This is a genomic window from Flavobacterium sp. HNIBRBA15423, assembly GCF_052655965.1.
The window spans coordinates 2,883,573-3,806,318 of sequence record NZ_CP199751.1 but is presented as its reverse complement, the minus strand read 5'-3'; the positions used below and the strand labels follow the sequence as shown (position 1 = coordinate 3,806,318).

779 protein-coding genes, 9 tRNA genes, 7 pseudogenes and 1 riboswitch (2 of these 796 running past the window's edge) are annotated in these 922,746 nt (G+C 29.6%); of the genes and pseudogenes, 403 read left to right on the top strand and 392 right to left on the bottom strand.

What is annotated here, in order from left to right; genetic code table 11:
* Both ACULEV_RS16960 and ACULEV_RS16955 read right to left on the bottom strand, forming a co-directional pair.
* Positions 1 to 591, bottom strand: the 5' portion of a protein-coding gene (locus ACULEV_RS16960) for a response regulator transcription factor (protein WP_445456230.1). Its footprint begins 102 nt before the window's first position; 591 of the gene's 693 nt are visible here — the first part of the coding sequence; its start codon is at positions 589 to 591; its stop codon lies beyond the left edge, outside the window.
* Between the two features lie 44 nt (positions 592 to 635).
* Positions 636 to 2,885 carry a TonB-dependent receptor gene (locus ACULEV_RS16955; RefSeq protein WP_445456229.1) on the bottom strand — a complete coding sequence of 750 codons (2,250 nt, stop codon included), beginning with the start codon at positions 2,883 to 2,885 and terminating at the stop codon, positions 636 to 638.
* A gap of 90 nt (positions 2,886 to 2,975) precedes the next feature.
* On the opposite strand from ACULEV_RS16955, the gene ACULEV_RS16950 reads away from it, so the two are divergent.
* The 3 genes from ACULEV_RS16950 to ACULEV_RS16940 are packed head-to-tail and all read left to right on the top strand — an operon-like array spanning position 2,976 to position 4,882.
* On the top strand, positions 2,976 to 3,623 hold the full coding sequence (locus tag ACULEV_RS16950; protein ID WP_445458561.1) for a metal-dependent transcriptional regulator: 648 nt from the start codon (positions 2,976 to 2,978) through the stop codon (positions 3,621 to 3,623).
* Positions 3,624 to 3,625: 2 nt separating this feature from the next.
* The gene (locus tag ACULEV_RS16945) at positions 3,626 to 4,444 is read left to right on the top strand and encodes a ZIP family metal transporter (protein ID WP_445456228.1); all 819 of its coding nucleotides are present in this window, start codon (positions 3,626 to 3,628) and stop codon (positions 4,442 to 4,444) included.
* Positions 4,445 to 4,492: 48 nt separating this feature from the next.
* Complete coding sequence (locus ACULEV_RS16940; RefSeq protein WP_445456227.1) at positions 4,493 to 4,882, top strand: hypothetical protein; 390 nt, start codon at positions 4,493 to 4,495, stop codon at positions 4,880 to 4,882.
* On the opposite strand, the gene ACULEV_RS16935 is transcribed toward ACULEV_RS16940, so the two are convergent.
* From ACULEV_RS16935 to ACULEV_RS16915, 5 genes are all read right to left on the bottom strand, one after another.
* Positions 4,879 to 5,007, bottom strand: a complete 129-nt coding sequence (locus ACULEV_RS16935; RefSeq protein ID WP_445456226.1) for a FeoB-associated Cys-rich membrane protein — start codon at positions 5,005 to 5,007, stop codon at positions 4,879 to 4,881. The genes ACULEV_RS16940 and ACULEV_RS16935 overlap by 4 nt on opposite strands.
* Positions 5,008 to 5,019: 12 nt before the next feature.
* Positions 5,020 to 5,874, bottom strand: a complete 855-nt coding sequence (locus tag ACULEV_RS16930; protein WP_445456225.1) for a hypothetical protein — start codon at positions 5,872 to 5,874, stop codon at positions 5,020 to 5,022.
* A 38-nt stretch (positions 5,875 to 5,912) separates the two neighbouring features.
* Positions 5,913 to 8,021, bottom strand: a complete 2,109-nt coding sequence (feoB, locus tag ACULEV_RS16925; RefSeq protein WP_445456224.1) for a ferrous iron transport protein B — start codon at positions 8,019 to 8,021, stop codon at positions 5,913 to 5,915.
* 3 nt (positions 8,022 to 8,024) lie between these two features.
* Positions 8,025 to 8,261, bottom strand: coding sequence for a FeoA family protein (locus ACULEV_RS16920; protein ID WP_445456223.1), 237 nt, complete (start codon positions 8,259 to 8,261; stop codon positions 8,025 to 8,027).
* Between the two features lie 81 nt (positions 8,262 to 8,342).
* The gene (locus ACULEV_RS16915; RefSeq protein WP_445456222.1) at positions 8,343 to 9,005 is read right to left on the bottom strand and encodes an SCO family protein; all 663 of its coding nucleotides are present in this window, start codon (positions 9,003 to 9,005) and stop codon (positions 8,343 to 8,345) included.
* Positions 9,006 to 9,132: 127 nt separating this feature from the next.
* Here ACULEV_RS16915 and ACULEV_RS16910 point away from each other — a divergent pair, with 127 nt between their 5' ends.
* The 3 genes from ACULEV_RS16910 (at position 9,133) to ACULEV_RS16900 (ending at position 17,679) form a co-directional block, all read left to right on the top strand.
* On the top strand, positions 9,133 to 12,552 hold the full coding sequence (locus tag ACULEV_RS16910; RefSeq protein WP_445456221.1) for a T9SS type A sorting domain-containing protein: 3,420 nt from the start codon (positions 9,133 to 9,135) through the stop codon (positions 12,550 to 12,552).
* Positions 12,553 to 12,676: 124 nt separating this feature from the next.
* Positions 12,677 to 15,535, top strand: a complete 2,859-nt coding sequence (locus ACULEV_RS16905) for a M4 family metallopeptidase (protein WP_445456220.1) — start codon at positions 12,677 to 12,679, stop codon at positions 15,533 to 15,535.
* Between the two features lie 71 nt (positions 15,536 to 15,606).
* Entirely contained in the window at positions 15,607 to 17,679 is a 2,073-nt protein-coding gene (locus tag ACULEV_RS16900) for a M13 family metallopeptidase (RefSeq protein ID WP_445456219.1), read from the top strand.
* A 49-nt stretch (positions 17,680 to 17,728) separates the two neighbouring features.
* Here ACULEV_RS16900 and ACULEV_RS16895 read toward each other — a convergent pair whose 3' ends face one another.
* The 9 genes from ACULEV_RS16895 to ACULEV_RS16855 are packed head-to-tail and all read right to left on the bottom strand — an operon-like array spanning position 17,729 to position 24,765.
* A complete protein-coding gene (locus ACULEV_RS16895) occupies positions 17,729 to 18,652 on the bottom strand; it encodes a DMT family transporter (protein WP_445456218.1) in 924 nt (307 codons plus the stop codon).
* Positions 18,653 to 18,654: 2 nt separating this feature from the next.
* A complete protein-coding gene (locus ACULEV_RS16890) occupies positions 18,655 to 19,521 on the bottom strand; it encodes an SDR family NAD(P)-dependent oxidoreductase (protein ID WP_445456217.1) in 867 nt (288 codons plus the stop codon).
* Positions 19,514 to 20,941, bottom strand: a complete 1,428-nt coding sequence (locus tag ACULEV_RS16885; protein ID WP_445456216.1) for a hypothetical protein — start codon at positions 20,939 to 20,941, stop codon at positions 19,514 to 19,516. The genes ACULEV_RS16890 and ACULEV_RS16885 overlap by 8 nt, the downstream gene beginning before the upstream one ends.
* Positions 20,932 to 21,360 carry a hypothetical protein gene (locus tag ACULEV_RS16880; protein WP_445456215.1) on the bottom strand — a complete coding sequence of 143 codons (429 nt, stop codon included), beginning with the start codon at positions 21,358 to 21,360 and terminating at the stop codon, positions 20,932 to 20,934. The genes ACULEV_RS16885 and ACULEV_RS16880 overlap by 10 nt, the downstream gene beginning before the upstream one ends.
* Positions 21,361 to 21,375: 15 nt before the next feature.
* Positions 21,376 to 21,726, bottom strand: a complete 351-nt coding sequence (locus ACULEV_RS16875) for a hypothetical protein (protein ID WP_445456214.1) — start codon at positions 21,724 to 21,726, stop codon at positions 21,376 to 21,378.
* Positions 21,727 to 21,728: 2 nt separating this feature from the next.
* Positions 21,729 to 22,265: a YfiT family bacillithiol transferase gene (locus ACULEV_RS16870; protein ID WP_445456213.1), complete on the bottom strand. Its 537-nt coding sequence runs from the start codon at positions 22,263 to 22,265 to the stop codon at positions 21,729 to 21,731.
* A 1-nt stretch (position 22,266) separates the two neighbouring features.
* Positions 22,267 to 22,758, bottom strand: coding sequence for a hypothetical protein (locus ACULEV_RS16865; RefSeq protein ID WP_445456212.1), 492 nt, complete (start codon positions 22,756 to 22,758; stop codon positions 22,267 to 22,269).
* Between the two features lies 1 nt (position 22,759).
* On the bottom strand, positions 22,760 to 23,239 hold the full coding sequence (locus ACULEV_RS16860) for a DUF6265 family protein (protein WP_445456211.1): 480 nt from the start codon (positions 23,237 to 23,239) through the stop codon (positions 22,760 to 22,762).
* Positions 23,239 to 24,765, bottom strand: coding sequence for a carbon-nitrogen hydrolase family protein (locus ACULEV_RS16855; RefSeq protein WP_445456210.1), 1,527 nt, complete (start codon positions 24,763 to 24,765; stop codon positions 23,239 to 23,241). Before ACULEV_RS16855 ends, ACULEV_RS16860 begins: the two co-directional genes overlap by 1 nt.
* 149 nt (positions 24,766 to 24,914) lie before the next feature.
* Here ACULEV_RS16855 and ACULEV_RS16850 point away from each other — a divergent pair, with 149 nt between their 5' ends.
* The 3 genes from ACULEV_RS16850 (at position 24,915) to ACULEV_RS16840 (ending at position 27,754) form a co-directional block, all read left to right on the top strand.
* Positions 24,915 to 26,702: an SLC13 family permease gene (locus ACULEV_RS16850; RefSeq protein WP_445456209.1), complete on the top strand. Its 1,788-nt coding sequence runs from the start codon at positions 24,915 to 24,917 to the stop codon at positions 26,700 to 26,702.
* Between the two features lie 200 nt (positions 26,703 to 26,902).
* A complete protein-coding gene (locus tag ACULEV_RS16845) occupies positions 26,903 to 27,226 on the top strand; it encodes a single-stranded DNA-binding protein (protein WP_445456208.1) in 324 nt (107 codons plus the stop codon).
* Between the two features lie 150 nt (positions 27,227 to 27,376).
* Positions 27,377 to 27,754: an HRDC domain-containing protein gene (locus ACULEV_RS16840; protein ID WP_445456207.1), complete on the top strand. Its 378-nt coding sequence runs from the start codon at positions 27,377 to 27,379 to the stop codon at positions 27,752 to 27,754.
* On the opposite strand, the gene ACULEV_RS16835 is transcribed toward ACULEV_RS16840, so the two are convergent.
* The 4 genes from ACULEV_RS16835 to metG form a co-directional block, all read right to left on the bottom strand.
* Positions 27,751 to 28,650, bottom strand: a complete 900-nt coding sequence (locus tag ACULEV_RS16835) for a histone deacetylase family protein (protein WP_445456206.1) — start codon at positions 28,648 to 28,650, stop codon at positions 27,751 to 27,753. The two genes, ACULEV_RS16840 and ACULEV_RS16835, sit on opposite strands and share 4 nt — an antisense overlap.
* A 3-nt stretch (positions 28,651 to 28,653) precedes the next feature.
* Positions 28,654 to 30,057 (bottom strand): hypothetical protein, encoded by a 1,404-nt coding sequence (locus ACULEV_RS16830; protein WP_445456205.1) that lies wholly within the window; start codon positions 30,055 to 30,057, stop codon positions 28,654 to 28,656.
* A gap of 194 nt (positions 30,058 to 30,251) precedes the next feature.
* Complete coding sequence (locus ACULEV_RS16825) at positions 30,252 to 30,947, bottom strand: HAD family hydrolase (RefSeq protein WP_445456204.1); 696 nt, start codon at positions 30,945 to 30,947, stop codon at positions 30,252 to 30,254.
* 1 nt (position 30,948) lies between these two features.
* Positions 30,949 to 33,012, bottom strand: a complete 2,064-nt coding sequence (gene metG / locus ACULEV_RS16820) for a methionine--tRNA ligase (protein ID WP_445456203.1) — start codon at positions 33,010 to 33,012, stop codon at positions 30,949 to 30,951.
* 186 nt (positions 33,013 to 33,198) lie between these two features.
* On the opposite strand from metG, the gene ACULEV_RS16815 reads away from it, so the two are divergent.
* The 30 genes from ACULEV_RS16815 to ACULEV_RS16670 all read left to right on the top strand — a co-directional run bounded on the left by ACULEV_RS16815 (position 33,199) and on the right by ACULEV_RS16670 (position 65,145).
* On the top strand, positions 33,199 to 34,098 hold the full coding sequence (locus ACULEV_RS16815) for a S66 peptidase family protein (protein WP_445456202.1): 900 nt from the start codon (positions 33,199 to 33,201) through the stop codon (positions 34,096 to 34,098).
* 33 nt (positions 34,099 to 34,131) lie between these two features.
* The gene (locus ACULEV_RS16810; RefSeq protein WP_445456201.1) at positions 34,132 to 34,491 is read left to right on the top strand and encodes a YraN family protein; all 360 of its coding nucleotides are present in this window, start codon (positions 34,132 to 34,134) and stop codon (positions 34,489 to 34,491) included.
* A gap of 54 nt (positions 34,492 to 34,545) precedes the next feature.
* Positions 34,546 to 35,211: an aspartate kinase gene (locus ACULEV_RS16805; protein ID WP_445456200.1), complete on the top strand. Its 666-nt coding sequence runs from the start codon at positions 34,546 to 34,548 to the stop codon at positions 35,209 to 35,211.
* 106 nt (positions 35,212 to 35,317) lie between these two features.
* Positions 35,318 to 37,912 carry a type IX secretion system periplasmic lipoprotein PorW/SprE gene (gene porW, locus ACULEV_RS16800; RefSeq protein ID WP_445456199.1) on the top strand — a complete coding sequence of 865 codons (2,595 nt, stop codon included), beginning with the start codon at positions 35,318 to 35,320 and terminating at the stop codon, positions 37,910 to 37,912.
* A gap of 38 nt (positions 37,913 to 37,950) precedes the next feature.
* On the top strand, positions 37,951 to 38,346 hold the full coding sequence (locus tag ACULEV_RS16795; RefSeq protein WP_445456198.1) for a bactofilin family protein: 396 nt from the start codon (positions 37,951 to 37,953) through the stop codon (positions 38,344 to 38,346).
* Positions 38,347 to 38,657: 311 nt separating this feature from the next.
* Positions 38,658 to 41,498 (top strand): TonB-dependent receptor, encoded by a 2,841-nt coding sequence (locus tag ACULEV_RS16790; protein ID WP_445456197.1) that lies wholly within the window; start codon positions 38,658 to 38,660, stop codon positions 41,496 to 41,498.
* A 31-nt stretch (positions 41,499 to 41,529) separates the two neighbouring features.
* On the top strand, positions 41,530 to 41,781 hold the full coding sequence (locus ACULEV_RS16785) for an AtpZ/AtpI family protein (RefSeq protein WP_445456196.1): 252 nt from the start codon (positions 41,530 to 41,532) through the stop codon (positions 41,779 to 41,781).
* On the top strand, positions 41,778 to 42,170 hold the full coding sequence (locus ACULEV_RS16780; protein WP_445456195.1) for a hypothetical protein: 393 nt from the start codon (positions 41,778 to 41,780) through the stop codon (positions 42,168 to 42,170). The genes ACULEV_RS16785 and ACULEV_RS16780 overlap by 4 nt, the downstream gene beginning before the upstream one ends.
* 117 nt (positions 42,171 to 42,287) lie before the next feature.
* On the top strand, positions 42,288 to 43,466 hold the full coding sequence (gene atpB / locus ACULEV_RS16775) for a F0F1 ATP synthase subunit A (protein WP_445458560.1): 1,179 nt from the start codon (positions 42,288 to 42,290) through the stop codon (positions 43,464 to 43,466).
* A 39-nt stretch (positions 43,467 to 43,505) separates the two neighbouring features.
* Complete coding sequence (gene atpE / locus ACULEV_RS16770; protein WP_111566383.1) at positions 43,506 to 43,694, top strand: ATP synthase F0 subunit C; 189 nt, start codon at positions 43,506 to 43,508, stop codon at positions 43,692 to 43,694.
* Between the two features lie 86 nt (positions 43,695 to 43,780).
* On the top strand, positions 43,781 to 44,281 hold the full coding sequence (locus ACULEV_RS16765) for a F0F1 ATP synthase subunit B (protein ID WP_445456194.1): 501 nt from the start codon (positions 43,781 to 43,783) through the stop codon (positions 44,279 to 44,281).
* A gap of 2 nt (positions 44,282 to 44,283) precedes the next feature.
* A complete protein-coding gene (atpH, locus tag ACULEV_RS16760; RefSeq protein WP_445456193.1) occupies positions 44,284 to 44,817 on the top strand; it encodes an ATP synthase F1 subunit delta in 534 nt (177 codons plus the stop codon).
* A gap of 44 nt (positions 44,818 to 44,861) precedes the next feature.
* Positions 44,862 to 46,436, top strand: coding sequence for a F0F1 ATP synthase subunit alpha (atpA, locus tag ACULEV_RS16755; RefSeq protein WP_445456192.1), 1,575 nt, complete (start codon positions 44,862 to 44,864; stop codon positions 46,434 to 46,436).
* An 89-nt stretch (positions 46,437 to 46,525) separates the two neighbouring features.
* A complete protein-coding gene (gene atpG / locus ACULEV_RS16750) occupies positions 46,526 to 47,383 on the top strand; it encodes an ATP synthase F1 subunit gamma (protein WP_445456191.1) in 858 nt (285 codons plus the stop codon).
* Positions 47,384 to 47,547: 164 nt separating this feature from the next.
* A complete protein-coding gene (locus tag ACULEV_RS16745; RefSeq protein WP_445456190.1) occupies positions 47,548 to 48,234 on the top strand; it encodes a hypothetical protein in 687 nt (228 codons plus the stop codon).
* 6 nt (positions 48,235 to 48,240) lie between these two features.
* Entirely contained in the window at positions 48,241 to 49,362 is a 1,122-nt protein-coding gene (locus ACULEV_RS16740; protein ID WP_445456189.1) for a hypothetical protein, read from the top strand.
* A 29-nt stretch (positions 49,363 to 49,391) separates the two neighbouring features.
* Positions 49,392 to 51,206: an OmpA family protein gene (locus ACULEV_RS16735; RefSeq protein ID WP_445456188.1), complete on the top strand. Its 1,815-nt coding sequence runs from the start codon at positions 49,392 to 49,394 to the stop codon at positions 51,204 to 51,206.
* Positions 51,207 to 51,257: 51 nt separating this feature from the next.
* A complete protein-coding gene (locus ACULEV_RS16730) occupies positions 51,258 to 52,028 on the top strand; it encodes an ABC transporter permease (RefSeq protein ID WP_445456187.1) in 771 nt (256 codons plus the stop codon).
* Between the two features lie 4 nt (positions 52,029 to 52,032).
* Positions 52,033 to 52,863 (top strand): ATP-binding cassette domain-containing protein, encoded by an 831-nt coding sequence (locus tag ACULEV_RS16725; RefSeq protein WP_445456186.1) that lies wholly within the window; start codon positions 52,033 to 52,035, stop codon positions 52,861 to 52,863.
* Between the two features lie 4 nt (positions 52,864 to 52,867).
* Positions 52,868 to 54,280, top strand: a complete 1,413-nt coding sequence (locus ACULEV_RS16720; protein ID WP_445456185.1) for an AAA family ATPase — start codon at positions 52,868 to 52,870, stop codon at positions 54,278 to 54,280.
* Complete coding sequence (locus tag ACULEV_RS16715; protein WP_445456184.1) at positions 54,273 to 55,346, top strand: porin; 1,074 nt, start codon at positions 54,273 to 54,275, stop codon at positions 55,344 to 55,346. Before ACULEV_RS16720 ends, ACULEV_RS16715 begins: the two co-directional genes overlap by 8 nt.
* 88 nt (positions 55,347 to 55,434) lie before the next feature.
* Complete coding sequence (locus ACULEV_RS16710; protein ID WP_445456183.1) at positions 55,435 to 57,780, top strand: S9 family peptidase; 2,346 nt, start codon at positions 55,435 to 55,437, stop codon at positions 57,778 to 57,780.
* Between the two features lie 69 nt (positions 57,781 to 57,849).
* Positions 57,850 to 58,371: a hypothetical protein gene (locus ACULEV_RS16705; protein ID WP_445456182.1), complete on the top strand. Its 522-nt coding sequence runs from the start codon at positions 57,850 to 57,852 to the stop codon at positions 58,369 to 58,371.
* Positions 58,372 to 58,416: 45 nt separating this feature from the next.
* On the top strand, positions 58,417 to 59,871 hold the full coding sequence (locus ACULEV_RS16700; protein WP_445456181.1) for a lipopolysaccharide biosynthesis protein: 1,455 nt from the start codon (positions 58,417 to 58,419) through the stop codon (positions 59,869 to 59,871).
* Positions 59,871 to 60,305, top strand: coding sequence for a dUTP diphosphatase (gene dut / locus ACULEV_RS16695; protein ID WP_445456180.1), 435 nt, complete (start codon positions 59,871 to 59,873; stop codon positions 60,303 to 60,305). The genes ACULEV_RS16700 and dut overlap by 1 nt, the downstream gene beginning before the upstream one ends.
* Before the next feature lie 89 nt (positions 60,306 to 60,394).
* Positions 60,395 to 60,709 (top strand): GIY-YIG nuclease family protein, encoded by a 315-nt coding sequence (locus tag ACULEV_RS16690; protein ID WP_445456179.1) that lies wholly within the window; start codon positions 60,395 to 60,397, stop codon positions 60,707 to 60,709.
* A 41-nt stretch (positions 60,710 to 60,750) separates the two neighbouring features.
* Positions 60,751 to 61,761, top strand: a complete 1,011-nt coding sequence (locus ACULEV_RS16685) for a sugar phosphate nucleotidyltransferase (protein ID WP_445456178.1) — start codon at positions 60,751 to 60,753, stop codon at positions 61,759 to 61,761.
* A 9-nt stretch (positions 61,762 to 61,770) separates the two neighbouring features.
* Positions 61,771 to 63,123 carry a tetratricopeptide repeat protein gene (locus ACULEV_RS16680; RefSeq protein ID WP_445456177.1) on the top strand — a complete coding sequence of 451 codons (1,353 nt, stop codon included), beginning with the start codon at positions 61,771 to 61,773 and terminating at the stop codon, positions 63,121 to 63,123.
* Entirely contained in the window at positions 63,123 to 63,890 is a 768-nt protein-coding gene (locus ACULEV_RS16675; RefSeq protein ID WP_445456176.1) for a DUF4292 domain-containing protein, read from the top strand. The genes ACULEV_RS16680 and ACULEV_RS16675 overlap by 1 nt, the downstream gene beginning before the upstream one ends.
* 28 nt (positions 63,891 to 63,918) lie before the next feature.
* On the top strand, positions 63,919 to 65,145 hold the full coding sequence (locus tag ACULEV_RS16670; RefSeq protein ID WP_445456175.1) for a murein hydrolase activator EnvC family protein: 1,227 nt from the start codon (positions 63,919 to 63,921) through the stop codon (positions 65,143 to 65,145).
* Between the two features lie 1,131 nt (positions 65,146 to 66,276).
* Here the strand turns inward: ACULEV_RS16670 and mfd are convergent.
* Positions 66,277 to 69,585 (bottom strand): transcription-repair coupling factor, encoded by a 3,309-nt coding sequence (gene mfd / locus ACULEV_RS16665; protein ID WP_445458559.1) that lies wholly within the window; start codon positions 69,583 to 69,585, stop codon positions 66,277 to 66,279.
* Positions 69,586 to 69,651: 66 nt separating this feature from the next.
* On the bottom strand, positions 69,652 to 70,278 hold the full coding sequence (locus ACULEV_RS16660; protein ID WP_445456174.1) for a hypothetical protein: 627 nt from the start codon (positions 70,276 to 70,278) through the stop codon (positions 69,652 to 69,654).
* Positions 70,279 to 70,432: 154 nt separating this feature from the next.
* Here ACULEV_RS16660 and ACULEV_RS16655 point away from each other — a divergent pair, with 154 nt between their 5' ends.
* Together ACULEV_RS16655 and ACULEV_RS16650 are read left to right on the top strand one after the other, a co-directional pair.
* A complete protein-coding gene (locus ACULEV_RS16655) occupies positions 70,433 to 71,383 on the top strand; it encodes an NAD-dependent epimerase/dehydratase family protein (protein WP_445456173.1) in 951 nt (316 codons plus the stop codon).
* An 86-nt stretch (positions 71,384 to 71,469) separates the two neighbouring features.
* Positions 71,470 to 72,882: a glycosyl hydrolase family 8 gene (locus ACULEV_RS16650; protein ID WP_445456172.1), complete on the top strand. Its 1,413-nt coding sequence runs from the start codon at positions 71,470 to 71,472 to the stop codon at positions 72,880 to 72,882.
* Between the two features lie 5 nt (positions 72,883 to 72,887).
* Here ACULEV_RS16650 and ACULEV_RS16645 read toward each other — a convergent pair whose 3' ends face one another.
* From ACULEV_RS16645 to ACULEV_RS16605, 9 genes are all read right to left on the bottom strand, one after another.
* Positions 72,888 to 73,379, bottom strand: coding sequence for a nuclear transport factor 2 family protein (locus tag ACULEV_RS16645; RefSeq protein ID WP_445456171.1), 492 nt, complete (start codon positions 73,377 to 73,379; stop codon positions 72,888 to 72,890).
* A 71-nt stretch (positions 73,380 to 73,450) separates the two neighbouring features.
* Positions 73,451 to 73,945 (bottom strand): hypothetical protein, encoded by a 495-nt coding sequence (locus ACULEV_RS16640; RefSeq protein ID WP_445456170.1) that lies wholly within the window; start codon positions 73,943 to 73,945, stop codon positions 73,451 to 73,453.
* Between the two features lie 18 nt (positions 73,946 to 73,963).
* Positions 73,964 to 74,941 (bottom strand): MlaD family protein, encoded by a 978-nt coding sequence (locus ACULEV_RS16635; RefSeq protein WP_445456169.1) that lies wholly within the window; start codon positions 74,939 to 74,941, stop codon positions 73,964 to 73,966.
* Positions 74,942 to 74,962: 21 nt separating this feature from the next.
* Entirely contained in the window at positions 74,963 to 75,736 is a 774-nt protein-coding gene (locus ACULEV_RS16630) for an ABC transporter ATP-binding protein (RefSeq protein ID WP_445456168.1), read from the bottom strand.
* A 13-nt stretch (positions 75,737 to 75,749) separates the two neighbouring features.
* Positions 75,750 to 76,526, bottom strand: coding sequence for an MlaE family ABC transporter permease (locus tag ACULEV_RS16625; RefSeq protein WP_445456167.1), 777 nt, complete (start codon positions 76,524 to 76,526; stop codon positions 75,750 to 75,752).
* Between the two features lie 357 nt (positions 76,527 to 76,883).
* The gene (locus tag ACULEV_RS16620; RefSeq protein ID WP_445456166.1) at positions 76,884 to 78,566 is read right to left on the bottom strand and encodes a hypothetical protein; all 1,683 of its coding nucleotides are present in this window, start codon (positions 78,564 to 78,566) and stop codon (positions 76,884 to 76,886) included.
* A gap of 1 nt (position 78,567) precedes the next feature.
* Positions 78,568 to 80,367 carry an McrB family protein gene (locus ACULEV_RS16615; RefSeq protein WP_445456165.1) on the bottom strand — a complete coding sequence of 600 codons (1,800 nt, stop codon included), beginning with the start codon at positions 80,365 to 80,367 and terminating at the stop codon, positions 78,568 to 78,570.
* Complete coding sequence (locus ACULEV_RS16610) at positions 80,364 to 81,620, bottom strand: DNA cytosine methyltransferase (RefSeq protein WP_445456164.1); 1,257 nt, start codon at positions 81,618 to 81,620, stop codon at positions 80,364 to 80,366. The genes ACULEV_RS16615 and ACULEV_RS16610 overlap by 4 nt, the downstream gene beginning before the upstream one ends.
* Before the next feature lie 2 nt (positions 81,621 to 81,622).
* Positions 81,623 to 81,844 (bottom strand): helix-turn-helix domain-containing protein, encoded by a 222-nt coding sequence (locus ACULEV_RS16605; protein ID WP_445456163.1) that lies wholly within the window; start codon positions 81,842 to 81,844, stop codon positions 81,623 to 81,625.
* A gap of 278 nt (positions 81,845 to 82,122) precedes the next feature.
* On the opposite strand from ACULEV_RS16605, the gene ACULEV_RS16600 reads away from it, so the two are divergent.
* The 19 genes from ACULEV_RS16600 to ACULEV_RS16510 are packed head-to-tail and all read left to right on the top strand — an operon-like array spanning position 82,123 to position 109,244.
* Entirely contained in the window at positions 82,123 to 82,779 is a 657-nt protein-coding gene (locus ACULEV_RS16600) for a Pvc16 family protein (protein WP_445456162.1), read from the top strand.
* Positions 82,780 to 82,815: 36 nt separating this feature from the next.
* Positions 82,816 to 84,732, top strand: a complete 1,917-nt coding sequence (locus tag ACULEV_RS16595; protein ID WP_445456161.1) for a phage tail sheath family protein — start codon at positions 82,816 to 82,818, stop codon at positions 84,730 to 84,732.
* Between the two features lie 31 nt (positions 84,733 to 84,763).
* Positions 84,764 to 85,204: a phage tail protein gene (locus ACULEV_RS16590; protein WP_140963423.1), complete on the top strand. Its 441-nt coding sequence runs from the start codon at positions 84,764 to 84,766 to the stop codon at positions 85,202 to 85,204.
* A 5-nt stretch (positions 85,205 to 85,209) separates the two neighbouring features.
* Positions 85,210 to 85,668 carry a phage tail protein gene (locus ACULEV_RS16585; RefSeq protein ID WP_445456160.1) on the top strand — a complete coding sequence of 153 codons (459 nt, stop codon included), beginning with the start codon at positions 85,210 to 85,212 and terminating at the stop codon, positions 85,666 to 85,668.
* 9 nt (positions 85,669 to 85,677) lie between these two features.
* Positions 85,678 to 85,851 carry a DUF5908 family protein gene (locus ACULEV_RS16580; RefSeq protein ID WP_445456159.1) on the top strand — a complete coding sequence of 58 codons (174 nt, stop codon included), beginning with the start codon at positions 85,678 to 85,680 and terminating at the stop codon, positions 85,849 to 85,851.
* A complete protein-coding gene (locus ACULEV_RS16575; protein ID WP_445456158.1) occupies positions 85,848 to 86,618 on the top strand; it encodes a CIS tube protein in 771 nt (256 codons plus the stop codon). Before ACULEV_RS16580 ends, ACULEV_RS16575 begins: the two co-directional genes overlap by 4 nt.
* Positions 86,619 to 86,625: 7 nt before the next feature.
* On the top strand, positions 86,626 to 88,308 hold the full coding sequence (locus tag ACULEV_RS16570) for a phage baseplate assembly protein V (RefSeq protein ID WP_445456157.1): 1,683 nt from the start codon (positions 86,626 to 86,628) through the stop codon (positions 88,306 to 88,308).
* A gap of 1 nt (position 88,309) precedes the next feature.
* Positions 88,310 to 88,600, top strand: a complete 291-nt coding sequence (locus ACULEV_RS16565; protein ID WP_445456156.1) for a PAAR domain-containing protein — start codon at positions 88,310 to 88,312, stop codon at positions 88,598 to 88,600.
* Positions 88,601 to 88,612: 12 nt separating this feature from the next.
* A complete protein-coding gene (locus ACULEV_RS16560; RefSeq protein WP_445456155.1) occupies positions 88,613 to 89,032 on the top strand; it encodes a GPW/gp25 family protein in 420 nt (139 codons plus the stop codon).
* Between the two features lie 9 nt (positions 89,033 to 89,041).
* Complete coding sequence (locus tag ACULEV_RS16555; protein ID WP_445456154.1) at positions 89,042 to 92,305, top strand: baseplate J/gp47 family protein; 3,264 nt, start codon at positions 89,042 to 89,044, stop codon at positions 92,303 to 92,305.
* Positions 92,306 to 92,310: 5 nt separating this feature from the next.
* The gene (locus ACULEV_RS16550; protein WP_445456153.1) at positions 92,311 to 95,337 is read left to right on the top strand and encodes a hypothetical protein; all 3,027 of its coding nucleotides are present in this window, start codon (positions 92,311 to 92,313) and stop codon (positions 95,335 to 95,337) included.
* 10 nt (positions 95,338 to 95,347) lie between these two features.
* A complete protein-coding gene (locus tag ACULEV_RS16545) occupies positions 95,348 to 98,347 on the top strand; it encodes a hypothetical protein (RefSeq protein WP_445456152.1) in 3,000 nt (999 codons plus the stop codon).
* 13 nt (positions 98,348 to 98,360) lie between these two features.
* Positions 98,361 to 98,918 carry a hypothetical protein gene (locus ACULEV_RS16540; protein ID WP_445456151.1) on the top strand — a complete coding sequence of 186 codons (558 nt, stop codon included), beginning with the start codon at positions 98,361 to 98,363 and terminating at the stop codon, positions 98,916 to 98,918.
* A 12-nt stretch (positions 98,919 to 98,930) separates the two neighbouring features.
* A complete protein-coding gene (locus tag ACULEV_RS16535; protein WP_445456150.1) occupies positions 98,931 to 100,433 on the top strand; it encodes a contractile injection system tape measure protein in 1,503 nt (500 codons plus the stop codon).
* A gap of 17 nt (positions 100,434 to 100,450) precedes the next feature.
* Positions 100,451 to 101,449, top strand: a complete 999-nt coding sequence (locus ACULEV_RS16530; protein ID WP_445456149.1) for an eCIS core domain-containing protein — start codon at positions 100,451 to 100,453, stop codon at positions 101,447 to 101,449.
* Positions 101,450 to 101,459: 10 nt separating this feature from the next.
* Positions 101,460 to 103,223 carry an eCIS core domain-containing protein gene (locus ACULEV_RS16525; RefSeq protein WP_445456148.1) on the top strand — a complete coding sequence of 588 codons (1,764 nt, stop codon included), beginning with the start codon at positions 101,460 to 101,462 and terminating at the stop codon, positions 103,221 to 103,223.
* Positions 103,224 to 103,245: 22 nt separating this feature from the next.
* Entirely contained in the window at positions 103,246 to 107,268 is a 4,023-nt protein-coding gene (locus ACULEV_RS16520; RefSeq protein ID WP_445456147.1) for an eCIS core domain-containing protein, read from the top strand.
* Positions 107,269 to 107,318: 50 nt separating this feature from the next.
* Complete coding sequence (locus ACULEV_RS16515; RefSeq protein ID WP_445456146.1) at positions 107,319 to 107,939, top strand: hypothetical protein; 621 nt, start codon at positions 107,319 to 107,321, stop codon at positions 107,937 to 107,939.
* A 27-nt stretch (positions 107,940 to 107,966) separates the two neighbouring features.
* Positions 107,967 to 109,244, top strand: a complete 1,278-nt coding sequence (locus tag ACULEV_RS16510) for an ATP-binding protein (protein WP_445456145.1) — start codon at positions 107,967 to 107,969, stop codon at positions 109,242 to 109,244.
* An 83-nt stretch (positions 109,245 to 109,327) separates the two neighbouring features.
* Here ACULEV_RS16510 and ACULEV_RS16505 read toward each other — a convergent pair whose 3' ends face one another.
* The 7 genes from ACULEV_RS16505 to ACULEV_RS16475 form a co-directional block, all read right to left on the bottom strand.
* The gene (locus tag ACULEV_RS16505; protein WP_445456144.1) at positions 109,328 to 109,615 is read right to left on the bottom strand and encodes a GIY-YIG nuclease family protein; all 288 of its coding nucleotides are present in this window, start codon (positions 109,613 to 109,615) and stop codon (positions 109,328 to 109,330) included.
* 60 nt (positions 109,616 to 109,675) lie between these two features.
* Positions 109,676 to 109,749: transfer RNA gene (locus tag ACULEV_RS16500), tRNA-Asn, on the bottom strand.
* Between the two features lie 74 nt (positions 109,750 to 109,823).
* Complete coding sequence (locus ACULEV_RS16495; protein WP_445456143.1) at positions 109,824 to 111,410, bottom strand: site-2 protease family protein; 1,587 nt, start codon at positions 111,408 to 111,410, stop codon at positions 109,824 to 109,826.
* Between the two features lie 73 nt (positions 111,411 to 111,483).
* On the bottom strand, positions 111,484 to 113,400 hold the full coding sequence (locus ACULEV_RS16490; protein ID WP_445456142.1) for a M1 family aminopeptidase: 1,917 nt from the start codon (positions 113,398 to 113,400) through the stop codon (positions 111,484 to 111,486).
* A gap of 74 nt (positions 113,401 to 113,474) precedes the next feature.
* Positions 113,475 to 114,038, bottom strand: coding sequence for a 5-formyltetrahydrofolate cyclo-ligase (locus tag ACULEV_RS16485; protein WP_445456141.1), 564 nt, complete (start codon positions 114,036 to 114,038; stop codon positions 113,475 to 113,477).
* Entirely contained in the window at positions 114,031 to 115,269 is a 1,239-nt protein-coding gene (locus ACULEV_RS16480) for a pyridoxal-dependent decarboxylase (protein WP_445456140.1), read from the bottom strand. The genes ACULEV_RS16485 and ACULEV_RS16480 overlap by 8 nt, the downstream gene beginning before the upstream one ends.
* A 51-nt stretch (positions 115,270 to 115,320) precedes the next feature.
* Entirely contained in the window at positions 115,321 to 116,286 is a 966-nt protein-coding gene (locus tag ACULEV_RS16475; protein WP_445456139.1) for a succinylglutamate desuccinylase/aspartoacylase family protein, read from the bottom strand.
* Positions 116,287 to 116,360: 74 nt separating this feature from the next.
* Between ACULEV_RS16475 and uvrC the strand changes: the two genes are divergently transcribed.
* The 12 genes from uvrC (at position 116,361) to ACULEV_RS16415 (ending at position 132,337) form a co-directional block, all read left to right on the top strand.
* Complete coding sequence (gene uvrC / locus ACULEV_RS16470; protein WP_445456138.1) at positions 116,361 to 118,157, top strand: excinuclease ABC subunit UvrC; 1,797 nt, start codon at positions 116,361 to 116,363, stop codon at positions 118,155 to 118,157.
* A 7-nt stretch (positions 118,158 to 118,164) separates the two neighbouring features.
* Positions 118,165 to 120,375, top strand: a complete 2,211-nt coding sequence (locus ACULEV_RS16465) for a patatin-like phospholipase family protein (RefSeq protein ID WP_445456137.1) — start codon at positions 118,165 to 118,167, stop codon at positions 120,373 to 120,375.
* Between the two features lie 163 nt (positions 120,376 to 120,538).
* A complete protein-coding gene (locus ACULEV_RS16460; RefSeq protein WP_445456136.1) occupies positions 120,539 to 121,699 on the top strand; it encodes a homogentisate 1,2-dioxygenase in 1,161 nt (386 codons plus the stop codon).
* Between the two features lie 8 nt (positions 121,700 to 121,707).
* Positions 121,708 to 122,166: a CCC motif membrane protein gene (locus ACULEV_RS16455; protein WP_445456135.1), complete on the top strand. Its 459-nt coding sequence runs from the start codon at positions 121,708 to 121,710 to the stop codon at positions 122,164 to 122,166.
* Positions 122,167 to 122,170: 4 nt separating this feature from the next.
* Positions 122,171 to 123,331 carry a 4-hydroxyphenylpyruvate dioxygenase gene (gene hppD / locus ACULEV_RS16450; protein WP_445456134.1) on the top strand — a complete coding sequence of 387 codons (1,161 nt, stop codon included), beginning with the start codon at positions 122,171 to 122,173 and terminating at the stop codon, positions 123,329 to 123,331.
* 286 nt (positions 123,332 to 123,617) lie between these two features.
* A complete protein-coding gene (locus tag ACULEV_RS16445) occupies positions 123,618 to 124,391 on the top strand; it encodes a DUF3108 domain-containing protein (protein WP_445456133.1) in 774 nt (257 codons plus the stop codon).
* A complete protein-coding gene (locus ACULEV_RS16440) occupies positions 124,391 to 125,323 on the top strand; it encodes a tryptophan 2,3-dioxygenase family protein (protein ID WP_445456132.1) in 933 nt (310 codons plus the stop codon). Before ACULEV_RS16445 ends, ACULEV_RS16440 begins: the two co-directional genes overlap by 1 nt.
* Positions 125,324 to 125,339: 16 nt before the next feature.
* Positions 125,340 to 126,578 (top strand): peptidoglycan DD-metalloendopeptidase family protein, encoded by a 1,239-nt coding sequence (locus ACULEV_RS16435; protein WP_445458558.1) that lies wholly within the window; start codon positions 125,340 to 125,342, stop codon positions 126,576 to 126,578.
* Entirely contained in the window at positions 126,578 to 128,215 is a 1,638-nt protein-coding gene (pgi, locus tag ACULEV_RS16430; RefSeq protein ID WP_445456131.1) for a glucose-6-phosphate isomerase, read from the top strand. The genes ACULEV_RS16435 and pgi overlap by 1 nt, the downstream gene beginning before the upstream one ends.
* A gap of 317 nt (positions 128,216 to 128,532) precedes the next feature.
* Entirely contained in the window at positions 128,533 to 131,295 is a 2,763-nt protein-coding gene (locus ACULEV_RS16425) for a TonB-dependent receptor (protein WP_445456130.1), read from the top strand.
* A 94-nt stretch (positions 131,296 to 131,389) separates the two neighbouring features.
* A complete protein-coding gene (locus tag ACULEV_RS16420) occupies positions 131,390 to 131,812 on the top strand; it encodes a hypothetical protein (RefSeq protein WP_445456129.1) in 423 nt (140 codons plus the stop codon).
* 27 nt (positions 131,813 to 131,839) lie between these two features.
* Positions 131,840 to 132,337: a septal ring lytic transglycosylase RlpA family protein gene (locus tag ACULEV_RS16415; RefSeq protein ID WP_445456128.1), complete on the top strand. Its 498-nt coding sequence runs from the start codon at positions 131,840 to 131,842 to the stop codon at positions 132,335 to 132,337.
* Positions 132,338 to 132,466: 129 nt separating this feature from the next.
* Here ACULEV_RS16415 and ACULEV_RS16410 read toward each other — a convergent pair whose 3' ends face one another.
* Positions 132,467 to 132,934, bottom strand: coding sequence for a CYTH domain-containing protein (locus ACULEV_RS16410; protein WP_445456127.1), 468 nt, complete (start codon positions 132,932 to 132,934; stop codon positions 132,467 to 132,469).
* A 159-nt stretch (positions 132,935 to 133,093) separates the two neighbouring features.
* Between ACULEV_RS16410 and dinB the strand changes: the two genes are divergently transcribed.
* Positions 133,094 to 134,206, top strand: coding sequence for a DNA polymerase IV (dinB, locus tag ACULEV_RS16405; RefSeq protein ID WP_445456126.1), 1,113 nt, complete (start codon positions 133,094 to 133,096; stop codon positions 134,204 to 134,206).
* A gap of 53 nt (positions 134,207 to 134,259) precedes the next feature.
* Here dinB and ACULEV_RS16400 read toward each other — a convergent pair whose 3' ends face one another.
* Positions 134,260 to 134,484: a helix-turn-helix domain-containing protein gene (locus ACULEV_RS16400; RefSeq protein WP_445456125.1), complete on the bottom strand. Its 225-nt coding sequence runs from the start codon at positions 134,482 to 134,484 to the stop codon at positions 134,260 to 134,262.
* Positions 134,485 to 134,595: 111 nt separating this feature from the next.
* Between ACULEV_RS16400 and ACULEV_RS16395 the strand changes: the two genes are divergently transcribed.
* Genes ACULEV_RS16395 through ACULEV_RS16380 form a run of 4 tightly spaced genes read left to right on the top strand, consistent with a single transcriptional unit; the run spans position 134,596 to position 137,911 of the window.
* Positions 134,596 to 136,620 (top strand): hypothetical protein, encoded by a 2,025-nt coding sequence (locus tag ACULEV_RS16395; protein ID WP_445456124.1) that lies wholly within the window; start codon positions 134,596 to 134,598, stop codon positions 136,618 to 136,620.
* A gap of 40 nt (positions 136,621 to 136,660) precedes the next feature.
* On the top strand, positions 136,661 to 137,101 hold the full coding sequence (locus tag ACULEV_RS16390) for a hypothetical protein (RefSeq protein WP_445456123.1): 441 nt from the start codon (positions 136,661 to 136,663) through the stop codon (positions 137,099 to 137,101).
* Positions 137,102 to 137,160: 59 nt separating this feature from the next.
* Positions 137,161 to 137,433, top strand: coding sequence for a hypothetical protein (locus ACULEV_RS16385; RefSeq protein ID WP_445456122.1), 273 nt, complete (start codon positions 137,161 to 137,163; stop codon positions 137,431 to 137,433).
* A gap of 1 nt (position 137,434) precedes the next feature.
* The gene (locus ACULEV_RS16380) at positions 137,435 to 137,911 is read left to right on the top strand and encodes a hypothetical protein (protein ID WP_445456121.1); all 477 of its coding nucleotides are present in this window, start codon (positions 137,435 to 137,437) and stop codon (positions 137,909 to 137,911) included.
* A gap of 247 nt (positions 137,912 to 138,158) precedes the next feature.
* On the opposite strand, the gene ACULEV_RS16375 is transcribed toward ACULEV_RS16380, so the two are convergent.
* From ACULEV_RS16375 to ACULEV_RS16350, 6 genes are all read right to left on the bottom strand, one after another.
* Positions 138,159 to 138,917, bottom strand: coding sequence for a Bax inhibitor-1/YccA family protein (locus tag ACULEV_RS16375; protein WP_445456120.1), 759 nt, complete (start codon positions 138,915 to 138,917; stop codon positions 138,159 to 138,161).
* Between the two features lie 27 nt (positions 138,918 to 138,944).
* Positions 138,945 to 140,375 (bottom strand): pyruvate kinase, encoded by a 1,431-nt coding sequence (pyk, locus tag ACULEV_RS16370; protein WP_445456119.1) that lies wholly within the window; start codon positions 140,373 to 140,375, stop codon positions 138,945 to 138,947.
* A gap of 5 nt (positions 140,376 to 140,380) precedes the next feature.
* A complete protein-coding gene (locus tag ACULEV_RS16365; RefSeq protein ID WP_445456118.1) occupies positions 140,381 to 140,857 on the bottom strand; it encodes an IPExxxVDY family protein in 477 nt (158 codons plus the stop codon).
* Positions 140,858 to 140,970: 113 nt separating this feature from the next.
* Entirely contained in the window at positions 140,971 to 141,714 is a 744-nt protein-coding gene (gene rnc / locus ACULEV_RS16360) for a ribonuclease III (RefSeq protein ID WP_445456117.1), read from the bottom strand.
* Between the two features lie 6 nt (positions 141,715 to 141,720).
* Positions 141,721 to 142,974, bottom strand: coding sequence for a beta-ketoacyl-ACP synthase II (gene fabF, locus ACULEV_RS16355; RefSeq protein WP_445456116.1), 1,254 nt, complete (start codon positions 142,972 to 142,974; stop codon positions 141,721 to 141,723).
* Positions 142,975 to 143,255: 281 nt separating this feature from the next.
* Entirely contained in the window at positions 143,256 to 143,492 is a 237-nt protein-coding gene (locus tag ACULEV_RS16350) for an acyl carrier protein (protein ID WP_002988156.1), read from the bottom strand.
* Positions 143,493 to 143,665: 173 nt separating this feature from the next.
* On the opposite strand from ACULEV_RS16350, the gene purN reads away from it, so the two are divergent.
* The 3 genes from purN to ACULEV_RS16335 all read left to right on the top strand — a co-directional run bounded on the left by purN (position 143,666) and on the right by ACULEV_RS16335 (position 145,256).
* Positions 143,666 to 144,232 (top strand): phosphoribosylglycinamide formyltransferase, encoded by a 567-nt coding sequence (gene purN / locus ACULEV_RS16345; protein WP_445456115.1) that lies wholly within the window; start codon positions 143,666 to 143,668, stop codon positions 144,230 to 144,232.
* Positions 144,233 to 144,237: 5 nt separating this feature from the next.
* Positions 144,238 to 144,714, top strand: coding sequence for a ribonuclease HI (gene rnhA, locus ACULEV_RS16340; protein ID WP_445456114.1), 477 nt, complete (start codon positions 144,238 to 144,240; stop codon positions 144,712 to 144,714).
* Positions 144,715 to 144,854: 140 nt separating this feature from the next.
* Entirely contained in the window at positions 144,855 to 145,256 is a 402-nt protein-coding gene (locus ACULEV_RS16335) for a prepilin-type N-terminal cleavage/methylation domain-containing protein (protein ID WP_445456113.1), read from the top strand.
* 207 nt (positions 145,257 to 145,463) lie between these two features.
* Here the strand turns inward: ACULEV_RS16335 and ACULEV_RS16330 are convergent, their stop codons facing one another.
* The gene (locus ACULEV_RS16330; RefSeq protein ID WP_445456112.1) at positions 145,464 to 145,628 is read right to left on the bottom strand and encodes a hypothetical protein; all 165 of its coding nucleotides are present in this window, start codon (positions 145,626 to 145,628) and stop codon (positions 145,464 to 145,466) included.
* Between the two features lie 118 nt (positions 145,629 to 145,746).
* Between ACULEV_RS16330 and ACULEV_RS16325 the strand changes: the two genes are divergently transcribed.
* Genes ACULEV_RS16325 through ACULEV_RS16310 form a run of 4 tightly spaced genes read left to right on the top strand, consistent with a single transcriptional unit; the run spans position 145,747 to position 151,076 of the window.
* Complete coding sequence (locus ACULEV_RS16325; RefSeq protein ID WP_445456111.1) at positions 145,747 to 147,156, top strand: GspE/PulE family protein; 1,410 nt, start codon at positions 145,747 to 145,749, stop codon at positions 147,154 to 147,156.
* A gap of 38 nt (positions 147,157 to 147,194) precedes the next feature.
* Positions 147,195 to 149,351 (top strand): type II secretion system protein GspD, encoded by a 2,157-nt coding sequence (locus ACULEV_RS16320; protein ID WP_445456110.1) that lies wholly within the window; start codon positions 147,195 to 147,197, stop codon positions 149,349 to 149,351.
* Positions 149,351 to 150,553, top strand: a complete 1,203-nt coding sequence (locus ACULEV_RS16315; protein ID WP_445456109.1) for a hypothetical protein — start codon at positions 149,351 to 149,353, stop codon at positions 150,551 to 150,553. The genes ACULEV_RS16320 and ACULEV_RS16315 overlap by 1 nt, the downstream gene beginning before the upstream one ends.
* Entirely contained in the window at positions 150,540 to 151,076 is a 537-nt protein-coding gene (locus ACULEV_RS16310) for a hypothetical protein (protein WP_445456108.1), read from the top strand. The genes ACULEV_RS16315 and ACULEV_RS16310 overlap by 14 nt, the downstream gene beginning before the upstream one ends.
* Before the next feature lies 1 nt (position 151,077).
* Here the strand turns inward: ACULEV_RS16310 and ACULEV_RS16305 are convergent, their stop codons facing one another.
* From ACULEV_RS16305 to ACULEV_RS16205, 21 genes are all read right to left on the bottom strand, one after another.
* Positions 151,078 to 152,208 carry a type II secretion system F family protein gene (locus ACULEV_RS16305; RefSeq protein ID WP_445456107.1) on the bottom strand — a complete coding sequence of 377 codons (1,131 nt, stop codon included), beginning with the start codon at positions 152,206 to 152,208 and terminating at the stop codon, positions 151,078 to 151,080.
* A complete protein-coding gene (locus ACULEV_RS16300; protein WP_445456106.1) occupies positions 152,198 to 152,674 on the bottom strand; it encodes a PulJ/GspJ family protein in 477 nt (158 codons plus the stop codon). Before ACULEV_RS16300 ends, ACULEV_RS16305 begins: the two co-directional genes overlap by 11 nt.
* On the bottom strand, positions 152,664 to 152,999 hold the full coding sequence (locus tag ACULEV_RS16295) for a hypothetical protein (protein WP_445456105.1): 336 nt from the start codon (positions 152,997 to 152,999) through the stop codon (positions 152,664 to 152,666). The genes ACULEV_RS16300 and ACULEV_RS16295 overlap by 11 nt, the downstream gene beginning before the upstream one ends.
* Positions 152,987 to 154,252 carry a hypothetical protein gene (locus ACULEV_RS16290; RefSeq protein WP_445456104.1) on the bottom strand — a complete coding sequence of 422 codons (1,266 nt, stop codon included), beginning with the start codon at positions 154,250 to 154,252 and terminating at the stop codon, positions 152,987 to 152,989. Before ACULEV_RS16290 ends, ACULEV_RS16295 begins: the two co-directional genes overlap by 13 nt.
* On the bottom strand, positions 154,242 to 154,724 hold the full coding sequence (locus ACULEV_RS16285; protein WP_445456103.1) for a hypothetical protein: 483 nt from the start codon (positions 154,722 to 154,724) through the stop codon (positions 154,242 to 154,244). Before ACULEV_RS16285 ends, ACULEV_RS16290 begins: the two co-directional genes overlap by 11 nt.
* A 16-nt stretch (positions 154,725 to 154,740) precedes the next feature.
* Positions 154,741 to 155,664: a hypothetical protein gene (locus ACULEV_RS16280; RefSeq protein WP_445456102.1), complete on the bottom strand. Its 924-nt coding sequence runs from the start codon at positions 155,662 to 155,664 to the stop codon at positions 154,741 to 154,743.
* Between the two features lie 11 nt (positions 155,665 to 155,675).
* Positions 155,676 to 156,404 (bottom strand): hypothetical protein, encoded by a 729-nt coding sequence (locus ACULEV_RS16275; RefSeq protein WP_445456101.1) that lies wholly within the window; start codon positions 156,402 to 156,404, stop codon positions 155,676 to 155,678.
* A gap of 80 nt (positions 156,405 to 156,484) precedes the next feature.
* On the bottom strand, positions 156,485 to 160,330 hold the full coding sequence (locus ACULEV_RS16270; RefSeq protein ID WP_445456100.1) for a T9SS type B sorting domain-containing protein: 3,846 nt from the start codon (positions 160,328 to 160,330) through the stop codon (positions 156,485 to 156,487).
* Positions 160,331 to 160,411: 81 nt separating this feature from the next.
* Positions 160,412 to 160,672 (bottom strand): hypothetical protein, encoded by a 261-nt coding sequence (locus ACULEV_RS16265; protein ID WP_445456099.1) that lies wholly within the window; start codon positions 160,670 to 160,672, stop codon positions 160,412 to 160,414.
* 97 nt (positions 160,673 to 160,769) lie between these two features.
* Positions 160,770 to 161,102: a YrhB domain-containing protein gene (locus ACULEV_RS16260; RefSeq protein ID WP_445456098.1), complete on the bottom strand. Its 333-nt coding sequence runs from the start codon at positions 161,100 to 161,102 to the stop codon at positions 160,770 to 160,772.
* 35 nt (positions 161,103 to 161,137) lie between these two features.
* Positions 161,138 to 161,518 carry a hypothetical protein gene (locus tag ACULEV_RS16255; RefSeq protein WP_445456097.1) on the bottom strand — a complete coding sequence of 127 codons (381 nt, stop codon included), beginning with the start codon at positions 161,516 to 161,518 and terminating at the stop codon, positions 161,138 to 161,140.
* 158 nt (positions 161,519 to 161,676) lie between these two features.
* Positions 161,677 to 162,015, bottom strand: coding sequence for a hypothetical protein (locus ACULEV_RS16250; RefSeq protein ID WP_445456096.1), 339 nt, complete (start codon positions 162,013 to 162,015; stop codon positions 161,677 to 161,679).
* Between the two features lie 159 nt (positions 162,016 to 162,174).
* Positions 162,175 to 162,537 (bottom strand): hypothetical protein, encoded by a 363-nt coding sequence (locus ACULEV_RS16245; RefSeq protein ID WP_445456095.1) that lies wholly within the window; start codon positions 162,535 to 162,537, stop codon positions 162,175 to 162,177.
* Positions 162,538 to 162,783: 246 nt separating this feature from the next.
* Positions 162,784 to 163,287 carry a hypothetical protein gene (locus ACULEV_RS16240; protein ID WP_445456094.1) on the bottom strand — a complete coding sequence of 168 codons (504 nt, stop codon included), beginning with the start codon at positions 163,285 to 163,287 and terminating at the stop codon, positions 162,784 to 162,786.
* Between the two features lie 83 nt (positions 163,288 to 163,370).
* A complete protein-coding gene (locus ACULEV_RS16235) occupies positions 163,371 to 163,631 on the bottom strand; it encodes a DUF7660 family protein (RefSeq protein ID WP_445456093.1) in 261 nt (86 codons plus the stop codon).
* 9 nt (positions 163,632 to 163,640) lie between these two features.
* A complete protein-coding gene (locus ACULEV_RS16230) occupies positions 163,641 to 163,943 on the bottom strand; it encodes a hypothetical protein (protein ID WP_445456092.1) in 303 nt (100 codons plus the stop codon).
* 62 nt (positions 163,944 to 164,005) lie between these two features.
* Complete coding sequence (locus tag ACULEV_RS16225; protein WP_445456091.1) at positions 164,006 to 164,488, bottom strand: hypothetical protein; 483 nt, start codon at positions 164,486 to 164,488, stop codon at positions 164,006 to 164,008.
* A 6-nt stretch (positions 164,489 to 164,494) separates the two neighbouring features.
* Positions 164,495 to 169,060, bottom strand: coding sequence for an RHS repeat domain-containing protein (locus ACULEV_RS16220; protein WP_445456090.1), 4,566 nt, complete (start codon positions 169,058 to 169,060; stop codon positions 164,495 to 164,497).
* 48 nt (positions 169,061 to 169,108) lie between these two features.
* Positions 169,109 to 174,148 (bottom strand): RHS repeat domain-containing protein, encoded by a 5,040-nt coding sequence (locus ACULEV_RS16215; protein ID WP_445456089.1) that lies wholly within the window; start codon positions 174,146 to 174,148, stop codon positions 169,109 to 169,111.
* Between the two features lie 19 nt (positions 174,149 to 174,167).
* Complete coding sequence (locus ACULEV_RS16210; protein ID WP_445456088.1) at positions 174,168 to 174,773, bottom strand: hypothetical protein; 606 nt, start codon at positions 174,771 to 174,773, stop codon at positions 174,168 to 174,170.
* Positions 174,757 to 175,323, bottom strand: a complete 567-nt coding sequence (locus ACULEV_RS16205) for an OmpH family outer membrane protein (RefSeq protein WP_445456087.1) — start codon at positions 175,321 to 175,323, stop codon at positions 174,757 to 174,759. The genes ACULEV_RS16210 and ACULEV_RS16205 overlap by 17 nt, the downstream gene beginning before the upstream one ends.
* A 472-nt stretch (positions 175,324 to 175,795) precedes the next feature.
* Here ACULEV_RS16205 and serS point away from each other — a divergent pair, with 472 nt between their 5' ends.
* The 8 genes and pseudogenes from serS (at position 175,796) to ACULEV_RS16165 (ending at position 183,706) form a co-directional block, all read left to right on the top strand.
* Positions 175,796 to 177,067: a serine--tRNA ligase gene (serS, locus tag ACULEV_RS16200; RefSeq protein WP_445456086.1), complete on the top strand. Its 1,272-nt coding sequence runs from the start codon at positions 175,796 to 175,798 to the stop codon at positions 177,065 to 177,067.
* Between the two features lie 80 nt (positions 177,068 to 177,147).
* On the top strand, positions 177,148 to 178,926 hold the full coding sequence (locus ACULEV_RS16195) for a tetratricopeptide repeat protein (RefSeq protein ID WP_445456085.1): 1,779 nt from the start codon (positions 177,148 to 177,150) through the stop codon (positions 178,924 to 178,926).
* A gap of 38 nt (positions 178,927 to 178,964) precedes the next feature.
* On the top strand, positions 178,965 to 179,291 hold the full coding sequence (locus ACULEV_RS16190) for a DUF4286 family protein (RefSeq protein WP_445456084.1): 327 nt from the start codon (positions 178,965 to 178,967) through the stop codon (positions 179,289 to 179,291).
* 77 nt (positions 179,292 to 179,368) lie between these two features.
* Positions 179,369 to 180,145, top strand: a complete 777-nt coding sequence (gene rsmA, locus ACULEV_RS16185; protein ID WP_445456083.1) for a 16S rRNA (adenine(1518)-N(6)/adenine(1519)-N(6))-dimethyltransferase RsmA — start codon at positions 179,369 to 179,371, stop codon at positions 180,143 to 180,145.
* Positions 180,135 to 181,487, top strand: a complete 1,353-nt coding sequence (mgtE, locus tag ACULEV_RS16180; RefSeq protein WP_445456082.1) for a magnesium transporter — start codon at positions 180,135 to 180,137, stop codon at positions 181,485 to 181,487. Before rsmA ends, mgtE begins: the two co-directional genes overlap by 11 nt.
* Positions 181,488 to 181,560: 73 nt before the next feature.
* A pseudogene (locus ACULEV_RS16175) lies at positions 181,561 to 182,505 on the top strand (2-hydroxyacid dehydrogenase); the annotation flags it as partial.
* 432 nt (positions 182,506 to 182,937) lie between these two features.
* Complete coding sequence (locus tag ACULEV_RS16170) at positions 182,938 to 183,222, top strand: TM2 domain-containing protein (RefSeq protein WP_445456081.1); 285 nt, start codon at positions 182,938 to 182,940, stop codon at positions 183,220 to 183,222.
* A gap of 76 nt (positions 183,223 to 183,298) precedes the next feature.
* Complete coding sequence (locus ACULEV_RS16165) at positions 183,299 to 183,706, top strand: DUF805 domain-containing protein (protein WP_445456080.1); 408 nt, start codon at positions 183,299 to 183,301, stop codon at positions 183,704 to 183,706.
* Between the two features lie 39 nt (positions 183,707 to 183,745).
* Here the strand turns inward: ACULEV_RS16165 and ACULEV_RS16160 are convergent, their stop codons facing one another.
* Entirely contained in the window at positions 183,746 to 185,545 is a 1,800-nt protein-coding gene (locus tag ACULEV_RS16160; protein ID WP_445456079.1) for a GNAT family N-acyltransferase, read from the bottom strand.
* Positions 185,546 to 185,723: 178 nt separating this feature from the next.
* Between ACULEV_RS16160 and ACULEV_RS16155 the strand changes: the two genes are divergently transcribed.
* The 4 genes from ACULEV_RS16155 to ACULEV_RS16140 all read left to right on the top strand — a co-directional run bounded on the left by ACULEV_RS16155 (position 185,724) and on the right by ACULEV_RS16140 (position 192,337).
* Positions 185,724 to 186,485 carry an exodeoxyribonuclease III gene (locus ACULEV_RS16155; protein ID WP_445456078.1) on the top strand — a complete coding sequence of 254 codons (762 nt, stop codon included), beginning with the start codon at positions 185,724 to 185,726 and terminating at the stop codon, positions 186,483 to 186,485.
* 156 nt (positions 186,486 to 186,641) lie between these two features.
* Positions 186,642 to 187,607 carry an OmpA family protein gene (locus tag ACULEV_RS16150; RefSeq protein WP_445456077.1) on the top strand — a complete coding sequence of 322 codons (966 nt, stop codon included), beginning with the start codon at positions 186,642 to 186,644 and terminating at the stop codon, positions 187,605 to 187,607.
* Between the two features lie 135 nt (positions 187,608 to 187,742).
* Entirely contained in the window at positions 187,743 to 188,783 is a 1,041-nt protein-coding gene (locus tag ACULEV_RS16145; protein ID WP_445456076.1) for an aldo/keto reductase, read from the top strand.
* Positions 188,784 to 189,061: 278 nt separating this feature from the next.
* The gene (locus tag ACULEV_RS16140) at positions 189,062 to 192,337 is read left to right on the top strand and encodes a GEVED domain-containing protein (protein WP_445456075.1); all 3,276 of its coding nucleotides are present in this window, start codon (positions 189,062 to 189,064) and stop codon (positions 192,335 to 192,337) included.
* 69 nt (positions 192,338 to 192,406) lie between these two features.
* Here the strand turns inward: ACULEV_RS16140 and ACULEV_RS16135 are convergent, their stop codons facing one another.
* The 5 genes from ACULEV_RS16135 to ACULEV_RS16115 all read right to left on the bottom strand — a co-directional run bounded on the left by ACULEV_RS16135 (position 192,407) and on the right by ACULEV_RS16115 (position 198,677).
* The gene (locus ACULEV_RS16135; protein ID WP_445456074.1) at positions 192,407 to 193,795 is read right to left on the bottom strand and encodes a PQQ-dependent sugar dehydrogenase; all 1,389 of its coding nucleotides are present in this window, start codon (positions 193,793 to 193,795) and stop codon (positions 192,407 to 192,409) included.
* Between the two features lie 105 nt (positions 193,796 to 193,900).
* Complete coding sequence (locus ACULEV_RS16130) at positions 193,901 to 195,520, bottom strand: DUF4139 domain-containing protein (RefSeq protein ID WP_445456073.1); 1,620 nt, start codon at positions 195,518 to 195,520, stop codon at positions 193,901 to 193,903.
* 69 nt (positions 195,521 to 195,589) lie between these two features.
* The gene (locus ACULEV_RS16125; protein ID WP_445456072.1) at positions 195,590 to 196,765 is read right to left on the bottom strand and encodes a hypothetical protein; all 1,176 of its coding nucleotides are present in this window, start codon (positions 196,763 to 196,765) and stop codon (positions 195,590 to 195,592) included.
* Between the two features lie 16 nt (positions 196,766 to 196,781).
* Positions 196,782 to 198,104: a hypothetical protein gene (locus ACULEV_RS16120; protein ID WP_445456071.1), complete on the bottom strand. Its 1,323-nt coding sequence runs from the start codon at positions 198,102 to 198,104 to the stop codon at positions 196,782 to 196,784.
* A 21-nt stretch (positions 198,105 to 198,125) separates the two neighbouring features.
* Entirely contained in the window at positions 198,126 to 198,677 is a 552-nt protein-coding gene (locus ACULEV_RS16115; protein WP_445456070.1) for a rhodanese-like domain-containing protein, read from the bottom strand.
* Positions 198,678 to 198,826: 149 nt separating this feature from the next.
* Here ACULEV_RS16115 and ACULEV_RS16110 point away from each other — a divergent pair, with 149 nt between their 5' ends.
* The 4 genes from ACULEV_RS16110 to ACULEV_RS16095 all read left to right on the top strand — a co-directional run bounded on the left by ACULEV_RS16110 (position 198,827) and on the right by ACULEV_RS16095 (position 203,462).
* Positions 198,827 to 200,668 (top strand): tetratricopeptide repeat-containing sensor histidine kinase, encoded by a 1,842-nt coding sequence (locus ACULEV_RS16110; RefSeq protein ID WP_445456069.1) that lies wholly within the window; start codon positions 198,827 to 198,829, stop codon positions 200,666 to 200,668.
* The gene (locus ACULEV_RS16105; protein WP_445456068.1) at positions 200,665 to 201,414 is read left to right on the top strand and encodes a LytR/AlgR family response regulator transcription factor; all 750 of its coding nucleotides are present in this window, start codon (positions 200,665 to 200,667) and stop codon (positions 201,412 to 201,414) included. The genes ACULEV_RS16110 and ACULEV_RS16105 overlap by 4 nt, the downstream gene beginning before the upstream one ends.
* 175 nt (positions 201,415 to 201,589) lie before the next feature.
* The gene (locus ACULEV_RS16100; protein WP_445456067.1) at positions 201,590 to 202,453 is read left to right on the top strand and encodes a toxin-antitoxin system YwqK family antitoxin; all 864 of its coding nucleotides are present in this window, start codon (positions 201,590 to 201,592) and stop codon (positions 202,451 to 202,453) included.
* 154 nt (positions 202,454 to 202,607) lie between these two features.
* Positions 202,608 to 203,462: a phytanoyl-CoA dioxygenase family protein gene (locus ACULEV_RS16095; protein WP_445456066.1), complete on the top strand. Its 855-nt coding sequence runs from the start codon at positions 202,608 to 202,610 to the stop codon at positions 203,460 to 203,462.
* 9 nt (positions 203,463 to 203,471) lie between these two features.
* Here the strand turns inward: ACULEV_RS16095 and radA are convergent, their stop codons facing one another.
* The 5 genes from radA to panC form a co-directional block, all read right to left on the bottom strand.
* A complete protein-coding gene (gene radA / locus ACULEV_RS16090) occupies positions 203,472 to 204,836 on the bottom strand; it encodes a DNA repair protein RadA (RefSeq protein ID WP_445456065.1) in 1,365 nt (454 codons plus the stop codon).
* 6 nt (positions 204,837 to 204,842) lie between these two features.
* Complete coding sequence (locus ACULEV_RS16085) at positions 204,843 to 206,057, bottom strand: alpha/beta hydrolase (protein ID WP_445456064.1); 1,215 nt, start codon at positions 206,055 to 206,057, stop codon at positions 204,843 to 204,845.
* Between the two features lie 102 nt (positions 206,058 to 206,159).
* Complete coding sequence (locus tag ACULEV_RS16080) at positions 206,160 to 207,119, bottom strand: lysylphosphatidylglycerol synthase transmembrane domain-containing protein (RefSeq protein WP_445456063.1); 960 nt, start codon at positions 207,117 to 207,119, stop codon at positions 206,160 to 206,162.
* Between the two features lie 2 nt (positions 207,120 to 207,121).
* Complete coding sequence (panD, locus tag ACULEV_RS16075) at positions 207,122 to 207,472, bottom strand: aspartate 1-decarboxylase (protein ID WP_445456062.1); 351 nt, start codon at positions 207,470 to 207,472, stop codon at positions 207,122 to 207,124.
* 64 nt (positions 207,473 to 207,536) lie between these two features.
* Positions 207,537 to 208,385, bottom strand: coding sequence for a pantoate--beta-alanine ligase (gene panC, locus ACULEV_RS16070; protein WP_445456061.1), 849 nt, complete (start codon positions 208,383 to 208,385; stop codon positions 207,537 to 207,539).
* A 108-nt stretch (positions 208,386 to 208,493) separates the two neighbouring features.
* Here panC and ACULEV_RS16065 point away from each other — a divergent pair, with 108 nt between their 5' ends.
* The 10 genes from ACULEV_RS16065 to ACULEV_RS16020 all read left to right on the top strand — a co-directional run bounded on the left by ACULEV_RS16065 (position 208,494) and on the right by ACULEV_RS16020 (position 219,890).
* Entirely contained in the window at positions 208,494 to 209,300 is an 807-nt protein-coding gene (locus tag ACULEV_RS16065; protein WP_445456060.1) for a glycogen/starch synthase, read from the top strand.
* Between the two features lie 18 nt (positions 209,301 to 209,318).
* Positions 209,319 to 210,977, top strand: a complete 1,659-nt coding sequence (locus ACULEV_RS16060; RefSeq protein WP_445456059.1) for a DUF4270 domain-containing protein — start codon at positions 209,319 to 209,321, stop codon at positions 210,975 to 210,977.
* Between the two features lie 8 nt (positions 210,978 to 210,985).
* A complete protein-coding gene (gene glmS / locus ACULEV_RS16055) occupies positions 210,986 to 212,833 on the top strand; it encodes a glutamine--fructose-6-phosphate transaminase (isomerizing) (protein WP_445456058.1) in 1,848 nt (615 codons plus the stop codon).
* Between the two features lie 152 nt (positions 212,834 to 212,985).
* Positions 212,986 to 214,497, top strand: a complete 1,512-nt coding sequence (gene atpD, locus ACULEV_RS16050; protein ID WP_445456057.1) for a F0F1 ATP synthase subunit beta — start codon at positions 212,986 to 212,988, stop codon at positions 214,495 to 214,497.
* Between the two features lie 72 nt (positions 214,498 to 214,569).
* The gene (locus ACULEV_RS16045) at positions 214,570 to 214,851 is read left to right on the top strand and encodes a F0F1 ATP synthase subunit epsilon (RefSeq protein WP_445456056.1); all 282 of its coding nucleotides are present in this window, start codon (positions 214,570 to 214,572) and stop codon (positions 214,849 to 214,851) included.
* Between the two features lie 62 nt (positions 214,852 to 214,913).
* Positions 214,914 to 216,053 (top strand): aminotransferase class I/II-fold pyridoxal phosphate-dependent enzyme, encoded by a 1,140-nt coding sequence (locus ACULEV_RS16040; RefSeq protein WP_445456055.1) that lies wholly within the window; start codon positions 214,914 to 214,916, stop codon positions 216,051 to 216,053.
* Between the two features lie 54 nt (positions 216,054 to 216,107).
* Positions 216,108 to 216,728, top strand: a complete 621-nt coding sequence (gene bioD, locus ACULEV_RS16035; protein WP_445456054.1) for a dethiobiotin synthase — start codon at positions 216,108 to 216,110, stop codon at positions 216,726 to 216,728.
* A gap of 91 nt (positions 216,729 to 216,819) precedes the next feature.
* A complete protein-coding gene (gene bioA / locus ACULEV_RS16030) occupies positions 216,820 to 218,091 on the top strand; it encodes an adenosylmethionine--8-amino-7-oxononanoate transaminase (RefSeq protein ID WP_445456053.1) in 1,272 nt (423 codons plus the stop codon).
* Between the two features lie 161 nt (positions 218,092 to 218,252).
* Positions 218,253 to 219,404, top strand: a complete 1,152-nt coding sequence (locus tag ACULEV_RS16025) for a beta-ketoacyl synthase N-terminal-like domain-containing protein (protein WP_445456052.1) — start codon at positions 218,253 to 218,255, stop codon at positions 219,402 to 219,404.
* A 3-nt stretch (positions 219,405 to 219,407) separates the two neighbouring features.
* Positions 219,408 to 219,890: a hypothetical protein gene (locus ACULEV_RS16020; protein ID WP_445456051.1), complete on the top strand. Its 483-nt coding sequence runs from the start codon at positions 219,408 to 219,410 to the stop codon at positions 219,888 to 219,890.
* Positions 219,891 to 219,952: 62 nt separating this feature from the next.
* On the opposite strand, the gene ACULEV_RS16015 is transcribed toward ACULEV_RS16020, so the two are convergent.
* From ACULEV_RS16015 to aspS, 3 genes are all read right to left on the bottom strand, one after another.
* On the bottom strand, positions 219,953 to 220,153 hold the full coding sequence (locus tag ACULEV_RS16015) for a cold-shock protein (RefSeq protein WP_045969567.1): 201 nt from the start codon (positions 220,151 to 220,153) through the stop codon (positions 219,953 to 219,955).
* Between the two features lie 75 nt (positions 220,154 to 220,228).
* The gene (locus ACULEV_RS16010) at positions 220,229 to 220,462 is read right to left on the bottom strand and encodes a hypothetical protein (protein ID WP_445456050.1); all 234 of its coding nucleotides are present in this window, start codon (positions 220,460 to 220,462) and stop codon (positions 220,229 to 220,231) included.
* 43 nt (positions 220,463 to 220,505) lie between these two features.
* Positions 220,506 to 222,251, bottom strand: coding sequence for an aspartate--tRNA ligase (aspS, locus tag ACULEV_RS16005; protein WP_445456049.1), 1,746 nt, complete (start codon positions 222,249 to 222,251; stop codon positions 220,506 to 220,508).
* Positions 222,252 to 222,345: 94 nt separating this feature from the next.
* Here aspS and ACULEV_RS16000 point away from each other — a divergent pair, with 94 nt between their 5' ends.
* Both ACULEV_RS16000 and ACULEV_RS15995 read left to right on the top strand, forming a co-directional pair.
* The gene (locus ACULEV_RS16000) at positions 222,346 to 223,353 is read left to right on the top strand and encodes a TlpA family protein disulfide reductase (protein WP_445456048.1); all 1,008 of its coding nucleotides are present in this window, start codon (positions 222,346 to 222,348) and stop codon (positions 223,351 to 223,353) included.
* A gap of 166 nt (positions 223,354 to 223,519) precedes the next feature.
* Positions 223,520 to 223,864, top strand: coding sequence for a toxin-antitoxin system YwqK family antitoxin (locus ACULEV_RS15995; RefSeq protein ID WP_445456047.1), 345 nt, complete (start codon positions 223,520 to 223,522; stop codon positions 223,862 to 223,864).
* A gap of 121 nt (positions 223,865 to 223,985) precedes the next feature.
* Here the strand turns inward: ACULEV_RS15995 and ACULEV_RS15990 are convergent, their stop codons facing one another.
* From ACULEV_RS15990 to recA, 4 genes are all read right to left on the bottom strand, one after another.
* Complete coding sequence (locus ACULEV_RS15990) at positions 223,986 to 225,800, bottom strand: hypothetical protein (protein ID WP_445456046.1); 1,815 nt, start codon at positions 225,798 to 225,800, stop codon at positions 223,986 to 223,988.
* Complete coding sequence (locus ACULEV_RS15985) at positions 225,797 to 226,339, bottom strand: RNA polymerase sigma factor (RefSeq protein ID WP_445456045.1); 543 nt, start codon at positions 226,337 to 226,339, stop codon at positions 225,797 to 225,799. The genes ACULEV_RS15990 and ACULEV_RS15985 overlap by 4 nt, the downstream gene beginning before the upstream one ends.
* Positions 226,340 to 226,356: 17 nt before the next feature.
* Positions 226,357 to 226,761, bottom strand: coding sequence for a hypothetical protein (locus ACULEV_RS15980; RefSeq protein WP_445456044.1), 405 nt, complete (start codon positions 226,759 to 226,761; stop codon positions 226,357 to 226,359).
* A 96-nt stretch (positions 226,762 to 226,857) separates the two neighbouring features.
* Entirely contained in the window at positions 226,858 to 227,862 is a 1,005-nt protein-coding gene (recA, locus tag ACULEV_RS15975; RefSeq protein ID WP_445456043.1) for a recombinase RecA, read from the bottom strand.
* A gap of 742 nt (positions 227,863 to 228,604) precedes the next feature.
* On the opposite strand from recA, the gene ACULEV_RS15970 reads away from it, so the two are divergent.
* The 15 genes and pseudogenes from ACULEV_RS15970 (at position 228,605) to ACULEV_RS15900 (ending at position 252,558) form a co-directional block, all read left to right on the top strand.
* Positions 228,605 to 231,895, top strand: coding sequence for an RHS repeat domain-containing protein (locus tag ACULEV_RS15970; protein WP_445456042.1), 3,291 nt, complete (start codon positions 228,605 to 228,607; stop codon positions 231,893 to 231,895).
* Between the two features lie 6 nt (positions 231,896 to 231,901).
* A complete protein-coding gene (locus ACULEV_RS15965; RefSeq protein ID WP_445456041.1) occupies positions 231,902 to 236,704 on the top strand; it encodes a DUF6443 domain-containing protein in 4,803 nt (1,600 codons plus the stop codon).
* Between the two features lie 4 nt (positions 236,705 to 236,708).
* Positions 236,709 to 237,065, top strand: a complete 357-nt coding sequence (locus ACULEV_RS15960) for a hypothetical protein (protein WP_445456040.1) — start codon at positions 236,709 to 236,711, stop codon at positions 237,063 to 237,065.
* Between the two features lie 692 nt (positions 237,066 to 237,757).
* Positions 237,758 to 238,045, top strand: a pseudogene (locus ACULEV_RS15955) (RHS repeat domain-containing protein); the annotation flags it as partial.
* A gap of 1,407 nt (positions 238,046 to 239,452) precedes the next feature.
* The gene (locus tag ACULEV_RS15950; RefSeq protein ID WP_445456039.1) at positions 239,453 to 239,809 is read left to right on the top strand and encodes an IS1 family transposase; all 357 of its coding nucleotides are present in this window, start codon (positions 239,453 to 239,455) and stop codon (positions 239,807 to 239,809) included.
* Between the two features lie 109 nt (positions 239,810 to 239,918).
* Complete coding sequence (trhO, locus tag ACULEV_RS15945) at positions 239,919 to 241,310, top strand: oxygen-dependent tRNA uridine(34) hydroxylase TrhO (protein ID WP_445456038.1); 1,392 nt, start codon at positions 239,919 to 239,921, stop codon at positions 241,308 to 241,310.
* A complete protein-coding gene (locus ACULEV_RS15940; protein ID WP_445456037.1) occupies positions 241,307 to 242,548 on the top strand; it encodes a peptidase U32 family protein in 1,242 nt (413 codons plus the stop codon). The genes trhO and ACULEV_RS15940 overlap by 4 nt, the downstream gene beginning before the upstream one ends.
* Positions 242,548 to 242,778, top strand: coding sequence for a ferredoxin (locus ACULEV_RS15935; RefSeq protein ID WP_445456036.1), 231 nt, complete (start codon positions 242,548 to 242,550; stop codon positions 242,776 to 242,778). The genes ACULEV_RS15940 and ACULEV_RS15935 overlap by 1 nt, the downstream gene beginning before the upstream one ends.
* A gap of 173 nt (positions 242,779 to 242,951) precedes the next feature.
* Positions 242,952 to 244,121, top strand: a complete 1,170-nt coding sequence (locus tag ACULEV_RS15930; protein WP_445456035.1) for a PSP1 domain-containing protein — start codon at positions 242,952 to 242,954, stop codon at positions 244,119 to 244,121.
* Positions 244,102 to 244,593 (top strand): gliding motility lipoprotein GldH, encoded by a 492-nt coding sequence (locus tag ACULEV_RS15925; RefSeq protein WP_445456034.1) that lies wholly within the window; start codon positions 244,102 to 244,104, stop codon positions 244,591 to 244,593. Before ACULEV_RS15930 ends, ACULEV_RS15925 begins: the two co-directional genes overlap by 20 nt.
* A 3-nt stretch (positions 244,594 to 244,596) precedes the next feature.
* A complete protein-coding gene (locus ACULEV_RS15920; RefSeq protein WP_445456033.1) occupies positions 244,597 to 246,888 on the top strand; it encodes a penicillin-binding protein 1A in 2,292 nt (763 codons plus the stop codon).
* 18 nt (positions 246,889 to 246,906) lie between these two features.
* The gene (locus tag ACULEV_RS15915) at positions 246,907 to 247,605 is read left to right on the top strand and encodes a CoA transferase subunit A (RefSeq protein ID WP_445456032.1); all 699 of its coding nucleotides are present in this window, start codon (positions 246,907 to 246,909) and stop codon (positions 247,603 to 247,605) included.
* Positions 247,606 to 247,609: 4 nt separating this feature from the next.
* Positions 247,610 to 248,269 (top strand): CoA transferase subunit B, encoded by a 660-nt coding sequence (locus ACULEV_RS15910; RefSeq protein ID WP_445456031.1) that lies wholly within the window; start codon positions 247,610 to 247,612, stop codon positions 248,267 to 248,269.
* A gap of 79 nt (positions 248,270 to 248,348) precedes the next feature.
* Positions 248,349 to 249,515 (top strand): class I SAM-dependent rRNA methyltransferase, encoded by a 1,167-nt coding sequence (locus tag ACULEV_RS15905; protein ID WP_445456030.1) that lies wholly within the window; start codon positions 248,349 to 248,351, stop codon positions 249,513 to 249,515.
* 139 nt (positions 249,516 to 249,654) lie between these two features.
* Positions 249,655 to 252,558, top strand: a complete 2,904-nt coding sequence (locus ACULEV_RS15900; RefSeq protein WP_445456029.1) for a M4 family metallopeptidase — start codon at positions 249,655 to 249,657, stop codon at positions 252,556 to 252,558.
* Between the two features lie 74 nt (positions 252,559 to 252,632).
* Here ACULEV_RS15900 and ACULEV_RS15895 read toward each other — a convergent pair whose 3' ends face one another.
* Together ACULEV_RS15895 and ACULEV_RS15890 are read right to left on the bottom strand one after the other, a co-directional pair.
* Positions 252,633 to 254,234 carry a fumarate hydratase gene (locus ACULEV_RS15895; RefSeq protein ID WP_445456028.1) on the bottom strand — a complete coding sequence of 534 codons (1,602 nt, stop codon included), beginning with the start codon at positions 254,232 to 254,234 and terminating at the stop codon, positions 252,633 to 252,635.
* A gap of 89 nt (positions 254,235 to 254,323) precedes the next feature.
* Positions 254,324 to 255,763 carry a nucleoside recognition domain-containing protein gene (locus ACULEV_RS15890; protein ID WP_445456027.1) on the bottom strand — a complete coding sequence of 480 codons (1,440 nt, stop codon included), beginning with the start codon at positions 255,761 to 255,763 and terminating at the stop codon, positions 254,324 to 254,326.
* Positions 255,764 to 255,914: 151 nt separating this feature from the next.
* Here ACULEV_RS15890 and ACULEV_RS15885 point away from each other — a divergent pair, with 151 nt between their 5' ends.
* A complete protein-coding gene (locus ACULEV_RS15885; RefSeq protein WP_445456026.1) occupies positions 255,915 to 258,869 on the top strand; it encodes a S8 family serine peptidase in 2,955 nt (984 codons plus the stop codon).
* Positions 258,870 to 258,925: 56 nt separating this feature from the next.
* Here ACULEV_RS15885 and ACULEV_RS15880 read toward each other — a convergent pair whose 3' ends face one another.
* From ACULEV_RS15880 to ACULEV_RS15865, 4 genes are all read right to left on the bottom strand, one after another.
* The gene (locus tag ACULEV_RS15880) at positions 258,926 to 259,639 is read right to left on the bottom strand and encodes a 3'-5' exonuclease (RefSeq protein WP_445456025.1); all 714 of its coding nucleotides are present in this window, start codon (positions 259,637 to 259,639) and stop codon (positions 258,926 to 258,928) included.
* Positions 259,640 to 259,662: 23 nt separating this feature from the next.
* Positions 259,663 to 260,820, bottom strand: a complete 1,158-nt coding sequence (locus ACULEV_RS15875; RefSeq protein ID WP_445456024.1) for a serine hydrolase domain-containing protein — start codon at positions 260,818 to 260,820, stop codon at positions 259,663 to 259,665.
* Positions 260,821 to 260,879: 59 nt separating this feature from the next.
* On the bottom strand, positions 260,880 to 261,350 hold the full coding sequence (locus tag ACULEV_RS15870; protein ID WP_445456023.1) for a methylated-DNA--[protein]-cysteine S-methyltransferase: 471 nt from the start codon (positions 261,348 to 261,350) through the stop codon (positions 260,880 to 260,882).
* A gap of 74 nt (positions 261,351 to 261,424) precedes the next feature.
* On the bottom strand, positions 261,425 to 261,901 hold the full coding sequence (locus ACULEV_RS15865) for a DUF1573 domain-containing protein (protein ID WP_445456022.1): 477 nt from the start codon (positions 261,899 to 261,901) through the stop codon (positions 261,425 to 261,427).
* A gap of 143 nt (positions 261,902 to 262,044) precedes the next feature.
* Between ACULEV_RS15865 and ACULEV_RS15860 the strand changes: the two genes are divergently transcribed.
* The 4 genes from ACULEV_RS15860 to ACULEV_RS15845 all read left to right on the top strand — a co-directional run bounded on the left by ACULEV_RS15860 (position 262,045) and on the right by ACULEV_RS15845 (position 265,573).
* Positions 262,045 to 263,313, top strand: a complete 1,269-nt coding sequence (locus ACULEV_RS15860; RefSeq protein ID WP_445456021.1) for a sensor histidine kinase — start codon at positions 262,045 to 262,047, stop codon at positions 263,311 to 263,313.
* The gene (locus tag ACULEV_RS15855) at positions 263,306 to 263,989 is read left to right on the top strand and encodes a response regulator transcription factor (protein ID WP_445456020.1); all 684 of its coding nucleotides are present in this window, start codon (positions 263,306 to 263,308) and stop codon (positions 263,987 to 263,989) included. Before ACULEV_RS15860 ends, ACULEV_RS15855 begins: the two co-directional genes overlap by 8 nt.
* A gap of 78 nt (positions 263,990 to 264,067) precedes the next feature.
* Positions 264,068 to 264,997: an HU domain-containing protein gene (locus tag ACULEV_RS15850; RefSeq protein WP_445456019.1), complete on the top strand. Its 930-nt coding sequence runs from the start codon at positions 264,068 to 264,070 to the stop codon at positions 264,995 to 264,997.
* 66 nt (positions 264,998 to 265,063) lie between these two features.
* Entirely contained in the window at positions 265,064 to 265,573 is a 510-nt protein-coding gene (locus ACULEV_RS15845) for an acyl-CoA thioesterase (RefSeq protein WP_445456018.1), read from the top strand.
* A gap of 152 nt (positions 265,574 to 265,725) precedes the next feature.
* Here the strand turns inward: ACULEV_RS15845 and ACULEV_RS15840 are convergent, their stop codons facing one another.
* From ACULEV_RS15840 to ACULEV_RS15825, 4 genes are read right to left on the bottom strand one after another with little or no spacing between them, the layout of a single operon-like run.
* A complete protein-coding gene (locus ACULEV_RS15840; protein WP_445456017.1) occupies positions 265,726 to 266,421 on the bottom strand; it encodes an ABC transporter ATP-binding protein in 696 nt (231 codons plus the stop codon).
* A 48-nt stretch (positions 266,422 to 266,469) separates the two neighbouring features.
* Positions 266,470 to 267,936, bottom strand: a complete 1,467-nt coding sequence (locus ACULEV_RS15835) for a DUF5687 family protein (RefSeq protein ID WP_445456016.1) — start codon at positions 267,934 to 267,936, stop codon at positions 266,470 to 266,472.
* A 53-nt stretch (positions 267,937 to 267,989) separates the two neighbouring features.
* On the bottom strand, positions 267,990 to 268,691 hold the full coding sequence (locus ACULEV_RS15830) for a hypothetical protein (protein ID WP_445456015.1): 702 nt from the start codon (positions 268,689 to 268,691) through the stop codon (positions 267,990 to 267,992).
* A 1-nt stretch (position 268,692) separates the two neighbouring features.
* Positions 268,693 to 269,028, bottom strand: a complete 336-nt coding sequence (locus ACULEV_RS15825) for a PadR family transcriptional regulator (RefSeq protein ID WP_445456014.1) — start codon at positions 269,026 to 269,028, stop codon at positions 268,693 to 268,695.
* Between the two features lie 117 nt (positions 269,029 to 269,145).
* On the opposite strand from ACULEV_RS15825, the gene ACULEV_RS15820 reads away from it, so the two are divergent.
* Entirely contained in the window at positions 269,146 to 270,198 is a 1,053-nt protein-coding gene (locus ACULEV_RS15820; RefSeq protein ID WP_445456013.1) for a 2Fe-2S iron-sulfur cluster-binding protein, read from the top strand.
* Between the two features lie 72 nt (positions 270,199 to 270,270).
* Here the strand turns inward: ACULEV_RS15820 and ACULEV_RS15815 are convergent, their stop codons facing one another.
* The 35 genes from ACULEV_RS15815 to ACULEV_RS15645 all read right to left on the bottom strand — a co-directional run bounded on the left by ACULEV_RS15815 (position 270,271) and on the right by ACULEV_RS15645 (position 310,997).
* A complete protein-coding gene (locus ACULEV_RS15815; RefSeq protein ID WP_445456012.1) occupies positions 270,271 to 273,756 on the bottom strand; it encodes an efflux RND transporter permease subunit in 3,486 nt (1,161 codons plus the stop codon).
* Between the two features lie 7 nt (positions 273,757 to 273,763).
* Positions 273,764 to 274,927, bottom strand: coding sequence for an efflux RND transporter periplasmic adaptor subunit (locus tag ACULEV_RS15810; RefSeq protein ID WP_445456011.1), 1,164 nt, complete (start codon positions 274,925 to 274,927; stop codon positions 273,764 to 273,766).
* Positions 274,928 to 274,945: 18 nt separating this feature from the next.
* The gene (locus tag ACULEV_RS15805) at positions 274,946 to 276,286 is read right to left on the bottom strand and encodes a TolC family protein (protein ID WP_445456010.1); all 1,341 of its coding nucleotides are present in this window, start codon (positions 276,284 to 276,286) and stop codon (positions 274,946 to 274,948) included.
* A 10-nt stretch (positions 276,287 to 276,296) separates the two neighbouring features.
* Positions 276,297 to 276,902: a TetR/AcrR family transcriptional regulator gene (locus tag ACULEV_RS15800; RefSeq protein ID WP_445456009.1), complete on the bottom strand. Its 606-nt coding sequence runs from the start codon at positions 276,900 to 276,902 to the stop codon at positions 276,297 to 276,299.
* 362 nt (positions 276,903 to 277,264) lie between these two features.
* Positions 277,265 to 277,594: a hypothetical protein gene (locus ACULEV_RS15795; RefSeq protein WP_445456008.1), complete on the bottom strand. Its 330-nt coding sequence runs from the start codon at positions 277,592 to 277,594 to the stop codon at positions 277,265 to 277,267.
* A gap of 32 nt (positions 277,595 to 277,626) precedes the next feature.
* Complete coding sequence (locus tag ACULEV_RS15790) at positions 277,627 to 277,869, bottom strand: hypothetical protein (RefSeq protein ID WP_445456007.1); 243 nt, start codon at positions 277,867 to 277,869, stop codon at positions 277,627 to 277,629.
* Positions 277,870 to 278,235: 366 nt separating this feature from the next.
* The gene (locus ACULEV_RS15785) at positions 278,236 to 279,036 is read right to left on the bottom strand and encodes a leucine-rich repeat domain-containing protein (RefSeq protein ID WP_445456006.1); all 801 of its coding nucleotides are present in this window, start codon (positions 279,034 to 279,036) and stop codon (positions 278,236 to 278,238) included.
* A gap of 112 nt (positions 279,037 to 279,148) precedes the next feature.
* Positions 279,149 to 279,742: a hypothetical protein gene (locus ACULEV_RS15780; protein WP_445456005.1), complete on the bottom strand. Its 594-nt coding sequence runs from the start codon at positions 279,740 to 279,742 to the stop codon at positions 279,149 to 279,151.
* Positions 279,743 to 280,427: 685 nt separating this feature from the next.
* A protein-coding gene (locus tag ACULEV_RS15775; protein WP_445456004.1) for an IS1 family transposase occupies positions 280,428 to 281,125 on the bottom strand; the annotation gives its coding sequence in 2 pieces (ribosomal slippage) (positions 280,428 to 280,723 and positions 280,723 to 281,125; 699 coding nt in all).
* Positions 281,126 to 281,327: 202 nt separating this feature from the next.
* Positions 281,328 to 281,588, bottom strand: coding sequence for a hypothetical protein (locus ACULEV_RS15770; RefSeq protein WP_445456003.1), 261 nt, complete (start codon positions 281,586 to 281,588; stop codon positions 281,328 to 281,330).
* A 179-nt stretch (positions 281,589 to 281,767) separates the two neighbouring features.
* Complete coding sequence (locus ACULEV_RS15765) at positions 281,768 to 282,370, bottom strand: hypothetical protein (RefSeq protein WP_445456002.1); 603 nt, start codon at positions 282,368 to 282,370, stop codon at positions 281,768 to 281,770.
* 81 nt (positions 282,371 to 282,451) lie between these two features.
* Positions 282,452 to 282,892 (bottom strand): hypothetical protein, encoded by a 441-nt coding sequence (locus ACULEV_RS15760; protein ID WP_445456001.1) that lies wholly within the window; start codon positions 282,890 to 282,892, stop codon positions 282,452 to 282,454.
* 184 nt (positions 282,893 to 283,076) lie between these two features.
* Positions 283,077 to 283,466, bottom strand: coding sequence for a hypothetical protein (locus tag ACULEV_RS15755; RefSeq protein WP_445456000.1), 390 nt, complete (start codon positions 283,464 to 283,466; stop codon positions 283,077 to 283,079).
* Between the two features lie 79 nt (positions 283,467 to 283,545).
* Positions 283,546 to 283,875: a hypothetical protein gene (locus ACULEV_RS15750; protein WP_445455999.1), complete on the bottom strand. Its 330-nt coding sequence runs from the start codon at positions 283,873 to 283,875 to the stop codon at positions 283,546 to 283,548.
* 266 nt (positions 283,876 to 284,141) lie between these two features.
* Positions 284,142 to 284,621, bottom strand: coding sequence for a hypothetical protein (locus ACULEV_RS15745; RefSeq protein WP_445455998.1), 480 nt, complete (start codon positions 284,619 to 284,621; stop codon positions 284,142 to 284,144).
* On the bottom strand, positions 284,621 to 286,501 hold the full coding sequence (locus ACULEV_RS15740; RefSeq protein ID WP_445455997.1) for an RHS repeat domain-containing protein: 1,881 nt from the start codon (positions 286,499 to 286,501) through the stop codon (positions 284,621 to 284,623). The genes ACULEV_RS15745 and ACULEV_RS15740 overlap by 1 nt, the downstream gene beginning before the upstream one ends.
* A gap of 351 nt (positions 286,502 to 286,852) precedes the next feature.
* Positions 286,853 to 287,443, bottom strand: coding sequence for a hypothetical protein (locus ACULEV_RS15735; RefSeq protein ID WP_445455996.1), 591 nt, complete (start codon positions 287,441 to 287,443; stop codon positions 286,853 to 286,855).
* Between the two features lie 333 nt (positions 287,444 to 287,776).
* A complete protein-coding gene (locus ACULEV_RS15730) occupies positions 287,777 to 288,286 on the bottom strand; it encodes a hypothetical protein (RefSeq protein WP_445455995.1) in 510 nt (169 codons plus the stop codon).
* Entirely contained in the window at positions 288,283 to 289,176 is an 894-nt protein-coding gene (locus tag ACULEV_RS15725; protein ID WP_445458557.1) for an RHS repeat-associated core domain-containing protein, read from the bottom strand. The genes ACULEV_RS15730 and ACULEV_RS15725 overlap by 4 nt, the downstream gene beginning before the upstream one ends.
* A 24-nt stretch (positions 289,177 to 289,200) precedes the next feature.
* Positions 289,201 to 289,683: a hypothetical protein gene (locus ACULEV_RS15720; RefSeq protein WP_445455994.1), complete on the bottom strand. Its 483-nt coding sequence runs from the start codon at positions 289,681 to 289,683 to the stop codon at positions 289,201 to 289,203.
* A gap of 10 nt (positions 289,684 to 289,693) precedes the next feature.
* Entirely contained in the window at positions 289,694 to 291,547 is a 1,854-nt protein-coding gene (locus ACULEV_RS15715; protein ID WP_445455993.1) for an RHS repeat domain-containing protein, read from the bottom strand.
* A gap of 486 nt (positions 291,548 to 292,033) precedes the next feature.
* A complete protein-coding gene (locus tag ACULEV_RS15710) occupies positions 292,034 to 292,438 on the bottom strand; it encodes a hypothetical protein (protein ID WP_445455992.1) in 405 nt (134 codons plus the stop codon).
* Positions 292,419 to 293,627 (bottom strand): RHS repeat domain-containing protein, encoded by a 1,209-nt coding sequence (locus ACULEV_RS15705; protein ID WP_445455991.1) that lies wholly within the window; start codon positions 293,625 to 293,627, stop codon positions 292,419 to 292,421. The genes ACULEV_RS15710 and ACULEV_RS15705 overlap by 20 nt, the downstream gene beginning before the upstream one ends.
* A gap of 593 nt (positions 293,628 to 294,220) precedes the next feature.
* On the bottom strand, positions 294,221 to 295,453 hold the full coding sequence (locus ACULEV_RS15700) for an RHS repeat domain-containing protein (RefSeq protein WP_445455990.1): 1,233 nt from the start codon (positions 295,451 to 295,453) through the stop codon (positions 294,221 to 294,223).
* Between the two features lie 336 nt (positions 295,454 to 295,789).
* Positions 295,790 to 296,335: a hypothetical protein gene (locus tag ACULEV_RS15695; protein WP_445455989.1), complete on the bottom strand. Its 546-nt coding sequence runs from the start codon at positions 296,333 to 296,335 to the stop codon at positions 295,790 to 295,792.
* Positions 296,332 to 297,513 (bottom strand): RHS repeat domain-containing protein, encoded by a 1,182-nt coding sequence (locus tag ACULEV_RS15690; RefSeq protein WP_445455988.1) that lies wholly within the window; start codon positions 297,511 to 297,513, stop codon positions 296,332 to 296,334. Before ACULEV_RS15690 ends, ACULEV_RS15695 begins: the two co-directional genes overlap by 4 nt.
* A gap of 324 nt (positions 297,514 to 297,837) precedes the next feature.
* A complete protein-coding gene (locus tag ACULEV_RS15685; RefSeq protein WP_445455987.1) occupies positions 297,838 to 298,290 on the bottom strand; it encodes a hypothetical protein in 453 nt (150 codons plus the stop codon).
* Between the two features lie 5 nt (positions 298,291 to 298,295).
* Positions 298,296 to 301,832, bottom strand: coding sequence for a DUF6443 domain-containing protein (locus ACULEV_RS15680; protein ID WP_445455986.1), 3,537 nt, complete (start codon positions 301,830 to 301,832; stop codon positions 298,296 to 298,298).
* A gap of 6 nt (positions 301,833 to 301,838) precedes the next feature.
* The gene (locus tag ACULEV_RS15675; protein ID WP_445455985.1) at positions 301,839 to 304,862 is read right to left on the bottom strand and encodes a hypothetical protein; all 3,024 of its coding nucleotides are present in this window, start codon (positions 304,860 to 304,862) and stop codon (positions 301,839 to 301,841) included.
* A gap of 11 nt (positions 304,863 to 304,873) precedes the next feature.
* On the bottom strand, positions 304,874 to 306,502 hold the full coding sequence (locus ACULEV_RS15670; protein WP_445455984.1) for a T9SS type A sorting domain-containing protein: 1,629 nt from the start codon (positions 306,500 to 306,502) through the stop codon (positions 304,874 to 304,876).
* A gap of 411 nt (positions 306,503 to 306,913) precedes the next feature.
* Positions 306,914 to 308,557, bottom strand: a complete 1,644-nt coding sequence (locus ACULEV_RS15665; RefSeq protein ID WP_445455983.1) for an SBBP repeat-containing protein — start codon at positions 308,555 to 308,557, stop codon at positions 306,914 to 306,916.
* A gap of 165 nt (positions 308,558 to 308,722) precedes the next feature.
* Positions 308,723 to 309,280: a glycosyl-4,4'-diaponeurosporenoate acyltransferase CrtO family protein gene (locus ACULEV_RS15660; RefSeq protein ID WP_445455982.1), complete on the bottom strand. Its 558-nt coding sequence runs from the start codon at positions 309,278 to 309,280 to the stop codon at positions 308,723 to 308,725.
* A gap of 113 nt (positions 309,281 to 309,393) precedes the next feature.
* Positions 309,394 to 309,834 carry a hypothetical protein gene (locus tag ACULEV_RS15655; RefSeq protein ID WP_445455981.1) on the bottom strand — a complete coding sequence of 147 codons (441 nt, stop codon included), beginning with the start codon at positions 309,832 to 309,834 and terminating at the stop codon, positions 309,394 to 309,396.
* Positions 309,835 to 309,981: 147 nt separating this feature from the next.
* Positions 309,982 to 310,551 (bottom strand): RDD family protein, encoded by a 570-nt coding sequence (locus tag ACULEV_RS15650; RefSeq protein WP_445455980.1) that lies wholly within the window; start codon positions 310,549 to 310,551, stop codon positions 309,982 to 309,984.
* Positions 310,552 to 310,580: 29 nt separating this feature from the next.
* Positions 310,581 to 310,997, bottom strand: a complete 417-nt coding sequence (locus tag ACULEV_RS15645) for a hypothetical protein (protein ID WP_445455979.1) — start codon at positions 310,995 to 310,997, stop codon at positions 310,581 to 310,583.
* 457 nt (positions 310,998 to 311,454) lie between these two features.
* Between ACULEV_RS15645 and ACULEV_RS15640 the strand changes: the two genes are divergently transcribed.
* Both ACULEV_RS15640 and ACULEV_RS15635 read left to right on the top strand, forming a co-directional pair.
* Positions 311,455 to 312,429: a polyprenyl synthetase family protein gene (locus tag ACULEV_RS15640; protein ID WP_445455978.1), complete on the top strand. Its 975-nt coding sequence runs from the start codon at positions 311,455 to 311,457 to the stop codon at positions 312,427 to 312,429.
* A gap of 62 nt (positions 312,430 to 312,491) precedes the next feature.
* A complete protein-coding gene (locus tag ACULEV_RS15635; RefSeq protein WP_445455977.1) occupies positions 312,492 to 312,842 on the top strand; it encodes a hypothetical protein in 351 nt (116 codons plus the stop codon).
* Here ACULEV_RS15635 and ACULEV_RS15630 read toward each other — a convergent pair.
* The 5 genes from ACULEV_RS15630 to ACULEV_RS15610 all read right to left on the bottom strand — a co-directional run bounded on the left by ACULEV_RS15630 (position 312,826) and on the right by ACULEV_RS15610 (position 318,231).
* On the bottom strand, positions 312,826 to 315,462 hold the full coding sequence (locus ACULEV_RS15630; RefSeq protein WP_445455976.1) for a carboxypeptidase-like regulatory domain-containing protein: 2,637 nt from the start codon (positions 315,460 to 315,462) through the stop codon (positions 312,826 to 312,828). The genes ACULEV_RS15635 and ACULEV_RS15630 overlap by 17 nt on opposite strands.
* A 380-nt stretch (positions 315,463 to 315,842) precedes the next feature.
* On the bottom strand, positions 315,843 to 316,568 hold the full coding sequence (locus ACULEV_RS15625; protein ID WP_445455975.1) for a GLPGLI family protein: 726 nt from the start codon (positions 316,566 to 316,568) through the stop codon (positions 315,843 to 315,845).
* A complete protein-coding gene (locus ACULEV_RS15620) occupies positions 316,568 to 316,879 on the bottom strand; it encodes a hypothetical protein (protein WP_445455974.1) in 312 nt (103 codons plus the stop codon). Before ACULEV_RS15620 ends, ACULEV_RS15625 begins: the two co-directional genes overlap by 1 nt.
* A 50-nt stretch (positions 316,880 to 316,929) precedes the next feature.
* A complete protein-coding gene (locus ACULEV_RS15615) occupies positions 316,930 to 317,241 on the bottom strand; it encodes a hypothetical protein (protein WP_445455973.1) in 312 nt (103 codons plus the stop codon).
* A gap of 444 nt (positions 317,242 to 317,685) precedes the next feature.
* On the bottom strand, positions 317,686 to 318,231 hold the full coding sequence (locus ACULEV_RS15610) for a hypothetical protein (protein WP_445455972.1): 546 nt from the start codon (positions 318,229 to 318,231) through the stop codon (positions 317,686 to 317,688).
* Between the two features lie 114 nt (positions 318,232 to 318,345).
* On the opposite strand from ACULEV_RS15610, the gene ACULEV_RS15605 reads away from it, so the two are divergent.
* Positions 318,346 to 321,117: a 2-oxoglutarate dehydrogenase E1 component gene (locus ACULEV_RS15605; protein WP_445455971.1), complete on the top strand. Its 2,772-nt coding sequence runs from the start codon at positions 318,346 to 318,348 to the stop codon at positions 321,115 to 321,117.
* 72 nt (positions 321,118 to 321,189) lie between these two features.
* A complete protein-coding gene (odhB, locus tag ACULEV_RS15600) occupies positions 321,190 to 322,413 on the top strand; it encodes a 2-oxoglutarate dehydrogenase complex dihydrolipoyllysine-residue succinyltransferase (protein WP_445455970.1) in 1,224 nt (407 codons plus the stop codon).
* 211 nt (positions 322,414 to 322,624) lie between these two features.
* Here odhB and ACULEV_RS15595 read toward each other — a convergent pair whose 3' ends face one another.
* From ACULEV_RS15595 to ACULEV_RS15580, 4 genes are all read right to left on the bottom strand, one after another.
* On the bottom strand, positions 322,625 to 323,062 hold the full coding sequence (locus ACULEV_RS15595; RefSeq protein WP_445455969.1) for a retropepsin-like aspartic protease: 438 nt from the start codon (positions 323,060 to 323,062) through the stop codon (positions 322,625 to 322,627).
* Complete coding sequence (locus ACULEV_RS15590; protein WP_445455968.1) at positions 323,022 to 325,604, bottom strand: CHAT domain-containing protein; 2,583 nt, start codon at positions 325,602 to 325,604, stop codon at positions 323,022 to 323,024. Before ACULEV_RS15590 ends, ACULEV_RS15595 begins: the two co-directional genes overlap by 41 nt.
* Positions 325,585 to 327,603 carry a PKD domain-containing protein gene (locus tag ACULEV_RS15585; RefSeq protein WP_445455967.1) on the bottom strand — a complete coding sequence of 673 codons (2,019 nt, stop codon included), beginning with the start codon at positions 327,601 to 327,603 and terminating at the stop codon, positions 325,585 to 325,587. The genes ACULEV_RS15590 and ACULEV_RS15585 overlap by 20 nt, the downstream gene beginning before the upstream one ends.
* Positions 327,604 to 327,680: 77 nt before the next feature.
* Positions 327,681 to 328,703: a hypothetical protein gene (locus ACULEV_RS15580; RefSeq protein WP_445455966.1), complete on the bottom strand. Its 1,023-nt coding sequence runs from the start codon at positions 328,701 to 328,703 to the stop codon at positions 327,681 to 327,683.
* Positions 328,704 to 328,880: 177 nt separating this feature from the next.
* On the opposite strand from ACULEV_RS15580, the gene ACULEV_RS15575 reads away from it, so the two are divergent.
* From ACULEV_RS15575 to ACULEV_RS15525, 11 genes are all read left to right on the top strand, one after another.
* Positions 328,881 to 329,465 (top strand): RNA polymerase sigma factor, encoded by a 585-nt coding sequence (locus tag ACULEV_RS15575; RefSeq protein WP_445455965.1) that lies wholly within the window; start codon positions 328,881 to 328,883, stop codon positions 329,463 to 329,465.
* A gap of 1 nt (position 329,466) precedes the next feature.
* The gene (locus ACULEV_RS15570) at positions 329,467 to 330,195 is read left to right on the top strand and encodes a tetratricopeptide repeat protein (protein WP_445455964.1); all 729 of its coding nucleotides are present in this window, start codon (positions 329,467 to 329,469) and stop codon (positions 330,193 to 330,195) included.
* 102 nt (positions 330,196 to 330,297) lie between these two features.
* Positions 330,298 to 331,077 carry a TatD family hydrolase gene (locus ACULEV_RS15565; RefSeq protein ID WP_445455963.1) on the top strand — a complete coding sequence of 260 codons (780 nt, stop codon included), beginning with the start codon at positions 330,298 to 330,300 and terminating at the stop codon, positions 331,075 to 331,077.
* A 60-nt stretch (positions 331,078 to 331,137) separates the two neighbouring features.
* Positions 331,138 to 332,274, top strand: a complete 1,137-nt coding sequence (locus ACULEV_RS15560; protein WP_445455962.1) for a 1-acyl-sn-glycerol-3-phosphate acyltransferase — start codon at positions 331,138 to 331,140, stop codon at positions 332,272 to 332,274.
* Positions 332,264 to 333,289 (top strand): asparaginase, encoded by a 1,026-nt coding sequence (locus ACULEV_RS15555; RefSeq protein ID WP_445455961.1) that lies wholly within the window; start codon positions 332,264 to 332,266, stop codon positions 333,287 to 333,289. Before ACULEV_RS15560 ends, ACULEV_RS15555 begins: the two co-directional genes overlap by 11 nt.
* A 77-nt stretch (positions 333,290 to 333,366) precedes the next feature.
* Positions 333,367 to 333,454: transfer RNA gene (locus ACULEV_RS15550), tRNA-Ser, on the top strand.
* 79 nt (positions 333,455 to 333,533) lie between these two features.
* Positions 333,534 to 334,364 (top strand): MotA/TolQ/ExbB proton channel family protein, encoded by an 831-nt coding sequence (locus tag ACULEV_RS15545; RefSeq protein ID WP_445455960.1) that lies wholly within the window; start codon positions 333,534 to 333,536, stop codon positions 334,362 to 334,364.
* A 22-nt stretch (positions 334,365 to 334,386) separates the two neighbouring features.
* Positions 334,387 to 334,809 carry a hypothetical protein gene (locus ACULEV_RS15540; protein ID WP_445455959.1) on the top strand — a complete coding sequence of 141 codons (423 nt, stop codon included), beginning with the start codon at positions 334,387 to 334,389 and terminating at the stop codon, positions 334,807 to 334,809.
* A gap of 2 nt (positions 334,810 to 334,811) precedes the next feature.
* The gene (locus ACULEV_RS15535; protein ID WP_445455958.1) at positions 334,812 to 335,420 is read left to right on the top strand and encodes an ExbD/TolR family protein; all 609 of its coding nucleotides are present in this window, start codon (positions 334,812 to 334,814) and stop codon (positions 335,418 to 335,420) included.
* Between the two features lie 23 nt (positions 335,421 to 335,443).
* The gene (locus tag ACULEV_RS15530; protein WP_445455957.1) at positions 335,444 to 335,914 is read left to right on the top strand and encodes an ExbD/TolR family protein; all 471 of its coding nucleotides are present in this window, start codon (positions 335,444 to 335,446) and stop codon (positions 335,912 to 335,914) included.
* Positions 335,915 to 336,001: 87 nt separating this feature from the next.
* Positions 336,002 to 336,685 carry a porin family protein gene (locus tag ACULEV_RS15525; protein ID WP_445455956.1) on the top strand — a complete coding sequence of 228 codons (684 nt, stop codon included), beginning with the start codon at positions 336,002 to 336,004 and terminating at the stop codon, positions 336,683 to 336,685.
* On the opposite strand, the gene ACULEV_RS15520 is transcribed toward ACULEV_RS15525, so the two are convergent.
* From ACULEV_RS15520 to ACULEV_RS15465, 12 genes are all read right to left on the bottom strand, one after another.
* Entirely contained in the window at positions 336,680 to 337,291 is a 612-nt protein-coding gene (locus ACULEV_RS15520) for a hypothetical protein (RefSeq protein WP_445455955.1), read from the bottom strand. The two genes, ACULEV_RS15525 and ACULEV_RS15520, sit on opposite strands and share 6 nt — an antisense overlap.
* A gap of 10 nt (positions 337,292 to 337,301) precedes the next feature.
* Entirely contained in the window at positions 337,302 to 338,768 is a 1,467-nt protein-coding gene (gene rpoN / locus ACULEV_RS15515) for an RNA polymerase factor sigma-54 (RefSeq protein ID WP_445455954.1), read from the bottom strand.
* A 78-nt stretch (positions 338,769 to 338,846) separates the two neighbouring features.
* A complete protein-coding gene (asnS, locus tag ACULEV_RS15510) occupies positions 338,847 to 340,280 on the bottom strand; it encodes an asparagine--tRNA ligase (RefSeq protein WP_445455953.1) in 1,434 nt (477 codons plus the stop codon).
* 30 nt (positions 340,281 to 340,310) lie between these two features.
* Positions 340,311 to 342,722 carry an efflux RND transporter permease subunit gene (locus ACULEV_RS15505; RefSeq protein ID WP_445455952.1) on the bottom strand — a complete coding sequence of 804 codons (2,412 nt, stop codon included), beginning with the start codon at positions 342,720 to 342,722 and terminating at the stop codon, positions 340,311 to 340,313.
* 76 nt (positions 342,723 to 342,798) lie between these two features.
* Entirely contained in the window at positions 342,799 to 345,285 is a 2,487-nt protein-coding gene (locus ACULEV_RS15500) for a DUF5686 family protein (protein ID WP_445455951.1), read from the bottom strand.
* A 119-nt stretch (positions 345,286 to 345,404) separates the two neighbouring features.
* A complete protein-coding gene (locus tag ACULEV_RS15495; protein WP_445455950.1) occupies positions 345,405 to 345,893 on the bottom strand; it encodes a hypothetical protein in 489 nt (162 codons plus the stop codon).
* Between the two features lie 17 nt (positions 345,894 to 345,910).
* Complete coding sequence (locus tag ACULEV_RS15490) at positions 345,911 to 346,480, bottom strand: hypothetical protein (protein ID WP_445455949.1); 570 nt, start codon at positions 346,478 to 346,480, stop codon at positions 345,911 to 345,913.
* Positions 346,481 to 346,884: 404 nt separating this feature from the next.
* Positions 346,885 to 348,288 carry a hypothetical protein gene (locus ACULEV_RS15485; RefSeq protein WP_445455948.1) on the bottom strand — a complete coding sequence of 468 codons (1,404 nt, stop codon included), beginning with the start codon at positions 348,286 to 348,288 and terminating at the stop codon, positions 346,885 to 346,887.
* A gap of 89 nt (positions 348,289 to 348,377) precedes the next feature.
* Positions 348,378 to 349,454, bottom strand: a complete 1,077-nt coding sequence (locus ACULEV_RS15480; RefSeq protein ID WP_445455947.1) for a helix-turn-helix domain-containing protein — start codon at positions 349,452 to 349,454, stop codon at positions 348,378 to 348,380.
* A gap of 239 nt (positions 349,455 to 349,693) precedes the next feature.
* Complete coding sequence (gene frr / locus ACULEV_RS15475; protein WP_445455946.1) at positions 349,694 to 350,257, bottom strand: ribosome recycling factor; 564 nt, start codon at positions 350,255 to 350,257, stop codon at positions 349,694 to 349,696.
* Between the two features lie 77 nt (positions 350,258 to 350,334).
* Positions 350,335 to 351,042, bottom strand: a complete 708-nt coding sequence (pyrH, locus tag ACULEV_RS15470; protein ID WP_445455945.1) for a UMP kinase — start codon at positions 351,040 to 351,042, stop codon at positions 350,335 to 350,337.
* Between the two features lie 67 nt (positions 351,043 to 351,109).
* Positions 351,110 to 351,907 carry a patatin-like phospholipase family protein gene (locus ACULEV_RS15465; RefSeq protein ID WP_445455944.1) on the bottom strand — a complete coding sequence of 266 codons (798 nt, stop codon included), beginning with the start codon at positions 351,905 to 351,907 and terminating at the stop codon, positions 351,110 to 351,112.
* Between the two features lie 47 nt (positions 351,908 to 351,954).
* Between ACULEV_RS15465 and ACULEV_RS15460 the strand changes: the two genes are divergently transcribed.
* On the top strand, positions 351,955 to 352,590 hold the full coding sequence (locus ACULEV_RS15460) for a thioredoxin family protein (protein ID WP_445455943.1): 636 nt from the start codon (positions 351,955 to 351,957) through the stop codon (positions 352,588 to 352,590).
* Here ACULEV_RS15460 and ACULEV_RS15455 read toward each other — a convergent pair.
* The 5 genes from ACULEV_RS15455 to ACULEV_RS15435 form a co-directional block, all read right to left on the bottom strand.
* Positions 352,582 to 354,180 (bottom strand): DUF1501 domain-containing protein, encoded by a 1,599-nt coding sequence (locus ACULEV_RS15455; RefSeq protein ID WP_445455942.1) that lies wholly within the window; start codon positions 354,178 to 354,180, stop codon positions 352,582 to 352,584. The genes ACULEV_RS15460 and ACULEV_RS15455 overlap by 9 nt on opposite strands.
* 11 nt (positions 354,181 to 354,191) lie before the next feature.
* Positions 354,192 to 356,033, bottom strand: coding sequence for a DUF1800 domain-containing protein (locus ACULEV_RS15450; protein WP_445455941.1), 1,842 nt, complete (start codon positions 356,031 to 356,033; stop codon positions 354,192 to 354,194).
* Between the two features lie 161 nt (positions 356,034 to 356,194).
* Positions 356,195 to 356,764 carry a hypothetical protein gene (locus ACULEV_RS15445; RefSeq protein ID WP_445455940.1) on the bottom strand — a complete coding sequence of 190 codons (570 nt, stop codon included), beginning with the start codon at positions 356,762 to 356,764 and terminating at the stop codon, positions 356,195 to 356,197.
* On the bottom strand, positions 356,754 to 357,452 hold the full coding sequence (gene truB / locus ACULEV_RS15440) for a tRNA pseudouridine(55) synthase TruB (RefSeq protein WP_445455939.1): 699 nt from the start codon (positions 357,450 to 357,452) through the stop codon (positions 356,754 to 356,756). Before truB ends, ACULEV_RS15445 begins: the two co-directional genes overlap by 11 nt.
* 3 nt (positions 357,453 to 357,455) lie before the next feature.
* The gene (locus ACULEV_RS15435; protein ID WP_445455938.1) at positions 357,456 to 358,241 is read right to left on the bottom strand and encodes an undecaprenyl-diphosphate phosphatase; all 786 of its coding nucleotides are present in this window, start codon (positions 358,239 to 358,241) and stop codon (positions 357,456 to 357,458) included.
* 97 nt (positions 358,242 to 358,338) lie between these two features.
* Between ACULEV_RS15435 and ACULEV_RS15430 the strand changes: the two genes are divergently transcribed.
* Both ACULEV_RS15430 and ACULEV_RS15425 read left to right on the top strand, forming a co-directional pair.
* On the top strand, positions 358,339 to 360,207 hold the full coding sequence (locus tag ACULEV_RS15430; protein ID WP_445455937.1) for a tetratricopeptide repeat-containing sensor histidine kinase: 1,869 nt from the start codon (positions 358,339 to 358,341) through the stop codon (positions 360,205 to 360,207).
* Between the two features lies 1 nt (position 360,208).
* Entirely contained in the window at positions 360,209 to 360,826 is a 618-nt protein-coding gene (locus tag ACULEV_RS15425; RefSeq protein WP_445455936.1) for a response regulator, read from the top strand.
* 158 nt (positions 360,827 to 360,984) lie between these two features.
* On the opposite strand, the gene ACULEV_RS15420 is transcribed toward ACULEV_RS15425, so the two are convergent.
* Both ACULEV_RS15420 and ACULEV_RS15415 read right to left on the bottom strand, forming a co-directional pair.
* On the bottom strand, positions 360,985 to 361,230 hold the full coding sequence (locus ACULEV_RS15420) for a DUF3098 domain-containing protein (RefSeq protein WP_445455935.1): 246 nt from the start codon (positions 361,228 to 361,230) through the stop codon (positions 360,985 to 360,987).
* A gap of 26 nt (positions 361,231 to 361,256) precedes the next feature.
* A complete protein-coding gene (locus ACULEV_RS15415) occupies positions 361,257 to 362,132 on the bottom strand; it encodes a cell division protein FtsX (protein ID WP_445455934.1) in 876 nt (291 codons plus the stop codon).
* A 312-nt stretch (positions 362,133 to 362,444) separates the two neighbouring features.
* Between ACULEV_RS15415 and ACULEV_RS15410 the strand changes: the two genes are divergently transcribed.
* The 3 genes from ACULEV_RS15410 to ACULEV_RS15400 all read left to right on the top strand — a co-directional run bounded on the left by ACULEV_RS15410 (position 362,445) and on the right by ACULEV_RS15400 (position 366,878).
* Positions 362,445 to 365,492: a leucine--tRNA ligase gene (locus ACULEV_RS15410; protein WP_445455933.1), complete on the top strand. Its 3,048-nt coding sequence runs from the start codon at positions 362,445 to 362,447 to the stop codon at positions 365,490 to 365,492.
* A gap of 288 nt (positions 365,493 to 365,780) precedes the next feature.
* Entirely contained in the window at positions 365,781 to 366,380 is a 600-nt protein-coding gene (locus ACULEV_RS15405) for a hypothetical protein (protein WP_445455932.1), read from the top strand.
* An 81-nt stretch (positions 366,381 to 366,461) separates the two neighbouring features.
* Positions 366,462 to 366,878 (top strand): hypothetical protein, encoded by a 417-nt coding sequence (locus tag ACULEV_RS15400; protein WP_445455931.1) that lies wholly within the window; start codon positions 366,462 to 366,464, stop codon positions 366,876 to 366,878.
* A 292-nt stretch (positions 366,879 to 367,170) separates the two neighbouring features.
* Here ACULEV_RS15400 and ACULEV_RS15395 read toward each other — a convergent pair whose 3' ends face one another.
* From ACULEV_RS15395 to ACULEV_RS15385, 3 genes are read right to left on the bottom strand one after another with little or no spacing between them, the layout of a single operon-like run.
* Positions 367,171 to 367,353, bottom strand: a complete 183-nt coding sequence (locus ACULEV_RS15395; RefSeq protein ID WP_445455930.1) for a hypothetical protein — start codon at positions 367,351 to 367,353, stop codon at positions 367,171 to 367,173.
* 60 nt (positions 367,354 to 367,413) lie between these two features.
* Positions 367,414 to 367,902, bottom strand: coding sequence for an outer membrane beta-barrel protein (locus ACULEV_RS15390; RefSeq protein ID WP_445455929.1), 489 nt, complete (start codon positions 367,900 to 367,902; stop codon positions 367,414 to 367,416).
* A gap of 44 nt (positions 367,903 to 367,946) precedes the next feature.
* Positions 367,947 to 368,360, bottom strand: a complete 414-nt coding sequence (locus ACULEV_RS15385) for an MmpS family transport accessory protein (RefSeq protein ID WP_445455928.1) — start codon at positions 368,358 to 368,360, stop codon at positions 367,947 to 367,949.
* A 162-nt stretch (positions 368,361 to 368,522) separates the two neighbouring features.
* On the opposite strand from ACULEV_RS15385, the gene ACULEV_RS15380 reads away from it, so the two are divergent.
* The 3 genes from ACULEV_RS15380 (at position 368,523) to ACULEV_RS15370 (ending at position 371,968) form a co-directional block, all read left to right on the top strand.
* Complete coding sequence (locus tag ACULEV_RS15380; RefSeq protein ID WP_445455927.1) at positions 368,523 to 370,544, top strand: ATP-binding protein; 2,022 nt, start codon at positions 368,523 to 368,525, stop codon at positions 370,542 to 370,544.
* On the top strand, positions 370,513 to 371,166 hold the full coding sequence (locus ACULEV_RS15375; RefSeq protein WP_445455926.1) for a response regulator: 654 nt from the start codon (positions 370,513 to 370,515) through the stop codon (positions 371,164 to 371,166). Before ACULEV_RS15380 ends, ACULEV_RS15375 begins: the two co-directional genes overlap by 32 nt.
* 103 nt (positions 371,167 to 371,269) lie before the next feature.
* A complete protein-coding gene (locus ACULEV_RS15370) occupies positions 371,270 to 371,968 on the top strand; it encodes a zinc metallopeptidase (protein ID WP_445455925.1) in 699 nt (232 codons plus the stop codon).
* Between the two features lie 77 nt (positions 371,969 to 372,045).
* On the opposite strand, the gene ACULEV_RS15365 is transcribed toward ACULEV_RS15370, so the two are convergent.
* The 3 genes from ACULEV_RS15365 to ACULEV_RS15355 all read right to left on the bottom strand — a co-directional run bounded on the left by ACULEV_RS15365 (position 372,046) and on the right by ACULEV_RS15355 (position 376,781).
* A complete protein-coding gene (locus tag ACULEV_RS15365) occupies positions 372,046 to 372,528 on the bottom strand; it encodes an Lrp/AsnC family transcriptional regulator (RefSeq protein WP_445455924.1) in 483 nt (160 codons plus the stop codon).
* 100 nt (positions 372,529 to 372,628) lie between these two features.
* Positions 372,629 to 373,999 carry a saccharopine dehydrogenase family protein gene (locus ACULEV_RS15360; protein WP_445455923.1) on the bottom strand — a complete coding sequence of 457 codons (1,371 nt, stop codon included), beginning with the start codon at positions 373,997 to 373,999 and terminating at the stop codon, positions 372,629 to 372,631.
* Between the two features lie 181 nt (positions 374,000 to 374,180).
* On the bottom strand, positions 374,181 to 376,781 hold the full coding sequence (locus ACULEV_RS15355) for a zinc-dependent metalloprotease (protein ID WP_445455922.1): 2,601 nt from the start codon (positions 376,779 to 376,781) through the stop codon (positions 374,181 to 374,183).
* Positions 376,782 to 377,002: 221 nt separating this feature from the next.
* On the opposite strand from ACULEV_RS15355, the gene ACULEV_RS15350 reads away from it, so the two are divergent.
* Positions 377,003 to 377,392: a DUF423 domain-containing protein gene (locus tag ACULEV_RS15350; protein WP_445455921.1), complete on the top strand. Its 390-nt coding sequence runs from the start codon at positions 377,003 to 377,005 to the stop codon at positions 377,390 to 377,392.
* 66 nt (positions 377,393 to 377,458) lie between these two features.
* Complete coding sequence (gene pckA, locus ACULEV_RS15345; RefSeq protein ID WP_445455920.1) at positions 377,459 to 379,084, top strand: phosphoenolpyruvate carboxykinase (ATP); 1,626 nt, start codon at positions 377,459 to 377,461, stop codon at positions 379,082 to 379,084.
* A gap of 71 nt (positions 379,085 to 379,155) precedes the next feature.
* Here the strand turns inward: pckA and ACULEV_RS15340 are convergent, their stop codons facing one another.
* Both ACULEV_RS15340 and ACULEV_RS15335 read right to left on the bottom strand, forming a co-directional pair.
* On the bottom strand, positions 379,156 to 379,914 hold the full coding sequence (locus tag ACULEV_RS15340; RefSeq protein ID WP_445455919.1) for a uroporphyrinogen-III synthase: 759 nt from the start codon (positions 379,912 to 379,914) through the stop codon (positions 379,156 to 379,158).
* A 10-nt stretch (positions 379,915 to 379,924) separates the two neighbouring features.
* A complete protein-coding gene (locus ACULEV_RS15335; RefSeq protein ID WP_445455918.1) occupies positions 379,925 to 380,593 on the bottom strand; it encodes a DUF4271 domain-containing protein in 669 nt (222 codons plus the stop codon).
* 104 nt (positions 380,594 to 380,697) lie between these two features.
* On the opposite strand from ACULEV_RS15335, the gene ACULEV_RS15330 reads away from it, so the two are divergent.
* From ACULEV_RS15330 to ACULEV_RS15320, 3 genes are read left to right on the top strand one after another with little or no spacing between them, the layout of a single operon-like run.
* Positions 380,698 to 381,423 (top strand): polyprenol monophosphomannose synthase, encoded by a 726-nt coding sequence (locus ACULEV_RS15330; protein WP_445455917.1) that lies wholly within the window; start codon positions 380,698 to 380,700, stop codon positions 381,421 to 381,423.
* Positions 381,423 to 382,766, top strand: a complete 1,344-nt coding sequence (locus ACULEV_RS15325; RefSeq protein WP_445455916.1) for a dihydroorotase — start codon at positions 381,423 to 381,425, stop codon at positions 382,764 to 382,766. Before ACULEV_RS15330 ends, ACULEV_RS15325 begins: the two co-directional genes overlap by 1 nt.
* 2 nt (positions 382,767 to 382,768) lie before the next feature.
* On the top strand, positions 382,769 to 383,203 hold the full coding sequence (locus ACULEV_RS15320; protein WP_445455915.1) for a DUF4296 domain-containing protein: 435 nt from the start codon (positions 382,769 to 382,771) through the stop codon (positions 383,201 to 383,203).
* Here the strand turns inward: ACULEV_RS15320 and ACULEV_RS15315 are convergent.
* Positions 383,154 to 384,149: an NAD-dependent epimerase/dehydratase family protein gene (locus ACULEV_RS15315; RefSeq protein ID WP_445455914.1), complete on the bottom strand. Its 996-nt coding sequence runs from the start codon at positions 384,147 to 384,149 to the stop codon at positions 383,154 to 383,156. The two genes, ACULEV_RS15320 and ACULEV_RS15315, sit on opposite strands and share 50 nt — an antisense overlap.
* A gap of 99 nt (positions 384,150 to 384,248) precedes the next feature.
* On the opposite strand from ACULEV_RS15315, the gene tyrS reads away from it, so the two are divergent.
* On the top strand, positions 384,249 to 385,556 hold the full coding sequence (gene tyrS, locus ACULEV_RS15310) for a tyrosine--tRNA ligase (RefSeq protein ID WP_445455913.1): 1,308 nt from the start codon (positions 384,249 to 384,251) through the stop codon (positions 385,554 to 385,556).
* 1 nt (position 385,557) lies between these two features.
* Here tyrS and ACULEV_RS15305 read toward each other — a convergent pair whose 3' ends face one another.
* From ACULEV_RS15305 to ACULEV_RS15285, 5 genes are all read right to left on the bottom strand, one after another.
* Complete coding sequence (locus ACULEV_RS15305) at positions 385,558 to 386,538, bottom strand: LuxE/PaaK family acyltransferase (RefSeq protein ID WP_445455912.1); 981 nt, start codon at positions 386,536 to 386,538, stop codon at positions 385,558 to 385,560.
* Positions 386,539 to 386,688: 150 nt separating this feature from the next.
* Complete coding sequence (locus tag ACULEV_RS15300) at positions 386,689 to 388,335, bottom strand: T9SS type A sorting domain-containing protein (RefSeq protein WP_445455911.1); 1,647 nt, start codon at positions 388,333 to 388,335, stop codon at positions 386,689 to 386,691.
* A 102-nt stretch (positions 388,336 to 388,437) separates the two neighbouring features.
* Positions 388,438 to 388,782 carry a T9SS type A sorting domain-containing protein gene (locus tag ACULEV_RS15295; protein WP_445455910.1) on the bottom strand — a complete coding sequence of 115 codons (345 nt, stop codon included), beginning with the start codon at positions 388,780 to 388,782 and terminating at the stop codon, positions 388,438 to 388,440.
* A gap of 160 nt (positions 388,783 to 388,942) precedes the next feature.
* The gene (locus ACULEV_RS15290; RefSeq protein WP_445455909.1) at positions 388,943 to 390,103 is read right to left on the bottom strand and encodes a hypothetical protein; all 1,161 of its coding nucleotides are present in this window, start codon (positions 390,101 to 390,103) and stop codon (positions 388,943 to 388,945) included.
* Between the two features lie 213 nt (positions 390,104 to 390,316).
* The gene (locus ACULEV_RS15285) at positions 390,317 to 393,100 is read right to left on the bottom strand and encodes an outer membrane beta-barrel protein (RefSeq protein WP_445455908.1); all 2,784 of its coding nucleotides are present in this window, start codon (positions 393,098 to 393,100) and stop codon (positions 390,317 to 390,319) included.
* Positions 393,101 to 393,275: 175 nt separating this feature from the next.
* Here ACULEV_RS15285 and ACULEV_RS15280 point away from each other — a divergent pair, with 175 nt between their 5' ends.
* Positions 393,276 to 393,959, top strand: coding sequence for a response regulator transcription factor (locus ACULEV_RS15280; protein ID WP_445455907.1), 684 nt, complete (start codon positions 393,276 to 393,278; stop codon positions 393,957 to 393,959).
* The gene (locus ACULEV_RS15275; protein WP_445455906.1) at positions 393,959 to 394,999 is read left to right on the top strand and encodes a sensor histidine kinase; all 1,041 of its coding nucleotides are present in this window, start codon (positions 393,959 to 393,961) and stop codon (positions 394,997 to 394,999) included. Before ACULEV_RS15280 ends, ACULEV_RS15275 begins: the two co-directional genes overlap by 1 nt.
* Here ACULEV_RS15275 and ACULEV_RS15270 read toward each other — a convergent pair.
* A complete protein-coding gene (locus ACULEV_RS15270; protein ID WP_445455905.1) occupies positions 394,982 to 396,028 on the bottom strand; it encodes a glycosyltransferase in 1,047 nt (348 codons plus the stop codon). The two genes, ACULEV_RS15275 and ACULEV_RS15270, sit on opposite strands and share 18 nt — an antisense overlap.
* A 12-nt stretch (positions 396,029 to 396,040) precedes the next feature.
* Positions 396,041 to 396,862, bottom strand: coding sequence for a UDP-2,3-diacylglucosamine diphosphatase (locus tag ACULEV_RS15265; RefSeq protein ID WP_445455904.1), 822 nt, complete (start codon positions 396,860 to 396,862; stop codon positions 396,041 to 396,043).
* Between the two features lie 166 nt (positions 396,863 to 397,028).
* On the opposite strand from ACULEV_RS15265, the gene trmB reads away from it, so the two are divergent.
* From trmB to ACULEV_RS15250, 3 genes are read left to right on the top strand one after another with little or no spacing between them, the layout of a single operon-like run.
* Positions 397,029 to 397,703, top strand: coding sequence for a tRNA (guanosine(46)-N7)-methyltransferase TrmB (gene trmB / locus ACULEV_RS15260; protein ID WP_445455903.1), 675 nt, complete (start codon positions 397,029 to 397,031; stop codon positions 397,701 to 397,703).
* A 3-nt stretch (positions 397,704 to 397,706) separates the two neighbouring features.
* Complete coding sequence (locus tag ACULEV_RS15255; RefSeq protein WP_445455902.1) at positions 397,707 to 398,333, top strand: LysE family transporter; 627 nt, start codon at positions 397,707 to 397,709, stop codon at positions 398,331 to 398,333.
* Positions 398,334 to 398,335: 2 nt separating this feature from the next.
* Positions 398,336 to 398,677: an MGMT family protein gene (locus tag ACULEV_RS15250; protein ID WP_445455901.1), complete on the top strand. Its 342-nt coding sequence runs from the start codon at positions 398,336 to 398,338 to the stop codon at positions 398,675 to 398,677.
* A gap of 57 nt (positions 398,678 to 398,734) precedes the next feature.
* On the opposite strand, the gene speD is transcribed toward ACULEV_RS15250, so the two are convergent.
* Genes speD through ACULEV_RS15230 form a run of 4 tightly spaced genes read right to left on the bottom strand, consistent with a single transcriptional unit; the run spans position 398,735 to position 401,372 of the window.
* Complete coding sequence (gene speD / locus ACULEV_RS15245; protein WP_445455900.1) at positions 398,735 to 399,085, bottom strand: adenosylmethionine decarboxylase; 351 nt, start codon at positions 399,083 to 399,085, stop codon at positions 398,735 to 398,737.
* Between the two features lie 14 nt (positions 399,086 to 399,099).
* Positions 399,100 to 399,663, bottom strand: coding sequence for a hypothetical protein (locus ACULEV_RS15240; RefSeq protein ID WP_445455899.1), 564 nt, complete (start codon positions 399,661 to 399,663; stop codon positions 399,100 to 399,102).
* A gap of 13 nt (positions 399,664 to 399,676) precedes the next feature.
* Positions 399,677 to 400,852 carry a glutathionylspermidine synthase family protein gene (locus ACULEV_RS15235; protein WP_445455898.1) on the bottom strand — a complete coding sequence of 392 codons (1,176 nt, stop codon included), beginning with the start codon at positions 400,850 to 400,852 and terminating at the stop codon, positions 399,677 to 399,679.
* On the bottom strand, positions 400,815 to 401,372 hold the full coding sequence (locus ACULEV_RS15230) for a hypothetical protein (protein ID WP_445455897.1): 558 nt from the start codon (positions 401,370 to 401,372) through the stop codon (positions 400,815 to 400,817). The genes ACULEV_RS15235 and ACULEV_RS15230 overlap by 38 nt, the downstream gene beginning before the upstream one ends.
* 42 nt (positions 401,373 to 401,414) lie before the next feature.
* Between ACULEV_RS15230 and ACULEV_RS15225 the strand changes: the two genes are divergently transcribed.
* Positions 401,415 to 402,944, top strand: coding sequence for a polyamine aminopropyltransferase (locus tag ACULEV_RS15225; protein WP_445455896.1), 1,530 nt, complete (start codon positions 401,415 to 401,417; stop codon positions 402,942 to 402,944).
* Here ACULEV_RS15225 and ACULEV_RS15220 read toward each other — a convergent pair whose 3' ends face one another.
* Both ACULEV_RS15220 and ACULEV_RS15215 read right to left on the bottom strand, forming a co-directional pair.
* Positions 402,945 to 404,276, bottom strand: coding sequence for a sensor histidine kinase (locus ACULEV_RS15220; protein ID WP_445455895.1), 1,332 nt, complete (start codon positions 404,274 to 404,276; stop codon positions 402,945 to 402,947).
* Between the two features lie 2 nt (positions 404,277 to 404,278).
* Positions 404,279 to 405,628 (bottom strand): sigma-54-dependent transcriptional regulator, encoded by a 1,350-nt coding sequence (locus ACULEV_RS15215; RefSeq protein ID WP_445455894.1) that lies wholly within the window; start codon positions 405,626 to 405,628, stop codon positions 404,279 to 404,281.
* A gap of 140 nt (positions 405,629 to 405,768) precedes the next feature.
* Between ACULEV_RS15215 and ACULEV_RS15210 the strand changes: the two genes are divergently transcribed.
* The 9 genes from ACULEV_RS15210 (at position 405,769) to ACULEV_RS15170 (ending at position 415,371) form a co-directional block, all read left to right on the top strand.
* Positions 405,769 to 407,010, top strand: a complete 1,242-nt coding sequence (locus tag ACULEV_RS15210) for an efflux RND transporter periplasmic adaptor subunit (protein ID WP_445455893.1) — start codon at positions 405,769 to 405,771, stop codon at positions 407,008 to 407,010.
* A 36-nt stretch (positions 407,011 to 407,046) separates the two neighbouring features.
* Complete coding sequence (locus ACULEV_RS15205) at positions 407,047 to 407,748, top strand: ABC transporter ATP-binding protein (RefSeq protein WP_445455892.1); 702 nt, start codon at positions 407,047 to 407,049, stop codon at positions 407,746 to 407,748.
* 10 nt (positions 407,749 to 407,758) lie between these two features.
* The gene (locus ACULEV_RS15200) at positions 407,759 to 408,544 is read left to right on the top strand and encodes a head GIN domain-containing protein (RefSeq protein ID WP_445455891.1); all 786 of its coding nucleotides are present in this window, start codon (positions 407,759 to 407,761) and stop codon (positions 408,542 to 408,544) included.
* Positions 408,545 to 408,568: 24 nt separating this feature from the next.
* Positions 408,569 to 411,004 carry an ABC transporter permease gene (locus ACULEV_RS15195; protein ID WP_445455890.1) on the top strand — a complete coding sequence of 812 codons (2,436 nt, stop codon included), beginning with the start codon at positions 408,569 to 408,571 and terminating at the stop codon, positions 411,002 to 411,004.
* Entirely contained in the window at positions 410,997 to 412,298 is a 1,302-nt protein-coding gene (locus ACULEV_RS15190; RefSeq protein ID WP_445455889.1) for a TolC family protein, read from the top strand. Before ACULEV_RS15195 ends, ACULEV_RS15190 begins: the two co-directional genes overlap by 8 nt.
* Before the next feature lie 220 nt (positions 412,299 to 412,518).
* Complete coding sequence (locus ACULEV_RS15185) at positions 412,519 to 413,661, top strand: Mrp/NBP35 family ATP-binding protein (protein ID WP_445455888.1); 1,143 nt, start codon at positions 412,519 to 412,521, stop codon at positions 413,659 to 413,661.
* A 2-nt stretch (positions 413,662 to 413,663) separates the two neighbouring features.
* Positions 413,664 to 413,903 carry a NifU family protein gene (locus ACULEV_RS15180; RefSeq protein ID WP_140963363.1) on the top strand — a complete coding sequence of 80 codons (240 nt, stop codon included), beginning with the start codon at positions 413,664 to 413,666 and terminating at the stop codon, positions 413,901 to 413,903.
* 80 nt (positions 413,904 to 413,983) lie between these two features.
* Positions 413,984 to 415,042, top strand: coding sequence for an NAD(P)/FAD-dependent oxidoreductase (locus tag ACULEV_RS15175; protein ID WP_445455887.1), 1,059 nt, complete (start codon positions 413,984 to 413,986; stop codon positions 415,040 to 415,042).
* On the top strand, positions 415,042 to 415,371 hold the full coding sequence (locus ACULEV_RS15170; protein WP_445455886.1) for a ferredoxin: 330 nt from the start codon (positions 415,042 to 415,044) through the stop codon (positions 415,369 to 415,371). The genes ACULEV_RS15175 and ACULEV_RS15170 overlap by 1 nt, the downstream gene beginning before the upstream one ends.
* A gap of 47 nt (positions 415,372 to 415,418) precedes the next feature.
* On the opposite strand, the gene ACULEV_RS15165 is transcribed toward ACULEV_RS15170, so the two are convergent.
* A complete protein-coding gene (locus ACULEV_RS15165) occupies positions 415,419 to 415,769 on the bottom strand; it encodes a DUF6686 family protein (protein ID WP_445455885.1) in 351 nt (116 codons plus the stop codon).
* A gap of 5 nt (positions 415,770 to 415,774) precedes the next feature.
* Positions 415,775 to 416,665 carry a DUF6607 family protein gene (locus ACULEV_RS15160; RefSeq protein WP_445455884.1) on the bottom strand — a complete coding sequence of 297 codons (891 nt, stop codon included), beginning with the start codon at positions 416,663 to 416,665 and terminating at the stop codon, positions 415,775 to 415,777.
* Positions 416,666 to 416,778: 113 nt separating this feature from the next.
* On the opposite strand from ACULEV_RS15160, the gene ACULEV_RS15155 reads away from it, so the two are divergent.
* From ACULEV_RS15155 to ACULEV_RS15145, 3 genes are read left to right on the top strand one after another with little or no spacing between them, the layout of a single operon-like run.
* A complete protein-coding gene (locus ACULEV_RS15155) occupies positions 416,779 to 418,890 on the top strand; it encodes a TonB-dependent receptor plug domain-containing protein (RefSeq protein ID WP_445455883.1) in 2,112 nt (703 codons plus the stop codon).
* Between the two features lie 18 nt (positions 418,891 to 418,908).
* On the top strand, positions 418,909 to 420,021 hold the full coding sequence (locus ACULEV_RS15150) for an HmuY family protein (protein WP_445455882.1): 1,113 nt from the start codon (positions 418,909 to 418,911) through the stop codon (positions 420,019 to 420,021).
* Between the two features lie 4 nt (positions 420,022 to 420,025).
* Positions 420,026 to 420,484 (top strand): DoxX family membrane protein, encoded by a 459-nt coding sequence (locus tag ACULEV_RS15145; protein WP_445455881.1) that lies wholly within the window; start codon positions 420,026 to 420,028, stop codon positions 420,482 to 420,484.
* A 419-nt stretch (positions 420,485 to 420,903) separates the two neighbouring features.
* On the opposite strand, the gene ACULEV_RS15140 is transcribed toward ACULEV_RS15145, so the two are convergent.
* Both ACULEV_RS15140 and ACULEV_RS15135 read right to left on the bottom strand, forming a co-directional pair.
* Positions 420,904 to 421,683, bottom strand: coding sequence for a DUF3050 domain-containing protein (locus ACULEV_RS15140; protein WP_445455880.1), 780 nt, complete (start codon positions 421,681 to 421,683; stop codon positions 420,904 to 420,906).
* Between the two features lie 121 nt (positions 421,684 to 421,804).
* The gene (locus ACULEV_RS15135; protein WP_445455879.1) at positions 421,805 to 422,983 is read right to left on the bottom strand and encodes an acyl-CoA dehydrogenase family protein; all 1,179 of its coding nucleotides are present in this window, start codon (positions 422,981 to 422,983) and stop codon (positions 421,805 to 421,807) included.
* 435 nt (positions 422,984 to 423,418) lie between these two features.
* Between ACULEV_RS15135 and ACULEV_RS15130 the strand changes: the two genes are divergently transcribed.
* The 3 genes from ACULEV_RS15130 to ACULEV_RS15120 all read left to right on the top strand — a co-directional run bounded on the left by ACULEV_RS15130 (position 423,419) and on the right by ACULEV_RS15120 (position 425,025).
* Complete coding sequence (locus tag ACULEV_RS15130) at positions 423,419 to 423,595, top strand: hypothetical protein (RefSeq protein ID WP_445455878.1); 177 nt, start codon at positions 423,419 to 423,421, stop codon at positions 423,593 to 423,595.
* A gap of 248 nt (positions 423,596 to 423,843) precedes the next feature.
* The gene (locus ACULEV_RS15125; protein WP_445455877.1) at positions 423,844 to 424,593 is read left to right on the top strand and encodes a YoaK family protein; all 750 of its coding nucleotides are present in this window, start codon (positions 423,844 to 423,846) and stop codon (positions 424,591 to 424,593) included.
* 186 nt (positions 424,594 to 424,779) lie between these two features.
* The gene (locus ACULEV_RS15120) at positions 424,780 to 425,025 is read left to right on the top strand and encodes a hypothetical protein (RefSeq protein ID WP_445455876.1); all 246 of its coding nucleotides are present in this window, start codon (positions 424,780 to 424,782) and stop codon (positions 425,023 to 425,025) included.
* 62 nt (positions 425,026 to 425,087) lie between these two features.
* Here ACULEV_RS15120 and ACULEV_RS15115 read toward each other — a convergent pair whose 3' ends face one another.
* Positions 425,088 to 427,259, bottom strand: coding sequence for a carboxy terminal-processing peptidase (locus ACULEV_RS15115; RefSeq protein WP_445455875.1), 2,172 nt, complete (start codon positions 427,257 to 427,259; stop codon positions 425,088 to 425,090).
* 147 nt (positions 427,260 to 427,406) lie between these two features.
* Between ACULEV_RS15115 and surE the strand changes: the two genes are divergently transcribed.
* Genes surE through ACULEV_RS15085 form a run of 6 tightly spaced genes read left to right on the top strand, consistent with a single transcriptional unit; the run spans position 427,407 to position 432,786 of the window.
* On the top strand, positions 427,407 to 428,174 hold the full coding sequence (gene surE / locus ACULEV_RS15110) for a 5'/3'-nucleotidase SurE (RefSeq protein WP_445455874.1): 768 nt from the start codon (positions 427,407 to 427,409) through the stop codon (positions 428,172 to 428,174).
* Positions 428,171 to 428,446, top strand: a complete 276-nt coding sequence (locus tag ACULEV_RS15105; protein ID WP_445455873.1) for a hypothetical protein — start codon at positions 428,171 to 428,173, stop codon at positions 428,444 to 428,446. The genes surE and ACULEV_RS15105 overlap by 4 nt, the downstream gene beginning before the upstream one ends.
* Before the next feature lies 1 nt (position 428,447).
* Positions 428,448 to 428,972, top strand: coding sequence for a histidine phosphatase family protein (locus ACULEV_RS15100; protein WP_445455872.1), 525 nt, complete (start codon positions 428,448 to 428,450; stop codon positions 428,970 to 428,972).
* A 25-nt stretch (positions 428,973 to 428,997) separates the two neighbouring features.
* Complete coding sequence (gene lpxB, locus ACULEV_RS15095) at positions 428,998 to 430,113, top strand: lipid-A-disaccharide synthase (protein ID WP_445455871.1); 1,116 nt, start codon at positions 428,998 to 429,000, stop codon at positions 430,111 to 430,113.
* Positions 430,114 to 430,141: 28 nt separating this feature from the next.
* Positions 430,142 to 430,759, top strand: a complete 618-nt coding sequence (locus tag ACULEV_RS15090; protein WP_445455870.1) for a C40 family peptidase — start codon at positions 430,142 to 430,144, stop codon at positions 430,757 to 430,759.
* A gap of 17 nt (positions 430,760 to 430,776) precedes the next feature.
* Positions 430,777 to 432,786, top strand: a complete 2,010-nt coding sequence (locus ACULEV_RS15085) for a ComEC/Rec2 family competence protein (RefSeq protein ID WP_445455869.1) — start codon at positions 430,777 to 430,779, stop codon at positions 432,784 to 432,786.
* Between the two features lie 5 nt (positions 432,787 to 432,791).
* Here the strand turns inward: ACULEV_RS15085 and ACULEV_RS15080 are convergent, their stop codons facing one another.
* From ACULEV_RS15080 to ACULEV_RS15065, 4 genes are read right to left on the bottom strand one after another with little or no spacing between them, the layout of a single operon-like run.
* Positions 432,792 to 433,256, bottom strand: a complete 465-nt coding sequence (locus ACULEV_RS15080) for a thioredoxin family protein (protein ID WP_445455868.1) — start codon at positions 433,254 to 433,256, stop codon at positions 432,792 to 432,794.
* Positions 433,257 to 433,307: 51 nt separating this feature from the next.
* Positions 433,308 to 435,113 carry a peptide MFS transporter gene (locus tag ACULEV_RS15075; RefSeq protein ID WP_445455867.1) on the bottom strand — a complete coding sequence of 602 codons (1,806 nt, stop codon included), beginning with the start codon at positions 435,111 to 435,113 and terminating at the stop codon, positions 433,308 to 433,310.
* Positions 435,114 to 435,144: 31 nt separating this feature from the next.
* On the bottom strand, positions 435,145 to 436,689 hold the full coding sequence (locus tag ACULEV_RS15070; protein ID WP_445455866.1) for a peptide MFS transporter: 1,545 nt from the start codon (positions 436,687 to 436,689) through the stop codon (positions 435,145 to 435,147).
* 1 nt (position 436,690) lies between these two features.
* Complete coding sequence (locus ACULEV_RS15065) at positions 436,691 to 438,862, bottom strand: S9 family peptidase (protein WP_445455865.1); 2,172 nt, start codon at positions 438,860 to 438,862, stop codon at positions 436,691 to 436,693.
* Positions 438,863 to 438,993: 131 nt separating this feature from the next.
* Here ACULEV_RS15065 and ACULEV_RS15060 point away from each other — a divergent pair, with 131 nt between their 5' ends.
* The 4 genes from ACULEV_RS15060 (at position 438,994) to ACULEV_RS15045 (ending at position 448,497) form a co-directional block, all read left to right on the top strand.
* Positions 438,994 to 444,966, top strand: a complete 5,973-nt coding sequence (locus ACULEV_RS15060) for a PAS domain S-box protein (RefSeq protein ID WP_445455864.1) — start codon at positions 438,994 to 438,996, stop codon at positions 444,964 to 444,966.
* A 33-nt stretch (positions 444,967 to 444,999) separates the two neighbouring features.
* Positions 445,000 to 446,313 carry a hydroxymethylglutaryl-CoA reductase, degradative gene (locus ACULEV_RS15055; RefSeq protein ID WP_445455863.1) on the top strand — a complete coding sequence of 438 codons (1,314 nt, stop codon included), beginning with the start codon at positions 445,000 to 445,002 and terminating at the stop codon, positions 446,311 to 446,313.
* Between the two features lie 99 nt (positions 446,314 to 446,412).
* Positions 446,413 to 447,330: a GYDIA family GHMP kinase gene (locus ACULEV_RS15050; RefSeq protein ID WP_445455862.1), complete on the top strand. Its 918-nt coding sequence runs from the start codon at positions 446,413 to 446,415 to the stop codon at positions 447,328 to 447,330.
* 129 nt (positions 447,331 to 447,459) lie between these two features.
* The gene (locus ACULEV_RS15045) at positions 447,460 to 448,497 is read left to right on the top strand and encodes a GMP reductase (RefSeq protein ID WP_445455861.1); all 1,038 of its coding nucleotides are present in this window, start codon (positions 447,460 to 447,462) and stop codon (positions 448,495 to 448,497) included.
* A gap of 540 nt (positions 448,498 to 449,037) precedes the next feature.
* Here the strand turns inward: ACULEV_RS15045 and ACULEV_RS15040 are convergent.
* Positions 449,038 to 449,613 carry a hypothetical protein gene (locus ACULEV_RS15040; RefSeq protein ID WP_445455860.1) on the bottom strand — a complete coding sequence of 192 codons (576 nt, stop codon included), beginning with the start codon at positions 449,611 to 449,613 and terminating at the stop codon, positions 449,038 to 449,040.
* A gap of 46 nt (positions 449,614 to 449,659) precedes the next feature.
* Positions 449,660 to 450,718, bottom strand: a pseudogene (locus tag ACULEV_RS15035) (RHS repeat-associated core domain-containing protein); the annotation flags it as partial.
* 851 nt (positions 450,719 to 451,569) lie between these two features.
* On the opposite strand from ACULEV_RS15035, the gene ACULEV_RS15030 reads away from it, so the two are divergent.
* Together ACULEV_RS15030 and ACULEV_RS15025 are read left to right on the top strand one after the other, a co-directional pair.
* A complete protein-coding gene (locus ACULEV_RS15030; RefSeq protein ID WP_445455859.1) occupies positions 451,570 to 451,959 on the top strand; it encodes a hypothetical protein in 390 nt (129 codons plus the stop codon).
* Positions 451,892 to 452,638, top strand: a complete 747-nt coding sequence (locus ACULEV_RS15025) for a hypothetical protein (RefSeq protein WP_445455858.1) — start codon at positions 451,892 to 451,894, stop codon at positions 452,636 to 452,638. Before ACULEV_RS15030 ends, ACULEV_RS15025 begins: the two co-directional genes overlap by 68 nt.
* An 869-nt stretch (positions 452,639 to 453,507) precedes the next feature.
* Here ACULEV_RS15025 and ACULEV_RS15020 read toward each other — a convergent pair.
* The 6 genes from ACULEV_RS15020 to ACULEV_RS14995 all read right to left on the bottom strand — a co-directional run bounded on the left by ACULEV_RS15020 (position 453,508) and on the right by ACULEV_RS14995 (position 461,159).
* Positions 453,508 to 455,613, bottom strand: coding sequence for a peptidylprolyl isomerase (locus tag ACULEV_RS15020; protein WP_445455857.1), 2,106 nt, complete (start codon positions 455,611 to 455,613; stop codon positions 453,508 to 453,510).
* A gap of 96 nt (positions 455,614 to 455,709) precedes the next feature.
* A complete protein-coding gene (locus ACULEV_RS15015) occupies positions 455,710 to 456,978 on the bottom strand; it encodes a hemolysin family protein (RefSeq protein ID WP_445455856.1) in 1,269 nt (422 codons plus the stop codon).
* Positions 456,979 to 457,224: 246 nt separating this feature from the next.
* On the bottom strand, positions 457,225 to 457,746 hold the full coding sequence (gene lptC, locus ACULEV_RS15010; RefSeq protein ID WP_445458556.1) for an LPS export ABC transporter periplasmic protein LptC: 522 nt from the start codon (positions 457,744 to 457,746) through the stop codon (positions 457,225 to 457,227).
* Positions 457,747 to 457,786: 40 nt separating this feature from the next.
* Complete coding sequence (locus ACULEV_RS15005; RefSeq protein ID WP_445455855.1) at positions 457,787 to 459,154, bottom strand: tetratricopeptide repeat protein; 1,368 nt, start codon at positions 459,152 to 459,154, stop codon at positions 457,787 to 457,789.
* Positions 459,155 to 459,177: 23 nt separating this feature from the next.
* Complete coding sequence (locus ACULEV_RS15000; protein ID WP_445455854.1) at positions 459,178 to 460,428, bottom strand: hypothetical protein; 1,251 nt, start codon at positions 460,426 to 460,428, stop codon at positions 459,178 to 459,180.
* The gene (locus ACULEV_RS14995) at positions 460,425 to 461,159 is read right to left on the bottom strand and encodes a type III pantothenate kinase (protein WP_445455853.1); all 735 of its coding nucleotides are present in this window, start codon (positions 461,157 to 461,159) and stop codon (positions 460,425 to 460,427) included. The genes ACULEV_RS15000 and ACULEV_RS14995 overlap by 4 nt, the downstream gene beginning before the upstream one ends.
* Before the next feature lie 103 nt (positions 461,160 to 461,262).
* Here ACULEV_RS14995 and ACULEV_RS14990 point away from each other — a divergent pair.
* The 10 genes from ACULEV_RS14990 (at position 461,263) to ACULEV_RS14945 (ending at position 468,726) form a co-directional block, all read left to right on the top strand.
* Positions 461,263 to 461,335: transfer RNA gene (locus ACULEV_RS14990), tRNA-Phe, on the top strand.
* A gap of 60 nt (positions 461,336 to 461,395) precedes the next feature.
* Entirely contained in the window at positions 461,396 to 461,608 is a 213-nt protein-coding gene (locus ACULEV_RS14985) for a VF530 family protein (RefSeq protein ID WP_445455852.1), read from the top strand.
* Positions 461,609 to 461,733: 125 nt separating this feature from the next.
* Positions 461,734 to 461,831: riboswitch (TPP riboswitch) on the top strand.
* A 65-nt stretch (positions 461,832 to 461,896) separates the two neighbouring features.
* The gene (gene thiS / locus ACULEV_RS14980) at positions 461,897 to 462,103 is read left to right on the top strand and encodes a sulfur carrier protein ThiS (protein WP_445455851.1); all 207 of its coding nucleotides are present in this window, start codon (positions 461,897 to 461,899) and stop codon (positions 462,101 to 462,103) included.
* A gap of 114 nt (positions 462,104 to 462,217) precedes the next feature.
* Positions 462,218 to 464,041 carry a phosphomethylpyrimidine synthase ThiC gene (gene thiC / locus ACULEV_RS14975; protein WP_445455850.1) on the top strand — a complete coding sequence of 608 codons (1,824 nt, stop codon included), beginning with the start codon at positions 462,218 to 462,220 and terminating at the stop codon, positions 464,039 to 464,041.
* Between the two features lie 66 nt (positions 464,042 to 464,107).
* The gene (locus ACULEV_RS14970; RefSeq protein ID WP_445455849.1) at positions 464,108 to 464,695 is read left to right on the top strand and encodes a thiamine phosphate synthase; all 588 of its coding nucleotides are present in this window, start codon (positions 464,108 to 464,110) and stop codon (positions 464,693 to 464,695) included.
* On the top strand, positions 464,668 to 465,423 hold the full coding sequence (locus tag ACULEV_RS14965) for a hydroxymethylpyrimidine/phosphomethylpyrimidine kinase (RefSeq protein ID WP_445455848.1): 756 nt from the start codon (positions 464,668 to 464,670) through the stop codon (positions 465,421 to 465,423). Before ACULEV_RS14970 ends, ACULEV_RS14965 begins: the two co-directional genes overlap by 28 nt.
* On the top strand, positions 465,416 to 466,039 hold the full coding sequence (locus ACULEV_RS14960) for a thiamine phosphate synthase (protein WP_445455847.1): 624 nt from the start codon (positions 465,416 to 465,418) through the stop codon (positions 466,037 to 466,039). Before ACULEV_RS14965 ends, ACULEV_RS14960 begins: the two co-directional genes overlap by 8 nt.
* Positions 466,026 to 466,796 (top strand): thiazole synthase, encoded by a 771-nt coding sequence (locus tag ACULEV_RS14955; RefSeq protein ID WP_445455846.1) that lies wholly within the window; start codon positions 466,026 to 466,028, stop codon positions 466,794 to 466,796. Before ACULEV_RS14960 ends, ACULEV_RS14955 begins: the two co-directional genes overlap by 14 nt.
* A gap of 34 nt (positions 466,797 to 466,830) precedes the next feature.
* Entirely contained in the window at positions 466,831 to 467,967 is a 1,137-nt protein-coding gene (gene thiH / locus ACULEV_RS14950; RefSeq protein ID WP_445455845.1) for a 2-iminoacetate synthase ThiH, read from the top strand.
* A gap of 48 nt (positions 467,968 to 468,015) precedes the next feature.
* Entirely contained in the window at positions 468,016 to 468,726 is a 711-nt protein-coding gene (locus ACULEV_RS14945; protein WP_445455844.1) for a HesA/MoeB/ThiF family protein, read from the top strand.
* Here the strand turns inward: ACULEV_RS14945 and aat are convergent.
* The 3 genes from aat to ACULEV_RS14930 all read right to left on the bottom strand — a co-directional run bounded on the left by aat (position 468,723) and on the right by ACULEV_RS14930 (position 470,741).
* Positions 468,723 to 469,358, bottom strand: coding sequence for a leucyl/phenylalanyl-tRNA--protein transferase (gene aat, locus ACULEV_RS14940; protein WP_445455843.1), 636 nt, complete (start codon positions 469,356 to 469,358; stop codon positions 468,723 to 468,725). The genes ACULEV_RS14945 and aat overlap by 4 nt on opposite strands.
* Before the next feature lie 118 nt (positions 469,359 to 469,476).
* The gene (locus ACULEV_RS14935; RefSeq protein ID WP_445455842.1) at positions 469,477 to 469,854 is read right to left on the bottom strand and encodes a DUF3127 domain-containing protein; all 378 of its coding nucleotides are present in this window, start codon (positions 469,852 to 469,854) and stop codon (positions 469,477 to 469,479) included.
* Positions 469,855 to 469,865: 11 nt separating this feature from the next.
* On the bottom strand, positions 469,866 to 470,741 hold the full coding sequence (locus tag ACULEV_RS14930) for a flavin reductase family protein (protein ID WP_445455841.1): 876 nt from the start codon (positions 470,739 to 470,741) through the stop codon (positions 469,866 to 469,868).
* Between the two features lie 181 nt (positions 470,742 to 470,922).
* Here ACULEV_RS14930 and ACULEV_RS14925 point away from each other — a divergent pair, with 181 nt between their 5' ends.
* The gene (locus tag ACULEV_RS14925; RefSeq protein WP_445455840.1) at positions 470,923 to 472,077 is read left to right on the top strand and encodes a sensor histidine kinase; all 1,155 of its coding nucleotides are present in this window, start codon (positions 470,923 to 470,925) and stop codon (positions 472,075 to 472,077) included.
* A gap of 50 nt (positions 472,078 to 472,127) precedes the next feature.
* Here the strand turns inward: ACULEV_RS14925 and ACULEV_RS14920 are convergent, their stop codons facing one another.
* Together ACULEV_RS14920 and greA are read right to left on the bottom strand one after the other, a co-directional pair.
* The gene (locus tag ACULEV_RS14920) at positions 472,128 to 472,517 is read right to left on the bottom strand and encodes an HIT family protein (protein WP_445455839.1); all 390 of its coding nucleotides are present in this window, start codon (positions 472,515 to 472,517) and stop codon (positions 472,128 to 472,130) included.
* A gap of 3 nt (positions 472,518 to 472,520) precedes the next feature.
* On the bottom strand, positions 472,521 to 472,997 hold the full coding sequence (gene greA / locus ACULEV_RS14915; RefSeq protein ID WP_445455838.1) for a transcription elongation factor GreA: 477 nt from the start codon (positions 472,995 to 472,997) through the stop codon (positions 472,521 to 472,523).
* A gap of 156 nt (positions 472,998 to 473,153) precedes the next feature.
* Here greA and ACULEV_RS14910 point away from each other — a divergent pair, with 156 nt between their 5' ends.
* A complete protein-coding gene (locus ACULEV_RS14910) occupies positions 473,154 to 473,585 on the top strand; it encodes a hypothetical protein (RefSeq protein WP_445455837.1) in 432 nt (143 codons plus the stop codon).
* A 525-nt stretch (positions 473,586 to 474,110) separates the two neighbouring features.
* Here the strand turns inward: ACULEV_RS14910 and ACULEV_RS14905 are convergent.
* The 8 genes and pseudogenes from ACULEV_RS14905 to rplM all read right to left on the bottom strand — a co-directional run bounded on the left by ACULEV_RS14905 (position 474,111) and on the right by rplM (position 482,904).
* On the bottom strand, positions 474,111 to 474,575 hold the full coding sequence (locus tag ACULEV_RS14905; RefSeq protein ID WP_445455836.1) for a hypothetical protein: 465 nt from the start codon (positions 474,573 to 474,575) through the stop codon (positions 474,111 to 474,113).
* Positions 474,575 to 475,606 (bottom strand): annotated as a pseudogene (locus tag ACULEV_RS14900) (RHS repeat domain-containing protein); the annotation flags it as partial. The gene ACULEV_RS14905 and the pseudogene ACULEV_RS14900, both read right to left, overlap by 1 nt.
* A gap of 231 nt (positions 475,607 to 475,837) precedes the next feature.
* Positions 475,838 to 476,392, bottom strand: coding sequence for a DNA-3-methyladenine glycosylase I (locus ACULEV_RS14895; RefSeq protein ID WP_445455835.1), 555 nt, complete (start codon positions 476,390 to 476,392; stop codon positions 475,838 to 475,840).
* Positions 476,393 to 480,064 carry a TraB/GumN family protein gene (locus ACULEV_RS14890; protein WP_445455834.1) on the bottom strand — a complete coding sequence of 1,224 codons (3,672 nt, stop codon included), beginning with the start codon at positions 480,062 to 480,064 and terminating at the stop codon, positions 476,393 to 476,395. It lies immediately after the preceding gene.
* Positions 480,065 to 480,154: 90 nt separating this feature from the next.
* Entirely contained in the window at positions 480,155 to 480,979 is an 825-nt protein-coding gene (tsf, locus tag ACULEV_RS14885; protein WP_445455833.1) for a translation elongation factor Ts, read from the bottom strand.
* A 140-nt stretch (positions 480,980 to 481,119) separates the two neighbouring features.
* Positions 481,120 to 481,884 carry a 30S ribosomal protein S2 gene (gene rpsB, locus ACULEV_RS14880; protein ID WP_445455832.1) on the bottom strand — a complete coding sequence of 255 codons (765 nt, stop codon included), beginning with the start codon at positions 481,882 to 481,884 and terminating at the stop codon, positions 481,120 to 481,122.
* Positions 481,885 to 482,062: 178 nt separating this feature from the next.
* Positions 482,063 to 482,449, bottom strand: coding sequence for a 30S ribosomal protein S9 (rpsI, locus tag ACULEV_RS14875; protein WP_445455831.1), 387 nt, complete (start codon positions 482,447 to 482,449; stop codon positions 482,063 to 482,065).
* Positions 482,449 to 482,904 carry a 50S ribosomal protein L13 gene (gene rplM / locus ACULEV_RS14870; RefSeq protein WP_445455830.1) on the bottom strand — a complete coding sequence of 152 codons (456 nt, stop codon included), beginning with the start codon at positions 482,902 to 482,904 and terminating at the stop codon, positions 482,449 to 482,451. The genes rpsI and rplM overlap by 1 nt, the downstream gene beginning before the upstream one ends.
* Positions 482,905 to 483,110: 206 nt before the next feature.
* Between rplM and ACULEV_RS14865 the strand changes: the two genes are divergently transcribed.
* Entirely contained in the window at positions 483,111 to 484,136 is a 1,026-nt protein-coding gene (locus tag ACULEV_RS14865; RefSeq protein ID WP_445455829.1) for a LacI family DNA-binding transcriptional regulator, read from the top strand.
* Here ACULEV_RS14865 and ACULEV_RS14860 read toward each other — a convergent pair.
* The 4 genes from ACULEV_RS14860 to ACULEV_RS14845 form a co-directional block, all read right to left on the bottom strand.
* Positions 484,131 to 484,862, bottom strand: coding sequence for a nicotinamide mononucleotide transporter (locus ACULEV_RS14860; RefSeq protein ID WP_445455828.1), 732 nt, complete (start codon positions 484,860 to 484,862; stop codon positions 484,131 to 484,133). The genes ACULEV_RS14865 and ACULEV_RS14860 overlap by 6 nt on opposite strands.
* Complete coding sequence (locus tag ACULEV_RS14855; RefSeq protein WP_445455827.1) at positions 484,862 to 486,175, bottom strand: serine hydrolase domain-containing protein; 1,314 nt, start codon at positions 486,173 to 486,175, stop codon at positions 484,862 to 484,864. The genes ACULEV_RS14860 and ACULEV_RS14855 overlap by 1 nt, the downstream gene beginning before the upstream one ends.
* A gap of 67 nt (positions 486,176 to 486,242) precedes the next feature.
* Positions 486,243 to 486,914 carry a methyltransferase gene (locus ACULEV_RS14850; protein ID WP_445455826.1) on the bottom strand — a complete coding sequence of 224 codons (672 nt, stop codon included), beginning with the start codon at positions 486,912 to 486,914 and terminating at the stop codon, positions 486,243 to 486,245.
* Between the two features lie 11 nt (positions 486,915 to 486,925).
* Complete coding sequence (locus tag ACULEV_RS14845) at positions 486,926 to 488,449, bottom strand: B12-binding domain-containing radical SAM protein (protein WP_445455825.1); 1,524 nt, start codon at positions 488,447 to 488,449, stop codon at positions 486,926 to 486,928.
* 55 nt (positions 488,450 to 488,504) lie between these two features.
* Between ACULEV_RS14845 and ACULEV_RS14840 the strand changes: the two genes are divergently transcribed.
* Entirely contained in the window at positions 488,505 to 489,437 is a 933-nt protein-coding gene (locus tag ACULEV_RS14840) for an FkbM family methyltransferase (protein WP_445455824.1), read from the top strand.
* A gap of 5 nt (positions 489,438 to 489,442) precedes the next feature.
* Here ACULEV_RS14840 and ACULEV_RS14835 read toward each other — a convergent pair whose 3' ends face one another.
* The 12 genes from ACULEV_RS14835 to polA form a co-directional block, all read right to left on the bottom strand.
* Complete coding sequence (locus ACULEV_RS14835) at positions 489,443 to 490,897, bottom strand: arylsulfotransferase family protein (protein ID WP_445455823.1); 1,455 nt, start codon at positions 490,895 to 490,897, stop codon at positions 489,443 to 489,445.
* 1,156 nt (positions 490,898 to 492,053) lie between these two features.
* The gene (locus ACULEV_RS14830) at positions 492,054 to 493,610 is read right to left on the bottom strand and encodes a glycosyltransferase family 87 protein (RefSeq protein ID WP_445455822.1); all 1,557 of its coding nucleotides are present in this window, start codon (positions 493,608 to 493,610) and stop codon (positions 492,054 to 492,056) included.
* Positions 493,607 to 494,353 carry a glycosyltransferase family 2 protein gene (locus ACULEV_RS14825; protein WP_445455821.1) on the bottom strand — a complete coding sequence of 249 codons (747 nt, stop codon included), beginning with the start codon at positions 494,351 to 494,353 and terminating at the stop codon, positions 493,607 to 493,609. The genes ACULEV_RS14830 and ACULEV_RS14825 overlap by 4 nt, the downstream gene beginning before the upstream one ends.
* The gene (locus ACULEV_RS14820) at positions 494,353 to 495,468 is read right to left on the bottom strand and encodes a hypothetical protein (protein ID WP_445455820.1); all 1,116 of its coding nucleotides are present in this window, start codon (positions 495,466 to 495,468) and stop codon (positions 494,353 to 494,355) included. Before ACULEV_RS14820 ends, ACULEV_RS14825 begins: the two co-directional genes overlap by 1 nt.
* 8 nt (positions 495,469 to 495,476) lie before the next feature.
* The gene (locus ACULEV_RS14815; RefSeq protein ID WP_445455819.1) at positions 495,477 to 496,289 is read right to left on the bottom strand and encodes a class I SAM-dependent methyltransferase; all 813 of its coding nucleotides are present in this window, start codon (positions 496,287 to 496,289) and stop codon (positions 495,477 to 495,479) included.
* Between the two features lie 142 nt (positions 496,290 to 496,431).
* Complete coding sequence (locus tag ACULEV_RS14810; RefSeq protein ID WP_445455818.1) at positions 496,432 to 497,949, bottom strand: hypothetical protein; 1,518 nt, start codon at positions 497,947 to 497,949, stop codon at positions 496,432 to 496,434.
* Complete coding sequence (locus tag ACULEV_RS14805) at positions 497,950 to 499,320, bottom strand: B12-binding domain-containing radical SAM protein (protein WP_445455817.1); 1,371 nt, start codon at positions 499,318 to 499,320, stop codon at positions 497,950 to 497,952.
* Entirely contained in the window at positions 499,317 to 500,093 is a 777-nt protein-coding gene (locus tag ACULEV_RS14800; RefSeq protein WP_445455816.1) for a class I SAM-dependent methyltransferase, read from the bottom strand. Before ACULEV_RS14800 ends, ACULEV_RS14805 begins: the two co-directional genes overlap by 4 nt.
* Before the next feature lie 2 nt (positions 500,094 to 500,095).
* Positions 500,096 to 501,034: a hypothetical protein gene (locus tag ACULEV_RS14795; RefSeq protein ID WP_445455815.1), complete on the bottom strand. Its 939-nt coding sequence runs from the start codon at positions 501,032 to 501,034 to the stop codon at positions 500,096 to 500,098.
* Between the two features lie 5 nt (positions 501,035 to 501,039).
* Positions 501,040 to 502,494, bottom strand: a complete 1,455-nt coding sequence (locus ACULEV_RS14790; protein ID WP_445455814.1) for a B12-binding domain-containing radical SAM protein — start codon at positions 502,492 to 502,494, stop codon at positions 501,040 to 501,042.
* The gene (locus tag ACULEV_RS14785; RefSeq protein ID WP_445455813.1) at positions 502,487 to 503,389 is read right to left on the bottom strand and encodes a nucleotidyltransferase domain-containing protein; all 903 of its coding nucleotides are present in this window, start codon (positions 503,387 to 503,389) and stop codon (positions 502,487 to 502,489) included. Before ACULEV_RS14785 ends, ACULEV_RS14790 begins: the two co-directional genes overlap by 8 nt.
* 163 nt (positions 503,390 to 503,552) lie before the next feature.
* Entirely contained in the window at positions 503,553 to 506,393 is a 2,841-nt protein-coding gene (polA, locus tag ACULEV_RS14780) for a DNA polymerase I (RefSeq protein WP_445455812.1), read from the bottom strand.
* Between the two features lie 197 nt (positions 506,394 to 506,590).
* Here polA and ACULEV_RS14775 point away from each other — a divergent pair, with 197 nt between their 5' ends.
* The 4 genes from ACULEV_RS14775 to ACULEV_RS14760 all read left to right on the top strand — a co-directional run bounded on the left by ACULEV_RS14775 (position 506,591) and on the right by ACULEV_RS14760 (position 511,883).
* A complete protein-coding gene (locus tag ACULEV_RS14775; RefSeq protein WP_445455811.1) occupies positions 506,591 to 508,063 on the top strand; it encodes a hypothetical protein in 1,473 nt (490 codons plus the stop codon).
* Positions 508,064 to 508,708: 645 nt separating this feature from the next.
* A complete protein-coding gene (locus ACULEV_RS14770) occupies positions 508,709 to 510,175 on the top strand; it encodes a hypothetical protein (protein ID WP_445455810.1) in 1,467 nt (488 codons plus the stop codon).
* 126 nt (positions 510,176 to 510,301) lie between these two features.
* A complete protein-coding gene (locus ACULEV_RS14765) occupies positions 510,302 to 511,534 on the top strand; it encodes a metallophosphoesterase (RefSeq protein ID WP_445455809.1) in 1,233 nt (410 codons plus the stop codon).
* Positions 511,535 to 511,586: 52 nt separating this feature from the next.
* Positions 511,587 to 511,883: a thioredoxin family protein gene (locus tag ACULEV_RS14760; protein WP_445455808.1), complete on the top strand. Its 297-nt coding sequence runs from the start codon at positions 511,587 to 511,589 to the stop codon at positions 511,881 to 511,883.
* Here the strand turns inward: ACULEV_RS14760 and ACULEV_RS14755 are convergent.
* On the bottom strand, positions 511,880 to 512,575 hold the full coding sequence (locus tag ACULEV_RS14755; RefSeq protein ID WP_445455807.1) for a polysaccharide deacetylase family protein: 696 nt from the start codon (positions 512,573 to 512,575) through the stop codon (positions 511,880 to 511,882). The genes ACULEV_RS14760 and ACULEV_RS14755 overlap by 4 nt on opposite strands.
* 73 nt (positions 512,576 to 512,648) lie before the next feature.
* Positions 512,649 to 515,858 (bottom strand): glycosyltransferase family 117 protein, encoded by a 3,210-nt coding sequence (locus ACULEV_RS14750; RefSeq protein WP_445455806.1) that lies wholly within the window; start codon positions 515,856 to 515,858, stop codon positions 512,649 to 512,651.
* Positions 515,859 to 516,007: 149 nt separating this feature from the next.
* On the opposite strand from ACULEV_RS14750, the gene ACULEV_RS14745 reads away from it, so the two are divergent.
* A tRNA-Gln gene (locus ACULEV_RS14745) sits at positions 516,008 to 516,078 on the top strand.
* A 50-nt stretch (positions 516,079 to 516,128) separates the two neighbouring features.
* Here the strand turns inward: ACULEV_RS14745 and ACULEV_RS14740 are convergent.
* Positions 516,129 to 516,953 carry a universal stress protein gene (locus ACULEV_RS14740; RefSeq protein ID WP_445455805.1) on the bottom strand — a complete coding sequence of 275 codons (825 nt, stop codon included), beginning with the start codon at positions 516,951 to 516,953 and terminating at the stop codon, positions 516,129 to 516,131.
* Positions 516,954 to 517,126: 173 nt separating this feature from the next.
* Here ACULEV_RS14740 and rimP point away from each other — a divergent pair, with 173 nt between their 5' ends.
* Genes rimP through infB form a run of 3 tightly spaced genes read left to right on the top strand, consistent with a single transcriptional unit; the run spans position 517,127 to position 521,710 of the window.
* Positions 517,127 to 517,594, top strand: a complete 468-nt coding sequence (gene rimP, locus ACULEV_RS14735) for a ribosome assembly cofactor RimP (protein ID WP_445455804.1) — start codon at positions 517,127 to 517,129, stop codon at positions 517,592 to 517,594.
* A gap of 13 nt (positions 517,595 to 517,607) precedes the next feature.
* Entirely contained in the window at positions 517,608 to 518,846 is a 1,239-nt protein-coding gene (nusA, locus tag ACULEV_RS14730; RefSeq protein ID WP_445455803.1) for a transcription termination factor NusA, read from the top strand.
* Positions 518,847 to 518,899: 53 nt separating this feature from the next.
* A complete protein-coding gene (infB, locus tag ACULEV_RS14725; RefSeq protein WP_445455802.1) occupies positions 518,900 to 521,710 on the top strand; it encodes a translation initiation factor IF-2 in 2,811 nt (936 codons plus the stop codon).
* A 252-nt stretch (positions 521,711 to 521,962) separates the two neighbouring features.
* Here infB and ACULEV_RS14720 read toward each other — a convergent pair whose 3' ends face one another.
* Both ACULEV_RS14720 and ACULEV_RS14715 read right to left on the bottom strand, forming a co-directional pair.
* Positions 521,963 to 524,161: a TonB-dependent receptor plug domain-containing protein gene (locus ACULEV_RS14720; protein WP_445455801.1), complete on the bottom strand. Its 2,199-nt coding sequence runs from the start codon at positions 524,159 to 524,161 to the stop codon at positions 521,963 to 521,965.
* Positions 524,162 to 524,168: 7 nt separating this feature from the next.
* Positions 524,169 to 524,558, bottom strand: a complete 390-nt coding sequence (locus ACULEV_RS14715; protein WP_445455800.1) for an SPOR domain-containing protein — start codon at positions 524,556 to 524,558, stop codon at positions 524,169 to 524,171.
* A gap of 218 nt (positions 524,559 to 524,776) precedes the next feature.
* Here ACULEV_RS14715 and ACULEV_RS14710 point away from each other — a divergent pair, with 218 nt between their 5' ends.
* The 11 genes from ACULEV_RS14710 (at position 524,777) to queG (ending at position 539,412) form a co-directional block, all read left to right on the top strand.
* Complete coding sequence (locus ACULEV_RS14710; RefSeq protein ID WP_445455799.1) at positions 524,777 to 526,090, top strand: c-type cytochrome; 1,314 nt, start codon at positions 524,777 to 524,779, stop codon at positions 526,088 to 526,090.
* 36 nt (positions 526,091 to 526,126) lie between these two features.
* On the top strand, positions 526,127 to 529,162 hold the full coding sequence (locus ACULEV_RS14705; protein ID WP_445455798.1) for a TAT-variant-translocated molybdopterin oxidoreductase: 3,036 nt from the start codon (positions 526,127 to 526,129) through the stop codon (positions 529,160 to 529,162).
* A 30-nt stretch (positions 529,163 to 529,192) separates the two neighbouring features.
* Positions 529,193 to 530,602 carry an NrfD/PsrC family molybdoenzyme membrane anchor subunit gene (gene nrfD, locus ACULEV_RS14700; RefSeq protein WP_445455797.1) on the top strand — a complete coding sequence of 470 codons (1,410 nt, stop codon included), beginning with the start codon at positions 529,193 to 529,195 and terminating at the stop codon, positions 530,600 to 530,602.
* Between the two features lie 4 nt (positions 530,603 to 530,606).
* Positions 530,607 to 531,131 (top strand): DUF3341 domain-containing protein, encoded by a 525-nt coding sequence (locus ACULEV_RS14695; RefSeq protein WP_445455796.1) that lies wholly within the window; start codon positions 530,607 to 530,609, stop codon positions 531,129 to 531,131.
* A gap of 8 nt (positions 531,132 to 531,139) precedes the next feature.
* Positions 531,140 to 531,685 carry a c-type cytochrome gene (locus tag ACULEV_RS14690; protein WP_445455795.1) on the top strand — a complete coding sequence of 182 codons (546 nt, stop codon included), beginning with the start codon at positions 531,140 to 531,142 and terminating at the stop codon, positions 531,683 to 531,685.
* A gap of 30 nt (positions 531,686 to 531,715) precedes the next feature.
* Positions 531,716 to 533,065 (top strand): quinol:cytochrome C oxidoreductase, encoded by a 1,350-nt coding sequence (locus tag ACULEV_RS14685; RefSeq protein WP_445455794.1) that lies wholly within the window; start codon positions 531,716 to 531,718, stop codon positions 533,063 to 533,065.
* A 19-nt stretch (positions 533,066 to 533,084) separates the two neighbouring features.
* Entirely contained in the window at positions 533,085 to 534,248 is a 1,164-nt protein-coding gene (locus ACULEV_RS14680) for a cytochrome c oxidase subunit II (protein WP_445455793.1), read from the top strand.
* 27 nt (positions 534,249 to 534,275) lie between these two features.
* A complete protein-coding gene (locus tag ACULEV_RS14675; protein ID WP_445455792.1) occupies positions 534,276 to 536,045 on the top strand; it encodes a cytochrome c oxidase subunit I in 1,770 nt (589 codons plus the stop codon).
* Positions 536,046 to 536,119: 74 nt separating this feature from the next.
* Complete coding sequence (gene ruvB / locus ACULEV_RS14670) at positions 536,120 to 537,142, top strand: Holliday junction branch migration DNA helicase RuvB (protein ID WP_445455791.1); 1,023 nt, start codon at positions 536,120 to 536,122, stop codon at positions 537,140 to 537,142.
* 15 nt (positions 537,143 to 537,157) lie between these two features.
* Positions 537,158 to 538,489 (top strand): cytochrome P450, encoded by a 1,332-nt coding sequence (locus ACULEV_RS14665; RefSeq protein WP_445455790.1) that lies wholly within the window; start codon positions 537,158 to 537,160, stop codon positions 538,487 to 538,489.
* The gene (gene queG, locus ACULEV_RS14660) at positions 538,489 to 539,412 is read left to right on the top strand and encodes a tRNA epoxyqueuosine(34) reductase QueG (RefSeq protein ID WP_445455789.1); all 924 of its coding nucleotides are present in this window, start codon (positions 538,489 to 538,491) and stop codon (positions 539,410 to 539,412) included. The genes ACULEV_RS14665 and queG overlap by 1 nt, the downstream gene beginning before the upstream one ends.
* Here queG and ACULEV_RS14655 read toward each other — a convergent pair.
* The gene (locus tag ACULEV_RS14655) at positions 539,409 to 540,434 is read right to left on the bottom strand and encodes a LacI family DNA-binding transcriptional regulator (protein WP_445455788.1); all 1,026 of its coding nucleotides are present in this window, start codon (positions 540,432 to 540,434) and stop codon (positions 539,409 to 539,411) included. The two genes, queG and ACULEV_RS14655, sit on opposite strands and share 4 nt — an antisense overlap.
* Before the next feature lie 214 nt (positions 540,435 to 540,648).
* On the opposite strand from ACULEV_RS14655, the gene ACULEV_RS14650 reads away from it, so the two are divergent.
* The 22 genes from ACULEV_RS14650 (at position 540,649) to ACULEV_RS14545 (ending at position 570,846) form a co-directional block, all read left to right on the top strand.
* On the top strand, positions 540,649 to 543,222 hold the full coding sequence (locus ACULEV_RS14650; RefSeq protein ID WP_445455787.1) for a TonB-dependent receptor domain-containing protein: 2,574 nt from the start codon (positions 540,649 to 540,651) through the stop codon (positions 543,220 to 543,222).
* Positions 543,223 to 543,341: 119 nt separating this feature from the next.
* Positions 543,342 to 544,649 carry an MFS transporter gene (locus ACULEV_RS14645; protein WP_445455786.1) on the top strand — a complete coding sequence of 436 codons (1,308 nt, stop codon included), beginning with the start codon at positions 543,342 to 543,344 and terminating at the stop codon, positions 544,647 to 544,649.
* 6 nt (positions 544,650 to 544,655) lie between these two features.
* Positions 544,656 to 545,831 carry a glycoside hydrolase 100 family protein gene (locus ACULEV_RS14640; RefSeq protein ID WP_445455785.1) on the top strand — a complete coding sequence of 392 codons (1,176 nt, stop codon included), beginning with the start codon at positions 544,656 to 544,658 and terminating at the stop codon, positions 545,829 to 545,831.
* Position 545,832: 1 nt separating this feature from the next.
* Positions 545,833 to 546,762, top strand: a complete 930-nt coding sequence (locus ACULEV_RS14635; RefSeq protein WP_445455784.1) for a carbohydrate kinase family protein — start codon at positions 545,833 to 545,835, stop codon at positions 546,760 to 546,762.
* Positions 546,763 to 546,803: 41 nt separating this feature from the next.
* Positions 546,804 to 549,794 carry a T9SS type B sorting domain-containing protein gene (locus ACULEV_RS14630; RefSeq protein ID WP_445455783.1) on the top strand — a complete coding sequence of 997 codons (2,991 nt, stop codon included), beginning with the start codon at positions 546,804 to 546,806 and terminating at the stop codon, positions 549,792 to 549,794.
* Positions 549,795 to 549,894: 100 nt separating this feature from the next.
* A complete protein-coding gene (locus ACULEV_RS14625) occupies positions 549,895 to 552,189 on the top strand; it encodes an NADP-dependent malic enzyme (protein ID WP_445455782.1) in 2,295 nt (764 codons plus the stop codon).
* Positions 552,190 to 552,219: 30 nt separating this feature from the next.
* Complete coding sequence (gene ruvA, locus ACULEV_RS14620) at positions 552,220 to 552,801, top strand: Holliday junction branch migration protein RuvA (protein ID WP_445455781.1); 582 nt, start codon at positions 552,220 to 552,222, stop codon at positions 552,799 to 552,801.
* Between the two features lie 3 nt (positions 552,802 to 552,804).
* Positions 552,805 to 560,019: a T9SS outer membrane translocon Sov/SprA gene (gene sov, locus ACULEV_RS14615; RefSeq protein WP_445455780.1), complete on the top strand. Its 7,215-nt coding sequence runs from the start codon at positions 552,805 to 552,807 to the stop codon at positions 560,017 to 560,019.
* Between the two features lie 143 nt (positions 560,020 to 560,162).
* Complete coding sequence (gene gcvH, locus ACULEV_RS14610) at positions 560,163 to 560,543, top strand: glycine cleavage system protein GcvH (RefSeq protein WP_445455779.1); 381 nt, start codon at positions 560,163 to 560,165, stop codon at positions 560,541 to 560,543.
* The gene (locus tag ACULEV_RS14605; RefSeq protein WP_445455778.1) at positions 560,512 to 560,880 is read left to right on the top strand and encodes a VanZ family protein; all 369 of its coding nucleotides are present in this window, start codon (positions 560,512 to 560,514) and stop codon (positions 560,878 to 560,880) included. The genes gcvH and ACULEV_RS14605 overlap by 32 nt, the downstream gene beginning before the upstream one ends.
* Before the next feature lie 63 nt (positions 560,881 to 560,943).
* Complete coding sequence (locus tag ACULEV_RS14600; protein ID WP_445455777.1) at positions 560,944 to 561,690, top strand: energy transducer TonB; 747 nt, start codon at positions 560,944 to 560,946, stop codon at positions 561,688 to 561,690.
* 112 nt (positions 561,691 to 561,802) lie between these two features.
* Complete coding sequence (locus tag ACULEV_RS14595; RefSeq protein ID WP_445455776.1) at positions 561,803 to 562,576, top strand: energy transducer TonB; 774 nt, start codon at positions 561,803 to 561,805, stop codon at positions 562,574 to 562,576.
* Positions 562,577 to 562,654: 78 nt separating this feature from the next.
* Positions 562,655 to 563,398, top strand: a complete 744-nt coding sequence (gene deoC, locus ACULEV_RS14590; RefSeq protein WP_445455775.1) for a deoxyribose-phosphate aldolase — start codon at positions 562,655 to 562,657, stop codon at positions 563,396 to 563,398.
* A 1-nt stretch (position 563,399) separates the two neighbouring features.
* Entirely contained in the window at positions 563,400 to 565,511 is a 2,112-nt protein-coding gene (locus tag ACULEV_RS14585; RefSeq protein WP_445455774.1) for a gliding motility protein RemB, read from the top strand.
* 94 nt (positions 565,512 to 565,605) lie between these two features.
* Positions 565,606 to 566,508 carry a heme o synthase gene (gene cyoE / locus ACULEV_RS14580; RefSeq protein WP_445458555.1) on the top strand — a complete coding sequence of 301 codons (903 nt, stop codon included), beginning with the start codon at positions 565,606 to 565,608 and terminating at the stop codon, positions 566,506 to 566,508.
* A 1-nt stretch (position 566,509) separates the two neighbouring features.
* Positions 566,510 to 567,097, top strand: a complete 588-nt coding sequence (locus tag ACULEV_RS14575; protein ID WP_445455773.1) for a cytochrome c oxidase subunit 3 — start codon at positions 566,510 to 566,512, stop codon at positions 567,095 to 567,097.
* 43 nt (positions 567,098 to 567,140) lie between these two features.
* Positions 567,141 to 568,124 carry a cytochrome c oxidase subunit 3 gene (locus ACULEV_RS14570; protein ID WP_445455772.1) on the top strand — a complete coding sequence of 328 codons (984 nt, stop codon included), beginning with the start codon at positions 567,141 to 567,143 and terminating at the stop codon, positions 568,122 to 568,124.
* Between the two features lie 19 nt (positions 568,125 to 568,143).
* Entirely contained in the window at positions 568,144 to 568,494 is a 351-nt protein-coding gene (locus ACULEV_RS14565) for a cytochrome C oxidase subunit IV family protein (RefSeq protein ID WP_445455771.1), read from the top strand.
* Between the two features lie 88 nt (positions 568,495 to 568,582).
* On the top strand, positions 568,583 to 569,287 hold the full coding sequence (locus tag ACULEV_RS14560; RefSeq protein ID WP_445455770.1) for a hypothetical protein: 705 nt from the start codon (positions 568,583 to 568,585) through the stop codon (positions 569,285 to 569,287).
* Between the two features lie 6 nt (positions 569,288 to 569,293).
* A complete protein-coding gene (locus ACULEV_RS14555; protein WP_445455769.1) occupies positions 569,294 to 569,920 on the top strand; it encodes an SCO family protein in 627 nt (208 codons plus the stop codon).
* A 103-nt stretch (positions 569,921 to 570,023) separates the two neighbouring features.
* Positions 570,024 to 570,563, top strand: coding sequence for a DUF420 domain-containing protein (locus ACULEV_RS14550; protein ID WP_445455768.1), 540 nt, complete (start codon positions 570,024 to 570,026; stop codon positions 570,561 to 570,563).
* Positions 570,556 to 570,846, top strand: coding sequence for a hypothetical protein (locus tag ACULEV_RS14545; protein ID WP_445455767.1), 291 nt, complete (start codon positions 570,556 to 570,558; stop codon positions 570,844 to 570,846). Before ACULEV_RS14550 ends, ACULEV_RS14545 begins: the two co-directional genes overlap by 8 nt.
* Here ACULEV_RS14545 and ACULEV_RS14540 read toward each other — a convergent pair.
* Positions 570,832 to 571,029: a helix-turn-helix domain-containing protein gene (locus ACULEV_RS14540; protein ID WP_445455766.1), complete on the bottom strand. Its 198-nt coding sequence runs from the start codon at positions 571,027 to 571,029 to the stop codon at positions 570,832 to 570,834. The two genes, ACULEV_RS14545 and ACULEV_RS14540, sit on opposite strands and share 15 nt — an antisense overlap.
* 139 nt (positions 571,030 to 571,168) lie before the next feature.
* Here ACULEV_RS14540 and ACULEV_RS14535 point away from each other — a divergent pair, with 139 nt between their 5' ends.
* On the top strand, positions 571,169 to 573,100 hold the full coding sequence (locus tag ACULEV_RS14535) for a T6SS effector amidase Tae4 family protein (RefSeq protein WP_445455765.1): 1,932 nt from the start codon (positions 571,169 to 571,171) through the stop codon (positions 573,098 to 573,100).
* A gap of 11 nt (positions 573,101 to 573,111) precedes the next feature.
* Complete coding sequence (locus ACULEV_RS14530) at positions 573,112 to 573,528, top strand: hypothetical protein (RefSeq protein WP_445455764.1); 417 nt, start codon at positions 573,112 to 573,114, stop codon at positions 573,526 to 573,528.
* Between the two features lie 204 nt (positions 573,529 to 573,732).
* Here ACULEV_RS14530 and ACULEV_RS14525 read toward each other — a convergent pair whose 3' ends face one another.
* Positions 573,733 to 575,124, bottom strand: coding sequence for a DUF4403 family protein (locus ACULEV_RS14525; RefSeq protein WP_445455763.1), 1,392 nt, complete (start codon positions 575,122 to 575,124; stop codon positions 573,733 to 573,735).
* A gap of 101 nt (positions 575,125 to 575,225) precedes the next feature.
* Here ACULEV_RS14525 and ACULEV_RS14520 point away from each other — a divergent pair, with 101 nt between their 5' ends.
* From ACULEV_RS14520 to ACULEV_RS14510, 3 genes are all read left to right on the top strand, one after another.
* Complete coding sequence (locus tag ACULEV_RS14520; protein WP_445455762.1) at positions 575,226 to 576,548, top strand: TolC family protein; 1,323 nt, start codon at positions 575,226 to 575,228, stop codon at positions 576,546 to 576,548.
* Between the two features lie 3 nt (positions 576,549 to 576,551).
* Positions 576,552 to 577,859 (top strand): efflux RND transporter periplasmic adaptor subunit, encoded by a 1,308-nt coding sequence (locus tag ACULEV_RS14515; RefSeq protein ID WP_445455761.1) that lies wholly within the window; start codon positions 576,552 to 576,554, stop codon positions 577,857 to 577,859.
* A gap of 121 nt (positions 577,860 to 577,980) precedes the next feature.
* Positions 577,981 to 578,340, top strand: a complete 360-nt coding sequence (locus ACULEV_RS14510) for a helix-turn-helix domain-containing protein (protein WP_445455760.1) — start codon at positions 577,981 to 577,983, stop codon at positions 578,338 to 578,340.
* 2 nt (positions 578,341 to 578,342) lie between these two features.
* Here ACULEV_RS14510 and ACULEV_RS14505 read toward each other — a convergent pair whose 3' ends face one another.
* The 4 genes from ACULEV_RS14505 to ACULEV_RS14490 all read right to left on the bottom strand — a co-directional run bounded on the left by ACULEV_RS14505 (position 578,343) and on the right by ACULEV_RS14490 (position 581,999).
* A complete protein-coding gene (locus ACULEV_RS14505; protein ID WP_445455759.1) occupies positions 578,343 to 579,164 on the bottom strand; it encodes a hypothetical protein in 822 nt (273 codons plus the stop codon).
* A gap of 410 nt (positions 579,165 to 579,574) precedes the next feature.
* Positions 579,575 to 579,865: a hypothetical protein gene (locus ACULEV_RS14500; protein WP_445455758.1), complete on the bottom strand. Its 291-nt coding sequence runs from the start codon at positions 579,863 to 579,865 to the stop codon at positions 579,575 to 579,577.
* A 6-nt stretch (positions 579,866 to 579,871) separates the two neighbouring features.
* Entirely contained in the window at positions 579,872 to 580,462 is a 591-nt protein-coding gene (locus ACULEV_RS14495) for a hypothetical protein (protein WP_445455757.1), read from the bottom strand.
* Positions 580,410 to 581,999 carry a hypothetical protein gene (locus tag ACULEV_RS14490; RefSeq protein WP_445455756.1) on the bottom strand — a complete coding sequence of 530 codons (1,590 nt, stop codon included), beginning with the start codon at positions 581,997 to 581,999 and terminating at the stop codon, positions 580,410 to 580,412. The genes ACULEV_RS14495 and ACULEV_RS14490 overlap by 53 nt, the downstream gene beginning before the upstream one ends.
* 113 nt (positions 582,000 to 582,112) lie before the next feature.
* On the opposite strand from ACULEV_RS14490, the gene ACULEV_RS14485 reads away from it, so the two are divergent.
* Positions 582,113 to 582,484: a helix-turn-helix domain-containing protein gene (locus ACULEV_RS14485; protein WP_445455755.1), complete on the top strand. Its 372-nt coding sequence runs from the start codon at positions 582,113 to 582,115 to the stop codon at positions 582,482 to 582,484.
* Entirely contained in the window at positions 582,485 to 583,144 is a 660-nt protein-coding gene (gene tsaB, locus ACULEV_RS14480) for a tRNA (adenosine(37)-N6)-threonylcarbamoyltransferase complex dimerization subunit type 1 TsaB (protein ID WP_445455754.1), read from the top strand.
* Between the two features lie 5 nt (positions 583,145 to 583,149).
* On the opposite strand, the gene ACULEV_RS14475 is transcribed toward tsaB, so the two are convergent.
* From ACULEV_RS14475 to ACULEV_RS14465, 3 genes are read right to left on the bottom strand one after another with little or no spacing between them, the layout of a single operon-like run.
* Positions 583,150 to 583,968, bottom strand: coding sequence for a mechanosensitive ion channel family protein (locus ACULEV_RS14475; RefSeq protein ID WP_445455753.1), 819 nt, complete (start codon positions 583,966 to 583,968; stop codon positions 583,150 to 583,152).
* Entirely contained in the window at positions 583,961 to 585,985 is a 2,025-nt protein-coding gene (locus tag ACULEV_RS14470; RefSeq protein ID WP_445455752.1) for a thioredoxin domain-containing protein, read from the bottom strand. Before ACULEV_RS14470 ends, ACULEV_RS14475 begins: the two co-directional genes overlap by 8 nt.
* A gap of 58 nt (positions 585,986 to 586,043) precedes the next feature.
* Positions 586,044 to 586,244, bottom strand: coding sequence for a dodecin family protein (locus ACULEV_RS14465; RefSeq protein ID WP_445455751.1), 201 nt, complete (start codon positions 586,242 to 586,244; stop codon positions 586,044 to 586,046).
* Between the two features lie 158 nt (positions 586,245 to 586,402).
* Between ACULEV_RS14465 and ACULEV_RS14460 the strand changes: the two genes are divergently transcribed.
* The 4 genes from ACULEV_RS14460 to ACULEV_RS14445 all read left to right on the top strand — a co-directional run bounded on the left by ACULEV_RS14460 (position 586,403) and on the right by ACULEV_RS14445 (position 601,997).
* Positions 586,403 to 588,643, top strand: a complete 2,241-nt coding sequence (locus ACULEV_RS14460; RefSeq protein ID WP_445455750.1) for an inorganic phosphate transporter — start codon at positions 586,403 to 586,405, stop codon at positions 588,641 to 588,643.
* Positions 588,644 to 588,913: 270 nt separating this feature from the next.
* On the top strand, positions 588,914 to 590,764 hold the full coding sequence (locus tag ACULEV_RS14455; protein WP_445455749.1) for a T9SS type A sorting domain-containing protein: 1,851 nt from the start codon (positions 588,914 to 588,916) through the stop codon (positions 590,762 to 590,764).
* 5 nt (positions 590,765 to 590,769) lie between these two features.
* Entirely contained in the window at positions 590,770 to 601,239 is a 10,470-nt protein-coding gene (locus ACULEV_RS14450; RefSeq protein WP_445455748.1) for a SpvB/TcaC N-terminal domain-containing protein, read from the top strand.
* Complete coding sequence (locus ACULEV_RS14445) at positions 601,236 to 601,997, top strand: hypothetical protein (RefSeq protein ID WP_445455747.1); 762 nt, start codon at positions 601,236 to 601,238, stop codon at positions 601,995 to 601,997. The genes ACULEV_RS14450 and ACULEV_RS14445 overlap by 4 nt, the downstream gene beginning before the upstream one ends.
* Positions 601,998 to 602,368: 371 nt before the next feature.
* Here ACULEV_RS14445 and ACULEV_RS14440 read toward each other — a convergent pair whose 3' ends face one another.
* Entirely contained in the window at positions 602,369 to 603,268 is a 900-nt protein-coding gene (locus ACULEV_RS14440) for a NifU family protein (RefSeq protein WP_445455746.1), read from the bottom strand.
* 103 nt (positions 603,269 to 603,371) lie between these two features.
* Between ACULEV_RS14440 and ACULEV_RS14435 the strand changes: the two genes are divergently transcribed.
* The 3 genes from ACULEV_RS14435 to ACULEV_RS14425 all read left to right on the top strand — a co-directional run bounded on the left by ACULEV_RS14435 (position 603,372) and on the right by ACULEV_RS14425 (position 610,569).
* On the top strand, positions 603,372 to 608,972 hold the full coding sequence (locus tag ACULEV_RS14435; RefSeq protein ID WP_445455745.1) for a choice-of-anchor L domain-containing protein: 5,601 nt from the start codon (positions 603,372 to 603,374) through the stop codon (positions 608,970 to 608,972).
* Positions 608,973 to 608,978: 6 nt separating this feature from the next.
* The gene (locus ACULEV_RS14430; RefSeq protein ID WP_445455744.1) at positions 608,979 to 609,983 is read left to right on the top strand and encodes a PorP/SprF family type IX secretion system membrane protein; all 1,005 of its coding nucleotides are present in this window, start codon (positions 608,979 to 608,981) and stop codon (positions 609,981 to 609,983) included.
* Between the two features lie 70 nt (positions 609,984 to 610,053).
* Positions 610,054 to 610,569 carry a gamma carbonic anhydrase family protein gene (locus ACULEV_RS14425; RefSeq protein ID WP_445455743.1) on the top strand — a complete coding sequence of 172 codons (516 nt, stop codon included), beginning with the start codon at positions 610,054 to 610,056 and terminating at the stop codon, positions 610,567 to 610,569.
* Positions 610,570 to 610,698: 129 nt separating this feature from the next.
* Here the strand turns inward: ACULEV_RS14425 and murI are convergent, their stop codons facing one another.
* The 8 genes from murI to ACULEV_RS14385 form a co-directional block, all read right to left on the bottom strand.
* A complete protein-coding gene (murI, locus tag ACULEV_RS14420) occupies positions 610,699 to 611,478 on the bottom strand; it encodes a glutamate racemase (protein WP_445455742.1) in 780 nt (259 codons plus the stop codon).
* 75 nt (positions 611,479 to 611,553) lie between these two features.
* Entirely contained in the window at positions 611,554 to 612,057 is a 504-nt protein-coding gene (locus tag ACULEV_RS14415; RefSeq protein WP_445455741.1) for an OmpH family outer membrane protein, read from the bottom strand.
* Positions 612,058 to 612,084: 27 nt separating this feature from the next.
* Entirely contained in the window at positions 612,085 to 612,882 is a 798-nt protein-coding gene (locus ACULEV_RS14410) for an OmpH family outer membrane protein (protein WP_445455740.1), read from the bottom strand.
* A 119-nt stretch (positions 612,883 to 613,001) separates the two neighbouring features.
* Positions 613,002 to 615,668 (bottom strand): outer membrane protein assembly factor BamA, encoded by a 2,667-nt coding sequence (gene bamA / locus ACULEV_RS14405; RefSeq protein ID WP_445455739.1) that lies wholly within the window; start codon positions 615,666 to 615,668, stop codon positions 613,002 to 613,004.
* Between the two features lie 7 nt (positions 615,669 to 615,675).
* Complete coding sequence (locus tag ACULEV_RS14400; protein ID WP_445455738.1) at positions 615,676 to 616,416, bottom strand: isoprenyl transferase; 741 nt, start codon at positions 616,414 to 616,416, stop codon at positions 615,676 to 615,678.
* Positions 616,417 to 616,418: 2 nt separating this feature from the next.
* Entirely contained in the window at positions 616,419 to 617,102 is a 684-nt protein-coding gene (gene porG, locus ACULEV_RS14395; RefSeq protein ID WP_445455737.1) for a type IX secretion system protein PorG, read from the bottom strand.
* Between the two features lie 124 nt (positions 617,103 to 617,226).
* On the bottom strand, positions 617,227 to 618,105 hold the full coding sequence (locus ACULEV_RS14390; protein ID WP_445455736.1) for an NAD kinase: 879 nt from the start codon (positions 618,103 to 618,105) through the stop codon (positions 617,227 to 617,229).
* A 38-nt stretch (positions 618,106 to 618,143) separates the two neighbouring features.
* Positions 618,144 to 618,803: a CBS domain-containing protein gene (locus ACULEV_RS14385; RefSeq protein WP_445455735.1), complete on the bottom strand. Its 660-nt coding sequence runs from the start codon at positions 618,801 to 618,803 to the stop codon at positions 618,144 to 618,146.
* A gap of 95 nt (positions 618,804 to 618,898) precedes the next feature.
* On the opposite strand from ACULEV_RS14385, the gene ACULEV_RS14380 reads away from it, so the two are divergent.
* The 11 genes from ACULEV_RS14380 (at position 618,899) to clpX (ending at position 635,624) form a co-directional block, all read left to right on the top strand.
* The gene (locus ACULEV_RS14380; protein WP_445455734.1) at positions 618,899 to 619,612 is read left to right on the top strand and encodes a pyridoxine 5'-phosphate synthase; all 714 of its coding nucleotides are present in this window, start codon (positions 618,899 to 618,901) and stop codon (positions 619,610 to 619,612) included.
* Entirely contained in the window at positions 619,612 to 620,379 is a 768-nt protein-coding gene (locus tag ACULEV_RS14375; RefSeq protein ID WP_445455733.1) for an alpha/beta fold hydrolase, read from the top strand. The genes ACULEV_RS14380 and ACULEV_RS14375 overlap by 1 nt, the downstream gene beginning before the upstream one ends.
* A 114-nt stretch (positions 620,380 to 620,493) precedes the next feature.
* Positions 620,494 to 621,732, top strand: coding sequence for an OmpP1/FadL family transporter (locus tag ACULEV_RS14370; RefSeq protein ID WP_445455732.1), 1,239 nt, complete (start codon positions 620,494 to 620,496; stop codon positions 621,730 to 621,732).
* A 16-nt stretch (positions 621,733 to 621,748) separates the two neighbouring features.
* A complete protein-coding gene (locus ACULEV_RS14365) occupies positions 621,749 to 623,389 on the top strand; it encodes a G-D-S-L family lipolytic protein (protein WP_445455731.1) in 1,641 nt (546 codons plus the stop codon).
* Positions 623,390 to 623,570: 181 nt separating this feature from the next.
* Positions 623,571 to 624,029, top strand: a complete 459-nt coding sequence (locus ACULEV_RS14360) for a T9SS type A sorting domain-containing protein (RefSeq protein ID WP_445455730.1) — start codon at positions 623,571 to 623,573, stop codon at positions 624,027 to 624,029.
* 3 nt (positions 624,030 to 624,032) lie between these two features.
* A complete protein-coding gene (locus ACULEV_RS14355; protein WP_445455729.1) occupies positions 624,033 to 630,923 on the top strand; it encodes an RHS repeat-associated core domain-containing protein in 6,891 nt (2,296 codons plus the stop codon).
* Entirely contained in the window at positions 630,911 to 631,591 is a 681-nt protein-coding gene (locus tag ACULEV_RS14350; protein ID WP_445455728.1) for a hypothetical protein, read from the top strand. The genes ACULEV_RS14355 and ACULEV_RS14350 overlap by 13 nt, the downstream gene beginning before the upstream one ends.
* 184 nt (positions 631,592 to 631,775) lie before the next feature.
* Complete coding sequence (locus ACULEV_RS14345) at positions 631,776 to 632,120, top strand: phage holin family protein (protein WP_445455727.1); 345 nt, start codon at positions 631,776 to 631,778, stop codon at positions 632,118 to 632,120.
* 141 nt (positions 632,121 to 632,261) lie between these two features.
* Positions 632,262 to 633,587 carry a trigger factor gene (gene tig, locus ACULEV_RS14340; RefSeq protein ID WP_445455726.1) on the top strand — a complete coding sequence of 442 codons (1,326 nt, stop codon included), beginning with the start codon at positions 632,262 to 632,264 and terminating at the stop codon, positions 633,585 to 633,587.
* A gap of 80 nt (positions 633,588 to 633,667) precedes the next feature.
* On the top strand, positions 633,668 to 634,327 hold the full coding sequence (gene clpP, locus ACULEV_RS14335; RefSeq protein WP_445455725.1) for an ATP-dependent Clp endopeptidase proteolytic subunit ClpP: 660 nt from the start codon (positions 633,668 to 633,670) through the stop codon (positions 634,325 to 634,327).
* A 64-nt stretch (positions 634,328 to 634,391) separates the two neighbouring features.
* Complete coding sequence (gene clpX, locus ACULEV_RS14330) at positions 634,392 to 635,624, top strand: ATP-dependent Clp protease ATP-binding subunit ClpX (RefSeq protein WP_445455724.1); 1,233 nt, start codon at positions 634,392 to 634,394, stop codon at positions 635,622 to 635,624.
* A gap of 60 nt (positions 635,625 to 635,684) precedes the next feature.
* On the opposite strand, the gene ACULEV_RS14325 is transcribed toward clpX, so the two are convergent.
* Both ACULEV_RS14325 and ACULEV_RS14320 read right to left on the bottom strand, forming a co-directional pair.
* The gene (locus ACULEV_RS14325) at positions 635,685 to 637,274 is read right to left on the bottom strand and encodes an OmpA family protein (protein ID WP_445455723.1); all 1,590 of its coding nucleotides are present in this window, start codon (positions 637,272 to 637,274) and stop codon (positions 635,685 to 635,687) included.
* A 340-nt stretch (positions 637,275 to 637,614) separates the two neighbouring features.
* A complete protein-coding gene (locus ACULEV_RS14320; RefSeq protein ID WP_445455722.1) occupies positions 637,615 to 639,138 on the bottom strand; it encodes a GH3 auxin-responsive promoter family protein in 1,524 nt (507 codons plus the stop codon).
* A 98-nt stretch (positions 639,139 to 639,236) separates the two neighbouring features.
* Here ACULEV_RS14320 and ACULEV_RS14315 point away from each other — a divergent pair, with 98 nt between their 5' ends.
* The 3 genes from ACULEV_RS14315 (at position 639,237) to ACULEV_RS14305 (ending at position 641,085) form a co-directional block, all read left to right on the top strand.
* Complete coding sequence (locus ACULEV_RS14315; protein ID WP_445458554.1) at positions 639,237 to 640,028, top strand: DUF2797 domain-containing protein; 792 nt, start codon at positions 639,237 to 639,239, stop codon at positions 640,026 to 640,028.
* A 90-nt stretch (positions 640,029 to 640,118) separates the two neighbouring features.
* Positions 640,119 to 640,487 (top strand): hypothetical protein, encoded by a 369-nt coding sequence (locus ACULEV_RS14310; RefSeq protein ID WP_445455721.1) that lies wholly within the window; start codon positions 640,119 to 640,121, stop codon positions 640,485 to 640,487.
* A 76-nt stretch (positions 640,488 to 640,563) separates the two neighbouring features.
* Positions 640,564 to 641,085 (top strand): ferritin, encoded by a 522-nt coding sequence (locus ACULEV_RS14305; RefSeq protein ID WP_445455720.1) that lies wholly within the window; start codon positions 640,564 to 640,566, stop codon positions 641,083 to 641,085.
* A gap of 47 nt (positions 641,086 to 641,132) precedes the next feature.
* On the opposite strand, the gene ACULEV_RS14300 is transcribed toward ACULEV_RS14305, so the two are convergent.
* The 5 genes from ACULEV_RS14300 to sppA form a co-directional block, all read right to left on the bottom strand.
* The gene (locus tag ACULEV_RS14300; protein ID WP_445455719.1) at positions 641,133 to 641,390 is read right to left on the bottom strand and encodes a (2Fe-2S) ferredoxin domain-containing protein; all 258 of its coding nucleotides are present in this window, start codon (positions 641,388 to 641,390) and stop codon (positions 641,133 to 641,135) included.
* A gap of 14 nt (positions 641,391 to 641,404) precedes the next feature.
* Positions 641,405 to 641,833: an META domain-containing protein gene (locus ACULEV_RS14295; RefSeq protein ID WP_445455718.1), complete on the bottom strand. Its 429-nt coding sequence runs from the start codon at positions 641,831 to 641,833 to the stop codon at positions 641,405 to 641,407.
* A gap of 108 nt (positions 641,834 to 641,941) precedes the next feature.
* Entirely contained in the window at positions 641,942 to 644,557 is a 2,616-nt protein-coding gene (locus ACULEV_RS14290) for an AsmA family protein (RefSeq protein ID WP_445455717.1), read from the bottom strand.
* A gap of 100 nt (positions 644,558 to 644,657) precedes the next feature.
* Positions 644,658 to 645,365 carry a queuosine precursor transporter gene (locus tag ACULEV_RS14285; RefSeq protein ID WP_445455716.1) on the bottom strand — a complete coding sequence of 236 codons (708 nt, stop codon included), beginning with the start codon at positions 645,363 to 645,365 and terminating at the stop codon, positions 644,658 to 644,660.
* A gap of 91 nt (positions 645,366 to 645,456) precedes the next feature.
* Positions 645,457 to 647,223 carry a signal peptide peptidase SppA gene (gene sppA / locus ACULEV_RS14280; RefSeq protein ID WP_445455715.1) on the bottom strand — a complete coding sequence of 589 codons (1,767 nt, stop codon included), beginning with the start codon at positions 647,221 to 647,223 and terminating at the stop codon, positions 645,457 to 645,459.
* 120 nt (positions 647,224 to 647,343) lie between these two features.
* Between sppA and folK the strand changes: the two genes are divergently transcribed.
* The 3 genes from folK (at position 647,344) to ACULEV_RS14265 (ending at position 650,285) form a co-directional block, all read left to right on the top strand.
* On the top strand, positions 647,344 to 648,483 hold the full coding sequence (gene folK / locus ACULEV_RS14275; RefSeq protein WP_445455714.1) for a 2-amino-4-hydroxy-6-hydroxymethyldihydropteridine diphosphokinase: 1,140 nt from the start codon (positions 647,344 to 647,346) through the stop codon (positions 648,481 to 648,483).
* 265 nt (positions 648,484 to 648,748) lie between these two features.
* Entirely contained in the window at positions 648,749 to 649,888 is a 1,140-nt protein-coding gene (locus ACULEV_RS14270) for a sensor histidine kinase (RefSeq protein ID WP_445455713.1), read from the top strand.
* 7 nt (positions 649,889 to 649,895) lie between these two features.
* Complete coding sequence (locus ACULEV_RS14265; protein WP_445455712.1) at positions 649,896 to 650,285, top strand: response regulator; 390 nt, start codon at positions 649,896 to 649,898, stop codon at positions 650,283 to 650,285.
* 121 nt (positions 650,286 to 650,406) lie between these two features.
* Here ACULEV_RS14265 and ACULEV_RS14260 read toward each other — a convergent pair whose 3' ends face one another.
* The 7 genes from ACULEV_RS14260 to ACULEV_RS14230 all read right to left on the bottom strand — a co-directional run bounded on the left by ACULEV_RS14260 (position 650,407) and on the right by ACULEV_RS14230 (position 660,357).
* Complete coding sequence (locus tag ACULEV_RS14260) at positions 650,407 to 651,255, bottom strand: thiopeptide-type bacteriocin biosynthesis protein (RefSeq protein WP_445455711.1); 849 nt, start codon at positions 651,253 to 651,255, stop codon at positions 650,407 to 650,409.
* Positions 651,256 to 651,275: 20 nt separating this feature from the next.
* Positions 651,276 to 653,462 (bottom strand): lantibiotic dehydratase family protein, encoded by a 2,187-nt coding sequence (locus ACULEV_RS14255; protein ID WP_445455710.1) that lies wholly within the window; start codon positions 653,460 to 653,462, stop codon positions 651,276 to 651,278.
* 322 nt (positions 653,463 to 653,784) lie between these two features.
* Positions 653,785 to 654,915, bottom strand: coding sequence for a DinB family protein (locus tag ACULEV_RS14250; RefSeq protein WP_445455709.1), 1,131 nt, complete (start codon positions 654,913 to 654,915; stop codon positions 653,785 to 653,787).
* 67 nt (positions 654,916 to 654,982) lie between these two features.
* A complete protein-coding gene (locus tag ACULEV_RS14245) occupies positions 654,983 to 656,641 on the bottom strand; it encodes a S8 family peptidase (protein WP_445455708.1) in 1,659 nt (552 codons plus the stop codon).
* Positions 656,641 to 658,293 carry a S8 family peptidase gene (locus tag ACULEV_RS14240; protein WP_445455707.1) on the bottom strand — a complete coding sequence of 551 codons (1,653 nt, stop codon included), beginning with the start codon at positions 658,291 to 658,293 and terminating at the stop codon, positions 656,641 to 656,643. Before ACULEV_RS14240 ends, ACULEV_RS14245 begins: the two co-directional genes overlap by 1 nt.
* Before the next feature lie 11 nt (positions 658,294 to 658,304).
* On the bottom strand, positions 658,305 to 658,529 hold the full coding sequence (locus ACULEV_RS14235) for a hypothetical protein (protein ID WP_445455706.1): 225 nt from the start codon (positions 658,527 to 658,529) through the stop codon (positions 658,305 to 658,307).
* Positions 658,530 to 658,653: 124 nt separating this feature from the next.
* On the bottom strand, positions 658,654 to 660,357 hold the full coding sequence (locus ACULEV_RS14230) for a helix-turn-helix domain-containing protein (RefSeq protein WP_445455705.1): 1,704 nt from the start codon (positions 660,355 to 660,357) through the stop codon (positions 658,654 to 658,656).
* Between the two features lie 623 nt (positions 660,358 to 660,980).
* On the opposite strand from ACULEV_RS14230, the gene ACULEV_RS14225 reads away from it, so the two are divergent.
* Positions 660,981 to 662,441 (top strand): hypothetical protein, encoded by a 1,461-nt coding sequence (locus ACULEV_RS14225; protein ID WP_445455704.1) that lies wholly within the window; start codon positions 660,981 to 660,983, stop codon positions 662,439 to 662,441.
* A gap of 861 nt (positions 662,442 to 663,302) precedes the next feature.
* On the opposite strand, the gene ACULEV_RS14220 is transcribed toward ACULEV_RS14225, so the two are convergent.
* Positions 663,303 to 663,461, bottom strand: coding sequence for a hypothetical protein (locus ACULEV_RS14220; RefSeq protein ID WP_445455703.1), 159 nt, complete (start codon positions 663,459 to 663,461; stop codon positions 663,303 to 663,305).
* 246 nt (positions 663,462 to 663,707) lie between these two features.
* Positions 663,708 to 663,896 (bottom strand): hypothetical protein, encoded by a 189-nt coding sequence (locus ACULEV_RS14215; RefSeq protein ID WP_445455702.1) that lies wholly within the window; start codon positions 663,894 to 663,896, stop codon positions 663,708 to 663,710.
* Between ACULEV_RS14215 and ACULEV_RS14210 the strand changes: the two genes are divergently transcribed.
* The 5 genes from ACULEV_RS14210 (at position 663,895) to ACULEV_RS14190 (ending at position 667,771) form a co-directional block, all read left to right on the top strand.
* Positions 663,895 to 664,218 carry a GIY-YIG nuclease family protein gene (locus ACULEV_RS14210; RefSeq protein ID WP_445455701.1) on the top strand — a complete coding sequence of 108 codons (324 nt, stop codon included), beginning with the start codon at positions 663,895 to 663,897 and terminating at the stop codon, positions 664,216 to 664,218. The two genes, ACULEV_RS14215 and ACULEV_RS14210, sit on opposite strands and share 2 nt — an antisense overlap.
* Before the next feature lie 518 nt (positions 664,219 to 664,736).
* Positions 664,737 to 665,060, top strand: a complete 324-nt coding sequence (locus ACULEV_RS14205; protein WP_445455700.1) for a GIY-YIG nuclease family protein — start codon at positions 664,737 to 664,739, stop codon at positions 665,058 to 665,060.
* Positions 665,061 to 665,759: 699 nt separating this feature from the next.
* Positions 665,760 to 666,608 (top strand): hypothetical protein, encoded by an 849-nt coding sequence (locus tag ACULEV_RS14200; protein ID WP_445455699.1) that lies wholly within the window; start codon positions 665,760 to 665,762, stop codon positions 666,606 to 666,608.
* 54 nt (positions 666,609 to 666,662) lie between these two features.
* On the top strand, positions 666,663 to 667,139 hold the full coding sequence (locus ACULEV_RS14195) for a DinB family protein (RefSeq protein WP_445455698.1): 477 nt from the start codon (positions 666,663 to 666,665) through the stop codon (positions 667,137 to 667,139).
* A gap of 89 nt (positions 667,140 to 667,228) precedes the next feature.
* Positions 667,229 to 667,771, top strand: coding sequence for an SRPBCC family protein (locus ACULEV_RS14190; protein WP_445455697.1), 543 nt, complete (start codon positions 667,229 to 667,231; stop codon positions 667,769 to 667,771).
* A 119-nt stretch (positions 667,772 to 667,890) separates the two neighbouring features.
* Here ACULEV_RS14190 and ACULEV_RS14185 read toward each other — a convergent pair whose 3' ends face one another.
* Both ACULEV_RS14185 and ACULEV_RS14180 read right to left on the bottom strand, forming a co-directional pair.
* Positions 667,891 to 668,034: a hypothetical protein gene (locus ACULEV_RS14185; protein WP_445455696.1), complete on the bottom strand. Its 144-nt coding sequence runs from the start codon at positions 668,032 to 668,034 to the stop codon at positions 667,891 to 667,893.
* A gap of 181 nt (positions 668,035 to 668,215) precedes the next feature.
* Positions 668,216 to 668,743 carry an RNA methyltransferase gene (locus ACULEV_RS14180; protein ID WP_445455695.1) on the bottom strand — a complete coding sequence of 176 codons (528 nt, stop codon included), beginning with the start codon at positions 668,741 to 668,743 and terminating at the stop codon, positions 668,216 to 668,218.
* 279 nt (positions 668,744 to 669,022) lie between these two features.
* Here ACULEV_RS14180 and ACULEV_RS14175 point away from each other — a divergent pair, with 279 nt between their 5' ends.
* The 5 genes from ACULEV_RS14175 to ACULEV_RS14155 all read left to right on the top strand — a co-directional run bounded on the left by ACULEV_RS14175 (position 669,023) and on the right by ACULEV_RS14155 (position 674,685).
* Positions 669,023 to 670,315 carry an amidohydrolase family protein gene (locus ACULEV_RS14175; protein WP_445455694.1) on the top strand — a complete coding sequence of 431 codons (1,293 nt, stop codon included), beginning with the start codon at positions 669,023 to 669,025 and terminating at the stop codon, positions 670,313 to 670,315.
* 217 nt (positions 670,316 to 670,532) lie between these two features.
* The gene (gene mutS, locus ACULEV_RS14170; RefSeq protein ID WP_445458553.1) at positions 670,533 to 673,100 is read left to right on the top strand and encodes a DNA mismatch repair protein MutS; all 2,568 of its coding nucleotides are present in this window, start codon (positions 670,533 to 670,535) and stop codon (positions 673,098 to 673,100) included.
* Positions 673,101 to 673,201: 101 nt separating this feature from the next.
* Positions 673,202 to 674,137 (top strand): LamG-like jellyroll fold domain-containing protein, encoded by a 936-nt coding sequence (locus ACULEV_RS14165; RefSeq protein WP_445455693.1) that lies wholly within the window; start codon positions 673,202 to 673,204, stop codon positions 674,135 to 674,137.
* 331 nt (positions 674,138 to 674,468) lie between these two features.
* Positions 674,469 to 674,541, top strand: a tRNA-Gly gene (locus tag ACULEV_RS14160).
* A 58-nt stretch (positions 674,542 to 674,599) separates the two neighbouring features.
* Positions 674,600 to 674,685: transfer RNA gene (locus ACULEV_RS14155), tRNA-Leu, on the top strand.
* Between the two features lie 592 nt (positions 674,686 to 675,277).
* Here ACULEV_RS14155 and ACULEV_RS14150 read toward each other — a convergent pair.
* The 12 genes and pseudogenes from ACULEV_RS14150 to ACULEV_RS14095 form a co-directional block, all read right to left on the bottom strand.
* A pseudogene (locus tag ACULEV_RS14150) lies at positions 675,278 to 676,213 on the bottom strand (recombinase family protein); the annotation flags it as partial.
* A gap of 68 nt (positions 676,214 to 676,281) precedes the next feature.
* Complete coding sequence (locus tag ACULEV_RS14145; RefSeq protein WP_445455692.1) at positions 676,282 to 676,440, bottom strand: hypothetical protein; 159 nt, start codon at positions 676,438 to 676,440, stop codon at positions 676,282 to 676,284.
* A 506-nt stretch (positions 676,441 to 676,946) separates the two neighbouring features.
* Entirely contained in the window at positions 676,947 to 677,258 is a 312-nt protein-coding gene (locus ACULEV_RS14140) for a DUF6922 domain-containing protein (RefSeq protein ID WP_445455691.1), read from the bottom strand.
* A gap of 50 nt (positions 677,259 to 677,308) precedes the next feature.
* Complete coding sequence (locus tag ACULEV_RS14135) at positions 677,309 to 677,998, bottom strand: nucleotidyl transferase AbiEii/AbiGii toxin family protein (protein ID WP_445455690.1); 690 nt, start codon at positions 677,996 to 677,998, stop codon at positions 677,309 to 677,311.
* A gap of 129 nt (positions 677,999 to 678,127) precedes the next feature.
* Positions 678,128 to 678,565 carry a conjugal transfer protein MobA gene (gene mobA / locus ACULEV_RS14130; protein ID WP_445458552.1) on the bottom strand — a complete coding sequence of 146 codons (438 nt, stop codon included), beginning with the start codon at positions 678,563 to 678,565 and terminating at the stop codon, positions 678,128 to 678,130.
* Positions 678,566 to 680,343: 1,778 nt separating this feature from the next.
* The gene (locus ACULEV_RS14125) at positions 680,344 to 681,312 is read right to left on the bottom strand and encodes an IS110 family transposase (protein WP_445455689.1); all 969 of its coding nucleotides are present in this window, start codon (positions 681,310 to 681,312) and stop codon (positions 680,344 to 680,346) included.
* Positions 681,313 to 682,053: 741 nt separating this feature from the next.
* The gene (locus ACULEV_RS14120; RefSeq protein ID WP_445455688.1) at positions 682,054 to 684,735 is read right to left on the bottom strand and encodes a carboxypeptidase-like regulatory domain-containing protein; all 2,682 of its coding nucleotides are present in this window, start codon (positions 684,733 to 684,735) and stop codon (positions 682,054 to 682,056) included.
* Positions 684,726 to 684,911 carry a hypothetical protein gene (locus tag ACULEV_RS14115; protein ID WP_445455687.1) on the bottom strand — a complete coding sequence of 62 codons (186 nt, stop codon included), beginning with the start codon at positions 684,909 to 684,911 and terminating at the stop codon, positions 684,726 to 684,728. Before ACULEV_RS14115 ends, ACULEV_RS14120 begins: the two co-directional genes overlap by 10 nt.
* Positions 684,912 to 684,950: 39 nt before the next feature.
* Positions 684,951 to 685,679: a GLPGLI family protein gene (locus tag ACULEV_RS14110; RefSeq protein ID WP_445455686.1), complete on the bottom strand. Its 729-nt coding sequence runs from the start codon at positions 685,677 to 685,679 to the stop codon at positions 684,951 to 684,953.
* Between the two features lie 13 nt (positions 685,680 to 685,692).
* Positions 685,693 to 686,442: a GLPGLI family protein gene (locus ACULEV_RS14105; protein ID WP_445455685.1), complete on the bottom strand. Its 750-nt coding sequence runs from the start codon at positions 686,440 to 686,442 to the stop codon at positions 685,693 to 685,695.
* Positions 686,443 to 686,453: 11 nt separating this feature from the next.
* Positions 686,454 to 687,203, bottom strand: coding sequence for a GLPGLI family protein (locus ACULEV_RS14100; RefSeq protein WP_445455684.1), 750 nt, complete (start codon positions 687,201 to 687,203; stop codon positions 686,454 to 686,456).
* A gap of 65 nt (positions 687,204 to 687,268) precedes the next feature.
* Positions 687,269 to 687,550 (bottom strand): hypothetical protein, encoded by a 282-nt coding sequence (locus tag ACULEV_RS14095; protein WP_445455683.1) that lies wholly within the window; start codon positions 687,548 to 687,550, stop codon positions 687,269 to 687,271.
* A 547-nt stretch (positions 687,551 to 688,097) separates the two neighbouring features.
* On the opposite strand from ACULEV_RS14095, the gene ACULEV_RS14090 reads away from it, so the two are divergent.
* The 3 genes and pseudogenes from ACULEV_RS14090 (at position 688,098) to ACULEV_RS14080 (ending at position 690,478) form a co-directional block, all read left to right on the top strand.
* Positions 688,098 to 689,657: a type I restriction-modification system subunit M gene (locus ACULEV_RS14090; protein ID WP_117172585.1), complete on the top strand. Its 1,560-nt coding sequence runs from the start codon at positions 688,098 to 688,100 to the stop codon at positions 689,655 to 689,657.
* Positions 689,658 to 689,773: 116 nt separating this feature from the next.
* A pseudogene (locus tag ACULEV_RS14085) lies at positions 689,774 to 689,905 on the top strand (restriction endonuclease subunit S); the annotation flags it as partial.
* 72 nt (positions 689,906 to 689,977) lie between these two features.
* A complete protein-coding gene (locus ACULEV_RS14080; RefSeq protein ID WP_445455682.1) occupies positions 689,978 to 690,478 on the top strand; it encodes a restriction endonuclease subunit S in 501 nt (166 codons plus the stop codon).
* Here ACULEV_RS14080 and ACULEV_RS14075 read toward each other — a convergent pair.
* Positions 690,471 to 691,064, bottom strand: a complete 594-nt coding sequence (locus tag ACULEV_RS14075; protein ID WP_445455681.1) for a restriction endonuclease subunit S — start codon at positions 691,062 to 691,064, stop codon at positions 690,471 to 690,473. The two genes, ACULEV_RS14080 and ACULEV_RS14075, sit on opposite strands and share 8 nt — an antisense overlap.
* Here ACULEV_RS14075 and ACULEV_RS14070 point away from each other — a divergent pair.
* Positions 691,054 to 691,656, top strand: coding sequence for a restriction endonuclease subunit S (locus tag ACULEV_RS14070; protein ID WP_445458551.1), 603 nt, complete (start codon positions 691,054 to 691,056; stop codon positions 691,654 to 691,656). The two genes, ACULEV_RS14075 and ACULEV_RS14070, sit on opposite strands and share 11 nt — an antisense overlap.
* On the opposite strand, the gene ACULEV_RS14065 is transcribed toward ACULEV_RS14070, so the two are convergent.
* Positions 691,649 to 692,434, bottom strand: coding sequence for a restriction endonuclease subunit S (locus ACULEV_RS14065; RefSeq protein ID WP_445455680.1), 786 nt, complete (start codon positions 692,432 to 692,434; stop codon positions 691,649 to 691,651). The two genes, ACULEV_RS14070 and ACULEV_RS14065, sit on opposite strands and share 8 nt — an antisense overlap.
* Positions 692,435 to 692,509: 75 nt before the next feature.
* On the opposite strand from ACULEV_RS14065, the gene ACULEV_RS14060 reads away from it, so the two are divergent.
* The 3 genes from ACULEV_RS14060 (at position 692,510) to ACULEV_RS14050 (ending at position 697,321) form a co-directional block, all read left to right on the top strand.
* Complete coding sequence (locus ACULEV_RS14060) at positions 692,510 to 693,046, top strand: tyrosine-type recombinase/integrase (protein WP_445455679.1); 537 nt, start codon at positions 692,510 to 692,512, stop codon at positions 693,044 to 693,046.
* A gap of 100 nt (positions 693,047 to 693,146) precedes the next feature.
* On the top strand, positions 693,147 to 696,020 hold the full coding sequence (locus ACULEV_RS14055) for a type I restriction endonuclease subunit R (protein ID WP_445455678.1): 2,874 nt from the start codon (positions 693,147 to 693,149) through the stop codon (positions 696,018 to 696,020).
* A gap of 104 nt (positions 696,021 to 696,124) precedes the next feature.
* Positions 696,125 to 697,321, top strand: a complete 1,197-nt coding sequence (locus ACULEV_RS14050; protein ID WP_445455677.1) for a nuclease-related domain-containing protein — start codon at positions 696,125 to 696,127, stop codon at positions 697,319 to 697,321.
* A gap of 805 nt (positions 697,322 to 698,126) precedes the next feature.
* Here the strand turns inward: ACULEV_RS14050 and ACULEV_RS14045 are convergent.
* Genes ACULEV_RS14045 through ACULEV_RS14035 form a run of 3 tightly spaced genes read right to left on the bottom strand, consistent with a single transcriptional unit; the run spans position 698,127 to position 700,392 of the window.
* Positions 698,127 to 699,098, bottom strand: a complete 972-nt coding sequence (locus ACULEV_RS14045; RefSeq protein ID WP_445455676.1) for an HTTM domain-containing protein — start codon at positions 699,096 to 699,098, stop codon at positions 698,127 to 698,129.
* An 8-nt stretch (positions 699,099 to 699,106) separates the two neighbouring features.
* Complete coding sequence (locus ACULEV_RS14040) at positions 699,107 to 699,682, bottom strand: hypothetical protein (protein ID WP_445455675.1); 576 nt, start codon at positions 699,680 to 699,682, stop codon at positions 699,107 to 699,109.
* 59 nt (positions 699,683 to 699,741) lie between these two features.
* A complete protein-coding gene (locus ACULEV_RS14035; protein ID WP_445455674.1) occupies positions 699,742 to 700,392 on the bottom strand; it encodes a hypothetical protein in 651 nt (216 codons plus the stop codon).
* 478 nt (positions 700,393 to 700,870) lie between these two features.
* On the opposite strand from ACULEV_RS14035, the gene ACULEV_RS14030 reads away from it, so the two are divergent.
* Entirely contained in the window at positions 700,871 to 701,224 is a 354-nt protein-coding gene (locus ACULEV_RS14030; protein ID WP_445455673.1) for a DUF1508 domain-containing protein, read from the top strand.
* A 73-nt stretch (positions 701,225 to 701,297) separates the two neighbouring features.
* Here ACULEV_RS14030 and ACULEV_RS14025 read toward each other — a convergent pair whose 3' ends face one another.
* The 3 genes from ACULEV_RS14025 to ACULEV_RS14015 all read right to left on the bottom strand — a co-directional run bounded on the left by ACULEV_RS14025 (position 701,298) and on the right by ACULEV_RS14015 (position 705,172).
* Positions 701,298 to 701,507, bottom strand: a complete 210-nt coding sequence (locus tag ACULEV_RS14025; RefSeq protein WP_445455672.1) for a hypothetical protein — start codon at positions 701,505 to 701,507, stop codon at positions 701,298 to 701,300.
* A gap of 154 nt (positions 701,508 to 701,661) precedes the next feature.
* Complete coding sequence (locus tag ACULEV_RS14020) at positions 701,662 to 703,821, bottom strand: S46 family peptidase (RefSeq protein ID WP_445455671.1); 2,160 nt, start codon at positions 703,819 to 703,821, stop codon at positions 701,662 to 701,664.
* Between the two features lie 64 nt (positions 703,822 to 703,885).
* On the bottom strand, positions 703,886 to 705,172 hold the full coding sequence (locus tag ACULEV_RS14015) for a 3-deoxy-D-manno-octulosonic acid transferase (protein WP_445455670.1): 1,287 nt from the start codon (positions 705,170 to 705,172) through the stop codon (positions 703,886 to 703,888).
* Between the two features lie 93 nt (positions 705,173 to 705,265).
* Between ACULEV_RS14015 and ACULEV_RS14010 the strand changes: the two genes are divergently transcribed.
* Positions 705,266 to 706,393, top strand: a complete 1,128-nt coding sequence (locus tag ACULEV_RS14010) for a DegT/DnrJ/EryC1/StrS family aminotransferase (RefSeq protein ID WP_445455669.1) — start codon at positions 705,266 to 705,268, stop codon at positions 706,391 to 706,393.
* An 85-nt stretch (positions 706,394 to 706,478) separates the two neighbouring features.
* Positions 706,479 to 707,492, top strand: a complete 1,014-nt coding sequence (gene galE / locus ACULEV_RS14005) for a UDP-glucose 4-epimerase GalE (RefSeq protein ID WP_445455668.1) — start codon at positions 706,479 to 706,481, stop codon at positions 707,490 to 707,492.
* 134 nt (positions 707,493 to 707,626) lie between these two features.
* Here galE and ACULEV_RS14000 read toward each other — a convergent pair whose 3' ends face one another.
* From ACULEV_RS14000 to ACULEV_RS13985, 4 genes are all read right to left on the bottom strand, one after another.
* On the bottom strand, positions 707,627 to 707,773 hold the full coding sequence (locus tag ACULEV_RS14000; protein ID WP_445455667.1) for a hypothetical protein: 147 nt from the start codon (positions 707,771 to 707,773) through the stop codon (positions 707,627 to 707,629).
* Between the two features lie 72 nt (positions 707,774 to 707,845).
* Positions 707,846 to 708,523, bottom strand: a complete 678-nt coding sequence (locus ACULEV_RS13995) for a peptidoglycan DD-metalloendopeptidase family protein (RefSeq protein WP_445455666.1) — start codon at positions 708,521 to 708,523, stop codon at positions 707,846 to 707,848.
* A gap of 10 nt (positions 708,524 to 708,533) precedes the next feature.
* On the bottom strand, positions 708,534 to 708,917 hold the full coding sequence (locus ACULEV_RS13990) for a DUF3037 domain-containing protein (protein ID WP_445455665.1): 384 nt from the start codon (positions 708,915 to 708,917) through the stop codon (positions 708,534 to 708,536).
* Positions 708,895 to 709,683: a HipA family kinase gene (locus ACULEV_RS13985; protein WP_445455664.1), complete on the bottom strand. Its 789-nt coding sequence runs from the start codon at positions 709,681 to 709,683 to the stop codon at positions 708,895 to 708,897. Before ACULEV_RS13985 ends, ACULEV_RS13990 begins: the two co-directional genes overlap by 23 nt.
* Positions 709,684 to 709,809: 126 nt before the next feature.
* Here ACULEV_RS13985 and ACULEV_RS13980 point away from each other — a divergent pair, with 126 nt between their 5' ends.
* On the top strand, positions 709,810 to 710,340 hold the full coding sequence (locus ACULEV_RS13980; protein ID WP_445455663.1) for a hypothetical protein: 531 nt from the start codon (positions 709,810 to 709,812) through the stop codon (positions 710,338 to 710,340).
* Positions 710,341 to 710,396: 56 nt separating this feature from the next.
* Here the strand turns inward: ACULEV_RS13980 and fabD are convergent, their stop codons facing one another.
* The 7 genes from fabD to ACULEV_RS13945 all read right to left on the bottom strand — a co-directional run bounded on the left by fabD (position 710,397) and on the right by ACULEV_RS13945 (position 714,213).
* The gene (gene fabD, locus ACULEV_RS13975) at positions 710,397 to 711,269 is read right to left on the bottom strand and encodes an ACP S-malonyltransferase (protein ID WP_445455662.1); all 873 of its coding nucleotides are present in this window, start codon (positions 711,267 to 711,269) and stop codon (positions 710,397 to 710,399) included.
* Positions 711,270 to 711,405: 136 nt separating this feature from the next.
* Complete coding sequence (locus ACULEV_RS13970) at positions 711,406 to 711,936, bottom strand: YceI family protein (RefSeq protein ID WP_445455661.1); 531 nt, start codon at positions 711,934 to 711,936, stop codon at positions 711,406 to 711,408.
* Positions 711,937 to 712,023: 87 nt separating this feature from the next.
* On the bottom strand, positions 712,024 to 712,557 hold the full coding sequence (locus ACULEV_RS13965) for an NADPH-dependent FMN reductase (RefSeq protein ID WP_445455660.1): 534 nt from the start codon (positions 712,555 to 712,557) through the stop codon (positions 712,024 to 712,026).
* 3 nt (positions 712,558 to 712,560) lie between these two features.
* On the bottom strand, positions 712,561 to 712,785 hold the full coding sequence (locus tag ACULEV_RS13960) for a (4Fe-4S)-binding protein (RefSeq protein WP_445455659.1): 225 nt from the start codon (positions 712,783 to 712,785) through the stop codon (positions 712,561 to 712,563).
* Between the two features lie 85 nt (positions 712,786 to 712,870).
* Entirely contained in the window at positions 712,871 to 713,203 is a 333-nt protein-coding gene (locus tag ACULEV_RS13955) for an OsmC family protein (protein ID WP_445455658.1), read from the bottom strand.
* Between the two features lie 2 nt (positions 713,204 to 713,205).
* Positions 713,206 to 713,490: a GNAT family N-acetyltransferase gene (locus tag ACULEV_RS13950; RefSeq protein ID WP_445455657.1), complete on the bottom strand. Its 285-nt coding sequence runs from the start codon at positions 713,488 to 713,490 to the stop codon at positions 713,206 to 713,208.
* A 6-nt stretch (positions 713,491 to 713,496) separates the two neighbouring features.
* Positions 713,497 to 714,213 carry a pirin family protein gene (locus tag ACULEV_RS13945; protein ID WP_445455656.1) on the bottom strand — a complete coding sequence of 239 codons (717 nt, stop codon included), beginning with the start codon at positions 714,211 to 714,213 and terminating at the stop codon, positions 713,497 to 713,499.
* Between the two features lie 274 nt (positions 714,214 to 714,487).
* Between ACULEV_RS13945 and ACULEV_RS13940 the strand changes: the two genes are divergently transcribed.
* Positions 714,488 to 715,372 carry a phospholipase A gene (locus tag ACULEV_RS13940; RefSeq protein ID WP_445455655.1) on the top strand — a complete coding sequence of 295 codons (885 nt, stop codon included), beginning with the start codon at positions 714,488 to 714,490 and terminating at the stop codon, positions 715,370 to 715,372.
* A 248-nt stretch (positions 715,373 to 715,620) separates the two neighbouring features.
* Here the strand turns inward: ACULEV_RS13940 and ACULEV_RS13935 are convergent, their stop codons facing one another.
* Genes ACULEV_RS13935 through ACULEV_RS13925 form a run of 3 tightly spaced genes read right to left on the bottom strand, consistent with a single transcriptional unit; the run spans position 715,621 to position 718,847 of the window.
* Positions 715,621 to 716,196, bottom strand: a complete 576-nt coding sequence (locus ACULEV_RS13935) for a Crp/Fnr family transcriptional regulator (protein WP_445455654.1) — start codon at positions 716,194 to 716,196, stop codon at positions 715,621 to 715,623.
* Between the two features lie 22 nt (positions 716,197 to 716,218).
* Positions 716,219 to 716,839, bottom strand: coding sequence for a response regulator (locus tag ACULEV_RS13930; RefSeq protein ID WP_445455653.1), 621 nt, complete (start codon positions 716,837 to 716,839; stop codon positions 716,219 to 716,221).
* Between the two features lies 1 nt (position 716,840).
* On the bottom strand, positions 716,841 to 718,847 hold the full coding sequence (locus ACULEV_RS13925) for an ATP-binding protein (RefSeq protein WP_445455652.1): 2,007 nt from the start codon (positions 718,845 to 718,847) through the stop codon (positions 716,841 to 716,843).
* Between the two features lie 131 nt (positions 718,848 to 718,978).
* On the opposite strand from ACULEV_RS13925, the gene ACULEV_RS13920 reads away from it, so the two are divergent.
* Positions 718,979 to 722,212, top strand: a complete 3,234-nt coding sequence (locus ACULEV_RS13920; protein WP_445455651.1) for a LamG-like jellyroll fold domain-containing protein — start codon at positions 718,979 to 718,981, stop codon at positions 722,210 to 722,212.
* 165 nt (positions 722,213 to 722,377) lie between these two features.
* On the opposite strand, the gene ACULEV_RS13915 is transcribed toward ACULEV_RS13920, so the two are convergent.
* From ACULEV_RS13915 to ACULEV_RS13905, 3 genes are all read right to left on the bottom strand, one after another.
* Positions 722,378 to 722,698 carry a DUF6370 family protein gene (locus ACULEV_RS13915; RefSeq protein WP_445455650.1) on the bottom strand — a complete coding sequence of 107 codons (321 nt, stop codon included), beginning with the start codon at positions 722,696 to 722,698 and terminating at the stop codon, positions 722,378 to 722,380.
* Positions 722,699 to 722,701: 3 nt separating this feature from the next.
* The gene (purT, locus tag ACULEV_RS13910) at positions 722,702 to 723,889 is read right to left on the bottom strand and encodes a formate-dependent phosphoribosylglycinamide formyltransferase (protein ID WP_445458550.1); all 1,188 of its coding nucleotides are present in this window, start codon (positions 723,887 to 723,889) and stop codon (positions 722,702 to 722,704) included.
* 95 nt (positions 723,890 to 723,984) lie between these two features.
* Entirely contained in the window at positions 723,985 to 724,326 is a 342-nt protein-coding gene (locus ACULEV_RS13905; RefSeq protein WP_445455649.1) for a DUF6249 domain-containing protein, read from the bottom strand.
* A gap of 134 nt (positions 724,327 to 724,460) precedes the next feature.
* Here ACULEV_RS13905 and ACULEV_RS13900 point away from each other — a divergent pair, with 134 nt between their 5' ends.
* The 3 genes from ACULEV_RS13900 to ACULEV_RS13890 all read left to right on the top strand — a co-directional run bounded on the left by ACULEV_RS13900 (position 724,461) and on the right by ACULEV_RS13890 (position 726,596).
* Positions 724,461 to 725,051 carry an RNA polymerase sigma factor gene (locus ACULEV_RS13900; RefSeq protein WP_445455648.1) on the top strand — a complete coding sequence of 197 codons (591 nt, stop codon included), beginning with the start codon at positions 724,461 to 724,463 and terminating at the stop codon, positions 725,049 to 725,051.
* Positions 725,032 to 725,439: a hypothetical protein gene (locus tag ACULEV_RS13895; protein WP_445455647.1), complete on the top strand. Its 408-nt coding sequence runs from the start codon at positions 725,032 to 725,034 to the stop codon at positions 725,437 to 725,439. The genes ACULEV_RS13900 and ACULEV_RS13895 overlap by 20 nt, the downstream gene beginning before the upstream one ends.
* 98 nt (positions 725,440 to 725,537) lie before the next feature.
* The gene (locus tag ACULEV_RS13890) at positions 725,538 to 726,596 is read left to right on the top strand and encodes a serine hydrolase domain-containing protein (RefSeq protein ID WP_445455646.1); all 1,059 of its coding nucleotides are present in this window, start codon (positions 725,538 to 725,540) and stop codon (positions 726,594 to 726,596) included.
* Positions 726,597 to 726,665: 69 nt separating this feature from the next.
* Here the strand turns inward: ACULEV_RS13890 and ACULEV_RS13885 are convergent, their stop codons facing one another.
* Together ACULEV_RS13885 and ACULEV_RS13880 are read right to left on the bottom strand one after the other, a co-directional pair.
* Complete coding sequence (locus ACULEV_RS13885; RefSeq protein WP_445455645.1) at positions 726,666 to 727,850, bottom strand: pyridoxal phosphate-dependent aminotransferase; 1,185 nt, start codon at positions 727,848 to 727,850, stop codon at positions 726,666 to 726,668.
* A 57-nt stretch (positions 727,851 to 727,907) separates the two neighbouring features.
* Positions 727,908 to 729,005: a fatty acid desaturase family protein gene (locus ACULEV_RS13880; protein ID WP_445455644.1), complete on the bottom strand. Its 1,098-nt coding sequence runs from the start codon at positions 729,003 to 729,005 to the stop codon at positions 727,908 to 727,910.
* A gap of 115 nt (positions 729,006 to 729,120) precedes the next feature.
* Between ACULEV_RS13880 and rsmG the strand changes: the two genes are divergently transcribed.
* A complete protein-coding gene (rsmG, locus tag ACULEV_RS13875) occupies positions 729,121 to 729,750 on the top strand; it encodes a 16S rRNA (guanine(527)-N(7))-methyltransferase RsmG (RefSeq protein WP_445455643.1) in 630 nt (209 codons plus the stop codon).
* Between the two features lie 298 nt (positions 729,751 to 730,048).
* On the opposite strand, the pseudogene ACULEV_RS13870 reads toward rsmG, so the two are convergent.
* The 3 genes and pseudogenes from ACULEV_RS13870 to ACULEV_RS13860 all read right to left on the bottom strand — a co-directional run.
* Positions 730,049 to 730,301 (bottom strand): annotated as a pseudogene (locus tag ACULEV_RS13870) (L-glutamate gamma-semialdehyde dehydrogenase); the annotation flags it as partial.
* The gene (locus ACULEV_RS13865) at positions 730,285 to 730,695 is read right to left on the bottom strand and encodes a TlpA family protein disulfide reductase (protein ID WP_445458549.1); all 411 of its coding nucleotides are present in this window, start codon (positions 730,693 to 730,695) and stop codon (positions 730,285 to 730,287) included. The pseudogene ACULEV_RS13870 and the gene ACULEV_RS13865, both read right to left, overlap by 17 nt.
* A 553-nt stretch (positions 730,696 to 731,248) precedes the next feature.
* Complete coding sequence (locus ACULEV_RS13860) at positions 731,249 to 731,464, bottom strand: hypothetical protein (RefSeq protein ID WP_445455642.1); 216 nt, start codon at positions 731,462 to 731,464, stop codon at positions 731,249 to 731,251.
* 402 nt (positions 731,465 to 731,866) lie between these two features.
* Here ACULEV_RS13860 and ACULEV_RS13855 point away from each other — a divergent pair, with 402 nt between their 5' ends.
* The gene (locus tag ACULEV_RS13855; protein ID WP_445455641.1) at positions 731,867 to 732,106 is read left to right on the top strand and encodes a helix-turn-helix domain-containing protein; all 240 of its coding nucleotides are present in this window, start codon (positions 731,867 to 731,869) and stop codon (positions 732,104 to 732,106) included.
* Positions 732,107 to 732,159: 53 nt separating this feature from the next.
* On the opposite strand, the gene pruA is transcribed toward ACULEV_RS13855, so the two are convergent.
* From pruA to ACULEV_RS13835, 4 genes are all read right to left on the bottom strand, one after another.
* Positions 732,160 to 733,788 (bottom strand): L-glutamate gamma-semialdehyde dehydrogenase, encoded by a 1,629-nt coding sequence (pruA, locus tag ACULEV_RS13850; protein ID WP_445455640.1) that lies wholly within the window; start codon positions 733,786 to 733,788, stop codon positions 732,160 to 732,162.
* A gap of 102 nt (positions 733,789 to 733,890) precedes the next feature.
* The gene (gene apaG / locus ACULEV_RS13845; RefSeq protein ID WP_445455639.1) at positions 733,891 to 734,277 is read right to left on the bottom strand and encodes a Co2+/Mg2+ efflux protein ApaG; all 387 of its coding nucleotides are present in this window, start codon (positions 734,275 to 734,277) and stop codon (positions 733,891 to 733,893) included.
* Between the two features lie 3 nt (positions 734,278 to 734,280).
* Positions 734,281 to 735,351 carry a DUF3667 domain-containing protein gene (locus ACULEV_RS13840; protein ID WP_445455638.1) on the bottom strand — a complete coding sequence of 357 codons (1,071 nt, stop codon included), beginning with the start codon at positions 735,349 to 735,351 and terminating at the stop codon, positions 734,281 to 734,283.
* A complete protein-coding gene (locus tag ACULEV_RS13835; protein WP_445458548.1) occupies positions 735,351 to 736,598 on the bottom strand; it encodes a type IX secretion system plug protein in 1,248 nt (415 codons plus the stop codon). Before ACULEV_RS13835 ends, ACULEV_RS13840 begins: the two co-directional genes overlap by 1 nt.
* A gap of 196 nt (positions 736,599 to 736,794) precedes the next feature.
* On the opposite strand from ACULEV_RS13835, the gene ACULEV_RS13830 reads away from it, so the two are divergent.
* The 9 genes from ACULEV_RS13830 to ACULEV_RS13790 all read left to right on the top strand — a co-directional run bounded on the left by ACULEV_RS13830 (position 736,795) and on the right by ACULEV_RS13790 (position 747,199).
* Complete coding sequence (locus ACULEV_RS13830; protein WP_445455637.1) at positions 736,795 to 738,141, top strand: Na(+)-translocating NADH-quinone reductase subunit A; 1,347 nt, start codon at positions 736,795 to 736,797, stop codon at positions 738,139 to 738,141.
* Positions 738,142 to 738,171: 30 nt separating this feature from the next.
* The gene (locus tag ACULEV_RS13825; protein WP_445455636.1) at positions 738,172 to 739,398 is read left to right on the top strand and encodes an NADH:ubiquinone reductase (Na(+)-transporting) subunit B; all 1,227 of its coding nucleotides are present in this window, start codon (positions 738,172 to 738,174) and stop codon (positions 739,396 to 739,398) included.
* Between the two features lie 2 nt (positions 739,399 to 739,400).
* A complete protein-coding gene (nqrC, locus tag ACULEV_RS13820) occupies positions 739,401 to 740,126 on the top strand; it encodes an NADH:ubiquinone reductase (Na(+)-transporting) subunit C (RefSeq protein ID WP_445455635.1) in 726 nt (241 codons plus the stop codon).
* Positions 740,127 to 740,129: 3 nt separating this feature from the next.
* Positions 740,130 to 740,804: an NADH:ubiquinone reductase (Na(+)-transporting) subunit D gene (locus ACULEV_RS13815; RefSeq protein ID WP_445455634.1), complete on the top strand. Its 675-nt coding sequence runs from the start codon at positions 740,130 to 740,132 to the stop codon at positions 740,802 to 740,804.
* Between the two features lie 3 nt (positions 740,805 to 740,807).
* Positions 740,808 to 741,563: an NADH:ubiquinone reductase (Na(+)-transporting) subunit E gene (gene nqrE / locus ACULEV_RS13810; RefSeq protein WP_445455633.1), complete on the top strand. Its 756-nt coding sequence runs from the start codon at positions 740,808 to 740,810 to the stop codon at positions 741,561 to 741,563.
* A 2-nt stretch (positions 741,564 to 741,565) separates the two neighbouring features.
* Complete coding sequence (nqrF, locus tag ACULEV_RS13805; protein WP_445455632.1) at positions 741,566 to 742,879, top strand: NADH:ubiquinone reductase (Na(+)-transporting) subunit F; 1,314 nt, start codon at positions 741,566 to 741,568, stop codon at positions 742,877 to 742,879.
* An 87-nt stretch (positions 742,880 to 742,966) separates the two neighbouring features.
* Positions 742,967 to 743,332: a Na(+)-translocating NADH-quinone reductase subunit F gene (locus tag ACULEV_RS13800; RefSeq protein WP_445455631.1), complete on the top strand. Its 366-nt coding sequence runs from the start codon at positions 742,967 to 742,969 to the stop codon at positions 743,330 to 743,332.
* Complete coding sequence (locus ACULEV_RS13795; protein ID WP_445455630.1) at positions 743,310 to 744,323, top strand: FAD:protein FMN transferase; 1,014 nt, start codon at positions 743,310 to 743,312, stop codon at positions 744,321 to 744,323. Before ACULEV_RS13800 ends, ACULEV_RS13795 begins: the two co-directional genes overlap by 23 nt.
* 71 nt (positions 744,324 to 744,394) lie before the next feature.
* Entirely contained in the window at positions 744,395 to 747,199 is a 2,805-nt protein-coding gene (locus ACULEV_RS13790; RefSeq protein ID WP_445455629.1) for a M16 family metallopeptidase, read from the top strand.
* A 48-nt stretch (positions 747,200 to 747,247) separates the two neighbouring features.
* Here ACULEV_RS13790 and ACULEV_RS13785 read toward each other — a convergent pair whose 3' ends face one another.
* From ACULEV_RS13785 to map, 5 genes are all read right to left on the bottom strand, one after another.
* Positions 747,248 to 750,172, bottom strand: coding sequence for an SNF2-related protein (locus ACULEV_RS13785; protein WP_445455628.1), 2,925 nt, complete (start codon positions 750,170 to 750,172; stop codon positions 747,248 to 747,250).
* A gap of 8 nt (positions 750,173 to 750,180) precedes the next feature.
* Entirely contained in the window at positions 750,181 to 750,951 is a 771-nt protein-coding gene (locus tag ACULEV_RS13780; RefSeq protein ID WP_445455627.1) for a class I SAM-dependent methyltransferase, read from the bottom strand.
* Positions 750,948 to 751,730: a DUF3667 domain-containing protein gene (locus ACULEV_RS13775; protein ID WP_445455626.1), complete on the bottom strand. Its 783-nt coding sequence runs from the start codon at positions 751,728 to 751,730 to the stop codon at positions 750,948 to 750,950. The genes ACULEV_RS13780 and ACULEV_RS13775 overlap by 4 nt, the downstream gene beginning before the upstream one ends.
* Before the next feature lie 71 nt (positions 751,731 to 751,801).
* Positions 751,802 to 752,203, bottom strand: a complete 402-nt coding sequence (locus tag ACULEV_RS13770) for a GxxExxY protein (protein WP_445455625.1) — start codon at positions 752,201 to 752,203, stop codon at positions 751,802 to 751,804.
* Positions 752,204 to 752,254: 51 nt separating this feature from the next.
* Positions 752,255 to 753,073 carry a type I methionyl aminopeptidase gene (map, locus tag ACULEV_RS13765; RefSeq protein WP_445455624.1) on the bottom strand — a complete coding sequence of 273 codons (819 nt, stop codon included), beginning with the start codon at positions 753,071 to 753,073 and terminating at the stop codon, positions 752,255 to 752,257.
* 167 nt (positions 753,074 to 753,240) lie between these two features.
* Here map and ACULEV_RS13760 point away from each other — a divergent pair, with 167 nt between their 5' ends.
* Positions 753,241 to 754,515 carry an acetyl-CoA hydrolase/transferase family protein gene (locus ACULEV_RS13760; RefSeq protein WP_445455623.1) on the top strand — a complete coding sequence of 425 codons (1,275 nt, stop codon included), beginning with the start codon at positions 753,241 to 753,243 and terminating at the stop codon, positions 754,513 to 754,515.
* A 115-nt stretch (positions 754,516 to 754,630) separates the two neighbouring features.
* The gene (locus ACULEV_RS13755; protein WP_445455622.1) at positions 754,631 to 754,972 is read left to right on the top strand and encodes an RNA recognition motif domain-containing protein; all 342 of its coding nucleotides are present in this window, start codon (positions 754,631 to 754,633) and stop codon (positions 754,970 to 754,972) included.
* 61 nt (positions 754,973 to 755,033) lie between these two features.
* Here the strand turns inward: ACULEV_RS13755 and ACULEV_RS13750 are convergent, their stop codons facing one another.
* The 8 genes from ACULEV_RS13750 to ACULEV_RS13715 form a co-directional block, all read right to left on the bottom strand.
* Positions 755,034 to 756,416: a TolC family protein gene (locus ACULEV_RS13750; RefSeq protein WP_445455621.1), complete on the bottom strand. Its 1,383-nt coding sequence runs from the start codon at positions 756,414 to 756,416 to the stop codon at positions 755,034 to 755,036.
* A gap of 6 nt (positions 756,417 to 756,422) precedes the next feature.
* Positions 756,423 to 757,775: an HlyD family secretion protein gene (locus tag ACULEV_RS13745; RefSeq protein ID WP_445455620.1), complete on the bottom strand. Its 1,353-nt coding sequence runs from the start codon at positions 757,773 to 757,775 to the stop codon at positions 756,423 to 756,425.
* Positions 757,776 to 757,791: 16 nt separating this feature from the next.
* Positions 757,792 to 759,438 carry a peptidase domain-containing ABC transporter gene (locus tag ACULEV_RS13740; RefSeq protein ID WP_445455619.1) on the bottom strand — a complete coding sequence of 549 codons (1,647 nt, stop codon included), beginning with the start codon at positions 759,436 to 759,438 and terminating at the stop codon, positions 757,792 to 757,794.
* Positions 759,435 to 760,106 carry a TetR/AcrR family transcriptional regulator gene (locus tag ACULEV_RS13735; RefSeq protein WP_445455618.1) on the bottom strand — a complete coding sequence of 224 codons (672 nt, stop codon included), beginning with the start codon at positions 760,104 to 760,106 and terminating at the stop codon, positions 759,435 to 759,437. Before ACULEV_RS13735 ends, ACULEV_RS13740 begins: the two co-directional genes overlap by 4 nt.
* Before the next feature lie 127 nt (positions 760,107 to 760,233).
* Positions 760,234 to 763,815, bottom strand: a complete 3,582-nt coding sequence (locus ACULEV_RS13730) for a T9SS type B sorting domain-containing protein (RefSeq protein WP_445455617.1) — start codon at positions 763,813 to 763,815, stop codon at positions 760,234 to 760,236.
* Between the two features lie 85 nt (positions 763,816 to 763,900).
* A complete protein-coding gene (locus ACULEV_RS13725; RefSeq protein ID WP_445455616.1) occupies positions 763,901 to 764,437 on the bottom strand; it encodes a phosphodiester glycosidase family protein in 537 nt (178 codons plus the stop codon).
* Between the two features lie 185 nt (positions 764,438 to 764,622).
* A complete protein-coding gene (gene gpmI / locus ACULEV_RS13720; RefSeq protein ID WP_445455615.1) occupies positions 764,623 to 766,140 on the bottom strand; it encodes a 2,3-bisphosphoglycerate-independent phosphoglycerate mutase in 1,518 nt (505 codons plus the stop codon).
* Positions 766,141 to 766,248: 108 nt separating this feature from the next.
* Positions 766,249 to 768,681, bottom strand: a complete 2,433-nt coding sequence (locus ACULEV_RS13715) for a DUF5916 domain-containing protein (protein ID WP_445455614.1) — start codon at positions 768,679 to 768,681, stop codon at positions 766,249 to 766,251.
* Between the two features lie 186 nt (positions 768,682 to 768,867).
* On the opposite strand from ACULEV_RS13715, the gene ACULEV_RS13710 reads away from it, so the two are divergent.
* Positions 768,868 to 769,599, top strand: a complete 732-nt coding sequence (locus ACULEV_RS13710; protein ID WP_445455613.1) for a murein L,D-transpeptidase catalytic domain family protein — start codon at positions 768,868 to 768,870, stop codon at positions 769,597 to 769,599.
* On the opposite strand, the gene ACULEV_RS13705 is transcribed toward ACULEV_RS13710, so the two are convergent.
* Positions 769,588 to 771,177, bottom strand: coding sequence for a L,D-transpeptidase family protein (locus tag ACULEV_RS13705; protein WP_445455612.1), 1,590 nt, complete (start codon positions 771,175 to 771,177; stop codon positions 769,588 to 769,590). The two genes, ACULEV_RS13710 and ACULEV_RS13705, sit on opposite strands and share 12 nt — an antisense overlap.
* A 705-nt stretch (positions 771,178 to 771,882) precedes the next feature.
* On the opposite strand from ACULEV_RS13705, the gene ACULEV_RS13700 reads away from it, so the two are divergent.
* Together ACULEV_RS13700 and ACULEV_RS13695 are read left to right on the top strand one after the other, a co-directional pair.
* Positions 771,883 to 771,955, top strand: a tRNA-Gly gene (locus ACULEV_RS13700).
* 34 nt (positions 771,956 to 771,989) lie between these two features.
* Positions 771,990 to 772,062 (top strand) — tRNA-Gly (locus ACULEV_RS13695).
* A 34-nt stretch (positions 772,063 to 772,096) separates the two neighbouring features.
* Here ACULEV_RS13695 and pepE read toward each other — a convergent pair.
* On the bottom strand, positions 772,097 to 772,804 hold the full coding sequence (gene pepE / locus ACULEV_RS13690; protein WP_445455611.1) for a dipeptidase PepE: 708 nt from the start codon (positions 772,802 to 772,804) through the stop codon (positions 772,097 to 772,099).
* Between the two features lie 115 nt (positions 772,805 to 772,919).
* Here pepE and ACULEV_RS13685 point away from each other — a divergent pair, with 115 nt between their 5' ends.
* The 6 genes from ACULEV_RS13685 to ACULEV_RS13660 all read left to right on the top strand — a co-directional run bounded on the left by ACULEV_RS13685 (position 772,920) and on the right by ACULEV_RS13660 (position 778,343).
* Positions 772,920 to 773,696 carry a hypothetical protein gene (locus ACULEV_RS13685; RefSeq protein WP_445455610.1) on the top strand — a complete coding sequence of 259 codons (777 nt, stop codon included), beginning with the start codon at positions 772,920 to 772,922 and terminating at the stop codon, positions 773,694 to 773,696.
* A complete protein-coding gene (locus ACULEV_RS13680) occupies positions 773,683 to 774,534 on the top strand; it encodes a carboxypeptidase-like regulatory domain-containing protein (RefSeq protein WP_445455609.1) in 852 nt (283 codons plus the stop codon). Before ACULEV_RS13685 ends, ACULEV_RS13680 begins: the two co-directional genes overlap by 14 nt.
* The gene (locus ACULEV_RS13675; protein WP_445455608.1) at positions 774,524 to 775,030 is read left to right on the top strand and encodes a DUF6702 family protein; all 507 of its coding nucleotides are present in this window, start codon (positions 774,524 to 774,526) and stop codon (positions 775,028 to 775,030) included. The genes ACULEV_RS13680 and ACULEV_RS13675 overlap by 11 nt, the downstream gene beginning before the upstream one ends.
* Positions 775,031 to 775,046: 16 nt before the next feature.
* On the top strand, positions 775,047 to 777,317 hold the full coding sequence (locus ACULEV_RS13670; RefSeq protein ID WP_445455607.1) for a M1 family metallopeptidase: 2,271 nt from the start codon (positions 775,047 to 775,049) through the stop codon (positions 777,315 to 777,317).
* A gap of 103 nt (positions 777,318 to 777,420) precedes the next feature.
* Complete coding sequence (locus ACULEV_RS13665) at positions 777,421 to 777,780, top strand: twin-arginine translocase TatA/TatE family subunit (protein ID WP_445455606.1); 360 nt, start codon at positions 777,421 to 777,423, stop codon at positions 777,778 to 777,780.
* Positions 777,780 to 778,343, top strand: coding sequence for a phosphatase PAP2 family protein (locus ACULEV_RS13660; RefSeq protein ID WP_445455605.1), 564 nt, complete (start codon positions 777,780 to 777,782; stop codon positions 778,341 to 778,343). Before ACULEV_RS13665 ends, ACULEV_RS13660 begins: the two co-directional genes overlap by 1 nt.
* On the opposite strand, the gene ACULEV_RS13655 is transcribed toward ACULEV_RS13660, so the two are convergent.
* Positions 778,340 to 779,383: a glycosyltransferase family 9 protein gene (locus ACULEV_RS13655; protein ID WP_445455604.1), complete on the bottom strand. Its 1,044-nt coding sequence runs from the start codon at positions 779,381 to 779,383 to the stop codon at positions 778,340 to 778,342. The two genes, ACULEV_RS13660 and ACULEV_RS13655, sit on opposite strands and share 4 nt — an antisense overlap.
* Complete coding sequence (locus tag ACULEV_RS13650; RefSeq protein ID WP_445455603.1) at positions 779,383 to 780,024, bottom strand: O-methyltransferase; 642 nt, start codon at positions 780,022 to 780,024, stop codon at positions 779,383 to 779,385. The genes ACULEV_RS13655 and ACULEV_RS13650 overlap by 1 nt, the downstream gene beginning before the upstream one ends.
* 81 nt (positions 780,025 to 780,105) lie before the next feature.
* On the opposite strand from ACULEV_RS13650, the gene ACULEV_RS13645 reads away from it, so the two are divergent.
* The 10 genes from ACULEV_RS13645 (at position 780,106) to dnaG (ending at position 793,399) form a co-directional block, all read left to right on the top strand.
* Positions 780,106 to 781,803 carry a carbamoyltransferase family protein gene (locus ACULEV_RS13645; RefSeq protein WP_445455602.1) on the top strand — a complete coding sequence of 566 codons (1,698 nt, stop codon included), beginning with the start codon at positions 780,106 to 780,108 and terminating at the stop codon, positions 781,801 to 781,803.
* A gap of 58 nt (positions 781,804 to 781,861) precedes the next feature.
* Positions 781,862 to 782,902, top strand: coding sequence for a 23S rRNA (adenine(2503)-C(2))-methyltransferase RlmN (gene rlmN / locus ACULEV_RS13640; protein ID WP_445455601.1), 1,041 nt, complete (start codon positions 781,862 to 781,864; stop codon positions 782,900 to 782,902).
* A gap of 81 nt (positions 782,903 to 782,983) precedes the next feature.
* Complete coding sequence (locus tag ACULEV_RS13635; protein WP_445455600.1) at positions 782,984 to 783,967, top strand: polyprenyl synthetase family protein; 984 nt, start codon at positions 782,984 to 782,986, stop codon at positions 783,965 to 783,967.
* A gap of 194 nt (positions 783,968 to 784,161) precedes the next feature.
* Positions 784,162 to 784,731 carry an RNA polymerase sigma factor gene (locus tag ACULEV_RS13630; RefSeq protein WP_445455599.1) on the top strand — a complete coding sequence of 190 codons (570 nt, stop codon included), beginning with the start codon at positions 784,162 to 784,164 and terminating at the stop codon, positions 784,729 to 784,731.
* Positions 784,718 to 785,449: a hypothetical protein gene (locus ACULEV_RS13625; RefSeq protein WP_445455598.1), complete on the top strand. Its 732-nt coding sequence runs from the start codon at positions 784,718 to 784,720 to the stop codon at positions 785,447 to 785,449. The genes ACULEV_RS13630 and ACULEV_RS13625 overlap by 14 nt, the downstream gene beginning before the upstream one ends.
* Before the next feature lie 44 nt (positions 785,450 to 785,493).
* Positions 785,494 to 786,600: a hypothetical protein gene (locus ACULEV_RS13620; protein ID WP_445455597.1), complete on the top strand. Its 1,107-nt coding sequence runs from the start codon at positions 785,494 to 785,496 to the stop codon at positions 786,598 to 786,600.
* 178 nt (positions 786,601 to 786,778) lie between these two features.
* A complete protein-coding gene (locus ACULEV_RS13615) occupies positions 786,779 to 788,062 on the top strand; it encodes a hypothetical protein (protein ID WP_445455596.1) in 1,284 nt (427 codons plus the stop codon).
* Positions 788,063 to 788,469: 407 nt separating this feature from the next.
* Positions 788,470 to 789,753: a hypothetical protein gene (locus tag ACULEV_RS13610; RefSeq protein ID WP_445455595.1), complete on the top strand. Its 1,284-nt coding sequence runs from the start codon at positions 788,470 to 788,472 to the stop codon at positions 789,751 to 789,753.
* A 286-nt stretch (positions 789,754 to 790,039) separates the two neighbouring features.
* Entirely contained in the window at positions 790,040 to 791,329 is a 1,290-nt protein-coding gene (locus ACULEV_RS13605; RefSeq protein ID WP_445455594.1) for a hypothetical protein, read from the top strand.
* 93 nt (positions 791,330 to 791,422) lie between these two features.
* The gene (gene dnaG / locus ACULEV_RS13600) at positions 791,423 to 793,399 is read left to right on the top strand and encodes a DNA primase (protein ID WP_445455593.1); all 1,977 of its coding nucleotides are present in this window, start codon (positions 791,423 to 791,425) and stop codon (positions 793,397 to 793,399) included.
* Here dnaG and ACULEV_RS13595 read toward each other — a convergent pair.
* Complete coding sequence (locus tag ACULEV_RS13595; protein WP_445455592.1) at positions 793,396 to 794,025, bottom strand: LuxR C-terminal-related transcriptional regulator; 630 nt, start codon at positions 794,023 to 794,025, stop codon at positions 793,396 to 793,398. The two genes, dnaG and ACULEV_RS13595, sit on opposite strands and share 4 nt — an antisense overlap.
* A 97-nt stretch (positions 794,026 to 794,122) precedes the next feature.
* A complete protein-coding gene (gene nadE, locus ACULEV_RS13590; RefSeq protein ID WP_445455591.1) occupies positions 794,123 to 794,929 on the bottom strand; it encodes an NAD(+) synthase in 807 nt (268 codons plus the stop codon).
* Positions 794,930 to 795,029: 100 nt separating this feature from the next.
* Between nadE and gldB the strand changes: the two genes are divergently transcribed.
* A complete protein-coding gene (gldB, locus tag ACULEV_RS13585; RefSeq protein ID WP_445455590.1) occupies positions 795,030 to 795,986 on the top strand; it encodes a gliding motility lipoprotein GldB in 957 nt (318 codons plus the stop codon).
* Positions 795,986 to 796,318, top strand: a complete 333-nt coding sequence (gene gldC, locus ACULEV_RS13580; protein WP_445455589.1) for a gliding motility protein GldC — start codon at positions 795,986 to 795,988, stop codon at positions 796,316 to 796,318. The genes gldB and gldC overlap by 1 nt, the downstream gene beginning before the upstream one ends.
* 59 nt (positions 796,319 to 796,377) lie before the next feature.
* Here gldC and ACULEV_RS13575 read toward each other — a convergent pair whose 3' ends face one another.
* From ACULEV_RS13575 to ACULEV_RS13565, 3 genes are all read right to left on the bottom strand, one after another.
* Positions 796,378 to 797,316, bottom strand: coding sequence for a DUF6845 domain-containing protein (locus ACULEV_RS13575; RefSeq protein ID WP_445455588.1), 939 nt, complete (start codon positions 797,314 to 797,316; stop codon positions 796,378 to 796,380).
* 71 nt (positions 797,317 to 797,387) lie between these two features.
* On the bottom strand, positions 797,388 to 798,008 hold the full coding sequence (gene yihA / locus ACULEV_RS13570; protein WP_445455587.1) for a ribosome biogenesis GTP-binding protein YihA/YsxC: 621 nt from the start codon (positions 798,006 to 798,008) through the stop codon (positions 797,388 to 797,390).
* A 40-nt stretch (positions 798,009 to 798,048) separates the two neighbouring features.
* Positions 798,049 to 798,804, bottom strand: a complete 756-nt coding sequence (locus ACULEV_RS13565) for an alpha/beta fold hydrolase (RefSeq protein ID WP_445455586.1) — start codon at positions 798,802 to 798,804, stop codon at positions 798,049 to 798,051.
* A 359-nt stretch (positions 798,805 to 799,163) separates the two neighbouring features.
* Here ACULEV_RS13565 and mraZ point away from each other — a divergent pair, with 359 nt between their 5' ends.
* The 14 genes from mraZ to ACULEV_RS13495 all read left to right on the top strand — a co-directional run bounded on the left by mraZ (position 799,164) and on the right by ACULEV_RS13495 (position 815,454).
* On the top strand, positions 799,164 to 799,634 hold the full coding sequence (gene mraZ / locus ACULEV_RS13560) for a division/cell wall cluster transcriptional repressor MraZ (protein ID WP_445455585.1): 471 nt from the start codon (positions 799,164 to 799,166) through the stop codon (positions 799,632 to 799,634).
* On the top strand, positions 799,621 to 800,517 hold the full coding sequence (gene rsmH, locus ACULEV_RS13555; protein WP_445455584.1) for a 16S rRNA (cytosine(1402)-N(4))-methyltransferase RsmH: 897 nt from the start codon (positions 799,621 to 799,623) through the stop codon (positions 800,515 to 800,517). Before mraZ ends, rsmH begins: the two co-directional genes overlap by 14 nt.
* Positions 800,518 to 800,562: 45 nt before the next feature.
* On the top strand, positions 800,563 to 800,922 hold the full coding sequence (locus tag ACULEV_RS13550; RefSeq protein WP_445455583.1) for an FtsL-like putative cell division protein: 360 nt from the start codon (positions 800,563 to 800,565) through the stop codon (positions 800,920 to 800,922).
* Positions 800,913 to 802,898 (top strand): penicillin-binding protein, encoded by a 1,986-nt coding sequence (locus ACULEV_RS13545; RefSeq protein ID WP_445455582.1) that lies wholly within the window; start codon positions 800,913 to 800,915, stop codon positions 802,896 to 802,898. Before ACULEV_RS13550 ends, ACULEV_RS13545 begins: the two co-directional genes overlap by 10 nt.
* The gene (locus ACULEV_RS13540) at positions 802,895 to 804,358 is read left to right on the top strand and encodes a UDP-N-acetylmuramoyl-L-alanyl-D-glutamate--2,6-diaminopimelate ligase (protein ID WP_445455581.1); all 1,464 of its coding nucleotides are present in this window, start codon (positions 802,895 to 802,897) and stop codon (positions 804,356 to 804,358) included. The genes ACULEV_RS13545 and ACULEV_RS13540 overlap by 4 nt, the downstream gene beginning before the upstream one ends.
* A gap of 57 nt (positions 804,359 to 804,415) precedes the next feature.
* Complete coding sequence (mraY, locus tag ACULEV_RS13535; RefSeq protein WP_445455580.1) at positions 804,416 to 805,633, top strand: phospho-N-acetylmuramoyl-pentapeptide-transferase; 1,218 nt, start codon at positions 804,416 to 804,418, stop codon at positions 805,631 to 805,633.
* A gap of 1 nt (position 805,634) precedes the next feature.
* On the top strand, positions 805,635 to 806,966 hold the full coding sequence (murD, locus tag ACULEV_RS13530; RefSeq protein ID WP_445455579.1) for a UDP-N-acetylmuramoyl-L-alanine--D-glutamate ligase: 1,332 nt from the start codon (positions 805,635 to 805,637) through the stop codon (positions 806,964 to 806,966).
* 6 nt (positions 806,967 to 806,972) lie between these two features.
* Positions 806,973 to 808,253 carry an FtsW/RodA/SpoVE family cell cycle protein gene (locus ACULEV_RS13525; RefSeq protein ID WP_445455578.1) on the top strand — a complete coding sequence of 427 codons (1,281 nt, stop codon included), beginning with the start codon at positions 806,973 to 806,975 and terminating at the stop codon, positions 808,251 to 808,253.
* Position 808,254: 1 nt separating this feature from the next.
* Entirely contained in the window at positions 808,255 to 809,346 is a 1,092-nt protein-coding gene (murG, locus tag ACULEV_RS13520; protein ID WP_445455577.1) for an undecaprenyldiphospho-muramoylpentapeptide beta-N-acetylglucosaminyltransferase, read from the top strand.
* A 29-nt stretch (positions 809,347 to 809,375) separates the two neighbouring features.
* Positions 809,376 to 810,725 (top strand): UDP-N-acetylmuramate--L-alanine ligase, encoded by a 1,350-nt coding sequence (gene murC, locus ACULEV_RS13515; protein WP_445455576.1) that lies wholly within the window; start codon positions 809,376 to 809,378, stop codon positions 810,723 to 810,725.
* Entirely contained in the window at positions 810,712 to 811,437 is a 726-nt protein-coding gene (locus ACULEV_RS13510; RefSeq protein WP_445455575.1) for a cell division protein FtsQ/DivIB, read from the top strand. The genes murC and ACULEV_RS13510 overlap by 14 nt, the downstream gene beginning before the upstream one ends.
* 9 nt (positions 811,438 to 811,446) lie before the next feature.
* Entirely contained in the window at positions 811,447 to 812,805 is a 1,359-nt protein-coding gene (ftsA, locus tag ACULEV_RS13505; protein WP_445455574.1) for a cell division protein FtsA, read from the top strand.
* An 11-nt stretch (positions 812,806 to 812,816) separates the two neighbouring features.
* Positions 812,817 to 814,781 carry a cell division protein FtsZ gene (ftsZ, locus tag ACULEV_RS13500; protein WP_445455573.1) on the top strand — a complete coding sequence of 655 codons (1,965 nt, stop codon included), beginning with the start codon at positions 812,817 to 812,819 and terminating at the stop codon, positions 814,779 to 814,781.
* A gap of 223 nt (positions 814,782 to 815,004) precedes the next feature.
* On the top strand, positions 815,005 to 815,454 hold the full coding sequence (locus ACULEV_RS13495) for a GatB/YqeY domain-containing protein (RefSeq protein WP_445455572.1): 450 nt from the start codon (positions 815,005 to 815,007) through the stop codon (positions 815,452 to 815,454).
* A gap of 61 nt (positions 815,455 to 815,515) precedes the next feature.
* On the opposite strand, the gene ACULEV_RS13490 is transcribed toward ACULEV_RS13495, so the two are convergent.
* Together ACULEV_RS13490 and ACULEV_RS13485 are read right to left on the bottom strand one after the other, a co-directional pair.
* Complete coding sequence (locus ACULEV_RS13490; RefSeq protein WP_445455571.1) at positions 815,516 to 817,411, bottom strand: tetratricopeptide repeat-containing sensor histidine kinase; 1,896 nt, start codon at positions 817,409 to 817,411, stop codon at positions 815,516 to 815,518.
* Between the two features lie 611 nt (positions 817,412 to 818,022).
* Positions 818,023 to 818,973: a hypothetical protein gene (locus ACULEV_RS13485; protein WP_445455570.1), complete on the bottom strand. Its 951-nt coding sequence runs from the start codon at positions 818,971 to 818,973 to the stop codon at positions 818,023 to 818,025.
* A 359-nt stretch (positions 818,974 to 819,332) separates the two neighbouring features.
* Here ACULEV_RS13485 and ACULEV_RS13480 point away from each other — a divergent pair, with 359 nt between their 5' ends.
* Positions 819,333 to 819,980, top strand: a complete 648-nt coding sequence (locus tag ACULEV_RS13480) for a response regulator (RefSeq protein ID WP_445455569.1) — start codon at positions 819,333 to 819,335, stop codon at positions 819,978 to 819,980.
* A gap of 90 nt (positions 819,981 to 820,070) precedes the next feature.
* A tRNA-Arg gene (locus tag ACULEV_RS13475) sits at positions 820,071 to 820,144 on the top strand.
* A 222-nt stretch (positions 820,145 to 820,366) separates the two neighbouring features.
* Here the strand turns inward: ACULEV_RS13475 and ACULEV_RS13470 are convergent.
* A complete protein-coding gene (locus tag ACULEV_RS13470; RefSeq protein WP_445455568.1) occupies positions 820,367 to 820,561 on the bottom strand; it encodes a hypothetical protein in 195 nt (64 codons plus the stop codon).
* 428 nt (positions 820,562 to 820,989) lie between these two features.
* On the opposite strand from ACULEV_RS13470, the gene ACULEV_RS13465 reads away from it, so the two are divergent.
* The 10 genes from ACULEV_RS13465 to ACULEV_RS13420 all read left to right on the top strand — a co-directional run bounded on the left by ACULEV_RS13465 (position 820,990) and on the right by ACULEV_RS13420 (position 831,238).
* Positions 820,990 to 824,472 (top strand): DUF6443 domain-containing protein, encoded by a 3,483-nt coding sequence (locus ACULEV_RS13465; RefSeq protein ID WP_445455567.1) that lies wholly within the window; start codon positions 820,990 to 820,992, stop codon positions 824,470 to 824,472.
* A gap of 12 nt (positions 824,473 to 824,484) precedes the next feature.
* Positions 824,485 to 825,018 carry a hypothetical protein gene (locus ACULEV_RS13460; protein ID WP_445455566.1) on the top strand — a complete coding sequence of 178 codons (534 nt, stop codon included), beginning with the start codon at positions 824,485 to 824,487 and terminating at the stop codon, positions 825,016 to 825,018.
* A 213-nt stretch (positions 825,019 to 825,231) separates the two neighbouring features.
* Entirely contained in the window at positions 825,232 to 825,366 is a 135-nt protein-coding gene (locus tag ACULEV_RS13455; protein WP_445455565.1) for a hypothetical protein, read from the top strand.
* On the top strand, positions 825,363 to 825,584 hold the full coding sequence (locus ACULEV_RS13450; protein ID WP_445455564.1) for a hypothetical protein: 222 nt from the start codon (positions 825,363 to 825,365) through the stop codon (positions 825,582 to 825,584). The genes ACULEV_RS13455 and ACULEV_RS13450 overlap by 4 nt, the downstream gene beginning before the upstream one ends.
* 800 nt (positions 825,585 to 826,384) lie before the next feature.
* Positions 826,385 to 827,023: a hypothetical protein gene (locus tag ACULEV_RS13445; protein ID WP_445455563.1), complete on the top strand. Its 639-nt coding sequence runs from the start codon at positions 826,385 to 826,387 to the stop codon at positions 827,021 to 827,023.
* A gap of 144 nt (positions 827,024 to 827,167) precedes the next feature.
* On the top strand, positions 827,168 to 827,902 hold the full coding sequence (locus ACULEV_RS13440) for a hypothetical protein (RefSeq protein ID WP_445455562.1): 735 nt from the start codon (positions 827,168 to 827,170) through the stop codon (positions 827,900 to 827,902).
* Positions 827,903 to 828,061: 159 nt separating this feature from the next.
* Complete coding sequence (locus ACULEV_RS13435) at positions 828,062 to 828,595, top strand: hypothetical protein (protein WP_445455561.1); 534 nt, start codon at positions 828,062 to 828,064, stop codon at positions 828,593 to 828,595.
* 116 nt (positions 828,596 to 828,711) lie between these two features.
* A complete protein-coding gene (locus ACULEV_RS13430; protein WP_445455560.1) occupies positions 828,712 to 829,344 on the top strand; it encodes a hypothetical protein in 633 nt (210 codons plus the stop codon).
* Positions 829,345 to 829,519: 175 nt separating this feature from the next.
* Entirely contained in the window at positions 829,520 to 830,044 is a 525-nt protein-coding gene (locus ACULEV_RS13425; protein WP_445455559.1) for a hypothetical protein, read from the top strand.
* A 597-nt stretch (positions 830,045 to 830,641) separates the two neighbouring features.
* Positions 830,642 to 831,238: a class I SAM-dependent methyltransferase gene (locus tag ACULEV_RS13420; protein ID WP_445455558.1), complete on the top strand. Its 597-nt coding sequence runs from the start codon at positions 830,642 to 830,644 to the stop codon at positions 831,236 to 831,238.
* Between the two features lie 128 nt (positions 831,239 to 831,366).
* On the opposite strand, the gene ACULEV_RS13415 is transcribed toward ACULEV_RS13420, so the two are convergent.
* The 24 genes from ACULEV_RS13415 to ACULEV_RS13300 form a co-directional block, all read right to left on the bottom strand.
* Positions 831,367 to 833,331: an eCIS core domain-containing protein gene (locus ACULEV_RS13415; protein ID WP_445455557.1), complete on the bottom strand. Its 1,965-nt coding sequence runs from the start codon at positions 833,329 to 833,331 to the stop codon at positions 831,367 to 831,369.
* A gap of 8 nt (positions 833,332 to 833,339) precedes the next feature.
* Entirely contained in the window at positions 833,340 to 834,371 is a 1,032-nt protein-coding gene (locus tag ACULEV_RS13410; protein ID WP_445455556.1) for a hypothetical protein, read from the bottom strand.
* Between the two features lie 90 nt (positions 834,372 to 834,461).
* Positions 834,462 to 834,878 (bottom strand): hypothetical protein, encoded by a 417-nt coding sequence (locus tag ACULEV_RS13405; RefSeq protein ID WP_445455555.1) that lies wholly within the window; start codon positions 834,876 to 834,878, stop codon positions 834,462 to 834,464.
* A gap of 92 nt (positions 834,879 to 834,970) precedes the next feature.
* The gene (locus ACULEV_RS13400) at positions 834,971 to 836,056 is read right to left on the bottom strand and encodes an eCIS core domain-containing protein (protein ID WP_445455554.1); all 1,086 of its coding nucleotides are present in this window, start codon (positions 836,054 to 836,056) and stop codon (positions 834,971 to 834,973) included.
* 17 nt (positions 836,057 to 836,073) lie between these two features.
* Complete coding sequence (locus tag ACULEV_RS13395) at positions 836,074 to 836,955, bottom strand: glycoside hydrolase family 25 protein (RefSeq protein WP_445455553.1); 882 nt, start codon at positions 836,953 to 836,955, stop codon at positions 836,074 to 836,076.
* A 6-nt stretch (positions 836,956 to 836,961) separates the two neighbouring features.
* Positions 836,962 to 838,314: an ATP-binding protein gene (locus ACULEV_RS13390; protein WP_445455552.1), complete on the bottom strand. Its 1,353-nt coding sequence runs from the start codon at positions 838,312 to 838,314 to the stop codon at positions 836,962 to 836,964.
* Positions 838,304 to 839,221 carry a hypothetical protein gene (locus tag ACULEV_RS13385; RefSeq protein ID WP_445455551.1) on the bottom strand — a complete coding sequence of 306 codons (918 nt, stop codon included), beginning with the start codon at positions 839,219 to 839,221 and terminating at the stop codon, positions 838,304 to 838,306. Before ACULEV_RS13385 ends, ACULEV_RS13390 begins: the two co-directional genes overlap by 11 nt.
* Before the next feature lie 94 nt (positions 839,222 to 839,315).
* Positions 839,316 to 840,125 carry a hypothetical protein gene (locus ACULEV_RS13380; protein ID WP_445455550.1) on the bottom strand — a complete coding sequence of 270 codons (810 nt, stop codon included), beginning with the start codon at positions 840,123 to 840,125 and terminating at the stop codon, positions 839,316 to 839,318.
* 13 nt (positions 840,126 to 840,138) lie between these two features.
* Positions 840,139 to 842,151: a hypothetical protein gene (locus tag ACULEV_RS13375; RefSeq protein ID WP_445455549.1), complete on the bottom strand. Its 2,013-nt coding sequence runs from the start codon at positions 842,149 to 842,151 to the stop codon at positions 840,139 to 840,141.
* Between the two features lie 121 nt (positions 842,152 to 842,272).
* Positions 842,273 to 846,118, bottom strand: a complete 3,846-nt coding sequence (locus ACULEV_RS13370; protein WP_445455548.1) for a contractile injection system tape measure protein — start codon at positions 846,116 to 846,118, stop codon at positions 842,273 to 842,275.
* A 4-nt stretch (positions 846,119 to 846,122) separates the two neighbouring features.
* On the bottom strand, positions 846,123 to 848,864 hold the full coding sequence (locus ACULEV_RS13365; RefSeq protein ID WP_445455547.1) for a hypothetical protein: 2,742 nt from the start codon (positions 848,862 to 848,864) through the stop codon (positions 846,123 to 846,125).
* On the bottom strand, positions 848,851 to 852,750 hold the full coding sequence (locus tag ACULEV_RS13360) for a hypothetical protein (protein ID WP_445455546.1): 3,900 nt from the start codon (positions 852,748 to 852,750) through the stop codon (positions 848,851 to 848,853). Before ACULEV_RS13360 ends, ACULEV_RS13365 begins: the two co-directional genes overlap by 14 nt.
* A complete protein-coding gene (locus ACULEV_RS13355; protein WP_445455545.1) occupies positions 852,751 to 853,191 on the bottom strand; it encodes a GPW/gp25 family protein in 441 nt (146 codons plus the stop codon).
* Positions 853,184 to 853,486 (bottom strand): PAAR domain-containing protein, encoded by a 303-nt coding sequence (locus ACULEV_RS13350; protein WP_445455544.1) that lies wholly within the window; start codon positions 853,484 to 853,486, stop codon positions 853,184 to 853,186. Before ACULEV_RS13350 ends, ACULEV_RS13355 begins: the two co-directional genes overlap by 8 nt.
* Before the next feature lie 80 nt (positions 853,487 to 853,566).
* Positions 853,567 to 855,366 (bottom strand): type VI secretion system tip protein VgrG, encoded by a 1,800-nt coding sequence (gene vgrG / locus ACULEV_RS13345; RefSeq protein ID WP_445455543.1) that lies wholly within the window; start codon positions 855,364 to 855,366, stop codon positions 853,567 to 853,569.
* Positions 855,367 to 856,044 (bottom strand): CIS tube protein, encoded by a 678-nt coding sequence (locus ACULEV_RS13340; protein ID WP_445455542.1) that lies wholly within the window; start codon positions 856,042 to 856,044, stop codon positions 855,367 to 855,369.
* Positions 856,045 to 856,053: 9 nt separating this feature from the next.
* A complete protein-coding gene (locus ACULEV_RS13335) occupies positions 856,054 to 856,224 on the bottom strand; it encodes a DUF5908 family protein (RefSeq protein ID WP_310282425.1) in 171 nt (56 codons plus the stop codon).
* 3 nt (positions 856,225 to 856,227) lie between these two features.
* Positions 856,228 to 856,692: a phage tail protein gene (locus ACULEV_RS13330; protein WP_445455541.1), complete on the bottom strand. Its 465-nt coding sequence runs from the start codon at positions 856,690 to 856,692 to the stop codon at positions 856,228 to 856,230.
* Positions 856,682 to 857,149 (bottom strand): phage tail protein, encoded by a 468-nt coding sequence (locus tag ACULEV_RS13325; protein ID WP_110305362.1) that lies wholly within the window; start codon positions 857,147 to 857,149, stop codon positions 856,682 to 856,684. The genes ACULEV_RS13330 and ACULEV_RS13325 overlap by 11 nt, the downstream gene beginning before the upstream one ends.
* A 51-nt stretch (positions 857,150 to 857,200) precedes the next feature.
* Positions 857,201 to 858,778 carry a phage tail sheath family protein gene (locus ACULEV_RS13320; protein ID WP_445455540.1) on the bottom strand — a complete coding sequence of 526 codons (1,578 nt, stop codon included), beginning with the start codon at positions 858,776 to 858,778 and terminating at the stop codon, positions 857,201 to 857,203.
* A gap of 29 nt (positions 858,779 to 858,807) precedes the next feature.
* Positions 858,808 to 859,623 (bottom strand): hypothetical protein, encoded by an 816-nt coding sequence (locus ACULEV_RS13315; RefSeq protein WP_445455539.1) that lies wholly within the window; start codon positions 859,621 to 859,623, stop codon positions 858,808 to 858,810.
* An 11-nt stretch (positions 859,624 to 859,634) separates the two neighbouring features.
* Positions 859,635 to 860,189: a DUF4255 domain-containing protein gene (locus ACULEV_RS13310; RefSeq protein ID WP_445455538.1), complete on the bottom strand. Its 555-nt coding sequence runs from the start codon at positions 860,187 to 860,189 to the stop codon at positions 859,635 to 859,637.
* A 403-nt stretch (positions 860,190 to 860,592) separates the two neighbouring features.
* The gene (locus ACULEV_RS13305) at positions 860,593 to 861,462 is read right to left on the bottom strand and encodes a helix-turn-helix transcriptional regulator (protein ID WP_445455537.1); all 870 of its coding nucleotides are present in this window, start codon (positions 861,460 to 861,462) and stop codon (positions 860,593 to 860,595) included.
* 485 nt (positions 861,463 to 861,947) lie between these two features.
* Positions 861,948 to 862,853 carry a hypothetical protein gene (locus ACULEV_RS13300; RefSeq protein WP_445455536.1) on the bottom strand — a complete coding sequence of 302 codons (906 nt, stop codon included), beginning with the start codon at positions 862,851 to 862,853 and terminating at the stop codon, positions 861,948 to 861,950.
* A gap of 351 nt (positions 862,854 to 863,204) precedes the next feature.
* Here ACULEV_RS13300 and ACULEV_RS13295 point away from each other — a divergent pair, with 351 nt between their 5' ends.
* The 10 genes from ACULEV_RS13295 to ACULEV_RS13250 all read left to right on the top strand — a co-directional run bounded on the left by ACULEV_RS13295 (position 863,205) and on the right by ACULEV_RS13250 (position 869,673).
* Positions 863,205 to 863,390, top strand: a complete 186-nt coding sequence (locus tag ACULEV_RS13295) for a hypothetical protein (RefSeq protein ID WP_445455535.1) — start codon at positions 863,205 to 863,207, stop codon at positions 863,388 to 863,390.
* A 41-nt stretch (positions 863,391 to 863,431) separates the two neighbouring features.
* Positions 863,432 to 865,093 (top strand): tetratricopeptide repeat-containing sensor histidine kinase, encoded by a 1,662-nt coding sequence (locus ACULEV_RS13290; RefSeq protein ID WP_445455534.1) that lies wholly within the window; start codon positions 863,432 to 863,434, stop codon positions 865,091 to 865,093.
* Between the two features lie 7 nt (positions 865,094 to 865,100).
* Positions 865,101 to 865,769, top strand: coding sequence for a response regulator (locus ACULEV_RS13285; protein ID WP_445455533.1), 669 nt, complete (start codon positions 865,101 to 865,103; stop codon positions 865,767 to 865,769).
* 162 nt (positions 865,770 to 865,931) lie between these two features.
* Positions 865,932 to 866,135, top strand: coding sequence for a hypothetical protein (locus ACULEV_RS13280; protein WP_445455532.1), 204 nt, complete (start codon positions 865,932 to 865,934; stop codon positions 866,133 to 866,135).
* A 10-nt stretch (positions 866,136 to 866,145) separates the two neighbouring features.
* The gene (locus tag ACULEV_RS13275; RefSeq protein ID WP_445455531.1) at positions 866,146 to 866,634 is read left to right on the top strand and encodes an SH3 domain-containing protein; all 489 of its coding nucleotides are present in this window, start codon (positions 866,146 to 866,148) and stop codon (positions 866,632 to 866,634) included.
* Between the two features lie 7 nt (positions 866,635 to 866,641).
* Positions 866,642 to 867,706 (top strand): type I restriction endonuclease, encoded by a 1,065-nt coding sequence (locus ACULEV_RS13270; RefSeq protein ID WP_445455530.1) that lies wholly within the window; start codon positions 866,642 to 866,644, stop codon positions 867,704 to 867,706.
* 84 nt (positions 867,707 to 867,790) lie between these two features.
* Positions 867,791 to 868,198 (top strand): hypothetical protein, encoded by a 408-nt coding sequence (locus ACULEV_RS13265; RefSeq protein ID WP_445455529.1) that lies wholly within the window; start codon positions 867,791 to 867,793, stop codon positions 868,196 to 868,198.
* Positions 868,199 to 868,214: 16 nt separating this feature from the next.
* On the top strand, positions 868,215 to 868,640 hold the full coding sequence (locus tag ACULEV_RS13260) for a hypothetical protein (RefSeq protein WP_445455528.1): 426 nt from the start codon (positions 868,215 to 868,217) through the stop codon (positions 868,638 to 868,640).
* A gap of 1 nt (position 868,641) precedes the next feature.
* Entirely contained in the window at positions 868,642 to 868,854 is a 213-nt protein-coding gene (locus ACULEV_RS13255; RefSeq protein ID WP_445455527.1) for a hypothetical protein, read from the top strand.
* Positions 868,855 to 868,866: 12 nt separating this feature from the next.
* The gene (locus ACULEV_RS13250) at positions 868,867 to 869,673 is read left to right on the top strand and encodes an endonuclease/exonuclease/phosphatase family protein (RefSeq protein ID WP_445455526.1); all 807 of its coding nucleotides are present in this window, start codon (positions 868,867 to 868,869) and stop codon (positions 869,671 to 869,673) included.
* Positions 869,674 to 869,697: 24 nt separating this feature from the next.
* Here the strand turns inward: ACULEV_RS13250 and ACULEV_RS13245 are convergent, their stop codons facing one another.
* From ACULEV_RS13245 to ACULEV_RS13230, 4 genes are all read right to left on the bottom strand, one after another.
* The gene (locus ACULEV_RS13245; protein ID WP_445455525.1) at positions 869,698 to 870,084 is read right to left on the bottom strand and encodes a hypothetical protein; all 387 of its coding nucleotides are present in this window, start codon (positions 870,082 to 870,084) and stop codon (positions 869,698 to 869,700) included.
* A gap of 220 nt (positions 870,085 to 870,304) precedes the next feature.
* Positions 870,305 to 870,472 (bottom strand): hypothetical protein, encoded by a 168-nt coding sequence (locus tag ACULEV_RS13240; protein WP_445455524.1) that lies wholly within the window; start codon positions 870,470 to 870,472, stop codon positions 870,305 to 870,307.
* 134 nt (positions 870,473 to 870,606) lie between these two features.
* Positions 870,607 to 871,323, bottom strand: coding sequence for a LytR/AlgR family response regulator transcription factor (locus ACULEV_RS13235; RefSeq protein ID WP_445455523.1), 717 nt, complete (start codon positions 871,321 to 871,323; stop codon positions 870,607 to 870,609).
* Positions 871,316 to 872,374 carry a sensor histidine kinase gene (locus tag ACULEV_RS13230; protein ID WP_445455522.1) on the bottom strand — a complete coding sequence of 353 codons (1,059 nt, stop codon included), beginning with the start codon at positions 872,372 to 872,374 and terminating at the stop codon, positions 871,316 to 871,318. Before ACULEV_RS13230 ends, ACULEV_RS13235 begins: the two co-directional genes overlap by 8 nt.
* Positions 872,375 to 872,588: 214 nt before the next feature.
* Between ACULEV_RS13230 and ACULEV_RS13225 the strand changes: the two genes are divergently transcribed.
* From ACULEV_RS13225 to ACULEV_RS13215, 3 genes are all read left to right on the top strand, one after another.
* Positions 872,589 to 872,939, top strand: a complete 351-nt coding sequence (locus ACULEV_RS13225; protein WP_445455521.1) for a MotA/TolQ/ExbB proton channel family protein — start codon at positions 872,589 to 872,591, stop codon at positions 872,937 to 872,939.
* Positions 872,940 to 873,060: 121 nt separating this feature from the next.
* Complete coding sequence (locus ACULEV_RS13220; RefSeq protein ID WP_445455520.1) at positions 873,061 to 873,861, top strand: zinc-dependent peptidase; 801 nt, start codon at positions 873,061 to 873,063, stop codon at positions 873,859 to 873,861.
* Between the two features lie 85 nt (positions 873,862 to 873,946).
* Positions 873,947 to 874,366: a CBS domain-containing protein gene (locus ACULEV_RS13215; RefSeq protein WP_445455519.1), complete on the top strand. Its 420-nt coding sequence runs from the start codon at positions 873,947 to 873,949 to the stop codon at positions 874,364 to 874,366.
* A 39-nt stretch (positions 874,367 to 874,405) separates the two neighbouring features.
* On the opposite strand, the gene rpe is transcribed toward ACULEV_RS13215, so the two are convergent.
* The 4 genes from rpe to ACULEV_RS13195 form a co-directional block, all read right to left on the bottom strand.
* Entirely contained in the window at positions 874,406 to 875,065 is a 660-nt protein-coding gene (gene rpe / locus ACULEV_RS13210) for a ribulose-phosphate 3-epimerase (RefSeq protein WP_445455518.1), read from the bottom strand.
* A 176-nt stretch (positions 875,066 to 875,241) separates the two neighbouring features.
* The gene (locus ACULEV_RS13205; RefSeq protein WP_445455517.1) at positions 875,242 to 875,853 is read right to left on the bottom strand and encodes a hypothetical protein; all 612 of its coding nucleotides are present in this window, start codon (positions 875,851 to 875,853) and stop codon (positions 875,242 to 875,244) included.
* 305 nt (positions 875,854 to 876,158) lie between these two features.
* Positions 876,159 to 877,022, bottom strand: a complete 864-nt coding sequence (locus ACULEV_RS13200; RefSeq protein WP_045967558.1) for a sigma-70 family RNA polymerase sigma factor — start codon at positions 877,020 to 877,022, stop codon at positions 876,159 to 876,161.
* An 81-nt stretch (positions 877,023 to 877,103) separates the two neighbouring features.
* Positions 877,104 to 878,051, bottom strand: coding sequence for a hypothetical protein (locus ACULEV_RS13195; RefSeq protein ID WP_445455516.1), 948 nt, complete (start codon positions 878,049 to 878,051; stop codon positions 877,104 to 877,106).
* Positions 878,052 to 878,155: 104 nt separating this feature from the next.
* Between ACULEV_RS13195 and ACULEV_RS13190 the strand changes: the two genes are divergently transcribed.
* On the top strand, positions 878,156 to 879,043 hold the full coding sequence (locus ACULEV_RS13190) for an LA_2272 family surface repeat-containing protein (protein ID WP_445455515.1): 888 nt from the start codon (positions 878,156 to 878,158) through the stop codon (positions 879,041 to 879,043).
* A 4-nt stretch (positions 879,044 to 879,047) separates the two neighbouring features.
* The gene (locus ACULEV_RS13185; RefSeq protein WP_445455514.1) at positions 879,048 to 879,701 is read left to right on the top strand and encodes a hypothetical protein; all 654 of its coding nucleotides are present in this window, start codon (positions 879,048 to 879,050) and stop codon (positions 879,699 to 879,701) included.
* 3 nt (positions 879,702 to 879,704) lie between these two features.
* Here the strand turns inward: ACULEV_RS13185 and ACULEV_RS13180 are convergent, their stop codons facing one another.
* The 7 genes from ACULEV_RS13180 to ACULEV_RS13150 form a co-directional block, all read right to left on the bottom strand.
* Complete coding sequence (locus ACULEV_RS13180; RefSeq protein WP_445455513.1) at positions 879,705 to 881,348, bottom strand: hypothetical protein; 1,644 nt, start codon at positions 881,346 to 881,348, stop codon at positions 879,705 to 879,707.
* Positions 881,345 to 882,538 carry a DUF4249 domain-containing protein gene (locus ACULEV_RS13175; protein WP_445455512.1) on the bottom strand — a complete coding sequence of 398 codons (1,194 nt, stop codon included), beginning with the start codon at positions 882,536 to 882,538 and terminating at the stop codon, positions 881,345 to 881,347. Before ACULEV_RS13175 ends, ACULEV_RS13180 begins: the two co-directional genes overlap by 4 nt.
* A 4-nt stretch (positions 882,539 to 882,542) precedes the next feature.
* Complete coding sequence (locus tag ACULEV_RS13170) at positions 882,543 to 885,299, bottom strand: TonB-dependent receptor (protein WP_445455511.1); 2,757 nt, start codon at positions 885,297 to 885,299, stop codon at positions 882,543 to 882,545.
* Positions 885,289 to 886,008 (bottom strand): hypothetical protein, encoded by a 720-nt coding sequence (locus ACULEV_RS13165; RefSeq protein ID WP_445455510.1) that lies wholly within the window; start codon positions 886,006 to 886,008, stop codon positions 885,289 to 885,291. Before ACULEV_RS13165 ends, ACULEV_RS13170 begins: the two co-directional genes overlap by 11 nt.
* A 270-nt stretch (positions 886,009 to 886,278) precedes the next feature.
* Entirely contained in the window at positions 886,279 to 888,447 is a 2,169-nt protein-coding gene (locus ACULEV_RS13160; RefSeq protein WP_445455509.1) for a polyribonucleotide nucleotidyltransferase, read from the bottom strand.
* A gap of 135 nt (positions 888,448 to 888,582) precedes the next feature.
* Positions 888,583 to 888,852: a 30S ribosomal protein S15 gene (gene rpsO / locus ACULEV_RS13155; protein ID WP_445455508.1), complete on the bottom strand. Its 270-nt coding sequence runs from the start codon at positions 888,850 to 888,852 to the stop codon at positions 888,583 to 888,585.
* Positions 888,853 to 889,011: 159 nt separating this feature from the next.
* Entirely contained in the window at positions 889,012 to 889,467 is a 456-nt protein-coding gene (locus tag ACULEV_RS13150; protein WP_445455507.1) for a GAF domain-containing protein, read from the bottom strand.
* A 15-nt stretch (positions 889,468 to 889,482) separates the two neighbouring features.
* Between ACULEV_RS13150 and xrtF the strand changes: the two genes are divergently transcribed.
* Genes xrtF through ACULEV_RS13115 form a run of 7 tightly spaced genes read left to right on the top strand, consistent with a single transcriptional unit; the run spans position 889,483 to position 895,839 of the window.
* Complete coding sequence (gene xrtF / locus ACULEV_RS13145; protein ID WP_445455506.1) at positions 889,483 to 890,094, top strand: exosortase family protein XrtF; 612 nt, start codon at positions 889,483 to 889,485, stop codon at positions 890,092 to 890,094.
* Positions 890,075 to 890,530 carry an exosortase F system-associated membrane protein gene (locus tag ACULEV_RS13140; protein WP_445455505.1) on the top strand — a complete coding sequence of 152 codons (456 nt, stop codon included), beginning with the start codon at positions 890,075 to 890,077 and terminating at the stop codon, positions 890,528 to 890,530. The genes xrtF and ACULEV_RS13140 overlap by 20 nt, the downstream gene beginning before the upstream one ends.
* 17 nt (positions 890,531 to 890,547) lie before the next feature.
* Entirely contained in the window at positions 890,548 to 891,375 is an 828-nt protein-coding gene (locus ACULEV_RS13135; RefSeq protein ID WP_445455504.1) for a restriction endonuclease, read from the top strand.
* Positions 891,372 to 892,727, top strand: coding sequence for an MBL fold metallo-hydrolase (locus ACULEV_RS13130; RefSeq protein ID WP_445455503.1), 1,356 nt, complete (start codon positions 891,372 to 891,374; stop codon positions 892,725 to 892,727). The genes ACULEV_RS13135 and ACULEV_RS13130 overlap by 4 nt, the downstream gene beginning before the upstream one ends.
* Positions 892,728 to 892,771: 44 nt before the next feature.
* Positions 892,772 to 893,182 carry an HYC_CC_PP family protein gene (locus ACULEV_RS13125; protein WP_445455502.1) on the top strand — a complete coding sequence of 137 codons (411 nt, stop codon included), beginning with the start codon at positions 892,772 to 892,774 and terminating at the stop codon, positions 893,180 to 893,182.
* Positions 893,183 to 893,233: 51 nt separating this feature from the next.
* A complete protein-coding gene (locus tag ACULEV_RS13120) occupies positions 893,234 to 895,474 on the top strand; it encodes a TonB-dependent receptor (protein ID WP_445455501.1) in 2,241 nt (746 codons plus the stop codon).
* A gap of 20 nt (positions 895,475 to 895,494) precedes the next feature.
* Entirely contained in the window at positions 895,495 to 895,839 is a 345-nt protein-coding gene (locus ACULEV_RS13115; RefSeq protein WP_445455500.1) for a heavy-metal-associated domain-containing protein, read from the top strand.
* A gap of 126 nt (positions 895,840 to 895,965) precedes the next feature.
* On the opposite strand, the gene groL is transcribed toward ACULEV_RS13115, so the two are convergent.
* From groL to ACULEV_RS13075, 8 genes are all read right to left on the bottom strand, one after another.
* Positions 895,966 to 897,597: a chaperonin GroEL gene (gene groL, locus ACULEV_RS13110; RefSeq protein ID WP_445455499.1), complete on the bottom strand. Its 1,632-nt coding sequence runs from the start codon at positions 897,595 to 897,597 to the stop codon at positions 895,966 to 895,968.
* A gap of 48 nt (positions 897,598 to 897,645) precedes the next feature.
* Positions 897,646 to 897,921, bottom strand: coding sequence for a co-chaperone GroES (locus tag ACULEV_RS13105; protein WP_140962839.1), 276 nt, complete (start codon positions 897,919 to 897,921; stop codon positions 897,646 to 897,648).
* Between the two features lie 139 nt (positions 897,922 to 898,060).
* A complete protein-coding gene (secG, locus tag ACULEV_RS13100) occupies positions 898,061 to 898,423 on the bottom strand; it encodes a preprotein translocase subunit SecG (protein ID WP_445455498.1) in 363 nt (120 codons plus the stop codon).
* A 3-nt stretch (positions 898,424 to 898,426) separates the two neighbouring features.
* The gene (locus ACULEV_RS13095; RefSeq protein ID WP_445455497.1) at positions 898,427 to 899,260 is read right to left on the bottom strand and encodes a tetratricopeptide repeat protein; all 834 of its coding nucleotides are present in this window, start codon (positions 899,258 to 899,260) and stop codon (positions 898,427 to 898,429) included.
* Between the two features lie 16 nt (positions 899,261 to 899,276).
* Positions 899,277 to 899,780, bottom strand: a complete 504-nt coding sequence (locus tag ACULEV_RS13090; protein ID WP_445455496.1) for an LptE family protein — start codon at positions 899,778 to 899,780, stop codon at positions 899,277 to 899,279.
* Positions 899,781 to 901,052: a sigma-54 interaction domain-containing protein gene (locus tag ACULEV_RS13085; RefSeq protein WP_445455495.1), complete on the bottom strand. Its 1,272-nt coding sequence runs from the start codon at positions 901,050 to 901,052 to the stop codon at positions 899,781 to 899,783.
* Between the two features lie 92 nt (positions 901,053 to 901,144).
* The gene (gene miaB / locus ACULEV_RS13080) at positions 901,145 to 902,596 is read right to left on the bottom strand and encodes a tRNA (N6-isopentenyl adenosine(37)-C2)-methylthiotransferase MiaB (protein ID WP_445455494.1); all 1,452 of its coding nucleotides are present in this window, start codon (positions 902,594 to 902,596) and stop codon (positions 901,145 to 901,147) included.
* An 89-nt stretch (positions 902,597 to 902,685) separates the two neighbouring features.
* The gene (locus tag ACULEV_RS13075) at positions 902,686 to 903,450 is read right to left on the bottom strand and encodes a hypothetical protein (protein ID WP_445455493.1); all 765 of its coding nucleotides are present in this window, start codon (positions 903,448 to 903,450) and stop codon (positions 902,686 to 902,688) included.
* A 154-nt stretch (positions 903,451 to 903,604) separates the two neighbouring features.
* Here ACULEV_RS13075 and topA point away from each other — a divergent pair, with 154 nt between their 5' ends.
* The 7 genes from topA to ACULEV_RS13040 all read left to right on the top strand — a co-directional run bounded on the left by topA (position 903,605) and on the right by ACULEV_RS13040 (position 913,136).
* Complete coding sequence (gene topA / locus ACULEV_RS13070) at positions 903,605 to 906,103, top strand: type I DNA topoisomerase (RefSeq protein ID WP_445455492.1); 2,499 nt, start codon at positions 903,605 to 903,607, stop codon at positions 906,101 to 906,103.
* Positions 906,104 to 906,106: 3 nt separating this feature from the next.
* Positions 906,107 to 907,255: a formimidoylglutamase gene (locus ACULEV_RS13065; RefSeq protein WP_445455491.1), complete on the top strand. Its 1,149-nt coding sequence runs from the start codon at positions 906,107 to 906,109 to the stop codon at positions 907,253 to 907,255.
* Between the two features lie 145 nt (positions 907,256 to 907,400).
* On the top strand, positions 907,401 to 908,774 hold the full coding sequence (porK, locus tag ACULEV_RS13060) for a type IX secretion system lipoprotein PorK/GldK (RefSeq protein ID WP_445455490.1): 1,374 nt from the start codon (positions 907,401 to 907,403) through the stop codon (positions 908,772 to 908,774).
* Between the two features lie 59 nt (positions 908,775 to 908,833).
* Entirely contained in the window at positions 908,834 to 909,478 is a 645-nt protein-coding gene (gene porL / locus ACULEV_RS13055) for a type IX secretion system motor protein PorL/GldL (RefSeq protein WP_445455489.1), read from the top strand.
* A 53-nt stretch (positions 909,479 to 909,531) separates the two neighbouring features.
* The gene (gene porM, locus ACULEV_RS13050; protein WP_445455488.1) at positions 909,532 to 911,076 is read left to right on the top strand and encodes a type IX secretion system motor protein PorM/GldM; all 1,545 of its coding nucleotides are present in this window, start codon (positions 909,532 to 909,534) and stop codon (positions 911,074 to 911,076) included.
* Positions 911,077 to 911,122: 46 nt separating this feature from the next.
* Complete coding sequence (porN, locus tag ACULEV_RS13045) at positions 911,123 to 912,010, top strand: type IX secretion system ring protein PorN/GldN (RefSeq protein WP_445455487.1); 888 nt, start codon at positions 911,123 to 911,125, stop codon at positions 912,008 to 912,010.
* A 70-nt stretch (positions 912,011 to 912,080) separates the two neighbouring features.
* The gene (locus ACULEV_RS13040) at positions 912,081 to 913,136 is read left to right on the top strand and encodes an NAD(P)/FAD-dependent oxidoreductase (protein WP_445455486.1); all 1,056 of its coding nucleotides are present in this window, start codon (positions 912,081 to 912,083) and stop codon (positions 913,134 to 913,136) included.
* Here the strand turns inward: ACULEV_RS13040 and ACULEV_RS13035 are convergent, their stop codons facing one another.
* Entirely contained in the window at positions 913,137 to 913,529 is a 393-nt protein-coding gene (locus tag ACULEV_RS13035; RefSeq protein ID WP_445455485.1) for a DUF983 domain-containing protein, read from the bottom strand.
* Positions 913,530 to 913,597: 68 nt separating this feature from the next.
* Between ACULEV_RS13035 and ACULEV_RS13030 the strand changes: the two genes are divergently transcribed.
* From ACULEV_RS13030 to ACULEV_RS13020, 3 genes are all read left to right on the top strand, one after another.
* Positions 913,598 to 915,526, top strand: coding sequence for an ABC-F family ATP-binding cassette domain-containing protein (locus ACULEV_RS13030; RefSeq protein WP_445455484.1), 1,929 nt, complete (start codon positions 913,598 to 913,600; stop codon positions 915,524 to 915,526).
* A gap of 942 nt (positions 915,527 to 916,468) precedes the next feature.
* Positions 916,469 to 917,023, top strand: coding sequence for an REP-associated tyrosine transposase (locus ACULEV_RS13025; RefSeq protein WP_445455483.1), 555 nt, complete (start codon positions 916,469 to 916,471; stop codon positions 917,021 to 917,023).
* A 222-nt stretch (positions 917,024 to 917,245) separates the two neighbouring features.
* Positions 917,246 to 917,917, top strand: coding sequence for a hypothetical protein (locus tag ACULEV_RS13020; RefSeq protein WP_445455482.1), 672 nt, complete (start codon positions 917,246 to 917,248; stop codon positions 917,915 to 917,917).
* 91 nt (positions 917,918 to 918,008) lie between these two features.
* On the opposite strand, the gene ACULEV_RS13015 is transcribed toward ACULEV_RS13020, so the two are convergent.
* Positions 918,009 to 918,977, bottom strand: coding sequence for an App1 family protein (locus tag ACULEV_RS13015; RefSeq protein WP_445455481.1), 969 nt, complete (start codon positions 918,975 to 918,977; stop codon positions 918,009 to 918,011).
* A 61-nt stretch (positions 918,978 to 919,038) separates the two neighbouring features.
* Here ACULEV_RS13015 and ACULEV_RS13010 point away from each other — a divergent pair, with 61 nt between their 5' ends.
* Positions 919,039 to 919,914 (top strand): diacylglycerol/lipid kinase family protein, encoded by an 876-nt coding sequence (locus ACULEV_RS13010; protein WP_445455480.1) that lies wholly within the window; start codon positions 919,039 to 919,041, stop codon positions 919,912 to 919,914.
* Positions 919,915 to 919,957: 43 nt separating this feature from the next.
* On the opposite strand, the gene ACULEV_RS13005 is transcribed toward ACULEV_RS13010, so the two are convergent.
* From ACULEV_RS13005 to ACULEV_RS12995, 3 genes are all read right to left on the bottom strand, one after another.
* Positions 919,958 to 921,103 (bottom strand): 8-amino-7-oxononanoate synthase, encoded by a 1,146-nt coding sequence (locus ACULEV_RS13005; RefSeq protein ID WP_445455479.1) that lies wholly within the window; start codon positions 921,101 to 921,103, stop codon positions 919,958 to 919,960.
* 71 nt (positions 921,104 to 921,174) lie between these two features.
* Positions 921,175 to 921,645 carry a DUF1761 domain-containing protein gene (locus ACULEV_RS13000; protein ID WP_445455478.1) on the bottom strand — a complete coding sequence of 157 codons (471 nt, stop codon included), beginning with the start codon at positions 921,643 to 921,645 and terminating at the stop codon, positions 921,175 to 921,177.
* A gap of 397 nt (positions 921,646 to 922,042) precedes the next feature.
* The gene (locus ACULEV_RS12995; protein WP_445455477.1) at positions 922,043 to 922,216 is read right to left on the bottom strand and encodes a hypothetical protein; all 174 of its coding nucleotides are present in this window, start codon (positions 922,214 to 922,216) and stop codon (positions 922,043 to 922,045) included.
* A gap of 306 nt (positions 922,217 to 922,522) precedes the next feature.
* On the opposite strand from ACULEV_RS12995, the gene ACULEV_RS12990 reads away from it, so the two are divergent.
* Positions 922,523 to 922,746, top strand: partial view of a hypothetical protein gene (locus tag ACULEV_RS12990; RefSeq protein ID WP_445455476.1) — the 5' portion only. 91 nt of this gene lie beyond the right edge of the window; 224 of the gene's 315 nt are visible here — the first part of the coding sequence; it begins with the start codon at positions 922,523 to 922,525; its stop codon lies off the right edge, out of view.

The window sequence follows — 922,746 nt, the reverse complement described above, 5'->3', positions numbered from 1 at the left end:
ATTGATGTAAACCTCTATTGTGTTTTGATTGGTTTCAATGTGATAATCCCAAAGTTCATCTGCAATTTGTTGTTTAGAAATTATTCTTCCTTTTGCATTGGCTAAGATTAAAAGTAATTTTAATTCTTTAGGTGTTAAGTTGATAATTTCGTTGTTTCGGGTAGCTGTTTTGTTTGAAATATTAATTTCTAAATCTTTAATTTTAAGAATTTCGTTTTCAGTTTGAGGTTTGTCCGTTCGTCTTAAAAGCGAAAGAATTCTTATATATAATTCTTTTAAATGAAAAGGTTTAACAAGATAATCATCAGCACCTTTTTCAAAAGCTTCAATTTTATCATCAATTTCTCCAAACGCTGTTAACATTAATATGGGAGTATTTTTGTCTTGAGTTCTTATTTGATTACAAACATCTAAACCATTAATTTTTGGAACGTTTATATCTAATAAATAAATATCGTATTTTTTGGTATTTATTTGCTTAAAAAATAATTCGCCATCAAAAACAGCGTCTATTTCTATGTTTTTAGACAAGAAAAAATCTTTAATTTCTTTTGATAAAACATAATCATCTTCAAGCAATAATATTTTCATTTGTAAATTTTTAAATAAAGATGTTTAATTATTCCCAATTCAAATCAATAAATCGTATATCGAATTCCTAAAAAACCTCTAATTCCTTGGTTAGGCGCATACACATAACTTGGGTCAAAAGTTAAAGCGTATGGGTTTGTTGATGTTGCTAAAACATTTCCGTTTGTATCATATGTAACATCTTCATCAAATGGGTCGTTTGCCCTAGCAATTAAAAATGGTGTGCTTTTGTTTGGTGTCCAATTCAAAATATTTTTTACACCACCATAAAGTTCAAAACTACGAAATTTTTTATAAGTAAATTGTATGTTTTGTATACTCCAGAAAGGAGAATATTCACTTCTTGGATCTAATTCACCAAGTAGTGGTAATCGCATTGGGCCATATAGATTACCTGTATAATCAATAGTAGCATTCCATTTTACTATATCATAAGTAATGCCCCATGTTGTACTAAATTTTTCAGTTAGTATAGGCGTGCTTATGATTCCATCTCTTTTGTTTTTGGATTCTAAAGCAGTAAAACCAATCATTGTTTTTAATCCGAAAGGGAAAATCAATTCTAGATTTCCTGTTACACCATAGGTTTTTGAATAACCATTTAAATTCGAGTAAATAATTTGATTAGGATTAGTATCATAATCAGGGATAATTTGATTTTTGAAATGGGTATACCAACTCGAAAATTCCATTACAGAATGGATTCCGTTGCCCATTTCAAACTTTTTTAAGTAATTGAAATTAATATTATAAGATTTTTCTGGATTTAGATTTTCTGTAATAATAACATCTCTAGAACCTGTTAATGCAGCATGTTCTTCCGTAAATAAATTTACTACTCTAAAACCTGTTCCTGCATTAACTCTAAAGATATCGTTTTTAGATGGTTTCCATTTGTAAGCTATTCGAGGTGTAAAAATTGTGCCATGAATAGAGTTGTAATCATATCTTGCACCTAGTAATACACTATGTTTTTCAGCTAATTTTATTTCATCTTGAACAAAAAGACTACTAATTTTTGTTTTTTCAGGTTCTTTAGTAGCAGTAGTATTATCATTATAAAATTGGTAACGAAATGCGGTTCCAAAAAGTAAATCATGATTATTCATTTTCTTGTCCCATGTCATTTGCCCATAAGCAATTTCTTGTTTGGCAAGAAAAATAATATCTCCATAAACTGAATTTTGATTATGATTTGTATACGAAAAAGAAGCAACAAAATTTTCTTTAACAGGTAATTGATATTTTCCTAGTAATTCATAACGTTTGGTATAAATGCTTTCTCCATAAACTTCGTTTCCTCCTCTGTAGTTTTTATTCCATTGCATTTCTCCACCCCAACGGTCTTCATAAAAATAGCGACCAGCAATCGAAAATTCTTTTTCACTTTTTCTTGCCACTGAAAATTTATTAAAAATTGAAATTCTATTTTGTAAAGTTACATCAGTAAAATTATCGTTATTATTATCAATTGGATTGTTATAAGTGTAATAATTAATACCTATAAGCGAACTAATTTTTTTACCCAAGTTATATTTGGCACCTAAATCGATATTGTTTTCTAACCATGATGTGCTGAAAGCATCTGCATAAAATAAAGGAGCAGTTTCTGGTTTTTTTGTAATAATATTAATTAATCCACCTACAGCTTCACTTCCATATAAGGAAGAAGCAGGTCCTTTTACAATTTCTATTCTATCAATCAAAGAATTTGGAATTCCAGACAAACCATAAACGGTTGATAAGCCACTTACTATAGGCATTCCGTCAATGGTTACCATAGTATAAGGACCTTCTAGACCATTAATGTGAATATCACCTGTATTGCAAATGTTACAATTTAATTGAGGACGTACACCATTTACATTTTGTAAAGCTTCAAAAATATTTGGTGTAGGGTTTTTCTTGAGAAAAGCAGATGTATAGACTTCTACTGGAACTGGAGTTTCTAATCTAGAAACAGGTTTTAAAGTTCCTGTAACAACAACTTCTTCTAAACTATGATTTTCTTCTAGTTGTATATTAAGGATTATTTCTTTTTCGTTTTCAATTGAAATATTTTGCTTTTTTGTCTTAAAACCTATGAACGAAAAATTTATAGTATAATTTCCTTTAGGTATATCTTTTAAAATATAAAAGCCATTTTCATCAGTATTTATTCCTTTATTTAATTTGGAAATAAAAACCGATGCAAAAGCTAATGGTTCACTGTTAGTTGAAATTTTCCCTTTGATAGTGGTTTGCCCAAAGCTAAATACCGATAAGAAACTAAGTAATAAAAATATTTTTTTCATTTATGCTAAAAATAAAATTTAGACAAAACTAAAAATATTTTTTATAATAACAGAGTAAATTTATTATATTTGATGAAATTTATTTTTAAAATGACCATTTCTGAAGAAAATTATTTAAAAGTTATTTATCATTTATCATTAGTATCTCCCAAAGGAGTGAATACAAATGCTATTGCGGGAATGCTTGAAACAAAGGCCTCTTCTGTGACAGATATGTTAAAAAAACTAGCCGAAAAGGATGTTGTAACTTATAAAAAATATCAAGGAGTTTCCTTAACTAATAATGGATTAATCCAAGCTAAAAAAATAGTAAGACGTCATCGCTTATGGGAAGTTTTTTTAGTAGAAAAATTACAGTTTTCTTGGGATGAAGTACATGAAATTGCGGAAGAATTAGAACATATAAAATCAGAAAAACTGATTAATAGTTTGGATGCTTTTTTAGATTTTCCTGCTTTTGATCCTCATGGTGATCCAATTCCAAATGAAAAAGGAGAAATGAAAAAATTAGACAAACAATTACTATCTGAAATACCCTTAAATACTTCTTGTAAATGTGTTGGTGTGAAAGATTCTTCAGCAGAATTTTTACAATATTTAGACAAACAAAAAATTACTTTAGGTTCTGAAATTAAAATACTTGAGAAGGAATCTTTTGATGAATTAATTAGAGTCGAAATAGATAATAAAACGATGGTTTTATCCAACAAAATTGCCACTAACTTATACGTACAATAATTATGTTTGATCAAATATTACATTATTTAGAAGGAATTGATCCTATTCTTGCTGCCTTATATGCTACTTTATTTACATGGTTAGTTACAGCAGCTGGGGCTTCATTTGTATTTTTTTTTAAGAATATGAATCGTGCCGTTCTTGACGGAATGCTAGGTTTTACAGGAGGAGTGATGGTAGCAGCAAGTTACTGGAGTTTGCTTTCTCCTGCTATTGAAATGAGTGAAGGAGAAGGTTTTGTAAAAGTAATGCCAGCTGCAATTGGTTTTTTAATGGGAGCTTTATTTCTATTTGCTTTAGATAAAACCTTGCCTCATTTGCATATTAATTTTAAAGAAAGTGAAGGAATAAAATCACCTTGGCAACGAACTACTTTATTAGTTCTGGCCATTACACTTCATAATATTCCTGAAGGATTGGCAGTAGGCGTATTATTTGGAGGAGTTGCAGCTGGAATTCCAGAAGCTTCTATTGCAGGAGCAGTTACTTTAGCAATTGGTATTGGAATTCAAAATTTTCCAGAAGGAATTGCTGTTTCTATGCCATTGAGAAGAATGGGAATGAGCAGAAGAAAGAGCTTTATGTATGGTCAAGCTTCAGCTATTGTTGAGCCAATTGCTGGTGTTGTTGGTGCTTTAGCAGTTACATTTTTTACACCTATTTTACCTTATGCTTTGGCATTTGCAGCTGGAGCGATGATCTTTGTAGTGGTAGAAGAAGTTATTCCCGAAACGCAACAAGACAAAAATACAGATATTGCTACCTTAGGATTTATAGGTGGTTTTATAGTGATGATGAGTTTAGATGTGGCTTTAGGATAAAAGTTGGTAAATAATTGTGTATTTTTGGGTAACTATAAAAAATACAACATGAAAACGATAGTATTAATTTTAACTATTTTTTTAACTCAATGTTCTTCAAAACAAAATGAAAGTAGTAGTAATTTTGAGGTTGAAAAAGAAATTACTCAAGAAGCTTATCAATTTAAACTAAAAAAAGTAACTGCTGATTCTCGTTGTCCAGAAGGATTAAATTGTGTTTGGGAAGGACAAGTTGAAATGATAGTTGAGGTCTATAAAGCCAATAAATTAGTAGAAGAAAAAGAATTAATCGTTAATTCTAAAACTGTGAATGAAAATGCAACTTGGGCTACTAAATATAGTGATAAGCCAATTACTTTTATTGGGATTTCACCAAATAGAGTTAAAGATGAACTTATAAATGATTCTGACTATAAGTTGGTAATTAAATATGATTAATGACATGCACAGTCATCACCACAAGAATTTGATTTTTTAGGCTTTTTTTTCCAAAGAAATTTTCTAATTAAATAACCAATCGCAATGGCAAGTGTTATGTAAACTAATATTTGTTGAAAATTCATAATTTATTATATTTAAAAGTAAATTCCAGCACCTAAAGTTACAAAATTGTAAGTTGGTGTGGCAATTTTTAAGCGTTCAAATCCTACAGAAAAAAAATAATTCTTTTTATGATATTTACTTTGTAACTCAAAAGTATTAACAGGTTTTGTGTTTATTTTACTCCATTTGGTACTTCCAGAAAAACTTATGTTTTTATCTAGAAAAAAATCCATAGAAGCACCATAAGTAAATCCTGTTTTTCTTACATCATTACCAATGTAACTTACTCCTAAATTCCAGCCTAGATTAAATTTGTCTAATCTGATTCTATCATATCCTAGGGTAAAATGAGAAAAGTATAATTTGTAATTAATATCATTTATAGGGTCAGATTCATATACTTGCCTAAAGTCAGTTTGAAGATAAAAATATTGAAAAGGTCTAATTTTTATTTTAAAATGATTGCCTACTAAGTTTTTAGTACTATACATAAAACTATCTTCAATATCAATACGCATTTTATTCTTAGATAAACTATCTGCACTATTAAAATTGCCATAACAACTTCCGTCTTTATATGGATAATGGCTTAGATTATTGTATAAATGATCTTCATGGGAATAATCTCCAATAATTCCATATTTGAAAATACCTATAGTTGCCCCAACAAAAACATCTAATAAAATTCCTCCGAAAAAACTTTCTCCATTATTATTAGAAGAGGAATTACTTCTACTTGAAGGATAAGTTGAAGAGGTACTTTGTGAATTTACACTTGATTTTTCAGTTAATTCCTGTTTTGATTTTTCAATTTTCTTTTGACCAAATAGAGTGTGAGAGACTAATATAAAGCCAATAATTAAGAATAAGCTGTTTTTTTGAATCATAAGGAAAATTTGGGTTTACTCATCAAAAACGGAACCAATTATTTTAATATTTGATAAGCAATCAAAGCAGTTAAATATGCAAACCCACTCATAAAGACAAATTGAATAATAGGCCATTTCCATGAGTTTGTTTCTTTTTTTACAATAGCAATTGTCGACATACATTGCATCGCAAAAGCATAAAAAAGTAATAAAGAAATACCTGAAGCAAAATTAAATATCTTTTTACCAGTAACTGGATGTACTTCAGCTGCCATTCTGTTTTTTATAGTTACTTCTTCATCACTATGATTTCCCACATTATATATAGTGGCTAATGTGCCTACAAAAACTTCTCTAGCTGCAAAAGAACTTACAACGGCAATTCCTATTTTCCAATCATAACCTAAAGGTCTAATGACAGGTTCTATAGCTTTTCCAACAATACCAATATAGGAATGTTCTAGTTTGTAACTATTTATTTTATTTTCAAGAATTTCAGGTTCAATAGTAGTATTCTTCTTTGCTAATTCTTGTAATACAATAATATCTGCGTTTTTAAAGTTTTTAGTTGGTCCATGCGAACCTAAGAACCATAAAATAATAGATAAAGCCAAGATTATTTTTCCTGCACCAGTTACAAATGCTTTTGTTTTTTCAATTACATTTAAAGCTACATTTTTGAACATAGGTACTTTGTAAGAAGGCATTTCAATAACAAAATAAGACTTACAATTTAATTTTAAAATAGAATTTAATAGAGTTGCAGAAAGCACTGCCATCCCAAAACCTATTAAATATAACAACATAAGAGTTAGACCTTGTAAGCTCAGAAAACCAAATATTCTTTCTTCTGGAATGATTAAAGAAATTAATATAGCATAAACAGGTAGTCTTGCTGAACATGTTGTAAAAGGTGTTACTAAGATAGTTATTAAACGTTCTTTCCAGTTTTCAATATTTCTTGCACCCATAATTGCAGGAATTGCACATGCTGTTCCAGATATTAAGGGTACAATACTTTTTCCAGAAAGACCAAATCTTCTCATTATTTTATCCATAAGAAAAACAACACGGCTCATGTACCCACTTTCTTCAAGAATTGAAATGAATAGAAATAAGAAAGCTATTTGAGGAATAAAAATTACAATTCCACTAATTCCTGGAATAATGCCTTCACTTAAGAGATTTGTAAATTCTCCTGCAGGAAGATGATTTTTTGTGTATGAACTTAATGAAGTAAATGTTTCATCGATAAACTCCATTGGAATTGTACTCCAATCAAAAATAGATTGAAAAATGATCATTAGTATTCCAAAAAAGATAATATATCCAAAAACTTTGTGTGTTAAGATGCTATCTAATTTTGCACGCAAGTCGGTGGCTTTTGAAGCATCAATTTTTTGACCAATTTTTAAAGTGTCATTTATAAATTGATATCTTTTAATTGTCTCTTTTTGTTGTAATCGTTTTAAATCGGAATGTGATTTTGTAAAAGAACTTTTAATTTCATTTCGTTCCAAATTCAAAAAATTAACATCTTGAGTAATTACCAACCATAGTTTATACAAGAGTTGATTAGGGAAAGCCCTTCTTAAGTTGTTAAAATAATCTGGATCTATAACTGAAGCATTTAAACAAGGCTCGGTAGATAGGGATTTGTAATTTAAGATTAGAGATTTAAGATCAGAAATTCCAGTTTTTTTTCTAGAACTAACTAAAGCTATTTTTGTATTTAATTCTCTTTCTAAAATTGGAATATCAAATTCTATTCCTTTTAATGTCATTCTATCAGCCATGTTAATGACTAAGATAGTAGGGATTTCTAAATCTTTTATTTGAGTAAAAAGGAGTAAGTTTCTTTTTATGTTTTCAACTTCGGTAACTACTACAGCTACATCTGGAAAATCTTCATCTTTTTTATTTAGAAGTAATTCAATTACAACATTTTCATCAATTGAACTTGCATTTAGGCTATACGTTCCAGGTAAATCAATTATTTTTGCTTTAACAGTATCGGAAAGTTTGCTAACTCCTTGTTTTTTTTCAACAGTAATACCTGGGTAATTTCCTACTTGTTGGTTTAACCCTGTTAATTGATTAAAAACAGATGTTTTACCCACATTTGGATTTCCAATTAAAGCAACTTTTATGGTGGATTTTGACATTAATTAAACTGTGGTTACTACGGTTACGATTATTTCTTTAGCTGTTTCTTTACGAATTGCTACATGAGAATCGTTGATATTAAAATAAATAGGATCACCAAAAGGTGCAATTTGGATTAATTCAATAAAATTGCCTGGTAAACAGCCCATTTCTAATAATTTTAAAGGGATTTCGTCTACATTTATTTCATGAATGTAGCCCTTTTCTCCTTTTTTTAGATCTGATAATACTTTTTCCAAACTTATTTAGATTGATTTTAAATACAAAGGTAGCTAATAAATAGAAATGGAGAATATATTTTGGAGAAAATTTAGAAATTGTTATTTACAAAGAAAGAGAATATCCTCATATAATTTTTCTACTTCTTCAAGATTTGTTCCGTCATAGAAACCACGAATTCTTCTTTTTTGGTCTATTAAAACAAAATTTTCGGTATGAACCATATCATATAATTCTTTTGGATTACCTGTTTTTACAACTAAATAAGATTTTCTGGCTAGGTAATAAATGTCTTTTTTATTTCCAGTTACTAAATTCCATTTTTCATCAATAACTCCTTTTTCTTTCGCATAAGCTTTTAAAACAGCAACATTGTCAATATCTGGAGTAACTGAATGGGATAATAACATGACTTTTGGATTATCTTTAATTTTTTCTTGTAGCCAAACCATGTTATTGGTCATAATAGGACAAATGGAAGGACAAGTGGTAAAAAAGAAATCGGCTACATAAATTTTATCTTTATAATCTGCTTGAGTAATAGTTTTACCATTTTGGTTAGTGAAAGAAAAATCGGGAATAGTATGATTATATCCAATGTGCTGTATAGTTGAATCTACAAGCTCAGGATTAACGTCTCTAGGTGTAAATAGTTTTAATTTTTTTTGTGGTTTTAAAAGAGAATAAATGCCTATAAAAATAATTATAGATATTATAGTAAATAAGAGAATAAAACCAGAATATTTATTTTTTCGTATGTTCATAATAGAATACAAATTTAAAATTTTCAGACTTATTTATTGCAAAAACAGTTGTTAATCTTTTAAAAACTAAGAACATTTAAATAAAACTAACTATATTTGCGGAATTTCAAATTTAATAGTTAATATTATGAAAAACAGTTACTTTCTTGTGTTATTGTTTGCTACATTGGGTTTTTCTCAATATAATCCTTCTGCTTTATGGAAAGAGACAATAGAGACTTCTAGAAAAGGAAAAATGAATATAGATGAAGAAGTTGCCTTATTTAATGAATATTGGTCAACAAGAGATAAGAATGTAAGAGGGTCTGGATATAAACCTTTTATGAGATGGGAAAATCATTGGAGAACATTAACTAATGAGCAAGGTTATATTATAACTCCTCAAGAGATCTTTGCGGCTTGGAATGAGAAAAATAATTCTAAATTAAATAGAAGTTCCAATGCTGCTTTTTCATTACCACCAAGTAATTGGCAACCTGTTGGACCTTCAACACATACAAATACGGGCTCATGGTCTTCTGGACAAGGTAGAGTAAATTTTGTTTATGAAGATCCAACAAATTCAAATACTTTATATATTGGTGCACCAGCGGGAGGAATTTGGAAATCTACTGATGCAGGAATAAATTGGACACCATTGTCTGATTATTTACCACAAATTGGAGTATCTGGAATTGCTGTAGATTATACAAATCCAAATGTAATTTATATTTCAACAGGTGATAAGGACAGTAGTGATACTTATTCCATTGGAGTACTAAAATCAATAGATGGAGGACTAACTTGGAATACTACTGGTTTAGTGTTTAATACTACTAATCGTTTATCTGGAGATATTATTATGAATCCAACTAATAGTCAAATCTTATTTTGCGCTACTAGTATTGGTATATATAAAACTATTGATGGAGGGACAACATGGACAAATGTTAGATCGGGTGATTTTTCTCAAGGTTCTATTCGGTTTAAGCCTAATGACCCAACAGTAATTTATGGAGTAACAAATAATACATTTTATAAATCAATTGATTCTGGAAACAATTTTAGTTTAGTTACAAGTGGTTTACCTTCTTCTTCCAGTAGACTATTATTAGATGTTACACCAGCCAATCCTAACTATGTTTATGTTTTAAGTCATTTGTCTTCCATTTCAGCTAATAATGGTTTTCAAGGTATTTATAGGTCTACAGATAGTGGAAATAATTTTACATTAAGAAATAGTACTACTAATATTTTAGAATCAAATCAAGCCTATTATGATTTAGCATTAGCTGTTTCTGATACTAATGCAGAAGAAATTTACACGGGATGTTTAAATGTATGGAAATCAACAAATGGAGGTACTTCATTAACAAAATTAAATAATTGGAGTTCTCCAACAGCACCTTCTTATACTCATGCAGATATTCATTATTTAGGATTTTATAACGGAAATTTATTTTGCGGTAGCGATGGAGGTGTTTACAAATCAACAAATGGGGGAACAAGTTTTACTGATTTAACTGCTACAGCACAAATTAGTCAATTTTATAGAATATCAGTTTCAAAACAATCTGCTGGAAATATGGTAGGAGGTCTTCAAGATAATGGAGGTCATGCTTATAGTGGTGGAGGTTGGAAAAATTATTATGGAGCTGATGGAATGGATACAGCTATAAATCCGAATAATCAAAATGCATATTATGGATTTATCCAATTTGGTGGGACTTTGTATTTATCTAATAATGGAGGAAATAATTTAACAGGCAATGTTAGTGCACCAGCAGCAGAAACTGGAACTAATGATGATGGAGGGAATTGGATTACTCCTTTAAAAACAAACAATGCTGGAGAAGTTTTTGCAGCCTATGAAAGATTGTATAAACTTAATGGAAATACTTGGGTACAACAAAGTATTGGTACAATTGGTTCTGGAAATATTGAGAATATTGAAATATCTCCTACTAATGATGATATTATGTATTTATCTAATGGTTCAACATTATATTTAAGTACAAATCATGGTGTTAGTTTCACTACTGTTTATACTGCTTCTTCAACTATTACTTCAATTGAATGTCATTATACCAATTCTAATATTGTTTATTTGACAACAAGTGGAATTTTGGGAAGAGTTTTAAAGTCAACAGACGGAGGTTCTAATTTTACTAATATTTCTTCAGGGTTACCTAATATTGGGAAAAATGTTATTGTACATCAATCTCAGAATACTGATAATCCTTTATATGTTGGAACTAGCTTAGGTGTTTATTATTTAGATGATACTATGTCTACTTGGCAAGCTTTTGATACAAATTTACCAAACGTTTCTGTAACAGATTTAGAGATAAATTTAAATGATGGTAAATTAATAGCAGCAACTTATGGTCGTGGAATTTGGCAAACTGATATTCCAATTCAATTACCAAATAATGATATTAAGTTTGTTCAAATTCAAAACCCAACAACAGGAATTAATTGTGGTTCAAATCTTTCTCCTGAAGTTGAAATTAAAAACAATGGTTTAAATCCTATCACTTCTGCAAGTTTTAATTATACTATAGATGCTACACCTTATAATTATACTTGGAATGGTAATTTGGCATCTAACTCATCTACTGTTGTAGTTTTACCTTCTGTTACTCTATCTAGAGGTCAACATAGTATTGCAGTTTCTACGACTACAACAAATGACGCTTTTTCAGATAATAATGATGGAAGCACAACATTTAATATTAACGATGATGGAACAATAGGTGTAGTAAATACTTTTACAACTACAGGAGATGAGCTTATTTCTTATGATGAAGGAAGTACAACTTCTCAATGGATTAGAACAGTTCGTACAGGAGGTTTAATGGATAGTGCTGGTAATTCAGTATATTCTACAAATGATTCAGCAAATTATCCAGATAATACAAAATCATATTTAGTTTCTCAATGTTATGATTTAACTTCAATTTCTAATCCTGAAATTCGTTTTTCATTTAAATATGATTTAGAGGAAAATTGGGATTTAGTTTATGTTGAATATTCAACAGATTTTGGTGCTAATTGGAATGTTTTAGGTACAAGCGGTCCAAACTGGTATAATAGTGATAGAACTCCTCAAACTTCTGGAACAGATTGTAATAATTGTGTTGGAGCTCAGTGGACAGGAACAAATACAACTGAAGCAATATACAGTTATCCTTTAAATGCATTCAATACTGAAACAAATATTATTTTTAGAATTGTTTTTCATTCAGATCAATCGGTTAATAAGACAGGAGCAAATGTGGATAATTTTGTTATAGATGGAACTACATTGTCTTCAGATACTTTTGAAAAAGAATTGGTTTCTGTATATCCAAATCCTTCTAACGGATTGTTTACAGTTTCAACTAAAAATATGCAAGTTACATCTATTGATGTTTATGATGTAACAGGGAAAAATATTCTTAATAGAAGTAACTTACAAAGTTCTAATGAAATAATATTAGATTTAACAAATGCTTCAATTGGAATTTATTTTATGAAAATTAATTCTGAAACAGGAATAATTACAAAAAGAATATTAAAAAAGTAAGAGAACAAAAAAAGAGTTGGCTTGTAAAAACCAACTCTTTTTTTAATTAAATGATCTTATAGCTTAATCTATAGAATCTAATAAATGGATTTCATTATTGTGTTCATAAATAAATTTATCCTCAATGAAAAACAGATTTTTAATTCTTACATTTTTATCATTTTTATTTGGCTTTAGTCAGCAAACAGAAGAAATTAAAATAGATAAAACTAATCAAAAGACATTATATTTTGGTTCAAAAAAATATTCTTCAGAGCAAGCGTTATTTCAATTTGCTAAAGCATATGGTTTAAACGATAATTATTCATTTAAACTGTTATATTCCAATCAGGATAGAATTGGGCAAACTCATGAAAAATATGAACAGTTTTATAAAGGTATAAAAGTTGAATTTGGAACAGTAATTACACATTCAAAAGGAGAACAAGTTAGAATGATTAATGGAGAGTTATACAATGCAAATGAGTTATCATTAACACCAAAAATAAGTCCAAGTGTAGGTTTACAATTGGCTATAAAGAAGATAAATGCTAAGTCTTATCTTTGGGAAAATGAAATGCAAGCTAAACTAATGAGTTATAAAAAACCTGAAGGAGAGGTAGTTATATTTCCTAATAGTAATAATGGGAAAATTTATTTAGCTTACAAATATGATATCTACGCTACTAATCCTATTTCTAGACAAGAGGTCTATGTAGATGCAAATACAGGAGAATTTTTGTTTTCTAATCAAATTATTAAACATGCTACTAGCTTAGTAACTGATGAAGAAAGAATAACAAGAAAAAAAATAGTAGAAGAGAAAATTATTTTTTCATCTGGAACTGCTGATACAAGATATAGCGGAACAAAAAATATTGAAACAACTTTCGACACAGATAATTCAAATTATATTTTACGAGACCAAACAAGAGGAGCAGGAATTTTAACCTTTAATTGCCAAAATGCAAATTCGTTTCAAGATATAGACTTTACAGATGATGATAATAACTGGTCAGCAGCAGAGCATGACAATGCAGCTAAAGACAATGGAGCATTAGATGCACATTGGGGAGCCGCAACAACATACGATTTTTGGGCAAATATTTTTACTAGAAATAGTTTTGATGATAATGGTGGAGCAATTAGAAGTTATGTTCATTTTGGTACCGATTATAATAATGCAAGTTGGAATGGTATTGCTATGAGTTATGGAGATGGAACTAGTTTTGATATATTAACATCAATAGATGTATGTGGTCATGAAATAGGTCATGCTGTTTGTACTTATACGGCTAATTTAGTTTACCAAAATGAATCAGGAGCTATGAATGAAGGTTTTTCAGATATTTGGGGAGCTTGTATAGAACATTATGGAAGGACAGGTGGACTTTTAAATCCAATTCCAAGTTCTGTATGGCTTATAGGTGAAGATATTGCAACTTCTCCTATTCGATCTATGGAAGATCCAAATTCTAAAAATGATCCAGATACTTATCTAGGAACAAATTGGTACATTGGAACAGGAGATAGCGGTGGAGTACATACAAATTCAGGAGTATTAAACCATTGGTTTTATATTTTAACCGCAGGTAAGTCAGGAACAAATAACGCTCCTTCACCAGATACTTATTCAGTTACTGGAATTGGAATGCAAAAATCATCTGAAATTGCTTATTTAGCAGAAAGGGATTATTTAACACCAAATTCCACTTATGCAGATGCAAGAAACGCAACAATAGCAGTTGCGAGTGATTTATATTGTGCTAATAGTCCAGAAACAATTGCGGTAACCAATGCTTGGTTTGCTGTAAATGTAGGTGATGAATATATGGCTGCTACGGATGATGTAGCATTACAAGCAATCGATGATTCGGAAACTATTTCTTGTATATCCTCTTCAATAACAACCAATGCTTTAATAAAAAATCAAGGATTAAATCCAATTACTTCAATATCTATTTCTTATACTGTAAACGGAATTAACCCAGTAAATATGACTTGGAATGGAAATTTAGCACCTTGTTCTGAAATTTCTTATCCAATTACTATTAATGGATTAACAAGAGGAGCTCATAATTTAAGTGTTACAACTACCATTTTAAATGATGGAAGACCAGAAAACAACACAAAAGAGGCAATTATTTTAGTTAATGATGAAGGATCTGTGGGTGTAGTAAATGAATTTACAAATATTTCTGATGAATTAATTTCTTATAACGAAGGAGAAACAGGTTCTTTATGGACAAGAGGAATTCATACAGATAATCCAATGAATGATATGGATAGTAATGGGAATATGGTTTATGCAACAAATTTATCTGGAAATTATCCAGATAATACAAAATCATATTTAATTTCTCAATGTTATAATTTATCGACAATTTCAAATCCAGAGATTAGTTTTTCCATGAAGTATGACTTAGAGAACAATTGGGATATAATTTATGTGGAATATTCTACAGATTTTGGTGCTAGTTGGGATGTCTTAGGTTATAATGATTCTGCTAACTGGACAAATTGGTACAATAGCGATAGAACTCAACAGACAACAGGAAATGATTGTTTTAATTGTCCAGGAGCACAATGGACAGGAACGAACACTACTTTAACTACTTATTCTTATCCTTTAACAATTTTAAATAGTCAAACAAATGTTCTTTTTAGAATAGTATTTCATTCAGATCAAGCTGTTAATGAATTAGGCGTTAATATTGATGATTTTGTTATTGATGGCACATTGTCAAATGCTAGTTTTAACCAAGATGTAATAGCTATTTATCCAAATCCTTCAACTGGAAATTACACCATTTCATTAGGAAATGTTCAACCTATTTCAATTAAAGTATATGATGTTAGTGGTAAAATTATTTTAGCTAAAAATGATATTTTGGTAAATAATAATAAGACAAATGTTGATTTAACTGCTGCTTCAAAAGGGATTTATTTTCTTGTAATTAATTCTGAAAATGGAATAATTTCTAAAAGAATTGTTAAAGAATAAAGGCATTTTTTTAGAGATAATGCAAATAAGGTATATTTGTCTAACAACTATACTTTAAAAAACACAGAGTAATGAAAAATTATATTTTTAAAGGAAGCTTGGGCTTCCTTTTTTTAGTTTCAATCCTTAATTCTTGTAAGTCAGGAGAAAATGTAGTAAAAGAAAAGAACCAAACTGTTGGAATCAATACAAGCTACATGGATAAAACAGTTGATCCAGCTGATGATTTTTTTCGATTCGTAAATGGACAATGGTTAGATAAAACTAAAATTCCTGCTGATAGAACTAGATGGGGTAGTTTTGATGAACTTCGCGAAAAAACGGATGAAGATGTGATGATTATTTTGAAAGAGGCTTTAAAAGATAAAACAATTGATCCAAATTCAGATCAAGGGAAAGCTTTAAGTCTTTATAAATCCATTTTAGATACAGAAACTAGAAACAAACAAGGAATTTCTCCTTTAAAACCCTATTTAGATAAAATAGATAAAGTAAAGAACGCACAAGAAATGGTTGCTTTAATAACTCAAGTAGAACCAGAAATAGGATTGGGTTTCTTTGGAAGTTATATAGGTACAGATGCTAAAAACAGTTCAAGAAATGTGGTTTATATTGGTACTGGAAGTTTAGGATTGCCAGATAGAGATTATTATGTGTCTGATGCTGCTGATAACAAAGAGAAAAGAGAGAAATATCTTCTTCATGTTGCAAAAATGCTACAATTTATAGGTAATGATGAAGCTACTGCAAAAGTAAATGCGGAGAAAATTCTAGCATTAGAAACTAAAATGTCAGAATCTACTTTTGATAGAGTAGAAAGAAGAGATAGAAGAAAAAGTTACAATCCAATGACTGTGGCTGAGTTAGAAAAAATCACCCCAACAGTAAAATGGAATGAATACTTAGAAGGAGTTGGTATAGGGATAATAGACTCCTTAATTGTTTCGCAACCAAAATACATGGCAACCTTAGAAACTATTTTTAAAGAAAATAAACTCGAAGATTGGAAAGCTTACATGAAATGGACTTTATTAAGAGGAGCTTCGGATTTATTAACAACAGAAATAGAAGATGCTAATTGGGAATTTTATGGAAAAACTTTAACTGGAGCTGTTAAACAAAGACCTGCTGAAGAAAGAGCTTTGCAAGTTGTTAATAGAAGATTAGGAGAAGCATTAGGGAAATTATATGTAGCTAAAAAATTTCCACCAGAAGCAAAAGCAAAAGCACAGGCTATGATTGCTAATGTGTTTAAAGCTTTTGAAAATAGAATTGATAACTTACCTTGGATGACAAAAGAAACTAAGGAAAATGCAAAATTAAAATTAAAAAAGTCAAGAGTTAAAATTGGTTATCCAGATGTGTGGGAAGATTATTCAAAATTAATAATTACTGCTCCTAAAGATGGAGGTACTTATTTTGAAAACTCAAGGCAATATGCTATTTGGAGACATAAAGATAATTTAGAAAAATTAGGAAAGCCAGTTGATAAAGAAGAATGGGGAATGTCACCACAAACAGTAAATGCTTATTTCAATCCATCAAATAACGAAATTGTTTTTCCAGCAGCTATTTTGCAACCACCATTTTATGATTACAGAGCAGATGAAGCAGTAAATTATGGAGGAATTGGAGCTGTTATTGGTCATGAAATCTCTCACGGATTTGACGATTCAGGTTCAAGATATAATGCAGAGGGTAATCTTATAAACTGGTGGAGCGATGAAGACTTAAAGCAATTTACAACATTAGGAACAGCTTTAGCAGATCAATACTCAGCGTTGCAACCATTACCAGGTATTTATGTAGATGGTAAGTTTACATTAGGGGAAAATATTGGAGATTTAGGTGGTGTAAATGCAGCTTATGATGGTTTACAAATCTATTTAAAAGAAAATGGTAATCCTGGATTAATCGATGGTTTTACACCAGAACAACGTTTCTTTATTTCTTGGTCAACAATATGGAGAAGTAAAATGCGTGATGAAGCCATAAAAAGTCAAGTAAAAACAGATCCACACTCACCAGGAATGTATAGAGCCTATGTGCCTTTACAAAATGTAGATGCTTTCTATCAAGCTTTTGGTGTAAAAGAAGGTGATGGCATGTATATTGCTCCTGAAAATAGAGTTAAAATTTGGTAATCAAATAAATAGTACATTATTTAAATCCCAAGTGTAAGCTTGGGATTTTTCATAGTTTCTTTATTGCTTTATTTACCAAAAATAACCCAGTAAGGGTAATAAATCCACCAATAGCTATCGAAATGGTAAAAGGTTCATTAAATAAAAGATAACCAAAAAACAAAGCTACCATTGGATTAATATATGCATACAAACTACTCACTTCTTTAGGCAAGTTTTCCAAAGCATAAATAAAAGCGATAAAAGTTAACACTGAACCAAAAACCACTAAATAAGCAATGGACCACCATGAAATAGCTGGAATTTCAGATAAAGGAATAGTTTCACCTGTAGTTTGAATCACACTAAAAATAGCTATACAGGAAATTAACATTTGCAACCCTAAACTAAAATACGGATTGAAATTAGTTCTGTTTTCTCTTATATAAATAGAAGATAATGCCCAAGTAAAAGTAGCAATTATTGAAAGCAGTATTCCAAAGCGAAATTCAGGTTCTAAAAAATCGTTAAGATAATCGTAGAAGATAACACAAATTCCAGAGAAGCAAATAACCAAACCTAAAACAGCTTTCCATGAAATTCTTTCACCTCTAAAAAAACTGATAATAACAATCCAAAGTGGAAAAATAGAACCAATAATTGCTCCTAAACCACTAGAAATATATTTCACACCCCAAGTACTTAAACCATTACTCAACATAAAATTTAAAATACTTAATACTAAGATATTTCTCCATTGTCTTTGTGTAGGCCAAGGTGCTTTTTTGTATAAGAAATAAACTAAATAGAATATACCTCCAAAAAATTGACGTAAAACAACCAATTGCATGGCTGGCATGTATTTTACACCTTCTTTGGAAGCAATCCAAGTTGTACCCCAAAAAAAACTAATCCAACAAAGCGCTAAAAAAGGTAATCCAATAGCACTCTTTTTTTGCTTAATATATTCATGAAAAACACTAAAATAGGCCATTTTTATATCTCTTTTTTAAAAGTATAAGATAATACAGTTTCAATTTTAGTGCTTAAGATAATTTTACCTTTTGATTCTGTATTTTTCGCAAAGATAGGTAAAGCCAAATTCATATTTTTTGCTTTTTTGTGATAATATTCTACTCTTTTTGGATGTTGAGGTGAAACGGCATTAAACACTATATTGTCATGCTGAACTTGTTTCAGCATCTCATCATTCTCTTTATTATCAGACTGAACCTGTCGAAGTCCTTTTTCAATAATTGCTGTAATTATTCCAATACAATCTTCCTGATGAATAAAATTAATAGGACTATCAGGATTTTCGACATTTTCTTTTCCAGCGAGGTATTTTATAGGATGTCTGTCTTCTCCAATTAACCCTCCAAAACGGATAATTATGGTTTCAAAATTTGGGTTACCCAATAATAATTGCTCTACTTCAACTAATTGTCTACCACTTTCAGTATCAGGATTTGTGGGTGTTTCTTCTGTTATTTCTTTAATAGGAAATATATCGCTATAAACAGAAATCGAACTCACGAAAAGCACTTTTTTAATTTGAGATTTTTCTATTTGGGTAACCAAAGTTTTTATTTTATCCACAAATGAAATAGAAATGTCTCTCCTCAACCTAGGAGGAATATCAATAATTAAAATTTCAGAATCGTTTAAAAAATCTTTACTATTTCCTTCTATTTTGTTTTCAAATAGAGAAAGTAAAAACGGTTGAATTTTGTTTTTTTTTAATAAAGCAAGTTTATTTTCCGAAGTGGTTGACCCTTTAACTGAAAAACCGTTTTCAATTAATGTTTTGGCTAATGGTAAACCTAACCAACCACAACCTAGTATGGAGATTTTTTTATTCATCTTCATTTTCAAATTCTAATATTGGTATTGGTAAATTATTGAAATCTATAGTTGATAGTAATTCTAATTGCTTAGCTTCAACCGTATTAAAATCTAAAATTTGATTTGGAAAATATTCTATTGTTAAATCATCAACTCCTTTTTCTCTACCAATAATCCGACAAGCTTTAAGATATCCTTCTCTTGAATAGGAAAGAAGTTGCATATATTGAGAAAGTAATGGGTTTTTTGGGAGCTCTATTGAAATTAAATAATTTTCGTTTTCAGTTATTTTTTTTGCAATAGTATTTGCAATATCATTACAAAAAATGGGATTGTTGTTTAAAAAAAATTCATTTTTATTTGTTAAATGTAAAGTAATAAGATTTTCATAGTTAGGTTTAAAAGAATTATTTTCAAATAGACCTACAGAATGTTCTTGGTAGATTTCTTTTTTCAAGTTTATTTCTTTTGGATATGCAGCAAAAGCGACCTGATAATTAGAATTTCTATTTATTATTTTTAGTATTTTATCAAGTTTTTTCATAGGAACATTTTCGTCTATATTTAACTGAATAAAAGAATTAAAACTACTTGAATGACTATAAAAATAATCATCTTTAAGATTTTTGATAAGGGCAATCGAATCGAGTACTTTATTGTTATAAATAATTTTTAAATCTTTAGTTATAAAAAACTCCTTTTCTTTATGTCTTAACGAAAGTGATTCTATAAAATGGACTTTTGGTAATTGGATATTTTCTTTTATATAAGGATTTTGAGCATGTTGTTCCTTAAAATATTTTTCAAAATCAACCAGATTAATATTGGTAAAACCAAAAGCTAAAACGGAAATTAATAGAAAAGAACCCATTAAGTATTTGAAATAATTGCGAATGGTTAAACCTAACCCTTGCCAAGATTGTAAAAATAAAGTAAGTAGAATTAATACTAACAAATAAGGATATTCTTTATAAAAACTAAAATATTCATAAAAAACAGGTGCATAATTTACTTTTTGTCCAAAACCAACCATGTTTAAAAAACTATACATTGTAGCGAATCGGAAAAACCATAATAAGAAAAACCATATCCATATATTTTGGTTATGGACTATTTTTTTTCGTTTGAATTGAATGCGTTTTTCTCCAAATTTCTTATTGGTATCAAAAACTATTTTTAGAAAATAACTTTGTCCAATAATTAAAGCCAAAAAAGCGTAGAATAAATTATAAAAAAGGAGTTCGTTTTCAGAAAATTCCAAATAATTGAAATGATCACTAAAAGTAAGTAAACGAAGCAAATCTCTACCAAAGATAAAAAATTGGTACAATGAAAAACTAAGCAAAACACTTATGATAAAACCTGTCCAAAAGCGAAATTTTGAAATGGGTATGGGTTCATTAAATTGAATTCGTTTAGTTAAATTTTTTATTCCCATTTAGAATGTTCGATATAAGTATTGGTTGCAATATCATGCTCGTAATATTTTTTGTATTTGAAACCTGCTTTTACTAAGGAAATCGAGTCGGGATAAATATTGGCAGCTAATACAATACGGTTTTCTTCAGGATTTTCTTCATTATATTTAATTTTATAGAATTTCTTTAAATCACTTTTATATAAATCTTTCCCAGATGTCTTACTAACATATCTAATCTCATTGTTGTAGAAATAGTAAATTAAACCTTTTGTTTTACCAGTAGTTTCAAAACGGCTTGCGAAGGCAATCGTTGTTTTATTAAAAGTTGTGTTTTCTTTATTGTTTGCCTTATATAGAGCAAATGTAAATATGCAAAATAAAATACCTATTGCAAAAATGGAGGAAATGCTTATTTTCTTTTCTCTTTTCTCTTTCATCTTTTTTCTAACAATCTAACTATCCTTCTTAACCAACACAAAACCATCATTTTCAATAGCCATATAGCCTTGATCGTATAAAAAATAATAAGTATTTCCTGTTTTGGTTTGATAAATGGAAGTGAAAAATTCAAAATCGAAACCTTTGCTTACCAGTTTAGTTTTTGTAGTCTTAGTTTTATCTTCTGGATTTAATTCACAAAGAATGCGATAATTTTTACGCAATTTGTTGTTAATGTTACGCATTAAATTATTTTGATCTTTGTTCATTTTGTTGTTATATGCATTACGACAACCATCAGAACAGAATTTTTTATCTTCTCTTCCTATAATTTTTTCATTACATTCTAAACACAATTTTGCCATAATTAAAACTTATTTTCATGTAGTAAAGCTTGCTTAATATGTGCCAAATGATGTTTGCAATGCCAAGCGTAAAGACCAGCTACACTTTTTAGTGTAAATGCTTTTTTAGTTTCTGGATGATAATAGGTTTTCTCCCAATCTTCTTCATCCATATTAATTAAAACTAAATGCCATTTGTGATGCAATCCTTTTAAAATTAATAAAGAATAGGAAATATCATCATCAGTTCCATCAATTAACTCGGCCCATAAATCTTCTGCGTAGGGTTTTATTGTTGGGTTTTCTTCTGTGAGTGCCAGCTTAAATCGAATAAAAGCATTCATGTGACTGTCCGTACAATGATGCACTACTTGTTTAATATTCCAACCATAAGGACGATATTTCCATTGTAATTTTTCTTTGGATAGTTCATTGGTAACAGCCACTACATATTCAGGAAAATGTTGGATTTCAGAAATCCATGAATGTAAAATGTCGTCTGTTATTACTTCAGGACAGTTGAATTGTCCAACTGGGTATTTTAGTTGTTCTAGTTCCATGTTAATTTGTTAGTTTTCCATCTTTATAAGTATTCTCAAATTCATCACCATTTTCTTTTAAGCAATATTCTGTACCATTTTTTCTACCATTATAAAAATTACATTTATACTTTAAAATACCATTTTCAAACTCTTCAACTAATGTTTTTTCTTCATTTTCATTGTAATGAGTAAACCATTTATATGTGTGATCTAATGAGTATTTTATTTTTGTCTTTATTCTTCTTGTAGGATAATAAAATCTAGTTTCTGAAATAATTTTCTTTTTTCCATTGAAATAGACATTACCTTTTTCCATAATTCCTTCTATGAAAAACACTTCTAAAACTAAATGATTTTTATGTTTATATTTTTCAGCTATTCCAGTAAAGAGTTTCCTATTATTTGATTTAAAGGTTAAATTGTTTTCAGTATAAATTTCGTCAAATTTTAAAATGTCTTGACTGAATAAATTAGTAGAAGCTATAAGCAATATTAAATAAACTTTACTCATCCTACTTCTTAAAATTAAAAATTACTTCTTTTTTAGAGTCTTCAAAATAAGCATACAAATTCACTTCATTATCTGAAACTTTTTCAAAAGTAAAGTTGTCAAAATACATTCTATTACTTTCTTTTTTGATGAATCTAAAATCCTCTGATTGGTCTTTTTCTTCCCAACCTTTTAAATTGGCATCAAAATGTTTGATTTGATATAAAAGCGTTTTGTCTTTTTCTATAATATGACCAATTTCATAAAAAACCACTTTTCCATCAACCACTAATTTGAAATCGAACATCATAGAATTTCCTAAAGGATTACTCCAGTTTTCTTGAAATGTTCCTCCAAAAGCTTCTCCTTTCCAATTTCCAACTAACCAAGAAATATCATTAAGAGTTGCTTTTTCAGAACCTTTTTCATCATTATAATGTAAAGTATTTTGGGCAAAGCATAATGAAGAAGTCAATACAAATGCTAAAAGAAGTTTTTTCATTATTTCATTTTTTTAAGTTGGTACAAATCATGTCTTCTGTCTTTCATGGTATTTACGCTACCATGTTCATGTAATTCTTTCAATAAATCCATATCAACATCTACAATTAAAGTCATTTCTGTATTTGGAGTTGCTTCTGCTTTAATTCCATTACTAGGAAAAGCAAAATCGGAAGGAGTAAAAACGGCTGCTTGTGCATACTGGATGTCCATATTATTTACCTTAGGTAAATTACCTACACAGCCGGCTACAGCAACATAACATTCATTTTCAATAGCACGAGCTTGTGCACAATTTTTTACACGAGTATAACCATTTTGAGTATCTGTTAAGAAAGGTACAAATAAAATATTCATACCTTCATCAGCCATTAAGCGTGATAATTCTGGGAATTCCACATCATAACAAATCATAATTCCTATTTTGCCGCAATCGGTATCAAAAGTTTGTATAGTATCTCCACCTGTAATTCCCCAATGAAAAACTTCATTTGGTGTAATATGTATTTTACGATACATTTCGTTTGTTCCATCTCGTTTGCATAAAAAACCAACATTATAAACATGTTCATTTTCTATAAAAGGCATGCTTCCAGTAATAATATTGATGTTGTAAGAAATAGCAAACTCTTGAAATTTAAGTTTAACTGCTTCTGTATGGCGGGCTAATTCTCTAATGGCTTCTGCTTCAGATAAATGGTTATAATCAGCCATTAAAGGAGCTGTAAAAAATTCTGGAAACAAAGCAAAATCACTACTATAACCAGAAACTGCATCAATAAAAAATTCAGCTTGTTCAAATAAGGCTTCTAAATTGTTTAAGGAGCGCATCTGCCATTGGATTAATCCAAGTCGTACAACACTTTTTTCGGTATTGATTAATTTTGGGCTATCATCATAATAGATATTATTCCATTCTAATAAAACAGCATATTCTTGTGATTCCGTATCACCTTCTAAATAATTTTTAAGAACACGAACTTCATGAAAATCATTGCTTAATTGAAAAGATAAAACAGGATCATATATTTCTTTTTTCTTTACTTTTTCAATATAGACTTTTGGAGTAATTTCATCTTTGAATTTCCCATAGTTCGGAATTCTTCCTGCAAAAATGATAGATTTTAGATTTAATTGTTCACATAATTCTTTTCTAACATCATATAAACGTCTGCCTAATCGAAGACCACGATACTGAGGGTTGATAAATACATCAATTCCATATAAAACTTCTCCTTTAGGATTATGAGATTTAAAAGTATAATTAGAAGTTATAGCTTTGTAAGTTCTTGTTTTAAAAGCAAAATCTTCAGTTACTAATAAGGATAATGCAGAGCCAACTACTACTCCATCAACAACAATTACTAATTGTCCTTCTGGAAACTTATCTAGTAGAATTTCTATATGACTTTCTTTCCAAAATGAATCTACCATTTCTGGATAAGATTCAATCATAGATTTTTTTAATTCTTTATAATCTTCAATTTGTAAATTACGTAATTCTATAGATTTAATATGTGCTGGCATATAGATGTTTGATTTTTACCAAATGTAGCAAAAAATAATTCCACTTACAAACGTTTACAAGTAGGACTAGAATCTTATAACTTTCTATTGAAATCTTATAATTTTTTTTAGAATTCTTTTCTTACTTTTATAGTTAAATCGAAATTAGTATGACTTTAGAAATAGGTATTGTAATTGTAATATTAATTATTGCTTTCATCCTATTTGTGAGCGAGAAATTCACAGTAGATAAAACGGCATTTTTTATTTTAATTAGTTTACTTGTTTTTGGAATTGTAACTCCTGAAGAATCGATTTCTGGTTTTTCAGATAATTCAGTATTAACGATTCTTTGCTTAATGATTATTGCTATTGGATTAGAAAAAAATGGTGTAGTTGCTTTGATGGCTCAAAAAATAGTTCCAATAATGAATTGGCCTTTTTGGATTTTTTTGCCATTGCTAATGATTACTGTTGGTGTTTTTTCTTCTTTTATTGCAACAACAGCTGTAGTTATAATCTTTATTAAATTAATAAATGAATTAGACAAACTTGGAAAAATTGACAAAACAAAAGTGTTATTGCCTATTTCTTTTGCAGGAATTTTAGGAGGAAGTTGTACCCTTATGGGAACAAGTACTAATTTAATTGTTTCAGGAATATCAAACAAAAGTGGAATAGGAAAATTTTCCTTTTTTGAGTTTTCCCTAGCGGGTGTTGTTTTTCTTCTTATTGCTATTCCTATAGTTTTTCTCTTGTCTAAACTTTTTTTACCAGAACAACAAAAAGAAGAAGAAATTCATCTAGCAGATAAGTTTAATTATATTACTTCTGTAAAAATTAGAGAAGGTTCTAAATTAATTGGAAAAAAGCCTTATGAGACAGAAATTCGAAATGAAAATGGTATTCGGTTAATAAAAATACAAAGAGGAAAACGCTATTTAAGAACAGATTTAAAATCAGAAATTTTACAGGAAAATGATATTCTTTGGCTCGATTTAACAATTGAAGATTTAACATCAAAATCTGAAAGTCTTGGTCTAAATATTCTTGGAGTTGATCAAAATTTAATTGAAGACCAATATACTAACGAATATCATGAAGTAATTATTTTGCCAAATTCTAGATATGTAAATATGACTGTAAAAGAGTTTAATGAAAAATTACCAGAAAATATTTCAGTAAAAGCAGTAACCAGTGAAAAAGCATATGAGAAATATCCAAATATGATTACTAAATTTTTCTCGAAAAAGTTTATAAATCCAGGAAATAGAGTTTTGTTAACAGGTAATTTAAGTGAAATACAGAAAATTGCCAATTCAGATAATTTACTTTTTGCTAATTCAGTATTGACTACTCCTAATATTCCAAACTATAAAAAGTTAATTTCTTTTTTAGCTATTTTAGTTGTCATTATTCTTTCGGCAACTAATACTTTTTCTATTTTAAAAAGTGCATTAATTGGTGTTGCTCTGTGTCTGTTTTCGGGATGTATTCAATTAAAAGATGCTTATTCAGGAATAAATTGGCAAATTATTTTTCTGCTTGCCGGAATGATTCCTTTGGGAATTGCTATGAAAAATACAGGAACAGATGATTTTATCGGTGGTCATTTGTATTCATTCTTAAAAACAGTACCTACATCTGCAGTAATTGCCATTGTATTTGCCTTTAGTTTATTAATGAGTGGTTTTATTTCTAATAATGCTACAGCTATAATTTTTGCACCTATTGTTATTGTTGTTGCACAAAAGATGAATTTAAATCCAAAGCCATTATTATATGCAGTTATGTTTGGAGCTAATTTTAGTTTTTATACACCAATGGGTTATCAAACAAATGCCATTATTTATGGTATGGGAATTTATAGATTTAAACACTTTTTGATTATAGGAGGTATTTTGTCATTAATTCTATTAGTAATTGCCTCTATTATTTTACCAATACTATATACTTAATATTCAGATATTTATTCATTTTCAAACGATTACAAACACTTACAAACGAAAGTAAGTAGATAATTACCGAATACTTTTTGAAACATATCTAATCTTTGCACTGTCGAAATGAAACGGTTACAATTGCATTCTCAAAAATCAATTTAAAAGTTTTATTAGACAAAAATAATTCATATAAACCATTTAAAATTTTACACGCCATGAAAAACAGAGTACAATTAATCGGACACGTAGGTCAAGAACCAGAAATCAAAACATTAGATGCTGGAAAAAAATTAGCCAATTTATCAATCGCTACAAATGAAGTTTATTACAAAGATAACGGAGATAAAGTAGAGAAAACAGAATGGCACAGAGTTACTGCATGGGGAAAAACGGCAGAAATTATTGAAAAATATGTTACTAAAGGAAAAGAAATAGGAATTGAAGGCAAATTAACAAACAGAAGTTACGATGACAAAGATGGTGTTAAACGTTATATCACAGAAATTGTTGCCAATGAAGTTTTGCTTTTAGGAAAATAATTTTTTGAAAGAGGTAATTAAAACAGAAGTTTTGTTAATTAGAACATTTTTTGATTACCTCTTTTTTAATTTAATCTTTTAGTAAATATGAATATTAGAGTTTTCAATATACGATTGAGCAAAGAGTTTTGTATAATAGATCAAAACCGTATGAATGAATTTTTAGATTCTGTAGAAGTAAAGTTAACTTCAACTAATTTTGTTACTACAGGAACCACAGATTATTGGTCAGCAGTGGTTTTTTATGAACCTAAAAATCAATTTCAAAATGATTTAAAAGACAAACTGAGTTTTGAAGATTTATCCACTCTTGAAAAGGAAATTTTTTTAGCATTAAAGCAATGGAGAAATGATTATGCTTCAAAATTAGGTTGGTCAGCTTTTAGAATTTGTCATAATTCACATTTAATGGCGATTGCTAAATCAAAACCAGAAACGGTAGAAGACTTGGTTCAATTGAAAAGCTTTGGAGAAAAAAGAACTGAAAAATATGGTGATGAAATTATAAGCGTGTTGAATGCTTTTTAGAAAAAATTTTTAGCAACTCTATAAGTGTTGGCATGTGCTTCGATAATAGTTTTTATAGTTGGAGAATAACCACCACCCATAGAAACTTGAATAGGAATTTGAAATTTATCACAAAGTCCAAAAACAATTTCGTCTCTTTTTTTGCAACCCTCAATGGTACAGGAAAGTTTACCTAATTTATCACTCTCTAAGATGTCAACTCCAGCTAAATAAAAGATAAAATCAGGTTTTTGTTCTTCAATGAGTTTTGGGATAACTTCTGAAATTGTTTTTAAAAATTCATTATCAGTTGTTCCATCAGCGAAGGCAATATCAAGATCAGAAACCTCTTTTTTGAAAGGATAATTAGTTTTACCATGAGTAGAGAAAGTAAATACTTTTGAATTGTTTTGAAAAATTTCAGCTGTTCCATTCCCTTGATGCACATCTAAATCTACAATTAGGATTTTCTTGGCTAAGTTGTTATCTAATAAAAATTGAGCACTAATTGCTTGATCGTTTAGTAAACAAAAAGCTTCACCACTATTAGTGTAAGCATGATGCGTTCCTCCTGCGATATTAAAAGATATCTTAGTTTCAAAAGATTTTATTGCACCATCAATTGTTCCTTGTGCGATACGTAATTCTCGTTCAACTAATGCTGCCGAAAGAGGGAAACCAATTTTTCTCGCGGCTTTAGGTTCTAATGTGAGTTTTAATAAGCTGTCAACATATTCTTTAGAATGAATTGCCAATACGTGTTGTAAATCACAAATTATAGGTTCAAAAAAATCGATTTCTGTTGCAGTTCCTTCATGTAATAATTGTTGAGGTAACAATTCATACTTTATCATGGGAAAACGATGTCCTTCTGGCAAAGGATGTTTGTATATAGAATGATAAGCTATTGGAAACATAAATTAGTAATCAAAACCATCTGTAAATTTACTAAGTATAATTTCATTGGTATTTTTATCATAATAACTCAAGATATAGAAATCTTTATAAGGGAAATAATGTTCATATTTTACATTTCTGTTTTCTGTAATGAATTGAGCAATTTTATCAACAAAAAGCGGTTCAGTTGTATTGTCTATTTGTTTAAAATTAGAGTTGAAACGTACATCGAAAAACACATTTTGATTAATGAAATTTCCTCCTAAAAAATCAGAATCAAATCCAGTACCAGTTGCAATAGATGATAAACCTAATCCAACACCTAAAAGGATGTCTCTATTTCGTATAATTTCTTTTGAAGCACCAAAAGTAGCAATATAACTTCCATTTAAGTTATATAAAGAGGCACCTATATCTCCATAGAATATTCTTTTTATAAATTTCTTACTATTCTTAATTGTTCTTGGAGAATTATTTCCTGTTTGAGTAAGAAATTTGGTGTTAATTGGTAAAGGTTGGTTTTCGCTAATTTGATATTCTTGAACAAGATTTTTATTTGAATAATCTAGAATTTGTATATCAAATGCTTCTTTATTTAATTCTAATAGAACTAAATAATTTTCAAATAATAGCGAATTAGTTTGCTGTATGTCTGGTATATTATTTTGATTAAAAACGGATTCTTTTATTTCATAAGATTTCAGATTAATTTCAAAAATTTGTGTTTTTCTAGTTGTATTATCTAAAGTGATTACTAAAGTATCATTTCGCAAATAGTATTTTATAGGATTAGTTCCTATAACATACGAATTAAATCCTTTAGTGTCAATTTTAGTAATTCCGAATTGATGAAGTAATTCTAATAAAGTTGCTTTTTTCAGATTTTGATTATCAATTGTAAATTTTGAAAAATCGAGTTCATTTGTAGTTACTTTGTGACCTTGAATAGAAATTAACTGAAGAGATTTTGACTCTTTTTTTTCAGTAAGAAAATATAGAATTCCCTTTTCTGAAAAATCAGCAAAAACGGTTTGATTTTTTAAATTGACGTTATATTGAATTGTTTTTGTAGTATGAGAATTAAAATCAAATTCAATGCCTATAAATTTTTCTAAGTCCTCAGTTGCCCAATAACACACAGGATTATTGCTTTCAGTAAATCCTGAACCCATTATATAACGAAAGTTAAAAGGTTTTTTGACAGATAAACTATCTGAAAAGAAAACAGCATTATTAAATTTTATGCCAGTAAATTTTTCTTTATCAGAAGCAAAAGAAAAGATTTCAGCTGTTTCTGGATTGACTTGTGTAATTAGTTGATGAAAATCACTACTTCTTTTTAATTCTACAGAAACATCAGCTAATTTTATTTGGCCAAAAAAAGAAAAACTCAAAAAAAGATAACACAAAAGAAAGTTTTTTCTCATAAATAAAATTTTAAACCAAATATAAATCAAAACGCATTATTGTTCAGTTAAAAGTATGATAAAAGTTTAATATACAGTGAAATGTTAAAAAATTATATTTATATGTAATACTAAAAAAGGGTTTTCAAATTTCGGAAAAAATCAAAAATACTATTCTCAATTTCAATTGGTAATATTAGATTCTTTTTCAATTTTTAACTAGTCTGCAAAAGAGGTAAAATTTCAGTAATAGATGTGATTGATTTAAAATTTTCATGTTCAATTTCAAAATCAATTTTTTCATATTCCCAAGTTGTATGATAAGGCACATGAATGCCATAACCACCAATATTTAGAATAGGTAATACATCTGATTTTAAGGAATTTCCAATCATTAAGAAATCTTGAGCATTAATTTCTAAACGGCCAAGCATTTTAGTATAATCTAATTCTGTTTTATCACTTAATACTTCAATATGGTGAAAATAATGACCAATTCCTGAATCATGTAATTTTCTATGTTGGTCTTTTAAATCTCCTTTTGTAGCAACAATTAGTTTGTATTTTCCTTTTAGTTCTTGTAATATTGTTTCTACATTTGGCAATAATTCAACTGGTTTTTGTAATAAATCTTTACCAATAGTCAGGATTTTTTCAATCCCTTTTCCAGTAATAGTATGGTTGGTGATTTTTAAAGCAGTTTCAACCATAGACAGTGTAAAAGCTTTAATTCCAAAACCATAAAGCGGTAAGTTTTTAACCTGATGATTTAATATTAAACCTAAAATTTCTTGACTAGAAGCATAATCTTGAAAAAGTTCGCAAAAACGCGCTTGTGCTTCATCAAAATAAGGTTCGTTATGCCAAAGTGTGTCATCAGCGTCGAAGGCTATTGTTTTTATATTTTTCATACTAACTAATCAAAGCTCCATTTATAACGCCTTCACCATCAGGATTTACAAATACTAATTTTCCTTCAGCATTATTGGTCATTAAAATCATTCCAGCACTTTCTACACCACGTAAAGCTCTTGGTGCTAAGTTTACTAAAACGGTTACTCGTTTCCCAATAACTTCTTCAGGCGAAAAATGTTCTGCAATTCCAGAAACGATAGTTCTTACATCAATTCCAGTATCTACTTTTAAAACTAAAAGTTTATTTGCTTTTGGCATTTTTTCAGCTTCTAGAATTGTACCTACACGTATATCCAATTTTGAAAAATCGTCAAATGTTGCTATTTCTTTTTGAGGTTCTGCTTTTGCATTCTCCATTTTGTTAGCTGTTTTAGTCGCTTCTAATTTATCTAATTGTCTTTGAATTTCGACATCATCTATTTGTGCAAATAAAATTTCAGCTTGACCAATTTCATGTCCTGCTGGAATTAGATTAGTTCTTTTAGAAATGTCATTCCAGTTTATATTGGAATCATTTTGTTTTAATATACTCTTTAATTTAGTAGAGGTAAAAGGTAAAAAAGGTTCACATAAGATACTTAATGCTGAGGCAATTTGCAACGCTATATACATTTGTGTTTTTACTCTTTCTGGGTTTTCTTTTACCATTTTCCATGGTTCTTCGTCTGCCAAATATTTATTTCCTAAACGAGCTACATTCATTACTTCACCTAAAGCTTCCCTAAAACGAAAACGTTCAATCGAACTAGAAATAACTGCTGGATAAGCTTTTAATTCAGTTAAGGTTTGTTCATCAACTGCTGTAAATTCATTTGGTGTTGGAATTATACCTTTGTAATATTTATTGGTTAAAACCACCACACGATTAATAAAGTTACCAAAAACAGCTGCTAATTCGTTATTATTTCTTGCTTGAAAATCTTTCCAAGTAAAGTCATTGTCTTTCGTTTCTGGAGCATTTGCTGTTAAAGCATAACGCAATGCATCTTGCTTATCTGGAAAATCTTGTAAATATTCGTGCAACCAAACCGCCCAATTTTTTGAAGTAGATAATTTATTTCCTTCTAAATTCAAAAATTCGTTTGCAGGAACATTATCTGGCAAAATATAACTTCCTTCCGCTTTTAACATCACTGGAAAAATAATACAATGAAATACAATATTATCTTTACCAATGAAGTGAACTAGTTTAGTTTCTTCATCTTTCCAATAAGGTTCCCAATCTTTTCCTTCTCTTGTAGCCCACTCTTTTGTGGCAGAAATATATCCAATTGGTGCATCAAACCAAACATATAATTTTTTTCCATCTGCACCAGCAACAGGAACATCAATTCCCCAATCTAAATCACGAGTTACAGCTCTTGGTTCTAAACCACCATCAACCCAAGATTTCACTTGTCCGTAAACATTCGATTTCCAGTCATTTTTATGTCCTTCTAAAACCCATTCTTTTAGAAATGAATCATATTCATTTAGAGGTAAAAACCAATGTTTTGTTGATTTTAAAATGGGAGTGTCTCCTGTAATAGTCGATTTTGGATTAATTAAATCGGTTGCATTTAAAGATGAACCACATCGTTCGCATTGATCTCCATAAGCTTCAGGATTCTCACATTTCGGACAAGTTCCAGTTACAAAACGATCTGCTAGAAACTGATCCGCTTTTGCATCGTATAATTGTTCAGTAGTTTGCTCAATGAATTTATCTTCACTATGTAATTTTTTAAAAAATTCTTGAGCAGTGTCATGATGAATTTTTGAAGATGTTCTTGAATAATTATCAAATGTAATTCCAAAATCTATAAAAGATTGACGAATAATACCATCATATTTATCAATTACTTCTTGCGGAGTTATGCCTTCTTTCTTAGCTTTCATAGAAATAGCTACACCATGTTCATCGCTTCCACAAACAAAAACAACATCTTTTCCTTGTAAACGTAAATATCTTGCATAAATATCACTTGGAACATAAACACCTGCTAAGTGTCCTATGTGGATTGGACCATTAGTATAAGGTAAAGCTGCAGTGATGGTATATCTTTTCGGACTTTCTAACATAATTTAATTGTATTTTAGATTCTGATATTCATTCAGAAAAACATGCAAAAATAATTCTTTAGGAATGATTTGACGAATTTTTATATCTTATTTATGTACTTTTGGGATAAACTTTTACAATTTATGAAGTTTAATTATATTGTAATACTAATTTTTTTATCATTATACTCACATTCTCAACAAAAAATGAAAATTCCACCTTATCTTAAAAAAGGCGACACAGTTGCTATTATTTGTACCGCTAGAAAATTTATGCCAGAAGAAGCTAAACCTGCGATTGAATTATTAGAATCTTGGGGTTTAAAAGCAAAATTAGGTAGAACGATTGGATTAGATAGTTGTCAATTAGGAGGAACTGATACAGAACGTGCTGCTGATTTGCAAAACATGATGGATGATGATGATATAAAAGCAATTTGGTGTGCACGAGGTGGTTATGGTACTGTTCGTATTATTGACTTGTTAGATTTTACAAAATTTAAACAAAAGCCTAAATGGATTATGGGGTTTAGTGATGTGACAGTTTTACATAGTCATTTGAATACTTTGAACATTGCTTCTCTGCATTCAATTATGCCTTTTACTGTTCCAAGAGCTCCAGAAGAAGTAAAGGAAACATTCAAAAACGCTTTGTTTGGTAAAAAATTAGAATATATCATTTCTTCAAAAACTTATGATATTCTAGGTAATGCCAAAGGAGAATTAGTTGGTGGAAATATTTCTATATTATATAGTTTATTAGGTTCCAAATCATCGATTAATACAAGTGGTAAAATACTTTTTATTGAAGATTTAGACGAATATTTATACCATATTGATCGAATGATGTATAATTTAAAAAGAAATGGATATTTCGAAAAAGTATCAGGAATTATTGTTGGAAGTATGCATGATATGCATGATAACGAAATTCCTTTTGGACAAAATGAAGTTCAAATTATTACAGCTATAGCTAAAGAGTATAATATTCCTGTTGCTTTTGAATTTTGTGCAGGTCATCAAAAAGATAATCGTACTTTAATTTTAGGTAGCCAAGTAGAATTTGAAGTTAACGAGAAAGAAATCAAATTAGTTTTTAAAAACTAATCCTTTTTTACTATTTACTAACCACTTGAATAAATGGCCGAACATAATGAATTAGGGAAATTAGGAGAAGAAAAAGCTGTTGTATTTCTTCAAGAAAAAGGATATGATATTTTGGAGACTAATTGGGTTTTTGATAAAGCCGAAATCGATATTATTGCTCAAAAAGACAATGTTTTAGCTGTTATAGAAGTCAAAACCCGTTCTAGTATCGATTTTGGGTTGCCTCAAGATTTTGTAAAGCCAAAAAAAATCCAATTATTAGTAAAAGCAATTAATGAATATGTTATTTCTAATGATTTAGAAGTTGAGGTTCGATTTGACATTATTGCTATTCATAAAGAAAAATCAAAATTTGTTATAGAACATATTGAAGAAGCTTTTTATTATTTTTAAGTTATAAATATAACATTTTGTGTTTTTTGCTATATTTGTAAAAAATAAAGCATAATGAAAACTATTTCTTCAGTTGTAGAACAGTATATTAAATCAAAACCATTTCTTTTAAATTCCTTATCACAAGGAATAATTAACCTTACTTCCTTATCTAGAGTAATGATGCCTTATCTTGAAAAAGAACTAGGAAAAGATGTTAAGCAAGGAGCTGTAGTTATGTCATTAAAAAGACTTTCAGAAGAACTAGATTTTAAAATTAATCATAAAATTTCTAGAGTTTTAAAAAACACAGGAGAAATAACGGTTCGTTCTTCTTTAACTGATTATGCTTTTACTATTTCCGAAACACTTTTAGATAACCAAGCAAAATTATTATCTGAAATTAATAAAGAATCAGATGTTTTTTATACTTCATCAAGAGGTGTTAATGAATCTAATATTATTATCAGTACATCAGCTTCATATTTAGTAGCAGATTTATTGAAAACAGAAAAAATAACACATAAAATTGAAAACTTATCTTCAATTACAGTAAAATTACCTCAGGAAAATGTATCCGTTCCAGGTGTTTATTATTATATTTTTCAAAGATTAGCATGGGAAGGAATAATTATTCATGAAGTGATTTCTACGACTAATGAGTTTACAATTATTGTTAGTGATAATCAAATTGATATTGCTTTCAAAGCTATTAAAGATTTAAAAAGCATTCAGGATTAGCGTAAAAAAACGGTTGTTTTTTTTTACATCAAAAAAAGAAATGTATTTTTACCATTCTTTATACTAAAAAGAGAAATTTGTAGTTAAAGAATTAAAGCGTTTTATCTTGAAAAACAATATACTTAAATACTCATTTACAGTTGGTTTTCTTTTCTTTCTAATAGCATGCTCTGTTAAGAAAGATAAGTTTATCAATAGAAATTTTCATGCAGTTACAACAGAATATAATATTTTATATAATGGTAACTTAGCTTTAGATGCAGGTAAGGCTGATTTAGTTTTGACATATAAAGATAATTTTTGGGAAATATTACCTGTCGAAAGGATGCCAGTACAAGAAGAGGATATGATGCCAGGAGAAGCTAAAAACCCAAACTTTGAAAGAGCAGAAGAAAAGGCTGTAAAGGCTATCCAGAAGCATTCAATGAATATAAAAGGGAAAGAGAAAAACCCTCAAATGGATGAAGCCTACCTTTTACTAGGGAAAGCACGTTATTATGACAATCGTTTTTTACCTTCTTTAGAAGCATTGAATTATATTCTTTATAAATATCCAAATAGCGATAAAATTTATCATGCTAAAGTTTGGAGAGAAAAAGTTAATATTCGTTTAGAAAATGAAGAAACAGCAATAAAAAATCTCAAAAAATTACTGGAAGACGAAAAAATTGAAGATCAAGATTTAGCAGATGCCAATGCAATATTAACGGAAGCTTATATGAATATAGGTGCAAATGATAGTGCTATTGCTACAATTAAAATTGCAAAAGAGACTACAAAAAATAAAGAGCAAAAAGCTAGATATTCCTTCATTTTAGGACAATTATATGAGTCTTTGGAATATAATGACAGTGCTTATGTTGCTTTCCAAGAGGTGATTGATATGAATAGAAGATCACCAAGAAGGTACGTTATACAAGCTCATGCAAGGCAAGCGGCTCAATTTGATTACAAGAATGGAGATACACTACTGTTTACTGAAAAATTCAATAAATTAATTGAAGATAGAGAAAACAGACCTTTTTTAGATGTTTTGTATCATCAGATGGGTGTTTTTTATGACAAACAAGAAATAGATTCAACTGCAAAAAAATGGTATAATAAATCTTTAAGAGCATCTTCTCAAGATAGATATTTAATGGCTTCTAATTATAGAAACATTGGAGAAATGTATTTTAAAAATGCCGAATATAAAGTGGCAGGTCAGTATTATGATAGTACTTTAATCCAACTTGATAATAGAACAAGAGAGTACAGAAAAATTAAAAAGAAAAGAGATAATTTAGAAGATGTAATTAAATACGAAACTATTGCACATGAAAATGATAGTATTCTTTCTATTGTAGCAATGGGTGAGAATGATAGGAAAAATTATTACGAAGAACATATTAAAAAAATAAAAGCAGTAGATGAACTAAAAGCAAAGATTGAAGCTGAAAAAGCTGAATTAGAAGCTATAAAGCAAGAAAATCAATCAATATCAACTGCTAAAAATTTAAATTCGGGGAATTTACCTCCAGGAATTTTTCCACCAAATGATAAAGAAGAGCAAAGTACATTTTATTTTTATAACCCTGTGACAGTTGCTTATGGAAAAAAAGACTTTCAAAGTAAATGGGGAAATCGAGAATTAAGAGAAAATTGGAAATTATCTGAAACTAAAAACAATTCTTCTAATACTAATGAAAATGAAGAAGAAGAGAATGCTACTGCAAGCAACGATTCCTTAAACACAATTGTTAATAAACCAGAATATGATGTTTCTTTTTATCTTTCAAAATTACCTACAAAACAGTCTGAAATAGACTCTTTGGCTAGAGATAGAAATTTTGCCTACTATCAATTAGGAACTATTTATAAAGAAAAATTTAAAGAATATGAATTAGCTGCAAATAGGTTAGAGCAATTACTTAAAAATAATCCTGAAGAAAGATTAATACTTCCAGCTAAATATAATTTGTATAAAATATACGAAATTATCAGCCCAAACAAAGCACAAAGTTTTAAAGATCAAATTATCACTCAATATCCAGAAAGTAGATATGCACAAATACTCAAAAATCCTTCTTTAAATGTTGATGATGATGATTCTAGACCAGAGGTGGTTTTTAATAAGCTTTATAAAAGATATACAGAAAATCAATTAAGAGAAGTTTTTAGTGAAGTTCAAGAAAGGATTGAACAATATTTTGGAGAAGAGTCATTACCAAAATTTGAAATGTTAAAAGCAAATGTAATAGGAAGACTTAAAGGTCTTGAAGAATATAAAAAAGCATTAAATTATGTTTCTTTAACATATCCAAATACAGATGAAGGGAAAGAAGCAGAAGAATTACTACAAAATCATATTCCTAAGTTGGAATTATTAGACTTTGGAACCAATGAATCAGATTCTTGGAAATTAGTTTTTCCTAAAAAAACTACAGAAGAGCAAGAAAGTGCTAAAAAATTAATTGAAAAAATTGATAAGTATTTAGAATCAAGAAGAAATGATGATTTAAAGCGTTCAGTAGATATTTATACAATAGATGAAGATTTCATTGTTATCCATGGTTTTATTACAGAAGAAGTAGCCAAAGCCACTTTAAGTGTATTACAGGAGTATAAAGATTATAAAATTAAAGATAAAGTATATGTTATTTCTTCTAATGACTATAAAATAATACAAGTAAAGAAGAAACTTCAAGAATGGATTAAATAAAGACAACATAATAAATAACCCCCAAAGTCTACAAAACTATGTTTGATAAAAATAAAAAGCCAGAAAATAACCCATTAGGAAAAACGAACCGAATAGTACAAGGAACTATAATAAGAGGAGATATTGAAACTAAAGAAGATTTTAGATTAGACGGTACTCTAATAGGAAATTATACATCAGGTGGAAAATTAGTAATTGGAACATCAGGTGAAGTTCAAGGTGACATTAAATGTAAGAATGTTGATGTTGAAGGAAAATACACAGGAAAGCTAGAAGTAGACGAATTATTAACAGTGAAATCTACAGCACATATAAAAGGCGATGTTGTTGTAGGAAGACTTTCTGTTGAGTCTGGAGCAATTTTTGAAGCCACATGTTCAATGAAATCTCAACAAAAAAGTACAATTGAGACTGTAAAAGGAGATAAGAAGTAGTGCTTTCAATGTTATAAAACGACAAAAACCCCTTTTTTAAAGGGGTTTTTGTCGTTTTATAACATTGTTTTTAAAAAAATAATGCAGTTCTGTATTTTTATTTTTTACCTAATAAAATAACAAGAAATAATAATTATTTATTTTTTTGAAGAAGAATTTTAATTTTAATTTTAAAATTTTAACACTAAAAAAACAGTTAATTACACAAAAAATAAGAAAATCATACAAGAATGTTATTTTATTAAAAAATCCAATTTTTTTTTAACTTTTTTTTTAGACAAAATTTGCACTCGTTTAAAAAACATGTTTTTATGAAAAAGATTTTTTACTATTCACTGGTATTTTTATTAGTTTTAAATTCCTTTCAGGGATATTCACAAACAAAGTTCAAAGGTGTTGTTAAAGATGATAGAGAAAAACTTTCTTTATTTGGAGCATTAGTATCTATTAAAGCAGATGGAACTTCATCTGTAGATCAAGCTTCAGTAGATTTTGACGGAAGTTTTCAAGTAATTACTACAAAAACTTTTGGAACAGTTGAAATTTCAATGAATGGATTTATAACAAAATCGATTCCTTTTTATGGTAAAGGAGATGAGTCTACAATTGATTTAGGAGTAATTTATTTAGAAGAAAATACAGTTACTGAAAGAGATATTATAGTAACTACATCGAGTATTGACGTTATTAAAGATAGAAAAACACCTATTTCTTCTTCAACAATGAGAAATTATGAAATGCGTGAAAAAGCATCTAATAAAGATTTTATCGAATTAACAAGTCAAATGCCAGGAGTTTATACTTCTAGAGTAGGTGGTGGATATGGAGATACTAGAATGAATGTTAGAGGTTTTGAGCAAAACAATATTTCTCCAATGATTGATGGTATTCCAGTATATGATTTAGAAGCAGGTATTGTTGACTGGGCAAATATTGCTTCAATGAATGATGTCGCTTCATCAATTCAGTTACAAAGAGGATTAGGAGCTTCTAAGCTAGTTAATTCATCTGTAGCTGGTACCATGAATATGATTTTAAGAAATGCGAATTATGATAAAGGAGGATTTTTATATAATTCAACAGGTAATGATGGATATAGAAAATTTGTAGGTTCTTATGCTACAGGTTTGTTGCAAAGTGGTTTTTCAGCAAATGTTTTATTAAGTTTAACTTCAGGAGATGGATATGTAAAATCTACCAATTTTGAAGCTTATTCATACTATATTGCTTTAGGATTTAAGAAAAAGAAACATGATTTTCAATTTAAAGTTTTTGGATCACCACAATGGCATAATCAAAGAGTTTCAGATATTGCTTTATCAACTTATATTGAAAGAGGTAATGGTGTAGATGACCCAAACTACAAATATAATAGTGATTGGGGTTATTTAAATAATGAAGAATATGCGACAAAAGTAAATTTTGGACATAAACCTTTAGGGATATTTCAATGGGATATCAATTTTACAGATAAAACACAATTATCGGCTAAATTATATGGTTCAAAAGGAACTAGCGGAAGTACAAACTTCTCTGGAGGAATATTAGGACTAAGTTGGGATTATTTTGTTGATGCAAATGGACAAGTAGATTTAAATACAATTAATAGTTTCAATTCTGGTGAACCAACAGATTTACCTTTTTATGGTGTTGTAACTCGTTCTGAAAATTATAATGGTCAATACATCAATTCAATTTGGAATGGAGATCAAGGGAATGGTTTTGTTAGTACAGATACTGGTATTTCTTTATTGTCTGAAATAACAAACCAAACCTTTTATGGTGGAATTATAAACCTAAGTACACAATTAACTAATAATTTAAAATTAAATTATGGTTTAGATGCTAGAAAAACAGTTTATAATAAAACAAGAATTGTAAATGATTTATTTGGAGCAGATGGTTATGATCCTGACTACTATACAACTCCAAGTTTTTCATTGAATACAAATAATACAGCATTACCTGAACCTCTTTTAGATTTTACAAAGAAAAATTTAGGAGCTACTCCAGTAGATTATAAATATGATGCTAAAATTGCTTACTTGGGGTCTTATGCACAAATCGAATATGATATTTGGAAATTAAATTTCTTAGCACAAGGAGGATTTAATAGACAATTTATTCAGAGAGTTAACTATTCTTTAGGAAATTATGCTGAGTCTAATCCAGGTTCAGATGTGTATGATATAGACAATAATACAAGTAATGCTACAAGTGAATTGCCTATTGATGGTTATAATGCGAAATTCGGTGTTAATTTTAATGTTACTTCTAAACATAATGTTTGGGCAAATGCAGGATTTGTTTCAAGACAACCAGTATTCGTAACAGTATATAGTGGTTTAAATAATAATGTTAATCCTTACTATAAAAATGAGAAGTTTAAATCAATTGAAGTTGGTTACGGATTTAGGTCGAGAAGTATTAGTTTAAATATTAGTGCATATTCATCAGATCATAAAGACGCTGAAACACCATATTATAGCCCAGAAGATGGAAATTTTGGTACTACTTCTGGAATTAATAGAGTTAACAGAGGAATAGAGTTAGACATTACTGTTGCTCCAATAAGAAGATTGATTTTAAACGGAACATTGTCGTTAGGAGATTGGAAATATAGTTCTAATGCAATATTTTATGATTTACGCCCAGGAAGTACAACTCCAGTTTCTACATTATACATAAATGATCATAAAATAGGAGGAGCTCCACAACTTATGGCTTCTTTTGGAGCTGATTATGAGTTCTTTAAAAACTTCAGATTTGGGTCTAATATTAAATATGCTGATAAAATGTATGCTTCTCCATCATTGGAAAGATATGACCCAGCTTTCTACGGAGATGATTTTGCTTTTAAATCACCAGTTAGATTACCAAGTTTTGCTGTAGTAGATGCGTTTGCTTCTTATAGATTCAGAATTAACGTAACTAATTTTATAGATTTACGTTTAAATATAGATAATGTATTAAACAGAAAATATATTTCTGAATCAAATACAAGTTATCAAACAAATGGTGTTGATCCTTCTGATGTAAATGGAGCAACTTTTAATGAAAATGGGAATATATATAATGGTATCGCTGGAGGTAACAATGCTTTCTTTGGTTTAGGAAGAACATGGAACTTTACAGTTAGATATGAGTTTTAAATAACATTATGAATTAGTTTTAAAAGAGGTTGTGTTTCGCAACCTCTTTTTTTATATCTATCTTTGTGGTGTGAAAAAAAATCAATATAACAAATGGTTATCCTTATTAACAATTCCATTTCAAATGGCATTTGTAATTTTTATATTTAACTACTTAGGAGCTTTTTTAGATGATAAATATCAGACAAATTACCTAGAAAATGTAATAACTTTGTTAGGCGTTTTTATATCACTTTATTTTGTTATTAAACAAGTAAATCAAATCAATAAAGAAGACTCATGAAATTAGATAGAGCCTTATATTTACAGTTTATACTATTTATAATTGTAATTTTTTTAGCCAATATGTTATTAGTTTCTGTTTTTCAGTTAGAAACAAAATTTGAAAAAACAACTTACTCTTTAAGCAAAATGCTTGTTTTTTTTACGATTTCCAGTCTTGTTTTATTACTAATTCATGACTTTATACGCTATAAGAATAAAGATAGTTTAGGATATGTTTTTATGGTTACGCTAACAATTAAAGTAATTTTCTCTTATTTTTTTATTGCTCCAGTATTAAATGCAACAGTTGTAAATAGTTTTGAAAAAACTTACTTTTTTTGTTTATTCCTTATCTATTTATTTATAGATGTCTATTTTACAGCAAGATTATTAAACAAAAAGACATAAAAGATAAAAAAAATAGCAAATTCACAAAAAAAAGTATTTTAGAAACTTGAAATATTAATTAAAATTGTACTTTTGCAAAAATTTTTAACGACCGTAAAAAGAACATTTTATAACGTTATGGTGATTTCAAAAAGACCACTTCATTTATTTGTAGCTTTCGCACTTGCGATTGTACCTTTTTTTAGCTCAGCTAATACAGTTTTAGATTCTGCTCAAGTAGTTGTTGAAGAAACTCACGAATCTCATGTTGAAGGACATGAAACGGAAGAGCCTTTATCAAAAAAAGATAAAGTTAATGCTTATATCGAACATCACTTACAAGACTCTCATGATTTTAATTTCTTTTCTGATGAAGAAAAAGGAATGCATTATGGTTTTTCCTTGCCTGTAATTTTGTTTGATAATGGGTTGCAAGTTTTTTCTTCTTCAAAATTACATCATGGAGAGACTGTTGCTGAAAATAATGGAAATTATTACAAATTATACCATGGTAAAATTTATAAAACAGATGCATCAGGTGAATTAACCTTTGATGAACATCATCATCCAATTAATGATAAACCATTAGATTTTTCAATTACGAAAAATGTGGTTTCTATGTTGTTCACTTCTGCTTTGCTATTGTTTATGTTTATTGGGTTAGCAAAATCTTATAAAAAAGGACCTATTCCTACAGGTTTTGGTAGAGTTTTAGAGCCACTTATCATTTTTATTCGTGAAGAAATTGCAATTCCAAACATTGGTGAAAAAAAATATAGAAAATTCATGGGTTTTTTATTAACTGTGTTTTTCTTTATTTGGTTGTTAAATTTATTAGGAATGACTCCGCTAGGAATTAATGTGACAGGTAATATAGCAGTAACTGTATGTTTAGCTTTATTTACTTTCTTAATTACTCAATTTAGTGCTAATAAAGATTATTGGAAACATATTTTTTGGATGCCTGGAGTTCCAATACCAATGAAAATAATATTAATGCCAATCGAATTATTAGGAACATTAACAAAGCCTTTCGCATTATTGATTCGTTTGTTTGCCAATATTACTGCGGGACACGTAGTAATCATGAGTTTGATTGCAATGATATTTGTGGGCAAAAATCTTGCAGCAGATATGCCAATCTCATTAGCATTGACTTTATTTATTTCAATTATTGAGATTTTAGTTGCATTTTTGCAAGCGTTTATATTTACAATGTTATCTTCTTTGTTTATAGGAATGGCTGTTCAAGATCATCATCATGATGAACACCATAGTGAGGATTTATTAGGAGATCATGATAATGCAATTGTTTAATTAGAATTTTTTGTTTAATAATTATATAAATCAATTTTTATGTACAATTTAATTGGAGCTGGTTTAGTAGTAATCGGTGCAGGTTTAGGTTTAGGTAAAATCGGTGGGTCTGCAATGGATGCTATCGCTCGTCAGCCAGAAGCTGCTGGTAAAATTCAAACTGCGATGATTATTATCGCAGCTTTATTAGAAGGTTTAGCATTTGCTGCTTTAATCTTAGGAAAATAATAAAGAACAAAAAAACATTACCTGTGACGGTTGGTCACAGGTAATGTTTTAAAAAAGAATTATTTTTAAACATATATTTTCAAAAAATGGATAAGTTAATTAACGATTTTTCATTTGGTTTATTTTTTTGGCAAGCACTTATTTTACTAATATTGATTTTTTTATTAGTTAAATTTGCATGGAAGCCTATTATGAATGCTATTAATGAGCGTGAAGAAGGAATTAATAATGCTTTATTAGCAGCTGAGAATGCTAAAAAAGATATGCAAAACCTAAAAGCTGATAACGAAAAATTATTAGCAGAAGCTCGTGCAGAAAGAGATACTATGATTAAAGAAGCACGTGAAATCAAAGAAAAAATGATTGCAGAAGCTAAAGGAGAAGCACAAGCACAAGGAGAAAGAATGATTGCTCAAGCAAAAGCAACTATTGAAGGAGAGAAAAATGCAGCTATGGCTGAAATTAAATCTCAAGTTTCTTCTTTATCTTTAGAAATTGCAGAAAAAATATTAAAAGGAGAATTAGCTAACAATGATGCTCAAACTAAATTAGTTGAGAAAATGTTAGATGATGCTAAATTAAATTAAGTATGGCAACAAGTAGAGCAGCTATTCGATATGCTAAAGCTATTCTTGATATTGCTAAAGCAAATAACACTACAGTAAATGTAAATGACGATATGTTGCATATTGTTAATACTGTAAATGAAAGTAAAGAATTAAAAGATTTTTTACAAAGTCCTGTTGTAAAAGGACCTGCTAAATTTGCTGCGATATCAGAAGTTTTTGCTTCTGCACAAGATGAAACAAAAGGATTATTTCGTTTACTACAAGAAAATAGTAGATTTGAAATTTTATCTGCAATTGCTTCTCAATATAATTCATTGTTCGACGAATTAAATAATGTAGAAACAGCTATTGTTACAACAGCTTTTCCTATAACAACTGATTTAGAAGCAAAAGTATTAGCTAAGATTGCTACTTTTTCAAATAAAAAAATAACACTTAGAAATAATGTAGATCCAGCAATAATTGGTGGTTTTATCTTACGAATAGGTGACAAACAGTACAATGCTTCTGTTGCAAATAGTTTGCAACAATTAAAAAGAGAGTTTAGTAATTAATAATAGTGATCGCACTTCTTTAAGTGTTAAAATTATAAATTAAAATGGCTGAAATTAAACCTGCTGAGATATCAGCAATATTAAAAAAGCAATTATCAGGTTTTCAATCTGGTACTTCATTAGAAGAAGTTGGAACAGTACTTCAAGTTGGTGATGGTATTGCACGTGTTTACGGATTGTCAAATGCTCAATACGGTGAATTAGTTCAATTCGATAACGGATTAGAAGCTATCGTTTTGAACTTAGAAGAAGATAATGTTGGTGTGGTATTATTAGGTCCTTCTACAGGAATTAGAGAAGGTTCAAATGTAAAAAGAACACAACGTATTGCTTCTCTTAAAGTAGGTGAAGAAATCGTAGGTCGTGTTGTAGATACATTAGGTAATCCAATCGATGGTAAAGGTGCAATAGGTGGTGAATTATATGAAATGCCATTAGAAAGAAAAGCTCCTGGAGTTATCTTTCGTCAACCAGTAACAGAACCATTACAAACAGGTATTAAAGCAATCGATGCAATGATTCCAGTAGGTAGAGGTCAACGTGAGTTAGTTATTGGTGACCGTCAAACTGGTAAAACAACAGTTTGTATCGATACTATCTTAAATCAAAAAGAATTTTACGATGCTGGAAAACCAGTATATTGTATATATGTAGCTGTAGGTCAAAAAGCATCTACAGTTGCTGCAATTGCAAAAACATTAGAAGAAAAAGGAGCAATGGCTTATACAGTTATTGTTGCTGCAAATGCTTCTGATCCTGCTGCAATGCAAGTGTATGCTCCATTTGCTGGTGCATCTATAGGAGAATATTTCCGTGATACAGGTCGTCCTGCTTTAATCATTTATGATGATTTATCTAAGCAAGCGGTTGCTTATCGTGAAGTATCTTTATTATTAAGAAGACCACCAGGACGTGAAGCATATCCTGGAGACGTTTTCTATCTTCACTCAAGATTATTAGAACGTGCTGCTAAGGTGATTGCAGATGATGATATCGCTAAAAACATGAATGACTTACCTGATTCGTTAAAACCAATCGTTAAAGGTGGAGGTTCATTAACCGCTTTACCAATTATTGAAACACAAGCAGGTGACGTTTCTGCTTATATTCCTACAAATGTAATTTCGATTACAGATGGTCAGATTTTCCTTGATGGAGATTTATTTAATTCTGGTGTACGTCCAGCAATTAATGTTGGTATTTCTGTATCACGTGTTGGAGGTAATGCTCAAATTAAATCAATGAAGAAAGTAGCTGGTACATTAAAATTAGACCAAGCACAATATCGTGAGCTTGAAGCTTTCGCTAAATTTGGTTCAGATTTAGATGCTGTTACTTTAAATGTAATTGAAAAGGGAAAACGTAACGTTGAAATTTTAAAACAAGCAGTTAATGATCCATTTACTGTAGAAGATCAGGTTGCAATTATTTACGCTGGTTCAAAAAATTTATTAAAAGAGGTTCCAGTTGAAAAAGTAAAAGAATTTGAAAGAGATTTCTTATCTTATTTAAATGCAAAACATAGAGATATTTTAGATGCTTTAAAAGCAGGTAAGTTTGATGATAATATTACCGATGTTTTAGCAAAAGTGGCTAAAGAAATTTCTGCAAAATATTAATTTATTAGGTGAAAAGTAATTAGTGAATAGAACTAGTTTTACAAAAGCAACTAATCACTAATTACTAATCACTAAATTACTCATACAAAATGGCAAACTTAAAGGAAATTAGAAATAGAATTAGTTCCGTTTCATCTACGATGCAGATTACATCGGCAATGAAAATGGTTTCTGCTGCAAAGCTTAAAAAAGCGCAAGATGCTATTACTGCAATGCGTCCTTATGCAGAAAAATTAACGGAATTATTACAAAACTTAAGTGCTACTCTCGATGGTAATACAGGAGGAGCTTTTGCTGAACAAAGAGAAATAAATAAAGTTCTTGTTGTTGCTATAACGTCAAATAGAGGATTGTGTGGCGCATTTAATTCTAATATAATTAAGGAAGTTAAAAGTAGAGCTGAGTTTTATAAAGGAAAAACTGTAGATGTTTTTGCTATTGGTAAAAAAGGGAATGACGTTTTAAAGAAAACTAATAAAGTTATCGATAATCAAAGTGCTATTTTTGATAGTTTAACTTTCGAAAATGTATCCGCTATCGCTGAAGTTTTGATGGATAAATTTGTAGCTGGTGAATATGATAAAATTGAATTAGTTTATAATCATTTTAAAAATGCTGCTACACAAATTGTAAAAACGGAACAATTTTTACCTTTAGCTCCTATAACTGGAGGAGAAGCTATTCCTTCTGATTATATTTTTGAACCTTCTAAAGAAGAAATTGTATTAACATTGATTCCAAAATCTTTAAAAACACAATTATATAAAGGAGTTAGGGATTCATTCGCATCAGAACACGGGGCTAGAATGACAGCAATGCATAAAGCTACTGATAACGCAACTGAATTAAGAAATCAATTGAAATTAACATATAATAAAGCTCGTCAAGCAGCGATTACTGGAGAAATTCTTGAAATTGTTGGAGGAGCTGAAGCTTTAAATAGTTAATTAAAAATAAATTAAAGACTTATTGTAAGGCTATTTGGATTTCCAAATAGCCTTTTTTTCTTTATATTTGATATATGTAAAATTTTTTTTGATTGAATTTTTTTCAAAAATGTAACTTTAACAAAGTTTTTGCGTATAATTAAGAACAATATAACAATCAATCAATGTCAAAAGAAAGTTTTAATTGGAAGAGTTTATTCATAAATGAATTAGAAAATTCCACTAAAAAAGAAGAGTCATCAAAGATAAACCCATCAAATCAAGCGATACATACTGCTACGCAAACAAATAAATTTCCTGAAGAGAAAATTGCTCAATCTACAAATGATACTTTCGCAAATCCATTTGTAAACGAAATTTTGGGAGTTTATGAAAAAGGATTTGAATCTTTAAATTTAAGTGATTTTGATTTTTTTGAAATGTATAAATCTGTAGTTGCCGTTGGAATTACTAATCCACAAAGCTATCAAATGGCTTTTACAATGGGAAAATCAATTAAACCAGATTTAACAAAAGAGTATTTATTAGAGAAATCAAAGTTTTATATTGAAGAAATTAATAAAGTTCATACAAAATACGATTCTACTGGAAATGCTAAAAAACAAGATTTAACTAGCTTAGTTCAGAAAGAAAAGGAATCTTTAACAGTTTCTATTAATGATTTAGAAGCAAAAATTCTCCAAATTCAACAAGAATTGCAAGAAAAGAAAACTTTGTTAGCTAACATTGATAGTAAAAATGAAAACGAATTAAAAGAACTTCATTTAAAAATAGAAGCTAATAATTTTGCAAAACAAAAAATTGTAGACTCAATTAATTTAGTAATAAGTGGTATCAATCAATATCTATAAATCAACATGAATAAATACGAACAAGAGAAGAGTACTTTACTAGAATTGCCTATTTTAAAGCACTTTGATGAATCTAAAGGAGAAATAGCATTAAATGCAAACACGCTAAAAAAAGGGGAAAAAGGGTTGTTTTGGGTAATTGCTTTAGGGCTTTTAGGAATTGGAGGTTATTTAACATGGACTTATATTATTCCACCTTTATTTACAATGTTAGGACAAGTTATTGCACTTTCTGCAACAGCAATTTTCCTGATTTTTTTAGTAATGATGTTTCCTGTTATAATGAAAGCACTTCGTTTTGCTACAAAAAACTTACATAAAGCGCTTATTCAAAGCAATCCATTTAATGAATTGGAAGAGCAGAAAAAGAAAATGGTAAAAAATAGGGAAGTTTTTAAGAATACTAAAGCAAAGTTAAAAGGACTTAAAAATGAAATGGAAATGGAAGCTTCTAAATCTGAAAAGGAAGCAGCAAATTACCAAGAAGAACTGTTAAGTTTACAACGTCAAGCTGAAAAACTGAAAACAGCAATGGATGAAATGGTAAGAATTAATGGTGCTGCTGCAAAAGATACTGATGAGTATGTAGCTTTACAAAGTGAATTGGCTAAAAAATTAAGTAACTCACAACGTATTTCTAACCAATATGAACAAAGCAAAAGTTTCATTCAAAAATATGGAGTAAGAGCAAATGTTCTAGGTAAAATGGATAGAAAGTTAACTCTTGCAGGAACAGCAATCGATATTAAAATTGCCGATTTTGATGCTACAATTACCATGCTTAGAAAAGAGTATGAATTTGCTAAAAATGCAAAAGCAGCTACAGAAAGTGCAAAAAATGCAATGATGTTCACCAAAGATTGGGAATTAGAATATGCCTTAGAAGTAGTAACATCTACTATAGCTCAAGATATTGCTAGAACATCTGAAAATTTATTAGATATTGATACATTAACTTCTCAATATTCTGTGGATAATGACGAATTATACTCGCGTTTGGATTCTTTGGCAGACAAAATCAAAACAGGAGACAATACCATTCCTGATTCAACAAAATACACGAATCCAAACTACAAAATGTCTAAAGAAGACAAGCAAAATGCAGGTGGATTTGGAGATATATTTTAACTAACTAAAAACTAAATTATTTATATAAAATGGGAAAGATTCTTAGAACAAATAAGCTAACCACATTTTCAGAATTACTTATTGTTATTTTAGGTATCGGTGGAATTTTAGGTGCTATCTATTTTTTATCTCCTGGACTTAGAACTGAAGTTTCAAAAAAATTAGATGGTATCGAATTAAATGATACAGATGTGAACAATGTTGTAAATGCAGATAAAATTGAATTACCTTCTAAAGAAATTTCTAACGAAGTTGCTAATAAACCAAAAGTAAGAATTGCTGGTTATGCATGGAATGCACAGTCTGGAATGATTGTTTCAAATGGTGGACCAAAAACAACAAAAGGTTCGTTAATGGAGAAAAATGGTGTAAATCTTGAAATCATTCGTCAAGACTGGTTGTCAGAATTACGTAACATGCAAATGAAATTTATTGAAGAATTTGATCAAGGAGCAAAGTTTCCTACATCAGATAAAAGTGCATTTGCAGTAATGATTATGGGTGATGGTGCTCCGTTTTACATCAGTTCTGTTCAAAAGTCATTAGATGAGAAATATGGTAAAGATAAATACCATTTACAAGTTATGGGAGCAGTTGGAATGAGCTATGGTGAAGATAAATTAATTGGACCACCAAGTTGGAAATCAGATCCACAAACAATGAAAGGTTCTGTAATTTCAGCTGTATTAGGAGATGGTGACTGGGTAACAACTGTAAATTACTGTTTTGCCAATGGTTTAAAAGTAAATCCAGATCCTACAACTTATGATGCAGACGCAGTAAACATCTATCCTTCTGAAAATGACGATTATATTAAGTCAGCTGAAGAATTAATCAAATCACAAACTACAGGTTGGACTGTTTCTTTGAAAGAAGTATCTAATGGTAAACTAACAGGAAAATCAGTAAATAGAAAAATTGATGGTTGTGCAACATGGACACCAGGAGATAAAACAGTTTTTGATAAATTATCAGGTTTTGTAGATATTGTTTCTACTAAAGAATTCAATAACCAAATGCCAACCGTTTTAATTGGGTTAAAAGAATGGGCTTCACAAAATCCAGAAATAGTTTCAAATATCTTAAAATCAGCTTTAACAGCTTCGAATCAAATGAAAAATTACGATGATTGGAGAGTTAGAGCATCTGAAGCAGTAACAGACACCTACCAAATGGAAACTCCTAAATATTGGTATGATATGTTCAAAGGGCAACAAGGAACTAAAAACGGTTTAACTTACAATATGGGTGGATCAAAGGTATTTAATTATGCAGATGCTATGCAATACTTTGGATTATCAGATGGAGTAAATAGATATAAATCAGTTTATACTCAAGTTTCTAATTATTTAACAGAATTAAATCCTTTTGGATTTAATGAAAATGTAGGTAAAGTTTCAGCTTATGAAGATGCAGTAAATTTATTTTATTTAAAAAGCATTAATGATATTCAATCAACAGCTCCTGAAAAAGCAGATTATACAGAACAAGCTACTGAAGTAATGGCTTCTGGTGAATGGAGAATTAATTTTAATACAGGAAGTGCACAAATTTCGAATAGCTCGTCAAGCGAATTAGAGAAAATTTATAATCTTTTAATTCAGGCTGAAAACACAAAATTAACTATTGTAGGTCACACAGATAATGTAGGGAATCCAAATTCAAACTTACTATTATCTAAAAACAGAGCAGAATCTGTTGTAGATTATTTAAGAAAAAAAGGAATTCCTTTAAACCGTTTCCAAATGATTGATGGAAAAGGATCTAATGAACCAACCGCAGACAATAGTACTGCTGAAGGTAAAGCAAAAAATAGAAGAGTAGTAATTACTTTATTAAAATAATAAAATAAAAAGAGCTATTAAATTTTTAGTAGCTCTTTTTTTATAAATAAGATGATAAAACTAATCACCCCTTTTCAGACTATTTCAAAATCTAAGAAAACAATAATTCTTAGTGTTTGGATTGTACTTCTGTTGATTCTATGGTTTGTAGGAACCTCAGGAGAAAAACATTTGTTTCCAAATCCACAACAAGTATTTAAAGGATTTTCAGAATTGTATAATGAAGGTTTGGTTGTCCATATTTTCAATTCATTGAAATTATGTTTTCTATCTATATTTTTAGCTACAACAATAGCGTTGTTGTTTGCTTATAGTTGGCCAATACCGCTAATCAAGCCAGTTGCCGAATTTGTAACTAAATTTCGTTTTTTACCTTTTACAGGTTTGTCTTTTTATGTAGCTATGGTTATTCATGATGCAAGAAATATGCAAATTTGGATTATGGTTATTTTCCTAACTACTTTTTTAACTACATCATTAATTTCAGTTGTAAAAGATATTCCTCAAGAAGAATTTGATCATGCAAAAACCTTAAAATGTAACCGTTTTGAAGTATTATGGCAAGTTATTGTCTTGGGAAGATTGGATTATGTAATTGATGTTATTCGTCAAAATTTAGCCATCACTTGGATGATGTTAGTAACTGTTGAGTCAATTGTAGTAGCTTCTGGAGGACTTGGATTTTTAATCAAAAACTCCGATAAATTCATGAATCATGGTAGAATCATTGCCTTACAAATCATTATTTTATTAATTGGGTTATCCTTAGACTGGTTTATTAACTTTTTAAGAAGAGCACTGTTTAGATACTCTAAAATATAAATTTATGAATTTCGAATATAAAGAAACGCTTTTATATGTGGAAAATCTTAGTGTTGCTTATGATGACACTATTATTATTAAAGATATAAATTTAGTAGAAAAAGACGTTGTTCGTCAAGATCATAACAGTACATCACAAGTAATTGCAATTGTAGGACGTTCAGGTAGAGGAAAATCTACTTTTTTTAAAGCTTTAACAGGTTTGGTTCAGCCAAGAACGGGTAAGATTCTAATCAAGGATTTTAATAGTACAGAAGCAGCAGCTGCTAAAGAAATTAAAGAAGGAGATATAGGTTTTGTAGATCAAAAATACACCTTGTTTAGACATAAAACAGTGCATCAAACTTTAAAATTTGCTTTGCGAAAAACGACATTGAGTGATAGCGAAAAAGAAGAAAAAATAATTGAATATTTACATAAATGGGGTTTAGATAATTTTGCAAATAAATATCCAAACGAACTTTCTGGCGGTCAAAGACAACGTACGGCTATTATTGAACAACTTTTTTCTTCAGATCAATTTATTGTTATGGATGAACCTTTTTCAGGTTTAGATGTGGGGAATATTATTGAAGTAAAAAAGTCATTTGATTTATTAAATTCAACTTCAGAATATAATACTATTATTTTCTCCACACACGATATTGAACTAGCTGTAGAATTAGCACAAGTAATTTATGTAATTGGTTACCCAACAGTAAATGGTGAAAAGCAAAATTATGGTTCTATTGTAGGAAAATACGATTTAAGAGAGTTAGGCTTAGCTTGGCAAGAATTTGGTGAAGAACATTTACATTTAACCAAGCAAATCATCAATCAGATGATGCTTTCGTAGTTTTATGACATTTACAAAAGAATATATCACAGATCTTAAAAATGCTACAACAATTATCTTAGCAATTTCTGATGCTTTAAATAGTGACGCTAAAACAATTTCTGAATTAAATGAATCGTTGCCTCAAAAAGGAGAAAATAAATTGTTGTTAAAAGCTGAAAAAATCTTTATTTCCGATTTTATCTTTGTGTTTAGTAAGATTAAAAACTTATCTGAAAAAGCACAATTTGGTTTAGCTTACTATTATGATGCTATTAGAAATAGGCATTTTGCTAACGAAAACGATTTGGAAAACCTAAACAAATTGGTTGCCACCAATGCTTTTAAAAGTCATTTTAATAAAATTGTTCAGGATAATATTTTATTTGATTTAGATAAAAGTAAAACTTATTTGTTGAATTATCTAAAACAGAATAAGCACCCAAAATTTGAAGAAGCAAAACAAGCTTTCAATACCTTTTTAAATTTAGTTTGTGATTTTGATGTCCAAAAAAATCAAAATGCAAATGATGTTTTAGGAATCGATTTTAAAATGCATACTGTTCATGAAGTTGAAAACGATTCTTTAGAAAAAGTATTAGATGAACTAAATAGTTTAATAGGATTAGAAAATGTAAAAAAAGATATAGCCGAATTAGTCAATCTTTTAAAAGTACAGCAAAAGAGAACCACTCAAGGTTTAAAAAACATAGAAATAACGTTACACACAGTATTTTTAGGACCACCAGGAACAGGAAAAACTACAGTAGCAAGATTGCTAGGTCGAATTTTCAAGCATTTGGAATTTCTAACAAAAGGGCAAATGATTGAAACCGACAGAGAAGGAATGGTGGCAGGCTATGTAGGTCAAACCGCAACAAAGGTAGATGCAATTGTAGCAGACGCAAAAGGAGGTGTTTTATTTATTGATGAAGCTTATGCTTTAAGCCAAAATTTAGGTAACGATTATGGAGGAGAAGCTATTAATACATTGTTGAAACGAATGGAAGACTTCAGAGAAGACTTTGCAGTAGTTGTGGCAGGTTATGATGAGCCAATGCAAGTTTTTATAGACTCAAATCCAGGTTTGCGTTCACGATTTAATCGTTATTTTCATTTCAATCATTTTTCTCCAGATGAATTGTTTGCCATTTTTGAAATCTATTGTAAAAAAGCTGATTTTATAATTACTGAAGAAGCCCAAGAAAAACTAAAAGATACTTTCGACTTATTATACCAAAAAAGAGATGATAGTTTTGGTAATGCTAGAGTTATCAGAAATATCTTTGAAAAATGTATTCAGCAACAAGCCAATCGAATTGTAAAAATTAAAAGAATAACTAAAAAAGTACTTCGCACTTTAACAGAAGAGGACATTCCAGAACCGATGGAAACCGTAGAACAAGTTTTTTTTAAAAATAAAAATGATAATGAATAAAATTTTTTTAAAAGTAGCTGTATTATTACTAACAACAGCCGTTTTTTCACAAGAAGAAGTAAAAGAAGAAAGTAAAGTAAAAGTAGATTTTTCAGGATATTTAGAAACCTTTTACGGTTATGATTTCAATAAACCAACAACTCCAACACGATTAGGCTGGATTTATAACCATAGCAGACATAATGAATTCAATATTAATATAGGAATGTTACGTTCGACAATAAGCTATGAAAATGTATATGCTAATATTGCCGTTCAAGCAGGTACTTATGTAGATGATAATTATACAGCCGAAAGTTTAAAATTATTTCATGAAGCATATATAGGAGTTTATTTAGATACTAGTAAAAAACATGTAGTTGAAGCAGGAATTATGCCTTCTTATATAGGTTTTGAGTCTTCTTCTACATTTTCTAATTTAACTTTGACACGATCGATAATGGCAGAAAGTTCTCCATTTTATTTTACAGGAGTAAAGTATAATTATGTACCAAATGACAAATGGAGTTTAGCTTTCATTACTACAAATGGTTGGCAACGAATTGAAAAACCAAACAACAAAGCACTACCAACATTTGGAACTCAAGTTGTTTATACACCAAATGAGAAAATGACTTTAAACTGGAGTACTTTTATAGGTGACGAACCAGTTGATGTTGATGTTTTAAGAACTAGATATTTCAATGATATTTACATAGATTATGCATGGAATGATAAATGGAAGACCATTGCAGGATTTGACATGGGTTACCAAAGAAATCTTTCTGGAGACGATTTTCAAGAATGGAAAACACTAACATTAATTACACAATATGCGGTTTCTAATAAATGGAATTTAGCAGCAAGAGCAGAATATTTTGAAGACAAGGAAAATGTAATCGTTGGTATTGGAGCTCCTTTTGAAGTTTTTGGAGCATCATTTAATGTAGATTTTATTCCCAACTCAAAATTAAAATTAAGAACAGAAGCTAAATGGTTTGATTCTAAAGAACCTATTTTCACTAAAGAAACTGGAACATCAACTACCAACTTTTTTGTTGCTACTTCATTAGCATTTGAGTTTTAACAAATCTTTATCATATTATACAAGAGTCAAAGAAATTTGGCTCTTTTTTTATTTTTATATTTGTTGAAACTCAAAGTAATCTTACTACATGAAAGCTATTTTTTCTATTGTATTCTTTTTTATCTTCTTTTTAATCAATTCCCAAAACCTTCAATTAGAACAAATAATGAAAGGCGATGGTTTTATTGGTAATCAACCCGATAATCAACGTTGGTCGATTGATGGAAGTACGGTTTATTTCGATTGGAATCCTAAAAATGAAATGGGAAATAGTACCTACTATTGGAAAATAGGAATGAAAGAACCAGAAGTTCTTCCGGAAGGAGATTTTGACTTTTCTGATATTAATATTCCATCACAAAACGATTATGAAATAGTTTATTATGCAAAAAGAGGTAATTTGTATGCTTATGATAGAAAAACAAAGAAAATAAAAAAAGTATATCTTTCAAATGAACGAATATACGGAGTAGAAAGAGGTACAAATCCAGATATTGTTTTTTTTCAAATGAATCGCAATGTCTATCAATTAAATACAAAAGATTTTTCGGTTATTCAAATTACTAATTTTAGAACAGGTTTAAATTCGGAGAAAAATGAGAAAAGTCAAAGTTATTTAGAAAAACAACAAGAGGAGTTATTTCAATTTGTAAGAGATACAAAAGCAGAAAATGATTGGTTCGCTGAAAAATACAAAAACAATACTTCTGATTTGCCAAAATCTATTTTTTATGGTGATGAATCGTTAGAAGAATTACAACCTTCACCAGATGGAAAATTTGTTACATTTCGATTATCTAAATATACAACTTCTAGTTCAACAAATGTTGAACATTTCATAACAGAAAATGGGTATACAAAAAACGAATCGGCTCGTTCAAAAGTTTCTGTAAAGAATTTAAGCAAGCATAAAATGGGAATTTATAATGTCGAAAAGGATACAGTGTATTATGTGTCGTTTTCCAATTTAACCGGCATAAAAGATTTTCCTACTTATTATAATGAATATGATGATTTAAAAGACAAAGAAAAAGAAGAGAAATTAATTGTGATGACTCATCCTATTTATAACAAAATTGGAACTAAAGCAGTTTTTGAACTTCGAAGTCAAGATAATAAAGACAGATGGATAGTGCTGTTAAATTTAGATTCTAATGAAATCACAGAATTAGATTATCAACACGATGAAGCTTGGATAGGTGGTCCAGGAATACCAAATTATTCTTTTGGAAGAGGAACTTTAGGTTTTTTGAATGATAATCAAACCATCTATTTTCAATCAGAAGTTTCTGGTTACTCTCATTTATATACTTTAAATTTAAACTCAAAAAAGAAAACCCAACTTACTTCTGGAAATTGGGAAGTAAGAGAAGCGTCACTTTCGCTTGACGGAAAATCTTTTTATCTTACTACAAATATCAATCATCCTGGAAATAGAGAATTCCATAAATTAGATATAGCTTCTAAAAAACTAACTCCTATTTTAAATGCAGATGGAGCTTATGAAGTAGTTTTATCTCCAGATGAGAAAAAAATAGCAGTTCGTTATTCTTATAAAAACAAGCCTTGGGAATTATATATCGCAGATAACAAACCAAATACTTCTTTAAAACAGATTACTTTTTCTACCACTCCAGAATTTAATACTTACCAATGGAAAGTTCCTGAAGTAATTACTTTTAAAGCAGAAGATGGAGCAAATGTTAATGCAAGGCTTTATAAACCAAAAGCAGAGAATAAAAACAAAGCTGCTGTTATTTTTGTACATGGAGCAGGTTATTTACAAAATGCGCATAATTATTGGAGTTCTTACCATAGAGAATATATGTTTCATAACCTTTTGTCTGATTTAGGCTATACAGTTTTAGATATCGATTACAGAGGAAGTGATGGCTATGGAAGAAATGTTCGCACAGGAATTTATAGATACATGGGAGGTTTAGATTTATCCGATCAATTAGATGGTAAAAAGTATTTAGTAGAAAATTTAGGTATAGATACCAATAAAGTAGGTATTTATGGTGGTTCTTATGGTGGTTTTATAACATTGATGGCCTTGTTAACAAAACCTACTGAGTTTAAAGCAGGAGCAGCTTTACGTTCTGTGACGGATTGGGCACATTATAATCAAGGATATACAGCAAATATTTTAAATTTTCCAGAAACCGATTCAATAGCTTATAGAAGAAGTTCACCTATTTATTTTGCTGAAAATTTACAAGATAAATTGATAATGCTTCATGGTATGGTTGATGATAATGTGCAATTTCAAGATGTGGTTCGTTTATCACAACGTTTTATAGAATTAGGTAAAAAGAATTGGGATTTGGCTGTTTTTCCTGTAGAAGAACATGGCTTTAAAGAAACATATTCTTGGATAGATGAGTATAGTAGAATACTAAAGCTATTTAATGAAACGTTATTGGATAAGTAAACGGATGTTAAATTTTGGCTTTCTTTTTGTTAGTAGATAGTTGTACCTTTATAATTAAAACAAAACATCATGATTTATAAATTAATTTTTTTCTTTTTTAGTATGTCAATTTTTTCATGTAATTCTACAAAAGAAGTGTCTACTACTGAAAAAGAAGTAAAAGAGAGCAATGAATTGCAAGGTGAAGATTTAGTAATAAAAGAAATTTATTATCAAAAATGGATGGCTGGTATTAAAGGAGGAGGAAGTGGGATTAATTTACATTTTACTTTAGAGAAAAAATTAGAAAGAGGAATAAATATCTACAAAATACAAATTGAAAATATTGAAACCACTACTATTAAGAAAATAGATGAATTAAATTATGTTGCTAGCTTTGAAACTAAGCAGAACGATTTAAATTTAGACGAAGATCCTTTAAAAGAATATGGGAACGAAGCTCCAAAACAAAAAACAACTAACCTTAAGAAAGGACAAGTAAAAATCTTCTTAATGAAAGACAGCAAAACATTTTATAAAATAATTGATGATGTTAAAGAAAAACCTACGATTGCCTATCCTTCAATGAAGCCACAAAACAATGATGAATAAACAAAAGAATTAATTACTTTTGCCTTAATTTAGAAAGCATTACAATTGAGTTTATATAAAAAATTATTTAAACAAACAGCTATTTATGGTTTGGCAACTGTTATACCCAGATTGCTCAGTTTTGTATTAAATCCATTATACGTTTATTATTTACCTAATAAAAGTCAAATGGGAGAAGTATCAATTATTTTCTCCTACTTAATTTTTTTTAATGTAATACTTTCCTATGGAATGGAAACAACATTTTTTAGGTTTTACAATAATGGGGCAAATAAGAAATCGGTTATTTCAACAGCCATGATTTCTTTGTTGTCTTCCACTACTCTATTTTTATTTATAACTTTATTTTTAAAAGATAATATAGCCAATTGGACTGGTTTTAAAGTAGATTATATAGTATATGCTATTTTAATTTTAGCATTAGATGCTTTTGTAATCATTCCATTTTCAAAATTAAGAGCAGAAAATAGACCAATGAAATATGCATTCATAAAAATTATGAGTGTTGCCATTAACTTACTACTTAATATTTTCTTTCTCGTTGTTTTACCAAAATTAGAAAGCTCTTCTAGTTTAATGAATAGTATATATATCGCTGATTTTCAAATTGGATATATCTTTATTTCTAACCTTATTGCAAGTTTATTTACATTGTTAATTTTACTTCCTATTTATTTTAAGTTGAACTGGCAATTTGACGTTACGCTTTGGAAAAAAATGATAAGATATGGTTCTCCTATTTTAATAGCAGGAATTGCCTTTGCGATTAATGAACATTTCGATAAAATTCTTTTAGAATGGAAAGGCACTTCCTTGTCTGATATTGGGGCGTATTCAGCTTGTTATAAAATAGGAATGTTTATGGTGCTTTTTAGAACTGCTTATACATTAGGAATAGAACCTTTCTTTTTTAGTCATGCCAAAAATGAAAATGCGCCACAAACTTATGCTGAAATCACAAAGTATTTTGTAATATTTGGTTCTTTTATAAGTTTAGGAATTATAGTTTTTGCAGATATTTTAAAATTGGCTATTGTACCTAATCCTATTTATTGGGACGCTATGATAATTGTTCCTTTAATTGTAATTGCCAATTTTTTTTTAGGAATATATACCAATCTTTCTGTATGGTATAAATTGATTGATAAAACTAAAATTGGAGCTTATATTTCCATAGTTGGAGCAATAGTTACTTTGCTACTTAATTTCTTCCTTATTCCAGTTCTTGGATATGTTGGTTCAGCAATTGCAACTATTTTTGCTTATGGTATAATGATGCTGATTTCATATTTTTTGGGTCAAAAAAAGTATCCTATTCCTTATGACAAAAAAAGAATTAGCTTGTATTTAGGACTTTCAATAGTGCTGGGAGGCTTGTCTTTTTATGTTCCTATATTTAGAAGCACTTATATTTTTGGTATACTAAGTTTATTAATTTTTAGTTACTTTGTATATCGAAATGAAAAACAACTCTTTCTTACAATCATAAAACGAAACTAATGCAAATTAAAATCATCAATAAATCACAGCATTCTTTACCTAATTACGAAACAATTGCTTCAGCAGGAATGGATTTGAGAGCAAATTTAACGGAACCAATAACTTTAAAATCATTAGAAAGAACGATTGTTAAAACCGGACTTTTTATAGAACTTCCTATTGGTTATGAAGCACAAGTTCGTCCTCGTAGTGGATTGGCTGCAAAAAAAGGAATTACAGTTTTAAACTCTCCAGGAACAGTAGATGCTGATTATAGAGGGGAAATAGGAGTTATCTTAGTCAACTTATCAAATGAAGATTTCACCATTGAAAACGGAGAACGTGTAGCTCAATTAATAATTGCCAAACATGAGCGTGCCGAATGGCTGGAAGTTGAAGTATTATCTGAAACTTCTCGTGGTGAAGGAGGATTTGGAAGTACTGGGGTGAAGTAAAAATTCCTGCGAAGGCAGGAATCTCGTGAATTGAAATACATTTTTTGAATAGTGATAAATAGGATTCTTGCCTTTGCAGGAATAAGAATATGAAATTATGGTATATTTATATAATGACTAACAAACCACAAGGGGTTATTTATATTGGTGTTACCGATAATTTACATGAACGAGTTAAAGAGCATAAATTGAAAATTCATCCAAATTCTTTTACAGCTAAGTATAATTGTGATAAACTAGTTTATTTTGAAGAATGGAATGATGATTTTGAAGCCACTCAAAGAGAAAAGCAATTTAAAAAATGGAAAAGAGATTGGAAAATTAAATTAATTGAAGATATGAATCCATCATGGATGGATATTAGTAAAAATTGGAATTTCAATTTCAATAAAATAAGAGAATAAAGTTTAACTAAAAAGATACCCGCTTTTTCGGGCATGAAAAAATGAAAATAATAGTTCCTATGGCAGGACGTGGTTCACGTCTTCGTCCACATACATTAACCGTTCCAAAACCATTAATTCCAGTTGCAGGTAAGCCAATAGTTCATAGATTAGTAGAAGATATCGCGGGTGTTTTAAACCAGCCGATTGAAGAAGTAGCTTTTATTATTCATGAAAGTTTTGGCAAACAAGTTGAAAATGATTTAATAGAAATTGCTCAGAAGTTAGGTGCAAAAGGAACTATTTATTATCAAAATGAAGCACTTGGTACTGGTCATGCTATTATGTGTGCTAAAGATTCTTTAAGTGGTTCTGCAGTTATTGCTTATGCAGATACATTAATTCGTGCCGATTTCGATTTAGATACAACTGCGGATAGTGTTATTTGGGTAAAACAAGTAGACAAACCAGAAGCTTTTGGTGTAGTAAATCTGAATGCTAATGGTGAAATTGTAGAATTGGTAGAAAAACCAAAAGAATTTGTTTCTGACTTAGCCGTTATAGGTATATACTATTTTAAAGATGTAGCTATTTTAAAAAATGAATTGCAATCAGTGTTAGATAATAACATTATTCATGGAGGAGAATACCAAATCAATGACGGAATTAAGCAAATGATGGAAAAGGGCATGAAATTTGTACCAGGAAAAGTAGATGAATGGATGGATTGCGGAAACAAAGATGTTACTGTTGAAACAAATACTAGAATGTTGGGTTTTTTACACAATGATGGAGAACATTTAATAGATTATGATGTAAAAAAAGAGAACTCAACTATTATTCCTCCTTGTTACATTGGTGAAGATGTTGTTTTAATTAATGCTACAGTTGGACCAAATGTTTCTTTAGGGAAAGGATGTCATGTAATTGATTCAGAGATAAAAAACAGCTTAGTACAAACGCACGCCCATATTAAGAATGCCAAATTAGACAATGCTATGATAGGAAATCATGCTAGTTTTGATGGTAATTTTAAAAGTATAAGCATAGGAGATTATTCCGTTTTAGAATAAATAAATTTTATGAGTAAATTAAAAAAACAATTCTTTTTTATTTTATTGATTACTTTAAGTAGTCAACAAATAGTATTTGCTCAAGAAAACCCTGAAGATATAGCTTTAGCAGAAGATAAAACGGAAAATAATTTTTACGAAGGGTTGAAACAAAGAGCCATTGAAAATTATGACAAAGCAATAGTAGCTATTGAAAAATGCATCAACAGTGATACTACAAATCCTGTTTTTTATCATGAACTAGGTAAAAATTATTTAGATTTAAAGCAATATCCACAAGCAGAGCAAGCCTTTCAAAAAGCTGTAGATTTAAACCCTAAAGAACGTTGGTATTGGAATGGATTATATGATGTGTATTACCAATCTAAAGATTATCAAAAGTCGATACCTGTGGTTATAAAGTTAATTGAGTTTGATCCAAATATGAAAGAAGACTTAATTTCTTTGTATATGTATACTAATCAAAGAGAAAAAGCTTTAGAATTATTAATGGAAATGGAAAAAGAAATGGTTTTAAGTAAAACCATGGAATTTTATAAATTAAAGATCCAAGAATCAAATGAGTATGCTAAACCAGAGAAAAACGACCTAGAAAAAGCAATTGAAAAAAATCCGAAAGAAGAACAGAATTACATCGAATTAATGATGTTGTATTCTAATAGTAATCAAGAAGAGAAAGCCTTTGAAGTGGCAAAAAAATTAGCAAAAGAAATTCCAAATTCAGATTGGGCGTTAGTTAGTATATTTAAGTTTTATCTTTTAGACAATAAAGGGAAAGAAGCTTCTGATGCATTACTCACCGTTTTAAGAAATGATAAAGTAGATATGAAAATTAAGCAACGAATGCTTAATGAATTTCTATTATTTGTAGTAAAAACAAACACATTTGAACCTGAATTAATGCAAGCTGTTGATTACGTTTCTTCTGATACAACTATTAATTCGCCATTAGAAATTGGTAAATTTTATTTCAATAAACAACTTTATGACAAAGCAATTGTTTATTTGGAAAAAGGATTAAAAAAAGACCCTGAAGATTTTAACACAGTTGTTCTCTTGATAAAAAGCTATGAAAATATTCAAAATTTTGAAAGTTTAGCAAAACTAACAGAAGATTATATCGATTTATTTCCTACACAGGCTAACCTATATTATTATGCAGGTTTATCAAATAATAAATTGTCAAATTATAAAAAAGCAAAAGGATATTTAGATACTGGATTAGAGTTCTTAGTAGAAGATGTCGATTTGGAAATGCAATTCTATATACAATTAGTTGAAGTATTTAAAAATTTAGGAGATAAAAAGAAAGAAGAATTTTATTTGTTAAAAATAAAAGAATTAGACAAAAAAAGAAAATAATGAGAAAGCTGTTTTCCTTGTTACTAATTGTGTTTATTTTTTCTTGCAAAAGTAAAAAAACAATTACAGAAGAAGGTGTTGCAAATAAAGAATTATCAAGTATAAAGATAATCCAAGGTCACTATAAAAATAATAAAGATTTTAATACGATTGCCATCAGAGCTAATGCAAAGTATAGTGATGATAGTCAATCTCATTCTGTAAATGCAGATATAAGAATTAAAAAAGATGAAATCATTTGGATTAATGTAAAAATGTTAGGTTTTCCTTTAGCCAAAGTACTGATAACTCCAGAAAAAGTGACTTATTACGAAAAAATAAACAACACTTACTTTGAAGGAGGCTTTAGTGTATTAAGTAATTGGCTAGGAACCGATTTAGATTTTTATAAAGCACAAAATTTATTATTAGGAAATCCTATTGATGATCTTACTAAGCAGAAATATGAAACTATAATAGAAAATAATCTTTATAAATTATTTGAAAAAGGGAAAAAAGATATACAAAAAGAATTCTACTTTGAAGCCTCTAATTTTCTATTAAAAAAAGAAAATTTAAGTCAAGCTAATGAGAATAGAAAACTGGAAATTAATTATCCTTCTCATCAAAAACAAAGAGATATTTTTATACCAAATGAAATTCAGATAAAAGCAATTCAAAAAGAAGAGATTAATATTGCGCTATTCTACAAAAGTATTACTTTTAATGAAGATTTGAACTTCTCTTTTTCAGTTCCAAATGGATATGAAATGGTTAAAATAGATTAATTATACATACAAACAAAAACAAATTAAAATGAATCGATTAATTATTTTATTATTCTTTTTCTTTACATCTATTGGTGCATTTGCTCAATTAACGGAGCAACAAAAATTAGAAAATCGTAAAGAAGAAATTAATAAAGAGATTGCTGCTTTCAAAGCCTTATTAAAAGTTGAAAACAAAAAAGAAAAATCGGTTTTAAGTCAAATTGCAGAACAAAATGCAAGGATTCGTTTAAGCGAACAATTAATTAGCACTACTGCTAAGCAAATGCGTTTGTTAGATGATGATATTTATCTAAAACAACTAGAAATTAATAAACTTAATAGAGAATTAAAAATTCTTAAAGAGGATTATGCTAAGATGATTGTAAAATCATATAAAAGCAGAAACGATCAAAGTAGAATTATGTTTGTTTTATCTTCTCAAAATTTTTTGCAAGCTTATAAGCGAATTCAGTATATGAAACAATATGCTAGTTTTAGGAAAATGCAAGGAGATGAAATTGTTGAAAAACAAGAAAAATTAGCTGATGCTAAGAAAAAACAGGAAGCAAGTAAAAAAAATAAAGAAAAAGCACTAGCACAAAATCTTGCAGAAAAGAAAGAACTTGAAAGTCAGAAAGTGGAGCAAGAAAAATTAGCTAAAGAATTACAAAAAAACAAAAAGAAATATAGCTCAGAAATTGATAAAAAAGAAAGAGAGCGAAAAGAAATAGATAGAAAAATTAAAAAGTTAATTGCAGATGCTATTGCAGCAGCCAATAAGAAAAATGAAAAGAAAACAGGAGTTAAATCATCTGGTTCTTCCTCAAAATTTGATTTAACACCAGAAGGTAAAATAGTGTCAGATAATTTTAAATCAAATAAAGGAAAATTACCTTGGCCAGTAGAAAAAGGGTATATACAATTAAAATATGGAAATTATCAAGATCCTATTCATAAAAATGTAACGCATTTAAATAGCGGAATTGAAATAGCTGCTCTTTCAGGAAGTAATGCTAGAGCTATTTTTGATGGTGAAGTATTACAAGTGCAAAAAATTAATGGAGACAAAAAAGCTGTTTTTATTAGGCATGGGGATTTTATTACAGTTTATTTAAATTTAGAGACAGTTACTGTTTCAGTAGGAGATAAAATTACTATCAAACAGAATTTAGGTAAAATAATGTCAGATGATTCTGGAAAAACCATATTAAAATTTATGGTTTACCAAAACGCAAACACATTAAACCCTGAGCAATGGTTGTCAAACAAGTAAAAATCATTAAACTTTAACAAAAACGGCAAAAAAGTTGTAACCAATTTAACAAAGAGTAGCTGTATATTTGTAGTGGTTAATAGCAGTAATTTTTTCTACTCGAGAAAAAATTTGAAAAGCCGAAGTGTAGACTTCGGCTTTTTTCATTTTAAAAAGGTATTTGTAAGATAAAATTTTAACAAAAACGGCAAAAAAGCTGTATCCAACTTGACATTGAGTAGTCGTATATTTGTAATGGTTAATAGCAGTAATTTTTTCTACTCGAGAAAAAGTTTAAAAGCCGGAGTATTCACTTCGGCTTTTTTCATTTTAAAAAATATTTGTAAGATAAAACTTTAACAAAAACGGCAAAAAAGTTGTATCCAACTTGACATTGGGTGGTCGTATATTTGTAATGGTTAATAGCAGTAATTTTTTCTACTCGAGAAAAAGTTTAAAAGCCGGAGATTCACTTCGGCTTTTTTCATTTTAAAAAATATTTGTAAGACAAAACTTTAACAAAAACGGCAAAAAAGCTGTATCCAACTTGACATTGATTGGTCGTATATTTGTAATGGTTAATAGCAGTAATTTTTTCTACTCGAGAAAAAGTTTAAAAGCCGAAGTATTCACTTCGGCTTTTTTCATTTTAAAAAATATTTGTAAGACAAAACTTTAACAAAAACGGCAGAAAACTTGTGTACAACTTAACATTGAGTAGTTGTATATTTGCATTAGTTAATAGCAGTAATTTTTCCAAATTAAGGAAAGGGTAAAAATTATTAGGCCGAATTTCTCATTTTCGGCCTTTTTTTATGCTTAAAAATAAGCGCAAAAAACTTTAACAAGAAAGGCAAAAAAATTGTATCCAACTTAACATCAGAGGAGCGTATCTTTGGTGTTAGTTAATAGCAGTAAATTTTCCAAATTAAGGAAAAGGGTAAAAATTAAAAGGTCGAATCATCTCAGTTCGACCTTTTTTTATACCAAAAAGTCATGAAAGACATTTAAAGAAGCAAAACTTTAACAAGAAAGGCAGAAAAGTTGTAATTAACTTAACAATACTAATCCGTATATTTGTAGTGGTTAATAGCAGTAATTTTTTCTACTCGAGAAAAAATCTAAAAGCCGAAGTAAACACTTCGGCTTTTTTCATATCTTAGAAATAAGTTCTAAAGCTTTATTAATCGTTTTTACGTTATCAAAAGTTAGTAGTAAACGCAATCCACTTTTAGTTTGTTTTTCTTTCATTTTACAAATGTTTCCATTTTGTTGTACAAATTGTACTACTTTCATAAAACGATTACTCTGATAGAAGTTACTTTGTTGGTCACTAATAAAATAACCAATCATTTTACCTTGCTTAATTACTATTTTTTCTAAACCAATTGCAGTAGCTCTCCATTTTAAACGCACACTATTAAGTAAAGCAACTGCTGGTTTTGGCAAGGCTCCAAAACGATCTATTAATTTTTGTTCAAATCGTTCTAATGTGGTTTCATCTTTTATAAAACTTAATTCATTGTATAAGTTTAAGCGTTCCGTAATATTATTGATATATTCATCTGGAAAAAGAATTTCAAAATCCGTATCAATTTGAATATCTTTTACAAATTCTTTGGTTTCTACATCATTATCCTGAGGATATAAATCAGCAAATTCATTTTCTTTTAATTCTTCAATAGCTTCATTCATGATTTTTTGGTAGGTGTCAAAACCTATTTCATTAATGAAACCACTTTGTTCTCCTCCTAATAAATCACCAGCTCCACGAATTTCCAAATCTTTCATAGCTATATTAAATCCGCTACCTAATTCACTAAATTGCTCCAAAGCCTGAATACGTTTTCTAGCATCTTCAGTCATAACAGAGTAAGGAGGTGTTATAAAATAACAAAATGCTTTTTTATTACTTCTTCCCACACGACCACGCATTTGATGTAAATCGGATAATCCAAAATTATTTGCATTATTAATAAAAATAGTATTAGCATTGGGAACATCTAAACCACTTTCAATAATAGTTGTAGCTACTAATACATCAAATTCTCCTTCCATAAAAGCGAGCATTAATTCTTCTAGCTTTTTTCCATCCATTTGACCATGACCTATTCCTACTTTTGCTCCAGGAACTAATCGTTGTATCATTCCAGCTACTTCTTTAATATTTTCTATTCGATTATTAATAAAAAATACTTGACCACCACGTTCAATTTCATAAGAGATAGCATCTCTAATAATTTCTTCATTAAAAGAGACCACTTGTGTTTCTATAGGATAACGATTTGGTGGAGGAGTTGTAATCACCGATAAATCTCTCGCTGCCATTAAAGAAAATTGCAGTGTTCTAGGAATAGGTGTTGCTGTAAGAGTTAATGTATCTACCGTTTCGGAGATAGTTTTTAATTTATCTTTTACATTAACTCCAAATTTTTGTTCTTCGTCAATAATTAATAAACCTAAATCTTTAAACTTTACATTTTTATTTACTAATTGGTGTGTGCCAATAAGAATATCTAATTTCCCTTCTTCAAGTTGTTCTAAGGTTTCTTTTTTTTGCTTGGCAGTTCTAAAACGATTTAAATAACCTACAGTTACTGGCAAGTCTTTTAAGCGCTCCGAAAAGGTTCTGTAATGTTGGTAAGCCAAAATAGTTGTTGGCACCAAAATAGCCACTTGTTTACTGTTATCAACGGCTTTAAAAGCAGCTCGAATAGCTACTTCTGTTTTTCCAAAGCCTACATCTCCACAGACCAATCGATCCATTGGTTTGTCACTTTCCATATCCATTTTTACATCATGAGTGGCAGTAACTTGATCTGGAGTGTCTTCATAAATGAATGAACTTTCTAATTCTTTTTGCAAATAACTATCTGGTGCATAAGCATATCCTTTTTCTAGTTTTCTTTTGGCATATAATTGAATTAGATTAAACGCAATGTGTTTTACACGTGCTTTTGTTTTTTGTTTTAAAGCTTTCCATGCATTACTTCCTAATTTGTATATTTTAGGAGGAGCACCGTCTTTGCCATTGTATTTTGATACTTTGTGTAAGGAATGAATACTTACATAAACGATATCATTATCGGCGTAAACTAGTTTTATAGCTTCTTGTTTTTTACCTTCTACATCAATTTTTTGTAAACCACCAAATTTACCTATTCCATGATCGATGTGTGTTACATAATCGCCAACAGATAAAGAAGTTAGTTCTTTTAAGGTAATGGTTTGTTTTTTAGAATAGCCATTTTTAATGCTAAATTTATGATAACGCTCAAAAATTTGATGATCTGTATAGCAAGCTACTTGTAATTCTTCGTCTATAAAGCCTTGGAACAAAGGAAAAACAATAGTTTTGTATTGCTTGCGAGTGGTTTCATGTTGTTCCGAATCGATATCTTCAAAAATATCATGAAAACGAGCCGCTTGATTATCATTGGAACAAAATAAATAATTGGTGATATGGTTAGCATGATTATCACTCAAATTATTCAATAGTAAGTCAAATTGTTTATTAAAAGATGGTTGAGGTTGAATATGAAATTCAATTTTTTTTTCTGATTTAAAAAGCGGTTTTGTATGTAATTCTACTATTGAAAAGTCTAAAGCTTTGTGTAAAAACTGTTTTTCGTTTACAAATAATTCTTCTGGTTTGGCATGTTTAATATCAGTAGAGAGTTTGCCAAAAGCTTCATTTGCTTTCTCAAATAATTTATTTAATTGCTGTCCTAGTGCTTCTGTATTTTGTATAAATAGTACTGTTTTTTCGTTGATGTAATCTAAAAAACTTTCTCTATTTTCTTCTAAAAGTTTGTTTTCAACATTTGGTATAATACTAATTTTTTTCAGTTTTTCAACTGATAATTGCGTTTCTACATCAAAACTTCTTATACTATCTACTTCGTTACCAAAAAACTCAATACGATATGGATGATCATTGGAAAAAGAGAAAACATCCACAATTCCACCACGAACTGAAAATTCTCCTGGTTCGGTAACAAAATCTACTCTTTTAAAGTTGTATTCAAATAGCGTTTCATTAATAAAATCGATAGAAACCTTGTCGTTTACACTAAGTTTTAGTGTGTTTTTTTCTAATTCTCTACGAGTAACTACTTTTTCGAAAATTGCATCTACATAAGAAACAATGATAGCTGGTTTTTTTCTAGAATTAATTCGGTTTAAAACTTCGGCTCTAAGAAGTACATTGGCATTATCTGTTTCTTCAATTTGATAAGGTCTTCTGTATGAACCCGGATAAAACAACACATCTTGATCGTTTATTAATTGTTCTAAATCGTTCAAATAATAAGCAGCTTCTTCTTTATCATTAAAAAGTAATAAAAAAGGCAATTCCGATTTTTTAAAAATGGCATGAATGACAAATGAAAACGATGATCCTATGAGTCCAGTTACATTTACCTTTTTTCGATTTAAGATACATTCAGAAATTTGAGAAATTTTTGGCTGTTTCTCATATTTTTGGATTATTTCAGAAGCTTTCAAGTCTTGTTTGTATGTTTAAAATTAAATAGAATCTTTTTGTTCAAGTTGTTGATTTTTTTCATCTTCTATCACTTTCTCTTGAAACTTTTTATTGGCTAATCGAGTAGTATCTAATGCTCGAATCATATCATCTTCTCCTACTTCTTTTGGAATGGCTTTTTTTATGATAATTTCGTTCCATTGCGTATAAACTCCTTTTATTTCTTCGTTAATTTCAGTAATTAATTTTAGTACTCTTTTTTCTGGAATTTCATCCAAATGGATATAAGTATCTAATGATTTGATTTTGGTATTTAAAGTAACTAAACGACTTCTCACTTGAGGAATGTTGAAACTTTCAGGAACAGTTAAACTTAAACTATCCGATTTTTTAGAAACGGTTTTTACTTTTAACTGAAAAGCAAGTAAAGATGTCTTTGGCTTTTCTTGAAGTTCTCTTTTAAACTGTTCCCATTCATTCCAGTTTTCAATGGTTTTGTTTACTTCTGGTTTTGCTTCTGGAAAAATAAACAACCATTTTTTGGATATGTTTTTAAAAACGGCTTCTTTCTTTTCTGCTAATTTTAAAGATTTTTCATTTTGTTCTGAATAATCATTGCAAGAAATTAAACTTAAAAAAAGGATAAATAGTGTTACTATGTATTTCATTTTCATTTATAATTAGAACAAAAATACTAATGTTTGTTTAAAGTAAAATTTATTTATATGTTTTCTTAACATTTGCCACTAGAAATAATTTAATTAAAATAAATAATTCATCCTTACGAAAACCTTATATTTGTTCATTAATTTCATTTAAAGCATGGATACAAAAGTTTTAATAATAGGAGCTTGTGGACAAATAGGCACAGAGCTTACAGCTAAATTAAGAGCAACTTATGGAGTAGATAATGTAGTTGCTTCAGATATAAGAAAACTAGAAAATGATGTTGTGAACAACGGTATATTTGAAGTTGTGAATGCTTTAGATTACAATCAGATTGAACATTTGATTGAAAAATATGAAATTACTGATGTGTATTTAATGGCAGCTTTGCTTTCGGCTACAGCCGAAAAAAACCCTGCTTTTGCATGGGATTTGAATATGAATTCTCTTTTTCACGTTTTAAATTTAGCTAAAGCAGAAAAGATTAAAAAAATATTTTGGCCTTCTAGTATTGCTGTTTTTGGACCTACAACTCCTTCACACAATACTCCACAGTATACCATTATGGAACCTACTACGGTTTATGGAATATCAAAACAAACTGGAGAAAGATGGTGTGAGTATTATAACAAGCAATATGGTGTAGATGTTAGAAGCATTCGCTATCCTGGATTAATTAGTTGGAGTACAGAACCTGGAGGAGGAACTACTGATTATGCTGTTGATATTTATCACAAAGCAATTACTGAAGGAAAATTTACTAGTTTTTTATCTGAAAACACAAGATTGCCTATGATGTATATGGATGATGCTATTAAAGCTACCATAAGTATTATGCAAGCTCCAAAAGAGCAAATAAAAATACGTTCTTCCTATAATTTAGCAGCTATGAGTTTTACACCTAAAGAAATAGCGGAAGAAATTAAAAAACACTATCCTGATTTTACAATTGATTATGATCCTGATTTTAGACAAAAAATTGCAGATAGCTGGCCAGAAAGCATAGATGATAGCATAGCAAGAGCAGATTGGGGTTGGGAGAATGATTACACAATTGAAAATATGACTGTGGAAATGTTTGAAATGCTTACTAAAAATATTTATTAGTTAAATAACGCTCTTTTTTAATAATTTACATACTAAAAAAATCATTTTGTAGTTCTTTAAGCATAAACAAACAAAAAAACAACAAAATGAATTTATTTTTACACTTGAAGCGCATTTCTGCGCTGGCAATCGCTATTTCATTTAATAGCATTTGCGCACAAACACAACCTTTTCCTGCAAACGTTACCTTCTCTAATGGTTTAATGGCTACTAATAAAAATGATGCGGATGCAACAAGTAGTTATGATATTTGGAAAACCAATTTTATTGAAGCTTGTTCCAATGGTCGTTTTAGAGTAAAATTTGACAATCCAGGAGAAACGGTATCAGAAGGAATTGGATATGGCATGTTACTAACGGTTTATAAAGCAGATAAAGTTACTTTTGACGGGCTTTGGAACTATTACAAAGACAACCGCAATTCTAATGGTGTGATGAACTGGAAAATTAGTGGTTGTTCTGGAACAATAGGTCAAAATGGAGCTACAGATGCTGAAGTAGACGCAGCAATGGCTTTAATTGTTGCGGATTACCAATGGGGAAGTAGTGGAACAATTAATTATAGAGCAGATGCTGAAGCATTAATTGCTGCTATAAAAACACATGAAGTAGAAGCCAATACTTATGTGTTAAAACCAGGTGATATGTTTGGAGGAAGTCAATTAACAAATCCATCTTATTTTGCTCCTGGTTATTTTAGAGCTTTTGGCGTTTTTACAAATGACACTGCTTTTTGGAATAGTGTTGCTAGTAAATGTCACACGATGATTACTAATAATTTAACGCAAAATAATGCTGTAGGAGGTTTGGTTTCTGATTGGTGTCAAGAATCTGGGGCTTATTCTAGTCAAAGTGGTGGTTATCATGCACAAGGTCATACTTATTACTATGATGCAGCTAGAACACCTTGGAGAATTGCTGTTGATTATGTATGGTATGGCAATAATGAGGCTAAAATCTATGCTAAAAAATGTTCTGATTTTGTAAGGGTAAATCTTGGTGGTACTGCTAATATTGTGGATGGCTATAATCAAAATGGAAGTGTAACAGGACAGTGGCATAATGCTACTTTTGTGGGCGCTTTTGCTTGTGCAGCTATGGCTGGAGAAGATCAGGCTCATTTGGATGCTTCTTATACCGATTTAAAAAATCTTAATGAGCCCAATGCTTATTTTAATCAAACTTTAAAAACGTTGTACCAATTTTTATTGACAGGGAATTTTTATTTGCCTTCAAATGCTACACTTTCTAATACTAATTTTGTTTCTAATGAATTAGAAGTTACGGTTTATCCAAATCCTACATCGGGTATTTTTACTTTATCGGCTCCTTTGGCTTCTAAAGTAAGTGTTTTAGATGTACACGGTAAAGTGGTTTTAGAAAAACACACCACTAGTTTGTCAAGTGCTATCGATATGAGTGCTCAATCTTCTGGATTGTATTTTTTAAAAATAACAAGTGAAGACAAGCAAACATTTAAAAAAATAGTAATTAATTAAAATAATTATTTTTCATAATCTTCTATTAAAGCATCCTCAATGGGTGCTTTAATTTTTATAACCTCATTAGAAGTGTCATTTGGAATAGTCATCGATAAAACATAGTGTATTATTTTCCATTCTTTGTTTTCTTTTACTAGAACACCACTTCCTCTGCAAATTTTCATTTGTGTGTTTAATAATTCATCAAACCAAGCTGTTTTACCATCTTTTGCGAAGAAAATATGACGTTCTAATGGTGTAAAGTTCCATGCTTTTCCTTTATCGAAATAAGGTTTTGCAAAAGCAATAAATGCTTTTTTATCCCAGTTTTCTGTAGCATCTGTACCTATGAAAATCGATTCTTCTGCCATAGCATTGAAATAAGTATCAAAATTAGCTTGGGAAGCCGCTTTATGCCAATTGTCTAATAGACTATTTATTGCCGTTTTTTCTTTCTCGTTATTTTGAGCGATAGCAAGAGTAGTAATGCAAAAAAGTAAGATGATTTTTTTCATAGAGTAAGTTTTTATAAATGTATAAAAGTAGCCTGAATTATTCAAATGAAGCGGATGAAATTCAAAGGGAATTAGGACTGAAATCCTAATTTTGTTTTTAAATTAGGCACTTCCCATTGAATCATTTGTTTTAAAAATTCGTCAACTCGTTCAATAATAAATTTTTCGGTAATCTCTTCGGGTTTAAATATTCCTAATTCTATTGAACTGTTTTCAATGGATGTGTCTTCTACTATTGGAAATAGAATAATAACATGAACATCTCCACTGTAAGATTGGGAAAAAACTAAAGAACCACCTTGAATGAATTGGTACGAAGCAATAAGATTTGTTTTTTCCATAAGTTCTGGTGGAAAAGAATCAAAAGTGATATTAATGGCTTCGTTACTTTGGATCCAATTTAATTCTTGAACTTGCCAACCAATATTGTATTGTGTAACGATGCTGTTTAGTGTTTCTAATAAAATAGTTCTAGTTTTTTGTTTCCAAAATATTTTCTTTTGTATTACAATTTCAATCGATTTTTTATAATCGTTTACACGTTCTTCCAAGTGTTCCGTTTTCATTTTTTAAGGAATTACAAATTATTGTTTTTCATTTTTCTTTTGCCTTTCTAATTTTCTAAAATAACCTCTAAACAAGAAATTATGTTTCAAAGCTTCCATGTTTTGATTGAATTTATCGGTTCCTTCATTTAAATTTTTAATGGTTTGGTCTAAATTTTCCACAAATTCTTTGTCATTAGAAAGGTAATTGATGGCTCCTTTTCCATTTTTAACATTGGCAATCGTTTTATTTAAACTATCAATCGTTGTATTAATATTTTGGCTTGTAATTTCTAAATTGGCAATAATCGTTTTCATTTTTTTGGCTTGTAATGTATCATTTAATAATACACCAGCTACACTTTTGTCTAAATTTATGGAGGAGATAATGCCATTTAATGATCGGATTGTTTTAGAGGTTTCATAACTGGTTTGTTTTAAATTGGTAACAATTTGTTTAATATCATTTGAAATAACACTATCATTAATAAGCATTCCTAATGGTCCTTTTTCCTTGTTAATGGCATTGGTTATTTTTAATAAATCTACCGTTAGTAAAGCGGCATTTTCATTGGTAACACTTAATGTATTCAGCATATCAGCTGTGCCAATTTTTGTGTAGGACTTTATAAAATCTCCTTGTTTTACAGGTGTTTGTTCTCCTTTTCCAGGAATAATGTTAACAATCATATTTCCTACAAGTCCGTCTGTGCTAATGGTTGCAATGGCATCTTTTTTAATGTGTTGTATCATTTTTTCTTCGATAAGTAAATCGACTTTAATAACCGAATCGTTAAGCATGGTAATGTCTTTTACAATACCCACATTTATTCCTGAATATCTTACATTATTTCCTTTTTGCAAACCGTTTGTATTATTAAATTGGGCACTAATTTCTATGCTTTTGCCAAACATGTTTTGACGCTGACCGATGAGGTAAACTCCTGCTGTAAATAGTAGTAAACCAATTATAACAAATAGCCCTAATCGTAATTTTTCATTTGCTGTTTTTTTCATACTCAATGGTTTCTTATTTTGTTATTTGAAAAAAGCTCTTATTTTTTCATCTTTTGATTTTTCTAAATCGGTAAATTTTCCTTCTATATAATTAGTTCCATCAATTAATAGAACCATTCTATTGGCAATTACTCTGGCACAATCTACATCATGAGTAATTATAATGGATGAGGTTTTGTATTCTTGTTGAATGTTTCTCATTAATTCAATAATTTCTTTGGCAGTTATAGGGTCTAATCCACTTGTGGGTTCGTCATAGATAATTATTTTTGGTTTTAAAATTAAGGCTCTAGCCAATGCTACTCTTCTTTGCATTCCACCTGAAAGTTCTGCAGGCATTAAATCGATAGCTTTTAGTAAACCCACGCTTTCTAGTGCTTTTTCTACTAGTGAAGTGGTATCGACATTTTCACCAAATTTCTTTTTATGTCTTCTTAAAGGGAATTCGAGATTTTCTCTTACTGTCATAGAATCGTACAAAGCACTTCCTTGAAATAAAAACCCAATTTCTGTTCGCAATTCATCTAATTTAGTTTGCGAAAGTTGGGTAATATCTTCACCCATAATGGTAATACTGCCCGAATCAGGTTGGATTAAACCAATAAGACACTTCACCATGACCGATTTTCCAGAACCTGATTTTCCCATTATGACCAAGTTTTCTCCTTCAAATAATTCCAGGTTAAAGTTGTTTAAAACCTGATTTCCTCCAAAGGATTTGTTTAGATTTTGAACCTTTAAAATGGGTTTCGATTCATTAGTTTGTATCGTATTTAGTGTATTTTCTGTGAGCATATTTTTTAGGTGTTTATATGAAAATATCGGTTATAAATACAGCAATAAAATCGATAACAAACAAGAGCATGGAGGTAAAAACTACTGCCGAATTAGCAGCTATGCCTACTCCAACAGTTCCTTTTTTACTATTGTAGCCTTTAAAACAGCCTACGAGTCCTATAGCATATCCAAAAAAGAAAGTTTTAATAGTAGCAGGCATTAAATCGCTAAATTCTATAGCATTGAATACTTGGTTGAAATAGAGAACAAAGGAAACATCGTCTTTTAAGTTTTCTACTATAAATGAACCCACTAAAGCCACTACATCACCAAAAATGACTAATAAAGGCAACATAAGCGTGGTGGCAGTTATTCGTGTAACGATTAAAAATTTAAAAGGATTAGTGCCAGAGACTTCCATAGCATCTATTTGTTCGGTTACTCGCATGGAACCTAATTCTGCACCAATGCCTGAACCTATTCGACCAGCACATATTAGAGCGGTAATGATAGGACCAATTTCTCTTATGATAGAAATGCTTACCATAGATGGCATCCAAGATACAGCTCCAAATTCTTGTAGAGTAGGTCTTGTTTGCAAGGTTAATACTAAGCCAATGATAAAGTTTGTTATGATTACTAATAACAAAGACTTGTTTCCCATGTTGTAGCATTGTCGTAACAATTCTCTCCATTCAAAAGGCTTGCTAAAGAATTCTAAAAAAAACCGATTTGAAAAATAGGTTATTTCTCCTATTTCTATAAAGAAAGCTTTAATTCTTATGCTTATTGAGTTGTTTTGTTCCATGAATTAAATTTTCAATTTTTAAAAGAAGATTTTACTAGGTTTTTTTCTTTTTTATAAAGTTAAAAGTTAAGAATTTAAAACACAAGTTTTTATGATAAATGTTAGTTTAGTGGCTAACTTGTTGTAGAAACACGCTATGATTTCCTAATTAGTTTATTGTAGATAGGTGGTTTTTGTAGGGTGAAAAAAGATTTTGTTGTTTATGGTTTTTGATTTACTGCTTGCATACTATTTGTTCCTAGTATCCTAACCTTTGATTAACCTTTGATTAACCTTTGATTGGGAGTAAGAAGCAAGTAAGGATGAAGTAATGGTTATTTTGACCCGTCCTAAAATAACTATAAGACAATTTTAAGATTATAGTAAAATTTTTGGTAAGAATGAATTGGATTCTATAAAAGATAATAATGAATCATCGTATAAATGTTTAGCAACAATTAATTTTTTATTGTGTGAATAAAAACATTTACCATTTAAAAGTTTAAAATTATTTTCTACTAAAAGTGTTGCCTCATCATTGGTTAGTTCTTTTTCATAGAGTTCAAATTTTGAAATAGTTGAATTATTAAAGAATTTTATAAATTCATTTCTAAACTCTAGTTTCGTTTTATCTCTAAAATTTTTAATTTTAGTTTCGCTAAATGCAGAATAAGATTTTAAAACATAAAGGAAATTTATTTGATATTGATGGACAAAAAGAGTATCCCTATCAAATAATCTATCTACAAAATGAAAGGATTTTATAGGAATTTCTTTTTTATATTTTAACGAATGTTTTTCAAAATCGTGAACATTTTCTATGTACCCATAAATAAAGAAATTTGGAGTAATATTATAGCCTTCTGTTATTTCATCTCTGTATCTAATATTCTCTTTATAAACATCATTATTGTTTAGTAAATCAATATTAAATTGAATAACATTTTTAGCATAAGTAAATTGTTTGTATTTGGATAATTTCCCAGCTTCATTTCCTGATTTATAATATTTAGAATCTCCAATGTAGAAAATATCGGAAGTGTCTATTAATGATTTATAATCAAAAATATGATCAATTATTTTACCATCTTCATTGTATTTTAATTCGTCTAACGAAATGCTATCAACTTCTTTCTTTTCATCTAATTTGTCTGAAAACAGCTTATCAATCATATCTTCAAAAACTAGGTTATAGTTTCTTACTGATATAAATTCTTCTTTCTTCTTTTTACTACTACTTGTATCCGTTTTAGAAAAATATAACTCACACAAAACATACATTCGCTTTAAAATATCAGAGAAATAACGATACTTTATCCTCTTTAATTTTGATAAGCCGTTTTTTTGTAATTTCTCAAAACTTTCCCCTTTGATAAGATTGTAACTAGGATCAATTTTAAGATGAAGTTGATGCTCTTTATTAAAATGATTTAATATTGAAAAAAAATAAGTTAAGAGTTCTTCTTCTGAATTTACAACTTTCTTTTTATTGTTTATTTCAAGATAGATTGGTGTGTTGTTTGATGAAAGTATTGGCAACGATTTTCTAATGGTTTTATCCCATTTAGGTTTCTTTACTTGGCTGGATTTATATTCAATATGCTTATACAGAATGGTGTTTTTGTTCTTTTTATAAAAATTCGCAAAGCTTAAGAGTAAGTCCAAATAAGAATATTCTAAATCTCCAAGATTGGTGTTTAACTCGAAAACTAATGAAGATTCAATAATTGAAGTGTTTTTAATTCTTCTTTTATATTCAGTGAGACTATTGTAGAAATAAACTAATAATTGACGGATCCATTTGTAATCTTCATTATGTTTTATTTCTAATTTTTTAATATCAAATAAATCATTTATAGAGATGCCAAAAACAGTTTCTTGGTTATCTTTCATAAAGACTTTAGGCAACATATAAACCAGTTCCTTTTTTTCAAAAGAATGATAATATCCTACCGAAATTATTTTGCCAAGACTTCCGTTTTGATTGTAAAATTTAGGATCGTCAAAAACAGAAGTTAAGTTGTCAATTGAATAATCTTCGCCTTCAATTAGAATTTTCATTTTAGATCGTTGCTTTTACAATAGTTTCTATTTTTAAAGCTTCTAGAATCTTTATAACTTCATTTCTTCCATTTATATTAATTGGAAAAAAATCTTCATAAGAAGTTCCTTTTTCAAAAATAGAATCAGAACTATCTTCATCTTTAAAAACATCATTCCATAAATAGAAAATAGCTTTATTTATAAACTCATTTAAAGCTATTTCTTTTGAATCAGATTTAATAAAATAGTTTCCAATGCATTTATCCATTCCAAGGTTTTGGTTTGTTTTTATTACTGCATTTACATTTTTGATAAAATCAATCCATTTAAAATAAGTTGTTTCATCAATTTTAACTTTGTATTCAAATGACTCGTTTTCCGGAACATCATCATAACAAATTGGAATGTATTCCCAATCCCAACGCCTTTTGAAAGCACTATCCATTGGAAAGAGTGATTGGTCAGAAGTATTCATTGTGGCATAAATAGAAAGATTTGGCGGAAGTTTTAATCCATTACTAATTCCATCTTTATTAATAAGAACTTTGTGTAAATGTTCTTTTAATTCATTAGAAGCCGAAACAGTATAATTACTCTTTCTATCTAAAAGTTGAAAAATATCTCCAAATATTTCTGCACAATTTCCTCTGTTAATTTCTTCAATAACTAAATAATATTGATTATCTAAATCATTCCAAGCTTTTACGTAGATATTTGTAAAGGATTGTGGAACAAATTCATAATTTATTTTACCATCAACAGATTTTGGTCTGTAACTTCCAATAAACGAAGCGTTATCAAATTCTGGGTGAAATGTTATTCTTTCATAAAAATCAGCATCAACATCTTTTAAAGTTTGTTCTACTTTATGTGATTTTCCAGTTCCTGGAGCACCATAATATATTTTTTGTTCTGTTTCCTTTAAAGGAGATTTTTTATTGTTTTTAAAAATCAAAGAGTATAATTTATCTTCCCTTATTATTTCTAATTGATTATCTGAAATTTCTCTTAAGTAATTATTAAAATTATTTAAAGTCAATCCAGTTCCTTCTACATCACTCCACTGAGTTGTGAAATATGAAAAATTATTTTTAAAAATATTAATATTTTCATCAAAATATCTTTCAGTATTACTTGATTTTAAATTTTCTTTGAATTGTTCATTTTCAAAAACTCCAAATAAATTGTCAGTTCCAAAATATATCGGCAAATAAAAACCTTTGTAAATAGTATCATTTATTTTACTTTCTTTTTCTTTAAGACCTTTAGTAATAATTTCTTCATCATAACTTGTAAGCAGATATTTGAAAGTATTAAAAATTATCCATTTTAGTTTTTGCTTTTTAAGAATAACTTTTTTTTCAAGAATAACCTCTTTAGGTTTAAATTTATCTGCTAATTCGTCAAGCTTAAGAATTGTGTTTTTTATTAATTTCTCTTCTAAAACTATTTTTTGATCAGTATTAATATCATCTAAAGCTGGATTATTTGCCCAAACAATTAATTTACTTAAAGTAGAGAACAACGGCTTAGTTTGAACTGTAGCCATAGCATTTGAAGTGCCATCCGTATAATATTGATTTCCTAAATCTCTCCACTCACCCTCAATGTAATTTTGATGTGATGAAAATTCATTTAAATTTTCTAAAATATCACTTAATGTATTTATCAAAGAATCTAGCCCTAAAGAGAAATATTTTACACTGCCTCTTTGACCAGAATTACTGAATGTTATATAACCACCTCTTTCGCTTAGGCTTGATTTAAAAGGGCTTTCAATTGATTTTTGATTTAGAAAATCATATAAATCTTTATTCATAGTAATTGTTTTTTAATTTCATTGAAAACTGCCTGAATAACTGGAACTGAAACACTATTGCCAAATTGTTTGTAGGCTTGATTATCAGAAACCGGAATTATATACTTACTTGGATAACCTTGTAAATTAGCAGCTTCTCTTGGAGTAAGTTTTCTAGGATTTAAATCTTTTTGTTCTATTAATATTTCGCTTCCATCTTTGTAATAACGAGCAGAAATTGTACTTGTGTATTGAGAATTTTCGTTGACTGAAGAAAAACCAAAACCATTACCTTTTTCTTTATGTTCTTTTCTTCTTCTAATATGACCAGCATATAATTTATCCGAAATTGTATATTTTTCCTCTGGATTTTTAATTAATATATCTCTAACTTTTGTTGTTTTAATATTAATTAAATCTTCTTTTTTATAAATAATTTCTTCTTTCTCATTAATGCCTAATGGAAAATTAAAATCTTTATTTTTATTTTTTAACCAAGCTACAATAAAAATTCTTTCTCTATTTTGAGGAATACCAAAATTCCTAGAATTTAAAGTTTCAGTTTTCACCTCATAACCTAAAGTATTTAAAGTTTTAACTATTGTTTTTAAAGTTTTTCCTTTATCATGATTCTTTAAACCCTTAACATTTTCTAAAAATATTATATCAATAGGATTGCCATTTTCCTTTTTTCTATTAATTATATCTGCAACATCAAAAAATAATGTTCCACGGGTATCTTCAAATCCTTTTTTTAATCCTGCATTTGAAAAAGGTTGACATGGAAACCCTCCACAAAGCACATTAAAATTATCAGGTATAAATGATTTTGTAGATTCTTTTGTTATATCACCAAAAGGTGTTTCTCCAAAATTAGCTCTGTAGGTTTTTTTTGCGTATTCATCCCATTCACTTGTAAAAACACATTTACCTCCAAGATTTTGTAATGCTAATCTAAAACCACCAATTCCAGCAAATAAATCTATAAATTTAAAAGTATAGTTTTCAGGTGTTGGAAAAGGTACATTTTCAACTTCAAAAAGTAATTGTTGAAGTGCAACATCAGAAACATAGTTTAATTCCTCTTCTTCATTTTTGTATCTAACAATTTGATTTAAATATTCAATTGCTTCTTTTTCATAATGTTTTTTTACACCATTATGATAATTATGAAGATAATGTGTTATTACAGCTTTTCTATTATCTTCTTCTTCAACAAATCGAATTTTAAATTTTTTACCATCAAATTCGTCAATTGATATTTCCTCTTTCATTTTCATTTCTTAAATTCTTTGTCGTTAAAAAATGTTGAAAAATCACTTTCTAAACCAATTATTATTTTTTCAATTATTTCTATTGAAACATTTCTTTTTCCTTTTTCTATATCAGAAATGTAATTTCTATCTACATCAGAAATATTTGCCAATTGCTCTATAGATAAGGCTTTTTGTTCTCTAAGTGATTTTACTTTTTGACCAAACTTTACTTTAATATTCATAACCTTTAAAATTAATTTTATGCTTACAATTGACCCGCCTACAATTGTAAGCAAGGACTAGTTAGTTGTTAACAATATTTTGAAAAGAATTTCTACGTTTTTATATGTCTCTTAAAACAGGAAAAACCCCTTTCGTAAAACAGGGAAAAATCCCCTTTTAATTCTAGTATATTTCCTTGTAAGTATTTGATTATTTGTTAGTTAATTTGTGTATTCATTTACAATAACAGGCGGTTTGTTGTATTTGAATTTCAAACAAACAAAGCAAACAAAACCACATGGATTTAAAAGTAGTTATAGAACAATTAAGTAAATTAATTGATCCACAGGAAGAAATAATCAATGTTACTAACATTGCTACTCTTAATGATGGTGACGACTTTTTGGAATCTAAATCGCCTATTATTTTATCTATCGTTAATATCGAAGAGGATAAAACACAAAAAAATCAGTCGGTTTATCTAGGTCTTGCAGATGATCAAAATATATCGCGATACAACCAGCCAACTCAACATCTTATTATTTCCTTATTATTTAGCTCTTATAATAAAGATTTATCTAAATACTTAGATGGTATAGATAAACTTAAAACGATTGTTCAATATTTTCAACAAAACAAGTCTTTTTATTATAAAAATGATGATTCTGAGCTACTCGATTATGCTAGTTTTTTAGCAAAAAATGAAGTAGCACAACAGGATTATTACAAAATTACTATGGAGTTTGTGAGTTTGTCTATGGAGCAATTAAACCAAATGTGGTCTTATTTAGGTTCTAAATATATGCCTTCTGCTTTGTATAAAATGCGATTGTTTATGATTCAAAATGAGACCACAATTGAAGAAAAAGTAATTAAGAAGGTTAAAATTAATCTATGGGAAAATGATAAGAATAATCCAATAGGTCTTTTAGAAACTGGTGAATTTGAAAATTAAAAAGTGAATAGAATATAAACAATAAATAAAAATGTCATGAATGTAAGTTCTCTTAAAACACCCGGAGTATATATCAACGAGATTGATGCATTTCCACCTTCTGTAGCACAAGTTGCCACTGCAATTCCTGCTTTTATAGGGTATACCGAAAAAGGCCCTTCTGTGCCTGTACGAATTTCCTCTTTACTTGAATTTCAACAAATTTTTGGAAGTGCACCTAGTCCAGATAACATAACTATAAATATGGGTTCCAATATTTATGAAGTAGCAGAAAGTAAATTTAAGTTATATAATAGTTTGAATTTGTTTTATGCTAATGGAGGTGGTGTATGTTACATTGTATCAATTGGGCAATTCTCAAGCAATCCTACATTTGCTTCTTCAGATGATTTTATAACAGGATTGAATTTATTAAGAAATTTTGATGAGCCTACTTTATTGTTGTCTCCAGATGCTGTGAATTTATCGGCAGATAATCTAGCGGCACTTCAACAACAAATGTTACTGCAATGTAGCGATTTAATGGATCGATTTTCAATATTTGATGTTAAACCTATTACTGAAGTTAACAAAAGTAATTTAATTGCAAGTAGCGAAAGCTTTAGGGATAAAGTGGGTAATATGAACCTTAAATATGGTGCTAGTTATTATCCCGATTTACAAGTAAATGCTAGTTATAAGTTTAGATTTAGTAAAATTGATGCACAAGTTAATTTTGCTAGTATTTATGCATCTGATCCAGTTGTATTGCCTCTAATAACAAAGTTTAAAACGCAATATGATATTGTATATAAACCTACAGCAGTTAAAGGTATAGTGTACCAATGGAATGAAGCATCTTTTCAATCTACTAAGGATAAGGTAGTTATAGCAAATGATTTTACAAATACCAATGCTTATTTTTTAAAATTAGTTAATCTATTAGGAAAACTAGGCAAAACATCAACTATTTCAGATAGTGATTTGAAAAAATATGTTGAAAATGTTATTGCTACTTCATTGCGTCCTTATTTGCAAAGTTTAATAGATTTCAAAGCCGTTTATAATACTTTGAAAGATCCTGCAACTAATGCTGTTTTTATTGGTGGGAAACTGATAAGTGCCACTATAATTGCTGCCGATTTTGAAGCTATATGGGGAACACTAGCGGTTTCTGCACCTAATCCTTATACAGGTTTATTAGAAACTAGTACACCATTAGAGGCAGATTTAAACAAAATTCAATTAGCATTAGATAAGTTAAGAACTGGTATTCTTGCTGCTATGAATAGTGGAATGACATCTATTGAAAACTATATTGAACAACAAGAAACTACTTTAATTGCTAATATGCCATTGTATGCAGAAATTGTAGCTAAACTAGCTGTTTCTATGAATACCGTTCCACCTTCAGGAGCTATAGCCGGTATTTATGCCAAAACTGATGCAACAAGAGGGGTTTGGAAATCTCCAGCAAACGTTAGTATAAATGGAATTATTGGTTTAACCGATGATATTAATGATGCGAACCAAGAAGACATGAATATTCATGAAACAGGAAAATCGATTAATGCGATAAGAAAGTTTACTGGAAAAGGATTTTTAGTTTGGGGAGGAAGAACTTTAGCTGGAAATTCTAATGATTGGCGCTATGTAAATGTACGACGATTGGCTAACATGATTGAAGAGTCGGTTAAAAAAGCGTGTATGCAGTTTGTTTTTGAACCTAACGTGTCGTTAACGTGGGTTAGTGTAAAAGGAATGATAGATAATTATTTAGCAACCTTATGGAAAGATGGGGCTTTAGCAGGCAGTAAAACGGAACATGCTTTTTTTGTTTCCATTGGTTTAAATGAAACCATGTCGGCTCAAGATATTTTAGAAGGAAGAATGATTGTTAAAGTAGGTTATGCTCCTTCTAGACCAGCGGAATTCATTATCCTTGAATTCAAACAAATGCAACAAAAATCATAATAAATAGTGTTTAACTTTAAAATATAACGATATGCCAAATACAAATTTTCCGCTACCAAAATTTCACTTTAGTGTGCAATGGGGAGGAAGTAAAATCGCTTTTACTGAAGTTTCAGGTTTAAACAAGGAAATGGATGTTATAGAGCACCGTGTGGGTTCTAGCCCTAATTTTTATAAAGAAAAAATGCCAGGGATGCAAAAGTTGAGTAACATAACTTTAAAAAGAGGTGTTTTCTTAGGGGATAATGAATTTTATGATTGGTACAATACAGTAGCTCAAAACACAGTTGAAAAAAGAACCATTACAATTTCACTTTTGGATGAGAATCAACAACCAAAAGTGGTGTGGACTGTTAAAGACTGTTTTATTGTTTCTTTAAAATGTACTGATCTAAAATCGGATGCAAATGAAGCTGCCATTGATACTGTTGAAGTGGCTAATCATGGTGTAGATGTATTGTTTAAAAGCTAATTATTATGCCAAGTAATACTCCTATAGTAGGTTTTCACTTTTCAGTCATTTTTGAATTAGTCCCTCAATTTTCTATTGATACTAAATTTCAAAGTGTGAATGGGTTAAAAGCTACTATGGAAACAGAATCCTATACAGAAGGGGGACAAAATCGTTTTAAACACAGTTTTCCGGTTCGTTCAGGATATCAAGATTTAGTTTTAAAACGGAGTTTGACTTCTGATTTGTCGGGAGTAGCCATGTGGTGTAATCAGGCCTTAGAAGATTTTATTTTTTACCCAGCTAATTTGGTGATTTCACTTTTAAATGAAAATGGAAATCCTATTAAAGTTTGGTACGTATCGCACGCTATTCCTCTAAGTTATGAGGTTAGCGATTTTAATGCGGAAGAAAATAAAATAGTAATCGAAACCATGACGCTACGTTACAATTTTTATAAAGAAATCCCTATTCCAGGGTTTTAATCTACCAATATGGCTATAGAAATTAAAGAATTACGAATCAAAGTGACTGTTGTTGAAAACAATGAAACTACTCCTTTTACAGAGAAGATAGGAACTGTAAAATGGCAAGAGTTAAAGGCTTCCATTGTGAATGAATGCACTTCAAAAGTATTAGAAAAAATTAAAGAAAAATCGGAAAGATGATACTAGGACTTTTAGGAATAATAGATAAAATGCGCATAGAGGTTTTTCCAACAAAAGAATATGCGGAACCACCTAAGAAAACCATTTTTGTTCAGTTAAATCCTGAAAAATATTCCATGAGACATAATGTCGAGTTTTGTGAGAATCAGGCCATGGGTACTTCTGGAACCGATTTACGCTTTAATAGAATTGAAGGTGAAGAAGTGAATTTTGAATTCTTTTTTGATAGTTCGGGTATTGTTCCTCCAGGAAAAATTAAAGATGGAAAAGGTGAAGAATCGCTATTAGATGCCGTAGGTGATATTGCTAATGCTTTAAAGCCAGCGATAGTAAATCCTTTTGGTGAAGTAGAAACGGTAGAAAAAGAAGTGGAAGAGTTCAAAAATCTGTTAATGGGCTATGATGGTGAAACGCATCAAACGGCTTATTTAAAATTGCTTTGGGGTGGTTATAGTTTAAGCTGTCGCTTAAAAAGTATGGATATCGAATACACGCTTTTTCGAAAAGATGGAAGACCTATTCGTGCTAAAGTAAGATGTGTTTTTAAAGGAACTATTGATTATAAGTTAATGGTTGCCAAAGAGAATAAAAACTCGCCCGATTTAACACATGAAAGAACCTTTAAGATGAATGATAACTTAGCCTTACTATCAGAATCGATTTATCAAAATAATACTTTTTATATCGATGTGGCTAAGAATAATAAACTATTGAGTTTTAGACAGATTGATTTTGGTCAAAAAATAAAATTCCCACCAATTAAATAATATTGTAATGCCAACAGTAAAGCCTTTTTTTCCTTCTGACACGTTACTAAAACTAGAATTTACCATTAATGGTGAAATTACTGGATTAGATACTTTGTTAACAGAAGCAAAGGTGCACTTTGAGTTGAATAAAATTCCGTTTGCCAAATTTACTTTCGCTACTGCTGAAGAAGATTTTGAAGACAATGATGATTCTCCTTTACATGCATTACACCATGAACCCACAGATCCTCCTCTTGAAATAGAGGTGAAAATTAGTTTTGAAGGTGCCATGGAAACTCTTTTCAAAGGGGTTATAAAATCGTTAGATCAACAATATGAAAATTGTATGGTAGTTGCCAAAATTGAGTGTAAAGATGTGGCTTTACGATTGTCTCAATCTTCCACAGAAGAGGAGAATAACAATCAAACTTTTGAAGAAAAGTTAACGAATTATACTACCAATTTAATTTTAAGTGACAATTTACAGGGTCAATCCTGGGGAGAAGAAGAAATTACTCATAATAATACTACAGTTCCTTGGGATTACCTAATTGGGTTTTTAGATTCTATTGGTATGATGGTGGCTTTACGAAATAGTGAGTTTGTAGGGATTGATATTCTACAGCCTGAAAGTGAGCCTATTTATGTAGCAGAGAACGGTATTAATGTTTTTGCTTTTACAGGACGTTTAGATGCAGAAAGAAGAAAATCGGCTGTAACAATTGAACGCTGGGACATCGAAAATCAAGAAACGGTAACTGTCTCAGCTTCTCAAAGTACTCCAGATAATCCGCATACCGTTCGATTAAGTGAAACACAATTGCAAGAGGCTACTTTACAAAGAGTTGCAGATACTATCATAGCAAAAAGTAATCTGGCTGCCATAACAGGAAAGGTAACCACATTTGGTAATTTACTAGCTAAATCTGGAGACTATATAACTTTTACTAAAGTAAATACTCAAATTAATGATGAAGTCTTATTAATTACACAAGAAGAACATAGTATTCAAAATGGCTGTTGGAAAACAGAATATATGTATGGTTTAGAAAGCGAAAGATCGTTTACTCAAAATACCACATCTGGTGTAAATAATACTCATGCAGAAATTGGTCAAACAAATACTGTAAATGGCTTACAAATAGGAATTGTTACTAAGATTATCGAAGATCCTAATAATCAATTTCGAATTAAAGTAAGAATTCCCCAACTGTCAAGTAGTGGTGAGGGTGTTTGGGCAAGATTAGGCACTTTAAATGCTTCTAGCGATATGGGAAGTTATTTTATTCCTAGTATCAATGATGAGGTTATTGTGGGTTGCTTAAATAATAATCCAGACACTCCTATAATCTTGGGTAGTTTATACAGTAGTAACAAAGCGATGCCTTATCCTATTGAAGAAAACAATTATAAAAAAGGATTTGTTACCAAAGAAGGAACACGCATCCTAATGGATGATGAGAAAAAAAGTATAGAAGTAAGTACTAAAAAAGGCAATAAATTACTGATTAGTGATGATTTGAAGGGATTTGTTTTAGAAGATGAAAATAAAAATAAAATCACTATGAATGATCAAGGTATTACAATAGAGAGTTGTAAGGATTTAAACATGAAAGCAAAAGGCAATATAAAAGTAGAAGGTATTAATATTAATGCTGAAGGAAGTGGCAATATGATTTTAAAAGGAACAATGATAAATTTAAATTAAAATGGCAGCAGCAGCAAGAATTACAGATATGCACACATGTCCTATGACAACAGGAACTGTTCCACATGTAGGTGGTCCTTTAATTCCTGGTGCAAATAGTAGTGTATTAATAGGAGGTTTGCCTGCATCCATTGTAGGAGATAGTTGTGTTTGCACTGGACCACCCGATTCACTTTCTGTGGGTTCTTCCTCTGTTTTTATTGCAGGAAGTCCAGCGGTGAGAATGGGAGATGCAACTGGTCATGGAGGTGTTGTGGTTGCTGGTTGTCCTACAGTAATAATAGGAGGATAAAAAAATAAAGGCATGGAAGATAAATCATTTTTAGGAACAGGTTGGAGTTTTCCACCTACATTTAAAAATCAGTTGGCTACTATTGAAATGGTTACCAATGAGGATGATATATTTCAAAGTTTACAAATATTATTGACTACTCAAATAAATGAAAGGATCATGCGATCTGATTTTGGTTGCGATTTGAGTGCTTTACTTTACGAAAGTATCACGGTTACTTTATTAACCAAAATTAAAGGCATCATAGAAAATGCGATACTAAAATATGAACCTAGAATAGATTTGTTAGAGGTCGATTTTACATCAGGGGAAACCGAAAGTAATGCAGGCATTATTAATATTGAAATAACGTATAAAATAAGAGCTACAAATTCTAGAAAGAATTATGTATTCCCTTATTACTTAGAAGAAGGAACGTTTGTAAAAAAATAATTCATACAAATGAAAAATTGTAATTCCATATTATCGATACATGAAGGCATAGGAACCACGCAAAAAGACCGAGTAAGACCGGCTTTACAAACCAGTTTTTTTCTTTTAGAAGAAAGAAGTGAAGAAAGTTTTCTATTGTTTGTACAGCGTCTTTCTAAGTATGTAAAATTTTATAATGAATTTGATACTAATGATGGAGATTGGTCCAACTTTTTTCAAAAGGAATCTACTGCTATACTTATTTATATTGCTAGTTGGAATATTGAAATGTTAGAAAATGCTTTTGAAGTTAAAAAGAATGAAATTTTTATAAATACCGATTTTGCAACCCAAAAAGTTTTATTACTAGAGTATTTCGAGGAAGTAAAAACTGCTTTTATGGATTTTTTAGAAAGAGCAGCAACATTAGATGACGAAATCATAGAAAAAGAAAGTTTGGTAGCTTCTTCTTATGCAATAAAAGCGCAATTTATTTCGGTTTTTAACCAAATTAATGCCACAACAAATATTACTTCACTACTAAAAAATTATGTGTTTTTAAAAACAACCCAGCAACTTTTTGGTTTGCTTTTATCTTGGAAAAATTATTCACAGAAAGCTGTTGCTTACCAGTTAGAAAATTATTCAAAACACACACCACATTATGCTCTTTTTCTTTCTTTCTTAAAATTACTGTCGGTTGCTAAAGATAAATTTAATGAGTTTACTAAAAATCATTTGGATTTTTATTACAAAGATGTTTTAAAAATTCAAAACAAAAATGCACAGCCCGATTATGTTCATTTAGTGGTAGAACCTTTTAACACCAAGCCATTTTTACTACCAAAAGACACTATTTTTTCTGCGGGTAAAAACGGAAATGGGAAAAATAAATATTATGCCTCAACAGCAGATCAAACTATTAATCAAATTAAATTAAACTCTTTTTTAAGTCATTATAGAAAAGACAATCACTTCTTTAAAACCGATTTAATAAAAGTAAATGCAACGGGAAAAAGTTTTGATGTTTTTGCTAGTAATCAAGAAGAATTTAAAGAAGGTATAATGATTGCCAGTCCGTTGTTGTTTTTACAAAGTGGCGAAAGAATTATCTCTTTGCAATTTAATAACAGCACTTCTTACAAAGCAAATGATTTTAATTTCTATATAACAGGTGAGAAAGAAGCCATTGAAATTACACAAAAAGCAACTAGTAATGGTTTTATAAAACTAACAATTCCAGCTACTGAAAAAGCCATTATTCCTTTCAATAAGGAATTACACACCGACTTTTTAGTGCAATCGCAATTTCCTGTTTTGAAAATTATACCAAAATCTAAAAACACTCTTACTTCCATAAATAGAATTGAATTAGATGTAGAAGTAAATCAGTTTAAATCTTTCGTTTTAGAATCAGATTTTGGAACTATTGACATAGAGAAACCTTTTTATCCTTTTGGGGAATTTCCAAAAAACGGCAATGGAATGAATATAAGTTCCAATGAGTTTTTTATGAAGAATAAAGCAGTTGCTACATTTCAAACTATCTCTCTTTTAAATAATTCTGTTATAAACAATGCCATTGCTGCAAGAAATAAAGTAACAGATAAAACACATGCTGAAACAAGATCTAATAAAGTTATAGATGAAATTTCACAACAAACAGAAATTACTAATCAAGTAGAAGAGCTTGAAAAAGCTAACATACACTATGTATCAGAAATAAATTGGATAAATGATAAAGTAACTGTTTTTCATTTAAATAAAGGGCAATGGAAAGAATATTCAGATAGCTTAACCCCTATTACCAATACTTATCCTTTAAAAGAATATCATTTTGATGAAGTAGCAACTGATGAAATTGTTTCTAACGGGAAATTTAGAATTGAATTAGAAGATTCTGCTTACAACGGTCAAAAATATATGGAAGATTATATTTTAGCCAGTCAAAATAAAAATAGTATCTCATTACCTTATAAGCCTAGAATTAAAGAATTTGTTTTTAATTATAAGGTTTCAGAAACCATTAATCTAGCCACAAGAACTAATGAAAAAAATCCAGTTGAAATTTTTAAAGTTGTGCCTTTTGGGTTTGCCAAAAAGGAAAAAGGAACATTGCATTTCTCCACTTTAAATACTAATGAAGGTTACATTTATATTGGTTTTGATACTATAGAACCTCAAAATGGATTAAATTTTTTAGTACAGTTAGAAGAAGGAACTGCAAATCCATTACTAGAACCTGCTGTAATTTCTTGGCAGTATTTAAGCAATAATCTATGGTTAGATTTTCAAGAAAATGAACTAGGTGATGAAACTTATTCCTTAACGCAATCTGGTTTAGTTAGTATTACTGTTCCAGAATTTAAAGCCAATACAAATACTGTTTTACCAGAAAATTTATTCTGGGTCAGACTATCGGTTTCTAATAAGCAAGCCATCTGTAAATTTTTAGGAATTCATGTTCAAGCTTTTAAAGCGGTTTTAGTAGATTTTGAAAAAATAGGTACTCAATTTTTAGAAAATACTCCAAAGGAAACTATCACTAAATCGTATAAAGCTATAAATGGGGTTAAAAAAATCAAACAACCGTACAATTCTTTTTTAGGCAGAATAGCAGAAACAGACGATGCTTTATACATAAGAACTAGTGAGAGATTGCGTCATAAAAATAAAGCTATTACTAGCTGGGATTATGAAAGAATTGTCCTTGAAGAATTTCCAGAAGTGTATCGCTTAAAAACTTTGAATCATTACCGATATGATACTACTTTATCCAATGTTTCTGCAGGTTACGTAACACTTATTCCTATTGCAAAAGCATCTGCTTCAGAGAACATTACATGGAAGCCACTTTTAAGCTTGAATAAAATGCTTTTAATAAAAGAACATCTTTATAAAAAAGCTTCTCCGCAAGTAAGAATAAACGTAAAGCCACCAAGATTAGAAAAAGTAATGGTACAATTTAAGGTGAAATTTCACAATTCACCAGGTATGGATACTCGATTGTATATCGACCAATTGAAGGAAACAATTAATAATTATTTAAGTCCTTGGGCCTATGAAGAAGACGATTTCAATTTTGCTAACGAAATAGAGTTTTCCTCAATAATTCAATTGCTAGACAATCAAACCTATGTAGATTATATCACTGATTTTAAGGTTGTCCAATATAAATTAGACGAAAACAATGAAATTATAGGCAGTGCCATTCAAAATCTAAATAAGATTTTACCACAATCCGATTTTACTTTATTTATTCCCACTGAAACGCATTCAATTACAGAAATATAAATATCATGTCAACAGAATATTACATAGAAAAAGACAGAAAATTGCTTCCTTCACAAGACTTTCAATACTTGTTAGGAGAAGGGTTCAAATATATTGAACAGTTTGGTTCTAAATTCTGGACAGACTACAATCCTCATGATCCTGGAATTACTATTTTAGATGTGCTTTGCTATGCCATAACAGAATTGGGTTATCGTGCAGATTTCGATATTAAGGATCTTTTGACTAGTAAAAACGGAAAAATTGAAAATAGTACATTTTTCTCTGCGGCAACTATATTTACTAATGCTCCTTTAACGGTTATTGATTATAGAAAACTACTTATTGATATTGAAGGGGTTTCAAATGCTTGGCTATTGCCAACAAAAACTACAACCGATGCAAATGGTTATTTTAAACCGAATGATAACGAAGCTTCACTATACATCAATAAAATTGAAGATAAATTAAGTTTAAAGAAAACTGATAAAAACAATACTCCATTACCAAAATTAGTACTGAGAGGATTAAACAAAGTTAAAATTGAACTAGATGAAGATCCCATTTTAGGAGATTTAAACACTTTATTATTAGAGTTTGCTTTTTGGGAAAATAATCGTTGGGTTAATCTTAAAATAGTACCTCAATTTACTAATTGGAGTCATCCAGATACGCTATTGTTTAAAAAAATGAACAAGCCCTCTAAGATTACAATTGACAGTGTTAAGAAAATGCAAGATATTGTTTTTCTAGTGGTAAATAGAGCTAGCAAACCTTCTGATTCTTTACATTTTAGAATTTTTCCAAATGATATTGCTGAAATCGATTTAGTAGTAAATCACTTTTCAAAAGAGAAAAATGTGTGTGAAGTCATTTCGTTATTTGAACAAAAGAAAGATAAAATACAAGAAATTTTTTCTACAATAGCGGTTTCATTACATCAAAATAGAAATTTAACCGAAGATTATTTGTGTACCGAAATAATTGAAAAAGTAGACATAGGTATCTGTGCCGATATTGAATTGCAACCAGGAACAGATGCTATTGAAGTAATGACGCAAGTTCAAATTGCAATTGATAATATCATCAATCCAAAAATTACTTTTTACACTTTAGCACAATTAGTAAATGAAGGTTATCATTCTGAAGCTATTTTTCTAGGACCAAAATTAACACATGGTTTTTTAAAAGATGAAGAGATTGCAAAAGCGCAATTACCTAGTGAAATACATGCTTCCGATATTATTGCTGTTTTAATGGAGATTGAAGGAGTAAAATCGGTCAAAAACTTTATGATGACCGCTTATAATGAATTGGGCAAGCCAATTGCAAACGCTACGAATGAAAAATGGATTTTAAAGCTTTCAGGAGAGGTAAAACCTATTTTCAATGCTCAAAAATCAAAATTGTTACTGTTTCAAAAAAATATTCCTTTTTTACTTTCGGAAACCCAATTAATGTTGGTTGAACAAAAAGTAATTTTATACAAAACACAATTTAATCAGAAGAAATTACAAAATACTAAAAACGATTTTGAAATAGAAAATGGTGATTATTTTGATTTTAATAGGTATTACAGCATTCAAGATGAGTTTCCTAGAAATTATGGTTTGGGTAAAAACTATGTTTCAGAAAAAGATACTCCCTTACGAAAAGCTCAAGCGAAGCAATTAAAAGGATATTTGTATTTCTTTGAACAAATTTTAGCTGATTTTTTCAGCCAATTATACAATGCTAAGGAATTGTATGACACCAAAACGATTACGCAAACTTACTTTGCCACTTATCTTGAAACCAATCCTTTAACAGGTGAAGATTTTTATTCTAAAGAAGTGTTTTTAGATGATTTAGAAGCAAAATTACTTACTGGAACAACAGCAGAAGAAGTTTCTCTTTATGAGACAAAAACAGAATTTTATGACAGGCGCAATAGAGTTTTAGACCATTTATTAGCCCGTTTTTCTGAAAGTTTTAATGAGTATGTATTTATGATGTATCAATTATCTCAAAATACTTCTGGAATGGGTTCACTGAGTTTTGACTATGAAGATTTAATTGAAGACAAACAAAAATTTATTAATACTTACCCTGAAATAAGCAGTAATCGTGGATTAGGAATTGATTATTTGAATGCTAAAATAAATGAAACTACAAAAGTTTTAGAATTTGAACCATTTTGGGATTCAAATCACAGAGGCGGTTATGAAAAACGAGTTGCAAAATTATTAGGAATAAATGAAATTCTGCTACGCAATATTGTTACTGAAGAAGGACCACAAACCCAATGGACAGTAGAAACGGATTCAGGTAACTTTTTATTTAAAATTATTGCTCCTGCAGTTAATTTACCTGAAAAGTGGGAATGGGCTCAGCTTCATTTTTTAGATCAAAATTTATATAAAATAGACAATTTTGGACCTAATTATTATTTGTATTTAGTAGATGGGAACAAGAAGATAGCCAAGTTGAATAAGAAATTTCTTTCTGAAACGGAAGCGTATGACTATTTAGTAAAAATGATAAGAATTATGAATGTTTACTATGAGAATTTTTATTGTTTGGAACACATTTTACTACGACCTTTTAGCAATAGTACTTTTTCGGATGAAGATTTATTAACGGTTTGTTTAAATGATGATTGCGACGATGAGGCTAATAATGATCCTTATTCTTTTAAAGCTACTATCGTTTTGCCAGGTTACATTTCTAGGTTTAAAAATTTGATTTTTAGAAAATATGCAGAAAAAATATTTAGACAAGAAGCACCCGCTCATGTTTTATTGAAAATATGTTGGGTCAATGCGAGTGATATGCTTGGTTTTCAAAAAAAATATAAAAAATGGATTGAAAATTATAGACACTACAGACTCCATTTTTGTGAAAATACACTTACAAAAGCACAAGAAACAAATTACATTAAATCATTACACGAACTCATTTTAGCCTTAAAAGAGCTCAATACATTATATCCAGAAGGGAATCTATATGATTGTCAATTAAGCGAATCAAACAATCCTATTATTCTTGGAAACACATCATTAGGAACATTATAAAAAAAAGATCATGGAAGCATATAACACCTCTATTTATCCAGTTTTTGAAGCCGATCAAGTGCTTAGTCAAAAAGAATTAAATTTACTTGTAAGTCATTTAGAAGAACAGGATCGTATAACGCGAAAAAGCTTAATTGGCTTAGGAATTGTTTGTGGATTAGATCTTTCTTTTTCTATTAAAAACAACATAAATAGTGTAACAATAAGCTGTGGAACAGCTGTAACTTCTTTAGGTTTTCAAATTAATTTTAAAGAAACTACGTTTACGCAATACCACGATTTAGAACTCTCTGACCAATTTTTAAAACCAGACTATATAAGAGAACCTTATTTAGATGCAATCTTTAAACATGCTTCCAAATATGAGGCTATTAAAAACTGTTTCGAATTATTAACTACAGATGCTTCTGATGTTGATGTAAAGCCAATTCCAGCTAATTTTTTTACTGATAAATTAGTAATCTTATTATTAGAAGTTACCTTAATTGATCAAAAGAACTGTGTTACTACAAATTGTGATGATAAAGGGAAACGTATTGAATTTACTATTAGACCATTAGTAATTTCTACTAATGAAGTTACAGCAGTTTTAACTAAAGTGTATCAATTACCAGAATTATATTCTAAAGTTACGTTTCCTAGATACAATGTTCCTTATAAAAATATTATTACTGCTACAAATGTTCTTGATGGGTTTAGAAAAGTATATAAAGACAGTTTTTTAACTGAACTAAGCGATTCTATTGCTTCTGTTTATAATGATTTTAAAGAGGTCTTGTCAGAAGTAAGTAACTTAGACATTTTGGAAGACTGTAAAAATACCATTTCAACAACGGTAGATAATTATAAAGGAAGCGTAAACTTGCAATATGTTTGGGATTGGATTGCTGATATAGTAGCTACTCAAAATGAAATTATTGATTTTAAAAAAATCAATCCTAGTTTTTGTTGTGTGGATGAAGGATTATTCCCTTTTCACGTAGTTCTTGGAGGTGATACAAATGGTGAAGCAATTTATAGAACACCTTTTATCAAAACTTTAGATGGAAGTAATGAAGAAAATGCAAAGCTGAAAGAATTGAACTTACTCTTTGAAAAACTGGTTCTTATTCTTACTTCATTTGAAATTCCAAATCAAAATGTAATAAAAGTAACGCCTTCTTCTTTAGGGACTATTCCTTTAAGTGAAAAAGCGATTCCTTTTTATTATAATTCCATTTTAGAGTTAAATAAAAAATGGAATCCACAATTAACTGTAAAGAAAGAAAATAATACGATTCTTTCCTATCATTCAACAATTCCAAACTATACTAATAGACCAGAAGTCAAAGAACCTTTATTATTTGATATAGAACCTTATAATTTCTTTAGAATTGAAGGACATATAGGTATGAATTATAAAAAAGCTATAAATGACCTTAATTTAATTAAAAATAGTTATGCTTTACCATTTAAAATAACAGCATTAAATGCAGTTGATTTTGTAAATAAAGAGGTAGATATTTTAAAATTTGATGGTCGCTGGGATGATTTAGAAACAGATTATGATTTAGCTCGAAAAAGAGTGTATAATATTACTGAATTTGTCATTAAATGGATGGATTTGAGAAAAAACACATTAGATGAAAATAATATTATTACTATAGAAAACATTAATAATTTTAAGAATATTTTATCGCAATTAAAGAATTTGTTAACCAATGATTTAAAAGAATTTTTACCCAATTATAAATCTTTTTATGACATCTTTAAAAATCTAAATCATGTTTTTTTATTTCATAGATGGTGCATTCAATTATTTAATCCTAATCTATCAACTATTGCAGAAGATTTAATAGATAGATTAGATGATATTAACGAATTATTCCTAGATGACCCATTTACTGTTATTTATGAAGAAGCCAATTTAAGATGGCAAAAAACATATAAGGATTTATTCTTTTCTACATTCTTAAAAAAACATCCAGGAATTGAACATAAAGCAGGTGTTACAAAAGGAGGAACTTTTGTGTTAGTATATATTGATACTTCTATTTTTAAAGCATCAAATCCTCCTTTAATTTACACCAATTTACTTGCTGCGGTTACAAATTATAAGAATAGTATTCCTATTGATAGCAATATTAAGGATGAGTTAATTAGTAGCGTGAAATTTGATGATTATAAATCTCAGATTAAAACAAAGCCAAAAGGATTAGCAATTGATAAATGTAAAGAAGAATCAGACAACATTAAAAATGATTTATTAGAGATAGCTAAGTATAATTTAGAAGCTAATTATACAGTTCAAATGAGCGATTATATTTTGGAAAACATTAAGGGGGTTTTACAATATGAAGTAGGCTCAACAGTTGAAAAAAATCCTTTCCAGCAAACCATTATTGCTGATTTTTATTTGCCTTATGTGTGTTGTAGTGAAGGAAATACTTTGGAAGTTAAAATAGAAGTAAAAGAACCATTAACAATTTCTTTAGAACAGTCCAAATATTGTCAAACCGACGCAAAAGAATATGAGGTTAAAATTAAAGGAAAAGCTGGAGGAATTTTTACTGGAACTGGAAAAGAGGCTATTATTCAAAAAAGCGATAAATATTATCTTAAACCTAATCATGCCTCTATTGCAACTCCAAAACTATATGATTTGCAATATGAGGTAGATGAAGAACTGAGCAATACAATCGAATTTGAAATAGTTAGTCCAAATGAATTGCAGTGGTCAATTATTAGAGATGTGAATGAGCCTAATGTAATTAAATTTGTAAATAGCACTACAAATGACACTCATGAATATGAATTCGATTTTGGAGATAATTCAGATATGATTACAACAAATGAAAATACTGTAGAGCATACATTTGAATTTGATAACAATAGGCAATTTACTATTACTATAAAACAACTAGGCGAGGTTTGTGAAAATATACAAACAATAACTGTTTCTCCTTTGACTAGAATAGGCGATTTCAACAAAAACGATTTCAATACAAACGATTTCAATACAAACAAATAAAAATAACAGAATCATGGCAGTAAAAACAAAAACACAAATCATTGCAGATATAAATAGAAAAATCATTACAAATGGTGATATTAAAGCAGTAGATACAAATGCAATTTTAAAAGATATTTTAGATTGTAAAGAACTGAATGAACAATCAACAACAAACCTGTCCACTTTTAGTTTTCAAAGCACAACGCCCTTGATAGATGATAAAGGTGGAAGATTAAGTTATTCTTTAAGAGGTATAGCAGACTCATTTGTAAACATTACTTTTAGAATAGTTATTTTTGAAAATAGTGCTAACAATTTTACTTTTTTACATAATGATGTGAAAATTTTAGAAGCACTAAAAACAATTATTGAAGACTCAAATATAGGAAGTGATATAGATTTCTTAGTAAAAATAAAAAGAAAGCAAAGTACTTCAACAAGTAATAAATTTAGAATTGGAAGTTTAAATTTTAATTGTACAGAAAAAGAATTTCTTATTAAAATTGAAAGCCAAGAATTAAATGACAATTTATTTAATGGTGATCAAATTTTTGCTTCTTTCTCTATTCACTGTCCAAAGGATTTCTAAAAGTAAAAGATTATGCATCTGCTTCAACAACATACTTTTGATATTCATTGTTCGTCTCAAGCTTTTGGGAAAGAATTACATAGCCAATTGAGTTTGTTGTTAGAAAAAGAATTTTATCCAAAATTGGAAGTTTTATTTAATAAATATGATATTAAAAACAAGGTTTGGGTTATTGATGCATTATCTATAGAAATACCAAATGTTTCCAAGAAATATTGGAAAACTGAAATTATTCAAAAAGGACTAACACAAATTGAAGATTATTTGAGAAAAAATAGAATTTCATACTCTGAAAACAGAAATGATGAGATAATAAATTCGAATAATTTTTTTTCTAAAAGTACTCATTCAGAATACATTTTTTTAAATTTTTTAGAAACAGGAAGAATTATTGAAAATGCAATCTCTAAAAATTTAGAAGAGATAATTTTAAAAATTGAGGTAACTGAAGTATTTATTGAAAGGCTTCTTTTAAACTTGGAAACCAATCAAAATTGTTTAATCCGATGGATTTTTTCAGTTCCAGATTTTTTTAAAGAGATTGTTTTCAGAAAACTAAATAATTTTCCTAATGAAACAGCTATTTTTTTAAATAAGATTCTAGATATCAATGGCAAGTATAATCATGAAATTAAACAAATTATAAAAAAAATAACTAAGAATAATTTATTAAAAAAACAATGGATTGAATTAGTACAATGGATGAATTATTTTCAAAAAAGATCCGTTTCAAAAGAAATACTTGTAAAAGAGTTTATTCAGTTTTCAAAAGAATTTTGGGAAATAACAACCCATGATTTAAGCTTGATTTGCCAATATATTTATGAAATAAGTAGTAATTCATCAAACACAATTACGACAGAAATTAAAGATTTTTTTTTAAAAGTAAAAAACAGTATTCTAGAGAATTCTATACAAGAAGATAAAGTTAAAACACTTGAAAATAGTAGCCAACAAGAAGATAATTCGGAACTTAAAAACGGCAAAAAAGGTACTGATTTAGTAGGGAAAGCACAATATGTTAACAATGCAGGATTAGTGCTTTTACATCCTTTTTTGAAAGCACTTTTTGAACAATTGAATTTGTGCGAAAACAATGGGAATTGGACCAAGAAAATAAACCAACATAAAGCTATTTTACTTACACAATTTTTAGTTTCCGGAGAAGAAAAAATAGATGAAAGTGATTTAGTTCTTAATAAGATTTTATGTGGGTTTCCAATTGAGGCAGTTGTAAACGTAAAATTGAAAATGACTAAAAAGGAAAAAGAGAAATGTAAAAGTTTACTGGAAGCAGTTAACGAACATTGGAAAGTAATGAATAATTCTTCTATTGAAGCACTCCAACAAACATTTTTACAAAGAGAAGCAAAATTAGAACTCTTAAATGGAAATGAATATGAATTATGGGTTGAAGAAAAGGGATATGATATTTTATTAGAACAATTACCATGGGGAATAGGTATGATACAAACACCATGGATGGAAAATTATCTAAGCTGTCATTGGAGTTAAATTAAAAATGAATTTCTATGGAAAGAGCAATGTTACAAAGAGAAAATAAAACCACTACAAAAAGTAGCTCGTTTTTTAAACCAACCATTCAAAAAAAATTGAGTATAGGTTCGGCTAATGATTCTTATGAAGTAGAAGCAGATAACATGGCTAATAAAGTCATGCGAATGACTGAACCTTCACAACAAAATGTTTCACAAACAGGATCATTAGTACAAAGAAAATGTACCGCTTGTGAACAAGAAGAAAAAATTCAAAAAAAGTCTTTAGTTGAAAATATAACCCCATTAATTCAACGCTCATCAAATTCTGAAAGTGGTGGTCAAGCACCAAATCATGTTGAAAGTCAAATTAATAGTTCACGTGGAGGAGGTTCAAGCATGGATAATGGAACAAAAAACTTCATGGAAAGTAGATTTGGTACTGATTTTTCAGATGTAAAGATCCATACAGGCAGTCAAGCTGTTCAAATGAGTAGGGAATTAAACGCACAAGCTTTTACTGTAGGCAATGATATTTATTTTAACGAAGGAAAATACAGTCCAAATTCTGATTCAGGAAAGCATTTATTGGCTCATGAGCTGACGCATACCGTGCAACAGAGTGGTGGTATTGGAAAGAAAATACAGAAACAAACTTCAAGGAGAAGTTGTAGAGCAAGTAATGTAGAAAATTTTTCGATACAGAATTTTACAAATAGAAGTATAACAATTCCTTCTGGATGTTCAGGTAATGTAACCTTTTATACGAGATGGCTGCCATTTTGTAACGGTCCAGGGGCAATGGGTTGTACAGGGTCTGAAGAGTATACTGTAAGAGTTACCAATGGAAGTAGGGTAAGAACTTATAATTTAAGATCAGTTGGAGCGCATTGTGGAGATGCAGAGCAACCAGAACCAGTTCAAAGTAGAACCATTTCTTTAAGAAGTGGCACGAATAATTTAAGAATTTCAGTTGATAGATTGAATTGTGAAGGAATTAGAATGAGTTTTAGAATGGAGGTAATTGTAAGATAAGAGAATATAGATGAATCAAATTTTAACACATAAAGAATCTCAACCAAAATCAATAAAGTCAAACCTTTCTTTTTTCAAACCTACAATCCAAAAAAAACTAAGTATTGATACAACAAATGATTCTTATGAGGTAGAAGCAGATAACATGGCTAATAAAGTTATGCGAATGACTGAACCTTCACAACAAAATGTTTCTCAAACAGGGGCTTTAGTACAAAGAAAATGTACCGCTTGTGAACAAGAAGAAAAAATTCAAAAAAAGTCTTTAGCTGAAAATATAACCCCATTCATTCAATGTTCATCACCAGAAGGTGGTGGTCAAGCTTCAAGTCATATTGAAAGTCAAATTAATAGTTCGCGAGGTGGTGGAAGTAGTTTGGATAGCCAGACAAAGAGCTTCATGGAAAACCGTTTTGGTGTTGATTTCTCAGATGTAAAAATCCATACAGGAAGTCAAGCCGTTCAAATGAGTAGAGAATTAAATGCACAAGCTTTTACTGTAGGTAATGATATTTATTTTAATGAAGGAAAATACAGTCCAAATTCTGATTCAGGAAAACATTTATTAGCGCATGAGTTGACACATACGGTGCAGCAGAGTGGTGGCATTGGAAAGAAAGTGCAACGTTTTGTAACTTGTGAAACACAAGAAGATTGTCCACCAAGAGAAACAGGAGAAGTTGTAAGATCTAGAAGCGAACCTTTTGAATTATTTAATCTCACCAGCGGAGGTGTAGGTATGCTTATTTCCAATTTTGCGGTTAATAGTGGTAACATTGATGGAGATTTAACTCTTAATCCTAGGTGGAACACTTTTGTTAGCGATTTGATAACAAATACTCATCTTACGTGGGAAATATTAGGTTTTACAGATTGTCAAGGAGATGAAGCGCTTAACTCTAACTTGAGAACCCTTCGTGCAACAGAATTTTATTTTGCTCTTCCTGAAGCTGCAAGAGCTCAAGTTGAAACCTATGGAGCAGCACCTTCTTCAAGTTGTATGAGAACAAATAGTACAGAAGCTAATCGAAAATTAAATCGTTCTGCTATTATTCGATTAAAAACTACTCGATATGATTTTGAAGAAGAAACTGTTAGAGGAATAGTTACTCAATTAGAATGTTCAGATGGAAGAGATATCTCACGAAATAGTGATAATGATTTAGATAAAGTACCTCACGCACCTCAAGATAGGAGTCCTGATATATTTATTTATGACAATGTATTAGGAGAAAGTGGTGCGTTATCTGACTTTAGGATTGGATTTTTTACGGGAACATCAGGGGAAAGTACGACTGATGATAATCGTTTGTTTAATCATTTTCTTACAGGAAGCGGTAGTTCTATTGACTTTCCTGTAGGGAGCGATATGTCAAGAATTATTGGAAGCACTGATGCTGTTACACAGTTTTCTCAACAATTTGAACAAAGTGTAATCGATTATTTTAACATTCACAATTCATTATCAGGATATAATTGTCAATCTGAATTAATAAGAACAAGACCTGGTTACATTGGTAAATGGGATAGTTTATTCTCAGTGGCAGTTATGGGCGGATACCAAAGATTAGAAGCTAGAATACAAATTCGTGATGGAATACTAAATATACGATATAGAATTTTTGACCATTATGGAGGTGGAGTTAATGATGCTTGGAGTTATTTACCTGGATTATCTGGATTGTATTATCTACAACATTACGTTACTGGATCGACTAATACATATCAACCCTTTATTTGGTCAGTTGATGTAAATAAAAGACGTCGATTATAATTTTGTATATAAATTAAACATAATGAATCAAGCTTTAACACATACAGAATCAAAACCAAAAGCAGCATCCAATAATGCTCCTCTTTTCAAACCTGTAATAGTTCAAAAAAAGATGAGTGTAGGTGCTGAAAACGATTCTTATGAAGTTGAAGCCGATGCAATAGCCGATAAAGTAATTCAAATGAATCCTATTGGTGAACATCGTTTTAATCAAACAAGTTCATTAGTACAGAAAAAATGTGCCCATTGTGAAGAAGAAGAAAAAGTCAGAAAAAAACCTCTAGCCGAAACTATAACGCCTTTAATTCAAAAGTCATCCCTTATTTCAAGTAATGAATCTCAAGCTCCATCTCATGTAGAAACTCAAATTAACACTACTAAAGGTAGTGGAAGTCGTTTGGATAATCATACTAGAGATTATATGGAAGAACGATTTGGAGTAGATTTTTCTGAAGTAAGAATTCATACGAATAGTCAAGCCATTCAAATGAGTCAAGATTTGAGTGCTCAGGCATTTACTGTTGGTAATGATATTTATTTTAATCAAGGACAATATAATCCTAATTCTAATAAGGGGAAACATTTATTGGCTCATGAATTAACCCATACGGTACAACAAAGTGGAAGTCAAGTAAAAAAACTTCAGAAAAAGTCTGATAGTCAAACCATACAACGAAATGTCTTTGGAGATATTGGAAGAGGAATAGCAAGAGGAGCCTCAACTGCTTGGGATTACACAGGAGGAGCTGCTATTCGTTTTGGAGGACGAGTTATTGAATGGGTTGAAGATAGAGCAGAAGAAATAATTAATGAAATTGCTCCAGGGTTATTACGTTTTTTGCGTTCTAGTATTTGGGAACCAATAAGAGACATGATAGCTAGAGGGTTAGATGCTATGACAGGCGGTTTATTTAGTCGGTTACAAGAAGAAGGGTTATCAGGAATTTTACATGAATTTGTTGATAATATAATAGAAACTTTGCAAGGAAATATTGCAGATGCTTGTAGAAGTTTTGCACAATTAGCAGAAAAGATATTCAACTTTATAAGTTCACTTAGTAGTAGTGCTTTAGCCCGATTAAAAGCTACTTTTACTAAAATAAGTGGTTTTTTTAGTGAAATTTGGAGTGATTATGGGAAACCAGCAATGGATGCTATAAAACACTATGCAAGAGCAGCGTGGGATTGGGTGGTAGAAAAAGCACAATGGTTATGGGATTTGATTGCTCCTATTCGTAATGCCATTCAAAGAGCTTGGAATTGGATAAAAAGAATGTTCAATATTGCATGGGAAAGCGCTACTTCTGCTTGGGATTGGTTGGTTGAAAAAGCCACTCAGGCATGGGAATGGATAAAACAAGCTATTGAGCCTATTAAAGTTCCATTAATGATTATAGGAGGTATAATTGTTCTGTTATCACCACTAGGAATTTTTGCTGTTATTGGAGCAGCAGTTTATGGTATTTATAGAGCGGTTCAATGGGTAAGAGCTAATTGGAATGATGAAGTGTTTGTTCGTTTTAGAAATTTTTTACAACAAAACATCTTTGATCCTATTCAAAGAGGAATCCAACAATTGCAAATCTTAGTAAATGTTGCTATGCAATGGTTGAGCGGTTTGTTTCAACAATTGCAAGCTGCTTTTCAATCTTTAGTAAATGCAGTGGCACAGTCTTCTATATTTAGATTTTTAAGAGGAATAGTTCAAAGGGTTTCTTCTATGATTCGTAGTGTTACTATGTGGATTGTAACTCAGGCTACACGATTAGGAAGATTTATTGCAGATGTGGCTCAAAGTATTTGGTCTTTTATTCGACCAGCAGTGGTTTTAGTGGGTAAACTAATTATTTTAGCCAATTTCCCTTGGTTAATTCCAATAGTAGTTATGGCTTGGTATTGGAGATTAATGCCAGATTGTTTCAAGCCACCAATCATTAATTTTGTATTAAGAGTAATGATAGGTGTTCTTAGAGCAATGCCAAATTTTGCTATGTTTGGAGAAACTTGGGTACAAGTTAAAACTAGAATTGTAGGATTTTTACAAGAGACATTAGAAAAATCTGATGAAGAAAAAATAACAGTTGCAAATAGAGTGGCTCGAATGGTTTCTGAAATGGATTTAAGTTTACTAAGCAATCAAATAGCAGCAGCAGCAGGAGCACCAGCAGAATTTGAAGGACAAATGGAAGAGGAATTATTAGGAGTTAATTTAACAACAGCATTACCATTTGAAAGAACCACTTTTGAAGAACCATCATTACAATCGCAATTTCAATCTTCTGGTTTAGGAGATAATGTTCCAGCAAGTGATGCCGCTTTATTCAGTCGTTCGGAATATACCAATCAACATATAGGAGTAGATAGTGTAGGAGAATTTGCTCCAAGTGAAGCTTTACAACAAGCTATTTTAAGTAGAACAGGAACTGAAGACGGAACTGTAGAATTTGGAAACTCTGATGATCCTTCAAGAACAGTACATGGAATTCTTTCTGAAATGATTCCATCTGGGCCTGCAGTTAGTGAAGGTGTAGAAGGAGGAATACCAGTAGAAGAAAACACTCCAGATTTTTTACAAATGACCCCTGAGGAAGAAACAGAGTTTCGTTTGCAACAAATGATCGATCAAAGCAATGAACGAATAGCTGAACAAGCCTGTACTCCTCCTTCACCAGAAGGAGCCTCACCAGAAGGAGCTGACGAAGCTTACCCTGAAGAGGCAAAATTTGGCCCACTTACGCGTTCCCAAAGGGGTCGTTACACTATGAGTCAAATGGCTTCTGGAATGGGTCATTGGTGGAGATGTAATAGAAATTGGCTTATTCCAACTATCATTGGAGTTATCATTGGAGTTGTTTTAGCTTTAGTTTTAACTGGAGGAACTGCATCTGGAGCATTAACCGCTATAGCAGGAGTTTTAATGCCAATTATGATAGGTGTTGCTGTTATTAGGGCTACATATTATTTAGGTGAATATGTATATAAATCTATTAATGGCGATATAGCAGGTGCAAGTAGAGCGTTAGCAAGAGGATTTGCAGTTGCTGCAGTAGAAGCTATTTTTGCACTTTTAGGAAGTTCTGCTTTTTGGAAATCATTAAAAGGAGGAATAAGTGGAGCAGGAAGAATAGCAGGAAGAGGAGCTAGAGCTTTAGTAAGAGGAACGGGTAGATTATTAACACGAAGTGGTCGTTTAGGCGCAGGTCTAGTTCGAACAGTTGGAGCAGGAAGTCGATCTGTTTTAAGAACAGCAGGAGCAGTTGTTACTAGAGGAAGAGTAATTCTGCAAGGAATTAGAGGTAGAATAGGCTCGGGTATTAGAACTCTTGAAGAATTAGGAGAACGATTGTTAGCCAGAACACGTTTTAGAGGATTTAGAATTCGTATTATAAACCGATGGTTTATTTTAGAAGCAAATATTAATCCTTGGACGATTATAATGGAAGGCCCATTAAGAGGTCAAATTGTTGAAGTTGATGATTTAATGGTAGCTGGAAAAAATATAGGGGATGATATATTTACAAGAGCTGGAAACGCAGGAACACGTATGCGTATTGTTTCAACGCGATCTAGTATGCCAAGAAGTTATAGAAGAATTTTCGAGATATTTCATGGATTACCACGAGGTGGGTCTGCAGGAACAGTTATTCATCACTTAGTTGAACAACAAACACGTACACTTTCAAATCTTATCACGAATGTTTTTTTACATGGTCCAGCTAATTTAAGAGCTATACCTAGAGGTTTTATTGAGCATTTTATTCATCTTTCACAAATAAGAATAATATGGAATAGATTTTACACTACGTTGCATAGTTTAATAGGTGTTGGGTCATTAACTGAAAGACAAATGTTTCAAGCATTGAGACATTTTGAAATATACACAGATGATTACATAAAGGCAATGCTTCAAATAGCCGAACAAAATAGTCATCTATCTGATGATATGTTAAGAGCCTTGTTAGAAACTGAAAGCACTCTTTGGCAACAAAATCGCACATTACAACAAGCAATATCGGATGCTATAGATTTCGGAAGATTACATTAACTTATTAACTAAAAAAAGGATATTTAATGATATTTAAGGTATAATTTTTTATGGAAAAACCAAATATATATGTTTTACATAGTGCTATAGTTATTGGAATAATTGTTAATTCAAAAGTAATAAATGAAGAAATTATTTGTCAAAAATGTGAGCTAAAAAAACTTCCAAAACAGTATAAAGAAATAAAGTATGAAATAGATTACTGGAATAATCAAGATATAGTCCAAGGAGAATCAATTTTCATGGTTAGTAATCGTTTAAAGTATGCATTAGAAGAAAGTGAAATAAAAGGCTGTTCTTTTGAAAAAGTTGAAATTCTAAAAAGTTCTTTTTTTGAAGATAAAAATCAAAAAGAAGAAACTAATTTACCAGTATTTTGGTCTTTAAATATATTAGAAAGATACATTGGTCCTGAAATATGGTGGAGAAAAATTCCATGTAAAGATTGTGACAAAAAAAAGTGGGATATTACTAATGCGGGTATTATTTCAATTTCAGTTCCATTTAATATAGATCCAATACCAACTAGAAAAGTTTTTTTTGATTCGTGGAAAGGAGCTGATATTTTTTACTTACAAGATCCAGATGCACCTATAGTTACTGAACAATTTGTTGATATATTAAAAAAATTCAACTGCGAAATTAATTTATTAGAAAGTGATTGGGTGTGAATTTTTATTCTAAAAACAAAAACAAATATGCTATTTGAAAATTTAAAAAACTATATAATAAATTTCCTTAAATCAGGAAATGAATTTAAGGATAACATTTCCTTTGTAGGCACTTTTTCAGAAATATTAGGAAGAGAAACCACTCATGAAGAAGGTTTTATTCTTTCCTTAGGATTAGTACCTCATATACTTCCAAGTTTTTTAGATGAAATTATTAAAGAAGTCTATCCAGAAGGAGGCGATTTTCCAGAATTAGGTGGAGTAAAAACAGAAAATCATAGAGGATTAATTCCTACAGGACAAACGGCTTTATATTTATTAGCTAAAAGCGATGTTGCCTATCGATTAAAAATTCAACAATTATTTTCACCCGAACATTGGTTTTTCAAAGATAACATTTTGTTTGTAGAAGAAGTTAAAGATGGAGAACCATTAATGAGTGGCAAACTGATTTTAGCAAAAGAAATAGTGCATTTACTTTGTTATGGTGAAATTCAAAAACCAAAATTTGGTACAAATTTTCCAGCTAAAGAAGTTACTACTTTTATGGAATGGAATGATTTAATAGTAAATGAATCGGTTCATACTCAAATTAACCAAATTAAACTTTGGATTAAACACCAGAAGACCTTATTAATGGACTGGGATATGAAAAAGCATGTGCTTCCAGGCTTTAGAACTTTGTTTTATGGACCGCCAGGAACAGGAAAAACCTTAACCGCAACATTATTTGGAAAAGAATTTAATCGTCCTGTATATCGAATTGATTTATCGCAAGTAGTGTCTAAATACATTGGAGAAACAGAACAAAACTTGGAAAAAATATTTAATCAGGCAGAAAATAAAGATTGGATTTTATTATTTGATGAAGCAGATGCTCTTTTTGGGAAACGTACCAGCACAAAATCTTCAAATGATCGTTATGCAAATCAAGAAGTAAGTTATCTTTTACAAAGGGTTGAACGTTTTAACGGATTGGTAATTCTAACATCAAATTTTAAGAATAATATAGATGATGCTTTTTTAAGAAGGTTTAATTCTATTATTAAGTTTTCAAAACCTACAGTAGAAGAACGGATTAAATTGTGGACAAATACAAGACCTAAAGACATTGATATTGATTCTAATTTAATTGTTCAATTAGCTACAAACTATGAATTAACTGGAGCGCAAATTGTTTCTGCAATTATGCATGCTTCTTTGCTTGCTATAGATAAAAAAGAAACTCACTTATCTAAAGAGAATTTATTATTAGGCATCAAAGGAGAATTTGATAAAGAAGAAAGACAGTTTAATTTTATTTAAACAAAAAAAGTTCAACATTTCTGTTGAACTTTTTGCTCCCCCTCTTGGGCTCGAACCAACTCCGATAGCTATCGGAGCTCTGATTAACAGTTGGTATACTTTTGTAGTAGTTTTTGAATTATTTCGGGATATTTCATCATGTTTTGAATATAAATTTTGCTTTTCATTTTTTTAATATGTTTTTCAATAACTAGAGTTTGTTTTTTATTTTCGCAATCAATTTTTAGAAATAAAACCCAATCAGTTGCATTATAGGTAAACTTTTTCTTACCAGCATTTTGGTGAAATTCTAGACGTAAGTCAAAATCTGAGGTGTAGCCTATGTAAAATAGATTTAATTTTTCAGAAAATAAAATATAAACACAATTCATAGTGAAAAGATAAAATATATACAAAACAAAAAAAGTCCAACATTTCTGTTGAACTTTTTGCTCCCCCTCTTGGGCTCGAACCAAGGACCCTCTGATTAACAGTCAGATGCTCTAACCAACTGAGCTAAGGAGGAAGGTGTTACACCGTTTTTGCGAGTGCAAATATAGAACACAATTTTATATTTGCAAACATTTTTTTGAATTTTTTTTATTTTTTATTGAAGAAAACTTCGCTTATCCAAAAGTAAATATCTTTACCAAAAGTTAAAGCCATCAGAGTCAGTAAGATAATCATTCCAGCGGTTTGAACATAGCCCATAGCTTTATCGCTTAAAGTTTTTCCAGTTATCATTTCTGCAATGGTAAAAAGTGCATGACCGCCATCTAAACCTGGAATAGGCAATAAATTCATAAAAGCTAATCCTATTGAAAATAAGGCTGTGAAATTCCAAATAAATTCCCAGTTCCATGTATCAGGTAATCTTCTTGCAATTCCTATGGGACTTTGAACTTGTGTGTAAGCACCTGTTTTAGGTCTTGCAATCAATTTTAAGCTTTGAACATTGTATTTAAATAATGACCAAGATTGTTTTACAGCTTCAGGAAAAGCTTCTGCAAAGCCTAATTTTTCTACAACAGTAAATTTCTCTTCTTCTTTATCATCTAACCCTATGCCAAGTTTTCCTGTTTTATCTAATTTTATTTTTATAGATTTTTCTTTACCTTTTCTTAAAACCGTTAGGGTAATTTCTTTCTCTTTATTTTCAGATAAAACTTTATTTAATTCTTTATTGGTTTCAATTTTGGTGTTATTAATGCTAACCATTCTATCATTAAATTCTAATCCTTGTTTCTCTCCCACTGAATTTTCTGCAAGACCACTTATAAAACTATTTTTTAAATTATAATTATAAGCTAAACCATAATTTTTTAAATTAGTTAGACTGGTATCTACTGCCGTTTTTACATTAATTTCTGTATTATTCCTATTTATTATAAAAGTAATAGAATCATTTTTAAGATTTTTCATGATATCAACAAATTCATCAACATAAGTGAATCGTTTATTATTTACACCAATTATCTCATCATATTTTTCAAAGACTTTATTTTGCCCTGTATATGAGTCAATAAAATAGCGATTTATGTTTGATCTTGCATGAACAAATCCTCTACCTTCTTTTTTTATAATTTCTCCTTTTTGTTCATCTGTTAATAATAATTCAATTTTTTCTCCTTGACGATCAATTTCTACTTTGTCACCAAAAAGGACACCCATAGTCATGAATTTAAAATCATCATGAAATTTACCATCAATTCCTATGATTTTGTCGCCATTTTTAAAACCCACATGTTGACCTACTTCACCAAATGATAACCCGTTTTTTTGTAATTCTTCTGTAGAGATAACTTTTTTACCAACAGTAGTATACATGATAGTAAAAATGAACCATGCTAATAAGATATTAACTATAATTCCACCAAGCATAATGATTAATCTTTGCCAAGCTGGTTTTGAACGAAACTCCCAAGGTTGTGCTTCTTGTTTCATTTGTTCTGTATCCATACTTTCATCTATCATTCCAGCTAATTTTACATAACCTCCTAATGGTAACCACCCAATTCCCCATTCGGTTTCTCCAATTTTTTTCTTAACTAGTGAAAAACCAGCATCCATAAATAAGTAGAATTTCTCAACTCTTACTTTAAACATTTTTGCTGTTATATAATGACCAAATTCATGAAGAATAACTAATACTGAAAGTATAAATAGAATTTGAACTAATTGAATCATGTGTTTTATTTTTTTATTGGAAAAGCAAAAGTAAGGTTTTCACCTTACTTTTTATCATTATTTTTATAGGAGACTATTTTTTTATAAAATTTTTATGAATTATCCCTTCTGAGGTGCTTATTCTAGCAAAATGAATTCCGTTTGTTAATTCTTCTATTGAAAAATCTTTAGTATATTTAGTTAAGACTAATTGTCCTAATGTATTATAACATTCTACTTTTTGTATAGAAACAGAACTAGGAAGTTGGATATGTAAGTTTTTATTAGATGGATTTGGATATAAAGAAACAGTTTCTGCTAATTCAAAATTTTCATTACCTAAAGTAGCAGTATTGTTTTTTGAAATAATATGTTTATTAGGATCAAATTCAACATCAGTTACAGTAAATGGAACTGATACAATGAATTCTTGTCCTTCAAATTGATGTTCTACTACTACATCGTGAACTTGACCATTATTGTCTGTTAATCTGATTTCTAATGGCATTTCAAAATAAGAAACACTTGCATCTGATTGTGTTTGGAATACTGTAATTTTAGCCTGTCCAGCTCCCCAATTTTGAGCTGTAATAGAATAAGTTGGATAACCTTGTCCGTATAGCCAATCATTAAAATATTCATCTAAACTACTTCCATATATTGCCTCTAAATGTGATTTTAAATCATCGGTTACAGCATACTTATAAGCAAGATTGGAATCGGCCAAATAATTTTTAATGGCTTGAAAAAATGCCGCATCACCCATTTTCCATCGAAGCATATGAACTACCATGGATCCTTTATTGTAAGTTAATCTACCACTAAAAATTCTATTTACATTTAAAGCCTCTGTATCAGTAAGATATACTGCACCACCTGTTTGTGAGGTTATATTATTTATTTTTCCATTTTTCCAAGAGACAAAAGAAGCATCTCCGTCTAAATTTTCCACTACTAGGCCAGATAAATATTCAGCAAAACCTTCATTTAACCAAATATCCTTCCATGTTCCACAAGTAATTTTATCTCCAAACCATTGATGTGCTAATTCGTGAGCAATTAAACTTCTTCCAAAACTACCCATGAAAGAGACTGTGGTATGTTCCATTCCGCCTCCCCAACCAAACTGAGCATGCCCATATTTTTCATCATGAAATGGATATGGTTCAAATAAAGTTTCGAAAACATTCATTACGGGTAAGGTTTGGGCTAATTGAGTTTGTGCACTTGAAAAGTTTTCAGGATAGATATAATTTACAATTGGAAAATCATTAGGTGCAGTTCCTGCTGTTTGAGTAAATATTTGATAGTTTGTTACTGCTATTGCTACTAAATAGGCAGGTATTGGATAACTATGATGAAAATGAGTAGTTTTTGTTCCATTTCCATTATCTATAGCTGATTGTTCTAATCCATTTGAAACACTAACATATGCTGTGGGAGCAGTAATGTAAACATCAATACTTTCAATCTTATCATTTAAATCTTGTTTGCAAGGCCACCAGTCTCTTGCTCCAAAAGGTTCTGAAAGAGTATAAATTACAGGAGTACCATTATGAGTTGAAGCAGTAAAGGCATCTTCACCCGTTGCTGGAGCACCAGAATAAGTTATAATAACAGTTCCACTATTTCCTGAAAGAATAGTAGAGGGTAGCGTAATTACTAATTCATCATTAGTATTTTGAATAAATGATAATGAATTACTATTCATTGTAACATTACTAACCGTTAATTGATTTGTTAAATCGAAAGTAACTGTACTCATATCAGACAAAGCGGTAAAAGTAGTTGTTACTTGCCCTGCAATATTATAGACTGCTGGATCAACTGTAAAACGCAATTCTTGATAGGTAACATCGTAATTTTGGGTATTAGGATTTACTTGAATATTTTGTAATGAAGAAGCCGATTTCATTTCAGCTTCAACCATCTTATTAAATTCTTCATTTTCAGTTTGTGAATAACTTACAAATGAAAGTAAGGTAAAAAGGGATAAAAGATATTTTTTCATGTAGGTATAGGTATATATTTTTTGCTAAAGTATTAATTTTTAAAATATTATTTAATTCTTAATGTAGTCAAATTTTAAAAACGCAAAAAAAATGATGGTAACACACAAAAATTCAATTGGATATCATTTTCAAATAGATCTTCGATTTTTTCTTCTGGTTCAAAAAAACTTAGCCCAATTTTAATCACATTTGGGTTGCATTCGGAAAGAAATTTATCATAAAAACCTTTACCATAGCCTACACGATTTCCTTGTTTATCATAAGCTAGAAGTGGGACAAAAACGACATCAATCATTTCTGTAGGAACATTTAAACCAGTCACAGGCTCAGGAATGTTATACTCGTTTTTCTTTATTTTAGTATTGTCGGTTAATAAGAAATGAGTCATTGTAGTAGTTTTAAAATCAGATTTTGAAACCACAACCTCTTTATCTTTACCAGCTAAAATTTGTAAAATATATTCTGTATTTACTTCTTTTTGTTCTTCAATGGGTAAAAAAACATGATAATAAGTTTTGTCCCAAATGTCCATTTTTAATAATTGATTGGCTATAGCCAAACTTTTATCTTCAATTTCTTCTTGCGAAAGTTGCTGTCTTAATCCTTTGTATTTCTGTCTTAGTTCTTTTTTATTCATGAATAGAAATTTTCAGTTCGTCTATAAAAGTAGTCAAATGTTCAATTTCCACATGATCCATTAAAACAATTTTATACCACTTATTGTGTTCGTTGTGTTGTTGAGGAACTAAATCATATTTTTCTGCAATAGTTTCAGGAATGTTTTGAGAATGAATAGTCACAATATTCATGTGTGGTTCTCTAAAATATTTTATTCCTAGTTTATCTAATTCGCTACATAAAAAATGAGTTCTCATTTGGAGAATGCTAATTTTTTCATACCAACCATGAGGACCATAAGTAAATAAAATCATCCATACCGCAACTGCATTTGCACCTGATCGACTTCCACAAAGTGTTAAATCCATTCCTTCTACATATTCTGCTTCTTTAGTTAATACATTTTCAATTAAGCCTTTTCTGCAAATAAAAATGCCCGTTCCATAAGGTGCTTGAAGCATTTTATGTGCATCAATTGTAATAGAGCTTATTTTTGGATTGTTAAAATTAATTTCAGAAAGTTTGTTGCTAAATGGATAGACAAATCCTCCATAAGCACCATCAATGTGTAATTTATAGTTAGCATTATGTTTTTCTAATGCATTTGTATAAATGGAAGGATTGTCAACAGAACCAAACATAGTTGTTCCCATATTGGCAACAGCCATGAAATATTTTTTACCATTTAAAATGGCTTCAGTAATGATTTGATTCAATTGCTCTTTTTGAATTTCTCTTGATTCAAATTCTACAGGGATTTTTAACCAATCAATTTGTAATAAATTTGAACCTTTAGGAATGGAGTAATGAGTGTCTTCTGATGCTAAAATAACAATCTCATTTAATTTAGCATTAAATTGATGCATGAAATAATTTCTAAAAACCCAAAGAGCTTGAATATTAGCCTCAGTTCCTCCTGGAGCAATATAACCATCAAATTCTTTTTCTTTTGCATTAAAGACATCAACAGCAAGCACATTTAAGACTTCTCTTTCAATTTCTTGTGTTCCGCTAAATGCTTTTTCTGATGTCCCAAAAGTATGACAACCTATATTGTTTGGATTGGCAACATAAGTTTGTAAAGTAGGAGCATCTTTTAAAAAAGGAGCATCATCATAAAAGACTTTTCCGTCTAATTTTGAAGCAGGGTAACCTAAAGAAGTGTCTTTAGAAAAATTTACATTTTCTTTTAAAGCTTCTTGTATTCTATTTCTTAACTGATCGTGTTTAAATTTTTTCCAGAATTGCATGTCTTTTTTTTACAAATTTACAATTTTGAAAATCTAGAAACATGATAAATGTTAGTTTTCTAAATGAGTTGAAATATGAAAAATAGCATCACCTTGATAAACAATAGAAGCATCATTTGCATTAATTAAGTAGCCACTATTGGGTGCTTTTACTTTATGCTCTACTTTTCCAAAAGGATCTGAAATAGTAGCAAGAATTTCTCCCTTATTAATGTAATTGCCTACTTTAGTTAAGCCAATAAACATCCCTGAGTATTGTGCTCTAATCCAATTTGATTTTTCAATAAAAATAGTTGGGCTTTCAGTAAAATCAGCATCTTTTTTAGGATTTAACATGTCTAAATGAAATAAGAATCGCTTACTTCCCTCAATTCCTGCTTGCGTAATTTTAGAATTTAAATCTAAGGATTTTCCACCTTCGAAAAGCAACATTTTTACATCTAACTTAGTGCAAGCATTTCTAAATGAGCCTTGTATGTTTTTAGAATATAATGTAAAAGGAGCATTAAATACCTTTGCTAATTCTTTTAATTGGGTGTTGTTGGGAACAATTCGTATCTGAGGAGCATTAAACCTACTGGCTCCACCTGCATGAAAATCAACTGCATAATCAATAACTGGAATTATTTCTTTAACTAAAAAATGAGCAAATCTACTAGCTAACGAACCCGTTTTACTACCTGGAAAAACACGGTTCAAATCGCGACCGTCTGGAAATTGTCTACTTTGATTTACAAAACCAAAAATATTAATAATTGGGATACAAATGATAGTGCCACATTTTGGTTTATTGATTTTTCGTCTTATAATTTGTCTTACTATTTCTGTTCCGTTAATTTCATCTCCATGTAAACCAGCACTAAATAAAACAACTGGACCATCAATTTTGGAACGCTCAATTATAATAGGAATTTTAAGCTTAGTCATTGTTTGTAATTTGGCAATTTCCACTTCCACTATTTTGCTTTCTCCTGGCAAAATATTTTCTCCTAATAACTCTAAAGGCTTGCTTTTCATTTTCATTTAATAATTTGATAAAAGTAATAATTTATTGTGTGTAATTAATATTCCTAATTTTGTAATTTTGTTCAATGCAAACTTCTCTCGAACTACAAATACAAACTTTACCCGATAATCCTGGAGTTTATCAATACTTTGATAAGGATGATAAGGTTTTATATGTAGGTAAAGCCAAAAATCTTAAAAAAAGGGTTTCGAGTTATTTTACTAAAAGTCATGATAATTATAAGACGAGTGTATTAGTAAAAAAAATTGCTTCTATTAAGCATATTGTTGTAACTTCAGAATCTGATGCATTACTACTTGAGAATAATCTTATAAAAAAATTACAACCACGTTATAATATTCTTCTTAAAGACGATAAAAGTTACCCTTGGATTTGCATTAAAAATGAACCTTTTTCACGAATTTTTCCGACTAGAAGAATGATTAAAGATGGTTCAGAATATTATGGACCATATACTAATTTTAAAACCGTCAATACCATTTTAGAAGTAATAAAAGAGCTTTATCCTTTAAGAACTTGTAATTATGATTTGTCGCAAGGAAATATTAAATCTGGCAAGTATAAAGTGTGTTTGGAATATCATATAGGTAATTGTAAAGGACCTTGTGAAGGTTTAGAATCATTAGCTAATTATCAAAAACAAGTTGAAGCCATTCGTCAAATTTTGAAAGGAAATTTTAAGGACAGTTTAAAAGATTTCAAAAAGCAAATGATTGATTTTGCACAGGATATGCAATTTGAAGCAGCTCAGAAAATTAAAGAAAAAATTGAAGTTTTGGAAAATTATCAAGCAAAGTCAACAGTTTTAAATTCTAAATTATCAAATATTGATGTGTTTTCAATAGTTTCGGATGAAACTATGGCTTATGTAAACTTTCTTCAAATTTCACATGGAGCAATTGTACGTTCGCACACTATGGAAATCAAAAAGAAATTAGAAGAAACGGATGAAGAATTATTAGAATTAGCAGTGGTAGAATTAAGAGAACGTTTTAAATTAAATTCCAAAGAGATTATTCTGCCTTTTCCATTATCATTAGGAGAAAACCTTAAAATTACAGTTCCTCAATTAGGAGATAAAAGACAAATATTAGATTTGTCAATCCGAAATGCAAAATATTATAGAATGGATCAACTAAAACAAATTAAAATTGTTGATCCAGATAGGCATACTAATAGAATAATGGCTCAAATGAAAAAAGATTTGCGTCTTTCTGTTGAACCGAGACATATCGAATGTTTTGATAATTCTAATATTCAAGGGACAAATCCTGTAGCAGCTTGTGTAGTTTTTAAAGATGGTAAACCTAGCAAGAAAGACTATCGTCATTTTAACATAAAAACAGTTGAAGGGCCAGATGATTTTGCTTCTATGGAAGAAGTAGTTTACAGAAGATATAAAAGATTATTAGATGAAAACCAGCCTTTACCTCAATTAATCATTATTGACGGAGGAAAAGGACAATTGTCTTCAGCTTTAAAAAGTTTAGATGTACTTGAGTTAAGAGGTAAAATTGCTATAATTGGTATTGCAAAGCGACTGGAAGAGCTCTATTATCCGGGTGATTCAGTTCCTTTGTATTTGGATAAAAAATCGGAAACATTAAAAATAATACAGTTTTTAAGAAATGAAGCCCATCGTTTTGGAATCACACATCATCGAGATAAAAGAAGTAAATCTGCTTTGACTAATAGTTTAGAATCAATTCCTGGAATAGGAGAAAAAACAATGATTACGTTATTAAAACATTTCAAAAGTGTTAAAAGATTGCAAAATGCATCTGAAAATGACATTTCTGAGATTGTTGGTCTTTCAAAAGCCAAAAAAATTACCGACTTTTACAAGACTATTCAAGAATAGTTGTAATATGAAGAGAATTTTACTCATTTTAGCCTTTTTATCTGTTTCTTTACTTAGTTTCGGACAGGACTCTATTGTTCAAAAAAAGCCAAAAATAGGTTTAGTTCTTAGTGGTGGAGGTGCTAAAGGATTGGCTCATATAGGTGTTCTGAAAATAATAGATTCCTTAGGGATAAAAATTGATTATGTAGGAGGAACAAGCATGGGAGCAATTATCGGAGGGTTATATGCTTCAGGCTATTCGGGTAAAGAATTAGATTCATTGTTTAGAGAAATTGACACTGATGCTCTTTTACAAGATTATACTCCTAGAGATTCTAAGACTTTTTATGAAAAACGGAATGATGAAATTTATGCCTTTTCATTACCTTTTAATGATTTTAGAGTAGAATTGCCTAAAGCACTTTCTAAAGGATTATACAATTATCACTTGATGTCAAAATTAACTAAACACGTTTCTAATGTGACTGATTTTAATCAATTACCAATTCCTTTTTTATGTATTGCTACTAATGCTGAAACTGGTGAAGAAGTTATTTTAGACAAAGGAACTTTGCCAAAAGCATTATTGGCAAGTGGAGCTATTCCTACATTATACAATCCCATAGAAATAGATGGCAAAATGTTGATTGATGGTGGAGTAGTTAATAATTATCCAGTAGAAGAATTAATTAAAAAAGGAGCAGATATTATTATTGGTGTAGATGTGCAAGATGGATTAAAAAAAATGTCAGAGATTAAAGGAGCTACGGGCATTTTGGCTCAAGTGACTAATTATTCTATGATTGAAAAAATGAATAAGAAAAGATCTTTGACAAATATTTATATTAAGCCCAATATTAAAGGATATACTGTTGTTTCTTTTGAAAAAGGAAATGAAATTGTAGTAAAAGGTGAAAATGCAGCAAGAAAACATTTAAATGAATTAGTACCGTTAAAAAGCAATTATGAAAGACCTTTTGTAGAAAAGGAAAAGGTAAACACTTTGTATGTTAATGAAGTTGAAATTAATAATTTGGATAAATTTACAAGAGCCTATATTATAGGTAAACTAAAATTTAATAGTAATTCTAAGATTGAATATAGTGCTATAGAAAAAGGGATAAATAATTTAAATGCTACTCAAAATTTTGAATCTATATTCTATTATCTTCAAAAGAATGGTGATGGTGAAAAATTAGTAATAGATGTAACAGAAAGTAAAAAAAATACCTTTTTAAAACTGGGTTTGCATTATGATGGACTTTTAAAAAGCGCCTTACTTATTAACGTTACAAAGAAAAATTTAATAGCAAAAAATGATGTTTTTTCTTTAGATGTAGGTTTGGGGGATAATTTTAGATATAATTTGAATTATTATGTAGATAATGGTTTTTACGTTAGTTATGGATTTAATTCTAAATACATTGATTTAAATCGAAATTTACAAAATGACTTTTCTGGCAACTTATTATTGAATAATGCAGGATTATCTTCTTTGAATATCGATTTTTCAGATTTTTCAAACCAAGCGTATATTCAAACTATTTTTGCTCAAAAATTTTCAATTGGAGCAGGTGTTGAATTAAAACATTTAAAAATCGAATCAAAAACTATAATACAAAACACAGAACCAATAATTGATAACAGCGATTATTTTTCGCTTTTTGGGTTCTTAAAATATGATTCTTTTGACAATAAATATTTTCCTAAAAAAGGATGGTATTTTATAGGAGATTTAAAACCAGTATTATATTCTTCAGATAGAATGGATAATTTTGAAAAATTCACCATTGCAAAAGCGGATGGAGCAATTGCGTATACGATAAATAAAAATTTTACTTTTAAAGTGCAATCAGAAGGAGGTTTTTCAATAGGCGAAAATAGAGTACCTTACTTAGATTTTGCATTAGGAGGCTATGGATATACTCAAATTAATAATTTAAGACCATTTTTAGGATATGACTTTATTGCTTTAAGTGGTAATAGTTATGTTAAAGGAAGTTTAGTTTTTGATTATGAAATTTTCAAGAAAAACCATTTGAATTTTACGGCTAATTATGCTAATATTGGAGATAATATTTTTGATGATGGAACGTGGATAAAAAAACCTGCTTACAGTGGTTATGGTTTAGGTTATGGTATAGAATCATTAATTGGACCTATAGAAATAAAGCATTCTTGGTCACCAGAAACAAAAGATCATCATACTTGGTTTAGTATAGGTTTTACTTTTTAATTTTTTTTCCGATATTTGTATAGATGAAAAAATGGGACAACTTATTAATCCTTTTAAAATTCCTCATCAAGAGAAATCCTGAGTGAGTTGGTTTGTTGTGGTTACTTTAAAGTTTGGAAACAACTTTAAATTTTTAAATGTTAAACTTTTAAATTAAAAACAAATGCCAATATATCATAAACTTGGAAATATTCCCCCTAAAAGACATATACAATTTCGTAAAGAAAATGGAGATTTGTATTATGAACAATTATTTGGTACAATAGGATTTGATGGTATGTCTACCAATATGTATCACGAGCATCGTCCTACACAAGTAAAAGAAATAAAAAAACAGTATAGTGTAGCACCTAAAATAGCAAAGGCTAATAATATTCAATCGTATAGATTAAGAGGTTTTCAAGTAGCACCTCAGGATGATTATTTGGAAAGCAGAAAAATCGTTTTAACAAATTCAGATTGTCATATTGTTTTAGCTGCTCCTAGAAAATCTACCCACGATTATTTTTATAAAAATACCGATTCAGATGAGGTGTTATTTATTCATAAGGGAACAGGAAAATTAAGAACCATGTTAGGAAATTTAGATTTCAAGTATGGAGATTATTTAGTTATTCCTAGAGGGATGATTTATAAAATAGATTTTGATACCGAAGATAATCGCTTGTTCATTGTTGAATCTCGCAGACCCATTTACACGCCAAAACGTTATCGAAATTGGTTCGGACAATTATTAGAACATGCTCCTTTTTGCGAAAGAGACATTCGAAGACCTGAAGAATTAGAAACACATGATGAAAAAGGGGATTTTGTAATAAAAGTTAAAAAGAAAGATGAAATCTTCGATATGATATATGCAACTCATCCTTTTGACGTTGTAGGATATGACGGATACAATTATCCTTATGCTTTTTCAATTCATGATTTTGAACCTATAACAGGAAGAATTCATCAACCACCACCAGTACATCAAACATTTGAAACAGATGCTTTTGTAATTTGTTCGTTTGTTCCACGATTATACGATTATCACCCTTTAGCAGTTCCAGCTCCTTATAATCATAGCAATATAGATAGTGATGAGGTTTTGTATTATGTTGATGGAGATTTTATGAGTCGAAATGATATTGAAGCAGGACACATATCATTACATCCAGCTGGAATTCCTCATGGACCACATCCTGGTGCTGTCGAAAGAAGTATTGGAAAAACAGAAACAGAAGAATTGGCAGTTATGGTAGATACTTTTAAGCCTTTAATGGTTACAGAAGAAGCTATGAAAATTGCTGACGAATCTTATTATCAATCTTGGTTAGAAAAATAGTTAAATAAATGAATTATAATAAATTACCAGCAGATCCTATTGCTTTAATATTAGGAATAGTTTCACTTGTTGTAGGATTTGCAGGTTGTTGTTGTTGTTATGGTATTTTTGCTTTTGTTCCTATACTATTAAGTATAGTAGGTTTAATAATGGCAAATAAAAGTTTGAAAGAATTTGACCAAAATCAACAAGTATTTTCACCACAGAGTAGAAATAATGTAGTAATTGCAAAAACATTAAATATAGTTTCAATAGTTATAAATAGTATTATTTTTATCTCAGTTATAATTGTTTTTATTTTCTATGGAACATTACTTTCACAGGATGTTTTTAAAAATTATAAAAAGGAATATCAAATTGAAGATCAATATGAAATGGAAGAAGATAGTACTTATAACGATTTCGAATTATTAGAAGAAATCGATTCGAATGAAATAGAAACAACTCGTATTAAATTAAATAACTAAAATCATGTCAAAAGAAATAAAATCAGTAAACTACGGTTTAGAAAAAATATTTGAAGGAGCTCAAGACTTTCTCCCATTGCTAGGAACAGATTATGTAGAGTTTTATGTAGGAAATGCAAAACAAGCTGCACATTTTTATAAAACAGCTTTCGGTTTTCAATCATTAGCTTATAGAGGTTTAGAAACTGGTTCGAAGGATTCTGTAAGTTATGTATTAAAACAAGACAAAATCAGATTAGTATTAACGACTCCTTTAAATAGTAAGTCACCTATAAACGAACATATTGTTAAACATGGAGATGGTGTAAAAGTTATTGCTCTTTGGGTGGAAGATGCTCGAAGCGCTTATGAAGAAACAACAAAGCGTGGAGCAAAATCATATATGGAACCCGTTGTTGAAAAAGATGAATTTGGAGAAGTAGTTCGAGCAGGAATTTATACTTATGGTGAAACAGTTCACATGTTTGTAGAGCGTAAAAATTACAATGGTACATTTATGCCAGGTTTTAGAGAATGGAAATCTGAATATAATCCAGAACCAACAGGACTTAAATATATTGACCACATGGTTGGAAATGTAGGTTGGGGACAAATGAATATTTGGGTAAAATGGTATGAAGATGTAATGGGATTTGAAAATTTCCTTTCGTTTGATGACAAACAAATCCATACAGAATATTCTGCTTTAATGAGTAAAGTGATGAGTAATGGAAATGGAAGAGTAAAGTTTCCTATTAACGAACCAGCAAAAGGAAATAAGCGTTCACAAATTGAAGAATATTTGGATTTTTACGAAGATGCAGGTGTACAACATATTGCTGTAGCGACAGACGATATTATAAAAACGGTTTCTGCTTTAAAAGCAAGAGGAATTGAGTTTTTACCACCACCACCACAAGCTTATTATGATGATATTCCTAATAGACTGGGAGTTCATAGAGATATGATGAAAGAAGATATTGCTGAACTTCAAAAACTTTCTATTATGGTTGATGCTGACGAAGAAGGTTATTTATTACAAATTTTTACTAAACCTGTAGAAGATAGACCAACGCTTTTCTTTGAAATTATTCAACGAATGGGAGCAAAAGGTTTTGGCGCAGGTAATTTTAAAGCCCTTTTCGAGTCTATAGAAAGAGAACAAGCATTGCGAGGTACATTGTAAAATGCCAAAAAAATTAAATATTGTTAAAATTTAGTATTAAATATTAAAAAAAATTCTGTTAAAAGAGTTAAAGTTGATATTTTGATAAATAATCCTCAAAAAACTATATACATTTGCACTCGCAAAAAAGGAAATGATTTTTATCTCCAATTTTGCAAGTAAGTTTTCATAATTTATAGTTTTTGGTTGGTTAATAGCATAAAAACTCAGTCATTAATTTTGACTGGGTTTTTTTGTTTCTTATTTTTGGAACAGAAATTGCATACTTTCTATAAAAAAATAAATTATGAAAAATATTATAGCTTTATTATTAGTTTTTATTACTACAAATTCTTTTGTAGAACAAGAAGATGCTTTTACTACTGGAGAATGGTTTAAACTAAGAATTCACTATGGAATAGTGAATGCCGGATATGCAACTCTTGAAATAAAAGAAGCAACAAGAAATAATCAGAAAGTACATCACGTTCAGGGAAAAGGTTGGACTACTGGTATGACAAAATTGTTTTTTGAGGTTAAAGATGATTACCAAAGCTTTTTTGACAAACAAACAGGAAAACCATATCAGTTTTTAAGAAAAATAGATGAAGGAGGTTATACAAAATATCAAGAAGGTTTTTTTAATCAAAACAGCAATACTGTAAGAGTTAAGGATTATAAAAATGATACAGAAAACACTTATTCTGTACCAGAAAATGTTCAAGATATTGTTTCTTCATTTTATTATTTAAGAAATCATCCTAAGATAGATACACTAAAAGAAGGAGAATCAATCACTATTGATATGTTTTTTGATAATGAAACTACAAAGTTTAAGTTAAAATATATTGGTAAAGAAGATATAAAAACTAAATTTGGAAAAATTTCTTGTAAAGTTTTCAGACCTTACGTTCAAGCAGGAAGAGTTTTTAAAGAAGAAGAAAGTTTAACTGTTTGGATTTCAGATGATGACAACAAAATTCCTGTAAGGATTAAAGCTAGTTTAGCAGTTGGATCACTAAAGGCTGATTTAGATGCTTTTAAAGGATTAAAACACTCTTTTAAAGTAAAAATTGACTAATGGAAGTAACACCAGAACTACATCATCAATTAGAAAAAATTGATGAAAAGTACAAAGCTATTAACCAAAATACCGAAACACATCTTGAAGGGCTATTGTGGTCTAAACCCATTACATATTGGGATTATATTCAAACGGATGCATTGCTGAATTTACAAATTCAAAGAACAACATTACCAGATGAAATGGTTTTTATCATGTATCATCAGGTTAATGAATTGTTGTTTAAAATGATACTTTGGGAAATAGAACAATTATCTCATACAGAAAAGCCAACAACTAATTATTTTACAGATAAATTAGGTAGAATTAGTCGTTATTTTGATATGCTAACAACATCTTTCACTATAATGACTGATGGAATGGAGCCAGAACAATATTTAAAATTTAGAAATACGCTTACGCCAGCGAGTGGTTTTCAAAGTGCTCAATACCGATTAATTGAATTTGCAACTACAGATTTAATCAATCTAATAGATAATAGATTTAGAGCCACTATAGACAGAAATACTCCTTATGAGCATGCTTTTGAACATTTGTATTGGCAAGCTGCTGGTAAAGATTATAAAACAGGTAAAAAAACATTTCTTATAAAAGAATTTGAGAGGAAATACAAAAAAGTCTTTTTAGATTTTATGGAAGAGTATAATACTATTAATCTTTGGAGAAAATACAAACAGTTACCACAAGAAGATCAAAATAATGAAGTATTAATTCAAGCAATGCGACATTTAGATAAAACAATAAATATTACTTGGGTAATGGGACATTTTAATACTGCAAAAAAATATATTGAAAGTGTTCCAGGTAATCATGAAGCTACAGGAGGAAGTGATTGGAAAAAATATATGTTGCCTAAATATCAAAAAAGAATTTTCTTCCCTGAATTATGGTCAAAAGAAGAGATAGAAAATTGGGGAGAAGAAGTTTAAAATTTTAAAAACTATTATATTGAGATACTTAGCATTATTACTACTGTTTACCACAATTATTTCCTGCGAGAAAAAAGCAGAAAAAAAAGAAGAACCAAAAAAAATTGAAAAGAAAGAACCTATTATAAAAGAATTTGGGTTCATTTTTAATGATTATGAAGTAATCAGAGATACTATAAAATCAGGAGATAATTTAGGTTTAATATTTGATAAATATAAATTACCTGATAGTTTAAGAACATATGATGTTATTGAAAAGGTAAAAGATTCTTTTAATCCAAGGATGATAAAAATAGGAAAACCTTATTTGCTTTTTTTGGATAAAAAAGAACCTAAAGAATTAAAGGCATTAGTATATGTTAAAAATAAAATAGAATTTGCTGTTATCGATTTTAGAGATTCTATTCAGGTTAGTAATAAGAAAAAAGCAACTTCTTTAAAAAGAAGGACAATTGCAGCAGAAATTGAAGGTTCTTTTTCTGAAACTCTTGCAAAAGCAGGAGCAACTCCAGCTTTAGCCTCAAGATTAGCAAAAGTATATGAATATTCGATAGATTTTTTTAAAATTCAAAAAGGAGATAAATTCAGCACAACAATTAATGAACTTTATATAGAAGATTCTATATATGTTGGCGTTGAAAGCGTAGAATCAACTTATTTTAAACATAGAGGAAAAGATTTTTATGCATTTCCCTACAAATTAAGTTCAGAACAAAAAATTCCAGATTATTATGATGAAAAAGGGAATGGTTTAAAAAGTATGTTCCTAAAGGCACCTTTAGATTATTTTAGAATATCTTCTAGATTCTCAGGAAAGCGTTTTCACCCTGTCCAAAAAAGATGGAAAGCTCATAATGGAACAGATTATGCAGCAGCTACAGGAACACCTATTAAAACTACAGCTTCAGGAGTTGTAGAAAGAGCAGGTTATACTTCTGGTAATGGAAATTATGTTAAAGTAAGACACAATGGTACATATTCTACACAATACCTACACATGTCTAAAATTTTAGTAAAAAAAGGACAGTATGTTTCACAAGGGCAAGTTATTGGTAAAGTTGGAAGTACAGGTTTAGCAACTGGGCCACACGTATGCTATCGTTTTTGGAAAAATGGAGTTCAGGTAGATCCACTTCGTTTAATACTTCCAAGTGCTGAACCAATGAAAGAGAAAGATAAAGAACAATATTTAAAACATATCGAGCCTTTAAAAAGAGAGTTAGATAGTGTAATGACTAATAAATTTAAAGAATAATGACTTTAGAAGCAACAAATCCTTCAGGAACAGTAGCTTGGCAAAAACTTCGAGCTCATTTTGAAAAAATGGAATATGTTTCTATCAAAGAAATGTTTTCCAATGATGGAAATAGAGTTGAAAAATTTAATATCGAATGGCAAGATTTTATTTTAGATTATTCTAAAAATAAAATTTCGGAAGAAACGGTTAGTTTACTAGTTGAATTAGCAGAAGAAGTAGGATTAAAAAACGCAATAGAGAGTTATTTTGCAGGAGAAGTAATTAATCAAACAGAGAATAGAGCTGTTTTACACACAGCTTTAAGAGCAAAAGAAAGTGATACTGTTTATGTTGAGGGCGAAAATGTAATTCCAGAAATTTATAAAGTAAAGAAAGATATTCAAGTATTTACTAATGAAATAATAGAAGGAGGAAGAAAAGGTTATACAGGCAAAACTTTTACAGACATAGTTAATATTGGCATAGGAGGATCAGATTTAGGACCAGCAATGGTGGTAGAAGCGTTACAATATTATAAAAATCATTTAAACGTTCATTTTGTGTCTAATGTAGATGGAGACCATGTGAATGAAGTGATAAAAAAAATAAATCCTGAAACAACTCTTTTTGTTATTGTTTCCAAAACATTTACTACTCAAGAAACATTATCAAACGCAGAAACTATTCGTGAATGGTTTTTACAATCAGCAACACAAGAAGATGTCGCTAAGCATTTTGTAGCAGTTTCAACAAACGTAAAAAATGTTACTAAGTTTGGTATAGCAGAAGCGAATATATTCCCAATGTGGGATTGGGTTGGAGGTCGTTTCTCATTATGGAGCGCTGTAGGTTTAAGTATTAGTCTGGCAGTAGGTTTTGATAATTTCAATAAATTATTAAAAGGAGCCAATGAAATGGATGTGCATTTTAAAGAAACACCATTTGATAAAAATATACCTGTAATATTAGCTTTATTAAGTATTTGGTACAATAACTTTTTTGGAGCAGAAACAGAAGCTTTAATCTCATATACACAATATTTACAAAAATTAGCTCCTTATTTACAACAAGGTATTATGGAGAGTAATGGTAAAAGCATTGCAAGAGATGGTAATCCAGTGAATTATCAAACAGGAACAATTATTTGGGGAGAACCAGGAACCAATTCTCAACATGCATTTTTCCAATTGATTCATCAAGGAACAAAATTAATTCCTACAGATTTTATTGGATTTAAAAAGTCTCTGTACCAAAACAAAGATCATCATGACAAACTAATGTCTAATTTCTTTGCCCAAACAGAAGCATTATTAATGGGAAAAAATGAAAAACAAGTAAAGGCAGAGTTTGAAAAAGCAGGAATAACAGGAGAAAAAGCAAAATTCTTATTGCCTTTCAAAGTATTTGAAGGAGATAAACCAACAAACACCTTATTAATAGAAAAATTAACCCCTGAAACTTTAGGGTCGTTAGTTGCTGCTTATGAACACAAAATATTTGTTCAAGGCATTATTTGGAATATATTTAGTTACGATCAATGGGGTGTAGAATTAGGAAAACAGTTAGCTAATTCTATTTTAACAGAAATAAATTCAGGTGAAGTTAAAGCACACGATAGTTCTACCCGTTATTTATTAGGAAAATATCTGAAATAGTTTTTTAACAAAGTAATAATTAACAAAATGACTTATTATGAAGATAAACACAATAAGTCATTTTGTTTTATTTGTATAGTTTTTTTGTTAGAAAAGTTTCTTTTCTAACCTCTTATGTTTATTAGATACTCATTTTAAATCAAAAAAAATCATCAATTCATTAGTTTTAAAAAGAAATAAATAGAATAATTGGTGTTTCATATACAAAATTATAAAAAATCATCATTTTGTAATAAAGATAAACCCTTAAAATGTTAACATTCACTTAACATATAAATCAAATCCTTGTACCAATTTTGTAAAAAAATTAACAACAAATGAAAGTTTTTAAAAAATTAATGATTTTTGGGCTATTTTTAATAGCAACCCAAACCATTTTTTCTCAGTCTAAAATATCTGGAATAGTTATAGATGGGGATTATAACGAACCATTACCTGGTGCAAATGTATTTGTAAAAGGAACAAAAGACGGAGCAACAACAGGATTTGATGGTAAATTTGAATTTACTACAAGTATGGCTTCAGGTGAAATTGTTGTGTCTTACTTAGGATTTCAAACGATTGTAATTCCTTTTACAGGTTCAACTAATTTAGGAAATATAACTTTAAAATCTGATGAAAATCAATTAGAATCTGTTGTATTGATTGGTAAAGGTGTCATTGATGTGGCTAAGGACAGAAAAACTCCAGTAGCTGTATCAACAATAAAAGCTGCTGAAATTCAAGAAAAATTAGGAAATCAAGAATTCCCAGAAATGTTAGTAAATACACCGTCTGTTTATGCTACTAAATCAGGGGGAGGTTTTGGTGATTCAAGAATTAATATTCGTGGTTTTGATCAGAGAAACATTGCTGTTATGATTAATGGGGTTCCTGTTAATGATATGGAAAATGGAGCTGTATATTGGAGTAACTGGGCGGGTTTATCTGATGTAACTTCTGCTATGCAAGTTCAAAGAGGTTTAGGTTCTTCAAAATTAGCAATTTCTTCAGTTGGAGGTACTATAAACGTAATTACAAGAACTTCAGAAATGAAACAAGGAGGAGTAGTTTCAGTAGGAGTAGCAAATGATGATTATCTAAAAACTCAAGCTTCTTATTCAACTGGAAAAATGGAGAACGGTTTTTCAACATCTATTTTATTATCTAGAACAATAGGTAATACTTTTGCTGACGGAACAAAATTTGAAGGACATAATTATTTTATTGCTTTTGGATATGAATTAAATGAAAAACATAATTTCCAATTTACTTTCACAGGAGCACCTCAATGGCATAATCAAAGAAGTTTTGCTAATAGAATTTCTGAATATATTAAGTATGGTGATCCAGTAAATAAAATACCAAATATTAGATATAATTCTGATTGGGGTTATTTGAATGGAAGAGAATATTCTTGGGTTAGAAACTTCTATCATAAACCAGTGGCTTCTCTTAACTGGGATTATACAATAAATGATAAAATGAAATTAACTACAGTTCTTTATGGCTCATGGGGTCGTGGAGGAGGAACTGGAAATATAGGTAAAAGTCCATTTAATTTCAAGACAGCTGATGGTTTAGTACCTTTTGACGATTTTGTGGCTTTCAATAGAGGACAATATGATCCTGCAACAGGTCAAACAGTTGCTCCTGGTATTAGTGGTGCAAACAACCAAGTAGGTCAAAATGCTGACGGAGAATATCAAACAAGTAGATCAATTGGTTTTACAAGAAGAGCTTCTATTAACTCTCATGACTGGTATGGTGGTGTAATCAATTTAAATACAAAATTAAATGATGAATTAACATTAGATTTTGGTATTGATGCTCGTACATACAAAGGATATCACTTTAGAAACATAAATGATAGATTGGGTGCAGATGTTTATTTTGACGACAGAGATATCAATAACCCTGACAGATTATTATATGAAACTTATGAAGCAACTCCTAGTTGGAATCCTATAACAAACATTAAGAATCAAGAAAAAATTGAATACAATAATAATGGATACGTTAGATGGTATGGTGCTTTTACGCAATTAGAATACTCTAATGATAAATTATCTGCTTTTGTTCAAGGAGCAATTTCTCAACAAAGTTATAGCAGGGAAGATACTTTCTTATACTTGGAATCTGATCCATTATATAAAACGGATTTTGAAAAACTTCTTGGTGGTAATGTTAAAGGAGGTGCAAACTATAATATTGATGAGAAAAATAATGTATTTGCAAATGCTGGTTATTATTCTAAACAACCTTTCTTTAATTCGGTTTACCCAAATAACCAATCTGAGTTAAATGAAAACTTAACTAATGAAAAGATATTAGGTCTTGAAGCAGGTTATGGTTTTAGTTCTCCATATTTTAATGCGAAATTAAATTTATATTACACTTCTTGGAAAGATAGATACCAAAGATCAAATGATATTGATCCAAATAATCAAGGAGGTTATTATGATTTTGCTGGTATTACAGAAATACATTCAGGAGTTGAATTAGAGTTAAATGCTAAACCAATTTCTAAATTAAATCTTAACGCAATGTTCTCTTTAGGTGATTGGAAGTATGATGGAAACGTTACAAGTAATAGGTTTGATCAAAATAATACACAAATTGGAACTGGAGAAACTTTGTATTTAGATGGAGTAAAAGTAGGTGATGCAGCACAACTTACCGCTTCATTTGGAGCAGGTTATGAAGTTTTAAAAGGTTTAAAGTTAGATGCTAATTATAGATTTGTAGATAAGTTGTATGCAAGTATTAATCCAGCAAATTTCGATTCTGAAGACCACAAAGGCTCATTAGAATTGCCAAATTATGGCTTAATGGATGCTGGTATATCTTACAAAATGTTAGTTGGTAAGGACAAAGATAAATCAGTAAGTTTAAGATTTAATATGAATAACGTACTAGACGAAATTTACATTGCTGAATCAAGAACTAATATTTTTGCAGATGATAATGTAAGTAGTTCAAATCCAGCTGCTGGTACTTATGCATCAAATGATAGATTATATAATGGTGTTGCAGATGCTAACCAAGTGTTTTTTGGTTTTGGAAGAACTTGGAACTTTACTTTAAGATACCAGTTTTAATAAAAAACATTTTAAAATTCCAAACCGCTTAACTTTTTTGTTAAGCGGTTTTTTTATTTCCTATCTTTGTTAAATAACATTAAAATAAACAATTATGTATTCAGCATTACAATCAGCACATTCCATTTTTGCTTATATCGTTTTGGTAGTTTTGTTTTTAGCAGCTGTAAATGCCATTATGGGAGTGGTTTCTAAAAAAATATTTACCGATAAAGATTTACGTATTTCCTTATTTGCATTAATTTTATCACACATGCAATTGCTTATTGGTCTAATTCTTTATTTTGTTTCTCCTTTAGGTTTAGCATCATTAGGTAACATGGAAAAAGTATTTCGCTTAACTTCATTAGAACATCCATTAATTAACATTATTGCATTAATAGTAATTACAATTGGATGGTCAAAACATAAAAAAGAAGAAAGTAATAATGGTAAGTTTAAAAAAATAGCTTTGTTTTACTCGATTGGTTTATTATTAATTTTAGCAAGAATACCTTGGTCTAGCTGGATGAGTTAGAAAAAATAAATATAAAGACAGAAGAATATGAAAGTTTATAGCGTTACCATACTATTTTTATTTCTTCTTATCAGTATAAGTAGTTTTACTTGTAAACAAAATGAACCGTTTTCAAGTAAAACTTTTTTTTTAGATACTATTCGAAAAGATACTGTTTTAGTAGATTCCATTAAGTCAAGTGATTCAATTACTGTTCCTGTTGTCGATTCATTAATGACAATTAGTTTTTATAAAACTAAAGTTCATGCGTCTTATTATCATGATAAATTTAATGGTAAAAGAACTGCGAGTGGGCAAAAATTTGATAATAACCTTTATACAGCAGCACACAGGAAACTTAAATTTGGGACAAGAGTTAAAGTAACTAATATTGTTAATGGTAAGTTTGTATTTGTAACCATAAACGATAGAGGGCCTTTTGTTAAAGGAAGAGAAATCGATTTGTCAAAGAAAGCCTTCATGGAAATTACTGGTCATGTAAATAAAGGGTATTTAGAAGTTAATATTGAAGTTGTAGAAGAATAAAATCAGTAAATACTGATTTTTTATGCTTAAAATTTAACACAAATTCATGTTTGGTTAGTTCGATAATTTGACACTATCCTAAAAAGTGCGTAAATGATAGTACTGTAATAATAAAGAACAGCAAGATGGTTACCAGTTTACAAACGGATTTTTACTCAAATAACTATTATAATAACGACTGTCCTGAGTTACTTCCTCGCCTAACCAATCAGGACTTTCAAAAGCTTCTCCTTCACTAGAAAGTTCAATCTCTGCCATAACTAAACCTTTGTTTTCTCCAGCAAAAACATCTACTTCAAAAACATGAACGCCTACAATCACTTCATAACGCGTTTTATCAATAATCTCTTTTTCGCAAAGGGTTAGTAATTGTTCTGCTTCTTCAATAGGAATTTCCTTTTCCCATTCCATTCTACTCATTCCCGTTTCATTACTTAGACCTTTAACAGTTAAATAACCATTGTTGCCTTTTATACGCACACGCACTGTTCTTTCAGGATGACTAGATAAATAGCCTTGAACAATTCGATTATGTTTAACCGCTTCTTTCATAAAAGCAGTCGATTTTACTAAAAATTTACGTTCAATTTCAATCATAAACCACTATTTTTATTTTTTAGGAGCTATTTCCTGCTATTCGTTACAATCTGTCATTGCGAGATACAAAGCAATTTAATAACAAAAATTCATTACGCAACGACAGGATTTTCACTACTATCAGGGCTAGGGAAACCAAATATACCATAAATTTGTAACATGGAAGAGGCAATTCAATATCGAAAAATAATTCATATAGATATGGATGCCTTTTACGCGTCTGTAGAACAACTCGACAATCCTTCTTTAAAAGGAAAACCATTGGCTGTTGGCGGTAGCGAAGCAAGAGGAGTAGTTAGTGCAGCTAGTTATGAAGCAAGGAAATTTGGGGTGCGTAGTGCTATGAGTGGCACACAAGCCAAAAGAAATTGTCCCCAACTTATCTTTGTTCCACCAAGATTTGACCGATACAAAGAAATTTCTAGAAAAATTAGAAAAATATTTTTTGAATATACCGATTTAGTTGAACCACTTTCCCTAGACGAAGCTTATTTAGATGTCACCGTAAACAAGAAAAATAATCCAAGTGCTTCATTAATAGCCCAAGAAATAAGAAAACGCATTTTTGAAGAAGTTGGCTTAACCGCTTCTGCAGGAATTTCTATTAATAAATTTGTAGCCAAAATAGCTTCCGATTATAACAAGCCAAACGGGCAAAAAACAGTTAACCCAGACGAAGTAGAACTATTTTTAGAAAAACTCGACATTAAAAAGTTTTATGGCATTGGTAAAGTAACAGCCGAGAAAATGTACCAATTGGGTATTTTTACAGGCTATGATTTAAAACAAAAAACACTAGAATTCTTAGAAAAACAGTTTGGCAATAGCGGAAATTATTATTATCAAATTTGTAGAGGAATTCACAATAGTCAGGTAAAGCCTAATCGTACCCTAAAATCAGTTGGAGCAGAACGTACTTTTTTCGAAAACCTCTCTTCAGAAGTCTTTTTAGAAGAAAAAATAATCAGTATAGCTAACGAATTAGAAAAACGCTTACAAAAGAGCAAAATAGCTGGAAAAACGATTACATTAAAACTCAAGTATTCCGACTTTACTTTGCAAACCAGAAGTAAAACCTTGCCTTATTACATTTCCGATAAAAATTTATTAATCGATGTAGCCAAAGAATTATTATATCAAGAACGACTAAAAAACTCAGTCCGACTTTTAGGTTTGTCCTTACATAATTTAAATAATCAAGAAAAAAAGAAAACAAGCGAACCCATTCAAAAAAGTATTTCCATACAATTGCAATTTGAGTTTAAGGAATAAAAAAATAAAATTTTGTCAATCTGTTCGTCTAGGCGAACAGATTCTAAATCCTATTAAAAATCAAATAATTCTTTAGGCTCTATTTCAAGAGCTTTAGCTATTGCTTTAACAGTACTTATAGTTGTGTTTATTTCTCCTCTTTCAATTCTTCCAATTTGAGAAATAGGTAAGTCTGATGAATAAGCTAATATTTCTTGGGTAAAATTTTTGTTCAACCTTAATTTTTTAAGATTAGAACCAAATTCTTTTATGTAGTTTATATCTTTTACATTATTCACAATGTAAAATTGATAATAGATTAATGAAAAAATAAACTCATATATGCGTTATTAAAATAATTTTTTTACTTTTGCGTTTATCAAAAATACTATTAACTTTATATTCTCTATATGAAAAAACTAAAACCTTTATTATTTGCCTTTATTATTTTGTTTTTTACCAATTGTGAAAAGGATTTTGATATAGATGAAGTTACCACTAATAAAAACAACTTTAATTTCAAAACAATTACTTTTAATGAAGTAGCAAAAATTAATAAAAAAGTATCGCTAAAAGTTTTAGAATTAAAAAACGATTTTTCACAAAGAAATGCTATTATTCAAGGCGTTTTAGTAGACACTACAAACATTGTGCATTTACAAAGAGAAGATGGTTTCAATTCCTTTTCTTTTAAAATACAACAAGATATCAATCTTGACCATTTTCAAAATCTGGTCATAGAAAATTTCCCTAATGGAGAACAAAGAACCTTATTAGTAAAATTTAATCTAAATACTCCTTTACTATTCTTAGACAAACAATCGATTTCAAATGCTACTACTTCTATCGAAGCAACTAATTTGTCAAACAACAATACTTCTGCCAATAGAGGAACAGGGTCAGACTGTATAACAGTAGGTTATTATGAAACAGTAGATATGTGTGAGGGTGAAGCTGACCTTTCAGAACACCCTGAATGTCTTAATGCTGATGGAACTAGAGCTACCAAAGAAGTATTTATAACTCTTGCAGAAGATTGCAGCGATGATGGAGGTGGTGGAGATGGAGGTTTTAATGGAAATCCAAATGACCCAAATAATGGAGGGAATAATGGTTCAAACGGTGGTGGTACTTATAATGGGTCTGGTATTTTTATACCTAATATTTATAATGGTGATGAAGACCCAACTAACTCTGAATTTGTTCTTGCAGGTCAAGTAGCTAACTATTTTAATGCCTTACCTCAAAATATAAAATCACTTACAAGTAATAATACTTGGGTGTATGCCTATCTAGTAGCATATTTTAGAGATCATGGAAATACAGTTAATAATAGAAACACACCAAATGCTACAGCAGCACTAAATAATTTTTATAATTTTCAATTAAACTCCTACAGCCCTAATTTATCACATGTAGCTCATGAAAAATTAAACTTTTGGGCTTATTATAATTTTTTAAATAACAATCTTATTAATGTTAATACACAAACCATTTTTAACATTAGAGATTATGTTATACAAACAGCTAGTTCACAAAATGATGAATCTATTATAGATTATCTTTTTAATAATTATCAATCTAATGAAGCCTTAGAGTTTATAGAACAACTAATCGAAAACAGCGTAGAAACTGGCTTAACTTTTGATGTAGAATTATCTAAAAAATCACCAGCAAATATAGATTTCTCTGAAATTAACAAAAACACTCCAGAAGGACAAAAGCTAGATTGTATTTATAAAAAACTAACCAACTCTCCAGAATTTAAACGATTGTTTGAAGGCACCTTTGGTGGAGACCAGCAAAAATTGAATATAAAGTTTAAAATGCAAGCTAATTTAGTAAATAGTAATGGTAATGTTGACAGAGGGAAAACTGTACCTGTAGATGCTCCAGCGGGTAGTGATGGTATTTATCATGAAATTATTATTAATAGTGATCATTTGGCTGGTCCAAATGCTACATCAAATATATACATTGCTAAAACTATTATTCACGAATTAATACATGCTTATTTAAATGTTAGATACAGAAGTATTGATAATGGCGTATCTTTAACTTTTCTATCAGATTTAGAGTTGGAAGAGTTATTGTTTTATGTCTTCTATGATCCTGATCCTATACAAATAGGAATTAAACAACATAATTTCATGTCTGATCATATGATTCCTGAGTTCCAAACCATTTTAGCTGAAATTGTAAACGATTTATTATCGGCCCAAGATTTATACAATTTCAATAACTTTGATATCATTGACGCTAATGACAATATTATTGAAAATTATAATTTTCAACATTTTTATACTTCACTGGCTTATGAAGGATTGCATCATACTGATGGCTATTTAAATAATATAGATAATAACATAATTGAAAAAACTAAACATATACAATATAATAACTATGCAAGTACAACATCACAAAACTGTCAATAAAACCAAATGGATATTGTTTTTTTGTATTACCTATTTTTCCTTGAACGTAATATACTCACAATCTACAGAAAAAATAAAAAGTGTGGATACAGTATATTTATTTATTGATAAAATAAAAAAGAATGTAAGAGTATATCCTGATCCAAATAGAAATAAATCTATTTTTTTACAGAATTGTATAATTTATGAGTTAAATACTAATCAAAAACACACAATTCTTTTTGTAAGTAATACATATAAAAACACGGATGATTTCGAAAAAGGTATTAAAAACGATGAAAGAATTGAAAAAAAAACCTTCTTAAAGAAGTATAAAGATATTATTTTAGATGTTGATTTTTTTGAAAGAAATGGTTTTAAAAACACTTTTAATCTACTTTACAAGAAAACTATTTATCTCATTGACAAAGATGAAATAAAAGGCAGAAAAATAAAGGTAAAACAAGTAAGAATGAGTTGTTTTACTTGTTTTGAAGAATAATTTTAAAAAGACTAGTTTTCAACAAACTAGTCTTTTTGTTTAATTTTATATCTCAACACATGATACCAGTATTTAAAACGATACTTTCTCAAATCATTTCTGATGTAATACCGCAAAGTGATATTAATAATTTAAATAATCTACAAATAACTGATGCAAATGGCACATTTATAGAAAACTTTAGTCTTACCAATTTTTATACCTATCTTGCTTTTGAAGGTTTACACAATACACCATGCTATATAAGTGACATAGAAAACAACCCAATTGAATTAACAAAATATGAAGAATATAATAACTATGCAAAAAATTCATCTCAAGACTGTCAATAGAATGAAAATAATACTAATATTTTGTATTACTTTTTTTTCTATAAATATCACATATAGTCAATCTTTAGAATCACTAAAAAAAACAGACACTATATATGTTTATTTTAATAAAACACATAAAAACACACTTAAATATTCTGATGCAAATAAACATGTCGAATTTTATAAAAACTGTATTACTTATGAATTTAACTCAAATCAATTAAATACTATTTTTTTCATAAGTAACACATACAAAAATTATGATAATATGGAAAAAGGTATTAAAAATGATGAATTTTTAGCAAAAAAATCATTTTTAAAAAAACACAAAGACGTTATCTTAGATTATGATTTTTTTGAAAGGAATGGTTTTATAAAAACTTTTGATGTTTTATATACTAAAGTAATTTACTTAATTGATAAAGATGAAATAAAAGGTAGAAAAATAAAAGTAAAGCAAGTAGATATAGCATGTTTTACTTGTCATGGAGAATAATTATAAAAGGCTAGTTTTAATTAAACTAGCCTTTTTGTTTATAGTTCTTTTTGTCTAAATTAGGACTAGAAGAGTTAATCTATTATTATTTTACACCAGCTACCGAACATAATTTTATGTTTAACCAAATGATTCCTGTGTTTCAAAACATTTTATCAGAAATTATAGATTTTTATTCAAATATAATAAAACAGGCAATCTTTAAATTTAAAGATTGCCTGTTTTATAGATCTAAAATTCGATAAAATTAATCCCTACTAGATAACTTAGAAAGTAATCTCAAAAACTCAACATATAACCATACAAGAGTTATCATTAAGCCCATTGCACTAAACCATTCCATGTATTTAGGGTATTGTTGTTCGGCTCCTTTTTCAATTTGATCAAAATCTAAAAATAGATTTAAAGAAGCAATTACAATTACAAAAACACTTATTCCTATACTCATTAATGAATTTCCTCTGTGTACCGGTTCAAAATTCATAAATAATGATAGAACCCATGACAAAAGATAGTAAGTAGCAATTGCTAATGTAGCTGCAATAACTATCGATTTGAATTTTTCAGTAACTTTTACAATTTGGTATTTATATAAAGCAAAACAAATAATAAAAGTAACAAATGTGCAGCTAACCGCTTGAATAACTATACCAGGATAAGCAGCTTCGAAAAAGGCAGAAATTCCTCCTATAAAAAGACCTTCAAATAACGCATAACCTGGAGCAACCCATGTAGAAGTTGCTGGCTTGAAGGATGCAATTAATACAAGAACAAAACCTACTATTCCACCACCAATTGCAAAAAGCATTGGGTTATAACCATTATAAGCCAATAACCATGTTGCTATTGCTGAAACTAACAAAATGGTTAATAAAGTAAAACTTTTGTTGATAGCTCCATTAACAGTCATAGTTTCTTCAATGTCTATGATAGTAGCTTCCACACTTCTTGAAGTATTATTAAAGGTCTTAGATCCTAAAAAAGGATTTTTTGATTTTAAATTCATATACTATATTTTTTACAAATATAAAAATTATTCTATTTCAGAAACACGTAGTGTGTTTACCATTCCTTTTTTAACAATTGGCATAGCGGCAAGATTAATCACCATGTCACCTGTTTTTACATAGCCTCTCTCATGGCAAATTTGGTTAATATCATCAATAGTATCATCTGTACTTACAAACTTGTCATAATAATAAGCTCTCACACCCCAAAGTAAATTCAATTGCGTAAGAATTCTTCTGTTAGAAGTAAATACTAAAATATGGGATTTTGGTCTCCAAGCAGAAATTTGAAAAGCAGTATAACCACTGTTAGTCAAGGTAGTAATTGCTTTTGCACTAATGTCATCAGCCATTATAGCAGCATGATAACAAATAGATTTGGTTACAAAACGTTTAGTTCTTACGTGAGGAGGATTTAAAGGCACCTTAATAAGTGGAGAATCTTCTACGCTTTCAATAATACGTGTCATGGTTTCAATTACTTGTACAGGATAATTTCCTACAGAAGTCTCACCAGAAAGCATTACAGCATCTGCACCATCCATAACCGAGTTAGCTACGTCATTTACTTCAGCTCTTGTAGGAGTTAAACTGGTAATCATGGTTTCCATCATTTGCGTAGCCACAATTACAGGAATACGAGCTGTTTTAGCTCTATGAATTAGTTTCTTTTGAATTAAAGGAACTTGTTCTGCAGGAATTTCAACACCAAGATCTCCACGAGCGACCATTAATGCATCACAAAAAGCAACAATTTTATCGATGTTTTCAACTGCTTCAGGTTTTTCTATCTTAGCAATGATAGGAATTTTATGATCAGAATGTTTTGCAATTAAGTCTTGTAATTCTTCTAAATCTTTAGGTGTTCTTACAAAAGATAAAGCAATCCAATCTACTTTGTTTTCAATGGCAAAAATAGCATCTTTAATGTCTTTTTTTGTTAAAGCGGGCAATGAAACTTTAGTATTAGGTAAGTTAACTCCTTTTTTAGATTTTAAAGGCCCACCTTGAATTACTACTGCTTCAACTTCTGTCTTTTTATCTGTTTTAACCACTTCAAAAATAAGTTTGCCATCATCTAGTAAAATACGTTCTCCAGGATTTACATCTCTTGGAAACTCTTTGTAATTCATGTAAACCTTAGAAGCTGTTCCTAATATATCTTCTGCAGTTGTAAAAGTTATTTTATCTCCTTTTGCAACTACAACATCTTCTTTCATTACTCCAACTCTTAATTTTGGACCTTGTAAATCTCCTAAGATTGATGTAGTGTAGCCAAATTCTTCATTTAACTCTCTAATCATCCCTATTCTTTCTTTTACATCGTCATAATCAGCATGGGAAAAATTAACTCTAAATACGTTTACTCCAGCGTCAATCATATCTTTTAACACTTCTTTTGAACTAGTTGCAGGTCCTAATGTGGCTACAATTTTCGTCTTTTTTGTTGTTGGCATTTTAATTAAAAAATTAAATTATTTTTTGATTTAAGTTTGTTCTGGTTAATGGTATATACCATGGAAATCTGGTCTATTGCCGAAAGTTTTTGAAGTATAGTTTCCAAAGGGAAAAAAGGACTTTCAATATTTTCGATTTTTAAAATGTAATCTGCTCTTTTATATTCGGGCAACATATACATAGTAACGTCTATAGAATCAAAAATTCCATTAGTATTTTTTTCAGAAGGTATAGCAGTAGCCTTATTTTCAAATACATTCCATATAATATCATGAACTTCATCATCAAAGATAAAATGACTAAAAGAGCTTTTACCATCTTTAGTTTCTATTTCAATGTTTGTGTCGTTTTTACTTAATTGAATATGCAATGCTTTGTTTATAAAATAAGCCAAACGATAATCTTCAATACTAGAATGTATGGCAATGAGCTCATAATCTATCGAAATAAAATCATTTATTTGAATTTTATGAATAGCCATATCTCTGAAAAATAAGTTGTAAATATACTATTTAAAATATATAAAAAGTATTGTTTTTAAAGAAGTTAAGGATAGTTTACTAACGAAAACGTTTTAGTTTCCAAATTAAATCGTTATTTTTTGTCAATTTTTTCTTGAAGAGCAAAATAAGCTCTTTTTGATGCTTTTTCTTCTGCTTTTTTCTTTGAAGTTGCTCTGCCTTTTGCAATAATTTTTTGGTCAATAGTTAGTTTTACACCAAAATATTTTTGATCTTCTATCCCTGTATCATCAAAAATTTCAAAAGCGAATTGCTTTTTTTCTTTTTGGCACCATTCGATGACTAAGCTTTTATAACTAATTACTTTTCCTTCTAGTTTTGGAATATCAACATAAGGTTCAATAACTTTATCATAAATAAATTTTTCACAATAATTAAATCCTCTATCAAGGTAAATGGCACCTATGAATGCTTCAAAAATATTACCATGAATATTTTCTCCAAAATGTTGCGGATTAACTTTACTTTCAACAAATTGAATTAAATTAAAATCTCTACCCAATTCATTTAAATGTTCTCTACTTACAATTTTTGAGCGCATTTTTGTTAAATATCCTTCATCACCAGTAGGAACTTCATTATATAAATGTGCAGCAATAACACTTCCTAGCATTGCATCTCCTAAAAATTCTAAGCGTTCGTAATTAAATGGAGTTCCTTTTTCATCTAATTTGTTTGTAGAACGATGAGTAAAGGCTTTTTTGTAATATCTTATTGTTATTGGCTTAAAGCCAAGAATTTTGGTAATTTTATCAAAAAAAATCCCGTCTTCATGAGAACGGGAATTTTTTATTATTTTTTTAAAGAATTTACGCATGAATAGTTATGCTTCAAGTTTTTTAAATAATACACAAGCATTGTGCCCTCCAAAACCAAAAGTATTGCTCATAGCTACTTTGATGTCTCTTTTTTGAGCTTTATTCAAAGTTAAATTCAACTCTGGATTTATATTTTCATCTACAGTAGTATGATTAATAGTTGGAGGTATAATTCCTTTATTAATAGCTAAAATAGAAGCAATAGCTTCAATTCCACCAGCAGCACCTAATAAATGGCCAGTCATGGATTTTGTCGAATTGATATTGATATTTTTAGCATGCTCACCAAAAACAGCACTAATAGCTTTCAATTCAGCAACATCTCCTAAAGGTGTAGAAGTTCCATGTGTGTTAATATGATCAACTTCTTCTGGATTCATGCCTGCATCACGCAAACAATTTTCCATTACAGCAATAACACCTAAACCTTCTGGGTGAGGAGCAGTTAAATGATAAGCATCTGAAGACATTCCGCCACCACCTATTTCACAATATATTTTAGCTCCACGGGCTTTTGCATGTTCATATTCTTCTAAAACAAGAGCACCTGCACCTTCACCTAAAACAAATCCATCTCGAGTAGCATCAAAAGGTCTTGAAGCTGTTTCTGGACTATCATTTCTTGTAGATAATGCATGCATCGAGTTGAAACCACCCATTCCTGCAATAGTAACAGCAGCTTCAGAACCACCTGAAATAATAACATCACACATTCCTAAGCGAATGTAGTTAAAGGCATCAATCATAGCATTTGCTGAAGAAGCACAAGCTGAAACAGTAGTGTAATTAGGCCCCATAAAACCATTGCGCATAGATATATGTGCAGGAGCAATATCAGCAATCATTTTTGGAATGAAGAAAGGATTAAATCTAGGAGTTCCATCTCCAGCAGCGTAGCTTAATACTTCTTCTTGGAAAGTTTCTAAACCACCTATTCCTGCTCCCCAAATAACACCAACACGGTGTTTGTTAATGTTGTCTGGAGTTATTCCAGCATCCTTTATAGCTTCATCACTTGCAATAATTGCATACTGTGAAAATTTGTCTAAACGTCTAGCCTCTTTTCTATCGATATAATCTTCAATTTTGAAGTTCTTTATTTCGCAGGCAAATTTGGTTTTATGTTTTTCTGTATCATAATAGGTAATGGGAGCCGCACCACTTTTTCCACTGATTAACGCATCCCAATATTCTTGAATGTTATTTCCTATTGGAGTTAGCGCTCCTAGACCAGTTACAACAACACGCTTTAATTGCATATAGATATATTTTGATTATATATAAAAAAACCCAAAGTGCTTTTAATAATAACTAAAAGAAACAATGGGTATTACATAGTTTATTTTTATGATTGTAATACAATCAATGTTTTCTACTAATAAAATAAATTTCTCGTTATAAATATATAATTAAAAAATTTATTTAACTTAACCTTTGAGAGTATTTAACATAAATCAAAGGAAATCTAATTCAAGATTTTAAAAGTAAAAGCGAAACAACAACACCCATATGAAAATAATTCAAATGGGTGTTTTTGATATTATTTCTTAGCTTCTTCGATGTAAGAAATAGCTTGACCTACAGTAGCAATGTTTTCAGCTTGATCATCTGGAATTTGAATATCAAATTCTTTTTCGAATTCCATAATTAGCTCAACAGTGTCTAATGAATCAGCTCCTAAATCGTTAGTGAAGCTAGCTTCAGCTACAACTTCATTTTCGTCAACACCTAATTTGTCTACGATAATCGCTTTTACTCTTGATGCAATGTCTGACATAATCTTTTAATTTTAATTTAATTTGTTGGCAAAAATAAAAAACTTTATTTTAAAACAACCTTTTTGTTACTAAATAAGACTACGAAATTAAAAAAAATAATTCACAAAGACTTCATTTTTCTATTTTTTACCAATTATTATTCTTTTTTTTGTGTAATAAAAATTACAGGGTAATGAAAAAAATAGTCATATTTGCTTCTGGTACTGGTTCCAATGCCGAGAAAATAATATTACATTTCAAAAAATCAAATCAAGGAAACGTAGTCGGAATCTTTTCAAACAATCCTCATGCCAAAGTTTTAGAATTAGCTAAAATACATGATATTCAATCGGTTGTATTTGATAAACAAGAATTAAATGAAGGTTATGTTTTGCAAGAATTAAACAAGATTCAACCTGATTTAATTGTGTTAGCTGGATTTTTATGGAAGTTTCCTGTGTCAATAATTGTTCAGTATCCTAATAAAGTAATAAATATTCATCCTGCACTTTTACCTAATTATGGAGGAAAAGGAATGTATGGGATGTATGTTCATAAAGCTGTTTTTGAGAATAGTGAAAAAGAAACCGGGATTACTATACATTATGTAAATGAGAATTATGATGAAGGAGCATTTATTTTTCAAAAAACTATAAATATTGAAAATTGTGTAACTCCTGAAGAAATTGCAAAAAAAGTACATCAATTAGAACATCAATATTTTTCTGAAGTTATTTCTGAAATTCTAAATACTCAATAAATATTTTGGCACACGAGGTTCACATATATACAGATGGTGCTGCTAAGGGAAATCCTGGTCCAGCAGGTTATGGTGTGGTTATGGAATTAATTGATACACCTTATAAAAAAGAATTCTATGAAGGTTTTCGATTATCTACTAATAATAGAATGGAATTATTAGCTGTAATTGTAGGATTGGAAAAATTAAAAAAACCAAAAACAAAAGTCTTAGTAGTTTCAGATTCTAAATATGTTGTTGATGCAGTTGAAAAGCGTTGGGTGTTTCAATGGGAGAAAATAAACTTCAAAAACAAAAAAAATCCTGACTTATGGCTACGTTTTTTAAAAGTGTACCGCAAGCATCAAGTTGATTTTAAATGGGTAAAAGGACACAATAATCATCCACAAAATGAACGTTGTGATGAATTAGCTGTTATGGCTTCCCAACAAGAAAAGTTATCCATTGATTCTTTTTATGAAGAAAGTGATAAATTGTTTTAAATTGTTTTTGGTAAGTTTTTTCAGAATTAATTCAAATGGGAAAAATTATTTAAGGCTAATATTAAATAAAAATGAGTTAATAAGTTATTGTAAAATAGATAAATAGTTTATAAATAATTATTTTTGCAAAAATTAAAATTATGGAACAAAGGAAATTAAAATCATTTAATCTTCAAGAAATGTTGATAGTGCTAGCTATTATTGGTATATTATTGTTATTAGCTTTGCCAAATTTAATGCCTTTAATTACAAAAGCAAAAAGTGTAGAAGCACAAACACAACTTAAGTTTATCTATAATTCGCAAAAACAATATCATTTTATGTATTCTAAATATAGTAATGATTTAAATGAAATTGATTTTGAAAAACCAAAAACTGTTAAAGAAAATGGAAGTGCAAACTATGTTTATGAAATAATTCAATCTACAAATTCTGATTTTAAGGCAAAAGCAACTTCTATTACTGATTTTGATAATGATGGGATTTTGAATGTATGGGAAATTGATCAAAATGGAGTTCCTAAAGAAATTGTAAAAGATTAGTGTGATTGTTATTCTTAAACTTTTTATAATTTCAATTTTTGCACTTGTTTTATATCAAGATACAAAAGACAGAATGGTCTATTGGTTTTTATATCCGCTCATAGGTCTGTTGGGTCTTTTAATCCAATCATTTTATATTCCATGGAATGCTATTTTGATTTATATTTTTATAAACCTAATTTTAATTTTAGTTCTGATATTAATCTCCTATTTATATTTAACTGTAATCTTAAAAAGAAAATATATTAATGAAAGTATAGGGTTAGGTGATTTATTATTATTTATTTCTTTAAGTCTTGTTTTTCCAACCATTACTTTTTGGGTACTATTTGTAATTTCATTATTATTTTCATTAGTTTTATATTTTTTCATAAAAAACATTAAGAAGGAAATAAAAACTATTCCTTTAGCTGGCTATATGTCCCTTTTTTTTGGTATCATATATCTAGTTACTTTATTTGCAAATAAAAACATACTTTATATTAATTAAATGACTGAATATATTATTCCCATTTCAATACAACAGCTTATTACTGCAGAACAAGCCTACAGATATAGAATTGTACCAACGTCATTGAAAGATGATGGATTAATTATTTTGATATCAGATTCAAAGGAGTTAAATATTCTAAAAAATGAATTAGAAATAGTTTTAGATAAGAATATTGATTTGGAATTTAAAGAAACTTCTATCTTAAATCAATATTTATCAGTTAACTACAGAAAAAATACAAACAACACAGTTTCAAATATTGAATATACAAATGACTTTTTAGAAAAGATTGTTATTACTGCAAAAGAAATAGGTAGTAGCGATATCCACTTTGAACCTTATGAGAATAAAGCTCGTGTTCGTTATCGCTTAGATGGAAAATTAAAAGAACAATTTCATATTTCAAATGAAGAATATCCAGTTATAGTTAATAAAATTAAAATTAGAGCACAATTAGATATTTCTGAAAAAAGATTGCCACAAGATGGAAGAATAACAATTTCAACAGAATATGATGATTTTGATATTCGAGTATCAATTCTACCTACACTACATGGTGAAAAAGTAGTTTTACGTTTACTTAGTAAAGATACGTCACATGTAAATATTGATTCTCTTGGTTTTAGTGATGATGAATTAAAAATTTATTTAGAAAACATAAAAAAACCAAATGGAATTGTTTTAATTTCTGGACCAACAGGTTCTGGAAAGACAACAACCTTATATGCAACCTTAAAGTTATTAAATCAAGTTAATACAAATATTTTAACTGTTGAAGATCCAATAGAGTATACTTTAGAGGGTATTAACCAAGTACAATTAAAAGAAAGTATTGGACTAGATTTTGCTACTACTTTACGAACATTTTTAAGACAAGATCCTGATATAATTATGGTAGGAGAAATTAGAGATGTTGCTACTGCAAATATGGCAGTAAGAGCTGCGCTTACAGGTCATTTAGTGCTTTCTACCATTCATACCAACTCTTCGTGGGCTACCGTCTCTAGATTAGTGGATATGGGTGTTCCGTCTTTTTTAATAGCAGGTACTCTAAATTGTAGTATAGCTCAAAGATTAGTTCGTAAACTATGTAAGTCTTGCCGAAAAGAAGAAAATATTAATCATTCAATATTTCCAACAGGATTTGATATTCCTAATGACTTACAAAAACATTACATAGCTGTTGGGTGTAATAATTGTTTTCATACTGGTTATAGTGGAAGAAAAGCAATTTATGAAATACTACCTATTACATTAGAATTATCTGAATATATAAAAAACGGAAAAACAACAATAGATGATTATATAAAAAGCAACAATATAGCAACATTGAAATCTAATGCTTTAAAAATGATAATCAATGGTGAAACTTCTGTAGAGGAAGTATTTTCGTTATTAATGATTTAAATCCTATATATTTGACAAATTTTTATAATTGAAAAATAATGAAACAATTTCTTTTGATTTTTATTCTACTTGTCACTTTTTCATTAAAAGCTCAAGATGTTAGAATTCAACAAATTAAAAACAATATTGAAACTATAATTCCAGAGTCTACAGGGTTAGGACAAAAGGTAAATATAAATATAAAGCAAGCTTCTCTTTCAGAATTTTTATTAGCTGTTTCAGAAGTTCATAAAGTAAATATAAGTGTTACACCTTCATTAGAACAAATTATGATTGTAAATAATTTTTCTGATGTGACGGTTTCAGACTTATTAGTTTTTTTGTGTAAAGAATATAATTTAACAATAGATTTTACAGGAAATATATTAGCAATAAAGCCATATCAAAAACCTCAAGAAATTCCTATACAAAAAGTAATTGATGTAAAATACAAATTATCTGAAAATCTACTAAGTCTAAATTTGAAAGACGATAAGTTATATGATGCATTCAAAAGGATAACAAATGAAAGTGGTAAAAACATTGTTTTTGCACCAGGTTTAGAGAATAAGTTATTAACAGCATATATAATTGATATGCCTTTTGATGACGCATTAAATAAATTAGCATTTGCTAATAATTTAGAAGTGGAAAAAACTAAAGACAACTTTTATTTGTTTGACAATTTGGGTGGTGAGTATGAAATAAGTTCAAATGATAAAACAAATCTAAGTCAAAACAAGCCATCAAGACCAATTCGATCTAGAAAATCTAATTTTTATTTTGTTGTTTTAGATGCTGAAAAGAAGCTCTTAGAAGTAGATTTTGAAAACACCCCTATATCGAATATAGTTTATGATATTGGTAATGAATTAAATTTAGATATTTTTATTTCAAATCCATTAGAAAGTGCTGGAACAGCAACTTTAAAAGCAAAAGAAATTACATTTGATGATTTATTAAATAAAATTTTTGAATCTAAAAATAATGTTATATCTGGAAACACTGGAAATTTTCAGACCCCAAATAATAATAATTCACAAGGATTAAATGAATCAAGTGCATCAACAGATAATTATACTTATTCTAAAAAAGATGGTATATATATATTTGGTTTAAAAAATCAATTAATTGTTAGGAATATTAAATCGATTCCTCTAATGCATCGATCCATAGAGATTTTAAGTGATCCAAGCAAAGAAAGTAGTAGATCGGCAGGTAGATTAAATAATACTAATAATACCTTTAATAATTTTAATTCCACAAATGACTCTTCAAGAAATGCATCTAGTTATTCAAGTACCTCTGCTAGTCAAGAAAAAACTGGAGGTAGTATTTTAGAAATTTTTCCCAAAGAAATTCTTTCAGGAATAGATGTTAAAATTGATACAGAATTAAATAGTTTTATAGTAAGTGGACCATCAGAAAACATTGCTAGATTTGAAGATTTTGTAAAATATATCGATAAGCCTGTTCCTGTAGTGTTAATTGAAGTAATGCTTTTAGAAGTGAGTAGAAGTGCCTCTATAGAAACAGGTATTTCCGCAGGAATAGGAGATAAACCCACTACTACGTCAGGGACAGTTTTTCCTACTGCAGATATCAATTTAGGAGCACAAACTTTAAATAAAATTATAAATCGTTTTGATGGATTTGGTTCGTTGAATATTGGGAATGTTGTGCCTAATTTCTATCTAAGCCTTAAAGCATTGGAAAGTAATGGTTCAATTAATATAAGATCTACTCCAAGACTCTCAACGCTTAATGGTCATAGAGCTTTTCTTTCCATTGGAGAAACAACATATTATGTGGTAACCAATCAAAATTATTATGGATCACAAATACCGCAAACTTCTGAGATAAAAAATTATCAGCCTATAGATGCAGAATTGTCATTAACTATAAGACCTTTAATTTCTGGAGATGGTCAAATTACTATGGATATAAAAGTTGTCCAGTCTAGTTTTAATGGACAAAAAGTAGATAAAGACGCTCCTCCAGGAATCAATTCTAGAGAATTTACATCTATTATTAGAGTAAAAGATCAAGATTTAATTGTTTTAGGTGGTTTAGAAGAGAAAGTAAAAAATGATACTGGTTCTGGTGTGCCTTTATTATCAAGAATTCCAATAATTAAGTGGTTCTTTAGTTCAAGAAAAAGAGAAGATTCTAAGAAAAAACTATCGGTGATAATTAAACCAACAGTGATTTATTAATGATTAATTCAAAAATAGAAAATAAAATAATTGGGAAGCAATTCTTAGGTATAGAAGTTTTTTCTAATGCGAAAATAGAAAAAATAAACTGTGTATTAGTAAATAAAGATAAAGATGAACTTTCAGTAATTGAATACTATAAATTTAATTCTATTAATGAGATTTCATTTGATAAAGTAAATAATACACCAGCAATTATAACTATTAATACAGATAAAGTTTTAATAAAAGAGATTGATATTGTCGAAAAAAATGATTTGATTTTAGTAAAAAAAGCTTTTCCAAATTTAAATTTAGATGAGTTTTATTATGATATTTGGAGATTAACTGACAAAAGTATTGTATCAATTGTTCGAAAAAATTATTTAGAGAATTTAATCAATAGTCTTAGAAATACTTTTAAATTAAAAATTGCAACTGTTTTTATAGGAATAGCCCCTATAAAAAGTACAATAAATTACATCTCGCAGAACACTATTGATTTAAATGGTAGAAGTTTTGATAAAATAAATAATAGTTTACTATTTAGAACTTCTTTTGAAGATCAAAGTATTTATGAAATAAGTGGAATGAGAATTAAAGGAGAAGATTTATTATCTTTTTCAGGAATTGTTTCTTTCGTTTCTTTAAATTTAGGGACAGGTTCAGTTCTTGAATTGAACACAATAATTAAAAATGATTTTTTGCAAGATGCTATTTTTAAAACTATTTCTCGTTTTACTGTATTTAGTTTGCTTGTTATTTTGTTAATTAATTATGTGTTTTTTACACATTATTTTAATAAATATGAAGAATTGACTTTAAAGAATGAGCAAGAAATTAGTAATCAATCAAAACTTGAGGTGCTAAAAAAAAATGTTTTAGAGAAAGAGAAAAAATTAAAGGAAATTGTTTTGTCAAGTTCTGAAAAAATAACTGTAAAGGTTAATACTATTACAAAATCAATACCTAATACAATACTTTTAGAAGAATTTCAATATCAACCTGTTGAAAAAAGAGGAAATAATGAAAAATTAACAATATTTCATGAAAATAGTATTGAGATGAAAGGGATTACTACTGACAATGATGATTTTACAAATTGGATAGAATCTCTGTCTCAACAAAATTTTATTGAAGAAGTAATAATTATTGACTTTGGAAAAAATGAAAATAAAGAATTAGCATTTACCATCAGCATAAGTCTAAATGAAGTTAAATAAAAAAAATAAAATATTACTTATTGCGATAATAATCTCGCTTATATTAACTTACAAACTTGCTATTGTTAATACAATACATTATCATAGCTTATTAAATACCCTAAATAAACAATTAGAGAATTCTTTAGAACAACATAACGCGTCAAATACTTTGGTTATAAAAAATAAAAGATTAGATGTTATTCTAGAAAAGTTAAATTATAGTAGCGAAATAAAAAATCAACAAAATAACCTTTTAAAAGTAATTAATGAAAATGCTGAAAAATATAATTTAATTGTTGTTGCATTTGAAGAACCTAAAACAATAGTTGAGGCAAATAATAAAATAACTCATTATTATTTTAGAGTTATTGGAGAATATAATAAAACATTGTTACTGCTAAATTATTTAGAAAATAATGCCATTTTCGGAAAAATTAAACATTTTAATACCGTAAAAAAAACAAACTATAAAGAAAACAGGAAATTCATTACTACTGAAATTATACTTGAAAAGAAAACTTATTTAGATAATAAGAACTAATTTAGCCTATAGCATTACTTAACTGGAACATTGGCAAATACATTGCAACTAATAAAACTGCTACAATTAATCCCACAATCAAAATAATAAAAGGCTCTAATAATGTTGACATTATTTTTGATTGTTGTGTAACCTCCTGATTATATTGATCGTTTAATTGTTTAAAAACAAAATCAGTTTGATTCGTTTCTTCGGAGACTTTTACTAACGAAATCATTTTATTATCAAAAAACTTACACTTTTTTAAACTTTCATGTAAAGAATTTCCTTTTAAAATGCCTTGTTCAACTTTAGTTAGATCTTCTTGTAAAGGAATAAAATTAATCATTTTACTCACTAATTGAATACTATTCAAAATAGGAATTTTAGAGCTAGTTAATAAACTTACCGCTTGAGTAAACTGAGCTAAATAAACTTTTTTAATAAAAGAACCAAAAACAGGAGTTTTTATGATTAAGTTTTGTGTAAATTTTTTAAAAATTAAATTCTTATTAAAATAGTTAAATCCCAAAATAAAAAGAACAAATGCAATAAAAAAATAGACTCCATAATTTTTAATAAAATCAGACAAATTAATTATCATTTCTGTAATCCATGGTAGTTTTATATTGTTTTGTTTAAAAATATCTTGAAACATAGGTACAACATAACTCAGCATAAAAATAATGACTAGTAAAGCAGTACTTAAAATAATGGCAGGATAAGTTAAGGCAGCTACAACAATCCTTTTTTGTTCATTCTTTCGTTCAAAAAACAGACCTAATTGTTCGGTTACTTTTGCAATATTACCAGTTTCTTCTCCAATTTTTAATGAAAAATATTCATAGTCTGAAAAAGATTTAGTTTCATAAATACTATTTGAAAAAGATTTACCATTAATAACTTCATTTAGAACTTTTTCAAATAAAGTTTTATCTTTTTTATTTTTTTGGTTTTCAATTATTAAACTTAGTGCTTCTTTCAAAGTAATTCCAGCTTTAAGCAAAACACTTATTTCTAAATAAAACGAATATTTCTTTTTATTAGAAAAGGATTTCTGAAAAAAAATAACTTCCGTTTCAAGAATCTTCTGAATTGAAAAATTATTTTCTTCTCGTTTAGTAGGAATGTTATTTTCTAGTTTAAAAGACATTTAAGTTGATTTCATTAAGTGCTGTAGCATCATTCGTTTTGTAAATAAACAAGGTTTTAAAAACATCCTTTTTAGGCTCTAAAGTTACTTTTAAAGCATCAATTCTTCCATTTTTTACCAATGCGTTTTTATAATAATAATCTATATGGTGAAGTTTATTAGTTAATGTATCTTTATTGACAATGATATAACTATCTATTATAGTATAAAAAACAGAATCTACCTCATTTTTGAATTGAAACAAATTCTCTTCTTTAATTTTAATTTCTGAATAACGATTAAAATCTACAATTAATTTATTTTCTAGCAATTCTTTTTTAGTTGTTTCCTCGGCATTAGTCTGAAGAATAACAATTTGTTTTCTTACCAATGATAATACTGAAAAAGCTAAACCCACAACAATTGCAGTAATAATCAATACTATTAACATTTCGGATAATGTGAAGGATTTTGTTTTAGTATTCATTTGCAATTAATGTTCTTTTTATTTCCTTTTTGGTAATCTTATTGGTAGCAATTAATAAAATATATTGTTTAGAATCATTTTCTTGTGTAATAGTTATATCCCAATTTTCTATTTCTTCTATATAAGGAATTTGTATTGTTTTATTTAAATAGGAATATTCTAACTCATTAAGTCGAGTCTCTGCGATCTCTTTTTTTTGATGAAATGTATTAAAAAACAAATTATTAATTACTAAACTTGCAATTAAAAATACAACTATAATTAAAACAGTTGCAATTAATGTTTCAATTAGTGTAGCCGATCTTATTTTCTTTAATACAACCATTTCATAATGCTTTTAGACTGATTTTCGAATAATAAGCCACTGTAATAATCAGGAAGTTTTTCAGATGTTAAAGTGGAATTGTAAAGATGGTTTATAAAGAGTGTTCCAGCTGTGTTTGAAATAAATTGATGTGTATATACAGAACCAACGACTCTTCCTTTTAATTCAAAATTTCCTTCACAATAGACTTCTCCCAATATTGTTGATTTTTCGCTACAAAACAATTCTGTTGAGAAATTACTAACTATTTTATTTTGAGTAAAATAACAAACAATTCCTTTGATAGTAGAGTTCTCATCTATAAAAAGCATATTGTCTTTTTCATTGTCAATTTTATTTTTCTTCAAAATAAGAGAAGAGGGATAATTTAAAACAACATTTTTGCCCACCTTAATGCTATTGGATGCAATAACTTGGAAGGTTCCAGTGACATTGTCTTCGATAATTATGGTTGGTGCAATCAAAACAATATCTTTTAATTTGGATGTGTTTGTTATTCTAATTAAGGTATCTGATTTAATTATAATATTTCCAATAAATTCATCTTTAATAGTCAAAATAGAATTGCTGTAAAGCCATTTTGTAGTATCAAAAAAGGAGTTTACATTTTTTAAATTCATTTCCAGATAATCATTGTTTTTATTTGGTTTTTTGTATTTTAAAAGATAATCAATATTTTCATAAAAGCTATTGTTTAATTCAGGAAGTTTATCCGAACTTCTTTCTATTCTTCCATAAATTAATTGATTACCATAATAGCTATTACCTGCAATATTACCTGGACGAATTCCTTGTTCTGCTAGAGAAGCTGTTCCTTCAATTCTTGTGTTTCCTACCACTACAAGGGGTTTAAATAAATCTTTAAGATATAATGTTTTACGATCTTGATGTTCAAAATGAGACCCTATAAGAGCCACTTTTTGAAATTTTTTATTGTTTTTAGAAGTTACAATTTTTGTTTTTTGAAAGATACCCCAATAATCACTTATTGCTTTTGTTATTTGAAAGGAATCTTCAAAACTAGGAATTATAAGAGTATCATTAACAATTTGATTTTCTTTTAAAACAGTCGAGAAGCCTTTATCTGTTGCCTTTATATTAGTATTATTACTGTTTATTTGTTGTCCAAAAAACGAAAAAGTATGTAAATATAAAATAAGTCCAAAAAGGAGCAATGCTACAACTGCAGCGGTGTAAATAGCAAATTGTAACGCACCTGAAAAGATTCTTTTTTTTAAAAAATTATTCGACAATAGCAATAGTATTTGATTTTCCTCTGTGCTTAATGGTAATGGACTCTCTATTTCCCTTAATTAATTTAACATCTTCTTCTACATCTCCTTGCTTCATTAAATAAGTGTTTCCGTCAATGATAATCATAAAAACTTTTATCTTGTCATTTAAATCAGATACAATTCCTTTGTAATTGATAACAGTTTCTTTTTCTTCATCAATTTTAGTAGCATAATTTTTGTTTCCATTCGATACAATTGCTACTGGATTTTCGTTTTTTTGGTCTAATTTTCCAGAAAATGGATCTCTATAATCTATATGTATTGCTGTTGTGTCAGGTTCTGTATAATTTATTTCTGGTAGTAAAGAAAAATTTTGAGTAGGAATGTCTTCTGTAGAAGCAGTGCTATAACCTAGAAACTGATATATTATCATCCCCCAAATAGCTATAACTAATGCTAACAATAAGTATATCCTTTTTTTGTTTTTCATTATCTATCTCAACAAATTAATTAATAATAAAACTGAATGTACCACTTTGAGCGCTTACATTTCCAGCGACATCAAAGGCTTTCATTTTCCAAAAGTAAGTTCCTGCGTTAGAAATGGTTTCAGAATGAGGACTAGTTACCCTATCTTTTAATAGTAAATTATTTAAACCACTATCAGTATAGACATATAAGCTATCAAATTCTGAGCTTCCTGTTACTGGTGTTCTTGTCCAATTAAATAAAATGGTATTATTTGTAACAGTTGTGTTATTAGCTGGAGAAGTTAAAGAGGGTATATTTGGATTTGTTGTATCAATTAAAGCAGTCCTAGAGTTGTATAAAGTATAATCACTACCATTAGTGGCTCTTACTTTCCATGTAAATGAACCTTCAGCAAATGTATAATTATATGAAGTTGTTGTTAGATTTTGATCCAGTAGTAATGTACTAGAATTATCAAAAATTTGTAATTGATAAGCGGTTGCGCCTATTACTGATGACCAACTTAAATTTTGTGAAGAAGTATTTGTAATTAAATTATTTATAGGTGTATTTAAAACTACAACATTGCTACTAAAATCATCATTACTTACAACGGTAACTATTCTAGTAATATAAGGAGTAGTATAGGAACTATTCAAAGCTCTCACTCGCCATTCATAAGTCCCTACATTTAGTTGTTGTATAAAAGAAGTTTCAGTGGTTTTAGTATCTAAAATAATTTCAGTTGCATTTGCAAAATTAGGTTTTGCAATTTGGATTTGATAATTAGTAGCATCTTCAACTGCTTCCCAAGAAAAAGTAACACTAGTAGAGTTAAACTGAGCATTATTGCTAGGAGCCAATAAAATAACATTTTTATCTGAAATATCAGTTTCTAGAACAATTTCTTCACAACTAATAGATAATAAGATTAATAAACTAAAAAAAAAATATTTCATATCACTTAGCATTACATTTTATACAAACTCTTTTCTTTTTTCTCTTTTATTCTTTTATAAGTTACTCCTTTACAAGAAGTACCTTTAGTAACGATATCTCCTATTTGCCATTTTCCTCTATTCGTTTCAGTCCAACAAAATGAACTCACTTCATAGCCTAAAATAGTATTAGCTAAAATAGCTACTAAACCTGTTTTTTTTCCTTGATTATATAAGGCAATTTGATAGTTAGCATCATCCGTTTGAACTAAATAATAAGTATCTGCTTGTCTAATTTTCTCAATTTCTGCTGAAGATAAATGGGCTAAAACACTTGTAATTATAGAAGTTCTTTCACTATTTTGAATAAGATTTTTTATTTGAGTATTTTTATCTGAGTTTAATTCACTAATCAGTTGGTTTATATCAGCGATTTTTATGCTTACCACTTCAGGTTTTATGGGTAAACTATCAATATAAGTAACAGCAGTTTGCTTTTGATTGTATTTTGCTTTAGCAAGAGTAATGGTATTAATTTTTTTGGTAAAAGGAACAATAGCTATTTGTACTTTTATTTTTTCAGTAAGTTCTGGGTAAGCGGTAATTTGAAATTCATTCTTTAAACCTGCCAATGAAGTTGCTTCACCTAGAGCACCAAGTTCTGTAGTAGACTTTGAAATACTATAAGTTGTATCTTTGACTTTTACAGACTGGCAAGAATATAGAATACTAAAAAACATAAGTAAAACTACTTTTTTCATGGAATTCACTTTATTATTTAAAAGAATTAGTTAAAAATAACTGCTGTAAAAGTAGTTATTTTTTTAGAACACTCAAACCTTTATCTTTTCAGTGTAAAATGCCCTTTTATGTTTCTTCCATCTTCTAAATGTATCGCATACCAATAATCAGAAGAAGGTAGTGGTTTTCCATTAAAAGTACCATCCCAGCCAGTGCCTAAAGGACTTATCTGTTTTACTAACTTTCCATAACGATCAAAAATATAAATAATCGTATTGGCATTTAATTGTTCATTTACACCTTGAATATTCCAAATGTCGTTAAAACCGTCACCATTAGGAGTGAAGAATTTTGGAATACCCAAAACACTAATCTCTTTAGAAGCAATACCACATCCATAAATATCATTTACATAAACGGTATAAATTCCTGCTTCTAAATTGGTAAATACATTCGAGGATTGATAACTACTGTTATCCAAACTATATTCATAATCACCGGCTCCAGATACTAAAACAAGGATAGAATTACTATCTGACAAGTCCGTAATCTGAATATCATTTATAATGGCAATATCAGAAGCCGTAACGGTAATGGTTCTTGTTCTAGAACAGTTACTCATATTGGTTACTGTTACTGTATAAACACCTTCCGTGTTAACTGTTAAATTATAATTCGTTTCATTTGGAAGTATAGCTCCATTAAAAAACCATTGGTAAGTATAATCATTTTGAGTATTTGAATCTAATAATCCAGCATCTATATCTAGTGTAAAAGTAGTATTGTCACTACAAACTAATCCATCTCCATGTAAATCAATTTCTGGAACTGGGTTAACAAGAAAAGGAATCGTCATTGTAGCAGTACAAGTAGCATTAGCTGGATTAATTACTTCAACTAAAACATTTTGATTACCCGTTACAAAAGGATTGGGCAACGGACTTGTCAATGCGTTTCCATTTTCATCATAATAATTTACTTGCATTCCAGTTTGAGTTCCTAGAATAGTACTTTGAAAACTACTAGTGTCAAAAGCATACAAACCATTTTGCAAACTTGGATTCACTTCATCATCACAAACCGTTGTAAGATTTGTTGGTATTGCAAAAGCTTCTGGTAAATCATCAACTGTAAAAGTAATAGTAGTTTCATAAAAACAAGCCGTTGCCGTATTGTTAGTTACTCTAACGGTCAATACCTGTGAAGCAGTAATAAAAGGATTGGTCATGTTTATAGGATTTCCCAGAGCATCAAAATAAGTCACAATTACATTACTTAATCCATTTAACAAATCATTTTCTAAAGTTGTAGTGTTAAAACTATATAATCCATCATGGTCATCATCACAATGGGTATAGCTTTGTGGTGGAACAATTGGAATCGATTCCACGTTTAAAGTAATATGATGTCCTAATCCTAAACAATCATTATTAACTTGACTATCCACTCTCACATAAATAGCTTGAGTAGTTGGATACCCAATGTTGGTATAATTTGTAATATCACCAATCGCATTTTGTTCAGCTAGAGCATCCGTTAAATTCCTATAATAAGTAATATCTAGTAATTGTCCACTAGGATATTGTGCTACAATTTGTGCATTGGCACTACTAAAATCAAAAGTAGCAATACCATCTGTATTAGAACCCGAAGCCATATCATCGCAAACCGTAAAGGCTTCTTGAATAGTATTCGAAATTAAAGTGGTCGAAACTACCAAGTTCAATTCTGAAATACTATAACAACCATTAGTATTCGTTATTCTTACATACACTAAATCCGAACTTACTATTTGATTCGTATAAGCAATTAAATTGGCAATAGGATTTGTATTGTTTTGAGCATCAGTCCATGTTTCAAAATAAGCAATGGTCAATCCTGCTGTATTCGTAACAATTAAGGGTTCAGCTTCTGTTAAATTAAAAGCACTAAAACCATCATTATCATCATCACATTGCTGTAAAGTAACAGGAGAATTAACCGTTGGATTGGCATACACTTCAATTTCAAAAGAGGTTGTGCCTACACAATTTATATTCAAATTATTAATAACCTGCACATAAATTGTTTCCGTTGCGTTACCATTTACATAATTGTTTGGATTTGCAATCATGTTTGTAAAACCAGCATCTGTATAATAAGTAACTGTAAAATCACTAGTCGATTGTCCGTTTAAAATTGTGGCTTCATTTTGGGTTAAATCAAAAATAATTCTATTATCATTTGCTGTTCCAAAACTAGTATCATCACATTGTCTAATAGCAGGAATGACAGAAGCAGGAGTAGGAGTTTCAAATACTTGAATGTCAAAAGTAGTGGTAGCATTACAATTACCATTGACTAAATTATACACTTCAGCTACTATTGTCTGACTTTGGTACCCTACTAAATTTTGATAATTAGTAGGATTGTTTATCACAATCTTATTCGCATAATCGGTTGCATGGGCATAATAACGAACTGCAAATTCAGTTGGTGATTGACCATTTAAAATTACTGCTGTATTTTGTGTTAAATCGAAAGCATAAAAACCATCGTTGTTAGTATCACAAGATAAAATAGCATTAGGTTGTGTAGCTGTAGGAACTGCTGAAATGGTGATGTCTTTGGTTTGTATAATGGTTTCAGATAAAGTAGTTACTGTTGCCGTAACGGTATAATCACCTGTGAGTGCATAAGTGTTATTTGGATTTAACCCTGAACCTGAATTGCCATCACCAAAATCCCAGCTTACAGCAATTACGCTATCTACATTAGTTAATGAAAAAGTAGTGGTATTGCCTAAACAAAGATTTTCAGCGATAATGCCTGTTGAAAAATATGACTGTATAAATTGGGGAAGACCCGCTTTACACAAACGACCGTTAAGACTGACTCCATTTGCTACAAAGTTGCAACCTACACCTAAAGTATTGGGGTTGTTTATTACTGATAAATAATCACGATCGAAATTAGTACAATATAATTTTCCATCTGGACCTAATTGCAAGGCACCTATTTGATGATTAATATCATTTGTAACTTCATGAATTAATGTGGCTGTAGCAGGAATATTGGCATTGGTTAAATCAAATTGTAATAGTTTGAAAGTTCCCGCTGTTGTACCTGTAGTAAGATAAGCAAGGTTTCCAGAAGGTGAAAATTCAACTCCATAGTTTCGAAAAAAGGGAATGTCGTAAACAATTTTTTGATTGGATATAGTTCCTGTACTTGCATCAAAATCAAACAACTCTACAAGTCCATAAAAAACAGAGTTAATTATTTTATCACCATTAGGAGATACTTTTAAATAACCGACAGAATGAACAGCAGCTGAAAAATTAAGCAAAGGAATAGGTGTTCCTACACTGCTAATTACAGGAGTAGAACTTACTCCAGCACCCGACACAAGATAGGCTCTAAAATTATTGGTAGTAGTAGTATCATATATTTCATGAAAAATAACCCAATAATCAATGCCATTTTCATGTTTTACTGCTGTAACCTTTTCACAAGAAGGAGTAAAAAGCTGTATGTTTTTCGCTGCCGTAATATCTCCTAAGCCACCATTTAAATTCATGTCTATTTCAGAATAATTGGCGCCATCAGTACCTGCATCAGAATCTGTGGTGAATAGATAATAAATAGAAGTACTACCTGGTTTTGGAATAGCAATAGCAGACTGCGTACTTGAACTACTTCCTAACAAACCATTGCCATTTGGCATTACCTGGTGATTGGCATTCCATACTTGTAAACCACTACTATAAAAAAGAACTTGACCTAGACTATTAGAAATAGTAGTGCAACCTTCAGAAATTTGCATTTGACTGTCAGTTAAAGCCACAGGGGATCCACTATTAAAATCGATACCCGCTTTACCACCAAAATACCAAATATTTGCTTCTCCTTGTGAAAAAGCAAAACCATACAGTAGTAAAAAAAAAATAAAGGTACAGCGTTTCATAGTTTGTGTTTGAACTGCAAAAATAGCATTGTTTTTTTAATGGTTTTGCTATTTTTATTAGAAAGCTAAAAATAGTAAGCATCATTCATTAGCTGCCATAAATTTTAAATAATCTGCTTCGTTTTTTAATTGTTTACTTAAAAAATCATTGGCAAAAGTATGTATATAGTCTAATTCGTCTTTTTTAACTGTTTCCTTTGTGGTTAAATAAGTAAAAACCAATTCTTTATTTTCATTAATGGAAACTTCTAAAAAAGGCTGTGGATTATGATTTACAAAAATTTCTAAATAATTGTAAGTCATATTCAAATCGCTAACTTCTTCTATTTTAATGTTTTTCATAATAACATTAATTAAGTCCTCTTTTTAAAAAAACTAATATTTTTATTTTTTATCTCGAAAACATACAAAACTAATATAAAAAGTTAATTTTATTAGTTCAGATTAACTTAATTTCCTTATAAAACTGTTCTAAATCACCTCTATATTTACAATATTTTTCAATATAAAAATCCTCATTCATACGTGTGCCAGTAAAAAGTAGTTTTGAATTGAATTTATCTACTATAATAGGAGCATTTCCACCAACTATAAAATCTTCATTTTTTGATTCAATAAATTTCTTTGATTGATAAAAAAAGACCCATCCAAAATCAAAAGTAATTGTTTCGCTTTCCATAATACCCAGTTCTATATTGGCTTTTACCTCTAATTTCTTGAGTTCTTTTTTTACTATTTCTTGCGCCTCTTGAAAACTAATCATATTTTTCATTTTTTCATTAGCTTTAAGAAATAGTTAAAATATAATTAAGCTTTCATAAAACCGCATATTGTAATTTCTAAATTTTTTTTTCTGTTTTTTGGTGAAAATGTCATTATTTCAGGTGTCCTAAAGCCTTTCTCTTCAATGGCTCTTTCTATAAATGAAATAAATTCTTTTACCATTTCAACTTCAATTTCAAAAATGAGATGTCCATCTACAAAGGAAACAAATTCATTTTCATTATTTATTACAAATTTGAAACCTCTTAATTCTTTGCCCTTATAGATTTTATATTTATCAAAAGAAATTATTATTGTTTCATCCTGTAATAATTTTTTTAAAAGTTTTATAAAAGCTTGTGCACCTAAATAATCATAATGAATATGAATATTTTGGCTGTTAATAATATTGTATTCAATAGGCATTTTTTTTATTTTAAAGGTATATGAATTTTTTTTTCAATTACGTAGTTAGCAGATGTTGTTTTTCTCAAGAATTCTAAATGAACCTTTGTTAAAGAACCTCTTCGACTACTATGGTGGTATTATAAAAAAATGGTTATATTAAATGTTTTACTTATAATTTACCAATTATATTTTTTTAAAATTTCACTCACCTCATATGCCATGTTTACTATATTTTTCCAATTGTTATCTGAAAGCATTAGTTCTATATTGTTAGATTCATATTCCATCAACTTATCGTTAAAATTTTCTATTACCTTTTTCTCATTCTCTGTCACTCTAATATTATTCTCATTTACATCTACAAAAAAATCATAGTCCTCAAGTAGATTTACAGCTTCTTCAAAACTCGATACCCAATCCCAATATTTCCCTTCCAACCAAACTTCTTTTTGGAAATTTATGTCAGAAATTTTTTTTAATATATCAATTACGTTTACTGATTTGTTTTTCATCATTCTGTAAATTTAAAATTTGAAATAGGCATAAGTAAAATCTGGAAATTTATTTTGAGTTTTTACATTCTAAATAATTATATAACTATTTGTACTTTTCTTAAACTCTCACATGTTTAAATCCTAATAAAATTAAAATCTATTTTTTTCACAAAGAGTATTTTATATATCTTTTAAAAAATCATCAAAAGAGATACCAAATTCTGAATTGACACCTTGTACTAATGCAAATCCTCCTGATGTATTTAATGTAAATCCTGACAAATTATCAGCTATAATAGTTATAAAATCATGATTTTCGTTATTTAATTGAATAATATTCAAATTGGCATTTATATATTTAAAATTTCCATTTAAACTTTCACATCCTACACCAACAACATAAAGGACTTCTTCTATATTTGAAAAACTTAGCCTCAATAGAATTCTTTTGAGACTTATATTATACATAACTATTTCTAGCTTTGCTCCAGCATAATGTTTTAATAAATCATTCGCCTCTTTTATATTAGTTACTATTTTCATTTCTTTTGTTTTTTACTCAATAAATTTTATACCATCTCAAGTAACATTAATTCCATCTCGTATAAATGTTGTTTTTTGGAGTAATGAAGGGTTACTTAAAATATGATTAAATTCAAAATTTGTAATTCCTGGTTTAATATAATGTGGGTTGAAATTTGTTATGTTAAACTTAATTTTATCTGCATTTTGAACTGCTTCTTGGAAGGATTGTTTGAAGTAAAATTTTCTATTATAAATCTACCTAATCTACTTTAGTAATCCTGCTTGTTGCCATCCAGCATTTTTATAGGTTATCGCTCCAGTCCCTCTAAGAAGTGATAAATCATCATCAAGCGCTAAACCTATAGAGATTCTCTGCTCAATAGATGCTACTTGTTCTATCTTATTAATGTTATTCGTTAAATTTACAACACTTTTAATCTTTGCAGTAATATTAGTTACCGCTTTTGCTTTACTAATATTACCTAAACCTTTTGTTCCTGCTATAGCAACAGCAAGTTGACCCCAAGCTTCACCAGCTATTTCTGGATTTTCACTAATTAGATTATTACTAAATTTATTCATCACCGCACTCATACATGCAACATTATCAGTAGCAGTATGTGTACCAAATCTTGTATCAAAAATTGTTGCGTTTGTATGATGACTGTTTGGAGCAGCTTTACGCCCAAAATACCAAATATTCGCTTCTCCTTGTGAAAAAGCCAAACCATGAAGTAGTAAAAATAAAATAAAAGTACAGCGTTTCATAGTTCGTGCTTGAACTGCAAAAATAGTATTGTTTTTTTTATGGTTTTAGTATTTTGTTAGAAAGTAAAAAATAGCACTTTTAACTACTCATACATTTTTGCAGCCATTAAAATGTCTGCAAAAATTCTCCAAGCTATATTTTCAGGTATAGGAAAATCAATGTATTTGTAATATCCATTCATATTATCATCAGTCCATCTTGATAAAGCCTCTAAATAATCGGGTATATTTTTATTTTCCCATTCTTCGGAATTTTCTTTAAAATCGAGATTTAATAAATCAACAAATTTTATAAAATCTTCTTTTGTTTTAATGCCGTTTATTATAGTTGTAAAAATTTCCAATTTAAATATTTAGTATGGTTTTGAATTTTCAAAAATTAAATCATGAGGAATATCATACAAAGTTTTAAAATTGGAGTCATTATATTCAATAGCCATATCAATTTCATTAACTTCACCTACAATTGTTTCATTTATCTCCATTCTTGAAATAGTAAAAGCATGTAATGTTTTTACATTCCAAATCATCATATATCCATTAGTACTTCCCCTAAATTTAAACAATTTAAATTTAAATATATTTTTATTGAATTCGAGAATATTACCTTCTGTTTTTAAGGCAAGTAACGAAATTTTAAGCCAATTAGTTACCATGTTTGTAGTAATTTATAAAGGTGTCTTCTATTCTAAAATTTCATCTTAAAAAGTAAATTAAATTATCTATTTAAATCTATTATTTCAATTAAGTACTCTAAATAATTAAAATCATTTAAGCTTTTCCATTTTTTATCTAAAATATATTTTTTTGAAGTTTGAATAAATGATTCTTTTTGATTCCAATTAGGAATATTATCTTTATTCAGTATTACATAATTAAATTTAAATAAATTTTCGTTTTCATTTGATGTTAACATTCCAAAAGAAATAATATTCCTAGGATTTGAGATTAATTGATTATCTGTAATACATCTTAACTCTGCCATAGGAAATCTTTTATTATACATTTTAATATGAAATAATAATTTATCCTTTAATAAACTTTTATTTAAACAATTCTTATGGATACCATTATCACTAAAAATAAACAATGGATCTTTTGAATTACTTGTTAATGGTGGTATTGTTAAATATTCACTCTTTTTATTTAAAGTCTTATCACAAATTGGACATTTGCTTTCTCCAATAATTAATATTCCCATTTTTTATTATTTTATAATATTTGGATTAACTGCAATAACAGGTTTGTTATTAAAACCTTCAAAAATATATTGTTTACTTTGCTTAAGAATTTGTAGAGCTTCTACGTCAGCTAAACTAGCACCAGTTACATAAGGATGTGTGTGTCCATAAATTTTTGTTATTTGTCCTGGTAAAAACTCTATACCATCTCTTCCGCCACTTACTAAAACTCTCATTCCTGGAAAAGCACTATTTCGTCCCAATTTAACTACAGCATGTTCGACACCAGTGCCAAAAGTTCTATTTTGGGCTTGAGTAATTATATCAGTAATTTTTTCTCCTTTACGAATCTCTCTAACATACTTCATAGGTGACACATATTCATTCGCTCCATTTCCTATTCTTATAACTTTAGAAAATTTTAAACTAGTTACCACTTTAACCTTTGAAGTAATATTAGCCACAACTTTAGTTTTACTAATAGAACCTAAACCTTTTGTTCCAGCTACAGCAAAAACAAGTTGTCCCCATGCCTCACCAGCTGTTTCTGGATTTCCACTAATTAAATCATTACCAAATTTATCCATCGCTGTACCCATTGCTAGAACATTATCGGCAGTATGAGTACCAAATCTTGCATCAAAAATCATTGCGTTTATGTAATGACTGTTTGGAGCTGCTATACCGCCAAAAATCCCTGATGAAGCAATGGATGTTAAGCCTAAAGTTCCTAATCCTTCTGCAGTATCTCCTAAGTAATATAAGGCTTTTCCTAAACCATAAGCTCCTTTTCCAATGCCAATTCCTAAACCTTTATAAAACTTTAATTGATTATAAAAATAATCCCATCCTCCATTAGGATCTATTCTAGAAATAGGATTATTCCCCATTCCTAAATAAGGAGAAAAATATTGTCCTTGCGGGTCAGGGTTTAACCATCTTCCTATTCTACCGTCCCATAAACGCAGTTTAAAAGCTTCCATACCTGTTTCAGGATCAACTTCTTGACCTTGAAAAGCATAACGGTAATTATCGAAAGCATTCCTGCCAGGCAAAACTTCTCCAAAAGGATAATAATCGGCATAGCTTGCTATAGTGTTAGGACTACTACTAGTAGGTTGTTTTATAACCGCTCTAATATTGCCTAAATGATCAGCAATTTCATACTGGTAATAACTACTAGACACTGTAGAACCTACAGTATAAACCCCTAAACGATCTGCTCCGTAAACTGGAAGTTCTGCTAATGCTATTGAATTTCCAGCTGGTTTTCTATAAATAGCCATTGTAACTCCAGAAGCATCGGTTACATAGTATTCAGTGAAAGTTTCTAGAAAAGGATAAAGTGTACTATGTGATATCTTCTTAAAGCGTTCCCCTCTTTCATTGTAAAAGAATTGCACCACATTATCACCATTTCTTTTAACAACCGTTACCTGTCCTGAAGCATTGTATTCATACGTTAAATTTTCCTGTGCATTAGTTTCTAATTGCCCTATGGCATTATAGGTATAATTATTTACAGGTTGACTTTGAATATTTGGATCATCATCTGCACTAGTTACAGCGCTATCGGTTACTCTATTTAATTGATTTGTAAGGTTATTATAAGAATAATTTAGATTATCTAAAGTAGTACCGTTATTATTTGTTCTTTTTAATGAAGTTATGTTACCATTTACATCATAGTTTATATTTCCTTCGTGGTAAGCATTATTAGCATTTAGGGTAATACTACCATTCCCTGTTGCATTTAGTGTTCCATATTTTGCGTTTTTCAGCCAATTTTTATTATTATATTCATATACAATGGCCTTAGGTTTAACTGTTCCTCCTATAACATCTAATTGTTTGTTGGCATAGCGAATAGCTTTAATGTTTCCATTAAAATAATCTGTATTACCTCCTGCATTTGGAGAAGTGGTAATTTCGTCATGACTGGGTCTGTTATAGTCACCTTCATAATAATCTAATGTAATACCAAAAACATCATTAGCATCGCCACCTGGATCATTTGATGCCAATAAAGAAGGGTGGTTGATGCTCTTTAACATACCACCTAGTGTATATACATAATCCAATCCTTGAAGTCCGTTAGCTATATTGGTTCGTTTTAAAGAGCCGTCTATATTATAACTATAATCCGCATTAGTAGTTAATGGGCCATTATTAAAACTAGTCTCCACTTTAATCATTTCACCATTAAAGTTGTAGGTATAATAATGTTCAAATTTATCTGTTGTAGCGTCTTTTTGGTAAATTACTTTTTTAACTTGTCCTTTTGCATCATATTCATAATGAATTGTTTTTAACCCTAAACCTGTTATGTTTTGTACTGTCCATTCTACTCGACCATATAAATCATAGCTATACCAAGATGAAGTTTCGTTATTATAGGTAGCCACTACATTTCCAGCCAAATTGTTTTGTCTATAGGTAATCGGGTTTAACCCAAAACTCGCAAAATCATTTGCAGGAGGAGCAATACCTTGGTAGTTTCCATTATAGTCATATACAATAAAATTTTGCTCCAATCTAGTAATTCCTGGCCCTGAAGGTAAATCTGTATTATCTACAGCTGCTTGAGCGGTTGACCATGTTATACCAGATAAAATACCATTTTCAATAATTCTACCCAAATTATCATATTGAATATAAGAGACTTTGTTTTGTTGTGCTTGTAAGGCATTTTGAGAAAAACGTAAAGCACCATCATTTCTGTAGGCAAATTTTGAAATACCTTCATCTGGGCTTTCACTTTCTAGTAATTGTCCTAAAGTATTGTAAGTGTATGTCGTTGCCATGAGATACACAGGTAACGCTTCTACAAAACCACCTTCTATTGGGTGTGCATCATAGCCTTTAGGTTGAATCGTTTTAATCAGCCTACTTGTTTTATCATAATAGTTTACAGAAAAATCGGTATAATTTACTTCATATTTAACCCCTAAAGCTAATGGATTATTGGTTTGAACAGCTCCATTCGTTAAATTAATATAAGTATCAAAATTAGTTAGCGGAGTATTTACAGCTTCTATACGATATGCATTTCCAGGAGAGATACTAGAAACCAAATTCCCTGTTTTTAAATTATATATTTTATATAAAGACTGGCCTTGAAGAAAAACTATAGAAGCTGGATTAATTCCAGCAGGAATATGAATATCAACAAATCCTTGTTTACCAATAGTTGAAATTACAGGATACGAATCAGCATTTACATCAACAATTCCTTGTGCTAATAGTTTGCCTTCTCCATCAATAAATGAAACACTCTCTACCCCATGAGGATCAATAGTAACTGTCTTAAAAAATTTAGTTTCAACCTTTTCTAAGGAACCTTCAATTGCACCATTAAAATAGTCATAGCCAAAAAGATAATACATTTCCTGAGCAGCAGGAATCGTAAAGGAATAACCTGTTTTCCATTCAGGTGTGCCAGAAGTTGTTATTGGATTTCCTCCATAAGTACGAATTACATTACTAGGATTTAATTGATCATATTCTATTTCTGTATAAGGGTACTCAGCTGTAGCTTGAAACTCATCTAAGGTATTGGTATTTCCATAATAATAATCTAAATAGGTGCTTTTAGCAACTGGATTAGTTAATACGTCAATTTTTTCAAAAGTATTTGGAGTAACTGTAGGGAAAGAAGATTTTGAACTTCTTCCAAAATTGTCGTAAACTACTTCGCTTCTCCAAGTCTTATCTCGCATAATATCTTTTGATAATGAAGCATTCGGTTTTCCTAAATCATCAAAGTAAGTTCTGGAGATATTAGATATGTTTCCATTAATATCATAAGAGATATCATGCGTCCAATTATAGTTATTGTCATAATCTCTAATTAGGTAATTACTTGTTGGAGGAATACAACCTTTAAAAATTGTTTCACCCACATCTTGTAAACCATCACTATTGGCATCTAAAAACCATACAGTAAGTGGATTGATTGTGGCATCATTGTCATTACAATCAGTGTTATCTGTGACATAGAAGTAAGGAGGAGTACAATGCCCAATAATACTACTGTTAGTTGTTTCATTTATATTTCCAAAACCATCACCATCATTATCCATATAAAATGTGATAATATTAATATTTGGATTTCTATCGTTACAATCATCTTGATTGCCTACATAACCAGGAGGAGGAGAACAAGCAGTTACAGTATTAGTACTTGTTGGAGTAGTATTTGAGCCTCCAGACCCAGGATCTAGGAAAGGATCTAGTTCATCTGGATCAGTTAATTCACCTAGTCCAGTACCGTTTGGCTTTGCTCCATATCCATCACCATCTTCATCTATATACCATATACGAGGAAGACCAATAGAAGCATCTGTATCATTACAGTCATTTTTATTAGCGACATAGTTAGGAGGTGCCAGATAGTTACTGGTGGTAGTAAAAATATATGGGTTTCCTAAGCCATCTTGGTCATTGTCATAATACCAAGTATATATAGTTCCAGTCCCTGTTCCGTCACCAAAATCATCATCGGGATTAGTAAGAACATTTCTTTGACTAAATACCAGTTGGCATCCAAATAGGAATAAAAATAAAAAGGTTGATTTTATATAATTTTTCATGTTTTTCAGTCTTTATAAATTAAACTTTAAAAAAAGCGTGTTATAAAATTAATTCATGTATTTGTAATTGATTTTATTTTTAGAGCTTAGTTTAAAGCCACCTATAACATTATTCGCTGGATCATCAAGAATTTCAACATATGTTTTAATTAAACGTCCTGCTACATCATACTCAAAACGAGTTGCCAAACCATTATTACTTATGATTTCAGTAAGTTCGTCATTTTCATTATAGACATAACCTGTGATTGAAGAAGCAATAGGTCGAATCATTAAATCATCGAAATACACAGTTGTATTATCAATGGATGTAACATATACATAGTTGTCTAAATTAGCTATGCAATCGAAATAATGGGTTTTCAAAACCCACTCACCAGCAGTATAGTTTTCGCCATTAAATTCCATTACTCCAATCGTATTATAGCTATCATTTATAAATGTATTATAAATTCTTGCTTTAGCCGCATTATCTTTATGTACCCAAACAGATAATTTATATTTTCCAGCCCGATGTTGATTAATTTGTTGCATATAAACTCCAAATTCTGAAGTATTTGTGGCTTTTATTGAAAACTTACCTGTATGTGCTTTTTCATTTGTTATTTCTCCATTGGTGTTGCGAACTTCTTTGCCTATCCAAAAACCAGCATTCAAGAAAGAAGTTTCAACTCCAGAGTAAAACATTTCATTATAGGCTGCATTTCCAGTAGCAATTATTTTTGTATCATCAACATCCATTTTTGTAGCCGCTTTATTATTATTAATATCTTGAACTTCTAGTGGCATAGAATAATGGTCATACAAAGTTACTTCCGAAATTTGTTTCCACCTACTGTTAGTCTGAGGTAATCCAACACCCCAAACAAACCCGTCATCACCATTCTGTGAATCATAATTTGTAAAAATTCCATTAGAATCCGTTAAACCATTCCAAGTATAAGATTTGTGTTTTCTCCATATTTTTTCTTTACTTGTTTCTAAATCTGGGTCTGAAGTATTTCCTCCTACATCTTGGTAATTCCACTCATTATTCCAAGTGGTAATTCCTACTCCTGTAATTTTATCGATTCCGTTTTCTTCAAGGTAAGAATAGCTTACAGCATTTTGCGAAAGCATATTAGCGTTATTGACGTCATCGACTTTTGCACCCATACTTTGATATTTGGAATAGGCTGGTATAGTTTTTATCTTTACAACCCTACCATCACTAGTAACTGTTTTTGTTTCTAATGGACTACCTGTTAGAAAATCATATTTATCATAGGAAACAGTACTTGTAAAGTTATTTGAAGTTGAGGTAACCGTTTCTAATTTACTAGGATAAGAAATTTTGCTTGTTGATAATACATGCCAATTAATATTACTTCCATCGAATTTCATATATCTTGAACCATAAGATTCTTCTTTTACACCTGTTTCTCCATGATTGTCTAAATTAGTTTTATAATTTAAATCTTGAGCGTGTAATAATTGTCCTTTATTGTTGTAATTTTTAACACTTAACAAACGCCCTAAATCATTAAATTTAGTTTTTATTTCATATTTTAAAAAACGCAATTTGGGACCTGCTAAATTATTTTGTAATTGTTTAATGGTCATTTTATCTCCCGAAGAAAAGATATAATTAGCATCAGTATAAAAATTAGGAAGTGTTTCAAAGGAATACTCTGTTTTTCCTAACATTTCTGCAGTGCTTTTTCCATAATTTTCTACAGTAACATTTTTATACAAGATAACTGGAGGAGGTAGTTCTGAGGCATAAGGCACTATAACAGATTCTTTATAGGGAACAAAAGAAGTTGAACCAGAAGATTTGTAGTTAGGATTACTAGGATTTTTATCATAACTAGGTTTGTTGTAATAAAACTTTTGAGAGCCTTCTATTTGTCCATTTTGAATCATACTGATGGATTTAACTCTAATTCCACCACCTTTACCTTTATAAGGGGTATTAGAGGAGGCTAATCTGTAATTAAGAAAGATTCCTGGAGAAGTATGAGAAATATTTTTATTAAGTATAAACTGTTCTCCTTTACTTTCAGAACTCCATAATCCAGAGTTATTTGTAATTCTAAATGTAACTGTATTTTGTTCAATATTAGAAACTTGTCCCTTTAAACTATTTATATTTAAATTAACTGTTCCAAATACAGCGGAAGTTAAATGATTAAACTCTAGACTCACTTTCTCTTCAAAAGTAAAATAATCTAAAAAACTAGAAAAATTCTCTATTACAGCTTCATTAGGGTTTTTTGTTACTCGAAAATAAAGTTCGTTTGTGTTTGTATCTTTATAGATGTAAAAAGACAATCCCTTATTAAAAATTCTGGACGATAAAGAAGCAACAGCATTATAATCGTCAGATTCATAATCAATACGTAAATGACCTCCAGTGGGTGTAATAATTTCTCTAAGACTCCAAGCTGTAGGGTTGTCAGAATGATAACCCCAACCATCTTCTTTCTCCGTATCAAAAGGCATGTTTGAAGAATTGTAAAAAAATTGGTATTTTGGCATATAAGAAACTCCTTTTTTTCCTCTAAAATCAACACTGTTCAAAGTTAATCTTCCTTTACTGGCAGCAACTGAATTAGGTGAATTAGGCATTAAAGGATAAGTAGGGTCGTAATCAAAGTTAATAATCTTTACTGCATTTTCAGTAATATTTATTCCATTTATGTCATTAACATCTATTACGTTAGCGCTATTATGTATATCTATTTCTTTTAAAGTATTATTACTATTGTTAACATATGGATAAAAACCATTATAATAGTTAGTTTCCGAATACCAATTTTGATCGAATTTATGAGTTATTCTAAAACCAAAGTTTTTATATAAATAAGCTTTTTTAGTTTGTGTTAAATCTACTCCAGTAGATTTATTTATTATTAAATCTGAATTGTTTTTTACTAATATTATTTTATCTAATTTTAAAGAATAGTGTTTAGGAAAGTCTTCATATACTACCGTTTCTTTATAACCTTTAATTCCAGTAGTTACAGGTATATTATATAAAGAATAATCTAGTTGTGCAGCACCTGAGCCTGGACCACCACATCCTGGACAATAATTTTGTTCAACACCATTGAAATGTCTTGCACAGCTAAATAAATCAGAGCCTGGTGAATATTTAGAATTATAATTCTTTAGTTCTTTTCCAACAGCATCTTTTCTAATGCTTTTAACAAAATAGGCTGTATGAGTTCTTGTTCTTACAGCATCTAAATAATAAATTTGTTTTCTACCTCTATAATATTCATAACGATCATTGTTTTGACCATCTCCTTTTACAACATCATAATTACCTGAAGAACTTTGCCACATATAACCATCAGACCATTTTCCATAATCAAATTCAACCCAATACCCATAATCTTCTTTGTCCAGTACATTATTATTATTAAAGTCCACATAATCAGGTCCAGTAATGGCAGTTAATAACCAGTCTGTGGCATAAGATTCACCATTTTCAACTTCATAAAATTTATTGTTTTCATTAGCTGCTTCTGTGAAATTTTTGTAATAAGTTTCAAAGTGGATTACGGGTAAAGAATAATGATACGTTTTACCATCGGTATCTGTAATTCTAAATCCTCCAATTGACTCTAGTTGATAAGTTTGTGTATTACTTCTGTTTAAATTTTTCGCTTCAATAAAATGAATGTTATGTTGGGTTACATCAGAGTTTATTTGTGAATTTGTAAAGGATTCAACAAACTTTCCAGTTCTTTTTCTGAATCCATTTTTTAAAAGTATACCTTCATTTGTGGTGTATTCATTGTATAGGCCTGAATTACTAGTTTTCGAATGGAGGTATCTATTGTAATCTTGATCAGTTGCAACAGGATTATTCATTTCTCCAATAATGTCCCAATCTATATTAGTACGATTTACTCTTAAAAATGAACTATTAGAATTACTAAATTCAAAGAATAGTTTTGAATTGAGTTTCATTTCCAAATCAGTATAATTAATATACTGGTTATAAATTAAGTTATCAGTACTTAAAAAATATGTTTTATTTGCTGGTTCATGATATAAATTAAACTCTTCATTTACACTAGGTTCAATAGGTCCGCCTATTCCTTGTCCGCTTACAAAGTATTTATCAAAGTTTGGAAGCAAAGCATTATTGTATTTATATGATTTTTCAAAATTATTGATATCTAAAATATTTTCTTCTTCTTTGTTGTAAAGAATTAAAGGATTAGTATCGAAAATTAGTCCGTTACTAACAGCAGTATAAATATTTCCTGATGTAGGATAAAACATTCCATTAAATCTATTACTACTAAGTTTATACAAATCATAACTAACTTTTGTACGTCCATAATATATTCCAAATCCTCCATATTGTTCCACACTTGTTTGTATATTATAATCACTTGCTGTAACACTCGAACTTCCACTAGAAGCCCCTGTTCCATTAGAAGAAAAGCCAGAACCTTGTCTTTTAAAACTTTCAAAAGAAACACCATTAGAAACATTACTAGTAAGATTCTCTAAAGAGTCGGAATATCCTAAGCCAATACTCATACCTGCAGATCCAGCGCCAATAGTAGCCACTGCAGGACCTACACCATAGGTAACACTACCTCCAAAAGTTTTGTTGGAACCCCAATATGCTCCTACACCTAATGTTATACCATTATAATTTCCACCAATGCCAATTGTCTGGAAAGTTATTTCACCACCAGAATCATAGGCAAACTTATGTAGAGATCCATTTTCAACATCATCAGCAAAACCATTTACATTTCTATTTATAGCTCCAGGGTTTAATGCCCAACCAAGACCAACCCAAGAAGCTTCTTGATCCATTGCTACACCTGCTTTATAGGATAATGTTAAAGGATAACCTCCTTCAGGTGAAGGAACATTTAATAATGGTAAAGTATAGGACACATCACCAGTAGCTAGATTAACCATATCTGCTGCATCTACAGGTTCAAATGTTGCAGCTTCAAAAGCATTAGGTCCATTATTACTAGCATATAATAAATTTATAGGAAATAAGGAAGGTAAAAAGATAGCTAATAAAATTAGAGCAATTCTTTTGTGGAAGGGTTTTGGATTCTTCATATTTATATAATAAGTATGCTTATAAATTCAATTTTGGTTCGTTTTTTAGAGGTTGGGTTTGTACTTTAAATTTCACTTCTCCAGTATATAAACCTAAATCCTCAATCGTAAAATTTAAATAGTCTTCTTTTAAATAGTTTTTATCTCTAGGATAAACAATCAAAATAGTAGTAGAATTAGTCATGCCATACATTCTAGGATAGACAAAATCAGTCATGGCTAGCGTGTCTTTTTCAGGAGTAAAAACATGTACTTTTTCATCCATATTAAAAGCCAAATCATTTACCATTTGCCCAAATTGTGCCTTGTCTTTTACCACATTACTCAATAATTCTTGTCCATTTAAAGACATAGAAAGATTAAAATATAATTGTTTACCATATTTCTTTCTTAATTTTTCAACTTGTTCTTTCGAGTTAGAATCGCCTAATTCTTGTTGTACTAGTACATCGGTAGGACGGTATTGCAAAGTGTAATTCACGCCATTAATTTCTTTGGTATAGCAATACCCATTTTCTTCATCAGATAGAAATGCAAAAATTTCTTCTGTAGTATCAAAAGTTTTGGTACTGCAAGAAGAAAGAAAAAGGAGTATTAAAAAAAACAGGCTACTTCTTTTTGTCATATTGTGCGTTTAAGCCTTTCAGCACTTCATCTGTTAAATCAGAAGATTCATCTGCATACATAATATTGCCACCACCACTAGCACCAAAAATAATTTTATAGCCTTTGTCTTTGCCATATTCCTTTACATAATCATTAATATCATTAATAACGGTTTGTGTAGTTTTTTTATCTTCTTCTTGTATCTTTTTTTGAATAGCTTCTTGGTAACCATTTATTTGCTGTTGTTTATTACCTAAAAGTTCTTGTTTTAATTGTAGTTCTTTTGGAGTAAGAGAAGCTCTTTCCTTTTCATACGCCTGCAATTCTTTTTGCCAACTAGTAACTAAAGAGTCAACATTTGCTTTTAAAGTAGTTGCTTTTTTATCAAATTCAGCTTTAGCTACTTTTGTTCGGGAATAACCGTCAATTAGTTTGTTTACATCAACATACACTAATTCAGTACTACTTTTTGTAAAATAAATAGCAAGGCAACTTAACAAAAGAGCAATTAAACTAACAACTAATAGCACTTTAGACAAGTCTATTTTTTTAGAAGGATTTGGCTTCATTTTAACTTTTTTATTTAAATAAAATTCCCGCAAAAATAATACCATTTTTTAAATTACGAATGTTTTTATTTTAACTTTTTGTTAACTTTATTTTGAAATTATTTTTTAAAAAGTTTAATCATTGTACAACTACCTTTAAATAAGTGTTTTATGAATATAAAAAACAGTTGTATAGTAAATTTAGGATTAAGAATTATATTTGTATAACTATAATAGGATTTATTTAATAACCTGTATAGTTATTTTAGGACGGGTCAGGAGGGGTCAAGCTTCATCCTTACTTCATGCTTACTCCATATCAAAGCCATATCAAAGGTATGGATAGTGTATGGGAAAAGTATGAAAAAGACATTCTACTTGTAGAAGTAAATTAATTTCTTCCTTCTCCCATCTTCCTCTTCTAACTTTTAAACATATTTTCAGAAAACTAAACTCAAATTCATTAAATTTGCCTCTTAAAATTTTAAAAACTATGTTACAGGTAACATTTATTAGAGAAAACAAGGAAGAAGTAATCAAACGTTTAGCAAAAAGAAATATGGATGCTAAAGATTTGGTAGAAGTAGTCATTGCGTTAGACGAAAAAAGAAGAACAACTCAAGCTGAGTTAGACAACATTCTTGCAGAGTCCAATAAATTATCCAAAGACATAGGTGCTTTAATGAAAAGTGGAGAAAAAGCAAAAGCTGAAATTCTTAAGGAAAAAACCACTCAATTCAAAGGGCAAACTGAGGAATTAAAAGAAACTTTAAGTACTGTTACTGAGGAATTACAAGTAGAATTATATAAATTGCCTAACCTTCCAGCAGAGATTGTTCCTTTTGGTAAAACTCCAGAGGAAAATGAAAACATATTTGAAGAGGGAGAAGTTCCTGTATTGTTTGAAGGAGCATTGCCACACTGGGATTTAATTAAGAAATATGACATTGTAGATTTTGAACTAGGAACAAAAATTACTGCTCCTGGCTTTCCAGTATATAAAGGAAAAGGAGCAAAATTACAACGTGCCTTAATTTCTTATTTCTTGGATAAAAACATAGATGCAGGATATCAAGAATTTCAAGTGCCACATTTGGTAAATGAAGCATCAGCTTATGGAACAGGTCAATTACCAGATAAAGACGGACAAATGTATCATGATGCAAAAGACAATTTGTATTTAATTCCTACCGCAGAAGTTCCAGTAACTAATTTATTTCGTGATGTATTGGTAAACGAAAATGAATTGCCTATACTTTGTACAGGTTATACACCCTGTTTCAGAAGAGAAGCAGGTTCTTGGGGTGCACATGTTCGTGGGTTAAATCGTTTACATCAGTTTGACAAAGTAGAAATTGTAAGAATTGAACATCCTGATAAATCGTATGAAGCATTAGAAGGAATGGTAGAGCATGTAAAAGGGATTTTAAAAGAATTAAAATTGCCATATAGAGTATTACGTCTTTGTGGTGGAGATATGGGATTTGCGTCTGCTTTAACTTATGATTTTGAAGTATTTTCAACTGCTCAGGATCGTTGGTTAGAAATCTCTTCAGTATCAAATTTTGAGACTTTTCAATCAAATCGATTAAAATTACGTTTTAAAGATAAAGAAGGTAAAAATCAATTAGCACATACATTAAACGGAAGCTCATTGGCTTTACCTAGGGTTTTAGCAGGTATTTTAGAAAATTATCAAACTCCTGAAGGAATTGTAATTCCAGAAGTTTTGAGAAAATATACAGGTTTCGATATCATTAACTAAATAGTTAATCTTAATTTAATAATGTACTAATTTGACACAAAAGTGTTACTTTAGTACATTATTTGTTTTTTGAAAGTACAATGAAAAAAATCACGCTATTTATCATATTATCTTTTACACTAATTGTTCAATCACAAAATGAACAATTAGCACTTGATTATTATGAAAAAGGTGAATTTGAAAAAGCACTTACTTTATTAGAACAAATTGCATCAAAACAAACTTCAAATTATTATTTTTTTCAAAGAATTATCGATTGTTATCAGCAATTAGAACAATTTGATAAAGCTGAAAATGCAATTTTAGAAAGAAAAAAAAGATACGATCAGCCTATATTATATATTGATTTAGGGTATAATTACCAATTACAAAAACAAGAAGAAAAAGCCAAAAAACAGTATGAACTAGCAATAAAAGAAATCGAAAACCAACCGGCTTATGCTTACCAGCTAGGAAGTGGTTTTGAAAAAAAAGTGCTAGTAGACTGGGCATTGAAAGCTTATGAAAAGGGTCAAGAGATAAATCCTGAATTAAATTTTGATTACCAAATTGCTTTACTTCAAGGACAATTAGGCAATATTGAGTTAATGACCGATAAGTTATTAGACTTTGCTTATGAAAAACAAGACAATACTACAGTGGTACAAAATTATCTAACTCGTTTTATTGCAGATGAAGCTCAGAGTACTTTTTTAAACTATCTGAAAAAGACATTGTTAATTCGAACGCAAAAAAATCCAGATATTTATTGGAACCAATTTTTGAGTTGGTTATATGTACAACAAAAGGAGTATAGTAAAGCTTTTATTCAAGAAAAAGCTATCTATAAAAGAAACCCAGAAAGTTTTAATAGCATTGTTTCATTAGCATATATGGCTTTTGAAGATAAACAAAATGAAGAAGCAATTACAATTTTAAATTTTGTTTTAGAAAACACAAACGATAAGCTTCTTCAAGTTTCTGCTCATTCTTTTTTAATGAAAATAAAAATGGAAGAAGCTAATGTTAGTGACTATGCTGAAATAAATATAGAATTAGATGCTTTGTTAGAAAAATATGGATTTAATTCACACTCACTCGAATTAATAAAATTAGCAGCTCACTTTCAAGCATTCAATTTAAATAATCCAAAAGAAGCTATTGTTCTATTGAATAAAGCACTTGAGCTACGTTTAAACAGTAGAGAAACATCAGAAGTAAAAATGGAATTAGCCGATGTTTTACTATATGATGAAAAGTTCAATCAAGCTATTTTGTACTATGCTCAAGTTGAAGAAAACATGAAAAATGATGTCATTGCTCATGAAGCTAGCATGAAAATGGCTAAAGCTAATTATTATAAAAACGATTTTGATTGGGCTTTGCAACAAGTAAAGGTTTTAAAACAATCTTCTAGTTTGTTGATTGCAAACGATGCTGTTGAATTGTTTTTGCTAATAAAAGACAACTCTTATGAAGACAGTACAAGAGTGGCTTTAACAGCTTTTGCTAAGTCAGATTTACTTTTGTATCAAAATAAAGAAGACCAAGCGTTAAATGGTTTTGTTAGTATTTTAGATCAATATAAAGGAGATAGCATAGAGGATGAAACGCTATTTAAAATCGCAACTATTTATACAAGAAAAAAAGAATATCAAAAAGCACTTTCATATTATAAGCAAATACTCGATAATCATTCAGAGGGTATATATGTAGATGAAGCCTTGTTTTTTTCTGCCGAAATATATCATAAAGAATTAGATGATGTGGAAAATGCTAAACCGTTATATGAAAAAATGATTTTTGAGCATTCAGATAGTATCTATTTTACCGAAGCAAGAAAACAATTTAGAATTTTAAGAGGAGATGCAAATTTGTAATTCTAAGAAAAGAATAATAATAGTTTAAAATAAAGAGAATGATTATATATAATGTTACTATAAATATTGAAGAAAGCGTACATGATAGTTGGTTGCAATGGATGAGAAATAAACACATTGATGATGTTCTCTCAACAGGACTTTTTATAAGTGCTAGAATGGTAAAAGTATTGGTAGAAGAAGATATGGGAGGAACAACTTATTCTGTTCAATATTTTACAGATTCCAGAGCTAAATTAGAGGAATATTATAAAAATCATGCTCCACGATTACGTCAAGAAGGATTTAAACTTTTTGCAGATAAAATGCTTGCTTTTAGAACAGAACTTGAAGTAATGAGTGAACATTACGGTAAAGAAAATTAAAGCACAAGTCTTACCTTTCTCTGAAGTTATGATTTTCTTTTTTCTAACTTCTTTTTTCTAACTTCTAACTTCAAAAAATGTCAGTAAAAGCAAAAAAACATTTAGGACAACATTTCTTAACAGATGAAAGTGTTGCAAAAAATATAGCAAATACTTTATCCTTTACAGGGTACAAAAAAGTATTAGAAATAGGACCAGGAATGGGTGTGCTTACTAAATATCTTTTGGAAAAACCAATTGAAACAAACGTCATTGAAATCGATACCGAATCGGTGGCTTATTTAGAAGAAAATTACCCAAAACTACACGGACATATTATAGCGAAAGATTTTCTAAGATATGATTTAAATGAAGTTTTTAAGAATGAAGAATTTGCTGTAATTGGAAATTTTCCTTATAATATTTCAACTCAAATTGTTTTTAAAACGCTTGAAATGCGTGACCAAATCCCTGAATTTTCGGGGATGTTTCAAAAGGAAGTTGCAAAACGTATTTGTGAGAAAAAAGGAAGTAAAGTATATGGCATTTTATCGGTTTTAACCCAAGCTTTCTATGATGCAGAATATCTGTTTACTGTAGACGAACATGTTTTCGATCCACCACCAAAAGTAAAATCAGGAGTATTGCGATTAACTCGCAAAGAAAATTATCAATTACCATGTGATGAAAAGCTGTTTTTTTCAGTTGTAAAACAAGCGTTTAACCAACGTAGAAAAACCATGCGAAACAGTCTTAAAAGCATGATACATTCTGATAATTTAAAAGAAGATAGTATCTTTGACCTGCGTCCAGAACAACTTTCGTATGAACAATTTATAGAATTAACTCAAAAAATAGCGGCCGATGGAGTTTAAAATCAGTAAAGACCTTTTAAATGAATTAGAATTTCTCATTCAAGAAAATAAGGAAAAAGAAGTATTAGATTTACTTCAAGACATACACTTTGCTGATATTGCTGAAATTATGGGTGAACTTCAATCTCATGAGGCTATCTATGTTTTTAATGCTTTAGATTCCGAAAAAACAGCTGAAATTCTTCTAGAATTAGATGAAGAAGTTCGTGAAAAAATCCTTCGTAGTTTATCTGCAAAAGAAATTGCAGAAGAAATTGACGAATTAAGTACAGATGATGCTGCAGATATTATTGCCGAATTACCACAATCTAGAAAAGAAGAAGTAATCTCGGAACTTGAAGATGTAGAACACGCAAAGGACATTGTTGACTTATTACGCTATGACGAAGATTCTGCGGGTGGTTTAATGGCAAAAGAATTGGTAAAAGTCAACGAAAATTGGAACGTGCTAACTTGTGTAAAAGAAATGCGAACACAAGCGGAAAATGTGTCGCGTGTACATTCCATTTATGTGGTGGATGATGAAAATCGTTTAAAAGGAAGATTATCATTAAAGGATCTTTTAACAACTTCTACAAAAACACCCATTAGTGAAGTATATATTCCAAAAGTAGATTATGTAAAAGTAAATACCGAAAATGTTGAAGTTGCTCGAATCATGCAAAAGTATGACTTGGAAGCTATTCCTGTAGTTGATGAGTTAGGAAGATTAGTAGGTAGAATTACCATTGATGATATTGTAGATGTAATTAAAGAAGAAGCAGATAAGGATTACCAATTGGCAGCAGGTATCTCACAAGACGTTGAAGCCGATGATAGTATTTTAGAATTAACCAAAGCACGCTTGCCATGGTTGGTTTTAGCTTTATTCGGAGGTTTTGTTTCTGTTCGAGTTTTAGGAATATATGAACCAGCAATGGAAGAACATCGAACTTTATTCTTTTTTACACCACTTATTGCAGCAATGGCAGGAAATGTAGGAGTACAATCTTCAGCGATTATAGTTCAAGGTTTGGCAAACAATGCCTTGTCAGGCTCTTTATTAAACCGATTATTAAAAGAACTTTCCTTGAGTTTATTAAACGGGTCAATATTAGCAATTATATTAATGGTGGGAAGTCATTTTTTATTAGGGATTGATATTCTAACAGGTCTTACGGTGTCTTTAGCTTTACTTTCCGTTATTATTATGGCATCTTTAATAGGTACTTTTATTCCTATTATTTTAGATAAATATGGTGTTGATCCAGCACTCGCAACAGGACCATTTATCACAACCAGTAACGATATAATGGGAATTATAATTTTCTTTACAATTGCAAAAGCTATTTTAGGATTTTAATTTTTTCTCCAAAAATTAATTTCTAAACGGTAAAAATCAAAATATAATTATCTTTAACTTTTTTATTATAAAGATGAAACCAAACACAATCAAAATCCTACACATCGATTCTAATCATCCTTTACTTTGGAATCAATTAGAAGAAGCAGGTTTTCTTAATGAAACTGATTATTCGTCTTCTAAAGAAGAAATCGAAGCAAAAATTCACAATTATCAAGGAATTGTAATTAGAAGTCGTTTTAAAATTGATAAAACTTTTTTGAATAAAGCAACGAATCTTCAATTTATTGCAAGAGTAGGTGCTGGTTTGGAAAGTATTGATTGTGAATATGCAATTAATAAAGGCGTTCATTTAATTGCTGCACCAGAAGGTAATCGAAATGCAGTTGCAGAACATGCTTTAGGAATGATTTTGTCTTTATTTAATAATTTAAACAGAGCAAATACTGAGGTAAAATCGGGAAAATGGAATCGAGAAACTAATCGCGGTCACGAATTAGATGGCAAAACAGTTGGGATTATTGGTTATGGCAATATGGGGAAAGCATTTGCCAAAAAATTAAGAGGATTTGATGTCGAAGTTTTATGTTATGATATTTTATCAAATGTAGCTGATGCTAACGCGAAACAAGTAACTTTAGAAGAACTCCAACAAAAAACAGATGTCCTGAGTTTGCATATTCCTTGGACACCAGAAACCGATAAAATGGTTAATACTGATTTTATTAATGCTTTTGCAAAACCATTTTGGTTAATTAATACAGCTAGGGGAAAAAGTGTTGTTACAACAGATTTGGTTGAAGCTCTAAAAGCTAAAAAAATTCTAGGAGTTGGTTTAGATGTTTTAGAATATGAAAAATTATCTTTTGAAACACTATTTGAAGGAGAAAAGCCAGAAGCCTTTGATTACCTATTACAAGCTGAAAATGTTTTGTTAACTCCACATATTGCAGGTTGGACTTTTGAAAGCCATGAAAAGTTAGCACAAATTATTGTTAATAAAATTAAAGAGATTTATTTTGAACCAATTAAAAAAAATGAAGATATTCGTGTAACGGGAATTGGAGGAATATTTTTTAAAACAAATAATCCAAAAGCTGTAAAAGATTGGTATCAAAAACATTTAGGTTTAAATACAGATGATTATGGTTCAACATTTTGGTGGAAAGATAAGAACGGTGATGATTGTTCCACCCAATGGAGCCCATTTACAGCTGAAACTGACTATTTTGCACCTTCAAAAAAAGAGTTCATGCAAAACTTCAGAGTAAAAGATTTAGAAGGGCTTCTGAAAAAATTATCAAGTGAAAATGTAACAATTATTGGTGATATGCAGACTTATGAATATGGAAAGTTTGCTTGGATAATGGATTTAGAAGAAAATAAAATTGAACTTTGGGAACCAATAGATAGCGCTTTTAAATAATTAACTAATAATAATCAAACAAAAATGGAAACAACAAGACCAACAGAAGAATGGAATCAATCAACACAACCACAGCAACAAGAAAACAAAAAAGTAGTAGCTGGTGTTTGTGCTCTTTTATTAGGAGGAATAGGGGTTCATAAATTTATTTTAGGATATACAAATGAAGGTATAATTCAAATAGTACTTTCTATTGTTAGTTGTGGTGTTTTAGGTATTATTCCTTTTATCGAAGGTATTATTTATTTAACAAAAACTGATGAAGAATTTTATCAAACTTATCAGGTAAATAAGAAAGGCTGGTTTTAAATTTTAAAACGTTTTTTAAATTAGTTAGTTGAAGAATATTTTTTTAATATTGTTTTATTAACTAATTAGAAAAATTATGATTGAATGGTACAAAAAAGTAGTTTTAGAAAACTATGCAAATTTTAGTGGTAGAGCAAGAAGATCCGAATATTGGTATTTTGTACTTGCTAACTTGATTGTTCAAATATCTTTATTGATTCTGTTTGCTGTATTTGCTTCAATGGATTTAGCAGGAGTTGGAATGATTTTTTATGGAATATTGATTTTGTATGCTTTAGGTATGTTTATCCCATCTTTGGCTGTTGCTGTAAGAAGATTGCATGATGTTGGTAAAAGCGGGACTTTTTATTTTATTGGATTTATACCTTTTATTGGTCCAATTTGGTTGCTAGTCTTGTTTGGTACTGAAGGAGATAATGGTACAAATAAATATGGTCCAGATCCAAAAAATCCAATAGAAATAAATGAAATAGGAACAGAATAATAAATAATAAAGACAAAAAAGGCTCAAATTGAGCCTTTTTTATTTCTTTTTTTCTTCTTTTCGTTCTAATTCTGCTTGAAATTCTTCCATTACTGGTTTAACAGTGCTTTCTGGTAAATCAGCAATTTTTATATACATTAAACCATCTACTGCATTATTAAATAATGGGTCAACATTAAAAGCAACTACTCTTGCATTTTGTTTAATGTATTTTTTAATTAAAACAGGTAAACGTAGATTTCCTGGTTCTACTTCATCAATAATTTTATCAAACTTATTTAAATCAGCTTCAGTTTCATTAAAGACGAAATCTTTATCAGCATCTTTTAGTTTTACTTTATAATCTTTTTTAGGATGAATATATTGGGCAATATAAGGGTCATAGTAATGCGATTTCATGAACTCAATCATTAACGATTTTGAGAATTCAGAGAATTGATTACTAATACTCACACCACCTATTAAGAATTTATGTTCCGGATGACGTAATGTGGTATGAACAATACCTTTCCAAAGTAAAAATAAAGGCATTGGTTTTTGTTGGTATTCACTAATAATAAATGCACGACCCATTTCAATGGATTTACTCATCATGTCATACAATTCAGGTTCAAAACGAAATAAATCATGTAAATAAAAACCATCAATGCCATACTTTGTATAAATTTGAGAACCTAATCCCATTCGATAAGCACCAGCAATCATTTGAGCATCTTCGTCCCATAAAAACATGTGATGATAATATTTGTCATATTTATCTAAGTCAATAGGCTCATTTGTTCCTTCTCCAACTTCTCTAAAAGTGATTTCTCTTAAACGACCTATTTCATGAAGTATGTTTGGAATTTTGTCTGCAGTAATTAAAAAGACCTCATAGTTTTTACTTTGTAATAAGCGACAGTTTTGCTCTCTTAAAGAAGTAATTTCTTCTAAAATTTGATCATGATTAGCGGGTTTTACAATCTGTTTTGGGCTTTTAGGTAACTTTAAAGATGAGGTGTTTATTAATTTATGCTCTTTTTCAAAAGCATTTGAAAGCATATACGTTTTCTTACGTAAAAATTCTCCATATTCTACAATGGAAGTAAACTCATTTTGCTCAGCTACAGTAATAGGTTTTCCAATTCTCACTTTTATAACTCTCTTTTTTTGAGTTAAAAGTTCGCTAGGTAATTTAGCTGTTCTTAGAGTATCATTTAATCTAGATAGGAAATAAAAAAGAGTACTGTTTTTAGCATGAAAATAAATTGGTACAACAGGAACATTTGCCTTCTTAATTATTTTTATAGCGCCTTCTTCCCAAGGTTTGTCAACTACTATTTTACCGTCTTTATAAGTAGATACTTCTCCAGCTGGGAAAATACCTAATGGTTTCCCATCTGATAAATGTCTAAGTGTTTCTTTTACACCTATTATGCTAGATTTTGCATCCTTGTGGTTTTCAAAAGGATTAACTGGCATGATGTAGGGTTTCATAGGTTCAATTCTATGTAAAAGAAAATTAGCTATGATTTTAAAATTAGGCTCTTTTTCAAGCATTAATTTTAAAAGCAAAATGCCATCAATTCCTCCTAGAGGATGATTAGAAATGGTAATGTAAGCACCATCTTTGGGAAGACGTTTAAAATCTTCCTCTGGAATTTCAAATTTAATTTGGAATTCGTCTAATATACCATTTAGAAACGCTACTTCACTTAGATGTTTGTTTCTATCATAGACTTTATTGAGAGTAGATATTTTAAGAACTTTCATAAGTAACCATCCTGAAAAAGTTCCTAAAAAACCATATTTATCAGCATTTATAGCTTTGGCTACTTCTTTGGCAGTGACTAATCCCATTTATTTTTTTTTTGAGCGAAAAACAAAGATAACAATTCTACTTAATATCAAAGGCAAATATAATGGCATTACTTAAAACTATTTCAAAAAAGCGATTTTAATTAATGTTAATGTCTTATAATTTTTTTTAAAATTAGCCCTCTTTTTAGTACTTTTGGTCCATATCCAAAAAGAAAACATGAAGATAATTTCATACAACGTAAACGGAATAAGAGCAGCAATAACTAAAGGCTTCTTAGACTGGTTACAACAAGCAAATCCAGATGTTATTTGCCTTCAAGAAATAAAAGCAACTGAAGATCAAATTCCTAAACTTGAAATTGCAGCAGCAGGGTATCCTTATCAATATTATTTCTCAGCTCAAAAAAAAGGATACAGTGGTGTGGCTATTTTATCAAAAATAGAACCTAAAAACATTGTCTTTGGCACAGGAATTGATCACATGGACAGTGAGGGTAGAAATATACGAGTAGATTTTGATGAATTATCGGTAATGAGTTTATACTTGCCTTCAGGTACTAATATTGACCGATTAGATCATAAATTTAAATACATGGATGATTTTCAGATATATATAAATCATTTGCGGGTTGAAATTCCAAATTTGGTAATTTGTGGAGACTATAATATTTGTCATGAAGCTATAGATATTCATGATCCTATTCGAAACGCAAAGGTTTCTGGTTTTTTACCTGAAGAAAGAGCTTGGTTAGACGGGTTCATGAAAAATGGATTTATTGATACTTTTCGTCATTTAAATAAAGAACCACATAATTACAGTTGGTGGAGTTATAGAGCTAATGCTAGAAATAATAATAAAGGATGGAGAATCGATTATTGTTTAGTAGCTGAACCATTGCGAGATAAAATAGAAAGAGCATTAATTTTGCCTGAAGCCAAACATTCAGACCATTGTCCGGTTTTAGTAGAGATTAATTAAATTTTTGTTCTTTTGGGGTTTTCTCTTGCTGTACAATGTATCTTTATTAATTTTGTCATATTGAATGGAGTTGAGATGTTAAAAACTAAAAAGAATATCATTCTCGTTAGAATAAAAACCTATAATATTAAAATAAAATAATAACAAGAAATCATTATGATTAAAAAAATTGCCCTTGCCATAGTAGTTTTAGGAATAACTACTTCATGTGTGTCAAAGAAAATCTATCAAGATTTAGAAAGCAAATATGCTGATTTAAAGAAAGAAAGAAACGCATTAGCTGATGAAAAGGAAGGTTTAGAAGCTTCAAAAAATCAGTTGGAATTAGATAAGAATAATTTAGAAACTGAATTAAGTAAAGTAAAATCAGAGCGTGATAAATTAGCTGCGGATTATGAAGCAACAAAGAAAAATTTAGACAATTTAAAAGCCTCGTATGCCGCTTTAGAAAAAAATAGTAGTGATGCTTTAGATAGCAATATGAAGAAAAATCGTGAATTGTTAGCCGAATTAGAAGCAAAACAAAAAACACTTAATGCAGAACAAGATAGATTAAATAAATTAAAAGCAGATTTAGAAGCTTCATCAACTCGTTTAGCTGAACTAGAAAAAATGATGGCTGATAAAGATGCAGCGATGAAAAAGTTAAAAGAAACATTATCAAAAGCCTTGAATGCCTTTGAAGGAAAAGGATTAACTATAGAGCATCGTAATGGTAAAGTTTATGTTTCTATGGAAAATAAATTATTATTTGAATCTGGAAGTTGGACAGTAGGATTAGAAGGTAAAAAAGCAGTAAAAGCATTAGGAGATGTATTAGGACAAAATCCAGAGATTTCAGTTTTAATTGAAGGACATACAGACAATGATAAGATTACAGGAACTATAGGTGGTGGAGTGGAAAATAACTGGGATTTATCTACAAAGAGAGCTACAGCTATTGTGAATATTTTATCAGAAAATAAAGCTATTGATAAAAAGAATTTAACAGCAGCCGGTAGAGGAGAATATGCTCCATTAAAATCTAATGAAACTGCAGAAGGAAAAGCAAAAAATCGACGTATTGAAATTATTTTAACTCCTAAGTTAGATGAAATTTCTAAATTGATGAACGAATTGTAATTCAGCAAAAGTTCAATTAATTCAATTAAATATAAATTAGAAAACCTGCTAGTAGTTCTACAAAGCAGGTTTTTTCTTTTGCATAAACTCCTTAACTTTACAACTTAAAGATTTTGAAAACAACATAAGAGTAAAATGAAATACACTACTTTACCTACAACGGATATAAAAATTAGTAAAATATGTTTGGGAACGATGACTTTTGGTAATCAAAATACTGAAACCGAAGCTCATTCACAATTAGATTATGCTATTGAAAAAGGAATTAATTTTATTGATACTGCCGAAATGTATCCTATTGGAGGGAACGAACATATTTTTGGAAGTACGGAAAGATACATAGGAACATGGCTTACTAAAATTGGAAAAACAGAAAGAGAAAAACTAGTTGTTGCTACTAAAATTGCTGGTCCAAACAGAGGAATGGAATACATTAGAAAACCATTGGATTTTTCCAAAAAGAGTATCACCGAAGCAGTTGAGTTGAGTTTAAAAAATCTGCAAACCGATTATATCGACCTGTATCAAATGCATTGGCCAGAACGTATAATGAATATGTTTCAAAAAAGAGGTTTACAAGAATTAGATACCAATTGGCAATACTCTATCTTAGAAATATTACATGTTTTTGATGGGTTAATAAGAGAAGGAAAAATAAAACACATAGGCGTTTCTAATGAAAACCCTTATGGAGTGATGCGTTATTTGGTAGAAAGTGAAAAATACAATTTACCAAGAATTGTTTCTATTCAAAATCCTTATTCTTTATTGAATAGATTGTATGAAGTAGGGTTAAGTGAAATGTGTATGCGTGAAAAAGTAGGATTGTTAGCTTATTCACCTCTAGGCTTTGGATTTCTTTCAGGAAAGTATTTAGACGGTATGAAACCTGAATATCGTATGGCTATGTTTCCTAATTTTAAAAGGTATACCAATGAAAATTGTTATAGAGTAACTCAATTATACAAAGACTTAGCAGTAGCAAATAATATGACTTTGTCTCAAATGGCTTTGGCTTTTGTAAACCAACAAGATTGTGTTACTTCAACAATCATAGGTGCTACAACAATAGAACAATTAAAAGAAAATATTGCTGCCTTTACTACTGTTTTGTCTAAGGAAATATTAGAGAAGATTGAAAATATTCAAGAAATGATACCTAATCCTGCTCCATAAATTAATATACTATAATGTAGTGACTCTTTCAAGTATTTTGGAAGAGTCTTTTTTTTTAATTTCTTTAAATATTTTATAGGGTGTTGTAAGTTAATGTGTTATGACATGTATAGAAAATCTATTAGTATTGTTAAATATGATTTTTAGTGGTAAAAAACATGAACTAATATGATTTTGAATTGGTTTTTAAGTTATCTTAGGATTATAAAATTTTAGTTAATTAATTTATTTACTAAAGTATTATATCAAACAAATAACAAACAAACAAAACAACATTTATGAGAAAAACTACCACATTACTTAACTATGTAATGACACTAGGAATGCTATTAGGCATTTTTCAACAGCTACAAGCACAATTCAACGAAGATGCTCCATGGATAAAAAACTTGGATGTCTCAGCAAAAAAAGGAAAACTGACTATTAATGAAATGGTTGCTTCTTTTAACCAATATTGGTTAACACATGACAAAAATAAAAAAGCTTCTGGGTATAAACCCTTTATGAGATGGGAATACCATTGGAGAAATAATGAACACCCAGACGGAACTATAATTACCCCACAAGAAATTGAAGCTGCTTGGCAAATGAAAAAAAGCCAAATACATAAAAAACAAACTGAAACAGCCTTAAAGGCTAGTAATTGGCAACCTGTAGGTCCATTCACTCATACTATAAATGGATCATGGTCAGCTGGTCAAGGAAGGGTAAATGTGGTGTATGTAGATCCAAATAATGCTAATGTCATATATGTAGGAACACCAGCAGGAGGAATTTGGAAAACCACTAATGGAGGCACAACATGGAATCCGCTCTCTGATGACTTACCTCAAATAGGAGTTTCAGGGATTGTAACCGATAAATCCAATTCGAATATAATTTATATTGCAACAGGAGATAAAGATGCAGGCGATACTTATTCCATTGGAGTTTTAAAATCTACAAATGGTGGAGCTACTTGGAATACAACTGGATTATCATTTACTAATACTTCTACAAGAGCCGGGGATATTTATATGCATCCTACAAATTCAAATATTCTTTGGGTAGCTACTAGTGTAGGCGTTTACAAAACGATTAATGCTGGAAGTTCTTGGACTAATGTTTTAGCGGGAAATATTAAAGATATCAAATTGAAACCAGGAGATCCTAATACAATTTACGCTGTTACTTCATCAACATTTTATAAATCCACAAATTCAGGAGATTCTTTCACACAAATTTCCACAGGATTACCAGCAACTTCAGGAAGATTAATAATTGATGTTACTCCTGCAAATGCTAACTATGTTTACTTGTTAAGTGCTAATACATCTTCAAATTCATATTCGTTTCAAGGGTTGTATCGATCCACAAATAGTGGAAATTCTTTCACTAAAACAACATCTACAACAAATATTTTTGAAGGATCACAAGCTTGGTATGATTTAGCATTAACGGTATCACCTACCAATGCCGATTTAGTTTTTACAGGTGTGCTAAATATATGGAAAAGTACTAATGGAGGAACTTCATTTACAAAAGTAAATAATTGGAGTAGTCCCACAGCCTCAACATATACACATGCAGATATTCATTTTTTAAGATATTATGGCAATAAATTATATTGCGGAAGTGATGGAGGTATATATGAATCTTCAGATGATGGGGTTTCATTCACAAGCAAAACTGCAGGATTGCAAATAGGTCAATTTTACAAAATAGCAGTAGCTAAACAAACTTCTGCTAACATGGTTGGAGGGTTACAAGATAATGGAGGATATGGCTACAGTGGGAATCAGTGGAAAAACTATTATGGAGCTGATGGAATGGATACGGCTGTTGATCCTAACAATAGTAATAAATTTTATGGTTTCATACAAAATGGAGGAGGTTTATATATTTCTGTTAATGGTGGAAATAGTTTAAATACAAGTGTAAATATGCCAAGTGGGGAAACAGGTAATTGGGTTACACCATTGACTATTAATTCAACTGGGCAAGTTTTTGCAGGTTATAAAAAAGTATATCGTTTAAATGGGAGTTCGTGGATTGCTGGAAATACTGCTTTTCCCACTGCCATAGAAAACGTAATTATTGATCCTTCTAATGATAATATAATGTATGTTTCTGATGCAGCCAAATTATATAAAAGTACTGATGCAGGAGTAAATTTTTCTTTGGTGTACACTTTTCCTACAACAGTTAAGAATATTTGTGTGCATTCCTCTAATAGCGCTATTGTTTATGCTGTTACTCAAGGAACATCGGGTCAAGTATATCAATCAAGCAATGGAGGGATTTCTTTTACAAGTAATAGTGCAGGACTTCCTTCTATAGGTAAAAACGTAATTGTGCATCAGGGACAAGACCTTAACAATACACTTTATTTAGGAACTACTTTAGGAATTTATCATAAAGATGATACAATGTCTTCTTGGTTGCCTTTTGATTCAAATTTACCAAATGTATCTGTAACCGATCTAGAAATCAATTATGTAGATAATAATCTTACAGCAGCAACTTATGGAAGAGGAATTTGGAGGACTTCTTTAGGAGCAACTTCAGATACAATAGTTCCAACAACTCCAACAGCTTTATCCGCTTCTGGAACTACTCAAACTAGTACAAATTTAAATTGGACAGCTTCATCAGACAATGTAGGAGTAACTGTTTATGACATTTTTAGTGGTGCTACTAAAATAGGTTCTTCGGCAACTACTTCTTATAATGTTACAGGTTTGACAGCAGCTACGACCTACTCCTTTTCTGTAAGAGCTAAAGATGCTGCTGGAAATGTTTCTGGAGCTAGTAATACGGCTTCTATTACAACACTAAATAATTCAGTAACTTATTGTGCTTCAAATGGTCAAAATGCTACAGAAGAATACATTGGTAGAGTCGTTTTTGGAACTATTAATAATGCGTCAACTGGAACTGCTGGTTATGAAAATTTCACTTCAATTGCTACAAATGTTACTCGTGGAAGTGCTTATACTATAACAATTACACCTGTTTGGCCAGAATCAACATATTCAGAAGGATATGCCGTTTGGATTGATTACAATATGGATGGAGATTTTACAGATAGTGGAGAATTAGTTTGGTCTAAAGCTACTTCAACAGCAACTCCTGCTTCAGGATCATTTACTATTTCAAGTACGGCTCTTTTAGGATCAACAAGAATGCGTGTTTCTTTGAAATATAACGGAATACCTACAGCCTGTGAATCTTTTTCTTATGGACAAGTGGAAGATTACACAGTAAATATTGTAGCTGGTTTACCAGTAGCTCCTGATGTAAACGCTTTAAATAACAATCAAGTTAAAATTGAGAGCAGTTCTATAGTTTTAAAATTATACCCTAATCCTGTCGAAGATTATTTAAATCTAGATATTGTAGGTTTTAAATCCAATGTGTTCTCTTACGAAATAATAAATTACCAAGGGAGAATTGTAAAATCAGGTATATTAGAAAGTGCTGGCCTTGATGTTAGTTCACTAAATCAAGGTGTCTTTTTCTTAAAAATAATTAAAGAAGAAGCGATTATTTTTGAAGAATTTATTAAAAAATAAAGCATAATGTTGATTAAAAAAGGTCGCTTCAAGTAATTGGAGCGACCTTTTTTTACTATTATAAGAAAGTTATTGTACTATCAATTTTGTATTGTATTGTACTTCATTAATGTCTAGTATTGAAACAGTGTAAATACCTTTCTCAAGTGTTGAAGTACTTATAATATTAGATTCATTTACTGTTTTAGTAAGCACATTTTTTCCTGCAATATCATAGATTGTAATAGTTTTTGCTATTATATTATTACTATTAGAAAGTGTGAAACTTTCTTTGGCTGGATTTGGATACACGGAAAAACCATTTTTTTCAAAATCTTCAGTGCTTAATGATGAATCTGTTATTTTATAAATAGTTCCATTATTAATCGCTGCAACATATAATTCTCTATTTACATCTTCCCCAAAAGAAACAAAATTATTGCCTGGAAAACTAGAAGAATAACTTAAATTACCCGTAGAAGTTACTATGCCTATTCTAGAATCACAATAATCAGTAAATAAATATTTTCCTTGCAAATTTGGATATGTTGTTCCATTATAAACATAACCACCAGTTATAGAACAAGCACCAGTAGAATGATTTATGTCAAGAAGTGGAAAAGTTAAAGAAGAAGAGACTGGACAACCAGCTGTATTAAATGCTGTATTCCCTTCATAGCAACGCCATCCATAATTTAATCCTGCTGTTAAAGGAAAGGTAGTTTTATTAATTTCTTCTAAATTTCCCTGACCTACATCGGCAATCCATAAATCACCTGTAGCACTATCAAAAGAAAATTTCCATGGATTACGTAACCCAATGGCCCAAATTTCTTCTTTTCCTGCTTGTCCTACAAAGGGATTTGTAGCAGGTATTGAATAAAATGGAGCTGTTGTTTCATTTACATCGATACGTAGCATTTTTCCTAAATAAATACGAGATGGATTTGACCCGTCTATAGTAGTATTTTGCGCATATCCTTGTGGATCACCACCGCTTCCGCCATCACCCATTCCAATGTACAAATAACCATCTGATCCAAACTTTAGAGAACCACCATTATGATTGTCATAGGGTTGGTCAATAGTCATTAAAATGGTAGCAGAAGAAGGATTAGCTACATTTGGATTGGCAGCATACACACTATATCTTGCTATTACAGTATCTCCAGAAGTATTGGAATAATTAATAAAGAAATAACCGTTAGTTGCATAATCAGGATGAAAGGCTAATCCAAGTAAACCTCTTTCACTAGTAGTACTTACCAATAAGGAAACATCTAGAAAAGGAGTCGTGTTTACTGTTCCATTATCATTTAAGATTTTAATTAAGCCTCCTTTTTCTACAACAAATAGCCGAGAATCTCCAGCATTTGTAATTTCTAACGGACTTGAAAAACCTGTGGCAAAAGACTGTAAACTTATGGTTTGAGCTACAGAAAAGACACTACACAAGAGTAGTAAAATTAATTTTTTCATAGTTTTTGTTTTTTGTTTGTTTGCTATAAAAGTAAGAAAAAAGCATGTAAAACACTAATAATCAAAAGTAAAAACCCTATCTGTGATGATAGGGTTTTATTGAAATTAAAGATTATCAATTATTTTGTCTTTAGGATATTTCACTTTGTAACTAATTCTGAACTTCTTGGTTTCATTAGGTTTTAAATCAATTTTCCAAGTTAGTACACCGGTTTCTTCATTGGCGGAAGCTTTATCTTTTTCTAAAAGTTCAATAGTAATTTCTTTATCTGTGCTTATAGGATATTGATCTTTTAATAACATATTGATACTTTCTTTTTTATTGTTTCTTACAATAAGATCATAGGTAAAGACTTGTTCTTTGTAAGAGGATAAAAACTTGGTTCCCGATTTATCTACTACTTTTTCACGCTTAATAGAAATCTTTTTATCACGACCCATACTTAAATTTAAAGTATCGGAAGTTGCATTTGGATTAATGAATGTCTTACCTACATAAGTTCCTTCAAATATAATATTAGCTTCTCCTGGTAATAAGTTAAATTTCGAATAATCGTTTATTTCGGCTAGTAAAAACGCTTCTTTTTCTATTTTTGGCACAGCATAATATTTGTATGAAGCTGGTAATTTAATCTCTTTTAAAGCCACACTATGCGCTTTTCCATTGGATAAAATATCATAAGGAATATCAATATCAAAAGAAATATTCAATTGATTTTCTGAAATGGTTGTATAATCTGAAATAGTAGATTCTTTTAATTCCATTTCATCTGCTTGAACTTGAATTCCTGCAACTTGTCCTTGGATACTATTTAGTGCCGAATTCTCTCTCTTACTCAAATAACCATAATTTGGGTAACCAAAGCGTAAAAACCAAGCTTGTAAAATAGGAGCTACATTACTTTGGTTTGGATTACCACTAGACAAGGTAAGCTTTACTTTTTTCCAATCGATTCCTGTGTTTTGTGTAACTTGTCCTTTGTATAACATATCGATTGGACTGCTAATATTTTCTGCTCTTAAATCGTAAAAAGGTTGCCAAGATGCTCCTTGTGTTAAATAATTAATATCTAAATCTACATTTCCAGCTAATTCATTCATTACTTGAATAATTAACTTTCCTTTCGAGGTTTTTTCTTCTTTTTGAGTATTAATTTCTAATTTTGAATTTAACTTAGCTAATTGTTCTTTCAGCTTGCTTTCTTTTTCGTAAAAAGTATTCACTAGATTACTTAATTCGGTACGTTTTGCATTATAATAGTCTACTAATTTCATTAATTCAGCAACACTCAAACTTGCATTTCCTCCCGAAATTTGTTGGTTTTTATCTAGTAATTCAATTGTTTTGGAATAAGAAGTACGTTGATTAGCTACTTTGCTAATTTCTTTAGTAACCAAATCGATACTATCTCTTACTTTTTTAATACTTGGATTACTTTCATCAATTTCATATTCTGAAATATAATTTTTGGTAAACTGAACCGATAAAACGGTAATGTTCTTTGGTGCATTGACTTGAACTGTATTTTCATTTAAATAATCAGCTACATTTTTTATGACAATTTCACTAGTTCCTTTAGGTAGATTTACCGATGTAGATTGTGATAATTCAGCACTATTGACATAAACCGTTGCTGCATTCACTTTTGCAGTTGTAAAAATGGGTTTCTGGCAGTAAAGTAATCCTGAAAACAATAAGGAAAATGTTACAATTAATTTCTTCATGATATGCAATTTTATTTATAGAGTATGTGTTTTAGAAAAAGATTGGAAAACAAAGTATAAAAATACCAATTATTTTTCGACACTATATCCTTTATTTTTACCTAATTCAATTATAGAACTCGCAATGGCGTTTCCTAAATCGTCTTGTGTTTTTTGTTTTTTCATTTCAGTGTCAATGTATTCTTGACGTTTTTTGGCTAAAACACTAATTTCTTTCTGAATTTTTTCTCTTTGAGCCGATTTTTGGGCTATGTAAGTTTTAATTTCTGCTTTGCTTTTATCTTTTAATTCAGCAGGTAATTCTTCTTTTTTAAGATTATCTAAAGCTTTTTCATCTTCGCTTACTTTATCTACTAAATCCCAACTGTCATTTTTATAGACTTGTTTTGATTTACTTACAGAACGCTCTACATAATTAGCTTTTGAAACACTTTCAGCATTTGCATCTTGAGTGGCTTGATTCATTTTTTTCTCAGTCCCTTTTCTTCCATAACTTACATAAGTTTCATTAATTTTTTGATTGTACTGTGTGATTTGGTCATCATAAGGTGTGTTTATGTATTGTACACGTTGGTTAGAATCGATATTAAAATATTTTCCATTTCCTGTTATAGCTCCATCTTGCCAAAAGGTTCTAATTCCTTCTTGCTTATCTCCACAAAAGATAGTATTGACATAAATATCATTTTTCAAAGCATTTTTAATGGCTTCTTTGTAATTAATATTCCCTTGATTGAAAGGTTCGTTACCTGCAATATAAACTAGCTTCATGTTTTTGTTTCCGTCTTTCCAACTCAATTTGGTTACGGCATCTTGAATTACTGCTCCACAATATTCTTCACCACCATTAGTACGTAAGGCAAACAATTTTTCAGAAATTAAATCTAAATCAGTTGTTAAAGGAGCTACTTGTCTAATGTAATTGCCTTCAGCTGATAAGCCATCATTTCCATATTCATATAAACCAATTTCAATTTCTGGTGATTTTCCTTGATATTTTAAAGTGGTTAAAGTGTTTACAATGTTCCACAAACGTGATTTTGCTTGTTCGATTAAACCGTCCATACTATTTGAAGTATCTAAAAGAATAGCAACTTGGATTTTGTTTTCTGAAGTAGGTTTTTCAATTGTAGTTTCAACAAGCGTTGCATTGTGAGCTAGTGTTTCTGTTTTAGGGTTTTTACAACTTCCAAAAGTTAATGTAGTTGCTAATAAAGTGCTGATGTAAAATATTTTAGTTTTCATAATATCTATTTTTAAATTATTTTTGTAAAGATTGAATATCGTTTTCTATGCTTAAGATTAATAAACTCGTTGCGGTACAAAATACAGGACTAGTGATACAGTGATGACCGTTCCAACTTCCATCTTGGTTTTGAATTTTAATTAATTTTCCTGCTACATTATCATACCATTTTTTCCAATCATCATCTTTTTTTACAATCATAGATTCTCCTGTTTGTAAGAAACTTAGAAATTCTTCTCCTCCGTTATTACCAAAACCACTCATTACATCTTCTCTCATAGCTTTTACCTTTGCCGATTTATAAACCTTGTCTGCTACATCATAAGAGGCTGCTTTTTCTTTAGTTACTCCTAATTTTTCAAGATTTTCTTTAGTTAATTTGGCATCCTTTTCAATCTTTCCTGTTTTTTTTCCTTCTTCTAAAATTTCTTGAGCTTCTTTAGCCTCTTCTGCACTACCTCTTACAGAACTACTCACAGCATACAAAACAACTCCAGCTCCGTCATCTGATTTTACTGCTTCTGTTTCTGCATTGTAATTGCTTTTTTGATAGTTTCTTGATGTTTCTAATTTCTCTTTATTTACTTTTATGTTTTTATTTTTAGAAGCTTGTTCTAAACCTGAACTAGCAAAGGAAGATTGAAGTACTCCAGCCCAACCAGCACCTTCTACTTTGCCATCAGCACCAGATGATTTTTCAATTTTGTCTACACAATTTTGTATAGCGCGTTCTACTCTAAGTTTTAATTGTTCTTCTTTCACAGTCTCTATAACTTGATTTAAAAACTGTAGTGCTAAAACGGCATCTATGTTTTCACCCAATTTTCTTTGAATTTGTGTACCTCTTATTTGAGTAATAAAAGTTTGGTCTCTATTGTTTTCAATTTCTTTTAGTAAAAATTCAAGTGCATTTTTTAAATTCTCACCATATTTTTTGGTATGAATGGAATAACCACAACGATATAATGACATAGCAGCCATTGCTGTTGTAGCTGGATCAGAACTTACTGCATGTGGATTCATTTCTCGTTGGTTGTTATGTGAACCTGCTCCCCAACCACCATCTTTGTTTTGTGCTGTAATTATCCAATTTTCTCCTGCTGCAATTTTTTCACTATAAGTATTTTCTAATTTATAAGCAGCATATCCTTCAACCGATTGTTCTCCCATAACAGACATAAATACACATGGTTTTTCTCCCACTGAATTAATTGCTAAATCTGATTGTGCTGTTTGTTGTTCTAACGATTTCTCTATTACATCATTTGTTGTCCAAGCTAATGAAGCTAATATTGTTACTATCCCAGTAATCAAAATTGTTCTTTTTTGAGTTTTCATAATTTCTATTTTTTTTATTATTTATATTTCTGTGCCTTCAAAAGTGATTCTAGTATCAAAGGCTGAGATTAATTCTGATAATTCATAGACATTTTTGTAACCATATCCATATAAATTAATGAATGTAGGAATGTTTAATGCTAGAGAAATTGATTTGGGCTGGATATCTTTTTTAGATAATGAAATTTTAGATGCAAAAAGAATAGGTTCCTTGTCGATGTTATTATTACAATAGATTAGTATTCTAGTATTAAATGAAGGAATGATTTGTGCTAAATTTTCTTGAGTAAAATCAGAGAAGTTTAAGTGTATGGCTCCTTTTATATGTTTTTTTTCAAACATTTCTTTGGAGCGTGTATCTAAAATAATGGTGTTTGTTTCTTTAGAAAATTTTTCAAAGGTTGACCAATTAATTAACCTGTCCTTTCTGTAGCTCTTCACTTCTTTGGTTAGTGTTTCAAAAGCATCAAAATCTACTATTGAAGGAGTGAAATTGTCAGATAAATCTTGTTGTGTGTTAAAGGATGTAAAAGGTAAAGCCATGATTAGCAGTGTTATTAAATTAGTTTTCATAATGTTTATTTTTTGTTATTTGATTCAAATTTAGGTTGATAATCAAAACGTTTTTTGGAGACTTGGTGAAACCCAACTTTGACTTGGTAAACACTTTTAAAAATGAATTTTAAAAGATTTATCTTTACATTGTTTAATTAAGATGCGAAATGCGAAATAGAAAAATCATATATATACTAATTTTACTGTGCGGAATATCTTGGCAAGTAAAGGCACAGGACACTATTAAGAATAAAAAGTCAAAAATTTCCTTATCTAGTTCGGTAAAGAAGTTAGAAAAATCCATTGATGCAAATGATGATTATAAAACGGCAAAGAATTATGAAGAATTGGCTTTGGTTTACCAAAAAAAGGGAGATTTAGCCAAAGCAGAAGAATACTATAAAAAATCAGAAATGATTTATGCGAAATTAAAAAAATCAGAAGAAAAAACTAGAGTGACTCGCTCTATTGCACAAGTTCAAGAAAAGCAAAACAAAATGGTGCCAGCAATTCAGAGTTATGAAAATGCAGGAGCTATTGCAGATGATGAAATCTCCCAACAACTCAATTATAATGATGCTAATAGATTGCGAAATCAAAGTAACCCAAAAGCACAATCAGATTATATAAATTCGAATATTAAACTACTGGAAGAAAAATCTAAGGATAAGGCTGTAAGAGAATTTAAGAAAGAAGATATTAAGGAAGAAGTAGCCAAAGCTTATGTGCAAAAAGCAGAATTAGACATTTCTAATGCAGCATCTGAAGAGGCAATTGAAAGTTATGAAGCAGCTTTAGATTATGTGGTGAGTAAACCAGAGGAGATTACTATAAGAAACAAAATAGCTGAAGTTTATAAGGAAGAAAATCAATTAGAGAAAGCCTTGTTTATTAATTTAAATCTTTTAGAAGAAGCTAAAAAAAATAATGATTTTGAAACGGAAATGAAACAACTGCAAGAAATTGCCGATATTTATTTTCAATCCAATCGACCTGAAGAAGCCGTTCGCTCTTTAAAAGAATCCTACACTTTGGCTAGCCAGAAAGGGAATACAAAAGAAGTGAAAAATAGTTTAAAACTACTTTTAGAGTATTATAAATCCAAAGGGGATGACAAAGAAAGTATCTTGTTATATGATGATTTTTTGACCAATTTTGACAGAATTGTTGCAGCAGATAGTTCGTTAATTGATGATAAAGTATTCCAAATTTCCGAAAAGAAAATCTTGCAATTAGAGAAGGAAAAAGCTTTGAAAGATGAATTAATTACTAAGAAGAATAAGTTCAATTACTTTTTAATTGGCTCTTTATGTTTGCTTTTTATCTTTTTTGGTTTGATTTTAAAAGCCTTGTATTCGATTAAAACGAAAAACAAAAAAATTGCATTACAATCCTTAAGAAGAGAAATGAATCCGCATTTTATTTTTAATAGTTTGAATAGTGTGAACCAATTTATTTCGGAGAACAAAGAATTAGAAGCCAATAAATATTTGAGTTCATATTCCAATTTAATGCGAAACATGATGGAAAATTCTAATAAAGATTTCATCAGTTTGAGTAATGAAATTGAGCAACTTAAAAAATATTTAGACTTAGAACATCTTCGTTTTCAAGATAAATTTGAGTACCAAATTATAGTGGATGAGAGTATTGATAGCGAAGCTACTTTTATTCCGAATATGATTTTGCAACCGCATCTTGAAAATGCTATTTGGCATGGTTTGCGTTATAAAGAAGAAAAAGGCAATTTAATCCTGAAATTTGATTTGTTTCAGAAAAAAGTACAAATTACTATTGATGATGATGGCATTGGGTTAACCCAAAGTAAAGCTTTGAAAACCATTAATCAAAAAGTACATCAATCGAGAGGAACCACAAATACTCTGGAACGCATTAAATTATTAAACGATTTGTACAAAATGAACATTACTTTTGCTATAATAGAGAAAGAAGCACCAGCAACAGGGACAAGAGTTGAAATTAATGTTCCATTATTAGATAGGATATGACTGGATTACAAAAAATAAGAAGTGTTATTGTTGAAGATGAAACAGCAGCTAGAGAAGTTTTAAAGAATTATCTTAAAAAATATTGTCCGCAAGTTGAGGTCATAGGTGAAGCAGCCAATATTAAAGAAGCTGTTCCATTACTACATGAAGTTGAGCCTCAATTGGTTTTTTTAGATGTCGAAATGCCTTTTGGTAATGCTTTTGACGTTCTAGATGCTTGTAAAGAGTTGCAGTTTGAAACCATTTTTGTAACTGCTTTTTCAGAATATTCCTTGAAAGCTTTGAATCAAAGCGCTGCTTATTATTTGTTAAAGCCTATTAGCATAGAAGAGTTGATTATTGCAGTCAATAAAGTGCAGCAACAATTATCTAATCATGATTTATTGAATAGAAATAAGATAATTGTAGAAAACTTTAGAGAACCCAAACCTGAAAAACAACAAGTAATTTTGCCAACATTAGAAGGTTTTGAAGTGGTAATGATGAAAGATATTGTGCGATTAAAAGGAAATGGCAATTTTACTGATTTATTTTTAGTTGATGGTTCTAAAAAAATGGTTTGCCGGTTTTTAAAACACTTTTCAGAGATTTTACCTTTTCCATTTATGAGAGTGCATAAATCGCATATCATTAATATTAATTTTGTAAAATCTTATAACAAAGGAGGTTTTATTACCTTACAAGATGAAGCAGAAATTGAAATTTCTAGTACGTATAAGGAGGATTTTTTGAGTAGGTTTAAATAGTTTTTAATATGAAAAATATAATTATTTTGTGCTTTTGTTTTGTTTTAAATTTGTCGCTGGTACGGATTACCATGCTTCGGGATACATGATACTTCATCAATTAGAACTAGGATTATATACAAGCTGATAGTATTATAGATGCAAAAAACAAATTAAGTTTAGAAGGAAAATTAAGATGGATAAATGGAAATTAAATAATTGGATGTTATTTCTCCTAATAGTTACTTTTATAAGTTGTAATAAGGAAAAAAAAGTAGTAAAAACATTTTATGATAATGGTAAAATACATACGATAAGATCTTTTAATAAAAATAACAAAATAGAAGGATTAGTTCAAATATTTTTTGACTCTGGAGAACTACAAGCTAATTTAATTTATAAAAATGGTGTAGAAATAGATTCTTCTGTCTACTTTCATAAAAATGGAAAAATACAAACTGTAAGTTATCCATTAAAAAATGATTATAAATTAGACAAGTATTTTTATGAAAATGGAAAATTATCTTGTGAAGGAAAACTTAAGAATCTTAATAAAATTGGTTGGTGGAAATTTTACAATCATGATGGTAGTCTTAAAGAAGAAATTGAATTTTTAGACATAAATGATATGGAACATTTAAAATTTCGAAATCGTGAGTATATTAATCAATATAAAAAATACAAGCTTGGCAAACTATTGAATAAAGAAAGCTCTTTTTTTGAGCTAAATTTGAATGACACATTAATTTTGGGTAAATCAATTGGAGATATAATATATACATCAGAATTCAGTGATCAAAGTGTAATATATGTATGTATAGGGTATGATTTAATGCCAGATTTTAGTAATATATCTCAAGTTAAATTAGATACTTTTGGTATTCAAAAAGAGGACACTTGGTTTGGTGTAAAGTATCAATCTCCAGGTAAAAAAACTTTAAGAGGTTTTATTATTGAAGACTATTACAAAAAAATTAAAACTAAATCTAATGACAAATCATATGATATAATTAAAATTCCACATAGAAAATATTTTGAAAAATCAATCTATGTGAAATAACTTATTGCTTATGGACATATAGATGGAGAATGTAATTGTTCGATAAATAATCAGCCCATTACTGTGGCAGTTGTATCGAGTACTTAATCCATTTTGTAAAAAAACAGCTTCTCTAAAAGATACTAGTAACAAAAATTTTTAATAAACAATTTAAATGAACAAGCACATTACACCAGAGCAATTAAATCAATTTTATGAAGAAGGCATTGTTAAACTTTCTAATTGTTTATCGCAAGAATTACTACATAAATTGAACCTCTTTTTTGATGAAGTAATTTCTGATGTAAATGATTCTCAAAAAGTTACTATACAAGTTGATGATAAAAAATTCATTACGAATATTGAATTGTTATGTTATAAAAACAATTTAGCTTGTTTGGAATTATTAGGAACTCCTTTTTTGTTAGATATTGCCCATGCTATTTGCGGTGCTGATTTTTTTGCTATCCAGGAATTTGCAGTAATTAAAAATTTAGGAGACAATTTACCTGTTTTGTGGCACCAAGACATGATGCATCGAAGAACTGGAAGTTGTTTTACTGTTGGAATTTACATAGACGATGCTAATTTAGAAGATGGAGCGCTTAGAGTGATTCCAAAAAGTCATTTGAGTACTAAAAGTATTTGTGAATTATCCAAAGAGGTATTTATTGAAGTGCCCATGAAAGCTGGTGACATTCTTGTGCATGATATGATGTTAGCCCATAGCTCAGAACCTTTGAAGAAGAATGAAAAAAGAAGGGTTGTTTATTTCGAATTTTTATCGGCTAAACAAGTGGAAACTGAAGCTATTTATTCTAATGAATTGGTTGCCAATCGAACTAATTTATTGCATGTAGCCTCAAGTTATTATAAAATGCAAAATCCTTCACTTGAGCAATTTGATTGGCAAAAAGAGAATTTTAATTATTATAAGACGGAGCAAGAAATAAGAAATGCTTTGGATGAAATTTATTCCATTCCTATAAAAGCAAAACCTTCCAATTATTGTTTTGAAGTGCCTAATTAAAAAGGCAAATTATCCAAATAATTCACTAACTACATCTTCAATTTTAGAAACTAACACGACTTTAATTTTAGTATTCTTTAACGAAATTTTGTTATGTTTGGAAACTAAAATAGTAGTAAAACCTAGTTTTTCGGCTTCTTGAATACGTTGATCAATGCGATTTACTGGTCTTATTTCTCCAGAAAGACCTACTTCTCCAGCAAAACAAAAGCCTTCAGCTATGGCAATGTCTTCGTTAGACGAAAGAATAGCTGCTACAACTGCTAAATCAATGGCTGTGTCATCAACATTTATTCCACCTGTTACGTTTAAAAAGACATCTTTAGTTCCTAAACGAAAACCTGCTCGTTTTTCTAAAACGGCTAAAATCATGTTCAATCGCTTGGCATTATAACCTGTTGTGCTTCTTTGCGGTGTGCCATATACTGCGGAACTTACTAATGATTGAATTTCTATCATTAAAGGGCGCATGCCTTCTAGCGTACAAGCAATTGCTGTTCCTGAAAGTTCTTCTTCTTTGTGCGAAATTAAAATTTCAGAGGGATTATCTACTTCTCTTAATCCGTTGCCTAGCATTTCATAAATTCCTAATTCAGCAGTTGAACCAAATCGGTTTTTTAAGGAACGTAGAATTCTATAAACGTGGTTTCTGTCTCCTTCAAATTGTAAAACGGTGTCAACCATGTGTTCTAAAATTTTTGGACCTGCAATGGTTCCGTCTTTAGTAATGTGACCAATCAGGATTACTGGAACATTACTTTCTTTGGCAAACTTAATTAACTCTGTTGTACATTCTCTAATTTGAGAAATACTTCCAGCAGAAGATTCAATATAATCGGTATGAAGCGTTTGAATTGAATCTATAATCACTATTTCAGGTTGCATTTCTGAAATTTGTTTGAAAATATTTTGAGTTTTGGTTTCCGTAAGGATATAGCAATTGTCGCTATTGGGGACAATACGTTCTGCACGCATTTTTATTTGTTTCTGACTTTCTTCACCAGAAACATAAAGGGTTTTGTATGGTAATTTTAAAGAAATTTGGAGTAAAAGTGTACTTTTTCCAATGCCTGGTTCACCTCCTAAAAGTGTTAAGGAACCAGGAACTAACCCACCTCCTAAAACACGATTTAATTCACCATCTGTAGTATTTAATCGTATTTCTTGAGTGGTATCTATTTCTTTAATCAGTAGTGGTTTTGCAGCCTTTGAGTTTTCAGTTGAAGTGCCCGTTTTCCAAGAAACTTTTTCTTCTTTTTGTATAACTTCTTCCACTATGGTATTCCATTCTTTACAAGCATGACACTGACCTTGCCATTTCGAGAAAGAAGTACCACAATTTTGACAGAAAAAGGCTGTTTTAACTTTTGCCATATTTAATTATTCACTTTCTTTTTTTTCTTCACCATTTTCCTCTGGTAAAGGTTCTGCATATTCCTCAACAGTAGATTTGTCTTCTTTGTCTTTCAAACTTTCGGCTTTATCAAGCATAAAAGATCTTGTAATTTCTCTAATTTCGGTTAAAGCATATCCTTTTTTATATTCTTTAGCCGCTTTTTTAAACTCACCCGATTTTTCATAATATAGCGCTTGGTGATACGTTCCTAAAGTTGTTTTTGGATATTGTTTTTCTGCATATTTGCTTAAATCTTGTAATTCGAAATAAGCTTTATTTTTAAGAATAGCAGCTTCAATTGCTTTGAAATCAGTTAAACGCGGTTTTAATTTTAATCCAAATTTTTCTTCTAGCTTAGTATATTTATCAATAAGATATTGGGCATACCCTTTATCTAGAGTAGCTATCTTTTCTTTGTATTCCATCATAGAAATAGGTTGGTAACCTTGGAAAATAAAATACAAAGCTTGAGGAATAGCTTGTGCGACTAATGAATAATGAGTAGCTCCTTTAAATTGATCAAATTGATAACTAAAAGTTTTGTTAGGAATGGCTGCAATATTTTTATCTAATATTTTTGCTCCTTGGTTAATATCGGCTAAGTCACCTTGACCAATAGCTAAGTAATAGAAAATAGGTTTTTTAATTAATGCTAAGCGTTCCGCTATTCTTTTGTCCATTTGAGGAGCCATTTCTGGAGCCAATGAAATGTATCCGTTGAAAACAGGGTCATCTTTATATAAGTAAAAATTTAAGAAACCAGCTGTAGTGTCATGTCCAGCAATAATTCTAAAGGGTTGAGTTCTGTATTTTCCTTCAATATAAGGTAATAATTCAAAACCTATAAATTCAAAAAAATTGGCTCCTTTTCCAGACGGTAAGCCAGTTCCATCATAATCACTATCATCAAAACGTTTTTCATCATAATTTTGATTAACAGCTACTATTATCATTTCGGGTAAATCGTCCCAATAGTTTCCATATTTTAGTATTCCTTCAAAAGGATTTAATAAATATTCTCCATCTAGTAAAACTAAAACAGGGTATTTTTTCTCCACATCAAACTCATAATTAGTTGGAAGTGAAACTGTAAATCCTCTTTCTTCTCCCAGTTTTTTTGATTGAATTGTTTCTGTAATTCTTTGAGAAAAAGTAAAAGAAGTTATTAAAATGAATAGTAAAAGAAGTTTTGTTTTCATTTTTTATATAATTTGTTTTTTATGATTTAATAATTTTATGACAATTTTAATGATACTATTTTTGGTATTAAAAACAGCACTTAATATGTGGCAATATACTAATTAATTTTTATTGAAAATATTCAAAAGCAAATAAGAAGTTAAGCCTAAAACGATAGTTAGTAAAGTTTGTGAAGTCCAAATAATCCATCCTAATGCTGTACCTGCATCTTCAGCAATTCCATATAGTAATAATACTTTTGCAATAGATATAGGAAAAGCTCCAATTCCTCCATTTGTAAATCCTACAGCAAGTGTTCCAAAAATGAATCCCATAATTACAATATCAAATGAAATGTTTGCTGTTTCTGGAATGGAGAAAATACAAACATAAAACATCATTAAGTAAGAAAACCAGATAAAAAAGGAATGTGCTAAGTATTTCCATTTTGTTTTCATTTTTAAAATACTGGTCATGCCTTCTGTTAAACCATTGAATTTACTTTTTATTTTAAGAATAATAGGCCATTTTGCCCATCTCCATAAGAATAAAAAAAAGAGTAAACCCACAAAACCAATTCCTAAAAGTACTATTATTTTATTAGGAGAAACATGTGAAAATATGAAGGCACTTATTTTTTCAAACTGAAGAAAAAAAGCAGTAATTACAAAAAGGAGAAAGATAAGGAAGTCTACCACTCTTTCTGCTACGATTGTTCCAAAACCTTTATCAAAAGGCACCCCTTCATATTTTTTTAAAAGGACAGCTCTGCTGATTTCTCCAGAGCGAGGAATTGTCAAATTTAATAAATAGGAGATGCTAACTGCAAAGAAAGAATTATGAAATTTAGGCTCGTAACCCAAATGATTTAAAGAATATTTCCATCGGTAAGCTCTTGACCAATAACCAAATAAAGAAATGAATATGGATAAAAAGACATAGAAATAATTAGCATTTTTAAAATAACCTTTTATTCGTTCTAACTCCTCTTCATTAAATGAAGAAAATTGATAATAAATTAAACCTATTCCAATGAGTAATGGGATGGTTGTTTTTAGAAATTTTTTAAATGAAAAAGTCAAAATTACATCAATGAATTATCTTTTTCATTAGGAAAAACTAATGAAGGTTTGAAATTTTTTGCTTCTTCAAAGTCCATAGAGGCATAAGAAATGATAATGATTATGTCTCCTCTGTGTACTTTTCTTGCAGCAGGTCCATTTAGCGTTATTTCACCTGTATTTCTAGGTCCTTTAATAGCATAAGTTTCTAAACGTTCCCCATTGTTAATGTTGACAATTTGTACTTTTTCACCTTCTATAATGTTAGAAGCTTCCATTAACGCTTCGTCAATGGTAATACTTCCTATGTAATTCAAATCGGCTCCTGTAACGGTTACACGATGAATTTTCGATTTTACTACTTGAATATGCATGGTGCAAAGTTAATTATTTTGTATAAATTAATTATTTTTTTTTAGGAAATGTGTTATTTGTTTTTTAGTTCATAACAATAGTATCAATTAATCGAATATTGTCAATAAAAACGGCAATAAAACCTCTGTATTTTTTGTTTTTGTCTTTTCTTTTACAAATGTTTAAGGTTTCTTCATCGGCTATTTCAAAATATTCTAAAGTAAATTCTTTTCTTTTTTTGAAAGCCTCTTCAACTATTTTAGTAACTTCTTTAGCTGATTTAGTAGCAAATAATTTCTTAGCACGTTGTAAAGTTTTAAAAATAAAAGCGGCTTTTTCTCTTGATTCAGAAGATAAGCGTTCATTTCTCGAACTCATAGCTAAACCACTTTTTTCTCTGTAAATAGGACAAGCAATAATTTCAACTGGTAAAGCGTGCTTTTTGACCAGTGTTTTTACAATTTGCAATTGTTGAAAATCTTTTTCTCCAAAATAAGCTTTTGAAGGATTTACAATTTCAAACAATTTTTTAACGATGGTTCCTACACCATCAAAATGTCCTATTCGGTGTTTGCCTTCCATTTTCAATTCTAAACCGTCATAATCAAAACTTTCTGATGAAATAGTTTCTTCATAAATGTCTTTTACAGAAGGGGCATATATGATAATTGATGTATTTAAAGTCTCCACTTTTTGAATGTCAGCATCTAAAGTTCGCGGGTATTTATCTAAATCTTCTTTGTTGTTGAATTGTGTAGGGTTTACAAAAATACTTACCACTGTAATGTCGTTTTCTTTAGAAGATAGTTCTATTAAAGACAAATGGCCTTGATGAAGTGCTCCCATGGTAGGAACAAGTCCAATGGTTTTATTTTCTTTTAGTAATGAACTTAAATGCGATGATAAAACGTTCTTTTCGGTAAAAACGACCATAAGGTTTTATATTAATTAGTATGCAAACTTACTATTTTACTAGATAAATCCATAAATTTTTGTAATTTTGCGTGTTTTTTAAAAACAAATTGTTAAACAAAATAAATTATGGAAGAAAAGAGGATATTGTACGTATCATCTGAAGTGGTGCCTTATTTAGCTGAGAACGAAGTTTCGTTGCAATCATATGAATTTCCAAAAATGATTAATGATATTGGGGGACAAATAAGGATATTTATGCCGCGATATGGAAATATTAATGAAAGAAGACATCAACTACATGAAGTTATTCGTTTGTCTGGAATGAATTTAGTAGTTAATGATATGGATATGCCTCTTATTATAAAAGTTGCTTCAATTCCTAAAGAAAGAATTCAGGTTTATTTTATTGATAATGATGAGTATTTCAAAAGAAAAGCTACTTTTACTGATGAAGAAGGAATTTTGTATCCTGATAATGACGAGAGAGCCATCTTTTTTGCCAAAGGAGTAGTTGAAACGGTTAAAAAACTAAATTGGGTTCCAGATGTTATTCATGTTCATGGCTGGATGGCATCCTTACTACCCGTTTATTTGAAACATTATTATAAAAATGAAGGGATTTTTGCAGATACAAAAATTATTACTTCAGTTTATAATTTAGGTTTTGAAGGAGAATTAAATTCGGAATTAGTTGGAAAAATGAGTTTTGATAATATTTCGAAAGATATTACTAAAGAAATACAGGTTCCTAATTATGAAAATTTAATGAAGCTTACAATAGATCATTCAGATGGTATTGTTATTGGATCTGAAGGCTTAAATCCAACTTTAACAAAATATATAGAAACTTCAGAAAAACCTTTTTTACCTTTCGCCACTAAAGATAAAGTGAGTGAATTATATACTGCGTTTATCAAGAAACATATTTTATAAATTACCTTTTTTAATTACATGAAAAAAATTGTTTTAAATAGTGCTCTGGTATTGAGTGTGATGTTTTTAATTTCTTGTGACAAAGATTTTAATACTTTGGGGTCGGATGTTATTGGAGATGATCATTTTGGGTTAGAGAGAAGAGACGATATTAGTGTAGTAGCTTATACAAAAAAGACAGGTGCTGTACAGTCTAATAATTTGCCTTCAAATATGTTAGGATTCTATAAAGATGGTTTTTTTGGAACCACAAAGGCTACTTTTGTAACTCAAGTAACACTGGCAAGTGTTAATCCTGATCTCGGTTATGCAGCAGAGATTAAGGAGAATGATTCAGTGTATTTATATGTGCCTTATTTGAGCACTCAAACAGCTACTGGTACAGGTAATGAATCCAATACCTATGTATTAAATTCTGTTTATGGAGAAAATGTTGAAACGGCTACATTTGATTTAAAGATATATAAAAGTGGTTATTTTTTAAGAGATTTTGATGCAGTTGACCCGACTGTTCGTCAAAAATATTATTCAGGTGATACTGATAGAGCGTTAATTGAAGATAATCTTGATGGTGCTCCTTTGAATGAATTTACGGGAGCAATTGCTTCTGAAACAACAGAATTTAAATTCAGTAAAGAGGAAATAAAACTGTACAAGAGAAATGCTAATGGAGACTTTTTAGACAGTAATGGAAATATTACTACAGATGAAACAGCGAAAGTAGTAAAAGAAAGATTAGCTCCTGGTATGTGGATTAATTTAGATCCAGAACGTTTTGAAACCATAATGCTTAATGCTTCTTCCTCAAATTTGTTAAATAATAATATTTTTAAAGAATATTTTAAAGGATTGTATTTTCAAATGAATGAAAATAGTTCGGATGATGATGCACTTGCATTTTTGGATTTTTCAAAGGGATATATTACAATGCAATATCATTCAAAAGATACAGATGAGGCAACCGCTGAATTAAAAAAGAAATCTTTAAGATTAAATTTATCTGGTAATACAGTTAACTTTTTTGAAAATGATTTTTCTACTGAATATGATAATATTTTTAATAATTCAAATACAGTAACAGGAGATGAATTATTGTGTCCAAAAGGAAACGATGGATCAGTAGTTTTTATTGATTTATTTGGTGCTGATGCAGATAACAACAACGTTCCTGATGAATTAGAAGCTTTAAGAGCTGAAAATATTTTAGTAAATGATGCTTTTTTGACTTTCTATGTTAAGAACGACGGGCAAAAAAATGCAACTAGAATTTATTTGTACGATGCAACTAATAATACACCTCTGTTAGATTATATTTTTGATAGTTCAACTGCGACTGATCCAAAAAATAATAAATTACTTTTTGGTGGAATTTTAGAAGTGGATGAAGATGATACCGATTTGGGTGTAAAATATAAAATAAGATTAAGAAGTCATATAAATAATATTATTAATGGTGAAAATGAAAACACCAATAAAAATGTTAGATTAGGATTGTCTGTTACTCAAAATATAAATAATTCAAGTAGTTATACTGTTTTTGAGGGGACTAATTTTGGAAACGAGAAACTTCCTGTCGGATCAATTATAAGTCCTTTAGGAACAATTGTTTACGGAAACAACACAACAGATGAGACTAAAAAACTGAAGTTGGAAATTTATTATACAAAACCTAATTAATTAATTTTATGTGTGGAATTGTAGGTTACATAGGTCATAGAGATGCTTATCCAGTTTTAATCAAAGGTTTAAAAAGATTAGAATATAGAGGATATGATAGCGCAGGTGTTGTATTGTATGATGGTACAGATATAAAATTGTCTAAAACAAAGGGAAAAGTTTCTGACTTAGAAGCTAAAGCCGAAAGAGAGAACACTAAAGTTGGTAAAGTTGGAATGGGACACACACGTTGGGCAACTCATGGAGTACCCAATGACGTTAATTCGCATCCACATTACTCTAATTCTGGAAATTTAGTAATTATTCATAATGGAATTATTGAAAATTATGAACCTATAAAGAAAGAATTAATTAAAAGAGGCTATACTTTTCAATCTGATACAGATACAGAAGTTTTAGTGAATTTAATAGAAGATGTAAAGAAAAAAGAAAATGTAGGCTTAGGAAAAGCGGTTCAAATTGCCTTAAATCAAGTTGTAGGAGCTTATGCTATTGCTGTTTTTGATAAAGAAAAACCAAATGAGATAGTGGTGGCTCGATTAGGAAGCCCATTGGCTATTGGTATAGGTGAAGATGAATTCTTCATTGCTTCTGATGCTACACCTTTTATAGAATATACTTCAAATGCTATTTATTTAGAAGACGAAGAAATGGCTATTGTGCGTTTGCATAAACCAATGAAAGTTCGTAAAATTAAAGATGATTCTTTAGTAGATCCTTATGTTCAAGAGTTGCAAATGAATTTGGAACAAATTGAAAAAGGAGGTTATGAACATTTCATGTTAAAAGAGATATACGAACAACCAAGTGTGATAAAAGACACCTATAGAGGAAGACTTTTGGCTAACAAAGGGATAATTCAAATGTCTGGTGTTGAAGATAATATTGAAAAATTTCTGAATGCAGAAAGAATCATTATAGTAGCATGTGGTACTTCATGGCACGCTGGTTTGGTAGCCGAATATATAATTGAAGAATTTGCAAGAATACCAGTTGAAGTAGAGTATGCTTCGGAATTTAGATATAGAAATCCAATTATAAATAAAGATGATGTTGTAATTGCAATTTCTCAATCAGGAGAAACCGCAGATACTCTAGCAGCAATTAAATTAGCCAAGGAAAATGGAGCGTTTGTTTTTGGAGTTTGTAACGTAGTAGGTTCTTCTATATCAAGAGAAACACATGCAGGAGCTTATACACATGCTGGTCCAGAAATTGGGGTAGCTTCTACAAAAGCATTTACTACTCAAATAACTATTTTAACTCTTTTAGCATTACGTTTGGCTAAAGCCAATGGTAAAATGGCAAATTCAGATTACCAACGTTACTTATTAGAATTAGAATTAATTCCAGAAAAAGTTGCAGAAGCTTTAAAAACTAACGATGCAGCAAAAGAAATTGCGAAAATTTATAAAGATGCTCCTAATTGTTTGTATTTAGGAAGAGGTTATAATTTTCCAGTAGCTTTGGAAGGAGCTTTAAAATTAAAAGAGATATCATACATTCATGCAGAAGGATACCCAGCTGCGGAAATGAAACACGGACCAATTGCTTTAATTGATGAATCAATGCCAGTAGTTGTAATTGCTCCAAATAAAGGGCATTATGACAAAGTAGTGAGTAATATTCAGGAAATTAAATCTAGGAGTGGTAAAATTATTGCTATAGTTACAAAAGGAGATACACAAGTGAAAGCTTTAGCAGATCATGTGATTGAAATTCCTGAAACTATTGAAGCATTAACTCCATTATTAACTACAATTCCTTTACAATTATTGTCTTATCATATTGCAGTAATGAGAGGTTGTAATGTTGATCAACCTAGGAATTTAGCAAAATCGGTTACTGTAGAATAGTATTTTTAAAGAGAAAAATTAATTTTTCGCTTTTTTATTGCAAAAAATTCAAAAAATTAATTGCAAAATTGTTTACAAAAAAACTATCTTTGCACTCTGAAAAATAGAAGTGTTTTTCAATACTAAATAGCTATTTAATAAATACATAAGCAATGTCTAAAGTTACAGGAAAAGTTGCAAAAATTATCGGACCAGTTGTTGACGTGGTATTTAACACGGAAAATGCTGAGCTTCCTAAAATTTATGATTCATTAGAAATCACTAAAGCAGACGGAACAAAATTAGTATTAGAAGTACAATCTCACATTGGTGAAGATACTGTTCGTACAATCTCTATGGATTCTACTGACGGTTTATCTAGAGGACAAGAAGTTGTTTCCTTAGGAACGCCAATTCAGATGCCTATTGGTTCTGAAGTGTTTGGTCGTCTATTTAATGTAATTGGTGATGCAATTGACGGTTTAGGAGATTTACCTAAAGAAGGTTCAAATGGTTTGCCAATTCATAGACCAGCACCAAAATTCGAAGATTTATCAACTTCTACAGAAGTTTTATTTACAGGAATCAAAGTAATTGATCTTATTGAACCTTATGCAAAAGGAGGAAAAATTGGTCTTTTTGGTGGTGCTGGAGTAGGTAAAACCGTATTAATTCAAGAGTTGATTAATAATATTGCAAAAGGTCACGGTGGTCTTTCTGTATTCGCAGGAGTAGGAGAAAGAACTCGTGAAGGGAATGACCTTTTGAGAGAGATGTTAGAATCTGGAATTATAAAATATGGTGATGATTTCATGCACTCTATGGAAGAAGGTGGATGGGATTTATCAAAAGTAGATAAAAATATCATGAAAGAATCGAAAGCTACTTTCGTATTCGGACAAATGAATGAGCCACCAGGAGCTCGTGCACGTGTTGCCTTATCAGGTTTAACAATTGCTGAGTATTTCCGTGATGGAGCTGGAGATGGACAAGGAAAAGATGTACTTTTCTTCGTTGATAATATTTTCCGTTTTACACAAGCTGGTTCTGAAGTATCTGCATTATTAGGACGTATGCCATCTGCGGTAGGTTACCAACCTACTTTAGCAACTGAAATGGGTGCTATGCAAGAACGTATTACATCTACAAAAACAGGATCAATTACGTCGGTACAAGCAGTTTATGTACCTGCGGATGACTTAACTGACCCTGCACCTGCAACAACTTTTGCTCACTTAGATGCAACAACAGTATTGTCTCGTAAAATTGCTGAGTTAGGTATTTACCCAGCGGTAGATCCATTAGATTCTACTTCTCGTATTTTAACTCCACTTATTTTAGGTGACGAACATTATAATTGTGCTCAAAGAGTAAAAGAGATTTTACAACGTTATAAAGAATTACAAGATATTATTGCTATTCTTGGTATGGAGGAGTTATCAGAAGATGATAAATTAGTTGTGTCAAGAGCACGTCGTGTACAACGTTTCTTATCTCAACCTTTCCATGTAGCTGAGCAATTTACTGGTATTCCTGGAGTATTAGTAGACATCAAAGAAACTATCAAAGGATTTAATATGATTATGGATGGTGAGTTAGACCACTTACCTGAAGCAGCATTTAACCTTAAAGGTTCTATTGAAGAAGCTATTGAAGCTGGAGAAAAAATGTTAGCAGAAGCATAATAACTAGTAATCAGTTATCGGTAGCAGTTAGCAGAAACTGAGACTGAAAACTGAGACTGAAAACTAAAAAAAATGATTTTAGAAATAGTATCACCAGAAGCTACATTATTTAAAGGAGAAGTTACTTCTGTAGCAGTTCCAGGAGTAAATGGTGAGTTCCAAATGCTTAACAATCACGCTCCAATTGTGTCTTTGTTAATAAAAGGAAATGTAAAAATAAATGCTCAAAACATTACAATTCAAAAAGAATTTCTTTCTAAATTCAATAAAGTGAATGAGCAAACATTTTGGTTACCAATAAATTCTGGAACTATCGAAATGAAAGATAATAAGGTTATTGTTTTAGCAGATTAAAACAATAAAACTTTATAAGTTAAAAACTCCTGCTTTTTGTAGGAGTTTTTTATTTTTGAAAAATGAAACTCCCAAAAACACTACAAGATAAATTAGAAGTTAGAAAAGCAAATAATGCTTTACGAACGCTAAAAGAACAATCTCAGTTAATTGATTTTGCTACTAATGATTATCTAGGATTTTCAAGAAGTAAAACTATTTTTGAAAAAACGCATCAATTATTATTAGATAGAGAAATAACAAGTAATGGTGCAACAGGCTCTCGATTACTTTCAGGAAATCATGATTTATATATTGAAACGGAAGCTTATATTTCGAAATTCCATCAATCAGAAAACGCGTTGATTTTTAATTCGGGCTATGATGCTAATGTTGGTTTTTTTAGCGCAGTTCCACAACGAAATGATGTTATTTTGTATGATGAGTTAAGCCATGCGTCCATTCGTGATGGAATACAAATGAGTTTGGCAAAAGCCTACAAGTTCAAGCATAACGATTTGGAAGATTTAGAAAAACTACTTCAACGCTTTCAGAATGAGTTTATTGAAATTTATGTTGTTACAGAATCTGTTTTTTCTATGGATGGTGATTCTCCAAATATGAAAAAATTAGCTCAAATTTCTGAAAATTATAAAGCTTTACTTGTTGTTGATGAAGCACATGCTTTAGGCGTTTTTGGAAATCCAGAAACTTCAGGAGGAGAAGGTTTAGTACAAGGATTACAACTTCATGATAAAGTCTTTGCTCGTATTATGACTTTCGGAAAAGGATTAGGCTGTCATGGAGCTGCTATTTTGGGGAGTAATGATTTAAAAACATATTTGGTCAATTTTTCTAGAAGTTTAATTTATACAACAGCACTTCCTCCACATGCAATAGCGACTATTTTAGTTGCTTATCAAGAATTGGCAAAAAGCCAAAAAGCAATTGAAATAGTAAAAGAAAATTCAAAATATTTTAATAAAGTAATTGGTAATTCTAATTTTGAATCTTCTATAAAGTCCATTGTGATTTCAGGTAATGAAAATGTAAAGTTTGCTTCAAATTTTTTAATTGAAAAAGGATTTGATGTAAAACCTATTTTATCTCCAACAGTTCCTGAAGGACAAGAACGTCTTCGTTTTTGTTTACATTCTTATAACTCTAAGGAAGAGATTAAAACTGCATTAGAATTTTTAAAAGAGATAATTAAGGAAAAATAATAAAATGCTGGGCTGTTTGTATATAGTTTCCGACCTTTGCAAAAACAGTTTACAATGAAACTTTTTATTACAGGAATTGGCACTGATGTTGGTAAAACTATTTCATCTGCTATTATCACTGAAGCTTTGGAAGCTGATTATTGGAAACCCATTCAAGCAGGTGATTTAGAAGATTCCGATACTCATAAAATACAACGTTATATTTCAAATTCAAAAACTATTTTTCATCCAAATAGTTATTCATTAAAAACTCCAGCAAGTCCTCATCTAGCTGCAGAATTGGATAATTTGACTATTGATATAAAAAAAATAAAAGAGCCAAAAACTAAAAACCATTTGATAATAGAAGGTGCGGGAGGAATTTTCGTTCCTTTAAATGCTACGGAAACCATTCTTGATTTAATTCGACCAGACTACAAAGTAGTTGTTGTTTCAAGGCATTATCTAGGAAGTATCAATCATACTTTGTTAACTATTGAAGCTTTACAAAATAGAAAAATAAACCTAGCTGGTATTATTTTTAATGGAGATGAAAACAAAGCAACAGAAGAAATAATTCTTTCAAAAACGGGTATGGTATTTTTAGGAAGAGTTGAAAACGAACCTTATTTCGATAAAAATGTAATTCGATATTATGCTGATTTTTTTAGAGAAAAACTTTTAAAAATTAAATAAAAATAAGAAAGAATAAAGAGAAAAGAAAATAGACTTTTATCTTTGTGTTTCATTCTATTCTAACTTTTGACTTCTAAATTCTAACTTCAAAATGACACTATCTGAAAAAGATATATTATATAATTGGCATCCTTATACACAACATAAAACCGCTTTTCCTAATCCAGTAATTATAAAAGGTCAAGGAGCATTACTTTGGGACGAGCATGGGAAAGAATATATAGACGCTATTGCTAGTTGGTGGGTAAATCCGTTTGGGCATAGTAATACTTTTATAGCACAAGCAATTTATACACAACTAACACAATTAGAACATGTTCTTTTTGGAGGATTTACTCACGAACCAGTAATTCAACTTTCAGAAAAACTTTCTAAAATTTTACCATCTAATCAAAAGAAATTTTTCTATTCAGATAATGGCTCCACTTCAGTTGAAGTAGCTATAAAAGCAGCTTTACAATTTTTTTATAATAAAGGAGAGAAACGTATTAAGATTATCGCTTTTGAAAATGCTTTTCACGGAGATACTTTTGGAGCTATGGCAGCAAGTGGCATTTCTTTTTTTACTGACGCTTATAAAGGTTCTCTGTTGGAAGTAGTTCGTATTCCTGTTCCGACCATTGGTAATGAAGAAAAAGCAATAAAAGCTTTTGAAGATTTGGTTATAACCAATGAATATGCGGCTTTTATATTTGAACCTTTAGTGCAAGGAGCAGCTGGAATGATTATGTACTCTGCAACTGTTTTAGATCAATTAATTGCAATTGCAAAAAAGCATCAAGTGTTTACTATTGCAGATGAAGTAATGACAGGTTTTGGTAAAACGGGTAAAAACTTTGCTTGTGATTATTTAGCACAACAACCAGATATGATGTGTTTATCAAAAGCTTTAACTGGAGGAACAATTCCTATGGCAATTACTAGTTTTACGCAAGAAATTTTCGACGGGTTTTATGATGACGACACGAATAAAGCCTTATTTCATGGGCATACGTTTACTGCAAACCCTACTGGTTGTGCAGCTGCTTTAGCCGCAATTAAACTATTAGAAACAGATGAAATGCAAGGTAATATTAATCAAGTAAATCAGCAACATTTAGCATTTGCCGAACGCATTAAAACACATCATAAAGTGGTTTCCACAAGAGTTTTGGGCGTTATTTTTGCTTTAGAAATTAAAGTGGATGGAAAACAAGACTATTATGGAAAATTGCGCAACAAACTTTACCAGTTTTTCATAGAAAATGGAATTATTTTAAGACCTGTCGGTAATATTATTTATATTTTACCACCTTATATTATTACCGATGTCCAACTAGAAAAAGTTTATACAACCATCGAAAAAGCATTAGCTATTATTTAATTTTGTTAGGAGCGAATGTCTGGGTATATTTGCAATCCATTTTCCTGCTGTTCACTACAATTTTTAATAATTTGTCACACTAAATTTGTCAAAATGTTTTTCTGGCAAATTATTAAAAGATTTTCGTTACCATCAGGGCTATTTATAAAACCATAAACCTTTTGAACCAAAAAATTGCCATAACAGCCATAGCGTCAATTTCTGCTTTAGGAAATAAGCAAAATCTTATTTGGAAAGAATATCTAAATAGTAAAACAGCTATTTCTAAAAAACAATTAGGTACAAAGGAAATTTGGACAGCAACTCTTCCAGTAGAAACATCTTTAGCAATTAATGAATTACAAGAATCCGATTCTAAATATCGCAATTTAGACAAGTCTGTTTTATATGCTATTTATGTTTCTCGACAAGTTATACAAAAAGTAGGTTGGACTAACAAAGATATTTTCGGAATAAATATAGGTTCCTCACGTGGAGCAACAGAATTATTTGAAAAATATCATACAGAATTTATAAAAACTAATAAAGTAAGTACTTTAGCTTCACCCACAACCACATTAGGAAATATTTCGAGTTGGGTCGCTAATGATTTACAAAGCTCTGGGCCAGAAATTTCACATTCTATTACTTGTTCTACTTCTTTACATGCCTTATTAAATGGTGTGGCATGGATGAAAGCAGGAATGGTAAATAAATTCATTGTTGGAGGCTCAGAAGCTTCTTTAACACCTTTTACAATAGCTCAAATGCAAGCTTTAAATATCTATTCAAAGCAAGAAGATGATTACCCATGTAAAGCATTTGATTTGAATAAAAAAGAAAATACAATGGTATTAGGGGAAGGAGCTAGTGTAATTACTTTAGAAGCTGGTAACGTAATAAATGCTTTAGCTTACATTGAAGGAATGGGTTATGCGACAGAAATTTTGGAGCACAATATTTCTATTTCTACAGAAGCAGATTGTTTTCAAAAATCAATGAAAATGGCTTTGCAAAACACACCTTTAGAAGAAGTAGATGCTATTGTTATGCATGCACCAGGAACTATAAAAGGAGATTTATCGGAATTTAATGCCATTAAAAAAGTATTTGGAAACCAATTTCCTTTTTTAACAACGAATAAATGGAAATTAGGACACTCTTTTGGTGCTTCTGGGATATTGAGTTTAGAATTAGGACTTTTAATGATTCAAAATCAAGAAGCCATCTCAATTCCTTTTTATCAACAAGAAAAACCAAAAAAGATTCATAAGGTGTTAATTAATGCGGTTGGTTTTGGTGGAAATGCAGTTAGTATATTAATTTCAAACTAAAATATGGATTCAATTATCAGTTATACAAAAAATATTGCTTTTGCAAAGCGCTTTTTCGGTTTTTCATTTGCTATTTTAGGAGTAACAATGCTTTTATTAACAGGAAGTTTGTTTGCTTTAATATTTATAATAATTGGGTTAGGGTTGAATGTGGCTGAAGGATCAGAAATTAATTTGTCTGCCAAGACATTTAGAACATTTAATTCATTATTTGGTTTTAAAACAGGAAAATGGAAAACAATTCCAAATTTTGAATATATATCTGTTTTTAAGACTAAAGAAAGCCAAACTGTAAGAGTTGTATCAGCAGAAACTACTCATAAATATGATATAATATTGGTAAACTTATTTTACAATAGGAATAAACATTTTACTTTTTATAAAACTGACAATAAAGAAGATGCTTTGGAAGTGGCTAATCATTTTAAGTTAGCTTTAGGAATTGATATTTTAGATGCTACTGAAATAGAAAAGAAATGGTTATAATAAAAAAGTCCTGCAATTGCAGGACTTTTAATCTTTCTAGGTAATCAAAAAATAATTATATATTAGTCTTCGATAACTACTACTTGAGCAGCTACTTTACCTTTTCTTCCTTCTTCTTCTTCGTAATTTACTCTTTCTCCTTGAGTTAATGACTCAACTCTCATTCCACTAGCGTGTACGAAAATGTCTTTTCCTGTTTCCTCATCAGTGATGAAACCGTAACCTTTTTCTTCATTGAAGAATTTAACTGTGCCTGTTCGCATGTTGTAATATAAAATAATTAATAATATTCAAAGATATACTTATTTGTGAAACAAACACGGTTTTGGATAAAAAAATTATTGATTTTCAGACTTTTCCTCTTCTTTTGGTATGTTTTTTAGTACAAAATCTTTAATATTCTTTTTTCTGTATCTATGAAAAATAAATAAAGGCATTAAAATTAAGGATAGTAAAAGAACACCTAAACCAATCCATTTATCACCTTCTGGGTTTTCAGAATTTTTAAGAAAATAACCATAACCTACTAGGCAAAAAAATGATAAAAGTAAAAAGCGTAAAATATATTTCATTTTTTAAAGAATTAAAAAGGGTTCAAAAAAGAACCCTAAAATTTTATTTTAATCGAATATGTAACTCATCCAATTGCTTATCGTCAATTTTTGCAGGAGCATCAATCATAACATCTCTTCCAGAATTGTTTTTTGGAAAAGCAATGAAATCTCGAATTGTTTCTTGTCCGCCTAAAATGGATACTAATCTATCTAAACCAAAAGCTAATCCACCGTGAGGAGGTGCTCCAAATTCAAATGCATTCATTAAGAAACCAAATTGTGCTTGTGCTTCTTCCTTACTAAATCCTAATAAATCAAACATTCTAGATTGTAAGTCTTTATCGTGAATACGAATAGAACCACCACCTATTTCATTACCATTTAAAACCATATCATAAGCATTGGCTCTAACTTTTCTAGGTGCTGTTTCAATTAGTTTAATATCTTCTGGTTTTGGAGAAGTAAAAGGATGATGCATCGCATGATAACGACCACTTTCTTCGTCCCATTCTAATAAAGGAAAATCAACTACCCATAATGGTGCAAATTCATCTGATTTTCTTAATCCTAATCGAGTAGCTACTTCCATACGTAATGCAGAAAGTTGGGTTCTTGTTTTGTCTGCGTTTCCGGATAAGATTAAGATTAAGTCACCTGCTTTTGCATTTGTTGTTTCAGCCCATTTTTTTAAATCTTCTTGGTCATAGAATTTATCAACTGAAGATTTAAAACTTCCGTCTTCTTCACATTTTACATAAACCATTCCTGAAGCTCCAATTTGTGGTCTTTTAACCCAATCAATTAAAGCATCAATTTCTTTTCTAGTATAAGATGCACAACCTGGAGCAGCAATTCCTACAACTAATTCTGCTGAATTGAAAACACTAAAATCTTTATGTTGCGCTACAGTATTTAGCTCACCAAATTTCATTTCAAAACGAATATCTGGTTTGTCGTTCCCATAGGTTTTCATAGCATAATCATAAGTAATTCTTGGAAACTTTGCTATTTCAACTCCTTTTATTTCTTTTAGTAAATGACGTGTTAAACCCTCAAACATATTTAAAATATCTTCTTGCTCTACAAAAGCCATTTCACAGTCAATCTGAGTAAATTCTGGTTGACGGTCGGCTCTTAAATCTTCATCTCTAAAACATTTTACAATCTGAAAATATTTATCCATTCCTCCTACCATCAATAATTGTTTGAATGTTTGAGGAGATTGTGGTAAAGCATAAAATTGTCCTTCATTCATTCTACTTGGCACCACAAAATCACGTGCTCCTTCTGGAGTAGATTTTATTAAATAAGGAGTTTCTACTTCGCAAAATCCTTTATCAGAAAGATATTTACGAACTTCCATACTTACTTTATGACGAAACAATAAGTTGTTTTTTACAGGATTTCTACGAATATCTAGATAACGATATTTCATTCTAATATCTTCACCGCCATCTGTTTCATCTTCAATTGTAAAAGGTGGAATTATCGCTTCATTTAAGATAGTAAGTTCTGAAACTAAAATTTCAATTTCACCTGTTGGAATATTTTTATTTTTAGATTCACGCTCAATAACAGTTCCTTTGACTTGGATAACAAATTCTCTTCCTAACGTTTTTGCTTGTTCAAAAACAGTCAAAGCGGTTCTTTTTTCATCAAATATCAATTGAGTTAACCCATATCTATCTCTAAGGTCAACCCAAATCATAAATCCTTTATCACGTGATTTTTGTACCCAACCAGCTAATGTTACTTCTGTATTAATATGTGTAGCGTTTAGTTCTCCACAAGTATGACTTCTATACATTTTCTTAAAATTTATGCAAAAGTAATAACAAATATTAATTTTATCGCTTTAATTTATTAGATTTGAAGTTTATTTTTAATTCAATTTAAGTCTTATGAAAAAATTGGTGATATTATTCCTATTTGCAGTTTTATCTGTTAATGCTCAGGAAACGTCTCAAATGGTGTCTTTCGAGGGTAAAATAGCAAATCGTAATTCAGACTCGATAGTCTTAGCGACTGGTAAAAATTTTAAGAAAACGTTACGCCTAAATAAAAGAGGGCAGTTTAAAGAGGCTTTTGAAATTCCAGCAGATGGATTGTTTCAATTATTTGATGGTTCAGAGACGACTTTATTATTCCTAAAAAATGGATATAATTTGAAGTTGACTATGGATGCTAAGAAGTTTGATGAGTCTATTAAATATGAAGGGAATGGTGCTAAAGAGAACAATTATTTAGCGCAAAAAGCCTTAACTGATGAAGCATTTGAAAAAGATTTAGATGTTTTATTCACAGAAGATGAATCTACTTTTAATGCTAGTTTGGAGAAAAAGAAAATGGGAGATTTATCTCAATTAGAAAAAGCTGGAGTTGATGCTTCTTTATCTCAAATGTTAACTTCAATGATTCAACAAGAATCGATTATGTTAAGCCAATTTTATGCTCAGAAGAAAGTGGCAGAAAAAATGAATGGAGCTATAAGTCCATCATTTAATTACGAAAACCATAAAGGAGGTAAAACAAAATTAGAGGATTTTAAAGGAAAGTATGTGTATATTGATGTTTGGGCAACATGGTGTGGTCCATGTAGAGCAGAAATTCCGTTCCTAAAAAAGGTAGAAGAGAAATTTCATGGAAAAGATATTGTTTTTGTTAGTATTTCTGTAGATACTCAAAAGGATCATGAAAAATGGAAAAAATTTGTTACTGATAAAGAATTAGGAGGAGTTCAATTATTTGCTGACAATAATTGGAATTCAGATTTTATAAAAGCATTTGGAATAAATTCTATACCGAGATTTATTTTGATAGGACCAGACGGAAAGGTAATTTTTGCTGATGCTCCTAGACCTTCATCACAAGCTTTAGATTCAACCTTAGGAGAATTTTTTAATATGTAATTATACTTTTTTTTACAATAAAATATAAAAAATACCAGTGTGAAAGCATTGGTATTTTTTTTGTTTAATATTCTCCAATGTTATTAAATTGTTAAGTAAAAGTTTTTTTTATGTAAAATATTTTATATATTTGTTAGAGAATCATTAACCTATTAATTTAAAAGATATGAAAAAGATAGTAATTGCAGCAGTTTTACTGGTTTCAGGAATGATGTCAGCTCAAGAAGTAAAACCAAAATATGAAGTGGTTGATCAAATGGTTAAAGCTACTTATTTTTATGATAATGGTCAGGTTAAACAAGAAGGCTTTTATTTAGATGGTAAATTACATGGTAAATGGGTTTCATATAATCATGATGGTTCTAAACAAGCTATGGGTGAATATGAAAACGGAAATAAAACAGGTAAATGGTTTTTTTGGAATGATACAGCTTTAAACGAAGTAGATTTTGCAAATAGCAGAATCGCAGAGGTTAAAAAATGGTCTAAAGAAGCTTTAGTGAAAAATTAAATAGATTCTTCTTTTTCTTACAGCATAAAAAAGTCCCAAAATATTGGGACTTTTTCAGTTTCATTCTTTTGTTAATAAAAGTTATGAAACACTCAACTAAAATTTAAGCTTAACTAAAAAGTTAAAAGTTAAAACTAACTCCAGAATATAAACCAACTATATAAGGTTTAAAGTTTCCAGAATTGGAATTAAAAGTATTGATTTGGTATTTAAATACGGGTTGAAAGTTTAATTGGAAAGATTTCCAAAAGTTGTAATTAAAACCCAAACCGACATTACTACTAAAATGTATATCGTTTAAATTATTTGCTTCACCTATATTCATTTCAGAACCTCTTGAAACTAAAGAAATATTGTTTTTGTTTAAAAGTAAAGTACTCATTCCTCCAATAACTTCAATTCCAAATTTTTTATCAAGAATTTTATAACTTAATTCTAAAGGAATTTCTATATATCCCATTTCTTGGTTTAAACTTGCTAGATTAGATTCGTTCAAGTTTTCTACATCATCTGATAAGGAAGAAGAGACAATAGAAGAAGGAGCATTTTTTAAAACAAGATTTTGTGCATTTGTGTTTTGTGAAATGTTTAAAGAGGAAGTACTTACTTGTCTTAAAGCACTAGAATAATAAACGTCATTAGTATTATAATTTATATTAATGGAATTAATTCCTGAACGAATACTTATTTTATTTGTAATGGCATACTGTACACCTAAGCCGTAACTTAATGTTTGTGCATAACTTTTCTCATTACTAATAAATTGTTCGTCGATTGGTGAGCCTTCAGAAATTGAATTGAAATAAACGGGTGCAGCATTACTACTAATCACCCATTTACTTCTTTTCTCTTTTTCTTTTTCATCAGCATTCTTTCCCTCTTCCTTTTCTTTAAGCAATTGTTCTAAAGCATTTACCTCAGTTTCTACTTCGGTAACGACCATAGTACTATCTTTAATAAATCCATTGTCTTGTTTTATTATGTCTAATGGTTTATTTATTGTATTGTTTATAGTTTCAGTGTTTGTTTTTTCTTTATTAGAATTATTAATTCCAACTAAATTATTGTTTTTTGTATTCGATATAATATTATTTTTATTACTGTTGTTCTCTGTAATAATCCCGTTAGAATTTATTTTAGTATCTAAATTTTTTATAATTTCTTCTGGGTTTATATTTGTTTTCTCTAATGAAATCTCACTAACAACTTGCTTATTATTGTTAATTGAAGTTGTCTCTATATTAGTATTAGAATTCTTTATTTTAGTAGTTGTGAATAATTGATTGTTAGTGATAATATCATTCTCTTCAATTATTTTCTCATTCAATTTTACTAAATCACTAGAATTGTCGTTTTTATTTTTATTTGAAACGATTGTTGATTCATTAGTTTTATTAAGAAAAATGCTTTCTTTTTCAACTATATTTTTATTAGAGTTTTCATTCTTGTTTAATGATGATTTGTCTATTTTATTATTGCTTACAATTACCACCGTTTCATTTTTTGTATTAGAGCTATTTTTTTGATTTTGAATCAAATTAGGCTGTTCTAAATTGTTTTTATTTGATGAAATTTCGTTTTCAGATTTTAAATTATTTTCATTTTCAACCACCTCAAATTCATTTTTTATAATCTTTTCTTTAGTGTTTGTTGATTTGTTTTTAATTTCATTTTTTGGCTTATTCTCTTCAAAGACAACTTTTTTTTCTAGATTAGTATCAATAGTATTCGATTCGTAATTTAAAATTAAAAGTAATCCTAGAAATAAAGATGCTGCAATTCCAGAAGCTTTTAACCAAAATGGAATTACTCTTTTTTTCTTCTTTTTGTTTTCTATTCTAGACGCTATTATATTCCAAGAATCTTCAGGTGGTAATACCTCAAAATCTTTAAATTTCTCTTGAAATAGACGTTCTATGTTTTTATTCTCTTTCATTTTATCTTTGGAATTGAAGCATTAGTGTTTGCTTCAATTTTATTTTTTAAAATAGCTTTGGCTCTTGCTAAGTTTGACTTTGAAGTTCCAATATTAATTTCTAGCATTTCTGCTATTTCTTTGTGTGAATAACCATCCATTACATAAAGATTAAATACTAATCGATATCTATCGGGTAACTCTTGGATTATTTTTGTTAAAAAATCAAGAGAGACTTGTTCTTCATCTACTTCAATTTCCGAATCATCTGGTAAGTTTTCCGAAATAATTTCAAAAATGCCCTGATTTCGATATTGTTGAAGGATATGATTAATTACTACTCTTTTTGCCCAACCTTCAAAAGATCCTTTAAAATGAAATTGATTTATTTTCTCATATAAAATTATAAAACCTTCTTGTAAATTATCCTGTGCTTCCTCATAACTTCTCGAATACTTAAGGCAAACTGCAAATATTTTTGGACTTAATAGTCTGTATATCTGCTCAAAAGCCTTAGTATTTCCTTTTTTACAATCATTTATGAGTTGGTCAATTATCAAAATTTATTTCTGTTTTATCAAATAACAGGAACTTCTACTTCATAATAAACATCTTCGCCATTTGCATCTGTACCTTGCCAAAATTTAAATATATAAGATCCATTATTAGTTACATGAAAATTAAAAGTAACTTCTGTTAATTCTGTGTCGGTTGGACTACAATTGTCTCTTTCAAAAACAACATTTCTAATAGCAATTGTTCTTGTGTTTAAATATTTGTCATAATATAATCCATCATAAACATGACAGGTTGTGGGTCTGTAATATTTTAATTTTATTTCATAAGTTCCACCTAGTTCAAAACTATCTGGTACAGTTGCTTCTTCAACAGCTAAGAGCTGAAAATGGTATTTTTCTCCTTCATCAATACTACAAGAGTTTAATACTAAAAATATACTTAGTAAAAAAAGTATCCTTTTCATAATATGTGTTATTGTTAATTTTATTTAAGATGCAAGTTTTTAAAAAGGGTTGCGTATTAAAATAAAAAATCACGAATATTTTCGTGATTTTTTATTTTAAGCATTATTTCCTTTTATGGTTTCTTTTATTTTTGCTTCGAGTTCATCCATTAATTCTGGATTGTCTTTTATTAAAGCTTTTACCGAATCTCTACCTTGACCTAGTTTTGTTTCTCCATAGCTAAACCAAGACCCACTTTTTTTAATAATTTCAAATTCTACTGCTAAATCTAATACTTCACCTACTTTTGAAACTCCTTCACCATACATGATGTCAAATTCGGCTGTTCTAAAGGGTGGAGCAACTTTGTTTTTAACAATTTTTACTTTTGTTCTGTTTCCAATTACATTTTCTCCATCCTTAATTTGTGAAGAACGACGAATGTCAACTCTTATAGATGCATAGAATTTTAATGCATTTCCTCCAGTTGTTGTTTCTGGACTTCCAAACATTACTCCGATTTTATCACGAAGTTGATTGATAAAGAACACTGTACAATTGGTTTTATGAATTGTTCCTGTTAATTTACGCAGCGCTTGTGACATTAAACGAGCATGTAATCCCATTTTAGAATCTCCCATATCACCTTCAATTTCGCTTTTTGGCGTCAAAGCAGCTACTGAGTCAATAACAACAATATCAACCGCACCAGAACGAATTAAACTTTCAGCTATTTCTAGCGCTTGTTCTCCATTATCTGGTTGAGAAATAATTAAGTTGTTTATATCAATACCAAGTTTTTCTGCATAAAAACGGTCAAAAGCATGTTCCGCATCTATAAATGCTGCAATTCCACCAGCTTTTTGAGTTTCAGCTATGGCATGTAGCGTTAAAGTTGTTTTACCAGAAGATTCTGGACCATATATTTCTATAATTCTTCCTTTTGGATAGCCATTTACTCCTAATGCTAAGTCAAGACCTAGTGAACCAGAAGAAATGGTTTCTACTTCTTCTACAGCAGCATCTCCCATTTTCATTACTGTTCCTTTTCCGTAGGTTTTATCTAGTTTGTCTAATGTTAATTGTAAGGCTTTTAACTTTGCATCTTTATCTGAGCTCATAATCTATTATTTTGCGTAAAAATACCTATTTTTTCTCTTTTTGCAATGAAATTTTATTAACAAGTTAAAATTTTATTGACTAAGATTATTTACTACTTGCATACTATTTGCTCCTAGTATCCTAACCTTTGATTAACCTTTGATTGGGAGTAAGAAGCAAGTAAGGATGGAGTAATGGTTATGTTGACTCATTTTGTTTTTGTTAAAAAACCTTAACAAAAATTACAGTTTTTCTACCTCAAAAGTTAAAGTTAAAATAAAGCTATTTTTAAATACCTAACCTACATATTTTTGCTTCGGAAAAAAATAAAAATCTTTAACCAACCTTTTCCTGTTTTTTACCCTCTATTAGTATAAAAAGAGGCAAACTACGTAAAAATACTTAGTAAAAAAGGGCAAAAATACGTATAAATACGTGTTGACTGGTATGGGAAGAATGACCTAGTTTTGTTCTCGAGTAAAAAAGTAAAAATTATATGCTATTCCTATGATAAAAAAACACCCACCCAATTTGAGTTGCAATGTTATTTGCAACCTTTTTTTGCTAAAACTTTTTTTTTGGAAAATTACACAGAAACAAAAAAACGGATTTTTTACACAACAAGTTTTTTTGCCACTTGTAATTATATTTTTAAAAATCGTATTATATACTAAATAAATATATTGTATGTTACATAAATTGCAAAGGTAATTTGTTCTCTATTATAATTTTTGTTTAAAGTCAATTAAAAAAATTAACCTTATGACACCAATACTTTTAAAAGTTAAAATTAAAGATTTCTTTAGTAAGAAATATGTGATTAATAAAATCAGATACGTTTGTTTATTTTTAGTGATGATTTTTTTTAATCTTTCTATTTATTCTCAGCAAGATGCATATACAACATATGGAGAAATAAAAAATGTCATACCCGAAGGAAGTATGACAGCTTCACCTGATGTGTCAAGTTTCCAAAAAATAAACATTTTCGACATGAACTTGTATACAGGTAAAGCAGATGTATCGATTCCATTGTATACAATTAAATCAGGAGATATTGAAATTCCTATAGGATTACAATATAATACAGGGGGAATAAAAGTTGATGATGTTGCATCATCGGTAGGTTTAAACTGGAGCTTAAATGCAGGAGGAAGTATTGTAAGAGTTGTAAAAGACAATCCAGACAATGATGTTACTTATGCATTATATTCTGAGTATGATTGGGATTTACAAACTGTTTTATTTCCATCATTAGGAAATATGGGTTTTAATAGAAAAGGAGCAAAATCTAAAGTAGATTATTTGGCTTGGGGCGCTCAAAATAGATTTGCTGTGTATTCTGAGGATTTAAATGGGGCAACTGCTATTCCAGGCAATTGGGGTGCCACTTATGGGTATTGTGATCCAATTCAAAATAACGATTTGTCACCAGATTTATTTATTGTTAATGCTCCAAGTTTGAGTTCTAAGTTTTTATGTATAAATACTTCTTCTAATGAAATATATCCAAATAATTCATCTAACTTTACTACTACTTTTTTAGAGAACCCTAGTTATAAAATGGAGTCAACTCTTATAGATATTAGAGATAGTAGTGGATTTGGATTTATGTCAAATGGGAATCATCAAGGAAGAATATATAAGAAAATTAAGGATTTTTATGAGTTTACTATTCTTAATTCTAGTGGAATGAGATATAAATTTAACGAGGAAGAAGTAAGTGAATCAATTTTAATACCAGGGAATTTTAATGATCCAAATTATAGTTCTGGGTCTTATATAGCTGCTAATCAGGCGGTTCAAGTCACTATGAATAACTACTCTAAGAAAATACATACTTGGAATTTATCGGAAATAGAAAGTTTAAAGACTAATAAAAAAGTGAACTTTGGTTATGAAACTTATGCAAATGATTACAATGATGTTAAAACTTTCACAAGCAGAAATATAACAATTAACAATACGCCTAATCCTGTTCCGCCGGATATGTGTTTGTTAAATTTTGCTTCAGAAACGCCACTAGATATCTATCCGCCTTCGGGTGCGGAAAAATATTGGGAGAAAAACCCGAAACGTAAAAGATTATCTTCAATTACATTTAATGAGGGTATAGTTAATTTTATTTATACTAATGATAGATTGGATTTTCCAGGTGAAAAGTCTTTAGATGAGATTATTATTAAAAATTTTAAAGATGAAGAAATAGAACATTATTATTTTAATTACTCCTATTTTAGTTCTAAAGAAAATTGTAGTGAACCAGAATGTAAAAGACTTAGATTAGATTCTATTTCAAAAGTTTCTGGAGTGGTGACACAAACACATTTATTTGATTATGAATATATCCAAAAATTGCCAAGAAGAGGTAGTCTTGAACAAGATTTTTTTGGATTTTATAATAATAATGGCTTAACTGGAATTACCTCTAATAGCAGTTCACAATATACTCCAAAATTGTATTTTTATCCTAATAAAAATCAAAACTCTGTACTTCCTTTCCAAAAAACTAATGACCCTAATTATACACTTATACCAGGTCAGATCGATTTAACACCTAATTCTTATTCTTTAACTGGATTACTTAAAAAAATAACTTACCCTCTCAGTGGGAGTTTAGAATTGGAATATGAAAACAATATTTTTTATTTTGAAAGTCAGACATACGTAGGTGCAGGTGCTAGAGTTAAAAAACAAAAGTTAACAGAAAATGGTTTAGTTGTAAAAAATGTTGAATACAAATACGAAGAAGAAAATGGTATCTGTTCTGGATATCTAAATAATTTACCCGTTTATGGTTATTTAAATAGATATAAAACAAACCCTTTTCAAGTTTATAGCTTTTTAGTTTATGATAAACCAAAAGGGAATTTGGAATTAACAAATGGCAGTTATATAGGCTATTCAAGAGTAAAGGAATTTGAAGTAGGAAATGGGTATACAATTTATGAATTTAATTCGCCTAAGACAATTGCAAACATACCAAGTCAAATAGTTACTCAAAGTGGTTATTGTACTGAACTTACAGATGCAAATAATAGTAGTTGTGTAAATGCAATGGTTTTAAATTCTGCATATCCTGGTTTAGGAGAGGTTGATAATGATTATAAAAGAGGAAAGTTAATCAATAAAGAAATATACAATTCTAATAATATAAAATTATTAGAAGAGCAGTTTACATATTTGAATAGGGATATAAACTCTCTAGGTATATCCAAATCATATATAGTTCCAAAGTTCAATTCAGATTTTATTACATATAATTTTAAAATAAACTCTTCAATAAAAAACGCACAATATTTAACTACAAAAATAGTAAAGAATGAATACTTTAATGGTCACAATAAGTCGACAACAACAGATTACACTTACACTCCTAATTATCCTTTTATTAAAGAGATTAAGCAATATGATAATAGTAATGAAATAACATCATTAAAATATTATCCTTTTGATGTAGAAGTTAATAGTTTGCCTTATGTGAATAATTTAGTTACTGAAAATAGGATATCGGAAGTTGTAAAAGAGAGTGTTTTAAGGGATAACCAATTATTAAATACATCACAAAATAATCTTAACAATTTTAACGGTTTAATTCTTTCAAAAAGTATATCAACATCAAAAGGAGTAAATAGTACTTTAATTGAACAAGAAATTATTAATTTACGAGATTCGTTTGGTAATATTTTGCAATATCAAAAAAAGGATAATGCCTATGTCGCAATTATCTGGGGTTATAATAAAACCCAACCTATTGCCAAAATAGAAAACGCTACCTATGCAGAAGTACAACCCTATGAAGCGAACTTACAAACCCTTTCAAATGGTACAGACGAAGCTAGTTTAATTACCGCTTTAAATAATTTAAGAACTGCATTACCCAATGCAATGGTAACCACTTATACTTACAACCCACTAGTAGGAGTCACTTCTATAACCGACCCGAGAGGCTATACAACTACTTATCAATATGACGATTTTAATCGTTTGGAGTCTATAAAAGATGCAAATGGGATAAAGGTTTCAAAGAACGAATATCATTATAAAAACTAAGACAAGATGAAGAAATTATTATACATACTAATGCTAATTCCTGTTTTTGTTTTTGGACAAAGCTTAGATAAAAATTTTATTAAGACAACAATTTACAACTATGAATCTCCAAATCCTAATAATGTAGTTAATTATTTATATGAGGATTATAATTTAAATATTGATTTATCCACAAATGACGCTCAGGCTTTTTTCACTGATTATGGAAATGGTTTTATAAATATAAACATTACAGATGATTTATTAACTGTTGAATTTAATTCAATATTTAATAGTTATGGGAGCGTTAATACTATGTCGCAAACATCGTTTTTAGAAACAAATATACCTTTGCCTAATATAGTATTAGGTAACTTAGACTGTGGCGTTAATTTTTTAGGTTTGATTAAAGTTTCAGTATTGAATAATATGCTTTATTTAGAAGATAATTATTCATATAATTATGGAGATATTAATTCATTTAATGGCATCTTTACTTATCCTTTAAGTGAGTTTGCAGGAATTACTGGTCCTGAGTCAAGATTGACCGAAAGTATTACTTACTTTGATGGACTAGGAAGGCCTATTCAGCAAATTGCTCACAAACAGTCTGCAAGTGGTAAAGACATTGTAACTCATATAGAATATGATGCATTTGGTAGACAAACCAAAGAGTATCTACCCTTTATAGCCTCAACAACCCCTTCATTAGATATTAAACCAAATGAAGTAGTAAGTTTTTATGGTTCTAATAATGTGACTTTAACAGGGAATCCTAATTTTGAAACTACAACAAATCCTTATAGTGAAAAGGAATTAGAAGCTTCACCTTTAAGCAGAGTGTTTAAACAGGCAGCACCAGGAAATGCATGGGCAATGAGCAATGGTAAAGAAATAAAGTTTGATTATCAGACTAACATTGCTAATGAAGTAAAATATTTTAAAGCTATAGCAAATTGGGAGGCTACCTTAGGATTATATGATATTTCTTTAAGTAATCTAGGTTATTATAATGCTAATGAACTTTATAAAACCATTACCAAAGACGAAAATTGGTCAGCAACACAAGCCAATATAAATGACCATACCATTGTAGAGTTTAAAAACAAGCAAGGACAAGTCGTTTTAAAAAGAAGTCATAATCAAAACAAATGGCATGATACGTATTATGTGTATGATGATTATGGGAACTTAACTTATGTTTTGTCTCCAGAGATTAACACTTATCCCATAGAGCAACAAATTTATTCTTTTTCATATATTGGATTTGGAGACTTAGAAACAGTATATAGTCACCCTACACAAGGATGGTCAAATGATGGAGACCTTAGTATAGATAATAACCAACTATATTTTTATTTTCAAAGTTATGATAATGCAAATGTTCCATTAAATACTAGCAGTATTGCCATAAATTTAGCAGCTATTGGTTTTAATGTTATTTTACCAGATATGCAATTAGGTCCAGTAACTATTAAGTTAGCAGATGGGACTTATTCAGATACGCACTATTCTGCTTATATTCAAAATGGGAATATTTATTTAACTGGAGATGGTACGATTGCAAAGGAGGTTCATATGGATTTTCAAGTAGATCTTAATACGATTACAGGTCCAGCTCCTACATCGGTAAGTGTTGATGACATCAACAAACTAGGCTATCAATACAAATATGATTCTAGAAATAGATTAGTCGAAAAGAAGCTACCAGGAAAAGACTGGGAATATATTATATATGATAAACTAGATCGTCCTATTTTAACCCAAGATGCTAACTTAAAAACACAAAACAAGTGGTTGTTTACAAAATATGATGCTTTTGGAAGAGTTACTTACACTGGTATATGGACAAATCCAACACCCAACCAATCAAGAGCAACAGTTCAAAATACAGTTAATAGTCAAACCACACCAGTTTGGTTCGAAACCAAATTAGTGAACCCAATTACCATAGCAGGTACAAGTATATATTACAGCAATACTGCTTTTCCAAATACATTTCAAATAGATGAAATAGAAATTCTAACTATTCAATATTATGATAATTATGAAATAGGTAACCAAGTTGCGTTTAATCCTGCAAATGGCTCTGGAACATGGGAAGGGATGACAGCAGTAGCTAATGTAAAAGGATTGCCTACAGTTTCAAGAGTAAAAGTATTAGAGACAAATAATAGCTGGATAACTACAGCTACTTACTATGATGCAAAAGGAAGAGCGTGGGAAACACATGTTAAGAATGACTACCAACTCTCTGAAGACTGGACTTTAATGAAGCTAGATTTTATAGGAAAGGTTTTAAAAACACAAACCAGTCATACAAAAAACGGAACTACTACAACTATCATAGACACTTTTACTTATGATCATGCAGATAGACTTTTAACTCAAGTACAAAAAATAAACACACAACCAGAACAGTTGATTGTTAAAAACACTTATGATGAGTTAGGTCAATTAATCAAGAAAGGTGTTGGAAATACAGAAAGTACTCCCTTACAAGAAGTAGATTATGCTTATAATATAAGAGGTTGGTTAAAAGATATAAATAATATGGGGCATTTAGGCAATGATCTTTTTGCCTTTCATTTAAATTATAACGAACAAGATACTCCTTATACTTCTGCTGGAGCACCAGGAACAGCTCTTTATAATGGAAATATTAGCAGTACCAACTGGACCACTAATAATAATTCTACAGCAGTAAAATCCTATTATTATAGTTATGATGCCTTAAACAGGTTAAAAACAGCTTATTCTGCGGAAAATGATGTAACTAATAATAAGTATCTTGAAAACATACACGGTTACGACAGAAATGGTAATATTTTAGGTTTAAATAGACAAAGTCAAAATCCGACTAATCCAAACAATGGAATAGGAATTGATTATTTAACATATACCTATGATGCCAATCAATTAAAAGGAGTAAAAGATAATTATGGACTTTCTGCTAATGGAATAGAAGGATTTAAAGATGGTAATACTGTAGGAGATGATTATGAGTATGATGCAAATGGGAATATGGTTGTAGATAACAATAAAGGGATTACTTCCATTGAATACAACCACTTAAATTTACCCACTAAAATTGAATTTGCAAATCAATCTGGAGCTCCTGAAATTTTATATAAATATGATGCTATAGGAACAAAAATTGAAAAAAAAGTAGTTAGTGGAACATCCTCAAATATTACTACAACTTATGTAGGAAACTATATTTATGAAAATAATGTACTACAATTTTTCTCACAACCAGAAGGTTATGTATCGCATAATAATGGTGCTTTTTCATATGTATTCCAGCACAAAGACCATTTAGGCAATGTGAGACTATCATATGCAGATGCTAACAATGATGGTGCCATTACTTCAGGAACAACCGAGTTGTTTTACGATGGTTTTGAAAATGGTAGTGGTTGGGAAAGTACAAGTCATGGAGGATATAATACTCTTACTGCTTATGACAACAATAAAAAACACACTGGTAACTTCTCTGGTAAAATAGAGAAATTAACTACAGGAGAAATAGTTGTACAGCAAAATAATTGGGTAGCTATAAATATAACGCAACCCACAGAATTTATTTTCTCAGCATGGGTTTATAGTGATAATCCTAGTGCAGATTTATATTTATTCCAAAATATGGATGTAGATCAAGGGTATGGCTATAGAAATGAATATGTAAGAACTACTCAAAAAAATAGATGGGTCTATATCGAAAAGAGAGTAACGGTACAACCAGATATTACCAGATTATCCATAAGAATAGACAACAATGGAGGAGGAACAGTTTGGTTTGATGATGTAAGCATAAGACAAGTAAACCCTAATACAGAAATTGTAGAAGAAAACAACTACTATCCTTTTGGATTAAAACACAAAGATTCAAATAATTTACTTAACTTAGCTACAGGAAATGCAGTGGCTCAGAAGTATAAATACAACGGAAAAGAACTGCAAGATGAACTTGGTTTAAATCTATATGATTATGGTGCAAGGAATTATGATGCAGCTCTAGGACGTTGGATGAATATCGATCCGCTAGCGGAAAACTCTAGAAGATGGACACCTTATAATTCTGTTTATAACAATCCTCTACGTTTTGTTGACCCTGATGGGATGCAAGGAGAGGATTGGATAAAAAGAGGAAATCAAATTTTTTATGATTCTGACATTACTACCCAAGAACAAGCAGTTGAAAAATATGGTGAAAATGCACAGCATCTTAATGAAGGTTCAAAATTATATAGTTCAACTAATAATGGTAAAGCAGATGGAGAGTATAGTTATACATTTCATGATAATGGTACCATAACAAATCAAGATGGTAGTGATGTTTATGCAAAAGAAACGTTTGAAACATCACGAGGAACAACTATTATAGGCACTGAAAGTCATGGGTCAAGTATTAATCTTGAACTAAATGCCGCTCTAGGAGGAGGATTAGGATTTGATTTGAGTTTTGTTAAAGATTCAGGAGGTAATTGGGGTGTATTTTTAAACTCTAATTTAAATGTAGGATTGGGTGTTGATACAGGATTATCTCTTAATAAGATAGAGTCTACACATGGTGGTCCATTTTTATTAGAACATAATGCAGCCGATACTTACTCAATTAATGGAGGTTTAAAAACTGGAGTAGGTGTTGGAGGCGGATATGGTGGAACATTAAGTAGTGATGTTTCAAATGCAGGTAAACTTAATCCTGCAAATTTTGGAACTAGTGATGATAATAAAGGATTTATTTTTTATTCGAGGTCTACTTTTTGGGGTGAAATGGAAGGTGGATTAATGTATAGAAGAACTATTTCAACTCAATTACATTAATAGTATGTTTAAAAACAATAAAAATATTTATATCATAATTTTTGTTATTATTTCATTAGGAATTGGAATTTATATTTATAGTTTAAGGTTTATTGATTTTAGTAATAAACATAATAATATTTATCTTAAGAAAAATTTTTATGGTAAAGTGATAGGCAAAAAAAAATCTAAAAATAATTCGACAGTTTTAGTTTTAAAAGGAGGCGAAGAAATTATATTAATACCTCAATTTGTTTGCTATATAGAAATAGGTGATTCTATTTATAAAAATGACGGCGATTCAATTGCGTTTATTTACGTAGGAAATAGATTGAAAAAAAAGATTAATTATATTGAGCCTAATAAAATTTTGGAAAAGTAATATAAGTATGTTTAGTTAGATAATTTTTGGTAATGTTTCAAAGTTAGTGACAACCCTTTTCACACAAACTAACCAATTGAAAATTAAAATTTAATTAAAATTTAATTAAAAAATGTATAGAAAAGGAACGCCATATGGCGTTCCTTTTTGTGTTATATAATGTCTTAAAACAAAGAAAATGGTAAAAAGTCGCCCTCGTGTTTAGCTTCGTTCTGTTCGCCATTACCTCAGGAACAACCGAGTTGTTTTACGATGGTTTTGAAAACGGTAGTGGTTGGGATAGTACAGGAGCAATTTATGGAGAAACAATAACTGCTTACGACACTACAAAAAAGCACAGTGGAGCAATATCTGGCAAACTAGAAAATTTAACTACCACAGTAAAGTATGTTCATAGCAACACATGGATTCCTATAAATATTACACAACCTACCGAATATATTTTCTCTGGATGGGTGTATAGTGATAACCCTGTAGCTGAGATATATTTATTTGAAAAGACAGATGCCGAGACAGGTTATTTCACAACAGTTGCTTATGAGAATATGGGAGAAAAGAACCGCTGGGTATATATACAAAGAAAAGTAACAGTACAGCCAAATATTACTAAGCTAAATCTAAGAATAGACAACAATGGAGGAGGAACAGTATGGTTTGATGATGTAAGCATAAGACAAGTAAACCCTAATACAGAAATTGTAGAAGAAAACAACTACTATCCTTTTGGATTAAAACACAAAGATTCCAATAATTTACTTAACTTAGCTACAGGAAATGCAGTAGCTCAGAAGTATAAATACAATGGGAAAGAATACCAAGACGAGTTAGGACTTAATTTTTATGATTACGGAGCAAGAAACTATGATGCAGCTTTAGGTAGATGGATGAATATGGATCCATTGGCTGAACAGATGAGAAGACACTCCCCGTATAATTATGCTCTAAATAATCCGATGTATTTTGTTGATCCTGACGGAATGGCTCCAGCTGGACTTGGTGACCCTAAAACAACGGTAAGCTACAAATTAATTAATGATAAAAAGAATATTCATGAAACTAAATGGACAAGAACCACCAGTTCAAGCATGTCATATGTTGATAAGGATAAAAACACTACTATAGTCCATACGACAGTAAGAACTGAAAATATTACGACAACTATTAATGTTGGAAAAAAAGGTAAAGCTGAGTATTCAAGTACTCAATCTATTTCGGAAACTACTTCAAAAAATGAAAGAAGAAATATAGACATAACAAATTCAAGTACATCATTACATATGAGTAATGATCCTGTGGATAGTCCATTTGGAGAAACAGAAGTTTTAAATTCTAGTAGTGAAACTAATGAAAATTTTGATTTAAGTTCAAACCCTCAAGCAGAAGCTTTTGCAACTAACATTGGCGATAATATTGATGTGAATAATGAGTATAATCCTTTTAATGGTGATGTTTCAGTAATACCTAAAGGAGCTGGTCTTATGTTAAAAATAGCAAAAAAAGCTATTGATTCTAATAACCCTTTATTAAAAGGAGTGTCAAATGCTTTACTTGCAGTTGATATTGGTCAATTTATTGGCAATAAATATAGAAATAATGCAGACCATTCAGGCAGGAAAATTACTTTTAGCGTTGATGAGAATGGTAACCTAATAAGACAGTAATAATGAATAGTACTCACATTGTAATTATAGTAATTTGGTTTATTCTTTTATTTGCTAAATTTTTAAAATTTAATAAAATTGAAGACTATACAACAATTTTAAAGCTTGATAAGTTTGCATTACATGGTTTGAAATCATTTTATCAAGCTAAATTAATAAATATATCAACATTATTATTTTATATAGCGTTTGGTTTTACAGAGTTTGATTTTAAATATTTCATTTTGCATATTTTAATATTTATTGTGAGCACTATAAAAATCGAAACTAATAAATCTAACAATATTGATTAATAAATAATTAAAAATCGAAATATAGTTATCTAAAATTGACAAAGTCCTAATCTCTTGAATAAGTCATTAACTTTGTTAGTGATATGGTTTACTCTATCAATTTAATATTAGTAAAAATTACTACTTTAGTATTAGGAAGTAAATCTAAAGGTTAGTGTATGTATCTTACAAACATCTAACGAATTGATAATCAATAAAAATTAAAAATAATTGTAAAAAAGATGAACTATATAGTTCATCTTTTTTATGTTTAAAGCTTTTAAACCAAATACAAATATTAAAATAATTCAATTTATAAAGAAGGTCTAGGAATAAGAAGTACAGCAAGAATATTACAAATTTCAACTACTACTGTATTGAAAAGAATTATTACTATTGCAAAAAAATTCCAAATCCTATTTTCTTCAAGAATAAAATTTATGAGTTAGATGAAATGCGTTGCTATTTAAAACGTAAAGACAAATCCATATGGATTGTGTATACATTGGAAAGAAAAACGAAGCGAATTGTTAGTTTCAGTTTAAGAAGAAGGTCAAAACGAACCATTCAATATGTTACTAATTCGTTATTGCTTTCTTTTCCTAAAAGCATCTATACAGATGGTTTAGTGCATTATAAATCTTTAGTAGAATCAGCAATTCATAAAGTAAAGCGTTTTGGTACTAACCAAATTGAAAGAAATAATCTTACTATGCGAACTCACTTAAAACGATTGCAGCGAAAAACCATTTGTTTTAGTAGAAGTTTTATTCTTTTACAAAGTGTTTTGTATATTTATTTTTTGGGTTGACCCATTTTAAAATAAAAACTATCTTTGCTGCGAATTCTTCCATTTAGAGTTCGTTAAAATAATAATCTGTACAGACGTAATGAGTTACGTCTCTTAAAACGTTTATAGCATGCAACTGTATAACACCTTAAGCGCAGAAGAAAGAGCCGAGCTTATAGATCAAGCTGGCAAACAACGTCTTACGTTGTCTTTTTATGCGTATGCCAAAATTGAAAACCCACAACAATTTCGTAATGAATTATTCCTAGCGTGGGATAAATTAGATGCTCTTGGGCGAATCTATGTTGCTCATGAAGGAATTAATGCACAAATGAGTGTTCCAGCCGATAATTTTGAAGCTTTTCGTGAAACGCTAGAAGTTTACGATTTTATGAAAGGTATTCGTTTAAATGTTGCTGTAGAACAAGACGATCATTCGTTTTTGAAACTAACCATTAAAGTACGTCATAAAATTGTAGCTGATGGATTAAATGATGAAACATTTGATGTAACTAATAAAGGAATTCACCTAAAAGCAAAAGAATTCAATCAAATTTTAGAAGATCCAAATACTATTGTAGTAGATTTTAGAAATCATTATGAAAGTGAAATTGGCCATTTTAAAGGAGCCATTACTCCAGACGTAGAAACGTTTAGAGAGAGTTTGCCAATTATTAATGACCAACTTCAGAATCACAAAGAAGATAAAAATCTAGTGATGTATTGTACTGGTGGAATTCGTTGTGAAAAAGCAAGTGCTTACTTTAAACATCAAGGGTTTAAAAATGTGTATCAATTAGAAGGAGGGATTATTCAGTATGCCAAACAAATAAAAGAAGAAGGTTTAGAAAGCAAATTCATTGGTAAAAATTTTGTTTTTGATAATCGTTTGGGGGAACGCATCACAGAGGATATTGTGTCTCAATGTCACCAATGTGGAAAGCCTTGTGATAATCATACAAATTGTGCTAATGATGGTTGTCATTTATTGTTTATCCAATGTGACGAATGCAAAGCTGCTATGGAGAATTGCTGTTCTACAGAATGTCTAGAAACAACTCATTTACCATTAGCAGAGCAAGTAAAATTGCGAAAAGGAAAGCAAGTAGGAAATAAAGTTTTTAGAAAAGGAAAATCTGAAAATCTAAAGTTTAAACATTCAGGTGACTCGAGAACTATGCTCGAACAGGCGAAGCAATTAACTGATGTAGCTTTAGATGTTGTTCCAAAAGTAAAACCGATTCGAGAGCGAGTAAAAGTTAAAAAAGTATTAATTGGTAAAGCCGAACATTATTTTGTTAAAGCACAAGTAGGACAATTTTTAATTGAAAATAACGAGTTAAAAATTGGAGATAAAATTATTATTTCTGGACCAACAACTGGTAATGAAGAATTAATTCTTGAAAAAATGTTGGTAAATGGAAAAGAAATAGAAGTAGCAAAACAAGGAGATAAAGTCACTTTTGAGGTTCCATTCCGAATTAGATTATCTGATAGACTTTTTAAAATAATTAGCAAATGATGTCTTCAGGAAAAATAGAATTGATGGCTCCTGCTGGTAATTTTGAGTCTTTACAAGCTGCTTTAGAGAATGGTTGTGATTCAGTTTATTTTGGAGTAGAACAATTAAATATGCGTGCTCGAGCAACTGTCAACTTTGTTTTAGATGATTTGCCTGAAATTGCTCGAAGATGTAAAGAAAAAAATGTAAGATCCTATTTGACATTGAATACAATTATTTATGATCACGATTTGTCGATTGTAAAAATAGTATTAGCTAAAGCAAAAGAAGCTGGAATTACTGCTGTAATTGCTTCAGATCAAGCCGTGATAATGTCTGCTCGAACAATGGGAATTGAAGTGCATATTTCTACTCAATTGAATGTAACTAACATTGAAACGGTTAAGTTTTATGCTATGTTTGCCGATACTATTGTATTATCGAGAGAATTGAGTTTGCGTCAAGTAAAAAAGATTACAGATGAGATAGTGAAAGAGCAAATTAAAGGACCAAATGGGAATTTAGTAGAGATTGAAGTATTTGGTCATGGAGCTTTGTGTATGGCAGTTTCAGGAAAGTGTTATCTAAGTTTGCACTCACATAATTCATCTGCAAATAGAGGTGCATGTAAGCAAAATTGTAGAAAAAAATATACTGTTATTGATCAAGAATCTGGTTTTGAAATAGAATTAGATAACGAATATATGATGTCTCCTAAAGATTTATGTACGTTAGATTTCCTAGACCAAGTGATTGATTCAGGAATTAAAGTTTTAAAAATAGAAGGTAGAGGAAGAGCGGCTGATTATGTGGCTACTGTAATAAAAACCTATAGAGAGGCTATTGATGCTTATTATGAAAGTACTTTTACTAAAGAAAAAGTAAAAATCTGGATGGAAAATCTGGCCACAGTTTATAATCGCGGATTTTGGAGTGGGTATTATCTAGGGCAAAAACTTGGAGAGTGGTCCGATAATCCAGGTTCTAGTGCTACTCAGAAAAAAGTATATGTAGGAAAAGGGGTGCATTATTTTTCAAAAACAAGCATTGCAGAATTTAAAATAGAAGCTTACGATATAAAGAAAGGAGATAAAATTTTAATTACTGGGCCAACTACTGGAGCGCAAGAATTAATTTTGGATGAAATGTATGTAAATAATGTAAACACAGAAAAAGCAATAAAAGGAGATAATTGCACATTAAAAGTGCCTTTTAGAATTCGATTATCTGACAAATTGTATAAAATTGTAGCGAATTAATGGTTATTATTACTTTACAAAGAGATAAATGTATAGGGTGTAATTATTGTGTAGAAATGGCTCCTAATTTGTTTCAGATGTCAAAAAAAGATGGTAAGACAGTACTGTTGAAGGCTATAGATTCAAAAGGATTTCATACATTAAAAACACCAGATCATACTATTGCTGAAAATGGAGAATTAGCAGTTAGAGCTTGCCCTGTTAAAATTATTTCAATAAAAGAAGTTTAAAAAGTAATTACAATACACTATATGAAACCTATTTACGTTAAAATGTAAATGGGTTTTTTGTTTTAATGCTAGTTTTCAGTTTAAATGGATAACTAAATTTGTATTATCTTTACACTCAAAATACGTTTTAGACAAGTAGTGCTGTTTAAGCGCAATCAATATATATTCAAATTATGGCATGTAATAACTGTTCGACAGGAACAACAACAGATGGTGTTCCTAAAGGATGTGGCAATAAAGGATCATGTGGCACAGGTAGCTGCAATAAATTAACAGTTTTCGATTGGTTATCCAATATGACTTTACCACAAGGTCAAGAACCTTTTAGTTGTGTAGAGATAAGATTTAAAAATGGAAGGAAAGAATTTTTTAGAAACCCTGAAAAATTAACTTTGTCTATGGGAGATATTGTAGCAACAGAAGCATCCCCAGGGCATGATGTAGGTATTGTTTCTTTAGCAGGAGAATTAGTTAAAATTCAAATGAAAAAGAAAAATGTAGGGGTAGATAGTGAGCTTCCAAAAATTTACAGAAAAGCGTCTCAAAAGGATATCGATATTTGGAGTGAAGCAAGAAATAAAGAAGAAAAAGTAAGAATGCGAGCTAGAGAAATTGCAATTTCTCTTAATCTAGAAATGAAAATTTCTGATGTAGAATTTCAAGGTGATGGTTCTAAAGCTACATTTTATTATACTGCAAATGACAGGGTCGATTTTCGTCAGTTAATTAAAGATTTTGCTAGAGAATTCAGTATTCGTATTGAAATGAAGCAAGTAGGTTTTCGTCAAGAAGCGTCTCGTTTAGGAGGAATAGGTTCTTGTGGAAGAGAATTGTGTTGTTCAACTTGGCTAACCGATTTTAGAAGTGTAAATACTTCAGCTGCTCGTTACCAACAATTGTCTCTAAACCCTCAAAAATTAGCAGGACAATGTGGAAAGTTAAAATGTTGTTTGAATTATGAACTAGACACGTACTTAGATGCATTAAAAGATTTTCCTGATTTAGACACTAAACTTTACACAGAAAAAGGAAATGCAAATTGTCAAAAAGTAGATATTTTTAAAGAATTAATGTGGTTTTCTTACGAAAATCAACCTGCACATTGGCATGTTTTATCAGTTGCAGATGTGAAAGAAATTTTATCTCAAAACAAACAGAAAATTAGAGTATCTGCAATTGAAGATTTTGTTGTAGAAACTACAAAAGAAATTGAAAAAAACTTTCAAAATGTTGTTGGTCAGGATAGTCTAACTCGTTTTGACCAAAAACCTAAAAAGAAAAACAATAAAAATAAAAAACGTCGTAAACCAACAAATTTTAAAAATGACCCTAAGAAGGAGTAAAATAGTATGGCTTATAATGGTTGTAATACTCTTTTTTTCATGTGATGAGAAAAGAGTATTTGATGAATATAAAGCTTTAAGCGGTAAATGGAAAAAAGAAGATGTCATTCGATTTACATTCAATCAGAATGATACTATTAATCCTTATAATTTATTTTTGAATATAAGAAACAATAACGAATATTCTTTTAATAATTTATTTGTAATCGTGACTCTAAAACAACCTGATAGTTTGGTTAAAATTGATACTTTAGAATATGCTATGGCAAATCCTGATGGTTCTCTTATGGGAGAAGGTTTCTCAGATGTTAAAGAGAGTAAGTTGTGGTACCAAGAAAATTTTGTGTTTAAACAAAAAGGAAATTATACTATAGAAATTCAGCAAGCTCTCAGAGAAACAGGGAGTGTTACAGGTGTTGAAGAATTAAATGGGGTAACAGACGTAGGATTTAGAATTGAAAAAATAAAATAATATATGGCTACAAAGAAAAAAGAAAATAACGACTTTTCTAGGTATATAAAAATTTTTTGGAAAACCTTTTTATTTGGATTAGGTTTTGTTGTATTACTATTTCTATTTGCATCTTGGGGCTTCTTTGGAGCAATGCCAACCTTTGAAACATTAGAAAATCCAGACTCTAATATTGCTACAGAAATTATGTCCTCTGATGGGGTGGTTTTAGGAAAATTTTATGCTCAAAATAGACTTCCTGTCACTTTCGAAGATTTGCCAAAGGATTTAGTAAATGCTTTAGTAGCTACAGAAGATGAACGTTTTTATGAACATTCAGGTATCGATGCAAGAGGGACTTTGAGAGCAATAGTAATGCTTGGTAAAGGAGGTGGAGCAAGTACAATTAGCCAGCAATTAGCAAAGAATTTATTTCATGGTAGTGATGGATCTAAAAATATTGTTCTAAGAATAATTCAAAAAATAAAAGAGTGGATTATTGCAACTCGTTTAGAACGTCAATATACTAAGAAGGAGATAATTGCTATGTATCTTAATCAAGTTGATTTTGTTAATGGAGCGATAGGAATTCGTTCCGCTTCAAAAATTTACTTTAATAAAGAACCAAAAAATTTAACTACAGAAGAAGCTGCAGTTTTTGTAGGAATGTTAAAAAACCCTTCTTTGTATAATCCAAATAGAGATACTAGAAAAAATTTAGTGCTCGATAGAAGAAATACTGTTTTAGGGCAAATGGTAAGAAGTGGTTTTTTGGATGAAGCTAAAAAAGAAGAATTAAAAAGCAAGCCAGTTGTTTTAGATTTTAAACCAGAAAGTCACAATGAAGGTATTGCTACTTATTTTAGAGAATACCTAAAGGTGTATATGAAAGATTGGGTTAAAAATCATAAAAAAGAAGATGGTTCGGAATATGATATTTATAGAGATGGTTTAAAAATATACACTACTATAGATTCGCGTATGCAAAAATATGCAGAAGAAGCAGTAGAAGAACATTTAACCATTTTACAAGCTAAATTTTTTGAGCTAGCTAAAAAAGAGAAAAACGCACCTTTTATTAGAATTACTGATGATGAAACGGAAAAAATCATTAAAAGTGCGATGAAAAACTCCGAAAGATGGAGAATTTTAAAAGAAGATGGAAAATCGGAAGCTGAGATTTTAAAATCTTTTGAAGTAAAAGCAAAAATGAAAATATTTACTTGGAAAGGTGAAAAAGATACTATAATGACTCCAAGAGATTCTATTAGATATTATAAACATTTCTTACAAACTGGAATGATGGCTATGGAACCCCAGACAGGTCATGTTAAAGTTTGGGTTGGAGGAATAAATCATAAGTATTTCCAGTATGATCACGTAGGACAAGGAGCAAGACAAGTAGGCTCTACTTTTAAACCTTTTGTTTATTCAACAGCAATTGAACAATTAGGAATGTCTCCTTGCGATTCTATTATTGATGGACCATTTACTATGCCAAGAGGGAAATGGGGTATTTCAAAAGCATGGTCTCCTACTAATGATGGAGGAAATTTTAAAGGAATGGTGACATTGAAAAAAGCTTTAGCTAATTCGCTAAATCCTGTTTCAGCAAAGTTAATGGACCGAGTTGGTCCTCAAGCTGTAGTTGATATGGCACGAGATCTTGGAGTAACTACTGAAATTCCTGTTACACCAGCTATTGCATTAGGAGCTGTAGATATTACAGTAAAAGAAATGGTTGGAGCATTTAGTACATTTGCTAATCAAGGAGTTTATATAAAGCCAACATTTATTACGAGAATTGAAGATAAAAATGGAGTAATTTTAGATCAAGTTATTCCACAATCAAAAGATGTTATGAATAGGGATGTAGCTTATGCTATTATTAAATTAATGGAAGGAGTTACAGAATCTGGTACTGGAGCACGTTTAAGAGGAGGCTCAGTAAATGGATTAACAAATTATAAATACCGATTTAGTAATCCAATTGCGGGAAAAACAGGAACTACGCAAAATAATTCAGATGGATGGTTTATAGGTACAGTGCCAAATCTTTCCGCAGGTATATGGGTTGGAAATGAAGATAGAGCAGCTCATTTTAGAAGAACACTTTATGGACAAGGAGCTTGTATGGCTTTACCAATTTGGGGTTTGTTTATGGATAAATGTTATAAAGATAAAGAATTAAAAATTTCTAAAGAAGCCTTTGAAAAGCCTGATAAAATTTCTATTAGAGTAGATTGTTCAACAGCAGGAACAGTTATAGATTCAACTGATGTTGAAGCTGTAGATATGGAAGAATTCGATTTTTGAAATAAAAGAAAATAGATTATGATTAAAAGAACAGTAAAAAATGTTAGTGAGGCCTTACAAGGAATTGAAAACGGTATGACAATAATGTTAGGTGGTTTTGGTCTTTGTGGAATTCCAGAGAATAGTATTGCTGAATTAGTAAATAAAAAAACAACAAATCTTACGTGTATTTCTAATAATGCAGGTGTAGATGATTTTGGATTAGGACTGTTATTGCAGAATCGTCAGATAAAAAAAATGATTTCTTCTTATGTAGGAGAAAATGCGGAATTTGAACGTCAAATGCTTTCAGGTGAATTAGAGGTAGAATTAACACCACAAGGAACTTTGGCTGAAAAATGTAGAGCTGCTCAGGCTGGAATACCTGCTTTTTTTACACCAGCCGGATATGGTACAGAAGTAGCAGAAGGAAAAGAAACTAGAGAGTTCAATGATAAGATGCATGTAATGGAATTAGCTTTTAAAGCTGATTTTTCAATTGTTAAAGCATGGAAAGGAGATGAAGCAGGAAATTTAATTTTTAAAGGAACAGCTAGAAATTTTAATGCTGTAATGGCTGGTGCCGCTAAGATTACCATTGCAGAAGTGGAAGAATTAGTTCCAGCAGGGACGTTAGATCCAAATGAAATACACATTCCAGGAATTATGGTAAATCGTATTTTTCAAGGAGAGAAATTTGAAAAAAGAATCGAACAACGTACTGTAAGACAAAAATAATATTATGGCTTTAGATAAAAATCAAATAGCACAACGAATTGCAAAAGAAGTAAAAGACGGTTATTATGTTAATTTAGGAATAGGAATTCCTACATTGGTAGCTAATTATGTTCGTGAAGATATTTCAGTTGAATTTCAAAGTGAAAATGGTGTTTTAGGAATGGGACCTTTTCCTTTTGAAGGAGAAGAAGATGCAGATATTATAAATGCAGGAAAACAAACTATTACAACTTTGCCTGGTGCGAGTTTTTTTGATTCTGCTTTTAGCTTTGGCATGATTCGTAGTCAAAAAGTAGATTTAACTATTTTAGGCGCTATGGAAGTTGCCGAAAATGGAGATATTGCTAACTGGAAAATACCAGGAAAAATGGTAAAAGGTATGGGTGGAGCAATGGATTTGGTGGCTTCTGCCGAAAATATTATTGTTGCGATGATGCATGTTAATAAAGCTGGGGAATCTAAACTTTTAAAAAGATGTTCTTTGCCTTTAACAGGAGTAGGGTGTGTTAAAAAAATTGTTACAGAATTAGCAGTACTAGAAGTTACAGATAAAGGTTTTAAACTATTAGAAAGAGCTCCTGGAGTTTCTGTCGAAGAAATTAAAAAAGCAACAGAAGGTAGTTTAATTATTGAAGGAGATATTCCTGAAATGAATATAGGTTAAATAGTAAAATAATAATAAATAAATAACAAAGCCACAATTCACTGAAATTCATTCGTGAATTGTGGCTAATTTTTAAGATATGAGCTATCCAAAAATAATTTTAAAACAGGGAAAAGAAAAATCGATTTTAAGACGTCACCCTTGGGTTTTTAGTGGGGCGGTTTATGGAGTAAGTAGGGAAGTTGAAGATGGAGAAATGGTTGAGGTTGTGGATAATGCAAGTAAACATTTAGGAACAGGTTTTTTTAGCGATAGAGGAAGTATTGTTGTACGTCTTTTAACTTTTGGGAATGAAATTTTTGATGCTAATTTTTGGCAAAATAAATTAAAATCAGCTTGGGAACTACGTTTAAAATTATTGGATTTAAACAGTACAAATGCCTTTCGGGTTATTCATGGTGAAGGTGATGGCATTCCAGGGTTAATTATTGATTACTATAATAAAAATTGGGTTATACAAGCACATTCCTCAGGCATATATTTGCAGGTAGAAGCTATCGCTGAAGCTATAAAAAATACTTTTCAAGAATTTTGTGAAACAATTTATTGTAAAAGTAGTGGAACACTTCCTAACACAGGCAAAGATTTTTTCTTGTTAGGTAGTCAATCAGAAACAATTGCTAAAGAAAATAATATTCACTTTCAGGTGAATTGGGTTGAAGGTCAAAAAACTGGCTTTTTCTTAGATCAAAGGGAAAATAGAAAATTGCTTGGTGAGTTTTCCAAAAATAAAAGAGTATTGAATACCTTTTGTTATACAGGTGGTTTTTCTATCTATGCAATGCATGCTGGTGCAGAATTGGTAACTTCTGTAGACATTTCTCAAAAAGCTGTAGAATTAGCTGAAAAAAACATGCAATTAAATTTTCCAGATTCTAACCATACAGCAGTAGCTTCAGATGTTTTTGAATTCATGAAAGAACATGCTAAGCAATATGATGTTATTGTATTAGACCCACCTGCTTTTGCAAAAAATATTAAAAATAAACATACAGCGACACAAGCCTATAAAAGATTAAATATAGCTGGAATCAAGGCTTTAGCTCCTAAAGGAGTGTTGTTTACTTTTTCTTGTTCTCAAGTAATTGATGATGTCTTATTCTACAATACTGTAGCTGCGGCTGCCATAGAAACTGGAAGAAATATTAGAGTATTGCATAAATTAGGGCAAGGCCCAGATCATCCTACTAATATATACCATCCAGAAGGACATTACTTAAAAGGATTGGTGTTATTTGTTGAATAATTTTTATGTTTTTGTGTTTTTTTATGAGTATAAAATAATTTTTTATTATATTTTAACAAAAAATACACTTTTTCTATAATTTTTAATGTTAAAAAAATGTTACATTTGTTTTTAACTAATCATTAACAATTAAACAATTATGAAAAACAAATTACGAAAAGCATTAGCATTGTCTTTGCTTACTTCTTTTTCATTTCTATCTCAAGCACAAGAAGTAGATAGAAATATTAAAGAGAAATTTTTTGATGAAAAAGGACAACCTACTTTAATCATCTTTAATGAAGAATCCAATTTATCTTCTTCTAATTTTCAAAGCATTTTGAAGGAAAATTTAAAACTTAAGAACGGATTTTCTTTTCAGAAAATAAAAGAAGAAATAGATAATCTTGGTTTACTTCATGAAAAATTTCAATTATATTATAATAATGTTAAGGTAGAATTTGCTACTTACACAATCAATTCTAAAGGCGGTAGAATTGTTTCTATGAATGGCGAAGTATACAACCCAACAAAAATTGATGTTAATCCAACAATTAGTGCAACTAAAGCATTAGATTTTGCAAAAAGAACTACATCAAGCACCTCTTTCTTATGGGATAATAAAAATGAGGCTTCTTTAATTGGATATTCTAAGCCACAAGGGGAATTGGTTTTATTGCCAGATTTAAAAGATGTTAATATAGAAGGAACACAACCAGAATTATTATTGGCTTATAAATTTGACATTTATGCTATCAATCCTGTAAGTAGAGCTGATGTATATATAGATGCAAAAAATGGTAAAGTATTATTTTACAATGCAACTATAAAACATGCAACAAATTTTGGACATGGTTCAGCTCATCTATTTACTGAAAAACATATTTGCTCAGAAAATAATAATGCTGAAAAAATTACAAAGACTTTTGAAGCATTAGTTTCTGGAACAGCAGCTACAAGATATAGTGGTAGTCAAAGTATTGAAACTACTCTTAGTGGAAGTAGTTATATTTTAAGAGATAACACAAGAGGAAACGGGGTTAATACTTATGACTTAAATACAGGGACAAATTATAATTCTGCAGTCAACTTTACTGATAATGATAATAATTGGACGACAGCGGAACATTCTGCAAATAAAGATAATGGTGCTCTAGATGCACATTGGGGAGCAGAAAAAACATATGATTATTGGAGTGCAGTTCACAATAGAAATAGTTTCAATAATTCTGGAGCTGCCATAAATAGTTATGTGCATTATAGTTCTAATTATGATAATGCATTTTGGGATGGATCAAGAATGACTTATGGTGATGGAAGTGGAACCTATTTTGATATTTTAACTTCTTTAGATGTGGCTGCTCATGAGATTGGTCATGCAGTTTGTACTTATACAGCTAACCTTGCTTATCAAAGAGAATCAGGTGCGTTAAATGAAGCATTTTCGGATATTTGGGGAGCTACTGTAGAATATTATGCAGCACCTAATAAAAGTCCATGGTTGATTGGAGAAGATATTGAGCGTCGTTCTGGTCATGCAGCACTTCGATCTATGAGTGATCCAAATAGTGAAGGTCAACCTGATACTTATGGCGGAACATATTGGAGCAATCCAAACTGTGGAACACCAACTCAATCAAATGATTACTGTGGTGTACATAGAAATAGTGGCGTTTTAAATCATTGGTTTTATATTTTGTCTGTTGGAAAATCTGGGACAAATGATATAGGAAATAGTTATAGTGTTACAGGAATATCTATTGATAAAGCAGCAAAAATTGCTTATCGCTTAGAGAGTGTATATTTATCAGCTAATTCAACATTTGCAAATGCAAGGACTTATGGAATTCAAGCTGCAGTAGATTTATATGGAGCAGGTTCTGCAGAAGTAATTGCAACTACAAATGCTTTTTATGCAGTAGGAATTGGTTCTGAATACTCTGGTGGTGGAGGTGGAACTACATGTTCAACAACTATTACTTCATTCCCATATTCTGAAGGTTTTGAAAATACTTTAGGAGCTTGGTCTCAAGGTTCAGGTGATGATTTCGATTGGATTGTTGATGCAAATGGAACTCCATCTAGTGATACTGGGCCATCAAGTGCTGCTCAAGGATCATATTATGTGTATGTAGAAGCTTCTAGCCCAAATTATTCAAATAAAACAACAATTCTTAATTCTCCATGTTATAATTTAAGTGGAGCATCAGCTGCAACTTTTACTTTTAAATATCATATGTATGGAGCTACTGGTATGGGAGGTTTAAAACTACAAGTAAGTACAAATGGTACTTCGTGGACAGATGTTTGGACTCAATCAGGTAATCAAGGAAATTCTTGGCTTTCTGCATCAGTTAATTTAGCTTCATATACAGGTTCAACAGTTCAATTAAGGTTTGTGGGTTCAACAGGAACAACTTGGCAAGGCGATATTGCTGTTGATGATGTGGCATTATCAACAGGAACAATCAATCCTCCTACATGTACTAATGTAAATATCAATTTCGTTTTTGATAATTATCCAGAAGAAACAAGCTGGCAAATTTTAAACTCAAGCAATCAAGTAGTAGAATCAGGCGGAACTTATGGAAGTCAAGCAGATGGTTCTTCATTAACTATTACTAAATGTTTAGCAGCTGGTTGTTATACATTTAAAATAAATGATAGCTATGGAGATGGTATTTGTTGTTCTTATGGAAACGGAAGTTATTCAGTTACTTCAAATGGAACTACGCTAGCTAGTGGTGGTTCATTTGGATCAAGTGAATCAACTAACTTTTGTGTGGGAACTACAGGTTTAATTTCTAACGTTTCTACTATTACTGAAACAAGTAAAAATGTTGATTTTGCAATGTATCCAAATCCTGTTAAAGGAAATATTTTAAATGTGATTTCTAATGATGGAATGAAAGATTATAAAGTATATAATGTAATGGGACAATTAGTTTTACAAGGTCAGATTGAAAACGACCAAATAAATGTAGGTTCTTTAAATGGAGGAATTTATGTTGTAGAACTTAATACTTACAAAGAAAAAATAACTAAGAAATTCATTAAAGAATAAAGAATTAATTAGGTTAAGTTAGTTATGTTAAAAGAAAGAGGCTACAATTTGTAGCCTCTTTTATTTTCTAATAATTATAAGTTAGCAAAAAAATCATTTCCTTTATCATCAGTAATAATAAAAGCTGGAAAATCTTTAACCGTAATTTTACGAACAGCTTCCATTCCTAATTCTTCGAAGTCTACGACCTCTACTTTTAAAATATTATCTTGTGCTAAAATTGCTGCAGGACCTCCAATTGAACCTAAATAAAAGCCTTTATGTTTTAAACAAGCATCTGTAACCTGTTGAGAACGATTTCCTTTGGCTAACATAATCATGCTTCCTCCAGCAGCTTGAAATTCATCTACATATACATCCATCCTACCTGCTGTTGTAGGCCCGAAACTTCCTGAAGGCATTCCCTCTGGTGTTTTAGCTGGTCCAGCATAATAAACAGGATGATTTTTGAAATATTCTGGCATTGGTTTACCCGAATCTAATAATTCTTTAATCTTTGCATGCGCAATGTCACGGGCAACTATAACAGTTCCGTTTAATTTTAAACGTGTTTTAATAGGGTATTTAGTTAATTCAGCTAAAATTTCTGACATAGGTCTGTTCAAGTCAATTTCAACTGCTGGTTGTAAATGAGGAGCAATTTCTGGTAAAAACTGTCTTGGATTGATTTCTAATTGTTCTACAAAAATACCTTCTTTGGTAATCTTACCTTTAATATTTCTATCTGCAGAACATGAAACTCCTAATCCAACTGGGCAAGAAGCAGCATGTCTTGGTAAACGGATAACCCGAACATCATGTGTAAAGTATTTTCCACCGAATTGTGCTCCAATTGCACTTTCCTGACAAATTTCTTGTACTCTTTTTTCCCATTCTAAATCACGAAAAGCTTGACCTGCTAGATTTCCTGATGTAGGAAGATTGTCAAAATAACCTGCTGAAGCTTTTTTTACAGTAGCCAAATTAGCTTCTGCTGATGTTCCTCCAATAACTAAAGCTAAATGATAAGGAGGACAAGCAGAAGTTCCCAAATCTTTAATTTTTGTTCGAATGAAAGTTTCCATTGATTTTTCATTCAAAAGTGATTTTGTTTGTTGGTATAAAAAGGTTTTATTGGCTGAACCACCACCTTTTGCTAAAAATAGAAATTCATATGAACTTCCTTTTTTGGCATAAATATCAATTTGTGCTGGTAAGTTTGAACCCGAATTTTTTTCTTCAAACATGCTAATAGGTACAATTTGAGAATAGCGAAGATTTTTCTTCTCATAAGTGTTAAAAATACCTTTTGATAACCATTCTGCATCATTCACACCTGTGTATACATCTTCTCCTTTTTTTGCCATTACAATAGCTGTTCCTGTATCCTGACAAGAAGGTAATTCTCCCTCAACAGCAACAGCTGCATTTTGTAATAAATTATAGGCTACAAATCGGTCGTTATCGGTGGCTTCAGGATCATTTAAAATATTTTCTAAGCTTTTTAAATGCTTGGTACGCAACATAAATGAAACATCATTCATTGCTATTTCAGCAAGTAATTCAAGCCCTTTTGGGTCAATTGTTAGAATTTCTCTGTCACCTAACTTTTCTACTTTCACATAGTCTGAGGTAATTTTTTTGTATTGTGTATCATCCTTTTCAATAGGATATGGGTCTTGGTATATAAAATCCATTGTGTTGTTTTTTGAAGCGTAAAGTTAAGAAAAGTGCAGTGATTAGAGAAATTTCTATTCGTACAAAACTATTATTATGAATTTAGTTACTAAAAAAACCAACTAGCCACTAAAACACCAGTAATCACACAAATTAAGTCAACTAAAAGCATCATTCCTAGTGTGTATCGCGTATTTTTAATACTTACAGAGCCAAAATAAACAGCAATTACATAGAAAGTGGTTTCGGCACTACATTGAAAAATACAACTTAAACGACCAGCAAAAGAATCTGGTCCAAAAGTACGCATTGCATCAATCATAAATCCTCTTGAACCACCAGAACTAAAAGGTCTTAATAAGGCAACAGGAAGTGAATCGGTAATTTGTTTGGAAACACCCATATGAGAAAAAATAAAAGAAATACCATGACTGATAATTTCAAACAAACCACTATTTCTTAAAAGTGAAATTGCTACAAGCATTCCCATTACATAAGGAAAAATCATGACTCCAGTTTTTAAACCGTTATTAGCACCTACAACAAAAGTGTCAAACATAGTAGTCTTTTGAGTCGTGAATTTCCTTTCATTAATAAAGGAAAAAACTAAAGTAAAACCAATAATTGCCAATAATAAAACACCTGATAAATTCGCTGTGAAATAATTTTTACCTATTAAATCTAAAGTATTAACGTAGAATAATAAACCAATAATTGCTCCAATTAATCCCATTAAAACAGCTAATAAAGAAACACTCTTAAAATTGATTTTTTGTTTTATACCAACTAATAAAAAGGCAGCAATTGTTCCAACAAACGATGTAATTATACAAGGTAACATCACATCAGCAGGATTCGCTGCATTTTCAGCAGCTCGATAACCAATAATTGATGTAGGAATTAAAGTCAAACCAGCTGCATGTAAGCACATAAACATAATTTGAGCATCACTCGCTTTATCTTTATCTTCATTTAATTCTTGCAAACTTTGCATGGCTTTTAAACCAAAAGGTGTAGCCGCTGAATCTAATCCTAAAAAGTTAGCTGCAAAATTCAAAGTCATATAGGAAATTGATTCGTGGCTTTTTGGTATAGAGGGAAATACTTTGGCAAACATGGGACTTAATTTCTTAGCTAATTTTTCAGAAGCACCTGAGATAATAAGCAATTCCATTATGCCACAGAAAAAAGCTAAATAAGCAATTAAGGGAAGTATTAAATCCAATAAACTACTTTTGCACATAGGTAACAATCCATCAGATTGTTGTACACCACTGTATATTTTTACAGTTTGTTTATTATAAATATAACTAGTATCAGCGTCTTTAGTATTTCTATTTAAAATAAAAATTTTATCTGTAGATTTTTGAATACTGTCTTGGACAAATTGAGGAATATCTTTTAAATATTTTTCAGAAATTAAAATTGGCTCATCTTTTTTACCATTTAAAACATAATCAATTGAATAATATTTATTGGTAAACAAACCAATTATAATAAATGTAATAGAGAAAACAAATATCGCTAACCAAAATCTACTTAAAACCATAAAACTGAATTTTTGTAAATATACAATTTATGAGATAAAATTATTCTAAAACATTTGTTTAGCAAAAGACAGTATTAATTTTTATTTATAAATTGATTTTATATATTTATAAAAAAGTTTAATTTGATTCCTTAATCCATTGATTTATAAAATGAAACAAAAAATACTAAAAACAATATCATTTATTTTTTTAACCTCACTTTCTTTTTCTCAAACAAAAGAAGATATTTCTAAGATTGTTAAAAGTTATGATGTTCAAAAAATAAAGGAAAAAATCATTTATTTTGAGAGTATAGAAAAAAAAGAAAAAGAAATTGCCATTGAAAAAGCAAAAGAAATGGGTTGGCCAATTTTCATATATGGAGAAGATGGCTCTTTTCAAGAATTAATGAAATTAACTCCAGATGGTTTTCCTATTTATTATGCAACTACTAATGCTAATGCTGCTAAATCTACAAGAGCAATTCATTTAAATTCAGGAGGAACGTTAGGCTTAAATTTGAATGGGCAAGGGATGGTTGCTAGAGTTTGGGATGGTGGAACTGTAAGACGTTCACATACTTTATTTGAAGGAAGAGTAACTACTGTTGATGACCTTTCTGGAACAACATATACTGCACATGGAACACATGTTACAGGTACAGTAATTGCATCTAATTCTTCAGCTACAGCTAAAGGGATGGCTTACCAAGCTACTGCTAGAACATTTAATTGGACAAATGACGAAAGTGAAGCTTCTAGCGAGGTTCTTGATGGAATGTTAATTTCAAACCATTCTTATGGTGTGCCAATTACAAGTGGTTCAGGAACTGTTCAGCCAGCTTGGTATATAGGCGCTTATACAAGTGCAGCAAGAAACTGGGATGAAATTGCTTATTTAGCACCTTATTATTTAACAGTCATGTCTGCAGGTAATGAGGGTAATAATAATGATAATTTAAATCCTATCTCATTTGGTTTTGATAAATTAACAGGTGATAAAACATCTAAAAACACATTAATAGTTGCAAACGCTCAAGACGCAAATGTAACTGCAGATGGAACATTAATTAGTGTAAATATTAATTCTTCAAGTAGCCAAGGACCAACGGATGACAGGAGAATTAAGCCAGATATTACTGGAAATGGAACATCATTGACATCAACAACAAGTACATCAGATACAGCTACAGCAAGTTTGACTGGAACATCTATGGCAAGTCCTAATGTGACTGGTACGTTATTGTTATTGCAACAACATCATAAAAATGTAACGAATAATTTTATGAAGGCGGCTACTTTAAAAGGGCTAGCTTGTCATACAGCTGATGATGCTGGAAATGCTGGTCCTGATGCTAAATTTGGTTGGGGATTATTGAATGCTAAAAAAGCGGCACAAACCATCACTAATAATGGATTAGATTCATGGATTTCAGAAGAAAATCTTTCTCAAAACGAAACTTTTACAATGAGTTTTGTTTCTAATGGAGATCTAAATAATCCTTTAATTGCTTCAATAACTTGGACTGATGTTCCTGGAGAAGCAAAAACTAATACAGTAGAAAATGATGCTACTCCAGTTTTAGTTAACAATTTAGATATTAAAATAACTAAAGACGGTGTAACCTATTATCCATGGAGATTACAAGCTGACCCAAATAATTTAGCAACGAGAGTTGATGATAATAATGTAGATAATGTGGAACAGATAAAAATTGATAATCCTTCTGCTGGAGAATATTTAGTATCAGTTACCCATAAAGGAAATCTGGTTAATGGAAATCAAAATTTCTCATTAGTTGTTACTGGTGTAAGTTCTAATTTTTCTTTGATATCAAAATCTGATGATTTAATACTATGTAATAATCAAAATGCTATTTATGAGTTTGAGTACAAACAAATAGGATCAGGAACAACTACGTTTTCTGCTATTGGATTACCAATAGGTGCAAATGCAGTTTTTAGTCCAACAAGCTTAAGTGCTAACGGAACTGTAACTATGACAATAGCAGGATTGACAAATGCGCAACCTGGAGAATATTTTGTTGGTATTATAGGAGATAATGGTCTAGAAACTGAAACAAGAACAAAACAATTAAAATTGTATTCCAATATCTTCCAACCTACAGTATTAATATCTCCTGTTAATAATCAAGATACAGTAGCTACAACAGTAACTCTAGATTGGGAAAATGATGTAAATGCAGAATCTTTTCATGTGCAAGTTTCCACAGATTCTAATTTTAATTTTTTAATAGCAGATATAACTGATATTTTAACTTCGGAATATATCTTAACTAATTTATCCGAAGAAACTAATTATTATTGGAGAGTTATTCCTTCAAATAGATGTGGAATGGCTACTGAAGTAGATGCAACTGTTTTTAATTTCAGAACAGGTATTATAACTTGTGGTTATTCATTTTCTGCATCAGATTTTTCAAATGCAATAATTGGAAGCACAGCAAATAGCACAGCATCGGTTCCTATTGAAGTAACAGGTGGATTGTTAATAGGAGATCTTAATATAGCTTTAGATATTTCACATACTTATATTGAAGATATGACATATTATTTAGAAGGACCTGCATCAATTGGTAGTCCTATAATAACGTTATTTGATCAACCTTGTGGAAATAATGATGATATAAATTGTACTCTAGACGATTCTGGAAGTAATTTTATATGTAGTTCATCAGTTCCTTCTATTACAGGTATAGTTAAGCCAGAAGAAGCTTTAAGTGCATTAAATGGATTAAGTGCTGACGGTATTTGGATAGTAAGAGTTGTTGATCCTTTTAATGGCGATGGTGGTTCTATTAATGCAGTAACACTTTCAATTTGTAATTTAGAACAATCATTAAGTAATACTATTAATGATTTTTCTTCTAAAATTAATGTATACCCAAATCCAGCCAATAGTAATATTACTATTTTATTTGACTCTAATTTATCAGGAAATACAAATTATACTTTGTATGATATGCAAGGTAGAGTAATAGTTGAAAAAGACGCTACAAGCTCGACGGTACATTTAAATATTGAGAATTTAACTGAGGGTGTTTATTTGTTATCTATTAAAAATGGAAATGATAAAACAATTAAAAAAGTAATTATAAAAAGATAAATTTATTTAAAAATTGAGTATAAAAAAAGAGCTATTTTTTAGCTCTTTTTTATGTTTTATACATGAATAATTTCATCATCTACTAATAAATCTTCTCTTCGAAAGCGTAAAAAGATTTGTGCTACTGCAATAACATCCTTTTCACAATAAGTAATAATCCGGTCAATGTCTTTTTCAATATAAAAAACATGAGCTACTTCACTACCATCGATATCATCTTTTGGTGAAGGAACTCCCAAGACTTTTGTAAGTAGTTTTAAAGAAGTGAAATGTTTGTAATCTCCAAACTTCCATAGCTCTAACGTATCAAGATGAGGTACTTCCCAAGGTTTTTTTCCAAATAAATTTAGTTTGTCTGGCAAAGCCACGCTATTAATAATCATACGACGAGCCATGAAAGGAATATCAAATTCTTTAGCATTATGACCACATAAAACATGTTGAGGTTGATTAAAATGTGTGTTTAATAAGTTTGAAAAATCTTGCAGAATTTTCTTTTCTTCACCCCAAAAACTAGTTACTCTAAAATTTCGGATATCCGCTTTATTGGTAAAATATCCTACTGAAATGGTAATTATCTTACCAAACTCTGCCCAAATTCCTGCACGTTCATAAAAATCTTCTGCAGTTACTTCGTCTCTTCTTTGGTATTGTGTTTTGTTTTCCCAAAGCTTCTTAGTTTCTTCGTCCATTCCCAAATAGCTATTATATTCTGGAACCGTTTCAATATCTAAGAACAATATATTGTTGAGGTTGATTTTTTCAATCATAAAATCAATTTTTTTACTTTTATCTATTTTCTTTGATTAATCATTTTATACGATTCCTCTACATAAGTGTATAAATCATTACTATGTGGATCAGTTTCTGTTTGCAATCCTTTTATGTGACCTAATCGAACAATGATTAAATTATCTTCTGGAATAACAATTACAAATTGCCCAAGATGACCTCTCAAATAGAAAAGTTTTTTATTATTTATAGTGTGCATCCAAAAACCATAACCATATTGTGGGCTTTCTGGGAAACGAGGCGTGATGCACTTTTGGACAAATGTTGAATCTAAAATTTGCTTGCCATTCCATTTTCCATTATTTAAATATAATTTTCCTAAACGAGCAAAATCTCTAGCATTACTAGCGATACAACAATAAGCTTTTTCAATTCCATCTGGTTCGTGATCTAATTGCCATAAAGCATCATTTTCTGCTCCTAAGGGTTGCCAAAAGTTCTTGGAAACATAATCGGAAACATATTCTCCAGTTGCTTTTTCTATACACATGGCAAGCAATTGTGTGGCTCCACTTAAATATTTAAAAGATTGCGCAGGCTTTTCATTAATTTCTAAGCCTAATATTACTTTTTTTAAATCATCGTCAAAATAAGCTCTTGTTACAATTGAAAACGGACTGTAATATTTTTCATCCCAGCTTAATCCTGAAGCCATAGAAGATAAATCGCCAACCGTAACTTCTTTGGCAAATTTACCTTTTAATTGAGGCAAAAAATCGACTACTTTTTGATCTAAACTTTTTATTTTTCCTTCCATAATAGCTTTACCTAACGCCATAGTGATAACACTCTTTGCCATTGAAAACGAGTTGGATTTGGAATCTTTTGTGTAGCTATCAAAATAACTTTCGTGAACAATACTGTCATTTTGAATGATTAAAAAGGCAACAGTTTTTAGTTCACTATGCGTTTTTTCTAAAGTTTCCGTTGCTGTAATTGTATTGTAATCTTTTGATGTATTCCAAGGTTGTGCAATTCCCTTTTTTATTTCTCTATTTGGGAAATGAGTATAATCTTCTAAAAAGGCAGTAGTATAGCCTCTAAAATAAATTGTTCTTACTGCTCTTAAAAGATAATCAACATCAAAAATGTACATCAAGATAATAATGGAAACAAGAATAATTGCAAACCATTTAAAGAATTTTTTAAGGAATTTCATGTTTAGCTTATAGAATTATAAGCATAAAAGTAAGGAAAAAGTATTTGCTTTTAAAATTTTCAGAAAAGACTTTGTTGTTTTATTGGATTTTCATGATCTATTAACCATTTTTTTCTCCATAAGCCACCAGCATAACCAGTAAGTGAGCCATCAGAGCCAATTACACGGTGACAAGGAATAACAATCCAAAGCGGATTTTTCCCATTTGCAGAAGCTACAGCTCTTATTGCTTTTACATCACCAAGAGTTTTAGATAATTCAAGGTAGGAAGTTGTTTTTCCGTATGGTATTTTTAGAAGAACTTTCCATACTTTTTGTTGGAAATCGGTTCCTTTAGGATTTAATTCAAAGTTAAATTCCTTGCGTTTTCCTTCAAAATATTCTCTTAATTGATTAACAGCTTCTTTTAATTCTAAAGGTATTTTTTTTGAAATTTCTCCTTCTTCATTAATAGATATTAATGAAATGCCTTTTTCGTCTCCTTTTATTTTAGCTGTTCCTAATGGAGTATTTATAAATACTGTTTGCATCCTATAAATATAAAAAAACCATCTTATTAAAAGATGGTTTTTCGTAAGTAAGATATAAAAAAATTGTTGTTTTCTTATTTGAACATCACTGATTTCTCTTCGCTTTTCTCTTCAGCTTTTACTTTACCTTTGATGATTAACACTTTAGGTGCAGCTCCTTCTTCACTAGTAGTAACAGTTACAGTTTTTGTAAAATTTCCTGGAGATGCTGCATTGTAAGTTGCAGTAATGCTTCCTTTTTCACCTGGTTTAATAGGTGTTTTTGTATAATTCGCAGCAGTACAACCACATGAAGGCTTTACATTTGTAATTAATATGGTTTCTTTAGTCGTATTTGTAAATGTAAACTCATAAGAAGCTGGTTTTCCTTTTTCAATTTCACCAAATTCATGAGTTTCAGTATCCCATTTCATTGCAGAGGCTTTTGTTTGAGCAGCAGCTGGAGCTACTGTGTTTGGAGCTTTGCTTATAGCTTTTTTTGCTTCTACTGCTTGTGCAAAAGATAGAGAACAAATGAATAATGCAACAATTGATAGTTTAAGCGTTTTCATATTAAATGTTTTTGTAATTATTTGATAAGCAAATTTAAAAAGTAATATTAACTTTGTTGTTAACTAATGTGTAATGATTGTTAATGACTTGTTAATGATGTTTAACAAATTGACTTAATTCGTACCATTACAAAAAAAATAAAGTGAAGTTTACACGGTTTAATATAGTTATTTTAGTTGGATTTCTTGCAATTTTAGGCGTTGTCGTCATGCAATTGTTTTTGTTAAATCAAGCTTACTCTTTTGAAAAAAAAGAAGTTGAAGACAAAATATACTATGCTTTGTTAGACGTTGTGGAACGCATTTATGTGGATAATAATTCCGAATTAATTGTAGCAAATCAAATAAAAAAAGTAGCTCATAATTATTATGTAGTGAATGTTAATGATGTGTTTGAAAATAATATACTAGAATTTTATTTAAAAAAAGAATTTGCGAAAGTTAAATTGGATTTAGATTTTGAATATGCAATTTATGACTGTGGATCTAACAATATGGTTTATGGTAATTATATAACCTTAAATAGCGAGCCTAGTAAAAAGTGTGTTGATTGTTTTACAAAAAATGATGAATTAATTTATTATTTTGCTGTTCGTTTTCCAACTTTAAAACAAAGTTACTTTACAAGTTTAAAGCAATATTGGTTATATACTATTGTTTTGCTTTTGGTATTAATAGTATATGTTTACTCTGTTTTGTTAATGTTAAAGCAAAAAAGATATACGGTTTTACAAAACGATTTTATTAATAATATGACTCATGAGTTCAAAACTCCATTGGCCTCAATTTTAATAGCTTCTAATTTTGCTAATGATCAAAAAGAAATAAAAGAGAATCCTAGATTATCAAAATACATTCAAATTATTATTAAGCAAAGTAATAAATTAAATGAACATATAGAACAAATTCTATCATTAGCTAAGACGGATAGTAATAATATTGAATTAAGTAAGACTAATATTGATTTTAGGAAAGTTTTAGAACTTATAAAAGAGAATATTTTATTAAAATATACAAAAAATATTGAATTTGAATTAGATTTTTCTAGTAAGCCTATTATAAAAGCAGATGAATTCCATTTTTACAACATTCTTTACAATATAATTGAAAATGCAGTAAAATATAATGATAAAGAGCCCATTGTAAAGATTTCTTTATTGGAAAATGAAAAAACAATATCAATAGTTATTTTAGATAACGGCAATGGAGTGCCTAAGAAAGATTTGCCTTTTATTTTTGATAAATTTTATAGAGTAGAAAGAAAAGACAGTAAAGAAATTGAAGGGTTTGGAATAGGATTAGCCTATGTTAAAAAGATAGGTCAATTGCATGGTTGGAAAATAAAAGCAGAAAATGCTAATCCAGGATTAAGAATTACAATTGAAATACCAAAATCAGATATTCATGAGTAAGAAAAGAATTTTATATGTTGAGGATGATGAAACCTTAGCGTTTTTAACAGCAGATAATTTAGAACAGCATTTTGATGTGGTTCATTGTAATAATGGTTCAGCTGCATTCCAACTATTTTGTGATGAAACATTTGATTTGTGTGTGCTTGATATTATGCTTCCTGATATGGATGGTTTTGAAATTGCAACAGAAATAAGGAAACGAAATAAAGAAATACCTATTATTTTTTTATCGGCTAAAACCATGAAAGAAGATAGAATTAAAGGTCTAAAATTAGGTGCTGATGATTATTTGGTAAAACCTTATTCTATAGAAGAATTGATTCTTAAAATTGAAATTTTCCTAAATAGAAGTCAAAAAAATATTGAAAAATCTCAAAGTAAATATATATTAGGATCGTTTGAATTCGAATTTGAAAATTATTCCTTAAAAAATGATAAAAAGCAAATTACATTAACAGAAAGAGAAGCTTCTTTATTAAAATTGTTTTTAGATAACGTAAATACGGTTTTAAAAAGAGAAAAAATTTTAACTTCATTGTGGGGAAATGACGATTATTTTTCTGGTAGAAGTTTGGATGTGTTTATTTCTAGACTTAGAAAAATTTTAAAAGAAGAGGCAAGTGTAAGAATTGAAAACATACCTAGGATAGGCTTTAAGATGGTTATTGATTAATTTTTAATGAGTTATAATTGTTAATAAAATTTGTTAATAAAATTTTGAAAAGAGTATTGTTTAAGTAACTTTGCAATTATGTTATTAGACAAATATATATCCGAATTATTATATCGTTATCAGTGTGTAACTATTCCTGGTTTTGGTGCTTTCGTTACCGAAATTCAGTCTGCACATATTAGTGGAAGCGCAAGCACTTTTTTACCACCTAGAAAAGTCATTTCATTTAATAGTAATATTAAAAACAATGATGGTTTACTAGCAAATCATATCTCTCTTTCAGAAAAAATTACTTATGAAAATGCGGTAATCAAAATTACCTCAGTAGTAAATTCATGGATTTCTGCTTTAGAGAATAAAGATAAAATTTCGTTAGAAAATATTGGAGAAATATATGTGAATGGAGAGTATAATTGGGTGTTTCAACCGTCAAATGCGGTTAATTATTTAGTATCTTCTTTTGGATTAAATAGTTTTGTTTCTCCAGAAATGAAGCGAGAAGCATTATTAAAGCAAGTTGAAGTTTTTGAAGTAAAGAAACCAATTGTTTTAATTCCAGAAAAGAAGAAAAACTATTCTTACTTGAAGTATGCTGCAGCAGTTACATTGTTTTTAGGAGCGGGTTTATCTGCTTATAAGATACAATATGATCAGAAAGTTGCAACAGATACTTTAACAGTTCAAAAAGAAGTTCAAAAAGAAGTTCAAAACAGAATACAACAAGCTACTTTTTTTATAGATAATCCTATTACAACAGTGGAGTTAGCTGTAAAAGAAGAAAAAAGACCTTATCATTTAATTGCAGGGGCTTTTAGAAGTGAAATAAATGCTGAGAAAGCACAAAATCTATTAATAGAGCAAGGATATCCAGCTCGTATATTAGAAAAAAATAAATATGGGTTAATTCCAGTTGCTTACGGAAGTTTCAAAACTTCTGAAGAGGCTGAATCATTAAAAACAAAACTTTTTAAGGAAGACAGTATAGAATCATGGCTTCTAATAAATTAAAATCCCTTTTTGGGATTTTTTTATGCTTTGTATTGTTTCTGCTTATTATCTTTGCATAAAAAAGCAATGCAAGTAAAATACCCTTCAGATTCACTTACTACTTTAACTGATTTAGTGTTGCCAGGTGAAACAAATCCTTTGAACAATCTTTTTGGAGGAGAATTATTAGCTCGTATGGATAGAGCAGCTAGTATAACTGCTAGAAGGCATTCTAGAAGAATTTGTGTAACGGCTTCAGTAAATCACGTTGCTTTTAATAGAGCTATTCCATTAGGAAGTGTAGTAACTGTAGAATCAAAAGTATCTAGAACTTTTAATACCTCTATGGAAATATTTATTGATGTGTGGATTGAAGATAGAGAATCTGGAATTAAAAACAAAGCTAATGAAGCGATTTATACCTTTGTTGCAGTTGATGAAACTGGAAGACCTATTCAAGTAGCACCTATAGAACCACAAACAGAATTAGAAAAAGAACGTTACGAGGCAGCTTTAAGAAGAAAGCAATTGAGTTTAGTTTTAGCTGGTAAAATGAAGCCAAGTGAAGCTACCGAATTAAAAGCCTTATTTTCATAAAAAGAAAGAGGCTGTCCGAAAAGTATTTTTTTTGTCAATCTGAACTTGTTTCAGATTCTAAATTCTATTGAAAATCAATTATATAAGATTCTGATTCGCCTAGGCGAACAGAATGACAAGTTTCCTGATTTTTCGGACAGTTTCTTTTAATTTTATACAGAAAAGAATTCTTCTAGTTCTTTTAAGGTTTCTGTAGTAGGAACTAAGTCTTTTACAATATTGCCTTTTTCAAGAACAACAATTCTATCAGATACTTCAACAGTATGTTGCAAATCATGGCTAGAAACTAAAACGGTTGTGTTTTTATCTTCTGCTAGTGATTTAATTATTTTCTTTAGTCTAATTTGAGTTGTTGGATCAAGATTTGCAAAGGGTTCATCTAAAATAATTACTTCTGGATTTCCTATTAAAGCGCCTACAATTCCTGCTTTTTTTGCATTTCCTTTAGATAAATCTCTCAAGTATTTTTTATTATTTAAAATTTCTCCATTAAAAAAATCTTCATAGTTTTTAAGAAATGCATCTACATCAGCTTTATTCCAGCCTCTAAGTTCTCCAATGAAATAAAAATATTCTTCAGGGGTAAGATAGCCTATTAAGAACGTTTCGTCAATAAAAGAATTGGTAAAGGTTTTCCAAGATTCATCTGAATTAATTTGAATTGCATTTGAAGTTATTCCACCACTAGAAGGCTGAATTAAATCCAATAGAAGACTAAAAAAGGTTGTTTTTCCAGCTCCATTATTTCCAACAAGGCCAAAGCTTTGTCCTTTAGGAATTTCTAGATTTTCTATATTTAAAACGGTAACTCCGTTGTATGTTTTTGATAAGTTAGAAACTTGTATCATGATGTTGTTATTTCAAGGTTAATGAATGTTGTGTGTTGTAAATTGCAATTATTTTTTTTGTTTATAGGCTTCAATTGTAGCATATTTTTCTTTTTTGTAAACCGATTCAATTATTTGGAAAACTTTATTTTTAAAAGCAAATCCCAGAATTCCTGCTAAGGCAACAAATAAATAGCCATATTGCCAACCTAAAGTATAATATCCTAAAGCATAAATAACCATTGGTAAGAATAACTTTGGTAAAGAAATTATTAGTGTTTTTATATTAAAAGATTTTTTATCTCCAAAGGCATTTTTGTTTGAGGTTAAATCTATAGGTGTTTTTATATAGGCTCCGCCTAATAATACTAAATGTGAGTTAACACCTATGTTAAAAATAGCTCCAGCTAATATAGCTAGATAGGATTCTATCCCGAAAAACAAATAAAAACTCGCTAATAAAGTTGTTACTGTGGTTGCAATAACCATTAACCACCATTTTGATGATAAATAATCTTTATAAGTAATGTTTTGGGTCATCATTAAAGGATAATAAGAACTATCCCAACTAGGTACAAATTGTCCAAAATTTAATAAAAATCCACCAGAAACGAATATACCAGCAAATATCTTCCAAACAGGAGCATCATAAGCTTCTATTGAGTTGGTAAAAAATAATAATCCATAAAACAAGAACAAAAAACTCATAAGGAGTGTAGTCTTGGCACGTTTATTTCTTTTTAAAAGACGAATGTCATTTTTTAAGAAAGTTCCTAAGCTGCCTAATTGATCTAACCAAGTAAGATTTTCAGTAGTGGCAAGGTCTTGTTTGATTGATAATCCTGCATCTAAGTAAAGGTTGGATTTGAAGAATTTAAAATTGATATAATAAATTGAAATTAATAATATAGCTGGAACAGCAATTAAAAATGCATGATGGTAAAAAGATTCAAAAAAAACATTTGTATATTGGGTTATATCAAAAATTGCATAATATTGAAGTACTCCAAATAGCGCAAAAATTCCTACGACAATATAAAATAGGGAGTCTTTTTTGTCTATTAAAACGGATAAGAAATTATTAATATAAATAAAGAATAAAATGCTCATACACCAAAAGATAACTTCAGGTGTAAATCCTTTAGAAAGTAAAACAATTGTAAAAGGAATAAAGAAAAACCAATGTATAAAATTAAAAAAAGAAATAATGGTTTTACTTAAAGTATAATGTACAATACTATTTTTCTTAATATTTTGATTCAAAAATGGCCTAATGGTTAAAGTAGGCATAGATTGAAAGAAAAACCGAATAATTAAGTCCAATACTAAATAATAAATAATAAATTTATTGATGGTTTTAAAAGGGTCTAAACCAGCATCTTCAATTATGAAGTAAGAACCTATTCCCAGTCCAATAAAAACAATTATAAAATAGATAGCTCCAAAAATCATTAGAATTTTTAAAGCTAAATTGGATGAAAAAGAGGAAGACCTTAGAAAAGACTTCCATTCTAATTTGAGAAATTGTTTTACCATATTTTAGTTTTGTTGGTTTCTTATTGGTAGTAATAATTGTAAAAATGTTACGATTAATTTACTAAACTATATTCTGGGTAAGTTTCTTTTAGATATTCTTCTGTTTTTGAAGGAATGATTTTCACAATAATATAAGCCGTTATTATTATTGAAATGGAAAAAAATGAAAATCCAAATAAGAGGTAGTCATTTTGCAGAAGGGAAGATGAAGAATGGCTAAAAGTATTTAATATATGAAAAGGCAGCATAAGAATTCCCGAAAAGGAACCATATCCAAAGATAATTTGTTCAAAGAGCCATATTTTTCCTGTTTTTTGTTTCCGTTTTTTAATTTTTTTATTGGCGCGAAAAAGCTCTAAAAACAGAATAAGGATTAGTAAACTAAATAGCGCAATGAAGATTTCTTTAAAATAAAACATTTTTATAAAATAGAATAAACCAAAAACAAGACAAGTTGTTAAAATAATTTTAGGTATTGAAAAAAAGTCTTTAAAATGACTCCAAACGATTTTATTATATTTTTTACTTAGTACTTTTTGTCTTTTTTCAACGACATCCATAAATCCAAAAACACCAAACTTTTTAAATTCCATTTGTAATGCAGCTTCAAAACTTAGCTTTGGATTTTCTTGCCATTGTGCTTCAATAGCATTAGCTAAATGATCCACTAATTCAGTTTGCAAATCATAATATTCTACATAATGATTACGAGTGAATTGATATAAATAATCTATTTGTTCTGTAGAAAGTTTCATATTAGTAACTCAATTTTGGGTTAACAATACTTTGCATATTTTTAATGAATTCTTCCAATTCAGAAAGTCTATTCACAGTTTCTTTTGTTCCTTTTTCTGTTAACTTGTAGTATTTTCTAAGACGATTATCTACTTTCTCTACTTCAACATCTAATAAGTCTTCAGCTTCTAATTTATGTAATGCAGGATATAAAGCACCTTCAGTAATGTTTAATTCTCCTTTTGTAATTTCTTTTACTTTTTGAGTAATTTCATAACCATACATTCTGCCATTTTCTTCTAATAGCTTCATAATGATTGTGTTTAGGCTGCCTTTATATAATTGAGAATTTTTCATTTTAGAATTGAATAATAACAAATATATGCATAATTTACTTATGTATAAAAGTCTTAGGTATATATTTTTTCATTTTTTCTTATTTAGGTTTCTTATTTTTGTATAAAATTAAAAGAAATGTCAACATTCTATAAATTAGTTATAAAAGAAATAAAAAGAGAAACACCATCCTGTGTGTCTATCCTTTTTAATGTACCAGATGAATTAAAATCGTTTTACCAATTTGTTGCAGGACAATATGTGACACTTAAAGTTACGCTAGATGGACAAGAGGTAAGAAGGGCTTATTCAATATGTTCTTCTCCTAAAAGTGGAGAATTAAGAGTAGCTATAAAAGCGGTTAAAGAGGGCTTTTTCTCTAAGTTTGCCAATGAAAATTTAAACGTAGGAAGTCTAATTGAAGTAGGTTTGCCAGAAGGTAAGTTTATTTTTGAACCTCAAATTGACAAGCAAAGAAATTATGTAGCTTTTGCAGCAGGAAGTGGAATAACACCTATTTTATCAATTATTAAATCAGTTTTAGAAGGAGAACCTAAAAGCACATTTGTTTTAGTTTATGGAAATAAAACTATAGAAGATGCTATTTTTCATGATCAATTACAAGAATTGCATTTACAATATGTAGGTCGTTTTTTTGTGCATTATGTATATAGTAAAATTAATGTGGATGGAGAATTATTTGGGCGAATTGATAAATCGGCTGTTAACTTTATTTTGAAAAATAAGCATAGCGAAAAAACGTTTAGTAAATACTATTTATGCGGACCAGAAGAGATGATAAACTTAGTTTCATCTGTTTTAAAAGAAAATAATGTTGCAGAAAAAGATGTAAAATTTGAATTGTTTACTACAACTTCTACTGAAAATGAAAATATAGCACAGTTAGAAGGACATACAAAAATTACTGTTGTTGTAGATGATGAAGAAACATCTTTTGAAATGAGTCAGAAACAAACTATTTTAGAAGCTGCTTTAAAACAAGGTATAGATGCTCCTTATTCTTGTCAAGGAGGTGTTTGTAGTAGTTGTATTTGTAGAGTTACTGAAGGAAAAGCTGTAATGAAAAAAAATGCTATTTTAACTGATGGAGAAATTGAAGAAGGATTGGTTTTAGCATGTCAAGCAGTTCCTACAACAACTACTTTGTTTGTGGATTTTGATGATGTTTAAAATATTTTAAAAAGGTATATAAGTAAAAACGCTCCGAATTTTCGGAGCGTTTCTATTTTTATAAAAAAATACTTATTCTATTACTTCAACAGTTTGTTCCTTTCTACCTCTTAGCCAAATTTTAAAAAGGTTAACCAAATAGAATAGCACAGGAACAACAATTAATGTAAGGAAAGTAGCAAATATTAACCCAAAGATTACTGTCCATGCTAATGGTCCCCAGAAAATAACATTATCACCACCCATATAAATATGAGGATTTCCAGTAGAGAATAAACTGAAGAAATCGATATTGAAACCAATTGCTAAAGGAATTAATCCTAAAACAGTGGTAATTGCTGTTAATAATACTGGACGTAAACGAGCTTTACCGCCTGTAACAATAGCATCAAAAATGTCTTCTTTTCTTAATTGTGCCTCTTTTGGAAGATTTAACTCTTCTTTCTTTCTAGCAATTAACAAATCGGTATAATCGAGTAATACCACACCGTTATTTACTACAATTCCAGCGAGGGAAATGATTCCCATCATTGTCATCATAATAACGAAAGGCCATCCAGTTACCATTAATCCTAAAAACACTCCAATAAAACTTAAAAATACGGCAACCATAATGATTCCTGGTCTAGAAATAGAGTTGAATTGGATAATCAATATTAAAAAGATTAAAAACAACCCAGTTACTAAAGCGCCCATTAAGAAAGCCATTTGTTTACCTTGTTCTTCTAATTGTCCAGTATAATCAAATTCTACTGTTTTAGGAGCTTCAAAATTGCCCATTTCTGCTTGAATTTGTGCTACAACTGCACCTGCATCTGTAAATCCTGGAGCTAATGCAGAATATAAAATAACAACTCGTTCGTATTGTTTGTGTTTAATAGCACTAAAAGAAGAAGTGTTTTTCTGAGAAGCTACAGTGGAAACAGGAATCTCTTTAATTTGACCAGATGCCATGTCTCTAAATGTAATATTTTGATTAAAAATAGCACTTTTGTTATATCTATTATCTTCGTTAAAACGAACATAAATGTCATAGTCTTCACCATCTTTTTTATAAATACCTGCTTTTTCACCAAAGATAGAACGACGTAACTGATTTCCAACTTGTCCAGCAGAAACATCCATTTCACCAGCTTTAGCCCTATCAACTACAACTTTCATAGCTGGTTTTCCTTTGTTTACATCAATTTTTAATTCATCTACACCTGGAATATTCTTAGTGGTTAAGAAATCCTTCATTCTTTCAGCCGTAGCAATTAATTCGGTATAGTCATTTCCTTTAATCTCTATATTAATAGGATAACCAGCTGGTGGCCCAACTGCATCTTTTTCGACAGAAATGGAAACACCAGGATAGATATCTTTTAAAGAAGCTTGCACTTTTTTACGAAGGTCTTCAGAATCTAAACCATTTCTAAATTTGTATTCTCGCATAGAAATGGTAATTTTTCCTTTGTGAGGCATTTCAGCAGTAGAACCGCCATCAGTTTGAGGATTTCCTGCACCTTCACCTACTTGAGAAACCGCACTTTCAACTAAATAATTCGATTGGTCTTCTGGGTTGATAAATTCTTTGGAATCCAAAACTGCATATACTCGTTTTTCGATAGATGTAGTAATTTCATTTGTTTTACTAATATCTGTTCCTTGGGGATATTCGATATAAACAATAATTTGATTTGGAGTATTATCTGGGAAGAACTCTACTTTTGTTCTACCACTTCCTACACTCCAGCCAAAATACAACCCAAGGACTAATAAGAACATGATAAACATTCCAATTACTACTACAAATGGTTTTCTTCCAGATAAAAAGAACTTTAATCCACTTTCATACCAGTTTTCCCATTTAGTTAGAATTTTGTTTTGGAATGAAAGTGTCCAACCTTTAATGGCATATTTGTATAACCAAAACATGATAGTCGTAAAAATCATCACAGATCCTAAAGCTCTCATTGCTCCACCAAATACTAGAATAATTGTACCTAAACCTCCTAAGATAATACTTAATCTAATTAATGCTTTTTTAGACAGTATTTTTTCATTAATATCCATGAATTGGGATACCATTACAGAGTTGAAAAAGATTGCAACAAAAAGTGATGAACCTAATACAACAGATAGTGTTATAGGAAAATAAATCATGAATTGGCCCATTACACCTGGCCATAATCCTAGTGGAACAAAGGCTGCCACAGTTGTAGCTGTTGAAATGATAATAGGTAATGCAATTTCACCAATACCTTTCTTAGCAGCTTCAATTCTACTCATGCCTTCATCTTCCATGAGTCGGTAGACGTTTTCTACAACTACAATTCCGTTATCTACAAGCATTCCAAGTCCCATGATTAACCCGAATAGGATCATGGTATTCATGGTATACCCCAATAAATTAAGAATCATAAATGACATGAACATAGACATTGGAATAGCAAAACCAACAAATAAAGCATTTCTGAAACCTAAGAAAAACATTAATACACCAACTACTAGTATAATACCAAAAATAATATTATTTACTAAATCATCTACTTGATTTAAGGTTCTAGAAGATTGATCATTTGCTAATGTTAATTTTAAATCTTTTGGAAAATAATTCTCCTCAGCATCTTTAACAATTTTTCTAATCTTTTCTGTTGCTTCAATCATATTTTTACCAGCACGTTTTTTAACGTCTAGCATAACAACACTTTTACCAAACTCTCTTGCATAAGTAGTTTTATCAACATCTTTGAAAGAAACTTTTGCAATATCTTTTAAGTAAACCGCTCCGCCTTGTGTTTTTACTACAAAACTTTCTAAATCACTTGGTTGCTCTACTTCACCAAGAATTCTTATAGTTCTTCTTTGTCCATTTGCAATTAAATTACCAGCAGACATGGTTACATTTCCATTTTTAATAGCATTGATAACATCGTCAAAACTAACTTTGGAAGCCATCATTTTATAGATGTCAACTGCTACTTCTACTTCTTTCTCTTGAGCTCCACGAATATCAACTTGTTTGATTTCTTCTAAAGCTTCAATTTCATCTTCAAGATATTCACCAAAAACTTTTAATTTATCTATAGGATAATCTCCTTGAATATTGATATTTAAGATAGGAACTTCTTCTGAGAGATTTAAGTCAAAAACATTAGGTTCTACTTTAGCTCCATTGAATGTTGGCCAATCTTCTCCACCAATTTTGGTATCAATCTTGTCCTTTATTTTTTGTTTGGCTGCTTCAACTGTAATTTTTTCGTCAAATTCAACCGTAATGATACCATAGTCTTCTTGTGAGGTAGATAATACTTTAACTACATTACTCACATTTCTTATTTCATCTTCTAACGGATCTACAATAAGACGTTCTATATCTTCTGCTGTGTTACCAGGATAAACCGTGCTAATATATATTTTGGTTTCTTTAATTTCAGGAAAATCTTCTCTTGGCATACTATAGTAAGCCGAAAGTCCTAAAAATAAGAACATTACCATCGCAACATATATGGTCATCTTATTTTCGATGGCCCATGATGATAATTTAAATTCTTTATTGGTGTTTGTAGTACTCATTCTTTACTTATTTGATTATGGATACTTTTTGTCCGTCTTTAACACTGCGAGCTCCTTCGCTAATTACTAAATTTCCGTCTTTAATTCCTTCTGTAATTTCTACATAATTACCTTGAGATAATCCTGTTTTTACGATTACTTTTTTGGCTACAGCCTGACCATCTTTGGTTACATTTTCGGCAATATAAAGATATTGTTCTCCATCAGCATTTTCAGAAACAATACTTATAGGTACAATAATTGTTTTAGGATTTGTATAATCTTTAATTTGAATTTTGGAAGTTAAATTTGGTTTTATTTGTCCATTTTTACTTGGCACATTGATTTGAATATTAAAAGATCTATTTGCAGGATTAATGTAATTACTAGCCTGAGTAACTTTTGCATTTATAGTTTCACCTAAAATTGGGAAATTAACAATTACATCAGTTCCTTTTTTAACTGTAGCTATATTTTTTTCAGGAACTTCAGCTTCAAGATACATATTGCTTAAGTTTACAATTCTCATAATTGGACTTCCTGGACTTACCACACTTCCTCTTTCAGTAATGATATCGTCTATTGTTCCTGAAAATGGAGCTCTAACAATTGTTTTTCCCACTTGTGATCTCATTTGAGAAACTGCTTTTAACTGCGCTTCATAATTTGTTTTAGCTTGTAAGTATTGAATTTCTGATCCAATTTTTTGATTCCAAAGATTTTGTTGTCTTTCAAAAGTAGTTTTTGCTAAAGCAGCTTGTGTTTCCATTTGAGCTAATTGTGAACTTAAACCACCATCATCTATTTTAGCTAAGGTTTGCCCTTTAGACACTTTTTGCCCTTCTTTTACATAAACTTGTTGTAAAACACCTGCAAATTCTGAGTTCAGTACTATATTTTCTTTTGTTTGAACAGTAGCTTGAAGTTCAAGATAGTGGTTGAAAATAGTGTCTTTTACTGGAATTGTAGTAATTAAAGCTAATTTATGATTTTCATCTAGTTTGCCAATTGCATCATCTAGTAATGCTAACTCTTTTATTAAAGCATCTGATTGCGCTACTAATTCTCCTCTTTTTGCTCTTAATTGTTCTAAGTTTCCTTTTTCAATTACTGCTGCAGTTGAATTCTTTTTATCGCCACCACATGAAAGTAGTATAAATGAAGCGATTAATGTAATATATATGTTTTTCATTTTCTTAGTGTTATGATTTTAGTTTTTATTAGTTATCTTGTCTAAAGCTGTTTTTTTATTAATTACATCTATCATGGATTGTAGATAATTTTGTTGCGCAGCATATAATTGGCGTTGCGCTTCAGTAAATTCAAAACTGGTGGAAAGTCCTTCTTTAAATTTTACTTGTTGTTTACTTTCAATTCGTTCTGCTAATTTTAAATTGGATTTAGAAGTTGCGTATTGTTCAATACTATATTCATAATCACTTTTTGCAGATTCATATTGAAGTTTAAGCATTTGTTCTGCTTCTGTTAATTGAGTTTGTGCTTGTTCAAAAGCAATTTTAGCTTGCTGACTTTTAGCTCTTCTTCCAAAACTACTAAATATGGGTACGTTTAAGTTTACTCCTATATTAGAAAAATTGAACCATTTTTGATCTTGTTTTAAGAAATCAAATTCATTTGAAAAAGAATTATACCCAAAATTAGCACTTGCCGATAGCGTTGGTAAATAAGCAGCTTTTTGTAATTTATATTCTAATCTTCTTTGTTCTTTAAAATTTTCAGCAATTTGATATTCAACATTGTTTTCAACAGTAAAGGATTCGCTTCCAAAAGTTAAATCCACTTTTTTGGCAGTTAAATCATCTAAATTATCAGTTAATACTAATTCATCATCGATATTTAACCCAAGCGTTATTTTTAGCATTTTAGTTGAAATGTCAATTAATCTATTGGTATTACTCAAGCTACTATTAATAGAAGCTAAAGTAATTTGAAGTTGCTCCACACTTTCTTCTTCAATTAACCCATTTTTATAGGTTTCTTCTGCTTCAAACAGGTTATTCTCTAAAGTTGCTTTGTTTTTTTCAAGAATAGCAATGTTTTCTTTAGCTAATAATACGTTTCCATAGTAATTGGTTACCATTTCACGTGTTTCATTATCTGTTTTAACCTTGTAATTTTGATAGTATTGTAAATAGGTTTTTGAAGCTTGAAGAGCTACAATATATGAGCCATCAAATATTAATTGACTTAATGAAGCATTTGCCGTCATATTGTGTTTTGTACCAAATTCTACTTCGGCAAACTCACCTGGATTACCACCAAAAAATTCAGCTGGAACAACAGATTTTTGAAGAACAATATTATTTTGATAATTTACGCTACCATTAATTTGAGGTAAACCAGTAGCAGTTGTTTCCCATTTTTTCTGTTTAGCAACTTCAATGTCTCTACTAGCATTAATGGCTTTGTAGTTATTTTGTAAGGCATGTTCAATTGCTTGATCTAGAGTAAAGGAATAGCTTTCCTTCTTTTCTTGAGCATTTGTTAAACCCACAAATAATAAAAAGGTTATTATTATGATTTGTTTCATTTGTTATTGATTAGTTATTGTTGATATTTATTAATTGTTCTAGTTTTATTACTCCTTTGGGTGTACATATACCTCTTAAATGATATTCTAAATAATTGGTTTGTACTTCTTTTATACTAAATTTTTCGGGACTAAAAATCTCTGGATCTTTAATACTGTTCATTCCAGCAAAATAAAAACGAGCTATTAGCTCTTTGTTAATTTCTTTTCTAAACAAATCTAAATGGATTCCTTTCTCTAAATTCTTTATTACACAAGTTCCCATTTTGTCAAATTGTTTAATCATTAACGATTTATGAATCTTTGGGTAATATTTGTGTAATTGATAAATGGGAGAAGTATTCTCATTTTTTAAATTTTTCATTACAAATTCTTTAATGGCAAAAAGCTCTTCAATAGGATTTTTATCAGCTAAAATTATCTCATCAATTCCACATGAAATGTTTTCATACAAATTTGTCGTTGTCGCTTTTACCAATTCATCTTTATTTGCAAAATGTTGGTAAATTGTCTTTTTTGAAATACCCATTTCTGAAGCAATATCATCCATCGTTACACTTTTAAATCCAAGTGTAAGAAACATATCAGTTGCTTTATCTAAAATTTGGTCCTTCATTATAAATCAATCATAGTATTAATAGGTATAAAAATTATTTTTTATTTCGGTGCAAATCTACAACGGAAACTTTTAATACAAAATAAGTTTCCAAAGTTTTTACATAAATTTAACATAAAATAAAGAGTAGCTGTTTTTGCACTTTATTTTATAATTTAATTCAAGCTTTTACTTTGAAATTAAAATTTAAAAAGATATAGAATGGAGTAGGGTAAAAGTAGTTTTTATTAAAGCGATATATAAAAAACAAACCTCCTTTAAATCAATTTAATGGAGGTTTTACAATAGTTATCTGCGTTAGTAGTATTTATAAAAAAAATGGGAGTTTGGCTAACCAAACTCCCAAAAAATAGAGTAAGATATTAAGATTTGTTTCTTGCTTTATCAGCTACACAACATTCTTTTTTATCTCTTGTACAGTTTTTCCTTTCTTCTTCTGAACAAGTTGTTTTGTTTAAGGAACAAGTATTCTTATCCATTTTACAATTCTTCATTTCTTCAGTCGAACAAAATTTATTCTCTTTTGAACATTCTTTCTTGTCTGTTTTACAATTTTTCAGTTCTTTTTCAGAACAATTTTTTTTGTCCACTGTACAAGTTTTTGTTTGCTCACAGCATTGTTTTTTCTCTTGAGCAGTAACACTTAAATTTACGAATAGCAAAAGCGCTACAATTGAGATTATATTTTTCATTGTATTATATTTTAAATTAAATTATTTTTTTATTATGATATTTCTAGCAACTTAATTTTTGGAGGTTGCCAAATTTTAGAAACATAATCATTAAGAATAATTTCTTTAAAATAAAATTCTTGCTTTTCAATTACAGTTTTGAAGTAAACATCAGAAAAAGCATAATTATTTGTTGGATAAACAAATATGGAGTTTAGAGTTATATTTAAAATGCAATTTTGTTTATTGCAAGGATTGTTATCTTCTTTGTTTTTTTTGTCATTGTAATGTTTCATGCATTGATTTTTACAAGAATCCATCAGTTCCATTTTAATGAATTTTGCTGCTGGGAGCAAATTCAATGAAATGAAATAGATTAATAATATGATTTTTGTAAATTTCATATCACAAATATAGGTAATTTTTTGTTTAAAGAAGTTTCTGTTTTTTTGTGCTAAAGGTTAAATTTTTCAAATACCTTACCGTTAAATTTGGCGCGTACCAAATTATAAATTGTCTGGATTATATTCTTTTTATTAATAAAAACATGGTTGTAGGTTATTCATGGATTGTTATTGGCTGTTATATGCCATTTTATTCATACTATTCTTAATGTCGAATTGCAAGTATAAAACTTTATATAAGGCTTATGGATTCCCTCTTTATTTTTGATATATTTCTGGTTTTGTCTTTATTAAACCCCATTTTAATTTTGGTAGTTTAGATAATTCGCTGTGAAGTTTTGAAACTTCTCGATTCTTACTCAATGTTAAATATTCTAAATTTTTTAAATGGAATATAGGTGAATAATCTTTACTTTGAAGACGTTCTGTTAAAAGTCTAAAGAAGCGAAGTTGTGTCATTTGACTAATAAAATTAATATTGTCAATCTTAATATATTGAGGTCCCATTCCATCGCCTTCAATGCTTAAACTTTCAAGTGTTGTTAATTCTACTAAATCATCATAATTTGTAATTTTTTGAAAGTTCTCTATCGATAAAGCTATAATGTTTTTAAGTTTTGAGATTGGTTTTACACTTACAACACCAGCACCCGAACCAATATGTAATAATTCAATATTTGACAAATTTTCAATAGCAGAAATGTCTTTATAGGCACCCCATTTTATTTCTAATCGTTTTAAATGCTTTTGATTGCAAACCGCGTCAAATAATTCTTGTGGCATTCGTGTTCCAAAATCTAGCTCAGTGAATACTGTTGAATTTTGTTTAAGAAACTCACACCATTCGTTTAAAATTCTTTTTTTGTCCTTTTCTTTTTTACCGTGTTTCTCTATCCAATAATCAAGTTGAGTACAATTTATTGAAAGTTTATCTTCACCATTAAATTCAGAAAGTTCAACAACACTTTTTATTTTGTCACGTTCCTCTTTGAAATAGTAATTAAAACCATATTCTATTTGTCTTTCATTTAATTTCATAGTATCGTTTTCGCTTTTCAACTAAAGGTTTTAGTATAAGTGCATTATAGGTTATTACAGTCGTTTATTTTCTTGTTTTACTTTGCAGGTTAGTCGCTATTAAGATGGTATCTTGTGTACATTCGTTTCCTTATCAGTTACATCCAATTTCTGGCAGACAGAGCATTGGTGGTAAACCTCCAAGTATTGCTATTCCTACTCTTTTAGATTTCAAAGTAAAATATAAATTATTATTTTCAATTTTTTCTGGTAATTCATCTGGCAAGCCCATTCTATAAATAATTGCTTTATCCAAATCATTGTTTATAAATACGAGATTACTTATTCCTCGTGGCGATTCCATTTCTCCAATTCCGATAATCTTGAAATTAGTAATTACATGATAAGAGTTCTGATTATCTAAATCCATTAATTTTCCTAAGTAAGTAATTTCCGTTTTAGTGTGTTCCTCAGTCAATATTTGTTTCTCATTAATTTTGTTTTGTAAAACAAATTGCTTGTAAAACTGTAGCTCCAAGAAACCTAAAGCGTATTTTTCTGTTAATAATTCACCATTCATGTCTTTATTAAAAACCAGCGTATCAAATAATATATTTGATTCGGTTCTTTTGGTGTTTAATTTTGACAGTTTTTTATCAGGTTCTAATTCGTTCAAATTGTTCTTTTGTTCAGATTTACATCCAAATACAAAAAAGGTCGTCATAAGAGCGATTAAAATTCTTTTCATTTGTTTTTTCGATTAATTTAGAGTGGATTATCTTAACTGAAACATAACGTTAGTGTGTGAAAAAGCTTTCGTTTTGTTAGTAACAAATATAATAAAGTATTAGTATAAAATAGGATATTTTATATTTTAAGAATGTAATATATCACGAGAATATCCCGTCAACAAATACGTTTTTCAAGTTTAGAAAACGCTATAACTTTGGATAATCAAGTAAATCTATAGATGATTTAAAGAGGTTTTTTTTGGCAATTATTTTGAAAACCTCAGTTCATAGATGCACTGTTACCACCTACAAAATCTACTATTGCTTTGCTTATTTTTTGTCCTGTAGTATTGTAAAGATATAGAATTTTAGCACTTGTACCAAACGTAATTTCGGTAGGTAGTTTAAATGGTTATAGATGATATCATAAGATTAAGTATTAATCACTAAAAATCAAATATACACCCAACAACCCCTGCCAAGTTACCAAAAAAAAACATCATGAACGGTTTTGACATGTTTTGACCTATTTAAAGCAGTTTTCTAAGGGCTTTGTTCGGAGATTGTTCGGAAGCGTTTCGGTAAAGTAGCAGAAAACAGGCACTTTTTCGCTACAATCTCCGAACGAAACTCGAACGAAACCTAAATAACTAGTTCGAAATCAAACAAAAAAAATGCAATAATTGACAACAATTAGAAGTTTTAACCCCAAAAATAAATACGCAAAACACATTGTAAAAGAATAAAACTTCTGCTAAAACAAATGGTTTTTCGCTGCAATCGTTTTAAGTGAGTTCGCATAGTAAGATTGTTTCTTTCAATTTGATTAGTGCCAAAACGCTTTATTTTATGAATTACTGAATTTATTAAAGATTTATAATGCATTAAACCATCTGTATAGCTATTTTTAGGAAAAGAAAGCAATAATGAATTGATAACATATTGAATCGTTCGTTTTGATCTTCTTCCTAAACTGAAACTAACAACTTGCTTCGTTTTTTTTCTAATGCATACACAATCCACATCGGTTTGTCTTTATGTTTTAAATAGCAACGCATTTCATCTACTTCATAAATCTTATTCTTATAGAAAATAGGATTAGGATTTTTTTTTGTAATAGCAATAATTCTTTTCAAAACAGTAGTAGTTGAAATTTGTAATATTCTTGCTGTGCTTCTTATTCCTAGACCTTCTTTTATAAATTGAATTATTTTAATATTTACATCTAGTTTATAAGCTTTGTAACAATAAAAATCGATACATCTTTTATAGCAATTTTTGCAATAGAATTGTTGCTTTTTATTTTTGGTAAACCCATTTTTGACTAAGTTTTTAGTATTACAATAAGGACAAATACCTGCATCACTAATTTTAATACACGAGGTCGACTTTTTTACCATTTTCTTCGTTTTAGGACATTACATAACACAAAAAGGAACGCCATATTGCGTTCCTTTTCTATGCATTTTTTAAATTAAATTTTAATTTTCAATTGGTTAGCTTGTGTGAAAAGGGTTGTCACTAACTTTGAAACATTACCAAAAATGAAATTCCCCTTGTTTAAATTATAATAATCTTTGGTACATTAATTTGTATAGCTGATTATTTGAATACTTCTCCATCTATGGGTAAATGATTAACCCAAGAATAGATATAAATAAAATCATCACTTAAAATATTATTCAATTTGGTAAAAACTTTCTTAGAAGGATTGAAGTTTTTATGTCGTAAAATAATACTACTATTTTCTTTTTTAACATTATAACCCTTTTTAATATTATCGATATAGTGATAATTTTTATTACCACAACCAATTAAAAATAATACTATCAAAAATATTAAGACAAACGATAATTTTTTCATATTACTTTCTGCTATTAATAATTCTGTATAAAATACCCCAAAATAGTATCTAACTTTTTGAGGGTTGTTCATATCAACTTATCTTTTTTACAATTATTTTTAATTTTTATTGATTATCAATTTTTTAGCGGTTAGTAACATAAATATCAATGACCTTTGAAACATTCCATAAATATTATCTATTTTTTTTCTAAATAATACTCTTGATTTTCTCCATTTAATCCCTTTGGTTTTAATTTACCATTTTCAAAAAGCCATACTTCATTTTCAAAAACCCGATTTGTTTCAAAAATTACACTAAAATAATTGGTTGATAAACCTTTTTTATTATGCACAGGAGATTTTAAACCTTTCTTATCTACTATATAAAATCCTTTTATTTTTTTATCTTTTATTTTAGTTATATCCCACTGATTTTCTATGCAAACAACATTACTGTGTTCTAATAATAAATACAAATTATAGTGGATAGCATTTCTGTTTTTATCTTTAACATCTATATATATAGTATTTTTATTACCTTTTACTACTTCATTAACCAACATTTTATCTTTTTGGGGGTAGCTATCCAAAATCAAACTATCTCTATAGATATGATAATTACCTTTAATTGTTATATCTAGAAATTTATTTTCACAATTATAAATAAACTTACCACTAGTACGCAAGTCTATACTTTCATGATAATTTAAAGAGTCATAAAAATAAACTCCTTCATATTCTTCCTTTGTCATCAAGGAAGAAAAAATAAATAAAATTAAAATATTAAATATAAATCTCACTTTTCCTTCTTTTTATATATAGATACTTTTGTATAACACAATTTCTAATTTTTGATATTGAAACATTATTACAAAAAACAATTAATTATTGATTGCAGTTTCCTTTTTAACATCAATTATCTCATTATTTCCGTTAAATGTAAATGAATAAATCTCACTATTTCCGAACATAGATATGTGATAATGAATGCTTTTAACATTGTTATGATTATGGAAAATTTCAACATTCAGTTTATTATCAGTTTGTTCGTCAAAGTATAAATTATACTTTGCTTTATTGTTATTATTTAAATATTTAGATATTTTAAAATATTTTTCGTCGTAAGATAAATTTTGATCTAATCTCCACAAAGAATCTAAAATTTTAGATTTTTCTTTTTGGTTTTTATTTTTAAGTAAATAAGAATACGCAAAAACTCTAGGTATATAATAAAGCGTATCAACTACATAAATACCACTATCTTTATAGGGTTCAATTTTACTTAAATACTCATATGCTTTGATGTGTTTTTCAACTTTCAAATGGTTTTTGTTTGATTTACAAAACGTAAACAAACAAATTATTAACATGATAATCAGTATATTTTTCATTATTCAACTTTTCACTACTATAATATTTATGGAGGAACGTTTCCAGTCATAAGCATTGGTATTTTTCAAATTAATTTTCTGAATTCTTAACGCTTTAACTTTGGTAGGTAAGTAGTTAATTCATAGAATAATATCCATAAGAAATACATTTTACCTCTTTAGAACTATCATCTACTTCAAATAAAAAACTATAGGCCTTACCATAAGATAATTCTTCAGATGTTGGGTTTAAATTAAATTTATGATTATACTCTCTAATTTCAGCATATAACCTATTATTAATGATATTTGAAAAAAATATTATATACTTTGTTCTTTTACTTATTTTACCCTGTTTAGAATCTAATGGTTGTTTAATAAAGTTTTTATTGAATTCAATATCTTTTATTTTTAAAGAATCAACTAATAAATCAATTTTTTGCTTTTGTTGTAAACTATAATCATTAAAATAATCATAATTTTCAACAATCTTTCTATTAATTAAACCTATATCAGAAGTTTCCATACTAAATGGAATAACTTCCTTTGAAATTTCAATTTATCAATATCTTTTATTTCCAAAACATTTTCCTTTATAATAATTTTTAATGCTTTGTTATATATATATCTTCATTTTTCGTGTTTTTATTGATAGAACACGACAAGCTTATTAATACTGTTATGATTAATATATTTTTCATCTTATACTCCTTACTTATTTGTTTGTCCAATTGTGGCATTTGTTCTTTTGTGACAGAAATCTGCCTTTCTTCAACGGTCTGAAATTCAATTTTAGCAGGGCTACTAGTTGTAAATTTTATCCAATTATATTGTAATCGCACTGGCAAAAATAATTCACTTCTAAATGTATTTATCATAGAAACTACAGATCCAGCTAAATAATCAGTTTTTGTTATGCAGCTATTTTCTGTCACTACTTTCGATACTTTTTGACCTGTTGCATTGTAAAGATATTCAATTGTGTGGTTTTAAAAAATATTTTTTTCTCTAAAAAAAACTATCACTAATTCTAATACACGAGGTCGACTTTTTTACCATTTTCTTCGTTTTAAAAGCTTTAAACATAAAAAAAATGAGCTATATAGCTCATTTTTTTTTACAATTATTTTTAATTTTTATTGGTTATCAATCTGTTAGCTGTTCGTAAGATACATATCACTAACCTCTGAAACATTGCCTTTTAAAGCTCAATTTTCATTAATATTGTAGATTCTTTATTATCTAAATCATTAATCCCATCACTACTCAATTTAATATTGAGTTGACTTAACCTAACCTTTTTATTCTTTTGTATTCTGTCAAAATTCTTTGTTTCAACAAATCCAAAATTTCCAATTTCAATATTTTCTAAATCTCCTATTTTATTATTATTTGAATCCATTAAATAATAATACCCAGAATATTTATTAAATACTTCATCTTTAAAGTTACCTTTATATACAAGCATGATGTTATAGTTAACACTCAAATCCTCACTGAAAATATTACACAATTCTTGTCTGTCAAATGATATTAAATATTCTCTAGCATTATCAAAATCTGAACACTTAAAATCAATTTGAATATTTGAAATAGGCTCTTTTGCATCAAATGAATTTAGAGCTTTAGTCTTGTAACCTAACATTACTAATGTTATTAAAAAAAATATAGATTCTCTCATTATTTTATAGTATTTTCAAGTATTGTTGGTAAAATTTTTGGATCAAAATTCATTCTTCCATAAGGACTATCCTTCGCTGATTCTTGCCATTGTAACATTCTCGAAAAGTAGTCCGACTTACTTGAACCATTATTTAGATATTCAACTCCATACTGCTGTGCTGACATAGTTGGATTTTCAGTATACAAAGGTATTCCTGATTGAAAATTAATTATTCCAACTAACATTTTTGCTTCAAACTCACGGTTACCCGCATAAGAATCAGAAAAATTTGAATAATCAAATGCTCTTGCTTCTTCTGTACTTACAGCTGAATCAAATTGGACAGCATGTACCATCTCTTCAACTATAACATGGGGAAGTAATTCTTTGTTTTCAAATGTATCAGACCCAATGTAAATATCACCACCTGCTCTATCAGGGTTCTCGTTATACTCAGGATTCAAAAGATTATAATTCTTATCAAATTCCATTTGATAATCTAATGTGTGCCCATAAGTTTTAACAAATTGTCCGGCCGCACCAGGTGCATGAGTGCCTTCCCTAAACCTATACTCTTTTTCATAATTTTTTAATTGACTCCAGATCTCTCTAAAAGCCGAAGATTTTCTTTGTTCTTTTAAACTACTACGAATTTTGCGTCTTAAAGCCCTTCTCTCTTTTCTAGTTTCACCTACATAGACAATTTTTTTTCCATCAGGATCTATTGCATTTATAGGGGTATTATTCACATAATTATAAGTTGACATATTATTGTACTTCTCTGCCAATGAATCAACATTCATCCATCTACCTAGTGCAGGGTCGTAATTTCTAGCACCATAATCGTACATGTTTAATCCTAATTCCGTTTGTAATTCTTTCCCGTTGTACTTCATTTGGTACGCATTAGAAGAAATATGGCTTTCATGTTTTAACCCAAAAGGATAATATTCATTTTCTTCTATTATTTCGTCAATGTCAATAGTACCATTGCTATCTATATCGGTATAACTTAATCTGATATTTCCTAAATGGTCTGTGTAATTAAAAACATATTTGTAACTGTTAGCTTCCTTTTTTACATAGCCTTCTGCGTGTGGAAAGAATTGTAATTCATTCACTTTATACTGAAATCCTCCAGCTAAATAGTCGGTTTGTGTTTTAATGCCTGTTTCTGTCACTACTTTCGATACTTTTTGCCCTGTTGCATTGTAAAGATATTCAATTTTGTCAGCACTCACAAAATTTATTTCTGTAGGTAAATTCAAATGATTATAGATTATATCTCTTATTCCTTTGTTGTTGTCTACCTTCATATTACCATTGGCATCATACTCATAATCGTTTCCTTCATTTACTCCGTCTTTAAATCCTTGTGGTGACTCGGTTTCATCGGTAACGGTTAGTAACTGGTTTTTATTTACATTGTCATATTCATATATTAAATTATCAATATGAATGGCATAATCAGGGTCATCTATAACACCGTAGCGATTTAGTCTTTGTATATTTCCATTTTTGTCATAAGATAAAGATTCTCTGTAGGCATTAGGTGCTGTGGTTTCGTTTTTTCGAGTGTAACTTGCGTCTAATAATCTGTTTAGATTATCATAAGAAAACTGGTACTTTCTTAGCTTGTTATCGCTATTTGTTTTCCAAAAGGTTTCTGATATATTACCATTATATAAATCTGTTGCGGTTTCTGCATCATTGTAATTGATTTTAAAAGAAAACAAATCGGTTCCTATGTTGTTGACATCATTTATGTTTTTTAACCAACCTCTTATGTTGTAATTGTAATCTACAGTTTGTAAACCAGAAGCTCCTGTTGCATCAGTTCCTCCTACGTTTTTGCTGATTAATTGCCCTAGTTCATCATTGCTGTTTTTGGTTATCACTAATTTTAATACACGAGGTCGACTTTTTTACCATTTTCTTTGTTTTAAAAGCTCTAAACATAAAAAAGATGAGCTATATAGCTCATCTTTTTTACAATTATTTTTAATTTTTATTGATTATCAATTTATTAGCTGTTCGTAAGACACATATCACTAACTCTGAAACACTACCCAATTGGTTAGCTTCTGTGAAAAGGGTTGTCACTAACTTTGAAACATTACCAAATAAACTAATGCTTGTTCCTGACGATACAAAAATTTCAACATTATTATTAATATTTTGTGTTTTGTCTTACCAAAACAATACGTTTGATACATTCCCCCCTAATTTTGGAACATTACCTATTATCTTTATCTACTGGAATGAGATGGTTTTGCATTTGTACAGACTTTCATGCATTCATATTTCCATATATTATTTGGTGAATCTTTAAGCGCATTATACATACATTCAAAATCCAATCCTTGATAATTTAAATAAATTAAGTTTTTTACGATATCATTAGGTCTAAGTTTTCTCTCATAATATAAAATTATATCATTTATCAAAGAATTGAAATCATTACTTTTAAATCCCTTTATGCGATAATACTTTTCTGTTTTTTCATTATAAATAATCGCAAACTCAGAACAAGAACTAATATTGAAAATAATTGGAACATCACTTTTGTAATCTATTTTATTATCCTGTAAGTTAAATCTATAAATTCTATAGTTATCAAAAAAATTAGGTTTAAGCATATTAGTATTAAGTTCATTTACTTCTAAACTAATATTTTCTAATAACATTTCTTTATTTAATGCTGTTATGGAATCATCAAGTTTAAGACTAATAGCATTATCTAAGACTAATAAAGTTTTAAAAATAAAATTTATTTCATTTTGAGAATATGATTTTAGACTAAAAATCACAATTGTAAATAAGATTATTGTTTTTTTCATAATTTAAAATTTTATTCCGAATAGATTATATAGAATCTGTGGTAATGGATAGTATTGTACACTTGTATTATAATGATCCTCCCAATCCAATGCGTTTTTTGAACGGAAAGAATTTTTATTGCTAGGATCTTGACAATTATGAGCTCCTTTTTGTTGACTGGACTGATTATGGTTAGTATAATTATTTACGACATGTCCCTTTTCTTGTGAAAAAGATGAGCTTTACATAACTCATCTTTTTTACAATTATTTTTAATTTTTATTGATTATCAATTTGTTAGCTGTCCGTAAGATACATATCACTAACCTGAAGCATTACAGAGCCATATAACCTTATTTGTTATCTGCAAAATCTGTACATAAAAAGAAATTTATAAAATTTTTATTAATATTATTTCCTGATTCTAAATTTATCTCATATAAATAATCATAAATATTATTTCCAGAATATAAACAATTCTTAGATTTTTTATTTATCTCATCATATCTTCCATTTATAAATAAATCAATGTTTTCTTTTTGGTATTCAGCATAAGAATTATTTGGAGTTATACTTATATCTAATTTAGAGTCTTTATATTCTAGATAAAAATATTGTTCACTCTCAAAATCATAAACAAGACCCGTGAAATATTCACTATCAATATTAAAACTAGGTTGATTATAATAAATAATATGTTTTGAATTTGGGATTTTTTTTTGGATTTCTTTAAATACTTTTCTTTCATCACTACTTTTGACTCCCATCTTTGAGTTTAATGATTTTATTTCATTAAAAAAGATTGGGTTTGCACAACTAATAAGTAAAAAGGCAATCAGTATAATAATTATTGTTTTCTTCATTGTTTCCTTGAGTTTAATATTTCGGTCCAAATTTCTAATGCTCTCTCTGTAGATTCATATTGAGTAATAAAACCTTGACTTTTTGATTTTTTTATCAATCTTGAATCCTGAACAACACTCCCATCAGTATCTACTGAATAATATAGTCTAAGTGGTAAATGCTGTTCGGATCTAACAAAATTTTCAATAAATGATGCAAATACTTCTGATTGATTTAACTTATGTCTTTTTCCATTTGAATCCATTATAGAATACCATTCTTTTGACAATATATCTAAATCAAAAACTTGATTTGCAAATACATGCGCTAATTCATGAGCAAGTGATATATGAAAAATTAAATTTTGATTTCCTGAGGTTGTTCTTACTTTTTCATTTTGATCAAATGCGGTACGAATTTTCAGTCCTGATGTAGTTGTTCTGTTTTTTTTAATATCATCAGTAAACTCATTATCAGTTATATAAGCATTTATTTTATCATTTGAAAAAAGGTTTAATAATATACTTCCAAAAGAATTTTCATCTCCATTTGAAATACTATTTAAAGAACCTACTATTTGAGCCACATAACTTCCTTCCTCAGCCTGAGTTTCCTCCCATTCATCTCCTTCTTTCTCTCTTGAATATAATTTACCTTTATCATATCTATAACCTTTTCCACTTCCATCATAAATATAAATATAGTCACCATTCATATCTATGAATTTTACAGGATTATTCGCCGTATACTGATATGTATTTAAATTGTAAAATGCTTCTGAAAAATTATCCATTGAAAAATAACGTCCTAGAGCTGCATCATAATTCCTTGCACCATAATCATATAGATTTAAACCTAGTTCATTTTGGAACTCTTTGGAGTTATAGCGATACTTGTAAAAGACACAAATAATTTTATTGCCTTACCAGAAAGATTACCATTCAAAGTTATCATCTACTTCATTATTATCTACCTCATAATTTTCTAAAATACTTATCTTTAGCACTTTATTTTTGTTTTTAAAAACTAAGAAATCCCATCTTCTAGAATCTGGAACCATGAAAAAAGAATTTTTAATATTTAATGAAGTATTATTCTTAACAAAATCTTTATGAATATATATAAATGCTTCTATTTCGTTACAACTTGTTTTGTAAGAAAAATCATTTGGTTTCATACTATTCAGTGATAATTTTACTATACTATAATTAGAGTCCAAATCATTAATATCAATATGAAAAAAAAATTCGTTATTAAAATTACTTTTAAAAATTGCTTCTTTTTTATTTACAAAAGATATTATTTCCTCCGCAAGTGAAATCATATCACTGTTATATTGTTCCTTTTTTTTTATTGATTTACAAGAACTAAAAGTCATTGTAAATAAAATTATTATTATTGTATATAATGTTCTCATATATTTTTATTTAATCTGATAAAAGTTGTTTTACATTTTTATTTAACAAACTTCTGCCTTTCCCATATTGGTATATTCCTACATTGGAAGTTACACCATTTATAGTTTCAGTTAAATTTCCTAAAACTAAATATCTAATATTTTTGTAAATGTTTATTTGATTAGTTTTTACTCCATTAATATCATGATTATCCAATGCAACATTATAATCTTGTGGAGAAGGAAAAGCATAACCTAATTTTGGGAAATCTGGGTGTCCTGGGTGAGTATGAAAAATTATTGAAATTGTTCCTTTAAAAGAGCCATCTTTAGAAGTAAAGAATGGGGAACTTAGTTGATGAGAGAAACCAGCAACCATCGAAACTCCATTTTTATCTTGCTCAATAGTACTATGAGTATAAGGAAGCAAATCTAAATAATTCTCTCCATTAGTGTTTTTATATATCATGCCTCCAAGTTCATCATGTGTATATATTGAAATATCGTATGCCAATTGTAACCCTCCTTTATAATTACTTGTTTGAAGTCCATTTTTCATAATATTTTGACCATTATATAGTAATCCTTTGTCAACATCCTCTGATATAACTTCTTGATTGGAATTATCAACAAGTGTATCTTTCTCATCATCGTTTTGTTCTAAAAGAGTAATATCTCCAGATTCAGTGTCTAAACCGTAAACGTCCTGTCCTTGCATACCATCAGGGTCAACAAAACGTAAAGGATTATTATAAACATAAGTATATGGATTCCATCTTCTTGAAGTCTCCGCAAGTGGATCAATGTTCATCCATCTACCTAAAGTTGGATCATAGTTTCGAGCTTGGTAATCATACCAATTCAGATTTAACTCTGTTTGCAATTCTTTACCGTTGTACTTGTACTTATAAGTAGATTGTATTGTAGGTGTGCCTCCTTTTAAAGTAATGGTTTCATTGCTTCCTTTTTGATACAATAACTGGTCACTATTATAATTTGTATGTTTTAACCCAAAGGCATAATAATGATTTTCTTCCATTATTTTTATAGTTTGGGTACTTGGATCTACTCCATAGCTTAGTCTTATATTTCCTAAATGGTCGGTATAGTTAAAGACATAGTTATAGTTATTCACTCCATGAGAATCAACTACGCTGACATAGCCTTCTGCATGGGGAAAGAATTGTAAATAATTGTCTTTATATTGAAATCCTCCGCTCATATAATGCGTTGTTGCACTGTTACCACCTACAAAATCTACTATTACTTTGCTTATCTTTTGTCCTGTAGCATTGTAAAGATATAGAATTTTAGCACTTGTACCAAACGTAATTTCTGTTGGTAAATTCAAATGATTGTAGGTGATTTTTGTAATCCCTTTATTATTGTCAATCGTCATGTTGCCATTAGCATCATATTCATAATCATTGCCTGTATTGCTTCCGTTTTTAAATCCTTGTGGTGAATTAGAAGCGTCATCTACCTTCACTAATAAATTTTTATTATTGGTATCATACGTATATTCTAAATTGTCAATAAGGTTTACCATTTGTGCTCCATCAGTGTCTCTGTCTCCATTGCGTTGTAAGGTTAAGATGTTTCCGTTTTTGTCATAAGAAAGTTTTTCCATATAGTTATCTGGAGTGGATGCACTAGTTGGTTTTAAATAATTAGCTTCTAGCAAACGATTTAATACATCGTAAGAATAATTATATTTTCTTAAAATATTATCACTAGATGTTTTCCAATAGGTGGATGATATATTTCCATTGTATAAAGGAATAGCACTGTCGTCAAAGTCTCCTAAAGATTCAAAATCATTGTAATTAATTTTAAAAGAAAACAAATCATTCCCTATATTTTCAACATCGTTTATGTTTTTCAACTAACCTCTTATGTTGTAACTGTAATCTACGGTTTGTAATCCTGTTGCTCCTAATCCACCAACGTTTTTGCTGATTAGTTGTCCTAGTTTGTCGTAGGTGTTTTTTGCTATCACTAATTCTGACTCGAGCCTAAAGGCGAACAGAACGAAGCTAAACACCAGGTCGACTTTTTTACCATTTTCTTCGTTTTAAGACATTATATAACACAAAAAGGAACGCCATATGGCGTTCCTTTTCTATACATTTTTTTAATTAAATTTTAATTTAATTGGTTAGCTTGTGTGAAAAGGGTTGTCACTAACTCTGAAACATTACCAATCCTCCAGCTAAATAGTCGGTTTGTGTTTTAATGCCACTTTCTGTCACTACTTTAGTTACTTTTTGTCTTGTGTGAAACAAGGGAAATTTTACGAAAAATCTTTTATAAAAAAATGAAATTTCCCTTGTTTAAATCATAGTAATCTTTGAAACATTACCGCTCATTATTAATCACTTTTTTTAAAACTATATGAAGATTCACCATCTGGACTCATATTGAGAAAATTTCCATTTATATATAAAATTCCATTACCAAATTCTTGATAATTATCTCCTTTTTCATTAAAATCTTTCCATTCATTTAGCTCAATATAACAATATCCTTCATCATTTTCTCTCCATCTCCCTATATGACTAAGTTCTGTATTTCCTTTTCTATAATAGTGTTTAAATGTTCCATTTTCTCCAAATTCAACATAATTAATTGCCTTTATATCATTAAAACAATAATACTTTTTAGATGAATCAAGCTTACATTCATTTAGATTTATACAACTAAAAAACAGTGTAAATAAAAAAAAGATAAATAATAATGAATATACTTTTAATTTTTTAATTTCTGCTAATTTCATATGATGCATTTATATATTGTTTAATTGTTGAAAGTGATTTATTACCATTTTTTCTATCATAATTACCTCCTATATGAAGCATTAAAGAATTTCTACTAGTTTCATTGTAAATTTGAATTATTAAATTATTGTTTTTAACTCCTACTGTTGCAATTGCACCACCAACAAAAAATTGAACAGCATTTGAATCTATATGTTTAATCAAGGAATTCATCCATGTTGATGGGCTAGAATTTGGACTAAACTCTAAAGCAATTTTATACGTTTCAGAGTCACCTTTCATGGTAAAATCATATCCGTCTAATGCAGCTTTCTCACTAAATTCAGTTATTATTTCTTTAATAATTCTACCACTAATTAAATCATCCGCAAATGGATGAATTCCTTTTTCAAAAGTTCTACTCTCATTTCCAGTTCCTGTAGCAAATTCCCACAGTAATATTCCAATTGTTTTAAGAGCATCTTTTTTAAAAATTTTTTGTTTTTGACTTTCATTAAGATTAGACATATCTTCCCCATCCATATAAAGTTTAGCTGTCTGCTTCAAAGATTCTACAGCAATTTCATCTATGCCTATATTTTGATTTGATTTACCTCTATCAATAGCAGGAATATAGATACCATTATTATCAAATCTATTTCTTCCAAAAATATCAGTTTCACTATCTGCCCCACTAGGATCTGACCAAAATACAGGATTATTATCAAACGCACTATACGGAGAATAATCATAATGAACAACAGGATCTTGTGCTACCCAACGAGCAATAGCTGGATCATAGTCTCTCATGTCCATGTCGTACATATTAAGTCCTAGTTCGGTTTGAAGCTCAGCCCCATTGTACTTGTACAAATAATTAGGCTGTAATGGAGCAGCTAATCTAATGGCTATTGCACCACTTTGTATTTTTTGATAGGTTTTATAGTCCATATTATAACCTTCGTGTTTTAATCCAAAAGGGTAGTAATGGTTTTCTTCTAGTATTTTTAAAGTACTTGTGCTTGGGTCTACACCATAACTTACTCGGATATTTCCTAAGTGGTCGGTGTAATTAAAAACATAATTATATTTATCATCTATTACATTGACATAGCCTTCTGGATGTGGAAAGAATTGTAATTCATTCACTTTATACTGAAAGCCTCCAGCTAAATAATCGGTTTGTGTTTTAATGCCTGTTTCTGTCACTACTTTCGATACTTTTTGACCTGTTGCATTGTAAAGATATTCAATTGTGTGGTTTTAAAAAATATTTTTCTTTCTAAAAGAAACTATCACTAATTTTAATACACGAGGTCGACTTTTTTACCATTTTCTTTGTTTTAAAAGCTTTAAACATAAAAAAAGATGAACTATATAGTTCATCTTTTTTACAATTATTTTTAATTTTTATTGGTTATCAATCCATTAGCAACTATTAAAACCTTCATCACTAACTCTGAAACATTACCAAATCCAGTACATTACCCCTTAAAAGCAACTTTTAATTAGAATAAATATTATTGCAAAAAGAAAATAGCATAAAATAAACAATGATGGAACTGTAAGATATAACCATTTTAAAGGTTTTTTAAAGTTATTATTCAAATAATATTTTAAAACTTCTAATGTTCCTATAAAAGATATTATTATAGATGGTATTATTATAAAATAACCTAATATTGCTCTTATTTTTCTATAAATATGATATTCTCCTTTCAGGCATAATTGAATTAATGCAGCAATTAAAATTATTATAAAAGATATAATGTTAACATACGAAGCTTTTTTTATTCTATTACTCATTTTGAAAGAAGATTATTAGTATAATTAAAACCATTTTGAATAGCTCTTTGGTCTGCTTCGGAATCAATAAACCCTCCCGTTCTATCTGTTGAGATCAAAGTGGTAATAAAGTTGTTTATATGAGCCCCAGCTTTCATTTCAAGAGAAGAAAAGTTATTAACTCTCATCCAAGACCCCCAAACAAATTGCGAAAAATCAGCAAAATTATAGATGCTTTTTTGTCCTTGTACTCTAAAAAAAGCTCCATTACCATCTTCATAACCATCATACTCAGTATTATGCATATCTAATTCATCTCTCAATTGATTAAACCCAAAATCAGCAGAACCGTGTGAATTTAATGCTGTTTCCAGATATCTTTGACTCATATTAAAACCACTATTAACAAAACCCGCTTTTAAAATAAGTTTTACTAAAAATGGATTATCTATAATCACATATAATTGTTCATCTACACTAGCCAAGTCTAACCATTTACTGTCATATGCATAATCATTTACATACAATTGATTACCATCTGTGTCGAAAATTCTATGAGGTTTGTCATTAATAACTATGTTTGTAATTTTCCCTTTTGAATTTACTGTAATATCATTCTCTGGTGAAGAATCAGAAGAAGTCTCTCCTAATTGACCTTGTAATTGAGAAAAAAAGTTTTGTGCATCTGCACCTGTAAAATGATAACCCTCTTTATCTTCATATGCATCTGCTCCACTAGGGTCAGCAAATATTACAGGATTGTTATCAAAAGCATTATAAGGAGAATAATCATAATGAACAACAGGGTCTTGCACTACCCATCGAGCAATAGCTGGATCATAATCTCTCATATCCATGTCATACATGTTAAGCCCAAGCTCTGTTTGCAGTTCTTTACCGTTGTATTTATACTTGTAATTAGGCTGTAAAGGAGCAGCTACTCTAATGGCTATTGCACCACTTTGTATTTTTTGATACATTTTATAGTCCATATTATAACCTTCGTGTTTTAATCCAAAAGGATAGTAATGATTCTCTTCCAATACCTTTAAAGTACTTGTGCTTGGGTCGACTCCATAACTTACTCGTATGTTTCCTAGATGATCGGTGTAATTAAAAACATAATTATATTTATCGTCTATTACATTGACATAGCCTTCAACATGAGGAAAAAATTGTAATTCATTCACTTTATACTGAAATCTTCCAGCTAAATAGTCGGTTTGTGTTTTAATACCCGTTTCTGTCACTACTTTAGTTACTTTTTGCCCTGTTGCATTGTAAAGATATTCAATTGTGTGGTTTTAAAAAATATTTTTTTTCTAAAAAAGCTATCACTAATTCTAATACACGAGGTCGACTTTTTTACCATTTTCTTCGTTTTAAGACATTATATAACACAAAAAGGAACGCCATATCGCGTTCCTTCTCAATATATTTTTTAAATTATTGTTTTATTTTCAATTGGTTAGCTTCTGTGAAAAGGGTTGTCACTAACTCTGAAACATTACCTTTTGTTGAGGCATATGGGCTTTGTAATGGGTTTGTGGATTGAGGTGAAACGTTTAGGAATCGCCTTTGTCTAATTATTTATTTTTAATATTATTATAAATCTCTAAATAAATTGATATTTTTTTTGAATCAATCTCATTTAAGTTTTCTAAAAAATAATTATTTGAAATATATTTAAATTTTTTATTATCACTTTTAATAAGAAATGTATAATTTTCACATTCATTACAATCCTTACAAGTCTGAATATATGATTTATTATCAATTTTATTTAATAGTCCATTTAAATTAATGTTATCAGTTGTAACATTATTTTTTATTAAAACATTATCAATTATTCTAGTATGCATCCACTTACCTTTTTCAAAAAAAAATCTATCTAAATAATATTCTTCACTTCCTTCTTTTTGATAATGAAATAATATATCATATTCATACTTATATTCTAAAAAAGAATTTAATTCCAAATTGCATAAATCTTCGTCATTTGAAGATAAGTTTAAAATATTAAATTCACTCTCGTAAATATTACAGAATGACTTTAATTCATTAGTAACAACTCTATTATTCACACAAGATGAAATTATAAAACAAATCAATATTAACTTTTTTAAAATCATTTGGTAGTTTTTTTATAGTAATTATATCCTGCTTTAACAACATTTGCATCCTTATAATAAATTTCAATCATACCGCTTGAAGGATTAACTCTATGTTGTCTAATATTCTTGTATGTTTTTCGCAGTGGGATTTTTTGACCAGTTGGGTCAACCTGTGCTCTAACTATATTTTCAATATGGCTTGTTTCAACTTCTTCAGTAAGTTTTACTCTTGAAATATGAAGCATTGAATTATTAAAATCATTTGGGTCGCTCATATTTGGTTCATAATTTTCTTCAACTAAACCTTGGTCAAATCTAAAAGCATGTCCTTCTTCATGAGATATTCCTATGATATTAGTCCCTAATTCTTCGCCTTCAATACTGGTACTATTAGTGTTTATATAAATATCTGTCCCAACTCCATTTTCCTTTGTATAACCATCTTTTGGTTTTGTGTGGTTTTCTATTAACTTGCCATCAGATTTTTTTTCGTTGATATGAATTGTATGTACATTACTAGATTTCTTCAATGCTCTCCAATTATTTCTAGCCTCGGTAGATTTCCTATTTAATTCTCTTTGAGATTTTTTAAATTCTCTTCTGGCTTGTCTATTTTCCTTTTTTGTTTTGTTTGGGTCGTCTGCATATTCAACAATCATACCCGTAGGGTCAACTAATTGAACTGGATTATTAAAAACATATGCATATGAATTAATACCATAATAAAGTTCTTGCATTGGGTCAGGAACGCTAAATCTACCTATAGCTGGGTCATAATTCCTTGCACCATAGTCGTACATGTTGAGCCCCAACTCGTCTTGAAGCTCTTTTCCGTTATACTTGTACTTGTAAACTGCATCTACAGGACTAGCCATTTTAATTTTTATGGACTCTTCCAATATTTGTTGATAGGTTTTATAGTCCATATTATAACCTTCGTGTTTTAATCCAAAAGGATAATAGTGGTTTTCTTCTAATATTTTTAAGGTTTGTGTATCTGGGTCAACTCCATAACTTACTCGTATGTTTCCTAAGTGATCGGTATAGTTAAAAACATAGTTATAGTTATTTATTCCATGGGAATCAACTACATTGACATAACCTTCCGGATGTGGAAAGAATTTTAAATAGTTATCCTTATACTGAAATCCTCCAGCTAAATAATCCGTTTTTGTTATGACACTATTTTCATTCACTACTTTAGATACTTTTTGTCCTGTTGCATTGTAAAGATATTCAATTGTGTGGTTTTAAAAAATATTTTTTTCTCTAAAAGAAACTATCACTAATTCTAATACACGAGGTCGACTTTTTTACCATTTTCTTCGTTTTAAAAGTTTTAAACATAAAAAAAGATGAACTATATAGCTCATCTTTTTTACAATTATTTTTAATTTTTCAATGACTATCAACCTGTTAGATGATTAAAAAACATGTATCACTAACTTTGGAACATTACCAAAATGAAATTCCTCTTGTATAATCATAGTAATCTCTGAAACATTATCAATTACCTTATATCATTTAATAATTGAAATGTCAATTTTGTCAATTTTTTTAATATCAATATCTAGAAATGTTTTAATTAATAACTGTTTTATTTTAAGAGGTAAATTATTTATTAATAAAGGGTTAGTTGGTTTAGCTACTAAATGATAATTAGTATCTGAATAATTATTTAAAATGGTCTTGTCAAAAGAATACAAACCTCGTTTTGCCATATAAGCAAAATCATTTACATATTGATTGTTTACATTCAAATCTATCATTTTAATTAATTGTTCATTAATAATAAAATCAGATGTCTCTGGTAAATTCCTAAAATATGAAACTAAAACATCATGGTTTTTAGAAAACATTTTTGAAACAGAAAGAGGAATTTTACCACCACCTGATGCTATAAAACCAATATTTTTTTCAGTTAAAAAAAACCAATCTATATCTAATGTTTGTTGCTCAATCTCTGATAACATATTTTTTATTTTTTTTCAAATATTGTTTGACAATTTTCACACATAGGAATCACCTGACCCGTTCTAGGCCTAGTCGCTGGTGTAAAGTTTATTTGGGCAGGAGTAGCTTTGGGATTCTCTAATAGCAATGAATTAGCTGCTCTAAACTCTGCACAACAACCAACAACATTACCACTACTTGTTTTAGTTCCAACACCCCCTAAAGATTCTGACGCTTGAATTAATTGTGGAGCAATTTCAGGTAGTAATGGACCACTTGTCGCAGTAACAGACTGACCGTTAAGTTCAGCTGTAACTTGAACAGCAGGTTTACTTCCGCCACCAACGACATTGGACATTTCTGCATTTGACATTGTTGTTCCAATATTTTTAGCAGCACTAGCCTCACTAGCTTCAACAGCTGTTCCACTTCCTTTTGCAACTTTATGAACAACTGTTATAGCAACAACATTAAAAACTGTTGTAGCTACTGCTTTTGCATCACCAGTTGAAGCTTTTTTAACTGTTGCTACAGCACTTTTAGCTCCACTAGTTGTATATACTTGATTAGCATATTCTTTTACTGCTCCTTTTACACCATCATTTTTGTATGCATTATAAACACTTTTAGTTGCAGTTACACCATTACTTGCATTGTTGTATGTACTGGTTGCAAGACCAGCAGCTAAATTAATGGTAGCACTCCATGCTCCTTTAACATAGTTTTTTAACCAAGCAGGATCTGGCCACATTCCATCAGGGTCAAGAAAATATACAGGGTTATTGAAACAATAATTATATGGAGACCATCTACGACCGTTCTCAGTTTTCGGGTCTATTTGCCAAAACCTTCCTACGGCTTGATCATAAACTCTATTGTCGTAATCATATACATTTAAACCTAGTTCGTCTTGGAACTCTTTGGAGTTATAGCGATACTTATAAGTAGGTTGTATTGTAGGTGTGCCTCCTTTTAAAGTAATGGTTTCATTGGTTCCTTTTTGATACAATAACTGGTCACTATTATAATTTGTATGTTTTAACCCAAAGGCATAATAATGATTTTCTTCCATTATTTTTATAGTTTGTGTACTTGGATCTACTCCATAACTTAGTCTTATATTTCCTAAATGGTCGGTGTAATTAAAGACATAGTTGTAATTATTCACTCCATGAGAATCAACTACGCTGACATAGCCTTCTGCATGGGGAAAGAATTGTAAATAATTGTCTTTATATTGAAATCCTCCGCTCATATAATGCGTTGTTGCACTGTTACCACCTACAAAATCTACTATTGCTTTGCTTATTTTTTGTCCTGTAGCATTGTAAAGATATAGAATTTTAGCACTTGTACCAAACGTAATTTCTGTTGGCAAATTCAAATGATTGTAGGTGATTTTTGTAATCCCTTTATTATTGTCAAGAGTCATGTTGCCATTAGCATCATATTCATAATCATTGCCTGTATTGCTTCCGTTTTTAAATCCTTGTGGTGAATTAGAAGCGTCATCTACTTTAATTAATAAATTTTTATTATTGGTATCATAAGTATATTCTAAATTATCTATAAGGTTTACCATTTGTGCTCCATCGGTATCTCTGTCTCCATTGCGTTGTAAACTTAAGATGTTTCCGTTTTTGTCATAAGAAAGTTTTTCCATGTAGTTATCTGGAGTGGATGCACTAGTTGGTTTTAAATAATTGGCTTCTAGCAAACGATTTAATACATCGTAGGAATAATTATATTTTCTTAAAATATTATCACTAGATGTTTTCCAATAAGTGGATGATATATTTCCATTGTATAAAGGAATAGCACTGTCGTCAAAGTCTCCTAAAGATTCAAAATCATTGTAATTTATTTTAAAAGAAAACAAATCAGTTCCTATGTTGTTGACATCGTTTATGTTTTTTAACCAACCTCTTATGTTGTAATTGTAATCTACGGTTTGTAAGCCAGAAGCTCCTGTTGCATCTTGACCGCCTACGTTTTTGCTGATTAGCTGTCCTAGTTCGTCATAGGTGTTTTTGGCAATTAATTGTTCGCTTCCACTGCCAATTTGTTGTTTGTGTAAGCTTAAACGGTCTTGGTCGGTGTATTCAAAGGTGTCTCTTACGGTAATTACACTACCATTAGTGTCATACTTGTGTGTGGTAATGGTATACTCTGTTTTTCCTGCCCAATCGAGCTTGCTGTCTACTTGAGTATAACCTCCTAAATGGTTACTGGTATAGGTTCTTACTGGTCTGTATCTTTCATCATAAATGGTATATGATAATTCAGAAGCATTTGGATTGTTTATATCTAATACTTTTGTCCAGGAGCCTGTTGGTAATCCTCTTAACTTATTCGCTGTACTAACAGTGTTTTGTCCTTCAATTTGTGTTGGAACCTGTGGAGCATTTGGAAAACTATAATCATCATAATAGTTCTTGGTCAGAATATCATTGGCACTTAAAACAAAAGGATTGCTTCCTGAAGTAACGCTGTTTTGATTAGTTGTTCTGCTTGTTGCAGAAACCGTCATTTGTTTCCAACCGGTTTGGGTTACTCTTCCAAATACATCATATTCGGTTATCATCCAGCCTATATCACTTCCTCCATAAGGGGAAAATGCTGGTCCTGTGGCTACTGGTCTATCTAGTTTGTCATAAATGATAAATTCCCATTGTTTGCCTGGTAGTTTCTTTTCTACTAAGCGACTTCTGTAATCATATTTGTATTGGTAACCTAAATTATCAAGAGTAGTTTGTGTTCCAATTCCTTCTGCTGCTGGTGGTAAAACGTAGGTTAGATTTCCAAATTGGTCATAGACATAATAGGTGTCGTGTTTATCACCATTGTTGTAGGTTCTTTTTAAAACGACTTGTCCTTCTTTGTCTTTGAATTCTTCGGTGGTGTTGTTTACTCCTGAGGTCCAGTTTTCGTCTTTGGTAATGGTTTTGTATAATTGGGTTTCCGCATAAGTCCCTAAATCATTAATAACCGAATTATAAATTTTATTATTTGCATTTCCATCCCATGAAGCTGTTGCTGTAAAAAGTTTTACTGCATCGCTAGTTTCATTAAATTGGTAGTCAAACTTTATTTCTTTTCCACTTCCCATTGCCCACGCATCTCCTGGTGCTGCTTGCTTGAATACTCGATTTAGTGGTGAGGCTTCTAGTTCTTTTTCACTATAAGGATGGGTTGTACCTCCGTTATAAGTGCTGTAAAAAGTACTTAAATCGGTAACTACTGTCGCAGGATTGGTATAATCTAAGGATGGGGTTTGATTCACATAAGGTAAGTACTCTTTGGTTTGTCTGCCAAAAGCATCATATTCAATATGCGTTACAATGTCTTTTCCTGAATTGGATTGTTTGTGTGCTACTTGTTGGATAGGTCTTCCTAGTCCATCAAAGTAGGTGATTTGTACATTGGCAACCGTTACGTCTGGGTTGGTAATAGGTGTAGTGGTTGGTTGTTTATAAATTGTGGTTTCTACCCAGTTTTGATCTAAACTTTGTGCTAAAGCAAGAACCGGAATAAGTGTGAGTATGTATAATAATTTCTTCATCTTGCTTTAATTTTTATAATAATATTTGTTGTCACTCAAAATATGATCATTCTTGTCTTTTACAAATTGTAAACGATTGAAGCTATCATAATGATAAGTCATCTTGTTTCCTGTTGGGTCTGTCACGGTACTAATTCCTACGAGTGGTTTGTAGGTATAAGTGGTTACCATGGCGTTTGGCAAGGCGGTTCTTAGATTGTCTAAAGCGGTTATTAAGTTGGCTTCATCAGTTCCATTGGAAAGGGTTTGCAGATTCGCTTCATATTGTTGTACCTCTGCATAAGTGGCGTTTTCTATTTTAGCAATAGGCTGGGTTTTATTGTATCCCCAAATGTAAGTGATAGGAATACCAGATTCTTGTTGTACTTCCAGTGGGTTACTGAACTCGTCGTATTGTTTGTATTCTAGTCGATTCTCTAGCGTATTGGCTCCTCTTAAAGTGGCAATACTTTGTGGTAAAAAGGAAATATTGTTTTGCCATACATTTCCATAATTTACTTTGGACTTAGATAATAATTCAGCTCCTCTATAGGTTTCCATACTTTCTATTTCTCCAATTCTGTTTTGAGAGTAAATAGTAGCGACTCCTCTATGATAAAAATACTTAGATTTCAAAACTTCTCCATTACTATTTGTTATAGTACTTTCGCTAATCTTTAAATTAGTTGGATTATAGCTAAAAGTTTGACTGGTTAAAGCAATTTTGGTAGTACCAGATTGATAAGAATATTCTTTTGTATTTGTAGCAGTTAATTTTGTCCATACTGGCTTTGTTGTAAAACCTCTAGAACCAAGATTAATCATAGAAGTAATATACATTAGATTTCCCCTTTCTTCAAAATCATACTCATTATCTATTGTTTTTAGTAAAACGTTTGAAGCATTATAAAATTCAGTCTTTTTTAATAAGCCGTTTTTATATCCATAATAGTTTTGATAATACGTAAAAGAACCTGTATTTATAAAATAAGGAGAGTCTGTAAATGAATCATAAGTATGTTTTATATAACCATTATTCAAGGTATTAAATATCTTCACATTTCTGTAACTCACTTGTGGAGAAGTGGCTACTCCAGTTGAAAAATTACGTAAATGACCATCATAAAGTTCTCCACTTGATCGATTACTATTATCAAACATTTGATAATCATAATTCATTTCTTTAACAGGAGATTGTAATAGTGAATGTGAATTATAATGTGAAATTTTCTTAATTCTCAATCCTCCACCATAAACCCATTCCTTAATAGGCTGTGTTGTAGTTTCTTTTTTGGTAACTTTCAAATGACCTGTTGCAGATTCATTACCAATGGTATTAATTTGAATGGTGTAATTTCCTGGTTGTACTTCGATATAATCTCCTAAACAACTTAAGGAATAATTATCAATATAAAAATTAACTCCATTACCTATTAGTCTACAGGTAGCATATAAAGGTTCATTTACTGGGTCGTTCAATTGACTGTAGTAAGGATTACTTAATAATTTAAAATATAATTTTACAGGTAAGGTACCCGTTAGGGTTAATGGTATACTATTTAAATTTGAGGTGTTATAATTTGAGTTATAAAGTTCTGTATAAATATGATTGTCAAAATTTTTTGCTTTATAAATAGCTGCTATAGGCACACCATTAAATAAGTCTGATTGTGAATCTGCATAAGAATAAGTATTGGATTCAAATTCATATTTAACTTGTCCTCCAGTTGGGTATAAAATACGTTCCAGAATACCAAAAACACATGCCTCTTTGGAAGGTCTGTCTAAGTCTAACACATAATCAATATCTATTTCGGATGGATCAACTAAACTATTTTTATCTATTGTATTTGTTAAATAACCAAAAGTGTCTAACCCATAATAAGTAGTAGAACAAAAGAAAGGATTTGTATTATTAACAACATTCTTATACTCAAAATTATATTCATTGTTTTCTGTAGAAATAGTATTGTTTTCTATAAGTTTATCTAAATACCTTCTACTTTTAACATCAGTAATTCCTAGGGTTACATTAAGAAAACCATAATTAAAATCAAATTTTTTAATTGTATTGTTAAAAAGATTTTTTACTTCAATATTTTGTAACTGTATAGGATCATTATGCGTATATTTTAATGAAGGAATGTAATCAAAGTTAAAAAGAATTTTCCCATTATCTACAGCGTGTATTTCAGAAACTTTATTTGTTATTAGATTAGTTGCTGGATGTGGAGTAGTTGGATGTGGCTCTATAAATTCTTCGTAGGTATAATTAACTAATTCTTTACCATTATTGTCAGTAACTTTTGATAAATGATGAGCTGAGCAAAAATAATATTCTGAATTTAAATATTCCTCGCTTAAAATATAATCATTTGTACCATTTGGATTGGTTAAAACTGCACTTGTTATAAGATTTCTCAGATATCTTTTATCTTTATCTTTTACATCAAAAGTGTATTTAAACCCTTTGTCATCATAAACTACAAATGATTCTATTTTCTGAGTTCCACTAATCATGTTGAACTCAATCTTTAAATTGTCCTCTTGTAATTTTTGTAATGAAAATGTATTATTAGAACCATCATATAAAATTCTAAATTTTCCTGAATAACCCATAAAATTATAACTATATACATCGTTATATTTTAACCCTGTTAAGTCAATATTTGGATCTAATGATTGATAAAGAGGAATTAAATATTCATCAGGAGTGTTTAAAATCGATCTTGAAATTACGGCATCTGCTGTCAAATTCCACCCCATACCCACATCACTTGCTTTGCTTGCAATGGCAACACCAGAAGGATGGTAACTCAGTGCCACATTTACATTAATTTCTTTATTGTGTGTTGGCAAACTAGCCAACGGAATGGATATATCAGGAACTCCCGTATGTGTATTTACTGGTATTTCTGCAAAACTCATCAAATTAGCTACTGAAGGAGCTGGACTTGTTATTTCTACTGGTGTTGTACTTATTTGACTATATCCAAATAAAGCAAATAGTCCAAAAAACAGTGTTGTTCTACTTTTGTATATATATTTCATGATGTTCTATCTTATTTTTTAATCACTTTTACGCTTCCTGTTTCAGTATTGGTTTTTATCTCAATAAGATAAATACCTTGTGGTAGGTGGCTTACTTCCATAGGAATGGTGTGTTCTCCTTTTAAGGTTTGCGTTTGTAGGCTTCTTCCGTTTAAATCGTACAGGGTTGCCGTTCCATTTTGGTAGTCAAAGTTCACAATCACATTGGTAAAACTAATCGCAGGATTTGGCATCGCTTCTACTGTGATTTTTAGCTTTTCTTCTTTTTCTTTGTCGCGTAGTTTTACTACCCAAAAATCGGTACCTCCTTTTGTGGAGTTTTTGTCTCTTGATGCGTTTCCGTTTGAAGTTCCTGCTAATAGATAGCCACCATCTCTGGTTTCAAGTAGTTTTTTTAGTACTTCATCACCTTTACTTCCTACCGTTTGGTTCCAAATTTCTTCTCCTTTGGCATTGATTTTTAAAGCAATATAATCGTTAATGCCTTCTTTATCTGATTTTTTACCAACTGCTTTCTGAACACTGCTCATTGGTGACTGAACACTTTCACTCTGTGCATAACCACCTATTAAGTAACTGCCATCTGGGTTTTCTACAATCGAGGTTAAGACGTCAATCTTACCATAGTTATAGGTTTCTTGCCAATCGATGCCTCCTGTTTTATCCAATTTTAGTACCCAAAAATCAGTGCCTTCTTTGTTGGATTTTGATTTGGAATTCGTAGCTCCTGAATTGGAATTTCCACCCACTATAAAGCCACCGTCTTTGGTTTGAAAAAGCGCAAATAAGTTGTCGTCTTTATCACCACCTAATGTGCGTTGCCATTCAATAACACCCTCTTCGTTTAGTTTTACAATCCAGTAATCACCTAATCCGTAGTTGGTTTCTGTTTTGTCTCCTGAAATAGGAGAATTGGAATATCCTCCTAAAATATAACCACCATCTGTAGTTTGGTGGATGCTTTTTAGTTCGTCTTGGTATTGGCCTCCAATGGTTTTTTGCCATTGTATGCTGCCATCTGACTTTAATTTTACTACCCAATAATCTAAGTTTCCTCTGGAATCTTCATTTTTGGAGTATTTGTCTTTTTCAAGGTCTTCGGAAGCATCTGAACTGGAAGTGCCTCCTAAAATATAGCCACCATCTTTTGTAGGAGCTATGCTGAGTAGTTTTTCCATGCTACTGCCTCCTATGGTTTTTTGCCAGATTTCTTGTCCTTTTGCGTTGAGTTTAATCACCCAAAAGTCTTCTTGTCCTTTGGAGTCTTCTTTTTTGTCGATTCCTTTATCTGAAGTAGAGGTTCCTCCTAATATAAAACCACCATCTTGGGTAATGGCAATGCTTTGTAGTAAATCTACTTTATTACCTCCAAAGCTTTTTTGCCAATCGAGATTGCCTTTTTCATCCATTTTCCAAAGCCAATAATCGAGGTCTCCTTTGTTATGGTCTTCTTTATTGCCGTTTTTACCAGAAATCGAACTTCCTGCTAGAATAAATCCATAGTCGGGTGTGGCAATGGCATCGTATAAAAATTCGGCATGTTTGCCTCCGTAGGATTTCTCCCAAAGGATGTCTTGGGAATAGGTTAAACTGGTCGCAAATAGGAATGCAACCAAACATAAGTGGGTGTTTTTTATCATAAGAATAGCATATAATTTTTACTCGAGAACAAAACTAGGTTATTTTTTCTATACCAGTCAATACGTATTTATACGTATTTTTGATGTTTTTTTATAAGTATAAATACGCATACGATTTTTGCTTTTTTATACGTATTTATACGTATATGCTTTTCAAAACACCAGTAAACACAGCTATTGACGAAGTAGTACTTTTTTGATGCCAAAAACAGCTATATTGTAGTAATAAAATTTTTTTTAAAAAAAGTAATTGATTTTTTACTCTTTTTAAAAAGAGTAATCTAAAACTATAAACTAAAACCAGTACGAGGCATTTGTTTAATTTGTCAGTCATGCACAAATTTTATAGAAAAGCAAAGTTTGATTTAATTACTGAAGCGTCACTTTTGGGTAGATACTCTTGGCAAACGTTTATTCCTTAATAATTTTTAGAACAGCTTTATGGTTTTTTTGATCAGCTATTTCTAATAGATAAATACCACTTTCTTCATTAATTTGAATCTCTATTCGTTTTTTGGTGCTTATAAAATTTGCATTTAGTACTTGCCCAAGTATATTTCTAAGAACTATATTCAGTCCCTCATGTTCTCTATCAAATTCAACTATAAGATTTCCTTTAGTTGGATTTGGATATATAGTAACACTTTCTTCAAAACTATTTGGTGTAAGTCCCAATTCATCATTTACATTTAATTTAGTTATAAAAATGTCATAACCAATAGCAGGACTAGTTAGGTTAAAAATGGAGAAAGAAGGATCAAAATCTGCTGTTTCATTAAAATAACCAGTAGTATATAAATTATTATTCATGTCTATGGCTAAGGAATTCACCCAAACTTGACTAGTTCCCGTTAACAGACCTGCCCAAACGAAATTACCCAATGCATCTAACTTACTTATGAAAGAATCTGAATTTCCTCCTGTAAGATTAAAAACACCTGACCCTGGATCAAAGTCGTTTGTACCAAAACAAAAACCCGTTGTATATACATTGCCAATGTTATCTAATGCTATGGATTGTCCATTCAATCCACCAAGTTGTTTCGCCCATAAAAGAGTACCAGCTGAATCATGCTTATTAATGACAGGAGTATATCCAGAAGGAGTCCAACCACTAGAATATATATTGTTATTCTCATCTATTGCGATAGCAGAACCTTCTCCTGGCCCCATTGCTTTTGCCCAAACGAAATTGCCTAGCGGATCTAATTTGCTAATATAAATTTCCGTTTGAGAAGGAGCTGATGAAGTAAGATAAAAAGTATTTTGACTTGGATCAAAATCCATTGTTCCACCAATAGTTCCAGTAGAATAGACATTACCACTTCCGTCTACAACTATTGCATAGCCAACTCCACCTTGAGATTGTGTACCACTAAATTGTTTTGCCCAAACAAAGTTGCCGTCAGTATCTAATTTACATATAAAAATATCGCTAGCATTATATTGAGATGTCATAGTAAAGGTAAAAGTCGGATTTGGATCAAAATCTATTGTTCCATCAAAATAGCCAGTTAGGTATTGATTACCATTGGTATCAACAGCAATAGCAGTACTATGTACTGGGGTTGGAAATGTAGGAACAAAAGGACCTCCTATTTGTTTCGCCCAAATAAAGTTGCCATTTACATCTATTTTTTGAATAAAAACATCTCTATCTGACCCTTGAGAAGTTAAATAAAAGCTTCCATCACCTGGGTCAAAATCTACAGTACCTAAAAACGAATTAGTGATGTATAGGTTGCCCAAGGGGTCTATTCCGAGAGAGCTTTTTTCACCAATAAAAGCATTATCTCCATATTGTTTCGCCCATATAAAATTACCTGCAGCATCAAGTTTACATATAAAGGCATCTTTTTCTCCAACAGAGGTAAGATTGAAAACACCTATGCTTGGATCAAAATCAACGGTTCCACTAAAAAGACCTACTGTATAAACATTATTATTTTGATCCGTTTTTATAGAAGTTCCTTCATCCCAATCAGCACCACCTATTTGTTTTGCCCACTCAAAGTTTTGCCCAAAAGAATTTGTGCTTAGGACCGTAAGAATCAAATTGCTTAGCAGGTTTAAATGAAAAGATTTTATTGACATTTGTTGTTTAGTTTTAAATGCTTACTAATCTCTTGTTGGTAGCGCTCGTTGCAAAAATAGAACCTAGAATCTTTCGACTACCTTAAACAAAGTTATGGAAATTAGTGTTGATTTTTACTAACACTACTAGCTGTTGTGCAATCGTCCTTGCTTATGCTTAATTAGCTCTAATGCTCTCTGAAGCCTTGGGCGGTTGTAACGCTGAAGAAGAATCGGATATACATTGAGGATGACATTTAAAAATAACAACCATAATGATTCAGTAAATGAAAATACAATTGTAACATAAATTGCAAAACAAAGAACAATAAAAAAAATTATTATATGTCCTAACTCAGATTGTTTTGTTCGATATTCCAAATGTGTTAAGGCTTCAATATTATTTTTAACTGGATTTGCTTTCTTATTAAGTTTTTCCCAACCAACCAAAACAAGTAATTTTCTAAAAAGATTTATTCCTAACTTCTCATAAATTTTCCCTCGACGTTCCCAAACTTTCTCTTTATAATAATTAGATACAAAATTTGATTTTAAAGTCTCGGTAAACGTTAAAACACACATCATTAATACAAAGTTCAGAACCCACGCAAACAAAAATCCTTCGACGCCTATATAAAATACAAGGGCATAAACCAACCCTATAGTAACGAAAATAATCAAACTCAGAAGTATAATTTTTCGCATAATTTCAATCTAATAGGAAATTTTTTTTTTTGCAAATTTGTCATTTGTTTTCGGAGAAAATCTTCATTATTTATAAATGTTTCAAATATTCTTCACTTTGTCGTAAGTAGTTTTTAATCTTCTTTTTCATATTTAAGACCTGGACCATCACAAGCACTCCATGTACTTGACAAAGTATTGTTAGATTGAAAAAACATCTCTTCTTTTAAATTGGAATAACAAGAACCAATAATCTCATTTTCGTCACTAAAAATAAATTCTATGAATCTTTCATTAGAAGAATCAACTAGGTTATATGTTCCAGAAACTTCTGTTATAATTCCATCTCTATTTCTCGATTTTTGGAACGTTCCATCAGTATTTAACCGATAGGTTTCCTGCCATTCCATATCAGTGCCCGTCGTTTCAGAATTGGGTATGTTACCAGTCATTTGTATAAGTTTCCAATTCCCAATAATTTCAGTTTCTAAATTATCAGTACTATTACCATCATCATTTTTATTACAAGAGAATAAAATTCCGATTATCATTAAAAATAAAATTTGTTTTTTCATAATATCTTTGATTTTATAAGGTATAGATGAACTTTATTTGATTTGGTTGCGTCAAATTACTTACAATGTTTATGTATAGCAAACACACAATTAATCTTGGCTTAGCTAAAACCAGCAATTTTTATACATAGTTTGGTAAATCATTTTTTAATTCAAATTCGGTATTGTCAAACTTAATCCATAAAAATAAATCATTCCAATTATCAAAATGATAAGAAAGTTCAATTTAAATTTTTTATTCTTTAAGTCAGTTAAAATTGTTTTTAGTTTTTCTTTATCAGAAGTCACAACTTTAGTGTTCGCAATATAATCTCCAATTCGTCTTTGAGGATTTATATATCCAACAATCACTTCTAATGGCCAAGCGATAGCTATTGTCAAATTCCTAATGAAGCATTGTAGTTCAGTCGCAGGCTTTTCAGTTTTCCGATTAATCACTCGATAACCTAAAATCCGTTTTGCTGGACTTTTGGCATTAAAAAAATCTTTGTTGACATAAATAAACACCATAGAAAAGAAAACCCTTGACAAAATTCGATTGTCAAATTTAAAAATAGCATTAGATGCTAAAATTATAAGCATTATTGGAGGAATAATAACTATAGTCATTATTATATGATCCAATAGCATACTTGAAATCCGATGAAATCTCCCATTTATATTTGATATTTTTGAAAATGATTCTTGAAAATTGGGAGTTGTGCAACGGTTATACATGTTAGCTACTGGCTTTTCTAGTTAATATCTCAAGTTAGCATTATCAATATGAATAAAAAGGTCAAAATTCCAATGCTTGTTGTAAATATCCCCATATTTCTTGATTTCGTCCACCCAGCCATAGAAACCATTGTTAATAAAGAGATAATTCCAAATACATATGCAGTCCCACCTATAATTCTTGGAAGGAACAAATCATTATTGGCTACTTTAACGGGATAACCATCTGTTGTCATCAACAGAAGTTTCGTTGACGCAAATACTGAAATAAGAAAAAAACTGGCAGCTAAAGTTGACGCTACCATTATATTGTTAGTTAACCGCGTTTTTGTTTCCGATACTAATAAATTTGCAATTACAGCTATTGAAAATCCTACAAGCAGCGAATTAATGGTTATCATTTGTTCGGCAAGTTTATTCCAATATTCAAAAGTAAGTTCCACCATTATTTTATTTTTATCATTAGTACGAATTTCGAATGCAGTTTTTTCAGTTTGTAATTAACATCAGCATGTTTAATAACCTGCGTTTGTATTAATTTCTAATATTTAAAAATAAAAATAACCATTTTAAACTACAATAAAAAACTTTTTTGGGTTATGGTTTATTGATAAAAGAAAAAAACGATGAGCGCTTTAAAAAGTGTCTTATAGCTATTTTAGGACTGGTCAAGGACGGGTCACACAGACGACTCAAAGTAAGTTATAACATATATATAGCGTATATATAGCGTCTTTATAACGTATATAACAAGAATAAGAGAGTAATAAAGGTTATGATTCATCTTAATTAACTAGGTATATTATCCTGAAAAAGGTTTATTAAACGCTTCCATCTTTTGTTTAGTTTTTTTCATTTTGTAATACAATCCTAATACTGTAATTTAGCGCAAAAATCCATTTTATGCATACAATTGTTCAATATCAAGAATTAGTTTCAGCTCATTTTAATTCATTAATAGTAGAAAAAGAACCTAAAAATTTATATGAACCCATTCAATATATATTAGGATTAGGGGGAAAGAGAATGCGACCAGTTCTAACTTTAATGACTGCTGAGATTTTTGATTGTGCATATGAAAAAGCAATTCCTGCTGCAACTGCAGTTGAGGTTTTTCATAATTTTTCTTTAATTCATGACGATATTATGGATGATGCCCCATTGCGAAGAGGGAATCAAACCGTTCATGAAAAATGGGATTTAAACACAGGAATTCTGTCAGGAGATGCTATGTTGATTTTGGCTTACCAATTTTTTGAAAGTTATGAACCTACTATTTTTCAGAAGTTGGCAAAATTGTTTAGTAAGACAGCCTTAGAAGTTTGTGAAGGACAACAGTATGATGTTGATTTTGAAACCAGAGAAGATGTTACTATTCCAGAGTATTTAAAAATGATTGAATATAAAACAGCTGTTTTAGTAGGTGCAGCCATGAAAATGGGAGCGATAGTTGCAGAAACATCAAATAAAAATGCAGATCTAATCTATGATTTTGGTTTGAATCTAGGGATTGCTTTTCAATTACAAGATGATTATTTAGATGCTTTTGGAAATCCAGAAACTTTTGGCAAACAAGTGGGTGGAGATATTATTGAAAATAAAAAAACGTATTTGTACTTAAAAGCATTGGAATTTGGAAAAGAAGAAGAGAAAGAACAATTATTACATTTATTTTCTATTCAACCTAATGATAATTCAAATAAAATTGATTCTGTTAAAGAGGTGTTTATAAGTTCTAGTGCAGCCACTGCTACTCAAGAAGCAATCAAAGAATACACAATGAAAGCTTTTGAAACTTTAGAAAAGATGGATATCGCAACAGATAAAAAGGATGTTTTAAGAGCATTTGGAAAAAAATTAATGAATAGAAACGTGTAAAATAACAATTTCAAATTCAAAAATCAGTTGTAGTTTTGAACTTGAACTTGAATTTCAAAAAGATGTATAAAGCACCCTCAAATATCGACGATTTAATAAATCAATCTGAAGAAAATCATTTGTATTTTAAACTCATTGAACAAACAAACAAGGACTTTGCATTAGCAAATGAACCAGTCGATATTCCTTTAGACATTTTTCCATTTCAGTTTAAAGAATTGGTTCACGAAAAAATATACAAATTGATTCAGTATAAATTTGCCGAATATTTAAATCTACTTTATATAATAGATGTTTCAGAAAGCGAAATAAAAAAATTAGACGGTTCAGATTTAGTAGAACTAGCAGAGCAAGTAACCTTTCTAATTTTAAAAAGAGAATGGCAAAAAGTTTGGTTTAGAAACCGGATGTAACTTTTAACATTAAATACGTAGATATTAAATTATGTGAGCTAATAGAGCTTGAATAATCAGAAACACTTTTTGTTTCAAATGTTTTATTATTAGTTAAATTTTTTCCAATTATTGAGTAGCTAATTTTTTTATTTTTTGGAGTGTAGTTTATTTCAGTTTCAAGAAAAAGATAATTATTATTTTGATTTAAATCAGGAGAAATAAAATTACTTACAAAATCAACTTTAAAGTTCTTAGCATTATTTCTATACATTATTTTAAATTGATCTGTTAAGCTACTGAAATTATTTTTTGTTGTTTCTTTTTTTACTTCAAAAGAATTATTTAAGAAAGAAATTTTATTCGAAAAATTAATTTTTGATTTAAAACTAGTTCTTGCAGTTAATTGAGAATAAAATGTTTTTCCAAGAATATTTCTAAGACTGGAATCGTTAATAATATTTTTATCAAATGATAATGAATAATTAGTATTGATTTGTATAGTTGTTCTTAAAGGATGAAAATAGGTTTCTCCAAATAAATTAACTCCATAATCTTTGTTTCCAGTATTTGCATAATACGAATTTGAAATGGTAATATTTTGATCTATTACGCTTTTGTAAAAATAATTATTTTCTCTATAGTCATGAGATAGGTTTATTGATAATTGTTGTAGATTAAAAAAGTCATTAAAACTATAATTTAATATGTAAGAATGAGTTTTTAAATATTGAAATGAAAATTCGTTAGTTGCAAAACTTCTATAATTTCTTTGAACAATACCATCAAAAAGTTTGTCTTCTTCTGGTAAAATTTGATTAAAAGAATACTTAAAAGAAGTGTTGTTTTTTTTGTTAAATCTATAAAGAAAAGTTAAACTAGGTGAAATTAATAAATCGTCTTCGTGAAGTTTTGTGTTTTTTATATAATTATTGAATGAAATATTATTGTAAAAGGTATTAAGCCCAATTTTAAAAGCGTACTTTTTATCATTAAAAACAAAAACAGGATTCATCTTAAAATATAATACATCATATTTATTGTCATTTTTATAATTATCTCCTATGCTGTTATTTAACTCATTATTTAATGATGAATTTAGAGAAGAGGTCATTTTTAAGAATGATGTATGTATTCCAAATTTTATTTTATTTCTAGTATTCAATAAAGAAGAATTTAGATTTATATTTTCTTTATTGAAGGTACTAGTTTGATATTTACTTATGACTGAATTATCAACGTTAATCAAAGTTCCAGGATTAATAAATAAATTTTGAGGAGCCTTGTTTTTTGAATAAATAAAAGTTGAAGTGACTGCTGTACTGTCTGAAAATTTATAAGTACTGCTTAAATTTTGATTAAGTAAAAATGATTTAGTAGTAATATTATTTTCTTGAACAAAAGAATTATTTGTACTTACATCATTATAATTCGTTTTTTGATAATTAATTTTTCCCAAGTAATTCCAATGAAACTTTTCTTTTTCTTTGTTTAAAAAGGAAAGATTGAAATCAAATAATGTTGGTTTTTTTTGTATAATATTGTTTTCGTTTATAGTAAAGGTTTCATTGATAATAGTAACAGATGATTCGTTTTCATTAATTCGTTTTAAGTTATCACTGTGAAAACCTGCATTTATTTTAAGATTAGATTTCTTATAAACTTTGGTAAGTAAATTTAAACTAGTATAAAAATTGTTGTTTAATCGATGAAAACTATTATCTAAAAAAGAATAAAAATTGCCTTGATTAATAAGCTCTTTAGCTAATAGATTACTGTTTTTTTGACTTTCTAACGAAATTATTTCAGAGTCAAAATTATAAGGAGTATTGTTCTGTCCTACATTGTTGAAGGAACTTATTCCAAAACCTTTAATTTTATTATTTATAGCTAAACCGTTTATGTTTGTATCATGAACGTTTTTGTAACCATAACCTAAATTAGTATTGCCAGAAAAATCGGTTTTTCCTTTTTTAAGCACAAGATTAATAGCTACATCTTCTGAACTTGAAATCCCTTTTAACAAAGTGTTTTCTTCATAATTATCTATTCCTTGTACTTTATCTATCATTCCGACACTAATGTTTTTACTTCCAATTGTATATTGAGAATCAAATAAATCATCACCATCTAATAACATTTTTTTTATTTTTTTTCCTTTATACTCTATTGCACCATCATCTTTAACAATAATGCCAGGCAATTTTCTCAATAAATCTTCAACTATTTTTTCACTTCCATCTTTAAAACTTTCTGGGTTATACGTTAAAGTGTCTTTTTTTATACTGATTGATATTTTTTTTTCTACTATAACTTCTTTTAACTTAGTCGTTCTGTTTTCTAGTTTAAAATCAATATTTATCTCATTATTATTTGAAATATAATCTTTTAAAGATATTGTTTTAGGTTCGTGAGATATACCAGAAACTTCAATAAATAAAGAATCTTTATTTTTTTTTAATAGTATTTTATAATTACCATTACTATTTGTTGTTGTAAACTGACTAATTAAGTTGTTTTTTTCTTTAATAAGAACATTTGCAAAAGGAACAACTCCCGCAGAGTCTGAAACCGTCCCTTTTAATACTTGGGAAAAAGAAATGCTGTTTATAAATAATAGTATAAATATGTATTTATTCATTGATGAAATAATTCTCTAAAACCTTTACTAATTAGTTAAGTCGCTCCATTTTTATTAACTGTTTTATGTAAAGATTCTTCGTGTTTTTTATATGTATGTTAATAAATTCTATAATAAATGGAAAGATGCAATATTATAATCAGAATATATTTCAAGTTTTCTTAAGATAAATTCACCTGTGGGTTTTTGATGTGTATAATTTAAGATAGTTTTTTCTCTATTACTTTTTGTACAAAATTGAGTCCTTACTATTTAAGCTAATTATTTCAGAATTTCATTGAGGTAAATAAGAAAGTAGATAAAAAATATTAATATAAACAATAAAAACACTACTCAGCAAAAAAGTAAAGTAGTGTTTTTATTATTGTTATAATGTAGATTTATATTTTATCAACAAAAATTTCTATACCTCTATTTGGTACAACTATTGTCATATCTTCTTCGGGCTTATAATTAATCATTTTGTGGAAATATTTTCCATATGCGATTAAAAATTCGTCCCAATTTATATATTTTTTATTTGTAAATGGATTAAATATTTCTTCAGAATCAGAATTAGAAATTTTATTTGCTTTAAATGTGACAACTCCATCATCAGAAGTTACTTCTAAAATTAAGCCAGGTAAATTATCAAAATTATGTGGACCATTCTGTATTGGGATTTTATCTGTAAAATATGCTCTATAGCTTCTTCCTCTGTAATTTCCTTTAGCTTCTTGGCAAACATATCCTAAAATAATTTTTCTATTATTAGTTAAATCCCACTTAATAGAGTAAAATTGGTCTTTTAAGTCATATTTAGGAAAAAAAGTTTCTGAGTAACTTACTCCATTTATAAAACTTTTATACATAGAAGGTTTAAAATCACTAGATTCTTGAATATGAGGTTGATTGATGTCATTAATTACAACCGTAGTATCAATGTTTTTACTAAAACTAATACTTTCAAAATTATTAGTAATTAATTTAATTTCACTAAATCCTACAACGCCATATTCATCTTTAGTATCTATTAGTGAAAAGTTATAATTTACTACTAAATTTTGACCTATTAGAGTTAATTGATTTAGAAATATAACTAAAATGATAAAGATATTTTTAATCATTATTCACCAATTGATGTTGATTCATTTGTATCTGCGGCAATTTCAAGAGCTGCTTTAGCTGATGAATCAGCAAGAGCACATGATCTAGCTTGAGCATCTTGATATGAAATTGTTGAGGTCGCACATCTTGTAACGCTAACTTGTATATAGCCAGATGTTCCATATGTTCCTGAAGCTGCTCTTCTTGTGCAACACATAACAGGGTCAACCTCTTTTAAAATTGAATTGCAAAATTCATTTTTTTCTTTGATGATACTAAAATTTATTTTTAAGTCGTTTGAGAAACAAAATTGACTTAAAACTAAAGTCATAATTAGAATAATTTTTTTCATTAAAATAATTTTAAATATTAATAATAATTTTAGTTTGATCCACTAATAACTACATAAGAGTCTTCAATTGAAGCTACTGCTTTTTTTGCTGCAACGTTTGCATTATGACAAGCAGCTATTTTTGCTGTGTTATACTCAAGAGAAGTATGGCATTTTGTTACAGTCACAGACACATATCCGACAGTTCCTGGGCTTCCAACTGAAGCTGTTCCTGTACAACAAGCGGTTTGGTCAAGATTGTAATTCTCTAGACCCTTACTTTTTTTTGATTTCTTACTTTCATTAGCAAAAACTCCAGTTGCCAAAAGAGTTAATCCTAATACTAAAATTATTTTTTTCATTTTTATTATTTAATTGATCTGTACTCACAAATATATTTGCAAATCATCTGAAAAAAAAGTTAATTCTTGTTAATTGTATTACAGAAAAAATGTAATTGCTTTAACATTGTTGAAAAAATAAATTCAAAAAACCTGTAACAATAGCACCACCAAAGCTATCGGTGCCACTAGGATTATAAGAATCTATTTTGTTTCGAGTAAGTGCATTGGTGGTGAAGGAGTGAGAAATACTATTTATTAAAGTGCATTTATCAGATTTTAAATAATTAAATTGAAGATTTAAATTTGAATCATAACTTGTAAAAGTATAGGTTTTATTTTGAAAGTAGTGTCAATGGATAGGGAATTCAAAGTAGGCAATACATAACTTTTTTTAATCTGAGAAAAACCCGAAAGCGAAAATAGAATAAATAACAAACATTTTTTTTTCATAATTATGACTAATTAAAAATAAACTCTAATAAAAGGAATAAAAGCATTTGCATAAACCCCTTGATTTTCTTTGTATAAAACATTATAGCGAAGACCAAGGGTTACATTATTTGTTCTATATCCAACACCTAGGAATAAAGCAGTATTCCAAAAGTTATCACTACCACCTCCATAAAAAGCATCATACGAAGTATTTACTCTTAATTGTTCAATTTCGGTCGAAAGTTGAATTTGTTCAATAGGATTAAACAAAGCAATAACACTTCCACCATATATATTCGATTGATAAACCCTTTTTTGATTCACATAACTATATTGTACACCTAAACCAGCAGCAAAGTATTCATTAAAATTATAAATGGCACTTGGAGCAACTGTAATAGTAGTGAAATCATTGCCAAATCCTAGTCCTAAACCACCACCAAATTGAACGCGTTCCCAGAATAGACTTTTTGATTTAACTGCTTCACCTTCTTGTGCGTTAACGCTGTGTAAAGAGGTTATAAAAAACATAAAAACAAAAGAAAATGTTAAAAAGACCTGTTTTTTCTTTTTCATAGTATCAATTCTAAAAAATTATGTCATAAAAGTACAATTTTCTTTAAAAGATTATAGCAAATGTTTTACTTTTGCATAATATTTTTTAACCAAATCGTCATTTAGACAAGACATATGGATAGGTTTTCCTTTTTAAATGCTGCTCATACAGCTTTTTTCGCAGATTTATACGATCAATATTTACAAAATCCGGATACCGTTGAACCTAGTTGGAGAAGCTTTTTCCAAGGGTTTGATTTTGCAAATGAATTTGCAAGTCCGGTTGAACAATTGTCAGCAATGGCAAATGGGAATGTGACAAATACTGAAAATGCCGAAAAAATACTTAAAGAGTTTAACGTTCTTAAGTTAATTGAAGGATATAGAACTCGCGGACATTTGTTCACTAAAACAAACCCTGTAAGAGATAGAAGAACATATTCACCTACTTTGGCAATTGAAAACTTTGGTTTGTCTCAATCAGACTTAAACACAGTTTTTGATGCGGCTAAAATAGTGAACATGCAACCAAGCACTTTAGCAGCTATAATTAAACACTTAGAAAGTGTTTACTGCTCTTCAATAGGTGTTGAGTATATGTATATTCGTGATCCAAAAGTACAAGAATGGATTAAAAATAGATTAGACATTAATGATAACCAACCTAGTTTTTCTGTTGATCAAAAGAAAATTATCTTGGGGAAATTAAATGAAGCTATTTCTTTCGAAACTTTTTTACATGCAAAATATGTAGGTCAAAAACGTTTTTCGTTGGAAGGATGTGAAGCTGCGATTCCAGCATTAGATGCTTTAATTGAAGCTGCTGCTGAAAAAGGAGTAGAACAATTTATAATGGGAATGGCACACAGAGGAAGATTAAATGTGTTAGCTAATATCTTTGGTAAAAACACACAAAATATATTCTCTGAATTTGATGGTAAGGATTATGATGATGATATGTATTTTGATGGAGACGTAAAATACCATTTAGGATTAACATCAGATAGAGAAACTAATTCAGGAAAAAAAATAAACTTAAATTTAGCTCCAAACCCTTCACACTTAGAAACAGTTGGTGCTGTTATTGAAGGTATAGCTAGAGCAAAACAAGATAGAAGATATCCAAATGAAGCTTCTAAAGTTTTACCAATAGCACTTCATGGTGATGCAGCAGTTGCAGGTCAAGGAATTGTTTATGAAATTGTTCAAATGGCAAAACTAGATGGTTATAAAACAGGAGGAACTATTCATCTTGTAATTAATAATCAAGTGGGTTTTACTACTAATTATTTAGATGCTCGTTCATCAACTTATTGTACCGATGTAGCTAAAGTAACCCTTTCTCCAGTTTTACACGTTAATGCAGATGATGTTGAAGCTGTAGTTCATGCTATGATGTTTGCTTTAGATTATAGAATGGAATTTGGTGGAGATGTTTTTATTGATTTATTAGGTTACAGAAAATATGGTCATAATGAAGGTGATGAGCCTAAATTTACACAGCCAATCTTATATAAAGCCATTTCAAAACATAAAAATCCTAGAGATATTTATGCAGAAAAATTAAGAAATGAAGGTATTATTGATGCTAATTATGTTAAAGAATTAGAAGAAAAATACAAAGCAAAATTAGACGAAAATTTAGAAGAATCCCGTAAAAAGGATTTAACGGTTATAACACCTTTCATGCAGAATGTATGGACTGGTTTTGAACAAGTTTCTGATGAAGGAATGCTTAAAAAACAGGATACTTCTTTTGATAAAGAGAAGTTAACAGAGATTGCGAAAACCATAACTCAATTGCCTAGTGATAAGAAATTCATAAATAAAATTACTAGAATAATTGATGCTCGAAAAGATATGTATTTCGAAAAGGATGCATTGTACTGGGAAATGGGGGAGTTATTAGCTTATGGTACCTTGTTAGAAGAAGGATATGATGTGCGAATTTCTGGACAAGATGTGGAAAGAGGAACTTTTTCTCACCGTCATGCAGTAATTAAAGTAGAAGACTCTGAAGAAGAAGTTGTTTTATTAAATGATATTAAAGGCAGAAAAGGGAATTTTTATATTTATAATTCCTTGCTTTCAGAATATGGCGTTGTAGGTTTTGAATATGGATATGCTTTAGCTTCTCCTAATACTTTAACCATTTGGGAAGCGCAATTTGGAGATTTTTCAAATGGAGCCCAAATTATGATTGACCAATACATTTCTGCTGGTGAAGATAAATGGAACAATCAAAATGGATTGGTGATGTTATTGCCACATGGTTATGAAAACCAAGGTGCGGAACACTCTTCAGCAAGAATGGAACGTTATTTACAAATGTGTGCCAAACACAATATGTATGTAGCAGATTGTACTACACCAGCTAGTTTTTTCCATTTGTTAAGAAGACAAATGAAAAGCAAATTCCGTAAACCTTTAATTGTGTTTACACCTAAGAGTTTATTACGCCTAGATTTAGCAGTGTCAAAAGTGGATGAATTAGCAAATGGTCAATTCCATGAAGTTTTAGACGATCCAAATGTTACAGATAAAAAAGCAATAAAAACTTTAGTACTTTGTACAGGTAAAGTGTATTATGATATTATTGTTAAAAGAGAAGAGCTAGAAAGGAATGATGTAGCCGTGGTTCGTTTAGAGCAATTATTTCCGTTAGCAATTGAGCAAATTAAGGAAATCATTGCGAGTTATCCTAATGTTGAGGATTATGTTTGGGCACAAGAAGAGCCTAAAAACATGGGAGCTTATAGTTATATGTTAATGAATTTTGATTTAGTAAAATTAAGATTAGCATCGCCAAAAGCATATAGTGCACCAGCAGCAGGAAGTTATGAACGTTCTAAAAAACGTCAAGCGAAAGCTATAGCCATGATTTTTGATAAAACAATAGTACAATAAAAAAAAATTCAAATGTCAACCCTTTCCCGAATTTTCGAGATGACTAAGGGTAAACTTTTAAACTAAAAGAATATGATTTTAGAAATGAAAGTCCCTTCTCCAGGGGAATCAATTACAGAAGTAGAAATTGCAACTTGGTTAGTTCAAGATGGTGATTATGTTGAAAAAGATCAAGCTATAGCTGAAGTAGATTCAGATAAAGCGACTTTAGAATTACCAGCAGAAGCTAGTGGAATTATCACATTAAAAGCCGAAGAGGGTGATGCAGTAGCGGTTGGAGCAGTTGTGTGTTTAATTGATACAAGCGCAGCAAAACCATCGGGTGATACTCCTAAAGCAGAAACAAAAGTAGTAGAAACAAAAGTGGAAGAGAAAAAGCCAGAATCACCAAAAGCTCCTGCAGAAACTCAAAAAACATATGCTTCTGGAACACCTTCTCCAGCTGCAAGAAAGATATTAGAAGAGAAAAGTATCCAACCTTCAGATATAGTTGGTACTGGTAAAGGAGGAAGAATAACTACTGAAGATGCTATGAATGCTGTGCCTTCTATGGGAACGCCTACTGGTGGAAATAGAGGTTCAGAAAGAACAAAATTATCAATGTTGCGTAGAAAAGTAGCAGAGCGTTTAGTAGCTGCTAAAAACGAAACAGCTATGTTGACTACTTTTAATGAAGTAGACATGACAGCTATTTACGATTTACGTAATCAATATAAAGACGAATTTAAGAACAAACATAATGTAGGTTTAGGATTCATGTCTTTCTTTACAAAAGCAGTTACAAGAGCATTAGAATTATATCCTGATGTTAATTCTATGATGGACGGTGATTATAAAGTAGGATATGATTTTGCTGATATTTCAATAGCAGTTTCTGGACCAAAAGGATTAATGGTTCCTGTTGTGCGTAACGCAGAAAACTTAACCTTTAGAGGAATCGAAGCAGAAATTAAAAGACTAGCACTTAGAGCAAGAGACGGACAAATTACTGTAGATGAAATGACAGGAGGAACATTTACTATTACAAATGGTGGTGTTTTTGGAAGTATGTTATCTACTCCAATTATCAATCCTCCTCAATCTGGTATTCTAGGAATGCACAACATCGTGGAAAGACCTGTGGTTAAAAATGGACAAATCGTTATTGCTCCAGTCATGTTCGTTGCCTTATCTTATGATCATAGAATTATCGATGGTCGTGAGTCTGTAGGGTTCTTAGTTGCTGTTAAAGAAGCATTAGAAAACCCAACAGAATTATTAATGGATAACAATCCTAAGAAAGCTTTAGAACTTTAAATAAAGGCTGTCATTCTGAACTTGTTTCAGAATCTAATATATAATCCCAAACTCCTTTTTATTGGAATTTGGGATTTTTCTTTTAAAACCAAAATTTCTATCTAGCACTTTATTGCAATAACGATTGCAGTGGCATCCTTTTTTCTCGTTCTTAAAACGTGAAAAAAGATAGAACGGAAAGCGTGGTGCTTTAGCAATTGCCCAAATGAAATTACTTCAAATACAAATAATGATTAGAGTAATCAATAATTGCGTTTCCACTTAGTAAAATATCGGCACCAATAATGCCATCAATTGGTTTGGTTTTATAACTGGTTAAGGCTTCGTTCACATGGCTCATATCAAAAATAATAACGTTAAAAAAAGTGGTTTTCCAACGGCTTACTTGTAATTGGTTTTTTTTAGATATTTGGGTGTCCATTCCTGTTGCACCTGCTCCAGCTGCTTTGGTTTCTGAATTTTCAGCAAACAATTGAAACTTTTCAATGCCTTCTAGTCCTACACAACTATTACTTGCTCCAGTGTCTAAAATAAAAGTACCTTTTACACCGTTTAAAGTGGCTTTTATGAGCAAATGTTGGGTTTTTAAAACACTAAATTTTACTTTTTTATATTTTTTTTCTTTTAAGAAATCTTGCAATTCTTCCATAAATCAAAAATAGAATAATAATCGAAAAGAATGCAAATAGATAGTAATAAAAATAATGGGTTTCTGTAGTATCAATTGCTCCATAATAAACAAAAGCACTCCAATAATAAGGCGATTTTTTAGGATTTGAAATGGTTTTGCTTTCCAAATAATTTAGTTTCGAATGATAATTAGATTCAAAAAAAGAATGGGTTGAGGTGTAGTTATCATAAAAATTAGTCATTATCTCTGAAGTAGCAAAATCATTAATTTTCCAAAGACTAAACAAGACATTTTTTGCCCCAGCATATTGAAAAGCTCTTGCTATGCTTATTGCTCCTTCTCCTTTTTGTAGTTTGCCAATGCCTGTTTCACAGGCACTCAAAATCACTAAATCTGGATTGCAGTTTTTTAAACCATATAATTCGTTTACTAGCATTACATCGTCATAGAAAACCAAGGTGGCTGGAGTACTAAATGAACCACTTGTGCCATGTGTGGATAAATGAATTATCGAATATTGACTCGTGTTTTGTTTAAAATTTTTACGATTGGCTTCTTCATTCATGAATAAAGTAGCTTTATTTTTTTCTAATGTTTTGGCTTCTTCAATGGAATATTCTAAATAAGCATTTGTGTTTTTAAAAACTGGAAAAAAGCCAACAATTTTATCGTTTTTTTTCAACGTGACTTCCTTGCAATAAAACGTTGCGTTGGTTTGATAGGCAATTTTATTTTGGTATACTAAAAAAGGAATTTTAGTATAAATTTTAGCTGTCGATTTTTGGGTAACCAAAGCATCAAAAGCCACAAAATGAAGTAAACCATCTGGAATAATAATTAGATTTTTATCTTTTTCTAATGTGTTTAGCTCTAATAGTTGATGTAATTGATACGCAACTGATGAAAAGGCTACAACATTTTTATTTATAGCATTCGCATCATCAAAATAATGAATGTATTGTTGAAGTAAAGCAGTGTTTTTTTTATCAAAATCAATTTTCTTCCAAGTAATTTGATTGTTGTTGAAGTAAAATGAATAACAGGTTTCTTTTGCCCAAAAATAATAGACCAATTGGGTTTTATCTTTCTTTAATTTTTGTTCTAATGTTTTCCAAGCTAAAGTATCGTTATTTGTTTTTTTAAATTGCGAATTAACTTTTTCGTTTGTGTTTTTTAAAGTAATACTTAAAGAGGCTAATTCGTTGTTTAAAGTAACCATTCGAGCTTCGTTTTCTTGTGTAATTTGCAAACGAATGTATTCATTAATTAATGTTTCTTGCTTGGTAAGCAATTTATTTTGTAGTTGTAAATTTTTATTATTTGGAAACTGTTCTAGTAGTGTTTTTTGGTTATTTCGTTCTTTTAGAACAGTATTTTTACTTTTTTCAGCATATTGAAATGCCTTTTGAAGCAAACTAAAATTATTATTATTTTGATATTCATTCCATAAAGCATCAATACATCTTTCGGTGCGTTTTCTATCACTAACTTGTTGAATGATTTGTGCTTCTTGTGTTACTAAATGCTCTGAAATCAATTGGCTCACATAAAAACTAAGATTGTACCAATTCAATTTTTTGAAAGTGTTATCTTCAAGATAGGCAAAACCATCAAAAATGTCTAAAAAAGTATTTTCAGCGCTTAAAGAAGTTGTTTTTGGGTTTACCCAATTTTTCTCAAATGGTAATAAAGTCTGCAAAGCTTTACTATAACTATTTCTTGCTTTTTCATATTCTTTTGTAGCTATATAAATTGTGGCTTCATCGACATATAGTTTAGCTAATTCTCTAGCTTCGAAAGTTTTATTTTTTACTAAATCAAGTTTGGCTTTTTCTAAATAAGTAATGGCTAAATCAGGATTGTTGTTTTGTAGTGCTAAAAAAGCATTGGTTTTGGAAGTATTAGAGTCATAATTTACCACATCGTTTTCTAATGGATTACTACTATCGTTTTTTTGTAATCCAATTTTATTTAGTGTCAATTCTTCTTGAATTCGTTTCTTTTGAAGGGTTGAAGCCTGATTGTTTTTCTCTACTTTTTGCAACAAATCAATGGCCGTTTTATGATTGCCGATAGTTTTATAAACGATAGACAAATTAATATAACCCGAAATTATAGTAGGTTGATTATTTTCTTTTTCAGCAATGAAGATATATTTTTTAATTATGTTTTCTGCTAATGTGAAATTGCCTGTTTTGGTATATAAAGTGCCTAAGGGTTTCAAACAATATTCTATAATGTCATAATTGACTAAATTATTTTTGGAAAACAAATTCCAAGCATTCTCATAAGAAGTAATAGCCTTTTTTTGGATATTATTCTTCATTTCAAACGAACCTTTATTACAATATAAAATGACTAAAGCTAATTGTTCGTCTTTAGTGCTAACCAAATTTGAAAATTCTTTTTCTTTTAAGGTTAGTTCTTCTAAGGAATGTTTAGTAGGATTATTAACAAAAGTGTCTATGGCATTATAGATTTTATCTTCTAAATTTTGGGAGAAATTTGAGATAGAAAATAAAAGGAATAGGTAAAAGAATTTAAAATTTCCAAATCGCATAAAGTTGCCACGAATCAAAATCGGTTTTAAAATTTTTATAATAACGAATTCCTACACTTGGGCCAATTCTAGCAAAACCAAATGTAGCATCTAAGAATAATTGTGTTTGTACTTGCGTTTTTTCGTTAGTAGTTTGTGTTTCATATTGCGATAATTCTCTATATTCATTTCCTGGAATTAATTGGTTTGGACTTGTTGGATCTTGGGTAACTTCATAATATCTAATGGTGTTTTTTCTTTCTGCTTGCGAAGAAATAATAGTTGTTATTTGTGGGCCAAAACCAACTCCTATATAATTATTAATGTTATAACGAAGAGAAATAGGAACTGTTTCAATAACTTTTCTAGATTTTTCAATTGCACTTTCTCTACTTACATAAGCTACATCAATAATTTGACCCGTTGCAGTCTCAAAAGGGCCTACTGTTTCGGGGTCAGCTGAAAATGAAGACGTTTTCTCACTTTCAAAATCATGTTTGTTTGCATACAATTCACTTTGCCAATAAAAACGATAGGATTTAAAAGGAGAAATAGTAAAACCTGTAAAATAGCTTTTAGAATTATTTAATTTTGGGAAATAATTATAACCAGCTTTAACACCTATTGAAATACCTGGATTAAATCGAGTTCTAGAGTAATTAGTTACAATAGGTTCGTTTTTATCAAAAATTATTTTTGTTCTACTTTTTGTGCCTACTTTGTGAAAATCTTTACCAAATTTCAGGCTGTATTTTACAAAACCTTTGGTAGAATCTTTTTCAGTAACATTTTTTTGCTGAGTTCCTGGTAAATAAATGTTTTTAAAAGTAAATATTATTTGTTTTTGTTTAACCAAAGTATCTAGGCAACTATAACGAACTTCTTCGTTTTTTGGACAAATAGGACATTCTGGATACATACTTTCTATTTCAAGAGTAGATTTGTCAAACATATCTGGAATATCTGTTTCTAATCGTATGGTTCTTGCTGGACCTTCACCATCATTTTGAAAACGAGTTTTGAATTTAATACGTTTAAAACGAACTAATCTATAATTGATAAACAAACCACTAGTGGACATTTTATTAGGATCATGAGAAGTAACAATCTCCATTTCCATATCCTTTATTTTATGATTTTCATAATTATCATCTGGGACATAAATACTTCTTACTTTCAAGATAGCACTGGTGTCCTTAATCATTTCTGGAGTGGTTTTTAGGCTAAAAAAGAGGTTACGTTGCTCGTTTGGATTTAAATTTTTAAAAGTAATTTTTTTTCCATTTTTAAAAGTTTGTTGGGCTTCTTCTATAGATAAAGGAAGGTTCTTCTTTTCTGTAGTATCTTGAAATTTATAAGAATTGTAAATTATATTTTCTGTAGAAGCATAAAAAGAAGTTTGGTCATCGTAATCATTGGTGTAAACCAAATCTTTTCCTAATTCAGTCACTTTTTCATTGTAGTAATTTCTAATTTCTAATAATTCAAAGTTGTCGTTTTTAAATTCTTTTTCATTGTAATAAAAATAAATAGTTCCATTAGTAACATATTCTTTTTCGTTTTTGTAACTTAAAATAACAACAAAATCTTCATCAGGTAAAGGTTCTCTGTTTCTTCTTAATTCAATATTATCTTTTAGGATATGAATTTCATTATCAGATACATCTGCTGTTTCATTGGTTTTTACTTTTGTAGGTCGTGTAGTAGGTGTTTTTCCTGTATCATAATTATTAGTTGCCCAAAGTTTTACTTCATATTCACCAGGTTTTTTATAGGTATGTTTTGGTTTTTCTTTAGTACTAAAGTTGCCATCACCAAATTCCCAATAATAACTATAAAAAGCTTTTGGAGCACCAGCAATTTGATTTAATACAGGTTTCTCTGAATCAAAAATAAATGTATTCTCATTTTGATTAGGCAAAATAGTTGCTTTTCTTGAAATAGTATCTTGTATTTTAGTTTGAGAAAATCCAAAAATACAAGTAAGAAGAAAAAGAAAAAAGACTATTTTTTTTAACATGATTGTCAGATTTTTAGGTTTAAATATAAGAAAAAGTGATGAACAAGTCACCACTTTCTCAAAACAAACTAAACTAATTATGGCAAAGCATTAATTGCAGCAACTAATTGAGCTTCGGTTCCTACAACTGTTTCCCCAAAAGTGAAATTATATATAGCGTTAGTTGTAATAGTAACAGGTTTTATAGCATATCTCCATTGGCCATTTTCTTCTGTTGCAAAAATGATATGACAAGCTAAGCCAACAGGAATTTGACCATAGTGTTCAGAAAACTGACCTGTTACTGCATCATAAGTATCTAATTTTGCTAAAGCATTTCCTTCACCATCATAATGCAAGTAAACAGCACTATTTTGAAAATTGTATCCACTAGGAACAGTTACGAGAATTTGAGTTTTTGGTCCAGGATGACTGTAAAATTTATCTACATTTGTCCACCCAAAACTATTAAAGAAAGCATAATAAGTATTTCCAGCAGTTCCTTGTTCAAGAAAAACGCCACCTTGACCACCTGTTGGATCATTTTGTTCTCTCCAGTCGATATTTCCATCTGCATCTATCGTTCCGTCCCAAAGAGTCATGTCATTTTCAGATTCGGTTAAACTAGCAGGAATTCTTAAATTCATAGCACAATTAAGTGCTAATTGTTGACCATTTTGAGTAGCATTAATATAAAATTCTCCACCAGAGATTAGCATTGCCATATCTCCAGTTGGTAAAACTCCCATAGTTGTTTTGTCGGTAACTAACATGTTTCCACCATCAAAAACTTCAATATATTTAATGTCAATTGTGCCAGTAACTGCATTTCCATTTAAGGTAATACAAGAAGGGTTTATGTCTATTTCTACACCATTTGTAGAAGTGAAGGTCGTAGTACCATTGGTAGCATTTAATTGAAATGTTTGAGTAAGTTCAAGTAAAGCATCTTCTCTTATTGCTGCAAATTCATTTGCTGTTGGTCTTGGATCGCAATCTCCATTACAATCGTTATCATCATTTTTTTCACAACTTATAAAAAGTGTAGTTAATAAACTCAACATCATTGTTGTTTTTAACAACCAGTTTGTTCTTTTTTTTAATAGATTTAATTTTTTCATGATTTCTAAGATTTTAATTTATAGTATATCAACTTTATTTTAGAATTGTTACCTTTTACTAGTAATGCACAATTCAAATTCATTTATAGGTATATCAATCAATCAAAATAATTGTTACCCTTTATTTATTTTAGTATCTATAGATATCTTTATATCTTAGCTAACAAATAAGCAAATATGAGTGAAAAAAAAATACATGAAGATCAATTTTATATTGAAGGTTTAAAGAATAATGATTCTAGCATTATCAATACCATCTATAAAAAATTTGTTCCAAAAGTGGTTCACTATATTAAAATGAATAGTGGAGATGAAGACAATGCTCAAGATGTTATTCAGGAAGTTTTAATTGCCATTTATAAACAAGCCAAAGAGAATAATTTACAATTAACATGTCCATTTGATGCTTATTTTTTCTTATTGTGTAAAAGACGTTGGTTAAACGAATTAAAAAAATCTTCAAATAAAGAGGTAACATTACAAGATGAGAATGTATCTAAAGATGAATCGTTACAAGAAATGCTGTTTCAAACCGAATTATTTACCGAAAAACAAGCCTTATTTGAAAAAATGTTTCAAAAATTAGGAGAAAAATGTCAAGAGGTACTTAAATTAAGTTTTGTAACTAAAACCATGGAAGAAGTAGCTACTAAGTTAAATGTTACTTATGCTTATGTGAGAAAAAAGAAATCACTATGCACAGGTCAATTAACTCAAATGATTCAAGAATCGCCTCAATATGAATCCTTAAAAAATCAATAAGATGCAAGAAGATATGTATGTTATTTTTGAAAATTATTTACTAAATCAAATGACTATAGAAGATAAAATGGAATTTGAAAACCAACTTCTATCTGATGCTGATTTGAATGAAAAGTTTCAATTATATAAACAATTAACTCAATTTCTTGAAAGTAAGTTTTCAAAAGAAACAGATGATTTTAAAAATAATTTGAAGATTATTTCAAAACAGCATGTGTCAAAAGAAGAAAATTTGGATAAATCCAAAGTGGTTCCAATATATTCAAAATGGTTTGCAATTGCTGCAACTGTAGTCGTTTTTATATCAGTATGGTTTTTCATGCAAAATTCAACTCCTAAATATGGAGATTATAATCAGCATGAAAAGGCTTATTTTACAGAAAGAAGTGAAGGAAATGCAAATTTAAAATTAGCCCAAGATGCTTTTAATGAAAAAGAGTATCAAAAGGCAATTGTTTATTTTGAAAAGATTACTAATAAAGATTTAGGAGAAGAAGGGAATTTGTTTTATGCTATTTCATTAATTGAAGCTAATCAGTATAATAAAGCAGAAGCAATTTTGCAAAACATAAAAGAAGATAATTCAGTTTACAAAGAAAAATCAATATGGTATTTAGGATTGTTAAAATTGAAACAAAAGAAATATGACGAATGTAAAGAAATATTAGAAACACTTTCAAAAGAGGCAGAGGAATATGATAAAGCACAAGAAATAGTAAAAAAAATATAAATAATATTGAAAAAGAAAACAAAAAGCTACTGAATAACATTCAGTGGCTTTTTTGGTTTTAAACCAATAAAGATTTTATTTTTGCAGTCTAAATCAAAAGTTTTGAATAATTTACTAAACCTTACCGATACACATACCCATTTATACAGTGAAGAATTTGATCAAGATAGAGATGAAATGATGCAACGTGCTATAAAAGCAGGAGTTTCTCGATTCTTTTTGCCTTCAATAGATTCTAGTTGTACACAAAAAATGTATGAATTGGAAAAACAATATCCCGAACAAATTTTTTTAATGATGGGTTTACATCCTACTTATGTTAAGGAAAATTATTTAGAAGAATTAGCACATGTAGAAAGAGAATTGGCTTCAAAAAAATTTTATGCTGTAGGAGAAATAGGGATTGATTTATATTGGGATAAAACTTTTTTAAAAGAGCAACAGCACGTTTTTCAATATCAAATCCAATTGGCTAAAAAACATAAATTAGCCATTAATATTCATTGTAGAGATGCATTTGATGAGGTTTTTGAAGTTTTAGAAAGTGAAAAAGCAACTGATTTATTTGGAATTTTTCATTGCTTTACTGGTGATTTTAATCAGGCAAAAAAAGCTATTGACTTGAATATGAAACTAGGAATAGGTGGTGTGGCAACATTTAAAAATGGTAAAATTGACCAATTCTTAAGTGAAATAGATTTACAACATATCGTTTTAGAAACAGATTCACCTTATTTAGCACCTGTTCCCCATCGTGGAAAACGTAATGAAAGTAGTTATACTTTGCTGATTGCCCAAAAGTTAGCTGAAATTTACCAAGTTTCAATTGAAGAAATTGCAGAAATAACTACAGCAAATTCAAAAGCAATTTTCGGAATTTAACGATGAATTCATCTTCATTAATTATTTTTTTTGTTCTTTTGTGTATTGATTTTTATTAATATGTCAAAATTCGATAGCATTCGCCCTTATTATGATTCTGAAGTAAATGAAGCCTTGTGTTCCTCATTAAATCATCCTATGTTGAAAGCAATGATGAATTTTACTTTTCCAGAAATGCCAGATGAAGTTTGGAAGGAACAATTAAAAAAAACACATTCTATTCGAGATTTTCAAATTAATTTTGTGTATCAATCGATTCAAAAAGTGCTTGAGAAAAGTTCCGATGGATTAACCACTTCTGGTTTTGAAAAATTAGAAAAAAACACTTCTTATTTATTTATCTCAAATCACAGAGATATTATATTGGATACTTCTTTATTAAACGTTTCTTTGTTTGACCATGGATTAGTTATGACGGCTTCAGCTATTGGGGATAACTTAGTTAAAAAAGATTTCGTATTAAAATTATCCAAATTAAACAGAAATTTTTTGGTTCAAAGAGATCTTTCACCAAGAGAATTATTACAAAGTTCTAAACAAATGTCAGAGTACATGTATCATCTTTTAGCTAAAGAAAATAGATCTGTTTGGATAGCTCAAAGGGAAGGACGTACAAAAGACGGTAATGATGCTACTCATCAAGGAGTTTTAAAAATGGTCGCTATGGCTTCAGATGAAAGTAATGTCATGGATTTTTTAAAGAAGTTAAAAATAGTTCCAGTTTCTATTTCTTACGAGTATGATCCTACTGATGCTTTAAAAATGCCTCAATTATTGGCTCAAGCCAAAGATGAAGTATATATTAAAGAAAAGAATGAAGATTTTATTACATTATTGAGTGGAATAATTGGTCAAAAAAAACACATTCACATTCATGTGGGTAATATTATTGAACAGGAATTAGATATAATTAAAACCAATTGTGACAATACAAATAAGCAAATACAGGCTTTAGCAAATGTAATTGATGATTCTATTCTTCAAAATTATAAATTATGGCCTACTAATTATATAGCTTATGATGTTTTAAATGATACTGAAAAATTCAAAGAATATTATACGGTAGAAGAGAAACAATTATTTCTAAGACGTTTTGAAATGAGAATTGATACTGATAATGTTACTTTAAAAGAAGGTTTTTTAGCCATGTATGCTAATCCTGTTGTTAATAAAATGAAATACCATAATGCCAAATAAGCCCACTATCTTATTAATTTACACTGGAGGAACTATTGGTATGGTGAAAAGTGCTATTTCAGGTGCTTTAAAAGCTTTTAATTTTAAAAAACTACTTAATAAAATACCAGAAATTAAGCTATTAGATTGTGAAATAGATACTATTTCTTTTGAAGAACCAATAGATTCATCTAATATGAATGTGAAATATTGGCAACAAATAGCCTTTATTATACAAGAAAATTTCACAAAATTTGATGGGTTTGTGGTTTTGCATGGTTCAGATACAATGTCTTATAGTGCATCAGCATTGAGTTTTATGCTTGAAAATCTTACAAAACCAGTTATTTTTACAGGTTCGCAACTTCCAATTGGCGATTTAAGGACAGATGCAAAGGAAAATTTAATTACAGCAATACAAATAGCTTCACTTAAGGAAAAAGGAAAATCAGTTATACAAGAAGTTTGTTTGTATTTTGAGTATAAATTATATAGAGGAAATAGAACAACAAAGATAAGTGCAGAACATTTTAATGCATTTGCCTCCCCAAATTTTCCTGAATTAGCAGAATCAGGAGTGCATTTAAAAGTAAATAAAGAAGCAATAATTAAAAATCAAGGCAATAAAACATTAAAAGTTAACCTAGATTTTGATCAAAATGTAGTTATTTTAAAAGTTTTTCCAGGAATTACAGAAAAAGTTATTGATGCAATAATTAATATTGAAAATCTCAAGGGAATAGTTTTAGAAACTTATGGATCTGGTAATGCACCAACAGAAAAATGGTTTTTAGATAAATTACAACAAGCAATAAAAAATAATATTCACGTTATCAATGTAACACAGTGTAGCGGAGGAGCTGTTGCAATGGGGCAATACGAAACAAGTACGCAGTTAAAAAACATAGGAGTTATTTCTGGACTAGATATTACAACGGAAGCAGCTATTACAAAATTGATGTATTTATTAGGACAAAAAGTATCTCATAAGGTGTTCAAAACTATTTTTGAAACTAGCTTAAGAGGAGAAATATAGTAAAAAATGATACTAAAATTTTTATACCTGAGAATTTTTACGTTATTTAGCGCCCTTGAAATTGAAGTATTGTCAATGGAGAGGTGTCCGAGAGGTCGAAGGAGCATGCCTGGAAAGTATGTATGCCCCTAAAGGGTATCGAGGGTTCGAATCCCTTCCTCTCCGCAGGAATAAAATATTTTTAATTTCATAAATAATTTTATACATTTAACCCAATTAACTAATTAAATTAAGAACAAAAGCGATGAAAAGATTATTTTCTATTTTAGCAATCACAGGGCTTATGACTTTTGGTAACATTCAAGCTCAAGAACCTACTGAAGCAGATACAACTGCAACAGCTACTGAACAAGTTGATGTAGCAACTGATGAAGCAGTGACATCTGACGAAGTAACATCTGAAGAAGAAGTTGTTGAGGAAGTTGTTGCCACAACTGATGACGAAGCTACTTTCACTCAAAAAATGAAACAACGTTTTATTGAAGGTGGTCCTGGATTTATGGGAATTGTATTAATCTGTTTGATTTTAGGATTAGCAATTGCTATTGAAAGAATTATTTATTTAAATCTTTCTACTACAAACTCTAAAAAATTAATTTCTGACGTAGAAGATGCTTTAAAATCAGGTGGTGTAGAAGCTGCTAAAGAAGTTTGTAGAAATACTTCTGGTCCTGTTGCATCTATCTTCTATCAAGGTTTAGACAGACAAGCTCATGGAATTGATTCTGCTGAGAAAGCTGTTGTAGCTTATGGTGGAGTACAAATGGGACAATTAGAGAAAAATGTTTCTTGGATATCTTTATTTATCGCATTAGCACCGATGTTAGGATTCATGGGAACAGTAATTGGTATGATTGAGGCGTTTGACCAAATTCAGTCTGCTGGATCTATGGAGCCATCATTAGTAGCTGGAGGTATTAAAGTTGCCTTATTAACAACAGTATTTGGTCTTATTGTAGCTATTATTTTACAAGTATTTTATAACTATATTATCGCTAAAATCGATTCTATCGTTAATGATATGGAAGATGCATCAATTAGCTTAATTGATATCTTGTCTGATTACAGAAAATAATAACTAAAAAAAGACAATTCTCATGAATTTACACAAGTTAACAAAAATTGCAGCTATTGTCATTGCAGTATTAGGAGTTCTACTTTTAGGATTACTTATGGCTTCTAATGATGATGGTGCAGAAAATAAATGGATTACACCTTTAATTTATTTATCTTATATTGTACTTGCAGTTTGCATTGGTATTGTATTGATATATGTTTTAAAGAATTTGTTTTCCGACAAAGATAATTTAAAGAAGACTTTAATTTCAGTTGCTTTATTTGCGGCAGTAATCTTGGTTTCATACCTTTTTGCAAGTGGAGGAGAAGTTAAAGCTAATGGAGAAGTTTACTCTGGTTCAACAACAAAATTAGTTGGAGCTGGATTAAATGCTTTTTACATCCTTACAGTTGTTGCAATTGGAACAATGGTATGGAGTGGATTCACTAAATTTAAAAAATAATTATGGCAAAAAGAGAAGCACCAGAGGTAAATGCTGGTTCTATGGCAGATATTGCTTTCCTTCTTTTAATCTTCTTCTTGGTCACAACTACCATTGGAGTTGATCAAGGAATCAATAGATTATTGCCTAGATATGAAGAAAATCCACCAGTTCCACCTATTAATGAAAGAAATATTATGCGTGTTCTTGTGAACAGGGATAATCAACTTTTAGTTAATGAAAAGCCAATGGATATAAGAGAATTAAGACAAGCTGCTATAGAATTTTTAGATAATAATGGAAAGCAAGAATGTTCTTATTGTCAAGGAAAGAAAGATCCAAATTCATCTGATGGTCCTGATGAAGCAGTTATCTCTTTAATGAATGATGGCCAAACAACATACGAAACTTATATAGCTGTTCAGAATGAACTTGTAGCTGCTTACTATTTTTTAAGAGATAGAGAGAGTATGAGACGTTTTAATAGGAAATATACAGAGATTGAGTATGTAGCAAACGATCCAGCATCGAAAGCACAAGAAGGTTTAGTAGAAGAATTACAACCTAAGGTTAAATTAATTCAAGATCTATATCCAATGAGGCTTTCAGAAGCAGAACCTAGAAAGAACTAATAACCCTTTAAGTTTTAGAAACTATGTCTAAATTTAAAAAGAAAAAATCAGGTGGTACACCTGGAATTTCCACAGCATCATTACCAGATATTGTATTTATGCTTTTGTTCTTCTTTATGACTGCTACTACAATGAAGGATAGTGATTTGATGATTGAGAACAGATTGCCTAAAGCAGACCAAACTGCAAAATTACATAAGAAGGAATTTCTTATGTACATTTATGTTGGAAAGCCAAAACAAGGTTATGCTTCTTTAGGATCTTCAGATCGTATTCAATTAAATGATAAAATTTCATCTGTTTCAGATTTAAGAGGTTTTGTTATTGCAGAAAGAGCTAGTAGAAATTCTGAAGCTGAGAAATATTTAACTGCTTCTTTAAAAATTGATAAAGAAGTAAGAATGGGATTGATACAAGATATCAAAACCGAATTACGTAAAGTTGAACAATTAAAAGTTAACTATACAACAAATAAAGGTAATCCTTTAGAGTAATTAATCTTTTCATTTAAATATATAAAAGGTACGCAATGCGTGCCTTTTTTTATTAATTTTATAAAATAATTTAAATTCTTTATAAGAATGAGTAGGCTAATCCTATTAATCAATTTACTAATTGTTTTTTTTTCTTATTCACAAGAAGGAGAAAGAACTATTCCAGTAGATTCACTTTTCAGAGAAGATCAATTTTATTTCTCAGTAACTTATAATCTGTTGAGAAATACTCCAAATGGCTATTCTCAATACTCTTTTTCTTCTGGTTTAACTTTTGGATTTTTAAGAGATATTCCCTTTTCAAAGAATAGAGAATGGGCTGTAGGGCTAGGTTTAGGATATTCATATAATGATATAAAGCATAATTTAAAAATTGCAAATTTAGAGTCTTCTCAGCAAAATGTATATAGTATAGATGATTCGTACAATAAAAGTAAATTAAGGTTGCATTATTTAGAATTGCCTTTAGAAATTCGTTGGAGGAATGCAAGTTATGAAAGTCACAAGTTTTGGAGAGTTTACACTGGTTTTAAGATTAGCTATTTATTTGCCAGTAAAAGCATTTTTGAGTCCAATACAGAAAGTTACAAAATCAAGAATAGTAATGAGCTTACAAAGCTTCAATATGGACCTTATTTGAGTGTTGGTTATAATACAATTAACCTTTATGCTTATTATGGTTTAAAATCTAATTTTGACAATGCTAAAATTGGAGAAAGTAAATTGCAATTAAATTCTTTTAATGTTGGTTTTATCTTTTATATTTTATAACCAATAATGCCAAAAAATTACTTGAGATAAAATACCAATGCAACTACCAATAATAAGTTCTATTGGAGTGTGTGATTTCATATATAATCTAGATGAGGCAACAAAACCTACAGAAACAATCATAAAGGCTACACTATTATTTAAAGGCAATTGCAAATGAAGGCTCGTTGCATAAATAAATGTGGCTAGTGAGCAAACTGCAATCATGTGTAGGCTGGCTTTAAATTTAAGTATTATTGCTATAAAAGCTAGTAATGAACTTAAAAATCCTCCTAAAAAGAAATAGTATAATTCTGGTAAATTGTCAAATGAGGAGCTAAATCTTATTAGTATAAACAATAAAACAGCCTGAATCATTATAGGAATTTTACGCTCTTTTAAACTGGCTTCTGTAAAAGATTTTACAAGACCTATGGAAAAAAACAAATAGTATAGTGATAAAGGTAATAATAAAGTTAAAATTCCTACTTGTAAAAGTATCATATAAAATGCAGTTGTATAAACATACATTTGAGATACTAAAAAATAAAAAATTGTACCATATAAAGAAATGAATATTGGATGATAGACATAAGAGAAAAATGGTAGAATTTTTTTTAAATCCATTTAGGTAAACTTATATTTTTTTTCTCAATCGAGCGACAGGAATATCCAGTAGTTCTCTATATTTAGCAACAGTTCGTCTAGCAATAGGATATCCTTTTTCTTTTAAAATCTCAGCTAATTTATCATCAGGTAGTGGTTTTTTCTTATCCTCTTCGTTAATGACGACTTCTAGTATTTTTTTTATTTCTATAGTTGAGACATCTTCACCTTGATCATTTTTCATTGCTTCGCTAAAGAAGTCTTTAATTAATTTTGTACCATAAGGAGTATCAACATACTTACTATTGGCAACTCTAGATATAGTAGAAATATCAAGACCAATTAAATCTGCAATGTCTTTTAAAATCATTGGTTTTAATTTGGTTTCATCACCATCTAAAAAGTATTCTTGTTGATAATACATAATGGCATTCATCGTTACGTATAATGTTTCTTGACGCTGTCTTATAGCATCAATAAACCATTTTGCTGAATCTAATTTTTGTTTGATAAATTGAACAGCATCTTTTTGAGCATTCGATTTGTCAGAAGTAACTTTGTAGCTTTGTAGCATTTCCTGATAATCTTTTGAAACATGAAGTTCAGGAGCATTTCTTCCATTTAATAAAAGTTCTAACTCACCATCTACAATTTTTATGGTAAAGTCTGGAACTATATGTTCAATAGGTTTTTGATTACCATCATAAGCACCACCTGGTTTAGGATTTAATTTTTCAATTTCATCAATTATCTTTCTTAATTGATCTTTGGAAATTTCATATTTTTGAAGCAATTTCTCATAATGTTTTTTTGAAAAAGCATCAAACTGATTTTCGATAACATCAATAGCTAATTCAATAGAGTCGGTTGGTGTTTTATGTTTTAGTTGTAACAATAAACATTCTTGTAAATCTCTAGCAGCTACACCTGAAGGTTCTAATTCTTGAACTATTCCAAGAATTCTAGAAACTGTAGCTTCATCAGTATAAATTCCTTGTGTAAAGGCTAAATCATCTACAATATCTTGAATATTTCTTCTAATATATCCCATGTCATCTATACTGCCCACTAAAAATTCGGCAATATCTCTTTCTTCATCTGAAAGGATAAAAGTATTTAATTGATTTAGTAAATCTTGATGAAAAGTTACACCCGCAATAAAAGGCATGCTGTTATCTTCATCGTCGTCACTATAGTTATTGGTTTGATATTTATAATCAGGTGTTTCGTCGTTACTTAAATATTCGTCAATATTAATGTCTTCAGCTTCAATTCGTTCTCCTTCATAGTCGTCATAATCCTCATTATTGGAAATGTCATCATACTCATCATATTCTGAACTTTCTTCTTTGCCATTTTCAAGTGCAGGATTCTCTACTAATTCTTCTTGAAGACGTTGTTCAAATGCCTGAGTAGGTAATTGAATTAACTTCATCAACTGTATTTGTTGAGGAGATAATTTTTGAGATAATTTGAATTGTAAACTTTGTTTTAACATTGTGAATTGGGATCGTAAAAACTATTAATCGTTTAGTCGAATAAACAAATATACAACTAAACGATTAAATTTGGAATATTAAAATTCTGCGTTTTGTGGAGTTCTTGGGAAAGGAATTACATCACGAATATTAGTCATTCCAGTAACGAATAAAACTAATCTTTCAAATCCTAATCCAAATCCTGAGTGAACAGCTGAACCAAAGCGTCTTGTGTCTAAATACCACCATAATTCTTCTTCTTCAATACCAAGAGCTTTCATTTTTTCAATTAATACATCTAAACGCTCTTCTCTTTGTGAACCACCTACTATTTCACCAATTCCAGGGAAAAGAATGTCCATGGCTCTAACGGTTTCTCCGTCTTCGTTTAAACGCATGTAAAAAGCTTTAATTTTTGCTGGATAATCAAACAAAATTACTGGACATTTAAAGTGTTTCTCTACTAAGAATCTTTCGTGCTCACTTTGAAGATCTGCACCCCATTCATCAATGATATAATTGAATTTTTTATTTTTGTTTGGCTTACTACTTTTTAAAATATCAATAGCTTCTGTGTAAGATACTCGCTTGAAATTATTTTCTAATACAAAATTTAATTTTTGTAAAAGACTCATTTCACTACGTTCTGTTTGTGGTTTTGATTTTTCTTCTTCTAAAAGTCTTCCTTCTAAGAATTTTAAATCGTCTTCACATTTATCTAAAGTATATTTTATTACATGTTTAATAAAATCTTCGGCTAAATCCATATTAGCAGCTAAATCATTGAATGCTACTTCAGGTTCAATCATCCAAAATTCTGCTAAATGTCTTGATGTATTTGAATTCTCAGCTCTAAAAGTTGGTCCAAAAGTATATACTTGACCTAAGGCCATAGCATAAGTTTCAGCTTCAAGTTGACCAGAAACAGTAAGGTTGGTTTCTTTACCAAAGAAATCTTCTTTGTAGTCTACTTTTCCTTCTTCATTTCTTGGTGTTCCATCAAAAGGTAATGCAGTTACTTTGAACATTTCTCCAGCACCTTCTGCATCTGAACCTGTAATAATAGGAGTATTTACATATACAAAACCTTTTTCTTGAAAATATTGATGTACTGCAAATGATAACACAGAACGAACTCTCATTACTGCACTAAACGTATTTGTTCTTACTCTTAAATGTGCATTTTCACGAAGAAATTCTAAAGAATGTTTTTTGGGCTGAATAGGATATTTTTCTGCATCACTGTCTCCTAAAATCTCAATTTTAGAAACTTGTATTTCTACCGTTTGTCCTTTTCCTTGGCTTTCTTGTAAATTACCAGTTACAGAAATAGCTGCACCAGTAGTAATTCTTTTTAAAGTTTCTTCTGGTGTGTTTGCAAAATCAACAACACATTGAATATTATTTATAGTTGACCCATCATTTAAGGCAATAAACTGATTGTTTCTAAAAGTTCTTACCCAGCCTTTAGCAGTTACTTCTTGTAATGTTTTTGTGTTATTTAATAGGTCTACAACTTTAATATGTTTCATTTTGTAAAAATTTAATATGCAAATATAAAATTATTCGTTTTTAGTTTCAATATCTTCTTTGTCTTCTGCCAAAATATCTATTGTGGGTTGTACAAATTCTTGCTCATTGGCAATGGAACGCTCTAATGAAAGTAACAAAGCGGGTAAGAAAATTAAGTTGGATAACATAGCAAATAGTAATGTTGTTGCAACTAATCCTCCTAAAGCAATTGTTCCTCCAAAACTAGAAAGTGTAAAAACCGAAAATCCAAAGAATAATACTACAGAAGTATAAAGCATACTTACTCCAGCATCTTTTACAGTATTATAAACCGATTTTTTAATTCTCCAATTATTAGCAATTAATTCTTGTCTGTACTTAGCTAAGAAATGTATAGTATCATCTACAGAAATACCAAAAGCAATACTAAAAACTAGTATAGTAGATGGTTTAATAGGTACACCTAAAAAGCCCATTAATCCAGCGGTTATAATAAGAGGAAGTATATTAGGTAATAAAGATATAATAATCATTTTAAAAGAACGAAACAAGTAAGCCATCAATAATGAAATAAGGAAAATAGCAAACAATAATGATATTACTAAATTTTGAACCAAATAATGGGTTCCTTTTTCAAAAATATATGCTTTTCCAGTTATGGATACATTATACCTTTCTTTCGGAAAAAGTTTATCAATTTTTTGAGCCAACCTTTCTTCTGTATGCTTCATTTTGTCTGTTCCAATGTCTCTCATGAAAGTAGTGATTCGAACAAATTGACCTGTACTGTCTATGTAGCTTTTTAGAAGATTTTCTTTTCCTTTTCCTGTAGAATTTTTTATGTAAGAGAGAATAAAAACTTCTTCTTGTTTGGTAGGAAGTTCATAATACTTTGGGTTTCCATTATAATATGTTTGCTTAGCATATTTTAATAAATTTACTAAGGAAACTGGTTTTGAGAGCTCTGGAATTTCTTCAATGGTTTCTTGAAGTTCATTTATTCTTTTTAATGTTGCCGATTTTAAAGCTCCTTTTGGACGCTTAGTGTCAATCATTATTTCTAATGGCATTACACCGTCAAATTCTTTTTCGTAGAAACGAATATCTTCGAAAAAGCCAGTGTTCTTTGGCATATCTTCAATAATGCTTCCAGAAATTTTCATTTGGTTAATCCCAATGATTCCAAAAATTAATAATCCAACTGCAACAGAATAAATGGCAATAGTTTTCTTCTTAATAGTAATTAATATCCAATCAATAAAAAACTGAATGTAATTTTTCTCTAAATGTGCCAAATGCTTGTCTTTAGGTAATGGCATATAACTATAGAGAATAGGTATAATTATTAGACTTAAAAAGAATAAAAATATAATATTTAATGAGGCAATGATACCAAATTCTTTTAGCAAATCACTATCAGTAATAATAAAGGTTGCAAACCCAGCTGCTGTAGTAAGGTTTGTCATTAAAGTAGCGTTACCTACTCTAGAAATTACACGTTGTAAAGATTTCGCTTTATTACCATGTTTTTTAATTTCTTGTTGGTATTTGTTAATTAAGAAAATACAATTTGGTATACCAATAACGATAATTAAAGGAGGAATAATGGCTGTTAAAACAGTTATTTCATAATTTAATAATCCAATAGTTCCAAACGACCACATTACAGCTATGATTACGATAATCATAGAAATTATAGTGGCTCTAAAACTTCTAAAGAAAAAGAAAAAAAGTAATGATGTAATTCCTAAGGCTGCACCAACAAAAAGGCCAATTTCACTAAGAATACTTTGTGAATTAAGCGTTCTGATATAAGGCATTCCAGATATTTTTAAATCAATACCTGAAGCCTTCTCAAAAGCTTCTATTTTTTCTTTACTTAGATATTTGTTTACAAATTTCTTTCTTTCTGGAGTGTTTACTACATCTTTGTCTATATAGATAGCAAATCGAACGGCTCCTGACTCTTTATTAAACAACATGTTTTCATAAAAAGGTAAATTATTAAAGAGCTCGTCTTTTTTTTCTTTTAAATATGCATCCGATATTAATTTATTATTAACAAAAGGAACTAGTTTGAATTTTTGATTTAAGGTATCTTTTTTAAGTACTTTTAAATCACTAATTGAGAGTGTTAAGTCAACTGCTTTGTCTTTTTTTATTTCATTAATGAAGTCTTCCCAAAGTCTTACATTTTTTTCAGTAAAAAAAGAATCATCTTTAAATCCAATAACAATAAGATTTCCTTCTTCTCCAAATTTTTCTAGGAAAAGATTATATTGAATTGTAACTTCATGATCTTTAGGAAGTATGTTTGCTTCTGTATAGGTTAATCGGATTTTTTGCCACTGAAATGCCATAAACAAAGTAAAGAGCACTAAAGCAACTAAAAGGCCTATTCTGTTTCGTAATATTTTGGTAGCAATAAAATCCCAAAAACTGGTCGTTAGCCATTTAATCATCATCGAAAAATTAGAGCGCAAAGGTAATGATTCTTACTCAATTACTTAGGGTACAATGAAAAGATTTAAGGAAATTTTAAAACCCTAAATCAATAAAATAGGAAATTTTTAAAGCAATGTTGTCTTCAAAAGTGGGTAACTGATTAGGTCCATATCTGTAAAATGCAGTTAAACCTAAACCCCTAAATAGTTTATTACATTCAACACCACTTTCAAAAAAACCATTTTCTAAGGAATTAAACGGTAAGCCCATGTGTTTATTTTCTTTGTTGATTTTTCCCCATGCAAATCGGGTTACAAAAGAAAATTCTGGATTAATACGATATCCCAAACGTATTCTATTAAAGGTGTGTTTTAATTGTAAAGACACATATTTGTCTGAGAAAAATTCGTTGAAATACATGGTCTCAAAACTGTTTTTACCTGCAAATGTTATTCTTTGTAAGAGAGCATCTCTATTTAAATTATTTGGTTGTAAACTATATAAATGCGTTAGAGGAACATCTCCAAATGCTATTCCTGTTTGAAAAAGAACAGAGCTAGATTGTCCAGATAAATAGGAGATTTCATAAAAAGTTTTGAAATCTATTTTGGTAAAATTAAAATCATTGTTTAAAACTCCTGGAATAGTTTGAGTTACTTGAAAGGATAACTTAGGATGTCTTTTTTCTATTTCAATTCTGCTTTTTGGAGTTTGCATAAAATTACTATATGGATTCCATTGAAAAGCAAGTTGGGCAGCTGTAATTGTATATTCGCTATAGTTAATATCATTATTTACGAATGTATAATCAAATTTTGGATTGATACTATTTCTTGATAATGAAAAATAAGCGTCAGTTTTGGGAAAATATTTACTTTCGACAAAAACAGAAGCACTTCTATTTTCATAAAAAGTAGAAATATTAATAGGTCTAGGGTCATATATTTTAAAACGTCTTGGGTCGGTTGCAAATGTTATCTGGGAAATTTCATTTAAATCATCTGAATAGGAAGCACTTACCCAAGTTTCAGATAGAGGTTCTAGTAAGTAGGAAGGTGTGATTCCAAATTTAAAAGCTTCATCTTTTAGACCATAAGCGCCATAGAAAGCAACTTTATAATTTTCAGATAATTTATCATTGGTAACACCACCTAATCCTAATCGGAATCCTTCGAAATTATTGTATTTTACTAAACTTCTTAAATCGACATCAATATAGCTTATCGGATAATATCCATTTAGTATTTTTTTTCCAAGAAAAATTTTTCTTTCTAAGTTTTTTGATTCCGATAAACTATCTAAAGAAGTATAGGTTCTAAGTTTTCTTTTGTCGATAGTGTCTTTTGCAAATTTTTTCCAATAGCTATTTTCTCTTTTTAAACCGTCTTTTTCAATTGAAATTTTAATTCCTTTATTATGAATCATGACTGGTTTATTTAATTCAATATCAAAAGGAGTAGATTCAATAATTAAGTAAACTTGGTCAGTTGCATTGGTATTTGGACTAGGGTCTAATGAAGAGCTGAATTTTATAGTATTTCCTAATATCTTAATATCATCTACATTGTTTCCTTTTAAAACGGTAATTTTTCTTTTTTTAGGAAACCAAAGATTCTCTTTTTCTTGGTAATCAAAAGTATAATCGGCATTAATGTATACAATACCGTAAATTCTGTAATAGGCTTTGGCAATAGCAAAAGTTTCAGCATCAATGTACAACAAACCTCTTAAACGACTTGATTTTAATTTTTTAGGTTGAAAGAAAATTTTATACGTCTTTCTGTTTTGAATCGTTAATGAATCAATCATGTAAAAATTATACAAATGACGACCATAATTTGAAATAGGATTTCTTACTGGAGTTTCCATAATTTCAAAAGGGTTTTCATATACCGAATAGGAAAGTAAATTGAGTCCTAAGTATTCATATAAAGGTTCTTTAAAACCAGCCATTCTTGAAGCTATTACTGTTTCTTTGTAGCCTTTTTTATTGTATTGAATAAGATTCACTTTTTCAGTTTGATACAAGTGGTTTTTTTCTATGAGTTTTTTGAATTTGTAATTACTAGAATCTAATTCAATTTTTCTTTTACCAAAAAGTGTCTTCTTGTATATAGGTTCTATTTTGCTTGAGATAGAATCTGGATTGGCAGTAACTAATAAATTTTCGTAGTTTTTATATTGAAAACTTTCTAAAGCTTTTTCAGGTTGGTTTAGCTTTTTATTGTCAATTACCTTTTTTATGATTTTATTTACTTTATTGTCGGTGTAAATTTCAACTTTTTCAAAAGTATTTACATCTATTGCCATTTTAATAATGACTAATTCTTGCCCTCTGGAAATATATACGTTTTTTGTTTGATAACCTTTGTATTTTATTACTAAAGGTTTGTCATATTCTTTAATGTCTAACTCAAACTTTCCTTCCCAATTTGTAGTAATGGTTTTATTAAGATATTCCACTTTGCAAAAGGCTAGTGGAACTCTACTATCGATATCTATTATTTGTGCTTTAATTTTGTTTTGACCAAATGAAATAGCAGTACTAAGTAAAACAAACCAAAAAAAGATGTATCTCATTAAAAAATATTTGATGATGTTACAAACTTACACAAAATTCCAACGTATTGAAATAAGATTTACTAATGATTAACATTTGAAATAAAAAATCCCGAAACAAATCGGGATTTTATGAGTTTTTATTTCTTCCATGGTGTTTCACCATCGACTTCTTTTATACTTATAATTTCACTAGAGAAAAAAATGCCTTTCTCAAGTTCTTTTACTTCTAGCTCGATTTCAACTTTTTTATTTTGTTGTTGTAAATCTTTTAAAGTATATGAACTAATTTTTTCATATTCTTTTTTTGGAATGAATATTTTTTTAATATCATTGTCCACTTTAAGTTGTAATGAGGGGTTTTCTAATAAATTATGTTTTTTTAAGATTGTGAAATAGTCAATAATTTCATTTTTAGTTGATATGTTGTTCTTCTCAACACTATCTAACATTATTTCAATTTTACTAACATCTTCTTTGGATATTCCTGATGAAGATGAAATAGTTACAAGTTTAAAAAATAAGTCACCATATATGAAATCATTCTTTTTTGTGCAAACTGTTGCTATTATAATTAAAATTAGAAATATTATTTTTTTATCAGTAGTAGGCGAGAACAAGTAATCCATTGTTATACACAGTCTTTTTATAATAAACTAAACGTTAAAAAATAGCGATATCCTCCTTGGTTTATCATTATCCAAGCTCTCAATTTGTCCGTTTCAGGCTCAAATAACAAAACTCCTAATGGGTTTTCAGGTTCTTCTTTACGGTAGTATGCAAAAACATTATTGTCTTTTGTATACATTTTTTCTCCTCCAACAGTTTCTAGTTTAGTTTTTTCTTCTTCGAATGGCTCATAAATTTTATGATTTTTATAAAATCTCACAGGTTTTGCATCAAGATTCTCCAATCCAATACTATCAACTGTTTTTTTGAAATAATAGAAAAGTGTATCAAATGCTACTATTCTTCTTTCTCTTCTTTCAGAAACAGTATCGTTTAGTACATAGTTAAAGAAGATATACTTATTGAACAAACTGTCTTTTGAAATTTCAGTTTTTTCTTTTTTATAGACGTAATTAGCTAATTCCTTTAGTTTTATATACTGAGTTTTATCATTTTCAGTCCAATTTTCGGTATTATTTTGTCCAAATCCTAAACTTGTTGTTAATAAAATAAGTCCAATTAATATTCTTTGCATTTCGGTTTTCATATTGTTTACAATTTTAATTTTTCAGAGATTCTTAAAAAGGTCAAATAAATTAAAAAGAGAGTTAACATTAAATATATCATTACTGGAACTGTATATTCCCAATGTTTAATAAATTTACTATTGAATGTATAAAATAAATAGAAATACTGTATAGTTAGTCCTATAAAAGCAATATATTTCTTTTTATTAAAAAAAAGAAAAAAACTTATTATTGTTATAAAAGAAATCATTGGCTCAATTAATAACGAAATACTAATTGGCTCAATTTCTAATACAAGAAAGAAATTCCAAATAACTAATAGTAGCGATATAAAATTCACAAATGCTATCTTACCTGGATAAACAATTAATAAAAAGGATAGTAATGATATAATTTTAATTATTTTTATCTTATTCATAATGATTTAATTACAGTTATTATATGGTGCACTACCACCGTTGGTGTTTTTTGTAGCTCCATTTGGAGTGGTCATATTGGACAAAACCACACCTAGAGTTCCAGGAGTTTGACCACTCCATGAAGTTGGAGATTCACAACTAGGAATGTCAATTCCTGTTTGAGATTCAAATGCCATAATTGCAATATCTGTACAGTTATTAGTTCCAATATTATATATAGGATTATTATTTGCAATAGATACAAAACTATTAATTAAATTAGTTAATGAATTTGCATTAATTGGAATTGACAAACTTATATCATAATCATGACCTTCATCATTTCCAAATATTCCTGTCGTTGAAAAAAAATCTGTAGGATTAGGTGTTAAATTGTTTGGCAAAACCGACCCAGCAGAACTAATAGGATAAAAACCAAAAGTCTTAACTTTTACTCCTTGTCTTATTGATATAAAAGCATGACCTACTCCATTTGCAGTTGTGAAAATTGCATGACTACCCCTATTAGGCTGATCGGCATAAATAGTTATTACTGCACTTTGTGAGGTATTAAAACAACTTAAATAACCTTCCATGTCAGTAATGGCTACATTTGGACCTTCAACCACTATTTGATTTATATTCATAGGAGTATAAACTCTTCCTCTATGAACGATTTGTTTTTCATCACCTTCAGGTGAATCACATGGATAAGGAATATTTTGATAGGTTACAGTTGTTCCAAGATATCTTGAATATCCAAAAGTTATATCTATAACATTACCAGCTCCATCTTCCCATTGATAATAAATATCTTCATAAGTTTCTGTTCTTATAGTAACAACGTGATTACAAGGAACGATTTTGCTTGCTGTTGGATTACTATTTGCTTTATGATTTAGAAAGTATACAAGTTCATCTAACGCAGAACTTTTATTAGTTGAAGTAGCCAAACCATCGTAAAAACCTATTTGTCCAATATATTCTCCTTTAATGTCATAAATATTAGAATAACCAGAGAAAGAAGTAGTATTTAATAAACTTAAAGGAGATTCTACCATGTTTTTAGAAAAGGTATAGTTTTCTAACAAGTATCCTTTGAAATTATTTTTAGTATTTGTAACCAATAATGAATAGCTTATTTCAGACTTTACAAAATCGGATTCTAATTTTGTTTTATTTATTTCTTCAATTTTATATTCGTAGATTTTTTTATCTTCTATTACTAGAGTAGTAATTTCTACAAAATCACTTTTTAAGTTATTAGAAATGTTTGAATTTTTAGATTTTGATAAATCAAAGTTTTCTTGTAAAAAGGAAATTTCATGAATGTCCTTTTGTGATGTTATTCCTTCTTCTTCTTCTTCTTTACTACAACTGATTATAGATAAAAATAAAATGGCTACTAAATGCCAACTGTTTTTTTTCATGTTTTACTTTTTTAAAATTTACAATGCAAACATAAATTGTAAACTTTTAATAGAATTCTCAAAAAGATAGATTATAAAATATTGAGATATTATTTTTTAAATTCTTTAGGTGATAATCCAGTATGTTTTTTAAATGCTCTATAGAAACTTGCATTAGAGTTAAAACCTGCCTCAAGACCAATAGCACTAATAGTATAATTAGAATATTCTATATTCTGTATCATTTTTTTTGCTTGTTCAACTCTTAGTTTGTTAACATAATCATTAAATTTTATTTCTTGAGAATTTATTTCTTGAGAATTTATTACTTGAGATAAGTAACTGGAATTTGTATTAATATTTTCTGCAACAAATTCCAAACTCAAATTTGGATTAAAGAAATTCTGTGAGACAAAATCTTCAAAATTTTCAAATAAATTGTCAGTTTTGGTCTTTGTTGAATTAGTGTTAATTTCTTTTATTGTATTTTTTCTAATTTCTTTTCTTTCATGAAATATATTTGATTGAAAAAGTCCAGTATAAGAAAGCCAATATATTATTACAGTAATGCAAATCCATAGAGGATAAAAAATTGTAGTTTCATTATTTGAATTATAATAGGAGAAAAAAATAATTCCTCCTAACCAAATCATACAAGTAGTTATGCCAGTTTTCAGGATATTCGTTAACCATCTAGTCTTTGCTTTTACATTTTCGCTATTTTCTTTTCTCTTTTCATATTTTTTTACAAGCAAAAATGATTTAATGATTAAGAATATTGAAAAAAGAAAACAAAATATTTCTTCGTAAAATGATGTTCCAAGAATTTTCGTATTTGAATGTAAAAAAGCATTTTTAAAAGGATTAGATGTATACAATAGAATTTTTAATGTAAAATCTAAGAGGAATGGTATTGTTAAAAGGATGATTTTTTTATTTGAAATTTTGATTTCTAAATATTGGTTAACAAAAAGATAAAACATTGGAATTATTAGAAATTCTGTTGGTATTCTTATAAAATTTAAAAATGGGAATTGTAAGTACAACTTAGAATCAATAAACCAATGTTGTAAATTGCTAATGGATAATGAAAAAGAAGTGAAAGCTAAAAAAAGATTAGTTGTATTATAGAGCTTTTTATTGAAAATTATTATAAATCCAAAGACAAATCCTTGAATTATTCCCATAAGTATTATGAGATTAAAAATATTTAGGTTTAAATTTTCCATGGTTAATAGTGCAGAAATATAAAAGTTTGAACAGCAGATAGATTTTCAAATGCAAAAATAAACAGCTTGTATGTTAAAACTGTTGCAATAAAAATACCTTTTTTGTTAAATTTAAAAAGATGTTTTTTAATCTGATTATCAAATAAAAAATCCCGAAATAAATCGGGATTTTATGAGTTTTATAAAAAGGTAAAAACCTATACTTTCATTATTTCTGCTTCTTTCACAACTAAATGATCATCAATTTTTTTAATGTAAGCATCTGTTAATTTTTGAATATCTTCTTCTGCTTTTTTGCAAATATCTTCTGAAGTTCCGTTTTTTTCTTCTTTTTTAATATCAGTATTAGCATCTTTACGAGCATTGCGAATACCTATTTTTGCATCTTCAGCTTCTGATTTAGCTTGTTTTACTAAATCACGTCTTCTTTCTTCCGTTAAAGCAGGAATGTTTATAATAATGTTTTCTCCATTGTTCATTGGGTTTAACCCAAGATTAGCAATCATAATTGCTTTTTCAATAGGTTGAAGCATGTTTTTTTCCCATGGAGTTACAGTTAATGTTCTTGCATCTGGAGCATTAATATTGGCAACCTGAGATAAGGGAGTTTGTGAACCATAATAATCTACAAAAACACCACCTAACATTTGTGGAGATGCTTTACCAGCTCTAATGTTTAAAAATTCTTTTTCTAAATGAGCAATAGAACCTTCCATGGATTCTTTAGCACTGTCTATTATAAAATTAATTTCTTCAGTCATTTTTTAGATATTTTGATTTTTTAGATATTTTGATTTTTTCGAATAATCGAGCCATCAAGTAATCGAACTCTGTCTATTTATATCGTTACTGTTGTTCCTATGGTTTGTCCTTCACATACTTTTAATAAATTCCCCTTTTTGTTCATGTCAAAAACAATAATAGGTAATTTATTTTCTTGACTTAATGTAAAAGCTGTTGTGTCCATTACATTTAATCCTTTGGCTAATACATCTTCAAAAGAAATATAATCAAATTTTACAGCATTTGCATCTTTTTCTGGATCTGCAGTATAAACACCGTCTACACGAGTTCCTTTTAAAATTACGTCAGCATGTACTTCAACTCCTCTTAAAACCGCTGCTGTGTCTGTTGTAAAATATGGATTTCCTGTTCCTGCACCAAAAATAACAATTCTTCCTTTTTCTAGGTGTCTTGTTGCACGTCTTTTAATATAAGGTTCAGCAATAGCTTCAATTTTTAAAGCAGTTTGTAAACGTGTTTGCATTCCTGCATCTTCTAGAGCACCTTGTAATGCCATACCATTAATAACAGTTGCAAGCATTCCCATATAATCTCCTTGCACACGATCCATTCCATTACTTGCTCCAGCAACACCTCTGAAAATATTTCCTCCTCCTATGACAACAGCAATTTCAACTCCTTTATTATGAATTTCTTTAATTTCTTGTGCATATTCAGCTAGACGTTTTGGGTCAATTCCATATTGTCTATCTCCCATTAGAGCTTCACCACTTAATTTCAGGAGAATTCTTTTATATTTCATTAGATCGTGTGTTTATTTTGTGATGCAAATATAAATATATATCTACAGAAAAAAAATGTTGGTGTTATTATGCATTTATTTCTTCAAAACTATTTTTAGCTTCATTATATCCAATTTGAAAAATAGCATCCATTTTTGTCTTATTGGTTTCAAATGTTCTATAATTTGCTAAATCTTTAGGTTCTATAATCCAATCACATAAACTAAATCTTTGGTAGTTGCCTTGAGCTGAAAGTAAATCAAAGGCTCTTGTGGTAACAGCTTTTATTGAATTTAAGTCTTTTGCTTCAATATTTTGAATAGGACTAACATAAACACCTATTATAAAATCACAATTTCCTTGAAGTAAATCGGTTGGAAAATGATTTAAAATACCACCATCGCTATACATTTTTTTATTTACTTCATAAGGAGTTAACATGCCTGGAAAAGAAGCAGAAGCGAGAACAGCATCTACAATTTTAGTATCGTCACTAAAAATTTTTAATTTCCCTTTGACTAAATCGGTAGCTGTAATTTTTACTGGAATAGGTAAATCGCCTATTTTGGTTTCACCAAAAACAGCTTTAAAATAAATTTTAAAAGAATCGGAATCAATTATGCCTGGTTTTTTTAAAGTAAAATGTTTCCAATTAAAAAAATAAATAGATTGAAAAAAAGTAAGTATTTCTTGAGGAGTTTTTCCAAAAGCATACATAGCGGCAATAATTGCTCCAGCACTTGAGCCAGAAATAATACTCGGTTTAATGTTTTGTTCTTCTAAAAACTTAAGTGTACCTGCGTGAGCAATTCCTTTTGAACCTCCACCAGACAAAGCTATTCCTATTTTTTTTGATTTAAAATCCATATGTAACTTAACTAACATATTATGTCCAAATTTAGCTTTAAATTTGTAAAATAAAATAGAGTAGTATGAAAAATATAATTGAGAAAGCTCTTTTAGCTTCTTTTACTTATGAAGAGTATAAAACTTTAATTTCAAAATTAATTGAAGAGGGTAAATCTACAGGACATAATCAAAGTGATGATTTGTTGCATTACTCACAATTAAACGAAACCAGATTGAAACGTTTAGATAAAACAATTGTTGTTGAGGATTCAATCGCTTTAGCATTAAACAATATAGATACAGCTTTTACTTGGTTAGTTATTTCTGAGGGTTGGTGTGGTGATGCTGCTCAATTATTGCCAATAATGAATAAAATGACTGAATGGTCTGATAGGATTGATTTAAGAATTGTACTACGTGATGACAATAAAGATTTGATGGATTTATTTCTTACTAATGGAAGTCAATCCATACCTAAATTAATTATTTTAGACACAGAAACAAAGGAAGTTCTTGCAGATTGGGGTCCAAGACCAGAACCTGCAAGAAAACTAATTGCTGACTATAAAGCATTAAACGGAGTAGTAGATGAACCTATTAAAATTGAATTGCAAAAATGGTATTTGCATGACAAAGGCTTAACTACTCAACGAGAAATAATAGAACTTATGAGTCAATATTTAGTTAATTCTAAAAAAAATCAAGAAATATTACACTAAGAATTTCTTTTGAAGAAGGTTTCTGTTGTAATTAATCTCTAAAATGTATATTCCTTTTGAAAGAATTGTGCTAGGTGAAAAAGTTAAAGTATCACCTAGTACAAAATGTTTTTTTGCATAGATAAGTTTGCCAGATACATCATGTACACTAACTTCTACATCTGTATTAATAAATTTTTTAAACGCAACATTTATCTGATTGTTTATAATAGGATTTGGAAAAAGAAGGATAAAATCATCATTTATTGATGGGTTAAATGAACCATTTCTAAATATTGGTAAGGTTTCAAAACTATTTCCTAAAACGGCAGTAGCTTGTTCGTCTGACATACAAAGCCAATCTTTCATAATGGTAGCATAGAGTTGTCTAAAATCAAATTGCATTGGAACTTGTTGGTTTACCGTAGCATTCAAGGGTAAATCTGGAGAAGAACCAATCATTCCAGAAACAGGATGCTCCGTTCCTATAACATTAGCAACACCTGTATTTAAGGAACTTCCAAAAAAGATTACAGGAGCACTAGAACCATGATCTGTTCCTAAACTATCATTGCTTTTTATTCTTCGACCAAATTCACTAAAAGTCATACCAGTTACTTTGTCTTGTTTGCCCATTTTTTTTAAATCGGCTTGAAAAGCACTAATAGCTCCAGATAATATAGCTAAATTTTCGGGTTGTCGACCTAGTTTTCTATCAGATTCTACGATTTGATTTTCGTGAGTATCAAAACTTTTATGATGATTTACAATGTAAATAGGAGTTTGCAACCCTCCATTTATTAATCGAGCTACTATTTTAAGCTGGGCTGCTAATTTATTGTCAGGATATTCTGTTGTTTGTTCTTGTGGAACATTATAAGCTGTTTGGATGGTTTCTCTATAAGCATTACTTTGATCTTTCATCAATCGTAAGAAAGTAAGTTCTAAACCATAATCGGTATTTGGAGCTGGGTCAGTGGTTTCATTAATAACATTCAACAAATCGTCAGGATCAGGTGCACTATATCCCATATTTATGTTAGGTCCTTGTAAGGAAAACGGTAAGGTAGAGCCAATTTGTACTGCAAGAGGATCTCTCATGTCTCCATTTGGGTATGCTTCTGGGTAATTTGGATAAATAGAGTCAAGAGCTCTTCCAATCCAACCTGTATCTAATGTTTCATCACTTTGCGAACCAGTAAACCAAATATCAGTAGCTCTAAAGTGGCTATAACTTGGATTAGGATAAGAAACTCCTTGAACTATCATTAATTCTCCTAAATTGTACAGTTCTTGCATTTCTACCATTGAAGGGTGTAAACCTGTAGTAATATTGTTGTTTAATTGTAGTACTTCGTTTTCGTTTATTAGAATATTAGGTCTAGCATTAGACAATTCATTCCATTTATCTCTAGGAAAAACAGTATTTAAACCATCATTTCCACCACTCATTTGTACAATGACTAAAACTTTACCACAATTAATAGCTGCATTTGCTAATGTTTGTAAATTACTGCTCTCTAGTTGAGAAGAAGCTAATACTGGAATTTTGTTAAATAATAAAGGGGCAGCAACTAAAGCGGTTGATTGTATAAATTTTCTTCTTTTCATTTTTCTACAGGTTACATTAATTGGAATTCAGCTAATTGAATGATAGTTAAAAATAGACTGTTCAAACGCGTTGTTACTGCTAATTTATTAGTTTCATTAGTTGGATCTTGGGTGTAATTATTCCAAGCTTGTGTCCAGTAATAATCAGTTGCTTGACCAGAAAGTAAATTTTGAGTTTTTAAAATATTTTTCTGCTCAATGCTTAAATCAACAGGCAAAAGATATTTCACACATTCATCTACTAATAAATTTGGATCCAAACAAGTAGAATTTGGAAATTGAGATACAAATTCTAAAGTATCAGCCTTTATTCTGGTTGTTAATCCATTTCGTGTTAATGTTATGCCATAAAAGACATACGCTATATATGCAAAACGTTTTTGGATTGTATTTGAGTTAATCCAATATTCATGAAAAGACGGGTTTTGATAAAAAGCTTGCCAACCAGCAACATTTGGAATACTTCCCATACTTTGTCCCATATCCGACAATAATAGGTCGATTTGTTGCCATATATAGTATTGCGCATTATAATTGCTAGAATCAGAAACATTTGTTTCTATATTGAATGTTCTTAAAAAACCAATAAACAAGTCTAATGGTGATTTTATATAAACACCACGATTTGCCATGTCATAAAAATGTTGACTTTTAAAAAGTTTATCTAAAACAGGCATAATATCCCAATTATTAGCTACAAAATGTTGGGCCAATGGTATAATAACATTGGTTTCTATATAAGAATCAATATCATAGTAAACAAAAAAGCGATATAATCTTCTACAGATATATTGTGAAACTACTTCTGATTTAGAAAAAATCATATCAATGAAAGCGTCAAGTTCTAATGCTCCATTATTTGGAATTATAGTATTATTGAAAAAAGGAGAAAATTGCTTGTCTGTTTCATCATGTTTATTAGCAACAAAATCTGTTGTTGGATTAGGTGTGTTTAAGTTTTGTACTCTCCAGCCTGTTAAAACTTTAGCTACTTCAATAACATCTGGTTGGGAATATTGACTATTGGAACCTTTTCCTAGAGTGAATAACTCCATAATTTCGCGAGCAAAATTCTCATCTGGTGCCGTTTTTGTATTAGCTTGATTGTTCAAATAATACATCATTGCTGGTTGTGTAGCTATACTTCTTATTAATGATTTAAAATTTCCACCTGAAAAATCTCTTAAATTTTTAATATATAAGTAGCATACTCTTGCTGTATTACCAGAAATGTACTGATTGGAGCTACCTTTAATAAATTCAAAATCGACAGGAATAAAGTGATACCAAAATAGAACCATTTTTTCTCTAATAGTAATATCTTGACTTATGGCTAAATTAGTCATCCATGAAGTTAAACTACTTATCCTTCTTCTATCAGTAGTATCACCAGTTTCATTGTCAACAAAAGGATTAGTTGTCCAATCTGTGCCATAAGGTAGACTATTTTCGTCTGGATCGTCTAGTTCATAATTGTTTATAGGTGGTGAAGGAGGAGTCGAGTCTATATTTAGAATTAAATCTACAGCTTCACTCATAGACAAGCCAGTTATAGTGTCTAAATCTGTTTTTTTGAAGCCAAAACCAGTACGTTTTAATAAATGTATAGCCTGTCTATCTGTCCAAGCACCAGTATATAATTCTAGTCCAGATGTTACAGGATTAACGCGTTCTAATTCTGGATTTGTATTTGATACTTGTTTAGAATTTCTTTCTTGGGTTAGATATTTTCTGCCAGTAAAGACTTTTCTAGAATATTTTTCAAATAATGGATCTGTTTGGGCGGCATTAAATTCAGGATTTGAAAATAGTTTACGAATGAGCGCTCTTCTGGTTAAGGTTTTGTTCCTCATATGCTCAGTTTTTTAGAAGGTTAGTTTTATACAAATAAAAGTTTTACTTCTTTGATTTTAACCCCCAGAAGTAGGGGTGTAATTCTAATTTAATGAAAAATTGTTTTTCAAGCTAATGTCTAATATAGGTTGATGATTAAATAGTGCTTTTACGCAACCTCTTAGAAATTGAATAAGGAAATTCCTATGTTAATACTATATACTTTATCTATGGAATTACCAATTATAAAACCATGATTATTGCCTTCAATAAATAAACAAATCCCATCACCATTTTCGATACCAATACTTCCCTTTTGATAGGTGCCTTGTAAATCTCCTCTTCCAATAGCTAATGATTTTCCAATTCCATATTGAAGTGTGATTCTTGTATTTTTTCCTATTTTTGGACTAATTCTAAAGTTAGTATATATAGGTGCAGTAACTAATTTGTAGCTAGCATAAAAATCTAAACTCGAATTTAAACTAATTCCTATCCATTTGTTATAATGAATACCATAGCCGAATTTTGCTCCAATTCCATCAGGCAGAAACCAATTAGTATTAGTTGTTCCATCAGGATAACTTTCTCCTCTATTTTTATTACCTTTAAAAGGAACAACAATATCAAATTGTGTATATGTTACCTTTTTTTCTATAGGAATATCGCTAGAATTGTTTATTAAAATTTCATTTTGGGTAAAACCAAATTGGAAAACAAGAAGGAAAAACAAAATTGATTTAGTTTTCATGAATCATTTTTTTTTCAAAAACTTCTGGTGTAACGGCATTTTTTATTGAATAATTCCCAATTTTAGTTCTTCTTAAAGCAGTTAAATGACCACCAGATTGTAAAGCAAGACCAAAATCATAAGCAATGGAGCGAATGTATGTTCCTTTGCTACATTTTATTCTAAAATCGATTTCTGGTAAATCAATTCTTGTAATTTCAAATTCGTAGATTGTTGTTTTTCTAGCTTTTATTTCTATTTCTTCACCAGCACGCGCATGTTCATATAAACGCTTACCATCTTTTTTTATGGCTGAAAAAACAGGAGGCTTCTGATCTATCTCACCTAAAAATTGTTTTGTAGTCTCTAGAATGAGTTCTTTAGTAATATGAGTTGTGGGAAATGTGGCATTAATCTCGGTTTCTAAATCATAGGAAGGTGTAGTTGCACCTATAGTAATTGTTCCAGTATATTCTTTTTCTTGAACCTGAATTTCGGTAATGGTTTTAGTAAACTTTCCAGTACAAATAATTAATAGTCCAGTAGCTAAAGGATCTAAAGTTCCTGCATGGCCTATTTTAAATTTCTTAGGTAAACCATAATGATTTTTCAATAAATATTTTAATTTATTAACTGCTTGAAAGGAAGACCATTTTAAAGGTTTGTCAATCAAGAGAATTTGTCCATTTTGAAAATCTTCTGCGCTCATTTTTTAGATGATGGTTAATTCTTTGATGAAAAAATGAATTATTAATATGGCAATTCCAGCTATTATTCGGTAATAACCAAATAATTTAAATCCATGCTTTGTTAAATATTCAATAAACGATTTAATGGCAATTAAGGCTACTATAAATCCTACTACATTTCCTATAATTAATAAATTAGTTTGATCTTGGGTTAGTTCAAAACCAGCTTTATAATAATCATATAGTTTTTTTACAGTAGCACCTAACATAGTTGGAATAGCTAGAAAAAAAGAAAATTCGGCAGCTGCTGTTCGAGATAATTTTTGACTCATTCCTCCTACAATACTGGCACCACTTCTAGAGACACCAGGAATCATTGCTAAGCATTGAAATAAACCAATCTTTAAAGCTGTTAAGTATGATATTTCTGTATTTTCTGAATTCCCAAACCAATCATCTACTTTTAAAAGTAAAAATCCACCAATAATTAATGAAATGGCAACTACAATTGGATTTTCTAACATGTTATCTATGAAATCATTTAACAATAAACCAAAAATTACGGCAGGAATAAAAGCAACAAATAATTTAAAATAAAAATCCACGCTTTGAAAAAAGCGCTTAAAATACAAAACCACTACCGAAAGTATGGTGCCTAATTGTATTACAATTGTAAAAAGTTTAGTGAAATCATCGTCGGCAATTCCGAAAAAAGAAGAGGCGATAATCATGTGTCCTGTAGAGGAAACAGGTAAAAATTCTGTTATACCTTCTATAATAGCAAGAATAATAGCTTGTAGTGTATTCATAATTTTACAAAAATATGTTTTTTTATAATAGTTTTAGTTGTTTTTTTGTAGTTTGGAAAAATTTGATGTTATAACGTTTATTAAGAAATAGTTTTTAATGAAAATTAATTTTGGTATTGTTTTAATTTTATTATTTCAATCTTTATTAGCTCAAAGTCCTAAAGGAAATGAATTTGAGACTATTAAGGGAAAAGTTGCTGAACTTTATATTAATACACCTCTTAAAGCAAAAAAAGATGCTTATTTGCTTCATGAATTAGCAAAAACAAATGATGAAAAAATAATTTCATATCGATACTTAGGATATATTTATGATTTTTCTGGAAATGTTGATTCTGCTAGATATTTTTTTCAAAAACAACTTCAATTTTCAAAACAGCATTTTTTAAATAAAGAATCCTATTATCAAGCAGTAATAGATTATGCAAACTGGGGAACTAATTATGTAGATAGTAATGTTCTAATAGAAGAATTAACACAAGCTTTATTAAAGATTAATGAAGTGGAATTTCCACAACAAAAAGGGTTAATGTATATGCTCATGGGTGATTTATTGTTGAGAAAAAATCAACTTGAAAAATCGAATGAATATTTTGATAAATCATTTAACCTTATTAAAGGAAATAGAGCAGAGCTGGATTATTATCTTAGAAAAAGTGAAATAGCTCTTAAAAAAAGAGATTATTTATCGGCCAAGGAAAATTTATTAAGCGGATTTGCACTTTTCAATGAAAAAGAGATGTATGAATATCCTTTATATCTTAATAAATTGGGCTATGTTTATTTGTTATTAGGTGATATTGATAATTCAAACCAATGTTTATATGAATCATTGCATTATCAAAAAAAGAATGGTTTTTTAAACTTGTTTTCTAGTACTTATCTGAATTTGTCACATTTAGCAAAAATTGAAAAGAACGAACGATTAGTAAAATTTAATTTAGACAAAGCTTTAGAAACCAATCAAGGTGATGTTCAAGTTTTGAAAGATATTTATTTAGCTTACAAAGATTACTATTCTAATCAAGGTGATTTTATTAATGAAAATGAAAGTCTAGTACAATTTAATAAGATTAACGATAGTATTTTTAATGTAGAAAAAGCAAAATTAGGAATTGATTTAGAATCAAGATTTCAACTAAGAGAAAACAAAAAAGAATTAGCTCTAAAAGAAAAAATAATTCAAAAAGAGCAAAAAATAAAATCATTATTAGTCATAGGATTTGGAATATTACTTTTATTACTAATTGCCTTAATAGCCTTGTATTTTAACAATATAAAAACACAAGAAAAGCTTAGGAATAATCAAAAATTGCTTCATGAAGAGCAGTTAAAGTCTATGCTTGAAAATCAGCGAACAGAAATTATAAAAGAAAAGATAAAAGCTAAGCTCGAAGAACGTTCAAAATTGTCTTTAGAATTACATGATGGAATTGCTAACGAAATAGGTGCTTTAAAAGTGTCTTTAACAAATGAAAATGCACTCGATGCAACCAATATTAATTCAATTGTTGATAAAATAGACAAACTTTATAATGAAGTGAGAGACTTATCCCACGATTTGCATTCCGATAAAATATTGGACATAGAGTTTTCTCAATTAATAAATAGTCTTTGTTTAATAGCTGAAAAAAAAGGAATAAAGACAATTAAAAATGTATTAATTAATGAAAAAATTAATACTTTAGAAGATTCATTTTTGTTAAATATCTATAGGATTTTACAAGAAGCTATTAATAATGTATTGAAACACGCAAATGCTACAGAGATACAATTAGATATTATACAATCAGACACAGAATTATTTTTAATAATAAAAGATAATGGTGTGGGGTTTTCTAAAAATAGTTCTAAATCAGGTATTGGATTAAAAAATATCGAGAAAAGAATAGAAATGTTAAAAGGAAAATTCAATATAATATCTTCAGAAGAAGGAACAACATTAGATATAAAATTACCTTTATAAAATGTCACATAAAATTATCATAGTTGATGACCATAAAGTTTTTGCAGAAAGTATAGCATCAATTTTAAGAAACAAATATGAAGTTGTTGAGGTTACTTCTGTTGAAAAAGCCTTACAAATTGTAAAAACATTTTCTCCAGATTTAATTCTTACAGATTTGCAATTACCAGATCAAGATGGTTTTTTCTTAATCAAATCGATAAAAAAGTTAGGATTAGCAACAAAAATTCTTGTCTTAAGTAGTCTAGCGAATCAATCGACCATTCATAAATTGGTACAACTCGAAGTAAATGGTTTTCTAAATAAGAATGTTTCAAGTATCGATTTGTTAAACGCAATTCAAAAAATAATTCAAGGAGAATCTTTTTTTCAAGCCGATATTTATAATGATTATATTAAAAATTTTAAATTAAAATCAGAAAAAATAAACGAAATTACTCCTAGAGAAATTGATGTTTTAAAATTAATTATTGAAGAGAAAACAACTAGCGAAATTGCAGAGATTTTAAATATATCTAATTATACTGTAGAAGGTTACAGAAAAAATTTGTTATATAAAACAGGAGCCACAAATGTAGTTGGATTAATAAAATATGCTATGAAAATTAACTTAATTTGAAATAAAAATAACAAACCCCTTTTTTCAGGGGTATAAGACTAATGGAAATGCTTTTACTTTGTATCAACAAACAAATAAACAAACAATAAGGGCAACTGTAAATTAAATTAAGAAATACTCTTATTCACCTACGCTGAATAAGGGTATTTGCTTTTTTATTAGTTTGTGTTTTTCTTAAAAATAGAATAGATAACAATTCCAAATCCAGCCAAAACCGTTGTTGGTGCTAAGCGAATTCTTCTAAAGCTAAAAATATCCTCACTCCATACATTAGGATCTTCACTTCCACCACCACTCATTAAAATAAAACCTAAAGCAATTACTGCTAACCCAATTAAAAGAATGGTATAATTTCCTTTTCCAAATAAAAATTCAGGTTTACTGTTTTCGTTATTTTTTTTCATAATATTTATTTTTATTTCACTGAATACTAATAAAGGTCGTCTGTTCTTAAATTTAAAAAGCGTTGTGTTGCAAAGAAAGTACTAATCCAAGTAATAATAATTCCAATAAGCAAAACACCACCAAAAACAATACTTAAAGACATATAATCCTTTAATAAACCTAAACTAGGTAAAAATTCATCTAGATAATATACTAATGCTACTAATGCTATTATTGCTAAACAAGAACCAGCTAATCCAAGTTTAATACTTCTCATAATAAAAGGTTTTCTTATAAACGATTTTGTAGCACCAACCATTTGCATGGTTTTAATAGTAAATCGATGCGAATAAATAGAAAGACGCAAAGAGCTATTAATAAGCAACATGGCAATTACAGCTAGAAAACTACTAATGATTAGCATCCAGAAACTAATTCTTTTAATGTTATTGTTTACTAAATCGACTAATTGTTTGTCATAAATAATTTCAGAAACCATTTCGTTTTTCTTTATGTCATGCTCAATTTTTTTAATACTATCAGCAACAACATAATCTCCTTTTAAGTTAATGTCAAAAGAATTTTGTAACGGATTAAACCCTAAAAAAGACATAAAATCCTTTCCTACAATATCAACATTGTTTTTTGCAGCACTGTCCTTATGCACAAAAGCATATTCTTTAATAAAACGAGAATTTTTTAATTGTGTGTCAAAAGCATTCAAGATACTATCTTTTGCCTCATTTTTAAAGAAAACCGTCATTGGAATGTTTTCCTTAAAATCATTCGTTATTTTTTTAGAATTAATTACAAATAATCCTAGAGTTCCAAGTAGGAACAAAACCAAAAAAATACTTAACACAACCGAAAAGTAAGATGAAATTAAACGTCTTTTGTTATAATTTTCAAATGAAGATGCCATAAAATTTAGAAATATGAGGTAAAAATAGTAAAGAAATTTTGTTTATATAGAATATAACAACAAAGTTTTAACTTTAGTGTTTTAAAATGTATTTTTGCAACTGATTTTTAAGGATTAAATTGTTTCAAAGACAACTTTAAACTTTTAAATTAAGAAATGACTTGAGCTTGCGACAGCATGACTTCTATAAAAAACAATATTAAATAGGAATGACTCAAGCTTGCGACAGCATGAGACCTTGGACAAAATAATAAATAGGAATGACTAGAGTTGGCGACAGCATGACTCCAATAAAAACAATATTAAATAGGAATGAAATACCATCACAACGACATCGAAGCCAAATGGCAAAAATATTGGGCAGAAAACCAAACTTTTGCAGCAACAAATCATTCAGAAAAGCCAAAATATTATGTGCTTGATATGTTTCCTTATCCATCAGGAGCAGGATTACATGTGGGTCATCCTTTAGGATATATTGCTTCAGATATTGTGGCACGTTTTAAAAGACATAAAGGTTTTAATGTACTTCACCCACAAGGGTACGATTCATTTGGTTTACCAGCAGAACAATATGCCATTCAAACGGGACAACATCCAGATAAAACCACTAAAGAAAATATTACTCGTTACAGAGAACAATTAGATAAAATAGGATTTTCATTTGATTGGAGTAGAGAAGTACGCACTTCAAATGCAGATTATTACAAACATACCCAATGGATTTTTATCCAATTATTCAACTCTTGGTATAGCAACGATTCCAATAAAGCTGAAGATATTGCAACTTTAATTTCAATTTTCGAAAAAGAAGGAAATGCTACTGTAAATGCAGTTTGCGATGACAATATTGTTTCATTTTCGTCAAGCGAATGGAACTCATTTTCATCAGAAGAACAACAAAAAATACTATTACAATATAGATTAACCTATTTAGCAGAAACGGAAGTAAATTGGTGTCCTGCATTAGGAACAGTTTTAGCCAATGACGAAATCGTAAACGGAGTTTCAGAACGTGGCGGACATCCTGTTATTCGTAAAAAAATGACACAATGGTCGATGCGAATTTCAGCTTATGCAGAACGATTGTTACAAGGTTTAAATGATATCGATTGGACAGAATCTTTAAAAGAAAGTCAAAGAAACTGGATTGGAAAATCGGTTGGTGCAATGGTTAAATTTAAAGTCAAAAGTCAAAAGTCAGAAAGTCTTCAAGAGAATCAACTTTCAGATAGTAGACCTTCGACTTTCGACTATATTGAAGTTTTCACAACTCGACCTGATACTATTTTTGGTGTAACATTCATGACTTTAGCACCAGAACATGATTTGGTAGCAAAAATCACCACACCAGAACAAAAAGAAGTGGTTGAAGCTTATATTGAAGCAACTGCAAAACGTTCTGAAAGAGAAAGAATGGCTGATGTAAAGACCATTTCAGGAGTTTTCACTGGAGCTTATGCCGAACATCCTTTTACAAAAGAACCCATTCCAGTTTGGATTGGCGATTATGTTTTAGCAGGTTACGGAACAGGTGCAGTTATGGCAGTTCCTTGTGGTGATGAAAGAGATTATGCTTTCGCAAATTTTTTCAAAGGAACGAACGGAATGCCTGAAATTAAAAATATTTTTGATCAAGATATTTCAGAAGCTGCTTTTGGAGCCAAAGAAGGTTTTAAATTAGTAAACTCTGATTTTTTAAATGGTTTAGGCTACAAAGAAGGAACGAAGAAAATAATTGAAGCTTTAGAAAATATAAAACAAGGTAAAGGAAAAACCAATTACCGTTTGCGTGATGCGGTTTTTTCTAGACAAAGATATTGGGGAGAACCCTTTCCTGTTTACTACATAAATGGTTTACCACAAATGATTGATTCCAAGTATTTACCTATTCGTTTACCAGAAGTAGAAAAATATTTGCCAACAGAAGACGGGCAACCACCTTTAGGAAACGCAGCGGTTTGGGCTTGGGACAGTATTCAGTGTTCAGTGGTTAGTAATCAGTTAATTGATAATGCGAATATTTTTCCGTTAGAGTTGAATACAATGCCTGGTTGGGCTGGTTCTTCTTGGTATTGGATGCGTTATATGGATGCACACAATGAAGAAGAATTTGCAAGCAAAGAAGCTTTAGCGTATTGGGAAAATGTAGATTTATACATAGGAGGAAGCGAACATGCAACTGGACATTTGTTATATTCTCGATTTTGGAACAAATTCTTAAAAGATAGAGGTTTCGCACCTACAGAAGAACCTTTCAAAAAGTTGATTAACCAAGGTATGATTTTGGGAATGAGTGCGTTTGTGTATAGAATTTCTTGGGGAATAACACATGGTTCTAATAACACAATTGTTTTAGATTCAAAATTCCCAAGTGTTTTTGTATCTAAGCTTTCGTATGATAAAATTGTTAAAGCAGATGAGAGCGAAATAGAAAGAGTTAGGACTTTATATGTACAAATTTTAAATAGAATTTTTCCTGATACAGGAGGAATTGTATTAGCGGCTGGGCAAGAATCAATGCAATTAATTCCTATTCACGCAGACTTAGCGGTAATTAATGATGTTACTTCTGAATTAGATATCGAAAAATTCAAAGCGCACCCATTATATTCAGATTATAAAGATGCAGAATTCATTTTAGAAGATGGCAAATACATTGTAGGTCGCGAAGTAGAAAAAATGTCTAAATCCAAATACAACGTAGTCAATCCAGATGATATTTGTAATGAATATGGTGCAGATACGTTGCGTTTGTATGAAATGTTTTTAGGACCATTGGAACAAGCAAAACCTTGGAATACGGCTGGTATAACTGGTGTTTATGGTTTCCTTAAAAAATTATGGCGTTTGTATTTTAATGATAATGGTTTACTTGTAACTAACGAGGAACCAACAGCAGAAATGTACAAATCGCTACACAAAACCATCAAAAAAGTAACAGAAGATATCGAGAATTTCTCTTTCAATACTTCGGTTTCCCAATTTATGATTTGCGTGAATGAATTGGCACAATTAAAATGCAATCACAGAGCTATTTTAGAACCTTTAGCTATTGTAATTTCTCCTTATGCACCTCATATAGCAGAAGAATTATGGAGTGCGTTAGGTCATGAAGGTTCAATTGCAACGGTAGCTTTTCCAATTTTTGAAGAAAAATATTTAGTAGAAAGTGAAAAAGAATATCCTGTTTCTTTCAATGGAAGAATGCGTTTTACAATCAAATTACCATTGGATTTAACACCAGCTCAAATTGAAGAAATCATTTTGAAAGATGAAAGAACAATTGCACAATTAGCTGGAAATGCTCCTAAAAAAGTAATTATTGTTCCAGGACGAGTAATCAATTTAGTAGGATAGTTTTTAAGCTTTTAATAAAAGAATTCTAATTCCCAAATACTGTTTCACCACTTTAGTGAAATATAGTATTTGGGAATTTTTTATTGTCATTACTTTTTTCTATTCCATTTTACTTGTTAAAAATAGATTTTTTCTTAAAAAAATCTTATAAAAATGTTAAAAAGTAATTTTTACACAATAAAAACAATGTTTAGCCCTTTATTTCTTATAAACTAAAACAAAATGACCCTACTTTTTATTTGTTTTTAAATAAAAAGGGATTAGTCGTATAAACTATCTATCTAAACTATGAATAAAACAACACGAAATTCAATTGTAGCAGTATTTATTTTTTGTACTCATTTGCTAACACTAAACGCTCAGGAAAATAACCCTAAAATAGCAAACGATTTAAATACGTTAATCACTAAATCATCTAGTTATCAAAATTATAAAGTAATTGAAAAAGGAGCTATTCTTGGTTTTCAATCTTCTTTAAATAAATATATTGAACAGGAGCAAAACACACAAAGTTTACTTAGAAAGGAAATAGGTGAAAATGAAAAGAATATTTTGGGATTGCAAAATCAAATACAAGAATTAAGAGAGTCAAATAATATCTTAACAGCTGAAAAAGCCAGTATTTCTTTTTTAGGATTATCCATTAGTAAATCGGGTTACTCAACAACGATGTGGACTTTATTTTTAGGAACATTGCTTGTTTCAGGAATTTTGTTTTATAAATTTAAAACGGCCAATGCTATTACTAAACATTCTAAGTCTGTATTAAAAGATTTAGAAGAAGAATACGAATCTTACAGAAGAGTTTGTATAGAAAGAGAGCAAGGCTTAAGAAGACAATTATTTGAAGAAGCAAAAAAAAGTAAAGAGTTTAAAAGTGTTTCTTAAAAGCAATTATTGCTAGCATATTTATATTTTTTGTAACATTTTTCATTTTTTGCGTATAATAAGTAACTAAAAACTTAAAAAATGGAAAAAAGAAATTTTGGAAAAGTAATACTAGGAATTCTATTTTTTGTATTCCTGTTTGTGGCTTTATTAATGTTTGGTTTACCAAGATATAATGTTTGGCAACAAGAAATGGCTGGAAAAGCAGAAATGGCTAAAGCGGAACAAAACCGTAGAATTTTGGTAGAAGAAGCTAAAGCTAAATTAGAAGCAGAAAAATTAAACGCCCAAGCAGAAATTGAAAGAGCAAAAGGTATGGCAGAAGCGATGCGTGTTGAAAATGGTACGCTTAGTGAAACTTATAACCAATATTTGTTCATTCGTACTTTAGAAAAATTAGCCGATAAAGGAGATTTACCTCAAATCATTTATGTGCCTTCTAATGGTTTGTTACCTGTAATGGATATTAATAAAAATGTAAAATCTACAGATAAATAATAGAAATTACTTTTATTATTTTGAGCAGATAGAATAATTAAAAAGATGGGAGAAATCCCATCTTTTGTTTATTAACATTTCGCTATCAAAACTAGTTTAAAAGCCATCACATATAATCCAAGATTCACAACCCAAAGGTGGAAGATTAGGTGAATCTTCTTTCAAACAGCATAAATCCCAATCCTTTGTGACACTTCCCTTGATTTTTTTTTGTTCATTTTTAGATAGAACGGTCACTCTGTTATTATTTAATATTGATTTTTTCATAAGACTAAAAAATAATTAATTTTGATTAACAAGTAACAATCATGCAACAACCATCGCTTTTTCTGTAAAAGCCTGTATGGTCTATACATTCTTCTTTAGTCCATCCACATACAATTTGTGTACATCCGTTTCCACTTCCCTTAATGGATTTTTGCTCTTGTTTTGATAATTCTTGAACACCACTTAATTTAAAAATTGCTTTTTTCATGATTTATTAGATTTTTTGTCTCAAACTTTTTTGCCAATTGAGACTTTTGACATTTTAGGATTAAAATTTATAAGTAATACCTATTTTTCCACCACTTGTTGCATTTCCACCACCACCTTCAAGGTTGATAGCAAATTTCTCACTAAAAAAATAGCGTCCTCCAATTTGAACACCAATTCCAAAGTTTGAATCATCTATAACAGCCTCAGCAAAATCATTGTCAAAACTCCAGTTGTAATAATTAAGACTCAGTCCTGCATAAAAATCCCATTTGCTAGGAATAGCAAGGATTTCATTAAAATGATAGTTTCCATTTCCTTGAATGCCAATAATTGTACTTTTATAACCATAGCTTTCATAAGATCTATAGGAAGCTTCAGCTCCTATTGTAAAGTTATTGCCTACTCCATAATCTAAACCTACATAAACAGGAATGCCCCATCCAGAAGTTCCTAGACCTGCATTTAATTGTAAATTCCCATTTTCTAATGGTGCCTGCGCTTTTAGAATAAAAGGATAAAGTAATAGTGATAACAGTATTTTTTTCATTTTCATTAGTTATTTAATTGGAGAGAATATAAATTGTTAGCGAATTATTGTAATACATAAGTTAGTCCACTAAGATTAATGTAGCCTGAACTTGTGGTATTTACAGTGGCACTTTTCTTTAGTTCATTTCCTATGAAGATTTTTCCAGTCAACGTTTGACCCGATAATCCAGAACCGCCTACTTCAGAACCTGCTGTTAAACCAATTGCGACTGCTTCTGTTTTATTTATAGTTATTTCTTTAGACCAAGGCAATGACACATTGTCTTCAATTTGATTTGCACCATCACTATTAGTATAAACAATGAGAAGAGTTCCAGAATAATTTCCTGTTAACTCATATTTTACATCTTTAGAATTTGATGTTAAATCGTCTTTTTTAGAATCATCACTGCTACATGATGCGAATAATAAACAGATTATTAATAAAGGAATGGTTTTTTTTAAAATGGATTTCATAGCTTGTTTTTATTATTTGATTTAATTTCAAAAGTAGAATCAATAATAAGGACAAACAATACCTGATTTGAAGTGTTTTTTTTTACCTGATTTCAGGTAAAAATGATAGGGTAAAAAAATAGAAACCAATATTCTTATTACATTTGATAAAGTCTTTTTTATATGAGAGTAAACAGAATAGTTTTTATTTTTTCATTTGTATTCTTTTTTAAAGCAAATTCTCAAAGAATACATTCATTAGATGCTAATAAAACATATATCGACAGTATTATAAATGTTAATAAAAGCACTTCTTCAGATAGTATTAAAGCGTTAAATAACTTTAGAATTTCTTTACTTTTTTTAAAATCTCAGAATTTAGAAAAGTATAGAGAACATCTAAAATTAGCCAATTCACAAATGAAGAATTTTCCTTTTTTGAAAGATATTTCTATTTATTATAATTCATATGAGTATTATTTTAAAAACGATTTTGATGGTTTTGGAAAAGAATTAGTCAAAGCAAATAATGCATTAAAAAAGTACAATAGTATTGAAGGCTATAGATTAAGAACAATTGTACTTCAGAATTACGGAATTCTACTCCAGATGAAGAGTAAAGACAAAGAATATATGAATCTTTTAGTGAATGAAGCGATTCCTATAGCTAAAAAATGTGGTGATAATGAAATTATTAGTACGCTATATAAAGGTGTTGGAAATGTTTTTATGAATACAAATCAACGAGAAAAAGCAAATGAATATCTAAAACAGGCAGAATTTTATATTGAAAAACAAGCAGTGAAAAAGTCACCAACCTTAATTGAATCTAAAGTTGATACTTATATAATTTATGCTGAAAACCTTGTAGAATTTGGAAACTTAGACGAAGCTCAAAAAAAGCTAAATAAAGCCTATTTTTATTTGGAAAATAAACCTGAGTCAAACTTAAATGCAGCTTATTCTTATGTAAAGGGAATTTTTCATGCTAAAAAAAATCAGTATGAAGAAGCTTTGAAGAATTTTGAACTAGGAATCAAAATTGCAGAGAAGACTAATAATCTTTTTATGATTAATAGAATTTTATATAAACAATATGAGGTTTATTTTAAATTGAAAGACTATTCAAAAGCCAAAGAAATACTCGAATATTTATTAGAGAAAAATCCTTTAGTAGTTGATAAAAAGAATAATTATTATGAATTAGCAAAAGTTTATGAAGCAATGGGCGATTCTGAAAATGCTTATTTGAACATAAAAAAATATAATGTTTTAAATGATAGCTTGAATAAATCAATGTATCAAAATGAAATAATTGAATTAGAGGCTAATTTTAACAAAGTAGAAAATGAAAACAAAATTACATTGTTAGAATCTCAAAAAGAAAAAGCTTTAATTGTAGCGAAAAACAACAACATAAAAAGTCTGTTTTTCGGACTTATTTCAATTTTATTATTTATTATACTTTTATTATTTTGGAAATTTAATAAAAACCAAAAAAAGTTAAATTTTCAAAAAGAGATTAATTACAAACAAGCTCTTCTTACGATGGAAAATAAACAAAAGTTAGTAGTAACAAATGCACTTTTAGAAGGAGAAGAAATTGAGAGAGAAAGAATTGCTAGAGATTTACATGACGGTTTAGGAAGTATGCTTTCAGGATTAAAAATGCATTTAAATAAAGTGGAACAAAATGAAACGCACAAACTTTCGGAAATAAGCTCACTTCTCGATGTGTCTATTAAGGAAGTTCGAAATATTTCACAAAATTTAATGCCAGAAACTTTATTAAGATTAGGATTAGAGCATGCTCTAAAAGATTTGTGTTATTCCTTGAGTAATGAAGAAAGTAATGTTGAATTTCAGTTTTTAGTAGAAAATTATACTATTCCAAAAAATAAAGAAATTGTTATCTATAGAATTATACAAGAACTAGTAAATAATGCTTTAAAATATGCTAAAGCTTCGGAAATACTAGTTTCTTGTACCCAAAATTCAAAAATGTTTTACATAACTGTTGAAGATAATGGAATTGGTTTTAATGTAGATGAGGTCAAACAAAATAATGGTATGGGATTAAAAAATGTAAGAAATAGGGTAGAGTTTTTAGAAGGGAAAATAGAGATAGATTCCAAACCGAATAAGGGAACAGCTATATATATTGAAATTACAAATGAAGAACAAATACATGATGAAAGCATATAAAACAGTTATTGTTGATGATCATCCAATGGTGATTTCAGGTATTTCAAGTTTAATTTCCGAATTTGAAGGTATTAAAGTTGTTCGAAGTTTTGAATCTGGAAATGAATTGATTGAATATTTAAATAAAAATCAAGTCGATTTAATAATAATGGATATTTTTCTTCCTGAAATTAATGGTATCGATTTGTGTAAAAGTGTAAAAAAAATATTTCCACATATAATTATTCTTGGTATGAGCAGTCAATCTGAACGTAGCTTGGTTATGCAGTTTATTCAGAATGGAGGGAATGGTTATTTTCTTAAAAACGTTTCATTAAATGAACTTAAAAAATGTATTTACGATGCTATTGAAGGTGAAATAGTATTTAGTGAAGAAGTCAAAAAAATTATAAGTAATCCGCAAGCGAATGATTTGAAGAAAATTCCCAAACTGAGCAGAAGAGAAAAAGACATTCTGATTTTACTAGCCGAAGGGAAATCAACTCAAGAAATAGCAGATAAATTATTCATAAGTTTTTTAACAGTTCAAACGCACAGAAGAAACATTTTAAATAAATATGAAGTTAAAAATGCTGCGGAATTAATTAATTATGCCTTAAAGAATAAATTATTAGAAGTGTAAAGGAAGTAAATAGTTTTTTTAAATGACAAACTGGCACTTTAAAAAATTGGAATATAATTTGATGATTATTTTGTAACTTTAAGTTTTTAAAATAATAATAATTATGGATTTTACCTATTTAATAATAATTGGAGGAATTGCTCTTTTCAGTTGGTTAGTAAGTGCAAGACTAAAAAGCAAGTTTGCTCACTATTCAAAAATTCATTTGCGAAATGGAATGAGTGGAGCAGAAATTGCTGAAAAAATGTTAACAGATAATGGTATTTATGATGTAAAAGTAATTTCTACACCTGGTCAATTAACAGACCATTACAATCCTATAAACAAAACCGTTAATTTAAGTGAAGCAGTATATAACCAAAGAAACGCTGCAGCTGCAGCTGTTGCGGCTCACGAATGTGGACATGCAGTTCAACATGCACAAGCATATAGTTGGCTAACCATGCGTTCAAGAATGGTTCCTTTGGTGAACATTTCTTCAAGCATGTCACAATGGTTGATTATGGGTGGTTTAATTTTAGGATTTGCAGTTAAAACGAGTATTGGTTTTTATGTAGCTGTTGCAGGTTTAATTTTAATGGCTATAGCAACTACTTTTAGTTTTATTACATTACCAGTAGAATATGATGCAAGTAATAGAGCATTAGCATGGTTAAAGAATAAAAACATGTTAAGTCAGCAAGAGTTTGCTGGTGCTGAAGATTCCTTAAAATGGGCTGCAAGAACTTATGTGGTTGCTGCTTTAGGAGCATTAGCTTCACTTTTATATTGGGCTTTTAGAATTTTAGGTTCTAGAGATTAATATATAAAAGCAATAAATAATAGAAATGCCAAATTCTTTATTAGAATTTGGCATTTCTATTTTAACACATTAATTTTCTAACTTCTAACTTCTAACTGTATTTGTCTATCTATTTGTTGATCTAGTGAAATAAACGTTTCTGTTCTCGAAACTCCTTTTATCGCCTGAATTTTTTTATTTAATAATTGCATTAAATGCTCATTATCTTTACAAATAATTTTAATTAAAATACTCCAATTTCCAGTAGTATAATGGCATTCTAGTACTTCTGGTATTTTCTTTAATTCTCTTACAGCATCTGAATTACTAGAGGCTTTGTCAAGATAAATGCCTACAAATGCCATAGTAGAATAACCTAATACTTTAATATCAACGGTAAATTTTGAACCAGAAATTACACCAGCTTGTTCAAGTTTTCTAAGTCTTTGGTGAATGGCTGCACCTGAAATTCCTATTTTTTTTGCAATTTGTAAAATAGGTTTTCTGGCATCTTCCATTAAATCTCTCAATATTTCTTTATCAATACCGTCAATTTCAATTTGTAGCTGATTTATCCTCATATTAATTCTATTTGTAAGCTATATAGTGTAAAAATAAGTTTTTATAAATAAAAAATCCGAAATTAATTAAAATTTCGGATTTCATAATGTTACTATTTTTTTAGCTGCTAACATTTAAAGGATTATACCCTAAATAATCTACAGGCATTTCCTTAAAAACAACTCCATAATCTTCTAATTCTTTTAGTATAGGAGTGTAAATCTCTTTAGAAATAGGTAATTGTACACCAGGTGTTTTAATTTCTCCATTTAAAATTTTTAAAGTAGCTATTGCAACAGGTAGGCCAACAGTTTTTGCCATTGCTGTATAGGTTTGATCATCACCAATACAAACCATAGTGGAGTCAATTTGTTTTTTTTCATTGTTAATAACATATCCAAATTTATGATACATAACAATCATATCTTTATCATGTGGTCGTAAAGTCCATTTTTCTGATAAAATTTTCTCTAGAACTTGAGCAGGAGTGGCATTTTTTAGGGCTACATTTTTATCTGCATTAAATAAATCTAATTCTAAAAGTTTATCCCAAATAATATCATCTTGGTCAATTTTTTGAGCATGTCTCAATTTAATTTCTACCGTATCTGTTGGATGATAAGGTAAAAAAGAATTTGTAAACTCGCGATAAGTCATTTCTTCAGAATTATCTATTGTATAAGAATCATCTGTCATTCCTAACTGAACTAAAATGTCCCACGCTCTAGAATAACCCACTCTTCGTATTGTTCCTCTATATACAGTTAAAGCATCGTCTAAACCATAAACACTTCTGTATTTCAAAGAATCTCTGTTTGCATAGGCTTCAAAACGACCAAAACCTTCAACTTCTAAAAATTCGGTTCTTCTAAATAATTTATTATAAGGAATGTATTTATAAGTACCTTCTTGAATAAATTTGGCTGCACCACCTTGCCCTGCTAAAACTACATTTCTAGGATTCCAAGTAAATTTATAATTCCAAAGATTATCATCACTTTCTGGAGCGACTAGTCCGCCACAAAAAGATTCAAATAATATCATTTTTCCACCTTTTTCTCTAATTTCATCTATGATTTTCATAGCACTCATATGGTCTATGCCTGGATCTAAACCTATTTCATTCATGAAAACTAATCCACTTTCTTTAACCTGTGTATCCAATTCTTGCATAGCTGAGCTAATGTAAGAAGCTGTTACCATATGTTTTTTGTAGGTAAGACAATCTTTGGCAACTTCAATATGCATGTGTGCTGGTAACATAGAAACAACAATGTCTGCTTTTTGAATTTCTTCTTTTCTTTGTTCTGAATTTAGTATATCAAAAGCAATAGGTCTTGCATTAGGATGATTGTTGGTTTTCTTTTGAGCTAATTCTAAAGATAAATCAGCAATAGTTATATGTAATTGTTCTTTTTCTGATTTGTCTAATAAATATTTGATTAAGGAAGATGCACTTCTTCCAGCACCAATAACTAATATGTTTCTCATTATGATTATTTACAAAAATATCACACGAAGGTAATAAAATGTTATATTTATAAAAAATTTTTACTCTTATTTTATGTTTTCTAATGCTTGTTTTTGATTAAAATGATACTAGTAAGTTTAATTTAAAAACAAAAGCGACTATTCTTTTGAACAGTCGCTTTTATATATCTTTTTAAAAAAACTATTTAATTTCTTTTAGATTATTATCAATAAGAGTTACCAAATATTCTTTGTGTGCTTTTGTTGCCAAATCCACAGAATTAGCTAAAGACATCATTTTTCTGATGTTTTTCAAATTATATAGCGCCATAGATTTTACCACATTGGAATTTCTATTTTTAGGATCATTTTTTACAATGTTTATTAATCTATTTGTATATTCAGCTTGTAGGTTTTGTCTAAAAGTATTGATGTTACTATTAGCATCTGCTTTGAAAATGGCATTATTTAAATCGTTCATGAAAGCAGAAAGTTTATATTCATTTCCATACAATTCACTATCCACAATTCTTTGTAAAGTGTTATAATGTAAAATATGATCTAAAATGCTCTCTTGATAGCTTAAGACTTGTGCGTGAATTTTTGGATCTTCTGGACCATTGAAAAAATTATAACCTCTTCTCTGCATTGCTAAGAAATTGTAAAGATCATTTGGTGCACTAAAAGCATTAGGAGAAAAAGCATAGGTTTCTAATGCATTCATGGCTCTTTTTTGGTCTTTTAAGCTAACTGGAGTAAAAGGTTGAGTTCCGTTTTCTTGTCCTGCCATTGCTCTATCCACATAAACACCACCAATATATCTAGAAATAACACCTGCAGCAATTCTTTTTTGATTACTTAATAGGTAATAAATTCTTCTTAATTCTTGGAATGATTCACCAGTTTTAGTAAACTTTGTCTTTGCTTCTTTCATCATATTATCTACTAATATAAATCGGTCAATTGAATAACTAATAGGATCATTAGATAAATCACCAATCATAACTCTAGGGTCAATTGCTTTTCCTGGTGAACGCATGTCATCTGCATCATTACCGAATATTAATTCTGGTTGAGTAGATTTGTTTAGTAATGTTCTTTTTTCAAGCTCTGATTTAAAAGGAGTATAACCAAATTCTATCGCCCAAACATCATAAGGTCCTACAGAAGTGTCATAATACTGTCCTTGTTTTGTTCTGTCTAAAGATATATTAATGTCTGCATAATCCATTACAGATCCAGTTAAGGCTTTTCCTTTGATGAAATTTGGATTGCTTAATTGTTCAGGGGAAAAAATATGACTGGCTTTCATATTATGATTTAAACCTAGTGTATGTCCTACTTCATGCATAACCAAAGCTAACATAGATTCTTTTTTCATTCTAGCCATTTCTAAATCTGATGCAGCAGCACTGCTTAAAAGAGCTTGCCCAAACATAGTATTTTCATGCATTATATGCCCTAAGGAACATAATTTATGATTGTTTTTAGCTAAATCAATTTCAGTGTTTTTTGAAGTGGCAGATAAATCAAATACTTTATCATAAAGTACTCTATTTGTAAAATGTACATATTCTAACATGATATCAGCTCCTAAAATTTCACCAGTTATAGGATTCACAAAACTGGGTCCATAACCACCAAAGACAGGATCGGGTGATGAAGTCCATCTTAAAACGTTGTATCTAATATCACCAGCATCCCAAGTAGCATCATCAGGTTGTATTTTCACTACCATAGCATTTTTAAAACCAGCTTGCTCAAAAGCTTTATTCCATTCTAATACTCCTTCAGCAATAGTTTCTCTCCATTCAACAGGAGTTGTGTTTTCTATCCACCATGTTATGGGTGTAACTGGTTCTGAAATGGGAGCATTTGGGTCTTTTTTAACCAAATTCCATCTGTGAATTAAATCTCTATAAGGAGTTGAGGAAGTAGAAGTTTGATCATTAACTTGGGTTGTAAAATAACCCACTCTAGGGTCGTCAAAACGAACTTCAAAATCATTTTCTGGTATTGCAATTAAGCTGTGATATACTTTTATACTCACATTTCTACCATCAGATATGGAGTTAGATCCATTATTTAAAACGGAAGGATTTGAATAAACATATTCAACAGCAATATCTGTGTTTTCAGGATAATTTCTAATGGCATTTATTTTTGTTTTGTCTTTGTCTAAACTTCCTAATGAAAATGAAAAAGGAGAAGATGTAGGCGATTTAGAAGGTTTAATTTGAGATAATGTTTCTTTTAAAAAAAGATCATTTGCAGAAATTAAGTATATGTTTTTAGTTGTATCAAAAGCTAAAACTTTTTCGCTAGACATGTTCCCTTTGCTCAAATTAGCATCTTGAGATTTTGAAATTGGATTGTTAGGGTCAAAATAAAAAGAAGTATTTTGTGTGATGAATTCAATTTTATCAAAATATTTTTCAATTTTAAAAACAATTGATTGCCCATAAGAACCTCTAAACTGTCCTATATCTGCAGCACCATCGGCAATTTGGTTAAAATAAATAAAATCTTTACCTATTTGGTCTTCGCTAATCAGCATCTGAATACTACCAGTTACTGTATCTTGGTAGATTGTAAAAAGACCTTCTATTTTTTTACTTTGTTTGACTAGTTCTTCAATGGTCTTTTTTTCTGGTATTTTTGTTTTAGCGGCTAAAGCAGCAGCTTCTTTTTCTTTCTTTTTTCTTCTACTTTGCGCTTCTGTTGTTTGTCCTTGAAATAGAAAAAAACAGATTAGGAATGCAGAGAAAATACGTTTACTTGTTTTAAATGTATTAGTTTTCATTATTCGTTATTGATTGATTTAATAACTTGCAATATAAAAAAAAACAGAAAATGATATTTTCTCTAAAAGTTAAAAATTATATAAAGTGTAAAATGAATATTTTAAGATAATAGATTGAAAATGAAGTTATTTTTACCAAAGTAAGAATTATGAATTAATAAGGCAGTGATTCTAATTCATAATATATTTTTTACCTTTACATATATTAAAATATTTAAATAATGGAAAAGAAAATCCTATTAACTGCCCTAATAATGGGAATTGTTGCAATTGTTTTAGGTGCCTTTGGAGCACATGGATTAAAAAAAATACTATCAACGGATCAATTAACCACTTTTGAAGTAGGTGTTCGTTATCAAATGTACCATGCTTTGTTTTTACTGTTTGTGGTTAATAATTCTTTTTTAACTTTAAAAGAGAAAGCTGTTGTGTTTTATCTAGCATTAGTTGGAGTTATACTTTTTTCAGGTTCTATCTATTTATTATCAACAAGTACTATTACTTCAATAAAAACAAAAAATATTGGTCCTCTAACACCTTTAGGTGGATTACTGCTAATTGCTTCATGGAGTTATATGTTTTATTGTGTTTTACTAAAAAATAAGATTTAATTCTTCATTCTAAAATTAAATTTATAATTTTGCACTTTAAAACATACACAACATAACTCATTTTTTATGAATAGCTACGCCCAAATTACGAAAACGATTTCGTTGGAAAAATATGGAATTAGAAACGCGTCACAAATAATTTACAACCCTTCATATGAGTTTTTATATAAGGAAGAATTAAGTGAGGGTTTAACTGGATTCGAAAGAGGTCAATTATCAGAACTTGGAGCTGTTAATGTTATGACTGGAGAATTTACAGGTCGTTCCCCAAAAGACAAATATATTGTAAAAGATGATGTTACCAAAGATACAATTTGGTGGACTTCTGATAAGGCTGTAAATGATAATAAGCCTATTTCAACAGATACTTGGAATGCTCTTAAAGAAACTACTACAAATCAATTATCGGGGAAAAGACTTTACGTTGTAGATGCTTTTTGTGGTGCAAATGAAGATACTCGATTGAAAGTTCGATTTATAATGGAAGTTGCATGGCAGGCACATTTTGTAAAAAATATGTTTATTAGACCAACAGAAACGGAATTAGAGAATTTTGGAGAGCCAGATTTCATTGTTATGAATGCTTCTAAAGCTTCTTTTAAAGATTATGAAAAATACAATTTGAACTCTGAAGTTTATGTGGCTTTTAATTTAACTGAAAGAATTCAATTAATAGGAGGAACATGGTATGGTGGTGAGATGAAGAAAGGAATGTTTTCCATGATGAACTATTATTTGCCATTACAAGGAGTTGCTTCTATGCATTGCTCGGCTAATAAAGGGAAAGATGGTGATGTTGCGGTTTTCTTTGGTTTATCTGGAACAGGAAAAACAACTCTTTCTACAGATCCTAAAAGAGAATTAATAGGAGATGATGAGCACGGATGGGATAATGATGGTGTTTTCAATTTTGAAGGAGGTTGTTATGCGAAAACCATCGACTTAAGTGCTGAAAATGAACCAGATATTTATAAAGCTATTAAAAAAGATGCTTTATTAGAAAATGTTACCCTTGATTCCAATGGAAAGATTGATTTCACTGATGGTTCTGTAACTCAAAATACTCGTGTTTCTTATCCAATTAATCACATAGAGAATATTGTAAAACCTGTTTCAAAAGCAGGTCATGCTACTAAAGTAATTTTCTTAACAGCAGATGCGTTTGGAGTAATGCCTCCAGTTTCAAAATTAACACCAGAACAAACGAAATATTATTTCTTATCTGGATTTACTGCTAAATTAGCTGGAACAGAGAGAGGAGTAACTGAACCACAACCTACTTTCTCAGCATGTTTTGGTAAAGCATTTTTGTCATTACATCCTACAAAATATGGTGAGGAATTAGTTAAGAAAATGGAAGAACACAATGCTACTGCATATATGGTTAATACAGGTTGGAATGGTACAGGGAAACGTATATCTATAAAAGATACGAGAGCAATTATTGATGCTATTTTAGACGGTTCAATAGAAAAAGTAGAAACTAAAACCGTACCTATTTTTAATTTTGAAGTACCAGTTTCTTTACAGCATGTAAATCCAGCTATTTTAGATCCTAGAGATACTTATGAAGTTCCAAGTAAGTGGGAAGAGAAAGCAAAAGATTTAGCTAGTAGATTCGTTAAGAATTTTGAACAGTATACAGATAATGTTGAAGGTCAGCAATTAGTGAAAGCTGGTCCAATGTTATAAAATAAAAATAAATAATTAAAAAGGGTTCTAAATAATTTTAGAACCCTTTTTTTATGATTAATAAAGAATAATTATTTCCCTTTATTTACTTCAACTATATATTTCTCAAGAGCACCAGTCATTGATGGCGTTCCTGGAGAAGGAGCCATTATGTCAACTCGTAAGCCACTATCAATAGCTTCTTTTTGAGTAGTTGTACCAAAAACTGCTATACGTGTATTATTTTGTTTAAAATCAGGAAAATTTTTGAAAAGCGATTTTATTCCTGTAGGGCTAAAAAAAGCGAGAACATCATAATATACATCTTTTAAATCTGATAAATCACTCATTACAGTTTTGTAAAAAATAGCAGGAGTCCAAGAAATTTTCAAGCTATCTAGTGTTTGAGGAATATCATAATTTAATTGATCGGAAGCTGGTAGTAAGAATTTCTCATCTTTATACTTCTTAATTAAAGGTGCTAAATCCACAAAGTCTTTTTGGCCAACATAAATTTTTCGCTTTCTATATACAACATAACGTTGTAGGTAAAAAGCAACCGCTTCAGATTGACAAAAATACCTCAAGTCCTCGGGAACTTTAAAACGCATTTCTTCAGCAACTCTAAAAAAATGATCTACAGAATTTCTGCTCGTTAGAATAATAGCAGTAAAATTATTTAAATCTATTTTCTGGGCTCTAATTTCTTTTGCAGGAACACCTTCTACATGTATAAAAGGTCTGAAGTCAACTTTAACTTTAAGTTTGTTTTGTAACTCAAAATAGGGGGAATTCTCTACTTTAGGTTCTGGTTGTGAAACCAAAATTGTTTTCACTTTTAAATTTGACATACGCTTTGTTCTAATTTTTTGTAATAAAATAATAGATAAAATAGTAAGGTGCTATTTCAAGGGTGCAAAGATATAAAATAAAATAAAATATTTTGCGTAATACTAAATTTTGATACATTTTTAAAGCAACAAAATAGGTTGTTAAGTTGGTAATTATGATAATAGTTACAATTCCATAGTAAATCCAGTCTTTATTAAGAATAGGATTGTAATAAAGTATCACATTAATTGGTAAAAGTAAGAAGCCAAAATAAGTTCGATAACTGACTTTTAATAAATTAAATTGCTCATTAAATTCTTCAATTTTAAAAGAAGTAGCTATAATCTTCTCAATTAAATACTTTGATAGTATAAATACAGCAAGAAAAGTAAAAATTTGAAGAAAGAGTATACCTTCACTTGTTTTTGTAAATTTAAATTGTTTTAGTAATAAAAGAATGAAAAATGCAAATGAAAAAAGCTGAACGAAAAACATCGAGATGGTAAAACTACTCATCAAATTACTCGTGTCTTTGTAAATTTTAGTATATTTATCTGAAATAGCTAATTTAACAAATTCATTAAAACGAGCTTGAAATACGTTTTTATTTATTCCTATAACAAGAAAACTCAGGACAAATAAAATTGTTGCCCAGTCTTTAAAGTGAATGACTCTCTCTTGAAATTGTATTGCTAGCATTTGTGGCAAATTTACAAAAATTAACTTCAAATAATTATTATAAATTTATTAAGAGATAAACTTAAGAAATAGTTTATTTTTGTATCCGAAAATTAAATTAAATAATGTTGAAGGCAATAGTAGTCATACCTACATATAATGAGATAGAAAATATTGAGAGTATTATAAAAGCAATATTTTTATTGAATACGACTTTTCATGTTTTAATTGTTGATGATAATTCCCCAGATGGAACTTCGAAATGTGTTGAAGAATTACAGTCTGTATTTAAAGAGAGACTTTTTCTTTCAGTTAGACCAAAAAAATCTGGATTAGGAACAGCTTATGTTCATGGGTTTAAATGGGCTTTAAGTCAAGGATATGATTATATTTTTGAAATGGATGCAGATTTTTCACATAATCCAAATGATTTAGAAAGACTCTTGCATGCATGTCAATCAGAAAATGCTGATGTAGCTATTGGATCTAGATACTCTACAGGAGTAAATGTGGTCAATTGGCCTTTAAGTAGAGTTTTGATGTCTTACTTTGCTTCAGTGTATGTGAAGTTGATTACTGGCATGAAAATACACGATGCAACAGCTGGGTTTATTTGCTATAAAAAAATTGTTTTAGAAAAAATCAATTTAGATAGAATAAAATTCATTGGTTATGCGTTTCAGATAGAAATGAAATATAGAGCTTATGTTCAAAAGTTCAAAATTGTAGAAGTCCCTATAATTTTTACAGATAGAACTAAAGGACAATCAAAAATGAGTGGCTCAATCATTAGAGAAGCTGTTTTTGGTGTAATATTATTGCGAATAAGAAAAATTTTTAACAAATTATAATGAGTACTTTTTTAATTAAAAATGCAAAGATTGTTAATGAAGGAGTTGTTTTTGAAGGAGATGTGTTAATTGAAAACGAATTCATAAAAGAAATTGCAGAGCAAATAAGTTTGAAATCATCTGATTGCGTTATTATTGATGCAGAAGGAAGTTATTTAATACCAGGAGCTATAGATGATCAAGTTCATTTTAGAGAGCCAGGATTAACACACAAAGGAACAATAGCAACTGAGAGTAGAGCAGCTATAGCAGGAGGAATTACTTCTTTTATAGAACAGCCTAACACTATACCTAATGCTATAACACAGGAATTATTAGAAGATAAATATAAGATAGCTGCAGAAACTTCTTATGCGAATTATTCTTTTATGATGGGTGGAACCAATGATAATTTGGACGAAGTATTAAAAACAAATCCTAGAAATGTTGCTGGAATAAAATTGTTTTTAGGTTCTTCAACAGGTAATATGCTTGTGGATAATCAAGAAGTATTAGAGAAGATATTTTCATCTACTAAAATGCTAATTGCTGTTCATTGTGAAGATGAAGCAACTATAAAAGCAAATTTAGAGAAGTATAAAGAGCAATATGGAGAAGATATTCCTGTGAAATACCATCATTTAATTAGGAGTGATGAGGCTTGTTATTTATCTTCTTCAAAAGCAATTGCTTTGGCTAAAAAAACGGGGGCAAGATTGCATGTTTTTCATTTATCTACAGCTAAGGAAATAGAGTTGTTTACCAATAAAATTCCATTGGAACAAAAACAAATTACAGCAGAAGTTTGTGTACATCACCTTTGGTTTAGTAACGAAGATTATGAAAATAAAGGCTCTTTGATAAAATGGAATCCTGCTGTAAAAACGGTTGATGATAGAGAAGCGCTATGGAATGCGTTATTAGATGATAGAATTGACGTTATAGCAACCGATCATGCTCCACATACATTAGAAGAAAAAATTAATCCATATACAAGTTGTCCTTCTGGTGGACCATTAGTACAACATGCAGTTGTTGCAATGTTTGAAGCTGTTCATAGAGAAAAAATTTCTGTGGAAAAAGTAGTGGAAAAAATGTGCCACAATCCAGCTAAAATTTTCAAAATAGAGAAAAGAGGTTTTATAAAAGAGGGTTATTATGCTGATTTAGCAATAGTAAATCCTCATTTACCATGGAATGTAAAAAAGGAAAATATTTTGTATCATTGTGGTTGGTCTCCATTTGAAGGAACCAATTTTAAATCTAGAGTTACTCATACATTCGTTAATGGGAAACTGGTTTATGCTAATGGAAGAATCAAAGAAGTAAAAGCAGCACAAAGATTGTTGTTTGAAAGAGAATAATTATGAAAAGACTTGTTTTTTTTTTGTTACTAGTTTCAATTTCGTGTAATGAAAGTCCGGTTCCAAAACCAGATAATTTACTGGACGAAGAAATCATGGTAGATATATTATATGATACTGCTTTGCTTCAAGCAGCAGAAGCTTATTTGCCTAATAAATTAACTGAAAATAAAATTAGAATTAAAAATTATATTTATTTAAAGTACAACATAGACAGTACTACTTATTATCAAAATCAGCTTTATTATGCTTCTGATTTTAAAAAATATAAAAGTATGTATAAAAAGGTTTCAGAAAGGTTAGAAAAAGAAAAAACATTAATTGATACTTTAGTAGCTAAAGAAGACAAAAATAGTCCAGAAAAGTCACCTTTGAAAAAAAGAAAATTTAATAATAATTTTTTGAAAGTGAATAAAGATACTCTTTCATATCAATAAAGGAATAGTTTAGCTTTTCTTTAATTTTAATGCTACTGTATTCACTTTTGTTATGTGATGCTAAACCAGCTTGTTTAGTAAATTTTCTTTTTCTGCCTGATAATTTAGATAATAACCAGTCCATTTTCCAAGCAAAATTTGTAAGGGTTTTGTTGGCATTTATAAAAGGTCTTTTTAATTTCATTGCATCAGCAATCCAAAATAAAATGTTTTCAAAAGTTACGTTTTCTGCAATAAGAGTAAAACGTTCTCCAGTTGTATTTTGCTTCATTAATAAATGCATAATAGAAACAACATCTTCAACAGCAATAATTCCTACTTTTCCTTTTGTGTAGAAAGTCATTCCTTTTTTTATGGAATTTAAAATAAGACTACTGCCTTGTTTTGGAAAACCATAACCAAAAATTACTCCTGGATTTACAATAACAACCTTTAAACCCTCTTGGTGACTTCTCCATACTTCCATTTCTGCACCAAATTTAGATATGGCATAATCACTATGTAGCTTTTCAGGATTCCATTCGGTTTCTTCGGTAATTATAGATTCATTTTCTTTAGCATCACCCAAAGCAGCTATTGAGCTCACATAACAAAGTTTTTTAATCTTAAAATCCAAACAACAATTTACTACATTGGCAGTACCTTCAATATTTGTTTTACGAAGGTTTTCCTCATCTTTTGGATCAAATGAAATTAGTGCGGCACAATGATATACTTCTGTAATATTTTCAAAAGCAATTTCTAGAGAAGGAATGTCTGTTATGTCACCTTGAATCCAATTGATTTTATCGAATAAATCTAATTGGTTTTTAAAGAGAAAAACATTTTTTACAGCTTCAATTTTGTTCTTATTTCTATATAAAGCTTTAACTGTTTCATTTTCTTGAAGCAGTTGAATAAGTAAATGTGAACCTACTAAACCTGTTGCACCAGTAACTAATATCATGTTGTAAAGATAAAAAAACTTTTAAATGCTGTTTTTTTAAACAGCTAAACTTTTAAACTTTTAAACTAAAAACTATCTTTGCCAAAATTAATTAGAGAAATGAAGAATTTAGTAGAAGAATTACGTTGGAGAGGTTTGTTTCATGATATGATGCCTGGAACAGAAGAACAATTACTAAAAGAAGCAACTACAGCTTATATTGGTTTTGATCCTACAGCAGATTCTTTACATATAGGAAGTTTAGTGCAAATTATTTTATTAATGCATTTAAGGAGATTTGGACACAAAGCTATTGCGTTAGTAGGTGGTGCAACTGGAATGATAGGTGATCCGTCAGGGAAATCTAATGAGCGTAATTTATTAGATGAAGCGACATTAAATCATAATGTTAATGGAATAAAAGGAGTTTTGTCTCGTTTTTTAGATTTTGATGCTAAAGATGAAAATGCTCCAATATTAGTTAATAATTACGATTGGATGAAAGATTTTTCATTTATTGATTTTGCTCGTGATGTTGGAAAACGCATCACAGTAAATTATATGATGTCTAAAGATTCTGTAAAAAAACGTTTAAGCGGAGAAGAAGGAGCAGAAGGAATGAGTTTTACAGAGTTTACATACCAATTAATTCAAGGATATGATTTTTACCATTTAAATAAAGAATATAATTGTTTATTACAAATGGGAGGAAGCGATCAATGGGGAAATATTACTACAGGAACAGAATTAGTGCGTAGAATGAATGTAGGCAATGATGAGGTTTCAAAAGCTTATGCTTTAACAACACCATTAATTACAAAAGCAGATGGTTCTAAATTTGGAAAATCTGAAGGTGGAAATGTGTGGTTAGATGCAGATAAAACAACTCCATATACTTTTTACCAATTTTGGTTAAATGCTACTGATGCTGATGCCGAAAAATACATTAAAATTTTTACATTTTTGGACCAAGAAACAATTGAGAACTTAATTACAGAGCATAATATTGATAGAGGAGCTAATATTTTACAAAAGAAATTAGCGGAAGAATTAATGCTTTTAGTGCATTCTAAAGAAGATTTAGATATTGCAATTTTTGCATCTCGAGCTTTTTTTAGTAAAGACATGACCGATTTGAATAATATGAACGAAAGTGAATTATTAAACATTTTTAGAGGTATTCCAATGGTAGAAATTTCAAGAGCAGAATTTAACGAAGGATTAGATATTATTGAGGCATTGGCTACTAAAACAAATTTCTTAAAATCAAACAGTGAAGCTAGAAGAGAATTGAAGCAGAATTCAGTTTCTTTGAATAAAACAAAAGTAACTGAAGAAAGAGTTATTACAGATGAAGATTTAATTAACAATCAGTTTTTGTTATTACAAAAAGGAAAGAAAAATTATTATGTAATTAGAGTAGTTTAATTTACAAAACCATTAAATTACATCCTCTAATATCAGAGTTATCAAAACGTCCCAACACTTCGAAAGAATGGTTGGGATATTTTTTCCCCAAATCTTGCGTAGCTATAAACGAACAGGAATTTATGTTTGCCAAATCAATTACGTTAATTCCTCCAGTTTTTCCAGCATCAACATAAGATAATGCATCTTCTGTATCTCTTGTAAGAATTTGCATCCAAGGAGGACATTCAAAAATACCATTTCCTAAGGAATAGGCTTGCGATAATAATTCAGTCATACCATATTCAGAATGAATGACTGGAACACCAAAACCTTTGCATAAGATTTCATGTAATTCTTCTCTAATGATTTCTTTTCGTTTGCCTTTCATACCACCAGTTTCCATGATAATAGTATTCTTTAATTGAAATTGATGTAGTTCAATTAAATCCAATAAGGCATAAGTTACACCTATTAAAATAACGTTTTGACCAGATGTGTCCAATTCTATTAATTTGGTAACTAATTCATGGTAATTCTTCAAATAAAATCCTGAATCTGGATGATTGCTACTTTGAATTAAATCATCAACCATGTAAATTAAAGAAGAACCTTCACGATCTAAATAAGATGGAAGTAAGGCTAAAACACAATAATCTTCAATATTGCCATAAAACTCAGAAAAACCTTTGCGGTAACTTTGTTCGTAAACAGAAAGGTCAGTTATAAAATGTTTACTAGTTTCCATTCCTGTGGTGCCACTACTTGTAAAAGTTTCTTGAATGGTTTCAGTTGAACTAATGATTTTGTGGCTTTTAAAAAATTGAATAGGCAAAAACGGAATTTCTAAAATCGATTTCACATTGGATTTATCCTTTTTCAAAAAAGCACAAAATTCTTGATAGACATTATTGTTATCATATTGGTATCGAAAAACTTTAAGTGCTAGTTTTTCAAAATCTCTTTTGCTTGAAATGGTCAATATATCTTCCGTTGAAATCATCGTTTTCTCTTGTCACTGATTAATATCAGAATCTTTGCAAAAGTATAAAATAAAAAAAGCACCAACGATATATATTGGTGCTTTTATGCTTTTTGAGATTCTGAAATCGAAGATTCAACGGAGTTAAATAAATTCAGAATGACAATAGTATTATTTTACTACTAATTTTCTTGTAGCAGTTTTTCCTTCTTCAGTAACTTTAACAATGTAAATTCCAGCGTTTAAGTTTCCTGTGTTGAATGTATTGTTAACCACATTTCCTTTTGCTACTTCTTTTCCTAAGATATCAAAAATTTGAACAGTCATAGTGTTATTAGCAGTAGAAGAGAAGTTTAATGTATTTCCAGATAAAGGATTTGGATACATTGTTAAACCATCAATTGCATTGAAAGATTTAGTTGATAAAGTTAAATCGCTTAAATCACGAGCAACAACTTGAGCAGTTCCATTAAATTCCGCTACTAATACTACGATATTATTTGCGCCTGTTGGAACCAAATCAGTATTAACAACATAATTTGCTTCAGCAAACATAGATCTAAAAGTCATAGTTGCTCCGTCATTAATGTCGTAGTTTGTATTTACAGCAAAAGTTGTTGCACCATTTCCATCAGCAAAAGTAACTCCGTTAATTTGTACTAATTCACTTTCATAAGCTTCAATGTCTCCTAGAATGTCAGCTATAGTAACTATTTGTGGAGTTATTGTGTTAGATGAAGAAAAAACAGTTGCATCTTCTATTGGTAATAATTGTAAAACGCCATTAAAAATTGATGTTTGGCCTCTTAAACCTGCAATTGCATCACCTTCAACCATGGTTGTTGTTATTATTGCAGTGTTATCATCAATTAATATACCAGCTGTAGCATCTTGAATATACTTTTGATTTCTTGTTGCTCTTGCATAAGTAATAATTGGATTTCCAGTAACTTCATAATATCTACCTGCTCCATTTGTAATTACATCTGCTCTTAAAGTAGCAATGTCTGTAACAGGTATAAAACTTGCAATAGAGAAACTCACTGTTGCCGTAACAGGAGTTGATAAAGGAGCTCCGGTATTGTCTACTAATTCTAATTCAACTGTGTATGATTGACCTTGAGTGACAGGTATAGTTATGTCTGTAGTGTCAAATTTATCAATAGCAGTTGCTCCATTTATGCTGTAAGTTAAATGCCCATCTCCAGTTCCGTTAGCAACATTGAAGTTTAATACATTCATACTAACGTTTACATTAGTTGTGTTTGGTGCGTACATAGTTGCATTAGCAGGAGAAGAAATAGACAATGAAGGGGTAGGTGTTCCGCTAAAAGAAGTCCAAACAATATTGTCTATAACAGTTTGCCTGTTAGTTGTAGTTACACCAACGTTTTTAATTGTAATGACAACGCTACCAGGTTGATTTATATCAAAATTGAAGTCATAAACAGTTGTTTCAGATACTGTTCCAAATGCAGGAGTTGTTGTAACCGCAACACCATTCACCAAAATTTCCAATTGTCTTTCGGTATTTCCTGTAAATGCTTTTCTATATTGAAAAGATAAATTTCCAACACCTCCAGGGATAGTTGCTTGTAAGTAACTATCTGACGCTCTTCTAAGCATTAGACCATTTCCGTCAATTCCATAAGTTTCTTCGTTTCTTGAATGACCGTATGACCATGTGAAGCCATCGTTTCCTGTGAAATTACCATCAGCATAAGTCGCAGTAGCAGTAGAATTAGTAAAGTCTTCACTCCCTTGCGAGTATGTTACTAAAGAAAATAAAGAAAATAATAAAAAGTAAATTTTTTTCATTTTTAAGTTTTTTAAATGTGTACAAATATAAGAACTATTTTCTTTTGAAAGAAAATAGCTGTGTAAAATTATGGTTAAATAAGGGTATTGAGGTTTTTGTAACTAATTGATAATTAGCTTTCGAGTAGCAGAGGTTTCTCCTTCTTTTACTTTTACAATATAAACACCAGTATTTAGAGCACTAATGTTGACTTCTTTTGTAGTAACTATAGCTTCAAATACTTTTTTTCCTAAAACATCAAAAATTTCTACTTTTTTTTCTAAACCTAGTTTTGAGGTAATGTAGATTTTTCCAGTGTTTACAGGATTAGGATAAATAGTTAGGCCCTCAATTGATGGCTCTTGAGTTCTACTAGTACTTACATTGCTTTTACTATTCTGTGATAATATATCTACAGAAAATAAAAATGTACTGAAAAGAATTATATAAAAGTATTTTTTTATCACTCGCTCTATTTTAAAGGGTAAATATAATCATTTTTTATATTACAATAACAATGCCAAATAAAAAATCCCTCATTTGAGGGATTTTTAACTTTTTGTATAGAAAAATTCTAATTAATTGCGTTTTCTATTATTTTAGAAAGCGTTAATTGAAGAATATTTATTATTGAATTAAACTAGCTCCATTAACAGTACTCCAAGCTCCAGTAGTTAAAGATGCACCAGCAGAAGTTGTTGAAGTAGTCAATTGACCAGATGGGAAAGCAACTGTGAAAGAAGAAGACCCTGAGCCAGTTTGAGTAGTTGAACCAACAATTTTTACATCAGTTAATTTAATTTTATTACCATTAACTTGATTAGTGTTTGTATTTGCATCTTGAATTCTTATAGCAACTCCATTAGCATCATTATAGCCTTCAATTAAAATATTAGAAAAATCTCCATTACCTTCTTTTTTAAATTGAATGGCATCATACTCAACAGAAGCATTTTCTGTTAAAGTACCTGCAGCTCTTTTTAAAGTAATATTTGAAACAACTGGCCAAAAATCATTATTAACTGATTTTGCTTCAATTTCCATTCCAAAATTTCCAGTTACAGTTTGATATGCATACCAGTTAGAATTGTTTTGACCTTTCCATCCATCTTGCCAGTCAAAAGAGTCATCATAATTTCCATATGAAATTAAATTTGTTGCACTTACTGTACCACCATAAAATTCATAACCGTCATCAGCACCTTTATAAGAAACTAAGTGGTCTAAAGTTGTTCCAGAACCAACAGAGTAAAAAGAAAAACCATTCATTTCTCCTGTTCCATCAGTGATTTTTTTACCAGCAAATTCAACTCTTACATATTTTAAAGTTCCTCCATTATGAGTAGGGTTGCTTCCTCCATAAGATAAATTTAGTCCATCTTCTGAAATAGCAGAGGTAACTCCACTTGCACCAACGATAGGCGCATCACCATATATTATAATTCCACCCCAAGATCCTGGAGTTTGAGAAATCTCTGTTAATACAATTGGCTCAGCTGCTGTACCTATAAGTTCTAATTGACCTCCGTTTTCTGCTACTAATGCATCAACTCCATTTGTTGCGTCTGCTGTAATCTTTGAACCTGCAGCAATAGTTAATTTTGCTCCATTTTTAACTTTAACAATTCCTTTTAAAGTATAATTTCCTGTTGGTAAACTTTTATTTGTTGTTATATCTCCAGTTATTTCTCCAGTAACAGGACCGTTATTTGGTGTTTCATCATCATCAGTTGAGCAACCTGTGAAAATTAAGCTTAATAAGGCAGCACTAAATAGTAATTTTTTCATTGTTATGTAGTTTAATAATTTGAAACAAAGGTATATTCAAGAGATTTACTTATTGTTATTCATAAATTATCAAATGATTAAGTAATTTAATGTTTGTTAATTTAAAGTAAATAAAAAACGAAGCGTTTCAAAACTATTGAAGCGCTTCGTTTCGTATTATCAAAAATTTAAGAATCAAATATTTTTTTGCAATTTATTGAAGGATTTTTAGTTCTATTTAAAACTATAAGTTAAGCCCAAAGAGAAGCCTACACCTTTTTTGTATTCTCTCATTATTAATGAGTCTTCAACAATGTTTACAGTACTTTTATCTCCTAATTCATATCTATATGATGGATTTAAAATGTTGTCTACAGAAAATTTTCCGGATAACTTTTCACTAATTTGACTTGACCAAACAAAATCTAATTTATTGAAAGGTTTTTCATAAATATGATCAAGTCCTGCAGTTCCAACTGCATATATTCGATCTCCATATACTCCATATACTAAAGACATTGAGTTTTTTAAATCTTTAGAAAGTTCAAATTCATATTTCAAATCGGCATTGATTAACCATTCTGATGCACCTTGTAAGCTTCTACTATTACTATTTTCTAATGTATTTACAAGTTTATTAACTTTAACATCAGTTTTCATTAAAGAAGTATTAAATCCTATTGAAAAATTATCTAATTGATTACTTATTCTTGATAACTGTAATATAAATTCAAGTTCTGCTCCAAATAGCGTTGCTTGTTCCGAATTACTATAAGTTGTAATTTGACCTCCACTACTTGCTGTTGGAATAAAAATTCTTTCTATTGGGTTATTGATTTGTTTTCCAAATAAACCAACTGCAAACATTTCATTTTTATCGGTAAACATTTCATACTTTAAATCCAAATTATATGATTCTGAATTTTTTAAATTTGGATTTCCTAATTCTACAGTAGCATCTGGATTAACAAACTGAATAGGTAATAATTCCATTGTTACAGGACGAACAATAGTTTTTGATAAAGCAAAACGAATATTGCTTTGGTCATTTAAAGAATATTTGACATTTGCAGAAGGTAATAAATCTAGTTTGTCATTTGAGTCTTTTGAATATGGATCATCAATTGATGCTGAAATTGGTCTAAACTTTATTTCTCTTGTTGTGTTTTCTGCTCTTAAGCCTGCATTTAACTCAATTTTTTTTCCAAAATTCCAAAATAAATTAAAATAACCAGCATTTACAAATTGATCTAACTTTACTTTATAATCTGCATTTGATTCCTCTCTAAAAGCAACTATTCCGTTTGATACATCTTCATTGATTACATCATCAATTGTGTTTAGTTCTGTAATAAACTGAGTAGGAATTAGATTTCTGCCGGCTAATAGTCTATATGTTGATGAAATATTGTTTCTGAAAGAGTTAACTCCAACTGATAGTTTATTTTGTTTTTCGTCTTCTAATTGTCCAAATTTCCAATTATATTCTAATAAACCTGACATATAATAGTTGCCTTTGATTTTTAAATATTGTCGATTGAGGTTATTTCCTCCATAAGAAATATCAATATTTTGATCATCAACCATTGTACCTACAATTGTTTTTCTATCTGGTTGTTCATAATTTGTTTTTACAAATGAACCACCAGCTTTTATACTGTGATTTCCTGATTTTGTTAAGTCATAACCTAATAAAATCTGATTGTTAAAATAATCTGATTGTTCAAATTGATTTAATCTTATTTTAAAATTTGGATTGTTTTCTAAACTGTTCAAGTATCCTAATCCATCTGTTATTAAACTTTCAGTAGAGCGAAGATAAAATGAATTTACAGAAATATATCCTCTATCCGCTTTGTATTTTAAGTTAATTAAGGCAGAATTTGAAGTGTTGTATTTATAATCTTCTCTATTTAGATTCTTGTCATAATTACCTTGTCCTTGATTAAATGTTCTGTCTACTCCTTTTCTTATCGAATATTTGTTATCAGCATTTAACGACATTAAATAACTAAATTTATTGCCATTCTCAAAACTGAATTTATCTGAGTGGTAAAATCCTATGCTTGAATTTATTGGGCTTGATGATTGATCAACATTCCAAGAGTTTTTGTTGTGTGAGTTTTTATATTCAGTAGATGTCATTTGATAACCATTAGGTACTGAACCAAAAACACTAGGCAATTCTCTATCGTTTTTAATTAATCCTAAAGTACCTTGGGTTGTATTTGCATCAGAAGAGATTAAAAACTCTTCACCATTATTCATAGTTGTATATCCAAACCCTATTGATAATTTTGTTTCAGGTTTTGTTGATTCAGAGGTTTCAATATCAATCATTGCTCCTGCAAAGTCACCTGGAATATTTGGGTTAAAAGTTTTGTAAACATTTAAAACACCAACAATATCCGTAGGGAATAAATCCAAAGGAATAATTTTTTTGAAAGGACTGTTAGATGGAGCTTGTAAACCATTAATCAAAAGATTATTGTATCTATCTTCTAGACCACGCACAAAAAGTCCTCTGGATTCAACTTTAGAAATATTGGTAACTTTAGTTAATCCTTCTTCTACATCGCTGATTCCTTTTCTTGACATTTCTTGTGCACCAATAGCTTGTTTAATTTCTACAGCCTTTTGAATGTCTTGTAAAACAGCAGCTTCAGTTTCTTTACTAACTGTATGAGTAATAACCACATCAGCTAGTTGTACTCCACTAGCTGCTAAAGTATAATTGATAACTTTTTTCTCCCCAGCTTTTATTGTGAATGGAATTTCTTTAGTTTCGTAGCCTAAGTATCCTATTTCTAAAACATAGTTTCCTGGTTTTACAGATAAACTGTATTTACCATTGTCATCAGTAGATGTTCCTATTGTTGTTCCCTTAATAAGGACGTTAGCAAAAGGTAATGGTTCGTTGTTGTATTCTTTGTCAGTAATAACTCCGCTTACTGTTCCGTTCTGTGAAAATGTTAACGTAGTTAAAAATAAAAAGCCTAATAAAAATTTTAGTTTCATCGTGTTGTTGAATTTTGTGCAAAGGAACTCCAACTAAGTTACTAGACTGTTACTTGGAAATTATAAAAATGTTTCTATAAAGTTAAGTAAATGTAAACTCATTAAATAATTGTTAAGAGCTTGAATCTTTTTATATTATCTTTACCTTTACAACTAAGAAAGAAGAAAATTTTTTATGAAAAAAAAAGAAATTAAGATATTATTAGTTGACGATGAACCAGATATCTTAGAAATTGTAGGGTATAATTTGTCTCAAGAAGGATACCAAATTGTTACTGCTACTAATGGTAAAGAGGCTGTAGCTAAAGCAAAGAAAGAACTTCCGCATTTAATTATTATGGATGTTATGATGCCTGAAATGGATGGTATTGAAGCTTGTGAAAATATTAGAAAATTCCCAGAATTAGAAAACACAATAATTACTTTTTTAACAGCACGCTCTGAAGATTATTCTCAGGTAGCAGGTTTTGATGCTGGCGCTGATGATTATATTGCAAAACCAATTAAGCCAAAAATTTTAGTTAGTAAAGTAAAAGCACTTTTAAGAAGACTAAAGGATGATTCAGATGCTTCTGATACTTTGCGTTTAGGTAATATTGAAATTAATAGAGAAGAATATAAAATCATTCGTCAGGATGAAGAAATTGTTCTTCCTAGAAAAGAATTTGAACTCTTTTATTTATTAGCTACTAAACCTGGAAAAGTTTTTACAAGAGAAGAAATCTTAGATAAAGTTTGGGGTAATGAAGTAGTGGTAGGAGGAAGAACAATCGATGTTCATATTCGTAAGTTAAGAGAAAAAATAGGGGATGATTTCTTTAAAACGATTAAAGGAGTAGGTTATAAGGTAGAGTTTTAATGGTAATCAATTTTAAAAAATCATATAAGTTTGCTGTTAAGTCAGCTACCTATATTACTCTTTTTTCTTCTGGAGTATTATTTCTGTTTAATTATTTTTTTCTAAAAAGCAATCCTTTATTTGTATTAGGATTTGCTAGTATAGTATATATTTTCTCATTTTTTGTATTGCAGTATAGAGTTGAACGATTTATTTACAGGAGAGTTAAAAAAATATATGACGATGTTTCTCTTTTAGAAAACACATCTTTCCGAAATCAGCCAGTAACTACAGATATGGCTACACTTACTAGAGAAGTACAGAAATTTGCAAGAGATAAAAAATTAGAAATTGAAACTTTGAAAATTCGTGAAGAATATCGAAGAGAATTTTTGGGAAATGTATCACATGAATTAAAAACACCATTATTTACAGTTCAAGGGTATTTATTAACATTGCTAGATGGTGCTATGGATGATAAAAATATTCGAAAGAAATACTTACAAAGAGCTGAAAAAGGAGTCGAAAGATTGATTTATATCGTGAAAGATTTAGATATGATTACTAAATTAGAAGTTGGTGATATAAATTTAGAGCTCTCAGAATTTAATATCGTAGATGTAATTCAAAATGTGTTTGAATTACTTGAAATGAGAGCTTCTAAAAAGAATATTTCTTTAACTTTTGATGCTAAGTATAAACCTATTAAAGTTATTGCCGATCAGGAAAAGATTCAACAAGTAGTTACTAATTTAGTAATGAACTCCATTAAATATGGAAAGCAAGGAGGAACTACAGAAGTTAGTATTGAAGATTTAGTTAATAATAAGGTAATAATAAGAGTTACAGATAATGGTGAAGGAATTGAAAAACAACACATTTCAAGACTTTTTGAACGATTTTATAGAGTAGATAAAAGTGGAGCTCGTAGTGAAGGAGGTTCTGGTTTAGGTCTTGCAATTGTGAAACACATTATAGAAGGGCATAAAGAGAAAATCTATGTGGAAAGTCAGTTTGGAATTGGTTCTGAGTTTTCTTTTACTTTAGAAAAGACTAAATAGTTTTTTCCAACTAACATCGGTTGTATAATTGCTAAATCCTCTATACATATCAATTTTATTTAATTTCGACATTTCAAAATCTTCTTGTTTGCAACAAGGAGCAATACCTTCTTTTTTGAATTTTTTGGCTAAATATTCTTGTTCATATTGTCCAGGTGTAGGAATAAAAAAGGCTTTTTTGCCAAGTTGAGCTAAATCCATAACTGTTGTATAACCAGATCGTGATAGAATTTTATCACTTTCATTAAAAGCGGTTTCAATTTGTTCACTATTCATAAAATTGTAGTAAGTAATATTGTTTTCTTCAATTACTTTTTGCTCTTTTTCAATGATGCCTTTTATAAAAAGTGTCTTTTCTGGATATTTTTTTAATTCACTAATTAATTTTTCTTCTAATAATGTTCTTTGAGGTTCCGGACCAGAAAGAATAATCATTAATTCGTATTTTTTAGATTTCGTTTTTTTATAAAGTCTACTAAGTGGACCTATGTATTTAATATTTTTAAATGGTTCTTCTAAGTGACCTAAATTGCCAGAGAGATTAGGGCTTTTTTCTTTATCTGGTACCCAACATTCTGTGAATTTTTTTACAAAATGATGATGCAATTTTGTGGTAAACCAAGTAGTGTTCCCTGTTAAAACAGTTAATTGATGTGTTATAAAAACAGATGGTACTTCTTTTGAAAAAACACCTAATCTATTGTCTGAAATAATTCCTTCAATTTTATATTTTTCAATAAGGTTTTTAGTAACTTTTTTTTCTTGATTTATTGCTTTTATGATATCAGGAATTTGAGAAATCAACTTTATTTTAAAATTCTTGCCTTTTTCTGCATAAGTAACATTGTAGGATGGTAACATGATGCTAATCAAATGTGGAAATTCTTTTCTTAATAATTCAAGTGCTACTCCATCTGAAGCAATAATTGGCTCAAAATTATTTTTTTCTAGTGCTTTTATAATAGGAATGCATCTTGTGGCATGACCTAATCCCCAATTAAGAGGGGCAACAAGAATTTTTTTTGACATTTGATTTTAAAATTATTTTTTTAGTATAGATATAAATTGTTCAGCTAATTGATTTTCATAATCAAAATATAAATCATCATTATGGTGTTCAACCTCAGGCTTATATTTATAAAGGCTCCATTTTTTCTTATTGTATTCTAAAGAGGTTAGGTTTTCTATCCAATCTCCTGAATTAAGATAAATTGTAGATCCTTTTAAGTTTGTTATTGTTTCTATTTTAGGCTCATGTATATGACCACAAATTACATACTCATAATTATTTTCAATAGCTAGTTCGGTACATACATTTTCAAAGTTAGTTATAAATTTAACAGCCGATTTTACATTATTCTTAATTTTTTTTGAAAGAGAATAAGGCTCACGGTTTAATTTTACTAATATCCAATTTAAAAAACGATTAATTAAAATTAATAAATCATATCCCCAACCTCCTAATTTAGCTAACCATTTGGCATGGGTAATTGAAGAATCAAAAACATCACCATGAAAAATCCAAGCTTTTTGCCCATCTAATTCAAGAACTAATTTATTTAATAAATGTAAGTTTCCTAGATGCAAATCGGTAAATTTTCTTAAAAATTCATCATGATTACCCGTTAAGTAATATACTTTTGTTCCATTAGAACTTAATGAGATTATTTTTTTTATTACTTTGAGATGATTTGCTGGGAAATAGGATTTTCTAAATTGCCATATATCTATAATGTCTCCATTTAAAATTAGTGTTTTTGGTTTAATTGAAGATAGATATTCTAATAATTCTTTAGCATGACAACCATAAGTTCCTAGATGAACGTCTGAAATAACAACTACTTCTACTTTTCTTTTTTTCATTTTATAACAATAAAAACACTATTTATTATATTGAATCAAAATACTTTAAAGTGAGTATCAACAAAATAAATATCTTACAAAAAAATAAAATTTAACTTTAATTAAGGTTAATCAATCATTATCAAAACTTTATTTCATTAATTTTACCAAAAATTAAATTATCAAAGTGGGAAGCAAAAATAAACAGAAGCGATTTAAGGAAAACGAAACTTTTACAAATGTATTTCAACCTACAAGAGAGGAAGTAGTCTCTGATGGATTTTCTTTAAAAGGAAAATGGAATACTGATTTTTTTAAAAATGATAAACCAATTGTCTTAGAATTAGGATGTGGTAAAGGAGAGTATTCAGTTGGTTTGGCTGAAAAATATCCAAATAAAAATTTCATAGGAATTGATATAAAAGGGGCACGATTTTGGAGAGGTGCTAAAACAGCAATTGAATCAGGAATGAAAAATGTATGTTTTTTAAGAACTCAAATTGAGCTTATAGAGCATTGTTTTGCTGAAAATGAAGTAGATGAAATATGGATAACATTTCCTGATCCACAAATTAAATATAAGCGTACAAAGCATAGAATGACTAATACTGAGTTCTTGCAACGGTATAAAAAGATATTAAAGCCAAATGGTTTAATGCATTTAAAAACAGATAGCGAATTCATGCATGGCTATACTTTAGGTCTTTTGCATGGTGAAGGTCACGAAGTGCTTTATGCTAATCATAATGTGTACAAGAATGAAGGTGCTCCAGATGAAGTTATAAAAATTCAAACGTTTTATGAAAGTCAATATTTAGAACAAAATAAACCTATTACCTACATTCAATTTAAGATTAAATAATAAATGGAATACTTAATCTCATTACTGTTAGGGTTTTTAATTGCTTTTGTTGGAATAATTCCACCAGGTATGCTGAACATGATGGTTGCAAAGCTAAGTGTAAATGAAAGCAAAAAAATAGGTCTTTTATTCGGTTATGGAGCTGGTTTAATTGTTCTTATACAGTGCTTTTTAGGACTTTATTTTGCTAAATTTTTAGACAGCCACCCAGTAGTAAGTGAAAATTTAAAAAAGTTTGCAGTAGTCATTTTTATAGTGCTGACATTTTTTTTTATATACAATGGTATTAGAACTAAAAAACCAAAAGAAGATGTTGAAATTAAAAGTAAAAAAAACCGATTTTTTTATGGAGTAATGCTTTCTTCTTTGAATATGTTTGCTATTCCCTATTATGTGTTTGCAAGCTTAACATTATCTTCAAAAAGCATCTTTGATTTTTCAACAGCATCTAATTTGTTTTTCATTTTAGGAGCTGGTTTAGGAACACTATTAGTGTTTTATATTTATGCAACATTATTTAAGAAAATTGAGCATAAGGTAGGTTTCTTAATTAATAACATTAATTTTATTATTGCTGCAATTACAGGAATTGTTGCAATTTCATCTATATACAAAATGGTTTCTTCATAAATATGATAAAAAAAGAAACAAATAAGGATAATTTTTTTGAACGTGTGTATGAAATAGCTCGTTTAATACCAGAAGGGAAAGTAACATCTTATGGAGCTATTGCAAAAGCTATTGGAGCTACACGCTCTGCAAGAATGGTTGGTTATGCCATGAACGCTAGTCACGATATGGAAGATGTTCCTGCTCATAGAGTTGTAAATAGGAAAGGTTTACTTTCTGGAAAACATCATTTTGAAGGAACAAATTTAATGCAACAATTACTTGAAAATGAAGGAATAAAAGTGATAGATAATCAAATAGTTGATTTTGAAAAGTATTTTTGGGAACCAAAAATAGAAATCTGATATTTTTTTGATGATAAAAAGAATCCGTTTCAAAATTAAATTGAAACGGATTCTTTTTTATTTTAATTGATTAATTAAGCCTCTTTTGATTACTTTGGTTTTTATTTCATCTGTTTCAAAATAAGAGTTTAATAAGGAATTTATTTTATCAATATCAAATGCCCTACAGGAAAAAACGTCTATAGCAACGAAGTTGTGCTCAGGCCATGTATGTATACTAATATGACTTTCTTCTAATAAAATAAATCCAGTAGCTCCAAATGGTTCGAATTGTTTATAAGATTCAGAGACTTTAGTTAGATGAATTTCAGTAACGATTTGATTTAGGATTTCTTTTATAGGTTCTACAAACTTGATTTTTATAGAAGTACAATTATAAATATCCCAGATGGTATGATGTCCAATCATTAGTTGCTGTTGTATTATTCTGTAAGGGGTTCTGTGACTTCATCTGAAGAAGAGGTATCTTGTCCCATCATATTTAGAATTTCTAAAGTGTCATATAACTTTGTAAGTAAAGTATAGTTGTCTCCTTCTTCTATTTCTATCATTTCTGGTAAGACTTCTCTAGGTCCATATTCCCATTTTACAGGAGTAATTAAGTTTTTAACAACTTCATAATTTCCCTCTAACTCAATACCTAAAAAAGTTATTTTCTTATTTGGAATAGTACTAACTGCTGAATTTTGAAAAGCGGGACTTCCATAATATTCTTCCATCATGATATATTCGCTTAATGTTGGGTTTAACATATATGCTTCTTGTTGAAAATCAAATTTGACGATGCTATCATTTTCAAGAGTAACTTGGTGTTCTCCTTTCCCCATTTCAACCCATACAACTTCTTTTGCTGGAACTTCCACTAATAATGTATCAATTTTCACTATAATAGCTTCAGAAGAAGGATTGTCGATTGCTAAGTCAACATTAGAAGAGCATGACCCTAAGGTTAAGGTTAATAGGGTTATAAAAATTAAATTTTTCATATTTTGATATTTATTAAATGATGTAGTGTGACATAAATTCGCAATCATCTGTTATTATTTTTGAATCTTGAGCTCTTAAATTTAAAGCAGATGGTTTATCAGTAAAAAATAATCCTATTTGATAAAAATATAATTCACTATCAAAAGGCAATTGATAATATTTTTGAAAGACTTTTTCTTGAAAAGCATAATCTCCTGTAGATTCTAATTCATCATTGTTTACAATTTTTATATTTTCACCCAATCTTCCATAAATGGGTTTTGTTACATAGCCATTTAATTGTGTTGAATTTAAATAAGTCTCAGCAATACAATTATTAGGAAAATATTTAGTAATATAAGTCAAGAATTTCTTGTTTTGCCAAATTGCAGTATAAGGAGGATTTAAGATAACTACCAACTTTCTTTCAATAATTGATGCTAAGGTTTTAGCTAGCTCTGGTTCTTCATTAAAAATCCAATCCCAAGGGATCATTTTAAACCAAACATCAATAGGTTGAAATTCTCCACCAATTTCATAAAATATGCCTTCATCTTCTGAAAAAGTAACATTTTCTAAATCGGTATAAAAGCATTTAAAACCTTTCTTTGAAGCTATATCAAGTATAGTGTTACAATTTAATTGATCTTCTTTGTGTCCAAAAGAAGAAGCTAAAAAATAAGGAGTTTCAAAATTAATTTTAGATTTGATAGTTTCAAGAATAAGCTCTATATCATTAGTTAAGGTGTTGAACTGTTCTTTCATTTCTGGCAATTCTTTTAGCTGAGTTTGTTGCCAATAAATGGTTTCAGGTAAAGTACTACAAGTGTCTGCATTAAATTCGATTATCTTTGCTTCTTTGTGATCCAAACCACCATTAATGTCAAATCGACCATATAAAAATGGATTATCAGATCTATTTTGCCAAGTTTCTTCAATCGTTTTATGGAAAAAAGTAGGAATGCCTAAATAATCTAATTGTTTTTCTTTTATAATCTTATTAGTTGCTTGTTCAAAAAGAGAGAAAGCTTCTTTGGAGAGATGTTTAAGGTGTTCAATTTCGGAAGAATAAAAACCAAATAATTCTTCAGAAAAATAATCTTTACCTGCAAACCATTGAAGTTGAGGTGATAGTTCTTTCTTTTTAAACGATTTGATTTCTTTAAATCGACTATCCTCCATATGACCTGAATGATTTACCAGAACCATATCCAGATGATGATTTACCAGGGATATGTACTCTTCTAGAGGTTGCAGAACTTGTTAGGTTATTTTTTAAACCTGTAGATTTATTAAAAGCGTTTTGGTCTTTATAATAACTGGAGTTAGGAGTTGTATTAGATAAATTTCTATTAAAATATGAAGCTGCTAATGAGAAAGCCAATACATTTCTAAGGCTACTATGACTAGAACGATATTCAGAATCTGTTTTTAATTTACGTAATGATAAAGTATCAATTTTACCATCTAATCGATGAACAATGGCTACAGATTTTTCTTTTTCATCAATGATTTTTTCATCAATGATTTTATAGTCGTCACCAGGTTCGATTTCTTCTACTTCAGTGATAACACCTTTAGTTGATTCTTTGATGGTTTTTTCTTTAGAATCTTTAATTCTTGGGTTTCCATCATTTCCACAACTATGAAGAGTGAGTGCTGAAACAACAAGACCTAAAAGTGCTATTTTTTTTAATAAAGTTGAAACATTTACATAATTTTTTTTCATCTTTGATTTTTTAATACTTTAATCAAACTTAAATTAATAATTTTGAATTTCAAAATAAATATTCTATCATTTTCTGTATTTATTGCAGGTTTATGCTCCATTGTTTATGAATTATTAATAAGTGCTACAGCTACGTACTTTTTAGGCGACGGAATTAAACAATTTTCTGTTTTAATTGGTGTTTATCTTTTCTCAATGGGAATAGGAGCTTATTTGTCAAAATTTTTTAAAGACAAACCCATCGATTTTTTTATAAAAGTAGAGTTTTTATTAGGTTTATTAGGCGGTATTTCCGTTCCATTATTATATTTTTTGTTTGTTACAGTAAGTCCTTTAGCTTTACAAATATTATGTTTGGTCATTATGTTTAGTATTGGTTTACTAACAGGAATGGAAGTCCCATTGCTTACTTTTGGCAACGAAAGTTTAGATTATAAAGATAATTTATCAAATGTTTTATCCTTAGATTACATAGGTGGTTTAATTGCTACTTTATTGTTTCCGTTTATATTGTTACCTTTCATAGGTCTCTTTTATTCGTCATTACTTTTTGGAATTATTAATATACTTTTAGGACTTTGGCTGAACTATAAATTAACCAAGAAGCAAAATTTTGTCTTGTATTTTGGTTTTTTTGCACTTTTATTACTCTCTTGTTTAGCATTTTATACAGGTAATTTGCTAAAAATTTGGGATGAAAAAATTTATAAAAGTCCTATTGTTGAAAACATACAAACGCCTTATCAAAAAATTGTATTAACACAAAATAATGAAAATGATGATGTTCGTTTGTATTTAAATAGAGCTATTCAATTTAGTTCTAAAGATGAATATAGATATCATGAATTATTAGTTCATGTTCCTTTAACAATACATAAAAATCCTAAAACGATTTTAATACTAGGTGGTGGAGAAAATTTAGCTAGTAGAGAAGTGCTTAAATACGAATCGATTACTATGATAGATGTTGTAGATATTGATAGCACTATCTTTCACTTGGCTAAAACCAATAGATTGCTTTTAGATATTAATCAAAGTGCTTCAAAAAATAGTAAAGTAAATCTTATAGTTGATGATGCTTTTACCTATCTAAAAGAAAATATGAAACAATATGATGTAATTATTTCTGATTTACCAGATCCTTCCAATGATGCAATTGCTAGGTTATATAGCAAACAATTCTTCATGTTGGTAGAAAAAAATTTAAAAGAAGATGGTATTTTTGTGACGCAATCTGGAGAAATTTATTTTTCAAATGTTGCTTTTAGTTGTATCAAGAATACTATAAGCGAAGTGTTTAATCATGTTGAAACTTACCATACTTATATTCCCTCTTTTGGCGATTGGGGTTATACGATGGCTTCTAATAAGGACTTGGATAATTTGACACATCAAAAATTACCCAAAAATTTAAAGTATCTCAATGAGATAGAATTTAAAAATGCTTTTATTTTTCCAAAAGACATTCAAATAGTAGATACCAAGATTAATACCATCGATAATCCTGTTATTCTGAATTACTTTTTAGAAGAATGGAATAAATGGAAAACAGATATGTCGAATAGTTTTTAATTACTTCATCAAACAAATTAAAAAAGTAGTTTTATTATCTTTGTTTTGATAGGTTAAATAGCCACCATGTGCTTCAATAATATTCTTAGATAAAGTTAACCCTATTCCTGCCCCTTCTTTTCGAGTAGTGAAAAAAGGCATAAAAATCTTGTCTTCAATTTCTGGTTCTACACCATTTCCAGTATCAGTAATGGAAATAAAAAGTCTTTTTTCTTTGGTTTCTGCTGTAATTAGAATTTGTTTATTAGTTTTATCAGCAAGTGCATAAATACTATTAGTCAATAAATTAATAAGTACTTGTTCTATTTGTAATTTATCTACTAGTAGCCAATGTTTAAAGTCAATAGCGTTAGTTACTGAAATAGTTTCTTTTTTAAATAACGGTTGCATAATTTCTAAACCATTATTTATAACTTCATTCAACTCAATTTTTTCTTTTTTGGGTGTTGGTAACATGGCTAGTTTTCGATAACTTTCTACAAACTGTTGTAAATGATTACTACGATTAAGCATGGTTTGAACACTTTGTTTCATGTCGTCTAAATCTTCTGTAGAAAGTGTTTCTTGCTCAACCAATTCTTTTAGATTTTGCGAAAGCGAACGAATAGGCGTTAAGGAATTTAATAATTCATGTGAAATAACTTTCATTAAATTAATCCAAGCTTCTTTCTCTTTTTTCTCTACAACTTTTTGAATAGAATCTAATAAAACTACATAATACTCTTGGTTGTATGTTTTTGTACGTGAAGATTGCATTACAAAAGTTTGAGTGTCTTGTTGATTCACCCTAATTTGTAATGAAGTTTTTATTTCACTAAAATTTTGCTCTTCAATGATTTTACAAAGTTTTGGTAAATGGTTTTTTAAATAATGCCATTTACTTATTTTAGGTGCTTTAAAATACTTAGAAAAATAATCATTCATTAAAAAAATATTCCATTCTTCCTTTTCTTTTTGTAAAATCAAAATACCAGTTTCAATATTATTTAAAATTGAACGATAAACAATGTCTTTGGAAACTTGCTCATTTTGCTTACTTTTTAAGGTTTCATACAATTTAAAAAGGTTTTTATAGTTTGAAAACGATTTATGTTTGGAAAAATCAGATGAAAAATCATTTTGTAATATGGCTTGAATGGTTTTGTCATAAAATTGAAAAGCATTTTTCAAGTAAGTATAAAGTTCTAATAGTAATAAAAAGCCTAATAATCCAATAAAAATCGAAGTGTAAAATAAATTTTTTTGAAATAAATAAGCAGAAATACCAAATCCAATTAGAATAAAAGCTAATCGTATGAATAATTGATTGTATATTTTAAATGCACCCAACATGTTTATGGTGTTGTAATATTGTATTTTTCAATTCTTCGATATAATGAAGCTCTAGATAAGCCTAATTCTTCCGCAGATTTGCTAATGTTGTATTCGTTCTTTATCAATACTTTTTCTATCGCAATCTTTTCAACATCTGAAAGTTGTAACTCATCATAATTTTCTTCATGAGTAGTAATAATTTCTAAATCTAAATCTGCCATTTTTATGGTATTGTTTTCACAAAGAATAATGGCTCTTTCAATTCGATTTTCCATTTCACGAATGTTTCCGTTCCAAGCATGTTTCTCTATTTGTTCCAATGCTTTTTCATCAAAGACAACTTCTTCTTTTTCATATTTCATTTTCATTTTATTTAATAGAAAGTTTGCCAATGGAATCTTATCTACGAAACGTTCTCGTAATGGAGGCAATACAATTTCCATAGTATTGATGCGATAAAACAAATCTTCACGAAAGTTTTTTTCTAAAACTTCTTGCTTTAAGTCTAAATTAGTTGCGGTTATAATCCGAACATCTAAAGGTCTAGGTTTTGATTCTCCTAACCTTGTGACTGTTTTTGTTTGAATAACTTGGAGTAATTTTGATTGAAGGTGAATGGGAACATTGCCAATTTCATCTAAAAAGATAGTTCCATTTTGAGCCAATTCAAATCGTCCTGGAGTATCTATTTTGGCATCAGTAAAAGCACCTTTGGCATAACCAAAGAGTTCACTTTCAAAAATATTTTCGTTTAGCGAGCCTAAATCAACGTGTATAAATGGATTTGTTTTTCGGTCTGAAACTAAATGAATATGATGTGCTAAAACAAATTTACCAGTTCCGTTTTCGCCTAAAATTAGAACATTTGCATTGGTTTTAGCAACTTTATCGGCTAATTCATATGCTTTTTTGATAATAGGTGAAGTTCCAGTGAAATAATTAACAACAGTATCATTTTGACTGATTTTCTTTTTAAATTTTCTAGATTCTTCTACTGCTTTTTTTATTGTATCTAGTAACTTATCATTATCCCAAGGCTTTAAAATATAATCAAAAGCACCCGATTTTAATCCTTCAACCGCTGTTTCAACTTTTCCAAAAGCTGTCATTAAAATAACTACTGTTTTTGGGGCTAATTTTTTTATCTCTTTTAAAAAATACAAACCTTCTTTACCATCTTCAAAACCAATTCGGTAATTCATGTCTAATAAAACCACATCAATGGTATTGTTTGCTAAAAGTTGTATTACATTTTTAGGATTATTTAGAGTGTGAATGTTTTCAAAATGTTTTTTTAACAACATTTTTACAGAGAAAAGAATGTCTTCTTGGTCATCGATTACTAAAATATTAGCTTGTGTTTTTTTCATGTATTGTTCAGTTTCGTACAAAAGGTGTTCAAAATCGGACAGTTGTTATTTGTTTTAATATTTAATCTATTGAAAAACAGAAATTTACTTATTTTAAAATAATGGCACGAAATTCCTATTACTCTATTAAAAATAAAATAATGGATACCATCATTAATCGTAAAAATAATAAAAAAAAGAAGCTACTTCTAGTAATTCCAATAATTTTACTTTTTGGTTATTTTGTATTTAGTTCAGTTACTAAAAAGAGAACATTTAATGTAAAAAAATCTGAAATAGTTATTAAAACAATTGAAAATGATTATTTCGAAGACTTCATCTTGTTTCAAGCTAAAGTAACTCCTTTACATTCTATGTTAGTTAATGTTATTGAAGGAGGAGCGGTTCAAGAAATTTATGTTGAAAATGGAGATATGGTTACAAAAGGACAACCATTAGTTCGTTTGTATAACCCAAATACAGAATTAACATACATGCAACAAGAAACCGCTATAATTGAGCAAATTAATAATCTAAACAAAGCAAAATTAGATTTAAGAAATCAGGAGTTAAACTTGGCTAAAGATTTAATTGCCATTGAACATGATTATTTAGATGCTGAAAACTTATATAATTTAAATCAAAAACTCTTTGAACAAGAAATAATTTCTAAAAATGAATGGAAAGTAACACAAGAGAATTATCGTTTTCAAAAAGAACGCATGAATATTATAAAACAAAGTGTTACTAAAGAAAAGCAAGCTAATGAAATTCAAATAGGTCAATTAAATCAGTCTATTGGAATTATGAATCAAAGTTTATCTATTTTGAGAAAAAATAAAAATAACTTTTTAATAACAGCACCACTTTCAGGGCGATTATCTTCATTTGAACCTATTTTAGGAAAGACTTTTACACAAGGGAACAGCATTGGAACTATAGATGTAATGCAAGGATATAAATTAGTTGCAGATGTTGATGAATTTTATTTGGATAGAGTTGCTGTTAACCAAAAAGGAGCAATAGATTTTAATGAGCAAATTGTTGATGTACAAATTGCTAAAGTAATTCCTGAAGTAAAAAATGGACGCTTTAAAGTAGAAATTAACTTTGTTAAAAATGAAAATTTAGAATTAAACCAAGGATTATCTTTTGGTGTTCGAATTAACTTATCTGAAAAAACAAAAACAACTTTATTATCAAAAGGGAGTTTTTATCAAGATACAGCAGGGAAATGGATTTTTGTTGTAAACGGAAACAAAGCAGAAAGAAGAAATATAAAAATAGGAAGAGAAAATCCTTTATATTATGAAGTAATTGAAGGATTAAAAACAGGAGAGAAAGTCATTACATCAACCTATAAAGATTATAAAGAAGTAGAAATTTTAAATATTGAAGAATAAGATATATACTACTCACTAACAACTAATTATTAAAATATGATACAAATTAAAAATCTCACAAAAGTATTTCAAACAGAAGAAGTAGAAACAAAAGCATTAAACGAGGTTTCAATCACAATCAATCAAGGAGAATTTGTAACTATCATGGGACCTTCAGGAAGTGGAAAATCAACATTATTAAATATTGTAGGTCTTTTAGATAGTGCATCAAGCGGAAGTTATCAATTATTAAGCCAAGAAATGATAGGTTTAAAAGAACAAGAAAAGTCTAAAGTTAGAAAGCTAAATATTGGTTTTGTATTTCAAAATTTTAATCTTATTGATGAATTATCGGTTTATGATAATATAGAATTACCATTAATTTATAATAATGTTTCAGCTTCAGAAAGAAAGAAAAAAGTAGAAACAATAGCAGAACGTTTAGGTATTTCGCATAGGTTAAAACATTATCCCCAACAACTTTCTGGAGGTCAACAGCAACGTGTAGCTGTAGCAAGAGCTTTAATTAATGATCCAAAAATAATTCTAGCCGATGAACCAACAGGTAATTTAGATTCTAAAAACGGAAACGAAGTAATGGAACTTTTAACCGATTTGCATGCACAAGGTGCCACCATTTTAATGGTAACTCATTCCGATTATGATGCTTCTTTTTCTCAAAAAACCATTTTTATGAAAGACGGAATGATTCTTTCAGAAAAAAATAATAGTAAAAATGTAGACGTATTAATCGCCTAAAATTAAAATCATGATAAAGATAATTGTAACTCTAGCAGCATTTTTAATCAGTATAATTTCATTAGCTCAAGTTTCAGAAAATAGAGAAGTAGCTAATTTTTCAAAGTTAAATGTTTCAACAGGAATAACTGTTTTATATACGATTTCAGATAGTAAAAGCATACAAATAGAAACAGATAGTCGAGAGAAATTACAATATGTTAAAACAGAAGTAGAAGGAGAAACCTTGAAACTATATGTTAATACAGATAGCGAAAAAAATACAAACAAAAAGCTTAAAAAAAGAGGCTGGAATAATGGTGTTAATTTTAAGGTTCTAAAAATTATCGTTTCTGGACCAAATTTGAAAGAAATAAAAGCCAATTCTTCAGCAGATGTTACAATTAAAAATACTAATTCCAGTACAAATTTAAATATAGAAATTAGTTCATCTGGCAGTATTTCAGGAAATTTTAATTGCTTAAACTTATTTATTGATGCTTCCTCTAGTGGTGAGTTTTCTGGAAAAATAAATGCAACTTCCATTGATTTAGAATCTAGTAGTTCTAGTGATGTGATTTTATCAGGAAAAGCAACAAGAATAGTTATACAAGCAAGTAGTTCTTCATCTTGTAATTTAAAAGATTTTAATGTTGAAACGGCAATAATAAGAGCCAGTTCATCTGCGAATGTTATCCTCACAGTTTCTAAATCGTTAACGGTAAAGGCTACATCAAGTGCTACTGTAGATTATTACGGAAACCCTTTACAAATTTCAAAAGAAGAGAGTTCCTCTGGCTCAGTAACAAAAAAATAATCATCAATCAAAAAACGAATAGTCATGTTAAAAAATTGGATCAATCTTTTTATCTATCATATAAAAAATAATAAATTATTTACTTTTCTTAACGTTTTAGGATTAAGTATAGGAATTGCAGGGTTAATATTTGCTACTTTATATTGGAATGACGAGCAAAGTTATAATGATTGGAATCCTGAAAAAGAAAAGGTTTTTCAATCGATAAGTAAAGTTGGACCAGATGAATATTGGGCAAGTAATATTGCTCCTCTTGAAAGCTATTTTAAAACTGATTTCCCTGAACTTGAAGCTTATTGTTATTTGGATAATTGGTATTATGATGAAATAATTCAATATAAAGGGAAAAAGGAAATTTTTAAGATAACAGATGCTCAAAAAACGTTTTTTAAAATGTTTCCATTTACTTTCTTGAAAGGAAATCCAAAGACAGCTTTAAAAGACAATACAAGTATAGTTTTTTCTGAGGAAGCTGCAGTAAGGCTTTTTGGAACTATTAATGTTTTAGGGAAAGAAGTTACCTATTCTGGAAGAAAATTAATTGTAAGAGGTGTTTATAATATTCCTGGAAAATCATCAATGGCTCCAGAAGTTGTAACTAGTTTGATTAATGCAAGAATGGAAGGTGACAAAGACAATTGGGGTAATTTTAGTTATGGCTTATTATTAAAACTGAAAAACCCAAATGATAAGGAAAAAGTAATTGCTAAAATGGAGCATTTAATGTATGAAAACAGAGTTGTTAGGAATGCAAAGCATGAAGGAATTACTATAGAAGAGTATGAGAAAAAAAACGGGAAAGATTCATTAAAAATGATTTTAGAACCACTAAAAACAGCAAGATTACATGCAATTGTTAGTGGTTTTGCAGAAGGCAAAGGAAATTACCAATTCTTACTAATCATGTTAGGGTTGTCAATTTTAATTTTAGTGTTATCTATAGTAAACTATGTCAATTTAGCTACTGCAAATGCAATTAATAGAGCAAAAGAAGTGGGTGTTCGAAAAATTGTTGGAGCTTCAAAAGGAAATATTATAAAACAATTTTTATTTGAAACGATAATTATGGTGTTATTTTCAATATTACTTTCACTAGTTATTGTTGAACTTTCATTGCCTTATTATAATGAGTTTTTAGGTAAAAAATTAATCATTTTTGGAAGTCAATTCTATTTTCAATTGATTTTAATTTTTGTTATAACAATCATTTTTGCGGGTATTTTTCCTGCTGTTTATGTTTCAAATTTTGAAACATTGAAAGTGCTTAAAGGTAATTTTGGAAGAAATAAAAGTGGAGTTTGGCTGCGAAATGCAATGCTAATTTTACAATTTTCAATAGCTACTTTTTTTATCATAGGTTCTTATATCGTATTTCAGCAAATAGACTATATCGGCAAAAAAGAATTGGGTTTTAAAGGAGAACAAGTACTTTCAATAGATTATCGTAATGTATATAACTGGAAGGAAGATGGCTATAAGGAAAAAGTTTTTAGTCGTTATAATATGATTAAAAATGAGATTTTAAAAATTAAAGGAGTAGAACATGTTGCTACAGGAGCTTTTACTTTTGGTTCTACAAATGGCTCTTCTTCTTCTTTTACATATAAAGATGGAGCAGTCATACAAGGAAAAAATATGGGTGTTGATTTTGGGATGTTAGAAATGATGCAAATAAAAATTAAAGAAGGAAGATATTTATCTGAAAAACATGCTTCTGATACTATTAATTCTATGTTGATTAATGAAACTACTCAAAAAATGATGGGTGAAAAAAATCCAATTGGTAAAGAAATAGAATGGAATGAGCATAAACTAAAAATTATAGGAGTTGTGAAAGATTTTCATCTCTATGGTCCACAAGCGGAAATTCCACCTATGGTGTTTTTTCACTTTAAAACTATTGATTGGATGTTGCAAAATGCTAACAAAATTCATGTAAAAGTAAAAACAGATGATTTAGAACAAACAATTTCAGATATTCAAAAATTCTGGGTCAAAAATGTAGATACAGAATATCCTTTTACTTATGATTTTGTAGATAAACAATATGCTAGAACTTATGCTACTTATGTAAAACAAAGAAATTTATTTACCTTATTAAATTTCATCGTTATACTAATTGCACTTTTTGGATTGTTTGCATTAGCAACCTATTCAATTCAAAGAAGAATGAAAGAAATAGCGATAAGAAAAACATTAGGAGCAGAAACAAGTATATTGCTTAAAGAGCTTTCAAAACAATATGTGGTTTTTTGTGTGATTGGTTTTTTTATTGCCTTATTTCCAGCTTATTATTTATTGAATAAATGGTTAGAAAACTTTGCTTTCAGAATTACAATTTCATGGATTCCTTTTTTAATTGGGTTTATTGTGCTAATGATACTAACCTTATTAGTGGTATTGTCAAAAGCATATCAAGCTACTAGAGTAGATGTTCTAAAATATTTAAAATATGAATAAGACATATATTTATATAATTACTTTATACTTCGTAACTTTCTTTTCAAATGCTCAAGATGATTTTTGGACATTAGAAAGATGCATTGAAATGGGTTTGCAAAATAGTTTGGAGATAAAAATTAGGCAAATTGAAGTGAAAAGAACACAAAAGAGTCATAACACTATTGTAAATAATATATTACCAAAAGTTAGTTTTGATGCCAATCAAAGTTATAATTTTGGTTCAACCATTGATCCTTCAACTAATGGAAGAGTTAGTTCTAATATTCAATATGATAATTTTTTTTTAAGTGCTCGAATGAATTTGCTAGATTTTAATGCTATTGCAACTTCACAACTTACAAAATTAAATATTGAACAAGCAAAAGTTGAAAAAGAAGTTTTGGAAAATGAATACCAACTTCAAATTTCAGAAAGCTATTTTACTGTGCTATACAGTCAAGAATTATTAAAAATACAAGAAGAACAATTTACAAATGCTTTACAAAATTTAGAAAGAATTCAAAAAGAAGATAGTCTTGGAAGTAAACCAAAGAGCGATTTGTATGACATGCAATTAAGTGTCGCTTTAGAAGAAAAAAACATTTTAGAAACGAAACAATTACTTCAAATACAAAAAAAACAATTATTCCAACTTTTAAATATAGAGAACATTAATGAAAACAATATTGAATTATTATTTTATCTAAATGCACATGAAAAAGAAACTATAAACGAAGCCTCTAATCCAAATCTTAAGCTAGCAGAATTAAAATACAAACAAAATTTGAAAAGAACTAAGCAAGTAAGAGGAAATAACTTACCTACGTTAAATGCATTTTATAATTACTCAACATTTTATTACAAGCCTTTAAATCAGCCAGATATAGTTGTTGATGGTTTTAAGGAGCAATTTTCAGACAACAAAAATCAACAAGTAGGTTTAGCTTTAAATATACCTATTTTTAATGGATTTCGTAACTCAAAAAATGTAAAAGCATTAAAATTTGAAAGTGAAAAATCAAAGTTATTTATTGAGCAAGAAAAAATAAAAATTAACCAGCAAATTGCAATTGAACAAGAAAAGAAAGAACAATTAGGGCAATTAGAAGAACAATTAGTAGCCATTAATTTGCTCTCACAAAAAACCTATAAGACTTCTCAATCAAAATATGAAGCAGGAAAGATGGATGCAGTTGTTTTATCATCTGTTAAAAACCAATTGTTGCAATCAGAATATAACCTTTTAAAAAATAAACTTCAACTTCAATATGCCATTGTTAAAATTAAACTTATACAGCAGAATCAGTTATAATTTTACAGGTATAAATTCAAACTATTTAATTATAAGAAAACTTTAAACTTTAATGCTTTCACACTTTTAAACTTCTGACTATCTTTGCAATTCAAATTCAGTCTTAATAAGGATTTGGAAAATAAAGAAATTCAAATGTAACGACCATTAATTAATATATTAAAAAAAGATATTTTATAAGCGTTGCATTGAATACCAAAATTAATAAACTCGTAATGAGATGAAATTAGATAGAAAAGAAATTCTTAAAGCACTTGAAACCATAACAGTTGCAGGTGAAGGAAAAAATATGGTTGAGAGTGGAGCTATTCAGAATGTAATAACTTTTGGAGACGAAGTAGTTGTAGATGTTCTTTTGACTACACCAGCTTTACATATCAAAAAAAGAGCTGAAGTAGATATCATGAAAGTGATTCATGATAAAGTATATGAAAAAGCAAAAATAAAAGTTAATATTAAAGTTGAAGCACCTCAAAAACAAGATAAGCCTAATGAAATTAAAGGAAAAGCTATTCCAGGAATAAGTAATATTATTGCTGTTTCTTCAGGAAAAGGAGGAGTTGGTAAATCAACTATTACTGCAAATTTAGCAGTAACTTTAGTAAATATGGGTTTCAAAGTAGGTGTTCTAGATGCTGATGTTTATGGACCTTCTATGCCAATCATGTTTGATGTTGAAAATGCAAAACCAATTTCCGTCGTAATTGATGGAAAATCAAAAATGCAACCCGTTCAAAGTTATGGCGTAGAAATTCTTTCTATTGGATTTTTTACAAAACCAGACCAAGCCGTTATTTGGAGAGGACCAATGGCTTCTAAAGCTTTGAATCAAATGATCTTTGATGCAAATTGGGGAGAAATTGATTTTATGTTAATCGATTTACCACCAGGAACTGGAGATATTCATTTATCCATTATGCAATCATTACCTATAACAGGTGCTGTAGTTGTAAGTACACCACAAGCAGTAGCTTTGGCAGATGCTAAAAAAGGAGTTTCTATGTTTGCCAATGAAAGTATCAATGTACCTGTTCTAGGAATTATTGAGAATATGTCTTATTTTACTCCTGAAGAATTGCCTAATAATAAATATTATATCTTTGGTAAAGAAGGGGCAAGAAATTTAGCAGAAGATTTAAATGTGCCATTTTTAGGAGAAATTCCTTTAGTACAGAGTATTAGAGAAGCAGGCGATTATGGTCGTCCAGCTGCATTACAAACAGCATCTCCATTAGAAAAAGCATTTGAAGATTTAGCTAGAAATGTAGTTCAAGAAACGGTAAATAGAAACGATAATTTACCAGCTACAGAAGCAATAAAAATAACTACAATGGCAGGTTGTTCTGCTGTTAAAGGAAAATAAAAATGAATAAAGAAGAAATTGTACTAAATATTGAAAAGGCTTTAAACGAGATTCGTCCATTTTTAAATTCAGATGGAGGTGATATTTCATTAGTCGAAGTTATCGATGACAAGCATGTTAAAGTTCGTTTAGAAGGAGCTTGTACAAGTTGTAGTTTGAGTATAAGTACTATGAAAGCAGGTGTTGAGACAACAATTAAAAAATATGTCCCACAAATAGAAACTGTAGAAAATATTGCCTAATTGCAAAGAGTAAAACCTGATAAAAATCATATAATTTGATTTTTATTTACAATTCCTTTGTACTACTGATTTTTTAAAAAATGATTGAAACAGATATACTTATAATAGGAGCAGGTCCTACTGGACTTTTTACTGTTTTTGAAGCAGGCCTATTAAAATTAAAATGTCATATTATTGATGCATTGCCACAACCTGGTGGACAATTAGCGGAATTATATCCCAAAAAACCAATTTTTGACATTCCTGGTTACCCAGAAGTATTAGCAGGTGATTTAGTAAATAACTTGATGGAGCAAATAAAGCAATTTGAACCTGGTTTTACTTTAGGAGAAACGGCTAATACTATTGAAAAACTAGAAGATGGAACTTTTATTGTTATTACAAATGAAGGAACTCAGCATAAAGCAAAAGCAATTGCGATTGCTGGTGGTTTAGGAACTTTTGAACCTAGAAAACCACTCTTAAAAGATATTGAATTTTACGAGAAAGCAGATCGAGGTGTTGATTATTTTGTAAAAGATCCTGAAAAATATCGTGGAAAAAATATTGTAATTGCTGGTGGTGGAGATTCTGCTTTAGATTGGAGTATCTTTTTATCTAATGTAGCTAATTCTGTTACTTTAGTTCATAGAAGAAATGAATTTAGAGGAGCTTTAGATTCGGTTGAGAAAGTGCAAGAATTGAAAACAGAAGAAAAAATTAAATTAATAACTCCTGCTGAGGTTGTTGGATTTAAAGGAAGCGAACGTATAGAATCATTAGACATAGAAATTAATGGTGCTCGCATGAATATAGAGTGTGATTATTTTATTCCTTTATTTGGTTTAACACCAAAATTAGGACCAATTGCTAATTGGGGATTAGAAATCGAAAAAAACGCAATCAAAGTAAACAATGCGCTAGATTATCAAACAAATATAGATGGTATTTATGCCATTGGTGATGTAAATATTTATCCAGGGAAATTGAAGTTAATTCTTTGTGGTTTTCATGAAGCTACTTTAATGTGCCAAAGTGTTTACAATAAATTGAATCCTGGAAAAAGATATGTTTTAAAATACACAACAGTCTCTGGAGTTGATGGTTTTGATGGAACTCGTAAAGAAGCTGAAAAAGCTGTAGTTAAATCAATTGATTAATGACCGATATTACTATAAAAATTACCGATAGAAATGGTGTAAAACATGAAGTTCTCGCACCAACGGATATGAATATGAATGTTATGGAACTTATTCGTTCTTATGAATTGGCTGAAGAAGGAACAATTGGTATTTGTGGAGGAATGGCTATGTGTGCTTCTTGTCAATGTTATGTTTTAAATGATGTTTTAAAAACGGAACGTAATGACGATGAAGAAGCTATGCTTTCAGAAGCTTATCATGTTAAAGAGAATAGTCGTTTGGGTTGTCAAATTCATCTTACAGCAGATTTAGAGGGTTTAGAAATAGAAATTGCACCCGAACAATAACGTAAAGGCATAATTATAAAAAAGCGAGATTTTAAATCTCGCTTTTTTTAGTTTAAATTTATTGGGTAATTAATGTCTTCAAACGTGATGAATTCTTCATTTACATTTTTTATATCCAGTAAACCAATTAATTCATAAACTTCATGTTTTTCTAATAGAATCATGAAATTAGATTGCAAGGTTGGAATAGGTATTTTTTTTTGATAAATAGAATTTCTATATTCTTTTTCCCAATAATCACAATCAATAGTTTTTAAATACGCAACTAAACCATTTAATTCATAATCTGAAAGATTAAAATTCAAATTTTTATAGGCTAATTGATATGTTTCAGATTTTGAACAATAAACCAAAAAGCCGTTTTTATTTTTTGTTATGTATTTAAAATGATTGCACATGATTTTTATTTTATAAATGAATCAATAATTTTATCAGTTTCTTCTTTAGTTGCAGTTGGTTTTAAGTCAAATAAGTGAGAAAATAAAGGTTTGTTGTCTACACTTTTTTCTAATTCAATAGTTTTGTCTTGATCAAAAACAGATTGCCATTTTTCTCTAACATTTTTCCACATTTTTCCATTTTCTTTCCACCATTTTTGAGCTGCTGCACATTTAGAATCTTCCACTTTTACATATAAATCTAGCCCTTTTTCTTGTGCGATTTCTGTATCATTTCCATTTTCATCTCTAACTAATTTTCTGTTATCTTGTTCATGTAACCAACCATATTTTGTTATTTCATGAATGTTTCTACGTTCTAGAACATTATAATCTTTTCTAATAGTATGTTCTCTTCTTGGTAAAGGAGCATCAGTCACATTCATCCAGTAGTCTTTTCCATCTTCGTGAATCCAAGTTGCAGTTCCTTCATATCTTGGACTATCATCTACTTGATATACTTTTTGAGTCCATTGTCCTTTGACATCTTTAGGAGCTAATTTTTCAAATTTCCAAGTTTTGTCTTTGAAAAATTGATAAAACTCGGTGTTTTCATATAACCAATCTTGTCTCCAATGTTTAATAATCATTTCATCATTTACAATTAATAAATGTTGTAATACTAGTTTGTTTGATGAATCTTCAACTAGTTCAACCCATTCTAATCCATGATCTTTTTTCGTTGGTGATGGTTTGTGAGTTGTGTCTTTTGTTGCCTGAAAAGTTTCAGTAAAATTAAATTCTACTTCATAGCAACCACACATTTGTTTAATTGATTTAATGTCTTCTTGTTTGTTCTGCGAGTAAGTTGCAGAAAATGAAATAGATGCAATTAAAATCGAGAATGTTTTCTTCATGATATTGATTTTGTGTTTAAAAATTTCTGGTACAAAAATATTAAATTAATTTAGAATAAATAAAAATAACATATATATTTGCAAAATAAATTTATTAAGACTTAATCTAAATAATGAAAAAAAGCATAACTTCTTTACTAATTATTGTATCAAATTATCTTGTTTTTTCACAAGAAGTCAATATGGATTCCTTGGGGGTAACCAAATTAAGTGAAGTAGTTGTAACTGCTCAAATTGAACCTCAATCTTTAAAAAAATCAGTACATAATGTTAAGGTTATTTCAGCACAAGATATTGCTAATTTGGGAGCAAATAATTTGGGAGATATATTAAATCAATATATTAATATTACAGTAAGGCCAAGTAGTAACTCAGGAAAATCTACAGTTTCCATGTTTGGTTTAGATGCTGGATATTTTAAAATATTGGTTGATAATGTGCCTTTAGTAAACGAAAGTGGTTTAGGAAATAATACAGATTTATCTCAGATTAATTTAAATGATATTGAACAAATTGAAATTATTGAAGGTTCAATGGGTGTAACACATGGAGCAAATGCAGTTACAGGAATTTTAAATATCATAACCAAAAAATCGACTAAAGAAAAATGGAGTATAGTTGCAACTATTCAAGAGGAAACTGTAGGAAAGGAATTTTCTTTATTTGCTAAAGGAAGACATATTCAAAATCTTAAAATTTCTCATAACATAACTGACAATTGGTTTGTAAGTATAGGTTCAAATAGAAATGATTTTAGAGGTTTTTTGGGAGAGAAAAAAGGTAAAAATCACACTATTAATGATGGAACTAGAGGGTATAGTTGGTTGCCCAAAGAACAATGGCAAAACAATATGCTTCTTTCCTATAAAAAGAATGATTTCAGAGTGTTTTATAAGTTTGAATGGTTTGATGAGGTTATTAATTTTTATGGTTCAGCAGCCCAATCTGGTTATAATTCACAGTATGGTTCTTATAAATATGGTGATGATCAACGATTTTATTCTACACGATTTTATCATCATTTAAATGCTGTAGGAAAATTATTTTCTCAGTTAAATTATAATATTTCGCTTTCTCATCAATATCAAAAAAGAGAAGTTGAAGATTTTCGATATAATATTTCAGATGACGTTGAATTAAATAATACAAAACAAAAAGATCAATCAATGGAAGTGTATTATTCGACAGGAACATTAAGTAATTTTTTTAAGAATAAAAAAGTTGATTTTCAACTAGGATATGAAACAATAAAGAACAGTGGTTTTGCAATAGTTGATGAAGAAAACAACCAGAAAAAAGAAGTTTCAAAAAGTATAGATAACATAGATTTTTTTGCTATTTCTGAAATTCAATTAACTGATTCTTTTTCAATTAGACCAGGAGTTAGATATTCGTTTCAATCCTTATTTGAAAATCAATATGCAATTTCCTTAGGAAACCGACTTTTATTACCAAAAAAATACGAAATAAGAGCTTCTATTGGTAAATCTTATAGAACGCCCACTTTTACTGAGCTTTATAGCCAAATTATTTTTGACGGACATTATTTTGTTGGAAACGAAAATTTAATTCCAGAAACAAGTACTTCTTATGAAGCAAGTATAAAAAAACAAATTGATTTAACTCCAGAAATAGATTTGAAAACAAATTTTATGATGAGTTATCTTAACGTTGATGATAGAATAACAAGTGCTTTAACAGGCTTTGAAGGTGCAACTCCCATTTATGAATATATAAATATTAGTAAGTTTAAAAGTATAAATTTTGCATTGTCAAATGCCATTCAATCGGAAAATTGGAAGCTCTCTTTAGGAGGTTCATTAACAGGTATTTCAAGAGAAATAGAGAACTTAGAATTTTCTTCGGATGATAAGTTTTTATATAATTTCAACCTTAATTCGAGTTTGTCTTATACACTTCCAAAAGAGGGGACTACATTTTCAATCTATTATAAATTTACAGGTAAAACACAGCAATATTTATTAACGACAGATGGTTATGTTTTGTCGGAAATAGAACCTTATAGTTGGCTAGATGCATCTATAAGAAAATTATTTTACAAAAATAGAATAGAGCTAACTATAGGCGCAAGAAATCTATTAAATATAAATAATGTAAATCAGTCCAATTTAAACCAAGGTGCTGGTCATGCTGTTTCTTCTCAAGTTTTATTAGCCTATGGACGAAGTTACTTTTTTAAACTAACGTATAATTTAAATTTTTAATAACTATAATTTTATATCATGAAAAAACAATTTTATTTTTTATCATTAATGATGCTTTTTTTTGCATCATGTTCAAGCGATGATTCTACTCCAGAAAACCCAGATGAACAAGTAATTAATCCTGTTGAAGAAGCTATAGTTTCACCTTTATTAGGTGGCCCAAATCAACAAAATCAAGTTTATATAGATTTAAGTACAAATCAACAAACAGCTATCTTAAGAGATTCATGGGATTTAGGATTTTCAACAGGTAGTGATTTTAGAGTTATAATTAACGGTTCCATTAAAATGGCAGTTAAACAAACTACCTCAACAGATATTTCTGAGATTCAAAGTGAAGATGCTACTGTAGCTGTTGGTTATTCTACTTATTCTACTATGGGTTATGTTGATAATCCAACTGGCGTATTACAAGGTGCTGGAGGTGGAGAAGGAACTGCAATTGCAGAAGTTTCATCAAATAATGAAGAAAACAAGGTGTATTTAGTCAATTTAGGATATGAGGTTGGAACAACTACACCAACCGTTGGTTCAGTTACAGTAGATGGTGATTCACGTGGTTGGAAAAAAATTAGAATTACTAAACAAGGGAATGATTATGTGTTGCAATATGCGGATTTAGATGCTACTACTGCGGAATCTGTTACCATTTCAAAAAATAGTGAATATAGCTTTGTATTTGTAAGTTTAAATAATGGTCAAACGATAAATGTTCAACCTAAGAAAAATCATTGGGATTTAAACTTTACTGGGTTTACTAACTATTATGCATTTGGAGCATCAAGTATTATCTATTATTTTTCTGATTTTGTTTCTACTAATATGTTAGGAGGTACACAAGTTTATGAGATTCTAGCTACAGATGCTACTCAAACAGATGTAGAATTTGAAAATTTTGTATTAGCCAATGTAGATGAAACAAAGTTTACTGTTTCATTAACAGATCAAAGAGTAATTGGTTCTTCATGGAGAAATGGAGGTGGTCCAAATTCATTACCAAGTATAAAAGATGATCGTTTTTATATTGTAAAAGATGTAGATGGAAATCTTTACAAATTAATGTTTTTAGCCTTGACCAATGATAGTGGAGAAAGAGGTTATCCTGTTTTTAAATATGAAATATTAAATTAATAACATGAAAGCATTAAAGATACTAATCATCATATTAAATATATATGTTGGTGGATTTATGATTTATGGAAGTTTAGGTAAATTTAAACCCACTCCTAAACCAACAGAGATTATAGAAAAAGTACAAAAAGGAGAAGAGGTTGCTCCTAGTGAAGATATCCTAAAAATAAAAAACTACATTTTCGGCATGAAACAATCTGGATTTTTTTGGCCATTTTTAGGGATTATAGAATTTCTAGCAGGAATTTTATTAGTAAGTCAAGTGTTTTCAAGAATTGGTGCTATTATAGCATTGCCGTTAACAGTAAATATATTTTTATTTCATTTGTTTTTAGAAGGGCATGAAATAGGGGAACTTCTTCAAACACTTGTTTTACTTGTAGCAAATATTATTTTAATAGGTTCAACCTATAAAATTTGGAAACCTTTATTATATAACAAAGAGGTTTTGAAGGTTAGTTAAATTGCGTTAGTTTTTTTAGTAACAATAAGGTTGTTGAAATTTAGGTTTTGACAGCCTTATTTGTTTTTATAATCTTCTAATTAGCATGAACCTTCTAAGAATTCTTTTTTAATTATAGTGTGTTCTACCTTCTTTAATATATATAAACCATTTAATAAGAGTGATTGTTCTGTTGATTGATTTGAATACCTATAGCATTAAGAGGATAAGCACAACTCCTATCCTAAAACAATGTAGTGTATTTCACTAGGACTTGGAAATAGAGGTAATAGTCATGATATTCTATTTTTAAAGTATTTTTCAAAAAACTATATAAGATTCCACCCTTTTGAATAAAAAGGATGGATTAAGTTAAATTTATAATAAAAAGTATACTTTCTAAGTAAGTGTTTTTTGTTTAGAATGCTAATTTTAAAAGATTACACAAATTCTTTTTTAAGAATTTCTTCTTTAATTCCATTCCAAAGAGAAATTCTTTTTTCAAGTGCTAAAATTGAAATGTCTTCTACTTCTTGCCACTTTTTTTCGTCATTAGCACATAATTCTTCAATCATTTTCATTGCCATTGGTCCGTGTTCATCTGCATCTAATTCAATATGTCTCTCAAAATAATAGATTAGTTTTGATAAATCTTTATCGGGGAAATTTTTTTCAAATTTCTTTAGTATTGCTGTAAACATTTCTGGAATTAAATCTTCTCTTCCAAAAGTAAATGCTGCTGCAATTTGATGTGAATTTCCTTCTTCTATTACTCTAAATGTGAAATCTAAGAATTCCTTTACATTAGGATGTAATCCACTATGTTTAATGGAAACAAAAATGTTTTTTGTGGTTTCAACATCATCTAAGAAGTTTTTAATAGGAAATGTATTTGCACCTAAAGCTTCCATAGCTTCTAGGTATAATTCATAATGACTTTTTCTATTTCCTTCTTGATCAATGTCAGTTTCTTCTGCAACAACTATTTCGTTAATTAAATAGCGGATTTCTGGATTACCTATTGGAAGCCATGGCGTAACTGTACAAGTTAATTTGTTCTGAAGGGCTTTTAATAAAGACATAAAATCCCATACAGCAAAAACATGATTTTCCAGAAAACAATTTAAGTCTTCAATGGTTTTAATTTTGTTATATAAAGAATGTTGTAGTAATTGTTCTTTATAAGGTAAGATGCTGTGGTTAATAATTTGGGTTCTCATAATACAGTATTTTAAATTATATACGAAATCTATATTATAATAGATTGCAAATAATGTTCCAAAATTAAAAATGCTTCACTAAAAAGCGAAGCATTTTTGATTTTTTTTATCTATTATTCTATTATTTAAATGCATTTAATCCTGTAATATCCATTCCAGTGATTAATAAATGGATATCATGGGTTCCTTCATAAGTAACAACAGATTCTAAATTCATCATGTGTCTCATGATAGAATATTCTCCTGTAATTCCCATTCCACCTAGCATTTGACGAGCATCTCTGGCAATAGTAAGAGCCATATCAACATTATTTCTTTTGGCCATAGAAATTTGTGCAGAAGTTGCTCTTCCTTCATTTCTTAGAACACCAAGTCTCCAAGTTAATAATTGAGCTTTTGTGATTTCAGTAATCATTTCAGCTAGCTTTTTTTGCTGTAATTGTGTCGCACCAATAGGCTTATCAAATTGAATACGTTCTTTTGAATATCTTAAAGCGGTATCATAACAATCCATTGCAGCACCAATTGCGCCCCAAGCAATACCATAACGAGCTGAATCCAAACAACCAAGAGGAGCACCTAATCCAGATTTATTTGGCAATAAATTTTCTTTAGGAACTTTAACATTGTCAAAAATTAATTCTCCAGTTGCAGAAGCACGAAGCGACCATTTATTATGTGTTTCAGGTGTTGTAAAGCCTTTCATTCCTCGTTCTACAATTAAACCATGAATACGTCCCTCTTCATTTTTTGCCCAAACCACTGCAATATCAGCAAAAGGAGCATTTGAAATCCACATTTTTGCTCCATTTAAAAGATAATGGTCACCCATGTCTTTAAAATTAGTTGTCATACCACCTGGGTTAGAACCATGATCAGGCTCTGTTAGTCCAAAACAACCAATGAATTCTCCAGTAGCTAATTTTGGTAAATATTTCATACGTTGTTCTTCATTACCATATTTCCAAATAGGATACATAACTAATGAAGATTGTACTGAGGAAGTAGAACGAACACCACTGTCTCCTCTTTCAATTTCTTGCATGATTAATCCGTAAGAAATTTGGTCTAAGCCAGCTCCACCATATTCAACAGGTATATATGGACCAAAACCACCTATTTCAGCTAATCCTTTTACAATTTGTTTTGGAAATTCAGCTTTTTGAGCATATTCTTCTATAATTGGAGAAACTTCTCTTTTTACCCATGCACGAGCTGAGTCGCGAACAAGTTTGTGTTCTTCATTTAATAAATCATCTAATTGATAATAATCTGGAGCTTGAAATAAGTCTGGTTTCATAATTAAGTCATTACTAGCTAAGCTATCATTATAGCTTCTGTTTATATATTAAAACAAAAGTAGGTAAAGATTTTTAACAAATCAACGAACATTTGTTATATTTTTCAACAACTATTTTTCAGCAATATGTGATACTAAACAGTGTTATATAATTAAATTTTTATTTTTTTATTTTTTTAAATGAGAAAATAATCCTATTTTAGTCTTCGTTATAATTGTATATCAATTATAACTATATCTCTTGATATAGAATTATTACTTCTAAAACCAATGAATTATTGTAAAAACTAATCCATTATATTGAATGGAATTTCACTGTTTTTATCAATTTAATTTCATGATTATCAATTTTGTTTTTAAAATAAGATAAAAGACATACGATTCAAGTGTCTTAAAATGATTGGATTTATAAGTATAATTTTTAAAACTTTTATTATGTTAAAAAAAATCTTAAAATTAAGTGGCGCTCAAGAGTTAACTAAAAACGAACAAAAAGAAATTAGTGGAGGAGCTATTCCTGTTAAACGTTGTGGAGGAGATGGTAGCTTTATTTATGTAAATGGGGAAAAAGTATGTTGTTACATTCCTTCTCAAAATAATTATATCTGTTAGAGAGAATTGCTTTAATAGACTAAGAGAAGATTACTTTTAATAAGTAAAATAAGGTTTCCGTTAATGGGAGCCTTATTTTTTATACTAATTTGTTTGGTTAAATGATTACTTGCATGATTTTTTTAAGCATAAAGTTTTTAAAGAGAATTCATTATGATATTTTGTAATGTAGTAGTTATTGCAATTGGTAAGTACCTTCAATAATTAAATTATTTTGGCTAATTTAGCTTAAAATAAAGTATAACAAAATGTTTAGACATCAAGGCAAAAGTAGAACTTTAAAACATAATCTGCGAATTGCTATTGTTTTATCTTTTGTAGCTGGAATTGTAAATGTAACAGGCTTTTTATCTTTTAAACAATTGACTACAAATGTTACGGGGCATTTTGCTTTATTTATTAATGATGTAGCTAATTTTGATTTTTGGAGAGGCACAATTTATTTTCTTTATATATTTTCTTTTCTTTTTGGTTCATTTTTTTCCAGTTTTCTAATAGAGAAGTTTAGGGAAAATAAGCAACTTAATATTTTTGTTTTGCCAACAATAATGGAATGTTTGATTTTAATATCTATTGGATTACTAAGCAATAGTATTGAAATCGAATATCCTGATTTAATTGTTTGCTTGCTACTTTTTGTAATGGGACTTCAAAATTCTTTTGTAACAAAAATTTCAAACGCAGTAGTAAGAACAACGCATTTAACAGGGCTTTTTACAGATCTAGGGATAGATATTTCTCAATTGTTTTTTCCTAAGTTGAATCCGTACAGAGAAAAACTGATAGCAAACATTAAACTACGAATTTATATTATTTCTTTCTTTTTTGCTGGTGGATTAATTGGTGGATTTCTTTATTCAAAAGTTGAATTAAAATTAAAAACATTGATTTTTGGAGCCATAATTCTACTGATAAGTTTATTATATGATAATTTTAGATATAAATTAATTATGACTAGACGAAAGTATAAAAAAAGAAAAACTATACTCAAAAACTAAGGTTTTGACGTATACAAAACAATGAATTCTTGTTAATCCAAAACCGTTGATTACTACGTTGTTATAAGGATATTGGTAAAGATACTTCAATAAAGATTCTTTAATTTTAAAATTTTAATGGGTTGTGAAGAGCCTTGGTAGAAATCTTTAGGGATTGATTCTGGGCATTCTATTACTGATTTACCAATGTGTCAATGCTATTATTTTGGAGCAGGATATCACGCTTGGAAGGCTGGTTTTTCCGTAAAAGATGTTATGCCTTATATGCGTAAACCTTTACAAGATGAAAATATTCATATTATTGGTGAAGCATATTCTGATCAACAAGGTTGGGTAGAAGATGCATTTTGTGAAGCTGAAAAAATGTTTGAAGAACATTATGAACTAATTCGTCCAATTTGGATAAATTCTGATTATTATATGGGATGGTAATAATTTATTATAAATAAAATAAGAGGCAATTGCCTCTTATTTTATTTATAATAAATTATAGTTTAATCTATTTTTTCAAGTTTTCCTTTTTTGTTTTTGGTATAAACAACACTTCTAAGTCCAATTAAATCTAAATCATTTAAAACATTTAAAGCCTCATCTACATAAATATCTTTTTCTAATTCTTCATGCCAACGAATTCTTTTTTCTTTTAATATTGCATCAGTTTTAAATAAAGCAATTTCGTGAGGAAGAGAGGTAAAGGTTAGATTGTTCTTGTAATCAGATAATGATTTGAACTTTTTAAGTTTTAAATCATTTAATTCCATTTTATCTTTAAACTTATTTATATTTAAATCATAAGTATTGTCGTCTTTTCTTTCAAATATCCATTTAGCATTTTCATCAATTAGTTTGAAATATTCATTATTAGCAATTCTATTATTACTATTAGAAATAATGGATTCAAACCCAGAAAAAATTGGATTATAGTCTGCTGCATCTATCTTATCCCAAACTAGAGCGTTTTTTTCATCACGTTCTCCCATATCTAAGTAGGCAAATCTATCTGGCATTACAATGTCACTTAAAACACCTTCTCTTTGAGTTGAACCTCCATTGATTCTATAGAATTTTTGAGTAGTTGTTTTTAAAGCTCCCAAATCTCCAAAAGAATTACTTCTTACAAATTGATTAAGGTCGATTATATTTTGAACTGTTCCTTTTCCGTAAGTATGTTTACTACCTATAATAATTCCTCTTTTGTAATCTTGTATTGCAGCCGCAAAAATTTCAGATGCAGATGCAGAAAAATTATCCACCATTACTACTAGTGGTCCTGTCCATTGTACTCCAGGATCTTTGTCAGAAAGAATATCTTTTTTTCGGTCAGAAGATTTCACTTGTACAACAGGTCCTTGTTCAATAAATAAACCTGTCATATTCACAACAGTTTCTAAAGAACCTCCACCATTTCCACGTAAATCCATTACAATACCTTGAACATTTTGCTCTTTAAGACGCTCTATCTCTATAGCAACATCTTTGAAAGCATCTCTATTGTCTTTATTATCAAAACTAATATAGAATTTAGGTAAATAAATAATTCCATATTTTGAGCCATCTTTTTCAACAATTGAAGATTTTGCAAAAGTTTCTTCAGTTTCCACTTCGTCTCTAATAATAGAAATTACAGATATTGATCCGTCAACTTTTTTAACAGTTAAACGCACTTCTGTTCCTTTTGCTCCTTTAATTTTTTTGACTACATCATCTAGTCTCATTCCTGCAATGTCAAGAGGTTCTCCATTTCCTTGTGCAACTTTAAGAATAACATCTCCTGCCTCTAATTCCTTAGCTCTCCATGCTGGTCCACCAGAAATCAATTCAGAAACTTCAACAGCATTTTCTTTCTTTTGTAATCGAGCACCAATTCCTTCAAATTTCCCGCTCATACTTATGTCAAATTTGTCTTTTTCTTCTGGTGAGAAATAAAAAGTATGTGGGTCAAATTGTTCTACAATCGAATTGATGAAAATAGAATACCAATCATTGCTATCTAATTCATTTTCAATAAAATCAAAATATTCATTTAATGATTTTAAAGAGCTTTCACGAGCTTCTTTTTCTATATCATCAAACTTTTTTTCCTTGTAATTAGGGTCTTTTTCTTTTTTGTTGTGCTCTAACTTTTGCTTATCAGTAATGGTAGATAATAAAGAAAGTTTCAATTGCTTACGCCATCTTTCTTTTAAATCTTTTTCATTTTTGGCATAAGATTGCTTTTCATAATTGGTGTCAATTAATTCATCACTTGAAAACTCAAATGGTTTAGCTAACAAAGATTTGTAAATTGATTTTGATTCTGAAATTCTTTTTAATAATCGAGCATTAGTTAGGTAAAAGAACGACAAATCTTTTGTTTTAATCATGTCGTCAATCACTTGTTTGTATTGATCAAATTCTTTAATGTCTGAAGACAAAAAGAATCTTTTAGTAGGATCTATTCCAGTAATATACTTATCATATACTTCTTTTGAAAAAGTATCGTTAATCTCAACAGGACTATAATGTCCTTTCTCCAGCACATAAGTTAATAGTTCCAGAAGCAATTTGTCTTTCTCTGGGTCTTCGGTTTTTTTAGTGGGTATAAAACTCCATAAAACTGCAGATAAGGCAGTTATCAACAAAATAACCTTATAATTTCTTTTCATAAAATCAACAATTTGGGTCATCAATAAAAATTTCTACTAATGTACATAAAAAATCATGCCATTATATTGCAATTTAAGACATTTTTTTCACTTTTACTAAAAAATTTAATTTTAAGTTTGGAAATATAACTTTCCATTTAAATTATTTAAATTAGCAAAAAAAAATACATGAAGAAACCACTTATTTTGGTAACTAATGATGATAGTATTGTTGCGCCAGGAATTCGATTTTTAATAAGTGTAATGAAAGAGATAGGTGAAGTAATTGTTGTAGCTCCAGATAGTCCTCAAAGTGCTATGGGTCATGCGATTACAATTAATAATACTTTGCATATTGATAAAGTTAATTTAGATAGTGAAATAGAGCATGAATATAGTTGCTCTGGAACACCAGTTGATTGTGTTAAAATGGCAATACATGAAATTTTAAAGCGAAAACCAGATTTATGTGTGTCTGGAGTTAATCATGGCTCAAATTCATCTATTAATGTAATTTATTCTGGAACCATGAGTGCTGCTGTAGAAGCAGGTATAGAAGGAGTTCCAGCAATTGGTTTTTCTCATTTAGATTATGGATGGGAAATAGATTTTGAGCCAATTAAGAATTATGTAAAAGAAATTACAAAGGCTGTTTTAAAAAATGGTTTGCCAGATGGAGTTGTTTTAAATGTTAATTTTCCAAAAACAGATCAAAAGCCTATTCAAGGTGTTAAAATTTGTAGACAAGCAAAAGCAATGTGGGTGGAAGAGTTTGATAAAAGAACGAATCCTCAAGGGAAAGAGTATTTTTGGTTAACAGGCGAATTTGTAAACCAAGATAAAGGAGAAGATACAGATGAATGGGCTCTAAAAAATAATTATGTATCTATTGTCCCAGTTCAGTTTGATTTAACAGCCCATCATGTAATACAAACACTTAATTCTTGGGAGTTATGATTCAAAAAAAGGATATTTTTATAGGACTACTTATAGGTTTAATAGGTGCTTTTTTAGGAACTTTTATAGCATTGCAAATTTTTACAAAGCAAGGTTTTATTGAAGGTTTTAAGATTATGAAAAATGCTGGAATGATTGGTAAAGTAATTACTCTAGGTTGTGTGCCAAATTTACTTGTGTTTTTTTTATTGTTAAAAAAAAACAAAGATATTATGGCCAGAGGAGTTGTTTTAGCAATGTTTTTATTAGTTATTATTACTTTAATTTTATAGAATGAAAAAGAATATAATTTTATTAGCTCTTTTGTTTTTTGTTAGTTTTTTAATGGCTCAAAATACTATTGAAAAAAGTGTAATTTCAGATAATAATCTAACAAAAATTATTTTGTTGCGTCATGCTGAAAAAGTACTTGATAAAACTAAAGATCCAATACTAACAGATGAAGGAAAAAAAAGAGCAGAACGTTTAAGGTTCCTGTTTTCAGATATAAAAATTGATAAAATATTTTCTTCTCCTTACATCAGGACGAAAATGACTGTGGCAGATTTAGCTAAAAGTAAAAGTCTCCAAGTTGAAGATTATGACCCTAAAGATTTAAATTTTGCAAAATATTTACTAGAAAAAGAACAAGGAAAAACTATAGTAGTGGTGGGACATTCTAATACAACTCCCATATTAGTTAATAAGTTAATTGGTGAAGACAAATTCAACCAATTAAGCGAAGATGTTTACAGTAAACTGTGGATTTTGACTTTTTCAAATGAAACTTTGATTGATTGTAGTTTGTTTAATTTTTAAAGAAACTAAATTCATATAATAAACTATGAAATATTACATTATTGCGGGAGAAGCTTCAGGAGATTTACACGGTTCAAATTTGATGAAAGCTATTTATAAGGAAGATCCTACTGCAACAATTCGTTTTTGGGGTGGAGATTTAATGCAAAATACTGGAGGAACTTTAGTAAAGCATTATCGTGATTTAGCTTTTATGGGCTTTTTAGAAGTTATTTTAAATTTAAAAACGATTTTAAATAACATTAAGATTTGTAAAGCTGATGTTGAAAACTTCAAACCAGATGTTATTATTTTTATAGATTATCCAGGATTTAATATGCGGATTGCTACTTGGGCAAAAGAAAGAAATATACCAACTCATTATTACATTTCACCTCAAATTTGGGCTTGGAAAGAGAATAGAATAAAAGCAATTAAAAAAGATGTCGATTTCATGTATGTTATTCTTCCTTTTGAGAAAGATTTTTACGAAAAAAAGCATCATTTTCCTGTTCAATTTGTTGGTCATCCTTTAATAGACGCGATTCATAATAGAGAACAAATAGATTCAGATACTTTTAGAGCTGAAAATAAATTAAGTAATCAGCCAATAATTGCTTTATTACCTGGAAGTAGAAAACAAGAGATTACAAAAATGCTTTCAGGAATGCTATCTATAGTGAAAGATTTTCCAGATTATCAATTTGTAATTGCTGGGGCTCCTAGTCAAGATTTTGCATTTTATGAACCTTTTTTAAAAAAGGAAAATGTGCATTTCATTTCTAATAAAACTTATGATTTGCTAAGTGTTTCTCATGCAGCATTAGTAACTTCTGGCACAGCTACTTTGGAAACGGCTTTGTTTAAAGTTCCTGAGGTTGTTTGCTATAAAGGAAGTTGGGTTTCATACCAAATTGCAAAACGAATTATTACTTTAAAATATATTTCGTTAGTAAATTTAATTATGGATAGAGAAGTAGTTACTGAACTTATTCAGGATAAATTCAATTCTAAAAATTTAAAAATAGAATTAAATAAAATTATAAATGGAGTGGAAAGGGAAAAAATGATCGAAAATTATACTATTTTAGAAAAAAAATTAGGAGGAGTTGGTGCTAGCGAAAAAACAGCCCAACTAATTGTTTCATCAATAAGGAAATAATCTTTATTTTCGCAAAAAAAGCTTTATTTTGAAAAAAATTACCATTTTACTTATTCTTACCCTAACTATTATTAGTTGTAAAACTCAATCTAACATTATTACCTCTAAAAAGGAAGCAGTTGAAAAAGGAGTTTATTCTTATTCCAAAAGTAAGAATACTAATCAGAATGAGAGTGTTCTTGTAAATGAATCTTTTGATATAGAAGATGAAAATGAATATGATAATGATAATTATACAAGAGTTTCTAAAAGTGAAAATGCATTGGCAAATCAAATTGTTGATTTGGCTTTAGAAAATTTAGGAGTAAAATATAGAATTGGTGGTACAACTAAGACAGGAATGGATTGTTCTGGACTTGTTTTTAGTAGTTATGCAAATTATGATGTTTCCCTGCCAAGGACTTCTATAGATATGTCTAAACATGGAGAGATGATTAGTACTAGTGAAGCACAACCAGGAGATTTGATTTTCTTTAAAACCAATGGAAAAACAGTAATTAATCATGTAGGTATAATTGTAGAAGTTATGCCAAATGAAATTAAGTTTGTCCATTCTTCTACAAGAAAAGGCGTTATAGTATCTTCTACTTCAGATGCTTATTATGGAAAAACATTTGCTCAAATAAATAGAGTTTTGAAGTATTGATGATTTGATTGAAGTATATGAAGTTTTTTAAGTTTCCAATAATTACCTTAACAGCTTCATATGCTATAGGTGTTATAATAAATCAGCTTTTAAAGCTTAATATAACGTTATTATATATAGCTTTTTTAATTTTATTGATTCTATTTGTTGTAGTGTTTTTTAAAGCCAAAAAGAAATGGTTTCAGGACACAACTTTTGGAATTGTGGTTTATTTACTAATGATTTGTTTTGGGTCATTATCTCATTATTTTTATATTGATACAAATTACAAAAATCATTATTCAAATGTAATTGAGACTGATGAAACTATAATTATAGGAAGTGTTTCTTCAGTTTTAAAGCCTAGCGATAAATTTAAAAAATATGTTTTTGAAGTTTCGCAATGTAATTTAATACCAAGTTTTGGTAAAATTTTGTTATATCAATCCAATGCTAACCAAACTTTAAAGGTCGGACAGAAAATAGCTCTTTGTAAACCAATACTTCCTACTTTAAAAGTGACAAACCCTTATCAATTTGATTATTCGAATTATCTTCAAAAGCAAAATATTTACCATCAAGTATTTTGCAAAGACAATGACATTTTGATTATTGGAACTATAAAAAATTTTAATTATTACTTACAAATTATAAGAGATAAATTGAGTAATAGTTTTGCACACCATCATTTTCAAGCTAGTACAAAATCTATTATTGACGCATTACTATTTGGTCAACGAAATTTTATTGATAAAGATACTCTAACTAATTATTCAAAATCTGGAGTAGTTCATATTTTGGCTATTTCTGGATTGCATATAGGCATTTTGTATCTATTTTTTGCTTTTGTTTTAAAACCGTTAGATAAATTAAAATATGGAAAAGGAATTCGATTAATTTTAATTCTAAGTTTATTATGGCTTTTTGCATTTATAACGGGTTTACCTGCATCTGTAACAAGAGCGGTTACTTTATTTAGTTTTCTAAGTTTTGGTAATTACTTTAATCAACAGACTAATATTTTTAATGCAGTTGCTGTTTCAGCTTTGGTTTTACTGATTTTTAATCCCAATTTTATTTTTGATGTTGGTTTTCAATTGAGTTATGCTGCTGTAATTTCCATTTTGTTGTTTCAGCCTTATTATGAGAAATTTTATTTTACCAAAAATAAAGTAGAAGTTTATTTTGTAGATATAATTCTAGTTTCTTTAGCAGCTCAAATAGGAGTATTGCCATTAAGTTTATATTATTTTCATCAATTGCCTTTACTATTTTTATTGGCTAATATTGTTGTGATACCAATTGCTAGTATAGTTTTAATTTTTGGCAGTATTGCTTTAATTTTAAATTTTATTTTTAAGCCATTGGCTGTCTTTGTAGGTAAATTTCTTTCTTTTATTATCGATTTGATGAACCATTATATCACCATAATTGCTAAAATAGAAGATGGTATTATCCAAAACATTTCTTTTACTAGTAGTATGACTATTTTGTTTTATTTGGTTTTGTTAAGTTTTATATATTGGATTTATAAATTGAAATGGTTTGCTTTTCGAAATGTTATGATTACATTAATTCTTTTTCAAGTAGTAGTAATTTATATAAAGTGGGATAAAAATAGAACGGAAGAATTGGTCATTTTTAACAACAAGCAAACTTTAATAGGCATCAAAAATGGAGACCAAATTCAATTATTTAGTAATGATTCAATAAATAATCATGAAATAGCCTTGGACTACAGTAGAGGATTGCATAGTAATAGTTCTAAATGTATGCCTTTACAAAACGTATTGTCTTTTCATAGGAAAAGAATTTTAATTGTTGATACATCATCAGTTTATGCTATAAATGAAAAACCCGACTTGGTTTTACTTTCTCAATGTCCAAAATTGAATTTACTGCGACTTATTAAAACCTTACATCCAAAACAAATTATTGCCGATAACAGTAATTCTTTTTATTTGGTTAACCAATGGAAAGCAACTTGTGAACAAGAAAAAATCCCTTTTCATGCTACTGCCGAAAAGGGATTTTATAGATTGAAATAAGAATTTTATTTATTGGCAACAATTTTTGAAGCTCCGTCAAGCCATTTTTCAGGACCACCAGCTACATAACCAGTGCTTCCAAGACCTTTTAAATTCATTTTACCTTCTTCTGTTTTTTCAGGACTTGCAAACCAAACTGTAGGATAACCTCTCACTTGGAACATATTTTGCAATTGGTAGTTCTGTGCTTTAATAGTCTCATCTTGAGGAGTTCTTCTAGGAAAATCAAGTTCCACTAAAATCACATTTTCCTTAGCCCATTTTTCAAATTCAGGAGTTTTCAAAACTTCTTTTTGAAGACGAATACACCAACCACACCAATCAGAACCAGTAAAAAATAATAGCAGAGGCTTTTTTTCTTTGATAGATAATTCAGATGCTTTAGCCATGTCGGTATGCCAAGTTAATTCTTGTGCAGTACTTGTTAGGCTAAATGTGATGATTGTTATAAATAAAAATAGTTTTTTCATATTCTTTAATTTTTTACAAAATTAGGCAAAAAAGATGCCAATTTTTGTTTGTTATCTTACACCATGCATTAGTTTTTTAATAAATGGAGACATTATTATAGAAAAAGCAGCTAAGATAAAAGATACAATAGCTAGCATCCAAAAGAAATAACTAATTCCTTTTTCGTTAGCAATTGCCTCCACGGATTCTCCAAACATACCTGCACCTTTCATTCCGATAGCTACTGCTAAATACCAAACTCCAAACATAAATGCAATCATTCTTGCAGGTACTAACTTGCTTACATAAGATAACCCAACTGGCGAGATACATAATTCACCCATTGTATGAAATAAGAAAACTAATATTAACCATATCATACTCACACTAGCAGTTTCCGCTCCTGGTTCTATACCGTTTGCTCCAAACGCTACTGCAACCATACCTAATCCTAATAAAAACATTCCAATTCCATATTTTAAATTTGCATTAGGATTATATTTACTTTCCCATACTTTAGAAAATAAGGGTGCTAAAGTTATAATAAACAATGAATTCAGAGTGGAGAACCATGTTGCAGGAACTTCGGTTAGCGGTTCATTAGTTTTAGCAATTCTTAAAAATTCTAGAGTAGCATCTGATAAATCTAAATATCCAGCAGTATAGTAATCTTTTGCAAGCATCCACAAAGCAATAAGCCAAACTATCACAAAACTAAAGCTTAAGACAATATTAGCAACTGCATATTTAGCAAATGTTTTCTTGAATAATAAATACATTACCCAGTTAATAATTAACAAAGGCACAACTGTCATAAGTGAGTTTACAATTAAAAATATGACACTAGAATTACCAGTCAAAATACGATTTGTATATTTTTCAGCAAAAACAGTTAAACTATTAGGAGATTGTTCAAATATTGCCCAAAAGAAAATAGTAATAAAAGCAAAAAATGTTACTGCAATTAATTTTTCTCTTGTTGTTTTTGAATATTGTATTAATCTATATATTAATAAGATTATAAACAATAATAAAGCTGTCACTATTGCGATACCATTTCCTTTTTCACCTAAAAAACCAAAAACATTAATAGTTCCTTTGGATATTTTTGTTACAGGAGCATTAATAATCCATAACAATCCTAATAAAGTGGAAAGTCCAATTAATCCTAATTGCCATTTTGCAAAAGGTACTCTTTTATCATTATCTTCTTTTTGCTCTTCTATAGCATCTTTTTTTACTGGTTTTAATCCAATGTTTCCAAATATATTTTGGGATAACCAAAATTGGACTAATCCTAAAAACATAAAAATACCTGCTAATCCAAAGCCATATCCCCAACCTACTTTTTCACCTAAATAGCCACATAATAGAATTCCAAAAAAAGCACCTGCATTAACACCCATATAAAATATAGTGTAAGCTCCATCTTTTTTTTCTGGACGATCTTTGTACATTTCTGAAACAATAGAGGTCATATTTGGTTTGAAAAATCCATTACCAAAAACTAATAAGACAAGACCTAAATATATTGTAAATTGTGTTTCAAAAGCCATCGAAAAATGACCTAATGTCATTAATAAAGCACCAACTACAACAGCCCATCGATAGCCAATTATTTTATCAGCAAAATAACCTCCTAACATTGTTGAAAGATATACTAATCCTACATATGACCCAAATAATGAAGAGGCTGTAGCTTGATCCCAACCCCATCCACCATCAGAAAATGAAGCCATAAAAAATAAAACTAATAACGAACGCATCCCATAAAATGAAAAACGCTCCCACATTTCAGTAAAAAATAATACAAATAGTCCCGCTGGATGACCTAAAACGGTGTCTTTAAAAAATTGATCGGTTGAATTTTGACTCATAGTTTATAATTGTAAGTTAGTTTCTTATTTTTTAGTTATTTAATTCTTTATCTACACCATGCATTAGTTTTTTAATGATAGGAGATATAATTAAAAGTAAAGCTCCAAATGCAATTCCAGTATAAAATAGGTACTCAAACAATTTCAAATAACTTTGTTTAGCAATATTTAAATCTGGTGCTAAGCCATTTGATGTGTCAACAGAAGCTATATTAGCTAATACGGAAGCAATAAACTCCGAACTTGCTGTTGCTAAAAACCAAACTCCCATCATAAAACCAACAATCTTTACTGGAGATAATTTTGTAACAGCAGAAAGACCTACAGGAGATAAACTCAACTCCCCACATGTATGTAATAAGTAAGCTAATATTAACCATATTGCGGCAACTTTACCAGCTCCTGAGATGTTAATTCCCATTACTAATGCACCAAACCCTAATCCTACAAGTATTAGTGCTAAAGAGAATTTCACAGCAGTATTTGGATTATATTTTCCTAATTTTACCCATAACCAAGCAAAAATAGGTGCTAATAATATGATAAATAATGCATTAAAGCTCAAAAACTGTCCCGCTGATAATTCAAAGCCTAAAATGTGTCTGTCTAAAATTCTATCTGCAAATAAATTCATAGAGGTATAGGCTTGTTCAAATAATGCCCAAAACACAATAGTGAATACGATCAGAATAGTAAGTGCGATTAATTGTTCTCTAGCTTTTTTGTCTAATTGAGTAATTGCATAATAAACAATATAAATAAATGATGCAGCTCCAGCAACTTGTAATGCTAAAGATACAGCATCGTGATTTTGAACCATTTGCCAAAAAATCAATGTTGATAAAATACTTCCTAAGTAAATTAACCATTCATTTTTAATTCCAAAAGTAGCTTTGTTTAAAAAGGATTGATTATTAGATTCTCCTTTACCCATAAGTAATTTTTTACCTGAAATGAATGTTAGTAATCCAAAGAACATTCCAATTCCTGCAGCACCAAAACCATAACTCCATCCGTATGACTCACCTAGCCAAACACAAACTATTGTTGCTAAGAAAGAACCAAGATTTATCCCCATATAAAATAGTGTAAATCCAGAATCACGACGTTTGTCACCAACTTCATATAGCTCACCAACTAGTGAAGAAATATTAGCTTTCAAGAAACCTACTCCTAAAATTATTAACGCTAAAGAAAAATAAAAGATTTGTAATGCAGTGTTATCTCTTGTTATTTCTCCTGTTATTGATTGTGTTGCAGCATTTCCTTCATAAGCCATTCCTAAATGACCTAAAACAAGCATAATTCCACCAAAAACAATTGCTTTCCTAAAACCTAAATATTTATCGGCAATAAAACCTCCAATGACGGGAACTGCATATACTAGAGCAGCGTAACTTCCAATTAATAAATTTCCTGAATCATCAGAAAACAAATGGTATTTTGTTAAATAAAAAATCAATAACGCTTTCATTCCGTAGAATGAAAATCGTTCCCACATTTCTGTAAAGAATAATATAAAAAGCGCTTTAGGATGCCCAAAGAAAGTTTGTTCTTGAATCGTTTTATTACTCATATTATAGTTTTTCTAGTAAAAAATTAGTCATTTTTGTATATAGTTGAAGTCTAGTTTTTCCACCATAAATACCATGATTTTTATCAGGATAAATAGCCCAATCAAATTGCTTGTTAGCCTGTACTAAAGCTTCAATCATTTTCATTGTATTTTGAACATGTACATTGTCATCAGCTGTTCCATGTATTAAGAGGTAATTCCCTTTTAGTTTTTCTACATGATTAATAGGTGAATTATCATCATATCCACTTGCGTTTTCTTGTGGAGTTTGCATGTATCTTTCAGTGTAAATGCTATCATAATATCTCCAACTAGTAACTGGTGCAACGGCAATTGCAGTTTTAAATACATCATTGCCTTTTAAAATACAATTACTACTCATAAATCCTCCATAACTCCAACCCCAAATTCCGATTCTTGATGCATCTACATAATTGTATTTTGCAATTTCTTTAGCAGCGTCAATTTGATCTTCTACTTCATATTTGCCTAATTCTTTGTAGGTGCATTTTTTAAACTCAGCACCTTTAAATCCTGTTCCTCTTCCATCAACACATATCACAATATAGCCGTTTTGAGCTAACATATAATACCAGTAATCGTTATAAGAGTTCCATTGGTTTGCAACTTGTTGTGAACCTGGTCCAGAATATTGATACATTAATACAGGGTATTTCTTTGATGCATCAAAATCTTTTGGTTTTATTGACCAAGCATTTAAAGTGTGTCCTTTAGTAGTGGTTAAAGTGAAAAACTCTTTTGGAGCAATATTGTACTTTGCTAATCTTTCTTCTGCATCTTCATTAGATTGGATTTTTTTTAATTCTTTTCCTGTTTTAGACTCATTTAGAGTGTAAAGAGGAGCATTAATGGCACTTGAATAAGAAGTAATAAAATATTGGAAATTTGGACTAAAAGTGGCATCATTTGTACCTGTCTTGTTTGTTAGTCTTTTTTTGTTTTTTCCAGTTATATTTATGGAATAAACATCTCTATTTATTGAACCATTTTCTACAGACTGATAAAATATTGTTTTATTTTTTTCATCATATCCATAATAAGAGGTTACTTCCCAATTTCCTTTAGTTATTTGATTTTGTAACTTTCCATTTTTGTCATAATGATAGATGTGATTATAACCATCTTTTTCTGAGGTCCAAATAAAACTATTATCTGTTAGAAAAGTTAAGTTATCTGTAATATCAATATAAGCATTGTCTTTTTCGTTTAAAACGATTTTCGTTTTATCTGAAGTAGCATCAATAAAATGTAAGTCTAAATTATTTTGATGACGATTCATCACTTGCGCACTTAATGTATTTGCTTCATTTGTCCATTCTATTCTTGGGATGTAAAAATCAGTATAATTACCTAAATTAATTTTAGAACTACTATTTGTTTTTAAATCATAGATATGTAAAGAAACTATTGCGTTTTTTTCGCCTGCTTTAGGATATTTAAAAACATATTGCGTAGGGTATAATCCTTCATTATATATATCCATTGAAAATTCTGGCACATCGGTTTCGTCAAAACGAATAAAGGCAATTTTGTCCCCAGTTTTGTTCCAGTCAAAAGCTTTTACAAATGCAAATTCTTCTTCATAAACCCAATCAGTAATTCCATTAATTATTGCATTTTTCTTTCCATCTTGAGTAATTTGCAAATGAGTTTGTGTCATTACATCATAAACATATAAATTATTTTCAAAAGCATACGCAATTTTGGAACCATCTGATGAAAAAGTGGGTTCTTGAATTTGTTTGTCAGTAAATTTATTTAATGATTTACTTTTAATATCGTAAATAAAATAATCAGCAGTGAAAGAATGTCTGAAAATAGGGGAAGATTTTGTTGCTAACAGTATTTTAGATTCTGTTTTATCAAAGGTATAACTATCTATTGAAGATAATTCTTGAAAATCTTTTGTGTCAATTAGAGTAGATACCTTTTCTAAGGTTGCAAAATCATACAAATCAATCTGCATGCTTCTAGAGGTTCTGTTAAAATCTAATACTGTGTATTGATTTGTGTTTTTCATGGCGTGAAGTTCATCCATCCCCTTTGTTTTAAAGGCACCAGACCAAATCTCTTCGAGTGTTATTTTTTGTTGCGCAACTATTGAAAAAGAAGCGATTAGTAAAAATAAGGTAGTAATTTTCTTAACTGTCATATTGTTTTATTTATTAAAAAACCCCCAATAATAGGGATTTTTTATCAAATATCCATCAAATTTAACTTATTTTGGTAAAGATGCATTTTTTTTGTATTTTTACGAGCTTAACTACCTGCTATTTCCTGAATATGATTAAACTTTACCATTTAATTCTATTTTCACTTTTATTTCTGATTAGTTTTCCAAATTATAGTCAGCAATATAACTTTGAAATAATAAATCAGGAAAAAGGTTTTCCCTCTTCTTCAGTTAATAAAATATTTAAATGCAGTAATGGCTTACTTTGGTATGGCTCTAATGGAACTGGTTTAATTCGCTATGATGGGAATAGTTTTATTAATTATAATAAATTCAATGATATAGAGAATTTTTTTATAACTGATATTGTTGAAAATGATGGAGAACTTCTCTTACTTACACGATATAGAGGTTTATTAGTATTTAATGGTAAAAAATTTACAAAAAGTGTAAAATATTTGTCAGTTAATGAATCTGTTGATAAAATTGATAAAATCATTAAAGTTGATACTACAGTTTATGGAATAAGTCCAAATAGAATTTATGTTATTGAACAAAATTCAACAATTCGCCCACTTTTAAATATTGAAGGAAATAAAATTACTAAAATAAATTCTGTCAGTAAATTAGAAAATAATAGTCTATTAATAGCTACTGATAAAGGATTGTTTCAATATGTTAATAATAATTTTTTTTTACTTGATTTTAAAGATAAGGATATTTGTATTACTGAAAATAAGAATACATTTAATTATGTAGGTGATGAAGAAGGTAACATTTATATCGTTCATTTTAGTAAGGGTAAATATATTTACAATAGATTAATCACAACAATTAAGGATTATTCTGGAAAAAATCTTTACATAAATAATATTTATAAAGCTGATTCTGGAAATATTTGGATTTCTGGTAAAAATTTTGAAGGAATAGGAATTGTTTATAAGAGTGGTAATTATGTTATAATAGATACAAAAAATGGATTTCCGAATACAGAAATAAATGAAATATTTGTTGAAAATAGTAGTTTGTTTTTAGGTTCAATAACTCTTGGAGTTATTCAATTTAGCAATCAAACATTTGTTAAGTATGGTGAGTTACCAGAATTAAGTACGAAATCAATATTTGCTGTTGCAGAACATAATGAAGATTTATTTGTTTACAGTAGAGATTATGGATTAAATGCTTTTAAGAAAAAAGATGTTTTTAATTTAGAATTCCGTAAAAAAATAAAATTTAATTTAAATGTTAGTGCTCTTTTAGATGTAAATAAAAAACTACTTATAGGTTCAGATAAAGGACTTTACACTTATAGCAATGACTCGATAAATGAAATAGTACCAAATATTACTGTTTCAACATTGAAGAAAGATAAAAATAATCGTATTTGGGTAACAACAATAGGTGATGGTCTTCTAATTTTAGATTCTCAATATAATATAATTAGCCATTTTTTTAAGAATACTAAAGTCACAAATACATACAATGTTGAACAAGTCAGTGAAAATGAATGGTTTGTGGCAACAGGATTAGGTTTGTATGCTTTGCGTTTCGAAAATGGAGAATTTAAAGTTAAAAAAAAGATACTGGATAAATTATTGTTTTTAAGCGCAAAAGATAAATACAATACGTTGTGGTATGCTGGTGAAAATAAAATTTATTCAATAAATAAGGAAAATAAAATAAAATCTTTTGGAACTAGCGATGGTCTTTCGTCAACATTAATTTACACCTTAACAGGAATAAATGATAATGTATTAGTTGGTTCAAATTTAGGATTAGAAAGAATTACTTCGGGTAAAAATGGAGAAATAATAAATGTAGAGAGTTTGAATTCCAGTAATATGTTTGATGGAATTGAGACAAATACTAAATCAGACTATATTGACTCTGAAGGGAATATTTATTTTGGTACAGTAAAAGGATTATATAAATATTATTTAAAAAATCAAAATCTAAACAAATCTCAAAGAGCGGCACCTATATACATAACAAAATTACTTGTAAATAATAAAGATTATGATGTAAAAGATAACGAAAATAAATATTTTAACGTTCCTAATGAAAATCATAGTTTTAGTCATTCTGACAATTCACTTAGTTTTCATATTGGTCAAATAAATAGTTCTTTAGCTCAAAACAACTATTATTCTTATAAACTTAAAGGGTTAAATGATTTTTGGACCAAACCTTCGAAAAACAAGGATATAAGTTATTATAATTTGACACCTGGTAATTATAGATTTTATGTAAAAGAAGTTGATCCATTAGGAAATGATTTAGGAAATGTTACATACTATTCATTTGTCATTGAAACCCCTTTTTATACGACTTGGTGGTTTATTTTACTTATTTGCTCATTAACAATTTTTGCTTTCAACTATCTTGTTAGAGATTCGTCTAAATATAACAAGGATTTTGTAAAAAATATATCGGAGAATGAATTACAGTATGATTTAAAAAATTATTTCTTATATTTTGGAATAATAATTATTACTACACAAATAGCTTATTTTGTTTTTGAGATTTATAATGAAAATGAGGTTATTACAAAAATTATTATTGGTTTTTGTTCTGTTTTTCTATATCTATTTTCTTATATAAATAAAATAAAGAAAAATTTAGAATGGATTTTTAGACTCTTTTTCATTCTTATTACATTGGTTGTTTTAAATAATCTAACTTATTCTGAAATCAATTTTGTTAATTTTTCCGAATTTTTACTATTACTTTTCTTCTCTTATAATGTTTTTAAAAAATTCAAAAATTACATTGTTTACACTGTTATAATTGTCTCTTTAGTACTATGTTTTTTAATTTTGGAAGACGAGAACAAAGGTATTTACATTCAGTTACTAAGCGCTTCATTCATAATTACAATTATAAATTTTTATAGAAGAATTAATTTTTTAAATACTCATGATAAATTAGTTTTTACAAATAACATTATTAATCAGTCAAATTCTCTTACTATTGCGTGTAATAAATATGGTAATGTTGTTTTCTGTAGCGATTCTATATCTGGAATATTAGGTTATACAACTGATCAAGTATTAGGGTATGAATTTTGGAACCTAACAGAAGATAAAGAGTTTGAAATGATAGATTATAATATTAAATTTCAGCCTAATATTGTTCACGTTAGAAAGTTAAAAACAAAGGACGGTGATTATAAATATATTCAATGGAGCGATTTTAAATACTCAGATGATTTGTTTATAGCAACAGGTCATGATATTACTCAAAAAATAATTGCTGAATATGAATATCAAACCTTAATTCAAAATGCACCAGATATCATTTATGATGCTAATAAACAAGGATTTATAACAATTATTAATGATGCAGCACTTCGTATCTTAGGATATAAAAAAGAAGAAATTATTGGATCTCATTTTACTAGTTTTTTAACACCAGAAGAGAAAAATAAAGCATTAAAATTTTATATTCCGGAAAACCCTGAACAAAATGATTTTGAAGCTTATGTTATACCAGTTAAAGCTAAGTCAGGAAAAATGGTTTGGTTCTCTCAAAAAGTTAGAATTAAAAGAGATTTAGATAATAATTTAACTGGTTTTTCATGTGTATTGAGAGATATTACAAACACAAAAAAACTAGAAGAGCAAATCATATATAAAAATAATATATTAACACATTTGTCTAAATACACTAATAAACTACTTCAAAAAGATGATATTGATAAAATTTTCGATAAAACTTTAGGTGGTTTTACTAAAGCAATTGAATCTGATAGAGTTTGTTTTTATGAATATGACCCAGAACAAAAAATTGTTAATCAAAAATTTGAGTGGTTTGTTAAAGATGAAACATTAAATATTAATAATCCCAATTTTCAAGGTTTAAATACTTCAGAATACCCACAAATATTTGATGCTTTATTTAAAAATAAATCTTTTCAGATCATAACAGAAAATGTAACTGATGAAGTTCATAAAAAAAGATTGCAAGACAGAGGAATACTTTCGGCTCTACTGATTCCTGTTTTTCATATAAATAAATTAATAGGGTATTTAGGGTTTGATAATTTTAAAGAAGTTAGACTTTGGGATAAGGAAGAAATAATCATCTTGGAAACATTAGCAAATAATATTGCAACTTCAATTATTAGAATTAAAAATAAAAAAGGACTTCAAGAAAGTGAGGAGAAATTTAAGTTATTAGCTAACAATATTCCAGGTGGAGTTTATCTAGTTAAATTTGATGAAAAGAGAACAAAAATCTTTCTTAATGATGAATTTGAAAAATTAACAGGTTATTCAAAAGAAGATTTTTTTACAGAAAAAGTAAGGCTTCATGAATTATATCATCCAGATGATAGAAACCGAGCTCTTCTTGAAATAGATAAAGCAATACAAAATAAGAAATCCTTTCTAGTAACAAGCAGATTAATCAAAAAAGACGGATCAGTAATATGGATTGAAGAACATGGTGAAGCCATTATGGTCGATGATACCGTTGAATATCTAGAAGGAGTTTTAATAGATGTTACAGAAAAGAAAAAAGCAGAAGAAGCTATTTTAGCAAGAGAATTAGCAGAGACCTCAAATAGAGCAAAATCTGAGTTCTTGGCAAATATGAGTCATGAAATAAGAACACCTTTAAATGGAATTATTGGATTTAGTAAATTACTCCTTAATACTAGAATTACAGAAGTTCAAAAACAATATTTACAAACAGTAAATCAGTCTGCAGAATCATTATTAGATGTGGTTAATGATATTTTAGATTTATCAAAAATAGAAGCAGGTAAATTATCTTTAGAGAACAGCAAAACTAGTTTACACAGTATTATCAATCAGTCTGTAGATATGGTTAAATTTACAGCACATCAAAAAAACATAGAACTTATTGTAAACGTTCAAGAACATATAGAATGTGATATATGGACAGATGAAGTTCGTTTAAAACAAATTTTGCAAAACTTACTCAGCAATGCAGTTAAATTTACACTTAAAGGACAGATTGAGTTAAATATAACAGCTTCAAAAATTAAGAAAAGCATATCAAAAATACGTTTTGAAGTAAAAGACACAGGAATAGGTATAAAACCAGAAAATAAAGGTAAAATATTAGAAGCCTTTTCACAAGAAGATAGTTCTACTACAAGAAATTTTGGAGGCACAGGTCTAGGCTTATCCATTACCAATAGCCTTTTGAAATTGATGAACGCTCAATTAGAGATAAATAGTGAGATAAAGAAAGGAAGTAGTTTTAGTTTTGAAGTAGAACTGAAAACAGAACCATGTGGTAATAAAAATATTTTAAATAATAATAAACTTAAAAAAGCACTTATAATAGAAGACAATCTTTTAGTTTGTGAAGTCATTGAAAGAATGTTTCGTTCTTTAAATCTACCCTGTAAAACGATTTCAACAAAAGTAGACTTACTTAATATAATAACAAATAAGGAAGAATATGACCTCATACTTATAGATTATGAATTTTTAGGTAAAAAAAATACTCATGAAATAATCGATGTTGTTAGTAAAGATCAAGACAGACATTTAATTATTATGCAAAATTCAACTTCCGATTTCATTTCAAACAAAGATTTTAAGAACATTCATAATATTATAAAGCCTTTAAAAATAAATGTTCTTCAAAACTATTTGAATAAAATAAACAATCCTTTTTTAGATAATGAAATTATCGATTTTACGTTGGTAAATGACAACAAAAATAAAATCAATATTTTAGTAGTTGAAGATAATAAAGTTAATATGTTGCTTACAAAAACTTTAGTCTCAAAAGCATTTCCAAATGCAGTTATTTCAGAAGCTTCTAATGGATTCCAAGCCGTAGAAGTATTCAAAAAAGCAAATCCAGAAATAATCCTAATGGACATTCAAATGCCAGTTATGAATGGTTATGAAGCAACAGAATTAATACGAAAAATAAATACAGATGTAATCATAATTGCGCTCACGGCAGGAGTTATTACAGGAGAAAAAGAAAAATGTTTAGACATTGGTATGAATGATTTCATTTTAAAACCTATTGATAAAGAATATTTTGAAAAAACAGTAATAAAATGGATAAAAACGGTTCATAAAATTTCCGTTTAGTATCTTTGCAGTCATTTAAAGAATATATAGTTTATGACTCAAAACATAAAGGGTTTTTCAAAATTATCTAAAGAAGAAAAAATCAATTGGATTACTGAAACCTATTTTTCTAATCCTACGGAAGCTAAGCAAATAGTTACACAGTATTGGAATGAAAGTGAAAATTTGCAAAAATTACATGATGAGTTTATAGAAAACACACTAACAAATTTTTATTTGCCTTATGGTGTAGCTCCTAATTTTGTTATAAACGACAAAAGCTATACTGTTCCTATGGCTATCGAAGAAAGTTCTGTAGTTGCTGCAGCTTCTAAAGCAGCTAAGTTTTGGGGAGAAAGAGGTGGTTTTAAGGCAACTGTAATTAGTACAGAAAAAATAGGTCAAGTTCATTTTCTGTTTAACGGTAATTTCGAAAAATTACATTCATTTTTTGAAACAATAAAACCAAAATTCTTTGCAAATACTCAGGCTTTTACAAAAAATATGCAAAAACGTGGAGGAGGAATTTTGGATATCAAATTAAAAGATAAAACAACCGAATTAAATAATTATTACCAACTTCATGCTACTTTTAATACAAAAGACAGTATGGGAGCCAATTTTATAAATACTTGTTTAGAGCAATTTGCAAAAACTTTAGAAAACGAAGCACAAGAATATTCAGATTTTAATGAAGACGAAAAAAATATTCAAGTTATCATGAGTATTTTGAGTAACTATGTGCCTAATTGTCTAGTAAGAGCTGAGGTTTCTTGTCCCGTTTCACAAATGAGCGAAGATACTTCAATCGATTCAAAAGAGTTTGCTGAAAAATTTGTAAACGCAATTAAAATTGCCGAAATTGAGCCATACAGAGCCGTTACACATAACAAAGGTATAATGAACGGTATCGATGCAGTTGTTCTTGCTACAGGAAACGATTTTAGAGCAATAGAAGCAGGAGTTCATGCCTATGCTAGTAAATCAGGACAATACAGTAGTTTATCACATGCTAAAATAGAAGATGATATTTTTACCTTTTGGATAGAAGTTCCCCTAGCTTTAGGAACTATTGGAGGTTTAACCACGTTGCATCCCTTAGTGAAATTTTCATTAGAGATGTTGGGACAACCAAGTGCAGAAGAATTAATGAAAATAGTTGCAGTTACAGGGTTGGCACAGAATTTTGCAGCAGTTCGTTCTTTAACAACAACTGGAATTCAGCAAGGACACATGAAAATGCACATTAATAACATTTTAAATCAGCATCAAGCTACTAAAGAAGAAAAAATACAAGTGTTAGATTATTTTAAAAACACAACTATTTCTCATAGCTTAGTAGTAGATTATTTAGAAAGTTTAAGATAATACTTTTTTAGGAGCTATTTCCTGCTTTACGCTGTATCTTTTATAACCTTGAGAGGTTATAAAAGGATGCCGCTTCAATCAGGGCTAAAAACAATAAACATGCAAAAACAAACCTTTTATAGCAATGGAAAATTATTGTTCACAGGAGAATATGTAGTCTTAGATGGAGCAAAAGCATTAGCAGTTCCTACTAAGTTCGGACAAAATTTAGTAGTCCATTCAGGCAGTAATAAAGAAATTCATTGGAAAAGTTTTGATTCCGATGAAACAATTTGGTTTCAAGATGTCTTAACATTCGAAGAAATCCAATTTAAAAAAATACAAGAATCAAATTCTAAAATAAAAAATACCTTATTAGAGATTTTGCACCAAGCTTTTATTCAAAGTCCAAACTTCCTTACAAATAGTAATGGCTATGTGATAGAAAGTCATTTAACCTTTCCCAGACTTTGGGGTTTAGGAACATCATCTACTTTAATTAATAATATAGGTCAATGGTTGCAAATAGATGCATTTGAATTATTACAAAAAAGTTTTGGTGGAAGTGGTTATGATGTGGCTTGTGCTCAAAATAATGAGCCTATTTTGTATGCCATAGAAAATGGGAAACCTACCACTGAAATAGTACCTTTCGATCCACCTTTTAAACAGAACATTCACTTTGTATATCTTAACAAAAAGCAAAGTAGCAAATCCGCTATTTCTAATTACATTACAAAACAACATAGAGTAGATAAAGTAATTACAAAAATAAATGCCATTACACAAGAAGTCATTCAAGTAGAAGAGGGAAGAGACTTTGCGTTATTAATGGAAAAACACCAAGCCATCATGAGCGATGTATTAGAAACTGAAACTGTAAAAGAAAAACTTTTCCACGATTTCAAAGGAGTAGTAAAAAGTCTTGGAGCTTGGGGAGGCGATTTTGTTATGGTAGTTTCAAAAAATGACCCAACAGATTATTTTATAAGTAAAGGTTATACTACGATTTTGAGTTATGAGGAAATGGTGTTGTAAATAACTTCTATTGCTAAATTAGCAAACAAAATCAGGTTATTAAGTCAAATTCTCATAAAAATATTGTTATACCAAATCATTTTGGTATTAATAAAAGAAAATAATACTTTTGAATAAAGCACTATAAAAATGAGAATAGAAACCGATTTGAAATTAGGATTTAAAGATGTTATGATTCGTCCTAAACGTTCTACATTAAGCAGTAGAGCACAAGTAGATTTGGAACGTAACTACAAATTTTTACATAGTTCAGTAACTTGGAATGGTGTTCCCATAATGGCAGCTAATATGGATACTGTTGGCACTTTCGAAATGGCAATCGCATTAGCAAAGCATAAAATATTTACCGCGATTCATAAACATTATACTATCTCCGATTGGAAGAATTTTTTAAATATGGTTTCAGATGAGGTCTTTAATTATATTGCAGTAAGTACAGGAACAGGAAAAGAAGATGAGAAAAAGATAAGAGAGATTTTTACTATTTTTCCCCAACTCAAATTTATTTGTATTGATGTTGCTAATGGATATTCGGAGCATTTTGTAAAATTTGTAAAACAAACACGTAAAAATTTTCCAGATAAAGTAATTATTGCTGGAAATGTAGTTACAGGAGAAATGGTAGAAGAATTATTACTAGCTGGAGCAGATATTATAAAAGTAGGAATTGGTCCAGGTTCTGTTTGTACCACTCGTGTAAAAACAGGAGTAGGTTATCCACAACTTTCTGCTATAATAGAATGCGCAGATGCAGCACATGGATTAGGCGGACAAATCATAAGCGATGGTGGTTGTGCCATTCCAGGAGATGTAGCAAAAGCCTTTGGAGCAGGAGCCGATTTTGTTATGCTAGGAGGAATGCTTGCTGGGCATGAAGAGAGTGGAGGTGCATTAATTGAAGAGAACGGAAAAAAATACAAACAATTTTATGGTATGAGTTCGGAAACAGCCATGAAAAAACATGTAGGTGGAGTAGCCAATTATAGAGCCAGTGAAGGTAAAACTGTAAAAGTCCCTTTTAAGGGAAAAGTGGAAGATACCATTCAGGATATTTTAGGTGGTTTACGAAGTACATGTACTTATGTAGGTGCTTCTAAATTAAAAGAGCTAACAAAAAGAACTACTTTTATTAGAGTAGCTGAACAAGAGAATAGAGTTTATAATTGATTTTTATGATATAAAAAAGCAACTCGTTTAAAAGTTGCTTTTGTTTTTTATATACTTTATGTCCACGAGCTAGAAGCTCGCAGTAGCGTTGCCGATTATTTAGAGACGCTCGCACCAGCTAGGGAACAAATTAATTTTAGGAAAAAGATTTGCCACAAACTTCTAGCAAAAACAATTGTGGCAAAATTTTTTGCCACAAAAAAAATGTCATAACTTTTTTAAAAAAATGATTGAATAGATACATCTTTTAGATTTACAAATCTACCTATACTTTCTATTTTAAGAAATTATAAAGAATAATCATTTATAAAAAACACAAAGCTACAATAAAGTAGCTTTGTGTTTTTGTATTGTGCTACGAGTTCAGGAGATCTCTTAGAGCGTATTTTATTACCCGCGTTACAAACGCTCTATTTATCTTTTTCAGTAAATAGGTGGGCTTTGTCTTTTGTATTGTGCTACGAGGTCAGGAGACCTCGTAGAGCGTACACGTTTTATTTAGAACTCTTCGGAGAGCTGGGATCGCAGAGCTTGTGTGTTTTATTTAGAACTCTTCGGAGTGCGGGGAGAGCTGGGGGTTAACAAGATAACTCCATCTTTATCAAACTTATATTTATCAAAGGAATTAGATATCTTTTCCCCTGAAATGTACTTTTCATGATTAATAGTAATTATATTTTTATCTATTTGATAATTGTAGACTCCTATTGTATCCGTTTCAGAATCTGAATCACATGTTTCTCCTATCATTATTGTATTACCATTTTTTATATTTTGATTAAAATCATAAACGAAAGAGTATTCCATTTTACAATTATAACCATAGATTTGGTAAATAATTAAATAAGTCTCATTTTTATAATAAATCATGTTACTAATACTGTAATCAAATTTTTCAAATGAAAAAGGATTAATAAAAAACAGATCATTTACAATTTTCTTAGGTAATGTAGAAGAATTTGCTTGATAAGACAATAATAATTCCAAAAAAGAAAGAGTGTCTTTTTTTGCTATTATTTCAGCAGTTTTTTCTTCTTTTAATTCATCTCTTATAAAATTAATACTATCATTAAACTCAGATTTAATATTTGAATCTTCTTTATTTCTAGATTTCATACAACCTAAAAGAAGAAAAAATAAAAAACATTTACTAAATAAAAAATTATTTATTTTCATTTTTAACTTCGGTTTGAATTAAATTATTTTTTGTTCTATCTTCATTATAAGTCTCATATGATTCTCTGATTTGACCTTCAGGTAATGGACCTTCCCAAACCTTTTTACCTGTAAATATTTCGGGATATAATGAAGTATATACTTTATCTGTTACTCTATGTGGGTGAGCAAACGTATATTTTAATAAATCACCATTTTTATCATATTTAACATTTCTCCACATTTCAACAGTCCCTACATCTGTACTGTTAGCTTCTATTGTTTTAAAAGAAGATATCTTTCCATTTATATCTCTTTTTACTTCTCCAGTTGCAATCATTACATGACCTAGATAATAAACAAAATCACCTTCTGATATTAAGTCTGGATTATTATGAACATATGCCATATGTAGCTTTTCTCCATCTTTGAAAAAATTCATCTGTACAGATGAGCCATCAGGAAGCTTATTTCCAAGTAACAACTCTTTATCTAATGCATAACCTTTTTTAATTAAGCCAGAGCAATCAATTCCAATTGAATACCCATTAGGAATCGAATAACTGTTATGTATTGAACTCACAATTTCATAATATTGAGTCCATATATCATTAGGAGTACAGACTTCATTACCTTGTTTTTTATAATGATTTGGATGATAATTTGATATGTCTCTCAAATCTGGTCTAATAGTATTTACCCAAATATTTTTATTTTCATTTGATTGAGAAATAAAACCTATACTGCCTGATACTGGATTTTTTCCTCCAAATTCATAAGGGGTTCCTATATATTTTTCAGCTTCATTAACAATTTTTGATGATTCCATTCCTTCTAATTCAATAGACATTATAGGAGAATTTGAACTGAAATGATATGGTGAATAAAAAGGGTATTTAAAATCTAACGGATCCGTTGCAAAAAACCTACCCACTCTTGGGTCGTGCATTCTAAAGGTATAATTTAACGAATTCCCTTCTCCTTTTAACTCGTCATCTTTTTCTTGTCCTTGGAAGCCGTAACGATACGCTGTGCTAGAGCTGGTGCGGCCTGGCAAGGTCATTCCAAAAGGATAGTAGTCAAAATGCGTTGATCATTAGTTTTTACAGTGCTTCGCAGTGTTATAAAAATACTAAAAATTGCACTTTTAGGCGCTTTTCGACATTTTTTTGAGCTTAAATTGGGCATTTTTTCGGCTATTTGTAAGAACGTTTTTCTATCTCAAATATAGGAATTTTTTTGAGATGGTTTTTGTGTATTTTTGCAAAAATAGTTTTTAATGAAAAAATCCAAACTGGTGCTCGTTTAACGAGTACTTACTTACTGAAAAAGATAAATAGAGTGTTTGTAACGCAGGTAATAAAACACAAAGCCACTTCATCGTGGTTTTGTGTTTTATATAAATGATAATTCCTTATCGTTTCTTAAAATAGAAAGTATAGGTAGATTTGTAAATCTAAAAGATGCATCTATTCAATCATTTTTTTAAAAAAGTTATGATATTTTTTTTGTGGCAAAATTTTTTGCCACAATTGTTTTTGCCACAAGTTTGTGGCAAATCTTTTTTCTTAAAATTATTTTGTCATAATCTTTTGATAATTAAACCCCAGCTGGTCAATATGGTAATCATCCAGAAAAATTTTATTCTGAAAAAATTTTATGGTCAAAGATAGATTACATACATATAAATCCAGTACGATTAGGATTAGTTAAAAAAATAGAAGATTATATTTATTCTAGTGCCAGTAATTATATAAATAATGAAGGACTAGTTTCAGTTGAATTAGCAGAAATACATAAGGTAGATGTTTTAAAAGAATCTTCATTTATCAAATACTTAAGTTAATAATTTTTTATATTTTAGCTCAAAGTCAGGAGACTTTTCGCAGCGGGGTTGAGCTAACTGTTGATGTTGGAATGTTAAGTTTTAACTCGACAACTAGAACTGTATATGATGTATTATCTGGCGAAACTGTATCAGCTAGTGTTTCGGTTCATACTATTGGTTGGGGATTTGAGACTACATATACAAATGCAATAGATAATAGTTTTAGAATCATAGCTGCTGGGCCGTCTATTAGCACTACCCCTGGAGTTAGTTCTACAGTAACTTCTTCAAAAGCAAGTTTTTCAGATACAAAAGTAATTTCAAAATTAAAAACAGAACAGGACTCAATAGAGTTTGCTAAGGAAAAAGTAAAAAAATACCCAAATAGTAACATATTTCAAAGATATTTAGATGGAAAAAAAGCTAAAAACAATTCTGGAAGTGGAGTCATTAAAAAAATTGACCCAAGTAAATTATAAAATACTAATATTATTTATTTTATTAACATCGTGTAATGATAGCAAATTAGATAATGAGTATAATAAATTTTTAAATGAATATAATCTAAACGCAACTATTTCAGATAAATTTATAAGTAATAAAACAATCGAAATTGATGTTGTTTTTGAAGGAGACAATAAAATTGTTGATGAAAATCATCAAAAATTATTCTGTATTTTATTAATAAATGAGTTAAATCTTTTATCAAAATTTGATATAATTAATTTTAATTGTAGTTATATTAATATTAATAAAGAGTCTGTAATTAATAAATTTAATTATGATGAGAATTTATATATATATTTAAAAGATGAAAGATTGTTAAATATATATAAGTATTGTTTAAAAAATTTTAATAAATACGATTTTTCGAAGCTTGATGGTGCGATTCAAAACGCTAGGAGTATATTTGACAATTCTGTTTTAGACACCTCTTTTTTTGAGAGCATTAAGTTGTTTAGTGATGAATGTGTTAAAGGAAATGAAAACACTAAAGCTCGATTAACATATATTGTTATTTATTCAAATTATAAAAATGCTTCAGATCCTTTTATGAAAAATATATCAAAACATATTAAAAATATTTGGGATTTTGGTGGGATGAAAGATATTGAAAATGCAGAATCAGTTCTTTTCGAAAGTTTAGAAGAGAAATAATAAGTAGCTATTCAAGTTCCTTCGAGGGTTAGACAACATTGTTAGGATAATGTTTCTAGCTAATGTTTACGAAATTATCAAAGAACAAATCTAAAGTCCAAATTGGTGCTCGTTTAACGGGTACCTACTTACTAAAAAAAGATAAATAGAGCGTTTGCAACGTAGGTAATAAAACACAAAGCCACAATAAAGTGACTTTGTGTTTTATATAAATGATAATTCCTTATCGCTTCTTAAAATACAAAGTAAAGGCGAATTTATAAATTCTATTCAATCATTTTTTAAAAAAAGTTGTGGCATTTTTTTTGTGGCAAAAAATTTTACCACAATTGTTCTTGCCACAAGTTTGTGGCAAATCTTTTTCCTAAAATTAATTTGCCACAATTTTTTGATAGTTTACCTCTGTTTTCTTTTGAATCAATTGTAATTTAAAAAGACTAAAATTCTAACCTAGCCCCGATTGTAGCTAGTTACCGTGTAACGCGGAAAGCGTGTGGAATTTTCTACTGAAAGGCTTTTGTGGTGCTCCTAAAAACTATGATTTCTTGGTTTTAACTAAGCTATAATGCTCAATCGTTCTCTTTGTACTGGTTTTACTTCGTGTTCTAAAATTTGATCTTCAAAAACGACCATTCTGTCTTTTAAAGGAAAGGTTTATGGTTTCATTGCTTTGTAAATAGGTTTAAACCAATTAAGAGAAGCCTAACAAAAGCTTTTATTGCTTTACTTGAACCAAACTGGGTTTATTATTAACTCTCCTTAAAAGGCTTTAAAACCATTTTACAATAGGATTTACTATCATTAAAAGTAAAAAAAATCCCTTACTTAAATAAAGCAAGGGATTTTGATATTGTAAGCTATTTATGTGATTAATATTTAGCTCTATTATCTGTTATATCAGCTTTGTCTTTTAAAACCTGATAAGCTCTAGATTGTGCTGAGTTAGCTTCTTGAGATTGCTTTTGCGTAATTAGAGTAGAGAAATCTTTAATCTCTGGTGCATTAGTCACTTTTTTAGTTTTAACCATGAAAACACCACTATTACCTACAACTAATCCTGAAGTTTTTCCTGCTTCTAAGCCAAATGCAGTTCCTACTACTTTAGGTTCAGAACCTATATTTGTAATAGTTGGATTTCCTAAAGCTACATCATTAATACTAATTACAGAACCTCCCGTTGCTTTAGCTACATTTTCTAAAGTAGTACCAACCATTTTCTTTTTAATTTCCTCTGCTTTTTTCTCGTTTTTCAAGATTGAACCTACAGATTGTCTTGCAATATCCATGCTTAATAAACCTGTCTCGTTGATGTCTTTTAAAGTTGCTACTACATAACCTTTTGCTGTTTCAAAACGTTTTACATCTCCTGTATTTGTTTCATCACTAAATGCCCAACGAACAATCTCTCTTTGTGCACCTAATCCTTGTACATATTCATCTGAAGCTTTCAAATTAGTTGCTGGAACTATAGTTAACTTAGAATTTTTTGCTGCTTCTTCAAAGTTTTTACCAGTTACATCAGATTCAAATTTACTTGCCATATTATAGTTCTCATCGATTGTTTGCTCAGATGGCTCTATTTTTTTAGTAATAGTAGCTAATTGAACAGCATCGTATTTTGCTAAAACTTTAATAACGTGGAAACCATAATCTGTTTCAACAACACCCACAGTTCCTACTGAATTATTAAATACAAAATCATTGAAAGTGGGTACCATTTGACCTGGAGCAATATTGTCATACTCACCTCCATTGTTTTTTGAACCAGGATCATCTGAATTAGCCTGTGCTAAAGCTGCAAAACTATTTGCATCTGCTTTTACTTGTGTTAATAAACTATTTGCTAATGCTTGTGCTTCTTCTTTTGTTCTAGTAGCAGAAGAACTTTGTGCTCCTTCATAAGCTAATAAAATATGACTTGCTTTTGCACTTGCATTTGATTTTCTTCCCATCATTCTAGATAAAGATTGGTATCCATTATTTACATAAGGTCCAAAAACTTCACCATTAGTCAAATTGAATAATTGTTCTTGAAATTCAATTGGAAGATTATTTTTTGCAACATAAGTAGAATCAAATGGAGTTTCTGATTCTTTATTAACAAATTCGGCAACATTTTCTACTTTTATATCTTTGAAACTAGGAATTGTATCTGTTCCGTCAACTTTTCCGTTTATGTAACCATAAAATTGAGTTTCTAAATCTTTTTCATCTTTTTTAGATGGTTTGTTTTCGAAAAATACATAATCAACATTTCTTGTGAAGTCTGATTTGTATTTTTTTGCATTCTTCTTCATGTAAGCCATGATTTCGTCATCAGAAACCTTAACTTGGTCATCATTAACTGTTGAAAAAGCTACAGTAACATAGTCAAAATCTACTTTTTTAGTATCTAAAACATGTTTGAATTTACCTTCTGCTTTTGTAGTGTAAATTCCTCCTTTAAGCATGTTATAATATAATTGTTCAACAGCAGATTTTTCCACTTCTTTTTCAAAATCTTGCCATTGAATCCAACGCTCTTGATTTGGATCGTTTTTGATAGATTTTACAAACTCTTTAAATTTGTTTTCATCAAAAGTTCCTGCCTCATTTAAAAACTGAGGATTTTGAGCAAAATAAGGATTTGCTTTGATTACATTGATTAGTTGTTCTTTACCAATGCCTAAACCAATTTTTTCTATTTCTTCATTTACTAGAATGCTTCTTACTTCTTGTTCCCATACAGAGTTCATTGCCTGAGTAGCACTCATAGGTTGCCCTTGTTGACTTTGCTGACTTTGTTTTTCAAGTTGAGCTGTTTTTTTCATAAATTCTTGACCAACAATATCCGTACCATTAACTTCTCCTACGTTGTTGCTATTTATGCTAAAACCACTTTTAAATAACTCTGGAATTAAGAATGCAAATAATGCAAAACCAATAATAATGATAAGTAATCCAGAACGTTTTCTAATATTATTTAAAACTGCCATTTTGTATATTAATTTAATTCAGTGGGCGAAAATACAATTATCTATTTAATAATAAAACAGAAAAGCTATAATTTCTATTAATTTTTTATGATTTTTTTATTGTTTTTCCTCTAAGATTGAAAGTCTGACTAATTCTATCTTTTTATTTGAGGCAGAATGTATGGTTATTTCAAAGTTTTCAATTTTAATTTTCTCGTTGTTTTGAGGGATTTCTTTTGTATTATGAACTATAAAACCGCCTAATGTACTATAAGAATCATTCTCAGGAATATCAAGATTGTATTTTTGATTGATAAATTCTACATCTAGTCGAGCCGAAAAAAGATAAACATCTTCTTCAATTTTTTCATCGATTAATTCTTCGCCTAAATCATGTTCATCTTCAATTTCTCCAAATAGTTCCTCGATAATATCTTCAACAGTAACAATTCCTGAAGTTCCTCCATATTCATCTAGAATCACAGCCATACTTTTTCTCTTTTTTGTTAAGATATCCAATAAATCTTTGATATAGATGGTTTCTGGAACATATTCGATAGAAATCATTACCGATTTTATTGTTTTCGGTTTTTTAAATAATTCAAAAGAGTGAACATAACCTAAAATATCATCTATAGAATTTTGGTAAACTACTATTTTAGAGTAACCAGTACTTACAAATAATTCTTTTAATTCGGTCACAGAATCTAAAATATCTACACCAGAAATTTCAGTTCTTGGTGTCATGATATCTCTTGCTTTTAATTCGGAAAATTCTAATGCATTTTGAAAAATTTGTATTTCAGAATCAATTTCATCGTGTTCTGAAAAACTATTCATCTGTTCGCTAATATAATTTCCTAATTCAACTTTACTAAAATAGTCTTGAACTTGATCTCCATCTATTTTAAAAAACTTTTTCAAAATAAAATCGGAAATCCAAATGATGAATTTTGACACCCAATAAAATAATTGGTAAAATAAATAGGCTGGTGCTGCAAATAATTTTATAAATGAATTGGCATAAATTTGAAAGAAAACTTTTGGTAAAAATTCAGCTGTCATTAAGATTATTGCTGTTGATAGTATTGTTTGAATTAAAAGATTTATAAAAGGAGATAATTGGTAACTAAAAGAAGTAATCCAATTCATCAAAAAATCTCCCGAATAGATACCATAAATTACTAAAACCACATTGTTACCTACCAACATTGCAGTAATGAATTGTGAAGGTTTTTCTATAAGTTTAGATAAAATTTTTGCATTAAAATTGTGCTGTTTCTTTTCAATAGATAAATAAACTTTATTGGAAGAAATATAGGCAATTTCCATACCTGAAAAAAAGGCTGATAAGAGTAAGCAAATAACAATAATGGCTATTCCCATACTTTATTTTTGACCTTTTTTATATTTATTGTAAAAATTTCTTTTGAAAAAGAACATAAATGTCGCTAGAACTGCAAAAAGAATACTGACAATATAGTTTTCGTTGTTTTGATATTGCACAAAGGCTTGATAAACAAAAAAAACAGCAAAGACAATATAAACATACTGAATATACTTTGTATATTTCATTTTAATTAATTTTTACCAAAAATAATAAATAAAATTGACAATAGTAAAATTGTTTTTTTAATCAACATTATTAATTTCACCATTACTGGTTTGCATATTGAAAATTTTAAAATCTTTACTAAAATCGACACCTGGACCTTGAAGAAACCCTCCTGTGCCATCAGAGTATTTGAAGTGCTTTTCCGTAAAAAACCATTCGTTTTTTTGATCAAAATACAATTGTGAGGTTTCTAATTTTTTCCCGTCTTGAGAAGTTATAGTTACATCTCCTTGTAAATCAATTATGTCGGTTTTTTTGTAAGTAATTGCGTAATTTGATTCTATAATGGTGGTTTTATTGTTTTCATCAAACATAGTTACCACAATACCTTCTGGAAATTCGGTAAATGCATTTTCTATATTACTATAGTCAAGCATTTTCTTACTTGTTAAGATTGATTTTACACGTCCTGAATCGGTATATTTTAGATTAATAGAATCAGCTTCACCAGAAGGAAGAAAAGAAGAACGATTAAATTTTTGTACATCTTTTAATGATCCTTCACAGGAAAAAAATATAGTCATGACACCAAGTATCATGACTATATTAAGTATTCTATTTCTATTTTTTTTATTCATTCTATAATGAAGGAACTGTTATGCTTTCTCCAACCCAACAGTTGAAAGCTATTCTTTTACCTGACATATTTCCACTTGGGTGGCTAAATATTTCTGTTTTTGATGGTGCTGAAGCTCTGTATCTTCCTGCCAAATCTCTAGCTGTAGCCTTTAAAGAAGAATCTGCTGCTGCTGCTTTATCACAATAATTAGCCGCTAACCAGTACATCGCTCTTTTTTCAAATTGATCTGCACCACAATCATTAATACTACTTCCATATAATTGAGCAATTAATAAATACGCTTTACCATAAGAAGGTTTTACTTGTAATGCTTTTTTAGCATAGTTACGTGATTGACTCTTGTTTGATTTTGAATAAATTGAAGCAATCTTCATATAAACATTCGCTTTTTTAGAATTATCTGAATACATTTCAGCTGCTTTATTCAAATACTCAACAGCTTTTGAAATATTTTTCTTTTGATATTCTACTATACCTTGTTTTTCATAAGCAGGAGCACTTGGATCTACTTTAAGAAGTGCTTCAGATATTTTAGAGAATAATGGATCTCCATCACATTCTTTTGCTTCTAAACGGTCTGCAGCTCTTAACAACCAAACTTTATTTGTTTTGTTTTGCTCAAATGATTTTTGATAGAAAGGTATTAATTTATCACAAGTAGACAATTGTACAATAATAGCATCCATACTAGAAGTAACAGTTGCAATGTCTTCTAAATTTGCTTCATATCTACTTTTAGCTTTAGCTTCTTTACTGTCTAATTCTTGTCCAGCTTCTTCTTTAGCAATTAAAACATCTTTAGCTTCAGAATATTCTTTTTCAAGTGCAGTCAATTTCTCTAAAATGTCATCATATTTATCAAATACTTGTTGCAATTCGATTCCTTTATTTTCTGCTTCATAATCTTTTACAAATATTTCGAAGTAAGCATAAAGACCTCTAGTTGAGTCAAAATTTGCATTATCTGTTGTAAAAGCTTTATCTAAAAGAGTATAAATTTCTTCTTTTGTGCCAAGTTTATAATTGAATAAAGCCAATCCTTTTTTCATATCAACTCCAACACCTTCACTTGGGAAATATTTATAATTTTCCTCATAAAACTTCATTAAGTCACGTACATACTTTTCTTTTTCTGCACCTGTTGCATTGTCTATTTTTTGCTTGATTGCAAATTCACCATAAGAGTAAATTCTTTTATCAAAAGACGGACAATCTTTTCTTAAAGTTGTCAAATAATCATATCCAGATGGATCTTTAGCTTTAACAGATGAAGCCATTAAACTTAAAGTTTCTGTACAAGCCTCGTTCTGAGCATTTGTAAAAAAACCTACAGCTATAACAAATAATAAAGATAATTTAGTTTTCATTTTATAATTATTCTAAAAAATTACTAATCAATTTTACGTTTCTTAAACCATTTATCACTTAATGATAATCCAACACTTATGTTGAAATAGTTTTCTCTAATTAAATTATTGTACTTAGTTCCTCTAACACCCATTTCTAAACCTAAATCGATTTTAGAATAACCTAGTGGTAACCCAAGTCCAAAATTCATGCCATAATCCTCAATGCTTTTGTCTTTAATTACTAATCCGATGTTTTCATATCTAAATCCGGCTCTATAAACCACTCTACTTAAATAACTTGAGAATGAATCAAATTTTGGAATATAATAACCGCCAATAACATATTTTTGAGAATCTTCGTAAGTTCCATTGTCGAAATCTTCAAATCTGTTTGCTAATTGACTATTGTTTTGGAAGGTAACTTCTGTTCCTATTAACCATTTATTCTTTTCACCAATTCCTAATCCAACTGCTAATTTAGAAGGCATTGTCAAATTTGTATCATTTACAGCAACATCTTCATCATCATTCACAATTTCACTTCCATTAGAAGTAAATGTAACAGTTGCTAAATTTCTTTCATTTTTGGAAGTCAACTTTGCCTCAGGAGAATAAGTTAAACTTGCATACATTTTATATTTATCAGTAATTTTTCTATTATATAGAGCACCAAAATTAAAAGAAGTTCCAGTAATTCTTGACGAATTTCTTTCTCTTGATTGTAATTGTACTATTGAATTTCCTTCAATAGTTTCTGTGTCAATATTTCCAAAGTTATATTGAAAATCGGCTCCTAAACTTAAGTTTTTATTTACTGCATAAGAACCTCCAATAAAAAACCTATTAACGTTTCCTTCTCCAGTAGAGGTTTTTACTGTTCTATTTCCAAATTCATCCTCTCCAAAATTTGATATATTATAACCTACTGCACTGTATGGTATAAGTCCAAAAGAAGCTCCTAATTTTCCCATTGGAATTCCAACAGCTAAATAATCTAAACTAGTATTTCTTGCTTTTTCTTGATCTGACTCATTTTGTAAGTTAGAAAAAGTAGTTGTTCCACCTATTGCAAATGACGTAAGTTTTAAGGAAGAATAAGAGGCAGGATTTAATAAATTTAAGCTAATACTATCTCCTTCAATTCCTAATCCACCCATTGCTCTTGAACTTTGAGTTCCTCTGAATTTCACTTCTCCTAAACCATAAAACGAGTAAGGTGAAGATGTGTTTTTTTGAGAAAAAGCTATAACACTCGTTAAAAGTGTTATACAAATTATACATTTTTTAATCATTTTTTTGTTTGTACATAATTAAATAATAAGTTCAAACTTTCTAGTAAAAAATTTGAATTGGCAAATATGGTGCTTTTTAATCTTTTAGCCAAAAAATCTGCATCTCCTCCTGTTAAAATTATTGTTAAATGTTGATATTTATGAAAATATTGTGAAATGAAGCCTTCAATTTCATGTGTTAAGCCATTAATTATTCCCGAATGAATGGATTCATTTGTTGAATTCCCTATGAAATGATTTACCTCTTCCTTTTCTAATAACGGCAATTTTGCGGTGTAATTGTGTAATACTTCATATCTCAGTCTAATTCCAGGAGAAATAGCTCCTCCCAGATAATTATTTCTCTTATCAATGAAATCATAGGTAACACATGTGCCAGCATCTATGATTAAACAATTTGAATTTGGATACAAAATACTTGCTCCAGCAGCTAAAACCATTCTATCAACCCCTAAAGTTTTAGGAGTGCTATATAGATTTTTAAATGGGAAGTTTAATTCGTGTGAAACAATTATTAATTTTGATTGTGTATTTATGTATTCTAAACACTCTTTATCTAATTTTCCTACCGAAGAAGATATAGAAAATTGAATGTTTTCAAATTTTTTTAAAATTTTTTTAAAATTTTTTAAAGCATCTTCTGTAGCAAAAACAAATTTCTCTAAAAGTGTATTTTGTTCAAATACAGCACATTTAATTTTTGTATTCCCTATATCTATAGTTAAAAGCATGTTTTCAATTTTGAGTTGACAAATATACAAATTGATTTTTTTAAAAAAATGTTTTGGAAATTACAAAAAGGGTTCTATATTTGCACTCGCTAAAACAAAGCAAGGTACCTTAGCTCAGTTGGTAGAGCAATGGACTGAAAATCCATGTGTCCCTGGTTCGATTCCTGGAGGTACCACAAAAAAACCACTCAATTTGAGTGGTTTTTTTTTATTTTTATAATTGAAAAAAACTAAAAATGAGCAACGACCCCTTACATGGTAAAACTTTAAAAGCTATTGTTGAACAATTAGTTGGTTTCTATGGTTTTGATACTTTAGGAGAATTAATTAAAATCAAATGTTTTACTGAAAACCCTTCCATAAAATCAAGCTTAACTTTTTTACGAAAAACTGATTGGGCAAGAAAAAAAGTAGAAGAATTGTACATGAGAACGTTACCAAAAATGTAATTTTTAGAAAACACGAAAATATTTTTGACCTTATTATTAGTACTAATTCTATTTCAGCAAACAACAATTTTAACAAATTAAAACCTGAAACTTTCTAACTTTCAAACATTTTTTTACTACATTTGTTTACACTTTAGGGGTGTCTGTAATATTACAGGCTGAGATTTTACCCTCTGAACCTGATCTAGTTCATACTGGCGTAGGGAAAAGTAAGATGACTTCTTTGTACATTCATGTACCATTATAGCCATTCCTAAAGTATAATTATATACTAATTCAATAAAAGGAATGGAATTAAAAATCAACAACCAAAACAAAACTTTCGATTGTAAAACACTTACAATACAAGAACTTATCGATTTCGAACTTCCCGAAAAACAAAATGGAATTGCTGTTGCAATAAACCAAACTGTAGTTTCTAAAAATGAGTGGAATACATTTTCACTTTCTCCTTCCGATGATATTTTAATCATTACCGCTACTCAAGGTGGATAGTTTAGTATTCAGTGTTCAGATTGTAGTAAGCAGTAAAAAGTCTGCTACATCTGCAAAATCAGCGTGCTAAAAAACTTTAACCTATTTGACTTTACAACTTTTAAGACTAAAAATATGACAAACGAAGAGAAAATATCAAGAGAACCGTTTCCTAATTCAAGAAAAATATATATAGATGGAGACATTCATCCTATAAAGGTAGCCATGCGAGAAATCGTATTATCAGATACTAAATTAGCTAAAGGTGGTGTAGAAAAAAATCCTCCAGTAACCGTTTACGATACTTCTGGTCCATACACTGATCCTAAGTTCGAAATTGATGTTAGAAAAGGATTGCCACGTATTCGAGAACAATGGATTTTAGACCGTGGTGATGTAGAAGAATTAACTGAAATTTCGTCTAATTATGGAAAAGAACGTTTGCATAATCCAGAATTAGATCATCTGCGTTTCGAATATTTACACCAACCTAAACGTGCCAAGAAAGGAGTAAATGTTACCCAATTGTACTATGCAAAAAAGGGCATCATCACTCCAGAAATGGAATACATTGCCATTCGTGAAAACCAACGTATTGAACAAATAGAAAATCAAACCAAAGCCATGCAATGCCAACATGCTGGAGAAAGCTTTGGAGCCAATACACCAAAAAGTAAAATCACACCCGAATTTGTTAGAAGTGAAGTAGCTGCTGGTCGTGCCATTATTCCAAATAATATCAATCATCCTGAAAGCGAACCTATGATTGTAGGTAGAAATTTTTTAGTAAAAATTAATGCCAATATTGGAAACAGTGCGGTTACTTCTAGTATCGAAGAAGAAGTTGAAAAAGCGGTTTGGGCTTGTCGTTGGGGAGCAGATACCATTATGGATTTATCGACAGGAAAAAACATTCATGAAACCAGAGAATGGATTATTCGTAATTCTCCTGTGCCTATAGGAACAGTGCCTATTTACCAAGCTTTAGAAAAAGTAAAAGGTGTGGCCGAAGATTTAACTTGGGAAATTTTTAGAGATACTTTAATTGAACAAGCCGAACAAGGTGTTTCCTATTTTACGATTCATGCGGGTGTGCTTTTACGATATATACATTTAACAGCCAATCGTGTAACTGGAATTGTCTCTCGTGGTGGTTCAATTATGGCAAAATGGTGTTTATTTCACCATAAAGAAAACTTTTTATATACACACTTTGAAGACATCTGCGAAATCATGAAACAATATGATGTTGCTTTCTCTCTTGGTGATGGTTTACGTCCTGGTTCTATTGCAGATGCGAATGATGCGGCTCAATTTGCCGAATTAGAAACTTTAGGCGAACTAACAAAAATAGCATGGAAGCACGATGTACAAGTGTTTATTGAAGGCCCAGGTCATGTTCCTATGCACATGATTAAAGAAAACATGGACAAACAATTAGAACATTGTTCGGAAGCGCCATTTTATACTTTAGGCCCTTTAACAACAGATATTGCACCAGGTTATGATCACATTACTTCTGCTATTGGAGCAGCAATGATTGGTTGGTATGGTTGTGCGATGCTTTGTTATGTAACTCCAAAAGAACATTTGGGTTTGCCCAATAAAAAAGATGTAAAAGATGGCGTTATTACTTATAAAATTGCGGCTCATGCTGCCGATTTAGCCAAAGGTCATCCAGGAGCACAATATCGCGATAATGCATTAAGTAAAGCGCGTTTCGAGTTTAGATGGGAAGACCAATTCAACTTGGCTCTCGACCCAGACACAGCAAGGGAATTCCATGATGAAACACTTCCTGCTGATGGTGCTAAAGTCGCGCATTTTTGTTCGATGTGTGGTCCAAAATTCTGTTCGATGAAAATTTCACAAGAAATTAGAGATTCTGCTGAAGCTGAAAAAGGCATGAAAACCATGTCGGAAGAATTTATTGAAAACGGAAAAGAAATTTATTTGTAAGAAAGAGAATAGAAAAAAGAGAAAAGAACAAAGAGTCTAAAAATCTGCTAAATCTGCGTGCAAAAAATGATTGTAATTTCAAATCCAGAGGAAATAATGAATGAAATAAACATAATCCATGCTCTTTTTGAAAATGGTATGGAGTTGTTTCATATTAGAAAACCAGATTATTCAAAAGATAAAATGCAATCATTTATTTCAAAAATTAATTCAAAATACCATTCTAAATTGGTTTTACATCACTATCATGATTTGGCAGAAGAATTTCAAATAAAGAGACTTCATTTTACGGAAAAAGATAGACTTACTATACTTGGCAGGTTTTTGAAACCTGTCAGGTATTTTTCAACATCTGTTCATTCGATAACAGATTTTAATGATTTACCCAATGATTTTGATTATGCTTTTTTAAGTCCGATTTATCCAAGTATATCAAAAGAAAATTATGTTTCCACGAAAAATGCATTCGAAGAAATAAAAAAACGAACCAATTGGCATACAAAATTGATTGCTTTAGGTGGAATTTCAGCTGAAAACATAGAAAAAACAGTACATAATGGTTTTGATGACATTGCGTTACTTGGAACCATTTGGAATAGTAAAAACCCAATAGAAAATTTTAAAAAATGTCAACAAATCATCCGTTTGTTTTAACTATTGCAGGTTTTGATCCTTCTGGTGGAGCTGGTGTTTTAGCCGATGTAAAAACATTGGAACAACATCAAGTTTATGGTTTGGCAATTGTCACAGGAAATACGATTCAAACTGAAAATGAATTCATCAAAATAGAATGGATTTCTATGGACTTTGTAATGGAATCTATTGAAGTTCTTTGTAATAAATATGAAATTAAAGTAGTAAAAATTGGCATTGTTCCTACTTTAGATTATCTAGAAAACGTAGTTTCAACTATAAAAAGAATAGCTCCCAAAACAAAAATTATTTGGGACACCGTGTTAAAATCGAGTACCGAGTTTAATTTCATAAATATTGAAAACCAAACCCAATTAGAATTAATTCTAAAACAAATCGATTTAATCACTCCAAATTATAATGAGATTGTAAGATTAAATCATTCAAATGAAACACCAGAAAATATTGCAAAGTCGTTTTCTAAATTTTGTGCTGTTTTGTTAAAAGGCGGTCATAATTTGGAAGCTTTGGGAACCGATTTCTTATTTCTTAAAGATGAGATAATAACAATGTTGCCAGAAACCAAATTTATTTATCACAAGCATGGTTCAGGTTGTGTTTTATCATCAGCTATTACTGCAAACATGGCTTTAGGATTTGATACCATTACTTCATGTAAAAAGGCTAAGATTTATATCGAAAAATTTCTCAATTCAAACACAACTTTATTAGGACATCATTATGCTTAGCAAATTACAATACATTTCACAAGGAAACACTTCGGAAGAACAATTTTTAAACATCCAAAAGGTTTTAGACAACGGTTGCGATTGGATTCAATTGCGTTTCAAAAACGGAAACACGAATGAACTACATATTGTTGCCGAAAAAACCAAACAACTTTGTGAGCAATACAAAGCGACCTTTATTATTAATGACAAAGTAGATTTGGCTTACCAAATTGATGCTGATGGTGTTCATTTGGGTTTAAACGACATGCGAATTAAAGATGCTCGTTCTATTTTAGGAAATGATAAAATTATTGGTGGAACAGCAAATACTTTTGAGCAGGTTAGCCAAAGAGCGAATGAAAATTGCAATTATGTTGGTTTAGGTCCTTTCCGATTCACCACTACAAAAGAAAAACTAAGTCCGATTTTAGGTTTAGAAGGTTATAAAGCCATTCTAAATCAACTGGCAAAACAGCATATTGAAATACCTATTATTGCCATTGGAGGCATTCAATTAAATGACATTCCAAGTCTTATCGAAACAGGTATTCATGGAATAGCTATTTCTGGTTTACTAACACAAAACCCAACAATAACAACAACACTCAACGAAAAATTATATGTCAACATTTAAAATTTCAAATACAACTTTTACTTCTCGTTTATTTTTAGGTACGGGAAAATTTGGTTCCAATATTCAAATGGAAGAAGCTATTTTAGCATCAGAAAGCGAATTGGTTACCGTAGCTCTAAAACGTGTGGATTTTGAAACAGAAACCGATGCCATTCTTTCCCATTTAAAGCATCCAAACATTAATTTATTACCGAATACTTCTGGTGCTAGAAATGCAAAAGAAGCTGTTTTTGCTGCACAATTAGCTAGAGAAGCCTTTGAAACTAATTTCTTAAAACTAGAAATCCATCCTGATCCAAAATATTTATTACCTGATCCAATTGAAACTTTAAAAGCAACGGAAAAATTGGCAAGGTTAGGATTTGTTGTTCTGCCTTATATTCATGCTGACCCAGTTTTGTGTAAATTATTGGAAAACGCTGGAACTGCAGCTGTAATGCCTTTGGGTTCACCAATTGGAAGTAATAAAGGATTAAAAACAATTGATTTCTTAGAAATTATTATTGAACAAAGCAAGGTTCCTGTAATTATTGATGCTGGAATTGGTGCTCCGTCCGATGCTGCAAAAGCTATGGAAATTGGTGCCGATGCCGTTTTAGTAAATACTGCAATTGCTGTTGCACAAAATCCAAAATTAATGGCAGAAGCATTTAAAGAAGCCGTAATTGCTGGAAGAAAAGCATTTGAAGCACAATTGGGTTCAATTTCTAATTTCGCGCAAGCCTCAAGTCCGTTAACCGCTTTTTTGAATGAGTAAGTGAAATGATTAATTCTCATTAAGCCAAAACAACATGAACACATTTAAAGATATATTTAAAAAATACGATTGGGATTCAATTCAAGAAAAAATCTACAACGTTTCTGCTAAAGAAGTTGAACAAAGCCTTTCCAAAAATAAATGCACCGTTGATGATTTCTTGAATTTCATTTCGCCAGTAGCACAAAATTATTTAGAAGTTATGGCTCAAAAAAGTCATATTCTTACCAAACAACGTTTTGGCAAAACCATTCAAATGTATGCTCCATTATATTTAAGTAACGAATGCCAGAACATTTGTACCTATTGTGGATTTAGTTTGGACAATAAGATTAAACGAAAAACATTAACCGATGCTGAAATAAAAGAAGAAATTTTGGTTTTAAAAGAAGCTGGGTTTGATCATATTTTACTAGTTACAGGTGAAGCAAATTACACTGTAAATATTAATTATTTCTTAAACGCTATTCAATTAATTCAAAAGCACTTTACTAATATTTCGGTAGAAGTACAGCCACTTAGTGAGGAAGAATATGTTGCTTTACATAAAGCAGGTGTGCATACTGTTCTGGTATATCAAGAAACCTATCACGAAGAAGTCTATAAAAAATACCATCCGAAAGGAAAAAAATCAAACTTTGAATTCCGATTGGAAACCCCTGATAGAATTGGAAAAGCAGGCATTCATAAAATAGGATTAGGTGTTTTGTTAGGTTTGGAAAACTGGAGAACGGATAGTTTTTTTAATGCTTTGCACATTGATTATCTTCAAAAAAACTATTGGCAAAGTAAATATTCGGTTTCTTTTCCAAGACTTCGACCTGCAGAAGGCATTATTGAACCCAACTTTATTATGAATGACAAGGATTTAACACAGCTGATTTGTGCCTATCGCATTTGGAACCCTGATTTAGAAATTTCTGTTTCTACACGTGAAAATGAAAAATTTAGAGATAATATTATTCCTATTGGAACCACGACGATGAGTGCTGGTTCGAAAACAAATCCTGGTGGCTATAGTGTTGACAAACAATCTTTGGAGCAATTTGAAACTAGTGATGAACGTTCGGCTTTTGAAATTGCAGCAATTATTCGTCAAAAAGGATACGAACCTGTTTGGAAAGATTGGGACAGAACATTTAGTTCTAAAGCGGAAAGTCGGAATGTTTAAAGTCTTAAAAACTGCAATATAAAAGAACTTATAAATTCAAAGTAAACAATGCTTAATATTCAAGATTACTTACGATATTCAAAACCTATGTTACTTCCCGAAATTGGCAACGAAGGTCAAGAAAAAATTAAAAACGCTAAGGTTTTAGTGATTGGCGCTGGTGGTTTGGGCTGCCCAACCCTTCAATATTTAGCAACTTCTGGAGTTGGAACTATTGGTGTGGTTGATTTTGATTATGTGGAATTATCTAATTTACACCGACAAGTTTTATATACTGAAAAGGATGTAAAATCACCAAAAGCAACTACATCTTCAGAACTTTTAAAAAAGCTAAATCCACATGTTGGCTATATTCCTTTTCAAGAAAAAATTACATCTGTTAATTGCGAGCGAATATTATCTCAATTTGATATTATTGTAGATGGTTGCGATAATTTTGCGACACGTTATTTGGTTAATGATACTTGTGTAAAATTGGACAAACCTTTAATTTATGGAAGTATTTTAAAATTTGAAGGACAAGTAGCTGTCTTCAATAATAAAGGTAGCAAAAACCTTCGTGACTTATTTCCAGAACCACCAAATCCTAAAGATGTCCCCAATTGTAGTTTGAATGGTGTTTTAGGAACATTGCCTGGAATTATTGGCACTATGATGGCTCATGAAACTTTAAAAATTATTACAAATTTGCCTTGTTTAACCAATGAGCTCCTTATTTTCAATACTTTGGAATGGAATTTTATAAAATTGAAGTTCTAGTATTTCAAAATCATCATAAAATCTTCTCTATCTATTTCTACACAACCTAAAGAAGCTAAATGATTATTGTAAACTTGGCAATCTAATATTCTATAATTGTTTTGTTCCAAATATTTTACTAAATGTATGAAAGCTACTTTGCTAGCATTGGAAACTTTGGAAAACATACTTTCTCCACAAAAAACATGTCCTAAATCGACCCCATATAACCCACCAACTAGCTCCTCGTTTTGCCAAACTTCTATACTTTTTGCAATTCCTTTTTCGTGTAAATTACAATAAGCTTCAACCATTTCATGAGTTATCCAAGTTCCGGGTTGATCTTTTCTGCTTATTTTTTTACAATTAGAAATTACTTCTCTAAAAGCCGTGTTAAAAGTTACTTTAAATTTATTCTGATTGAGTATATTTCGCATACTCTTAGAAATCCTTAAATCTTCAAAAAATAGAACCATGCGTTCTTCAGGAGCCCACCACATAATAGGTTCGTCCTCTTCAAACCATGGAAAAATACCATTTTTATAAGCTAATAATAACCTTTCTGTTGACAAATCTCCACCAACAGCTAAAATTCCATCTGATGAAGCCTCACTTACAGGAGGAAAGTACAACTCTTTTGTTAGAAAATACATATTCAGAATATAAATGAAAGAAGAAAGAGAAAAGATTAGTAAACAAAAACCATCCTAAAATTTAATTTTTAAAAAATTAGAATGGTAATCTTTAATTCTTTTCTCTTTCTATTTTCTACTAAAAAGGTAAATCGTCGTGTTCTTCTTCGTTAAAATTTGTTGCTGGTTCAAAAGCTTCAGATGCTGGCATAGGTGGCATTTGACCTGTTACAGGTGCTTCTGGTTGCATTTTTTCAATTCTCCAACCTTGAATAGAATTAAAATATTTAGTTTCTCCTTGAGGATTAACCCATTCTCTTCCTCTTAAATTAATTGAAACTTTTACTTGTTCACCTGGATTATAATTATTTAATAAATCCGTTTTATCCTGAGTAAACTCAATCATTATATGTTGTGGATATTGCTCTTCTGTTGTTACAACTAATTCTCTTTTTTTGAATGTTGCACTTACTTGTTGTACTGGATTAATTACCTTTACTCTTCCTGTTACTTCCATTTCTTATAAATTTATTTATTTGCTAATAGTACTTTCCAAGCACTTAAAATCTCATTTTTATCAATATATTGTTTTGCTAATTCGTGTTTTTTTGTTTCATCATCACTACTTAAAACTGCTTTAACACTAAAATTTTCGTTTACAAAGATAGTAATTTCTTCTTCAGATGGAATAACTTCAATATTTCCTAAAATTCCTAAATCATTTCCGCTAAAAACACTACTATTTTTAATAAAATCAGGAATGGCATCTACACCTATGCCTAAAGTTGAAATTGGTTTTTCTACTTCAAACAATCCCATATTGGCTCTACTGTACCAATTTCCACCACATCGTGCTACTAAATCAATTTTTTGTTGGTCTATCGCTCCATTTGCATCTAAAATAGCTTCATCTATGTGAATTTTAACCACTTCACAAATTATCAAATTTCCTGCACCACCTTCATTACCTAATGCAATTATTTCATTTACTTTACACTCAAACTGTACTGGACTTTCTGCTACTCTAAAAGGCTTCACTAAATCTGATTTCAACATGGTTAAACCTGCTTTTTCAAATTCGTTTACACCATCTGGATATTCTGTGCTAGATAAAGACATTTGTTGTACAATATCATAATTCACCACATTAATAACTACTTCTTTTATGTTTTGAGAATTAATTAAAGTATGCTTTATTGAATTATCTCTTACTCTTCTGGAAGGAGAAAATATTAAAATAGGAGGATTTGCACTAAAAACATTAAAAAAGCTGAAAGGAGATAAATTTGGATTACCATTTTCATCAATAGTACTAGCAAAAGCAATAGGTCTTGGTGCTATAGCACCTTGAAGATACCCTTGTAATTTTACTGTTGAAATTTCATTTGGTTGTATTGAGACCATTATTGGAAAAGATTTTTACAAATTTACATAATTTTGAGAGGAACCCAAATTGAATTTGCAATTATATAAATTCAACTTGCATTCTCTTTTTAACAAAATATACTTTCGCAATAAACGTTTTATACTTGAAAACCCTTTTGTTGAATACTATTTTTAGTATTTTTACTTACAAATATTTATTATGCAATTTTCTGAAAAACGAAATATAACGCGTTGGTTCATCATATTAGTTTCCTTTCTAATTGTTATCGTTATTTTATGGAATACCTATGTTTTTTTTCAAATTTTTAAAAATGACGAAAGAAAGAAAATGGAACTTTGGGTTTCTGCCCAAAAAACTTTAGCTAATGCTAATGAAAATACTGATGTAGGCTTACCGTTTGAAATTATTCAGTCGAATGGTTCAAATCCTATGATTGAAGTAAATAGTGAAGATATAATCTTAAATAGTAATAATATCGATGCTGAAATTGAAAATGACAGTATTCAATTAAGAAAACTTTTTGAAAAAATGAAATCGGAAAATCAGCCTATAAAAATGGCTCTTTCCAATGATAATTATCGTTTAATTTACTATGGGAATTCACGTTTATTAAATAAGCTAAAATATTACCCTATTGCTTTAGTTTTAATCATTATCTTATTTGGAGCAGTTGTTTATAATTTTTACAGAGCTACTAAAATGGCTACTCAAAATAAATTATGGGCAGGAATGGCAAAAGAAACAGCCCATCAAATAGGTACTCCTTTATCCTCATTAATTGGTTGGTTAGAAATTTTAAAACTAGAGAATGTAGATGCTTCAACAATTGAAGAAATTGAAAAAGATGTTAATCGCTTACAAACAATAACAGACCGTTTTTCAAAAGTAGGTAGCGAACCTGTTTTAGAAATGAAAGATATTGTTGAAGAAACCAGAAACTCATTTGAATATCTAAAATCAAGGACTTCTAAACATGTTGAGTTTAGCTTTTCTGGTCCAGATGAACCTATTATGATTCCTATAAATCCAATTTTACATAGTTGGACAATTGAAAATTTAGTTAAAAATGCTATAGATGCAATGAAAGGGAAAGGGAAATTGAATGTTTCAATTACTGAAGATAAGAATAAGGTTAGAATAAAAGTTGTAGACACAGGAAAAGGCATTCCAAAAAATCAATTTACTAAAATATTTGAACCTGGTTTTACTACTAAAAAAAGAGGTTGGGGTCTTGGTTTATCTCTTACCAAAAGGATTGTGCAAGAATACCATAAAGGAAATATAAGAGTCGTTAGTTCAGAAATTGGAAAAGGAACAACGATTCAAGTAAGTTATAATAAAGAAGTGTTGTAATAAAAATGTTATTCTATAAAAAATCCCAATTTAAAAAATCGGGATTTGCTTTATATATTTTCAGCTATTTTTTTAGCTATTTGCTCAAATTCTGTTTTTTCTAAACTTACTTTTCGTTGAAAACGCATATCATCCATGTCTTGTAAAGGAATTAAATGTACATGAACATGAGGCACTTCTAAACCTACTACAGCAACTCCAATTCTTTTGCAATCTATTGTTTTCTCAATTGCTTTTGCTATTTTTCTAGAAAAAGACATCAATTTAATGTATAAATCTTCTTCCATATCAAAAATCTTATTAATTTCTAACTTAGGTACACATAAAGTATGCCCTTTTGCGTTTGGATTTACATCTAAAAAAGCTATAAAGTTTTCATCCTCTGCAATTTTATAACAAGGTATTTCACCATTAATAATTTTTGTAAAAATAGAAGCCATAATTTATTCTCGTGTAATTTCTAATACTTCAAATTTCAAAATTCCATTTGGCACTTTAATTTCAGCTATTTCGCCTACTTTTTTTCCTAATAAACCTTTTCCAATAGGAGAAGTTACAGAGATTTTGCCAGTCTTTAAATCGGCTTCACTCTCTGCTACTAAGGTATATTTCATTTCCATACCATTAGTTAGATTTTTTAACTTAACGGTAGACAAAACAAGTGCTTTAGACACATCTAATTGAGATTCGTCAATTAAACGAGCATTAGATACTAATTCTTCCATCTTAGAAATCTTCATTTCTAAAAGGCCTTGGGCTTCTTTAGCGGCATCATATTCTGCATTTTCAGACAAGTCTCCTTTGTCTCTTGCTTCTGCTATTGCTTGCGAGGCTTTTGGGCGTTCTATACTTTTTAATTGATCTAATTCTTCTCTAAGTTTTTTTAATCCTTCTGCTGTGTAATAAGATACTGTGCTCATAACTTCATCGTTTATATAAATAGAAAGAATCCCATCGAATGGGATTCCTTTACGCAAAGGTAGTAATTATTTTTTTTAAAATTAATTTATGACTCTTTTTTAGTTTGTCAAAGTTAAATAAATTAAATTTGATTTTTTAAAATTCCTATTAATAAAATGAAAAGACAAATAATATATTTCTTCTTATTTATCATCTTAATAAGTTGTAGTAAAGATAGTGCAATAAATAATAATAATCCTTTTTTGCCAAATTATCCTGTAGATTTAACTATAAATCTTAATTTACCAGAATATAATAATTTACAGTTTGTAAGTAATTCTGTGTATATTAACAATGGAGCTGCTGGTATAAGAGGAGTTTTTGTGTTCAATGCAGGAAGTAATAATTATGTAGCTTTTGATGCTGCATGTCCAAATCAAGCATTAAGCAGTTGTTCAACCATGACTATTAATGGAATTAAAGCTGTGTGTGCTTGTGATAATGCAGAGTATAGTTTTTTTACAGGTCAAGCACCAGATAAGCAATACCCAATGAAGCAATATCGTGTTCAACAAGTTAATGCAACTACTTTGAGAGTTTATAATTAGAAAAAAAAGTATTAGTTAAGTAAAAAAAACAAAAGCAGTTTTTAGAAAAGTTGCTTCTGTGCTTTTTATATACTTTTTGTTCACGAGCTAGAGCTTGAAGCTCGTAGTAGCTGGGAGTTTAACTATCAAAAAATTGTGGCAAATTAATTTTAGGAAAAAGATTTGCCACAAACTTGTGGCAAAAACAATTGTGGCAAAATTTTTTGCCACAAAAAAAATGCCACAACTTTTTAAAAAAAATGGTTGAATAGATGTATCCTTTAGTATTTATAAATTCGCCTTTACTTTGTATTTTAAGAAGCGATAAGGAATTACCATTTATACAAAAACACAAAGCCACTTTATTGTGGCTTTGGGTTTTTGTATTGTGCTACGAGGTCAGGAGACCTCGCAGAGCGTGTTTATTACCCGTATTACAAACGCTCTATTTATCTTTTTCAGCAAATAGGTATTTGTTACAAACGAGCTACCAGTTTGGTGTTTTATTTAGAACTCTTAGAAGAGCTGGGATGGAGCTCAATAGTTTTATATAAAATTTAACTTTACAATTTGTTCAGTATCTGTATCCAATTTGAGTATTATCTCGTACTGATCCTTTTTTAAATGATAATCAATAATGCTATCTGTTACTATTTTAAAACCCCAAGGATAACATTCTTTCTTATTTATAAGAAAAAGGGAATTATCAGTAATTACTAAATAATCACTTTCTAAGGACTCTAAACCTACGAAAGTCTCTTTAAGACCCGAATAGTATAATATTTCACCATCTATGGTTGAAAAAAAGATTATACAATCCCACATATTTACTGCAATAACTTTATCTTCTTCAAAATCATATACTTCTGAGTATCCTATAAAACAATATTTTTTATGTTTTATTAGAAGTTCATAATTATCTGCTTCTATTTCTATTTTCTTTTTATTGAAAAACACATCATAATAGCCATTATTGTGTACTCTATTTACTAACTTAAATTCATAACTCATTATTCCTTTTTCTTTTTTAGTCCTTCATTACCCAATTTAATAGCTTCCTCTGTTAACTCATTTATTTTCTTACCCAACTCCGAACTGTTAACTTTTGGAATAGAAAAAGATGATACTTGCGGTAGTTCTTCTCCTACTTTATGAATAAAATTTACATTCACCTCAGTTCCATCTGCTAATTTAACTTGTTTTTTAAAATTCCTACCATATTGATTAATAATTTCTTTTCCAACATCTAAACCATTTTCAAATGCTTCTGATGCTAAACCTGCCATTTTTTCAGAAGAATCAATTCCTTGTTCTTTAAATTTTTTACTCCTGATTATAGATTTCGCCATATTCGTAATTTCATCCTTGGTTGCTTTAGATAAATCTTTTAAGACTGTAGACCCCACTCCTAATGCATAGTCTAATTTTCCTTTAGGTAATGTAAATTTTGGAATAAACTTATTCTTTAAAAAATTACCAATAACTAAACGTGTTCCCCTTCCAAAATCATCGATAGGCCCTGGAGTTTGGACTTGATTTCCTTCGTCAAAAAATCCAATTGCAAAATTTCCAGAAGCTACTATCAATGCTTGTCGTTTTGTAATCTCAAAAGCTCCTTTCCAAAACAAAGATTTTAGAAATGGAAGAGATCTCCCTCCTGTATACCATGACGTTAATATAATTACAGCAACAACTGCACCTTTACCCTCAGCATAATTTTGTTCTTTAAACTGTTCATCTGTTATTTGACCTGATAAATATTGTCTCTCTCTATGTTTAAACCTTAAATCAAATCCTGTTTCTAGACCTTCTAACTCTGGAGCATGAATTGGAGCATTAGAGCTAAATTGATAAGGTGTTTGTTCAGCATATAGTTTATATAAAGGATCCACTGCAAAAAACCTACCCACTCGAGGGTCGTGCATTCTAAAGGTGTAGTTTAACGAATTCCCTTCCCCTTTTAACTCGTCATCTTTTTCCTGTCCTTGGAAGCCGTAACGGTAGGCGGTGCTAGAGCTGGTGCGGCCTGGCAAGGTCATTCCGAATGGATAGTAGTCAAAATGCGTTGATCATTAGTTTTTACATTGCTTCGCAGTGTTATAAAAATACTAAAAATTGCACTTTTAGGCGCTTTTCGACATTTTTTTGAGCTTAAATTGGGCTTTTTTTCGGCTATTTATAAGAACGTTTTTCTATCTCAAATATAGGAATTTTTTTGAGATGGTTTTTGTGTATTTTATATTTTACTTGATAAAATTGGATATGAAATAAAATTATAATCTCGTAAAACAGTCTTCAATATGATCATTTACCATTCCTGTAGCTTGCATGTGTGCATAAACTACTGTTGAACCTATAAATTTGAATCCGCGTTTTTTCAAATCTTTACTTAAAGCATCTGAAAGTGGAGTAGTGGCTGGCACATGTTTTAAGGTTTTGGGTTTGTTATCAATAGGTTTGCCGTCTACAAAATTCCAGATGTATTTTGAAAAACTACCAAATTCTTCCTGCACTTTTATAAAAGCCTGCGCATTTGAAACGGCTGCTCTTATTTTTAATCGATTTCTAATAATTCCAATATCTTGACAGAGTTCTTCAATTTTTTCTTCGGTATATTTTGAAATTTTTTCTAAATCAAAATTATCAAATGCCTTTCTAAAGTTTTCACGTTTTGCTAAAACTGTATACCAACTCAATCCTGCTTGAAAGGTTTCAAGAATTAAGAATTCGAATAATGTTGGATCATCATAAACTGGTTTTCCCCATTCGTTATCGTGATAATTACGATATAAATCGTCTTTTTCACACCAAGCACATCTTTTTTTCATTTAAAAATCGTCGTATAAATAATTGGTATTATAATTTTCTTCTCTTTCTTTTTCGTAACTCGCTCTAAAGTGAGTGTTGTTTAGTGATTCTTTAATAATAGCTTCTATTTTTTCTTCCATTTTTTCATCTTCTTCTATTGTTCTATCATAAAAGGTGGTGTAAGCCATAGGATTTATTTCTTTTCCGTTCATGAAAAAAGCTATGGTTTTAATGTTTTTGGTAAACGTAGCATTATCTTTTTCTGTTACAGCATAAAAATAAAAGCTAATTTTTTCTTTGCGATAATCAATTAATTTTTTCTTAATAAAAGTAACTGAATCGGATGTTTTTATATCGTAAAAATTATGCAAAGCTGCAATTGCAATACTATCATTTTCAATTTTAAATGGCATGTTTTTATTTGCTAATAATTGTATCGTTATAAAAGCTGTTTTAGGATTGCTTAGCCCTTTTTTTATAGTTTCATTTGAAATGGTATTATTTACAAAATTTAATCGCAGTAATTCGATATTTAATTTTGGAATATCTAAGGCTTTTACTTTAGCAATAAACGCTTCACAATCTTTATCTTTTGGGTATCTATATATGATGTTTAAAAATGTGATAAGGTCTTCTACTGGTGCATTTTCTTCATAATAATTGTCAGTGTCTTTTTTTTCTTCTTCTTCCAGCATGTTATTTGCTTTCCAACTTTTGATTCTTTTGTATTCCAATTTTGCATTGGTCAAGATCATTTTTTGGTATTCTTTTATTTTTTTTATAGAAATTAAGTCTTTTTCTAATAATTGATAGCAAAAGTCTAGCAGTGGATTTTGGTATTCTTTTATACTATAAAATTGAAAAATACTTGGAAAAAGTTCAGTAGCATTTTCCTGATTTCTACTAAAATTAATGAACATATTAGTTATATCATATTTATTGTCTGAAAGTGGTAAATCGTATTCTAATAGTTCAATGATTTTTTTATAACTTTCTTTTGTATTTTGATTAGAAAGTGCTACTAAAATGTTAATTTGAGTTTCTGAATTAGTATTTTCTTTTTTGTATATCTTTTCTAAATAAGGAACAACTTTTTTGTTCTTAAGGGAACCTAATTCTTTTAGTAAATGGTTTTTAGCAAATAATTCACTTTTTTTAAAATCAAAATTGTTTACGAAATTGGCTATTAAATCAAAGTCAGTTTCAGTAATGTCTAATTTGTAAATAGAACTAAATGTGTTTTTGCGTAAAGTATCTTTAGCACTTGATGCATCTTCAATAAAGCGTTTTACTTTTGTGTCAAATACTGAACTAGCATCTTTTATTGGCAGTGATTCAAAAGTGTTAAATGTTTTTTCAATAAAGATGTCTTCTTTTTTATAGTCTTTTGGTACTAAAGATTGTAAAATATAATATCTATTAGTATCAAAAATTAATTTATATTTAATTGCTTGTGTTGCTTTTTTTGTTGAAACTAATGCTTCGTATGTATAAGTGTTTTTCCCTAATTTCTCTTTTTCTTCCAGTATAATTTTTGGTTCTTCTTCTTGTTTAAATAAATTCCACCAAATAGACATACTAAATCCTTTTTTTGTATAAATGGAATGATTTAATAATGAAGTTTCATTTGTTGAATACTCTTCATATTCGTCGTAATAGTCGTATTCGTTATAATTATTTATGTTTTCTCTTTTATCTAAAATGTAGTCTTTAAAAAAGTTTTTAATAGAATCTATACTTTTTAAGGTTTCATATTCATGAAATTTATTATATCTAAGAGATACTGTTTTTCCGCTTTGAGATTTAAAATTATAATCATTGAATTTAGATAATAATGGATTGTTAGCAGAAGAATAATTATCTTTATTTATGTTTAAAAATAATTTCTGATTTTGATTTTCAGGAATATCTATTTTAAAATGAGAAATAGTGTCTGAATAAGTAATAAATGAATCTGTATAAGTACTCTTCTTTAGTTCAAATGAATTAAAAAAGGTGTCATTATTAATAGGAATAGCATTTATAGAACCAAGTAGGTAATATTTATTTCCAGAGATTACTGATTTTAATTTTATGTTTTTTGAACCAATTTTAGATTCAGAAAGAAAATTATTTTTATCAAAAGAAGTATGTATTGAGTCTATATTGTGTTGGAGATAAAACTGATAATGAATTTGTTTGTGTTCAAATTTAGTGTTTTCTAAGGTGCGATTATCGTTTAGGTTTCTTTCCATTACAAAGTAAAAGCTATTGTCTTCTTTTAGATAGGATTGAATGGTATGACTGTTGCTTTTGTCATTATCGTTTTCACGGATGGTGTAAAAACTAGGTAATTTTACTTTGAAAGATGCGTTTAGTGAATTTAATTCTTCCCAAGTGTTTGAAATTTTCTTTAACTTGATTTTATCAAAAACATCATTTTCAAAAAGAGTAGTATAGTTATTTAGCCCAGACATGGAAACCATAATAATTTCGAGAGGAGTAATGTAAAAACGATAATGTTGGTTGTTGCCAGTCTTTGTAATATTTTTAATATCATAATAAGAAATTCCGTCCTTTTCAACATATTCTTTATTGAGTATTGTGCCAGGAATATTTTCATAAAGTAAGCTGTCTAATGATTTAGGGTTATAAAAATCAAAATCCTTTTTTATAAAATAATTATGATTGTTTCGAATAACACGAATTAGTCCACCGTTTGCATAATCTGGAGAGCCAATAACACCTTCTTCAGAAAATTCATTAGCTAATAATGGAATTTCCATCATTTTATCGGTTGTTATGTAATTTGAAAAGTTAGGTTTTTTAAAGAAAGTTTCAATTTCTTTTTTTTGTTTTTCACCTCTTTCAGTTAATTGACTAAAAACGGGTTTTACGGTATATCCTTTTTGAATTAATAAGTTAATAATTCCTTCTTTGCCAGCTAAGTGGGCAGCACCAACAGCAGCAAATAAACTTCCTCTTTTGGAAATAGAAGAAATACTATCAGTCATTACTTTATTTCTATTAATAATCAAAGCGTCGTGTGCTTTTTTAGAAAAGGCAAGTTTATAAATAGAATCTAATATAGTGATATTTTTTTCTCGATAATAATCCACAGTAGCTTCACCAAAAGATTTTCTCTTTAATATTTTATATAAAAGTTGAATATTTTCTTCTTTTGGGGTAGCATCATTAGCATTAATTTGAAGAATTGGAATCATAGATTCAATCGCATCTTCAAGACCTGTTATTTCTTTATTATATTTTCTTCCAGCTTGACTGATGAACATATCTAAAACAGCATTTTCCTCATGATCAGCATTTTTGTTTTCAGAAAGAGACAAGTAATTATAGAAGAAATGACTTTTATTGTTAAAAATAGCAATCACTTCTTTTTTACTTATAGGTTTTATATAAAATGAATTATATAATTGACCAGAATAGACATATTCTTTCTCTTTCATTAATTCTGAGACTATCCCCCAAGTTTCTGGATTGCTTTCATTGGCAACTATATCTGCATTAAGCAATGCATCAAAAAAGGAATCAGACAAGTTGTAAGAGACTTTATTGCTTACATGCATAGTACCATATAAATATGATTTTTTTTGTAAACCATTTCCACTGATTTCCCAAAGCATACTGTTTTCAGTTTGAGCAAATAGAAAACTAAAAATGAATAAAGCGAAGGTTAGGGCAGTTTTTTTCAAAGTAGCGTGATTTATTATAACAAATATATCATAAAAAAACCTCAATCAGACTTCTGATTGAGGTTTTGTATGGAATTAAGTAGGCAAAAATTATCCTAAAGCTACTCTTTTGAATCCTGTAACAGTTAAATCAGCATTTACTGATTTTACATAAGCAGCAACATTCATAGAACCATCTTTAATAAAATCTTGATTTACTAAAGTGTTGTCTTTGTAAAAACGTTGGATTTTACCTTTAGAAATATTATCTAACATTGCTTCTGGTTTACCTTCTGCTCTTAATTGTTCTTTTGCGATTTCAATTTCTTTTTCGATGATTGCTGCATCAACACCCGCTTCGTTTAAAGCGATTGGGTTCATTGCAGCAGCTTGCATAGAAACGTTTCTAGCAGCTTCTTCAGCACCTTCTACATTAGCAGATAAAGAAGTTAAAACAGCTATTTTATTACCAGCATGGATATAAGAACCTACGAAAGCTCCTTCTAATTTCTCAAAAGAACCAATTTCGATTTTTTCTCCAATTACTCCAGTTTGTTCAATTAATTTGTCTGCAACAGTAATTCCGTTAAAATCTGAAGCTAATAATTCTTCTTTAGTAGCATAATTTAAAGCTTGGTTAGCTAAATCAGTAGCCAATTTTACGAAAGTTTCATTTTTTCCTACGAAATCTGTTTCACAGTTTAATGTAATTACAACACCAGCAGTTTTATCAGCATTTACAACAGCAATTGCAGCACCTTCTGTAGATTCTCTATCAGAACGATTAGCAGCTACTTTTTGTCCTTTTTTACGAAGGTTTTCGATTGCTAAATCAAAATCTCCATCTGCTTCAACAAGTGCTTTTTTGCAATCCATCATACCAGCACCAGTAGCAGTTCTTAATTTATTTACGTCTGCAGCAGTAATTGTTGCCATATTGTTTTTATTTTAAGATTAAATTTTTTGTAAAAAAAAGAAATTCCAATTATAAAATCCAAATTCCAATTTTATTAAATCATCAACATTCGTTTTTGATTCTTTCGGAATTTGGAATTTATTTTTGGAATTTAGAATATTTATTCTTCAGTTTCAGCTTTAGGAGCTTGTTCAGCTACAACATCTTTAACTGGTTGTTCTTCATCTTTTTCAGACTTTCTATCAGAAAGACCTTCAATGATAGCATTAGAAACTAAACCTAGAACTTTTTCAATTGATTTAGAAGCATCATCATTTGCTGGAATAACAAAATCAATAGGACGTGGATCCGAGTTTGTATCAACCATTGCAAAAACTGGAATGTTTAATTTTTGAGCTTCTTTTATTGCGATGTGTTCAGCTTTAACATCTACTACAAATAGAGCTGCAGGTAACCTTGACATATCTGCAATAGAACCTAAGTTTTTCTCTAATTTTGCACGTAGACGATCTACTTGTAATTTTTCTTTTTTAGAAAGTGTATTGAAAGTACCATCTTTTTTCATTCTATCAATAGAAGCCATTTTTTTAACCGCTTTACGAATAGTGATGAAGTTTGTTAGCATACCACCTGGCCATCTTTCAGTGATGTAAGGCATGTTACAAGCTGCTGCTTTTTCAGCAACGATATCTTTAGCTTGTTTTTTTGTAGCTACAAATAATACTTTTCTTCCTGATGCTGCAATTTTTTTCAAAGCTTCATTAGCTTCTTCAATTTTTGCTGCAGTTTTATATAGGTTAATGATATGAATACCATTACGCTCCATATAAATGTAAGGAGCCATGTTTGGATCCCACTTACGAGTCATGTGTCCAAAATGTACACCTGCTTCTAATAATTCTTTAACGTCAATTTTGTTTGCCATTGTGTAATAGTTTACGTTCCGTGTTATAGCAATTTCCAAGTAGTTACTTTACTAGTTAGTCTTGAAAATTTAGATGCTAAACTAATTCCCTTTTTACAAGGAATATCGACAACTTTGTTTTAAATTCAATTTTAATTGTAATAATTTGTTGAAAAAATATTCGGATAAAACTCGAATATTAACGTTTAGAGAATTGGAATCTCTTACGTGCTTTTTTCTGTCCAAATTTCTTACGTTCAACCATTCTTGGATCTCTTGTTAATAATCCTTCTGGTTTTAAAATAGCTCTGTTTTCAGCTTCAACTTCACACATTACTCTAGCTAAAGCCATTCTCACAGCTTCTGCTTGTCCTGTACTTCCTCCTCCATAAACATTTACTTTTATATCAAAGTTTTCTGCATTTTCCGTCATTGTTAACGGTTGTAAAACTTTATATTGTAAAGTAGCGGTTGGGAAATAAGTTGTAAATTCTCTTTTGTTTACAGTAATTTTTCCTGTTCCTTCTGTAACATAAACACGTGCAACAGCACATTTTCTTCTACCGATTTTGTGAATAACTGCCATTACTTAAGATCGTTTAGGTTAACGGTTTTAGGTTTTTGAGCTCCGTGAGTATGCTCAGCACCTACAAATACATTTAAATTTCGGAATAATTCAGCACCTAATTTGTTTTTAGGTAACATTCCTTTTACAGCTTTTTCTACTAATACAGCTGGATTTTTTTGTTGCTGTACTTTTGCAGTTAAAGTTCTTTGTCCTCCTGGGTAACCTGTATGACGCATATAAATTTTATCGTCAAGCTTGTTACCAGTAAGATTGATTTTTTCAGCGTTGATAACAATTACGTTATCTCCACAATCAACGTGTGGGGTATAACTTGGCTTGTATTTACCTCTTAAGATCATAGCAACCTTTGAAGCAAAACGACCTAAGTTATGACCTTCAGCATCTACAACAATCCATTCTTTCGAAACGGTTGCTTTGTTTGCAGATACAGTCTTGTAGCTTAATGTGTTCACAATAATTAATTTAAATTAAACATTCCATTCCCAATTAAGGGAGTGCAAAAGTACAATTATTTATTATAAATACAAATGCTGATGGTATAATATTTTTCATTTTATTTTTCTACTAACGGATTGATATTAAATAGTTTTAGTAATTGAATGAATAATAGCCTTTAAACTTGATTTAAATTATTATTTTTACGCTTTAAATTTTAATTATGAAAGCCAAAGCGACTTTAAAACAAATTGCAAAAGAATTAGGAGTATCTGTTTCAACGGTTTCTAAAGCATTAAGTGATAGTCAGGAAATAAGTCAAGCTACTAAAGATAAAATCAAAGAATTTGCAGCTTTGAAAAATTATAAGCCTAATTTAATGGCAAAAAATTTAAAATATCAAAAAACGAATACTATAGGAGTTATTATTCCAAATATTTTAAATTCTTTTTTCGCTAAAGTTTTTAGTGGTATTGAAGATGTGGCTAGAAAAAGAGGATATAATATAGTAGTAGTTATTTCTAATGAATCTCTTGACAGAGAAAAACAGTTAATGGAAATGTTGAATAATGGAGCAGTTGATGGATTTATTTTATCTATTGCTGAGGAAACTCAAATGACTAAAAATTTCCAACATTACAATTCCATTATTAAAAGTGGAACTCCTATTGTTATGTTTGATAGAATCACAGATTTGGTAAATTCAGATAAAGTAATAGTTGATGATTTAGATTCTGCCTTTGATGCTACTCAACATTTATTAAATATTGGCTGTAAAAATATAGCGTTAATTTCTTCGATTGATAATCTTAGTGTAGGTAAATTACGTTTTGAAGGCTATAAAAAAGCTTTGGAATTAAATAAGATACCTTTTGATGATAACTTGATTGTTATTGAAAATGACGAAGAGATTTCAGATGGAAGAATAAATACACTTTTAGAATATAAAGGTATAGATGGTGTTTTTGCAATTGATGAATTATCAGCTACAAAAACAATGAAATTAGCCTTAAAAAAAGGATATAAAATTCCTGAAGAATTAAATATTATTGGTTTTGCTGATGGTTTATGGTCTAGAAGATTAACGCCTAGTTTATCCACAGTCAGTCAACACGCACCCGAAATAGGTCAAAGATCAGCGAACTTGTTAATTGATAGATTAACAGCTAAAACAGATGAAATACTAGAATACAAAACTGTTGTGATAAAGACCGAATTAAGACAACGAGATTCTACCAGAAAGTTATAACTGTTTTGCTTTGTCATCTTTCCAAGTGATATATCCTAAAATTGCATTTATAAAGTAAAAAACATACTTAAAAATATTTGCTATGTTAAGAAGCATTATACATTGGATGATTTTTGACAGATTATATATTTGCCACATAATCCAATTATCAGGATACATTCTAGGAGTATTAAATGTTCCTCCAAAAGTTATTCCAGCTGGAATGGCAATTGCAAAAAACAATCCCCATTTTATTGCTCCAGAAGAGAAATAATAGAAGCCAATATAATTTAGAAGAAGCGAAAGTATCATTCCTAGTAGTAAATTCCGATAAAAAATAGCGTCAATACTATTTAATATCATTTTCTTTTTCCAAATTTTATAGGATAGATAGTTTCCTATTACTGAAACTGGATAGGTTAAAAATGCAGCTAAATTTCCCAATAAATGATCAATTGCTCCGCTTAAAAATGTATTGAATGTATGAATAAAATTACCAAGGTTATTTTTCTTTGTTACTAACCTAGTACCTATCATTGAAAAACCAACATTCAATATTGAAAATATACCCAATGGGAAAATATAGATTGTTTTCTGAAAAGTTATAGGCACTACTGTTTTATGATATTCTAAATAAAACGAGCCTAAAAGCACTATGGCTAGTCCAACTAAATCAAGATATTTACCATTTGTAATTTCTTTGATCTTTAGTAAAATAGGATTAGGAATTTTTGATATGATATCCATTATTCCTTTGTAAAACTAATTTTCATTCCACCTTGATGTAAAATAAGATTATTTTCGCCAAAAATTATTTCAATTCCAGCTTGTGCAAAAATAAATGTTTTTTCATCTTTTATTGTTAAAGGAAATGAACTTTGTCCAGTTGCTTGTGCTAAAAGTTCACCATCTTTTTCAAAAATGGTAACTTTTAAAGGAATATCCTTTGAAGAGTAAGTTCCAGAATATTTAATAATTAAATCTTGATTAATTTTATCAAAGCTTGGAAAAGGAAATGGAATCTTATAATAGATACTTAGAATGCCAATCATAATATCGTTTCGGTTGAAATTGTCCCCATTTACTATTAACGAAACGCCTAATTGTTTTGTAGGGTAATAACCTACATTTGATCGGAAATTTTCAATGCCACCAGTATGTCCATAAAAACGTCTTTCTCCAAATGGAAATTGAATTAAAGCCTTACCATAACCCTCTTTCATAGTAGTCATTTGCTCTAAATTTTCTTTCTTTACTAATTTGCCTTGAAATAAAGCATGCATAAATTGAGTTAAATCGGAAGGAGTTGAAACGATTGCACCAGCAGCATATGCAATATCATTTTTCCATTCCTCAGCTTGTTCCCAATCTGTGCCGTTGTAAATATAGGAATAGCTTTCGTTATTTGCTGTTTGTGTTCCTTTTGACGGATAAAATGTGTTTTTTAAACCAATCTTATTAATAATTCTTTTATCTATATTTTCAGCATAGGATTTTTTTGTAATATGCTCGATAATTCCACCTAATAAATAATAATTGGAGTTGCTGTATTGAAATTTACTATTGGGTTCAAATAGCGAATCATACTTTGTAATTTTTGTAAAAATAGCTTCTTTTAAATCTGGTGCATTTAAATCTTCTTTTGTAATAGAATCTTGATTGATATAATCTGGAATTCCTGTTCGATGATGTAATAATTCTTCTATGGTAATTTTATCAGCATTTTTTACATTTGGAAAAAAGGAAGAAAGTTTCGTATCTAATTTTAGCTTTTTTTCTTCAACCAATTGCATAATGACTACAGCAGTAAATGTTTTAGTTATAGAGCCTATTTTGTATTTGGTTTCGTTATTTGCTTTAGATTTAGAATTAATATCACTGTAACCATAAGCTTTAGAAAAAACAATTTTATTGCCTTCACGCAGGGTTAAAGATCCCATGAATTTGTTATTTACTTCTAGATAAGTTAATAAACTATCAATACGTTGTAATCTAGGTTCTATTTGAGCAGAAACTATAATTCCAAAATAAAGGAATGAAAGTAAAAAAAGTTTTTTCATTATAGTGTGATTGTGTTTTATTATTCAAATGTTAGATGTTCTAATAATATTACTTATTAGAAATTTATTATATATTTTTAATTCTTTTTTTTAAAGAATAAATATAGTTTTTTTCTTCGAATACTGTTTTACTTTTTAATACTTCAAAAGATAAATTGTTTTGCAATCCTATTCCTTTTATTTTTTCAATTTTGCAATCTTCAGATAAAATCATAAAAACATTTTGAAATTCAACTTTTGAATTGAGTTGGTAAAATAATTTTTCAAAATACTCAAAATTTTCACCACAAAACCAAGCTTGTTCCTGTATGTTTTTTGGTTTTTTTGGATAGTAAGGCGGATTTATAATAATATAGTCAAAATTTATAGGCTCAATATTATCAAATAAATCTGAAGAGATAGTCATGATAGAAAGATTGTTTTTTGTTGAATTCTTGTTTAGAAAATCAATCGCTTTGTCATTTATATCAGAAGCAAAAACAATAGCTCCTTTTTTTGCTGCTAAGCATGAAATGATACCACTACCACAACCTAATTCTAAAAAAGTCTTATTTTTTAAGTCAATAGGTTTAATAAAGTCGAGAAGAATTTTTGTACTTAATGTTAGATGTGGTGGGAAAACATCAGGATGTACTTTGATGCAAATATCTTCATAACAGTATTTTCTAGGTTTATAATAATAAAGTTTTAAACCGTATTTTAAAAAAGGATGTGTAATTTTTTTTATGAAGTTTCTCATGATAATCTTCATTATTCTGAGTAAAACCCTTCAATTTCTGGTTGGCGGTATTTCCAGATTTTATGTAAAGCCTTTATTTCGTATGGATAATGGTAAATTCCAGTTTTATATCGTATTCCAGAAATTAGTTGTAAAAAATGTTTTTTAGCACCTTTAATTCTAAAATCGGAAACGGTTGGATAATACCCATTTAAAACCGTTTCAAAATTTTTAATAGTATCAATCATATACGGTTTTAGCCAAGGAGTTAATGGGTTTTTTCTTAAATCAAAATTTTCCCAACTTGGAGAAATCCAATCTTCTAATTGTTCAGGAAATGAAAACCCAGCATCTAGTATTTGTTTGTATAATTCTGAGCCTTCTGTAGGAACTGGGCTAAAAAGATAAATAATAATTTCAGCATTCGGATTTATTTTTTTTATCTCTTTTATAAAATTAATATCCCATAAAATTTGGTCATAGACTTCTTTTTCGGTTTTTGCAGGCATTCCTAATACAAATGATAATTCTGGAATAATATCTGCATTTTTCATTCGAAGTACAAAATCTTTAATCATTTGACCTGTTTGTGTACCCCCTTTGTTCATTTGTTTTAAAACAGCATCATTACCAGTTTCAGCACCTAGAAATATCATTTTGCAACCTGCTTTTCGCATCAATTTTAAATCATCATCACTATACATATTGATGGTGTCAATTCTACCTTCTCCCCAATAACTGATATTGTCGTTCATAATTAATTCAGAAAATTCTAATACTCTTTTTTTTGAAGTAAAAAAATTGTTATCATGAAATTCTATTGCATCTATATTATATTTTTCTTTAAAGTATTTTACATCTTCATAAATACGCTTGGCAGACATTCCTTTCCATTTAGCATTATAAATGGGAACAACTGCACAAAATGAACAAGAAAAAGGGCAACCCATACTAGAATGATAAGATAAGGTTTTATTTCCCATAAAAGTTTTTGCCAAATAGTTTTTTACTGGATAAAACGAGTTCAAATAATCATAAGGGAATTTTGGTAACGTGTCTTGATCCAACAAAGCTTCTACTGCAGTTTTTATTATTTTCCCATTTTCATCCTTAAAGATTAGATTTTTTATAAGAATTAAATTTTCTTTCTTATTTGATTCCAAAGCTTCAATTAATTCTGGAAAAGTATTGTCACCAGGACCATTAATCACATAGTCCACATAACCAGAGTTTAATGAAACTTTATATTGATTTGAAGCAAAATAACCACCCCAAACAGTTATAATTTCAGGAAATTGTTCTTTAATTTTTTTAGTAAAAGGAATGGCCTGACGCAATTGTGGTCCAGGCATTACCGTGGAACCAAAATATTTAAATTCACCTGTTTTTAAATAATTTTCAATGGTTTGCCAAGGATTTTTTTCTAAATTTCCATCCACAAAAACATACTTGTATTTTTCATGAATGGAAGCACCAACTTGCAAAATTGAATTAGGAATTCTGTGTTTGCCATTAGCACTTTTAGGATTGAATATTATGGTTTTGTTTTGAGTCATTAAAAAAAATTATGTGTAAATTTAAAAGTTTATTATTAAATAAAATAGAAAGTGAATGAAATTTAAATTAAACCAGTTATTAAAGAAATATAAAATTGTAGCTTTTAATTTTGTTGATGTTGGTGCAATGGACGCTTTGGAGTATATTTATGAGTTAGATGCAGTAACTTGTATTGTAGGCTTTGAACCAAATAAAAACGAAGCATACAAATTATATAAAAAATATAATAGAGTACCTTTTCAATCCTTTGTTTTAGAGACAGATTGTTTGTCTGATAAACAAGAAGAAGTTGAATTCAATATAATGAAACATGCTTCGATGAGTAGTTTGTTAGATATAGATTTTGCTAATTATAAAAAAAATTTTGGTCAGTATAAAGAATTTGATTCATGGGAGAAAAATGTTAAGATAGAAGAAAAAATTAAAGTTAAATCTATCACTATTGATGATTATTTTAAGGAACACACTTTTATCGATTTTTTAAAATTAGATACACAAGGTTCTGAATTGAAAATTTTAAAAGGGGCTTCAAAGTTAATAGCAGAAAGAAGAATTGCTATTATAAAAGTTGAGGTTTCGACAATTCCCATATATAAGGATCAAGCTGTATTTTCAGATGTTGATTTGTTTTTAAGAGAGCAGGGATATGTTTTAGTTGATTTTTTAACCTATAGAGCTATTTATAACCCTTTATTTGGTAAATCGCAAAACAGGAATAGTCATTATGCACCTTGTGGTGATGCAATTTATATTTTAAATACTGAATATTTAAATGAATCGAGCAAAATCAGAAGCGCAATTATGTTAAATTGGTTAGGATATATAAGTTTAGCAAAACATATAATTAGCAAAACAATATTAACTTTGGATGAACAAAATTATATATTAAATTATAACTTTAAGTCATTAAAAAAGATGTTTAAACAATTTTTGATTAATATTTGTCCTCCGATAGTACTTTACTATTTTAAAAAGATTTTGTTTTAATGTAATTAGTTAAAAGAGATGTTATATTTTAATGCTCTATATGAATAAGTAAAACTATTAGGGTTATTAGTAAAACTTATATCTAGGACAATATTTCCGTTTGGGTCTATTTCGGTAATGTCAGATTTATTTGCATTAATTTGGGATGTTATATTTCCTCCCCATCCAATAAAATAATTCCCGTTATTTAGTTTTTGAACCGAACCCATAATATCAAAATAACGACCAAGATCTTTATATTCATATACTAGATTAGCGGTTAAATTTGTTGCATTTAATTCAAATTCAGCTATTCGAGTTTGTTGTGGATTTTTTGTAACACCATTGTCAAACAATAGGAGGTTTCCATTATTTAGTATAGTTGCATGATGAGTATGTGAAATAATTGAGTTTCCTGTTAAATTAAAATCATCGTTATTACCACCAAAACGCCATATAATTTGTCCGTTCGTTCTGTTTATTTTGTAAATTTGATTAGTATGTCTAGCAGAGATTACAAAATTTTGATCATTTGGGTCAATAGCAATAGAATTAAAATGAAAATAATCAACTTTGGCAGCCGTGGCATATTGATTGTAATAGATATTGTCTGTAGCGCTTAATAATTCTGGATAATCAGCAGTATTCCACTCAAAAATAACCTGATTATTTTCTATTTCCTGAAATAAAAATTCACTAATATTTACAGAATTACTTCCTCCATAGGAAGTCATATCAACATTTTCCCTTGTATAATATGTTGGAATTATATAATGATTATCATTTAAGTAGATAAAATCATGGTTATCAGTTGGATAACTCCCATGACCATTATTAGGAAGTAAATCTAATTCTTTTATTATTTCAAAGTTTTCATTCATGACAATAACTTTACCTAAAGTACTATCATTATAAGAATATCTTTTTTGTTGTGTATCAGTTTCAAAAAATTTAAAATTAATTATTTGATGATAAGTTTTTTTGTAATATACAGGAAATCCGTTATTATCCAATATTGCGAGATAGTTATTATTACTAATACCAATCGGTGATAATTCAAATAAATTTATGAAAACATATCCATTAGAAGGATTGTTTTTTGTAATCATATTAATTTTAGGCATATCTGTAGGTAGATAGTGAATAGTATAGGTCTTATTACTTGAGGAATTATCGCCAAGTTTTATAATAATGTCCTCTTCAGGATTTAATTTAAGATTCGTAATTTTATTCACAACTTTAATATCATTTATAAAAATGCTCTTTGAAGAAATAAAATCATTAATGGTAACCTGTATATTGTTTAACGTATTTAAAGAAGTTATGTAATAATCAGTAATTTCTGGATTAAATGCAGGGTAAATTTCACCTGTAGAAACTTCAATTAAACTTATAGAATTGTCAATTTCGTGTGTGTCATCATCTGAACATGAGGACAATGATATAAATATAAAAAAAACAATAGTGTTAATTTTTTTCATGATTCTTTTTTAATTATTGAAAATAATAGTAAAATTAGTATTTGTGTAATTGCACTTCCTAGTAAAGCACTATTAAGGTTAAAATTATAACATAATAATGTATAGGTCAAAATAAAATTAAAGATAGCTCCAATAAATAAAACAATTACAACTGTTTTTTCTTTGTGATTTTTAAATAAACTCAATATCTCTATTCCATAAATAAATGATGGAAATACATAAAAAAAGGCTATAATATATGTCCATAAAGAATAATTATTATTTAAAAAATGTAGTTGTAAAATGGATATACAAATGAGCGCTAAAGGTATTAAAGTTAATCCAAGAAGTAGGAATGTTTTTTTAACTTTATGGATGACAACTGTATTATTTCTGTAAATGTTTTTTATAAATGGAGTGTATATGTACATAGGTATCGACATTGTAAATAACAATAGAGTGTTCATAATTTGATAGTCTGAAGTAATGATTTTGTTATGAAAACTTTCTATAATGTAAACATCTATTTTAGAAATCATAAAGCCTAAAATAGAAAGAAAAAAGAACCAGATATTTTTTTTGAAATAAGATATATCAATTTTTAAGTTTTTTAAAATATATGTTTTTTTAAAGAGTAAAACATAAAGTATACTCTTTATTAATTGATATAAACTGTATATCAATACTATTTTTTTTACATTAATTTGTGATATTTGAAAATAGAAACAACTTAAAAAGAAGACAAAGCTTAAGGTTTCAATGTATATAGATTGGATGAATTTTTTTTCATAAATAATTAGTGATTCTGGAGAATTGACGAAGAATAATCCCAATTGCCATAAGAATAAATACAATCCTAAATCCATTTGAAAGTAAGAAAAATCTATTATAGTAAATAAGATTAATATTGGGAGTCTAATGATTAAACTAGATGTAAAATTTTCTCTTATTTTACTTGGGTTTTCACTAAATACACGAATTAAATGTTCTTTGTTCCCCCAATTAATTATTTGTTGAGCAAATAAAATATAAAGTAAAAAAGATATAAACTCTCCCCAAACTATTTTTGAGGAATAGTGTATTACTAAAAAAGGGATGAAAATTCCAAATATAGACATCAACACTTGTCGAAAAGCATTAGATGATATAAATCGGATTCTATTTATAATTTTTGAAGTCAATTAATATTGATTTTTCGCAACGTATAAAACCCAATTCCTCTATCATAATCTGACAAGAAGAGAATAGTTTTATGATCAATTAATGTTGGTTTTAACTTATTACTTTTATCAAAAGTAAGTTGTTTATTGTTATAATAAATTTGGTTGTCTTTAATTTGAAGTTCTTGACTTTCTTCCGATTTATATGAAATGGAACTTGAATTTTCTCCGTTTTCATTCCAATAAAGATAGGTTAAATTGTTGTCAGAAATTTCATAATCATAAACTAAAATTGGAAAGTTTTCTTTTGAAATGGGCTCTGATTGTGTGCGGTTTGATTCTTTAAAAATTAGAAACAATGCTATCGGCAGAATTGATATTGAAATTACAATTTTCCAGTTGATGGTTTTAAAAAATTGAAATAAAAAACAAATAAACATGAATACTAAAACCAATAATCTTAAATATGAAAGAGGAAATTTATTTTCAATAAAGTAGGGTAGAGGTGAGTTATTGATTAAAAATAATAGAAATATAAAAAAGCTCTTATAAATATAGGAAACTGAACTTTTCACTATACTAATCAAAGCAAAGAATAATAAAATAAATCCATAAGTGCTTCCATAAGGTGAAATTAAAAACGATACTATTACCCAATAGGAAAATATCAATAAATTGTTTGAATTCTTCCTGTTGATATAATAGCCTATTATGACTAATCCTATTTTGAATCCTAAAACTAAACTCGAAAATAAAATAGGATAATCAAAAAATGCGTTTGGATTTTCAACAGAATCGGATACCAACAATCGTTTTAAAAACATAAAAACAGATTGGTAATTATCTACAAAAGCAGTTGCAATTTCTCCATTTGAAGCTTTTGATAAAACTGAATTTAACCAAAAATGCCAAACTTCAAAACCAGTAAATAAAAGAGATATATTAAAAAGTAAAAAAGAAATGCCTAAAGTATAAAGTAAAGGTTTGAGTTGTCTTTTAAAAACAAAAATTAACAAAAATAATATTGGGAAAACCTTTAATAAAATAGCAAAACTTAAATATAAAGCCATTTTTTTAAACTGTTCTTTTTCGTAGGCAATTAATCCTTCAGATAAGAGAAAAAATAACAAAAAATAAACTTGTCCAAAAAGAAGATTGTTCTTTATTGGAACAAAAAAAAGTATTGGTACAAGAGTAATATATTTACGGTCTATTTTATAAAAATGTAATAAACGGTAACAACTAAAAATCAATAAAATAACAGAAATGCAGTTAAATACAAGTTTAGCTTTTCCTACAGAAATTAAAGTAAATGGTAAAAAGAAAACAGCTAAAAATGGAGTATTTGGAGCATAACTCACAAATATATTTTGAAATCCTAAGTTTGAAATAGCTTTATTGAATTCATAAGGAAAATATATAATTGAATTAAAACTTCCATCAGCTAAAAACTGTGCACCAAAATAATAATTAGCAAAATCATGAATAGGAAATGCTGTAGCTTTATAAAGATAGAATAAACAAAGCAAAAGTAATAATCCATACAAATGATATTTTAGTATAAATTGTTTCATAGATTTTTAAATAGCGAGAATTTAAATAATCTTGTTCTTTGAAGAAAATAAGTAATAGAAACACGTAAAACTCCAAATCCATATTTTATACTTCTATTAAAGTTGATAGAAGAAGCTTCTTCAAAATATTTTGCTGGACAAGAAATTTCACCTATTCGGGCTTTTAAATAACAACATTTTGCTAGAATTTCATTATCAAATATAAAATCATCAGAATTATTTTCAAAATCTATTTTATTTAAAATTGCTACATCAAAACAACGATAGCCAGTATGATATTCTGATAGTTTTTGATTCATTAAAATATTTTGGACCAATGTTAAAATTCTATTGGAAACATATTTATAGAATGGCATTCCCCCTTTTAGTGCTCCTTTACTCAAAATTCGGGAACCCAAAACTACATCATATAAATCATTAGCGACTAGAGTACACATAGCAGGAATCAATTTAGGTGTATATTGATAATCTGGATGTAGCATGACAATAACATTTGCTTTTAATTCGATGGCTTTTTTGTAACATGATTTTTGATTTGCTCCATAACCTTTATTTTTATCATGTAAAATAATATGATTTATGCCAATTTTTTTTGCAATTTCTATAGTGTTGTCATTGCTAAAATCATCTGTTAGAATAACTTCGTCTATTATGTCAAAAGGAATTTCTTCATAAGTCTTTTGAAGGGTTTTAGCTGCGTTATAAGCTGGAAGTACAACTATTATTTTTTTGTTATTCAGCATTATTGTAAATGATTTACTTCTATTTGTGATTCCTCTCTTACTGATGATGAAACTTGTAAGCCTTGAAATGGGGCTAAATTTTCTATTTCATTTCTGTCATATAAATCGCCAAGAAAAGGAAATTCATTATGGGTATGAGTAGAAAGACTAGATAATAAAATTTGTACTTCTGTAACCGTCATATTCCATTCTAAACTTAATCTTTCGGCTGATGGTTCCATAAATGAAATATAAAGTAATTCTGTAAAAGTATGTTGCTGCGTTTGGGAAAAATCTACACCATCAAAAAGTTCTAATTTTAATGTTTTATTATTTTCTCGATACTTTATTAAAGTATTTTGAAAGTCTGAATATGTTAAATATCCATTGTAATCATTTTGGGTTGTAAACATTTGATTAATTATTGATTCATGACACCACATGCATTTAGCTGGTTTTCCAGCGTTTGAATGACTTGGATTTGCATTAATCTTGCGATTGCCATTTGAATCAAATATCCCAAATCTTAATTGACCATTTGGAAGTAATTCAATAGTCTCATATTCATAAATTTCTTGAGTAACGGAATCGATTTCTTGACAGAAAAACAATTGATTAAAGCCATTTTGTTCAGAAAATTGAATAATGCGATGTTCTAAGGAAACACCAGAATTGTTTACATATCCTTTTTGAGGTAATAATGTGTATTTATTAAGTACTTCATTTAGCGTATTTGGAACATCTATAATTTCATAATAATGTTCTGAAGTTCCAATTAATAATGTAACATATCTTCCTAGATCAATACTATTATTTGTTTTATATTCTGAGGTGTTTTTAATTTTATCTGATAATAGTAAAAGTTTTTGAATAGCATTTTCATTGAAACCTAGTTTTTTAATATCAATTGTTATGGTATTATTGGTTATTATAAAACCATTTGCAGTATTAGGTAATGTTGCTCCAACATAAGATAATGCCCATTTTAATCCAATTAATGATTTATCAATAGTATCATCAGGATATGATTTATTCCATTTTAAATTTAAAGTTGCAGTCTCAATTAAATCTGAATAACTATCATTTTTACAAGAAATTTGAATTAATGCTAATAGAATTAAAAAATAGACTTTCATAGTATTGTTTATTTTTTTGTACACATAATTAAATACCCATTTAAATAATTACCTTTTTCAGCTGTAATGGACATTGTTTTTTTATAATTTAAATGTTTTAATTTATTGTTTTTATTCATTTTTGATTTAAAATTACCATAACTTGAAAATAGATTTGACAAAAAAAGAGAAAGAGATATCATTTTTTTTATTCCCACTTTTTTATTTAAATCTATTTTCAAGTTATGAATATTATCTACTTCAAAACCTATTCTTTCAATAAGTTTTTTCCAATCGTTAATATATGGATATTTTTCGTTTGCTTGAATTATTCCAAAATGGAATTTACAAAAAGTATTCATTTCTTTTATGGTTTCTATTGAAAATGTCTCTGACCAAATACCTTCATTAATAATTAATTTTCCTTTTGGTTTTAATACTCTTTTTAATTCATGGAAAATAAGTTTTAAATTATCTCCTTCAAGAATGGCTAAAACGGATTCTATATAAATTTTATCAAAAAAATCATTCTCATATGGTAATGATGTTTGAGAATTATTAATTTCAAGAGTTGCGTTTTTAATTCTGCAAAATTTTAATCTGGATTTAGCTTTTGTGTACATTAGTTCATTATAATCAATCCCATAGAAATTTGTCTTTTTGTATATAGAAGAGAAAAATGTTATTGTTGCTCCTGTGCCATATCCAAATTCTAATACATTTTCATTCTGTTGAAGATTAAGTTCTGCTAATAATAACTTTGTGGCTTTTCTTCCTTTTGGATGTAAATATCCTGTATTTGATTCACAGTAATAATCTAAAATATTTTGCGAATGGATCATTATTAATTCTTTTTTGTGCTATTTTTATTATTTAAAAACATAATCAAACATAATCAAACATAATCGTCTTATGTTATATCACTTTAACTTTAGAAATTATTTCTATAAAAATCCATTTTAAATAAATAACTATAAAGGCTTCTTATAATGAATTTATACTCTCAATTTTAGCAACTTCATAAACATAGTAATTAGAATTTGATAAAATATTATTAGTAAATTTAATGAGCAATCTAATTTTAAATTTATTATTAATGATTTCCCATTTATTCTGTTCAGTATTTGTTTTTAAATCTTCTCTTGATATATAAATAATAGTTTCATTGTGATATTTAAAATTAGATAGTAATTTAAATAACTCTTTTTTTGAAAAGTTTATTTTAGAAGCTACAACCCAATTACAGTAACTTTCATAGCTATTATTGTTTAAAAAAAATATTTTTTTACTTAAATAAGGACTTAAGGCTGTTCCTTCACAGGAAAAAGTTATAAGTTTTTTTGTAGTTAATTTTTCTTTTTTCAGATAATTAGTTACTTCTTTTGCTCCACTAAAAGGGAATTTTATTTCTAATGCATATGCATAAACACCACTAAAAAAATGGATTGAGAGAATGCTATAAATGATTATATTTTTCAATGTTTTAAACTGTAAATTCAATTTGTTGCTTTTTGGGTTGAAATCATTTTCAATCCAAAGTGCAATTATAATTATAATATAAGTTATACCGTCAAATCGAGTAGCTCCTCTTTGTGTAATAAAAAAGAAAATTTGTACTCCAACGAGTGTAATATATACAAAATAAAGTGTTTTCTTGTTTTTATAAAATAATAACAAAGGTATAAAGTAAACTAATAAACCTAAAATTGAAGAAATAGATTTATTTATATTTATCAAATAATTGGAGTTCCAAAAATGAATAGTTCTAAAGTCAGGAATAGTGATTAATCCTTTAAAAAAAGCAATAAACCCTTTGATAAGTTTCTCATGAAATGGAATATTGTCAAATGAATTTAATAGCCAACTTGAGTTAGTAGTTTGTATTTGGATTAATATAAAAATAAAACCAACCCCAAAAATTAAATAACCAAACACATTCTGTTTCTTAAATAGCTGCTTATTTTGGTATTGTTCTAGTGAAATAATTAGAAAAAAGCCAAATGAAATTACAGAAAAAAGTAAGTGTACATTGCAAGCTAAAATTAAATAAAAGCAAACTAGAATAAAATTTTGTTCTCTATTTTTGAAATATGATGCCACTAAAAATAAAAATAAAACCCCTAAAATATAATTCCTGCTAATTATATTATATTCAAAGAGCATAAAGTAGCCAAAAATGAATAGTACTTTAAATGTCCAATTGAAAGGTGCTTTTTTTAGAAAAACAAATACAACAGTAGTAGAAATTAATATATGTAGAAATTGCATCCAAAATGGATTAAGAGTAAATCTTGTTATTCCATAAAGTAAAATATTCCACAAAATGGGATGACCTTCATAACGTGTGTTTTGAATAAGTTCTAAAAAAGAATTACTATCTCTCGCCAAAAGCCAATGATGTGATTCATCTAACCATAATTCATGATGTAATATACCAAATAAGCTTATAATAAAATAAAGTGCTGTTAAAAAATAAATGTATTTTGTGTCAAGTTTTTCCATTTACCTATTTAAAATCATCAATCCACTTGCTAAAACCGCTTTTGTTTTATGCTTTAAAGCTTGGGTTATATTAGTACTTTTCTTTTTATAATACTCTACTTCATTTACCACTTTAGAAACTGCATAATCATAATATTTACGAGAATAAGTTCTTTTAAAATCAATATCTCTATCCGTTGAGGTTTCCCAATCTGGAGCAATTGTTATCTTGTCTTCAATGTCATTATAAAGGGATGTGCCTTTTATAGGATATGCTATAGTTATAGTATAATGTGTAGGATTAGCATCTTTTAAATATTGTATCGTTTCTGAGATGTCTTCTTCTGTTTCTCCTGGATAACCTAGCATAATAAAAGTCCCTGTTTCAATTCCTAATTGATTCGTTTTCTGAATGGCTTCTTTTACCACGTTAACATCAACACGTCTGTCCATTAAATCAATTATTTTCTGTGAACCACTCTCTGCTCCAATCCAAATTCTAAAACAGCCCACTTCTTTTAGTAACTGTAGAATGTCATCATTTAGACGTTCCGCTCTGGTTATGCATTCAAATGGAATAACAGCTTCTTGGTTTAAAACTTCTTCTTTAAAAGCTAATAACCATTTATGACTTACTGTAAAAACATCATCTACAAACCATATAGCATCAGGGTTGTATTGTTCTTTTAGTAGCTTCATTTCTGCTGCTACTTGTTCCGCAGGTCTTCTTCTATAACTTTGGCCATAAACCGCTGTGCTACACCATTTACAAGTATAAGGACAGCCACGTTGTGTGGAAATAGTCATCGAACTTTGTCCGTGATTGTTTTTCCAAGTGTCCAAGTATTTTTGCATGCTTATAGCTTCTCTATTAGGCAAAGGTAATTCGTCAAGTTCTTTAAATTTTGTTCGTGCTTTGGTTTGAACCACTTTTTCATTTTCTAAAAAAGCAATTCCATTTATTTCGTTATAATTTTGATTATTTAATATTGCTTTGTACAATTCAAAAGTGGTTTCTTCTCCTTCACCAATAACTAAAAAATCAGCACCAGCGTTTAAGTAGTTTTCAATATTATATGACACATCTGGACCACCAAGCACAATTTTTGGTTGGTTGTATTTTTCTGTTTTTAAGACTTTAATCAGCTTAATAACTTCAATTTTAGTCATTAGATTAGTGTAGATACAAACTACTTTTGGTCTTTTGTCTAAAATGAATTGTAATTGTTCTTTTTGGGTTGAAAAAGTAGTATCAAAAACATCATTAGGCACGTTTTTACTCACTAAATAAGCAGACACATACAACAACCCTAATGGTGGATAGGGTTTCATTATCTTTTGCTCCTTAGGATCATCAGATAAATAATAAGCATGTGTAAATAAAACACTCATTTTTTTTCTAAGATTATAATGTAATGATCGGCATATTTTGAAAGTAAAGACCAATCTTTGATTCTGTTTTCCAAATGATTTAAAAAATTTAAAAGACCTATTCTATTTTTAAAAAAGGGTTCTAAATAGGATGGTGGAATGAAAAAACCAATGGGTTTACTTTCTAGAACATTAAAATTTGTTTTTGCTAAATTTACAATATCTTTTGGATTATAATAATAGGTTGGTACATTTTCTCCATCTACATTAGCTATTGCAACTTCTTTTTTTCGTCTAAAAGCTTTGGAAAATTTTCCTTTTAAAAGGAAGTAGAATTGTTCCCACGTTGTGTTTTTAGGCATGATTACCAAGGCTAATTTGCCTTTTTTGTTAAGATTATTGGTAATACTATTAAAAAAAAGTTCCAGTTCAGTTTTAGTTAAGCAGTTTAACCCACCAAAATTGGAGAAAACCATATCAAACGTTCCAATATCTTTTTCCTCAGAAATTAGATTAATGTCTAATTGCGCAAAAGTTAAGTGACGATATTTATTTTTTGTTTTTCCAACAGTAATCATTTTTTCAGAAATATCAGTCGCCAATACATTGAAGTTTTGTTTGGCTAACCAGATAGCATCTTCACCAGTTCCACAATTGATTTCAAGAATATCTTTTATTTGATATAAATGTTTTGAGAGGAATTGGTAAACTAAATTGCGTTGAAGCTTACCAATCTTTGTATTTGTAAAAGATTGATCATACGTATTTGCTGCTATATCAAAACTGGCTTTCATTATTAGTTTGAAATTATTAATGTTCCTCTTTGAAATCTTGTTAGATCTTCAATATTTACAGTTGAATTATATTTTTTCAATATATCACTGTGAATGAGTTCGTGATTTAATTCTTTTCTTTCTCTATAATTCTCTCCAATAAAATCGATTACTCTTAGATTGTTTTTTTTGCATAACTCTAAATAAAATAGAAAAGAAAGTCTATTGGTGTAGGCAATAGGGTTTCCTGACCAGAAATTCCAATATTCATCCGAATATCTTAAAAAATTAAATTCTGAAATTTTCTTGTCTTGAAAAAATCCAGGATTGGCATAATGATCTATAAAGTTGATAGTGTGAACACTAGTTTCTTTTTCAGCTAAAGTTTCTTTTATAAATTTAAAAATTTCATTTATAATAGTTGGAGGAACGTGTTCTAATACAACTTGAGATGTTATGTAATCAAATTTATGTGAATAATTTTTAATGTTGGCTAAAGTATAAGGAGCAACATATTTAATTTTTAAAATATCAAACACTATATCTAGAGTTTTAGCTTGCTGAAGTATTTCAATTTTCTCAAGAATTTCTTTTTCAGTAAGAACACTGTTAGAGATAATATTTTTTATTAACTCTACGCTTTTTAAATGTTTTATTTGTTTTTTAAATGTTGAAAATTTAATATCTCGTGTTATATCAACAGTAATTATTTCATAAAAACCTAGTAAGGATAAAACAGTAGATGCTATTAATGAGTATCCTGTTCCTATTTCAAGAGCAATTTTTTTTGAGGATAAATTTATGTTACTATGGCTAAATTTTCTTAAACATTCATAAGTTTGATAAATGGCAACATTTCTATGATAGTTTTTATGTAAAGTTACAGGAATATGGTTAAAGCTATCGCCCAACTTTGTTTTGGATAATATTTTTTGAAGAAAAGCTTTTATTTTCCAATTCATCTTCTTTAGTTTAATTCAATAAGTTTCTTTAATGACAATTTATCCAAATAAGCACTAGGAACATAATAGCCTAATTTTACAATGGATTTCAATTTCATGACAGATGGTTTTGATTGAAAAAGTTGTTTTAAATTATAAATTCCTTGGCTTTTTCTATATTCTTTATGAACAAAACGTTGCAATTTTCTGTAATAATTGGATGAATAGGTTCCTTGAAACATCATATCTAAGTCGTCAGAATCTTTCCAGTTGGCTTTTAGTTTTAAATCATCTTTTACTTTTTCATAAAATTTGGTTCCAGGTAAAGGATATGATACTGAAATGCCTATATTATCTGGTAATAATTCTTTTACCATTTGTATTGTTTTCTGAATATCGCTTTGATTTTCTGTTAGATATCCAAATTGCAAAAAGAAAGCTACTTTAATATTTTTTTCTTTTAATAATCGAGTTGCTTGGTAAATTTCCTCAACTTTAGTGCCTTTATCCATGGCGTCCAAAATTTTTTGAGAAGCGCTTTCAGCACCAACCCAAACTTCTTCCAACCCTGATTCGGCTAAAGCATCAATAGTGTCTTCTTTCAATAATAAATCAACACGACTTTGAATAAAATATTTAATTTTGATATTTTTTTTCTTTAATTCTAAATTGAATTCTTGAACCCAATTGGGTTTTAACCCAAAAATATCATCGCACATCCAAAAACGTTTTACACCAAATTCTTTTTGTAAATACTCGATTTCGTTTACTATATATTCAGGTGAATGAGCATTGTATCGATTGCCATAAATAGGTTTTGCACACCAATTACATTTGTAAGGACAACCTCTTGTTGTGGCTAAGTTTATGGTAAATTCCTGCTTACTTTGTTTCCAAAGTTCTTTATAAGAATTACTATTTATTAAATCCCAAGCTGGTAGTGGTAATTCGTCTAAGTTTTGTAAAACAGCGCGAGGTTTGTTTATTTGAATTTCTGCTTTATTTTGAAAAGCAATGCCATTAACATTAGCTATAGATTCTTTGTTTTCTATAGCTTTTATAAGTTCTGAAAGGGTTATTTCTCCTTCACCTTGAATAATGTAATCGGCTCCTTTTTCTAAATATTCTGCATAATGGTCTGTGGAATCTGAGCTAGAAACAATTACAATACAATTATGTTGTTTACCAATCTGAATCATCTCAAAACAAGCCTCACGCATGGTTGTAAGACACATTTTAGTTAGATAATTAAATCCATCATCATAAATCACTAAATACTCGGGTTTAGTTTTTTCTAAAATAGGAATGATTGTTTTTGGAGAATCTAATAAATTAGTATCAAATAAATCTACTTCAAATCCTTTTTTTCTAAGTAATGAGGCTGCATACAAAGTTCCCAAAGGAGGAAATGGCATTTTGTTTTTCCATTGCTTTGGGTCTAATTTATAATAATAGGAATGTGAAAAAAGAATTTTAGACATTTTCTTTGTGTAATTCGATTTTAAATTCAATTTGTACTTCTTCCAGTTTTTTATTTAATGCTGAGATTACTTTTTTTTGAAAATTGGATGGATGATGCTTTGATATATTTTTAGTTGATTTTAATGCAATTTTAAAATCTTCTTTATTTAGATATTTAAATTTTGAATTCCATTTTCTTAAAGTAATGGATCTAAATGCTGAGTCTGTTAAATAACCAATTTTATTACTGAACACTAATTCTACTGATTTAGAAAAGAGTGTTTTTTTTGTGTTTTGAATTGAATCTGTTTTTGGTTGAAATTTTATAAAAAAAGAATTTATCCATTGATTGCTGTTATAAAAATTTTCAAATATTTCTTTACCTTCTAATGGGATTAATGTTTTTAATTCTGTTGCGGTAAATCGATTTTGTTCTTCAATTTCTAAATGGTTTTCAGAAATAAAGTAATTAATACAAAAGTGCTTTCTAGAATTTAAAAGAAATACTTTTTTATAAAACATTAAAAATGTTCTACAAACCCAAAGTTTTGAATGTTTTGTGATTACAAAAAAATCAATATCACTATCACTATCATAATATCCTTTTGATAAAGATCCAGATACTCCAACTGCTTTTACAAAAGGGAATTTTGAAATAAATTTCGCACGTCGTTTGGCAATTATCATTGCTTTTTTAGCCTGAATATTTCCTTTTAAACGTTTTGTAACACTTTCTAAGTCATTGCCATAAACATAAAAGCCATCGATGTTTTTTATGATTTTTTCAGTTAATAAATGACTCAATTCTTTTTTAGTTTCACTTAAATCTTCATGATTTGTGTAACTGTGAATTTCATCAATATTTAAAGGATATCTAAATATTGAAAAATATAGAATAGTTTTTAGGCTGTCCAATTGTTTGTTTGTTTTTGTTTTCCCAAAAATAGTAAGTAAAAATTATCTATGCATGTTTTTTCATATACTTTTTATATGTACTTATAGATATGTTTTATATCTTACTTTAATAGATATCCTTTTTTAAATTAGGTTGCGTTGATTTTATTAAAAAAAATATATTTTAATGTGCTTCTAACCAGTCTTTACCTAATCCTAAATCTACAATTAATGGAACATCTAGTTTAAATGCATTTTCCATTTCACTTTTAATCATCGGCTGAATTTTTTCTAATTCACTATTATGTACATCAAAAACAAGCTCATCATGAACTTGTAATAACATTTTTGATTGCCATTTTTCTGCTTTTAATCGCTTATGAATATTAATCATTGCTATTTTGATAATATCTGCTGCGCTTCCTTGAATAGGAGCATTTACTGCATTTCTTTCTGCTCCACCACGCACTACTGCATTAGCGGAATTAATATCTTTTAAATAACGTCTTCTGCCCAAAACAGTTTCAACATAACCATTTTCTCTTGCAAAATCTACTTGATCAGACATGTAAGCTTTTAGTTTTGGATACGTTTTGTAATAAGCATCTATTAAATTTGCACTTTCGCTACGTGTTAAATCAGTTTGGTTACTTAATCCAAAAGCTGAAACACCATAGATAATTCCAAAGTTTACCGTTTTGGCATTACTACGTTGCTCTTTGGTTACTTCTTCTAATGGAACATTGAATACTTTTGAAGCAGTAGAGCGGTGAATATCTTCTCCTTTTTTAAAGGCTTCAATCATAGTGGTTTCTCCAGATAATGCAGCAATAATACGCAATTCTATTTGAGAATAATCGGCTGCTAGTAATGTGTAGTTTTCATCACGGGCAATAAATGCTTTTCTAATTTGACGACCTCTTTCTGTTCGAATAGGAATATTTTGTAAATTAGGATTATTGGAACTTAAGCGACCAGTTGCTGCAACCGTTTGCATATAATCTGTATGAACACGGTGTGTTTTTGGATCAACCTGATTGGGTAAAGCATCAACATAAGTGCTTTTTAATTTTACTAATTGTCTCCATTCTAATATATAACGAACAATTTCATTATCTTTTGCTAAATAACTTAAAATTTCTTCACCAGTTGCATATTGACCTGTTTTAGTCTTTTTTTGTTTTGGACCACCAATTTTTAATTTGTCAAACAAAATGTCTCCTAATTGTTTTGGAGAAGCTAAATTGAATGTTTCACCTGCTATTTCATATATTTTTTGTTCGAATTCATTAATTTCAATTTGCATATCTTTTGACATACTGTTTAAAAAACTAACGTCTAAATTGATTCCTTCACTTTCCATAGTGGCTAAAACTTCTACCAAAGGAATTTCGATATTGTCAAATAATTTTTTTGTACCAACTTTCTCTAAAATTGGTTGGAAATGCTCTTTTAATTGATAAGTTACATCAGCATCTTCCACAGCATATTCTTTTACTTCTTCCACAGCAACATCTCGCATCGATTTTTGATTCTTTCCTTTTTTGCCAATTAAAGTTTCAATCGATTTTGGAGCATATTTTAAATAGGTTTCAGATAACACATCCATATTATGACGCATATCTGGATTGATTAAATAATGTGCTATCATAGTGTCGAAGAATTTTCCTCTTACTTCAATACCATAATTAGCTAATATTTTTAAATCATATTTCAAGTTTTGCCCAATTTTTTCAATGCTCTCATTTTCAAAGAATGGGATAAATTTTTGTGCTAATGTTTTTGCTTCTTCTTGATTTTCAGGAAATGGAACGTAAAATCCTTTTCCTTTTTCCCACGAAAAGGCAATACCAACTAATTCTGCATTTAGTGCGTCTAAACCTGTAGTTTCTGTGTCAAAACAAACAGAAGATTGTTTTTCTAAATTTTGTAATAATAATTTGGTAGCCAAATCACCTTGAACAATTTGGTAAAAATGTTCTGTGGTTTCTAAAGTTGCATAGAATGAATTATGAACTTCTTCAGTAGTATTTTCATCAGAAAAGCCAAATAAATCAAATTGATTTTCGTTTTTTGGAGGAGATTTTCTGACTGTTTTTTCAGTAGGAGAATTAGTGTCTGTTATTGAGTCATATTCATTTCCTGAACCAAATAATTTATCAAATTGTGCTTTCATTTGACGAAATTCTAATTCTTGGAAAATTTCATCTGTTTTTTCTACATCTGGATGAGAAAGTTCAAAGTCTTTTTCGTTAAATTGAACAGGACAATCGAGTAGGATAGTGGCTAATTTTTTTGAAAGAATACCTTTTTCTTTATTAGCTTCTATATTTTCTTTCATTTTTCCTTTCAGTTCATGAGTACTTTCTAAAAGTTTCTCCATCGAACCATATTCTGCTAAAAATTTTTTTGCGGTTTTTTCACCTACACCAGGTAATCCTGGAATGTTGTCTACAGCATCCCCCATCATTCCTAAAAAATCAATTACTTGTAATGGATGCTCTACTTCAAACTTGGCTTGTACTTCTGGAATACCCCAAATTTCAATTCCGTTCCCCATACGAGCAGGACGATACATGAAAATATTTTCAGAAACTAATTGGGCAAAATCCTTATCTGGGGTTACCATAAATACTTGGTAACCTTCTTTTTCAGCTTGTTTTGCTAATGTTCCGATTAAATCATCAGCTTCAAAGCCCGCTTTTTCCATAATAGGAATATGCATTGCTTTTAATAACTCTTGGATATATGGAATTGCAATTTTAATGGCTTCAGGTGTGGCATCACGATTGGCTTTATATTCTGGGAACATTTCATTTCTTATATGACTTCCTCCATTGTCAAATGCTACAGCTAGATGGTCTGGTTTTTCACGTTTAATGACATCCATCAAAGAATTCATAAACCCCATAATGGCAGAGGTATCCATTCCTTTTGAGTTGATTCTTGGATTTTTTATAAAGGCATAATAGCCTCTAAAGATTAGTGCATAGGCATCGAGAAGAAATAAACGTTTCTGTGACATTGAAATGTGGTTTTAATTCAAAATGTAAAAATACAATTCTTTAAAGATTTTACTTTATATATGGTGTAAAAAATGTAGACATGTTTAATTTGTGTTATTTTTCTTATTATTGTTAAATATTCATGTTTAAGCCATTTTTATTTGTAATATGGTAATTTTTTTCATAAATTTATCACAATAACCTAAATCTTTTCCTTATGAAAAATGCTAGTACTTCTTCTGTTGTAAAAATATGTATATTATTATTTATTATGTCAACTATGTTTCAACACATAGAAGCACAAGTGGGAATTAATACTACAAGTCCAGATGCAAGTTCGATTTTGGATTTGACGTCAACCACACAAGGTCTTTTACCTCCTAGAATGACAACTGCTCAAAAATTAGCAATAGCATCACCTGCAAATGGATTGTTAGTATATGATACAGATTTAAATGGATATAGTTATTATGATTTGCCTACAGCTACTTGGGACAATATACCGCATGGGAGATCAAATTTTAAGCGAATTAAGCCTACAGATATTTTGTCTTCTGTTTTAGCAGCCGAATTAGCAGCAGGAGGAGGTACAAAGTATTTATTAGATACACAAACATTGTATGAGATTAATGGAACAATATTAGTTGACTTTCCTATAGAATTAAATAACGCTTATATTATAGGTTTAGATTCTGGGGAAGATAAATTAATAAAAGTTTCTGGAGATTTGTTTGTGGGAACGACAGGTGGTGCGATTAAAGTATTAACACTCGTAGCTTCTACTGGCAATGTATTTAATATAAATGGAGGAGGTACTCAAAATTTAATTTTTAGAGATACTATAGTTGCAAGTTCTGCCAATGTAGGTGTGCTTGAAAATTTTGCTTTAGTTTTTGCTAGTATTATCCAATTTGCTGGCAATACAAATGGAATTATTTATAGAGATATTTCAAAATTGCTATTAGATAATCAAGCATGGTTTGGAAATAATGCTGGGACTTATGAAAAGTATGAGGGGACTTTTAGTACAATTCAAAAGCAAGGTGGTTTTAGTGAACTTTATGGAGCAACTATAGGAGTTGATGTATCTTCAAATCCTACTATATCAATACAGGGAACTATGTATGCTGTTAATTTTATTGGAGCACCTACTACTGGTTTTTTTGTAAAAAAATATACAACGGGTTCTTATACAGGTTATAATTTTAATAATAAATGGGATATAAACTGTCAGGGTATTCCATTAGAAAGTGATGCTGTTGCTGTTGGAGATGTTAATTTTGATTTTGCAGTAGGTTCAGGAGTGTTGACTACATTATCTACAGGTACTCCTATTAAGATAGTAGGAACTACTACAGCGAATAATTTTTTTAGAGCTTCAACAGGATCTTCAGACAATAGATTGCAATATCTAGGTAGTCAGAAGAGATTTTTTACTATAAATGCTGCGGTGTCTTTTCAAGCAACTAATAGTAGTAATACCATTTATGTAATTTATATTGCTAAAAATGGTACTGTTATTAATCGTTCAAAAACGTATATTTTTACAACTAATACAAGTGATATTTTAGCTCTTCCTTTGCAATGTGCAGTAGAACTATCACCTAACGATTATGTAGAAGTTTATGCGGAAAGATATAGTGGAACAAGTAATATGCTTACTGTATCTTTAAATCTTTTTATGAAATAATAATCTTAATAGCATGCAAAGAAAGAATCAATGTGAAAACATTGATTCTTTCTTTGCATATCATTTCATCTAAAACAAATTAAGTTACTTTCAATCACATATACAAATTTGTATTGAGTACCTAATATTAGTTTTATATAAAAACTTGTTATGTTAATTGATAGTTTTTATAGTTTTTTGTTTTTAAAATGAATTTCAAAAACATTTTTTAATTTTTAATCCTTTTAAAATCAGTTTTTTATAATTTTATTTGAAATATTTTTCCTTTTTATTTCACTCCTCTTTTTTGACTCATTAATAAAGTAAAAAAAGAGGAGATTTTATGTAAAATTCATTTATCTACACAAATAAGTCTTTTAACGATAGTATATCTTTTGTTTATCTAAAATTGTAAAACAGCGACTTTAGTTATAATAAATTTACATTATAATTTAAAACCAGCTAATATGATAAATTTTTCTTTTCCTATTTTGAAATTGCTAATAACTACTTTCTCTGTTTTCTTAATTTTTAATGCAATGATACTAAACAGATTTGTTGATTGTGATTATAGAATGCATTTGTTTCAATTTAATGGAAGGTTCTATTGATCTAATTGCTGATAGATATATTTTAAAATTATTTAACTATTAACTATATAATATTATGAAAAAAAAGCTATTTAAACCGGAATTATGTGTTTTGTTGATTATATTAATTTTTTTCGAGCAAAACATTATTGCCCAAGTTGGGATTAACACTACATCTCCTAATGCTTCTGCAGCTTTGGATATTAGTTCAACTACACAAGGTCTTTTAACTCCAAGGATGACAACAGCTCAAAAATCAGCAATAGCATCACCTGCAAATGGATTGTTAGTGTATGATACAGATTTAAATGGGTTTAGTTATTATGATTTGCCTACAGCTACTTGGGATAATATACCACATGGAAGATCAAATTTTAAGCGAATTAAGGCTACAGATGTTTTGGCTTCTGTTTTAGCAACCGAATTAGCAGCAGGAGGAGGTACAAAGTATTTATTAGATACACAAACATTGTATGAGATTAATGGAACAATATTAGTTGACTTTCCTATAGAATTAAATAACGCTTATGTTATAGGTTTAGATTCTGGGGAAGATAAGTTAATAAAAGTTTCTGGAGATTTGTTTGTGGGAACGACAGGTGGTGCGATTAAAGTATTAACACTCGTAGCTTCTACTGGCAATGTATTTAATATAAATGGAGGAGGTACTCAAAATTTAATTTTTAGAGATACTATAGTTGCAAGTTCTGCCAATGTAGGTGTGCTTGAAAATTTTGCTTTAGTTTTTGCTAGTATTATCCAATTTGCTGGCAATACAAATGGTATTATTTATAGAAACATTACAAAATTATTATTAGATAATCAAGCATGGTTTGGAAATAATGCTGGGACTTATGAAAAGTATGAGGGGACTTTCAGTACAATTCAAAAACAAGGAGGTTTTAGTGAGCTTTATGGTGCAACAATAGGTGTTGATGTATCTTCAAATCCTACTATATCTATACAAGGAACTATGTATGCTGTTAATTTCATTGGAGCACCTACAACAGGTTTTTTTGTAAAAAAATATACAACGGGTTCCTATACAGGTTATAATTTTAACAATAAATGGGATATAAACTGTCAGGGTATTCCATTAGAAAGTGATGCTGTTGCTGTTGGAGATGTTAATTTTGATTTTGCAGTAGGTTCAGGAGTGTTGACTACATTATCTACAGGTACTCCTATTAAGATAGTAGGAACTACTACAGCGAATAATTTTTTTAGAGCTTCAACAGGATCTTCAGACAATAGATTGCAATATCTAGGTAGTCAGAAGAGATTTTTTACTATAAATGCTGCGGTGTCTTTTCAAGCAACTAATAGTAGTAATACCATTTATGTAATTTATATTGCTAAAAATGGTACTGTTATTAATCGTTCAAAAACGTATATTTTTACAACTAATACAAGTGATATTTTAGCTCTTCCTTTGCAATGTGCAGTAGAACTATCACCTAACGATTATGTAGAAGTTTATGCGGAAAGATATAGTGGAACAAGTAATATGCTTACTGTATCTTTAAATCTTTTTATGAAATAAATTTAAATTTATCTTATATAATTGAAAGGCTAATAATCTGTATTAGCCTTTTTTGTTAGTTAAAATTTTAATAATTACTACTTTGCACTGATTGAATATTTGTTACTTTGTGCAAAATTATTTCAAATGCTTCGTTGGTTAATACCTTTGTTACTAATTTCCCTTTTAGAGTTTTATTCTTTTCAAGCTGTTAAAACAGTTGTAAAATCTAAGTGGGTTTTAGGGTTTTATCTTTTAGTGTCTTTGGCAGTTATAGTTTATATAACTTATTTCTTTTTAACTCATGATAGAGGATCTGGACAAAATAAACAATCACTTTTCACTATAGGATTGTTTTTAATAGCTTTTGTTCCAAAGATTTTTTTAACGGTTATTTTATTAGGAGAGGATATATATAGATTATTATCTGGTTGTTTGAATTATTTTGTAGGTAATAACCGTAGTGATTATTTTTTCCCGCAAAGAAGAAAGTTTGTAAGTCAAATAGCGCTTAGTCTTGCAGCAATTCCATTTGGATCATTAATGTATGGAATAACTATTGGTAAATATAATTTTAAAGTTAGAAAACAAACCTTGTTTTTTCCAGATTTGCCACCAGAATTTGATGGAACAACGATTACACATATTTCTGATATTCATAGTGGAAGTTTTGATAATCCTGAAAAAATTCAATATGCAATAGATTTGATTAATGAACAAAATTCTGATTTGATATTATTTACAGGAGATATTGTAAATACACATGCTAAAGAAATGCATCCTTGGATAGATACTTTTAAAGGTATTCATAATCCTAAATTGGGTAAATTTTCGGTTCTAGGAAATCATGATTATGGAGAGTATTTTGAATGGGATTCTAATGAAGAAAAATTAGCAAATTTTAATGAGATTAAAGATTTACACCGACAAATTGATTTTGATTTACTATTAAATAGAAATGTTGAAATTAAAAAAGGAAAAGATTCAATAAAATTAATTGGAGTTGAAAATTGGGGAAAACACTTTAAGAAAGCAGGAGATTTAGCAATAGCTTCCGAAGGTGTTAGAAAAGAAGATTTTAAAATTTTAATGAGTCATGATCCAAGTCATTGGGATGCTGAAGTACAACATCATGATAATCATTACCATTTAACACTTTCTGGTCATACACATGGTTTTCAGTTTGGAATAGAAATCCCAGGTTGGATTAAATGGAGCCCAGTACAATATGTATATAAACAATGGGCTGGTTTATATGAAAATGTAGGTCGATATATTTATGTAAATAGAGGATTTGGATTTCATGCCTATCCTGGTCGAGTTGGAATTATGCCAGAAATAACTGTTATCGAACTAAAAAAGAGTGAAAATGTAGCATAATTCAGTAAAAATGCTACATTTGTATATTATTTTTGCTTAAAAATTTCGATTTATGTCAAAATTTGGAGAACTTATCGATGCTCATGTACCTGTATTGATAGATTTTTTTACAGAATGGAACGAGCCTTCAGTTGCAATGAATGAAGTTATTCGTGATGTTGCAGCAGCTTTAGGTGATAAAGCTAGGGTTATTAAAATTGATGTGGATAAGAATCGTGAGCTAGCTGAAGCTTTACGTGTTAAAGGATTGCCTACTTTGATGATTTACAAAGAAGGTCAAATGGTTTGGAGACAAAGTGGTGAAATGGATGCTAATACTTTGATTGCATTGGTTCAAGAACAGTCTTAAACGATAGTTTCAAAAACAAATCCTTTTTCTTTTAGTTTTTGTATTGCTTTAGGTAATGCATATTGTAAGTTTTTTTTAGCTTTTATGCTATCGTGAAATACAATTATACTTCCAGCAGTTGTATTTTTAACTACATTTTCCAAACAAATTTCGGGTGTACTATTTTGATCAAAATCATAGCTTAAAACATCCCACATTATTATTTTGTATTTTTTTAGCTTGATTTTTTTAGCTTGTAGTCGTTTTATTTTACCATAAGGAGGACGAAATAATTTAGAATGTTCAGTTTGCAGTTGAGGATTTGAAATTATACATTTGTCATCTTTAGAATTATCCATTTCCCTTTTTGTATTCTCTAATATTTCATCACATAGCCTAAAATTTTCATAATAAAGGTTTGAATTGGTTTTCCATCCATTTAAATGATTAAAAGTATGATTCCCAATGGAATGTTTTTCTTGTATTATCCTTTTGAAGGTTTGCGGATGCTTTTTTATATTGTCACCAATACAGAAAAATGTTGCTTTTATATTTTCTCTTTTTAAGATATCTAAAACCCATTCTGTGACTTCAGGAATAGGGCCATCATCAAAAGTTAAAAATATTTTTTGCTCAGTGTTTTTTATTTTCCAGATATAATTTGGAAATAAATATTGAATAAATGAAGGTGTTTTAATCCAAAAAGTACTCATAATGTAAATGTAAAGAATAAAAAAATGTGATAAGAAATCCTTATCACATTTTTTAGTTTTTAAAACTAATTAACTACTCCATGTCTCTTTCAAATTCTGGAAACATTTTATTGTAATTGTTGAATTTTACTTTTTCTTGGTTATAGAATTCCATATCGTTTGCTCGTTTCATAATTTCTAATAAACTTCGATAACGTTCAATATTAGAAACTATTGTCATCATGGTTTCTCTATCTAATTGGCCTTTATTAATAGCTTTATAGTAAGTTAGCACTTCTTGATACTTAACAATCAGTTTTTTGATGACTTCTCTTGCTTTTTCTTTTTTGCCAATTTCATAATACCCTTCAGCGAAAGGATCTACTAAGGTATAATATTCAAAATAATCAATTGGCATTTTATCCATTGCCAAATCAATTATGTTTTCAGCTTTCTCATTTTTACCTTCGTTTATTAATGTTTCCATTAATCGCGCAAGATTAGTTCTATAGGTAATGCCATTTTTACGTGTTTCAGGGTCGTGATACATATTTGGATTACCACTATTTCCCCAATCCCATTTTCTAATAATATTATACATCTTGTCAGAATCGATGAATCCCATTTCTAAAGGATTTGGTCCATCATTTCTACTTTTGGTCTTTACAGGAACTAATTTAAAGCACATAGCGTCTAATTCTAAGTAATCTTTCATCCATAAATAATCCTCATCTCCAAAACTTCCTCCAGTAAAGTAAATCGGGCGTTTCCAATTATTAGCATTAATGATGTCAAGCATCATTAATCTGTTCTTATACAAAGCATCTCCTTTTATTTTAAATTGCATATATGGTACAATAGAATCATAATATTTTGGAGAAACTACTTCATTTTTAATAATTGTTTCTTTGTCAATAGGTATAATAATTTTATTTGATGGAAAATAATTGACAGATTGCCCACTTCTTAAATCAATTTTTGCTCTTTCGTCTTCAAGTGACATAAATCGAATTAAATCTTGTAAAAGAATAGAATCCTTAGTTTTTTCGATAAAGAAACTGTAATCTCTATTGCTTCCTTTGTATAAATCTCTTGACATAGTAAGCGGAATAGGGTCAGAATCATAAGCTTTTCTTCTCATTTGGTCTATATACCAGTCAGTCATGAATAGGCTTGTGTTAACGATTCTAATATCTGTACGATATCCTTCAATTTCTTGTGCATACCAAAGTGGAAAAGTATCATTATCTCCAATGGTAAATAGTATGGCATTTTTATCGCATGAATCTAAATAGGCTTTTGCATTAGCTAAAGCTGTATATTTATTGGCACGAGAATGATCATTCCAGTTTTGAGAAGCCATTAAAACAGGTGCAGCTAATAGAGTTAATCCAAGTATTACTGGAATAGTAACTTTAGAGCTTAAGTGTTTTTTAATTCCGTCATATAATGAATATACTCCAAAAGCAATCCACATTGCGAATACATAAAAAGAACCAACTAAGGCATAATCTCGTTCTCTAGGTTCAAATGGTCTTTCATTTAAATAAATCTTTAATGCTAATCCAGTAAATAAAAATAAGACAAGTAAAACATAAAAACTTTTAATATCTTTTTTTGCATGATAAATCATTCCAATCACTGCTAATATAAAAGGCAAGAAAAAATAAGTATTTCTACCTTTGTTGTTAAGCATGTCTGAAGTTAAATTGTCTTGACTTCCAAGTCTAATTGCATCAAGGAATTTTATCCCACTAATCCAATTTCCGTCCAAAGAATCTCCTTTCCATTGGTTGTCACTTTGTCTTCCAGTGAAATTCCACATTAAATATCTCCAGTACATATAACCAAATTGAAATTCAAACATATATTTCATATTGTTTATAAAACTTGGCTTTTCAACAATTAAATACTCTCCATATCCTTTTAGAAATTTATTATAGTCATCATAATCTAACCTTTTGCTATTAAAAGCACTTCTAAATTCGGATACAATTTCTACTAATTCTTGTTCATCTGCATATTCTGGTTTAATTCTAAAATCTAATGGTTCTGTAAAACGCATATAGTTCTCACTATGATCATTACTCCACATTCTTGGTAAGAATGCTTTGTGGTTGTCATCTGTATTTTGATTCGCATTTTTATAATTATTGGTAATAATATATTTGCCAGACTTGTAATCTCTTTCGTAGTTAGGCTTTCCATCTGTGTATGGATTGTTTTCATCTAAACCTGAGTAAGTGTCAGAAAATTGAGGGCCATAAAACAAATGTTGTTCACCATACTGTTCCCTATTGTAGTAAGCTAGAACTTCAGCTGCATCGGAGGGTTTGTTTTCGTTAATTGGAGGGTTTGCGTTCGCTCTTATAGGTAGCATTAACCAAGTAGAAAAGCCAATTAAAATAAACAAAACAGATAATATGATGGTGTTATAAAAAACATGTCCTTTTGCTTTAGTGTATCTTAATCCAAAATAAAATAAAGCAACTAAAATTAAGAAAGCTAATATTGTTCCAGAATTGAAAGGTAATCCTAAACTGTTTACTGCAAAAATTTCTGTTTTTCCAAAAAAAGCTAAAGTATAAGGGAGTAGTAATTTAAAAATGAATAATAATATAGCAACAATTACAACATTTGCTATTAAAAAACTTTTTATAGTAATGTTTTTGTATTTTTTAAAGAAATATAAAAAGCCTATTGCAGGAAATGTTAGTAGAGCCATGAAGTGAACTCCAAATGATAAGCCTATAACTAAAGAGATAATAAGTAACCATTTATTTCCTTTGGGTTTGTCTATGTCTTGTTCCCATCTTAATCCTAACCAAAACAGTAAAGAAATTAAAAAAGAAGCCATAGCATACACTTCTGCTTCTACTGCATTATACCAAAAGCTATCTGAAAATGTAAATGCTAAAGAAGCAACACAAGCACTTCCTAATAACATAATGTAATTTTCCTTTGACTGGTTTTCTTCTTTTATAAAAATACGTTTCATTAAAAGTGTTAATGACCAAAACATGAAAAGTATAGTAAATGCACTAGAAAAAACAGACATCATATTAACCATGAGTGCTATTTTTGAAGCACTTGTAGCAAACATTGCGAAGAAGGCTCCTAGCATTTGAAATAAAGGAGCTCCTGGTGGATGTCCAATTTCAAGATTGGCAGAAGTTGCAATATATTCCCCACAATCCCAAAAACTCATAGTTGGTTCAACTGTTAATGAGAAGGTTACCAAAGCAATTGTAAAAGTTACCCAACCTATTATAGTATTCCATTTTTTAAAATTAAATGCAGTCATAAAGTATCTATTTGTCTTTTTTAATTTGTAATACAAAGAAACTACTTTTTTGTTAGCATAAAAGATTTAAAATAAATTTTAATATTTTTTTTAGAAAAACTTGCAGAATAAAAAATATGTACTAAATTTGCACTCGCATTAAGGAAATATGTCCCATGGTGTAATGGTAACACTCCGGTTTTTGGTACCGTCATTCAAGGTTCGAGTCCTTGTGGGACAACAAAAAAAACCTCTCAATTGAGAGGTTTTTTTATTTTAAATTTTTTCAGGTTATATTTTAAAGGTTATAACAGGTCTTTTAGCATGATTAACTAAATCTTCACTAATACTTCCATTAAAAAAGTGAGAAATTCCTTTTCTTCCATGTGTACTCATTCCTATAATATCAGCATCTATGCTTTTTGCAAAATGAAGAATTCCTTTTTCAACATTAATGTCGTTATAAATGTGAGTTGAAAAACTGTTTATTTTAAAATTAGATACAAACTCGTCCATTATATTTTGAGCAACACGAGTAGATTTAAAGTTATTAGGTGTGTTTATATTTACTAAATGAATGTGTGAGTTAAATTTATTTGCAAAATCAACTACTTTTTCAAATGGTTTTTTTATTTCGTCAGAAAAATCAGAAGCAAAAACAAAATCTTTAGCGTTAAAATTCTCTTCTTCTCTCTTAATAACTAAAACAGGTATTTCAGAATTTCTAACCACTTTTTCAGTGTTTGAACCAATAAACATTTCTTGAAAACCACTAGCGCCATGTGAACCCATGACAATTAAATCTGCATTATGGCTTTTTTCATTTTTCATAATTCCATCAAAAGCAATTTCAAATTGAATGAGTTTGGTGGTTTTAATACCTTCTAAATAAGGAGCGGTCATTAAATGGTCAAGTTTAGCAATCGCAGCATTTTTGAAAAGCATTAGTTCTGGTATTTCATGTGAAGAGGTTATTGCATCGTTCCCAGTAGTAGGAAGCTCAAGCATATGAACTACAATTATTTCACTATTGTCTTTTCTTGCTATTTGAGCCGCTACTTTTAAAGCATATTCGGCATGTTTGGAAAAATCTGTGGGTACTAAAATTTTTTTCATAAATTAGGTGGTTTTTTGGTTTTAATTGTAAAAGTTTACATCATAAAGTTACTGATTATATTCTAATTAAACAATTATTTTAATTTAAAAAAAATATTATGTATATTTGCACCGATTATTTATAAAGTAGTTAAATAATGAGGCACGCATTGCGTGCCTCTTTTCATAAAAATATGACATTTAAAGAAGAAGTAAATCAGTTATTGGAAGATGCCTTGAAAGAGCGTCCGTCTTTGTTTTTGATTGATTTAAAAATAGATGATTCATTTAAAATTAGCATCGTTTTAGATGGTGATAATGGTGTTAGTTTGCAAGATTGTATTGATGTAAGTAGAGCGATTGACGGTAATTTAGATAATGAAAAATATGATTTTAGTATCGAGGTAGCTTCAGCTGGAGTTTCAAGTCCATTAAGCTTAGTTAGACAGTATAAAAAAAATATTGGAAGAAATTTAAAGGTCAAAACAACAACATCTCAAGAGATTGAAGCATTGCTTGCAGCTGCTGATGATAATGGAATCACGTTAGAATGGAAAGCAAGAGAACCAAAAAAAATAGGAAAAGGTAAAGAAACAGTAGAAAAATCTGTAAATTTGCCTTATTCTGAAATAAAAGAAGCTACAGTAATAGTATTATTTTAAATAAAGAGTTGACATGGAAAATATTGCGTTAATAGAATCGTTTTCAGAATTTAAAGACGATAAGCTCATAGATAGAGTTACCTTAATGGCAATTTTAGAAGATGTGTTTAGAAATGCATTGAAGAAAAAATACGGTTCAGATGATAATTTTGATATCATTATTAATCCTGATAAAGGAGATATGGAAATTTGGAGAAATAGAACTGTTGTTGAAAATGGAGAGGTTGAAGATGAAAACTCTGAAATTTCATTAGCGGAGGCAAGAAAAATTGAACCTGATTTTGAAGTAGGTGAAGAGGTTTCTGAAGAAGTGAAGTTGTTTCAATTAGGAAGAAGAGCTATTTTAGCACTACGTCAAAACTTAATATCTAAAATTCATGAGCATGACAATACTAATCTTTACAAGCAATTTAAAGATTTAGTAGGAGATATTTACACAGCTGAGGTTCACCATGTAAGACCAAAAATGGTTGTTTTGATGGATGATGATGGAAATGAGATTGTTTTACCAAAAGAGAAACAAATTCCAAATGATTATTTCAAAAAAGGTGATAATGTAAGAGGGATTATTGAAAGTGTTGAATTAAAAGGTAATAAACCTCAAATCATGATGTCAAGAACTGCTCCAGAGTTTCTTGAAAAATTGTTTGAACAAGAAATTCCTGAAGTATTTGATGGTCTGATTAATGTTAAAAAAGTAGTAAGAATACCAGGTGAAAAAGCAAAAGTAGCTGTAGATTCTTATGATGATAGAATAGATCCAGTTGGAGCTTGTGTGGGAATGAAAGGTTCTCGTATTCATGGTATTGTTCGTGAATTAGGAAATGAAAATATAGATGTTATTAATTATACAAATAACATTCAATTATATATAACAAGAGCTTTAAGCCCAGCTAAAGTTTCTTCTGTTAAAATTGACGAGGTAACTAAGAAAGCAGAAGTTTTCTTAAAAGTTGAAGAAGTTTCAAAAGCAATTGGTAGAGGAGGATATAATATTAAATTAGCAAGTTTATTAACTGGTTATGAATTAGATGTTATTAGAGAAGGAATTGTTGAAGTTGATGATGTTGAATTAAGAGAATTTTCAGATGAAATCGATGCTTGGGTAATTGAAGAATTTGAAAAAATTGGATTAGATACAGCTAGAAGTATTTTAGGTCAAGATGTCGAGGATTTAGTAAGAAGAACAGACTTAGAGGAAGAAACTATATTAGAAGTTGTTCGTATTTTAAAAGAAGAATTAGAGGACTAGTTTTTTAAAAAAAGAACAACGCACAAAACAAAAAGAATTAGAAAAAAGATTATATGTCTGACAAAAGAGTTATAAGAATCAACAAAGTTTTAAGGGAGTTAAACATTTCTCTAGACAGAGCCGTGGACTTTTTAAAGGAAAAGGAGCATGAAATTGAAGCAAGTCCAAATGCTAAAATATCTCAAGAGGAATACGATGTCTTATGCAGTCAATTTTCTGCCGATAAAGGTAAGAAAGTAGCCTCTCTTGAAGTAAGTGAAGAGAAGAAAAAAGAGAAAGAAGCTCTTAAGAAAGAGCTTGAAAAAGAGGTTGAGATTAAACGTCAGCATGAAGAACTACAAAAACAAGAAGTAATTAAAGCAAGAGCTTCTTTAGTAGGACCTAAAGCAGTAGGAAAAATTGATTTAAATCCTAAAAAGGTTGAACCAAAACAAGAAACTCCCGTTGTTGAGGAAAAGCCAGTTGCTAAAGTTGAGAAAAAAGAAGAAACTCCTGTTGTTGAAGAAAAACCTAAAGTAGAAGAACAAAAACCAGTTATTAAAGTTGTTGAAAAAGTAGAACAACCAAAACCAACTACTGTTTCTGTAGAAAAAAATACTTCAATAGAGCAGCCTATTTCAGATGAGCCTGCCGAAGAAGTTAAAATAGCAACTAATTATCAAAAATTATCTGGAACAACTTTTACAGGTCAAAAAATTGATTTAAGTCAGTTTAATAAACCTAAAAAGAAGATTGAACCTAGAAAAGATATTAAAAAACCAGGAGACGCTAAAACTCCTAATGTTGCTGGTAACAGTAACAACAATAATAACAATTCTAATAAGAATAAACGTAAGAGAATAACAAAACCAGTTCCAGGTGCTAATAATGCTCCAGGTCAAAGTGGTGTTAAAAAAGATTTCTCAAAAGATAGATTTAATAAAGGTAAAAAAGTTGTGGTTCAAAAAACTGAACCAACTGAAGAGGAAGTTAAAAACCAAATTAAAGAAACTCTTGAAAGACTTCAAGGAAAAGGTAAAAAAGGCTCTAAAGCTGCTAAATACCGTAAAGATAAAAGAGATACTCACCGTCAACGTGTTGATGATGAACAACAACAACAAGAATTAGAGAGTAAGATTCTTAAAGTTACAGAATTTGTAACAGTTGGTGAAGTTGCTTCTCTAATGGATGTGCCAATTACCAAAGTTATAGGTACTTGTATGTCTCTAGGAATAATGGTAACGATGAATCAGCGTTTAGATGCTGAAACATTATCGATTGTAGCAGATGAATTTGGTTTTGAAGTTGAATTTATTACAACTGATATTGAAGAAGCTACCGAAGTAATTCTAGATAACCCTGAAGATTTAATTCATAGAGCACCTATTGTTACAGTTATGGGTCACGTTGATCATGGTAAAACATCTTTACTAGATTATATTCGTGAAGAAAATGTAATTGCAGGTGAATCAGGAGGAATTACACAGCATATTGGTGCTTATGGTGTTGAACTAGAAGGAGGTCAAAAGATTGCTTTCTTAGACACACCAGGTCACGAAGCATTTACTGCGATGCGTGCACGTGGAGCTCAAGTTACAGATATTGCAATTATTGTGATTGCGGCAGATGATGATATCATGCCACAAACCAAAGAAGCAATTAGCCATGCTCAGGCAGCCGGTGTACCAATGATATTTGCAATCAATAAAGTGGATAAACCTACAGCTAATCCTGAAAAAATTAAAGAAAAATTGGCAGCTATGAACTTGTTAGTTGAAGATTGGGGTGGTAAATACCAGTCACATGATATTTCAGCAAAAACAGGTTTAGGTGTTAAGGAATTATTAGAAAAAGTGTTATTAGAAGCTGAAGTTCTGGAATTAACAGCAAATCCTGATAAAAATGCTATTGGAACTGTAGTTGAAGCACAATTAGATAAAGGTCGTGGTTATGTTACTACTATATTAGTACAAGCTGGAACATTAAGAATTGGAGATTACATGCTTGCTGGAAAAAACCACGGTAAAATTAAAGCTATGTTTGATGAACGTGGTCATAATGTTACCGAAGCTGGTCCGTCAACTCCTGTGTCAATATTAGGTTTAGATGGTGCTCCAACAGCTGGTGATAAGTTTGGTGTATATGATGATGAAAGGGAAGCAAAACAAATTGCAGCCAAACGTACTCAATTACAACGTGAACAATCTGTTCGAACTCAGAAACACATTACTTTGGCCGAAATTGGTCGTCGTATTGCATTAGGTCAGTTTAAAGAATTGAACATTATTCTTAAAGGTGACGTGGATGGTTCTGTAGAAGCATTGTCAGATTCATTCTCAAAATTATCTACTGAAGAAATTCAAATTAATATTATTCATAAAGGAGTTGGTGCTATTACAGAATCTGATGTTTTATTAGCTTCTGCTTCAGATGCAATTATTATTGGATTTAATGTACGTCCACAAGGAAATGCAAAAGCATTAGCTGAAAAAGAAGAAATTGATATTCGTAATTACTCTATTATCTATGCAGCTATCGATGATTTGAAAGATGCAATGGAAGGAATGTTATCTCCAGAATTAAAAGAGGAAATTACTGGTACAGCTGAAGTTAGAGAATTGTTTAAAATTTCAAAAGTTGGAACAATCGCTGGATGTATGGTAACTGATGGTAAGATATTTAGAAATTCACAAATTCGTTTAATTAGAGAAGGAGTTGTAATTTACACAGGTGAATTAGCTACTTTAAAACGTTTCAAAGATGATGTGAAAGAAGTTTCTAAAGGATATGATTGTGGTGTACAAATTAAAAACTACAATGATCTTCATGAATATGATTTAATTGAAGCTTTCCAAGAAGTCGAGGTTAAAAAGAAATTGAAATAAATAAAAGAGATTTATATAACAAAAACCGAACTATGAGTTCGGTTTTTTGTTATAATTAAGATTTTCCTGATAAAAATCTAATCCTATATGTTTCTTTGCTTAATCTAAGTTTTATCGATGGTTAAATTAAAAAATAATTCTATATTATTAAAGCATTTTGTTAATGATGTATTGCGATTTTAGAAATCAAACTATCTTATGTATTATTAAATTTGAATATAGTTTTTAATAGATAGATATCAGATAATTTTTTTAAAAACTATATTTTAATCCACCATAAATATTTCTACCTGGAGCATTAATTCCTGATGCAAAATTTCTGTATTGCGTATCTAAAATATTTTCAATTCCTACAAACAAAGTAGCTCTTTTAGTTATGTTGAAACTTGTTTTGAAATTGTAAGTTTCCCACGCAGGCATACCTCCTTCTGGAGCATATTGGATATTATCTTCACCATTTGAAAAATAATCTTTACTGCTTTTTTTACCATTATATAAGATATAGCCTTCAAATTGCCCCCATTTTTTATCATAACGTAGACCTATTTTACCAAAATAAGGTGAAATATGATCTAACGGACTTTCGCTTTGATCCTCTACAATTCGACCATATGTATAATTGAAACTAACATTAAATTGTAAGTCTTCAATAATATAGCCTTTCATGTTAGTTGATATTCCAGTGATATAAGCTTTTCCTTTGTTTTGGTTAGCTAAAACTTGACTATTTGAACCATTGTAATTAATGACGTTTTGTCCTTGGTATTCAAAATTATCGATTACAATCATATCATATAGACGAGTGTAAAAATAAGTATTTTCAAATTTAAATCGTTTATTTTTAGATTGAACTACTATACCTACATCACCTGTTATTGTTTTTTCGGGAGCTAAATTTTCATTGGGAACAATTATAAATCCACCTCCAGATTCAAATATTTTACCAAAATCATCAATATTTGGCACTCTAAAACCAGAAGAAACATTTGTTTTTAGAGCAACATTTTTAGAAGTATTGTGCACTATTCCTAATGAACCACTATATGTAAAATTACCTTGCTGTATTTCTGAAAAAGGCAAAGGGAAATAAGTATCATCAGCGATAGTGCTTTTTAAGGTAGTATAACCAAAACGACCACCAACAGTCCAAGCTGTTTTTTCGTTTGTTTTTTCGTTGTATGATATGTAAATGTCATTTCTAAACATGTTATTGTCCCCATTTGGATAACGTGAATCTAATCCATTAGTAACTCCAGTATTTATGTTTTGTATGTAAGCTGAAGATTTTAGGGTTTCAAAATAGGACTCAAATCCATAGAACAATTCTCCTTTTTTAAATTTTCTATTGAAATCTGATGAAAAAGAATACATATTTACATTTTCTTCTCTATGTTGCAAGTTATAATTCTCAAAACGTCTATTATGTCTGCTTTCTTTTATATTTTGAAATCCAACACTAATACTCAAATCACTATTGAATAATATTTTTTCTTTCTCAATAGTATAAGCTGTTAAAATTCTCTGTTGAGGACCATAATACCATTCTGCATTTTTTAAACCTGTTGCAGTTACATCAGTCAATCTATCATATCTTGGAATATTTGAGGTAGTTGAAAATTGTAAATTTATTCCATGTTTGTAGCCAGAATTAGTTTTGTAGGCTATTTTTTGTAGTGCATTATATTGAGTATAACCTGAAAATTTCTGAACATATTTATTGTTGTTTTCAACCAATTGATCAACACCATTAATGGTTTCTATATAAAGAGACCTTTCTCCAAAGAAATCTGCATGTGGATTTTTTCTTTTCCCCATTTTTAAATCCCCAAAATCATTGTATGAAAAAATGGTTAGTGAAGCAAAATTTTCAGTGGCATAATTTAAATCCAATGAAGCTGATTTTTCTTCATTAACATTTCCGTATCTTGTATTTATTCTTCCGGAAAATTTATTATTAGTTTCGTTTGAAAATTTTGCTTTTTTTGTAGTTATATTTACAGTTCCACCAAGTGCATCACTGCCAAATAATGTTGACGTTGGGCCATAAAATATGTCAACATTTTCAATCATATTTTCGTCAACAGTAATTACATTTTGTAAATGACCAGCTCTAAATATTAAATTATTCATTCTAAAACCATCTACTAACAATAAAACCCGACTTGCTTCAAGTCCTCTGATGGAAGGGCTTCCGCCTCCTTGTTGTGATTTTTGAACAAATAATGAGCCTGAATTAGCTAACATCTCTGCTGTTGTTTGAAAATTCTGAAATTCTATTTGCTTATTATTTATAGACTCAACTTGGTTAGGTAATATTTTTTTGCTTTTAGGTATTTTTTTCGAAGTAACTACAACCTCTTCTAAAGTATTAGTTTTTATTGAGTCATTAATGGTTTGCGAAAAACTATAAAAACTAAATAATAGAATGTAAAGAAAAAATATTCTTTTCATTTGTTTTTTAACGATTTGGCTTTATAAGAAAAGCAGTAGGATATTTTTTCTTGATTTCAACTAAATCTTTTTCCGCATTAATCCTTAGCTTGTATTTGCCAACCCAAACTTTATAAGTAGGGTTTGTATACAAATAAGTAGCTTCAATATCTTTGAAATCCTTTTTAAAACCTACTAAAGCTCTCTTTGCAGATTCTTTATCTCCATAAAAAATTTGAATGGTGTAATTCTCGTCAGACTCGTTAGAATTGTCAAGATTTTGTTTTTCTTTTAATAATTTACCAAATCTTGGATCTTGAATGACGGTTGTTTTGTCTTCTTGAGAAAAAGAATTTGAAGTAATAAAAAAGCTGATAAGTAATAAGTAAAAATGATTTTTAATAGTTAATTTTCTCATAATGAATAAAATTTAAAGCAAAAGTACAATTTTATAAACAAAACAAAATAAGTAAAATTATTTAGAATAAATATAAATTACATTTTAAGATAAAATTAAGGTTTTTAGAATAGTTCTAATATTGTATTTTTGTCGGAGTTTAAAATAATGTATGCTTGAAAGGTGTAAATTATATATCTAAAATCATACCAAATCTAGTCGATAATCATTAATTAAATATGAAAAAGGTGGGTAACCATAAATCGTTTTCAAAGATTTTCTTCAGTTTAGCTTTAACGCTATCTTTTTCTTTATCTGTTTTTTCTCAAGATCCAGTGCCTGTTGATACAGTTGCTGCTCCAATAGCAGGAGGTGATCCTGCTGCAGGTAAAGCCCTTTTTAATGCTAATTGTGCTGCATGTCACGCTTTGGATAAAGTAATGACAGGACCTGCGCTAAGAGGTGTTGCTGAAAAGTATGACGTTGAATTTCTTTACAAGTGGATCAAAAACAATACTGAGCTTATTAAAGCGGGTGATGCTACAGCGTTAAAAATATTCAATGAGAATGATCAGAAAGCAATGACTAATTTTCCTCAATTGTCTAACGCAGATATTGATAATATTTTAGCATATACATCTGAACCTAAACCTGAACCTCCAGTTGCTAAAATTGAACCAGTTGATGGTAACGCATCAGGCAGTTCTGGAATTTCAAATGATGTTATTTTAGGTGCTTTAGCTTTAGTACTAACAATGCTAATCGTTATGTTGTTCTTAGTGAACAATGTATTGGTGAAAATTGCCAAAGCTAACGGTATTGAAATTCAAAAAGATGATAAGTCATTGCCAATTTGGAAAGCTTTTGTAAAAAATCAATTCTTGCTAGTGGTATCAGCAATTTTATTCTTATTGTTTGCAGCCTATTTTGCTTATGGGTTCTTTATGCAAATAGGTGTGGATCAAGGATATGAGCCAGTTCAGCCTATTCATTATTCGCATAGAATACATGCAGGTGATAACGCTATAGATTGTAAATACTGTCACTCTGCCGCTAGAGTTGGTAAGCATTCAAATATACCTTCTTTAAATGTTTGTATGAATTGTCATAAAAATATATCTGAAGTAGCTCCAGAAACTTTAGCAGAAGGAAATGAATTTGGAGTTAACTATAATAATGAAATTCAGAAGTTATATAATGCTGTCGGATGGGATAAGACTACACAAACATATACAGGTAAAACTGAACCAGTAAAATGGGTTAGAATTCATAATTTACCAGATTTTGTTTATTTTAATCATTCTCAACACGTAACTGTTGCTGGTGTAGAATGTCAAACTTGTCATGGTCCAGTTGAAGAAATGGAAATAATGAGACAACATTCGTCTTTAACAATGGGATGGTGTGTTAACTGTCACAGAGAAACTAATGTGAAGGTTGAAGACAATGCATACTATACAAAAATACACGAAGAACTTTCTAAGAAGTATGGAGTTAAACAGTTAACTGCTGCTCAAATGGGAGGTTTAGAATGTGGTAAATGCCACTATTAATTAATATAATTTAAGAAGCTAATATCAATATACAATATGGCATCAAACAAAAAATACTGGAAAAGTGTTGAAGAACTAAACGAAAATAGTTCTATTGTTGAGACGCTAAGAAGCAATGAGTTTGTTGAGCAAATTCCTGTTGATGAGTTTTTAGGAGACAAAGAAACTTTATCTAATAGTGCAACATCTCGTCGTGACTTTTTAAAATACGTTGGATTTAGTACAGCTGCTGCATCATTAGCGGCATGTGAAGGTCCTGTTGTGAAATCTATTCCTTATGTTGTACAACCAGAGGAAATTATTCCAGGAGTTGCAGATTTTTATGCTACAACTATTGCAGATGGATTTGATTTTGCAAATATTCTTATTAAAACACGTGAAGGTCGTCCAATTAAAGTTGAAAACAATAATCTAGAAGGAGCTAAAACTGGAGCTAATGCTAGAGTTCATGCTTCGGTACTTTCATTATATGATAGTTTACGTTTAAAACAACCTAAAATTGCAGGGAAAGATGCAACTTGGGGAGAAGTAAATGCAAAAATAAAAGCTAGTTTAGAAGAAGCAAATGCTCAAGGTGGTTCAGTAGTAGTTCTAACGAATACAATTGCGAGTCCATCTACAGATGCTTTAATCGAAGACTTAAAAACAAAATATCCAACTGTTAAGCGTGTTACTTATGATGCAATTTCTGAATCTAATGCTTTAGATGCATTTGAAATGGTTTATGGTGAACGTGCTTTGGCAAATTATGATTTTTCTAAAGCAGATGTTATTGTTTCAGTTGGAGCAGATATTTTAGGTGATTGGCAAGGTGGTGGATATGATGCTGGCTATGCAAAAGGTAGAATTCCTAAAAATGGGAAAATGTCTAAGCATATCCAAATTGAAGCAAACATGTCTTTAGCTGGAGCTAATGCGGATAAAAGAATTCCAATGACTATTGCAAATCAAAAACTTGCATTAGTTGATTTGTATAATGCAATAGTTGGTGGTTCTGTGTCTAAAAATGCAGAAATAGTTAAAGTTGCAAATCAATTAAAATCAGCAAAATCTAGAGGTGTAGTGGTTACAGGTTTAGATGATATGAATGCTCAGTTATTAGTATTGGCTATTAATAATGCAATATTATCTGAAGCTTTTAATCCAAATAATGCAAAATTAACTAGAAAAGGGAATGCTAAAGAGGTAACTCAATTAGTAGCAGATATGAAAGCAGGTAAAATACATACACTTATCATGAGTGGAGTTAATCCTGTTTATACATTACCAAATTCTAAAGATTTTGCTGAAGCTCTTAAAAAAGTGAAATTATCTGTTGCATTTTCTATGAAAGAAGATGAAACTGCATCTATAGTAACAATTGCTGCGGCTGCTCCACATTATTTAGAATCATGGGCAGATGTGGCTATTGAAAGAGGACATTATAGTGTTACTCAACCTACAATTCGTCCTTTATTTGATACCAAACAATTTCAAGAAGGATTATTGACTTGGACTGAAAATAGTGCAAGTTACCATGATTACTTAAAAGGTTTTGCTACTACAAGTATAGTTGGAAAATCATGGAATCAAATGGTTCATGATGGTTTTTCAGTAAATGAAATACTACCTTTAGTAGCTAATGAGGTTGATTTTTCTTCAGCAGCTAATAAATTAGCTCAATCTAAAACTTCTGGTCTTGAATTAGTTTTATACACTAAAATAGGAATGGGAGATGGTCAACAAGCTAATAACCCTTGGTTACAAGAATTTCCTGATCCTATAACTAGAGTTTCTTGGGATAACTATGTTACTGTTTCTAAAAAAGATGCTGAAAAATATGGTTTAGAGAATTGGAATGTAGCTAATGGAGGTATGAATGGTAGCTATGTTACTTTAAAAGTAGGAAATACAACTTTAAATAAAGTGCCAGTAGTAGTTCAGCCAGGTCAAGCTGTTGGAACTTTTGGTTTAGCTTTTGGTTATGGAAAAACAGCAGCTTTAAAACAAGAGATGCAAGTAGGTGTTAATGCTTACGCATTATATAAAAACTTAAATACAAATCAAGTTGTTTCTATAGAAAAAGAGGAAGGTGAGCATGAATTTGCTTGTGTTCAATTACAAAAAACATTAATGGGTCGTGGTGATATTATCAAAGAAACGACTCTTGAAATATTTAATTCTAAAGATGCAGAAATTTGGAATCCAATTCCAATGGTTTCTTTAGATCATCAAGAAACTCCAGCAACAGAAGTTGATTTATGGACTTCTTTTGACAGAACAATTGGTCATCATTTTAATTTATCTATAGATTTAAATGCTTGTACAGGATGTGGTGCTTGTGTAATAGCTTGTCATGCTGAAAATAATGTTCCTGTTGTAGGTAAAGATGAAGTGAGAAGAAGTAGAGATATGCACTGGTTGCGTATAGATAGATATTATTCTCATGAAGAGACTTTTACTGGAGATGTGGAATTAAAAGAAGGTACTTCTGGATTAATAGATTCTGTGAATACGCTTTCGGAAATGGAAGATCCATCAGAAAATCCACAAGTTGCGTTCCAACCTGTAATGTGTCAACACTGTAATCACGCTCCTTGTGAAACAGTTTGTCCAGTTGCGGCAACTTCTCATGGTAAAGAAGGGCAGAATCACATGGCTTATAATAGATGTGTTGGTACTCGTTATTGTGCAAATAACTGTCCATATAAAGTAAGACGTTTTAACTGGTTCTTATATAATAAAAACAGTGAGTTTGATTATCATATGAATGACGACTTAGGTCGAATGGTATTAAACCCTGATGTAAACGTACGTTCTCGTGGAGTTATGGAGAAATGTTCTATGTGTATTCAAAAAACACAAGCAACTAAACTTCAAGCAAAACGTGAAGGTAGATTAGTAAAAGATGGTGAATTCCAAACAGCTTGTTCTGCTGCATGTAGTAGTGGAGCTATGATTTTTGGAGATGTAAATGATAAAGAAAGTCAAGTGGCTAAATTAGTTGAAGACGAAAGAATGTATCATTTATTAGAACACATTGGAACAAAACCGAATGTATTCTATCACGTTAAAGTTAGAAACGTTAAATAAGTATTAATTAAAGAAACAATATAAAGGATTATGTCGTCTCATTACGAAGCACCCATTAGAAAACCTTTAGTAGTAGGAAATAAATCTTACCACGATGTTACTGTAGATGTAGCTAGACCTGTTGAAGGTAGAGCTAATAAACAATGGTGGATTGTATTTTCAATTGCCTTAACTGCTTTCCTTTATGGATTAGGTTGTATGATTTATACCATAGCTACAGGTATTGGTACTTGGGGATTAAATAAAACTGTAGGTTGGGCTTGGGATATTACTAACTTTGTTTGGTGGGTAGGTATCGGTCATGCCGGAACCTTAATTTCTGCCGTATTATTATTATTCCGTCAAAAATGGAGAATGGCTATCAACCGTTCTGCAGAAGCAATGACAATTTTCTCTGTAATGCAAGCTGGTTTATTTCCTATTATTCACATGGGACGTCCATGGTTAGGATATTGGGTATTACCTATTCCAAATCAATTTGGATCTCTTTGGGTTAACTTTAACTCACCGTTACTTTGGGATGTATTTGCAATTTCAACTTATTTATCAGTTTCATTGGTTTTCTGGTGGACTGGTTTATTACCTGATTTTGCAATGTTGCGTGATAGAGCTATAACGCCTTTTACAAAAAGAATATATTCAACTTTGTCTTTTGGATGGAGTGGAAGAGCAAAAGATTGGCAACGTTTTGAAGAAGTATCATTGGTATTAGCTGGTTTAGCAACACCTCTTGTACTTTCGGTTCATACGATTGTATCTTTTGACTTCGCAACTTCTGTAATTCCTGGTTGGCATACAACAATTCTTCCTCCATATTTTGTGGCAGGAGCTATTTTCTCTGGATTTGCAATGGTAAACACATTGTTAATTATTATGAGAAAAGTGTCTAACTTAGAAGACTATATTACAATTCAACATATCGAATTAATGAATATCATTATTATGATTACAGGTTCGATAGTAGGTTGTGCTTATATAACAGAGTTGTTTATTGCTTGGTATTCTGGTGTAGAATATGAACAATATGCTTTCTTAAATAGAGCAACTGGTCCTTACTGGTGGTCTTATTTCTTAATGATGACTTGTAACGTTTTTTCGCCTCAATTTATGTGGTCCAAAAAATTGAGAACAAGTATTGCTTTCTCATTTATTATTTCAATTGTAGTAAATGTAGGAATGTGGTTTGAACGTTTCGTAATTATCGTAACTTCATTACACAGAGATTATTTGCCATCTTCATGGACAATGTTCCAACCAACTTTTGTTGATGCTGGTATTTTTATTGGAACAATAGGTTTCTTCTTTGTATTATTTTTATTATATTCTAGAAGTTTCCCAGTAATTGCTCAGGCTGAAGTTAAAACTATCTTAAAGTCATCTGGAGATAATTATAAGAGAGAGAGAGAAGAACACGGTCATAATCATTCAGATAATCATTAATATCATGAGTAATAAAGTTATACACGCTATATATAATGATGATGATGTTTTAATGGATGCTGTTAAACAAACAAGAGCAGCACATCATCATATTGAAGAAGTTTATACTCCATTTCCTGTTCATGGATTGGATAAAGCAATGGGTTTAGCACCAACAAGAATTGCAATCGCTTCATTTTTATACGGATTAGTAGGTTTATCTGTTGCAACAGCAATGATGCGTTTTATTATGATAGTTGATTGGCCACAAGATATTGGTGGAAAACCAAGTTTCAGCTATATAGATAACATGCCTGCATTTGTTCCAATTATGTTTGAAATGACTGTATTTTTTGCTGCTCACTTAATGGTAATTACTTTTTATATGAGAAGTAAGTTGTGGCCATTTAAAAAAGCTGAAAATCCAGATGTTAGAACTACAGACGATCATTTTTTAATGGAAGTAGGTGTTCATGGTAATGAAGAGGATATGGTTTCTTTTTTCAAATCAACTGGAGCTGTAGAAGTTAAAGTAATAGAAAAGCATTAATACAAGATATGAAGAGCTTATATAAAATAGTAGCAATAGCAGGTTTAACTTTTATGGCAACGTCATGTCATGATAAGGGCAAACCAAACTATCAGTTTTTTCCTAACATGTATGAATCCGTTTCATATGAGACGTATTCTGAGCATGATGTTTTTAAAAATGGTAAAGAAGGACAACTGCCAGCTCCTGGCTCTATAAAAAGAGGTTTTGTTCCTTATGAAATTCCTAATACAACTGAAGGTTATGCTTTGGCAAAAGAGACATTAAAATCTCCATTAGATTCTATTTCTAAATCTCCTGAGAGAGGAAAAGAATTATTCAATATTTATTGTGCTATTTGTCATGGTGAAAAAGGGGATGGAAAAGGAAATTTAGTAAAAAGAGAAAAATTCCTAGGTGTCCCTAGCTATAAAGATAGAGAAATAACTGAAGGAAGTATTTATCACGTAGTTACTTATGGATTAAATTCTATGGGTTCACATGCAAATCAATTAACGCAAGAAGAAAGATGGCAAGTGACAGATTACGTTTTAAAACTGAAGTCCGAATTATAATTGTAAAACACTTTTTTGAAAATTATTAATATGTATACGTTTTCAAGTAAATTAAAAACTTTTTCATTAGTTCTAATGGTTTTAGGAATCATAGGAATTGGTATTGGTTTTGTTTCAGTACCAAATAAGGAAGAGGTTAAAGAAATGATAGAAAATGCTCATGATGGTCATCATGGTAAAGCTAGTACGCAAGAGTCACATGCTAACCATGAAGTTACGTCTGATGCTCATGCTCATAAATCAGATGTTAAACAGGAGTCTCGTGGTCATGAAGATGCTCATTTAGAACATGTTTTACACCAACAAGAAAATAAACCTTGGTCAGCTTTCTATGTAGCATGTATTTTCTTTATGCTTTTGACAGTTGGTGTTTTAGCATTTTACGCTATTCAACAAGCAGCACAAGCAGGTTGGTCTCCAATTTTATTTAGAGTGATGGAAGGAATTACAGGTTATTTATTGCCTGGTTCAATCATATTTTTTATATTCTTAGTTCTTTCGGGCTTCCATTTTAATCATCTTTTTGTTTGGATGGACGAAGCTGAAGTAGCCAAAGACCATTTGTTACAAGCAAAATCAGGATATTTAAATGTTCCATTCTTTTTAATAAGAGCGATCATGTTTTTGGGAGGTTGGAATCTTTATAGATATATATCAAGAAAGAACTCTATAGCACAAGATGATGCTACCGATGTTTCTTTTTACAAAAAGAATTTTAAATGGGCAGCTGGATTCTTAGTATTCTTTATAGTATCAGAATCTATTATGTCATGGGATTGGATTATGTCTGTAGATCCACATTGGTATAGTACTTTATTTGGATGGTATGTATTTGCTAGTTTTTTTGTAAGTGGTATTACTGTAATAGCTTTAGTTACATTATATTTAAAATCTAAAGGTTATTTAGAAAATGTTAATACGAGTCATATACACGATTTAGCTAAGTTTATGTTTGGTATTAGTATTTTTTGGACATATTTATGGTTTTCTCAATTTATGTTGATCTGGTATTCGGATATCCCTGAAGAGGTAACTTATTTCGTTTTCAGAATAGAAAATTATAAATTACCATTTTTTGGTATGCTAGTAATGAATTTTGTATTCCCATTATTAATTTTAATCAATACAGATTTTAAACGTTTGTCTTGGATTATTGTAATGGCTGGTATCGTTATCTTATGTGGCCATTATATTGATTTTTACAATATGATTATGCCTGCAACTGTTGGAGATCAATGGTTCATTGGTTGGGCAGAACTAGGTTCAATAGCTTTCTTTTTAGGATTATTTATCTTTGTAGTGTTTACCACATTAACAAAAGCTTCATTAATTGCTAAAGGAAATCCACTTATGGAGGAGAGCAAACATTTTCATTATTAATATTTAAAGAAATAAACAAATGACAAGTTTATTGATATTCTTTGTTTTAGTTTTAATTGGAATTGCAATTTGGCAATTAACTAAAATATTCGATTTAACTCAAGTAGGTTCAAATTCAGGTGATTCTGAAGTTGCAAACGATAAAGATAATAGTATTAATGGATACTTGATGTTTGCGTTTGTTGGTTTTATCTATATTTTTACTATTTATTCATTATTAAAATGGGGTGATTTAGTTTTGGGAACACCTGCTTCAGAACATGGTGCAGATGTTGATAACTTAATGGCTATTTCAATGTACTTAATATTTTTTGTACAAACGATAACTCAATTTTTACTACATTATTTTGCATTTAAATACAGAGGAAAACAAGGTCAAAAAGCACTCTACTTTGCAGATAATAACAAATTAGAGGCTATATGGACAATCATTCCAGTTATTGTTTTAGCAGGATTAATTCTTTATGGATTATATACTTGGAATGATATCATGTATTATGATGAAGAAGAGGAAGTTATTTATGTAGAATTATACGCAAAACAATTTGGTTGGGAAGCAAGATATTCTGGACAAGATAATACCTTAGGGAAAGCAAATATTCGTTTTATAGAGGGTATAAATACTTTAGGAGTTGATTTGTCAGATCCAGCAGCTCAAGATGACAAAGTTGTTAATGAATTGCATTTGCCAAAAGGGAAAAAGGTAGTTTTTAAGATGCGTTCACAAGATGTATTACATTCAGCTTATATGCCTCATTTTAGAGCTCAAATGAACTGTGTTCCTGGTATGATAACTCAGTTTGCATTTGTTCCTAACATGACAACTGCAGAGATGCGCGAAGATGAAGCAATAATTGCAAAAGTTGATAAGATAAATAAGATTAGAGCTAAAAAAAGTATTGAATTAGTGGCTAAAGGTGAAGAAGCTTTAGAACCTTATACTTTTGATTACCTTCTACTTTGTAATAAAATATGTGGAGCATCTCATTATAATATGCAAATGAAAATTGTTGTAGATACACCTGAAGATTTTAAAGTTTGGTTAAGTGAAAAACCTACTTTATCTTCTCAATGGGCAGAGGCTAATGCTCCTGAACCAGAAGTAATTCCAGTTCCAGAAGTGGTTGTACCTGCTGAAATTGTTACGGATTCTACAAAAGTTGTAGCTCAAATTATTAAATAGATTAAGATATTAAAATAATATAAGATTATGTCAGCACACGAACACGGTCATCATAAAGAAACATTTATTACTAAATATATTTTTAGTTTAGATCATAAGATGATTGCTAAGCAATACCTTATAACAGGTTTGATTATGGGAATTGTAGGAGTTTTACTTTCTATTTTATTCCGTATGCAAATTGCTTGGCCAGAACAATCTTTTGGACTATTTAAATTTCTTTTAGGTGAAAATTTTGCACCAGGAGGTGTAATGCGTAATGATATTTATTTGGCATTAGTTACAATACATGGAACTATAATGGTATTCTTTGTATTAACAGCTGGTCTAAGTGGAACATTTAGTAACCTTCTTATTCCTTTACAAATTGGTGCTAGAGATATGGCTTCTGGATTTATGAATATGCTATCATATTGGATGTTCTTTATATCTTCAGTAATCATGTTAGGTTCTCTTTTTGTTGAATCAGGTCCTGCATCAGCTGGATGGACAATTTATCCTCCATTAAGCGCTTTGCCTCAAGCTATTCCAGGTTCAGGTTTAGGGATGACTTTATGGTTGGTTTCTATGGCTATATTTATTGCTTCTTCATTAATGGGATCTTTAAATTATGTTGTAACAGTAATTAATTTAAGAACAAAAGGGATGACTATGACAAGATTGCCATTAACAATATGGGCATTCTTTGTTACTGCAATTATTGGTATAGTATCGTTTCCAGTTTTATTTTCAGCTGCTTTATTATTAATCTTTGATAGAAGTTTTGGAACATCATTCTTCTTATCTGATATTTTTATTCAAGGTGAAGTATTACATTATCAAGGTGGTTCACCAGTATTATTTGAACACTTATTCTGGTTTCTAGGTCACCCTGAAGTTTATATTGTATTGTTACCTGCATTAGGTATTACTTCAGAAATTATTGCAACAAATTCAAGAAAACCTATCTTTGGTTATAGAGCGATGATTGCTTCTATTTTAGCAATTGCATTCTTATCAACAATTGTTTGGGGGCACCATATGTTTATTTCAGGAATGAATCCATTTTTAGGATCTGTGTTTACTTTCACAACCCTATTAATTGCTATTCCATCTGCTGTTAAAGCGTTTAATTATATTACAACACTATGGAAAGGTAACTTACAGTTAAATCCAGCAATGTTATTTTCTATTGGTTTAGTTTCTACTTTTATTACAGGAGGTTTAACAGGGATTATCCTAGGTGATTCAACTTTAGATATTAATGTTCATGATACATATTTCGTTGTAGCTCACTTTCACTTAGTAATGGGTATTTCTGCTCTTTACGGATTTTTTGCTGGTGTTTATCATTGGTTCCCAAAAATGTTTGGAAAGATGATGAATAAAACGTTAGGTTATGTTCATTTCTGGGTAACTGCTGTTTGTGCTTATGGAGTTTTCTTCCCAATGCACTTTATTGGAATGGCTGGTTTACCAAGACGTTATTATACTAATTCAGCATTTCCTTTATTTGATGAATTAGCTGATGTGAATGTGTTAATTACTGTTTTTGCTATAGTTGGTGCTGTTTTCCAAATAGTGTTTTTCTGGAACTTTTTTTACAGCATGTTCTATGGGAAAAAAGCATCTCAAAACCCATGGAGATCTAATACTTTAGAGTGGACTACACCGGTTGAGCATATTCATGGAAACTGGCCAGGTGAGATTCCAGAAGTACATCGTTGGCCTTACGATTACAGTAAGCCAGGTCATGATGAAGATTTTGTTTCTCAAATTACTCCTATGAAAGAGGGTGAAGAAGAATTACATCACTAAGATTTTTAAAATATATTAAAAACCTTTCCTTTTCGGAGAGGTTTTTTGTTTTTAAGTTTGCTTATATTTGCTGTATGAATGAGAATTTAGATCCTAGCAAAGAGCGTTTTACTCCACAAGAAGTGGATATAGAAAAGGCATTAAGACCCTTGTCTTTTGATGATTTTGCAGGTCAAGATCATGTTTTAGATAATTTAAAAATTTTTGTACAAGCAGCCAATCAAAGAGATGAAGCTCTAGATCATGCTTTGTTTCATGGTCCTCCAGGTCTTGGAAAAACGACATTAGCTAATATTTTAGCTAATGAGCTAGGTGTTGGAATTAAGATTACTTCTGGGCCTGTTTTGGATAAACCAGGAGATTTAGCAGGATTGTTAACTAATCTTGAAGAAAGAGATGTCTTGTTTATTGATGAAATTCATAGACTAAGTCCAATTGTTGAAGAGTATTTATATTCAGCGATGGAAGACTACAAGATTGATATCATGATTGAAAGTGGACCCAATGCAAGAACTGTTCAAATTAATTTAAATCCTTTTACATTAGTTGGTGCTACTACTCGATCAGGGTTGCTAACTGCACCTATGCGTGCTCGTTTTGGAATTCAAAGTCGATTACAATACTATAATAAAGAATTATTAGCTACTATTATTGAAAGAAGTGCTTCCATTTTAAGAGTGGAGATTGATATAGAAGCTGCAATAGAAATTGCTGGTAGAAGTAGAGGAACTCCTAGAATCGCAAATGCTTTATTAAGACGTGTTAGAGATTTTGCACAAATAAAAGGAAATGGTAGAGTTGATGTTGAAATAACAAAGTATGCTTTAAAAGCATTAAATGTAGATGAAAATGGTTTAGATGAGATGGATAATAAAATCCTAACTACAATTATAGATAAGTTTAAAGGTGGGCCAGTTGGGTTAACAACTTTAGCAACAGCAGTTTCTGAAAATGGAGAAACAATTGAAGAAGTATATGAGCCTTTCTTAATTCAAGAAGGATTTATAATGCGCACACCTAGAGGTAGAGAAGTAACTGAAAAGGCTTATAAGCATTTAGGACGAATAAAGACTAATCTTCAAGGTGGACTTTTTTAATAGTAAATGAAAAGCATGAGTGATTTAAAACAGTTTCCTGAAGTTTCTTTGCCTAAATTCCTTAAACATTCTCTTACTATATTACGTAATCCTTTACCTTTTCATAAAGCTAATTTTTTATTACATGGAGATTCTTTTAGATTAAAAATTGGTTTTGGTAAATCAGTTATTTTTACTCGAGATGCTGATTTTTTGAGTTATGTGCTACAAAAAAATCAAAAAAACTATTCAAAATCACCTATTCAAACTCGAGATTTAGCAAAGTATATTGGAAAAGGTTTATTAACTGCGGAAGGTGAAAAATGGCAAAGACAAAGAAAATTAATCCAACCAGCTTTTCATAAAAGTCAGCTAATTTTATTATTAGATACGATTTATGCTATTATTCAAAAAGAATTAGATAAGATAGTTGTTGATAAACCAATTGATATTTTTCCAATATTTAATGATTTAGCTTTTCAAACAGTTGTGAAATCATTATTTAGTTCAGAAATTAAGGATGAAGAGATTAAAAAATTACAACATACTACAGAGATAACTCAGCAGATGCTTGTTAAAGAGTTGCGTCAACCATATTTAGGCTGGTGGTTTAAATTATCAGGAAAAATAAAATTTCATATTGATTTAATTAATGAATCTAGAGCTATTTTAAAACGATTGGTTAATCAAAGAAAACAAAATAGTTCAAAGCAAAATGATTTGTTAGACATGTTACTTGATGCTCGTTATGAAGATGGAAGTTCTATGGATGAAGAACAATTGCTAGATGAAATTTTAATATTATTTGCTGCTGGACACGAAACAACTTCAAATGCTTTGACTTTTACCTGCGAATTATTGGCTCGAAATCCAGAATCACAAAGCAAGATTTTAGAAGAAGTTCAAAAAATTAAAAATGAATCTTCAGATATCATGCATTGGTTAAAAAACGCTAATTATACAAAATTAGTAATTGAAGAAGCTATGCGACTATTTCCACCTGCTTATTTTATAGATAGGATAAATAAAGAAGCTGATGAATTTAATGGTTTTAGTTTACCAAAAGGTTCCAATTTATTGTTTTCGGTTTACGAAATTCACCGTCATCCTGATTTTTGGCAAAAACCTGAAGAATTTATTCCTGAACGTTTTCTAAATGAAAATGTAAAATTTTCTAAGAATTATTATCCTTTTGGAGCTGGACAAAGAATGTGTATAGGCAATAATTTCGCTATGTATGAAATGATTTTGACTATAATTACAGTAGTTGAACGATTTAAAATTCTAGAAAAAAAGGAAACTATTCAGATAAAGCCATTAATTACATTAAAACCATTTGAAGCTATTTTAGAGTTTAAGAACCGATAATGAATGCTAAAGAAAGACATACCCAAAGCATTAAAGAAGAAGCTAAACGACTTGGATTTTTATCCTGTGGAATTTCAAAAGCTGGATTTCTTGAAGAAGAAGCACCACGATTAGAAAGTTGGCTAAATAAAAATAGACATGGTCAAATGAGTTATATGGAAAATCATTTTGACAAAAGATTAAATCCAACATTATTAGTTGATGATGCTAAAAGTGTTGTTTCTTTATTATTGAACTATTATCCATCTGAAATTCAGAATAAGAATTCTTATAAAATCTCAAAATATGCATACGGACAAGATTATCATTATGTAATTAAAGAAAAACTAAAAGAATTATTACACTTTATTCAAACAAAGATAGGAGAAGTTTCAGGAAGAGCTTTTGTAGATTCAGCACCAGTTTTGGATAAAGCTTGGGCAGCAAAAAGTGGTTTAGGCTGGATAGGAAAAAACAGTAACTTAATTACGCAAAAAGTAGGGTCTTTTTATTTTATTGCCGAATTAATAATCGATTTAGATTTAGAATATGATACAACTACAACAGATCATTGTGGAACGTGTACTGCTTGTCTAGATGCTTGTCCTACAGAAGCCATAGTTGCTCCTTATGTGGTAGATGGAAGTAAATGCATTTCTTATTTTACTATAGAGCTAAAAGATAATTTGCCAAATGAAATGAAAGGAAAGTTTGATGATTGGGCTTTTGGTTGTGATGTTTGTCAAGACGTGTGTCCATGGAATCGTTTCTCTAAATCGCATAATGAGCCTTTATTAAAACCAAATGAAGCAATTTTAAATTATTCAAAAAAAGATTGGGAAGAAATAACCACGGAAACATTTAATAAAATTTTTAAAAATTCTGCGGTAAAACGAACTAAAATTGAAGGACTTAAAAGGAATATAGATTTTTTAAAAGGTTAAGAATTGTTAGTCGAATCTCTTTCTATTACTGTTGTATCCAGTAAAATGGTTCTTGGTAAAAATAAAGTTCCCTTCTTTTTATGAGACATTTCTTCAAATAATAATTTGAATGATTGAACGCCCATTTCATAACTGGGCTGGTCAATAGTGCTTAATTTTGGAGTAATAACTTGAGACATAAACCAATTACTAAATCCAATTACTTTAATTTGTTGAGGAATTTTAATTTCAATTTCATTAAAATAAGCCAAAACTCCAACAGCTACTAAATCAGTAATTACAAATATGCCGTCAATATCTTTGTGCTGTTCTATAATTTCTCTTGCAAAAGTTTTACCTTCTTCAAATGTTACTTTTTCACAAGTATAAATTAATTTTGGATCAAATGGAATGTTGTTTTTTTCTAATGCCATTTTATAACCTAAAAAACGATCTATAGCATTTTGTGGGTTTATTGGACCACGGATATGGGCTATTTTTTTACAGCCTTTTATAATTAAATGTTCTACAGCTTCAAAAGCAGCTTTCTTATCATCAATAATTACTTTGGAACAATTAACAAGTTTTGAGATTTTATCAAATAAGACTAATGGAATTCCTCTTGAAATAATTTCTTTAATATGATTGTCAAAATTGGATTGATTGGAAAGTGACATAATTATGCCATCAACTCTTTTATTAAGTAATAATTCTACTTGCTTTTTTTCTAACTCCAAAGATTCGTTTGATTGAAGTGTAATGACTAAATAACCATTTTTTTCTGCTTCATCAATAATTCCATTAATAACATTAGAAAAAAAATGATGAACTACCTCAGGAATTATTAATCCAATAGTTTTAGATTCTTTTGTTCTTAAATTAACTGCAAAACTATTTGGAGTATAATTAAGTTCCTTTGCAAGATCCAAAACTGCTTTTTTAGTTTTTTTGCTCACATCTGGATAGTTTTTTAAGGCTTTAGAAACAGTGGTTATTGAAATCCCTAAAATTTCAGCTATTCTCTTTAGTGTTACGTTATTCATTGTACAAATATGATAAAAAAAAAGCAAAACAAAAATCGAAAACGTTTTCGTAAAATCGAAAACGTTTTCGATGATTAAAAATGTAATTTTAGTGTAAAAAAAATGATAATTTCGAAATAATAAAATCAAAAATTTCAATTAACTTAAATAATTTTACATCATGAAAGTGAATTTTAGTTTAAAAAAAATTTCCTATTTCATTTTATTTTTTTCAATGAGTTTTTCATTTGCTCAAAATGGAAAGTTATCTGGAAAGGTTAAAGACGACTTTGGAAATGCAATATTTGGAGTCAATCTAACCATTGAGAATACGTCCAAAGGTGCTTCAACAGATTTTGAGGGTAATTATGTAATTGATGATGTACCATCTGGAAATGTTGTTGTTGTTGCAAGGTATCTTGGATTTAAAACAATAAAGAAGGAAATTCTTATTAATGGAGAAACGACTTTAGATTTTGTTTTAGAAGAAGATGCAACGCAATTACAAGATATTATTGTTACAGGAGTTGTAAATAAAGCAACAAAATTAAAATCTAGTGTTTCTATTACATCGATTAATGTTGAGCAAGTAGAACAGACAGCTCCTAGGTCTACAGCAGAAATTTTTAGAACTATTCCAGGTATTCGTTCAGAATCTTCAGGTGGAGAAGGAAATTCAAATATTTCTGTTAGAGGTGTGCCAATCTCTTCTGGTGGTTCAAAATATTTGCAAATACAAGAAGATGGATTACCAGTGCTTTTATATGGAGATATGTCTTTTGCAACAGCAGATATTTTTACAAGATTTGATAGAAATGTTGCTAAAATTGAAGCCATTAGAGGTGGTTCTGCATCAACTTTATCGTCTAATTCACCTGGTGGAATCATTAATTTTATTAGCAAAACAGGTAAAATAGAAGGAGGAAGTTTAGCAACAACTTTTGGAGTAGATTACAATTCTTTTAGGACAGATTTAGAATATGGTGCTAAAATAGGTGAAGGATTATATTTTCATGCAGGAGGTTTTTATAGATTAGGTGAAGGTGTAAGAAGTCCAGGATTTACAGCTAATAATGGTGGTCAAGTAAAGTTTAATATTACTAAAGAATTTGAAAAAGGATCTATTACAATTTATACTAAATTTTTAAACGATAGAGCAGTAGCTTATATGCCAATGCCTATTCAAGTAACGGGAACAAATTCAAATCCTGATTGGGGACGCGTTAATGGATATGATGCCACTTCTGGGACACAACAGTCAATTTATTTAAATCATAATGTAGCTCTAGGCCCAGATGGACAATTAAATAGAACTGCAGTAAGTGACGGAATGCATCCTGTTTCAAAATCTATAGGAGCCAATTTGGATTTCGATTTAGGAGAAGGTTGGAAAGTGAATAATAACGGTCGATTTTCAGCTAATAGCGGACAGTTTATTGCTCCTTTTCCAGCACAAGTAGCAACTGCTACTGAGATTGCAGATTCGTTTGGAGTGGGTTCAACTTTGACTTATGCTAATGATGGTTCACCTTTTAATACTGCTAATGGATTAGTTTCAAGAATTCATATGTTTGATGCTAAATTAAATAATTTAAATAACTTTATGAATGATTTGAGAGTGTCAAAACGATTTAATGAAATTGGTTTAGGAATAACAGCAGGTTATTTTAAATCAATTCAAAATGTATCAATCTCTTGGTTGTGGAACTCTTATCTTCAAGAAGTGTCTGATAACAATCCTCGTTTAATTAATGTTACTGATGCTGGAGGAAATTTATTATCTGAAAACGGATTATATGCTTATGGAACACCATTTTGGGGTAACTTAGCTAGAAATTATGATACACAATATAATGTTTCTGCTCCTTATTTGAATGTGGCCTTAGATGTAAATGATGATTTAATTGTAGAAGGTGGAATTCGTTACGATAAAGGTAGAGTTAATGGTTCATTTGCTGGAGGAACTAGTACAATTTACGATATTAACAATGATGGATCTATTTCAAACCCTGAACAAAATGTATTTGCAATTGATAATGCTAATTCAACGGCTGTAGATTATGATTATAGTTATGCGTCCTATACTTTTGGAGCTAATTATTTGTTAAATGAGCAGTCTTCTGTTTTTGGTAGATATAGTAAAGGTGCTTCTGCTAAAGCAGATAGAATTTTGTTTTCAGGTTTAAATTATCTAGATGGCGATAAAATTAATGCAAGAGATTTCTTAGCACAATTAGAAATTGGTTATAAAAGAAAATTCGCAAATGGTTATGTATTTGTAACTGCTTTTCAATCGACAACAAATGAAGAAGGAGGTTTTGAAGCAACATCAAATAGTATCATTGAGAATGATTACAAGTCTTTAGGTTTAGAATTAGAATCTTCTTACAATATAACAGAAGACTTAAATCTTAGAGGAGCGTTCACTTATACTAAAGCAGAAATTACTTCTGGACCTAATGACGGTAATGAAGCAAGAAGACAACCAAAATTAATGTATAATTTTATACCAACATATAGTTTTTCTAAAAAGAAAAACACATTTGGTTTAAGCTTTATAGGACAAACAAAAGCATTTGCACAAGATAGTAATGAATTAGTAATGAATGGTTTTGTTATTGTAAATGGTTTTTTTGAATTCACTTTGGTAAAAAATTTGTCGCTAAATATATCTGGCAATAACTTATTTGATACGCTAGCAATTACTGAAGCGGAAGAAGGAAGTATAACAGATAATACAACAAATATTGTAAGAGCTAGACCTTTACCTGGTAGATCATTATCAATGGCTTTGTCATATAGATTTTAAATTTTAGTTAGATTTTTATTAGATAAATCCCTATGCCTAAAAGCGTGCGAATTTAGGTATGGGATTTGTTTTAATAATTTGAATTAAAACGGAATAGCAAACTTTATATATTGCGAATAATGATAAAAAAAATAAGACTGAGTTTTTGGCAAATCCTAAACATGAATGTTGGTTTTTTTGGAATTCAGTATAGTTTTGGTTTGCAACAAAGTGCCGTAAATCCTATCTATGATTTTTTAGGTGCAACTCCAGATGAAATTCCGTTATTAAATCTTGCTGGTCCTGTAACAGGATTATTAGTACAACCTATAATTGGAGCATTAAGTGATAAGACTTGGCATCCAAAATGGGGGCGTAGGAAGCCTTATTTCTTAATTGGTGCGTTGTTGTGTAGTTTAAGTTTAATAGCGTTTCCTTTTAGTAGTTCTTTATGGATGGCGGCTAGTTTACTTTGGATTTTAGATGCAGGGAATAATATGGCAATGGAACCTTATCGTGCTTTTGTAGCTGATAAATTAATTCCAGAGCAACAGCCACTTGGGTTTCAAATGCAAAGTTTTTTCACAGGTTTTGGTCAAACGTTGGCTAATTTGTCGCTATTCATTTTTCCTATAATTATTATTGGAAAGACAGGATCATTACCTACTTGGGTTTACGCTTCTTTTTTCTTTGGAGCAGTTTGCTCTATAGGGTCAATTTTGTGGAGCATGAAAACTACCTCAGAAATTCCTCCTACAACAGAAGAATTAGCATTAATGAAAAGCCAAAAGAATGGTTTTTTTGAACCTATAATTGAAATTTTTTTAGCTATTGGAGCTATGCCAAAAGTAATGTGGCAACTGGCTTTAGTTTATTTGTTTCAGTGGTATGCCTTATTTTGTTATTGGCAAAATTCCTCAAAAAGTATAGCACTTTCGGTTTGGAATGCAACTCCTAAATCTAATCCTGAGGCTTATGAAAAAGCGGTAAGTTGGACAGGTCTAGTTAATGGTTGGTATAATGTAGTTACATTTTTAATTGCATTTGCTTTAGTTGGTTTTGCAAAAAAATATGGAGCAAAATGGGTGCATGTTTTTTGTTTGTTATTAGCAGCTATAGGGTTTCTTATTTTTCCTCATATAGAAAATAAAAACTTCTTATTTTTCGCGATAACAGGTTTTGGAATTGGGTGGGCGAGTATGATGGGAATACCATATTTAATGGTGGTTTCTGATATTCCTAAAGAACGTTATGGAGTTTACATGGGAATTATTAATATGATGATTGTAATTCCAATGATTATACAAAACCTTTCATTTGGTTATATATTAAGAACCTTTTTAAATAACGATCCAAGAAATGCAATAACATTTGCAGGAGTTTTATTAGCACTAGCTTCAATTTGTACTATGTTAATTAAGAATAAAAAAGAAATTAAGAAAGCATAAATAGTCATGGAAACTATATACTATGATAAAGCAATAGAATTATTGCATAAAGTGTCAACACCAAATGGCTTTTTAGCAAGTGCCGAAAACACTTCTAATTATCAAAGAGTCTGGGCTCGTGATGGTGTTATTTGTGGATTAGCTGCTTTAGCTTCAGGTGATGAAAAAATAATTAAAACATTTAAAAACACACTTGAAACATTAGCTAAATACCAACATGAATTAGGAACAATTCCTTCTAATGTGTTAGTAGGTGAAGATAAAGTTGATGTGAGTTATGGAGGATTAGCAGGGAGAGTTGATGCAGTAACTTGGTTTGTCATTGGTGTTTGCCAATATGCTTTTCATACAAAAGATGATTCCTTTATTTGGAAACATGAGAATGAAATAGAAAAAGCATTACGGTTATTAGAAGCTTGGGAGTTTAATAATAGACACTTAATATATGTTCCGTTATCTGGTAATTGGGCAGATGAATATATAACTGATGGTTACGTTTTATACGATCAATTACTTCGTATTTGGGCTTTAAAATGTTATAACTATTTTAAAAAAAGCAAAACTATTTCTATTAAAATTGAAAAAATTAAAGAGCAAATTGAAATTAATTTCTTACCTAATTCTGAAGGGCAAAAAATTCATGAAAGAGCTTATTACGAAATGGATTTTCAAGATTATTTGCCATGTTCTTTCTCTCCATCAGGATATAAAAACCAGTTTGATGCTTTTGCAAATTCATTAGCGTTATTGTTAAATATTGGAACAAAAAAAACTCAAAATAAAATTATTAACCATTCATATAAATTAGCTTTAAATACAAAATTAGGATTACTTCCTGCTTTTTGGCCTCCAATTTTTGAAAATGATGAACATTGGAACTTACTAAAAGATAATTGCAAATATGAGTTTAGAAATTATCCTTATGAATTTCACAATGGTGGAAATTGGCCAATGGTAAATGGTTTTTTTGGTTTAGCATTAATCTTTAAATCAGAAGAGTTGAAAGCAAAAGCAATTTTAGATAGAATAAATGAAGCTAATTCATTAAATAATTTTTCTTTTTTTGAAAATTTTAATTCGAATACTTCAATGCCAAATGGAGTTTCTTTTTGCGCATGGAGTGCAGCAGCTACTATTATAGTACATCAGTCTTTATATACTAATTTTAAAATCTTACTGTAAATTGAAATCAATAGATATTATATGCATAGGAGAAGTTTTAATTGATTTTATTGGTCACGAAATTAACACCTCAATCAATAGAACTAAAGATTATCATCGGTTTTTAGGTGGTTCTCCTACTAATGTAGCGGTTAACGCATCAAGAATAGGTTTAAAGCCTTTACTTGTAGCTTCTTGTGGGCAAGATGGTTTAGGAGATTATATTATTAGGAAATTGAAATCAAACTCTATTGATGTATCTAGTGTTAAAAAAATAGATACCGAACCAACATCGGTAATTTTTGTTTCAAAATCGACAGATACACCAGATTTTATTCCTTATAGACAAGCAGATTGTAATATAACAATCGAACAATTAACAGATGATAGTATTGAAAAAGCAAAAATTTTTCACACCACTTGTTTTGCATTAAGCAAGAATCCAGCAAGAACAACTATTTTAAATAGGGCAAAGAAAGCAAAAGAATTGGGTGTTCAATTAAGTATAGATATTAATTTCTCAGAAAGAATTTGGTCAGATAGAGGAGAAGCAAAACGAGTTTTAAATGAATATTTATTAAACGACCCATTAGTTAAATTAAGTGAAGATGATTGCTATAGACTTTTTGGAGAAGTAAAATCGGAAGAATTTATTTTTGATTATTTTCATAGTTTAGGTGTTACAATAATATGCTTAACCAAAGGTAAAAAGGGAGTTGTAGTTTCAGACTTAAAGAAAGGAGTGTTCTTTCAAGAAGCAATTTATATAAATGAGATAAAAGACACAACTGGTGCTGGTGATGCATTTTGGACTGGTTTTTTATATGCTCAAATAAATAAAAAACCAATAGAACAATGTATTACAATTGCACAAAAACTAGCTTCTATAAAACTTCAAAATGTAGGGAGGCTTCCAGATAATATTAATTTAGAGCAAATTTTAAACGTCTAACTTGTAATTTCTTATATTTGATGCCAATTATGAGAAATGTTATGAGAAAAAGATTATCCTTTTGTTTCGTTTTGGCATCCTTCTGTTTTTCATTTAGCCAAAATTTGCCTAATGATTGCCAGAATTATATTCAGGCCTGCGATAATCAGAGTGTTTCTTTTAATGTTTCTGGAGCTGGTATTCAAGAGATTAATCCGCCATCATGTAGTAGTCAAGAAAATAATTCATTATGGTTAAGAGTAACTATAGATCAACCGGGTACACTTGGCTTTACAATTATACCTCAAAGCCCAAGTATTAACGAAGACTATGATTTTTGGGTATTTGGTCCAGCATCAAATTGCGGTAATTTAGGAAGTCCAATTCGATGCTCTACTACAAATCCTCAAGCAGCTGGTCAATCAAATAATCATACAGGTTTAAATGCTACATCAACAGATACTAGTGAAGGACCAGGTCAAAATGGTAATAGTTTTGTAAGACAATTAGATGTTTTAGCTGGTCAAAGTTATTTTGTAGTGATTGACAGACCAGTAGGAAGTTCTCCTTTTTCTTTAAATTGGAACGGAACGGCTACTATTTTAAACCCTTTTGCAAATTTAAATTTCCCAAACTTTCCTGATGTAATTCTATGCGATGAAGGAGCAGATAACTCAGAACCATATGATTTTTCGGTTATTGATGCCACTTATTTAGCAAGTTTTCCAGGTTTCTTTATCACTTATTTTGCTTCTTTACAAGATGCATCTTTAAATAATAATCCGTTAGTTGGAATTACAAATATAAGTCAAGGAACATATTATGCAAGAATAAGCTCAGTTTCTGCTCAATGTACAGAAATTAAATCTTTCAATGTTATTTTTGATAATATTGCAACTAATGATGTTTCTACAACAATATGTGAAAATACAGGTACAGCTACGATTGATTACGATTTAAGTTCACACAATAATGAAATTTATACTGGATCACAAACGGTAACATATAGTTATTATAATTCATTGGTTGAAGCGACAAATACAATTAATCAAATAACAAATTGGCAAAATTTAAGTTTATCAGTTGGAACTCATCTTTTCTATGTGCGAACAGAAAAAGGTACTTGTTTTGATATTTCAGAATTAACTATAAATGTGATTGAAAGACCAATAATCAATACACTAGTAAGTTTAAAACAATGTGATGATGATACTGATGGATTTAGTGCTTTTAATCTTACAGAAGCAAATGAGTTGATAATAAGCAATACTTCAGGATTAACCTTTACTTATTTTTTAACCTTAGCCGATGCACAAAATAATACAAATCCAATTTTAAATGACATCAGTTTTACTAATCAAACTGTAAATATTCAAACAATTTATTATAGAGTAGCTAATACTAATAATTGTTTTAGAACTGGACAGTTAGATTTAACAGTTGCCGCAACTCAACTTCCTGCTACATTTTCAACAATAGTTATAACTGAATGTGATGCTACTTTTGGAACAAATGAGGATGGAATAGGGAATTTCAATTTTAGTAGTGCATCAATAACTATTTCTAGTTTGTTTACTGGACAAGTTGTAAATGTTACTTTTTATGAAAATTTAAACGATGCTTTAGCTGAAATTAATCCGATAACAAACACGTCAAATTATAACAATATAAATAGTCCAAATACACAAGATATTTATGTTAGAATAGATAGTGATGTCAACAATGATTGTGTTGGTTTAGGAAAATATGTTACACTTCAAGTGGAAAGTATGCCAATTGTTCTTCCTAAAATAGTTAAAGGATGCGATGATAATAATGATGGAACATTAGATTTTGATACTACAAATATCGAAAACGAATTTTTAAATGGTTTGACTAATGTAAATGTAAGTTACACAGATGAAGATAATTTAGTGTATAATACATTACCCAATCCTTTTTCAACAACATCACAAACTTTAACTGTTACTGTAACTAATAATACAACAAATGCATGTAGTTTTTCTTCAACCCTTGAGTTTATTGTTGATGAAAGACCAATGATTAATTCAATTGATTCCAACTTATTAATTAAGTGTGATGATGAGTCAGATCCTTCATTCCAAGATGGAAGTGTTTCATTCAATACTTCTACTTTTGAAAATATAATCATTGGCACACAAACAGATGTTATTGTGGAATATTTTGATGAAAATAATAATCAAATAACAAATTTTATTGGGAACTTTGAAACAATAACGCAAGATATCACTGTGAAAGTGACTAATGCAAATAATGCAAATTGTTTTACAACTGAAGTTTTATCTTTTATTGTTAATCCAATTCCAAATATCCAAATTGAAGCATTCGATAAAGTTATTTGTACAGATGATTCTAGTTCTTCAGTAACTTTAAATGCAGGTTTAATGGATGAAACAACTATTGGAGATTTTACATACCAATGGTATTTGGAAAATCAACCTATTTTAGGAGCTAATCAATACACTTATGAAGCTTCAAATATTGGTAATTATACAGTTGAAGTTACTAATTCTAATATGTGTATTAGTACAAGAAATATGATTGTAAACCCATCAAATATTGCAGTAATTAACGATATTCAAATTATAGATTTAATAGACTCTAATACCTTGACAATAGTGGTTTCTGGTGATGGTGATTATCAATATAGTATAGATGGAGAAAATTATCAAAACGATAATACTTTCTATGATGTTCAACCAGGATTGCTTACTGCTTCTGTTTATGATTTGAATGGTTGTGGAGTTTCAAATGAAACAATAAGTGTTTTGGGTGTGCCAAAGTTTTTTACACCTAATGGAGATGGAATTAATGATTTTTGGAATGTAAAAGGATTTGATGAACGATTTGGAAATCAAACAATTATTTCTATTTTTGATAGATATGGAAAATTATTAAAGCAAATTTCTTCTTCTTCTCAAGGTTGGGACGGTACTTTTAATGCAATTAACATGCCTTCATCGGATTATTGGTATACCATAAATATGATAGATGGACGAGTGCAAAAAGGGCATTTTTCATTAAAAAGATAATTAAACCGAGATTTTTTTTCATTTTCATAAAAGAGTAGCATTAAAATTTTTTTCTTTCATTGCTTATTTTAACTTTGTAAATTCATATAAAAGTGATTATATGCATAAAGATACAAAAAGAAGAGAAGCCTTATTATACCATGCAAAACCAACACCTGGAAAGATTCAGGTAGTGCCAACTAAGAAATATGCTACACAAAGAGATTTGTCTTTAGCTTATTCTCCTGGTGTTGCCGAGCCTTGTTTGGAAATTGTGAAAGATATAAACAATGTTTATAAATATACTGCTAAAGGAAATTTAGTAGCTGTAATTTCTAATGGAACAGCTGTTCTAGGTTTAGGAGATATTGGTCCAGAAGCATCTAAGCCAGTTATGGAAGGAAAAGGCTTATTGTTTAAAATATTTGCAGATATTGATGTATTTGATATTGAAGTTGGAACTAAAGATGTAGAAGCCTTCATTCAAACAGTTAAAAATATTGCTCCAACATTTGGGGGAATTAATTTGGAAGATATCAAAGCTCCAGAATCTTTTGAAATTGAAAGAAGACTGGTAGAAGAATTGAACATTCCAGTGATGCATGATGATCAACATGGAACTGCTATTATTTCTTCTGCAGCACTATTAAATGCTTTGGAATTAGCAGGTAAAGAATTAGATAAAGTTAAAGTAGTAGTTTCTGGAGCAGGATCAGCGGCTTTAGCATGTGCTAATTTATATATCTTATTAGGAGTGAAAGTAGAAAATATTTTCATGTTTGATAAAGATGGTATGCTAACTACTTGTAGAGAAGATCTTTCAGATTTACAAAAAATATATGCTAAATCTAGTAAACCACAAACATTAAAAGAAGTTATAGTAGGTGCAGATGTATTTTTAGGATTATCTGTAGGAAATATTTTTACTCCAGAGATGTTATTATCGATGAGTAATGATCCAATTGTATTTGCTATGGCAAATCCAATTCCAGAAATCGATTACAATGTCGCTATTAATACAAGAGAAGATGTAATTATGGCAACTGGTCGTTCAGACCATCCTAATCAAGTAAATAATGTTTTAGGATTTCCATATATTTTTAGAGGAGCTTTAGATGTTCGTGCTAAAAAAATTAATGAAGAAATGAAAATGGCAGCAGTTCGTGCTCTTGCCGAACTAGCAAAAAGTCCTGTTCCTGAACAAGTAAATATCGCTTATGGTGAGACCAAATTAAATTTTGGTCGTGATTATATTATACCAAAACCTTTTGATCCAAGATTGATTGTTGTTGTTGCTCCTGCTGTAGCAAAAGCAGCTATTGATTCTGGAGTGGCTCAAATTGAAATTGTTGATTGGGAGAAATATGAGTTGGATTTATTAGAACGATTAGGTTCTGATAACAAAATGATTCGAATGCTTGTAAATAGAGCAAAAACAAGCCCTAAGAGAGTTGTCTTTGCTGAAGCAGATCATTTAGATGTACTAAAAGCAGCTCAAATTGTTCATGAAGAGGGTATAGGTGTGCCGGTTTTATTAGGAAACAAAGATATTATTCAAGAATTAAAGATAGAAATTGGATTTGACGCTGATGTTGAAATTATAGATCCAAAAACAAGCGAAGAAGATAAAAGAAGGAAAAAATACGCTAAAGCATTTTGGAAATCTAGACAAAGAAGAGGCGTTACCATGCTTGATGCTGAAAAATGGATGCGAGAACGCAACTATTTCGGTTTAATGATGGTTAATTCTGGTGAAGCCGATACAATGGTAACAGGTTATTCAAGAAGTTATCCTACAGTTGTTAAACCTGTAATGGAATTAATTGATAAAGCACCAGGTGTTACTCGTATTGCTACAACTAATATGATGATGACCTCAAGAGGACCTATTTTTCTTTCGGATACAGCTATTAATCCAAACCCTTCTGCTGAAGACTTGGCTAAAATTGCTTTAATGACTGCTAAAACAGTTAGAATGTTTGGAATGGAACCAGTAATTGCTATGGTTTCGTTTTCTAATTTTGGTTCATCAGAAAATGAAAATCCTAAAAAAGTTAGAGAAGCAGTAGCCTATCTTCATAAATATTACCCAGATTTGATTATTGATGGTGAAATTCAAACCGATTTTGCTTTAAATTCTGAAATGTTAAAAAGTAAATTTCCATTTTCTAAATTGGCTAATAAAAAAGTAAATACTCTTATTTTTCCAAATTTAGATTCGGCTAATATTACTTACAAATTAATGAAAGAATTAAATAAATCGGATTCAATTGGACCAATAATGTTAGGGTTAGATAAACCAGTACATATTTTTCAATTAGGAGCTAGTGTAGAAGAAATGGTAAATATGGCTGCTGTTTCTGTAGTTGATGCCCAAGAGAAAGAAAGAAGATTTAAACAATCAGTTTTAAAATAATATTTTATATAAAAACTACTATTAACTAACATGATAACACATATCCAAGGAAGATTAGTTGAAAAAACACCAACAGAAGTTGTAATTGATTGTAACGGAATTGGTTATCATGTCAACATATCTTTGCATACTTTTTCGCTTATACCAAATGAGGAAAAAATTAAACTTTTTACTTTTTTACAAATTAAAGAAGACTCGCATACTTTATACGGATTTGTAGAAAAACAAGAAAGAGAATTGTTTAAATTACTTATTTCGGTTTCTGGAGTAGGAGCAAGTATAGCAAGAACAATGTTGTCCTCATTAGCGCCCCAACAAATTATTCAAGCCATTGCATCTAATGATGTAGCTACAGTACAAAGTATAAAAGGTATTGGAGCAAAAACTGCCCAAAGAGTTATTTTAGATTTAAAGGATAAAGTGTTAAAAGTGTATGCTTTAGACGAAGTTTCTCTTGTTTCAAACAATACTAATAAAGAAGAAGCGTTATCAGCTTTGGAGGTGTTAGGATTTGCTAGAAAAACAGCTGAGAAAGTTGTTGAAAAAGTAGTTAAAGAAGATCCTAATGCAAGTGTAGAAAATTTAATAAAACAAGCACTAAAAAATTTATAAGACTTGAAAAAGAAATTAAAAGTGAATATTTTGAACAGGCAAATAAAAAGGGTTGAAAAAATATTTTTAGGAATTCTATTTTTGCTTTTTTTACAAGTAAATGGTCAAGAAAATGACTCTATAAAAACAGGTGTTGATTTAGGTAAAATTAAGGTGCCAAATCCTCAAAGTATAGTAGAAGCATATACTTATGATGTTACAACCGATAGATATATCTATACAAATACTTTTGATGGCTTTAATGTAAATTATCCTTTAGTATTAACTCCAAAGCAGTATCAAGAATTAGTTTTGCGTGAGGAAATGCGTAAATATTATAGAGAAAAGTCGGCTGCTGTAGATGGGAAAAAAGAAGGAAGTGAAGAAAAGAAAAAAGATTTATTGCCAAGGTATTATGTAAATTCAAAATTTTTTGAATCTATTTTCGGAAGTAATACAATTGATATAAAGCCAACAGGGTCTGTAGAAATTGATTTAGGACTTAGATATACAAAACAAGATAATCCCGCTTTTTCGCCAAGAAATAGAGTAACTACAACTTTTGATTTTGATCAAAGGATTAGTGTTGGATTACAAGGTAAAGTGGGAACTAGATTAAATGTAAATATTAATTATGATACGCAATCTACTTTTGCTTTTCAGAATTTAATAAAATTAGAATATGGTTCTACTGAAGATGATATTCTTCAAAAATTAGAAGTAGGAAATGTAAGTTTTCCACTTTCAAATTCATTAATTAGAGGTTCACAAAGTTTATTTGGAGTTAAAGCACAATTCCAATTTGGAAAGACAACTGTTACTGGAGTTTTTTCAGAGCAAAAATCACAAACAAAAACAGTTACCTCTCAAGGTGGTGGGACGCTTCAGGATTTTGAATTATTTGCTCAAGAATATGATTCAGATAAGCACTACTTTTTATCTCAATATTTCAGAGATAAGTATGATAAATCTTTAGAAACCTATCCATATATTAATAGTAGAGTTCAAATTACAAGAATAGAAGTTTGGGTAACAAATAAGCAAAATAGAATAAATTCTAATGAAAATAATTTAAGAAACCTTATTGCTTTACAAGATATTGGGGAAGCTCCTTTGACTAATTTCTTACCACAGGAAGTGGTTGGAGTAAATTTAACAAATAACCCTAATTTTTTTAATGCGGTTTCTCCAGATAGCCCTTCAGATAATGGAAATAACAAGTTTGATCCAAATAAAATTGGGACCAATTTTTTAACTCAAGCAATTCGTGAAGTTGCCACAGCAAATAATGGATTTACTATAGGTGTCGATGAAGGGTTAGATTATGCTAAATTAGAAAATGCCAGAAAATTAACAGCTTCTGAATTCACTTATCATCCTCAATTAGGATACATCTCTTTAAATCAAAGATTGGCAAATGATGAGGTTTTAGGGGTTGCTTATCAATATACAATTGGAGATAATGTTTATCAAGTTGGAGAGTTTGGTACTGACGGAGTTGACGCTACACAAGTTGATAATTCTGGTATTCCTTCATCACAAGCTTTAATTGTAAAAATGTTAAAGAGTAATTTAACAGCTGTTAAACAAAAAGCGCCTAATGATTCTTTTACTATGCCAACATGGAATTTAATGATGAAAAACATTTATCAAATTCCTGGTGGTTATCAATTACAACAAGAAGATTTCAGGTTTAATATTTTATATACAGATCCTTCACCTTTAAATTATATTACTGCTGCAAATGGAACTTCTCCACTTCCAGCAGATGTAAAGGATACACCTCTATTAAAAGTATTAAATGTTGATAAATTAAATTACACAAATGATCCACAAGATGGTGGAGATGGATTCTTCGATTTTATTCCAGGTATAACTATAGATCCTCAATATGGAAGAATTATTTTTACTACCAAAGAGCCTTTTGGAGAACTTATGTTTAATAAGTTGAATACTTCAGTAGCTGAGGATTATGATGACCCATTAACTTATAACGATAATCAATCTAAATATGTTTTTAGAACACTTTATAAATCTACTCAAGCAGCAGCTCTACAAGAAAGTGAGAAAAATAAATTTCAATTAAGAGGGCGTTTTAAGTCATCAGGAGGTGATGGAATTTCCATAGGAGCATTTAATGTTCCTCAGGGCTCAGTTGTTGTGAAATCTGGTGGAAGAATATTAGTGGAAGGAGTGGATTATACAGTAAATTACCAATTAGGTAAAGTACAATTGTTAGATCCTTCCTTACAAGCTTCTAATACTCCAATTGAAATATCTGTTGAAAATAATTCTGTTTTTGGTCAACAAACCAGACGTTTTTGGGGTGTTAATGTGGAACATCAATTTAATAAGAATTTCCTAGTTGGAGGTACACTTTTAAATTTATCAGAACGTCCTTTTACCAATAAATCAAATTATGGTCAAGAATCGGTAAATAATACAATTGTAGGTTTAAATACCAATTTTTCAACAGAAGTTCCATTATTAACTCGATTAGTTAATAAATTACCCAATATAGATACAGATGTTCCTTCTAATTTGTCATTTAGAGGTGAAATAGCTTATTTGTTGCCAGGAGCTTCAAAAGCAGATCAGTTTAATGGAGAAGCAACTACTTATGTAGATGATTTTGAAGGTTCTCAATCTTCTATAGACTTACGTTCTCCACTTTCTTGGGATTTAGCTTCTGTACCATTGGAGGATAATTTTGATGGCAATCCTGATACAACTGAACCTCCATCTGATGCTCTTAATGTAGGATACAAAAGAGCTAAAATGTCTTGGTACACTATTGATCCTATCTTTTATGCACAACCACCAGGAGGAATAAATGATGACGATCTATCTCTAAATAAAACAAGAAGAATTTTTAGTAGAGAATTATTTCCTAATGTTGATATTGCACAAGGGAATTCAAATGTAATTAGTACTTTGGACTTAACTTATTTTCCAAAAGAAAGAGGTCCTTACAACTATAATCCAGCGATAGCAGCTACAAATGAGTTTTCTGATGTTGATGCACCAAATAACTGGGGAGGAATTATGCGTTCTATAAATTCTACAAATTTCGAACAATCAAATGTGGAATATGTACAGTTTTGGGTATTAGATCCTTATTTTGGAAATGCTCCTGATGTTGTAGATCCATCAAATTCAGGTAAGTTAGTGATTAATTTAGGTGAAATTTCAGAAGACATATTAAAAGACGGTAGAAAACAATTTGAAAATGGTTTACCTGAAGTTGGAGCAACAATTCCTGCTCTTCAAACCAATTGGGCTCAAGTTCCAAGTTCACAATCTCTAGTGTATGCTTTTGATACTAACGAAGCAAATAGAAATATTCAAGATGTGGGTTATGATGGTTTAAATGATGCAGCTGAAGCGGCAAAGTTTACGGATTATGCAAGTTATAGTGATCCTTCTGCGGATAATTACCAATTTTATTTAAATACATCTGGAGATATAGTGAATCGTTATAAAAACTATAATAATTTTGAAGGAAATTCTCCTGTAAATGTTACAGATACAAATAGAGGAAATGATACAAAACCAGATGTAGAAGACGTTAATAGGGATCAAACTATGAACACTATTAATGCGTATTTCAAATTTGAAGTACCAATTAATAATAATCCTCAAGTAGGGCAAGATTATGTAGTAGACATCAGAACAGTTAATGAATCGGTTCCAAATGGAAGTAACGTCACTGCAAGATGGGTTCAATATAAAATTCCAATTTTAGAGTTTACAAATGATAATGTAGTAGGTTCTATTGCTGATTTCCGCTCAATTCGCTTTATGAGAATGTATATGACTGGATTTACTGATGAAGTTACATTACGTTTTGGAACTTTAGATTTAGTAAGAGGAGAGTGGAGAAGATATGTAAAAACATTAGATTTTAACGATCAAGATCCTACAGATGATAATACAGGGTTTGATGTTGTAGCTGTAAATATTCAAGAAAATGGCAGTAGAACTCCTATCCCTTATGTTTCTCCTCCAGGTGTAACTAGAGAGCAATTATATAATAACAATACAGTTATTAATCAGAACGAACAATCATTATCTTTACGAGTGTATGATAAAGATGGGGGAAATGATGATGGTTTACAACCAGAAGATTCTCGTGCAGTGTTTAAAAATGTGAGTGTAGATATGCGTCAGTTTAAAAAAATGCGTATGTTTTTACATGCTGAAGCTTTGCCATCACCAGCAGAAACACAGCCATTATTGGATAATGAAATGGTAGCTTTTATTCGTTTTGGTAATGATTTTACAGAAAATTTTTATCAAATTGAGATACCTTTAAAAGTTTCTTCTCAAAATGCAGCTACTCCAGAAGGAATTTGGCCAGTAGAAAATGAAATTGAATTGCCACTAAGTGTATTAACAGCTCTTAAGTCGCAAATAATAAGTGATCCTAACTCAATTGCTCCTGATGTTAATGGAATTCGTTTTGAAAATGAACAGAATTTGGGTTCTTCAAATAATAAATTAACATTAGGTATTAAAGGAAATCCTAATTTTGGATTGGTGAGAACTTTAATGGTTGGGGTTAAAAACAAGAGTAATCAGGTTATTAGAGGTGAAGTTTGGTTTAATGAGTTAAGACTTTCTGACCTAGATAACAAAGGAGGTTATGCTGCTGTGGCTAATGTGGATACAAATGTGGCAGATTTTGCTACACTTTCTGCTACAAGTAGAGTAAGTACTATTGGATTTGGTGGAATTGAACAAGGGCCGAATGAAAGAAGCAGAGAAGATGTTTTTCAATATGATGTTGTGACTAACTTAAATTTAGGTAAATTATTACCTAAGAAATGGGGAATAACATTGCCTTTTAATTATGCAGTTGGAGAAGAGACAATTACACCTAAATACGATCCATTTTATCAAGACATTGAGTTAAACCAACTAATTGATAATACTTCAGACGAACAAGAAAAAGAGAATATTAAAAATAGAGCAATAGATTATACTAAAAGGACAAGTATTAATTTTATAGGAGTAAGAAAAGAACGCGGAGAAGAACAAAAGCAGCATTTTTATGATGTAGAGAATTTAACCTTGTCGTATTCTTTTAATGAAATGGAGCATCATGATTATGAAATTGAAAATTTAGTAGATCAACAAAACAGAACCACTATTGATTATGCATATTCTTTCAAGCCTTTGACTGTTGAACCATTTAAAAATTCAAAAAAACTATCAAAAAGTGGATATTATAAATTATTAAAAGATTTTAATTTTAATTTCATGCCTGCTAATATTTCATTTAGTTCTAATATTATCAGACAATTTAATAGACAGCAGTTTAGATTAGTAGATGTAGAAGGAATTGGTTTGGATCCTTTATATAGAAGAAATTACTTTTTTAACTACCAATATGGTTTTAATTATAATATTTCTAAATCATTAAGGGTTAATTATACCGCAGCAACAAGTAATATTGTTAGAAATTATTTAGATGAAAGTAATGTACCAATTGACGGATTAGATATATGGGATGATTATTGGAATATTGGAGAATCTAATCAACATAATCAGCAAATAGTTGTAAATTATGATTTGCCAATTAATAAAATTCCAGCTTTAAGTTTTATAAAATCAAACTATAGTTACACAGGAGATTTTAATTGGCAACGTTCTTCCGATGCATTTTCAACTATTGAAGCTGAAGATGGTAATGAATATCAATTAGGAAATACAATTCAGAATGCAAATTCACATAAGTTGAATACAACTTTTAATATGGATCTTCTTTATAGATATATTGGCTTAACAGGTAATAAGAAGAAGAAAAATAAAAAAGACACAAATAAAGGTGCTAAAGAAACTTTGCCAAAACCAGGTCAGAAAATTACAGCAAAAAGTAAAACAACTAAGAATGAAGGTAATATTCTTGTAAATGGATTAATTGGCGTAATAACAAGTGTAAAAAATATTCAAGCAAATTACACTCAAACAAGTGGAACAGTTTTACCAGGTTATCTACCAGGATTAGGATTCTTTGGCTCGTCAAAACCTTCATTAGGCTTTGTGTTTGGTAGTCAGTCAGATGTTCGTTATGAAGCGGCTAGACAAGGTTGGTTAACTTCTTTTCCAGAATTTAATCAAAATTTCACTCAAGTAGTTAATAAACAATTAAACTTTACAGCTCAAGTAGAGCCATTTGCAGATTTAAAAATTGACTTAACAGCTGATAGAATGTATTCAGAAAATTTTTCTGAGCAATATGATGTAGCTAATGGTGAGTATAATTCACGTTCTCCTTATAATTTTGGTAATTTTAATATTTCTACCATTTTAATTAAAACTGCTTTTAGTGAAAGTAATGAAACCTTTTCAGAATCATTTAACGACTTTAGAGATAATAGGATTTTGGTAGCAGAAAAATTAGCTACTGAGCATTACGGAAATAATAATTATCCTAGAGATGTAGAAGGTTATCCTGTTGGTTTTGGGAAAAATAGCCAACAAGTTCTATTGCCTTCTTTTAGAGCAGCTTATTCAGGAAAAGAAGTGTCGAAAGAATCTAATGGAGTGTTTAAAAGTGTACCATTACCAAATTGGACTTTAAAATATACTGGGTTAATGCGTTACAAATGGTTTAAAGACAAATTTAAACGTTTTTCATTACAGCATGGTTATAGAGCTAGTTATAATGTAAATTCATTTAGGTCTAATTTAAACGAAACACCAGTGGATGCAAATGGTAATTTTTATGCGAGTACTATTATATCCAATGTGAATTTAACAGAACAATTTAATCCGTTATTAAGAGTTGATTTTGAAATGAAAAATTCAATTAAGATTCTTGCTGAAATGAAAAAAGACAGGACTTTAAATATGAGTTTTGATAATAATCTTTTAACAGAAGTAAGTGGTAATGAATATACAATAGGATTAGGTTACCGAATTAAAGATGTAACCATTAATTCAAAACTAGCAGATAACCCAACAGGTGTTATTAAAAGTGATATTAATATTAAAACAGATTTTTCACTTAGAAAAAACAATACTATAGTTCGCTATTTAGATTATGATAATAATGAACTAGCTGGCGGTCAAGATTTATGGTCAATTAAATTATCAGCAGATTATTCATTTAGTAAAAACTTAACAGCGATTTTCTTCTATGATCATCAGTTTTCACAAGCAGTTATATCAACCTCTTTTCCAATCACAAATATTAGAACAGGATTTACCATTCGTTATAATTTTGGTAATTAAATAGATAAAGAATAAATAACATAAAATTCGTTTGTAATTCAAACGAATTTTTGTTTAAAACTATGGTATAAAAAATATGATGCAACTTATTTTAGAATTAAATTATTAAAACTACATTTGTATAACGATTAAAAACACACAAAATGAATATACCATCAAACTTAAAGTACACAAAAGATCACGAATGGGTTTCTATTGACGGAGACATTGCAACAGTTGGAATAACAGATTTTGCACAAAAAGAATTAGGAGATATAGTTTATGTTGAAGTAGAAACTTTAGATCAAACTTTAGATAAAGATGAGGTTTTTGGTACTGTAGAAGCAGTTAAAACGGTGTCTGACTTATTTTTGCCTTTAACAGGTGAGATAATAGAGTTTAATGATAGTCTTGAATCTGATCCTGAAAAGGTAAATACAGATCCTTATGGAGATGGTTGGATGATTAAAGTTAAATTTTCAGATAGTGCTGAATTAGAAAAATTACTATCTAATGAAGATTACGCAGCACTTATCGGAGCGTAAGTTTCTCTATTTTGCTTTTTTTTGGAGTATATTTATTGGTTATATATGTTTAATAACTATAAAGAAAACTCCAACTTTAGTAAGTATTCCGTTTAAAGATAAAATAGCTCATTTTTTGTTTTATTTTATTCTGTTTTATTTGTGGAAGAAAGCTTTAAATGTTAAAAAAATAAAAAATCAAATAAAAATAGTTTTTGTAGTTGTGTTGTATGGCATAATTATTGAGGTATTTCAAGGGATATTTACTAGTGATCGTCATGCAGATATTTTTGATGTTTTGGCAAATACACTAGGAGCTGTTTCGGCATTTGTTTTTTTAAGATTTGTTAATAAATAAATCTTGAAAAAATTTTAAAACTATTTTTAAATTAATTATATTAGCGACCTCAAAAACAAAATTATGGAAGTAAAGAAAAATCCTAATGTTGATCCTAAAAGAAATAGCGGACTGTTTTTTCAGATAGGACTAGTAGCCGTTTTAGTGCTGACTTATATTGGAATTGAATTGAAATCGGAAGATCCAAGAGTTGAAAACGAAAAATTTGCATTAACAGATAATTTAGTGTTAGATGAAGAGGATGTGGTTTTAACTATGCCTCCTGTTCAAAGACTACCACCACCACCACCACCTGCACCTGAGGTAATTGAAGTGGTTAAAAATGAAATTAAATTAGAGGAAAAGAAAATTGAAACTACAGAAATTGAAGAGAACAAGCCTGTAGTTGTGGTTGAAGCTTCTGAAGTAGGGGCAACTGGTCCTAGTTTAGACGATATTCCAGATGAGATGCCTTTCGCGATTATTGAACAAATCCCTATGTTTCCTGGTTGTGAAGGAGTTGCTAAAAGTAAGCAGATGGATTGTTTTAACGAAAAAATGAATGCGCACATCAAGAAATATTTCAGTTATCCAGAAAGAGCTGCAGAAAATGGTTCTCAAGGTTCTGTAGCTGTTCAGTTTATGATTGATAAAGATGGTGTGGTAAAAGATATCCAAGTAAGAGGAAGAGGAATTAAACAAGATGCTGAATTGTTAGAACAAGAAGCACAAAGAATTATTTCTAAATTGCCTAAGTTTACTCCTGGAAAGCAAAGAGGAAAAGCGGTAAGAGTGAAATATGGTTTACCAATTACCTTTAAATTACAATAAGAAAGTGCATTCTTACATATAAAAATTCCAATCAGAAGATTGGAATTTTTTTTTGGCACATAATTTGTATATGTTTTGTTAACGAGATGTTAACATTTAAAACTATATAATAATGAGAGCAAAAGAAGATTTCAAGAAAAAAATGAAAAATAGCTTTATCTATTTTCAATTAGGCCTTATCGCAGCAATGTTAGTAGCCTTGTTTGTTTTAGAGTTTAATTTTAAGGATTCTAAAAAGAAAAGCGTTTGTCAATTTCCACCAATTGTTACTATTGAACCTGGATTTGAATACAGATTAGCAGATGTTAAACCAATTGAACCAAAAGTTACACCTAAACCTAAGGTAAATGTGGTTGTTCCTAAGCTAGTACTTCCTATATTGAATGATGTAGATGTTGTTGATAATAATAAAGTTCTGGAAAAAGAAAAAAATGCAACGCAAGATAATTCTCAGGCAACGGAAAATCAAGTAGAAACAAATACATCTCCAGTAAATACAGTAGGAACAGTTGAAGGACCTGTTGCTCCACCAACAATGCTTACTGTAGAACAATTACCTATGTTTAAAGCCTGTAAGGGTTTGAAAAGATCTGAGCAAAAAGCATGTTTTGATGAACAGTTAGCTAAAGTGATTTCTAAAAACTTAACTTATCCTGAAAGAGATTATGAAAATAGAAAGCAAGGAACAGCACTTATCGAATTTATAATTGATGAAAATGGAAATATAACAAATGTAAAACCATTAGAAAACAATAGATCTACTGAAGATATGAAAAAAGCAGCAGAGAAAGCAGTTAAAAGAATACCACAATTAATCCCTGCAAAACAAGGAAATAAGAATGTTAGAATTAAATATGCAATTCCAATTACATTTAAATTAAATTAATTCGAATTATTAACTAAAAAAAAGTCCCATATCAATGGGATTTTTTTATTTTTACCATATATTCTAAATAGAAATGCTATGCATATCGAACAATATCTAGATGCTACTTATTTAAAAACAGCAGAACAAGCTGGAATTTCTAAAAAAGACAATTTAGAAATTGTAAAAAAAAATATTCAGGAAGCCATACAATGTAATTTCAAATTGATTATGTTGCGTCCTGAGTTTGTTGCCTTGGCAAAGGAAATGATAATGGATTCAAATTCAAAAGTGACTATTGGAACTGTTATAGATTTTCCAAAAGGGGATAAGTCAACTGAATTTAAAATTGTTGAAGCAAAAAAGGCTATTAAAGATGGCGCTGATGATTTGGACTTTGTGATAGATTATGAAGCTTTTAAAAGAGGTGAAATAGATTTGGTTAAAGAACAGGTTTTATTTTGTACACAATTAGGATTAGATAATAATAAAATTGTAAAATGGATTATTGAAGTAGCTGCTTTAACCAATCATCAGATTGTGCAACTTTGCGCTTTAATAAAAAATACCATAATAGCACATTTTAAAGAGTCAAATTATGAGAACGTATTTATAAAATCATCTACGGGATTTTATAAAACTACAGATGGTTCTCCTAATGGCGCAACAATAGCAACTATAAAATTAATGTTGGAAAACTCTTTTCCTTTACCAGTTAAGGCTGCTGGAGGTGTAAGAAATTATCAAGAAGCAACTGAAATGATAAGATTAGGAGTAAAAAGAATAGGAACGTCAGCTGCAAAAACAATTGTTGAAGGCAAAGAGTCAAAATCAGATTATTAAAATGAAAAAATATATAAGCCTTCTTTTTCTTTTACTTAGTATTTCAATTTATTCTCAAGTAGAAAAGGAAACTTTTCCTGTTTTTCCTGAATGTGAAAATGTACAAGCTGAAGATCTAGAAAACTGTTTTTATAATACCTTGCAAAGTTTTGTGTATTCTAATTTTGTTGTTCCAAGCGAAATTAAAGAAAAGGAGTATAAAGGCAATGTTATTGTAGTTTTTGAAGTAGATACTGCTGGTTTTTTTAAAACAATATATATTGATGCTATTTCAAATGATTTAAAAGAGGAAACACAAAGAGTGTTTAGTGCTTTGCCTAAAATAAAATCAGCTAATTTTTCTGGAAGACCAACATATTCTAAGTTTACTCTGAAATTTGCGATTCCACTTTCAAATCCTGCTGAATATAAAAATGAAGTTGTTGAAGAGAGTCAAAATAAAACCAATACAGTTCTAATTGATAATTCAAAAGAATTAACTGAGTTTGAAGCGATAGAAAAATCCTATAAACCATTTAAGAATCCTAATTTTAATAGTGATTTAAATATTTCATTTACGCACTTGAATTATTATAATTTTGATGCATTATTAAATCAGGTAGGAAGTAATAATCATACTGCTACAAAACCATATTCTTATAATGAGGTTGCTAAATATTATGATTTTGAATTAGCTCAAAAAAGTTTGTTGAAAGAAAAAGAATCTTGGTGGGGAAGAAAGTTGTGGAATGAAAATTTAGTAGCAATTCAAGGTGAGGGATATTGGTTTACATTAAATCCAATTTTTGATTTAAGAATAGGGAAGGACACAGGAAGTGAATTGTCTAATACTTTTGTAAATACGAGAGGTGTGCAAGTACAAGGGGCTTTGGGTAAAAACATCACATTTACTTCTTCTATTTATGAAAGTCAAGGTCGTTTTGCAGATTATTATAACGTTTATGCTTCTAATTTAAGACCTTCTGGAGGAAACCCAGCTATTGTTCCAGGAATTGGAATTGCCAAATTGTTTAAGGAAGATGCGTTTGACTTTCCTTTAGCAGAAGCTAATCTTAAATATAAACCCAATGAATTTATAGATTTACAATTAGGATATGGTAGAAATTTTATAGGAGATGGATATCGTTCTTTGTTACAAAGTGATGCAACTAGTCCATACCCTTATTTTAAAATTAATACTACTTTTTGGAAAATTAAGTATACCAATACATATATGTGGTTGAAAGATGTTCGACCTGATGTAACTTTAGAAGGGACTTATGCAACAAAGTACATGGCAAGTCATTATTTGAGTTATAATGTGTCTAAACGATTAAATATTGGTTTGTTTGAAAGTGTGGTTTGGACGAATACTAATGATAGAGGATTTGATGTTAATTTTGTGAATCCAATTATTTTTTACAGAGCAGTAGAGTTTTCTTCCTCTTCAAAAAGTGGAAATGCAGTTCTAGGTGCAACGGCTAAATATAAATGGAATAATCAAATTAATTTTTACGGACAGTTTCTTCTTGATGAATTTGCTATTGGTGATGTTAGAGAAGGAAATAAAAGTTGGAGAAATAAATTTGGATACCAAATTGGTGCTAAATATTATGATGCGTTCAAGATTAAAAATTTAATGCTTCAAATAGAATATAATCATGTAAGACCTTATGTGTATTCACATAGTAACCCTTTAACAAATTATGGTCATAATAATCAAAGTATGGGTCATGCATGGGGAGGAAATTTTAGGGAATTAATTGGAATAGCTAGATATTTTAATGGAAGGTATTTTGGAGAAGTAAAATTCACCTATGGTCAAAGAGGTTTTGATTTTAATTCTAGTACAGATAGTTTTAATTACGGAGGTGATATTTATTTGAATTATGAGGATAATAGACCTTTTGATACTGGTGTAACAGTGGCTCAAGGAAATAAAACTAATATCATGATAGCAGATTTGCAGTTAGGTTATGTCGTTAATCCTTCTTCAAATTTAAAGATTTTTGGAAGTTTTTTATATCGTGATTTCAATCCAAAGATTCAAACGGCAACACTACAAAAATCAAATACAACTTGGTTTTCTGTGGGTATAAGAAGTGATTTATTTAATTGGTATTTTGATTATTAACATTTATTAGTCAATTTTTCTCTTATAATTTAGACATAAATCAAAAATCTTATTTGTATCTTTGCGCCCAATTAAACAAGGATATCTGTTAATTTTGGGTACTTTAAATCATACTATTTCTAAACCATCTCTTTTTTCGAGTTTTGTTGCTATTACAAAAGCTAGATTGGCTATAAGTGTAGTTTTTTCTACATTAGCTGGCTATTTGCTAGGTGTTTCTAATTGGACAAATCAAAATTGGATTACTTTACTACTTTTGCTATTAGGAGGCTATTGTATGGTAGGTGCTTCTAATGTTTTTAATCAAATTATTGAAAAAGATTTAGATGCATTAATGGATAGAACTAAAAATCGTCCATTACCAGCAGGAACAATAACAAAACAAAATGCTTTTATATTAGGAGTTGTGCTTACAGTGTTAGGTTTGGCAATTTTGTATTATGTCAATGCCAAAACAGCTATGTTTGGTGCGATATCTATCTTTTTATATGTAAGTTTATATACGCCATTAAAAACGGTAACACCTTTATCTGTATTCGTTGGTGCTTTTCCAGGTGCTATTCCATATATGTTAGGTTGGGTTGCAGCAACAGGTCATTTTGGTATAGAAGCAGGAACCTTATTTATTATTCAGTTTTTCTGGCAATTCCCTCATTTTTGGGCTATTGGCTGGTTTTTATATGATGATTATAAAAAAGCAGGTTTCTTTATGTTGCCAACAGGGAAAAGAGATAAAAAAACAGCTTTACAAACTATATTATATACAATTTGGATGATAATTGCTTCTGTTATTCCTGCATTTGGATTTACAGGGAAATTATTTTTGACAAAATTTTCTGCTGTTCTAGTTTTGCTGTTAGGCTTGTGGATGTTATTTTATGCCATAAAACTCTATAAAGAAATGGATGCAAAAGCTGCTAGAAAGTTAATGATTGTAAGTGTATCTTATATTTCGTTATTACAAATAATATTTATTTTGGATAAATTTTTAAGATAAAATGGAGACAAAAATGACTTTGGAAGAACATAATGCGAGGAAATCAAGAACTTATAAAATGTTGTTGATTTTCGGTATGATGAGTATATTAATGATTTTTGCTGGATTAACTAGTGCATACGTTGTTAGTAAGTCAAGACCCGATTGGTTAAATGAATTTCAATTGCCAAGTGCTTTTATATGGAGTACTTTAGTTATGATAACAAGTAGTGTTACCTTTATTTTGGCACTTAAAGCAATAAAAAAATCAAATAATAAATCTACTGCGCTTTTGTTGTGGGCAACACTTTTGCTTGGTCTTTTATTTGTGTTTTTACAATTTAAAGGTTTTGGTCAAGTTATTGAAAATGGCTATTTTTTTACAGGAAGCGAAAGTAATGTAACGACCTCTTTTTTATATATTGTTGTTTTGGTACATTTGGCTCACCTTTTAGGAGGTTTTATTTCATTAATTATAGTAATTTATAATCATTATAAACAAAAGTATAATGCTGTACAAACCCTTGGTATTGAACTAAGTGCGATGTATTGGCATTTTATGGATTTTATTTGGGTATATTTGTTTTTATTTTTCTATTTTTTCAAATAGAAAAAAAGTAATAAATTTGGGAACTTTTTAACAATTAAATTATATGGGAGCGACAGTTACTTCACATGACGATCACGCTTTGCTAGACGGAGGACCAGGACCAATGGGAGCAACCTATGGTAAATTAATGATGTGGTTTTTTATCTTATCAGATGCATTAACATTTTCAGGATTCCTTGCGGCTTATGGTTTTTCAAGATTTAAATTTATAGGAACTTGGCCTATAGCCGATGAAGTGTTTACTCACTTTCCATTTTTACACGGTGTAGATGCACCAATGTATTATGTGGCTTTAATGACATTTATTCTTATTTTCTCTTCAGTTACTATGGTTCTTGCTGTAGATGCTGGTCATCATTTGAAAAAAGGGAAAGTTGCTTTTTATATGTTTTTAACTATCATTGGTGGACTTATTTTCCTAGGTTCTCAAGCATGGGAATGGAAAAATTTTATAAAAGGTGAATATGGAGCTGTTGAAACTACTGGTGGTTCAATACTTCAATTTGGTAAGTTAGATAAAGAAGGAAAATTCGAAAGAGTAGCTTTAGCCGATTTTGCTTTGGTTTTACCAGAAGAAAGAGAACAATTAACTCGTGATAAAGGATTTTGGTTCATGGATGAATCTTCATTACCATCTTATTCGGTAAATGAAGTGGTAGAAGGTTTTAAGGCAAAAAATGACTTGGTTATTTTATCTGAAAAAATTCATGATAAAGAAAAAATAGCTTTAAATAGAGAACAATCATTAGCTAGAATAAATGATGCAAAATATGTTGTAGAAGGAGCTAATTTAATTAGAAACGAATACGGACATAAATTGTTTGCAAATTTCTTCTTCTTTATTACTGGATTCCACGGTTTCCACGTTTTTACAGGAGTACTTATTAATATTATAATTTTCTTCAATGTAATTTTAGGAACATATGAAAAGAGAAGAAGTTATGAAATGGTTGAAAAAGTTGGATTATATTGGCACTTTGTAGATTTAGTTTGGGTATTTGTATTCACATTCTTCTACTTAGTATAATTATATAAAAAGAAAAGTTATGGCACACGCACACGAATCAAATACAAAAAGAATTTGGGTTGTTTTTGGACTTCTTTCAGTAATTACAACCGTTGAAGTTGCTTTAGGTATTATTAAACCAGATTTTTTATTTAGAGGTCACTTTTTATCTACAAGTTTATTAAACTGGATATTTATTATTCTAACGTTAGTAAAAGCATATTACATTATGTGGGCTTTTATGCACTTAGAGGGAGAAAAAGCTAGTTTACGTTGGTCTATAGTTGCACCTTTAGTGTTTTTAATTCTTTATTTATGTTTTATTGTTCTTGTAGAAGGAGATTACATTTATGAAGTATTTAAAAATGGACATTTTAAATGGATATTTTAACCTTTGTTTAGATATATTAAATCCCGATATTCATCGGGATTTTTTTTACTTTTGTAGTAACTAAATAATGCCTAAAAAAGTTTAACAGATGAAAAATAAAGTTGTTCTTATCATTCTTTTCATTTTGCCTATAGTTACCTATCTTATTTTTGCTTCTGCCAAACATAATTCTCTATTTCTTCCAACGCTTTCTGAAAATAATTCCGAAATTCCTCAAGATTGGACTGCACTAAGAAATGAGAAAGTGCAATTGAAAGATAAAATTACTATTTTAGGTTTTACGGGAACAGATATGGTCGAGTTTAAAGCTAATATGTTTAATTTAAATCAAAAAATTTATAATAAATATTTTGGATTTGAAGATTTTCAACTGGTTATGATTGCTCCAATAGGCACAGAAGTTGAAATTCAACAAATGATTTCAGAATTAGATCGTATTACTGAAGATATGAAAGGATGGAAATTTGTTTTTGCTACTCCTGATCAAATTCAAAGATATCATGACAGTTTGCATTTGAAAACGAGTTTGAATGCTAATGCAGGTACACCAAATGTTATTATTTTGGATAAAAACATCAATCATAGAGGAAGAATTGGAAAGAATAAAAAAGGAGAAGAAGAGTTTAGAGAAAGCTATAATTCTTCGTCAGCAGCCGATTTGCATAATGAAATGACAGATGATGTGAAAATTATTTTAAGAGAATATCGTTTGGCTTTAAAAAAGAATAAAAGAAAAGACGAATTCAAAGATAATATTGTAAATGAAGTGGAAAAATCTTCTCAAGCTAAATAATAAATTATGAAGAATAAATCATATATAGGAATTACCTTTATTGTTTTGATTTTCGGAATTTGGGCTATTCCAAAAATAATAGCTAAATTTCAAAAATCAGATTTACATACAATGGGTCATGTACCAGCTTTTGAGCTGACTGACCAAAATAACAAAAAGATAACGGACAAAGATTATTTAGGAAAGGTATATGTTGTAGAATTTTTCTTTTCAACATGTCCCACAATTTGTCCTATTATGAATCAAAACATGTTGGAATTGCAAGAGGAATTTTATGGAAACCCAAAATTTGGAATAGCATCTATAACAATTAACCCTGCATTTGATATACCAACAGTTTTAAAGCAACATGCCGATTTATTAGGAGTAAAACATTATAATTGGCATTTACTCACAGGAGATAAAGACTATATTTATAAATTAGCAAATCAAGGGTTTAATATTTACACTGGTGAAAACAAAAAAGTTGCTGGTGGTTTTGAGCACTCGGGATTATTTGCTTTAATTGATAAAGAAGGAAATATTAGATGTAGAAAAGATGAATTTGGGAATCCTATTCTATATTATGATGGTATTGAAAAAGAAGGTATTCAAGCCATAAAAGAAGATATTAAAAAATTATTAGAAGAATAAAATTAAAGTGTGATTTGCGAAGTCTGATTGATAAAGTTAAAAGTAAGTTTTAAGATTATTTAGCTTTTTAAAATTGGTGTTGCAAAAAAATATAATAAATCAAATGGAGAATAATAATATAGAAACCAAATACAATAAATTAATTATAGTATTGTCAGTAATTATTCCTTTAGCAGTTGCTATTCTTTTTGGTGTAAACCTGAGAAAAATGGGATATGATGTGCAACCTTTAACATTTTTGCCACCTATTTATGCTACAATAAATGGAGTGACAGCTATTTTATTAATTGTTGCTGTAATTGCTGTTAAAAACGGAAATAGAACCTTGCATGAGCGTTTAATGAAACTGGCAATATTGTGTTCGGTTTTATTCTTAGTAATGTATGTTGCCTATCACATGACTTCAGATTCTACTTCTTTTGGAGGTGAAGGAGTTATTCGTTATGTATATTTCTTTATTTTAATTACCCATATTGTATTGTCAATAGTAATCATTCCATTGGTTCTAATTACTTATGTAAAAGCCTTAGCACAACGATTTGATAAACATAAAAAAATAGCAAAAATTACCTTTCCTATTTGGTTATATGTGGCTATTACTGGAGTTGTAGTTTACTTAATGATTTCTCCTTATTATGCTTAACGAAGAACAAAGAACAAAGAACAAAGATAAAAGATGGTTTAGTAGAAGAGTTTTCTTAGTTCTATTCTCTATATTCTATTCTCTATATTCTTTTCCTCAATGCGCTATGTGTAGAGCAGCTTTAGAAAGTGAAGAAAGTGGCGTGCAAGCAGAAGCCATTAACGATGGAATTGTTTATCTTATGGTAATTCCTTACCTTTTAGTTGCAGTGGCTGGTTACGCTATTTATAGAATGAAATATGCTAAGAAAAAAGAGGAAAACGTAGAATTAAAAATCAAATAATTCTTTAGGTTCAATTTCAAGAGCTTTAGCTATACTGTAAATGTTTGACAAAGAAGTATTAACCACACCTCTTTCAATTCTACTAATTACAGAGACATCTACATCACAATCAATAGCAAGTTGAGCTTGAGTTATATGCTTGGCTAATCTTATTTTTTTAAGATTAGAGCCAAACTTTTTCATAAATTTTATATCTACATTTTTACGCACATACAAAATTTGTTTATTATCCTAAAAATTACATAGGAGTTATTGTCCTAGTTAGTAATATTTTTTTTACTTTTGCGTTTATCAAAAATACTATTAACTTTATATTCTCTATATGAAAAAACTAAAACCCTTATTATTTGCCTTTATTATTTTGTTTTTTACCAATTGTGAAAAGGATTTTGATATAGATGAAGTTACCACTAATAAAAACAACTTTAATTTCAAAACAATTACTTTTAATGAAGTAGCAAAAATTAATAAAAAAGTATCGCTAAAAGTTTTAGAATTAAAAAACGATTTTTCACAAAGAAATGCTATTATTCAAGGCGTTTTAGTAGACACTACAAACATTGTGCATTTACAAAGGGAAGATGGCTTCAATTCTTTTTCATTTAAAGTACAACAAGATGTCAACCTTAATCATTTTCAAAATTTAATTATAGAAAATTTTCCTAATGGAGAACAAAGAACCTTATTAGTAAAATTTAATCTAAATACTCCTTTACTGTTCTTAGACCAACAATCTATTTCAAATGCTACTACTTCTATCGAAGTAACTAATTTGTCAAACAACACTTCTGCCAATAGAGGAACAGGATCAGATTGTATAACAGTAGGTTATTATGAAACAGTTGATGCATGTGGAGGAGAATTAGTTACACCAGATGAAAACCCGAGATGTTTCAATGCTGACGGAACTAGAGCTACCAAAGAAGTATTTATAACTCTTGCAGAAGATTGCAGCGAAGATGGAGGTGGTGGAGACGGTGGTTATAATGGAAATCCAAATGACCCAAATAATGGAGGGAATAATGGTTCAAACGGTGGTGGTACTTATAATGGTTCTGGTATATTTATACCTAATATTTATAATGGTGATGAAGACCCAACTAACTCTGAATTTGTTCTTGCAGGTCAAGTAGCTAACTATTTTAATGCCTTACCTCAAAATATAAGATCACTTACAAGTAATAATACTTGGGTGTATGCCTATCTAGTAGAATATTTTAAAAATCATGGCAATACAGTTAATAATAGAAATACACCAAATGCTACAACAGCACTAAATAATTTTTATAATTTTCAATTAAATTCTTACAGCCCTAATTTATCACATGTGGCTCATGAAAAATTAAACTTTTGGGCTTATTATAATTTTTTGAACAATAATCTTATGAATGTTAATACACAAACAATTTTTGATATTAGAGATTATGTCATACAAACGGCTAGTTCACAAAATAATGAATCTATTATAGATTATCTTTTTAATGATTATCAATCTAACGGAGCTATACTTTTTGCGTACGAATTATTGATTTACTCTTTTGAAAACTCTCTAGATAGTAATTTTGTTAGTTGGTCTTTGGATTATAGATCAAATAACCCAGACGTAACTTTAGAACAATTTAAGAATTGGTTTTTAACACCACGGGAAGGACAAGATTTTTTTTATGATGAAGATTATTGGGAAAATCCTGATTTAGCATTTGAACAGCAAGATTTACCAAGTTGGGATGATTTTGATTTATCATATCCAAGAATGAATGGTGCGGATTTAGTAGATTTAGTGGGTGGGGATGTTGAAACCGCTTATAGTAATTATCCATCACTGTCTAGAGGCTATTGTGCATTAAAAGTTTCAAGAGCATTAAATTATTCAGGTGTTAATATTCCTCAAATAACAACAACCTCTGGAAATCCAGGGACAATACAAGGAAGTGATGGTAAATATTATTTTTTAAATGCTAAAGCTTTAAATAAATGGATGAGAGAAACATTTGGAACCAATCCATCAACTTCTTCAACACCTTATAATGAAAATCATATTCATATTGAAGGGTCTGAGGGAGGGATAAATGGAGAGAATTATCCCGATTTGACTTCTGGAGTAAAAGGGATTTTTTCATTAGTCTCTACAAATTCCCAATGGGCATCTGGTCATGCAGATTTAATTAATGAAGGAGAATGTGTTTTTGGATGTCATTTTTACGACTCACCACCAGCTCCAATCGAGTATATTGATATTTGGAAATTAGACTAAAAATACAGAAAATGAAAAAAATAATAATTTTAATAGTAGTAATATTTGCATCTTGTAACACTTATAAAAGAGATAAGTTTTCGTATTATCAGAATGAAAAAAAAACATGGGTAAACTCATACAAATATGAAGTTTTTTATGGATGTATTAATGAAGGGTTGGAAAACGATAGTTTAAGAATAGTTCTTAAAAATAAAGACCTTTTCAATGCTAATTTAGATTTAGATTTTGAAATAATCAATCAAGCAAGACTTTTAGGAAAAAAGATTATTCAAGAATTACCAAAAGCTAATATTAAAATCGATAAAGGAGAAGAACATTTGTTAAATAAAAATTTTATATCTTATAGTTGTTTAAATTATTATGCAAGTAGAGAATTAGATTCAATTGCAGAGAAAGCCTATAAAGATTATCTTTTATCAAAGTAAAAAACACGCTTTATGTATTACTCCCAAAAAGCTAGATACTCATTTGGGAGCATTTTTATGGAAAGAAAAGTCAAGTATGATTATGCATTTAAGTTAGAATGTGTAGATTTTGTTTTAAAGAAACATTATTCAAATGTATAACATATAAAACAACAGACTCTTCAGAAGATTCATTATAAAATTGTATGAAGCAACGGAATAAATTTACTCCATTCCGTCAATTCTAATTTTCATTTTTCCATTGGTAGAAATGAAAGCTATAATTGCTTTGTTGGTTAATTCTACTTTTTCAAATGTGAAATCGCTCATTGTTCCATTTATAAAAACACCCTTCATAGGAGAATAATTATTCAAATAAGTAGACATGTTCTTTTTGCCTTCATTCATATTCTCTTGAATGGAATACCTACAATTTTCTTGGATTTTGCGTAGAATAGTGCCTTGTGCTAACCAGTTGGCCGATTTTAATAACACACTTTTAGTATTCAATACATAATCTAATTTGTCAAAAAATATTTCTTTAGTTACTGTATTATATTGTGGATAACCCGATAAATAGATAGTTCCACTTACAGAACCTAATAAATCCAAAGCAATAATTAATTTTCCTTCATTTTGCCAAAGATTTACTTTTTGAACCGTTACTTTTTTACCTCCAGAACCAAATTCTTGTCCTTGAAAGTTCTTAGTAATTACTTTTGAAGCACTTTCATAAGTAGAAACGGCTGCAACTGCTACTTCAAATTCATCTGGGATTTTTGTGACAGGTTTTAAAATCAATTTATTTTTATCAAATGTATTTTTAGGTTCTTGACCTATCATGGTTTGCATGGTACATTTTAAACCCATATCCATGGTTATTTTACTGTTTTTTAGTTCAGCTTCTGTTACATATAATTCTACAGGAACTAATTTAAACCACGCTTCATAAGCATCATTTGTTAAAAAAGGAGTGCTTATTTTTTCCATAGTATCTAAAACCATAGGTTTAAAATCGCAAGAAGTATCAATAGCATCATCAATCATTTTAGCAATTTTACTTTTAAAAATGGCAAGTGTTGGATTAATTATATAAGTAATAGGTACTTTTTTGCCAGCAATGACAATGTTTGGACTTTCGCTCCAATTAAAATCTTTAATAGTTGATTTTGTTGTTAGTTTCCAATTGTATAAATGTGCCTTACTGTTTAGCGTAATTATCCCGTTTAAATTAATTTCTTTGGTGTCATTTAAACCCATGAAACTCGTTCCATATCTTATTTTAGTCCAAATTTTTATTGGAATTTCGGAAATAATTTCCCCATTAATTTCTGTTAGATGAATAGGAGCAGTTTTCCAAATTTTCATTTCCGTGTCATCATCATCAATGTTAGTATCTTCATAAATTAATCCATTCATGTTTTTGTTTAAAAGCATTTCAATATCTTTTAAATTAATTTCTGTTGGTAAAGAAATAAAAGAAGTTTTATTTTTAAAGACCATAGGACTATCGTCTGATAAAGGTGGTTTTAATGCTTCAATTTTACTTGTTGTACCACAAGAAACCAAGAAAGATAATAGAGGAGTTACTAAAAGAAGATTGATGATGTATTTCATTTTCAAATAATTTGACCACAAAAATAAAATATTATATGATTAGTGTAACAAAAACTTCTTTTTTTGGTCTTATAAGAAAATTCATTTATAAATTATCCATAATGATAACTAAAAGAATACTTATTTTTTTCTTACTCATAGGAATAAATGTTTTTGCACAAGAAAAGAAATGGACTTTGCAAGAATGTGTAGACTATGCAATTAAGAATAACATTTCAATAAAACAATCGGAGTTAGATTTAGAAACCACTGATGTTGAAAAATTAGAGGCTATTGGAAGTTTTTTGCCAACACTTAATGGTAATGCTAATTATAGTATTAATACAGGAGCTAATATTAATCCTGCTACCAATCAATTTGAAAACCAAACTTTTAAATCTTTTTCTGCTTCAGCAAATTCTAATATCACTTTATTTAATGGATTGGCTAATTGGAAGACATTACAAAGAACAAAATTAAATAAAATTGCAAATGAATATCGTTTAGATAAAATGAAGGACGACATTGCTTTGTCTGTAGCCAATTCTTATTTGCAAATACTATTTAATAAAGAGCAGTTAAAAGTTCAAAAGAACCAAAATCAAATTACTAAAGAGAATATTAAAAGAACACAAGAGTTAATTGATGCTGGTTCTGTTCCTGCAGGTGATATTTATGAACTAATAGCAACTGACGCTACTCAAGAACAACAAATAATAAGTACTGAAAATGCTTTATTGATTTCTAAAATAGCACTTTGTCAAACGTTATTACTAGAAGAATATGCTAGTTTTGATGTTTCAGATGAAGCTATAGATGTTCCAATGACTAATATTGTTAATGAAAGTCAAGAAGCTATTTTAGCAAAAGCAAAAGAAGCAGTTAATGATATAAAAATCGCTGAATCTAATGTTTCCATTGCTAAAAAAGATTTGTCGATAACTCGATCATCTTATTTGCCAACTTTAACTGGTTTTATAGGTTATAATACTAGATGGTCAGAAAGTGCAGTTTTAAGTTTTGCAGATCAATTGTCTTTATTTGATGGTACTGCTATTGGTTTACAATTAAATGTTCCTATTTTAAATGGTTTCTCAACAAGAGGAAGAGTGCAACGTTCAAAAATAAATTTGCAAAGAACACAATTTCAATTTAAACAAGCAGAATTAGATTTAGAAAGAAATGTGTATCAGGCATATAATGATGTAATCAATGCAAAAAAATCTTTTGAAGCAGCTCAAAAAACTTTGGAAGCTAGAAAATTAGCTTATGATTTTGCTAAAGAAAGATATGAAGTAGGTTTAATGAATTCTTTCGATTTTACTCAATCTTCAATTACTTTAGAAAACGCTCAATCTGATGTGTTAAGAACAAAATATGATTACATCTTTAGAACAAAAATATTAGAATTTTATTTCGGAATACCATTAATTCAAAAACAATAAACCATGTCAAAGAAATCGATATACATCTTATTAGGAACCATTATAGGTTTAATTATAGTGTTAGTTGCATTAAAAAAAGGAGGCGTTATAGGTAATAATGACGATAGTAAAGAGGTTGAAGTTGCCAAAGTGAGCCAAATGAGCATTGTAGAAACAGTTTCTGCAACTGGAAAAATTCAACCAGAAATTGAAGTAAAAATATCGTCTGAAGTTTCAGGTGAAATTATTCAATTACCTATTAAAGAAGGTCAACAAGTAAAGAAAGGTGATTTATTGGTAAAAATAAATCCAGATATATATGTTTCAGGTGTAAATAGAACAGCTGCTTCGTTATCAACAACAAAAGCTGGTTTAAGCCAAGCTGAAGCTCAAGTTAAAGAGGCAAAAGCAAATTATAATAGAAATAAACCTTTGTTTGAAAAAGGAGTTATTTCAAAGTCAGAATGGGATAGAATTTTGTCTGCTTATGAAGTAGCAGAAGCAAATAAACAATCGGCTTATTTTAATGTGCAAAGTGCTTCGGCTACTTTAACAGAAGCTAAAGACAATTTAGGAAGAACTACTATTTATGCTCCTGCAGATGGAACCATTTCATTATTGTCTGTGGAGTTAGGAGAACGTGTTTTAGGAACCCAACAAATGGCTGGAACTGAAATTCTTCGTGTGGCTAACTTAAATAATATGGAAGTAGAAGTAGATGTTAATGAAAATGATATAGTAAAAGTAACCGTTGGTGATTCTGCTAAGATTGAAGTAGATGCTTATTTAAAGAAAGAATTTAAAGGAATTGTTACTAGTATTTCTAATTCGGCTAGTTCTGCTTTAACTGCAGATCAAGTAACTAATTTTAAAGTAAAAGTTAGAATTTTAAAAGAATCTTATGAAGATTTATTAAAAGGAAAAGCACCTAATTATTCTCCATTTCGTCCAGGAATGACTGCAACAGTAGATATTATTACTACTAAAAAACAAAATATTATAGGTGTACCAATTAGTGCCGTTGTGATTAAAGAAGATACGACTTCTACTAAAAAAGATATTGTTGCCGAACTTGAAAAAGAAGAAGAGCAAAATAAAGGTACTTATAATCCTGATCAAAAATTTGAATGCGTATTTGTAAAAGTGGGAGACAAAGCAAAATTAAGAGTTGTTAAAACCGGTATTCAAGATGATACCAACATTGAAATAATGGAAGGATTGAAAAAAGGAGAAGAAATTATTACTGGTCCTTATTTAATGGTTTCCAAAGATTTGAATACTAACGATAAAGTAAAAGTAGCAGGAAATAAAGACGATAAAATAAAAAAGTAGTTGAATAGTTAAGGTTATTTTTTTGAGACGCAAATTTTATTTGCGTCTTTTTTTGTTTTACAGTATAACTTGAAAAATTTAAAATTATATTTGTAAATACATTTTTTAAAATTGTAAGAGTATGGAAGTAGGTATAAAAATTAAAAGATTAAGAGAGCAACATAAATTATCGCAACCAGAGCTAGCGCATAAACTAGACATTGCACAAACTACTTTAAGCAATATAGAAAGCGGGCAAACACAAAAAATAGATTTTGCTTTAATGGACAAAATTTGTAAAGAATTTGATGTCGATTTGGGCTATTTTACCGAAAGCAAACAGGTAAATAAAGTAAAAAAGAATGAAGGAACAATTGCTTATAATGTTGGAACTGTGTACAATTTTCCGGAAAATTTAATTGAGCAATTACAATCTTTAGTTACTGAAATTAAAACCAAAGACGCTAAAATAAAGGAGTTGGAAGATTTGTTGAAGAAGTAGTTCTAAAGTTCATATTTCCATTCTTTTTTAATTGGGTCAAAAGCAATAGACAAATGTTTAATGTAAGAAACAGGAACATTTGTTTTTTTATGTTTTTTTATTTCCCATTTCTTTATTTTTTTAGCTAGTTTAATAGCCTCTTTTTCAAATAGGCTAAGTGGTTTTCTTAATTTTATATTGAATTGACTAGTAAGGTTAAAGATAGTATCTGTTTTAGGGAAATAGTTGTTATGCAATGTAACTGATTTTAATTTTCCATTTTTATTTATATATAAATATAGCCACGCATAAGGTTTTTCATAATCTTTAATTTTTCCGTTTTTTAGGATTTTTTCTATATTAGTTATAGCTTGTGTACCATTAAAACAATTTTCATTGTTATAAATATAGTTTTGTAATCTAAATGAGTTACCATTATCTAGTTTTTCTTGTTCATAAGCAATTATTTTTCTCTCATTAATAACTTTTGAATTAGAACACATTCCACTGAAAACTATCTTATTGTTGTATTCACGAGCATAGACTAACCATTTTTCATCTTTTGCAGCTCTCCAATCGCAAGAGGAATACTTACCCGTGTATTCACCTTCAGCAGTTACAGTAAATTCTATGTTTTTTGGATTATCTCCATTTTTATAATGCTTAGTAATGTCAAATATCACATTATAAGTAAGACTGTCTTTGGCATACTCTTTAGAAATAATAGTTCCTTCAAATACATATTTTGATTGATAAAATTCAATTATTGGGTTCACACTATCACAAGAACAGCATAAACCTTTAAATGATATAAATAGAATAAATAATAAGACTATTTTTTTCATATTGTGATTGTTTAAAAGACAATTGCCTAATCTGTTTTATGCAATTGTCTTGTCTTTATAATAAATTAGTACCTATATTAATTATGATTGTTCTCTTTGATATTGTATGATTTCGTTGATTATTATATACCTATATTTCTTATTATCATTTAAAATTATTATTACCTTTTTATTTTCCAATTTCTTAAAAAGGTCTATGAAATTAAAGTCAAAATTGTAATTAAATTCAATTAAATTCTTTTTAACTTTTTTACATTTTTATTCCTTGCCCTCTCCATTTTACAGGATAAATGATAAATTGTTGATCAGAAATAATTTCGATTAAATAAGTTTCAAAAATATAGTTTTTGTCAAAAGTATGAATAGGTAAATTATAAGTACCTGTTTCTTTATTCTTCTTTTGAACTTCTTTAAATCGTTCTTTTCTCCATTTTTTTTATTTCTTCAATTGAAGAAATTTTATAGTTTTTCAATTTGGAAATTGAAAGCGTATCTGCTTTACAATTGTCACTAAATAAAAAGCTCTCTCTAGATTTATCTATAAAAACATAACCTTTTTCTCCTTTACTATACTCTTTTTGTATTTTAAATATGCTGGAATCTATTTCTGTTTTAACATATATCTTTATTTTGTTTGTATTTTGACCCAACAAAATGGAAGAATAAAAAAGTAGACTAGTTATTACAATTGAAATTTTCATTTCGCATTATTTGATATGTTTTTTAACCTTTTGAAAAAACATTGGGGCAATAATTTTATATTCTTTCCATTCATTTTTAGATTTTTGTAATATTAAAATATAACTGGTTGTTCTTTTAGTAATATGTACTAATGCAAATTTATTTTCATTGGTGTATATTGGTTTAGAAACATACAAAACAGTTTTATTGTTATTATTTTCTTTACATTTTTTAATTTTCGGATTTTTTATATTATTAAAATTCCAATTAGAATTATCTTTTTGTTTTAAAAGGTGTTCATATGATACAGGATTAAAAATATTTTCAAATATTTCATTTTTTTGAATACCATAATTATTTTTTATACTATCCATTTCTAATAAATCCCCTTTATCATCAATTTCTTGTAATTCTTTTACAATTGATATAATTTGGTTATTATTTCTGTTTTCTTCTAGACATATAGATTCTGAAGCATTTTTATTTACTATATAGTTTAGTATTTCATAATCGTTGTTTTTATCTTTAAAACCATATGATAAAAATATTAGAAATATAAAATTACTAATTACAAGGAATCCCTTTAGCTCCTTCTGATTGAATATTATCTTGTTCAATTGCATATATATTATTATTTATAAGTTGTTGAGTAGGTGTTAAAACTTCATTAAAAAGTTCAGTTCCAGACATTGTACCCCAAGCTAAGTTAACACAAAAATCTGGTGTAACATTAATATTTTTACTAATAGCATAATTATAAATACTATTTCCCATCTTGTCTATAAAATCTTTCATTGCATTGTGTATCTCATTATCTAAAGTAATAAAAGTATCATCAACTTGATTGTCATAAAATGCTATAAAAGCATTCAATAAATCATTATAATTCGAGCTTACTGAAACTAATTCACCTTTCAAATATAATTTCATTAAATAAGCATGAACTAATTCATGCAAAGTAGTTGCTATTATACCTAAATCAGTACTCGTGTCTAAGAAAGTATTATCAAATAAAATACTAATTGTAAAATTATTGTTATTTCCATAATAAAAAGGATTTGTATAAGCACTTCCTTCTTGTATAGTTCCATTAGAAAATTTCAAATTAACATTTTCAGAACTATTAAAAGTTTGCTTAATTAAATTAGTAAAAGGTGAAGATATTGCCATAATATCTTTAATGATTTGATTTTGACATGGTTTATTTACTAAATAAATAATCTCATTATAAAAATCCACTTCACCGCCATCTTTTAAAGCCTTTATAGCTTCTTTTACAAATATCCAAGCTTTACCGTCATTTACTCTAGGATTTAAATAATTTAAAATAGTATTTTTAGTATTTGCATTGGAATTATTCCACCAAAGCAATTCTTCAGGAGTTAAAATGTTTTCTAGTACATCGGTTATGCTTCCACCTGCTCCATCATTATATAAATTAGGGTTTGAAGTATCGTCTATAATTTCAACTGGTGTTGAGGGGTCATTACAAGTAGTAGTAATATAAATCTCGTAATGTGCATCGTTTATAAAACCGGAAGAACATGATTCTCCTACACCATGTTCTCCAGAATGGCTGCATTTTACTTCTACTATACTAATTAAGTCTCTACATCTTCCTCTAGAAAGGTTTTCTGTTTTACTTTGATGCTCTTGTTTTACTCCATTTATAAAGTGTGTTGATGCAGTTATTTCTAATTCGTTATTTAAAATTTGAGCTTCACCAGTAAATGATTTTAAATCCAATAACACAATTGGTGTTGCTGGGATGTATTTTATATAACCTGCTTTTTCAGTTTCATTATAATTTTTTGTTATAATAAACTTTAGAAAATAAGGATTTTGTTGTGAATAAGAATTAAGATTTAAAATATAAGTTGTTAGACTATCTCTTTTTTGGATTTTAATGAAAGTGACATTTTCATCATTTATTCTTGAAAAAGAATCATTGCTAAATTTATAAAAAGATTGGTTTTGTAAAATCGTTTTAATTTCTGGTGATTGTATTTCGTTATATAATTCAGATATTGAAATTCTGCTAGAACTAATACTTGCTGTGTTATCCTTTTTCATTTCTGTAGCAACTTCCTCCTTTTCACAATTGGTAAAAAAGAGAATAAGTAGTAAAAAAGATAATAACTTAATTTTTTTCATAAGTACAAAAGATTTTTAAAATTAGAATTAAAATAATTAAGATGCAAAAATTAAAAATTATATTTGTGCTTACTATTCGTTTTTAAATAAAACGCACCAAAAAACAAATAATTATGGAAGTAGGTATAAAAATAAAAAGATTAAGAGAACAACACAAGTTATCGCAACCAGAATTAGCTCATAAACTAGGAATTGCACAAACTACTTTAAGCAATATAGAAAGCGGGCAAACACAAAAGATAGATTTTGCTTTAATGGATAAAATTTGTAAAGAATTTGATGTCGATTTTGGTTATTTTACAGAGGGAAAACAAGTTAATAAAGTAAAAACTAATGAAGGTAGTGTAGGTGTAATTGGTTATAATCAAGGAACTATTAATTTGTTTCCAGAGGATATAATTGAACAAATAAAAGTATTAGTAGAAGATTCTAAAAATAAAGATGTAAGGATAAAAGAATTAGAAGCTTTATTAAATAACAAATAAATGTCCCTTATTTTAAACATAGAAACAGCAACAAAAAACTGTTCGGTTTCACTAGCCAAAGAAGGCAAAACTATTATTTGTAAAGAAATTGCAACAGAAAATTTTTCTCATGCAGAAAAGTTGCATGTTTTTATAGAAGCTATTTTGCAGGAAGTAAATTTAAGCTTGAAACATTTAAATGCTATTGCTGTAAGTCAAGGACCTGGTTCTTATACTGGTTTGCGAATAGGCGTTTCTTCTGTAAAAGGATTGTGCTATGCATTAGATTTGCCAATGATTGCCATTGATACATTAGCATTATTAGCTAGAAGAATTAAAATTGATGAAGGAATTATTATTCCTATGATTGATGCTAGAAGAATGGAAGTATATACTGCTTTTTTTGATAAAAATTATTTAAAAACAAGAGAGACAAAAGCAGAAATTATTGATGAATCTTCTTATAATGAAATAAACGATACCATTCATTTAGTTGGTGATGGAGCCTTAAAGTTTAAAGAGACATTAACATACACTAAGTTTGTTTTTCATGATGAAGTTGTTTATCCTTCTGCGAATGAAATGAGTGAGTTGTCATTTGAAAAGTACAAAAAAAGCGACTTTGTAGATGTCGCTTATTTCGAACCTTATTATTTAAAAGATTTTGTTTTGAATAAATAAAATCTTTATTTCTTTTTAATTTCTACTTGGTGTGGATAAGGAATTTCAATTCCCACTTTATCGAAGGCTACTTTACATTGTTCAAGTGTTTCGCTATGAACAGTTAAAAAGTCTTCTGCTTTTGCCCAAGGTCTTACTGCTAGATTTATTGAGCTATCTGCTAATTGCATTACTAAAACTGTTGGTGCTGGTTCTTTTAAAACCAATTCGTTTTTACTTAAAACATCTAAAATAACTTCTTTAACTTGTTTTAAATCGGAATTATAATCGACACCAATAGTTAAATCAATTCTTCGAATACCTTCTTGAGTGTAATTTTTAATAACACCATTAGATAAAGATCCATTAGGAATATACACGGTGTGATTATTGGCCGTTAAAAGACGTGTATTAAAAATTTGTATTTCTTTCACTGTTCCTATTTCACCTTGTGCTTCAATTACATCGTCTAATTTAAAAGGTTTAAATAAAACAATTAGAATACCTCCTGCAAAATTAGATAATGATCCTTGTAAGGCTAAACCTATTGCTAAACCTGCAGCTCCTAAAATAGCTACAAAAGAAGAAGTAGGAACACCTAAATTTGAAATTACTGTTATAAAGACTAAAATACGTAACGTCCAAAAAATGAAATTACCAATAAAATTAGATAACGTTAAGTCAATTTCTCGTTTACGTAATATCTTTTTTATGGTTTTTGTAATAATGCTTGTTAACCACAACCCTGCAAATAATATTAGTATAGCTGTGACAACTTTTGGAGAATATTCAACAATTGTTTTTATTATTATTTCTAAATATTGTTCAATTTTTTCGCTACTCATTTTTTATTATTTTTATAATGTTTTCGATTTTTATTTCGGGAATTTGACAAGTTCTGTTACTGCAAAGGTAAAATAAGTCCTGTTCTTTATCAAATCTATCTTTTAAAAATGGAATATCTGATTCATTAGTACTTCCAGCCACTATTATATTTGGAACGTATAAGTTGTTTATTTTTTTTATGTTTTCTAAAGCATTTTCCCCACAAACAGCTAGTTCTTTTTGAGTTTCTAATGTATTCATCCAAAGAGAAAGCCAATTTGAAAAGGCTGAGGCATAATCTATAGTAGGAAGAATACTATTTAACATATTTTGGTACACTTTTTCATAGTATGAATTCTCATAATAAATATTCAAAGCATATAGATTATGTGCCATTACCGAATTTGAAGCAGGAATTACATTGTCTTCAATTTCATAATGTGTGGCAATTAGCGCATCAGCATTTCTTGAGGTAAAGGAGAAAAATTGTTCTTTCTCGTTATAAAAATGTTCAAAACAATAATCGGTTAATTGTTTAGCATTCATTAAATATTTATTATCTAAGGTAACTTGGTAAAGAGCAATGAACGCTTCTATGGTAAAGGCATAATCTTCTAGGAAACCTTCAATTTTACTATGATTGTTTTTATAAGTGTGCCAAAGAAATCCTGCTTCATTCCATTGTTGGTTTATAATAAAGTCAGCAATATTTATAGCTTTATGAAGGTATTTTGGGTTATCCAATGCTTTATAACTATCTACTAAACCTTTAATTAGTAAAGCATTCCACGAAGTAATACTTTTGTCATCTAATCTAGGTTTTTTTCTTTCTTTACGAATGTCATAAAGAAGTTGTTCCCAATTTTTCTTTTTTTCCTTTAAAATTTCAACTGAAATATTATTGGTAGTAGCAATTTCATTTAAAGATTGATTTTGAATTAAGACATATTTTTTTTCTTCTTCCCAAAATCCAAAAGAATTGATGTTAAATACTTTGGAAAATAAATCAAAATCTTCTTTTAAAATTAATTCTAGTTCTTCTTTTTTCCAGCTATAAAAAGCACCTTCTTCTAAGTGATTTTGCTCATTTAAACTATCTGCATCAAGAGAAGCAAAATATCCTTTTTTATCATTTAAAAGTTCATTATCACAGAAACAAATTGTCTTTTCTATAACTTCTTTATATAATTCGTTCTGAGTTCGCTTATAAGCATTTGCATAAACAGAAAGAAGTTGAGCATTATCGTATAACATTTTTTCAAAATGAGGAATATGCCATTTAACGTCAACTGAATATCTAGAAAAACCACCTTCTACTGTATCAAATAAACCACCCCAAGCCATTTTAGTTAAGGTGTTGTCAATATATTCTAAAATGGATTTGTTTTTATTTTGGTGTCCAAAACGTTGAAGAAATTCTAAATTGGTGGGCATCATAAATTTAGGAGCTCTTGCATAACCACCATATTCTAAATCAAAGCTTTTTTGCCATTTTTTCAATAATTCTTGAGCTTGAATTTCTGTAAAAATAACATTAGAATTACTTTTTTGGATTAATCCAATTAATTGAATGCCTTCATGAAGTTTTTCAGCATACTCAATCATTTTTTCAGGATTGGTTTCAAATAAACTTTGTAGTTGTTCTAATGCATTTGTCCATTCTTCTTTCCTAAAATAGGTGCCACCCCAAACAGGTCTTCCGTCTGGTAAACAAACCACATTTAAAGGCCAGCCACCTTGACCACTCATTATTTGTATGGCTTTCATATAGATGGCATCAACATCTGGTCGCTCTTCTCGGTCTACTTTTATGGAAGTATAAGAGTCATTCATTACTGAGGCAACAGATTCATCTTCAAAAGATTCGTGTTCCATAACATGACACCAATGGCAAGCTGCATAACCAATACTTATAATTATAAGTGTATTGTTTTGTTTAGCATGTTGTAATGTTTTTTCATTCCAAGCTTTCCAATAAATAGGATTTGTAGCATGTTGAAGTAAATAAGGGCTAGATTCTTTATGTAGTTCGTTCATAAATAATTATAAAAAAAGCGTTCATTAGGAACGCTTAAAGATAAATAAAGAATTAAGATTATTCTAATTCAAAAGTGACTTTTAACGTTACTCTGAATTCAGTTACTTCATTATTTTTTACAGTAACACTTTGATCTTGAACATAAGCTGAGCGTATATTTTTTAATGATTTTGAAGCTTTTTCAATAGCTGTTTTTGTAGCGTCTTCCCAACTTTTTTCTGAACTTGATAATACTTCTATAACTTTTAATACTGCCATAATTGTTTGTTTTTATTGTTAATAATGAATTTAAAGGTACATAAATGATTACCATATTGCAAATTATATATTTTTAAAATTTAAAATTAATAACATTAACTTAACATTGGAAAGAAATAGTTAAAGGACTTTTGCAGTAGAATAAATTTTAAGATTAAATGGAACAAATATATCTTGTAATGCTTATAGCATTAGCACTTTTAGCTTCAATAGATTTGATGGTTGGTGTAGCTAATGATGCGGTTAATTTTTTAAATTCAGGAATAGGGTCAAAGGCAGTGCCTTTTAAAACCTTAATGATTGTAGCTAGTATTGGTATCGCTTTAGGAGCTTTGTTTTCCAGTGGGATGATGGAAATTGCACGTAGTGGAATTTTTGTGCCCGCTATGTTTACGTTTAACGATGTAATGATTATATTTTTAGCAGTAATGATTACTGATGTATTGTTGTTAGACATTTTTAATTCATTGGGTTTGCCAACATCTACAACTGTCTCAGTAGTCTTTTCTTTACTGGGAGGAGCTGTGTGTTTGGGAATATATAAAATGATTACTAATGATGATAATACAAATTCGATTTTAGATTTCATCAATCAGGAAAAAGCGACTGAAATTGTAACTAGTATTCTATTATCTGTTGTTTTATCATTTTCAATAGGTGCATTAATTCAATATGTTTCAAGAATTATTTTCTCGTTTCATTATGAAAAAAGAATAAAATATTTTGGAGCTATTTTTGGAGGAATTGGAATTTCTGCAATTACTTATTTCATTCTATTTAAAGGATTAAAGAGTTCATCATTTATGACAGCTGATTTGAAAGAATTCATGAAAGAAAATCAGTTGTTAATTATAGGATTAAGTTTTTTGTTTTGGACTATTCTGTCTCAGGTTTTAATTACTTTGAAAATAAATATTTTTAAAGTAATTATTATTGTTGGAACTTTTGCATTAGCACTTGCTTTTGCAGGAAATGATTTAGTAAATTTTATTGGAGTGCCTATTGCAGCATTACAATCTTATGATATATATATAGCAAACGGAAGTGATTCTAACATGTTGATGGGAGCATTAGCTTCCTCAGAATTGAAAGCTAACTTTTGGTTGTTATTAATTGGAGGAGGAATTATGGTGTACACTCTTTGGACCTCAAAGAAAGCTAGAGATGTTATTGCTACTGGTGTTGATTTATCAAGACAAAGTGAAGGTACAGAAAAGTTTGATGCAAATAATGCTTCAAGAGTGGTTGTTAGAGGTGTAATGTATGTGGGACAAGCATTGAATTATTTTTTGCCAAAATCCCTTGAAGTTAAAATAGACAAGCAGTTTACAAAAGTAAAATCAACTTTAAAGAAGAGTGAAGAACCTGCTTTTGACATGGTAAGAGCATCTGTAAATTTAATGGTAGCGAGTATATTAATTGCTATAGGAACTTCATTGAAATTGCCATTGTCTACTACTTATGTAACATTTATGGTTGCTATGGGAACATCTTTTGCTGATAGGGCTTGGGATAGAGAAAGTGCAGTATATAGAGTTGCTGGTGTTATTAATGTGATAGGAGGTTGGTTTGTTACTGCATTTGTTGCTTTTTTAATGGCAGGAATTATTGCAGTATTATTAAACTTTGGTAAAGTTTTTGCTTTTTTTGCATTGATGGTTACCGTAGGAATTCTTTTATACAGAAGTGCTAGAAAACATGTTAAAAAGACAAAAGAAAAAGAAGAAGAGGTTAAACTTAAAAGAGAAGACATATTTTCTATTAAAGAAGTAATTTCAGAAAGTTCATCTCAAGTAGGTAAAGTCATTCGTAAAACAAATACTTTATATACAGATGTTATTAATAATCTTGGGTTACAAGATCTTGCTAAATTAAAAGAGAATAAAAAGAAACTTAAAAAGTTAGAAAAAGATATAGATGATTTAAAAAGTAATGTCTATTATGTAATTAAGGATTTGGACGAAACATCTCTTGAAGCTAGTAAATTTTATGTTCTTATTTTAGGATATTTACAGGATATGGTACAATCTATAGGTTATATTACTTTAAATAGTCATTCACATATTAATAATAATCATAAACAATTAAAATTTAATCAAATAAGAGATTTAAAATCGGTTGATAATAAGTTGCAAAATTTATTTGAAAGATTAGATATTGTTTTGCAGAAAGAAGATTTTTCTCAGATAGATGAAATTTTAAAAGAGAAAGGAACACTTTTAGATTCTATTTCAGAACTGATTCAAAAGCAAATTATTAGAATAAGAACAACAGAGAATAGCCCAAAAAACAGTAAATTATATTTCGGATTGTTGTTAGAAACAAATGATTTAGTGAAAGCAGCAATGAATTTGTTAGAATTATTTAAAGAGTTTAATAAACAAGTTGATAAGAAGTAATATTAACAAAAAAGAGCCAAATGGCTCTTTTTTCAATTTAATAGTTTTATCTCGTAAGTTAACATTAACTACAGTTTTTATATGTCAAAAGTTAAACTTTGTATGGTTTGTTTTTTAAATCGATTAAATAATTAGATTTGCCGAAATAAAACATTAAAGGCTTTATATCGTTAAAAACAAGCACTTTATCGGTAATGATAATTATTTAACTTATGAGATATTTTAATATTTTATTTTCGTTCGATTTTTAAATTTTAACTTTTCAAATTTATGTTATTAACCAAGAAATGTGCTCTATTTTTAATTCTATTTGTCTTTATAGGATTGAAAAGTTTTTCACAAGAATCTAAATTGTTTGAAAAATCTACTATTTGGATTAAATCAGATAAAACTCAAAAGGAGAATACTCTTTTTAATGAAAATCCAATAATTAAAAAGATTGAGAATTTGGATGATTTGAAAAATAAATTGAGTGGAAAATCTACTTTATTTATTGCTTTCAATTGCAATCCAAAGTTGGAAACAAAAATAATGACTCTAGATTATGGAAAAGAGAAAATTAATGTTAGTAATCAAGGTATTTCTAAAAATGCGATTTTAGAACATTCTTTTGATGACAATTCTGCAAAAATTATTAGTTATACATTTAACAATCCTACTCTTTCTTTAAAAGCAAAAAACAAATTGATTGTAGATATATTTACAAATCATAATAGTATAGAAAATCAATTGTTAGAAGTAATTTATTTTCCTGAAGTATTAAGTACTATAAATATTAGGAAAGTAGAAACTTATTTATCTATAAAGTACGGAATTTCGTTAGGTAAAGATAAAGATTACATTAGTTTTAAAGCAGATACCCTTTGGAATTCAAAAGAGAACAAAATTTTTTCTAATAGAGTTACAGGAATAACCGATACTTATAGTACTGATTTTCGACAATTAAAATCTGGAAATTCTGAAAGAGATGGTATGTATGTTGCATTTGATACATTGAATATAAATAAAGAGAACCTTCATAATAAAACAAATTATTTTTTGTGGGGAGATAATAATAAATCGACAATCTTTAAAATTAATCCTTCTAATAGTAAGTTTGATATTTTTGAAAGAAGCTGGAAACTTCAGTATTCGAAATTTGATAATCTGCCTGATTCACTTTTCTATAATTTCATTGTTAATAAAAAAGAGTTAAAAATTGAATCGGATGAAAAAAGCAATAAAAAAATATGGTTAGTTTTTTCTGAAACGGAAGAAGGATTAAAAGATATAAATCAAGCTAAATTAGTTTCGTTAAAAGAGGAAGATTCCACTTTTGTTACTTTTGAAAGCATTTATTTATCAAAAGAAAACTATTGTACCTTATCTAAACTTCCTGAAATTTTTGTTCAATATGAAGCTATTGTAAATTGTAATACTAATGATTATGTATATAACTTTATTATAAATGGTGGTGTTCCGACTTATACTATTGAAATTTTAGATACTAAAAGAAACGTGATTGAGAAATTAAACATCAATGACACAAAATTTTCAAAAACATTTAAAATTGCTGGAAAATATAGTATTATTATTTATGATAAAATTGGTAATAAAATTACACAAGAAGTTATAATTGATGAAATTTACAATAGTGAAATACTTTTACCAACTGAAATATTTCTTAATGAGGTTGGTAAACAAATATTATCCCCACTATTCGTTGCTCATTCAGATTCAAGTTATAAGTTTGAATGGTTTTATAATGATGAATTAATAGCCACTACAAAGGACATTGAAGTTGAACAAATTGGGAAGTATATTTTGAAAGTTACAAATAAAGATTGTTTTAAAGAATATACTGTAAAAGTAATTGATAAAAATAGTAGTATTCCTTCAGAAATTGTTTTAAAGCCTAATCCTATTAAAGCGGGTGAAAAGTTCAATCTTTTATTTACTTATCCAAATAATCAAAATATTGATATAGTTATTCATGATAATAGCGGAAAAATTGTTTTTCAAAAACATTTTAAAGAAGTTACACATTTTGAATTTACTCATTCCCTTCCTGTTTCAGGAATTTATTTAATATCTATTCTTAATCAAGAGAAAAAACAAGTTTTTAAACTAATTGTTTTATAATTATCATGAATTATAATCGTACTAAAACCCTAGGTGTTTCCAATAAAATTTGGAAAACAATACATTATTTTATAGTTATCGTTATGTTGCAATCCAGTTTTATTGCACCTTCCCAAACTATCTTTAAAAAATATAATGAGTTATTTTCTAACCAAAATGTTTTTCTTCCTCTTCTTAATAATCCTGTTGTTGCTGATTCTTTTTCAGAAGATGAAACTAAAAACATGGATGTAAGCAACAAAGAAATGATAGGGGCTGAAAAATCAACTACTTTATATGATAATATAAAAACAGAATCAACAATATTTTATTCAGACATTGTTTTGGGTTCAATAGGTTATGATAATCAAATGGGTTTTGATAATCCAAAAGATAATCTATTTAAAATTAATTTGTCAGAAACTATTTTAGGTGCAAACAAAAAATATATTCTTGAGTATGAAGTAAATGGAGTAGATGAAAATTCAGTTCTAGGAAAAAGTATAAATGATAATTATGTAACGGGTGGTTATTTGGTGAAATTTAAAAATGAATGGATAAAGAAAACGGAAGAATTAGATCCAAGTTGGTTGAAAAAAGAAGGAAATATTATCTTTTTCAATGTTCCTAAAGGAGCTACATATCAATATAAGATAAGAAATTTAGTTATTAAGGTAATTGAAGACACAAAAAATACAAATGCAAAAATAGTATTGAATAACCAAAATGCTTTTTTAAGTAAAGAAGGAAAAATCTACCTGAATGGATTTGTAAAATTGAATGAACTTTCCAATAAAAAGATTTTTGCAAATGGTCAAGAATTGGAATTAAAAGGAAATCTTTTTGAAGGATATATAAAAGCTTCGGAAGATGAAGATATTGTATTTCAAATTAAAGAAAACAACACCATAGTTGATGAATTAAAACTTACAAAGATTAATTCTTTACAAGCAGATGAAAGTTATTTAATTGATAATGAAAGCACAACTATTTCTAAATACTTTGAGAGTAATAAAATCGATTTTTTAGAAATAAGCGATGCAAAATTGACAATTAAAGATAGTGCATTAATTGAAAATAAATTTATCACTAGTAAAGTACTGCGAAAAATTGACCTAGCTCCTTTAGAATCAGGTATGGTAAATGTTACAAAAGACGGAAAAGGATATCGATTTTTACCAGATGGTACCATTTTTAACAAGCCAGTAGCATTAGAAATTGCTTATGATTCAACATTAATTCCACAAGGTTTTACAGCAAAAGATATTAAAATATTTTACTTTGACACAAAAAAGAAAAGTTGGCAAGCGTTAGATCGAGATTCCATTGATTATAATAATAAACGAATTATTTCTCAAACCACGCATTTTACTGATTATATAAACGGTATTATTCAAACTCCTGAAAGCCCACAAACAAGTGCATTCACACCCACAATGATGAATGATATAAAAGCTGCTGATCCTTCTAGTGAAATGACCATTATTTCTCCACCTGAAGTATCACAAAAAGGAGATGCTAATGTAAGTTATCCTATAAAAATACCTGCTGGAAGAAATGGTATGCAACCACAAGTAGCCATTCAGTATAATAGTGATGGAGGTAATGGTTGGTTAGGTGAAGGTTGGAATATTAATACACCTGCAATAACAATAGATACAAGATGGGGTGTGCCCACATTTGATGCTATTAATGAATCAGAGATTTATAATTTGAATGGAGAGCAGTTAATGTATCCTAAAATTAAAAATAGTGAAGATCAATTAGTAGATTGGATGCCTAACAGACATTATGATGATTCCTCAATAAATACTGTAAATGCAACTACGCCTAGACCAAGGATAACAGGAGCAGTCTTTACTCCCAGAAAGCAAGGAAGTTTTGCTAAAATTGAGCGATTAGGAAATTCAAATTCACCATCTGATTATTATTGGAAAGTAACAAATACAGATGGAACAATTTATTGGTATGGAGGGAAAAATACTGTAGAACAAAATGCAGTTATTAAAAATTCAGATGGTAATATTGTCCATTGGGGATTATATATGATTGAAGATGTGTATGGAAATAATGTTAGATATACATATACCAATACAACTTTATCAAACATTTCAGGTGTAAATTCAAATTTAAATGGAGGTGTTATTTTTAGAATTTCAAATATTTATTACACGGGTTTTAATGATAGTAAGGGTGTTTATGAAGTTGAGTTTTTATCATCTAATAATTCAGGTATTAGAAATGATGTCACAGTTAATGGACGTCAAGGAATTAAACAAGTTGAACCCTATTTGTTAGAATATATAAATGTAAAGAAGTCTAGTACATATATAAGGAAATACAAATTAGCTTATGGAATTGGAAAGTTTTTTAAATCAAAATTGATAAATATTACTGAATTAGACGCAAATGATAACGAATTTTATAAACATGATTTTGAATATTATTTCAATGATGATTTAATTGAAAGAACGGATATGTTTCAGGCTCCTGTTACAATACAAGTACCTAATTTTAACGCGGATTATATTTTAAATTTTGGTAATACTATAAATTCATCACGATTAAATTCTAGTGAATCAACTGAGTTTAGTTGGGATGTAAGAATCGCTCCTGTTGGTTTTCAGTTTTTTAGAGCAAATAGTGATCCTAGAAATTTTTTCACTTTTGGAATGCCTTTTGGAGAGTCTTATACGAAAAATAAAGGAAAAATTACTTTAGCGGATATGGATGGTAATGGTCTAGATGATGTCTTATTCAAACAAAATAATAAATTATTCTATTACCCACATTATATAGATAATAGTAACATACACTATTTTGATAGTTCGTCTAAAGAAATTGGAAATATAAATAACTTTAATCAAACAAAAGGAAAAACCAAAACTATGTTTGGTGAATCTTTTGATGTTTATTTTAGAAAATGGTTTTGGGGAACCAAAAGATTTAAAACGAATGATGAAACCGATATTTTTATTACTGATGGAAACGGAGATATGTTACCAGATATTGTAAACAATAATTATGTTTATTTTAATAGGGGTTTAGATAATACAGGATTGAACATTTTTGAAACCACAAGTGAAAACACTCCAAATTTAGTTATTACGGCCGACCCAAGAACTATTTCTTCAGATGATGTTCCAGATCCAGATCCTGAATTTAATGAAGATATGAATAACTATGATGTGGTTAGAGTTTGGGAAGCACCGTTTAATGGAACCGTTGTTATTAAGGATAATATCCAATTTCAACCACAAAGCAACAATAGCTCTGTAGTGTATAGTATTGAAACTGCAACTCCAAGAACTTTTCAGGTACCATTTAGGATTTATTTAAAAGAATTTAATAGTAATAATTTATCTGAAAACATATCTTTTACAAATTATTCAGGTAATAATCCACCTTTGAATGGTCCAGATTTTTTACTTGAGGTTTATAAGGGACAAAAAATTTATTTTAGATTACATAAGAATCTTGTAAATGATAATGAGGTAATAGTTAGTAATCCAACTATTGAATATCTTAGTTCACTTGTTAATCAGTATGATCAAAATAACAATAATAGATACTACTATAACTATTTAGAAGATTATGTTTTAAGTGAAAATGAAGAATTTGAAATGCAAGGGACAGGTAGTATAGAAATTAATTGGAATCCAATAACTGTTATAAATCCTTCTGATAATATAAATTATAAAATTGTTGAGTACGATACTGATATTGACACAGGAAATGTAAATGAAACTATACTTTATAGTATTGATTGTAATATGAATACAACGACAATTGTGTCGCCTACCGCTGCTCTTAATGCAATAGTCATTAATTCAATACCTGCTGGTCATAGATATTCTTATAAGTTTTTAATGACTTCTGATTCTAATGTAAGATGGAAAGATTTTGAATGGAAACCAAAATTGATTTATACACCAGATTCAAATGCAATTTCAGAGGGTTTAATTTCTCAAACAAAATATCCAATTCCAAAATATTCTATTTTTCAAGAAGTTTTAAATAGAAATGACTATACTCTTGTTTCGAGATCACAAATAAATTGGAATTTACAAAATTATGTCACTGATTATAAAGTATTACCAGTAACTTATTTTGATCCATCTCATCCTTATGCTTTAACAGCGAGCGATAATGGAGAATTCCTATTTGTTGTAAAGAAAGATGGTATCGTCATTGGAAAAAGAAAAGTTACAGTAAATGCGGGTGTTATTACTTTAGATAGCAATATACCAATAACTTTTTATTCTGGTAATGCAACAAATGCAAGTACTCCAATAATAATTGATTGTTCTTTTTACGCAGATGGGAATTTAAATGCTCAACTCTACGATAAATACTTAAGAGCACTTAATTATGGAAGTGCAGTTACAAATGGGAATACTCAAGGAAATGTAATTGTTGGTCATACTTATGAATGGGATAATTATGATAAAGATACAGATTTCAATCATTTTAATAGGTTTTTCGGAACTTTATGCCACAATAAAAATGAGCATTTAGGGAGTATGAATAGAAACTGGGGTCAATTCTTATATAATGATGAATTGGATTCAGACAGTTCTATCCCAAGTGATAATTATAGTAAATTAATAAACAATTATATAGTTGAAAGTTCAACTAATAATTCAATTAACACTTTATTATCAGGACTAGGAATTGATGCAGATTATTGTACTTCAACATATTCTACTGAGCAAGATTTGAATAATTGTTTAGTTAGCCAAATTAATACTGCATTAGAGTTACCACCCGATAATACAATACTTGATGATAATACAGATTTAGAGGCTATGATAGATGGAATAATGAGTAATATTAATCCATCAGTATTTCTACAATTACCTTGTTTAATATCTATGCATGCTTTACGCTATGAAGATAGTCAAACAAATGTGAAAGAGAAATGGATTGGTTTTTCGGATAGTCAATATTCAAGTCCTAATGAGATGAGAGATGGAGATGTGAATAATTCTTCTTTAGCAAATATATTTATAGATCCTAATGATATTAACTCATCATTGTTAGTGCCTAATCAAGAAACTGGTATGAACGCGATTTCTAGAGTTCAGAAAAGTGTTGCTAGAAGTTATTCGGCTGGAAGAGGTAGTTTATCTTATTCAAGTAGTAGATCAAGTTATAGCACAGTTGTTTCAGATTTTATAGATATAAATGGAGATCGCTATCCAGACTTACTAACTTCTGTAAATGTTCAAAAAACTAACATGACAGGAGGGCATAATTCAGCTATTGGAGGATATAACATCAATCCTTTAAATGGAAATGATAATAGTAATAAATCTGTTTCTTTATCCGGTAGTTATACCATTGCGGGTAGAAAGGATATTGAAAGTGATAAACAAGATAATGGTAACCCTTCTTATGCCCTTGGTTTAGGAGTAAACGCTAATTTAAGTGGAAATAATAAAGAAAGAACATCCTTTCTCGATTTAAATGGTGATGGTCTTTTAGATAGAATAATTTTTGATTCTTCAAATGGAGTTTTTAAATATCAATTAAATGTAGGAAAAGAATTTGGGACTAATAATTTTGATGAATTTAGTTTGTTTAATTCTACCCAAACGATACCTAATAGATTAGGTGTTAATTTTAGTATAGGAGGGAATTTTTATAATTCAGGAAGTGTACCATTCAATCTTTCTTTAGGATATTCTTCTAATGGAGGAAATATGGATGTTTCCTTACAAGATATAAATGGAGATGGGCTGGTTGATTTATTAACGTTTACAGGTACAACAGCATTTGTTCAATATAATTTAGGAAATAAATTTTCTAATCAATTAATCCCTCTGACTCAAAATGTGCAAAGTTTAAATTTATATGAGTTAAGTAAATCGTCTTCAGCTTCATTATCTGGGGGATTAAATTATTTCCACGGATGGCCCATTTGTTGTCCAGTTCCTCTTTTAGGATTTATACCTATTTTGTATTATAAAACAGGAGGAGGAATTAGTGGTAGTGCAAATTTAACAGTATCAGAAACAAATAGAGAGTTCAAAGATTTTAATAATGATGGTTACGCAGATTATGTAGTAAAAGAAGGAGAGGATATTAAGGTGTATTATTCTAATATTGCCAGAACGGATAAATTAAAATCAGTTACAAATCCCTTAGGAGGTAAATTTACAATAGATTATAAAAACAAACAGGTTGATTACAATAATCCAACTTCAAAATGGGTTATGAGTAAAGTTACCATATATGATGGACGAAATCTTCCTAATGATGGAGTCGATTCTTATGAGAAAGTATTTGAATATGAAAAGGGCAAATATGATAGAAGAGAAAGAAGTTTCTATGGGTATGCTAAAGTTATAACAAAAGAATATAAAGATCGTTTTACCTCTAACCCTACTTTATATAGAGAATCTGTTGTGGAGTATTTAAATGATAGTTATTTTTTAGAAGGACTAGTAAAAAAATCTACTATAAAAAATGCTAGTACAGGAACTAGTAGTATTTATTCTGAATCTGAGAATACCTATCAACTATATACAGTAAATGCAGATGGTACAATTAATTTAAGTAATCCAGTAGCAAATAACTTCGATGTAGGAGGTACGGAAGGAAGAAAACAAGCTGCCGTTTTATTAACTAAAACTAAAACAACTATAAAAGATTTTTCTACTAACGCCATTGAAACTGAGATTAATTTTGAATATGATGAATATGGTCGAGTGAAGAAATATATTGATTTTGGAGATTTAGCAAACACACAAGATGATTATTATTCTCAAATAGAGTATCATGTTTTGAATAATAATATTTTAAATGTTCCAAGTGAAATAAGAGTTTTTGAGGGAACTACTTTAAAACGACATAGAATAACAGAAGTTTTAAATAGTAATACAGGTGATATTACAAAAATTAAAGCTTGGATTAGTGGAACTGATTTCTCAGAAACTAATATGACTTATGATACTTATGGCAATCTTAAAAAAATAATATACCCTCAAAATGCAAGTGGTCAGTCCATGTTCTACGAATATACTTATGATTCGACCTTGAATAAATATGTCGTTAGAATAAGTGATGCTTTTGGATATAGTTCTTCTTCAACTTATGATAATATGTTTGATGTTGTTACAAGCACAAAAGATTTAGCAGCCAATTTGATAAAATACTCGTATGATACTTTTGGAAGGATGACAAAAATTATTGCACCAAAGGAATCGGTTAACACTAATCCTTTCACTATTAAGTTTGAATATATGCCAACGTATAATCATCTTACAGCGCTTGGATATCAAAATTGCATCTCTTCAACAAATTTTATTCCCTTGGCCATTACTAAGCATTATGATCCAGAACATCCTACTAATGATATAGAAACATATACTTTTGTGGATGGTTTAAGTAGACCAATTCAAGTTAAAAAGGATATTCAAATTAATACAGGAACAGTATTAAGTCCTAATTATGAAGAATATATGTCAGTTTCAGGTGCTATAACTTATGATGAATTTGGGAGGGCAACTAAACAATATCACCCAAAACAAGAAATTAAATCGCCTTGTGGTAATTTCTTAGCGGATCTTACTAATACAACCTCTTCAAATTATTTTTCAGAATCTTTGTATGATGTAATGAATAGACCTGTTAAGACAATTGATCCCGAAGGAAATGAAAGCAATTTTAGCTATACTTTAAGTAATGATGGATTTGGTAATTTGGCAATGTTAAATAAATCAATTGTAGATCAAAATACAAGTGTACAAATTATTTCTGAGAATTATAAAGACATAAGAGGAAGAGTTACATCCAATAAAAATATAGGACCAAACGGCGATATTTGGACAAAATTCAATTATAATGCTATTAATGAATTATTGTCATATTTTGATGATGAAGGATTAATTACTAGTTATGAATATGATAATTTAGGTAGAAAAATTAGAGTTACTCATCCAGATAATGGGACTACTGATGTAATTTATGACAAGGCTAGTAACATGACTCGTTTAATAACCGCTAATTTATCAAGTATTGGTCAAGCGGTAAATTATGAATATGAATACAATAGATTGCAAAATATAATTTATCCTACTGTTAATGGGAATCAAAATATTAGTAATGTTACTTATAAATATGGAACTCCAGGCTCAGGAAATGAAACTGGCAGATTAATTTTTCAACAAGATGCTACAGGTACGCAAGATTTCAAGTATGGAAATATGGGTGAAATGATTTATAATAGTAGAACTATAGTAGCTCCTAATTTACCCACTCGTACTTTTGAAACTCGTTTTGAATATGATTCTTGGAATAGGATTCAACAATTGATCTATCCAGATGGTGAAAAAGTGACCTATGCTTATGATTTAGGTGGTAATCTAAATCAGATGACTGGGACATATAATGGAGCTAATTACAATTATATAGAGCGTATTGATTATGATTATTTTGAACAAAGAACTTATCTATTATATGGCAACAAAACAGAAACATTCTATGATTATACTCCAGCTTTAAGACGATTGAATAATCTTGTTGCCAAAACCTCTAGTGGTGTGGCTATGTTTGACAATAGCTATCGCTATGATAAAGTAGGAAATGTTACTAGATTGGATAATACCGCATCATATAATCCAGATAATTTGTTAGGAGGTACTTATTCTCATAATTATGAATATGATAATCTGAATCGCTTGACTCACGCTTCTGGTGACTTTGAAGGAGGAATAAGTGGAAGTGTTTTACCTAGTTCCACATACGATTTGTATATGAAATATAATAATACACATGGTATTGTCAACAAAACCCAGCTTCATACTCAGAACAATGTTACTAATCAATCTAACACCTATGTAAATGATTATAAATACGAAACGGGTACTCATAAGGTAGAACAAATTATCGATCAAAACACAGGTTTTACTGAAAATTTTAGATATGATTCCAATGGGAACCTTACTAGAAAAACAAATTCTGAAGGAGGTAATAGAAACTTGTTTTGGGACGAAAGTAATAGACTAAGAGTTATAGATGAAAACGACCAAATGCAACATTATATTTATGACGCAGCTGGAGAACGTACTTTAAAAGCAAGTTCACATGTAGAACAAGTATATGAAAATGGCCAACTCGTAAATAGTAGCAACATTACATTTAGCACCTACACGACATATCCAAGTGCATTCATAGTAATTGATGCCAACCAGCAATATAGTAAGCATTATTATGCAGGAACGCAACGTATTGTAAGTAAACTTGGAGAGGAAAATGTAAGTATTTTTGAAGCTAGAAGAAAAATAACAGAAGCTATAGGAAAAGACACTAAAGAACCAGAAGTATCATATGAAACGATTAAGCAAATACAAATTACCGATTTACAGGCTATTTTAGAGAAAGCCAAGAGAGGTAAAGCCTTATTTAAAGAATATAAACCAGAAAAAGAGCCTGTAGTTGATGCCGAAGGCAAAGAAATAGAAAGGGCCCCAGCACAAATAGGAATCTACTTCTTCCATCCAGATCATTTAGGCAGTAGTACCTTTTTAACAGATGGTAGTGGGAATCCTTACCAATTTTTCATAAATTTACCTTTTGGGGAGACGATGTATGAACAGCATAGTTATAGTGAAAATTTTGTGAACCCATACAAATTTAATGGTAAGGAACAAGATATAGAAACTGGTTTGTATTATTATGGTGCGCGTTATTATGACCCAAAAACCAGTATCTGGTTAAGTGTGGATCCTTTGACGGAAGAATACCCTAATTGGAACCCCTACAATTATACCATGCAGAATCCTATTAATTTAACGGATCCTACTGGTATGTATCCTGAAGGTGGTGGTGATCCTAAAACAAATGTGATGGTTTATATATATTCTTCTGGTGAATTAGAAGAAAGAAGGAGTCAGTTTGAGGGTAGAACAGGTTGGGATAATCCTATTTTTGCAATAGATATTAATGATGCATTGGAGCAACTTAGTAGTAAATATGGTAATAATACAATAGATAACCTTTTAATTATTAGTCATGGAAACAAAGATGATGGACCAACTATTGGTTCATACTATAAAAATAGTGAAGGATTTGAAGTAAGAAAACTTTTAGATGCTATGGCACTTGACACTTACATCAACTCGTCTACAAAAGCTGATTTTATGGCTGACTATCCAGATGAAGTACTTTATAGTAATATTAATGCTTTATCAAAAATATCTAATATGGTTAAAAATAATGGTAATGGAAATATAATTTTTGAAAGTTGTTTATTAGCTAGAAAAGGATTTGACATAACCGATCGTATTACTCAAATAATGGGTGGTAGTAATTTTAATTTCGTTTACAATGTTGGTTTAGGAGGTATCACTGGTGAAAATAGAGATGATAGTATAAAATATAATGTAGATCCTGACAAAGATGTTTTAAGTTATCAAGGAGGTAACAGATTTTATATTAAAGATTTGATAATAAAAAATAATAACCAAAATCCAATAGATTTTATAAAATGAAAGTAGTAAACACAATTATTCTTTTTTTTATTTCTACCTTGTTGTATTCGCAGGGTGAATTAAAAGAATTGCTTAATTATATAGAAACGAATCAAAAACAATTATCAGATTTTGAAAGTTATGAGAAAAATAGTGATAGTGTTGTTTATTGTAATCAGTTTAATTTTTTAGATTTTACTTATAAAAAAACAAAAAAATCAAATGAGGATAGAATATTTAAGTTGTTTTATCAAAATGGTGAGATAAAACTTATAAAATTTAAAAGAGGAAATTATAATTGCAAAATTTCAATATTTAATTACAAGGATTATAAGTTATGGATTTTTTTATCGGGCGATTTTTGTTTAGAAAAAGATGGAAAAGTCATATTTTTTAGAACAGATTTGAAGTTAGGTGATAATGAAACTGTAAAAGTAGATGGTGTTGATGGAATTTATCTCATGGATTCTAATTTTAATCCATTGCGTTCACTTGAATTAAGTAATGGCTTAGTATTATCAAGCTCTGTTTTTAAGTATAAAAAAAATAAAACCTATGAGGAAATTGAAATTGCGGATGGTAATACTAGTAAAGTGAATTGTTATAACGTTTATGAAAGAAATATTAATATATTGTTTTTAAAATTAAATAAAGGCAGTTCAGGGATTTGTTCTTACTTTAAAAAATTTAACATTGAATTAGAAGATCACAAAAAATCATTTCTGTGGTTTTTAATAAGGCATCAAAAAGGTGAATTTAATTTTATAGATGAAAAATAGTGTATTATTATTTATATTTTAATTAGTCATATTAAATATTTCCTCGCTCCCGCTCGAATCTTTCGCGTGGCAAGACACTGTCTTGTACTAAAAAAAGTTTACACTCAGCGAAACTGATTGTTTTTCGTACAGATAAATGCAAACAGAAAAACACTCCCGATGGAGTGTTTTTCTGTTATATCATTATTAGTGCTAAATCTAATTAAACCGCTTTCTTAGGTCTGAAAATAAAATATAATCCAGCTATAATAAAAGGAATACTCAACCATTGACCAGTTTAAAGAGAGGAGAATTTTGAAAATTTTTTCAAAATTCTCCTTATTATTTCTAACTAGCATAGAAAAATCTTATTTTGTAAATCTGTTATTATTTTAAGCATTTACAGCTTCAACTACAATTTCATTATCATTTAGCATTTGTTTTAGCATGTTTTCAATTCCGCTTTTTAATGTAAATGTAGAAGAAGGACAACCACTACATGCTCCTTGTAGGATTACTTTTACTTTTTTAGATTGGTCGTTATAAGATTCAAACATAATATTTCCACCATCACTTTGAACTGCAGGTTTAATATATTCCTCTAATATATTAATAATTTGTTGTGAAGTTGTATCTAAAGTATCAAAATAGGCTTCTTGTTGCTTTGTATGAGTTTCAGTTTTTGTAATCAGAGATTCATCTACTACAATATTTCCATTTTCAATGTATTCCTTTATAAATGTTCTCAATTCCATAGTAATCTCATTCCAATCTGCAATTTCATATTTGGTTACAGAAATGTAGTTTTCATCTATAAAAACTTCTTTTACAAATGGGAAATTGAATAGTTGTTTAGCAATAGGAGACACAATAGTGTCATCTATACTTTTACACTCAATTAATGTTTTTGTTAATAGTTTATTACAAACAAATTTTTGGACAGCTGGATTTGGAGTAGTTTCAGCATAAATGGTAATAGGTAATTTTTTAGTAGATTTAGCTTCTTCTTTAATTATTTCTCCTCCATTTTTGATGAAATTATTTATTTGTTCGGAAACAGCCTCTTGAACATCTTCCCATTCAACTATCGAAAATTTTTCAATAGCAATAAAATTCCCTGAAATGTAAACTGTTTTTACAAAGGGTAAATAGAATAATTGCATTGCTAAAGGCGAATTTTTAGTCTCATCAATGTTCTTAAATTCAAAATTTTGACCTTTTATTATGATTTCTTCTAACTCAAATTTTAGAATAGAAGGATTATTTGTGCTTTTTATCGATATTTTTGACATTATAACGTGGTTTTTGCAAAGATACTAACATTTAATTTTTGATTATTTATATTTGTTTTAAACAACCAATTTATTAACAAAACTACAACAATTAAATAACCCAATGAAACAACACTACTATTTTATCTTATTTTTTTTGTTACCTGTAATAGGTTTCTCACAATCGATTACAGTTAATACTACGACTTATACCGTACCTCAATTGGTTCAAGATGTTTTGATTGATTCACCTTGTGCTATTGTTTCTAATTTTACTTCATCAAGCCAATGTGGAATTGGGTATTTTCAATATGGAGGAACAAATTTCGATTTTTCTGAAGGAATGATTCTTAGAAGCGGGAATGTTGTCTCTACAGCGGGACAATATACAGGCGATAATATGTCTACAACTTGTTCTAATACTGCTGATGCGGATTTATTAGATATAAGTAACGCAAGTGGACAAGCTCCTAGTTTAATTAATGATGCCTCTTTTGTCCAATTTGACTTTACTCCTCTAACTGATAATTTTAGCTTTAATTTCATATTTGCTTCCAATGAATATGGGACTTATCAATGTGATTTTGCTGATGTTTTTGCTTTCATACTAACAGATTTAACCACGGGAATATCAACAAATTTAGCTGTTATACCAGGGACATCAACCCCAGTTTCTGTTGTAAATATTAGAGATATGGCTCATAATGGTGGTTGTTCGTCTGTTAACCCATTATTGTTTGATACTTATAATGTTACATTGCCTGCAGCATCTACTGTAATGAATATGAGAGGGTATACAGTTCCTATGACGGCTGCCGCTACGGTAGTTCCTAATAATAATTATAGGATAAAATTAGCAATAGGAGATTATGGAGGAGCTTCTTTTAATGATGATTTATTTGATTCTGCTGTATTTATCGAAGCAGGAAGTTTTAATGTTGGAACAGCAAATTTAACTTATCCTGTGGGTGTTGGTTTTGAAACTGCAGATATTACAGTTGCTAATGGTTTTGCTTTATGTCCTGGAGATACTAAACTTTTGGATACTGGTTTAGACCCTGCCGATTATAATTTTGTATGGACTTTAGACACTGGTTCAGGACCAAATATTATGTCTGGGGAAACTGATGCAACATTGTTGGTCACACAACCTGGTACTTATTGTGTTGAAGCTAGCAATGTTTCAGGAGGAAGTTGTATTCAAAATGATTGCATTATTGTCGAGTATTTAGCTGGTATAACAATCAATAATCCTGCTACAGATTTGCAAAGTTGTGATGAAAATTTTAATTTGGATGATAACATACCTGCTGTTTTAGGTTCATTAGATCCATTCAATTATGATATTTTATACTATTTAACAGCTCAAGATGCTATTGATGGAACCAATCAAATTTCTTCAACTTTCGTAGATTCTAGCCCACCAACAACTATTTATGTACGTGTGGAGGATTTTACATTATCATGTCCAGCTTTTTCTCAATTTGACTTAGTAACTATTCCTTCATTATGTGGACTTCCTATTGTACAACCTTCAGATTTATATGCATGTGACGATATTAGTAATGATGGTTTTGAGATTTTTGATTTAACGGTTCAGGATGGTGTTGTAATAGGTTCACTTAATCCTTCTGATTACACTATTACTTACCATATCACACAAGCAGGAGCAGATGATATTTCTGGGACTGTAGATTTAGCTAGTCCAGATACTGCTTTTAATGGTACCAATCAAGTAATTTATGTAAGGGTTGAGGATAACACAGATCCAACTGTTTATGCTACCACCACTTTTAATCTAATAGTGAACCCAACCCCAGTAGCAGATTCACCATCAGATGTAACTGTTTGTGATAGTTATGTATTACCAGGATTAACAGTTGGTAATTACTATACAGGAGCGGGCGGAACAGGTTCAATGTTAAATGCAGCTGATGTGATTACCACTACTCAAACATTGTATGTATATGCAGAGACAGGAACTACACCCAATTGTACCGATGAGAATAATTTTACCATTACCATTGTACCTGGAGTTACAGTAGATTCTCCAGCCGATGTAACAGCGTGTGATAATTATGTATTACCAGCACTTACAAGCGGAGATTACTATACAGGAGCAGGAGGAACAGGTAGTATGTTACCGGTAGGAACAATCATTACCACCACTCAATTGATTTATGTATATGCAGAAACAGGAACCATACCAAATTGTACGGATGAGAATAGTTTTACAGTAACAATAAATACCACCCCAGTAGCCGATGCCCCTGCAGATGTTACTATGTGTGATAGCTATGTATTACCAGCACTTACCGTTGGAAATTATTATACAGGAGCAGGAGGAACAGGAACGATGTTAAATGCAGGAGATCTTATCACCACGACTCAATTAATTTATGTTTATGCAGAAACAGGAACTACACCAAACTGTACTGATGAAAATAGCTTTACCGTAACAATCAATCCAACTCCAGTAGCAGATGCCCCAGCCGATGTAACAGCGTGTGATAATTATGTATTACCAGCACTTACCGTTGGAAATTACTACACAGGAGCGGGAGGAACAGGTTCGATGTTAAATGCAACAGATATCATAACGACAACCCAAACGTTGTATGTATATGCAGAAACAGGAACCACACCAAATTGTACAGACGAGAATAGTTTTACCATAACGATAAATACCACCCCAGTAGCCGATGCCCCAACAGATGTTACTATGTGTGATAGTTATGTATTACCAGCACTTACCGTTGGAAATTACTACACAGGAGCAGGCGGAACAGGTACGATGTTGCCCGTAGGAACAACAATTACTACAACTCAATTGATTTATGTTTATGCAGAAACAGGGACTACACCAAACTGTACTGATGAGAATAGTTTTACAGTAACAATAAATCCAACTCCAGTAGCCGATGCACCAGCGGATGTAACCGTTTGTGATAGCTATTTATTACCAACCTTAACAGTTGGAAATTACTATACAGGATCAGGCGGAACAGGAACGATGTTACCAGCAGGAACAGCAATTACTACAACCCAATTGATTTATGTTTATGCCGAAACAGGAACCACCCCAAACTGTACAGATGAGAATAGTTTTACAGTAACGATAAATACCACCCCAGTAGCAGATGCTCCAATAGATGTAACAGCATGTGACAGTTATATATTACCAGGATTAACAGTTGGGAATTACTACACAGGAGCAGGCGGAACAGGAACCATGTTAAATGCAGGAGATCTTATCACCACCACTCAATTAATTTATGTGTATGCAGCTTCAGGAACAACTCCAAATTGTATAGACGAGAATAGTTTTACAGTAACCATAAACCCAACCCCAGTGGCAGATTCACCAGCAGATGTAACTGTTTGTGATAGTTATGTATTACCAGGATTAACAGTTGGTAATTACTATACAGGAGCGGGCGGAACAGGAACGATGTTGCTAGCAGGAACAGCAATTACTACAACTCAAATGATTTATGTATATGCAGAGACAGCCACTACACCAAATTGTACCGATGAGAATAGTTTTACAGTAACAGTTAATCAAACTCCTCAATTAATATCTTTGGTTGCTAATGGACCTATTTGTGCAGGACAAGATGCTGTCTTTACAATAACAGGTACAGCAGGAGCACAAGTTAGTTATATGTTAAATACAGTCTCACAAAACATTGTGATTCCAGCTTCAGGGATAGCAACTATTGTTGTAACAGGAGCAACAACAAATCAGACGATAGTGTTATCTCAAATACAAAATACCACTACATTATGTAGTGCAGCTTTAACCAATACAGCGACTGTGTCTGTCATTGCGTTACCAACAGCAAGTATCGATGCACAAAGTAATGCAGTTTGTTACAATACAAGTACAGGATTAACTTTTACAGGTACACCAAATGCAACAGTAACTTTTACTAATGGAACCTCGACTTATACAGTTACATTAAATGCTTCGGGTACCGCAAATTACTCAACACCAAATTTAACAGTAGATACAACTTATAGTATAACAAGCGTATCTACAGGTACTACACCATCTTGTTCTCAAGTAGTAACAGATAGTGAAACGATAAGCATTACTCCAACGCCTACTATTGCTAGTGTAAGTTATACAAGTTCTATTTGTTCAGGAACACCAACCGATTTTGTAGTAAATCTAAGTAATACGACTACTTATGTTTGGAATGCTACTATAACAAATATAGACAACACGACTTATAATCAATCTGGAGATGAGACCAATATTAATCAAATTGTAACCTTACAAAATGGATTAAATGTAGGGTATATTAATATGCAAATCACTCCTACATTAACAGGAAGTAGTTGTAATGCAGTTCCAGAATTATATATTGTTACTGTAACACCAGTACCAAACATAACAGATATTGCAATAGATAGCTTATCCGTTTGTTCACAGGAATCAGTTCATGTAGAGATATCAGGAAACTTAGGTAATATAACTTACAATTGGTCTGCTATTTTAAATGGAGTAGTTATTACTTCGGGCACTAGTTCAGGAGCAACTACGAGGGATATAGATATTACAGTAGCGGTGTCAAACATTACCCAACCAGGAGATTTATATTTTGAAATTACCCCAGTATTAGGGAATTGTACTGGACAAATGGAAACTAGTGCTGTTATCACGGTTAATCCAATACCAGGAGCAGTAGTTTCTTCAGTAGCAGCAAATATGTGTAGTGGGGAAGTAGTGTCAGATGTTATAGATATCCAACTTGGAAGTCCAGTTTTAACTGGAACCACAGTAGAATGGATTGTACAAAGTTCAACAGGTGTATCAGGAGCTACAAATGGCACGGCAAGCACCTCACCTTATGAAATACCAGATATATTAACAACTACAGAAAATGCACAAGGAGTAGTAGTGTATCGAGTTTGGACAGTCTCTTCAACTGGATGTAGAGGAGCCTATACAGATTTTACCATTTATGTTAATCCGTTACCTCAACCTGTTTTAGAAGATGGATCGATATGTGTGGAATTAGCTACTGGATTAGTCTTCCAAAGTCATTTGTTAGATTCAGGTGTTCCAAATACCTCAGATTACCAATTTACTTGGTATTATAATGGAGCAGTAATTTCAGGAGCTACTCAGAATATGTATGAAGCAGAAGAAGCAGGAGATTACTATGTTTTAGTTCAAAACACGGTAACAAATTGTGAGAACATCTCTAATATAGTAAGTGTCACAGAAATAAATAGTGCAACCGATTTTACTTACACAGTAACTAATGCCTTTACAGATAATGCGACAGTAACAATTAACGTTATAGATGGAAATGGAAGTTTCTTATATCAATTAGATGATCAGGATTTACAAGGTTCTAGTGTATTTACAGGAGTAAGTTCAGGAACCCACCAGTTAACGGTAGTAGATCAAAAAGGCTGTACTTACTTAACAAAAGAAATATTAATAATCGATTATCCAAAATTCTTTACTCCTAATGGAGACGGGCATAATGATTATTGGAATATTTTTACCTTGAGAGACCAACCTAACACAAAAATTTATATCTTTGACCGATATGGTAAATTGATAAAGGAAATCAGTCCATTAGGAATAGGATGGGACGGAACCTTCAATTCAGAAGAGCTACCATCCACAGATTACTGGTTTACTGTAGAATATCAAGAAAACCAACAAACGAAAGTATTTAAAGCACATTTTTCATTAAAACGATAATTTTCGATGGATTTAAAAAAAAGTTATTTAATTATTGTGTTGTTTTTGGCACAGCTATCTTATTCCCAAGAAGGGGTTGCAGTTTATTCAGATTATTTGTCTGACAATTATTATTTAATTCACCCTTCCATGGCTGGAGCAGCAAATTGTGGAAAAATACGTTTGACAGGTCGTCAACAATGGTTTGGCCAACAAGATGCTCCTTCACTTCAAACTTTAAGTTTCAATACATCAGTTGATGAAGATGGGAAATCAGGAATTGGTGCTATTGTCTTTAATGATAAAAATGGATATCATTCTCAAAGAGGAGCAAAATTAACTTATGCACATCATTTGAGATTTTCAAGAGGAACTACAGATTTAAACCAACTATCTTTTGGTTTAAGTGCAGCATTTATTCAAAGTCAATTAGATGAAACTAGTTTTACTAATCAAGCCTTTGATCCATTTATTTTTGGAGGTGTATATCAAAAAGATGCTTATTTTAATGTAGACATAGGAGCTTCATATCACTTTTTAGACTTCTTTACACATGTAACAGTTAAAAACTTTTTAGCTAACAGAAGAGAGATTTATACAGAAGGAATTGAATCGGATAATTTAAGAAAGTTTTTATGGAGTGCTGGTGCAGTTTTTGGAAATGAAGACAGATTACTTTGGGAACCTTCTTTTCTATTTCAATATACACAAGAAACTACAGAAAAAGCTATCGATTTGAACTTAAAAGTTTATAAGGGGATGGATTTTGGAAGAATATGGGGAGGACTTTCTTATAGAAGAAGTTTTGATGGAGCTGAATATTTAGATGGAACTGCTATAGGTGAACAGAAACTACAGTATATAACACCAGTTTTAGGTGTTAATTATAAACAATATATGTTTGCATATACATATTCTCATATTTTAGGAGATATTAAATTTGATTCAGGAGGATTTCATCAAATAACATTAGGTATAGATATATTCTGTAAAGCTAAAGAATGGAGTTGTAATTGTCCTGCAGTTAACTAATAATTCAAAAGAAAATACAATTTTGTCCCGGAAATTTTTCGGGACATTTTTATATATAATAAATTAGGTTATGATAATTAAAGAAATAAGAGGAAAGTATCCTAAAATAGCAGCTGATTGTTTTTTGGCAGATAACGCAACAATTGTGGGTGATGTAACAATAGGAGATAATTGCAGTGTTTGGTTTAATGCAGTTATAAGAGGAGATGTCAATAGCATTGAGATAGGAAATAAAGTTAATATTCAAGACGGAGCTGTAATACACTGTACTTATCTAAAGCATCCTACTATAATAGGTAATAACGTTTCTATAGGTCACAATGCAATAGTTCATGGATGCGAAATTAAAGACAATGTACTCATTGGAATGGGAGCGATAGTAATGGATAATTGTGTAGTAAATAGCAATTCTATTGTAGCAGCTGGTTCTGTAGTAACTCAAAATACAGTTATAGAATCCGGAGCAATATATGCAGGTGTTCCCGCAAAAAAGGTAAAAGATATTAACCAAAGTGATTTTGCTGGTGAAATTGAAAGAATATCAAATAACTATGTAATGTATTCAAGCTGGTTTAAAGAAGATTAGAAACCAATCTCAAGGCATTCTTATTGTCCTTTTTCCTGCTGTTCGTTATAGTTTCTAAAATGAATTTTAGAAAGCTGCCACTACCATCAGGGTTAGATTATGATTTTACATTGTTTTCAGGAAAGAAAATTAAAAATCTTTTTCAAAAACATCATTTTCACGATTTAAAATTGTTTTTAAAACAGAAGGATTCGAGTTAGTATAAAATTTTTGCCAACTTAAATTTTTAGATGAATTAAGCAAATTATTTTCTTCTAATATCTTTTTAGTTTGCCTAGCTACCGCTTCACCTGAATCAATAATTTTTATATGATTTGGAATTATTTTTTTTATTTGTGGAATCAAATAGGGATAATGACTACAACCTAAGACTAGATAATCGATATTTCGCTCAATCATAGGTTTCAAGTAACTTTCTAGAAGATCACTCATTTCTACTGAATTAATAGCACCATTTTCAATCAATTGAACTAAACCATGACCTATTTGTTCAATGATATTTATATTGGAAAAATGGGAAATCTTTTCGTGAAATAAATCACTATTTAGGGTTCCTTTTGTAGCAAGAATGCCTATAGTTTGCGTTTTAGATAAATTAGCCGCTGGTTTAATAGCAGGTTCTATACCTATAATTGGAACATCATATTTTGTTCTTAATTCTTTAATAGCATTTGTAGTCGCAGTATTGCAAGCTACAACAATTATTTTTGAATTTTTATTTAAAAGAAACTCTGTATTTTTAATGGATAGATTAATAATCTCATCTTTTGACTTTAATCCATAAGGAGCGTTTTTACTATCTGCTAAATAGATAGTATTTTCGTTAGGTAATAACAAATGTATTTCTTTCCATATTGAAGTGCCTCCAATACCAGAATCAAAAAGGCCTATAGGGGATTCATTATTCATGAAAACAAAAGTAAAAAAAAACTGTTCAAATTAATTAAAATTGGAACAGTTAAATTTTGTTTTATTTAGATTTTATTAGAAACCTAATTCTTTTTTTACATCAACAAGTATGTTTGGACCGTTAGCAACTAATAATCCACTTCCTTCAGTAGCATCTAATACATAATCAAAACCTTTAGCAGTAGCTACTTTTTTAATTGCAGCTTGAGCTTTTTCCATGATAGGTTTTAATAAATCAAGTTCTTTTTGTTGTAATTGTTTACTTGCACTTTGTTGAAATTCTTGAATACGTTGTCCCATTCCTTGCATCTCTTTTGAGCGAGTTTCGTTTACAGCTTCACCAGCAGTAGGAGCTTCTTGCTCATACTTTTGTAATTTTGTTTGATACTCTTGAACCATACCTTTATATTCTTTATCATAGGTGTCTTGTATCGTTTTTAATTGCGATTGAGCCGCTTTCATTTCTGGCATATTCGTCATTAATTCTTTAACGTCTATATGAGCCATTTTTGATTGCGCAGATACTTGAGTTGAAATAAAAAGTACTAATGCAATAGCTAAAGTTTTTAATTGTTTCATTTTTTTATTTTAAATTTATTTAGGTTATTATTTTTCTTCTTCTTGTTCACTAGATTCTTTTTCAATTACTGTGCCATTTTTATCAGCTTCTAATTTTTTTCTCTTTTCAAGAGCTGCTTTTTTTCTGTCTTCAATAATTTTCTCTCTTGCTGCTTTTCTTTCTTCCATTAACTTTTCTCTAGCAGCTTTCTTTTCGTCTAATATTTTTTGTCTTTCAGCTAAAACTGGATTTTCATCTTGCAAATCTTCTTTTGCTTCTTGAGCATCTTGAGCTTTCTGTTCTTTTTTAGATAGTTGTTCTCTTTTTTCTGAACGCATTATAGCTCTAACAATTTGGTCACTAATATCATGTCTTTTGTCAGCAAATAGAATTGTTAAGTCAGATGATTTATCTAAAATGAAATCATATCTCTTTTGTTCTGCAATATCTTGAATAGCTGTAAAAACCTGATCTTGTATAGGTTTTACAAGAATTGATTTTTGAATAATTAAATCTCCTCTTGCTCCAAATCTTTTTTCTTGGTAATCAAAAAGCTCTTTTTCTTGAAAAGCGATTTCTTCTTCTCTTTCTTCAATTAACTCTTTAGTAAGAAGTACACGTTCAGTGGCTAGACTTTCTTTTAATTTTGTAATCTCATTTTTTTTAAGTTCAATATCCTCTTTCCATTTAGAAGCTTTTTGCTCTAATTGCATTTTAGCTTCTGCATAATCAGGAGCCTTTTCAAGAATATATTCCATATCAATATATCCAATTCTTACACTTGCTGATTGTGAAAAGCTTATGGATGAAATGAATAATGATGTTATAAAAAATAATTTTTTCATTTGTTGCTTATTTTTAGTTTTTAATTTTCAGATGTAACTTAAAAAACTGCCCGAAAGATAAGAAATGTTTTTAAAAGTTTTGTTTTCATCTTTTAATTTTAAACTAAACGTAAAAAATACTAAAATTGTTGTCCAATAATGAAATGAGTTTGCCAGCCACTCTTTGTTGTTTGACCTGGAACAGCATCAAATCCATGAGCGAAATCGATACCTAATAATCCAAATGCAGGCATAAATACTCTAAGTCCAAAACCAGCGGAACGTTGCATGTTGAAAGGGTTATAGTCTTTAAACTCGTTATATGCAGCTCCAGCTTCTAAAAAGGTTAAACCATATATTGTGGCAGCTTGTTTCAATGTGATTGGATATCTTAATTCTAATGAGAATTTATTGTAGATAGTTGCTCCAATTTGTGCTCCATTTTCATCTAATGGTGATAGAGAGTTGTTAGGATAACCTCTTAATTGTATTACTTCTCTGCCATCTAACGAAAAGTTCGCTAAACCATCACCACCTAAATAAAATCGTTCAAATGGTACTAATCCTCTATCTTGGTTGTAAGCTCCCATGAAACCAAATTCTCCTAACGAACGTAATACTAACTTATCATAAACTCTAGTGTACCAATCAGCTTTGAATTTTACTTTGTAATATTCTAACCAATTAAATCTTTTTTGGTCATATTTCCCTTGGTCTAAATCAGCATTATTGGCATCAACTTTTTCATATAATCCAGTTGTAGATGATAATGCTATATAATCTCCATCTTGAACTATTTCTCCTTCTGAATTTACTCCTGTACTTATACCACTTCCTGTTGTGTATTTTAACTTATACTCGTCAGAATTTTTTAAGTCTGCATAATCTACTCCATTGAATAAAGAATAAGGAGGTGTAAATTTACCTGTTACACTAAATTCTGAACCATAAGTTGGATAAATTGGGTTTAAACCTTTGCTATTTCTGCTTAAACCAATGGTATATGTAATATTTCTAGACGCTCCATTACCAAAAGTAAATAATCCTGTGTTGTAATTATTTAAATCATAATATTGGAATGATAAACTTTGCGATAAAACAAAGAAATCATCTGGAACATTTAATTGTTTTGCAATTCCTACTGAAATAGATGTGATGTTAAAACTTTGATCTCTAGTAACATCTCTTGTGCTAAAATTATATAAAAACTGTTTACTATGAGAAAGTGAAGTTGAAAAACTTACTGGTTTTCTTCCTCCAAACCAAGGTTCAGAAAACGATAAACTATAAGTTTGAAAATAGGAACTTCCTTGTAAACGAAGAGACATTTTTTGTCCATCACCCATTGGTAAAGGTTTGTAGGCCTCTTTTTTAAATATGTTTCTTGCAGAAAAGTTATTAAATGAAAGTCCTAGTGTACCAATGAATCCACCACCACCATAGCCACCTTGTAGTTCTATTTGGCTAGCTCCTTTTTCTACTACATTATATTCAATATCTACCGTTCCAGCTTGAGGGTCAACATTTTTAAAATCTGGTCTAATTGCTTCAGGATCAAAAAATCCTAATTGACCTATTTCTCTAACAGATCGAACTAAATCGTCTTTACTGTATTTGTTTCCTGGTTTAGTTCTTAATTCTCTGTAAATAACATGATCATTGGTTTTGTCATTACCTACAACAGAAATTTTATTAAAATAAGCAATTGGTCCTTCAGTAATTCTTATTTCAAAATCAATGGTATCATTAGCTGTTTTAACTTCAACTGGATTTATACTTGAAAATAAATAACCACTATTTTGATATAAGTTGGTTAAATCTTCTGCATCTGGTTTACTGTTGTCGGCTATTCTTTTTTGTAAAAGTACTCCATTGTATACATCTCCTTTTTTAATTCCTAGTAATCTAGATAATTGTTGATCAGTATAAACAGTATTTCCTAAGTATCTAATATTTCCAAAATAGTATTTTCGGCCTTCTTCAAGGTTTACTTTAATGTCGATAAGGTTTTTTTCTTTGTCATACTTAACAGAATCCGAAATAATTCTTGCGTCTCTAAATCCTTTTTCTTTGTATTTGTCGATAACAGTAACTAAATCTTCTTTATACTTATCTTTAATATATTTGGAAGCTTTAAATATTCGAATAGGATTCTTTTGTTTTGTGTTTTTAAAGGTTTTTCTAAGTTTAGCATCAGAAATTTCAGAATTGCCTTCAAAATCGATACTTTTTACTTTAACTTTTTCTCCTTTATCAATGTTAACCAGCATTTTTACTTCAGTTTCAGTAGAATCTGGAGTTGTAGATATAAAAACTTTGGTATTGTAAAAACCATCTTTTTTATATTTATTTTCTATGTAGTTTTTGGTTGTTGTTATTAAATTTTCATTAACAACTTTTCCTTTTTTAAGATCAATTTCTTTAATTAAATCTTCAGCTTTTCCTTTTTTAATACCTTGAATTTTTGCATCAGCAAGTTTTGGAGATTCAATTAAGTTTAATTCTAAGAAAATGCTATCACCTTTTATGTTATTTACATAAAAATTTACATCACTGAAAAGACCTAGTTTCCAAAGTTTTTTAATAGCAGCACTAATATCTTCTCCAGGAACTACTATTTTTTGACCTTTTTCTAGTCCAGAAAAAGTAACTACAGTTTGTTCGCTATATTTGCTTTTTCCAGTTACTTCTACACCTCCTAATATGTATTCTTTTCCGTTTTCTAATTTTGTTTCTTGAGCAACTAATTTAGTACTATTACCTATAATTACTATGGTAAAAAGTAATTGTAAACCTTTTTTTAACATTTTTTTCTTATGAAATTTGTTCACTTGTTTTTCCAAACCTTCTTTCTCTACTTTGATAACTTATTATGGCTGTGTATAAATCTTCTTCACTAAAATCTGGCCATAAAACATCTATAAAATAAAATTCAGCATATGCAATTTGCCAAAGTAAGAAATTACTTATTCTATGTTCACCACTTGTACGAATAACTAAATCAACATCTGGCAAATTGTGCGTGTAAAGATGCTTATTAATAATTGATTCGTCAATAGTGTCAGTGGAAATTATATTATTTTTAACTTTATCGGAAATTTTTTTAACAGCTTGAATAAGTTCTTCTCTTGCACCATAACTAAGTGCTAAAGTCAATGTCATTCTAGTGTTTTTAGACGTTTTTTGGATTACTTCATTTAATTCTTTTTGAACTTTTACAGGAAGATTTGTTAAATTTCCAATTGCGTTCAAACGGATGTTGTTTTCTATCAAAGTCTTCATTTCTTTTTTTAAAGAAGAAATTAGAAGCTTCATTAAAGTATCAACTTCTAGTTTTGGTCTATTCCAGTTCTCAGTTGAAAAAGCATAAAGTGTTAGATTCTTTATTCCTAATTTCGCACAGCTTTCTACTGTTTTTTTTACTGATTTAGTTCCGCTTTCATGGCCTAAAGTTCTTAATAGACCTTTTTGTTTTGCCCATCTGCCATTTCCGTCCATTATAATAGCTAAATGTTCAGGTAGTTTAGTTGTGTCTATTTTTTCTTTTATACTCATAATTAATTAGCGCAAAAACATGGATTTTGTCCAAAAGTATAGGTTAAAGTTATTCCTGTAAAGACATACCAATCATTGCTGTTAAGATTACCAAAGCGGTAAATGTCAAAATTGTCATTTTTAGGATTACTTCCGTCTAAATTGTCTGTAAATGTATATCTGGCTCCTATTTCAGCTCCAAGAACAAAATTTCTATAGAGTCTAGTTTTTATACCAACTGTCATTGGAATTCCTAATTGGCTATGCCTATAATCTAATTCTTCTGTTTTATTAGGAATAAAATTTTCATTATAAATAAAATAACTTAGACCTGTAAAAACATAAGGTGTAAATGCTTTTTCAGAATCATGTAAGTTAAACTCAAAAAAATTGAATTCTAAACCTACTGAGAAATCATGAATGTTATTTTTAAAACTTTTATCTCTTAAATATCTACTAGGAACATTACTATCCCTATCAGCAGATTCTATTTTTGAGTAGGTATATGATAAGCGATAAGAGTGTCTCGTGCTTCGATTCCATTTGTACAAAAAACCAAAGGCAAGTTTATTAGGCGCAATATAATCAGTAGGACCAACATCTCCAATGTAGTTTGAACCTCCTAAAAATACTCCTAATTCATTAATTTGAGCAGTGATAGCAGTAGTACTCAATAATAAGAATATGTAAACAAATAACTTTCTCATTTTTAAAAATAGTTTGCAAATATAACAATATAGATTTCTTTACCGCATTTAAATGGAAATTTTATTCCTATTAAAATCAGTTTAGTATAAACGCAAAAAAAAAGTAAAAGTTATGTAGGAGGCATTAATTTCTTCTGTCTTCGCCCCAGAGCAGTTTTTTTCGGATTGTTTTTAAAAATCCTTCTTCATTAAAAGCTACCATGTTTATTTCGAATGGGGTTTTTTTTATTTTTAGCAAGGTTTCATTTGTAACAGAGGTTATTCTAGAGTCTAAAGACACTAAATATTGTTCTTCTCTTCCAGATACCTTTAGTTCAATTTCTGTGTCATCTGGGATAACTAATGGTCTTGCATTTAAATTGTGAGGAGCTATAGGTGTAATAACCAAGCTGTTTACATCTGGAATTAAAACAGGACCACCGCAGCTTAACGAATATCCTGTAGAGCCTGTGGGTGTCGAAATTATTAATCCGTCTGCCCAGTATGATGTTAGATATTCTCCATTTAAGTAGGTTTCAATTGTAATCATGGAAGTGGTGTCTTTTCTTGAAACGGTCACTTCGTTTAATGCAAAATTTAAATCTACTAAATCAGGATTTTTTGGAGTGCAAGATAAACTTAGTAAACTCCTTTTTGATATTGTATAGTCTTTCGATAAAATTTTAGAAAGTAATGGTTCTATGTTTTTAATTTGAACTGTGGCTAGAAAACCCAGTCTTCCTGCGTTTATACCAACAATTGGTATGTTTTTATCACGCACATAAGTGACAGCTCTTAAAATAGTTCCATCACCACCAATGCTTATTAGTATATCTATATCATTTTCTAGTTCTTCGTGAGAAGAATAGGTATTGCAATTTTCTTTCAATAAAGTTCTAATACTTTTATGAAAATCTTTCTCTATAATAACAATAACATTATTGTCTAATAATATTTTTAAAACTTTTTCTACAATTTCTTCAGTGTCTGATTGGTAATATTGACCAAATATTGCAATTTTCATGTGTAGATAATTATTTGTTTTTTATATTGATAACTGGGTTAAATATTTAAATATTTATCTAAATAATCGGAACGGTCTTTGAGGTTTTTTAAATAAGAATCTTCTTGATGCTCAGAAATTATTTCATATTCATATCTTCTAAAAGTTTGTATGATTTCATTTAATGAATTTTGACTTATTTTAAGTGTGATTTCAATAAAATTAGCATCAGATTTTGATATTAATAACCCAAGTAATTTAGCATTATTGCTTTCAACGATTTGTGCTATTTGGCTCATAGAAAAATTTGAGACTTCTTTTTTTATAACTAGTATGCCTCCTTCTTCTCTTAAAAAAGGGGTTTCATGAAAAAATTTAATTACATCATCTAATTCATAATAGCCAATATACTTGTTTTTAGAATTTAATACAGGGACTATGTTTGATTCATTCTTGGCAAATTCTTCTAAAACATCTAGCCAAACCATTTCTGAACGAACATAAAAACGATCAAAATCATATCGACATTCACCAATTGTTTTATGACTTGGATTTATTTCGGCATCTTCTTTTGTAATACATCCAATATATACATTTTCTTCAGTAACAGGGAAATGAGTATAGTTGTATTCGGCAAATAGATCTTGAGCTTCTGCAATAGTTTCCTTACTTTTTAAAGGTTTAATGTCTATATTTAAAAAATCAATTAATGTGTTCATTTTAGATTTTATAATTATTTTACTGCAAATTAATCAAAAATTGATTATTAAAGCTATTTATACTTTGTATTTTTGTAAAGTTAATAAAAAATAATATGACAAAGTTATCAGTAAATATCAATAAAATAGCAACTTTACGAAATTCAAGAGGAGGAAATGTTCCCGATTTGTTGAAAGTTGCCAAAGATTTACAAAATTTCGGAGCTCAAGGAATTACTATTCACCCAAGACCAGATGAAAGACATATTAAGTATCAAGATGCTTTAGATTTAATGTCAATTGTTCATACGGAATATAATATTGAAGGAAATCCTGTAAAGAAGTTTATGGATTTGGTATTGCAAATTAAGCCTACTCAAGTTACATTAGTTCCAGATGCTGATGATGCATTGACTTCTAATGCGGGTTGGGATACAATTAAAAATGAGGATTTTTTGATGGATATAATTTCTGAATGCAAAAGAAATAATATTAGAACTTCAATCTTTGTTGATCCAGTAATCGGTATGATTGAAGGAGCAAAAGAAACAGGTACTGATAGAATTGAATTGTATACTGAAGAATTTGCCAGTCAATATGCTTTAGGAAATAAAAAAGGAATAAATAACTATATAGAAGCAGCTATAAAGGCAAATGAATTAGGTTTAGGTATCAATGCTGGACATGATTTAAGTTTGGATAATATTCGATTTTTTAAAGAAAATATTCCTGATTTGTTAGAAGTTTCCATTGGTCATGCTTTAATTTCAGAGTCTTTGTATTTGGGGTTGGAAAATGTAGTAAATATGTATCTTCAAAAATTAAAATAATGATTTTTTCAAAAATAGAAGGTCAAGGAAAGCCTTTTTTAATTATACATGGTTTTTTAGGAATGTCAGATAATTGGAAAACATTAGGTTCACAATTTGCTGAAAATGGTTTTGAAGTTCATCTTTTAGATATGAGAAATCATGGTAGAAGTTTTCATTCCGAAGAATTTAACTATGAGGTAATGGTTGAAGATGTTCTAGAGTATTGTAATATCAATAAACTAAATGATATTATTTTATTAGGGCATTCAATGGGAGGTAAAGTAGCGATGCAGTTTGCGTGTATGTATCCTGACTATATTTCAAAACTTATAATAGCGGATATAGGGCCAAAATACTACGCTCCACACCATCAAGACATTCTAAAAGGATTAAGTGCAGTTGATTTTAGTTTGAAACCAAGTAGGAGTGAAGTGGATGCTATTTTATCTAGCTATATAACCGATTTTGGAACAAGACAATTTTTATTAAAAAATTTATATTGGGTAGAACAAGGACAACTAGATTATAGATTTAATTTAAAAGTATTAACAGATACTATTTTAGAAATTGGTAAAGCACTACCTGACGGAATGCTTTTTAATAAAGAAGTACTTTTTTTAAGAGGATCAAAGTCAAATTACATTTTAGATGAAGATTTTGACACTATAAATAATTCTTTTCCTAATAATCAAATTGTTACCATATTTAATGCTGGACATTGGTTACATGCTGAACAACCAAAGGATTTTTATGACAGTGTAATGGATTTTTTAAATAAAAAGTAAAATTTATTATGAATGCATAATATTTCAGGGTAAAAAATTGTAAATTCCATATTTTATTATAATTTTGGTATATAGATATTAATAAATTCAAGAAAACTAACACATTTTAACATTATGAGAAAATTATTTTCTTTAACATTAATGGCTTTAGCGAGCTCTACTGCTTTTGCAGGTGGATATAGAGTAAGCATTCAAGGTCAGAAGCAATTGGCTATGGGACACACGGGTGTTGCCGTGGTAAATAGTGCAGAAACTGCTTTTTTTAATCCAGCAGGTATGGCTTACTTAGACAATAAATTTAATTTATCTGTGGGAGGTAGTGCTTTGTTTGCAAAAGTAAGATTTCAAGAAAACACTTTTAATACAACATCATCTTCAGATAATTTAGGAACTCCTTTCAATGCTTATGCTACTTATAAACTTACAGATTGGTTAACTGCCGGTTTAGCAATTTATACACCATATGGAAGTGCTGTTGATTGGGATCAGAATTGGCAAGGAGCTTATCTTGTAAATAATATAGATTTAAAAGCAATTTTTGTTCAACCAACAGTATCAGTTAGAGTAGGAGATCATTTTAGTATTGGTGGTGGACCTATTTATGCTACAGGTTCGGTTACATTTAATAGAAATTTATATGCTTCAAACACAACTTTTCAAGTAGATGGAGATCCAACTGATTTAACTATTGAAGCTAAAGGAATTTCTGCTTGGGGATATAATATAGGTATGATGTTTAATCCTACTGATAAAATACGTTTAGGGTTAAATTATCGTTCAGAAATTACAATGGAAGCTCGTGATGGAGATGCTAATTTTGATGATGTACCTGATTTCGCACAAACGACATTAACTAATACAACTTTTGATGCTGATTTACCTCTTCCTGCTGAAGTAACAGCTGGAATATCTGTGCAGGTTACAGATAAATGGTTGTTTGCTTTTGATTTTAATCATGCCATGTGGAGTGCCTATAAGAGTTTGAATGTTAAATTTAATAATGGGTTACCAACTTCAGTAAATCCAAGAAATTACAAAGATGCATCTACTTATAGATTTGGAACTCAGTATAAAGCAAATGATAAGTTTACATTTAGAGCAGGTTATTATTTTGACGAAAGTCCAGTTCAAGATGGTTATTTTGCACCTGAAACTCCACGTAATGACTCAAATGCATTTACAGGAGGTTTAACTTATCAAATTAATAATAAATTTGGAGTAGATTTCTCTTTCTTATATATTCACTTTGATGAGATTGATAATTCTTATGACCATAATCCTAATGGTAATTTTGCAGGTACATACAAGTCTGTAGTGTTCTCTCCAGGTGTTGGTATTACTTATGGTTTTTAATTAAAAAATAAAGAAAATGAAAAATAAATTTATATATCTGGCTATTCTAGCTGCTGGTTTTGTGTCTTGTGAACCAGAATTCGAAAATCCTGTTTCTACCGATGATTATTCTGCAGGAGAAGCTGATTTTTCTTCTTATGTAGCCGTTGGAAATTCATTAACTGCGGGTTATATGGATGGAACTGTTTATAAATCTGGACAAGCTAACTCTTTTCCTAATTTATTGGCACAACAATTTGCTTTAGTAGGTGGAGGAGCTTTTACACAACCTTCTTATGAGGATGATGTGGATAATGTTGGAGGAATTTTAGGTTTGCCTGGTTTTAATAAAAGGTTAGTTATTGATGCGTCAGAGGGTAGACCAGAGAATATTTCTACTGGAAACATTGGAGTTAATTTAACAGCTCAGGCAACAGCATACAATAATATGGGAGTTCCTGGTGCAAAATCATTTCATTTAGTTGCGCCTGGTTATGGTAATGCTGCTGGTTTGGCATTAGGTCAAGCAAACCCATATTTTGTGAGACATGCAACTTCACCAACAGCTACTGTTATAGGGGATGCAATGATGAAAAATCCAACCTTCTTTACAAACTGGATTGGAAACAATGACGTGTTATCTTATGCTACAAATGGAGGAGCCGCTTCTTCAACAAATGTTTATGATAATACAGCTGCGGCAGATCATAATTCTACAGGGAATTTAGATCCAACTACTTATGGAGGAAATGATATTACAAATGCAAATGTTTTTGGTAGTGTATATACTACATTAATTAATACACTTACTTCAGGTGGAGCTAAAGGTGTTGTCGCAACTATACCAAATGTAACTTCTATTCCTTATTTCACAACTGTTCCTTATGCACCTTTAACAGCACAAGGTTTAGGTAAAGCTTTAACTCCTCCAGGAACAGATACAGCTACACAGATTGCTGCTGGAACAGCAGCAATGAACCAATTAAACACTCAATTATATAGTCTTTTAAATGGAATCTTTTCTGCTGGAGGAGAGCCTAATAGAGTTAAACTTTTAGATCCTAGTAAAGCAAATCCAGTTTTGATTTATGATGTAGATGCTGCTGATAGATCTGCTCAAATTTCGGGATATTTACAAGCTGTTTTGAGTTATCCTACAGCTACGGCTAATGCGTTTGGAGCTATTTTTGGTAAAGCAAGACAAACTACTTCTGATGATTTAGTTACACTACCTGCTTCATCTTTCATAGGTTCTACAAATGCTAATGCTCCGACAGATATAAATAAAAATGGTATTTCATATCCATTAGGAAATAGATGGATTTTAACACCACAAGAACAATCTAAAGTTTCGGCTGCGACAACTGCTTATAACAATGCAATTAGAACTATCGCTACTACTAATGATTTAGCAATTGCAGATATGAATGCTATATTGAATCAATTAGTTAGTGGTTTAAGAGCTGATAATGGTACATTCTACACAGCTAATTACTTTGGAGGAGGAACAACAGAGTTTAGAGTATTGTTTTCTTTAGATGGTGTTCATCCAAATGCTAGAGGATATTCAGTAATTGCAAATGAAATTATTAAAGTAATTAATGCACATTACAACGCAAAATTACCATTATTGAATTCTAATAACTATCCAGGAATTCATATACTTGCTACAAATTAATTTTTTTAAAAAGTAAAATTATGTAGTATTAATTATAAAAAATTTATTCTTGATATTAATGAGCTCGATATTTTATCGGGCTCATTTTGTTTAATTTACATCATGAAATTATTATTAAAATAACAATTTCATGATGTAAATGTTTTTTATATATTTTTGCACTTTTTAAAAAATTATTTTCATGAAACATTTGTTGATCTTTATTGTTTTTATTGTCACATCATCTATTTCGGCTCAAGTAGATAGAATTTTGTTTAATTATGATTCAGCTGGGAATCAAATAAAGAGGGAATTATGTATTAATTGCTCTTCTTCTTTGATAAGAACTTCACAAGAAGAAATTAAAGAAATTGTAGATTTAAAGGAAGAGGATTTATTAAAATTTGAGTCAGAAGACTTAATATCTTATTATCCCAATCCAGTAAAAGAGGAACTCTTTTTAAAATGGGAATTAATAAACAATAATGTTTCAAAAATTGAAATATATTCTTTATCAGGACAACTAATAAAATTCTTACCCAATTTAGAAAAAGAAAATTCTAAGATAATTTCTTTTCAAGAATACCCTTCCGGAACATATTCTGTGTTGTTGTCATACACAAACGGTGAACAAAAATCAATTACTATTATTAAGCAATAACCCATGAGGAAGTTTTTACTATTAGTATTTTTATTTATTTGTATTGGTTCTTACTCACAAACAAATAATTATCACGATACACAAGGGCAGTTTGAAGTTTCTGAAAATGGTCAAGCCGTTTATACTTTGCCCATAGCTTTACCACCAAGTATTCAAGATGTGGGACCAACCATAAATTTAGTATATGCAAGTGGTCAAATGGGAGGTATTGCAGGACAAGGTTGGAGTATAAGTTCAATTTCTGCCATAGCAAGAATGGCAACACGAAAAGACATTGACGGTTATGTAGATGGTGTTGATTTTGATGCTAATGATAAATTAGCATTAGATGGACAACGTTTACAATTAGTATCAGGAAATTATTGGGAAGACGGGTCTGTTTATAAAACAGAAGTATTGTCAAATTCAAAAATTGAATTGTTTGGTTCAGAAACATCAATGTATTTTATTGTTACCTCTCCTGATGGCTCTCGTTCTTGGTATGGAAATTATGGAGGGATGAATGCAGTAGATCTAACTGCTTTTTATATAGTTCGTTTTGAGGATATAAACGGTAATTTTATAACTTATGATTATGCAAAACCATACAACAAATCACTGTGTATTAATGAAATAAAATTTAGTGCCAATGTAAATGGTTTACCCACATCTTTAAATAGTATAAAATTCAATTATAAATTAGCAAAAAGAATTGAGTCAGCATATATTAAGGGTGTAAAACATGAAAAAGTAGAATTGCTAGATAATATTGAAGTTAAAACAAATAGTGTATTATTTAGAAAATATCAATTAACACACATAGTTGACCCTCAATTAGGCTATGAAAGAGTATCTCAACTACAAGAATATAATGGAGCTTTAGAAGCAGCAAATCCAGTTATTTTTGAGTATAATGAAACTAATACGCAAATTAATGGATCTGAATATTTGACTAGTTATAGTAATAATTTAAACTTTAATGATATTGTTCTTTCTGGGGATTTTGATGAAGATGGTAGATTGGATTTTGTTACTGAAAATAAGATTTATAAAAATTTATTTCAAAATGCTACAGGTACAACAATTAATTTACCTTTTACAGTCAATAAAGAGAGTTCTTTTACAGCAACAACTTTATCAAATAATAAATTGAATCAATTTCAGTCTATAGTAAAGTATGAGGATGGAAAGCTAAAAGTTTACAATTTACTTAATGGTTCTGCGCAACTTTCATATGAGAAATTGTTTAGTTTTCCGTTTCATATGAATTGTTTTAATTTAATTATGCCATGTGATTATACAAAAACGAAGTTTTTGGAAGGCGATTTTAATGGAGATGGTATTTCTGAAGCCATAATGTATTTGACATGTGAAAGACCTAATGAAATAACGATAATGAATTCAACAGAATGCGATTATTTTTATTGGATAGATTTAAATCCGAATATATCTAGTGAAGTTGAAGGAGGAGTTTTTGCAGTAAATAATGCACCAGGTGCAGTTGTTTTGAATAATTCTGAATGGTTAAGAGGTGAAAGATATGTTTCTGATTATAATGGGGATGGTAAATCAGATATATTAGTTATTGATAAGTATAATAAGAATTATAAAGTAATTAGCTTTAAACAATTATCTCAAAATCCTTGGGTTGAATTGGAAATATTGGGAGAAGGGAATTTAGATAAATACTCATCAACAAAACAAATTCTTTTTGGTGATTATAATGGAGACGGGAAGACCGATATAATGTTACCAGATACAGAAGGAGGGTCTAATCAGACTTTATGGCATATTTATTATAGTAATCCTAAATCATCAGGAGGCTCTTTTTTTGAATTGGAATCACATAATATAGTGGAATACTGGCCTAATACAGGAAGTTATTATGATACACAAATACATTTTAGCAGTTATTATTCTTTAGATACCAATGGTGATGGTAAGTCTGATTTAGTTAGGATTTGGAGGAAATATTACGAACCAAGTTGGACAATCAATGACCATGATACACAATGGAAGGTTACAACATATGTAAATAATATTGGTAACAATCAATTAACAAGTAAGTTTACTTTAGATTATACTTCTCCATGTTATGGTTCAGGAATTAGTCAAAATTGTAATCATACAAGCGATTCACCTGACTTACCTATACCTGTAATTTCTACTTTTAGACATAGAGGTTTGTCTAAAGATCTTGTAATGGTGAGAAATCATTACAATCAGATTACATATGTTGATTTTACTAAAGATGTAAGTAAAGATGCACAAATCAAAAAAGTAATTTCTTCAGGAGGTAATATTGTAGATGAAGTTGAATATGCAACGATGGAATCAAGTACATTAAATAATGGATTTGGAAATCTTAATGAGTTTTATTCTTCATCAAATAGTTTGAATTATCCTTATGTTGAAATAAAGCGATTACCCACAAATTATTTGGTTAGTAAAATAAAAAATACAGTTGAAGGAATTTCAAGATTTCAGGACTTTAGATATCATGGTTTACAAGTTCATTTACATGGATTAGGTAGTATAGGGTTTAAGAAAACAGCTCGAAGTGAGTGGTATCAAAATGCAACATCTAAACGTATTTGGACTGTAGCAGAAAATAGAGCAGACTGGAGAGGAGCACCTGAAAAGGTTTATACACAATTGATAAATAATGGAAGTTCTTTTTCATTTGTAAATTCTGGTAATCCTAGTGGTATAATAAATAGTTCTATAAATATGTATCAAGCTGATATAGTAAACAATAGTTATAGATTAGTACTCACTAGTAAAGAAACGAAAGATTTTGTAACAGGTGTAACCAATAAAGTAGAATATAGTTATGATAATGATTACTTATTACCTGTAGCGGTAACTACTAAAAATTATACAACAAATCCATCTAATCCAGATGCTATAAAGATAACTACTACAGTATTTGAAAATAATCCAAATGGATTAGGTTCCAGTTATCATATTGGAAGACCTCTTGAAGTGAGTACCACTACTTCTGCTTATGGAGATGTTTTTTCTACTAAAGAAATTTTTAGTTACGCAAATAATAAATTGGTTCAAACTAAAAAGAAAGGAAATAATGAGGCTGATAGTGATAACTATTTAATAGAAGATTATGAGTATAACTTGGTTGGAAATTTAATTAGAAAAACTATTAGTACTAGTGGTTATAGTAGTCCACAAGCAATAACAGCACCAAGAGTTTTGGAGTATACTTATGATACTACAGAACGCTTTATAAAAACTTCAAAAGACATTGAAGGATTAATTGCAACCAATGTTTCTTTTCATCCTATATATGGATTGGTAACCGAGACTAAAAGTCCTTTTGATCTAACTAGTAAAACAGAATATGATAATTGGGGTAAAACAATTAAAATAACAGATTATTTAAATAAAAATGTAAATATCACTTATGCTAAAGCAAATAATGAATATACAGTTACAAAAAATGGAGATGACGGTAGTAGCAGTATTGAGATAAGTGATGCTTTAGGAAGGATTAAAAAAACAGGAGCAAAAACGATTAATGGAAATTGGTCTTATAAAAGTGTAGAATACGATATTAAAGGAAGAAAATACAAGGTAAGTGATCCCTATTCAAGTGCCCCTAGTTTATGGACAGTTTCTACTTTTGATGATTATAACAGATTGCTTTCTACAGTTGCTCCAACAGGTTTAACAACTACACTTACTTATTCTGGATTAACCGTTACAGCAAATGATGGGACAAAAACCACAAGTTCCACTAAAAATGCAAACGGTCATGTTGTTTCTTCTTCAGATAATGGAGGAGTTATTAATTTTAAATATTACGCGAATGGTAATTTGAAAGAATCAGATTATAACGGGACAAAAGTAAGAATGGAATATGATGAGTGGGGAAGAAAAACCAAACTAATAGATCCATCTGCTGGAACTTATGAATATAAACAAAATGTATTAGGTGAAATTTATTATGAGAGTACCCCTAATGGAGTTACTAACATAAAATATGATGGTTTTGGTAAAGTAATAGAAAAAAGCATAAAAGGATTAAATACTAATTCTAAAGAAACATTTACTTACGACACTACTACTAAATTAATAACTTATTCTAAGTTTGAAGATTTTAATGGAGGTTTCTATGATGAATATACTTATGAATATGATAGTTATAAAAGATTATGGAGGACTAATGAAAATAGATTTTTAGCCTTTTTTCAAAGAGCCACATTGTATGATGATTTTGGAAGACCTGAAACAGAGTTCTATAATATGATAAATACTGCGGATGGTAAACAATCTGCTAAATGGTTTAGAAATACTTATAAAAATGGTTATCACTGGCAAGTTTTAGATAATGATTCTAATCATATTCTATGGCAAACTAATGCTGTTAATGAAAGAGGACAATTAACTAGCGCTAATTATGGTAATGGTATAGGGTTGAATCAAGGATACGATCAATTTGGTTATTTACAACATTCAAGACATTTTAAGGATAACGTAACACCTTTTGTAGATGTATTAAATTTATATACTACTTTTGAACCACAAAGAGGAAATCTTACCTCTAGAACAAACAGTTTGTTTAATTGGACAGAGAATTTTCAATATGATAATCTAGATCGATTAACGCATTATACAAATGGTCAGGGAATCCAGGTGGAACAAATCTATGAAGATGATGGGCGTATTAAAGAAAACACAATAGGAAAATACAATTATAGTAATACCACTAAAAAATATCAAAATACTTCTATTGATATAACAGCCGAAGCCAAAGCGTACTATGCTAACAGGCTAGGTTTGTTTAATGATAGTATGGAAGAACAAGTAGGTTGGACAACCTATTATGACCCAAGTGTTTTATCATATGATACAACTGTAGGTTATACAGGAACATCTTCAATAAAAATAAACAATACTACATCAAGTGAGAAAATTATTTTTGCAGAATCATGGATAGCAATAGATAATGCTGTGCCAACTGAATATACCTATTCAGCTTGGGTAAAGAGTGATGGTAGTAATCCACAAGCTGAAGTTTTCTTGTATATGAAAACGGCAAATGAGACTGCTTATGCTACAACTTTTGATGGTGTTCAATCAGCTACTTCAACAGGATGGGTTAAAATTGAAAAAACAGTTTTAGTACCAGCCAATATTAAAAAATTAAATATTCGATTAGATAATAATGCTACAGGAGTTTTATGGTTTGATGATGTACAAATTAGAAAGACAAGTAATGCTACTCCAATTGAAAGACAATTAAATATTTCATACAATGTATGGAAGAGTCCTTACGAAATTCATGAAACAGGTGTAGATCGCATTAGTTTTACTTATAATCATCTGAACAATCGTAGTAGTATGTTCTATGGAGGACTGGAAGTTGATAAAATGCAACGTCAATACCGTAAGCACTATTCTGCCGATGGTAGCATGGAAATTAAGCATAATACGCTTACAGGTGATGTTGAATTTGTTACTTATGTAGGTGGAGATGGATATACAGCACCAGTAGTTTATAAAACAGATGGAACAACAGGAGAATATTTGTTTTTACACAGAGATTATTTAGGAAGCATTGTTGCTATTACAGATGTCTCAGGAAATATAGTTGAAAAACGATTATTTGATGCTTGGGGAGATGTTATAAAAATAGTAGATGGTCAAGGTACTACTTTAACAAATTTTGCGTTATTAGATAGAGGTTATACAGGACATGAACATTTACAAAGTGTAGGTTTGGTTCACATGAATGGTCGTTTGTATGATGCAAAAGTACATCGTTTCTTACAACCAGATAATTACATACAAGACCCATATAATACACAAAATTACAATCGTTATGGATATGTATTAAACAATCCATTAAAGTATAACGACCCTAGTGGAGAAGAATTTACATTATTAACAGCAGTTGTAGTTGGAGCCATTATAAGTGCTACAACATATACGTTAAATGCTTGGATTGGGAATTCACCGTTTTCTTTTGGTGGTCTTTTTAAAGCTTCTTTTATAGGAGCATTAAGCGGAGCAGCTACATTTGGAGTCGGAGAGTATGCAAAAAACATATGTGAGTTTGGAAGTCGATTTGTATTCCAAACCATTATTCATGGCTCACTACAAGGCACATTAGGTATTGTTCAAGGAGGTGATTTTTTTCAAGGTTTTGCAAGTGGATCATTAGCTAGTATGGCATCTGGGTTATTTAGCGGAGGTTATGTCAATAATACGGATAGTTTTTGGAATGGTTTGGGAGGTAAGTTTTCTCAGAGTACTGTAGGTATATTAGCTTTTGGAACTATTAGCGGTGGTGCTGGTGCTTCTTTAGCGAGAGGTAATTTTTGGCAAGGAGCTGCTACTGGATTGACAGTTAGTGGTTTGAATCATATTTTGCATAAAACTAAAAGTATTAATGAAGTAAAAAGTAAAGGAGGTGTAATTCAAACTGAATATCTTGGCAATAAGTCATTTGATTTAGAGGGTTTTAACCAAGCATTAAAAGACGAATTAATTGCTAATGGATTTTCAACAAATACTATTGTTGAAGAATATAGTCTTTCTAAAAGTATTGGATATTGGTTTAGAGGAATTCCTACTGCTAAAATCAATATTCTTAGTTTTTATGCAAGGGGAGCACCTATTGATAATGGTGTAGCAGGGTACGCAGCACTAGGTTCAAATAGTGTTGTGATATATGGAGGAGGAAGTATTTTGGGAAGATATTGGGATCTTGATCCAGTTAGATTAGCAAGAACTGCAGTTCATGAATTAGGTCATGCTATTTTTTCTTTTAATCATTCAAAGAGTGGAGTGATGTTTTGGCAATATGGAGGAGGTAATAAATCTGGTAGTAATGCCTTTAGGTTTAACACTAATCAACTTGAAGTTATAAAAAATTCGCAATGGGGACAATAAAAAGAAGCTATCTTTATGTAACATTAATGATAATAATGATTATCGTGGCTATTATATATAGATATTATAATATAAAAAATGATAGAGTAATTTTTGATTTATATTTTAATAACAAATCTTTTAAAGAATCTAAATTTAATTCGTATTATCTTTTTGGTATTAAAAGTAATCATTCTTACAAAAATTTTGATATATCAAAATTAGAACTAGAAAATAAAAATTTAACGATTATCTCTAGGAATGATACACCATTTTATCACAACTATATAATTTCTAATGATTTTAACAAAATTTTAAAAAATAGTGACTCTCTTTTTTATTACGAATATCAATCACTTAGTAAAACTATTGACTATGAATTATTTTCAAAACTATATGGAGATGATGTAAGTTCTTTAAATACTTACTTTAATTTGATTAGTAATAGCTTTAATAAAACAAAAAAATTCTATTACATAAATGAAATTATTGATAATAATGAATTTAAAATTGATTTTATTAAAAAAATGGAAATAAAAAAAATTATTAGTAATAATAAAAATAAAGATAAATTATATGTTTGGTTTGTTAATTATGGGTTATATGAGTTTAATTTATTAATAAAAAATGATTTGATAGTAGATATAAATGATAAATTTGTATTTTTTATTGGTTTAGAGGTAAATTAAATCCCAGCTGATGTGAGCATTCCGCTCGTATCTATAATAAATAGAAAATTAGAACCCTAAAAGTTGTAGTTTTTTATTAAGTTTTATTTACGCGTAATAAAATCTACAAACTAAAATTCGTAAAAAACATTTTATATTAAAAGACACCTATTGTAGGTGTTTTTTTTTATCTTTAAAATAAAAAATGAATTTACTAATTAAACTTTTAATCACTACTGTTCTAGTTGTGATTATTTCAAGATTTTTACCAGGAGTAGAAGTTACAAGTTATAAAAGTGCTTTTATAATTGCCATTGTGTTGGCTTTGTTAAATCTTTTTTTGAAGCCTATTTTGGTGTTGCTAACAATCCCTGCAACCATAATTACATTAGGCTTGTTTTTGTTAGTAATCAATGCAGTAATAATTTTAATTGGTGACTCTTTAGTTGATGGTTTTGCTGTGTCAGGCTTTTGGACGGCTTTGTTTTTTAGTATTATCCTGTCAATTAGTCAGTCAATACTAAATGGAATATTTGTTGATAAGAAATAAAGTAAATAATAGAAATATTTATTAATAGAGTGGTAGAAATTAAATTTACATATTTGAAATTCAATTAATTAAAAAGTTGCTTGAGTTGTAAAAAATATTTAATTTTGCAACCCAATTTTCATGTCAATAAAAAATAACATAATGAATATTACAAGAGAGCAAGTTGATGCTTTAAATGCAATTGTAAAAGTTGCAGTTACTAAAGAGGATTATGCAGATAAAGTGCAAAAAGTATTAGCAGATTACAGAAAAAATGCTAACATACCAGGTTTTAGAAAAGGGGCTGTGCCAATGAGTTTGATTCAAAAACAATATGGTAAGTCAGTTCTTCTAGATGAAGTAAATAAAATATTACAATCTTCTTTGAATGATTATTTAGTTGAAGAAAAATTAGATATTCTAGGAAATCCACTTCCAAAAATTACTGAAGATTTTGATTGGAGTAAAGATGATTTTACTTTCGAATTTGAATTAGGATTAGCTCCAGAATTTTCTGTAGATTTAGCTGCAAAGTCAAATGTAGCAAAATTTGATATAGTTGCAGATGATAAAATGTTAGAAGAACAAGTTGAGCGTATTCAAAAGCAATATGGCAAAATGATTTCTCAAGATAAAGTGAAAGAAGATCATACTATAAGAGGGACTTTTTTTAATGAAGAGAAAGGAATTAATAATACAACAAATATTACTTTGGATATCTTCAATGATAAAAAAGTGGCAAAGAAATTTGTTGGTAAAAAAGTGGGAGATGTTGTTGAGTTAGCTACAAAAGGGCTTTTTGATGATGACCATAAATTAATGGACTATTTAAAAGTGTCTCATGATGATGTTCATGGTCTAGATGTAAATGTAGCTTTTACAATTGAAGAAATTAATGCAGTTGAAAAGGCAGAATTAAATCAAGAATTGTTTGATAAATTGTTTGGTGAAGGAAATGTAACTTCTTTAGAAACTTTAAAAGCAAAGATTAAAGAAGATGCTGAAGCTCAATTTGCACAACAAGCAGATCAAAAATTCTTAAATGATGTTATCGAATCTTTAATAGAAAATACAAAGTTTGAATTACCAACACAGTTTTTGAAAAAATGGATTCAAACAGTTGGTGAAACTCCTTTATCAGAGGAACAAGCAGACGAAGAGTATGCAAAATCTGAAAAAGGATTGCGTTATCAATTAATAGAAAATAAAATTATTGCTGCAAATAATTTGCAAATTCAATTTGAAGATTTAAAAGCACACACTGCCGAATTAATCAAAAAACAAATGGCTCAATTTGGTCAATTAAATCCAACAGACGAAGAAGTGGAAGGAATTGTAGCAAGAGTACTTTCTAATCAAGAAGAAGTAAAACGTTTGTCTGAACAAGTGATGAGTGAAAAAATGTTGACGTTGTTCAAAGAAAAAATTAATGCAAAATCGAAAAAAGTAAACTATCAAGAGTTTATTAAAGAGATGTATGGAGAATAAATTCTCATAAAAAATAATTATCTTTGAACGTCAAGCTTTGGTTTGACGTTCTTAGTTTATAAACCAATAATAAAGTTACGATGAATTACGGAAAAGAATTTAAAAAATATGCAACTAAGCATCATGGAGTAAATAGCTTGTACTATGACAAAATTATAAATAGTATGACTCCATATATTATAGAAGAGCGTCAAATGAACGTAGCATCAATGGATGTTTTTTCTCGTTTAATGATGGATAGAATTATTTTTATGGGTACTGGTGTAGACGATTATGTAGCCAATATTATCCAAGCCCAATTATTATTTTTAGAAAGTACAGATGCTTCAAAAGACATAAGTATATATATAAATTCTCCAGGAGGAAGTGTATATGCAGGATTAGGTATTTATGATACTATGCAATTAGTTAAACCAGATGTAGCTACTATTTGTACAGGTATGGCTGCTTCAATGGGAGCTGTTTTATTATGTGCTGGTGCAGATGGAAAACGTTCAGCTTTACCACATTCTAGAGTTATGATTCATCAACCTTCTGGAGGTGCTCAAGGTGTAGCAACAGACATGGAAATCAACTTAAAAGAGATGTTGAAATTAAAAGAAGAGTTGTACCAAATTATCTCTCAACATTCAAAACAACCTTATGAAAAGGTTTATAAAGATAGTGAAAGAGACTATTGGATGATTGCAGCTGAAGCAAAAGAGTATGGAATGATTGATGAAGTATTGATAAAAAATTAAAAAAAAACAGAAGTAGAAATTTAAAAATTTAAAAATACTAATTTCTACTTCTAAATTATATAAAATGGCAAAAGAGGTATTAGAGTGTTCTTTTTGTGGAAGAAAAAAGCCAGAAACTAGTTTGTTAATAGCGGGTATTGATGCGCATATATGTGATAGATGTATTGAACAAGCACACGGAATAGTTTTAGAAGAATTAAAGCAAAGTGGTAAAACCGAACTTTTATCGGATTTAGTTTTATTAAAGCCAAAAGAGATTAAATCTTTTTTAGATCAATATATCATTGGTCAAGATCAAACTAAAAAAGTAATGAGTGTTGCGGTTTATAATCATTACAAAAGATTGATGCAAATACAGTCTGATGATGAGGTTGAGATTGAAAAAAGTAATATCATAATGGTCGGACAAACAGGAACAGGTAAAACATTAGTAGCAAAAACAATCGCTAAAATGTTGAATGTTCCTCTTGCAATTGTTGATGCAACCGTATTGACAGAAGCTGGTTATGTTGGTGAAGATGTGGAAAGTATTTTAACACGTTTATTACAAGCAGCCGATTATGATGTGGATAAAGCTCAAAGAGGAATTGTTTTTATTGATGAGATAGATAAAATTGCTCGTAAAAGCGATAATCCTTCTATTACTAGAGATGTTTCAGGAGAAGGTGTGCAGCAGGCTTTGTTGAAACTTCTAGAAGGAACTGTGGTTAATGTTCCACCAAAAGGAGGAAGAAAACATCCAGATCAGAAATTTGTTGAGGTTAATACACAAGATATCCTATTTATTGCTGGTGGTGCTTTTGATGGAATTGAAAAAATAATATCAAAAAGATTAAATAGGCAAGCAGTAGGTTATAGTACTTCTAAAGATATTACTGAAATTGATAAGGATAACTTATTGCAATATGTTATTCCTAAAGATTTAAAAGACTTTGGGTTAATTCCTGAAATTATTGGACGATTGCCAGTATTGTCATACATGAATCCTTTAGATGCAAAGACACTTAGAGCTATTTTAACAGAACCAAAGAATGCTTTGGTAAAACAATATAAAAAATTGTTTGAAATGGATGAAGTAGATTTTAGTATTCAAGAAGAAGCACTTCAGTTTATTGTTGAAAAAGCATTAGAGTATAGATTAGGAGCGAGAGGACTTCGTTCTTTATGCGAAGCCATTTTAACTGATGCAATGTTTGATTTGCCTAGTTCTTCTGAAAAGGAATTAAATGTTACTAAAGAGTTTGCTGAACATAGTTTGAATAAAAACTTATTACAACGATTAAAAACAGCATCATAAATAAATCAAAAAATCCCGAAAATTTTCGGGATTTTTTATTAATAATAGAAACATCATTTTCTAGTTACTCGAAGCATCACTAACTTCTAGTGTTTTATTTATTAGGAATTCAACGCGTCTGTTTTCTGAATCTTGAATTTCTGTGCAAACTTGGCATTTGTGTAAAGGTCTCGATTCTCCATATCCGTTATAACCTAATCTAGACTTGTCAATACCTTTTGAAATTAAGTATTCATAAGTAGATTTAGCTCTTTTCTCTGATAGAGCAAGGTTATATTTATCAGATCCTTTATTGTCAGTATGAGCATTGATAACTATTGTCATATCTGGTATTTCATTCAATACAGCAACAATTTTGTTTAATGATAATTGTGATTCTTCTTTAATAGATGTTTTGTTAAAGTCAAAGAAAATATTCTCCATAACTATAGCATCATTAATTATTTCTGCTTTTTTCTGATTCATATTAATGGTTTCAGCAACAAAATTGTTATCTGTTGAAGCAGTAACCGAATTTATATTAGGTTCATATCCTTCTTTATTGGTAGTAATTGTATATGATGTTAATGGTTCAATAGTTAGTTTTATTTCTCCATTATTGTCAGTTTTAGTTTCTTTTATTTTGTTGCCAAATTCATCCGTAATAATGACATTTGCATTTGGTAATTTTACTTTTGAATTATTCTCAACTACTAAAATATTTAATTGTTGCTCTTGTTGCTGAATGTCAAAACGATATACATCAAAATTTTCTTTATCGTCTTCTTTGTTTATGGAAATATATCCTTCGTTTTTGTTTACTAGGATATAGGCTACTTCGTCTTTTTTAGTATTTAAGCCAGAACCTATGTTTCTTGTATTAATATAGGTTTCATTTACTATAGAACTTCTAAAAACATCATATCCTCCAAAAGTATTGTGACCGTTTGAAGAATAAAAAATATAATTACTGTCTGGAGTTATAAAAGGATATTTTTCATCTTTTGCTGAATTTACCTCTTTCCCTAAATTTTTAATATTCTCTATTGTTCCATCCTTTTTTATATCGGCAACGTATATATCATATCCACCAAAGCCTCCAGACATATTTGAAGAAAAATAGAGTTTGTTAGTAGATTTACTTAAAAAAGGAGTTTCTACAGAGTATTCGGGTTTTGTAATGTTTATTTCAGTAATATCTTTCCAGTAACCTTGTATTTCTATATCTAAAACAGCTTTGTATAATTTAAAATTATCAGAGTTATCAGAAGTATGTGTAAAATAGATTGTTTTCTCATCTTCTGAAAATGTCATAAAACCTTCATTAAATTCAGAATCTAAGAGTGTTGAAAATTGTAGAGGAAAAGATAAGTTTCCGTTTTTGTCTACATTGGTACAATAAATATTATTATTAAACCTATTTAAAGCCTCGTTAAAAGTAGTTTTTGTATGCCTTCTTTTTTTGTTAGATACAATTAAGAATTTGTCTCTAAAAAACGTTGCGCCAATTTCAGATAATTCAGTATTAATACCAGTATCAGTTAATATGTAGTTTAATAATGAATTATTATTTAATGTTGTAAAGTTTTCTGTTTTTGAATCATCAATAAATTGATCTTGACTCATCCCTAAAAAAGGAAAACAAAAAACACATAAAAATAACTTTTTCATAATATTGGTTAATTTGACTTAGCAGTTGCAAATATTAAGTCTAATCACCCCATAAAAAAAGAATAATCGGTTAATTGTTAAAAAACTCGTTATAAAGACATCTATTACTGATTCTAAAGTTTATTTTTAGTTAAAATTTGGATAATAATTTAAAAATCAGTTTCTTACTTCTCAAAAATAAACTTAACAAATAGGAGTATATTGTATTATTTTCTGTGGTTCTTTAAACTCAATTTGACATCTTCTGTAAGGCCCACATTTGTATCTTCTAGGTCCACATGAAGAAAATAGAATAGAAGAGAAAATTAGTATAGTAATGGTTTTCATAAGCAAATAAATTTTATAATTGATAGACTTGGTGTTGTAATAATTCCTCTAAATAAACTCTATCATTAGATAGTCTAGGTATTTTATGCTGACCTCCTAATTTATCTTTTTCTTTTAGCCAATCATAAAATAAATTAGTTTTAGCAATATTAATAACTAACGGATTTAGTGTCATGTTATTGTGTCTTTTTGCTTCATAATCAGAATTTAAGAGTTGTAGATTCTTGTCTAATAATGCTGAAAAAGAGTCTATATCTAATGGTTTTATTTTAAATTCAATAATCCATTCATGTGCTCCTTTTGTTTTATCTTTCATGAAAATAGGAGCTACAGTATAGTCGGTAACTTCACAATTTAATTCCTGACAAGTTTTTGCAATAGCTTTGTCGGTATTTTCAACCATTAATTCTTCTCCAAAAACATTTATATGATGTTTGGTACGACCAGTAACTACAATTCGATAAGGATTTATCGAAGTAAATCGTATTGTATCACCAATTAAATACCTCCATAATCCAGAATTTGTAGAAATGACTAAAGCATAATTTTTATTAATTTCTACTTCATCTAACCGAATTGCTTTTTGATTACTTGTGCCAAAGGTATCCATTGGAATGAATTCGTAAAAAATACCATAATCAAGCATTAATAATAATTCATTGGAATCATTTTTATCTTGAATGGCAAAAAAACCTTCGGAAGCATTGTAAATTTCATAGTATCTAAAATTATCTTTTGGAAACAATTTTTTATACGGCTCTCTATACGGTTCAAAATTAACACCTCCATGAAAATAGACTTCAGCGTTTGGCCAAATTTCTAATAGATTGTTTTTGCCAGTGGTTTCTAAGGATTTGTTTAATAAGACCATCATCCAGCTAGGAACTCCTGCTAAACTAGTTACATTTTCTTGAATAGTTTCATTTATAATGGCTGGTAGTTTTGTTTCCCAATCTCCCATTAAAGAAACTTTATTGCTAGGAGTAGAGCTAAATTCGGCCCAAATAGGCATGTTATCTATCAAAATAGCTGATAAATCGCCAAAAAAAGTATTATTGTCTTCATATAGTTGTTTGCTTCCGCCTAAACGTAAACTTTTACCAGTAAATAGCTGTGAGTCTTCGTTATTGTTTAAATATAAGCACAATAAATCTTTACTTGCTTTATAGTGACAAAGGTCTAATGTTTCATTACTAACAGGAATGAATTTGCTTTTTGAATTTGTAGTACCACTCGATTTAGCAAACCATTTAATTGGCGTGTTCCAAAAAACATTTTGCTCTCCTTTTCTAGTTTGTTCAATAAGAGATTCTAAATCTTCGTAAGTTGAAATGGGAACTCTTTCGGAAAAAGCACGATAGCTTTTTATTGTTGAAAAATCATATTTTTTACCCAAATAAGTGCTTTCTGCCGATTTCACTAAGTTAAAAAGCAGCTCTTCCTGAACTTCATGAGGATACTTTAAAAACAATTCCATTTGATGAATCCGTTTTTTTAAAATCCAAGAAGCAATTGAGTTTATGATAGGAAATGCCATTTTTAGAATTACAAATTATGAATTATAAAATACGAATGATAACTTTACCAAAAATAACATTTTTTTTAAATCTAAACCCATTAAAAATTAAAAAGCACATGACATATCAAGGTGTACTTCAAAAAATGCAAACGGAATTAGCAAACCCTATTCAATATTATTTGGTTTTTGAAGATAGTTTTTTAAATGTCAATCAATTATTAGACAAGGAAATAGAGCTAGAATTTCAAGGATATCAATGCTTGAATTGCAATAAACAAAAGAAAATTTTTAGACAAGGATTTTGCTACGATTGTTTTATGAGTAGTCCTGCAGTAGGCGATTGGATTATGAGACCTGAATTAAGCACAGCGCATCTAGATATCGAAGATAGAGATTTAGAATATGAAAAAAGAGTGCAATTACAACCTCATATAGTATATTTAGCCTTATCTAGCGAAGTAAAAGTAGGAGTAACAAGAAAAACACAAGTGCCAACAAGATGGATAGATCAAGGAGCAGTTAAAGCAGTTCCTATTGTAGAAGTGCCTAATCGTTATCTGGCAGGAATTACGGAGATTGCTTTGAAAAATCATTTTGTAGATAAAACAAGTTGGCAAAAAATGCTTAAAAATGAAGTTTTACATGCAGATTTATCAGAAGAAAGAAAAAAAACATTTGGTTGGTTACCAAAAGAAGTACAACCCTATTTTTCAGAGGAAGCTACACTCTACAATTTAGAATTCCCAGTCTTACAGTATCCCAAAAAAATTATTGGCTTAAATCTTGATAAAACACCTCTTTATACAGGAAAAGTTATGGGTATAAAAGGACAGTATCTATTATTTGAAGATGGAACCGTTTTTAATATTCGTTCTTATGAAGGTTATGTGGTAAAGATGAGCGTGTAAGTAAAAATTCATTTCTTATTTGGATTAAATATAAATAATTTTGTAATTCAAATTTAAGTTCTTATTTTTGCACTAAATATTTTGAGATTTATGGCTGTTAACAATAATTTTGAAAATGCCATTTTGTTTGAAAGCAAAAATGGATATAGTTATCAATGTGATAAAACAAATAGCATCGTTATTAATTTTAGTGGGATAACTTCAAAATATAAAATTCAAGATTTTTTAATTTTTCAGAGAAAAGTGAATAGTGTTAATATTCTAGATATGCTATATGATTTATCTGATAAATGCGATTTTAAATTAATCGAAACTACCCAAAAGAAATTTTCAAGAAATCTTACTATCTGTGAAATCGTACAACTTAGAGAGTTGTTAAATGGAACTAAGTTTGCATTAGTACTTAATTCAATGCTTAATGAAGTATTAAGTGATGTAGCCGTTTCTTATTTAGATTAAATTCAAATTCATTCGCAATTTATTAAAGTCAGATTTATTTCAGTAAATTTATATTGAAATATAAAAATGACAGAAAATGAAAGATTTATTGAGAAGAAATTCTGCCTTGAATGAAGGAGTTGAAAAGTTATTAAACCTACAATCAAAAATAGAATGTGACGCTTCTACAAAATATTTAGCAATGGCAGCATGGTTAGATAGAAATGGCTATGTAGAAACAGCAGCCTATATGTACAAGCAATCTGAAGAAGAACGTGAGCATTTCCTTAAAGTTTTTAAATATATTACAGAAATGGGTGGAATTGCCATAACTCCAGATGTATCAAAAGTGCAACAAGAGTTTGAATCTTTTCGCGATGTTTTTGAGATTGCTTTACAAAATGAAATTACAGTGACTAACGCAGTAAACAAAGTAATTGCAAAATGCAGACTAGAAAATGATTATGCTACAGAAGAATTTATGATGTGGTATGTTAAAGAGCAACGAGAAGAAGAAAAGAATGCACGTAGAGCTTTAGAACTTTTTGATTTAATTGACGAAGATTCAGCTTGTGGTAAGTTTGAATTAGACAAACAAATTGCAAAAGTAGGAGTTTAAACAAATAATGAAAAAGAGCCCTTTATAATTTTATAAAGGGCTCTTTTTTATGAAATTAATTTAGCCATTATAGTTTTAGCTTGTTCTAAATCTACTTTGTCAAACCATTTGTTTTCGGATTGAGAATATAGAATAGGAGCATTTTTACAACGATCAGAACACTCCATTTTAAAAATTTCAACTTCCTTTTTTAAATGATTTTCTTTGATTGTTGTTTTAAAATACTTTTTTATTTCCTTGTGCTTACCACATTTACTTCCATCGCACATAAATAAAGCTTTTGAAGGAAATTCAATCTTACTCATAAGTATAAATTTAGTTAATTAATCTTTTTTTTAAATCGCATCATTGGAACATCATTCAACATTAAAGTAAGTTTTCCTTCTTCATCAAAACCATATTGATTTATTTTTTCCATCATATTCACGAAAACTTTTTCACCTTCACCACAATACATCATTGTAGTAGGTCCAGGTTCTCCAAAAGATATAGCCGACTCATTTAAAGTATATTTAGCAGTATATCCGTTGCAACTATTATTGCCTCTAACTTCACTGGTTTCTTTGTCAAAAATAAGATAAGGTTTCTTGTCTGGAAAAAGCCCTTCAAAAGCGATGCGTGGTCCAGAAATATATTCTAATTCCCACGTGGTGTTATAAAGCATATTGTCATTCACTACTTTTTTGGTGCCACAAGAACTAATAATTAAAGTGAAAATTGCAATTAATAAAATGGTTTGTGTTTTCATGATAATAAAGATTATTGTTTACTGTTTATTTGTTATTCCAAATATAAAAAACAAATCCCCATTTCAATTAAGAAACAGAGATTTGTAATTGAAAATTAGGTCTAAAATCTATTCGTCTTTCTTTTTCTTACCACCAAGTAAACCTCCTAATACATTTTTAACTTCGTTTTTTACATTCTCTTTTGGAGTAGTGGTAGTTTTTGTAGTGTCTGTTTTAGTTCCGTTGGCATTACCATTAAATAAATTAGTCAATGCACTTGTCCCTTCATTAATTAATTTCTCTTTTTGCATTTTCACAATTTGAGAAGCTAAATTAGTTGTTGCCTGTGTTAAATCGGTTTTAATGTTTGGATTGCTAAAATTTCCTGTTAAGTTAGCTGTTACGGGAACACTTTCAATTTTTTGCTGATCAGCAGGAGTTAATTTAGTTAATAAACTAGTAACTTCTGTTCCTAAATATTTAGCAGGCACATCAAATTTTACATCATAATTCATAGATTGATCAAAACCATGAGTTCCACCCACAGTCATGTTAATATCTTGATAAACTAAATTCATTGGTTTTAAAGCTACTTTTCCATCTTTGAAAGATAATGAAGCTTTTACATCATTTAAATTTAATTTGCTAACGTCTAAAAATTTTACATTAGAACTTAAAGCGGTTAGTAAAGTAGAATTTTTCTCGTTTATTGTTGTCGAAAGCAACTGTCCAACTAAATCACCAGAAATTGTTTTTAAGTTAGGAGTCATGTCATCTGTTAAATCTCCAGATAACTTAATGGTAGAATTTAATTTTCCATTAATAACATTAGCAATAGGAGCTATGTTTTTTAGCATTTCTAATTGGGTAAAAGACTCAGCAATATTTACTGCATTTAAGCCTAAATTCATATTAAATTTTGGTTTTGCTCCTTTAGTAGAAACCATTCCTGTTAATCCAATATTTCCGCCAAAAACGTCCATGCTTAGGTTGCTCAATGAGATTGCTTCATCTTTAATTGCTAGGTTTCCGCTTACATTTTTTAAGTCTAAATTATCATATACCACTGTTCCAGCTTTAGCACTAATACTGCAATCTAAAAAAGCAGGTATTTTGACAGCTTCAGTTGTGGTTTTTTTACCATCTTCTGAAGTGGTTGTTGTAGGAGACATAAAATCTGAAACGACTAATCGAGAAGAATTCATGTCAAATTTCCCTTTAAGAACTTGTTTTTTAAACAAAAAGCCATACAAATTATCTAAACCACCATTAACTTGAATGTCAGATGAACCTGTTTTTGCATCAAATTCATTCAGTCTAATTTGATTTGGATTGAAAGTAACAGAAGTTTTATTAATTTCAAAAGGTTTAGCCATTTCTGGACCTTCATATTTGAAACCAGTCAATGAGATATTTCCAGCATTTTGAATGTTTTGATACTGACTTGTTTCTACCGATTTCATATCAAATTTTGTAGTAACATCTGCTTTTAGAATTCCTGTTAAAGGTTTGTCTAATTGCACAGGATAAGCTTTAGTGACGTTAGCCAAGTTGATAGTTCCTTTTAAAGCAGCATCGATAAGAGGATTTTCTGTTAAATTTTTAACAGTTGCCTTTGCGTTAAATACATCTTGGTCTATAGAAAATGATAGATTGTCTAAATTAACATAAGTATCATTCATTAAACCAGTTTCATTAACAATATGAGTATCAATAATGATATTTCTAACCGATTTTGGTAAATCAGGATATTGGAAGGATGCATTATTAGAAGCTAATTCAATATTGAATGTAGGAATAGTGGTTTCAGTAAGTTTGCCATCTACTTTTCCAGAAACTTTAAATTCTCCAGTTGTTTTCACTTGATTGATATTTCCAGCATAAGCTTCAGGAATAAGACCTAAGAAATTTTTAAAATCTGAGGTTGGAGTTTTAAAAGTTAAACTATATAATTGACCGTCTTCTAACATTTGGATAAAACCATTAAATTCTAATGGCAATTGGTTAATTAAAGCCTTGTTGTCTTTAAAATCATACTTACTCTTATCTAAGTCAATTCCTAAAACAGCATCTAGCGACAAAGCAACGTTTTTCATGAAATTAGTATTATCCATGTTAAAAGAAACTTTTGCAGTTGTTTTAGTCTCTAAATCTAATTTTTGTTGGGCAAAATTACCTTTACCTTCATGATTAATACTGTCTAGGACCATTTCCATGTTGGAACCTTCATCTAGATAAGTAAAACGCATGTTTTTAATAGCATACTCTTGAATGTTTAAAGCAAAAGGTTTGCTTTCTTCTGTAGATTTATCCTCTTCTTGATTTTTTAAAGCAATATCAAAATTACCTAATCCATCTTTATTAAAGATAACATTTACAATAGCATTTGTACTGCTAAATCCTTGTAAATTCATAGGTTCATCATCTCCTTTAAACAATTCTTTGATACTCATTTTTAGATTCACTTCTCCAGAATAAAATAAAGTATCCCCTTCAAATGGAGCTTTGTTTATAATGCTCAATTTGTCTATAGTAACATTAGCATTCGGAAAGTTTTTAAATAAACTTAAATCTACATCCTCAAAGGCTACTTTTGCATCTACATTTTCATTTATCGATTTTAAAACCAAAGCCTTAATTTTATCTTTAAAAATAAAGGGAGCCACTGCCAAAGCAAGTAGGATTACTAGAAAAAATACTGCTACTATTTTTAGTACTTTCTTGAATGTGAATTTTTTAGCCATAGTAATTGGATTTTGAAGAATTATAGATTTGTTTTACAAATGTACTACCAAATTAAAAAAGAATGTATTAAGATTCTGATAATTTTTTATATAATTTCGATTAATCAATGACAAGTTCTTGATTTACATTTAGATTAAATCTTCTCCTAAAGTAGTACACAGCTAAGTACATAAATGGAGTATCTATCAATGCAATGAAAATTTTAAAAAAGAAACCACTAATAAATAAAGGTACGAATAAGTCCCAACTCAATATTTTAAATGAGCATAATAGAAATAATACAGAAAAGGTATCTATTGCTTGTGAAGTTATAGTTGAAAAATTATTTCTTACCCAAAGCATTTTGCCGTTGGTTATTTTTTTCCAAAAATGATAAACTTGAATATCAATATATTGAGCAAATAAATAAGCTATCATAGAAGCGATAACTGCTAGAGCGGTTTGACCAAATACTTTTGTAAATAACACATCAGTTACTGGAGAATTTTCTATAGCAGGAACAGCACTGGCAATATAAATAATCCCTAGGGAAAAAACAGAAGCAAAAATACCTGTTGTAACCACTTGATTGGCTCTTTTTTTACCATAGATTTCGGAAATAATATCGGTTATTAAAAAAGTAATGGGATAAGGGATAATGCCCACAGAGATTTGAAATAATTTGGCTCCAAAAATTTTTACATCACCAAAAGGGTACCAATAAAAGAATTTTTGAAAGATAAGATTTGAAACTACTAGTGAGCAAATAAATAAACTTGCTAAAATTAAATAGATACGTTGTGCTAAAAGTTTGTCTTGGATGCTCATTTATCAAAATTAAGAATACAAGTTTACAAAAAAAAAGCTATTTCAATCTTACGAAAGAAATAGCTTTTAAAACTAGTTTTATAAGTAAAAACTATTTTATCTTCAATTCAAAGGGCATTATAGCTTGAACCCCTTTTAATTGATTAGCTCTTTTGATTTGTTCTAACAATTGGAAGCTTTCTTCACCTATTTGTTCTTTTAATAAAGCTTCTTTAGATTGAAACATTGAAATTCCAGTAAATTTGCCAATTAAATCCTCAAAACTTTTATCATACTCTGGATAATTTTCTGTTCTAAAGTCTTTAATTTTAGCAATTTTAGCAGCATATTTTAAAGCATCGTCTAAACCACCTAATTCATCAACTAAACCATTTTTTAAAGCATCTGTTCCAGTCCACACTCTTCCTTGTGCAATAGCATCTACTTGTTCGGTTGTCATTTTTCTTCCAGTAGCCACTCTTGTTAAGAAAGTCGCATAAATGTTTTCAATACTTTCTAAGGTAACTGCTTTGAATTTATCATCAATGGGTTCAAACAAGCTATAACCAGAAGCATTTTCATGTGTTTTCACTTGTTCTGCATTAATACCAATGTTTTTTCCCAATTCGGTCATGTTTGGTAACATTCCAAAAACCCCAATAGAACCTGTAATTGTACTTGGTTCAGCAAAAATTCTATCGGCATTACAAGCAATATAATAACCACCAGAAGCAGCTACATTTCCCATAGAAACCACAACAGGTTTTTCTTTTTTGGTAATTTCAATCTCTCTCCAAATTAATTCAGAAGTTAAAGCACTTCCTCCAGGACTATCTACACGTAAAACAATAGCTTTTACATCTTCATCCTCACGAGCTTCTTTTAGAGCTCTTTTTACAGCTATTTCACCAATGATGTTTACATCACCTTCACCACCTCTAATTTCTCCTTGAGCATACACTACTGCAATAATATCTTTTTTAGAGAAATCTGTAGCTGAAGTTGCTACTTTCTTAGCATATTTTAAAATGTCAACTGTTTTGTAATCTTCATCAGATTTTACTTTTAATCGCTTTTTAATCGCATTGTGATATTCATCTTCATAAGCTACTTTATCTACTAAATGCTTAGCTAAAGCTAATTCTGGAGTTCTCGCACCTAGCGAATTAGCGATGCTGTTTAAACTATCTACCGAAATATTTCTGCTTTTTGAAATATCAGTTACAATTGTATTCCAAACCGAGTTTAATAAAACAGTAATTTGTTCTCTGTTTTCAGGACTCATTTCTTGCTTTAAAAATGGCTCAACAGCACTTTTATATTTTCCATGACGAAGAATTTCCATTTTAATGCCAGTTTTTTCCTGTAATTCTTTCATGTACACTATTTCCGAAGACAAGCCTTTGAAATCCAATTCACCTACAGGATTTAAATAAACACTATCTGCAACCGAATTTAAGTAATAATCACGTTGTGTGATAAAATTAGAATAAGCTACAATAAACTTGCCCGATTTTTTAAAATCTTCTAATTTGTCTCTCAAAGCTTTACTCTGAGCCATTCCTAATTGGGATTGATTATTTAGAATCGAAATTCCTTTTATTTGATCATCGGTTTTTGCAGCATCAATAGCGTTAATAATATCAATAACACCATCGTGCTTGGTTTCAAAATAATTAAATTCTTTAAAGTTTACTTTTCCACCATAGTCAAGAGTTACTTCAGACAAGTCTAATTCAATAACAGTATTGTCTTTTACTTTTACGGTATCTTTATCCCCACCCATAATGGCTCCTAAAAAAATAAGCCCAAAAAAGAAAACCATACAGAATACAAATATTCCAATGACTGTGGCTAATACATTTCCTAAAAATTTCATTTTCTATTCATTTAATTTTATATCGTCTATATGTCTTACAATTATATAAAACGTTACATGTTTATAAAAAAATAGAAAATTAAAACAACAAAACTAAAATTGTTCGTTATTTTGCCACAGATGAAAAAACAACATCAAATAATAGTTTCTATAGGAAGCAATCAAGGGAATCGTTTAGAGAATCTTACAACGGCTATTGCTTTAATACATCAAGAAGTAGCTAGTGTTGTAAAAACATCTAAGATTTATGAAACACCGTCTTGGGGTTTTGAAAGTGATGCTTTTTATAATGGAGTACTTTTGTTGCATTCTCATAAATCACCTCAAAAAATACTCTCTCAATTGCTTAAGATTGAAAAAAGAATGGGACGAGTGCGAACGAATGAAAAAGGTTATCAAGCTCGAATTATCGATCTAGATGTAATTGCCTATGACGAAGAAATCGTAGCTACTGAAACTTTACAAATTCCACATCCTCAAATGCAAAACAGAAATTTTGTTTTGTTGCCCATGAAAGATGTAAAAGTAGATTGGATTCATCCAGTTCTTAAAAAAACGGTTTCAGAATTAATTGAAAACACTACAGATGATAGTAAGTGCAAAGTAGCTCATTCCATAAATTCTCCTATTGAAAAATTAGGATTACAGCAGTATAATTATATCGCTATCGAAGGAAATATTGGAGCAGGAAAAACCACTTTAGCTACAAAGATTGCAGAAGATTGCAATGCAAAATTAGTTTTAGAACGTTTTGCAGACAATCCTTTTTTACCTAAATTCTATAAAGACCAAAATCGATATGCGTTTCCTTTAGAAATGTCATTTTTAGCAGATAGATACCAGCAATTAACGGATGATTTAGCACAATTTGACTTGTTTAAAGACTTTATTGTTGCAGATTATCATATTTTTAAATCGTTGATTTTTGCCAAAGTAACCTTGCATGAAGATGAATTTCGCTTGTACAAAACCATGTTTGATATCATACATCGTGAAACTTCTAAACCCGATTTGTATATTTATTTGTACCAAAATACCGAACATCTTTTAGCAAATATTAAGAAAAGAGGCAGAAGCTACGAACAGGAAATTCCAGCGGAATACTTAGAAAAAATTAATCGTGGTTATCTCGACTATATTAAAACACAAACCGATTTAAATGTATTGGTTATCGATGTTTCTGATTTGGATTTTGTGAAGAAACAAGAAGATTATGTGTTTTTGTTGGAACGTATCAAAGAAAAGTTGCAAAAACAGTAAAGAAAAAACAGCAAAAAAACGAGCAACAAAGCACTTAGAAGAGCATTGCTTTGACAAATGATGCTATTTTTTTTGGCAACAATTTTTGTAATATACTATCAGATAAAAAAATCTTACAAATAGATAAAAGAAACTTACAAATTGCGAATTTCATATTTGTTTTTTTGCTAAATTACATCCTTCAAACAAACGGCTACTACATCTAATAAACAAACAACTGCTTCTACTATTTTAAGGAGTAGGTAGAAGTATATTTTTAAAAAATATGATGAAAAAAGTTAGCAAAAACAACACATCCGATGAGAAGTCAGTAGTACCTGCTGATTTTCAAATAATTAATGAAAACGAGGATATTTTCAAACAAATGTTTAAATATTCGGTTATTCCTACTATCATTCACGACATGGAGATGCGTATAATTAATGTCAATGATAGCGCAGTGGATCAGTTCGGATATTCGTATGATGAATTTTTAAAGAAAAGCATATTTGAACTTCATATTCCTGAAGAATTAGAGCATTCTAATGAAGTGTTAAATGAAATGAAGCAGAAAGAAAAATTGAGTGTAGAAACCAGTTTTAAAAGGAAAGACGGATCCGTTTTTGTAGCAGAAGCCACTCCGTGTAAATTCATTATTGGGAACAAACCTGTTATTCATGTATTTATCAAAGACATTACTATTCGTAAAAAAGTAGAGCAGGATGTAGAAACCTACATCAAAGAAATAAAGAATAAGAACAAAGAACTAGAACAATTTACTTACATCACTTCACATGATTTGCAAGAACCTTTGAATTCAATAATTGGCTGGTCTTCTTTACTACGAGAAGAAGAGTTTGAAAATTTAGGGGCTATTGGTACACAAAGCATAGACATTATTGAAAAGTCGGCCAAAAGGATGAAAAATTTTATTACCTCATTGTTAGAGTATTCTAAACTGGGTAGAGAAAAAGAAAAATCCGAAGTACAAGTGAGTGAGTTACTTCATAATTTAACATTAGATTTATCAGATCTGATACAAAAGCAAAAGGTAACACTAACCTTTTTAGGAAAAGATATGAAGTTTGATGCCTATGAAAGTTCCTTAATCCAACTTTTTCAGAATATTATTGTCAATGCTGTCAAATATAAAAAAGAAGATGTACTTCCTGTAATAGAAATAAAAGCGGAAGAATTGCCAGATAACTACCAATTTTCAATTTCCGATAACGGAATCGGTATTGCAGAAGAACATTACGATAAAATTTTTGAAATATTTCAGCGCTTGCACACAAGAGATAAAATAGGAGGAACAGGAATTGGGCTTTCCCATTGTAAAAAAATTGTAAGCATGCATGGAGGCACAATTTGGGTTGATTCAGAAGTAGGGAAAGGTTCGACATTTTATTTTACACTCTCTAAATAAATTAAAAATGAAAAAATTAAAGCGCGTTATGTTGGTTGATGACGACCCTTTTACGAATAAGTATAATGAAATTGTATTGCATCAAATGGATGCTACAGAAAACATTGTCGTTTTCCAGAACGCCAAAGACGCCCTTCATTATTTAGCAGATAAAAAAGAAGAAGTAAACCTCATATTATTAGACATCAACATGCCTATTATGAATGGGTGGCAATTTATAGAACAGTATGAAAATTTAGAAAAAGGTAGAAAAACAGCCATTGTTGTTGTTATGCTAACTTCTTCTATGAATAGTGATGACAAAAATAGAGCCTTAGATTTTAAATCGATAAAAAAGTTTATCAATAAACCCATGACTGCTGCATTGCTAAAAGAAATTTTAGCTCTTTTTGAATAATGGGTTGGTGTAGGAAGTGTAGTGCTATAGAATTTAAAAAAGTGTTGCATTTTTTGAAATAAGTAGTTTCAGTTTTGTGTAAACTGAAGCTTGTTTTGTGCTCTAAATGCTTTACTTTGTTCTACTGCCTAAAACAACACATTTTATAATAACGGTATAAATGATCATAAACAACTAATTCATATTCCCTCTGTCTTGAAGTAAATTGACGATTCAACATCATGTGTATATGACTGCTTAAAAATGAAAATAAATCAACATCTAGATTTGTTTTTAGATTAGGGATAAGAGCTTTAATTTTCTTATTTTTTAACTTGATCTTCTCATAAATAGGAGCAAAGTCATTATCGTTTTCAAAAGATAAAAAAGAGTCAATATCTTTTGCTAAGGTTCTATAGTTTTTGTCTAATTCCTTTTTTAAATTTTTATCAGCGCTAAATTCAAGTTTAAAAGCACTTTGTGATTGGTCTAAAAGTTTTAGTTTGTCTTCGTTGGAAAGATTAAATAATGCTAGGAATTGATCAATTGCCAAAAAACTAAACAATAAGGCTGTGTTTTCATTGTCGAAATAATTTTTCAAATCGATATAAGCTAAAACCAATTCACTATCCGCTTGAAAAATAGATTCCGATGTTTCATAGGTAGTTATGCCATAACGTTCTATTTCCCTAGAATAAGTATCAGTCTGGATTTTCCAAATGAGGTTTTCTTCTTGCAAAGGTTTCAAAATTTCCTGTAAATTCTGTATTACAAACCCTAAGTTTTCTGGAGCAGTAATTTCAAATCGCAAACGAATGTGAGCATCAGGATCATTGTATCGAATAAAAAACCATTTCGAAATCAATTTGTTTTCAATAAGAAATTCGATTCTCTCTTTTAAAAAATCAGTAAGAATAAAATTGGCAGTTTTTACACCACAATAAATTTTGTAATACAACCATTCACTACCTATACTAAATTCTCTTTTCATAAATTAAATAAATTTCAATGTCAATTTTCCCTGTAAAACGACACAATAAACTGATTGGCATATTTTTTACCTTCTTCATCTTTTACAATAGAATCATTGGCAAACAAAAACTCTTCCAGAAGTACTTTTCCATTTGATTTGGCTGTTTTTTGTAGTATTTCAAAACAAATTTCTCTTTCTAAATCTAATAATAAGGTATTATCTCCACTCACAATAGTTACATATCTAGGAATTTGTTTTTTTGTTTTCCAATCTTTGAAATTAGTTCTAAAATCAACTGTTTTCAATTCATCTAAATACACATACCATTTGGCTTTAGCCAGTATCACCTCTTTATAAACCACTCTTGGAAAAGTATTGTAATGGTATCTTAAAACACCCCAATCAAATTTATAAACAGGATGCGTATTTTGTCCTTGTAAATCACATAAAAACTGATAAATAGGCAATGCATTATTGCTATAATTATGCGCATTGGATAAACAAGGAATTATAGCTTTATTTAATTTTTTCGATTTTAAAACAACCGTATTATTAATAATGGAAACCGTTAAATCTTCTATCTCAATTTGTTGTTCTTTGGGTAAAGTACTATTCGCTAAATAAGGAATTTCATAAGGTCTTAAAAAGGGGCGTTTTAAAATATTTCCCGTTCTAGATTCAGGAATATGAGCTATTTCAGCCAAAACACTATTAGGCTGTAAAGCAGCTTCTTTGGTTACAATTTCCTTGGCTAAATGATGAATGGTTTCTTCACCATTACAAAAACGACCTATTAATTTTGCAGCACTAAAATTTCCTAACGAATCCAAAACCAGTGTTTCTTTATCTGCTTCCTGAATTACTTCTATCATAGCAGAAAAAGTAGGAGGTAAGTTGAAATTGTTACTTTCAAAATGTTTAAAATCTTCCTCTTTTAAAATTAAAACCTTTTCTTGGTTTTCTAAAGCAATTTTTAATAATTTTTCTAACAGATAATCTAATTTGCTCCACTGTTCTTGTGTGGAAGTACTCTTGTTTTGCTTTGCAATAGAAAAAGAATCTAATATAGGATGCGAATCATTCATTCTATAACCTTGTAAATAACCAATTCCCACTTCAGAATCTAATACAACAGCAAGAGGCATTTCTCTAGTTTCATAACGATTTAAAAAAGCTTTTTTAAACGCTTCTAAATTTGCATTTAAGGTTTTGCTCTGCAAACGTTCTAAAAAAGAAATAGTTTGTTGGAGTTTTCGGGTAACAGAATGATTTAATGTAGCTGTTTTGGTTTTTATATATAAATCAGTTTGCAAAAGATATTTTTTATCAAAATCAACTCCTAAGTGTGTTACTTTGTTCCTTATTTCTTCTGAAATAGTACTATGAGAAAGAATATTGCTTTCTAAAAACAATAATTTTTCACCTATTTCTTTTAGTAAGCTTGTTTTTATGGCTAAAGAAGAGATAGGTTCTAAAAGAGTAAGCACTCGATTAATTTCAGCATCACCAGTAACGGTAGCTTCTAGATTGCTTACTAGGAACTGATTGTCTATGAGCTCATGAATAAAAGAGGTCGCTTCCTCACGTTCCGCTTCGCTATCTATAAGTAAAGAACTTAATTCATAAATACTTTTTCCTGTTTTACAATTTTCTAAAATAAGCGTTACAAAAGGATTTTTTCTAATGGCAGCAATAGTATGTTCCCGTCTTTTATTTACAAATTTGTATTCGATATAGCGATAAAAAGAACCTATGACATACAAAGACGAATTAGGAACATACAGTAATTTCTCTCTTACAGCTATTTCTTTTCCCAATTCTTGCAAAAGATGCGTCCAAAATTGCATATCAAACTGAGTGGGAATCCTATAATTTTCTTTGTTGCTTAAAGTGATATCTGTTTCCTTTGCAAAATAACCCGTGCTACAACCCGCAAACAAGCCAAAAGGAGTGGCCCTCGATGAAATGCGAGCGATGTATTTAAGTAAGGCTATTTCAAGTTGCTTTACCTTATCTACACTATATTGCGAAGGATTATTGGTATATTTTTCTAATTCCTCCAGCAATTCTGGTGAAGCCAGAGCAATTGCATTTTTTAAATAAGCATTGTGGAGTGTTTCAAAAACCGCTTCTTGACTATAATTTTCTAATAATGAAGTATAATAAGAAACAGGAAATAAAGGCGTTCTTATCACAAACGTGGAAAAAGCAGAAAAATTATTCATAAAAGGTAAAATCTAAAATCAATATTAGAAACCAACAAGAATAGTACTGTGTCATGCTGAACTTGTTTCAGCATCTTATTTTATAAATTATACTTTGTGTTTCAGCAAGGCAAGTTTTTGAAACCAATGTGCTTTTTAAACACAAACTACATCCACAAACTTGTCATCCTGTAAAGGATCTCATTCGCAACTCCACAAACAAAACTATTTTAACTTCTTTCCACAAACTAATTAAATCTGCGAAATCAGCGTGCTCTTTTAAACACAAACTACATCCACAAACTTGTCATCCTGTAAAAGGGCTCACTAGTAAGTCAAAAAATTAGTTTTTAATTGATTGTTCCAATTTTACTTCAGGTTCTGGTGGTATTCTCTTCTTTAAAAATAAGATTTGTCCTAAATGACTGGATTGATGCTCCATAACATGAAACCAACCAAAAAAATTATTCATATTACTATCTTCGTGAACTTCTGTTAACCACACATCATCACGTTTTTTTAATTCAGCTATTGTTTTTGCTCTTACCTCATTAAAAATATCAAGATAATATTGTGCATCATGCCCTCTTAATTCATCGCGTCCACCTTGATCCAAATCTAATGGTACTTGCCAAATCTTTTTTTCTTCCTCATTAAACTCTCTATTTTCAAAAGTATATACTTGATAGTATTTTTCAGCAGCAGCTAAATGCATAATCAACGAACCTATTCTATTGGCTTTTTCATCATGTAAATAATCCAATTCATACTGGGTCATGTTTTTTACCTGATTTTCAACTCGGTCTTTTAAGTTTTCCAGCATAGCTATTAAAGTTCCTATTTGAGGAGAGACATCCTCCATAGGGTTTATCTTATAAGCTTCTTTGTAAACAATGCCTTTTCCTTCAATTAATAAAGCTAGCTTTCCTTCTACTTTGTCAGTTGTAGAGGTAACGTCAAACTCTTTTACCTTTACGTTTTTCTCTTTTGATACACCTTGACTCCATCTTGGAATAGTACCATTTTCAACTTTTTTTTCAAAATCCCCATTGAAAACCTTTACAACTTCTAAAACTCCTTTATCATTTTCTATAAACAATTCAAAATCATCAAAAAAGAATTTACCATTATACAAACACAATCCTCCAAGGTTTAATGTTTTTGAATTTTCATCAATAGTGCCTTCAATAGTATAGGTTTGCCAATCATTTGATTTGATAGGTCTATCTCGCATATTATCAAAAAAACCGGTTTCTTTATTTTTGTTATCAACTCTTGCCCAAAGTCCAGCCCAAGCTTGTTTTTCATCGCTAATCACTTTAACTGAAGCTTCAATTTTAAATTTTTTCTTTGTCTTAGATTCAATAGATAGCGATTGAGTAAAAGACGTCCATTCTCTAGAAATTTCTTTTGCGTTTTGAGAGTAACTAGTAGTATATATAAATAGCGCTAGTAGTAAGATGATTTTTTTCATGTTTGATATTTATGTTGTATTGAAATACAAATTTAATTAAATTTTATTTCTATGTTTTTTCTGATTTCTAATTTCTGATTTTTCTTTTACTTACTTCCTCAGCCATTTTCATAGCATTATAAGTATTTAGTATTTTACCCGTTTTACATAATTCTGAGAAATGTACCATTTCATTTTCTGTTCCTGGTTTAATAACCATTTTATCTATAGTAACACCAGATTCTAAAATAATATTTTTTACTTCTTGAACCGTTAAGTTTGGATAATACAACCAGATTAAGGCTGCTGTGCCAGAAACCATAGGAGCAGCTAGTGAAGTACCTGAGTCATAATCATACTTATTGTCTGGTAAAGCAATATAGATATCTTCACCTGGTGCAAAAATATCTACATTGTTTTTACCATAGTTAGAGTATGGTGTAACCATAGTTTCATCATTTCTTTTAGAAATAGAGCCAACTGTAATAAGGTTATTAACTATTTCTGTTGAATTTACATAATTAAAATCGGAAGGGTAAAAGGGCGTTAAATCAATATTAGACGATGCGTTGCCTGATGTATGAATGACTAATACATTTTTATCTTCTGCATATTGTAAAGCAGTTGTTACTATTTCTTGATTTAATGAGAATTCCTTACTAAAAGACATATTTATTACTTTAGCTCCATTATCAACAGCATAATAAATGGCATTTGCAATATCTTTATCGTGTTCATCTCCAAATGGTGAGATAGTTAAAGGCATTACCTGAATATTATTATGAAATCCTTTAACACCTTTATTGTTATTTCTATTTGCAATAATAATACTAGAAACTTCTGTATTATGTCTCTTCAGTTTCTCATGTGAGTTAAGACTATTATTTCCATACCCTTTTTCTAAATGATGATTTTTTATTCTTATTCTATCATCATAATCAAAATTCAATAATTTTTTTACAATAGAATCTTTGTGTTTACTAGAATTTTCCATTTGTTCTATTGTAAAACTTAATCTCTTAATCATTTTCATGTAAAAAATCAAATCGGGAAATTCTCTACTAGTGTCATTCTCATTAACTCTTTCTACAAATGTTTTGTCGTTAGTTTTGTGTATTTGATACAAACTATCCAATTGTTTTGTTGTATAATCTTCTTTTGGGAAATAATATTTTAAAGTGTCTTTAGCAGGATAATAAGCAGAGATAAGTATTCCTTCTGCTTTTAAATATTCTGTATAATAATTGTACTCGCTTTCATATTTTTTTAAAGCTCTTTTATATTCTCTATACAAAGGAGTATTTATATATTTGAGACTATCTCTTCCTTGAAAAAAAACCTTATTTTTTTTGATAAACCGTACAAATTCAAAATTCGAAAAGGCTTGTATGTTATTATTACCCACTCCAATAAAATTCCATCCATTTACATCATCAATGAAACTATTATTATCATCATCAATTCCATTATTAGGGATTTCTTTTTTATTTGTCCAAATTTGACTTTGTAAATCTTCATGATTCAAATCGATTTGAGAATCAATTGTAGCTACAATAATTTTATTGTTTGATGATTTATTATTCTCATTATACCATTTGTCTAATGAAATACCATGTATTGAATCTTTATCAAAATCTTTATGATGCCAAAGAAATAAAGTATCTGTACTTTTTTCTATATCATTATGTTTATTTACTAATGATTTACAACTAATGAAAATAAATAAAAGATAACAGTGTTTTAACATTATTTATTCCTCTTACTTACTTCCTCAGCCATTTTCATAGCATTATAAGTATTTAGTATTTTGCCTGTTTTACATAATTCTGAGAAATGTACCATTTCATCTTTTGTTCCAGGTTTAATAACCATTTTATCTATAGTAACACCAGATTCTAAAATAATATTTTTTACTTCTTGAACCGTTAAGTTTGGATAATACAACCAGATTAAGGCTGCAGTTCCGGAAACCATTGGAGCCGCTAATGAAGTGCCTGAGTCATATTTATATTGATTGTCAGGAATAGCAACATATATTTCTTCTCCAGGGGCAAAAATATCTACATTTTTTTTACCATAATTAGAGAAAGAAGATACCATAGTGCTATCCGTTCTTTTAGAAATAGAGCCAACGCTTATAAAATTATCAACTACTTCTGGCAATTTATTATATCCGATGTCGTTAGGATAATCATGATACCTATCTATGTCTCTACTATCATTTGAAGAACAATGCACTAATAAGACGTTTTTGTTTTCAGCATATTGCATCGCTTCAAAAACCCATTCTTTGTGCAATGAAAAATCTTTTCCAAAAGACATATTAATTACTTTAGCACCATTATCTACAGCATAATATATAGCCATTGCAATATCTTTATCGTGTTCATCACCTGAAGCAGATATAGTTAAAGGCATAATTTTTATATTATTTGAAAAACCATCTGACCCTAAGCCATTAGAACGAATCGACGCCATGATACTAGAAACTTCTGTACTGTGAGTGTTAAAACTCCTTATTTCTTTTATTTTTGCATTAATTTTATTATTGCCATATCCTTTTTCTAAAATATTTGGATTGTCTCCAATAAAAACTCTTTCATTATAATCTATATTAAGATTTTTCTTCAAAATAGAATCGGTTTGTATTTTTTTATCTTGTAAAATCTCAAGACTAGTTATATTTGATGCGTAATTACTATAAAAATTATAGACTAATGCTAAAAAATCTTCATCTTTATTATTTAACATGTCAGAGTACGTTCTTTTGTCGTCTCCTTTAACTTTATTATATAGATTTGCTAATTTTTCATAGTTATAGTCCTCATTTGGAAAATAATACTTTAAAGTGTCTTTTGCTTTGGGATATATGAAAATATCATAATCTAAAGATTTTTGATTATTTTCATAATACTTTTTTTTATAATTAAGGACTGCAATGCATCTAGAGTATATTTTAAAATTTTCTAAATCCTTATCTTCAACATCTTCTTTTTTCTTTCCTTCAAATTTTTCTTTCCAATCTCTAATAAATCTTACATATTCAAAATTAGCCCATACAATGTAGTTACCACTTTTTGTTCCTAAAAAATTCCAACCATTTACGTCATCTATATATCCATTATTATCATCGTCAATTGTGTTGTTTGGAATTTCGTCTATATTTACCCAAAATTGATCTTGTAAATCTTCGTGATTCGTATCTATTTGAGTGTCTAAAACAGCTATGACGATTTGCTCTTTTATTTTTTTAGGGTTTTCTTTATGCCATTTGTTTAATGAAATACCATTTAAGCTATTATTTAAATGCCATTTCTTATATGTTGTTTTGTTTAAATCATTTTTTTTTAAAGGTTTACATCCAATTAAAACAATTATTAAAACAATTATTAATCTCATTTTATTCATATTTATATTTCTGTATTTGGATCTGGGTCAAATGGATTAATAGGGTCTGGATCATTTGGGTCTCTTTGGCACCCTGGTTTTGTTGAGCAATTTTCACTAGTCTTAGTACCTGTATCTGGATCTGGATCCCCATTAGTTGTTCCAGTACCTCCTACGATTTTTATTTTTTTAAATTTCGCGATTTCATATTTTTCAAATAGAAATTTTGTTTGCTTGCTTGTTTTCATTTGGATTATATTTAGAATCTTTAGCAAATTTAAAGTCTTTTTTAATCTAAAAAATATAAAATTGTTTTTTGTGTAACGAAATTCGGGAATTTTAATAATTTAAAAACATGTAATTATTTGATTTTTAGTTGTTTAATTTTTCTAATTCTTTTATGAAATAAAGAGGTTTAATTCCTGTCTTTTTAATAAAAGCGGTTGAAAAAGATTCGCTACTGTTAAAGCCAAACTCTTTAGTTAGAGCAATAATGGTATAGTTTCGAAGTTTTTTATCTAACTGTAATTGATTTATTGCATATTCTATTCTCAAATCATTTATATATTGTATAAAAGTCTTTTCTCTATATTTTTTTATAACTTTAGATAAATATTTATTGTTTGTTTCAAAACCTTCTGAAAGAGATTGTATGGTGATATTGTTTTGTAGGTAGTGCTTTTGTGATTCAAAATTGTTTAGTTTTTCTAAAATTTTATCCACAACTTCTTGAGCAATTCCAATATCAATATTTTGTTCAGTTAAAATTTTATTTTTATTACTTTCATTTGTTTTTGTTATTTTCGATTCAGAAATAATTTTTTCAAATCGTAACCTATATCGCCTTTTTTGTTTATATTGGAAAATTGCAAAGACGCTTAGACTTAAGGCTATTGTAGATACTATAACTAAACTCCAATAAAAATATTTTTTTTCTTTCTTTAAAGAGTATATAAGAGATTCTTTATCGTTGATTAAGTTAGGAACAGTATATTCATTTTGAATAGTTTTATAAACTTCTTTATAATTTTTTTGAAAGACGCTGTCGATAGACATAAATCTTGTAATGTATTTCAATTGATTTTCTTTATCTTTTTCAGCTTTATAAAATGAAATTAAATAATTGTAACCACTAGAAAATTCTGGTGTTAATTCTTTGTCTGCTAGATACATTGAATCAACTAAAAGAAAGTTTTTTACAGCTAATTCTTTATTGTTTAAGTCTGCATATATTTTTCCTAAATAATAATAGGCAGCTAAAGTATTGCCTTTGTTTTTATGTTTTATCATAATAGGTAAGGCTTTCTCTATACTATCGAGAGCAACTTTATAGTTCTGATTTAAAACTTGATTTGCACCTTCATTTAATATAAAAAGATACCTCATTTCTTCATCAGTTGAAAATTGGGATTCTATAATTCCAAGTTTATTGTAATATGTAGCAGAGTCGATGATCCTTTTAGCTTTGAAAGCATCTGCGATGTCAAATAAAATTTCTTTATAAAAATTATGGTATTTGGGATTTCGAGAACCTTTAGTTTTGTAAAAATTATAACATTCTTTGTAGAGTTGTAATGCTTCATCTATTTCTCCTAAATACTCAGATTTAATTACTCCAATATTTAGTTTTAATTCATATGAAAAATCTTCATTTTTATTTGTTTTATCAGCTAGAATATAATTATTTACAGCTTCTTTGAATTTTAATTGATTTTGTAGAATACCACCTATGTAATAATGTATCATGGGAATTACATTAGTGTCATTATTTTTTTTACTATATACTAGAGCTTTTTTAAAATAAGATAGCGATAAATTTTCATCATCATTATACACACTATACGCTAATAAGTAATAACCCCTTCCTTTTTCTAATTCATTTTTTTCTTTTTCCGCCTTTTTATAATATTGCTTAGCATATTCAATTTGATTGTTGTTTTCATCATAACCTTTAAAAAAACACACCCTTAATTCTTTATATGATAAATTTTCTAAATCATTTTGCTTGTTTTGAGCAATTATAAAAACGGGTATACATAAAAAGAGTACACTTTTGAATAAAGAATAATGTTTCATGTATGGTGAATTATTTAATAATGAATTAAATTAAAAGCATTAATAGGGGATTTGAAATGAACAAAACTATTAAAAACAATCACTAAAAAAAATAATAAATAATGAATTCCTGAATTTGTTATCAAAATTCCTGAATTTCGATATGCTTTGTTTGTGTAGATTAAAAAACTCCTCTAGTTTTGAAATCGAAATAAAGAATGATTGTAATTCTGCTAAAAGATATAATATGTTAGATTTAGATTTTATGTTTCAAATTGTTTTAATAATAACGATTCTAATCATCCTTTACTATTTGATTAGGTTATTTAAAAAAATATTAAAACTTTTAGATAAGTACGAATAAGAGAAGAAATAAGGAGAGCAATTACTGCTATTATGTTTTTCTTATAATATAGTTGGCCACTATGAAGGGATTGATTCAGCTGTTAGTAACCCATAAAAAAGACGAGCAAATAAAGAAATTGATAGAGTTTCTAAAATAAAACTATTAAACAAGAATAAAGAGAGAGTTGGCTTTTTTTTTGTTTTAAGAAAATTCCAACTATAAAAAAACAGCCATACTTAAATAAATGTTTTGTCGAACACAAGTATGACTGTAATTAATTTAATTAAATAACAAATTTATGAAAAATTTAATAAAGCTATTAATTTTGACCTTTATAATTTCGATTTTTACAAATTGTGAAAAGGAAGAAGTCTCTACTACAATAGAAAGCAATATCATTCCAAGTATTATTTCAAGTAAAATTTCTTTTACTGAACTAAATAACGAAATTAAAACACCACAGATTAAAGCAATTTTGCAAGGTGAATTATTTTATACCTTTAACAATGATTCTTTTTTAAGAACAAGTCAATCTGAGCCAACTTTTACTAAAATTCAGAAAAATGAGAGTTTAACTACTTATAGTTTATATCTAAATTCTTACTCTCAGCAAAAACCTTATTTTCTTAAACTCATTATTACCAAGAATACAAATGAATCAGAAAAAATAGGTTTTTTAAAGTATATTCCAACAACTCCTACAACAACATTAGATATAGCTCATTTTTCTGGTGAAGTTCAAATTTTAGATTTAAATTTTGAAATAACTGCAACATCAGAATACATTAATGGAGTGAAACAAAATAATGAAAGTAAAATAGAAAATGTCGCTAGAGGAAGATGTAGAGATATAATAAATATAGTAGAGGTTAAATGCAGTCATTCTGGAGAGCATGGTGTAGGAGAATCATGTGCTCCAGGTTATACAAACGATGCGCATTTTGAGATTTATGTTACTACCACTTGTAATGATCCTTCAGTGCCTGTTCAAATTATAGAAGACACAGGTAGTGCTAGTAATGGAACAGGAGGAGTTTATCCTGCCTCAATTTTTCTTAATCCTTTTCTTAATACATTAACACAAGAAGAATTAGTAGTTTATTATTCCAATCCTTCTATTCAAGAATATTTAGTAAATAATTTAATTGTAGTTCCAACCCCAAATTATAACCCTCAACTGGGTGGTGACCCTACAATGATAATTATTGAGCCACAGGCACAACAGTTTGTAGATGAATTAATGGATCTTTCAATAATTGGATTAAAAGATATTCAAATATCAACCCATAATCCAAATAATGAGCATATTATAGTAAATTCTTTATCAGATTTTAAAAATGAATTTATAAATAATCAGCAAAATTATGGTTCTTTTAATGAAACTATAAATTTACCATCTACTAATATTGATCACATAGGAACTTATGGTATTAAGATTAATTTTTTATATGGATTGAAAATTAATATTAAATTCGATGAAAATCCAGATGGCACTTATGATGTTGATGAAAACATTCTAAACATTCAAATGACAGGTCTCCACCCTGGTATAACGTGGGAAACTCTTGATGATTTAACTACTAAAGAAGTACTAAGTAATGGTAATATAAAAATTGTTATTTTTGGTAATCTTAATCACACTATTTATGTACCTCTACCTGGAACTAAAGATATTACATTCAACCAACAAATTAAAATTACATTAATATTTAATCCTCAATATGGAGAAATAGAGACTAGTTCTTGGATTTTTAACTAAAAAACTTAAAATTATGAAAGAAAGCAAAATTATTACTGAAAACTCAAACCTAGATTATTTTATAACTTTTCTGCCACTGATTATAAATACAATTATTTACATAATTATATTATATTTTGGTTTTAAATTTTATAAAAAACTTTCAAAATGTTTAGATAAATATTTAAACTCATAAATAAAAATGGTAAAAACAATTGAAGAGACAAGTTACGGGTTGATTATTTGGCAAATCCTATTAATCGTTATTCTTATATTGCTAGTTTATTTTGGATATATATTTTTTAAAAAAATAAACCTATATCTAAATCTTAAGATAAAATATTTAAAGCAAAAAATAGAGTCTAATGATTTAAGATAAAGAGAATAAATAATATAGTATCAAATCTTGGAGTTTGGTATTTAAATTCACAACTATTTATCTGCTATAGAACTAAATAAATAACTTAAATCCAAATAAATATGAAAGATGTTTTAATAATGATGTTACCTTCATTAGCTTTAATTGTTACACTTGTAATTATGATCGATTTGTATATTTTAATTCGAAAGTATTTAAAGCTAAAAATTGAAAAACTAAAAAATAATAATTTTTAGTATATCACAAACTATGTATCTTCATGAGTGGCTTTTATGTAAAAATGAGAGCCATTTTGTTTTTGGCATTTTAGCTTCATCCATGCTTCATCCTTACTCCATATCAAAGGTTAATCAAAGGTATGGATAGTGTATGGGAATAGTATGAAAAGGATATTTTATAAAAAACAAAATCAAAGCCATAACAGAAGCAATAGTTTTATAAGCCATACATACAAAAAGGGTTGCCCTATTATATGACAACCCTTTCGTCTTAAAGAATTTTATTTACAAAGTCGCTTTATGATTTGTAATAGCCAAAATGAAAGCATCCACTTCAATTAATTCTTTTTTAATGCGTTCTAAATCTAGTTCCTTTTGTAATAAAGCAACAGTTCTCCTGTCATCTTGACGAAGGAAAGATCCCACATCCATTTCCACAATCAAACACCCTCAAATTAATCAGAGTTTATTAATTATATGTTTAGCTACTTGTGAGTTCCCTCCTTCGTCGGCATGACAAGTTTATGGAAGTGGTTTGCGAATAAAATATGTCTAATTATTGTTTGTGATTAAAAAAGAGTATTAAAATAATATAGATTAAAAAATTTTCAACCACAATATTTTCACCCAATCTTGTCATCTTGACGAAGGAAAGATCCCACTCGAAACTCCACAAAGTATATCCTCAATCTATTTCCACAACCCAAATCTGCAATCAATCTCCCCAAACTTGTCATCTTGACGAAGGAAAGACCCCACTCGAAACTCCATAAAGTATATTCTCAATCCATTTCCACAACCTAAATCCACAATCAATCCCTCAAAATTACCTTCTAAATCAAAAACATTTTTTATTTTTATAAAACAATTTCTTTCCATGCAAAATTTAACAAACGGATACCATACTTATTATGTCTATATTTTAACCAACAAACATCGAACTACTTTTTGCATAGGAGTGACAAATAATTTAAAAATCCGTTTGCAACAACACATCGATTCTGTGAGTGAAAACACCCATTCCTTTGTATCAAGATATAAAACGGAATATCTAGTTTATTATGAAAAATACACTTGGATTCAAGAAGCAATAGCAAGAGAAAAAGAACTAAAAGGATGGAGAAGAGAAAAGAAATCAAGTCTTATACAATCATTTAATGAAAATTTTACCTTTTTAAATTATCAATTTTTGGAGAAATAAGAGATACACATAGTTTAACAAAAGCAGCTATTGAAGTAGATGTGAGTTCCCTCCTACGTCGGGATGACAAGTTTGAGGAAGTACTTTGCAGTTAAAAATAGTACACAAATTAAACCTATTTTATAGTTTTTTTACAAAACCATTTCCACAATCCAAATCCGCAATCAACCTCCCCAAACTTGTCATCTTGACGAAGGAAAGACCCCACTCGAAACTCCACAAGTATATCCTCAATCCATTTCCACAACCCAAATCCGCAATCAATCTCCCCAAATTTGTCATCTTGACGAAGGAAAGACCCCACTCGAAACTCCACAAAGTATATCCTCAATCTATTTCCACAACCCAAATCCGCAATCAATCTCCCCAAACTTGTCATCTTGACGAAGGAAAGACCCCACTCGAAACTCCATAAAGTATATTCTCAATCCATTTCCACAACCTAAATCCACAATCAATCCCCTAAATTACCTTCTAAATCAAAAACATTTTTTATTTTTATAAAACAATTTCTCTCCATGCAAAATTTAACAAACGGATACCATACTTATTATGTCTATATTTTAACCAACAAACACCGAACTACTTTTTACATTGGAGTGACAAATAATTTAAAAATTCGTTTGCAACAACATATTGATTCTGTACAGGAAAATACACACTCTTTTGTATCACGATATAAAACGGAATATCTAGTTTATTATGAAAAATACACTTGGATTCAAGAAGCAATAGCAAGAGAAAAACAACTAAAAGGATGGAGAAGAGAAAAGAAATTAAGTCTTATACAATCATTTAATGAAAATTTTACTTTTTTAAATCATCAATTTTTGGAGAAATAAGAGATGTACACAGATTTATAACAGGAGTTGAAGTAGATGTGAGTTCCCTCCTTTCGTCGGGATGACAAGTTTGAGGAAGTGCTTTGCAGTTAAAAATAGTACACAAATTAAACCTAATTTTATAGTTTTTTTACAAAACCATTTCCACAAACAATCCCCACAAGTTTGTCATCCCGACGTAGGAGGGAACCCACTCGAAACTCCCCAAACCACCTCCCCAATCTTGTCATCTTGACGAAGGAAAGACCCCACATCAATTTCCATAATCCAACACTTTCAAACTAGTTAAATCTCATTAGTTAGATTTTAGTTTCTTTTGAGTTCCCTCCTTCGTCGGCATGACAAGTTTGTGGATGTAGTTTGTGGATAAAATATGTTTAGTTATTGTTTGTGATTAAAAAAGAGCATCAAGATAACATAGATTACACAATATTCACACCCAATCTTGTCATCTTGACGAAGGAAAGATCCCACATCAACTTTCAATTTAAAATCTGCGAAATCTGCGTGCTATTTTATCCCAAACAAACAACCCAAAACGTGTCATCCTGAAAGAATCCCATTTTATATTACAATAAGATCTAGATTTCTTGTAAAATTTCTCCAAAAAAGTAAAAGTAACTTTGTACTTGGTAAGTTTTATCCTAAATTTACTCCATTACCCTAAGTGATATCACGTTAACTACAATATGAAACTTTATGAAATATGGATATGTTCGTTGTAACTGTTATATACAAGGAAAAACGGTTGCTCCCGCAAATGAAGAATTTATTTCGGTAACCGAAAAAAAGATTGATTGGGTTGTTCCAGAGCAGGAAAAGTATAAGGATATTAAAAAGTATTATTTACTAGGATCTGAATTTGCCGATTGGAGACTACTCGCTTGTGAACATCTAGATATGTATATGGCCAATATTTTTATTGGTACAAATGAAAAAATAAAGGCCTTTAAAATTACACTTGAAAAATTAGGAGGAAAAAATAACTACCCAGTTTTAGTCGAGCAACTAACACTTGAGAACAGTAATAAACTAGATGTCAGGTTGGCTCAAGGGCTACTCAAAGAAGTTGAAATACTACAAAGGAACACTACAGAAGAAGAAAAATACATGCTGCTTCAAAAGGGCTCAGTAGACATCCTTGCATCATTTCAGCCTGACACGCCCTTTATAATCCTTAACGCTATTCATGCCAAGGAGCATTTATGTTTAGGTGATCAAGGATTTTTTATAAATAAGCATTTTGAAAAAAGAGATGCAAAATTACAAATGGTAGTCTTAAGTAAGACAAAAGAAATGTTTAAATCAAGGCATTTCATACAAGAAACTTTACCACAAAATCAATATAAATTTACAGACTTATCCAATGGTAATTCCTTTGAAACCAAAGAGAAATTGATTTCAAAGAACAATGTACCAACGACTATAGAATTTGAGGTGATAAAAAAGAAAACAGTTGTTAATGAAGAGTATAAAGAAACGCTAAGCGCTTTAAAAACACTTGCAAAAGCATCCATTGAAACTGGGAATTCAATTTTTATGGAGTAATTTAACTACTTCTTTTTTGAAGGGAATAATTAACATTCAAAAACTTAAACGAAAATGGAAAATAAATTAATAATCAATTATGTTGAGCAATTAAAGACCAATTTAGAAGGAGATAATTGGTTAGACGAAAATTTCAAGAAAAAACTTGAAAAAATAAGCGAAGAAAATGCATTTATAAGACCTATTCCAGAAATTCATAGTATAGCAGAATTAGTTGCTCATATTTTAATTTGGCGTGTGGAAGGAATTAAAAAACTACAAGGCATAAAATCTAATGTAACTATGAATAGTCCTGAAAACTGGAGAACTAACGAGGAATTACAAAAAATAGGATGGGAAAAATTAAAAGCAGACTTGTTTAATAGTCAAATGGAACTAATAGAATTGCTTGAAAGCAAATCAGATGAGTATTTGGAAGAAAATAAGTATGCTTCAGAATATTCCTATAAATATTTGGTCGAAGGATTAATCCAACACGATATTTATCATTTAGGACAAATAGGAATTACCTTAAAGTTAATTAAAAAATAAAACTATCTACCCAACTGTAATAAGGCACTTCACTATCTCTTTAATAACACTATTTTTGATAAATAAATAAAATAATTTATAACAATAATATGAACACCATACTTACAATTTTAGTTATAGTATTAGGCATCATTGCCTTATTATTAATCCTTGCTCTTTTTATGAAAAAGAAGCATTATGTTAATCGAGAAATTATTATTCATGCACCTACGCAAGAAGTATTTGATTTTTTAAGACTACTCTCAAACCAAGAAAAGTTTAATAAATGGGCAAAAACCGATCCTGACAGGAAAATTGAAACGAGAGGAATAGATGGAACAATAGGCTATATTTATGCTTGGAGTGGAAACAAAAACGCTGGTGAAGGAGAAAAGGAAATTAAAAGCATTGTGGAAGGAGAAAGAATTGAAACTGAGATTCGTTTTGTAAAACCAATGAAGATTAGTAGTAGTGTAATTATGGAGACAAAATTTTTATCTGAAAATGAAACTAAGGTAAGTTTAATTAATGCTGGAACATTACCATATCCTTTAAATGTAATGATACCCATGTTTCAAAAGAATTTTGCAAAAGATATCGATGAGAGTCTATATACTCTGAAAAACATCCTTGAAAATAGGAACGATACATAAAAGACATTCACTAGAAACTTAGTTTAGTTGTGCCATCTTGTTTGATGAATACTTAAATTATAAAATGCAGTATCAAGGTCATTGATACTGCATTTTATAATTTAAGTTTTAAAGTTTGATTAATGTTTTCTCTGTTGTTTTTTAATAGTTTTTTCATCGATATCAAACTTATTTGTTCTCTGGTTTACATTTCCTGTCGGATTTGTTGGATTGGTCTGTTCTTTTGTTCTTTTAAACTTTTTTTTGTCTCTAATAATTCCCATAATAATTGTTTTTTAATGTTCAACCATAAGGTAAAAAATAAAAAGTAAAATGTTCTTAAAACTATCTTAAAACTAAAAAAAAGAATAGATATTACGCTCTATTTTAAACTGTTGCGACTACAATTAAATTTCCTCTTTCCTCTTTTCTCTTTTTTCTTTTCTCTTTTCTCTTTTCTCTTTTTTACTCCATCTTCTGAAACAAATCCCAAATTACAATTCCTGCACTTACAGAAATATTCAAAGAATGCTTGCTGCCTAGTTGCGGAATTTCAATTACACCCTCACTTAGGTTAATGGCTTCTTGAGAAACACCCTTTACTTCGTTGCCAAAAATCAAGGCATATTTTTCATTGGGTTTAACCCCAAAATCATTTAGCATAATAGCGTTTTCCGTTTGTTCAATCGAAAAAACAGCAACATTCTCTTCTTTCAATTTTTTAATAACTTCTAAGACATCTTTAGCATATTCCCAAGTTACTGTTTCTGTTGCACCAAGAGCCGTTTTGTGAATTTCTTTGTTAGGAGGAACAGCCGTAATACCACATAAATAGATTTTTTCAATCAAAAAAGCATCAGCAGTTCTAAAAACCGAACCAATATTATGCAAACTTCTAATGTCATCCAAAACAACAATAATAGGTGTTTTCTCAGCTTCTTTAAACTCTTCTTTATTTAAACGCTCTAATTCTACGTTGGCTAATTTTCTCATAGGGCAAAGATAAAATAATGTGTTAATAGGATAGTTTTATATAGTAGAAAATTTTGAAGTTTAATGTGTTTAATCGTTTAAAATGGTTTAAAGTTGTTGTTTGAAGAAATTAAAGAAACTTAAATCTGTAAACATATAAGTTCCGTAGGAACAACTCATATTGTAGCCACGTGATTTTAATCCGTTAGTGAAAAGGGTAAGAGCTTAATTAACAATAATTAACAAGTAAATAACAGCAATCCATATAGGAGTTTTTTATATTGCTCGAAATTTAATTTCATGAAGCAAATCCTATTTTTTTTAAGTTTAGTAGCTCTAAATGCCAGTGCTCAAAAACAAACAGTCGATTATGTAGTAAAAAATGTATCGGTTGTACCAATGAATAGTAATGTGGTTTTAAAAAATCAAGATGTATTGATTGCTGAGGGTAAAATTATCGCTATCAATAAAACTGGAAAAGTAAAAGTTCAAGCCAAACAAACCATAGAAGGGAAAGGAAAATTTATACTACCCACTTTAGCCGATGCACATGTACACTTACCAGAAAAGGAAGAAGAATTGGATAAGTTTTTTGCACTTAATTTGTTAAATGGGGTAACCAAATTACGTTCCATGCGCGGTATTTGGGAACATAAGAATTGGAAAGAAAAGTACAATTCAAAAGAAAGCTTAAATCCAAAATTATATTTATCCGCTCCACCCATAAGTAGAAATTACGATTTAACCGAACAACAAATTATAGAGTATGTAAAAGCAGCAAAAGAAAATGGTTTTGATATCATAAAAATGATGAGTATTAAAAACGAAGTTCTTTTCGTAAAATTTGATAGTGTTTGTAAAGCTTATGATATAAAAATCGCTGGTCATTTTATAAGCAACCCAAAAGGAGTTGTTATCCAAGATGAAATTATTTTTAAATCCAATTTTAATTCCATAGAACATTTAGGTGGTTTAATAGGAGAACCAGAAAAAAGAGAAGCAAGAATACAAGCAATTAAAGAAAATGACATTTATGTTTGCCCAACGCTTTTATGGTACCAAATTGCGTATGGTTTATTTGATGCAGAAACCATTACAAAAATTCCTGGTATGGAATTCTATGACCAGAAAACCAAAGAAGAATGGTTAGAGAAAACGAAATTATACCGAGATAAAACTGGAAGCAAAGCTATCGAAGAAGAACTTGCTTTTTATGGAAAAGAAATGGAAGAACGATTGCGAGTTTTAAAGCAACTAGAAACGGAAGGGATACAATTATTATTGAGTCCAGATAGTAGCTCAAAATACACCATTCCTGGTTTTAGTATGCTTACAGAAATGCAATTGTATAAAAAAGCGGGACTTTCAAATTTTACCATTTTACAAGCAGCCACTGTAAATTTTGCCAACTATTTTAAGGAAATTACTTATGGCACCATTGAGAAAGACAAAACTGCCGATTTTATTTTAGTAAACGAAAATCCATTGGAAAACCTAGAAACATTAGGAAATATACAAGGAGTTTTTTACAACAATCAATTTTTAAATCAATCCGATTTAGAAGAATTAGCGAAAAAGTATATAGCTAATTAATTTTTGTGGAACACAAATTTAAGAAGTTAAAGAAACTTTAATTCTGTGTTCCAATATTATTTCATTAGGAACTTTTGATTTTTAAAATAGTCTTAATACTTAATACTCACATCTTAATACTTTCATCAGAAATTATTACCTTCGCAAACACTTCTTAAAACAACAAATTGTGGCTAAAAAAACAGCAGAAACCAAAGAGAAAAAGGAAACTCCTTTAATGAAGCAATACAATGAAATCAAACGAAAATATCCTGATGCTTGTTTGCTATTTCGTGTAGGTGATTTTTATGAAACTTTTGGAGAAGATGCGGTTCGAGCTGCTGGAATTTTAGGAATTACCTTAACCAAAAGAGGTGCTGGTTCTGATAGTGAGACGGCTTTGGCTGGTTTTCCACATCATTCGTTAAATACATATTTGCCAAAACTAGTTAAAGCAGGTCTGCGAGTAGCCATTTGCGATCAATTAGAAGATCCTAAAATGACTAAAACCATTGTGAAACGAGGTGTAACAGAATTAGTAACACCTGGTGTTTCAATGAACGATGAGGTTTTGAGTTCAAAATCAAATAATTTTTTGGCATCCGTTCATTTTGGCAAGAAAACCTTAGGAGTTGCTTTTTTGGATGTTTCAACAGGCGAATTTTTAACTGCTCAAGGAAACGAAGAATATATCGATAAGTTGCTACAAAATTTCAGTCCGAGTGAAGTTTTAGTGCCTAAACAGAATAAAAATCAGTTTCGAGAAGTCTTTGGTGAAGATTTTCATGTGTTTTTTCTAGAAGATTGGGTGTATAAAGAAGATTATGCGGTGGAAACCTTAACCAAACATTTTCAAACCAATTCGCTAAAAGGTTTTGGTATTGAAGAATTACAAGAAGGAATCATTGCTTCGGGTGCAGTTTTGTATTATTTATCGGAAACCCAACATAACAAAATCCAACACATCACAAATATCCAACGTATTGCCGAAGATGCTTATGTGTGGATGGATCGTTTTACCATTCGAAATTTAGAATTATATCATTCTACCAATGTAAATGCAGTAACCCTTTTAGATGTTATTGATAAAACCTTGTCACCAATGGGCTCGCGTTTATTGAAACGTTGGTTGGCATTACCCTTAAAAGAAGCTTCTAAAATAAAAGCGCGTCATGAAGTGGTTGCTTATTTGAAAGAAAATCAGGAAATATTACAAAAAATACAATATCAAATCAAACAGATTTCAGATTTAGAACGTTTGATTTCCAAAGTTGCCACAGGAAAAGTCTCTCCTAGAGAAGTAACCTATTTAAACGATTCTTTGAATGCTATTATTCCTATAAAAGAATTGGCTTTGCAAAGTAAAAATGAAGCTTTAAAAGTAATTGGAGATAGTTTGCATGCCTGCGAATTGCTCCGCGAAAAGATAAAAACCACATTAAATCAAGATGCTCCAGTTCATGTAAACAAAGGAAATGCGATTGCAACTGGTGTAAATGCAGAGTTGGACGAATTAAGAGCAATTTCTTCAAAAGGGAAAGGCTATTTAGATGATTTAGAAGTACGCGAAAGCGAAAAAACAGGTATTTCTTCTTTAAAAGTGTCCTTTAATAATGTATTTGGTTATTATATTGAAGTAAGAAATACACATAAAGACAAAGTACCAGCCGATTGGATTCGAAAACAAACCCTAGTAAATGCAGAGCGCTATATTACAGAAGAATTAAAAGAATACGAGACTAAAATTTTAGGAGCAGAAGATAAAATCCAACAATTAGAAAATCAGTTATTTGAACAATTGGTCAATTGGATGGCAACCTATATTAAACCAGTACAGCATAATGCCAATTTAATAGCGCAATTAGACTGTTTGAATTCGTTTACCCAATTAGCCATTGAAAATAAATACGTTCAACCCGTTTTAGATGATAGTTTTGATCTAGAAATTAAAGAAGGACGTCATCCTGTAATTGAAAAACAATTGCCAGTAGGAGTACCTTATATTTCAAATGATGTTTTTTTAGACAATGAAGCGCAACAAATCATTATGATTACTGGTCCAAACATGTCAGGTAAATCGGCTATATTGAGACAAACTGCTTTGATAGTGCTTTTAGCGCAAATGGGAAGTTTTGTTCCTGCTGAAGCTGTTAGAATGGGCATAGTGGATAAAATTTTTACTAGAGTAGGAGCGAGTGACAATATTTCCATGGGAGAATCTACTTTTATGGTCGAAATGAACGAAACGGCTTCTATTTTGAATAATATTTCCAATAGAAGTTTGGTGTTGTTAGATGAAATAGGAAGAGGAACTTCTACTTATGATGGAATTTCAATTGCTTGGGCTATTTCAGAATATTTGCATGAACATCCAAACAAGCCTAAGACACTTTTTGCTACACATTATCACGAATTAAATGAAATGGAAGCTATTTTTGATAGAATCCAAAATTACAATGTTTCCGTAAAAGAATTAAAAGATACCGTTTTATTCATTCGCAAGTTAGTAAAAGGAGGAAGTGCACATAGTTTTGGTATTCATGTAGCTAAAATGGCTGGAATGCCTCAAATCGTAATTCAAAAAGCAGAAAAACTATTAAAAAAGTTAGAAAAAGACCATTCTAGTGATGCTTTGAACGGAATTAAAAATGAGAAGGAAGAAATGCAATTGAGTATTTTTAATTTAGATGACCCTTTATTAGAGGAGATAAAAGAGGAAATCATGAACATAGACATTAATACCTTAACACCTGTGGAGGCTTTGATGAAATTAAATGAGATTAAAAGAATGCTAACAAAGAAATAGTTTCTGTTTTAACAAAATACATGAATATATTTTAGTTTTTTAAATAAATGTTTGAGTAAAATTGGTTATTTTTGATTTTTTATAATCAAAAATGTATATTTATGAAACAATTTTACTTACTTATTTTAGTAGTTAGTGCTCCTATTTATGCACAACTTCCTTCTTATGTTCCGTCAAATGGATTGGTTTCTTGGTGGCAATTTAGTGGTGATGCTCAAGATCAAAGTCCTAATGGGAATCATTTAACCGTAAGCAATGCAACGCTTACCACAGATAGATTTGATGATTCTAATGCAGCCTATCTTTTTAATGGTACTTCTAGTTATTTAACTAATTCCACCATTAGTCATACTTTTTCTCAAACAGGTAGTTTTTCTATATCCATTTGGTTGAAAAAAAGTACTAGTAATGATGATGTAGCCATAATGAGTGGTTCTGCTACTAGTAATAATTTTATTTGGCTTATTCAAACTGGTTCATCTGTTAGTATGTTTGGTACTAATAAGCAAGGTGCTTCTTGGTTTTGGATTAATGGACCTACTTTTGTTTTAAATGACTGGGAGCATTTTGTAGGGGTTTATTCCAATGGAGTAATGAAATTTTATAAAAACGCAATCTTAGTAGGAACAACGACAAATACACATACTAGTGTGAGTCAAGCTTCACTTCCTATATGGATTGGAAGAGCTATTGGTGGAGGTTATTTTAATGGAAGTATTGATGATGTAGGAATTTGGGATAGAGAATTAACGGATACAGAAATTGATCAACTGTTTCAAGGTACTTTAACCACTACTAGTTTTTCTTCTCCATTAGCAAATGTATATCCAAATCCTTCTTCCGCTATGCTAAATATTGATTTGCCAATAGAGAAAATGGGAACAAGTTTTACTATTTTTGATGGATTAAGCAGAAAAGTATATACTGATAAAGTACAGGATGTTAATTTGAAAATAGATATTTCAAATTTTGAAAAAGGAGTGTATTTTTTGAAAATGAATGAAGAACCAACTACCATTAAATTTTTAAAAGAATAGTTTGAATGGATTTTAAGAATCTCATAAATAAAAGAAAAGTTATTTATGAGATTTTTTTTGATTTTCATATAGCTATATTAAGAAGTTTCTATTATTTGATGGTAGATTGATGAAAAGTAATATTCAATTTTGATGTTAATGAAAGTTTTACTAAAATTAAAAGAAAGATAACAAAAAAAATAAAAAAATAATTAATTCGTTATCAAATGGTTATAAAATTCTTTCATTTTTTTTACTAAAAGTCCTTGCAAAATCTAAAATATGTTTTATATTTGCACTCGCAATACGGAACAATAGGTTGTTGTTGCAAAGTTCTTAAAAAGACGCAAACGCGAAAATAGCTCAGCTGGTAGAGCGCGACCTTGCCAAGGTCGAGGTCGCGGGTTCGAGCCCCGTTTTTCGCTCTACTACCTGTAAAGATATAATGGATTTAGAAATTATCTAATGACATTTACGGTATTTGCTCGAGTGGTGGAATTGGTAGACACGCTGGACTTAAAATCCAGTGAACAGTAATGTTCGTGCGGGTTCAAGTCCCGCCTTGAGTACTAGACAGGAAAAGTGATCGAAATGATTGCTTTTCCTGTTTTTATTTTTATGTAAATCGTTGTTTATCTGGAAGATATATCGAGCAATTGAGTTCATTCGAGTGGTTCGATAACTTTTTCCATCAAACTCTAGTTTTTCAGGGAATATCGAACCGATAATATTTCTTTTTGTTTGAATCCCTCCCTCTTGGTAGAGTCTGCCTAAGTTTGTAATACTTTGAAGTGCTTTTTCAACTAATTTGTTAATATCAACAATTTTGTCGGGAGAATGATTTTTATTGAGTTGTTCCTCTAATTTTTCAATCTGTTCTTTAGTCGTTTTTTTGATTTCAATATAATCGTCATCATCAATAATTTCAGAAAGCAATTTATTCCTTGCAATAGACAATTTAGCATTTAACCCGTCAATCTCATCTGAAATATGTTTCCTTTGATCAATAGGGTTCTTTATAAAAGTCTTATAATTATCCAAAAATATCTTTTTAAGATACTTTTCCATGGTTGAATTAATATCCAATAGTTTTAATCCTTCTTCAAAAATTTCATTGGCAACCTCAGCTTTTTGACGGAAACCACATGAGGTGATACAATGGTAATAGTAATAATAATTTGTTCGTCCTTTGGAGGCACTTCCTGTTAAATTACGCCTACATTTAGGACAGGTCAAAAATCCTCTTAGAGGTAAATTAACATCAGATAAGACCTTGGTATTTGGACGTTCCGTTCTTCTATTTCCATCAAGGGTATGTTGTACTTTGCTAAATAATTCCTCTGTTATTATTGCCTGGTGAACACCCTGAACAAAATATGCATGTTCGTCTTTATGTTTTTCAATGAAGATTTTTCCACAATATACCGGATTTCGGATAGCCACATGAAAGGCACTTTTACTCAGTTTTTTTATAGCGTTCCTGTTCATCTGTTTCCGTATTTGATCAGCTGCAAGCACACCTTTTGCGATTTCATGAAAAGCCCATTTTATATTAGAGGCTTCGGGTTCTTTGATTGCTACATATTTTTTCCCATCTTCCTTGCTTCTATTTATATATCCATATGGAGCCATCCCCATTATTCGACCTTCTTTTCTAGCACGGCGCATCCCGTAAAATACATTGAGAGCTCTACGGTCGTTTTCCACTTCAGGAGCGGCTAAATATATCGCAAGCATCATTTTATTTTCTGGAATGGATAAATCCAAGGGCTGTTCTACGGCTTGAGGCTCAATACCTAGTTTAGTGAGGGTGCTTATCATTTGATAGGCATCACCAGCATTACGACTAAAACGGTCCCATTTGGTAAAGAGAACAAGGTTGGTTTTTGATCCTCTTTTTTTTAGATTGTTCATTAATCGTATCCATTCCGGTCGATTGAAAGATTTAGCGGAATGGTCTTCATAGATAGTTTGACCTATTACGATGTTATTGGTCAGACAAAAGCGTCTTAATCTTTCTTCCTGGTCTCTTTGGGAATATCCTTTGTCAGCCTGTTCATCGGTAGACACTCGTATATATAAATCGGCAACTTTCATGGTTAAATACTTTTAAAAGGTAAGGTGGAACAAATCTTTCGTAGAAAGGAACTAAGATACGAAATAAACTACTCAATATCAAAGTATTCTTGTATGATAATCATTGTAAGGCTATATAAGAAAGTCATGATTTGTTCAACCTCTTCTCTCTCCAAGTCCATTCCCTCTTCCTTAAAATAAGCCATTGCTTCTTCAATAGGTATTTCTTTTAATTCTCCCTTCTTCATTGTCCATTTTATATTGGCTCTCCAAAATAGTATAGGGAGACAGGATAATGGATAAGATGACAATAAAGGGTATTATTTGTCCTTGGATGTCCTAATGATTTTACATAAAAAAATCAATATATTGAATATCCAAAATGCTGACATCATTACTTCCTAGGGCAATTCGGGCTGTATGTTCTTCTAATGAAGGCTCAATGTGAACTTCATTGGGCGATTTTAACGAAGACCCTAATCGTTATTCTTTTGTTAGGTATCATTGTCAGTATTGTTTCAAGAAACCAGCAATATTGTTGAAGCAATACCTATTAAAATGGTTTTTGTATTATTTGTATTTTAACTTTTGCTGAAATAATTATAAGGTTTCATATAAAATTTGATAGAAAAAGCAACAAGAGTTTTATAGTAATCAATGATTTAGGATGTACTGGTTTCTTTTTCTTGCAGGATGCCTGTGGCACAAGGGAACAGATGTAAAAAGAACCGCCTGTTTAAGGCGGCTTTATTGCTTATATCCAATGATAAGGCTTGTCCTTTCTATTGAGGTAGCAGTACATTTCTTCCTTTTTGAGTTCAGGGAAGAATTTCAAAGCCTCTTCAATCGCATAATTGGGAAGAAAATAGATTTCATCACGGATAGCTGTAATCACTTTTTTATAACTATAATAACGGACAATCTCATCAATTTCCTGTTGACCGCCACGTTCTACTATACGACCGATTACCATTTTATAAGCTCCTTCCCAATCAATCTCATCAAACCTGAAATCCCAAAAGAACTTGGGATGTAAGTTTGGTATATGTTTGACTGATGTTTTCATGATTTTTTATTGTAAGAGGACAGTATCAAATTTACGTATTTTTATGTAATCTACCTACGAAACCCTCTCTTTTTCTTGATATTAACCGGTAATATTTTCCCTTCATTTGTGAATTTTTGCAAAGGCTTTTTCGTAGCCATCTCCAAACGTTTTTGGATATGCTTCCAATCCTGTTGTTTTTCTTTTAACATATCAACACCATCAAAGGTGGTAATCTTATCATAGGTATTCAGGCCTATGGATGCCCAATATGGATCTTTATTGTATTTTCTTTGACACGCTTCAAGAAAGAATTTTAATGGCTGGTGTTCCAATAAGAAGTACATATCAACAAAATCCTTATATCGCTCACCGCTTTGATGGATGGCATGGAGTTTCATCGCCCCGATATCTTCAATGGAAATCATTCGGATGTTATCCACTTTTTCGATAGAATTAAGCAAAGGATATTTATGAGAGACAATATCAACCTTTATATTATTTATAAAGGTAAGTACCGTATTGTTGTACAGCTTACTCTCCTTTTCTTTTGCTCCGTAGGCGTTTTGAAGATATTTCAGCATCATCTTCGAATCAAACTCCTTTGTGGTAAACAGGTCAATATCTACTGATAGCCTGTGTCCTAGCTTTAGTGCCAGTGCCGTACCCCCGACCAGAACATGGTCTTTCAACATTTCATCTTTCATAAGCTTTTGGAGCAGTTCCCACATCTCTGTACTGACTGTTTCTTTGTGTAACATAATTTTTCACTTTTCAGGAAGTTAATCCTGAAAGTGCAGTGCGTTCACAGAGTGGCTTTTGGTGGCGGTGTTTGGCTTTATCTGTCGTTTTAGTACAAATTGTTCCCTCTTCCTATTTTTGCCACCATTTCAACCCTCCTTTTTCAAATATTTTGATTCAAATTCCTTTGTTAACTGTATTATCTTTTGGCATAGTACCGCCATTTCTGCTGTTTGTTTTTCCAGTTTATAGAGATAGGCTGCTGCTTTTTTTTCTGAAAAATTGACGTACAACAGTTTTACAATCTGGTTATAGTTCACTCCAACGGAGCGAAACTGGCCGTACAATGTGGTGAGCCGCATATAATAATCCAGAGCTGCTTTGTCGATTTTGACCATTTTAATCTCCTTTCCAAAGAGTACTGAAATGATAAATTTTGCTTTATTGGTCATTCCCGATGCTTCAAAGAGTGCCAATAGTTTGGCATTTTCCCCGTCCGTGAGGCGAAAAACATGGCGGTGGATGCTCGGGTCACTTTTGGGTGCCCGTCCTCCTTTATTGCGTTTTTTGCTATTGTTTCCGTTCATCATTCATCCATTTTTAATTTCCACAAAAACCCTGACTTCGGAAGGTGTTTTCTGCTCCCAGCAAGGGCAAGTTGTTTTGGGGCACGAACTCAGTTTCGAGTGCCTCAAAACACAACTTGCCTGTGTTCCAATGAACACAAAAATCCGCTCTTTCAGGCGGATTAAATATAGCAGGGAAAAACAGCTTCGAGCTGTTTCCTTTTTTACCAGATAAGTCCGTGTGCTTTTGCATAAATCCGTTTATAAAAACCATAATACAAAGTAAAACCTTGTTTTTCAAAGCGTGGTAATGTAGCACAGAGCCATAAAGTGCCAATAACCTCCAATGAGTACCTTCTTAAAATAAACCTGTACATATCTATATTCCTTTGTCTCTGAAAGCAGATGTATGCAGGTAGGGACATTGATATGTAGTTCGGTAAATATCTATTTAGGGATTGGTTTATATACTGATGTGCAAACGTAATTGAGTGGATATTTCACTAGGCATAGCATTATCGGAATAGGTATTGGCATATCGAGGTAGTTAATTAAGGAAATACAGATGTAATCAAGTTTGCAGTTCGATATGCAGGTATAGGGATAGATAAGCACCTGATTGATTGGTCACATAGATAAAAAAGTATAAACAATTAAAAACAGTAAAAAATGAAAACTAGTGATCTGGCAATGGTCGTGGAATCAGAACTAACCAAGCGGCGTTCTTTTGCTTCTTTTCTTTGGTCGCAAATGTGGAAAGAAAAGAAGTCCGTCCAAAAACAAAGAGTAGGATAATGAATATCCTACCAAAAATGTTGTAACCTGTTTGATAAAATGAAACTATGGAAATTGTGGAGCGGTATATTTTGTCAAAGTGGTTGTACCGATTTGATGCAAAAAGACTGTCCCGACCATCGGGAGGGTCTGTCATTTTGCCACCCGATTTTTCGGGTCAGGCAACTTTATGAGATGGGTAGGGAAGTCCTTTAGATTATGGAAAAATCCCCTGTATGGGGTCATACCATTATGAAAGCTGTTTTTGGGCTCTCCAATAGGAGCAGTCGAAAAAGGCGGTACTCTATGCGCTCTTCTTGTTTGTTATTGTAATCGTCTGTTCTATGGCGTTATGCGTACTTCCGCATCCGCTGTCAGTCTTCCTGTGATGTTCATGATTTTTGATTTTTAAGTGATTCAACTTTTTTTTATTTTTATTTGGCAATGAGAGGTGGTGCTGTTTCGCTTCACTTTATTAAGAATTCCAATATTTATATTTTTCATTTCTGACATTTTTTTTATTCGTTTAAAGAGCCGGAGTATGCTTTGTTTCGTTTCAGGAGCATAAAAAGGTTCGTGTTTAGCAGGTACAAGGTTTTGACAAAAAAATACGACCTGGATAGGTGGAGATTTTTTTGCAAACCCGAAGGGCTTGACCTTGTGCCTGCGTTAAGAACACGTAAATACCTTTGCTCTTGAAATGGAACAAAACAGCATACTGGTTCTTGGATAAAAAAACAAAAGGGAAGCAATGAAGATGTCTTTCGATAAATAGCCAATGTGACTGGAAAGCTTGCCTATATAAGGCAGAATTTCTAAACTACTAGGGTTTATATGATGTGTAAATATGGTGGCTTAGAAAGCCACTGAAAGGGTATTGAAAAATATCATTGTTGAGTATTGCCAGGCGATTTTTTCAATATGCTTTACCAGAACATCCGGGCAAAGCTCTTTTATGAGCGATAGGGTTGCATGGGAGAAATAAATGTACTTTGGGATGAACTGTGTTTATTTCCAAATTTATTTTAGTTAATTTTCACTGAATAATATTCTTTTTTTGTTGCAATCGCAAAAGCTTGTTTCAATAGTTTGTTCACAACTGCTATTAAGGCAAGTTTTTTTGATTTTCCTTTTTCTACTAATCTATCGTATAATTCTTTACAACTTTTATTGCATCTTTTTGCTGACCAAGCACATACATAAAGCATTGCTCTTATTTTACTCATTCCCATTTTACAAATTTTCGATCTACCCTTAACACTTGTTCCTGATTCAAATATTCTTGGAGATATTCCAACATAAGAAGCAAGTTGTTTATGACTATTGAACTTGCTAAATCCTCCTGATATTACAATTAAAAACAAAGATGTTTTAGCTCCAATTCCTGGTATGCTTTTTAGTTGATTAAACATTTCTTGATGATGTATTTTAATTATTAACTCCATTCTTTTTTCAATTTGCTTAATCTCTTGCTCTATTGTTTCTAAAACAGAATTAATACTTTTTTCAAGTATTTCACTTTTAATAGGATTTTGATTAAAAGCTTCTCTTTGAACTATAAATCCTGTTCTGTTTTTATTCAATTGCTCCAAATAAGCCTGCATTTGCTTAAGTTCTAACACATAATCTGCTTCTGGTTGCCACAAACTAGGATTTTCAGTTTTTCCATATTCTGCAATAAGCATAGCATCTTTTTTGTTTGTCTTTGCTCTACTCATTCGCATTTGAGAAAATCGCCTAATTATTAATGGATTTATAACACAAACATCAATCCCGTTCTCTGATAAAAAAGTGGCTAACTTTAGATAATATGGACCACTAGCTTCCATTACACAAATAGATTCTGATTCTTTTAAAAGATTTAAAAACAAAATAAAACCTTCATGCTTATTGGCAAATTTAAAATACTTATACTTGCTTTCAGAATTACAAATAGCCACATCAAAAGTTAATTTTGAGATGTCAATTCCAACATAATTGTTACTTTTTTTCATACATTTGTTTTAAGGAAATTAAAGTAAACGGAAGAAATCTGCTTGAGACTTATCAATCCTAAATACGGTCTTAATGACCAATGAACTGTCCAAGTTCAAAAGCAGAGAGAGAAAGGAACTAGCATCCCGAACAGTCTTAATTGACCAATGACAAAATTTAGCTTTTATCTTTCTCTTTCTTCTGTTGAAATAAATTTATAAAATTTTCAAAGAACTTCCTTTTGCAAACATAGGATGAAAAAAGTGGGGAATAAAAACAAGATAATAATACTTATTATGCCTATTATGCATAAAGATTTGAAATGAAGAGTTCATCATTATTAGCATTTCAAGACCAATACATTTTCTATAAAGCCACAAGGAATACATGCCTCAACCACTTAAAAAGCAAACGTCATCTGCTTACGGAACGGTATGGGCAGCAAAATATAGAAACCTATGAGACGGAAGAATTCTTTATGTCTGAGGCAGTAGTTGTGGAAACGACTGTTATCATAGAAAATGCCATCAAGGCACTACCGAACAAAGCGGCACAGGAGACTTAGCATTAAGGACTACACCAATGATGAGGTCGCCAAGAAACTATCCATCTTTGTCAATATGGTCAAGGATTATAAAAAAATGGCATACCGTAAATTAAGAAAACTTCTGGGCTTTTTAAGGCTAGTTCTATTATAATCATCATCTAAAACTCTTCAATGTGTGGTTGGTTTAGATTTTAATCTTTGCAGAAAAAAGTTTTTATAATTTATAGCTTATAGACAACATTACTATTCTGGGTAAAGTGAACGTTTTTGAGTTAGAAATTAAGAAATCGGAAAAAGAATTATTGATTATGGTTCCGTTGTTTAAATAATTTTGAGCAGATAGTTCAAATCGGAAAGGATTATCTTTCTTTTGATAGCTTAAAAAGACATTGCCTATGCGATAGATTGCTTTTTGGTTCTGGCTATTTTCATTGAAAATAATTTCGTAATCCGTTTTAAAGGTAAATGATTTTAAGAACTCAATATCCAGACTAAAGGAGAAAATATCATTGGTTAATTTTGATGAAGTCAATCCGCTAAACTGACTAAAACTTTTATTATAACCGACACTTGCACTTGGCCATTTTTTTGTAGCTGTACTTACTTTTACTCCAATCGATTGATTGTTTCTATTGTTTGTGGTCGTTTGATTGTTTAAGGTTTGGATATAATTAAACCAACTCAGATTCGAATTCAACTGCAACCTAAATCGGTATATTTTTTTACTTATGTTCCCAAAAACTCTCCAATTCGTTTCTGGATTATCTGTAATCAAGGGTGTTGTAAATTGGTTAATTCCGTTTAACTCTATTACATTTCTTATCGTTCTTAGTTTTTTATTGAAATTCAAATTGGCAAACAACATTAAACCACGATACATGCTCGTTTTATTATATCTTAGTGAAGCACTATGAAAACGCTCATTTTGTAACAAAGCATTTCCTTTAAAAACTGAATTATAGTTTTGTAACGTAAAGCGTTCTAACAGTTGAGTGGCTTCTGGGAAATCATTAGATAATTTGTAGGAGAATTTTAAGGCTTCTGATTGATTGAATTCGTATTCACTGTTCCATTGTGGTTCAAAATAGGTTCGATTTAGGGTGTAATCGTCTGTAATTTGTTTGGTTTTCAAATGATAGAAATGTGTGTAAATTCCAGGTTTGTTAATCCATTTTCCTATTTTGAATTTGTATTCAAAGCCTACGTAAAAATCGTTTAACAGATAGTTTAAATCATTTCCAAATCCATTTTCCGCAAAATCATTGATTGTGCCATCTGTTAAAAATTGTTGTTCGGTAATTTGTAAATTGGTCGTGCCAAAGTTATTTCCAACATTGGTATACAAATGATTGTAATTGTTTAAAATCCAATAATGTTTCAATAAGGCATCTACACTATTGTTTTTTACTTTTTTAATTTGCTGAATGTTGTAAAAATTATCGTTTTCCAACGGAATTAATCCCGCTAAAAATTCGGTATCAGTTAGCCAAGTATTTACTGGTTTGTTGTTTTCATAACTTTGATTGACAACGAAAGTGGTCGTATGATTCGTATTTTTGTATTGTTTGTGCCATTCGATAAATTGTTTTAGCTGACCATTATCGGCATTGTTTAGGGTTTCAAAAGTGCTTTGTTGTCCGTCTCGTATTGATGTTAAAAGGGAAGTAGCATCGTTTGTACTAAATTGGTATTGGGCATTATAAAACCATTTGGAACGATTACTTGGACTGTAATCTAACTTTAGATTCCCTATTCCCAAAAGAGTCTTATTTTCTTTGTGTGTGGTTCTCTCTTCAAAAGTAAAAGCGTTATTTTGAAGATACTCATTCTGGCTTTCCACCAGTGAAGCGCTAAATAATTTGGAGAAAATGCCAAATCCTTCAACATCTAGTTTTGGATTTATTTCTTGATGGATGTTAAACGCTCCAAATTGCGATTTATTGGTAATCACACTAGTATTATCACTAGTAAAATTATATAAATTTGTCAGTTGTTTTCGTCCACTTAAAAAACTGCTCACTCCTCCTTGAAACCGCATCATATCTTCAAAAGAAAAGGTGCGTTTGCCTATGTTGTTGATGTCTCCTATAAAATTCACATTGGTTTTTGGACTGTAGTAAAACAAAGCGGTGTGCAGCAAATGAAAACCATTATCATTGGCTACTTCTGCAGCTGCTTCTACATCACCAAAGACAAACTTCTTTTTTTCTTCTTTTAATTTGACATTCATTGCGAGTTCATCGCTATCTGAAACTTGTTTTAGAAACCCTACTTTATTAAAATGGTCAATGACTTCAATTTTATCTAAAGCATCGGCTGGAATATTCTCTACTGCTAATTTAGATCCACCACCAAAAAAAGATTTGCCTTCGACCATCATTTGTGTAACTTTTTTTCCTTGCACGGTTACCGAGCCGTCTTTGCCTACTTCTACGCCTGGCATTTTTTCGAGGACTTCTTTCATTTTGCGCTCGTTACCGTTTGCAAAAGCCTTTACATCATAAATAAGGGTATCTTTTTTTACGACTATAGGTTTGTACTCATAATCTATAACAATTTCTTTGAGCTGTTGTCCTGTTTCTAGTAGTATGAAATGGTGTTCTTTTAAAGTACTGTTTGCTTCTATAGTTAATACTGCTTCTTTATATCCTAAATAAGAGACTTTTATTTCGTAGGATACTTCCTTTTCTAATTCGAGTTTATACCTTCCTAAATAATCGGCAATGGCAAATTTTAATCCTTGGTTTTCCGCCAAAGGCTTCGCAATCACATTTGCGTTTGGCAATGGATTGTTTAAACTGTCTTTTACTGTTCCTGTTAGGGTTTGTGAGAAGGAGTAAATAAAAACAAAAAAAAATATGATAGAAAAATTAACCCCTTTTCTTTCTAAGAGCATAATTGTTGTTTTATATTAATTTTCTTTAAATGTTCTTCTTTAGCAACCTCTTTATTTTTAGGGAAATCTATTTTAATAGACTCAATTATCGCTTTATAATTTACCGTTATGGAAGTGTAATTTTGTGAAAAACAAAATTGTGATACTAAGAATAGTAATATTAATAACTTTTTCATTTTTTACTGGTCTAAAATAGTTCCATTGATATGATAAAATTAATTTCCTTGCATACTACTTTTTCTCATTTCATAATCTAATTTCTCAAATTCAGGTCTTGAAATTATTTTTGCATTTTCAGGTATAGAAGAAATTTTTTCATTTGAATTAAATTCTATTTTTTTTAATCCATACAGTACATTATGATATTGCAATTCTAGAATTAAACCAGGCAATCCTCCAAAACCTCTTGGGCCGTAGGAATAATTAATTTCTGGACAATACCAAGCTATAACCTTTTTTTCAAAATATTTTAAATTCCCTTGATCATCATATCTTCCATTTGTATAGCGATGCGTGTGTATTGCCTTATAGCAAGTGTAACTTCCAATTTTTTTAGTTTCATTTTTCAGTTCCCAAAGGTTCAATAAAGAATCAGTTACAATAAACTCCTTGTTTTCAGATACATAAAACTTGACTTTTTTAGTAGCATCAATATATAATGGACTAGGTGTTGTGAGAATTGTTATCAATACTAATTTATTATCAATAATAGCTTTATCATTAAGCTTAAAAACAGCTTGCTCAGCATTAAATAGAAGATAGGGCTCTTGTTGTTCCGCATTTCTATTTATTTTTTCAATAAAACTATTGTCTATGAATGGTGCAGCCTTTAATGTCTCATCTTCGGAAACTTTTACATTGTAAATCGCTTTTATATTCTTTTGAGAGAAACTACAAATAGTAGATAAAACAAATGCAACTATACTAAACAAGATTTTTTTCATTCTATTTACATGTTTAATTTTGGTTAGTATATTTTTTCGCTTCACTAAAAAACTCATCTGTTTTTTCTTGAATCATTTTATTATATTCTTCTTCTTTTAGAACAATTCCTTTTGTTGGCTTTTCAATTTTTGGAATATTTACTTTTGAAATTGTCTTTACACAAAAAACTACATAAGCGTCTCTTAATTCTAAAATCAAACCAGGTGTGCCGTTATAATTTTTTGGGCCAAAACTATTAGCTATTTCAGGACAATACCATGCTGTTATTTCTTTTTCTATTGTTTTTTCTCCACTTTTAAATTTTATAATTTTTGTAGCTTTATAGCAGAGAAAATTTTGTATTTTCTTTGTTTCATTAGTGTAATTCCATTTAGTTTCATTATTCAAAGTAATTAGAAATAAACTACCCATAAAATCTTTTTGAAGTAGTAGTTCATTACTTGGTTTGTTATAATAGTAAACTCCTCTTGAAGAGAGTGCGGCTGCAACTTTTAATTTATTAGCTTCTAAGCTATTTTTAATTCTATCAGCGAGTTCAAAAGTTGATGCGTTATTTTTAATCTTTAAATCATATTCAAGCTTATTTACATTAGAATAATGACCTGCTAGTGGATTATTTGGCTGATTTTGACCTTTGTTGTAAAAGGCAGAATCAATAACAACGCCATAAGTAACTACCATGTCATTATTCTGACAATGAATTGTTATTGCAAATAGATTTAATAATGAAAATAAATATTTTAAAAAGTTTTCAATTTTCAATTTAAGGTCTTCTAAAAATTTTTTGAATTCATTTTTTTAAGTGATTTATCAATAAAATCTGCTTCATTAGTAATCTTTAGCTCGGGAATAGTAATTTTATCATCATTATTTTTTTTAAAAATTATTGAATCTAAAACAAAAGATACCTTCCCGTCAATTTGATATCCTTCGAAAACAATTCCTGGCAATCCATAAAAAATATCTGGACCAAAACTATAAGGAAACTCAGGACAAAACCACGCAATCATTTCTATAGTTTTTACCTCTTTTTTTAAAGCAGGCTTATCACCTGATTTATCTAAACCAACTACATATACATTCTTTTTTGCAATAGCTTTGTAACATGTGAAATTTTGAATTTTTTTTATTTCATTTGTTACATCCCACTTAGTGTCATTTATACTGTCTTTAACAAGAAACTTTCCGTCAAAGGATTCAACTTTCTTGAAAACGTAATAATTATTTTCCTCTTTTTTATAATAAAATGTTTCACCACCTCCCCATTTGATAGCTCCTTTATTAAAACCATCTGTATAATTTTTTTCTAATATACTAAACCGACTAACAGAATCTCCTATTATTAGTTCATATTCAGTTTCAGGAATTGAACTTATAACTTGTTTTAGATAGCTAGTTTTATTATTCCCATAATTATCAAAGAGAATTTTTTTATACTTAAACGTAGGATACTCATTATTCTCGTTTTGAGAAAAACAAATAAATGAAACAAAAAAAAGAATTTGAAAAAACACCTTATTCATATTATAAAATTTAAAAAGAAATTACCCCCCTGAACTAACAAAAGAGTAATTCCTATAATTTTGAATTAGTTTGACACCACCACCATATCACCAACGTTACCACCTAAATCTTTACAAAAGCCTAAATAAAAATCATATATATCCATCAATTCCCCCATGCTTGGACTACCATGATCATAAGCCATTAATTCATCCATCGAAGCATCTGAAGCCCACTGATAACAATCTGTTGCTTTAACAGCTTCAACTTCTTTTTCTTCTTTTGTTGTTTTCTCTACCGAATTATTTGCCATACCAGCAAACGAAAACGCTACAAGTGCTACTGCACTAAACATGAATTTTTTCATTTTGTTTGTTTTTAAAATTTTATAAAAATTGTTTCTAATACTTACAAACTTATCTACATAATGCCAAATATCAAATTTTTTTTAAATGTTTTTGTATGTTTAGTATAGTTTAACATTGACGGCATTTTTTACGTACTTTATGTTAAAAAACAAAAACATTATTTACATAATTCAATTACAAAAGGATTAGTTAATGTTATTGGTAACTTTTCAGAGATTAGTTATGTGTGTTTTATGAACAACTAACAAATTGATAATCAATAAAAATTAAAATAAATATGAAAAGATGAGCTATATAAATTACCCGCAAAAAGCTTAACACTATTTGGATGATTGTATAGAAAGAAAAATATAATTATATCATGATTAATATACACCTCAAGTTGCAACTGTATTAAGTTGACAGTATAGAAATTCAAACGAGAAAGAATTATATTACATTCTATTTGGTTTTTCGTTACAAACATAACCCATACGGTACAAAAGTTTATTATATTAGTGCCCTCTTAAGGATAATTAATCCCTAATCTAATAACGATTATTTCAAATGTCAGAAGAACAGAAAAAAATATTGGAGCAACAGCTTTGGAATATAGCGAATACTTTACGAGGAAAGATGAATGCGGATGAGTTCCGGGATTATATACTAGGTTTCATATTCTATAAATATTTGGCTGAAAAAATGGAAATTTTTGCTGACTTAATTTTAGAACAAGATAACATTCAGTTCAGGAATATTGAAGAAAACACAAAAATAGGTCAAGAATATATTGAAGCTATTAGAGACGAAGCTCTAGAAAATTTGGGCTACTTTTTAAAACCATCTGAACTTTTTAGTGAAATTGCAAAAAGAGGAAACAGCGGTAGTAATAATTTCATTCTAGAAGATTTACAAAAAATCCTGACCAATATTCAGTTGAGTACAATGGGAACTCAAAGTGAGGAAGATTTTGAAGATCTTTTTTCAGATATGGACTTAAATAGTAATAATTTAGGACGAACTGCAGAAGCAAGAAATGCAATAATAGTGAAAGTTCTAGTACATCTTGATGAAATAGATTTTAAGTTGGAGAATTCTGAACTAGATGTATTAGGTGACGCTTATGAGTATCTTATTGGTCAGTTTGCAAGTGGAGCCGGTAAAAAGGCAGGAGAGTTCTATACACCTCAAGAAGTTTCCAAAATTCTTGCAAAAATTGTTACGACAGGGAAGAATAGATTAAAATCGGTATATGATCCAACCTGTGGCTCGGGATCGTTATTATTGCGTGTTGCACGTGAGGTAAAAGATGTCAATAATTTTTACGGACAAGAGATGAACCGTACCACATACAATCTTGCTCGAATGAATATGATCCTTCACGGAGTACATTATCTGAAATTCAATATTAAGCAAGAAGATACTTTAGAACACCCGCAGCATCTGAATGATATGCCTTTTGAGGCTATAGTAGCAAACCCTCCTTTTTCAGCCAATTGGAGTGCTAATCCTCTATTTTTGAATGATGACCGTTTCAGTCAATATGGAAAGTTGGCTCCAGCTAGTAAAGCAGATTTCGCTTTTGTGCAACATATGATTTATCATTTAGCGGAAAACGGTACCATGGCGATTGTATTGCCACACGGCGTATTGTTCCGTGGCGCAGCAGAATTACATATTCGTAAATACCTTATTGAACAAAAGAATTACTTAGATGCAGTAATTGGTTTGCCTGCCAACATTTTCTATGGAACCAGTATTCCGACATGTATTTTAGTGTTTAAAAAATGTAAGGAAGATCCAGACCATATTTTATTTATTGATGCCAGCAAAGAGTTTGAAAAGGTAAAGAACCAAAATATGTTGAGAGACAATCACATCACTAAGATTGTAGAAACCTATCGTAATAGAACGGTGATTGAAAAATACAGTCATTTAGCTTCTTTAAAAGAAGTTGCTGAAAACGATTATAATTTAAATATTCCTCGTTATGTAGATACTTTTGAACCAGAAGAAGAAATCGATATACATTCAGTAATGCAGGAAATCAAATCTTTGGAAGCCAAGCGTGCTGAGTTGGACAAGGAAATTGATGTATATTTCAAGGAATTAGGACTTGTTTTTTAAATTTTTTATATCCTTAATGTTTTTACTAACGAAAATTGAATTGTCAAGATGGCGAATAAAAAATTAAAAGTAGGTAACGTTCCTAATTTGAGATTTCCTGAGTTTCTGGAGGAAGTACAAGATTTAACGTGGGGCAGGAAACACTAAGTTCTATACAATTATATTTCCCGAATATTTCTGAACAACAAAAAATAGCATCATTTCTTTCTCTGGTAGACAAACGTATCCAAACCCAAAACAAAATAATTGAGGAACTGAAGTTATTAAAGAATACGATTCGCTATCGACTCTTTACACAAATACTAAATAAAAAAAATGAATTGGTTCAAATTAAGGAAATTTTAAACTACGAACAGCCAAACAAATATGTAGTTACAAATACAGATTATTCTTCTGATCCTTCCTTAACTCCAGTTTTAACTGCAAATAAAGCTTTTGTATTAGGATATACCGATGAACTTTTTGGAATTTACAATAAAGGGAAATGCATTATTTTTGATGATTTTACAATGGATATGAAGTTTGTAAATTTCCCATTTAAAGTAAAATCTTCTGCGATTAAAATGTTGACAGCTAAACCAAATGTAAATTTGGAATTTATATTTGAGTATTTATCCTTTCTGGATTTATCATCTAATGAACACAAACGACATTATATTTCTGAAATTGAGTCAATGGAAATAACATTGCCAGATTGTCACAACCAAAATCAAATTGTGAATATATTATCAAGTATTGAGGCGAAAATCAAAATAGAATCTAAAATCTACATATTACTGGTTAAGCAAAAACAGTACTTGTTGGCTGACTTATTTATATAAACAAATCGGCTAACAAGTATTTTTTCTGTACTTCTAATTTTCGTAAGAGATCAACTTCAATGTCAATTTTTGTGTCAATTGATAAAAGGCAATTAGCGATTTTAGCTTGTTCTTTGATACTTGGAACATTGATTTCAATTTTTTCGATTTCCGACTTACTGATTTCAGTGAACGTAGATCCGTTTGCTCGTTTTTCCAATTCATATTTATTAGCTTTCAACCAATTAAAAAGAAATATGTTGTTGCAGTTTTCATTTACAATTAAAGATTGAAATCCTTGATTGGTAGTGCATTCTTCAAGCGTAATTGATGCTTCTCCTATTGTAGCTCTTGTCGTTAGTAATATAGTTCCTTTCGGTAGAAGTTTTGCAGAGGAATTTTTTAATCCTAATTCAGAAATAGTTCTTTCACTTTTAGAAACAAAATTTGATTTTATTTCAGTTGGGGTGAACCACTGTATGCTCCCATTCCAATACTCAGCTTTATTAGTTTCTGGCGTACCTCCTCCAATTATTTCACATACATCTTTTAGTTTCTTAATCTGCCAGTCCTGAAAATCATTCCCCTTATCACCCCTGTACTTCAATTGGCGTGAGAACAGTTTCTTACTAAGCGTATTCACACAGGAAATAAAATCCTTAATTAAAGGACTTTGTCAGAAACTAATTCTGTCACAAGACTCAAATATAAAATTAAAAGATTGTGTTTCTTGTTATTCATCATCATTAACTGAATCAGATGTATTAAGTGAAAAAGGAACTTATCCTATATATGGAGCAACAGGTATTATTTCGTTTACAAAAAATTATCAAATTAAAGAAGATGCGGTCTTAATAATCAAAGATGGGTCTGGAGTTGGAAAGGTTCAGTATGGAACAGATAAATTTTCGGTTATAGGCACTCTAAATTATTTAACTGCAAAGTCAGAGATTAATCTAAGGTATATCTTCTTCTGTTTGAAATTTTTCAACTTTGAAAAATACAAAGTTGGTTCTGGAATTCCCCACATCTATTTCAAAGATTATGGAGAATCTTTTATTTATTGTCCTTCTCTAGAGTTGCAACATAAAATAGAAAAGTTATTATCATCTCTTGATCATAAATTAAATATTGAAAAAGTGCTATTGCAAAAATATGAGATTCAGAAAGCACACTTGTTACAAAACATATTTATATAAATAATTTCCGCAAAAGATATTGTTTTTGACATTGATATTTCCCTAACATATTTTTTTCCGTTTTTATCTTTGTATCAACTGAAGAAAGCAATTGAGCTATGGTAATTTGTTCTTCGAGGGTGGGAATATATATTTTGATCTGCTTAACAATTTCAGCAGATAGATTCCCTTGACCGCCTTGTAAATATTTCCCTGTAATATGTTCTTTTTTATGTGATAAATAAGAGTATATGAAATAATGATTTTGTTCTGATTTTATACAAAGAACCGCTTGGTTTATTGCTCCTTTAATCTTACTAATCCCTATTTCACCACTTGTTGCACCATACAAAGCATATAAAATGTCGCCTATTTCAACCATTTTTGCAGAAGAACTTTTTAAGCCTAATTCACTAATGAATTGTTCAGTTTTGCTACAATTTATTTCACCAGAACGAATAAACGGAATATTTCCATCAAAATACTCTTTTCTAGATGTAAGGGGTGTTCCACCTGAATAAAATGTTGCTATTTCATCTAGCTTCTTCACTTCCCATTTATCAGTAAATTCCTTGAATCTAATTTTCTGAGAAAATATCTTTTCACTTAGTCCTTTAATTAAGGTTTCTAATTCTTCAATTATTTTGTTTTGGGTTTGGATACGACCATAATGGATGTTTTTTACAGTACCATTTTCATAATTCAAATTATCCCTCGAAAAGGAATTAGTTACTTTAAAATTCACAACTTCTCCTAACTTATTTATTTCCCACTCACCTGAAAACTCAGGAAATCTCAAATTAGGAACCTTAGTGATAATAAAATCTTCAATTCTTTATTTCTTTCCTTTGGAGTTCACAAAAATTAAATAATAATGAATGATCAAAAACAAATTTCAGAGGTAATTGACCTATGGAAAACAAACAAAAAACAGTATGTGAAGAAATCAAGTTTTTCTGCTTATACACTTTTAATTGAAAATCATCTACTACCCATATTTGGTAATAAATATTCGATTGAGGAAAGAGAAGTGCAGGCTTTTGTATTCCAGAAATTGGAATCAGGTTTGAGCCAAAAAACAATAAAGGATATTCTAATTGTTCTGAAAATGATTCTCAAATATGGAGCTAAGCACAAATGGTTGAATTATAATCCATTTGACATTCAATTTCCAACAGAACGAGAGAAATATTATAAAAACCTAATGAAAGAGTTGAAAATGCCAGATCTAAAGTTTCATGGACTTAGACATAGTTTTGCTACCAGATGTATTGAAAGTAATTGCGATTACAAAACTGTTAGTGTCCTTTTAGGACATTCCAATATCAGCACAACCTTAAATCTCTATGTCCATCCCAATATGGAACAGAAGAAGAAGGCGATTGAGCAAATGTTTAAAGCTTTGAGATAAACTTTAGATTATGAATTAGGAGAAGTGAAAGAAAACCCTTTATTTTGTTAAATTTGTGCATATTTAAAGCCAACACAATAACTCCTAATTCATAATCATTTTGAGCAAGCAGTCAGAACAAATCTTAGAACAACAACTAATAGTCCAATTACAAAAATTGGGTTATAAATACATTACCATTACTGATGAAAAAGCTTTACTTGCAAATCTGAAAACGCAATTAGAAAAACACAATAATATACAATTTAGCGATAGTGAATTTGAAAAAGTATTAAATATACTGAATAAAGGTTCTGTTTTTGAAAAAGCCAAAATATTACGTGAAACGAAGCATCATATCTTAAGAGATAATGGAGACAATCTATATTTTGAATTTTTGAATGTGGAACATTGGTGTCAAAATGAGTATCAGGTTACTAATCAGATTACACAGGAAGGGAAATACGAAAATCGTTATGATGTTACCTTGCTAATTAATGGACTACCATTAGTCCAGATAGAACTAAAGCGTAGGGGGTTAGAAATGAAAGAAGCTTTCAATCAAATCAACCGCTATCAGAAGCATAGTTTTGGAGCAGGAAAAGGGTTGTTTCATTTTGTACAATTGTTTATTATTAGTAATGGCGTAAATACCAAGTATTTCAGCAACTTCGGTACACATAAACAGGAATATTTGCAAACCTTCCATTGGACAGACGAGAACAATAATCCTCTTAATAACATTCTGAATGGTTTTACAGATACTTTCTTAGAACCGTGTCATATCAGTAAAATGATATGTAAATATATTGTTTTTAATGAAACAGATAAGCGGTTAATGGTGCTTCGTCCCTATCAATATTATGCTGTGGAAAGTATTATAAAAAAAGTAACTGAAAACGAAATATTAAATGGCTATAATGTAGAGAAAAACGGATATATCTGGCATACCACAGGAAGTGGAAAAACTTTAACAAGTTTCAAAGCCAGCCAGATTCTATCAAAAATTGCAGCTATCAAAAAAGTAGTTTTTGTAGTAGATAGAAAGGATTTAGATTATCAAACCAATAAGGAATACGATAGCTTCAGTAAAGGATCAGTAAGTTCAGCAACAAATACAGATGACCTTATTAGAAAATTCAATGATTCGAATGTAAAAATTATTGTTACAACTATTCAGAAGCTGAATAATGCAATTTCTGGCCGTAATTTAGGTAAAATGAAAGCCCTTCAAAACGAAAGAATGGTATTTATTTTTGATGAATGTCACCGTTCACAATTTGGAGAAACACATCAAAACATCGTGGGGTATTTTCATAATATTCAATTGTTTGGTTTTACAGGGACACCTATTTTGGCAGAGAATGCAAATGGAGAAAAAACCACAGCCAGTTTATTCGGTAAATGCCTCCATAAATATGTAATTACAGATGCTATTAGAGATGAAAATGTTTTGAGATTCTCGATTGAATATATTCAAACTTTCAAGAGAAAAGATAATATCATTGACTTGAAAGTTGAAAAAATTAATGAAGCTGAGGTTTTTGAAGCTCCTGAACGTAAAGAAGCAATTGTAGATTACATCATTCAACACCACGATCAGAAAACGCAATCCAAAAAATTCTGTGCGATGATGTGCGTTCAAGATATTGATGCCATCATTGAGTACTATGAAATTTTTAAACGTAAAAAACTGAATGGTGAACATAATTTAAAAATAGCCACTATTTTCAGTTATGCTCAAAACGAGGAAGAGATAGAGGATCAATTGGCTAGTCAACTGAATTTGGCTGCCGAGCCACAAATAGAATATGTCTTCAAACCGCACCGTAGAGAATTGTTGGAAACGTATGTGCAAGATTTCAACGAACTTTTTGGAATGGCAGAAAATATTAAGGATAGTGAAGGCTTTTACAATTATTATAATGCTGTTGCCAGAAAATCTAAACATCCTAAACATGAAACAGATATTTTATTAATCGCTAATATGTTTTTAACGGGTTATGACAGTAAAAATCTGAATACATTGTATGTTGATAAAAACCTTCAATACCATGGACTTATTCAGGCTTTTAGCCGTACTAATCGCACTTTAGACAAAAACAAGACACAGGGTAATATTGTATGTTTTCGAAATCTGAAAGATAAAACAGATGAAGCAATTGCACTATTTAGTAATAAAGAGGCAATTGATGAAATTATCGTTGAACCTTATGAAGTCTATACCGAAAAATTCAATGAAGAAATCGAAAAATTACTAGAAATTGTTCCCCAGAGTAGTTCTGTAGATAATCTATATACTGAAGAAGATAAGTTAGAGTTTATTTTGATATTCAGAGCACTTATACGCTTACACAAAAAAATGAGCCATTACTCCGAGTTTACTTGGGATGATTTGCAAATTGAGGAACAGTTATTTGCTGATTACACAAGTAAGTATTTGGATTTGAAGGATAAACTTAGCAATAGCACGACAATAGAAAAAACATCTATCTTAAATGATATTGATTTTGAATTGGAGTTGATTAGACGTGATACAATCAACGTTACCTACATTATTCAATTATTGATTAAGTTTAAATTAAAACACAGTTCAAAAGATAAGGAAAGTATTGAAAAAGAGATTTCAAACTTATTAAATACCGAAGTGTCATTAAGAAGTAAAAGAGAACTAATTGAAAAATTTATTCAAGAAAGTCTACCTTACATTGACGATACCGATATAATTCCCGAGGTATTTGAAAAATTCTGGAATGAAGAACAAGAAAAAGCACTTCAAGATTTGGTAAAAACAGAAAACCTTTCTGATGAAAAAACTGAAAAATTGATAGAAAATTATCTTTTTACAGAAAGAGAACCCTTAAGAAAAGAAATTTTAGACCTTCGTATAGAAGGAAGACCTAGTGTTCTAAAATCTAAAGAAGTGGGCGACCGAATATTAAATAAAATTTTAGATTTTGTGGATACTTTTGTTAATGGTATAACTGGAATATAATACCGAATTAACCTAATGACTTATGATATTAAATTTATGACTATATAAAACGAGACATATTTAAAATATACAATCGTGATTGGATAAAAAATAAGCCAGTAATTATGACAACTGAGGAAAGGATATGCAAAGAACTATTACACGAACCTGCTTCAATATGGTTTATCAATGACGATTTTGGAGCGAAGGTAATGATTAAGATTACTTCTCCTATTATAAAATCAATAATGAAAGGCTGTAAGGTTGAATTCCTTTTTGGCAAGGATGGCTCTCACCAACCTGCAATATTTCATTCAGGGTTACGAATTTACGATGATCCAATAAATTTCGCAGCAGTTATAGGGACAGAACTTTTCCCTGACGAGCATACCTCTCTTGCTGCAATCATGAACCGTAGCTTTACCCACATTCATTTTCACAATGAACTTGGTATTTGCGTTGCGACTGCAAAGCTCTCATTCAGCATTGCCGACCAGTTTCGGGTACTAAATCTACAAGGCAATCCCGAAAGCCTGTACTGCGGTAAATTTGATGAAAGAATTTCTCGTTCACTGGATTGTTTTGACCACAGTATTAAAATGGAAAGTAAACACAAGAATGTCTACGAAATAGAAACCATTGCAATTGATGGAAAACTACAGGACTGGATTATTATGAAAAATACAGTCATTGGATTTAACGAAACAAGCCATATAATGGTTGATGATAAGGATGAAGGTAGCATTCTCGAAAAGGAAGTGACGATCATTCTTGATGATCTTTTTAAGCAAAAGCTATACTTGAATCCTCAAATTGCACGAACTAATGGTTACCGTGAATTAACAGATGTTCTTGCGATTTCTGATAATGGTCTTTTTCTAATTGAAAGTAAGGCGGTGGGGGTTATTGACAGCGCACTTAACAAACCAATGGAGAAAAAAGTTAAGGGTCTACAAAAGCAAATCTCCACCGGAATAGATCAGATTGTTGGGGCTTCAAAAAAGGTCACGGCCAATACAACAATATATGATAGTCATTTAGAGGAAATTATTTTCGACAAAACTCCTTTTCCACACTGTATTGTTTTGGTTTCTGAATTATTACCATTCGGTGATTGGAAAACAATAGAATATAAGATATTTAAGGCTATGGCTGAAAACAAAATATATCTTAACGTTATTGATTTACGAGAATTTATGCAGTATATAGGTCACGCTCGAGGAAGTGCTGATCGTCTCAATTTAATGCTTATTGAAAGGGTTGAAGCTCTTGTGAAAAATAAGAATATCCACATGAGACTAAATGTTGTTAATAATTCATAGAATTATAATCTGTCTGCTATAAACTGCTGTTTCAATAATAAATATTTTGCAATTATATTAAGCTTTGAATGAAGGTTAAAATTTATAGAATGCTTCTATTGTAAACTTTGACATTTCAGAGAAGCATCAGAATCGATGTCAATGGCTAATTGTTCTTGGGTAAGATTTAATTAGAACCAAATTCTTTACCATCAAAAAATTTGCTCAAAGTTTTAAATAGGAATTTTTATAGAATTATTAGCCAGATTACAGCTTGTTTTATCAATCTGTTTCCAGCATTTTATTTATGACTACGGGCTGTACAGTGAAGGTCACAAAGCCCCATGGTGCCAAATAGTGATGAACAATTTATAAAAATAGTATTGGACTATTAGTATATATTGATATGCTTAAGACTAAAAATTTCAATATTTGTATTGAGTCACACGGAAACATATTGAAATAATTAAAATACATACTAAAACCACTCCCTAAGAGGGGCTTTAGTATGTATTGACTAGTTCACATAAACACTCTAAATCCTCTACAAAATGTTTCGAGATTTGTTCGGGTGGGAGTACAAAAGCTTCTAACTATGTTAGGAGCTTTTTTTATTTTATGCAATATATACTTATAGGATGAAGATTTTTAAAAAGTTGTTCAATAAGAATCGCTAGTCAATAACAAGTACTGTATCATGAGTTAGAATTAGGAGGAATCTGAAGGTAAAACTCAACGAACAGAAACATAATATAAAGCATACGCTTACACAGTGGTGTGATAGGAAAATGTTACTTAATGTTTTTGTTTCTTACTTTAATTGATGTCAAGATTCAATTAATGTCAAAACATTCTTCTTTTTGCGTTGCAAAAAATTAAAGATTGAGCTTTTACTGGTAACTATGGAAGGGCTTTCAAAGTAAAAGTTAGTTAGATTCCATACAATCATAATAGCTGAAAAGTAGTAAAGATTTAGTACTACAGCGATTCCGATATGCATAGAGATAGTTAAGAATATCCATGCTTTTCTTGTTTTTGGAATCCATACAAATAGAGGATAACACATTTCTATAATTATAGTTGACCAACCTACAAGAATGAGAATAAAAGAATGGTCGGCCATCCATGAAAAATCAAAATTAAAATCTCTATTAGCATAAGGTAAATGAATAGCTTTCCAGATAGATTCACCATTCCACCAATTAAATCCCATTAGTTTATCAAAACCTGAGAAAAAATATGCGATGCTAATGTGTATTTGAAAAAGACGCTTTATGGGCATATAATTATGTTCTTTCTTTTGATCTGATTTGAAAAAGTTACGAATGGAAAAATAAGAATCAGAAGGAAATAAAATTAAATAAAATAAGGACATACTGGTGAAAAAGTCGGCACCATAAATAAAAAAGGTACTTCCTTTCATTAATAAAATTTGAATAAAAAGTAGTATAAAAGCGCTGATTCTCGAAAAGAAACCTATGATAATACATACGCACAATAAGATATATGCTGTTTTAGTAACTATAATAGTTGTTGCTTCTGAGATACCTATGTTTTCTATCTGTTTCACTATTATAGGGAATGTTAATTGCCAGTCTTGATGAAAAGTTGCCATGATATCTGGAGGCACTATACTTTTACTAGAAAAGAATTGGTCAAAATCACTGAATATTGATATGAAATGCAATAAAATAACGACTCCTGCAGCAATTCTGAAGAATGACAGAAATTCAGAATTATTTGAAGAATTGAAGAAAAAATTTTCAACTTTTCTGTAAATTTTTGATAGTTTTTTCATTTGTAAATTTATTTGTATTCGCCAATAAGGATAAGTCTTTCCGATTTCTCCCCTTTCTGATAACTTTTTAAGTCAGGATAATGGTATAAATATAGTCTAGCTATTATCCTGTCAGTATTTGGATTTTCCTTTTTTACGGAAACAGCAATTTGTTTGATGATGATATCTAAGTATTGTTGGTATTTATTGTCTTTCATTGTGCCATTTTCGGCAGAAATCTTATCTAAAAACATATTATATACAGAAGTATATCTAGTGATACTTTCTTTGTTTTTAAACGCAGGCATAATCCTATTTTCGATCGTATTACCTTCTTTATCTTTTAATTCAAACAGTAAAACAAAGTCACTGGCTACATTTGGAGCAAAAAAGCTATATCCTGTATCAAAACCAGTATAGGATAGAAATATACTTACTGGTTTAAGTTTAATTATTTCTTCTGTGATAGTGAATGCTAGTGGTTTTTTATATTCTTTCTCTGAATAATAAAACCCATAATAACCATCAAATGTACCTTTTAATCCTACAGTGAAAACCAATAGAATGACTATAAAAATACCTACTAATTGCGCTTTTCTTTTCATTGTGTAATTCTTAATTTAAAGTATAAGACTGGTATAAACCAGCCTTATATAATTAATTTTTAACGGTATTGGCTGATTACACCTTCCAAACGAGTTTGTAAATCTTTGTCAGGTGCCACAGTGTTTACTCTAAATAAAATTCTTGAGTATTTGTTGACACCCATGAAATCACCACAAATATTAGCATCGTCAAACCCGTAGATTGAAATTCCTGACAAGGTAGAAATATCTTTGTCGCTCATTTTGATGGCTTTAGTCGCAATTTGATTGTTTGTAATTGCTATATTCCCATTGATTAATGTTGGTTTGTATTTGTTTAGAATATGATCCAATTGGCTTTTTAAATCACCAAATTGTGACCAATCGATTTGTGCTTTTTCGAAACACCCTTTGTGGATAAAGTTGATTTTTTGAATTCGTGATATTTTATCTAAGTTTTGAATTCTTTGAATGAACTGAATTTGTTGCGTATTCACAATATAGTTCAAAAACGCTTTTCCTTTAATGAGATCAGCATACTGTTTATCTAAGGACAGTAATTTCTCGATATCTCCCGAAGAGATTTCTTTTGTGTTTTGGATAAGGAAATTTCCATCAACCAAATAATTTCCTGATTCATTGTATAACAATGATTTTTTAGGTTTGCATTGCGACAGTATAAATACTCCCAATGTAATGCTTGCGATTAGAATGATTGTTTTAATTTTCATTTTTTTTTAGTTTTTAGATTACCTACTCTATTGTTGACTTTTCGGCTTACGTCTAGGATGATGTAAAGGTAGTATTGTAATTAATTGATTAAAAGAGGTTTATACCTGTAAATGATAACGGATATTTCCCCTTTTTTTAGCGAAGAGATAAAATGAGCAGTCAATTTGATTTGAAAATTTGCCACAGTCAACTACCATATTTTATCTATGATTTGTAAATCCCTAAGAATTCTGCCAACAGGAATCGTTAACCAATGGCAAGGATTTATATCATATCATGATATAGAATCTAAAAGAGTCTAGAGCTAAAACTGTGATTGACTAACGGAAATATAGTGAGAGTATGACAAAGTTAAATTTTACTTAATTTTGTTTCCCAATTTAATTATATGATTTTCTTAATAACTTCCTATGAAAATTATTTTTTACTTGAATTCAAAATAGTATTTTGCGCTACTGCGATTAACTAACACAATATATGGCGACTTTTGTTATTACTAAACGATTGAATGGAGAATATAAATATGAATTAACTTCTCGTAAGGGAAAGACTATTTTTACGAGTAATAGCTTTGAATTACGTTTTGAATGTGAAGAACATATCGTTCAGCTTCAGGAAAATATTGAGAATTTAGTTTTTATGCGATTTCGTTCTGGAAATGGAAAGTTTTTTTTCAGAATTATATTAAATGAGAAACAAATAGCCGTTAGCCGTAAATATTCTACACAGTTATTATTACAAAAAGGGATTGATGAATTTGTGAAATATGGAGTTATGGCAGAAATTCTAGATTTTTCAGCAGAGGATGATATCTTCGCAACTTTTGAATAAGTGTAAATTAAGAAGAGATAAAGCATAAAAAAAGCTCCACATGTGGAGCTTTAATCTTTCTGTCAGCAATTAATTACTTAGCAGCTTCTTCAACTTTAACTTCTTCAACAGCTGGAGTAGCAGCTGAATCAGCAGCAACTTCTACAGGCTCTTCAACAGTTTCAGCTGGTGTAGCTTCAACAGTTTCAACAGTTTCTTCTGTAACTTCTGGAGTAGCTTCAGTTTCTTTACAAGAAACGAACATCATAGCAACAAATGCTAAACTTAAAACAACTTTTTTCATCTTACTAAATTATAAAAGGTTAATTATTAATTCGGAGCAAAGATATAAATTTTTTGACTTGTCAAAATATTTTTTGACTTTTTTTTTATTTTTTTTTATTCTTTACTCTTGTCTTCATAATCAGCAAATTATATGCCAAATTTTTAAAATAAAACTACCTTCTTTTTTTGGTTTTCTTTGTAGCTTTTTTTGGATGCACTAATTTCATTTCATTAATTAAATTATCAGCATTGGCAAACTTATCAATAATGAATAAAACGTATCGAATATCTACCATAATATTTCTGCAAATTTCAGGATCATAATGAATGTCACTCATAGTTCCTTCCCAAACTCGGTCAAAATTTAACCCTATCAAATTTCCATTTGCATCAATTGCAGGACTACCAGAGTTTCCTCCTGTTGTGTGATTGGTTCCAATAAAACAAACTGGCATTTTATCGTCTTCTCCATAAATACCATAATCTTTATTTTTGTATAACTGGATTAATTTCGTAGGCACATCAAATTCATAATCACCAGGAATATATTTCTCCATAATTCCATCTAAATGAGTTACTGGTTCGTAATAAACTCCATCACTAGGATGATAGCCTTTTACTACACCATAGGTTACTCTTAGAGTGCTATTTGCGTCAGGAAAGTATCTTGCATCAGGAAAAAGCTCTAATTGAGCTTTCATATATTCTCTTTGAAGGGCGTTTATTTTTAAATTAAGTTCCGTATATATAGGAATTACCTTGTCTGTATAGTAATTAGCTAATAATTTCACTAATTCATAACCAGTATCTTTATTAAGGTCTTTAATAGTTGATTTTGCATCTCCTTTTAGTAAATCTTTTACTCCTTCATAAGAAGTTAGTTTAGATTTTTTATAAACATCTGATGTTAGTTTACTTAAATTTTCTTTAGTAAGAGAAGGAGGAGAATAAGGCGATTTGTTTAAGTAAAGTGAAAGCAATTGCTCAAAAACACGCTCGTCTACTGTAGGATTGAAATTTTTGTAGGCTTCTTCAAATTCTTTTAATAAATTGGCTTTTCGATCTGTAAATGCTTGTTCTCCTTTTGAATTGTAGACTTGTTCTAATTGGTATAATTTAAAACCAAAACTAAGAAGTTCCGTATTTCTTAAAACTACTTCATTGAAATAATCTCTTGCTAGAGCATACTCGGTAATTTCTGTATAGCTTTCTTCGAAATCTTTTAATATAGCACCATATTCTTTTGTTTTGCCCTCTTTCTCAACTCTTTTACTGAATTCTTTTTCAAAATCTTTTTTGATTTGAATTGCATTTGATTTTTCTAAACCTTGCTTTTCACCAATCCATTTTTTCCAATAGTTAGCTACACTTGCATATTTTGAAGCATATTGAATTTTGATTGCTTTATCTTTTCTCATAAAACCATCTTGTACCTTTAAAGCAGCATCTCTTATTTCAATTTTTGCAGGATTTAAAGTGTTTACAATTTGTTCTACTGCAAAAGAGGGTAAATATTCTTGTGTTCTCCCAGGAAAACCAAAAACTAAGGTGAAATCATCTTCACTAATTCCATCTAATGAAATAGGCAAGAAGTGTTTTGGAGTATAAGGAACATTATCTTGTGAGTATTCAGCTGGTTTATTGTCTTTGTTAGCATATATTCTGAAAATAGAAAAATCACCTGTGTGTCTTGGCCATACCCAATTGTCTGTATCTGAGCCAAATTTTCCTATTGAACTTGGTGGAGCACCTACTAAACGAATGTCTTTAAAAGTTTCTGTTACAAAAAGGATGTATTGATTTCCTTCATAGAAAGTTCTAATTCTTGTGTCTTGCCAAGATTCTTTTGGAAAATTATTTTGTACAATATTAATGTTTTCTTGAATTTTCTTTTGTTTTTCAGTTTCAGTAGGTAGAGAACCTACTCCTTCAAGAACTTTATCAGTAACATCATTTATGCTAACAATTAGGGTTGCAACCATACCAGGATTTGGCAGTTCAGCATAAATATCTCTAGCCCAAAAGCCATCTTGTAAATAATCATGTTCTAGTGTAGAATGACTTTGAATGGCATCATAACCACAATGATGATTGGTTAAAAGCAAACCTTTATTAGAGATTATCTCAGATGTACAACCACCATCAAAATGCACTATTGCATCTTTTAAACTTGATTTATTAACGCTGTATATGTCTTCAGCTTTCATTTTCATACCAAGATTTTTCATCTCAGTTTCATTCATTCCTTTTAGTAAAGAAGGAATCCACATACCTCCTTGTTGTGAAAAAATAGGAATAGTAAATAATAGGATTAATAATTTTAAAAATTTCATAATTGTTTTATTTATTCGAGTGCAATTTAATGATTTTGTTTATTTAAATAAAATGTGGGAAAAACTATAAAGTTTTATTTTGTTCCAAATATCTTAAAATAGTATCAGTTGCTCCTTTATTCATTTGTACAAAAGTGCTACAAATATGCCCTTTTTCATAGCGTTCGTCTTCATTTTGAAGTAATAAATCAAAAGCATTTTTTAATTCGGTATAATTTGAAATAGCAATACAGCCTTCCATATTGACTAAAGCAGTAGCTTCTGCAAAATGAGAATAATTGGAACCAATAACAATGGGTACTCCAAAAGTTGCAGGTTCCAAAATATTATGAACACCTGGATTACCAAAGCCACCACCAACATAAGCAATATCTGCGTAGGAATAAATTTTAGTTAAAATGCCAATGGTATTAATAATAAAAACTTGAAAATTAGCTAAAGAAATGCTTTTGTCATTCTGAACTTGTTTCAGAATCTCCTCTTTTTCAGAAAAAAGAATCGTTTTTTTAGTAATCGAATTTTGTAACCCTTTAATTTGATCTGCTTTTATATTATGTGGTGCAATAATAAATTTTACATCATCAGGTGCTTGATTGATATACTCAATTAATATTTTTTCATCTTTAGGCCAAGAACTACCTATTACTATTGTAGTTTGATTGTTTTTAAATGCTTCAATACATTCTAAATTATTATCTCTCTCTAAAATAGAAACCACTCTGTCAAAACGAGTATCACCAGAAAGTTGAACATTGGTAAAGCCAATACTCTGAATTAATTTTTTAGATTTTTCGTTCTGTACAAAAAAATAATCAAAGGTTTTGAGTGCTTTTCTATAAAAACCACCGTACCATTTAAAAAAGGCTTGTTGTTCTCTAAAAATACCAGAAATTAAATATGTTTTTGTGTCAAATTTTTTAGAGTGTTTTTTTAGTTCATTTAAATAATTAGGCCAAAATTCATATTTGATAAAAAACACCATTTCTGGATGAACCAAATCTATAAATTTTGATGCATTAGCTTTTGTATCCAATGGCAAATAAATAGTAAGATCTGCAAGGGTATTGTTTTTTCTTATTTCATAACCAGATGGAGAAAAGAAAGTTACCATGATTTTATGACTAGGATATTTTTCTTTAATTTTTTCTATGACAGGCAATCCTTGTTCATATTCTCCAAGTGAAGCGGCATGAAACCAAATCACTTTATCAGTTGTAGAAATTTTTTCTTTTAAAATTGAGAAAACATTTTTCCTTCCTTCAACGAATAGTTTCATTTTTGGACTGAAAAGAGCTAATATTTTTATTAAAAAGCTCGCACAAATTACCAATAAATTGTATAAAAAAAACATTCTTCTTATTTTGACGGCTAAAATACGTTTCTTTTTGCTTAACTTAAAAAGTCCACTATAATTTCTTACTTTTGTTACACCAAATTTATTTCAATGAAAAAATTACAAATGGTTGACTTAAAAAGTCAATATGAAAAAATAAAAACAGAAGTAAATGCTTCTATTCAAGAAGTTTTAGAAACAAATACTTATATTAATGGACCTTTGGTTCACCAATTTCAAGCTGATTTAGAAAAATATTTAGGAGTAAAACACGTTATCCCTTGTGCTAATGGTACCGATGCTTTGCAAATTGCAATGATGGGATTAGATTTAAAACCTGGTGATGAGGTTATAACTGCCGATTTTACTTTTGCCGCTACGGTTGAAGTGATTGCCTTGTTACAATTAACTCCTGTGCTAGTAGATGTTGATATTAATAATATGAATATCTCTTTAGAAGGAATTAAAAAAGCAATAACACCAAAAACAAAAGCTATTGTTCCTGTTCATTTGTTTGGGCGTGCGGCTAATATGGATGCTATTATGGAAATTGCAAAAGAGTATAATTTATATGTAATTGAAGATAACGCACAAGCAATAGGTGCTAATTATACTTCAAAAGATGGTTCAAAATCAAAAGTAGGAACTATTGGTCATGTAGCAGCGACTTCTTTTTTTCCTTCAAAAAACTTAGGTTGTTATGGAGATGGTGGTGCTATTTTTACAAATGATGATGCTTTAGCACATACTTTAAGAGGAATAGTAAATCATGGTATGTATGAGCGTTATCATCATGATGTCGTAGGAGTTAATTCTCGTTTAGATAGTATTCAAGCTGGAGTTTTGAAGGCAAAACTACAACATTTAGATACTTATAATTTTGAAAGAAGATTAGCAGCGAAAAAATACAACGCAAATTTATCTGTAAATAACAATATTGTAGTTCCAGAATTCGATTTTAATGGAGATGATCATGTTTTTCATCAATATGTAATTAGAATTACCAATGGAAAGCGCGATGGTTTGTTGGCCCATTTACAAAGTAAACAAATACCTTGTGCCATATATTATCCAATTCCATTACACAGTCAGAAAGCATATGCAGATTCTCGTTATAAAGAAGAAGATTTTCCAGTAACAAATCAATTATGTAGCGAAGTAATTGCATTACCAATGCATACCGAATTAGAGGATGAACAAATTAAATTTATTTCAGACTCTATTTTAGAATTTGTTTAATTGAGAATAGAACAAAGAGAAAAGAATATAGACTAAGTGCTAAAATCTATTTTCTATGTTCTATTTTCTTTTTTCTTAAAAGAAAATGAAAATAGTAGTTACAGGTGGTTTAGGTTTTATAGGTTCACATACTGTTGTGGAATTACAAAATGAAGGATTTGAAGTAATAGTAATAGATAATTTATCCAATTCTTCAGAAAGAGTTTTAGATGGAATTTATGCCATTACGGGTAAAATGCCCATTTTTGAGAAAATAGATTTGCGGGATAAAGCTTCAGTACAAAACATATTCAAAAAGTACAATGATATTTCTGGAGTGATTCATTTTGCAGCCTCAAAAGCTGTTGGTGAAAGTGTAGAAAATCCGTTGTTGTATTATGAAAATAATATTAATACTTTGGTCTATCTATTGCAAGAATTAGAGAAACTGCCAATAGTTTCTTTTATTTTTAGTTCTTCTTGTACAGTGTATGGTCAAGCCGAAAAAATGCCAATTACAGAAAATGCTTCTGTGCAACCAGCCATGTCGCCTTATGGAAATACCAAGCAAATTGGTGAGGAAATAATTGCAGATGTAGCTAAGGTTTCAAATATTAATGCGGTTTTGTTACGTTATTTTAATCCAATAGGAGCTCATCCATCAACTGAAATAGGAGAATTGCCTATTGGTGTACCTCAAAATTTAGTGCCATTTATTACACAAACTGCGATTGGTTTACGTGAACAACTTTCTGTTTATGGAGATGATTATGCTACTCCAGATGGAACAGCAGTAAGAGATTATATTCATGTAGTTGATTTAGCAAAAGCGCACGTTATGGCTTTACAACGCTTGTTAAAAAAACAAAATATAGAAAAAGTAGAGACATTTAATTTAGGAACTGGAACAGGAACTTCTGTTTTACAGGTAATTACTACTTTTGAAAAAGTATCTAATCAGAAATTAAATTATAAAATTGTAGGTAGGAGAGAAGGTGATATTACTTCGGCTTATGCCAATACAGATAAAGCGAATAAAGTTTTGGGATGGAAAGCACAATCCTCTCTTGAAGAAGCATTAGCCAGTGCATGGAAATGGGAACAGAAAATTAGGAGTTAATTTAAACACTGCTAAATAATAAAAAGCTCCAAAAGGATTAATTCTTTTGGAGCTTTTTAAGTTAAATCAACTTGGGAATTATTTTTTAACTTCATTCCATTTCTTCTTTTGCTGCATCAACGCCCTTTTCAATATCATTTTCCAACTTCTGTTGTTGTTGAATCAATTGCATCTATTGCATCTTCAGTTGTAGTTTCAATATCTTCACCAACTTCTTCTGTTGTGTCTTCTACTTTATCCTGTGTAGATTCTTTGCATGAAACTATTAATAATGTTGTCATGCATGCCAATGTTAAAATAAATTTTTTCATTTTGTTTGTTTTATAATGTTATCATTCAAAGTTAAACAAAAATTAAATCTTTAGCAACAAATTTGGGTTTGGACAATTTTTAATATAAAAATCTAAATCCTTCTTACTGCTAACACCAGGATAATCTCCTTTTTTATCTTGCATGTCTTCAATAATTTGAAAATGCAAATGTGGTGCATAATCTCCATTAACTGGTGGAGCACCAAGTGTTGCTATAGATTCTCCTTTTTTTACTAACTGACCTTCTTTCTTATCTTTTAAGCTATTCAAACTTAAATGACCATACAAAGTATGAAAAATTATACCGTTTATGGTATGTTTTAAAATGATAGTTGGACCATAATCACCTAAAGCAGTATTATTTTGAAAACTATGAATTTCACCATCCAAAGCAGCTAAAACAGGTGTGCCAGCTTTTATCCATAGGTCTAATCCTATGTGGATGTTGCGTTCGTCTGTAACTTCGTTTTTAAAAACCGTACTTCTTCTATATAGGTTTCTAATTTCTTGATAACCACCAAAAGCTACTTTTGCATTATGATTTGATAAATGAGCTTCAATAAAATCTTCAAAGACATTAGCATTCGTAAGATTTAAATTCAATTGGTCAGTGTGTGCTGCTGATAAATCTAAAGCAACATAATCTTTATAATCAATTGATGAATCTATTACTTTAACATTTTTTTGTTCTTGAAGTATTGTTTCTAAGGAAGTATTCATTTTATGGCTTTTATTTTACTAATTCGTTATATAATTTTTCAAAGGTTTGGTCTAAGTTTTTACTAAATCCTGAATGTGGCCTAGAGGTTTGAATACTAGAACTTTTAATTGCTGTTATCCATCTGAAACGTTCGTCTTTTTCAAATTGAGCAATTGGACCACCCTCTTTTTTGCCCTCACAAATAGCAACAAGAGCATCTAAATTATTTTGAAGTTGTTCTAAATCAAATTCGGAACAAAATGATTTTATTTTTTGAGTTGGAATTTGATATTGAATACGTAAATATTTTTGACGCTTACAAAAAAGCATCAATCCAACATTGATAAATTCTTCGCGTTCTACTCTAGGTACGACACGAATTACAGCATAATCATATAAGTGTTTTTCGTGCATCTTGAGCTTGGTTTAAAAATAATTCAGCGTTTTGTAATCGTATGGATAAAAACTGAAAATAAATTTCTTTTATCTCGTCTGAAGTTATCGATTGGTCTTCCCATTGCAACCAATCTTCAGGAATTTGATTGACAATTTCTTTTAGAATTTGAGCATTTAATTTTGAAGTAAATAACTGGTGTGCTTCTTCTAATTTTGATGCTTTTGGTAGTAAAACATGATCTTTAATTAGTGTAAAAGGGGTTTTTGCAGTTGTTTCCCAATTAATCCATGAATGATGAAAATAAAAAGAAGCACCATGATCGATTAACCAAAGTTCTTTTTTCCAAATTAGTAAATTTGTGTTTTTGAATGTTCGATCTACATTGGTTATGAATGCGTCTAACCAAACAATTTTTGAAGCTAACAAAGCCTCACAATCATTTGCAGCAGCATCATAAGTTAATGCACCCGATAAAAAATGTAATCCTAGATTTAATCCTTGGCTAAATTTTAATAAATCTTGAATTTCTTCATCGGCTTCTGTTCTTCCAAAAGCTTCATCTAAATTGGCAAAAACCAATTCAGGAACTGGTAAGTCTAAATATTTTGCAATTTGACCTCCTAAGAATTCGGCAATTAAAGCTTTTACACCATGACCTGCTCCTCGAAATTTTAAAACATATTTAAATTCGTCATCGGCTTCTGCTAGAGCGGGTAATGAACCTCCTTCGCGAAGTGGAGTAATATATCGGGTTACATTTACTGTTCGTAAATCTAAATTCATAAATTAGAATTCTTTTTACAAATATAGCTAATTATGAATTTTAATAGAGTTATTGAAATACTTTTGAAGTATAAAAATATGTGTTACTTTTAATAAATAAGTTTTAGAAGAAATTAAATTAAAAAAATGAAATTCTCTAAAGAAGAAAAAAAATTCTGGCAAAGATATTTTCGAATCGAAAAATTAGATGATATTCCTAAAGAATGGCCTTTGATTGGTGGATATGGATTTGGTGATGAACAGTCTGATGAGTTTTTTTATTTTATAAGTTTACGTGTTTCTATTGTTCATGAAATTATTTTAAAAGAGTCTTATGTTACTGATGAAGGTGTAAAATATATGTGTGCCTTTAAAGAATTGAAGTTACTCTACTTAAGAAGACATAAAGAAGTTACTAAAAAAAGCATTTCGTGTTTTAACAAAATGGAGTCTTTAGAGAGTTTAAATATTACAAAAACAAAAATCACTTTAACGGATTTGTGTGAGTATTTAGATAATAAGAATCTCAAAGAAGTGTTTTTGGATTCAGAAGAAAATGAAGAAAATATATTGGATAAAGCCTTTATTTTGAAAGAGCGAATGCCAAATTGTAATATTTATTTGGATACTTGTTTTTCAACGGAAAATAACGGAACACCAACTAAACCTATTTTTTAAAATAAAAGCCTTACAATTTGTTATTATAAGGCTTTTTATGTTTTTATTATTGAAATTTATGCAGAAATTGTTTCTACTTCTTTATTGATTTTATTCACTAAACCAACTAATACTTTTCCTGGACCAACTTCTGTAAAACTTGTTGCACCATCAGCTATCATTTGTTGTACTGATTGTGTCCATTTAACAGGAGCTGTTAATTGAATAATTAAGTTTTTCTTAATCTCTTCAGCATCAAAAACAGCATTTGCAGTTACGTTTTGATATACTGGACAAATTGGAGTAGAAAAAGTAGTTGCTTCTATTGCTGCAGCTAGTTCTTCTCTTGCAGGTTCCATCATTGGTGAATGAAAAGCACCTCCAACAGGTAAAATTAAAGCCCGTTTTGCACCAGCTTCTTTCATTTTTTCGCAAGCTAACTCTACCGCTTTATATTCTCCTGAAATTACTAATTGACCAGGGCAGTTATAGTTTGCAGCAACTACAACTCCATCAATAGTAGCACAAATGTCTTCTACAATTTTATCTTCTAAGTTTAAAACAGCAGCCATTGTGGAAGGAGTAATTTCGCAAGCTTTTTGCATTGCAATAGCTCTTTGTGATACTAATTTTAAACCATCTTCAAATGATAAAGCACCATTTGCTACTAAAGCAGAAAATTCTCCAAGGGAATGACCTGCTACCATTTCTGGTTTGAAGTTTTCTAAAGTTTTTGCTAAAATGACAGAATGTAAAAAGACAGCTGGCTGGGTTACTTTCGTTTCTTTTAATTCTTCAGCAGTTCCTTGAAACATGATATCAGTAATTCTGAAACCTAAAATTTCGTTTGCTTTTTCAAATAATTCTTTAGCTAATGCTGAATTTTCATATAAGTCTTTACCCATTCCTGTGAACTGAGCTCCTTGACCTGGAAAGATGTATGCTTTCATTTTATAAGTTTAAAAATTTAATGGTTTAAGTGTTTTACTTACATTAGTAAACCTAATGCAAAATTAAACTTTTTAAGTATAAAAAAACCTTACAAATATTAAAATCTGTAAGGTTGGATAGTTTTTAGTTCTAAAATTAAGCTTTAACTAATTGTAAATCAATGATAAGTTTTACTTCTTCACCTACTAAAACACCTCCAGTTTCTAAAGCTGAATTCCAGTTTAGGCCCCATTCTTTTCTATTGATTTTTCCTTCAATGTTTAAACCAACTTTAGTATTTCCCCAAGGATCTTGCATTAAACCGCTAAACTCTACTGGAAGTTTAATTTCTTTTGCTACACCTCTAATGTTTAAATCTCCAGTTAATTCGTAATTGTTTTCGTTTATTTTTGAAAAAGATTTCCCTGTAAAAGTTAATTTTGGATGATTTTCTGCATCAAAAAAGTCATTACTTTTTAAATGATTGTCTCTATCAGTATTTCTTGTGTCTATCGAATCAATAGTAGCAGAAAAAGAAATTTTAGCTGTAGTGAAATCGTTTTCTTCTGTTTCAATTGTACCTTCGTATTTATCAAATTTTCCAGAAACATTTGTAAACATCATGTGTTTTACTTTAAAACCAATTTCTGAGTGTGTTGGATCTATTGTCCATTTTGTAGTTGCCATATCTAAATGTTTTTAATTAATAATTTAACATTACAAATTTACAACTAGACAGTTAGAAGTACACTTAACCTAGATTAAGAAATGATTCTATAAATCAATTGATTTTATAATATCTATTAACTCTTTTTTTAAATCTTCGTTAGTAATAATTCCTTTTTCATAATCAAAATTATCATTAAAACTAGGTAATGAAAAAGTGTTTATAATAGTGGCATCATGTCTTGGGAATCGTTCTTTTGCAATTTCTAAAACTGAACTACCTCCTCTAGAACCTGGTGAAGTAGCTAATAGTAGTATTTTTTTACCTTGAAATAGTTTTACATTTATTCTCGACATCCAATCGAATATACTTTTGAAAGCTGCTGTGTAATTACCGTTGTGTTCAGCCATAGAAATGATTAATAAATCTGCTTCGCCAATTTTAGCTAGAAAATCATGAGCTAATTGAGGAATACCTTCTTTTTTTTCGATATCGATTGAATAGGTTGGAATAGGAAAATCATTTAAATCTAAAATTTCTACTTTAACTTCTTTAAAAAGAGTAGTGGCATAAGTAGCCAATCTTTTATTTATTGAGGTTGAACTATTTGACGCTCCAAAAGCCACAATTTTTTTAGTCATAATTTATTTGTTTTTGTAATAAGTTAAAGCACCGGAAGGACATTTGTCTACAGCTGCAATAATTTTCTCAGTAGTTGAATTTTCTGGTGTAATCCAAGGCTTTTCTTTTGGTTTGAAAACATCAGGATTGTTTCTCACACAGTTTCCGGAATGAATGCATTTTCCAGATTGCCATACAATGGTCACTTCTCCATTGGTATACTCTTTTGTAATGTCTTTTGGATCCATAATTATATAGTTGTATTGATTACGATTTTATTTTTTAAAATTTTTGAAACAGGACATTTTTCAGCAATAATAAATAACCTACTTTTTATATTTTCTTCAATTCTTCAATTGTTTTCGGAAAACTAATAGCTCTAGTTATAGTTGTTGTTAATTCTAAATCATTTTCTTGGTATAAATTTAGTGAAATATTTATTTCTGGAATATCCCAACCTTTTCTGTCAATATACATTCGTAAAGTTGATAGAGTACATCCTGCAAGCGAGGCTAAAAGTGTTGTGTATGGATCAGGTCCAAGGTCTTTTCCTTCAATAATTTCTGGTTCGTCCATAATAAATGTACCATTTCGCCATGAAATGGTACATAAATATTTTTGTGAGCTAATATAACCCTTTACGTCTTTTTCTAATAGGTTTTCCATAGTTATAAAACGTCTTTAAATTCGGGCGTTTTTTCAAAAACTTTCTTTGCAAAAGGGCAAAGTGGAATGATTTTTAAGTTTTTTTCTCTAGCAAATTCTACCGCTTTTGCTACCATCATTTTACCAAAACCTTTTCCATTATGTCCTTCATTCACTTCGGTATGGTCAATTATAATTTTATCTGTTCCTGCAAAAACAAAAGTCATTTTAGCTTCTGTGTTACCATTGATTTCAATATAAAAATAACCATTTTTATTGTTTACTTCTAATTTTACTACTGTTTCCATATTGAATTAATTTTCCATTGGAATTTCCATTACTAAAAATCTTGCTGCTGTATTAGCTTTAATTTCAATTTCTGGAGTTTCCCAAATTCCTATTGCATCTCTTTTTTCTAATTTCTCTCCATTTACTTCAATTTCTCCTTCAATAGTCATGATATAAAAACCATTTCCTTCTTTTTTTAATGCTAGTTTTTTAGAAAAATTTGCATCAAAATCACTCATGTAAAACCAAGCATCTTGATGAATCCACACACCTGCATCGTCAGCATTGGGAGATAAAACTTGAGCAAAATCATTTTTTTGTAAGGTCTTATCTAATGTGATTTGTTGGTAACGAGGTGTTACATTTTCTTTGTTAGGAAACAACCAAATTTGGAATAATTTTGTTTGTTTGTCAGCATTTGGATTGAATTCACTGTGTTTAATTCCTGTTCCAGCACTCATTACTTGTATATCTCCAGTTTTTATTGTAGCTTCATTTCCCATACTGTCTTTGTGTGCTAAATCACCCTCAAGTGGGATAGTAATGATTTCCATATTGTCATGTGGGTGAGTACCAAAACCCATTCCTGCAGCGACAGTATCATCGTTTAAAACTCTTAAAACTCCAAACTGAACTCTTTCTGGATTGTACCAATTTGCAAAACTGAAACTATGCCATGCATTTAACCAACCATGATTTGCATTTCCTCTGGTATTTGCTTTGTGTAGAACTGAATTTGTCATGATGTATAAATTTAGTAATTATTATGATACAAATTTACAATCAGATTAATGAAAGTACACTTAATGTAGATTAAGAAAAAAATTAGAGGATTTTTTAAAACTTTTTCTTAGCTGATTATTTTTTAAAAACAATTAGTATAACTGCTTCTTCTGACTTTATTAGAGTTTTTTGTAGATATATTATAATTATATAAACAATAACATAATTTATGAAACTAAAAGTATTTATAAAGCTATAATTTCACGACTTGAAAACAAGTTTAAATTTATTAAAATGAAAAAATTAAATTGGGCAATTTTAATTATAACATTCATTAATTATAGTTCTTTTTCACAGTCTATTTTGAATAATTTGATTATAAAAAAAAGCACGTCTCAGCAGTGGGAATTAGATAGTATTGATAAAAAGGGAACTTTTAGACTGGTATCTTATCGTCCTATTTATTTTTCAGCTGCGCGTTGGTCTAGTAAAAATAATGAAACGCCTTTTAACGGAAGTGGAGAATTTGCTACTAAAGACAATGCTTTTTTTGACAATATTGAAGCTAAATTTCAAATAAGTTTTAAAAGTAAATTAATTCAAGGATTTTTTTTTGGCAGAGGCGATTTGTGGGTAGGTTATTCTCAAAAAGCACATTGGCAAGTGTACAATAAAAAATTATCTAGAGCATTTAGAGAGCTAAACTATGAGCCTGAAATAATTTTTAATTTTCCTTTAAAAATAGATTTGTTCAATGGTCAAGTTAGAACTTTTGGTGTTATATTAAATCACCAATCTAACGGTAAGGATATTCCCACTTCAAGAAGTTGGAATAGAATTATTTTTAATATAGGGTATGAATATAAAAATTGGATTGTAAATTTTAGGCCATGGTATCGTGTTCCTGATACTGAGGATGAGAATCCTAATATTACAACATTTATAGGAGATGGAGAATTAGAAATAGGAACAAACCTTGGTAAACATGAACTCTATACCATTATATCTCATTCGTTTACCACTTTTCAGAAAGGGAATATTCAAATGAATTATGTGTTTCCCATTCATGGTCATTTGAGAGGACATGCTCAAGTGTTTCATGGTTATGGAGAAACTTTAATTGATTACAATGTAAGTCAAACTACCATTGGCATAGGCGTATCTTTTGCGAATTGGTAACTTTTATAAATAGTATTTCTTCTAATTTATTATATTGTTTGTAAAGAATATCTTTTTTATATTCCTAATACTCTTTTTGTAATTTAATAAAAGCTAAAAGGTATTATGGAAACTCTTTTTGGTTAAAATTATAAGGTGATAGTTATTAATTATAACCTTTTTATTATTAATTATAAACTAAAAGGTATTAAAAAGAAGCGTTGAGGTACTAATAAACAGTTTTATGGTTCTTTTACTAGTTGGGAACCTTATTTCCTTAACATTTTCGCTTTCATTTTGCTAAAAAATTCTGGAGTGACTCCAATATAAGAAGCAATTTGTTTTTGCGGAACTTGTTGAATTAAGGTAGGATATTTCGAACAAAACTTTTCAAATCGTTCTTCAGCAGAAAGACTTAAGTTGTCCATTAATCGTTCTTGATGGGCAACCAATGAGTTTTCGGTTAAGATTCTAAAAAAACGTTCTAGTTTTGGAATTTCATGATATAATATTTCCTGATTTTCTTTGGATAACAAAAGTACTTCAGCATCTTCTATAACTTCTATAAACAAATTACCTGGTTTTTGGGATAACAAACTATACATGTCGCCAATCCACCAACCTTCACAGGCAAAGTGTAAAACATGCTCAACAATATTATCATTAATATTAAAGCTTCTTAGAATTCCAGAATTTACAAAATAGGAATATTTACAAATCTCACCAGCATGTAGTAAAATAGTTTTGGATTTATAAGTTTGTGTTTCTGTTTTTGATAAGAAAAGTTTCTTTTCTTGATCGGTTAGTGAAACTATTTTTTGAATGTTATCGAGTATTTTTGCCATTACCCAAAAATACAATATTTTTTTAGCTTTTAAAGTTTTGCATAGCCCATATTAACAAAGCATTTTTTTCTTTGGGTAAACCTAATTTTTCTATAATCTTACTACGATGTCCTTCCACCGTTTTCTCAGATAAGAATAATAATTCGGCAATTTGTTTACTGGTTTTTTGTTGGATAATTAATTCTACAATTTTTCTTTCAGAAAAGGTTAATTTGGATAATTTATCTGTAGCATTTTCTACATCAGAAATTAAATCATCTTCTAAAAAAGTACTCCTATATTTATTTCCTTTTGAAACTTCAATAAGACATTTTTCTAGTTCACTTTGTGCATGTTCTTTTAAAATATAGCCATACACACCATATTCATTTGCTTTTTTGAAAAGAGTCATTTCTTTATGCATAGTAAGTAAAATAACTCTAGTCTTTAATTTACTTTCTTGCACTTTTTTAGCCACATCAATTCCATCTAATCCAGGCATATTAATATCTAAAATGGCAATGTCTGGCATATGAAGATTTATTAAATTTAAAGCTGAGATTCCATTTGAGCAAGTATCTGTAATAGTATAACCATAAGATGCTACAAAACTTTTTGTGCCTAGTAAGGTAAAAGGATGATCGTCTGCAATTAATATTTTCATACTATTTTTTTATTTCGAGAGTAATAATGGTTCCATTTTTATTTGAAATTATTTTTGCTTCTCCTCCAATCATTCTAGTTCTCTCAATAATATTGTGTAAACCAAATGCAGTAGTGTTATTTAGAGTTTCAGTAACATTAAATCCTTTTCCATTGTCTTTAATTTCGATAGATAAGATATCTCCTTTTTCAACAATAGTAATTTTTGCAGCCAAGGCATTAGAATATTTAATAATGTTTGACAATGCTTCTTGAACAATTCTATATACTTGTAATTCTTTAGCACTTGTTAAGGTGTTGCTGTAATCAATTTCAGCAGTTACCATAAAATGATTAACAGCCTGAGCTCTTTCAACTAATTGCTCAATACTTGACTTTAAGCCGACTTTATCAAACATAATAGGATGCAAATTTCTACTGATAATCCGAATATCATTTATAATGGCATCTATTTTTTTATTGGTGTCTTCCGTTTTTTCTTCAAATGAGTTTTTTAAGCTCAATAATTCATGGCTTACACTATCATGTAAATCACTAGCAATTCTTTTTCGTTCTTCTTCTGTTTTTTCTAGTAATTGTTTAGTGTACTGTTGCGCTACCTTTTTTTCTTGTTTCAATTTTTTCTGCTTTTGTCTTAATGTAAGGGCTAAAACAATAAGTAAAATACCAACTATTGCAGAAAGTAAAAAAGCTATAGTAATATTCTTATTGGTTATCGCTGTTTTTTGCAAAACTATTTGTTGCTCTTTTTTTTCAGTTTGATATTTTGTTTCTATTTCGGCAATTTTATTTCGCATTTCTTTATTACCAAGACTATCTAATGCTTTTTGGTATTCCATATAATAATCCAATGCTTTTTCATATTCCTTTTTTTCAATAGCACTATCGTGTAAAATAGAATATGATTTTTTAACATTTTGGAAATCTTTATTCTCAATAAGTAAAGGAATAGCATCTAAAATAATTTTAGTGTTTTTTATGCCTTTATTTTTTTTAATCTCTAAAATTGCTAAAGCAGTATTGTAATCTGCTGAAGTATATTCAGAATTTAAACTATTCACTTCTGGCTTAATTTCGTCTAAAATAGCTTCAGCTTCTTCAATCTTGTTTTCATCTAAATTCTTCTTTACTTTTAAAAGATAAATTGAAATTTTTAAAGAAGGATCATTCACTTTTAATTTTTTAAAAGCTAATAAAGTAGAATCAATAAGAGGATTTCTTTTTTTATAATTCTCCTGACTATCATACAATTGAATTTTATTATATAAGCAAATAAAAATATTGGTTTTATTCTTTTCTTCGTTTGTTTTGAAGTAAAATAAAGCTTTATTTAAATTTTCTTCTGCTTTATCATATTCTTTAGTAGCTAAATTTATGGCATATAAATTAGAATAAATACCTCCTAAAAGATCAATACGTTCTGTTTTATTTAATAAATCAAGTGCTTTTATATTATTTTCAAGTGCTAAATCTTGTTTTCCTAGACAATAATAGCACCAAGCAATATTTCTGAAATTTATAGCTTTAGTATAGCACGTTTCATAGTCTGTAACCTCATTTAAAGTACCTTTACTATAATAAGTTATTGCAGTAGTAAAGTCACTTTTGTCTGCATAATATTTACCCAAATATAAATTTAGAAAAGTTAATTTTTTTTCAGGAACTTCATTTCTAAAATGATTTGAAAAATAAACTATTGTGCCATAAAAAGAATTTGAGTAAGATTGAAATCGCATAGCATTGTCTGCTACTGCTTTAAGTGCTTTTGAGGCAGATAAATAATCTTTTGTTTTAATCTTATGATTATAATAATTGTAAAATTCAGATTCATAATTTGGTTCAAAGAAATTTTTCTCATCCTTAAGCCAAGTACAAGTTATATCTAATTTTTCTTCGAGCGGTTTTTTATATAAGATTTCCTTTTCCTCTTTATCATTACATGCTCCAATATAAAAAAAAACGATAAAGAATAAAATGATTTTCAAAGTCTTTGTGTTAATTGGAATCATTTGGTTATTTTTTTTCAAAAGTAAGATTTCCTTTTATATAAAATGAGTTTTATTAAAATTCAAGGGTTTCCCCTTATATGATTTGGTTTCAGATTAGCTCAACTTTGTAGCCTAATGTAAATACATAAAGAATGAAAAACAAATTACTCTTTTTAAAACTATTTTGTGCAATAGTTTTTCTCTTCTCTTTTAAAAACCAAGCGCAAACACTAGATCAAAGTAATGCTACTGGCAATGAATCTGGTTTTTTTGTAAATAATTTAAATAACAATGTTGGCCAATCTTTTGTAGCAGGTTTAACAGGTGATTTAACCGAATTTCATATTAAAATAGGAGATGTGAATGCAACTTACTTTACACCAGGAGATTTCCAATTTAGATTATATAATGGTGAAGGAATTGCAAATCCAGTTTTAGTAACACAAAATTTTACTATTACTAGTGCTCCTGTGAATGGTTATGTTGAATATACAATTGTACTTCCAGCAGGAATAGCAATGGTTGCAGGAAATACTTATACTGTAAATATGCGTGGAATTACGGGGTCGGTTTTAATGGTAGGTACTTCTCCAGCCAATTATACTTCTGGAGGTCTTTACTTTAATGATGGTAATTCTGTTTTATACAATAGTTATGATTTGTGGTTTAAAACCTATGTTACACAGCTACCAGGTGCATCATTAAATTTTGATGGAATTAATGATTACGTAACCACTGCTACTCCTTTAATTTCTAACCTTACTAATTTTACTATAGAAAGTTGGGTATATACAGATGTAACATCCTATCAGACTATCTATTCAGAAGGAAATACAACAAATGATGCACCAATGTTTTCACTAACAAGAGCAGCAGATAATACAGGATTTGAAATTGTTTTACGTAACGCTTTTGGAGTGGGTTTAATAGTCTCAAGTACTAATGGTTTCATTCCATTAAATACGTGGACTCATGTAGTATTTTCAAGAACTTCTGCAACCACAGCTATCCTTTATATAGATGGAGTTGAAACAGATAATTTTACCTTCACAGACCCAGGAATTATTGATGTAAATGTGAGTACTATAGGAGTGCGTCAACGAGTTTTTTTTGATGGTTTTTGGAATGGTAATTTAGACGAAATGCGTATTTGGGATAGAGCTTTAACGGAATGCGAAATTAGAGATAATTTAAATGCTGAATTACCAGTAGTTCAAACGGGATTACTGGCTTATTATAAATTCAATCAAGGAATAGTTGGTGAAGACAATACAACAGTAACTACCTTAATTGATGAAATGGGTAATATCAATGGAACTTTACAAAATTTTGCATTGAATGGAACAACATCAAACTGGGTAACTCCAGGAGCAGTAATTTCAGGAATTGAAAGTGGTATTGTAGCTTCACAAACTAACGTTTCATGCAATGGAAACTTAAATGGAAGCGCGACTGTAAATGTTATAGGAGGTGCGGGAAATTACACTTACGATTGGACACCAGGAACACCTACAGGTGACGGAACATCTAGTGTTTCGGGCTTAAGTGCAGGTGTTTGGATATGTACTATAACAGATGCTTTAGGCTGTGTAAGAACACAATCATTTAGTATTACTGAACCAGATGTAGTAAATGTACCAACAGGCTTGTCAACACAAATTTATTCAGGTTCAGGAACACTTTCAGATTTAGTAGTAATTGGAAATACAATAAAGTGGTATAGTACTGCTTCAAGTATTATTGAAATACCAAATTCTACGGTATTAGTTGATGGCACAACCTATTATGCAAGTCAAACTGTAGGTGCTTGTGAAAGCCCATCTAGAGTAGCAATTACTGTTCAAAAAATAAGTGAAGCTACTCAATCTTTTTGTAGTGGGGCAACAGTTAATGATTTAATTACTACACCAAGTACCGATGCAACTGTGCAATGGTTTTCTGACGCAAATATTACTACACCTTTATCTGGAACTGCTGTTTTAACTTCAGGTAGTTATTATGTTGAGCAAACTTTGCCAAGTTCTTTAATTAATATAGCAAATGGATTAAGCGTACCAGCTGGTATTGCTTTAGATCAAGCTGGAAATATTTATGTGTCAAATGCTATAAATAATACAATTGTAAGAATGGATGCTACTGGAAATAATCCAGTTACTCTTGGAAGTGGTTTTAATTTTCCGTTAGGTGTTGCTTTAGATCAAGCTGGAAATATTTACGTGGCAGATTATGGAAATGGACAAATAAAAAAAATGGATTCGTCTGGAAACAATATTACAGTTATACTTAGTGGTCTTAATTATCCAAGAAGTATTGCAATAGATGCAATGGGTTATATTTATATAGTAGAAGAAAATAGCTCAGAAATTAAAAAAATAGATTCATCTGGTAATAATTTAGTTACATTAGGTTCTGGATTCATTTCGCTTGAAAATATAGCTTTAGATAATCTAGGGAATATATATTTAGTTGATAATGGAAGTCAGACCATTAAAAAAATGGATGCAACTGGTAATAATATAATTACTTTAGGAAATGGATTTAATTCACCTTTAGGAATTGCATTAGACAATGCTGGAAATATTTATATAGCTGAATATTCTTTAATAAAAAAGATGGATGCCAATGGTAATAATATACAAACCATAGCTTCTGGATTTAGTTACGCTAGAGCAATAGGAATTAATTCTGCTAACGAAATTTTTATTGGTAATGGGAATAATAATAGTATAGAAAAATTTATTCAAGCCCAATTATCAAATCGAGTTAGTGTAGTTGTTGATATTACTCCAAGTTCAGAAAATGTTACTACAATAACAGCATGTGATAGTTATACTTGGTCAAATGATGGTCAAACTTATACAATGTCAGGAACTTATACTGGAATAACGACTAATTGTATAACTGAAAAATTAGATTTAACAATCATTTCTATAGACAATACTGTTTCTGAATTAACTTCTGGAATACTTACTGCAAATGAAACAGATGCTACTTATCAATGGTATGAATGCCCAAACACTTTGTTAATGGGTGAAACTAATCAAGATTTCACGCCAACAACTATTGGAGATTATAAAGTAGAAATAACAGTAGGAAGCTGCATGGTGGAATCAAATTGTGTAACAGTAACTACTTTAGGAACTGCTTTATTTGATGAGGTAAACTTTAAGTATTACCCCAATCCAACTTCTGGACTAGTAAATATTTCGTACTCAAAGCTAATTTCTCAAGTAACAGTTATGAATATGTTAGGACAAACTGTCTTTACTAAAAAAGAGAACGGTTCAAACTTAACATTAGATTTGTCAATACTACCTAGTGCAACTTATTTAGTAAAAGTTGAATCTGAAGGACAAATAAAAATGATTAAAATAGTTAAAGAATAATTAGATGTCTGTTTTTAAATGTTATAAATATAGATTAGAAGTTTTATTAGTAATTAAATATGCTTCAATCTTAGCTTTCATCTATTTTGTATGGTAAGATAAGAACGCTAAAAAGCCGTCAGTAATGACGGCTTTTTTATGATGTATTTTAGAATAACTAAAGTGTTATTTCTTAGGTAGTAATTTAAAATGAGACACTACAAAAACAGTATCTTTAATTGTACCAATAACTTCAGCTTTGCGAATGGTTTGACAAAAACCATCTTCAGCATGAGCATCTCCGTGCTTATCAATGTGAGTACCTTCTACAAAATAAGATTTACCATCTATTCTAACAGCTAAATCACAACCATGACCTTTCATTCCAAATTGACATTGACCACAAGAAGCTTCAACGACTTGTTTTTTTTGTTGGGTTGGTTTTTTCTCTTGTGAATTTCCAATTGTTATAAAAAAGAAAAGAATTATACTTAAAATATTTTTCATAATTTATGAATTTACTTGAATTAATTTCGCAGTTTCCTTAGCTCTTTCTGTAATTTCCTCAATAGGAGTTTCTAAAGTATCATTAGCAAGAACAACTCCCATTCTTCTGTAAGGTCTAGAAGTTGGTTTTCCAAATAATCTAAAATCTGTTTTTGGTAAACTAGCTACTTTTTCAATTCCAGAAAAGCTTGGATTATTTGAATTCTCAGTAGCTAAAATTACAGCGCTAGCTCCCTTTTTTTCTAAAGTAATTTGGGGAATTGGTAAACTTAAAATGGCACGAAGATGTAATTCAAATTCATTAAAATTTTGTGTGTTTGCCAAGGTTACCATTCCTGTATCATGTGGTCTTGGTGATAATTCTGAAAAATAAACTCCTTCATCAGTTAAGAAAAATTCTACACCAAAAAGTCCAGCTCCACCAAGCGCTTCTGTAACTTTTTCAGCCATATCTTGTGCTTCAAATAAATCTTTATCGGAAACTTTTGCTGGTTGCCAACTTTCTTGATAATCTCCACGCTCTTGTCTATGTCCTATTGGAGCACAAAACAAAGTAGGATTGTTGTTTTGGGTAACCGTTAATAGTGTAATTTCTGAATTAAAATTTACAAAAGCTTCAACAATTACTTCTACCATATCACCACGAGAACCTTCCACTGCATAATTCCAAGCTTTTGTAATATCTTTTTCTGATTTTATAGTGGATTGCCCTTTTCCTGACGAGCTCATTAAAGGTTTTACTACACATGGGATGCCTACTTCAGTAACAGCTTTTTGTAATTCTTCTGATGAGGTTGCATAGCGATAGTTTGCTGTTCGTAAGCCCAGTTCTTTTGAAGCTAAATCTCTAATTGCTTTTCTATTCATAGTGAAATTAGCGGCTTTTGCAGATGGAACAACAGTTATGCCTTGTTTCTCGTAATCATAAAAGCGTTCAGTGCGAATGGCTTCAATTTCTGGAACTATAAAATCGGGTTGATGTTTGGCTATAATCCTATCAAGTTCAGCTCCATCAAGCATATTAATCACTTCAAATTCATGTGCTACTTGCATTGCTGGTGCTTTTTCATAACTATCAACTGCAATTATAGTTTGCCCAATGCGTTGTGCTGCAATTACAAATTCTTTCCCAAGTTCACCAGAACCCAAGAGTAAAATTTTTTTATTCATTGTTGTGTTGTTGTTTTGAATTATTCTCAAAACAAAATTAAGTTTTAATATTCTAAACAAATAAAATTGAACTACTTTTATTTAAGTAATTCAATTTTATTTTTCTTAAAATATTCTTATTCTAGATTTTTAGAAATTTTAAAACCTGTAAGAAGACCTATTCCTGCAAATAAGAAAATTAATCCTGGATAAATAGGACCATTATTAATTGTAAAAATATTCTCAAGAAATAATGCAAATAATATTCCTGTACCTATTCCAATTAACAAACAGGCTAAATTTAAAAGTATAATCTTCCAAATGGCTACTGAAGATTGACTTTTTGAAACAAAAATATTTGCATCAACACCTTTTTCTATAAGGGCTAAACGTTCTTTGTTTCGTGTACTAAAAAATAAATAGAATATTCCAAAAATAGACAATAATAAAACAGGTACGATAATGATTTCTGATCCCATAACTTTTCTTTTTTTAATTGATTAAATTTAATGTATGTTAGCTTTTGACGAAGATTTGTATAATTGGGTTACAAGTTTTTTTATTTTTTAAGTTTATGTAACCAATTTTGGTATTTAGCAGTCTTATCTTAAATATGAGTAAAATAGAAGATCAAGTTTATATTAATAAAGTTCTAAGTGGAGATAGTAACTCATTTTCCATTATAGTAGATCGATATAAAGATTTAATCTTTACAATGGCTATTAGAATGCTTAAAAATAGAGACGAAGCTGAAGAAGTTACTCAAGATATTTTTGTGAAAATCTTTAAATCATTGTCAAAATTTAAAGGGAATTCAAAATTTTCAACATGGATTTATAAGATTGCATACAATACTTGTTTAGACGTTTTAAAGAAATATAATAAACAGAACAATTTTATTCCAATTGATGAATACACAGGGAATCAATTGTCGACGGTAGAAAACATATTTGATTCATTAGTTTTAAAGGAACAACAAATTATTATTCAAAAATGTCTTAATTTGTTGCCTTATGAGGAAAGCATACTTTTAACTCTATATTATTATGAAGATCAATCGTTAGAAGAAATTTCTAAAGTATTAACTATTAGTCATACTAATGCTAAAGTGAAATTGTTTAGAAGTAGAAAGAAATTAGAAAATATTTTAAGAACACAATTACCGACAGAAATTATAGAAGACTATGAAAGAAGAGCAAAATAAAGGAGAAGATTTTATAAAAAAAATGATGGATAAATCTGTATTGGAATCACCGTCTGCGGATTTTACTTTAAAAGTGATGCAAAAATTGGTTAAAGAAAAGCAATTAGTAGCACTAAATAAGCCTTTAATTTCAAAGCAAATATGGTTCTTGATTTTTACTTTTTTTCTGCTTTTGCTAAGTTTTATTTTTTATTTTATGGGTGGAAGAATTCAAGATTCTTCAACTACTACTTTATTTGAAAAGTTATTTGATAATTCTATCTGGCAATTATTTTCTAGTCTGAAATTTTCTAAAACACTTAGTTATTCATTACTAATTTTTTCAGTGTTTATTCTTTTACAAGTTGTTTTTATAAAATCCTATTTTGATAAGCGATTTCATTCTTAAAAAAATGGTTTAAGATTTTATTTATGTTTTACTTTTTTGTAACCATGACTAAAATAGGAAGGTCTAAAAAGGTAATCATCAATTAAAATAATAAAAGAATGAAAGTAATTTTTAAATTTTTTATGATTGTATTTTTTTTAATACAGTCTAATTTTTATGCCCAATCTATTGAATCAAAGATTGATAATTTAGTAACTTCAAAATTTAAGTCAGACAATCCAGGTGCTGTTTTTTTAGTTGCTAAAGAGGGTAAAGTTATGTATAGAAAAGCTTTTGGTAAAGCAAATTTAGAAATGGATGTAGATATGCAACCTGAGTTTGTTTTTGAAATTGGTTCAATGACCAAACAATTTACTGCAGTTTCTATTGCAATATTAGAAGAACAAAATAAGTTGAGTTTTCAAGATGAAATTGTTAAATTTATTCCAGATTATCCTACACAAGGTAACAAAATCACCATTCATGATTTGTTAACTCATACTTCAGGAATTAAAGATTTTACTAAATTAAAAGAGCTTAGAAATATTTCAAAAAAAGATTTATCTCCTAAAGAACTAGTTGATTTTTTTAAAAATGAACCAATGGAATTTAATTCGGGAGAGCAATTTAAATATAATAATTCTGGATACATTATCTTAGGATATATTATTGAAATAATATCAGGGAATTCTTATGCCGATTTTATTCAGGAAAATATTTTTGACAAACTAGAAATGACATCTACTTATTACGCTAGCCATCAAAAAGTCATAAAGAACAGAGCTTCTGGTTACCACGATAGAGATGGTTATGTTAATGTGGATTATATTAGTTTTACATTGCCATATTCGTCTGGTTCAATTATGTCAACTGTAGATGATATGTTAAAATGGCAAAACGGTATGGATAAAAACAGTTTGATAAATGAGAAAACAAAACAAAATATTTTTACCAACTATAAATTAGATAATGAAGATGAAATTAATTATGGCTATGGTTGGCATCTAAAAGAAATTAACAAATCACTTTCATTTGAACATGGAGGAAGTATTTTTGGATTTAAATCTATGGGAGTTTATTTGCCCAAAGAAAAAGTATATGTAATAGGGTTGTCTAATTGCGATTGTAATTCACCTACACAAATTACAAAAGATATTGCAACTCTTTTTGTTGAATAAATAAATTATAACATAAAAGGATGTAAATTTTATAATTTACATCCTTTTAATATTTTTTTGACTAGTTTTTTAAACAAGTGCTTCTTTTATTCTTTTTAAAGCTTCTATTAGTAATTCTTCACTAGTAGCATAAGAAAAACGGATGCAATTTGGGTTTCCAAAAGCTTCACCTGTAACCGTTGCTACATTAGCTTCAGCTAAAAGATACATAGAAAAATCAGTTGCATTCTCAATTTTTGTTCCTTTTAAGGTTTTACCAAAGAATGAAGAAACATCTGGAAAAACATAAAAAGCTCCTTCAGGGATATTTATTTTTAATCCAGGAATTTCTTTAATTAAACTTACAACTAAATCTCTACGATTTTTAAAAGCAGAAACCATATCATTTAGAACTTCTGGATTAGCTTCTACTGCAGTAATTGTAGCACGCTGTGCGATAGAATTAGCTCCACTAGTTACTTGACCTTGTATTTTTGTACAAGCTTTTGCAATAAATTCTGGAGCACCTATGTATCCTATTCTCCATCCTGTCATTGCAAATGCTTTGGCAACTCCATTAACAGTAATAGTTTTTTCTAACATACCTGGAATTGACCCAATACTGCAAAATGTTCCAGAGAAATTGATATGTTCGTAAATTTCATCAGAAACAACATATATATTTGGATGTTTTTCTAAAACCTTACATAAAGCAGTTAATTCTTCTTTGTTATAAACTGATCCACTCGGATTACAAGGCGAACTAAACCACATCATTTTTGTCTTTGGTGTGATGGCTTTTTCTAATTGTTCTGGTGTAATTTTAAAATCACTTTCTACAGATGTTGGTACTTCAACTGGAATTCCACCAGATAACTTAATGATTTCAAAATAAGAAACCCAATATGGAGCAGGAAGTATTACTTCGTCACCATCATTTAACATTACCTGTGCAATGTTATATAAAGATTGTTTTGCTCCAGTTGAAACTACAATTTGTGAAGGTTTATAATCTAAGTCATTATCACGTTTGAATTTTTTACAGATAGCTTCTTTCAAGTCAACATAACCATCCACAGGACTATATGTACTATAGTTTTCATCGATAGCTTTTTTTGCAGCTTCTTTAATAAAATCAGGAGTGTTAAAATCTGGTTCTCCTAAACTTAAGCTTATAATATCTTTCCCTTGTGCTTTTAATTCTCTGGCTAAAGCAGCCATAGCAAGAGTTTGTGAAGTAGATAAATTGTTAATTCTATCTGATAATGCGTTCATTTGGTAGTTAGTTATTTATAGTTTATAGAAAAGACGCGATTTCTCGCGTCTCATTTTTTATGCTAGTTGTGGTTTTTGACCTAATTCCTTGAGATGCTTAAAGTGAGCGATTACAGCACTTCTCATTGTTTTATATTCATAATAAGGTAAGTTACATTCTTTAGCAGTCTGCTTTACGATTTCTGCAATTTTACCATAATGTATATGACTAATATTAGGAAAAATATGATGCTCAATTTGATGGTTTAATCCACCTGTATACCAATTTACAATCCAATTTTTAGGAGCGAAGTTAGTAGTGGTAAATAATTGATGAATAGCCCAAGTGTTTTCTATTTCTCCCGTTTCTATAGAAGGAAGTGGATTAGTTGTTTCTTCAACAATATGTGCTAATTGAAAAACAATACTTAAAATTAGCCCAGCTGTATAATGCATTAAGAAGAAACCTATTAATACTTTCCACCAAATAACACCAACCACTATTGGTATTACTATCCAAATTGAAAAATAAATGATTTTGGTAATAACTAATGTTGTCCAAAGTATTTTTGAGTTTTTTTCTTCACCATAGAACAATTTGCGTTTTAAATAACCACTCATCTGCTTAAAATCAGTCGTTAATGACCAGTTAAAAGTTAATAAACCATATAAAAATACAGAATAATAATGTTGAAACTTGTGAAATTTATACCATTTTGCTTCTTTAGTAAAGCGAATAATACGTCCTGCGTCTAAATCTTCATCGTGACCAGGTATATTTGTATAAGTATGATGTAGTACATTATGTTGTACTTGCCAGTTGTAAACATTTCCAGCAAGAATATAGATACTTCCTCCCATGAATTTGTTTACCCATGACTTAGTGGAGTAGGAACCATGATTTCCATCATGCATAACATTCATTCCTACTCCAGCCATTCCTACTCCAATTGTTATACTTAATAGGAGATAAACCCAAAAAGGCATAGCTAATGAGATTAGAATGAAATAAGGAGCAAGAAATAAGGTAAACATGATTATTGTTTTTAAATGCAGTTTCCAATTTCCTGTTTTTTTCAAGTTTTTTTCTTTGAAATAATCGTTTACTCGTTTATTTAAAGTTCTAAAAAATTTGACATTGTCAGTTTTTGAGAAAATAGGGGCTTTTGTATTCATTATATTTTATGTCTAAAGCTTTGTTTGCCACCAAAGATAATAATAATCTCCATTAGACTGAGTATTTTAACTTAATTGTTTGTTAAAAAATGTACTTTTGCAACAAAAAAGTAGGATGGAGTTAATTTTAAAATATTTTCCTAATCTAAGTCAGAATCAAATTCAACAATTTGAAATGTTGAAGGATTTATACGTGGATTGGAATTCTAAAATAAATGTGATTTCTAGAAAAGATATAGAAGAGTTATATGTAAGACATGTTTTACATTCTCTAGGAATTGTTAAGGTTTTGGAATTCAAAAAAGGAACTAAAATTATGGATGTTGGGACAGGTGGTGGTTTTCCCGGAATTCCTTTAGCAATTATGTATCCTGATGTTGATTTCTATTTAATAGATGTTATTGCAAAAAAAATAAAAGTGGTTAATGAGGTTGCTAAGGCATTAGGTTTGAAAAATGTTGTTGCTGAGCAAAAAAGAGCAGAATTAGTGAAATGGAATTTTGATTTTATTGTTAGTAGAGCAGTAACTAATATGTCTGATTTTGTAAGTTGGGTTTCAGATAGAACGGTCAAAGAATCTAAACATGAACTTAAAAATGGAATTTTATATTTAAAAGGAGGTGATTTAAGTGAAGAATTAGCTTCTTTTCCAAATGCTATTCAATATAATTTATCAGATTTTTTTAATGAAGAATTTTTTGAAACAAAAAAAGTAGTGCATTTGCCATTGAAATATAAGAAATAATAAAAAGTAGAAGTATGTGACACTAAATTTATGTAATAACGTGCATTCCATTATTATTTTTAGGAGCACAAAAACAGTGCTTCGTTAGAAAAAATCACCTGCTATTCGCTATATCTTTTCTTTTTTAAAAGAAAAAAGAAAAGGATGCCACTACTATCAGGGCTAAAATTAAAGATTTAGAATTTTTAGACGCTATTTCATATTAATCGAATTAATGTTTATAGAAGTTGCTTAAAAATTAGAAACGCTATCAAAATTTTGATAGCGTTTTTTATTTCTAATTTCGTATTTCAAAATTTTAATTTCCTAAAAAAGGATATCTGTAATCTTCTGGAGTTACAAAAGTTTCTTTTATTGTTCTTGGAGAAACCCAACGCAATAAATTTAAAATTGTACCTGCTTTATCATTTGTTCCAGATGATCTTGCACCACCAAAAGGTTGGCAACCTACAACCGCACCAGTTGGTTTGTCTATGAATATATTTATCTTGACTAAAAACAGCTACTGTTAGTGCATATTCAAAAGTTTTATCCTTATTTTTTAATGTTTTTTATATATTCCTTTATTAAAATTGGAGATGCATCATATATTAGTAAATTGCCTTCTTGATCAAAAAGAAAACCTTTTGGACATGCACCAAAATTAAAATTATTATTAATTTCAATTGTTGAAATTCCATTTATCCAATTCATTTGGTATTTGTCAATATTGTCCTTTATTTTTTTTATATCAACAGATCTTTCTGAATGAATATTAATTATTTCTAATTCATTATAACATTCAGAGTGTAGTCGTTTTATTTCTGGAAGCATTGCAATGCAAGGAGAGCACCAAGTTGCCCAAAATTCCACATAGATAAGCTTGTTTTTGTTTTTAAATTCATTAAAATTCATAGTTGAACCATCAATGTTTTTAAAATTTAAATTTGGAAGCTTATCTAACATTTTATTTTCGTTAGGGATAGTGTAAGTACTATCTAATTTATGAAATTTAGCTTTATAGCCAATTTTTGCTTTTTCAATATTTTCAATGGAAAAGGCAAAACCATTGTTAGAAAATAATCTTGATTTTTTTAATCCTAGTTTATTATTGAAATTTATATTTTTTGGTAATTCATGACAACTAGGACTTATGAACAATATGTCAGTAGAGTCATTAAAAGTATTATTGTTATTAGAGTCAATTAAAAAAAGAGAAATTTCTTTATTTTCAATTTTAAATTTCGCATTTAATGAGTTATAATCTTTATAAATTATTTCATTCTTTAGCAAATCAACACTATCAAAACTCATGAAATTTATTTTGACTAATTTTTTAAATTCTATTTGATTATTTTGTTTTTGATTACAAGAGATTAATATAAAAAAAGTAAAAATGGTTATATTAATTATTTTATTCATGATAGAGTTTTTATATAAATAGCTAGTAAATTTAATGTTTTTAAGAAGCTTAAAAAAATGAGTATTAAATTTTTAATACTCATTTAAAAGTATTCAATTATGGACAGAAAACTTCCTGCCCAAGTATATTATAATGCGTAACAGAACCATTATCATTGAAACAAGTAATCATAATGCCATTAGATTTATTGCCATTAGCATCTACCATAGTTCCTAGTTCTTTATAACACGTTCTTTTAGCTCCATTTATGCCTTTCATTTTATGTTTTGAAAGTACTTCTACACCATTTAAATTTAAAATGGATTTTTTCATAATTTAAAAATTAAAGATTATAAACTTACTCAAACATTTAAAGTCAGTTGAGTTTCTGACTACTCTTGCAAGAATATTTTGAATTTTACTTTTAAAAAAGTAAAACAATTTGTCCATTTCTTTTGTTCTTAATTAATAACAACTTATTAAAGAGTTTTATAGATGTGAAATTCACACCATTTAAATTGTTTTTCTATTTAAATTACACAATGATTTGTCTTTCTCAATGTATGTATCATGTTTCTAATTTAAGAATATAATTTTGATTGTTTGTGTCTTCTTAAAGTTTTAAAAATTAGTGTTTTCAATTTTTAAGTTATTTGTTTTTCAAATATAATGAAAAGAACAATAAAATGACAAATAAGTAATTATTTTTTTATTAAAGTAAATTGATATTGCAAAATGGCTAAGCAATACCAAGATAAAGAACTTTTAGACAACATAATTCTTACTATCAAAGAGTTGAGAAAATCTAATAATGTTACGTTAGAGGTTTTTTATTTTGATACTGGGATTCATTTAGCTAGAATTGAACAAGGTAAAACGAATATTACAGTTTCCACATTAGCTAAAATTTGTGAATATTTCGAAATTAGTTTAGTAGATTTTTTTGTAAAAATAGAGATACTAAAAAAGAGTTAAGAAAAATTCTCAACTCTTTTTTTATTTTGTGCTTCAAACTTCTTGCTTTAAAACTATTCTCCTAAAAAAGGATATCTGTAATCTTCTGGAGTTACAAAAGTTTCTTTTATTGTTCTTGGAGAAACCCAACGCAATAAATTTAAAATTGAACCTGCTTTATCATTTGTTCCAGATGATCTTGCACCACCAAAAGGTTGGCAACCTACAACCGCACCAGTCGGTTTATCATTTATGTAAAAATTGCCAGCACAGTTTTGTAAAGCCACTGTTGCTTCTTCTATAGCATATCTATCTTGACTAAAAACAGCTCCTGTTAATGCATATTCAGAGGTTTGGTCAACTAATTTTAATGTTTCTGACCATTTTGCATCTTCATATATATAAATAGTTACTACTGGTCCAAATAATTCGGTTTCCATAGTAGTATATTTAGGATTAGTTGTTAAAATAACTGTTGGTTCAATAAAATATCCTTTTGATTTGTCATAGTTCCCTCCAAAAAGTACTTCTGCATCACTATCTTTTTTAGCTTGGTCAATAAAAGAAGCTAACTTGTCAAACGAGCCTTCATGAATTACTGCAGTTATGAAATTTGACATATCTTCTGGTGAACCCATTTTCATAGATTTTAAATCTGTTTCCAGTTGGTCTTTAACTGCTGACCACAAACTTTGAGGAATATATACTCTAGATGCAGCACTACATTTTTGCCCTTGGAATTCAAAAGCACCTCTTATAATTCCTGTTGTAACTTGTTTTGGATTTGCAGATGGATGTGCAATGATAAAATCTTTTCCACCTGTTTCACCTACAATTCTAGGGTATGTTTTGTATTTATTGATGTTGTTTCCGATTTTTGACCATAAGTCTTTGAAAACATGTGTAGAACCTGTGAAATGAATTCCTGCGAAATCTGGACTTGCTAAAATCGTATCCGTAATCATAATAGCATCTCCAAAAACAACATTTATAACACCATTTGGTAAACCTGCTTCTTTGAAAACATCGATAATTATTTTGGCAGAAAATACTTGGCTATCACTTGGTTTCCAAACTACAACATTGCCCATCATAGCAGCACTTGCTGGTAAATTTGCAGCAATGGCAGTAAAGTTAAATGGTGTAACAGCGTAAACAAATCCTTCTAAAGGTCTATGTTCTAAACGATTCCAAGTAGATGAATCTGAACCAGGTTGTTCGCTGTAAATTTGTGTCATATATTCTACGTTGAAACGTAAAAAGTCAATTAATTCACAAGCGGCATCAATTTCTGCTTGATGAATCGTTTTGGACTGCGCAATCATTGTTGCAGCATTTATTTTTGCTCTATATGGACCAGCAATTAATTCTGCAGCTTTTAAAAAAATAGCAGCTCTGTTTTCCCATGACATTGATGCCCATTTTTTTCTGGTTTCAAGTGCATTGTCAATTGCTTGAGTAATATGTGATTTTTCTGCAAGATGATATGTTCCAACAATGTGTTTATGGTCATGTGGAGCCGACATATTACGAGTATTGCCAGTTTTAATTTCTTGGTCACCTATATATAGAGGAACTTCAATTTTTGAATTCCACATTTCTTTATAAGTGCTTGCTACTAATTCTCTTTCTTTTGAGCCAACTGCATATGATTTAACAGGTTCATTTACAGCTTTGGGAACGTTAAAAAATCCTTTTAACATAGTATTGTTTTTTAATGAATTATTAAATGTTGTTTGGCAAATTTAAGAAAAAAATAGTGGATAAGAAGCAACATTTGTTGCAGAATAAATTCAACTAAAAAATTAGTTTAAAGCAAAAGGTGCACTAAATTTGAAAGTGGGTATAATTACTCTAAAACTTTTTGTAGTAGTAAAGTTAATCATGCTATAAAATCCTTTCATGGCACCAATAGGTGAAGATAATAAACAACCAGAAGTGTAAGTGTGTGTGTCTCCAGGTTTTAAAACTGGTTTTTTGCCCACAACACCTTCACCATCTACAATCTCTTTATTATTTAAAGCATCATAAATTTCCCAGTGACGTGTATTTAATTGGACAGAATCTTTACTATGGTTTTCTATTTTTATTTCATAACTAAAGGCAAAATGAATCTTGTAGTTTTTGAAGTAAGTTCCTTCAAAACTAGTTTGGACTGAAATTTTAATACCTTTTGTAATTTGTGTTACCATATTCTAAAACAAAATTATTCCTAAGAATATCATAATCAATGATGAAATTAATAAAAATATACCAAATAATGGATTCAAAAGTATAAATTTTAAAACTGTTTTCCAACGATTCTCCTTGTAAAAATTCCTTAAAGACCTATAAAGATATAATGGAAATATAATTAACAAACTAATTCCTGTTAAATATTCTGATACTGTAATACTGAATAATCCAATTATATTAAATATAATCATACAAATGAAAAGGAATGTAAAGTAGGTGTATGAGAAAATAAGATGTTCTGTATAATTCAATCTTCTCGAATAAAATACAAGCCAAAAAATTATAGTTATAATAGGAAGAGATAGAAAAATTAAGAATGGGAGTTTTTGATAAAAATAACTTACTAATTCATCTTTTATATTATTGGTTTTAAAAAGCTTAGATTTAGTGTAGAAATAGCGATTGTAACGATTGTTTTCGAAGCCTAACTCTTTTAGCGCTTGAATATCTGATGTGTTTGGATGTTTAAGATTGAAATTTCTAAAAGAACTTATTAGATAAAAAAAACCTAATGAGTTTTTATCTAATTCTGTTTTGGTGTATATAGAATCCTTGCTTAAATTTTGAAAAGAATCAATCTGGTTTTTTATTGCAATTTTGTCTGCTTCAGGAATACTGTCGTTAATTTGTCTTAATCCTTTATCTAATTCTTTTTGATTTGTAAGATTTAGATTAGTTGAGTTTGAAGTAGATTCGTTATATATTTTTTCAGTAATACTATATGTAATAAATAGAAGAATAGAAACGCTCAAAAAAAGTCTAAAAGGGTTTGCGTATTTTTGTCTTTTACCTTCGTTAAATTCCTTTGCTAAAATTCCCGGTTTGGTAAATATAGAAACTATAGAATTTCGTAAACGAGAATCATAAGCATAAAAATTTGATAGAAATTCTTCTATGAAGTCATTTATAGTTAGTTTTTTTGTAGAATTTAATTGCCCACAATGATGACAATATTTTTCACTAATATCTAAAGGTGTTTCGCAATTTAAACATTCGTAACCTCTATATTGTTTGAATTTTCTTTTGATCATTAGTTTCTTATTCCTTCGCTATTTGTATTGGTTATACCAATTACTTGGTCATAACGATCATTATTTCCTCTGTAATAGACTATAATTGTGTAATTGTTTTCAGTTTGATAGAAATTACCATCTATGGCTTCTTTGTAATCTATATTTTTGTTTTTATCTAATAAGGTGTATTGATAGTTGGTATATCCTTGTTTTATTAATATTGCTTTTTCATAAAAACCAGATTCGCTATTGTATGTCATCTTGTTTTCTTCATTGGTAGCATAGTTGTTGAACATACCAGTAACATAAATAGTTTCATCGTTAAATAAATTTGGTGCATTTAAAGTAAAATAAACCCATGAATAATCAGCTTCAACTTCTGAATTTTCTGCATTACTGTTTAAAACGATAAAGTTTCCATTAAAATCTGGAAAATAAGTATAAATTCCATTTTTTCTAGCATTATTGGTGTATAAGTGCGAATTATAAATATCTCCAGATGTAACCCTAGAAACACTATTATTAGTTACTCTTATTTGAGAATTATCTAGTGTGTAAAATTCATTACCAGCCCAAAATTGGGTTTCTTCATTGTACTTATAAATTAACTCTGTACCTATGGTATATTGTGGTTTTATGTTTGAAATTTGTTCTTTCCAATTTCCATTTTTGAAAATTGATATTTTTACGTTTTTAATTGGATTTTGTAAAATTAAGTCACCATAATTAATAGAAAGTTCAATATTTTGTTTTTCGTTAAGGCTTTCAAAATCTCTTGCTCGTCTTACTTCAGAAGCAACTCTTACCGATTCATTATAGACTATAAATTTTCTTGAAAAAACAATTTCTTGTTCGTCATTAAAAATTTTTACAACATAATTTCCTGTTTTTGTAATCCTATTGTATTTATTTGGAAATTGCTGTCTATAATGTGAGTACAATTGTAAAGTGTTAAATGAATTTTCGTATGTAATAATTCTTTGATTATCTATTCCGTTAAGATATTCTACTTTGGCTAAATTTGTTGGAGTCCAATCATAGTTGTATTGAGTTATAGTATAGTAATAATCAGCTTCATTGCCATACAAATCATCAAATTGTAATTCAAAAGTTTCTCCTAATTTAAAAAAAGGCAATACATTTTTATTATTTTGTACAAATGATACAGTTTTTATGTTATATGGAGGGCTTACTTCATTTTCGATTTGAGTATAAACTGTTGAAATAGAGAGTAAAATTAGTATTAAAAATGTCTTTTTAATCATGTTGTTTTCCATTGTTTTTGTAAAAATAGTAATTCTGTAAATAGTAATGCAAATTTTGTGCTGCTAAGGTTGTTTTTTTACAATTTAGAATTAATATAAATAATAAAAATCAATAGCTATATTTTTGGAGTAGTGTTGCTTAATTAATTAAATTTGCACGTTTTATAAAATAGTACTAACCATATCTTCAATAAACATGTCAAAAGACATTCGAATTAAAAAAGGTTTAGACCTTAAGTTGAAGGGTGAAGCAGAAAAACAACTTTCTGATGTTGCCCGATCGAAAGTCTATGCTATTAAACCTTCTGATTTTCATGGAGTAACTCCAAAAATGATTTTAAAGGAAGGATCTACTGTAAAAGCAGGTGAAATAATTTTCTTTTCGAAGAAAGACGAAGCTGTAAAGTTTGTGTCACCAGTAAGTGGAACCATTCAAGAAATTATTCGTGGTGAGAAAAGAGTAATTCTAGAGATTAGAATACTAGCTGATTCTCAAGATGTCCATGTAGAGCATAGCAAAAAAAATCCAAAATCTTTATCTAGTTCTGAAGTGAGAGAACATTTATTAGCTTCTGGTTGTTGGCCATTTATAAAACAACGTCCTTATGATGTTGTTGCAAATTCGGCAGATGAACCAAAGGCTATTTTTGTTTCTGGAATTAATTCAGCACCTCTTGAAGGAGATTTAGACTTTGTTTTAAAAGGAAAAAAAGAAGCATTAGAGGCTGGGTTTTCTGCATTAACAAAACTAACATCAGGGAAGGTACATGTAACAGTTTCTCCTAAATCTGATTTTATGCCTTCTGTTGAAGGAATAGTGGTGCATAAAGGAAAAGGAATTCATCCAGTGGGATTGGTTTCTACACAAATTGCTAAAATTGATCCAATTAACAAAGGAGAAAAAATTTGGACCGTTCAAATAGAAGACGTTGCTATCATAGGAGAATTATTTTTGACAGGTAAATTTAATCCTGAAAGAATTATTGCTTTAACAGGAAGTGGTTTTGAAAAACCTTCTTATGTGAAGGCTTTAATAAATGCTCAAATGAATGATGTTGTTGCTGGAAATTTAAAAGAAGGTAATTACAGGATAATAAGTGGGAATGTGCTAACAGGTGATAAAAAATCAAAAGAAGATTCTTTAGGCTTTTATCACAATCAAGTAACAGTAATTCCAGAAGGAGATGATTATGATTTCTTTGGTTGGAACATTCCAAGACCAAATAAATTTAGTGTATATAGAGCTAATATGTTTTCTTTCTTAACACCAAAGAAAAAATATGATTTAAATACAAATACGAATGGTGAACATAGAGGTTTTGTTTTAACTGGAGAATATGAGAAAGTTTGTCCTTTAGATATTTATCCGATGCAGTTATTGAAAGCAATTTTAGTAAAAGATATAGATCAGATGGAGGCTTTAGGTATTTATGAAGTAGCTCCAGAAGATTTTGCTTTAACTGAATATGTTTGTGTTTCTAAACAAGATCATCAAAAAATCGTAAGAGAAGGATTAGATTTAATGATTAAAGAAGTTGGATAATCTTTCAAAGAAATTTTAAAATCACAAAAAATGGGATTAAAACAAAATTTACATAATTTAAAAGAAAAGTATAAAGGGACTAAGTTTGAACAAGGTTTCAATGCTTTGCATACTTTTCTTTATTTACCTAATATCACGACTCATTCTGGATCGCACGTTAGAGATGCTTCCGATTTAAAACGTGTAATGAATACAGTTATCATGGCAATGGTTCCTGTGTTAATTTTTGGTATGTTTAATGCAGGTTATCAACACAATTTAGCTATCAATGGTGTGGCTGAATTTTTAACACTTGATAACTTTGTTATTGGTTTAAAAAAGATACTTCCTTTATTAGTCGTTTCTTATGGAGTTGGTCTTGGTATCGAATTTATTTTTGCTACTGTTAAGAAGCATGAAGTAGAAGAAGGATTTCTTGTAACAGGTATGCTTGTGCCATTAATAGTTCCTATAGATTTACCATTATGGATGCTTGCTGTTGCAGTAGCATTTGGTGTAATTATAGCAAAAGAATTATTTGGTGGAACTGGAATGAATGTATTAAATCCAGCCTTAACAATACGTGCTTTCTTGTTCTTTAACTGGGCAGCTTGGATGTCTGGAGATAAAGTTTGGGTTCACGGAGCTGTAGATGGAATTTCTAAAGCAAATGGTGTTGACGGTATTTCTGGAGAAACTATTTTAGGAACTTTAGCGGCTAATAAACCTGTTGCATTTTCTATACAAGATATGTTCTTTGGATATATTCCTGGTTCTGTGGGAGAAACTTCTACTTTTTTAATTTTATTAGCAGGTGCTTTCTTAATATTTACAGGAATAGGTAGTGCAAGAATTATGATTTCTGCTGTTATAGGTGCCATTGTAATGGGATTGATTTTTAATAGTATTTCAGGAACTTTAATGCCTGCTTTAGGGATGGGAGATGCTGTTAATGGAACTATTGGAGCTGGAAGTAAATTCTTTGGATTAATGTCGTTTCCTTTTTGGCAACACTTAATGGTAGGTGGTTTAGCTTTTGGTATTGTGTACATGGCAACAGATCCTGTATCTGCTGCACAAACTAATAGAGGTAAAATTATATATGGTTTTTTAATAGGATTTCTAAGTATTTTAATACGTGTATTTAATCCTGCTTATCCAGAAGGTGTTATGATGGCTATTCTTTTAATGAATGTTTTTGCACCAACTATCGATCATTATGTAATTCAAGCTAATGTGAAGAGAAGAATGAAACGTTTAAAAACTCAAACTGCTTAATTATGTCAACAAAACGTACAGATAAAGCCTCTTATACTATAATCTTTTCTATCATATTAGTGGTAGTTGTAGGATCATTATTGGCATTTTTTGCAAATGCGACTAAAGAATTGCGTGTTAACAATGATAAAGTAAAGTCTCAAATGGATATCTTATATTCTATGGGTATAGAATCTACTAGAGCTAACGCTACTGAAATGTTTAACAAATACATCACAAAACAATATGTAATTGAAGGTGTGAATGCAACAGAAAATCCTGAAGCTTATTTAATAGATATTAAAAAAGAGCAAAATAAAGCTAAAGAAGGTGGTATTCAAAGATTACCATTATTCGTTGGTGAAAAAGAAGGTGAAAAAATTTATATTGTCCCTGTTAGAGGGAATGGATTATGGGATGCTATTTGGGGTTATGTAGCTTTAAATGGTGATTTAAAAAGTATTTATGGAGTTTTCTTTGATCATAAAGGAGAAACTCCAGGTTTAGGAGCTAATATAACAGAACCATTTTTTAAAGATGATTTTAAAGGTGAAATGTTATATGATGCATCTGGAGATTTTAAATCGATTGAGATTTCAAAATCTAATGGAGATCCTAACAATACAGATAAAAAAGATAATCAAGTTGATGCAATTTCTGGTGCAACTATCACTGGTAACGGTGTAGGTACAATGCTTAAAAAGGATATCAGATTGTATTTGCCTTATTTCGAAACTTTAAAAAAATAAACTATGGCAGATAATAAAAATACAGAAAAAGAACCATTATTCTCAAAAAAGAATGTTGGACTTGTTATGGATCCGTTAACTGATAGTAATCCAATTACTGTTCAGGTATTAGGAATTTGTTCTGCACTTGCGATTACAGCAGAATTAAAAGCTTCTGTTATTATGGCATTGTCAGTAATGTTTGTTTTAGCAGCAGGAAATGTAGTAATCTCTTTAATGAGAAATGTTATTCCTTCTTCAATTCGTATTATTGTTCAACTTGTTGTTGTTGCAGCTCTGGTAATTATTGTTGATTTAACATTAAAAGCTTATGTACCAGATTTGGCTAAAAAATTATCCGTTTTTGTTGGATTAATCATTACCAACTGTATTATTATGGGACGTTTTGAAGCTTTTGCTTTAGGAAATGGACCATGGAAATCTTTCTTAGATGGTATTGGTAATGCTGCTGGATATGGTTTAATCTTGGTTGTTGTAGGTTTCTTTAGAGAACTATTAGGTTCTGGTAAATTATTTGGTTTCCAAGTTTTTGGTGATCCAGTAGAAAAAACAGGATTATATGCTTTAGGATATGAAAATAATGGTTTTATGTTATTGGCTCCTATGGCTTTAATTACGTTGGGATTAATTATTGGTTTCCAACGTTCAAGAAATAAAAGTTTAATCGAAACAAACTAAGAAATGGAATTATTACAATTATTTTTAAAGTCAATTTTTATTGATAATATGGTATTCGCAACCTTCTTAGGAATGTGTTCGTACTTAGCGGTTTCTAAAAAAGTTTCTACAGCAGTAGGACTTGGAGCAGCTGTTATTTTCGTAATGCTAGTTACGGTACCATTAAATTATTTATTAGATCAATATTTACTTCGTCCAGGAGCATTAGTTTGGTTAGGTGAAGAATATGTTGATTATGATTTAAGCTTTTTAACTTTTATATTATTTATTGCAACTATTGCTACAATGGTTCAGTTGGTTGAAATGATAGTTGAGAAGTTTGCTCCTGCATTATACAATTCATTAGGTATTTTCTTGCCACTTATTGCGGTAAATTGTGCAATCCTTGGAGGTTCATTGTTTATGCAACAAAAAGAGTTTAATAATATAACAGAAGCAACTGTTTATGGAGTTGGCTCTGGGATAGGATGGTTTTTAGCAATTTTAGCAATTGGTGCTATTCGTGAAAAAATCAAATATTCAAATGTGCCACCTGCTTTCCGTGGCTTGGGTATTACATTTATATTAACTGGTTTGATGGCTATTGGTTTTATGTCTTTTGGAGGAATGTTGACTGGAGGAGATGAAGCTCCTAAGAAGGATGTAGTGGAAAATGTTGTTCCTGTTGAAGTTAAAGAGGAAATACAAGTAGAAGAGGTTTTAGATTCAACTTCGGTTGAAAAAGTAAATGATTCATTAACCGAAATAGTACAAAATTAATTATGATAGCATTAGAAGTAACTACTACTGGTTTAATCAGTACGACAGTAATTGCATTTTTAATTTTATTATTGGTTTTGGTAGCTATTATTTTGTTTGCAAAAGCAAAATTAGTTCCTTCAGGACCTGTAAAAATTAAAATTAATGGAGAAAGTGAAATTGAAGTTAATTCGGGAAATACTTTATTATCAACATTAAGTTCAAGTAAAATATTTTTACCTTCTGCTTGTGGTGGTGGTGGAACATGTATCCAATGTAAGTGTATTGTGAAAGAAGGTGGAGGAGAAGCTTTGCCAACAGAGGTTCCTCATTTTAGCAGAAAAGAGCTTGCTGAAGGTTGGAGACTTGGTTGTCAAGTGAAAGTAAAAAACAATATGGTAATTGAGGTTCCAGAAGAAGTATTCGGAATTAAGAAATTTGAAGCTAAAGTATATTCAAATTATAATGTGGCTTCTTTTATTAAAGAATTTATTGTTGAATTACCTGATGATATGCATTATGAACCAGGTGGATATATTCAAATTGAAATTCCTAAGTGTGAAATTAAGTATTCAGATATTGATATCGAAGCTCATCCAGTAGAGCATCCAGGAGAACCTGATAAATTCAAAGCAGAGTGGGATAAATTTAATTTATGGCCATTGGTCATGAAAAACGATGAATTGGTTGAAAGAGCTTACTCAATGGCTTCTTATCCTGCTGAAGGAAGAAAGATTATGTTAAATGTTCGTGTGGCAACTCCACCATGGGATAGAAATATTAATGGCTGGGCAAAAGTTAATCCAGGTGTTGCTTCTTCTTATATCTTTTCTAGAAAAGCTGGAGATCCTGTTGTGGTTTCTGGTCCTTATGGAGAATTCTTCATTAATGAAACAGAGGCAGAAATGTTATATGTGGGTGGTGGAGCTGGTATGGCACCAATGCGTTCTCATTTATATCACCTATTCCGTACAGTAAAAACGGGAAGAAAAGTTACCTATTGGTATGGAGGTCGTTCAAAAAGAGAATTATTCTATACTGACCATTTTAGAGCATTAGAAAAAGATTTTCCTAATTTCAAATTCTATCTAGCTTTATCTGAACCATTACCAGAAGATAATTGGAAAGTTAAAGATGGTGTTGATGGAGAAGGTGATGGATTTGTTGGATTTATTCATAATGTAGTAATTGATAATTATTTATCTAAACACGAGAATCCAGAAGATATTGAATTGTATTTCTGTGGTCCACCAATGATGAATAAAGCAGTACAAAAAATGGGAGAAGACTTTGGTTTAGATCCTGAAAACATAAGATTTGATGACTTTGGAGGATAATCTATAGTTTAAAAATAATAAGTAAAAACCGATTCAGAAATGATTCGGTTTTTTTATTTCTATTAAATCAATTTGTACTTTTGTACTATGGAAGAATTAACTGAGCAAGAGTTACATCAAATTGCTATGAATTATGTGGGAAAAGATTTAGAGGCAAAAGGGTTTGAGTTCATAGCGATTAATAGTCAATTACGAAAACATCCTCAATTTGTATGTGTAGATAAAAAAACAAATACACTTCATTTTGTAATGGTTCAGGCTGTTCCTTATCCTATTAATCCGGATGAGCCAAATATATTATTTGTGGAAACTTTTATTAGTCATGCCAAAACGAAAAATGCTAAGGTACTTTTTGCAGGAGTTGGAATTGCTAATGCCGATGATTTCGAAAAACCCGTATATAAATCTTCAGATTATATAATTAATTATAATGGATACAAAATACTTTTATAGTCTTCTTGTACTTTTTGTGCTTGTTATTTCTTGTCAAAAAAAAGAAAATCAATTTTATGGTATACAAGGTGAAGCTCAAGGTAGTACTTATAGTATCAAATATATTGCAAATGAAGAACTGGTTAATAAAAACCAAATAGATTCTTTGTTGATAGCTTTTGACTTATCTCTTTCTACATATAGAAAAGATTCTAAAATTTCGAAAATAAATGCTGGAGATACAACAGTTGTTGTAGATGAATTATTTGTAGAGACATACAATGTATCTAATCAAATTTATAAAGAAACAGATGGTTTATTTGATCCAACTATAGGTGTTTTAATAAATGCTTACGGATTTGGACCTTCTAAAAAGCACAGTAATCTTTCACAAGTACAAATAGATAGTTTGTTGCAGTTTGTTGGCTTTAATAAAGTAAAATTGAATCCTGATTTAACAATTTCCAAAGATCATCCAGAAACTTTTTTCGATTTTAATGCTATTGCGCAAGGTTATTCTGTTGATGTTGTTGTAAAATATTTGAAAAGTAAAGGAATTGAGAATGGAATAGTAGAAATTGGAGGTGAGTTAGTTGGCTTTGGAAAAAACGTGTTAGAAAACAAAAGTTGGGTTGTAGGAATTGATGATCCATTACAAAAGCCAGAGGAAAGAAAGTTGATAGCGACTATTAGTCTTGAAAATTTAGGAATGGCTACTTCTGGAAATTATAGAAAAGTTATTCTCGATTCAATAACTGGTGAAAAATTTGTTCATATTATTAATCCAAAAACAGGTAAAAGAGAAAAGAATTCAATAGTAAGTGTTACAGTTTTAGCTCCTACATGTATTATAGCTGATGGATATGCAACTGCATTCATGATTATGCCTTTAGAAGAAGTGAAACAAATTATAGAAAAGAATAAGGAATTAAAAATTATGTTGTTGTATATGGATGAAAATAATGAAATGAAACGATTCACTTCTGTTAATTTTAAAAAATTAATTTTATAAAAAAGTTAATTTATTTATAATAATTATACTATTTCCATGTTATATTTTAGATTTGAAAAAAATATAACTTCATGAGAAAAATTAAACAATTACTTTGTTTCTTGATAGCATCACCAGCATTTCTGATTGCTCAAGAGCTAAAAATGGACAGTCCTATACCAATGGACCCTTCTGTTAAAACAGGAAAATTAAAAAACGGATTAACTTATTACATCAAAAAAAATGGAAAGCCAGAAAATAAGGTAGTTCTAAGATTAATGGTTAATGCAGGTTCTATCCTTGAAACTGATGAACAACAAGGATTAGCTCACTTCATGGAACATATGTGTTTTAATGGAACAAAACGATTTCCAAAGAATAAATTAGTAGATTATCTTCAAAGTATTGGTGTTAAATTTGGTCAACACCTTAATGCTTATACTAGTTTTGATGAAACAGTTTATTTTTTACCAATTCCATCAGATGATAAAGAGAAAGTAGAAAAAGGATTTCAAATCATTGAAGACTGGGCTTTTAATACAACGCTAACTCCGGAAGAAATTGATAAAGAAAGAGGAGTCGTTTTAGAAGAGTATCGTTTAGGACTTGGTGCTGATAAAAGAATGTTGGGTCGTTATATACCGAAAATGATGTATAATTCTCACTATGCGAAACGTTTGCCAATAGGTCAAAAAGAAATCCTAGAAAATTTCACTTATGATAAATTAACGAGTTTTTATAAAGATTGGTATCGACCTAATTTAATGAGTGTAATTGTTGTAGGCGATATTGATGTTGCAGAAATGGAGAAAAAAATTAAAGATCATTTCTCTAGTTATAAAAATCCAAAGAACGAGAAATCTCGAAAAGTATTTGAAGTTCCAAATCATAAAGAAACTTTTGTAGCTGTAGAGAGTGATAAAGAAGCGGCTTTTACTCAAGTTCAATTATTATACAAAGACGATTCAGAACCTAAAAAAACTGTAACTATAGGCGATTTTAGAGATGAACTTGTGGAAGGATTGTTTACTACAATGTTAAATAATAGATTAGAAGAAAAACAGAATTCGCCTACACCACCTTTTACTTTTGGTTATACATATCATGGAGGAACGTGGGCAAGAACCAAAGAAGCTTTTCAATCTTTTGCAATGGTAGCACAAGATAAACAGTTAGAAGCATTAAAAGTTCTTGTGGAAGAAAACGAAAGAGTTAAAAAGTTTGGTTTTACTGAAGGAGAATTAGAAAGGGCAAAATCAGAATTTTTAAATCAAATTGAACGACAATATAACGAAAGAGATAAGACAGAATCTGATAGATTTGTTGGCGTTCTGCAAAGTAATTTCTTAGAACAAGAGCCAGCTCCTAGTATTGAGTGGACATTTACCACAATGAAAACTCTTCTTCCTACCATATCTTTAAAAGAGACAAATGAATTAATCGCTAAGTATATTAAAGATGAAAACAGAGTGGTTATTCTAACTGGCCCAGAAAAAGAAGGATTAGTATTGCCAACAGAAAAAGAAGTTCTTGCAGCAATTAAAGTGGACGAAAACACTTTAAAACCTTATGAAGAAACTGCAATTGCTACAAGTTTGTTAAGAACTACTCCAAAAAAAGGAAAAGTCGTAAAAGCTGAAAAAAATGACAAATTAGATATTACAACTCTTACACTATCTAATGGTGCAACAGTAATTTATAAAAAGACTGATTTTAAAAATGATGAAATACAATTTCAGGCAATGAGTTTTGGAGGAACAAATTTGGTCTCAAATGAAGATTACTTAAAAGCATCTTTAGCAATGAGTGGTTTAAGTGAGGCTGGCTTTTCTGGAATGAATAAAAATGATATTAATAAATTCATGACTGGTAAAATTGCAAGAGTAAATCCTTATGTAAGTTCTACTTCTGAAGGAATGAATGGTTCTTGTACACCAAAAGATTTTGAGTATTTAATGCAAATGATTCATGCGTATTTTACCGATTTGAATATGGATAAAGAAGCATTTAATGGTTTTGTCGTGAAGCAAAAAGGCTTTATGACTAATTTATTGTCTCAACCATCTACTTATTTTTCTAATGAATTATACAGTTATTTAAATAAAGAAAATCCTCGTTATACGGGTTTCCCTAAAGCTGAAGATTATGATAAAGCAGATTATGAGTTGGCTTATAAAATATATAAACAACGTTTTTCTAATGCTGGAGATTTTAGTTTTTATTTCATTGGAAATGTTGATGATACTAAATTAGTAGAATATGCTGAACAATATTTAGCTTCTTTGCCATCGACTAAAGAAAAAGAAAAAATAGTGGATTTAGGGTACAGAATGATAAAAGGAGAGCATAAAAAAATTGTCAACAAAGGAAAAGATCCAAAAAGTAATGTAAATATTATGTTTTATGGAGATAGTGAATACAATAGCGAAGAAGCATTTGCTTTAAAAGCACTTGGAGATGTTTTAACAATTAAACTTGTAGAAGAACTTAGAGAAAATGAGAGCGGAGTATATGGTGTAGGAGCAAGAGGTACTATGAGTAAAGTGCCTTATGGAAGTTATAATTTTTCTATAAGTTTTCCTTGTGGACCAGAAAATGCAGAAACTTTAACTGCTTCAGCGTTAAGAGAATTAAATAAAATTATCGAAAATGGACCAGAACAAAAGGATGTAGATAAATTTAAAGAAGCTGAAAAATTGGATTATAAGGAAAAGATGAAAGAGAATAGATTTTGGATGACAAGTTTAACTCGTGCTCACATGAATGGCAGTAATCCAGAAGAAATGTTAGATTATGTTGACCAAGTTTCAAAAATTACTCCAAAAGAAATTCAAGCAGTTGCTAAAAAATACCTTTCAAAAGATAAGGTTGTGGCTATGTTAATGCCTGAAGAATAAAATTATTTGACATGTAATACTATAAGAATCCCGCATTTGCGGGATTTTTTATTCTAAAATATAATTTATATTATTGAAAATTTCTTCAGGAATTGTATTTTCTATAATACTGTCTGAAATTTCTTTTTTGGTTTGTTGTAATTGGTTGATTTTTTCTTCAATAGTGTCTTTAGCAATAAAACGAATTACATTGACTTGGTTTTTTTGCCCAATGCGATGTGCTCTTCCTATTGCTTGAAGTTCTGCAAAAGGATTCCACCAAGGATCTAATAATATAACATAAGAAGCTTTGGTTAAATTAAGACCTACACCTCCAGCTTTTAAGGAAATGAAAAATAATAACTTAGAATCATCTTTCTGAAAATTATTTATTTCTGTTTCTCTATCTTTTACATTTGTACTTCCTGTTAGTAAACTATAAGGTGTATTGTTTTTATCACACCAATCGGTATAAATTTTTAAATGAGAAGTGTAAGAACTAAAAATTAATGTTTTTTGCTTAGCTTGTAATAGAGTTTCAATGTAAGCAGAAACATCTGTAAATTTACCAGAAGTCATATTCTCACCAATCATAATAGGATGATTAGCTAATTGTCTTAATTTTGAAAGTGCATTTAAAACAGATATTTTTGAACCTTGCTTTTCTTCAATAACATTAATTTGTTTGTCAATCAAATAATTTCTAATAATAGATTTTTCATTTTCATACAATTTAGCTTGCTCTTCCGACATTTCTGAGTAAAAGATTTGTTCTGAAATTTCTGGTAAATCTTTGGCCACTTCTATTTTTGTACGTCTTAACAAATAAGGATTAATTAAAGATTTTAATTCCTTAACCTTTTGAATATCTTGTTGTTTTTCTATAGGTTTCTTAAAGTGAGATTCAAAAAATGAAAAACTACTCAATAAATTAGGGTTAATAAACTGCATTTGGCTCCATAAATCACTCAAAGAATTCTCAATAGGAGTTCCGCTCAAGGATACTTTATGCAAAGCATTAATAGTATTTATAGCTTTGTAAATCTTAGAATTTCGGTTTTTAATTTGCTGACTTTCATCAATGATTAAAAAATTGAACTGCAATGTTTTTAATAAATTAATATCTTTTAAGAGTAAGCCATAAGAAGTGAAAACTAAGTCCACTTTTTCTAATTTTTTACGCTTTATTTTTCTGTCTATACCTGTATAATTTAATCGGGTAAAATGCGGAGCAAATTTCTTTGTTTCGTTAAACCAGTTATAAGTTAATGAACTTGGAGCAACTATAAGAGCTTTGAGCTTTTTAGTTTGACTAGATGAAGTACTAAATAAATCCAAAGAATCGTTTGCTTCTTCAGTAACTATAAAATCATTCTCAAAATGAGTGTAAACAAAATCTAAATAAGCTATGCTTTGGATGGTTTTACCCAATCCCATATCATCTGCTAAACAGGAGCCTAACCCTAATTGATAGTTTTTTACCAACCAATTTACACCTTCATTTTGATAATTTCTGAGTGTAGTTTTTATATTTCCTGTTGCTTGGTATGGAATTATCTCTTTATTAAATGAACTGTTTTCGGTTGCAATACCAGTTTCTTCTAAAAGTGTAAACTGATTTTTCTGAATCTGAATGGTATTATTTTGGGTTTTCCCAAAATCAGCTAATGACTTATATCTACTATACCATTCAATCGGAATCAAAAATAGGCTTCCATCTGGCAATTCGTAAAGTCGGTTTCCAGATTTTAAATGAGCAATAATAGAAGAGAAAGGAAGTTTTAGAGTACCAATTTCTATTACCATTTCAATATCAAACCAGTCTTTCTTTTCTGTAAAATTTGATGAAATTGTCGAACTTTGAGTGTTTATTGGTTTATCATTTAATTGTAAATCGATATTTATAGATAAATCTTGGATTTTTTCTTGAAGACGTACTAGTTCTGTGACATTATAATACTCATCAATTTCCAATAAATTGCTGTTAAATGAGGCTAATTTGTTATTCAAAAATTTAAAACCAATATCTTCTAGCGTTTTGATGATTTTATTTTCTTCTTTAGCATCTCTTATGGTTTGAAGAACAGTAAATTCGTTTAAATCATTATGACTAAGATTTATGTGTTTTATTCTTCCATTTGTAATAGAAAAAGTATAGGCTTCATAAATGAAATAAATTTCTAAAAGATACACTTTGTTTGTAATTGATAAGGAAGGTTTAATTACACAACCTTTGCAATTTGTATCTGTTATAACACTAAAACCTTCTGCTTCAATAGGAACCTTTCTAATAACATTTTTAATGAATTTATTAAAATATTCAATGCTGTTCTTGTTAGGTATTACGACCTCTTTTTTACTAAGAAAAGGCTTTAGTTTATTGCCATTTATATGATTAATAGCATATAGAGTAGCATTGGAACAAACCCATGAAGGTTCATTTAATAAAATCTTAAAATCTTGTTGGTATGGAAAAAACTCGTTTTCTTCATTTAGTAAACTTAAACAATATACTATGTTCTCAGCTGTTTTTGAGAAATGGAGTTTAGGTTCTAATATTGTTGGAGAAAAACCAACTTGTTGTTTATGAAAAACATCTTTTTTGTTTAAATCAATGCTTAATGGAATAGTCGTTTTTGAAATAATTTTAAAAAATGTTTCCAAAGAAAAATTAATAAAATGAGAAACTATTTTTTTTGTTTTAGCATCACTAATTAGTAATTCTAAATTTTTGGCAGCTTTATTTTTTATTTTATACTTAGTAAGAATACTTTTTGTGTTTAGCTTATCGCAAATGCTAAGCAATTGATTTTCATGAATGTCTAATTCAATTTGAAGCCCTTCTATTGTTTTAGAATTTGCAATTTTAGTGATGTAATATAAAACGCCATCTATTTGTTCCACAATATAAGCACTAGGAATGTAGGTTGCTAAAACAGCATTGTAGGATAAATCAAAGACTAATGCTTGGTTGGCATTTTTAGAAATAGGCATATTTAAAATTATTTAAAACAAACAGGAATAATTTCCCCTTTTGCTAAACAGTATTTTGTTACAAGTTCAGATGCGATTGTGTTTGTATAATCTACCTCTTCTACTTTAAAACCGATACTTCTTAATTTGTCAAAATAATCGCGACCATAAACTCTTACGTGGTCATATTGTCCAAATATTTTAGCACGTTCTTTAGGATCAGTTATACTATCATCTGAAAATGTAGTTTCTCGTGATAAGTCTTGTGGAATTTGGAAAATTCCCATTCCACCAGGTTTTAAGACACGATACAATTCTTGCATGGCTTTAGTGTCATCTGGAATATGCTCTAAAACATGATTGCAGAAAATAATATCATAAGTATTGTCATCAAAAGGAAGATTGCAAATATCAGCTTTAACATCTGCTAAGGGTGACAATAAATCGGTAGTAGTATAATTGATGTTTTTTTGTTTTTTAAATCGTTTGTAAAATTCTTGTTCGGGAGCAAAATGTAATACTTCTAATTTGTTTTCAGAAGTAAAAAAATCAGTTTCATTTTGTAAGTATAACCATAGTAAGCGATGTCTTTCTAATGAAAGTGTACTAGGCGATAAAACATTATTTCTTTGGTTCCCATAGCCATAGGGTAAAAACATTCGAAAACTTTTTCCATCAATAGGATCGGTAAATTTATTTCCTTTCAATAAAAAGGCTAGTATAGGACGAACTACAATACTTAATCTTATAAGAATAGGTCTTGGAATAGTATTGAGGATAAATTTGAATATTTTTTTCATTTTAATACTATTAAGGCGTAAATTATACCAATTAAGATGAATACAATCATAATAATTCCAAAATATAATCCAAAAAACAACAATAAATACTTAATGGCTGAGAAAATAGATTGTTTGAAATTCTGATGGTATAGTTTTTTAAAGGCATACAGCGTAAATAATATAAATAAAAATAAGAACAAAAGTGAATAAATACCAAATGACATTCCTAAAAAGTTCACTAAAATGACTTGTAATACTAAAGAAATAAAACCTAAATTACTTTGTAAATAACTATTAAATACTAGATGTTCAAAAAAATTATGTCCTCTTTTATTAAAAATAATGTAACTTGTTAATGCATACAGAGGAATTAAAAGCAATACAAAAAAGTTATAATAATTCATTAATGTTTCCATGTAGCTCTTCATATCAAATTTTAGAGCATTAGCATTAGTTGAATTAAAATCTTTATTCAAACCTTCAGAGTAATCAGTGATAATTTCCATTGGAAAAAGTTTATAAAAGAATACAGCTACTGTAGCATAAAGAATAATATATGAAAAGGGTTGAAAATACTTTTTTCTGGCTCCATTAATATAGGCTTCTAAAACATCTTTGGGATTTTTGAACAAACCAAAAAATGTTCTCCAAAAGTTATTGTCCCAACTAAAAAAAGGACCAATAAATTCTTCAATAGTTCCTTTAAATGATAGTCTTTCATGAACAATTTTTGCTCCACAATTTGAACAAAATTTATCAATATCTACTAATTGTTTATCACAAGTTTTACAGTTCATGGTTGCTCAGATTTTTTATTTTTAAGACTTAAATTATAATTTCCTGAATTTATAGTTTATTTCGCAGAGATTCACAAAGAATTCTCAAAACTTCGCAAAGGGTTATTTATAAATCGCTTAATATTATTTTTTAAAATTTTTGAATCAAAATTAATTAATAATCCTAATGGATAACATCCTAATTTAAGATACGTTAGAATTTGAGCAAAATGGACATCAGTAAAATTTTCAACGGTTTTTAATTCTAAAACTAGTCTATCTTCGATTAATAAATCAATTCTATAACCATGATCTAGTTTGATTTCTTTATATATTATTGGTAATGCTAATTCTTTTTCAACTTTAAATCCAGCATTTTTAATTTCATAAAATAAACATTCTTGATAAGCAGATTCTAACAAACCAGGACCGAGTTCTTTATGAACTTCAATTGCAAGTCCAATAATTTTATATGATAAATCATTCAAATCCATTTTTCTCCGTGAATCTTTGCGTTTACTTTGTGTATCTCTGTGTAATGGAAATTAAAGCACCAAAGGTGCTTGCCTTAAACCGTCTTCTTCATTACTTACGATTCCTAAAGCTTCATATACATAAGCAAAAGTAGAAAGTAATTCAGGTTTACCATCAACAATAGCAACATCATGTTCAAAATGTGCACTTGGTTTACCATCAGCTGTTGTAATTGTCCATCCGTCTTTATGTTGGATAATATTTTTTGTGCCCATATTAATCATAGGTTCAATGGCTACAACCATTCCGTTTACTAATTTTTTTCCACGACCTCTTTTTCCATAATTAGGTACTTCTGGATCTTCATGCATTTTTCTTCCTAAGCCATGACCACATAATTCACGAACAACACCATAACCATGTTTCTCACAATATTGTTGAATGGCAAAACCAATGTCTTCTACACGGTTACCAACTTTTGTTGCTCGAATGCCTTCGTATAACGATTCTTTAGTAATTTGAAGTAGTTTTTTTGTGTCTGCATCTACTTCACCTACTTCAAAAGTATAAGCATGATCTCCATAAAAACCATTTTTATAGGCACCACAGTCTACAGAAATAATATCTCCTTCTTTTAAAGGAGTTTCATTTGGAATACCATGAACTACTTGGGTATTTGGACTCATGCAAAGTGAATTTGGAAAACCATACATTCCTAAGAAAGCAGGTTCAGCACCATGGTCACGAATATATTCTTCAGCAATTTTATCTAAATGTAAGGTAGTTACACCTGGTTTTATTTCTTTAGCAATGACACCTAATGTTTTAGAGACAATTAGAGCACTTTCGCGCATTAATTCAATTTCCTCTTTTGTTTTTATAATAATCATAATAATTAATTCTGAATGGACAAAAGTACAATTTTCTTAATAAAATCAATTTCGAAAATCGATTTCAATTAAAAAATCTAATTTCTTATTTCCTGACTTAGTATTTAAAATGAGATTTATCATATTTTAACTTTGAGATACCTAGTAAATTTGTAAAAAATTAAGGTATGAGTAAATATGTAACAGCAGCAGAAGCTGTAAAAATTGTAAAATCAGGAGACAGAGTATATGTGCAAGCTGCAGCAGCAACACCAACGGTTTTGACGAAGGCATTATCAGAAAGAGCTTCTGAATTAAAGAATGTAGAAATTTGTCATTTGCATACAGAAGGAGATGCTCCTTATGCAAATCCAGAGTTGGCACAAAGTTTTCATGTTAATTCTTTTTTCATTGGTAAAAATGTAAGGCATACGTTAAAAGCTGGAAATGGTTCTTATACACCAGTTTTTTTAAGTGAATTGCCTTTACTATTTAGAAAAAATGTTCTAAAACTAGACGTTGTTTTTATACAAGTATCACCACCAGATAGACATGGATATTGTTCATTAGGGGTTTCTGTAGAAGCATCAATAGCAGCTATTGAAAATGCGAAAACGGTAATTGCACAAGTAAATCCGCAAATGCCAAGAACCTTTGGAGACGGAATTTTGCATGTTTCAGAGATTGATTATTTGGTTGAAGTTAATTTGCCTATTTATGCCCATGATATTACTCCATTTACTGTTGAAGAAGAAAAGATTGGCACTTACATAGCTTCTTTAATAGAGGATAAAAGTACTTTGCAAATGGGAATAGGTTCTATACCAAATGCAGCTTTGTCGAAATTGACTAATCATAAGAACTTAGGGTTACATACTGAGATGTTTTCGGATGGTGTTATAGATTTAATAGAAAAGGACGTAATTGATTGTAATTATAAAGGAACTTTTAGAGGAAGAGCTTTAGCTACTTTTTTAATTGGTTCCAAGAGATTGTATGACTTTGTTGACGATAATCCTTTTATAGAAATGAAAGAATCTTCCATTGTTAATGATACGGCTCGCATTCGAAAAAATCCAAAAATGGTTGCCATTAATTCTGCGATAGAAGTTGATGTTACTGGACAAGTGTGTGCCGATTCTATTGGTGCCAAAATGTATTCAGGTGTTGGTGGACAAATGGATTTTATTAGAGGAGCTTCATTAAGTGATGGTGGTAAAGCTATTATTGCCTTACCTTCTATTACCAAAAGAGGTGAAAGCAGAATTGTGCCTTATTTAAAACAAGGAGCTGGAGTTGTTACAACGCGATCTCACATTCATTATGTTATTACTGAAAATGGCATAGCCGATTTGTATGGCAAATCTTTAAAACAAAGAGTAAACGAGTTAGTAAAGATTGCTCATCCTTCTCATCAAGAATGGATAAATAAAGCTTATTTTGAGTTAGTAAATTGTTTGTAATTCAATATGTTGCCGTTATAAACGTTATTTTTGTGTAAACATTTGAAAATAAATGAAATAAATATTTTTTGTATTCATTAAAAGATTACCTTTGTTCCAATTATAATATATATTTATGAACATTTTTGTAGGAAGTCTTCCTTTCAGTATTGAGGAAGCAGATTTAAGAGGTTTTTTTGAAGAGTATGGAACTGTTGATTCAGTTAAGATTATCTCTGATAAATTTACTGGAAGAAGTAAAGGATTTGGATTCGTTGAGATGCCAAATGACGCTGAAGCTCAAAAAGCTATCGACGAGTTAAATGGTGGTACTGTTGAAGGCAGAACTATCGTTGTAAACAAATCTGAACCAAAACCGGAAGGTGAAAGAAAATCTTTCAACCGTACTGGTAATGGTGGAGGAGGAAGAGGAAACTTTTCTAACAACAGAGATAACAATAGAGGTGGTCGTTACTAATTATCTGTAGTGTTATAAAAACAAAATCCCGATTTTATTCGGGATTTTTTATGTCAAATTTTTATTCTGGATTTGCAACTGTTTTAAATAATCCTAAAGTTGCATTTAAAAATGAATTTTCAAGTACAATATTTGTCAATTGAGAGCTAACCAAATTGTTTTCTCTAGAATTAATTAAAAATAAAGAACTTTCTCCCATTTGAAATAAACGCTCTTCTGCAGTAAGCATTAAACTGTAGCTATTAACTAATTCATTATTTATTATTCGTTGTCTTTCATAAGACTCTATTTCTTGTTTTTGAGCTTCTATTTTATTGGTGAGACTTTCTTTTTCAAAATGTAAACTCAACTCGCTATCTTGAAGTTTTAATTTTGCTAGTTTTAAATTAGCTCTTTCTTTTCTTAAAAATATAGGAAAAGAAAAATTAACTCCTATTTTGTAATCTTCAAATCTATAATTTTCAAAGGCACTTGGTTCAGAAAGATAATTGTAACTAACATCTAGTTTTGGTAAAAGACTATTTGCTTTTAATTTTCTTTCAATGTTTAAAATATCGATTTTAGATTGTAGTGCATTTAATTTAGGGTGATTTTCAATGCTTACTACTGAAAAGTCATCAATATTTAAAGTAGTTAGAATGGTTTTCTCCATATTTGTATCTGGAAATAAAGAATCGTCAATTTCTAATGGAACATTGTTTTCCATCCATAGAAAATTGGACAATTCTAATTTGCTTTTAGTAAGTTTTAATCGAGCATTTTCAAGATTCAGTTTCCTTGTTTTTACAGTTATTCCTGCTTCTATGCTATCAATTCCAGCTTTGTCTCCTTGTTCTATTAATTTTATTACACCATCATATCTAATAGTAGCATTTTTTAAATAGGTATTATATAATTGCACTTCATCATAGCTTCTTTTCCAGTTGATATAGTTCAAAGCAGCTTCATATATTATATTAGTTGTCTCAATATCTCTTTCTGCTTTATTTAGTTTTTGATACAATTTTGCTTTTCTTAAATCTGACATTCTTGCGTTTATCCAAAGACCTTGACCAATAGGCACACTAATGCCTAAAGAAGTTAAGCCTGCATTTGGAACAGTGTTTTCAGGATTTAAATAAAGACCTTCATTGTTGTCGAAAGCTGCTTTTATTTCAATACCATACCAAGTGGGTATTTTAAAACTGCCATTAAAGATGGAATAGTAATTTTTATCTGAATATTCCTTTTTTGAATAATCTGCTTCAATTTTTGGGTCAAAAGCACCTCTAGCTTTCATTAATTTTGCTTGAGCTTCAGAAATTTTCAAATCGGCTTGTTTAACTAGTGGGTGGAATTTTTTAACATAGCCTAAATATTCTTCAAAAGTAAATTCTTTTGAAGGGTTTTGTGCATAAATGGTTAATCCAAAAAACAATAAGAGAAAAGTAATTTGATTCTTCATGTTGTTTTATTTTTTATCCGATTTGTTTTTTGTTCCTTCTGGTTGGTAAAAATTAGGCGGAAAACCATTTAAAGTTCTCCATATTTCAAACCAAATAGGAACATCTTCTAGTAATGCTATAGATTGGGTTCCGGCACCAATGCTTAATTGTTCTGGCCATTTTTTATCTTTAGGATCTGGAGCAATTAATACACGATATTTACCATTTTCACTAATGAAGTTTTCTTTAGCTACAACTATACCACCAAAAGTTCCATAAGAAACTCCTGGCCAGCCACTGAAAACTATAGTAGGCCAACCATCAAACCATACTCTTACTTTTTCTCCTTTATTAATTAATGGAAGATCTACTGGACTGATATAGGTTTCTACTGCTATTTCAAAATTTGAAGGCATAATACTAACAATTGATGTGCCTTCTTTTATAGTTTCACCTATTCCAGACTGAATAGCTCTATTAATATAGCCATCTTGTGGAGCTGTAATATAGTATAATCCGTTTCTAATTTGGTAATTAGTGTATTGATTTTTTAATTTATTTACTTGAGCTTCTGTATCATATTTCGAACTCAAAGCGGTTTGTTTATCGCTACTTGTTTTGGCACTTTTTTCAGCATATTCTGCTGTTATGCGATTTAGTTCCATTGTTGCATTTAAGATTTCATTTTGGCTTGCTAAATACTTATTTTCCTGAGTAATTATTTTAGCTTGCATTTCTTGCAATTTTACTTTCTTCTCTTCTACATCTGTTAATGGCTTTAAGCCTTCTTTATTTAAATTGACAGCTCTGTTAAATTGTGTTTCGGCAATTTTTAACTGTGTTTTTGTTGCTTGTAAATCGATGCTATCACTTTTTACTTTTAGATAAGCTTGTTTCAGTTTGTTTTGTGATTGTTTGTATTTTAAGTTTTTTTCGCTTTCTATGGCACCTAATTGCATTTCCAAGGCTTCTACTTTTGAAGTATAAGAGGTTACTGCATTTTCTTTGGCTGTTACCTGGTTGCCAGTGTTTTCAACTAAATTTGGGTCTAAATATTCTTCTTTTATTTCGGAAATAAATAGAATAGTATCTCCTTTTTTGACAAAATCTCCTTCGTTTACAAACCATTTTTCAATACGTCCAGCAATAGCTGTTTGAATTTTTTGTGGTCTTTGATTTGGTTTCAATGTAGTTACAAATCCAGAGCCAGAAATATTTTGTGTCCAAGGAAGAAAAAGAAAAATTAATACTAAAATTGCCATAGCACCAATAAGTCTTTTAATAAAGAGGTATCCTTTGTTTTCAGCAAAAACAATATTTGATTTATATTTTGATAAATCTATTTGATCATCAATTCTATTCTTTGTTATATTTAGCATTTTGTAAAATTATAAGTTAAACAATTTGACCATTTTCTAATGTAATTGTTTTAGTAGCTTGTTTTTCCCAGTTTTCATTTCCTGCAGTTACTACTAGCGTCCATGGGTTGTTCTCATCCATTAAAAATTCAATTATTTTAATAGAATGTTCTTTATCAACTTTATTTATAGGATCTTCTAATAATAAAATTTCAGGTTTTGATAAGATACATCTTGCTAAAATAATTTTTTGAGCTACAGAAGCATTTATTTGTTTTCCTTCTGGAAATAAAGGAGTGTCTAGTCCTAATGGTAAGGTTTTTATAAAATCGATTAATTGTACTTTTTCTAATATATAATTAATTTCACTCATTTTTATTGATTGATTCTGACACGTTATATTGTCTAATATCGAACCTTCAAATGTAGAATCATCTCTTGTAATTAAACCAACTTTAGATCTATAATTACCAATGTTAATTTTATCTATATTCATATTGTTTACAAATAAAATTCCAGCACTTGGTTCTAATATTTTTGCAAGTAATCTAATTAAAGTGCTTTTTCCTGAGCCATTGGTGCCTTTAATAACAATTCTGTCTTTTGGGTTTATAGTTAAATTGATTTTATTTAGAATTGGAATTTCAGATTCAGGATATTTATAGCTTACGTTTTTAACTTCTAAAGTTATATCTTCATTTTCAATTAGAAAATTTTGTAGTTTGTTTTCTCTTTCTACTTCTAAATCAGAAACGGCTCCTAATTTTTCTAAAGAGGTTAAAACATCATAAAATAGTTCTAAACCACCAAATAGTTTTTCTACAGCAGTTATGATTGTTAGGATGACAATTTCTGCAGCAACAAATTGGCCAATGTTCATTTGTTGATTTAAAACTAAAATTCCACCTATAATTAATAAACCAGCTGTTATAATTGTTTTAAAACCAACTAATTGAATAAATTGTTTTTTTAATATTCTAAAATGTTTTTCTCTGTAATTTAAATAATCACTTACAAGAATATCATTTTTGTTTAGTGAAAATTCAAATAAGTTTTGATTTTTAAAACTTAAGTGGTTTCTAGCAATTTCTTGAATCCAATGTGCAACTTTATATTTAAATTTTGATTCTTTTAGACTGGTTTCTAGACCAATTTTAAAATTTCCTTTAAATATAATGTATAAAAGCCCAAGGAGAAGTAGTCCAAAAAGGATAAAAAATGGATGATATAACGATAATAAAATCATTCCAAATAAGATTTGTAATATTGCTGTTGATATGTCTAATAGTAATTTTGAAAAGCCTTTTTGAATAGATAAGGTGTCAAAAAAACGATTAGCTAGTTCTGGAGGATATTGATTGTATAGTTGGTTAAATTTAATTTTTGGAAAACGATATGCAAAATCAAATGATGAACGAACAAAAATTTTTTGTTGTAAATTTTCAGTAATTCTATATTGCATGATTTTAAAAACACCTACTAGAATAACACCTATAACTACTACAATTACTAAAATTCCCCAAGAAGTTGAAACTTTACCAGCTTGAATAAAATTAACAATTGATTGAATACCTAAAGGTAAAGTTAAACTGATTAATCCACCAAATAAGGAGTAAAGCATTATTTGGTAAATATCTCTTTTGTCTATTAATATTAAATTTTTAAATCTCTCTAAAGGTGTCATAGCAATGTTTTTTTTATTAAATCAATATAAAAATCAGAAAGTGTATTTGATTCAGATAAATTGGTAATGGTTTTAAAATGTTCTTTCAGGTAATGTTGGTGTAACGAGCCTTCTACGATTGAAGAAGCTAATGTTTTAGCGAATTTATAATTGGGATTTACTTCTTCAATCATAACAATTATCCTATTGATAACACTTTTGTAAACCAAAAAGAAACCTTCTTTGTTTTCTTCATCTACTTCTTTAGTTAGAAATGTTTTGGTGAATTCACAAATGATAATTTTGTTTAAAATAGATTCATTTACATGTCTTGTAGAAATATCATCTTCAATTTCTTCTGTAATTATTATAATAGCTTTTGATAATTTTTCAATGGAACTTGAAATGTTATTTGTAGCAAAAACAAGTTTATACTCTATCCATGACCAATACCATGATGACAAATAAAGAAGAAGTTTATGCTTGCTTTCAAAATACCTGTAAATTGAACTCTCATTGGATTTAATTTTTTCTCCTAATTTCTTAAAAGTAAAAGCTTCAAATCCTATTTCATGTATCAATAGAATGCTACTTTTTATAATTTTTTTCCCTAAATCTGATGTTTCAGGGTTTTTTACATATAGTTTTTCGTTAACATTAATGTTTAAATTTGAAAGTAAATTTTCCATAACTGAAATTTATACTCACAAAACTAATAGTATTACTATCATATTCCAAAAGTTTAACTTATATTTTAGAATTGTGCATAAAAAATCCCGAATGAATCGGGATTTATAATTGTAATAGGACTTTTTATTATCTCTTTAAAGCAAAATGGCTTTTGTATTCTTTAGTTACATTATTTTTTGTATAAATAAGTTTGAACCAATAATCTGATGAAGGTAGAGGTTGTCCGTTAAAAGTTCCATCCCAGCCTAGGCCATCAGGTGCTAGTTGTTTTAGTAATTTACCATATTTATCAAAAATATAAATGGTAATAGCGTCTAAAGCTCTATTTCCTTTGATATTCCATGTGTCGTTAAAACCATCTCCATTTGGTGTAAAGAAACTTGGGAAATCTGCAATAATAAAATCGGTAGTTGCATCACCACAACCAAATTTGTTTCTTACACTTAGCGTGTACTCTCCAGGTAATATGTTTGTAAAAGCTGGATTTTCTTGCCAATTGGTTTGATCTATACTGTATAGATAATCATTAGAAAATGGTAAAGCATTAGCAGTAATGGTGTTTTCAATACCAAAGGCAATTAACTCATTAGGATTTGTTGTAACTGAATTTGGTACTAAAGAATTTTCTGTTGTGAAATTAAAAATACTAGAGCACATTGCGACATTTGAAATATTTGTAACTAAAACTGAATATTCACCTACAATTGAAGTTGTAAACGAGTTTCCATTTTCTCCACTGATTTCATTTCCAGAAACTGCGTCAAAACCATTATACCATGTAAATGTATAATCTGATGTATTTAGAACTGTTTTTATTTCAATAGGTGTGGTTGTATTTGTCTCTTGATCAATACAAATAATATAAGTGTTTGATAAATTGTTTTCAGGATAAGGTCTAACATATAAATCTAATTCTAATATTCTAAAACATGCTATGTTAGTTTCGCTGTCTCTATTAATCTTACTATTCATACGAACATATATAGTTTGAGAACTAGGAATAGTATTATTAAACTGAGTTGGGTTAGAAATATAATTAGTATTATTACTTATAGCATCATTTAAATTAGTGTAATATCTGTAAGCAATATCAAGTGTTGGTGTCGCTCCAGCCATTTCTGTTTCTCTACTAGTTAAATCAAAAAATCCAAGACCTGAATCATCACATGTTTCTAGTGGAGTGGGATTATTTAATGCTCCTGGTAATGTAAGTATTTCTAAATCTAGAGTTGTGATGGCTTCACAATTGTTATTTGAACTATCTATAACATTAACATAGATTGTAGCTGTAGAACTTGTATAATTTGCAGGATTAGCAATATTATTTCCAGCATTTAAATCAGCAAGAGTTTCATAAAAACTAACTTGATAATTTGTATTTCCACCAGTGATTTGGTTAATTCTTAATTCTAAATTGAAATCAGCTGTTCCATCTCCACAAAATTTAATTGGATTAGGTTGAAAGATAGTTGGATTTGGAAACACATTTATGTCAAAATTTACCACCGAAATACATTGTGTAGTAGTGTCAAATAACCTTATGTAATAGGTTTTTGTGCCTAACGTTAAAGGTAGAGCGATATTTTTGTTTATTGGACTGGTATTGTTAACTGCATTATCAAAGGATTCAAAATAGGAAGTGATTACACTAGGATTTTGCCCCGTAAGTGCTTCAGCATCTTTAGTATTTAATATAAATGTGTCTAAAAGACAAATTCTTTCATTAGCCATTACTGTTTGTAAAGGTGGATTTGTTACTGTTATGTTAAAAGTTCCTACACTTTGACAGCTTGCAGTTGTAGCTGAAATAATTCTTGCATATATGGTTGAAATACCAATAGGAATTTGACTAGCATTAGTTAAACCATTTAAACCAGTAGAAGCATCTGATGTGTTTTCATGGAATGAAATGATAACATTTGATAATGGAAAGTAGGTGTTTTTTATGAATGAGCGTTGTGTGTCAAAATCAACAAAGCCATAGCTTTCATTTATTTCAGGGCAAACTGGAGTTATATCTGGATAATTTGATAAATTGGTTGGATTAATTTGTAAATTAATAACTGCTGTTCCTGATGAAGTACAATTAAGTGCTGTGTTTTCGTTAACTGCTTTTACGTAAATGGTTTGAGTAAATGGAGAGGAACTATTTACATAATTTGTAGGATTGCTTATAAGATTGGTTAAACTAATGTCTTGATAAAAATATAAGGTATATCCTGCTATAGAATTAGTAATAACATTATATAAACTTGTTAAATTAGTTTCAGCAATACCATCTAGTGTTGATGTTATATAATCACATTGTTCAAAAAGAATAGGTGTAGTGTTTACTACTGGAAGAGCACTTATTGTTATTGATATCGAGTTAGATATATTGCTGCAAGTTCCTTGTTCAGTTGTTATTAAATAATAAGTAGATGTTGAATTTACTGTTTGATTGCTTGAGTTTACTACATAATTTGCAGTAGTAATTCCAGTTGAAACTCCATCTTTAAACCATTCGTAAGTAATATTGCTATTAATTGAAGCGTTTGTATTACTGGATGTTATAGTATAATTATCACCTTCACAAATGGTTTGGTTATCTTGAATTGTAACATTTGGATTTGCAATAATTCTAACTGTATTAGACTGAACATCTGTACAAGAATTGTTGGAGACAATTACATAATAATCTCCTGGTAGAATAGGTGTAAAAACTGGATTCGTTTGACCTAAAATTGGATTTGTGTTTAAATACCATTGGTAACTTAATACATCCACACTTGAATCTAAAAGTGCGTTGTTTATAATAGTTGTATTTAATACAGGACTGGTCTCTAAGCAAACTGTATTGGTATTTTGTATGGAAATATCAGGAATTACATGAAAGCTTAAATCGATGCTAGCATCACTATTTTGGATAACACTTGGATTGGTAATATCATAAGCAACTGTTTCGACTCGATAAGTTCCAGTTTCATTGACTGTTATGGTGTTGGTTGGTGAATTAGAGTCAATCACAGGTGCTCCAATTTGTACACCGTCTTTATACCAAGTATAGCTAAATCTCAAATTAGATGCATTACCACTAAAATTAGTAACATCAATTGTAGCTGTTAAATCTTTGGTTGCAGGTTTGCAATAATCAGTTTGATTGATATCGCTTCCGTCAGTGTTAGTTATTTTTGTTAAAGATAAAAAGTCGCAATTTGTTGAACCAGTTCCTCCTGGTAGTTGGGTTACTGAAATGTTTCCAGGAACATTAGAGTAATTATCAATTAACATGACATATAATTGTCCAGTAACTCCATTTGGGATATTTATATTTTCAATACTTGCATTAGACCAACTACAATCTACTTCTGTATTGATGTTTAGTTGACTACAAATATTAGTTAAGTTGTTAAAAGGTCCCCAAAGTACAAAATCAACATCTGTACCATTTCCACTTAAATTGGTTTGACTAATTTGTAGTGTTAATGAGCCTGAATTTTGTATTCTAATAAAAAACCAAGTTGGTCCTTGAAAAGCTGCACCAATACAAGAAGTATTGAAACTTTCTCCATTTTGACCAACAGAATTTGAAAAAGGAATGTTTGTAGCACATGACTGATATGCTTCTGGGTTAGCGGCTAATTCGGCACAAGAAGAAGCACCTCCTTGACCAAAAATTGAAACGCTAAATAAAAAACTGAATATCAGTGTTAATAGGAATGATTTCATAGCAATAATAATTGGCTACAAAAATATAAAAAACAACTTGTTATTCTTTAAGAATTATATATTTAAATAATTTTTTTCCTAATCCTTATTTATTATTTGTAACACCTATAATTACACCAAAATTACCATCAGTTTGTATCCAATTTTCTTCTGGAAGATAGGTTCTTGAAACATAACCGTCTAAATATAATGCGTTTTTACAACCTAATTTTTTAAAATAGAATGCAAAGTCATAAAAATTAATTTCATTTTTAGACATTACAAATACTAAGTTGCCATTTTCTAAAATTCCAACTCCATTTCTAATATTTAAATTTTTTGAACCTTCATTAAATACACTATGAATTACGTTATCAATCACTAGCATTGGACCAGATTGAGTTGCAAATTTTATATTTTTAGTAGCTTTAAAATGTTCAGTAGTGCAAATTATTCCTTTATTATCTTTAGTAATATAAAAAATGCCATTGGGTTTTAAATAAAAATTACCTTTCCCATCAGATGTGTCTAATTGATTTTTAATTTCAAAATTTTCAATATATAAGCCTTGAGGAGAAAGGTCTTTGTTATACATTCCTCCATTTGTAGCAAATACTAATTTTTGATTTTTTGGTCGAGCCAATTTTTTAAATTTTCAATACTACTATAATTAGTTCCGCTATAATCTTTCCAATAAAATTTTACTTCTTTTTCATTCAAATCGACTTTGTATGTAATGAATCTATTGTCTTTGTCGTATTTTTTAAATAAAAGGAATCCATTAGAAATCAGAAATATAAAAAAAAGAAAAAGAGCTGTTTTTTTCATCTACAAAAGCGATTTACAACTCATTACAGTTGGTTGATCAATACCCATTAAGGCTAAAATAGTAGGAGCTATGTCACCTAAAACACCATTATGTATTGTTTCTAATTCGTTGTCAATTAAAATTAAAGGAACTGGATTTGTTGTGTGTGCAGTATTTGGAGTTCCATCTGGATTTATCATAGTTTCACAGTTTCCGTGATCTGCAATTAAAAGTGTAGTATATCCATTTTCTAATGCTGTTTCAACTATTTCTCTTACACAAATATCCACAACTTCACAAGCTTTTATAGCTGCTTCCATAATTCCAGTATGGCCTACCATGTCTCCATTGGCAAAATTTAAGCATACAAAATCAACTTCTCCTTTTTTAAGTTCAGGAATTAAAGCATCTTTTAGTTCGTAAGCACTCATTTCTGGTTGTAGATCATAAGTAGCAACTTTTGGAGAGTTTTTTAAAATTCGACTTTCGCCTACAAATGGGTCTTCTCTTCCTCCAGAGAAAAAGAAAGTAACATGAGGATATTTTTCTGTTTCTGCAATTCGAATTTGTTTTTTACCTGCTTTTTCTAATACTTCTCCTAAGGTTTCAGTAACATTGTCCTTGTCATATATAACATGAACGTTGTTATAAGTTTCATCATAATTAGTCATTGTAACATAGTACAAATTTAATTTATGCATGTTTTGTTCGTGAAAATCTTTTTGCGATAAAGCTTCAGTTAATTCACGACCTCTGTCTGTTCTAAAATTAAAGAAAATTACAACATCATCATCTTTAATGGTTGAAATAGGATTTTGATTTTCATCCGTTATAACTATCGGTTGAATAAATTCATCGGTTACATTATTAGCATAACTTACTAAAATACTAAGCGAGCCTTTTGTGGATTTTGTTCCAATGCCATTTACAACTAAATCATAAGCCAGCTTAACTCTTTCCCAACGTTTATCTCTATCCATTGCGTAATATCTACCTATTATAGACGCTAATTTGGCATTGGTATTTGCTAAATAATTTTCTAAATCTTCGATATATTGTGCTCCCGATTTAGGATCAACATCTCTACCATCTGTAAACGCATGAACAAACATGTTTTGAACACCATTTTCTTGAGCAACATCTATTAAACCTCTCAAATGTGAAGTGTGGCTATGAACTCCACCATCTGAAACTAAACCTAAAAAGTGAACCGCTTTGTTGTTTTTTTTAGCGTAATCAAAAGCGTCCATTAATGGTTTTTCTTGATTCATTGTTTTATTGGCTACAGCCAAATTTATCTTTGCTAAATCTTGATAAACTATACGACCAGCACCAAGATTCATGTGGCCTACTTCACTATTTCCCATTTGACCTTCTGGTAAACCAACATTTAGACCATCTGTGCGAAGTTGTGCATTAGGATATTTTGTATATAAACTATCTATGAAAGGAGTGTTTGCATTATCAATAGCAGAAACTTTTGGGTCAGGTGATTTTCCCCAACCATCTAATATCATTAAAATTACTTTCTTATTCATTGTAGATGTATTTCTACAAATATAGCCATTTGATAAATTCAGATAAAAAAAAACGACTTAATTTCTGTATAAAACTGCGAAAACGTTTTAGTGATTTTAATAAAAAAATTACCCTTTTTTAATCCAGTTTTTAGCTTGATTATAGTCTATAAAATAGCGAATACTTACAGAAAAAGCATGGTTTAAATTATCGGTAAATAAAGTGTCAAAATTATTTTTAAAGTTTTTGTCAATTTCATTTGAGAAATTGGAAGCATTGTTTCTGTATAAAACTGTAGCTTGACTTCCTGGGGCAAACCACCAAGAATATGATAAATCTAAGTTCCATGTGCTAAAATTTGAATTTTTATTTTCAATATAATCTAGCTTTTCGACAAGTCTTCCATTTTTTTGTAAAGTATAAAACGCATTATTTTCTGCAATTGACCAATAATGTCTTACTGAAAGATTAAAGTTCATTTGGCTATTAATAGAAAATTTACTGGTTAACGAATTATTAATGGTATTTCTATCTCTTTGAGCCATAATTACTTCTTCTGTATCACTCAAATAGTCAACAAAACCAATATTGTTTTTTTGAATATATGGATTGATAGAATAAATTAAAGAGAATTTATCATTAAAACGATATCTTGGACTAACAGAAATATCTAAATCGGATCTATTTTCTTGATCATAAAATAAATTAGAAACTTCTATATCTAGAGCAAATTTATAGTTGTAGTTAGAAGAAAAACCTAACCAATAGCTTTGAAGTTTTGGCAAAATAAGAAATTGACCATCTCTTCTAGGTTCATAATAATCGAATCTTTCAAAGGGTTTTATTCGATAGCCAAAGCCAAAATAATGATTGCCTTTTGAAGTAGTATTAACGTCAATACTAAAATTGTTTTGTTGGATTTCATTACTATTATTATTGTATTCCATATAAGTATATAATCCTATATTAAAAGAATTGAATGTTTTTGTAGGAGTTAAAATTCTATAACTAGCATTACTGAAATAACTATAATAATTATTTTGAAAGATGATACCTAAATCATTTTTGTCAAAATCTTTAGAAACATATTCACCACCAATACCAAAACGGTATTTGCCAGAAGTTTCTCCAATAGATAGAGAAGATTCGATTCCATTAGTGTTTTTAGTATCGAAAGTATTACTAAGGTTTGCTTTACCTGAGAGATTAAAGGTGTTTTGTGTTGTATTTAGATCAAAAATAAATCCTGTAACATTGGCATCTCTATAACTTCCATTTCTTGTTGCATTTGTATTTATAAAAGTTACAGATGAATTTTGATTGAAGCGTTGATCAAAAACAGTTACATTGTAATTAGTTAATGGTGAAACAATTTCGGTTCTAGTATTGCCATCAGCATTGTTTCTAATTGTTACATTAGTTTCTTCTGTTATAGCATTTAAAAAACCTATTCCTAAGCCATCGTTATTTCGTCCTGAAATTTTAATAGCATTAAGTAGGTTTGTTGTTGCAGGATATGCTTCAATAGATTCATTATCATGTAATTCAGGATAAAAAAGAGGTGAGGCTCCAATTCTTCTTGTATATAGTAAGTTTCCTTTATTAAATAAATCTGTTCCTTCAGTAAAAAAAGGCCTGTTTTCGTTAAATTGTTGTTCAAATGGACCAAGATTTAATTCAACATTGTCAAATTTGGTTTGACCAAAATCTGGAATTAGAATAGCATCTAAAGTAAAAGCATCATTAATTCCATATTTTATATCTAATCCTCCTTTTAGTGTAATATCTGTTTCTTCTTTGTTAGAATTTAAATAAGCAGAAGTATAAGGGATTAAAAATAAACGTGTAGGTGGTTTAATGTTTTCAATACCTGTTAAAATACCAGCTTGTTGGGAGAATGCACCTATGTTGTTGTTTATTGGAGACCAAGTATATTTTTGTCTTGTTCTTCTTACTTCTCTAAAAAAATTAATACCCCAAGTTTGTATATTCTTTTTCGGAAATCGTAAGGCTGCATAAGGAATTCTCATTTCTACAACCCATCCAATATCTGTAATTTTAGCATTACTTGACCATATAGCATTCCAAGAGTAATCTTCTCCATCTTGCGAGGTAAAATTACAATCGGCTTGACCATTTGCGGCTGTTACATAAAACTGAAAATCTTGTTGGCCATCATTATAACCATTAATAAAGACTCCAAATAAATCTGAAGTACCAAAATTATCTCTTTCCTTTATTTCTTTTAAAATTTTGGTTGGTTGGTTATCATATAATATTGCTCCTATGTATACAGCATCGTCATCATATAGAATTTTTACTTCTGTTCTAAGTTCTTGTGCTTCAAGATTTCCATTATCTGGTGAAAATGTAAAAAAATCTTTGGCAGGCAAAGTTTTTGACCAATCTTCTTCATCAAGTAGTCCGTCAATTGATAGTACAGAGGTTTTTTTCTCTGCTTTTATGCTTTTTTTAACATTTTTTGTAGGAAATGTCGATTGCCCAAATAAAATCTTTGAAAATAAAAGCAATAAAACACAGAAAACGTAGTTATTATGCATGAAATCTTTTTTACAAATTTAGGATTATTCATTTTTGAAGGAAACAAATTATAAAATCTTTAACTTTTCCTTGTAGAATCGACTAAATGCATTTTTTTTCGATAAAAAGCATTAAAAAATTTGTTTGGTAAAAATTTTTAAATATATTTGGAATCTCAAATCAACCTAATAACTATTACAACGACAATGAATTACAAATTATTATCTCTTTTTGCCCTTAGTTTTCTTTGTTTAAGCTTTACTTCAATAAGTAATGTTAAAGAAAACGAAAATAGTAAGACAGATCCAAAGTTAGTAGCATCTAATGTCAAAGTAGCTTTTGAGACTAAATGTAAATCTTTCTATAATTCTATTGAATCAAATGAATTTTCATTACCTAAATATGAAAGTTTTTCAAAGGCATTTGAAGGATATAATGAACTAAAGAAACAAGGGATAATTGAGAAAGATTATTTGACTATTGTTGATTTTAGTCTTTCATCTAATGAAGAGAGAATGTGGGTAATTGATATGAATACTAAAGAAATAGTACTTCGTTCTTTAGTTGCTCATGGAAGAAATTCTGGTGAATTGTTTGCAAATGACTTTTCAAATAAATCAGAATCATACCAAAGTAGTTTAGGTTTTTATACTACAGGCGAAACTTATATTGGAAAACATGGTCTTTCTTTGAGATTAGATGGTTTGGAATATGGGATTAATGATAATGCTAGAGATCGTGCTGTTGTAATTCATGGTGCTGATTATGTTTCTGAAGAATTTGTAAGAACAAATGGACGTTTAGGAAGAAGCCAAGGCTGTCCTGCTGTTTCTAATGAAATATCTAAAGAATTAATTGAGTTGATAAAAGATAAATCTTGTTTATTTATTTATCATCCTTCAAGAAATTATGTTACAAAATCAAAATTAGTTTCGTAAAGCGGTATATAAATTTTTGTCAAGATTATAAATATCTTCTCTAAATTGTAGCCCATCTTTATCAAGCCAATTTGTCCAATACAATAAATAAACATTAATATTGTTCTTAATGGGAACGGTTTTAATGTTTTTTTTGCTTATAATACTATCAATTTCTTTTGTAGCCCATCCTTGATCTTCATTTAAGAGTATTTTTTCAGATAGTAATAATGGATTTTCTACTCTTACACATCCTGAGCTTAAAGCCCTATATTCTCTTGAAAAATAATCCCGATGATTTGTGTCATGTAAATAGACCGAATGTCTATTTGGAAAATTAAATTTCACTAGTCCTAGAGAATTATTATATCCTGAAACTTGAACATATCGATATGATTTAGAATTATCTGAATCCCATTCTTCAGGAATTACAACATTACCGCTTGAGTCATAAATAGTCATTCTAGTTCTTTTAAAGTAATCCAAACTTTTTTTAGCAGAAGGAGTGAGGTCTTCTTTAATTATTGTTGGGGGAACCGTCCACGTAGGATTAAAAACTAGATTAGATAATTTTGAAACAAGTACAGGTGTATTTCTTTTAGGTGTTCCTACTACAATGTTGTGTTCTGCTATAGTATCGTTTTTAGACACATATACTATATTATAGTTCGGTAAATTCACAAGTAAATACTGTTCACCTAAATCTTCTGGAAACCATTTCCATCTTTCTAGATTAGCAATTATTTGTTTTTTTCTCTCTTCTTTGGTAAAATTTAGTGCCTGAATTGTCCCTCTTCCAATAACACCATCTGGTTTTAATCCATGTCTAGATTGAAATTTTTTAACGGCAATAAAAGTAATGGTGTCATAAATAGCAGTTGTTATACTATCTTTTCTTGTGTAATCTTTCCAGTAGGCTAATTTCTTTTTAATTGCTATAACTTCATTCAAAGTATCATTTAATTGAATTTTATCTTTTATATCAATTTTACCAAATTTATACTCAGGATATTTATCAATTACAACTAAACTTTCTTTAATTTTAGCATAAACAAAATGTTTAGGTTTTAGTTCATCAAATGTTGTAGTTACGGTTTTATTTTTAATAGCTTTTTCTAGATAATTAGAGAGCGCTATTGGTTTAGGGTTTAAATCCCAATCTTTATATAGCTTTTTAGGGTTTAATTTACCACGGTACAAATGAAGAGATAGTTTTTCAAATGTTTCAGTTAGTAAAATATCATACTTTATGATAGCTTCATCATCTAGTTTTTTTCTTTTTTCTTCAAGAGCTAAAATAGCTTCTAAATTATAATCGTTAGGATTTAAGCCATCTTTGTAGCAATTCTTAATTTCATTAATTAGTTCGGTTCTGTTTTTTAGACTATACCAAATTTCATAATTATTTAGTTTACTATAATAAATCTTAATGCTATCTTTTAGCGTTTCAATGTGTTCTGGAAGTAATGGTCTGACAACTTCTTGAGTAGTAGAATCTTTTATTAGACTATCATCTATAGCTACCTCATTAGAATTGTTTTTACAACTCAATATAAGAAAACAAAAGAAAATATAATGTATATGTATTGTTTTTAACATAAAACGCATAATAATTTTAAAAATTTAATTCTATAATAGATAGCCTCTTTATCTTTTATATTTTGAATTCTACACTGCAAAAATAGAGACATTCTTCCTTTCATTACTCATTATAAATAGTGATTTTTAGAATTAAATTTTATTTAACTAAATGTATAAATTTTTTTGTACATAATATAATGGCCTTTAATGGCTTTCATCAATAATTTTGAGCATTTAATCGTATAATTGGAACAATTATGAAAAAGAACCCTTTTTTCTGTGCATTTAAACAAATTAATTTTTATTTTTTGAGAATATAATAATCCTCAAAACTTTCTTTATAAATGGCTATTAACAAAAATCATTTTTTGTGTTTTTCAAATTTTACAAATGAAATAATTTCAGAAAATATGTTATCCATAAGTATGCCAAAGTATGTTAGTAGAAATGAATTTAATTACAAATGGTCAATTTTAATGAATATAGAACTATAATGGATTTAAAATATTCATTAGATTAAATCGTTTAGAGTTGTCTTTTTAAATATAAAATATTCATTTTTAGAAGCTTAAAGAATGTGGGTTTTTGGTAATCTAGCTCTTATGAAATAAAGTAAAAAAAAATCTAAAAAAAATTTGCAACTAAAAAAACTTTTAGAGTATATTTGCACCCACAAAAGTAGTTCATCAAACACTTTATTAATAAGTAATTTTTGAATTAAATGCGGAAGTAGCTCAGTTGGTAGAGCTCCAGCCTTCCAAGCTGGTTGTCGCGAGTTCGAGCCTCGTCTTCCGCTCAAAAACAAGATAAAGTTTTAAAAATTATCACCTGCGGAAGTAGCTCAGTTGGTAGAGCTCCAGCCTTCCAAGCTGGTTGTCGCGAGTTCGAGCCTCGTCTTCCGCTCAAAAAAAGCCTCAAACATTGTTTGAGGCTTTTTTTATTTTAAATCTTTCAACTCAGTTTCTGGCTCTATTTCTTCAGGAGATTGATTTTTTTGAAATAAACGTGCTGTTAAATTTCCTTTTAATCTAATAGACTCTCCTTTAACTTCTAACCAACTTCCTTCTCTAAGTCCTATGACAGGTTGAGGATTAAAAGAATGAAATTCATTGATTCTTGTTTCTCTTGTTTCTCCCATATGAGTAGAATTTAAATCTGGATCTAAATAATGCGGATTTATATTAAATGAGACAAATCCCAAAGTTCTAAAACTTGGAGGATATACAATAGGCATATCATTTGTGGTATTCATTGTTAAGCCGCAAATATTGCTTCCTGCACTGGTGCCAAGATATGGAGTTCCGTTGTTAACCACTTTTTCTAAACTATCTATAATGTTATTTCTGTATAATTCATTGACTAATACAAATGTATTTCCTCCTCCTGTGAAAATTCCTTCTGCTTCATTAATAGCTTTAATAGGATCTTGAAATTCATGTATTCCTGTAACTTTTTTATTAATCAAAGCGAAAGTTTGTCTTACTTTTTCAGTATATTCATCATGTGAAATTCCACTAGGTCTTGCATAAGGAATGAATAAAATTGTAGTGACTTTTTTAAAATGATTCTCTAATTCAGGTAGTAAATAGTCGAGATAACTACCATTGTGTAATGTTGAAGTACTTGCTATAATTATATTTTTCATTTTTATTTTTTTTTCAAAATTAGTATTTTCAATTAACAAAAGTTTATAATCTTATTAGTATTTAATTGGCATTATTCTCAATTAATTTTACAAAATACTTTTATAAAAAGTAATTATGATAAAAAAAATACTATTCTTACTTATTTTTTTCCCTTTGTTGTTATGGTCACAAAACGATTCAATTTTTAATGGTAAAATTGTTTCTGAATCTAGATCTTTAGATGAAATTCATATTATAAATATTACTAATAAAACAGGTGTATTATCGGAACGAGGTGGCTATTTTAAAATTAAGGCTAATGTTAACGATACTTTGATGTTTAGTGCTGTGCATTTAAAAGGATACCAGAGAGTAGTTCTTAAGCAAGATTTCGAAAAAGAATTGGTGTTTATTCCTATGGAAGTTTTTGAGAACCAGTTAACAGGTATTACACTAACCAAATATAGAAATATTAATGCTGAATCTCTAGGAATTGTTCCAAAAGGACAAAGAAGGTACTCGCCTGCAGAAAGAAAATTAGCTGCAGCTGGAGAATTTAAATGGTATAGCCCTTTATTAATTCCTGTAGGAGGTATGAGTGTAGATGGACTTCTAAATGCTATTAGTGGTCGAACAAATATGTTAGAGAAAGAGCTAGTAGTTGAAAAGAAAGAAGTATTAAAAGATAAAACTGCTGGTTTTTTTACAAAGGAATATATAATGAATACACTAAAGATTCCAGAAGAATATGTAGAAGGTTTTCTGTTTTATATTGTGGAAGATTCAAGGTTTACCAATGAAATGAAAAATGAAAATAAAACAATGGCTACTTTTATTTTAGGTGAATTAGCAGATGAATATTTAAAGTTAAAAGAATTAGACAAAAAAGAAAATAAAGATGAAGAACATTAAATTATTTTTAATCTTTTTTTGGGTAAGCCATTTTTTGTTTTCTCAAGGTATTGAAAGAGAAATTTTAAATGGTAAAATAATTGCTGATTCGGTAGAAGTAGAAAATATAACAATTTTTAATATATCTAGTAATATAGGTGCAATATCAGATTCAAACGGAAAATTTTCTATAAAAGCAAGAATTGCAGATACTTTATATTTTCAAGGATTATCATTCGTTTCCAAAAAATATACGTTAACCGAAAAAGATTTTTTTGTTGAAGAATTAGAAATAAGATTAAAAGTCAATATTAATGAACTGAATGAAGTGGTAATTACACCATCTACATTAACTGGAAATTTAGAAGAAGATACAAAAAAAATTAAAACTTATGAACTATCTCCAGTAAATATGGATGAAGTAAAACATTATGATGATGTGCGATTTTCATCTGGAACTAAAATAACAACTTCACCTGATCATTTTGCCCCTAATGGCTCTAGTTTTAATTTTTTAGCAATTGGAACAGGTTTAGCTAAAATGATTTTTAAAAAGAAAAAAACTAAGAAAAGTGCAAGTGAAGTTTATGAAGAGAGAAGACTACACGATATCCAATCAAAATCCTATTCCGAGCATATTAAAGCGCGATTTTCGCATCATTTTTTTGTAAATATTTTAAAAATTGAAAATAAAGATATTACCACATTTCTTGCTTATTCAGAAATGCCAAGTTATGAATTGGCAGAATTTTTGAAAACAGAGAATGAACTTCAGTTAATTGAATATTTGGTTGAAAAAGCAAAAGCATTTAAAATGGAAAATAAGGAAGAATCAATACCTTTGCAAAATGAAAAATAATATTAAAATAGGTGTCATTTTATTTTTATTTGTATTTTTTTCTTCATTTAATAGTCTACATAAGTTTTATGTGTCTGTTACACAAGTAGATTATGTGAAAACAAAAAATAGAATTGAAATTACTTCGAGAATTTTTATTGACGATTTTAATAAAGTCCTTGAAAAAAAGTACAATAAGAAAATTTATTTAGCTTCTAATAGACAAATAGATGGAGCGGAAAAATTGGTTGAAAATTATTTAAAGGAAAAAATAAAGGTTATGATTAATAAAAAGCCTTACGATTTTCAATTTTTAGCAACCGAAATTGATAACGATGTGTTAATTTGTTACTTAAAAGTTAATTTTTCTGAAAAAATTACTACTTTCGAAATCGAAAATTCAGTTTTGACTGAAATGTTTAAAGAACAACAAAACTTATTACACACTAATATTAATAACGAAAAAAGTAGTTTTTTGCTGACAAATTCAGATAGTACTGCTTTTTTAGAATTTTAAATTAACCAAACCTATCATGAAAAAAAGAATTTTATTTTCTTCAGTTTTAGTTGTTTTAACCTCTTTTTTTGCTGTAGCACAAGAAGTGAAAACAGAAGATAAACAAAGAGAATCAGGACATTATAACGAAAATAAGTTTCGTCAAATGTATGATTTAATGGCTACTCCAAATATGTTTCGTACAGCATCAGGAGCACCTGGACCAGCCTATTATCAGCAACAAGCTGATTATAAAATGAATATTGAACTAGATGATAAAAATAAAAAATTATATGGTTCAGAGACAGTTACCTATTATAATAACGCACCAGAGCCTTTAGAATATCTTTGGGTACAATTAGATCAAAATATTCGTGCTGCAGATTCAAAAACACCATTAGTGGAAAGTCAGAGAATAGATCCAGCTTTATCTCCAGATCGTTTTGCTAAAAGATTTATGGAAGAACCATTTCAAGGTGGTTTTCATATTGAATATGTAAAAGATAAATCAGGAAAAGACATGAGTTATACTATCAATCAAACAATGATGCGTATTAACTTAGACAAACCATTACAATCTAAGCAAAAAATAACTTTTTCAATAAAATGGTGGTATAATATTAATAACTATCAAGTTGACGGAGGGCGTTCTGGTTATGAAGAATTTGAAGATGGAAATCGTTTGTATGTAATTGCTCAGTTTTATCCTAGAATGGCAGTTTATAGTGATGTAGAAGGATGGCAAAATATGCAATTTTGGGGAAGAGGAGAATTTGCTCTAACCTTTGGAAATTATGATGTAAATATTACTGTTCCTGCTGATCATGTTATGGAAGCAACTGGAGTTAATACCAATAGAAAAGATGTTTTTACAGCAGAACAAATGAAAAGATGGACTTTAGCAGAAAATACTTTCGACAAGCCAGTTGTAATTGTTACACAAGAAGAAGCTGAGAAAACAGAAAAAGGATTTTCAGACGCTAAGAAAACATGGAAATTCAAAGCAGAGAATGTTCGTGATTTTGGTTTTTCAACTTCAAGAAAATTCATGTTAGATGCTATGGCAGTTCAATTGGAAACTAAAAAACCAATGGCAATTTCTATTTACCCTAAAGAAGCAAATCCACTTTGGGGAGAATATTCAACTAGAGCTGTAGCACAAACTTTAAAGACATATTCAAAACATACTTTTGATTACCCTTACCCAAAAGCTGTTTCTGTTTCTGCACAAGATCAAGGTATGGAATATCCTATGATTTGTTGGAACTTTGGTCGTCCAGACAAAGATGGTAAATATTCAGATAGAGTAAAATATGGAATGCTAGGTGTAATTATTCACGAAGTAGGTCATAATTTTTTCCCTATGATTGTAAATTCAGATGAAAGACAATGGACTTGGATGGATGAAGGTTTAAATACATTCTTAGAATATTTAACCGAATTAGAATTTGATTCTAATTTTCCAACAGATAGAGGTCCTGCAGATAAAATTGTTCCTTATATGAAAGGAAATCAAAAATTTCTTGAACCAATAATGTCTAATTCTGAAAACATATATAATTTTGGAGCAAATGCTTATGGGAAACCTGCAACTGGTTTAAATATTCTTCGTGAAACTATTATGGGAAGAGAATTATTTGACCATGCTTTTAAAACATACGCACAAAGATGGATGTTTAAACACCCTACACCAGAAGATTTGTTCAGAACTATGGAAGATGCATCTGCTGTAGATTTAGATTGGTTTTGGAGAGGATGGTTTTACTCAACTGATTATGTGGATTTAGGAATAAACGATGTAAAACAATATTATGTTTCTTTAGAACCAACTCAAGAAATGAAAGATTTTGTAGCTCGTAGAGGAAGATTTTTACGTGATACGGGACCATTTATTTACTTAGTTGGTGAAGATCATAAAGAATTTGACCCAAGTACTAAAAAAGCATTTGAGGTGAAAGATGTACAAATTTTAGAAGATTATGTTTCTAAAAACTATTCAGATCAAGAAAAACAAGAATTAGCGAATCCAAAATATTTTTATGAAGTAGAGTTCAATAAACCCGGAGGTTTAATGATGCCAATTATTGTGGAATTTCAGTTTGAAGATGGAACAAAAGAAATGCACAAATTCCCAGTTCAGATTTGGAGAAAAAATAATGATACTGCTAAGCGTGTTTTTGCTACTGATAAAAAAATTGTAAAAATGCAATTAGATCCAAAATTAGAAACTGCTGATATTGATATATCTAATAATGTTTGGCCAGCCGAAGCTGCTACCTCAAAATTTGATGAATTAGAAAATAAATAAAAATATATCTAATAAAATATAGTTAAAAACCTATATCAAAACTTAAAACTTTGGTATAGGTTCTTTTTTTCTTTGTAACTTTGTCTAAAATAATTTAAAACAAATGTTTGGTATAGGTTTTTCAGAGCTTTTATTTGTGCTTGTAGCAGTTTTAATGCTTTTTGGTTCCAAAGAGATTCCTCAAATGGCAAGATTCTTAGGAAAGACTATGGCACAATTAAAAAATGCTACAAATGAAATTAAAAATGAAATTCATAATAGTGCAAAAGATTCAAATGTTGATGTGAATTCATTTACAGGAGGGATTTCTGAGGAAATTAAAAAGGCTAAAGAAGGTATTGCTAATACTATAAATCCACTAAAAGATATGTCTAAAGATATAGCAGATGATATTAAGAATCCTATACAAGAAGTAAAAGAAGATATTGAAAATTTATCTGGACCTATTAAAAGACAATTTTAATGTTAGAACATATTATCTCCTTAGATAAAGAAATATTAGTATTTCTAAACGGATTAGGTTCAAAAAAATATGATGCTTTTTGGTTAATAATAACGAAACAAGTTAATTGGACTCCTTATTTTTTAATTTTATTATTCATTCTTCAAAAAAAAATTGGATGGAAAAATTTAGGAATAGTTATTATTTTCATTGCTTTATTAATCACTTTTACAGATCAAGTAACTAATCTTTTTAAAAATAATTTTCAAAGATTAAGACCCTGTAATGATGAAGAAATAAATGGTTTGATAAGAATGGTTAAAGAAAGTTCCAGTTATAGCTTTTTTTCTGGACACGCTTCAAATTCTTCAGCTTCGATGACTTTTGTTTTTCTTATACTTAGGAAATATTATAAGTATGCTTTTATGGTCTTTTTATTTCCCTTAATTTTTGCTTATAGTAGAATATATCTAGGATTACATTTTCCAGGTGATATTTTAACAGGGTATTGTTTTGGAGTAAGTTTCGGAATTATTTTTTATAAATTATATGAAATGGTAATCCGTAAGTATATAATTAATTAAACTACTTGTTTTATTTTTTCTATAATCTCATTGACACTCTTATTATTTGTGTTTATTCCAAAGTTTTTATTGGAATAGGGTTGATAAATATTCAAATCAGTTACTGAAAAAAGTCCAATAGTTGTAGTGTTTGTAGCAGAAGATAAATGCATAATACCACTATCAGCTCCAATAAAAAGTGCTGTGTTTGAAATTAAGGCAGCTATTTCTCTAATGTCTTTGCTATAAAAAGTAGGTGCTATAAAATTTATTTGCGAAATATTTTCAGCAGGTAAAACCTCAATAATAGTATAGGTTGCGAAAGAATCTTTTAAATGTGTATAAAAATTAGACCACCAATCTTTATCATACATTTTGTTTCTTGTTGCATAAGTAAAAATACAAATTATCTTTTTAGAGTTATTAATTATCTCTTTTAGCTTTATTCTTCCCTGTTCAAGCTCATTAGCATCTAATTTAATGTCTATTTTTGGAATTTGTTTTTGTGGGATGTCTAACCCGATAGATTTAATTCCCTCTCTAAAATCATAAACAGGTCTTTTTGCATTGTGTAAGTAATCATTATAATTAGGGAATTCTTCATTTTTTACTATTCCAAAGAGTTTATATTTAGAACGAGCTATTTTAGTGGCAATAGTTCCTGATGAAGAGTAACTTACCGTATTAATTACTAAATCATATTTTTGCTTTCTTAGAGAGATAAAACAACTTATATATTGTAGTAATTCTTTGAAAGGTTTTAGAGGTAAGGTAATTATTTTATCAATTTTATTGTAATTTTTGAAAACAGTTTTACCAATTCCTCCTTTAAGAAAAAGATCAATTTTAGCATTTGGAAATAGAGTAAGTACTTCTTGAATCAAGGGAGTAATTAGTAATTGGTTTCCAAGTCTTTGATTAGGTCTTACTATTAGTATTTTTTTTATTTCTTCAGGATTTTCAAGTGTTTTTATTTTAGAAGTAGATTTATTAAAAGCTTTTACAAATAATGCCTTTGTTATTTTTTTTCTAAGCAGGTTTATACTCTTATCAAAACTCATTATAAAACTCTACTTACGGTTAATCCATCTCTAATGGGTAATAATACAGTTTCTACTCTTGAATCATTTTTTAATAATTCATTATATTCAACTAATACTTTTGTGCTAGTATCTTTTGGATCTAATTTTTCAATGACTTTACCGCTCCATAAAACATTATCCGATAAGATTATTCCTCCTTTATTCATCATTGGAACAATTAAATGAAAATAATTAATGTAATTTTCTTTATCGGCATCAATGAAAACTAAATCAAACTTCTTATTTAAATTTGGAATTATATTCATAGCATTACCTATGTGTTGAAAAATCTGATTTTTCCATTCAGAAGCATCAAAATATTTCTTTTGAAAATCAGCTAATTCTTCATTAATATCTATAGTGTCAATTGCTCCTTCCTTGGCTAATCCTTCTGCTAAACATAAAGTAGCATATCCTGTATAAGTGCCAATTTCTAGAATGTTTTTTGGATGAATAATCTTTGATAGCATACTCAAAACTCTTCCTTGAAAATGACCGCTAAGCATTCTTGGTTGTAATACTTTTTGATAAGTTTCTCTGTTTAGCTTTGCTAATAATTCAGGTTCGTCTTGACTATGGTTGGCAACATAGTTTTCTAAGTCTTCAGAGATGAAATGCATGATTATTTTGAGTTTGAAATTTTATTCAAAGTTATCAAAATATTTTTTGTAGTTTTCGATAAATTATCAAATAAAGTCTAAATGACTAAACCTATTTATATTCTAGGAACAGGATTATCTCATAATGGTTCGGCTGTTTTATTAAAAGATGGACGTGTTTGTGTAGCAATTGAGAAAGAAAGATTAACTCGAATTAAGCATGATGGAGGCAATGATTCTGTTGCTATTCAATATTGTTTGGACGCAGAAGGAATTCAATTAAAAGATATTGTTCTTGTGGTGCAATGCGAAAATTTTGTAATTCCACAAAGAGAAATTTTTAAAGGGAAAAGACTTTTTGCTGACACATTAGAACCTAAAATTATTACTATTTCTCATCATTTAGCACATGCTTACAGCGCTGTTGGAACTAGTCCATTTACAACCTGTAATGTAATGGTAATAGATGGTTGTGGAAGTCCATTGGAACAATTTTTAGAATTACATCCTGAACAAAAAGAGTTAATTGATGAAGCTATTCTTTCAGAAGTACAAATGCAATGTGAAAAAGATAGTTTTTATTATTTTGATGGTCAAAATATGATTCCTTTGGTTAAAGATTTTAGTATAATGTCTCAAAATTCTGCAAATTCATTATCATTACCAACGACTCAACATTCAATAGGTGGGTTTTATGCAGCTATCAGTAATTATGTTTTTGGGAACATGGATGATGTGGGCAAATTAATGGGTTTAGCACCTTATGGAAAATCGGGTGTATATGATTTTGAAGTTTTTAGATTTGATGAAAAAAGATTATTTGTTAACGAAGATTGGAAAAAACATTTTAGTAACCCTTCAAAAGGATACTCTTATTTTAAGGAACATTTCGATTACTATGCTAATGTTGCCAAATGGGCTCAAGAACAAGTAGAAAAAACAGTTTTGAAATGTATTTCAATTCGTATGAATCAGTTTCCACATCAAAATTTATGTTATAGTGGAGGAGTAGCGTTAAATGCTGTTGCCAATGCAAAACTGGAAGATAGCAAAATTGCTGAAAATATTTATTTCGAACCTGCTGCAAGCGATAACGGATTGGCATTAGGTTGTGCCTATTATGGTTGGTTAGAACATATGAAACAACCAAAAGTGATTCATGATGGAAGTACTTGCTTTGGAAAACAATATAGCCAACAAGAAATTAATGAAGTCTTAAAAAAAGAAGATATAAGTACTTTTGAAATAGTAGAATTTAATGAAGAATCTATTTTGTTAGAATTTTGTGCCAAAGAATTAAATCATGGAAAAACAATTGGCTGGTTTCAGTCAGGTTCTGAGTTTGGTCCACGTTCGTTAGGAAGAAGAAGTATTTTGGCACATCCAGGAATTGAAGATATGAAAAATCATATTAATGGCAATATCAAGTTTAGAGAAGATTTTCGTCCTTTTGCACCAGCTGTTTTAAAAGAGAAAGTACAAGAATTTTTTGAAGTTGGAAGAAATAGTCCTTACATGATTTTAGTTGACAAAACTAGAAAAGAACATCTGGAGAATTTAAAAAATGTAACACATAATGATGGTTCAGCTAGAGTTCAAACGGTCGAAACTTATTGGAATCCAATATTTTCCAAATTATTATCAGCCTTTTACAAAGAAAGTGGAATTCCAGTTTTGCTAAATACCAGCTTAAATAGAAAAGGAATGCCCATAGTTGAAACACCAAAACAAGCTATTGATTTATTTAAAGAAACAGCATTAGATATTTTGGTTTTAGAAAATATTGTATTGAAAAAATAGTAATTCATAATTTCAAAACCTTCTATGTTCTAACTTATGAATTCATTACTTTTGCACCATGCAGACGACAAAAAAAGACATAAGAGCTTTAACGAAAGAACAATTAAGAGAATTCTTTGTTTCTAATGGAGATAAAGCCTTTAGAGGAAATCAAGTATACGAATGGTTGTGGAGTAAAAGAGCACATTCTTTTGAAGATATGACAAATGTTTCGAAGGAAACTAGAGCGATGCTTGAAGCTAATTTTGTAATCAACCATATTAAGGTAGATACCATGCAACGAAGTGAAGATGGAACAGTGAAAAATGCGGTTCGTTTGCATGACGATTTGATAGTAGAATCGGTTTTAATTCCAACAAAAACGAGAACAACTGCTTGTGTTTCTAGTCAAGTGGGGTGTAGTTTAGATTGTAATTTTTGTGCAACTGCTCGTTTAAAAAGAATGCGAAATTTGGAGCCAGGAGAAATCTATGACCAAGTGGCAGCTATTGATAATGAAAGCCGCTTGTATTATGACCGACCTTTATCTAACATTGTTTTTATGGGAATGGGAGAACCTTTAATGAATTACCCAAATGTAATAAAGGCTATTGATATGATAACTTCAACAGAAGGTTTAGGAATGTCTCCAAAACGCATTACTGTTTCTACTTCTGGTGTCTCCAAAATGATAAAAAAAATGGCAGATGATGAGGTGAAATTTAAATTAGCGGTTTCGTTGCATTCTGCTATTGAAGAAACAAGAAATCGCATTATGCCATTTACCAAAAACTTTCCTTTAGAAGGTTTACGAGAAGCTTTGGAATATTGGTACAAAAAAACAAAAAGTAAAATTACTTATGAATATGTGGTTTGGAAAGGGATTAATGATGATAAAAATTCTATTGATGCATTAGTGAAGTTTTGTAAATACGTACCTTGTAAAGTAAATCTTATCGAATATAATCCTATTGATGATGGAGAATTTCAACAGGCATCAGAAAAAGCTACTGAAGATTATATTAAAGCCTTAGAAAAGAATAATATAGTAGTTAAAGTAAGAAGAAGTAGAGGAAAGGATATTGATGCAGCCTGTGGACAGCTAGCTAATAAATCTTAAAAAGATTTTTATAAAAGTAGGAATAAACATATTTCAAACACTTTGTTTTAAAGTAAAGTTTTAGCTACTTTTGAAAACCAAATGAAAATAGTAGAAAAAATAAAGCAACCCATTACAAAAGAAATGGAACTTTTTGAAAAGAAGTTCCGTGAATCAATGTCTTCAAAAGTTGCTCTACTAAATAGAATTACACATTACATTGTAAACCGAAAAGGAAAACAAATGCGTCCTATGTTTGTTTTCTTAACTGCAAAAATGGTTGCAAGTAATAACGAAGCAAATGAGCGTACTTATCGAGGTGCTTCTGTTATTGAATTAATTCATACCGCTACTTTAGTTCATGACGATGTGGTTGATGATAGCAATAAACGTCGTGGTTTCTTTTCAATTAATGCACTTTGGAAAAATAAAATTGCAGTTTTAGTGGGCGATTATTTGCTTTCAAAAGGATTATTACTTTCCATAGATAATAACGATTTCGATTTGTTAAAAATAATTTCTGTAGCGGTTCGAGAAATGAGCGAAGGAGAATTATTGCAAATAGAAAAAGCAAGAAGATTAGATATTACTGAAGCTATTTATTACGAAATTATTCGTCAAAAAACAGCTACACTTATTGCAGCTTGTTGTTCTTTAGGTGCTTGTTCTGTGGCTCCAGAAAATAAAGAAATAGTTGAAAGGATGCGAAAATTTGGAGAACTTATAGGAATGGCTTTTCAAATTAAAGATGATTTATTTGACTATACAGATGAGGCTATTGGTAAACCCACAGGAATAGATATCAAAGAGCAAAAAATGACTTTACCTTTAATTTATGCTTTAAACAATTGTACTTCAAAAGAAAAAAGTTGGGTTATCAATTCTGTAAAAAATTATAACAAAGACAAAAAAAGAGTTCGAGAAGTTATCCAATTTGTAAAAGACAAAAACGGATTAGTTTATGCTGAAAAGAAAATGATTGAATTCCAACAAGAAGCATTGTCTCTTATTCAAAATTTCCCAACATCTCCTTATAAAGATTCGCTAGAATTAATGGTAAATTACGTTATTGAAAGAAAAAAATAATTTTCATAACCAATGCAACTTTTTTAAAAAACTTCTCGTCTCTATTCATAGAGAGTGTTATTAATGGGTTTAAATGGGAATTTAAAAGTTGATTTCTTTAATTTTAATAATCGATACAACCTTTTTAAAAATCATCTCGTCTATATAAATAGAAAACAGTTCTAAATTCAGAATTCTAATTTCTAAATTTAAAAATGAAAGTAATTAATTTACATCAAAAAGAAAAACAACTAATTGAGCAAGCTTTGTTAAATAATAGACAAGCTCAACACCAATTATATACTACATTTTCTCCGAAAATGTTAAGTGTCTGTCGGCAATATGTAAAAGACATTCACCATGCTGAGGATGTAATGATTACCGCTTTTATGAAAGTGTTTACCAATTTGAATAAGTTTGAACACAAAGGAAGTTTTGAAGGATGGATAAGAAAAATAATGGTAAATGAATGTATTGATTTTATAAGAGTAAAGAAAAATGTTTTTAACCATCACGAAATTGAGAATGTTATTCTCTCTGAAAGTGAAGATAGTTTCGAAATAGATACCTTTTCAGTAGATGATATTCAATTACTGATAGATAATTTACCCGATGGGTATCGAATGATATTTAACCTTTATGCTATTGAAGGCTATAAACACAATGAGATTGCAAAAATGCTCAAGATAAGTGAAGGAACATCAAAATCGCAATTGTCACATGCAAGAAAAATGCTTCAACAGCAAATTAACCTATTAAAGAATCAACAAAATGGAACCAAATAAAATAGATACTAAAATAAGAGAGAAATTAGGTTCAAGAGAGATTAAACCATCAGAACATGCTTGGGATAGATTAGATGCAATGCTTTCTGTTGCTGATAACAAGAAGAAAAAGAGTTATTCTTGGATTTATATTGCGGCATCTTTTATTCTTTTTGCAAGCTTAGGATTTTGGTTTTATAATCAAAATAATTCGAAAATTATTACCAATGAAAATAATGTAGTTACAACTGAAAAGAAAATTGATACTAAAACTAATAATCAAATTGATACTAATAATAGAATTGAAAAATTAGATAAAAATGGTATTGAAAATGAAAGTGTAGTGGTAGATATTTCAAATGCAATTCAAAAAAGAAAGGGGGATAAAGGTATTAAAATAGATAAAGAATTAAATGTTATTCCTAATGAAAAGAAAGATATAATAGTAGTTGTTCAAGATAAAGAGGTGAAAAAAGTAGAGAATCCCATAGAAACAACAACAGCGAATAGATATATAACAGGAGAAACTTTATTAGCAGCTATTGAAAATAGACCCATTGAAAAAAAAGAAGTCTTAAATAAAGAAGTTCAGTCAAAATTAAGAGTTAATACATCATCATTATTAACTTCTGTCGAAACAGAATTAGATGAAGACCATAAAGAAACCACACTAGATAGGTTAACAAGAAATTTTAAACAAGTAAAATCGGCTTTAGCCAATAGAAATTACGAAGAATAAATCATCATCAAATCATTAATTAATAATCAAAAAAACGAACAGTTATGCAAAAAATTATTTTTTATGCAGCAGTACTATTGCTAACTTTAATTAGTAAAGTAAGTGCTCAACAAACTTCATTTGAAGGTAGAGCCAAGCAAATTTCAAAACGCATTGATTCTATTGTAAGAGCAGAAAAACAAATATTAAAAGAACAAGTGTATGTAATCGATAAAAACCTTGAAGAGGGTATCATTACAAAAAGCGAAGCTATGAATTTAAAACAAAAAGCTGCTGATGAGTCTGCAAAAACTATTGAAGCTAAGGTAATCGTAGAGCAACAAAAATTAGAGGCTTTAATTCAAGATAAAATTAATGGGTTAGTTCAATATGATACTATTAAAAAAAGAAGAGGAACAACTATTATAATAGGAGGTAATTCTAGAGATTCAATTGATGATGCAACAGAAATTCACTTAGGTTCTTTTAAAATTTATAATGGAGAAAAAGATAAAATTAGAAAAAAATCAAAAAGAACTACTTCACAATTTGTTTTTGCTGCTGGTTTAAATAATGTTATTACAGAAGGAGAAGACTTTGAAAATTCAGATTATCGTGTTTGGGGTTCTCATTTTTACGAATGGGGAAGCACTTATAACACTAGAATTTTTAAGAATAATAATTTGTTACATGCAAAATATGGTTTTTCAGTTATGTATAATAATTTACGTCCTACAGAAAATAGATTTTTTGTAAAAAATGGAGAGCAAACGGAATTGCAAACTGGTTCAGTAAATTTTAATGAATCTCGATTTAGAAATGTTTATTTGGTTGTTCCAATGCATTTAGAATTCGATTTTACTCCTAGAAAAACTAATAAAGATGGTGATACTTATTTTAGAACTCATGAATCATTTCGCTTAGGAATTGGAGGTTATGGAGGAGTTAGAATAAAATCTAAACAAATTCTAAAATATGAAGTGGATGATACAAAAATAAAAGACAAGCAAAAAGGAGATTTTAATGTTTCTAATTACATATATGGATTAAGCGCATACATTGGTTACAGACAAACTAGTTTGTACGTGAAATACGACTTAAATACAATGTTTAAAAACAATACTATAGAACAAAATAATATATCGTTAGGAATACGTTTCGATTTTAATTAAAGAAATTTGGGTTAGGGTTTCATACTAAAAGATGTCTTATGAAAATAGGGCATCTTTTTAATTTAATAATTATTTCACATGGAGTAATTATGATAACAAAAGCATAAAGCAAACTAAAGGTTATAATAAAGGTTTGTAACTAGTTTTGAGGTGTAGAAACAAACCACCTTTAATTATCATGAAAACAAACTTATTTTTATTAGTACTTATATGTAATTGCTATATTTCTATTTACGCACAGTCAGGGTTAGGCATTAACGAGAAAGAAAACTGGTTGGAATATTGGACAGAATTTGATCCAAAAAAAGTAGAATATAGAGAGGCAAAAAAAATCATAGCTGGATATATTTCAGAGAATACTACCTTATATAGTAGAGATACGTACTTGCTTCAAGGAGTAGTTTATGTTACAAATAACGCAACATTAACAATCGAACCAGGAACAATTATAAGAGGAGATTATAAAACATGTGGAACTTTAATAATAACCAAAGGAGCAAAAATTATTGCAGAAGGAACGGAAAGTTTTCCAATTGTTTTTACTACAAATAAAGACTCCTATTCAAGAAAACCAGGCGATTGGGGAGGAATAATTATTATGGGAGATGCACCAGTTAATACTTTTGGAGGTGTTGGTGTTTTAAGTTTTGATTTAGACCCACAATACAATCGATACGGTGGAGAAAACTCAGAAAGCAACTCAGGAATTTTAAAATACGTAAGAATAGAATATTCTGGAAGAAAACTAAGTTCTAAAAAAGAGTTGAATGGAATTTCTTTTGCAGGTGTTGGAAGTAAAACCAAAATTGAAAATATTCAAGTAAGTTATTCAAACGATGATTCTTTTGAGTTTTATGGAGGAAATGTAAAATTAGAGAAATTAATTTCCTACAGAGCATCAGATGATGATTTTGATTTTACACAAGGCGTACAAGTAGATTTTAATAATAGTATTGCTATAAGACATCCGTTTTCTTCAGATGCAGAAAAGTCTAGATGTTTAGAAATTGATTCCTATGATATAATTGAGAAATTTGATTCACAAAGAAATAAAACAAATATTAAAGCAACTAATTTAACATTAGTAAATACAGAAGACAATGATCAAGGACTAATAAAAGAAGCAGTTTTTGTTTCTAATGAAAGTTTTTTTAGTATGAATAATAGTGTAGTTTATGGATTTAAAGATTTCCTAATGGTAAAAGATATTACTATTATAGATGAGTTTGAAGAATACATAAAACTTAAAAATTTAGTTATAGGACATTGTGATAATACTTTTAGAACAATGAAAGGAGATGGAACAATTGGAATGGATAACGATTTCTTTTTTGCAAAGAACTATATTAAGGTTTCAGATGGATTAATTAGTGATTTTTTTAAGAATCCTACTTTTTCTAACACTCCAGATTTTAGATATTTAAAAATCGAAAAGAATAAAAATCATGTGGTAAACAAATAAAAAAACTTTCAAAATATTTATGAAAAGACATCTTCAAAAGGTGTCTTTTTTTTCCATGAAATGCATGATTTATCGCTTAAAAGCAACATTAAAAGCAGTTGATAATCAAATTATTAACATAATGTTTGGTAATTTGTGTATGTTTTAAAATTAATAAAACAACTTAACTATTTTAAAATCAATTAGTTAAAATTATTTTATTTTCAATTTACTACAAAATTTTCTTGTAAATAAACTTTAACATTTATTGCGTTTTTCTTGTAAAATTTAATGAATCGTAATTTCTTAATTTGTTAAGACTTTAAATACAATTGTTAAGTGTTTTCAATAAATGAATTGCCCAAGCTTAAAGTTGAAATAAAGTTTTGAAAGTGATATAAAATTACAAACTATAAAAAAAATCTACTATGAAAACGAACCTACTATTATTACTGGCTATTTTTAGTCTCTGTTCCTCAGTTTATGCACAATCTGGTTTAGGAGTTAGTGAAAAAGAAAATATGTTAGAATATTGGACAGAATTTGATCCTAAAAAGAAAGAGTATAGAGAACCTAAAAAAATTCTTGCAGGTTATATTTCAGAGAACACCACTTTATATAGTAGAGATACTTATTTATTAGAAGGGGTAGTTTATGTAATAAATAATGCTGTGTTAACTATTGAGCCAGGAACAATTATAAGAGGAGATTCTAAGACATGTGGTACCTTAGTTATAACCAAAGGAGCAAAAATTATTGCAGAAGGTACAGAAAGTTTTCCTATTGTTTTTACAACAAATAAAGATTCCTATTCAAGAAAACCAGGAGATTGGGGAGGAATAGTTATCATGGGTGACGCACCTATAAATAATTTTGGTGGAATTGGGATTTTAAACTTCGATTTGGACACTTCATACAATAGATATGGTGGAGATAATAGTTTAAGTTCATCTGGTATTTTAAAATATGTAAGAGTAGAATATGCTGGAAGAAAATTAAAGTCCAAAAAAGAACTGAATGGAATTTCTTTTGCAGGTGTGGGTAGTGGAACTAAAATTGAAAATATTCAAGTAAGCTTTTCAGATGATGATTCTTTTGAGTTTTACGGTGGAAATGTTAAATTAAAAAACCTTGTATCCTATAGAGCATCAGATGATGATTTTGATTTTACTCAAGGTGCACAAGCTAATTTTACTAATAGTGTCGCAATTAGAAATCCATATTCTTCAGATTTAGAAAACTCAAGATGTTTGGAAATAAATTCAAATGATGATATTGAAAAATTTGACCCTTTAAGAAATAAAACAAATGTTACAGCAAGTAATTTAGTATTAGTAAATACAGAAGATAATGATCAAGGACTAGTGAAGGAAGCTGTTTTTGTGTCTAAAGAAAGCCAATTAAGCTTTAGTAATAGTGTAGTTTATGGATTTAAAGATCTTTTAATGGTGAATGAGTTTTCATTCATGGACGAATTTGAAAAAAACATAAAATTAAAAAACTTGGTTATTGGCCATTGTAATAACACAATTTCCAGTATGAAGTTAAAAGATACTCTAGAAATGGATATAGATTACCTTTTTTCAAAGAATAATATCAAAGTCTCAGATGGATTAATTGAAGATTATTTTATGAATGCAAATGTTTTAGAAACTCCTGATTTTAGATATTTAAAAATCGAAAGAACAAATAATAATTTAGTAAATAAATAAAAAATTTAAAACTAGTAATAGTACTTGCTTACTAAAAATAAGTGCTATTACTAGCAAAAACGGATTATTATATAGTTGTAAAGAATAATAATAAATTATTTCAATATTGTTTTGAATTAGTGAATAAAATTCACTACCTTAGTCAAAGCTTTATTAAATTAATAAAAATAATAGTGCCCTTTTTTAATTTTATAATAAAGCTTGATGTATTAATAGAAGCAAAAGTAATGTTCTAACTGATGTTTGTAATATTACATTGTATTGTTTAATTACAAAAACATTTATTATGAAAAAACACCTACTATTATTAGCAATTATTTGCAACTTTTGTTTTGCAGGTTATGCACAGTCTGGATTAGGAATTAGTGAAAAAGAAAATTGGTTGGACTATTGGACTGAATTTAATCCTAAAAAAGAAGACTACAGAGATCCTCAGAAAATTTTAACAGGTTATATTACTGAAAACACAACATTATATAGTAGAGATACTTATTTACTTCAAGGTGTTGTTTATGTTACTAATAACGCTACTTTAACAATTGAACAAGGAACACTTTTAAGAGGTGATTCTAAAACTTGCGGAACTTTAGTTATTACTAAAGGGGCAAAAATTATAGCTGAAGGTTCAGAAAGTTTCCCAATTGTTTTTACAACAAACAACGACGAATATTCTAGAAAATCAGGTGACTGGGGAGGAATTATTGTAATGGGAGATGCTCCTGTAAGTGGTTTTGGAGGAATGAGTGTAGTAAGTTATGATTTAGATCCACAATACAATAGATTTGGAGGAGATAATATGCAAGGAAATTCGGGCGTGTTAAAACATGTAAGAGTTGAATATGCAGGAAGAAAATCAGCTTCAAAGAAACAAATTGCAGGAATAACTTTTGCAGGTGTTGGAAGTGGAACTAAGATCGAAAATATTCAAGTGAGTTTTTCAGATAATGATTCTTTTGAATTTTACGGTGGAAATATAAAAGCACAAAAGCTAATCTCTTATAGAGCAGCTGATGATGATTTCGATTTTACTCAAGGAGTTCAGGCAGATTTTACCAATAGTATAGCTATTAGACATCCCTTTTCTTCAAACCCTGGAAATCCTAGATGTTTAGAAGTTAAATCTTATAATGAAATTGAAAAATTTGATCCTCAAAGAAGCAAAACTAACGTAAAAGCTTCTAATATAACTTTGGTTAACACTGAGGATAATAAACAAGGATTAGTAAAAGATGCCGTGTATGTTTCTAGAGAAGCTAATCTAACTTTAACCAATAGTGTAATTTATGGATTTAAGGACTTTTTAATGGTTGATAAATATACAACTGTAGAGGAATTAGAAAAATATGTAAAACTTAAAGATTTAGTAGTTGCACATTGTACAAATACTTTTTCAAGTATGAATGAAGTGAACGCTTTTAGAATGGATATTGATTATATTACTTCTAAAAACAATATTACCATTTCTGATGGATTGATTAATGATTATTTTAAAAATTCAGATTTTTCAATTACACCAGATTTCAGATATCTTAAAATTGATAAAAACAGCAGTAATGTTGTATTAAACAATAAATAAAGAGCAATTTCAAAAATAGAATAGAAAACACCTTTAATTAAAGGTGTTTTTTTTTGTTTCAACTTTGTATCTTTGTTCCTTAAATAAATGTAATTGATTTCAAAATCCACCATAGAAAATGTATTTGAGTCAGCTCGTGTTGAAGAAGTCATTGGTGACTTTGTTCAATTAAAACGCTCTGGAAGTAATCTAAAAGGATTAAGCCCATTTGTAGATGAAAAATCTCCTTCTTTTATGGTTTCTCCAGTAAAGCAAATTTGGAAAGATTTTTCCTCTGGGAAAGGAGGAAATGTAGTGACTTTTTTAATGGAACACGAACATTTTAGTTATCCTGAAGCGATAAAATATTTAGCAAAAAAATATAATATTGAAATAGAAGAAACAGTTCAAACAAATGAAGATTTGGCTGTAGCCAATGAAAAAGAAAGCATGTATTTGGTTTCTGAGTTTGCTAATAAATACATGCACAATGCATTATTAAACACAGAAGAAGGAAAAGCTATTGGTCTTACTTATTTTAAAGAAAGAGGATTTACTAATGATACTATTTCAAAATTTAGTTTAGGATATTCACCTAATTCTTGGGATGCTTTTACAAATGAAGCTTTAGGTAATGGATATAAATTAGAATTTCTTGAAAAAACAGGTCTAACTATTGTAAAGGAAGACAAGCAATTTGACCGATTTAAAGGAAGAGTTATGTTTCCCATACAAAGTATGAGCGGAAGAATTTTAGGTTTTGGAGGTCGTATTTTAACTAATGATAAAAAGGCTGCAAAATATGTTAATTCTCCTGAAAGTGAAATTTATCACAAAAGTAAAGTGCTTTATGGAATTTATCATGCTAAACAAGCTATTGCAAAGCAGGATAATTGTTATTTGGTTGAAGGTTATACCGATGTAATTCAATTTAATCAAGCAGGAATTGAAAATGTAGTTGCCTCTTCTGGAACCGCTTTAACACTAGATCAAATACGTTTAGTAAGTCGTTTGACTAAAAACATTACAGTACTTTTTGATGGTGATGCAGCAGGTCTTAGAGCTTCTATTAGAGGAATTGATTTAATCTTAGAAGCAGGAATGAATGTGAGAGTTTGTGCATTTCCAGATGGAGAAGATCCAGATAGTTTTGCTAAAAAAACTCCTTTCGATAAATTAGTTTTGTTTTTAGAAGAAAATGCTAAAGATTTTATTCAATTCAAAGCTTCTCTTTTAATGAAAGAGGCTAAAAATGATCCAATTAAAAAAGCGGATTTAATTAGAGATATGGTAATAAGTATCTCAAAAATTCCAGATCGGATAAAAAGAGAAGTATATCTACAGGAATGTTCTAGAATTATGGATATTTCTGAGGATGTTTTATTTAATACATTAGCACAAATTGATAAAAAAGATTTCTCAGATACTAATAAGAAATTCAAAGAAGAACAAAAAGCATTTCAAGTTCATAAAAATGAAGAAGTAGTTGCACAAACTAAGATTGATATTCAGGATGAATTAGAACGAAAAATTATAGAAATCTTATTGCTCTATGGAAATGTAGAAGAAGAATTTGAAGATGTTTTAATTAAGGCAAATGAAGAAGGAGAATTAGTTGAAGTAAAGGAACTTAACACATATAAAGTCTTTAATCGTATTTATTTGAGTTTGCAAGAAGACGAAATTGAATTAGCAAATCCAGTTTTTCAAGCCATATATTCAGATATTATCAATTATTACAATCAAGCTGAAAAATTTGAAATAGAAGATTATTTAAAACAAATTAATCCTGAAATTGCTAACGAAGTAACTTCCATTCTAATGAATGAAGAACGTGAAGTATTGCATAATTGGGAATCGCAACAAATCATTGTTAAGCTAAAAGATAAAACAATAGGACAATATGTAACCGAAACTATTTTAACATTAAGATGGTATTGGGTAAATAAAATTATTGAAGAATTAAAAATAGAAGTTTCTACAAAGAATAGCGATGACAATTCTGAAACCTTATCTATGGTAATGGATTATTTAGGATTAACTAATATGTTCTCAAAAAAATTAGGAAGAGTAATGAGTAGATATTCTTAAATGATTTCTAAACTCTTTGCTTTACTTAATAAATCAACTAAATTGGTTACATTTAATTTTGCTAAAAGTCTTAACTTATAAGTACTTATTGTTTTTTCATCTAGACTTAAAATTTCAGCAATTTCTTTGTTCTTTTTACCTTCGTTTAGATAGCGAAGTACTTCAATTTCTCTAGTAGATAGTTTTTTAAATAAGCGTTCTGATTTTTTTCCTTTAGATAGGATTTCAATATTTTTTCGAACCACTTCACTAAAAACCACAACACCTTGATATACTTTGATAATAGTATTCTCTAGTTCTGCTAGAGACACATTTTTTAAAATATAAGCAGAAACACCTGCTTTAATAGCTGTAGGGGCATACATTTTTTCAGAAACGGCTGTGAAGATTATAAATTTAGTTGTGGAATGTTCTTTAAGTAATGTCTTAATGTCTCTTATACTTGAAATTCCAGTAAGCTCAAATTCTAACAGAACAATATCAATAGGCTTTGATTGTAAAACACTATTAAGACTTTCTAAATCATTTGCATTAGCCATAACATGTATGGTCGAATGATCATTAAAATACGATTTTATTCCTTGGACAACTACAGGTTGATTGTCAGCAACACAAATTTTTATCATGACTCTAAAGTGTTAATTAAAAAACAGTGAACTTATATTTCAAAGTTAAGAAAAAAAATGTAATTACTTGTTAATTAATTAAGTAATATACTGAAAATCATTTGTATTCGTTTGGAATGGCACATACAGGTATTGGAATCATTTTATGTTGATTAATTTGATTTAAACGCTTATATATAGAAAGAACTTCTGCTTCTCTTCCTGAAAAATCAGCACTTGTTTTACCTTTTTTATCTTCATGCATTGCCCATTCAAGTTCGTCATAGTTGGCTCCTATTTGATCCTCGTCAGTTAAGTCATTTACATACAAACCATCTGTTGGTTTAGCAATTAAGATACTTTCAGGGACATTTAAATAAGTAGCTAAAGCTCGTACTTCACTTTTAAGTAAATCTGCTATTGGACTTAAATCAACACCACCATCTCCATATTTGGTATAGAAACCTACTCCAAAATCTTCTACTTTGTTACCAGTTCCTGTAACTAAAAAGCCATTAATACCAGCAAAATAATATAAGGTTGTCATTCTTAAGCGAGCTCTTGTGTTTGCTCTTGTTAAATTTAATAATTCCTCATTTTCAATTATTGGCAGTTGTTTTATAAAAGTGTCAAAAGGAATAGTTAGTTCTGCTTTTTCATGTAAAACATTAGGGAATCGCTTTTTTAATTGGGAAATATGTTCTAAACCTCTTCTTACATGGCTTTCGGGTTGATGTATATGCATTTCTACACAAAGCGTTGGTAATCCAGTTTGCGCACATAATGTGGAAGTTAATGCGCTGTCAATTCCTCCAGAAATTCCCACAACAAATCCCTTCACTTTTGCGTTAGTAGCATAGTCAAGTAACCATTTTACAATATGTTGATTGATTTTTTCAGCATTAAAGGAAGTTGAATTTGTCATTTTTTTAAGAAAATTTAATTAGGTAAACTGTATATTTGCGCTTTTATTTTTAAGAAATTTTTAATTTCAATTTTGCATAAAATTATAAAAAATACCCAATATGAAAAAGCTTTTGATGGTTTCAATTTTTGTTTTATTGTTTTCTTGTAAGGAAGACAATAAAATTGAAGAAAAAGTGGCTGAGATTCCTGTTGAATTTAAAGTGGAACGTTTTGATAAATTGTTTTATGAATCAAAACCTAGCGATTTAGAAACAATAAAAGCAAAGTATCCTTTCTTGTTTCCAGAAGGAAATGAAGATTCTGTGTGGATTAATAAATTAAAAGATCCTTTGTTGCAAGATTTATACAAGGAAGTAATTAAAAAATACCCTAGTACTTCTAAAATAGAAACCGATTTAGTAGGTTTTTTTCAGCATGTTCAATATTATTTTCCTGAATATAAGACGCCTAGAGTGATTGCATTAATCTCTGAAGTAGATAGAGAAGCAAAAGCTATTTATACCGATTCTATTGTTTTTATATCTTTAGATTGTTATTTAGGAAAAGAGCATCCTTTTTATGCTGATTTTTCGGATTACCAACGCATTACTCTTGAAGAAAATCAAATTCTTCCTGATCTGGTTTCTAGCTTTTGTTATGGAAAAATTTCTAGACCTTTGGATAGAAATTTACTCTCATTAATGATTTATCATGGAAAAGAATTGTATATGAAAGATAAATTAATTCCTGATTATACAGATGCAGCTAAAATTGGTTACACCGAGCAACAATTAGGATGGTGTAAAGAAAATGAATATCAAATGTGGAGTTACTTTATAGAAAACAATTTACTGTATGAAAGTAATACTAAAAATGAGTTTCGTTTCATAAATGAAGCTCCTTTCTCAAAGTTTTATTTAGAAATTGATAGCGAATCTCCAGGTCGAGTAGGACAATGGTTAGGATGGCAAATAGTGAGAAGTTATATGGAAAATAACAGTATTTCTTTAAAACAATTATTGGTAACTGATGCCAAAACAATTTTTGAACAATCAAAATATAAACCTAGTAAATAATGGCAAAAACGATAACATCTGAAATTAAGTTTTTAGTAGAATTAGATGAAAACCGAGTTCCTGAAAAATTAACATGGACAGCTCAAGATGGTGGTGTAGATAATGAAGAAGCAAAAGCAATGATGGTTTCTTTATGGGATGCAAAAGCACAAGAAACACTTCGAATAGATTTATGGACAAAAGAAATGCCTGTAGATGAGATGAAACTTTTCTTTCATCAAACATTAGTAGCAATGGCTGATACTTTTCAACGAGCAACTAATGATGAAAAAATGGCAGCAACCATGAAAGATTTTTGTGATTATTTTGCTGAAAAATTAGAGATAAAATAAAAAATAAAGAAGTCCAAAATTTTTTTTTGGACTTCTTTATTTTTTAAGAACATTTGGTATTACATTACAAATCTATTATAGCTACCTAATACATTATCATATTTACTATAAAACTCATTATAATCACTATCTGAAATTTCACCATCTCTTTTGGTTTTTCTCAAAACACCAAGCATTTTCTCAATTTCATCATAGAAACTATTAAAATTCATTAATTTATTTTGTTTTTCTAGATTTTTAGTTTCCATTTTTTTACTCTCATTAAAACGTTTTTCTAATGTTAGATAAGATTCTTCCAAAGAAGCAATAGGCGTTTCTGGATTAGCCATTAAATCAACTAAATCGTCAACTATTTTTAGTGTTTTTTTGGTATGTAAGATTTCTTTTTTCAAAGGATGGTCTTTTAATACTTCTTCTTCTGCTATTTCCATCGTTGGTTCAATGATGGTGAAAAAAGTATCTCTATTTGAGTAAAAAGTGTCACTACTAGATTTTATTTTTGTGAGTAATTCTTCTCCTTTCGCCCAATTATCATCCTTGTAATCTTCGTTAGTATAATAACTTTTAAAGTCATTATAAGCCTCTTTGACAGAAGTATAAGAAGAGGTCATACCTTCAATTAATGGTTTTACTTTCTGAGCAATATCACTCTCAAAAAAATCGTTTGGTTTTAATAAATCCACTTGATTAGTACCATAACCTATTTTTGTGTTTGGATCTATTCCTGTAAAGGCTGTCCAAGTTAAAATGCGAGATGTTTTTTGTTTATTCATTATCATTTCTGAGAATATAATGAAGTCCTTTTTTAAAAGAGCAGTAATTTTTTTTGAACTGTTATTGTCATATTCAATTACAGCATTAAAATAATTAACAGCTTTTGATGCATTACTTTCTTCAGATGAGTTTCCTAAAATAGAATTAATGCTAGAATTTGAATCTCCTTGTTTACAGCCTATTAAAGAAAGTGAGAGAAGAGAAAGAATTAAAATTTTTTTCATGTTAGTGTAGTTTTATTCTTGTAAAAATACAAAACTAAAATAAATACAAAAACAAGATATCTTAAATAAACCTAAAAACTATTATTTTCTTTAAAAAATTGTTGATTAATATCATCAATAAAATTTAATAACTCTTCTTTTCCAGTATTTTCAGAAGAAGAGGTGATAAAATGTTGAGGCATTTCTTCCCAACCGTTTGCCAATACTTTTTTCTTGTAAGCAGCTACGTTTTTTTGTGCTGTTACTTTTCCTATTTTATCTGCTTTAGTGAAAATAATACAAAAAGGGACTCCTGTTTCTCCTAAGTAATTAATGAATTCTAAATCAATCTTTTGAGCCTCTAGTCTGATGTCGATTAGTACAAAAGCGCAAACTAGCTGTTCTCTTGTTTCAAAATAATCGGTTATGAATTTTTGAAAAACTTCCTTAGTTTTTTTAGAAACCCTTGCATATCCATAACCAGGTAAATCAACTAAATACCAATTTAAATTTATTTTAAAATGATTAATTAACTGAGTCTTACCAGGTTTTCCAGAAGTTTTAGCTAAGTTTTTGTGATTTGTTAGCATGTTTATAAGGGAAGATTTTCCTACATTAGATCTTCCTATAAATGCATATTCTGGTAAAGGTTCATTAGGACATTTACTCACATCAGAATTGCTAATAATAAACTCAGCACTTGTTATTTTCATCTTTTCTAAAACTCAAATTCCCCATTTAAGGGGAATTTTATTATATATTATTTTTTTCTAACCAATGAAATAATAGATTATTAAATTCATCTGGATGTTCCATCATGGCAGCATGTCCACATTTGTCAATCCAAAATAATTCAGAATTAGGTAATAATTTATTAAACTCTTCTGCTACTTCAGGAGGTGTTACTTTATCATTCTTACCCCAAATAATACAAGTTGGTGTTTGCATTTTTGGTAAGTCTTTTGCCATGTTATGACGAATGGCACTCTTAGCAATGGTCAAGGTTTTGATTAGTCTAATTCGGTCATTAACAGTCGCAAAAACTTCATCAACTATTTCTTTCGTTGCTACTTTTGGATCATAAAATACATCTTCGCTTTTTTTCTTAATGTACTCATAATCACCTCTTTTTGGGTAGCTTTCACCCATTCCGCTTTCATATAAACCAGAACTTCCTGTAATTACTAATCCTTTCATTAATTCAGGATACATTTTTGCATGGTATAACGCAATATGACCACCTAAAGAATTTCCAAGTAAAACTACTTTGTCAAATCCTTTGTGAACAATGAAATCTTTTACAAATTTTGAAAAAGCTTTTACATTAGTTTTTAAAATATTTTGTGTGTATAAGGGTAGTTCAGGAATGACAACTTTATATCCTTTTTTAGGAAAAAAATCAGCGACAGCATCAAAGTTACTTAAGCCACCCATTAACCCATGCAAAACAATGATTGGAGTTCCTTCTCCAGATTCAAAATAGGTATACTTTCTTTCTTTCTTTAACATAAAATGAATTTCAAATTTATTTCTGAAATTTTGACAAATATAAGATTTTATATACTAATTAAAAGCAATTGAAAAAACTATTTAAAAACACTTTTTCTCTTTTTTGTTAGTAGTCTAAGTTTTTTAATTTTCAATAGTTTTTACTTCTTTAAAAGCTATTTTCTTTTTTGTTATGCATTTTCACATGTTTCTTTTTAAATAGAAAAGGAATATTTAGCCTAAATTTTAATGTTAATTAGTTAATGTTGAGAGTATTTATTTGAGTTTCAAAAGGAAAAACTTATTAACAAAGTGGTAGTAAGTGGTAAAAAGTGGTAATTTTTTTTTAAATTTGTCAATATTCTAATGAAAATGTATAGTTGAAATCATTTATTGGTACATATGAATGCAAGGTAGATGCAAAAGGAAGATTAATGCTGCCTACTTCTCTAAAGAAACAGTTTGGTTCTTTAGAGGATGGTTTTGTATTAAAACGTTCTGTTTTTCAGCCTTGTTTAGAATTGTATCCAATGTCTGAATGGAATAGAATGATGCAGAAAATCAATAAATTAAATCGGTTTGTGAAAAAGAATAACGATTTCATTCGTCGATTTACTGCGGGAGTGAAAATGGTTGAAATTGATAACAATGGAAGATTGTTAATCCCTAAAGATTTAGTAGTTTTTGCTAAGATTGACAAAGACATAGTGTTGTCTTCGGCAGTAAATATTATTGAGATTTGGGATAAAGAGTTGTATGAAGGAGTTCTTGAAAATGCAACTGATGATTTTGCAGATTTAGCTGAAGAAGTAATGGGTAATTTAATTGATGATGAAGATGGAATATCATAATCCAGTTTTGTTAAAAGAGACAGTAGATGGTTTGAATATAAAACCAAATGGTATTTATGTAGATGTAACTTTTGGTGGTGGTGGTCATTCAAGAGAGATAATGTCTCGTTTGGGTGAGAAAGGTCGATTAATTGCTTTTGATCAGGATGAAGATGCGTTGCGAAATATAATTGATGACAGTCGGTTTCTATTAATTAATGAGAATTTTAGAAATATTAAACGTTTTTTACGATTTCATGGAATAAAAAAGGTTGATGGAATTTTAGCCGATTTAGGAGTGTCTTCTCATCAATTTGATGTTGCTGAAAGAGGTTTTTCCACTCGCTTTGATGCTGAATTGGACATGAGGATGAATCAAAAAGGGGACATTAGTGCTTATCATGTAGTAAATGAATATGAGGAACTAGAATTAAAAAGAGTCTTTTTGGAATATGGAGAACTTAAAAATGGTGGAGCAATGGCTAATGTTATTGTTGTTGCCAGAAAAGAAAAACAAATAAAAGATTCAGATCATTTAAAACAGGTTTTGGCCAAATTTTTACCAGCACATAAAAGCAATAAAATTTTGGCACAAATATATCAAGCAATTCGAATAGAGGTTAATCAAGAAATGGATGTCTTAAAGGAATTTTTAGAACAATCCTTAGAGATTTTAGAAGTAGGAGGTCGATTAAGTGTAATTTCATATCATTCACTTGAAGATAGATTAGTAAAAAGATTTTTTAGAAATGGAATGTTTGAAGGTGAGCCAGAAAGAGATTTTTTTGGAAATTTTGAAGTTCCTTTTAAAATCATTGAAAAATTGATAGTACCTAATGCTGAAGAAATAGCTATTAACAATAGAGCTAGAAGTGCTAAATTAAGAGTAGCAGAAAAAAAATAAGACACTATAAATGAAGGTTTAAACCTTTATAGATAATTTATTAATATGAAAAACGGTATTTATAGTTTACTAAAAGCAAAGTTTCTTGTGAGCGATGATGCTTTAAAGAACTGGAAGTTCATTGTTTTTCTAATATTTTTAGCCATGATTATGATTGCAAATAATCATCGCTATGATGCAAAAAATTACAAGATTACCGAATTAACAAATAAAGTGAAAGAACTTCGTTCGGAATTTGTAGATAGACGTTCGGAATTAATGAAATTAAAGATGGAATCCACAGTGGCAAAAAAAATGGAGAAAAGAGAAATTTTTCCAGCAAATGTGCCTCCAACGAAAATTATTGTAAAGACTAAAAAAGAAGAAAAAAGGAGTTTTATAGACAAACTAAAAATATGGCAGTAAAGGAAAAAAATAGTAACTACCGCATGTATTTAGTAGCTTTCACAATGTTTGTGATGGCTATTTTGGTTATGATAAAACTTAACAATATTCAATGGATTGAAGGCGAATACTATAGGAAATTAGCAAAAGAAAGAACTGTTAAGAATTTTATTATTCCTGCAAATAAAGGAAATGTATATTCTTCAGATGGTAGTTTATTGGCAACTTCTATTCCAGAATATACTATTCGTTTTGATGCTTTGTCACCTACAATAGAGAATTTTCAAGAAAATATAAAACCATTAAGCGATTCGTTATCAAAAATGTTTGGTAAATCTGCTGGTTATTATCAAGAGACATTACAGAAGGCAAGATCAAATCAAAATAGGTATTATTTAATTGCAAGTAAATTAAGTTATACAGATTATATGAGGATTAAAAGTTTTCCGCTCTTTAATAAAGGTCCTTATAAAGGAGGAATTATTGTAGAGCAAAAAACAGTACGTGAACATCCTATTGGTCTTATTGCCCAAAGAACTATTGGATATGAACGAACTGATAGCGACGGAAAAGGTTTAGAATTTGCTTTCAAAGAATACATTAATGGAAAGAATGGTCATAGAATGATGCAAAAAATTGCAAAAAACCAATGGAAACCAATTAATGATAATAACGAACTAGAGCCACAGGATGGATATGATATTGTTTCTACTATAGATGTGTATGTACAAGATATAGCACATCATGCTTTGTTAAAACAATTAGAATATTATCAAGCTGATCATGGTTGTGTTGTGGTAATGGAAACTAAGACAGGAGAAATAAAAGCCATTTCAAACCTTGGAAGGGGAAAAAACGGGTCTTATTATGAAACTCAGAATTATGCGGTTGCTGAATCTCATGAACCAGGATCTACTTTTAAACTTTTTGATTTAATTGCGCTTTTAGATGATAAAAAAGTGGATACAAGCAAAGTATATGATACAAATGGCGGTGTAGTAGAATATTATAAGAGAAAAGTTAGAGATTCTCATAAAGGTGGTTATGGGAAAATTTCTTTGGCAAGAGGTTTTGAAGTTTCTTCTAACACGGTTTTAGTACAAGCAGTTTATGATAATTATAAAGATAATCCAAAACAATTTGTAGATAGAATTAATAGCTATGGTTTAAACAAACCATTAGGATTACAACTTATTGGAGAAGGAAAGCCTTATGTGCCTCAACCAGGAGATAAAAGATGGTATGGAACTACTTTGCCATGGATGGCTTTTGGATATAATATTTCTTTAACTCCTTTGCAAACACTGGCTATGTATAATGCAGTTGCTAATAATGGTATTATGGTGAAACCTTATTTTGTGAAGGAAATTAAAGAATGGAATAAAACTATTAAAAAATATGAAACTGAAGTTATCAATCCCAAAATTGCTTCTGATGAAACTTTGAATAAAGTAAGGGCAGTTTTAGAAAATGTGGTTAAAAGAGGAACAGGATTAAAATTATATTCTAAAGATTTTTCAATGGCTGGAAAGACAGGAACAGCTCAAGTAGATTATAACAAAGGAGAAGGTAGATTATATTACTCATCCTCATTTGTGGGTTATTTTCCAGCAAAAGAACCTAAATATTCTTGTATTGTTGTAGTGCATAAACCAAATGTTGAATCAGGATATTTTGGAGTAGATGTGGCTGGACCAGTTTTTAAAAGAATTGCTCAAAAAATTTATACCGATTCTCCTCCTACTAATCATGTTAGAGATTTGAATAGTAAGATTAGTATAACAGAAAGAGCTTATGATGCTTATTCTAAAAAGGTTGAAAATGTAGGTGTATCTGTTCCAAATCTAAAAGGTATGGATGGTATGGATGCAATTACTTTACTAGAATATATGGGTGTAAAAGTAAATGTAAAAGGAATTGGGAAAGTAAAAGCCCAATCAGTTAAGGCAGGTGAGAAAATGGATAAGAATCAAATAATAACATTAGAGTTATCATGAAGATTTTAAAAGATATATTATATAAAGTTGGTATTGAAGCCGTAAAAGGAATTACAGATGTGGCTATCAATAAAATAGAGTTCGATTCTAGAAGAATAGAGTTGAATGATGTTTTTGTTGCTATTCGTGGAGTTGTTTCAGATGGTCATGCATATATTGATAAAGCTTTGAACCAAGGTGCTAGCGTTATTATATGTGAAGAATTTCCGGAAGTAATAGTAAATGGAGTAACTTATGTGAAGGTTTCAAATTCAAATGAAGCATTAGCTTATATGGCCTCTAATTTCTTTGAAATGCCATCAGGAAAGCTGAAATTAGTGGGAGTAACTGGCACAAATGGAAAAACAACTATTGCTTCTTTATTATATCAATTATTCAAAAAAGCGGGATACAAAGTAGGTTTATTATCTACTGTAAAAATTCGAGTTAATGATGTTGAGTATAAAGCCACTCATACCACACCAGATTCATTAACCATCAATCATTATTTAAATGAAATGGTAGAAACTGGGTGCGAATTTTGTTTTATGGAAGTAAGCTCTCACGGAATTCACCAAAAAAGAACAGAAGGACTTCAATTTCAAGGAGGTATTTTTACTAATTTGTCTCATGATCATTTAGATTATCACAAAACATTTGCAGAATATAGAGATGTTAAAAAGGCTTTTTTTGATAGTTTACCAAAAACTGCTTTTGCTATTTCAAATTTAGATGATAAAAATGGAGCAGTCATGTTCCAAAATACCAAAGCAAAAAAAATAACTTATGCTTTGAAATCGTATGCAGACTATAAAGCGCAAATTTTAGAAAATCAGTTTACAGGTTTATTGATAAAAATCAATAATAATGAAGTATGGACTAAATTAATTGGCTCTTTTAATGCCTATAATTTACTTGCCATTTTTGCAACTGCAGTAGAGTTGGGAATTGAAGAACAAGAAGCGTTACGATTATTATCAGCCTTAGAAAGTGTATCAGGTAGGTTTCAATATATTATTTCAGAAGCTAAGATAACAGCTATTATAGATTATGCTCATACACCAGATGCGCTAGAAAATGTGCTAAAAACTATTGAAGATATTCGCACAAAAAACGAACAATTAATCACAGTTGTAGGTTGTGGTGGCGATAGAGATAAAACGAAAAGACCTATAATGGCTCAAATTGCTTCAGAGTTAAGTACAAAAGCCATTTTTACATCAGATAATCCTAGAACAGAAAATCCAGAGACTATTATCGAAGAAATGGAAAAAGGAGTGGAACCACAAAATTTTAAGAAAACGCTTTCCATTTTAGATAGAAAACAAGCCATTAAAACCGCTTGCCAATTAGCTGAAGCAAATGATATTATTTTAATTGCAGGAAAGGGACACGAAACATATCAGGAGATAAATGGAGTGCGATATGATTTTGATGATTTGAAAATTGTAAAAGAACTGTTAATTCAACTAGGTAAATAATTTAAAATTTTCTCTTGAAACTTCAGGACAGGAAATTGGAATTTAAAAAATAAAGATATGTTATACTATTTTTTTCAATATTTAGACAAAGCATTTGATGTTCCTGGAGCAGGAGTATTTCAGTATATAACTTTTCGATCTGCTTTTGCTTTCATTTTATCTTTATTAATTGCAGCTATATATGGTAAAAAAATTATTAATTTCTTAAGAAAACAACAAGTTGGAGAAACAGTAAGAGATCTAGGATTAGAAGGGCAAAGTCAAAAATCAGGAACACCTACAATGGGTGGTATCATCATCATTTTGGCTACTTTAATTCCTGTTTTATTATTAACCAAATTAGAAAATATATACATTATTTTATTAATAATAACCACACTTTGGATGGGTGCTATCGGTTTTGTAGACGATTATATTAAAGTGTTTAAAAAAGACAAACAAGGTCTAAAAGGTATTTTTAAAGTCTTTGGTCAAGTTGGATTAGGTTTAATAGTAGGTTCTGTTTTGTATTTACATCCTAATGTTACTATTAGAAAAGATACCATAGGGGAACGTCTTAAAATAGAAAATATAGACCCAACAAGTTTGCATGAAAAATCAACAGCAACCACTATTCCTTTTTTAAAGAATAACGAATTTGATTATGCTGAAGTATTGTCGTTTTTAGGAGATGATTATAAAAGTTGGGCGTGGTTAATTTTTATTCCAATGGTTGTAATTATTATAACAGCTGTTTCCAATGGAGCTAATTTAACTGATGGAATAGATGGTCTTGCAGCTGGTACTTCTGCAATTTCTGTGCTTACACTTGGGCTTTTTGCTTTCGTTTCTGGGAATATTATTTTTTCCGATTATTTGAATATAATGTTTATTCCGAACTCGGGTGAAATGACTATTTATATAGCCGCTTTCGTAGGAGCTCTTGTTGGTTTTTTATGGTATAATACTTATCCAGCACAAGTTTTTATGGGCGATACAGGTAGCTTAACGATAGGAGGAATTATCGCAGTTATTGCCATTGCTATTCGTAAAGAATTAATGATTCCTGTTTTATGTGGTGTTTTCTTAGCTGAAAATTTATCAGTAATGCTTCAAGTAAGCTATTTTAAATACACTAAGAAAAAATATGGAGAAGGGCGACGAATTTTTTTAATGTCTCCTTTGCATCATCATTATCAAAAGAAAGGATTTCATGAAAGTAAAATTGTAACGCGTTTCTGGATTGTAGGAATTCTTTTGGCAATATTCTCGTTGGTCTCATTAAAACTTAGATAATATGAAACTAGTTGTATTAGGTGGAGGCGAAAGTGGTGTAGGAACGGCAATTTTAGGAAAGAAAAAAGGCTACGATGTCTTTGTATCAGATTTTGGAAAAATTAAAGAAAATTATAAAGAAGTTCTAACAATTAATGGAATAGCTTGGGAGGATGAAAAACATACAGAATCATTGCTTTTAGATGCTGATATAGTAATGAAAAGTCCAGGAATTCCTGAAAATGCTCCTATTGTAAAAAAATTAGTAGCGTTAAACATACCAGTAATTTCTGAAATAGAGTTTGCTTTTCCGTTTACCAATGCTAAAACGATTGGAATAACTGGTAGTAATGGAAAAACTACCACTACTTTATTAACCTATCATTTATTGAAACAAGGAGGTTTAAATGTTGGTTTAGCGGGGAATATTGGAAAGAGCTTTGCTTGGCAAGTAGCAGAGAATAATCACGATGTGTATGTTTTAGAGTTAAGTAGTTTTCAATTAGATGGTATTGTGAATTACAGACCAGATATAGCTGTAATTACTAATTTAAGCCCAGATCATTTAGATCGCTATGCATATGATTACAATTTGTACATCGCATCAAAATTTAGAATAACAAAGAATCAAATAGAAACCGATTATTTAATTGTAGACCATGATGATGTTGAAATTAATAAGTGGTTTCAAAAAAATAGAACAAAAGCACAAATATTTCCTTTTTCTATTCAGCAAGAATTAGAAGAAGGAGGTTACATAGAAGATAAAAATTTGAATAGTAAAATTAATAACGACCTATTTACCATGCCAATTAATGAATTAGCTTTAGAAGGAAAACACAACCTTAAAAATGCAATGGCTGCAACAGCTGTAGCACAGTTAATGAAAGTTAGAAAACAAACGATTAGAGAAAGTTTAAGTAATTTTCAAGGAGCAGAACATCGTTTAGAAAAAGTTCTAAAAATTCAAAACGTGCAATATATTAACGATTCTAAAGCCACTAATGTTAATGCTACTTTTTTCGCATTAGACAGCATGAAAACTCCAACAGTGTGGATTGTAGGTGGAGTTGACAAAGGAAATGATTATGACGAGTTAATGTCATTAGTAAGAGAGAAAGTAAAAGGAATTGTTTGCCTAGGTGTTGATAATGAAAAATTATTCAAAACGTTTAATGGTGTTGTAGATGTGATGATTGAAACTACTTCTATGACAGAAGCTGTAAAAATCGCACAAAAAATGGCAGAAAAAGGAGATTCAGTTTTGTTATCACCATGTTGTGCTAGTTTTGATTTGTTTGAAAACTACGAAGACAGAGGAAGGCAATTTAAGAATGCAGTACATAATTTATAAAAGAAAATGAAATCATTAGCAGCTAGATTAAGAGGCGATAAGGTTATTTGGGCAATAGTTTTTCTATTAGCTCTAGTTTCTTTTTTGCCTGTTTATAGTGCTAGTACAAATTTAGTTTATGTAATAGGTAAAGGTTCTACATTAGGTTATTTAGTAAAGCATTTAGGACATTTGTTTCTAGGTTTCACTATAATCTATTTTATTCATAAAGTACCTTATCATTATTTTAGAGCGTTGTCAATCTTTGGTATTCCTTTAGTAATAGTTTTGTTATTATATACTTTGTTTCAAGGAACAACAATAGGTGGAGCAAATGCAAGTAGATGGATTCAAATTCCTTTTGTAGGAGTTAGTTTTCAAACCTCTACTTTAGCTTTTACTGTATTAATGGTGTATGTAGCACGTTATTTGGCAAAAGTGAGTGATAAAGAATATACATTCAAAGAATCTCTTTTAGAATTGTGGCTACCTGTTTTTGCTATTTTAGTTTTAATATTGCCAACTAATTTTTCAACCACAGCCTTGATTTTTTCAATGGTTTGTATGCTCATATTTATTGGGTATTATCCTTTAAAATATCTAGCAACAGTGATAGGTTTAGGTATTGCGGCTTTATTATTGTTTTTACTAATGGCAAAAGCGTTTCCTACTAATAAATTATTCAGTAGGGTGAATACATGGGGAAACAGGATAGAGCGTTTCATGGACGATAAGCCTAATGAAGATGATTACCAAATTGAAAAGGCAAAAATAGCTATAGCTTCTGGTAGAATTTATGGATTAGGACCAGGCAAAAGTGTTCAGAAAAATTTCTTACCACAATCATCATCCGATTTTATTTTTGCAATTATCGTTGAAGAATATGGCTTGTTTGGAGCTTTAGGAATAATGTTTTTGTATTTGCTATTGTTTTTTAGGTTTATTATCAATGCACAAAAGGCACCTACCTTATTTGGTAAATTGCTTATTATAGGTTTAGGATTTCCTATTGTTTTTCAAGCCTTAATTAATATGGCTGTTGCGGTAGAATTGTTGCCAGTTACAGGACAAACATTACCGTTAATTAGTAGTGGAGGAACATCTATATGGATGACCTGTGTAGCTGTTGGAGTTATTTTGAGTGTAACTAAAAAAGAACAGGAAGTAGCTCTAGATGAAGAGGAAAAAATAAAAAGGGAAGAAGCTTTAAGACGAATTATAGATAAAGAAATCGAATTAGAAGATATAAAAAATAACAAAGAGGAAAAAGAAATAAAAAATCCTTTAGAACCTATTTTAAACCAGTAACATGGAAAAGAAATTGAAATTTATTATAAGTGGTGGTGGAACAGGAGGACATATTTATCCTGCTATTGCCATTGCAAACGAATTAAAGTATCGTTTTCACGATGCGGAATTTCTTTTTGTGGGAGCAAAAGATAAAATGGAAATGCAAAAGGTACCTCAAGCAGGTTACAATATTAAAGGACTTTGGGTTTCTGGTATACAAAGAAAGATAACATTACAGAATGCTATGTTTCCTTTTAAGTTGGTTTCTAGTTTATGGAACTCCTATCGCATTATCAAACAATTTAAACCAGATGTTGTAATTGGTACAGGCGGATTTGCAAGTGGTGCGGTTTTAAAAGTAGCTTCTCTGTTAGGAATACCAACATTAATTCAAGAACAAAATTCCTATCCAGGAATAACCAATAAATTATTAGCAAAAAAAGCTAATGCAATTTGTGTGGCTTATGAGGGATTAGATAATTTTTTTCCAAAAGAAAAAGTAATTATTACAGGAAACCCTGTACGCCAAGATTTATTAGATATTGACGATAAACGATTACAAGGATTAACTTATTTTGAATTAGATAGTACTAAAAGAACATTATTGGTATTAGGAGGAAGCCTTGGAGCTAGAAGAATTAATCAATTATTAGCAAAAGAAATCGATTTTTTATTAGAACTAGGTGTTCAAATAATATGGCAATGTGGAAAATTGTATTTCGATGAGTACAATCATTTTAATAAAAAAGAAAATGTACATGTTTTTGCCTTTATAGATAAAATGGATTTTGCTTATGCAGCAGCCGATGTAATTATTTCACGTTCAGGTGCTTCTTCTGTTTCAGAACTGTGTATAGTAGGAAAGCCAACTATTTTTATTCCCTCACCCAATGTTTCTGAAGATCATCAAACTAAAAACGCTAAGGCAATTTTAGATAAAAAAGGAGCAATATTGTTGAAAGAAAAAGATTTAGACAGTGATTTCAGAAAAGTATTTGCCGATTTAATATCTAACGATGAAAAGCAAGCTAAATTAAGCAAAAAAATACACAAATTAGCCTTGCCTAATGCTACAAATCAGATTGTAGACGAAATTGAAAAACTATTATAAATAAAGATAACAGTAATTAATAAACAAAAATGAACCTTAACCAAATACATAACATTTATTTCATAGGAATTGGAGGCATTGGCATGAGTGCTTTGGCTCGTTATTTTATGAATATGGGCAAAAATGTGGCTGGTTACGACAAAACAAGAACCCAGTTAACAGATGAATTAGAAGCTTTAGGTATGAAAATTCATTTTGTTGATGAATTAGAAGTGATTGATGCTTCTTTTATGAATAAAGAAAACACATTAGTAGTAATTACACCAGCAGTGCCAAAAAATCATTTGCAATGGAATTATTTTTTATCTCATGGTTTTGAAGTAAAAAAACGTGCAGAAGTATTAGGTTTAATAACAAAAGATACATTTTGTTTTGCTATTGCAGGAACACACGGTAAAACGACAACTTCAAGTATTTTAGGACATATTTTATTCGAAAGTGGAGTAGATGTAACTGCATTTTTAGGAGGAATAGTTGAAAATTACAATTCAAATTTAATTGGTAATGGCAAAACAGTTACAGTTGTTGAGGCTGATGAATTTGATCGTTCCTTTTTACATTTGCATCCTAATTTAGCTTGTGTTACTTCTATGGATGCAGATCATTTGGATATATACGGAGATTCGGCTACAATTGAAGCTTCTTTTGTCGAGTTTGCTAATAAAGTGACTGCTAAAGATTTGTTTGTTGCAAATGGATTGCCTTTAAAAGGAAATACTATTGGAATAAATGAAAAAGCTAATTTTTCTGCTCAAAATATTCGTATAGAAAATGGTTTTTATGTTTTTGATGTAAAAACAGATGATGAATTGGTTGCCAATGTTAAATTTGGTTTGCCTGGACATCATAATTTGTCAAATGCTCTTATCGCTTTTGCAATGGCAAAAAGTTATGGTATAGAAAATAATAAGATAATAGATGCGTTGTCTTCTTTTAAAGGAGTGAGAAGACGTTTTTCGTTTCAAATTAGAGAAAAAAAATTAGTATATATAGATGATTACGCACATCATCCAACCGAAATAAATGCAGTACATCAGGCAGTAAGAGAATTGTATCCTAATAAGAAAATAATAGCAGCTTTTCAACCTCATTTGTTCTCCAGAACCAATGATTTTATTGATGGTTTTGCAGAAAGTTTGTCAAAGTTTGATGAAATCATACTATTGGACATTTACCCGGCTAGAGAATTGCCTATGGAAGGAGTAACTTCCGAATGGTTATTGGGTAAAATTACAAATACAAATAAACGTTTGGTTGCTAAAGAGGATTTAGTAGAAACATTTAGAAGGGCTTCAGCAGATGTTTATATAACTATTGGAGCAGGAGACATTGGAGAAATGATAAAAGATATTAAAAAAGTACTCCATGAAAAGGTTTAATTGGCAAAATATTCGACTACTATTAATACTATTTGTAATGGTGTTTTTATTTTCTTTTTCTTCACATAGAAATGAGGAAAGAGTAATAAAAAGCATCACAGTTTCCTTTTTTGGAGGAGATGAAAATTTGTTCATAACTCATGAAATGGTTAATAACTTGTTGAAACAAAATTTGGGAGGTACATTAACAATTAAAAAAGAAGAGGTAGATTTGAAGTCTTTAGAAACTGCTCTAAATAATCACAAGATGATTGAAAAATGTGAAATTTTTTCAACAATAGATGGTTCTCTAAATACAAACATTAAACAAAAGACCCCAATTGTACGATATATATCAGGAGATACTATGTGTTATCTTGATAATAAAGGCGTTAATATACCTTTGTCTGAAAACTTTTCTGCTAGAGTTCCTATTGTTATGGGAACTTATGACGATAAGGACGCAGACAATTATGTGTTGTTGTTTAATGAAATTTACAAAGATGATTTCTTGAAAAAGAATATCACTGGAATAAAAATTTTGCCGTCAGGTAGCGTTATTTTGACCAATAGGAATTATGATTATAAAATCATTTTTGGTAAACCGGTTTATGTAGAGAAAAAGTTAAAGAATTATAAAGCTTTTTTTTATCATGCCATAAAAGATACATTGATAAAGAATTATAAAGAAGTAAACGTAATGTTTACGGAACAAGTAGTTTGTAAGAAATAGAAATGAATTATGAACAAAGATAATATTGCAGTAGGGTTAGACATCGGAACTACAAAAATTGTAGTAATGATAGGAAAGAAAAATGAATACGGAAAATTGGAAATCTTAGGAGTAGGAAAATCCAAGAGTCTTGGTGTTCACAGAGGAGTTGTAAACAATATTACACAAACAATTCAATCAATTCAACAAGCTATTTTAGAAGCAGAAAGTAATTCAGGATATAAGATAAATGATGTAGTAGTTGGCATTGCAGGCCAACATATTCGTAGTATTCAGCATAGTGATTACATTAGTAGACCTAATTCAGAAGAAGTGATTAATGATATTGATATAGATGCTTTAATAGGTCAGGTACATAAACTAGCCATGTTACCAGGTGAAGAAATCATTCATGTGCTGCCACAAGAATTTAAAGTAGATGGTCAAGGGGAAATTAAAGAACCAATAGGAATGTATGGTGGCCGATTAGAATCTAGTTTTCATGTAGTAGTAGGGCAAGCAGCTTCTATTCGTAACCTAGGTCGTTGTGTAAAAAGTGCAGGTTTAGAATTATCTGGATTAACGTTAGAACCATTAGCTTCAGCTGATGCAGTTTTAAGTCAAGAAGAAAAAGAAGCTGGTGTAGCTCTTATAGATATAGGTGGTGGAACAACAGATTTAGCTATTTTTAAAGATGGTATTATTCGTCATACTGCTGTAATTCCTTTTGGAGGAAACGTAATTACAGAAGATATTAAAGAAGGATGTTCTATCATAGAAAAACAAGCCGAATTATTAAAAGTACGATTTGGTTCAGCTTGGCCAGGAGAAAATAAAGACAATGAGATTGTTTCAATTCCTGGATTAAGAGGAAGAGAGCCTAAAGAAATTTCGTTAAAAAACTTATCAAAAATTATACATGCAAGAGTAGTAGAAATTATTGAACAAGTGTATGCCGAAATTAAATTATATGGTCATGAAGACCCAAAAAGAAAATTAATTGCAGGAATTGTTTTAACAGGAGGAGGTTCTCAGTTACAACATATTAAACAATTAGTAGAATATATAACAGGTATGGATACTAGAATAGGGTATCCCAATGAACATTTAGCAGGTAATTCTGATGAAGAATTATCTAGTCCGTTATACGCAACAGCTGTTGGTCTAGTAATGAATAGTATTAGAAATAATACAAAAAGTGCTACACCATTAGTAGAAATGAAAAAAGAAGAACCCGTTTTTGAAACAAAAGAGGCTCTTGAAGAAGAAGCTAAAAAACAAGAACAAGAAGAACAAAAAAGAGTAGAGACAACAGAAAGCAAAATCAAAAAATCATTTTTTGATAAGTATATAGAAAAAATTAAAGAGTTTTTAGATAACGCAGAATAAAAAGTACTATTATGGAAGATTTCAAAAGCATTTCATTCGATTTACCGAAAAACCAATCCAACGTTATCAAAGTTATTGGAGTAGGAGGAGGAGGTAGTAATGCCATCAACCACATGTTTAAACAAGGAATAAAAGGAGTAGATTTTATTGTTTGTAATACCGATTCACAAGCCCTAGAAAATAGTGGTGTGCCAAATAAAATTCAGTTAGGTGTAAGTCTGACCGAAGGTCTTGGAGCAGGAGCAAATCCTGAAGTAGGACAACAATCGGCATTGGAAAGTATTATGGATATTGAAAAAATGCTTGATACAAATACAAAAATGCTTTTCATAACTGCTGGAATGGGTGGAGGTACTGGTACTGGTGCTGCTCCTGTAATTGCACAGTTGGCAAAAGAAAGAGATATTTTAACAGTAGGAATTGTTACTATTCCTTTTCAATTTGAAGGTAAAGTACGTTCCGAGCAAGCTATGCTTGGTGTTGAAAGATTACGCAAACAAGTAGATTCTTTAATTGTAATTAACAACAATAAATTAAGAGAAGTATATGGAAATCTTGGCTTTAAAGCAGGATTCTCTAAGGCCGATGAAGTATTAGCTACAGCAGCAAGAGGAATTGCAGAAGTAATTACGCATCATTATACTCAAAATATCGATTTAAAAGACGCTAAAACAGTATTAGCCGATAGTGGAACTGCTATTATGGGTTCAGCAACTGCTTCTGGAGAAGACAGAGCAAAAGTAGCTATCATGAGTGCTTTAGATTCACCATTATTAAATGATAACAAAATAACAGGTGCAAAAAATGTACTATTGTTAATCGTTTCTGGAACATCAGAGATTACTATCGACGAAATAGGAGAAGTAAACGACTTCATTCAAACAGAAGCAGGTTTCAATGCAAACATCATTATGGGTGTTGGTGAGGATGAAACATTAGGCGATGCAGTTGCAGTTACTATTATAGCAACTGGCTTTAATATAGAGCAGCAAGAAGAAATTGTTAATTCAGAACCTAAGAAAATTATACATTCGTTAGAAGACGATCAAAAAATAGTGCATGATTTAACAAGCAAAACCATAGCTAATATGGTTGTTAATGACCCTGTTTTTGAAACTAATGTTCCTAAAGAAGAAAAAAATACAGTAGCAGAAGTAAAACCAACAGAAAAAGTTGTCTTTAATTTAGAAGAAGTAGAAGAAAAAGAAGTTCAATTTGAAATTCAGAACGTAACTCCAACAATGGATTTAATTCCTACTACCGAATTAATTAAAAATCTAGATGTTACTTTTGAAGTAATTGCTCCAAAAGAAACGATGGTAACACCTGTTTTTGAAATTATTACACCACAAATAAAAAACATCGAAGTAGTTGATCCAGAATTTGTGGTAAAAGAAGACAAGTTTTCTTTTTCTTTAGATTTATTTGCCAATGAAACAATAGAAGAATCTAAAAAGACATTCGAATTAACAGAGGAAACTAAACAAATAGAAGTAAAGGAACATATTAATTTAGTGCCAGTTACAGAAGTAAATAAAAACGGAGTAATTAAGTATTCTTTAGAAGACTATTTGCAAAAAGAAGATGAGTTATTATCCTCTAAACCAGTAGAAGAAGTAAACGAACCAGTAGATGAAGAATTAAACTTTGCAGTTAAAAAAACAGAACAACCATCACTTGAAAGCGCTGCTAACTTAGATAATGAGTCACCATTTGAAATGACCATTGAAGAAACACTAAAAGCACGCTCAGATGAACGCAAACGCAAAATGAAAGAATTCAATTATAAGTTTAATAACAATACCACTTATATAGACGAAATAGAAAAAGAGCCAGCTTATAAAAGAATGGGTATCGATGTTACATCAGCTCCAAGCGAAACAAACTCAAAATCAAGGATGACTTTAGGAACAGATAGTAATGATGATTTACAATTGCGATCAAATAATTCATTCTTACATGATAATGTGGATTAAAATCTGCTTAAACTAACCTAACCTTAAGTCCCGGAAAGTAAAATTTTCGGGATTTTTTTTACTATTTTTGCACAAGGTTTTTTTGGACCTATTTCCAGCTATCCGTTCTATCTTTTATAATCTTACAGATTTGAAAAAATCTGTAAGATTATAAAAGGATGCCACTGCTATCTGGGGTAAAACAAAAAACGATTTAAAAACAAAAAATAAATAATTAGAAAATATGAGTTTAGAAGCAAAAATCATGGACAACATGAAAGAAGCCATGAAAGCAAAAGATACAGTAGCCTTAGAAGCCTTAAGAGCAATTAAAGCAGCTATTATATTAGCCAAAACAGAAGCAGGAGCAGCAGATGGATTATCAGAAGCAGACGAAATAAAAATACTACAACGTTTGGTAAAAATGCGTAAAGACAGCGCAGAAATTTACACCACACAAGGACGTGCTGATTTAGCTGAACCAGAATTGGCACAAATTGCAGTAATTGAAAAATTCCTGCCAATACAATTATCAGAAGAAGAAATTGAAGCTATAATAGCAAAAATTATTTCAGAAACAGGAGCAAACGGAATTGCATCTATGGGAAAAGTAATGGGACTAGCCTCTGCACAAATAGGAGGACAAGCAGAAGGAAAAGTAATTTCTGGTATTGTAAAGAAATTATTAGTATAATAGAATTACAAGTCAGTAAAGACTTTTTAAATGTAATATTTCATACTTCATTGAAAATTTTTTAAAAAAAGATTTTCAATGAAGTTCCTTGTTTAGGGCTGCTATCTATATAGATACTCCCTTTAATCATTGTTGTCCTAGACAGAATATTCTTTAAGCCTATACCTAATTTTTGAGATTTATTCTCAGAGGTATTGATAAGAGTAGCCATACACAAATCTTTAGATCCTATTCCGTCATCTTTTATTACCAAGACATGGTTCTTTTTCTCTATACCTAATTTTATTTTTACAGTACTTGCCTGTGAATGTTTAATTATATTTGAAATCGATTCCTGAAGGATGCGATAAATAGAAATAGAAACACTCTCTTCTATCTTATTTGGAAAATCATATTCAAAATCAAATTGAATAGTGCTGCTATCGTTTATATTGGCAACCATTTCTTGTATGGCAGGAATTAATCCTTTGTTTAATAGAATGTTAGGCATCATGTTATGGGAAATATTACGGATTTCTTCATAAGTTTCATCAATAATATTTAATAATTTTAAGTTAGATTTATCTTCCAGATCCAAACTGTTCGAACAAATCATTTTTATGGCACAAATGTTTTGGCCTAAGCCATCATGCAAATCTTTTGCAATTCTAATTCGTTCTTTTTCCTGAGCTTCTATAATCGATTGAAACCTTAGATTTTCGGACTTGCTTATCATTTTTTTTGTTTTAAAATTATACCAAATGAATAAAGATAAAAGAGTAAATATAAATACCATCGAAAAATAGAATAAAACAAACTTTCTTTTTAAGTCGCTTGTATATATCAAGACCTCTTTTTCATGGTTTTCTTTTGTAAGGGAGTTGATTTTTTTTTCTTTTTCTATGCTTTCATGTAGAGAAGCATATTTTATTAAATATTTCTGAGCCTCTTTTTTATCTATTTCTTCTTTTAAATTTAGGTATAATTTTAAGTTTGCTAATGCTAAATCGAGATCATCTAATTTTTCATAAATTCCTGCTTTAAAAAAAAGATATTCGCTTTTCTCTTTTAAATTGTTTTCAAACTTATACTGATCACTTTGTCCCAGATATTTTAGGGACTTCTCTTTATCCTTTACTATAGCATATAATTCGGCTCCTATTTTATTTACACGCCATGCTTTGAAATCATGAAACAAAGTGGTGTCTTTTGATACGGCATTATAGGCTTTTTTGAAAAATAATTTTGCCGAATCATATTGCTTAAGGTTAATGTAAACACTAGCCTGCTCTTCCAAAAAATAGGAATGCGAATTAATGTAATTGGTAGCACTAATTTCAACTCCTTTTCTGGAATAAGTTAAAACATTTTTATAATCTTTTGTGGCTTTGTAGCAATCAATCAAGGCAGCCAAAGCATTGATGGATTTTGTGCTGTCTTTTAATTGCAGGCTTTTTAAATAACAAGCATTTGAAATCTGTATGGCAGTATCGTATTTTTTAAGGTACAAATACATCTTGTAAATAAGCAAATCCAGATTAAATTGTAAATTGGAATTTGTGGTTTTACCGAAGTGTTTTTTTGAAAGCTCATAGTATTTAGTTGCAGATGGAATATCATATTCAATTATACCGATATAGCATAATTGTTTGTAAAGTTTACCATTTAACTCGTTGTTGTTAGAACGCTTTATGTCAGGGATAGCTTTTAATACTATGTTTTTTGCCTCATCGTTAAAACCAAAATGAATATAAGACAAACTCAACTTATACAAAATATCTAATTTAGTAGTTGTATCAAATAAAACTATGTTTTTTTGAATTTCTTTACTAATCCCATTAGCTTTACTAATGTTGTTTTGTTGTAATGCTATAGTTAGAGTATCTATTTTTTTGTAGAAAATATTTTTATCTATGTTATCTTGAGAATAAATTAGGAAACAAGAAAGTATACAAGAGAAAAAAATAAAATTTTTCATATGCTTCTGAGTTAGGTAAAATAAAGTCTAATGGTGGTAATGGTGCAATATTTTCCTACTCGTAGCTTCAAATTTATTTTTCTCAAAAAAAATAGGGTTCTAATTTAGAATTAAGTCTCGCTCTTGTTTAATTTTTATGATTTTTAGCTTATCCCAATTTAAATTAAAATATCCTTTTATTTTCTTACAGAATTATATTTTTTAAACAGATAATCCAGTTTGAGTGGAGGATATGAAACTGTATAAATATATAGCTTTTTTTAAAACAAAAACAATAAATATTTTAAAAACAGCTTTGTGTTTATGATATATTTTGTTGATATTCCTCTGGTTTTATGTGCAAATAGCGGCCTTAATGTAATACTGTCAAAAAAACAATTGACTCTTAGGTAACTTATTGAGTCAGTTGCCAGCAAGAATTTTATAATCTGATTCTAAAGTTACTTTTACTATGAACTCTGGACCTAGAACATTTTGAAAAAAACCAAAAAGAGTAAAAGAATATTTTTTTTGGCTACGATGAAATTCTGCCGAAAAGTCTAGTAGTCATCAAAAAAAAGGTTGTCAAATGTAAAAAACACTTGACAACCTTTTTAATGTAATAAATGGATTTATGGGTAAAGGGACATAGTGCCATTAGCTACCATATTACTGCCAAGTCCTGAGAAGCTAACAGTAAAATTACTGCTGTTAAAACTCAAAGAACCTACAGGTGTACAAAGTCCTAATGCATATTGGATTTTTCCATATGAGCCACTATTTTTTATGATTTTGCTTTCACTTTTTGCTTTTCCTAAAGTAATAGTTCCCCAATCACTTCTATCGGTGTTGCTAACTGTTGATCCTGAGTAATATATTGTAATTTTAGCACCCATTGTACCTCTTTTTGATCCCCAAAGCCAATTTGCTGTCCAAGTAAGACTTCTCCATTTAGAAGCCGCTCTTCCTTGTGAATCATTTTCAACATTCTCTTCAATTTGTTGTTTCCCCATAATTACTAATCCTCCTATGATATTGTCCCAAACAATTCCATTTGCTCTGTAAAAACAGAAAGATTTGTATTGTTTGTTGTTAATTTGCCAACTAATTTCCATGACTTGATCCTCTAGTTTTAATTCACTGGTAGCAACCTCAGTGATACTTTTTTGTATCTCCAGTAATTCATTGCCTGAGTAGAGGTCTTTTAATTGTCCGCTTACTATAGATGCAGGTTCGGTTATATCTCCAAGCGCAGCTATGCTCTCTTTACTGCTTAATAGTTCTTTTGATAAATTTAATGCTTCCGTTGTTTTAACTGTTCCTAAAACAGTAACCCCTAAAATTTCGATACTGTTGTCTGTGTAGGTCAATAGGTTTGCCTTGCTGCTGTTAAGTTGTTCTTTTACAGCCTCTGGAAGTTCTTGAGAAGTAGGAGTCAGCAAGATTGCTCTAAAATTTTCGATTGATTGTGCAGTTTGATCTTGAGCTGAATCAATTTCCACACTTTCTTTTTCACAACTCGCAAAAGTTAATGCGACTAAAGCCAATACTAAGTTGAGCTTGTTTAAAAATAAGTTTTTCATTTGTTTGAATGTTTTTAATTTGTTCTTGTAAAATTCAAATTATATACTAACAAATAAAATAGTATTAAACCATGATTTTATCTCGTGGTATTCCATGATACAGTTTGGTTATTGCAATCAAAAATGGTTTTTAAATTATTTGAAGCTATTTTATTGCGAGGTTGAAGAAGTGTTCTTTCTTTATAAAATGTAAAAAAAATCAGTAAGTATTTAAGATTATATTTAGTACATTTGAGAGGTCGTTTAATGCAGAATGGAAAAAATTCAGCAATTAAAGGATACTACAGTTTTCTTGGGTAATTACTGCTATTTTTTTAATTAATCTTTTATTTTTTTAGGATATGATATTATCTAAAACGATGCAGCCAAGAAAGCTAAAAACCTTATTAGTAGATGACCATATGTTGTTTTTAGATGGGCTAGAGTCCATTTTACAGTCTTATGAAGAATTGGAACTCTTGCCTTCAGTAACAAAAGGGAAGGAAGCTTTAGAAATTATCTCAAATAACACAGTCGATTTTATAATAACCGATTTAAACCTGCCAGATATTAATGGTGTAGATTTAATACTTAAAATAAAAAAAGAGAAACCTCAAATCCCTATACTTGTTTTAAGCATGAATTGCGACAGGAGAGATGTAAAAAGTATTTTAAACGCTGAATCAGAAGGTTTTATATTGAAGATTTCAGGTAAAAAAGAATTATGGAAGGCCATAAACAAAATTATTAATGGAGGTACCTATTATAGCAGTGAAATTACCTCTATTATGATAGAAATCTTAAAGAATAAGTCGGTCAATAAACACAACATTAATTTAACAACAAGAGAGATTGAAATATTAGATTTAATCTGTAAAGAATATTCTAATAAAGAGATTTCCGAAAAATTATTTATCAGTATAAGTACAATAGAAACACATCGCAGCAGTATGTTTTGTAAAACAGGATCAAAAAACGTAGTGGGCTTAGTACGTTATGCGGTAGAAAACGAACTGGTGGTTTGGTAGATTAAAAAAATCTTACAGTAAAAAGAATACATTTTAAAATTATAGTAGCATTGCTATAGATAAATTGGTATTTTTGCGATCGCATTATAAGGCCTCGTAGTTCAACTGGATAGAATGACGGATTTCGGCTCCGTTGGTTGCAGGTTCGAACCCTGCCGAGGTCACATAGAAAATAAAAATTAGAAGTAGGGAGTTTGATTTCAGAAAATTGGCATACTATTTAGCCATAAGTAATAGCTGAACACTTCATTAAAACTAGATACTTTTTATATTCAAACCACTTCCCCAAGCTTGTCCTCCTGAAAGGATTTCATTTGAAACACTATATTATTTTAATTTTACATCAATGGATTAAAAATCAAGTTGTTATATTCTTTCAGAACGAACTACTGAATAACAATCTCGTTTTCTTCTTTTACTATAAATTCAGCCATTCCTTTGTATATTTTGACTGTACCTATAATACAAACGGTTTTATCTTTTAGATATTCATGAGGTTTATAGCTAAAATTAACCAAATCTTTTTCAAAAATAACCACAACAAAAGTTTGGTTGGGATGAGGTTTACCAAAATTAAGCATAGTAGTGTTTGACTTTGTAATGAAAGTACTTTGCTCTTTAACATACTTTTCAATTACTAATAATTCCTATTATATACGTTATAAAGACGCTATATACACGCTATATATACGTTATAAACATTACTTTGACTCGTTCTAAAATGACTAATGACCCGTCCTTGACAATATAAAAAACAGCTTTTATTATTAGAACACCTATTAAATAACAAAAAGCCTGTTAAGGCTTTATTTTACTGGATTTTTAAAAGTGAGTACGTATTTATACGTATATGATTTTTGTTTCTTTATACGTAAAAATACGTACAAGAAAATAATCTTATCAGTATAAATACGCACTAAAAAATACGTATAAATACGTATTGTGAGTATAAAAAGCTTAGTTTAAATTTGCAGAACTAATAAAAACAAACAAAATAGCGATTAGAAAAATGAGAAAATTACTACTTCTATTAATCCTAACTCCAATTGTATTATTTTCCCAAAGTCCTGACCAGAATTACATAAAAACCATAACCTATAAAAAACCAACCACATCAGGAAATATAGATGTTACAAATCCTGCTAATGCTATTATACACATAACCTACTTTGATGGATTAGGTCGTCCAATTCAACAAATAGCACACAAACAATCCAATTCTGGTAAGGATATAGTAACCCATATAGAATACGATAGTTTTGGTAGACAAACCAAAGACTATTTACCTTATGCCAATCAAACCCCATCTTTAGATTATACCAATCCAGCAACAGTAGCCACTCAACTAAGTAGTTTTTACAGCACTCATAACGGAGGTACAACCAATCCTTATAGCGAAAAAGAACTAGAAGCATCACCACTAAGCCGAGTATTCAAGCAAGCAGCACCAGGAGATGCGTGGGCAATGGGCAGTGGAAAAGAAATAAAATTTGATTATCAAACCAATGAGGAAAATGAAGTAAAATTATTCAAAGCAACCACCACTTGGGATGCTACTACACAATTGTATGATATTGCAATCAGCAGTCCGCAACCATACTACAACCCAAGTCAACTCTACAAAACCATTACCAAAGACGAAAACTGGACATCAGGACTAAACAACACCACCGAAGAATTCAAAGACAAAGAAGGAAAAATAGTTCTAAAAAGAACCTATAATGTTAATCACAAAGGCAATACAGAAGCCTACGACACTTACTATGTGTATGATATATATGGAAATTTAACTTACGTTTTGCCACCTTTAGCAGAAGGAGTTGGAACACAAGCTAATCTTGATAATTTAGGTTACCAATACAAATATGATTACAGAAATCGTCTAGTAGAAAAGAAACTACCAGGCAAACAATGGGAATTTATCATCTATGACAAACTAGATAGACCAGTAGCCACAGGACCAGCATTTTCCCCTTATGGAGGCACAGCGACAGGTTGGCTAATTAACCAATATGATGTATTTGGAAGAGTTATCCAAACAGGATGGAAACAAATGCCAGCAACAGCAAGTGATAGAGCAACCCACCAAAGTAGTGTTACCGCTGGAAACAATCCATTTGTTTTAAGTGCCAATGATATTTTGACTAAGAGTTATTACGATAATTATAGTTTTCCAAATGCTCCACAAGTTCCAGCACAAATTGAAGGGCAAAATACAACTACCAATCTAAAAGGAATGCGAACACCAACAGGTACATGGACAAAAGTACTAGATGCAAGCAACCCAAACGCATTTGAATTATCATATACCCTATATGACGACCGTTACAGACCAGTAAGAACCTATACCAGTAACCATTTAGGAGGTTATACCCAAGTAGACAGCAAACTAGATTGGATAGGAAAAACAGAATATACTATAACTACACATAAATACAATACAAATTCAACAGTACTAACAGTTAAAGACATCTTTGAATATACCGACCAAGACCGTTTAAACTTACACAAACAACAAATTAATGGAGGAACCGAACAATTAATTGCAAAAAATAATTATGACGAACTAGGGCAATTAATTAGTAAAAACATTGGAGGAACAGATGTAACAGGAGCTTCTGGATTACAAACCGTAGATTACAGTTACAATGTAAGAGGTTGGCTTAAAAACATAAACGATGTCAACAATATAGGAAACGATTTATTTTCATTTAAAATAAATTATAACGACCCTGAAAATGCCACAGCCTTATACAACGGAAACATTTCAGAAACCTTTTGGAACACTTCAAGTGATAATATTAAAAGAAAATACGAATATTCATACGATAATTTAAACAGACTTTTAAAAGCTGATTATGTAAAGGCAGGAAACACCAATTTCAATTCTTATTTAGAACAACTTACTTATGATAAAAACGGTAACATACAAAGTTTATTAAGAAACGGAGATAGAGATACAGACGGAAGTCAGCTAGTAAATGAAATTGACAATCTGATTTATACTTATGATACTAACATTAAAAACCAGTTATTAAAAGTAGTAGACAATTCCATTTCACCACAAGGATTTAAAGATGATACAGACAGCAATAATCCTAATGATATAAATAATGATTATTTGTATGATGCCAATGGGAATATGACAAAAGACGAAAATAAAGGCATTACAAATATAGAATACAACCATTTAAACTTGCCAACAAAAATACTTGTTGGAACAAATACAATTGAATACCTTTACAATGCAACAGGACAAAAAGTTTCAAAAATAGTAACAGAAGCAAGTATAGTAAATAAAACAGACTATTTAGCTGGTGGGTTTCAGTACAAAAATAATGTGTTACAATTTTTCTCCCATCCCGAAGGCTATGTAAATGTTATAGATTCACAAGGAGTAAGTAATTTTAACTATGTATTTAATTATACCGACCATTTAGGAAACATTCGTTTAAGTTATGGAGTTGACCCTTCCAATGGAACATTAAAAACAATAGAGGAAAATCATTATTACCCTTTTGGATTAAAACACACCAATTACAACAGTGATTTACTACTATACACAAAAGGAACAAGTGGAAGCATTACACTTAAAAAACAGGCTCCTAGTGTTTTACCAAATTATTTTTTTAAGTTTCTTGGGCAAGAACGTCAAAATGAGCTAGGACTAAATTGGGATACATTTAGACATAGAAATTACGATTACGCAATAGGTAGATTTATGGGAATTGACCCTATTTCGGAAGAATATTTCACTTTAACAAATTATCAATTTGCTCATAATAACCCCGTATGGAAAATTGAAATAGAAGGACTTGAAGGAACACCTTCAAATAAAGCCGTTGATGTTGTTAATAATGAACCTGTACAAGTTTACCATTATGAAGTTAATGGTAAAAAAATGATAATGGAAGTCTATGTTACTGATAATCTCTCTAATATAGATAGAAATTTTAATGATAACAATGAGTATGTAGATGGTAATGGTAATGCTGGAAATATGGTAACATATGATCCATTTTTTGAGCCAGGTAAAGGGGTTTTTAATGTTGATGCTACAGACGGTATGTTAATTGCGCATGATATTTATCAAGCATATGACTTAGCAAGTGGTGTAGGTGCTTTTGCAGTTGCAGGTAAAAAACTTCTTAAGGAGGGTATTGGAGAGGCTATAAAAAAGATACCAAATCCTTTTGGAAAAAAAGGTGGTAAAGCACATCAAGAAAAAGTAACAGAAAGTATTGAAAAGCTTAAAGAAGAAGGTTTTGATCTTATAGAGACAGAGGTTATGGTTAAAACTCCTAATGGTAGTAAAGGAAAAAGATTTATCGATGCAAGAGGTACAAATTCTAAAACAGGTAAAACAAAAGATGTTCAAGTTGGTAGAAAGAACAAAAAAAGAGGTGACCCAGTTTCAAGAGAAAGAAAAGCATTAGATGATATAGAAGCTACTACAGGAAATAGACCTGATTTTGTGCCTTATAATGAATAAATAATATATGAAATGAAATCAAAGCAAATAAATTTTTATATTGTTCCAAAAGATTTTAATTTAATTAACGATTTTTTAAAAAAAAATCAGTGTTCTATTTATGTTAATAATTATATAATTAAAAAAAAGAATCCTATTTATAAACTTCCAAATCAGGAAGAAGAAATCTTTCAAGTCTATCTGAGTTCAGATAAGTTTGAAAATGAAATTCATATAATAGAAAAAGGAGAAATGAGTTACTTTGATGTTTTTAAAAGTAATTTTGTAGAATTTACTTTAGGTGGTTTTTATCCGTATGATGAAACATTATTACAAAGAGCAAGGTTATATGTAATAACGGATTATTATGGTAATGATTATTTGATTACTAAAGACACTGTGTTTATTGAATGGAGCAATAAGTTGATAAAAGATTTTAAAAAAGAATTTTTAAAAAGATTTGAAGAAGATAAATCGGTGTTATATTCAAAAAATGCAATAGAATGGATTAAAGAAAACCAAGCAATTTATATAAACGCTGGTAATCAATGGAAGTCTAAAAAATAAAATTATATAAAATTAAGTACTTTTGTATTATTTTAAAGATAAAAAGTCACAACAAAACCACATCTATTGTGGTTTTGTTAATATTCTGCAAAGAAAATCATAATCCTAAATTAAGCATAAATTTTGTCAAAAGAAGTTAAAGCTTACTTTTTGCTACTATATTAATTAATATTTGTTAGTAATGAATAACCCAGAAATACTTCGTAAATCAGGATGGTAGAAACTCAAACAAATACATTTCCAAACTATTTGATTAATAAGACGATACCAGAAATTAGTTATACAGATATTGAAATTGGAAATTATACTTTTTTTAATGCTTTTTTTATTGATGATTTAACACTATGAACAAACTAATAAAAACTTTATTATATTCCTTAATTATAATTGCAATAATTTTAATTATTGGTTATTTACTAAAAGAAAGAAGAGTAGTATATAATCAAGGAGCTACATATTATGTATTGAATTATTTTACCTTATCAAAATTCATATCAATAATTGTTATTGTGTTAATTACTCTTATAACCTTTATCAAAAAAATTATAAGAAAAAGAGAAGAATAAAAGTGTACTGAAATACTATAAGATATGTAGGAATAACTAGTCAGTTTGCAATTAGATAAACTACACATTTAAGAACAAAAGGTATATATATAGAAAAAAAATATTAGAAGGTTTGAGTAAAACTGATGCAAGAGCCGTTGAACAAGTTTTAATTGAACTGTATAAATTAGGAGGAAAACAAGGTCAAACGGGTCAATTATTAAATAAAATTAAATAGTAAAGATGGCAAAATCAGTTATTGTAAAAAAATTCTAAAGACCAATAGATATGTTATTCATCTTGAAAGAATCTCATTTTAAAGGCTGCAAAAATACACTAATCCTATAGTGCTACAAGTTCGTACAACTTTAAAACATGCTAAATCTGCGTGCTAAATTTAGCCTCAAAGAGAAAAAAATTAATTATAATCTGTTTAATTTGCGTTTGCTGTGTTTATTAATTGAATATTTCACTCAAAGAGACAAATATCAAAACCACAAACCGCAAAAAAAACACCCTTTACGGAAACCCGTAAAATAAACCCAAAAAAGCATTTTATTTTTACAAAAAGAAAACAAACAAAACACACCTTGAAAAACACTTTTTGAATCCTATTTTACCTTTTGTAAGTATTTATACTGATAAAAAAGCATGAAAAATACGTATAAATACGTATTGCAGGGTTGAAAAAAATGGTTTAGGTTTGTAAGAATAAAACGAAACAAATAGCGCATAGTCCTATAGAAATGGTTGTATATACGCTATAAAGTAGCGGATATACTAGTTAGGCACAATGCGGAAAAACATCAAATCAACAAAAATTGGGAGAAAAAAATTTAACTGATAGCATTGAAAAAGAAATCTTCAATACAACATCGGAATTAACTCAAGATTATACTGAACTTGCTTTAGACACATTAATGAATGAAGGTCTTTTAAGCGAAATTCCTATTGTCAAATCTTTGGTCTCATTTTATAAAATTTCATCTTCAATTGTTGACAGACATAATGTTAAGAAAATCTTGATTTTTCTAGAAGAGTTTCATTCAAAAGGTATTGATGAAAAAAAACTAAAAAGATTTAAAGAAAAATTTAACGAAAACACTAAACATCGAAATCACGTTTTAGAAACAATTTTATTGCTAAACGAAAAATTTATCGACACAGAAAAATCAAAAATATTAGCGAATTTATTTTCTGCACATATTGAAGAAAATTTGACTTGGGAAGAATTCTTTAAGTTGTCATTTATGTTGAGTATTCTGAATCCAGCTGGTTATAAATTTCTAGAAAAATCTGTTGACAAAAACTCAAATATCAGAATGAAAATGACTGAAACGATTGAGGGAGAAGCTTTACTTATGGCTTGCGGAATTGGAACAATGTTTGAACAACAATTTAAACCAACAAGAACAGCTATTAAACTGTATGAATACGGACTAAAACCTCTGAAAAAATAAGCAAAGTGCCTAACACCGTGTATAAAAAATTGCTAGTTTTAGCTAATACAAAGTTTGTTGCGTGTTTGCTGGCTTCCGATTACAAACACGCAACTTTCCATACATGAACACGTTACCAGTAATTTAAAAAAAATAGAAATTCAAATGAACTTTTTTCGTAAAATTAAAGACATAATTGATAGAAGAAAAGCGATTGATGAAATCTATGACGATATAAAAAATTTAGACGAAGTTTTATTAGAAAAGAGACTTGAGATTTTAAATGAAATTGCAACACCAAAGTTTTCTGAAATTGGACTAAACAATTGGAACGGAAAATATTTATGGTTTAGCGATTTTAATGAAGATGGACTTAAATTTGTCGTAGAATATAATGTTTTCAAAGGTTTCGGAGGTTCTTTCTCTTTTGGAATCTGTTACGATTTTATTCCAACTATCTCCTCTCAAAAGAAATTGACATATCATAGAACTGATAAGTCAACTAAAATCATTTATTATAAAAGATTGCAAGGTTGGCAAAAAAGCTATGAAAATAACAGTCCAATAAATCCAGACAAAATAAGTACTGTTAATGAAGAAAAATTCAGAAAAAGTTTAACTAATGTTGTTGAGAATAATATACCTAAACTAAAAAAATGGTTTGATGAAAATGAGACAATTGAACAAAATATAACAAGTCTATTAAGCGAAATAAAAAATCCACCTTATGAAATTGGAAGGTATATAATTTCATTTGAATATATACTTGGTTTTATAAATGCTAAAAAAAATAATTTTGATTTTGCTGAATTTTGGATAAATAAACATTTTGAAAACAGAAGTGATGAAGTCGGACAAAATTTAATATTAGATAAATTGAAAGCTCTGAAAAAAAGCTAATGGTAACAGCCATTACAACGAATTTGGGTATTTGGCTTAATGGAAAGATGGTCTTGTATTTTGGATGATTTGGCAAATCCGAAAACAGGACTTAATTTAGTCCCAAACTTGCTGTAGTGCCAAGACGTTAGCTGTAACCTTACACCCAACTTTTCGCAAATGAAATTAATTATTAGAAATAGCAATACTGTTTTAGAATCTGAAAAATTTGATATTATAATTCCTTGTGAAAATTCATCAAAACTAAACATTTCGTATGTTGATTTCGAGTTTGAAGAAAACTCAAATCCAAAATTATTTACAAAATTCTTCCTTAACGAAAATACTGACGAAATAACTGATTTTAATTTTTACCATATTGAAGATACTAATCTATTATTTTTCAGGTTTGTCTATCAATGGGGAATAATCGATTTAAAAACTAGAAAATTGAAAAGAAACATCACTGATATGTCTGTAGATTTTCCATTTTTTTACTTTCATGAAAATTGTATCTTAATTGTTGATGATTTATTTGCAGAAACTATAACACTTGATGGTTTTACAATTGATAGAATTGGAAACGAACAACCTCATGAAATAACAGAATTTAAAGATTATTTTGAGTTTGATATTATTGGAGTCGAGAAAAGAAAACTTATGAAAAAGACTACCACTAACAGCTACTATAACGGATTTGGGCAATTTGCCTAATCGAAAGTTGGTTTTGTATTTGGAAGTTTTGGCAAATCCGAAAATAGGGCTTAATTTAGTCCCAAACCCGCTGTGGTACCAGAACGTTATGCACAATTTTACACAATAAAACGTAAATGACAGAAAATAGAAACAAAGAACTTTCAAAATCTCTTATAGAAACTTTGACAAGTTCAAACTTACCGACAATAGGAAGCGATATTGCTGAAGTGACTATAGATTCCGTTCTAAAGGAAGGTGTTTTGAAAGATTTCCCAATTATCGGTTCGTTAGTTGGAATTTGGAAAACTGGAATAGCTGTGAATGATTATAGATTTTTAAATAAATTACTTCTATTTCTACAAGAATCATCAACTATCTCAAGTGTAAAAAGAGAAAACCTAATCCATAAATTAGAAGATGATAAATATCAATTAGAAGCTGGTGAAAAACTAATAGCCGTAATAGACAAATTAGAAACAGGTTCTAAGGCCAAACTCTTAGGCAAAGCGTTAGCCTTATTTGGTAATGATTTTATTTCTAATGATGAATTTTGGAGAGTATCTTTTATAATTGAAAGATTACCAATGGCAGACATCATTGCCTTAAAAAATTGGCGAAATACTGATTTAAACCAAGTTTTTGAAATAAGAAGACATTTATATCTTTCTGTTGGACTTGGTTGGTTTGTCCTTGATGCATCATCAACAGGATTTTGCTGGCAAGAAAGACTTTGCGAAATATTTGAACAGCATTTAATTGTACAATAAAAACTGTGCATAACAGTTACTACAACAGATTTGGGCAATTGGATTAAAGGGCATTTGGTTTTGTATTTGGGATGATTTGCCAAATTCGAAAATAGGGTTTAGTTTAGTTCCAAACCAGATGTAGTCCCAAAACTTTGGTAGTAATAATTCAGAACGAAAATCTTAAAAAGAACTTATGAATGAGAAAACCAAAAGAGGGGTATTAATATTATGCATTTTAGCAATTTTAGTTTTCTTGTTTTTCAAATTTAATGAGAGAATAAAATTGGTAGAATTGACTTCAATTAATGTTGAAACAGAAAACCAACTCGAAACTGAAAAAGTAATAGTTTATCAAGGTTATTATACAATAAATAGAAAAAATGATGCAGAAATGTTCGATAATGAATATGACCAAGTTGTGTTTGATGGAAACGGAACAGGTAAAATCAAAACGGATTACGGTGAAAATGATTTTTTAGTAACCTACGACAATAAATACTATTTTCAATTCAGGCAAATTTGCACAAACGATAATGATTATTACAAATACAATCTCAAAATTCTAAAGAAAGCCAACAAAATTCATTTAAAAGCAGACATAGATGGCGGAATGAAATTTGAAAGACAAATGAATTTGATAAGTGATGCGGAAAAATTGAGATGTAATAAAATCATAGATGATGAAAAAGGCCATTATAACGGACTGGAATTAGATTAAAATTACTACTATCAACAGCGGTAACTATTGCACAACTCCCAATTTTTTAAAATAATCTCTAAAAAAATAAAAATAAACTTTTGAAGTTGTGGTGATGAGTAATTAGTGACTAGTGATTAGTCTTTAGTTGGTGGGTAATTCTTATTGTTTTCCATCTTTGCTCTTTTCTCTTTCCTCTTTGCTCTTTGCTCTTTTTTTCTATTCTCTTTTTCACTCTTTTTTCGGGTTTGGTAGCAGTTTTGTTCGGAAGTTGTAGCGAAAAAGTGACTGTTTACCGCTAGTTGACCGAAGCGCTTCCGAACTGTCTCCGAACAAAGCCCTTAGAAAACTGCTTTAAACACGTCAAAACTGGTCAAAACCAGTCAGAATGTTTATTTTTTTGCATTTGGTAAGAAATTTGAAGAAAGTAAATTTAGCATACGAGATAGAATGGAGTAGGGCAAAGACAAGAACAGTAGGATTATGACAATTTAAAAAAAGGACTGCATTATTTATTAATAAGGAAAGATAAATGTTATAAGGAAACTCGTACTAGTTCACAATTCTTTTTCCTAATTTTGGGATAGGTCACATTTATTTGCAAACCAATTTTAAAATATGCTAGACAAGTTATACATACAAAAGTTTCATGAAGATAAGATTGAAAAATATGGTTCGGAAAGCCCACAAAGTTTAGCTTGGTTTTCTCAGGAAGACCAACTGAAGCGTTTTGAAATTTTGGCACAAATAGGAGATTTGAATACTAAATCTATTCTAGACATTGGTTGCGGTAATGGGGATTTGTGTTATTATCTATCCCAACATTTTAAGGATTTTTCCTATCATGGTATTGATATGATAGCTACTTTTTTAGACAATGCCATCGAAAAAAACAAAGATGTTCCCACTGCTACTTTTTATCTAGGCGATTTCATGCAAGGAAATTTACCAATAACAGATTATATTCTTGTTTCTGGTTCCCTAAATTATAAGAATAGTAATCCTGATTTTATTTTCAAAGCCATAACTCATTTATATGCCCATTGTAATATTGCTTTAGGGTTTAATTTGTTAAGTAAAACTCTAAATCCTAATGGAATTTTGATGGCTTATTCCCCTAAAACCATTACCGATTTTTGTAAAACACTTTCAGATAATGTTGTTGTAAAAGAGAATTATGTTGAAGGGGATTTTACGATGATGGTGTATAAATGATAGTGTTTTTACTGCTTTTGGGGAGGCTTACAAAAATTTGTATCTAAACAACCACAGACTTTACTTAACGACTTCACCCTCATTTAAAGTGGAGTTGAGGTTTAGACTACTTTATATTTTATTTGTGATTACTCTGCTTTATTTTTCTCTAGTGGATATCCATATTTTAATAACAAGCCTGTAGCTATTATGCCTCCTATAGCTACAGTAATACCTAGAGCCTTTAAGAAACTATATATAGGCCTATTCACTACAATTTGTTGTGGTGCTTGTACACGAGGAACAACTGTCCTTACTCGTGGAGGAGTAATTTTATTTAAATGTGGAGTTATCCAATTTATTCCATCCTGTATATGAATGCCCGGGTTCTCTTCTTTTTTCGCACCTCTGTATTTTACAGGATTAGCACTTGTGGTATGTCCATGTCTTATTGTTAACCCATGCTCTTCTCTAATCTCAGCCTCTGTAGGAATGCCTAGATTTAATTCTTCTAACTTACTCAGTTTAAAAGTATGCTTTTGACTTCCGCCAGAAAGTTTATTTAAAGTTGAAGTTACTTTTGTGTCTTTTGCTTTACTTGTTTCATTTTTAGAGGCAATGGTCATAAACTCTTCAACATCATCTTCATAATCACCAGGAACGGTTGCGTGTGGCGCACCAATACCTGGTTTCATACCAATGTAGGTACCTGCACCATAATGTGCAGCATGTACTAGCTCATGACCAACACCTATAAAGTTAGGTGATAGTATTTGATTTCCTTTCTCATCAAAATCAACCATACTTGCATCTTTTACTCCTGGTGCTATTTCAACACCAGCACCACTACCTTTGCCTCTAACAATTTTCTTGTTTTTCTTTTTTACTCCTTTTAATTTTATAGTAGCAGCCCCTTCATTAGTTGATGAAGCCTTTGCGCCAACATAAGGTGCCTCAGCATATCCAGGAGTACCCATTATTTTATATATAGGCGACATTACAAATTCTATTGTTTTTCCATCGGCATGCCCATCATTCAATGCTTTAAGTAAAGCTCTTCCCTTGGGACGAGAATATAATCGGGCTAAACTGGCAAATATTTCTATTTTAAATTTTTTCAATACCGTGTCTGGAAGATCTTTCATATCATCAACGGTATGTACTTTGTCTTTAATACTAAAGGCTCCATCACCATTTACTATATGCGCCCAAATACTATCCATCTCGTCTTTTTCATCTTTGTTATCTATCTTGTCTTTTGTCCACATGCTGTGACCTTCATTAACATTTGCATCTACCCAATATTTATGATTTTCCTGTACTTCATCAATAAGTTGAAACAAGCCTCTCCTATTCTTATTATAAGTATCTGTTTTATTTTCATCAAACCAAGCGTATAGTTTATGCTCTATTGTATCGAGTCGTTCAAGATTTTTATATACATTTTCTTTCGAATGATCTCCTCTTTTTTCTTCTTTATTAAATTTATCTATTGCCACTAATAAACTCGAACGAAATCCCTCATCAATTCCCCATTTGGGTTTTGTACCATCTATAATTGTTCTTCTGTTTAACTGTAATTGTATCGGATTTTTTTGTTTACCTACAAGTTGTGTTGTTGAACTTATGACTTCATTAGCTGGTTGAATAAGAGGGAACAGTCCACTATTTCTATTGTCTACCATCTGGATTGCTTTTTCGCCCATTACATCCGCCTCTTTTTCCAAACCATCCTCATCATTTACATTCACTTTGCCTTTCATCTGCAATGTTGGTTTTACTCTTCCTTGTTTTTGTTGTACTACATGCCAAGCTTCATGAGGTAAATGTTTTTCTTGTCCAGATGCAATATGTATATCTGTTCCCTGTGCATAAGCATGGGCATTGAGTTGTGCAGGTTTGTTGGAATTGTAATGCACTTTCACATCATCCATAGCATGACCAGAAAGATTTTCTATTCCGGATTTTAAGTTATTGGGTAAGCCTGTGTTGTTGATTTTTTTTTGTAAAATGGACGAAGGTCGGTTGTCTTGAAGGTATATTGCTTTAGTTTGAACGGTTTTTGGCGTCAAACTAGGTTGTTTATTTTTATTTATTTTGTTGTGGTGTTCCATTGTGTCTATTATTCTTTTTGTTTCACCATGTGACCTTCAACTAAAATGGGCAACTCTTTGTATTCATGGTTAAATTCGTCCCGATTAATGAGTACATAATTTTTAGTGTCGTTTTGTTGCATTTCTTCTTCAATGTGTTTTACATGATCAAATCCTATTTTCCAAACGCCTATTCGATCATGTGCAAAACTGGCTGCATTGTCCATTTCATAAGATCTTAATTTACTGGTGTCCATCCTCCTTGCACCACCTATTTTTGCAGCATACATATTGAGAATGTCAATATTAGAACCAAATACATTGAAGGAATTTAAGAATTTATCTAAAATTAATTGTTCAAGTGGTTTTGCTTTCCAGATTTCAGCCAATAAAAGAAATAACTTTACAGTCTCAGGAAGCAGTTTATTGATTTGTATTATAATGTTTGTAACAAATTTTGGGAGGGTTTTATATTCCTCATTATTCATATAGGCGACTGCTAATTTGTTTGCTTCAAGTGTATGGGTTTTGCAAGTAACCAACAAGGTTTGCAATTCACTTTTTAAACCTGCTAATTGTTCGATGGACAGTTTTTTTGTAGTCCATTCGTTCCAGCTTTCTTTAAACTCATTTTTGGCATCATCAACATATTGAATGCTTTCTGCTATTCTTAAATACAAGGCATCACCAATAATTCTTGGATCTTGGGCAGTGTCTTTTACCGCTTCTTCTTTGGATGATTTTGTTCCTCTAATTCGAAATTTATCTTCTGTCCAATATTTTCCACCGACTTCTCTTTCTGCTAAATCGATTTCTTGCTCTCGTCTCTGGTTACTTTCAGAATGATGTTCGCCAACTACATTTAGTTTTCCTGCTTCTAGTTTTTTGAGCTGAAACACGGATGGAGGAGGAGTCAAGTCTTTTTTTTGTAATTGTGTAATCTGCTTAGGTCTGTTGTCCACTAACTGAAAAGTAGATACGGCATTGCCTTGCTTTTTTGAAATAGCATTTGCAATGGATTGATTTTTATTATCTTGCGTAATGTTAGTGTGCGTATTCATACTTTTTTTTAGGTTTTAGTTTATTGCCTGCTGCATTTAAGGTTTTTTATAGGCATAAATTTATCCCGCGTTTTCAGAACTACACTTTGGTTAGTTTTCGACAGATCGTTGTATTGCACCAATAATTGCATTGGGAAGTTGATTTCTTAAAGAGTTTCTTACAGTACTGACTGGTAAAGTATGCATAGCATAAATAACCACGTCAAATCCAGCGTTTCCATTTAACTGGGCATGACCTCCATTTCCTCCTGGAATATTATCAATTGCTTCCTCTATCTCTTCTCGGGTTACACCATTAACAACAAGACGGAATGTATTTGAGCGAGCACCAACACGCTGTATGGTTGTTTCGTTGTTACTATTTTCATTAGCTTTTCTTTGGGTAGTTGTATTAGATCTATTATCTTCTAATTGAAAAGTAGATTTGCTGTTACTCTTTTTTTGAGTAACGATATTTGCTACTGATTGGCTTTTGTTTTCTTGGGTTTTGTGAGTGAAGATATTCATGAATTTATTGTTTTTAAGTTTAATATTTTTATTTTTTAAGAACAAAACCACTTTGTAGTTTGTAACTATAAGGTTAATGATCTAAGTTTTATTTAGTCTCTTACAATTTTAGCACTGTCTGTGATAGTCTTGTCATGTTTACATATATCACATCTATTTTTGTCAATAATCAATCGTCTGAATTTTTGCTTTCTTAATCTTGAAAGTGCTTTCTCTGCATGATTGATGTTGCTGTTTTTAGGACTTTTCTTTTTTTCAATAGTTAATTGTGCTTTTAAAACGCTAGCCAAATAGTTGGCATTTGCTCCTCCCATTTTAGTAACAACTTGATTTCCAGAACCTCCTATTCCTAAGGCAGTTGTATTTTGTGGACTATATTCTAAATTTAAATCTGCTAATATTTTTTGTAAATTATGAGCTTTAATAATATATTTTTTCCCTGATTTTCTTCCATCTTTTCTCATTTTTTTTCTTAGTTTTAAAACTCTTTCCATTTGTTTTGATGTTTTTTTAGGAACTCTTCCACTTTTAAACCCTCTTGCCAATGCTTTCTTATTTGCTCCGTCATTATCCTCCAATTCACTATCTATTTCTATATCACTGTCATTTCCTTCATCATTAGCTTTCTTTTTTTTACCTCTTTGAATTACAAAATTCTCGTGTAATTTTCTTTGCTTAATGCTTTTTTGTCTATTGTCAACAAAACCAATGCTTTGAGTTGAACTCGTTTCACTATCTTCTGGTTTCATCTGCAAAGCTTTCGCTCCCATTATATCAGCTTCGGTTTCTAGTCCTTTGTCGTCATTGATATTCACTTTTCCTTTCATTTGCATAGTCGGTTTGACTCTTCCTTGTTTTTGTTGGACTACGTGCCAAGCTTCATGAGGTAAATGTTTTTCTTGTCCAGAAGCAAGATGTATTTCAGAACCTTGTGCATAAGCATGGGCATTGAGTTGGGCGGGTTTATCGGAATTGTAATGTACTTTTACATCATCCATAGTATGACCAGAAAGGTTTTCTATTCCTGATTTTAAATTATCTGGTAAGCCTGTGTTGTTGGCTTTTTTTTGTATAATAGGTCGATTATCAGATAGCACTTTTCCTTCTTTCCCAATTGTATTAGCAACAGCTTGAGTTGTGTTGATTTTATTCTGTAAGATTCTGTCTTGCTTGTTCATAATAAAAAAATAAAGAGTTAGTTGGTGGTCTTATTTTTCACAATAGTATTTCGAATAAACTTTCTCAATTCTAATCGGTTCCCATTGAAAATATCAAAATCGAAATTGGTGTCTTGGAAAGAATAACTATCAGAACGTTGCCATATCATCCATTTATTATCCCATGCAGAAGGAATATTGTTAGCAGTAAGATCCTTTGTATAGGCAGCAATCCACAAGTGATATTTTGCAAAATCTGGAGTGTTTAAATATTTATCTCCTGTAGATTTATTAGTATAAATCATAGGAATACGACCTGTTATTTTTTCTACTTCCTTTAGAAAAAGCAGTATATTATTTTGGGCGGTTTTTAAATCACCACAATTGGTATCCATACTACTATTTTCTATATCCATTACTGGAGGTAAATGACTAATGTTTAAAAAATTATTTTCCATGATAATTTTTGAAAAATGTTGCGCTTGGTCTATAGGGTCAAACTCACAGAGATAAAAATGATAGGCTCCTCTTACTACCTTTTTTTCTTTAAGGATAGTGCAGTTGCTTTGGTAGGTTGGGTCTATATAGGTTGTTCCTTCCGTAGCTTTACAAATGACAAAATAAAGAGAGTCTTTTCTTTTATTTAAGGTGGTAATAAGGTCGCCTTGATAGTGTGAAATATCTAATCCATAAGTAACAGAATCTTTTAGCAATAAATTTTTGACTAAGCTTTTTGATTGCTTTCCAAGTGAGTCTTTAGACAAGGAATTATCAACCGCATTATTACAGTTTTTTTTAGTAGTATTTTTTGTTGGAATTTCTGTATTTAATTCCGATTTTAAGAAGGGTTTTATTTTTTCGGTATACGCCCATTCTACTAAAAACCATAAAGCAAGTGCTAATACTAAATTTTTTAACATGTTCAATTATTTTAAAAGTATGGTTTTGTTTTCTTTGCTGAATTCTCGTTTTATGCCTTTCAATAGCTCATTTTTCGTTACAACGGAGTCATTTCTACCAATTGCTGCTAAAGCACAATATCGTAATACGTTAATAATGGCACCTCCAGCCAACTCATAATCTTCTGCAATTTGGTATAAATCAATTTCTTCTGATAAAGAGCAAATACCTGAAAAAGCATTTTGCCATAATTGATAACGTTCTTCAGTTGTGGGCATATTAAAATGAATAATGGCTTGAAATCGTCGCGTAAAAGCTTCATCCATATTAGCTCTTAAATTAGAAGCCAGAATAACTACACCAGGGAAATCTTCAATGAGTTGTAGAAGATGAGCGGTTTGTTGGTTAGCATGTCTGTCATTTGAAGAGTTTGCTGCTGTTCGTTTACCAAATAAGGCATCTGCTTCATCAAAAAATAAAATCCATTCCTTATCTCGAGCAATATCAAACACTTTGGATAGATTTTTCTCAGTTTCCCCTATATATTTTGAAACAATCATAGAGAGATCAATACGATATACTTCTTTATGAGTAGCTTTCCCTAGAAGGGTAGCGGTTAATGATTTTCCAGTACCTGGAGGACCATAAAACAAAGCCCGATAGCCAGGTTTTATTTTGCTATTTAAGCCCCATTCATTTAAAAGAGTAGTACCGTGTTCTAACCAAGTAAGTATTTCGTTTATTTGTTCCATAACGATAGTATCAAGAACAATATCTTCCCAATTTAAAGGGCTAGTTATTTTTTGAGCTGGGAAAGAAGTACTTTGTGCTACACTAATTTTTTCATTGGTTATAAAATAATGAAACCAATTAGGATGTAAACTAAGAATTCCATTTAACTTAGGTATGAAATCATCCGTTTCGGCTAATTGTAATACATCTTCTTTGATGAGTATGTTTTCTTTACTAACTATTTTGTGTACTTCATTTCTTAGTTCTTTATGTGTAGCAGTGATAAGAAAAGCTAAGGTTTGACCCGTAGGAATAAAACCACTATGATTTTTGTCGATAACACCTCCAAATTCTGTAAAACCTCTATCATAGATTCCATTTTTTCCAAAGAAAATATCTAATAGTTCTGGTCTGAGATGTGGTGCTAGACAAAGTGCCATGGCTAAACGCTCATAGGTATTTAAATTCCATTTGTTCACCAATGAAGCATAAGTACTATTCTCCAATGTTAAATCGGGTAAGGGAATATCGTGCCAATCATTTTCATGTCCTTCTTGTAATAAATAACTACTAATGACTTGCTGTATTACTTTTTCAAGCCAATCGAGTTCCTCATGAAGAATTGTTATGTTAGTTTTAGGTTCCATAGTTGACAAAAAGTTTTTCAATATCATCTAAAGACGCATCTGCCCATTTAAAATAGAGTAGTGCTGTGTTTGGGTTGAGTTGATTACTAGGTAAAAGATCTAGAATGCTTATTTGTGCGTTGCTTAAAATGGCAGCCTCATGCTCGTGATTAGTATTCAGATTGTACTTATAAAAATCTTTTCCCCATTTATTTAGTAAGGTACGTTGGTAAATAAGTTCGTCTATAAATACTTGTACAGTTTCATTTTGTTCTACTAATTTTTTTGCCTTAAAAAAGCTAGGTTTTCTTTCTGGTTGTCTATTGTAGTATTCGATATCTTTCGACTGAATTGTTTTTGAAGAAGAATGCCCAAAAATGTCTACTAAACCAAAATTTTCTGTATCGATTGCAATTTCTAATTCTCCATTTTTTGAACCAGAAATAGCTAATGTCCAATCTGAAGTACTTGCTGTTTCTGTAATTAAATAAAGTTCTCTGAAGGAAAAATAAGTTTGTGTAAGTTTGATTATTAATTCATTTTGTAACTCACTCCAATTTTTTATTTTGACCGCTTCGGGTTCATTACTTGTAAAAAAGAAACTACCACTGGATTCAAAAGCTAGAATTTGTTTGCTAAACTCAAATATTCCATCAATAGCATTATTTCCTGTTCCTCTACCAGAATAAGGTTTGGTAACACCTTCACTAAACTTCCAAGAATCTGTATTTAATTTGATAGCATGTTCAAAATCTACATTTTTTGTATCTACAATTTGCGAACTAAAAATATTTCCAAGAAGAATCATTTCTCCATTAATGATATGGAAAAAGTCTCCAGGAAATAGCGTTTTGTTTAACGGTTTTGAAGGAATATAACTGGTTCTTGAATAGAACGTTCTATAAAATTTCTTGTAAATACTATTCATGTTTTCTCTTTTTAGGGAAATTTATTGTTTTTAATCACAGTTTCTATTTAGACCTTAAAAACTGTGACTAAAAACTAAATGATTTTGTAGCCTCTTATGAGGCAAGCGCAGCAGCATTTGCAGCGGCTAAACCAGATTGTAATGATTTTAAATTAATCTGAGCTTTATTCAAATCTGCTGTTTTTAAATTTAACTGATTTAAAGTTTCATTATAAGCACTTTGCATCTTATTGAATTCAACAACAGTAGTATTATAGGCATTGTTTAATAAAGTATTTAAGGATAAATTAGGACTATTAGTCTTTTTATCATTAGTTAGTTTATTGTACAACTTGATAGCTTGTAAAGTTTCTAAAGCAGCCGTGTTTTGAACTTCCTTATTTGTTGACTGAGCTGTGAATGCTGCATTTAAAGCTACTAAAGATAATGCCACTGCATTGTTTGCATTATTTCCAGCAGCTGTAACCATTGTTATTAATTGATCTGAAATAAGAGGATTTTGTGCTTTTTTTCTAATAATTAGATTAGCCAACTTATTTATCATCTCTGCGGTATAAATCAGTTTATTTGTAACACTTGTAGTTTTTTCAGCTACTTTTTCGATTTTACTATTGGCTTTTATAACTTCTTTTAAAGCAACTCTTGAATTATCTTTTAAGTTTAAAGCATTTTTTACTACGTTATTCATTAAATTAACATTGTTTAGTGCTTGCGTTTTATTTGCATCTGCTTGTGTTAAAAAACCTTGATAAGTAGTTAATTTGTCTGTTAGAGAACTTACTATTGCTTGCAATTGAGAGACTTCATCAGTTGCATTTAAAACTTGAATAGTTAAAGAGTCTAAAGTTCTTTTTTTATTTTCGGTAACCCCATATTTTAATGGTTTCATTGCTATTGTTGTCATATTTGCTGTGTTTTTAATTGTTAATTATTTTTGATTGCTGTTTTTTTGTAGCGTAGTTGAAGGTTGCTGTATTTTTAAAATCAGAAATTGAGTTTGAAAATTGAATAGCTACTTTTTTAGGTCCAGATGCTACTGATAATACAACAGGAATGTATTCATTTCCTTCAATAAGAGGATTTCCAAAATTATCAGTGGTGTTTTCTTGTATAGGAAGTGCTACTGTTATTTTATTTTTTACCATTTGGATTTGATTTCCAGAAGGCACTGTATAATTTCCATCAGTAACATTTTCTGCAATTAATTGGTTAAAGAAGAAGCCAGGTTTTGGTGTTTGATTTTGGCTACTTACATTTCCTTCTTTATCACTTGGATTAATATCTCTTAAATCTATAGCAGTTAACTCTTGAATTCTAGCTTTTAATTCCGTAATTTGAGTATCAATATCATTATCATTCGTAGTACTATTTTTTGTTGCTTTTTTAACTTCTGTATCAGCAGCTGAATCATTTTGATTTAACGTTGTTTTCTTCTGAATAAGAGCTTCTAATTCGCTATTTAAAGTGTCTAATAAGTTTTTATTATTATATGCTTTTATTTCATCCTCCTCGTCTTTAATCTTATTAATTTCATCATTAATTTCTTTTACAATTTGATTTTCTACTGATAATAAATCTTCTGTTTTAAACATTTGATTAACTAATGTTGAATTATTAAGTAAAAACATGCATCGATATTCAACATTATTATTTTTTTCATTCAGATTAAATTGTAATACTTGAGTTGTTATATTAGTAGGATTTGCATCTGCCTCTAAGAAAGAGACTTTTATAGAATCTGTACTAGGACTATTTAAAGGAGTTGTTAAAGCAAATGAAGAAGATGCAGCTGTTAAATAATCTTCAAAATTATTTAATGATTTTTTATAATCTACTGTAAACTGTGCCAAAACAAATACAACATAATTTTCTCCCAATACTAAAGAGTTATTACTTGTATCTTTCATTTGAGTTATTGAAATGGTTTCTGAAATAGTTTCAGTACTTAAATCAAGAGCATCAACATTTATAGGGAAAGCTATATCAGGTGTATCAAGTAACCCTTCAGCAGTAGCTATTGAAAAAATTGATTTTTCATTTTCTTTAACTACAAAAACGTAATAATTTTCTACAGGATTAACATTGTATGGAGAAGTAATTAAACCATTCTCAGTAACACCATAGAAAGGGTTTGTATAAGGACTAAATTGTACTGTAAAATCGGTATTACTTTTGGCTGTAATTTGTAAGTTTAAATTTAATTCGTTGATACTTGATAAGTAGGTAGCTTTAGCAGCATCATATTCTACTTGAGCATCAATTAATTCACCTTCTGCTTTTTTCTGAGCAGTAGCTGCATCTGAAAAAGCTGCGTTTTCTGTAATTTCTAAAGCTGAGATAGCTTCTAATTGACTAGCTAAAACACTTAATAGATTGGTAACAGATGCTCCTGTAGTTGTTGCTATATCTGCAACGGTACTTGCGGTTACTTCTGCAGTTAAAGACGAGGCTTCCATTGCCCATTGAGAGGTTACTTCAGCATTGTATGCCGTGTCATTCATTAATTTGTTTACAGCAAGTGCTTGTTCGTAAATTTGGCTACCATAATCTGCGGCATTTAAAATACTTACTATGCTTCCCATATCGCTTGCTAAATTGACTATAGCATTTGTAGCAATTTGAACATTTGCAGCAGCGACCGCAGTATTAGAAACGGATTGTAAGTTAAACTGTTTTTCCTGATTAGCTGTAGCAACTACATTTGTACTAAGGTTGTTATCTCCAACAGCTTCTTCTTTTATTATTTCCTGATCAGAATATTTCTGTTCTGTTCTTTTTAACTTTTCTTGAGCTGTTATTTTTGCGTCTTCTGCATAATAGAGTGTAAACATACCCGCATTTAATTGTGCTTGGGTATTGCTTAATTTTAGTTCTTGTGCTTGCAAGGATGACACTACACTTGCATTTAGATTTTCATTGTAGGAACTCATAATTATTTAATTTTAATGTTTATATTATTTGTTAGTATTCTTTTTTAAATTGAAGACAATGGCTTTTAACTACTATCAATTATTTTTGCTCTTATTTTCATTTTTTCATTTCATTTTTAAATTAATAGGGCCATATAACATGTAAAGGTTTTTGCATCCAAGGATATTTAATAATAGAAAAGGAAAAAGGCGATTTGTGAATCAATAAATCATAAACTCTTTTTTCAACAGTTAATTCCCAACGATCTTCTTTTTCAATAAGTAATCCATCTCTTACTAACCAATTACCTCTAAAACCTAATATTGAAGTATCTCCTACATTTGGCCAATGTGAAATAGCAGCAGTAATAAGTCCATTGATTAATTTTTTTTGATCTTCAGTAATGATGATGCTTTCCATTACCGGTGTTGTTATAGGTAATCCGCATAAGACTTTATTTAGTGGTAATAAAACTTCTTCTGTTTTGGTTAATCCAGTAATAACATATTGTAAATAATGAACCGCATTCAATTGTGAAGTACTGTCTTTAAATTGTTTTTCTTCTAATAAACCTAATCGTTCCATTAGTATTTCTATGTAATTGTTTAATAAAACAATACCAGCATTTTTAACAGCTATTCCACTAGCATTTTTTTGAGACGAAAGTGTTTTTAAATCTACTTTTTTCTGAAATTTTGCTTCTATATTTTGTATTGTAGTTTTAGAATCTGATTTTATTAATTGACTCAAGCTAATTTGTAAAGCTGCAGGTAAGCTATATTTTATTTTATCTAATGCAAGAAGTATATCTTTTGTAGGGATATTTTTTTTCTGACGAAGTTCCCATACTAATTCTTGCCAAATGCTCTCTACAGAAAGAATGGACCAGTTGTTTTCTGTCCAAGCAAGGATTACTTTTCTAAACAGAATAGTTTGTATTTCTTTTGAAGTAATTCCTTTTATAGACAATTGTTCTAAAACTGCATATAAGCGTTCAATAGTATATAGTTGTTGTTTGCTTTTGTCATTATTTTTGATAACGGTTATTGTTTTTCTAAAATCCATCCAATCGTATAATTGTTGTTTTTGCAACTGTGGAATTTTATTTTGCTTATAAATAACAATAAAAGGTGTAGGATTGTATGCTAATGCTTCATGAAATAAATCCACTACCGAAGTATTTTTAGTATTGTTATACCAAAGGGGGATTTTCTTTTCTACAATTAAAGAAACATATAACGCTTCAATTAAACCTTGTTTCTCACAAAATTGTATGTCCTCATTTGGAATTGTTGTGGATTCGCTAATTAGATTTGCAAAAGACGTGTTGTATTGCATTAAAATATTTTTCAACATTGGACTAATACTTATTTTATTGGTAGTTAGAGTGTTTATAATCTCATTAGAAGTTATCATTTCTTGTTTTATCATTTCGTTAATCCAATACTCAATAAATGGTTTTACTAGGGTTTCGGTCGTTTTATTTTGTTGAATAATTTCCCAAGTTATTTTCCAAAAAGACCGTTTAATTTGCGTTCTGTTTTTGGAACCCATGAAAAGTATGATGAACTCATGAAATGATCTAAGTGTTTCCATGGCTTCTTTAATATTTGTGTCACTATCATTAGTAATCCACAAAGTAAAAATTTGCCAATCAGAACTATTTTTTAATAGTTTAATTCGTTTATCGGTTATGGTGCTATTTGAAAGTATTTTTCGCACTTCCTCTGGATTGATTTCAAGAGCCATTTGCAATAAATCTTTCAATTTAAATTCTTGATTGTTTCCAATGATTTTTAGAGATTCGTTTAAAATACTTTTTTTAATCCATTCATATAAATTTTGAGTGGTTACTATATGTCCATTTATTAGAACACTTTCTGTAAGTATTTGGCTAGGTTTTTCTATAGCTATTATTTGATTTTTTGTAAGTGTTTTTTCAGTTAGTGGTTGAGGCTTGTTATGAAACAATTTAGATCGTATTTTTTCCAGATTACTTTCGGAAGAAGTGATGTTTTGTATTTTTTCATGTTTAAAAAGAAGAGCTACAAAGACATCAAAATTGGTTTTTTGAGAAGGTGTAATAAGTTTTAAGAGTTTTTCTAAAATAGCTTCTAAGAAGTGAATATTAGTGTACTCAGAATGTAATAGAATCAATTTTACACTTAGTAAATAGAGCGAATCTAAAAGAAGTAAACTAAAATTTCCAGAAGTAGTATTTTGGCTCATTTCTTTTATTACTTTTTCAAGTGTTTGTACTAAATACACCTTCGGATTGTTTCCTTTTTTTATAAATATATGGGCATTTTTTTTGTTTAAAATATATGGGAATAACTGTTTTATAATTCCTTTATCCTTGTAATGTAACAGGGTGTCAAAGGATTGAACTGGATAGAGACGAATGTGTTCATTAATTAATTTTTGAACAGCCATAGAGTGTGTTGTGCCAGTAGTATATGATTTTATTTGTTGCTCTAATTCGGTTATTAAATTGATAAAATTAGTTTCACGAGAAGGAGCGTTTTTTTCTGAAACTTCATCAATTAAAATGGAGGTTAGATTAGTATATATTTCTAAAGTAGCAATAGTTTTTGATGATGAAGGAACATTTACATTGGTTAGCCTATTTACTATGGTCTCTTTTAGTTCATTATTTTTTTTGCTTAATTCATTTAGCGTAAAATTTAAAAATGTTTTATTGTCAAAAGGTGTGTTTTTATATTGTATAAGGAATTGTATACCAATTTCCCATAATAAAGAAAGCTCTAATTTCTCATTCATTTCCTTGTAAAGCTTCTCAATAAAATAAATGCTTTCTATCAACATTTGAGATTTAACAGGAATAACAGCATGAAAAATATTTTCTAAAGCTTCATTCTTTAAATCTGGAACAACAGCAGTCCAAAAAAGATTAGAATTTCCTAAAGATGAAAAAAGTGTGCTGAATTTCGTTTTGTTTTCTTTCGAAAGGACAATAATTAACTCATTAAATTCTCTTTTCTTCGTACTGTTTTTTCGAAGTGAAGCTGAATTAAAAAGTGCTGTTAAAAGTTTCCAATAATCAGGTTTTTCAATTGTGGTTAACTCTTTTTTGGTTTTAATAAGCTCATTTTCTTTGGTTAGAAAATTTAGGATTAATATAAAATCGGCTTTAGTACTTGTAGCCACATAAATATGTTGTATGGCCAATTCAATCATATTTAGTAATTCAGAATAAGACACATTATAATGATTTGACATTTGTTGAATACTACTTCTCATAAAAGCAACTTTATTGAAAATAGTGCCTCTATCTGTAAATAAATAATTGAGTATCCAAAACCAAAGGTTTCTTTTGAATTCATTTTCATTAGCAGGAACAAGTGTTTCTTGCTGTTGAATTTTGGTTAACTCTTCAGAGAATTTAATAATTTGATTGTGATTACTGGTTTCTAAACCTTCAATAATTTTTAGAATAATAGATTCTTGTAATTGCCAAGCCATTCTTTTTCTAACATTTTCATCTGTTTTTCCCACTTCATTAAGCATTTTTAATACTGCTTCTTTATTGTTTTTGAACTGAAAAGCCATCATTTTATTCAAAGAACTATCGTTTTTATAGTTCCAAGGCATATTTCCAGTTAGAAAATAATGACCAAGCATGCCTATTTGAGAAGTATTGGTGTTAGAAATTTCAATTATATCAGCTCGTTTATCTGCATTTACAATTATATCAATGAGTTGGTTATTTAATTGATGAAATAGTTTTAGTGCTAATTCTTCTTCTAAAGTGTCATAATCAATAACACCTAAATCCAATGTCATTGATTGGATGCACCAAGTTTGACTTGCAGGACATATCCTATCAAAAATGCTAGTTATTTCTTTTTGCATTTTTGTTTTGCTCCAATTGCTGATGCGTTGTTGCAATTCAGTAGCTTTTTCTTTTTGGTCAAAAGAATTTTCCCATTTAAATTTAGATATGATATGATTTACCTGACTTGTCATAAAATTATTCTTTAGGTATTTTATTCATAATGTTACTTAATACAGTAGCAGTTTCTGTCGTTTTTTTATAAGTTGAATTATTAAATAATAAATTGTTGTGCCAATCTATAAAAGCGGGAATGAAACTATTTAAGGTTTCTTGATTTACAAATCTATAACTGTAAGAAACTTCAATAGGTAGCGTGTTTTCCAAGAATGTATCTAGTCGGTTTTTAAAATAGGCTGTATTGAAATAAGGAATGTAATCAGGGAAAAGTAAAGTTATAGTTTCTATTGATTCAGAAGTTTCAAAACTATTTTCGGAATTAATTCCAAAAAAATAGTTAGTTCCATTAGTAATTGTCTGTTCCCAATTTATATTTTCTACAGTTAGTGTTGTTTCAATAAGTTCATAAGTAATAGCATCAATAGTAAGAACAATCTCGTTAAGAATTGAATTTGAATTTGTTTCAATAGCAATGGTATTCGCATTTTCCAGAAAAGTGCATAAGGCTATGGTTTCAGCATAACTTAGTGGGTCATTTATTTTATAGTAAGGACCATTTTCAATGGATTGCGTTATCACTATTGTATTATCAAATGGATATAACAAACAATTTTCGATGCAAACAAATCCTTTGCGTTCTTTTAATAACCATAAGCATTGTTGTATTTGTTCTAACTGATTAATGCAGTCTTGGCATTTTTCATTTTGTTGTGAGCTATTTTCACAAAGAGGACATTTTTTTTGTTCTAAATTATTTAATACACTTTCTAGATAATTAATATATGGCGTTTTTAAACTCAGTAAAATATTAAGTTGTAATTCTAGTGCAGCATAATTAATAAAGTCCTGTTTTCTTACTTTTTCAATTTGATCGACTTTATTGGTATTGAATATGAAATCATTTTCAAATTTTTCATTTTTAGGAATAGTAATGTCTTTTTCAGATTCTAAATAAAAACGAACAGATGAGACGTCTATTAATAATTGTTCCAGATTTAGAGGTAATTCAAGTTTTATTTCTTCAATTTTTTTCGCACCTAGATAATTATATCCTTTAAATCTATAATAAGAAAGCAATCCTAAATTTTGAAGATACAAGCTTTTAATAATGATTTTGTCTTTAGCACTATTTCCTGTATAGATAGAACCTTCAATGACAGTGTTTATTAATAATGGAGATTCTCCATGTCGTGCTAGCAAATGATCTAACATTTCATTTCTTCTATTCAAATTGATGGTTTCGTCTTCAACAAGATTTTGTAAGCCTCTTATGTATGAATTGTAAGGGTCTTCTTTGAATTTTTTCCAACTCATTTCTTCCGCTACACTTTTAGTTCTTGCTTCTAAACTAAAATTAAAAGCATCATTATTTTTAAGCAATGGTTTTATATTAGGAATAGTATATAAAGGTTGATAAAAATAAGTAGGAGAGAAGCTCAAATAAGGTACAGGATATTTAAGATGCTCTTTTTCATATGGTGTTTTAGACGAATAAAAGTTTTTTAATTCTGAAGGTGTACCTGTTATTCCATTTTTAAACGAAAAGAGTTGAGGTACATTTGCCAATTGAGAAAATTGATTAGCCAGTATTTGATCAAATAAGGTAAGATATCCTTTTAATTGACGGGATTGTGCAATTTGAAAATCACTTGCATTTGAATTTATGGCATTTTCGCCCACAGCATATATTTCTGGAAAGGTATTTTGTATCGAATAATAGGAATTAATATCTCTAAATTTTCCCTTAGGAAGTTTCTCCTCATCATTTGTTATGGTATCGAATGATAAATCGGGTAATGAAAGTGTATCTGCTATAGTAGTTGAATTTTCATTCTTAAGATTAGTGTAGGTAACTTCTAATTTGCTCAAATCAAAAGAAAGTAATTGACTAGCTGTTGAAGTTACAAAATCACTATTTTTTGCACCACTAATTTGAAGATCTTGAATATTAATTACACCATCAATAGAGCGTATAATAGTAATGAGATTTCGAGTAGTAATACGATCTTTCTTCTCACCTAAATTAGCGTCACTAATCCATCCATGTCTCATTTCTGGACCATTATAGATTGTATCCGTATCTTCACCATCAAGAAGTAATTGGTCATCATCTTCCTGAATTGCTTTTGGAAAAATGTAATTGTTAATTTTCTTTTCAAGCAAGGTAAGTACTTTTGTAAGCTCTACCTCATTGCTAATTTGAAGTTTCCCATTTAAAATATAAGTTGTTTTTTCTAAGGGTAAAGGCATCATGAATAATTCACCAATGTTTCTACGCTTGTTTAAGCGATAGAATACCGTACGACAAATAGTTGTAATTTCAATAGGGTCTTTTAGTGTGGACACAATTGACAAATACACTAGATAAACACCTTTGACATAGGATTGATTACTTTGTTTTGGAAGTAGTACTACATTTTCAACTTCACTCACTTCGTCCACAATATATTTGATATAATCGTTAGTAGTAATAGGAGAAGTGGTTAATATCTCTTCAGGTAAATAAAATTGATCTTTTAGGACAAGCTTATCATCAGAATCGGTTAAAATATCGTTTATTGGAAAATCATTACAATAGCCTAATTCCGTTAAAGCATAACAAAGTTGATCTAATATGGTAACACCAGGATCACTTTGATTTAAGTTAGTCCATTCGTTACCACTTACTTTTTGGATATGAGCAAGTCCTTCCTTTTTTAAAGATTTAAAATCCTGAGTAATAGGAAGTGGTTGGTCTATTATGTAATTAATCTCTTTCATTAATAGTATGATTTATATTGGAAGCGATTATTAACTCGGGATTTTTATCTAATGATAGTAAAGTAAGATCTGTTTGTGCAATCAAATCTCCACTTGGTGATAATCTAGTGGTGTTAAACGTTACTTTTTCAACATTGTTAACACCTTCTATTGTTCTTATAAAATGAATAACATCATCAGCACTTAGATTCTCACCTATTGTAATTTGTGGACTATTTGTTGAAATCCAAGGTGATAAAAATAGCTTTAAAGCAGTTTCTACTGTTTTTTGAACACCTTGAAATTCATAACCATTAGAAACTGTTATAGAAGTGTTTACGGTAACAGTTAAGAATGAAAAATTAGAAACAGTAATTGTTGTAAATGCAGAAGTACGTGTTTTCAAGTATTGCTGTATTTTTTCTTCCGCACAAATAGTAATCATAGGAGCAAAAGCATTATAATCGTTTACATCATTGCATTTTTTTACAACATAAACAGCAACTTTTTTGTTGTTATAAATAGCTTTGGAGTAATAAATGTCATTAAATTCTTGTTGTATAACACTATAATAATCAGTCAAACTAACAATTCTATCCTTTGTCTTTAATCTATTACTGATTCTTTTATTTTTAATAGTATCATTTTCCATTGCTTTTCCACCAAAAGAAGGAAAAGGTTGCATAATATTAGCAATTTCGGGAATAGCAATGTGAGATTTGGTAATGCTATCACTATTAATTTTTGGTTTGGTTGTGTCCAATAAATACTCATTTCCAGAACGAGTTAGTAAAACACCATTTGTTTTTAAAAAAGTAATTTCTGGATAATTAGAGATGTCACTTTTCGTAGCTAAACAAATCCAATAGTTTTCACCATCCATTAGAGTAGTTTGATTGCTTATATCTTTTGGTAAATTAAAAGTAATAATCCCAGAACAGCTCAGGTTGTTTGTCCCATCAGAAAGAAGAGGCAAGAGTTGCCAACCTGTAGTGCTCAAATAATAATAATCTGGTTTTGTATCTGTGGGTATATTTCCTTCTTTTCTGCCTAATTCCACATAAAAATTAATTTCACTTGGTGCTATTACATCTTTTAATTCAATATATAAGAATCCTTTATAATTGTATAAAGAGGAAACAAGAGGAATTCCAGTGGAAATTTGTGAACTAGTTATTTTGTTATCACCCACATTATAATTGTAAACGGGAACAGTTACTGAAGTATCATAGGTTAAATAGTTTACAAAAGGAGAATAAGTATAACATTGTAGCGGAAAATCTCCTGTTTTAGTTAAATCATAGGATTGTGAAGCCGAATAATTTACTACTAAGGTTTTTAGTTTGGGAGCAAAAGGAAGCTTAGCTGGAGCAGCTAGTTTTTTAGAATTTTTTGGATCTTTTGAAATCAGAAGGGCATTTTGTAAAGCAATATTTGCTACGATTTCTGGATATATTTGGGAACCAAAACCATAAGGATTAGGACCAGATAAAATCATTTTTATAAACCCAGATGGACTTTCAGCAGTAAAAGGTAAAGATGAGTTTTGAATATTTGGATCAGCTATAAAAGGAGTTACTACTGTTTCAGTTTTAGAAATAGTAGTGTCCTCAGTTGTTTGTACGGTATTTTGATTGGATGGAACTAGTGATTGAAATGCACTTGATAAGGCTGTATAACTAAAGAAACTTTTAGTTGTTAATTCGCATTTTTCGGCTGCGTTATTTGTACTGAATAATAAATTAGAAGAACTGTCTGCTGGTGGTACACAATATTTATTTACACTATAAGGAATGGGTGTTATCGTGCCATCTTCGGCAACTGCGACACCTTCTTTAATGATGTCAATCTTTTTCCAAGTGGCATTATTTAGTATTTCAAAATCAACGGTAAAACAAGTGTTATTGAAAGGTGTTGTCGCATTTGGATCTACTATGCCTAAAATATCTTTTAACAATTGTACTATTTCTTTTAATAGTGCTATAATTGTATCTACTGCCTTTTTTAGAACATCTTTAACTATTTGTAATCCAGCTTTTAAAATGTCACCAATTTTTTGTAAAATTCCATGTGATTTAGATGTGTCTGAAACCAATTGTTTTTGAGAAGTGGTAGATAGTGTGTTAGAAATATAAGTATTGTATTCTTGATAATAAGTCTGAAAACTTTTTGGTAAAGTGTCCCAAGTCATATCAATTTGAAGCGATTGCAAGGGTTTACTAAAAATTTCATTGCTTCCTATTATGAAACTACTATTCACTAATGGAGTTGGGCCAAATAATTCAAAGGGCTTTTTAGTGTCTAAAGCACCAAAATCATTATACAATTGAAGTGAAGTAATATTCTGTACAGTTACGTCAAATTGAACAGCATTTAAAATAGGAATAGAAATACCAGTATTAGTACTATCAAATTGAATTTTTAGTATAGGCCATTGTGAATCATAACCATCAGGATTTTTGGTAAATCCTTCAATGGCTGGTTGGGTAGCATCTAATGTTATCGTTAAAGTTATTGCTAAAGAAGAAGTACTAGATTCATTAATGGAAACAGGAACAGAAAACCAATCTTTTTGTGTACTGAGAAAATAAGTGGCACTTTTTAAAAATGTTGAGGCGCTTTCTTCATTAAAGTTTAGTGTTACCTGAATCGTTCTGTCTCCTTCTTTCAAGAATAATAAAGGTGATGCAATAGCAAATCCTAATGGTATTGATGAAGCTATAGTAGGTGTGTTATCACCAAAAATAGGCCAACCTTGAATTTTTCCAGATTCATTTTTTTGTAAGAGTGATGGAGTAGCAATATTCTCTAAATAGAGTTTAGTAGAAGTATTTTCTATAGTTGTTACAGCTATTGTTTTTGCACTGACTATCGTTGCTGGATTTAAAGTTATATTCTCATTAGAACAAAAAATAATGGGCTTTTTTTGGGCATCCACACCAGCATCAAATAAACTTCCTTTTGGTAAAAGAAAAGAAGTATCTTTTTTGCTTAATGAGATAGTAATAAACGCACTATCAGGAAGTGCATTTTTTATTTTTTGCTGTAGAATATCCGTATAATAAAAATCCAAGTGTTTTTGAGAAATTTTGTTTAATTGATTGCGATGATGCATCAATAATTGAATAAAAGTTCTCATTAAAATTGTATCAGGAAAGTGACTTCTCGTTTCTTTTAGTTTTTCAAAAGCTATTTTTGCATGTTGAGTAATAGTAGTAAAAAAAGTAAACAATTGATCTCCAGAGTTTTTTATGGCAGAAATGAAATCTGGGATTTTATTTTTAAGAAAGGATGGGTCTAAATGGAGTATTTCCCAATAGGTTTTTTTGTCTTTGTTCTGTTTCCAAATGGTAGCATCAGCATTTTGAAAAATAGAAGATTCAAAGTTTTCTACTTTTGCCATAATATTATTCAAAACTAACTGTCTGCGTAGCGTTAATAAAGCCCATAATTGAGCACTATAAATATGTTCAACTTGGTAAAGAATATATTTTTTAAGACTAAAGTCTTGGTCAGATTTTAATAGAAAACGAATCCAATGTTCTAGTTTTACAAACAATTGGAATATTTGATCAAAAAGAGAACTGATTAGTTTACCAATGGTTGTATTATTTTCATCCTTTTGAAATAAAGATTCTATATGCGAACAGCTATGGAGAAAAAGAGCATGTTTTTTAGTAACATTTGTTTTTGAAATGGAAGCTAAGATAATAATTGGATCTTTTAATAGAAAAGGAGACCAGTTACCGTTTATTTGATTAGAGGCGTCGTAAAAATTAATAAGTGAAGCAAAATCCGCTATAAAACTCAACCAGTCGCGCTCTGTTCTTCCATCAATCAAATTAGATGATGGAACCAAAGCTTCTTCTACTGAAGTTAAAATAGTATTTTGGTTCAATATATTCATTTATCTACTTCCTAAATTGGTACCTTCTTTTATGTAAAAAGGAAAAACATAATTATGTCTTGTATTGGTTTGATTAAAAACATATACAATTCGTATTTCTATAAGTCCAGCTAAAATATCAGCATAAGCAACTGTAATTTCTTGTAAACTTATTCTAGGTTCATTGTGTAATAAAGAAAATCTGACTACATCTGCAATTTCTCCCTTTAATGTTTCATCCATTTTTCTAAAAAAAAACTGTTGGAGCCCTGAGCCAAATCTTGAATTTAAATTACGTTCACCAGTATTTGTAAGTAGAATAATTCGTATAGATTCATTCACATTTTGTTCATAACCAGAGAGATTTAGTTGATGATTTCCTGCTGAAAAAGTAACAGGAAAAGACCATCCAGAACCTAAAAAATGATTCTCTTGTTTTGTTATTGACTTACTGTTATCCACCTATCATTACATTTAAAGCTCCTAATACAATACTTCCTCCATGAGCGGTTGAATCTCCCATTCTTGCAGCTGGCATTCCACCTATCATTACTGTTGATGAACCTTTTACAATAGAGTCTGGAGGTCCTACACAAACTAACATATCACCTACTCTTGCAGCAGGTAACTTGCAAATTAAAACAGTAGGCTCTCCTGGACCTATTATAGGACCACCTACATGTGGAATAGGTGCAGGAACGGCAGGAGTTTGCATAGGACATTGATGAAAATCTGTTAATCGTGCTGCTGGAGGCATATTTTTATTATTTTAAATTATTATTTTAAATATTATTGTACTCTCTAAATAATCACTTTCTACTTTTGACTTTCAACTTCCTAATTAATCATTACCATAGCACCTTTGAGAACTAATTGAGCACCACCTTGTACTTCTGCGTTTAAATTCCCTTTTGCAGTGAACTGGCTTTGAGCTGTTTCTTTAATATTGATGCCACTTGTGGCAACATCACCACCAGAAGAGGCTATAGTTACACCTTGATTTCCTTTAATAGATACTTTTTGTGTGGCTTCGATATTGATATCTTTTGCACTTTTTATAGTTATTCCACTGCTAGACATTACTATGCTATTTTCATTTTGATCTTTAATTGTAATTTGTTTGTCTTTATCACTAACAATAATGGTATTTTTATTGGGAGTATTTAATGTCCAAACTACATTTTCATCGTCAAATTCAATAGCTATTTTGGATTTAGATACAATGGCTTTAATACTGTTCTTTTCATTTGGAGTTAAACCTTCAAAAGGTTTCAATTTAGAACTACTATACATGCTTCCTAAAATAATGGGGTAACGAGGATCTTCATTTAAAAAACCAATAACAACTTCATCACCTACTTCTGGTAAAAAGAAAGCACCAGCTCCATTTGTAGAGTAGAAATTAGACAATCGTGCCCAAATACCTTCTCCGTTAGTGTCAAACAAAGGAATAGTAACTAATATTCGGTATTGAGAGTCAGGATCATTATAAATTTGCTTTACCGTTCCGTTAAATAATCCTCTTGCTCCAGGTAATAAACCTGAGGCTGGAGGAGCCATAACATCGGGTTCTTCTGTAAACCAAATAGGAGAAAGACCTACACTTATCTCGGTAATCCAATTGCCTTCGGATATATCATGAGTAACGCTAGAGATAAAATGATCTCCATTAAATCGATCTCCAAGACCTCCCAAAGTGATATAATTACCAGGATTGACTAAATTGGTACCTTGAAATTTTGCTTCTCCTTGTATTTTTGAGTACTCACTTTTTATCAATTGTGCTTTTGCCCAATTCGTCAAATCTGCATTTTCAAGAGGAGCAGTGGTTTGTACTTGATAATCTGATAACCCTACAACCTCAGAAAGTTTTTTGGAAGAGATATTACCAGGGCCGGAAACATTATTAGTAGATTGCATTGAAGCAATAGCCTGATTTTTATAGTCCCAAGTACTGGCTTTTACAGTATCTGTTTGTGTAATTGAATTCATGACTGCATTAAACTGCATAAGTCCATTTCCATAGGATACACTTAAAACAGGGCTTGTATTTGCATCAGGAGGTGCAACGGTAACAGTTCCGTTAAGTGTAGTAATTAACATGCCATTACTTTCAGCACGAGCCATAATATAATCCCAATCGCTCACATAGTATTGTACTTGTTCTGGCCAAGTAGTAGTGGTTGCCGTCACTTTTGCTGTTAAACCCGAATAGGTACCAATAATCGAGGTGATGATATCACTATCTTTCTTTTTGTTAAAAGTCAAACTCTTTCTACCCACAATCATTTTTATGGCTTCATCTCTACATTCAATTTCTAGTGCAGAACCAACCATTTCATCTATTCGAATGGATTGACTTGTAATGATTCCTTGAAAAACAACTTGATTTGTAGAGTCATAACCGCACTCAATAATTACTTTTGCACCTGGCACAAAAGTGGAAGAGGAACTAGCATCAAACTTTCCTGTATTTGCTTCCCCATCAAGTATGGTTATTTTTGCAATAGCAATTCGGTTTACTTCTTTATTTATATGTACAGACAATACATTCAATTCGCTAGGAATTGCAGTGCCATCCACTTTTATTGTAAATGTTGCTGTATTACCAGAAGCTATTTCACTTTGAGTTGCCATTTATTGAGGTTGTATTATAGGAGGAAATATTAATTTTTGCCCTCCTTTTAGGTTTCTAAATTTATTCAGATTATTATATTGAGCCACTTGCACATAATAGGAATCATCGTTCCAAGTTTGTTCACAAAGTTGTGGCAGTGTATTTCCTTCTACTACATTTATTAAGTGAGTAATATCAGGTGATTTTTTTGCATCTAATTCCTCAACACTTTGTGGAGAGATATATTCTGAAAAACCTAATGATAATTTTGCTCTTAAAGGACTTCCATCAGGTTTAAATAGCGTGTATGAGGTGTCCATCGATTTTAATACACCTTTAAAAACAAGACTTTTTCCCCATTGTACTTTAACAAAATTAGGTCGGTGAATTTTTCCATTATAGGTATATATAATACCTTCTAAAGCACTAATTTCTTGAGCCATATCGGTTCTTTTGGAATCTACTATACCAGTGCAATCGATTGTAATATCAAAATTCAATTTTTCAACAGGTGTACTCTTGTATTTTTGTGAAGGAGCACTTGTATTTGGTGCTTGTTGTTCATTATACTCAATGCCTCTCTGCCATTTAATAGTATCTGGATTAATCATTACAGTATAAGGCTGACCTCCAAAAGCTTGTTGGAAGTTTTCATCAGTATATCCTGTTATTTTCATTAGTTCCAAACTTGCTCCCATAGTATTGTTTTATCTTTTGTGACTATTTTTTTTAGTCCGTTCTGCAATCATTCTTCTACATTCTTCAAGCAATTGTTTTTTTAAAAGATGCGTTTCAGCTTCTTTAATAGTGGTGTCATTGAAACTACCTCTTGAAGATATTTCCGTTTTTATGATTAATTCTCTTATTTCTATTGGCATACGCTAAGCAAATAAATCTGCGATTGATGTGTCTGGTGTAATTACAAAATAAGTATAGGCTAATTCAATAGATTCTATTACAATTTCATTCTCTTGTGATTTTAAATCAGATACAGCATATTTTACAGGATAAGCATTGTAAAATGTCCACATAACTGAAACAGAACCATCAGAATTAAACAAGCTAACAGAAACATCGTGCGGACTTATAGCATTAGCTAATCCTTCGTCTAATGTACTCGCGCACCAGTCAATTAATTTGGAACCTTCAGGAATTAATGCTCTTTTTAGTACTAGGTTCTGACTGGTGGTAATAGTAGGGAGTCGATATTTAAATCTATTCTCCCCACCACATACTACTTCTTCCATACTTAATTCTTTTGAAATTCCAGATACTTCTTTGAAAGCAGCATCTTCCCCTTTAAAAGAAAGTTGAAAGTAAAATCCTACTGGATAACTATTTGCCATTAGTAATCACTAGTTGTTCATGTGCAATTTCTATAGTATCTACCGCTACTTCATTACCATCCGATTTTAAATCGGTACTTGTAATTTTAGTAGGCCAAGCATTGTTTAATTGCCATTGCATGGTAGTTCCTCCTTTTTCATCTAATAATCGAATGATAACGGTTCTTCTTTTGATAGTGTTCATGGTTATTTGTGCGTGCCAATCCCAAAAAGAATTGTCATTTACAAAAACACCTCGTTTCATAGTAACGTTTCCATATTTTGTAATACCTGGCATTTTTTCAGTTGAAAAAAGAGGGCTATTACTTTTTCGATATTCAATGATTTGATTTTCAACATCCATTCCAGATACTTCCTGAAAGGCTACTTTTGTTAATTCAGTTCCTAAATCTACTTCAAATCGGAACTTTGGCATGGGCCATGTTGCGCCTTCTACGCTTCCGTCATCTGCTGCCATAATATTTTATTTTTTAGAATTATTAAAATTGTTCATTTCTGTATTTATTTTTTAGCTAGAAGTAGCCATTTGTTGTTGGAAAGTAAGTACTATAAACTCAGCTGGACGTACTATAGCTACTTTGATAGTTACTTTCATAAATCCATTTAAAATATCTTCTGAAGTCATAGTAGTACCAAGACCACAAGCTACTGAAAAAGCATCTGAAGCGGAAGCTCCTTGAAGTCCTCCTTCTTTCCAAATAGAAGTTAAAAAACTGCTGATCATAGCTTTTACAGCTTCCCAAGTGTTTTTGTCATTTGGTTCAAAAACATAAGCATTAGCTGCTAATTTACAAGACTGTTCTAAAAAGGTCATTGTTCTTCTAACAGGAAGATATCTCCAGTCCTGACTATTTCCATCTAAAGTTCTCGCTCCCCAAATTAAAATTCCTAGACCATTGAAAAAGCGAATGGCATTAATTGATTTTCCAGAAACAGCATCTACATTTAGACTGCCTTGTTGTGTTTCCGATAAACGAATAGGTAAAGAAGAAACGCCTACAATGGAAGTATTTGCTGGAGCTTGCCAAACACCTTCTTGATTGTCAGTTGTAGTAATAACACCAGCCATTCCACCACTTGGAGGTAAAATATTAGCATCAAACAAGATATGCTTAATCATAAGACTATAAGTTTTGCTAGCATTTATTAAAGCATTGTTGTTTTGCGTCACAGTTAGCCCAGAAGATGGATTATTGATGTTGGTCATAATACTTGCCACACTTGGATTTGGATTATCAGCTGGATTTAATAATGCTTCAAGCTGTTTTGTATCACCACCAAATAAATTAGTATAGTCGATATCCTGATTTTGCATTATGGTTGTTCCTATAAAAGGATAGTAAGCCGTTCCATAATTTAAACCTTGTGAACCAGTATTGTTTCTGAAGGTTTCAATATCATTTGGATACATAATAGGATCAGGATTACGTCCTCCAATAATGTCAAAAATAGCAACAGCTGTTTGCATTTGCGTACATTGCAATAACATTTCTTGCATCAAGGTACCATTGTTTTCTACGGTAAGAAGTGTTGCTTCTGGACAAATGTACATGGTAGGTTCCTGCTCATTTAAGAGTAATGATAAACCATTTTGTAAATCGGCTAGTTGTACATTTGGATTTACAATTTGATCTCCTGGATTCATTGGATTTTTTGAAGGTGCTCCATAAGAGCCTACTGATACAATATAGGCATCACCTCCACCATTTTCATAAAACAATTTAATACTATTGTACAAATAATAAATAGTATTTGGATCAGGAACAATAGAGTAATATGCATTATCAATAAGCATATAATCTCCTTTTGTTGGCTGACTTTTTTGTTTTACCAAATAATATTCTGGAGCATATTGTTTTGCAGGACTAGCAGGTGGTGCTGGATCTGGAAAACAATAAATAGCCTGAAATTCAGCAAAAGAAGTAATCTTTTGCGCCACATTAGTGTATGACTTTCCTTCATACGATGCTGTGGGTGTGTACCCGATAAAGGCTGGTACTGCGGTTGCAACAGGAACTACTGAATTAGGGAACGCATTTAATTCGTTAATGTAGACACCTGGTGATTTAATGTTAGATTCAATCATGGTTTTTCATATTTATTTTTATTAATTGTTTATATATAGACATACATGGGTGATGTAACTATTTTCTTTCCATTTTCTTCTTCAAGATTTATATTTTTTGGACTGGGATTAGGCAACCCTTTAAAAATTATTTTTCCTGTTTGATTTGTGGTATTCGATTTGTCTACTAAATCAAATTTATATTTTGCAATTTTACTCATCTTCATAAAGTTCTCACCCGATGAAAAGAGTAATGCCTTTCTTCCATTTTGTACAGTTACAGTTACTGCTTGTTCAAAATGAATAGGATTTTTGCTAACTATTTCTGGATTATTAAGTGATACCTCACTTTTATTTATAATGTAATACCGCCATTGGGTAGCTCTAGATTCAAACGTAATGGCATAGTTACATTCAGTAGTCTTATTTATCAATGCAATTAAATCTCGAAAATAAATTTTTAGTGAACCAATGGAAACTGAACTAGCGCTAGAAGAAGAATCCGCTGTTAATACTAATTTTTCATTTTCATTGCCCACATTTGAGCTTGTATATACAAATTGACCAATCCAATTGGTGGGCAGTTCTGTAAATACTGTAAAATTAGAATCTGTTGCGGTAATATCAAATTCAAAGAAGTTTTGTTGGGTATTCGCTTCAATATAAGTTAAGTAAGTGGTAATGTCTTTCGTTGTATTGCTATAAAAATGAAAACCGTTTTCATTCTTATTTATTTTAAATCCATATCGATTTATAAGATTTGCTGTATTTCTATTTGGTTGAAAAACTAGACAATTACAAATCCCTTTCTCAAAATACTCATGGAAAACTTGTATTGAAAAAACGATATTGAATTGACTATTCATACTGCTTAATGTTAGTTGTTTTCAATTTGATTAATGGCAGGAGTAAAGCTTTCGTTATCATAAGACTGAATAGTTATTAAACGCGTCTTATAAACTATTGAAGGTTGGTATTTTGCACCCATAGCCGTCCATAAACTATGCATTTGATTGTAATTTAATTTTTCAATCTCAAACTCCAGCTTGTTTAAACCAGTTGGAATATTTGAAAAATTAGTAGCATCTAATACTACATAAGATTGGAAAAATTGGATAACAGCGTTTAAAAACTTTAAAGATTCGTTATAATCATCAAAATTTGAAGTAACCAGTAAATCCAAATTAAACCTTTGGGAAGGATTTAAATCACCATAATTTCCATTGGGCAACTTTTGATTGCGAATATAAAAAGGTTGTAATGTTTCTTGTTCTATATTAATTAAGGAAACCACAATTTTATTTTCATTTTTTGTAGGTATAACCCCATTGCTGTCTATAACATTGTTTAAAATGACTTTACTTTCATCCAATTGATATTTATTCTTGATATATTGATCAAGAACAGTAGCTGTAAATTGGAGTGATTTCATTAACATAAATTTTTCTTTTATAGTTTAACCAAAAAAAGACATCATTAAAAATAACCTTATAGGTTTAATTTCCAATGACGTAAAGTTAAACTTGTTATTTCGGTTAATGGAAATTTTGGAATATACCTTTCGTGTACAATAAAATAAAAATCATAGACAAAACGTAGACATAATTTATTTAAGAATATAATTCTATTGTAATTGCTGTAAAGACATAAGAATGAACAATGAATTTATATAACTTATTGGTTGTGAGTATCAAAAACAGCAATTCGAGTATTTTTTGTATAATAAAATAGAACGAAAATGCATCGAGAATAGTTTTTAATGAAAAAGTAATTGGGAAATAAAATAAAAGAGAATAAAGTGTGAATTTTGCAAGAAATGATTAAGTAAAAACGAACTAAATCGCTTTTAAGTAAGTGTGTAAATCTAACTCTTTGTTGAGTCTCATTTTTTTCTTTAAGCGATATTTATGCGTTCTTACACTTTCTTGATTAATGCCTAATAAACTTCTGATATCATCATTAGACATATTCATTTTTAAATAACAACAATATTTTAAATCTTTAGTAGTCAATTTAGGATGCTTTTTAGCTAGTAATAATAAAAAATTAGGATTAGTCTTTTCAAAATAAAGTTTAAAATCTTCCCATAGTTTAGTATCATTAGCAGATGTTTTTATTGCATTTACAATAGACAATAATTCCATTCTTGTGGCATTGTCTACATTAGGACATAATGTTTTTATACGTTCTTTTACACTTAATAAAACTTCCATCTTTTGATCTAATTCTAATACATACCTGCTCATGTTTCTATCTGTGTTTACCAGATCTTTTTCTATAGCTTCAGTAGCAATAGAATTTGTATTCATGGAATTTTGGGACTGATTTTTTAATAAAAAAATGGAACGTATAATAGAAGCGAAATGAACTCTGTTAGCTATATTATCAATAGAATAAGTGAAAATTATATTTTTATTGTTCAACAAATAGGCTTCAGAATCAAATCTTTTACAAATACATAGCAATGGAATTTCAGGTTTATTCACAAGCCGATTAAAATCGTCAATAGCGATTTGATTGTTTCTAAAATTAAAAATCAATAAAGAAGGATATAATGATTTGGTAATACTCAATAAATCAGAAATGCGAGAAACAGAAATAACATTTACTAAAAAATTAGGAATGCTCATAAGCCTTTCTAATAATATAGTAAGTGTATCGCTCTGATCACAACCAATCACTATTGTCTTTTCTTCTTTTATCATTTTATTTATAGTTGTCTAAATGTTAGATGACTACTTATGTTTGTTTTTACTTTTTGTATAAAAAATGATTGGTTAAGTTTTTATCTTTTTGTTAATACAGATAAAATAGCGATTTCTACTGATAAAAGTTACGGGTTTTTATTTAAATTTTTTCAAATTTATTTCAAATTATGCAAAAAAAAATGAGTAGAAATACCTGTTTTTTGGATGAGAGGTAAAAAATTTAAAAAGCAACTTTAAAAAGTCAATTTAGATGTATGCTTAATCCGTTGGGTGTAATTAGTTTTCGTCAATTCGAGTAATTTTTGAAAGAAAAATGTATTGAGAATAAGAAAAATTTTATTTAAAAGGTTCTCGATACATTTTTTATTTCATTTCATTACATAAAAAACACTCGAACTGACGACAATAGATAATTACACCTAACAGGTTATACTTAGTATATTTTTGTCAATGAAAAATAGAACTTTTTATTAGAAAAAAAATTATTTACAAGGACCTCTTCCATAATTCTTCATAATAGTGGAGGTAACTTTTTTTAGAGTAATGCCAGTTTCAGGATGAAAATAAAGTGCCGTAAAAAATTCATATTTTCCATCTAATGATTTTCCATACCATAAACAGGTTCTGCCATTTCTTTCATATTTTGTGGTGTCACAGGGAATAATTTTTTTGAAATTTTGGATTAGTTTATCGTCTTTTGGAATAAGAATTAAATTAGAGTTTTCATTTAAAGCATTGCAATCTATTTCTTTATAATGGTCTTCTACCCATGTCATACATTCTTTTTCAGATGTAAAATGATTTACTCCAAAAGAGATTACAATAAAAAGAGTAGAACCTGCAATTATACTTCTTATGTTTTTCTTTATAAAATCATAAATTCCTGATTTAGTATTTTTGATTGTTTCTTTCTCAGGAGGAGTTTCTACATCTACAATAGTTAAAACTGAGGAATCGGTATTTTTTTCTGTGTCTACATTTACATCTGATTTTTCAGTAGATGATTGAATGTCCTCATTAGTATAATTTCTATAAAATTTATTATAAGGTCTTTTTTCAAAATCAACTAGCATAGCTATCAAGTCTAATCCGTTTATATTTTTTAGTTTTGATTTCCCTTTTAAGAATTTTCCTAAAGATTTTAATTTATTTAATTTTTTTATATCATTCAATTCATGTGAAGTTTTTATTGAATAATCAAAACCTAAGTACAATCTAAAACTATTCAAATCATCTATATTTTGATTTTCTTTAAAAATTAAAATACATAAATCCCTGAGGTTTGCTTCTGTTGGATTTAATAAAAAGTTCGAATGAATTCCATTTTTTTGGATTTCATATTGCTTTCTAATGCTTTTTCTATACTCTTCTAAGTAATCTTTTACCATATTTTATTTTCAGATTTTTCAGATTTTTTCGGATTATACCAGATTTTTTCAGATTTAAAAAGAACTATCGGAACTATCGGAATTCCGTATCAACACTACCAAAAAATTACCAAATCTTTGTCTCAGATTTAGTTCTTGTTCTATTTCGCGATAAGAACAAATGTACAAAACTACTTCTAAAAAAGTGATGCTAAACGGATTATGATTTTTATCAGGGAAGTATAAATATGACTTTTCTGTTTTAGCACACTTCACTTCCCAAAAAAAAATGTTAACGGCATAGCTGTATTTAAAAAACTCGAGAAAAACTCGAACAGCTATTCCCATGTTTAATTTTTAACAAGGAAAAAAATGAAAATCGTTTATTTATTTATAGCAATTATTTTATTTTCAGCAAGTTTTACATCATGTACTGCTGAAGATATTTCGGAAAGTGTAGCAACAACTCAGTATGCAGATGATGATACGGGTGGAGAAACAGGTGGTCAAACAGGAACTATTAATCCTCCACCGCCACCAACACCTTCTTTTCCATAATCAAATGTGATTTATTTGATTAATTTTAATAAATTCGGGAAATGCAATTCATTATGAAACATTTCCCGTTTTTATTTGTACTCCTTTTTCTTTTTTCTTGTAATAATAAAGAAGATGCTATTATTATTGATAATTATAAACAATTCATAGATAAAGCAATTACGTATAAAGACACTATTTTTAATCTGGATAGTGCGTATTATTATTTTAATAAAGCGAAGTTAAGTTGTAACAAAAAACAAGCAGATAGAATTGTTTATTTACTTGCTGAAATGGCAAAAATTCAAAAAATAAAAGGAGATTATTCAGGAAGTGAAGCCACAGCTACTGAAGCTTTCGATTATTTTAATGAAGTTAAAGATTCTAGTTTTATTTATTCAATTTATAGTTCGCTTGGTACTTCTTACCAGAGAATGCTTGATTTTGATAACGCTCTAAAGTATTACAATTTGTGTTTAAAAGGAAAAATTTCTGAAAACGACAAATTAACAATACTTAACAACAAAGGTGTAATATATATAGTGAAAAATGATTTTCAAAGTGCAATTAAAATATATCAATCACTTATTAAAACAGAGAATTTAAAACAAGATAGAATTGAATATGCTAGGATAATTGATAATCTAGGTTTTGCATACTTTAATATTGGAGAAAAAAATAAAGCTTATCATTATATTTCAGAATCATTAAGAATTAAAGATAGTATAGGTGATGAATATCAAAAATTAGCTCCGTTAATGCATTTGTCTCGATTTTTTAAAGATTCGATTATTTCTGAATCAAATAAATTTGCGATTAATGCTTATGATATTGCTACCAAAGTGAATAGCCCAGATGATAGACTTGAAGCATTGGATATCTTAATTAGAAACACTTCGAATAAAGATGAATTTAAAAACTATTATGAAAAGTTTAGTTTTTTAAGAGACAGTATTGATGTGGTAAGACAAACTGTTAAAAACCAATTCGCAAATATCAAATATGAATCACGTTTAGCAATCGAGGAAAGTGAAAATCAGAAAAAACAGAAAATTATTTACCTTTTATTATTTGTAGTTAGTGTTTTAATCGCTCTTTTTATTATTTATATTATTAGGAAAAAAAATAAAGAAAGAGAAAAAAGAATTGGTTATGAGACAGAAACTCGCATTTCAAAAAAACTACACGACGAATTAGCCAATGATGTGTTTAATACCATGACTTTTATTGATACACAAGACCTACAAAATCCAGATAATAAAGAAAATGTATTACAAGGTTTAGATGCTATTTATGATAAAGCTCGAAACATTTCTAAGCAAACTGGTGAAGTAAAGACTGGAAAAGAGTTTGGAGTAGTATTAAATCAATTATTAATGAGTTATAATTCCAAACAAGTTACTGTTATTGTTAAAGGGAGTAGTGCAATAGATTGGGAAAAAATAAAAGCCAATAAGCAAATTGAAATCCATCGTATTTTGAGTGAATTATTGGTTAACATGAAAAAACACAGTCAAGCTAAATTGGTTTTGGTCACCTTTGAAACACTTGAAAAAACCATTAAGATTCAATATAAAGATGATGGCATAGGATTTGAAAAAGAAAAAATTATTAAAAACGGACTTCTTAATGTGGAAAACCGTATTCATGAAATAAATGGAAGTATTACTTTTGATACTGAAACAAATAAAGGATTAAAAATTAACATTGAATTCCCCAAATAATAGGCTTATGTTTTCAAAAGTAATTATAGCAGAAGATTTAGACAGTATTAATTTAGCGGTTCATGAAGCGTTAATACAATTAAAGATAACCAATTTACATAGCACTAAATATTGTGATGATGCTTTGTTAAAAGTGAAGAAAGCGATACAAGACAATGCCCCTTTTGAATTATTGGTAACCGATTTGTCTTTTAAAGAAGATTACAGAAAGGACCAATTAAAATCGGGTGAAGATTTAATTGAAGCCATAAGAGCCTTGCAACCCAATATTAAGATTGTGGTGTTTTCGATTGAAGATAAATCGTATCGTATTAAATCGCTTTTTGAAAACCAACACATTGACGCTTTTGTAATAAAGGGAAGAAATAGCATTCCAGAATTAAAAAAAGCTATTGAAACGGTTTACAACACCAATGAAAAGTATATTTCACCGGATATGGCTTTTGTCTTGCAAGACAAAATCGTCAATGAAATAGATGACTATGATTTGGAATTAATAAAACATTTATCGGTTGGTGTATCCCAAGAAGAAATGGAAAGTACATTCAAAGAACTAGGCATTACTCCTAATAGTAAAAGTACTATTGAAAAACGCCTTAACAAATTAAAAATTTACTTCAAAGCTAAAAATACAGTGCATTTAATTGCCATTACCAAAGACTTGGGATTAATATAATTTAAAGCACTTATTACTACTAGACCTAACAAGTTTTCAAAGCTTGTTAGGTCTTTTTTTTGTCCATTACAAAAAAATATTTTTCCACTTTACGGTTTTCCGTAAGGAATTGATTTCTAATGGTTATAAGTTTGGATATTATTAATTTAAAATTTTAAGATTATGAAATATTATGTAAACAAAAAAGCACAATTAAATGGAGATCATGAAGTACACACAAAAGATTGTATATATCTACCAAGTGAAGAGAATAGAAAGTATTTAGGAGATTTTGACAATTGTAAAGATGCAGTGAAAGAAGCGAAAAAAACTTACTCACATTCAAATGGTTGTAAAACGTGTTCTTCAACTTGTCATACAACTTAAATAAAAAACCATGAAAACAACACTACTCATTTTATTATTGACTTTTTCTTTCAGTATACAAAGTCAAACCACTACAAAAAAAGGATTACTAGCTTCTTGTTGCGAAACCGAAGTAGGGAAATGTACTGGTTCAGCTAATTGCAGCACTTGTAAAAATTGTGTTCGCTGTAAACATTGTTCCAATGGAGGCAGTTGTGGAGTTTGTGCTGGGACAAAAGTCAATACTTTTTCTTCAAGTACTAAAAAAAGCAATTCAAAGAGTACGAGTTCAAGTACAAAAGCGTCAAAGAGCAAAACAGATTATTACGCAGGTAAAACATTGACAGTAATAAATTCCAAATTAAACTTAAGAAAAGAACCAAGAACCAATTCAGAAATTGTAGTCACCTTATCAAAAAACGACCAACTCACTTTTATAGAAGAAAAAGGAGATTGGATAAAAGTATTAGTCAATGATACTCAAAAAATAGGTTGGGTTTCTTCTAGATATGTAAAATAAAAAAACTATGGAACTAAACGCACAACTCAAAACTTTAGCTGATAAAATCAATCAACTAAAAGACAAAATAGGAACCGAAGAATCTACAAAACACGCTTTTGTATTGCCTTTCATTAATATTCTTGGTTATGATACTTTTAACCCAACAGAAGTAGTGCCTGAATTTACTGCGGATTTAGGTTTAAAAAAAGGAGAAAAAGTAGATTATGCTATTTTTCAAAATGACGAACCCATTCTAATTATAGAATGTAAAAATTGGAAAGAAAAATTATCTGTGCATAGTTCACAACTCTTCCGTTATTTTCATGTAACAAAAACTAGATTTTCTCTTTTAACCAATGGTATTCACTTTCAGTTTTTTACCGATTTAGATGAAAAGAATAAGATGGACGAAAAACCATTTCTTGAATTTGACATCACTAATTTAAAAGAAAATACAATAAATGAGATAGCCAAATTTCATAAATCCAACTTTGATGTGAACAACATAGTAAATAATGCTAGTTCATTGAAATATACCAAAGAAATAAAGAAACTAATCAATGAAGAGCTTAACGAACCATCTTTTGATTTTGTAAGACTCTTTGCTAATAAAGTTTATAATGGAAGATTGACTGAAAAAGTAATGGAAGAATTTAAAGAACTAGTACAAAAAGGTTTTAACCAATTCATAAGTGAAAAAGTAAATGACCGTTTAAATGCAGCTTTAAACAAAGAAGCAGAGAAACAACAAGTAGAACAAATTGATGATATTACAGAAACCACAAAAGTAGACACTACAGAAGAAGAACTAGAAGCTTATAGAATTGTAGTAGCTATTCTAAGAAGAAAGCTTGCAATAGATCGAATTGTGCATCGTGACACACAATCTTATTTTGGAGTTTTATTAGATGATAACAACCGAAAACCCTTATGTAGGTTACACCTAAACGGAAGCAAAAAATACATTGGTCTTTTTGATGATAAGAAAAACGAAACCAAACAACCTATCGAAACTATTGGTGAGATCTATCAATTTGAAAAAGAATTGTTGGAAACTGTTGGGTTTTATGAAGATGAAAATCAGGTATAAATACCTGTATGTGGTAATTTTGATTAATTTAATTTTAAAAACAACATTATGGTTAAACAAATAACAATAACTAAAAAGTAAAGCATGAAATATTATAGAATAATAATTTGTCTAATAGCAATGAATATTATAACTCTATTTATAATTCAACGAATTAAGAAAGATAAAATTTCAGAGAGTTCGGTTTCTTCTGCAAATAAAATTTATGTTAGAAATGAAGTTTCTAGGGAGAGTAATAAATGGTATATTGGAAGAAATCTACATCAATTAAAAGTTAAAGAATGGAAATCAGCTACAGATGAAAATAAAATGGCAACTTGTGCTGATTTTGTTATGAAAATGAAGCCAAATATTTCTATAAATGAAGCTAATAATTATACTTTAAATTTAAAGAATTGTATTGATGAAGCTACGTCTGGTTCAAATGATACTAATGAAGAAAAAGTTACTCAAATTGCTGCTATGTGTGCTATTATTTTAGGCTATCAATAATTTAATATTATAAACTATGACAATAAAACTACTCTTATTAACACTATTCTTTTTTCTTTCTTGTAGAGAAACCAATCAAGAATCATTAAAAAGTCCGCAAGAGCAAATACAGTCTTTTTATGCCCAAGAAGATACTATTTTACCCGATGATATTGAAGAAATAACAGAGGTTGAAAAAAAGACTTATCATGTGGATAGCAAATATGAATATAACTACCGAACGGGTATAAGTGATCACTATGAATATAATTATGATATAATAGGTAAGGATAGTCTTGGTAATGAAGTAAAAGGCAATATCAATATCAGTGGCAAATATGGTGCGGGTAAAATAATCAATGAAAAGGGCGAAAAAAAAGATATTTTTGTAAGATGGATAGAGAATAGTAAATTAGTAGGCAAAGATAGAGATAGTTTAGCTTATGAATTTGTAGTAGAGTAATATGAAGTTTTTGGTAACACTTTTGGTAACATTTATAATGACCTCTTTTTCAATAGAAGATAAAGAGGTTTATTTATGCGGTCCAAAAGGAGCTAAAAAATACCATTATACTAAATCCTGTAGAGGGTTGTCTAACTGCAAGCACGAGATTACCAAACAGAAACTTTCGGAAGCAGAAGCATTTGGACTTACCCTTTGCGGCTGGGAAGATTAATTAAAATTGAGAATGTTTTACAAACAACGTTTATTTTTTATAGTACTACTTACTTTTAATCTATTGAGTAGTGCGCAAATCAAAATTTGTTCTTGGAATATTGAAAACTTAGGTGCTTCAAAGAGCGAGCAAGACATTGCTTATATGGCAAAAACTTTAAAAGAGTTTGATGTAGTGGCTTTACAAGAAGTAGTTGTAAGTGAAGCAGGAGCACAAGCTGTAGCCAAATTAGTAGACGAACTTAATAGAAAGGGTGCGCAATGGGATTATGTAATTAGTGATCCAACTTCTGGTAGTGCCTACAAAGCCGAACGTTATGCTTTTTTATGGAAACCTAGCAACGTGAAAAAAATAGGAGAGGCATGGTTAGAGAAAACTTATGTGGAAGAAATTGAAAGAGAACCTTATTTGGCTACTTTTAAGCACCAAGAAAAAGAATTTACTTTGGTTAATTTTCATGCAAAAACTAAAAAAATGCAACCCGAAACGGAAATCAAGTATTTTAAATTTTTTCCCGCTTTATATCCAAATAAAGATCTGATTTTTATAGGAGATTTCAATTGTCCGCAATCTCATACTGTTTTTTTTCCTTTACGAAAAATGGGTTACCAATCGGTGTTTGTCAATCAAAAAACTTCACTGCGACAAAAGTGTATTAATAATGACTGTCTGGCTTCTGAGTTTGATAATATCTTTTATAATTCAAAAACGGTTGAGGTTTTAAATTTTGGCATTATCCCTTTTTATGAAGACTTTGTAGATATTCACCAAGCAAGAACGGTATCGGATCATGTGCCTATTTGGGTAATCTTAAAATAAAATTTTTTTGCTCTCTAAGTTGTATTATTCTATTTTCAACATTTTTCCGCTCCATTTACTTCTGTTGATTGATGAGGTAAAGTAAATTTCGTTCTCAAACACCCTATCTACTTTTACATACATTTGATCTTCTATATTATACGCTGCATTTGGCATATTGGTTTTTAAACAAGTAGCCACAAATTCGCAATCATTAATCCAAAATAATTTTGAATGAATTACATATTTACCGTCTTCGTGATATTCGGTATGTTTGTCCTTGTGTATGATTACTTTTATTTTTTTGTTGTTATAAAAATAAATGAAAGTACCGTTATGAAGTAGTTCACAATTGTTATAATCTAATGGTGTAAATGCTATTAATGGAAGAATACCTAGTAATAGCAGAAAGATAATTCTTGTTTTTTTCATAATACTATTGTTTCAAAAAGGTTACACTTTTGAACTTATTTGATAATAGCATTGCTCTAAAGTACGTATTTTTAATTAATAAGAAATCGTATTTTGTTTCAAAAATGCAAACTTTAAGATTTTTTTAGAATTTTTTTATCTTGAAATAGTAAACTCATGGTTTTAAAATATTAATTGCATTCAAAAAAACTTATCAATAATAAATTATCTTCTTTCCATTTTATTTTTTTAGGACTATTTTTAGATTCTTCTTGCGGATTAAATTTTCTTCTTTTATTTCTAAAAGTGTATTGTTATTTGGCTCTTTTTTTTCAGCTTCTTCTTGTTCTGTTTGCTGTTCTAATGCCTCTACTTTAGCCTCTCTTTCTTCATCGGTAAGTGCTTCCATAGTTTGTTTGTTTATTTGTGCTACTAATTTATAGAATTTAAAAAGAATAATTGTGATGGAATAAATCTTTTTTAGATAGCAACTTGAAAAAAAAATGATTAAGCTTTTAAATGAGATGTCTAATACACTTTTTTCTACAATCTTTCTAATTGTTCCAAAACACTTTTTTTATAACTTCTGCTAATAGGTAGTGATTTTTTATTGATTTCTATATATTCATTGGTAAACGATTCAATTTTAGCAATTGCGATTAAGAAGGAACGATGAATACGAATAAATTTTTTCTTGGGAAGTTTAGCTTCAATGTTAGAAATGGTTTCTCGTGTTACAATTGTTTTTTGTGTTGTTATAATTTTAATATAATCACTTAAACTTTCAATATGAAGGATTTCATCAAAATCAATTTTAACCATCTTACGATCTGATTTTACGAATATGAAATCACTTTCCTCAAGTATACTTTCAGATGGATGAGATATTTCAACAGGAATGTTTTCTCCAAGATATTTATTGACTGCTTGTAAAAAGCGTTCAAAAGAGATGGGTTTTAGAAGATAATCTACTGCTTGTAAATCAAATCCTTCTATAGCATATTCGCGATAAGCGGTTGTAAAAATCACTTTTATATTTTTATTAATTGATTTTACAAAAGACAAACCGTTAATTTCTGGCATGTTAATATCAAGAAAAATTAAATCAATCTTTTGATTGTTTATAATGCTAAAAGCTTCTAATGCATTTTTACAACTTCCTGAAAGTTGAATAGTAGCTATTTTTGCTACATGAGATTCTAAGATTTCTCTTGCAGTTATTTCATCATCAATAATTAAACAGTGGTGTTTTTCAGTCATCTTTTTTCAGTTTAATTTCTAATTCAATTTTAAATTGGTCTTTAACTGTTGTAATGCTAAAGCTATGCGTTTCCGGATACAATAACTCTAATCTTTTTTTAATGTTTTCTAATCCTATCCCAGTTGTAGTAGTCACATTTTTGTCAATAAAACTATTGCTACAATTAAATAGCAGCCTATCATTGGTAAATTGCAATTGGATGTTAATACTTAAATAATCATTAATAATGTTACCATGTTTAAAGGCATTTTCGATAAAAGGTAAAAAAAGCATAGGAGGAATTTGAAGGCTTTCATTTTCTATTTGAGAGTCAAAATTTACTTTAAGACGGTCTTGAAACCTTATTTTTTCTAAGTCAATATATTCGTTTATGTGAGCTACTTCTTCTGAAATGGCTACTTTTGGTTTTTGTACCTGATATAAAATATAATCGAGTAGATTAGAGAGTTTCAAGATAATTTCAGGAGTATATTCTGATTTTTTTAAAGAAAAGCCATAAATAGTATTTAAAGTGTTAAATAGAAAATGGGGATGAATTTGTTTTTTTAAATAATTGAGTTCTTGCTCTTTGATTTGCAAGTTGGTTTCTAAGATTTTGTTTTCCAATGCTTTAAATTGAGATTGCACATTGAAATTATGGTTTAACATTGTTAGAAAACTAATGAGACCTACAATTAAATACACTAAAATTAGAATGAAAATAAAATTTCTACCCATAGGAGGTACTTTACTTATATCTAAATTGGTAATAAAAATGAAACTTCCATATATAGCTAAAACAATTAGATAAATAGACATAGCTAATACATAAAAGCCATATAAAAGTAATTTTAAATACTTTTTGGTTAATAAATATCTAGGGATTAAAATATAGATGGTTAGATAAGTTGTTATCAGAGTAATGGGTAAAAGTAGACTGGAAAACCAAGTAATATAAACAGTGTCAGTAGAATTATAACTAAAAAAATAGACATAAAAAAACCAAACCCCTATCCAAAAGAGTAAGTGAAGTAAAAAAGATTTAGAAGTTTGAAGTATATTTGGAAACATACTGGCAAGATAAATAAATTATTAAATAGTAGTCTTTTTTAGCGGTGGATTACGTGTTTTTGTCTGAATTTGGTAAAAAAGAGATTAAAAGGAATCGATTTGATTTGTGATTGGGTTGAATAGGATGCTAAATGGTAGATTCATCGCAAATATAAAATAAGAAAGCTTTAGTGAAATACTTTTGGGGTATTACTAATCTTAAAAAATAAAAATTATGATTTTAGACAGAATTAACGAAGGAGGTCCTTTTTTCATGGTACCAATTGTCTTTTTATTAATAGTAGTATTGTTATTAACTATTTTTGGAATTATAAAAAAGGACAATAATAAGAAAATGATTAGCTTGATAAGTTCGCTAAGTCTTTTTGTTTTAGTTTGGGGATTTTTGGGTCAAGCCATTGGGTTAATAGGAGCATTTGATGCTATTCAATCTTTAGGAAGTATTTCTACTGAGATGCTTGCTGGAGGATTAAAAATAACATTTTTACCAGTTGTTTTTGGAATGTTTACTTTCTTAATAGGAAGAGTAGGAATAATTATACTTACCTTATTAGATAAGAAATAAAAAATATTTTTTAAAAGTAGCTTAAACATCCTATTCTATTTTGATAGGATGTGTTTTTATTTTTTAGAGTTATATTTAATTTAAATTCTCTATATTCGTTCTCCCTCAAATAATAAAAGAATTGCAATATATTTTACTTTTTCTAGGAATTATCTTTTTAGTTTTTTTTGCCTATAATGTTGCTATTGAACCTGCTTATGCTTTTTTCTTTAGAAAACCTATATATGTGCATTTTTACCTGTTTCCAAAGAGATTAAAATTTAATCAAGTGCAAATTTTGCACAATCAATTTGAATTTTATAAGAGATTGGCACCTGCTCAAAAAAACTATTTTGAACATAGAGTAGCTACTTTTATAAAAAAATATTCTTTTTTAGGAAAAGAAGGTCTAGTGATTACAGATGAAATGAAGGTTTTAATTGCTGCAACTGCTGTAATGCTTACTTTCGGAATGCGAAATTATTTGTTTACTGTAATTAACAAAGTAGTTGTTTATCCAGATGTTTATTATTCTAAAATAAATGATACTTATCATAAAGGAGAATTTAATCCTAGAATGAAAGCTATTGTGTTTTCTTGGAAACATTTTTTAGAAGGATATCAAATAAGTAATGATAACTTGAATTTGGGATTACATGAATTTGGTCATGTATTGCATTATCAAGGATTAAAAAATACAGATACATCAGCTACTATTTTTTCAGTTACTTATGAAGAGATAATGAAAGAAGTAAATCATCCTGCAAATTATTCAAGATTAATGCAATCTAATTACTTTAGAGTGTATGCTTATACAAATGAGTTTGAGTTTATTGCAGTAATACTGGAACATTTTTTTGAAACTCCAAGTCAATTTAGGGAGGAATTTCCCCATCTTTTTGAAAAAGTGAAAGTAATGATTAATTTTACGGATAATATCTAATAAAAAAATACTTAATAATCAATGATTTATGTGATGTTTTTTAGATTTTATATCACTAAATTTGTAATATATAAATACTTAAGTCATGAAACAGAAAGTTCCAATTTCAACTATTATGACAAAAGATGTTGTTAAGTTGAATCTCTCCGACAATCTTACAAAAGCAGAATCATTATTTAAAAAACATCATATCAGGCATATTCCTGTAGTGAATGGCAATAAGATTATTGGTATTTTGAGTTATACCGATTTATTGCGTATTTCTTTTGCAGATGCTGTGGATGATGATGAAGATGTAATTGATACAACGGTATATAATATGTTTACTGTTGAACAAGTTATGGCAAAAAACTTAGTTACGATTAATCCGGAAACCACTATTAAAGAAGCAGCAGAAATACTCGCTTCAAGAGAGTTTCATGCTTTGCCAGTTTGTAATGGAAATTTATTAGTAGGAATAGTTACCACTACCGACTTAATTAAATACCTTATAGATCAATATTAAAAACTGTCAAGTGTTTTGCCTGACAGTTTTTAAAAGGTTTTATTTTGTAATTGCTTTTAAGTCTGCAATAGTTGCAATAGGATTTTCTGCTCCAAATACATAACTTCCAGCTACTAAGACATCTGCACCAGCTTCGATAAGTTGTTTGGCATTTTTATTAGTTACACCACCATCTATTTCAATTAGAGTATTTAGTCCTTGCTCTGTAATCATCTTTTTCAGTTTTTTGACTTTCTGATAAGTGATTTCTTCAAATTTTTGACCTCCAAATCCAGGGTTTATAGACATAATTAATACCATATAACATTCTGGTAAAATATCTTCTAAAACTGAAACTGGTGTAGTTAAGTTAAGTACAACGCCCGCTTTGCAACCAGTTGCTTTTATTTGTCTCAATGTTCTGTGTAAATGTACTGTTGATTCATAATGTACGGTTATAATATCAGCTCCCACTTCTGCAAAAGTTTCAATATATCGTTCTGGTTTTTCAATCATTAAATGAACGTCTAATGGTTTTGTAGCATGTTTTTTTATTGCTTGAATTACAGGCATTCCATATGAAATATTTGGAACAAAATGACCATCCATTACATCAATATGAAACCAATCGGCTTCACTATTATTAATCATTTCGATGTCGCGTTGTAGATTAGCAAAATCTGCAGCTAAAACAGAGGGTGCAATAATTGTATTTTTCATTTTATCAAAAAGTGTTGTGTTGTTTGTGCAAAGATAGTTTTAAAAAATAGAAATTAAAATTCAAATTTGTGCGAATCGAGATTTGCAAAGAACTGTATGTTTTGTTATTTAATGGAAATATAAAGCTTTTTTACAATGGAGTAAAAAAGCTTTATATTTATTTAATGTATTAAAACTTAATCAAGTTTTGATAAATCAATTTTTTTTAAGTATGATTTTAATTCTTCTAAAGGGATTTTATTTCCTTCTATTCCTATTTGAAAACGGTCATTATGGAGAAAGGTAATAGAAGAATTTATATGCTCTGGGTTTGTGTCATCTTCAGTTAGACATCTGATGCCATTAATTACTTCTACTTTTTTTGTTTTTGTATCGTCTATAGATTCTCTATTCATTGATAAAGCCATTACTGTAAGAGCTAAAATGCTACTTCCTGTTTCACCAGCACCATCAAATAAACTTAATTTAATATTTTTCTCATAATCGTCACCATAGGTTGCTTCAGCAGAAATTAATCCCATCATAGAAGTGTCTCCTGCACTAAAATGGGTTCTTTTTAGATCACCTAAATTTTCTGTAAGTACATTTTTTAGAATTTCATTTGAAACAGGCTCCATTTTTTTAAGCTCCTCTTGTTTCTTTTCAAAGTCTTTTAACGCATCTCCAGCTTTACTAAGATTGTTAATGTTTTCTACAGCATCCATTAATCCTGGTTCTTCATTTTTTTCTTCATTTTTTTTACATGCTAAAACTGTTAACATGGTAAGTAGTACGATAGTTTTTTTCATTTTAATTTGTATAGATGTTTTTTGTAAAAATAGTATAAGAATTTAATTTCTCAATAAAAAAATGATAAGATGTCTTTTTTTTCGATTTCCAGCAAAATAGAATCGCAGACTTTTGCTAAAGCTGAGTGTTGTAAGTTAGATTAACTAATATTTGAAAAGTTTTGCTTGTACAAATCTGTTATAAAGGATAATTGAAAATGATTTTTCGGTTAGGGTTAAAAAAATAAAACCACGGTAATCAGCCGTGGTTTCAATCATCAATCAAAAAACGAACAGTTATTGAAACTGTTGTTATTGTTATTTAGTTATCCTAAATATGTTTTTAATATTTTACTTCTAGAAGTATGTTTTAATCTTCTAATTGCTTTTTCTTTAATTTGACGCACACGTTCACGAGTTAAATCGAAAGTTTCACCTATTTCTTCTAATGTCATAGGGTGTTGGTCACCTAAACCAAAATACAAACGAACTACATCAGCTTCTCTAGGAGTTAATGTTTCTAAAGCCCTTTCAATTTCAGTTTGTAACGATTCATGAATTAACTCTCTATCAGGATTTGGAGATTCACCAGAACGTAAAACGTCATATAGGTTAGAATCTTCACCTTCTACAAGAGGAGCATCCATTGATAAATGACGGCCAGAGTTTTTCATAGACTCTTTTACATCATTAACCGTCATGTCTAGTTCTTTTGCAATTTCTTCAGCAGATGGAGCACGCTCACTAGATTGCTCTAATAATGCATACATCTTGTTGATTTTATTGATAGAACCAATTTTATTTAATGGTAAACGTACGATACGAGATTGTTCTGCTAATGCTTGAAGAATAGATTGACGAATCCACCAAACTGCATACGAAATGAATTTGAAACCACGTGTTTCATCAAAACGTTGAGCCGCTTTAATTAAACCAAGATTTCCTTCGTTAATTAAATCGGGTAAGGTCAAACCTTGATTTTGATATTGTTTTGCAACCGATACCACGAAACGTAAGTTAGCTTTTGTTAATTTTTCAAGTGCACGTTGGTCACCTGCTTTAATACGTTGTGCTAATTCTACTTCTTCGTCAGCAGTAATAAGGTCAACTTTTCCAATTTCTTGTAGGTATTTGTCTAAGGAAGCAGTCTCACGATTGGTTACCTGCTTGGTGATTTTGAGTTGTCTCATTTATATAATTCCTCTTAATTTTAAGTGTTACAGTTGTTATACGTAAGAGGTTACCAAAAAGTTACAAAAAGTTTAAAAAAATTATTCAACAATGTAGTTTTCTACTTTGTTTTTGTAAAAATCAATCTTTTGATACATTCTATTAAAGAATATTTTTTGGTCTTTCCTACCTGCTTTTGAGATTGACATAGAATTTTTTAATTGGTTAATAATAAAATCTTTTTCTTCTTTGCAAATAGTTAAATCAGAGGTTACATAATAACTTAACATATTGTGAGGAATAAAAAAAGATGCATTTTTTTCATTGGTAAACAAAACAGTGTTATTTAAAACAAGTAACTCATTGTAAAATAATTCAAAAGAAGAATGATTACTGCGAACATCTTTTTCAATTTTTGAAATAATGTTTTTAATGTCTTCAATAATTAAAATAGCATTGGTATAATTTAATAAACCTGCTTCATAAAAATAGTACATTTGTTGTAGTGAACTATTAATTGTTGTATCATTCCAAATTTCTGTTCTATTTATATTTTCAAATATGGTTACTAAATTAGTTGATTCTTGTAACATAGATTCTTCAATAACAAAATTTTCAAAACTTAAATTTTGATCTGAAGTTAATATGTTTAACCAAACATATATTTTAAATTTAGAGAGTAAGCTACCTCCAATGGTGTAATGCAAAGGAATATCTTTTGCTGAATAATACACATTTGATGTTTTGTCTTTGTATTGACTTAGTAATAAAGCGGATTTTTCTAGATATAGTTTAAAGTCGTTTATAGATTTGATGGTTTTTGTTTTATCTAATACGTATTTATTTTCATTTCGAAATAAATTATCCATAGCAATATCAAAATGATTGCAAAGCAGTATGGTTTCATCTATAGAAAACTTACTTTTTAATGAAATTCTTCTGTGTGATGCATCATAACTTATACCTAAAACCTTGGCTATTTCATCTAATAAAGAAGTGTTCTTAACTTTCTTTTGTATGGTTTTTAAAAGTAATTCTTGGTTTTTCATTTTGTGATTTTCGCAAATACAAATATAATAAATATTATTTAACGCAATTTTTTTTGTGATTTATAAAATAGTTTTGAGCAGTGAAATACATTTAATTACTGCTTATGAAAAATTTAATTATAAGAATAAGAATAGGAAAGCATTGGTACGAAGATTTTGAGGATGTGAATGCTTTTGATTTGAAATGGTATGCATCCATAGTCAATGGTTTACAAACGAAAAGAATTTTAAATCCCGAAAACGCTCTATCAGTTTTGCATCATGGTTTTAGGAGTATTGGCTCTCCAAAAAACAATAGTATAAAAATAGTTGTTAGTTTTTTTTTATTAGTAACCACATTCAGCTTTTGTCAAAACGTTTATACAGGAAGCGACTTAAAAGCGACTTTTTTTTCATTAACACCTAGAAATCATAAGGTGGATAAAGTGAATGGAATGGCGCTTGGTGTAGGACTAGATGTTTTTGAAGCAGGTACTCTTAAAACAGTAAATGGACTTAATGTAGAGTTGAACCCTTTGGGAATACTATATTTTATGTTTGCCAACACTTCAGGATTTTCAGAAGAAGCTAATGCTACAATAAATGGCTTGCATATTAGTACTGGAAATATAAATAATACCCAAACTAATGGATTGGTAATTTCCTTTTTAAACATTGGACATGCTTCAAATGGTATTTCTTTGAATGGATTTTCTACGCATGTGACCCAATTAAATGGACTGCATATTTCAGGATTTTTCAATTCTTCAAAATTAGCTAAGGGATGCTTTATTTCTTTATTTAATGCGTCTGAATCTTGTAATGGTTTCCAATTGGGGTTGTTTAATCATTCTACAATTTTTAAAGGCATTCAAATTGGAGTTGTTAACGGAAGTGAAAACACTGTTGGTGTTCAAATTGGTTTATTCAATTTGTCAAAAAAGCATAAAGGGCTACAAATAGGTTTTTGGAACATAAATAACAAAAGGTCTATGCCTTTCATAAATTGGTAAACAAATGAAAAAAATAATTCACATTCTAATACTATTGTTTTGTTTGCCAATGGTAGCGCAACAATTTGAGATAGATAGCACAAAAATTGAAAGAATTAGAGTAGAAGGAGGTTTATTTGTGTCATTAGGAAATTTATGCAACAAGATGGGTGTTTCAAAAGAAATAGGTGTTTATTACAGATTGAAAATGCCACATAATGACATGGCTGATTTAGGTTTTAAATTTTATTTTCCAGAAAACAATCAAGATTTTACTTATTATGGAAGAGATTCTACTTATTTAACCCAATCCAAATCATTTGGAATAATGGCACTTATGAAAATCAATAAGGAATATTCTTTTCATGTTTTTACTAAAGAAGTTACTTTTGAATATACTTCTGGTTTTGGGATTAACTTTTTTTTATTTGATAATAAAGAAATGAAAAATACTGGAACGGAAACCTATACAGATGAAAATGGAAACTTAGTTTATAAAATAAACACCGATTTAAAAGCACTAATGTCACCATTAGTAAGTCAGGGATTTGGTTTTAGTAGAAAAAAAATAGGGCTACATTTTCAGTATAATTTTACACCGTATAATTGGTTTTCAAAACGGATTGAAAAGAGTTTTGGGAATAGTAGTTTTTCTCTAGGGATAAATTATAGGATATAATTTTTATTCAACATTAAAATAATCTTTTTCATTAATATATTTACCTTCATTTGAAAAGCCTTGAATACTTATTTCATAAGTACCTTCTATATCTGAAGTATAAAAAGGAATTGGTTCTTTTAAATTAGTTGTATTTTTCCACAAAAGTTGAACTCTATAATCTGGAATTTTGTTTAGACTTGAATTGTCTTCATATGATGGAAAATAGGGTATTTGTATAGAAAAAGGAATTGTATAATCTAGTTTTAATTTGTTTTTATTTGTGCTAACATCATCAAAATAAGAGTCTATTGTATTTACAATAAATAAGCCACTATATAATTTATTACCTAAATAGTAAGGTTGGTAATTCACTGAAATGGTTTTAATTTTTTTAAAATCTACTTTTAAAATATCATTAGGATTAAGAATTAGTGTTCCATCTACTATCGTTAAAGGATTTTCATCTAATTCTAAATTCACTCCTGTGTTTCTAAAATGAATTTTAAATTCATCATTTTTTTCGGTATAATAGACTTGATTTAATACTTCGGTTATAAATTCTTTTATGGAAGAGAAACGAGAATATTTATCAGTTGGAAAAATGTCAAGGTAATTTTTATTTATAGTGCTTATAAGTTTTGGGCTTAATGTACTGTCTTTTTTAATTTCGTAATAAGCATTTTCAATTTGAGCAGCTATAGCTCTATTTTCAATCTCTTTAGAATAACCTTCTTTTAGCTTTATTTTTTGTTGTAAACTATCAACAAAATATTTTGGTTCTATTTTAGAGTCTAGAAGAATAGAATATTTGTTACTATTGTTTATAGGTTCTATAAAAACATTTTCACTACTTAAAGGATGAGACAGTATAAAATAGAAAACTCCCTTTTCGTTTGTAGAGGTAATATTTAAATAATCAGTATTTCCTTTGTCGGTTAGTGCAATACCAATTTTTTCTAATGGCAGATTATTATTTGAACTTATTAGTCTTCCTGAGATTAATTCACCTTTTGTTTCTGGAAGTATAAATTTTTGTTCGTTTCCAGAAGTTGTGTTATTTGATTTTTTATGTTCTTGATTTGTGTCAAGGTTTATCTCATTTGTTTTTCTTACTGAAATTGTAAAATTACCTTCTAGTTCTGAATCAAAACTTTTAGTAGCTCCTAATTGTCTTTTTTTATATGTTTTTTTAATTAAAGGAATATCTAATATTGAATCTTGATTGATAAGTTGATTGTTAAATATGTTATTTTGAAAATTGTTTTTAGAATAGGGATTAATAATGAGTAAATCTTTTTCGGAATAATTAAATTGTGATGTATTTAACATCCATTTAGTATAACTGATGATTTTGTAATTACCTGTTTTTAATTCTGTTGGAATAAAATAGTAGCCAGAACTAGTTCCTTTATTTAAATAGTGTTTATTAAAAAAAACCTCTTTGCCTGAGCTATCAATGCATTTTACATAAGCTACTTTGCTTAGTTGACTAGGCTTGTTATCTTTATCTAAACAATATAAACTATATAGTAATTTTTCACCAGTAATAAGTGTTTTTGTATTTGTTTGTAATTCTATTTTTTCTTTGTAGTTATACCATTCATTTTTTTGACAAAAAACGAAATTTTGTATAAGTGCTATTAGTATTATAAGTTGTTTTTTCATTGCCAAAAATCTGGTGCTATGTTAGATGAAAATGAGCTACAATCACCACAATAAGGATATACCAATTCAATATTTTCCCCAATTGTAGGATCACCCGAATAGTAGATTGAAATATTATTAGTTATAGCATATATAATATCATTTTTTGCTCCTACCTCAGGTCCCATATAGCCAGGAGGCAACTCATCAATGTCACTCCTATATAGAAATGTATCACAATTAAAATAGTGACTTGAAGAGGTTTCTGATGGAAAAATATCTTCAAAATTGAAGAAAATTCTTTTTTCTGAGACTGTAGTAACATCAAAATAACCCACAATCTTTTCTTCAGGGTTATTAACATTTTTAATGTTCCCAACAATAAAACCAGGTTGTACTTGAGATAATAAACTGCCTGTAGAAGATAAACTCTTTAAAGTTTTATAAAAATTAAATGCTCCTGAATTTTGAATATATTGTCTTACCAAGATACTATATCTGTTTGCTATTTTAGGGTCTTCTTTTGCTAAAAAATGAATATTGAAGTTATTTACAACATCTTCAGTTTGATTTTCAGTGGAGATTACGTTAATTGTATTTGAAAAACTTGAACTATAACAAATTCTAGTTTCTGTTGTGCGAGGTTCAACTTGTAAGTCATTGTTAGTATCTACTACAATATCATTTGGACTCCAAAAAGGAGGAATAACTATATATGTTTCTATGAATTCGTATCGGTAAAATTTAGAGCTATTAGTTGGATCAGATGCGTTTACATTTATAGCAACTCCTTCTATGTTATTTTTAATCTCTTGTTCAGCTGTTACTTCATCAATGTCATTAATTGCAGGCATTTTTTCACTTGTGGAAATATAGGTTTCACCTTTGGTGGTTTGTATATTTAAGGTGTATAATAAAGAGGGTTCAATTTGAAATTCTTGGTCGGAAATATAGCTATCGTTTTGTTGGGTAAAATTATATTCTATTCCTGTGTTTGTTGTTATTTTTACAGTAGCTCCAGATTCAATATTTGCCGTTTCTTCTTCTAGAGGAATTGTTCTAAATAGTTTTATGACATGTTTTTTATATTCATTTGTAATTGTAGCCTCTACAACTAATAAATCTTCAAAATTTTCTGTTTCAAGAACATAAGGCTCTGTACAGCTTAAAATTGTAATGAAAATTAATACGATACTATGTTTTAATTTCATGATTTTAAAATTTAAAGTTATAAGTTATTGTAGGAATTGGATATGCAAAAATACTCGATTTGTACGCTTTGATTTTACCACTATCGGTTACAAAAAATATAGATTGAGGATTATTTCTGCCTAAGAGATTATATATAGAAATATTCCAAAAACTGTGGAATGGTTTCTTTACTTTATGATTACCTTCAATATTAAACCCAACATCTACACGATAATAATCGGGTATTCTAAATTTATTTCTATCACTATATAAAGTGTATTGAGCATTTCCATAAGTGTATGATCCAATTGGATATGTTACAGGTCTTCCAGTTTGATAGGTGAAGTTAAAAGACGCACTATATCTTTTTGTGAATTTATAATTTAGTATGGCATTAAAATCATGTGGTTTATCGAAATTAGACGAAAAATAATTACCATTATTAACTATTTTACTGGCTGTATCACCATTTAATTGAATAAGCGATCTAGAATAAGTATATCCAACCCAACCATTAAGTTTTCCTTCTGATTTTTTTATTAAAAATTCAACACCATAAGCTTTGCCATTACCTTGTATTGCATCAGTTTCGATAGATTCGCTTAAAATTAAATCTGAACCAACTCTAAAATCTAAGAAGTTTTTAGTCTTTTTATAATAACCTTCTAAACTTAATTGGTATAAATCATCCTTTAAACTTTTAAAAAAACCTAAAGAAATTTGTTGACCATAAGCAGGTTTAATGTTTAAATCAGCTAATTTCCATGTGTCTGTAGGAGATTGCGTTGTGTTAGAGGATAGCTTGTGTAAATATTGATAGTTAGTCGTATAAGCTAATTTGATTGAAGAAGTTTCGTTAAGCATATAGCGTGTTCCAAAACGGTATTCAAAACCATTGTAGTTCTTTATAACTTCATTATTGTCATACGACCTTATTTCTTGAACATAGCCAGGAGATATAGGCGCACCATCTTCATATACTGTTTGTGTAGCTGGACCTAATGCTAAAAAGCTAGAATAGCGTAATCCTAAATTAAATGAAATTTTCTTACTTAAAGTATATTCATCATTTATAAAAATAGAATTTTCTAGTCCTTTTTCTTTATTAATCTTTCTGTAAGTCAATAGAGAATTTTCATCAGTAGGGATTAATTCTCCAGGATTTAAAAGGTATAAAACTGAATTTAATCCGTAACTAAATTTATGTTTTTCATTATAGAAATAAACATTCTTAAAAATAAATTTAGATTCATTAATATTGAAATTATAATTAAATGATTTTAAATTATCGGAAGAATAATCAATGTCAAAGGCATAATTACTATTTATTAATTGAAAATTAGCTATGTTTTTTTCATTGAAATTGTGTTTCCAACTTAAAGATAAAGCACTATTGGAATAACTGTATAAAGAATCTGATGAAATTTTGAATTTATCTTTACTATAATAAACACTTGTTTCTATAGTGTTGTTTTCATTAATTTTATGTTTGTATTTTAAAAAAGCATCATAAAAACTAGCATCACTTTTATTTAATTCTTCATTGTCAATTTGTTTTAAAATCCATTTTGAATAAGTGGCTCTTGCACCACCTATAATAGTCGACTTTTCTTTTATAATAGGAGTAGTAAATGTTAGATTAGAAGTTACCGGACCTATTCCTCCTTCGCCTTTAAATTTTTCATAATTTCCTTCTTTAGAATTTATTTCAAAAACAGAAGCTATTCTTCCTCCAAATTCTGCAGGAATATGACCTTTATATATGTTAACATCATTAACCAAATAAGGATTTATTGAACTAAAGAAACCGAAAAAGTGTGAAGGATTATAAATAGTAGCATTATCTAATAAGAATAGATTTTGATCCTCTTTTCCACCTCTAACATTAATACCAGAACTTCCTTCGCTTGCTGTTTTTATTCCTGGTAATGCGAGAGCTAGCTTTATGATATCTCTTTCACCAAGAACAAGAGGAACACTTTTTGCCTTTTCAACATTAAAAGTAGTAACACCACTAGCTATAGCTTTTACTTCTTTATTTCTTTCTCTTTCTACTATAACCTCATTCAATAAAGTAATATTTTCAGACAATTGAAAATTTAAAACTGCATCTTTTTTTAAAATGATTTTTCGGGTTATTTTTTTATAAGACATAGCATAAATTTCAAGATGGTTTAGCCCGTCAGGAAGTTCTAGTATGAAATATCCATCTATATTTGTTTCTACCTTCTTATTTCTATTGGTTACATTAATTAATACACCAGACAAAGGGCTTTTTGTTTTTATATCTGTAATAATTCCTTCTATGATATAATTTTTCTTTGTGTCAATTTCATCTTGTTTTCCAATAATTGTGATTTTTTCAGACTCATCAGAATTATTACCAATTAATTTTTCAAAGAAAAGAGGATTGATTTTATTCTCAATTAGAATGCTATCTTGTTTGATTAAACTGGTATTTAGATTGTTATATATAAAATTGTTTTGAGTAATGATATAACTATTATTGTTATAAAAGAAATTCAAATTGGTTTCTTTAAGTATGGTATTTAGAATTAAATCAATTGATTCATTTGTAAATGAAGTAGTAATTATATTATTTAAATTTTCCCATTGCTCTAGGTAATAAAACTTTTTCCCGCTTTTAATTTCAATTTCATCAAAACAGTCTTTTATTGTTTTTTCATTAAAAGTGAATGAAAATTTTTTTTCATTAGTTTGTGCTTTTAAAACATTAAATGATAATAATAAAAATAAGCAAATTAAAATTTTATTTTTCATTATCTGAATCATTTAAAATGTTTAAATAAAGCACGATTTTTTTCATAAACTCTTTTTTGTCGTTTTTCTCTAAAAGATGATTTTTAGCATAAAACTCCTTTATTCCTTTCTTAAAAATTGGAAATATTTTAAGGAAATCTTTTTTTGAATTTGCTTCCACATACTTATTTTTATGAAATAAGACAAAATCATAGTTGCTTTCAAATTCAAAATGAATGGAATTTCTATCTAATAATTTTTGTCTTTTTTTGTTGTGTTTTATAAGTAGTTTTAAAAAGGGTTTGTCAATACCTAATTCAAAGAAGCCACTAATTTCGCCTTGTTTTTTAATATTTATGAATGTTTTATCATACATTTTAAAACCATCTAATTTTGATGTATCTATAACAATACCAAATAAGGACGTTTTTGAATCGGGTTTTATGATGAGTTCTTGTGAAAAAACATCATAGAGTAATTCAACACTATTAAAACTTATTTGTTGACATGTAATACTTCCTATAGTATAACTTGTGCTTTCATTTAAAAATTGATTTTTTTTGGAAAGAACCCTATAATTGTTTGAGTATGTTTTTCCATTAAAAAGATAAGAGTTTTGAATGCCAATTTGAGAATCAACATAGTCACTTATTTCGCTGACTAATTGACTATGAGATTGAATTGAAATAAAAAGGAATAGGAAAAGATTAAATCTTTTTATATTTTTCATTTTTATGTTTTGTCTTTGATTTAAAAGCTAAATATAATTTATTTTTTTTACTTTATTTTTCTAGATCCAAATTATCTTTTAAAAAAAGACTTCCCATTTAATAATGGGAAGATAAATTTAATAAATTTTATAAGTGATGCCTGATTGAATGTTTTAAAATTAAACTAAAAATAATTTACTAATTAAAAGGCTGGATGAAAAAGCATCATAAAAACAAAAATCCCGTTTCACTTGTTTGAAACGGGATTCTTTATGAACTAAATAATTGAATTAACCTTGCGGGGTATCTTTTCTTTCGATTTTTTTCTCTTCTCTAGGCGGTCTAGGAACTAGTGCTTTTTTAGACACCTTTTCTTTACGTGTTTTTGGGTCAATACCTAAATATTTTACCATAAACACATCACCCATTTTAACTACGTCAGCAACATTTTCAGTTCTTTCCCAAGCTAATTCAGATACGTGTAATAAAACTTCGTTTCCTGGTGCAGCAGTATATTCTACTACAGCTCCAAAATCTAACATTTTAACTACTTTTACTTCATATGCTTCACCCATTTCTGGTTTGAAAATAATTGAATCTATTTTTGCTAATACGGCTGCAATTCCAGCAGGATCAGTTCCAAGTATTTCAACAACTCCTTGTTCATCTACTTCATTAATAACGATAGTAGTTCCAGTAGCTTTTTGTAATTCTTGAATTACTTTTCCACCGGGACCTATTAATGCTCCAATAAACGCTCCAGGAATTGTTCTTGTAATTATTTTTGGTGCTTTTGGTTTTACATCAGCTCTTGGTTGTGCAATAGTTTCAGTTAATTTACCTAAAATATGTAAACGACCATCTCTTGCTTGTGCTAATGCTTGTTCCATAATATCATAACGTAAACCGTCAATTTTGATATCCATTTGACAAGCTGTAATTCCATCAGCTGTACCAGTTACTTTAAAATCCATATCACCTAAGTGATCTTCATCTCCTAAAATATCAGAAAGTACTGCAAATTTCTCACCGTCAGTGATTAGTCCCATTGCAATTCCAGAAACTGGTTTTATCATTTGAACTCCAGCATCCATTAATGCCATAGTTCCAGCACAAACTGTTGCCATTGAAGAAGAACCGTTAGATTCTAATACTTCAGAGACAATACGAATTGTGTAAGGACAATCGGCAGGAATCATATTTTTTAAGGCACGTTGTGCTAAATTACCATGACCAACTTCTCTACGTGATGTTCCTCTTAAAGGTCTTGCTTCTCCAGTTGAGAAAGGAGGGAAGTTATAATGTAAATAGAATTTTTCTTCTCCTTGTTCAGATGGTGAATCGATAACATTTGCTTCTCTAGAAGTTCCTAAAGTTACAGTTGCTAATGCTTGTGTTTCTCCACGTGTAAACAAAGATGATCCGTGAACAGAAGGTAAATAATCAGTTTCACACCAAATAGGTCTAATCTCTGTTGTTTTTCTTCCGTCTAAACGAGTCCCTTTTTCAAGGATTACATTACGGACAGCTTCTTTTTGAGTTTTGTAAATATATTTACCAATTAATTCTGATAAATCAGCATTTTCTGCATATTCTTCTTCAGTAAATAAGGATTTAATTTCTTCTTTAATTTCTGCAAATTTTTCTCCTCTTTCACTTTTCGCAGAAGCTTCTTGAGCTATAGCATAATATTTGTCATAAGAGGCAGCTTTAATTTTTGCATAGATAGCTTCATCTTCTGGCTCTCCTTCATATTCTCTATAAGCGGGTGAACCTACAGCATCTCTTAAGCGTTGTTGTGCTTGAACTTGCACTTTGATAGCTTCATGTGCAAATTTGATAGCCTCTACCATTTCAGCTTCAGAAATCTCATGCATTTCTCCTTCAACCATAGCTACAGAGTCCATAGAAGCACCTATCATCATATCTAAATCAGATTGTGCTAATTGTTCTCTACTAGGATTGATTACAAATTTCCCATCAATGCGTGCTACACGTACTTCAGATATTAAGTTGTAAAAAGGAATATCAGACACAGCTAAAGCAGCAGATGCAGCTAATCCTGCTAATGCATCAGGCATAATATTGTCGTCATGACTCATTAATTGAATCATAACTTGAGTTTCTGCATGATAATCGTCTGGGAAAAGTGGACGTAAAACACGATCTACTAATCTCATGGTTAATACTTCACTGTCGCTTGGACGTGCTTCTCTTTTGAAAAATCCTCCAGGGAATCGTCCAGCTGCAGCAAATTTTTCGCGATAATCTACCGTTAAAGGTAAAAAATCAACCCCTGGATTAGCAGTTCTAGCAGAAACAGCAGTTGCTAATAACATAGCATCTCCCATTCTTACTACGACTGATCCGTCGGCTTGTTTGGCTAATTTTCCAGTTTCGATAGAAATGGTTCTTCCATCTCCTAAATCGATAATTTCTTGGAATACTTTTGGAATCATAAAATGTAATTCTTAATTAAACAAAGGGTTTAGTTGTGTTGTTGTTGTGTGTAGTTGTTTGAAACCCAATGAAAAACCAAACTTTTTCTTTAAAATATATAAAACAAAAAGGGGCGCAAAGCCCCTTTAAGTTGATTATTTTCTAATATTTAATTCCTTGATAATCTCACGATATCTATTGATATCTTTCTTTTTTAAGTAGTCAAGAAGACTTCTTCTTTTACCTACTAACTTTACTAACGAACGCTCGGTATTGTAATCGTGACGATTTTGTTTTAAGTGTCCAGTTAAGTGATTAATTCTAAATGTAAACAAAGCGATTTGCCCTTCTGCAGATCCTGTGTTTTCTACTTTTCCTCCGTGTTTAGCGAAGATGTCTGCTTTAACTTCTTTAGTTAAGTACATGCTAATATTATTTTAAATGATTATTATGTATGAAATGGTGGTATTCCAATTCGGGTGCAAATATAGAAATAATAATATATTAATTACTATGTTTTTATATTTATTTTAAATCAATTAGCTCAATCTTAAGAGTGTATAATTTGATAAAGTTCTACAAAACTAATACAAAGTAGCAACTTGCTCATTTACAAACTCTAAAAAGCGTTCGTCAGCTGCTGTAAAAGGATCAATTACATGTGAATCAATATCTATCTGACCTATGTTTTTTCCATTTACAAATAAAGGAACTACAATTTCAGATTTTACTGTGAAACTACAAGCAATATAGTTATCTTGAGCTGCAACATCTGGAACCACAAAATTAGCATTTGATTCTGCAACTTGTCCGCAAATTCCTTTTCCAAAAGGGATAACAGTATGATCAGTCTCAGCTCCAACATAAGGACCTAAATGTAATGTTTTTGTTTCATGATTAGCAAAATAAAATCCTACCCAATTATAATATGATACATGATCTTGTAATAATTGACAAATGTGTTGTAACTTTTCCTCGCGAGTTAAATTTATGTCAGCGATTATTTTTGTTACCTCTGGTTTTAAAGTTTCAAAAGGCATTTTTAAAAATTGTTTTTGCAAAAGTATTTATTCTTTCCTATCAAAAATTATATATTTTTGTTAAAAATTGCTAATTTGAAATCTCTATTTGTCGAATATAAACCCTTTTTGACCTTTTTAATTAAGTTTCTGCTTTTTTATGTAGTTTTTGCGTTTATATACAAAAGCTATTTGAGCCAATTTGACATTAGTAGAAATGAAATAGATGGCATTTCCATTAATGTTGCTGAGCAAAGTAAATTTCTTTTAAATTCTTTAGGGCATGATGTTGAGATTATAAAAAACGATACTGATTCGTCTTTGAAGATTTTATACGAAGGGAAATATGTTTCGAGAATGATTGAAGGTTGTAATGCAATTAGTGTTATTATTTTATTTGCCGCTTTTATATTTGCTTTTTCGGTAAAAATAAAAAGAACTATAGTTTACATTTTTATTGGAGCAATTATAATTCATGTCTTAAATGTGATTCGAATTGCATTACTAACATATGCTTTGTATTTTTATCCAAAATACGAAGAGATCTTACATGGTACAGTTTTTCCGCTTTTTATTTATGGAGTCGTTTTTTTATTGTGGATTTTATGGGTAACAAAATTTTCTGGTTATGGTAAAAAAACGGTTTAAAAATAGAGGAAGGTTTTTTTTAATCATTCTTTTTGTAATTTTAATTATTCTTATTCGAACTTTAGAAAACCACCTTTTTTATGATCCTTTTTTAGTTTTTTTTAAATCGGATTATCAAAATAGGGTTCTTCCAAATTATAATGGTATACAACTGTTTTTTGGCCTTTTATTACGTTATGGATTAAATACTATTTTTTCCTTGGTATTAATTTTTTTACTTTTTAAAGAAAGAAAAATAGTCGTTTTTTTAGCTTGGTTATATTTTATTTTTTTTATTATTCTAATTAGTATTTTTTTTGGTGTTCTTGCATTAGATGACAATCCTAATTATCTAGTTCTTTTTTATATAAGACGATTTTTAATTCAACCGCTATTTTTAATACTATTTGTTCCTGCTTTTTATTATCAAAAAATGAAAAATAATTCATTATCTTAGTACTTCATTTCGATACAATGAAGATTAAAAAAAATTCTGGAGAGATTGTAGAATTTGATAAAGCAAAATTGGTCAAGTCTTTGGTTTCTTCTGGTGCAAGTTTAAGAATGGCTAAACAAATTTTGCATGATATTCAACCAAAATTATTTGATGGAATTTCTTCGAAAAAAGTATATTCTTTAGCTTTTCAAAAATTAAAAATAGTTTCAAAAGCTAATGCTGCTAGATATAGTCTTAAAAACGGAATTACTGCTTTAGGTCCAGCGGGTTTTTACTTTGAAAAGTTTATTGCCCGTATTTTTGAATTACAAGGCTATCAAGTAATGACAAATGTTTTTTTAGAAGGGAATTGTGTCTCTCACGAGCTGGATATTTTGATAAAAAAAGATAGCCACATTGCTATGATTGAGTGTAAATTTCATACTAGTTTGGATGCAAAGACAGATGTGAAAGTACCTATGTATATTTTATCTCGATTTAACGATTTGAATAAAAAAAAATATGCCATTTTTGCAAATAATGAACAAATTTCTAAATGTTGGTTAACTACTAATAGTAAATTTACTAGTGAAGCAGTAAAGTTTGCAGAATGTTCAGGATTAGAATTGTTGAGTTGGGATTATCCTTTAGGCAATGGAATAAAAGATTTGGTAAACCGATTTAATAGTTACCCAATTACTTGTTTAACAACATTAACTTCAGCTGAAAAGGAAATTTTGTTACTACAAGATATTCTTACTGTCTATGATTTAATTCATCATGAGAAAAGTTTCGAAAAGCTGAAATTAAGTGAGACAAGAATGAAAAATGTTAAGGTAGAAAGTAATCAATTATTGAATAAATGAAAATACATTTTTTAGGAGGAGCAGGGACAGTTACAGGTTCAAAAATACTAATTGAAACAAATAATGTCTCGATTTTAATTGATTGTGGGTTGTTTCAAGGTTTAAAAGAGTTGAGAGAACTCAATAGGATGTCTTTACCTTATGCTCCAAAAGATATTGATTTTGTAATACTTACTCATGGACATTTAGATCATTGTGGTTGGTTACCTAAATTAGTCCAAGAGGGTTTTTCGGGGAAGATATTTTGTACTGCTCCAACGAAAGAAATTACTAAATTGATTTTATTGGATAGTGCAAAAATACAAGAAGAGGAAGCAGAAAAAGCGAATCACGAGCATTATTCCAAGTACAATCCAGCTTTGCCATTGTATACTGTGGAAGAAGCACAACAAGTTTTTCCATTGCTTCGAGTTGTGGATAAGGATATTGCTGTTGTTTTATCTGATAAAGTTTCTTTTTCATTTTTTTATGCTTCACATATTTTAGGAGCTTGTTCTATTTCTTTAGATGTAGAAGATAAAACTTTAGTTTTTTCAGGAGATATAGGTCAAGATGATGATGTTTTATTGTTTCCAACTGTAAAACCTACAAAAGCAGATTATGTTTTTCTTGAAAGTACTTATGGCAATAGAGTTCATCCAAAGAACAATTCTATGTTTGATTTGGAATTAATTATTAATAATACTTACAATCGAGGAGGTAATTTAGTTATTCCAAGTTTTGCAGTTGAAAGAGTACAAACGCTAATGTATTTAATTTGGCAACTAAAAAACCAAGGTAAAATACCTGATATGCCTTATATAATTGATACTCCTATGGGAATAGATGTATTACAATTATTTCTTGATAATAGAAAATGGCATAAATTAAATTTTGAAGAATGTAAAGAAATGTGTGAAACTTTTACTTTAATTTCAGAATATAAAGACACTATTGAAGCAATTTACGATAAGCAACCCAAAGTTGTTATTGCTGCAAGTGGAATGATTACAGGAGGAAGAGTTTTGTCTTATCTTGAACGCTATATAGGTAAACCAGAAAATACTGTTGCATTAGTAGGTTATCAAGCTGAAGGCACTCGAGGTAGAAAATTATTAGAAGGAGATAAAACAATTAAAATATATGGACAAATTTATCCTGTAGAAGCTACAATTCTATTAGTGGAAGGATTATCAGCACATGGAGACCAAAGCGATTTAATAAATTGGCTATCTGAATTAGAAGCAAAACCTAAAAAAATATTTTTAGTTCATGGAGAAAATGAAGCTTCTGAAGCTTTAAGTATTAAGATATTAGATGAATTAGCGATTGAATGTTTTATTCCAAAAAGAGGACAAGTAATTGAAATTTAGACAAAATTAACGTTGTTAAATAAAATTATTAGTAAATTTGCAACATGCGATTCAGAAAAAGTACATCATTGTTGTTAGCTATTTTATTCCTATTCTCAAATTTAGGATTGGCTTTTAATGTACATTATTGTCATGATGAAGTAGCTTCAATTACAATTGATTATCAATTTAAAGAAGCATGTGTAGAAAAGCAGAAATCTTGTTGTGCTGTTGCTGAAAATCATTCTGAATGTTGTTCCAATAAAATAGTTAAGATTGAAAAGAAATCAGATAACACTTTAGTTAATTCTTTTCAATTTAATTTAGACTTCCCAGTTTTAATCACTAATTATACTTTAGATTTTCTTTTTTATAAGAAATCAGAAGTAGAAGTAAATGAGCTACTTGATTTTTATTGTGATTCAAATGCTCCACCTTTTTATAAATTATATTGCCAATTCGTATTTTACGCTTAATTTTTTAATGTTATCCAAATTTTAAATTTCTAAAACATTAAAAAATAATTTATGTATAAAAAAATAGTGTTATTACTATTGTTTTTTACTTCAATTTTGTCTGCGCAAGAAGAAATTAAAGGAAAAATAGTAGATGAAAATAACCAACCTCTTTTAGGTGCTAATGTGTATTGGTATAGTACATCTATTGGTACTACATCAGATATTGATGGTAATTTTAATATTAAAAAAACTAATGAATCAACCAGTTTAGTAGTTAGTTATTTAGGGTATAAAACGAAAAAAGTAGAACTAAATTCAACCGATTTTATAACTATTAAATTAGAAGCAGTAACAACTTTAAACGAAGTAACTGTTTCGAAAACAAAAAAAAGCACAGAACATTCTAAATTTCAAGTGACCAATGTGCAAACTATGGGACAAAAAGAGCTGTTAAAAGCAGCTTGTTGTAATTTGTCTGAAAGTTTTAGTACAAATCCTTCAATTGACGTTAATTTTTCAGATGCTGTAACAGGAAACAAACAGATTAAAATGTTAGGCTTAACAAGTCCTTATATTTTAATAGCGGAAGAAAATATTCCTTCTGTAAGAGGAGCTTCACAAGCTTATGGTTTGTCTTTTGTGCCAGGAACATGGGTAGAAAGTATCCAAATTACAAAAGGAGCAGGAAGTGTTATTAATGGTTACGAAAGTATTTCTGGTCAAATTAATTATGAAATCTTAAAACCAGCTAGTGATATTCCATTCTTTGTAAATGCATATGCTTCTACTGGAGGTCGTTATGAATTGAATACTCACTTTAACCAAAAATATTCAGATAAATTAAGTTCTACTTTGTTTTTACATGGTAATACAACACAGACTAAAAATGATATGAATGATGATGGTTTTCTAGATAATCCTATTAGTAAACAAATTAATGTTTTAAATCGTTGGCAATACAATGATGTTGCAAATGGAATTGTAAGTTTTCTGAATGTGCGTTATATGAATGACGAAAAGCAATCTGGACAAGTTAATTTTAATCCAGATACAGATAAAGGGACTACAAATGCTTGGGGAAGTGAAATTAATACTGAAAAAATAGAAATTTCAAACAAAACAGGATATGTTTTTCCAGATATGCCTTATCAAAGTATTGGTTTTCAAAATTCATTTCAATCACACAAGCAAGATTCTTACTTTGGTTTAAACCAATATAATGTTCATCAAAAAAGTTATTATTCTAATTTATTATTCAATTCTATTATATCCAATACTAAAAATAAATTTACTACTGGATTGAATTTTACTTATGATAAGTATAATGAAGTAATTGCTTTAAATTTTGCAAAAGATTTTTCAAGAATAGATAATTCAGTTGGAGCTTTTTTCGAATACACGTATGATAATTTAGATAACTTTAGTATTGTTGCTGGTGCTCGTGTAGATAATCATAATCGATTGGGAACATTTATTACTCCTAGATTTCATTTAAGATATAATCCGTGGAAAGATGCAGTAGTAAGAACTTCAGTGGGAAGAGGAAAAAGAGCAGCCAATATTTTTGCTGAGAACCAACAATTATTTGCTTCCAGTAGAAGTTTTTCAATTCTTAATAATGATGGAAAGTTATATGGTTTAAATCCAGAAATAGCATGGAATTATGGATTTAGTTTTATTCAGTCTTTTAAAATTTTTGGGAAAGATTCAGAAATTGTATTAGATTACTATAGAACAGATTTTCAAAACCAAGCAGTAGTGGATGTTGATTTTAGTCCACAAGAAGTATTGTTTTATAATTTAGAAGGGAAAAGTTTTGCTAATTCTTTTCAAGCGGAATTTAATATTGAGCCATTTAAGCATTTTAATATTAAATCGGCTTATAAATATTATGATGTGCAAACGCAATATAAAACGGGTCAATTGCAAAGAGCATTACAAGCAAAACATAGATTTTTTGCAAATGTTTCCTTTGAAACTCATATTAAAGAAAAAGGACAGCAATGGAAATTTGATGTAACCTATAATTGGTTAGGAGAACAGAGATTACCTAACACATCAAGTAACTTACCAGCATATAGATTGAATGAATATGCTCCTTCTTTTGGAGTTGTAAATGCACAAATAACAAGAACTTTTTCAAGTGTGTTTGAAGTATATGTTGGTGGAGAGAACATGGGTAATTACAAACAAAATGATGCTATTGTAAGCGCAGAAAATCCTTTTGGAAGTTATTTCGATAGTAGTATGATTTATGGCCCAGTTTTTGGACAAATGTATTATGCTGGATTGCGATTTAAAATTAAATAAGTAACTTTAAAATAAAAAAGATGAAGAAAATAATAATGGTTTTACTAGTAGGTCTATTTTCACTAGTAAGTTTTTCTCAGGAGAAGAAAAATAAAAATAGAAAAGTAGAATTTGCAGTTAATGGTAATTGTGAAATGTGTAAAAAACGTATTGAGAGTGCAGCTTTCTCAGTAAAAGGAGTGAAAAGCGCAGATTGGCATATTGATCATAAAGATTTGCATTTAATTATTGATGAAAATAAATGTTCAGTTGCAGAGGTTCAAAAAGCGATTGCAAAAGTAGGACATGATGCAGGAAAAGTAAAAGCAACTGATGAAGATTATGAAAATCTTCATGGCTGTTGCCAATATGAAAGGATAGAGTAAAATAAAAGACACTATACTTACACAGTTAGTGAGATATTACCAAATAAAAATCCGATTAGAAATTTCTAATCGGATTTTTTTGTTTTTAATACCTCGTACTTTAAAGTTTGTACTTTACATTTTTTATTACATCATTCCAGGCATACCACCACCCATATGGCTGTGACCAGCTGGCTCGTTTTCTTTAATATCAATTAAAGCACACTCAGTTGTAAGAATCATTCCAGCAACAGATGCTGCGTTTTCAAGTGCTACACGAGTTACCTTTTTAGGGTCAATAATTCCTGCTTTAAGCATTTCAACATATTCTCCAGTTTTAGCGTTAAAACCAAAATCACCTTTACCATCTAATACTTTTGCAATTACTACAGAACCTTCACCACCTGCGTTTTCAACAATTGTTCTTAAAGGAGCTTCAATGGCTCTATTTACAATTTGAATTCCTGTAGCTTCATCTGCATTTTCAGCTTTAAGATTTGCTAATACATTTTTAGCTCTTACTAAAGCAACACCACCACCAGCAACAATTCCTTCTTCTACAGCCGCACGGGTTGCATGTAAAGCATCATCTACACGGTCTTTTTTCTCTTTCATTTCTACTTCAGAAGCAGCACCTACATAAAGTACAGCAACACCACCAGCTAATTTAGCTAAGCGTTCTTGTAGTTTTTCTTTATCATAATCTGATGTAGAAGTTTCAACTTGAGCCTTAATTTGATTTACTCTCGCTTTGATGTTTTCTGTGTCACCAGCACCATTAACTATAGTTGTATTGTCTTTGTCGATAGTTACATTTTCAGCAGTACCTAGCATTTCAATAGTTGCGTTGTCAAGAGCAAATCCACTTTCTTCTGCAATTACGGTTCCTCCTGTTAAAATAGCTATGTCTTCTAACATTGCTTTTCTTCTATCTCCAAATCCTGGAGCTTTTACAGCAGCAATTTTTAATCCACCTCTTAATTTGTTTACCACTAAAGTTGCTAATGCTTGTCCGTCAACATCTTCAGCAATAATTACTAAAGGTCTTCCAGATTGAGCAACAGGTTCTAATATAGGTAATAACTCTTGTAAATTAGAGATTTTTTTATCATATAATAAGATATATGGATTTTCTAATTCTGCAATCATTTTATCTGCATTGGTAACAAAATAAGGAGATAAATACCCTCTATCAAATTGCATTCCTTCTACAACATCTACATAAGTATCAGTTCCTTTTGCTTCTTCAACAGTAATTACACCTTCTTTTCCTACTTTTCCAAAAGCAGTAGCGATTAATTCGCCAATAGTTTCATCATTGTTTGCAGAAATTGAAGCCACTTGTTTTATTTTTTCTGAAGAATCACCTACAGCAACCGTTTGTTTTCCTAAGTCTTCCACAATAGCTTCTACAGCTTTGTCAATTCCTCTTTTTAAGTCCATTGGGTTAGCACCAGAAGCTACATTTTTAAGTCCTTCTTTCACAATTGCTTGTGCTAAAACAGTTGCAGTTGTAGTTCCATCTCCTGCTAAATCATTAGTTTTAGACGCTACTTCTTTCACCATTTGAGCTCCCATATTTTCTAATGGGTCTTGTAATTCAATTTCTTTAGCTACAGTAACACCATCTTTGGTTACAGTTGGTCCTCCAAAAGATTTGCTAATAATAACATTTCTTCCTTTTGGCCCTAAAGTTACTTTAACTGCATTAGCTAATGCATCAACACCACGTTTTAATCCATCACGTGCTTCTATATCAAATTTAATATCTTTTGCCATTTTGTTTTTTGTTTTAAATTGTTTTAAAGTTTAGAAAATCCTAAAAGATTAAAGAATTGCATAAATTTCATCTTCTTTCATGATAAGGTAATCTTTACCTTCGTATTTAAATTCTGTGCCAGAGTACTTTCCGTAAAGTACAACATCACCCGTTTTTACAGTCATGGTGTGGTCTTTTTTTCCATTACCTACAGCTACAACAATTCCTTTTTGAGGTTTTTCTTTTGCTGTATCTGGAATAATGATTCCTGATGCTGTTGTAGTTTCAGCAGCCATTGGCTCAATCACTACGCGATCTGAAATTGGTTTAATGTTTAACGACATATTTTGTAAATTTTAATTAGTATTTATTTGGTTCTCTATTTTTCAGAAATTGTGCCAAAATGGATTTGTGCCAATTTTACTTAAATATAAATGCCAGCACTGACAGGCTGGCATTTATTTAATTTGTATGTGCTATATATTACTTAGGAGCTTCTTCTGTTTTTGCAGGAGCTTCTGTTGCTGTATTTGTTGCATCTTGGGCTGTAGGAATCGTAGTTTGTGTGGTAGGAATTTTTGTTTCATCATCACCTAATACTTTTGATCCATTTACATTACTTCCGTTAAAAGCTAAAGTTGATAATAAGATAAGTGCAATTAAAATTCCACCTAATGTCCAAGTACTTTTATCTAAGAAGTCTGTTGTCTTTTGTACACCACCTAATTGTTGTGAACCACCAAAAGAAGATGATAAACCGCCTCCTTTAGGATTTTGCACCATAATAGCTAAAATTAATAAAAAGCAAACAATTGTTATTGCAATTAAAAAACCTGTGAATCCCATAATCTAATTATTATTTTGTTGTAAATCTTTTATATCTTTTATTCGGTTTGCAAAGAAACTACTTTTTTCTGGATATTTCAAAATTAAAATTTCATAAGCTTGTATTGCTTTCTGATATTTTTTTTGTTCCAAATAGATTTTCGCAAGTGTTTCTGTCATTAAATGAGTTGGTTCTTCACTACTTTTACCAATGTTTAAAGGTGTTGAAGTAGTTTCTTTGACAGGAGAAATTTTTGGATTAAGTTCGATAAAACGATCAATAATATCTATTTTTTTTAATTTTTCGTCTTCTTTAGTATCCTCTTTTTCATCGTTTTCTCTTTCAATAGGAGAAAATTTGGTAAGTTGAAGCCATTCTTGGAAAGAATGTTTTTCATTTTGATTAAATTCTAAAGGTTTACCTATTTCTAATTTTTCTTCAATAGTAATACTATTCTCTTTTGTTTTTTCTATTTGAGTTTCTAGTTCTAAAGTATCTTCTTCTAAAGTTTCATTGCTTATTTCTTCCTGAATTTCATTTACAACAACTAAACTTTCAACAACTGATATATTATTTATTATTTCTTCTTGATTCTTTATATTATTCTTTTGGAGTGTTGTGAAATTATCAGAAGTAATGAAATCAAATAAAATACTTCTATCATTTGTATGTGCTGCTGTTTTTTTTAATTCGTAATTATATCTAAAACTTTCTTGATTATATAATCCTTTTAAATGTAAGGCTTTTACACTTTGAAAAAAAGGAAACTGTTGCAAAATAATTTCTAATGCCATGGTTTGTTTTTCATTAATGGCATGAGGTTTATTTAAAAGATATGTTAAATCGGTAGTGTTCAATTTTAATTTGTAGATTTTACCATTTGGCTAATGATTGGTTAAAAACATCTTGCGTTATTCTCTCAAAAATTTCATCAAGTGCTGTTGTTAATCTGCTACCAGTCATTTGTTCATTGGCTGGGTAATCGTGATAAAAGGAAAAATGTTTTTCAAAATCATCTTCTTCTTTATTCTTGTTTGAAAATCGAACTAAAACTGAAATAGTTAATCTATTCTGAGCTGCACGTTGATCTGCTGTGGCTGTCATAGGCGTTATACGATATTCGGTAATTTCACCTTCATATAATAAATCTCCACCTTGTGAAATAAGGTTTAAATTGGTCTGATTTTGTATAATCTCCTGTAATTCAATTGTAAAAGTTCTTTCAATTCCTGGTTCAACTAGTTCTGCAGTGTTTTGAAAATAATTTACTTGGAAAGTTTTTGCATCTATTTTTCCAGTTCCAGTAAAATTATAGTATTTACAACTACAAACTGTAAATAATAAAGAAAGTGATACTATTTTTATAATAAATTTCATTTATAAATCGTATTGTTTAATTTTTCTATATAAGGTTCGTTCTGAAATGCCTAATTCATCAGCAGCAGCCTTTCTTTTTCCTTTATTTCGTTCCAAAGATTTCTTTATTAATTCGATTTCTTTAGCTTCTAGACTTAATGTTTCTTCTTCCTCTTCAACTGTTTCAGCAAAAAGATAATTTTCATCATCATCTGAATCTTGTTCTTCAAAAGTTTCTTGTTGCATCTTATTTTGAACAGGAATTATTTCTGGTTTCGATTCTTTATCAAAGATAACATTCTCCTCGTTTTGACCGTAAATGCGTTGAATTAAATTTTTATTGGACTCCTGAACTTTTGATGTGCCATTTTGCATTAATTCAAGTGTTAATTTTTTTAAATCATTTAAATCTGCTTTCATGTCAAAAAGAACTTTATATAAAATTTCCCTTTCATTACTAAAATCATTTTCATTTTTCTTAGTATTGATTACTGACGGTAAATTAGTGCCTTCAGAAGGTAAATAATGTTGTAGGGTTTGAATGCTAATGTCTCTTTTTGTTTCTAAAACAGATATTTGTTCAGCAATATTTCTTAATTGACGAATGTTTCCGCTCCAGCGATAACGAATTAAATAGTCTACAGCTTCATCAGTTAGTTTAATTGGTGGCATTTTGTACTTATGTGCAAAATCTGATGAGAATTTTCTAAACAAAATATGAATATCATCTTTTCTCTCTCTTAATGGAGGTAATTGAATTTCAACTGTACTTAATCGATAGTATAAATCTTCACGGAATTTCCCTTTTTCTATAGCTTCAAACATATTTACATTTGTAGCAGCGACAATTCTTACATTTGTTTTTTGAACTTGGGAAGATCCTACTTTTATAAATTCACCATTTTCTAATACACGTAATAATCTCACTTGAGTAGTTAGAGGTAATTCGCCTACTTCATCTAAAAAAATAGTTCCACCATCAGCAACTTCAAAATATCCTTCACGAGTAGAGGTTGCTCCAGTAAAAGACCCTTTTTCATGGCCAAAAAGTTCACTGTCAATGGTTCCTTCTGGAATAGCACCACAGTTTACTGCAATATACTTTCCGTGTTTTCTGTGCGAAAGAGAATGAATTATTTTTGGAATGCTTTCTTTTCCTACACCACTTTCTCCAGTAACCAATACAGAAATATCAGTAGGAGCAACTTGTATGGCTTTTTCTATGGAACGATTTAGTTTTGGGTCATTCCCAATTATTTCAAATCGTTGTTTTATGGCTTGTACTGTTTCCATTGTTTAATTTGTTTAAGAGTTTAAGGGTTTAAAAGTTTAATATTGCTATTGTTGAACAATATTAAGTGATATTAAACGCTATTAAACAATTCTTAACTTTTCATTATTTCTGAATATTTCACAGCTTCTCCTATTAGTGTAGCAGCTGTACAATCTGTTATTTTTACATCTACAAAATCGCCTGGTTTGTAATTTCCTTTTGGAAAAACTACAACTGTGTTTTGAGAATTTCTTCCAGACCAATGCTCTTTTGAACGTTTAGAATCTTTCTCAACTAAAACCTCTACTGTTTGTCCAATAAAACGTTTTGTTTTTTCTAAAGCATGAACTTGTTGTAAATCTACAATTTCGGTTAATCTACGTTTTTTTACTTCCTCTGGTATGTCATCTTCCATTTTTCTTGCTGCCATTGTGCCTGGTCTTTCTGAATAAGCAAACATGAAGCCAAAATCATATTTAACATATTCCATTAAAGAAAGTGTGTCTTGATGATCTTCTTCTGTTTCTGTTGGAAAACCAGTAATCATATCTTGAGATAAAGAAATGTCTGGAATAATTCTTTTAATATTGTCTATTAAAGTCATATATTCTTCACGTGTATGTTGACGATTCATTTCTTTTAGTATTCTAGTACTTCCAGATTGAACAGGTAAGTGAATATAATTACAAATATTATGATGTTTTGCCATAACCTCAATTACTTCCACATGCATATCTTGTGGATTAGAAGTTGAAAAACGAAAACGCATTTTTGGAAATTGTGTAGCACACATATCCAACAATTGAGCAAAGTCTACTGCTGTTGCTTTTTGCATTTCTGTAGCTTTTACAAAATCTTTTTTTAATCCACCACCATACCACAAGTAACTATCTACATTTTGTCCTAAAAGAGTAACTTCTTTAAAACCTCTACTCCATAAATCTTGAATTTCTTCTAAAATGCTTTGTGGTTCACGACTTCTCTCTCTTCCTCTCGTAAATGGTACAACACAAAAAGTACACATGTTATCACAACCTCTTGTAATAGATACAAATGCTGTTACACCATTAGAGTTTAATCTTACTGGAGCAATATCTCCATAGGTTTCCTCTTTTGATAAAATTACATTAATCGCATCTCTACCATCTTCAACATCTTTTAGAAGGTTTGGTATATCTTTGTAAGCATCTGGTCCTACAACCATATCCACAATTTTTTCTTCTTCTAAAAATTTATCTTTCAAACGTTCAGCCATACAACCAAGTACTCCAACTTTCATATTTGGATTGATTTTCTTTACAGCATTGTATTTTTCTAAACGTTTTCTAATCGTTTGTTCTGCTTTATCACGAATGGAACAAGTATTAACAAGTACCAAATCTGCTTCTTCAAGATTTTGAGTTGTATTATAGCCTTGATTGACTAATATCGAAGCTACAATTTCACTATCAGAAAAATTCATCTGACAACCATAACTTTCTATAAAAAGTTTTTTTACATTTTCTTCTTTTTGTTCTAAAACAAGACTAGTCCCTTGCTTGTTTTCTTCAATTATCTTTTCCATAAATTACTTTTCACAAATTTTTAGAGTACAAAGATAATAAAAAAAACATCTGTCAATTTGACAGATGTTATAAAATGCTAACTATTTTTTTATTGTATTGGAGTCGCATAAATTATATTTTCACCCCAAGCAGTTCCTCCAAAGCTATTGACTTGTTTAGTTGCTAAACCAGTGCCATAAACTAAAGATACTACTTTCCAATAATAATACCGTTTTGTTGCTGAGGTTGTATTTCTAATCCTAACAGAACCATTCATAAGGAAATAATCACCTGGTCCTACTACTGGAGTAGAAATAAGAGCATTTCCGATTAAATCTGTAGAAGGAGTTGCGGAACTACTCGTATCAGAAAAAGTAGATTTAATAAAATAACCTTCTCCATCAGCTGTAACTCCACCTGAAATATCGCAAAGCATTTGCACATTTACTACAAATTCACCTGGAGGTAAATCAATATAAGAATTGGTGTAACTAGCAACATTTATATTAGAAGAAATTCCTGAGCCAAGAGTTCCAAAGACAATCTTTGGCTTAGCTGAATCTACCCACAAAGTGCCGTTGAAATAGTAAAGTCCAGAAGACAATACTGCGGAAACTTGTGTGTTACTTGAGGTCGATTTTGGAGATGTGACATAAACTATAGCTCCAATTTGGGCTGATGTGTAGGTTTTTGCTCCTAATTGATCACCTGTTAGCCGTGGAGGAATAACTCCGTCAAGTGATGTAGTAGAAGCCGCATTACCTATAACGTCTAAAGTGGCTTGAGGAGAGGTAGTTCCGATTCCTACTTGAGAAAATGTAAAGTTTGAAATAAACATTACCACCAATAACAGAGTTGGGACTTTGTCTTTCATTTGGTTAATAATTAATTGGTTAATAGACTACAAATATAATTAAATTATGAATAAGAAACTTAATCTATTGATTTTTATGAATTTGTATAGAAATCTTAAAAAATATTATCCTTTTAAAAAAAACCCCTACTTTTGCCACAAATAAAATTGGAACATGGCAAAGAATTTAGTTATCGTTGAGTCACCTGCAAAAGCAAAAACCATAGAAAAATTTTTAGGAAAGGATTATCAAGTAGAGTCTAGTTTTGGACATATTGCTGATTTACCTTCCAAAGAAATTGGTGTAGATGTTGAGAATGGTTTTAAACCAAAGTATGAGGTGTCTAGTGATAAAAAGGCTTTAGTTAAGAAATTAAAAGATTTGTCAAAATCTGCCGAAATGGTTTGGTTAGCATCCGATGAGGATCGAGAAGGAGAGGCAATAGCTTGGCATTTAGCTGAAGAATTAAAATTAGATAAAAACAAAACAAAACGTATTGTTTTTCATGAAATTACTAAAACAGCCATTCAAAAAGCAATTGAAAATCCAAGAACTATTGATTATAATTTAGTTAATGCGCAACAAGCAAGGAGAGTTTTAGATCGATTAGTTGGGTATGAGTTGTCTCCTGTACTTTGGAAAAAAGTTAAAGGAGGTTTATCAGCAGGTAGAGTACAGTCTGTTTCAGTTAGATTGATTGTAGAAAAAGAAAGAGAAATTCAAAATTTTAATTCAGAAGCATCTTATTCTATAATTGCAGAATTTACAAACGAATCTGGAAAATCTTTTAAAGCTAAATTGCCTAAAAATTTTGGTACAAAAAAAGAAGCAGAAGATTTTCTTCAAAAAAATATAGGTTCTACTTATAAAGTAGCGGATTTAGAAACAAAACCGACAAAGAAATCACCCGCAGCTCCATTCACTACTTCAACATTACAACAAGAAGCTGCAAGAAAATTATATTTGCCAGTAGGTATTACAATGCAAATTGCACAACGTTTGTATGAAGCAGGATTGATAACCTATATGAGGACAGATAGTGTGAATCTTTCTAATGATGCTATGAATGCTGCTCAAGCTGAGATTGAAAGTTATTACGGGAAAGAATTTAGTAAGCCAAGAAATTACAATACAAAATCAAAAGGTGCTCAAGAAGCTCACGAAGCTATTCGTCCAACTGATATGTCACGTCATACAGTAGATATAGATAGAGATCAAGCTCGTTTATATGATTTAATTTGGAAAAGAACGTTGGCTTCACAAATGAGTGATGCACAATTAGAGCGTACAAATGTAAAAATTGAAGCCAATAATCATAGTGATTTATTTATAGCAACAGGTGAAGTAATCAAGTTTGAAGGCTTTTTAAAAGTGTATTTAGAAGGACATGATGACGATGAAGAAGAACAAGAAGGAATGTTGCCATCAATGAAAGTGAATGAGAAATTAGCAAATGCTTATATTACTGCTACTGAACGTTTTTCAAGACCTCCAAGTCGTTATACTGAGGCTTCTTTGGTGAAGAAATTAGAAGAATTAGGAATTGGTCGTCCATCTACTTATGCACCAACTATCTCAACAATTATAAATCGTAACTATGTAGAGAAAGGAACTTTTGAAGGGCAAGAAAGAAAATACAATCAGTTGGTTTTAGAAGCAGGAAAAGTTACTTCAAAAGATTTGACTGAGAATACAGGTTCAGATAAAGGAAAATTAGTACCAACAGATATTGGTATAATTGTAAATGATTTTTTAGTTACCAATTTCAAAACGATTTTGGATTATAATTTTACAGCTAAAGTTGAACAAGATTTTGACGAAATAGCGTCAGGAAATGAAGATTGGGTAAAAATGATGAATGATTTTTACAAGCATTTTCATCCTAATGTGGTAGATGTTGAAAAAAATGCAGAAAGAGAAACTGGAGAGCGAATTTTAGGAAAACATCCAGAAAGTGGAAGACAAGTTTCTGTTCGATTAGGGAAGTTTGGACCTATGGTTCAGATTGGAGAACAAGAAGACGAGGAAAAACAATTTGCAAGTTTGTTACCAGAGCAAAATATTGGAACAATAACCTTAGAAGATGCTTTAACTTTATTTTTGTTGCCAAAATCATTAGGACAATATGAAGGAGAAGATGTAGAAGTCAATAATGGTCGTTTCGGCCCTTATGTGAGATTTGGTAAAATGTTTATCTCACTTCCAAAAGGAGAAGAACCTTTAGATGTTACTATAGATAGAGCTGTCGAGTTAATAAAAGAAAAACAAAAAGCAGATGCTCCAATTGCAACCTATGATAGTTTGCCTGTTCAAAAAGGAGTAGGACGTTTTGGACCATTTATTAAGTGGAATGAAATGTTTATTAATGTGAGTAAAAAATATGATTTTGATAATTTGTCTCAAGCAGAAGTAAAAGAGCTTATTTTAGATAAATTGCAAAAAGAAAAAGATAAACTTATTCATAATTGGGAAGAAGAAGGTATTAGGGTTGAAAAAGCACGTTGGGGACGTTCTGTGATATTGAAAGGTAAGATTAAAATAGAATTGAGTAAAGATGTAGATGCTTCAAAATTAACTTTGGATAAAGTTAAAGAATTGATTGAGGCTAAAGCACCAGCTAAAAAGTCTACTAAAAAAACTCCAGCTAAGAAAGCAACATCTAAAAAGAAATAGATAATGGTTTTCGATTTTTTACAACCAGTAACTACTAGTTTTATAGATTTTAAAGAAACGCTATCTAATCAAACATTAGGAAGAAAAGTGTTTTTTCATACGGCTAACAATTTTCCTGATTTAGATGAAGTTGCAATAGCAATAATTTGTGTTAATGAAAATAGAGGAAAAGGAGTAGAGAATAATGTGAATGAATTTGATACGTTTCGAAAAAGCTTCTACTCTTTATTTCCAGGAAACTGGAATGTGTCAATTGCAGATTTAGGAAATATCCAGTATGGAGAAACAATAGAGGATACTTATTTCTTAGTAAAAACAATAAATGAAGATTTATTAAGAAAGAATATTATACCTATTATTATAGGAGGAAGTCAAGATTTAACTTATGCGCTTTATAGAGCTTATGATAATTTAGATCAAATGATTAATTTAGTGACTATAGATAGTCAATTTGATTTTGCGAAAGAAAATGTAGAATTAAATAAATCATTTTTGACAAAAATAATTGTTGATGAACCAAATAATTTATTTAATTTTAGTAATATTGGTTATCAAACATATTATAACTCTCAAGAAGAAATAGATTTAATCGAAAAATTATATTTTGATGCTTATCGTTTAGGGGAAGTATCTAATAAAATAGCTATAGCTGAACCTGTTTTTAGAGATGCAGATGTTGTTAGTGTAGACATGAGCTCAGTGCAATCTTCTTTTTCTGGAAATTATTTAAATTTTAATCCAAATGGGTTTAATGGAAAAGAAATTTGTACTTTAGCTAGATATTCTGGTATTAGTGATAAAGTATCATCGTTTGGAGTTTTTGATTTTAATGATACAGTTAATGAATCTATATTGATTGCTCAAATGGTTTGGTATTTTATTGAAGGTTTTTGTTTTCGTTCAAAAGAGTATCCGTTTGGTACTAAAGAGAAGTATTTAAAATATATTGTGTTGGTAGAAGAAGAAGAATTAATCTTTTTTAAGAGCAATAAAACGGATAGATGGTGGATTGAAATACCTTTTTTAGACAATAAGAATAATAAATTGAAAAGAAATACGTTATTACCATGCACACATGATGATTATTTAGCAGCTTGTGAGCAAGAAATACCAAATAGATGGTGGAAGGCTTATAGACGTAATTTATTGTAAATCAAAGATGATTAGTGAAGTTGAACGGTTCTAATTATGTTAATTTTAATATTTTTTTAAGAAAAACTTCAAAAAAATTGTTTTTTTCAAAATTATTGAATAGGTTTACGCCCTTAAAAGTGAAATTATATTAACCCAAATTTATATGAAGAAGTTAGTTGTATTTACAGCAATCTTATCATTGTTTGCCAGTTGTGGTAAAGGCGATAGAGGTGAACTAGTAGGTGTAAAAGGAAAAAAATGGCATCCAGAAAAACCTTATGGGATGACATTAGTGCCAGGTGGTGCATTTATTCTGGGGAAGTCAGATGATGATTTGGCTAATATTCAAGATGCTCCAACTAAGACGGTAACAGTGCGATCATTTTACATGGATGAGACTGAAATTACAAATGCAGAGTACAGACAGTTTGTAGAATGGGTAAAAGATTCTACAATTAGAACTAGATTAGCTATGTTGGCTGATGAAGTAGGGCAAACAGCGACTGAAGGTGGTGGTGGCATTGGTGACTATGCTTTTGCTGACGCTAATGTGGAAGAAATGTCTCCATATGATAAATACATGTATGAAAACTACTACAGTATTGGTACTGAAGAAGATCAATATGCAGGTAGAAAACTTAACAGAAAAGTAAAATTAATCAATGACCCACAGAAATACCCAGATGAGTATTATGTTGAAGTTATGGATTCAATGTATCTTCCTGAATCAGAATCATATAATGGGTTGAAAACAATTGATGTTTCTAAATTAAAATTTAGATATAGAGAAGTAGATTGGAATAAAGCAGTTACTAAAAAAGGACGTGAAGGATTGTATCAAGAAAGTCCACCAATTGAAATCTATCCAGATACTACTGCTTGGATTAAAGACTTTGCTTATTCTTATAATGAGCCAATGCATAATGACTATTTTTGGCACCAAGCTTACGCTGAATATCCTGTTGTAGGAGTTACTTGGAATCAAGCTAAAGCATTTTGCGCATGGAGAACTCTATATAAAAACTCGTATATTAAAAAGAAAAAAGGAAGAGATCAAGTAAACTCATTTAGATTACCTACTGAAGCGGAATGGGAATACGCAGCTAGAGGTGGTTTAGAATCAGGAGCTTTCCCTTGGGGTGGTCCTTACGCTAAAAATGATAGAGGTTGTTTTATGGCTAACTTTAAACCTAATAGAGGTGATTATGCAGCTGATGGTGCTTTATACACTGTTGAAGCTAAATCATACGAGCCAAACAATTTCAATTTATATAATATGGCTGGTAACGTTTCCGAATGGACTGAGTCAGCTTATGATGTTACAGCATATGAATTCGTTTCTACGATGAATCCAAATGTTGCAGATCGTAAAAATCAAAGAAAAGTTGTACGTGGTGGTTCTTGGAAAGATGTTGCCTATTTCTTACAAGTTTCTACTCGTGATTTTGAGTATGCTGATTCTGCTAGAAGTTATATTGGATTCAGAACAGTTCAAGATTACATGGGTACAGCAGCAACAGCAACTAGCCCTAAATAGTATTTTAACCAATTTTTAAATATAAATCAAACTTAACTTAACTAAAAAAATTATTTATTATGGCAATTTTAAGCAAAAAAGTGATGAATTTCGCTTACGGAATGGGTGCAGCAGTTGTAATCGTAGGGGCATTATTTAAAATTATTCACTTTGAGATTGGACCTTTAACAGGAAATGTAATGTTGACAATTGGGCTTGTAGTGGAAGCTTTAATTTTTGCATTATCTGCTTTTGAACCAGTTGACAAAGAACTTGATTGGTCATTAGTATATCCAGAACTTGCTGGCGGTGAATCAAATGGCAAGAAAAAAACTGAAAATCCTGCTGAAGCTCAAGGATTATTGTCTCAAAAATTAGATTCTATGTTAAAAGAAGCTAAAATTGATGGGGCTTTAATGGAAAGTTTAGGTAATAGTATTAAAAACTTTGAAGGTGCTGCAAAAAGTATTTCTCCTACTGTAGATTCAATTGCATCTCAAAAGAAATATTCTGACGAAATATCACAAGCTGCTGCTCAAATGGAGGCTTTAAACAGTTTATATAAAGTACAATTAGAAAGTGCTTCAAGAAATGCTGAAGCAAATAAAGAAATTGCAGATAATGCATCTAAATTAAAAGAACAAATGCAGTCTATGACTTCTAACATCGCATCATTAAATGCTGTTTATGGAGGTATGTTGTCTGCTATGAATACAAGAGGATAATTAGTTTTATCATTTAATTAACAAAAATTATTAATTTAAAAAACTAATTAAAAATGGCAGGAGGAAAATTAACCCCTAGACAGAAGATGATTAACTTGATGTATTTGGTTTTCATTGCGATGTTAGCTTTGAATATGTCAAAAGAAGTGTTGTCAGCTTTTGGTTTGATGACTGAAAAGTTTACAGTTTCTAATGAAGATGCTAAGAATAGAATTGAGTTAGATATGAAAGGAATGGAAAAGCAAATGGAATCTCAACCAGAGAAATTTGCTCCATTAGTGAAACAAGCTAATCAAGTTCAAACTTTATCTAATGAATTCTTTTCTTATATTGAAGGATTGAAAAAAGAAATGTTAGCGACTGTTGAAAATCCAAAGGATTATGAAGTTCAAGATAAGCCAGACTTTTTAGACGAAAAGTTTTTTATTGGAGATAAACTTAAACCAGAAGGTCAAAAGTTTCTTGATCAAATGAAAAAATATAGAGAAGGTGTTGCTAATGCTTTAGGTGCTGAAAAGAAATATACTGAAGTAGTAAAATCTGTTAATTCTTCTTTTTCAACAGAACCTGTTGCTAACAGAGATGGTATTAAGGTTAATTGGATGGATTACCATTATAAAGGTTATCCAATGGTAGCTTCTGTTACTAAATTGACGGCTTTACAGGCTGATATTAGAAAGACACAAGCTGATGTATTGAATGCAATGGTTCAAGAGAAATTAAAAGTAGAGGCTTCATTAACTAATTTTGATGCAATTGTAATTCCTGACAAGACTGCTTTCTTTAGTGGAGAACAGTTTAAAGGTAAAATTATATTAGGTAAAAAAGATAAAACTTTAAAGGCTAATGCAGTGGTTGTGAATGGTAAAGAATTACCTGCTACAGCAATGCAAGAGGGTCAAACAATTTTAGAATTCCCTGCTGGAAATGTTGGTGAACAAAAAATTTCTGGTAAGATGTCTTTTACAGACTTTGATGGTAATTCTTTTGATTTACCAATTGAGTCTACTTATACAGTAGTACCTAAGCCTAATTCAGCAACTATTTCAGCTGATAAAATGAATGTAGTTTATAGAGGTGTTGTTAACCCTATGACAATTTCATTTGCTGGAGTTTCTGATAATAATGTAAATGCATCTGCAGCAGGTTTATCTAAAGCATCTGGTACTGGAAAATATAATATGAGTCCTGGTAAAGGTAGAGAGGTAACTATTAATGTTACTGGAAAATTACCTGACGGTACTTCAGTTTCAGATAAAAAGGAGTTTCGTATTAAAGATATTCCTGGTCCACAAGGTAGAGTACGTGGAGAAGTAGCTGCTAAAGGACCTAAAAATAGTCTAGAAGTTTCTACAGTAAGTGCAGTATTAGAAGATTTTGATTTCGAATTAGGAATTGATGTTACTGGATTTAATATTAAAGTACCTGGTCAACCTACTATTGTAGTTTCAGGTAGTAGAATGGATGGTAGAGCTAAAGCAGCTATTGGTAAAGCAAGTAGAGGTGATGTAATTATCATTTCTGAAATTAAAACAAAGTTGAGAGGAAGCGATATTTATATGAAGAAAACGGCTCCTTGTACATACGAAATACAATAATTAATTGTTTTTTGAGTTTATTATTAAACTAAATAAGAAAGAAAAGATGAGTTGGAGAAATTTTATGTTAGTTGTAGCTTTAGGTTTAAGTTCTACTTTTACTTTCGCACAATCTAATCTTTTAAACGCAAAAACACCTGATCAAATTGGTCAGAAAACTGAAGCAGAATTAATAGCGGATAATGACAAACCATTACCTTATGGTTATGTTATGGACAGAGACGTTTTAATGGGTAAGCGTATTTGGGAATATGTTGATCTTGATGAAAGAGTAAATTTTCCTTTATATTTTCCTGTTGAAGGGGATTTAGGACCAGATAGACAACCTTTGTACAATGTTTTAATTAACGGTATAAAGGATGGAAAAATAACTGAGGTGTATGATAGTAGTTATTTTACAGATAAAAAATCTTTAAGTGATATTGAAGCGTCTTTAGTTTTTATTGATACAACAGATGCAGGTAGAGAGTATTTCAATGCAGGTGAAACTATTCCTGAAGAGTATATTGTTAAAACAGAAATTGAAGCTTTTCATGTTAATGCTTATAAAACAGTTGGTTATTGGTACTTTGACAAACGTCAAGGTGAAATGAAATACCGTATGTTGGGTATTTGTCCAGTTGTACCAGATGTGTTTACATTAAATAGTGCTGAGCCAGAAGATGTTGAATTATTTTGGGTTTATTTCCCTGCTGTAAGAGATGTTTTACATGAAGCTAAATCGTTTAATAATAAAAATTCTGCGATGCCTTTTTCTTTTGATCATTTGTTAAATTCAAGAAGATTTAATGCAGTGATTTATCAAGAAGAAAATGTTTATGGAGATCGTCAAATTAAAGATTACATGAAAGAAAATGCGCAAATGCAACTTTTAGAAGCAGAACGCGTAAAAGAAAAACTACGTAATTTTGAACAAGATATGTGGAATTATTAATATAAAATTTCTCCAATTTTAATATAGACTCTTATCATTAATTTGATAAGAGTTTTTTTATTTTTGCATTATGATAGATTATTTAATTGTTGGTTCTGGTATTGCAGGATGTTGTTTCTCTGAATTTTGTTTACAAAATAATAAAACCTTTTTAGTTTGTGATGATAATTCTCAGCCTTCTTCCAAGATTGCTGGTGGATTGTATAATCCTGTTGTTTTAAAGCGTTTTAGTGAAGTTTGGAAAGCTAAGGAGCAATTGGAACTAGCTGTTCCGTTTTATGCTTCACTTGAAGAGAAATTAAAATTAAAAGTTGATTATAAAATCCCTGTTTATAGAAAATTCACTTCTGTTGAAGAACAAAATGAATGGTTCACTGCTGCCGATAAACCTAATTTATCTAGCTTTCTTTCTACTAAATTGTTATCAAATATTTTTCCATCTGTAAAATCATCTTATGGTTATGGAGAAGTTTTGCAGACAGGCTATTTAGATGTTAAAGCGTTAGTTACAAATTATGCAAAGTATCTAGAAAACCTGCAATTATTCATTTCTGATAGATTCGATTATAACAAAATAGTATTCAATACTAATCATGTTGTTTATAATGGAATTAAATATACTCACATAATTTTTGCTGAAGGTTTTGGTCTGCATTCTAATCCTTTCTTTAATGATTTACCATTAGATGGAACTAAAGGAGAATTACTAATTATAAAATCTCCAGACTTAAAGATTGATGTTACTATTAAGTCTAGTATTTTTATTTTGCCTGTAGGTAATGATATGTATAAAGTAGGCGCAACTTATGATTGGTCTGATAAAACAAATGTCCCAACGGAAAATGGTAAAAAAGAATTAGTTGAAAAATTAAAAGAAGTTATAAATTGTGATTTTGATATAGTGGAGCATTTTGCAGGTGTTCGCCCAACAGTCAAAGATAGAAGACCATTGGTTGGAACGCATTACCAATATAAAAACCTCCATATTCTAAATGGATTAGGGACACGAGGTGTTATGTTGGCACCATTCCTTGCAAAGCAACTTTTTGAACATATAGAAACAGGTAAGAATCTTGAAAAAGAAATTGATATCATTCGTTTTTATAAAAAAAGAAATCTATTGTAATTATCCTTTTACTTTTGTTTTCCAATCTTTATCATAATGAACAAATATGTTTATCCAGATGTTTCTTGAAATTCTCATGATAAATGGCATAAAAACCACTAATGTTCCAATAATGGCATAAAATGAAGTTAATAAGGAAGAATTTAAGAATATTTTTGAAATTACAAAAGCAGCAACTGCAAATGCAATACCAACACCATAACTCACATACATAGCTCCATAAAAAAACGAAGGTTCGATTTTATATCTAGTATGACAATGACTACATTTTTCATGCATTTTATAAATATTCACTAAATTATAAGGATTTTTATCCTCATACATACTTTCTTCTTGACATTTAGGACAACTTCCTGTTAAAATGCTATTTATTTTCGTTCCTTTTTTTAACATTTGCAAAATATTTACACAAAGGTACAAATTGCCTATTTTAATTGTGTAACAATAGTAACAAAATAATCATGTTAAACATACATAATTTATCAGTTTCATTTGGTGGAACTTATCTTTTTGAAGAAGTGACTTTTCGATTAGGTTCTGGTGATCGAGTTGGACTAGTGGGAAAAAATGGAGCAGGAAAATCGACCATGTTAAAAATATTAGCAGGTGATTTTAAGCCAGATTCTGGTGTAATTGCTACAGAAAAAGAAGTTAGAATGGGTTTTCTTCGTCAGGATATCGATTTTGAAGAGGGAAGAACTGTTTTAGAAGAAGCTTACCAAGCGTTTAGCGAAATTAAAAACGCTGAATTGCGTATTGATGAAATCAATCATCAATTAGCTACTCGAACAGATTACGAAAGTAATTCTTATTCAGAATTAATCGAAGAATTAGGGGAAGTAACACATCATTATGAAATATTAGGAGGGTATAATTATGTAGGTGATACCGAAAAAATTCTTTTAGGTTTAGGATTTAAACGGGAAGAATTTAATAATCTAACCAGTACATTCTCTGGTGGATGGAGAATGCGTATTGAATTAGCTAAATTATTACTTCAGTCTAATGATATTTTATTGCTAGATGAGCCAACGAATCACTTGGATATTGAAAGTATCATTTGGCTAGAAGGTTTTTTACGAAATTTCCCTGGAGTTGTTGTTATTGTTTCTCACGATAAAATGTTTTTGGACAATGTAACTAATAGAACTATCGAAATTTCACTTGGAAAAGCTTACGATTTCAATAAACCCTACTCGCAATATTTATTACTTCGTGGTGAAATTCGCGAAAAGCAATTGGCTACCCAAAAAAATCAAGCTAAGAAAATTGAAGAAACCGAAAAATTAATTGAAAAATTCCGAGCTAAAGCTTCAAAAGCATCTATGGCTCAATCTTTAATTAAGAAATTAGATAAAGTAGAGCGTATTGAAGTAGATGAAGATGATAATTCGGTAATGAATATTTCTTTTCCAGTTTCACAAACACCAGGTAGAGTTGTGGTAGAAGCAGAGCATGTTACTAAGGCTTATGGAGATAAAGTTATTTTAGAAGACATTTCATTATTGGTAGAAAGAGGAAGTAAAATTGCTTTTGTAGGACAAAATGGACAAGGAAAATCCACATTTATAAAAGCTATTGTTAACGAATTTGAATATCAAGGTGATATTAAACTTGGTCACAACGTACAACTAGGATATTTCGCACAAAATCAAGCCGAATATTTAGATGGTGAAAAAACCTTATTAGATACTATGCTAGAATCAGCGTTAGATTCTAATCGTTCTAAAGTTCGTGATATGTTAGGCTCTTTCCTTTTTAGAGGAGATGATGTAGAAAAGAAAGTAAAAGTGCTTTCAGGAGGAGAAAGAAACCGTTTAGCGCTTTGTAAGCTACTTTTACAGCCTATAAATGTGCTTTTGATGGATGAGCCAACCAATCACTTAGATATTAAGTCTAAGAACGTTTTAAAAGCAGCTTTGGCAAAATATGAAGGAACCTTATTGTTAGTTTCTCACGATAGAGATTTTCTACAAGGATTAGCAAATGTAACTTACGAATTCAAAGATAAAAAGATAAAAGAATATCTAGGCGATATCAATTTCTTCTTAGAACAAAGAAATGCTAATGACATGCGTGCTTTTGAAACAAAAGATCAAGTTAAAGCTAAAAACAACTTGAAGCCAGAAACGAAAGAAACAAAAATGCTTTCGTATGAAGAACAAAAAAAGCAAAAATCGTTGCAAAATCGTTTGAGTAAGGTAGAAAGTCAAATAAAACAATTAGAAATTGATATTCAAAAAGACGATAAAGAATTAGCTTCTAATTATGATAAACTAATTGAAAATGCAGCTTTTTTTACAGCTTATGAGAAGAAAAAGAAAGAACTAGATCAGTTGTTAGAAGATTGGGAAATAGTTCAGGAAGAGATAGATAGTTTAAGTAGTTAGTGCCCAGTGGTTAGTTCTTAGTGATTAGCAGTAAACAGATAACATATAACCCACAACCTACAACTTTCTCTTGAAGCTATTTCCAGCTTTCCATTACAAGTTTTCTCAAATTCGTTTAGTTTTCTATGCTTTTAAAAGAGCTTCTTAGGTCGCTTTTTAAAAGCAAGAAAATCTAAAACGACTTTTTCAAAAAGCTTTTCATTTTAATCTGGGCTAGGAATTAGTCTTATAAATTGAATTAGTCGTTTGGAATAGCAACTTAGTACTTCAAAACAACTATCAAATAAACTATAGTAGGTTTCAAGCGTTCCAAAACACAAATCAAGTAGATTAGTGTACTATTCAAGCATTTTGAAACCTCATTCAAGTAGGTTGAAAGACCAATCAAGTAAGTTGCAGTACTATTCAAGTAGTTTGAAATATAAATCAAGTACATGGAAATACTATTCAAGTAGCTTGAAACATAAATCAAGTACATGAAAGTACTATTCAAGTAGTAAAAATGCAAATTAAGTAGTATTGAGTACAGTATTGAATATAAAAACACGAATCTAGTGCGAATCTGGTGCTCGTTTGCAACGAGTACCTACTGTCTTTCTAATTTCAAATGTAGCGTTTGCAACGCGGCTTATTACAAGAATTATGTATAATAGGTTGTGCAACAATTATAGAGTTTTTTGTAATGAAAAAGTCCCCGAATCTGGTGCTCGTTTGCAACGAGTATCTATTTTCTTTTAACTTCAAATGTAGCGTTTGCAATGCGGCTTACTACAAGCATTATGTATAAAAGTTGTTGTGACAATTCCGATTTTTTTGTAATGAAAACGTAGCTCTTTATAGTGTTTTTTGCCAATTAACTGTTTTACAAACGAGCCCTAGTTTGTGCTATGAAAAATTGTGCTATAATTTCATTAGAAATAATATATTTGTTTTTTTAAATCGATGTCAGAAAAATATAAAGTTATAGATAGTACTATCCCAACTTTTGTAACAATTACAGTAGTTGATTGGGTTGATGTTTTAATTAGACCTATTTATTGTGCTATATTAGATGATTCATTAAATTATTGCATTAAAGAGAGAGGATTGAGTGTTCATGCTTATGTTTATATGACGAGTCATATCCATTTAATTCTAACAGCACCAGATGGTGAATTGCAAAATATAATTCGTGATTTTAAAAAGCATACTTCAAAAAAAATTATTGAAGCTATTAAAGAGCATCCAGAAAGTAGGAGAGAATGGTTGCTAAGAAAGTTTAATTATGAAGCGCAAAAAACGGGTAGAGCAAAGAACTATAAATTATGGCAAGATGGTTTTCATCCTGTAGTTTTAGATACTTTAGAAAAAATAGAACAAAGAATACATTATATTCATTACAATCCTGTTGAAGCACAAATAGTATTTCATGAAAGGGATTATGTAAATAGTAGTTACAGAAATTATGAAGAAGAGAATAAAGTTTTTTGCAATGTAAATGTTGAGCCATTATGGTAAAATATTGCAAGTAGTCGCGTTGCAAACGCTGTATTTGTTTTTTTATAGAAAGTAGGTACTCGTTGCAAACGAGCACCAGTATTGTTGGTAACTAGGAGAATTTGAAATGTTTTGATTTAATTTTATTAGAAATATTATATTTGTTTTTTTTAAAATAGATACTCGCTCTAAATAAGCATCTGTTTAGGCAAATTTTAAAAACAATCATATAAAGACAAACATATGGGATTAGATATGCGACCAATGGGGAAGCCTAAAGCAGGATTTGAAAAACGTTTCATAGAAATATTTGAAATACTATCTAAGAATGACTTTCCTCAACCCTCATTCTTTGACAAACTTAAAGGGAAAAAGTATCCGACGAAAGAGGAGTTATTACAGGAATGGTTTGCAAATCAAATTCAGACTTATGAAACTATTAAAGCTCCAAGAGTTGGGCAAGACAAAGAGGCTGATGAATGGATAAAAGGCAAATACAATGAGCTAGAACAGAAACCACCATTAGACGAGTTTTTAAAAGAACATGAAGGTTTTTATGTTATTGAACTTGCAAAAGAACAAGATGGTGTTCCTGTTTACATTTCATTTGGACAGGACGAAAATGTATTTCGAGGACAATTTCTTCAAGATTGTATAGGTATTTTAGGAGAAGATTTAGTAGAGGAAGCGTGGCACACTAAAATGGCAGACGAAACTTTAGACTATGGAAACAGACTTATGGAAATAGCAGACAATTTAGCCAAACAACATAACTTAGAATTCTTAAAATCCCAAAGAATTCCTCCAGATGTAGAGGAAGATAGTATTGAAAGTAAACTGCATATTGTTTATTCTTTAGCAAAATGGTTAATTTTCTATGGAAAAAACGGACATGGATATGAAGCAGATTTTTAAATGAGACTGTGTAAATGTTGATTTTTACGGTACTTTATTGCTATTAGTTGCGTTGCACAAGTTTTATTTGGTTTTTTATAAACTATAAAAGTTACTCAATCAAACCAATTTCCTTAGAATGTGCAATAGCTTCTTTACTGGATTTAAAATAACAAGTAGCTACATTTAAATTAGCCATATTTTCTATTATTTTAAGCGTTTTTGTTTTTTTTGAAGCACCTACTTGACGAATGTAAACTGCTTTGATGTGTAAAGGAAAAATTTTGCAAATGGATTCATAAAGCTTAGGATCATGCTGTGAATCATCACCTAATAAGACATATTTTAAGTTGGGATAAAATTCTAAAATATGTTTTATTTTTTCAAATTTGTGATTATGATTACCACGACCTGTAAAAAACAATTGAGTTAAACTAGTTTTAATGTTCTTTAAAAGTAAAACAGCTTTTGGTAATTGATGAATAATCGAAAATTGTATTATTAAACCATATAAATTCCATTCACTACTAGATACATAAAAAAATGCGTTCTCTTCTTTTTTGTCATTTCTGCCAGCAGTTTGTAAAGCTTGATAATGTTGTGCTACATCTTCAAAAACCTTTCGTTTAGTTACATTTTTAAACAATAATATATATATTTTTTTTAAAGGATTTCTAGTATGTGAAATTAAAAAAGTATCGTCAATATCTGAGATAAATCCAAATTTTCCTATGGTAGGCTTTATGTAGCTAGAAGTTGCCTCAATTTTTTCTTCATTATGAGTAATGAAAACCGTATAATCTTTCCATCCAAAAGTATGGGATTCTTTTATAGGAATACAAAATTTAAAATAACCATCTTCTAGTGTTTTAGTATGAATAATTTCATTATCTAGTTTTAAATATACATCTGCATTTGGTTGTGTTTTTACTTGGAATAACCTAATTATTGATCTTGCATTTTTAAAGCTTTTCTTTTGAAAATCATAATCTGCAATAGTGTTAGGTTTAAAAACATGCCCCATTACAATTAGTTCTTGATTATTTGCATAGCCACGATATAATTTTAAAACTGGCTTCATTTAATTTTATACATTTGAGTTAAAGTTTTACAAATTACAAATTAATTAGTAAATGACTAATATGTCTACAAGAAAGAAATATTTATTGGTGGTGAATCCTATTTCTGGAGACAGAGACAAAACACAAATGTTGGAACAAATTCATGACTTTGCTACACATTTAGAAGTAGATATGGTTAGTTATGAAACTTCTGGTACTAATGATGAAAACGAAATAAAAAAGCTTTATGATATTCATAAACCTTTAAGAATTATTATTGCTGGTGGTGATGGAACTATAAAAATGGTAGGCGAAGCTTTAGAAAATGAAAATGTAATTTTTGGAATTATTCCTGCTGGTTCAGCAAACGGATTGTCTATTGATTTGAATTTACCATCAACTTTTGAAGAAAATTTGCAAGTAGCTTTTCAAAATGATTATATGGAAATTGATATGGTTGCCATCAATGGGAAGAAAAGTTTGCATTTAAGTGATGTGGGGTTAAATGCTTTGTTAGTTAAAAATTATGAAAATGGCGATACAAGAGGAAAACTAGGTTATGCTTTGCAGGTGATTTCTACTTTAATGGAATCGGAAGAACCTTTTGAAGCTACTATTGAAGTGAATGGTCAATTTGTAAAAACTATGGCAAAAATGATTGTAATTGCCAATTCTCAAAAATATGGAACTGGTGTAACCATAAATCCAAATGGAAAAATTAATGACGGAAAATTTGAAATTGTTGTGTTAAAAAATTTAGATGTATTTGTTGTGGGAAAAATTGTAACAGGTAATATTCTATTAAATTCAGAAGAAGTTGTTATTTTTTCAACCGAAAAGGCTATAATTACTACTAGAAAAAAAATAAGTTTTCAAATAGATGGAGAATATTGTGGTGAAGTTGATAAACTAGATATTACTATTCTACCTGGACAAATGAAAGTGGCAGTCCCTTAATAAAAGTTTAAAAATAAATTTGAGATTACTATTTTCGAATGAATTATTTAAAAGGATGCCTTTGTTGCCAACTAACTTCTGGTTCTAATTTACTGAAAATTTTTGGCATTAGATAATTTATGAAATAGTTTGTATGAAAAATAAATCCAGACATTTCAATGGGTTTTGCACCAATTGAACTTTTTATTTCTAAGGCAGTTCTTCCAAAAATAATTTTTTTAAAGTTATTTTCAATGCCAAATGCAGTCATGTTATAAAGCATGTTTAAATATAGCATATGTTCTTTTTGATGAGTTTCATCATAACCTAAAAAATAAGTTTCTAGTGTGTTTTCGTTTAATAGAATGGTATGAAAACCTATTAATTCTTCATTTTTGAAATACCCAAAAATCTTAAATCGTTTTCCACATTGTTTTTTAAAAAAAGAGAAATGATTTCTAGATAAGAAAAAGGTGTTAAAAGGAGCATTAACAGCCACATAATGATATAACTCATATATTCTTTCTTCATGATGGATAATTTCTTCTAAAGTAAGTTCGGAAGTCGTAATACCTTCAATTTTTTTATGAGCCCTTTTATATTGATCTCTATATTTTTTGGTTAAAGCATTAATATAATCATTCCCATTTTTCCATTCTTCTTCTAGCTTAAAAATCATATTAGGCTGTGTATTGAATTCATACATGGAGTGAAAATCATATTCTTTAAGTTCCTTGGTAAATGCTTTGTAGAAATCTTTATAAGTTACAATGTGAATTTTTATCTTTTTATTTTTAAAGTAGGTAATGAGAGATTGAGTGCAATCGATTAATATTTTGCTAATTAGTTTAGCAGGTACTTTTTTCTCAAAGACAAAGCTATTTTCTCCAGTAATCATGTTGTTACCCAAGAATAGTACGTGAGAACAGAAATTTTTAAAAACGAAATTACGAACATAAGTTTTTAGGCAATGATCTCTTTCACCAAATGACTCAAGATGGTCAACATTAATGTATTGAGCAATTGAAACTCCAATTAATTCTAGCGAATCGAATATGCCAATAAAAAAGCACTCCATATTTACTGGTGCTGTATGTTGTAGCACATTTAAATAAGGCTTTTGTAAAAAATGATTTGATGCAGCAACAGTATCCCAATTTTCGGGTAGGGAATTTATATTACTATATATTTTAAATGTAATGTTTTCCAAAATAAAAAAATCGTCCTGCAAAAATAGGACGATTAAGGTATAATAAAATGTTAATTAATTGACAAATATTTTTATTTCCATCCGCAGATAATAGCACCCATTACTGCAAAACTAACTATCCAGTAACCTGCATGAATGAAGATGTATTTCCAAGAGCGCTGTTCAAATAGAAAAGTAGTACCTAGAATAGGTAGTGCTAAAAACACTCCTAAAATGGATCCATGTAGAGCACCATGCTTAAATGATCTAAACTTTCCACCATGTACCTTTAAAAATTCAATTAAAGCAGGATCTGCTTCATTACCACCAGCGGCTTGTACTGCACCAATCTCATGTATTACTAGAGTGGGCATAATAAAAGCTATGAGAATGGCAAAGAAAAATGCAAATCCAAAGATTTTTGCCATATTTCCTTTTTTTAATTGTTCTTCGGTTAAACCAGCTTCTTTCATCCAAGCGGTTCCAAAAACTTTTGGGTTATACCAAATTGCTCCAAGAGCAAAAGTACTTAATGCTGCAACTAAAATGGCTAAAAAATTCATAATCTATAATTTTATTGGTTAGTATATCAAATATACTTAAAAATGCGAAATATTTTTTTCAAAATAGAGATTAAAATTTAGTGCATTAAAGCTCAAAAAATCCGACAAAAATGGAAAAATACGTAAAAATACGTACTAAAAAAGGGCAAAAATACGTATAAATACGTATTGATTGGTCTTGTTTTTGTGTTTAGCTTTGAGAAGTTGAGATTGTACTAAAAAATTAAAAAAAAGATATAATGAGTTTCATAACAATAATTGAAGATTTAAAAATTAATAAGAGGACCGTATTTTTTTCTGTGCTTGGTCAAACGTATTATTTTTTAATTGCATTTTTTCTTTTTAAACAAGATTTGTTTTTAATGATTGATGATAATTATCTCTTAGACGTAAAATTTTACTTTATACTAGGAGCTAGTTTTTTAATGTCATTAATGTGGTTTTTAATGAACATAAGTGTATCAACTATTTTGTTACTCTTTTCAAATAAAAATAATAGATATATAGGCAATCCTTCAGGAATATTTATAAATTCTATGATTTGTTCTATAGGATATTTAACATTTGCCATGTTAATAAATTTTTTACTGGATTATGATTTTAAGTATTTTATTTCCTTTTCATTTAGTTTTATCGCAATAAGAGTAATATGGGCAATATCAAAATCATTGTTTTTTCATAGAAGTTTTGTTTAAATGATTTTAGCTTATAATACTCATAATAAAATCTTTAACTCATAGTCCAGTTTTCTTTTTAACGTAAAAATTTACTTTTAAGCCTAATTTTTATTAAAAAAAACTTAAAAAAAGTAAATTTTTCGTGTTTTTTTGTTAAAAAAATGTTATTTTAGTGCTGTTTAACCCTTAAATTTAAAATTATGTCTATTTGTTCAAATTCAGGTTCAGAAATTAGCTTATCAGAGGCACAAGCATTAGTAAATGCTTTTAAAACTAGATTTCCAAATGAGATTAAATGTTCGTTTGTAGGAGTTGATACTCTTAATCTTATTCTCAATCAAGAAAATTGCATTGGTGTTCGTATTTATAATGGATATGATACTAATTTAGGAAGGATAGCACCAGTTTTAATAGGTGTTGATTC

Coding starts and splice junctions, on each gene's coding strand:
- ACULEV_RS16955 (WP_445456229.1), bottom strand. CDS start 2,885: ATGAAAAAAATATTTTTATTACTTAGTTTCTTATCGGTATTTAGCTTT.
- ACULEV_RS16950 (WP_445458561.1), top strand. CDS start 2,976: ATGACCATTTCTGAAGAAAATTATTTAAAAGTTATTTATCATTTATCA.
- ACULEV_RS16945 (WP_445456228.1), top strand. CDS start 3,626: ATGTTTGATCAAATATTACATTATTTAGAAGGAATTGATCCTATTCTT.
- ACULEV_RS16940 (WP_445456227.1), top strand. CDS start 4,493: ATGAAAACGATAGTATTAATTTTAACTATTTTTTTAACTCAATGTTCT.
- ACULEV_RS16935 (WP_445456226.1), bottom strand. CDS start 5,007: ATGAATTTTCAACAAATATTAGTTTACATAACACTTGCCATTGCGATT.
- ACULEV_RS16930 (WP_445456225.1), bottom strand. CDS start 5,874: ATGATTCAAAAAAACAGCTTATTCTTAATTATTGGCTTTATATTAGTC.
- feoB (WP_445456224.1), bottom strand. CDS start 8,021: ATGTCAAAATCCACCATAAAAGTTGCTTTAATTGGAAATCCAAATGTG.
- ACULEV_RS16915 (WP_445456222.1), bottom strand. CDS start 9,005: ATGAACATACGAAAAAATAAATATTCTGGTTTTATTCTCTTATTTACT.
- ACULEV_RS16910 (WP_445456221.1), top strand. CDS start 9,133: ATGAAAAACAGTTACTTTCTTGTGTTATTGTTTGCTACATTGGGTTTT.
- ACULEV_RS16905 (WP_445456220.1), top strand. CDS start 12,677: ATGAAAAACAGATTTTTAATTCTTACATTTTTATCATTTTTATTTGGC.
- ACULEV_RS16900 (WP_445456219.1), top strand. CDS start 15,607: ATGAAAAATTATATTTTTAAAGGAAGCTTGGGCTTCCTTTTTTTAGTT.
- ACULEV_RS16895 (WP_445456218.1), bottom strand. CDS start 18,652: ATGGCCTATTTTAGTGTTTTTCATGAATATATTAAGCAAAAAAAGAGT.
- ACULEV_RS16890 (WP_445456217.1), bottom strand. CDS start 19,521: ATGAATAAAAAAATCTCCATACTAGGTTGTGGTTGGTTAGGTTTACCA.
- ACULEV_RS16885 (WP_445456216.1), bottom strand. CDS start 20,941: ATGGGAATAAAAAATTTAACTAAACGAATTCAATTTAATGAACCCATA.
- ACULEV_RS16880 (WP_445456215.1), bottom strand. CDS start 21,360: ATGAAAGAGAAAAGAGAAAAGAAAATAAGCATTTCCTCCATTTTTGCA.
- ACULEV_RS16875 (WP_445456214.1), bottom strand. CDS start 21,726: ATGGCAAAATTGTGTTTAGAATGTAATGAAAAAATTATAGGAAGAGAA.
- ACULEV_RS16870 (WP_445456213.1), bottom strand. CDS start 22,265: ATGGAACTAGAACAACTAAAATACCCAGTTGGACAATTCAACTGTCCT.
- ACULEV_RS16865 (WP_445456212.1), bottom strand. CDS start 22,758: ATGAGTAAAGTTTATTTAATATTGCTTATAGCTTCTACTAATTTATTC.
- ACULEV_RS16860 (WP_445456211.1), bottom strand. CDS start 23,239: ATGAAAAAACTTCTTTTAGCATTTGTATTGACTTCTTCATTATGCTTT.
- ACULEV_RS16855 (WP_445456210.1), bottom strand. CDS start 24,765: ATGCCAGCACATATTAAATCTATAGAATTACGTAATTTACAAATTGAA.
- ACULEV_RS16850 (WP_445456209.1), top strand. CDS start 24,915: ATGACTTTAGAAATAGGTATTGTAATTGTAATATTAATTATTGCTTTC.
- ACULEV_RS16845 (WP_445456208.1), top strand. CDS start 26,903: ATGAAAAACAGAGTACAATTAATCGGACACGTAGGTCAAGAACCAGAA.
- ACULEV_RS16840 (WP_445456207.1), top strand. CDS start 27,377: ATGAATGAATTTTTAGATTCTGTAGAAGTAAAGTTAACTTCAACTAAT.
- ACULEV_RS16835 (WP_445456206.1), bottom strand. CDS start 28,650: ATGTTTCCAATAGCTTATCATTCTATATACAAACATCCTTTGCCAGAA.
- ACULEV_RS16830 (WP_445456205.1), bottom strand. CDS start 30,057: ATGAGAAAAAACTTTCTTTTGTGTTATCTTTTTTTGAGTTTTTCTTTT.
- ACULEV_RS16825 (WP_445456204.1), bottom strand. CDS start 30,947: ATGAAAAATATAAAAACAATAGCCTTCGACGCTGATGACACACTTTGG.
- metG (WP_445456203.1), bottom strand. CDS start 33,012: ATGTTAGAAAGTCCGAAAAGATATACCATCACTGCAGCTTTACCTTAT.
- ACULEV_RS16815 (WP_445456202.1), top strand. CDS start 33,199: ATGAAAATTCCACCTTATCTTAAAAAAGGCGACACAGTTGCTATTATT.
- ACULEV_RS16810 (WP_445456201.1), top strand. CDS start 34,132: ATGGCCGAACATAATGAATTAGGGAAATTAGGAGAAGAAAAAGCTGTT.
- ACULEV_RS16805 (WP_445456200.1), top strand. CDS start 34,546: ATGAAAACTATTTCTTCAGTTGTAGAACAGTATATTAAATCAAAACCA.
- ACULEV_RS16795 (WP_445456198.1), top strand. CDS start 37,951: ATGTTTGATAAAAATAAAAAGCCAGAAAATAACCCATTAGGAAAAACG.
- ACULEV_RS16790 (WP_445456197.1), top strand. CDS start 38,658: ATGAAAAAGATTTTTTACTATTCACTGGTATTTTTATTAGTTTTAAAT.
- ACULEV_RS16780 (WP_445456195.1), top strand. CDS start 41,778: ATGAAATTAGATAGAGCCTTATATTTACAGTTTATACTATTTATAATT.
- atpB (WP_445458560.1), top strand. CDS start 42,288: ATGGTGATTTCAAAAAGACCACTTCATTTATTTGTAGCTTTCGCACTT.
- atpE (WP_111566383.1), top strand. CDS start 43,506: ATGTACAATTTAATTGGAGCTGGTTTAGTAGTAATCGGTGCAGGTTTA.
- ACULEV_RS16765 (WP_445456194.1), top strand. CDS start 43,781: ATGGATAAGTTAATTAACGATTTTTCATTTGGTTTATTTTTTTGGCAA.
- atpH (WP_445456193.1), top strand. CDS start 44,284: ATGGCAACAAGTAGAGCAGCTATTCGATATGCTAAAGCTATTCTTGAT.
- atpA (WP_445456192.1), top strand. CDS start 44,862: ATGGCTGAAATTAAACCTGCTGAGATATCAGCAATATTAAAAAAGCAA.
- atpG (WP_445456191.1), top strand. CDS start 46,526: ATGGCAAACTTAAAGGAAATTAGAAATAGAATTAGTTCCGTTTCATCT.
- ACULEV_RS16745 (WP_445456190.1), top strand. CDS start 47,548: ATGTCAAAAGAAAGTTTTAATTGGAAGAGTTTATTCATAAATGAATTA.
- ACULEV_RS16740 (WP_445456189.1), top strand. CDS start 48,241: ATGAATAAATACGAACAAGAGAAGAGTACTTTACTAGAATTGCCTATT.
- ACULEV_RS16735 (WP_445456188.1), top strand. CDS start 49,392: ATGGGAAAGATTCTTAGAACAAATAAGCTAACCACATTTTCAGAATTA.
- ACULEV_RS16730 (WP_445456187.1), top strand. CDS start 51,258: ATGATAAAACTAATCACCCCTTTTCAGACTATTTCAAAATCTAAGAAA.
- ACULEV_RS16725 (WP_445456186.1), top strand. CDS start 52,033: ATGAATTTCGAATATAAAGAAACGCTTTTATATGTGGAAAATCTTAGT.
- ACULEV_RS16720 (WP_445456185.1), top strand. CDS start 52,868: ATGACATTTACAAAAGAATATATCACAGATCTTAAAAATGCTACAACA.
- ACULEV_RS16715 (WP_445456184.1), top strand. CDS start 54,273: ATGAATAAAATTTTTTTAAAAGTAGCTGTATTATTACTAACAACAGCC.
- ACULEV_RS16710 (WP_445456183.1), top strand. CDS start 55,435: ATGAAAGCTATTTTTTCTATTGTATTCTTTTTTATCTTCTTTTTAATC.
- ACULEV_RS16705 (WP_445456182.1), top strand. CDS start 57,850: ATGATTTATAAATTAATTTTTTTCTTTTTTAGTATGTCAATTTTTTCA.
- dut (WP_445456180.1), top strand. CDS start 59,871: ATGCAAATTAAAATCATCAATAAATCACAGCATTCTTTACCTAATTAC.
- ACULEV_RS16690 (WP_445456179.1), top strand. CDS start 60,395: ATGAAATTATGGTATATTTATATAATGACTAACAAACCACAAGGGGTT.
- ACULEV_RS16685 (WP_445456178.1), top strand. CDS start 60,751: ATGAAAATAATAGTTCCTATGGCAGGACGTGGTTCACGTCTTCGTCCA.
- ACULEV_RS16680 (WP_445456177.1), top strand. CDS start 61,771: ATGAGTAAATTAAAAAAACAATTCTTTTTTATTTTATTGATTACTTTA.
- ACULEV_RS16675 (WP_445456176.1), top strand. CDS start 63,123: ATGAGAAAGCTGTTTTCCTTGTTACTAATTGTGTTTATTTTTTCTTGC.
- ACULEV_RS16670 (WP_445456175.1), top strand. CDS start 63,919: ATGAATCGATTAATTATTTTATTATTCTTTTTCTTTACATCTATTGGT.
- ACULEV_RS16660 (WP_445456174.1), bottom strand. CDS start 70,278: ATGAAATACATAGTAACACTATTTATCCTTTTTTTAAGTTTAATTTCT.
- ACULEV_RS16655 (WP_445456173.1), top strand. CDS start 70,433: ATGGATACAAAAGTTTTAATAATAGGAGCTTGTGGACAAATAGGCACA.
- ACULEV_RS16650 (WP_445456172.1), top strand. CDS start 71,470: ATGAATTTATTTTTACACTTGAAGCGCATTTCTGCGCTGGCAATCGCT.
- ACULEV_RS16645 (WP_445456171.1), bottom strand. CDS start 73,379: ATGAAAAAAATCATCTTACTTTTTTGCATTACTACTCTTGCTATCGCT.
- ACULEV_RS16640 (WP_445456170.1), bottom strand. CDS start 73,945: ATGAAAACGGAACACTTGGAAGAACGTGTAAACGATTATAAAAAATCG.
- ACULEV_RS16635 (WP_445456169.1), bottom strand. CDS start 74,941: ATGAAAAAAACAGCAAATGAAAAATTACGATTAGGGCTATTTGTTATA.
- ACULEV_RS16630 (WP_445456168.1), bottom strand. CDS start 75,736: ATGCTCACAGAAAATACACTAAATACGATACAAACTAATGAATCGAAA.
- ACULEV_RS16625 (WP_445456167.1), bottom strand. CDS start 76,526: ATGGAACAAAACAACTCAATAAGCATAAGAATTAAAGCTTTCTTTATA.
- ACULEV_RS16620 (WP_445456166.1), bottom strand. CDS start 78,566: ATGAAAATTCTAATTGAAGGCGAAGATTATTCAATTGACAACTTAACT.
- ACULEV_RS16615 (WP_445456165.1), bottom strand. CDS start 80,367: ATGAATAAAGATTTATATGATTTTCTAAATCAAAAATCAATTGAAAGC.
- ACULEV_RS16610 (WP_445456164.1), bottom strand. CDS start 81,620: ATGAAAGAGGAAATATCAATTGACGAATTTGATGGTAAAAAATTTAAA.
- ACULEV_RS16605 (WP_445456163.1), bottom strand. CDS start 81,844: ATGAATATTAAAGTAAAGTTTGGTCAAAAAGTAAAATCACTTAGAGAA.
- ACULEV_RS16600 (WP_445456162.1), top strand. CDS start 82,123: ATGGATTTAAAAGTAGTTATAGAACAATTAAGTAAATTAATTGATCCA.
- ACULEV_RS16595 (WP_445456161.1), top strand. CDS start 82,816: ATGAATGTAAGTTCTCTTAAAACACCCGGAGTATATATCAACGAGATT.
- ACULEV_RS16590 (WP_140963423.1), top strand. CDS start 84,764: ATGCCAAATACAAATTTTCCGCTACCAAAATTTCACTTTAGTGTGCAA.
- ACULEV_RS16585 (WP_445456160.1), top strand. CDS start 85,210: ATGCCAAGTAATACTCCTATAGTAGGTTTTCACTTTTCAGTCATTTTT.
- ACULEV_RS16580 (WP_445456159.1), top strand. CDS start 85,678: ATGGCTATAGAAATTAAAGAATTACGAATCAAAGTGACTGTTGTTGAA.
- ACULEV_RS16575 (WP_445456158.1), top strand. CDS start 85,848: ATGATACTAGGACTTTTAGGAATAATAGATAAAATGCGCATAGAGGTT.
- ACULEV_RS16570 (WP_445456157.1), top strand. CDS start 86,626: ATGCCAACAGTAAAGCCTTTTTTTCCTTCTGACACGTTACTAAAACTA.
- ACULEV_RS16565 (WP_445456156.1), top strand. CDS start 88,310: ATGGCAGCAGCAGCAAGAATTACAGATATGCACACATGTCCTATGACA.
- ACULEV_RS16560 (WP_445456155.1), top strand. CDS start 88,613: ATGGAAGATAAATCATTTTTAGGAACAGGTTGGAGTTTTCCACCTACA.
- ACULEV_RS16555 (WP_445456154.1), top strand. CDS start 89,042: ATGAAAAATTGTAATTCCATATTATCGATACATGAAGGCATAGGAACC.
- ACULEV_RS16550 (WP_445456153.1), top strand. CDS start 92,311: ATGTCAACAGAATATTACATAGAAAAAGACAGAAAATTGCTTCCTTCA.
- ACULEV_RS16545 (WP_445456152.1), top strand. CDS start 95,348: ATGGAAGCATATAACACCTCTATTTATCCAGTTTTTGAAGCCGATCAA.
- ACULEV_RS16540 (WP_445456151.1), top strand. CDS start 98,361: ATGGCAGTAAAAACAAAAACACAAATCATTGCAGATATAAATAGAAAA.
- ACULEV_RS16535 (WP_445456150.1), top strand. CDS start 98,931: ATGCATCTGCTTCAACAACATACTTTTGATATTCATTGTTCGTCTCAA.
- ACULEV_RS16530 (WP_445456149.1), top strand. CDS start 100,451: ATGGAAAGAGCAATGTTACAAAGAGAAAATAAAACCACTACAAAAAGT.
- ACULEV_RS16525 (WP_445456148.1), top strand. CDS start 101,460: ATGAATCAAATTTTAACACATAAAGAATCTCAACCAAAATCAATAAAG.
- ACULEV_RS16520 (WP_445456147.1), top strand. CDS start 103,246: ATGAATCAAGCTTTAACACATACAGAATCAAAACCAAAAGCAGCATCC.
- ACULEV_RS16515 (WP_445456146.1), top strand. CDS start 107,319: ATGGAAAAACCAAATATATATGTTTTACATAGTGCTATAGTTATTGGA.
- ACULEV_RS16510 (WP_445456145.1), top strand. CDS start 107,967: ATGCTATTTGAAAATTTAAAAAACTATATAATAAATTTCCTTAAATCA.
- ACULEV_RS16505 (WP_445456144.1), bottom strand. CDS start 109,615: ATGAATTGTGTTTATATTTTATTTTCTGAAAAATTAAATCTATTTTAC.
- ACULEV_RS16495 (WP_445456143.1), bottom strand. CDS start 111,410: ATGATTCAATTAGTTCAAATTCTATTTATACTTTCAGTATTAGTTATT.
- ACULEV_RS16490 (WP_445456142.1), bottom strand. CDS start 113,400: ATGAAAAAATATCTTTTATCCCTTTTTACCTTACTTTCATTTGTAAGT.
- ACULEV_RS16485 (WP_445456141.1), bottom strand. CDS start 114,038: ATGAATAAAAAAGAACTAAGACAGAAATACAAAGGATTAAGACAGCAA.
- ACULEV_RS16480 (WP_445456140.1), bottom strand. CDS start 115,269: ATGCAATTCTGGAAAAAATTTAAACACGATCAGTTAAGAAATAGAATA.
- ACULEV_RS16475 (WP_445456139.1), bottom strand. CDS start 116,286: ATGAAAAGCAAGCCTTTAGAGTTATTAGGAGAAAATATTTTGCCAGGA.
- uvrC (WP_445456138.1), top strand. CDS start 116,361: ATGCAAACTTCTCTCGAACTACAAATACAAACTTTACCCGATAATCCT.
- ACULEV_RS16465 (WP_445456137.1), top strand. CDS start 118,165: ATGAAGAGAATTTTACTCATTTTAGCCTTTTTATCTGTTTCTTTACTT.
- ACULEV_RS16460 (WP_445456136.1), top strand. CDS start 120,539: ATGCCAATATATCATAAACTTGGAAATATTCCCCCTAAAAGACATATA.
- ACULEV_RS16455 (WP_445456135.1), top strand. CDS start 121,708: ATGAATTATAATAAATTACCAGCAGATCCTATTGCTTTAATATTAGGA.
- hppD (WP_445456134.1), top strand. CDS start 122,171: ATGTCAAAAGAAATAAAATCAGTAAACTACGGTTTAGAAAAAATATTT.
- ACULEV_RS16445 (WP_445456133.1), top strand. CDS start 123,618: ATGAAAAATATTATAGCTTTATTATTAGTTTTTATTACTACAAATTCT.
- ACULEV_RS16440 (WP_445456132.1), top strand. CDS start 124,391: ATGGAAGTAACACCAGAACTACATCATCAATTAGAAAAAATTGATGAA.
- pgi (WP_445456131.1), top strand. CDS start 126,578: ATGACTTTAGAAGCAACAAATCCTTCAGGAACAGTAGCTTGGCAAAAA.
- ACULEV_RS16425 (WP_445456130.1), top strand. CDS start 128,533: ATGAAAGTTTTTAAAAAATTAATGATTTTTGGGCTATTTTTAATAGCA.
- ACULEV_RS16420 (WP_445456129.1), top strand. CDS start 131,390: ATGTATTCAGCATTACAATCAGCACATTCCATTTTTGCTTATATCGTT.
- ACULEV_RS16415 (WP_445456128.1), top strand. CDS start 131,840: ATGAAAGTTTATAGCGTTACCATACTATTTTTATTTCTTCTTATCAGT.
- ACULEV_RS16410 (WP_445456127.1), bottom strand. CDS start 132,934: ATGATTGAAATTGAACGTAAATTTTTAGTAAAATCGACTGCTTTTATG.
- dinB (WP_445456126.1), top strand. CDS start 133,094: ATGGAAGAGGCAATTCAATATCGAAAAATAATTCATATAGATATGGAT.
- ACULEV_RS16395 (WP_445456124.1), top strand. CDS start 134,596: ATGAAAAAACTAAAACCTTTATTATTTGCCTTTATTATTTTGTTTTTT.
- ACULEV_RS16385 (WP_445456122.1), top strand. CDS start 137,161: ATGATACCAGTATTTAAAACGATACTTTCTCAAATCATTTCTGATGTA.
- ACULEV_RS16380 (WP_445456121.1), top strand. CDS start 137,435: ATGAAAATAATACTAATATTTTGTATTACTTTTTTTTCTATAAATATC.
- ACULEV_RS16375 (WP_445456120.1), bottom strand. CDS start 138,917: ATGAATTTAAAATCAAAAAATCCTTTTTTAGGATCTAAGACCTTTAAT.
- pyk (WP_445456119.1), bottom strand. CDS start 140,375: ATGCCAACAACAAAAAAGACGAAAATTGTAGCCACATTAGGACCTGCA.
- ACULEV_RS16365 (WP_445456118.1), bottom strand. CDS start 140,857: ATGGCTATTCATAAAATTCAAATAAATGATTTTATTTCGATAGATTAT.
- rnc (WP_445456117.1), bottom strand. CDS start 141,714: ATGCGTAAATTCTTTAAAAAAATAATAAAAAATTCCCGTTCTCATGAA.
- fabF (WP_445456116.1), bottom strand. CDS start 142,974: ATGCAATTAAAGCGTGTTGTTGTAACTGGTCTAGGAGCGCTAACTCCA.
- ACULEV_RS16350 (WP_002988156.1), bottom strand. CDS start 143,492: ATGTCAGACATTGCATCAAGAGTAAAAGCGATTATCGTAGACAAATTA.
- purN (WP_445456115.1), top strand. CDS start 143,666: ATGAAAAAAATAGTCATATTTGCTTCTGGTACTGGTTCCAATGCCGAG.
- ACULEV_RS16335 (WP_445456113.1), top strand. CDS start 144,855: ATGGAACAAAGGAAATTAAAATCATTTAATCTTCAAGAAATGTTGATA.
- ACULEV_RS16330 (WP_445456112.1), bottom strand. CDS start 145,628: ATGAAAAAATATAAAACTAATGAAAATAATAATGAAATTACAAATAGT.
- ACULEV_RS16325 (WP_445456111.1), top strand. CDS start 145,747: ATGACTGAATATATTATTCCCATTTCAATACAACAGCTTATTACTGCA.
- ACULEV_RS16320 (WP_445456110.1), top strand. CDS start 147,195: ATGAAACAATTTCTTTTGATTTTTATTCTACTTGTCACTTTTTCATTA.
- ACULEV_RS16315 (WP_445456109.1), top strand. CDS start 149,351: ATGATTAATTCAAAAATAGAAAATAAAATAATTGGGAAGCAATTCTTA.
- ACULEV_RS16310 (WP_445456108.1), top strand. CDS start 150,540: ATGAAGTTAAATAAAAAAAATAAAATATTACTTATTGCGATAATAATC.
- ACULEV_RS16305 (WP_445456107.1), bottom strand. CDS start 152,208: ATGTCTTTTAAACTAGAAAATAACATTCCTACTAAACGAGAAGAAAAT.
- ACULEV_RS16300 (WP_445456106.1), bottom strand. CDS start 152,674: ATGAATACTAAAACAAAATCCTTCACATTATCCGAAATGTTAATAGTA.
- ACULEV_RS16295 (WP_445456105.1), bottom strand. CDS start 152,999: ATGGTTGTATTAAAGAAAATAAGATCGGCTACACTAATTGAAACATTA.
- ACULEV_RS16285 (WP_445456103.1), bottom strand. CDS start 154,724: ATGAAAAACAAAAAAAGGATATACTTATTGTTAGCATTAGTTATAGCT.
- ACULEV_RS16280 (WP_445456102.1), bottom strand. CDS start 155,664: ATGAAATATTTTTTTTTTAGTTTATTAATCTTATTATCTATTAGTTGT.
- ACULEV_RS16275 (WP_445456101.1), bottom strand. CDS start 156,404: ATGAAAAAAGTAGTTTTACTTATGTTTTTTAGTATTCTATATTCTTGC.
- ACULEV_RS16270 (WP_445456100.1), bottom strand. CDS start 160,330: ATGAAACGCTGTACCTTTATTTTTTTTTTACTACTGTATGGTTTTGCT.
- ACULEV_RS16265 (WP_445456099.1), bottom strand. CDS start 160,672: ATGAAAAACATTAAAATAGAAGAAGTTAGCGATTTGAATATGACTTAC.
- ACULEV_RS16260 (WP_445456098.1), bottom strand. CDS start 161,102: ATGAAAAATATGATTAGTTTTCAAGAGGCGCAAGAAATAGTAAAAAAA.
- ACULEV_RS16255 (WP_445456097.1), bottom strand. CDS start 161,518: ATGCCTATTGAATACAATATTATTAACAGCCAAAATATTCATATTCAT.
- ACULEV_RS16250 (WP_445456096.1), bottom strand. CDS start 162,015: ATGATGAAAAACAAATCAGTAAACGTAATTGATATATTAAAAAAAATT.
- ACULEV_RS16245 (WP_445456095.1), bottom strand. CDS start 162,537: ATGAAAATAGTAACTAATATAAAAGAGGCGAATGATTTATTAAAACAT.
- ACULEV_RS16240 (WP_445456094.1), bottom strand. CDS start 163,287: ATGAAACGCTGTACTTTTATTTTATTTTTACTACTTCATGGTTTGGCT.
- ACULEV_RS16230 (WP_445456092.1), bottom strand. CDS start 163,943: ATGGTAACTAATTGGCTTAAAATTTCGTTACTTGCCTTAAAAACAGAA.
- ACULEV_RS16225 (WP_445456091.1), bottom strand. CDS start 164,488: ATGGGAATATTAATTATTGGAGAAAGCAAATGTCCAATTTGTGATAAG.
- ACULEV_RS16220 (WP_445456090.1), bottom strand. CDS start 169,060: ATGAAAAATTATATAAAATCAACCTTTTTATTTTTATTCCTATTTGGA.
- ACULEV_RS16215 (WP_445456089.1), bottom strand. CDS start 174,148: ATGAAGAATCCAAAACCCTTCCACAAAAGAATTGCTCTAATTTTATTA.
- ACULEV_RS16210 (WP_445456088.1), bottom strand. CDS start 174,773: ATGACAAAAAGAAGTAGCCTGTTTTTTTTAATACTCCTTTTTCTTTCT.
- ACULEV_RS16205 (WP_445456087.1), bottom strand. CDS start 175,323: ATGAAGCCAAATCCTTCTAAAAAAATAGACTTGTCTAAAGTGCTATTA.
- serS (WP_445456086.1), top strand. CDS start 175,796: ATGTTACAGGTAACATTTATTAGAGAAAACAAGGAAGAAGTAATCAAA.
- ACULEV_RS16195 (WP_445456085.1), top strand. CDS start 177,148: ATGAAAAAAATCACGCTATTTATCATATTATCTTTTACACTAATTGTT.
- ACULEV_RS16190 (WP_445456084.1), top strand. CDS start 178,965: ATGATTATATATAATGTTACTATAAATATTGAAGAAAGCGTACATGAT.
- rsmA (WP_445456083.1), top strand. CDS start 179,369: ATGTCAGTAAAAGCAAAAAAACATTTAGGACAACATTTCTTAACAGAT.
- mgtE (WP_445456082.1), top strand. CDS start 180,135: ATGGAGTTTAAAATCAGTAAAGACCTTTTAAATGAATTAGAATTTCTC.
- ACULEV_RS16170 (WP_445456081.1), top strand. CDS start 182,938: ATGGAAACAACAAGACCAACAGAAGAATGGAATCAATCAACACAACCA.
- ACULEV_RS16165 (WP_445456080.1), top strand. CDS start 183,299: ATGATTGAATGGTACAAAAAAGTAGTTTTAGAAAACTATGCAAATTTT.
- ACULEV_RS16160 (WP_445456079.1), bottom strand. CDS start 185,545: ATGGGATTAGTCACTGCCAAAGAAGTAGCCAAAGCTATAAATGCTGAT.
- ACULEV_RS16155 (WP_445456078.1), top strand. CDS start 185,724: ATGAAGATAATTTCATACAACGTAAACGGAATAAGAGCAGCAATAACT.
- ACULEV_RS16150 (WP_445456077.1), top strand. CDS start 186,642: ATGATTAAAAAAATTGCCCTTGCCATAGTAGTTTTAGGAATAACTACT.
- ACULEV_RS16145 (WP_445456076.1), top strand. CDS start 187,743: ATGAAATACACTACTTTACCTACAACGGATATAAAAATTAGTAAAATA.
- ACULEV_RS16140 (WP_445456075.1), top strand. CDS start 189,062: ATGAGAAAAACTACCACATTACTTAACTATGTAATGACACTAGGAATG.
- ACULEV_RS16135 (WP_445456074.1), bottom strand. CDS start 193,795: ATGAAAAAATTAATTTTACTACTCTTGTGTAGTGTCTTTTCTGTAGCT.
- ACULEV_RS16130 (WP_445456073.1), bottom strand. CDS start 195,520: ATGAAGAAATTAATTGTAACATTTTCCTTATTGTTTTCAGGATTACTT.
- ACULEV_RS16125 (WP_445456072.1), bottom strand. CDS start 196,765: ATGAAAACTAAAATATTTTACATCAGCACTTTATTAGCAACTACATTA.
- ACULEV_RS16120 (WP_445456071.1), bottom strand. CDS start 198,104: ATGAAAACTCAAAAAAGAACAATTTTGATTACTGGGATAGTAACAATA.
- ACULEV_RS16115 (WP_445456070.1), bottom strand. CDS start 198,677: ATGAAAACTAATTTAATAACACTGCTAATCATGGCTTTACCTTTTACA.
- ACULEV_RS16110 (WP_445456069.1), top strand. CDS start 198,827: ATGCGAAATAGAAAAATCATATATATACTAATTTTACTGTGCGGAATA.
- ACULEV_RS16105 (WP_445456068.1), top strand. CDS start 200,665: ATGACTGGATTACAAAAAATAAGAAGTGTTATTGTTGAAGATGAAACA.
- ACULEV_RS16100 (WP_445456067.1), top strand. CDS start 201,590: ATGGATAAATGGAAATTAAATAATTGGATGTTATTTCTCCTAATAGTT.
- ACULEV_RS16095 (WP_445456066.1), top strand. CDS start 202,608: ATGAACAAGCACATTACACCAGAGCAATTAAATCAATTTTATGAAGAA.
- radA (WP_445456065.1), bottom strand. CDS start 204,836: ATGGCAAAAGTTAAAACAGCCTTTTTCTGTCAAAATTGTGGTACTTCT.
- ACULEV_RS16085 (WP_445456064.1), bottom strand. CDS start 206,057: ATGAAAACAAAACTTCTTTTACTATTCATTTTAATAACTTCTTTTACT.
- panD (WP_445456062.1), bottom strand. CDS start 207,472: ATGCATATTCAAGTAGTAAAATCGAAAATTCATCGTGTAACCGTTACA.
- panC (WP_445456061.1), bottom strand. CDS start 208,385: ATGGTCGTTTTTACCGAAAAGAACGTTTTATCATCGCATTTAAGTTCA.
- ACULEV_RS16065 (WP_445456060.1), top strand. CDS start 208,494: ATGGAAGAAAAGAGGATATTGTACGTATCATCTGAAGTGGTGCCTTAT.
- ACULEV_RS16060 (WP_445456059.1), top strand. CDS start 209,319: ATGAAAAAAATTGTTTTAAATAGTGCTCTGGTATTGAGTGTGATGTTT.
- glmS (WP_445456058.1), top strand. CDS start 210,986: ATGTGTGGAATTGTAGGTTACATAGGTCATAGAGATGCTTATCCAGTT.
- atpD (WP_445456057.1), top strand. CDS start 212,986: ATGTCTAAAGTTACAGGAAAAGTTGCAAAAATTATCGGACCAGTTGTT.
- ACULEV_RS16045 (WP_445456056.1), top strand. CDS start 214,570: ATGATTTTAGAAATAGTATCACCAGAAGCTACATTATTTAAAGGAGAA.
- ACULEV_RS16040 (WP_445456055.1), top strand. CDS start 214,914: ATGAAACTCCCAAAAACACTACAAGATAAATTAGAAGTTAGAAAAGCA.
- bioD (WP_445456054.1), top strand. CDS start 216,108: ATGAAACTTTTTATTACAGGAATTGGCACTGATGTTGGTAAAACTATT.
- bioA (WP_445456053.1), top strand. CDS start 216,820: ATGACACTATCTGAAAAAGATATATTATATAATTGGCATCCTTATACA.
- ACULEV_RS16020 (WP_445456051.1), top strand. CDS start 219,408: ATGGATTCAATTATCAGTTATACAAAAAATATTGCTTTTGCAAAGCGC.
- ACULEV_RS16015 (WP_045969567.1), bottom strand. CDS start 220,153: ATGCGAACAGGCACAGTTAAATTCTTCAATGAAGAAAAAGGTTACGGT.
- ACULEV_RS16010 (WP_445456050.1), bottom strand. CDS start 220,462: ATGAAATATATTTTACGCTTTTTACTTTTATCATTTTTTTGCCTAGTA.
- aspS (WP_445456049.1), bottom strand. CDS start 222,251: ATGTATAGAAGTCATACTTGTGGAGAACTAAACGCTACACATATTAAT.
- ACULEV_RS16000 (WP_445456048.1), top strand. CDS start 222,346: ATGAAAAAATTGGTGATATTATTCCTATTTGCAGTTTTATCTGTTAAT.
- ACULEV_RS15995 (WP_445456047.1), top strand. CDS start 223,520: ATGAAAAAGATAGTAATTGCAGCAGTTTTACTGGTTTCAGGAATGATG.
- ACULEV_RS15990 (WP_445456046.1), bottom strand. CDS start 225,800: ATGAAAGAGAATAAAAACATAGAACGTCTATTTCAAGAGAAATTTAAA.
- ACULEV_RS15980 (WP_445456044.1), bottom strand. CDS start 226,761: ATGAAAAGGATACTTTTTTTACTAAGTATATTTTTAGTATTAAACTCT.
- recA (WP_445456043.1), bottom strand. CDS start 227,862: ATGAGCTCAGATAAAGATGCAAAGTTAAAAGCCTTACAATTAACATTA.
- ACULEV_RS15970 (WP_445456042.1), top strand. CDS start 228,605: ATGACACCAATACTTTTAAAAGTTAAAATTAAAGATTTCTTTAGTAAG.
- ACULEV_RS15965 (WP_445456041.1), top strand. CDS start 231,902: ATGAAGAAATTATTATACATACTAATGCTAATTCCTGTTTTTGTTTTT.
- ACULEV_RS15960 (WP_445456040.1), top strand. CDS start 236,709: ATGTTTAAAAACAATAAAAATATTTATATCATAATTTTTGTTATTATT.
- ACULEV_RS15950 (WP_445456039.1), top strand. CDS start 239,453: ATGCGTTGCTATTTAAAACGTAAAGACAAATCCATATGGATTGTGTAT.
- trhO (WP_445456038.1), top strand. CDS start 239,919: ATGCAACTGTATAACACCTTAAGCGCAGAAGAAAGAGCCGAGCTTATA.
- ACULEV_RS15940 (WP_445456037.1), top strand. CDS start 241,307: ATGATGTCTTCAGGAAAAATAGAATTGATGGCTCCTGCTGGTAATTTT.
- ACULEV_RS15935 (WP_445456036.1), top strand. CDS start 242,548: ATGGTTATTATTACTTTACAAAGAGATAAATGTATAGGGTGTAATTAT.
- ACULEV_RS15930 (WP_445456035.1), top strand. CDS start 242,952: ATGGCATGTAATAACTGTTCGACAGGAACAACAACAGATGGTGTTCCT.
- ACULEV_RS15925 (WP_445456034.1), top strand. CDS start 244,102: ATGACCCTAAGAAGGAGTAAAATAGTATGGCTTATAATGGTTGTAATA.
- ACULEV_RS15920 (WP_445456033.1), top strand. CDS start 244,597: ATGGCTACAAAGAAAAAAGAAAATAACGACTTTTCTAGGTATATAAAA.
- ACULEV_RS15915 (WP_445456032.1), top strand. CDS start 246,907: ATGATTAAAAGAACAGTAAAAAATGTTAGTGAGGCCTTACAAGGAATT.
- ACULEV_RS15910 (WP_445456031.1), top strand. CDS start 247,610: ATGGCTTTAGATAAAAATCAAATAGCACAACGAATTGCAAAAGAAGTA.
- ACULEV_RS15905 (WP_445456030.1), top strand. CDS start 248,349: ATGAGCTATCCAAAAATAATTTTAAAACAGGGAAAAGAAAAATCGATT.
- ACULEV_RS15900 (WP_445456029.1), top strand. CDS start 249,655: ATGAAAAACAAATTACGAAAAGCATTAGCATTGTCTTTGCTTACTTCT.
- ACULEV_RS15895 (WP_445456028.1), bottom strand. CDS start 254,234: ATGGATTTTATATACCAAGACCCATATCCTATTGAAAAGGATGATACA.
- ACULEV_RS15890 (WP_445456027.1), bottom strand. CDS start 255,763: ATGGTTTTAAGTAGATTTTGGTTAGCGATATTTGTTTTCTCTATTACA.
- ACULEV_RS15885 (WP_445456026.1), top strand. CDS start 255,915: ATGAAACAAAAAATACTAAAAACAATATCATTTATTTTTTTAACCTCA.
- ACULEV_RS15880 (WP_445456025.1), bottom strand. CDS start 259,639: ATGATTGAAAAAATCAACCTCAACAATATATTGTTCTTAGATATTGAA.
- ACULEV_RS15875 (WP_445456024.1), bottom strand. CDS start 260,820: ATGAAATTCCTTAAAAAATTCTTTAAATGGTTTGCAATTATTCTTGTT.
- ACULEV_RS15870 (WP_445456023.1), bottom strand. CDS start 261,350: ATGCAAACAGTATTTATAAATACTCCATTAGGAACAGCTAAAATAAAA.
- ACULEV_RS15865 (WP_445456022.1), bottom strand. CDS start 261,901: ATGAAAACGCTTAAACTATCAATTGTTGCATTATTCATTTGTTCTCTA.
- ACULEV_RS15855 (WP_445456020.1), top strand. CDS start 263,306: ATGAGTAAGAAAAGAATTTTATATGTTGAGGATGATGAAACCTTAGCG.
- ACULEV_RS15850 (WP_445456019.1), top strand. CDS start 264,068: ATGTTATTAGACAAATATATATCCGAATTATTATATCGTTATCAGTGT.
- ACULEV_RS15845 (WP_445456018.1), top strand. CDS start 265,064: ATGCAAGTAAAATACCCTTCAGATTCACTTACTACTTTAACTGATTTA.
- ACULEV_RS15840 (WP_445456017.1), bottom strand. CDS start 266,421: ATGATACAAGTTTCTAACTTATCAAAAACATACAACGGAGTTACCGTT.
- ACULEV_RS15835 (WP_445456016.1), bottom strand. CDS start 267,936: ATGGTAAAACAATTTCTCAAATTAGAATGGAAGTCTTTTCTAAGGTCT.
- ACULEV_RS15830 (WP_445456015.1), bottom strand. CDS start 268,691: ATGAAACTTTCTACAGAACAAATAGATTATTTATATCAATTCACTCGT.
- ACULEV_RS15825 (WP_445456014.1), bottom strand. CDS start 269,028: ATGAAAAATTCTCAATTATATAAAGGCAGCCTAAACACAATCATTATG.
- ACULEV_RS15820 (WP_445456013.1), top strand. CDS start 269,146: ATGTCAACATTCTATAAATTAGTTATAAAAGAAATAAAAAGAGAAACA.
- ACULEV_RS15815 (WP_445456012.1), bottom strand. CDS start 273,756: ATGAGTACTACAAACACCAATAAAGAATTTAAATTATCATCATGGGCC.
- ACULEV_RS15810 (WP_445456011.1), bottom strand. CDS start 274,927: ATGAAAAACATATATATTACATTAATCGCTTCATTTATACTACTTTCA.
- ACULEV_RS15805 (WP_445456010.1), bottom strand. CDS start 276,286: ATGAAACAAATCATAATAATAACCTTTTTATTATTTGTGGGTTTAACA.
- ACULEV_RS15800 (WP_445456009.1), bottom strand. CDS start 276,902: ATGAAGGACCAAATTTTAGATAAAGCAACTGATATGTTTCTTACACTT.
- ACULEV_RS15795 (WP_445456008.1), bottom strand. CDS start 277,594: ATGAAAAATATAATCTCAATTGTAGCGCTTTTGCTATTCGTAAATTTA.
- ACULEV_RS15790 (WP_445456007.1), bottom strand. CDS start 277,869: ATGAAACATTACAATGACAAAAAAAACAAAGAAGATAACAATCCTTGC.
- ACULEV_RS15780 (WP_445456005.1), bottom strand. CDS start 279,742: ATGAAAAGAATTTTAATCGCTCTTATGACGACCTTTTTTGTATTTGGA.
- ACULEV_RS15770 (WP_445456003.1), bottom strand. CDS start 281,588: ATGAAAAAATTATCGTTTGTCTTAATATTTTTGATAGTATTATTTTTA.
- ACULEV_RS15755 (WP_445456000.1), bottom strand. CDS start 283,466: ATGGAAACTTCTGATATAGGTTTAATTAATAGAAAGATTGTTGAAAAT.
- ACULEV_RS15745 (WP_445455998.1), bottom strand. CDS start 284,621: ATGAGAGAATCTATATTTTTTTTAATAACATTAGTAATGTTAGGTTAC.
- ACULEV_RS15735 (WP_445455996.1), bottom strand. CDS start 287,443: ATGAAAAAAACAATAATCTTATTTACAATTGTGATTTTTAGTCTAAAA.
- ACULEV_RS15730 (WP_445455995.1), bottom strand. CDS start 288,286: ATGAAGAAAACAATAATTATTATACTGATTGCCTTTTTACTTATTAGT.
- ACULEV_RS15720 (WP_445455994.1), bottom strand. CDS start 289,683: ATGAGAACATTATATACAATAATAATAATTTTATTTACAATGACTTTT.
- ACULEV_RS15710 (WP_445455992.1), bottom strand. CDS start 292,438: ATGAAATTAGCAGAAATTAAAAAATTAAAAGTATATTCATTATTATTT.
- ACULEV_RS15695 (WP_445455989.1), bottom strand. CDS start 296,335: ATGATTTTAAAAAAGTTAATATTGATTTGTTTTATAATTTCATCTTGT.
- ACULEV_RS15685 (WP_445455987.1), bottom strand. CDS start 298,290: ATGTTATCAGAGATTGAGCAACAAACATTAGATATAGATTGGTTTTTT.
- ACULEV_RS15680 (WP_445455986.1), bottom strand. CDS start 301,832: ATGAAGAAATTATTATACATACTCACACTTATTCCGGTTCTTGCTTTA.
- ACULEV_RS15675 (WP_445455985.1), bottom strand. CDS start 304,862: ATGAAATATATATACAAAAGTAGAACAACACTGTTTTTTGGACTATTT.
- ACULEV_RS15670 (WP_445455984.1), bottom strand. CDS start 306,502: ATGATAAAAAACACCCACTTATGTTTGGTTGCATTCCTATTTGCGACC.
- ACULEV_RS15660 (WP_445455982.1), bottom strand. CDS start 309,280: ATGCGAAAAATTATACTTCTGAGTTTGATTATTTTCGTTACTATAGGG.
- ACULEV_RS15655 (WP_445455981.1), bottom strand. CDS start 309,834: ATGAAAAAACAAATTTTATTTTTAATGATAATCGGAATTTTATTCTCT.
- ACULEV_RS15650 (WP_445455980.1), bottom strand. CDS start 310,551: ATGTATAACCGTTGCACAACTCCCAATTTTCAAGAATCATTTTCAAAA.
- ACULEV_RS15645 (WP_445455979.1), bottom strand. CDS start 310,997: ATGGTGGAACTTACTTTTGAATATTGGAATAAACTTGCCGAACAAATG.
- ACULEV_RS15640 (WP_445455978.1), top strand. CDS start 311,455: ATGCATACAATTGTTCAATATCAAGAATTAGTTTCAGCTCATTTTAAT.
- ACULEV_RS15635 (WP_445455977.1), top strand. CDS start 312,492: ATGTATAAAGCACCCTCAAATATCGACGATTTAATAAATCAATCTGAA.
- ACULEV_RS15630 (WP_445455976.1), bottom strand. CDS start 315,462: ATGAATAAATACATATTTATACTATTATTTATAAACAGCATTTCTTTT.
- ACULEV_RS15625 (WP_445455975.1), bottom strand. CDS start 316,568: ATGATTAAAAATATCTTTATCATTTTAGTTATATTTCTAAATCAATTA.
- ACULEV_RS15620 (WP_445455974.1), bottom strand. CDS start 316,879: ATGACTTTAGTTTTAAGTCAATTTTGTTTCTCAAACGACTTAAAAATA.
- ACULEV_RS15615 (WP_445455973.1), bottom strand. CDS start 317,241: ATGAAAAAAATAATTTTAGTATTAGGATTAACTCTTTTGGCAACTGGA.
- ACULEV_RS15610 (WP_445455972.1), bottom strand. CDS start 318,231: ATGAAAAAGAAAAAACAGGTCTTTTTAACATTTTCTTTTGTTTTTATG.
- ACULEV_RS15605 (WP_445455971.1), top strand. CDS start 318,346: ATGGATAGGTTTTCCTTTTTAAATGCTGCTCATACAGCTTTTTTCGCA.
- odhB (WP_445455970.1), top strand. CDS start 321,190: ATGATTTTAGAAATGAAAGTCCCTTCTCCAGGGGAATCAATTACAGAA.
- ACULEV_RS15595 (WP_445455969.1), bottom strand. CDS start 323,062: ATGGAAGAATTGCAAGATTTCTTAAAAGAAAAAAAATATAAAAAAGTA.
- ACULEV_RS15590 (WP_445455968.1), bottom strand. CDS start 325,604: ATGCGATTTGGAAATTTTAAATTCTTTTACCTATTCCTTTTATTTTCT.
- ACULEV_RS15585 (WP_445455967.1), bottom strand. CDS start 327,603: ATGTTAAAAAAAATAGTCTTTTTTCTTTTTCTTCTTACTTGTATTTTT.
- ACULEV_RS15580 (WP_445455966.1), bottom strand. CDS start 328,703: ATGAAAAAATTAAATCTATTAAAAAAAAGAACAAACTGGTTGTTAAAA.
- ACULEV_RS15575 (WP_445455965.1), top strand. CDS start 328,881: ATGAGTGAAAAAAAAATACATGAAGATCAATTTTATATTGAAGGTTTA.
- ACULEV_RS15570 (WP_445455964.1), top strand. CDS start 329,467: ATGCAAGAAGATATGTATGTTATTTTTGAAAATTATTTACTAAATCAA.
- ACULEV_RS15560 (WP_445455962.1), top strand. CDS start 331,138: ATGTCAAAATTCGATAGCATTCGCCCTTATTATGATTCTGAAGTAAAT.
- ACULEV_RS15555 (WP_445455961.1), top strand. CDS start 332,264: ATGCCAAATAAGCCCACTATCTTATTAATTTACACTGGAGGAACTATT.
- ACULEV_RS15545 (WP_445455960.1), top strand. CDS start 333,534: ATGAAAAGATTATTTTCTATTTTAGCAATCACAGGGCTTATGACTTTT.
- ACULEV_RS15540 (WP_445455959.1), top strand. CDS start 334,387: ATGAATTTACACAAGTTAACAAAAATTGCAGCTATTGTCATTGCAGTA.
- ACULEV_RS15535 (WP_445455958.1), top strand. CDS start 334,812: ATGGCAAAAAGAGAAGCACCAGAGGTAAATGCTGGTTCTATGGCAGAT.
- ACULEV_RS15530 (WP_445455957.1), top strand. CDS start 335,444: ATGTCTAAATTTAAAAAGAAAAAATCAGGTGGTACACCTGGAATTTCC.
- ACULEV_RS15525 (WP_445455956.1), top strand. CDS start 336,002: ATGAGTAGGCTAATCCTATTAATCAATTTACTAATTGTTTTTTTTTCT.
- ACULEV_RS15520 (WP_445455955.1), bottom strand. CDS start 337,291: ATGGATTTAAAAAAAATTCTACCATTTTTCTCTTATGTCTATCATCCA.
- rpoN (WP_445455954.1), bottom strand. CDS start 338,768: ATGTTAAAACAAAGTTTACAATTCAAATTATCTCAAAAATTATCTCCT.
- asnS (WP_445455953.1), bottom strand. CDS start 340,280: ATGAAACATATTAAAGTTGTAGACCTATTAAATAACACAAAAACATTA.
- ACULEV_RS15505 (WP_445455952.1), bottom strand. CDS start 342,722: ATGATTAAATGGCTAACGACCAGTTTTTGGGATTTTATTGCTACCAAA.
- ACULEV_RS15500 (WP_445455951.1), bottom strand. CDS start 345,285: ATGAGATACATCTTTTTTTGGTTTGTTTTACTTAGTACTGCTATTTCA.
- ACULEV_RS15495 (WP_445455950.1), bottom strand. CDS start 345,893: ATGGATTACTTGTTCTCGCCTACTACTGATAAAAAAATAATATTTCTA.
- ACULEV_RS15490 (WP_445455949.1), bottom strand. CDS start 346,480: ATGAAAACCGAAATGCAAAGAATATTAATTGGACTTATTTTATTAACA.
- ACULEV_RS15485 (WP_445455948.1), bottom strand. CDS start 348,288: ATGAAAAAAAACAGTTGGCATTTAGTAGCCATTTTATTTTTATCTATA.
- ACULEV_RS15480 (WP_445455947.1), bottom strand. CDS start 349,454: ATGGGAATAATTCAAGGATTTGTCTTTGGATTTATAATAATTTTCAAT.
- frr (WP_445455946.1), bottom strand. CDS start 350,257: ATGACTGAAGAAATTAATTTTATAATAGACAGTGCTAAAGAATCCATG.
- pyrH (WP_445455945.1), bottom strand. CDS start 351,042: ATGAAATATAAAAGAATTCTCCTGAAATTAAGTGGTGAAGCTCTAATG.
- ACULEV_RS15465 (WP_445455944.1), bottom strand. CDS start 351,907: ATGTTAGTTAAGTTACATATGGATTTTAAATCAAAAAAAATAGGAATA.
- ACULEV_RS15460 (WP_445455943.1), top strand. CDS start 351,955: ATGAAAAATATAATTGAGAAAGCTCTTTTAGCTTCTTTTACTTATGAA.
- ACULEV_RS15455 (WP_445455942.1), bottom strand. CDS start 354,180: ATGAAAAGAAGAAAATTTATACAATCAACCGCTTTAGTTGCTGCCCCT.
- ACULEV_RS15450 (WP_445455941.1), bottom strand. CDS start 356,033: ATGAGGAACAAAACCTTAACCAGAAGAGCGCTCATTCGTAAACTATTT.
- ACULEV_RS15445 (WP_445455940.1), bottom strand. CDS start 356,764: ATGAAAACTAAATCAATTTTGTTTTTCCTTCTTGTTTTCCAATTTGGT.
- truB (WP_445455939.1), bottom strand. CDS start 357,452: ATGAGCGCAGAAGATTTTCAAAATGGACAAATTCTCTTGATTGACAAA.
- ACULEV_RS15435 (WP_445455938.1), bottom strand. CDS start 358,241: ATGAATACACTACAAGCTATTATTCTTGCTATTATAGAAGGTATAACA.
- ACULEV_RS15430 (WP_445455937.1), top strand. CDS start 358,339: ATGAAAATTAATTTTGGTATTGTTTTAATTTTATTATTTCAATCTTTA.
- ACULEV_RS15425 (WP_445455936.1), top strand. CDS start 360,209: ATGTCACATAAAATTATCATAGTTGATGACCATAAAGTTTTTGCAGAA.
- ACULEV_RS15420 (WP_445455935.1), bottom strand. CDS start 361,230: ATGAAAAAAAATAACGAAAACAGTAAACCTGAATTTTTATTTGGAAAA.
- ACULEV_RS15415 (WP_445455934.1), bottom strand. CDS start 362,132: ATGGCATCTTCATTTGAAAATTATAACAAAAGACGTTTAATTTCATCT.
- ACULEV_RS15410 (WP_445455933.1), top strand. CDS start 362,445: ATGAAATACCATCACAACGACATCGAAGCCAAATGGCAAAAATATTGG.
- ACULEV_RS15405 (WP_445455932.1), top strand. CDS start 365,781: ATGAATAAAACAACACGAAATTCAATTGTAGCAGTATTTATTTTTTGT.
- ACULEV_RS15400 (WP_445455931.1), top strand. CDS start 366,462: ATGGAAAAAAGAAATTTTGGAAAAGTAATACTAGGAATTCTATTTTTT.
- ACULEV_RS15395 (WP_445455930.1), bottom strand. CDS start 367,353: ATGAAAAAAGCAATTTTTAAATTAAGTGGTGTTCAAGAATTATCAAAA.
- ACULEV_RS15390 (WP_445455929.1), bottom strand. CDS start 367,902: ATGAAAAAAATACTGTTATCACTATTACTTTATCCTTTTATTCTAAAA.
- ACULEV_RS15385 (WP_445455928.1), bottom strand. CDS start 368,360: ATGAAATCCATTTTAAAAAAAACCATTCCTTTATTAATAATCTGTTTA.
- ACULEV_RS15380 (WP_445455927.1), top strand. CDS start 368,523: ATGAGAGTAAACAGAATAGTTTTTATTTTTTCATTTGTATTCTTTTTT.
- ACULEV_RS15375 (WP_445455926.1), top strand. CDS start 370,513: ATGAAGAACAAATACATGATGAAAGCATATAAAACAGTTATTGTTGAT.
- ACULEV_RS15370 (WP_445455925.1), top strand. CDS start 371,270: ATGGATTTTACCTATTTAATAATAATTGGAGGAATTGCTCTTTTCAGT.
- ACULEV_RS15365 (WP_445455924.1), bottom strand. CDS start 372,528: ATGAGGATAAATCAGCTACAAATTGAAATTGACGGTATTGATAAAGAA.
- ACULEV_RS15360 (WP_445455923.1), bottom strand. CDS start 373,999: ATGAGAAACATATTAGTTATTGGTGCTGGAAGAAGTGCATCTTCCTTA.
- ACULEV_RS15355 (WP_445455922.1), bottom strand. CDS start 376,781: ATGAAAACTAATACATTTAAAACAAGTAAACGTATTTTCTCTGCATTC.
- ACULEV_RS15350 (WP_445455921.1), top strand. CDS start 377,003: ATGGAAAAGAAAATCCTATTAACTGCCCTAATAATGGGAATTGTTGCA.
- pckA (WP_445455920.1), top strand. CDS start 377,459: ATGAATAGCTACGCCCAAATTACGAAAACGATTTCGTTGGAAAAATAT.
- ACULEV_RS15340 (WP_445455919.1), bottom strand. CDS start 379,914: ATGTCAAATTTAAAAGTGAAAACAATTTTGGTTTCACAACCAGAACCT.
- ACULEV_RS15335 (WP_445455918.1), bottom strand. CDS start 380,593: ATGCTAGCAATACAATTTCAAGAGAGAGTCATTCACTTTAAAGACTGG.
- ACULEV_RS15330 (WP_445455917.1), top strand. CDS start 380,698: ATGTTGAAGGCAATAGTAGTCATACCTACATATAATGAGATAGAAAAT.
- ACULEV_RS15325 (WP_445455916.1), top strand. CDS start 381,423: ATGAGTACTTTTTTAATTAAAAATGCAAAGATTGTTAATGAAGGAGTT.
- ACULEV_RS15320 (WP_445455915.1), top strand. CDS start 382,769: ATGAAAAGACTTGTTTTTTTTTTGTTACTAGTTTCAATTTCGTGTAAT.
- ACULEV_RS15315 (WP_445455914.1), bottom strand. CDS start 384,149: ATGATATTAGTTACTGGTGCAACAGGTTTAGTAGGTTCACATTTACTT.
- tyrS (WP_445455913.1), top strand. CDS start 384,249: ATGAAGAATTTAGTAGAAGAATTACGTTGGAGAGGTTTGTTTCATGAT.
- ACULEV_RS15305 (WP_445455912.1), bottom strand. CDS start 386,538: ATGATTTCAACGGAAGATATATTGACCATTTCAAGCAAAAGAGATTTT.
- ACULEV_RS15300 (WP_445455911.1), bottom strand. CDS start 388,335: ATGAAAAAAATTTACTTTTTATTATTTTCTTTATTTTCTTTAGTAACA.
- ACULEV_RS15290 (WP_445455909.1), bottom strand. CDS start 390,103: ATGAAAAAATTACTATTTAGTGCTGCCTTATTAAGCTTAATTTTCACA.
- ACULEV_RS15285 (WP_445455908.1), bottom strand. CDS start 393,100: ATGAAACTAAAATTTTTATTAGGCTTTTTATTTTTAACTACGTTAACA.
- ACULEV_RS15280 (WP_445455907.1), top strand. CDS start 393,276: ATGAAAAAAAAAGAAATTAAGATATTATTAGTTGACGATGAACCAGAT.
- ACULEV_RS15275 (WP_445455906.1), top strand. CDS start 393,959: ATGGTAATCAATTTTAAAAAATCATATAAGTTTGCTGTTAAGTCAGCT.
- ACULEV_RS15270 (WP_445455905.1), bottom strand. CDS start 396,028: ATGTCAAAAAAAATTCTTGTTGCCCCTCTTAATTGGGGATTAGGTCAT.
- ACULEV_RS15265 (WP_445455904.1), bottom strand. CDS start 396,862: ATGAAAAAAAGAAAAGTAGAAGTAGTTGTTATTTCAGACGTTCATCTA.
- ACULEV_RS15255 (WP_445455902.1), top strand. CDS start 397,707: ATGGAATACTTAATCTCATTACTGTTAGGGTTTTTAATTGCTTTTGTT.
- ACULEV_RS15250 (WP_445455901.1), top strand. CDS start 398,336: ATGATAAAAAAAGAAACAAATAAGGATAATTTTTTTGAACGTGTGTAT.
- speD (WP_445455900.1), bottom strand. CDS start 399,085: ATGATTGGACATCATACCATCTGGGATATTTATAATTGTACTTCTATA.
- ACULEV_RS15240 (WP_445455899.1), bottom strand. CDS start 399,663: ATGAAAAATTTAATTTTTATAACCCTATTAACCTTAACCTTAGGGTCA.
- ACULEV_RS15235 (WP_445455898.1), bottom strand. CDS start 400,852: ATGGTTCTGGTAAATCATTCAGGTCATATGGAGGATAGTCGATTTAAA.
- ACULEV_RS15230 (WP_445455897.1), bottom strand. CDS start 401,372: ATGAAAAAAAATTATGTAAATGTTTCAACTTTATTAAAAAAAATAGCA.
- ACULEV_RS15220 (WP_445455895.1), bottom strand. CDS start 404,276: ATGTTGGGTGCATTTAAAATATACAATCAATTATTCATACGATTAGCT.
- ACULEV_RS15215 (WP_445455894.1), bottom strand. CDS start 405,628: ATGAAAAAAACACAAGCTAATATTTTAGTAATCGATGACCAAGAAGAC.
- ACULEV_RS15210 (WP_445455893.1), top strand. CDS start 405,769: ATGGATACCATCATTAATCGTAAAAATAATAAAAAAAAGAAGCTACTT.
- ACULEV_RS15205 (WP_445455892.1), top strand. CDS start 407,047: ATGATACAAATTAAAAATCTCACAAAAGTATTTCAAACAGAAGAAGTA.
- ACULEV_RS15200 (WP_445455891.1), top strand. CDS start 407,759: ATGATAAAGATAATTGTAACTCTAGCAGCATTTTTAATCAGTATAATT.
- ACULEV_RS15195 (WP_445455890.1), top strand. CDS start 408,569: ATGTTAAAAAATTGGATCAATCTTTTTATCTATCATATAAAAAATAAT.
- ACULEV_RS15190 (WP_445455889.1), top strand. CDS start 410,997: ATGAATAAGACATATATTTATATAATTACTTTATACTTCGTAACTTTC.
- ACULEV_RS15185 (WP_445455888.1), top strand. CDS start 412,519: ATGAAATTAGATAGAAAAGAAATTCTTAAAGCACTTGAAACCATAACA.
- ACULEV_RS15180 (WP_140963363.1), top strand. CDS start 413,664: ATGAATAAAGAAGAAATTGTACTAAATATTGAAAAGGCTTTAAACGAG.
- ACULEV_RS15175 (WP_445455887.1), top strand. CDS start 413,984: ATGATTGAAACAGATATACTTATAATAGGAGCAGGTCCTACTGGACTT.
- ACULEV_RS15170 (WP_445455886.1), top strand. CDS start 415,042: ATGACCGATATTACTATAAAAATTACCGATAGAAATGGTGTAAAACAT.
- ACULEV_RS15165 (WP_445455885.1), bottom strand. CDS start 415,769: ATGTGCAATCATTTTAAATACATAACAAAAAATAAAAACGGCTTTTTG.
- ACULEV_RS15160 (WP_445455884.1), bottom strand. CDS start 416,665: ATGAAGAAAACATTCTCGATTTTAATTGCATCTATTTCATTTTCTGCA.
- ACULEV_RS15155 (WP_445455883.1), top strand. CDS start 416,779: ATGAAAAAAAGCATAACTTCTTTACTAATTATTGTATCAAATTATCTT.
- ACULEV_RS15150 (WP_445455882.1), top strand. CDS start 418,909: ATGAAAAAACAATTTTATTTTTTATCATTAATGATGCTTTTTTTTGCA.
- ACULEV_RS15145 (WP_445455881.1), top strand. CDS start 420,026: ATGAAAGCATTAAAGATACTAATCATCATATTAAATATATATGTTGGT.
- ACULEV_RS15140 (WP_445455880.1), bottom strand. CDS start 421,683: ATGAGAACCCAAATTATTAACCACAGCATCTTACCTTATAAAGAACAA.
- ACULEV_RS15135 (WP_445455879.1), bottom strand. CDS start 422,983: ATGAAACCAGACTTATTTCAAGCTCCAGATTATTATCAATTAGATGAT.
- ACULEV_RS15130 (WP_445455878.1), top strand. CDS start 423,419: ATGTTAAAAAAAATCTTAAAATTAAGTGGCGCTCAAGAGTTAACTAAA.
- ACULEV_RS15125 (WP_445455877.1), top strand. CDS start 423,844: ATGTTTAGACATCAAGGCAAAAGTAGAACTTTAAAACATAATCTGCGA.
- ACULEV_RS15120 (WP_445455876.1), top strand. CDS start 424,780: ATGTGTCAATGCTATTATTTTGGAGCAGGATATCACGCTTGGAAGGCT.
- ACULEV_RS15115 (WP_445455875.1), bottom strand. CDS start 427,259: ATGACCCAAATTGTTGATTTTATGAAAAGAAATTATAAGGTTATTTTG.
- surE (WP_445455874.1), top strand. CDS start 427,407: ATGAAGAAACCACTTATTTTGGTAACTAATGATGATAGTATTGTTGCG.
- ACULEV_RS15105 (WP_445455873.1), top strand. CDS start 428,171: ATGATTCAAAAAAAGGATATTTTTATAGGACTACTTATAGGTTTAATA.
- ACULEV_RS15100 (WP_445455872.1), top strand. CDS start 428,448: ATGAAAAAGAATATAATTTTATTAGCTCTTTTGTTTTTTGTTAGTTTT.
- lpxB (WP_445455871.1), top strand. CDS start 428,998: ATGAAATATTACATTATTGCGGGAGAAGCTTCAGGAGATTTACACGGT.
- ACULEV_RS15085 (WP_445455869.1), top strand. CDS start 430,777: ATGAAGTTTTTTAAGTTTCCAATAATTACCTTAACAGCTTCATATGCT.
- ACULEV_RS15080 (WP_445455868.1), bottom strand. CDS start 433,256: ATGAAAAAACTATTTTTATTTATAACAATCATCACATTTAGCCTAACA.
- ACULEV_RS15075 (WP_445455867.1), bottom strand. CDS start 435,113: ATGAGTCAAAATTCAACCGATCAATTTTTTAAAGACACCGTTTTAGGT.
- ACULEV_RS15070 (WP_445455866.1), bottom strand. CDS start 436,689: ATGAGTAATAAAACGATTCAAGAACAAACTTTCTTTGGGCATCCTAAA.
- ACULEV_RS15065 (WP_445455865.1), bottom strand. CDS start 438,862: ATGACAGTTAAGAAAATTACTACCTTATTTTTACTAATCGCTTCTTTT.
- ACULEV_RS15060 (WP_445455864.1), top strand. CDS start 438,994: ATGATTAAACTTTACCATTTAATTCTATTTTCACTTTTATTTCTGATT.
- ACULEV_RS15055 (WP_445455863.1), top strand. CDS start 445,000: ATGACTCAAAACATAAAGGGTTTTTCAAAATTATCTAAAGAAGAAAAA.
- ACULEV_RS15050 (WP_445455862.1), top strand. CDS start 446,413: ATGCAAAAACAAACCTTTTATAGCAATGGAAAATTATTGTTCACAGGA.
- ACULEV_RS15045 (WP_445455861.1), top strand. CDS start 447,460: ATGAGAATAGAAACCGATTTGAAATTAGGATTTAAAGATGTTATGATT.
- ACULEV_RS15040 (WP_445455860.1), bottom strand. CDS start 449,613: ATGAAATCTAGAAATAAAGAAGATTCAAATATTAAATCTGAGTTTAAT.
- ACULEV_RS15030 (WP_445455859.1), top strand. CDS start 451,570: ATGTTAAGTTTTAACTCGACAACTAGAACTGTATATGATGTATTATCT.
- ACULEV_RS15025 (WP_445455858.1), top strand. CDS start 451,892: ATGGAAAAAAAGCTAAAAACAATTCTGGAAGTGGAGTCATTAAAAAAA.
- ACULEV_RS15020 (WP_445455857.1), bottom strand. CDS start 455,613: ATGGCAGTTTTAAATAATATTAGAAAACGTTCTGGATTACTTATCATT.
- ACULEV_RS15015 (WP_445455856.1), bottom strand. CDS start 456,978: ATGGGAATAGCCATTATTGTTATTTGCTTACTCTTATCAGCCTTTTTT.
- lptC (WP_445458556.1), bottom strand. CDS start 457,746: ATGATACTTGGTGTCATGACTATATTTTTTTCCTGTGAAGGATCATTA.
- ACULEV_RS15005 (WP_445455855.1), bottom strand. CDS start 459,154: ATGAAAACTAAATTATCTTTATTATTTGTTATAGCTGTAGGTTTTTTT.
- ACULEV_RS15000 (WP_445455854.1), bottom strand. CDS start 460,428: ATGATTAAAAAATGTATAATTTGTATAACACTTTTAACGAGTGTTATA.
- ACULEV_RS14995 (WP_445455853.1), bottom strand. CDS start 461,159: ATGCTTTTAACTATAGATATAGGGAATACAAAAATTAAATGTGCTGTA.
- ACULEV_RS14985 (WP_445455852.1), top strand. CDS start 461,396: ATGAGCAACGACCCCTTACATGGTAAAACTTTAAAAGCTATTGTTGAA.
- thiS (WP_445455851.1), top strand. CDS start 461,897: ATGGAATTAAAAATCAACAACCAAAACAAAACTTTCGATTGTAAAACA.
- thiC (WP_445455850.1), top strand. CDS start 462,218: ATGACAAACGAAGAGAAAATATCAAGAGAACCGTTTCCTAATTCAAGA.
- ACULEV_RS14970 (WP_445455849.1), top strand. CDS start 464,108: ATGATTGTAATTTCAAATCCAGAGGAAATAATGAATGAAATAAACATA.
- ACULEV_RS14965 (WP_445455848.1), top strand. CDS start 464,668: ATGTCAACAAATCATCCGTTTGTTTTAACTATTGCAGGTTTTGATCCT.
- ACULEV_RS14960 (WP_445455847.1), top strand. CDS start 465,416: ATGCTTAGCAAATTACAATACATTTCACAAGGAAACACTTCGGAAGAA.
- ACULEV_RS14955 (WP_445455846.1), top strand. CDS start 466,026: ATGTCAACATTTAAAATTTCAAATACAACTTTTACTTCTCGTTTATTT.
- thiH (WP_445455845.1), top strand. CDS start 466,831: ATGAACACATTTAAAGATATATTTAAAAAATACGATTGGGATTCAATT.
- ACULEV_RS14945 (WP_445455844.1), top strand. CDS start 468,016: ATGCTTAATATTCAAGATTACTTACGATATTCAAAACCTATGTTACTT.
- aat (WP_445455843.1), bottom strand. CDS start 469,358: ATGTATTTTCTAACAAAAGAGTTGTACTTTCCTCCTGTAAGTGAGGCT.
- ACULEV_RS14935 (WP_445455842.1), bottom strand. CDS start 469,854: ATGGAAGTAACAGGAAGAGTAAAGGTAATTAATCCAGTACAACAAGTA.
- ACULEV_RS14930 (WP_445455841.1), bottom strand. CDS start 470,741: ATGGTCTCAATACAACCAAATGAAATTTCAACAGTAAAATTACAAGGG.
- ACULEV_RS14925 (WP_445455840.1), top strand. CDS start 470,923: ATGCAATTTTCTGAAAAACGAAATATAACGCGTTGGTTCATCATATTA.
- ACULEV_RS14920 (WP_445455839.1), bottom strand. CDS start 472,517: ATGGCTTCTATTTTTACAAAAATTATTAATGGTGAAATACCTTGTTAT.
- greA (WP_445455838.1), bottom strand. CDS start 472,997: ATGAGCACAGTATCTTATTACACAGCAGAAGGATTAAAAAAACTTAGA.
- ACULEV_RS14910 (WP_445455837.1), top strand. CDS start 473,154: ATGAAAAGACAAATAATATATTTCTTCTTATTTATCATCTTAATAAGT.
- ACULEV_RS14905 (WP_445455836.1), bottom strand. CDS start 474,575: ATGAGTTATGAATTTAAGTTAGTAAATAGAGTACACAATAATGGCTAT.
- ACULEV_RS14895 (WP_445455835.1), bottom strand. CDS start 476,392: ATGAAAAAAAGATGTGCTTGGTGTGAAAAAGACGATTTATATCGTAAT.
- tsf (WP_445455833.1), bottom strand. CDS start 480,979: ATGGCAACAATTACTGCTGCAGACGTAAATAAATTAAGAACTGCTACT.
- rpsB (WP_445455832.1), bottom strand. CDS start 481,884: ATGGCAAACAAAATTGACGTTAAAGAATTATTAGAAGCAGGTGTACAT.
- rpsI (WP_445455831.1), bottom strand. CDS start 482,449: ATGGCAGTTATTCACAAAATCGGTAGAAGAAAATGTGCTGTTGCACGT.
- ACULEV_RS14865 (WP_445455829.1), top strand. CDS start 483,111: ATGAAAGCCAAAGCGACTTTAAAACAAATTGCAAAAGAATTAGGAGTA.
- ACULEV_RS14860 (WP_445455828.1), bottom strand. CDS start 484,862: ATGGATATCATATCAAAAATTCCTAATCCTATTTTACTAAAGATCAAA.
- ACULEV_RS14855 (WP_445455827.1), bottom strand. CDS start 486,175: ATGAAAAAACTTTTTTTACTTTCATTCCTTTATTTTGGAATTATAGTT.
- ACULEV_RS14850 (WP_445455826.1), bottom strand. CDS start 486,914: ATGAGAAACTTCATAAAAAAAATTACACATCCTTTTTTAAAATACGGT.
- ACULEV_RS14845 (WP_445455825.1), bottom strand. CDS start 488,449: ATGACTCAAAACAAAACCATAATATTCAATCCTAAAAGTGCTAATGGC.
- ACULEV_RS14840 (WP_445455824.1), top strand. CDS start 488,505: ATGAAATTTAAATTAAACCAGTTATTAAAGAAATATAAAATTGTAGCT.
- ACULEV_RS14835 (WP_445455823.1), bottom strand. CDS start 490,897: ATGAAAAAAATTAACACTATTGTTTTTTTTATATTTATATCATTGTCC.
- ACULEV_RS14830 (WP_445455822.1), bottom strand. CDS start 493,610: ATGAAACAATTTATACTAAAATATCATTTGTATGGATTATTACTTTTG.
- ACULEV_RS14825 (WP_445455821.1), bottom strand. CDS start 494,353: ATGCTGAATAACAAAAAAATAATAGTTGTACTTCCAGCTTATAACGCA.
- ACULEV_RS14820 (WP_445455820.1), bottom strand. CDS start 495,468: ATGAAAGTCTATTTTTTAATTCTATTAGCATTAATTCAAATTTCTTGT.
- ACULEV_RS14815 (WP_445455819.1), bottom strand. CDS start 496,289: ATGATCCATTCGCAAAATATTTTAGATTATTACTGTGAATCAAATACA.
- ACULEV_RS14810 (WP_445455818.1), bottom strand. CDS start 497,949: ATGGAAAAACTTGACACAAAATACATTTATTTTTTAACAGCACTTTAT.
- ACULEV_RS14805 (WP_445455817.1), bottom strand. CDS start 499,320: ATGAGTGTTTTATTTACACATGCTTATTATTTATCTGATGATCCTAAG.
- ACULEV_RS14800 (WP_445455816.1), bottom strand. CDS start 500,093: ATGAAAGCCAGTTTTGATATAGCAGCAAATACGTATGATCAATCTTTT.
- ACULEV_RS14795 (WP_445455815.1), bottom strand. CDS start 501,034: ATGAATTGGAAAATAAAAGCTTTTCTTCAAAAAATATTATCCAAAACA.
- ACULEV_RS14790 (WP_445455814.1), bottom strand. CDS start 502,494: ATGTCTAAAATTCTTTTTTCACATTCCTATTATTATAAATTAGACCCA.
- polA (WP_445455812.1), bottom strand. CDS start 506,393: ATGTCACAGAAACGTTTATTTCTTCTCGATGCCTATGCACTAATCTTT.
- ACULEV_RS14775 (WP_445455811.1), top strand. CDS start 506,591: ATGAAAAATGCTAGTACTTCTTCTGTTGTAAAAATATGTATATTATTA.
- ACULEV_RS14770 (WP_445455810.1), top strand. CDS start 508,709: ATGAAAAAAAAGCTATTTAAACCGGAATTATGTGTTTTGTTGATTATA.
- ACULEV_RS14765 (WP_445455809.1), top strand. CDS start 510,302: ATGCTTCGTTGGTTAATACCTTTGTTACTAATTTCCCTTTTAGAGTTT.
- ACULEV_RS14760 (WP_445455808.1), top strand. CDS start 511,587: ATGTCAAAATTTGGAGAACTTATCGATGCTCATGTACCTGTATTGATA.
- ACULEV_RS14755 (WP_445455807.1), bottom strand. CDS start 512,575: ATGAGTACTTTTTGGATTAAAACACCTTCATTTATTCAATATTTATTT.
- ACULEV_RS14750 (WP_445455806.1), bottom strand. CDS start 515,858: ATGACTGCATTTAATTTTAAAAAATGGAATACTATAATAGGTTGGGTA.
- ACULEV_RS14740 (WP_445455805.1), bottom strand. CDS start 516,953: ATGAAAAAAATTTTAGTACCCACAGATTTTTCCAAACATGCCGAATAT.
- rimP (WP_445455804.1), top strand. CDS start 517,127: ATGACATTTAAAGAAGAAGTAAATCAGTTATTGGAAGATGCCTTGAAA.
- nusA (WP_445455803.1), top strand. CDS start 517,608: ATGGAAAATATTGCGTTAATAGAATCGTTTTCAGAATTTAAAGACGAT.
- infB (WP_445455802.1), top strand. CDS start 518,900: ATGTCTGACAAAAGAGTTATAAGAATCAACAAAGTTTTAAGGGAGTTA.
- ACULEV_RS14720 (WP_445455801.1), bottom strand. CDS start 524,161: ATGAAAAGAATATTTTTTCTTTACATTCTATTATTTAGTTTTTATAGT.
- ACULEV_RS14715 (WP_445455800.1), bottom strand. CDS start 524,558: ATGAGAAAATTAACTATTAAAAATCATTTTTACTTATTACTTATCAGC.
- ACULEV_RS14710 (WP_445455799.1), top strand. CDS start 524,777: ATGAAAAAGGTGGGTAACCATAAATCGTTTTCAAAGATTTTCTTCAGT.
- ACULEV_RS14705 (WP_445455798.1), top strand. CDS start 526,127: ATGGCATCAAACAAAAAATACTGGAAAAGTGTTGAAGAACTAAACGAA.
- nrfD (WP_445455797.1), top strand. CDS start 529,193: ATGTCGTCTCATTACGAAGCACCCATTAGAAAACCTTTAGTAGTAGGA.
- ACULEV_RS14695 (WP_445455796.1), top strand. CDS start 530,607: ATGAGTAATAAAGTTATACACGCTATATATAATGATGATGATGTTTTA.
- ACULEV_RS14690 (WP_445455795.1), top strand. CDS start 531,140: ATGAAGAGCTTATATAAAATAGTAGCAATAGCAGGTTTAACTTTTATG.
- ACULEV_RS14685 (WP_445455794.1), top strand. CDS start 531,716: ATGTATACGTTTTCAAGTAAATTAAAAACTTTTTCATTAGTTCTAATG.
- ACULEV_RS14680 (WP_445455793.1), top strand. CDS start 533,085: ATGACAAGTTTATTGATATTCTTTGTTTTAGTTTTAATTGGAATTGCA.
- ACULEV_RS14675 (WP_445455792.1), top strand. CDS start 534,276: ATGTCAGCACACGAACACGGTCATCATAAAGAAACATTTATTACTAAA.
- ruvB (WP_445455791.1), top strand. CDS start 536,120: ATGAATGAGAATTTAGATCCTAGCAAAGAGCGTTTTACTCCACAAGAA.
- ACULEV_RS14665 (WP_445455790.1), top strand. CDS start 537,158: ATGAGTGATTTAAAACAGTTTCCTGAAGTTTCTTTGCCTAAATTCCTT.
- queG (WP_445455789.1), top strand. CDS start 538,489: ATGAATGCTAAAGAAAGACATACCCAAAGCATTAAAGAAGAAGCTAAA.
- ACULEV_RS14655 (WP_445455788.1), bottom strand. CDS start 540,434: ATGAATAACGTAACACTAAAGAGAATAGCTGAAATTTTAGGGATTTCA.
- ACULEV_RS14650 (WP_445455787.1), top strand. CDS start 540,649: ATGAGTTTTTCATTTGCTCAAAATGGAAAGTTATCTGGAAAGGTTAAA.
- ACULEV_RS14645 (WP_445455786.1), top strand. CDS start 543,342: ATGATAAAAAAAATAAGACTGAGTTTTTGGCAAATCCTAAACATGAAT.
- ACULEV_RS14640 (WP_445455785.1), top strand. CDS start 544,656: ATGGAAACTATATACTATGATAAAGCAATAGAATTATTGCATAAAGTG.
- ACULEV_RS14630 (WP_445455783.1), top strand. CDS start 546,804: ATGAGAAAAAGATTATCCTTTTGTTTCGTTTTGGCATCCTTCTGTTTT.
- ACULEV_RS14625 (WP_445455782.1), top strand. CDS start 549,895: ATGCATAAAGATACAAAAAGAAGAGAAGCCTTATTATACCATGCAAAA.
- ruvA (WP_445455781.1), top strand. CDS start 552,220: ATGATAACACATATCCAAGGAAGATTAGTTGAAAAAACACCAACAGAA.
- gcvH (WP_445455779.1), top strand. CDS start 560,163: ATGAATATACCATCAAACTTAAAGTACACAAAAGATCACGAATGGGTT.
- ACULEV_RS14605 (WP_445455778.1), top strand. CDS start 560,512: ATGAAGATTACGCAGCACTTATCGGAGCGTAAGTTTCTCTATTTTGCT.
- ACULEV_RS14600 (WP_445455777.1), top strand. CDS start 560,944: ATGGAAGTAAAGAAAAATCCTAATGTTGATCCTAAAAGAAATAGCGGA.
- ACULEV_RS14595 (WP_445455776.1), top strand. CDS start 561,803: ATGAGAGCAAAAGAAGATTTCAAGAAAAAAATGAAAAATAGCTTTATC.
- deoC (WP_445455775.1), top strand. CDS start 562,655: ATGCATATCGAACAATATCTAGATGCTACTTATTTAAAAACAGCAGAA.
- ACULEV_RS14585 (WP_445455774.1), top strand. CDS start 563,400: ATGAAAAAATATATAAGCCTTCTTTTTCTTTTACTTAGTATTTCAATT.
- ACULEV_RS14575 (WP_445455773.1), top strand. CDS start 566,510: ATGGAGACAAAAATGACTTTGGAAGAACATAATGCGAGGAAATCAAGA.
- ACULEV_RS14570 (WP_445455772.1), top strand. CDS start 567,141: ATGGGAGCGACAGTTACTTCACATGACGATCACGCTTTGCTAGACGGA.
- ACULEV_RS14565 (WP_445455771.1), top strand. CDS start 568,144: ATGGCACACGCACACGAATCAAATACAAAAAGAATTTGGGTTGTTTTT.
- ACULEV_RS14560 (WP_445455770.1), top strand. CDS start 568,583: ATGAAAAATAAAGTTGTTCTTATCATTCTTTTCATTTTGCCTATAGTT.
- ACULEV_RS14555 (WP_445455769.1), top strand. CDS start 569,294: ATGAAGAATAAATCATATATAGGAATTACCTTTATTGTTTTGATTTTC.
- ACULEV_RS14550 (WP_445455768.1), top strand. CDS start 570,024: ATGGAGAATAATAATATAGAAACCAAATACAATAAATTAATTATAGTA.
- ACULEV_RS14545 (WP_445455767.1), top strand. CDS start 570,556: ATGCTTAACGAAGAACAAAGAACAAAGAACAAAGATAAAAGATGGTTT.
- ACULEV_RS14540 (WP_445455766.1), bottom strand. CDS start 571,029: ATGAAAAAGTTTGGCTCTAATCTTAAAAAAATAAGATTAGCCAAGCAT.
- ACULEV_RS14535 (WP_445455765.1), top strand. CDS start 571,169: ATGAAAAAACTAAAACCCTTATTATTTGCCTTTATTATTTTGTTTTTT.
- ACULEV_RS14530 (WP_445455764.1), top strand. CDS start 573,112: ATGAAAAAAATAATAATTTTAATAGTAGTAATATTTGCATCTTGTAAC.
- ACULEV_RS14525 (WP_445455763.1), bottom strand. CDS start 575,124: ATGAAATACATCATCAATCTTCTTTTAGTAACTCCTCTATTATCTTTC.
- ACULEV_RS14520 (WP_445455762.1), top strand. CDS start 575,226: ATGATAACTAAAAGAATACTTATTTTTTTCTTACTCATAGGAATAAAT.
- ACULEV_RS14515 (WP_445455761.1), top strand. CDS start 576,552: ATGTCAAAGAAATCGATATACATCTTATTAGGAACCATTATAGGTTTA.
- ACULEV_RS14510 (WP_445455760.1), top strand. CDS start 577,981: ATGGAAGTAGGTATAAAAATTAAAAGATTAAGAGAGCAACATAAATTA.
- ACULEV_RS14505 (WP_445455759.1), bottom strand. CDS start 579,164: ATGAAAAAAATAGTCTTATTATTTATTCTATTTATATCATTTAAAGGT.
- ACULEV_RS14500 (WP_445455758.1), bottom strand. CDS start 579,865: ATGAAAATTTCAATTGTAATAACTAGTCTACTTTTTTATTCTTCCATT.
- ACULEV_RS14490 (WP_445455756.1), bottom strand. CDS start 581,999: ATGAAAAAAATTAAGTTATTATCTTTTTTACTACTTATTCTCTTTTTT.
- ACULEV_RS14485 (WP_445455755.1), top strand. CDS start 582,113: ATGGAAGTAGGTATAAAAATAAAAAGATTAAGAGAACAACACAAGTTA.
- tsaB (WP_445455754.1), top strand. CDS start 582,485: ATGTCCCTTATTTTAAACATAGAAACAGCAACAAAAAACTGTTCGGTT.
- ACULEV_RS14475 (WP_445455753.1), bottom strand. CDS start 583,968: ATGAGTAGCGAAAAAATTGAACAATATTTAGAAATAATAATAAAAACA.
- ACULEV_RS14470 (WP_445455752.1), bottom strand. CDS start 585,985: ATGAACGAACTACATAAAGAATCTAGCCCTTATTTACTTCAACATGCT.
- ACULEV_RS14465 (WP_445455751.1), bottom strand. CDS start 586,244: ATGGCAGTATTAAAAGTTATAGAAGTATTATCAAGTTCAGAAAAAAGT.
- ACULEV_RS14460 (WP_445455750.1), top strand. CDS start 586,403: ATGGAACAAATATATCTTGTAATGCTTATAGCATTAGCACTTTTAGCT.
- ACULEV_RS14455 (WP_445455749.1), top strand. CDS start 588,914: ATGTTATTAACCAAGAAATGTGCTCTATTTTTAATTCTATTTGTCTTT.
- ACULEV_RS14450 (WP_445455748.1), top strand. CDS start 590,770: ATGAATTATAATCGTACTAAAACCCTAGGTGTTTCCAATAAAATTTGG.
- ACULEV_RS14445 (WP_445455747.1), top strand. CDS start 601,236: ATGAAAGTAGTAAACACAATTATTCTTTTTTTTATTTCTACCTTGTTG.
- ACULEV_RS14440 (WP_445455746.1), bottom strand. CDS start 603,268: ATGTCAAAAATATCGATAAAAAGCACAAATAATCCTTCTATTCTAAAA.
- ACULEV_RS14435 (WP_445455745.1), top strand. CDS start 603,372: ATGAAACAACACTACTATTTTATCTTATTTTTTTTGTTACCTGTAATA.
- ACULEV_RS14430 (WP_445455744.1), top strand. CDS start 608,979: ATGGATTTAAAAAAAAGTTATTTAATTATTGTGTTGTTTTTGGCACAG.
- ACULEV_RS14425 (WP_445455743.1), top strand. CDS start 610,054: ATGATAATTAAAGAAATAAGAGGAAAGTATCCTAAAATAGCAGCTGAT.
- murI (WP_445455742.1), bottom strand. CDS start 611,478: ATGAATAATGAATCCCCTATAGGCCTTTTTGATTCTGGTATTGGAGGC.
- ACULEV_RS14415 (WP_445455741.1), bottom strand. CDS start 612,057: ATGAAACAATTAAAAACTTTAGCTATTGCATTAGTACTTTTTATTTCA.
- ACULEV_RS14410 (WP_445455740.1), bottom strand. CDS start 612,882: ATGAAAAAATTATTTTTTATAACATCATTATTCATTTCATCCATAAGC.
- bamA (WP_445455739.1), bottom strand. CDS start 615,668: ATGTTAAAAAAAGGTTTACAATTACTTTTTACCATAGTAATTATAGGT.
- ACULEV_RS14400 (WP_445455738.1), bottom strand. CDS start 616,416: ATGAGTATAAAAGAAAAAATAGACACAACTAAACTACCTGAACATTTA.
- porG (WP_445455737.1), bottom strand. CDS start 617,102: ATGAGAAAGTTATTTGTTTACATATTCTTATTATTGAGTACTACTGCT.
- ACULEV_RS14390 (WP_445455736.1), bottom strand. CDS start 618,105: ATGAAAATTGCAATATTTGGTCAATATTACCAATCAGACACTGAAGAA.
- ACULEV_RS14385 (WP_445455735.1), bottom strand. CDS start 618,803: ATGAACACATTAATTGATTTTTTAAATATAGACATTAAACCTTTAAAA.
- ACULEV_RS14380 (WP_445455734.1), top strand. CDS start 618,899: ATGACAAAGTTATCAGTAAATATCAATAAAATAGCAACTTTACGAAAT.
- ACULEV_RS14375 (WP_445455733.1), top strand. CDS start 619,612: ATGATTTTTTCAAAAATAGAAGGTCAAGGAAAGCCTTTTTTAATTATA.
- ACULEV_RS14370 (WP_445455732.1), top strand. CDS start 620,494: ATGAGAAAATTATTTTCTTTAACATTAATGGCTTTAGCGAGCTCTACT.
- ACULEV_RS14365 (WP_445455731.1), top strand. CDS start 621,749: ATGAAAAATAAATTTATATATCTGGCTATTCTAGCTGCTGGTTTTGTG.
- ACULEV_RS14360 (WP_445455730.1), top strand. CDS start 623,571: ATGAAACATTTGTTGATCTTTATTGTTTTTATTGTCACATCATCTATT.
- ACULEV_RS14355 (WP_445455729.1), top strand. CDS start 624,033: ATGAGGAAGTTTTTACTATTAGTATTTTTATTTATTTGTATTGGTTCT.
- ACULEV_RS14350 (WP_445455728.1), top strand. CDS start 630,911: ATGGGGACAATAAAAAGAAGCTATCTTTATGTAACATTAATGATAATA.
- ACULEV_RS14345 (WP_445455727.1), top strand. CDS start 631,776: ATGAATTTACTAATTAAACTTTTAATCACTACTGTTCTAGTTGTGATT.
- tig (WP_445455726.1), top strand. CDS start 632,262: ATGAATATTACAAGAGAGCAAGTTGATGCTTTAAATGCAATTGTAAAA.
- clpP (WP_445455725.1), top strand. CDS start 633,668: ATGAATTACGGAAAAGAATTTAAAAAATATGCAACTAAGCATCATGGA.
- clpX (WP_445455724.1), top strand. CDS start 634,392: ATGGCAAAAGAGGTATTAGAGTGTTCTTTTTGTGGAAGAAAAAAGCCA.
- ACULEV_RS14325 (WP_445455723.1), bottom strand. CDS start 637,274: ATGAAAAAGTTATTTTTATGTGTTTTTTGTTTTCCTTTTTTAGGGATG.
- ACULEV_RS14320 (WP_445455722.1), bottom strand. CDS start 639,138: ATGGCATTTCCTATCATAAACTCAATTGCTTCTTGGATTTTAAAAAAA.
- ACULEV_RS14315 (WP_445458554.1), top strand. CDS start 639,237: ATGACATATCAAGGTGTACTTCAAAAAATGCAAACGGAATTAGCAAAC.
- ACULEV_RS14310 (WP_445455721.1), top strand. CDS start 640,119: ATGGCTGTTAACAATAATTTTGAAAATGCCATTTTGTTTGAAAGCAAA.
- ACULEV_RS14305 (WP_445455720.1), top strand. CDS start 640,564: ATGAAAGATTTATTGAGAAGAAATTCTGCCTTGAATGAAGGAGTTGAA.
- ACULEV_RS14300 (WP_445455719.1), bottom strand. CDS start 641,390: ATGAGTAAGATTGAATTTCCTTCAAAAGCTTTATTTATGTGCGATGGA.
- ACULEV_RS14295 (WP_445455718.1), bottom strand. CDS start 641,833: ATGAAAACACAAACCATTTTATTAATTGCAATTTTCACTTTAATTATT.
- ACULEV_RS14290 (WP_445455717.1), bottom strand. CDS start 644,557: ATGGCTAAAAAATTCACATTCAAGAAAGTACTAAAAATAGTAGCAGTA.
- ACULEV_RS14285 (WP_445455716.1), bottom strand. CDS start 645,365: ATGAGCATCCAAGACAAACTTTTAGCACAACGTATCTATTTAATTTTA.
- sppA (WP_445455715.1), bottom strand. CDS start 647,223: ATGAAATTTTTAGGAAATGTATTAGCCACAGTCATTGGAATATTTGTA.
- folK (WP_445455714.1), top strand. CDS start 647,344: ATGAAAAAACAACATCAAATAATAGTTTCTATAGGAAGCAATCAAGGG.
- ACULEV_RS14270 (WP_445455713.1), top strand. CDS start 648,749: ATGATGAAAAAAGTTAGCAAAAACAACACATCCGATGAGAAGTCAGTA.
- ACULEV_RS14265 (WP_445455712.1), top strand. CDS start 649,896: ATGAAAAAATTAAAGCGCGTTATGTTGGTTGATGACGACCCTTTTACG.
- ACULEV_RS14260 (WP_445455711.1), bottom strand. CDS start 651,255: ATGAAAAGAGAATTTAGTATAGGTAGTGAATGGTTGTATTACAAAATT.
- ACULEV_RS14255 (WP_445455710.1), bottom strand. CDS start 653,462: ATGAATAATTTTTCTGCTTTTTCCACGTTTGTGATAAGAACGCCTTTA.
- ACULEV_RS14250 (WP_445455709.1), bottom strand. CDS start 654,915: ATGAAAAAAATCATCTTACTACTAGCGCTATTTATATATACTACTAGT.
- ACULEV_RS14245 (WP_445455708.1), bottom strand. CDS start 656,641: ATGTTAAAACACTGTTATCTTTTATTTATTTTCATTAGTTGTAAATCA.
- ACULEV_RS14240 (WP_445455707.1), bottom strand. CDS start 658,293: ATGAGATTAATAATTGTTTTAATAATTGTTTTAATTGGATGTAAACCT.
- ACULEV_RS14235 (WP_445455706.1), bottom strand. CDS start 658,529: ATGAAAACAAGCAAGCAAACAAAATTTCTATTTGAAAAATATGAAATC.
- ACULEV_RS14230 (WP_445455705.1), bottom strand. CDS start 660,357: ATGAAACATTATTCTTTATTCAAAAGTGTACTCTTTTTATGTATACCC.
- ACULEV_RS14225 (WP_445455704.1), top strand. CDS start 660,981: ATGAAAAATTTAATAAAGCTATTAATTTTGACCTTTATAATTTCGATT.
- ACULEV_RS14210 (WP_445455701.1), top strand. CDS start 663,895: ATGCAAAATTTAACAAACGGATACCATACTTATTATGTCTATATTTTA.
- ACULEV_RS14215 (WP_445455702.1), bottom strand. CDS start 663,896: ATGGAAAGAAATTGTTTTATAAAAATAAAAAATGTTTTTGATTTAGAA.
- ACULEV_RS14205 (WP_445455700.1), top strand. CDS start 664,737: ATGCAAAATTTAACAAACGGATACCATACTTATTATGTCTATATTTTA.
- ACULEV_RS14200 (WP_445455699.1), top strand. CDS start 665,760: ATGAAATATGGATATGTTCGTTGTAACTGTTATATACAAGGAAAAACG.
- ACULEV_RS14195 (WP_445455698.1), top strand. CDS start 666,663: ATGGAAAATAAATTAATAATCAATTATGTTGAGCAATTAAAGACCAAT.
- ACULEV_RS14190 (WP_445455697.1), top strand. CDS start 667,229: ATGAACACCATACTTACAATTTTAGTTATAGTATTAGGCATCATTGCC.
- ACULEV_RS14185 (WP_445455696.1), bottom strand. CDS start 668,034: ATGGGAATTATTAGAGACAAAAAAAAGTTTAAAAGAACAAAAGAACAG.
- ACULEV_RS14180 (WP_445455695.1), bottom strand. CDS start 668,743: ATGAGAAAATTAGCCAACGTAGAATTAGAGCGTTTAAATAAAGAAGAG.
- ACULEV_RS14175 (WP_445455694.1), top strand. CDS start 669,023: ATGAAGCAAATCCTATTTTTTTTAAGTTTAGTAGCTCTAAATGCCAGT.
- mutS (WP_445458553.1), top strand. CDS start 670,533: ATGAAGCAATACAATGAAATCAAACGAAAATATCCTGATGCTTGTTTG.
- ACULEV_RS14165 (WP_445455693.1), top strand. CDS start 673,202: ATGAAACAATTTTACTTACTTATTTTAGTAGTTAGTGCTCCTATTTAT.
- ACULEV_RS14145 (WP_445455692.1), bottom strand. CDS start 676,440: ATGAAGAAGGGAGAATTAAAAGAAATACCTATTGAAGAAGCAATGGCT.
- ACULEV_RS14140 (WP_445455691.1), bottom strand. CDS start 677,258: ATGAAAACATCAGTCAAACATATACCAAACTTACATCCCAAGTTCTTT.
- ACULEV_RS14135 (WP_445455690.1), bottom strand. CDS start 677,998: ATGTTACACAAAGAAACAGTCAGTACAGAGATGTGGGAACTGCTCCAA.
- mobA (WP_445458552.1), bottom strand. CDS start 678,565: ATGAACGGAAACAATAGCAAAAAACGCAATAAAGGAGGACGGGCACCC.
- ACULEV_RS14125 (WP_445455689.1), bottom strand. CDS start 681,312: ATGAAAAAAAGTAACAATTATGTTGGAATTGACATCTCAAAATTAACT.
- ACULEV_RS14120 (WP_445455688.1), bottom strand. CDS start 684,735: ATGCTCTTAGAAAGAAAAGGGGTTAATTTTTCTATCATATTTTTTTTT.
- ACULEV_RS14115 (WP_445455687.1), bottom strand. CDS start 684,911: ATGAAAAAGTTATTAATATTACTATTCTTAGTATCACAATTTTGTTTT.
- ACULEV_RS14110 (WP_445455686.1), bottom strand. CDS start 685,679: ATGAAAAAAATCTTGTTTAGTATAGTTGCATTTGTTTTATCTACTATT.
- ACULEV_RS14100 (WP_445455684.1), bottom strand. CDS start 687,203: ATGAATAAGGTGTTTTTTCAAATTCTTTTTTTTGTTTCATTTATTTGT.
- ACULEV_RS14095 (WP_445455683.1), bottom strand. CDS start 687,550: ATGAAAAAATTCATGTTTAGTGCAGTAGCACTTGTAGCGTTTTCGTTT.
- ACULEV_RS14090 (WP_117172585.1), top strand. CDS start 688,098: ATGTCAGAAGAACAGAAAAAAATATTGGAGCAACAGCTTTGGAATATA.
- ACULEV_RS14060 (WP_445455679.1), top strand. CDS start 692,510: ATGAATGATCAAAAACAAATTTCAGAGGTAATTGACCTATGGAAAACA.
- ACULEV_RS14050 (WP_445455677.1), top strand. CDS start 696,125: ATGACAACTGAGGAAAGGATATGCAAAGAACTATTACACGAACCTGCT.
- ACULEV_RS14045 (WP_445455676.1), bottom strand. CDS start 699,098: ATGAAAAAACTATCAAAAATTTACAGAAAAGTTGAAAATTTTTTCTTC.
- ACULEV_RS14040 (WP_445455675.1), bottom strand. CDS start 699,682: ATGAAAAGAAAAGCGCAATTAGTAGGTATTTTTATAGTCATTCTATTG.
- ACULEV_RS14035 (WP_445455674.1), bottom strand. CDS start 700,392: ATGAAAATTAAAACAATCATTCTAATCGCAAGCATTACATTGGGAGTA.
- ACULEV_RS14030 (WP_445455673.1), top strand. CDS start 700,871: ATGGCGACTTTTGTTATTACTAAACGATTGAATGGAGAATATAAATAT.
- ACULEV_RS14025 (WP_445455672.1), bottom strand. CDS start 701,507: ATGAAAAAAGTTGTTTTAAGTTTAGCATTTGTTGCTATGATGTTCGTT.
- ACULEV_RS14020 (WP_445455671.1), bottom strand. CDS start 703,821: ATGAAATTTTTAAAATTATTAATCCTATTATTTACTATTCCTATTTTT.
- ACULEV_RS14015 (WP_445455670.1), bottom strand. CDS start 705,172: ATGTTTTTTTTATACAATTTATTGGTAATTTGTGCGAGCTTTTTAATA.
- ACULEV_RS14010 (WP_445455669.1), top strand. CDS start 705,266: ATGAAAAAATTACAAATGGTTGACTTAAAAAGTCAATATGAAAAAATA.
- galE (WP_445455668.1), top strand. CDS start 706,479: ATGAAAATAGTAGTTACAGGTGGTTTAGGTTTTATAGGTTCACATACT.
- ACULEV_RS14000 (WP_445455667.1), bottom strand. CDS start 707,773: ATGACAACATTATTAATAGTTTCATGCAAAGAATCTACACAGGATAAA.
- ACULEV_RS13995 (WP_445455666.1), bottom strand. CDS start 708,523: ATGAATACTTCCTTAGAAACAATACTTCAAGAACAAAAAAATGTTAAA.
- ACULEV_RS13990 (WP_445455665.1), bottom strand. CDS start 708,917: ATGCACGAAAAACACTTATATGATTATGCTGTAATTCGTGTCGTACCT.
- ACULEV_RS13985 (WP_445455664.1), bottom strand. CDS start 709,683: ATGAATTTAGATTTACGAACAGTAAATGTAACCCGATATATTACTCCA.
- ACULEV_RS13980 (WP_445455663.1), top strand. CDS start 709,810: ATGAAATTCTCTAAAGAAGAAAAAAAATTCTGGCAAAGATATTTTCGA.
- fabD (WP_445455662.1), bottom strand. CDS start 711,269: ATGAAAGCATACATCTTTCCAGGTCAAGGAGCTCAGTTCACAGGAATG.
- ACULEV_RS13970 (WP_445455661.1), bottom strand. CDS start 711,936: ATGGCAACTACAAAATGGACAATAGATCCAACACACTCAGAAATTGGT.
- ACULEV_RS13965 (WP_445455660.1), bottom strand. CDS start 712,557: ATGACTAAAAAAATTGTGGCTTTTGGAGCGTCAAATAGTTCAACCTCA.
- ACULEV_RS13960 (WP_445455659.1), bottom strand. CDS start 712,785: ATGGATCCAAAAGACATTACAAAAGAGTATACCAATGGAGAAGTGACC.
- ACULEV_RS13955 (WP_445455658.1), bottom strand. CDS start 713,203: ATGGAAAACCTATTAGAAAAAGACGTAAAGGGTTATATTAGCTCACAA.
- ACULEV_RS13950 (WP_445455657.1), bottom strand. CDS start 713,490: ATGGAAACAGTAGTAAAATTAGAAGTAAACAATAAAAATGGTTATTTT.
- ACULEV_RS13945 (WP_445455656.1), bottom strand. CDS start 714,213: ATGACAAATTCAGTTCTACACAAAGCAAATACCAGAGGAAATGCAAAT.
- ACULEV_RS13940 (WP_445455655.1), top strand. CDS start 714,488: ATGAAAAAATTAAATTGGGCAATTTTAATTATAACATTCATTAATTAT.
- ACULEV_RS13935 (WP_445455654.1), bottom strand. CDS start 716,196: ATGGCAAAAATACTCGATAACATTCAAAAAATAGTTTCACTAACCGAT.
- ACULEV_RS13930 (WP_445455653.1), bottom strand. CDS start 716,839: ATGAAAATATTAATTGCAGACGATCATCCTTTTACCTTACTAGGCACA.
- ACULEV_RS13925 (WP_445455652.1), bottom strand. CDS start 718,847: ATGATTCCAATTAACACAAAGACTTTGAAAATCATTTTATTCTTTATC.
- ACULEV_RS13920 (WP_445455651.1), top strand. CDS start 718,979: ATGAAAAACAAATTACTCTTTTTAAAACTATTTTGTGCAATAGTTTTT.
- ACULEV_RS13915 (WP_445455650.1), bottom strand. CDS start 722,698: ATGAAAAATATTTTAAGTATAATTCTTTTCTTTTTTATAACAATTGGA.
- ACULEV_RS13905 (WP_445455649.1), bottom strand. CDS start 724,326: ATGGGATCAGAAATCATTATCGTACCTGTTTTATTATTGTCTATTTTT.
- ACULEV_RS13900 (WP_445455648.1), top strand. CDS start 724,461: ATGAGTAAAATAGAAGATCAAGTTTATATTAATAAAGTTCTAAGTGGA.
- ACULEV_RS13895 (WP_445455647.1), top strand. CDS start 725,032: ATGAAAGAAGAGCAAAATAAAGGAGAAGATTTTATAAAAAAAATGATG.
- ACULEV_RS13890 (WP_445455646.1), top strand. CDS start 725,538: ATGAAAGTAATTTTTAAATTTTTTATGATTGTATTTTTTTTAATACAG.
- ACULEV_RS13885 (WP_445455645.1), bottom strand. CDS start 727,850: ATGAACGCATTATCAGATAGAATTAACAATTTATCTACTTCACAAACT.
- ACULEV_RS13880 (WP_445455644.1), bottom strand. CDS start 729,005: ATGAATACAAAAGCCCCTATTTTCTCAAAAACTGACAATGTCAAATTT.
- rsmG (WP_445455643.1), top strand. CDS start 729,121: ATGGAGTTAATTTTAAAATATTTTCCTAATCTAAGTCAGAATCAAATT.
- ACULEV_RS13865 (WP_445458549.1), bottom strand. CDS start 730,695: ATGTTAGATAAGCTTCCAAATTTAAATTTTAAAAACATTGATGGTTCA.
- ACULEV_RS13860 (WP_445455642.1), bottom strand. CDS start 731,464: ATGAAAAAATCCATTTTAAATTTAAATGGTGTAGAAGTACTTTCAAAA.
- ACULEV_RS13855 (WP_445455641.1), top strand. CDS start 731,867: ATGGCTAAGCAATACCAAGATAAAGAACTTTTAGACAACATAATTCTT.
- pruA (WP_445455640.1), bottom strand. CDS start 733,788: ATGTTAAAAGGATTTTTTAACGTTCCCAAAGCTGTAAATGAACCTGTT.
- apaG (WP_445455639.1), bottom strand. CDS start 734,277: ATGGTAACACAAATTACAAAAGGTATTAAAATTTCAGTCCAAACTAGT.
- ACULEV_RS13840 (WP_445455638.1), bottom strand. CDS start 735,351: ATGATCAAAAGAAAATTCAAACAATATAGAGGTTACGAATGTTTAAAT.
- ACULEV_RS13835 (WP_445458548.1), bottom strand. CDS start 736,598: ATGATTAAAAAGACATTTTTAATACTAATTTTACTCTCTATTTCAACA.
- ACULEV_RS13830 (WP_445455637.1), top strand. CDS start 736,795: ATGTCAAAAGACATTCGAATTAAAAAAGGTTTAGACCTTAAGTTGAAG.
- ACULEV_RS13825 (WP_445455636.1), top strand. CDS start 738,172: ATGGGATTAAAACAAAATTTACATAATTTAAAAGAAAAGTATAAAGGG.
- nqrC (WP_445455635.1), top strand. CDS start 739,401: ATGTCAACAAAACGTACAGATAAAGCCTCTTATACTATAATCTTTTCT.
- ACULEV_RS13815 (WP_445455634.1), top strand. CDS start 740,130: ATGGCAGATAATAAAAATACAGAAAAAGAACCATTATTCTCAAAAAAG.
- nqrE (WP_445455633.1), top strand. CDS start 740,808: ATGGAATTATTACAATTATTTTTAAAGTCAATTTTTATTGATAATATG.
- nqrF (WP_445455632.1), top strand. CDS start 741,566: ATGATAGCATTAGAAGTAACTACTACTGGTTTAATCAGTACGACAGTA.
- ACULEV_RS13800 (WP_445455631.1), top strand. CDS start 742,967: ATGGAAGAATTAACTGAGCAAGAGTTACATCAAATTGCTATGAATTAT.
- ACULEV_RS13795 (WP_445455630.1), top strand. CDS start 743,310: ATGGATACAAAATACTTTTATAGTCTTCTTGTACTTTTTGTGCTTGTT.
- ACULEV_RS13790 (WP_445455629.1), top strand. CDS start 744,395: ATGAGAAAAATTAAACAATTACTTTGTTTCTTGATAGCATCACCAGCA.
- ACULEV_RS13785 (WP_445455628.1), bottom strand. CDS start 750,172: ATGCCTATTTCTAAAAATGCCAACCAAGCATTAGTCTTTGATTTATCC.
- ACULEV_RS13780 (WP_445455627.1), bottom strand. CDS start 750,951: ATGAAAAAAATATTCAAATTTATCCTCAATACTATTCCAAGACCTATT.
- ACULEV_RS13775 (WP_445455626.1), bottom strand. CDS start 751,730: ATGAACTGTAAAACTTGTGATAAACAATTAGTAGATATTGATAAATTT.
- ACULEV_RS13770 (WP_445455625.1), bottom strand. CDS start 752,203: ATGGATTTGAATGATTTATCATATAAAATTATTGGACTTGCAATTGAA.
- map (WP_445455624.1), bottom strand. CDS start 753,073: ATGATTATTATAAAAACAAAAGAGGAAATTGAATTAATGCGCGAAAGT.
- ACULEV_RS13760 (WP_445455623.1), top strand. CDS start 753,241: ATGAGTAAATATGTAACAGCAGCAGAAGCTGTAAAAATTGTAAAATCA.
- ACULEV_RS13755 (WP_445455622.1), top strand. CDS start 754,631: ATGAACATTTTTGTAGGAAGTCTTCCTTTCAGTATTGAGGAAGCAGAT.
- ACULEV_RS13750 (WP_445455621.1), bottom strand. CDS start 756,416: ATGAAGAATCAAATTACTTTTCTCTTATTGTTTTTTGGATTAACCATT.
- ACULEV_RS13745 (WP_445455620.1), bottom strand. CDS start 757,775: ATGCTAAATATAACAAAGAATAGAATTGATGATCAAATAGATTTATCA.
- ACULEV_RS13740 (WP_445455619.1), bottom strand. CDS start 759,438: ATGACACCTTTAGAGAGATTTAAAAATTTAATATTAATAGACAAAAGA.
- ACULEV_RS13735 (WP_445455618.1), bottom strand. CDS start 760,106: ATGGAAAATTTACTTTCAAATTTAAACATTAATGTTAACGAAAAACTA.
- ACULEV_RS13730 (WP_445455617.1), bottom strand. CDS start 763,815: ATGAAATCATTCCTATTAACACTGATATTCAGTTTTTTATTTAGCGTT.
- gpmI (WP_445455615.1), bottom strand. CDS start 766,140: ATGAATAAGAAAGTAATTTTAATGATATTAGATGGTTGGGGAAAATCA.
- ACULEV_RS13715 (WP_445455614.1), bottom strand. CDS start 768,681: ATGCATAATAACTACGTTTTCTGTGTTTTATTGCTTTTATTTTCAAAG.
- ACULEV_RS13710 (WP_445455613.1), top strand. CDS start 768,868: ATGAATTACAAATTATTATCTCTTTTTGCCCTTAGTTTTCTTTGTTTA.
- ACULEV_RS13705 (WP_445455612.1), bottom strand. CDS start 771,177: ATGTTAAAAACAATACATATACATTATATTTTCTTTTGTTTTCTTATA.
- pepE (WP_445455611.1), bottom strand. CDS start 772,804: ATGAAAAATATAATTATAGCAAGTACTTCAACATTACACAATGGTAGT.
- ACULEV_RS13685 (WP_445455610.1), top strand. CDS start 772,920: ATGATAAAAAAAATACTATTCTTACTTATTTTTTTCCCTTTGTTGTTA.
- ACULEV_RS13680 (WP_445455609.1), top strand. CDS start 773,683: ATGAAGAACATTAAATTATTTTTAATCTTTTTTTGGGTAAGCCATTTT.
- ACULEV_RS13675 (WP_445455608.1), top strand. CDS start 774,524: ATGAAAAATAATATTAAAATAGGTGTCATTTTATTTTTATTTGTATTT.
- ACULEV_RS13670 (WP_445455607.1), top strand. CDS start 775,047: ATGAAAAAAAGAATTTTATTTTCTTCAGTTTTAGTTGTTTTAACCTCT.
- ACULEV_RS13665 (WP_445455606.1), top strand. CDS start 777,421: ATGTTTGGTATAGGTTTTTCAGAGCTTTTATTTGTGCTTGTAGCAGTT.
- ACULEV_RS13660 (WP_445455605.1), top strand. CDS start 777,780: ATGTTAGAACATATTATCTCCTTAGATAAAGAAATATTAGTATTTCTA.
- ACULEV_RS13655 (WP_445455604.1), bottom strand. CDS start 779,383: ATGAGTTTTGATAAGAGTATAAACCTGCTTAGAAAAAAAATAACAAAG.
- ACULEV_RS13650 (WP_445455603.1), bottom strand. CDS start 780,024: ATGCATTTCATCTCTGAAGACTTAGAAAACTATGTTGCCAACCATAGT.
- ACULEV_RS13645 (WP_445455602.1), top strand. CDS start 780,106: ATGACTAAACCTATTTATATTCTAGGAACAGGATTATCTCATAATGGT.
- rlmN (WP_445455601.1), top strand. CDS start 781,862: ATGCAGACGACAAAAAAAGACATAAGAGCTTTAACGAAAGAACAATTA.
- ACULEV_RS13635 (WP_445455600.1), top strand. CDS start 782,984: ATGAAAATAGTAGAAAAAATAAAGCAACCCATTACAAAAGAAATGGAA.
- ACULEV_RS13630 (WP_445455599.1), top strand. CDS start 784,162: ATGAAAGTAATTAATTTACATCAAAAAGAAAAACAACTAATTGAGCAA.
- ACULEV_RS13625 (WP_445455598.1), top strand. CDS start 784,718: ATGGAACCAAATAAAATAGATACTAAAATAAGAGAGAAATTAGGTTCA.
- ACULEV_RS13620 (WP_445455597.1), top strand. CDS start 785,494: ATGCAAAAAATTATTTTTTATGCAGCAGTACTATTGCTAACTTTAATT.
- ACULEV_RS13615 (WP_445455596.1), top strand. CDS start 786,779: ATGAAAACAAACTTATTTTTATTAGTACTTATATGTAATTGCTATATT.
- ACULEV_RS13610 (WP_445455595.1), top strand. CDS start 788,470: ATGAAAACGAACCTACTATTATTACTGGCTATTTTTAGTCTCTGTTCC.
- ACULEV_RS13605 (WP_445455594.1), top strand. CDS start 790,040: ATGAAAAAACACCTACTATTATTAGCAATTATTTGCAACTTTTGTTTT.
- ACULEV_RS13595 (WP_445455592.1), bottom strand. CDS start 794,025: ATGATAAAAATTTGTGTTGCTGACAATCAACCTGTAGTTGTCCAAGGA.
- nadE (WP_445455591.1), bottom strand. CDS start 794,929: ATGACAAATTCAACTTCCTTTAATGCTGAAAAAATCAATCAACATATT.
- gldB (WP_445455590.1), top strand. CDS start 795,030: ATGAAAAAGCTTTTGATGGTTTCAATTTTTGTTTTATTGTTTTCTTGT.
- gldC (WP_445455589.1), top strand. CDS start 795,986: ATGGCAAAAACGATAACATCTGAAATTAAGTTTTTAGTAGAATTAGAT.
- ACULEV_RS13575 (WP_445455588.1), bottom strand. CDS start 797,316: ATGAAAAAAATTTTAATTCTTTCTCTTCTCTCACTTTCTTTAATAGGC.
- yihA (WP_445455587.1), bottom strand. CDS start 798,008: ATGAAAATAACAAGTGCTGAGTTTATTATTAGCAATTCTGATGTGAGT.
- ACULEV_RS13565 (WP_445455586.1), bottom strand. CDS start 798,804: ATGTTAAAGAAAGAAAGAAAGTATACCTATTTTGAATCTGGAGAAGGA.
- rsmH (WP_445455584.1), top strand. CDS start 799,621: ATGGAATATCATAATCCAGTTTTGTTAAAAGAGACAGTAGATGGTTTG.
- ACULEV_RS13550 (WP_445455583.1), top strand. CDS start 800,563: ATGAAAAACGGTATTTATAGTTTACTAAAAGCAAAGTTTCTTGTGAGC.
- ACULEV_RS13545 (WP_445455582.1), top strand. CDS start 800,913: ATGGCAGTAAAGGAAAAAAATAGTAACTACCGCATGTATTTAGTAGCT.
- ACULEV_RS13540 (WP_445455581.1), top strand. CDS start 802,895: ATGAAGATTTTAAAAGATATATTATATAAAGTTGGTATTGAAGCCGTA.
- mraY (WP_445455580.1), top strand. CDS start 804,416: ATGTTATACTATTTTTTTCAATATTTAGACAAAGCATTTGATGTTCCT.
- murD (WP_445455579.1), top strand. CDS start 805,635: ATGAAACTAGTTGTATTAGGTGGAGGCGAAAGTGGTGTAGGAACGGCA.
- ACULEV_RS13525 (WP_445455578.1), top strand. CDS start 806,973: ATGAAATCATTAGCAGCTAGATTAAGAGGCGATAAGGTTATTTGGGCA.
- murG (WP_445455577.1), top strand. CDS start 808,255: ATGGAAAAGAAATTGAAATTTATTATAAGTGGTGGTGGAACAGGAGGA.
- murC (WP_445455576.1), top strand. CDS start 809,376: ATGAACCTTAACCAAATACATAACATTTATTTCATAGGAATTGGAGGC.
- ACULEV_RS13510 (WP_445455575.1), top strand. CDS start 810,712: ATGAAAAGGTTTAATTGGCAAAATATTCGACTACTATTAATACTATTT.
- ftsA (WP_445455574.1), top strand. CDS start 811,447: ATGAACAAAGATAATATTGCAGTAGGGTTAGACATCGGAACTACAAAA.
- ftsZ (WP_445455573.1), top strand. CDS start 812,817: ATGGAAGATTTCAAAAGCATTTCATTCGATTTACCGAAAAACCAATCC.
- ACULEV_RS13495 (WP_445455572.1), top strand. CDS start 815,005: ATGAGTTTAGAAGCAAAAATCATGGACAACATGAAAGAAGCCATGAAA.
- ACULEV_RS13490 (WP_445455571.1), bottom strand. CDS start 817,411: ATGAAAAATTTTATTTTTTTCTCTTGTATACTTTCTTGTTTCCTAATT.
- ACULEV_RS13485 (WP_445455570.1), bottom strand. CDS start 818,973: ATGAAAAACTTATTTTTAAACAAGCTCAACTTAGTATTGGCTTTAGTC.
- ACULEV_RS13480 (WP_445455569.1), top strand. CDS start 819,333: ATGCAGCCAAGAAAGCTAAAAACCTTATTAGTAGATGACCATATGTTG.
- ACULEV_RS13470 (WP_445455568.1), bottom strand. CDS start 820,561: ATGCTTAATTTTGGTAAACCTCATCCCAACCAAACTTTTGTTGTGGTT.
- ACULEV_RS13465 (WP_445455567.1), top strand. CDS start 820,990: ATGAGAAAATTACTACTTCTATTAATCCTAACTCCAATTGTATTATTT.
- ACULEV_RS13460 (WP_445455566.1), top strand. CDS start 824,485: ATGAAATCAAAGCAAATAAATTTTTATATTGTTCCAAAAGATTTTAAT.
- ACULEV_RS13455 (WP_445455565.1), top strand. CDS start 825,232: ATGGTAGAAACTCAAACAAATACATTTCCAAACTATTTGATTAATAAG.
- ACULEV_RS13450 (WP_445455564.1), top strand. CDS start 825,363: ATGAACAAACTAATAAAAACTTTATTATATTCCTTAATTATAATTGCA.
- ACULEV_RS13440 (WP_445455562.1), top strand. CDS start 827,168: ATGAACTTTTTTCGTAAAATTAAAGACATAATTGATAGAAGAAAAGCG.
- ACULEV_RS13435 (WP_445455561.1), top strand. CDS start 828,062: ATGAAATTAATTATTAGAAATAGCAATACTGTTTTAGAATCTGAAAAA.
- ACULEV_RS13430 (WP_445455560.1), top strand. CDS start 828,712: ATGACAGAAAATAGAAACAAAGAACTTTCAAAATCTCTTATAGAAACT.
- ACULEV_RS13425 (WP_445455559.1), top strand. CDS start 829,520: ATGAATGAGAAAACCAAAAGAGGGGTATTAATATTATGCATTTTAGCA.
- ACULEV_RS13420 (WP_445455558.1), top strand. CDS start 830,642: ATGCTAGACAAGTTATACATACAAAAGTTTCATGAAGATAAGATTGAA.
- ACULEV_RS13415 (WP_445455557.1), bottom strand. CDS start 833,331: ATGGAACACCACAACAAAATAAATAAAAATAAACAACCTAGTTTGACG.
- ACULEV_RS13410 (WP_445455556.1), bottom strand. CDS start 834,371: ATGAATACGCACACTAACATTACGCAAGATAATAAAAATCAATCCATT.
- ACULEV_RS13405 (WP_445455555.1), bottom strand. CDS start 834,878: ATGAATATCTTCACTCACAAAACCCAAGAAAACAAAAGCCAATCAGTA.
- ACULEV_RS13400 (WP_445455554.1), bottom strand. CDS start 836,056: ATGAACAAGCAAGACAGAATCTTACAGAATAAAATCAACACAACTCAA.
- ACULEV_RS13395 (WP_445455553.1), bottom strand. CDS start 836,955: ATGTTAAAAAATTTAGTATTAGCACTTGCTTTATGGTTTTTAGTAGAA.
- ACULEV_RS13390 (WP_445455552.1), bottom strand. CDS start 838,314: ATGGAACCTAAAACTAACATAACAATTCTTCATGAGGAACTCGATTGG.
- ACULEV_RS13385 (WP_445455551.1), bottom strand. CDS start 839,221: ATGAATAGTATTTACAAGAAATTTTATAGAACGTTCTATTCAAGAACC.
- ACULEV_RS13380 (WP_445455550.1), bottom strand. CDS start 840,125: ATGACAACAATAGCAATGAAACCATTAAAATATGGGGTTACCGAAAAT.
- ACULEV_RS13375 (WP_445455549.1), bottom strand. CDS start 842,151: ATGAGTTCCTACAATGAAAATCTAAATGCAAGTGTAGTGTCATCCTTG.
- ACULEV_RS13370 (WP_445455548.1), bottom strand. CDS start 846,118: ATGACAAGTCAGGTAAATCATATCATATCTAAATTTAAATGGGAAAAT.
- ACULEV_RS13365 (WP_445455547.1), bottom strand. CDS start 848,864: ATGAAAGAGATTAATTACATAATAGACCAACCACTTCCTATTACTCAG.
- ACULEV_RS13360 (WP_445455546.1), bottom strand. CDS start 852,750: ATGAATATATTGAACCAAAATACTATTTTAACTTCAGTAGAAGAAGCT.
- ACULEV_RS13350 (WP_445455544.1), bottom strand. CDS start 853,486: ATGCCTCCAGCAGCACGATTAACAGATTTTCATCAATGTCCTATGCAA.
- vgrG (WP_445455543.1), bottom strand. CDS start 855,366: ATGGCAACTCAAAGTGAAATAGCTTCTGGTAATACAGCAACATTTACA.
- ACULEV_RS13340 (WP_445455542.1), bottom strand. CDS start 856,044: ATGGGAGCAAGTTTGGAACTAATGAAAATAACAGGATATACTGATGAA.
- ACULEV_RS13335 (WP_310282425.1), bottom strand. CDS start 856,224: ATGCCAATAGAAATAAGAGAATTAATCATAAAAACGGAAATATCTTCA.
- ACULEV_RS13330 (WP_445455541.1), bottom strand. CDS start 856,692: ATGGCAAATAGTTATCCAGTAGGATTTTACTTTCAACTTTCTTTTAAA.
- ACULEV_RS13325 (WP_110305362.1), bottom strand. CDS start 857,149: ATGGCAGCAGATGACGGAAGCGTAGAAGGCGCAACATGGCCCATGCCA.
- ACULEV_RS13320 (WP_445455540.1), bottom strand. CDS start 858,778: ATGATTGAATCTAACATTAAATCACCAGGTGTCTACATTAACGAATTA.
- ACULEV_RS13315 (WP_445455539.1), bottom strand. CDS start 859,623: ATGAATAGTCAATTCAATATCGTTTTTTCAATACAAGTTTTCCATGAG.
- ACULEV_RS13310 (WP_445455538.1), bottom strand. CDS start 860,189: ATGAAATCACTCCAATTTACAGCTACTGTTCTTGATCAATATATCAAG.
- ACULEV_RS13305 (WP_445455537.1), bottom strand. CDS start 861,462: ATGATAAAAGAAGAAAAGACAATAGTGATTGGTTGTGATCAGAGCGAT.
- ACULEV_RS13300 (WP_445455536.1), bottom strand. CDS start 862,853: ATGGTAAAAGATTACTTAGAAGAGTATAGAAAAAGCATTAGAAAGCAA.
- ACULEV_RS13295 (WP_445455535.1), top strand. CDS start 863,205: ATGAAAATCGTTTATTTATTTATAGCAATTATTTTATTTTCAGCAAGT.
- ACULEV_RS13290 (WP_445455534.1), top strand. CDS start 863,432: ATGCAATTCATTATGAAACATTTCCCGTTTTTATTTGTACTCCTTTTT.
- ACULEV_RS13285 (WP_445455533.1), top strand. CDS start 865,101: ATGTTTTCAAAAGTAATTATAGCAGAAGATTTAGACAGTATTAATTTA.
- ACULEV_RS13280 (WP_445455532.1), top strand. CDS start 865,932: ATGAAATATTATGTAAACAAAAAAGCACAATTAAATGGAGATCATGAA.
- ACULEV_RS13275 (WP_445455531.1), top strand. CDS start 866,146: ATGAAAACAACACTACTCATTTTATTATTGACTTTTTCTTTCAGTATA.
- ACULEV_RS13270 (WP_445455530.1), top strand. CDS start 866,642: ATGGAACTAAACGCACAACTCAAAACTTTAGCTGATAAAATCAATCAA.
- ACULEV_RS13265 (WP_445455529.1), top strand. CDS start 867,791: ATGAAATATTATAGAATAATAATTTGTCTAATAGCAATGAATATTATA.
- ACULEV_RS13260 (WP_445455528.1), top strand. CDS start 868,215: ATGACAATAAAACTACTCTTATTAACACTATTCTTTTTTCTTTCTTGT.
- ACULEV_RS13255 (WP_445455527.1), top strand. CDS start 868,642: ATGAAGTTTTTGGTAACACTTTTGGTAACATTTATAATGACCTCTTTT.
- ACULEV_RS13250 (WP_445455526.1), top strand. CDS start 868,867: ATGTTTTACAAACAACGTTTATTTTTTATAGTACTACTTACTTTTAAT.
- ACULEV_RS13245 (WP_445455525.1), bottom strand. CDS start 870,084: ATGAAAAAAACAAGAATTATCTTTCTGCTATTACTAGGTATTCTTCCA.
- ACULEV_RS13240 (WP_445455524.1), bottom strand. CDS start 870,472: ATGGAAGCACTTACCGATGAAGAAAGAGAGGCTAAAGTAGAGGCATTA.
- ACULEV_RS13235 (WP_445455523.1), bottom strand. CDS start 871,323: ATGACTGAAAAACACCACTGTTTAATTATTGATGATGAAATAACTGCA.
- ACULEV_RS13230 (WP_445455522.1), bottom strand. CDS start 872,374: ATGTTTCCAAATATACTTCAAACTTCTAAATCTTTTTTACTTCACTTA.
- ACULEV_RS13225 (WP_445455521.1), top strand. CDS start 872,589: ATGATTTTAGACAGAATTAACGAAGGAGGTCCTTTTTTCATGGTACCA.
- ACULEV_RS13215 (WP_445455519.1), top strand. CDS start 873,947: ATGAAACAGAAAGTTCCAATTTCAACTATTATGACAAAAGATGTTGTT.
- rpe (WP_445455518.1), bottom strand. CDS start 875,065: ATGAAAAATACAATTATTGCACCCTCTGTTTTAGCTGCAGATTTTGCT.
- ACULEV_RS13205 (WP_445455517.1), bottom strand. CDS start 875,853: ATGAAAAAAACTATCGTACTACTTACCATGTTAACAGTTTTAGCATGT.
- ACULEV_RS13200 (WP_045967558.1), bottom strand. CDS start 877,022: ATGAGACAACTCAAAATCACCAAGCAGGTAACCAATCGTGAGACTGCT.
- ACULEV_RS13195 (WP_445455516.1), bottom strand. CDS start 878,051: ATGAAAAACCAAGAATTACTTTTAAAAACCATACAAAAGAAAGTTAAG.
- ACULEV_RS13190 (WP_445455515.1), top strand. CDS start 878,156: ATGAAAAATTTAATTATAAGAATAAGAATAGGAAAGCATTGGTACGAA.
- ACULEV_RS13185 (WP_445455514.1), top strand. CDS start 879,048: ATGAAAAAAATAATTCACATTCTAATACTATTGTTTTGTTTGCCAATG.
- ACULEV_RS13180 (WP_445455513.1), bottom strand. CDS start 881,348: ATGAAAAAACAACTTATAATACTAATAGCACTTATACAAAATTTCGTT.
- ACULEV_RS13175 (WP_445455512.1), bottom strand. CDS start 882,538: ATGAAATTAAAACATAGTATCGTATTAATTTTCATTACAATTTTAAGC.
- ACULEV_RS13170 (WP_445455511.1), bottom strand. CDS start 885,299: ATGAAAAATAAAATTTTAATTTGCTTATTTTTATTATTATCATTTAAT.
- ACULEV_RS13165 (WP_445455510.1), bottom strand. CDS start 886,008: ATGAAAAATATAAAAAGATTTAATCTTTTCCTATTCCTTTTTATTTCA.
- ACULEV_RS13160 (WP_445455509.1), bottom strand. CDS start 888,447: ATGATTCCAAAAGTATTCCAAGAAATTATCGATTTAGGAGATGGAAGA.
- rpsO (WP_445455508.1), bottom strand. CDS start 888,852: ATGTACTTAACTAAAGAAGTTAAAGCAGACATCTTCGCTAAACACGGA.
- ACULEV_RS13150 (WP_445455507.1), bottom strand. CDS start 889,467: ATGCCTTTTGAAACTTTAAAACCAGAGGTAACAAAAATAATCGCTGAC.
- ACULEV_RS13140 (WP_445455505.1), top strand. CDS start 890,075: ATGGTAAAAAAACGGTTTAAAAATAGAGGAAGGTTTTTTTTAATCATT.
- ACULEV_RS13135 (WP_445455504.1), top strand. CDS start 890,548: ATGAAGATTAAAAAAAATTCTGGAGAGATTGTAGAATTTGATAAAGCA.
- ACULEV_RS13130 (WP_445455503.1), top strand. CDS start 891,372: ATGAAAATACATTTTTTAGGAGGAGCAGGGACAGTTACAGGTTCAAAA.
- ACULEV_RS13125 (WP_445455502.1), top strand. CDS start 892,772: ATGCGATTCAGAAAAAGTACATCATTGTTGTTAGCTATTTTATTCCTA.
- ACULEV_RS13120 (WP_445455501.1), top strand. CDS start 893,234: ATGTATAAAAAAATAGTGTTATTACTATTGTTTTTTACTTCAATTTTG.
- ACULEV_RS13115 (WP_445455500.1), top strand. CDS start 895,495: ATGAAGAAAATAATAATGGTTTTACTAGTAGGTCTATTTTCACTAGTA.
- groL (WP_445455499.1), bottom strand. CDS start 897,597: ATGGCAAAAGATATTAAATTTGATATAGAAGCACGTGATGGATTAAAA.
- ACULEV_RS13105 (WP_140962839.1), bottom strand. CDS start 897,921: ATGTCGTTAAACATTAAACCAATTTCAGATCGCGTAGTGATTGAGCCA.
- secG (WP_445455498.1), bottom strand. CDS start 898,423: ATGGGATTCACAGGTTTTTTAATTGCAATAACAATTGTTTGCTTTTTA.
- ACULEV_RS13090 (WP_445455496.1), bottom strand. CDS start 899,780: ATGAAATTTATTATAAAAATAGTATCACTTTCTTTATTATTTACAGTT.
- ACULEV_RS13085 (WP_445455495.1), bottom strand. CDS start 901,052: ATGGAAACAGTACAAGCCATAAAACAACGATTTGAAATAATTGGGAAT.
- miaB (WP_445455494.1), bottom strand. CDS start 902,596: ATGGAAAAGATAATTGAAGAAAACAAGCAAGGGACTAGTCTTGTTTTA.
- ACULEV_RS13075 (WP_445455493.1), bottom strand. CDS start 903,450: ATGAAAGACAAAGTCCCAACTCTGTTATTGGTGGTAATGTTTATTTCA.
- topA (WP_445455492.1), top strand. CDS start 903,605: ATGGCAAAGAATTTAGTTATCGTTGAGTCACCTGCAAAAGCAAAAACC.
- ACULEV_RS13065 (WP_445455491.1), top strand. CDS start 906,107: ATGGTTTTCGATTTTTTACAACCAGTAACTACTAGTTTTATAGATTTT.
- porK (WP_445455490.1), top strand. CDS start 907,401: ATGAAGAAGTTAGTTGTATTTACAGCAATCTTATCATTGTTTGCCAGT.
- porL (WP_445455489.1), top strand. CDS start 908,834: ATGGCAATTTTAAGCAAAAAAGTGATGAATTTCGCTTACGGAATGGGT.
- porM (WP_445455488.1), top strand. CDS start 909,532: ATGGCAGGAGGAAAATTAACCCCTAGACAGAAGATGATTAACTTGATG.
- porN (WP_445455487.1), top strand. CDS start 911,123: ATGAGTTGGAGAAATTTTATGTTAGTTGTAGCTTTAGGTTTAAGTTCT.
- ACULEV_RS13040 (WP_445455486.1), top strand. CDS start 912,081: ATGATAGATTATTTAATTGTTGGTTCTGGTATTGCAGGATGTTGTTTC.
- ACULEV_RS13035 (WP_445455485.1), bottom strand. CDS start 913,529: ATGTTAAAAAAAGGAACGAAAATAAATAGCATTTTAACAGGAAGTTGT.
- ACULEV_RS13030 (WP_445455484.1), top strand. CDS start 913,598: ATGTTAAACATACATAATTTATCAGTTTCATTTGGTGGAACTTATCTT.
- ACULEV_RS13025 (WP_445455483.1), top strand. CDS start 916,469: ATGTCAGAAAAATATAAAGTTATAGATAGTACTATCCCAACTTTTGTA.
- ACULEV_RS13020 (WP_445455482.1), top strand. CDS start 917,246: ATGGGATTAGATATGCGACCAATGGGGAAGCCTAAAGCAGGATTTGAA.
- ACULEV_RS13015 (WP_445455481.1), bottom strand. CDS start 918,977: ATGAAGCCAGTTTTAAAATTATATCGTGGCTATGCAAATAATCAAGAA.
- ACULEV_RS13010 (WP_445455480.1), top strand. CDS start 919,039: ATGTCTACAAGAAAGAAATATTTATTGGTGGTGAATCCTATTTCTGGA.
- ACULEV_RS13000 (WP_445455478.1), bottom strand. CDS start 921,645: ATGAATTTTTTAGCCATTTTAGTTGCAGCATTAAGTACTTTTGCTCTT.
- ACULEV_RS12995 (WP_445455477.1), bottom strand. CDS start 922,216: ATGGCAAATGTTAAATATCCTATAGAACAAATCATAGAATTTATAAAT.